Genomic DNA, 913,858 nt, shown 5'->3' on the forward strand with positions numbered 1-913,858 from the left:
CCTGTCCCCGCAACCAAATCACACCACAACCCACAACCACAAAGCCCGCCCGCCCAAACAGCGCGGCGGGCTTTCGTCGTCTCAGAAGCAGCACAACCCAGCCAAACAAGCCAAACCGCAAGTGGAGGGGAGGGCAGGGCAGGGGAGCAAGGACATGCAGGATGAGCAGGGGAGAGGGGAGGGGAGGGACACACCTGCCACCTCGATGTCCCGCCTTCACGTCAAACGGTCTTCCAGCGTAAACAGATGACGGGCGCGTCGAACACCGCGTAACGCATAACGCCCGACGGATACGCAACGCTCCCGCTGCGACGGCGCGACGGAGGCGACGAAATCCTCCGATAGAACCACGCTCCGATCAACCGATCGACACATGGCCGCGATGCGGCTCACCTCGTTGACGGCCGGTCCGATCACGGTGAAGTCGAGCCGCTCGGCACTTCCGATATTTCCATAGAACACGTCGCCAATATGCAGGCCGAGATAGGCATTGGTGACGGGACGCCGTTCTGCGGCGCGTCGTTCGTTTAGCTTGGCAAGACGATAGCGTAGCTTGGCTTCGGCTTTCAGCGCAGACGCGCAGGCGTCTTCCGGGCGATCGGCCTTGAAAATCGCCAGAACGCCATCGCCGATCAGCTTTAGGACGTCGCCGCCCGCATCGTGGATCGAGGAAATCACGGCATCCGCATAATCGTTCAGCATCGGCAGAATTTCTTCCGGCGCGACCGATTCCGAAATCGCCGTATAGCCGCGAAGATCCGAAAACCAGAGGACCGCATTGATCCGGTCGGTCGTCCCCCGCCTGATCTTGCCTTGCAGCACCATTTGACCCGCGTCACGCCCGAGATAGACCCCGACGAGGGTCTCGGCGATCCGCGCCAGAGAGGTACACTTCACCGCCAGCGCCAAGGTCGGAACGAGGTGCCTCAGAGCCTCCAGCTTGCTGTCGTCGAATCCGGCGGCCTCGCGGGTGCACCAATAGGAATAGACGCAATCCATCTCACCGATGACGCCGCGGCTGGCAAACCGATGCACAGTTGCGACGAAATCCGTATGGCCTTCGGTCCGCATCGTCTCGAGCGCCGGAAAGGGGAGCGGGTCGTTGCCGGTCAGGCGAATTCGGTATTCCGACTGATCGGTCTGCAGCATCGTATAGAATATGCTCTGTTGCTAGGTGACTGCCGCATCGCCGTCGGAGCTGAACCCATATTCGACTACGGCTTCTTCAACGATACCATCATTGCGCCAACGAAACGCCCGGCCCTCGTAAACCGGATGCAATGTGTCGATGATCAGCAGCGATCGCGACAAGGAGAGACCCGTGCAATGCGGACTGTCGCAGAAACCGTGCAGAAGTTCTTGTTCGGTCGCGCCCGCCAGCCCTTGTTCGGTCAGCCAGGACGAGAGGGCGCGGCGTTGTGCATCGTCCATGCGGTTCGATCCGATCATATCGGCGGTGCTGCTCTTTGCAGATGCAGCTCCGCTCCTGGTTGTAGAGACAGCCGTCAAGCGAGGAGGTGGTCGAGGGCTCGGGATGCCCCTTCGGCGTCGATCATCGCGACGGCGGCCGAATAGAGTCGCACGAATTCAGGATGATCGGCGAGGCCGAGCTTTTCGAACGGGCTCGTCCGCAGCAAAGCGAGCGGGTCGTGGCTCTTCAGCAAAGCGTGATCCGCCGGAGTGAGACGGGGTTCGTTGACCAAGAAGCTGTCGCCCTTGTCGTCGCGCCCGCGGAGATATCGCTCGAAACACGCCAAGAAATAAGCCTCGCGCCGCAGATCCCCGTCGCGGCTCAACAACATTTCGATTGTCTTGGAATGAAAGACTGGGATCTTAGCGGCGCCATCATGCGCGATGCGAAGCAATTGATCGTTCACGGCCGGGTTAGCGAAACGCTCCAATACGGCGCTCTTATAGGCCTCGAGCGACACGCCCTGCGGCCCTTCCAGATTCGGGATCACGTCGCGGTCGAGGAAGGTTTCGAGCAGGCGGCGCAGACGGTCGTCGCCCATCGCGTTGTGGACGATGCGATAGCCGCAAAGCAGACCCGGATACGACAAAAGCATATGGCATGCGTTCAGCATACGCCCCTTCATGAATTCGAAGGCCACGACGTCGTCGCGGATTTCCACGCCGACGGTGTCGAGGGGAGGCCGTCCGGCCGCAAAGCGATCCTCGATCACCCATTGCATGAAGCTTTCCGACATCGCCGGCACCGCATCCTCGATGCCGCTCCGGCGGTTGAGCTCATCTCGCATCGCGGCCGGCACCTGGGGAGCGATGCGATCCACCATGCTGTTGGGGAACGTCACGGTCGTGTCGATCCAAGCCGCGAGCTCGTGATCGAGAGCCTTGGCAAAAGAGACGACAGCCAGCCGCGCCGTATCGCCATTGTGCCTGAGATTGTCGCAGGACATGACCGTGAACGGACCCGTGCCGGATGCCCGACGGCGCCGCAGGGCTTCGACGATGAAGCCAAACGCTGTCGACGGCGCTCTGCCCGCAAGATCCTGCGCGACTGCCGGGGACGTCAGGTCGAACGCGCCCGTCGTTTCATCGATATTATAGCCCCCTTCCGTGATGGTCAGCGAGATGATCCGGGTCTGCGGTGAGACCATGATGGCCAACACGGCCTCGGCATCCGCCGGCGCATGGCGGTAGTCCACCATCGCTCCAATGACATGCGTTACCGCCGATCCGTCCGGCGCAAATTCAGTGACCGTGAACAAACGATCCTGCGCCAGATAGGCCTCAGCCTTGGCGCGATTGGCCTCACTATCAATCAATTCAACGCCGCAGATGCCCCAGCCGCGTGCCTGCGGGTCGCGGAGACAACGGTCGATATAGACGGCCTGGTGCACGCGGTGAAAGTTGCCGACGCCGAAATGGACGATCCCAACGTCCACCAATGCCCGGTCGTAAGGCGGCAGCTCGATGCTTTCGCCGAGCCGATCCAGCGTCGTTTGCGACAGCCTGTTCAAGGCGTTTCTCCATCTATCGGGCGATCCACAGTCTGGGCTCGACGGCCATCAGTGGATCCTTTGTTTGGGACGAGCCGCACGGCTCACGGGTTATACCGTGCCCGTCATGGCTCCATTAGGCCAGGGGTCGCGATTGCTCAACAGGGTCGACGATCCACGTCAGCAGGCGACGGCTCGCACCTGTTTGTCTCGCCGCCGTTCGACCGAGGAGGGAATACGCAGGCTCTCTCGATATTTGGCGACGGTGCGACGGGCGATGACGATGCCGATGGTCTTTAACCGCACCACGATGGCGTCGTCGGACAGGACGTTATCGGCCCGTTCGGCGTCGATCATCTGCTTGATGCGAAAGCGTACCGCTTCGGCCGAATGTGCGTCGCCACCGGCAGTCGCCGCGATCGAGGCCGTGAAGAAATATTTCAACTCAAAGAGGCCGCGCGGGCTGGCCATATATTTGTTGGAGGTCACGCGCGACACGGTCGACTCGTGCATGCCGATCGCATCGGCAATCGTTTTCAGGTTGAGCGGCCGAAGATGTTCGACGCCATGCGCAAAAAACGCGTCCTGCTGGCGGACGATCTCGCTCGAGACCTTCAGGATGGTTCTGGCACGCTGCTCGAGGCTCTTCGTCAACCAGTTTGCGGTTTGCAGACACTCGGTCACGAACGAGCGATCCCCGTCGCTCGGGCCGCCACGGGTCACCCGGGTGTGATAACTCTGGTTGACCAGGACCCTCGGCAACACGTCGGTGTTGAGTTCGACATTCCAACTGCCATTCGCGGCCGGCCAAACATAGACGTCTGGAATCACGGTCTGGACCGGCGCCCCTCCAAAAGCCCGGCCTGGCTTTGGATCGAGGCTCCGAATTTCGGCGATCATCTCGTGCAGATCGTCGTCGTCGACCCCACAGAGCCGGCGGAGGCTGGAATAGTCGCGCTTGGCCACGAGCGCCAAATTTGCCAGAAGGGCTGCGATCGCCGGATCGAAACGATTATTCTCCCGCAATTGGAGCTCGAGGCATTCGGCCAAGGAACGTGCTCCGATCCCGGTCGGCTCGAAGGTATGAACGATCCGGAGCACAGCTTCCACGCGCTTCGGACTTGCGCCGAGACGATCCGCGACGCTCGCGATATCCTCCGTCAGATAGCCGGCCTCATCGATGAGGTCGATCAGACTGTGGCCGATCATCAGATCGGTCGGATCGTGAACCGCCAAGGCTAATTGTTCGCTCAGCCGGTCGTGCAGCGTCATGGCGGCGGCCACATAGGTGTCGAAACTCGACAATTCGCCATCGCCGGTTCCGGGGCTGCCCGTCCAGGATGTGGCCGATAAGCCGTGAAGGTCGGCCGATGTCGCAAAATCGTCCGGTTTCACACTGCGGTCCACGTCGAACGTGTTGTCGAGCTCCGTTCCGAGTGCCGCCTCCAGCGAGCGATGGTCGGTTTCGAGATCGGTCGAGTCCCAATTTCGATCACTCATATCCTCGGCATCGCGCGAATCGAGACGATCGTTGGTCGCGGGCTCGATCAGGTCGGGACGATCTTCGGCGCGCTCGAGGAGCGGGTTGCGTTCCAGTTCCTCTTCGACGAAAGACGCAAGTTCGAGATTGGAGAGTTGAAGGAGCTTGATGGCCTGCAGAAGTTGCGGCGTCATCACCAGGGACTGGCCCTGCCGCATCACGAGTTTGGCCGACAGTGCCATCTCACCTACTCAACGCAAACGACTAACGATCACGGCTCTCTCAACCGATCGCTCAAGTTGTAGCACAAAAAATCGGCAGCGCATGCGCGGAATGATTTTTGCTTAGGGTGGGATATGGGTCTCGACAGCTCAATCGGGAAGCCCGTATATTCGATGATCTCCGGATCAGAAACGCCGAACATCATCCTGAGACGGGGGGGAGACGCTGGGCCGTCGGCAACGACTAAAGCCGGAAATCCTCACCGAGATAAAACCGCCTGACATCCGGATCGTTGACGATGTCGTCGGGACTTCCTTCCGTCAAAACGCGGCCGGAATGGATGATATAGGCGCGGTCGATCAGTCCCAGTGTCTCACGCACATTGTGATCGGTGATCAGCACGCCGATGCCGCGCCCCTTCAAATGGATCACGAGATCCTGAATGTCGCCGATCGCGATCGGGTCGATGCCCGCAAAGGGTTCGTCGAGCAGCATGAAGGACGGGTGTCCCGCCAGTGCACGCGCGATCTCGCAGCGGCGACGTTCCCCGCCCGACAAAGCCACCGACGGTGACTTGCGAAGCCGCCCGATGTTGAACTCATCCAGCAACGAGTCGAGTTCGGCCTCCCGCTCGTCCCGGTCGCGAACCGTGAGTTCGAGAACCGCTCGGATGTTGTCTTCGACGCTCAACCCCCGAAAGATCGACGCTTCCTGCGGCAGGTAGCCGATCCCGAGACGGGCTCGGCGATACATCGGCAAGCCGGTCACGTCATGACCGTCGAGTTCGATCATGCCCTTATCAGGTCCGACGAGGCCGGTGATCATGTAGAAAACGGTCGTCTTGCCGGCGCCGTTGGGGCCGAGCAACCCCACGGCTTCGCCTCGCCGCACCGTGAGGCTGACGTCTTGGACGACCTGCCGCCCGCCATAGGCTTTGCCGATGTTGTAGACGCCGAGCTGTGATTGCGGATCGGCCGCGGGGTGCGGCGCCGCAGCCGCATCAGCGAGAGCGGATCCGACCGGATGATCCGCATAGAGCGATGGCTCGGCCCAGGTCGCGACCGGCGCCGAGCGTCGGCCCGGCAACAACCCCATCAGCTGCCGCATCATGCCACGCCCCGTTGGTTTCGACGCCACGTCGCGGCTCATGGTGATCGACGGTCTGGCGATCGACGATCCGCCAAGCGACGGCTCATCACTTATCGGCCTTGGCGGGTGCCGTCTTCGGGGTCACGTGTTTCGGTTTCTTCGCGTCTCCCGGCGCGCCCGAACCAGGCGTGAACACGCTTTTGACGCGACCGAGCGTCTGGCCGGACGAGACTTGCGCCTGACCGGAGGTCATGTCGTAGACCAGCTTGTCGCCCTTGATCACGTTCGTGGCCTGGCTGAGCGTGACATTGCCCACCAGAGTGATTTTGTTTTCAGCTTTGTCATAGACGCCGTTATCACCGGTGCCGACCTGATCCTTCGAGATGATCGTGACCGGGCCCTTGGCCTCCATGCGGCGGACTGAATTGCTCGACGCCAAGGGTGATGCCGCGGTCGCGGCATCTTGAGGCACGGGCGTCGCCGGAGCTACTGCTGGCTTTTCCTCAGCCGAACCGGCCGCGGCGGTCGATTTGGCCGAGCGGTTGAGGAAGATCGTCAACACGGAAGCCCGAAGGGTCGAATCGCCTTGTTTGGCCACGACTTCGCCGGTGTAGACGAGCTTCTGCTCCTTATCGAAATAATCGAGCTTCCCGGCATCGACACTGACCGGATCCTTGGAATTGGCACCGGGCAGCAGCGATCCCGAGGATGAGGTCGCCTTCTTGGCCGGCGCCGCAATCGTGGTCGGGACCTGCGCCAGGGCACTACCCGACGAGACCTCGAACGAGATCGCAATGAGAGTTGGGATCGCCGCAAGGGCGAGGAGACGCGCAAACACGCGATGCAGGGGCGTCATGGCATTTGGGCGGGCTTGACGTCAGGTGTCTTGTCCGACCCCGGCAAAAACATCGTGTGCACGTGGCCTTCGAACGTCACTTGCTTGCCCCCGTCGACCATCTGCATGCTGTCGGCATCGATCGTATTGCCACGCATAGCAACCGTCACGGGGTTCTTGGTCACCACCGAACCCGTCTTGAATTCGATATGCGCATCGCGGGCCTTCATCTCCAAGCCGGCATCGTTGGTGATATGCACGTCGCTGGTCAGCGACATCGTGTCCAAGGTGCTGTCGTAGATGCCGGTCAGCGCCGTCACATGGGTCAGCGTCTTGTCCTGCATGGTCAGGTGCGCATCCATGTCGCGCAATTCGAAAATGTTGGGGACCTTGATGTCCTGAACGGCTGACGACGCCGAGATCACGTAAGGACGCCCATCGTTATGATAGCCCGCCAGCTTCGGCCGGGACATGGTCACCTTGGTGCCGTCGAGCGACGTTTTCTCGACCGACAGGCCGGGCAGGATCTTATGGAACGGATCGAAAATCGCGAAGACGATCACCAGGAGCGTGACCACAAGGGCGCCGCCGAACAGCACCGAGCGCATCAGCTTCACATGCCGGCTATGACGACGCGCCGCGCGAAACGCGCGCGTCTTGTCGGAGGCCGCGGGCATCGAAAAGGGGAAAGCCAGGGGCGGGCTGACGCTATCGGTCATTGACTATCTGTCATCGAGCACAGAGCGAGAGGCTCGATGCAAAGGCCATTAACAAAGGTCGCCGGCTCTGGACGTCGGCTCGAGCGTGGGTGATCACCCCACGCCGTGGCCAAGTTATGGCGCAGTGCACCAATCATGTCGATGCGGCGTCGCGAGCCCTCACGCATGGGCAAACATATCGGTTTCGGGCCAGCCGAGAAGATCGAGACGCGCGCGGGTCGGAAGAAACGAAAAACACGCCTGCGCCAGATCGGCCCTGTTCTCACGGGCCAGCAACAGGTCGAGCCGCTCACGCAGTTGATGGAGATACAAGACGTCGGAGGCCGCATAAGCGACCTGCGCCTCGGAGAGCGACGAGGCGCCCCAATCGGAAGATTGCTGTTGCTTGGACAGGTCGATGCCGAGCAATTCACGACAGAGATCCTTCAGGCCATGGCGATCCGTGTAGGTCCGCACCAGCTTCGAGGCGATCTTGGTACAATAGAGGTTTTGCGTCATCGTGCCGAATGCGTGGAACAAGACCGCAACGTCGAACCGACCATAGTGAAACAGCTTCACGACTGCGCGGTCATCCAGCAGCCGCTGCAGGTTTGGTGCACTTGTTTGGCCGATCCCGATCTGCACCACGTCGGCGTCGCCGTCGCCCCGCGACAGCTGCACCACGCAGAGGCGATCCCGATGCGGATTCAGCCCCAGCGTCTCGGTATCGATCGCAACGCTCGATCCCGCAGCCCAGTCGGAGGGGAGGTCGCCGATATGCAGGCGTATCGTCATGGATGTGTCCCGGGGCCGACGAGGTCGGCACAAGCCGCTTTCGGTTCTGGCCAGTCGATCTCGCTGCGATCCCCCGCCGACCGATCCGGCCAGGGCCGCACATGCTCTAGACGACTTTCGCCCACATCGAAAGCCTGAACTCCAATCCGCTGGTGCAACGGATCATTCGGTTCGACGGCGTGTCCTCGCCGCCGCTCGAACGCTGCCGAAATCATGGATCATTCATCAACAAACACTTAGGATGATGGCGTGCTCAGACGCAGCCCACATCGAGCGATCATGTTTAAAAGCGACCAACAGCCAAACGTCTCCCGCAGCGCCACAGAACATCTTGAGGCAGATATGTTTGATCTCGCTCCGGTGTCGCTCTGGCTTGAAGATTATGGCGCGCTCCGGTTGTTGTTCGAGCGATGGCGTGGCCTCGGCATCACGGATCTTCGCCGGCATCTGACGGAGGACCGCACTCGCATCGAAGAATGTTCGGCCGTTCTCCGCGTCATCAAAGTCAACCAGCGAACCTTATCGCTGTTCGATGCCCGCGATCTTGCTCACCTCGTCGACAATCTCAGCCTTGTGTTTCGCGACGACATGCTCGGCTCGCATCTCGAGGAACTCGTCAGGCTGTGGGACGGCAATACCGACTTCTTCAGCAACACGGTGAATTACACGTTGGCGGGACGCCGCCTCGATATTCAACTGAGTGGCTCGATCCTGCCGGGATATGAGGCGAACTGGTCCCGCGTTCTGATCGCGATCGAGGACGTAACCGACCGCGAGGTCGCTCGCGCGAAGCTCGCGGTCAGCGAGGCATATGCGCGTGGCTTATTCGAGCATTCTCCCGTGTCGCTTTGGGCGGAGGACTTTCGAGGCGTCAAGCGCCTTCTCGACGAGGCCCGGCGACAAGGCATCCAAGACTTCCCTGTCTTTACCGACGTTCACCCCGTCTTCGTGCAGCAATGCCTGAGCGAGGTCCACGTGCTCGACGTCAATCGGCAGACGCTCGACCTCTTCGCGGCACCCGACAAGGCCACGTTGTTGCGCCGTCTCGGCGATGTGTTTCGCGCCAACATGCTCACTCACTTCCGCGAGCAACTGATCGACCTTTGGAACGGCAAGTTGTTTCAGCAGCGCGAGGTGGTGAACTACACGCTCGACGGCGGGGAACTTCACCTCTTGATGCAATTCTCGGTTCTGCCCGGACATGAATCGGATTGGGGTTTGGTTCAGGTCGCTTTGACCGACATCACGGCGCGCAAGAGGGCTGAAGCCTATCTCGAGTTCCTCGGCAAGCACGACGTGCTGACCAAACTCTACAACCGCTCCTTCTACAATGATGAGATCAACCGGATCGAACGCAAGAACATTTACCCGGTTACCGTCATGATCGCCGATTTGAACGGTCTCAAAGCCGCCAACGACAGCCTTGGCCATGCGGCGGGAGACAGTCTGCTCAGCCGTATGGGTGAGGTGCTGCAAAAGGCGGTCGATCGGCAGAGCTATGCTGCCCGCATCGGCGGAGACGAGTTCGCGATTCTGATGCCGGGGGCTGACGAGCGCGATGGTGCCGCCATGATCGACACCATCGATCGGATGATCGAAATCAACAACCAGTTCCACTCCGAATCGATTCTCAGTTTCTCGATGGGTGTGGCGACCAGCCGTCCGGGAGAGCGGCTCGAAGCGCTGCTCAAACGGGCTGACGAAGAGATGTATAAGGCGAAACGAGCGTTCCAGGCCCTTCAAGCGAGTGACGAAGCCGCTTTGTAGCGTCGTCGATCAAGCCTGACGGTCGTTCAACATCGACTTGACCAAAGCGCTGGCTTTGCCGAAGTCGATCTGTCCGGCGTATTTTGCCTTCATGGCCGCAATGACCTTGCCCATGTCCTTCGGTCCGGCCGCGCCGGATTCCTCGATCGCCTCGGCGATGGCGGTGCGGACCTCGGCCTCCTCCATCTCCTTCGGCAAGAATTCTCCGATGATGGCGAGTTCTTCGCGCTCTTGGCTGGCAAGATCGTCGCGGCCAGCTTGGTCGTAGATCGCGATCGAATCCTGCCGCTGCTTGACCATCTTCCGGAGAACGGCCGAAATATCCTCCTCGCCAACCGTCTTGCCGGAGGGGCGTAGCTCGATGTCCTTGTCCTTGAGCGCCGATTGAATGAGCCGAATGGTGCCGACGCGGCGCTTGTCTCCCGCCTTCATGGCGACCTTCAGCATGGTGGAGAGTTGGTCGCGCATGGCTCGTCGTCTCTGATCTAATCTGTGAAAAAGGGGCCGTGGCGTGTGCCGGTCATCGGCCAAGCGGCGTGTCTACTCCAAGCCATGCCGCTTCTCAATCCGGCGCCGGTTGGCCCGACGACTAGCCTGCGGCGGCATCGCGCGCTAGGCGAAGATCGGCAACGAAGCGATCATATTCGACCCGTTGCTGGTCCTCGTCAGGCAGTCGCAACAGAAAGGACGGGTGCACCGTGACCAGCACGGGGCCAATGAGCGGCGAGTCGATCACTTGCCCTCGCAGGCTGAGGATCGAGGCGCTCTTGCCGGTCAGGCTCCGCACGGCTGTCGCGCCGAGCGCCACCGTCAGTTTCGGTTTGAGGGCGCCGAGTTCCTGTTCGATCCACCAGCGGCACGCATCGATTTCGGCGATCCCCGGCTTCTTGTGGATGCGGCGCTTGCCCCGCGGCTCGAATTTGAAATGTTTGACCGCATTGGTGACATAGGCGCGTCGTCGATCGATTCCGGCCTCGGCGAGCGCCCGGTCAAACAGCGCGCCTGCCGGCCCAATGAACGGCTTGCCGGCCAGGTCCTCCCGATCCCCTGGCTGTTCGCCGACGAAGACGAGATCGGCGCTAGCGAGGCCTTCCCCGAACACCGTTTGGGTGGCGTCCCGATAGAGTGGACAGCGTTGACAGCTTCTGGCCTCGTCGCGCAACGCCTCGAGCGTCCCTGCCTCATGACTTGGCCGTGGCTCGGCCTTCGCCACTCTCTGCTGCGCGATGATCTCGGCTCGCTTGGGCGGTGTGACTTGCGGGTTATCCACCATGGCGTTCTCCTTGCCCTGGGCTGACCGGATCAGGGGCGTGATCAGGCTGCTTTCCGGCAGGTTCTTCCAATATTTCACCGGCATTTCGCGCTTCATGGCCCCGATCTTCAATCGGGCTGGATTGAAGATGTTGGCGTAATAAGTCCGCCAGAGATCGTCGCCTGCCTCATCGTCCGGCACATCGGCCTTGCTGCCGCCCGGCTCGAACGTGAGCGCAAGCCCGTCCCAGCGCGCGCTCAACTGGGGCGTGATGATCGACCAGCGCATGTTGGCGAATCGGTCGACGAAGAAGGGGACCGTGAGGGCGACGATGTGATGTTCGGGCTCGAACCAAGCCACGTAAGCTGGTCCATCCGCCGCATCCACTTTCTTGAAGCGCACAAAGGCCGTCATCTTATGGCGATCGCGGCGCACCGCCTTGGCCATTCCTTCCAGCCGAAAGACATCGTCGTCCGTCGCGATGTCGATCAGCCGGGGCTCGGATTGGAACCGTAACAACAGTCGATACAGCAGGGTGAAGCGCTCGGGATCGCGGTGGCAAACCGCCAATTCGGCGAGCTCCAAAAACCGACGCGGCACGCTCAGCGGCTTGTGGCCGGGCCTCGGCTCGGGCAGTTCATTGTTTTGGGTGGCCTCCACGAAGAGATCACCATCCTGTTCGCCGGTTCGCCATAGAATTTCGCTCGGGGGAATATCCGCCTCGGCCAATCGCCGGGCTGCGACACGCCACCCGTCGAGATCGACGTGACTGTCGAGATCGATCCGATAGATCAAAACAGGCTCAATTGTCGGGGCGGCGGTTTGAGCGCGGCCGTCAGATGAGGGCTGTCCAAGATCGCGCCCGGGTTCCAATCGCTGGCCTCGATGAATTTCGAAAGCGTCTTGGCTGATCCGGCAAGGCGGGCCACGCCCGACAGGTCGAGCCGCCCCCATCGTCGGATCCGCAAGATCTTGTTGACGCTCTTGACCCCAAGGCCCGGAATCCGCAGCAGATCTTCGCGGGGCGCCCGATTGACGTCGATTGGAAACCTCTGCCGATGCTTCAAGGCCCAGGCAAGCTTCGGGTCGATGTCGAGATCGAGCATGCCGTCGTCGGTTGCGGCCAGAATGTCGTCGATCGAAAAGTCATAGAAGCGATAGAGCCAGTCGGCTTGATAAAGCCGATGTTCGCGCATCAACGGCGGCTTCTGCGCCGGCAGCAACTGGCTTGATCCGGGGATCGGGCTGAAGGCCGAGTAATACACCCGTTTCAATTTATAGCTGCTGTAGAGCGACACGCTCGATCGGACGATATCGCTATCGGTTTCTCCGTCGGCCCCGACGATCATTTGTGTGCTCTGCCCGGCCGGCGCGAAACTCGGCGCGTGGCGCGACCGACGCTTTTCGTCGGTCGCTTCTTCAAGGCGCAGCCGAAGACCGCCCATGGCACGGCGGATCGAGCCTGCATTCTTCTCCGGCGCCAGCTTGACGAGGCTCGCCTCGCGCGGCACCTCGACATTGATTGAGAGCCGATCGGCGTAGAGGCCCGCCTTTTCGATCAGCAGCGGATCGGCGTCCGGGATCGTCTTAAGGTGGATATAGCCCCTGAACCGATGGGTCTCGCGGAGCGTCTGCGCCACCCGCACGATCTGCTCCATCGTGTAATTCGGTGACTGGATGATGCCGGACGACAGAAACAGCCCTTCGATCAGATTGCGCTTGTAGAAGTCGAGCGTGATGTCGACGACTTCTTCGGGGGTGAACCGCGCCCGCTGCACGTTGCTCGACAGACGATTGACGCAATAGAGACAATCATACACGCAGTGGTTGGTCAGCAGCAGCTTCAGCAGAGAGATGCAGCGCCCATCGGGTGCATAGGAATGGCAGATTCCCGAGCCCGTGATGGACCCGATTCCTTTGTTGCGCGTGGTGGATTTGCGCGACTCGGATCCGCTCGAGGCGCAGGACGCATCGTATTTCGCCGCATCGGCCAAGACCGCCAGCTTTTCCGTGAGATCCAAACGACCCATGACCCACCCTGTTCCTGCTCTGTTCTAGAGCGGGGGTGCAGAGCCTTCAAGACCCCTCTGGCAAAAGTTGCGTCGCCCGACCAGCCCCGATGCCGCTCCACATGCCGACGAGCGTGATGCAGACGAAGAGAAACCCGGCAGCCGCGTAAGAGCCGGTGGTTCCACGCAGCACACCGACCAGAAGCGGGCCGAGGGAGGCCAGCGTGTAGCCGACACTCTGCGCCATGCTCGACAGGCGCGCCGCCACCTGCGCGTCGGGCGAGCGAAGCACGATGGCGGTCATGGCGAGAGCGATCAAGCCACCTTGGCCGAAGCCCTGCAGGGTCGCCCAGAGCCAGATGCCGCCGAGAGGCGCGAACATGCAGGCCAGCAATCCAAGCAGCGCCACGGCGAAGAAGGCCGCATTGACGACGCGTTGATCGCGCTGGCGAACCGCGATGACGGGCGCAAGCATGCAGGCGATGCACTGGACGATGACCGAGAACGACACGACGAGCCCAGCTGTCGTGCCGCTCAAGCCGCGTTCGCGCAGGATCGGGGCGAGATAGCCGAAGACGCAATAAGCGAGGGCCGATTGCAACCCCATGAACAGCGTCACGCGCCAGGCTAGGCCGCTGCGCCAGAGAGAGGGGCCTCGCACGCTCGTGCGCGCTGGCACGTGCCGAACGGCCAACGCCTGGGGAGCCCAAAGCAGCAAGACGAGCCCGACCGGCGCGGCCCAGATGGCGAGCGCCGCCGACCAATCATTGCCGAGCCAGTGTTCGAGCGGCACCGTGAACCCGGCGGCCGCTGCGGCACCGGCGCTGAGCGCCATGGTGAAAAGGCCTGTCATCAGGGCGAGACGGTCGGGAAAATCGCGTTTGACGAGGCCCGGCAGCAACACGTTGACGACCGCGATGCTGCCGCCCGCCAAAATCGCACCGGCCAGCAAAGCCGGAAACGTCCCGAGCCCGCGGAGAGCGGTGCCGATCCCGAGCACGAGCAACAGCATCATGATGGTGCGCTCCGCACCGAAACGCCGCGCGAGCCCGGGCGCAAAGGGCGCGAACAGGCCGAGGCAGAGGACCGGAAGCGTGGTCATCAAGCTGGCCGCACCCGGATGCAATCCGGTCGATTGCGTAATTTCCGGCAGGAGCGCCGCGACGCTGGAAAAGACGGGACGCAGGTTGAGAGCGATGAGGACCAGGCTGGCACCGAGCAAAAGCCGTGACCCGGACGCCTGGATCGGTTCGGGCGAGAAGGTGTCGGCTTCGGCGTCGATCAACGGTTCGCCCAACAACTCCGCGTCGCTCGTTGCCACATGACCGATCGCCTTCTTCATCTTGGGGTCACTCGCGTTGGGCGTCGCCGATGGCGGTTTGGTGATGGCTCGCTCTCCGACAGGGTCTTACGGTTCCTGTGCCGTCGAGACCAGCCGTCGCGAAGGCGAGCGCGGAGGCGAGCGTGGATTCAGCATCGGGATCGCATCGCGCGCTCGCTGAATCCGAGGAGGCCTGCTATTTTGGCCGGATGCGTTTTTCACCCACGTTCCTCGACGAATTGCGGAACCGGCTCGCCGTGTCCGACGTGGTCGGCCGCCGCGTCAAGCTGAAGAAGCAAGGGCGCGAATGGCGTGGGTTGTCGCCGTTCAACACCGAGAAGACGCCATCCTTCTATGTCAATGACCAGAAGATGGCCTGGTTTGATTTCTCCTCGGGGCGTAACGGCAACATCTTCGATTTCGTGATGGCGACCGAGGGCGTGAGCTTCCCCGAAGCCGTCGAGCGGCTTGCCGGGGAGGCGGGGCTCGCCTTGCCGAGCCGCAGCGCCGACGACGTGGTGCAGGAGGGTAAACGAGCAGGATTGATCGACGCCTGCGAGTGGGCCGCGCAATATTTTCAAAGCGCGCTGCAGGGCCGCGAGGGTGGCCGGGCACGGATCTATCTCACGGAGCGTGGCCTGGGTTCCGACGTTCAGGCCGAGTTCCGCCTCGGGTTTTCGCTGCGTGAAAAATTCGCCCTGCGCGATCATCTGGCGGGGCGGGGCGTTGGTGCAGACGTGATGATCGAGGCCGGGCTGCTGGTCCATGGCGAGGGGATCGCGGTGCCGTATGATCGCTTCCGCGATCGCGTGATGTTTCCGATCCAGGATCGGAACGGCCGGGTCATCGCCTTCGGCGGCCGGGCGCTCGACAAAGATGTGCCGGCCAAATATCTGAACTCGCCGGAGACGCCGCTCTTCCACAAAGGTGGGATTCTGTACAATCACCACCGCGCTCGAAAACCCGCGTCCGACAAAGGCACCGTGGTGGCGGTCGAGGGCTATATCGATGTCATCGCCATGACGATGGCGGGTGTCCCCAATGTCGTCGCGCCCCTCGGTACCGCGCTGACGGGGGACCAATGCGAAGTTATGTGGCGCATGGCGCCCGAACCATTGCTCTGTTTCGATGGCGATGCAGCCGGCCGCCGCGCCGCTTTCAAGGCGGTCGATACGGTGCTGCCCTTGATTGCGCCGGGCCGGAGCCTGCGCTTTGCCTTTCTACCCGAAGGGCAGGATCCCGACGATCTGGCCCGGTCGGGTGGCGCCGGTGCGATCGAGACCGTGCTGGATCAAGCCAAGCCGCTGGTCGATGTGCTGTGGCTCCGCGAAACCGACCATCTCGTGTTGGATACGCCCGAGCGGCGCGCCGGGCTGGAGCGGCGGCTCGGCGACCTCGTGCATGAAATCAAGGACGAGGCGTTGCGTCGGCATTACGGGTCGGAACTGCAGGCGCGTTTGCGACAGGTCATCGATGCCGGCCGGCGTGGTGCTGGCGGGACACGCGGCCCGGCCGACAAGAGAGCGCCATGGCGACCCGGCCGCCCACGCGGTGGGCCGGAGCCCCTGCGAGGCTATGTGGCGTCTCCGCTCAACCTCAATCCCGGGACGTCGCTCGCCCGCGCCGTGATGCCGCCGCGCGAAACCCTGATCGCGGCATTGATCCTCAACCACCCCGCGCTCCTCGAATGGCATGCCGAGGATCTGGCCCACACCGAATTTACCAATGCCGATGTGGCTCGTCTCAGGGATGGGTTGTTGCAATGTCTCGGCGACCATCCGCGCGACCACGACGCGCTCCGAGATGCGCTGATCGCCAACGGGCATGGTGGATTACGCGAAAAAATCATGGCGGCTGCCGAACGTTTGCCGCATTGGTGCCTCAAGCCTGAAACTGCCGACGTCGATGCCGATCAGGTTTTGCGACAAGCTTTGGCCTTGCACCGGAAGGCCGGCACCTTACATAGGGACCTTAAGGCGGCAGAGCACGCGCTTGGCCGTGACGCGAGCGATCAAAATTTCGCCGCGTTACAGGATGTTCAGGCGCGTCTATCCGCTCTAGAGGGGACCGAGGCGTCCGTCGAAGGCTTTGGCGCATCCTCGGGTCGGGAAGCGACAGACGTCTAGCAGATGTTGGATTTCGGTGGCGGCGATTGCCATGGTTAACGGTGACTTCATGCCTTCCGTTTAATCACGATCAGGGCCGTCTTAGGTTGAGTTGCGTGTCGTGCGTTTGAACGACACCGTCGTTTCACCGGACCGAGGCGTGGTGCGGTCGACGGGAATGGAGCGATTGAGAATGGCGAAAAAGGACGACGACAAGACCGAGGGCGACGCAACGGCGACAGAAGCTGCGACCGATAGCCCCCTGCTGGATTTGTCGGATGCCGCCGTCAAGCGAATGATCAAGCTCGCCAAGCGGCGAGGCTTCGTGACCCACGACGAATTAAATGCCGTTCTGCCGTCCGAGGAAGTGACCTCCGACCAGATCGAAGACATCTACGCCATGTTGAGCGAGATGGGGATCAGCGTCGTCGAGAGCGAAGAGGCCGACGAGGCGGGCGAAAAGCCTGAGGAGGCTGCAGCCGGCGAAGAGGAAGAGGCCGAGGGCGGGGAAGTCGTGGAGGCAGCGCGCCCGACCGCCGTTGCGACCCGCACCAGCGAGCCGACCGACCGGACCGATGACCCGGTCCGTATGTATCTGCGCGAGATGGGGTCGGTCGAACTCTTGTCGCGCGAAGGCGAAATCGCCATCGCCAAGCGGATCGAGGCCGGCCGCGAAGCCATGATCGCTGGCCTGTGCGAGAGCCCGCTGACCTTCCAGGCCATTATCATCTGGCGCGACGAATTGAACGACGCCAAGGTGCTGTTGCGCGAGATTATCGATCTTGAAGCAACCTACGCCGGGCCGGACGGCAAGAATACGCCGAAAATCGACATGACGGCCCCTGACGCGGCAGAGCTCGTGGCGGCACGCGCTGCTGCGGCGCCTGCGACGGCGCCTCGCAATCCGCCGCCCGGCCTCGATGGCGGGATGCCGATTCAGGAAGACTCGTTCGACGACGAGGACGACATGGAAAATTCCGTGTCGCTTTCGGCGATGGAATCCGAGCTGAAGCCCAAAGTTCTTGAAACGTTTGATCGCATTGCCGACGCCTATAAGAAGCTTCGTCGGCTGCAGGATCAGGATATCGAGAACCGGCTCGGCGGAGAGTCGCTGTCACCAGCCCAAGAGCGCAAATACCGCGAGTTGAAGAAGGCTGTCGTGGCCGACGTCAAATCGTTGTCGCTGAACCAGAACCGCATCGATGCGCTGGTCGAGCAACTCTATGACATCAACAAGAAACTCATCGGACACGAGCTGCGTCTGATGCGCCTTGCCGAAAGCTCCGGCGTGGCCCGCGATGACTTTCTTCGCAACTATCAAAATTCCGAACTCGACCCGAAGTGGGTGCTGCGCGTGTCCAAGCTCGGCAGCCGCGGCTGGAGAGAGTTTGTGGCGCGCGAGAAGGACGGGATTCACGATCTCCGCGGTGAAATCCATGCCTTGTCGAGCGAGACGGGCCTGGAGATTCAGGAATTCCGTAAGATCGTGCATATGGTCCAGAAGGGCGAACGCGAAGCCCGTCAGGCCAAGAAAGAGATGGTCGAGGCGAACCTTCGTCTCGTGATCTCGATCGCCAAGAAATACACCAATCGCGGACTGCAATTTCTGGATTTGATTCAGGAAGGCAACATCGGTCTGATGAAGGCGGTCGATAAATTCGAATATCGCCGCGGTTATAAGTTCTCCACCTACGCGACATGGTGGATCCGGCAGGCCATCACCCGTTCGATTGCCGACCAGGCCCGCACGATCCGCATCCCGGTCCATATGATCGAGACGATCAATAAGATCGTTCGCACATCGCGCCAGATGCTGAACGAGATCGGCCGTGAACCGACCCCGGAGGAACTGGCCGAAAAGCTCGCAATGCCGCTCGAAAAAGTGCGGAAGGTGTTGAAGATCGCAAAGGAGCCGATCAGCCTCGAAACGCCGATCGGCGACGAGGAGGATTCGCATCTTGGTGATTTCATCGAGGACAAGAATGCGATTCTGCCGATCGATGCGGCGATTCAATCCAATCTCCGCGAGACGACGACTCGCGTTCTGGCGTCCCTCACACCGCGTGAGGAGCGCGTGCTTCGCATGCGGTTCGGGATCGGCATGAACACCGATCACACACTGGAAGAAGTCGGCCAGCAGTTTTCCGTGACGCGCGAGCGCATTCGGCAGATCGAGGCCAAGGCGCTGCGGAAGCTGAAGCATCCGAGCCGATCGCGTAAGCTGCGGAGCTTCCTCGACAATTGAGCGCGTCACACGAGCCGAAACCCATCAAGTCGGTGGATTCGTCATGGACCGACGTCGTTCTGGTCTGCCGCAAATGCTCGAAGAAGCTCGATGGCGGCTTCGGGCCTAAACACAAGCAGGCTTTCGGAGCGGCATTGACCGAAGCGCTGTGGGCTGCACAGCAAGATGTCGGCGGCCGGAAGCAAAAGGCCCGGCGCCGCCGAACCGGTGTCGTCGAAGTCGAGTGCCTCGACTTATGCCCCAATGGTGCGGTGGTGGCGCTGCGGGCCGGCGCACCCGGCGACTGGCTGGTGATCCCGCGCGGCACCTCCATGATGGACAGTATGCGGCAGCTCGGTTTAAACCAGCGAGCGAGCATGAATGAGCATGTGGGATCAGGTCAAGCGATGGTCGACCCCGCAGACGCGCCTCGACTCAACCCTTGAGGAGGGTCGGCCATGTCGTTCCTGAAATCTCTGTTTGGTGGCGGCGTCCCGAAGGCGACCGTTGCTCCCGCGCCTGACAAGACGACGAGTCAGATTGAACATAAGGGTTTCGTGATCCGCGCCGTTCCGTTCAAGAGCGAAGGGCAGTATCAAACCGCCGGTATCATCGAGAAAGAGATCGGGGGGACCATGAGGTCCTACCGCTTCGTCCGGGCCGATCGAAGCACGATGGTCGAGGACGTGACCGAACTGGCGTTGAGCAAAGGCCAGAAGATCATCGACGAGCAGGGTGACGCGCTGTTCGACTAGAGAATGATCGGGCGCGATCGAGAGGCCGTGCTGCCTGATCGCGATGAGTTGGTCGCGATAGAGAGCCTGGAGAATGGTGTCCCAGGCGAAGGCGCTGGAGGCGATATCCCATGAATGACTGGAACCCCGCCCTCTACCGTCAATTCGAGGACGAGAGAACCCGACCCGCACGAGATTTGCTGGCGCGCGTCGACGGCACGTTCCACAGGATCGTCGACCTTGGCTGCGGCCCGGGTAATTCGACCGAGTTGCTGGCCCGCCGCTTTGCCGGCGCCGACATTCTCGGCATCGACACCTCGGCCGCAATGCTGAACGACGCGCGGTCCAGGCTTCCAGAGTGCCGCTTTGAACTGGCCGATATCGAGACATGGTCTCCCGTGACGCCGCCTGATCTGATCTACGCCAATGCCTCGCTGCAATGGCTCGGGGATCACGCGACGCTCGTCCCGCGCCTCTTCGCGGCCTTGGCGCCCGGCGGGGTCCTCGCGGTGCAGATGCCGGACAACCGGGATGAGCCGTCTCACCGCTCGATGCGAGAGGTCGCGGCCGAACCGGCGTTCGCGGCACATCTAGAGGACGGCGCAAGCAGCCGTGTGAAGATCCTGCCGTTGACGGCCTATTACGATCTCGTCTGCGACGAGGCCGATACGGTGGATGTGTGGCGAACCACCTATCATCACCCGATGGCAGATGCCGCGGCGATCGTCTCTTGGGTGCGGTCGACCGGCCTCAGGCCGTTCGTCGATCCGCTTCCTGACGACCTCCGGCTCTCGTTTCTGACCCGCTATCAAGCCCGAATCGATGAGGCTTATCGGCCGCGGCCCGATGGCCGCCGGTTGCTCGCTTTTCCGCGACTTTTTTTCGTCGCGGTTCGGCCATCCGCGTGATCGAGCAGCCTCAGGCGCGAGCGAGACGAGCCATCGCGTAGGTGTCCATGTCAGCGGCGCGTGGCGGCTCGCTGAAACGCTCCGTCTTATCGCGACTATCGATGTTCTCGGCTTTCTTGAGTTCATCCATGGCGGTCTCATAATGCGACCGCGCCTCCTCGATCTGGCCGCGTAATTCATCGGCCGATCGCTTGAGATTGTCACGCCGAACAACCGCTGCCCGCGCATAGGTCGGATAGGCGAAATGGGCCGGATCGGTGATGCCCGACCGCTGCTCTTCGGTCGCGATTTCGCGATCGAGGTCGGCTGCCATGCGATTGAAATCTGCAATCATGGAGTCGATCTGCGCCACGCGACGGCGCCGCTCTTCGACCTGAAAGCGTTTCAATCTGAGTAGGTGATCCCGCGACTTCATGACGCGTAACTCCAAACGACGCGAGGGTGGACCCAAACCGCGAAGCGGCTGGGCGGCGACAATCCGCGAGACGGTGGAACTATCGCGCATGTTAGTTGCGCCTTCCTTACTCTCCGATCTAAAAGCAGGTTAATGCATCGCGTTGATGTGAGTCGCTGTTCCGACCGTCGGATGCACGAAGTTCGAGTCTCATTGTGATCGGCCGATATCGGTCATTCAAAGCGACAGGCTCGTTGTCGCGTTGAATGAGCGCGTCGTTAAGGTCCTGCAAGGCTTATGGTCAAATTTCGTCAGGAAGATAAAATGCTTAGCCCGATCCCTTAATAAGACGATGGAACAAGGCGAACGGATAAATTTCGTTAACCATTCCCGGTTACCTTTAACTTACTGCCAAGTATTGGCGACGGCCTTTTCGCCCAGCAACGTCCGCGAGCCTGCCTCTCGGGGACGGCGTCGCAGCCAGGTCAATCGAGGCTAGGGTGGGGATCTCATATGCGCGTTCTATTGATCGAAGACGACGGCGCTACGGCCCAAAGCATCGAGCTGATGCTGAAATCCGAGAACTTCAACGTGTACACGACCGACCTCGGCGAAGAGGGGATCGATCTCGGCAAGCTCTATGATTACGACATCATCCTGCTCGACCTGAACCTTCCCGACATGTCGGGCTATGAAGTCCTGCGGACATTGCGGGTCGCCAAGGTTAAAACGCCGATCCTGATTCTGTCCGGTCTCGCCGGCATCGAGGATAAAGTGAAGGGTCTTGGTTTCGGCGCCGACGATTACCTGACAAAGCCGTTCCACAAGGACGAGCTCGTCGCCCGCATCCATGCCATTGTGCGCCGCTCCAAAGGGCACGCCCAGTCGGTCATCACCACGGGCGATCTGATCGTCAATCTCGATCAGAAGACGGTCGAGGTCTCAGGCTCGCGCGTGCATCTGACCGGCAAGGAATATCAGATGCTGGAGCTGCTCTCGCTTCGCAAGGGCACGACGCTGACCAAGGAAATGTTCCTCAATCATCTTTACGGCGGCATGGACGAGCCGGAACTTAAGATCATCGACGTTTTCATCTGCAAGCTTCGCAAGAAGCTCGCCAACGCGAGCCACGGCCGCAACTTCATCGAAACGGTTTGGGGGCGCGGTTACGTGCTGCGCGAGCCGAACGAAGCGGAAGATCGTATCACCGCCTGACGGCTGCGACGCCGTCCTGAGCATGCTCAAACGCCAGGCCTCGTGCCTGGCGTTTTGCGTTGCGGGTCGTGACGCTTTCTTACTTCACAGCAGGCCGAGAGCGACGACCTTGGCGCGCAGGATCTCGCCATCGAACGGCTTCATCACATAATCGTCGACGCCAGCCTGGAGCGCGCGCTCGATATGCGCCACGTCGTTTTCCGTCGTGCAAAGCACGAGCTTTGGTGCGAGGCCGCCGGGAAGCGTCCGGAGTTTCCGCGCGAAAGCAAAGCCATCCATGACGGGCATGTTCCAATCGAGCAGGATCACGTCCGGCATACGCGCCAAACAAGCGCCGAGAGCCTGTTGGCCGTCCTCAGCTTCGAGCGTGTCGAACCGGAGATCTTGGAAAATCCGGCAAGCGACTTTGCGGATCACTGCCGAATCATCGACTACGAGCGCCTGAACCATGATGATCTCCGCAGCGACCGGGACCGTCGTCCGTTCAGAGAGCAGTATGACGGCCGACGCTTAACCGCGACTGAAAGTGCCGCGCGGTGACGAGCCCTTAGAGATCGAAAACGTCGTTTGGGTCACGCTCGGTCGCGGTCGCTGCGCTGGGGACCGTATCGGCATGCACCGGGGCCGCAACCGGCTTGGCTTCGATCAGCACGACATCGTCGAGTGTGCCGATGCTGATCTCATAAGCGATCTGCCGAGCCACCAGTCCGGTGAAAAACGGCTGGATCGCGTGAGCGTCGATCGTATCATTCTCCGGCTTGCCGGCGAGCAGACCGGCCAGCGCATGATTGACCCGCGGATTAATCCCGCGTGCGACGAGCCGGATGTCCGGGGCCTCGCTGGGGCCGGACGTCGAGACCGTGACGACGCCGCCACGCGGGATGGTGCCGGCCGCGATCACGCAGAGATTCAGGATCAGTTTGACTTTGTTCTTGGGCATCAGGACGCGCGGTGCTGTCCAGTCGAGTTTGACCTTGTCGTCGCCGAAGAGGCCACGCGTCACGCTTTCGGCGTCGCCCGTGTCGATCGAGGCTCCGGCGGAACCAGCCGCGCCGAAAGCCAGCCGGCAGAATTGAAGTTTGGCCGAGGCGGTGTTGGCGCTCTTCTTAATGAGGTCGAGCGCGAAAACGCGGGTGTCTGCGTCGTTATCGTCTTCGAGCACCTCGAGGCCGTTGACGATGGCGCCGACCGGGCTGATCACATCGTGGCAAACGCGGGAGCAAAGCAGGGCCGCGAGGTCCAGAGCGTCGAGCGCGAAGGTCGTCATGGCGGGTCCCGGATCTGGCGCCGATGCGCCGCAAGATATAACCGCCGCCCAGGGCGGCCGTGCCAACGGGCCCACACCCATCGGAGCGTCGATACCCGGTTACGCCGGAGCATCGCCGAATCAAAGGTTTGCGACCGAAGCGCCTTTTTGATACCGTAATGGTCTTCGGTTTGAAAGCCGATCCTCCCTCGACGCGGCGGGCGATGGTCCCGATCGGTGTTGTCAGGGCGTCCCATCCCATCAAGCTCGGACAAGGTATGACATCCCAGTGACATATCCTTCTAGCGAGGCTGACCTCTCCGAAGACGCTGGGCGTGAGGTCGATACGACCGGCATGATCGATCGCGTGCGATTGGCTGACGATTTCGCCCAGTTGGCGCTCGATGCCGCCGTTGCGATCATGCGGGTCTACACGACGCGGGGATGCGCCTTTCACCTGAAAGCGGATCAGAGCCCCGTGAGTGAGGCAGACGAGCAGGCCGAGGTCGTGATCCTGGCGGGGCTGAAACACTGCGCGCCGGGGATTCCGGTGCTGGCCGAAGAGGCAGCGGCGCGGGGGTCCAAGCCGGCCCTCGACGGTCAGTTTATCCTGGTCGATCCCGTTGACGGCACAAAGGAATTCATAGGCGGAAGCGGCGAGTTTACGGTCAATATCGCCTTGATCGAAGCAGGTCGCCCGGTCGTCGGCGTCGTTTATGCGCCGGTCTTGAAACGCCTCTGGTCAGCTGCCGGGGGCGTTGCCACGGTCTGTCGCGTCGAGCCAGGGCAGAGATTGGCCGATGCCACGGAGCGGCGGTCGATCCACGCACGCACGGCGCCGAACGGGGCCTATGTGGCCCTTGCCAGCCGTTCGCATTCGGATGCGCCGACGGAAGCGTTCTTGGCTAACCTTCCGGTTCGCGAGCGGCGGGAAGCGGGATCGTCGCTAAAATTCTGCGCCATTGCGGAAGGCGATGCCGACCTTTACCCGCGTTTCGGACCCACGATGGAATGGGATACGGCGGCGGGTGATGCGGTGCTGCGCGCCGCGGGCGGCGTGGTTCTGTCGCTCGCTGGCGGTCCGCTGCTTTATGGGAAGACTGGCGAAGATTATCGCAACGGCGGTTTCGTGGCTTGGGGCGATCCGATCGCGGGTGAGCGCGAAGAGCAGGATCGGCTCGCCGACGCCCCGTGATTGATCACAAAGCGACGGATTTGTTGTGATCCATTAACCAAAACGGCACATCATCGCTCGAAACGCCGGTTTTGAGCTTTGACGTTGCCATGTCGCCGACATGTTCACGTCCCAAGAGCGTTTCGGCCAGTCTGGATCGATGTAAGCTGTGCCTTTGGAGACCAACATGGTTGGATTGTCGCGGCGTGAGGTGATGATCGGTTCGGCCTCGGTGCTGATGAGTGCAGGCCTGGGGCCGGCCTTCGCCTATCAAGGCGACGAGCGCCCGCAGCGTTTTTCAACCGGTGAATTGGTCGAGAGCGGCCATAAGTTTTTTGGATCCGTGTCGCGCGGCTTGGCACAAGCGGTCGAGGAAGCCGGCCGTCGCTGGGGTCAGCCGAACGGCTATATCTTGGGGCAGGAGGCGTCTGGCGCCTTCATCGGCGGCGTTCGCTACGGCGAAGGCGTCATGTATACCCGCAATGCTGGCGACCAGCGTGTCTACTGGCAGGGTCCCTCCATCGGGTTCGATGTCGGCGGCGATGGCGATCGCACGATGATGCTGGTTTATAATCTGCCGGCGACGCGCGCGATTTTCCGCCGGTTTCCTGGCCTCGACGGATCGGCTTATTTCGTCGGCGGTTTCGGCTTTACGGCTCTGACGGACCAGAACATCGTCGTCGTCCCAATCCGCTCCGGCGTCGGCGCACGGCTCGGCATCAATCTCTCCTATTTGAAGTTCACGACGCAATCGACGTGGAACCCCTTCTAGCCGTCGCCGTCGCGTGCCATGAAGACGGCTCGACCCGAGACCGGTCTACGGTCTCGGACGCTGCGGCTTGGCGAGGCGTGAGGTTAAATCGGGCGTGATCGAACAGGCGATGATCTTCGCGCTTGGCTTTCTGATCGCCAGCTTGTTGTCTCTGCTGATGCTGCCCATCGTGTCGCGTCGCGCGGTTCGCTTGGCGACACGGCGGCTGCAGATGCTGGTGCCGCTCTCGATGGATGAGATTGCGGCCAATCGCGACCAGATTAGAGCCGCTCACGCTGTCACGGCGCGTCGGCTCGAGCAGCGGATTGAACGTCTGGTCGGCGACAAGGCCAAGGCAATGAGCGAAGCCGGTCGGTTCTCGGTCCAGTTAAAGACGCTGAACGAGGAGCATGCGCGCGTGTTGGCGCGGGCCGAGGTCCTGCAGCGAAATCTTGAGATGACGACGCTCGATGCTCACGAGGCACGGGCGACGCTTGGGCTAGAAATGCAGATGCTGCATGATGCGCTGGGCGTCGGCGAACGGCGTCTCGCGATTCTCCGGGGCATCGAGGCGCGGTTGGCGGCCGCTGAGGCGCTGATCGACCAGCAGAGCGGCATCATCGAGGGGCTCGAGATGCGCGGCACGGGACATGATCTCCGCATGAGGGCTTTGATGGCCAAAAATGTTACCGCGGCCCGGCAGTTCAGTGATGCGCGAACCCAGATTGCAGCCGTGACGCTCGATCTCGGTGCCGCGCGGGCCGAGATCGCGATGCTAAGCGGCAAGCGCGACGAGCTTCAGGCCGACCTCGACATCGCGCGCACCAGCGCCCTCGACGGTGAGCGGCGGTTTGCGGCTCAAGCCGCGCAGATGGCTGAGCTTGCGTCCCGCTTGGCCGACCAAAGTCACGAGCTTGTGATTGTGCAGGACGCGCTGGTCGAAGCCAAGAGGCGGGTGCAAGCGCTCGAGCAGGAGCGCGACGCCAAGCTGGAAAACGTCGCTCCTTTGTCAGACCGCGTCGATGATCTTGCGGCGCTTCGCGAGACGATCAAGACTCTGGCGGCCGAGATGCTGCTGATGACGCACAAGGTCGGATCGCAGGAGGGCGTTGCGCCACCGCTATCGTCCGATCCCGTGGCCAGCCCTCAGAACACCGCTCCCGTCTGATCGCTGCCGTCCGACGCTCGTCACGGGATGGCGCAAAGACCCTCGCAGGTGTCGGTCGACATGGCTTTGACGAAGACCGCCATTTTGGACTGACGATCGGGCGGAAGCGACGGGATCACCGTGTTGACCGTCGCGACGAATGCCGATCGATCGCCGCGCGGCGCCGCTGCGGCGAGAGCCGGAGCCTCAGCCGCAAGACTATCGATCAAGAGCGCGCGATTATCGGTCGTCAACGATGGGCTTCGAAGCATGAGCGTAAAGCCCGATATCAACTCCAGCATACCCAACCGAAATCCCTTGAGACCCTGGCGGCGCACGTCCGTCATCTGGTCGGGCGGGAGGTGGACGATAAAGTCGCCGATCGCCTCGGCTTCTGCCGCCAAGGTCATCGTGGTCATGATGCTTGCGCGGGTGATCTCGTCTTGAAACAGAGTGGAGTTTTGCGCCATATCCGGCAAGGTGGTCGGATTGGCCGAAAACAAGACGTAGGTCTTGTAGATCGCGCTTTGCTGTTCGCCGATGCCGATCAACAAAGGCACATCTTTCGCCGTGTAGGGCGGTGTCCCAAGGATCGCGGGCGCGTTCCACACCTGCTCCAACACGGCCCTGTCGCTCACGACCGACCAGCGCGGCAGCGTTCCCTTGGCGCGTGTCTGCCGCGCGCGGGCGTCCATGGCTGCATAAGCCGTCGTCATGGCCGCAACGCCGTTCGGTGGCACCTCGGCCCGAGCTTGGATCGGAACCGCGATCAAGCAGAGCGCCGCGATCGTGCGGACTGTCGTGAACGCGTTCGGACGACGCAAGCTCATGGCGCGTCGACCATGATCGAGGCCAGCAACGCTCTGGCTGTTTGAAAGCGGCTTTCTCCGGTCGCACAGGTTCGGCAGAGCGCCCACAAAAACCGACCGTGCACCACGGCCCGCGCGTGCAGAACCGACTTGAAGCCGCGCGCAGCCGTTGTCTCGAGCGTGAACCACGTGTTTTGACCCAAAACCTCCCGCCCGAGCGGCTTGGCCACGGTGGCGCCTTTGCTCGTTTTCTTGAGGATGATCTGCGTCGTCTCGTCCATGCTGCCTTTCGTCGGAAACAGCAGAGCGTTGCTGGCGATATCCCACAGATCGATGATGTCGTCGTAGGTCATCACCTCGCATGTGTCCTGGCTGATCGCACAGGCGGCCGACGTGCAAGAGGCTTCGATCTGGGTCTGAAACGTATGTTTGTCTGCCTTGATCACGTCCGGCGCAGGAGGGACCTTGCCGATCCAGCCCTCCGGTAGAACCAGGCTGACGCCGAATAACGGCAGCTTGATCCGTTCGGCCGCTCCTACGCTCGTCGCCAATGTCAGCAGCAAAACCACGGACATCAGGCCGCGCCGGATCAAGGCTCCCTCCCAAGACATGACACACCCTAAGGCTTCAAAGCAGTTTCGGCTCGATATCCTCCGCGCGTGACCAAGTCGCGACGCAAGTGACGAGAGGTGCCGGCTCGGCTCAGAGCCGAGCTTCGGTCATCTCTTGCGGCTTCACCCATTCGTCGAATTGCGCGTCCGTCACGAAACCGAGCGTCAGCGCCGCCTCGCGAAGGCTGATATCCTCCTTATAGGCCAGCATTGAGATTTTGGCGGCCTTCTCGTAACCGATATGCGGGTTGAGTGCCGTCACGAGCATCAGCGAGTTTTCGAGGTTGCTGGCAATCTTCTTGCGGTTCGGCTCGATGCCCCGCGCGCAATGCTCGTCGAAGGCGCGGCAGGCGTCGGATAGCAGCATGATCGATTCGAGCAGGTTGTGCAGCATCACCGGCTTGAACACGTTGAGCTGGAAATTGCCCTGCGAGCCCGCGAATGCCACCGCATGATCGTTGCCGAACACCTGAACGGCCACCATCGTGAGGGCTTCGCATTGGGTCGGGTTGATCTTGCCCGGCATGATCGACGAGCCGGGCTCATTCTCGGGGATCGTCAATTCGTTGAAGCCGGCGCGCGGTCCGCAGGCGTACCACCGCACGTCGTTGGCGATCTTCATACAGGCCCCGGCGAGCGTGCGGAGCGTGGCGCTTGCGGCCACCACCGCGTCGTGCGCCGAGAGGGCCGCGAATTTGTTGGGCGCGGAACAGAAGGGTTGGCCGGTCTCCGTCGCGATCTTGGCGGCTGCGACATCGCCGAACTGGGGATGCGCGTTGAGGCCGGTGCCGACGGCGGTGCCCCCGATCGCCAGGGCATAGAGGCCGGGCAGGGTGCGACGTACGCCCTCGATGGCGTCATCCAGTTGCGACACCCAGCCCGACATGACCTGCTGCAGGGTGAGAGGCGTCGCATCTTGCAGATGGGTGCGACCGACCATCACGACGTCGGCGAATTCAGCGGCCTTGCTGGCGAGTGTCTCACGCAGGGCCGTCACGGCGGGGATCAGGTCGCGCTCGATCTCTTCGACGGCGGCGATATGCATCACGGTCGGGAAGGCATCGTTCGAGGACTGGCCGTGATTCACGTCGTCGTTCGGATGGATCGGCGTCTTGGAGCCGAGCATCCCGCCCGCGATCGCGATCGCGCGGTTGGCGATCACTTCATTTGCGTTCATATTGGTCTGCGTGCCTGAACCCGTTTGAAACACGACGAGCGGGAATTCCGCGTCCCAGCGACCATCGATCACCTCCTGAGCGGCCTGGACGATCAGCTTGACCTTTGAGTCCGGCAATTGCCCGAGGTCGAGATTGGCGAGTGCGGCGCATTTCTTCAGGACGCCGAGCGCGCGGACGACAGGACGCCGCCACTGGAAGCGCTCGACGCCAATCGGAAAATAAGTCAGCGAGCGCTGTGTCTGCGCCCCCCAGAGATGATCGGCCGGGACTTGGACCTCGCCGAGCGAGTCTTTTTCGATGCGGATCGCGTTATGGCTGGTGTCGGTCATGATTCTGGAGTCCTGGTCCGAACAGATATGGTGCGGACATAGACCCAAAAGCCGCAGCGTTCAAAAGGCTTCGTAAGGATCTCGTTTCGCTCGGCGCCATTGTGCGACGCAAGGCTTCTTCGGTAGATTGCGGCGCAAGCCGGTCCGGCGGCGGGATGGGACGTTCATATGAGGCGGTTCATGAGTAAGACGACAACACGGCAGGCTGCTCGGCTGCTCACGTCCTTGATCCTGGCGGCGACGCCGATCGCTCCTGCCCTGGCGCAGTCGGTCGCGACGCCAGCGCCTGCAAGCCAGGACACGACCTCCGCTCCGCCCGTTCAGGCCCAGGCACCCGCGACGCCAGCCGTGACGCCGCCGGTCGCTCCTGCTCCCTCGACGCCGGTCGCTTCTCCGGCTGTCCCTCCGGCGGCTGCAGCCCCTGTCTCACCCACACCTGCCGTCCCCACACCGGCTGCGCCTGCACCCAAGACGGAGGCGACCTCCCCCGACAAGACCCCGCCCGACACGTCGATCAGCCAAACCATGACGTTACCGGCACGGCCCGCCGTGGTGATCTCCGGCAAAGCCACATGGGACGAGGGCTTCAAATCGATCACCGAGGCTTTCGCAACCCTCAACGCGGCTCTGGCCCAGAACAAGATCGCGGGCGCGGGTCGCCCACTCGCGGTCTTCACGGAAACCGATGATTCGGGGTTCAAATTCTCGGCCATGATCCCGATCGACAAAGCGCCGGAGGGCAAGACCGAGCTGACCCCGACCGTGTCGATCGGTGAAACGCCGTCCGGCAAGGCGATGCGGTTCCAGCATCGCGGTTCCTATGACGACATCGACTCCACCTACGAGGCCATCACGGCCTATCTCGACGAGAAGGGTCTCGAGGCAAAAAACATGTTTGCCGAGGAATATCTCGATCAGGTCAAGACGTCCGACGACAATTCGCTCGAGGTCGACATCTACGTGTTCCTGAAGTGAGATCCTGCTTTTGAGCATGATGAGGGTTGGCCGCCTCGCGCTGTTGAGTGTGACGGTCGGCCTTTTGGCGGGGTGTTCGAGTGGCGTGCTGCCCTCGCTCGGGCCCATCGAGCATGGGTCGACCACCGTCCTGCCGGTCGATCAGGCTGAAGCGAGTGTGCTCGTCTCCGACTATCGACGGCAGCATGGGCTCACAAGCGTCGGCACCGACACGGCTCTGCAACGCGTCGCTCAGGCGCAGGCCGATGCGATGGCCTCGGCCAATCAACTCAGCCACACGGTGGCAGGGTCGCTGCCGACCCGGCTTGCGGTTTTCGGACGCTCGCGCGGGGCCTCGGTCGAGAATGTCTCGGCCGGCTATGCCAGCCTATCGGACGCGCTCGCCGGTTGGCGGCGGTCGGCGCCTCATAACGCCAACCTGGTGTATGCCCCGATGCGGCGCATCGGGGTTGCGGCCGCCAGCGCGCCGGGAACGCGCTATAAGACGTTCTGGGCGCTGGTCATGACCGACTGAAGCCGCGCGTTTTGACGACGGCGGGTCACCCCATCGGCTAGATCGTCGAGAACCCTCACCGTTGTGGTCCAGTCGATACAGCCGTCCGTGATGCTCTGGCCGTAGACGAGCGGTTGACCGGGCACGAGCTCCTGCCGACCGGCGACGAGATGGCTTTCGACCATGGCGCCCATGATGCGCCGATCGCCCGACGCGATTTGTGCCGCCACATCGGCGATCACGAGCGGTTGGTTCTCGGGTTTCTTGGCGCTGTTGGCATGGCTCGCGTCGATCATGATGCGGACCGGCAAGCCGCATTGCGCCGCGACCTGTGCTGCGGCCGCGACGCTCGCGGCATCGAAATTCGGCCCGCGCCCGCCGCGCAGGATGATGTGGCAATCCGGATTGCCGGTCGTGGCCGCGACGGCCGCGCGTCCATCCTTCGTGACCGCTAGAAAATGGTGCGGGTCGGCGGCTGCGCGCATCGCGTCGAGCGCGATGCGAACATTCCCATCCGTGCCATTCTTGAACCCGACCGGGCATGACAGGCCCGAGCTCAGCTCTCGGTGGACCTGGCTCTCTGTCGTGCGGGCGCCGATCGCGCCCCAACCGACGAGATCGGCCAGATATTGCGGTGTCGTCATGTCGAGAAACTCGCAACCCGCCGCCAGCCCCATGCTGTTGATGTCGACCAGCAGGCTTCGAGCGAGCCTAAGCCCCTTCTCGACATTGAAGCTGCCGTCGAGATCGGGATCGTTGATCAGTCCCTTCCAGCCGACGGTGGTGCGCGGCTTCTCGAAATAGACCCGCATGACCAGAACGAGCCGATCGTCGAGGCGCTGCTGTTCGTCGTTGAGCCGGGCCGCATAATCGAGCGCCGCATGAGGATCGTGGATCGAGCAGGGACCGACGATCACGGCGAGGCGGTCATCGCGACCGTGCAGAATGTCATGCAGAGCGTCGCGGGTCCGCAACACCGTTGCGGTCGCGGCAGGCGTGCGGGGAAATTCGCGCATTACCTCGGCGGGGGTCGAGAGCGCCTGAATGGAACGAATGCGGGTATCGTCGGGCGAGGGAAGCATGGCCGGGATCCTGTTGGGTGAGGCATCCGGCGGCATAAAAAAAGCCGCCAGATGGTCTGGCGGCTGTTTGAGATGGTCGTTTTGGCTTTGTCTAAAGCACGCGCACCCCTACCTCCGCCTGTGGCCTCGGATAGCCATAAAACCAGGTTGAGGAAAAGATCTGCGCCATGGCCTCGTGCTTAGACCAACGTCGCGGCCTTGTCACGTTCCATCGCGCAGGCAATGGCAGTGTTACACGCTCAACGAGATGGTAACCGGAATCGATTTTGCAGCCGGCACCTTGCTGTGCTCGGCATGGTGCCAGAGCGGGATCAACGGGTTGCATTCGGGGTAGTAGCCGCCGCAGCAGCCTTCCGGGATGTCATAGGCGATGATCCGAAGGCCGGACACCTCGCGCTTCATATCGGCCGCGATCGTCGTGAGCGTCACGATATCGCCATCCTTCAGGGCAAGGCGATCGATGTCATGCTGGTTCATGAACACGATCTTGCGAGTTCCTTTCACGCCGCGAAAACGATCGTCATATCCATAGATCGTCGTATTGAACTGGTCGTTGCTGCGGAGCGTCATCAACCGCAACACATCGATGCTGTCGGACGGCATATCGGGGTTCTCATCGAGACCGCGCGGGACGATGAAATTGGCTTTGCCTGTCTTTGTCTTCCAGACCCGATTACGCGCCGGTACCGGACGCGGGAACCCGCCGGGCTTGAACATCCGAGCGTTGAAGTCCTTGAACTGCTCGGGGTAGGTCGCCTCGATCTTGTCGCGAACGAGCGCATAGTCGTCGCACCATGCGTCCCAATCGATGTGGGGATTGGGTGGCAATGTCGCCTTAGCCATTTCCGCGACAATACGCGGTTCGGACAGAAGATCCTTGGACACCGGGGTGCGGACGCCCCGCGAACCATGGATGAAGGCTGTACTGTCCTCGATCGCGACCGCCTGTTTGCCGGTTTTCTGCAAATCGATGTCGGTTCGCGCGAGACACGGAAGAATGTAAGAGACCTCGCCCCGGATCAAGTGGGCGCGGTTCAGCTTGGTCGAGATCTGCACACTCAGCCGAATGCGGCTCCACGCCGCTTCGATCGCATCTGTCTCTGGGATGGCGCGGATGAAGTTGCCGCCGAGCCCGATGAACGCCTTGACGTCGCCCTTGAGAATGCCTTCGCAGGCCTCCACGGTGTTGAGGCCCTTGTCGTGCGGGGGCTCGAATTTGTAGAGTTCGCGCAGCTTATCCATCGGGACGAGTTCAGGCTTTTCGGTGATGCCGACGGTGCGCTGGCCTTGCACGTTGGAATGGCCGCGCACCGGGCAGATGCCGGCCCCGGCCTTGCCGATATTCCCTCGCAACAGCAGCAGGTTGATGAGCATCTGGCAGTTTTCGACACCGGTCCGATGTTGTGTCAGCCCCATGCCATAGACGCCCATCACGGCAGACGAGCGCATGTAGACGGCGGCTGCTGCCTCCAGGTTCTTCCGCGTGAGGCCGGACTGACGCTCGAGGTCGGCCCAGTCATGACGCCGCGTCTCGGCTGCGAAGTCCTCGAAGCCATGCGTGTGGGTCGCGATGAAGTCGACATCTAAAATTCGCGGATCACCCGAAGCGATCGCCGCATCGTCTGCCGCCACGATGGCTTTGCACAGGCCCATGACGGCCGCGAGATCGCCGCCGGCTTTGACCTGATGATATTGCGTGCTGATGCGGGTGGATTCGCCGCTGAGCATCTCGGTCGGCGATTGCGGATTGGTGAAGGTGAGCAGCCCGCGTTCTTTCAGCGGGTTGAAGGTGATGATCGGCACGCCGCGCTTCCGAGCATCCTGCAATTGGTGCAGCATGCGCGGGCTGCTGGTCCCGACATTTTGACCGAAGAACATAATGCAATCGGTCTTCTCGAAATCCTCGAGATCGACGGTGCCGACGGGTGAGCCGATGCTCGCCGGAAGCGCGACCGACGTGCTCTCGTGGCACATGTTCGAGCTATCCGGGAAATTGTTGGTGCCCATCAGGCGGCCGAACAGAGCGTACATGTAGGAAGCTTCGAGCGACGCGCGGCCGGAGAGATACAGCACGACCGCTTTCGGATCGCAGGCGCGCAGTTCACGTCCGATTTCGGCGAAAGCATCGCCCCACGACACGGGTCGATAGCGGTCGGTTTCGGGGTCGTAGCGCATCGGATGCGTGAGGCGACCGGCTTCTTCGAGGTTATAGTCGGGCCACGTCAGCAACTCGCTGACCGTATGCTGCCGGAAGAAGGCCGGCGTGACCGTCTTTGGCGTCATCTCCCAGGCGGTCGCCTTCGCGCCATTCTCGCAAAACTCGAACGTGTTGGGCTTTTCGGGTTTGGCCCAGGCGCAACTCGGGCAAACGAAGCCGTTGGGCTTGTTCTGCAGCAGCAGGGCGGTGCCGCTCCGCAACAGCGAACCTTCGCGAGGCAAGATGTCGACAAGCGACTTGACCGATCCCCACCCCCCGGAGGGCGCCTCATACGGCTTGATCGTGACGGGTTCGCCGGTATCCGGATCTTTGCTCATGCTCACGCTGCCCGTCGTTTCCGGTGGCGGCGCGGATCGGTCCTCACCGAGCCACCCCCAACCGGTCATATGTTACGGCTAAGATCGGCGCGCTCATGCAGCGTGCCAACTCATGTCGCGAACGCTTCGGGTTTTGAACGGTTCCAGAGACGTTCGCGTGGCAAGCTGTAGCAAGGGCGCGCTGAGACGTTGGGCCGGCAGCGCCTCAGCGCGGAGCGACGTCGCAAAAAGGAACCCGCGCTTCAGTCGTGTGGATGATGATGATCGTGGTCATGACCGCCGTGATCGTGGTCGTGGTGCTTGTGGTCGTCAGCCTTATGGCCGTGCGCCTCGTGTCCGTGACCGTGACCTGAATGGTCATGCCCATGATGATCATGGCCGGCATGGTCGTGATGATCATGGTCGTGAGCCGCCGCCGCATAGGCGCCGCCCTCGGGATCGAAAGACGTCTCGATCGACGTGATCTTGACCCCGAGCGCTGCCAGCACCGTCTCGATGGCGGCATCGGGGCGGAGGCGGATCCCGTTCGGCAGCACCTGCGCCGCAAGATGCTGACTGCCGATTTGCAAGGCGGCCCGAACGAGATCGCCGGGCGTTCGACTGCGAAGTTCGATGAGCTGTTCCGGTGCGGCGACGACGTCCACAAGGCGACCGTCATCGAGCACGAGGGCATCGCCGCCACGCAGCATGATGGCCTCCGGAAGGTCGAATTCGATCGCGAGGCCGCGCACGCCGCTCGTCTTCAGTCCGGGTCGGTTCCGGTCGGCAAAATCCAGCACCACCGTATCGGCCGGCATGGCGGCCCCAAACTCATGCTGGGCCTTCACGGCTATCGCACGCGCCATCACTGTCGTTCCTTCAGCATCGCGGCTCATGTCAAAGCGTCTCGACATGATCGGGCGAAATAATTTCGACCTTGACCTTCTCGACAAAGTCGGCCGACACGCGTTGCCAGGCCTTGAGGTGAGGGGTCTCGAAATGCTGGGCGAGAGCCTCGCGCGAGCCCCAACGCTCCACGAACACGAAACAGTTCGGCTCGGTGATGCTGCTGAGAAGATCGTAGGAGTGGCACTCTGCCTCTTTCACGCTGGCGCCGATCACGGTCCGGGCATTCTCGAGAAAGTCGGCGCGGTGTTCCGACCGCACCGTTATGGTTGCGACGACATAGATCATGACCATCTCCCAATTCGTCCCGCGCGGCCCTGCGGGTGTCGTGTTGTAAGCCGCGGGTGCGGAGCGTCAATGAGCCGGAACGTTACCGGCGATGCCATATTGCGCGTCATGCAACCTGCGATAACTGCTGTTGCGCGCCAGAAGCTCAGCATGTCGGCCCTGCTCGTCGATGCCGGCTCCATCGATCACGACGATCCGGTCGGCATTCTGGATCGTGGCCAGCCGATGCGCGATCACCAGCGTCGTCCGCCCCTGCGACAACTCCGCAAGCGAGCGCTGGATGGCGCGTTCGGTTTCGGTATCGAGCGCCGAGGTGGCTTCGTCTAGGATCAGGATGGGCGGGTTTTTCAGGAACATGCGCGCGATGGCGATCCGCTGCTTCTGGCCACCCGACAGCTTGACACCGCGCTCTCCCACGATCGTGTCGAGACCCGCGGGCATGCCGGTGATCATGGTGTCGATCCGAGCCCGACGGGCTGCATCGAGGATGTCCGCGTCGCTGGCGCCGAGGCGACCGTAGGCGATGTTGTCGCGGATGGTGCCGCCGAACAGGAACACGTCCTGTTGCACGATGCCGATATGTCGGCGGAGCGACGCCAGCGTCATGGCCCGGATGTTGATTCCATCGATCGTGATGCGCCCGCCGGTCGCATCGTAAAACCGTGGCAACAGCGAGCAGATCGTGGTTTTGCCTGCGCCAGACGGACCCACGAACGCGACCGTTTCGCCCGCCGCGATCGACAGGTCGACGTGCTGCAGAATGGGCCGGCCTGCCGTGTAGCCGAAGCTCACATCCTCGAAGCGGACGTCGCCGCGCAAATGATCGATATCGCGAGCGCCGGGCGCGTCGGCGACATCGGGTTCGGTGTCGAGCAACTCGGTGTAACGACGGAACCCGGCGATGCCTTTAGGGTAGCTTTCGATCACGGCGTTGATCTTATCGATCGGCCGGAGAAATACGCCGACCAGAAGCAGGAAGCCGACGAAGCCGCCGTTAGACAATTGGCCGTGTAGAACGAACCAGGTGCCGGCCACCATCACGGCCATCTGGATGATCCGCATGCCGAGGTAGGATAGCGACTGGTTGGCCGCCATGATGCGATAGGCTTCGAGCTTGGTGTCGCGATAGCGCGCGTTGTCCTCCGAGAAGAGGCTGCGCTCGTGATCCTCGTTGGCGAAAGCCTGGACGACCCGCATACCGCCGACGTTTTCCTCGATACGGACGTTGAAGGCCGCCACGCTTCCATAAAGCCGGCGCCAGTTATGGGTCATCTTGGCCCCGTAATGACTGGTGATCCAGGCAATCGGAGGCACGACGGCTGCGGTGATGAGCGCCAAGTCGAGATTGACCCAGGCCATCAGCACGAAAGCGCCCGCAAAGGTCATGACGGCGATGAACAGGTCTTCCGGCCCGTGATGCGCGACCTCGCCGATCTCCTCGAGATCCTTGGTGACGCGGGCCACGAGATGGCCGGTCTTCTCGTTGTCATAAAATCGGAACGAGAGCTTCTGCAGGTGATCGAAGCTCTTCCGCCGCATCTCGGTTTCGATATTGATGCCGAGCTTGTGGCCCCAATAGGTCACGATGGCCATGAGGCCCGTGTTGAGCAGGTAGACCGCGACGAGACCCGCGGAGGCGAGCAGGATCAGACCCCAGTCCCGGCCCGGCAGCAACGTATCGACGAAGACCTTCACGGCGATCGGAAAGCCAAGCTCCAACAGACCGGAGAGAACCGCGCATGAAAAGTCGGCCAGGAACAGGCTGCGATAAGGCCCGTAATAGGCAAAGAAGCGCTTCAGCATGCCGGCTTTGTGGACCACACCCGTGTCGGGATCAAGCCGGCGATCGGTCACGATTGCTGTCACGTGAGATCGCTCTGTTGACTGCTCTCTACACGATGTGTGCCTCGACCAGCGTCTCGCCTCGGGCGACGCGGCCGGGGTCGAAGCCGGAGAGATCGAGTGTGGTGTAGCGTCCGGCTGCGATGAGTTCGGCGACGCCGCGCCCGACCGCCGGCGATTGCTGCAGGCCGTGGCCCGAAAATCCGGCCGCGAGGATCATATTGTCGAGGCCGGGCAGGGGACCGACAAGCGCGTTGTGATCATGCAGATTCATGTCGTAATGGCCCGCCCAGGCGCGGCCGGGACGGATGCGCTCGAAAGCGGGCACGCGGGCTGCGAGGCCGGGCCAAATCACATCCTCGAACAAGGGCCAGTCGACATCGAAATCCGTCGCCTCCGGATCGCGGTCGGCGCTCGGCTGCACGCCGCAGAGAAAGCCTTGACCTTCCGGCCTGACGTAAAGGCCGGTCGGGTCGATCAGCAACGGACAATTCTCGATCTTATCCTCGGCCACGAAGGTGAAGATGCACCGCTTGCGCGCCTCGATCGGCAGTGGAACGCCGGCCGCGGCCGCAAGATCGCGGGCGCCCACCGCGCCGCCCGCATTCACCAAGGTGCCGCATGCCACGGTGTCGCCGCTCGCCAACGTGACGGCGGTGATCCGTTGGCCCTCCCGCGTGATCGCGACGACGCGGTCCTGCACATAGGTCACGCCGAGCGAGCGGGCTTTTCGCCGAAACGCCTGCATCAATCCATATCCGTCGTACCACCCTTCTCCCGTGCGGCCCCAGGTGCCGGCCGCGAGGTCGTCGGTGGTCAGCCAGGGAAAGCGTCGTTGCAGCGCCTCCGGGTCGAGCAGCAGAATGTCGGCCCCGTCTTCCACTTGACGCCGATGATTGTCTTGCAGAGCGGATGCGCCGGCTGCCGTGGCGAGCGTGAGATAGCCGCCTTCCCTCAGGCCGATGTCGGGTCGCTCTCCCTCCACCTCGAGGATGGTGCCAATGTCGCGCAAGAATTGAATGCCGAACAGCGACGCCCGGATATTGATCGGGCTTGAGAACTGCTGGCGGATGCCGCTCGCCGAGAGCGCGCTGGCGGCGGTCGCGTATGTCGGGTCGCGTTCGACGACGAGAATGCTGCCGGAAAAATCCGCATGGCTCGCAAGGTGGAAGGCGATGGAACTCCCCACGGCAGCCCCGCCGGCGATCACCACATCGAACTTGGTTTGCATAGCCGCGATCCGTTGCACCAGAATAACGACATCCTCCATGCCATGGCGTGCCTGCTTCGCCCAGCCTTCGTGCGACGCCGCACCGGGTCACGCCATAGATTGCGGCAGTGTCCGGGCCGCCTTACAAACGCGCGTTCCGACGTCGCCGACGTCGGGTGATTTGGAGAGCGACAGATGCGGCCGTCAAAACGGACCTTCGATGAATTGCGACCCGTTTCGATGGAACGCCAAGTGGCGCGCTATGCGGAAGGCTCGTGCCTGATCAAGTTCGGAGACACGCATGTGCTCTGCACGGCTTCGCTCGAAGACAAGCCGCCGCCATGGTTGCGCGGCCAGGGTCGCGGCTGGGTGACGGCCGAATATTCCATGTTGCCGCGCGCGACCGCAACGCGCACGCGCCGCGAATCGACGTCCGGCAAGCCCTCCGGCCGCACCCAGGAAATTCAACGCCTGATCGGCCGCAGCTTAAGGGCGGTGGTCGACCTGCAAGGGCTAGGCGAACGGCAGATCACGCTCGATTGCGACGTCATCCAGGCCGACGGCGGCACCCGGACGGCTGCGATCACCGGCGCTTGGGTCGCGCTGCATGATTGTCTTGCCTGGATGCGGAGCCGCAGCATGGTCAAGGAGAGCCCGATTCGCGACCATGTGGCAGCGATCTCATGCGGCATCGTCAAGGGTGAGGCTGTGCTCGATCTCGACTACATCGAGGATTCAAGCGCCGAGACGGATGCGAATTTCGTCATCACCGGGTCGGGCGGCCTGGTCGAGGTGCAGGCGACGGCAGAAGGCTTGCCCTTTTCCAAGGAGCAGCTGAACGCGCTGCTGAGCTTGGCCGAAGGCGGTATCGGGCAACTCGTCGCCCTTCAGAAGCAGGTCATCGGCAAGGCCTGACCCGGCGTTTCGCAGCGCAACCGTTCAGGGAAACGGCCCGGCCTGGATCGTGATCCAGGCCGGGCCGTTCGTGGTTTTGGGACGATGATGTCTTACGAGCCGGAACCGCTGGCCGCCATACGGGCCTCCGGCATCGGATCGACGTCGCTCTCGAGTTGCTTCGATACCATGCCGCGCAACGTATGCAGATCCTTGGTGAAGAGCCGGATGCCTTCGGCCAGCTTGTCGGTCGCCATGGCGTCGTCGTTCATCAGCAGCCTGAACGTCTTTTCGTCCAGGGTCATGCGGGCGGGCGCATCGACGAAGGACGCGTTCGGATCGAGCTTGCGGGTCAGCGTGCCCTGATCCTCACTGAGTTTCTCGAGCCATTGCGGCGCGATGGTCAGGCGGTCGCAGCCGGCAAGCGCTTCGATCTCGTCGAGGTTGCGGAACGATGCGCCCATGACGACCGTCTTGATGCCATGCGCCTTAAAGTAGGCATAGATCTGCCGCACCGACTTGACACCCGGATCGGTCTCGCCCGTGTAGGTCTTGCCTTCCAGCTTGGCGTAGAAATCCATGATGCGGCCGACGAAGGGCGACACCAGAAAGACATTCGAATCCGCGCAGGCGGCAGCCTGAGCTAGCGAAAACAGCAGCGTCAGATTGCAGTCGATCCCCTCGGCCTGCAGGACCTTGGCGGCCTGAATGCCTTCCCAAGTCGACGCGAGCTTGATGAGAATGCGGTCCCGCCCGATGCCGCGGCTTTCGTAATCGGCGATGAACGCGTGGGCTTTCTCGATTAAGGCGTCTTTGTCGAAGGAGAGGTCGGCATCGACTTCGGTCGACACGCGGCCGGGGACGATCTTGGTCAATTCCGTGCCGAAACTCACAGCGAGCCGATCGCAGATCTGGCTGGCGACCGCATTGTGGCTCCGACCCCAGACAATGCCTTCCTTGATGATCTCGGCGCCGGCGGGGCTCTGAGCGGCCTTGAGGATCAGGCTCGGATTTGTGGTGCAATCGGTCGGGTGAAACTTGCGGACGGCTTCGAGGTCGCCCGTATCGGCCACCACGGTCGTCATCGTCTTCAATTGATCGAGCTTGGAGGGCATATGATTCTCCTATTCGTGAACCGCGCCGGACGCGCGCGATGTCGGCGCCGCAAGGCGCAGGCGTAGCCTCAGGCCGGGTGGGCGCGCCCGCCCACACACCTTTCGTCCAGGTTCATTGTCAGAGCCGCGAAGTTGGTTCAAGTTCGCCCCAAATCGCGCGTCCCAGGCGGGATGATCGCAGATCCCCGCGACGTCTCGTCCCACCTGGCGAGCTTATCAGATCAACACGCGCCGGTCGCCGGAAGATCGCGCAAGGAGACAGAAGATGCTCAAAGGCCTTGATCCGTTGCTGTCGCCCAACCTGTTGCATGCGTTGCGGGCCATGGGCCATGGCGACGATATCGTGATCGTCGATGCGAATTACCCAGCCGAGGCCTCGGGGCGGCCTGTCCATCGCCTCGATGGCCATTCCGCGACGGCGGTGCTCGATGCCATCCTATCGGTGCTGCCGCTCGATACCTTCGTGCCGGATCCGGCGATCGTCATGGAGGTCGTGGGCAACCCGGACGCCGAGGAACCGATTTTCGGTGAATTTCGCGCCGCCATCGACAAGCATGAGGGAAGCGGGTTTCTGCTCGGCAAGATCGAACGCTTCGCCTTTTATGCCCGCGCGCGCGCAGCTTTCGCTTTGGTCGCGACGGGCGAGCGGCGCCTCTATGGCAATATCATCCTGAAAAAAGGTGTGATTCGTCAGCAATAAGCAGCCGGCCCCAGCGCGTCAGAGGCGAGGCGGCATCGTTGCCTCGCGACCGAACGCGACATGGTTAACGTAACCTCAACTAGTTCGGACCGATCCTGAGTCTATACAGGCGCGGACCGTCTTGATTCGGCTCACGATCGAGGACCGGCTTTTCATACGAACATTGGAGACCCGGCGCTGAACCGTTCACTCGTCTCAGAGCGTTTGAGGTTCGCCGCCTTCGTCGTGCTCCAGATCCTGGGCGCCGGTTGGCATCGAGCGCTCGCGCCCTTGCTTTGGCTTCTCGACCGCCCGAGTCGCAGCCCGACGCGCCTGCTCATCGCCCCGCAGGACATCCATACGGCTGATCCAACCGTCGCGAGCGATATCTATGCGGGATATTTTTCGTTCGGCGGCAAGATCATCAACGCCCACGGCCAATCACCCTTCGACATCGAACCGCCATCGGTGGGATGGGACGAGACGCTGCATGGCTTTGGATGGCTGCGGCACATGCGTGCAGCCGATACGTCGCTGGCGCGAGCCAATGCGCGGGCTCTGGTCGAGGACTGGATGAGCCATGGCCAGCGCGGGCGCCTCGCGTGGGAACCCCGCGTCGTGGCGCGCCGGCTTCTGTCCTGGCTGAGCCAGTCCCCCGTGATCCTCGATGGAGCCGACGGTCCGTTCTACCGCCGATTGATGAAGAGCCTCGGGCGGCAGACCGCCTTTTTGCAACGCCGTATGAACAACGGCCTCGTCGGCGAAAGCCGGCTTTGGGCGGCGCTCTCGCTGGCCGAAATGGGCATCTGCGCCGATGGACTGCCAACCCTTCAAAGGCTCGGCTCGCGCATGCTGCTCGAGGAATTGGGCCGGCAGATCCTGACCGACGGGGGACATGTCAGCCGAAATCCTCAGGTTCTCGGCGATCTCCTGCTCGATCTCTTGCCTCTCCGCCAAGCCTATGCGGCACGCGGCGCCGAGGTGCCGGTCGCGCTCCTGAACGCCATCGATCGCATGATGCCGATGCTGCGGATGTTTCGGCATCCGGATGGCTCGCTCGCCTTGTTCAACGGCATGGGCGTCACCCGGCCCGAAACTCTGGCGACCGTGCTGGCCTATGACGACGCCCATGCGATGCCGCTCGGCAATGCACCGTATTCCGGGTACCAGCGCGTCGAAGCAGGCGAGGCTGTGCTGATCTGCGACATGGGCCGTCCGCCGCCGCCGATCTTTTCGAAGCGGTCGCATGCCGGAACCTTGTCGTTCGAGCTCTCGGTCGGTGGACAGCGGCTCGTGGTCAATTGTGGAAGTCCGGATCCGGATCGCCGCGATCTGTCTCAGGCCGCGCGCGTCACCGCAGCGCATTCGACGCTAACGCTCGCGGATATGTCGTCGAGCCGGTTTGCCGGATCGCACGGCTGGGTCCGGGCGCTCGACGGGATGGTGTTCGCGCCGCCGCAGGCCGTCACCGTCGCTCGCTCCGACGTGGCGGAGGGCGTCTGGCTCGATGCGCTGCACGATGGTTATGCGCGGCTCGGCTTCGCTCATCGGCGCCAGATGTGGCTGTCGCATGCGGGCACCCGGCTGTCCGGCCAGGATCACCTCGTGCCCATCGCGGGCCGACCGGATGCGGCGGCTTTGCCGTTCGCGGTCCGCTTCCATTTGCATCCCCTCGTCCGCGCCGCTTTCGCGGCCGATGGCACGACGATCACGATCGGCATGCCGAATGGCGACGAATGGCTGTTCGAGGCGGGCGGTCTCGCGATCGAGATCGAGGAGAGCATCTTCTTCGCGAGCGCCGAGGGGCCTCGCCGCACGGAGCAACTCGTCGTGCAAGGCGAGACCGCGACGCTGAGGCAGGTGGCTTGGTCGTTCACGCAGCGGCTCGAGACGCCACCACCGGAGCTTTGACGACGGCCCTCTGGTGCGCGCCGACCGATCCATGATAGATCGCGCGCTTGCAGCCTGACATGACTGCTGGATTTTGACGGCAGCGGCGTCGATCGCCTGATGAGGCGGCTCTGCCAGTGGTTCAAGAATTGGAACGCATGGCCAACACTCGTCCCATCACGCGGGCTCTCCTTTCTGTTTCGGATAAGACCGGACTCGCCGATTTTGCCGCGGCGCTCCATGCGCGAGGCATCGAGCTCGTTTCGACCGGAGGAACCCGGAAGGAGCTTCTCGGTCACGGCTTGCCGGTTCGCGACGTCGCGGATCTGACTGGCTTCCCCGAGCTGATGGATGGCCGCCTGAAGACGCTGCACCCGAACGTGCATGGCGGACTTCTGGCGATCCGCGAGAACCCCGCTCACGAGGCCGCGATGCTGGCCCATGACATCGCGCCGATCGATCTTCTCGTGGTCAACCTTTACCCGTTTGAGGAGTCCGTCGCGACAGGCGGCACCTTCGAGGATTGTATCGAAACCATCGACATCGGCGGCCCGGCCATGATCCGCGGCGCCTCGAAAAATCATGGCGACGTCGCCGTGCTGGTCGATGTGGCCGATTACGCCAAGCTGATCGAGCAGCTCGACGCCTATGCGGGCGGCACGAGCCCCGAGTTTCGTCGCTGGCTGGCCCAGAAGGCCTTTGCCCGAACCGCAAGCTACGACGCCGCGATCTCGAACTGGTTTTCCCGGTCGTTGGCCGGCAACGTCCCGACCTATCGCGCGCTCGGCGGGACGTTGGCCGAGAGCCTGCGCTACGGCGAAAACCCACATCAGTCGGCCGCCTTCTACAGAACGGCCGAGCAACGAATCGGGGTCGCAACGGCGCGACAAGTGCAAGGCAAGCCGCTGTCCTACAATAATCTCGGCGATACGGATGCGGCTTTCGAGCTCGTGGCTGAATTCGATCCGGGCGTGAGTGCCGCGGTGGCGATTATCAAACATGCCAACCCGTGCGGCAGCGCGGAAGCCACGACGCTCGCCGAAGCCTATCGCCTGGCGCTTCGCTGCGATCCCGTATCGGCATTCGGGGGCATCGTGGCCCTGAATCGGCCACTCGACGCGGAAGCCGCGACCGAGATCGTCAAGATCTTCACCGAAGTCATCATCGCACCCGAAGCCAGTACCGAAGCGATCGCGATCGTGGCCGCGAAGAAGAACCTGCGTCTCCTCCTCACCGGCGGTCTGCCCGACCCCCATGCGCCGGGCAGCATGGTCCGCACGGTCGCGGGCGGGTTCCTGGTGCAGGACCGCGATGCGGCCGATGTCGATACGATGGACTTGCGTGTCGTGACCAAACGAGCCCCGAGCGAGGCGGAATTGGCCGATCTGAAATTCGCCTATCGGATCTGCAAACATGTGAAGTCGAACGCCATCGTTTACGCCAAGGCGGGCGCGACGGTGGGGATCGGCGCGGGCCAGATGAGCCGCGTCGACTCGGCCCGCATCGCGGCATGGAAATCAGGCGAGGCCGCAAAGGCCGCAGGTTTGAGCGACCCGCTGACGCATGGCGCTGTTCTGGCCTCCGACGCCTTCTTTCCCTTCGCGGACGGTATCGACGCTGCCATTCAGGCGGGCGCGACAGCCATCATTCAGCCCGGCGGATCGGTGCGCGACGACGAAGTCATCGCGGCGGCCGACGCGGCCGGCCTCGCGATGGTGTTCACAGGCATTCGCCACTTCAAGCATTGAAGAGGTTCGGCGACCGCCGAACCGCACGCGGGTTCGGCCATCAGACCATATGCTGGCCGCCGTTGATCGTCAGGGTCGAACCGGTGACGAAGCTGGCGTCCTCCGACGCAAGATAGGCAACAGCCTTGGCGACCTCGTCGGGGAGACCGAGGCGGCCCATCGGGATCTGCGGAAGCACACGCTTCTTCAGAACCTCGGGGTCGATCGCCTGCACCATCTCGGTCGCGATATAACCGGGGCAGATGGCGTTGACCGTGATGTTCTTGCTCGCGCTTTCGAGCGCCAGGGATTTGACGAAGCCGATATCGCCGGCTTTCGCGGACGAATAATTGACCTGGCCGAGTTGGCCTTTCTGACCGTTGATCGACGAGATCACGATGACGCGGCCCCAGGCGCGCGCCCGCATACCTTCGATCAACGGGCGCGTCATGTTGAACAGGCTGTGAAGGTTGGTGTCGAGCACAAGGCTCCACTGGTCCTTCGTCATTTTATGGAAGAAGCCGTCTCGCGTGATGCCCGCGTTGTTGACGAGCACGTCAATGGGACCGATCTCGCTCTCGACCTGACGCACGCCGCGCTCGCAGGCCTCGAAGTCGGTCACGTCCCATTTGAAAACCGGAATACCCGTCTCGTGCCGAAAGGCCGCCGCGGCCTCGTCATTTCCCGCATAGGTCGCGGCGACACTCAGGCCCTTGTCCTTCAAGCATCGTGAAATGGCGCCGCCGATGCCGCGCGTTCCGCCCGTGACCAATGCCACACGTGCCATGTGCGCCCTCCTTGTTCGGCTCCGGATCGACCGGAGACCTTCGTGTCGACGCTAGCCGGAGCATCGTTGACGTTTCACGACAATGCCCTGCCGCCCCGCTTCCGAAAAGCTGATTTTTCTTGGATGGTGCAGTCCTCGATCGCAACGTTGCGCCACGTCCCGCGAGTTATCACCAGCCTTGCGCGAGTGATCGGTCATGTTCCTCTTTTGATCAAGATCTATGTTGACGTTTATGGCCTGTTCTGTTCTTAATTTGTTCTAATCGAGGGGGGCGGACCAATGATCGGGACGAATCAGAGCCGACAGGCCGGGCAGAGATACGAAGCAGGTCCGATCGGTAGCCAGACTGGGACTGTCAGGCGATTGTTTCACGCGACGCCCGGCATGGCGTATCAACCCGCTGCGTGGGATGGCGACGACCTGGCCGCGACCCTGGGGGGCTCTGACGCACCCTTGCTCGGATTGGCGGGCAGTAGCGTGGCGGATCGTTTTCGCTCGTGGACCGGTCGCTCGGGGAAGCGTTATGTCTTTTCGGTGTTTCGGCTCGACGACACCGCTCGATTTGCGGATTGGTTGCCGACCGATGGTGGAGCGGTCGTCATCGCGGCGCGGCGTGATAGGGCCTCGACGCTGACACCGCTTTTCATCGAATCGACCGGACGGTGCCCGCAGGCTTTCGCCCGAAGCGAGCACATTAGGGCGTTACTGTCGAAAGGCGGATGCGAAATCCACGTCCATCTCTTGGCCAGCAACGCGACGGAGCGCCAGGCGATCGTCGCTGATCTTCGACGCAGCGCTCCACAGGCGCGGTAGGCCCATAATCGGCGCCTGCGACGTCAAGCCCGAAGACGATCGCCGGTCGCGGGTGAGAACAGTAAGACATCCGCGGGTTTGACCGTCAGCCCCACCGTGTCACCCACCGTGAGGGTCAGTCGATCCGTGGTGAAGAGTTTGAGGGCCTGACCCCCGATCAGGAGATGCACCACCATGCCGAGTCCGGTCGGCTCGACGAGATCGATTGTCGCCTCGGTGCCGTTTGGGCTTCCGGGCGCCACGAGGGTGATCCGCTCGGGTCGAAGCCCGACCGTGACGATGGCATCGGCCGGGAGTGCCGCTGGCCGTGCGATGTCGCATAATTTGGCCTCGCCGATCGTGATCGTGACGCCGCCTCCCGCCGGCACGGCTGTCGCTTGGACAAAGTTCATGGCAGGCGAGCCGATGAAGCCGGCCACGAAGATGTTGGTCGGATCGTTGTAGAGGTCCGCCGGCGGGCCGATCTGCTGGGCGACGCCATCGTTCATGGCCACGATCCTGTCGGCCATCGTCATCGCCTCGATCTGGTCATGCGTCACATAGATCGACGTCGCCCCGAGGTCGCGATGCAGCTTGCGGATTTCGTAGCGCATCTGTTCTCGCAGGCGCGCGTCGAGGTTCGACAGCGGCTCGTCGAACAGGAACGCCTTCGGATCACGGACGATGGCGCGGCCCATGGCGACGCGCTGGCGTTGCCCGCCCGAGAGCGCGCGTGGCTTGCGGTCGATCAGGGGCCCGAGACCAAGCTTGCGGCTGGCGCCGTCGACCGCCGTGGCAATGCGTTCCTTGGCGACGCGGCGCAGCTTAAGGCTGAAGCTCATATTGTCCCGCACGGTCATGTGCGGATAGAGCGCATAGGATTGAAACACCATGGCGATGTCGCGGTCCTTCGGCGGGAGGTCGTTGACGATCGTGTCGCCGATCCGGATTTCGCCATCGGTGATATCTTCAAGTCCGGCGATTAGGCGCAGCAGGGTGGATTTTCCGCAGCCCGAGGGGCCGACCAGAACCACGAACTCACCATTCTGAATGTCGAGATCGATGCCGCGTAGAACCGGAACGTCGCCATAGCTCTTTCGCACAGCGTTGATGGAGATCGACGCCATGGATCAGCCTTTCACGGCGCCGGCCGTCAGGCCCTGCACCAGATACCGTTGGATGAGGAAAAAGAAGCCGCAGACCGGGATGAGAGCCAGGACGCCGGCCGCCATCATCTGCCCGAAATCGACCGAGAACTTCGACACGAAAGCCAGCAGGCCGACCGGGAAGGTGCTGGCGGCGTTGGATGAGTTCAACATCAGCGCAAAGAGCAATTCGCTCCAGGCCGCCGTGAAGACGAAGCCGATCGTGGCCGCGAGACCCGGGAGCGTCAGCGGCAGGATGATTTTGCAGAGCGCTTCGAAGCGCGTCGCGCCATCGATCATGGCGGCTTCCTCGAGGTCCTTCGGGATACCGTCGAAGAAGCTCTGCATCAGGAAGCTGGCAAACGGCACGTTGAAGGCCGTGTAGACGATGATCAGGCCGGTGAGGCTATTGGTCAGCCCAAGCGGGGCCAACAGGCGGAAGATCGGCGCGACGATCATGACCAGCGGAAACATCTGTGTGACCAGCATGATGCCGACGATCCAGAACTTGCCGCGAAACTGGAACCTCGAGAAGCCGTAACCGGCCCCAGCCGCAATCAGCGTCGAGATCACGGCCGTGCAACCCGAGACGATGACGCTGTTGCGGAAGAACAGCGGAAATTGCGTGTGTTGCAGCACCGACACGTAATGGTCGAGGGTCGTGCGGGACGGCCACATGCGAACGCCCTCGCTGTACAGCAGGTCGTTGGGCGTGATCGAGACCTTCAGCAGCCAGAACAGCGGAAACAGCGCAAAAGCCAGGAAGGCCGCCAGCATGGCATAGTGAAAGACCCAGTAGGAGGTGCGGCGGAGGCTATAGGCTCGCATGGGCTAGTTCCGCGCCATGAGGGTCTGCCGCAGCACCACCAGGGCAAACGCATAGGCGAGCAGAAGCACGAGCAACACGGCCGCGATCGCCGACGCGTAACCGAAATCGAGCCGCTGAAACGCCTGGGTGAAGATGTAGCTTGAGAGAATCTGGGTGGAATCGGCCGGGCCGCCTTTCGTCATGACGACGATCAAATCGGCGAAATTGGCGACCCACACGGTCCGGAGCAGAACCGTAATTGCGATCGTGGGTGCGAGGAACGGCAAGGTGATGCTGCGGAACCGCTCGAACGGCCCCGCGCCGTCGATCGCCGCGGCTTCGTAGATATCCTTCGGGATCGCCTGCAACGCGGCCAGTAGCGTGATGGCGAAAAACGGAATGCCCCACCAGACATTGGCGACGATCGGACCCCAGATGGCGTGATTTGGGTCGGACAGGATGTTGTCGGGCGCGGACATGAGCCCGACGTCATGCATCCAATAGGGGAGCGGCCCGACCACGGGGTTGAACAGCCAGGCCCAATTCAGGCCGGATAAGAAGCTCGGGACCGCCCAGGGGAGGAAGACAAGCGCCTGGATCAGCGAGCGACCCGGAAATGGCCGGTCGAGCAGCATCGCGAGGATCAGGCCCAGACCGAACTGCAAGACGACGGATGTCACGGTCCACGTCACGGTATTGTGAAGGGCGTTCCAGAAGCTCGCATCCGCATAGATCTCGCGAAAATGATCGAGCCCCACGAAGCCGCCGCTGAACGGATCCAGCAGCGTGATGTCGCGAAACGCGTAGGACAGCCCGATCACCAGCGGCACAAGCATGATGATGGTGATCAGGAACACCGACGGAATCGTGTAGAGATAGGGCTCCGCCGCAAGCGCCATCCGGCGGAGAAGGGGGCGGCGACGCCTCGTCGTCGCACCCGTCGTGATCGTTGTCATCGTGGCTTGCCGCTGCGGATCGTCACGATCACGGCGCGCTCATCTGTTTCTGCTTCGCCTTGGTCAGATAGGCGGCCCATTGCGTGTTCATCTGCTCGGCCGTGATCTGGCCGAGCAACGCCTGCTGGCTGGTCTTCACCGCGAGCGAGTCGGCGAAGAAAGCGAAGCCCGGGAGGTTGGTCGGCATGATGGTCGGCACCTCGTCCTTGTCGGCAAGTTCGGCAAACCAGCCTTTGAACTGATCGCCCGAATAGAACGGGTCTTTGGCGGCGGCCGTATAGACCGGCAGGGCGCCCGTGCGTTTGTTCCAGGCCAAGTTTCCGACCGGGCCGTCGAGCGCTTGGATCAACTTCCAGGAGAGGTCCTTGTGTTCGCTGCTCGAGAACATCGACCAGCCCGTATAGCCAAGGGTCGGGAAGGCCTTGCCGGCGGGGCCCTTCGGCATCGGGGTAACGCCGAAGTCGTCCGGCTTCATGCGCTCGGCGACGGCGATCAACGCGTCGGGGTCCTGGTCCAGCATCGCGCAGGTGCCGGAGTAGAAGCCGGCCACGATTTCATTGAAGCCCCAGTTGACGCTGTCTTTCGGGGCGAGGCCGTCCTTATAAAGATCGATCAACCAGGCCGAGCCTTTGACCCAGTCGGGATCACTGAGCGTGGAGGTGCCGTCCGGTTTGAAAAAGTCGTTGTTACCGGCCATCGTGGCGCCGAACATCATCCATCCGTTCAGGCCACCCGGCCCGCCGCGAAGGCAGTAGCCGGACTTGCCCGGGATAGCCGAGATCTTTTTCGCTGCGTCGCGGAATTCGTCCATCGTCTTCGGCGGCTCGGCGATGCCGGCCTGCTTGAACAAGACCTTGTTGTAGAACATGGCCCGCAGATAGAAGCCGTAGGGGAGCATATAGGCTTTCTTGTCGACCGCGCGGGCCACCTCGAGCGCGCGTTCGTTGAGGCCGGCCGTCTCGCTCCAGGTCGCGAGATACGGATCGAGGTTTTCGAGCTTGCCGTTCCCGGCATAGAGCGACAGCCATCGATCGGGCATTTCGACGACATCGGGCGAGTCCCCGGCCGACACCATGGTGGCGAATTTTTCGAAGGCCGAGCTCCAGGCCAGCGAGGTGATCTCGACGTGAGTGCCGGGGTTGGCCTTCTCGAACGTATCGACCAAACCCTTGAGGGTCTCGGTCCTTTCCGGGCTCGTCAGGACCTCGACCAGCTTGATCGTGGTGTCGGCATAAGCATGCGATCCGAGCAACAGGCAGGCGGTGGCGGTCAACAGCAGGCGTTTCAACATCGTGGTCTCCCTCGCGTTCGGTGCGTCGACGGCGTCGAGGCCGCCGACGGGGTTCAGTGACGTGCCTCGTTCAAGGCTCTGGTCAGGTCGTCCCAGAGCGCATCGGTACCTTCAAGCCCGACATGCAGGCGGATCATCCGGTCGGACACACCGAAATCGAGAGCCGAATTCGGGCCGGCGGCTTGCACCCGGGTGATCAGTGCCGGCACGACGAGACTCTCATGCCCACCCCAACTGACGCCAAGCTGAAACAGGTGAAGCGCGTCGCAGAAAGCCGGGATGTCGATCGTGTCGTCGACCACGAAGGAGAACAGGCCGGAGGTTCCGGTCAGCCCCGGCGGTAGCGGGCCCGCAAGCGCCGGATGGTGCATCGCCGTCACGTTCTTGTGGTCGGAGAGGCGCTGCGCCAAGGTCATGGCGGAAGCTTCGTGCGCCTTGAGGCGAGCCGGCAACGTGCGAAGGCCGCGCAGCAACAGCCACGCCTCGAAGGGCGCAAGTTTTGCGCCGATGTAGGGGCAGATCGTGCGGCGGATGTGGGACACGAGCTCGGCACGACCCGCGACGACACCCGCGACCGTGTCGCTGTGGCCGCCGATATATTTGGAGGCCGAGTGAATCACGAGATCGACCCCGAGCGTCACCGGCTGCTGAAACAGCGGCGTCGCATAGGAATTGTCGATCATGCTCATCGCGCCGTGCTGGCGGGCAAGCGCCGCCAAAGCGCCGACGTCATGGGCTTCCATGGTCCAACTGGTGGGGCTTTCGAGGTAGAGCAGCTTGGCGCCCGGCAACGCCGCCGCGACTGCCGCATGGTCGGCGCCATCGACATAGTTGGTCGTGACGCCCCAGTCTTTCAGCAGCGTCTCGAACAGCCGATAAGCGTCGGGATAGACATGGCGCACGCTGACGATCCGGTCGCCCGGCTTGACGAAGGCCAGAACGGCGCCCGAAATCGCCGCCATGCCGCTTGGAAATCCGATCGCGTCATCGGTCGCTTCGAGCGCGGCGATCTTCTGCTCGAACAGCGTGACAGTGGGGTTCGTGGTGCGGGAATAGACGTTGCGGCTCTTCTTGCCCGCATAAGTGTCGGACATCTCCTGAAAGCTCGAGAAGGTGAAGAGCGAGGTCTGCACGATCGCCGGCACCACGGCGTCGAAAGCGTGAGGCTCGTCATGCGCCAGGATGAGGCGGGCACGCGCCAGAACGTCGGCGCCGGTGGATCGGTCGGATGTGCTCATAGCAAACGTCTCACGGGAACTCGCTCATTGCGACATGGCCTTGATGTCTTCCTCGACGATCGCCAAAATCGCGATCGTCTTGTCGCGGGCCAGGGCGGTGTTTCGGCTGCGGATCGCGTCGAATAATTCGCGGTGGAACGGAAAGGAGCGGCGCGCGAAATCGGGCCGATCGAACGGTTTTTCGAAAAAATGCTCGAACGCCTCGCGGATTTGCTCAAGCAACTGGCGGAACAAGGGGTTGTGGGTCGCGTCGTAAATCGCGAGGTGGAAGGCGAGGTCCTCCCGGCCGGCGGTTCCCTTGTCGAAATGGACACGTTCCATCTCGATGAGCTTCTGCTCCATAGCGGCGATATCGGCGTCTCCGGCGCGGCAGGCTGCCACAGCACTGGCTTCGACCTCGAGACCGCGCCGCACTTCGAGCGTTTGCAACAGGCGATCGCGCAATGCGCCCGTGTCGATCGTCATCGGAAACGACACGCTGCCGGCCGTAAGGGCGCGCAGCAGATAGGTACCGCTCCCCTTACGGGATTCGACGATGCCGCGTGCCTGAAACTGCCGGATCACCTCGCGCACCGTCGACCGTCCGACCGCGAGTGCTTCCATCAAGGCCCGCTCGGTGGGAAGGCGGTCGCCTGGTCGTAGCGCCGACCGCACGATGAAATCCGCCAGAGCGCGCGAGACGCTCTCCGCCCGATCGAGCGCGGGCAGAGGCGTCAAGGTCGCAATCGCGGACTCATGGGCGCGGGCAGCGTGCAAGCAAACATCCGGGCGTGGAAAAAAGAGATCGGTTCAGACGTCAAAATTGGTCTGATGTCTGATTGAATGTGTCTGTCGCAATCCTGTCAAGGTTTTAGTTCTCGCGATCGATCGCCGCGACGATCCAAGCGAGATTGGCGTCCTGCAGTCCCATCTGCTGCAAATGCAGATGGGTGTTCCGCACATAGTCGGCGTTCGGACCAGCGCTTCCGGCGCACTGTCGGATCCGGGTCGCCATCTGTTCGCGCGGCAGCTTGCCGGCATATTGGACATGCGCGCGATCGGCCACATAGGTGACCGCCGACACACGGCTGCCATTCTCGAGCAGCATCGGAGCCTGCACTTCCCGATAGACGCCGGTCACAAGTTCGCGTGTCCGCACGGCATCGAGGGTCGCGGCCCGATGTGTCTCGGCGATGCGAAACCCAATGCCGACACACGAGCCGCCTCGGTCGAGCCCCAGGACAAGCCCGGGATTGGCGGGCGTGCCGCGATAAAGGTGAGAAAAGATGCAGAGGCTGCGGTGGTAGCCGGAAAGCCGCGCCTTCTGCCTCTCGACGAAGTCGAAATCCGGCCGCCACATCAGCGACCCATAGGCAAAGATCCAGAGATCGTCGATATCCACCATGCCTCCGCCTCGCCGCTGTTTCGCCCGATCGGCTTCGTAACAGCTTCGCGAGCCTTCTCCAGCACCCTTGCCGCACATGCTGGCGCGCCAGTGGATTCCCTCTGATGCCATCCTGCTTTATGGGGTGGGATCCGCACGTCGAGCCGACGCAAGTCGATGGGCGTGGCGCTGCGGCACGGCAGAGCAGAACCAGCAGGGTGGCCGACCGCCGGTCTGCCGCAAGACGAAAGAGCGTTTGAATGTCCGCACCACAGAATGGCGTTCGGCAGCGGCGGTCGCGGACGATCCCGATTGCGATCGCAAGCGTTGTCGGCGTCGTTGCGATCTGGTCGGGATTGTGGGGCCTGGCCGCCAACAGGGCAGGGGCGGCTTTCGACGATTGGCTTGCACAGCAGGCTCATGCGGGGCGCCAGTGGACCTGTCCTGATCGCCATATCGGCGGCTACCCGTTCGCCTTGCGGATCCGATGCGACAAGCCGACGTTTCAAGGCGAGATCGCGGGTCGTCAAAGTACCGGTAACGTCGAGGGTCTTCTGGCACGCCTCGGGCTCGATGCACCCCGGACCATTCGGGTCGACCTCATGGGCCCGATGCATCTCCGGGCCGATAATGGCGATTACGATTTGATGGTGTCGTGGGCGGGGCTTCGGGTCGCCGCCTCCGGGTTGCCGGATATGCCGCGCGGCGGCGAGATCGAAGCGACCCGCCTCGCCGTGACGCTGAGCCAACCCGATGCGGCCGATCTCAATGCACGGGCGGCGCAACTGTCGGCTCTGGCGACGCCGAATGTATCCGACGCGGCGGACGCGGATTTCGACGTCAAGGCGCTCGGTGTCGGCCTACCGACCCTCGACGGGTTCACGGGCGGCAACGATCTGATCGAAGCCTCGCTGAATGGAACATTGACGCATGCAGACCTGCTCAGTGCACCGACCGTCGCACGCTTGGAAGCGTGGCGACAGGCCGATGGGCAGTTGCAGGTCACCGGTTTGAGTGTGAGGAAAGGCGATTTCGTGGGTCAGGCCAGTGGTGTGCTGGCCCTGGACGAGGCTCATCGCACGACCGGCAAACTCGACACGGCGCTGACGGGCTTCGAGCCGATCGCCGAGCGCTTCGGACTACCAATCTCGAGCGTGAAGCTTGGCGGTCTCCTGTCGAGCCTGCTCGGCGGCAAGAAGGCGCAGACACCGCAAGCCGGCAATGCCCTCCGCCTGCCAGTCATCTTCTCCGGCGGGCGGCTTCGTCTCGGTCCGATCGCGCTGCCGGTGCGGCTCGACCCGATCTACTGATCGGCCCGCGTCGCCGGATCACGCTTTGGCGGCGGGATCGCTCGTGGGTCCGCGTCGCCCGAAATCCGGAGCTTGCGTTTCTTGTCCTTGCGCGATGATGCCGCGCCGGATCGCCCGTGTTCGCGTGAACAGATCGAAGAGACCGTCGCCGTCGCCCCAGCGCACCATCTTGGCAAGCGCCGCAAGATCCTCGTTAAAGCGGCCGAGCATTTCCAGCACGGCCTCTTTGTTGTGGAGGAACACGTCGCGCCACATGGTGGGATCCGAGGAGGCGATGCGAGTGAAGTCACGGAAGCCGCCAGCCGAAAATTTCATGACCTCGGATTGAGTCACGGCTTCGAGATGGGCTGCCGTCCCGACGATGTTATAGGCGATGAGATGCGGCACGTGGCTGGTGATGGCGAGGACCAGATCATGGTGGGTCGGCGTCATGGTTTCGACATTGGACCCAAACGCGCGCCACAATGCCGTGACCGCTTCCACAGCAGCGTCGCTCGACCGGTCGCAGGGCGTCAGGATGCACCAGCGGTTCTCGAACAAAACCGCAAAGCCGGCGTCCGGCCCTGAATATTCCGTGCCGGCGACCGGATGGGCCGGCACCAGCCAGACACCTTCGGCGAGATGCGGCGACAGTGCCTCGACGACGGCGTTCTTGACCGAGCCGACGTCGCTGACGATCGCTCCCGGTTTGAGGGAAGCCCCGATTTCGGCTGCGACATCGCCCATGACGCCGACCGGAACGCAGAGGATCACGAGGTCGGCCTCCGCAACCGCCTCGGCCGCAGATTGGGTCACGACATCGGCGAAGCCGAGGTCGCGGACGCGCCGACAGACAGCCTCGTCGCGATCACCCGCCACCACGATCGACGCGGCGCCATAATGTTTGGCCGCGCGGGCGATCGAAGAGCCGATCAGCCCCATGCCGATGATCGCGACACGCTCGAACAGGGGTGCCGACAAAGCGTCAGCCATGCGCAGATTCGCCCTGGCGCGCTGCCTGTCCCAGAAACTCCCGAAGCGTGTCGACCACGAGCCGGTTGGCGTCTTCGGGGCCGACCGTCAGCCGCAGGCAATCCGGCAGGCCGTAAGCGCCGACCGCGCGCAGGATCAATCCGCGGCTAGACAAGAACGCATCGGCCTCGGCCGCGGTGTGACCCGGCTCACGCGGGAAATGCAACAGCAGGAAGTTACCGGCGCTGGGCGAGACTTTCAGTCCGAGCTCTCCCAACCGATCGGTCAACCAGCCGCGCCAAAGGTCGTTATGCGCGACCGCTTTGTCGACATGCGCGGTATCCTGAATGGCCGCGATGCCGGCCTCAATCGCCGGCCCGTTCAGGTTGAAGGGGCTGCGAATGCGGTTGATCGCATCACAGATCGACTCCGGTCCATAAAGCCACCCGATTCGCAGGCTCGCCAATCCGTAGATCTTTGAAAAGGTGCGGGTCATGACGACGTTCTCGAACGTCGAGACGAGCTCCATGCCGGACGAGTAATCGTTCTGCCGTGCATATTCGGCATAGGCCGCGTCGAGCACCAGCATGACGTGGGGAGGCAGCGCTGCATGCAGCCGCTTGACCTCGTCGAACGACAGATATGTCCCGGTCGGATTATTGGGATTGGCCAGGAACACGATCGTCGTGCTCGGGGTGACGCAGGCGAGGATCGCATCGACATCGGCCGTGCAATCGCTCTCACGGGCCACGACGACCGTGCCGCCCGCCGCCTTGACCACGATCGTATAGACCACGAAGCCGTGCTCGGTGACGATCGCCTCGCGTCCGGGGCCGACATAGGCCTGCGCCAGCAGATGCAGCAGATCGTCCGAGCCGCAGCCGCAGACGATGCGGGCGGGATCGAGACCGTATCGAGCCGCGATGGCCTGCCGCAGCCGTGTCGCTGCCCCGTCCGGGTAAAGCTCGAGACGACCGACGCTCTGCTGATAGGCCTCGATCGCGGCTGGCGATGGCCCGAGCGGCGTTTCGTTCGCGGAGAGCTTATGGACCTTGCCGCCGCTGGTTCCGGCGCTCTTGCCCGGAACATAAATCGCGATGTCGAGGATGTGCGGGAGCGGGGTCGGGCGCACGGCGGCAACAGGATTTGACATGGATCAGCAGCTCTTCAGCGAGAATGTCAGGACGGAAAGATGAAAGAGGCCGGAAGCGGTTGCGTATCGTAATCGAAGCGAGCGGCATGGCTTCCAATTTCGGCGATCCTGGCCTCTCCGACAATGGGACGCAGCGTATCGGCGAGCGTGTCGGGCGGCAGTGCTCCGGGTGTCGCGACCAACAGCACCAGACCGATCCGATCTCCGACGTTTCCAATGATCGAACCGCCGATCGCCCCGATCGCGGCCGGTAGCCCATCGCGCCAGCGCTCGACCGATACCGAGTGGAGCACGACATCGCGAACGGCCGCGACGCTGGTCGAGCGGGCGATGACGAATACGGGGAGCCCCGCCGGATGATCGCTGCGTTCGACGAACGGAAGCCGCGCGATGACTTTCGGGGCGTCGGGTTCGGTGAGGCGTGCCCACCACGCGCCGCCCGAGGCTTCCGCGTCGATGCCGATCATGCCGAGGTCGCCATTGGCCCGATTGACCGCCTCGATGACGCCCGTCGCGCCGAGATGGGGCACAAGCGGCACCGTGAAGCCGAAGTGGAACCGCGCCGAGTCACGCATCGCCGCATCGCCGGCCGCCATGTCGGCATGCACCGAATAAGCCGCCTGGACGAATGTGAAGGTTGCGATGATGACGCGCCAGATGCTCTCGACCGTGTCGAGCGGCAACGGGCCACGATGTCGCTCGGCGATGCGCCGCATCATCTCGGCCTCGCGGCCCGGACGAAACGCCGATCCGCCGCCCTGCCTGGACTTGACGGCGATCAGACGTTCGATGATGCCGCCGCGCTCGATCAGAAGATTGTGCATGGCCGCATCGATGCGGTCGATATCGACGCGCAATTCGTTGAGGACGTCGGCCGGGCTTTGTTCGGTCATGATCAGACAGGCGAAGGCGGCCCAGGCCCTGTGCCCGTGCCTGATGGATGTGTATCTAGTCGGCTCGCGCCGGCTTGGCAAAGTTTGACATTGCTGGGCGCACGGGGCTGCCAGAGGGAGGCTCGCGACGGGCTGCACCGCCACAAATGAAAAGGGGCCGCCCGTTAGAGCAGCCCCTCGACATTGTTCGGCTCGGGTACGAACCGTAGGCGACTAAGCGATCTCAGCTTTCACCGAGAAATCGATCGTCCAGGCTCGGGTACCAAGCATGAAACAATGAGACACTGGATCACCTCCTTTCGCTAGATCAAAGACATAGGAAGGATACCGATTCAGAGATCAGGCGCAAGCGCCTTTTATGACAGCCACGCGTCATCCACAGATCCTGGTCGATGCGTGATATTCTTGCACCGTCAAAGCGGTGCGACGCCACCACATGTGCGTTCGAAAGTCAGCCTGTTCGCAGCAAGACCGTGGCCACAATGTAACCTTGTTGCTCATCGCGCGTAACTGTCAGGTCAGGTGGGTTCGAGCCGAACGCGCCGACATGCTTTGTGGAGGCAGTTTTGACCAAGACCAAGAGCCTGATTTGTGCGTGCACCATCCTGATCGCATCGCTCGGTGCGGCTGCGGCTCCCGCCAGCGCCGAAATGATGCACCACCATGGCATGATGCATCATCGCGGCATGATGATGCATCACGAGCGGATGATGCACCACCATGGCATGATGCATCATCGCGGCATGATGATGCATGACCGTCGCATGATGCGTCACCACGCAATGTGATGATTTAAAACGCGAATCCTTCCGGGATGGTCAATCCGCCCGGGAGGAGTCTCCCAACACGGTCCAGGCCGGCACCGAGCCCGCGATTTGAGGTCGAACCCCTTCCCGCCGTCGAGCCGCTGACCAGATCGAGAAAAAGTCGCTGTGGTAGCACCAGCCTCTTCACGAGCGGCGGCCAGCGATCTCCGCCCAGGGATCTTGCTCGGCGGACCCGCTGAGGTCCATGCCCGATCCTTCAACCACCCGCAGTCGCATCATCGACAAAAATAGTCGTTCTGGATGGGCGGCTATCCAACTCGCGGTCGAGTATGGCGGCCCTTGCGGGGTGTAGACACAGCGCCCTGCCGTAGCGACATCATTAAACGTCATTGCAACCTCACGTTGCGTGAAGGGGTGCCTTGATCACCCTCGATACTTGACAGTCGATTGCCCGATGGCCCATCCCGCTTGGGAAGCATGTGGCGTTGTCTTAAAGGTCGATCGTGCACGTCATCTTGAAACGCTTAGCATCGATGGCGGCCAGAGCGGTTGTCGCAGCGTCGACGTCGACGAAAAATTCGGCTTCCCTGATCGCTTTGGCTAATGGCTTCCGAGATGCGGGAGCGACAGAAAAAGCGGCGGAGCTCTATGGTTCCGTTCTCCAACTTCTTCCGGAGCGGAACGACATCCGCCTGCAATACGGCAATATGTCGAAAGACAGCGGTGAGCTCTGCGAGGCCGAGGCGGCTTATCGGCAGATCATTGTGAGCGATCCGCAGGATGCCGAAGCCCATCTTCAACTCGGCCATGCCTATAAGCTGATGGGGCGTCGCGGCCTGGCGTTGGACTCATATCGATCCGCCGTCGCGGCCGATCCGACGTTATTTGCGGCCGCGAACGAACTTGAGGCTGCGGGCGAGAGGGCACAGCAGGCCCGCTTATTCGACGCGCAACTCCGCGCTGGCGCGCTCGATCCGTTGCTGTGCGAACGTCCACTCGTTCAGGTCGCTGCTGCTGAGCACCCCGACGCGCTAAGTGGACTTTGGGATGAAGTTGGGCTATTTCAGTCGCCAACCGGAGACTTCGCCTGACGTTGATGGATTTCCTACCGCCGGCAGGGCGTCGTCCGGCCTTGGGGGAAACTGGTTTTCGTAATCGAACTCTTTCCGAACGTCGCGCAAGCTCGTCTCGCGTGCAGGATGCTCGGCGAAGGAGACGAACTCGTTGCCGAGTAGGAGCATGTCTATATCCTGCGCCGTGGAGACCGCTGGCGAGTCTCGCTGACGATCGCGGATAGTGAAATGGTCGCATGTACGAAAGGCGCGCAACTTCGTTCCGAGAATGCTTTCACCCTTCAGAAGGCCATCCCGACCAACGCTTTCGGAAGTCTCAAGCGTTTCGGACGGCAGCTATCGCCCACCTCGATCCTGAAACCCGCCTGACGAGGCTCGCTGCCTTTTTCCTCACCCTGCGCCAAGCGCAGATGGGATAATCGGCAAGGTCGTGGCGTTGTTCGACTTCACGCAACATCACCTCAGCCTCGTCGGCTTCCGCCAGAACTGTTGTCCGCTCAGACGGGCTCCTATCGCCGGCATACCCGTGAGCAAGGGAATCAGTTACACCCAGAACCGACCGCGACGTGGACGGGCGTTGCGGGCAGGTTGTAGCCGTGCCGGTCGTCAACGTACCCGGTGTAGAGCCGAGTAGAGAAGATCGTTTTCAAGTTGTTGGTGGGGAAGGGCAACCGCTCATCGCGTGCATCAACCCCTTCGGTCGCCACCCGCAAACCGCGTCGGCTTCCTAGATCGTGGCGGCAACTCGCATGTCCCGTGCTGATCGTACAAGGTTTCGTGCAAACAGCATCACAGAAACTGCTCTGAAAACTAGGGCTTCAACGATCATAACGGTTGATCAATCGGTGGGGGAAAGCTGGTGGAGCCAGACGGAATCGAACCGACGACCTCTTCAATGCCATTGAAGCGCTCTCCCAACTGAGCTATGGCCCCACGTTCCGCGCCAACGCTGCTTGGGAGCAACGATCCTGTCGATGGCAGGACGGTCGGATCGAATATGATCGGAACCGAAGCCTGCCGCCGTTCAGCGGAGCGGCTGTATAGACTTGATTCGGTGCCTTTCACAAGCCCCGGAGGTGCACTTTTTTGCACCCCGGGTCGGTCACCCTCAGGCTTCCTCGTCGTCCTCGATATCGCCGTCGATAAGATCGGCCACATCGTCGTTTTCTTCTTCTTCCTCTTCGAGGAATGTGTCGTCCGCGGGGACATCATCGACCTCGATGTCATCCTCGGCGGCCGCTTCGACCTTTTCGCCGGCTTCCACGTCTTCCAGCGACACGATCTCGGCGCCTGCGGCTTCCGCCTCGACATCGCCTTCATCGCGCGCGGCGGGTGCGGCTCTCGCCACCCGCGCCACAGGAAGAGCCTGGAACACCGTCCCGCAATTCGGGCAGACGATCGGATCCTTGTTCAGATCGAAAAATTTAGTGCTGCAGTTTTGACACTGGCGCTTGGCGCCAAGTTCCGGTTTTGCCACGTTCAAGAAATCCTTAGGCGACGCCGGGGACGGGACGCGTCCGTTTTGATCGAGCGCACCCCGTTAGTCGGCTCCGACACGCCTGTCAAATGCGAAGTGTTCCCGGCGACGGGCCATGCCAGGCCTGGACGAGCCCACACGAGAACTTTGCGGGTCGCGATCGATCGATCGAAACCGCTGCTTGGCTTGTGGATGACAGCTCTGACGCCCCATGTTACGAGCGCAGTGGTCCGTCGAGCGTCGCCTCGCACGCGGCCGTCTGTCTCATGCCGGCCTTCGCACAGCCTTGCCAGGGTGTGTCGGTGCGGTTCGTCTTTCACGCGATGCTCGATCAGTGATCCAGCGTCGGACTATTAGGACCGGGTAGCACGTGGCGTCGGAACAATCGCAGGATGGTGGAGCGAGCAACGGGGGCGGCACGGCCGCTCATGGGCAGAACCCGCGTCCTTTGACGGCCCGCAAGAGCGTCGCCTTACGCGGGCGCTTCAAACCGCCGGGCGATAAGTCGATCTCGCACCGTTGCTTCATCTTCGGGCTCCTCAGCGTGGGAACGACGCAGATCACCGGTCTGCTCGAGGGCGACGACGTGATGCGGACCGGCGAGGCCTGCAAAGCGCTCGGCGCGCGAATCGAGCGACACGGACCGGGACAGTGGACGGTCGATGGTGTCGGCATCGGCTCGTTGCTCCCCCCGCGCGAGACGCTGGATTTCGGCAATGCGGGGACGGGGTCGCGTCTCATGATGGGCGTCGTCGGGGGTGGCGGCGTTAGCGCCGTGTTCGATGGCGATGCCAGCCTGCGGAAACGGCCAATGCGGCGGATCCTCGATCCGCTGGAACAGATGGGAGCCGAGGTTCTCCACCAGGGGGAGGGTGGCCGTTGCCCCATCACCCTGAAGGGAACATCGGAGCCGCTGCCGATCACCTATCAGACGCCCGTCGCCTCGGCGCAGATCAAGTCGGCCATTCTGCTGGCCGGCCTGAACGCGCGGGGCACCACCACGGTGATCGAAGCAGAGGCAACGCGTGATCACACGGAGAAGATGCTGACGCATTTCGGCGCCGACATTCGTGTCGAGCCTTTCGGCGAGACCGGTCGCCGGATCACGCTTGCGGGGCGCCCCGCGTTGCGGCCCTCGCCGATCGCGGTTCCGGCTGACCCGTCGTCGGCCGCTTTTGCGCTCGTGGCGGCCCTGATCGTGCCGGGCTCCGATATCCTGCTCGAAGGCGTGATGATGAACCCGTTGCGAACGGGGCTGATCACGACCCTGATCGAAATGGGCGGATCGATCGACATTCTCGATCAGCGGATCGAAGGGGGCGAGACGGTGGCGGATCTCCGCATTCGTGCGTCCGACCTCACGGGCGTCGATGTGCCGGCCCCACGCGCGCCCTCGATGATCGACGAATATCCGGTCCTTGCGGTCGCGGCGGCCTTTGCCAGGGGTACGACGCGGATGCGCGGGCTGCATGAGTTGCGGGTCAAGGAATCCGATCGGCTGGCCGCGGTCGCGGCGGGGCTTGGCGAAGTCGGCGTGTCGTATCAGATCGAGGGCGACGATCTCCTGGTTGAGGGCGGCGAGGGGTGTGTGCGTGGCGGCGGCACCATCGCGACCCATCTCGATCACCGCATTGCCATGAGCTTCCTCTGTCTCGGGCTCGCGGCCGAGACGCCTGTCACGATCGACGACGAAACCATGATCGCGACCAGCTTTCCGACCTTCAAGTCCAGCATGACGATGCTTGGCGCGGTCTTCGCGTGACGGCCCGGTGATTATCGCCATCGACGGTCCGGCCGCGTCTGGCAAAGGCACTCTGGCACGCAGGCTCGCGCGGCATTTCGGATTGCCGCATCTCGACACCGGCCTGCTTTATCGGGCGACGGCGCGCGCCTTGATGGAAGCGGATCGCCCGCTGGAGGACGAGATCGCGGCGGTGGCGGCGGCCCGCAGCCTAGGCTTGATCGATTTCGACGAGACTGTGCTGCGCGGGCGGGAGATGGGTGAAGCCGCCAGCGTGGTCGCGGCGATTCCCGATGTGCGCGCCACCTTGATCGAGACGCAGCGCGCCTTCGCGCGCCGGCCGGAGGGCGCGGTGCTCGATGGCCGCGACATCGGCACGGTCATCTGCCCCGACGCTGACGTCAAAATTTTCGTCACCGCCACGGCGCGGGTCCGGGCGCAACGGCGCGCGCTGGAACTCGCCGGGCGCGGCGAGCCGGTCGATTTCGAGGCCGTGCTGGCCGACATCATCCGCCGCGACGATCGGGATTCGTCGCGCGGCGTGGCTCCGTTGCGCGCGGCCAGCGACGCCGTCACGCTCGATACGTCGGTGCTCGATATCGACGCCGCGTTTCGGGCCGCCCTCGCGGTCGTCGAATCCCCAAAAGTCGCGCAGAGTTAGATAAGAGGGCGCGCGAGCGGCTGTCAGGTCCCCGTGGGGTCGATCATCCGCACAACGTCGAGGACGCGCCGTTGTCGTTCGTCGGATAGGGGCAGCACGGGGCGGGGCGGCAAGCTGGACGTGAGCCCAAGCCCGTTGGCGATCGCATAGGCGACCCGTAATCCACTATGCTCGACGCAGAGATCCCAAAGCGGCCGCAAAGCCGCGTCGATCCGTCGAGCCTCCGCCGCATCGCCGGCGCGAACGGCTTTGACGGCCGCGACGCAGGGCGATGGAAGGATTCCCGCGATCACGCTATACCAGGCGGCACCCCCGGCCAGCATCGTCTCGATGGCACGCGCGTCGACGCTGCTGCCGAGCGAAAAGCGCGCCGGTACGTGCTGCCTGAGATCGGCGAAATGCTCCGCCATTATGCCCAGCGGTGGTGCTGGATTCTTGACCGCGACGACGCGTGGTAGCGCGCTTAGCCGGCCCACCAGGGCGGCCGAAAAGGTGAAATGCGTCGTCGCGGGATTGTTATAGATGCAGATCGGTAGCGTGATCGATCGCGCGACCGTCGCGAAATGCGTGAAGACCTCGTCGTCGGTCAGCGGCGCGTAGGAAACCGGGGCCAGCAGCGCCGCCGCGGCGCCGGCCGCCTCGGCATCTTGCCCGAGCCGGATGGTCTCGTCGGTCCGCAACGCCCCGATGCCGACGATCACCGGCGTCCGGCCGGCGAGTTGATCGAGCGCAGCGTCGATCGCGCGCTTCCGCTCGTCGCGGGTGAGATAGACCGCCGTGCCGGTCGATCCGAGCAGTCCGATCGAATCGACATCCGCCGTCGCCAGTCGCTCGATCAACCCGCGCAGCGCCGCCGTATCGACGCGGCCTGAGGGGTCGGCCGGCGTGATCGGAAAGGCCGAGAGCCCTTTGAATGGAGCCATGTCAGGCGCCATGGCGAGGGCTCCGCGCCTGCGGCGGGGTTCCAGCGGCTTGTCCGATGAGCCGACGTTTCAGGCCGGGCGAGCGGTCGACCAAGCCGAGCCCGAAGTCGCGCAACAGTCGCAGCGGGGTGATGTCATTGGAGAACAGGCGGTTGATGATGTCGGTGGCGGCCGCCATGGCGGTCGCGTCAGCGCGCCTTGCACGCTGATAGGGTTCGAGCACGTCCGGAGCGCCGGGGTCGAGGCCGAGCCGCATGGCCTCAGCGATGCGGCTCGAGAGAGCGTCGACGTCGCGGAGACCGAGGTTCAGGCCTTGGCCCGCCAGCGGATGAATTGTGCGGGCCGCGTCTCCGATGAGAGCGAAGCGGGGCGCGATCAAAGTGCGGGCGAGGTTGACCCGCAGCGGATAGGCGCGCGGCTTGTCTTCCAGCCGCAAGTCGCCGTAGCCATGGCCGATCAAGTCACGCAACTCGCTCAGAAAGGCCGCATCGTCGAGGGTCAGCAGACGCGCAGCTTCCTCGGTTCGCTCCGTCCAGACCAGCGAAAACCGGCGGCGAGACCCATCGGGCGCACACATCGGCAGAATTGCGAGCGGTCCGCCTGGCAGGAAATGTTGTGTCGCCCGGCCGCCGTGATCTTCTTCGTGCGCGATGGTGGCCACCACCGAAGCTTGATCATAGTCCCATCCGGTCGTTTTGATGCCGGCTTTGTCGCGTAGACGCGAGCCACGCCCATCGGCCGCGATCAGCAGGCGCGCCACCAATGAGGGCTCAGCGCTTCCCAGATCAATTCGGACGCTGTTCCGATCGGCCGTGAAGTCGACCACTCCCTGCGGCATCAAAGCGATGCCGGCCTTCCCGCAGGCGTGACGGAGCGCCGCGCGCAAGTCGTCCAGCAGCACCATATGGGCGAAGGGCTCGCCGGGAGCGGCGTCGCCGGTAAAATCGAGAAAGACAGGCGGCGGCACCGCACCCGGTCGGGCGTCGGTCAGCACCATCTCGGTCATCGGTTGGGCCTTCTCGGCCACTGCCGCCCAAACGCCGAGCCGCTCGAGCAGGCGGCGCGAGTCGGCCGCAATCGAAACGGCGCGGAGCGTGTGCGCTGGGTCGGCCTCGAGCCCCGCATCGCAGACCGCGACCCGCGCGCGGGTGCCCTGGCGAGCCGCCAAGGCCATGCTCAACCCGGCAACGCCAGACCCTGCCACCACGATATCGAACCGGCCGGGCTTTGGCGCGAGCATGCTACATCTCCATCGACGTTGATCGTGCGTCGGGCGGACATTCGGCATCGCTCGGGGCCGGGTCAAGCCTGCCGTTCGACGCGCCGGACCGGGAGTGACCGAGAAGGCCGTTGTTAAGGCGGCGTCGCCAGAATGTGTCGCAGTTTTACGTCCCATGGAGCGCCCGCCGCATGAGCCTCGTCTTCCCCGGAGCCGCCCCGGATCTCGTCGCCGAAGCCGAGGCCTGGATCGTCGCGCTCGAGACCGAGCGGCGGCTGTCACCCAAGACCTCTGAAGCCTATCGTCGCGATCTGCGGCAGTGCCTGTCATTCCTCTGCGAGCATTTTGGGGAAAGCGTCACCCTCCAGCGGTTCGAGGCTCTGACGCCGCCGGATCTCCGCGCCTTCATGGCGGCCCGCCGACGGGAGGGCATCGAAGGCCGCTCGCTGATGCGCGCGCTGGCGGCCTTACGGTCCTTTGCGCGTCATCTTGAACGCGCCGGGGTCGGCAAGGCGGCGGTGTTCGCGGCGGCGCGCAGCCCGAAGCTCAGCCGCCGGTTGCCCAAACCGATCCCCGTGGCAGAGGCACGCCAGATGGCGACGGCCGACGCCCTAGCCGAAGAGGGGCGGCCCCCCTGGGTGGCGGCGCGGGATGCCGCCGTGCTGGCTCTCCTCTATGGGTCGGGTCTCCGCATTTCCGAGGCGCTGGGTCTTCGTCGCGATCAGGCTCCGCTCGGCAAGGGGCATGTCGTTGTCCTCGGCAAGGGCAACAAGACCCGGATGACGCCGGTGCTGCCGGTGGTGGCCGAAGCGATCGAGCTCTATTTGTCGCTCTGTCCGCTGCCTCTTCCGCCGTCTGGCCCGCTTTTCGTGGGGACGCGGGGCGGCCCGCTTTCGGCGCGCGTGGTGCAACTCACGGTCGAGCGGTTGCGCGGCACGCTTGGGCTGCCGGCCAGCGCGACGCCGCATGCGCTGCGCCATTCCTTTGCGACCCACCTGCTCAGCCGTGGCGGCGATCTTCGCAGCATCCAGGAGCTGCTCGGCCATGCGTCTCTCTCGACGACGCAGATCTATACTGCGGTCGATAGCGCACGCCTCATGCAAGCGTATCGCGACGCCCATCCACGCGCCTGACCCTTCAGCGGCAGGGTCCAGACACGCAAAAGCCGCCTCGGTTGGGTCGAGACGGCTTTCGCTTTCACCCTTGCGGGTGGGTCCGGTATTAAAAGAATGCCTGCGACCCGGAAAAGTTCACATGACGAAAACTTTTGTGCCGACCCGGACGCGGCTGAACAGGTCGGTCACGTCGTCGTTGGTCAGGCGGATGCAACCGGACGAGACATTGGTGCCGATCGTGTCGGGTTCGTTGGTGCCGTGGATGCGATAGAGCGTCGAGCCTAGATACATGGCGCGGGCGCCGAGCGGGTTGGCAATGCCGCCGTCCATATGGGACGGCAGGTCCGGGCGACGCTTGATCATCTCGACCGGCGGTGTCCAATCCGGCCATTCGGCCTTGCGCGTGATGGTCTTTTCGCCGTGCCAAAGAAAGCCGGGTCGACCGACACCGATGCCGTAACGAAGCGCCCGGCCGGGCGCTTCGACGAGGTAGAGAAACTTGTTCGATGTGTCGATCACGATCGAGCCGGCCGCCTGCTGCCCGTCGAAAGAGACCTCCTGCTTCACGAAGGCGGGATCGACCGCTTTGTGAGGCATCTCGTAGCCGGCTGGTCCCGACGAAAAGGCCGGCGGCTCGGCTTCCCCGGTCGCGGCGCTGGCCATGTAACGCGGGGCGCGGGGCAGCGCGCGAGCAGGCGGTTGGGGGGAGCGGCCCGTCATCATGAATTCGATGAGGCCGCCACCATAACCGGACGACTGCGCTTGCGGCGCGACCTCCGGGGCTTGTCGATCGGAGCCTGCGATCGCCGGGCTCAGCGCGCTCGAAAGCCACAGAACCGCGATCGCGGACACCAGCTTGGAATGAAACATGTCGGGTGGTCCGATACACTGATCCGGACGGCAGGACGCCACCGTCCCATCAGCCTGGCCTCGATGTTTAAATCGATTGGCATCGTCACGACCCCGTCGCGGGAAACTTGAGCGACGTGGTTACGAGATCTTTCAAAGTGTCGACGAAACCGAAGCTTTCGTTAGCCTTGACGGTATCTTAACGCGATCGCTGGCGGGCAGATCACAAACCGTCGACCAACTGCCACCCGAGGCAGGGCTGGACGCCACAGTTGCGCGTGGCGCGTGCATTGTCGGACGCGATCACGGCGAGAAAAACGCTTCCGATCAGCACGACGAGGCGTTTGCGAAGGCTCATACGAAAGGGTCTCGGCGAATCGGTCGATCCGTTCGTCCCGAGGTTTATCGCCCGACACTGGAGAGCGACAGCGCCAGCGGGTCGGTTGTCGCCGCTGTCCACAGGCAAGCCGAGCGCGCCCGCAGCAGCTTATGCCGGTCTACGCCAGCGCGACAGGCGGGGCCTGACGCGCGCCATCACGGCCTCGCGGAGGCCGAAGAGATTAAACGCCATAGCGAGACCCGCATAGACGACGGCTCCAGCGACGACCTGGACCATGAGAGCCAAAACCCCCGGCTCCATGCCGCGCGACGGACCGACCACGGCCACCATGAGGGCGGTCGCCAGCGTCGCCAAGCCGAGGTCGCGGGGAGGGGGCCAAACTGGCGCCAGTCTCGTGGCAAAGAGCAGCAGCGCCACGAGCCCGACCAGCAAAGCGCCCGATTGGGCGATCGCATAGGTCGACGCATCCGATGAGGCGGGCAGCACCAGCAGAAGGAAGCCGTTGGCGAGGCTCGCGATCAGCGCGACGGCGATCAGCGACCGAGTCTGCTTGCGAATTTGAAACATCGGGTTCACGGCCCAATGGATCATCGCGTAGCAGAACAGCCCGGGCAGCAGCAGCGTGAAATAATGCGCGAAGGGACCGCGAAATTCCTCCGGCACGACGAGACGCTCGAAGCTCGGCATCACGATCCAGCATCCGGCACAGGCGGGTGCCAAGATCGCAAAGACAACGCCCATATTGCGCGCGATCGCTTCGCTGGCTCGTTCCGCGCCATGATGTTCGTCGAGCCGGACCGCCATCTGAAACAAGAGGACGTCCATGGTCGAGCCGATCGCGGCGGCGATGCGGAAGCCGATATCGTAGGCGAGCGAGAATTGGCCCGAGACCGCGAAGCCGTGCTGGCTGGCCGCCATGGCCCGATCGGTCAGAGGGATGATCTGGTAGAGCATATTGGCGAGCACGATCGGGGCCGCATAGCCGAGCACGCTGGTAACGAACCGCCGGGTCGCCAGTCGAGGCCGGGCGTCGACGTCGTTGAGCGCGCTACGGCTGAGCAGCAGCGATCCGATCATGCTGGCGCAAAGCCCGACAATGGCCATTTCGGCGGATCCGAACAGGATCGCGGCCCCAACTGTCAGCGACACCGACAGGAGGTTCTTGCCAATGATGAGCCGCGCGTAGGTGCGATCGTGAAAGCGCGCCCGAACCAGGGCCGTATGATAATCGAAGAGGCCGTTGGCGATCGACGCCGCGATCGCGAGGCCGATCAGCGCGTGCGACAGGCCGACGTCGACCCCTGACACCAGCACCCCGATGCCGACGACGCAGACGACCGCAATCAGGGTCGCAAAACTGGCGTCGAGGGTGGCGCGCACATGCGGTTCGGTGCGGCGGGTCCGCTCCGAATAGAACCGGATCGCGGCGAGGCGGAGCCAGTCGAACCCCAGCGTCTGAATCGCCATGCCGACCGCCAGCGTCAGCGCGAGGCGGCCATATTCGGCCGGGCCGAGAAATTTCGCCAGCAACAACCCGGTGATGAAATTCAGCAGTGTGTTGCAGAGGAACGGAACGATCACGCGCAAGGGACGGTGACCCTGGGCCGGGGGCCAGAAGGATGGCCCGACCAAGGCTTGCCTCGCCCGGGTTGCACGACGGAGGCGCGCCGACGCAATCGATTTGTCGTTCGGATGATCATCGAAGCCCCATGGCGTGATCCTAGTCGAAACGAGGTCGGTTGCCACGTCGTTTGGCGCGGAGGAAGCCGACATGGTAGAGCGCCCTCGGCGATCGATGCGCGGCGGTGCTGTCGTTCGGCGACATGGTAACTTCTGGACAAATTCATGTGGTTCACGCGTAAACCGGTTCCAGTCGAGAAGCCCGTCAGCGGCTATCTTGGTGTCGAGGCTCTGTTGAAGGAGGCCGACCGGCTCCGCGACGAGGGGGATGCTCCGGCGGCGGCCGCTGTCTACCGCAAGGCGCTCGCGCTGGCGCCCGACCGCGTGGACGTGAAGGTTCAGCTCGGCAACATGCTGAAGGATTCGGGGCTGCTCCGGGATGCCGAAGCGGTGTATCGCGAAGCGGAGGCGGCCGACCCGACCGATGCCGACGTCTGCATCCAGCTTGGTCACGTGTTGAAACTGATGGGTCAGCGTCCGGAGGCTCTGCGTCTCTATCGTCGCGCCGCCTCCCTCAATCCCAATTCCTGGGCCGCTGCCGAAGAGCTTGCCGAGGCGGGCTCCTCCTGGCAGCAGCAGCAACGGTTCGAGGTGCATTTCCGCGCCGGCGGCGCCGAGGCCGTCATGGCGGTCAGCCGGCAACTGGCAGACATGCGGCAGACTCTCGATCGTCTGGCCGCGACGCTGCCCGACGTGTTGGCGCAGACGGCCTATCCGGTCGATCTCTACGGCATTTTTCGCGACGCCTTTCAGATCCCACCGCCGCCTGTGGGCGCGGCCCTTCGCGTCGCGGTGCTCCTGCTCGCCGACCGTGAACCGATCGACGGACTCTATGCTCAAATCGCTGCGATCCGCGATCAGACCGCCGATTCGTGGAGCTTGACGGTCTTGGGTCGCGATCCGGAACGGCGCCGCATCGTCGAGAGCGCCGCATCGGGCGACACGCGGATCACCTGGACCGAGATCGAGGCCGATCGCATGCCGTGGGTCGCGGAGTGGGACGCGGCGCGATCGCATGAGGCCGGATGGCTGTTGCTTCTGGCGCAGGGCGCGGTTCTGTCGCGTTATGCCCTGGCTTGGTTCGCGGCCGCGAGCCGGCTCGGTGCCGCGACGGCCTTCGTCAGCGATCAGGACGAGAGCCGGACGGATGGCTTTGCCCTGACGCGGTCGCGGCCGATCTTCCGGCAGGTGGTCGATCATGACACGTTGCTCGATCTCAACACCTTTGGGGAAACGATCGCGGTCGAAGCCTCGACCTATCGGCGTGCGGTGCCGGATGCTCCCGAGGGCTCAGTCACGCGCGCCCGGAGCGCGCTTTTGCTTGAGCTGTCGGCCGACAGGACGGTCGGGCACGTGCCGTTCCCGCTGGTGTCGATGCGCGACACGCCGCGCTTGTCCATGCCGGAGCATCGGCTCGCGATCGCGGCGCATCTGAAACGTCGCGGTCTCGATGAGCGTGTCGCCATCGCCAAGGGCGAGACCGGTCATACCACCTGGCGTCCCGCCCGCGCCAATACGCCGATCGTCGTCATCCTCCCGACGGCCGGGGACGCCCATGCGCTTCAAGCCTGCATCCGGAGCTTGCGCGAGATGGCGGACGTGCCAGATGCTGTGCGCTTCGTCGTGGTCGAGAACGTCGATGTCGGAGACGAGCATCGGGCGATCCTCGAGGATCTCGCAGCCAAGCGCTATCTCACACTCTTGAGTCGGGAGGGCGCCCCGAACTGGTCCGCCTGCTGCAATCGCGCCGTGCAGGCGGGCGACGCGCCGCTCCTGCTATTTGCTCACGAAACGTTGCAGATGACGACCGATGGGTGGGATCGTCGCCTTCGCGGGACGCTCGAACGGGACGACGTCGGGGTGCTCGGCGCACGGTTGCTCTATGGCGACGATACCGTGCAGCATGCCGGCATTCTGTTCGGATGGCGGGACGGAACCGTCAATGATGGGTTGTATGAAGCGGCCGATGCACCCGGACCGGCCCACCGCTGGCACGTCAATCGGGCGACCGGCGCCGTCACGGGGCAATTCCTGGCGACCCGCCGCGATCTCTTCGCCGCGCTCGGCGGCTTCGACGCCGCCGCCTTGCCGGCCCACGGGTCCGATGTCGAATATTGCCTGAAGGTCCGTGAAGCCGGGCTGATCGTAGCCTGGACCCCATCGATCACGCTGCGCAATCATCAAGCCAAGACGGAGGATTTTCGCCTCCATGCGGAACGGATGCCGCCCGGTGAGATCGCCGCCAAGGCCGTGCTGGACGCTCGGTGGGGCGCCGCGATGCGGGCCGACCCGAGCCTGCATCCCGTGTGGTATCCGGCAACCCTGCCGTTTCGCCTTCTTGCGGCGCCCTCGACCTCGCATGTGCTCGACCATATCGGGCGAACGGCTGGAACGGAGCCGTGGCGCGTGCGGCGGGCGAGTGCCGGTTCCGCCTGACATTAGCCCAGCTTGCCACGATCGTCAGCTCGGTGCCAGAACGCGAACCCCTGAACCAGAAGGTCAAACGCTTGGTTAGTCTCAATCGGCCCATTCCGCGCGGCGCTTACGAAGTCCTAGCCCCGATTGAAATCGCGGGCGGCGATCGCTTCGCGCTCGAGCATGTGTGTCGGGCGCAAGTTCAGCCCGTCTATCTCGGAGACCATACCGCGGTCTGTCGCATCCTCGGACGCTACAAGTTCTTCGTAGACACGCGCGACCATGGGTTTGGAGTGAACCTGCTGCTCGACGGGTTCTGGGAGATGTGGCTCACCATGGTGATGACCCGTATCCTGAAACCCGGCATGACGGTCGTCGATATCGGTGCCAACTTTGGCTATTACGCCGTCCTGTTCGGCGACATGATCGGCCCCTCCGGCCGCCTCATCGCGGTCGAGCCCAACCCGGCGGCGCGGACGCTGTTGGAACGGTCACTCGGATTGAACGGGCTTCTGGCGCGCACCACCGTCGTGGCGGCTGCCGCATCGTCCACCGATGTCGGGAGCGCCTTGTTCTACGTGCCCACGAACGAACCGAAGAACGCGCTGGTTCTCGCCGACCGCAGCCACGCCAATCTCGAGCTCGGGACGTTGAGCGAGGTGCCGCTCTGGTGTCTCGATAAGGCCGTCGATTCGAAGCAGCGGATCGATCTGATCAAGATCGATGCCGAGGGCGCCGAAGAGGCGATCTTGGAGGGCATGCGACTGACGTTGCAGCGTCATAAGCCCATTCTGGTGCTCGAATATAACCCGCTGCGTTACACCGATCCGGGCGCGCTGCTCGATCTGCTGATCTCGATCTACGGCTTCTTTCACGCCATTACGTTCGAGGGAACGTTGCAGCCGATCAGCAAGTCCGAGGTGATGGCCGACCATGGCGGCGAGGACTGGCTGTTGTATTTCAGCGTCGATCCCAAGCCTGCTATGCAGGGACAGAGCGAGATCAAGCTCCGGAGCCTGCGCTAAGGAGAAGCGGCCAGATCGAGTGTCGTGAAAGCCGAGCCAAGGGCGTGAAGCAAAGTTTTGGCATCATAGGGTTTTGCGACGACCGTCACGTTTCGGAACCGCGCCGGAATCATGGTGCTTTCGCCGTAGCCGGTCGCGAATACGAAGGGGACGCCCCCGGCGAGCAGGGCGTCGGCCACCGGAAAGCTTGTTTCGCCCGAAAGATTGACGTCGAGCACCGCGGCATCGAAGGCGCCGACCTTCAAGGTCCGCAAGGCGTCGGCCACATTGCCGGCGATTTCCACCCCGAGCCCCGCATCCGACATCATGCCCTGAGCGTCGAGCGCGATCATCATGCTATCCTCGACCAGCATCAGTCGTTTGCCCATGAGATCCGTCCGCGTGAGCGGGGTGGCGATCTCGCGCCGTTCGGGTTCGGCCTCGAGGTCGCAAGGCACCAATTGGCTTGCCGGAACGCGGAAGCGACCGACGACGCCCTCCGGCCGGTATTCGACGGAGCTGTCTCCCTGCAATTCGAACGGGATCGTCTGCTCGACGATGATGGTGCCAAACCCGCGCCGCTTGGGCGTCGTCACGATGGGGCCGCCAGCCTCGGCCCATTCGAGCATCAAATCCCCCTCGGGCAGGAGCGACCAGGTCACGACGAGTTTTCCGGTCGGCGTACTGAGCGCACCATATTTCGCCGCGTTGGTCATCATCTCGTGCAGCACCAACGCCAACGTCTGGTAGGCGCGCGACCCGAGCGTGACAACGGGACCCTGCATCTGCACGCGCTCGCCGGCCTCACCGGCCCAGGCCTGCACCTCGGCTTGCAACAAGCGAAGCAGCGGCGCACCGCGCCAACCGACTTGCGTCAATTGATCATGGGCAAATGCCAGCGCCCGTATACGTTGCTCGAGATTTTCGGTGAAGTCCTCGACCGATCCACTCTCCTGCCGGCTTTGCCGCACCAGCGACCGCACCAAAGCCAGCACGTTTTTGACCCGGTGGTTGAGCTCGGCGATGAGCAGCGATTGGCTTTCCTGGGCCGCCTTGCGCTCGGTGTTGAGCAGGTCCGCGCGGCGCAGGATGACGTCCAGCAGCGACACCCGAAGGCTTCGCGCGATTTGAATTTCGCTCGGGCGCCAGGGGAGTGCCTCTCCGCGAACCGTCTCGCGCCAGGCTTCGAAGCTCTTGCGCGGGCTGATCCGTGTGCCGTCCGTCGTGATTGTGACCGGCTTGTTGGGGTTGCCGCCCCACGTGACCGTTTGGATCAGTTCGCGCCGAAAGAACATGAGATAATCGCGCGTGCCGCGCCAGAACGGCACCGCCATCATCCCGCTGACGCGGTCCGTGAACGACTGCGCCAAGGGCATGAGCAGGCCGAGCGAACAGGTGACGGTCGGCTCGTGCGGGCCCTGCTGATCGAGCAATGCGATCAGGGCCGGCATGCCGCTCATGGGCGGGACGTGACCGACGCCTGTGAATCGGCCTTCTGACCAGACCCCGACACCGTCGCATTCGATGAGGGCTTGGAGCGTGCTCTCGAAGCTCGGCAGGTTATCGAACAGGGTTTCCTCGACCGGCATGGTGGCGATCAAACGGTCGAGCGCATCGCGTGCCTTTGCGGCGTTGGCGAGTTCCTCGTCGCGCTGTTTTGCCTCGATCTGCAACGAGAAGATCTGCCCGAACAATTCGCAGGCCGCGCATGTCGTTGCCGCGAGACGGCGCGGCGCTTCGTGATGGCAGGCGATTAGTCCCCAAAGCTTGTCGCCGGCCATGATCGAGACCGTGAGGGTCGCGGCCGACCCCATATTGCGGAGATATTCGAGGTGGATGGGTGAGACGCTGCGCAGCGACGCCAGACTGAGGTCGATCGGTGCCGCGTCGCTGCCCGGAAGGCCGATGAGCGGCACCGGCGTGTAGCCGACGTCGACGATCATCCGCAGCCATTGCCGTTTATACAGTGCGCGCGCCTGAGCCGGGATGTCGCTCGCCGGATATCGCAGACCGACCAGCGGTCTTATGCCGGGACGCAACGCCTCCGCCACGACCTCACCGCTGTCATCGGGCAGAAAGCGGTAGATCATGACATGATCGTAGCCGGTGACGGCGCGCAATTGTCCGGCGGCCGTCTGCAGAATTCGAGCGAGGGTGGGGGCTCGCTTGATGCGGCCGACCATGCTCTTGACCAAAACGATCGGGTCGGTGGTGCTGGTGTCGGCGCCCGCATGGTCGGTCACTTCGATGATCGCAACGTCGCCGGTCGAATGAACCGTAAGATCGACGCGTTTGCCGCCTGTCACCGCGATCACATCGGTCAGCCGCTCCGCCGTTCCGGACACCATCGAGCCCTGCAGCGTATTGCGAAGATCGTGGACGGTGGTGCCGTCGAGGATTTTGTCGAGGTCTTGTCCCAGGATGGCGGCATCGGGCGCGAGGTCGAGGACGGTGGCAGCATTCAGAGAGGCTTGGACAACCGTCCAGTCCGACATTCTGCAGACCAGGAGGCAGCCGTGAGGCTGCACTGCACCAGAAAGGTGGATCGGCTCCCTCGCGCAATCGTCTAGGTTAAGGCCAGGCGAAAGGGCATCATGCAATTGAGCGCTCAAATACCGGTCCAATATTACGCTGCGCCACGCTTACATGCGGACGTCAAGTCAAGCCTTATCCTTTATAAGTCCATTGGGGAATTTTCGTTCAATCATCGACAAGTGCCTGCTCATGCGATGACAAGGCACCTTAACATCACCCAGCGACCATTTTGGCGCTTTGCGTAAAGAGACGGAACCCTGCAATGCCGGTCTCCTGCAGGTGAGCCTGCTGGTCCGGCTGACCGCGATTTTGGCGCAGAATGTCGAGAAAGATCGTCCATTGCTTGGCTTGAAACGGTTGTCCAAGAAACATCGTTGCGTCGGCCAAGACCGCATCGCCAGTGAGCATGCGTCGGAGCAGGACACGCGCGCCATGGCGCGAACCCTCGAGCACATAAGCGATCGCGAGCGGGTCATAGGCCCCAACCGGTAAGTGGCACGCAGGGATGCGCTCCAGCGGCACACCGAGCCTCTCGAGATCGGCCAGCACGAAGCTGCCGCGTCGCCGGACGCCCCAATCGGCGATGAACCGATCGATTCCGTTTTGCTGGACCGCATCCTCGAGCGGCAGCAACGCCCCAGCTTGTGCCAGCAGGAACGCCACATAGCCCTCCCGATGGCGCAGATCGAACTGCTCGAAGGCGCGTTCGGTGGAGGCATGCCACGGTGCCGTCGCGTCCCTCAGACCAAGGTGGGGGTTGATCGCGCTGCGTTCGGTCGAGACGTCGTTATCCATTGGGGTCCATTGGATAGGGCGTTCCTCGTCAAAACGGAAGGCCATGCGACGCGGCTGGAGTTTGACGCCGCGCGACGGCAGAAGAGCCTTGACGGACGCGCTACTAACCGGAAGGCAGGACCAGGGCTCGCGACAAGCGATCGGCAGAGGCGTCGTTGAATGAAGACAGCAGTGGTGGTCCGGCTCGCGATCGCTTGGATCACGGTCGGGGTCGCGTTCGTGTTTGGCGATGCGATCTATGCCGCGTCCGCCTCGCTGATCGGTTCCTGTATGGTCTTCGCGGCTCTGCTCGCGATCATCATGTGGTCGGCCTTCGGGGTCGTCGAGGAGGCCGATCATCTCGCCGACCGATTGGGTGAGCCCTACGGCACGCTGTTGCTGACGCTCTCGATCGTCTTGATCGAGGTGGCGCTCATCGGAGCGGTAATGCTTGGCTCGGCCGACCCGACGCTCGGCCGCGACACGATGTTCGCGGTGCTTATGATCGTGCTCAACGGCGTGGTCGGCCTCGGGCTGCTGGTGGGCGGGTGGCGATATGGCGCGCAGGTCTATAATCTCGAAGGCGCAAGCGCTTATCTGGCCGTCATCATGCCGCTGACCGTCATCGCGCTGGTCCTGCCAAACTTTACCGTGTCGACGTCGGCCGGGACCCTCAGCACCGAACAGGCCATCTCACTGATGGTCTTCACGGTGCTGCTCTACGGCACATTCCTGGCGCTGCAGACCGGGCGACATCAAGACTTCTTCACCATGCCCGAAAGCGTGTCGCACGGCGACCTCGAACCCGCGCCGTCCGACCACGCGGGCGGCGGCTCCATCCTGCCGCGCATGGTGTTGCTGATCCTGTCGCTGCTCCCGGTCGTGCTGCTGGCCAAACGGCTCGCCAAGGTTCTCGACCGGACGATCGAGACGCTGCATGCCCCGACGGCTCTCGGCGGCGTCATCATCGCCATAATCGTGTTCACGCCCGAAGGTCTCGCGGCGCTGCGCGCGGTGTCGCTCAATCGCCTGCAACGCACCATCAATCTCTGCCTGGGCGCGGCGGCCTCGACCATCGGACTGACGGTCCCGGCCGTACTGGTGCTCGGCTTGCTGACGGGCCAGAATATCGTGCTCGGCCTCTCGCCGTCCAACATGGTGCTTTTGGCCCTGACGCTGATCTTGTCGACGCTGACGTTTTCGGGCCCGCGGACGACGGCGCTGAACGGCGCCATGCATCTCGTCGTGTTCTTCGTCTACATCACGCTCATCTTCAGCCCATGATGCGGCGGCATCTCGGACGCGTGGCGGGGAGACCGCAAGAATGACGAGGCGGGATCGTGATCCAGGCACGGTCGATTTGTCCACACGGGCGCCGACTGTCGTCGAAGCGGCAGAGGCCGCGATCGTCGACGTCGATCGGTTTATCGCGCGAGGCACGCGGGAGTTTCGTCTAACCAACGTGGCGCTGTTCGCGTCTGGGTTCACCACCTTCGCGCTGATCTATTGCGTGCAGCCGATCATGCCGGTGTTCTCGCAGGAGTTCGGGATCGGCGCGGCCGCCGCGAGCCTGTCTCTCTCGATCACGACGCAGTGCCTCGCCGTGTCGATGCTGATCGCGAGTTCCCTCTCCGAGGTCTTCGGGCGCAAGCCCGTGATGGTGGCATCCCTCTGCGCCTCGTCGCTGCTCGTCTTGGCCTCTGCTTTCGCGCCGAACTGGCAGGTGTTTCTGGTGCTGCGCGCCCTCGCCGGTATCGCGTTCAGCGGCTTGCCCGCGACCGCCATGGCTTATGTCGGCGAAGAAATGGAGACCCGCTCCCTCGGCCTGGCGATGGGCCTCTATATCGGCGGGACCGGCCTCGGTGCGCTTGGCGGCCGTCTGATCGTCGGCATCCTGACCGATGTGGTGAGTTGGCGGGCCGGGATGCTCACGATCGGCCTGTTGGCCTTGGGATCGAGCCTGATCTTCACGGCCTATCTGCCGCAATCCCGGCATTTCGTCGCACGGCCGTTCAATATCGCGGCGCTGGGGCGGTCCTTCGCGGCCCATCTGCGAGATCCGATCCAGCTTCTCCTCTATCTCGAGGGATTTCTGCTGCTCGGCATCTTCGTGGCGCTGTATAATTACATCGGTTATCGTTTGATGGCGCCCCCTTATGGGTTCAGCCAGACGACGGTCGGGCTCATCTTCCTGCTGTCGCTGGTCGGCATCGTGAGTTCGGCCTGGGTCGGGGATCTGGCGGGGCGACTCGGGAGAGGGCGTGTCTTCTGGGTCTTCGTGGCGATCATGCTTGGCGGAATGGGGCTGACGCTGTTCGATCATCTCGCCGCGATCCTGGTTGGGCTGGCGATCGTCACCTTCGCGTTCTACGCGGCCCATTCGGTCGCGTCCTCCTGGGTTGGCGTCAGGGCCAAGCATGCCAAGGCGCAAGCCTCCTCGCTCTATCTGTTCAGCTATTACAGCGGATCGAGCGTCATCGGCTCGCTCGGCGGCCTCGCCTGGCAGCACGACGGTTGGCTCGGGGTCGTGCTGTTGGGCAGCATCGTCCTGATGATCGCTTTGGCGGCCGCTCTCGTCCTGGCACGGTCCGATCCGCCGCGCGTCAGCGGCTGAAATGCGAGCCGCCTGTGTGCTGCGGCGTTGCGACGGCCTGCCATGAGACCCGACCCCTTCTCGCCAAGGCATAAAAAATCTATAAACAAGCCGTTCCGTGCGGCATCCGCACGCTGGTGAGTAAAGAATCGATGCCCCAGGATACGGTGCAGGATCTGCCCGTCGCGGAAGCGGCGAGGCCGGTGGTCCACGACCATGGCCACCCGGTCGGCGGTTTCCCCATGATCTTGGGGTCGATCGGCGTCGTCTATGGCGACATCGGCACGAGTCCGCTTTACGCCCTGAAGACGGCGTTGGCGCATGCCTCGACGACCGGCGCGACCGTGGAGGAAGTGGTCGGCATCGTGTCGCTTCTGATCTACGCCCTGTTCTTCACCGTCACGGTGAAATATGTGCTGTTTCTCATGCGGGCCGACAACAAAGGCGAGGGTGGCACGCTGTCGTTGATGGCACTTGCCCAGAAGGCGCTCGGCCATCGTGCCCAGACGGTGTTCCTGCTTGGGGTCGCGGGCGCCGCGCTATTCTCGGGCGACGCGATCATCACCCCGGCGATTTCGGTGCTGTCGGCGGTCGAGGGACTCGGTATCGCGGAGCAAGGGCTGATCCCCTACGTGATCCCGATCACGGTCGTGATTCTCATCTCGCTGTTCACGGTCCAGAGTTTCGGAACCGCCAAGGTGGCGGCTTTCTTTGGTCCGATCATGGTGGTGTTCTTTTCGGTCATCGGCGCCATGGGACTGGTGCACATCTTCGACGCCCCGATCATTCTCACGGCCTTCAATCCCCTGAACGGTCTGGCGTTTCTGTTCGGCAATGGCGCTACGGGCTTCGTCACGCTCGGTCTGGTGTTCCTTGCCGTCACCGGTGCCGAAGCCCTTTATGCCGATATGGGCCACTTCGGCCGGATGCCGATTCAGCTCGCCTGGTTATTCTTCGTGCTGCCGGCGCTGCTGCTGAACTACCTCGGGCAGGGCGCCCTCGTTCTGCGCTATCCCGAGACCATCACGCAGCCGTTCTTTCTCATGGTGCCGAATTGGGCGTTGATCCCGCTCGTGATCCTGTCGACGGTCGCGACCGTGATCGCCAGCCAGGCCGTCATCACCGGAGCTTATTCGCTGATCCGGCAGGCCATCCAGCTTGGCCTGCTGCCCCGCATGGAGATCCAGCACACGTCGGAGACGACCGAAGGGCAGATCTACGTTCCGCGCGCCAACCGGTTGATGCTGATCGGCGTGCTGGTTCTGGTGTTCCTGTTCAAGAGCTCGGACAATCTCGCCAATGCCTACGGCATCGCGGTGACCGGCACGATGGTGGTCACCACTTCTCTGTCGTTCTTCGTGGTGTGGAAGCTGTGGCGCTGGCCGCTTTATTGGGCGGTCCCGTTCGTGGCGTTTTTCTTGGTGATCGATCTCGCCTTCCTGTTCGCCAACATGGTCAAGGTGCTGGATGGCGGCTGGGTGCCGCTGCTGATGGCGGCCTGCTCGATGTTGCTGATGTGGACCTGGGTGCGGGGCACCGCCTTCCTGTCGGAAAAGACGCATCGCGACTCCATCTCGACGCGCGACCTCATCCGCATGCTGCAAAAGAGCAAGCCGATCCGCGTTCCCGGCACCGCCATCTTCCTGACGAGCGATCCTGAGGTGGCGCCGTCGGCGCTGATGCACAACCTCAAGCACAACAAGGTCATCCACGAGCGGGTCATCATCCTGTCGGTCAAGACGGCCGATCAGCCGCGCGTCGCGCAAGCGAACCGCTATCAGCTCGAGAAGCTGTCGGACGATTTCACCAAGATCATTCTGAATTACGGCTATATGGAACATCCACGGATGCCGAGCGCCCTCGCCAGCCTGAAGAAGGCCGGTCTCCGCTTCGACATCATGACGACGTCCTATTTCCTCGGGCGACGCTCGCTGAAGGCCTCGCCAAATTCCGGCATGCCGGTGTGGCAGGACAGGCTCTATATCGCGCTGTCGAAACAAGCCGCCACCGCGCCGGACTTCTTCTCGATCCCGTCCGACCGCGTGGTCGAACTCGGCGCCCAAGTCACCATTTAAGGCAGGACCGACGTCACTATCTCGGACGCGGTCCGAGGGCCCTCCCGCGCGAACGCGGGAGGGGTAATCGTTGCGGCTTAGTTTTGCGCCGGGGCCGCCGGAGCAACCGGGGCCGGAGCTGCCGGGATCGCCGACAGCTTGTCGATCAACTGCGACGCGATATCGCCGCAGGCCTTCACCGGTTCATCGTCGGCGCACTTCACATCCACGACGGTGTCGCCGCGCTGGAGGTGGAAGTGTGCGGCCTTCGAGGGCGGCGGCGGGGGCGGGGGCGGGAAGCCGAAGCCGCCAGGGCCTCGCATGCCAGGACCACCGGGTCCACCGGGTCCACGCAGACCGGGGCCGCCGGGCGGCGGCGGGGGCGGCGGTGCGCCAACGCCGGGTTGATTGTTTTCGCCGGGCGGCACCTGCGCCAAAACGGCCGGGGTCAAGAGAGCCAAGCAGGCTCCCGCGAGCAGCAAACGCTTGATCATCGTTCATCCTCATGGTTGCGAAGCGACGCTTCGTCCGGTCGGGCCTGGACAGGCCGGTCTCGACCGATGACGTGTTTCTAATCCGTGGGCCTGGAACCCGGGCTGAACCAAGCGGTTCAGCTTCGGTTCAACCGATCAGCATAGTGTTTCCACAACACCCACCCGGCACGTCGCCGCAAGAGAGACCGATGCGTATTCTGCTGGTCGAGGATGACGAGACGTTGGCGCATGGAATCGCAGACGTGCTTCGACGTGAAAAATTCGCAGTCGATGTCGCACGGAATGGCGAGGATGGCCTCCATCTCGGCGAAACGGAAGCCTTCGATGCGGCGGTGCTCGACCTTGGCCTGCCGAAGATCGAGGGGACCGCCGTGCTGCGTGAATGGCGCCGCAAGGGCCGCACGATGCCGGTGTTGATCCTCACGGCTCGGGATGGATGGTCCGACAAGGTCGAAGGCTTCAAGGCCGGCGCCGATGATTTTCTGACCAAGCCGTTTCGGATCGAAGAGGTTGTGATGCGGCTCCGGGCCTTGATCCGCCGCTCGCGCGGGCATGCCGAAACCCGCATCCAATGCGGACCGCTGGTGTTCGACTCGCAACTTGGCGTCTTCGAACTCGACGGGTTGCCGCTTCGCTTGACGGCGCTCGAATGGCGCATTTTGGCCGGGCTGACGCTCCGAAAAGAGCATGTGGTTGAACGGCGCGATATCGTCGAGCGTGCCTATGAAGGCGATGCCGAGGTCGATTCGAACTCGCTCGAGGTCATCGTGGCGCGCCTGCGCCGAAAGATCGGCCATGGCATGATCGAGACGGTCCGGGGGCGCGGCTACCGCCTAACGGCCGACGGCCATGATCAGAGCGGCGCATGATACCAACCTCTCTCGCCGGGCGCCTCGTCGGCGGGGCCGCGATCTTTATCATGCTGGCTTTGCTGATCGCCGGCGGGGTGATCGGCGCGGTGCTGGAGCATTTCGTCCGTGGTCAGATCGATCAGCGGCTCGACGGACAATTGCATGCGGTTGCGGATGCGCTGGTCGCGCCAGGCGGGCGGCTGGATCTCACGCGAAACGTCGATGCGCCCCCCTTCGATCTTCCCGGCTCGGGTTGGGCATGGCAGGTCGGGCACGACGGCATCCCCGTGTTGCGCTCGCGCTCCCTCGGGCCAGCGTCGCTCGGGCAACCCGCCGGTCCGGTGCCGGCGCTCGGGCTGCCGCCGCCGTTCGCACCCCTTGATCCCCAGGGGCGGGAGCTAGCACGCGACAGGCCAAAGCCCGCGCCGCCGCTGTCGCAGGAAATGGCTGCCCCGGATTGGGGGCGAGCCATGCCGGACGGGGGTGGTCCGTGGACCGACACGCTTCTGACGCGCTCGGTCCAAACCACGATCGACGCTGTGCCGGTCGTCATCACCGCAACGGCGCCGCAGCGCGCATTGCGCGGTCCGCTGCGGGACGCGCTTTTGACGGTTGGGGCATCGCTGCTGGTTTTGGCGGCGGCGTTTCTGGCCGCCGTCCTGCTGCAGGTTCGGGTCGGGCTGCGTCCCCTCACGGCGCTCCGGTCCAGATTGGCGGAGGTTCGACACGGTCGGACGGATCGGATCGCAGGATCTTACCCGCAGGAGTTGCAACCGCTGGTCGATGAACTCAACGCGCTTCTCGAGCAGAATGCCGAAAGTCTGGTGCGGGCGCGGCGCCATGTCAGCAATCTCGCGCACGGCCTCAAGACGCCGCTCGCCAGCCTCGCGGTCGCCTTGGATGGCCCGGGCCACGATCCGCAGGGACGGTACCATGCGCTGCTCGACCTGATGGATCGACAGATCCGTCATCATCTGCGACGCGCGCGGGCCGCAGCGCTCGGCAGCCCGGCCCGGTCGCAGGTCGCGCTGGCGCCGCGTGTGGCGGATCTCGCAACTGCCCTCGTCAAGATCTACGCCGATAAGGCTCTGCGATTCGACAATCATGTGCCGCCCGGCATCGCGGTCGCGTGCGATCAGCAGGATGTCGATGAGATGCTTGGCAATCTGCTCGACAATGCGTGCAAATGGGCCAGGGGCGTCGTCACCATCACGGCTGTCGAAGCGGGGCGTCTGGTGGCGCTGTCGATCGCCGACGACGGCCCGGGCCTCGCGCCGGATCGGTTGCCCGATGTGCTTCGGCCGGGGCGGCGGCTCGACGAAAGCACGCCCGGCTATGGTTTCGGCTTGCCGATCACCCGCGAGCTTGCCGAACTTTACGGTGGCGCGCTGTCACTCGGCTCATCCTCCAGCGGTGGATTATCGGCCGTGTTGACGCTCCCGGCGGCCGCGGCGCTCTGACGGCCGAGGATCCAACCCTCCCATTGGCGCAGATCCGCCGAGAGGTCCGGGGAGGGCGGTCGCTCGCCCTCGACCACTGCAATCATCGCGAGCAGACCGACCACCGCATCGAAGCCGTTGTCGATGCCATGCTTGGCCGCAAAGCCTTTCTGGATGGCTTTGTCGAGATGCGGTGAAAGGCGCAGGTTGTGGCTCGTCGCCCAGTGGAGCAGGGCGGGCGCCAGCGTCCGCCGATCTTCCCGGTTGGTCTTGGACTTTCCAGCCATCGACAGGCCGATCTGGCCGTAGGCATCGCCGGGATAGCTTTCGGCTAAGACCAGCCCGCCTCTGGCCGCAAGATCATCGAGGTCGCCATCGAACGGCCAGAGCGAGGCACCCCTTTGTCTCGCCGGGGCGATCACATCCCGCCAGCCACAGATCGTCGCCTTGCCGACGGCCGCTGCGCCAAGCGTCCAGAACAGAGGGGAGGCCGTCCTCATGCCGGGACCGCCGAGCTCGCATTGACGGTAGGTCTGCTTCTTGGTGAGGCCGAGCCCGTGCAGCAATTGAGCGTGGCTCTGGGTGCCGCTCGGGCCGGATTTCGCCGGATAGAACGGCCGCATTGGGGTGATGTCGGCAGGGGTTTCGGCCACGTCGTAGAACGTTGCCCAATCCCCGGTTCCGAACAGACGGAGCGCCTCGGAAAAGTCGGCACAGCCGGTCTTGTGCCCAAAGGCCAGCGGCAGGCCGATGGGAAAATCGAAGCCGGCCAACACCCCGCCATCCGCCGAGGCGGTCAAGAGGTCGCTCACATAATGGTCGAGGTCCGGCACGCGGGTCGGCCCGGAGAGCAGCCAGCTGCCGTTCTCCCAGACGGCGCTGGCAAACCAGCGCCCATGCGGATGCATGCTCCAATCCGCATGGAACAGTTTGTGAAAGCGCGGGCTCGATTCAACCACCGATGTTGAACGCCGCGAGAGCCGCCATATTGACGATGTCGCTGTCTTTGGCGCCGAGCGACACGATCTGCACCGGGCGATCCAGGCCGACGATCAACGGCCCGATCAGCGTCGCGCCGCCGAGCTCCTGCAGCATGTGGGTCGAGATCGAGGCCGAATGGAACGCCGGCATGATCAAGACATTCGCCGTATCGGACAGGCGGCAGAACGGATAGGAGGCCATCCGCTCCTTGCTGAGCGCGACATCGACCGCCATTTCGCCGTCATATTCGAAATCGACATGCTGGGCGTCGAGAATGCGGACGGCCTCTTGAACGCGCAGCGACCGCTCGCCGGGCGGATGGCCGAAGGTCGAGAAGGCCAGCATCGCCACGCGGGGCTCGTAGCCGAGCCGTCGCGCCACCCCGGCCGCCTCGATCGCGATGGCGGCCAGTTCCTGCGCGTCCGGCATTTCCGTAATGGCGGTATCGGCCACCAGCACGGTCCGGCCGCGCGCCAGCACGAGCGATACGCCCATGACGCGATGGCCCGGCTTTGCATCCACGACGCGTCGCACCTCCTGCAGCGCGATCGAGAAATTGCGGGTTACGCCGGTCACCATGGCGTCGGCATCGCCATTCGCGATCATGGCGGCGCCAAAATGGTTCCGGTCCTGGTTGATCAGGCGCTGGCAGTCGCGCAGCAGATAGCCTTGCCGCTGCAGCCGCTCGTAGAGGAATTGCGCGTAGACGGCGTTGCGATCCGACAAAGCCGCATTGTGGATCTCGATATTCTTGTCGCCGAGATCGACACCGGCCGCCGTCGCCGACGCCTTGATTCGATCCTCGCGGCCGACCAGGATGGCGGTGCCGAGCCCTTGGTTGACGAACGACAGGGCGGCCCGGATGACCTGCTCTTCTTCGCCCTCGGCGAAGACGACGCGCTTCGGGAAGCGCCGCACCCGCTCGACGATGCGCTGCAACGCGCCCGCCACGGGGTCGCGCCGCGCCGAGAGTTGCGCCTGATAAGCCGGCATGTCGGTGATCGGCCGACGCGCCACGCCGGTTTCCATCGCGGCGCGCGCCACGGCGGCCGGAATCTTGGTGATGAGGCGCGGGTCGAACGGTACCGGAATGATGTAATCGCGCCCAAAGCGCGGACGAGCGCCCTGGTAGGCGGCCGCGACTTCGTCCGGCACGTCCTCCCGCGCGAGATCGGCCAGCGCATGGGTCGCCGCGATCTTCATTTCCATGTTGATTGTGGTGGCCCGCACATCGAGTGCGCCACGGAAGATATAGGGGAACCCGAGCACGTTGTTGACCTGGTTCGGATAATCCGACCGGCCCGTCGCGATGATGACGTCGCTCCGCACCGCCATGGCTTCCTCGGGCGTGATTTCCGGATCCGGATTGGCCATCGCGAAGATGATCGGGTTGGGGGCCATGCTCCGGACCATGTCGGCCGTCAACGCGCCCTTGGCCGAGAGACCGAAGAAGATGTCGGCATCTTCCATCGCGTCGGCGAGGCTGCGCTTGTTGGTCTCGACCGCATGGGCCGACTTCCACTGATTCATGCCCTCGGTACGGCCGTGGTAGACGACGCCCTTGGTGTCGCAGAGCAGGATGTTGTGGGGCGCGAACCCCATCGCCTTGATGAGATCGAGGCAGGCGATGCCGGCCGCGCCGGCGCCGTTGCACACCAGCTTGGTTTCGCGGATGTCGCGGTCGGTCAGCCGAATGGCGTTGAGCATGCCGGCGGCCGCGATGATGGCGGTGCCGTGCTGGTCGTCATGGAACACCGGAATGTCCATCAATTCGCGCAGGCGTTCCTCGATGATGAAGCACTCGGGTGCTTTGATGTCCTCGAGGTTGATGCCGCCGAAGGAGGGGCCGAGATAGCGCACCGCGTTGATGAACTGATCCGGGTCCTCAGTATCGACTTCGAGATCGATCGAATCGATATCGGCGAAGCGTTTGAACAGGACCGCCTTGCCCTCCATCACGGGCTTGCTGGCGAGTGCACCGAGGTTGCCGAGGCCGAGGATCGCGGTGCCGTTGGTGATGACCGCGACCATGTTGCCGCGCGTCGTGTAATCGAAAGCGAGCGAGGGATCTTTGTGGATCGCCAGAACCGGCACGGCGACGCCGGGCGAATAGGCGAGCGCGAGGTCGCGCTGCGTCGCCATCGGCTTGGTGGCGATGATTTCGAGCTTGCCGGGACGACCCTTCGAGTGAAACGACAGCGCTTCCTGGTCGGTGATGGTCTGCCGCTTCGGGCGCTTCGGTGTCAGGTCGTTCATGGCGTCCTCGGTACCGGCTCTTCAGCGGCCGGGTGGCCCATAAAACATGCCCGGCCGGAGGCGACAAGCACTGGTGGCGGCGCGCGCTGAAAACGCGCGGCGGACCGCTCGCGCTCGCGCCCCGAACCCGGTCGGCGGTTTGCGCTTGCCAAGGCCGCCGCACCGGACTAGAAGCGCCTTCCGGAACGGCTTTCTGTGACGCGCTCCGCGCGTGCATGTGGCTTGCTGTTTTCCGACCCTGGATTTCGATCCGGTGGGGGATAGTTCAACGGTAGAACAGCGGACTCTGACTCCGTCAATCTTGGTTCGAATCCAGGTCCCCCAGCCACTGTTTTCCCTAAGTTGTTGATTTCATTCATGTCCGCGTCGTCCGCTCCAGCGGATTTGAGCCTAATGCTACAAACCGCTGCTACAAAGCCTAGATCGGCTGAGGTGCAGTTTGGGCAGATTAGATCCGTGGATCACTAGGCGGAGCGGCCGCCTGACCTTCAGGCGGGTGGTGCCGGTCGGCCTTCGCCAGCAAGTCGGCAAGCGGGAGCTGACACGCGGTCTCGGCACATCGGATTTTCGTGCTGCTAGGCCCGTGGCTCTTCAGCTATACGTGGCGTCAGAACACCTTTTTGATATGGTACGCATCACGCCAATGCTCACCGAAACCCAACTTGCCCAGCTCGTTCAGGACTTCTACGACACGGTCCTGAAGCGCGAGAACGCCATTCGCCTCCGGGGTGGATTCTTGGATGACGACCAAGTCAAAGCTCGGGCCGCGTATTACGCCGACCTCGCGACGGACACGCGGCAGTCGCTCGCGGCTAACCGGCTCTACGACTCCCAGATCGTCACAGAGGCCTTGTTGAGGAAGCATCGGGTACCGCTGGATGAGCTAACACCAGAGGACTGGAATTATGCCCGCCAGGTCATGCTGCGAGCCGGTATAGACCTCGCAGAGGCATTGCAGGCGCGCTATTCTGGCAACTTCAACCATGAACCTACAGACAAGCTGCTAAAGCTCAATCGGGACGTCAATGCTTTGAGCGCCGGCCATCTCGCTGACGGTCTCTACAAGGCGACGAGCGATATTCGGGCGGCCGAATCAACACCATCAGAGGCCGTTACACCGGTTACCACGGGGCAATTACTGACAAAGTTGGCGCCAATCTTTCTTGAGAATCAAGTCTCGACGGGAGCCTGGGAAAAGCAATCTGCAGCACAGGCGAGCGCTACTATTCGGCTCTTCACGGAGATCTGCGGTGACAAGCCAATAAAGTCATACACGCGGAAGGAAGCAGGTCTATTCAAAGACACGTTGCACCGATTACCTAGCGATTATGGGAAAGCAGCGCTGTTCAAAGGACTTAGCGCGAGGCGGGTCATCGAAGCAAATGCAGATCGTCCTGCAAATGCGCGCTCTGCCCCGTTGACGATCAAGACTATCAAACGACACTTTTCCGCAGTGTCGACGATGTGGCAAACTGCATTGTCCAGAGGTGAGGTTGAAGAGAATATCTTCTCCGGTTTTCGATTTGGCGGCGCTCAGAAGGCGGCCGTCGATCAGCGATCCATGTGGGAAACGGAGGAGCTTGCCAAGCTGTTCAGCACCCCGGTCTGGACGGGCTGCTTGTCTTCCTCCCGCCGGAGCGAGCCCGGTCGCCATCTTTTTCGCGACGAGAAATTCTGGCTACCACTCATCGCAGTGTTCTCGGGCATGCGGCAGGAAGAGATATGCCAGCTGCGACACGAGGACGTTCGCCAAGAAGAGGGCATCTGGTTCTTCGACATCAATGGCCGCGGAACTCGCAAGGTAAAGAACGCAACAGCCGTTCGACTCGTACCGATCCACGACGAACTGCTGCGACTTGGGATCTTGCGCCTGATCACCCCAAGTGGAGCCACACAGAGCTTGATGTTTCCGCTGCTGAAGCCTGGCGGCTCCGATGGGCGATTTGGTCATGGCTACACAAAATGGTTCACGCGGTACCGAAGGGATGTCGGGCTTTACCGCAGAGGACTCGATTTCCATTCGTTCCGGCACAGCGCTACGACAATCATGCACAGCGCCGGTGTGGAGGACTCTGTCGTCGATCGACTTACAGGTCACGCTACGCCGGGCGAGACCGCTCGGTACACGAAGAAAACGTCGTTGCAGCAGCTCAAGAATGCCATCGACAAGATCGACCTCCGCTTAGACCTGACGCGCCTTCACGTGAGTCGATAGCCTAAAAATTGCGGCGGATTACGCTGCTGCACTGTCCCACAAGAAAGCGCGAATCTGAAAAATACATTCTAGAATTCTGGCTTGTGGTGGAGAGGGAGGGACTCCAGCCATTCCCAAAAAAGCTCAACAATAACAGTGACTAACGACGTCGATCCAGGGCCCTCGTGTATCACCGCCGTGTGTCACTCCGCAAGGATCGAATTTACGATCCTTGAGCCTTTCCACCGACCTGTCCGAGCCTCGTCCGTCATCGGAAGTTTCGAGGAAATCGTCCTTCGGATCGAAGGTCCGTCGGACCCTGTTCGCCTAACCCTCCGCCGTTCGATCCCCGATGTCGGGCTCCCACTCGTCCTGGTCCCGCATTCGCCGCGCGAGGTCTCTCAAGGTGCCGCGAGGTGGAAGTGTCGGCCGCTCGTCGGGCGGCGGAACGTCGGGAAGCGTGAGGTCCACAGGCCTGGGGTTAGACACGGCCTCGACAACATGTCCGGATCTGCGGCGGAAGAGACCCTTCTTGGGCTCCTCGATGAGATTCGCCCGGCGGAGCTTGTCGACGAGCAGTGACGGACACCACACCTGCCTGATCAGGCCGAGCGCCTCGGCCTCCGTCTCTGCGCTCACGAGGGCCATGATCTCCTCGGGACCAAGCTCGTCGTCCCCCATCAGGCCAACAAGCTCCTTGGTCGCGCGCTTCCAGAACGCGGTCGTCACGGCGCGGTCGACGGGGACTCGGTTCGACCTGATCGATTCGATCTCTTCCAGAAGCCTGTTCCGCTCGTTCTCCAAGCCGTCTGCCATCGCCAGGGCCTCGACGAGCAAGGTCTCCCGCTTGTCGCGCTCGATGGCGAGGAGGTCACGCTGATCCTGGCCTGCCAGGATCCCATTCCGATGACCGTCCCGCCAAACCTCGGCCGCGACCGTCGCGAGACGCTCCCGGAGATAATCGGGCAAGTCGCTCGTCTTCGGTCGGGGTCGGAAGTCCCGCTCGATGGACCAGTCTAGAAAAAGCTGGCCGACATCCCTGAACGAGCCACCGGCCTTGAGGCGTGCCCGTATCAGGCGAAGGGACGGCACCTTCCCTTCGCTTCGAATGGCATCAGCGACCTCGAAAAGCTCGGTGCGATCGACCATGACAGGAACTCCGACTCAATAGGAGCGTGCCTGGCGGAACTGAGGGAATCGTAAAGGTAGCGATTTTGGTAGCAGGTAGCGGGTAGCAGCAAGCAGGTAGCGTATTTCCCCTCTTCGTTTGGGAGGGAGGCGCCCGGCCCTCCCTCCCCACAAGGCCCCCTTCCGCGGTTCGCCACGTGGCAAGCCGCCTTTCGGCGCTAGGGAGAAGAAGGGATTGTGCGAGGGTAACGGCCGGCACCAGACGGAGGTGCTGTCGCTCGGGCAACCTCCGCCGCATGAGGTTCCAGGCATAATAACTCGTCCTCTCTCAGTGAAAGATACTACACATGAGCGCCCGGCCAGTTTTCCTTTTCAACTCGACCCCAGAACGCGCAACCGTGTTTCGTAAAGCGTTCGAAAGAGAGCTGCCGGCCGTCGGGTTCGCGGACGACCCGACGACAGTCGACCCGGACGACGTCCGCTACTTCATCACTTGGGAGATGCCCGAACGCCTCGGTCGCTTCCGGCACCTAAAGGTTGTCTTCTCGATTGGCGCGGGCGTCGACCAATTCGCCGCCGCGAGCCTCGCGCCCGAGGTCTCGGTCGTGCGCATGGTCGAAGACGGCATCATTCGCATGATGCAGGAATACGTCACTCTTGCGGTCCTGGCGCTCCACCGCGACTGGTCAGCCTATGCCGGGCAGCAGGCAGCAGAGGTCTGGCGCGCCCTGCCTGCGCGGCAGGCCAATGACCGGCGCGTCGGATTTCTGGGCTTTGGCATGCTGGCGCAGGCGGCTATGGAGCGACTGGCCCCTTTCGGCTTCCCGCTTGCCGGTTGGAGCCGCTCGCCACGTTCGATCGAGGGCGTCCAATGCTTCCAAGGGGCCGATCAACTGCCGGAATTCCTTGCCCAAACGGACATCCTAGTCTGCCTTCTGCCGCTAACAGCCGAGACGCGTGGCTTTCTCGACGCGCCCCTGTTCGCGCGTCTGCCGAAAGGCGCGGCGCTGGTCCATGCTGGACGCGGTGCCCAACTCAACGCGGCGGCGCTTCTGGCCTCTCTTGAGTGCGGACATCTCTCCGCCGCCATCCTCGACGTGACCGATCCCGAGCCGCTGCCGCGGGGGGATCCGCTCTGGCGCAATCCGAAAGTCATGGTCACACCCCATGTGGCTGGAGTCACCCAACCCCGCACGGCTGCACGGGCTGTGATCGAGAACATTCGCCGTTTCGAAGCCGGCCAGCCGATGATCGGTCTCGTCGATCGAGCCCGCGGCTACTGAGCTTCGGACATGAATGCGTAATGCTTCTCATAATCAAGGATCCCGAACGGAGATCTACGCCGGGGACGATCCTGCCGCCACCCGAACGACTGGTCTCAGGTTAGCCCGAGTTCAAGGCATGGGCGCTGGCAGAAGCGCGCGGCGAAACGGTCGGCGTCTGGGAAGCGATGCTCGGCGTGACCTGTTCGATCCGGGCTCGGCCACAAGATCCGCTGTATCCTGCCAGGCGTCGACGGGATCGAGGGTAACGGCTGCGGTATACGAACCTACCTGAATGGCGACACTCAGAAGGTCACTATACTTGAATTTGGTCGAACGATTGAGGGTCTATTGGCGCGGAAAAGCCTGTTTTAACCCGGTCCATGATGACCATGGTCTTAAAGCCCTTTATGTCATTATTTTCATAGAAGAACCTCCTGGTAAACAATTCATAATCTTCCATGCTTTCAGCAGTCACGATAAGCATGAAGTCACTGTCGCCCGTCACGTAGTATCCGTTCATCACCTCCGGCGTCTGCCGGATGGCCTGTTTGAACCGGTCGACTATGTCGGCGCGCTCGCGCTCCAGAGTCACCAGGACCACCATCGAGACTGTGCGTTTGATGGATTTCAGGTTGATCACCGACACGTCGCCTTCGATGACGCCGGTTTGACGCATTCGCTTCAGCCGGCGCTGCACGGCCGTGGCCGAGAGACCCACGACAGCGCCGATTTCTTCCGACGTGGCACGATTATTGATTTGAACGATCCGAAGGATACGGGCATCCACGCTATCGACTTGCATCCGAGGCTCCGAAAATCATCGTAAGTGAACATATAAAATCTGAATTTCCGCGTCAAACGCCAAAGGTTGCAGCTTTTGATCGTTACGGCCCATTAGAGTGTCGATATGGAGCTGTGGTCGGCCGAGAGGCTCAAGCGACTCTCACCGTTGTTGGACGTGTAGAAATGACAGATAGCATTGCCGAAATGGATCGCAGGTCCGTTCTGCATCCTTTCACGCCACTGAAGGACTACGCGTCGGGCACGTCGATGCAGCCGACGATTATGCGCGGCGGAAAAGGTGTCAGGGTCACAGATGCCGATGGACGCGAGTACATCGATGGCTTTGCGGGACTATACTGCGTAAATGTAGGTTATGGTCGAACCGAAGTTGCAGAAGCAATCTCCCGACAAGCTCATCAACTTGCGTACTATCACACCTATGCGGGGCATACGACTGACGAACTTGCCATTCTCGCCGACCGGCTAGTTCGAATGGCGCCAGGCCGAATGTCAAAGGTTTTCTTTGGTCTTTCAGGGTCGGACGCGAACGAGACGCAGGCCAAACTTGTATGGTACTACAACAATCTACTTGGACGGCCTAAGAAAAAGAAAATCATCTCACGCGAACGGGGCTACCACGGATGTTCCGTGATCTCAGGCTCGATGACAGGATTGAGCTTCTATCACGACCACATGGATCTGCCCGTGTCGGGCATTCTGCGGACCGGCGTACCGCACCATTATTGGGGTGCGACGGTGGGCGAGACCGAAGAAGCCTTCTCACAAAGGCGTGCCGACGAACTTGAGGCGCTCATCGTTGCTGAAGGTCCCGAGACGGTCGCGGCCTTTATCGCCGAGCCAGTCCTAGGCACGGGCGGCATCATCCCGCCGCCGGCAGGGTACTGGCCAAAAATCCAAACGGTGCTTCGAAAATACGACGTGCTCTTGATCGCCGATGAGGTTATCTGCGGTTTCGGCCGAACGGGCGCCGCTTTCGGATCCGACCTTTATGGTATGCAGCCGGATCTGATAACGGTCGCGAAGGGCTTGACCTCGGCCTATGTGCCCATGTCGGCATGCATCGTCAGCGAAGCGATCTACGGCGTCATGGAAGACGCGACCGATCGTGTCGGCAGTTTCTCGCATGGTTACACCTACTCGGGCCACCCTCTTGGGGCGGCGGCGGCGAACGCGGTGCTCGACATCGTGGAACGGGAGGACCTGGCCGGCGCCTCGGCTCGCAACGGAGCCCACCTCCTGGCCGCCCTGACGAGGGAATTCGCCCAGTTACCTATCGTGGGAGAGGTCCGTGGGGTGGGCATGATGGCAGCCATTGAGTTCGTGGCCGATCGCGGCACGAAGAGGCGGTTCGATCCCGCGCTCAAGGTCGGGGCACGCATCTCGCAGGCGGCCCGCAACCGTCGTCTGATCGCCCGTGCGATGCCTCATGGCGACATCCTGGGTTTCTCACCTCCACTCGTTATGACGGTCGCGGAAATCGACGAAATGGTGGCCATCGCGGCTTCCGCCGTACGTGAGGTGATGGACGATCTCTCCCGTGAGCGGACCTGAGGCGATCCCATGGATCGGGTTGACGTGTCCACGGCAGGGCCGGAACTCAGACCGGGGCGGGATCGATCATCGGCGCTTCTCAAGGTCTGGGGTCTTCGGAAACGATTCGGAACCATGGACGTCCTCGACGGTATCGACATCAAGGTGGGCGAAGGAGAGGTGGTATCGCTCATCGGAGCTTCGGGTTCGGGCAAGAGCACATTCCTGAGATGCATAAACTTTCTTGAGACTCCAACTGCTGGAACGATCGAAGTGGCGGGGGAGGGTGTCTCGGTCGCTTGCGAGCCCGACGGTCAGCCGAGCTTCACAAACAAAGCCAACATCGATCTGTTCAGGCGCCGCATCGGAATGGTGTTCCAGGACTTCAATCTCTGGCCACACCTGACGACACTGGAGAACGTGATTGGACCGCTTCTTTGGGTCCAAAAACTGGACAAACGCGAAGCCGACGATCGAGCCCGCGCCGTACTCCGGCGCGTCGGCATGCTGAGCCAAGCCGATAAGTATCCGGAGAGATTGTCCGGAGGCCAGCAGCAGCGGGTCGCAATCGCGCGCATGTTGGCACTTCGGCCGCGTATCATGTTGTTCGATGAGCCGACCTCGGCACTGGACCCGGAACTCGTCGCCGAAGTCCTGCAAGTGATCAGGCGACTAGCCGAGGAGGGCAACACTATCCTCTTGGTCACTCACGAAATGCGGTTCGCGCGAGATGTGTCGACTCGCGTGGTGTTCCTCCACCAAGGACGCATCATAGAGGATGACACGCCCACGGCGCTCTTCGGCGCACCCAAGACGGCCCAGGTCCGCGCCTTCCTGTCCACGACGGCGATGCGCCTAAACTGACCCATGATCACAGGAGATCCCTCATGAGCAATCGATATTTGACGGCATTGGCTTGCGCGGCAGCGCTTTCGATCCTGACCGGCGCCGCTTCAGCCAAGGAAGGCGTACTGACCGTGGGAACGGAGGGAGACGCACCGAAGTTCAGCATGGCGGACGCCGAGGGTCATGTGACTGGCTTCGACGCTGACGTCGGCAATGCCATCTGTGGCGAACTTAAAGTAAAATGCCAGTTCGTCGTGCAATCGTTCAGCACGCTAATTCCATCCATCGACACGAACCGGTTTGACGTCATCATCTCGGGCCTCGGCATCACGCCTGAGCGGCAGAAAAGAATCGACTATTCGGTACCCTACGCCTCGTGTCCGCAGTACTTCGCCGTACCAAAAGGTTCGCCGATCGCTAACTTGACGACATTGCCCGAAATATTAAAATCATTGGACGGGAAGGATGTCGGTGCGGTCAACGGGACCACGGATGCCAAGTATCTAGCCAAGAACGCCCGGAGCAAACCTCAAGACCTACGATTCGACTACGCAGATGACAGCTGACCTTGCAGCAGGAAGGATCGTCGTCGGCTTCAGCGATCTTCCCACATGGGACGATTTCCGCAAGAGCCCTGACGGCAAAGACTTTCTTGTGCTGAACGCGAAGGTGAAATCCTCCGACGACCCCTCCACGCTCGGTCAGGGTATGGGGGTCGGCTTGCACAAGGGGAACGCCGACCTGAAAGGCAAGGTCGATCAGGCGCTGTGCACCATCATCAACGACGGCACAATGACGAAGATCAGTCAGAAGTGGTTCGACGAGGATTACACCCTTCCCTGCAAGCAGTAGGCTCGCGACACGGTCGCCGCGCAAGAGCAGGAGGAAAGCGGCGTATGCCCCATGATCTCTGGGTACTGCTGGTAGACAGGGGCTGGGCGCTCGCCATGGTGCGGGGCAGTTTCATGACGGTCGCGGTTGGGGCCCTCGGCATGCTGCTGGGGCTCCTCCTGGGCTTTCCACTGGCTCTTGTTCGCTGGCTCAAGATCCCCGTCGCCTCCCAGGCTATCGAGGCCGCAGCCACGATCGTGCGCAGCGTCCCAGGGCTTCTGGTGATCTATCTGTTCTTCTTCGGCTCCGTCGAAACCGCGGATGCGATCGGCTCCTTCTTCGGGTTCGAAGATGCCGTGCAGGGTACGTACCCCTTCGTCATGGGCGTTGTAGCGATTGGCGTGATTGCCTGCGCCTACGCGGTGGAGGTGTTCCGGGGTGCCCTGCAGGAGATCCCGTCCGGACTGATCGAGGCCGGTCGGGCGCTCGCGTTGCCTCGTTGGGCACTCTACCGCACGATCGTCGCCCCATTAATGCTCCGTTTGGCTCTGGGCGGTCTCAACAATGTCTGGCAATCCACCATTAAGGAAACGTCCCTCGTCTCGGTGGTCGGTCTACAGGAAGTGATGCGGATCTCAGCAATCGCTGCTGGCATCACCCGCTCACCCTTGCTGTTCTACCTGCTTGCCGCCCTGGTCTTCCTGGCCATCACTGGCCTCAGTCAGTTCACCTTCTCTGCAATAGAGCGCCGACTGAACGTTGGTTTCGGGAGCCGATGATGGACTGGGATCTGATCTGGATGATCGTCCCCCCTTGAAGTGGTCCATCCCGATGTATGGCTTTCGAGCCTGGAGGATGGATCGATGGGAAGACGACCGAAGCCTGAAGAGATCGTGAGCAAGCTGCGTCAGGTCGACGTGTTGGTCTCACAGGGGAAGACCGTTGCGGACTCGGTTCGCTCGATCGGGGTGACCGAGGTCACCTACTACCGGTGGCGGAAGGAGTTCGGCGGCTTGAAGCTTGACCAGGTCAAGCGCCTGAAGGAGCTGGAGACGGAGAACATGCGGCTTCGCAAGGCGATCGCCGACCTCACGCTCGACAAGCTGATTCTGAAGGAGGCGGCCTCGGGAAACTTCTGAGCCCCGCGCGCCGGCGCGTCTGCATCGAGCATGTGCGACAGCATTTGCCTGTCTCCGAGCGCCGCGTCTGTGCGGCGCTCGGTCAGCACCGCTCGACGCAGCGCAAGGCGCCGCGGGGCTTTGACGACGAAGAGGCGTTGACGGGCGACATCATCGAGCTGGCGCGGCAGTACGGCCGCTACGGCTATCGCAAGATCGCGGCGTTGCTGCGCGATGCCGGGTGGCTGGTAAACGACAAGCGGGTCGAGCGCATCTGGCGATGCGAAGGGCTGAAGGTGCCGGCCAAGCAGCCGAAGAAGGGACGTCTCTGGCTCAACGACGGCTCCTGCATTCGCCTCCGGCCCGAGCACCGCGATCACGTCTGGTCGTACGACTTTGTCGAGGATCGCACGCATGACGGCCGCAAGTTCAGGACCCTCAATGTCGTCGACGAGTTCACCCGGGAGTGCCTGGCCATCCGGGTCGCGCGCAAGCTCAACTCGACCGACGTCATTGACGTTCTGTCCGACCTGTTCATCCTGCGCGGCGTGCCTGGTCACATCCGTTCGGACAACGGCCCCGAGTTCATCGCCCAGGCTGTGCAAGACTGGATCACGGCGGTTGGAGCAAAGACCGCCTATATTGCCCCAGGCAGCCCGTGGGAGAACGGCTACGTCGAGTCGTTCAACGCTCGCTTCCGAGACGAGCTGCTCGACGGAGAGATCTTCTACTCGCTCAAGGAAGCTCAGGTCATCATCGAAAGCTGGAGAAGGCATTACAATACTGTGCGCCCGCACGGATCAATCGGCTACAAGCCCCCGGCGCCGGAGGTCTTCGTGCCCGCCTTCGCCGCATGGCCGGCTGCGAAACCCCGACCATCTCCGCCGGCCATGCTCAGGGTGGCGCCCAGGCCGACCATGAACTAACAATCAACCCGGACCACCCGATGGGGGCCGATCAGCCTGTCTTGGCTAAAGGTGCTGGCCTTACCGTACTAATCGCTATTATCGGCGTATTGTTTGGCCTTCCCATCGGCCTACTAGCCGCCCTCGCTCGCCTGTCCCAACATAGGCTTCTGCGTCGGGTTTTCGATGCATACGCGTTGGTCTTCCGCGGCACGCCGATGCTTGTGCAGATATTCATCTTATACTACGGGCTTGGTGAGTTCAGCGCCGTACGACACATCCCGTCTCTGTGGTGGCTGATCGGTGACGCCTTGCATTGCTCGATCTTGGCTGTGGTCTTGAACACCATCGCCTACACTTCCGAAATATTCCGCAGCGCGTTTATGGCCCTGCCACGTGGAATGACTGAAGCAGCGCAGGCCTGTGGAATGTCGTCCTGGACGACCCTCATCCGCATTCGCTTTCCGTTGGCGCTACGGCAAGCCTTGCCAGCGTATGGCAACGAGGTGGCCATCATCGTCAAGGAGTCGAGCCTCGCTTCTACGATTACGGTTCTTGAGATCACCGGTTATGCAAAGCGCATGATGAGCGAAACCTTTGCGGTGATGGAAGTCTTCGTCATGGCTTCGGTGTTCTACCTGGCAATCAACTTCGCCGCACTAGGAATAGTGCGCGTGGTGGAGCGCCGACTTCGCGGTCAGAAGTCGTTTCTCGACGTGAGGTGGCGCTGGAAGCGGGTGCCATGGAATGCGCCGAGCGGAGCCTGAACGATCCTTCCAGCCTGTAGACCTCCTCTTCGAGAGAACACCATGAAGCTCATCGTCGTCGGCGCTGGGATAGTCGGGCTGTCTTGCGCCCGCGCAGCGCTACTCTGCGGACATCAGGTTACGATCGTCGAACAGGGCCCGATACCGCATCCGCAGGGCGCATCCTTCGATCACCACCGGCTCATTCGCTATCAGTACGGCGATGCCATCGGCTACACGCGAATGGTCGATCAGGCCTTCCAGGCTTGGGAGCGAGTGTGGGACGATCTCGGCGTCACCCACTTTCACAGGACGGGGACTCTGGGGGTGTCGACTCGCCCTGGAGATTACACTGACCGGTCTGCGTCCACGTTCGAGCGGATAGACATTCCCCATGAACGGCTTCGTGCTGCGGAGATCGAGGCGCTATGCCCTCAGTTGTCTCTCCCGGAAGGGGCTTGGGGGCTGCTGAACCATGACGGGGGCGTGCTTTTCGCCGATCGGATCGTGACGGGCTTGGCCGAATGGGTTCTCGCCCGAGGAGCCAATTGCCGCGAACATCGTCGCGTCGACGCCGTAGACGAGGCTTCCGCGACCGTGATCCTCGAAGGCGGTGAAACGCTGCAAGGAGACGCCCTAGTCATCGCGGCCGGTGCATGGCTGCCGACACTCCTCCCCCGCTTCGCGGCAATGCCGACCTACCGCCAGGCTGTTTGCTACGTCGACCCGCCCGCGGAAGACATGCCGCATTGGCAGACCGGCCCATGCCTGACGGACCTTGGCGAAGGCGACAATTATGCCCTGATGCCCGTGGGTGGCACCGGGCTGAAGTTCGGCTCCGGTGCGCATCGACGCGCTGCGAAGCCGAGCGATGGATTCGCCGCTTCGGTCGAGGAAGGCCACGAGGTCATTGCCCATTTCAGGCCATACCTGCGCAATGCTGAACGTTACCGGCCAGTACGAATGGCGGTCGGTTACTACGTGATGGATGGGACCGGACACTTCCACGTGACGCAATCCGGCAAAGCAGCGGTCGTCACGAACTGTGATGGGCAGATGTTCAAGTTCGGCCCCCTGATAGGGGAACGCACGGTTGAGGTCCTCGCGGGCCGCGCCGATGCCACCGATCTCCGACGCTGGGCTTCCGGACAGGCCTCGTAACTCTCTCACCTGGAGCTTCCATCATGAGCAAGTTAACCTTTTTCGACACCGAGAACGCACCGGAACCGCGACTTGGGCAGCCCTTGCCGGAACGGTTGGTGGAGGGAGATCCACGTTTCAAGACGTGGGACATCTCCGCGACTCCCGACGGACGGGTCCGGGCAGGAATCTGGGAAGCGACTCCAGGCGCCTATCAGGCCATCAAGGGTTCGACCTGGGAGTTCTGCACGATCCTGTCCGGCGTCTCCGAGCTGGTGGAGAGTGGTCTGCCGCCACGGCGCATCGAGGCTGGTGATAGCTTCGTCATGCAGCCTGGATTTGAGGGCGTGTGGCGCGTTATCGAAACCACCCGGAAGCTCTGGGTTTCCCAGGATTAGAAGCGAGGCCGGTCGACTTACCAGGACAGGTGAGGCCGGGCGCACCGAACGCTTCGACGCCAGTCGGATCAGCAGCGCGGAAGGAGTGCCGGTTGGATCACGCCACCAGCGGGCGGCGATCGGCCGGACCGTGCTTGCCCTCCCGTACAAAGGACCATTCGTGATGTCTGATGACGCCTCGATCGAGGTACGTAGTCCGTACGACGGGCGGATCATCGGCGCCGTACCTCGGTTCGATGCCAGTCTTGCAAGTCTTCTCGTCGACCAAGCTCAGGTCGGCTTCGCAACTATGAAACAGCTATCGCGCGCTGAACGGGGTGCCATTCTCGACCGTGCGGCCAAGCTCGTCGAAGCCGATTCTACGGGCTATGCGGACCTGATCGTCGCGGAGGCCGGCAAACCTCTGAAGCAGGCTCGTCGAGAGGTGGCACGCTGCATCAACACTTTGGGCCTCTCTGCGGAAGAGGCGCGGCGCAACGCCGGCGAAGTCATTCCATTCGACGCCTTCGCGGGGAGTGAGCGACGGCAGGGATGGTTTTCTCGCGAGCCCTTGGGAGTGATTGCAGCTATCACGCCATACAACGATCCCTTGAACTTGGTTGCCCACAAGGTGGGGCCGGCTTTGGCCGGCGGGAATTCGATCATCCTAAAGCCGTCCGAACGAACGCCGCTCAGCGCTCTTCGCCTCCTCGCGACGTTGAAGGCAGCCGGACTCCCCGAGGATGTCCTCTGCGTCGCGGTCGGCGATGGCGCTCTTGGTCAGGCGATCGTCTCCTCTCGCTCGGTTCGCATGGTGACGTTCACGGGCGGCTTTCGCACGGGAGAGCGCATAGCTGCTTCGGCAGGTTTGAAGAAGTTGTCCATGGATCTCGGCGGCAACGCGGCCGTGATCGTCATGGCTGACGCCGATATCGACACGGCCGTCACTGCCTGCGTTTCAGGTGCCTTCTGGGCCGCCGGACAGAACTGCATCGGCACGCAACGCATCCTGATCCAAAGACCCGTCTACCAGCGGTTCCGAGACGCCTTCGTAGCGGAAACGCTAAAGCTCAAGGTCGGCGACCCTTCCGAACCAGACACCGACATAGGACCGCTCATCTCCCAAGAGCATGCGCGATCCGTCCTGGCGCTAATCGACGAGGCCCTTGCAGGGGGGGCAGCCTTGCTCGCTGGTGGAGGCCTTGATGGCGCCTGTCTCCGGCCCACCGTTCTTGAAGCCGCCCCACGAAGCTGCGCGGCCTGGCGTGAAGAGATCTTCGCCCCCGTGGTTCTTCTGGACGCCTTCGACGATCTCGATAACGCGATTGCGATCACCAATGCGCCGGAGTACGCGCTTCATGCTGGCATCTTCACCGAAAACCTTAGCACGGCCATGCTCGCCGCCGATCTGATCGAGGCAGGCGGTATCATGATTAATGACTCTTCTGACTACCGCTTCGATGCTATGCCTTTCGGCGGATACAAGTACGGTAGCATGGGACGGGAAGGCGTTAGGTTTGCGTACGAAGACATGACGCAGCCGAAGGTCGTCTGTATTAATCGAAGTCGCTGAAGAGGATGGCTTGACAAGCATACCGATAAACAATCCAGCAGCATCAGGCGACAACGTTTCAAAAAATATGAATCCCAATTGTGACCTGAGGCCACACGCGTCTCCACGCCGCAGAGGGCTCAAGCCTTCGGCACGACGACAATACGCTCCGTAACATCGAGGTTTGTACCCTATTGGCTTCCTGTTCGACCTGGACGTCGACGCCGCGGGCGAGATCGGTCTGCTCCATTAGGATTACATGGAATCGAATGCAGCTTTGGCTTTGTGACGCTTCGGTTACGCCCTGTGAGGGAAAGTGAAGAAACCGCTGTGATCAATCACGATCCTAGCTAGCACTTGCCGTCAAGAAGGAGGGAGGCGCGCGGCCCTCCCTCCCCACAAGGCCCCTGCCGGGTGTCCCCAGTCTTCCGTTGCTCCCTTCGTCTCGCTCCCGTGCAGACCCGCTTCGCGTCCGCTCCGGCTAAGCCCCCGGGTGGGCGATCCCCCCTCCCAGTAGCGACCTTGCCCCCTCCCTCCTCGCGGTTCGCCACGTGGCAAGCCGGCAGACGGGTAGGCCGCCTGACGGCGAGTGGGAGACAAGGGAATGGCAAGGTTTACGTTGACACGGGACGCCTACGTGCCGAGCGGGGCGACCAGGATAACGGACAGGCGAGCGACGCGGTCGTGTTCGTCTACGCTGCGGGGAAGAAAAGGCCGGCTGCGCTGGCGTTCCACGGCAAGGCGACGAAGCCCGATTGGCATCAAGTGTTCTCGGACGAAGCAGCACGGGAGAAGGCCGTCAGGAGGCACCTTGAGAGCTACCGCCCGGCTGCCACGCGGAGGGCGGAGCGCCGAGTCCTCGCGTCGAAGCCGCACGGCCTGGAAGTCGGGCACGTGCTGGTGGCGTCGTGGGGCTACGACCAGACCAACGTGGACTTCTACCAGGTCACCGGGCTGTTCGGTCGGTGCATGGTCGAGGTCAGGGCCATCGCGCAGGCGGACGGGAGCACGGGGAAAGAGTCATGGTCGACGGGTAAAGCCATGCCGGCGCTCGACGCCTATAAGGGTGAGCCGCTGCGCCGGCGCGTCGGCGGCCAACGCCGGACGGTACGCATTGACGATGTCAGGACGGCGCACGTGTGGGACGGGCGTCCAAAGAGCTGGACGGCCTACGCGTGAGCCAACTTGTAATGAGTGGGCGGCGAAGCGGCCCAGGATTGCCCATGTCAGAAGATCGGCCAAGGTCCAGGTCAACGATTGAGCAAGCTGGATTCAGTCGCGCATGGGAATCATGATTAAGGGCAGGCGATGATGGCGCGAGCGGCGAGTTTCAGCCCAAGATCGATCCCGGGCGAAAGGTTCGAGAAGAACGACTCTGATAGTTTCTGCTTGTCGGAGGGATCGAGGTCCTGCGGTTTCGACACGCTGGTCGAGCAGCCACTCGGGGCCGCGTCCAGTTTGACCGGGTCCTTGTCGTCGAGACTGGGCCGACTGTCCCGCCGCGTGAACTCGAGTGTCGTGCCGAGCGCGTCGCCGACGGCTAGCCCGAGGAGAGCGCCACGAGCACGGTCGATGACGTCAGCGGGTGTGATCGCATGCATGAGCTTGCCTTTGAAGATGGGAGAGTCTCAGCAAGCTTCATGGCAAGACGATCGTTCTTGCGACCCGCGGTCGCCGCTAGAGTTTGGAGTTCAAGAAGCTATCGAGAAAAATCGAACATGTTTTTCGTGATAATCTCTGCCTGCCCGCACGTTTGTCGCATGTACGCTACATTGCCGAGTAGTTGTTCCTTGAAGCTGTTGCTGTCCAACCTTGTGCGTCGATCGCGAGCTCCTTTCGCGATCTCGGCTGGCGTCACGTCGTCGTAGCTGATCAGGACTTGTTGCAGCAGGCCAAGCCTTCGTTGCATTTCGGCCCACTCGGGTCCGAACTCGTCAAGTTTCTCGTGGCAGACATCGAGCGCGAACGCCATCGTGTCGACGATCGCAAGCGAGGCCTGAACTGAAGATGAAGCTTGTGGCGACTTGAGACTCGGGTTTCTGGTCAGAAAATTAATAAGATCCGGACTGAGCTTGGGAAGACGCTGCTGATAATAGGTTTCAGCCTCGGCCGCAGCTGCTTGCGCCTGAGCCTCGGCGTGCAGCTGCACGCGTGCCGCTTCAGCCTGCTGTTGCGCGAGCTTGCGTGCAGCCTCCGCGGCAGCCGCTTTGACCTCCACTTGCTCTTCGAGCTGCTTACGGCTGTCTTCAGCCTGCTGCTGGGCGGCTTGCTTCTCATCAGCTACCTTCTCGGCATCTGCAGCTTCGGTTTCGGCAGCACGCTGTTGTTGCGCGACCTGTTCAGCGGCGACAGCAGCCGCTGCATCCCGTTCAGCCGCCTCCTTGATCCGTTGGGTCAACAGGCGACGAAGATCCATTTTCTGATCGGCCGGCAGTGTGCTGAGATCGATTTTCGAACTGAGTGTCGTCAACCGATTGCGACGGCTCCTCGGCGTGGTGTCGGCAGCGGCCGAAGCCATCTCGGTTTTGAGCTCGGTGACGAAGGCTGCCCTTTGTGCGGCCTTGGTGTTCGACGTGTCGAGCTGGCGCAAAACTTGAGCCTGGGGACTATAGGGCCCTTCGAGGTAATTCAGCATCATAAGCGTGCGCTGTCGGTTGCTCGACGTCATGCATGCGGTCATGCGCTGTTTCAGGGCATCGAAGGCTGCTTGGTCCCACTGCTCGACTGCGATGCCGTAAGGGGTCGATCCGGTGATCCAGCGTTGGTGGGTGTAAAGCTCCGGGTCCACAGCGGAACAAGGATAGGCCGAAAGGGTGGCACTCGCCTCGGCAGCTCGAACATTGCCGGTCGTGGTTGCGAGAATGGCGGCGATGGCGAAAGTCGTGCTGAAAATTGTGCTGAGCGTCGACAAGTTTTGTCTCCCGCAACTGTGTGATGAGGGTGAAAAAAGACTGATATGAATTCAGAATGGCGAGTCGGCTTCGATCCACAGCTCGTCCTTGGTGGCGCTGGTCCACTGCAGCGTGAAGGACACATCGTGGCGACCGACGTTTAGGAACACGTCCGCGGTACACAGGCGGAGCTCGGAGCCCTTGCTGTTCACCGGGACGAAGCCGGTCTCCTTGATGTCGCCGAGCTTCGCGACTTTGCCACCCGTCTTCTTGGCTGAAGGTGCATCCTCGAGGGCGCCGATGAGAAGCCCACGGGCGGCGTCGCTGTCACAGCTTGGGAGGACGCCAGGCACGAACGACGAGGCCAACTCTTCGTTCGTGCTTTGATGATGCATGGCGTGGTAGCCGGACCAAACGGCCGGCACGATAAAGCCGATCAGCGCGAAATGCTTCGCCGAAAGTGTTTTGCCTGTGGCACGTCGGGCGTCATAGCGCGCCTTCAGTCGTGCAATCAGGCTGATGTTCGGGGTCCCGCTCATGTTCTCAAGTCTCCAGTGATATCCGGAGGTTCACGGCGGCCGGTGCGAAGTTTCTGGCGCAGCGGTATTGCTGGCCATCAAGGGCGATAGACATCGCGGCTGGTGTTTGGCCATCGCCGAAAGAGACAATTTGCACAGGCCGGCATTTGCAATGCAACAAGATCGCCCGGGCTCCATTTTCGCAGCCGCACTCGCACGTGGCTGCGCTTCAACAAATGCTTGGAATTAGAACTCGGCTTCGTCAGGAAAGGTGATGAACGAAGTTTACTTCGTGGTCAAGGTCCACTCTCGAAGTCAAGCTTCGGGCGATGAGTGGAGCACTGAAAAAGGTTCTGGGGCTGAAGGTGCGGGCTGCCCGGCAGTACCGTGACCTGACCCAGGAGGAGTTGGCGGCTCAGATCGGGCGAACCCCTGAGAGCGTGTCCAACATCGAGCGGGGTCTTCAGCTCCCTAGCCTCGACACCCTCGTCGAGCTCGGACGCATCTTGGGCGTCCCCGTCGCCGAGTTTTTTGATGAGGACAGCGGTTCCTCACGATCTGCGGAGCGTATGTTGCAGGAAGCTCGTCTACGCGAGATTGCAAGGTCTCTGTCCGACCGCGATCTCGACATCGCCATCGATCAGGTGAGCGCATTTCTTGCTTCGGATCAGGCGACCAGATGCTGAAGACTGTCCTTGTCTAGTCGCCGAGGGTTCACTGCCGACCAAAGCTGACGCTGATCATCGATCAGACCTGAATTGGCGGCTCTGCGCCTATCAGTGTTGTTCGGGAGTTTGCGGCCTCGACCCGCCAGCAGACATCACATTGCGTCCGAATCGCGAGAATTCGCACGGCTCGCCGAGTCGAATTCTAGGCCCGGTCGGCGCTGTCTCGGGTGCTGAATGTCTGGAAGGCTGCTGGCCAGGGTCGGGTTATCCAAATGGTATCGATCGATTACGCGCCCGTGCTCATCACGCCCAGGAAGAGGCCGATTCCGAGCAGAAGGATCAGTGCACCGGCTCCGGCCTCCAGGGCACGCAGCACAAGCTCACCTCGACGTGATCCTCCTCCCGACAGCCGGACTGCAAGACCCCCGGCGAGGACGGCGAGGCACGCCAGCGCACTAGTCGTGATCGCCGTTCCCAGGGACATCGCCAAGGTCGCCGCAACACCGGCGAGGAAATAACCTTGAGCGAGCGCGAAGACGAGCACCAGGATGGCTCCTGAGCAAGGCCGCAGTCCTGCGGCGACGACAGTCATCAGGGCGCTCGTCCAGGAGAATTGGTCCCCGAGCGTCGCGGGATCGGGGGCGTGGAAATGTCCGCAGTGATCGTCGTGGACATGCCCGGCCACGCCGTGCGGCGTGTGTGCCAGCGGGACGATCGGGTGGCTCACGTGGCCAAGCCCATGCGAGGAGCGGCAGGCTTCATCGTGATCGTGACGGTGATCGGATTCCACGACGGCCATCGACTCGTTCGCGGGAGGCCGAGCGTGGCCGGGAGCCGAAATCGAAGTATCGCCGCCGGATGGTCGTGCGTGCGCCCGCCATGCCCGAAGAAAAGCCACGCCCTTGCGCCAGACGAGCCACAGACCGAGGAGGGCGATGCCCGCGTAACTTAGGCTTTCCACGATCCGGGCCGCATCCTTCATAACCTGCGCGGTCGCGTGGAAGACGAGCGCCAAGACGCCGATCAGGGCGATGGCCACGACGCCTTGCAAGGCCGCCGCGAGGAACGAAATGATGACCCCGCGCCTCAACGCTCGCTCGTTGGCGAACATGTACGAGGCGACCACGGCCTTGCCGTGTCCCGGGCCGGCGGCGTGGAACACGCCATAGAGGAAGCTGAGGCCCGAAAGAATCCACAGCGCCGAGCCGTCCGCCTTCGCGGCCCGCACCGCGCCGGAGAGCATCTGTTCGTAGGCGGCCTGTTTGGCGAGAAGCCAGCCCGCGATGCCGGATGCGCTCCCGCCTCCTTCGGAAATTCCGACGCTGAACGGGTTGTGGGCCTGGGCGAGAGCGGGGGTGCGGCTCGCGATACAAGCCACCGCGAGGGCACCAAAGCAGGTCGCGAGGCGGGCCATCTTGCTGTTCATCGGAGGTCCGATCACGATCACGGGCAGGCGACGATGGCGCGCTCGGCCAGCTTGATACCGAAGTCCACGCCCGGCGACATGTTGCTGAAGAACGCCTCCGAGAGCTTCTGATTGTCGCCGGAGTCGAGCGCCTTCGGCTTGGACACCGAGGAGGAGCAGCCGTTCGGAGCGGCGTTCAGCAACACGGGGTCCTTCTCCGCCAGGTTGAAGGACACAAAGTATGTGGGGTCGTAGACGGCCAGCGACAGCACGGGCTTGGCCATGGCCGGGACCTTGAGCGGCAGCGTGAAATGGAGGGTCACCAGCTTGTCGCTGCTCTCCTCAAGCCAATAGTCGACCGGGGCGCCGAACTCGGCTTGCTTGCCCCCGGCCTTGACGACGGTGAAGAAGCCGAATTCCGCCAGGGACTCGACGTTCGTCTTGGCCAGCGGCGCCATTTGCTCCCTGGTCAGGACGGCGCCTTCGGGCCCGAGGCCTTGGGTGACGAAGGACGAGTACATGTCGTCGAAGCGCCAGGCATGCCGGATGCCCGTGACCTGCCCATCGGGGGCGAACAGCACCTCCTCCGTGGCCGTGACGAACACGTGGGGATGAGCGTCCGCCGGCGCCGCCGACATCGCCGCGGCGATGCCCAACGATCCGGCCCAGAGAGCCACTCTCAACATCGGCGACATCGGCGGGTTCCCAGTTGCGGACCGGCTCGTGCGAGCCCGAGGCTTCGAAGTCATTCGATCAATCATTGCGGGCTCATCCGCCGCAACGTGGCGTCCCTGAGGACGAGCGCATGCCAGAGGACGGCGGCGACGTGGATCGTGACCAAGGCCAGGAGGATCTTGAAAATGATCACGTGGGCCAGGCTGATGGGCCACCAGAAGTATGACGCGATGGCGCCCGTCAGCCCTTCGCAGATCAGCACCGCGTAGAAGGCGGCATGTACGACGCGCGCCGTGCAGGTCGCCCACGCCGATCCGGTGCCTCCAGGCATCGGCGCCCCGATCCAGAGCCGAAGCGCCAGCCGCCCGACCATGAGGGCGACAAGCCCCAGCCCGAGCTTGAGGTGCAGGCCGTGCAGCAGCAGGTCGGTGGGGTCCTGCCGCTGCCCGATCATGTGGACGGCGTGCGTTCGCACGATGGCGCCGCTCGTCGCGTACTGGACCACGACCAGGGCGGCCACCAGCCAGTGCAGGAGGATCTGCACGCGCGCATACCCCGAAGGGCCCACCCTGACATTGAGGGCTTGTCCGGCTGCATCTCCCCCGCCGATGGCCACTGCCGACCTGGCCTAGTTCTTGGCGAGCCAAGCCTTCATCTCGGCGATCTCCTTCTCCTGCGCCTTGACGATGTCGGTCGCCAGGGTGCGGAGCATCGGGTCCTTGCCGTACTGCAGCTCGACCTTCGCCATGTCGATGGCGCCCTGGTGGTGGGGCATCATCATCAGGACGAAGTCCTTGTCCGTCTTGCCCGTGGGCTTCACGTCCATATTTTTCATCATCGTCTGCATGGACGCCGTGAACGCCTTGTCGGCGGGTGTCCCCGCTTTGCCGCCCATGTCCATCTTCATGTCCTCTGCGCTGGCCATGGCGGGTACGCCCAGGACTGTGACAATAAGCGCGGCCTTCAGAATGGTCTTCATGTGGTTTCTCCTTGAGTGATGGAGCCGGCGCTGCACGCTCGGCCATTTCAGCCCGTTTTTAAGGGCGCGCACCGCGTTCGCGACGGCGAGTGAGCCGTCGGGAGACGCAGGGTGTTCGATGGGTTGAGGTAAAAAGTCGAGCGCGCACCATTCGCGGCTCTCGACGGCTTCCGCCGCCCTAGACGGAGGGCCGGGTTCTCGGGGGCCTCGACAGACCCTTCGGGTCTATGCCGGCGTCGACGCGAACAACGAGGGCGACGATGCCGCTCGCGACCGGGGCCGGCACGAGCAACGGGAACCCCTCGGCGAACATGGCCAACGAGCACGCCGCATGACAGCAGGCCGATTTGCAGGGCGCCGTGTGGACGTGCCCGCCGTCACCGCGATCCACGGCTGCGGCTTCGTCTCCATGAAAGATGGAAGTCGCGACATGGACATCGTTCGGGCAATCACTGACGCCGCCGAAGGCGAACGCCGATGTGCCACCCGCTTGGAGCGCGAGTGCCACGATCGCCAGAAGCATCAAACTCACGCTGAGCCGGCGGACGAAGGCGTAGAAAGTTTCCATTCGACGAAGACCCTACAACAACGTTCTGGTCGTTTCCAGCGATCAGGTGAGATCAGTCGAGCCGCGCCGAACGCAGACGCAGGGCGTTGCCGATGACGGAAACCGAACTCAGCGACATCGCGAGCGCGGCGACGATGGGGCTCAGAAGGATGCCGAAGGCCGGGTAGAGGACCCCGGCGGCCACCGGAATGCCGATCACGTTATAGGCGAAGGCGAAGACGAGGTTCTGCCGGATGTTGCTCATCGTCAGTCGGCTCAGCGTCCGGGCGCGGGCGATGCCGGCCAGGTCCCCCTTGACGAGCGTAACGCCGGCGCTCTGGATCGCGACCTCCGTCCCGGTGCCCATCGCGATGCCGACGTCAGCCTCCGCCAGCGCGGGGGCGTCGTTCACGCCATCCCCGGCCATGGCCACCACACGCCCCTCCGCCTTGAGCTTGACGACGGCGGCATGCTTGCCTTCGGGCAACACGTCACCTTGCACATCGGCGATGCCCAGTTGCCGTCCGATCGCTTGGGCCGTGGCCGTGTTGTCACCCGTCAGCATGACGATCCGGATGCCATCGGCCCGCAAGGTGTCGAGCGCGGCTGCCGTGGTCGGCTTAACCGGATCCGCGATGGCGATCACCGCTCCCGGGACGCCGTCGACCGCCATGAACAGCGCGGTCGCGCCATCGCCGCGCAGCGAGTCCGCCTTCGCGTCGAGAGCGCCGGAGCCCACTCCGAGTTGCAGCATCAGCGCCTGATTGCCGAGCGCCACCTTTCTGCCGCCGACCGTGCCGGTGACGCCCTTGCCCGTCACCGAGGCGAAGTCGATCGGATCCTTGATCGAAATGCCACGGTCCTTCGCCGCCGCCACGATCGCGGCGGCCAGCGGATGCTCGCTCGATCGTTCAAGGCTTGCGGCGAGGCCTAGGATTTCGCTCTCCGATAATCCTGCGGCAGGCACGATGGCCGTCACCTTGGGTTTGCCTTCGGTCAGGGTGCCTGTCTTGTCCACCACCAGCGTGTCCACTTTCTCAAGGCGTTCCAGCGCCTCGGCGGACTTGATCAGGATGCCGGAGCCCGCGCCCTTGCCGACCCCGACGCCGATGCTCATCGGCGTGGCGAGCCCGAGGGCGCAGGGGCAGGCGATGATCAGCACCGAAACGGCTGCGATGAGCCCGTAGGCCAGAGATGGAGCCGGGCCCCAGACGGCCCAAGCGCCGAAGGCCAGGACAGCCACGGCCAGCACCGCAGGCACGAAGTAGCTCGCGACGAGATCGGCCATGCGCTGGATCGGAGCACGGCTGCGCTGCGCCTCGGCGACCATCTGGACGATCCGTGCCAGCATCGTATCCGAACCGACCTTGTCGGCGCGCATGACGATGGACCCGGTCCCGTTCACTGTTCCGCCGATGAGCTTGTCCCCGGCACGCTTGCCAGCGGGCATCGACTCGCCCGTGACCATCGACTCGTCCACGGCACCCTGGCCGTCGAGCACGATGCCATCGACCGGCACGCCGCTGCCGGGCCGTACCCGCAAGGTGTCGCCGACCTGCACATCGGCCAGGGGAACTTCCTCATCGGCTCCACCCGCCGCGACCCGCCACGCGGTCTTGGGCGCGAGGTTCAGAAGCGCGCGGATCGCACCTCCGGTCTGGTCGCGGGCGCGAAGCTCCAAGACCTGGCCGAGCAGCACGAGGACGACGATGACCGCCGCCGGCTCGAAGTAGACCGGGACCATCCCGCCCATCTCGCGGAACCCGGCGGGGAATATCCCCGGCGCGAAGGCGGCCACAAGGCTGTAGAGGTACGCGGCCCCGGTGCCGAGCGCGATGAGGCTGAACATGTTGAGGTTGCGGTGAACCACCGAGGTCCACCCACGGACAAAGAACGGCCAACCCGCCCAAAGGACCACCGGGGTGGACAGTGCGAATTGGATCCAGGTCGAGATCCGGGGAGGAACGAGCCTGTCCAGGCCCAGCCCGGGGATGTGGCCACCCATCTCAAGCAGGAAGATCGGTAACGCCAGCGCAAGCCCGATCCAGAAGCGGCGGGTCATGTCCGCCAGCTCATGGTTGGGCGGTGCTTCCGCCGTGACTGTCAGCGGCTCCAGCGCCATCCCGCAGATCGGACAGCTGCCGGGCCCCTCCTGCCGAACCTGCGGATGCATCGGGCAGGTGTAGATCGAGCCTGCCGGTGCCGGAACCGCCGGGGCTTGCGAGGGCGAGAGATATTTCGCGGGATCGGCCAGGAATTTCGTGCGGCACCCAGCCGAACAAAAACAGTAGGATCGGCCATCGTGCTCGGCCCGGTGCTTCGCGGTCGCGGGGTCCACCGACATCCCACAGATCGGGTCCTTGACCTCACTGGGCGCTCCATCGGTCGGCGACGCGGCCTGGGTGCCGTGCCTGCCACCGCACCCGCATCCATGCGCGGCGGCCGTGTGTTTCACGGGCATGCCTTCGGCAGCCGGGTCGTCGGGGGCAACGTATTTCGCCGGGTCCTCCACGAATTTCGTTCGGCATCCAGCCGAGCAAAAGAAATAGGTTTCACCCGCATTCTCGGCCTTCTGAGTGGCGGTCTCCGGGTCGACAGTCATCCCGCAGACCGGGTCCTTGACGACCGCAACGGATACCGGGGTTATGGCCGCCTGCGCTTTGCCACAGTTGCTTTGGCAGCAGCCGTCGTTGGTTTCGTCTTGTGCGGTTGTGTTCATGGGAATTGTCCTTCCCGGCCGTCCTGCGCCTTCCCATAATAGTAAGGTCAAGCGTTATATTCGAGGCGACCAGGAATGCAGATCGGACAAGCGTCACGGACGTCGGGCGTCTCAGCCAAGATGATCCGCCACTACGAGTCCATTGGGCTGATTCCTTCCGCAGGACGCCGGTCCAGCAATTATCGGGACTACGACGACGCGGACGTCCACCGTCTTCGTTTCATTCGTCGATCGCGTGACCTGGGCTTTTCCATCGACCGCATCCAGGACTTGTTGAAGCTATGGAGCGATCGCGATCGAGCCGGTTCGGAGGTCAAGTCGATCGCCCAGGCCCACGTGGCTGAAATAGAGACGAGGATCGCTCACATGCGGGAAATGGCCGACGTGCTCTACGCCCTGGCGGACGCCTGCGAGGGAAACGATCGTCCGGAACGTCCCATCATCCGAAGCCTGGCGCGGAATGGGGCGTCGGGACATTAGTCTTGTAAAAGCCCGAAGCGTGCATCGAGGGGTAACACAACGTCACTCTGCCGCCTGTCCGTACGGTAGCCGCACGGATTGCGGCTCGGCCTGCAGACAGGCTTTCGGCAGGTTCCAACCTTTGATCGAGGCATAGATCGCCGGGATCACGATGAGGGTGAGCAGCGTCGAGGAGACTATGCCGCCGATCATGGGAACCGCGATGCGCTGCATGACCTCAGACCCCGTTCCGGTGCTCCACAAGATAGGGACCAGTCCGGCCATAATGGCGACCACGGTCATCATCTTCGGGCGTACCCGCTCGACGGCGCCGAGCATGATGGCTTGATCGAGGTCGGCCCGGGTGAACCGGCTGCCGAGGGTTTCGCAGGCCGCCCTCACCTCGCCGAGCGCTAGGTCGAGATAGATCAGCATGACCACGCCCGCCTCTGCCGCCACGCCGGTCAAGGCGATGAATCCCACCACGACCGCGGCGGACATCTTGAAGCCCAGCCACCACATCAGCCACAGACCGCCGACGAGCACGAAGGGCAGCGATAGCATGACGATCAGGGTCTCGGTCTGGCGACTGAAGTTGAGATAGCGATGATTGGGGGCGGTCCAGTGCGTCAGCTCATGCGCGAGGGTGCCGGAGTAGCTTCGGGATTGACCGATGCCGAGTGGGCCGGTGTCGTCGCTGGCTGACTCTTCACGAGCACACAAAGGCCCGTTCGATCTAATCGATTGCGGAGCGTGATTGTTAAGCCATGTTGAGCGGCGACCGAACTGCAGATGGCAAGCCCAAGGCCACTCCCATCGACGGTCGATGGTGGTCCGCGGAAAAATCGATCGAAGACGCGCGTCAGCAGTGAGGGGTCGATGCCCGGTCCAGTGTCAGTGATCGTGATCCCGACCGCCCCATTTCGACCGCTCACCGCGATATCGACGACACCGCCGTTCGGCGTGTATTTAAGGGCGTTGTCGATCAAATTACCAAAGAGGATGCGCAGATCACCAGGGTCCCCGCAGAAGGGTGCGGGTTCCTGTGCCGTGACTCCAAGGTCGATCGACCGGCTCTCGGCGAGCGCGACATGATCAGCGATGGCCGCAACTACGATGCTGCAGAGATCGACATCGATACATTGGTGGACATCAGCCGCCGCGTCGTATCGAGCGACGCGCAGCAGTTGCTCGATCAGGGTGGAGGCGCGCCGTATGCCGTGTTGCAGATCTTCGATGGTGATCGGGTCGGCGGTCGACGCCGACGCATCGAGATTGCCGATCTGCAAGCGGAGTGCCGTGAGCGGAGTGCGAAGTTCGTGGGCGGCATCTGATAGGAATTTGCGTTGCTGGTCGAGTGAGACACGCAGACGCTCGATCAATCGATTCATAGCGACGACAAGCGGCGCGATCTCTATTGGCACTTGGGCGAGATCGAGCGGCTCGCGGCTATCGGGCGGGAGTCCCTCGACTTTCGTGGCGAGCAGTTTCAGATCGGCTAAGGCCCGCCCCATACTCCACCCGACAATCACGAAGCCGACTGGAATGAGAAAGAGGAGCGGGATAGCGGCTTGGACAGCCGCGCTTTCGGCGAGTTCCTGCCGTACCGCAACTTCCTGCGACACCTGCACGGTGCCGGCCACGTCGATCGAGGTGAAGACGCGATAGCCGGTGCGTCCGACTTCGATTGTCGCAAAACCGGCACGCGGTTGGCGCGGAATGCCGATCTCGTCTGGGACTGTCTGAGGCAGCCCGCCATCCACGGGCCAAATCTGGACGCGGAGATTGTCTTCAGGGTCGCTTGCTCCGAAAAACGACGTCTTGATCCGCAGGGGCGGGCCTGCGATCGAGGCTACTTGCCTGAGCTGACCGTCCATGAAGCCGTTGGCTTCGTGCAAAGCGAACAAGTAGGAGGCACCAGCTCCCGTGAGCGCAACGCCCGTGATCACGGCCGCCATCCACATTAGGGCGGTTTGACGAAGGGAGCGGATCAAATTTTGGCTACCATCCATCCAGCCCCACGCACGTTGTTGATCAGCGCCTTGCCGAACCGCTTCCGCAAGGAGTGGATCAGCACGTCGACGGCATTGCTTTCGACTTCTTCGCCCCAGCCGTAGATGCGTTCTTCGATTTGCCCGCGTGATAGGATCGTGCCCGGCCTCTCCAATAAAATACGCATGAGGGCGAACTCCCGGGACGAGAGCACGCGCTTCTCGCCTCCGAAGGCGAGTTCGTGGTTGCCGAGATCGAGGGTCAAAGCCGATGTTTGCAGCATCGATTGCGCGACCCCTGCGCGTCGGCGAACCACTGCGCGCATCCGGGCCACCAATTCGCCCATGTCAAACGGCTTGACGATGTAGTCGTCAGCTCCAAGGTCGAGCCCCGTGATCCGGTCCGCAACGGCGTCCCTCGCGGTTAGGATCAGAATCGGAGTTTGGTCCCCTCCGCTGCGAAGCCGCTTCAAGAGTTCAAAGCCCGTCGTATCCGGCAGGCCAAGGTCGAGAAGCATGGCCGCGTAAGCACCCATACGCGTCGAGCTTTCTCCGTCGAGTCCGCTGGTTGTCCAATCTACCGAAAAGCCCTCATTGAGCAACGCCTGTCGAAGGCTCCGACCGATCATGGCGTTGTCTTCAACGATCAGGATGCGCATCAATGCTCAACTTTTTCGAGAGTGATCTCGTGTCGTCTTCCGGTGAGAGAGGCAGCCCATCCCGGATAGTTTCGCTTGTCTTCATCACAATAAAGAGCGGCAAGCGCATGGCGCGGCTCGTCACCAATATCTCGGACAATCCAGCGATGAAGGCAGCTCCAAAAATATCGAAGGGGAAATGAACGCCAAGAGCCACGCGCGCCCATTCCACGGCGAGACCGACAGTGGCTACGGCAACGCCAAGCCATAGCGTTCGTTGAAAGGGGCGAAAAGCGAAGGCCGCAGCTGTTGCGAAGAGAAGCGTCGCATGGTCGCTCGGAAAAGAATTGTCGGGCGCATGGTCAAGGAGATTGGCGGCCAATCCAACCATGAAGGGGCGCGGATGGTCGATCAATGTCGAGACGACATGCGCGGCCAGGAGTGCCACACAGCCGGTTATCCCGGCCAAGACGGAAGCCTCCCGGTTTGGTCGCGAGCCGAACAACCAAAGTCCGATCAGGAGAACGGGAAGGCCGAAGACCGGCCACTGCGCCAGCGCCGAAAGCCAGAACAGCGTGGCGCCCGTCGGATCGGGAACGGAGAGCCACTGGAACACCATCTGGTTTGCGTCTGCCGGCGGCATGAGCGGCCTTACTGATACATGAGCCCGGAGTTGTTCAAAGATAGGCTTGGAGACTTAGCGGAGAATGAGCTGTACCGAACGGACCTTCCGCGCCGATGCTCATCGACACCTAAGTCTGCGCGACTAGCCTGCGGCTCTTCTCAGATCGCCACGACATTTGCGGGTGGTCTCAACGGCGAGACGGTTCCCTATGGCTCCAGCACCAAAATTATCCTCGACGCTGCTCAACAAGGTTCCGCAGGTGACGATCTGGTTCTGGGTCGTCAAAATTCTCGCGACAACGGTCGGCGAAACAGGTGCCGACCTTCTCACCACGAATTTGAAGCTCGGGCTTACAGTGACCTCGTGGATTATGACAGCCGTGTTCATCGTTGCGTTGATCATTCAGGTGCGCGCTACCAATTATCGGCCGCCGCTCTACTGGATCACGGTGGTGCTCATCAGCGTCGTGGGTACGCTGATCTCCGACAACTTGGTCGACGGCATGGGCGTCAGTCTCGTCACGACATCCATTGCTTTCGCAATAATCCTGACCCTCGTTTTCTCGGCTTGGTATCGCAGCGAAGGAACATTGTCGATCCATTCGATCGTGACACGTAAGCGTGAGCTCTATTATTGGGGCGCGATCCTGTTCACCTTTGCGCTCGGGACCTCAGTCGGCGATTTGCTCGCAGAGCGCCTCAACCTGGGGTATGGCACGGCGGTGGTGGTCTTTGCAGCCATGATAGCGGCCGTCGCCGCGTTCTACTACGTTCTGAAGATTAACGAGATCCTATGTTTCTGGGCGGCCTACGTCCTGACGCGCCCGCTTGGCGCCTCGACTGGCGATCTCCTGGCTAAGCCGCATCTGGCGGGCGGCTGGGGCTGGGGCACCGTTAACACGAGCCTGGTTTTTCTCGCGGTGATCTCTGCGGTCGTGGTCTATCTCACCGTCAGCAAGGCCGACCACGTGACCGCCGAGCCGGCGCGTTCGTGAGATCCCCGCGTGGCCGGGTAGGCGCGCTGACGGCCACGCGTAACAGAAAAGCGCGTCACTCTCTGTCTTTGAAGGATCCTACTATGACCCGAACATCAATCGTCCTCGCACTCGCGACGCTCGCCTTCGGCGGCACGATGTCGTTCGCTTATGCTGATTGCGAGAATGACATGATCCAGCTCGAGTCGGCCCTAAAATCGCCGACGCTGACCCCACTCGCTAAGTCGGCGCTGCAGGACGCGAGCGTCAAGTCGGTTGCTGCAATGAAGAAGGACGACGACGCGACCTGTCACAAGGTGATCGCCGATGCCATGACGAAGTCAGGTGTGACCCTGAAGTAAAACCCTTTCAATCAACGTTCGACCGCAAAGCAACGTTGATATGACCATCGGTTAAAATAAAACCGCCCCAAGCATGAGCTCGGGGCGGGTTCCCGTATGTTAGTGGACCACCGCCTGGCCGCAGCGGTGCAGGTTTGGAGCGCGTGAGGGGTGAGGATCGATCACGAGCCGGCACGCCGGGCTGAGATCCTTGGTCCGTGCTTCGGGGCAGGCGACGATCCGCTTCTCATCCGGGATATCGGTCGTGCAGAGGCGGAAGACATCGGGCCGACAGGCATGCTGCTGCGTTGCTGCGCTGGCGCACGAGGCCACGCTTGCGACGGCGACCCGTGGAGGCATCCACCGAAAAGGGGTACATTCCCCGTCCAACCGGCGCGTCAATCATGCCGCGCCGCCCTTGTTGATGGCGCTGATTAGATCGTTGAGTGCGGACGCGCAGGTTGCTTGCTGCGGCTGAGGCGCCCGAAGAGCGTTGAGCACGCGGTCGATGGCTTTGTCGATGACGCGCCACTTGGCTGGATCGCTGAGCTTCATCGTGTCTTCAGCCTTGTCCCAGGCCGTCTCGAGGTCGGTACCGCGCTTCTGCGCGCCGGTGATATCGCCTTTGTTAATGAGTTCCAGTGTGTCAACCGCGATCGCTTTGTAAGACGACAAGTCTCCTAGAAACGTAGCGGCCAACAGTCCTGGCGAGGGTGGGGTCGGTGTCGCCGCCATAAGGGGCTGGCCGAAACCCCATAGAAGCGCAAAGGCCGAGAGTGTGGAGGTGGTCGGGTGTTTCACGATAGGAATTCTCCGAAACAAAGCGGAGCGACTTCGCCGCGCGGCGTTGAGCTAGCGCCTGGAAATGAGGGCAGCATTAGCGCCCCGCACTGTCGGAGTTTCTCAAGCAGCTTCGTCGCACTTGCAGGCTTGCGGTGATGGCCGGCAAGCGGTGAGAGAGAACGCCTTGTGATCGATATCTCGATGACGAACTTTGCTTCAAGGATCACGAGCCTCATCTCGTCCATAGGATTGCCGGCTTCGTGCAATTGAAAGCGGTCCAATCAGCCTGCGTGCTGGTGCCGTCAAAAGCCAGTATGCCCTTCGCGGGTGCCGCATGGACGATCACCGTCGTCGCGCTTCCCTTGCGAACAAAGGCTTTATCTGACATCGGCCCGCGCGGCTCGCTCGTGAACTGCTCAATGCCCCGCAAGCTGTCAAGTCTCACCGAAGCTGAGCTTCTGCCTCCTCGGCTAATGCGCCTGTATCACGATGCTTCGGCCGACGATTGCAGCGTCTGGTCGGCATCAGATGGCACGGTCCCATCCAGTCCCCGTACGCCGGCTGTCGCTTTTCCTCGCTCGTAGATCACTGTCATACCGCTGAGATAGGATGCGATCAGGCTTTTCGACAATGAAGATTGGAGAGGCTATCATGACCTTGAAAGCAATGACGCTGGCGCTGTTGGCTGGAATCATGGTCTGCGGTTCAGTGCAGGCAGCCCAAATCGAGCATGTTCTTTTGATCAGTGTCGATGGCCTTCATGCCCTCGATGTCGCCCGATACGTCCAAGACCACCCGACGTCAGCCTTGGCTGAATTGGCCAGCCATGGCACCACGTACAGCAACGCCAGCACGCCATCGTTGTCGGATTCATTCCCAGGTCTCTTGGCGCTGGTAACTGGCGGCTCTCCGGTGACGCATGAATTCTACTACGATGTCAGTTATTCGCGCAGCGTTTACAGCCCTAGCAACGTCGACTGCAGCGGAAAAGCCGGCAGCATGCTGGTTTTTGACGAGAGCATCGACGCGTATGATGCGGACCATATTTCCAAAAACATCATTGACCCGGCCGCGTTACCTCGCTTCCGCGATGGAAGCGGCAAATGCGTCGCGCTCTACCCGCACTCGGCTTTAAAGACAAACACGATATTTGAGGTGGTCAGGCAGAATGGCGGCCATACGGCCTGGGCCGACAAGCATCCGGCCTACGATCTCGTCAACGGCCCGTCCGGTAACGGAGTCGACGATCTTTACACGCCGGAAATCACGAACTTTAACGGGATTGACGCGACCGCCAGCGTCGATTGCACAGTTCTGAACGATCAAGAAAAGGTCAAGGCCATCATCAATGAGATCCATGGCCTCCGCCACGACGGAACCGCCGGAGCTGGCGTCCCAACCGTGTTCGGTATGGATTTTCAGGCCGTGAGCGTCGGGCAGAAGCTGGCGAGCGACAACAAGGACGGATCATGCGCACACAGCGGCCACACGGGCCAGCCAGGTGGTTATGCGGATGGGGCCGGTACGCCGACGGATGTACTCCGCTATGGCCTGGAGCAAACGGACACTGCCTTGGCCAGCATGATCAGCGAACTTAAGCAGCAAAAGCTCTACGACAGCACTCTATTCATCGTCAGCTCTAAGCACGGCCAATCGCCAATCAATCCCGTCAAGGTCAACAAGCCCGGCCATTTCGCCGATCTCGTGGCAGCTCTACCTGACGCCGGCTCGAATGCCGGAGCCCAGGCGCTCGCGTCGGCCGCAAAATGTGACAGTGGGCCGTGTGGTTTCGTGCAGGACGACGATGTCGCGCTAATATGGCTGGAGGACCAAAGCAAGTCTAAGGTCTTGGCCGAGTACCTTAATATCAATGCCAAGGCTCTGTTCATCGACCAAGTGCTCAGCGGCGACAATCTCCAGCTCACGTTCAACGACCCGCGGATCGATGGCCGCACGCCCGACGTCATCGTGCGTCCGACCCACGGCACCATCTACACGACGTCGAAGACCAAGAATGCAGAGCATGGCGGTTTGAGCTTCGAGGATACGAATGTGGCACTCATCGTGTCTAACCCCGGCATGACCGCGGCCGCGTCGAAGACACCGGTAGCGACCTCGCAAGTCGCACCGACGATCCTCAAGTCGCTTGGTATCTCACCCGAGGCCTTAATGTCCGTCAAAATCGAACATACGCCTCTGCTGCCCGGACTTTCGAAAGACTGATCTTCGCTGCGTCACAGCAAAGGACGTCAACTTTCCGAATGTTTCGAGCGTGTTGAAAGCGGACTGAAAGCTGAGCCGATTAGTCTGCTCGCAACATCGACGCTGCTGGATCAACCGGCTGCCGTTTTTCGGGAGAGAACCGCATGAGGACCGCAGTGGTCTTGGCGCTGTTGAGTACAGCCGCCGTGTTGCCGGCATCGCTGGCCGTTGCTCAGGATGGCTGGCATCTCAAATCCGCCACCACGATCGACGGCAAAGCGTCGGGCTGGGATTATGTGTCATTCGATGCCGTTGCGAACCACGTGTTCCTGGGCCACCGCAAGGAAGGTCTGCAGGTCTTCGATCCCGCGACCCATACGGTCGTCAAGGTCATCGATGGTACCGCGGAGGCAAGCTCGAACGGCGCCGTTATCATCCCTGACCTTGATCTCGGGCTGTCCAACAACGAGAACGGCACCATCATCCCATTCAAGCTCTCGACCCTAGACGCGAAACCGCCGGTCAAGGTGGGCGAGGATCTCGATACCAGCCATTTCGACCCGGTCGGCAAGCGGCTGGTAGTGAACCTCGCTGGCGGCAAAGATGGGACCGACCTGGTGATGCTCGATCCCACCACCATGAAGGACGTTGGCCACTTGCACGTCCCCAGCCATAAGGTCGAGGGGGCCGATAGTGACGGCACGGCGTTCTTCCTCGCCGCCCAGGATCTCGACAAGATCTACAAAATCGATACGGCGGGCAGCGAAGTGCTGGCCGAGATCGATGTCGCGACCCTCTGCGGCCAGCCGACCTCCATCGCGGCCGATGTGGCCGACGACAGGGTATTCGTCGGCTGCCGGGGTCGAGGTACTGTCAAGCCGTCTTTGATCGTGCTGGATGGGGCGAAGGGTTCGGTCGTCTATAGCGCGGAGATCGGCGCCGGTACCGACAGCCTGGCCTACGACCCCACGTTGAAGCGCATATTTTCGACCAATGGCCTCGGCGCCAACCTGAACGTCTTCGCGCAACAGGATGCCGATACTTACAAGCCGGAGGAGACGCTCGGCACCCGCGCTTTCGTTCGCACCATGGCGATGGATCACAAAACCGGCACGATCTACGCCGTCACGGCCGAAGGGTCGGCGGACCCCACCAAGAAGATCCTGACCAGCGTTTCGCCATTCTACCCGAACACCTTCTACCCCAATACGTTCACGGTGCTGGCCTACGGCAAGAACTAGAAACCTCGGGGAGAGTGACGACATGCTCAACACCAAGCAACGTCTGCAGCTCGTGACCGTAGCGGTCGCGTTGTGCGGTTCGCCGGCCGCATATGCTGCCGATAAGATCAGCATCATCGTGGGCGGCATGGAAAAACAAATCTACCTGCCGCCGGTCCTGTGTGAACGGCTGGGCTTCTTTAAGGAGCAGGGGCTCGACGTCGACCTCGTGAACAGCCGCGCTGGGGTCGAGGCCGAGAACGAGTTGCTGGCCGGGGCCGTCCAGGGCGTCGTCGGCTTCTACGATCATACGATCGACTTGCAGGCCAAGGGAAAATCGATCGTGTCGGTGGTGCAATTCAGCCAAGCGCCCGGCGAAGTCGAGATGCTGTCGACCAAGAGCGCCGCGTCGGTGAAAGGGCCTGCGGACCTCAAAGGAGCGACGCTCGGCGTCACAGGCCTCGGCTCGTCGACCGATTTCCTCACCCGCTTCATCGTCTCGCGGGCCGGGCTCAAGGCCGGCGACTACAGCCTGCTGCCGGTCGGGGCCGGCAACACGTTCATAGCCGCCATGAAGCAGGACCAGATCCAGGCCGGGATGACGACCGAGCCGACCGTCAGCCAGCTCGTCAAACGCGGCGAAGCCCAGGTCCTGATCGACCTCCGCACCCCGGACAAGACTGCCGAGGCGCTCGGCGGCCCCTATCCGGCCGCGTCCTTCTACGTGCAGTCGGCGTGGCTCGACGGCCATAAGGACGAGGCGCAGAAGCTCGCTAACGCTCTGGTGAAAACGCTGCACTGGATGCATGACCACAGCGCGGCCGAGATCGCGGAGCAGATGCCGAAGGACTATTACGTCGGCGACAAAGCGCTCTACGTGCAGGGGCTTGCCGACGGCAAAGCGATGTTCACCACCGATGGCCGGATGCCGGCGAATGGGCCCGAGACGGTGCTCAAGGTGCTGCAGAGCTTTTCCAAGAATGTGCAAGGCAAGTCGGTCGATCTCGCCAAGACCTACACGAGCGCCTATGTGGACGCCGCCAAGTGAGCGGCGCCACCCCGGCTATCGAACTCATCGACGTTACGCGCCGGTTCGTCACCCCTGACGCCAAGGTGATGACGGCGCTGCGGGACTTCTCGATGACGGTCGCGCCGGGCGAATTCACTTGCGTGGTCGGCCCCACCGGCTGCGGTAAGTCGACGACGCTCAACCTCGTCACCGGGCTGGCGCGGCCCAATCAGGGTGAGGTTCGCTTGTTCGGCAAGCCGGTGACCGGCATCAGCCGCGACATCGGCTTCGTGTTCCAGGCCGATGCGCTGTTTCCCTGGCGTAGCGTGCTCGACAATGTCGCGGCCGGGCCGATGTTTCGCGGCGCCGGAAATGCCGAGGCGCACGACAAAGCACGCGATTGGATCGCCCGCGTCGGCCTTTCTCGTTTCGAGAAGCACTATCCGCATCAGCTGTCGGGCGGCATGCGCAAGCGCGTCGCCCTCGCCCAGACCTTTATCAATCAGCCCAAAATCCTGCTGTTGGACGAGCCCTTCAGCGCGCTCGACATCCAGACCCGAACGCTAATGCAGGACGAATTGCTCGGCCTCTGGTCAGATGCCGGCGCTTCCGTGATTTTCGTGACGCATGATCTCGAAGAGGCGATCGCATTGGCCGACAAGGTCTACGTGTTGACCGCTGGCCCCGCGACCGTGAAGGCGGTCTACACGATCGACCTGCCGCGCCCTCGCGTGACGGCCGAGATCCGCTACGACCCCGCCTTTATCGACTATGCCCGCACCATTTGGGGCGACTTGCGCGAAGAAGTGCAGCGCAGCCACAACCAGGCCTCTGCGGCCGCCGCCTGAGGAGCATCCATGACGGTCATCGGTCAGACGCTCGACCCGCCCGCCACCCTGACCAGCCCGTCGACCCTCGAGATCGCGGCCCGACACGCCTCGCGCCAGCGGAGCCAGATTGTGATCACGGCTCGCATTGCGATCCTGGTCGTCGTCCTCGGCGGCTGGGAACTCGGCACGCGCTTTGGTCTGATCGACCCCTTCTTTTTCGCAAGCCCGTCCGGCATCGCCGACCAGGTCTGGATCTGGATTACCGAAGGCACATCACAGGGGCCGCTGTGGGAGCAGATCCTGGTGACGATGGAAGAGACCCTGCTCGGCTTCTTCATCGGTGCGGTCGGCGGCATCGTCTGCGGCATCGTTCTCGGCCGTAACAAGCTGCTGGCCGACATCTTCTCGACCTACATCAAGGTCGCCAATTCGATTCCCCGTGTGGTGCTCGGTTCCATTTTCATCATCGCGCTAGGGCTCGGGATGGCGTCGAAGGTGGCACTGGCGGTCGTCATGGTGTTCTTCGTGGTTTTCGCCAATGCGTTCCAAGGTGTGCGCGAAGCCGACCGCGCCATGATCGCCAATGCCCAGATCCTCGGTGCATCGCCGTTTCAGATCACCCGGGCCGTTATCGTCCCATCGGCCATGAGTTGGATCCTGGCCAGCTTGCACGTCAGCTTCGGCTTCGCGCTGGTGGGTGCCGTGGTGGGCGAGTTTCTGGGCGCCAAGAAGGGCGTCGGCCTGTTGATCTCGACCGCGCAGGGCAGTTTCAACGCCAATGGTGTGTTTGCCGCGATGGTGATCCTGGCTGTCCTCGCGCTCGTGGTCGAGGGGATCATCACGATCGTCGAGAATAGACTGGTGAAGTGGCGGCCAGTTCCGTTCGACAGCCATTGAGGGCGCCGCGCCGCTGACGATCACGCCGCAGGCAGGCGCACTTCAACCACGAGGCCGCCGCCCTCCATTCTGCGCGCCAGCACGGTTCCCCCAGCCGCGGTCGCGACCTCCCTCACGATCGCGAGGCCGAGGCCACTGCCTTCGGCCTGCGTATCGGGTGCGCGATAGAAGCGTTCGAAGATCCGCTCCCATTCGGACGGAGGCAGACCCGGGCCATTATCCTGCACCGAGCAGAGCGCGGTCTCGCCATCCCGCCGCACCACGACGGTTACGGTGCTTCCCTTGGGGCAATAGCGCAGGGCGTTGTCGACAAGATTGACCAGCAGTTCGGCCAGCATCGTCGCGTCGCCGCGCACGGTGGCGCTCGTCGCCTCGTCGAGGCCGAGATCGATCCCCTTGGCGAGCGCGCCTTCGGCGACATCGTCCAGAACGCGGCGCGCCATGGTGCCGAGATCGACCAGATCGCTCCGCGCGCGACGGCTTCCCGGCTCGGCGCGCGACAGGGTCAGCAATTGGCCGGAGAGGCGCGACATCTGTTGAGTGCTGGCCTGAATGGCCGCCAAGGCGGCGTCCTGCTCTGCGGTACCAAGCTGGCGACGCGCATAGGTGGCCTGAACGTTGAGCAGCGTCAGCGGCGTTCGCAACTGATGCGCTGCGTTGGTGACAAAACGGTGCTGCGCCGCAAGCTGGCGCTGTACCCGCTCGATTTGCCGGTTCAGAGCGGCGACCAACGGCTGCAACTCGGCCTGCACGGCGCCGGCTTCGAGCGGCTCGAGGCTTGTACTCGGCCGGGCCAGAACCGCATCGCGCAGGCGAAGCAGTGGGGCCAGACCCCGTCTGAGGCCGAGCAGCATGAAGAGGCCAGCCGCCACGATGAGCGCGAGCTGTTGTCCGAAGCCAATGGCCCATAAGTGCAACAGCAGCGCATTCCGGCTGTTCAGGGTCGTGCCCAGCACGACCGTCACCGAGGCCCGCAGACCTGGCCCGGCGATGGGATGATCCAACATCAGCAGCCGCAACGGTCGGTCGCGGTAGACGACTTCCTTCGCGGCGGACCCGCTGCTTGGTTCGATCTTGCTCCAACGCGGCAGGTCGGCTGTTCCGGCGAGCAGGCGCCCCGCGCCATCCATCACGGCGTAGTAGACGAAATCACCCGATCCGGTATCGAACATCTCCAGCGCCGCGGGCGGCACCACCACCTGAATGAGATCGTCTTCGACGGTGGCTTGTTCGGCGATCGACCGAGCCGAGGCCGCAAGCGTGCGATCGGTCACGAGGTCGGCGGCGGCGCGCGCACTGATCCAGCTCGCGGTGGCGTTCAGGGCGGCGAGCAGCAGCAGGGGGACGAGAACCCAGCCGAGAAGCTGAGCGCGCAGACTATGACGCATCGTCGCGGAGCAGATACCCGACGCCGCGCAACGTTGCGATCGTGACCGTGCTGCCGTCCAGCTTCTTGCGAAGGCGATGGACATAAATCTCGATCGCGCTCGGGTCAGCGTTATCGTCGAAGCCGAACACGGCTTCGGCCAACACGGTCTTGCTTTGAGTTCGACCCGGCCGGCGCATCAGGGCCGCCAGAACGGCATGTTCCCGCGGTGTCAGTGCGAGAGGAAGCCCTGCGAGCGTGAAGGTTCGGCTGCTGGTTTCTAAAATCAGGTCACCGCAGCTCTGGAGGGGCGTCGGCCGCCCATCGGCACGGCGCAATTGCGCCCGGATCCGCGCCTCGAGCTCAGCGACCTCGAACGGCTTGACGAGATAATCGTCGGCGCCTTCGTCGAGCCCGCGTACCCGGCCGTTTAGGCTGGCATTGGCGGTCAGCAGAATCACCGGCACCGTGCCGCCCCGCGCCCGCAGCCGGCGCAGCACGTCGAGCCCATCGAGGCGGGGCAGCGCCAGGTCGAGGATCACGAGATCGTAGGCCGCGAGTTGGAGCAGATCGTCGGCTTCTTCGCCGTCATAGGCCAGATCGACTGCGTAGCCGTCGTTCCGAAGGACTTTGGCGAGCCAAGTCGACAGGTCCCGGCTATCCTCGACAAGCAGGATGCGCAACGATTGGACCTCCAGCCCGGGGTTCTGGCTGACCCTGCAGTCGAGCCGTGTCTCTCACACTAGCGTATATCGGTGAAAGAGGGCTCTCCAAACATACAGTTAGAAACGGGACGTTTGCATTCGGCTAATGCGCCATGCGAAAATGGTAGGTTTCGGTAACATCGTTCCGCTCAATGACATGAAGAAAGTTAGGGCGGTGATCTAAGCGCTGATTTGTGGCGTTACCGCGGGATTATTCCTCGATGCCATCACCGCCAGGCGAGGCGCCGAGCAGGACGTGATCAACGCAAGAAAGGTGGCAAAGGTGAAGAGCACACCCGACGTGAAATGTTTGGTTTCGCCCGGCAGGCCCGCGGGCGATCAGTAGGGGTGCCGACCTCGCCCTCTGCCAGCCAGTAAAGTTCCGCCGGTCCGTCGCGGCTCATGGAGAGTGCCCAACTTCTGCTCGTCGAGGAGCGTCGTCTTCCCTCGCCTCGGCCGCGACGGCACGAGGCAAGACGCGTACCCTCCTGAGCGGCCACACGACGACGGCGCTCACGGCGTAGTTCCAGAACGCGCTGACCAATGCGCCGAGGAAGCCCGCCAGCCACCATCGTGGCGTGTCCGCGAAGATCCAGGTCGCCACGCTGAGGTTAGCCAGGACCCCGACGCTGCAAACGGTGCCGAAAAGCATGAGGGCCGGCACCATCGACCAGCCCCGGACCCGCCGCTCGCGAAACGTCAGCGCGTTGTTCAAGAAGAAGTTGACGGGCATAGCGCCGAAGGATGCCAGCGTCTCCATCGCGTGGAAGCCCAGCTTCGGGGTGACGTGGATCATGAATCGCAGAAGGACGATATGGGCAAGGAGACCGGCCAGACCGACCAGAACGTAGGCCGTCATCCGGATGGGGACGAGGTTGCCGGAGAGGCGGTGGACGATCAGCCCCGCATAGTCGACAAGCACGCGAGCATCGAGCTTGCTGTCGCCGCCACCCCTCTTGCGAAAGTCGTAAGCGACTTCCGCAACGCGCAAGTCGCGGGGGATATGCAAAAGGACGTCGACGAGGATCTTAAAGCCGTCCGAGACGAGGGACGGCGCGATCGTCTCAATGAGGTCGCGTCGGACCATGAAGAATCCGCTCATTGGATCGGCAACGGCACGCTTGAGCACGATGCGGGAGAGCGCCGCTCCGACGTCGCTGATCCAGCGGCGGGGCGCGCTCATGCCGCCGCCGCCGCGGATCCGACGCGTTCCGATGACGAGATCGGCTTCCCGGTCGGCGATGAGCCGCCACATCGCCGGGAGGATCGTCTCGTCGTGTTGCAGGTCGCCGTCGATGACGGCGATGACCGGCGCCGAGGAGCATAGGGCCCCCTCGATAAAGGCCCCCGCCAGCCCACGCCGACCGACGCGACGCAGGCAGCGAAGACGGGTATCCGTCGCACCCTTCTGCCTCGCCCAATTCCACGTCCCGTCCGTCGAGTCATCGTCGACGATGATCATTTCCCATGGGATGTGGCGCAGCACGACGGCCAGCCGGTCGAACAGGATCGGGACGTTGTCGCGTTCGTTGAACGTCGGGACGATGACGGATAGCAGCGGTGCCAAACAGGGTTTTGACTGGTCCTGACGGCCAAGGCGAGCGATCATGACCGCACGCTAGGCGGCACCGTGGCGGAAGCCTTCGACGCATAGGGCAGCGGGTAGGGCCTGAGCAGGCCGTGGGCGCGGATGATCCCAAGCTCGACCTCGTCGCGACCGTGCCGGCCGATCCAGACATGCTCGGGAGGATCGAGCGTCGCGAAGTACGGCTTCAGGCGCGGCAATTGCTGAGCGAGCAACGGCGCCGGCACGATGATGAGGGTATCCTGCCCAACGAAGCGGTCGATCGCGGGACCGAAGGCGAACTGTCGAGGATCGTCGGAAAATATAGCGACCTGGACGTCCTTGCCGAGGGCGAGGGCGATTTTCCCGGCATCCATCCAACGCGTGGTCACCACGAAAGCTGGGTGCGCGGCGACTACCGCGTCGGCGTTGCGAAGCGCGGTCCAGTCGAGGCTCTCCAGCGTCGGGTCCTGTCCCGCCCCCGAAGCCGCTACGCCACGCGACGCCCATCCTTCTGCCGTCAAGCCCACCGCAACCACCAGCACCACGGCGAAGGCGACAGTCGATCCGATCGCCCATTTTATTGGCGAGAACCAGCGCGAAGGGCGCTTCTCGATCCAGGCGCCAAGCAGCGGGAAAACGAAGAGCCACCCGGGCATCGGCCAATGCGGGAGCCCTCGCGTGCTCCAGAGTGGCGCGATCGAGAAGAGCACGATAGCCGGCAGCGACAAGGCCAGCAGCAGTCGGTCAGCGTCCCGACCCTGAGAGCGGCAGGCGCCGAGGAGGGCGGCAGCGAGCGGGACCGCCACCCACGGCGAAAGGAACGCCGCCTCGCCAGCGAGCATAGCAAGCACCTGCGCAGGGCGCAGGGCGGATTGCGGGAGACCGCGCGACGTCTGGAAGGCGAACGAGGCCCATCCATTGTGCGCGTTCCAGACCAGCACCGGCGTCAGGATGACGAACGCCACAAGCGCGCCGAAATAAGGCGCGGGATGCGCGAGCCAGCGCCGGTGGCGGGGGGAGGTAATGATGAAGGCGATCAGCCCCAGCGCGATTAGGATCGCGTTATACTTTGACAAGCCGGCCAGCCCGAACCACAGGCCCGCGAGCAGCCAAGCCCGCCATGGCGACGCCTTATCACCATTCTGCTTCGGTATCAGGACCGGCAGCAGCGCCTGGACTGCCGCTAGGAGAAAGAAGATCAGGACCCCGTCGGGAACGACCCAGCCTCCGGCCGAGACGGTGAAGAAGATCGACAGGTTGAGAGCGACCACGCTCCAGACGGCGGCCTGCGGCCCGTAAAGGTGTCGGGTGACGAGGAACAGCAGCCACCCCGTTCCCGCGAAGAGCAGCACGAAGGGCAGCCGCACCCACCGCGTCTCCTCGACCACTAGCGAAGCCACATGCGCCAGCCAGATGTGCAAGGGCGGATGGTCGAAATAGGAGAGGTGCAGAGTCCGTGCACCGGCGAGGGTGTAGGCTTCGTCGTTGCCGAAGCCGATGGCGAGCATCAGGACGAGGCGGACTGCGAGAAAGGCCGCGATGAACGAAGCAGCGGTCGCCGCCGGACGCGCCAGGAGCCAAGCGGAGGAAGCCGTTTCCACGGAGGACTCTTCGGCCAGCTGGCGCACGGGCTTGTCCGACGGACCGTCCGATACCGCGGCATCGGACGCTCGATGTGATGAACTCAACAGCAGTGCCTCGACGCGACGGTGAAGCACCGCCGCCGCACTCTTAGGATCGCGACCTGTCCACTAGCTGTCAGCTCACGTCGATGTTACCCACTGGGGGCAGGCCGCTTCACATCATCGGGACAGCGACAGAGATCGAGAGTGTACATTCAAGGACGCCGATGCTGACTACAAGGCTTGTGGCTCTGCATCTTTTGCCGCAACGATCTGTTCCAGCACGGTGATTGCGGCGTGACCGGCTTGAAGAAGGGCGGTTGATCGTCGCGCGGCGCCGACCCTTGTAGGCGCCGTGCCAAAGGGCTGGGTTCAGGCGACGGGGCGATCGGTGAGGCCGCCGCTGCCCCTCGTCGGAGCTTCCCGACCGGGCAGCATCCGCCTGAGCACGCCATCCCGCACGGCGTAGTGGTGAAAGAGGGCCGCTGCTGCATGGAACCCGGCAAGCACGATGATGGCCCAGGCACCCCAATGATGGACCCAGTTGAACGCCGGCCGCCATGAGAGATCGAACGCAAGCGGCGACGGTATGCTGGTGCCGAAAAACTCGACACCGTGGCCTCGCACCCACCTCTTGCCGAACCCGGCGACCGCCATCGTGATCAGGAGACCATAGAGGACGTAGTGCATCCCCTTAGCCGCAAGCTCGGTGACGCCCGTGGTTGCCGGACGGAGACGCCGCCCAAGGAGGGATCGCCAGCTCAATCTCACGATCAGCACGGCCGCGAGGACGACGCCCAGCGAGACATGCGCGGTTTGCATCGTGATCTGCGTCGGACCATCGTGGGGGAAGAACGACCAGATGTGGGCCAGGCTGAACAAGGTCACGACCAAGATGGCCGTCAGCCAGTGGAGCGTCATAGTCACGCTGTCGTAGCGTTCGTTACCGCGAGGCCGCCCATCTTCCCCCGTCAAGGCTCGTGTCGCCTCCGCCATGTGCGTCTCCCTCATCTCAAACCACTCTTGTCGGCGCCTAATTTGCCTGACTCGCGTGGCCGTCATCGGCGCTGCCGCTCAAGATCGTCGCCCCACCCGTACAAGCGTGTCGTCGACGGCGACCTTAACCCTGTCATGGCGCAAGTCATGCGAGAGCCGCCATCACGGCCAACGCTCTACCGTCCGGCGCGCTCCTGTCCACTTGCTGTCAGTGTTGACGAAAACATCCCGGCGGGTCGTTCCGGCGGCTAATATGTGCCGGTTAAGGGGAAAGCCGCGATGAGGCTGCTGCTGGTAGAGGATAGCATTCGCCTTCGCGACCTGCTGACCGAGCGAATCCGCGGGGCGGGCTGGATGCTGGACGCGGTCGGCACGATCGCGGCCGCGACGGAGGCCTCGCGATCGATCCTCTACGACCTCGTCCTCATCGACCTCGGGCTCCCGGATGGCGACGGCAAGTCGTTGATCAGGTCGCTCAGGGCGCAGGGCTCGTCCGTGCCAATCCTCGTCCTGACGGCGCGGGGGTCGATCGACGACCGCGTCGACGCCCTCGACTGCGGGGCCGACGATTTTCTGATGAAGCCTTTTAATCACATCGAGTTCCTCGCTCGCTGCCGCGCCCTGTTGCGGCGCAGCGGTCCTCACCGAGCGGAGCGTATCGAGTTGGGCCGCTTGGAGTTTGATCCGGCGTCGGGCTCGGTTCGGGTCGGGGGCGCAATCGTGCCGATCTCGCCGCGCGAGCGATCCATCCTGGAATTGCTGCTGCGCCACTCTGATCGCGTGGTACCAAAGGAGCGGATTGAGATCGCCTTGTCGGCATTCGGTGAAGAAATCTCGACCAACGCCGTCGAACTGGCGATCTCGCGCCTCCGCAAGCGGCTCGAACCGGTCGGGGCCGGCATCGCCATCGAGACGGTGAGGGGCGCCGGATATCTGCTGCGGGAGGTCAAGGCGCATGCCTAAGCGGGTTCGGGGGCTGCCATCCCTTGCACGCATCATCGGCTCGCGCATCGTCGGGTTCGCGCTCCTCGCGATGACCGTACAGGTCGCAGTCGTGCTGGCCGACTACTACTTCGACGACCCAAAACTCGCCTCCCTGATGATCGAGGGCGAGACCGCTGCCTTGGTGAAAGGCATGAGCGTCGGCCCGAACGGCCCAACTTACGCGGTCCCGCGCGGCATGAAGCGCTACCAGGGATCCAACGGCGACTACTTCACCCGCTTGCGCACACCGGAGGGGCGCGTCGTGTTCTCCAATTGCGACGCGAGTTGCGCGCTTCGCCTGCTGCCGCAGGAAGTGAACCCGCCCGATCTCTGGTCGCGCCTTCTGCGGCGCGGCAAGCCCATCGCGGTCGCCGGTGGCCAATCGTTCGATGTTCATGGCGCAAAGATCTTCGTCGAGGTCGCGGTGCTCGATGACCACGAACGCGTGATGTGGCACGTTCTCGGACGAGAACTCGGCGACCACCTTGCCGTCCCGATGTCCATCATGCTCGTCTTCGTGCTCGGCGGCATCCTGCTGTCGGTGAAGCTCGCGCTGCGACCGGTGGAGCGGGCGGCCTCGCAGGCCGAGCACATCGATCCGCTCGACCCCAGCCAGACGATCGAGATCGCGGGGATGCCGAGGGAGGTCGCCAACCTCGGTGCGGCCGTGAACCGCATGCTGGTGCGCATCAACGCGCTGATGCAGGCCCAGCGGGTCTACACCACCGCCATCGCCCATGAGATCCGGACGCCCTTGGCGATGGTGAAGCTCGAACTCGGCAACATCGAGCATCCGCGCGCGCGCAAGATCGAGCAGGACCTCGACGCGCTCACCCACTTCGTCGCACAGATCACCGATCTCGGCCGGCTGGAAGGCGCCGACCGATCGACGTTCCGGTCGATCGACTTGGCTGCCCTGAGCCGAGCGGTCGTCAGCGACGTCGCGCCATGGGTCTACGACCACAAGGACACGATCGCCTTTGAGGACGCTGGCGCCGCAACGGTGGAAGGCCACCCTTCGTTGATCGAGAACGCAGTCCGCAACCTCATCGAGAACGCCATCAGGCACACACCCGGGCGAACCGCCATCGAGGTCACGGCTGGTCCCGGCCCTCGCGTGTCGGTGAGCGACGATGCCGGCCTGCTTCGTCAGGAGCCCGATCCGGGCATGCACTGTGACGGCGTGCCGGACCCGTCCGGCATCGGGCTGGAGATCGTCCGGCGCATTATGAAGCTGCATCGCGGCACGCTGGAGATGTCGGTCGAGCGCGGGAGCCGCACCACGATGGAACTCGCCTTTGCGACCGATACCGACCGCGAGGGCTGAACCGGGCGACAGCGCCGCACTCAGTTTAACCTGCGAAGAACGTGCTGCCGGACAAAACGACAGTGCCGTAGACCAAGCCGATCGCAACGCCAAGGCAGAGAAGCGCCATAAGCGACGAGCCGCGTTTTGGATTCGGAACGTCCGCAAAGGGGGCCCTGGCCTTGCGGCCGGTGATCATTGCGCCGATCAGATTGTCGCGCTTGACGAACTGGTGGAACAGGTTGACGCCGATGTGCACGAGGGTCAGCCCGAGAATCACGTAGAACCAGACCGAATGCAGCGTTGCCGCACGGGACGACCATGTCGCACCGATCGCATCGGCGAACGGGCCGGACGCCAACACGCCGTCGCTGGAGAAGAGGCCGAGAGCGACCTGGACCGCGCAGGCGAGCAGCAATCCGATGATCATGAGCCCGCCGGCGGGGTTATGGCCCAGGTAGGGCCGCTCAGTGCCCGCCCACACCGTTTTCAGGTAGGCGACGACGGCGGCCGGAGAGGTCAGGAAGGTGGAAAAGCGCGCGGTCGTGCCACCGAAGAAGCCCCACAGGATGCGGTAGATGACGAGCGTCAGGATCGTGTAGCCGGCGGCCTTGTGCACCGTCATCGCGGGATCGTCGAAGCCGCTGGACACCCAGGCCGTGACGACGGCGATGACAAGCCCCCACTTGAACAGGCGTGTTGGCAGGTCCCATGCCAGGACGTCGGGACGTCGGCTCCCCTCCGGGTCGAGGTGACGCCGCAACAAGCGTTCCGCCACGCTCACTTGTACACCGAATGGCACGACCGACACTCGCCGACGAGCGAGCCGAAGGCCGCCCTGAACCGCGTCGGGGTGGTGCTTGATTGCCGGGCGGCGTCGGCCGTCGCCGAGAACTTCGAGAATCGCGTCCGCAGATCCTGGCCCTTCGCGCTTCCACCCGGGAACAGCGCCATCCCCGCTCTTCCCTCACCCGCATAGGCCTTCATGATCGCATCGAATGTGGCCGGGTCGTTGGCGGATAACGCTGCCTTGGCCTCCTTCGTGGTCCGCGCCATCTCGGCCATCGTCGCCTTGAGCGGGTCAGCCAGGAGCGGTTCCGTCAACGCCGTCAGCGAGGCCAATCCACAAAAGACTGTTATTCCGGTTACGACGGCGTGCCGTGCCGGGCTAGTCGAGCGTCCTTGCGCTTGGGCTTCCACAGGTGAACGTTGCCAGCCTTCCACTCGATCCAGCCACTCTGTCATTTGTTGATCTCCACTTGCTTTCTGGGATCGATGACCTCGCGACAAGGAGCGCTGAGCCGATCAGCCTTTCGGTGCAGGCAGGCGAGGATCGCCTCCTCGTCAGGGACATGGCTGGGGCAGAGCGGGTAGACGTCCGGAATGCCGTCGGCTTGCTGCGCTTCGGTTCCGCGCGACTGAGCGGGAGCGTCCTGCGCCCATCCGACAGCCAGTAGGGTCGCCGAGGCGATCGCTGACAGCGGAAACGCGCCGAACATACGGTTCAGCCACTTTCGCGCGGCTGCCTCTCGATTCGTGAAAGCTGTCATGATTAGACATCTACCGATGTCGCCTGTCGGATTGCTGTCGGACGTCAAGGGCGGAGAACGCGGTCTGACTACGTTGCACCCGGTCAAATCGCCCCTTGGTTGACGAGGTCCGATTTGATGGGTCCGACCTTGCGCAAGGCAACGGTCGAGCCTGGGCAAACGAGTTCGACGCGGCAGCCGGGGTGGTTGTCGCCGATCGTGAGCCGGAAGCCGTGCAGGGTCGCGATCGCTGCGACGAGCGAGAGGCCGAGCCCGACGCCTTCGCGCTGGCGGCTGCGCTCCGCTCGGTAGAAGCGTTCCAGCACCCGCTTGCGGTCTGCCTCGGCGATGCCGGGTCCGTCGTCGGCGACTGTAACCACCGCGCTTCCGTCCCGCTCGACCAGGGAGAGCATCACATGACCGCCTCGCGGGGTGAACTTGATGGCGTTGTCGAGTAGGTTCGCGACGGCCTCGAAGAGCAGGTCTCGGTCGCCCATCGCGGTTGCCGCACTCGCCTGGTCGACGCCGACCCGAACGGTGATCTCACGGTCTTCGGCGACCGGATCGTACAACTCGGCCGCCTCGACCAGGATCTGCCCCAGGTCGACGGATTGGAATGCTGCCCGGCGGCGGCCGTGTTCGATCTCGCCGATCCGCAGCACGGCTGTGATGACCGCAAAGGTCTGATCGAGCCAGCCCATCGCTTCGTCGATGGCGGCCGCGAACTCCGCCGGTGTCGTCACCACGTTCCTCGATCGCTCCAGGCGCGTGCGGGCCCGGGTCAACGGGGTCCGAAGGTCGTGCGCGATGCTGTCACCGACGCTGCGGACTTCGTCGAGAAGGCGTTCGATCTCGTCCATCATGGCGTTGATATCGGTCGCCAGACGGTCAAATTCGTCGCGCCGCCCCGTCAACGGAAGACGTCCACTCAGACGACCCTCTCGGATCTCGGCAATGGCTTTGCTGAGAACCGTGACGCGTCCGAGCGCGCGGCGCCCCAGGAGCGCCCCGCCCAGAAGAGAAAGGACCACCATGGGCCCGAGTCCGAGGCCGAGCGCCCGGATGATCACCACGCTGACATGCTCGAGCGCATCGGTGTCGTTGCCCAACCCAAGCGTGCGGCCGTCAAGCAGCTTAAGCCCGAGCGCGCGTATCTTTTCGCCGCGCTCGTCGCCGTCCGCATCCTGCGCTTCGGTCGAGGCGTATTGCGGCTTGCCGTCGGGCCAGAGGTCTTTAGGCAGCGCAGGCATGTTGCCGGCCTGCGCGACCCCGTCATGGGCGACGAGAATACCGTATCGGACGCTGTGAATGTCCTCACGCAGCCAGGTCTTCAAAGCCTGGACGGCATTAGCCGGGTCTTCGGCGATCACCTTTGCTTCGTGGCGGAGCATGTCGTCCAACTGCGCCCGCTCATAGTGCGCCGTCTGCCAGTATACGAAGGCGAACAGGATGATGGACAGGCCGGTGAAGGCGGCCGCTAACGTCATCGCCCAACGAAAGGCGGTCGTCCGGAACAGGTCAAGCCGGGGCATGAAGCGTGTAGCCGATCCCGCGCACGGTCTCGATCAAGGGCGTTTCATCGGGGCCGTCAAGTTTGCGGCGGAGGCGTCCCATGTGAACGTGGATGAGGTTCGTGCGCGGCATGAAATTGTAGTTCCAGACCTCCTCGAACAGCATGGCCGGCGTCACGACCTGCCCCTCGCGCCGCACCAGATATTCGAGAAGCTTGAACTCGCGTTGCAACAGGTCGAGTGAGCGACGGCCACGCGTGGCCGTCGACGTGATCAAGTCCAGTTCCAGAGGTCCGACGCGGAGAAGCGTTTCGCGCGATGCCGCTGGCCGCCGCAGCAGCGCCTCCACGCGGGCGGCGAGTTCGACGAGCGAGAAGGGCTTGCTGAGGTAATCGTCGCCGCCCGCCCGCAAACCACGGACCCGCTCGTCCACGTGCCCCATGGCACTCAGGATCAAGGCCGGCACCTTGTTACTCTCGCCTCGCAGGGTCTTGAGCACGGTCAAACCGTCGCAGCCCGGCAGCATGCGGTCGATCACAATGACGTCCCATGACCCTTCGCGCGCCTGTTTGAGGCCTTCGATTCCATCGGCGGCGATCTCGACGCCGAACCCACGCCAGCGCAGATCCGATGCGATTTCCGCAGCGGTGATGTCGTCATCCTCGATAAGCAGCAGCTTGGGCATCGTCGTCCGGTGGGAAATGATGACGCAAGCTTAGACCGCGCAAGCGGTTCGGTCCGCAGCTTTCAGCGCCGTGCGCCTGAATTCGAATTTAGTGGTGCGGAATGAGGGTGGCACTACCTCAGGGCCCGACGGCGTCCAACCCGGTGACGCCCATCAATCGCAATCGAGGTTCATTGATGCGTATGACCAAGATCGCCGCGTGTATCCTGGCTGGCGTCCTGCTTCCGCTCGGACTGGCCAGTGCCGCAACAACGTCCAACACGGGATTCTCGACCGTCTGGCCTATGACGGGTCGGATTCAAGTCGCACAGGCCAAGACCTCGCAGGGGTCTGAGCAGGTGAAGACGCTGTCGCCGCAGGCACCTGTCAGCATGCCGCAGCCCGTTGGGTCTTTTCCGACCAACGCCGTCACGGATCGACCGTTCGTCAGCCCCGAAGGCGGGGTCGAGGGTTACAAGAAGACGGTCGGCGCCCTCCAGCGAACCCTGACGGAGCTGCAACAGCTGCAGCTCCAGACCAAGGAGGCCCATTGGAACGTTTCCGGGACCCTGTTCTACTCGCTGCATGAACTCTTGCAGGACCATTACGAGGGCCTTTCAAAGTATGCCGACGAGTGCGCTGAGCGCCTCCTCGCCATCGGCTCCTCGTCGGACGGCCGAGCGAGCACGATCGTGAAGACTTCGGCTATTCCCGAGATCCCGGGCGGCTACATCGACGACGCCCAGGTCATCGTCTGGTTCATCAATGCCTATAAGACTGCGGGCGAGGAGGTCCGCGCGGGCATCAAAGACACGCAAGACCCCGATCCAACCACCTCGAACCTGCTGCAAGAGATCGAGCACGGTATCGACAAGTACCAGTGGCAGATGCGCGCCTTCGTCCAAGGGACGCACACAGACCCCAACACCGGGTTCGACATCAACAACAATAAGCCGGTCGACCTGCCGAGCCAGCCCCCCAAGATCGATCCGAACGCCAAGTGAGTTTCATGCGAGCGCTGACGTCGGCGCTTGCCTTTTCAGGAGATGACCGTGACTTTTAAAACGACATCCACATTGCTGCTCTTGACCGGCCTCCTCAGCGCCGCAACCGCGACGGCGGCGTTCGCCGATACCGTCGTGAAGGTAAGGCTCACTGGCGAGAGCCATGAAAAGATGGGGCTCGACGCTGTGCCCGCGAGCGTGCCAGCCGGCAAGGTCGAGTTCGACGTAACAAACGCCGCGATGAAGACGGGCCATGAGATGATCCTGGTGAAGCTCGCGGCCAAGGGCGAGACGTTGCCCCTCGATCCCGCCAAGCACCGCATCGACGAGAAGGCGATCAAGTCGCTGGGCGAGGTGTCCAACCTGAAGGCCGGGGCGAACGGCGTTCTCAAGGCGAACGTGACGCCGGGCGACTACATGCTGATCTGCAACATCAAAGGACACTTCGAGTCAGGAATGGCAGCGCCGTTCACTGTTACGCCCTGAGCGGCACGATGTCGTTCCACGAAACCGATACGGTTCTCCCGCCCGGCATGGACACGTCCCGTGCCGGGCGTCTGGGCTTCACCACGCGTGCCCTGCACTGGGCAACCGCCGCCCTCGTGGCCGGCGGATTTGGTGCGGCCTGGTTGTTCAACGCGCTCGGTCCCAGCCCTACTGCGGCTAAGCTGGTCGAGATCCATCGCTCGATCGGGCTCTGCATCCTGCTCGTCACCCTCACGCGCGTGGTCTGGCGCATGACGCATCCGTTGCCGCCCGTTCCGAGCGCGCCGTGGGAGCGGTGGCTGGCTGGGACGGTCCAGGCGATGTTGTATCTCGCCCTGATGGCCATGCCGGTTTTGGGCTGGCTTGGCAGCAACGCGCAGGGCGACAATGTCACCTTCCTCGGCGTGCTGCCGCTCCCGGACCTCGTTGAGGCCAACCAGGATATTGGCGACCGCCTGTTCGTTCTGCACGGCTGGCTCGGCTACGGCATCCTGGCACTGCTCAGCCTTCACATCGCGGGTGCGTTAAGGCACCGCTTCATAAAAAAGGATCGTGTTCTGCAACGCATGACGACGGGACTACCGCTCGAGGCAGCGAGCAATACCGACCGTGCTTAACACGAGCGCCGCCGTCCAAACCTTAGGTGTTCTCGCTGTTCCTCCGCGGCGATGATCTGTAAGTCCTTTTGAGATTGCGGCCACAGCGGCGTGGTCCTCACAAAGTCTGACCGCGACTGCCCATCTTGCGCCTACCCCTTTGCAAGCTGGTCTCGCAGACCTGAATATCGCCTTGATGCTGCGTCAGCGAAAAGTCGAGCTTCACGTTTACTGCCCGCCTATCTTGAGTCCTCCGCAAGGATCTCATCGTGGTACCCGCAGCGGCTGGAGGTCGAACTCGTGCATCACAACGGCCCAGGCGCTAATCCGTTGTTAGAGGTCGACTACGTCGGCGCTTTCGAGGCGCTCGACTGCGACGCGCGCAAGGCCGACATCAAGACACTCCTGACGTTCGGACCTGAGACCGACACCTTGAGACGGGGCGGAGTGGCCAGACGGGCCGCTCCGCCCTTTTGTTTTAGCTGCTGCCGATCAGGATGCCGGTCGCCAACACCAAGCCTCCGCCCAACATGACCTTGGCGGCCGCCGAGACAGGCGGCGTATCCATGTAGCGCCACTGGATCCAGGCGATGATCAGCAGTTCGATCACGACGACGACCGCCGCCACGGCGGTCGCGGTGTAGAAGTCCTTGATCAGGTAGGGCAGCGTGTGGCCGATGCCGCCCGCGATCGTCATCAGGCCGCAGACGAGGCCGCGAAGATAGGGTGTGCCGCGACCCGAGATCTTGCCGTCGTCGGCAAGCGCCTCGGCAAACCCCATGGAAATACCGGCGCCGAGCGATGCGGCCATGCCGACCTGAAACGCGTTCCAGGAATTGTGGGTCGCGAAAGCCGCGGCGAAGACCGGCGCCAGGGTCGAGACGGACCCATCCATGAGCCCGACGAGGCCGGGCTGGATGATCTGCAACACGAAGCGTTTGCTGGCGTCGTCCTCCTCCTTTCCTTTGGCGCCGTCCGGAAGATGTTTGGCCTCGATGCTGGCGGCCGTCAGATCATGGCGCTGTTCGGCCTCGGCGAGATCTCCGAGCAGTTTGCGCACGGCCGTGTCGGTCGTGCGGCTGGCCGCCAGAAGATAAAAGCGCCCGGATTCCTGTTCCATCCGGCGGACTTCCGCCCGCACCGCGCCGATGCCATGTGCCCGGACCTGCCAATGCGGCCGGCGTTGCACCCAGCCCCGGATATCCTGTCGGCGGATCAGCGGAATATGATCGCCAAATCGCTGCGCGAACATGTCGATCAGCGATCGACGGTGATGGTTTTCCTCGGCCGCCATGTCGGCGAAAACCTTCGCGCTATCAGGATACTGCTCACGGAGGCTTTCGGCGAAGTCGAGATAGACACGGCCATCCTCCTCCTCGCTGCTGATCGCTAGCGCGAGCAATTCCCGTTCGTCGAGGTCGGACATGGATTTCATAAGGCAGCTCACGATAGATTAGAATTGATCCAATCTATCTGCATATGCCCGCGGCGCGCGTGAGATCAAGGCTTGTTTGGAAACATTCTAGAATAAGGTGGGCTCTCGCCCGGCAGCCAAGCTGCGATTGAGGTTCCGACGACTAGACGCTGCATGTTCCGTCGGACTGCTGGCCACATTGTCTCCTTGCCGTGGGCGCGAGTTACGATGGTGCTACACGCACCCAAGCGGCCCTGATAAGGGGGCTGGGCTGGGCCAGCGTATGCATCGCGATCGCCGGGTAGTGCTTGGCGATATCCACGGCGCTTTTGCTGCCCTTAGCGGCGACAGGACTTCGATCGCGGGAGCTTCGGTCGGACCGTGGTCGGGCTTTGTTTTCGGCCCGGTTCCGGTTCGAGCGCCGCTCCCGACCCTTGCCGGTTGACTTGGTCATTGAGGGGTCCGATCCGGGCCGCTCGAAAGCGGCTAAGCGATTAATGGGACGCGTCCGTTGGATTATTCGCTATTCAAAGGGGCGAAAAAATCTCCGCGTGAGACTACGTCCGGTCCAGCCCCCTTGACCGATCAGGATCGAAACCGCCCACCCCCGGTCAGGCCTCGATGCCTGCCGCGGAGGGCAGGGCAGGGGCATCGGACGGCCACGACAGTCGGGGTTGGAGGCCGGAGAACCGAAGGCCAGCCAGCGGGCTTCTATGAGGCGTTGACGCGAGAGAAGCGGCCACCGCCGCGACGGGTGCCGTCCGGCCCTTCCTTGACCTGGTTGTCATGGGCCCGGCAGAGCGACCGGAGGTTCGAGGCCTCGTCCGAGCCGCCGTTACGCGGGCTAACAATATGGTCGACGACGATGCCGCGGGCTAGGCAGCCCGGCGCGGTGCAGCCACCGCCATCGCGGGCGAAGATGACTTGGCGCAGCGCCTTCCAGTCCGTCGTCCGGTACCGAGGATCCGCCGTCTTGGGCGGCAGCTTGGCGATGGACAGATCTGCCGCTTTCAGGCGCGACGGCATCGTGCGAAGCGCGATCGGCCAACCTCTCTTTTACTTCCGGGAATGAGACTTATCGGAAGCTATCGGATCGAAGCATATGTCTCGAATAGGTGGTAAGCCGTCATTAATGTTGCGGCGCAGAAACATCCGCTTGCAGAAGCAAGAGCAGAATGTCGCGCTTTGTGTCTCTACGCTCTGAGGGCTCATCCCGTTATAGTGAAGCGATGTAGATCCCTTCAGAGTTGCCTCACGGTGATCGTCCCCCCTTGAAGTGGTCCATCCCGATGTATGGCTTTCGAGCCTGGAGGATGGATCGATGGGAAGACGACCGAAGCCTGAAGAGATCGTGAGCAAGCTGCGTCAGGTCGACGTGTTGGTCTCACAGGGGAAGACCGTTGCGGACTCGGTTCGCTCGATCGGGGTGACCGAGGTCACCTACTACCGGTGGCGGAAGGAGTTCGGCGGCTTGAAGCTTGACCAGGTCAAGCGCCTGAAGGAGCTGGAGACGGAGAACATGCGGCTTCGCAAGGCGATCGCCGACCTCACGCTCGACAAGCTGATTCTGAAGGAGGCGGCCTCGGGAAACTTCTGAGCCCCGCGCGCCGGCGCGTCTGCATCGAGCATGTGCGACAGCATTTGCCTGTCTCCGAGCGCCGCGTCTGTGCGGCGCTCGGTCAGCACCGCTCGACGCAGCGCAAGGCGCCGCGGGGCTTTGACGACGAAGAGGCGTTGACGGGCGACATCATCGAGCTGGCGCGGCAGTACGGCCGCTACGGCTATCGCAAGATCGCGGCGTTGCTGCGCGATGCCGGGTGGCTGGTAAACGACAAGCGGGTCGAGCGCATCTGGCGATGCGAAGGGCTGAAGGTGCCGGCCAAGCAGCCGAAGAAGGGACGTCTCTGGCTCAACGACGGCTCCTGCATTCGCCTCCGGCCCGAGCACCGCGATCACGTCTGGTCGTACGACTTTGTCGAGGATCGCACGCATGACGGCCGCAAGTTCAGGACCCTCAATGTCGTCGACGAGTTCACCCGGGAGTGCCTGGCCATCCGGGTCGCGCGCAAGCTCAACTCGACCGACGTCATTGACGTTCTGTCCGACCTGTTCATCCTGCGCGGCGTGCCTGGTCACATCCGTTCGGACAACGGCCCCGAGTTCATCGCCCAGGCTGTGCAAGACTGGATCACGGCGGTTGGAGCAAAGACCGCCTATATTGCCCCAGGCAGCCCGTGGGAGAACGGCTACGTCGAGTCGTTCAACGCTCGCTTCCGAGACGAGCTGCTCGACGGAGAGATCTTCTACTCGCTCAAGGAAGCTCAGGTCATCATCGAAAGCTGGAGAAGGCATTACAATACTGTGCGCCCGCACGGATCAATCGGCTACAAGCCCCCGGCGCCGGAGGTCTTCGTGCCCGCCTTCGCCGCATGGCCGGCTGCGAAACCCCGACCATCTCCGCCGGCCATGCTCAGGGTGGCGCCCAGGCCGACCATGAACTAACAATCAACCCGGACCACCCGATGGGGGCCGATCAACGGCACCGTGAGCATGTCGACGACGGCCTGCGCTGCCAAAGACATCCGGCCGCGACGTGGATAGCAGATCGACCAACCGGGGAACGTCGGCAGATAGTTAGTCAAAAGCGATGCCAGCGCACCCCGATTCAGAGAAGCCACTGCGTGCTGTTCGAGCACGAATGCGATACCGACCGACTGCAGCGCGGCATTCACGGCGATGTCACAGTGAGAGACGGTCAGCGGGCCAGTGATGTCGACCATGGTCGTGCATCCATCGATCTGGAACACCCATCGATAGGGATAGTCAGTAGAAGGCCTCCGCCACTGAATACACCGGTGATGGGCGAGGTCCGACGGGGTTTCGGGTCGACCATGCTCAGCAAGATAGGCCGGTGAAGCGACGACGACGTGCCGGACTCTCGCCCCAACCGGCAACGCATAGGTAGACGGATCAGCGGCTCCAGTCAGGCTGATGTCGAGATCAAAGCCTGCTGTCACGATGTCGACGAGCGCGTCGTCAATTACGAGGTCGAGGTGAATGTCCGGAAAAGTGCGATTAAGCTCCCCCAGGCGAGGTTCTAACAGGCTCACATAAGCGGGACGCGGCACGTGCAGACGGACCAGACCCGCCGGCTTCACACTGAGTTCATGAACGTCGACGACGGCGGCCTCCATTTCATCCATCGCCGGCCTGAACCTCTTGAAAAGACGCATCCCGGCGCCGGTCATCGCGACGCTTCGGGTGGTGCGGTGCAGCAGTTCGATCCCGAGTCGGTCCTCCAGCTTTTTGATCGTCTGACTGACCGACGACGGCGCAATCCTCAAATGCCTTGCGGCACCTACGAAACTTCGCTTCTCGACAACCGCCACAAAGGCGGCAAGCTCGGCAAACTCAGATCCGCGCATTATACTACGATCTCCGAACAGAGTGATCGGATTATAGTAGATAGACCTCATGGTTGAAAGCCTAAATGGTTGCTCGGATGATGGTCTTCTGAACGGCGCGTGGCGAACAACGCTTGTCCGTAACGTCGTTCAGAGCCTCCGGTAGCCGAAGAGAAAACCGATCCCGATGTTTCAAGCCTTGAAAACTGCCGGTCTAGCTGTCTTGCTGGGCGGTTATCTCACCTTTAGTGCCCAGGCTCAGCAACCGACGCCTCCGCCGGCAGTCAAGCTGTGGCGACTGGACTGCGGGTCCTTCACAGCGCCGAAAGATAATTTTTCGGATCTCTTCGATCATCCTGGCCAGCGGGGTTCCTACGTCGACAGCTGCTATATCGTCCGGCATGGAAAAGACTTGCTGTTGTGGGACGCCGGATTGTCGCGTTCATTGATCGGTCAACGCGCAGACCCATTCCTGCCGATCCGTATGACGTTAATCAGATCGGTTGCCAATCAGCTCTCTGCCATTGACTTGAAACCGGCCGACATCACCATCCTAGCGATCAGCCACAACCACTCCGATCACACCGGACAGGCATTCGACTTCCCGAATGCACGCCTCCTGATGGCCAGCGTCGACTTCGAAGCACTTCGTCAAACACCTCCGCCGTTCTTTACCGAGCCGACTTCGCTGGCACCCTGGCTCGTCGGCGATAGCAGGAAGGACTTGATCTCGGGAGACCACGACGTCTTCGGTGATGGTAGCGTCGTGATGGTGGCGCTGCCGGGTCATACCGCCGGAAACCATGGATTGCTGGTTCGCCTCGCCCACCGCTCTCCCGTCCTGATCTCGGGGGACGCACTCCATTCTGCGAAGCAGTTGGAGACCCGTGCGGTTTCGCCCTTCAACGCGAGCCGTTCCGACTCGCTTGCATCCATCGACCGCATCCTAGGAATCATGCGCGCGACCCACGCAACTCTAGTGATCGAACACGATCCAGGTTCCGTCGCCAAGCTTCCCGTGTTTCCGGCCGGCGCGGACTGACAAGTGACGTGCGGCGGCACCAAAGTCGAGCGACCGGTGGTGGCGTGATTGCGGACATTCGTCGCCGAACACGTGACAATCTGCAACGGGTCGAGCAGCTCTTCGGCTCCGGAAATGTCCCTTATCGGAAGCTAAATGCCCGGTGCTTATGTCTGCCGATAGGCGGAAAGCGGCTGTAGCCAAGTTTCGACGGCTTTGTCCGTCGCCATAGGACACCGGACATTCGAACCAGACTTATGCAACGGCAACATTGTTGATTAGCTGGAGGCCGCATTACCGCGCAAAACTCTTGAATTACGCACCTGCTCTTTTGAACCATCCGGCCCGTCGTCGACCAGCACCTTAGCCAGTCCTACCTGACGTTTCTAAAGGGTTCCCTTTTTAAAGACTTCAATGCGAGGCATCATAGACGAGTCACATGCCGGCTGCACCGCAATGGCCTTTGCCCTGCTTGTCGACAGCCCAGATGCAGTCAGGCTCGGGATAGATCGGAAATACCCGGCCCCGCCGGCTTTCCATTGAATCGGCAGTGCCGAAACCCCAATAGTCGGCTTTCTTCGCTTTTTTGAAACAGGTGAACGAGCCGCTCGGGCTAACCCCGTACTCGGGTGCGAACTTCGGATAATAAAACCCCGTGCGGTGATCCGCCCATACAACACCGTCACCCGCGCAGCCGCCTTGTGCCGCAGCTTCATTCTCGAATGTCGGCACGGCCCCCAGGCCGTATTCGGAAGCGACATCGTCGTCGGCCAGTGCCGATGAAGCCAACACCGTCATGATCGCGAGCGATCCCGATCGTAAGTAGATGCGCCAGCTTTTGGACATCGTCTCATCCCTGATGTTTCCCGAGATCTATCACGCGCGACGGATGCCGCAATCAGGAAGTTGACGCACAACGACAAGCTGCGGAACGCTCGCAAAAGGCCCTTTTTTTTGCGGTTCAGAAGCGCGTCACGTCATGGCCGTCACATGTTCCTCACGGGCGGCGTCCCAGATTTCCTTTGCCGCATCTAAGTTGACGGCCGCGATGCCAAGGCCAACGATCAGATCAGGCCATGCCGATCGCCACAGGAAGGCTGTCACCAAGCCCGCAGCGATGATGGCGACGTTGGCGAAAGTGTCATTGCGCGACGACAAAAAAGCGGCCCGCGTGAGACTGCCCGCATGCGCCCGGTAGCGGGCCAGCATGAATGCGCAGGATAGATTGACGGCAAGCGCCCCGGCCCCGGCGAGCGACAGCGGCAACGGCGCGGGCGCAACCGGGACGTTGAACTTTCCCCATGCGGTCCAGAGGGTCGCCAGACCGGGGATCAGCAGAATGCCAGCAAGGGTCATTCCGACCCGTGCCCGGTGTTTCGCGCTCCATCCAAGGGCGGCGAGGATTAACAGATTGACGGAGGCATCCTCAAGGAAATCGACGCTATCGGCGAACAGCGACACCGAGCCGATGGCCAGGGCGACCGCGACCTCAATCCCAAAATAGCCAAGGTTTAGCAGGGCAACGAGGCGAACAACGCGGCGCAGGCCGATGTCGGGCAGGGGCAGATCCATGCTGTAATCCTACCACGGCCCGGGCTCCTCTATCCAGGGTTCGGCCACGACGAGCTTGGAAGAACTCGCGATAGCTGCGCTCGACGCACGCCAAACCAGATTGATTAACATACCCCCCTAGCCTATATCTTGCTACGGAGCGAACATGCATACCATCAAGGACAAGGCGAAGCTCACCGGCCGCGTGCGCCGTATCAAGGGGCAGGCCGAGGCACTCGAACGGGCGCTAGAGGCCGAACTCGGCTGTGCCGATGTGCTGATGCTGGTCGCATCCATGCGCGGAGCTGTGAACGGCCTAACCGCCAAGGTCATGGAGGATCACATCCGCCACCACATTGTCGATCCCGACAAGGTGGACTCCCCTGAGGCCAAGGGCGCGGCCGAACTGATCGAAGTCATGAAAACCTATATCAAATGAGGAGAAAATGACCGACAGCGACACCCTGCCCGGCCACAGCCACGTTTTTCTCGGCGAGGGGCACGCCGCCAACCAAAAGCGGACATGGGCAGTCATCGCCCTCTGCGCGGTTATGATGATCGGCGAAATCGTTGGTGGACTGCTGTTCGGCTCAATCGCCCTCGTGGCGGACGGTCTCCATATGTCGACCCACGCGGGGGCGTTGCTGCTCGCGGCGCTCGCCTACAGCTTCGCCAGCCGGCACGCTACCGATCGCCGGTTCACCTTCGGCACCGGCAAGCTGGGCGACCTCGCCGGCTTTAGCAGCGCCATTGTCCTCGCCATGATCGCGCTCCTCATCGGTTATGAGGCGGTCTCCCGCCTGTTCGCTCCGGTCCCGATCCAGTTTTACGAAGCTATTCCGATCGCCTGCTTCGGGCTGATCGTGAACATTGCCAGCGTCTGGCTGCTGAGCGGTAGCCATGACCACCATCACGGCCATAGGCATAACCACAGGCACGGCCACGATGATCATCACGCTCATGATGAGGAGCATCGCCTGACCTGCGGCAGCGGCACCATGGCGCTCAGCATCTTTGAGGATGGCGTACCGCCCCGGTTTCGTGTCCGCATCGAGGGCACCAACGAGCCCCGGCAGATGACTGTCGAGACAGTCAGGTCGGACGGCACGCGGCAGCTGTTTCAGATAGCAGATAAGGGCGCCTACCTTGAATCCATCGAGGATATTCCGGAGCCGCATGCTTTTGAGGCGCTTGTCCGTTACAGCGACTCCACGGGCCAGCAGCAGAGCCGCGCCACCTTCGCCGAACACGGCCACGCTGAACAAGGGACTCACCGCGACAACAATATGCGGGCGGCTGTCATCCATGTGATGGCCGATGCCGCCGTGTCAGTGCTGGTCATTGTTGGGCTGCTTCTCGCCCGCACGTTTGGCTGGCTATGGATGGACCCGTTGGCCGGCATCGTCGGTGCATGCGTGATCGCGTCCTGGTCCTATGGCCTTCTCTGCGACACGGGCGCGATCCTGCTCGACATGGTGCCTGACACCGCCACCGAGCGCGGCATTCGTCAGACGATCGAAACAGACGGCGATCGGCTTCAAGACCTTCACCTGTGGCGGCTTGGCCCCGGCCATCTAGGGGCCATCGTTGTCGTTGCCACACGGGAACCGCGCGGTCCAGCTTTCTATCGCGAGCAGCTATCCCGCTTCAGGTCGCTCTCGCACGTCACTGTCGAAGTGCAGCAACTGCAAAGCATCCGGTGAAAAGATCATTTTCTCACGCGGTCAATGATTTTGCAGGCGTGCCTGGAATGAACTGCCGCCAAGGCCATCCATGATGGGACATTCAGGCCTGCCATCGCCTTCACAGGCATCAGCGAGGCCATGCAGCAGCGAAGTCGAAGCCCTCGTGCGCTGGCAGCATCCGACCCGCGGCCTCGTTCCCCCGACCGACTTCATAACCATAGCGGAGGAAACGGGGCTCATCGTGCCACTCGGACAATGGGTGATGGAAGAAGCTTGCCGTCAAGTAGACTTCTGGCAAGCGGAATTTGGCGGAGCCGAGCCTCTCATCGTCAGTATCAATCTTTCTCCGCACCAATTCCAGCAGCCAAACCTTATTGAGGAGGTCAAGCGGGCCTTGCACATGAGCGGCCTGTCGGCAGCCTGCCTGAAGCTGGAGATCACGGAGGGCGTCATCATGCGCGATGTCGCGGCGACACTCGTGACGCTCAATCAGCTCAAGGAACTCGACATCCAATTAGCCATCGACGATTTCGGGACAGGTTATTCGTCGCTCGCCTATTTAAAGCGTCTGCCGCTTGATGTCCTCAAGATAGACCGCTCCTTCATCGGGGGATCGGTCGGAACCATGAGGATACGGCTATCGTGCGAGCGATCATCTCCATGGCCAAGACCCTGCATCTGTCGATCACCGCCGAAGGTATTAAAACAGCGGAGCAGGAAACGCTCTTGCGAGACTGGGCCTGCGATCGTGCCCAAGGCTACCTCTATTCGCGACCGCTCGATGCAAAAGCGCTTACAGCCCCCTCTCTGGCAGCTTGAGATTAGGGCTTATAGCTAGCAAATATTCAGAAGCAATCTTTCTACTATTCGTCTAGCTGTGGCCAGCTTCAGGTTAGTGCCATTGAGTATCGCGTTGTAGAATGGCGGCAAGCCGATGTTCCCCTCACTGGCTTGCGGGCCACCGAAATGATAGGCCGCCCGCAAGCAAACCTTAATGAAGCCCGAGTAAGGTCGAGACTTACCGGTCGCCGATGTCGCCTCCGGTGTGCAGCCCGCTCCGAAGCGGACCATCGTCTCACGGCCATACCCCGGGCATCTGAATGAACTCGGCAAACCGGAACAGACCTATCGAGAAACGGAACAGCTGTTCAAGAAGCCTTGTGATCCCAATACTATGACTCGAGCGGCGGGAACTGCTTTTTTGTGTTGAGGGAACGAGGATCGAGAACCCGAGCTTGATCGGCCCCCATCGGGTGGTCCGGGTTGATTGTTAGTTCATGGTCGGCCTGGGCGCCACCCTGAGCATGGCCGGCGGAGATGGTCGGGGTTTCGCAGCCGGCCATGCGGCGAAGGCGGGCACGAAGACCTCCGGCGCCGGGGGCTTGTAGCCGATTGATCCGTGCGGGCGCACAGTATTGTAATGCCTTCTCCAGCTTTCGATGATGACCTGAGCTTCCTTGAGCGAGTAGAAGATCTCTCCGTCGAGCAGCTCGTCTCGGAAGCGAGCGTTGAACGACTCGACGTAGCCGTTCTCCCACGGGCTGCCTGGGGCAATATAGGCGGTCTTTGCTCCAACCGCCGTGATCCAGTCTTGCACAGCCTGGGCGATGAACTCGGGGCCGTTGTCCGAACGGATGTGACCAGGCACGCCGCGCAGGATGAACAGGTCGGACAGAACGTCAATGACGTCGGTCGAGTTGAGCTTGCGCGCGACCCGGATGGCCAGGCACTCCCGGGTGAACTCGTCGACGACATTGAGGGTCCTGAACTTGCGGCCGTCATGCGTGCGATCCTCGACAAAGTCGTACGACCAGACGTGATCGCGGTGCTCGGGCCGGAGGCGAATGCAGGAGCCGTCGTTGAGCCAGAGACGTCCCTTCTTCGGCTGCTTGGCCGGCACCTTCAGCCCTTCGCATCGCCAGATGCGCTCGACCCGCTTGTCGTTTACCAGCCACCCGGCATCGCGCAGCAACGCCGCGATCTTGCGATAGCCGTAGCGGCCGTACTGCCGCGCTGATCGTCCCCCCTTGAAGTGGTCCATCCCGATGTATGGCTTTCGAGCCTGGAGGATGGATCGATGGGAAGACGACCGAAGCCTGAAGAGATCGTGAGCAAGCTGCGTCAGGTCGACGTGTTGGTCTCACAGGGGAAGACCGTTGCGGACTCGGTTCGCTCGATCGGGGTGACCGAGGTCACCTACTACCGGTGGCGGAAGGAGTTCGGCGGCTTGAAGCTTGACCAGGTCAAGCGCCTGAAGGAGCTGGAGACGGAGAACATGCGGCTTCGCAAGGCGATCGCCGACCTCACGCTCGACAAGCTGATTCTGAAGGAGGCGGCCTCGGGAAACTTCTGAGCCCCGCGCGCCGGCGCGTCTGCATCGAGCATGTGCGACAGCATTTGCCTGTCTCCGAGCGCCGCGTCTGTGCGGCGCTCGGTCAGCACCGCTCGACGCAGCGCAAGGCGCCGCGGGGCTTTGACGACGAAGAGGCGTTGACGGGCGACATCATCGAGCTGGCGCGGCAGTACGGCCGCTACGGCTATCGCAAGATCGCGGCGTTGCTGCGCGATGCCGGGTGGCTGGTAAACGACAAGCGGGTCGAGCGCATCTGGCGATGCGAAGGGCTGAAGGTGCCGGCCAAGCAGCCGAAGAAGGGACGTCTCTGGCTCAACGACGGCTCCTGCATTCGCCTCCGGCCCGAGCACCGCGATCACGTCTGGTCGTACGACTTTGTCGAGGATCGCACGCATGACGGCCGCAAGTTCAGGACCCTCAATGTCGTCGACGAGTTCACCCGGGAGTGCCTGGCCATCCGGGTCGCGCGCAAGCTCAACTCGACCGACGTCATTGACGTTCTGTCCGACCTGTTCATCCTGCGCGGCGTGCCTGGTCACATCCGTTCGGACAACGGCCCCGAGTTCATCGCCCAGGCTGTGCAAGACTGGATCACGGCGGTTGGAGCAAAGACCGCCTATATTGCCCCAGGCAGCCCGTGGGAGAACGGCTACGTCGAGTCGTTCAACGCTCGCTTCCGAGACGAGCTGCTCGACGGAGAGATCTTCTACTCGCTCAAGGAAGCTCAGGTCATCATCGAAAGCTGGAGAAGGCATTACAATACTGTGCGCCCGCACGGATCAATCGGCTACAAGCCCCCGGCGCCGGAGGTCTTCGTGCCCGCCTTCGCCGCATGGCCGGCTGCGAAACCCCGACCATCTCCGCCGGCCATGCTCAGGGTGGCGCCCAGGCCGACCATGAACTAACAATCAACCCGGACCACCCGATGGGGGCCGATCAGCGCCAGCTCGATGATGTCGCCCGTCAACGCCTCTTCGTCGTCAAAGCCCCGCGGCGCCTTGCGCTGCGTCGAGCGGTGCTGACCGAGCGCCGCACAGACGCGGCGCTCGGAGACAGGCAAATGCTGTCGCACATGCTCGATGCAGACGCGCCGGCGCGCGGGGCTCAGAAGTTTCCCGAGGCCGCCTCCTTCAGAATCAGCTTGTCGAGCGTGAGGTCGGCGATCGCCTTGCGAAGCCGCATGTTCTCCGTCTCCAGCTCCTTCAGGCGCTTGACCTGGTCAAGCTTCAAGCCGCCGAACTCCTTCCGCCACCGGTAGTAGGTGACCTCGGTCACCCCGATCGAGCGAACCGAGTCCGCAACGGTCTTCCCCTGTGAGACCAACACGTCGACCTGACGCAGCTTGCTCACGATCTCTTCAGGCTTCGGTCGTCTTCCCATCGATCCATCCTCCAGGCTCGAAAGCCATACATCGGGATGGACCACTTCAAGGGGGGACGATCACGCTTTTAGAACGGCTGGAGAAAACACCAGATTCGACGATCTTCTTCCTGCTCACCACCTTGCCGGAGAAAATTCCGCTAACTGTTAGGTCACGCTGCAGTGTGCTGGAGGTTTGCCGACTGGATAATGAGACAGCCCGTTCTTACGCGCTCTCGATCTGCGAAGACCGACATCTCCTTGCGGAGGCCGAAGATGAAGCGATTGAGCTCGTAGTCCGCAGTGCCCGGGGCCACGTCCGAGACCTCGTCCGCAATCTTGAGGTGGTTGCTGAGGCAGGAGCCATCACGGTTCAGCGGGTACGCCGTGTTCTCCGCCTCGACTACATCGACCGCCTCGCCGACTATCTCAAGTTGGTCGTTGAAGGTGGAGACCTCGGAGCTCAGATCAGACGGCTCGACGGGTGGCACGAAGAGGCGGCGACGAAGGCGACGCGAATCCAAGAAGCATTGTTCTATCTCGCTTGTAACTACGAGTTCGAATCGCCTCGGCCCGACCCGGTCCTCGCCGGCATTGCGGAGGAGCACAGGGTCGCAATTTTGGACGGCGTCCGAACACGTGCTGCAGCCGCGTCGATCTCAGTGAAGGATTATTGGTTGGAGCTCATCGAGCACTGGCGGCCTACTCATCAGAGCTGGAACGATAGTGATCTCGGTGCCGCGGTTATTCGGTTTGACATGCTGATGAATGCACGCGAGGCAGTAGTCACGAGGCGGGCGAAGCTGGATCGGCAGAGCCTTCCGGTTTCTGGCGAAATCACTCGCCTGATGGTCCCTCGCATTGGTGGACACCTTTGATACGCTCGGATGAGCGGGAAAGGTGTTTGGATGCCCAAAACGAGGCGGGAGTTCGCTCCCGAGTTTAAACGAGAGGCTGTTGCGCTGCTTGAAAGTAGCAGTCGGCCGTTGATGCAGGTTGCCACGGAGGTCGGCATCTCGCCGTCGATGCTGCGGAACTGGCGAGCGGCCATCCACACCGGCGCTGCCCGTTCGCGAGCGGTCGCGGCCGGGGTGCCGCAGCTCCCGTCCCCGGCCGACCAGGCTGCCGAGATTGCGCGGCTGAAGCGGGATCTCGATCGCACGCGCATGGAGCGCGACGTCCTAAAAAAAGCCATCGGCATCTTCGCGGAGGTGCCCAGATGAGGTTCACGTTCATCCGCGATCACGTCGGCACGTGGCCGATCCGGCTCATGTGCCGCGTGCTGCAGGTCTCTGCCAGCGGCTACTATGCATGGCGGGATCGCCCCGACAGTGCTCGGCTCGTCGCCAACCGTCATCTGCTTGGCGATGTCCGGCGTCTCGAGGCCGAGCATCGTGGCCGCTATGGCTCACCGAGGATGCACGCCGCGCTTCGTGCTGAAGGCCGGACGGTGAGCCGGGGACGCGTCGCCCGTTTGATGCGCCACCACGGGATTCGCGGCCTGGCAGGGCGTCGGTTCAAGCCTTGCACAACGGACAGCCGCCATGATCTTCCGATCGCGCCAAACCGGCTCAAGCAGGTGTTCGCGGCAACAACTCCGAACACCGTCTGGCTGGCGGACATCACCTATATCGCCACCGGAGAGGGATGGCTCTATCTCGCTGCGGTCCTCGACCTCGCCACGCGCAAGATCGTCGGCTGGGCGATGCGCGATCATATGCGCACCGAGCTGCCGCTCGCCGCGCTCATGATGGCCGCCCAGCGTCAACGCCCAGGGGCCGGGCTCATCCAACATTCGGATCGTGGCAGCCAATACGCCGCCGAGGTCTACCGAAAGCAGCTGGCCGTCATGGCGGCGACGCCGTCGATGAGCCGCACGGGCTGCTGTTACGACAACGCCCCGATGGAGAGCTTCTTCCACACGCTGAAGGTCGAACTCGTCCACCAATGTCACTGGGCGACACGCGACGAGGCCCGACGCGACCTGTTCGCCTACATCGAAGGCTATTATAACCGACGACGGATCCACTCTGCGCTCGGCTACAAAACGCCAGAACAAGCCGAGAGGCTGGCGGCATAACCCCCGTGTCCATCAATTCAGGGCACCATCACGCCGTGTGCGAGTGGTTAAACCGCGAAAGGCGGGCGGCATCGACGCCGCCATCGGCTTGGGATTGAGCGAGCCATATTTAAGCCGAGACGCGGCGCGACTGATCTGGAATGCCGGTTCCTTCCTCATCCAGGAACACGGGCTCTGCTTCAACACGCGTATCACCATACGCCACCGCTCTCGTGGGACACTTAGTCATGATGTTGCCGCCAAGCTCGTCGGACGGCTAACCCATCAGCTTGAACTTTGGCTCAGCCGCCGCCCAGACCGAGCTTCAGGACCTGCGCTGCCTTGGGTGTATGTGCAAGAGGTAGACGAGGAAGGTCACCTGCTGACCACTCTAGCGGCTTGCGTCGCAGAGCAACATCAAAACGGAGCGATGACTTGGCTTCGCCAGCGCAAGGCAGGGCCGGATTCGCAGCATTGGCGGGCCATTCACATGCGCTGCACAAAGGGGGAACATGACGAGGCGCGTTTGCGTCGGCATACAGCCTATCTCCGTCTCCTGTGCCGAGGTCTCGATACGAGGAGCAGCGTCGGCGGGGCTCAGTTCGTCGAGCAACTCGAAATTCCTACTACCTGGCGACGTGCCGCTGGTCGAGTCAGCTGCGCCCAACGCGTACGAGCCTCGAAGTCAATCGGGGAGAGTGCGCAACTCGCCGCGTGCAATGAGGGATGTGAGATGCTCTCAGCTTTCGACAATCAGGCCTGGAGCTTACTGGATGGAACATGGCAGCTGGAGGAGCACGCGCGTCGACTATCAGTGCGGGAGGCGCATACGCGTGAAGAGCGGGCGAGCGTCACGCCGATCGAGAAGCTTTCAGGACAGGTTGCCGACCAAGCTCGGGAGGAGATTAGGGTTAAGCTGCGAGGGCGTTGGCGCCGCGAGGCTCGTGAGCGTGCGCGCCATTGGCATGAATGGCTACCAACAATCAATCGCTTGACAACCAAGCAGGCAACACTTTGAGCAAAATAGTTTTTTTTCGGGTCTGATATTCAGTATACGTGCTTAGAGGCGGAAAAACTCAATCTTATTAGTTGGAGATTAGGAAAACATAAACAATACTTAGGCTAGCTTGTGCAAAATAGGCACCTTATTCGTGCAAAACAAATCGGAACCGCCCGATGGGGCGATTATTCTGCCGTGCCGGGAGGCTCGTTCGCCATGCTTGCAGCGGTTCCTGCTTCGGTGGCCCCCGATGACGCCCGGACGAAATTACGAACGACCGATTTCGACTACACGCCCTATCGCCCGGATCCCTCCGTGGGTCGGAACACTGCGATCGGGCTGGACACTCCGCTGACCGAAAAAACACCGACGCGTTCTCGGCCTACACTGATCTAGTGTCAGCGTCCGGTGAGCACCGCCTTGCGGGGTAGGGTCTTGTTGAGAACTGAGCGTTTGGACAGTCATACGCACAGTGCCTTTGGTCGGCTTGAGATCGTCAAAGCGGGCCGGCGACGCCGTTGACCGGAAGATGAGAAGGCCCGCATCGTGCTGGAGAGCATGGTCGGCCCCCGGTCGGTGTCAGCGACGGCTCGACGTCGCGGCCTATCCCGGGGCTGCTACTGACGTGGCGGCGCGCTTTTAGTAAGCGTCAGCCGAAGCCCGTCTTGCAGCTTTTCGAGGTCGTGAGAACCTGGCTCCTGGATTGGGTTGGGTGGAATGGACGATGCGGGAGAGAGTGGGCTCGGGAGTGGTCGTACAAGGGCTCGGGAGGTTCACGCCGAGGTTCTGTGTCAAACAGCAGTGAAGGTTGCCCCCTGATTGGAGTGGGCCCCTTCCGGTGGACGGTTTTAAGCCGCCGACTTGACCGTCTGCCGGGTGAAGTAATCCTCGAACTGTTTTGGGCTGAGATAGCCGAGGGCAGAATGCAGCCTCGTAGCGTTGTAGGTCTCTTCGATGAAGCGGGGAAGGTGTTCGGCCACATCCTCGAACGTCTCGAAGGCCATCGGGTAGACCGCCTCGACCTTGAGGGTCTTCATGAAGCTTTCGGCCTTGGCATTGTCGTATGGATTGCCACGTCTTCCCATAGATCCTTTGAGGCCGCGGGCCGCGAGTTCGTCGCGGTAGACCTTGGCAGCATATTGCGATCCTCGATCCGAGTGATGCACGCAACCGGACGACGGTTTGCGATCCACAACGGCAGCCCTCAGAGCCGCCAGGGTCAACCGGGCATCGATCGATCGGCTCATGGCATAGCCCACGACCCTTCTCGACCAGGCGTCGAGGACAATGGCAACGTAGACGAATGAGCCGACCACTTGAACGTAGGTGATGTCGGCGACCCAGAGTTGGTCTGGCCCGTTCAGCGCCATGTCCTGTGTCAGATTGGCGAAGATGGGATGATCGTGATCACTGTCGGTCGTGATGGTTGTGCGCCGTCGGATCCGCGGTTGCAGGTCATGCTCGCGCATGAGCCGGCGGACCTTCTTGTGATTGACCACGAGACCCTGCTGCCCAAGAGCTGCTCGAACACGACGCCATCCGTAACGCTCGAACTCTTCGCAGATCCGCCACATCGCTTCGACAAGGGCGGTTTCGTCGACGGCAGCCACCGGCCCGTCATAGAACGTGGAGCGAGCAAGACCCATCAGCCGGCACCCCTCTGCGACAGACAAGCCGCAGGGCCTGCTAAGGACACGGGCACGCTTTTCGGCCGGAGAGATGCATGAGAAGCCCCCTTTAGAAAGTCCAGCTCGAGAGCCTGTTTTCCGACCAGCCGCTCAAGCGCTGCGATGCGCGCCTCATAGGCCTGCAGAAGGTCTGCCGCGCCCAGGTCCTGATCGAGCGCCCCCGCCTGAAACTTATCTACCCAGATCCGGATCAGGTTGCGTGACAGATCGTGGCGCTTGGCGAGACCATGCAGGGTCTCGCCAGCCAGGTACTCCTGGACAACCTGTCGCTTGAATTCGACGCTGTGGGTTCGGTGTTGACTCATGGACTTTCATCTTTCGAAAGCCCGACCTCCGGTCAATCGACGATCGCCAACCTGTCCATTGTCAGGGGCCCACTCCAGATCGGCGTCCAAAACTGACCCCCTTGAGACGTGCTGAGGCGGTAGCACCCGCCCTACGGAGCTGGTCCGGGTTGCGCAGCCGGGCGGGTGCGGGGTGGATCAGGCTCGGTTCTTAAAGCGCCAGCTCTCGTTACCGGTTTCGACGATCTCACAGTGATGGGTGAGCCGGTCGAGGAGCGCGGTGGTCATCTTGGCGTCGCCGAACACGTTGGCCATTCGCCGAAGGCCAGGTTGGTCGTCACGATAACGGAGGTCTGCTCGTAGAGCCGGCTGATCATGGGGAACAGCAACTGTCCGCCGGACTGGGCAAAGGGCAGGTGGCCGAGTTCGTCGAGCACGATGAAGTCCATGCGGAACAAGTAGTCGGCCATGCGACCTTGCCGTCCGGCCCGCGTCTCGGCTTCGAGCCGGTTTACGAGGTCGACGACGTTGAAGAAGCGACCGCGTGCGCCGTTGCGGATGCAGGCCCGGGCGATCGCGAGGGCAAGATGGGTCTTGCCGGTCCCTGTGCCGCCGACTGGCCGGCCCCCACCGAGCGGTCCAGGGTTTATGTTAGTTGATCGACGGCCTGAGTGCGAGGGCTGGTGTGTCCGGCGAAGCTGGTCCGGGTTGCGCAGCCGGGCAGCTGGCCGCCGTTGATTGAGCACAAAGGAGCAGTGATCCCTCTTTTATTGAGGGATCGAACCTTGGTGAACGTTTGAGGAGGCCGTCTTGCTCTTTGAGCAAGGGACCCGCTCAACTATGGCTGGCGCGACTATGGGCAGCTCAATCCGCAGTGGACGCTCACCATGAACGGTTCGAGGCGCAGTTGGCGGAGAACGATCAGGCGTTGAAGGCGGCCGGACATTGGGGAGTGCCCACCATTATCTTCGAGAATGAACCCTTCTTTGGCCAAGATCGCTTTGACATGCTCGTGTGGAGGCTGAAGCAGCGCGGCATCGCAAGCAGAAGCGGATCGCCGAAGGGCAAATCCTTGTGAGGTTCCTTGCCCACCCCGCGCTTTGATCCTAGCCGGACCGCCGCCGCACTTGGCGCCGAGCTCCGGTCCGGGAGGTTGGACCCGTGCGGCCTTGTCGAGGAGACTCTCGCCGCGATCGCCGCCTATCCCGACAAGACCATATTCATCGAAGTGACGGCGGCACGCGCGCGCAAGGAGGCGGCGGCATCGCGTGCTCGGCTATGCTCGCATAAAGCCGTGGCATCCGCGGACTATGTGTTGACGACCTTGTCGCGCCATATCGCTATGACGCCTCGCCCTCATGGGCCCCGAGCCTCCACCGCTAACCAGGCGGGATGGGGACCGCCGGGAAACAAGGACCGAAAGGCATCGGTAAAGCATGGCTCCTTGAAGGGGGTCGTGCAGGATTGGGGTACATGGATTGGCGTCCAAACCCCAAGGACGATGCTCCATGGTGATGGATCGAGTGATGGCGCATCCGTCCGCGTTGACTGCTTAGCGGCAGGAAGCGGTGCATAAAGGCCGATCGCACAACTCCGGCCTCCCTGTCACAAGGTTGCACTCTCGATCCAACGGTTGACGACGGCGTGGCTCCGAGGTTCGGACCTGAGACGTAATTAGTTGGCTTCGTCTCTCGCAGGCGAAGCAGCGTTAGTAATCCATGCCACCCATGCCGCCACCACCACCACCCATAGGCATCGCGGATGCGCTGTTGGGCTTGGGCGCATCAGCGATCATGCTTTCCGTCATGATCAGCAGGCCCGCTACCGAGGCCGCGTTCTGAAGTGCGGTCCGAACGACTTTCGTGGGGTCGACGATGCCGGCCTCGATCATGTCGACATATGTCTCGGTCTGGGCATCGAAGCCGTAGGTCAGCGAATCGCTTGCGCCAATCTTTCCGACCACGATCGAGCCTTCCAAGCCAGCATTGTCGACGATCTGGCGGATCGGGGCTTCCAGCGCCTTCAGCACGATCTTAATACCGGCTTGGACGTCCGGGATGTCGCTCTTGAGCTTGCCGACCACGCGCTTCGCCTGCAGCAACGCGGTGCCACCGCCGGAAACGATGCCTTCTTCAACGGCCGCGCGGGTGGCGTTGAGGGCGTCGTCGACGCGGTCCTTCTTCTCCTTGACTTCGACTTCAGTCGAGCCGCCAACGCGGATGACCGCGACGCCACCGGCCAACTTGGCCAGACGCTCCTGCAGCTTCTCTTTGTCGTAGTCGGAGGTTGTCTCTTCAATTTGCGCCTTGATCTGCGCGATGCGGCCTGTGATTTCCTCCTTGGACCCGGCGCCGTCGATCAGCGTTGTCGTCTCCTTATCTATGCGGACGCGTTTGGCTCGGCCCAGCATGTCGACGGTCACCGATTCAAGCTTGATGCCCAGCTCCTCGGAGATCATCTGCCCCTTGGTGAGAATCGCGAGATCCTCAAGCATAGCCTTGCGGCGATCGCCGAACCCAGGCGCCTTGACGGCTGCGATCTTAAGGCCACCTCGCAGCTTGTTGACCACGAGCGTCGCGAGAGCCTCACCCTCAATGTCCTCGGCGATAATGAGCAGTGGCTTACCGGTTTGCACGACGGCCTCAAGCACCGGCAGCATGGCCTGGAGCGACGAGAGCTTCTTCTCGTGGATGAGGATGTAGGGATCCTCGAGCTCGGCAACCATCTTCTCGGCATTGGTGATGAAGTAGGGCGAGAGATAGCCACGGTCGAACTGCATGCCCTCCACGACATCGAGTTCGGTGTCGGCCGTCTTGGCTTCCTCGACCGTAATGACGCCCTCGTTGCCGACTTTCTGCATTGCCTTGGCTATCATCTGGCCGATTTCCGTGTCGCCATTGGCCGAGATCGTGCCGACCTGCGCGACTTCGTCCGACGAGTTGATCTTCTTCGAGCGTGCTTTGATGTCCTCGAGGGCTGCCGTGACGGCCATGTCGATGCCGCGCTTGATGTCCATGGGGTTCATGCCGGCCGAGACGTATTTGACCCCTTCCTGGATCATGGCCTGGGCTAGGATCGTGGCGGTCGTGGTGCCGTCGCCGGCGATGTCGTTCGTCTTCGAGGCCACCTCGCGCACCATTTGGGCGCCCATGTTCTCGAACTTGTCTTCTAGCTCGATTTCCTTGGCGACTGTAACACCATCCTTGGTGATGCGGGGTGCCCCATAAGACTTGTCAATGATGACGTTGCGACCCTTGGGGCCAAGCGTCACCTTGACCGCATTGTTGAGTATTTCGATGCCGCGTAACATGCGATCGCGAGCATCGGCGGAGAAACGGACGGTTTTGGCTGACATAAGATACTCCTGAATCTTGTAGGTTCACCGAAAAAGGGGAAGGGAACCGGCGGTCAGCCGACGACGCCCATGATGTCGCTTTCCTTCATGATGAGAAGTTCTTTGCCGTCGATCTTGACCTCCGTGCCCGACCACTTGCCGAACAGCACCTTGTCGCCCGCCTTGACGTCGAGGGGCATCAACTTACCGCTTTCGTCGCGACCGCCGGGGCCAACCGCGATGATCTCGCCCTCCTGCGGCTTCTCCTTGGCGTTATCCGGAATGATGATGCCGCCTTTGGTCTTCTCCTCGCCATCAAGGCGACGGACAACGACGCGGTCGTGAAGCGGGCGGAACATCATGATGTCGTTTCCTTGTGGTGATCGAGGCGACACTTGGAACACGTCGCGAAGTCGGTCGGTCGATTCAGGACCCGACGCATGATCCCCGTTGCGATCATATTATCCCCGGCCGAGCCTTTTTGGGTCGAGCGAGTCCGAGGACTCGCTATGCATAAACGCACGCCACCGCGCAGACGCGATTTACGCTCGGTTACAAGCCGAGTCACGGCGCTGTACGGATCACGGATCCGAGGAAGCTTTCGCATTCTGATCGGGCTGCAAGGCGACCCAGGTGCTGAGATCTCCGACGGCAGCTCGAAACGCGACGTTGAGGGCCTTAACGGAGGCGAGGTCGTCCGAAGCGCTGCTGGGTTCTCGACCCTCAAAGAGCCGCATCGCGAGAACGTGGCCAGACGCTGACAGCAGCTTGGCCGAGAAGGTTACGTCGGCCATGCGGTCCGGATCGGTCGAAATATCAAAGCGCCGAAGATCGAGTTGCAACTGCCGATCCTCCTTGCCGAACTCCGTGGGCGCAACCAGCGTCGTCACGATCTTAGCGTCATCTAAGCTTTCCGCTATCTTCTGTTGCAGCAGACTTGGAAGCGCATCGCTCCACTGCATGGTCCCGATGGGCGTGAGTTGGCCGTCCGGCGATCGGGTCAACAGCCGCTGAGTCTGTAACGCGACGACAGCCGTCGGGGTGCCGATCACGATCTGCCCGGCCGGTATGGCGGATGGACCGGGTAGCTGCGGCACGGCTAGGTCGTAGATCGGCGGCGGAATCTTCGCCGGACCGGCACCCGCCATTTGTGCGAGGCCCGTCATCACGGCGTCGAGGCGTCCTGCATTCTTGGCGAGAGCACCCGAGAAGACCTTTAGGTTATCCAATGTCGCCTTGAGGGCCTCGGAGTTGTCGCCCAGAATAGCATCGACACGGCTGAGGGTCTCTTGTGCGGACTGCGTCAGGCTGCGCCCGGCCGCCGTATCGGCGATCAGCATCGGCATGTGCCCGCCTTGTGGCTCCAACGGCAAGGCGGAGGGGTCGCCGCCGGTCAGCGATACGGCACCCGTGCCCATCAGACCCTGGCTCGCGATACCGGCTTTGGTATCCTGTCGCACCGGCGTCCCGGCCGCCAGGGCAAGGGTCGCCACCACGTGCCGAGGATCGTGCGGGTCGACCTCAAGCGCCGATACGGACCCGATCCGCATCCCGTCAAACAGCACGGCCGCGCCCGGCTGCAGGCCTGAAATCTGATTGCCGAAGCGGACCTGCACCGTCTCGGACTGGCTGAGAACGCCGGCTCGGTTGAGCCAGAACACGAACCCGATGCATGCCACAATGACCGCAGCCACGAAGCCGCCGATGGTGAGATAGCGGGCGTTAGTTTCCATCGGGGTTGCCTTGACGTTCGGGGGCGGGTTCCGCAATGGCGCGACGGGCGCGCGGGCCGGCGAAATAGGCTTTGACCCATGGGTCCTGGCTGGCCAGCATGGCACTCATCGCCCCGAGCGCAACGATCCGACCCTCCGCTAGCGCGGCGATCCGGTCACAAACCGCCGCCAAACTGTCGAGGTCGTGAGTCGCCATGACGACCGTGACGCCGAGCGTGCGCTGAAGCGTCTTGATCAGGAGGTCGAACTCACCGGCCGCGATCGGGTCCAGCCCCGATGTCGGCTCATCCAAGAAAACGATGTCCGGCTCGAGCGCGAGCGATCGGGCCAGCGCAACCCGTTTGATCATGCCGCCGGACAGTTCGGCCGGGAACTTGTCCATGTCGTCCGGTGCCAAGCCGACCATTCGCAGCTTGGTGACCGCGATCTCGCTCCGAAGAGCGGCAGGCAAAGCGAGATACTCCCTCATCGGGAACTCGACGTTTTGCCTGACCGACAAGGCCGAAAACAAGGCGCCTTGCTGAAACAGTACGCCCCAGTGGCGCTCGACCGCATGCATCGCTTCTGTATCGAGCTTATCGACGTCACGGCCAAGGATCTTGATCGTGCCGGAACGTTTTGGCAGGAGACCGAGGACGGTGCGCAGAAGCACGGATTTGCCGCCTCCAGAGGCGCCAACCAAGCCCAGGATCTCGCCTCGACGCACGTCGAGGTCGAGCTTGTCGATGACGAGATGCGGGCCGAAGCCGACGACGAGGTTTTGCAGGCTGATCGCGATGGACGGGGCATGTTCCATGGCTCACATCCCGATCGCTGCGAAGATCATGGCGAACACGCCATCGAGAACGATCACAAGGAAGATCGACTCGACCACCGATGCAGTTGTCCGCAGTCCGAGCGACTCCGCGCTCCCCTTGACTCGCAGCCCCTCGGCGCAGGCGACGACCCCGATCACTAGCGCCATGAAAGGGGCCTTGAGCAGCCCCACCTCGAGATGCGTAACCGAGACGGCGTCGCGCAATTGGGCCAAGAAGACGATGGGGCTCGTGCCGCCATAGAACCAGGTCACCAGTCCACCGCCCGTCAGAGCCGCCATCGCGCCGACGAAGGCGAGGATCGGCAGGGCAAGGACGAGCGCGACGATCCGTGGCAAGATCAGAACCTCGACCGGATCGAGCCCCATGGTGCGGAGGGCGTCGATCTCCTCGCGCATCGTCATCGAGCCGAGCTCGGCCGTGTAGGAACTGCCGGAGCGGCCCGCCACCATGATTGCGACGACGAGAACGCCGAGCTCGCGCAGCACCAGGATACCGACAAGATCGACCACATAACTTTCCGCCCCGAACTTGCGGAAATTAAAGATCCCCTGCTGGGCGATGATGGCGCCGATCAACAGCGTGATCAGGACGATAATCGGAATGGCCTGGAAACCCACTCGATCGAGCTGCTGAACCGTCGACGTCAAACGAAATCGGCGCGGATGCAGGACCACCCGCCCGAGTGCGGCCGCCACTGCGCCCAGCATGGCGAAGAACACGAGCAAACCATCCCAGACGCCGACGACCCCGCGACCGAGGGCCTCGATCCAGGCCAGCTGTTGCGACCTAAGCGGCGGAACCGCTTGGCGCCCGTCAGCTTGGGTGACCATATCGAGGAGCGCTCTATACCGATCCGGGATGGCTTTGACCGACACCGACAGCCCGGTTGGTCGTGGGCCGGCGATCAGCCGGTTGAGCAGGCAGGCCCCGAACGTATCGATCGTGCCGACGCCGCCGAGGTCGACGACGACCGATGAGGATCTAAGCGCGGCGGCTGCTTTGTCGATCAAGGGAGCGAGGGCGACGACATGCGTGATCGTCCACGATCCGGCCGCGATCGCGATGGCAGTGCCGTCCCGTCGGGTCGACCAGCGCAAGCTGCCCGGTTGTGAGAGGGTCGCCATCGACGTCAAGGCCCGCGGCTCAATGGTAGCCGAGGTCCGCTCGGACCTTTCCGCGGAACACCCAGTAGGACCAACTCGTGTAGAGCAGGATGATGGGGAGCAGCAGGAGAGTTCCCACCAGCAGGAAGGCTTGAGCTTTGGGCGAGGAGGCCGCTTCCCAGAGCGTGTAGCGATAGGGAACGATCATGGGCCAGAGGCTGATGGCGATCCCGAGATACGACATCAGAAAAAGCCCGACGGTCCCGAGAAACGGGCCGAAACTCGACGTGCTGCGATTGAGGGATCGCCATACAAGCCACGCCAGAGCGAGCGTGATGACCGGGATCGGCAGGAGCAACGCCACGTTCGGCCACGAGAACCAGCGCTCGGCGATCTGCGCCTGTGCCATAGGGGTCCAGACGCTGACGGCGCCGGTGCAGGCGAGCACACCGGCGAGGGCCCATCGACCGTGCCGTCTTGCCTCGGCTTGAAGGCCACTTTCGAGCTTCAGGATGAGCCAACCAGATCCAAGAAGGGCGTAACCGAACACCAGCGCGACCCCTGTCAGAAGGCTGAACGGCGTGAAGCAATCCAGGCTGGTGCCGACGAATTGGCGTCCGTCCACCTTGAACCCTTGGATGAACGCTCCGAGAACAATGCCTTGTGCAAAGGTTGCGATGATCGAACCATAGAAGAAGCCGTGGTCCCAGAATGTCCTGTGGGCCGCGTCACGGAAGCGGAACTCGAAAGCGACACCGCGAAACACGAGAGCCAGCAGCATGATCGCGACGGGAAAGTAGACCGCCGGGATGATGATCACGAAAGCGAGCGGGAAAGCCGCCATCAGCGCGACACCGCCGAGAATGAGCCACGTCTCGTTGCCGTCCCAGACCGGCGCGATGCTGTTCATGACAAGATTGCGGGCGCGCGTGTCTTGCGCGAAGCCGTAGAGAATGCCGACGCCGAGGTCGAAGCCGTCGAGCAGGACATAGAGGAACACGCCGATCGCCAGGATCGCGGTCCAGATAGGAACGAAGCTCTGCACATAGCTCATGACGTCGTTGCCTCGATCAGGGTTCCGGGAAGCGCTTCCACCGGCTGCGCCGGGCGGCCGCTTTCGATCGCGGCATTGTCAAGCCCGATAGGACCCTTACGGATGATCCGCGCCATAACGAGCCCGCCTCCAGGGAAGATGACGAGGTAGACCAGCACGTAGCCGATCAGTGTGAGAAGCACATTCCAGCCGGTGAGCGACGGCGTCACCGAATCGGCGGTCCGCATCAGGCCGTAAATGGTCCACGGTTGCCGTCCGACCTCCGTGGTGGTCCAGCCTGCAAGCACAGCGACGAAGCCAAGCATCGATGCGGCCTGGCAGCAACAGAGGAAGGCGACGCTTTGAACGTATCGCTCGCGGCGACGCAGCACGGTTCCCCAAAGCACCAGGGCCAGCATCATCAGGCCGCAGCCGACCATTATCCGGAAAGCGAAGAACGGAGGCCCGACTGGGGGACGCTGATCAGCGGGCCATTCCTTCAGACCCTTGATCTCGCCGTCGAGGCTGTGGGTGAGCACGAGGCTGCCGAGCCAGGGTATGGCGATCTCGTTGTGCATAACGGCCGCTTTGTCGTCGGGAATGCCGAACAGCGTCAGCGGAACGGGGCTCGTCGTGTCGTATCTCCCCTCGATCGCGGCCAGCTTGGCGGGTTGGTACCGGAGCGTGTTGGAGCCATGCAGGTCGCCGAGCACGATCTGCAGAGGCACGAGGAACAGCAGGAGCCACAGGGTGGTCGACAGCATCAGCCGCCCTTCGGGGCCGAACTTGCCCTGCCGGATCAGCCACGCCGCCACGCCGAGCACCACGAAGCCGGTGGTCACGTAGAAGCCGACCACCGTATGGGCGAGCCGATACGGAAAGGAGGGGTTGAAGATGACCTGCCACCAGTCGGCCGGGAAAAAGCGTCCGTCGACCACCTCAAAGCCGGCCGGCGTCTGCATCCAACTGTTGACTGCCAGAATCCAGAACGAGGAGAACAACGTGCCGAACGCTACCATCAGGGCGGCGACAAAGTGCGCCCAAGCAGGGACCAGCTTGCGTCCGAACAACAGCACGCCAAGGAAAGCCGCCTCGAGAAAGAAGGCGGTCAGTCCCTCGTAGGCTAGCAACGGAGCGATGACGTTGGCGGTTGCGTCCGAGAACCGGCTCCAATTGGTGCCGAATTGGAACGGCATGATGATGCCGGAGACGACCCCCATACCGAACGAGACCGAAAAAATTCTGATCCAGAAGCTTGAAACGCGAAGGTAAATCTCCTTTCCGGTCCAGAAATGAAGGCCCTCGAGCACCGCAATGTAGGACGCCACTCCGACCGTAAAGGCAGGCAGCAGGATATGCCAGGCGATGACCCACACGAATTGAAGACGCGACAGGATGAGTGGATCGAGATGCATGAGATCAGACCACTGTTCTGGCGAGTGCTGGCCAACGCCAGTTTAGGATCTCCGGCATATCGATGCCGTGCTGGTCGATGTAACCGCGATGTTCGACGAGCTTGTCGCGGATTGCCTGGGTCGCATAGGCGGCCATCGGACCGAGGCGCGGTACCCGATCGATCACGTCTAACACGAGGTGGAAGCGATCGAGCCGATTGAGCACGACCATGTCGAAGGGCGTCGTGGTCGTCCCTTCGTCCTGAAACCCGTGAACGTGAAAATTGCGGTGGTTCGCACGATTGTAGACGAGGCGGTGGATTAGGGCCGGATATCCATGGAAAGCGAAGATGACCGGCCGGTCGAGGGTGAACAGCGCATCAAAGTCGGCGTCGTCCAGGCCGTGGGGATGATCGCTCTTTGGCTGCAGCGTCATGAGATCGACGACGTTGACGAACCTCACTTTAAGGTCAGGCATGTGACGGCGCATGAGGTCGACCGCGGCGAGACATTCGAGTGTCGGAACGTCGCCGGCACAGGCCATGACAACGTCCGGCTCACCGCCTTCGTCGTTGCTGGCGAATGTCCAGATGCCGAGCCCACGGTCGCAATGCTTGGCCGCTGTTTCCATGTCGAGCCATTGCGGCTCGGATTGCTTGCCGGCCACGATGACATTGATACGGTCCCAGGACCGTAGACAATGATCGGTCACCCACAGCAGCGTGTTGGCATCCGGCGGCAGATAAATGCGGACCGTATCGGCCTTCTTATTGGCGACGAGATCCATGAACCCTGGGTCCTGATGGCTCGACCCATTGTGATCCTGCCGCCACACGTGGCTGGTGAGAAGATAATTGAGCGAGGCGATGGGCTGCCGCCATTCGACTTCCCTGCTGGTCTTGAGCCATTTGGCATGCTGATTGACCATCGAGTCGACGATGTGGATGAAGGCTTCATAGCAGGAGAACAGCCCATGGCGGCCGGTCAGAAGGTAGCCCTCGAGCCACCCCTGGCAGGTGTGCTCGCTAAGGATTTCCATGACCCGCCCCTCGGGGCTGAGTTGCTCATCGTCATCGGCGATCTTCGCCGAATTCCAGTCCCGGCCCGTGACCTGGAACAAGGCCTGCAGGCGATTGGATGCGGTTTCGTCGGGACCGACGATGCGAAAGTTCCGCGTCTCGGCGTTGAGCCGCATGACGTCGCGCAAGAAACCGCCCATAACGGCTGTGGCTTCGCCGTCCGTACCGCCGGGATGAGTGACCGGAACAGCGTGCGACACGACATCCGGGAGCCCCAGGGGCCGCATCAGCGTACCCCCGTTGGCATGAGGGTTGGCGCTCATGCGGAGAGCACCGATCGGCGCGAGGGCCGCGATCTCTGGCAGCAGAGTCCCAGTCTCGTCGAACAGTTCCTCTGCCTTGTAGCTCCGCATCCAGGCTTCAAGCGCCTGGAGATGGCCGGGTCTCGTCATATCGGCGATTGGCACTTGGTGGGCGCGCCACGATCCTTCGGTCTTTAGCCCGTCGACGGACTTCGGCCCTGTCCATCCCTTTGGACTGCGAAGCACGATCATTGGCCAGCGTTGTCTCCCCGTGGAGGGCAAGGGACCGGAGCGGGCTGCATCCTGAATGGCGCGGATCGCCGCCGTCGCGGTATCCATGGCGGCCGCCATGGCTTGATGCATCAGCGCGGGATCGTCCCCCTCGACGAAGATTGGCTCATGGCCGAAGCCGAGCAGCAGGCTTTCAAGATCCGCGTGCGAGATGCGCGCCAGCACGGTCGGATTGGCGATCTTGAAACCGTTGAGATGGAGGATCGGTAGAACGGCGCCATCGGTCGCTGGATTAATAAAGGTGTTGGAGTGCCATGAGGCCGCGAGTGGACCCGTCTCGGCTTCGCCGTCCCCGACCACGCAGGCGGCGATCAGGCCAGGATTGTCGAGCACCGCGCCATAAGCGTGCGACAGCGAGTAGCCGAGTTCGCCTCCTTCGTGGATCGACCCGGGCGTCTGCGGTGCGGCGTGGCTCGGGATGCCACCTGGGAAGGAGAACTGGCGGAACAGCCGACGCATGCCGTTCTCGTTTCGCGCGATCTCGGGATAGAGTTCGCTATAGGTCCCTTCAAGATAGGTGCTGGCGACGACGCCCGGGGCGCCATGGCCCGGGCCGGCCACAAACAGCACGCTGAGCTGCTTGGCTTTGATCACCCGGTTCAGGTGGAGGTAGATGAAATTCAATCCTGGCGTCGTGCCGAAATGGCCGAGTAGGCGCGGCTTGACGTGCGCCATCGTCAAGGGCACCCGCAACATCGGGTTGTCTAGGAGGTAGATCTGGCCGACCGAAAGGTAGTTGGCTGCCCGCCACCATGCATTCATGGTTTGCAGTTCGGCCGGGGCGAGCGGCTCACCGGGCGGGTGAATGATGGCTGTCTGTATGGTCATCGTATCCATCCGTGAGACGTCGTGGTTGGTGAAAAAAGGTTGGATCGAAAGAGGCTTGGCCGACCGTCTCGAATTGTGCGGGTGTGCAGACGAAGGGTCCGCGTCGAAGCTCGCTCAGGCGTGGATATCGTGAAGCGCCAGGAACGCCTTGAAAAGCACGCGCGGGTCGAAGCAACCTTTGTAGACGGGCGGCGGCTCGCGTTCGAGGCCGAGCATCCTGTAGACGGCAGTCTGGGCCGAACGCACCGAATATTCGACCGTGAACACCACGTCCTCGGGCAATTCGCAGAACTGGCCGATAAAGGCGAGATTTTTGGACCCGGCTGGGATCACCTCGGGTCGATCACCTGATTGCCGCGGCAGGAACTGGCTGGTGATGAACGGCATCATGCAGGGAATGCATAGACACGTCTCGAGGATGTGCGGGGTCTCTTCGGTCACGTGCAGATGGCCGAGCAGTTCCGTCATGATCTCGAGGCCGGTGCAGGCCGACATCGGTTTTCGGACAAAATCCCCGAATTCGTCGACCTTCAGGCCGTAGCCCCACAAAACGGCCACGTCGGCCGGCTGTCCGATAAAATGCGGCTGATGCGGGATGACGATAGACATCAGCCAAGGCGAGTCGGGAAATGTGATGAGGCCGCCTTCTCCGGGCACGTTGCCCGTGAGGTCGCGCACGACCTTGAGCAGAGCGGAATCGTAGAGGGTCGTGGTGAAGGACAGCCACTTCGACTGACCCACATGATTCGCGAAGGCCGATGGGTTCCCGAATGCAGGCCTGTCTTTCGCGATCGCCTTCCAGAGGTCCCATGACCCGACGCCGGTGGAGCGGGCGTCAGCCTCGCCGTCGAGGGCTGGGGCCTGGCGCATCGACCCGAAGCGTGACCCTTCTGTCATCGATCCGAGCGTGACCAGGACGAGGTCGTCGGGCTCGACCATCACCTCGTCGCCGCGGCCACCCCGAACTGTGGCGATTCGCGTGACAGTCGTGCCGCCATTCTCGTCGCGAAAGCCGAGATGGGTTACGCGCGTGTCGAGCGCAAAAACCACGCCGCGCTCGTCGAGCCACTGCTGCAACGGCCGCACCAACGAGTCGAACTGATTGTAGACGGTTCGCATGATGCCTTCGAGCCGGTCAAACCCCGAGACCATGTGGGCGAACCTGACCAGATATCGCTTGAATTCGACGGCGCTATGCCAGGGCTGGAACGCGAAGGTGGTGCACCACATGAACCAAAAATTCGTGCGGAAGAACGCTGAGTCGAACTGATCCGCAATCGTCGTTTTGCCGAGCAGGCCTTCCGGTTCGACAGCAAGGCGCTCGATCGTCAGGATGTGTCGCTCGCTGAGGCCGAAATCGGGCGCCGTTTGTCTTTGCCCATTGCGCACGAGACGCGATCTAGACGCGGTCTTCATCGTCTCGTTCCAAGCGTAGATCTCGTCGGTGACGGATCTGCTGCCATCCAAAGTCGGGATGGAAGAGAATAAGTCGAAGGTACACACGTATTTGCGCTCGATCATGCGGCCGCCGCGCAGGACGTACCCGACTTTTGGCGAGCCCGCGCCGTCGAGGCTCCCGCCGACCTTGTTAGTCTCTTCCAGAATGGTGATGTCCTGCCCCAGCATGTCGCCATCCCGGATCAGGAAGGCAGCCGCCGCCATGGATGCGATGCCGCCCCCCACGAGATAGGCCTTCGGCGAACCCCGGGCGGCGTCGGGCCAGGGCGGCATCGGGTCGGCGAGGGTCTGGCTGGACGTAACCATGTTGGTTTCCTTGTAAGACCGTCGAACCGAGTCCTCGGCGCGGACGTCAGGCAGCGATGTCGGCCGTGGATTGCGGCGCGGTATGCACATCGATCTGTGTCGGGCCGATCAATTGAAGCAGCGTTTTTGCCTGCGCGACCTCTGCCGCGGGCCCGTGCGCCACGACGAGATAGGCGTCAGCTTTGAGGTGCTGTTCGTACTGAAGGACGGAATGATGGGGAATGCCGATGCTGAAGAGGGCGGCGCCGAGCGCTCCCACTCCGCCGCTGAGGATGGCGCCCTCGACCGCGCCGCTCAAGGCGGCGAAGACAGCCGTCGCCAAATGACCCAGGACGACGACGGGACCGATCACCGGGACCGTGAACATGATGCCGCCGAACAAGAGTCCCCACAGACCTCCCCAGTAAGCGGCGCGGCTGCCCCAGAAACTGATACGGTCGCCGGCGCTATAGAAGCCGATGACCTGCTCGTCCGTGTGATACCCTTTTCCGACGATGCTGAAGTGGCTCATCGAAAGACCGGCGTCCGCGATCTTTCGGATCGCTTCTTCTGCCGCCTCATGCGTCAGATACACCGCTACCATGCTTTCGTTTTGTGCCATCGTCATGTCCTTTGTCGGTCTAGCGTCGTTGGCTGAATTGCCGAAGAGGCTCGTCGTTATCGACGGCGGTGATTGGCGTTGAGCGTTTTGGGTGACGACGCGAGCGCTGCCGCGTCAGACCACGGTGATGTCGTTCTCGACGTTCGTGACACCCGGTGCGGCCCAGGCGACGCTTGCGGCCGACATTCGGCTCTCAAGCGAGTCGACCGTGCCTGTGAGTTTGACCTCGCCGGCCTTGGCGCTGACGTGGACCGTGCTGGGATCGAAGAACCATGACCGGTGCAGCGCGCGGGTAATGTCATCGGCGATGTGGTCGGACTCGACGAGGGGCTTTATCGTGATGGCGTTGGTCACGCCGGTCACGCCGATCATCCGGCCGATATCATCTTCGGCCGATTGTTTTTGGTTGAACCACTCGACCTGCCCCGTCAGGGTGACCCACCCGTTCGCGACCTCAGCCTTGATCGCACCTTTCGGGAAGGCGTAATCGTAAAAGAGCCGATCGATCAGGCATGCTGCAATGTGTTCGTCACTACGCTCCATGTTGGCGGCGAGACGAACCTCGATGTTCTCGGCGATCGCCCGGACGCCCCGGACGCGACGCGTTGCAAGTTCGGCGGCCCGTTTTTCGGCGATCGTGCCGACATGGCCCATCAGCGTCACGACCCCGTTCCGCGCCGTGACCCCGATGTGGCTTCCCGTGATGCTCGGATCCCACGCAAGTGCGGCTTGCACCGCATCGCGCAACTCTGTGTCGCTCTGCATACCCATCTCCATCGTACAGGATGTCCTAGGTGCCATGTCGTCGGTCGGCATTCGCGCAAAGGCTCGCCGGAATCTGACCGTTTCCGCCGACACGATCCGAGGAGGTTTCGCTCTTTTGATCGAGCGAAACTCCAAAGATGTCCGCCGCGGCGGCGCAAAGGAACGTCGGTGAGCCGCTCTGCGGTTTTGCACCGCGATCGCTGAGGGCGCTGAATGCCCGGCGAGGTCCCGATCAGACGACAGCGATGTCGTTGACAACGCTTGTGACGCCCGCTGCGCCCCAGGCGGTGCGGGCCGCGACCTGCTTGTCTTCGAAGCTCGCGACGGTGCCGGTCAGCATCACGTTACCGCCCGTCGCCGTGACGGCGACATTGTTCCGATCGAAGAACCAGGACCGATGGAGCGCGTGTGTAATGTCGTCGGAGATGTTGCCGACATCGACACGCGGCTTGATCGTGATCTGGTCCGATACACCGACTACGCCAAAGAGACGGCGGAGATCCTGCTTGGCGGCTTCCTTTTGATAAAACCACTCGACTTGACCGGTAAGAGTGACCCACCCCTTCTCGACCCGCACTTTGACGCTGTCGCTGGGAACAGCCACGTCCCAAGATAGCCTGTCGATTGCCGAGGTAGCGATTTCTTCGTCCGTCCGTTGGGTGTCGAAGGGGAGTCGCACCTCGAGCTCCTCGGCGACGGCCTTGACGCCTTTAACGCGCCCAGCCGCCATCTCGGCTGCATGCTTTTCTGCATAGGTCGCCACATGACCACTCAATGTCACGACGCCCTCGTTCGCGGCTACGCCGATGTGGGCCGCCACGATGCTAGGTTCCCAACTCAACTCTGCCTGAACAGAGTTCCTCAACTGTGTATCGCTCATGATCATCCTCGCTGGGAGTTCAATGGATTATTGGGCATAGATTTTATTATTCATTTTCCTACGGTAAAGCAGATAATTCTAAAATATATGACAATATTATTAATCTCTAAAATTTATATAATGCGAATAATTGATGATAATTCGTGATAGTCAAGCTAGCGAGAATTAGATCTGCTTAGTGGCTATGCGAATATGCACTATTAGATTTTAACTTTGTAAGGATAGGCCGTCTCAAAGATATAGAAGGTCTTCAGCTCAAGCTTATATTATGAGTATTGCTCAAGGATGCTCCGCACGCGTCACATGCGAAGCTGTTTCGATCGGTGCCGACGCGTCGCAGAGCCTTCATTTGCGGGACAGCTCCGACTTCGTATGCACATTGGGGACACAAGGCGATATGAAGCGCGCTTCTTTCCGCGGTCATGTCCGGAGTGGCCGCGCTGCAAGCTTTGACAGACCTCGGTGATGATGTGTCGCCAGGATTAAAGTCCAGATGGCTTGCTGCACCACTCAGGCGGAAGTAGAGCGGCCATTTCATCGAAACTAGCTCCTCTGGAGACTGCGGGCCTTTTGCCGGTTGGTTGATGCCCTGTGCTCGCGATCCACATGCCATGAGAGGCGACCGCGGCCGCTCTGCATTTTCGCATTCCGGCTCACCGCCTTTGTGACTCACGGGAAGATCGGCAACGGCCTAGGCTGCGTTCATTGGGCAGCCATCGAGGCAGCGAGGCTCCGTCTTGGTGAGCTCAAGCCCGTCACGCCATCGCCTTAACGGCTGGATCCACAATGAACGACATTCTACCAGTAGGTTCGGTGATGTCGGTGCGTGGAGCCGTGGTGGACGTTAGCTTCACCGGAGGTGCTCTCCCGGCCATCAACACGGCTTTGATCGTGCAATGGGATCGTCCCGACCCGCTGGTTCTGGAAGTTCATAGCCACGTGGACCCGGTCACCGTGCGCTGCATCGCCCTTCAGGCGACAGCCGGGCTCGCCAGGAGCACGTCCGTCCGGACGAGTGGGGCACCACTGTCGGTTCCTGTGGGAGATGCGGTTCTCGGTCGGCTGCTTGATGTTGTTGGGATGCTCAAGGATCGCGGCCCAGCCCTGCCGGCAGACACCCCAAGGCGCAGCATTCACAATGTGCCGCCGTCACTGAAGGGCGAGACGTCGACGACATCGGTCTTCGAGACCGGTATCAAGGTCATCGACCTGCTTGCGCCGTTGGTGCAGGGCGGCAAGGCCGCGATGTTCGGCGGCGCCGGCGTAGGCAAGACGGTGCTGGTCATGGAACTGATCCACGCCATGGTGGAAAAGTACCAAGGCATCTCGGTCTTTGCTGGGGTGGGCGAGCGGTCGCGCGAAGGCCACGAACTCCTGACCGACATGCAGGGTTCGGGCGTGTTAGCTCGCACGGTCCTGGTTTATGGGCAGATGAACGAACCGCCAGGCGCGCGGTGGCGGGTGCCGCTTACGGCGCTCACCATCGCCGAATTTTTCCGCGACCAGAAACATCAGAACGTGCTGCTGCTCATGGATAACGTCTTCCGCTTCGTCCAGGCCGGCGCGGAATTGTCGAGCCTACTCGGCCGGTTGCCTTCCCGCGTCGGTTACCAGCCGACCTTGGCGACCGAGGTGGCGGCCCTGCAGGAGCGTATCGCCTCTGTGGCAGGTGCATCGGTGACGGCGATCCAGGCGGTCTACGTTCCCGCCGATGATTTCACTGACCCGGCTGTGACAGCGATCTCGAGCCATATGGACAGCATGATCGTTCTGTCGCGCGATCTGGCGGCCGAAGGCTTCTACCCCGCCATCGATCCGCTCGCCTCGACGTCGGCGTTGCTCGACCCCGCTTTTTTGGGCGTTGACCATTATGACGTCGCGGAGCGCGCCCGCGAAGCCCTCGCGCGCTTCAAGGATCTGCAAGACATCATCGCATTGCTAGGCGTCGAGGAACTGAACGCGAGCGACCGCGAGATCGTCACGCGGGCGCGCCGGTTGCAACGCTTCCTCAGTCAGCCTTTCGCGGTCACGGAGGCGTTTACGGGGACGCCCGGCCGAAGCGTGCCCCGCGCCGAAACGGTCGCGGGATGCCGCGCCATTCTCGACGGCGAGACCGACGGGTGGGCGGAAACTTCTCTCTATATGGTCGGCAACCTTGATGAGGCGCGTGCCAAGGAGGCTGCCGCACAAGCGGTTGGTAAGCCGGCAGCGGCGAAACCCTCATGAGATTACGCATCGATACGCCTCTCGAGATCGTCGTGGATGAGGATCAAATCCTGAGCTTCCGTGGCGAGGATGAGAGTGGAGCGTTTGGCATCCTGCCAGGGCATGCGGCGTTCCTCACCAGCCTCAGCGTCTCGGTCGTGCGTTGGACGAGATCCGACCAGTCGACGCGCTGTTGCGCCGTAAGGCGCGGGGTCTTGACCGTCATGGGCGACCGCACCATCGCGATAGCGACGCGTGAGGCCGTCGTGGGCAACGATATCGAAACGCTTGAAGGCACGGTTGTGACCCGCTTCCGATCCGAGATGGAGACCGAACGAAGTGAGCGCGTCGACAGCACCCGCCTTCAGCTTCGCGCCATCCGGCAGATCATGCGGCATCTCCAAGCAGGCGGACAAGTCGCATCTGGACCCCTGGGATGACGGCGCCGATCCCCGACCCGCTTGAGAACGACGACCTCTTGGGCAGCGTCCGTCTGAGACGGGAGCGTCACGACGCTTGGATCCGCGCGGGCGAACCGTCGGTCTCTCGCCGCCTTGCCCAGATCGGCGTCCTCGGTTGGATCGTCGTGGTCCCCATGCTGATCGGCGTCTTCGTCGGACGCTGGCTCGATCGGACCTTCGAGTCCGGCCTTCAGTTCACGGCGCCGCTCTTGCTGCTCGGCGCGGCGCTCGGTTGTTGGTCCGCATGGTTGTGGACCAAGAGCGCGTGAGCGGTATGGCGTCTCCGAGTTGGGCGCTGGCCCTCTGCCTTGCCGTGCATGCCGTGGTCGGCGTCATCCTCGGTGGCCTTCACTTCGGGGGCCTGTGGTGGAACACGCGTCTGTTTGCCATAGGCGGGCGGGCCTGGTCCGCGATCGTCGTCCTGCTGGCCCGCATTTCGCTCCTTGGTGGAGTCCTTACGGTCATCAGTTTTGAGGGCGCTGCTCCGCTTCTTGCGACGGCGCTCGGAGTGGTGCTGGCCCGTTCGCTCGTAACCCGCCGGATCGCACGGAACACCGTATGACATCGCCGTTAGCCTCGATTGCCCTGTTCCACCTCGGTCCGGTGCCAATTACCGCAGCCGTGATCACAACCTGGGTCATCATGCTGATACTGACCCTTGGCAGTCTCCTGCTGACGCGTCGGATGATGCTCGTTGCTTCGCCGATGCAGACCTTTTTCGAACTCCTCGTGGACACGCTCGACGGCCAGATCCAAAACACGATGCAAGTGGAGCCAGGCCCTTACCGAGCTTTCGTCGGCACCTTGTTCGCCTTTATTTTCATTTGCAATTGGTCGTCTCTCGTTCCGGGGCTTCAGCCACCGACAGCCAAACTGGAAACAGATGCGGCGCTTGCGTTGCTGGTTTTCGTGGCCGTGATCTGGTTCGGCATCCGGGCCGGCGGCCTCAGCGGCTATCTGGCGACTTTCGCATGGCCGAATCCGATCATGATCCCGCTCAATTTCGTCGAGAGCCTCACCCGGACCTTCTCGCTGCTGATCCGCCTGTTCGGGAACGTGATGAGCGGCGTGTTCGTGATCGGCATCGTCACATCGCTGGCCGGCATCCTGGTGCCCATCCCGTTGATGGCTTTGGATCTCCTGACCGGCGCGGTGCAGGCGTACATTTTCGCGATCCTCGCGATGGTGTTCATCGCCGGTGCGATCCAAGACCGAAAACCCCAACCCGCAACCAGCCTCTCAACAGTTAGGACGACCCCATGAACTGGCTTGCCTTCGCCAGCATCGTTTCGGCCGCCCTGGCGGTCTCGTTCGGCGCGATCGGGCCCGCGCTTGCCGAAGGTCGAGCTGTGGCGGCCGCCATGGACGCGATCGCTCGCCAGCCCGAGGCCGCCAACACGATCTCGCGCACCCTGTTCGTCGGTTTGGCGATGATTGAGACAATGGCGATCTACTGTCTTGTGATCGCTCTGCTGCTGCTCTTCGCCAACCCGTTGCTGAAGTGACGCCATGACGATCGATTGGTGGACGCTGACCTTCCAGACCGTCAACGTGGCTGTGCTGATCTGGCTTTTGCAGCGGTTCTTTTGGAAGCCCGTGTCCAGCCTGATCGAGCAGCGCCGCAGGACCACGCAAGGCATCCTCGACGACGCCGAGACCAAGCAGAAGAACGTCACGGGAGCGCTGGCCGACATAGCGTCGACGCGTGCCGGATTCGTGAAGGAGAGCGACGACATCAAGACGGCGGCCCATCTCTCGGCCGAACAGGAACTCGCCGCACTCCTTGCCGATGCCGCTAAGGCCGCCGCGGCCCTCGACGTGGCTGCGCGAGCCTCGATCGAAAAAGACCGGTCGGCCGCAGCCACCGCCCTGTCGCAGAGAGCCAGCACGCTTGCGGTCGACATCGCGCAGCATCTCGCTAGCCGCCTTGACGGTGCAGCCATACAAGCCACCTTTCTCGAGTGGCTCCTCAAGGCCATCGCGGCGATGCCTGAGAACGAGCGCCGCGAAGCGGCACGGGATGGTTCGTCCCTTGTGGCGATCAGCGCGGCGCCGATCGCGGCGGACGATCAGGAGCGCTACCGTCGGCTGATCGGGCAGTCCTTCGGCTCGCATCCAGACATCGTCTTTCAAACAGACGCCACGCTGATTGTCGGCCTCGAGCTTCGCGGGCCTACCCTTGTCTTGAGCAACAGCTGGCGCGCCGACCTCGCGCAGGTCGCGATGAGCTTGACGCCATGATGCAGAACGTTGAGACGCAGGCGGATGCGTGGTTGGAAGCCGCTCGGTCCAAGCTCGGCAGCACACTGCTTGGTCCACTCGCCGAACAGATCGGCCGGGTGGAGGAGGTCGGCGACGGCATAGCGCTTGTCTCGGGTCTCCCACTCGCACGGTTGGACGAACTGCTCCGCTTCGGCAAGGGACAGTTCGGCTTCGCGCAGGTTCTGGAGCCGAACCGGATCGGCTGCGTCCTCCTTGACGATGTTGATGGCGTGGAGGCCGGCGACGAGGTGCACGGCACGGGCGATGTCGTCCGTGTGCCGGTCGGCCCCGCGCTTCTCGGGCGGGTGGTCGATCCGCTCGGCCGCCCGCTCGACGGCAAGGGGCCGATCGCCGCCGAGAGCCGGGAGCCGATCGAGCGTTCGGCGCCCGCTATCATCGACCGGGACCTAGTCACAGAGCCGGTTCAAACGGGCTTGATCGTCATCGATGGGCTTTTCGCGCTTGGGCGAGGCCAACGAGAACTCATCATCGGAGATCGCGCCATCGGGAAGACCACTATCGCTATCGACACGATCATCAATCAGAAGACGAGCGATATCTTGTGCGTCTATGTCGCAATCGGCCAGAAGAGTTCGAGCATTCGTCGGGCCATCGATGCCATTCAGGCCGGTGGCAACGCCGACCGCTCGGTCATCGTGGTGGCGGAGGCCGCGAGTTCACCCGGACTGCAGTGGATTGCGCCATTCGCCGCCATGACGATGGCCGAGTATTTCCGCGATCGCGGTCAACATGCCTTGATCGTGATCGACGATATGAGCAAGCACGCCGCGACCCATCGCGAGATCGCGCTGCTGACTCGTCAATCGCCTGGTCGCGAGGCCTATCCCGGCGACGTTTTCTATGTTCACGCGCGGCTGCTCGAACGAGCCGCGAAACTGTCGAAACAAAAAGGCGGGGGCTCGCTGACCGCGCTACCGATTGCCGAGACCGATGCCGGCAATCTCAGCGCCTACATACCCACCAATCTCATCTCGATCACGGACGGTCAGATCGTGCTCGACGCCAAGCTTTTTCGACAAGGGCAAAAGCCGGCCGTCGATGTCGGTACTAGCGTGAGCCGTGTCGGCGGCAAGACCCAGGCTCACGCGCTGCGCGACGCGGCGAGGACCTTGCGGCTCGACTATGCACAGTTTCTTGAACTCGAGACGTTCACCCGGTTCGGCGGCATGCCGGATACGCGCGTGCGCGACAGGCTGACGCGAGGCGAACGCATCAGGGCGATCCTCGAACAGCCTCAGCACTCGCCTCTTCGGTTGGTCGACGAGGTCGGGCTGGTGCTCGCGGTCCAGTTTGGATTGCTGGATGCCATTCCTCTATCGGCACTGGTCGATGTCCGAAAGGGACTGCGGAAGGCGCTCGACGAAGGCGCCGGACCCGCCGTCAAGCAGATCGAACAGGAGGGGGAACTGAACGAGGTTAACCGCGACGCTCTCCGGATCGTTCTCGAACGCTATGTCTCGCGTTGGCTGCCGGCCCAATCTGCAAAGGCGGTGGCGCAGTCATGACCGAACGCCTCGCGGAGGTCGGCGCTCGCATCGAGGGCATTCGCCAACTCGGCGCCGTCGTCAACGCGATGCGCGGCATCGCGGCGGCACGGGCCCAGCGGGCACGCGGTCAACTCGGCTCGGTCGAACGCTATACGGAGACGATCGCCGCCGCGATCCGGCAGGCGCTCGCGCTATTGCCGATCATCCGTCCCGACGGCGCCCGTCGTCCAAGGGGCCCGGCGCTCGTTCTCTTCTGTGCCGAGCAGGGGTTCGCGGGCGCGTTCAGCGAACGCATACTCGACGCCGCGGCCGAGGGGCTTGCTAAAGAGAGCGCGAAGCCCCGGATTTACCTTTTGGGAACGCGCGGCGGGACGGTCGCACGGGGAAGAGGAGTATCGCCGACTTGGTCGAGCCCAATGCCAGCTCATTCAGACGGGATCCCGAGATTAGCCGACCGCGTCGCAGAGGCGCTTTACGCCGACATCGCCAACGGCACGATCGATCAGCTTGATGCGGTCTTTTCGCGCTGGACGCCGGGTCATGGCGCCACAATCGAGCATCGCCGCCTGTTCCCCATCGACGTCGCGATCGTTGCGCCCGCCGTCGTGACGGCTTGTCCGATCGTCAATCTCGGTCCCGCGGTGCTGCTTCGGGAACTGACGGCTGCTTACATACACGCTGAGCTTTGCACGGCGTCGCTTCATGCCTTCGCGGCGGAAAACGAGGCGCGTCTGCAAGCCATGTCGGCGGCCCACAGTCAAATCGACCGGCAACTCGCCGCGCTGCAGGCGGCTCAGCGAATCGTCAGACAGAACGAGATCACAGAAGAGATCATCGAGTTAGCGGCCGGCGAAACGGCCAGCCGCTCAGGCCGTGGGTGATCGATCGACAACGATCCCCCCAACGCTTCGGTGCGAGGAAGGGGGGTCAAGTTGGTCGTCGAGCGCACGAACCCACCGAGTGATGTGATCCAGCGCCACCCTGATGCGGGGTGTCCGGCGATTGTCCTTATGGACGACGAGGAAAATACCCGAACTCGGAATGGCGGTAGGGAGCGGTGGCACCTGAACCCTGACGAGCCCTCCCTCGCGATCGGCGCGGAAGCGTATGAGGCTTGCCAATCCGCCGCCGTGCAGGGCAGCCGCCAGGGCCGCGGCATGGCTGCTGGTCTGCATCGAAATTCGCGCCCTCGGTGCAAGGGCCGCCAGCCATTCCGTTTGCGTTGCGTCCTGGATACCGTCCAATTGGGTGATGAGGTGATGGCCGGGACACCCGCCGTCGTAGTCTAACTCGCCGTGACGTTCCAGGTAGTCGGCGCTGGCGTAAAGCGCGTAAGCGACGGTCCCAATGCGGCGGACCACGAGGTCATGCTGGTCGGGCTGCCGAAGCCGCACCGAAATATCTGCCTCGCGCATCGACAGGCTGAGTTCCCGCGGGTTCGGGATCAGTTCGATTATGATGTCGGGATGTTGCATGTGGAGCGTCCCGAAACAAGGGGCCACCAGATTGCTGGCGATCGTCTCGGCGCAAGTGACACGAACCAGACCCGAGAGTCGCGTATCGAGACCACCGACACTTCTCTCCAGCGCAACCGCCTCGACTTCGACGCGCTCCGCCTGCTGTCGGACATCATGGCCTGCCAAGGTCTGCACATATCCGTCGGGCGTTCGGTTGAGGAGGCGAACCCCTAGGCTCTCTTCTAAGGACGTCAGCCGGCGTCCGACCGTGGACTGGGCGACATGAAGCTGTCTTGCAGCCGCCGACAGGCTGCCAAGACGCGCAACAGCGAGGAAATAGCGGAGATCGTCCCAATCGAGCATTCGATCCCTTTGTCTCGACCAGCCCTCGACAGACATGAGTGCGAAATGGCCAATCTCTTTTCTTGTATATCCTATGTATGTTTCTCGTGTGGGAATTAGAAAGCGATCCCCAAGCGCTTTGACTGAATGGTCAAGGATGAGGCCGCGCCGGCCGCGGCTCTTCCGTGCGTCGAAGATCGTCCTCCGTTTCCGCATAGCGGGTCTCCGAAGTCGCTCGGCGTGCCGGCCCGACCTTGGGCCTAAGCTGGCGCGATGATCGACCTCGTTGGTGAGTTATTCAGCAACACCATGGCCGTGACCTCGATGGAGGCGACCGATGACCTATTCGACCTTGCTGGTTCACCTCGACGCCGGGTCTGCGAACGATAGCGTCTTGCGCGTGGCCGCCACTCTCGCGGTACGGTTCAAGGCGAAAGTCATCGGCATTGCCGCGTCGCAGCCAATGCCGATCATGTATGCGGGCGGCGAGATGTGCGGCGATTTGATCGACATGGATCTTGCGGAGATCGTCAAGGAGACGACTGAAGCGGAAACTAGTTTCCGAACGGCCCTGCGAGAGAGCGGTGCCGAACTGGAATGGCGATCGGCGATCGCCAACGAGCAACTCGCCGACTACGTGACGCGCGAGGCACGTGCCGCGGACCTCGTGATCACCGGACCGGACCAGGGATGGTCTGCCTTCGACACGACCCGACGGGTGGTCGTCAGCACCATGGTCTTAAAGGCAGGACGACCCGTGATGGTCGTTCCTCATGGCGCGCCCAACATCAGCCTCGAGAGTGTCGTCGTGGCTTGGAAGGACACGCGGGAAGCGCGGCGCGCAATTGTCGACGCGTTGCCGTTGCTGAAACAGGCCAGCCGCGTCTTCGTGCTCGAAATCACGTCTGCGGATGATGTTGATGCGGCCCGGCATCGCCTGGTCGACGTCGCCGGTTGGCTCGATCGCCACGGCATCGTATGCGACAACATCGCAGCGACCTCGGCCGGAAACGACGCCGCGCAAATCGCGGCGTTCGCCCTCGACAAAGCCGCTGGCGTGATCGTAGCTGGCGCATTCGGGCACAACCGGTTGCGAGAATGGGTGCTCGGCGGCGTGACGCGCGATCTGCTGGTCCACCCCGTTTGCTGCTCCTTCGTGTCGTGTTGACGCTAACCCTTCGCACCAAAGCGCGTTTTCGCATGTCCGGTCACCGACTTTGGTTACGCCGCGATCATCGGCGAACGCCTATGATATCCTGTTGACTGCTTTTCGGTGACGGTCAGCCAGAGGTCTCCGACCGGCCTCAACGTGGAATAAGGCGCCGCATCCTGGTCGGATGTGGACCAACAGGGTCGTGCGTCACGAATCCGAGAAGGCCGCTCAACATGGTCGCACGCGCTCCACCATTAGATCGCAAGCTGGCGGCTCCTCCCGGCAAGGGCGCATTGGACGCGCGACAGGCGGATCCTTCGTCGATGCGCACGTTGCGCTGCCGAACGGTAGCCAAGGGCCGTCTGCGACAGCTGAACTACATCCGGGATCTTCCGCCGCAGGAGGTGATGGAGGTCGAGCCCGAGAACCTGTCGCCGGAGGCTGTCGCGCCGAACGCGTCCGAAGCCCTGCTCGCAGCTTTCGGTTCCTGCCTCGTGACCGGCATACATGCCAACGCTCTCGCCCAAGGCTTGCTGATCCGCAGCCTCGAGTTGGAACTAGAGGCCGACATCAACATTTCTGGGTCGTGGGGAACGGGTCAGTTCAATCCGCACACGATCGGCTTCGAAACCATCCGCGTCTCTGTTCGGCTTGACGCCGAATCGCCCCGCGCGATGCTCGAAGCCCTTGTGGCGCACGCCACGTTGTGGTCGCCGGTCGCCAATACGCTTCACAATCCAGTGCATCTCGATGTGACGTTGGTCTGATCCCACTCTCTCAAGCGTCGACTACTATCGGGCCGGAATGCACTTTATCAAGGGTGCGCTCGACCCAGCCGTGGCCGAAAGCGCGTTGCTTCGCTGAGGGCGCCCCGAAGCTGGCGTGGGCATGGAGCTTATAGGGGACATCCAGTTCGCGCGCGGCGATCTTCCGGCCGCTCTGCAAGCCTACGAACACCAGCAAACGTTACAGCCATCACCGGCAAAGCGCCGTATCCTGGGCGTCGTGCGGTTCTACGTCGGTGACGGCAAGGGTGCCCTGGATGAGCTTCAAGCGGCTCAAGTTGCCGATCCCGACTTCCTCTACGGGCTGATCTGGCTGGATATTGTCAAGGCGCGCCAGAACGTGCCCGTGCCACCGGCCTATCCAGGGCAAGCCGGTGTCACGACGGAATGGCCTGATCCCGTGCTGGCGATCTTCTCCGATGCATTCGATCCCGCTTTGTTGCTTAAAATCGCGAAGGCGAACCCGTCCAAGCCAGGCGAGGATCACGTCGGTGAAGCGGACTTTTACACGGCCGAATGGAATGGCGCCCACGCCAGGGAAACCGATGCAAAAACGGGTTTCGCCAAGGTCGTCCAGGATTGCCCGCCAAGGTTCGTCGAGACGTTAATGGCCAAGGCGGAATTGAACCAGACCTCTCCGGCCGCAGCGCCGGCCCGGTAGATTTGCGCCGCCGAATAGAAGATCAGTGCTGCCAATCACCAATTGAGGTCGCGCTGCGACATCGGCTAAGATAAAAAAGCTGCTGTGCTCAAAGATGCTGGCGATATTGTTTGCTGTCGAAAACGTGACATCTCGTCCGCCGAACTGGGGATTGTTGCTTTCGATCGCGATGCTGTCGGCAATCGGCCTAACTTGGCCGTTGCCACGCAGCGTCTCGCCACTACGCCGTTTGTTCAAGTTTACCAGAGTTGTCGTCGCGGCAGGTCAGGAATGAACGCTGTGAAAACGCCGGGGGTCAATGTCAATCGAAGATCGCCTGATCACGCGGGCGAGCTAGCCGGCGCCAAGCGGTTGATTGTTGCCACATACCGCTGCTACACATGGGGCAGTTGCGGCGCGGCGGAGTTATTGGAATCTTTAACGAAATTTAGGTCTAGCGAGTCGAGGAGGATCCAGGTCCCCCAGCCAGCAAATTCAATGCTTTACATGGTCCCTAAGCGCCGCAGAATTTCGTGGGCTACCACAGGGCTACCTGCCGGGCGGTCTGAACACGTGTTAGATGCAGAGGTAACTAAGGCTCGTGCGGGCGATAAAGCGTCTTCAGCTTAATCCCACATGGTGCTGTAGCTGCACCCGTTGGGTTTGCCGGGATCAGGCCAGCGCTGGACCATCTGTGAAGCTATGGGCCATGAATTCCAGCGACCGGCGCACCTGCTCGCGACTGGTCGGGCCGCCGAGACAGACGCGCACGGCCTCGTGCGGCGTTCCGGCCACTGTGAAGACGTCGCTGGCCACAACCCCAATGCCGGTCTCCCGCATGTGGCCGATGAAGGCGGAGCGCGTCCACGGCGGCGGCAGATTGATCCAGAGATTGAAGCTGATGGGGTCGGCTTGATACGAGCCAGCCGGCAAGATGGATGTCGCGAGCGACTGCCGGGCCGCGGCTTCCGCGCGAATGAAGCTCAGGATGGCGTCGGCAGTGCCGTCCTCGATCCAGCGTGTCGCGATCGCGGCTGTCAGAGGCGAGGCCATGACGTTGGCGGTGCGCAAGGCCGCCATGAAGGGCCAGCCGGACCGCGTGTCGGGTGCCAGGACATAGGCGACACGCAGGCCCGCCCCGATGCATTTGGCGAGCCCAGCGACATGCCATGTGATATCCGGCACGATCGCGGCGAAGGGCGGGGGGCTCTTGATGGGGATGAAGCCGTAGGCGTCGTCTTCAATGATTGGGACGTTGAAGTGGCGCGCTGTGGCCGCTATGGCGTCGCGCCGGTCCTTTGGGATCGTCAGCGTGGTCGGATTGTGCAGCGTCGGGTTGAGATAGAGCGCCTTCGGCTTCAAGGCCCGGCAGGCGTCGGCGAAGGCATCGGGGTCGATCCCGTCGCGGTCGATCGGGAGCCCGACGAGTGACACCCCGAGTTGCGCCGCGATGGCGCGGGCGCCGGGGTAGGTGATGGCCTCGCACAGGATCACCTCGCCGCGTTGCGCCAGCAGCCCAAAGATTCCCAGCAGGGCGGGATGGGCGCCAGGCGTCACGAAGATACGGTCTTGCGTCGGCACCAACGCACGACGGCCGAGCCAACTCGACGCCGCGTCCTTGTCGGCGGGCGCTCCTCCAAATCCCTGGTAGCGCAGCAGTCCCATCACGTCCTGCGAGATGGCGGCGATGCCCTCCTGCATGCGCCGCAGCAGCGCCGGATCGTTCTGCTCGGGGGGCAGATTCATCGACAGATCGACCATCAACGGCCGAGCGCTCGATCGCCCGATCGGAGAGGAGGCGAAAGCGCGTCCGGCGACCGACGTCCCTTGGCCCACCTTGGCGATAACGAGCCCGCGTTTTTGCGCTTCGCCGTAACCGCGCGCCACCGTCGTGAAATCGATGCCCAGCCGAGCCGCGAGCTTGCGCTGCGGCGGGAGGCGGTCGGCGGTCGACAGACGGCCCGCCACGATGTCGGAGGCGATGGCGTCTGCAATCGCTAAATAGCGCGGCTTGTCGCTCTGATCGAGGTTGGGCAGCCAATCTGTCATGCCGCTCTCATGCGGCAGAGCCCCATCCATCACAAGTCATCCCTCATTCAATATTGACCGTATTGAATGTATGTCGGGACGTGGCAACAAAACAACTCAATTTTGTGATTAGTCTGAGGTGTGGTGTCGTCCGGAGCGATATGTCGATCCTGAGAGCAAAAAACGTAAGCAAAGCGAGCGAATCCGATGCAGAAAGGTCCGATTGCCTCCAGCCGTCTGGCCTCGAAATGTCTGTATTTTAAGCTTGCGATTGATGGCACAATTGACGAACTTTGTATGGATGGAGAAGAGCAGTTTCGCCGGCTCTCATCCACAGCATAGAAAGGACGAGCCATGCCCGCCGTACAAAAGCCCGCCCATGAAAAGGGAGATTATTTCGTCGATTACGAAGAGAAGGTCTTCGAGGACGTGAAAGCCGAGCCCGGTCAAAAGGCCCTGGTGACCTTCCATACGGTGGCGTTCGAAGGCTCGATCGGTTTCGTCAATTTGCTGCAAGCGACGCGGCTGCTGCGCAAGGGCTTCGAAACCTCGGTTCTGCTCTATGGCCCCGGCGTCACGCTCGGGATCCAGCGCGGCTTCCCGAAGATCGGCGATGAGGCTTTTCCGGGCCACCTGAACATGAACAATCAGCTCACGAAATTCATGGACGAGGGTGGCAAGGTCTACGCGTGCCGCTTCGCCCTCCAGGCCCTCTACGGACATGGCGAACCCTCGCTGATCCCCGGCATTCGGCCGATCGCCCCGACTGACGTGCTCGATCTCATGCTGATCCACAACCGGGATGGCGCCTTCATGGTCCACACCTGGACCGTCTGAGGCGTCACACCGCTTAAAGGAGAACAGCCATGTCCGGAGCCCGGATGGTGCGCGTCGCGGCAGTGCAGATCGCGCCAGACCTCGACAGTCGCGATGGAACCCTTGATCGCGTTCTCGCCGCCATAGCCGAGGCCGCCGGCAAGGGGGTCGAACTGATCGTCTTCCCCGAGACGTTCGTCCCCTGGTACCCGTATTTCTCCTTCGTCCACCCGCCGGTCATGACGGGCGCCGAGCACATACGCCTTTACGAGAATGGCGTGATGGTGCCAGGGCCGGTGACCGAGGCCGTCGCTGCGGCGGCACGGCGGCACACCATGGTGGTCGCGCTCGGCGTCAACGAGCGTGACCACGGCTCCCTCTATAACGCTCAACTGATCTTCGATGCCGACGGCACCCTAAAGCTCAAGCGCCGCAAGCTGACCCCGACCTTTCACGAACGGATGATCTGGGGACAAGGGGACGGCGCTGGCCTCAAGGTGGTCGATACGGCCGTAGGCCGCGTCGGAGCGCTGGCGTGCTGGGAGCACTATAACCCGCTCGCGCGCTACGCCTTGATGGCGCAGCACGAGGAAATCCACGTCGCACAATTTCCCGGGTCGCTGGTCGGTCCCATCTTCGCCGACCAGATCGAGGTGACGATCCGCCACCACGCGCTGGAAAGCGGCTGCTTCGTTGTCAATGCCACGGGGTGGCTCACCGAAGATCAGATCGCTCGCATTTGTCCCGAGGAAAAACTGCGGAAGGCGCTGCGCGGTGGCTGCATGACGGCTATCGTCTCGCCCGAAGGCGCTCATGTGGTTCCGCCCCTGACGCAAGGCGAGGGCTTGCTCGTGGCCGACCTCGACATGGGCCTCATCGTCAAACGCAAGCGGATGATGGACTCGGTCGGCCACTACGCCCGCCCCGAGCTGATGAGCCTGCTGCTCGACCAGCGGCCCGCGACCCCAATGCACATGACCACCGCCCCGCAAACCTCCGCACCCGGGAACCCCGCCGATGAACGCGATGATACCGACCGAGTTGGCGACGGAGCGTCTGATCAACGAATTGCAGTCGTTCGGAGTGCGGCTAGTTGATCCCAAGGCAGGGGCCGACAGCCGCCGCGGGGGCGCCGGACCGTCGGATCACAAGGCGCTCACGATCGACGGCATGACCGTCATGGTGCCGGTGCATACGGCTCCCGCTTTCGAGAGCCCGTATGTCGCCGAGAAGCCCGGCCCCGATGGGCGCGGCCGCATCACGCGGGATGGCATCACGGTCGCAGATTTTGGCCTGCCGTCCCGTCCGCGCTTCTACGATCTGTCGACCTCGGACGGCATTCCTTACTCGAAAATTGCGGTGCTGCACGGGCGCGACGTGCTGGCGACGACCGTGCTGCAGACCTGCATCCGGTACCAGAGCCGCACCAAGACCTGCCAGTTCTGCGCTATCGGCCAATCGCTCGCGGCCGGCCGCACCATCGAGCGCAAGACGCCGGCGCATCTGGCCGAGGTTGCCAAGGCGGCGGTCGAACTCGACGGCGTCAAACACATGGTGATGACGACGGGAACGCCGCCTGGCAACGATCGGGGTGCCGCCATTCTGGCCGAGAGCGCCGCCGCCGTGAAGGCCGCCGTCGCCCTGCCGATCCAGGTGCAATGCGAGCCGCCGGACGACGACATCTGGTTCGAGCGCATGCGCGATGCGGGCGCTGATGCGCTCGGCATGCACCTTGAGGCCGTGACGCCGGAGGTCCGCGCCCGGATCATGCCCGGGAAAGCGCAGGTGTCGATCGCGCGATATCTCTCGGCCTTCGCGGCCGCCGTGCCTGTCTTCGGGCGGGGCCAGGTGTCGACCTATATCCTCGCGGGCCTCGGCGACACCGTCGAGGACATCCTGTCGATCAGTAAGACGCTCGTGGCGCTCGGGGTTTACCCCTTCGTCGTGCCCTTCGTGCCGATCTCCGGGACGCCGCTCGAAAGTCATCCGGGGCCCGATGCCGCCTTCATGCATGCCATCTTGAAGCCGCTCGCCACGATGCTGGTCGCGAGCGGCATGACGGCGGCCGACGTCAAGGCTGGATGCGGCAAGTGCGGCGCCTGTTCGGCGCTGTCGACCTACGAGCGAAGGCTGACCGCATGATCTTCGATCCCGTCCGGCCCTTCGTGTCGAGCGCCTTTCACATCAAATTCGCGGCCGACGCCTGGGAGCATCGCGGTGCGGCAGCTCTGCGCCGCCAAGTCTTCTGCGCCGAGCAGGGGCTGTTCGGGACCGATGACCGCGATGCGCTCGACGAGGTCGCGATCCCGATCGTGGCGCTGTCGTCCTATACGGTCGTGCCCGATGCGGTCGTCGGCACGGTGCGGATCCATGAGGCCGAGCCTGGGACGTGGTGGGGATCGCGCCTCGCGGTTGCCGCAGACCATCGTCGGGTCGGAGCGCTCGGGGCCTCGCTCATCCGTCTCGCGGTGTCCTCCGCCCACGCCCGCGGCTGCACGAAATTCGTGGCCCATGTGCAAAGCCAGAACGCGCTGCTGTTCCAGCGGCTGCATTGGGAGATCGTCGGCGAGATCGACCTGCACGGCCTTCCGCACAAAAAGATGCGCGCCGATCTCGCCTTCTACCCGCCGTTTGCGACCCCGGAATCCGGCTTTCTCGCGCTGCCCCGGCGAGCGGCCTGATGCTGGATGGACGCGCCTTCGCCGCCATCGCGGCCACACTGACCGCGAGCCGCAGCATGGCCGGGAAGGCCGATATCGGCCGCGTCGCAGAGGCGCTCGGCCTCTCGGCTGCGTCGGCCGTGCCGGTCGGCGACGATTGCGCCGCCATCCCCGATGGAGACGAGTATCTGCTGCTCGCAATCGAGGGTTTCATGAACGAGTTCGTCGCGGGCGATCCCTGGTTCGCCGGCTGGTGCGGCATCATGGTCAACTTGTCCGACATCGCCGCCATGGGCGGCCGTCCGATCGCTGTGGTGGACGCGCTCTGGGCCAAGGGCGAGGTGGAAGCCGAGCCGGTCTTGCGCGGGCTGCGTGACGCTTCGGCGTCGTATGGCGTGCCGATCGTCGGCGGCCACAGCAACTTGCGGACAGATCGCGGCCAGCTTTCGGTCGCGGTCCTCGGCCGTGCCAAGCGCCTGCTGACCAGTTTCGACGCCCGGCCCGGCCAGAGCCTCATCGCCGCGATCGACCTGCGCGGCCGCTACCGCGACCCCTTTTCCAACTGGGAGGCGGCAACGGACGCGCCAGCCTCGCGGTTGCGCGGCGATCTCGATCTGCTGCCGCAGATTGCGGAGGCGGGCCTTTCGCGCGCCGGCAAGGATATCAGCCAGGGCGGCCTCGTCGGTACGGCGGCGATGCTTGCCGAGTGTTCTCGGGTCGCGATCGACATCGACATCGCGGCCTGTCCTCGGCCGGAGGGTGTCGATCTGGCCCGCTGGCTGCTCAGCTTTCCGAGTTTTGGCCACATCCTGGCGGTCGATCCTCCCGATGTCGTCGCCGTCACGCAAATGTTCGCGGCACGCGGCATCGCGTCGGCGGCCGTCGGCCGCATTGCGGAGGGAAGCGCCGTGACCGTGTCGCACGCCGGCGACCGCGCTACGATCTGGGATTTCGCCACAAGCCCGTTGATCACGGCTGCCGATCGGCAAGCGGCATGACGGGCCACCCACTCCGCATCGCCTTGCTGGCCCATTCCACCAATCCGCGCGGCGGCGTCGTCCACGCGCTCGAAGTCGGCAACGCGTTGGCAACGCTCGGCCATGCGGCGGTCGTCCACGCGCCGGATGCGGCTGGCCATGGCTTCTTCCGCGCGACCATCTGCGACACGGTGCCGGTCGTGGCGTCCCGTTTGATGCCGGGCGACGTTCTCGCTCTGATCGAGACGCGGGTCGCCGACTATCTCCGCCATTTCGCAGACCCAGAGCATCGCCGCTTCGATATCTTTCACGCCCAAGACGGCATTTCCGGCAATGCCATGGCGACCCTGAAGCAACGCGGGCTTATCCAAGGATTTGTCCGCACCGTCCATCATCTCGACAGCTTCGCCGATCTCCGTATAGCGGCCCTCCAGCGGCGCGCCGTCGTCGAGGCGGATGCCCATGTGGTCGTCAGCCAAAAATGGCGCGAGGTGCTTGACGAGGAGTTCGGACTCGACGCGACGGTGATCGGCAATGGCGTCGACCGGCGGCGCTATTCGCAGCACGGCCATCCCAGCGACCTCGCTTTCGGTCGCAGCCTTGGTCTGCGTCGCGGGCCGGTGTTCTTGTCGATCGGCGGTATCGAGGAACGCAAGAACACGGTGCGGCTTCTGCAAGCCTTCACTCAGGTGGTGGCTTTCCACCCCGACGCGCAACTCATCATCGCGGGTGGCAGCTCCCTGCTCGACCACGACGCCTATCAGGCCCGGTTCGCAAGTGTCTTGACGGACAGCGACCTTCCGGCGGGCGCCGTCCTTTGCATCGGCCCGGTCGCCGATGCCGACATGCCTGCGCTCTACAGAGTGGCCGACGCCCTCGTGTTTCCGTCGATCAAGGAGGGGTTCGGCCTCGTGGTCCTCGAAGCCATGGCGTCTGGCCTTCCGGTCGTCACGGCCGCTATCCGGCCCTTCACGGACTATCTCGACGCCGACGATGTCGTGTGGTGCGCGCCGGACCAGATCAGCTCCATCGCGGATGCGATGATGGTGGTGCTCGAGCCGGCCCTCGCGGCCGCCCTCGTGGCGCGCGGCCATCGCGTCGCCGCCCGCCATGATTGGCGCCGCGCCGCAGAGGCGCTCGGCTCAGTCTATCAGACGATGGGAGCGTTCACTCATGCCTGAAATGCGGTTTCGCGTGCAATGGCCGGATGGCGCCGAGGACTCCTGCTACTCGCCTTCGCTCGTCATCAAGGAGTTCTTCACGCCCGGCGAGACCTATCCGATGGCTGATTTCCTGACGCGCAGCCGGCAGGCGCTCACCATCGCGAGCGACAGGGTGCAGGCGCGATACGGCATGCCATGTTCGCTCGCCCTCGGCCAGCTTCACCGGATCGAAGCCGCAAGCGACAAATTTTCGAAGATCTCCGACGCGCACGTCACCGTCCTCTCTTTCCATGAATGAACGGGAATTCCCATGACAGCACCAGCGCTTCAGGCCCACTACGACGTCGTCGTGGTTGGCGGTGGCCAAGCGGGCCTCTCGGTCAGTGCCCATCTCGGCGAACGCGGCATCGGTCACGCTATCTTCGAGAAAAACCGCATCGGCCACGCCTGGCGCAGCGAGCGCTGGGACGCTTTTTGCCTAGTGACGCCGAATTGGCAATGTCAGCTGCCGTCCTTTCCCTATGCCGGTCCCGATCCGAAAGGGTTCATGCCGCGCGACGCGATCGTCGCCTATGTGGAAGATTTTGCCGCCCATATCGGAGCGCCCGTCCACCAGGAGGTCGGCGTGTCGCGGGTTGGTCGCGATGGGGGGCGCTTCACGGTCGAGACGGAAGCCGGCACGGTGACGGCCGATGCTGTGGTCATGGCCATCAGCGCCTATCACAAGCCAAACGCACCGACGATGGCGAAGCATCTCCCTTCCGGGATCGTGCAGATCCACTCCTCCGCCTACAAGAACCCCGACGCGCTGCCGGCTGGAGCGGTGGTCGTGGTGGGCTCCGGCCAGTCGGGATGCCAGATCGCCGAGGACCTGCATCTCGCCGGGCGGCAGGTCCATTTGGTGGTCGGAAGCGCCCCCCGTTGTCCGCGCGTCTATCGCGGCCGAGATGCGGTGGAATGGCTGTCGGACCTCGGCCAATACGATATGCCGGTCGATCGCCACCCCAAGGGGGAGGCAGTTCGTCGGCAGGCCAACCACTATCTCACCGGCCGCGACGGCGGCCGCGACATCGACCTGCGCCGCTTCGCCCAGGAGGGCATGCGGCTCCATGGCCGCCTCACCGCCATTGACGGCACGACGCTCCGTTTCGGCGACGATCTCGTCACCAACCTCGACAACGCCGATCGCGTCTACAACGGCATCTGCGCGCTGATCGACAAGCATATCGCTGACAGCGGCATCGATGCGCCCTCCGGCCAGCCCTATGCGGCGGACTGGCAGCCCGACGCGCTTTCCGATGCGCTCGATCTTGCGGTTGCCGCGGTCTCGACCGTGATCTGGGCCACCGGGTTTCGCTCGGACTGGTCGCTCGTCGACCTGCCGCTCTGCGATGAAGGGGGCTATCCGCGCCACTCACGGGGGGTCACGCCGATCGACGGCCTCTACGTCGTCGGCATGCCCTGGCTTCACACATGGGGGTCGGGACGGTTTCTGAATGTCGGGAGAGACGCGGCCTATATCGCCGCGCGGATCGCGGAGCGACGGACGATCACCGCCGCCACACGAAGCGGCGTCGATCTCGCCCGTCTCGCGAGCTGAGGTCCGAGATGACGATCGCGGTCGCACTCGTTTCGGGCGAGCCACAGGGCAAGGCGGCGCCCGCCTCCGTGTCCCAATCTCTGGTCGCGCTCGGGATGCCGCATCTGACAGCCTACGGGCTCTCGGAAACTTGGCTCCTGAAAGAGCTCGGGCATCGCCATTGGCAGTTGATCGCGCAGGCATCCGGCCTTCCGCGCGCGATGTTCCGCGATCGAGCCGGCGACACCGTCTATGCCGCGTTCTGCGGCGTTACCATTCTGGACGGCCGCCTCGACGCGGTGTGTGAGCATGACGATCTGCTGATTGCCTCCGACATCGCTCGTGTGTCGCGTACGCAATTTGCCAGTCGCCATTCCCTGTCGTGCGAGGGGAGGGCGCTTGGCCATGTCGAGATGCTGTCGGTTTTCGTCAAGCGGGATGCGGTAGGCGAGAACCGATCGATCGTCCGCGTCGCGGTCGAGGGGCTTGCGTCGATGCCTCTCGTGCCGGAGTTTTCGACCTTGACAAGCCGCGTCCCGATGCTGCGGCGGGGCGAGTGGACCGAGCATTTAGGCTTCCGCACCGATGCCGCGCCGATGAGAGAGGCCACTATGGTCCTGCCGTGCCCGTCGCAGGACTTTAACGGTGCAGGTTTGCTTTATTTCTCGTCGTTTCAGGCGGCTGTCGATCGGGTCGAATGGGAAACTTTCGGCTCGAGATATCCGGCGTTGACCACCGTGTCGCGCGAGATCGTCTATCAGGGCAATATCAACATAGGCGAACCGATCGCCATCGCGCTTCGCGGCTTGCGTGAGACCGCGGAGCGACTCGATCACTGGTATCGTGTCACCGCTGCCTCGAGCGGTCGGGTGCTCGCCGATGTCTTTTCAAGCAGGGCGCAAGCGAACTGCATGACGTGATCGAAGGACGCTGGTAGCCAGCCCCTCAGTTCCTCGGAACACGGAGTTAGATTTGGAAATCTTCGCATAGCACGTGCATCGCATCGACGCAGGATGTCTGCGGCGATTGCCTCGGGTCTAGCAGGGCAACGATGACGCGGGAGCGGATCATGCCTTATCGATGTGCGGCCAAATGCTGGCGCTGATCACGCTCAGTCTGTCGTCGATGACGGCCAGCAAGGTTCGAAGCGCTGCGGCTCGACTATCCGGCAGGAAGTCGGCCGTCGCCATGCTGGCCGCTTCGACTCAATGACGAACCTCGTCGATGTCGTCGGCGGTTTTGAGCCGGTCTCGTTCGATGGTTCGGTCAGACACTGTCGCCTCCGTTGAGGGTGTCGAGGGTTGTTCGAGCTTGGGCCAAGAGGCGTTCCGCTTCTAAACTGTCGCCGCGCAGATCCGCCGCGTTGCCGATAAATTCCGCACACTTTCAGTGAGGCGAGCGTGAGCGTGCGAGAGGGCGGTCAATTGCTTCTCCAGGAGCACTGGATGCAGAAGGCCATCAGCATCCACTGGTCGAACGCAGCACACGCTTTCGTCGATGTCGTCGATCGCCAAGGTAAGCAGCAGCATGTCGCCTTCGGCGTCGGTGATTGCGCATTCCAGATCGATGCGGTGTGGGAGGCGACGGGCCGCGCTCATGCCTGCACCCAATCAATGCCGGCCGCGCTCAACACGAAGGCCGCGCGGGAGCGCCGCCTTCCCCCGTCAGTCATCGGTGTCGCTTGACCGACCGCCAAGCTTACCTACCGCCAAGCCGACCCTCTGATCACGGAGCAGAAGTTGCCGCGATGGAAATGCGGGTCCTTGTCGGCGATCACGTCGGCCTTGACGTTTCCGAATGTTGTGTCGGGCTTGTGCTTGATGCCTTCGTAGAAGGCTTGGATGATCTCCTCCTTGAAGTCCGAGGGGCGAGGAAAAGCCGTGACCACGCTCGAGCGCTCCGCCTCGGAATACTCCTTGTAGGTCAGGCCCAGCACGTCCATCTCGACGCCCGCCGTCACAAGGGCGACCACCGGGTGCATATGGACCGGGACGCCCGGCGTGGTGTGCAGCGCGATTGCGGTCCAGACCGTAGAGGCATCCTCTTCCGAGATTCCATGTTCGCGAAGAAAGTCACGGGCGGCGTGAGCGCCATCGACCTCGAATCGCTCGTTGGCGCTCGCATGTGCGGGCATCAGGCCGAGGTCGTGGAACATCGCTCCCGCATAGAGCAGTTCGCGGTCGAACGTCAGCCCGCGATGAACGCCGGAGAGCGCGCCGAAATGATACACGCGGCTCGAATGGTTGAAGAGCAACTCGGTCTCGCGATCACGGACAAATTCCGTGATCTTGCGCGCGAGAGCGCTGTCGGGAATGGCGGCATCGGTCGTGATCACGGTCGGGGCTCCTCTTGTTGATGGCGACAATCTAGAGCCATTCGGCTATGTCTTATTTCGCCATGTACGGGCGATTCCTGCCAAAGGATGGCGATGTCGGACGCGGAGGCGATGTGGCCCGGACAATAGGCATCCTCGCGATCGAAGGCACCCAACTCCTCGACGTCTCGGGACCCTTGGATGTGTTCGCCGAAGCCAACGTTCAGAGCGGAGGCGCCGCCTACCTCCTGTCTGTGATCGCGACGGCGCCGGGCCCGATCACTTGTTCATCGGGCGTCCGCCTCCTTCCGGATGTCGTCTATGGCGACGAGAGCGCGGGCACGTTCGATACTCTCCTGGTCGCCGGCGGCTTGAATCTGGCGCGTCGCGCGCGTGACGACAAGTTGATGCAATGGCTTCGCCAGGCGACCGCCGCGGCGAGACGCTACGGGTCGGTCTGCACGGGCGCCTTCCTGCTCGCCGATGCCGGTCTCCTCGACGGGCGACGAGCCACCACCCACTGGGCGGTGGCCGACAGCCTCGCCAAGCGTTTTCCAAAGGTGATCCTGGAGATTGACGCGATCCATATCAGGGACGGCCGTTTGCGGACGGCAGCGGGGGTCACGGCCGGGTTGGATTTAGCCCTTGCGCTCGTTGAAGAGGATCTCGGAGCCGACATCGCCCGTCGGGTCGCCTCCCAACTCGTCATGTTCTTTCGACGCGGCGGCGGCCAATTGCAATACAGCCGGCGCGGCCTTGGCAGCCCGGCGGGACGGTCGGCGTTGCAGTCCGTCCAGCGCGCGGTAATCGCTGATCCTGCCGGCAACCACGGTAACACTGAGCTGGCGCGGCGCGCTGGCCTGAGCCTGCGTCATTTCGCGAGACTCTTCCGGTCCGAGGTCGGCACCACGCCGGCCGCCTTTGTGGAGACAGTCCGGATCGAAGCTGCTAAGCGTCTGCTCCAATCAGGCGCGCCCCCCAAGCTGGCGGCGGATCAATGCGGTTTCGCCGATGCCGACACGCTTCGTCGCGCCTTCCTTCGCCAGGTCGGCGTCACACCAGCCTCCTATCGGCGCCGTCATACCTAAGGCGGCGGTCTTGCCCGCTCTGATCCGTGCCGCTTCCGGTGAGGCCTGTGCCAGCCATCTCCACCTGCCGCAACCGACCAGAACACGGATCGTCGGCCGATGTGAGCCCCGCCGTTCACCCCTCCGATCTGAACGGCTGCCGTGATGGTGCGCTTCAGATGTCGATCAGAGCCTTGATGACGCCCGTCTCCGGCCGTGACCACAGTGGGATCTGCCCGGGTGCCTCGTCCAGCGGGGCCCGATGCGTCACAAGCGCGTCTGTCGGCACATGGCCGTCGCGCATGGCCGTCAGCACCGTCTCAAAATCGATCCGCGTCGCATTGCGGCTGCCCAGCAGCGAGGTTTCCCGTTTGTGGAACTCCGGATCGTCGAAGGTGATGGCGGATCGGACGATCGAGAGCAGCACATAGGTGCCGCCATGCCCCACATAGCCAAAACCCTGCTGCATGGCGGCCGGGCTGCCTGTCGCGTCGATCACCACATCGAAAAAGTCGCCGTCGGTGACCGCGTCGAGCCGGTCCTTGATGTCGGCTGATCCCTGAAAGACCTGATCGACGCCGAGCTTATCCTGACAGAAGGCGAGCCTGCGATCGTTGACGTCGAGCACTGTGACCTCCGCGCCTCGCGCCTTCGCAAAAATGGCGGCCGAGATGCCGATCGGCCCCGCGCCGACGACGATGACCCGGCTATGCGGGCCGAGGCCCGATCGCCTCACCCCATGCGCGCCGATCGCGAGAAATTCCACCATCGCGGCTTCATCGAGGCTCAGTCCGTCGGCCGGGATGACGTTGCGGGCCGGGACTGCGATGAAGCCGCAGGCGCCGCCGTCTCGGTGCACCCCGAGCACTTGGAGGTTGCGACAACAATTCGTCGTGCCGTTTCGGCAGGCGCGACACTCGCCGCAGTAGAGATAGGGCTCGACACTGACGATCTGTCCTGGCGACAATCCGCTGCCGGTGGGCGCCGCAACGACCTCGCCGCCGAGTTCGTGGCCTATGACGCGCGGATAGGCGAGGTAAGGCTGGTTGCCATGGAAGATATGGTAATCGGTGCCGCAGACGCCGACCCGCCTGATGCGGATCAAGACATCGTCGGGGTCTCGATGCGGCTCGTCGCGATCGATGAGGGAGAGCCGCCCGGGCTCGTCGCAGCGCAGCGCTTTCATGATGTCATCCTCCTCGTGCCGCCTAAACCGTTGGCTTGGAACCGGGATAGTCGGGTTTGAGAGACTGACGCAAGCGCCAAGTGCCGATCGTCCTAAAGGCGCAGTCGCTTGCGGAGGCGCCGGATCACGAAGGGGACGAAGGCTTCCTCATTATGGTCGCTCGGTGTCTTGAGGACGAGCTCCCGATCGATCAGCATCTGCAGGCCCGTCGCTGCGGCGACCCGCCGATTGAAGGTCAGATGCTCGCACCGTCGCGACGCCGCATCGATGTAGGACCCGAGCGCATAGGCCTCGTTTGGATAGAGGCACAATCCGTTGAAGGCCGAGGTACATTGGCGGTCGGTGGGCGATGTCAGCAGGCGGCGCTGCTCGTCGATATGGTCTCTAAAGAAGCGATAATAGGCAAAGAGGTTCGTCTGATGCGATTCGATCTCATCCAGCAGAAACTCGAACGAGATCGAGCCATCCTCGAAGGCAAGAAGATCGTAATAGAGCGGCCGTGACGTCGCCGACACGGCGAAGACGCCTCGATGCTCCAGCTTTGCGATGGCGTTGCTGAACGAGGCGGGGGTCGGCGGCTGCTCGAACGCATTATCGAGATCGACGATGCAAACAAAGCGCGGCGTCCAACTCGATTTCTCGAGCTGTTCCTTCAGATGTTGTCGACCGACCGCCATCCGCTGAAGGCGATCCGGGATCTGCGCCATGAAATCGGTCGAAACCGCCACGACATGCCCTCCGGCTTGAGCGGTCCTGAGAAGATCTTTCGTCGCGTCCCGAGAGCCGTTTTCGCCGATAATGGCGGCGCACCGCATGCCACTGTCCCTCAGCGACGCCGTAAAGTCGAAGAAGATCGGCAAGGTCCGGGCACAATCCCGCGCCAATGACAAGAAGACGACGTCCGCTTCCAAAGCTCACCTCGATCGGCCGTTCCATGACCCTCAACGACGCGCCGCCCGATGGCGTGAGCGACGTCCGTCCGCACCACCTCAAGCGTCTCGATACAAGGTCGGGCGGCCGCATGCCCTATGGTCATGCGGGTTACCTCTGACGCAACGGGTGGCTGCGTCGCGGTGCAGAGTCGAGACTGAGGCCACCTGCGGCTCTTCGGAAGCGCGCCTCGCCGGGTCCCACCGATCAGGGCGACGAGGCGGTCGTCTTTCCATGCGCGACGGGATGGTATGCGGACGCGAGCGGGTTCAGACGACGGAACACGCCGGACGGACAGGTCGGGGCGCCGGTCCGATCGATGAGGTGCCAATCCGCCTCGTCGGAACCTCTCAGTTCAATGGCGTAAGCACAGGAGAATGCGCCATTGCCGAAAGCAAAGTTCACGCCCGCGTGGACCGGCATCGCGGCTCCCTGCAGTCCGCCCCGGTCGGACCAGACGTCGCCGCGACGGGTCACGATGAGAAGCGTTGGATCGCTCGCGCTCTTCCAATCACCCGCCAAAGCGCCTGGGTCGAGCCCCGCGACTCCGCCTGCGGGTTCAGCCGCAGAATGAGTTGCGGCCGCAATTCGCAAGCCCGCGCTTCCCGCGGCGCGAATCTCGCGAATTCCGAAGACGGCAGCAGCGACCAGAATGACGCTCGCGAGCGCAACCCGCAGAACGGTGCCGCTTCGAACGCCACGCTTGATTGCGCGCAGGTGACGATCCTCCGCAGGCATCATGATCCGATCGGCTTCAGGGCTTCGATGTCCGGCGACGTTCGCGCGGCGCGTCGAACGGTGTCGGTGTTGATCGAAGCCAGGGTTGCCGGCGTATCAGGCTGGGCCTTATCCGGCTGGGCTTGGCTTTCGGCCGCGAGCGTCACGATGAAACGGCTTCCGAGCCCCTCATGACTGTCGCAGATCACTGAACCCGCATGATGTTCCGCGATCTGGCGCACGAGCGACAAGCCAAGGCCCCAGCCGCCACCCGCTTCGCTGCGTCCACCGGGACGATAGAACGGCTCGAAAATGCGCTCCCGCTCTTCCGGCGGAACGCCGTTGCCCCGATCATCGACGACGATCCGGGCCTCGGTGTCGCCGTGGCGCGAGATGACGATGCTGACCGGCGGACGTCCGTGTTCCAGCCCATTCTCCAACAGGTTCCGAACCAGACGTCGGAGCAGCGTCTCATTGCCGATGATGTCGACTGGCTCGCCGTCGAGGGTCGCGCCGACCCGTGCGGCCTCTTCGGCCGCGAGGCCGAGAAGATCGATCCGATCCATGGCCCCAATCGTCGCGCCGGAATGATCGAGGCGACTGCACAGCAGGATCTCTTCGACCAACTGATCCAATTCGGCGAGGTTTCGGATGATTTCGTCGCGACGAATTTGCTCCGGGTTGCCGACCCAGAGATCGACCGCCATGCGAAGTCGCGTGAGTGGCGAGCGCAACTCGTGGCTCGCATTGGCCAACAACGCCTTTTGCGACAGCAGCAGCGTGTTGAGCCGGGTCGCGGTCGTGTTGAAGGTCCGGGCGACCGACGCGACCTCGTCGCATCCCCGATCGTCGACCCGCACCCAGACATCGCCCTGGCCCCAACGCTCCATACCGGCCCGGAGATTCTCGAGCCGCCGTGTCAGGCGCGCCGTCAGCGGAAAGGCACCCAGCCCGACCCCTCCTGCAACCACGAGAATGGCCAGCACGATGCCCCAAATCCGGCTTTTGGCGAAATGCTGCAGGCGAACCAGAACGGCGCGGCCGTCCGGTAGATCGATCCGCGTGAAGAGATTCGGGCGCCAGCCTGCGTCTTTGCTGGTTTGGGGCGCGGTGATGGGCGTGCCACGGGACGCCAACAGCGTCCCGTCGACATCATAGAGTGAAATATCGGACCCGATTTCATCGCCGAGCCGCCGGATGGTGTCGGCGAGCGCGCCGGCTGGATAGTCCTGCTTGGTCACGAGTTGATCGACGATATGGATCCGGAAGGCGCCCCACCGCTCCTGGGAGAGGGGCCCGAGCCACCACCACAAGCCGCCCATCAGCACTGCCACGATGGTCAAGCTGGTCAGCAGCGTCAGGTAGAGTTTCCAGAACAGGCGCTGGTTGATGCCGGTCATGGTGCCACGTCCTGCTTCTTGGCGAAGACATAGCCGCTGCCGCGCACCGTGATGATGCGACGCGGATGTTTCGGATCATCCTCGATGGCCGATCGGATTCGCGAGATATGGACGTCGATCGAGCGATCGAACGCATCCAGTTCCTCGCCTTTCACGAGATCGAGGAGGCGTTCGCGGTTGAGCACCCGGCCAGCGTGGGCCGCTAAGGTTGATAAGAGATCGAATTGATAGCTCGTCAGTGACTTCAGAGTGCCGTCGATGCGAACCGTCCGGGAACCCTGGTCGATCAGAAGGCGACCGAACCGCACATGGGTGTCGGGCTCTTCCGGCTTTCTTTGTCGGCGAAGAATGGCACCGAGCCGCGCCTGGAGCTCACGAGGATTGAACGGCTTCGGCAGATAATCGTCGGCGCCGATTTCGAGGCCGATAATACGATCCGTCTCCTCTCCCTTCGCGGTAAGCATCAGGACAGGCACCTGCGACGACATGCGGATGCGGCGCAGCGCCTCGAAGCCGTCGATGTCGGGCAGCATGACGTCGAGGATCACCGCATCGTAAACCGAGTCCGCGATGGCCTCGATCCCATCGAGACCCGTGGCGCGCCCCTCTACGAGATAGCCGGCTTGTGCCAGATAATCCGCCACCATGGCGGCCAAGCGAAGATCGTCGTCGATGATCAGAAGCCGCTCGGCCATGGTGCTCGTCAGTCCCTGAATGAAGCTGAACAGCATATAAGGGCGGCTAGGTTTCTACGAGGCCGGAGCAAAGTGAAGTTTCATGAAGCGGGCGCGACGCTTTGAAGGCAAGAGCCGAACGGCTCACTTACCGTGCAGTCGCCAAATGGTCTTCAACCCGCAAGGCTTCTTTACAAAGAGAGGGTCGAACCGACACGCAGCGACGCTAGCCTCTCCGGGTAGCCTGCCTTGGGAGACATCACATGCATGCAAGTTTGAGCGACCTCATCATCTGCCTCGCCATGTGGCTTGGCCCGTTTGCAGGCGTCGCTCTCTTTTGGCTTCACGACCAGCGACGGCAGCGTTCCGACCTGGCGGGCGACGACGCGGCAAACAGGCGATCGAGAGATAGATCGTCCGTGTTTCCGTCTCGAAGCGGCTCCCGCATGACGGTTTTGACGAACGGTCAGGCCTTCGATCCCCATTGAGGGGTGGTTGGGATCTCGTTCCTCAGACCGCCGCTGCGGCGCGCTAAGCAAGTACCGCGGGCAATCTCGACGAGGGGCCATGCAGCCGCTCCTCGTCGCTCATGCCGAACGGTGGGCTAGCGATCGCTTCGGGTACAACCTCAACAGCGCCAGCCTTCGTCACGCTGCAGACCAGTCGATTCAGACTGCACTGCCATAACGGGTCTGGACACCTCAAGAGATCGGTCAATCGCTAGACCGTCACGGTTTCCGTCGGCGCTGTGGATAGGGGCGCGTGGCCGTTGTCATATCGCGGGTCTGACGCTCGACGGCCAGCAGGGTGCCCCGATCTTTAAACTCAAAGCTGACGGCGGCGGCCGTCACGCCCGCAAGCGCCGCGATTTCCTCGCGTGTTTCTGTAATCGTCCCGTTGGCAGCGACGAGTTGTCGAGCGACCTTGAGAATGCGAGCGCGGTCACTGGACGGGTTCGTCCAGAGGTCGTCAGCCGCGGCGCATGATGATGTTTCGGTCAATAGCCTCATTCCCCTCACTTGCACGACAGTGGAGAATACCTGAACCCCCGATCGTTATTCGATACCCCGACCAATTCAGGTTTCGAGTGCTGAGACAGTCCCCATCACAGCACCACTGACTCAATAATCAAATAAATTAATAATTAAATATTCGGGATGCTTTGCTGCAATGGCCAATAAAGACGTCGAATTTTTAAAATTCACAAGCCCAAATGTTGCAGGCTTCGATTGGTTCCGTCGACTTAAAAAATTTAATGGCGACCTCGGAAATGGTCCGATCTGACAGTCGACAAGAGAGTGCGCTGCGATCAACCGTATTTGTAATCTGCTCGACAATCCATCGGTACGCGCCGTACCAACCATCGCGCTCGATGCGATACTGCCGTTACGTCATCCGAGGGGTGAAGTGATAGGAAATGTCGGCGAAACAACCTGTTGGAAAAATGTAGAAGAGGCGAATGTCGTGGCCCGATTCATTCCGAAGGCCATGTTCTGCATTGCCCGGAATAAAAACTGCAGCCCCTGCACTGACGGTCGTCTCGCACCCCTCGATCGTCAGTATTCCGGTCCCCTCGATGATAAAATAAATCTCCGGCTCGGTATGGCGGTGGCACTGTAGACTGCCGCCTCCCGGTAGGATCTCGGCGATGCCAGCGCTCATGCTGTCGGTCGGCGTGATATCGCTGCTGAACAGGGTAAACCACGAGACACTGCCGCGAACGGGATCGTCCCACGACTCGCGAGTCCGGTCCTCGATGCGGGCGATGGTCGGTTGCGACGGGTTTTGCATGCAGTGTCCCCTTTTGGGATGCGGCAGAGGCGGCTTGCGGCTCTCGACCGGGTCCGTGCGGCAGCCTACCGTTGGTGTTTGTAGAAGGGGAGGTTCAATGATGGCGATCGATAAAGTTTGGTCTAGGCTTGCGCTCGCGCTTGTCGTCGGCCTTCTGCTTGCCTCAACGCCGGTTGAAGCCCGCACTATGCAGCAGCGCATGCGGGAGGCTTGTGCCGCGGATGTCGCAATACTGTGTCCGGACGTGACAAACGATCCCGATCGTCTGAAAGCCTGCATGTTGAACAAGCGGGTGAAGGTGACGCCGGACTGTATGCGTTTGATCGATGCTTCTGAATGAGGCCGGAGAGGAACGAGGTCGAACGTCGGGCAGCGTCAGCCCATCGTGGCCAACATGCCGACCGCCGCGAGGCCCATCACCAGCGTCGCGAGCCAACCGACACCTTTCAGGAGCGGCGGTAGGGCGAAGCGCCCCATGATGTCGGCGCGGCTGGCCAGCAACATCATCATGATCATGATCGGCACGGCCACGATGCCGTTGATGACAGCGCTCCAGAACAGCGCCTTGATGGGATCAATGGGTGTGAAGTTGAGAGCCGCGCCCACCAGCGTCGCCGCCGCGATGACACCATAGAACCCACGCGCTCGTCCCGGCTTGCGGGCGAGCCCCACATGCCAGCCGAGGGTCTCGCCGAGCGCATAGGCCGCGGAACCCGCCAAGACCGGGAGAGCCAACATCCCGGTGCCGATGATGCCGGCCGCGAAAATCACGAAAACAAAAGGACCGGCGATCGGCCTTAGCGCTTCGGCCGCTTGAGCGGAGGTCTGGATGTCGGTGACGCCGCTCTGATTCAGCGTCGCGGCCGTTGTGATGATGATGAACAAGGCGACGATGTTCGAGAGCGCCATGCCGACATAGGTGTCGGTCCGGATCCGGCGGAACTCCGCCTCGGCCTGTTCGGGCGCGCGTTCCAGTGGGCGAGCTCCCGTCCGTTCCTTGACGTCCTCGACCTCCTCCTCGGCTTGCCAGAAGAACAGATAGGGGCTGATCGTGGTGCCAAGGACCGCAACGATACCGGTCAGATATGTCGCGTCATATTTGATCTCGGGGAGCACCAGCGCATGCGCCACGGTCAGCCACGGCACATGCACCACGAAGGCGACACCCACATAGGCGAAGAGCGACACCGTCAGCCATTTGAGGACCGACACATAGCGCGAATAGCGGACGAATACCTCCAAGAGGACCGACACGACGCCGAAGAGCAGCACGTAGACGAGAGCCGGGCCGCCGATCAGCAGTTGGAGGGCGGCCGCCATCGCGCCGAGGTCGGCTCCGATGTTGATCGTGTTGGCGACGACCAGAAGTGCCACGAGACCATACAGCACCGGGGCGGGATAGTGGATCCGCAGGACACCCGCGATGCCGCGCCCCGTCACCCGGCCGATGCGCGCGCTGATCTCCTGAATGGCGCACATCAAGGGATAGCTGAACAGCATCGTCCAGCCGATCTGATAGCCAAATTGCGCGCCGACCTGCGAATAGGTCGCGATGCCGCTCGGGTCGTCGTCGGAGGCGCCGGTGATGAGGCCGGGACCAAGGACCTCGATGAGCTTCGGCCGTCGCGGTTGCTTGACGGCGTCCGGAGCATTTGGAGCCGCCGGCTGCATGGTCTCGGTCATCGGGTATCGTTCATGGGGTATCGTTCATGGGGTCTCGATCATCGGCTTGGCTTGCCCACTTCGAGCGTTTCGGTTGCCGGGCGACCAGCGCCGCATGATGCTGCCACGCTCAAGCCAGGGTGTCACGCGCGACGGCCTTTCCGTGCCGTGTCATTTGCCCGTATCCTCCCCGACCGGTCCGCCTCGAGCGGCCCGCAGACATCGATAACCGGATGGAACCACCATGACGGATGCGGTTCGGCTCGAACATGATCTTTTGGGCGACCGGGAGGTCGCTATGGACGCGCTTTATGGCATCCACACGCTCCGGGCGCTCGAGAACTTCCCCATCACGGGTCTCCCGATCAGCATCTACCCTGATTTTATCGCGGCGCTGGCCAGCATCAAACAGGCGGCCGCCGCTGCGAATGCCGAACTCGGGCTCCTCGATCCCGAGCGAGCCACGGCGATCCAAGCCGCCTGCGCCGAGATCCGCGCCGGGCAATGGCACCAACATTTCGTCGTCGATGTGCTGCAGGGCGGCGCCGGCACGTCGACCAACATGAATGCCAACGAGGTGATCGCCAATCGTGCCCTGGTGCTGATAGGGCATCGGCCGGGCGATTACGCCACGCTCGATCCGAACGAACAGGTCAACCTCAGCCAAAGCACCAACGACGTCTATCCGACCGCAATCAAATTGGCGGTTCACGCCGGGGTGTTCCGGCTGATCGACGCCATGGCGCTGCTTCGTGCAGCCTTCGACGCCAAGGCGACCGAATTCGCCGACGTGCTGAAGATGGGGCGGACGCAGCTGCAGGATGCCGTTCCGATGACGCTGGGGCAGGAATTCCGCACCTATGCGGTCATGGTGGCTGAGGACGAGGAGCGGCTCCGCGAGGCGGCGGCTTTGGTGTGCGAGATCAATCTTGGCGCGACCGCGATCGGTACCGGCATCAACACGCATCCGGCCTATTCGGCCGTCGTCTGCCAACGGTTGCGGGACCTGACCGGCATTCCGGTCGTGACGGCAGGAAATCTCATCGAGGCGACGCAGGATGCGGGCGTCTTCGTGCAACTCTCCGGCGTGTTGAAGCGCGTCGCCGTCAAGCTGTCGAAGATCTGCAACGATCTCCGTCTGCTGGCGAGCGGCCCACGCGCCGGCCTTGGCGAGATCAATTTGCCACCCGTACAGGCCGGATCGAGCATCATGCCGGGCAAGATCAATCCCGTGATCCCTGAAGCCGTGAACCAGGTTGCCTTCGAGGTGATCGGCAATGACACGACCATCACGTTCGCGGCTGCCTCCGGGCAATTGCAGCTCAATGCTTTCGAGCCGGTGATCGCCCACAGCCTCTTCAAGAGCCTGACGCATCTTCGCAACGGTTGCCTGATTCTGCAGCATCGCTGTGTCAGCGGCATCACGGCCAACAAGGACCATCTGCGCCAAAGCGTCGAACGATCGATCGGGCTGGTGACGGCGCTCAACCCCTATATCGGCTACGCCAATGCGAGTTCCGTGGCCCAGGAAGCCTATCAGACAGGTCGCCTTGTGGCCGATGTGGTGCTGGAGCGTGGACTGCTGACACGCGAGGCCCTCGACGATCTGCTCAATCCCGCCGTGCTGACGCAGCCGCGTGCCGTGCAGGCCGCTTACCGACCCGGATCGCCCGGTGCCGCGCCGGCCCCAGACGCACCGGCCTCGGCGCGGACGGTCGCGCCGACCGTGCCCGAGGTGCTAGTGGGCGACGGGTCTGAACCGGGCACCGCCGCACCGACCGAGGCGCACTGAGGCCGCGCCCTCCACAGGGTGCGTTCAGGAGCGCGTCATCCGGTTCCACGCATCGAGACCCGCGATTTTATAGGCTTCGGCAAGCGTCGGGTAGTTGAATGAATTCTCGATGAAATAGTCGATCGTGCCTTTCAGGTTGAGGACCGCCTGGCCGATATGGATCAACTCGGTCGCGCCCTCGCCAACAATATGAACGCCGAGGAGACGCCGGGTCTTGAGCGAGAAGATCATTTTCATCATGCCGGTTTCAAGCCCCATGATGTGACCACGCGAGGTTTCGCGAAACCGGGCGATGCCGCATTCGTAAGGGATGCCGCGCTTGCGGATCTCCTCCTCGTTGAGGCCGACAGTTGAAATTTCAGGCACCGAATAGATCCCGTAGGGGAAGAACTCGGGCGGGGGCGGGGGCTCGAGCCCGAAGGCGTGGCAGGCAGCAAGGCGCCCTTGCTCCATCGAGGTCGAGGCGAGGCTCGGGAAACCGATGACGTCCCCGGCCGCATAGATATGCGGCACGATGGTCTGCAGCGTCCGTGGCTCCACCGCGATGCGGCCGCGATGGTCCGTCGCTAGCCCGGCGGCTTCGAGGTTGAGCGTGTCGGTCGCGCCCACGCGCCCGGCCGCGAAGAGCAGCATGTCGCTGATCACGGTGCGGCCGTCGCTCAGCTTGGTCGCGATCGTCGTGTCGTCCCGGAGTTCGATCGTGGTCACGGCCGAGCCGAGCCGGAGCGCCACGTTGCGGTCGCGCAGATCATGCACGAACTCCTCGATCAATTCCTTGTCGATGAAGTCGAGAAAGGTCGGGCGTGGCTCGATCAGCGTCACGGCGACATCGAGGGCGCTCATGATCGTCGCATATTCGACCCCGATGACGCCGGCCCCAATGACCGTGAGGCTGCGCGGCAAGCGCTTCATCTCGATGATCTCGTCGCTGTCGAACACGCTCACGCCGTTGAACGGGACATAATCGGGACGAAACGGTCGCGTGCCGCAGGCGATGAGGATGTGTTGGGCGAAATGCACGCTTTTCTCACCCGCGTCGGTCGTCACTTCGACGCTATTCGGATCGACGAACCGCGCCGCACCCCGGACGGTCTTGACGCCATTGCGGCTGAATTGATGCTCGAGGACCTCGACCTCGTGATCGAGCGTCTTGTGAAGGCGCGCCATGAGGTCGGTCGCGTCGATGTCGTGTTTGACCCGATAGGACCGGCCATAAAAGCCGCGCTCCCGCCAGCCCGACAGATTCAGCACCGTCTCGCGCAGCGTCTTGGACGGGATGGTGCCGGTATGGACCGACACGCCGCCGACCCGGCGCCCCTTCTCGATGACCAGCACGGATTTGCCGAGTTTGGCGGTTTGCACGGCGGCCCGCCGCCCCGAGGGGCCACTCCCGATCACGATCATGTCGAATTCGTACATGCGGGTCATTCTCGTCGGTCGGAGCGGAGCGGAGTCGCGTCGGACTTGCAAGATCCGATCCCATCCCACTCCATCTGCGGGCTTCATTGCAAGTTGACGACGGTCCGGGCGGATCGAGCGGCAATTTCGGCTTGCCTTGCGGGCCGGCTCGGTTCATCGCCTGCCGTGATGACGCGACAGACCTCCATCGAAACAGCCTTGCGGCGCTTGGCGCCAGCTATTCCGGCGCATGAATTTGCGGTGGTGGTCGACCATGCCTGCGGCAGCCCCGCTCTCAAGCGGGCCACGCCCGAAGAAGCCGCGTGGCTATCGCTCGTGGCCTACATCCGGCATCGGATGACGGATTATGACGAGTTGCTGGCCGACCATTATGATGTGGACAGCGCCCGTTATTTCGTCGCTGACGACATGCGCGAGATTTTGCGGGACTGGGGCGTTCGCCGCGCCTTGGCGCCCGATGGCGGCGATGGCGGCGGCGCCTGATCGGGACCGTGACGGACGCGATTCGAGGCGCCGTCACAAGATCGTCAAAGACCGAAGCGTAGGACTAGTTTTTTCTTCAGGATCGCGAGCCACATGGACTTCTTTCGTCGTTTCACCGTCCTGATCTGCGCGCCCAATTTCGATCCCGACGATCTCGAGGGCGTGCGGGTTCAGCAGATCATCTCCTCGGTCGAGAAACTCGGCTTCGAAGTGGTGCGTGCGCGACGGGTCGACGACGCGGCCATTGCGGTGCAGACCGATGCGGCGATCGGCTGCATGGTCGTGGATTGGGGCAAGCGCGGCCTCGACGGCAAGGCCGCGGCGCTGATCGACCTGATGCGGAAGCGCGGCCTCGAAATGCCGATCATCATCATGGTGCGCCGCAAGCGCCTCGAGGATATTCCGGTCGAAGTGCTGGACTTCATCGACGGCTATATCTTTCTCGCGGAAGAAACGCCGGATTTCATCGCTCGCAATCTCGTCAGCCGTCTGAAGCAATATGCCGAGACGCTGAAGACGCCCTTCTTCGGCGCGCTGGTGGATTATGCGGAGGAGGGGAACCAGCTCTGGACCTGTCCCGGCCATAATGGCGGCATCTTCTACAATCGCAGCCCGATCGGGCGCATCTTCGTCGAACATCTCGGCGAGGCGGTGTTCCGCGACGATCTCGACAATTCGGTGCTCGATCTCGGTGATCTGCTGGTCCACGAGGGGCCGGCCTTGCAGGCCCAAAAGGAAGCGGCTGTCATTTTCGGCGCCGAAAAGACCTATTTCGTGCTCAACGGCACCTCGGCCTCGAACAAGATCGTGCTGTCGGCTCTCGTCACGGACGGTGACCTCGTGCTGTTCGACCGCAACAACCACAAGGCGGCGGTACATGGCGCGCTCTTCTTGGGCGGTGCCATCCCTGTATTTCTCGAAACCGATCGCAACGCCTTCGGCCTGATCGGCCCGATCTATCACGAGGCGCTGGATGAAGCGGCCATACGCGAGAAGATCCGCACCAATCCGCTGATCGAAGATAAGGACGCGTGGCAGCGCGAACGGCCGTTCCGCGTCGCCGTGATCGAGCAATGCACCTATGACGGCACGATCTATAACGCCGAGATGATCCTGGCCAAGATCGGCCACCTCTGCGACTACATCCTGTTCGACGAGGCCTGGGCCGGCTTCATGAAGTTCCATCCGCTATTTGCTGGAAGCTTCGCCATGGGCCTGAAATCACTCGACGAAACCTCGCCTGGTATCATCGCGACTCAATCGACGCATAAACAGCTCGCGAGCTTTTCGCAGGCCTCGCAGATCCACACCAAGGATAGCCACATCCGCGGGCAGACCCGGCGTGTCGAGCATCGGCGTTTCAACGAAAGCTTCCTGCTGCACGCGTCGACCTCGCCCTTCTATCCGATCTTCGCCTCGCTCGATGTCGGCGCACAGATGATGAAGGGCCGCTCCGGCGTCGTGCTGTGGGATGATACGATCCGGCTCGGCATCGAATTGCGGAAAAAGCTTCGCGCGATCCGGCGCGAGTTCGAGGACAAGGAGCAGGATCCGCTGCGCCGTTGGTTCTTCGATCCCTTCGTGGCCGACAAGGTCAGCCTTCCGCCTCTCGTCGACGGCGACGAGCCGCGCGAAGCCACTTGGGAAAGCGTGCCGACCGACGAACTCGCAGCGGGCCGGCAATATTGGGAATATACGCCGGGAGCGGCTTGGCACGGGTTTACCCATGTGGCCGAGCATTACGCCATGACGGACCCGGCTAAGCTGACCATCCTGACGCCGGGCTTCGACCGGACGACCGGCGCCTATGCGGAGCATGGTGTTCCGGCCCCGATCGTGGCGCAATATCTGCGCGAAAACCGTGTGGTTGCGGAGAAGAACGATCTCAACTCTTTGCTGTTCCTCCTGACGCCGGGCGTCGAGTCCAGCAAGGCCGGTACGTTGATCAGTGCCCTCGTCGCCTTCAAGCGGCTGCATGATGAAAACGTGCCGCTGGAGGAGGCCATGCCGGAATTCGTCAATCGACGCCCCAAACGGTATCGCGGCCTTCGCTTGCGCGACCTCTGTCACGATTTCCACGCCTTCCACCGCGATGCCGGAACCAGCGCGATGCAGAAGGCGCAGTTTTCGCCAGCCCATCTGCCCGATATGGTGATGGAGCCGCACGAGGCCGTGAAGCAATTAACCCGCAACAAGGTCGACTATCTGCCGATCGACCAGATCGACGGCCGCATCGCCACGACGCTGATGCTGGTCTATCCGCCCGGCATCGGAACCCTTGTGCCGGGCGAGCGGATCAACGAACGGTCGAAGCCGATGCTGGATTATTTCAAGATGTTCGAGCGAAGCGCCAATCTGTTCCCGGGCTTCGAGGCTGAAATCCAGGGGCTCTATCGGGAAGTCGCGGCGGATGGCGCGATCCGGTTTTATACCTACGTGACGCGCGAGGGGCTTTAACCTTGGAGAGTCCAGGAGAGATCACGATCCGACCGTCGTCGGATGCGGACGTGCCGGCGATGCTGGCCATCTACGCGCACCATATCCAGCGCGGCGTCGGCGAACTCGGCGATTATGAGCCCGAGCCGCCCAATGCCGAGGATCTGAAACGCCGCCGCAAGACGATGCGGAAAAAGCGGCTCCCCCATCTTGTGGCCGAGCGGGACGGCGTTGTGGCCGGGTATGCCTATGCGGTGCCGTTTCGCAAGCGCCCCGCTTACCGCTACACGTTGAAACACTCGATCTACGTGCATCACGAACATCTGCATGCCGGCATCGGCCGTCGGTTGCTGCCGGCCTTGATCGAGGCCTGCGCGGCCGGTGGCTATCGCCAGATTATTGGCTATATCGATGGCGCCAACGAGGCCTCGATCCGGCTGCATGAATCATGCGGCTTCAAGCGCGTCGGCATCCTGCCGTCGGTCGGCTACAAATTCGGCCATTGGAGCGACAGCGTCATGGTCCAATGCGCGCTCGGCGACGGCGATACGACCCAGCCGAAAACCTGGATCCACGCCCGCAACATCGCGGCGGATCGCTCACATCGGGACCTTCATTGAGCAGCGCGCCGGTCCTGGCCTGAGGCGCGCGCGATCGTCTGGTGAGTGGCCGACGCCCGGAAGCGTCGGCCTTTGGCTTGCGTCAGTAGCGCGAGGGAACGTGCATCTCGGCCGGGACCGGATGGCGCACGTAATCGGCATGGTGGACGCGTTCGGGCAGGACGACCGGCGCGCGGGGCACGTCCTCATGCGGAATCTGGCTAAGCAGATGCGCGATGCAATTGAGCCGCGCCTTCTTCTTATCAACCGCCTCGACGACCCACCAGGGCGCTTCCGGAATATTGGTCTTGGCCAGCATCGCTTCCTTGGCCTTGGTGTAATCCTCCCAGCGGCTGCGGGATTCGACATCCATCGGGCTGAGCTTCCACTGCTTGAGCGGATCGTGGATCCGCATGTTGAAGCGGAATTCCTGCTCTTCGTCGGTGATCGAGAACCAATATTTGATCAGGATGATGCCGGACCGGACCAGCATCCGTTCGAACTCTGGAACCGAACGGAAAAATTCTTCGACCTCGGCTTCGGTGCAGAAGCCCATGACGCGCTCGACCCCGGCGCGATTGTACCAGCTGCGATCGAGCAGCACCATTTCACCGGCGGCCGGCAGATGCGCCACATAGCGTTGGAAATACCATTGTGTCCGCTCGCGCTCGCTCGGCGCCGGCAGTGCCACGACGCGGCACACGCGCGGATTGAGCCGCTGGGTGATGCGCTTGATGACCCCGCCCTTGCCGGCGCTGTCCCGACCTTCGAAGATCACCACGACTTTCAGCTTCTGGTGCTGGACCCAATCCTGCAGACGCACGAGATCGCGCTGCAGGCGGAACAACTCCTTGAAATAGACCCGCCGATCGAGAGACTCGCGCTCGGGATGGTCGGAGAGCGAATCCAGCGCTTGTTCGAGGCGCTGATCGTCCATTTCAAGTTCGAGTTCCTCGTCGAAGCTGTCTGCGATCTCGTTCTGGATCCGTTGCACATCCGACATGGGATTGGGGGTATGCTGGTCGTTCATTCGCGGCTCCAGGGTCTGTCTCGTTGCAGTTTCGGATTTTCGGATGGCACGCATGTGACAAGGTCGCCCACAAGCTTGGCGCCACGATGCGGGGAGACGACGACGTCAAATGCACGAGGCCGTCATGGTGTTGATTCAGGTCCTGCTTCCGGTTTTCGACAATGATAGTCGCCTGTTTCCGAAATCGCATTACGAGACGATGGCGGCTGCTCTGACCGAGCGTTTCGGCGGCGTCACGGCCTATACGCGCTCGCCGGCCGAGGGGCATTGGAAGCGCGGTGGCCAGCCGACCAGCCGTGACGAGATCGTCGTGATGGAGATCATGTGCGATGACCTCGACCGCGCGTGGTGGAGCGACTATCGGCAACATCTCGAGACGATTTTCCGCCAGGAAGCCGTCATTATCCGCGCGCAGGAGATGATGCTGCTTTAGGAACGGGCCTCAGGCTTTGCCGAAGGTTTCGTCGAAGGAATAGCCCGCGCCGCGCACGGTGCGCAGAGGATCACGTTCCCGCCCGCGCGAGAGCGATTTCCGCAGGCGCCCGACATGCACGTCGACCGTGCGCTCGTCGATCTCGACCGACATGCCCCAGACCCCGTCCAACAATTGCGAGCGGGAGAAGACACGGCCCGGCCGTTCCATTAGATATTCCAGCAAGCGAAATTCCGTCGGGCCGAGATGAACGTCGCGTCCGGCTCGGCGCACCCTGCGGGTCTCGCGATCGAGATCGAGGTCGCCAGCCATGAGCCGATTGGCCAGACGCTCCGGCTTCGAGCGACGCAGCAGGGACCGGACCCGCGCCATCAATTCGGGCACCGAGAAGGGTTTCACGACGTAATCGTCGGCCCCGACCGACAGGCCACGCACGCGCTCGCCCTCTTCGCCGCGCGCCGTCAGCATGATCACCGGCAACGTCCGGGTCGATTCACGCGCACGCAGGCGACGGCAAATTTCGAGGCCCGAAACGCCCGGCAGCATCCAATCGAGAATGACGAGATCCGGCGGCATTTCGCTCAGGCGGAGTTCGGCCTCGTCACCGCGCTCCACACGTTCGACCGTGAAGCCTTCCGCCTCGAGATTGTAGGACAGCAGCAACCCCAGCGCCTGTTCGTCTTCGACCACGAGGATGTGCGGCGCCGTCCCGACGGAGCCGCTCTTGATCGTGGTCCGCATGCTATTCATGACGAATGCTCCTTTGCCCGGGCGTCAGGCGGCGTGTCCGCGCCATGAGCCGGGGGCATGATCGTGATCGCCACATCCTGTACGGCTCGCCGTCGTCTCCGACATGGCCCGGATGATCGGCGACACGAGGCGAGCCGATCCAGTCTCAGGCAACCTCATCGGCGGCGTCGGTCGGGATCAGGCTCGACATCCGGCCCTTGGGCCGATCCATCGGCAAGGTTTCGCCGGTGACGAGGTAATAGACCGTCTCGGCGATGTTGGTCGTATGGTCGCCGACCCGCTCGATATTCTTGGAGCAGAAGAGGAGATGGGCACAGAACGAAATATTGCGCGGATCTTCCATCATAAACGTGAGGAGATCGCGGAAGACCGAATCTTCCAGGGCATCGAGCTCGGCGTCGCGGGTCCAAACAGCCTGAACCTGTTCGACGTCGCGCTGGGCGTAAGCGTCGAGAACGTCCTTCAGCTGCGTCGCCGCCAATTCGTTCATATGCTTCAAACCGATAACGGCGCGAGGCAGGCGCTGCTCGGACGCGATCTTCATGGCGCGGGACGCGATGTTCTTGGCGAGGTCACCAACCCGTTCGAGGTCGCCTGACACCCGGATGGCCGCTACGATCTCGCGCAGATCCATCGCCATCGGCTGACGCTTGGCGATCGTCAGGATCGCGCTGTCTTCGATCTGCCGTTGCAGGATGTCGAGACGCGGGTCCATCGCCACGACCGAACGGGCGAGATCGACGTCGCTATTGGTCAGCGCATCCATCGCGTCGGACAGCATCTTTTCGGCGATGCCGCCCATTTCGGCGATCTTGCGGCCGAGGCTCTCGAGTTCCTTGTCGTAGGCGCTGACGATATGTTCGGGCATGTTTGAGGTCCTTCGCGGCTGGAGCGGATCATCCGCAAGAGGGTGGGAGGCGGTCGAGCGACTCGATCGTTGCGCGGTGCCGCGCCGTGCGACGATCGCCCGTCTGTCTAGAGCCTTAGCCGAAACGACCCGTGATGTAGTCTTGCGTCCGCGTCTGGGCCGGCGAGGTGAAGATCTTCTTGGTGTCGTCGAATTCGATCAATTCGCCGAGATACATGAAGGCAGTGCGGTCGGACACGCGGGCAGCCTGCTGCATGCTATGCGTCACGATCACGATCGTGTAGCTCGCCTTCAACTCGTCGATCAGTTCCTCGACACGTGCCGTCGAGATCGGGTCGAGTGCCGAACAGGGCTCATCGAGGAGGATCACCTCCGGGCTGATCGCCACGGTTCGGGCGATACAGAGGCGCTGTTGCTGACCGCCCGAGAGGCTCAGGCCGCTCGCGTTCAGCTTGTTGCTGACCTCGTTCCACAAGGCGGCGCCGCGCAACGCCTTTTCGACACGTCCATCGAGCTCGCTCTTCGGCAGCTTCTCGAACAATTTGATGCCAAACGCGATGTTGTCGTAGATCGACATCGGGAACGGCGTCGGCTTTTGAAAAACCATGCCGACCCGCGCGCGGAGCTCGTTCAGATCCTGCTCGGGGCGAAGGATATTCTTCCCGTCGAGCATGACCTCGCCTTCGGCGCGCTGGCGCGGGTAGAGATCATACATCCGGTTCAAGATTCGCAGCAGGGTCGATTTTCCGCAGCCCGATGGCCCGATGAAGGCCGTGACCGTGTTGGCGTAGAGCGGAAGCGACACGTCCTTTAGGGCGAGCGAGTCGCCATAGTAGAACTTGAGGTTCTTGATCGACACTTTAACGGGCAGCGTCTGCGTTTGCGGCGCGCTCGCCAATACCGTGTTCACGCTCATTTTAGTTTCCTCGTCCGGCTCGGTCTCGCATCTGCCGTCGACGCGGTGCCGGCCTGGGCCTGCGTGGTAAGTGCCATGTCGATCCCGTCCGTGCGTTCGTTTGCCCGTGCGTTTTCGCCGACCGGCTTCAGAGCGATCTCGATTACCCCGAGCGCACGGGATTTTTACGACAGTTGGATGACGATTTTATAACGCGCTGCTTTGCCCGGTGCTTGGCACCGAGGCAAAACCGTCACCGCGTCGGCTGTGGATAGAGCGGAATCGAAGCCGTGAAGACGCAGCCCTGGCCGACTTCGCTCTCGACCGTCATGCGGCCGCGATGGCGTGCCACGATATGTTTGACGATCGCCAATCCGAGTCCCGTGCCGCCCTTGGCGCGGCTTTGCCCCGCGTCTACGCGGTAGAAGCGCTCGGTCAATCGCGGCAGATGCTCCGGCGCGATACCGGGGCCGTGATCGCGCACCGTCAGCACGCCGACGCGGCGGTGGATCACGATGCTGATCTCGACATGGCAGGATGCGGGCGCTGCCGCGGCGCCGTCGCGTGGTCGCGGAAGGCCGCCGTATTTGATGGCATTCTCGATCAGATTTTCGGCCACCCGGACGAGTTCGTCGCGATCGCCGGAGACGATGACCGGTTCGCTGCTCTCCACCTCGACGCGGGCGCCGTTCTCCTGAGCCAGAGGCGCGAGCGTATCGACGACGTGCCTGACAACGGACCCGAGATCGACGGGCTTGTTGGGTTTGAGATGAAGATTCTGCTCGATCCGCGACAGCGACAAAAGATCGTCGACTAGGCGCGCCATACGCCGCGCTTGCTCGCCCATGATGGCGAGAAATCGCTCCCGGGCTTTCGCGTCGTCCCGTGCAGGGCCTTGCAGCGTCTCGACGAAGCCGAGAAGGGAGGCAAGCGGCGTCCGCAATTCATGGCTGGCATTGGCCACGAAGTCGACGCGCATCCGCTCGACCCGATGTGTTTCGGTCAGATCGCGGATCGTCAGCACGATCAGGCGCTCCTCCTCCGGGGCGTCGAGCGGGGCAATCGTGACCTCATAGGAGCGTTCGACCGGAACGCGGTCGCGCCACGCGACTGTCTCGGCCAAGCCGGAAGCATGGACGCGATTGACCCCGTCGAGAACGTCAGGATCCCGCAAGCTGAGCGCGAGAAGGTCGCCGGGCCGCACCACCGGCAAAATGTCGAGCGCCGGCCCATTCGCCGCGATGATCCGCATGTCCGCGGTTACGACGATGACGGGGCCTGGAAGGGCCGCGATGAGTGCTGAGAGCAGGCTTCGGTCGGATGTGAGCGGCGGATGATCGAGCATCATATGATTTAGCGATGTAGTCCTATGTCTATCGGAAATGTCGCGCTCTTTTATTGACGGGCTGATGACAAAGGCGCCGTTCTCGTGCTTGTGCAGCCTGGACCTTGTGACGCGACCAGTGCAAGACCTCGTCATTGCATTGGTCGTCTTACAGATCGCAAACGTCTTCGGCGATGATCGACGTTACGACGTAGCCGCATCCAGCAGAATAAACTACAAGACGCTGGCGATCCCTTTATTTCCGCAGTTCAAGGCGTTCATCTTCCGTGCCGTTTCCACCCACCAAATCGACGATCTCTCGTGCTCTCGCCGAGAAGAACTATGAAGAGCCGACACCCGTGCAATCGGCTGTTCTCGCGCCCGAAACGGCCGGGCGCGATCTGCTCGTGTCGGCCCAAACGGGCTCCGGCAAGACCGTGGCCTACGGGCTGGGGCTCGTCGACACGCTGATGGACGCAGAGGCGGACACGTTTTCTCAACCGGGCGCTCCTCTGGCGCTCGTCGTCGCACCGACCCGAGAACTCGCGCTCCAGGTTCAGCGCGAACTGGAGTGGCTCTACCGCTACACCGAGGCCCGCATCGTGGCCTGCGTCGGCGGCATGGACCCACGCAGCGAAACGCGCCGTCTCGCCACGGGCGCCACCATTGTGGTCGGCACGCCCGGCCGTCTGCGCGACCATCTTGAACGCGGCAATCTCGACGTGTCGACCCTCCGGGCGCTGGTGCTCGATGAGGCCGACGAAATGCTCGATATGGGCTTCCGCGAAGACCTCGAGTTCATCCTGCAATCGACACCGCCCGAGCGGCGCACCCTGATGTTCTCGGCCACCATGCCGAAGACCATCAGCGCCATGGCGCGCCGCTACCAGCGCGAGGCTCTTCGGCTCGAGGTCGCGACCGGCGAGCGCGGCCACGCCGATATCGACTACCGCGCCGTCCGGGTCGCGCCGCACGATGTCGAACATGCCGTCGTCAACTTGCTGCGCTTTTATGATTCGCCCAGCACGATCGTGTTTTGCAACACGCGCGATGCGGTCCGCCATCTCGGCGCCACCTTGACCGAACGCGGCTTTGCCGCGGTGCTACTCTCGGGCGAACTGTCCCAACACGAGCGGAACAGCGCGCTCCAGTCGCTGCGCGACGGCCGCGCTCGCGTCTGCGTCGCGACCGACGTCGCGGCGCGCGGCATCGACTTGCCGAGCCTTAATCTGGTCATCCATGCCGATCTGCCGAACGATCCGGAGGTGCTGCAGCATCGCAGTGGCCGCACCGGCCGCGCCGGCCGCAAGGGGACCAGCATCCTTCTCGTGCCGATGTCGCGCCGTCGTCGTGCCGAGAGCCTGTTGGCGGCTGCGCGCATCCGTTTCGAGTGGGACGGGCCGCCATCCGCCGAATCGATCCGGAAACTCGACGCGGAGCGACTGGTCAGCGACCCCATGATGCTGGAGGAGGGCACCGAGGAGGATCTCGTGCTCGCCAAGAGCCTGCTGTCCGAACGCTCGCCCGAGCAGATCGCTTCCGCTCTGGTGCGTCTCTATCGATCGCGTCTGCCGTCGCCTGAGGATGTCTATGATCCGGGTCCCATGCGGGACGTGCGCGCCCCGCGCGACAAAACCGAACGCGCGCCGCGGCCGGAGGCGAGCCCCCGCTTCAAGACCGATCGTCCCGTTCGCCAGAATGACGCGGCGCCCTCCGCGCCGTCATCGGGTCCGCGCAACGGCAAGAGCATCTGGTTCCGGATGGACATCGGTCGTCGCAACGAGGCCGATCCGCGCTGGCTTCTGCCGATGATCTGCCGCCGTGGTAAGATCACCAAGGCCGATATCGGAGCCATTCGCATTTTCGACAAGGAAACCAAGTTCGAAGTCGCCGAAGGCGCGGCCGACCGGTTGATCGCCGCCACCAAGAACAACGAGGGCGAGGAGATCCGGATCGAGCTTCTCGGGCCGGATGGCGCGCCAAGCGGCAAGCCGCCGAGCCGCGACGGACATCGCGCTCACGCGGCCCCGAGGACGATCGATCCGGGCGGCGAGCGGCCCCGCAAGGCACGCCCCCCTCGCGATTGACGGGACGGCCATGAGCCGGGACGACCCCGCCGCTAAGCCAGTCCTGAAGCCGGAAACACTGGTCAGGATGGCGACCTATTACCTTGCGCGACATTCGGCGTCGGCAGATCGTCTGCGCGAGGTTCTGGCCCGCAAGATCACGCGTCGCCTTCAGGGTGACGATGGCGGACGGCCGGATGCCGAAGAGCTGCGGGCCATGATCGATCCGGTGGTCGAGCGATTGACCCGGATCGGCCTGTTGGACGATGCCGCTTTTGCGCGCGGCAGAGCCAACAGCCTCGCGGCCAAAGGTCGACCCGCCTGGCGCATCAAAGCCGATTTGGCGCAGGCCGGCGTCGATGCCGATGAAGCCGGGCTGAGCGAGGTTCTCGACAGTCTCGATCCGCTGTCACAGGCGGGCATCTGGGCGCGCCGGCGCCGGCTTGGCCCGTTTCGGATCCGTGATCGGGCAGCCCATCGAGAACGCGATATCGCGAGCCTCGCACGTGCTGGCTTTCCGGTCGGCGTGGCCAAACAGGTGATCGACGGCGATGGCACCCTGACCGAGAGAGACGATCCGGGCATCGACTTGGACCAGGACTGAGCGGCACGGGGAAGCGGCACGGCTCGGCCGATCGCCGTTTCGCGGTCGATCGCATGATCAATCCTGTAGCCACGGCGCGTCCGATGGGTCAAAGCAGGCATCCGTTGATCCTCCTGCTGAGACGATGCCGCCGACCATGACCGATCCCGTTGCTTATCATCGCCGTGCCGGCCGACATGTTCGTCATGTCTGGTGGCCGATGTGGCGTCGTCGTGCCCTTTTCGTCGTCGGCGGACTTGCGGTCGGCGGTTTGGCTGTCGCGATGGCCAAAATGGCCGATGCGGCGCAGGGTCTTTTCCACGGCATGGTGACGATGTGGCCGTGGGCGCCGTTCGTGCTCGGGCCGGGCGGCTTCGCGCTCGCCGCGTGGCTCACCAGCGCCTTTTTCCCAGGCGCGCAGGGAAGCGGCATCCCGCAGGTGATCGCCGCCCATCACATGCAAGATATGCAGCTCCGCTCAAAACTGGTGTCGCTCCGGATCGCTGGCGGCAAGATCGTGCTGCTGCTTCTCGGCTTGGTCTGCGGCGCCTCGGCCGGGCGCGAGGGGCCGACCGTCCAGGTCGGTGCGTCCACTATGTTCTTTTTCGGCCGCCTCGAGCCGCATCGCCAACCGGGCCTGCTCCTGGCCGGATCCGCGGCCGGGATCGCGGCCGCTTTCAACGCGCCGCTCGCCGGCATCATCTTCGGGATCGAGGAGATGAGCCGATCCTTTGAGGTTCGAGCCAGCGGTCTCGTGCTCGGCACGGTCATCGCTGCCGGACTGACGTCGCTGGCGGTCGTCGGCGACTACACCTATTTCGGCTCGACATCGGCAAGCTTGCCGATCGGGCCGCAATGGATCGCGGTGCTGGTCGCCGGCGTGATCTGCGGACTCGCGGGCGGCTTGTTCAGCCGTATTCTGATCGTCGTCGCGACCGGTTTTGTGCATCCGGCCGGACGATGGATCAAGACCAAGCCGATCCTGTTTGCGGCTTTATGCGGGCTTGGGTTGGCGCTGTGCGGGCTGGCCGGTGCGGGATCGATCTTTGGCACAGGCTACGAACAGGCGCAGACCATCTTGCGTGGCAATGCGACGCTGACGCCTTTATTCGGGCCATTGAAGCTGATCGCCACGGCCTTGTCGTCGGTGAGCGGCATTCCGGGTGGTATCTTTTCGCCCTCGTTGGCGGTCGGTGCCGGTCTGGCTCAGGATCTCGCGCCGCTCTTGCCGCAGGTCCCGCTCAGCGTGCTCGCCGTCCTCTGCATGACGGCCTATTTGACCGGCGTCGTGCAGGCGCCACTGACCTCCTTCGTGATCGTGTCGGAGATGACCGAGAACCACGCGCTGGTGATCCCGATCATGCTCGCCTCGCTTGTGGCGCAGGCGGCTTCCAAGCTCGTCTGCAAGGAGGGGGTGTATCACGCGCTGTCGGCCCACTTCATGCCGATCCAAGCGCCGAAGGCGCTTGAAACCGACCATTAACGGTGATCGCCACGCATCGTGTTTCAGCAAGGTGTAAGCGAACCGAATGTGTCGGCCAGCATTGTAGCTTTGCTGCCGCTCAGACCAATCGAAACAAGGGTCGCGAGCCACTTGGGCTCTCAGGCGCCGACCGGATCAAAGGACTTTAACGATGCGTAGTCTAATTGTTGGATGTGCTCTTCTGATGATCGGCAGCTGCGGAGCTTTGGCCCAGCAGGATACCCCCACCGTGCAGGGCGGATCGCCGAACGCACCAGCGCCGGCCGTGCCGACGACCCCAACCCCCGCTCCGGCTCCGGTGGCTCCCGCACCTGTGGCACCGGCTCCCGCACCGGCGCCAGCCCCGATGGCTCCTGCGGCGGCCTCTCCCGCCCCGATGGCCAAGCCCGATGCCGACATGACCATGAAGAAGCCGGCCATGAAGAAGCGTATGTCCCATAAGGGCATGATGATGCATCATCACAAGCGCATGATGCATCATCGTCGGATGATGCGGCACCATTATCGCATGATGCATCGCCATCACATTCCGGCGGCGCATAACCGTTACAACAAGGGCTTCTGAGCGGCTTTTGGTCGGGCGGTCTGTCGTGACCGCCCTATCTTGCTGGCTTCAGCCCGGTAGCGTAAGCAACCCTGCGGCGCCCTTGCGGGTGCCGAACAGCAACTGTTTCCCATCGCGGTCCCAAGCCAGCGCACTCACAGGGTCGGCCGTGCCTGGATCGGTCTTACGAACGAGAATCTCGGACGCATCCGTCAAACGGCATAGGAGGACGAAGCCGTCCTCATAGCCCATCGCTAAGACCAGCGTCTTTGGGTGGAACGCGACCTGCGACACCCGTGACGACCGAACGCCACATTCGCGCGGTGCCTTTCCCATCGGCCCCGTTTTCGAATCGAACGGCCAAACCACACAGGCGTCCGCGCCGGACGTCGCTAACCAATCGCCATCATGCGACCAGGCGAGCGACCGCGATTTTGACGGATAGCCCTGCATTCGCATGTGCTGGCCGTCGGCGAGCCGCCAACCGTGCAAAGAATTTTCCTGCATCGAGGTGACGAGGAAGCGGTTATCCGGCGACACCGTCACATCGAGATGCGAACCCTTCCACTCGAAGACCTCCGGTATGCTCGCGGTGTTCGGGTACCAGAGCGTGGCGCCATTATAATGCGACACGGCGAGGCGATAGCCTTTAGGCGCAAATGCCAGCCCCCTTGCGGAGGTGGGTGCCAACCATGATTTCACCTCGCCCTTCGGGCTGCGCGATCGAACTTGCCGCCCGGCCGCCCACGCCACCGTGCCATCCTCCCGCACCGCAAGGGCGTCGATCCATTTCCCCACTTCATGAGCGATGTCCTGCGTCGATCCATCCGCACTTGTCGCGACGAGCCGTCCGTCGTCACCGCCCGTGATCATCCGGGATCCCTGGGCCGCTGCCGCCAGGATCGCGCCTTCTGGGTGAGCCGATATGCGACGCTCCTCGCCGATGGGCGCCAGCACCACGGTTCCGTCGCCCAGCGCCAGCGCCGGCGTTCTCCCCAGGAAGGCGGCTGCCGTCACGTGAGCGCCAGCCTCGATCGGCTGAACGAGGCTGGTAAGCGAATCGGTGGGTGTGACGGACGGTGCGGTCATGTGTTCCGGCGAGGTTGCGGCGCGACCGAACGATAGTCCGCGCCAATGATAGACGGTATCATTGGCCCAATTTGTCCTCGAGATGAACCCGGATAATGCTGTCGAAGTCGCGCTCAGCCGTGAAGCCAAGCGCCTCGGCGCGGCTCGGCTCGAAACTTTGCGGCCAATTGGCCACGATGGCTTCGATGAAGGGATCGGGCTGGCGGCGGATCAGGGCGACGGCGCTCTCGCCGGCCACGCGCCGCATCGCCTCAATCTGTTCGCCGACCGTGACCGACACGCCGGGCATCGACAAGGTGCGGCGTTGGCCGACGCGTCCGCCATCGATCGTCGCGGCATGCAGGAGAAAACCGACAGCCGAGCGTGGCGAGGCATGCCAATGACGCACATCCTCGCCGACGGGGAGGACCGCTTCCTGCCCGGCGAGCGGCTCTCGGATGATGTTCGAGAAGAATCCGGATGCGGCCGCATTGGGTTTGCCGGGCCGAACCGAGATGGTGGGAAGCCGGATGCCGATGCCATCGACGAACCCCTTGCGGGTGTAATCGGCGAGGAGCAGTTCGCAGATGGCTTTCTGCGTCCCGTAGCTGGTCATCGGCGCGGACAGGAACTCATCGTCGATTGTGGCGGGGAATGGCGCGCCGAAGACCGCGATCGACGAGGTGAAGACGAGGCGAGGCCGGTAGGGGCGGAGGGCGCCTTCAACGGACGATGCGCCCTCGGTGCGGATCGCATCGAGCAAGAAGCGCAGGCCATCCATATTGATCGCATAGCCTTTGTCGAAGTCCTTTTCGGCCTCACCCGATACGATCGCGGCAAGCTGGAAGATCACGTCCGGGCGTTTGGCGATCAGCCGGGGCGCGGCCGCCGGATCGGCGACGTCGATGGTGCCCGTCTCGATCATGAAAGGCGCGTCGACGCGCGCCGGTTCGACAACGTCGACGAGATCCAGCGCGTCGATGGGGTGGGATCCGAGCGTCGCATCTCGAACGAGCCGAGCCGTGAGCTTCCGGCCGACCATGCCGGCCGCCCCGATGATGAGAATACGCATGATCGATCCTTTTATGAGGAAGTCAGAGCAAAAAGCCGTCAGCAGGGGATATCGAACGCAGTCGACGTGTCGCGGCTTTCTTGGCGCGACAGCCTCTCGGCGTGACGAGCCGCGCGCCAAACCCGTGATGCGCTGCCATCAGAACCGCTGTCTCGCCGGCTGCGTGGTCCGCCATGGCCGTCTCTCCGTCCCCTGCAGGCGGTCTTGGCCGCCTTTGCCGATCCTGAGCATGATCGCGGCCGAGCCGCAAGGTCAGGTGGTCGACGGCCGCAGCGCCGCCAGCGACCGACGCTGGCGTCCGTCGGCGTCGAAGTTCCCGGCTGCGAGCCAGCCCTCGAAAGCGCTGCCGCAAGCGGGCCATTCGGTGTCGAGGATCGAGAACCAAGCCGTGTCGCGGTTGCGGCCCTTGACGATCATGTGCTGCCGGAAAACGCCTTCAAACGTGAAGCCGAGACGGTGGGCGGCCACACGCGAGGGCTCATTCATGGCGTTGCACTTCCACTCGTAGCGTCGATAGCCGAGCGTCTCAAACACGTAGCGGGCCAGCAGCGCCATGCTCTCGGTCGCGCCGGGCGTCCGCTGAAGCGGCGCGCCGAACATGATATTGCCGACCTCGATTACGCGATGAACCACGTCGATCCGCATCAGCGCCGCATGTCCGACCACCCTGCGGGAGCCGTTGTCGACAATGGCGAAGAAGAGCGGATCGGTCGACGCGGCTTTTTGAGCGATGTTGGCCGCAAAAACGGCGCGGTCCGAGAACGGCCCGTCGAACATATAGGTCCAGAGATCGTCGCGGCCCGGGCCGCAAGCGGCATCGAACAGCGCATCGGCATGGTCGGCCTCGAGCGGGACGAGCGTGACGAAGCGCCCTGTCAAGGTGACACGCTCGGGGCGCAGGGCCGGATCGGGATCGACGAACGGGCCGATGGGAAGAGCGGGCTGGGTCATGCTTGAACTCGACAGGACGATTAGCTAAGCTAGCTTAGCAATCTGGGCCGAGCCGATGCAAGTCACTGTCCATGCCGCCAAGACCAACCTTTCCAAACTGATCGAAGCGGCCTTAAAAGGCGAAGAGGTCATCATTGCACGCGGTGATCGCCCGGTTGTTCGACTGGTCCCGGTCGAAAAAAGGAACCGTTTCAAGTTCGACACGATGGCCGACCGTTTGACAGGACAGGGTCCTGATTTCTTTGAGCCATTGGATGACAGCGACATCAGCCTTTGGGAGGGCGGCGGAGCCGACCGCTTGTGAAAGCCGTCCTGATCGACACGCATGCATTGGCTTGGGGATTATACGCGAGTCGCCGGCTCTCAAACGTAGCGAGAACGACGATCGGCGAAGCCGAGAATGTCTTCGTCAGCCCCGCCTCGCTTTACGAAATGGCGCAGAAGGTTCGGCTTGGCAAATGGCCGGAGATGGCGCCGTTTCTGCCGAACCTGATCGATGAACTTGTCGAGCAAGGCATCGAGATGGTTCAGCTTGACGCAAAAATCTGCGTTTTGGCCGGTTTGATGGCCTGGCCACACCGCGATCCGTTCGACCGCCTCCTGGCCGCTACCGCGCTCTCCCATGCCGTTCCGATCGTCTCGGCCGACTCGATTTTCGATGGGATCGTCAGCCGGATCTGGTGAGGAAGTTGAAGGTTGATCAGAGCGTCGTCGTAATCGTGTCACGGAGTTGCTCGAGTCTTGATGCGTTAGCTTCATTCGGCCGCTCAAAGCTGGCGAGACCCGACCGCGTCGTGGCGCGATCCTGTCCGCGCCCGAACGTTTTCCTGCGTCGGATCCGCAAAGATTCACACTAGACACGGTGAACGAAGAGTATCGGATGATGACCGGCGACACGTGGGGGATCACGCGGAGCATCGCCGTTACGGAAGATGGGGTCATCATGAGCGGCACAAACACATCCGATATCATCGAAACCGTGTCGGCCCTCTCGTTCGAGGCGACCCTCCAGCGGCTGACGGACGCCATCACCGGAGCGGGCCTGACCCTGTTCAGTCGGATCGACCATAAGGACGGGGCGCGTCAGGTTGGGCTGGAGATGCCGCCCACGACGGTGCTGATTTATGGACATCCAAAAGGCGGAACGCCGCTTATGCTGGCCGCCCCATCGGCCGCGCTCGATTTGCCGCTCCGCGTCCTCGTGCGCCTGCGGGATGATGGGCTGACCGTGATCGCCTTCCATCCGATGGCCAAGGTCCTGCGGGACGCCGGTGTCCCTGAGGATCTCGCGGGTCGGTTGGATGCGGCGCAACAGCTTTTGGTGAAAGCGGTCACAGCATGAGCGAGGCCCAGACGATTCTTCCGCCCGGCGCGCCCTTGCTCGATTATCTGCCGGTGGGCCTCTTTGGCTCGGTGATGGGCTTGACCGGCCTCTCCATCGCCTGGCGGCTCGCCCATACCCACTTCGGTGTGCCCGAATGGATCGCCATGACGATCGCGGCGGTGGCGATCGTCGCCTTCGTGGTGGTGGCGATCGCCTATCTCGTGAAGCTCGTCACGGCCTTTGCGGTCGTCCGGACCGAGTTCCGGCACCCCATCGCGGGCAATCTATTCGGCACGGTTCTGATCAGCCTTCTCTTGCTGCCCATCCCGCTAAATCCCTTCGCACATCAACTCGCCCAAGCTCTCTGGATGGTCGGCGCTGTGGGGATGATGCTGTTCGCCGTGCTGATCGTCTCGCGTTGGATGAGCGACCGACAGCAGGTCGCCCACGCGACGCCGGCCTGGATCATACCGGTCGTGGGACTGCTGGACGTGCCGCTTGCGCTCCCGACGCTCGATTTGCCTCCGCTGCATGGCTTGATGGTTTTCTCTCTCGCGGTCGGTCTGTTCTTTGCCGTCCCGCTCTTCACGCTCGTGTTTTCGCGGCTGCTTTTTGAGCCCCCGCTCCCCGACCCGCTGAAGCCGTCACTGCTGATCCTCGTTGCGCCTTTCGCGGTCGGCTATTCGACCTATACGGTCACGGTCGGGCAGACGGATCTCTTTTCCGAAGTGCTCTACATGTTGACGCTGTTCATGCTGGCGGTGCTGCTCGGGCAATTGCGAAATCTGCCCGTCTGCTGCCCGTTCCGCGTCTCCTGGTGGGCCGTGAGTTTTCCGCTCGCAGCCAGCAGCATTGCGGCGCTTCGCTTTGCGGTGAGCGAGCCCGGCCTGATCACGGACGGGATCGCCATCGCGCTGCTCGGTCTGGCGACGCTGGTTATCATCGGGCTTCTCGGTCGCACTCTATTCGGCGTTGTGACCGGCGAATTGCGAACCCTGAGCAGTTAAGCGGTCCGTCGTCGTCGACTGCCGACCCGACGGTCAGCGCGGCTTTTTCGCTCTTTCGCCCCGACGCGGGAACCCTTTGCTTGGGCCATCGAGTTGGCCTGCGTTCGGCGCATATCGCTGGTATGCCGTCTGACCGTCGGTACTCCCGCCGGACGCATCGAGATTTTGCGAAAGGGGCACATGCGTGGCCGAGGCCGATAACGATCAGGTAGATGACCAGGCGCATGCGCTCAGCGCCGCGTCAAACATGACGGATGTGTCAGACGCCGAGCGGGACATCATCGAAGCCCATAGCCGCCCCAATGCGGCGCTGATCCACGAGACGATCCGGGCCGAGGGTGAAAGTGAAATTGCCCGGCCCGTCAAAGCGCTCCTGTTTTCCGGGCTCGCGGCCGGTCTCGCGATGGGTTTTTCCCTCATCGCCGAGGGCGTTCTCCGCGCGCACTTGCCCGACGCGCCGTGGCGGGATCTCGTGAGCAAACTCGGCTATTCGGTCGGCTTTCTCATCGTGGTGCTCGGCCGCCAGCAGCTCTTTTCCGAAAATACGATCACGCCGATTCTGCCGCTTCTCTATAACCGCGATCTGCGAACGCTCGGCCTCGTGGCGCGGCTGTGGGGGCTGGTTCTCGTGGCCAACATCGTCGGGACTTGGATCGTTGCCGCGGTGCTCGCCAAAACCGATCTCTTCACCGCCGAGATCCGGACGGTTTTCGCAACCATCAGCCAGCACGCCATCGAGGCGTCCTTCGGCCTCACACTTCTCAAGGCGATTTTCGCGGGTTGGCTGATCGCCCTGATGGTGTGGCTGATGCCGGGCGCCGGCGAGTCGCGATCCTCCCTGATCGTGCTGCTCACATGGTTGGTGTCGGTCGCGGGATTTGCCCACATCATCGCAGGCTCGGTCGAAGTGAGCTTTCTAGTCGTTTCGGATCAGGCCAGCCTTGCCGATTATGTGGGGCGCTTTTTCGTGCCAACCCTTCTCGGAAACGTGCTCGGCGGCGTGACTCTCGTGTCCGCCCTCAACTATGGGCAGGTCGTGAGCGATCTCAAGGAATGACGGACCGGAAGCGAAGGAACGGTCGCGCGTGCTGGTGTGAGTCAAGGGCTCGCCCAAGGCCGAAGTCGGGGCCGAAGGCGAGCCTTGATCGCGGCCTTAGTGGTTGTCGCGCGGAACCCCCATGGTCTGAGCGACGCGCTGATACTTCACGGCGGGCTTGAGCACCATGCCCTCGTCGAACTGATCGACCATCGAGCGTTGGATTTCCTGCCACGGCGTCTGGTTGCCGGCATAGTGGAAGCCACCCTGGCCCTTGAGGTCGGCGCGACGCTGCGCAAGGTCCTCGTCGGTGATCATGATGTTGGCGCTGCGCTTGTTCAGGTCGATCCGGACCCGGTCGCCCGTCTTCAGGATCGCGAGCCCGCCGCCGGCCGCCGCTTCCGGCGATGCATTGAGGATCGAGGGCGAAGCGGACGTTCCGGACTGGCGACCATCGCCGATGCAGGGCAGGGCGTGGATACCGCGCTTGATGAGGGCCGTCGGGGGCTGCATGTTGACGACTTCCGCGCCGCCCGGATAGCCGATCGGCCCGGTGCCGCGGATGAACAGCATGCAATGCTCGTCGATGTCGAGGCTCGGGTCGTCGATCCGGTGGTGGTAATCCTCCGGTCCCTCGAACACGATGGCGCGACCCTCGAAAGCGCCGAGATCACCGGGCGTCGACAGATAACGGTCCTGGAACTCCTTCGAGATCACGCTCGTCTTCATGATCGCGTTGTCGAACAGGTTGCCCTTCAGCACAATGAAGCCGGCCTCTTCGCGCATCGGCGTTTCGATCGGCGTGATGACGTCCGGATCGCCGATCTTACGATCCTTGTTGTTATGGCCGATCGTCTTGCCGTTGGCCGTCATAGCATTCTCGCGAATGTGACCCTTCGACATCAATTGCGCGATCACGGTGGGGACGCCGCCGGCGCGGTGGAACTCTTCGCCGAGATATTTGCCGGCCGGCTGCATATTGACCAGTAGCGGGATCTTATGGCCGATCGTCTCCCATTCCTCGATCGCCAGCGGCACACCGATGTGGCGTGCGATGGCATTGATGTGGATGGTGGCGTTGGTCGAACCGCCGATGGCGCTGTTGACCACGATGGCGTTTTCCAACGCTTCGCGCGTCATGATGTCGGACGGCTTGAGGTCTTCCCACACCATCTCGACGGCACGACGTCCGGTCTCGTAGGCGATCTGCCCGCGTTCGCGGTAAGGCGCCGGAATGGCGGCGCAGCCCGGCAGCGTCATGCCGAGCGCTTCAGCCAGCGCGTTCATGGTCGAGGCCGTGCCCATCGTGTTGCAATGACCAACCGAGGGAGCCGAGGAGGTGACGATCTCCATGAACTCTTCATAGTCGATGTTGCCAGCCGCCAATTCCTCGCGGCTCTTCCACACGATGGTGCCCGAGCCGGTCCGCTCGCCATTGTGCCAGCCGTTCAGCATCGGGCCGCCGCAGAGCACGATGGCCGGAATGTTGACCGTCGCGGCTGCCATGATGCAGGCCGGGGTGGTCTTGTCGCAGCCCGTGGTTAGCACGACGCCATCGAGCGGATAGCCGTAAAGCGTCTCCACAAGGCCGAGATAGGCGAGGTTGCGATCGAGTGCGGCCGTCGGGCGCTTGCCGGTTTCCTGAATTGGATGGACCGGGAATTCCATCGGAACGCCGCCCATCGCAAGGATGCCGTCGCGCACGCGCTTGGCGAGCTCAAGGTGATGGCGGTTGCACGGCGACAGGTCGTTGCCGGTCTGGGCGATGCCGATGATCGGCTTGCCCGAGCGCAATTCGCCCGGGGTCAGGCCGAAATTCAGGTAGCGCTCGATATAGAGGGCCGTCATGCCCGGGTTGTCCGGGTTGTCGAACCAGAGTTGCGACCGCAGCTTGCGCTTGCCCGGTGTGGGCGCGGGCGGTTGGGTCGGATCCATTTCGTGTGACATCGTTTTCTCCCGGCGCGGGCTCCTCTGAGTCGGCCTGTCGCTCGACTGTTTCTAAACTGGTTTATCCCCGGTCGCACGGCCGATGCAACGATTGGTCTGCTTTTTCATCGCCCCACCCGTTCAGCAGCGGTTCAAAGCGGCTGTGACATAAGCGACACGTTGGGTCAGCCAATATGGAGATTGTTTGATGAAGATCGTTTCGAGCCTGGTTCTCGTCCTGGCACTCGGCCTGACGCCTGCGTTGGCCCAGACCGCTGCCGCGCCCGCTACGACCGCTGCTCCCGCCGCTGCGGCCCCCGCCGCGACCGCGGCGCCCGTCGCCTCCGATCTCACGAAGGACGGCAAGCCGCGCATGAAGTTCGTACGCGCCCAATGCAAAGACGAGGTCCAGAGCCAGGGCCTGAAGGGTGCGGCCCGCAAGGATGCCATGGCGGCCTGCATCGTCAAGCAGCGTCCCGACAAGGCGGCGGCCATGAAGTGCCGCATGGACCCGCAGACCAAAGGCATGGACAAGACGGCCCGCAAGGCTTTCGTCAAGGATTGCGTCGCCAAAACCAAGGCCTGACGCCATCCATCACGCGCGCCGGCGTTATTCCGGTGGCAGCGGTTCCCATGCGGGGGCCGCTGCCGCGATCGTCTCGGCCCGATGCGCGTCGATCGATTGCAACAGCAGGCCGAGCACGTCCTTCACACCGATGCCGGCCACGGCCGACAGTTTGAGCGGCGTATGGCCACAAGCGCGCTTGAGCTTGGCCATCTGGCTCTTCAGCGTCTCCGGATCGACCGCGTCGACCTTTGACAAGGCGACGATCTCGCGCTTTTCGGCGAGGCCATTGCCGTAGGCTTCGAGCTCGCTCCGGATTGTCTTATAGGCCTTGCCGGCATGCTCGTTTGTCGCCTCGATGAGATGCAAAACGACCTCGCAGCGTTCGATATGCCCGAGGAAGCGATCACCCAGGCCAAGGCCCTCATGAGCGCCCTCGATCAAACCGGGGATGTCGGCCAGCACGAATTCGCGGTCGCCGACACCGACGACGCCGAGGCCGGGCTTCAGCGTCGTGAACGGATAATCCGCGATCTTCGGCTTGGCGGCCGAAACCGTCGCCAGGAAGGTCGATTTCCCGGCATTCGGCAGGCCAACCAGCCCGGCATCGGCGATGAGCTTGAGCCGCAGCCAGATGGTCCGCTCGATACCGACCTGGCCGGGATTGGCGCGACGCGGTGATTGATTGGTCGATGTTTGGAAATGGGCATTGCCGAAGCCGCCATTGCCGCCCTTGGCGATCCGAAGGCTCTGGCCGACTTTGGTCATGTCGGCGATCAGCGTCTCGCCATCCTCGTCCAGCACCTGCGTGCCTTCCGGCACGCGGAGAACCGCATCCAGGCCTTTGGCGCCGGAGCGGTTCTTGCCCATGCCATGCATGCCGGTCTTGCCTTTGAAATGCTGCTGGAAGCGATAGTCGATCAGCGTGTTAAGGCCCTGCACGCATTCGATCACGACATCGCCGCCCCGGCCGCCATCGCCACCATCCGGCCCACCAAATTCGATGAACTTCTCGCGGCGAAACGAGACGGCACCAGCGCCGCCGTCTCCCGAGCGGATATAGACTTTGGCTTCGTCGAGGAATTTCATAACAGTCGAGTCCAGAGGGCGAACGAGCGGCGCATCGCCGGACGTCGGGTGTGGCGGCTCACGTGCATCAATCGCGTGATGCGACGGGTTTGGCGGCCAGATCGAGCTCGTGCCGACTTGAATGTCGGCCGATCAGCAGTGGATAGCCGAATTCCGCTGTTTTTAAAAGCGTTGCGCGCAGACACGCCATCGCGGTGATCGACGCGTCTCGGAGATGTGGAGGGCGCGACCAGTCGACACTCGCTTTTATGGTCAAGCAGACTATGATTCAGGCATCGAGATGGACAAGACCGGGGCGCGGCATGCGCCTGGGCGCCGGGAGGATGAGCAGCATGACCGCCATTGCGTTTCCGCTTCCGGACGCTGGGATCATGGCGCGCCGCGATGAGATCGTCGCGGGTCTCGCGACGTTGGTGCCGTTCGACTGCCTCATCACATCCATGAACGAGCGTCGTGCTTTCGAGACGGATGGGCTGACAGGGTACCGGAAAGTGCCGCTCGCGGTGGTGCTACCCCGCAACACCGAGGAGGTGGCGGCCGTGATGCGGTATTGCCATCAGCAGTGCGTCAAGGTTGTGCCGCGTGGGGCCGGAACGTCGCTCAGCGGCGGCGCCATTCCGCAGGAGGACGCCGTGGTGATCGGCATCGCCAAGATGAACCGGATCCTCGACATCGATTATGCCAACCGCGCCGCAAGGGTCGAGGCCGGCGTCACCAATCTCAGCATCACCGGAGCGGTCGTGCACGAGGGCTTTTTCTACGCGCCCGACCCGTCTTCGCAACTCGCCTGCACCATCGCGGGCAATATCGGCATGAATTCGGGCGGAGCGCATTGCCTCAAATATGGGGTCACGGCCAATAACGTGCTCGGCGTTCGCATGGTGCTGGCGGATGGCACCATCGTGGACATCGGAGGCGAGCATCTCGATGCCGAGGGGCTCGATCTTCTGGCGTTGGTGATCGGCTCGGAAGGGCAACTCGGCATGGTGACCGAGGCCACGGTGCGGATTTTGCGCTCGGCCGAGGGCGCCCAGCCGGTGTTATTCGGCTTCGCATCGACCGAAGAGGCGGGGGCGGCGGTCGCGGCCATCATTGGCGCTGGGATCATCCCGGTCGCCATGGAATATATGGATCGGCTGGCGATCCAGATTTGCGAGGATTTCGCCCATGCGGGCTATCCGCTTGATGCCGAGGCCATGCTGATCATCGAGGTCGAAGGCTCCGAGGACGAAATGGCGGCCCAACTCGGCCGCATCATCGCGATCGCCAAGCAGCATGGCGTCAAGACCGTCAAGGAAAGCCGCTCCGCCATGGAGACGGCCGCGATCTGGAAGGGGCGCAAATCTGCCTTTGGCGCGACCGGCAAGGTGGCGGATTACATTTGCATGGACGGCACTATCCCGACCGGCCGCTTGCCCGACGTGCTGGCCCGGATCACGGCGATCTGCGACGGGCATGGGCTGCGGGCCGCCAACGTGTTTCATGCCGGCGACGGCAATCTGCACCCGCTGGTGCTCTATAACATCAACGATCCGGCCGAGCAGGAGAAGGCCGAGGACGCGGGCAATCAGATCCTAAAGCTCTGCGTCGAAGTGGGGGGCTGCCTGACCGGTGAACATGGCGTCGGGATTGAAAAGCGCGATCTGATGACCTGCCAGTTCTCGACCATCGACCTCGATCAGCAGATGCGGGTCAGGGCCGTGTTCGACCCCGGCTGGCGGCTCAACCCCGCCAAGGTGTTCCCGCTCGAGGGGCGGTTCACCGCGTGAGCGACATCCTGTGTCCGAACGACGAGGCCGAGGCCGCCGACGCCATCCGCGACGCAGCGTCTCGCCGCATGACGCTTCGGATCGAAGGCGGCGGAACCCGGGCGGGCCTCGGTCGGCCTGTCGATGCGGCGAGGGTTCTGTCCTCCTCGCGGTTGAGCGGCGTCACGCTGCAGGAGCCATCCGAATTGGTCATCTCGGCCCGCGCCGGAACGCCCTTGTCGGATCTCGAGGATGCTTTGGCCACGACAGGCCAAATGCTGCCGTTCGAGCCGGTCGATCTCTGCGGACTTTATGGAACCTCCGGCCGTTCGACGGTCGGCGGCGTCGTGGCCGGCAACTGGTCGGGCCCGCGCCGGATCTCGGCGGGTGCCACGCGGGATCACGTGATCGGCGTCCGCTTCGTCAATGGACGGGGCGAGATGGTTAAATCGGGCGGCCGGGTCATGAAAAACGTCACGGGCCTCGATCTGTCGAAGCTGATGTGCGGCGCGCATGGCACGCTCGGCTTCTTGACCGAGATCACCTTCAAGGTTCTGCCACGACCCGAGACCGAAGCGACTCTCGTGCTGCGCGGGCTCGACGATCATCGCGCGATTCCGGCTCTGGCGAAGGCACTCGGCTCGCCCTTCGAGGTGACCGGCGCGGCGCATCTCCCGGCCGGGATCGACGGCGCGGAGGCCCGCACCCTGATCCGCATCGAAAACTTCGCCGCCTCGGTCGATTACCGCTTCGCGCGTTTGGCTGCGTTGCTCCAGAGCGACGGCCCCAGCGAGCGGCTCGACGCCGCGACATCATCGGCGCTGTGGCGACGCGTCCGCGACGTGACGCTTCTGTCCGAACCGCGCGAGGCGGCGATCTGGAAGCTGTCGGTCGCGCCGACACGCGGCCCCAGCGCCGCTCATCTGATCGGCAATCACGTGGCCGGGCGCTGCTATTACGATTGGGGCGGTGGGTTGATCTGGCTCGCGACCTCAGCGGCCGGCGATGCCGGGGCGGCCGCGATCCGCCAGGCCCTGACCGTCACAGGGGGGCATGCCACCTTGGTTCGGGCGCCCGACTATGTTCGGGCGCGGGTGGACGTCTTCCAGCCGCTGTCGGCGCCGTTGATGACCATCACGACCGGCCTCAAGGCTAGCTTCGACCCCGCCGCACTCCTCAATCCAGGCCGTATGTACGCCGGCTGTTGAGGCCGCCCGTCCGTCCATCATCGAGGCGCTTTCCCGCCATGCAAACCAAATTCGATGCCGTCGCGCTGGCCGATCCCCACACACGGGAGTCGGAGAAGATCCTCCGGACTTGCGTGCATTGCGGGTTCTGCACCGCAACCTGTCCGACCTACCTGCTGCTTGGCGACGAACTCGATAGCCCACGCGGCCGCATTTATCTCATCAAGGACATGCTGGAAGGCGGCAAGCCCGCCACGGCCGATGTGGTCAAGCACCTCGACCGCTGCCTGTCTTGCCTGTCCTGCATGACGACCTGCCCCTCCGGCGTGCATTACATGCACCTCATCGATCATGCCCGGTTGCATATCGAGAAGACCTACGACCGACCGTTCGGCGACAAGCTCGTCCGTTCGGTCTTGGCGTTTGTGCTGCCGCATCGGGGACGGTTTCGTCTCGCGTTGCAGGCCGCACGGCTCGGCAAGCCGCTGCGGCCGCTCGTCGCTCGGCTTCCGGCTGTCGGCGCGCGGCTGGCCGCTATGCTGGATCTGGCGCCGATCAATCTGCCAGCTCCGCTGCCACCTGCCAGCACCCGCGCCTCGGTGGATGCGGCTCCCCGCAAACGCGTCGCGCTGCTGACCGGCTGCGCCCAGCCGGTGCTGAACCCCGGCATCAATGCGGCGACCATGCGGTTGCTCGACCGATCCGGCGTCGAGGTCGTGCTGCCCAAGGGGGAGGGCTGCTGCGGCGCGCTGGTGCATCACATGGGTCGGGAGACCGAGGCCCTCGGCTTCGCTCGGCGTAATGTCGACATCTGGACCCGCGAGATCGAAGCCGGCGGCCTCGACGCCATCTTGATCACGGCGTCGGGTTGCGGCACCACGATCAAGGACTACGGCTTCATGCTGCGCGAGGATGCAGCCTATGCCGAGAAAGCCAAGCGCGTGTCGACGCTCGCCAAGGACATCACCGAATATCTCGTTGGGCTCGACCTCAAGCCGCGGCGGGCCACCGGCCAGGTCGTGGCTTATCATTCGGCCTGTTCGATGCAGCATGGGCAGAAGCTCGGCGACCTCCCGAAGCGGCTGCTGAAACAGGCCGGCTTCGTGGTCAAGGATGTGCCGGAGGGGCATATCTGCTGTGGGTCGGCCGGCACCTATAATATTCTACAGCCCGAGATCGCGGCGCAGCTCCGCGCCCGCAAGGTTGCCAATATCGAGCGCATGGCGCCCCAGGTGATCGCCACCGGCAATATCGGTTGCATGACGCAGATCGGGCTCGGCACCGCGATCCCCATCCTGCACACGATCGAACTCATCGATTGGGCGACAGGAGGGCCCCGGCCCGCCGGGATGGCCGGCTTGGCGGACGAACCGAGGCTGGTCGCCACCGAATAATCACCGTGACCCTGCATCCTCTTCGATCGACCGTCGGTTGATTGGTGGGAGCAGATGCCCGCCGGATGTCGCGCCAACGCGGCACCCCTAGCGGCGCCATCGGCGCTTCCCATATCTGCCTCGGGCGTCGTCGCCCGGTTTTGAGAGAGACGTGTCATGACTCCCGAAGAACGCCAGTTGCTGTCAGGTTTGTTCGACCGTATTCACGGCGCGGCTGCTCAACCGCGTGATCGCGATGCCGAGGCTTTCATCGCCGACGCGACAAAGGCGCAGCCTTATGCGCCTTATCTTTTGGCCCAGACCGTCATCGTTCAGGAGCAGGCGCTGCGCGCCGCGAACGAGCGCCTTCAGCAGCTGGAAGAACAAGTTCGCCAGGGTGGCGTGCCGCAGCAGGGCGACACGAGCTTTCTCGGGAGCATCGGCAAGTCGTTGTTCGGCGGTGGAGCGTCTCAGGAGCCGCCGCGGCAGTCGGTTCCCTCGACAGGCTACGGGCAGCAGGACCCGGGCAGCCAACGTCCGGGTGGCCCGTGGGGTCAAGCCGCGCAGCAGGGCAGTTATGCCCCTCAGCAGGGGTATGCCCCTCAGCAGGGGTATGCGCCTCAGCAGGGCTACGCCCCTCAGCAAGGGTATGCGCCGCAGCAGGGCTACGCGCCGCAACAGGGTGGTTTTGGCGGAGCCCCGCAGCAAGGCGGCGGCTTTTTGAAGGGCGCGCTTGGTGCGGCGGCCGGTGTGGCTGGCGGCGTGTTGCTGGCGGATTCGATCAAGGGGCTGTTCGGCGGACATAATAATCCGTTCGGCATCGCGTCTGGCGCGGGTCTGGGCGGCATGGGGCAGCCCGGCGGCGAGACGGTCGTCAACAACTTTTACGGTGACGACAATAACGGCGGTGCGACCCCGACCGCAGCCGACGATGCCCAGCAGGATTTCCTGCAGGATACGTCGGACGATTTTGCCGGCGGCGGCAGCGACAACGACGATAGCTACAACGTCTAAGCAACCCTGCCATCCGCTTGCATCCGCGAGCGGCATGACTTAATCGGCGGAGCCCTTGTCAAGCGGGGGCTCTGTCTGCGTTCAGCAATATACTGGCGACGTCTCTGTCGCGCGCCATGTCTCCGACGAGTTAAAACATCTTGATCGACGAAGCTCTGCGCATCGACGCTCACCAACATTATTGGGACCCGGCCCGCGGGGACTATTTTTGGATGGTCCCCGGCGGCAAACTCGATCGTGTGTTCGCCCCGAGCGATCTCCGTCCATGCCTCGCCCGCAACAAGATCGGCGGCACCGTGCTGATCCAGGCGGCGCCGACGCTCGAGGAAACCGATTACCTTCTCGATATCGCCGATCGCGAGCCGACCGTGATGGGCGTCGTCGGGTGGATTGACTTTGAGGATCGGTCGCATCTCGCGGCGCTCGAACGCTTTCGGAAAAATCCGAAGTTCAAGGGCATCCGGCCCATGATCCAGGATATCGCGGACCCCAAATGGGTCATGCATCCAAATCTGTCCTGGGCGTTCGACGCTCTGGTCGAGTATGGGCTATGTTTCGATGCCCTGCTTCACCCCCAGCACATTCTTCCGCTGCTGAAGCGGTTGTTGCGCTACCCGAACCTCAAGGTCGTAATCGACCATGGCGCGCGTCCGCAGATTCGGGACGAGGCGTTCTCGACATGGGCGGCCGACATCGCTCGGCTGGCGCGGGAATCCTCGGCCTTCGTCAAGCTCTCGGGCCTCACGACGGAAGCGGGTCCAGAATGGACCGAGCATGACCTCGAGCCTTATGCGAGCCACATCCTCAACACGTTCGGACCCGAGCGCGTCATGTTCGGCTCCGACTGGCCCGTCTGTCTCCGAGCCTCCTCCTATGACCGGTGGGTGGATGCCGCGTCGGCGCTGACGGCGTCCTATTCGGATGCGGAGCGCGCCGCCGTCTTCGGCGGGAACGCCAAGGCGTTTTATGGCCTCGACGACCTGACGGCTGCGGTTGGCCCGGGCCTCATTAAGGCCTAACCCGACACCACGGGCTGGAAGATGGCTTTCTCAGCCTCGACCGACGCCACGATGTGGTCGTGGACGGTCCGCACCCGCCCAAGGCCCCTAACGTCCTCGTGTTCGACGATCCAATAGCTGCGCTCGGCGCGCCGCTCGGGCAAAAGACGCACCAGATCCTGATGCTGCCCGGCAATAAAATCGTGCACGATGCCGATGCCAAGTCCGGAGCGGATCGCCTCCAATTGGCCGATCGCACTGGTGCATTGGAAGCTGGTCGGTGTGTCGTCGAACAGGGTTCGCACATAGTCGAGTGCCGACGAATAGGCATAATCCTCGACATAGCCGATCAGGCGATGCTGGCGCAGAGCTGCGAGATCGAGCGGGGTTCCGTAGTGGTCGAGATAGGCCCGGTCCGCAAAGATGCCGAGCGAGTAATCCGTCAACTTTCGGGTCACGTAGCGACCGCTGTCGGGCTTCTGTAAGGCTACGAGAATGTCGGTTTCGCGCCGGGACAGCGGGATAACTTGCGGGGTGGGAACGAGCTGCACCGTGATGGCCGGATGGCGCGCCGCGAAATCAGCAAAGCACCGCGCGAGATAATAGGTCGAGAAGCCATCCGGCGCGCCAATCCGCACGGTACCCGAAAGCTCGAAATCCTTGTCGGTGAGCTCGGACCGGACGCGCAGCACGTCGCTTTCGATCCGTTCGGCCGATTGCAGCAGCCGCTCGCCCGCCGCCGTCAGCGCCACGCCGGTCGTGCGCCGAACGAACAACTTGGCTTTGAGATCGCGCTCGAGCGCCGTGACACGCCGCCCGACCGTCGCGTGATCGAGGCCGAGCAAGCGCCCCGCCGCAACAAATTGGTTGCTGCGCGCGACCGCGAGAAAGACGCGCAGATCATCCCAATCCATCTTAGCCCAATTCTGCACAGCCGGTGCGCAAAACGCGCGATTGAGGCACAAGGATGAAACCCATTAGTGCTAGCGTCAAGATCGATCGGCCGGTCGGGCTAAGACCCGACACCATGTTTGGGAGAGCATCATGACGGATTACGGGCATTTCATCGGCGGCCGACACCTGGCCGGCACCTCGGGCCGCTTTGCCGACGTCTTCGAACCGATGACGGGCGAGGTTGCGGGCCGCGTGGCGCTCGCGTCGCAAGAGGAGATCCGCGCGGCGGTCGCCAACTCGGCCGAGGCTCAGGTCAAATGGGCCGCCGTCAACCCGCAGCGCCGTGCACGTGTGTTGATGAAGTTTCTGGATCTCATCAACCAGAACATGGACGAGTTGGCCGAGTTACTGTCGCGCGAGCACGGCAAGACCGTCGCGGACGCCAAGGGCGACATCCAGCGCGGCTTCGAGGTTGTCGAATTCGCCTGCGGCGTTCCGCATCTGCTCAAGGGCGAATTCACCGACGGGGCAGGGCCGGGGATCGACGCCTACGCCATGCGTCAGCCGCTCGGCGTCGTGGCCGGCATCACCCCATTTAACTTTCCGGCCATGATCCCGATGTGGAAGTTTGCGCCTGCCATCGCTTGCGGCAATGCCTTTATTCTCAAGCCGTCCGAGCGTGACCCCGGCGTGCCGATGCGCCTCGCCGAACTGATGATCGAGGCAGGTCTGCCGACCGGCATCCTCAATGTGGTCAATGGCGACAAGGTTGCGGTCGACGCGCTGCTCGACGATCCCGACATCAAGGCCATCGGCTTTGTGGGCTCGACCCCGATCGCCGAATATATTTACGCGCGGGGTGCGGCGTCCGGGAAGCGCGTCCATGCCTTCGGGGGCGCCAAGAACCACATGGTGATCATGCCGGATGCCGACATGGACCAGACGGTCGATGCCTTGATCGGCGCGGGATATGGGTCGGCCGGCGAACGCTGCATGGCAATTTCGGTGGCGGTGCCGGTCGGCAAGGGAACAGCCGACCGCCTGATGGAAAAGCTCGTCCCGCGCGTCGAAGCGCTCAAGATCGGGCCATCGTCGGACGCCAGTGCGGATTACGGTCCGCTCGTCACGCAGGCCGCGGTCGACAAGGTGCGGTCCTATGTCGAGATCGGCCTCAAAGAAGGCGCGACCCTCGCGGTCGACGGACGCGGCTTCAAGATGCAGGGATACGAGAAGGGCTTCTATTTCGGCAGCTGCCTGTTCGACAACGTCACCAAGGACATGCGGATCTACAAGGAAGAGATCTTCGGCCCGGTTCTTTCGGTGGTGCGCGCCAAGACCTACGAGGAAGCTTTGTCGCTTTGTAACGACCACGAATACGGCAATGGCGTCGCGATCTTCACGCGCGATGGCGATGCAGCGCGCGACTTCGTCAGCAAAGTGCAGGTCGGCATGGTCGGGGTCAACGTGCCGATCCCCACGCCGCTGGCTTATTATTCCTTCGGCGGTTGGAAGCGGTCCTCGTTCGGCGACTTGAACCAGCATGGGCCGGATTCGATTCGGTTCTACACCAAGATGAAGACGGTCACGTCGCGTTGGCCGTCCGGCGTCAAGGAAGGTGCGGAATTCTCCATGCCAACGATGTGACCGGCATGGTCGGCTGGGTTTGCCCGGGAGGCCGACGGCAGCCCCGGCCAGCCCCGCCGTTCTGCTTCCGTACTCTTTTACCGGCCCTTAATCCGCCTGCATTACCGTCAAGACCATCCCCGGATCGGGGATTGAGACGCCAGATGCGGAACGGCCGACACCATGAACCAGGCGGAGACAGCGAACGCGACGGCCGCCGGGAGCCTCGGCTCGACCCGCCTCTCGGGCGACGGCCGGTGCGCGGCGAAATTCACATCTCGTCCGATGACCGGACTGCTCCTCCGCCGGCTCACGGCGGCACGGTACAGCGCGAGCGCGTCGAGCCCCATTTCCGAGCCCCGCTCTCTGCCGACGCATCCGTGAGCACACGCAAGGGCGCACGGTCCGGCAAGGGCGGCAGCCGCGATCGCGCGCCGTCCCGCCCGGCGCGGCGGCGGCGTTCGGTTCTCGGCCAATTATTCTCCTGGTGCCTCGTGCTCGGCATCTGGGCCTGCATCGGTCTCGTTGGGCTGGTCGCGTTCTATGCCCGCGAATTGCCGCCCATCGACCAATTGTCGGTGCCGAAGCGGCCGCCCAATATCGCCATTCTGGGTGAAGACGGCGCGGTGCTGGCCAACCGGGGCGATACGGGTGGCGCCGCCGTTCGCCTCGCCAACTTGCCGCCCTACTTGCCGAAAGCCTTTGTGGCCATCGAGGATCGGCGCTTCTACTCGCATTTCGGGATCGACCCGATGGGGATTGCCCGCGCGCTCACCCGGAACGTCGTGGGCGGCGGCGGGATGCAGGGCGGTTCGACCCTGACGCAGCAACTCGCCAAGAACCTGTTTCTGACGCAGGAGCGCACGGTGTCGCGGAAGATCCAGGAAGCCATTCTGGCAATCTGGCTTGAGCACAAATACACCAAGGATCAGATCCTCGAACTTTATCTCAATCGCGTCTACTTCGGCTCGGGCGCCTATGGGGTCGAGGCTGCGTCCCAGAAATATTTCGGCAAGAGCGCTCATGACGTGAGCCTGGCCGAAGCGGCGGTGCTGGCCGGTTTGATGAAGGCGCCGACCAAGCTGGCGCCCAACCGCAATCCGGCCGGAGCGACCGATCGCGCCGCCCAAGTGCTGAGCGCCATGATGGAAGAGGGCATGGTGTCGGATGCGGCCGGAAAGGCAGCGCTCGCTAATCCCGCCAAGGCCGTCAAGGAACGCGACGCCACCGCCATCAACTATGCGGCCGACTATGTGATGGATGTGCTGGCCGACACGGTCGGGGCAATCGATCAGGACATCGTGGTGACGACCACGATCAACCCGGCGATGGAGCAGGCAGGCGACCATGCGCTGGGGGACGAACTCAATGCGAAGGGCACCAAATATGGCGTGAGCCAGGGCGCGCTCGTCGCGCTTGATCCGACCGGCGCCATCAAGGCCTTGATTGGAGGCCGCGACTATGGCGACAGCCAGTTCAATCGCGCGGTTGCGGCCAAGCGTCAGCCGGGCTCCGCCTTCAAGCCCTTCGTCTACCTGACCGCGATCGAGAAGGGCTTGACGCCCGATACGGTTCGAGAGGATGGCCCCATCAACGTGAAAGGGTGGCAACCCGAGAATTACAGCCGCGACTATGCCGGCCCGGTGACGCTGACCAAGGCGCTGTCTCTGTCGCTCAACACCGTCGCGGTCCGGCTCGGGCTCGAGGTCGGGGCCAAAGCCGTGGTCAAGACCGCGCATCGGCTCGGCATCACGTCGGAGTTGCAGCCCAACGCTTCGATCGCGCTCGGCACCTCCGAGGTTTCGCCCCTTGAACTCGCCACCGCCTATGTGCCGTTCAGCAACGGCGGGCAGGGCGTGCAGCCCCACATCATCACCCGTGTGAAGACGACCGACGGAAAACTGCTCTACCAACGTAAGGCGACGGGCTACGGTCGCGTGATCGACCCGGTGGACGTTTCCATGATGACGGCCATGATGCAGCAGACGGTGTTGACCGGCACGGCCCGCAAGGCCGATTTGCCGGGATGGCAAGCGGCCGGCAAGACCGGCACCAGCCAGGATTGGCGCGATGCCTGGTTTGTCGGATATACGGGCGCGCTGCTGGCAGATGTCTGGGTCGGCAACGACGACGGCACCCCCACCCGAAAGGCGTCGGGAGGTAACCTGCCGGTCGAGATCTGGAGCCGCTTTATGCGGGCCGCTCTCAAGGGCACGACCCCGATTCCGATTCCCGGCGGCGTCTGGAGTGCTCCTTCATCCGTCACCGATCCTTCCGTCGATCCCGCAGCGGGGCCGGCTCCAGGCGGCCCTATGGCGTCGATGCCGGCGCGCGACCCGGCGACCGGCCATGCGGCGGACGCTGCTCCGACGACGCTCGGGCAATTGATTTCGCATGCTCTGACGGCACCGCCCCAGACCGCTGCGCGCCGAGCCGCCGGCGCCCCGATGCCGCTCGGCAATCTCCCCGGTCAGTCCGAGGCGTCGCCCGCTCGCAACAATCCGCCGCGTCACGACCCGAACGCCCTGCTGCCCCCGGCCGCGATCCCCTCACGAGAAGCGAACCAGCAGCCCGGCGATGACCGGAACTTGCTTCAACGCTTGTTCGGCGGCTGATCCCGCGCTAACGCTCCCCTGACGTAGGGCTCCGAACTCTCGGAGGTCGTGATGACGGTCGCGGCCCTTCGGGGCCGGTCGAGAGTGGAACCGGATGGACAGCATTCAACGCATCGCTTTGGGCAGCATCGGCGTCGGTCTGCTCGTCCTCGCGCTCAAATATCTCGCGTTTCTGCTCACCGGCAGCGTGGCGCTCTACTCCGACGCACTTGAAAGCATCATCAACGTCATCACGGCCGTCGCGGCTTTCATGGCGGTTCGCCTCAGCGCCAAGCCGGCGGACCGAAACCATCCCTATGGGCACCATAAGGCCGAATATCTCTCGGTGGTGCTCGAGGGCGTCTGCATCGTGCTGGCTGCGTTTTCGATCCTGCGTGAAGCCTATTTTGCAGTCTTGGCACCGCATCCAATCGAGGCGCCGCTGAAGGGCCTGCTGATCAGCGGCGTTGGCACGCTCATCAACGCGGCCTGGGGCTATCTGTTGATCCGCCGAGGGCGCATGGCCCGGTCGCCGGCTCTCGTGGCGGATGGCAAGCACCTGTTCGTCGACGTCTACACGTCAATCGGCGTCGTGATCGGTGTCGGGCTCGTGATCCTGACCGGGATCCAACAACTCGATGCGATCGTGGCGGCTCTTGTGGCGGTCAACATCATCTGGTCCGGATGGGGGCTGATGAAAGAAAGCATCGCCGGTCTGATGGATGAGGCGGCGCCGGTCGATCTTCAGGACCAGATTCGCGCGGTGCTGATGCGCCATCTCGACGGCACGATCGAGGTGCATGACCTCAAGACGCGATCGGCCGGACGGGTGACGTTCATCGAATTTCATCTGGTTGTCGAAGGCCGGATGAGCGTCTCGGATTCGCACGCCATTTGCGACAAGCTCGAACGCGTGTTGCAACAGGCTGTCGACGGGGCCCTGGTGACGATCCATGTGGAGCCGGAACATAAGGCCAAGCAGACCGGCAGCATGGTGGTGTCGACCGGCGATTTGAACTGACGGCTGCTGTCTGTCTTTAGCTAGGTTTTGCCCAACGATGCCCTACATAAGGAGTGCCGTTCGAGCAGTCCTTCGGCACCTCTCGTTGCACATACAGGAGCACAAACGATGTCGACCAATCTTCCGATGGAATCGCACGATCACCAGAATATTTCCATGGGCGAGCGAAGTCTCTCGGTAGTCGGCGGCCTCGTTCTCGCAGCCGCCGCAGCCAAGCCGCGCCCCAACCCCCTGTTGAACATCGCCGCCCTCGCGATCGGGTCCTATCTGGCTTATCGCGGCGCAACTGGCTTTTGCCCGATCAAGGCTCAACTCACCTGAGATAAAAAAAGCCGGAAACACGTGGCTTCCGGCTTTTTGACGATCGACAATCGACGCGTGTCGCGCCGACGTCACTTCAGATCGCCGACGACCGGCGAGCGATGAAGCCATAGATGGCCAGCACGATAATCGCACCGACGATCGCGCCAATAAATCCTGCGCCTTCGCCTTCGTGATACCAGCCGACGGCTTGGCCCAGATAGGTGGCTACAACGGCGCCGACGATGCCGAGGATGGTGGTCAGAATGAAGCCGCTCGGCTCATTCGGTCCCGGCATGATGAATTTCGCGATCATGCCCGCAATGAACCCGATGATGATGGTCCAGATAATGCCCATGGTGTTTCCCCGTAGCCTCGTCAAAGGTGACGTGGCGAAACTACGGCGGATTGTCTCCTCTGGAAAGATGCCGCACGTACCGAGTGGGCTCGGCTGCAGCGGAAATCTCGGATGTGTGCCTCGAGGGCGACGCTGTTGGCGGTAAGGCGGCGGAGCGTGTCGGCTCCGCCGTTTCTTTCACACGCGATCGATGTCGGGCATCGCGGGGACCAGAACCGCTTGGGGGCGCGGCTCGAGACGGGGCATGCGCCACTGTTTGAGGCTCACCCAGGTGCGGCGGCTCAACCGGAACCGATCGGACGAGATCATACCCTCGCGGGCCGGGGCATGTTGAAGGGCCGTGCCCTCGTAAGCGAAACCACTCTTTTCGAGCACGCGCCGCGCCGCCGAGTTGATGACACGGCATGAGGCCTCGAGAGCGGTCACGGACGACAGCATGAAGGCCGTATCGATCATCGCCTGCGCGGCTTCGGTCGCGAGACCCTGGCCGGCATGGGTGGGCGATAGAACGAAGCCAAGTGACAACCCGGTCGGGATGGGATCGAGCCCGATCAGTCCGATCGGCTGCCGATCGTCTCCGGTCTGGGTCAGCAGAAGCTTCAGACCTAAGCCGGAGCCGTTTTTGCTGCGCCAACCATCAATGCGTTTTGCCGCCTCGGTCTTGGGGTAGGGGTGTGGAATATGGGCCGTCATCTCGGCCACGTCTTTATGGCTGGCAAAGGTCGTCACGGCATCGGCATCCGCGACCTCGGGCCAACGCAGCCACAAACGCCGGGTTTCTAGCCGGAAAACATCGTCCCGTGTGAGTTCGGGAAACATGCCAAGCTCCCAGTCCTGAAGGGCCCGCCGCGCGGTGCCCCTGAAACGACGAAGGGGAGGTGACACTCACCTCCCCTCTGCCGTTCCTTGCGGACGGTGCCCTCGAGGGCCTGGACTTGCTCGCTCATCGGATGCCGTCTGGCATCAAAGAGCGGTTCTGCTCGCCTGAGAAGAACCTTGTCCACCGGGGTTTTGAGTGCCGGTGGGGTCCTTCGTCAGGCTCCCACCTATTCGGCTGCGTTGGCGAGCGGCAGGACCGCTACATAGGCGCGACCATTGCCTTTTGTTTGGAATTCTACTTTGCCGTCGGTGAGGGCAAAGAGCGTGTGGTCTTTGCCACAGCCGACATTGGCGCCGGGATGCCACTTCGTGCCGCGTTGGCGCACGATAATGTTGCCGCCGAGCACAGCTTCGCCGCCGAATTTCTTGACGCCCAGACGACGGCCGTCCGAGTCACGACCGTTGCGGGACGAGCCGCCTGCTTTTTTGTGAGCCATTGTGGTGCTCCGAAATCTTCGATAGTGCGACCGGCGAAACCGGCCTCGAATGAAACGGGCCGCAGCATGCTGCGGCCGATGGATCAGCCTGCCGCGGTTTCCGCGACGGGAGCCGCCGGAGTAGCCGCCTTAGCCGGGCGTCGCGATTGGCCGCCGACCAGGATATCCGTGATCCGGACGATCGTGAGGTCCTGGCGATGGCCGCGCTTGCGACGCGAGTTCTTGCGGCGGCGCTTCTTGAACGCGATCACTTTCGGGCCGCGATCATGCTCGACGATCTGGGCCGATACGCTCGCACCCTCAACCAGAGGCGCGCCGATCTCGACCGTCTCGCCGTCGAAGAAGCTCAACACCTCGAACGACACCGTGTCGCCCGCTTCACCCGCGAGGGTCATGACCGTAATCTTGTCGTCGGCGGTAACGCGATACTGCTTACCGCCGGTCTTAATAACTGCGAACATCGTTTTCCTCGTGTTCAATCCCGATACTCCGAGCGACATGCCCGTGATCGGCTTCTTTGCAGTGGACCAGCAATGGGTGCCCCAAGCTCGCATCCTCGACTTCGGCCGAATGAACGGGAACGAAGGATTGGACAGGGTGCGGCGAAGCCGCAACTTGGTGCAAGGGTCGCATAGGCTCCGATGACCCGTCTGTCAAGCGTTTGACACAAATCCCGATTGCGCGGTCGATCCAACATGCGAGGCCCGATCGCGCGTCCATGGGTTGTGAAGCCATTCCCAGCGTGCTAGGTGCGACCCGACCACGCCGATGTGAACCATCGACGCCCGCGGAGAGGTGGCAGAGTGGTCGAATGCACCGCACTCGAAATGCGGCATAGGTGCAAGCCTATCGGGGGTTCGAATCCCTCCCTCTCCGCCACTTCAGTCCCAAACTGGGCACGCCGATTGCCGCCGATTTCCCTCCGGAAACGGCGGTGAGCGTGCGAAGCAGCTCTCCTTTCGATCCCATGATGCGCACTTCGGTTTCGCCGACCTCGACGCGCTGGGCGAAGGCGCGCAGGTGATCCCGCCGATAGCCGCCCCCGTCGAGCCGGATGCGCTGGCGTGCTACGTTAGCAAAGCGGCGCACTGCGGCGGGTGTGACGGCCTGATTGCCGGAGTTTTCGAGCATGGCTTGCGCCCGCTCGGCATCGACCTGCGCCTGGTCGCGGAGCGCCTTCAAACCGGTGATACGGTCTTTCAGCGCCGGGTCGGACAGATCGGCCACGCCTGATTCGATCGCGTCATAGAGGCGCTTCAGCCGCAGGTCGGTCTCGGCCGCGCGGCGGTTCAATTCTGCGATATGTTCCTGCCGCCGTTCTGCTCGTTCATGCCGACGGTCGAGAACCGAGGACAACACCTCTTCCAGCCGATCGGGGTGGAGCAGTCGATCCTCGATATGGCTGGCGACGATGGTGTCGAGCTTCTCCATCGGGATCGAGCGGCCCGAGCAGCCGGTCTCGCCCTGCCGCGCCTTGATCGAGCAAGTGTAGTAGCGATAGCGCCCGCCCTTGCCCGTGCGGATGGTCATGGCCCCGCCGCACTTCTTGCAAAAGCAGATGCCGGTGAGCAAGGTTGGCCCGCTGACCACGCGCGGCGGCGTGACCTTGGGATTGCGCGCCCGCAAATGCGCCTGCACCGCGTCGAAGGTGTCCGTGTCGATCAGCGGCGGCACGGAAACCATGACGATCTCGCTGACCGGTTTCAATTCCTTGGATTTGCCGCGCTTGTTGAACTCATGCTCGCCGATATAGGTGCGCCGGGTCAGGATGCGGTGAAGCTGGCCGATGCCCCAACGCCCGCCGTCACGGGTGAAGATGCGGCGCGCATTCAGATGGCTGACGATGGCCTTGACGCCCATCGGGCCGGATGTGCCGTTCCCCTCCAGCGCCAACCGATAGATCAGCCGCACCGTGTCGGCGTGCAGCGGATCGATCTCCAGCTTCTTCTTGGTCTTGGACCCGCGCTGCTCGGCCGCAACGATGCGATAGCCGATTGGCGGTAACGCGCCGTTCCAGAAGCCCTGCCGCGCGTTCTCCTTGAGAGCGCGTATGACGTGCTTGCCGTTCTCCTTCGACTGATACTCGTCGAACAGCGCCATGATCTGGCGCATCATGACGTGCATTGGATCGTCGCCCATTTCCTGGGTGATGGAGACGAGCTTGACGCCGTTCTTGGCCAACTTGCGGACGTAGAACTCCAACTCGAAGTGATCGCGGAAAAAGCGGCTGAACGAGTGGACGACGACGATGTCGAAGGGCGCGGGCTTGGATGTCCCCGCCTCGATCATGCGCTGAAACTCAGGACGGCGATCGTTGGTGGCAGATGCGCCCGGTTCGACGAAGGTGTCGATGAGTTGATAACCGCGCGTGACGCAATAGGCTTCGCCCTGCCGCTTCTGGTCGGGGATCGAGACATCGTGCTCGGCCTGCCGGGTCGTCGAGACGCGGAGATACAGAGCGGCGCGTGTGGCGACCAAGGGAGCTTCTTTATTCATGAATAGTCTCCTTCGGCCGCGACGCTTGGCGACGGCCGGTCAAGGCCAGTTCCAGCATGACACGATCGTAGACAAGTTTGGGTGCGAGCTTGCGGCCATCACGCACCATGCGGATCAGTCCGTAACCGATCATGGCCTTGAGGGTGCGCGAGAGATTTGATTTTGCACGTCCCGTCAGCGCGGCCAAGGCGTCGAGGGAATCAGGTTGCTCGGTCGCGATGAGGCGCAGCATCTCGCGATTGGGAGCTGACAATACCTTGGAGAAAGATTCCGTCGAGACAAACCAAGCGGTCGGATCGCCCGGCGACGGTTTCTCCTCACCGCGCGCGATGCGCAGCGTGCGGGCCTTCATGTCCTCGGAATCGGCAATGCCGACCTTCAATATTTTCATGGCGCAGAGCCTTCATGCTGGCACTCGCCGACCCGACAAACGTGTCAAACGGCGAACAGGTAATCGCCGCATTAGTTATCATAGTAATATAACTATTTCAAGGGAAGATGTGCCTCCAGAACCGATGCCTACCCGCTGGATCAGACTGACTTGCCGAGCAACTCGTCGAAGATGTCGCCGAACCACGCTTCGAACAGGTCGATCTCGGCGTCCGTCACCGGCACCCGTTCGGGCCAGTCGTCGGTAACGGTCCAGGTCTCGACGTCGTGCTTGGGCGGTCGGCCGATGCGAGGCGCAGGCGTCTCGATGTCGTCCTGCGGGATATAGTCGTAGAGGTCGTCGGGCAGTATACCGGACACGACACGGAGCTGGCTTTGCGAACGATCAGCGCCGCGCCGGAACATGGGAATATCGCCTTGTGAGAATACCAACCGTAACGACAATCGATCCTTCGCCCTGACGCCGCGTAAGTCTTCCAGCAACAACGGATCGCGCAATTTGTGAAGACGGCGTATTGCGAAACCTCGATCGGGTTTTGCGATCAGCACGACGAAAATCGGCGGTCGTCGACATCACGACTGCCCGCCCGCACCTGAAGATGACGTGCTGCGCCGCGCCTTGGAGAAGGCCCGATCGGTAGCGATGAAGCGCTCCAGCATCGGCACGATCAGGCGAATGGGATCGGCTGGCGGATGACCGGCCTCGCGGCCGAGGATTTCGGCGTAGGCGGCAAGATCGCGGTGTAGCGTCGCCGGAAGATCAACCGTGACCTTCACGGGCTTGTCGTCGGCAATGGGGCCAAGTTTCAGCTTGGTCATGGCGTAGCTCCGTATGCTTCAAGTACGAGATCGCGCGTAACAAGGACTCGGACAGGAAAGCCTGGCCGGATGGTCAGTGTCGGCGCGATGTTGAGCTGACGGCTGACGATCTGCTGGCCGGTCTGGCTGACGCTTTGCGACGCGCCCTGTCGCAGCGCCTGAACGATATCGCTGTCGTTGCCAGATGATCCTGCCTGCGCGCCGACACTGAGCAGCGTCGAGAGTGCGGCGGCCTTGAAGAGTTCACCCCAGTGATAATCGACCCTATCCTCCAGCCCGGCATAACCTTCGGCGTCCGCACCCGGCTGGCGCTCCAGCACGATGGAACGGCCGTTGGGCATGATGAGGCGGTTCCAGACCAGCAGGATACGACGCTGGCCGAAACCGACGCCATTGTCGTACTGACCGATGATCCGCGTGCCCTGCGGCACGAGCAGGATGCGGCCTGTCGGGCTGTCATAGATGTTTTCCGTGACCTGCGCCGTGATCTGGCCGGGCAGATCGGAACGGATGCCGGTGATGAGCGCCGCCGGGATGACAGCGCCGGCTTGAAGCACGTTCGCCGAGGCGGGCGCGGCAACGCGATCGGTCGAGACGGTGCGCTTGTCGGGCGTCTGGTTGAGGAAGGCGAGCTGGCGGTCCTGCGCCGATGGCGTCGCCGGCTGCGGCGCGAGGCCGAGCGTGGTCAGATCCGGCATGGGCGTGGTGGCGTTCGTCGTGGTAGCCGCCGGTATTGTGGCATTGCGCGTCTCGGTCGAAGCGAACAGACGAGCTGTTCTCGCCGCCTCCCGTTCCTGCACGCGCCGCTGCTCCTCGGCGCTAAGGCCTGGTTGCTGCGTGGCGATACCCGGCGTCGGTACGCCCTGTCCTCGGTTCTGCGCGGCAAGCATCGGACGGCCGAGATCGCCGGGCAGTGCTGGGCCGAGAACCGGACCGGTATAGTCCTTCGGTAGACTGTTGAGACCGTCCGGGGTCGAGCGATTGTCGGTCGAATACAGTTCCTCGTTCGGCTTGCCGCCGTGCTGGCTCTGGAGCGCATAGATGAACGCGCCGCCTACGCCCGCGCTGGTGACAAGCCCCAGCGCCAGCAGCGCCTTGCGCGACAGGCGAGTGACGCGCGGCGGTTCGGCGCGCAAACGCATGGGGGCTGCCGGCTCGCCGGTCAGCGCACGGGCGTCGTCATCGCCGGAGGCTTCCGGCTGGCTCCCTTTCTTATCGGGCTCAATGTCGCTCACGATGCCGGCCTCCCATCGGTCCGGGTGACGCGAACGCGCTTTTGATCCTTGGCGGAACCGAAGCGCAGCTCGGCGGCAGCGAAGAGCCGATCAACGATCATGTAGTTCCCGCGCACGCGGTAGTTCACCAGTTCGGAGGTGTCGCCCTCGGGGCCGACGACGAAGAGCGGCGGCATCTCGCCCTGCGCGATGCCGCTCGGGAACTCGATGAACACCTGCCTTCCGTCGTCGAAGGCGCGCAAAGGACGCCACGGCGCACGATCGCCCGCGATCTCATAGCGGAAATTGACATTGGCGAGATCCACGCCCGACGCGACGGGCTGTATTGCTTCGGCCTGGGCATTCTGGCGACGCAGCGCGATCAATTGGTCCTGCGGATACTGCCAGGATACCGAGGCCATGTATGTCTTCTCGGTCGAACGAAGCTCGATATGGTAGGTGCGCAGATTGGTGTTGATGACGAGATTGGTCATCAATTCCGCCCGCGTCGGCTTGACCAGGATATGCACCTGTTTGGTTGCGCCCGTGCCACTCTCGGTGTCGCCGATGATCCAGCGTACCGTGTCCCCGGCGGCGACCGGGCCGGAGCCGACCAGCGTCTCGCCGGGCTGAAGCGTGACGTCGGTGATCTGACCCGGTGAGGTATAGACCTGATAGAGCGCGCCATCGACGAACGGGTAGATCTGGATGGCGTTGATGAAGCCGTTCCTGACCGGCTGCATCCGTGCGGCGGCATTGGCCTCGTTCACACGGGCCGCCGGGTCCGGCAGTTCGGGCGTCGGCTTGTCGCCCTTACCGATTGGCTTCAACTGGCCGGGCAGCGGCAGTAGCTTCGGCAGCTCCACCACCCTGACCGGCGCCGGCGGATCGACCGTCTGCACGGCGGGCACGGCATTGTCGTATGAGATTTCCGGCGGTTTCACCGCTGTCGCGCAACCGGCCAGCGCGGAGGTGCAAACGAGGAGAAGCGGGAAAGCGGATTTACGGAAAGCCGGTCTTCCATTTCTGTCGAGGGCGACGTTGCGGAAGATGGGCGTCATTGTCCTAGCTCCTTCGACCAATTGATGGCGTTGACGTAGATTCCGAGCGGATTGGCGCGGAGTTTTTCAGCGTCGCGCGGCGGCTGCACGACGATGGTGAGGATCGCGGTCCAGCGCTCGGTCGATGCGAGCGAACCGTCCTGATAGGTCCGCTGAACCCAGGCGACCCGGAAACTGTCGGGCGATGCGCGGATCACGCTGGAGACATCGACGGCGACCTGCGTCTTGCCGACCTTGGTGAACGGGTCATTGGCGCGGGCGTAGTCGTTGAGCGCCAGTGCGCCGCCTTGCGTGGTGAAGTCGTAGGCCCGCAGCCAGTTTTGGCGGACGATGATCGCGTCGGCCGGAATGCTTCGGACCTCCTCGATGAAGCGCGCGAGGTGGAAGGCGATCTGCGGATCGGTCGGCCGATAGTCGGCGGTCGCCGGGGCGACAGCCTGCGACGCCCCGAGCTTGTCCACCTGCACCACCCACGGCACGATTGAACCATTGGCGGATTGCCAGACGAGTGCGGCGGACAGTCCTGCCGACAAGGCGAGAGAACCGAAGGCCATCAGCCGCCAGTTCTTCGCCTGCACGCGGGCGGAGCCGATCCGGTCGTCCCAGACCTGGGCGGCGCGCTGGTAGGGCGTCTCCGGCTCGGGCGTCTTGCCGTAATGGGTCGCGGGTCGTTTGAAGAGATTCATCAGAGGTCGCTTTCGGAGAGGTTGACGGAGGAGCCCCCGCCATGGGCGTCACCGGACCGGACGGCGTGGGCGGCGGCCTCGACGCCGTGCGACACGGCTCGCGAGCGATTCATGCGCTTGGCCCAATCGGGCGGCTGGTCTGGGGCGGACGATGCCGTGCCGGTCGCGGCGGCAGCTTCGCCCTCGGCGGCATCACCACCGACCGCGCCGCCTGTGGTCTCGACGGCCGCACGGGCGCCCGACTGGAAGCTCGACGTCATGCTGTCGGCGGCTTTGGAAGCCGCGCGCTTAAGCGGCGACACCGCAGCCTGCGCGCCCGTGCTGGCGACATTGCCGAAGCCGGACGCGACACCTGCGGCGCCGGATTGCCCGGCCGCGCCGAGGCTGTAGGCGGTAGACGCACCGCCCGCGAGGGCAGCGCCACCACGGGCGGCGGCACCCGCACCAGCGGCCAGGGCTGCACCGCCCGATGCCACCGCGCCAACGGTTGCCGCACCTGCCGCGACCATTCCGCCAGCCGCAAGCCCCGTGCCAATCGCTGCGCCCGCACCAAGCTGCGGGCCGCCGGCGACGAGGCCGTTGGCGATGCCCGGGCCGAAGATGCCGAGGCCGAGCAGCGACAGCGCCGCCAGCACGATTGCCATGGCATCATCGATCGATGGTGTGGCCCCGCCGAACCCGGCGGTGAACTCGGAGAACAAGGTCGAGCCGATGCCGATGATGACGGCGAGCACCATCACCTTGATGCCGGACGATATGACATTGCCGAGCACCCGTTCGGCCATGAAGGCGGATTTTCCGAACAGGCCGAACGGTATAAGCACGAAGCCGGCAAGCGTCGTCAGCTTGAACTCGATCAGGGTGACGAAGAGCTGGATCGCCAGTACGAAGAAGGCCAGCAGCACGAGCGCCCAGGCGAACAACATGCAGGCGATCTGAATGAAGTTCTCGAAGAAAGACCAATAGCCCATCAAGTTCGAGATGGAATCGAGCAGCGGCCGGCCGGCATCGAGACCGGTCTGCGCCACCTTGCCGGGGCGCAGCAGATTGGCCGTCGTGAAGCCGGTGCCTGACGCCTTCAGTCCGAGGCCGGCAAAGCTCTCGAATATGATACGCGCGAGGTTGTTCCAGTTGCCGATAATATAAGCGAAGACGCCGACGAACAGCGTCTTCTTGATAAGCCGCCCGATAATGTCGTTGTCGCCGCCCATCGACCAGAACAGTGCTGCCAGCGTCACATCGATGACGATCAGCGTCGTGGCGATGAAGGCCACTTCGCCGTGCAGCAGGCCGAAGCCGCCGTCGATGTAGCGTGTGAAGACCTCAAGGAAATGGTCGATGACCCCGGTGCCCTGCATGGTCAGTGGCTCCCATTCTGCAATGGGGTGCCTTGGGCAGGTTCAGGCTGGACCGCGGGCGTTCCCTGATCGGCAGGAGCCGGTCCGTTCGGGAATAGCGTCGTGGGTGTCGCCGTCTCAGGAGATACAGACGGAGCCGGTTCGCGAAGGAAGCGACGGCGGTTGTCGGCCCATGCCCTCAGGCAGGCCGGATCGCGTGGCCCGGCTTCGCCAAGTCCGCTGCACCGCGCCAGTTCCGCGTCCAGCGGATATCGCTCCGTGACTGTGCGTGCCTGCGTCGCAACGCTGTTCTGCCGGTCGTCATGGCGGTTCATCTCGATCGCTGTTGCGGTGATCGCCACCGCGACAAAGATGACGGCGCCGATGCGCGCGAGGGTCTTGCCGTCCATCACGCCGCCCTCAGTTTCCGTAGAACATCTGGGCGTTGCCGGCCTGATAGCCGGTCCCCGGCGTCAGGAAGCGGCGACGTTGCTCGCGGCCCTGTTCGGCGGCGGCGGCTTGTTCGGCTGATTGCAGCGCCTGCGCCCGCCCGTTGGCGGCGACGACGGCGGTGAGATCGGCGAGTTGCTGCGCCTGAAGGGCGAGAAGCTGGTTGCCGGCCTGCGTCGCCTGAAGCGCCCCGGTCGCCGACTGGCTCGATCCGACCAGTGCCGACATCTGCGCACGGTTGGTGTCGATATTGCCGACGACGCCGGCCTGCACCTTCATCGCGTCCTGAAGGCCAGAAACCGAGTTCTGCCAGCGGGATTTGGCGTCTGCGATCAGCGATGCGCTGGAAGCCGTGGTCGAGGCTGCGCCATAGGTGGTCTGGAAGGCCCGGTCGATCTGCTGAACGTCATAGGCGATGTTCTGCGCCTGTTGCAGAAGCGCTTGCGTTTTCTGGACCGACTGCTGAAGTTGTTGAAGCGAGGAATATGGCAGGCTGGCGAGATTGCGGGCCTGATTGATCAGCATCGTCGCCTCGTTCTGCAGCGAGGTGATCTGGTTGGTCACCTGTTGGAGCGAGCGCGCCGCCGTCAGCACGTTTTGCACATAGTTGGTGGGGTCATAGACGATCCACTGCGCGGCGGCGGGCGTCGTGGCGATCGGCGATAGCGCCAGCGGTACGGACAGGATGGTCGCGGCGAATAGCGCCACGCGCGAACGACGAACGGTCATGAGGGTGTCTCCAGGTTGGTGAGGTTGGGAATGAGATCGGCGGCCCAGCCGAGACCGCGATGGCGCAGCCAGGGGCCAAGGAAACCGTCGCGGCTATGCTCGGCGACGATGCGGGCGATCTCGGCCTGATCGGTTTTTGAGGATGCGGCGCAGAGCGCCAGCGCCACGTCCGACAGGCCCAGTTCGAACAGCCGGTTGCCGCGCCGCGACTGGCAGTAATAGTCGCGCTTCGGCATGGCCCGCGCGAGGATCTCGATCTGGCGGTCGTTGAGGCCGAAGCGCCGATAAATGGCCGTGATCTGCGGCTCGATCGCCCGCTCGTTCGGGAGCAGAAGCCGGGTCTGGCAGCTTTCGATGATGGCCGGCGCGATTGAACTGCCGTCAATGTCCGACAACGACTGCGTGGCGAAGATGACGGATGCGTTCTTCTTGCGCAGCGTCTTCAGCCATTCGCGGAGCTGGCCGGCGAACCCTTCGTCGTCCAGCGCAAGCCAGCCTTCGTCGATGATAATGAGTGTCGGCTCACCATTGAGCCGGTCTTCAATGCGATGGAACAGGTAGGATAGGACGGCGGGCGCGGCATCCGTGCCGATCAGGCCCTCGGTCTCGAACGCCTGGACCGTGGCCGATCCAAGATATTCACGCTCGGCATCGAGTAACCGGCCGTAGGGTCCGCCGACGCAATAGGGTCGCAGCGCCTGCTTGAGGTCGTTGGATTGAAGCAGGACCGCAAGGCCGGTGATCGTCCGTTCTTCGACCGGCGCGGTGCTAAGCGATGTCAGCGCCGTCCAGATATACTCTTTCACGTCAGGCGTAATGGGAACGCCTTCGCGTATCAGGATAGCGACGATCCAGTCGGCGGCCCATGCCCGCTCGGGCACGTCATCGACGCGGGCGAGCGGCTGAAGGGACACGCTATCGACCGCCCCTTCCGAAAGATTGCCGCCGAGGTCATGCCAGTCGCCGCCCATGGCGAGGGCGGCGGCGCGGATCGAGCCGCCGAAGTCGAAGGCGAACACCTGCGCGCCCGTATAGCGCCGGAACTGCAAGGCCATCAGCGCCAGCAGCACGGATTTGCCCGCACCTGTCGGACCGACGATCAGCGTATGGCCAACATCGCCGACGTGAACGGATAACCGGAACGGGGTCGAGCCTTCGGTCTTGCCGAAGAGCAGTGGGGGCGCTGCAAAATGCTCGTCCCATTCCGGCCCCGCCCATACCGCCGACAGCGGGATCATGTGGGCGAGGTTCAATGTGGAAATCGGCGGCTGGCGGACGTTGGCGTAGACATGTCCCGGCAACGAGCCGAGCCAGGCGTCCACCGCGTTAATCGTCTCGGCCATCGCGGTGAAGTCGCGGCCCTGGATGACCTTCTCGACCAGCCGCAACTTCTCGGCGGCAAGACGCGGATCGGCATCCCACACCGTCACCGTCGCGGTGACGTAGGCCATGCCGGCATAGTCCGCGCCGAGTTCCTGCAAAGCCATGTCGGCGTCGGCCGCCTTGTTCGACGCATCGGTGTCCACGAGGACGGATGCCTCGTTGGTCATCACCTCCTTGAGGATGGCGGCGATCGATTTGCGCTTGGCGAACCATTGCCGGCGGATCTTCGTCAGCAGCCTGGTCGCGTCCGTCTTGTCGAGCAGGATCGCGCGCGTGCTCCATCGATACGGAAAGGCCAGCCGGTTGAGTTCGTCGAGCAGGCCCGGTGTGGTCGCGGTCGGAAACCCGACGATCGTGAGCACCCGCAGATGCTGGTCACCCAATATCGGCTCCAGGCCGCCGGTCAGCGGCTGGTCGGCCAGCAGCGCGTCGAGATAGACCGGCGTTTCAGGCACGCGGACGCGGTGGCGTTTGGTGGAGACGCAGCCATGCAGATAGGTCAGCGTCTCGGCGTCATCGAGCCAGACGCATTCGGGCATGAAGCCTTCGACCAGTTGCAGCACGCGGTCGGTGCGATCGGCAAAGCCGGTCAGCAGTTCGCGCGCATCGACGCCGGAACGCTCTCGGCCCTCATACAGCCAGGTCTCGGCACGGGCCGCGTCTTCGGCGGGCGGCAACCAGGTGAAGGTCAGGAAGTAGTCGGACTCGTAATGGGAGCCGGCTTCTTCGAAATCGGCTTTGCGCTCGGCATCGACCAGAGCCGATGCCGCATCGGGAAAGCGGCTGGCAGGATAGGTGCCGGCGGCGTGGCGCTGTGCCTCCACGAAGATTGCCCAGCCCGATCCCAATCGACGGAAGGCGTTGTTGAGGCGGCCAGCGACCGCAACCAGTTCGGCGGGCACAGCGGAATCCAGATCGGGACCACGAAACCGCGCCGTCCTCTGAAAACTGCCGTCCTTGTTGAGGACCACACTTTCACCGACCAAGGCCACCCAGGGCAGGAAGTCGGCAAGGCGGGTGTTGCGATTGCGATACTCAGTGAGGTTCATCATGACCGCCCCCTCAAACCGACAGGTGGCCGGGGATGCGCAGATGGCGGCGCACCACATCGACGAACATCGGATCGCGCTTGGCCGCCCACATCGCCGCGACATGGCCGATGGCCCAGATGACCGCGCCGACCAGCCAGAGGCGTAGGCCTAGGCCGAGCGCGGCGGCCAGCGTGCCGTTAAGGATGGCAAGCCCACGCGGCGCGCCGCCGAGCAGGATGTGCTCGGTCAGCGCCCGGTGGACCGGCACGGCGTAACCCGGCACGGCATGGTCCGGCATCGAGCCAGCGATCTCGGCCGCATTTACCATCAGACCAATGCCCCGCCGCCGAACGAGAAGAACGACAGGAAGAAGCTCGATGCGGCAAACGCGATCGACAGGCCGAAGACGATCTGGATCAGACGGCGGAAGCCGCCGGATGTGTCACCGAAGGCCAGCGCCAGCCCGGTCGATATGATGACGATGACGGCGATAATCTTGGCGACGGGGCCTTCGATCGACTGGAGGATCGATTGCAGCGGCGCTTCCCATGGCATCGACGAACCGGAGGCATAAGCGGCGGGGGCGGTCATCATGGTGATGACGGCAATGGACGCCGTCATGGTCAGGCGGCGGCGAACAAGACGAAGGGAACGGATCATGCGTGATCTCCTTGCGGGCTGGGGTTGAGGACAGTCGGAATGTTGTCGCCCCCGGACATCGAGATGTTGCCGGCGGGCACGACGCGGTAATCGCCATCAGGACCGAGGCCCTCGACACGGGCGAGTTCGACAAGGCGGCGCTGCGATCCGCGACCGGCGAGCACGGCGACGAGATCGATGGTCTCGGCGATCAGCGCGCGCGGCACGGTGACGACGGCCTCCTGGATGAGTTGCTCCATACGGCGCAGCGCGCCGATCGAGGAGCCGGCGTGGATGGTGCCGATGCCGCCGGGATGGCCGGTGCCCCAGGCTTTCAAGAGATCGAGCGCTTCCGGGCCGCGCACCTCACCGATCGGAATGCGATCGGGGCGCAGACGGAGCGACGAGCGGACCAGATCGGAGAGCGAGGCGACGCCATCCTTGGTGCGCATGGAAACGAGGTTCGGCGCGGCGCATTGCAACTCGCGCGTATCCTCAATAATGACGACGCGATCAGCGGTCTTCGCCACTTCGGCCAGTAGCGCGTTGGTGAGCGTGGTCTTGCCGGTCGAGGTGCCGCCGGCGACGAGGATGTTGGCGCGGGATGCGACGGCCGAACGTAACGCTTCGGCCTGGCCTGCCGCCATGATCCCGGCGGCGACATAATCATCGAGCGTGAACACAGCGACAGCCGGCTTGCGGATGGCGAAGGCGGGCGCGGACACGACCGGGGGTAACAGGCCCTCGAACCGTTCGCCCGTCTCGGGCAGTTCAGCCGAGACACGCGGCGCGCCCGAATGGACCTCGACACCGACATGGTGTGCGACCAGCCGCACGATGCGTTCGCCATCGGCCGGTGATAGCCGCTCGCCCGTGTCGGACAGTCCTTCTGACAGCCGGTCGATCCACAGCCGCCCGTCCGGGTTCAGCATTACTTCGACGACGGAAGCGTCTTCCAGAAACCGGGCAATGGCCGGGCCGAGCGCGGTGCGCAGCATCCGCGCGCCCCGTGCCAGACCTTCCGAATTGTGATGCGATGCCGCCATATGATCCCCGTTCCGTGTGGGGATGAACAGACGCTCTCCCGACGGGGATGATTAAAAGAGCCGGAAATTAGGCCTGTTCAACAAGTATCTAACATTGGGCGGCCTTAGAGAAGAAAAGGCGGAAATCGGCGGGATTGAATTCTAGACGTCATCCCCGTTAGACTTCGAGCGGCTGATATCAGGAACGATGCCGCGTCCCGAATCTATGTCGCGCGACAGATCCTTCAGGAACCGATCGCCTGTTGCCAGCTTCCGGCCAAGCGATTGCAGAAACCCGTCGAAGCGGTCTGCGCCCTTCGCCCGCGCCGAAGACTGGGCGCTATCTGGCAGCGGCGGCGTGACCGTCAGCCAGAAGCGGATGAACAGCGACATGGTCTCGCCGAGGATGGCGAGATCCTCGTCCAATCCCTCGACCTGACGACCGAGTTTGTCCATGCGACGTGCGAAGACGGCCTCCAGCCGTTCGGACGCATCGGCCGAGAGGAAGGACGCGACCGCCGCCTCGATGACGGCGGATTTTGAGAGGTTGCGGCGGAGCGCCAGAGCCTCGACCTTCTTCAACAGAGCCGGCTCGAAATAGACGTTCATGCGTGTTTTCGTCTGCATGGCGGCGTCTCCTAAAGTTCAATGCCATCGGCGAGGTCCATGGTCGCCTGCCGAGCGTTGGACGTGACCTGCTGGCGCATGGTGCGGGCCTTGGCGGCGTCCACATCCGGTTCGTCGTCGAGCACGTCGAACTCATGCGTGGCCGGGCGTTGTTCCAGCACGACCTCCTCATGCTCGGGCAGTTCAGGCTCGCGGCGGATGCCGGCATTGGTCGGATCGACCTCGGTGATGGCCGGTGGCGTGGGCGCAGGCGATGCGGCTGCCGTGACAATCGTCAGCGCCGACCAGTCGTCAGCGGATGACGCCTTCGGCGCTCTGCCGTTGGCGGAAAGGTTTGGCGGCGGGAGCAATCGCTCCTTGAACCGGGCGTCCTCGTAATACCGTGCCTTCCTTGCCCGGATAGGCGGGACGCCCGCAACCAGCAGCAGTTCGTCGGCGGGTGGCAGTTGCATCACCTCGCCGGGGGTGAGCAGCGGACGCGCTGTCTCCTGGCGCGAGACCATGAGGTGGCCGAGCCAGGGAGACAGCCGGTGGCCTGCATAGTTGGTGGAATCACGCATCTCCGTCGCGGTACCGAGCGAATCCGACACCCGCTTGGCGGTGCGCTCGTCATTGGTGGCGAACGCGACGCGGACATGGCAGTTGTCGAGCACCGAATTGTTGGCGCCATAGGCCTTCTCGATCTGGTTGAGCGACTGTGCGATCAGAAAACTCTTGATGCCGTAGCCGGCCATGAAGGCGAGCGCGGACTCGAAGAAGTCGAGCCGGCCCAGCGCTGGAAACTCGTCGAGCATCAACAGCAGCCGGTGACGGTTGCCCGACGCCTTCAGTTCCTCTGTCAGCCGCCGCCCGACCTGGTTGAGGATCAGGCGGATCAGCGGTTTGGTGCGGGCGATGTCGGAAGGCGGCACCACAAGGTAGAGGCTGACCGGACGCTTGCCGGAAACCAGATCCGCGATGCGCCAGTCGCAGCGTGCTGTTACCTTCGCCACGACAGGATCGCGGTAAAGGCCGAGGAATGACATGGCGGTCGAGAGTACGCCCGATCGCTCGTTGTCGGATTTGTTCAGCAGTTCGCGCGCCGACGAGGCGATGACGGGATGGACGCCGGCGTCGCCCAGATGCGGCGTGGACATCATCGCGCGCAACGTCGCTTCCATGGGCCGCTTCGGATCGGAGAGAAAGTTGGCGACGCCCGCCAGCGTCTTATCGGCTTCGGCATAGAGGACGTGCAGGATCACACCGACCAGCAGCGAATGGCTGGTCTTTTCCCAATGGTTCCGCTTGTCGAGCGCCCCTTCGGGATCGACCAGGATGTCGGCGATGTTCTGAACGTCGCGGACTTCCCAATCGCCGCGCCGGACCTCCAGCAACGGATTATAGGCCGACGACTTCGCATCGGTCGGATCGAACAGCAGAACGCGGCCATGCCTTGCGCGAAACCCAGCCGTCAGACCCCAGTTCTCTCCCTTGATGTCGTGAACGATGACACTGCCCGGCCAGGTCAACAGCGTCGGCACGACGAGTCCGACGCCCTTGCCTGAACGGGTCGGCGCAAAACACAGGACATGCTCCGGTCCGTCATGCCGCAGATAGTCGCGATCGAGCCGCCCAAGCACCACGCCGTCCGGGCCGAGCAGTCCGGCGGCCTTCACCTCCTCGGGTGACGCCCAGCGCGCCGAACCATAGGTGGCGACATTTTTGGCTTCGCGCGCTCGCCAGACCGACAGGCCGATGGCAACAGCAATGGCGAGGAAGCCGCCGGACGCGGCGATGTAGGCGCCTTCGATAAGGATCGTCGGCGCATAGGCGTCATAGGCGTACCACCACCAGAAGAAGGCCGGTGGCAGATAGAACGGGAAACCGGCCACGCTGAACCATGGCGTTCCGAGCTGGGCCTGAAAGCCAAGCCGCCATGCCGTCCATTCGGTCGCTCCCCAGGTTGTCGCCAGTACGATGGCGAAAACGATGGTGACTTGTCCCCACAGGACGCGACTTCCCGACATAAAGACTCCAATCGGCAAAAGAGATGCAGCCGATCAGAGAATAGGCGGTTTCGCGACAAGCAACAGGAAAGCGTGACGAGCGTGCTGCCGGATACCATGGCGTAGAAATCGGACGGGTCAGCGCCCCATGTTGAGGGCCTCTTCGACGGCCTGTTCCAATATCCGCCGGTAGCCGATCTTCGTCATCCACTGCGCGCGGCCGAGATGACTTTCCCAGCACGCCTTGGTCCGGTCTTGATCCGCCAGTGGATCACGATGCAGCACGATCCGCGCCACCTCCGTCCAGTCGGCACCGTCCGTCTCGGCGTCCAGCAGGCGCAGATAGGTGACGAAATGCGCCTCGTCATAGAGGGTCACGTCCGGCTCCATGGGGGCCAGGTCATTGACATCGGGATCGAGTTCGCGTCTGACGCGCATTTGCGGCCTCCTTCCGGCACCGCGGCTCGGACTGATGATTACCTCACGTTTGCTTCTGTTGTGAGACGGTTGATGTCTGGCGACTCAGTTCCGCCAAGCATCGTGACGCCGCCAATAGTCGAAGCGATGCCATGAATATCACATGTCGCGACGAATCGGAACTATCGTTCCTGGAACGATCATTCCTGTTCAGGCTCCGCTCTCGCCATGGATCTCAAGGAGATCATGGCGATCAATCTGCGTCGGATACGTCATGACAAGCAACTGACGCAGGAGGAGTTGGCCGACAGCGCTGGTCTGAGCGCGCGCTATATCGGGGCGATCGAGCGCGCCGATGTATCCGCGAGCGTCACCGTCCTCGGCCAGATCGCGGAAGCGCTGGGTGTCGAACCGCGCGAGCTTGTGACGAAATCAGGTTGAGCGCCCCATCTCGGTCGCGAGGCTGAGCAAGTTCTTGAGCGCTTGGCTGCGATTGTGCGGAGACCACACGGCGCGGAATTTGGCCTGTTCCGGCTCGTCGGCGATCGGGCGGAACACTACCCCGGGAAACGGGAAGTGCGCAGTGGCTTCGCTGGTTAGCGTTATGCCGTCGCCTGCCGCGACCATGTGCATGAGCGTGTCGCGGCCAACGTCAAGGCGATTAACATGCGGCGACCGTTCCCGTTCGACAACGCGGCGCACGACATGCTCAAATACCTGTGGGCCCGAGCCACCATGCCGGACGATGAAAACTTCCGGCGCAAGGTCTGCCCATGCCACGGACGGACACGATGCCAAGGGGTGATCCGCTGGTAGAGCGATGACGAGCCCTTCACTCCATAATTCACGGGAATGGCAATCCGGTGCTTCCACCGGGCCCACGACAAACGCGACGTCGAGCTTGCCGTCCCGAACCAAGGCGATCGTTTCGGACGACTTCCCCTCTAGGAGGGTCTGTTCGATTTTCGGATAGGCGGCACGGTATTGGTATCGCAGATCGGCAAGAAACCCGAAGGCGATGGACGTATGCAGCCCAATAGCAAGCCGCCCTTCTGTACCATTGGAAATAGCACCCGCGGTTTGCACCGCGTGATCGAGATGTTCGATCCCCATTGTAATTTCGTCGACGAATACACGGCCAGCCTCAGTCAATCGAACACCGCGATGCCGCCTCTCGAATAGAAGCATGTGATCGTCCCCCCTTGAAGTGGTCCATCCCGATGTATGGCTTTCGAGCCTGGAGGATGGATCGATGGGAAGACGACCGAAGCCTGAAGAGATCGTGAGCAAGCTGCGTCAGGTCGACGTGTTGGTCTCACAGGGGAAGACCGTTGCGGACTCGGTTCGCTCGATCGGGGTGAACGAGGTCACCTACTACCGGTGGCGGAAGGAGTTCGGCGGCTTGAAGCTTGACCAGGTCAAGCGCCTGAAGGAGCTGGAGACGGAGAACATGCGGCTTCGCAAGGCGATCGCCGACCTCACGCTCGACAAGCTGATTCTGAAGGAGGCGGCCTCGGGAAACTTCTGAGCCCCGCGCGCCGGCGCGTCTGCATCGAGCATGTGCGACAGCATTTGCCTGTCTCCGAGCGCCGCGTCTGTGCGGCGCTCGGTCAGCACCGCTCGACGCAGCGCAAGGCGCCGCGGGGCTTTGACGACGAAGAGGCGTTGACGGGCGACATCATCGAGCTGGCGCGGCAGTACGGCCGCTACGGCTATCGCAAGATCGCGGCGTTGCTGCGCGATGCCGGGTGGCTGGTAAACGACAAGCGGGTCGAGCGCATCTGGCGATGCGAAGGGCTGAAGGTGCCGGCCAAGCAGCCGAAGAAGGGACGTCTCTGGCTCAACGACGGCTCCTGCATTCGCCTCCGGCCCGAGCACCGCGATCACGTCTGGTCGTACGACTTTGTCGAGGATCGCACGCATGACGGCCGCAAGTTCAGGACCCTCAATGTCGTCGACGAGTTCACCCGGGAGTGCCTGGCCATCCGGGTCGCGCGCAAGCTCAACTCGACCGACGTCATTGACGTTCTGTCCGACCTGTTCATCCTGCGCGGCGTGCCTGGTCACATCCGTTCGGACAACGGCCCCGAGTTCATCGCCCAGGCTGTGCAAGACTGGATCACGGCGGTTGGAGCAAAGACCGCCTATATTGCCCCAGGCAGCCCGTGGGAGAACGGCTACGTCGAGTCGTTCAACGCTCGCTTCCGAGACGAGCTGCTCGACGGAGAGATCTTCTACTCGCTCAAGGAAGCTCAGGTCATCATCGAAAGCTGGAGAAGGCATTACAATACTGTGCGCCCGCACGGATCAATCGGCTACAAGCCCCCGGCGCCGGAGGTCTTCGTGCCCGCCTTCGCCGCATGGCCGGCTGCGAAACCCCGACCATCTCCGCCGGCCATGCTCAGGGTGGCGCCCAGGCCGACCATGAACTAACAATCAACCCGGACCACCCGATGGGGGCCGATCACGCGCCGGTGAAGCCAGCCGAGCCGTTTTCGTTCTTGGTGAAGGTGCCGATGGTCGCCATTGCCGTGTTCCTTTTCGCATCCGGCCGCGCCTATCGCGACCTCGATGGTGGTCGTGCGACCGGGGACGATCGGCCCCGCACCAGTCAGGGCTGGAACGAAGTGGAAGGCGGACGGCGACGGCTTTTTTGCTTCGCGATGCAAAGCCGCAGGCGGCGGGAAAAAGCTGGCGACGGGCGTTGCGGGAAGACGAGCGAGGCGGAGCCGGTCTTCGGTCAGACCCAATCCATTCGAGGACGCTGTGGCGTGGCTGTCAGGGAAATCCGAGGAACACGACACTGGTGGCGGTCGGCCTCCGCGCCGGACATGAGAACGGTAGCAAACCTCCGGCCGCGTCAACTTACCCTGGCCTTCGACGGCAAGGGCCTTCCACCGTCCACCGTCCACGGGCAGACACGGGGGGCTTCCCGATCTTCGCCTTCTTCGCAGGGCCGGCGTCGGCGGGCCGAAGACGATCCCCCGCCGGTGCAATGTGACCGTTCTCGCCAACTGGCGATCCAAGATTCCCAGCGCGCAACCCGGCTGAAGGTGTCGATGCCGAGACTGGAGAGACCATCGTCAAGGTCCTGCCGCTGTCACTGTGAACAGACAAAGCCACGGTCTCGCTCACCCGAGCGGGGCTTCATTAGCGGAAGGGCCACCAACCGCCGCTCTTTGCGTTAGCGATTGAAGCCGAATGGCGGAAACGCGCCTTTGGCGGGGTTCCGGCGCAGCCGAGAGCGCGGCCCGGAGGGCAACGCCTTCCCCTTTTCAGACTCACCTCTACCCACGGGCCGTATTGACAATGTGGATACGTTTCGCCATATTACGCCCATGACAAAGGCTCGCGCATCCTCTCCGGAACATATGCGTCCTGCGACCGTAGCGGTTGCGGAGCGTCCTTTGTCGGCCGAAACCAAGGGCAGCATCAATCTGCGCATCGAGTCGCATACGCGCCGGCTCATCGACGATGCGGCGGCCATCCTGGGCAAGACGCGCACCGAGTTCATGATCGATAGCGCTCGCTCGCTGGCGATCGACGTGCTGCTGGATCAGCGCCTGTTCGTGCTCGACTCCGAGCGGTACGACGCCTTCATCCACGCGCTCGACAATCCCCTAGCACCCGGACCCAAGCTGCGCGCGCTGTTGCGTCGAGTTCCGGCATGGGAAACGTAACGCCTGATCCCGAGCGTCCGCAAACGAAGCTCTCAGCCCCGGTTCCTTTAACGACGAACCATGACCTGACGGACTTTGATTGCGGCGAGCCGGTCCTGAACGACTGGCTGAAGCATCGGGCGCTGAAGAACGAAAGCCGGTTCTCCCGCACCTATGTCGTCTGTGACGGCAATGCGGTGGTCGCCTATTTCTGTATCGCCGCCGGATCGGTGGAACGGGCGGCCGCACCGGGCAAGGTCCGGCGCAATGCGCCTGACGTCATTCCCGTTTCGGTGATCGGGCGTCTGGCGGTGAGCCGCACCTATGCCGGTCGCGGCCTTGGCGCGGACATCCTGTCGGACGCCCTGCGCCGTATTGCCGTCGCGTCCCAGAGCATCGGGATTGGGGCGGTACTGGTGCAGGCCAAGGATGACAGTGCGAAGCGCTTCTACATGGCCTGTGCCGAATTCACCGAATATCCGGCGGATAGCCGAACGCTGTTTATGCCCATTGAAACCGTGATCGCGGCCTTTAGCTAGATTTGGAGAAAGCCGCGATGGGTGAAGCCAGGCGAAAGAAAGAACAACGTAAAGAAGCGGCTTGGCCGGACACCGACAGCTATCGTGGCGTGATCGACCTCCATGTCTTGCCATCGGTCGCCGCGATCAACGGCGCGCGTATTCGCGCGCTGACAGGCGATAGCCAGATACCCGACACCACCGAAATCTCGCTTCGAGCGTTCAGGGCTGTCGTCGGGGAGCGGACATTTCATGTCGGGTTCTGTCTCGGCAATGAAACGGGGTTCAGTGCGATTGGCATCGCGGTCATCGAGCGGCTGATGATGGAAGCGCCGGGCGCGGCGCTTCATGTCGTGCCCGTTGTTCATGGCGAGATCGCGTGGGACATCGTGCTCCGGCATCTGCGGAGTTTCAGCGGACAAGTCCTGTTGTTCGCGTTCCCGGATTCCGACATCTATGACGCCGGCACAGCCGATGTCTCCTACTCGACGCAAGTACGGCAGTTCGGACCGGATGGCGTTCAGTGGGATCGTCCCACGGCGGCGCAGCGGCGTAAGATACGAGAGCAGAAGGCGGCGATCCTCAACCGTCCGCCGCCGCCGATTTTCTACGCGGCATCGAGCGTCGCGCAGGAGGATTCGCCGTGGATCTTCCGTATCGCCACACCTGCCGGAAAAGTGATCCGCACCGCCGTCTGGGATGGTCGGCGCAACTATGCTCATGAGTTCCCGGCGGACATCACGCGCTGGGTCGGCGGCAATAAAATCGCCATCGTGCAGGTCGATAGCCCCGTCGGGGTCAACCGGCGATCGTCACTCGATCTGACCCATTACCTCGCCAGGGATTTCGATGGGGTCATCCACTGGGCGCGCGATACGGAGACTTTCCAGTCGATCCTCAAATCGTTCGTCCGCCTCGATCTCGATTCGGTCAGCCCGCCAGACCTTCCCGAAGGTTGGGAGCCGGACATCACGATCCTCGCGGCGAACGGGAGCAACCCGTGAAGAAGGGCGAGTGTGAAACCGCGATACGGCACCTGTGTCATCAATGGCGCAAGTAAAACGGACTGGAAGGTCTGCCGCCCGATCAACTGAGCTTCTCGACCTTTCTGTCATGGGTCCGACAGAACTATTCATCCTATCTCGATTTTCGGACCACCACGTCCGTCTCCTATGATGTCGAAATGTGGTTCGATGACGAGTGCAAACAGAGCTGGCGTCGATAGGCTCTCGTCGTGGCGCTTCGCTTATTCGGCGCGCATAAACGCGCCGCCTATCAGCCGCAACAGCGCCGACATGCCCACAAAACCGCCGCCGATGACGCAGAAAAACTGCCGCCAGACCTCGGAGGGCACGGCCTCGCCTGTTACGCCATGGACAAGTGCGTAGCCCGCGACAGTGGCGGGCGCGGCGAAGACGAGCGCTACGATCAGGCGAAGGATCGGCGAGCGTAGCGAAGCGAAGACAAATACCAACAAGCCATAGGCTGCGGCCCCGGCGACAAGGCCGACAAGGCCCGCGCTGATCAGGCCGGAGCCGGTGCCGTAGGCGAAGCGCGCCGCTTCGACCCCGAGCATGAAGGGGAGCGCATAAACGGCGAGCGTGTAGGCCAGGACGCAAAGTCCCGCGATCAAGGCCACGCTCATCAACATCACGGCGATCATGACGGTTCTCCATAGCGCCGATGACGGTTTCGGTCATCGGACAGTCGAGGTCAGCCGGTCGCGTGGTGAACACCGCGCGACCGGAATTTTGCGGGTGTCAGACGAAAAGGAAGGCCGGGACCGCTGATGCGATCCCGGCCCGATCCTCACTCGGCGGCGATCTGGAAGGCGTCACCATCTTGGCCGTCCAGCCAAGCGGGCCGCACGGTCCGCATGACAGCGGGGAGCCATCCAGTCCCGGCCAGAAGCTGTTCAGCGGCTTCCGCCATCACCGTCTTCTTCAAGCCCGCGATCCGCTCCGCCGCGTCGTTGCTGACGGCTTCGCGCACGGCGGCGAGGATATGCGCCTTGGTGACGCGGCCGAGATAGGTCCGCACGGTGGGCGTCCAATGGGCGGTCATGTCGAGGGCCACCGCCGTCGCCAGCTTGTCGGCCGTGGCATGGGCGTGGGGCTTGCGCTCCCAAGGCTGCTTGACCGCGCTGACGGTGAGCGAGGCGCAATGGGCGAACAGCGCCATGACGCTGGCATGGTCAAGACCGGCGACAAAGCCCCATAGGTCCGCCGCGTCGCGCGGCATATCCGCCGCCCATCCGGCATGACGATCCGCCAGCGCTTTGCCCGCCGCCGTGTCCTCGATACCGTCCGCGTGAGAAGCGAGATAGCTGCTGGTCGGGCGGATTTCGAGGCAGGCGGCGTCCACCCCGCGATAGAAGGTCTGCGCCGCCAGCGCATGGGTGACGGCGATCAATGCCATGTCCTGCTGCTCGCCAAGGGCAAGGCGAAGGCCCAGCGTGAGGTGCGAGGTCAAGTCACGGATGAGAAGGTCCGACAGCGGCTTGCCCGCATCCCCGGCGTCCTCGTCCTCCGTCTCGAGCGCGGAAGCCGGGTTACCGTCCTCGTCCCGCTCGCCATCCTCGATGATCTCGCCATCGCGGTTGACGCGAACGCCATCGATCACGCTTCCGCCTTCACCGTCCGCATCTTCCACGGTTGCAGGCACTTCGTCTTCGGCCCGGATAAAGCCGCGCTCGATGCGAGCTTCTCCATCATGGGAGAGGATTACGAACACACCGCCGCAAGCCATCTCGTCGGCATCATAGGCGTGACGCAAAGCGTCGATGCGCTCGATCTCGGCTTCCAACGTCCCGAACCGCTGATCCACGTCCTCAGGCAGTTCGTCGGCGCTGTCATACTGCTCGGTCAGGGCGTCATATTCTGCCTGCGCAGCGGTATAGGCTGCCTCGTCTTCCTCCGACAATTCCACCGGATGCGGATAGGTGCGGCGCAGGCCGTTGCCGTGTGGATAGTCAATGTAAACACCCGCCCACTTCCAGCCTTCCCTGGCCTTCACGCTCTCCGCGATCCCGTCCAGCTTCTCGATGACAAGCCGGTCCAGCAACGCGGCATCTTCATAGAAACCACCGCGATCCTCGGTGAACAGGTCACGCAGGATGACGCCGCCCGCTTCGGTATAGGCTTCCGCGCCGACGAAGACCGCCCGCCGATCCGTCGCCGGGATGTGCATACGGGTCAGGTCGCGGCGAATGGTCGAGGCGTCCTTGTTCCACGACAGGTTCTCGTAAACCTGCTCCTGCCGGGCCGGATCGTCCACGATGGCGAAGGCCATCAACTGCTCCAAGGTCAGACCGCCATCACGATAGACCTGCATCAGCTTGGGGCTGACAGCGCCGAGACGCATCCGCTGGCGCACGACATGGGCGCTCACGCCGAACCGGGCCGCGATTTCCTCCGCACCCCATCCGCGCGTTTCCGCAAGCTCGCGAAAGCGCTCGAACTGATCGGCGGGCAAGAGGTCTTCGCGGGTGACGTTCTCGTCCAGACTGATTTCTCTGGCGTCGTTCACGGTGTCGATGACACAGCGGATCGGCTCGGTCTTCTTGATCTGCTTGCGTTTCACGCGCAGCAACTGCGCCAGCCTGCGGCCTTCACCGATGCTGACGAGATAGAAGCCGGTCGCGGCTCCCTCGGCGTCAAACTCCGGCTCCACCACGAGGTTCTGCAGGATGCCCTTGGCGTGGATGCTCGCGGCCTTCGCTTCGATAGACGCCTCGCTATGCGGGGTCTTCCGGGCGTTGTCGGGATGCTTCTTGAGCTTGTTGAGCGGGATGAACAGCACCGCGCCGTTCTCGGCGGCGGACACGGCGGTGGTTTCGATGGCAATGGTCGTCATGGTCTTTGCTCCTCATGGGCTTGGGTTGAAGCGCAGCGCTGCGCTGCAACCCTGCCCGTCGGCGAGACCGGGGGGTGCAAGGGCCAGGGCGGCCGGGGTGGAGGGGGATCACCCGGCCTGCACAAGCGGATTTCCATGATTACGGATGTGGCGAAAATCGTATCCGCGCGGAAGGTCGGGGAGACCACCCCGGACGGCGCGGCTTGCCGCGCTTCACCCTGGCCCGCGCCAGGGGGCGGCGCCCCCAAGCAACCTGCCCGGCGTGAGCGCCAGCGGGAGCCGGGCATAAAAACCGGGTCAGGGTGCGAGGCCTTGATCGGCCCCCATCGGGTGGTCCGGGTTGATTGTTAGTTCATGGTCGGCCTGGGCGCCACCCTGAGCATGGCCGGCGGAGATGGTCGGGGTTTCGCAGCCGGCCATGCGGCGAAGGCGGGCACGAAGACCTCCGGCGCCGGGGGCTTGTAGCCGATTGATCCGTGCGGGCGCACAGTATTGTAATGCCTTCTCCAGCTTTCGATGATGACCTGAGCTTCCTTGAGCGAGTAGAAGATCTCTCCGTCGAGCAGCTCGTCTCGGAAGCGAGCGTTGAACGACTCGACGTAGCCGTTCTCCCACGGGCTGCCTGGGGCAATATAGGCGGTCTTTGCTCCAACCGCCGTGATCCAGTCTTGCACAGCCTGGGCGATGAACTCGGGGCCGTTGTCCGAACGGATGTGACCAGGCACGCCGCGCAGGATGAACAGGTCGGACAGAACGTCAATGACGTCGGTCGAGTTGAGCTTGCGCGCGACCCGGATGGCCAGGCACTCCCGGGTGAACTCGTCGACGACATTGAGGGTCCTGAACTTGCGGCCGTCATGCGTGCGATCCTCGACAAAGTCGTACGACCAGACGTGATCGCGGTGCTCGGGCCGGAGGCGAATGCAGGAGCCGTCGTTGAGCCAGAGACGTCCCTTCTTCGGCTGCTTGGCCGGCACCTTCAGCCCTTCGCATCGCCAGATGCGCTCGACCCGCTTGTCGTTTACCAGCCACCCGGCATCGCGCAGCAACGCCGCGATCTTGCGATAGCCGTAGCGGCCGTACTGCCGCGCCAGCTCGATGATGTCGCCCGTCAACGCCTCTTCGTCGTCAAAGCCCCGCGGCGCCTTGCGCTGCGTCGAGCGGTGCTGACCGAGCGCCGCACAGACGCGGCGCTCGGAGACAGGCAAATGCTGTCGCACATGCTCGATGCAGACGCGCCGGCGCGCGGGGCTCAGAAGTTTCCCGAGGCCGCCTCCTTCAGAATCAGCTTGTCGAGCGTGAGGTCGGCGATCGCCTTGCGAAGCCGCATGTTCTCCGTCTCCAGCTCCTTCAGGCGCTTGACCTGGTCAAGCTTCAAGCCGCCGAACTCCTTCCGCCACCGGTAGTAGGTGACCTCGGTCACCCCGATCGAGCGAACCGAGTCCGCAACGGTCTTCCCCTGTGAGACCAACACGTCGACCTGACGCAGCTTGCTCACGATCTCTTCAGGCTTCGGTCGTCTTCCCATCGATCCATCCTCCAGGCTCGAAAGCCATACATCGGGATGGACCACTTCAAGGGGGGACGATCAGTCAATCTGGCTCAAGCGAGCCGACATCGGCTGAAAGACGGGCGCGTCTCTCTGGCTCAATGACGCAAGAATTTAGGCTGGATGGCCATCCGGTCGGCTATGCCGGGCGCGCAACAATAGAGGTGTCTTTGGATATTAATAATGAGGAAGCGAAGCGAGTATCTGGTCTTCCAAGAGTAGACATCTCACCTTCGCCATCAGCGCAAGGGCCATTAATCAATTACGCTCTTCATACTTTAGGCTGGAAATCGTTCCAAGACCTGTGCGTAGCAATCGCTCAGGAAGTTCTCAACCGGTCAGTTGAGACATTTCTGCCCTCAAAGGATGGCGGTCGCGATGGTGCATTTCTAGGCCGTTGGTCCAACGGAGATTCAGCCGGCCGCTCGACGATCCAATGCAAATTCACGAGCAAGCCGGACGCACCATTAAGCCTGAGTGCAGTGAAGGGTGAATTGACCAAGGCGGGAAAGCTCGCAGCCAGAGGCTTGGCGGACGACTACATCCTTCTCACAAACCACGGCATATCGGGTGTACAGGCGGACGCAATCGCTGCGGCATTCGAAACCGTGGGCGTCAAAAAATGTATAATTCTAGGGCGTGACTGGATAGCACAGCAAATTCGGGAATCGTCACGGCTACGGGTGATGGTGCCGAGGGTTTATGGATTGGGAGATCTTTCCCAAATCCTCGATGAGCGGGCCTACGCGCAATCTCGCGCCGTCCTGGGCGCGCTTGGGGACGATCTGGCATGTTTTGTTGTCACAGATGCGCATCGCCAGAGCGTGGACGCCCTACTCGATCATAATTTTGTCTTGCTGCTTGGGGACCCAGCCTCCGGCAAATCGACCATCGCCGCGAGCCTCGCTTTGGGGGCGCTTGATCACTGGCGCGCGCCGACGATCCGCGTGACCAGTCCAGAAGACATTATGCGGCATTGGAATCCCGACGATCCCAAGCAGTTCTTCTGGATAGATGATGCCTTCGGCGCCACTCAGTACCAACGCCATATTGCCGATGCCTGGAATCGGCAGATGCCGCTGATGGCCGCCGCGTTGCGCAAGGGCGCCCGCTTTCTACTGACATCCCGCACCTATATCTGGCGATCAGCCCATCGCGATCTCAAGACCGGCGCGTTTCCGCTCTTCGACAAATCGCAGGTGGTCATCAACGTCCAAGGCTTGGCAACCGCCGAGAAGGCGCAAATCCTGTACAATCACATCAAGCGCGGTGATCAGCCGGCTTCGTTCAAGAAGGCCATCAAGCCACACTTGGCGACGCTTGCCGAAGATGCGTCTTTTCTTCCCGAGACCGCTCGTCGTCTCGGTTCGGCATTCTTTACGGAGAAAGTAACGCTCGACGAGGAAGGCTTGCTCGATTTTGCGCGACGGCCGGTCGACTTCCTTAAAGACGTGCTGCGCAATCTTGATCGGAGCGAAGCGGCGGCAGTTGCACTCATTTTCATGCACGGCGGGCAACTCGCGTCGCCGATCGAGAATGACGTTCGTATAGCCCTAATCACGGAACTCCTGGGCGTCACCGCAGCCGAAATCCGGCTCGCGCTCGATTCGCTCCGTGGCAGTCTTGCCCTGCTCGTCGATACGACCGAGGGTCCAAAATGGACGTTCAAGCATCCCACTATCGGCGATGCCTATGCTGCGCTCGTCGCCAATTCACCCGAACTGACCGAAATCTACCTGCGCGGTGCGAAGTTCGAACGGCTGCTTGAAGAGGTCGTGTGTGGCGGGGTCGAGTTACGTGGCGCGAGCGTGCGCGTCGGCCCTTCGCTGTATCCAGCACTTCTCAATCGGTTGCTCATCCATCCCATTGACTACCGCATACGCTATTTTCTCGGACAGCGCTGCGACGCTGTGTTCTTGCGGCTGGTGGTAGACCAAGTGCCGGATGTTCTTAATCTCCGTCCGGGCGCGTTCATGGCGTACTCCTCCGAAAATCGACTATTGGCGAAGCTGCATCAGGCGAAACTTTTACCCGACGAAAAGCGCATTAGCCTCGTAGAGCACATTATCGATACGACCCTCACGGTCCCCGATGGTGGTGTTTCCGCGACGAATCTTTGCGCTCGCTCATGACGGACGCCGAGTTTGAAGATCTCGTGGCACGAGTAAGGGGGGACGTTCTTGATCGAATCGACACCCATGTTTCTGATTGGAAATCGAATTGTGAGAGTAGCGATCCGGATAGTCACTTCGATGAGTTGTCGAGTTTCTTGGGTGGTTTCGAGGATGCGCTTCCGATTGACGACCCTGATCGCGCTAAAATCGACAGTGGGCGAATAGCTATCGGAAAGGCGATTGAGGACCTGAATGAGACCCGCGACCCCGATGTCGAAGATCGAGTGGAAACGCCGGTCGGCCGAGCCGCCAGCGCACGCTCGAACATCCAGTCAATCTTCGACGACGTAGACCGCTAGTGATGCTGCGGGCGGTGTTAGAGTGCTATAGCGTAGACATAGTGCTCATCTTCGTCGGGCGTGGCCCGCCACCTCTCTATGCGCAAACGGCTGATGTTATTCACGATTTGTGAAGTGACGGGGCTAGTCGCCCCACATTATAGCCCACATTCAAAAAGGATGTCGGCGGCCTTAATCGCACGGTGTCGGACGCACATTCGACCCGCATCGACACGGTCGAATTAAGAAGCTGCTGCGCTGAGGGCCACGCTGGACGGTACGGCCAAAACCACGAAAAGATCTGAAATCGTGCCAATTTCACTCCAATTGGGCCATTTGACAGCTCTATTCGGCCATTTGCTAGCGTTGTGGCTCGCCGCTTTTCGCGGCTGATAGCATACGCACGAGCTTTTGGAACATCCTGCTTTCCCAAGCGTCCTCGCCCGAATCGTCGCTCTGTGCGATGTCGCAGCAGACCGGACGTCCTTGGCCGAGATGCGCCGTGACTTTGCCCGATCGGGTCTTACCGAGGCGGTGGCGCGCCATGACACTCCGGCGCTCTTCGATTGGCTAATCCGGATCCTCAGCTTGCAAGGCGTGTCGGATGCCATCGCCTGGCGCTACATGGACCAGCATGGCTCGGTGTCCTTTGCTGATTTGGAGACAACCCTCGCGGCGGCGCCAAGCTGTCCAAAGCTGACAAGCTACTGGCACTTCGACGCCTGCCGTTTCACCAAGCAAACGTTCCTGTGCAGCGAACCAAGCCACATCGAAGCGTGTCCGCTGCCCTATCACGACCTGCGCAATGGCAGGCTCAACCAGACCGCCTATAGCTTGTTTCTATTTCTTCGCGATGTCTGCGGCGGGGATCTGGTCGGTTGGATCGATGAGCGGCTTGCCGCAGCCGATGCGGTTGAGGGCCCCCAGCGCACAGCGCGCTTTCGCCAGGCGCTGTTGGAGCCGCTCGGCTCCATCTACGGCGTATCGTCCAAAGTGTTGTCAATGGCGCTGGCCGACCTGCTGTTGCTCGGCGATTCCATGCGAGAGCGCTGGGTCGCCACCGGGGCCAGCATGATTGCCATCGATACGCTGGTGCACAATTGGCTGCATCGGTCTGGGTGCCTCAGCGAGCTTGATGCCGAACATGCCTATGGTGCGGGTTGTTATGCTTTGGGTGGATGCGCCACCATCATCGAGGCGGCCAGCCAGCACATCGATGCGCGGGTGTATTGTCGCGACGGTCCCGCCACCTATCCGCGACTGGTGCAGAAAGCTATTTGGTTGTTTTGCACCGAAGCCAATCTTGATATCTGCAACGGCAATCGCATCGACGATCGCTTCGCTTGCCGCGATGCCAGTTGCCCGCTCGGCGATGGTTGCGCCAGAAGACCGCTGTTTCCGGCTGCTCGGTTGAATCGGTAATCGAGCAGGTTGTCTCACCCTCGCAAGCTAGGGCGATTAAGCTAGAGGTATTTAGATCATATTAATACTGTAGTCTAGTGGCAATTATATATATGGAAACCGGTTCGAAAGAGGCGCTTTTTTGCTCTATATTGACATATCTACTTGTATTTTGTATGATGATTGAAGTCGACGTCGCCGTGTTTGCTTTCGGTGCGACTATATACATCGCTGCACGCCAGCATCGTCGATTGACCAGGGGCCCCGCGGGGCCCCTCTGCATGTCAGGAGATCATCATGAGTGTCATGGCTGTCCCACCCACCACGCCCGCCCTCGTTATTTTCGGCAAAGACCAGGCCGGCAAACCACATGCGTCCTGGTTTGATCAAGCCAGTGCCGAACTCGCCACCAAAGCCGCCGCGCTGATGAACATGCGGGCTGTACCGGTCGAAAGCGACGCGTTGCGCGAACTCGTCGGTACCCTGCCACGCGGTCGTGTGTTTTCGAGCGGCAAGGCGTTCACGCCTTTCGTCAACGGCAAGCTGTATGGTCGCTTGGTCGAGCTCACGCGCGATCTGCTGGGTCTCAGCGCGGTCGAACCCACCACCGCAACCGATGCATCGGATGAAGCGGCTGAGGATGGTGTCAGCTCGCAGGACGGTATGGCTGGTCAAGCCATCACGCCGGGTGCGGATGGCAAACCCACAAAAGTGTTCGATCCTGCGCCGGGCAAGAAAGGGGCGCCAACAAAGGCAAGCGCTCGTCCCACCCGCATCGAAGAAATCGGGCTGGGCAGCACCGTGTTGGCCACGACGGGTGCGACCGAAGGCTGGTTCGAGGCTGACGTGATCGGCATCAATGGAACGATGTTGACCCTGAAGTGGTGCGACTACAACGAGCCGACCGTCGTGCGTCGCCGGACCGAGTTGGGGTTTCTGCCCGCGCTCCAGGGCTGATCGACCGACCAGAGTTTGGTGTCGAACCACGCTTCGCATCGGCACCAAAGTACCGTTGGTTTGATCGATCGGTCGACCACCAGCAACTGGCCGAACTACGACACACGCTGGCCAGCAGCCATGGTTGGTGTTTTGGCCATGATCGTCAGTTTTGAGTCGTGATGGCCGCTGACGGCCGCCGTGGCTCGATTAAACGCATATCGAACCGGTCGCGTCGGTCATGCTGATCGATCGGTTCGCCATCGCCGCAGCAATAGCTTGCAGCACACCGGCCACATCGCACCGGACAAAGCTCAAGCGAGCATCCCCAATCAACCCAGCATCAGGAGAACACCATGTCGGTCATCGACAAGGCGGAGCGTATTCGTGCGCTCAATGACGAATGCCGGACCTCCAACACGGCTAGAACCCTGGTTTTGACACGCGGCGTCGCCGCTCTCAGTGCCAGCCTGCACCGCCAGATCATTGCTGCGCTGGCGCGGTTCGATCGCTTCGATGCCGACAACGATCCCTACGGCGAGCACGACTTTGGAGCCTTCACGATCGACGACCATCGGCTGTTCTTCAAGATCGACACTTACGATCGGAGTTGCCTGCACCACTCGCCCGACCCGGCCGATCCCGCTGTGACGTGCCGGGTCATCACCCTCATGCTCGCCAACGAATATTGAGGGCCGGCCGATGCGCAAGGCTCGAACGATGTCGACTGGCCAGCCAATCAAGCGGGTGGTTCAGAAACACGACGATGGCTGCGGCATGGCCTGCGTCGCGATGCTGGCCGGGGTTAGCTACTGGGTGGCTTGCGAGACGATCTTCGGCAGTCATCAGAGCGATGCCACCAGCCTCGCCGACGTGCGCTGCGCGCTCATGGACTTTGGTGTTCAAACGCCGGAGCACATGACGCCGTTTTGGGATGCCGATTACACGCAGCTCAGAAACCACGCGCTGCTGGCGCTCGACCCAAGGCCGAACGGCCAATGGCACTGGGCCGTATGGGACGCGATGCGGCGCCGCATCGTTGATCCCCTCAAGACGCCCTCCAAGCAGCCCGTCGTGGTGGGTTTCCTCGAGCTGAGCTGCATTGAGATCAACGGCCCTTGCGGCGACCCGGTGGCAGCGGTGAAGGCTCAAGCGCGACCTCGTCAAACCCAGGCTCCTCACGGACGAGGTCAACGTGACTGACCCCCAGAGCTTGAGCCAACTCATAAAGGGTGATCACCGTGGGATTACGCAAGCCGCGTTCGAGACCGCTCAGGTACTGCTGACTGAACCCGGACCGCGTCTCGACCTCCTCTTGAGTCAGGCTTTTTTCCCGACGCAGACGAGCAAAGTTTCTGCCGACCAATTTCCGCACATCCATGCGCAAACCGTTGGCGGTTCTTGAGCGCTCAGTTTATCAACTTTAATATGTAATTGGAGATCAGAGGCGTCTGCGACGGCCTTTGACTCGCCTATTTCTCAAGGAGATCTCATGGGTGCTTACTTGTCCGCCATGGCGCGGTTCGGTGACTTCGACGGTCGCTCCAGCCGATCCGAGTTTTGGCTTTACATGCTAGTCGCAGCGGTGATCTCAGGCGTGGCCCGCTACGCTCAAACAGCATTGCATCTCAGCATACCCGTCGCGGAGCTCGTCATGCTGGTGCACATCATCCCTAGTACGACCGTGCAAATCCGGCGGCTTCGCGACACCGGCCGGTCTGGCTACTGGTTGTGGCTTGGCCTCACCGTGGTGGGCATCGTCCCGCTACTAGTGTGGTCATGCCAGAAGAGCGTCTCGCCGGGTGATGGCTACAACGAATTTGATCGACTCTTTCCCCTTCGACGCGACGTTACACCGTCTGCGGCTGGCGGGTACCCCAGCGCAAAGATCGCTCAATCCAAGTCCGCTGGAACAAGGCTTGGTATAGGGGCCGTCCTTTTCGTGGTGCTGAGCGGCACCGTGGGGGTCGCCTTGATGGCCGACGAAGACGGCTACCGCATGATGGATCTGCTCGGAGGAGCGTCACTGTGCTCGTCAGCCTCGGTCACAACCCTCGTCACGAAAGTTCTGCGGGATAGCTTCCGACAAGACCCGACGTTTGCCGGGATCGTTGACGCCGACAAAACCGATGTCGTGCTGACGGCGATCCGGACCATGTCGTCGTCAACGACCACCAGCGAATGTGCCGCCAACGCAACCTATAAGTACTGGCTGAAAACCGGCAACGGCACCGCCGAAGCCAAGCAGTTTGACAGCACGTTTAACAAGCCGGGCGGGATCGATATCTCGTATCAGGCTCAGAAAACCGACGATGGCCAGAAGGTGCATGTGAGTGTGCGGATCGAGTAGCACGTTTAGCTGGATCTACGATCCAGCCACTCGGGACGTAGTCGCTGACATGGCTGTCGAATCGCTTCCAAGCGCGACCCCCTTTCGCGCCCAATACCGACCCCTTGGGAAGGGTGATCCGGGCTTATCCACCCGGGTGCATAGGAGGGACCCGCGCCCGGAGCGCAGCGCCCTTGCATGGCGCGGAGCGAAGGGCGTGGGAGGTCCCTGTGCGCCCGGGTGGATAAGCCCGGGAGGTGGCGTCAGCTTCGGTTCTTGAAGCGCCAGCTGGTGTTGCCGGTCTCGATGATGTCGCAGTGGTGGGTCAGGCGATCGAGCATGGCGGTGGTCATCTTGGCGTCACCGAACACCTGAGGCCAGTCGGCGAAGGCCAGGTTGGTCGTGATCAGCAGTGATGTGTTTTCGTAGAGCTTGCTGATGAGGTGGAACAGGAGTTGGCCGCCGGGCTGGCTGAACGGCAGATAGCCGAGTTCGTCGATGACGATGAGATCGTAGCGCAGCAGGTTCTCGGCGAGGCGGCCGCTGCGGCCTGCGGCCTTTTCCTGCTCGAGCAGGTTGACCAGATCGACGAGATTGAAGAAGCGGCCCCGCGCCCTGGTTCGGATCACCGCCGAGGCGACACCGATGCAAAGGTGCGTCTTGCCGGTGCCGGTTCCACCGATGAAGATCGTGTTGCGCTTGGCATCCAGGAAGGCGCCGGTCGCAAGCTCGCGGACCTGACCTTCGTCGACCGGCGTCTCCGCGAACACGAACGTGTCGAGGTCCTTGAGCACCGGGAACTTGGCGCCCCCGAGACGGTAGCTGATCGATCGGGCCTGACGATGGGTCCGCTCGGCCCGGATCAGACTGGCGACCAGCGGATAGATCTCGTCTCGTCGGGCAAGGCCCTTGCCGGCGATCTCGTCGAAGCTGGCGCGCATGCCATAGAGTTTGAGGTCGTTCATCGCCTCCAGGATATCGTGGCGTTCCATCAGGCGACCCTCCTCAGGCTGTCGTAGCGGCCACAATCGGCCGACGGTTCGATCTTCAGGCGAAGCGCATCAGGCGTCGTGATGCTGGGCGGTTCCGCTGGCTGGCGCTGTCGCGCCACCACGGTCAGAATGACGGCAGCGCTCGCAAGGCCGGCCGTCAGCGCCTCGGCGCAGGCGGCCTCGACCGCGTCCAGACCGTGGTCGAGCACGGCGGCCAGAACGGTGACGAACTGGCGGTCACCATCCGCGTGGCTCTTCAGCTTGGCGCGCACCTGGGCCAAGGCCGGTGGCAGATCCCAATCCTTGAAGGGTGCTCCGTTGCGCAAGGCGCCGGGCTTCCTCAGCAGGACGGGCAGGTAGTGCCATGGATCGTAGATGACCTGGTCGCGCCGGAAGCTGCGGGGATGGTCGGCCACGACCTCGTCGTCGAGCAGCACCGTGATGCGCTCGGCATGGGAGCGCACAAGCACCATCCGCCCCGCGGCGCGGGCATCGACGCTGTAGCGGTTGTGATCGGCCATGATCAGGCACGTGGTGGCGGCCCGGACCGCCTTCTCGACGAAGCCGTCGAACGGTCCACGCTGTTCCATCAGGCTCGCGCACTCGTCCTGTAAAACATCCCAGATGGTGCGGTCCTTGAACTCCGGGTGCCGGGTCCGCTTGGCGTAGGCGATGCACTGATCTTCAAGCCACCCGTTCAACTCGATGAGGCTTTTCACCCGCGGCTTGGGGCGGAACAGCAGGTCGCGCAGCGTGCCGACTTGGTTCTCGACCTGCCCCTTCTCCCATCCAGCCGCCGGCGTGCATGCAACCGGCTCGATCAAATGGTGCGAGCACATCTGCAGGAAGCGACGATTGTACTGCCGCGCCTTACCCACGAAGATCGCTTCCACCGCCGTCTTCATGTTGTCGTAGATGCCGCGCCGGCAAACCCCGCCGTAGAACGCGAACGCCTTGTCGTGGGCGAAGCGCGCCAGGGCCCCTGTCCTGCGAAGCAGGTCAGGGTGGCAAGCGGAGGGGTCGAAGACCAGCTCCTGCGTCTCGCGGAAGTAGGCCCGCACGAACGGCATGCGGCTGTGCGACAGCTTCATATGCGCCGCCTTGATCGTCAGCGGCAGGCCTTGCAGCGTGATCGTCTCGTGGCTCCAATCGAACTGATACGCCTCGCCGGGCGCAAAGCTCATCGGCACGAACGCCCGCGCCGGAACGCGGGCCCGTTCCTCGCGCCAGAGCTTGGCAAAGCGGTGCACGCTATCGTGGGCGCCGTCATACCCGCGGCCACGCAGTTCCTCGAACAGGCGCTGGGTCGACCGGCGCTCCCGGCGCGGAAGCTTGGCCTCGCGCTCCAGGATCGCCGTCAGGTCCTCGACCCACTCACCGAGCTTGGGAACTGGCTGGACACCACGCTCGTACTTGAACTCGGTCGCCTGAGTGCGGATCACCTTGCGCACCGTCGCACGCGACACCGACAGCGTTCGGACGATCTCCTTGATGGGCCGGTGCTGGTCGAAATACGCGCGTCGGATTCGGCCGATCATGTCCACGACGATCATCCCCCTGACATCCTTCCGGGCCGACAGGGCCACGGAAGGGACGCTGACACACAGCGTTCGAGGGGGTCACGATCGGGCGCGAAAACCGCCCCTCAGGGGGTCATTATTGCGGGCGATTTCACATCCTGCGTTCGGTGTTTCAGATCGTCGAGCTTGAGCCTGAGCCGCTCCAGTTCGCTCTTGTGCGAAGTCACGTTCACGAAAGAGGCGAAGTGCTGCACGACGGCACCGGCATCGTCCCGGACCTGACTGATGAAGACGGAAACCCAGATCGTACTGCCGTCCTTGCGGTGAAAGCGAAGCGGCGTATCGAGGTCGCGACCGCCCTCGAAGGCGGTCTGGATCTGCGTCATCGCTTCGGGGTCGTTGCCGCTTTGGATCAGGAAACCGAACTTTTGGCCAAGCACCTCATGTTCGTCGTAACCCGTGAGGTCGAGGAAGGCCTGATTGACGAACACGATCGGCTTGTCCGGCGCCCTTGCGTTGCAGAATACCATCGGCATCCTTGTCGTCTCGGCGGCTACGACGAAGGGACCGAGGTCCTCGCGGAAGCCTTCGACAACGGACTCCGCGTCCTTCTGCTGGCCTGACTTATCGGCTTGTTCCGCCATGAAGCTTCTCCCAACGCCCGAAAAGCACGAACCCCATCGAGCGGCTAAATCTCGTGAGATGACCGCAACCCGGCGCGGACCACCTCACTCGTCACCGATGCGCGTTGGTATCGATGGCGGCCCTTGGGATTTACCGGGTCCCTGTGGCAGACATTATCATAAGGGCCGGATCACTTGGCGAGGCGCAAATTTAAGCATAGTCGAGATGCATATATGAAATCACGGGCGCTCTAGCATCGCAACGCTCTTTGCGTATCAACAGAATTCGATAATCAAAGTCATTGTGATATCTTCACCCGAGCAAAAGTCGAGACGCCCTCCTTGAGGAAGCGTCTCGTTTTAAAATCACATGCGATGCATCATCTTCTTGTGCATCATCATTTTCTTATTCATCATCTTGCCGTGCATCATCTTGCCGTGCATCATGGACTTATGCATCATCGGCTTCTTCATCATCTGCGCGGAGGCCGGCGCTATGGCGGCGCCGAGTGAGCAGGCGATGGCCGCGCACGCGAGGATCAGGCTCTTGGTCTTTGTCATGGGTGTTCTCCTGTTATGCCTTCAATGCGGGATCATCCCGCGATGAACGGACCTGCGATCGCCAGTACCTGCGCCTTGCTGAGCGGCTTGTCGAAGGCGCCGGTCCAGGGCTTCTGCTTGCGCAGCAGCCGCACCGAAGCCGCATGTCGCGCCTCGACCGAATGGATCTGCAACGCCGTCGTGAGCAGCTTGCCGCCGCCGACGAGGTTGGGTGCCTGCCCCTTGTAGGCGGCGACGCCGGTGTCTTCCAACGCCTGCGACACCGCCGCGAACGTCTTGAAGTTCTGGAACACGTCGCGGTATTTCCCGCGCGCCGTGAAGTCGAACTCCGGCTTGGCGATCGCCGCGCCCCCGAGCACGGATTGGAGCAGCGCGACGTGCGCGGTTTCGTGCTGGCTGATGACCTGGAACGTAGCTCCGGCATAGTCGGGGATGAGCCCGCCCTGGGCCAGCGCCGTCCGGTAGAACTCGTCTTCCAGGTATTCCAGTGTCAGCGCGAAGTTCAGGATGTCCGCGACCTGTTGCGGCACCTGCGCGAAGGCCTCCGACGAGACGGCGGCCAGCATCATCGGGGCGGTCGCAAGGGCGCCGAGCTTGAGGGCTGCGCCTGCGAAGAGATCGCGCCGTTTGATCAGGCGGTTGGAGAGGTCGGGATCGATCCCGTCGAGAATGGCGATGTCGGTGGACATACGGTGAGTCCTTTCGGAGGGATCAGGGAAGTTGCGAGGCGGCGACGGGCGTCGCGATGAAGGGTGCGACCATCGGCAGGACCTGGGACGGCAGCAGCGCCCGGTCGAGGCCGTTCTGGTCGATCGGGCCGAAGTCGCCGACGATGGCGTGGATGGTTGCGGCGTGCCGCGCTTCGACCGACACAATCGAACCAGCGATCGCCAGGTACTTCGGGCTTTGGATCGCAGCGCCGCCGCCGTTGTAGGCGGCCACGCCGAGGTCCTCGAAGGTCGAAGCGGTACCGAGAACCGATTCTCGGCGGGAAAAGTCGATGGCGGCGAAGTTGGGTGTCAGGTCGGGGATGCGATTGCCGCCGAGGGCCCGGGCGAAAAACGTCCTGTGTGCGATCTCATGCGCCTTGATGTCCTGGAGGAGCGAACGTTCTCCCCGAGTCATACCTTCATAGGGAGAGGCGAGGACTTGGGTGTAGAAGGCCGCTTCGAGCTGCTCCAGGGCGTAGGCGTAGTTCAAGACGCCGAGGTCCCCGGCGCCAAGGTCGACCCCGGCCTGGGCGAACGCTTGGTTCAGTTTCAGGCCGGGCACATCGACGCCGAAGGCGACCGCTGCAACTGCTGTGACACCGGCCCATTTCAGGATGGAACGTCGGGAATTGCTCCCGTAATCGGGTTCGTTAAGGATTGCGCTGGTCATATCGTCTCCCATGCCCATTATTCAGGCCCAGATCGGACTCCGAATGGCTATGTACAGTAGTTACGTGAGACGCGGCGGCACGATGCGCTGTGCGGTCCGTGCAAATATGCATTTCCACTATGCGAATATTTATCGCCGACTTACCACGACGTTGTGCGAGGCCTCGAAGTCCGAGTGAAATTTGCATCGAGCGTCGACCATACGGTCTTTGAGTGAGTTTCTCGGCTCCTCGGTAGTAGCGATCGGAACTTCAGTGTCACTGGCCGAAGCGGAGCGGAACGATCCCGTCGTGTCGAACGACGACGCCGTTCCCAAGGGCAAGAAACAGCACCTCGTCACGCTGGTGAAGCGCCATAGCGTCGTGGTTCGCGTGACTCACTGGATCACGGTGCTGTGCCTGACCATGCTGCTGATGAGCGGCCTCCAGATTTTCAACGCTCGGCCGCAACTCGACTTCGGCAACAAGACCGATTTCGATCATCCGCCCGTCGCCATCGATTCCGACAAGGTCGACGGCAAGGCGCGGGGATACGTTCGGATCGGCGTGCATCGCTTCGACACGACAGGCGTCCTCGGGATGTCAGACTTCGAGGGCAAACCGACCGAGCGTGCCTTTCCGTCTTGGGCGACGCTGCCTGGCGAGCAGGACCTCGGCACCGGACGAGCCATTCACTTCACATTCGCTTGGCTGTTCGTCGCCAACGGCCTCGTCTACCTCGTCTGGGGTTTCGCGACCCGCCACTTCCGTCGCGACTTCGTACCGAGCCGCTTTCAATGGCGGCATATCGGCGGCGAGATTCTCGATCACGCCAGGCTTCGCTTTCCCAAGGGGGAAAAAGCGCGGCAGTACAACGCCATCCAGAAGATCACGTACTTCCTGGTCGCCCTCGTCCTTCTGCCGCTCCTGGTCGTGGCGGGCTGGACCATGTCGCCGGGCCTCGACGCCGCGTTTCCCTTTCTCCTTCATATCTTCGGGGGCCGGCAGACCGCACGTTCGGTTCACTTCTTCGCTGCGTTCGGGGTCGTGCTGTTCGTGCTCGTCCACGTGGCCCTGGTGCTCTTGTCCGGGCTCTTCAACAACATGCGTTCGATGATCAGCGGCTGGTACGACATCGGGCAGGAGCGCGGGACCCATGGTTGATCGTCCGACGACACGACGCACCATCCTGACGAGGGGAGCGGCCGCGATCGCCGCCCTGGGCCTCGCCGGCTGCGAGAAGATCACCGACAACCCCTTCGCGAGGCAGGTCCTCGATGGTGTCGGTGGGTTGAACCGAACGGCCCAGGAAGCGATCCTCGGTTCTGAACAACTGGCCCCGGAATACGAGTTTAGCGACGTCTCGACAATGTTTTATGCCAACGGCTCCACCGATCCCGACGACGAGCACTACAAGGCGATGGCCGCCAAGAGCTTCGTTGCCTACAAGCTGGTCGTCGACGGCTTGGTCGAGCGTCCGCTGGAGCTGACGTTGGCGGAGCTTCGCGCCATGCCCGCCCGGACGCAGATCACCCGGCACGACTGCGTTGAGGGATGGAGCTGCATCGGCCAGTGGACCGGCACGCCATTGCAGGGCGTGCTGGACCGGGCCGGCGTGAAGGCGACGGCGCGTTACGTCGTCTTCTACTGCTTCGACACGATGGACGACGGGGATCCGTCCGGTCCCACTCCGTTCTACGGGAGCGTCGACCTTCTCGCCGCACGGCACCCGCAGACCATCCTCGCCTATGACATGGGCGGCAAGCCGCTGGAGGTGAAGTACGGGGCCCCGCTGCGCCTCCGCGTCGAGAGGCAGCTTGGCTACAAGATGACGAAGTACATCAAGCGCATCCAGCTCATGGAGGATTTCAAGGACATCGGCCAGGGCAAGGGCGGCTACTGGGAGGACAGCGGCTACCAGTGGTACGCGGGAATATGAGAAATCAGATCTGCATATCCACTATTTAAAAACGCCTAAAAGTTTTCCGCTTTTTGCAGTCGTCCAGATGTATTTATAGAGTGTTCGATGAGTTTTTCCGGACCTCATATGTCAATGTAATTTGGAGGATAAAATGCCCATCGAGCAAGCAATAATACCAAGCGGCACTAATCAGAACCCGTGTGCCCACTCTCGGCGTCCCAGGCTCATAATTCTCCACGGCTGGTCGGTGAGCTTGTTCCAGGCGTCGCAGCAATGGCCGACGATGTCGTCGTAGGAGACCAACACTCGGTTTGACAGCCAGTTGTCGCGCATGAACTGCCAGACGTTTTCGACCGGGTTCAGCTCAGGGGAGCGAGGCGGGAGTGGCAGGAGGGTGATATTGGCGGGCACGGCGAGCTTGGCCGATCCGTGCCATCCAGCTTGGTCGAGCATGAGAACGGCGTGCGCGCCAAGATCGACGGCCGCGCTGATCTCCTTGAGGTGCTCGGTCATGGCCTCGGTATCGCACCACGGCATGACGAGACCGGCTCCTTTGCCCTTGGCCGGACAGATTGCCCCGAAGATATAGGCCCATTTGGTTCGCTGATCGTGCGGCGCACGCGGACGCGTCCCTCGCTTGGCCCAGCGCCGGCTGATGGTATTCTTCTGACCTACCCTGGCCTCGTCCTGCCACCACAACTCTATAGGGGTGTGAGCCGGGAGGGTGGCTTTGATCGCCGCCAATTGGGTCGGGAGGGTTTTTTAAAAGCCGCCATGGCGGGCTCGCTCTGCGCATAGTGCTGAGGGCGGGCCGTCAGCTTGCGGAAGCCGAGCTTGCGCACCTCGCGGCTGACCGTCGTCTCGTCCAGGCTGATGCGGAACTCCTCAAACACCCACCGGGCAAGGTCGCGCAATCGCCAGCGCACCACGCCATGGATCGCCGGGATCGGTCCGCTCTCGATGATGCGCGCCAGGGCCGGGCGCTGCGCGTCGTCCAGCTTGGAGGGGTTGCCGGGGGCCTTGCCAGCAATCAGCCCATCGGGGCCATCCGTGTTGAAGGCAAGTACCCAATCCCGGACCGTCTGCAATCCCACCCCACCGATTCGGGCCGCGTCCGTGCGCGTGCCGCCGTCGTAGATCTCCGCCAAGGCCAGCAGACGCCGGCCTTGCGCGGCGTCCTTGGTCGCCTTCGCAGCTCTTCTCAATGCATCAGCGTCATAATCGGCGCGCAGGGCGATGGGCGTGCTCATGGCGGACACTCCTGGTCCGCCCCATTGATTCAGCCTTCAGCCGATTCGCATAGGCCGTGAGTCTCGCTCATCGAGAGTTGGTATTAGCCCTGAGGCTACCTTGTCACAAATAGGCGGTGTCAACCCAGAAGTGACGATCAGGCATCGTAGTGAGGTGACGTCACATTGGGATATACCCTGAAGTGCCTGCCGTGTTTAGCGACCTCTTCGCCGAACTGTGCCCGAAGGAAGGGACCGAAAGGCGAGAATTTGCCAGACGATTGCGTTGATGCAAGTGTATATCGAGAGGCTACCACAATGGCCCGCGCCAGTGGCTGCCCGCGCACATCGGTAGCTCTCGGGAGAGTCAATGACCGAACGCTCAGACCTCATTGAGACCGCAAGCGGGGCCGTTCATGTCAGTTGGTCAACGTCCGACGGTGTTGTGATTCATATTACCCAGTCAGGTATCGCGCCCGTGATTGAAGCCGAGATGCATTTGACAGTGGAGCAAGCCTACGATTTCACGTCTATTCTATTGGCGGCGTGCAGAACAGCGGGTTCGGAGTTGAAAAAACTGGAGCCGGACTCCTCGGACGAGTTACTAGCCTTGGCGGAGCGGCTCCGTTCCGATCAGCAAAATCTCACACCTGTCGATCTGCGTGTCGCGGCTGGCTATTTAGAGCTACTTCTCAAATTCGGCCCCGGAATGGCGCTTAACGCTCGCGAGGAATAAGGCCACTTCTTTATAAGGTTTGGGATGGCGGAAGCAGACTGTGGCTTTCCAAACAGATACCCTTGACCGTTGTCGCATCCTAGGGCAGCGACGATACCCTCGATTTCCGCATCTTCAATTCCTTCGGCTACTACGTTGAGGCCGAGTTCGTGGGCAAGGTGTGTGACGGAGCGCACGACGGACCTGGCTTGGCGGCTTGTACTCAACTGTCTTACAAATGACATGTCGATCTTGATTTCGTCCAAAGGAAACCGCGAAAGGTGTGAAAGCGACGCATACCCGGTGCCAAAATCGTCCAGCGAAGTTTTGAACCCGGCGTCTTGCAAACGTGCAAGCGTTAATGTCAGGCGATGTTCGCTGTCGCCTATCACTACATCTTCCGTTATTTCTAGTTTGACTTGCTCCGGTTTGACCGAGTGCGCCAAAGTCTGACGGCAGAGGAAATCCACGAAGTTGGCATTTCGAAGCTGGCCAGAAGTTAGATTAACGCTCACGCAGATGGCGGGCCACACAGAAAGGTGCTGGATTACCTGAAGGAGCACCACCTGAGAAAGTTCGCGCCCAAAGTTCTCGTCTTTAAGTGCGGGGAGGAAGTCGGCCGGGGTGAGTAGTCCCCTCTCTGGATGCTGCCACCGTATCAAGGCTTCAAGTCCCAACAGGGACTTGTCTTTTAGCCGCACGATAGGCTGGAAGTACGCTACGAACTCGTTGCGGAGAATGCCGGATCGAACCTCTTTAAAAAGCGTCTGGCGCTGCTCTGCCGCCTTAAGCAACGTGTCCGTGTAGAATACGTAGCGGTTTCGCCCGCCGTTCTTAGCCTTATACAACGCGAGATCAGCAGCCTTGAGCAATAATAGCGGCGTGGCAGCGTCCGTTGGGTAGAATGCTATTCCAACTGAGGCGCTAAACTGAACGAGTTCTCCTTGAATTGAGTAAGGCTTTCCTAGTAGGTTAAGAATTTCTTCCGCAATCGGAACCACGGCCCAAGGCCGTTTGACTTCCAGGAGCAATGCAAATTCGTCGCCTCCCATACGCCCAGCGATAAAGGAGGGAAATCGGGGGATCAACGTCGATACTCTATGTGCGACTTGCTTAATCACAAGGTCGCCAACATCGTGGCCTAACGTGTCGTTTATACTCTTGAAGTTGTCTAGATCCAGTAAAAACAACGCTAATACGCTGCCAGTCTTTAAGTCAGCAGACCTTTTGTCTATAGTATCTATGACAGAACGGCGGGACTGTAGACCAGTAAGATCATCGGTATTGGCAAGCCGTTTCAGCCTTAGCTCCAGCAGCTTTCTGTCCGTGATGTTCTGGTGCGAGATCACGGCTCCCAGAAGTTCTTCACCCGCCATAGTGTTGAGGGCTGATTTCAATGGCGTCACCCGCGCTAGGAACCAGCGTTTTTCGTTAGGTGAGTGACAGGGATACTCAGCCTCAAATCGTTCTCGCTTTCCGTTTATGACGTCTCTTATCGCTTCTGCAAATCGATGCGCATCGTCCGACGGATCATCGCTCGTCTTCATGCAATTTTCTAAGTAGTTCGCGCCAATGTAAGATTCGCCGCCTCCGTTAGTGGTGGAGAACTGCTGCCAAGCCCCATTTTCAGCGCGGATGGTCCCCTCGCGGTCAATGACGCAAATGCTCGACGTGAGAGCGTCGAGTACGGAACGCGCCAGACTGTTTTCAGAGAGCCAATCCATCACCTACTGCAACCTCACGTATTTCAGGGAGCATGAAGCGCGTTTAGGATTAACATCGAGTGAAAGGTTGGACACCTCCAAATACCTCGCGGTTTCGACCCGGCCGTGATTCCATGGGGTTCGGCGGGTAGGAGGCAGGGCGATGCGCGGCCAGGCAGGGTTCTTCGACATTGACGAGCGGCTGAAGGCGATTTCGGCCAAGGGCGACGATCTTGAGCGGCTCACGGCGATCGTCGATTTCGAAGCTTTCCGGTCCGATTTCGCCCAGGCCGTGCCGCGCTCGGACGGCCGCAAGGGTGGGCGGCCGCCGTTCGATCATGTGTTCATGTGGAAGGTGCTTATTCTTCAGGCGAGCCACTCGCTGTCGGACGAGCGGACCGAGTTCCTGATCAAGGACCGGCTGTCGTTCATGCGGTTTCTGGGCCTCGGCCTGTCCGATCCAGTGCCGGATGCCAACACGATCTGGACCTTCCGCGAAGCCCTCACCCGAGCGATAATTGGAGACACACCCGCCATCACGGTGCTGTTCCGCGCCTACGAGGCGGCGCTGACCAAGGCGGGTTTCCTCGCCATGGGCGGGCAGATCATCGACGCCACGATCGTGTCTGCGCCCAAGCAGCGCAACACCGATGGCGAGAAGGTCGACATCCGGGCCGGCCGGGTTCCGGCGGGCTGGGCGGACAAGCCGGCCAAGCTCGCGCAGAAGGACCGGGACGCGCGCTGGACGGTCAAGTTCTCCAAGGCGAAGCCATCGGACGATGGCTCGCCACGCAGCGACCTGGCGGTGCCTGCCTTTGGCTACAAGAACCACATCGGCATCGACCGGCGTCATGGTCTGATCCGGACCTGGACGGCCACCCACGCGGCGCGTCACGACGGGGCGCAGTTGCCCAACCTGATTTCAAAGGCGAACACCGCGAGCACCGTGTGGGCGGACACGGCCTACCGCTCGAAAGTGAACGAGCAGCATCTCACTGCGAGCGGCTTGCGCTCGGAGATCCATCGTAAGAAGCCCGCAGGGCGTCCGATGGCAAAGAACATCGCGCGAGCCAACAACGCCCGATCGAAGGTCCGTTCCGCGGTCGAGCATGTCTTCGCCCGGCAGAAGGGGCCGATGGCGCTGGTCGTGCGTACCATCGGGCTCGCACGCGCCACCGTGAAAATCGGACTGGCCAACATCGCCTACAACATGCGCCGTTCTGTCTGGTTGACAGCAAAGCACCAGGCGAAAGCCTGAAAACCCAATCTGAGAGACACCTACCGACGGATCTCGCCCCCCGATCACTCCATCTCAGCGCGCATCAACGCCTCGACCCCAGCTTACGCCAGAGATCGTGGTTTTTGGAGGGGTCCAACTGATTGCTTAAGCTTTTGGAATCCTGCGCTGTTCAAGCCGAACCGGGCGCGGCTGCTACTGCACGGGTAGGTTCGACTTCCTCACCGCGACCTTGAACGACAGGGCGCGGTCGAAGAGCGGTGTCTTCCGGTAGCGTCGATCCAGACGCCACCTGGGCGGCAAATGGGCATCCATGTCCTTGAGTTCCATCAACCCGAACCAGGTGAGCGGTCGAAGCACTCGGGTCACCATGGCGAATCCCGGGAAGTCGGGTGCTGCGGCACTCAGCTCACCATCGGGCATGGTGCAGGTCGCCATCAGCTCCTCGGGCGTGCCCCAGTCATGGGCAGTTACCGACAGGCACCAGAGGACGACGCCGATGTGGGTTTGAGGCCAGTGTTCGGCCGGCATCCGGTCCAGGTAAGCCAGGTTGCTCCGCCAGAAAACCGTCTCGAATGCGGCCCGGAAGAGGTCTGAAGCCTTTTCAGGCTGGAGCAGCTCTTTCGCGCGTTTGGTGGGCAGGAGGCGGCCCCTGTAAGCCCGCAGGAGCCCCGCCTCCTTCGCCATCATCCGCGTGAACAGGATCGGGAGCACGTCGTGTTCGTTCAGGACCTTGTTTATCGCCAGCACGGTTTCCCTGTCAAAGTTCGGCCACTCGGTTGCGTCAAACAGAGCTTTGACGTCGGCGCGGGACAAGGCACCGCCTTTGGTGAGCATCAAGCCCCCGTTCGCCTGAGCCCGTTCCAGCATGAGCCGGGTAGCCCGGATAAGGGGCACCACGGCGAGGTGCTCAGGCTCCGCGAGTTTGGCCACGTGGATATCTTCCGGCACCCAAGGCCCTCGTGTCAGTAGGGCGACGATGCTGGGCCGGTTTAAGGCCGTCCAGGCTGGGATCAAGCGAGTGGGTCCATCGAAAGCTGATAGTAGCTTGCAGCGATCCGGCGCTCAAGCTCGCCTGCTGGCAAACGGCTTCGCAAAGAAGTCGAGCGCCGAGAAGTTTCGGGTTTATGGTCGGCCGTCGACATCGACTCACGACATGGCTCCTTCGCGGACAAGGCGCGAGATCGTTGCCTGGTGCACATTGAACCGACGGGCCAGGTCAGCCTGAGTGGCGGTGCCGAGACTGACCGCTTCCAGGGCCTCTTCCCTTTGATGACGAGTAAGTTTTGCTGGCCGACCCATGTGAGTGCCGCGGGCCTTGGCCCGTTGCCGCCCTTCACTCGTGCGCGAGCGAATCAACTCGCGCTCAAACTCGGCCAGACCTCCCAGGATGGTCAGCATCAAGCGACCGTGCGGCGTAGTGGTGTCGGCCCAATGATCATGGATCGAGCGAAATCCAGCGCCGGCCTTTGCTACAGCATCGAGCACATTCAGGAGATCACGGGTGGACCGCGCGAGTCGGTCGAGGCGGGTCACGAGCAGGGTATCGCCAGGCCCGAGCGTCTTCAGAGCTCTGGCGAGTTCCCTGCGATCGGTCCGAGCTCCGCTTGCGGTCTCCGCGAAGAGGCGTTCGGCGCCGGCCGAAGCCAACGTCTCCTTCTGAGCTTCGAGGGTCTGTCCGTCAGTGCTGACACGCGCATAGCCGATGATTGTCATGCCACGATCGTACGATCGAGCGCGACTTGTGCAACTAACATCTGCATACGCTAAGCTGCTGTTTTCGTTGTGCTTGGCCGGCGTTGCGAAAGTGTTGATTTTTGCACCAAGTCGACGGGCCGCAGCTGCCTCGCCAACGGACTTTTAAAGTCGGTGCGCGACGGTCCGAAAAGAAGGCTGGGATCCACCTTTCAGCCTGGGACTGCCCGTTATCAGAAGATATCAAACTTAGGCATGTGTCGCCGATAGTCGGATGGCGGCTGTCGCCAAGTTTCGACCACTTTGTGCTTTTCGCCATTTGACAAAGGACATTCGCATCATTTGTAGAGTCCGCCTCCAGCGGATGATGTCCCGCAGTCCGCGACCGGTGTCCGGTTCGCCCGCATTAAAAAGCGTACGCCGTCGAAACAGTCGATGATCTCCTTCTTATAAAAGACGTTGGGACCGACCCCTGTCAGGCGAGCTCACGGCCGGTTGCGGTCGCTGTCGTAGCTACGCCGTACATCACGCCGGCTTTGAATGCGCCATCCAGGGTCGCGATCGTTGCGCGCACCATATCTTCAACGGGTGCGCCGGCGTTGACGAGCTGGGCGACAAAGGCCGGGTGGATGTATGTCGTCACCGAATCCCGCACCACGCCCGCTGCAGTAGCCACATCGTCGATCTTCCACTCGCCGCGCTGGACCGCTTGGGCGATGAGCTTGCCGATGAGCAGAGTTATGCGTTCTGCATAACCGGCGATGATGTCGGGGCGTTCGACGGCGATCCGACGATAGAGGTCGTGGATCTCGCGGTCACCGACGAAGCGGTTGCGCTTGCGCTGGTGCAAGTCCATCACCATCGACTCCAACCGTTTGGAAGCACTTCCGCCCGCATCCAAATAAGCGGCCGCCAGTTCCTCCTCCTCGCGCATCACCGCAAGCACGAGCGCATCGAATACGTCCGCCTTGGAGCGAAAGTGTCGATAAATCGTAGTGTGCGACGTGCCAAGGGCGCGCGCGATATCCACGACGTTTGTCTTGGCTTCTCCAAAGCGACGCACTTGTAAGCGCGCAGCATCGATGATCGCTGCCGCCGAAACGGCATCATCACGGTCTGAGGTTCGTGTCTGCATCAATATGGCATAGTAGCTTTTTCGACCTTGAGCAATAATAAACACTTTACGTATTATGTTCGTTGACACATTACGGATGAGGTCCTACGCTTGGTTCTCAAACCAGCGAGGCCGTCATGGACACTTCCCAGCAATCTGCCCCCCACCGCATCGCGTTCGTGACCGGAGGATCGGGATTCGTCGGAAGTCACCTGATCGCCGCACTGCGGGACCAGGGCTGGGACGTGCACGCCCTCGCGCGCAGCAGAGATGCGGCCATCGCGGTTCGAAAGCTTGGAGCCACGCCAGTGACCGGCGACCTCGATGACAGTGCAGCGCTTCGAGGTGCGATGACGGGTGCCGAGGTCGTGTTTCACATCGCGGCACACTTCAAGCTTTGGGGGCCTCGCGCGCTCTTCGACAAGGTGAATGTGGACGGGATGCGCACGCTGGTCGACGCCGCTGCGGCGTCACCGTCGGTGCGACGGGTTGTGGCCGTCAGTGCAGCGGCGGTCGTCATGGGCGATCCCGAGCCGATGGTCGGCGTCATTGAAAGCGCACCGCGACAGGACCGATCCTTTGCGCCCTACGGATCGTCTAAGGCGGAGGGTGAAAAAGTCCTGCTCGCGGCGAACCACAAACGTGCGGGCTTCGAAACGATCGCAATCCGACCGCCGATGATCTGGGGCAAAGACATGCCGACGCTCGATCACATGGTGGAGACCGTCCGTGCGGGCCGGTGGCAGTGGCCGGGCGGTGGCGATCAGGCGATGTCCGCGATCCACGTCGACAATCTGGTCGATGCACTTATTCTGGCGGCTGACCATGGCAAGGGTGGTGAAGCCTACTTCGTCGCTGACGCCGAGGACGGCACGTTGAAAAGCGTAATTGGCGGACTGCTCGCCACGCGCTGTGTCAACGGTGGCGACAAGTCGATTGGGTTCGGAACCGCATGGACGATGGCAGGGATTATGGGCGCGATCTGGCGGACCTTCCGCCTCAGGGGCGAGCCGCCCATCACGCGACAGATGCTGCGGCTTATCGGACAGCCCTTCACTATAAGCACCGACAAGGCAAAATGTGATCTGGGCTACGCGCCGCGGGTCAGCTGGAAACAGGGGATCGAACAGATGTCCGGACGTCCAGCTACACCGTTGACCGGTGTGCGCACTGAGGCGGTAAGGCCCGCGGTCGTAGAGTCGAACAAGGGTCGACAACAGCCGTCTAGCTCCGAAAATACCGATTATCGGAAGCTATTTGTCCGAAGCTAATGACGCAGACGAATGGGAAGCAGACGCTATCGAGAGTGTGGAGCGACGGCCGCTGGCTTATCCATCAGCGGACATCCGCACGAGAATGCTGCACCCGCTAAAGGGTTAATCCCGTCTGCGCGTTCATCAGACGCACAAATCTTGAGTTTCGCACCAAATGATCGCTCCCAACCTTATCAGTTTAGAAGCATCTGCTCGCGGGCGTGGAGCAATTCGGGCCGCTCGGCCCGTCTACCGGTCTACCGCACAGCGCCGAAGGTGAGGCCGCGCACAAACGTGCGTTGCGTCAACCAACCGACGAGCAGGATAGGCCCGACTGCTAGCAGGGAGGCGGCAGACAGCTTCCCCCAGAGCAGGTCGCCGGACAGCGTCGCGATGTAGGCGCTGAGGGGAACGCCCGCAGATGAGGTCAGCTGGATGCTCCAGAATGCCTCGTTCCAGCAAAGGACAGCGGACAGGAGCGCGGTCGAGCAGACGCCCGAAAGGCAGAGGGGCAACAGCACGTAGACAAGCTGCTGTCTCGCCGTCGCACCGTCCAACCGTGCGCTTTCAAGAATGTCGCGCGGGATCTCGCGCATGTAGGAATACAGCATCCAGACCATGATCGGTAGGTTGATCATCGCAAAGACAAGGACCACCCCGAGCTCCGTGTCGATCAGCTTAACGGCCTTGAAGATCAGGTACATGGGCAGCATGACGCCAATGCCAGGCATGAAGCGCGTCATCAACATGCCGAGTAGGATCGCGTTCCGACCCCTCCCCATGTGAAACGCGAGGGCGTACGCGGCCGGAAAAGCCAACAGGAAGCAGAGCACGGTGGCCCCACTCGACTCGACGGCGCTGTTGAGGATCGGACGCAGGACATTGGCGGCAGCGAAGTTTTCGAGCGTCGGCGTGAACAAGATCTTAGGTGGAACTTGGATTGCGTCGAGGTCGGTTTTAAATGCAGTCAGCGCCATCCAGATGATCGGCAGTGACATGGAAAGCGCCACGATCCAGGCCAGTACCGTCATCGCCAGCTTTTTAAGAGTCCTCATAGTCGATACCTGGCCTGCCGGGAAAAGGCAGCGTCCCACGCCGTCGCACTTGCAGCTACGGAAATTGTTTGCTCAACTTGCATCGAGTTTGTGCGGACCGGGCTGCACGTCGCTGCTGGATCCGCAATGGCCGATGTTATTTCCCCGTTTCGAATCGTCTTCGCTGAGCACAAGGCGGATTACCGCCTGAACCTACAGTTCTGTTGTGATCACTATCGGTCTGTCTCGGAGGTGTGTCGCCGCCTGACGATTAATCGACAGCAGTTCAATCGCTACCTCATGGGATCGGCGGCCCCGTCGCGCCACAACCATAAGCTCATCAGCGACTTTTTTGGGCTTGAAGACGAGGAACTGTTCACCTCGCATGCGACGTTTGCGGCCACCTTCAAGCGACGCTTGGCCACGCAGGACGTGCCTGCGGTGTTGCCTCGATCAGCGAGCCTTCTTCGCGCTGTGTCCAGCGCAGGCGCTGGATTGTCCGAATACCAGGGGTTCTATTTCAAATACTTCTACACCTATCTTGGTGGGAGACGGATCAAACGCGAGCTTGCACATTGGCATTACGATGGAGACCTGCTCGTCTCCTCCGTAAAGCAGCGCTACCTGGGAGAGGACGAAACAGACGACACTACGATCGGCTTGATGACCTACCGGGGCATCGTCGGCCATTGGGGCAACCGTCTGATGGTCATCGACCATCAGCGCGGTGCGTCAAACGAGGTGTCAACCATGCTTCTCTATCCAAAGGGGCGTCGCCTCAAGCGACTACACGGCTTGACGCTCGGCGTGAGTCACGCGTCGGCCCGTTCTATTGCCGCTGCTCGGGTCGTCATGGATTTTCTGGGAACCGAGATCGACATCCGAACGGCGCTGGCCAGCCTTGGAACGTTCGATCTCGACGAGCCGTCTGTACCAGATGGCGTCAAACGAGCCGTCAAGAACGACATGCGAGATGACGAAACGATGTTCCTCGCGCGCTGAGGGGTCAGAATCGTTTGTGGCTGACGGGGAAATCGCCATTTTCTGACATCCGTTTCTGGCATCAGCGCTCAAAGCCGCTCCCCAGCCGTCTCGGTCGTGTTTTAAAAGTCTGGCGATATGCACAGTCGATCCGAGTTTGGTTGAAAGCGGGCGTTCTGCGCAGCGTGTCTACTTGAAGTTATGTTCTACTAACCCACTTCGACGTCTTATCAGAAAGGTCTAAGTATTATGCAATCTGTGTGTGGTATCTAGGTTTTTTTTTCATCGATTAAAGGAGGTGCAAAGAGATCAACGATCCGACGGCAAGAAACACGGATCGAACCTGGCCCAATGCTCTTCGTGTGCGATGGCGACAGGAGCGAAACAGCTTTAGTGAATGTCACACGCTGCACGGATATGAAGCTCAAAAACGTAGAAAGATTCCTGCACCGCAAAACCAAATGGCCGTTCGAAGTGATGTTGAAGGGAATGCAAGAGCATTACCGTACGATAAAAATGCACGACTTGGTTCAGGTTGTCGAACACGAGCCGCGGATTGAGAGTCCAGTTTAACTCTTCGATAGGGATCAAAAGCTGCGTCCAAACACTCATGAAAAATTCTTGAGTTTTGCACCCCCGCCAAGTCGGTTTTAGCGTCAGGAGCGGTTTCTACCGGCCGCCTAATTCAATGTCCAAGTCGGGTCCGATGGGCGACATGGGCGAGTATTGCTTCATCGATCATGCCGGCAAGCGGATCGGTGCGATGATGACCGCAGGAGCCGGATGGCCGACGCGCTCGACTTATTATTTTAATGTGCCCTCAATCGACGCCGCGGTCCCGAAGATCGCCGCCGGCGGCGGCACCGTGACGATGGGCCCGCACGAAGTGCCCGGCGGCATGCACATCGTGATGGGCACCGATCCGCAAGGCGCCGCCTTCGCGTTGGTCGGGGGAAAGTAGGGAGCACCATCATGGCAAAGATGACCACCTGCCTGTGGTTCGACCATGGTCAGGCCCGAGAGGCCGCCGAGTTTTACGCCAGCGTGTTCCCCGATACGCATGTCGGCTCGGCGCTCAACTCGCCTGCAGACAATCCGTCGAGCAAGCGTGGCCAGGAAATCACCGTCGAGTTTACTTTGCTCTGCCAGTCGTTCGTCGGGCTGAACGGTGGCTCTCGCTTCACCCCCAACGAGGCGGTCAGCTTCCAAGTCTTCACCGACACGCAAGAACAAACAGATCGCTACTGGAACGCTCTCGTCGGCAACGGCGGTACGGAAAGCATGTGCAGTTGGTGCAAGGACCGCTGGGGCTTTTCGTGGCAGATCGTGCCCCGCGCGCTGATGGCGGGGATGGCCGATCCCGATCCGGCGGCGGCCAAACGCGTGATGGAAGCGATGATGACGATGCGGAAGATCGACATCGCCGGGATCGAAGCGGCGCGCGCCGGGGAAGCCGCCCATGCGTAAGATCATCGGCGGGATGTTCGTGTCGCTTGACGGCGTCATTCAGGCGCCGGGCGGGCCATCCGAAGATGCAACCGGCGGCTTCGTGCACGGCGGCTGGATGTTTCCCTTAGCCGACGATCAGGTCGGTGCGGCAATCGGCGATTTCATCTCGCGGCTTTACGACCTGCTGCTCGGACGGCGAACCTACGACATCTTTGCTGCCTACTGGCCCTATGTGGACGGTGAGGGCACGGCGATGGGCGAAGCGTTCACCGCGGCAAACAAATATGTCCTGACGCAAGGCGCGCAACCGCTGCCCTGGGCGAACAGCCACCGAATGCGCGGCGTGGACGACGTTGCGATGCTGAAGCGGGGCGATGGACCTGATCTGTTAATCCAGGGCTCCAGCACGATCTACCCTGCGCTGCTCGCAGCGGGCCTGCTTGACCGACTGGTGCTCTACACCTTCCCGATCATGGTTGGCAGCGGCAAGCGGCTGTTCGGCGAGGGGACGCCATCCGGCACGCTCAAGCTGGTCGATCACCAGGTATCGCCAGGGGGCACCGTGATCGCGACTTACGAACCTGCTGGGCGAGTTGAAACAGGGTCCTTCGGACCAATCCGGAGCGAGCGTGAGGACCAACGGCAAACCAAAATGAAGGACGGCACATGGTAGTCCAGCTTTTCGGTCACCCCTTCTCATCGTACACGTGGAAGGCGAAGATCGCGCTCTACGAGAAGGACACCCCGTCTGCATTCCGGATGGTGGATCCCGATCATCCCGAGAATGGCACCGAGCTTTCCCGTCGCTCGGCGGTTGGCAAGTTCCCACTGCTCGTTGACGGCGATGTCGCGGTGTTCGAGGCGACCGCGATCATCGAGTATCTCGAAGCGTCCCGTCCCGGTCCGATACACTTGATCCCCGTCCACCCCGAGGCGGCGGTCACGGTGAGGATGATGGACCGCGTGTTCGACAACTACGTGATGAACGTGATGACAGTGATGGTCGGCGATGCGCTGCGCCCGGAGCAACACCGCGACCCCTACGGCGTCGAGCGCGCCCGCGCCGGCCTGGACAGAATCTATGCGTGGCTCGACGGCGAACTGGAGGGCCGCATCTGGGCGTGTGGGGCGGACTTCACCCTTGCCGACTGCGCCGCCTCCCCCTCGCTCTTCTACGCCGATTGGGTGCACCGCATCGGCGACAAGCACGCCACGCTAACAGCCGATCGCGCTCGCTTGCTCGCCCGCCCTTCGGTCGCGCGCTGCGTCGAGGAGGCGCGACCATACCGCGCTTATTTCCCGCTCGGCGCGCCCGACCGGGATTGAGAGTGCTCCAGACGGCGAGGATGCGCCAGGAGCGGACATAAGCTGACCGTCCAGGACCAGACGTTCGGCTTCGCGCCTAACCACGCCACTCAGTGATCGTCCCCCCTTGAAGTGGTCCATCCCGATGTATGGCTTTCGAGCCTGGAGGATGGATCGATGGGAAGACGACCGAAGCCTGAAGAGATCGTGAGCAAGCTGCGTCAGGTCGACGTGTTGGTCTCACAGGGGAAGACCGTTGCGGACTCGGTTCGCTCGATCGGGGTGACCGAGGTCACCTACTACCGGTGGCGGAAGGAGTTCGGCGGCTTGAAGCTTGACCAGGTCAAGCGCCTGAAGGAGCTGGAGACGGAGAACATGCGGCTTCGCAAGGCGATCGCCGACCTCACGCTCGACAAGCTGATTCTGAAGGAGGCGGCCTCGGGAAACTTCTGAGCCCCGCGCGCCGGCGCGTCTGCATCGAGCATGTGCGACAGCATTTGCCTGTCTCCGAGCGCCGCGTCTGTGCGGCGCTCGGTCAGCACCGCTCGACGCAGCGCAAGGCGCCGCGGGGCTTTGACGACGAAGAGGCGTTGACGGGCGACATCATCGAGCTGGCGCGGCAGTACGGCCGCTACGGCTATCGCAAGATCGCGGCGTTGCTGCGCGATGCCGGGTGGCTGGTAAACGACAAGCGGGTCGAGCGCATCTGGCGATGCGAAGGGCTGAAGGTGCCGGCCAAGCAGCCGAAGAAGGGACGTCTCTGGCTCAACGACGGCTCCTGCATTCGCCTCCGGCCCGAGCACCGCGATCACGTCTGGTCGTACGACTTTGTCGAGGATCGCACGCATGACGGCCGCAAGTTCAGGACCCTCAATGTCGTCGACGAGTTCACCCGGGAGTGCCTGGCCATCCGGGTCGCGCGCAAGCTCAACTCGACCGACGTCATTGACGTTCTGTCCGACCTGTTCATCCTGCGCGGCGTGCCTGGTCACATCCGTTCGGACAACGGCCCCGAGTTCATCGCCCAGGCTGTGCAAGACTGGATCACGGCGGTTGGAGCAAAGACCGCCTATATTGCCCCAGGCAGCCCGTGGGAGAACGGCTACGTCGAGTCGTTCAACGCTCGCTTCCGAGACGAGCTGCTCGACGGAGAGATCTTCTACTCGCTCAAGGAAGCTCAGGTCATCATCGAAAGCTGGAGAAGGCATTACAATACTGTGCGCCCGCACGGATCAATCGGCTACAAGCCCCCGGCGCCGGAGGTCTTCGTGCCCGCCTTCGCCGCATGGCCGGCTGCGAAACCCCGACCATCTCCGCCGGCCATGCTCAGGGTGGCGCCCAGGCCGACCATGAACTAACAATCAACCCGGACCACCCGATGGGGGCCGATCAAGGTTCCAAGGTTCCAATGGCAGGCGCTTGAATTCTTGACGGAAGGTCTGCCGCGCCAGCTGTGCCGCTGATCGAGAGTACGGCTAATACGACAATTGATTTCAGGTGAACTGACATGGGTGATCCTTGTTCGCAGAGCACGGATGAAGCCGGGCTCGCTCGTGTGGCATCTACTGAGGCGTCATTGAGGGGCTCGTAGACGGCGAGGCAGTCTGCCAGTTCGCCCTCTCAAGACTAGTGATAATGAACGTTCATTATCACGTCAAGGCGCAATTGTGGCCAATCAAAGCGCTCCTAGTGGTTTGTTATACGTCGTGAGGCTGTTTATCGACGAGGACAGCAACCGTTTACGAAGAGAGCGTTGCCAATGCAGTTTCGTTAGCTTCGACGTGCGGGCGTCAACCGGTCAACGTGGTGTAGAGCCGACCGAGACTGCCTTCGTGTCTTTGCTGCTTTGTCTAGCGACAACTGCTCGTGCCCATTCATGGTCCGCTTGCGGACCATCGGCACCGTCCGTTGCTCCTACGAGTTGGCCGGGCTTCAAGTCAGTGACGCGTTTCCAGCCCTGGGAACTGCAAAGCAGTTTGAACATGCAGCCTTTGACGGTCATCTCGGCAGGATCGTCGCTCCAGATCTGGACATCATACGATTTACCGTTGTCGGCATTATAGATTTGACCGCGATATACATTTCCGTCATGTGCGAGGCCAAGGATCATCTGGTGGCCGAGCAGCTTGCGCCCTTGTTTCTGGGCGTCTGGATTTTCTGTGTCGACCGCGAGATGGCCCTTGTCGTCACGTGGTTGCTGCATCCAGACGACATAGCCGCAAAGATGATCCTCTTTCATACCGCAGTGCTCTGTTCGAACACGGGCCCGCCCATCTTCAGTCACCCATGTGCCGATTGGCTCGGCTGCAAAAGCGGTAGAAATTTGCGCTCCAAGGAGATAGGCGCTGCTGACGAGCGCCGCCGTGCAGATGCATTCCACGAATCTGGTCAATGTCACATTCTCCGGAGATTTTCTGAATTTAAGGTGCTTCTGACAACGAAGGCGCCGGGTATGGTGTGGCGCGCAAGCTCATTGCTCGATCAACCACAAGGTGGACAGCTTTTTCGGCGCCTAATGGATTTCGATGGTCAACCGAGCTTGCGAACGCCAGGCAGTTCGCCCGACAGGCCGGCATCTAGAATCCCAGTAAATTGGGCGAGCGCAGGTCCGTCTTCGTAGCTGGAAACAAGCGCCTTGCTCACGACGACGCCCTTCAAAAAGAAATTGATGGCTTCGTACAGCGCCTGAGGATCGCATCGCGGCGAGGTCGCGAGGGCTGAAAGCCGCTCCACAATCCAAGTACGGCGCTCCTCCTCCATCGCGATCAATGTCGTCGCAATGCTGCTATTGCGGTTGGCTTCGGACCAGATCTCGAGACGCATTATTGCAGCATCCTGCGACAGCCCAAAGTAATACCGCTTGACGATGCCCATCAGTGCGGCATGTGGGTCGCCTTGCAAGTCGAGTTGGGATATAAACGCGCGAGCAAAAATCCGCTCCCGATGCGCGATGCCGATGACGACCGCTTGTTTTGAGTCGAAGTAACGGTAGATGTTTGCTGGGCTCATCGCAGCAGCTTTCGCAATGTCCTGCATCGTCGTGCGGTGGAATCCTGCGTTCACAAAGCACGTTTCTGCAGCACCAAGGATCATCTCCTGCCGCGCCGTGAGGGTATCAGCGACCCCGATCGAAACAGCAAGGGACATCGGAACTCCTTTGGTAAGCCGACCACAATCGGTGTTTCTAGCCCACGAAAATATGATAATGAACATTCATTATCATGTCAACTTGGGCGTCGATCCGTCGAAGTGAAGACTGGCTTCAAAAGCCGAGATGGATGCTGGCCTTACTGACGAATTGAGCGGACTCCCTCTCGCCACAATCTGCTCCGATGTCGTCCCTGGAGCGCGGCGATCTTGGAGGATCAAGCGGCTGTTTGGTCGAGAGCCCTCCATCATGCCCTGTGGGTCAAGACAGGTCGATGGTCAAACGGATCTTGGCCGGTCTGACGGCGTCGCGCTTTTCGCGGCAGCCTCTTTACCTCGAAACCAGACGGGGAGCCTGTCGATCAAGCGGATCGGCATGCTCGTGCGAAGCAGGAGGCGTGAGGTCGAGGTTAGGTCATCGTCGTCTTTGTGACGAGGATCATCATGCGGCAGGACGGCGTCTCGCCTCGTCCAGACCCTTGCTCGGTTCAGCGGTGTCGCGGGTCCGTGCGGCTTGGAGCAAGCGCTCCGTGACCCGATCGGCCCGCGCCGCGATCGTACCGAGGCTCAGCATTCCGACCGTCATCACGCCATAGCCGGCTGCCACGACGAGAAAGGGCGTGCTGGTCAGGAAAGCGATCATGCGGCATCTCCAGCTTGGGTGACGAGCACGAGGGAGAGGCGGGATGGCGCAAGCCAGCGATCCCCATCGCGCAGTTTCGCAGGAGATTGAGCGCTAAAATCCTTTGGATTTTCTCCCGCGATTGCTTCAATTTTGCCGAATGCCGATCTTTTCGGAGCGCAATCGAGCTGTCCGGCTGGACGTGCGGGCGTGGATTGCTTCCCGTGTTGAAGCGCATCTCGCTCAGGCGAATGCGCGTTAAGTCACAGGAAAACTGCGCCAAAGCGATGGCCGTGCGGCCATTGATTGGTATGATGAGGCATCCCCGCAACCGGTCATCCGAGCCATGGGGCAAGAGACGCACGGGCCCGAGAGCCCGGCTTTGGGAGGAATGTTGATGCGTGTCCTAACCTATGCAGTGCTGATGACAGCGACGATGCTGTCGACCTCGCTTCCGGCCAAGGCCGATACGGCCGATATGAAGATCGCCTTTTCCAACAATTATGCCGGCAATTCCTGGCGCCAGGCGATGTTGAAGAGCTATGGCGCCGTGGTGCAAAAGGCTGTCGACGACAAGATCGTCGGGGCCGCCGACATCTTCACGACCGCCGACAAGGAAGTGCCAACCCAGGCGGCACAGATCCAGAATCTGATCCTCCAGGGCTACAACGCCATTGTGATCAACGCGGCTTCGCCGGAAGCGTTGAACGGCGCCGTCAAACAGGCCTGCGACGCCGGCATCGTCGTTGTGTCCTTCGATGGGACCGTGACCGAACCCTGCGCCTATCGGGTGACGGTCGACTATCGCGCGCTTGCGGCGCATCAGATCGACTATATGGCCGAGCGGCTGCCCAAAGGCGGCAACCTCCTCGAGATCCGCGGTGTCGCGGGAACCTCGGTGGACGATGATTTCCACAACGGCTTCCTCGATGGATTGAAGAAACATCCCGAGTTCAAAGTGGTGAATGCTGTCGAAGGCGATTGGGACGAAACGACGGCCCAGAAGGCTGTCAGCACGGTCTTGCCGTCACTGCCGGAGATCGTCGGCGTCGTGGACCAGGGCGGCGATGGTTATGGCGCCGCACAAGCCTTCAACACGGCTGGACGGCCCACCCCGATCATCATCATGGGCAATCGGCAGGATGAACTCGCCTGGTGGGTGCAGCAGAAAAAGGCGAATGGCTACGCGACATGGTCGGCCTCCAGCGCGCCAGGGGTCTCGAGCCTCGCGTTTTGGGTCGCTCAGCAGGTGCTGAATGGCGATAAGACCATTCCGCACGATTTGACCGACCCCTATCTCGCCTTCACCCAGGACACGGTCGAAGCGGCCTTGCCGAAGATCCCTGTCGGCGGTGTCGCGACGGTCGAATATAGTCAGGCCGATGCCAAGGCGATCATCGAAGCCAGCAAGAAGAAGTAACCGTGCTGGTTCGCCGTCCTGCGCCGGAGGGCGCAGGACGGCGACGTCGGGTCGATGACTGGTTTGATTGGGTCTTTGATGGTGCTGCATGCAACGACGATCGCGCTCACGGGTGCACGGAAAACCTTCGGGGCCGTTCATGCGCTCGACGGTGTCGACCTCGCGATATCGACACATGAATGCGTGGGCCTGATCGGTCACAACGGCGCCGGCAAATCGACGTTGATGCATGTGCTTGCCGGCACGCTCACCCCCGATGAGGCCACGATCGCGGTGAACGGCGAAACCCTGACGCGCTATGGATTGGAGCCGGCGCGACGGCTCGGTATCCGCTGCGTGTTTCAGGAATTATCGCTCTGTCCCAACCTGACCGTGGCCGAGAATGCCCGCATCATGCACCCGAGCCTGCGCGGTTTCGGATGGCGGCGCCGGGCCGGGGCCCTGATTGCGGCAGCGCTCGATGAGATTTTCCCCGGCAACGGCATCGCGGCCGATGCGATCGTCGGCGACCTATCGATCGGCAAGCGCCAGATGATCGAGATCGCGCGCGCCTTCACGGTCACGACCGTGCCGGTCTCTCTCGTGATCTTGGATGAGCCGACCTCGTCGCTTGATGGCCACACCGCTAGTCAGTTGTTCGCCTTCCTCAGGCGCTCAGTCGCGAACGGGCTGAGTAGCATTCTGATCTCGCACATGCTCGGCGAGATCATCTCGACCTCCGACCGGGTCGTCGTCATGCGCGATGGCAGGATCGTGACCAGCGGACCGACGGCCGCCTTCGATCGCAACAAGCTGGTGGTCGCGATGGGCGGCGCGGAAGTGCATGCGTCCGTCGCTGAGACCGATGCGGATGAAGGTCGGCCCGGCGGCGTTGCCGCCCCGACCGGGCCGATTCAGGTCCGCATTCGTCCGAAGCGACAGCCGAACGATCGCGTCCTCGTGGCACACGAGGGCGAAATCGTCGGGCTGGCCGGTCTTGCCGGGCATGGTCAGACCGATCTTCTGCTAGCGGTCTTCGATGCGGCCAAACGGAGGACAGGGCGGAGCGAGATCAACCAGAAGGTGGCGCTGGTTGCCGGCGATCGGCAAACCGACGGCATCTTTCCGTTGTGGTCCATTACCGAGAACATCGGCGTGCGCTCCCTGCCGCGATTTCGCCGTGGCTTCTTGCTGTCGACCGAGGCGGAGGACGCGCTCGCGGCGGAGTGGCAGAAGCGGATCAAGATCCGCACACCGGACATGCGACATCCTATCCTGTCACTCTCGGGGGGCAACCAGCAGAAAGCGCTCTTCGCGCGCGCTCTCGGGTCGGATGCGCGGATCGTCCTCATGGATGATCCGATGCGAGGCGTCGATATCGGCACCAAGCTCGACGTTTACGATCTCATCCGGCAGGAAGCCAAAGCCGGGCGCACCTTCCTCTGGTACACGACCGAGATGGATGAATTGAGCCACTGCGACCGCGTCTATGTGTTTCACAACGGCGCCATCGTGGCGGATCTCGCCCGTGCCGACGTCAGCGAGGACAGCATCATTAGCGCCTCTTTTTCCGAAGCCGCCTGATCGTGAGCGTCGCAGCCGACACGGCCTCGCCCACCAGCACCGCTTTGCCGTCGTTTAGCCGTCTCTTGCGAATGGCGCTGCCGGCGCTTTCGATGGCGCTGATCGTGCTCGGCATCTGGGCCATGAACTCGCGGGCCATCAGCTATTTCGGTTTCACGCTGATGCTCAATCTCGCTGTGCCGGTCGCCCTCGCCACCGTCGGTCAGATGTTCGTCATGGCGGGCAACGATCTCGATCTGTCGATCGGGACGTTCGTTGGCTTTGTGGGCTGCGTCACGGCGACGATCCTGCATGATAATCCGGTCCTCGGTGTCGCGATCCTGGTCGGCTGCATTCTTGTCTATGCCTGTCTTGGAGCGTTGATCCACCTCCGTAATCTACCCTCGATCGTGGTGACGCTCGGGATGTTCTTCGTCTGGCAGGGACTTGCGATTCTGCTGCTACCCAAGCCGGGGGGCCACGCCCCCGATTGGCTCAAGAGCCTCATGGCTCTTAAGATCCCGTTCGTGCCGTTCCCGATCGTCGCCGCGCTGGTGATTGGCATCGTGGCTTATGTCGGCCTCATGCGGACATCGTATGGGGCGGTGTTGCGCGGCGCCGGTGGTAATCCCGTCGCGGTTGAACGCGCGGGATGGTCACTCCTCAAGGCCAAGATGGTTCTGTTCGGTCTCACCGGGTTGTGCGGCGTCTTAGCCGGCATGGCCTTGATCGGCCTGACCACCTCGGCGGACGCCAATCTCGGTAACGGCTACACGCTTCTCTCGATCGCGGGCACGATCCTCGGCGGCGGCGAGTTCGTCGGCGGACGCGTCTCGCCGATCGGCGCCGTCATCGGCGCCATGACCCTTACGCTCGCGGGCTCGCTGCTCAATTTCATGCACATCTCGCCGGATTGGCAGGTGGCGGCACAGGGCGGCATCCTCATCGTCGTACTTGCGGCGCGCGTCATCATCAATCGAACCGGAACGACCGCGTGAAGATGTCCTTGAAGACCATCCTGGCTCAACCCTGGCTCTGGTCGTTTGTCGGCGCCGTGGCGGTTTGGATCGCCGCCATCCTCTATACCGGCGGCTATGGGGCGGGCGGCATGGTGTCGGCCGGCATCGCGCTGGCGGCTTTTTCGGTGATCGTCGGCACAGCGCAGATGTTCGTCGTCACGCTCGGACCCGGCAACGTCGATCTCTCGCTGCCGGCCAATATCGGGCTCGCCAGCGCTGTCGCCATGAAGGTGATGGGCGGATCGGACGACCGGATCGTGCTGGGCCTCGCTGCCGCGATAGCGGCCGGCATGGCGATCGGCGGAGCCAATTACCTGCTGATCCGACTTCTCCGCATTCCGCCCATCATCGCGACGCTGTCGGCCAGCTTCGTCATCCAGTCGATCGGCATCAGCTATGGTCGCGGCCTGCAGGTCAAACCGCCGCCGGGCTTTGCCGATGCGATGAGTGCGGCGGTCGACGGCGTGTCGCTGGTCGCGATCGGTGCCGTCTTGTTCAGCCTCGTGATCGCGGTCCTCCTGCACCGCACCGTCTTCGGCCGCTCCGTTGCGGCCATCGGGCAGAACGCGCGGGCGGCTCGCCTTGCCAACCTGCCGGTCGAGCGGATCAGGCTGCTGACCTACACTCTGAGCGGCGGGCTCGGCGGCCTCAGCGGGGCGCTTTTGGCGGGCTATTTTCGTGGCTCGTCGCTCGATATTGGCAACGAATATCTCCTCACGTCGATCGCCGTCGTGGTGATCGGCGGGACCTCGGTGGCCGGAGGCAAGGCGAACGTCACCGGCCTGTGGGGCGCCTCGCTCTTTCTCGTCATGCTGCTGACCATGCTCAACACCTACGGGGTCAGCGCCGGGGTGCGCCTGCTGGTCACCGGCCTCGTCATCATCGGCGTGATTGTGGTCGCGGGCGGCCGCCGCACGGCGCGCTAACCCCAACTCACGTGGAAGCGGGGGTCCGACACGCTCCGTGCCGCATCGTCGGACGCTGCGTCATGCTGGCTGCGCCTTCGGTTTGGTGATGCTGCCAAGCTATGCCAGAGAGGCGGCGACCGATCGACTGAAGGCGCTCCATCGCCGACAGCGCGACGGAACGAAGCCCTCTCATGGAACCGAAATGCTGACGATCGTCTGTATGAAATGGGGTCAGACCTTCCTGGCCGAACACGTCAATGGTTTGTATCGGGGCGTTACGCGACATCTCAAGGAGCCCTTCCGGTTCGTTTGCCTCACGGATGATGCGGCCGGATTATCGGCTGGGATCGATGCCCGTCCAATTCCCGACCTCGGGCTGCCGCCCGAACGCTGGACATCTGGGTGCTGGCCCAAGCTGTCGGTGTTTATGCCCGGTCTCTTCGATGATGCCAGCCTCGTGATGTATATCGATCTCGACGTGGTGATCCTCGGCTCGCTCAGCATCTTCGTCGATCGGGCGCGTACGATCCCTGGCCTTCACATCCTGAAGGAATGGAACCCGATGCTCTGGAGCATCCTGCCTGCCGCGCTCAGGCCCGACCGGGGAGCACAGGGGTCTCTCTTCGCCTGGGTCCCGAACCAGCAGCATATCATCTTCAACCGCTTCATGGCCGATCAGGAAGCTGCCTATGCGGTCGGCCACACCGATCAGGGCTTCATCGGTCTTGCGGCGAACACCAAGCATTATTGGCCGAGCGACTGGACCGTCAGCTTCAAACGGAGTTGCGTTTGGTATTATCCGTTGAATTTGGTCTTTCGCCGCATCCGAGAGCCGAAGCATGCGCGGATCGTGGTCTTCCACGGCTCTCCGCGTCCCTGGGATCTTCTGGGCGACCGCACAACGCGCTGGGGCACGTCCCGGAAATTCGGATTTGGTCCCGTGCCGTGGGTCCAGCGCTATTGGGCCGCAGACGCACCGACGGAAACGCGATCATTTATAACAAAGGCAAATGACGGCTCCGCGTCGGCAGGGTACCGGCGACTAAAGCGGAGCCGATCATGAGCCTTTCTGAAGCGGATGAACTACGTCGTCGTCGCCTATACGACGCAACCTTCGTCAAACAACAGATTGCCGCCTTGGCGCCGGCGGCGCGTCTGCGGCATGAACGCGAGATCGACTCGTACCTTCTGGCCCTGCGATCTTTCGAAAAACAAGCGGCCGGAAGTGACTATCCCCCGCCGCCTGCATTCCTTGAAAAGCGACGGTCCGCAGTGACTTAAGTCGCGGGTGTCTGCGGCCGGTGTGCGGCTGCGGCTGCGTCGAGACGCGTGACAAGTCGTTGTAGTCGTGGCCGAACGCGGAGGAAGATCCGGTAGAGCCGCTCCAGCGCAAACAGCACGACCGGCTGGCGTGCCGCAAGCCCGAGAAGCCTCAGCCGCGGGATGGCTCGCCACATGGCCGCGAAGGCGGCCGCACCGGACAGCAGTTGGCCGTTTTCCAAGGCATGAAAACGGGCCAGCAGATCAGCTTTGTCGAGCGGGCAAGCCGCATCTTGACTCTCAAGATCGATAAAATCGATCGCCGAGCGCGTGTCGAGCCGATGCATCAGCACGATCTCGCGCCGACATAGCGGGCAGCTGCCGTCATACCAGACTGTTACTTTTTCCATGGTTGGGAGATGGTGCATGGATGCTGCTCGACAATGGCGGCCTGTCGGCGCACCGGACCCGACCCGTGAGCTTACGCATCCCGTGCGGTCGCGTTTGCTGATGGGGTGACGCAAAAGGGCCATCCGAAGATGGCCCCGTTGGCTTTTGAGGTGGCGTTCCGCGAGGCGGACTTTTGCGAAGCGGACTACCAGGTGATCTGGAGGCCGCCCTTGCCGCCGTAGCCGCGTTCCCGCGCCGAGAATTCGCCGTCGAAATTGGCGAAGAAGCCGACGCCGTGGCCCATATCGAGTTCGAAGCCCGCCTTGGTCTGTGCCGCATTGGAGTACGGCCGTGCTCCGGACACCAGGAAGGTCGAGCCCGGCAGCGACACGAAGCCGTTCTCGAGATTTCGCTGGGGCGCGAATTCATGCAGGTAGGCAAGGCTGACCATCGGCCGCAGCATCATGCCGGGTCCGACCGCATAAGCCGATTCGAACCGCGCGCCGACGAAGACGGGAATGTCAGTCGTGTCCTGCCCGCGATGGTTCAACCCGAAGATGTTGGTCGAGCCGGTGGCGTTGCGCTCGGTGAAGCCATCCGTGTGCAATTGCGCGGCCTCGACGGCCACGAAGGGCGTCACCTTCAGGGCCGTAAAGCCACCGAGGCTGCCATAGTCGAACACCCGGCCGAATTCCGCGCGAGTTCTGATGTCGAGCGAACCGAATGACGCTTTCTCGGTCGCCGCGAAGCCAGTCAGGCCGGCGATCGCACGGATTGTATGGTTGGAGAAGGACGAGACCGTCACGGAGTTCGATCCGTAATAGGGCCCGAAATTGACGAGGCTATAGACGCCGCCATGGAAGCCGGTGACGTCGCCGGAGGTCGATCGCGAGCGGACATTGAAGCTCGAGTCGCTCCCGCCCACCGCGGCGCCGATCAGGATGTTGGGATGGACCTGATAGTCGAGGCCCAAGACGCCGCCGCGATAATCGCCGGTTTCGCTCGCGATATTGGCATTGCCGGTGAGCGAGACGCCACCGCCGAAGCCGGTCGACCAGACCCGGTAGGTGCGCGGCGGCGGCAGTTTACGATCGAGGACGATCGGCGACGTGATCGGGCTTGCCGGCGCGTAACCGAGGACGCCGGGCGGCAGGCTCGCCCCCATGGTGATGCTGTTGACGGCCCCGAGACCGCCGGTCAGCAAGGACGTCGCCTGATCATTGATGACGCCGGAGAAGACGTGGGCGGCCTGGATCCCTGCGTTTTCTGTCGCGACCAACCCCTCGCCCGAGAGGCTGTCGAAGGCCGTGCGGGCTTCCTGTGTGCTGCGCAGGCCGAAGACCGCGTTGAGAAGGGCGCCGCCGGCCCCGCTCGTCGGCTGCCGCGAGGTGTTGCTCAGCGTCTGTGCCACGGCGAGTTGGTTGGGCGTCGCGGCCGCTGCATTGAAGCTGACGTTGTTGCGGTTCAGCGAGACGAAGACGTCATTGGCATCATAGGACAGGGCCGCCGTGAGGAACGGCAGGTTTGTGCTGGCATTCGCGAAGGTTCCGGTGACGCTCGATGCCGTGAGGATCTTGTAATTGACATAAGGCAAGAACGATCCGGTCGGCGCCGCCTGGACCGCGACCGTGCCGCCCGTGATCGTGGCCGCGCCGGTCGCGACGACCGAACTGGCTTGGCTCGGGGTCGCCGCAATCGCGAGTGTCGATCCGGAGGCGAACTGCAAGGCGCCGGCGACGTTCAGCGTGGTCGCCGCAACGGATGTCGTTCCGGCCAGCAACGCGGTCTGCGCCACAAGGCTTCCGGGTGCGAGCGTTCCGCCGGCGTTGACCTGGACCGCACCCACCGTCCCCGACCCGGCGAGCGTGCCGGTCGCGTTCACGGTCGAGGGCGAGACGATCGATCCTGCAACCTCCAATGTGCCGCCGTTGATGATTGTCGGACCCGTATAGGTGTTCTTGCCGGTCAGCGTCAGCTGGCCCGTGCCGCCCAAGGTCAGGCCACCGGCGCCGCCGATGTCGTTGTTATAGGAGTCACTTGCGTAATAGCCGCCGAGCGACGCATCCATCGTGATGGCGGTCTGCCCGTTGAAGGCGCCATAGCCATCATAGGCCGCATAGAGGTTCAGACGCCCCCAATTGTCGTAGGTGTTGCCGCTGAGCAGCGGATAACCCGACGGCAGGCCGGTGGTGGCCAGGATCTCGATCCGCTGTGCATCGGTGAGATAGGGGAAGCGCGTCAGCAACAGGACCTGGGCCTGAATCGGAACCTGCGAGGCCAGGAGCGGCGTGCTCGGTCCGATCGGCGTGAACCCATAGGTCAATTCCGCCGTATAAGCCGCCTTATTGGCCGCAGCATTGCCGAAGGGATCGCTGGCGTTCGCGCCCGACGCCTGGGCGGCCTGAATGCAGGCCGCGACACTCGTGGTTCCGCACGCGCTGCTGAGGTAAGCTTGGGTCGATTGCACAGCCTGATAGGTTGCATAAGCCGCGGTATTGGCCGGGTTGGTCCAATCCACACGATTGCCGTTCGCATCGTAGAGCGTCGCATAGATGTTGGTGGCGGCCAGCGCCGTCGCCTCCATGCGGCCGCCGATCACGTCCAGCGGCGAATGCATTCCGGCCAGGATACGGTCGTTGCCGAGGTCGGCCGCGCGGGTCAGCAGTTCCTGCCCTTGTTGCGGGATCAGGAAGGCGAGGCCGAGAGCCTGCAACTCGCCCGAGTTGGTGTGGCCGCTCGGGAAAGCACCATCGGCATAAGGGTTGGTCGAGTTGATGACCTGATAAAGCGGTGATGGAATGTTCACGGCCGTGCTGACGCGATACGGGCGCGGAGCGGTGCCGATCCCCGGCACGTAGGCGCCGACCCCAAAGGTTGCGCTGATCAGATTGCCACTGGCGTCGAAGGTGCCGAGATTGGGCGCGGTCAGCGGTTTGCCGCCATTCGCATCGATCATGGCCTGTGTGACCGTGAAGCCTTTGACCCAATTTGCCGTGGTCCCGTACGGCGCCGGAACCGTGAACGACGAGAGATAGCTCGGCACGACGAAATTCGCGGTGTCGGCGGTGCTCAGTCCCTTGGGATTGGTGCTGACGTTATAGTTGGCGTAACGCGCATCGAGAGGATTGATGGCCGGATTGGCGCCCTGGTAGCGCTCGAAGATCCGCTTCGGCGGCTCGGTCGAAGAGTTGTTCCGGACGACGTTGTTGATGAAGTTGACCGCATTGGCGAGCGGCGTCGCCGTGCCATTGGAGAAGGTCGCTGAACCGGCGCTCGCGCCGTTCAGAAAGTTGATGTTGTTCTGATAATCCGCCAGCGTCGATGTCGCGTAGGTGGTCGATGTCAAACCGGCGGGGGTCACGCCCGAGGCGGACGCGGCTGCACCGGTCAGATAGAGGGACGTCAGTGCGCCGAGGCCATTTTGAATGCTGTAGGGCTGCGCCGTCCGGTCGTCGTGCAAAGCCTTGAGGGTTTGGTCGGTCGTGCGATTTTGCGTCATGGTCACGACGGTCTGATAATTCTGGACCATCACGGCTGGATTATTCTGCATCAGCACAGCGTAATCGTCCAGCACCCCGGCAATCTGGCTGCCAACACTTGCAGTCGAGCTGTTCGTAAAGTTGACGGGCGGCGACGTCGGGACTTGCTGAGCGTGGGAATATGTTCCACTTAGAAGAACAGTTGCTATTGCTATACTCGACGTTGTGGCTTGGAATCGCATCGTTTCGGCCCTAGTGAACTCGGACAGTGCACTAGCGCAATTTTTCGACACGATTTCGTAATATTTTTGCCCCAGATCAGATCGTCAGACGAAATGTATTTTTGCAACATCGTGACGGTTTTTCAAATAAAACGTGACACCGATGTGACGATATTCATCGACCCGTCGTCGACGCACGATAGTCCGTCATGTGCCGGCGACAGCGGGCATGACGGGCTCGTGCGGCTGCTTGACGGGTCGGGCCGGGCCAACCATGGTAACGAGGTCTATCTCGCGGAAGGAGAGGGTCCGGCCGCTTTGACGCGAACCGGCCTGATTGCCAGTGTTCGAACTCGTCGTTGCGGTTTTTCTCATCCTGTTGAACGGGGTGTTTGCTCTTTCTGAATTGGCGGTCGTTTCGGCCCGGAAGGGTCGCCTTCGAGCTCTGGCGGAAGAAGGCCGGACCGGGGCCCGTGCTGCTTTGAGCCTCGCCGACAATCCCGGTAAGTTTCTCTCGACGGTGCAGATCGGCATCACGCTCATCGGCATTCTGGCCGGCGCATTTTCGGGTGCGGCGCTCGGCGGACGTCTGACCGACATGCTGCTCGATCGGGGCGCGCCGCTTTGGCTTGCGGAACCGCTTGGTTACGGTGTCGTCATCGTGGTCATCACCTATCTCTCGGTGGTGGTCGGCGAGCTCGTCCCGAAGCAACTCGCGCTTCGCAACGCCGAATCCATCGCCTGCCTTGTCGCCCCGCCGATGACGCTCTTGTCCCGCATCGGGGCGCCTCCTGTCTGGCTGCTCGATGCCTCCACCCGACTGGTGTTCCACCTGCTCGGGCAGAAGGCCGCGTCGGATCGGGCCGTGACGGGCGACGAATTGCGCTCGCTTGTGGCGGAGGCGGAAGCCGCCGGCGTGATCGAAAATAGCGAGCGCGACATGATCTCGGGTGTATTGCGGCTCGGCGACCGGACCGCGCGAAGCCTGATGACGCCGCGGACCGAAGTGGATTGGATCAATCTTGCCGAAAGCGAAGGCGTGATCCGGGCCAAGCTCATCGCCAGCCCGCATTCGCGGTTGCCCGTTGGGGAGCGCGGCACCGACGATCTTCTCGGCGTCGTCCAATCGCGTGATGTGCTGGCAGCGATCTTGGCAGGGCGCACACTCGATCTGCGCGCCTTTCTGCGCACGGCCCCGATCGTGCCTGATTCGATCGATGCACTGGCGGTGCTCGAAACGCTTCGGGCGGCTGAGGTGCCGATGCTGCTGGTGCATGACGAATACGGACATTTCGAGGGAATCGTGACGCCCGCCGATGTTCTCGAGGCCATTGCGGGCGTTTTCCGTTCGAGCGACGGGGAGGAAGACGAGCAAGCGGTCCAGCGCCAGGACGGAACATGGCTGCTGGCCGGATCGATGCCGGCGTACGAAATGGCCGAGCGCCTTGGCTTGTCGTTGCCGGAGCGACGTGGCTTCCAGACCGTGGCCGGTCTGGTCATCGCCGAGATGCGTCATCTGCCGAAGACTGGCGAGATCGTCATCGTCGGAGACTGGCGCCTCGAAGTCGTCGATCTCGACGGGCGTCGCGTCGATAAGGTGCTGGCGTCGCGCGTCGGTTGACCGCGCGCGACGGAGGGGCCGCGAGCGTCAGCCGACGAGCTGCGCGTCCATGGTGATGTGGGCCTTCAGGAGCTTCGAAACCGGGCAGCCGGCCTTGGCTTGGCCCGCAAGCTCTTCGAATTGGGCTTGATCGATCCCCGGGATTTTGGCCGTCAGGGTCAGGTGGACGGCCGTGATGGCGTATCCGTCGCCTTCCTTGTCGAGCGTCACCTCGGCGGTCGTCTCCATCTGGTCGGCTGTGAGGTGAGCCTCACCGAGGATGAGCGACAGCGCCATGGTGAAGCAGCCCGCATGCGCGGCGCCGATCAGTTCCTCGGGATTGGTGCCAGACTTGCCCTCGAAACGAGCCGCGAAGCCATAGGGGTAGCTTGCAAGCGCGCCACTCTTGGTCGAGATCGCGCCTTTGCCGTCTTTTAGACCGCCCTGCCACACTGCCGAACCTTGCGTTTTCATGGGGTGTCTCCGTTTGTGCTGGTTCCCAAGCTCGGGCACCTGCGGCAAAAACGAACGACGGTCGGAAAAGATCGCATTGCGACCGATCTGTGGAGTGGGCCCCTTCCGGTGGACGGTTTTAAGCCGCCGACTTGACCGTCTGCCGGGTGAAGTAATCCTCGAACTGTTTTGGGCTGAGATAGCCGAGGGCAGAATGCAGCCTCGTAGCGTTGTAGGTCTCTTCGATGAAGCGGGGAAGGTGTTCGGCCACATCCTCGAACGTCTCGAAGGCCATCGGGTAGACCGCCTCGACCTTGAGGGTCTTCATGAAGCTTTCGGCCTTGGCATTGTCGTATGGATTGCCACGTCTTCCCATAGATCCTTTGAGGCCGCGGGCCGCGAGTTCGTCGCGGTAGACCTTGGCAGCATATTGCGATCCTCGATCCGAGTGATGCACGCAACCGGACGACGGTTTGCGATCCACAACGGCAGCCCTCAGAGCCGCCAGGGTCAACCGGGCATCGATCGATCGGCTCATGGCATAGCCCACGACCCTTCTCGACCAGGCGTCGAGGACAATGGCAACGTAGACGAATGAGCCGACCACTTGAACGTAGGTGATGTCGGCGACCCAGAGTTGGTCTGGCCCGTTCAGCGCCATGTCCTGTGTCAGATTGGCGAAGATGGGATGATCGTGATCACTGTCGGTCGTGATGGTTGTGCGCCGTCGGATCCGCGGTTGCAGGTCATGCTCGCGCATGAGCCGGCGGACCTTCTTGTGATTGACCACGAGACCCTGCTGCCCAAGAGCTGCTCGAACACGACGCCATCCGTAACGCTCGAACTCTTCGCAGATCCGCCACATCGCTTCGACAAGGGCGGTTTCGTCGACGGCAGCCACCGGCCCGTCATAGAACGTGGAGCGAGCAAGACCCATCAGCCGGCACCCCTCTGCGACAGACAAGCCGCAGGGCCTGCTAAGGACACGGGCACGCTTTTCGGCCGGAGAGATGCATGAGAAGCCCCCTTTAGAAAGTCCAGCTCGAGAGCCTGTTTTCCGACCAGCCGCTCAAGCGCTGCGATGCGCGCCTCATAGGCCTGCAGAAGGTCTGCCGCGCCCAGGTCCTGATCGAGCGCCCCCGCCTGAAACTTATCTACCCAGATCCGGATCAGGTTGCGTGACAGATCGTGGCGCTTGGCGAGACCATGCAGGGTCTCGCCAGCCAGGTACTCCTGGACAACCTGTCGCTTGAATTCGACGCTGTGGGTTCGGTGTTGACTCATGGACTTTCATCTTTCGAAAGCCCGACCTCCGGTCAATCGACGATCGCCAACCTGTCCATTGTCAGGGGCCCACTCCACTGCAGGGTCAATAGTGGTCCGAGCTGGAGCGCAGGGGCCGAAGGCGCCATGACGGGCGAACCTGGGGCGAGCAGGAGTGATGTCGACCGATGATCGAGCAGCCCGGGCACATCAGGCAGCCGAGCCAAACCATGCGGCTTATCGTGATCGGCGGCGGCTATACTGGCGCGGCCGTCGTAATCCATGCGATTCGCACGACATTGACGCCGCTTTGGATCGATGTCGTCGAGCCCCAGGCCGACCTCGGTTTCGGCACGGCCTATGGCACGCTCGATCCGGTGCATCGCATCAACGTGCCGACCAACAAAATGTCGGTTCTTCCCGACGACGTCGATCATCTCACTCGCTGGTTGTTCGATCATCAGGCGTTGCCCGATGCCGCCAGCACGGACCCTCAGGGTCATCACTACGTGCCGCGACATGCCTATGGCCGCTATATCGAGGCGACCCTACGCGAGGCGATCGTTTCCGCGCGCGATCGCGTGAGCTTTCGACACCACGTGGCCACCGCCTCGGCGGTAGATCCGTCGGATGAGCTCGGCGCGGCCTGGACCGTGACGCTCGCCGGAGAAGCCGAGCCGCTCCGGGGTGATGTCGTCGCTTTATGCACCGGCCACTCTCCCCCGCTGCTGCCTTGCCCCGTGAGCGCGACCGCGCTAGCCGACCCTCGGTTCATCCGCAATCCCTGGCGCCGCGACGCCTTTGCGCCGATCGGACGACTGGACGACGTTCTGATCGTCGGAACCGGATTGAGCATGGCGGATGTGATCGCTTCGCTCGACCGCGCCGGCCATTCTGGCGCCGTGACGGCTGTGTCGCGCCGAGGACTTCTGGCGCTTCCGCATGGCACCTTCGTCGACGGGATCGACTTTCTCGACGGATACGACCTGCCGCGAACCGCGCTCGACCTGCTTCGGCTCGTCCGCCGACGCATGCGCGACGCCGCTCCGACGCCGGGATGGCAGGCGATGGCCGACGCGTTTCGATCACGCCTCCCCGAGATCTGGCGTGCGCTGCCCGCCAAGGAGCAAAGACGCGTCGTCCATCGCCTGCTGCCCTTTTGGGAGGTGCACCGCTTTCGTATCGCGCCCCAACCGCATGAGCTGATCGAGCGGCACCGCGGGCTCGGCCGACTGAAACTCGAGCGAGCGAGCATCGTTGGCATCGATCAGGACGGGGGCCGCCTTGTCGCGACATTGAAGCGTCCCGGTCAACGACGAAACGAGCGCTTCTTTGACGCCATCGTGCTCTGCACGGGACCCGGCAAAGCGATCGCCGACGTGCCACTTCTGCGTCACCTTCTCGATCGCGGTCTCGCGCGGCCCGACGCGATCGGGCAGGGGATCGAGACCGATCTCGGGAGCCGGATCCTCAATTGCGAAGGGCGGGCTCAACCTGGCCTCTTGGCGATCGGGCCGCTTACGCGCGGCAGTTTTGGCGAGATGACCGGGGCACCCGATATCGTGCGTCATATCGCGCGCGTGATGGTTGGGCTGCTCGAGCCGGTGTCGAGCGACACGCTAGTTTGAGCGGTCCGTTATCAGACGCTTGAGCCGAGCCCCGCATCCACCAAGCTGAGCCGGAGGAACGGAACGACGGATGTCGAGTTTTTGGGGTTCCTACCCCAAATCAAGAGACCCCGTCATGAAAGCTCTCTGCTGGCACGGCACCAACGACATCCGGTGCGACACCGTTCCTGATCCCAAAATCGAAGAGGCGCGCGACGTCATCATCAAGGTGACGAGCTGTGCGATCTGCGGGTCCGACCTGCATCTCATGGACGGCCTCATGCCGACCATGAAGAGCGGCGACATCCTCGGACATGAATTCATGGGAGAGGTCGTGGAGACCGGCTCGGCCCATACGAAATTCAAGAAGGGCGACCGGATCGTCGTTCCGTTCAATATCAATTGCGGCGAGTGCCGTCAGTGCAAACTCGGCAACTATTCGGTGTGCCAACGCTCGAACCGCAACGCCGCCATGGCGGCCGAGCAGTTCGGCTACACGACCGCAGGCTTGTTCGGCTATTCACATCTGACCGGCGGATATTCCGGCGGGCAAGCCGAATATGTGCGCGTACCGATGGCGGATGTCGCACCCATGAAGGTGCCGGACGGCATGACCGATGAGGAAGTGCTGTTCCTGACCGATATCTTTCCTACGGGATATCAGGGTGCGGAGCATTGCGAGATCAAGGGCGGTGAGATCATCGCGATCTGGGGATGTGGTCCGGTGGGTTTGTTCGCCATCCAATCGGCGAAGGTGCTGGGCGCCGAGCGGATCATCGCGATCGACACCGTCCCCGAGCGGATCGCGATGGCGCGCAAGTCCGGCGCGACCGACATCATCGATTTCGCTCAAGAGGATGTTTACGAGCGCATTGTGGAGATCAGCAAAGGCGAAGGCGCCGATGCGGTGATCGATTGCGTCGGCATGGAAGCGAGCGCCGGGCATGGACAAGCGGGTCTTTTGAGCGCCGCCAAAGAGAAGCTGGTTCCGTCCGAACGCGTCTATGCGCTTGAGCAGGCCATCAAGGCAGTTCGCCCCTGCGGCATCGTCTCTGTCCCGGGTGTCTATGGTGGCCCCGTGTCGGTCAATATGGGGCAGATCGTGCAGAAGGGTCTGACGCTTCGGAGCGGCCAGACGCATGTGAAGCGTTATCTCGAGCCCCTGACCAAGCTGATCCAAGACAAGAAGGTCGACACGACATCCCTGATCACGCATCGAAGCGATAAGCTGGAGGATGGTCCGGACCTCTACAGCATGTTCAAGGCCAAGAAGGACGGCTGCGTGAAGGTCGTGTTCCACCCGACCTGAACCGATCGATCACGCCGCGGGCAATCTCCGAGCGCTCGATCGTTGGCGTTCCGTGAGGAAATGAAGGCTGCTCGCTTCGAGCGACATGCCAACCAGCTTCAAGCGCCCAGCACCGCATTGTCCCGCCGCGACAGGAGCACCACCTCGGCGCCTTCATCGGCGTCTTGGAGGAGCGTCTCGCGCGGCGTGCCGATCCGCGCCCGCATCGAAAGCCCTTGGATAAGATCGAGAACCAGGCTCGCGCGCGCGGCAACAGGGAAATCAGCCGGGATCTCTCCCGCGCTGATCCCCTCGCGGAAACGGCATTCCACGAGCGCCGCGGTGGCATCAGCCGAGTCCCTTAGGGATAGTCGGACCTCGGCATCGTCTACGAGTGGTGCGATGCAGCCGAGAAGACATCCCGGCGCGGAGTCTTCCTCGGTCGCACTTTCCACGGCATATCGCAGGAGGCCGCGGATCGCATCACGAAGCAATTGCGGCGTGAGCAGTGCAGCCGCGGCGCGCGTGCCTTTCGTTTCGGCGTAAGACCGGAGGACGCGCAAGAACAACGTCCGCTTATCGCCAAAGACGGCATAGAGGCTCGGCCGTCCCACGCCCATTGCGGCAACGAGATCATCGATCGTCACGCCGTCGTAGCCTTTCGACCAGAACACCTGGATCGCCTTGTCCAACGCCTGCTGCTCGTCGAAGCCGCGCGGCCGTCCACGCGGCTTGGCGCTATTTTGAAACATTCAGTTCAAAACTCCTTGCAGGGTCCCGCTAATTTTCGTACCAGACAGTTCTAAATTGTCACGCGGCCCTCACATCGCAAGGAGACTACAGCATGCAACGGTATGACGCGAAACGGGCTGTCATCATCGGCGGCACAAGCGGCATTGGGCTCGCGACGGCGAAGATGCTCGTCCAGGGAGGCGCGCGCGTTGTGGTGACGGGGCGCTCGCCGGCCGGCCTGGAGTCGACGCAGAAAGAGCTCGGGGCGGCCGGCATCGTGGTATCGAGCGACGCGCGCTCGTTGACGGACCTCGATGTCCTCGCCTCTCGGGTGAAGTCCGAGTTCGACACCTTCGACCTGCTCTTCGTCAACGCCGGGTTCAGCACCTTCGCGCCTCTCGCGGACACGACCGAGGCGGCCTTCGACGAAATGTTCAACCTGAACGCCAAGGGACCGTTCTTCGCGGTCCAGAAGCTCGGGCCGCTGATCAACCAGGGCGGCGCTGTCGTCCTCACGACCTCGACCGCAAACGTCAAGGGGATGCCGATGATCGCCGCCTATGGCGGGGCCAAGGCCGCGCTGCGATCCTTCGCGCGGACGTTCGCCGCTGAGCTGCTTCCGCGCGGCATTCGCGTCAATGCGGTGTCGCCCGGCCCCATCGAGACGCCGATCATCGGCAAAGCCTTTCCCGATAAAGCAACGGCCGACTACCTCACCGGGCAAATGCGCGATGCCAATCCGATGAAACGCTTCGGAACGCCTGATGAAGTCGCCAAGGCCGTCCTCTTCCTCGCTTTCGACGCGACCTACACGAACGGCCTCGAACTTCCGGTCGATGGGGGTTGGTCGCAGCTCTGAGGGCCTTAGGCCACCGCCACGTGAGTCAACGCGCGTTCCGTCCATCGATCGATCTTCAATTGAGATCGCAGTCGTCATGGGCGGGACGGGCGGCATCGGCCTGGCGGCGTCCGAGACCACTGACTCTCACAATCGCACATCTCGCGGGGTTAAGGCGTGACCTCGCTCCTTTAAAAAGGATTCCAGAGTGTCGAATTCCGTTTCGATGCATCCGTCTGCGACGCAGATATCGGACAAGCTCTTCGTCGCGCCTCAACCGGATCTCGCGGACTTTCCCGACCTTGCCGCTGCCGGGTTCGTCGGCGTCATCAGCAATCGTCCGGCGAACGAACAACCCGGTCAGCCGAGCCCTGCGGCCGAGCGGCACGCGGCCGACGAAGGCGGCCTATCCTTCCACTTCATTCCCGTGACGGCATCGACCATCACCGAGGCCGATGTGCGAGCGTTCCAAAAGGCCGTGTCTGAGGTTTCCGGCCCCGTCTTCGCGCATTGCAAAAGCGGCGTCCGCGCCGCGAGCCTCCATGCCATCGGCGAAGTGCTGGACGGGCGATTGGCCCAGCAAGACTTGGCCGATCTCAGCACCAAGTGGGGCGTCGATCTTTCAATCGCCGCCAAATGGCTGGCCCGCGATGTGGAGCGGCGGCCGCGCGTCAAGGGCTTCTTCGATCCACGCACGTTCAGCGTGCAATATGTCGTGTCGGACCCAGCCACTCACCAATGCGCCATCATCGATCCAGTGCTGGATTTCGATGAGAGGTCGGGCTCGATCACCACGACGAGCGCCGATGCCATCCTGCGATACGTTGCGGAGGAGAAGCTGACTGTCCAGTGGATCCTCGATACACACCCGCATGCCGACCATCTCTCATCGGCCCACGACCTGCGTGAGAAAACCGGCGCGCCGACCGCGATCGGCGCGCATGTCCGCGAGGTCCAGCGGCTGTGGCAGGTCATCTATAATTGGCCCGAGCTGAAAACCGATGGCTCGCAATGGGACCACCTGTTCGAGGATGGCGAGCGTTTCACCATCGGGACGATCGACGCACAGGTTCTATTTTCCCCTGGTCATACCTTGTCATCGATCACCTATCTGATCGGCGACGCGGCCTTCGTGCATGACACGTTCTTCATGCCCGATTCCGGAACCGCCCGCGCCGATTTCCCGGGTGGCAGCGCGGAGCAGCTGTGGGACTCGCTGCAGGCGATTCTGGCTTTGCCGGAGGACACGCGGCTCTTCACGGGCCACGACTACCAGCCTCTAGGCCGGGCGCCGCGCTGGGAAAGCACGGTCGGCGAGCAGAAGGCGCGCAATATCCAATTGGCCGGTGTGGACAAGCCGGCTTTTATCGGAGCGCGGCAGGCGCGCGACAGAAGCCTGCCGATGCCGAAGCTGATCCTGCAGGCCCTGCAGGTCAACATCATGGGCGGCCGCCTGCCAGAGCCGGAAAGCAATGGCCGCCGCTATCTCAGACTACCAATCGACGCCTTTGGGGAGGTCTCCTGGGAGACGTAAATCTAGGACCGCGCGGGCGAGCGGCTTGGGCGCCCTGAACAGGATCTGCTCTTCGACCGCGTCAGACGGGCCTCAAGCGGCGAACGAAGCGAACGAGATCGAAACCGCAAAACCGATAGGATCGTAACCATGAAGCTGAGCGACGCGCCCTTCGCCGAGAAGAAATTCATGACCGTCCATGGTCAGCGAATGGCCTATATCGACGAGGGCGACGGCGATGCCATCGTCTTTTCGCACGGCAATCCGACATCGTCCTATCTCTGGCGCAACATCATGCCAGCCTGCCGAGGGCTCGGCCGGCTGATTGCCTGCGATCTGGTCGGTCAGGGAGATTCAGATAAGCTGCAAAATTCCGGTCCTGACCGATACGGCTACGTCGAACAGCGCAGCTTCATGCATGCGCTTTGGGATCAGCTCGATCTCGGTGACAACATCATCTTCGTCGTCCACGACTGGGGCTCGGCGCTCGGCTTCGACTATGCGAGCAAGCATGCCGATCGGGTGCAGGGCATCGCCTACATGGAATCGATCGTCATGCCGCTCGAGTGGAGTGACTTCAGCGAATCCATACGTCCTGCCTTCGAGGCGATGCGTTCTCCCGCAGGCGACGCGATGGTCCTGCAGGACAATGTCTTCGTCGAGCAGGTCCTGTTCGGAACCATTGGTCGGCCACTCTCCGATGTCGTCAAAGCGGAATATCGCAGACCGTTCCTGAACGCCGGGGAGGATCGGCGGCCGACCCTGAGCTGGCCGCGCCAGATCCCCATTGCGGGTGAACCGGCCGATGTGGCCGAGGCGGTCAAGGCCTATTCGCGATGGCTGGCGACCAGCTCTGTGCCGAAGCTCTATGTCCACGCAACGCCGGGCATCGTCGATAGCAGTCCGAACCAGGTCGCCTTCTGCCGGACCTTCCCGAATCAAGAAGAAATCCAGGTGGAGGGAAACCATTTCATTCCCGAGGAGGCCCCCGACGTTGTCGCGCCGGGCGTGGCCACCTTTGTCCGCCGCCTTCGCGGCATCGCATAATAACAGCGAGACACTCAATGGCCGACTTTCCCTATCGCTGCGCCTTGATCATCGGCGCCGGACCAGGCATCAGTGCTTCGCTTGCGCGGCGTTTGTCTCAGATCGGCGTGCAAGTCGGCCTCGCCGCTCGCGATGTCGAAAAGCTCAAACCGCTCGCGGAGGAGACCGGCGCCGCCGTCTTTGCCGTCGACGCCTCCCAGCCGGAGCAAGTGGCGCAGCTGTTCCTCGATATGGAGAGCCAGGTCGCGGAGCCCGATATCGTGATTTATAACGCGAGCTCGCGCGTCCCCGGTCCGCTCTCGAGCGTCGATCCCGCCGCGGTCGCGCAATCAATCGCCATCACCACGTTCGGCGCGTTCTTGGCCGCCCAGCAGGCCGCGAAGCGAATGGAGGCGAAAGGGCATGGAGCGATCTTCTTCACCGGCGCGAGTGCTGGCATGAAGGGTTTCGCCCAATCGGCGGCGTTCGCGATGGGCAAGTTCGGACTGCGTGGGCTCGCTCAGAGCGCCGCAAGGGAGCTCGGCCCGAAGGGGATCCACGTTGCGCATTTCAACATCGACGGCGGCGTCCGCTCACCGCGCCGACCGGATCCCAGCGATCAACCTGACAGCACGCTCGATCCCGACGCCATCGCCCAGACGTACATCGACGTCCTCGCGCAGCCGAGAAACGCATGGTCGCATGAAATCGACCTTCGGCCGTGGACAGAACGATTCTAGAGGCTGAACCGAAATCATGTGTTGGAGCGGAGGATTGCGAGGCTCACGGACGAGGTGCGGGAAGCCCTTTCGTCTCGTCCTCTGAACTCTGCTGCCTCGTGACCCCAATCGGCTGATGCGGCCCAATTCTGCTGGCGCGCGACAGGATCTCCACGCGTGGATCACGCTTCAGATGCGGGAAGAGGTGCCAAGGCGGTACGAGATCTAAGGGGACCTCGACGTCGATCAACCACCCCAGCAGTCCGCGCGCGAGGGCGTCGAACACGACGCCGGAGCTCGCGACGGCCTCAGCGAGCGAAGTGAAGACCCGGGGGATATTCCAGTTGCGGCGAGAGACGACGCCTTTGCGCCATCTCGGTCGTAGAGCCCCGCGATCTGGAACCCAGCTTTGCGATAAGCCGGCAGGTGAGCGTCGGCCACGATGCCGCCGGTGCCGATGATGACGATCGGCCGCTGGTGAGCCGGCATCGCAGTCGGCGAACGTACCAACGCTTTAACCGACGAATTCGGGCTGCGATAGCAGGCCCAATCCGGCATATGATGTGAGGCCGATGCTGCAAGCCAAGAACCCGCTTGCACGTCCCTCAAGGTCGACCGGAAGCGGTGGTGGCGATCGGATCGATGTTTATCCGCAGCAAGGGACGACGAGCGTGGTCTGGGCCGCAACGACACGTGGCGTCGATCCGGGCACGCAGGTGTTGCGAAGTCTGCAGAACGACAGCATGTCATGCCCCCGATCCCGAAATCGGACGGATCGGCGCCGATCTCTTTGCGACAAGGATGAGTCGGATCGCTTCTGATAAAGCTCATTAGCAGAATCGGATGGATGCTCTCGACCCCTGACGCAGAGCATTTCATCTGGACCCTGACGTTAGAGTGGAGGTTTTCATGTCACTGACCGAACTTCTTGTTCCGACCTTCAAGAATATGTTGCGGACGCTCTCCGGCCTGCTCGAAAAAGCGGAACAGCAAATGCCCGACCGGGCGGAGGGCCTGCTGGCGGCACGTTTGACGGCAGACATGTACCCGCTGTCATCCCAATTACGCTTCGCTGCCTATCAAGCCCAAGAGGCTTCGCTCAGGTTACGGGGTGAGAGCATTCCGTCGTCGCTTGTCGACGTGGCAACCGAAGGACGTCATGCCGGCGATGTGCCTGGATCGCTGTCGCAAGCCCGCGCTCGGATTGGCGAAGCGCTGTCGTTTCTGGATGGCCTTTCCGGCGACGCGCTTGATGCGGGTGCCATTCTGCCGATCACGCTCGAGCTTCCGAGGGGTATTTCGTTCGATATGACCGGCGAAGACTATGCGCGAGATTGGGTGCTCGCTCAGTTCTATTTCCATGTCGTCACCGCTTACGCCATCCTGCGTCAGCAAGGTGTCGAGATCGGGAAAGCCGATTACGTGCCTCACATGTTTGCCTATCTCCGACCGGGAACAAGGCCGTCTGCCTAAGCCATGACCGACAGCTTGCGGCTTTGTCAGCCAGACAACTGTCGGTCCGCAGACCCTCTTGCAACCGATGCTGCCTTCGGTTGCCAGCGATCACCGATTTTTTGGAGACGAGTGACTGCTTTCGCCAAATTCAGACATTAAAGCAGCTGCTTTTAAACCCCAATTGAAAGGTGACGTCGACAATGACATCCGTTTCAATCACGCGACGCGCCGCAGTCTTGACCGCTGTTTTTAGCATCATGGGAAAAAGCAGCGGTTCGGCCGCGTCGGCGCCAACTCTGGTCACCGAAAGGCTGACGCTAAAGGGACAGCCTCTCGAGTTGAAACGGTATGGAGCGGCGAGCAGAGGTAAGCGACCGACGGTTCTCCTGCTGCACGGCTCCAAGGGGCTGGATGCGAACTATCAAGCCTATGATCGCTACGCCTGCGATCTTGCAGGCGCCAACATCGACACGTTGCTATTCACCTATTTTCAGCCGGGAGAGCTGAAAGCGATCAATGAGGCTCAAAATGCGTCCTCTCGGGAGGTGGAGTATGCTCGATCTGTCGATCGATGGGTTTCTCTCGTGAGGTCTGTCGCAAGCATGGCTCGTGAGCATGAGAATAGCTCGGGTTCTGTGGGCCTCCTCGGCTTTTCGCTTGGGGGATTTGTTGGCGTTGCAGCGGCCAGCGACCCAATGTTTTCCGTCCTCACCGTGTTTTACGCAGGACTACCCACTTTCTATACACGACGTATCGACCATCTGCCGCCGCTGTTGGACATCCATGGTGATGCTGATCGATCAGTGTCCTTAAGCCAGGGCTCAAAGCTTGTAGAAACAGCCAAGCGCCTCGGCGGTGTCGCGGAACTCGTTGTGTTTCGAAACGAAGGGCACGGCTTCGATCTCGATCTCTCCAATCGAGATGCGTTCAATGCCCGGCAGCGTGCGATTGCTTTTACGGCTCAGTGGCTTCGCTAGCGGCTGCTCATGAAAGAGACGCGAGCCTCGTGATCGAAAGTCTGTGTGCAAGAGCACTGAAATTAAGCTGTTTGAGTGCCCCACCAACGTCCGTTTCCACGGTCTGCGACGATGGTCGCTTCCCATCCATCGTCGAGATTGGCCGCGGTCCGATTCATTCTGATGATCAGAGATCCCGGAGCCAGGTGGCTTCTCTGGATCCAACTCGAATAGTGTCTATCGCAAGACCAGCACGACTTGAGATAAATGGTTTCAACCCGCATCAGAGGCGTGGGCACAGCCCAGCTTGCTCCGTGGTAAGCAACGCAGATCAAAGGAGCGAGCCGCAATGAAATGTCTGCGCATTTATGCGACTCCGGACGGCGAGTCGCATTTCGACGATGTCGAATTGCCAACAACGAAGATGTCGGTGCACCCCGATGCTGTGCCGTTTGACGTGACCTCCAGTTACCCAGCATCCCACGTCCGGATCGCCCGCATCCCTGCCGGCATGCGCGAGGTTGCCTGGCACACAGTTCCAGACCCGAACCTTTGTGTCAGGCTAGATGGTTCGGTTGACTATGAGACGAGCGATGGAGACATGCGCCACGTCCCGGCGGGTCGTTTTGTTTTAGTAGAAGACACACACGGCAAGGGACATCTGTCACGCCACTCCCCCGAGGCGCAAACTGTCATTTGGATTTCGCTACCAAACGGCCTCGACATGCCGCCGATTTAGTCCGGTCGGGCATATCGTCCGCGTCAATGCCAAGAGTTTTCATCGCACCATCAGCTGATTGAGGCACACATTCCTGGAATGATACGCTGCTATCGACAGAGAGCGCTCATTGGAGCGGGGGTGGATCTGACCTGAGCAACGCATAATGGGCGGCGTCCCATCTGACCGTTCCTAATCGAGCCAAGGAGCGGCGCACGCCTTCGCGTAAAAACCCGAGCTTTTCATAAGTACGGATAGCAGGTTCATTAAATGTATAAACGTTCAACTCAATCCGTTCGATCCGCTCGTCGACAAACGTTGTATCGATAACCTTTTGAAGGAACGGGTGGGCCAACCCCCGACCTCGTTCTGCAGGACTTATACCGATAAAACCGAGGAGGACGACCCCCTGATGCCAATCGATGATTGTCGTAGCGGTGGCAACGAAAGCACCATTGACTTCGCCGGCCCACATTCGTCTTTTTGGCTCGTCGCCTTCCGTTTCTTTAAGAAAGGCTATGATTTGAGCCTCGTCTAAGGGAAATGTCCGGGCCGGACTTCCCCATTGAGCCAAATCCTCCGCTGTGGGGAACCAGGTCAATAGAGATGCAATATCGTCATAACGGAATGCGCGTAGAAGCAACTGGTCCTCCATTTTAACACCTTTGATCAGGTACGCCTTCGTGACCTGTTTGACCGTCGGCCGAGGCTACCAAGGTCGATAGCAACGCATGGACTCCTCGATAAAGACTGCCGTCCTTATGCGTGAATGGCCACGTCTTGCCTGCGCCAACACAGCCTGGATATCGTCAAAAGGGTAGCTCAGGGTCAGCCCTCGTTGATAGCTGCGCTTTACGCAACTCGGTCATTCAACGACTTACATTTGTAGCCGGGCAGCGGATATGAACTCGAGAGAAGAGCCGATCGTCGCCCCTGCCGGGTCGCCAGGGAGTTGGGAGTCGTGATGGGCAAAGAGCGTATGCTGGCGTTTACGGACGGGGTGATCGCCGTGATCATCACGATCATGGTGCTTGAACTTAAGCCGCCAAGTGGGACCACACTGGCCGATTTGGAGCACCTGTGGCCGGTTTTCCTGGCCTACGTCATGAGCTTCACCTACGTGGGAATCTACTGGAACAACCACCATCATCTCTATCAGCTGGTCGAGCGCGTCAGCGGCGGGATCATGTGGGCGAACCTGCACCTGCTGTTCTGGATTTCCCTGATCCCATTTGCGACCGCGTGGGTGGGCGAGCACGAGGCGGATCCCTGGCCGACCGCTGTTTATGGACTGTCGCTGCTGATGGCGGCTTTGTCTTGGTGGCTCATGCAGACCGTCATCATGCGTGACCAGGGCGCGGCGTCGCCGCTGCGGACCGCGGTCGGGTGGGATTGGAAGGGGAAGCTAGCGCCGGTCTTTTACGCGGCGGGCATCGGGCTTTCCTTCGTGCATGTCGCGCTCGCCGATGTTGCCTATGCGGCCGTGGCCCTCCTCTGGCTCGTGCCTGACCGACGGATGGAACGCATGCTGTCGACCACCCCATCAGGAGGATCGCCGCCGTAACCGGCGCGCAAAGGCGGCTTGAACACGATTGTGTTCTCGGGAGGGAGGCGAGAGACACGGGCCACCTCTCATTGCAGCACCGTCGACAAGAAGGACGGCTGCGTGACGACCGTATTCCACCCGACCTGAACCGATCACGGCGCGAGACGCGACGTCTCCCGAACTCTTGAAGCACGCCTCGCGCCGATATGCCCCGTCGGATAATAAACATCTCGTTAACGATCGGACCATGGAGCTAAACGCGACAACTCGCGTTGACGTCCCGAGCCTCATCAAACCTTTCAGGCCTGAGCGATGACCAAGTCACAGACCACCACCTTTTCGTCCGATCGCATTCGCATCGGCGCCGCCGCCTGGGTGCGTCCGAGCATCGCCGATGTGGAGGAGGTGGCTCGCGGGTTTCGCGCCATGCCGCGACCGAGCCCCTCCTATCTCTATCGGCAGGGCCAGGCTCGGTCAGCACCGTCGGATGCCGTCGCCTAAGCGTCTCTCCGCCCGATCCATCTGGTATCGTCGAGCGCGTTTGATAACTGTTTGAAGTCTAGGCGCTGTCTCACCGGCAGCGCCTTTTTTTGCATAAGGGGACAACTAACCCGCTCCGATCTTGGCGTCAGTCAGGTTGGGCTTGTGTCGAACAACTCGAGACATGCGACCGCAAGGCTGAGCCTTTCTTCGGTAGCCACTTTGGTGCAATCGAAAACCACCCGCCCGTTTCGAATTTCGAAGCCGGCGCGAGCCTGCAGCGGGATGTGAGCGAAGAGTTCATCTGCTGCGCGGCCGAGACGCGGCGTGAGAGCGATCGCCTTTGGGCCGCCATCGACGCGGGCGATGCCAAGTTGGCGGCACAGTCCCTTGAGGCGCGCGAGCGTCAATAGCTCACCGACGGCCTCCGGAATTGGCCCAAAGCGGTCTTGGATCTCATCGCTCATGGCATCGACGTCGCTGGCCTCCATCGTCCGCGCGATGCGAGCGTAGAGATTGAGGCGGACCTCCGGCTCCGGCAGATAGTCCGGCGGCAAACGCCCCATCGTTGCGATGTGGATCTCGGGTGACCAATTCTCGGCGTCGTCGTCGCGGGCTGTGCGGATCGCGAGTTGCAGCAGATGCTGATAGAGCCCCAGCCCGACCACACGCACACGCCCGGCCTGATCCTCGCCGAGCAGGTCTCCGGCGCCCCGAGAATCGAGATCGCGTGCGCTGATCGCCATGCCGCTTCCGAGGCGATCCAGGGTCGTCAAGGTTGCCAGCCGTTGCTCGGTGGCTGTTGGCAAGGGCTGGTCCGAGCGGGTCATCAGATAGCATGTCCCCTGCCGGCTGCCGCGCCCGACGCGTCCGCGCAATTGATGCAATTGTGCGAGCCCAAAGCGTTCGGCGCCGCAGACGATCATCGTATTGGCGCGCGGCACGTCGAGCCCGCTCTCGATGATGCTGGTGGCCAACAAGACGTCGGCCTTGCGATGCGCGAAGGCCATCATGGCGGCATCGACCTCATGGGCCTCCATCTGTCCGTGCCCCGTCAGAATGGTGAGTTCGGGGACATGCGCTGCAAGATCTGGAGCGAGTTGGTCGAGATCCTCGATCCGCGGCACGACGACGAAACTTTGGCCGCCATTGGCCTTCTCGTGCATCAAGGCGATGCGGATCGTTGCCATATCGAACGGCGCCACCAACGTGCGGATAGGGCGGCGTCGCGCCGGGGGCGTGGCGATGACGCTGAGGTCTTGCAAACCGACGAGCGCCGATTGCAGTGTTCTTGGGATCGGCGTCGCGGTCATGGTCAGGACGTGGATACCCGTCCCGAGTTCACGGATCCTGGCCTTGTCGGCTGTGCCGAACCGCTGTTCCTCGTCGACGATCAGCAGGCCGAGATCCTTAAACGCGACGTCGTCACGGGTCAGTGCATGGGTTCCGACCACGAGGCGCACGGACCCATCGGCGAGCCCTTGCTTGACCGCGAGCGCCTCCGCCGCGGAGACCATTCTGGAGAGATGCGCGACTGGGATGCCGAACGCAGCAAAGCGCTGCTCGACCGTGTGAAGATGCTGCCTGACCAACACGGTCGTGGGCGCCACGAGCGCCACCTGCCGCCCCGCGAAGACGGCGGCGGCGGCCGCTCTCAGCGCCACTTCGGTCTTGCCGAAGCCGACATCCCCGACCACGAGCCTATCCATCGGGCGGCCGGATGCGAGATCACGCAGCACGTCGTCGATCGCATGGATCTGGTCCGGCGTCGGCCCATAGGGAAAGCCGGCGACGAACCGCTCGTAGTAGCCGCGCGGCGGCACGAGTTTTGGCGCGACGGTCTCGTCGCGACGACGGGCGAGGGCCACGAGACCGCGCGCGGTCTCGGTCACGTCGTGGCTGATTTTGGCCCGTCGTTTCTGCCACGCATCGGTGTCGAGCCTGTCGAGCGTGATGCCGTCTTGCTCGGCGCCATAGCGCCAGATCCGGTCCATCTCCTCCACCGGGGCGAGCAGGTCGGTGCCCTTGGCGTAATCGAGCCGCACCGCGTCGCGTCCCGCCGCTGCGCCGGTTTCGATGGTTTCGAGGCCGCGCAAGATGCCGATCCCGTGGTCGGCGTGGATGACGAAGTCGCCGAAAGCAAATTCGCCGTCTCCCATATGCCAGGGGATCGGAACGGCGTGAAACGAGGAGGCCCGCGCCTGATGTCCCAGCAGGTCCGCGGCAGTCACCAAGGCTACTCCGCCGTCGCGATCCTCGAAGCCATGGTCTGCGGATAAGCGCATCAGCAGGATCGAGTCCGCTTTCGCTTCCGTCCGCTCGGACCATGCGTCCAGCCGCACCGGCTTGCGGCCCGACGCGCGTTCCGCTTCCTTGGCCAGGGTGGCGAGATCGCGCTCGCGTGCCGCCCCGAGCACGATCCGCAAGCCGGCGCGACGGGCGTCCTCGAGATAGGCCGCAAAAGCTTGCCCGGGCTTGTCATCGAGGCAGAACCGCGCCATCACGGCCGTCGGTTGCCGCTCGGGGAACGCTGCGAGGCGCGGGACGACCAGCTCGCTCCATTCATCCGGCGTCAGAAAAAGGCGGTGGGGTGGGAGCGCCTTGTGGCTCAGGTTCGGCGTAGCCGCATCGGCCGCGACCCGGTCGCGATAGGCCTCGGCGATCTGCTCGAACAGGTGCTCGATACGCCCATCGGCCTTCGGTTCAAGCATCAGGCTCGCGTCCGGCATCATGTCGAGCAGCGTCGTCATCGTCGGATAAGCGACCGGCAGCCAATGTTCGACGCCCGGAAAGCGTTCGACCTCGGTGCCATCCGGTGTTTGCACCAGTTCCGAAGCGGCACCGACCCTGATCTTGACCACAGACCCGGTGCTTCGTTGCGACACCGGATCATAACGATGGATGCTCGTGATCGCTCCATCGATCAGCGTGATGCGGAAGGGTTTCGACGCCGCGGTGAAGATGTCGATCACCTCGCCTCGGATCGCGACATGGCCGCTCGCGTCGACCCTGTCGGCATGGACGTAGCCGAGTCGACCGACCTTAGCCGCAAAGGCCTCGACATCGAGGAGAGTGCCGGTGCGAAGCACGATCTGATGCGCCACGGCATCGCCGGGCGGAACGCGCTGGACCAGAGCGTCCGGTGTCGTCACCAAGATCGTGGTACCGAGATCCTGCGGTGACGCGCCGAGATCGTGCAGCACGCGCATGCGGCGGCTCATGTGATCGGGTGAGGGCGGTGCCCGGTCGTAGGGAAGGCAGTCCCACGCCGGAAAGCAATGACAGGTGAGATCAGGTGCCATCTGGCCAAGGATGCGAGCGAGCGCCTCGCCGCGGTGGTCGTCGTCGACCGCGACGATCAAACCTTTTGGCTTTTCGCGTGTCATAAAATCGAGAAGTTCGATGGCCAAAAACGCGACCGGACGGTTCGACATCATCATCCTATCAGCAAGCGCGCGGGTGGTTCGATGGAGGGCAGACGCCAACGTATTTGCTCGCAAATGGCTCCCGACCGCAGGCGCAAGACGACGTCTTTGTGACCACATCAACCGGGCATCGAACGCCTCGTACAGCTGTGCCTATGAGACCTGATGGCAAGGACCGTGGCGCCCTGTCACACCGCTGCAACACCAACCTGATCCCGTCCGGGAATGCGTCGAGCGTCCTCGGGACAGATAGCGACACCCCTTCGGGAGTGCGCATCCAATCGCGCGTGAGGGTCAGATCATGGACAATGTTTCTCGGCTCGATCAGACGCCCGGGCTCCCGGGCCCGTTAAGCGCTCAAGACCTCAGCCTGATCCACCGCTATTGGCTCGCGTCCAACTATCTTTCGGTCGGGCAAATCTATCTGCTCGACAATCCGCTTCTCCGCGACCCACTGACGCCCGAGCACATCAAAGCGCGCCTGCTGGGCCATTGGGGTACGACACCCGGCCTCAACTTTATCTATGTGCATCTCAATCGGATGATCCGCGCGCGGGACCTCAACATCATCTACATCTGCGGGCCTGGGCATGGTGGCCCCGGCATGGTGGCCAATACCTACCTCGAAGGGACCTACAGCGAGATCTATCCCGCGATCACACAGGATGCGGACGGCCTGCAGAAGCTCTTCCGGCAATTTTCCTTCCCGGGCGGGATTCCGAGCCATGCCGCGCCGGAAACACCGGGATCGATCCACGAAGGCGGCGAGCTTGGCTATGCGCTTGTGCATGCCTTTGGGGCGGCCTTCGATAATCCTGATCTGATCGTCGCCTGCGTGGTGGGCGACGGCGAAGCTGAAACCGGCCCGCTCGCAGCCTCGTGGCATTCCAACAAGTTCCTCAACCCGAGGAGCGACGGCGCTGTGCTGCCGATCCTGCATCTCAACGGTTACAAGATCGCCAATCCGACCATTCTCGGCCGCATGAGCGACATCGAAGTACGGGCGTTGTTTACCGGCTATGGTTACGAGCCGATCTTCGTCGAAGGCAGCGACCCCGCCGAGATGCATCAGTTGATGGCGGCCGCCATGGAGCGCGCGTTCAACATCATTCAGGATATCCAGGCGCAGGCGCGGAGTGGCTTCGGCAGCACGCGGCCCGTCTGGCCCATGATCATCCTGCGGAGCCCGAAAGGCTGGACCGGCCCGAAAGTGGTCGACGGCAAGAAGGTCGAAGGCTTCTGGCGCGCCCATCAGGTACCGGTCGACAATGCGCGCGGGAGCGAGGGGCATCGCAAGATCCTCGAAGATTGGATGCGGAGCTATGATCCGGACGACCTGTTCGACGCGTCAGGGCGGTTCAAGCCGGAACTCGCCGCGCTGGCGCCGACCGGCACGCGCCGCATGGGTGCCAACCCGCATGCCAACGGCGGCTTGCTCAAGCGTGATCTGAGACTGCCTGATTGGCGCAGCGTCGCCGTGGACGTGCCGCATCCGGGTGGCACCATCGGCGAGGCGACGCGAGCGCTCGGGATCTACTTTCGGCATGTCTTCGAGCTCAATGCCGAAGCTCGGAACTTCCGCATCGTCGGTCCCGATGAGACCGCCTCGAACCGGCTCGATGCCGTCTTCGAGGTGACTGACCGCGTGTGGATGGAGAATATCCAGCCCGACGACGTGTCGCTTGCCCACGAGGGGCGCGTCCTCGAGGTCTTGAGCGAACATCTTTGTCAGGGTTGGCTCGAAGGCTACTTGCTGACGGGACGCCACGGTTTCTTCTCGTGCTACGAAGCCTTCATTCACATCATCGACTCGATGTTCAACCAGCATGCCAAATGGCTGAAGGTTTCGCGCGAACTCGGCTGGCGTCGGCCGATCGCCTCGCTCAACTATTTGCTGACGTCGCATGTCTGGCGGCAGGACCATAACGGGTTCAGCCACCAGGACCCTGGCTTCGTGGATCTCGTGGCCAACAAGCGGGCCGATACGGTGCGGATCTATTTCCCGCCGGACGCCAATACGCTGCTCTGGGTCGCCGACCATTGCTTGAAGACCTACGACCGCGTGAACGTCATCGTGGCCGGCAAGCAACCCTCGCCGCAATGGCTCGATGCCGATGCGGCCGCGATCCACTGCGAGGCTGGTATCGGCATCTGGCGCTGGGCCAGCAACGATGACGATGGTGCGGAGCCGGATGTCGTAATGGCCTGCGCCGGCGACGTGCCGACGCTCGAGACGCTGGCGGCAGTCGATCTGCTGCGGACGGCCTTGCCCGATCTCAAGATCCGCGTCGTCAACGTGGTCGATCTGATGACCCTCCAGTCGCAGAGCAACCATCCGCATGGCATGCCGGATCGCGATTTCGATGGGCTGTTCACCTGCGATAAGCCGGTGATCTTCGCCTACCACGGCTATCCGGCGCTCATTCATCGCCTGACCTACAGCCGCGCCAACCATGCCAATATCCATGTGCGCGGCTTCATCGAGGAGGGCACGACGACGACCCCCTTCGACATGGTGGTGTTGAATGAACTCGACCGCTTTCATCTCGCGATCGAGGTCATCGAGCGGGTTCCGGGGCTGGCCGGAAAAGCCGCCTATGCGAAGCAGCGGTTTCGCGACACGCTGATCGAGCATCGGGCCTATGTGTGCCAGCATGGCGAGGATATGCCGGAGATCTCCGGCTGGGCTTGGCCTCACGACACGGCAGCGCGCGCTGATGGCTGAGGCCGTCGGTACGGTGGAGCGATCATGACCGACGCGGTTCTGGCCCTGAATGCCGGCTCCTCCAGCATCAAGTTCGGGCTTTTCGAAGCCCGCGCCGCTGACGGTCCGGTGCTGATCGCCAAGGGCCTGCTCGAGGATCAAGGGTCCGAGCCGCATTTCACAGTTCGCGACCCGGCGGGGGCGACGCTCGTCGATCGGCAGTGGTCGGGCGCGACCGCGCATGAAGACCTGCTCGGCGCCTTACTGGAGTGGGTCGAGACCCACCTCGACGGCAAAAAGCTCGCGGCGGTCGGCCATCGCATCGTCCATGGCGGGCTGCGGTTCGTCGAACCGGTTAGGCTGACCGATGAGACGATTGCCGCGATCGATGACCTGACGCCGCTGGCGCCCCTGCATCAGCCGCGCAGCCTCGAGCCGATCCGAGCGCTGCGGACGCTTCGGCCCGATCTGCCGCAGGTCGGCTGTTTCGACACCGCCTTCCACCACGATCTTGCGCCGCCGGTCAGCCGCTACGCCGTCCCGCGCCGGTTCGAGGAGGCGGGTGTTCGCAAATACGGGTTTCACGGGCTCTCGTATCATTTCATCGCGGGTCGGCTGGCCCAGGTCGCACCGGAGCTGGTTGCCCGGCGCACGGTCGTGGCCCATCTCGGCAATGGCGCGAGTCTCTGCGCCATGCGGGACGGGCGCAGCCGTGACACAACGATGGGCTTCACGGCGCTCGACGGTCTGGTGATGGGCACCCGTTGCGGCGCAATCGACCCCGGCGTCGTGCTGCATCTGCAGAAACAGCATGGGATGAGCGCCGATGCGGTCGAGCACATGCTTTATCACGAGGCGGGGCTGCTCGGGGTCTCGGGCCTCTCGAGCGACATGCGGACACTGACCGAGAGCGACGATCCGCGCGCCCATGAGGCGATCGATCTCTTCGGCTTCCACATCTCACGCGAGACGGCCGCGATGGCCAACACGCTCGGCGGCCTCGATGCTTTGGTGTTCACCGGCGGCATCGGCGAACATTCCGCCGCCGTCCGGGCCGATGTCTGCGCGCGGCTGGCCTGGCTCGGCGTCGAGATCGACACCGCCGCCAACGATCAGCACGGCGAGCGCCTCGCGACCCAAACCAGCCGCGTCGAGGTGCTCTGTCTTGCGACCGATGAGGAGATCGTGATCGCGCGCGCCGCCCTGCACCTCATGGGCTAGTGGCTCACGCTTGCGCGCCGCGGGGCTCGTGTTAAGCCGGATCACCCGCAGCCCGTGACCCGGCGCCTCCATGAACGATCCGCTTCTTCAGCCTTTCAGCCTCAAGCATCTGACGTTTCGCAATCGGCTGATGTCGACCGCGCATGAGCCCGCCTATACCGAGGATGGCCTGCCGAAAGATCGCTATCGCCTCTACCATGCCGAAAAGGCCAAGGGCGGCATCGGCTTGACCATGATCGGCGGCTCGTCGGTCGTCGCGCCTGACAGCCCGCAGGCTTTCGGCAACATCCTGCTCTACAAGGACGACGTGGTCGGCTGGCTGCGCGAGCTTGCCGACGACGTGCACGAGCATGGCGCGGCCGTGATGATCCAGATCACCCATCTCGGGCGGCGCACCTCCTGGTCGAAAGCCGATTGGCTGCCGGTGCTGGCGCCCTCGGGCGTCCGCGAGCAGGCGCATCGCGCTTTTCCGAAAGCCATGGAGGATTGGGATATCCGGCGCGTCGTCGCGGCCTATGCGGATGCGGCCGAGCGTGTGAAGGCCGGCGGCCTCGATGGCATTGAGATCGAATGTTACGGCCATCTGATCGACCAGTTCTGGTCGCCGGCCACCAACCTGCGCGAGGATGATTATGGCGGCGTGCTCGACAACCGCATGCGGTTCGGCTTCGAGGTGCTCCGGGCAATCCGCGACCGCGTCGGCTCCGATTTCGTGGTCGGGGCTCGGCTGGTTTGCGACGAGGACTGGGACAAGGGTCTGTCGCGTGACGCCGGCACGTTGATCGCGCAGCGGCTCGCATCCTCCGGATTGATCGATTTCGTCAACGTGATCCGCGGCCACATCGACACGGATGCGGCCTTGTCGGAGGTGATCCCGGCGATGGGATCGCGCTCGGCGCCGCACCTCGATTTGGCCGGCGACATCCGCACCGCGACGCGGGTGCCAACCTTTCACGCGGCCCGCATTCAGGATGTGGCAACGGCGCGGCATGCGATCGAAAGCGGCAAGCTCGACATGGTCGGCATGACGCGCGCCCATATGGCGGACCCGCATATCGCCCGCAAGATCATCGAGGGGCGCGAGGCAGAGATCCGGCCTTGCGTCGGCATGGCTTATTGCATCGACTCGATCTATGGCGGCCAGGCGCTCTGCATCCACAATGCGGCGACCGGGCGCGAAGCCACCATGCCACACGTCGTGACGCGGTCGACCGGTCCGCGCCGTAAGGTCGTGATCATTGGCGCAGGGCCGGGCGGTCTCGAAGCGGCGCGGGTCGCAGGCGCGCGCGGCCATGAGGTCGTGCTGTTCGAGGCCGCCGACAAAGCGGGCGGTCAGGTTCTGGTGACGGCGGGCCTGAAGCGACGCCGCGAGATCCTCGGCATCGTCGATTGGCGGCTCGCGCAATGCGAGCGGCATGGGGTCGAGCTTCGCTTCAACACCTATGCGGAGGCGGCGGACGTGCTGGCCGAGACCCCGGATGTCGTTGTTGTCGCGACGGGAGGCATCCCCAACACGGGGTTTCTGTCGGCCGGCGAAGACCTCGTGACCACGAGTTGGGACATCCTGACCGGCTCGGCGCGGCTCGGCAGCCAAATCCTGCTCTACGACGATAATGGCGCGCATCCGGGCATGACGGCGGGCGAGTTCATGGCGCGCGCCGGTGCGAGTCTCGAGATCGTCACGCCGGAGCGGATCGTAGCGCCCGACGTCGGCGGCACCAGCTATCCGGCTTATTTCCGGGCCTTCGCCGAGCACGACGTGACGCTGACGCTCAACCTAAGGCTCGACAGCGTCCGCCGCGACGGCAACCGCCTCGTCGCCACCTTCATCGACGACTACGGTCGGCGTACGGTCGAGAAGAGCGCCGACCAGATTGTCGTCGAGCATGGCACTGTGCCGCTCGACGAGCTTTATTTTGCGCTGAAGCCGCTCTCCCGCAATTTGGGCGAGGTGGATCACGCGGCCTTGTTGTCCGATCGCCCGCAAGATGTGGCGACCAATCCAGAAGGGGCATTCACGCTGTGGCGGATCGGTGACGCGGTCGCGTCGCGCAACATCCATGCGGCGGTCTATGACGCGCTGCGGCTCGTCAAAGACATCTAAGCCTCAGCGCTTCGCTCCAACGGCGCGTCCCGCGCTGTCCGGCCGGGGCAGGGCGGCATGCGCGCGGATCAGATGGTCCACGGCCGCCAGAACAGCCCCGTCGGCCGCGATGGCTCGTTCTGCGTCCGTATCGACATGCAGCAGCATCTGTTCGGCGGTCGCGATCACGGTGCCGTCGCGGCTCAGACGATGAAACACATGCAACCGCTTCGCATCGCCGCCGAGAACCTGGGTATCGACCCGCAGGGCCTCGTCGAGCTTGGCTTGGCCGAGATGCATCAAGTGTGTTTCGACCGTGAAGAATGAGCGGCCCGATGCCAGATAGGCCGCATCGACGCCGATGCGCCGCAACAGCGCGTCGCTGGCTTCGGCACAGCATTGGAGATAGCGGCTCTCCGTCATGTGCCCGTTATAGTCGATCCATTCGGGCAGCACGCGCCCGCGCCAGAGGCGCAGGGGCGCGCTGTCGTCGGTTTCGGCTTTGATCTCGGCCGGCCCAAGCAGGCTCATGATCCGCGCTTCATGTGCCTTGACGACCGCACCGGCAGCGAAATCCTGCGCCCGCAGAGCGCCCAGCACCGAAACGAGGCAATCGTCGCGCTTGCGTTCGAGGTCGCGGATCGACACGCCGCCAGCTTGTTGGTCCGATTGGTTCGAGACCGTGTCGATCAGCTCTTGTGTCAGTTCCGGCGCGTCGAGCTTGGTCCAGGGCAGTTTCAGCGCCGGGCCGAATTGTGCCAGGAAGTGGCGCATGCCCGCCTCGCCACCCGCCAGCCGATAGATCAGGAACGTGCCCATGAAGGACCAGCGAAGACCGGCGCCATAGCGCACGGCGTCGTCGATCTCCTCGGTGGTAGCGATTCCGTCGTTGACGAGCCACAAGGCCTCGCGCCACAGCGCCTCGAGTAGACGGTCGGCGATGAAGCCGTCGATCTCCTTGCGGACATGCAGCGGCCGCATCCCGATCCGCTCGTAAAGCGCGGCGGCGATATCCTTGGTGGCCTGCGCGGTCTTCTCGCCACCGCAGATTTCGACCAGTGGCAGCAGATAGACGGGGTTGAACGGGTGACCGACCACCAGCCGCTCGGGATGCGCCATGCCGCTTTGCAGCCTCGTCGGCAGCAGGCCCGAGGTCGAGGATGCGATCACGACGCCGGGCCGAGCTGCCGCGTCGATCTCGGCCAGGACCTTGATCTTCAAGGCCTCGATCTCCGGCAGGCTCTCGACGACGAAATCGGCGTCCCGCACCGCGGCGTCGATGGAGGCTGCCACCCGCAGGGTCCCTTCGGGAAGCGCCAGCCCGGACATCAGCTTGGCCTGCGCGCGACGAGCGTTGGCCGTCACCTCGTTCAGCTTACGGGCGATGTCCGGGTCGGGGTCGAACACGGTTACGTCGAACCCGTTGAGGAGGAAACGTGCGGCCCAACCGGCGCCGATAACGCCGCCGCCCACGAGCCCGATGGTCTTGATGCCGGTCATGTCATGCTCCATCAGGTCGGCTGCCGCAGGTTCAATTTGGCCCGTACCTCGGCCGGGCCGAGGACCCGCGCGCCCATGGCGGTCAGGATCGTTCCGGCGCGTTCGACGAGCGCCCCATTGGTGGCCAGCGTTCCCTTGCCGAGGAACAGGTTGTCTTCGAGCCCGACCCGGACGTTGCCGCCGGCCAGCGCCGCCATCGCAACGTAAGGCAATTGGTTGCGGCCGATCGCGAAGGCCGAGAAGACGGTCTCCTTCGGCAGTCGCTGCGCCATGGCCATCAGGGTCAATGGATCGTCGGGCGCCCCATACGGAATGCCCATGCAGAGTTGGATCAGCGGCGTTCCGTCAAGCAGCCCCTCCTTGATGAGGTCATGCACGAAGACGAGATGGCCAAAATCGAACACCTCGAGTTCGGGCTTCACGCCGAGCGCCTTCACCCGCGCCGCCATGGCGCGCAGCGTGGATGGCGTATTCGTCATGACGTAGTCGCCGAGCGAGAAGTTCATGGTGCCACAATCAAGCGTGCAGATCTCCGGCAGCAATTCGGCGACGTGGGCGAGGCGCTCGGTCGGCCCGACCATGTCGGTGCCGGCGGCAAGCGGCAGCGGGGTCTCGCCTGAGCCGAATACGACGTCGCCGCCCATGCCGGCCGTGAGATTGAGGATGACGTCGACATCGGATGCGCGGATGCGCTCGACCACCTCGCGATAGAGATGGACGTCGCGCGCCGCTTTGCCGGTCACCGGGTCACGAACATGGATATGCGCGATCGCGGCTCCGGCGCGGGCGGCCTCGATGCACGCCTCTGCGATCGCGGCCGGCGTGACCGGAACATGCGGTGAGCGGCCCGTGGTATCGCCCGCGCCCGTAACCGCGCAGGTGATGAAGACATCGTGGTTCATGGCGTTCTCTCTTGGTCGTATTCGTCGGTCAACATGGCGCGGGACCGCTCTCCAGACGTGACACACCACGACACAGACACGACGAAATGCGACACGCAAGCATTGAGGCCGGGGTGAAAAATCAGCCACATGGCCCATAGCGTGGGCATGTCGCTAAATGTCTCGAACATGTCGCTTTCGGCTTTATGGTTGGCGCACTCACGCCCTAGCATCGCATGAGAAAAGGCGGGCCGCATGGGCCACGTCCTCGCCCGGGAGCAAGCACGATGTCGCGCAGCAGCGGATGGTTAGGCGGTCTCGATCGTCGCGAGTTTCTGACCGGGGCCGCTCTTCTGGGTGGTGTGGCGGCAGTCGGGTCTCTCTTCCCGATCAGCGCATTTGCGGCGGATGCGACGCCGGTCACGGGCGGAGCGCTGAAAATCGGCATGTCCGGCGGCGCGACCTCGGACAGTCTCGATCCGCGCTTCATGACCGATTGGGTGCCGGTCAACCTCGGCTACCAGATCATGAATGGACTGGTCGAGATCGACGAACACAACAAGGCCATGCCCGAACTGTTCGAAAGCTGGGAGGCCAAACCCGGCGCCACCGAGTGGATCTTCAACATTCGCAAGGGCGTGACCTTCTCCAATGGCAAGACGCTCGATGCCGACGACATCATCTATTCGCTGAACCTGCACCGCGGCGATACGAAATCGGCCGCCAAGGCGGTCATCGCCGATGTGACCGACATCAAGAAACTCAGCCCGAACCAGGTTCAGATTTCGCTGAGCAGCGGCAACGTCGATCTTCCGTTCATCCTGTCCGATTATCACCTGATGGTGGTGCCGAACGGGTGGACCGATTGGATGAAGCCCGTCGGCACAGCCGGCTATACGCTTGAAACCTTCGAGCCCGGCGTCCGCTCCGTCACGAAGCGCCGCGAGGGCTACTGGAAAGCGGGGCGTGGCCACGTCGATTCGATCGAGATCATCGACATCAACGACACCAGCGCCCGCACGACGGCGCTGATCACAGGGCAGGTCGACGTTATCAGCCGCCTCAACCCACGAACCGTGGACCTTCTGAAGAAGAAGGCGGGTCTGCAGGTGATCCGCAATCCGGCCGGACAGCACGCCACATTTCTGATGAACACCGAAGTGAAGCCGTTCGACGACAATAACGTGCGGCTCGCGATGAAATACGGGGTCGACCGGAAGCGCATGATCGACACCGTGCTGAACGGCTACGGCGTCATCGGCAACGATCAGCCGATCCCGAAGACGGACCGGTTCTACAATGCCGACCTGCCGCAGCATTCCTACGATCCCGACAAGTCGAAGTTCTATCTGAAGCAAGCCGGCCTAACCGATCTGCCCGTCACGCTGCAGGTATCGGAAGCCGCCTTTACGGGCGCGATCGATGCGGCGAGCCTGTATCAGGCCGCGTGCGGCAAGGCTGGTATCGACATGACGGTCAAGCGCGAGCCAGCCGATGGCTACTGGGACAATGTTTGGCTAAAAGCGCCGTTCTGCGTCTCCTATTGGGGAGGTCGGCCGACCGCCGACCAGATGTTGACCATCGCGTATAAATCCGACGCGAAATGGAACGAGACGCATTGGAAGAACCCGCAATTCGACCAGTTGCTCGTCGCGGCCCGGACGGAATTCGACGAGGCCAAGCGCAAGCAGATGTATGGCGACTTGCAGAAGATGATCTCCGACGATTGCGGCGTCGTGATCCCGATGTTCATGGATTACCTCGAAGCCGGGGCCGCTAAGGTCAAAGGTATGGGGCCGCATCCGATGTTCGACCTGATGGGGCAGCGGCTCGGCGAAAAGGTCTGGATCGAGGCGTGAGCCGCTTCCCATGACGAGCGACGTCGACGTCACCGAGAACCTATGGATCCCGCTGCGGGACGGCACCCGGCTCGCAGCACGCCTGTGGTTGCCGGCGACGGCCGGGGCACACCCTGTTCCAGCCATCCTCGAATACATCCCCTATCGCAAGCGGGATGGGACCCGGGGACGGGACGAGCCGATGCACGGCTTCTTTGCGGCGCATGGCTATGCGGCGATCCGCGTCGACATGCGCGGCTCGGGCGAGTCGGACGGTCTGCTGCACGATGAATATGCGGCGCAGGAGCAAAACGACGCCCTGGAGGTGATCGCCTGGATCGCGGCGCAGCCGTGGTGTGAGGGCGGAGTCGGGCTGATGGGCAAGTCCTGGGGCGGCTTCAACGCGCTGCAGATCGCGGCGCGGCGACCACCCGCCCTCAAGGCGATCATCACGGTCTATTCGACCGACGACCGCTACGCCGACGATATCCACTATATGGGCGGTTGCCTGCTCAACGATAATCTATGGTGGGGCACCATCATGATGGCGTTTCAGGCGCGACCGCCGGATCCGTCGATCGTCGGGGCCGGGTGGCGGGACGCTTGGCTGGACCGGCTCGACGCCATGCCGTTCTGGCCGGCGCTCTGGATGGCCCATCCGACGCGCGACGCCTATTGGCGTCACGGCTCGGTCTGCGAGGATTTCTCGGCCATCACGGTGCCGGTGCTGGCGATCGGCGGCTGGGCCGACAGCTACACCAATGCGGTGCCACGTCTGCTCGAAGGCTTGAGCGTCCCGCGTCTCGGCTTGATCGGACCGTGGGCCCACATCTATCCGCATGATGGCGTGCCGACCCCGGCGTTCGATTTCCTCGGTGAGGCCACCCGATGGTGGGATTATTGGCTAAAGGGGCGCGACACCGGCTTGATGAACGAGCCGATGCTGCGGGCCTATATCGAGGAGCATCAGCAGCCCGCGACGAGCCGCCCCACGTCGCCGGGCCGTTTCGTTGGCGAGACCGTCTGGCCAAGCCCTGCCATCGAGACGCGGCGCTTTCACCTCGGACCCGGGACGCTCGGCGCGGCGACGCATCCGTCCGGTGCGTCGGTGTCGATCCGCTCGCCGCTTTGGACCGGGACTACCTGCGGCGAATGGATGGGCACCGGCGTGCCGGGCGAAATGGCCGCTGATCAGCGGCCGGACGACGGCTTGTCCCTGGTGTTCGACACGGAACCGCTGGTGATGTCGCTCGAGGTCCTCGGCAATCCGGATCTTGAGCTCGATCTGTCGTCGGACCTGCCGCATGCCCAGATCGCGGTGCGGCTCTGCGATGTCGCGCCGGACGGGTCCTCGCTGCGGGTCAGCTATGCCGTGCTGAACTTGGCGCATCGCGAGGGGTCGGCCGAGCCGCGCCCCCTGGTGCCGGGGCAGGCGACCCGCATTAGGGTTCGGCTGAAGATGTGCGGCCATCGCTTTGCGCCGGGACACCGCATTCGCATCGCGGTCTCGACCGCCTATTGGCCGCTGGTCTGGCCCTCGCGGGACGCCGCCACCCTGACGATCGCGACGGGGGCGAGCGCGTTGCTGCTGCCCGTGCGGACGCTGGCTCCCGACGACGGGCTTCTTTTGCCGCCGCCCGTAGCGACGCCACAGACCCCGCACACCAAATTGAGCGACGGCGCTCTGGCCCGGACCGTGACGCTCGACCGGATGAACAATGTCGCGACCTACGAGACGATCGGGCAGGGGGGGCTTTTCGGTGAAGGCGTGGTGCGCTGGGACGAGATCGGCACGTCGCTATCGCATGACCTCAAGCGTCATCTGACGATCGCGGCCGACGACCCTACGTCAGCGACCGCGACGCTCGACCAGTCCTATGTGATGGATCTCCACGGCACGACGATCGCGATCGAGACGGTCACGACGCTACGGGCCGATCACGATGCCTTCGTCCTGACCGGCAGCATGACGGTGCGGCAGGACGGCGATGTGGTGCGTACGCGCGACTGGGAGCAGTGCTTTTCCCGCGACACGTTGTGACGGGCGAGCCAGAACAGATCGCCTTTCTGCTGGTGCCCCAATTTTCGATGCTGGCCTTTTTGTCGGCCGTCGAACCGCTCCGGGTCGCCAATCGCTTGTCGGACCGTGATCTCTTCGCGTGGCGCGCCTATTCGGCGGATGGTGGTCCTGTCGAAGCGTCAAATGGCATGCGGATCATGGTGGAGGCGCCGCTCAGCGCCCTGGCGTCCTGCTCGATCCTGATCGTCTGCGCCGGTTTCGAGCCCGAGCGTCATGCAAGCCGGGACGTGATCCGCCTGTTGCAGAAGGCGGCGCGCGCCGGCTCCACCATGGGAGCGCTGGATACCGGCGCCTTTCTGCTGGCACGGGCGCGCCTGCTCGACGATGTCGCCGTGACGATGCATTGGGAGGCGGTGCCGGCCTTTCGCGAGTCCTTTCCGCATATAAGGGTCAAGGATGCGCTCTATGTCAGCGAACGTGGCCGAACCACCTGCGCCGGTGGGTCCGCCGCGATCGATCTGATGCTCGACCGGATCGCCGCGACCCATGGCGAGCCTCTCGCGATCGCGATCCAGCAGCAATTCATTCATGAGCGCATTAGGGGCCGGGAGGACCATCAGCGCCTCGCCCCTATCGTGGAGGATGGCGCGAACCGGGTCGGGCGGGCAGTCGCGGCGATGGAGCGGCATCTCGACGAGCCGATCGACAAACAACGTCTCGCGCGGGCCTGCGGGGTGTCGACGCGCCAATTCGAGCGACTGTTCGCCCGCCAGACCGGAACGTCCCCGGCGCGCCATTATCTCGGCCTCCGGTTGCTGCGCGCCCGTCATCTGTTGCGACAGACCGATTTGAGCGTGATCCAGATTGCGGCCGCCACCGGTTTCGGATCTGCATCGTCCTTGTCCCGAGCTTATCGATCCCGCTTTGCCGTTGCGCCACGCGAGGACCGGATTGAGCCGTCGCGATGGAGCGTTCCCCTCGCGATCACGCCGGGACAGCCAGGCATCCCAACGAAGAACGGAACCCTTTGACGTCGCCGCACATTTCCCCTCGGGCAAACCAAAGGGGAATTGAATGCGTAGATTAATTTTGAGCACCGCTCTTGTGGCCATGACGGTGTCGCTTCCGCTCGTCGCGCAGGCGCAAGTCGTTCAGGGCACCGTGAACGGTGCACAGAATGGCGCTGATCAGGGGAATGCGGCGGCTGGCCCGCTCGGCGGGATCGTTGGCGGAGCCATCGGCGCCGGTGTCGGCGCAGCAACCGGCGCGGTCGGTACGGCCGGCAACATCGTCGGAGCCGTCCTCGGCGCCGACGACCGGCCGCGTTTTCACGACTATACCGTCCGTCAGCATCGCCGCTCCTATGACTGGCGCGATGGCGATGTCCAGATCGGCGCTATCCTGCCGCCGCGCGGTGTCGTGCTCTATCCGGTTCCGGGTGAATTCCGTGTCGACCATCGCTACCGCTACGCGGTCGTGAACGACAGGACCGTCATCGTTGACCCGCGCAGCCGCCGGATCGTCGACATCATCGATTGATCGAACCCGTTAGGCTCGGATGATATCCTGCCCCGACGGATCAAAAACGAAAGGGCTGACCGGCATCAAGCCGGTCAGCCCTTTTTTTGGTCTCGCCACGCCCTTGAGCCTGGTGCCCAGTAGGCAGCAAAACTGAACGGCCTGCAATTCGTCGGCAGGTTGGCCTAAGACTTCAAATGGGGCGAGAGAAGCTTGTTCATTTCGAACATCGTCGCGCTATCCTTGCCGAAAATGACCTTCAGCTTGTCGTCGGCCAGAATTTCGCGCTTGTTCGCCGGGTTCTGCAAATTGTGCTTGCGAATGTGATCCCAGATCTTGCTGATCACCTCGGTACGCGGCATCGGCTCGTGACCCACGATGGCGCCAAGCTCCTTCGACGGCTGAACGGGCTTCATCAAGCCGGCGGCCGGCTTCTTGGCAGCGGGAGCCGCCGCCTTCGCCTTGGTGGCCTTCGCCTCTTTGGCCGGGGCTGCCGCAGCGGCCTTCTCGGCCGGAGCCTTGGTCTTGGGTGTGGTGGGCATGATCACCTTTCCTATATGTCCGGGCTGACGGGAACCGCCGCCATTCTCTGTAACAAAGAAGACGCGAAATAAACGCAACTGTCGATGGCAAATTCAGATTGCACGAACCATCACGGACTTCCACATCGGCATTCGATCGCGACGCGCACCGAACACCGACCAGAGAGAGACGCGACGAGGGGACGTTGCCCCCCTCTGGATCTGCCGGGACGTTATCGGGCGTCCAAAAGCCCGTCAACGCAACCGACGGGCTTCATTGCGTAAAATCCAGTAGGTTTGGGCTCTTCTTTCGCTCAAAGCGCCGCAAAGATGCTGGCGCCCCCATCGGCAGGCCCGACTGCGGCTCGAAACGGAGCGAATAATTCTCGTCCGGTGCCGAAGTGAGATGGTGTGAGATCGGCTGTCGCAAGCGGCCGGGCGGCCCATTCGGCGGCATCGACCAGCACATCGAGCCGGCCACTCACGGCATCGACCCGCAGCATGTCGCCGTCGCGCAACTTGGCGATATCGCCGCCTTCGGCCGCTTCCGGCGTCACATGGATCGCGGCCGGCACCTTTCCGGAGGCGCCGGAGAGCCGTCCGTCGGTGACGAGAGCGACCTTGAGGCCCCGGTCCTGCAACACGCCAAGCGGCGGCATCAGCTTATGCAACTCCGGCATCCCGTTCGCTTTGGGACCTTGGAAGCGCACGACCGCGATCATGTCGCTCGTCAGTTCACCGGCCCGGAAGGCGCTCTGCAGCTCCTCCTGCGTGTGGAAGATGCGAACCGGTGCTTCGATCGCATGGCGTTCGGCCTTGATGGCCGACGTCTTGATGATGGCGCGTCCGATATTGCCGGCCAGCATCTTCAACCCGCCGGTTGGGGCGAAGGGGTCTGCCGCGCCGCGCAGCACGGTCTCGTCCGCGCTTGTGCCTGCTCCGTCGCGCCAGGTCAGGTGACCGTCATGACCGAGCACCGGCTCGCGCGTGTAGGAGTCGAGCCCCTCGCCATTGACGGTGGCGACATCGGGGTGCAGCAGGCCGGCATCGAGCAATTCGCCGATCACGACAGCCATGCCGCCAGCCGCGTGGAAGTGGTTCACGTCGGCCTTCCCGTTCGGATAGACGCGGGTCAACAGCGGCACCACCTCGGCGAGATCGGAGAAGTCGTCCCAGGTCAGTTTGATGCCGGCCGCTGCCGCCATGGCGACGAGATGCAGCGTGTGATTGGTGGATCCGCCTGTCGCATGCAGGCCGATGATGCTGTTGACGAAGGCTTTTTCGTCGAGCATGCGGCCGAGCGGCGTATAGGCGTTGCCAAGCGCGGTGATTTCCATGGCGCGCTTGGCGGCGGCCTTGGTCAAGGCGTCGCGTAACGGCGTGTTCGGATTGACGAAGGAGGCACCGGGCAGGTGAAGGCCCATGATCTCCATCATCATCTGATTGGTATTGGCGGTTCCGTAAAATGTGCACGTGCCGGGACCGTGATAGGCGGCGGCTTCCGACTCGAGCAGCGCGTCGCGATTGACCTTACCCTCCGCGAATAATTGCCGAATTTTGGACTTCTCGTCGTTCGGTAGGCCCGATGTCATCGGCCCCGCCGGAATGAACACCGCGGGCAAATGGCCGAATGCCAGCGCGCCGATCACGAGGCCCGGCACGATCTTGTCGCAGATCCCGAGATAGACGGACGAATCGAAGGTTTGATGCGAGAGCGCGACGGCCGTCGACAGCGCGATCACCTCGCGCGAGAACAGCGACAATTCCATGCCGTCCTCGCCTTGTGTGACGCCGTCGCACATGGCCGGAACGCCCCCTGCGACCTGCGCGACGCCGCCCGCCTCGCGCGCCGCCGCGCGGATCATCTCGGGGTAGGTTTCATAGGGCTGGTGGGCCGACAGCATGTCGTTATAGGCAGTGACGATCGCCAGATTGGCACCATGGCCACTGCGGAGCATGGCCTTGTCGGCCGGCCCGCAGGCCGCGAAGCCATGCGCCTGATTGGCACAACCGAGACCCTGTCGTTTCGGTCCCGCTGCCGCGGCCGCGTCGATCCTGTCGAGATAGCGCGCACGCGGACCGCGGCTCCGCTCCGTGATCCGCTGCGTCACCTCGCCGACGCGGGCCTGCAGAGGAGAGCGTGGTCTTGGCATCTGGGTCATAACGGTCCTCTCGGATGCGACTGTCGGGCCGAAGCCGGGTGGGTTACCGGCAAAACGTTTTATTCCGGTACTCCACGCCTGCCATATCGCTTTGGCTAAACCATGTCAGCCTCGGCGTGCGCGCGGTGCAACGGTCCCGGTCAGGACCGGTGTCACGCGATCCCCAACAGGCGTCGGTTGCGCGCGTCGTCCGGCGCGGTGCCGGCAAAATCGTCGAAAGCGCGTTCGGTGACCCGGATGATGTGGGCCGCTATGAACTCGGCGCCTTCGCGAGCGCCGTCTTCTGGATGCTTGAGGCAACATTCCCACTCGAGGACCGCCCAGCTCTCGTAGCCATATTGCGCCATTTTCGAGAAGATGCCCAAGAAATCGACATGTCCATCGCCCAACGATCGAAACCGGGCCGCTCGATCGATCCACGGTTGAAAGCCGGAGTAGAAGCCCTGTCGGCCGGTCGGGTTGAATTCCGCATCCTTGACGTGAAACGCCTTGATGCGCTCGTGGTAGATGTCGATGAAGCTGAGATAATCGAGGCCCTGCAGCAGGAAGTGCGAGGGATCGTAATTGATGTTGCATCTCGGATGATCGTTGGCGGCCGCCAAGAACATCTCGAACGTGACGCCGTCGAACACGTCTTCGCCCGGATGGAGCTCGAAGCCGATGTCGCAGCCGGCCTCGTCATAGGCATTGAAGATCGGCACCCAGCGGCGGGCGAGTTCGGCGAAGCTCGTCTCGATCAATCCCGCCGGACGCTGTGGCCACGGATAGACGAAGGGCCAGGCGAGCGCGCCGGTGAACGACACGCTGGTGGTCAGCCCAAGATGGCGAGACGCCTTGGCGGCATGTTTCAACTGTTCGACGGCCCACGCCTGACGCGCCGACGGGTTGCCGCGCATAGCGGCCGGCGCAAAGGCATCGAACGCATCGTCGAAGGCTGGGTTCACGGCGACCAACTGGCCCTGCAGATGCGTCGAGAGTTCCGTGATCGAAAGCCCATGGCTCGCCACGAGACCGGCGATCTCGTCGGCGTAGCTTTTCGAGGTCGCTGCCTTCTCGAGATCGAAGAGCCGTATATCCCAGGTCGGGATCTGCACGCCCTTATAGCCGAGGCCGGCGGCCCAGCCGCAGATCGCATCGAGGGAGTTGAACGGCGCAGCGTCGCCGGCGAATTGCGCCAGAAAAAGGCCGGGTCCCTTCATGGTGGCGGGACCTTTGTGTTTCGGACCGCCGGGTTTCAGAGCGTCGATGCTGGACATGGTGTCGTTTCCTCAAAGGGTCGGAACGTTTGCCGTCTTCTCGACTTTGCTGTCTGCGGCTTGTCGTGCACAGGTTTCGGCGAGATCGTTCATGGACTCAAGGGGAGAAGGCGTGATGCGACGCGGTCGCATCAACCTGTTCCTTGTCCCGGCCCGACCCTCGACCTAAGAGAGCGTATGTCTGAGCTCAAAACCCATCGACCGCTTGTTCTTGCCTCGATCATGGCTGCCATGTTCATGGTCGCGATCGAAGCCACGATCGTGGCCACCGCTATGCCGCAGATTGTCGGCCAACTCGGCGGATTACAATTTTACAGTTGGGTCTTTTCGGCCTTCCTGTTGACCCAGACCGCCACCACGGTCGTGTTCGGCAAATTATCCGATCTCTTCGGTCGCAAGGCGGTGTTGCTGGCCGGGATCGCCGTCTTTCTGGTCGGATCGGTGCTCTGCGGCTTCGCTTGGTCGATGCCGTCGATGATCGTCTTTCGTCTCATCCAGGGTGTCGGGGCCGGAGCGATCCAGCCGGTTGGCATGACGGTGGTGGGGGATCTTTATTCGGCGCAGGAGCGCGGTAAGATCCAGGGCTATCTCGCCAGCGTCTGGGCCATTTCGGCCGTGGTCGGGCCGCTTGCGGGCGGTCTCATCATCCAGCATGCGTCCTGGGCCTGGATCTTCTGGATCAACGTGCCGCTTGGGCTGCTGGCCGCGGTCGGCTTCGTGCGCTACCTCCACGAGGACATCGATCGGGACCATCGGCGGTCGATCGACTATACCGGAGCCGCCCTGTTTACGGTCGCGATCGCCTCCATGATGGTTGCATTGACCGATGTTTCGACGGCGCCATGGCTACAAACCAGCCTCGTAACCGCGCTTTTCGTGGTGAGCGCGACCCTCTTCATCATGCAGGAGCGCCGGGCACCAGAGCCGATGATCGCGCTCGAACTCTGGGCGCGACGCCCGATCGCGGCCGCGAATGGGGCATCGTTGCTGGCCGGCATGGCCCTGATCGGGCTGACGACCTTTCTGCCCATGTATGTGCAGGGCGTCATGCAGCAGTCGCCGCTGGTGGCGGGTTTCGCGCTGACCATGATGGTGCTCGGCTGGCCGATCGGCGCGACGCTGGCGGCCAGGATCCTCGGCCGTTTCGGGATCCGCCGGGTGCTTTTGGCTGGCAGCTTGCTGATGCCCGTCGGTGCCGTGGTGTTTGCCTCGCTTGGCCCAAATAGTTCTCCGGTCGTTGCGGGGATCGGATCGCTGATCATGGGCTTTGGTATGGGGCTGCTGAGCACGACCTCTCTGGTGCTGATCCAGGAGATCGTCGATTGGTCGCAGCGCGGCAGCGCGACTGCGTCGAATATCTTTGCCCGCAACCTTGGCAGCACGCTCGGTGCCACGGTGTTCGGTGCGGTGCTGAATTACGGTCTCGCCCGATCAGGTTCGGCAAACGGCGTGTCGTCGGAGGATCTGCGCCGCCTCCTCGACGGTTCGGCCGCGTCGGCCGGCCTGGATGCCTCGGTCCGGGCCGTGCTCGAGCACTCGTTACATCTGACGTTCCTGGCCGTGCTTGTCGTCGCGATCGTGACGGTCGGTTTTGCGGCTCTGGTTCCCGCCATCACGCTGGCACGTCGCCCCGCACCAGCCAATTGATGGCTGGGTCGGCCATCCGGGGGGCGGAAGTGACGCCATGCTGATGTGGACGCTGCTTGAGACCGCGAAAGTGCCGGGCGATACAGCAGAATTGCGCCTCATGCAGCGCGGCGACGAGTTTCTGATCAAGCTCGACCGGATCGACCTGATGGGAACGCGGATGCGCGGATCCGAGGAGGCTTTGGCGCGGCTCGGCTGTGCTAACCTCGAGATGGTCGCCAAACCACGCATTCTGATCGGTGGTCTCGGGATGGGGTTCACGCTTCGCGCCGTGCTGGATCTCGCCCGACCTGCGGCGCGCGTCGAGGTGGCCGAACTGGTTCCTGCGGTCGTGACCTGGGCGAGAGGGCCGCTGGCGAGCGTGTTCGGCGAGAGCCTCGACGATCCGCGCCTCACCCTCCATGTCGCCGACGTCGGCGCCATCATGCGGGCCGGCCTCGGCGCCTATGATGCGATTCTGCTCGATGTCGACAATGGTCCTGAAGGACTGACCCGGCAGGCCAATGACAGCCTCTACGGATATGCGGGACTGCGCGATGCCTTTGCGGCGGTGCGGCCGGGCGGCATCGTCGCGGTTTGGTCCGCCGGGCCGGACCGCGCCTTTACGCAGCGGCTCCGCCAGACCGGCTTCGAGGTTGATGAAGTGACGGTGCGAGGGCATCGCAACCGCGGTCCGCGTCACCTGATCTGGGTGGCGACACGGCCGTTGGGACGCCCGAAGGCGATCAAGCCGGCGGTTCCGACAGGCGCGCGGGCGAAAGCGCTGACCAAAGCCACGAAGCCAAAAAGGGTGAATAAATCTAGTAATTCGGTGGACTAAGAGAGCAGGCGCAATTAGGTTAGGCTCCATGGTCGCGGATCGTGTTCCGCCCTCTGCAACGGGAGCCTTTCAATGTCGCGTGATCGCACGCCCTTGCGGCTCGCTGAGCAGCGGGCCAATACACTACCGATTGTCACGCGCGCCCTGACGGCACGCCTTTTGAAAGCGGCCTAAGCCACGCGCCGTCGCCGCAACTCTGGTGTCCCATGTCAGACGTCCTCAACATGCCTGAAACCGATCATTCCTTCGCGCTGCGGCAAGCCATGCGCCACATGGCAGGCGGCGTCTGCGTCATCACGGCCGGTACTGGCGTCGAGCGGGCCGGATTGACCGTGACCTCGGCCACGTCCTTGTCGATGGAGCCGCCCACCATGCTGATCTGTGTCAACAGAACCGCATCGGCTTGGGCCATCATCCGGAAGCACGGGCATTTCGTGGTCAATATCCTCTCGGCTCATCAAGAGGATGTGGCGTCTCGCTTTGCCGGCCGAGACGGCGTCAAAGGAGCGGCGCGTTATGATGGTGCCGACTGGGATGTGCTCGGCAGCGGCGCGAGCGGCCTCCGCGGGGCGCTCGCGGTGATCGATTGCGCCGTGGACGAGATCATCGAACGCCACAGTCACGGGATCATCATCGGAGCGGTCAAATCCGTCACGCTGGGCGAGGGCCCAAATCATGATCCGCTCGTTTATGGTCATGGGCGCTTTGCGGCCCTTCGGCTTCCCTGATCGACCTGACTGCCTCGGTCCGAGACACGATGACCGATCGCTCGTGAGTATGCCATGACCCAATCCGACCTCCAATCCGACCTCCAATCCGACCTGCCGCCCGCCGCCACCGAAACTGACATCCTGTGGTTCCTGCCAACCCATGGCGATGGTCGTTACCTCGGCAGCGAAGTCGGTGCGCGACATGTTTCGCTTGCCTATCTCGGCGAGATCGCCCGGGCGGCGGATGATCTCGGCTATTTCGGCGTGTTGCTGCCGACGGGCCGCTCCTGCGAGGATTCGTGGGTCATCGCCTCGGCCATGGTGCCGCTGACGGAGCGGCTCCGGTTTCTCGTCGCGGTTCGACCCGGCCTGCAGGAACCCGCCGTCGCGGCCCGCATGACCGCGACGCTCGATCGCATCTCGAACGGGCGCTTGCTCATCAACGTCGTGACCGGGGGCGACCCGATCGAAGCCAAGGGCGACGGCATCTTCGGCAGCCACGCGGATCGTTATGCGGTCACGGACGAGTTCTTGACGATCTACCGGCAGCTTCTCCGCATGGAGGACACCAGTTTCCAGGGGCGGCACCTCCGTATCGAAAAAGGGCAGTTGCTCTATCCACCCGTGCAGGATCCTTATCCGCCGCTCTATTTCGGCGGATCGTCCGAGGTCGGCATGCAGGTCGCGGCCGACCACGTCGATACCTATCTGACATGGGGCGAGCCACCTGCCGATGTGGCCGACAAGCTGCGCGCCGCCAAAGCCGTCGCTGAAACGCGCGGGCGCACCTTCTCCTATGGAATCCGTCTGCACGTGATCGTGCGCGAAACATCCGAAGAGGCCTGGTCGGCGGCGGCGGACCTCATCAAACATGTCGACGATGAGACCATTGCGTCCGCCCAGAAGACCTTCTCGCGTTATGATTCGGTCGGCCAGCAACGGATGGCCAAGCTGCATGGCGGCAATCGCGACAAGCTCGAGGTGAGCCCGAACCTCTGGGCCGGCGTCGGTCTCGTGCGCGGCGGGGCCGGCACGGCGCTGGTCGGTAATCCGGACGAAGTCGCCGAGCGCATCAAGGAGTATATGGCGCTCGGGATCGATCGCTTCATTCTGTCCGGATATCCACATCTTGAGGAATGCTATCGTTTCGCCGAACTGGTATTCCCGAAATTACCACTGAAGAAAACGACGGGACGCGACAGGGGGCCGGCCAAGAATGCTGGCCCGTTCGGTGAAGTCATCGCCAACGTGGTGGCGCCCTCGCATCGCAAGACGGCGGCCGGCTGACCATCACGAGAGGAAGCGCCTTGCCCCGCGAGATCCGTCTCAACGCATTCGAGATGAATTGCGTCGTGCATCAATCGCCGGGTCTGTGGCGACATCCGCGCGACCGGTCGCGCGATTATCGCAAGCTGCAGTCCTGGGTCGCTCTCGCGCGCACGCTGGAAAGGGGATTGTTCGACGGGATTTTCCTCGCGGATGTGCTCGGCGTCTACGATGTCTTCGGAGGCAGCGCGCAGTCGGCCTTGGCTCACGCGACACAGGTGCCCGTCAACGACCCGCTCTTGTTGGTTCCCGCCATGGCGGCCGCGACGGAGCATCTCGGCTTCGGCGTGACGGTCACGTTGTCGTATGAGCCGCCGTTGCCTTTCGCGCGGCGCATGTCGACGCTGGATCATCTGACTGACGGCCGGATCGGGTGGAATGTCGTGACCGGCTACCTCGATAGCGCGGCACGCGGCATGGGCGAGGCGGGTCAACGCCGCCACGACGATCGCTACGCCGCGGCTGAAGACTATATGGCCGTCGTCTATAAGTTATGGGAAGGCTCTTGGGCCGACGATGCCGTGGTGGCCGATGCGGCAACTGGCATTTTCACACACCCTGATCGCGTCCGCCGCGTTAGCCATGAGGGCACGCATTATCGGCTCGACGCGATGCATCTCAGCGAGCCATCGCCGCAGCGAACGCCCGTGCTCTACCAAGCCGGCACATCGCCAGCCGGCCGCGCATTCGCGGGGCGTCATGCCGAATGCGTTTTCATGTCTGGCCCATCGGTGCAGGTCATCACGCCACGCGTCGCTTCGATCCGCGCGGCTGCACGGGACGCCGGTCGCGATCCAGCCGGGATTTTGATCTTCGCTCTGATGACCATCATCGTGGCTCCGAGCGATGCGGAGGCCAAGGCCCTGCTGGACGACTATCGGGGCTATGCGGACCACGAGGGCGCCTTGACGCTGATGTCGGGTTGGACCGGCGTCGATTTTTCGACCTTGGATCTCGACAGCATCGTTCAGCATGTCGAAAACGACGCCGGGCGATCGGCGCTCGACAACATCACACGTGCCGACCCAAGTAGAACCTGGACGGTCCGAGACGTTGCCGAGCACGTGGCGATCGGGGGGATCGGGCCGCTCATCGTTGGATCACCCGCGACGGTTGCGGATGAACTCGAACGGTGGATGGAGACGACCGACCTCGATGGCTTCAACCTCGCTTTCGCGGTTCGGCCGGAGACGTTCGATGCCGTGGTCGACCTTCTTGTGCCCGAGTTGCAGCGACGCGGTCGTTATAAGACGGCTTATTCGCCCGGCACGCTCCGCAACAAGCTGTTCGGTCATGACCGGCTGGACGAGACGCATCCAGCCGCGAGCGTCCGCTGGCGCTAAGCCTCAGGCTGCCTTGGCACGGGAAGTGCCTTCGGTTTCCATCGCGCGCATGTAGAGATCGAGCAGCGACTCGTGCTCGTCCCGCTCGTCCTCATCCTGCTTGCGCAGCTTGAGGATTTCTTTGAGGACCTTAACGTCGAACCCTTCACCCTTGGCCTCAGCGAAAACCTCTTTCTTGCCTTCGGTCAAGGCTTTGAGCTCCTCTTCGATATGCTCGATCCGCTCGATAAACGATCTGATCCGGTCGCCGGCGATGCCAACTGTGTCCGTCATATGAATATCCTCGATCCAGTCCGGGTCGTCAGTGTTGCGGCCGTTTCGTCGCTGCGCGACGTCCGGGCCCGCGCCCCTGATCTAGAACCAGATCGTAAGCGAGGCGTTAAAGGCCGCCGGTCGACGGGCCGCTGCCGTCACCAAAGCCTCACCGAGGACCGGCACAGATCGATGCTCTGACAGTCGTGATCGGCACGTGGGCGTCATGTCTGCCCTCTTGATCTGAAATGCAGGTAGGTCTGATCGAAACCGCTGATGTGTTGCAGCCCCGTCCAATTCAGGATTTGGACGATTTTTCCCTGCGAGGCGATCAACCCGTCCGCGCGGAGTTCCTGGAGCGTGCGATTGACATGCACGGTCGACAAGCCTGTGGCATCGCCGATCTCGGCTTGCGTGAGCGGAAGCGAAAAACTCGCGTTTCCGGCCAAGCCAACGACTTTAAATCGAAGGTATAATTCGCAGAGGAGATGCGAAATCCGTTGGATGGCGGAGCGCCGGCCCACGTTGACGATCCACTCACGGAAGACGGCCGAATCGATCAGCGTGTCGCGCCAGAGGGCCGCCCCGATCCCCGGAAATTCACGCGCCAGTTCCTGAACGGCGGCATGGGACACGAAGGCAACGCGGCTCGGGACGAGAGTGCCGACGGCGTGATCCATGCGGCCGAGATAGAGGCTCTGCAGGTCTGGCATGTCACCGGGAATATGGAACGACATGATTTGCCGAGCCCCGTTCTGCACGGTCTTGTACCGATGCATGAACCCGTCGAGCAGCAGGCAACACCGATCCACACGGTCGCCATCGCGAACCACGTCCTGATCGGCCCCATAGGTTCGTATGGTCAGTCGTAAGGCGCCGATTGCGCGCTTTTCAGCGCCGGTTAATTCAGAATTCGAGTCGAGTTTGACGATCAGGCGGGTATGTTCGGGCGAAAGCGCAGCAAGTGTATCCATGGTTGGTCCCGTGCAGAGGAGCGCGGTCGTAGCGATCTATGCTTCGAGTCCGGCGGAGGTCGCCAACGGCATTCCGTTTAGGCAGGCTTACGGAACGCTTCGATCGCGATGTCGGATCCATAACGCTTCGATATCTCCCGATCCTGGCCGCAGCGTCGCGACATCGAGCGGTCAGGCATCAACCGCGTCACGATCTTGCCGTCGACGCATCCCCATCAACCCATCGTCAGGAGGCGCAAGCGATCGTCTTTAACAGATCCAGCCGATCGCTCTGACGGGATCCGAATGCCGATCGCTCCAGGACCGAGATGATCTCGTCGCGTGGCACAGGACGCCCAAGCAAAAATCCTTGCACCTCGTCGATATGCTTCATGCCGCGCACGAATGCGAGTTGGTCGTCCGTCTCGATGCCTTCGATCACCACAGCGAGACCGAGACGCTGGATTAGCGCGCCGACGCCGTCGAGAATGATGAGCGATCGTTCGCTCTTTCCAACATCCTCGAGGAACGAGCGGTCGAGCTTAATCTTCTGCAGCGGGAAATTATGCAGATAGCTGAGGCTCGAATGTCCGGTTCCGAAATCGTCCAGCACCACGGTGACACCCAGATCCTGAATGCGCTGCAGCGCTGTCCGGATCGAGGACGTATTTTGCAGCAGGACCGTTTCGGTGATTTCGACTTCGAGCCGGTTTGCAGGCAAGCCGGCGGACCACAGGGCATCTTGGATGGTCTCGACGATGTCGCTCTGGAATTGAACGGCCGAGAGATTGACCGCAACACGCGTCTCGTTCGGCCATGTTCGACATGCGACACAGGCCAAATGGAGCACGCGCGCGCCGAGTTCGGTGATCAGGCCCATCTCTTCGGCCATGGGGATGAACACAGTCGGAGAGATCAGGCCTCGCTCCGGATGCCGCCATCGCAGTAAGGCTTCGCAGGTCCCGATCCGCATGGTCTCGAGTGTCACGAGCGGTTGATAAAAGAGCTCGACGGCGTCCGTCTGAAACGCCGTGGTGAGATCCAATTCGAGCGTTCGCCTGCGGAGAACCTCCTGATCCATGCCGGCATCGAAGAAGAACCAACGCCCTCTACCGGCCGTCTTGGCGCGATAGAGAGCCAGATCGGCCCTCTGCATCAGCAAATCAATATCGATCCTGCCGATCGGCGTCAGGGCGACGCCGATGCTTGCACCAATTTTGATTTTCTTGCCGAGGAGAAGAAACGGTTGCGTGAGCGCCTCGATCATGGCGCTCGAGAGAGCGGAGGCCTGCTTTTCATCCGCCACGCTCGACTGGAGCACAACGAACTCATCGCCGCCAAAACGGCCGAGCAGATCGTCGCTGCCGAGAAGACCCTTCAGCCGATCCGACACCTCCCGCAGGAGCAAGTCGCCATACGCGTGGCCAAGCGTGTCATTGACGGATTTGAAGCGATCAAGATCGATGAAGTGAAGCGCGCAATGCGTGCCGGCTAGATCCGCCGCGGCTACACGCCCGGTCATCTCCTCGACAAAGAAGGCTCGGTTCGAGATATCCGTGACCGTGTCGTAGCGGGCGAGACGCAAGATCTTGTCTTCGGTTTCGCGCCGGAGGGTAATGTCCTCCGCTACGATCACCGTCCCGCCGTTGCTCATCGGCTGCAACGTGAGCGTGGCGCTCCGGCCATCTGCGATGTCGATCACGATACTGCCGCCCTCTCTCGCGTGCAGCATGGGCTCGACTGTGGTGGATTCATGCCCAGAGGTGCGTATGTTGACGTTCGCACCGGCTTTGGTCAGCAGGTCGGAAAACGTCAGATTCTGCAGGTCGGTGGTTTTGGGGAGACCCAAAATCTCGGTGAGCCGCGGATTACAAACCTGGACCCTGGTTTCGCGGTCGAGCATGCAAAGACCGTGCGGCATGTTGTTCAGCGCGGCATCGAACCGCTCGGCCAGAACGCCGATCTTATTGTTCGCCGTCAGAGCATCGAGAAGCGTGGCCTGCAAGCGTTGACACATGATCCGAAGCGCCGCCACGAACGGCAGTGTGACCAGGGTCAGGAAGGCATAATACCAGTTGGCCTGCAGGATCCACCCGAGGCAGAGCGGCAGAAACAAGCCTCCGATCTGGATCGAGGCGATGCCGACTCGGCCAAAGTTTCGGCCGGGAATCGCTGCGGCACAGCCGATCGTGACGACAGCCGACAGAAGCTGTGCGAAACCGTCGGTCGTGGTGGTGAGACAAAGCAGGCACCAAATCCCAAGCACCAAGCAGTGCAATCCCGCGCCGATCGAGTAGCCCCGTTCCCACCGTGCTGCCGAGGCTTCCGTAGCGACCGGTGCGGGATCGGCGAGATAGCGCCTGATGAGAAGCAGTCGCGCCGAAATCACGACCAGGATTGCCACACAGCAAGCCGCGAGCGCCCAAGACTGCGTCTTCGCCGCCGTGACCGCGACAGCGAGGATGGTGGTCGCCGTGCCGATCACAAGCGACCGGCTGTCCCGGAAGAGCGTGTCGACGAGAAGTCCATAGACCTCGCGTGGTAACTTCAATCCAGCCTTAGGCAGCTCGTTTCTAACCACAATCGTCCGCCGAGCGAGGGATGCGTCTCCTGCGTGATGCCGTTCACGCCCACATGCATCCGCGTCATCCGACAAGGTACCACAAAGCATAAGGCTTCGCGGGTCGGGTCACCGTTCATTTGACGCGAGAACATTGAACCCACTTGCGTCGGAAAAGGTCCGCTGCCGGCGAAATCTGTGCGCCGTTTCCGCAACGGGCAAACGCGATTAACCATATTTATTTACAAACGTTAACAGCGCCCTAGGGTCCCGGTGTGCCATTTTTGCACGGGAGTCTAACATGATCGCCGCCGCTTCCAGATCGCATCTGAATTTCGCCGATCGCCTGGTTCATCTTCTCGACTATGTGGAATACCGACGGGCCGACACACCGGACCAACGCGACGCGATTTACCGACTTCGATACGATGCCTACCTCAAAGAGGGGATGACCAAAGCCGACGCCAGGGGCATGTTGGTCGATCGGTACGACGATGCCGCCAATGCATGGACCTTCGGGCTCTATGTCGACGACCAGCTTTCGAGCTCGATCCGGATCAATGTTGCATCCGAGCGGCTCGGCCCTTCGCCAGCCACGGCGTTTTTCCCAGACCTGCTCGGACCCGACCTCGCGGCCGGCCGCGTCATCGTCGACCCGAACCGTCTTGTGACCGAACACACGGCCGCGCGTGCGATGCCGGAGCTTGCCTATCTCACGGTTCGGCTCGGTTACGTCGCGGCTTGGCACTTTGACGCCGACGTGGTCACCGCGACCGTGCGGGCCGAACATCAAGCCTTCTACAAACGGGTGTTCGGGCTGCGCTCAGAATGTCTGCCGCGCACGATCCCGCCGATCGAAAAGCCATTCTGCCTGATGAGCTTTCGCGAGGCCTCGATGGTGTCCATCATGAACCGCTATCCCTGCTTCAGGTCGACCGAACAGGAGCGCTCTGCCTTGTTCGACAGGCCGGATGGGGCGCGCATCGACCTGACGCCGCTTGACCTTACGACGCCCGCCCTCGCCGAAACACGCCTCCTGCAGGCCGCAAAGGTCGCGGCTCGATAGGATCGGATAGCGATCTTTATCGACGTCTCGGCACACCAGCCGGATCGCGAGCATCGTCTCGCGCTCCGGCGGCCGGTCGGCGACCACCTTAGATGTCCTAAAAGAGAGCACTTCTCTCCGAGGCGGCCCGTCGGTCGTTGACGAACTTGAAACGAATGAGCGATGCGGAGGCAAAAATGTGGCGCGTTTGCAACAACAATCGGCCGAGCGCGCGTGTTGCTGCAATTCCGGTTGATTGCTTTTTTCAGTCTGTGATGATGCATCATCAGATTCGAACAGCGGAAGTGCACGGATGAAATTGTTCAAGCAAATCCTTCTCACGTCGGCCGTTGGCCTTGCTGGCATTGCTGGCGCGCAGGCTGCTGATTTGCCGTTTCGGAAGGCTGCCCCGGTCGAATACGTTCGCGTTTGCGACTGGACCGGCGCTGGCTACTTCTACATCCCGGGCACCGACACCTGCTTGAAGGTCGGCGGCATCATCCGCGCCGAATATGCTTACATCCAGAACAACTCGGCCTTCTTCCCGAGCCCGGGCGTCAGCACGGTTGCGGCTCCGCGCGCCAACGGCACGTTCATCCCGGGCCGTAGCCGTGACGCAAGCGGCTTCTTCGCTCGCGGTCGTATCGATGCCGACGCTCGCACGCAGACCGCCTATGGCACGCTGCGTACCTACGTCCGCTTCCAGATCGATCGTCTGCAGGGCAACTACTCGGGCGGCGGTGTCGCTGGTGGTCAGAACTCCTTCGCCAACCAGGGCGGCAACAACGCCTACCTCGACAAGGGCTTCATCCAGTTCGCTGGGTTCACGGCCGGTCGCGTTCAGTCGTTCTTCGACTTCTACGCCGACAACTACAACTTCGAAGGCATCGCCAACTCCGACGAAAGCAACAACGTCTTCGCTTACACCGCGACGTTCGGTGGCGGCTTCTCGGCAACGATCTCGGTCGAAGACCGCAACGGTCGTAACCTCAGCCAGAACATCGGCAACATCGCGTTCGGCAACGGCGCCATCAACCCGGCTGCCGGCCTCAACGGTCTGGCTGGCGCGAACGCCGTCTACGCTGGCGAGACGATCCCGGATGTGGTCGGTGTCCTGCGCGTCGATCAGGCTTGGGGTGCGGCTCAGATCTCGGCTGCCTACCATGACGTGAACACGGTTGCGGGTCCGCTCGGCAACGTGGCGATCGCCAACCAGTTCGCTAACTCGACCACGGAAGGCTTCGCGGTTCAGGGCGGCGTGCAGATCAAGCTGCCGATGCTGGCTGCTGGCGACGATCTGTGGATCGAAGGCGGCTACCAGGAAGGCGCTTACCTCTACCAGGATTCCTCGAACTACCTGAACGCCGGCTTCAACTCGCTCGCGCTCGGCGGCTTCCAGCACATCGACCGTGACGCTGTCGCGATCGGCAACGGCGCTGGCGGCTACACCCTCCAGAAGGGTTCGGGCTTCCACGTCATGGGCGCCTTGCACCACTACTTCACGCCCCAGTTCCACGACGTTCTGTTCGGTTCGTACGAGACGATCGGCTACGGCAACATCGTCAAGAACATCGACTGGACCCGTGGCGGTATCGGCGACGCATCGGAATTCCGCGTCGGCAACCAGTTCATCTTCACCCCGGTTCACGACCTGAACTTCGGCGTGGAAGTGATCTACATGCGCATCGACCAGACCTTGGCTCACGAACTCGGCCAGGTCGCGACCGCTCTGCCGGTCGGCGTCAAGAAGAACCCCGATGCCTTCGAGGCTCGCCTCCGCGTCGAGCGCGACTTCTAAGCTTATCCATAGCTTAGGCGGGAGTGTTCCGATCTCCGAAAGGAAAGCGGAACCTCCGGACTGAGCGGCCTCGGCCGTGACATCATAAAGCCCGGCGCTCGGCCCAGCGCCGGGCTTTCTCGTTCTCGCGCCTGACGACGATCGGGTTATGTCTCAGCCACCCCGTCAGCGGCTGCCTGTCGAGCCTCCTCGACGCTCGAGCCAGCCGTGTCGTTCTTTGACATCCAACCGACATGTCCGCCTTGTCGCCAAAAGAGCTGACATTGCGACGCGAGTAGACATTGCGGGGCGATAGGCCATTTATGCTCGTATGATCGAAGCGCTCAGTACGGTTCTCAGCCGAGTTCGCGAGCGAGCCGGGCCCTTTCGTCACCTCGTTTCGCTCTTTCGTCTCGCCTGGACCGCAAGCCCATCGCTGGCGACGGCCAGCATGGTGCTTCGCTTGTTGCGAGCCATCCTGCCGGTCCTCGGGCTTTTCGTGGGTAAACTCATCATCGATGGCGTGGTGGCACAGTCCCGTCTGCCGTCGTTGGGCGATAATCCGTTTGTCTGGTTCCAATCCGGACGGCTCGATGGGCTGCTGGTTCTGCTCGGTCTCGAATTCGGTCTCGCGATCGCATCGACGGCGCTTGGTCGAGCGAGCGGCTTGGCCGACAGCCTTCTGTCCGAGCGCTACAGCAATCTGGCCAGCGTCCGTCTCATGGATCATGCCGCGACGCTCGATCTCGAGCAGTTGGAGAGCAGCGCCGAGCAGGACAGGCTCGATCGGGCGCGCCGACAGGTCACCGGCCGAACCGCGCTTCTGTCACAGCTCTTCGCGCAAGCGCAGGACGTTCTCACGGTCTTGTCGCTCGCGGCCGGATTGGTGGCCTATGCGCCCTGGCTGATCGCGCTCTTGTGCCTGGCGCTCATCCCCGGCTTTTTGGGCGAAAAGCATTTTAACGCGCAGAGCTATCGGCTCGACTACTTTCGGACTCCGGAACGTCGACAGCTCGACTACCTGCGCTATCTCGGGTCCAGCACCGAAACCGCCAAGGAGATCAAACTCTTCGGTCTGAGTGGCTTCCTGGCCGAGCGGTTTGGACGTTTCGCCGATGCGATGTATGCGGAAAATAGTGGCCTGGCGGTCCGTCGGGCCGCTTGGGGCGTGCTCTTCGCCGGCCTTGGCTCGCTCGCTTATTACCTCGCCTATTTCGTCATCGTTTGGCGAACAGTGTCGGGTCACTTCAGCCTCGGCGATCTCACGTTTCTGGCGGGCTCCTTCTTGCGTTTACGGGGGCTTCTCGAAGGCTTGTTGCTCGGTTTCTCCCAGATCGCGGGGCAGGTGCTTCACCTGGCCGACCTGTTTTCCTTCTTCGAGCTTCGCCCCGGCATCGTATCGGCGCCGGCCGCCCTCCCGGTACCGCGTCCGCTTCGTACCGGCTTTCGCTTCGAAGATGTCGGCTACCGCTACGCCGGATCGGAGACCTGGGCTGTGCGGCATCTCGATCTTACCTTGGCGAGCGGCGAGGTTCTGGCGCTCGTCGGCCAAAACGGAGCCGGGAAGACCACGATCGTCAAGCTGCTGGCCCGTCTCTACGATCCCACCGAAGGGCGTATTCTGCTCGATGGCGTCGATCTGCGGGACTATGATCTCGCCGAGCTTCGGGCTCGCATCGGCGTCATCTTTCAAGACTTCGTCCGCTTCCATTTCACCGCGGGCGAGAATATCGGGGTCGGGCGGATCGATGCGCTCGAGGATCGGGACCGGATCGAGGCGGCAGCCTCGCGCAGTCTCGCCGACCAACTCGTCGGGCGCTTGCCCATGCGCTACGATCAGCCTCTCGGGCGGCGGTTCAACAACGGCGTCGATCTGTCGGGTGGCGAATGGCAGAAGATCGCCATTGCTCGCGCCTATATGCGCGAGGCCGATGTCCTCATTCTCGATGAGCCCACCGCCGCTCTCGATGCGCGTGCCGAATATGAGGTCTTCGAGCGGTTTCGCGACCTCAGTCACGGGCGAACCGCCGTCTTGATTTCGCACCGCTTTTCGACCGTCCGGATGGCGGATCGGATCGTCGTGCTGGGTGGTGGCCGCGTCATCGAAAGCGGCAGCCATGCGGCCTTGGTGGCGGCCGGAGGCGCCTATGCCGAACTTTTCGACCTTCAGGCCTCCGGCTATCGCTGACCGTTGGGCTTAGATTGTCGTCAGCCGATGACTCTCCGCCACCTGCTTGCGGCGAAACTCGCCCTGCCGTTCAAACATCCAGCCCGGATATTCCGGTGGCAGCGCGCTGACCTTGCCCAGAACCTCGAGCTCCGTCGCGTCGAAAGAGACCTTTGTGGCCGCCAGATTATCCTCAAGTTGATCGACGCGCTTGGCGCCGATGATCACGCTCATAACCTGGCGTTGGTGCAGCAACCACGCCAGAGCGATCTGCGCTACCGAGACGCCTTTCGCCTCGGCGATCGGCCGCATGGCGTCGATCACGTCGTAGGCCTTGTCGCGGTTGACGGGCGGAAAGTCGAAACTCTGCCGGCGGCTGCCTTGCTCGCCATTCTGGTCGCGGCCATATTTGCCGGACAGCAGGCCACCAGCCAGCGGGCTCCAGACCATCAGGCCCATCCCCTCGGACGCCATCATCGGCACCAGTTCACGCTCGAGATCACGCGCCGCAACCGTGTAATAGGCTTGCAGCGTCTCGAAACGCGCGAGGTTGAGCCGCTCCGCGATGCCGAGCGCCTTGGCGATCTGCCAAGCCGCCCAGTTGGACACGCCGATGTAACGCACGTGACCATGCTGCACCAGGATGTCGAGCGCCCGCATGGTCTCCTCGATCGGGGTTGCCGGATCGAAGCCATGGATCTGATAGAGATCGATATAGTCGGTCTGCAGGCGCTTGAGGCTGGCCTTCACGCCCTCGAGAATATGCGTGCGGGAATTGCCGCGTGTGTTGGGCCCGTCACCGGTCGGACCGAAGACCTTGGTGGCCAGAACGACGTCGTGACGCGGCACCTTCAGATTATGCAACGCCTGTCCGGTAATCTCTTCCGACAGCCCGGCCGAGTAAACGTCCGCCGTATCGATGAAATTGATCCCGTGATCGAGCGCCGTCTTGACGATCGTTTCGGCTTCCTGCTGCTGCAGAGAGCCGATTTTGCTCCAGACCTCTCCTGTCCCGCCGAACGTCATGGTGCCGAGGCAGAGTTCCGAGACGAAGAGGCCGGTGCGGCCCAATTGATTATAGCGCATGAGCGTTGATGTCCGTGATGGTGAAGCCGAAGGAGCCGGTGTGGCGTCGGTCGACGACGCCGGGTCCTCAGCATCCACCTGTGGCAGGTGGTCTCGATTGGAAGAGCAAAGTCGGACGAGATCGAAGCGCGTCGCTGGCCGATCTCGAGGAACCACTCTCGCCGATAATAGACGGGGCCGCCGAGAAAGGCGACCCGACCGCTATCAATCTGGCAACGTCGGCGCCGCGCCGCGCGGTACGATCAGCCGAGCAGCGGCGTCAGCAACGCCTGCTGCCGGGCGAGTTCCTCCGCCAGCGGTCGATAGGGCTCCCGGGTTGCGGTCCCGGCCGCGAAATCCAGCAAACCATTGTGGCAATGCCGCTCGTCGTCCCAGCCCGGATGATTGATGACCGGATAGACGCAAAGGCCTTCGACCGGGACGCCCGCCGCCAGTGCGGCGCGAACCTCGGACGCCACCATGGCAAACCAGGACGGGCGCCGATCCGCTTCGGTGCCGGTTTCGGCCACGAAGATCGGGCGACCGTAGCGAGCATAGGTTTCGGCCAGCAGGTAGCGGAATGGTTTGTATAGCGGGTGTCCGACGTCGATCGGCGGTCCCCCGTGGATCCATTGATTGTTGAAGTAGTAATTGACGCCGACGACGTCGAGGTAGCGTGGCGCGCCGCCGAGTTGCGGCCACGCCACCCCAGCCAGCATGTCCCAGGCCTGAAACTGTGCCTGCCGATGCCCCTCCGCCGCGCCACGCTCATGGGGTCGTTGCGGGTCGGTGATGACGTTGATGACCGGGTCGGCGTGGATGAACCGCGCGCGTGGATCGACCTCCCAGATCGCGTCCATGGCGGCAATCGAGGCGCGGACCAGTTGCGTCTTCAACTCGAAGCCGCGTCCCCGTGCGAACGGGTTGAGATAAGCCGCGTCGCCGCCGCCCCAAGAGAAGAACGAGATCTCGTTGACGGGTGCGTAGAACGGCACCGCATCGCTTTCCTGCCGCACCACTGCGGCCAGCGCTTTTGCAAAGCGGGCGAAGCGGGTCACGAATTCCGGCCGCCAGAGGTCGATGTCGTCCGGCCAGCCGTAATGCAGCACGTCCCAGATCACCTGGGTTCCTGTGTCTCGCGCCGCCCGAAGCATGGGCAGCACGCTCGTCCAGTCATACTGGCCGGGGCTTCGCTCGATCAGATGCCACCGAAAGCCATCGCGCACCGTGCGGATACCGTAGCCCGCAAGGGCACGGTAGTCGGAGGCCGCGTATCGATCGTGATTAATCGCGCCGATCATGTCGAGCCGTCGCCCGGTGCCGAGACGGTGGGTCGAGGCTTCGAAGCCGCCTTGCATGAAGCTGGCGAACAGGCCGGACCGCAGAGGAGGGGCGCGCTCGGCCAGCACATCGTCGAAGAGGGCTCGCCATTGGGGCACCACAGCCGCGACGGCATAGTCGCGCTCGACCTTGGCGCGCAGGCGATCCCCCAGGCTCCGCCGCATAGCGTCGTCATCGACGAGGCGCAGCATCGCGGCCGCAACGGCCTCGGGGTCTTCATGCGCCACGAACAAGCCCGAGACGCCGTCTTCGATTTGCTCCAGCGCACCATTGTCGGGGGTCGCGATGACCGGGAGCCGCGCCGCCCCAGCCTCTGCAATGACGTGCGGCATCCCTTCGTCGCGGGACAGCCAGACGAAGATGTCGAGACCGGCCAGGAGAGCCGGAACATCCGGTCTGTCGCCAAGGAACGTGAGCGCCGTGCCGAGCCCGAGTTGCAGCGCCAGCGCGCGAAGCGTGTCGGCATAGTCGGGCATGAAGGCGTCTGGACCGCCAATCACGACGAAGCGTGTGTTCGGGCGGGTTCGCCGCACGATGGCGGCCGCTTGGATGAAATCCTCGACCCGCTTCTTGCGGTCGAGCCGGCCGACCCAGCCGATCACGTGGTCGTCGTCGATCGCCCCAACGCTCGCCCGGGCCGCTGCTCTGTCGGACGGCCGAAACTCGGTGAGATCGACCATCGAGGGGATCTCGAGGGCATGGTGCGGCCGCCCCGGCATCCGCGCTGCGGCAGCGTCCCGAATGGTGCGACACACGCCGACATAGCGGGATGTGAGATGTTTCGGCCCCTCGAGCGCTTCCGACACGAGGCCGCCATGCTCAACTAAGGGCGGGCGATGATATAGCCGTTCGAGCGCCGGATAGACGTCAGCGACATTCTGCGACGACACCACGAGATCGTAGGACGGGATCTTCGAGGCCAGATAGCCGACCGTATCCTCGAACGAGAGGCCATAGGGCGTCTGGTCGACATCGATGCCAAGCGCCCGCAATTGGTCATGGGTCTGTTCGGGCATGCCCTCCTTGCGGAAGCAGGCCACGACATCGATGCGGTAGCGGCGCGGATCGAGATTGCGGGCGAGAAGCCGAATTTCGGTTTCCTCGCCGCCGACAACCAGCCAGGCGAAGACGAAGAGGATGCGGATCGGCCCCTCCGGCTGGTTGTCGGGAGGGCTCATCAATCAACGCCCTTGAAGACGATCTGCAAAAAGTCGGGCCGTGTTTCGACCAGCGTCTTGAGGAAGGCCGGACCCTCGTCGAACGGCACCACATGGGTGATCATATGGTCCGCCACGTCACCGCCGACGTCGTCGAGGAGGTCGATCGTCTCGAGAGCCAGACGCCGCCGATCCCAGGCAAAGCCAAGGCCGCGCGGCACGCGGCCGATCTGAGCGCAACGGATCGACAGACCGTTGTGGTGGAACTCCTCACCAAGCCGCACCGCATCCGCGCCGCCCTGATAGAAGGCGAGATCGATCACCGTGCCTTGCGGCCGCAAGGCACGCAGCGCCGCCCGCAGACTTTCGGCGTGAGCGCGCGTCTGGAACGCGAAATCGGCGCCGCGATCATTGCCGCCATGGTGCCAGCGATCTTTCGCGATGCGAACCGCATCCTCCTCGGTCACCGCTTCGATGCCGAGCGCCTCGGCCTTCTCGCGGCGATAAGCGGACGGATCGGCGATGAGCACTTCGGCCGCGCCGCTGCGCTGGGCGAAGAGCGCGGTCAGCAGGCCGACGACGCCCGCACCGATCACCACAACGGGGCGACCTGCAAGACCGATGCCGAGCGCGGCAACGTTGGTGCCGAAGATCTCCGCATCGGCATGCAAGATTCCGTTGGCCGCGATCGGGCCCATCTGGGCCACGTAGATGCCGAGGATGGGATCCATGTCGTCGGGGAGCTTGATCAGCGTATCGTGAAAGGGGTTGGCCGTATGGCCGCTCTTATGCGCGTATGTCGAGGCCACGATATCGCCCGCATGAAAGCCGGGGCTTCGTGATTCCGTGACGCGCGCCACCTCCATGTAGCCCATGAACGGCACGGGATAGTGCATACCGGCTTCGCCCGGCACGAAAAGCCCGCGCTCCCCATCCCAACGTGAGTGGAGATAGGGGTTGGTGCCTTTGACGAAGGTGAGTTCGGTGCCGGCCGAAAAACCCGTGTAGAGGGTTTCGAGCCGCACGCCGCCGTCACCGGGTGGGCCCTCCTCATAATCGAGGAAATAGGCTTGGCCGGGGTGTTCGACGCCGAGAGAACGGATGCGGCGATGGTCAGACATGGGCGGTCTCACGGACGGAGGAGCGAAGATCGACGGGTTGGCCGCTGGCGGCTGAGCGCTGGATCGCGAGTGCGACCCGGTGGGTCGCGAGGGCTTCGGGGTAGGGGCAACGAATGTGGTTCGGGCCACCGCGCACCGCATCGATGAAGTCACGATCCTCGCGCCACACGGGGTCGCCCTCGGCGTGGCGGACGGGGCGTCCACGGCCGACATCCACCATCAGGTCATGGTCGGTGAGTTCGATCGCGAGGCCATCGCCGAAGATGTGGAGGCCGATGCGATGGCCCCAGCGGAGCAGGCAGGTCGAGGCGAGGTTGGCGACGGCGCCGGATGCGAACTGAAGGGTCGCGGTGCTGGCGGTCGCGACGTCGAGGCCCGGAAAGTCATCGCGCGTTGTATATTCCGCCAAGCCGAAAACCCGATCGACGTCGCCGACGAGATAGCGTGCCAGATCGACGATATGGGTGGTCTGCTCGACCATCTGTCCGCCCGACTGGTCCTGCTTCCACCACCATTGCGGCGGCGGGGTGCCATCGAGCCAATAACCCGACAGAAGGCGAGCCGGGTTATCGGCCAGGATATGCTTCGCCTCGTCCACGGTGTCGAGATAGCGCCAGTGATAACCGCAGCCGGTGATGAGCCCGGCCGCCGCGACCTCCCGCCCGATCGCCTCGGCGATCTCGATGTCGAGCGCCAGCGGCTTTTCGACGAAAAACGGCAGCCCTTTGGCGATGGCGGCCCGCTCGGGTGCGCCATGCGCGAAAGGCGGCACGCAGATGAAGACGGCATCGAGCTGTTCGGCCGCCAGCATCGCATCGACATCGCCGTAGCTTCGTGCCCCAAAACGCTCGGCCGCCTCGGTCGCGCGCTCCCGCGCCGGGTCGGCGAAGGCCGCAATCGTGACGTCGTCGAAACCGGCCAGCACACCGAGGTGTCGCTGCGCGATGCCTCCGGCGCCGATGAAGCCGATACGGGTCTTGTCGGGTTTCATGCCGTCCATCCTGTCTGCCGTGGTGGCGGACCGCGGCACGACGCCGAGGCCCTGGTAAAGTTGTGCCATGTCGGCCCCCATGCGGGCTGCCGTGAAAGAGGTCTGAAAGCGCTTGCGGGCCGCCCGTCCGTACCGGGCCGCCCGTGCTGGATCCTCCAGCATGGCCTGGATGGCGGCCGCGAGGCGAGCCGGCTCGCCGGGGGGGACGAGCAGGCCTGTCACGCCATCGACGGCAGCCTCGTCGGTGCCGCCGACATTCGTCGCGACCACCGGCACCCCGGCCGCCATGGCTTCGAGGATCGTCAGCGGCAGTCCTTCGAAGCGGGAGGGAAGGACCAGGAGATCGGCAGCCCCGAGCAGGTCGGGTATGTCGTCCCTTTGGCCGAGCAGACGCACGGAGGCGGAAAGGTTCTGTGCGGCGATCTGCATTGCGATCGTCGCTTCGAGCGGCCCAGACCCGGCCAGAACGAAACACGCGTCCGGAAAACGCGCCAGAACCGCCGGCACCGCCTCGATCAGCGTCGCGTGATCCTTCTGGGCGGTGAATCGCGCGGCTGTCAGCAGCATCGGCAGTTGCGCCGATAGGCCAAGGTCGGCGCGGACGGCGGCGCGCGAGCGCGTGGCGGTTCGCGGATCATGGCCATTACGGATCACCGCGAGGCGGTCATTCGGCACGCCCACGTCCCGATAGCTGCGGGCCGAGGCCTCGGACACGCAGACGATGCGGTCCACCAAGGCGATCCCATCGCGGTGGAGGTGGCGCTGCGCCGCATCGGTGATCATGTCGGGCAAATGTTCGGTACGGACCACGGCTGGAATGCCGGCCGCGCGGCCCATCGCGGCGAGGGCGTGGCCTTCCCATCCAATGCCGGCATGCACGTGCAGCAAAGCAATGCCGTCCTGGTGAAACCAATCGATCATGGCGGCCTCGTCCGGCGGCAGCAGACGCAGGCCGACGCCGAGTCTGGCGCCCCGATCGAGCAAGATCCGGCCGCCCGGACTGGGCGGGCAGGCGAGCACCACGTCGTAATCCCGCTTCAACGCCCCCGCCAAGGCGAGCATATGCTCGCCGACGCCGGAGGGCTCGAGGCTGTCGGTCGCGAGGCAGATCGAGCCGATCAGCACGGGCGTGAGGTGACCCGACGGGCCGACGCGTCCATCACCGACCGTCAGACCATGGCCGAAGTCGATTGCAACGCTGTCTTGACCGGCATCGTGCCGCGCTCCGTCAAGCGGCGGTACGTCGCCAGCGCCTGGCCGACGACCTGATCCATGTTGTAGTAGCGGTAGGTCGCGAGCCGGCCGACGAAACTCACGTTCGGCAAGGCCTGCGCCAACGCCTCGTAGCGCTTGTACAAAGCCTGATTGGCCGGCCGCAGGATTGGGTAATAGGGGTCGCCCTCGGCCTGCGGGATCTCGTAGCTGATGCTGGTCTGCGGGTGGGACTGTCCCGTGAGATGCTTGTATTCGGTGATGCGTGTGTAGGGCACCGACTCGGACGGATAGTTGATGACGCCGACCGGCTGCAACCGGCGCCGGTTCAGCGTTTCGTGCCGAAATTCCAGGCTGCGATAGGGCAGGCGGCCGAAGCGGAAGTCGAAATATTCGTCGATAGGCCCGGTGAAGATGGTGTGGTCGGCCACCACGGCGTCCCAGACGTCGCGATATTCGACGCCAAGTTCAACATCGATCAGCGGGTGATCGAGCATCGCCTCGAACATGCGCGTATAACCGTCGGCCGGCATCGCCTGGAACGTATCCTGGAAATAGCGATCGTCCAGACCTGTCCGTGTCGGCACGCGCTGCGTCACCGTGCGGTCGAGGTCGGAGGGGTCCAATCCCCATTGCTTGCGGGTATAGCCGCGGAAAAATGTCTCGTAGAGGTCGCGCCCGACTTGCGACACGACTGCATCCTCGGCCGTGCGGATCGTGGGCAGTGGCTCGGCTCGGCCTTGCAGAAAGGCGGCTGCCTCCTCGTCGGTGGCGAGCGACAGACCGTAGAGACCGTTCAGCGTCGTCCGGTTGATCGGCATCGGCAACAGCTTGCCGGCACCGACATCGGCCAGAACGCGGTGCTCGTAGGGGCGCCACCGGGTAAAGCGAGACAGATAGGTGGAGACGTCCGCGCTATTGGTATGGAAGATGTGTGGCCCATAGCGATGCACGAGGATGCCGGCGGCATCGAGGTGATCGTAGGCATTGCCGGCGATATGCGGGCGTCGGTCGACGACCAGGACGCGCTGACCCGAGCCCGCTGCGAGACGTTCGGCGAGGACCGCGCCCGCAAAGCCAGCCCCGACGATCAAAGCGTCATAAGGCTTCGGGCAGTTGGAGGAGCGAACCGTCGGGCGGAACACGAGTGATGCCGGTGCGAGCGACGAAGGTCGGGCGATCGGCATGGCGCGACGTTCGATCGCCTCGTCGACCAACCCGGCCATCCGCTTGAAGGTTTTGTCCCACGACCCCTGCGCCAGAACGGTATCGACGGCCGGAAGCCAAGACGCAACGTCGCGGGCTCGCGCAAGCTGGTCGGCGCAAGCCGCAAGGAACGTGTCGGGCGTCCCGGCGATTGCCACGCCTGCGAGATCGCCATAATGGCGCACCACGTCGGCGATCGGCGTGGACACCACCGGACGGCCGCCGGCGAGATATTCGGGTGTCTTGGTGGGGCTGATGAAGGTGGTGGAGTCATTCAGCGCGAATGGCATCAGTGCCACATCCCACCCGCTCAAATAGGCCGGGAGATCGTCATAAGACTTCGGGCCGAGGTAGTGGATATTGGGCAGGCGCGGCAGGTTGGCGGGATCGATCTTCACAATCGGCCCAACCACGACGACATGCCACTCCGGCCGCGACTCCGCGACCTGGCGGACGAGATCGAGGTCCATCCGCTCGTCGACGACGCCGAAGAAGCCGAAGCGCGGATGTGGCATACCGGCCTGATCAGCAGGTTCGGGCAGTTTCCCGTTACGGGCGCGCTGGAAATGGGCGACGTCAACGCTCGAGGCGAAGAGGTGAATGTTATCGTGCAGCCCGCGCTTCGCCTCATAGAGGCTCCGGCCGCCGGTGAACACGACGTCGGCGCGCTCGATCAGTTCGGCCTCGAGCATCGGAAGCTCGGCCGGGGCGGAGCGGAATGCCGAGAGTTCGTCCATACAATCGTAGACGATCGCGGCCGCCTCGAGATGTCGGGCGATCGGAAACATCATCGGCGCGTAGAACCAAAGAAGCGGCAGTCCGCCACCATTTTGCGCCACCAGCATATCGAGCAGACTCGATAAGGCTTTGTCGCGTTCGGCGGCACTCCACCAATGAGGATAGCGGGGCCGAAGCGCAGTGACGTCCTGCTCCGGAAAGGGGTGATGTTCGAGATAAGCGCGGTGATGATCACACGGGATCGGTTCTTCGAAAAAGAACACGCGGCGACCCTTTGCGAAGCGCGACATCAGGTGCTGCGGACGCTGGAACACGAAGTCCCACCGCAAATGGGAGAAGCAGATCAAAGGCCCGGGTCGTTGAGCGATGTCACGATCGTTGGCCGCCGCGAGCGGGATATCGTGAGCGTCGAAGGACGGCGGACCAAAAGCCTCCATGAAATTTCCTTAAATATGTTGCGCAATACATTGGGTAGGAAGCAAACAACGAACCAACGATCTGGCAGCAGCGTCACGGCGACGCGGCCAGCGCCGGCCAGAGAGCCCGTCCCTTCGGTGTTTCGATGATGAGGGACGCCAGCCGGTCGACACTGTGCGGCCACGTCCATCGTCGCTCTACGACGTCTCGCGGCCGAATTCGTTCACATGAATCAACAAGATTGAGCAAAGCTGTGCCGAAGGCGTCCGGCCCGGCAATGCGCCCCGTCTCCGGCAGGATATACTCGAGGCCACAGCGCAACCCCGCATTGGCCAATACGGGAAGACCCGCCAGCATATATTCGGTGATGATCGCTGGTGCGCCATCGTCGACGCCGCACACGACGCCGACCCGCGCCATGTTCATGAGACGATTGACCTCCTCGAAGCCGACGCCCGGCGGCCCGACGAAGTCGATATCGAGCCGAAGGTCCGCGGCCTGGCGACGAAGATCGTCGCTCATCTCTCCATAACCGAAGACGCAGAGCGCCTTCAGCGGGCGCGGCGAGCGTGCCAAAGCGTCGAACAGGATGTCGTGCCGCTTGTAAGGTTGGGCCGCCGCCACATAGACGACGTCGTAGCGTTTTTCGATTTTGAGCGGTCGGAACGTGTCCGGATCGGCGAAATCGGGACCGATCGGCAGAACCGCGCAGGGCATGTCGGGATGCCGATCCCGCACCTCGTCGCTCTGCCATTCCGCGCCTGTGAGCACGAGATCGATATGCTGGCTTACCTCGGGCGGGATCCGAAGGCTGGGCGCGTCGATCGAATTGTAGATCCTGAAGCTCCGCTCGCAGGCCGAGAGCAGCGTGGCATCGACGCCGAGTCCCCAAACGCAAAGGATCTTCGGCGCGCCAAACGCCTGCACGAACCCGACCATGGCGTCGGACCTGAACGGTGCTGCGTCGCCGCTGACCGGAAACGACCGCCGCGCCAGGACCGGATTGTCGTGGGTCAGAGGCCCCGGCTCCGTGGCCCGCAGATGATGCCAGATCTCGGCCCGATCGACGAGGCCGCGGCGGATGCAGGCCAGGGGAAGTCGCTCGAGGTAACCGCCCGTGACCGGCAACCGGCTCATTTCATACCCGTCGCTCACGACAGGCTTCGGACCCCATGCGCCGCTCGCCCAAAGCTCCCGCGCTGTTTTGACGTCTGGCGCTTCGACCGGAGGCCAGCCCTCGCGGAAATCGCTGATGGCGACCAGCAGGGGTGTCGAGCAGAGGGGGACGGGCGCAACCAGAGCCGCGTCGTCTTGCATCATCCCCGCTATGCCCAAACCCGCGCCTCGCTTCTCGATGCTCTCGATGACCTTTGCCCGACAGGGGCTTGTCTACTGGAACAACGAAATAGCGTTCTGTTCTGCCAAATCCAGCGGACCTGCCCTTATTTCAACGCGAAATCGACGGGGATTCGCCAGAGTCTCGACCTGGGATGTCAGTCATGGACCCTTCAGCCGCATGCCCGCTTATTCTCACCGCCTTGTTCGATGCAGAAAGCGCGCGGAAATTTCAGACGTTGCGGGATCGCCACTTTCCGGCGCGCCTCAACATCGTGCCGGCGCATCTCACGTTATTTCACGCTTTGCCGGGGCAAGCAGCGGAGGCGATCGCAACGGACTTGCGCGACCTGTGCCGGGATATCCCGCCATTCGCCTTCCAGGTCTCCGGGCTGCGCTTTCTCGGGCGCGGCGTGGCGCTGGCGATCGATGCGCCGGCACTCGTCGCGGCACGGGCGCGCCTCGCTGCAGACTGGCGGCCGTCGCTGTCGGCACAGGATCGTCAGGGTTTCGCCCCGCATGTGACCGTACAGAACAAGGTCGACTTCAAGGCCGCTCGGAGGCTTCACGATGCCATGATGGTCGATTTGCCCGAGATCAACGGTGCTGTTTTGGGGCTACGGCTCTGGCGCTATCTGAATGGTCCGTGGGAGCCGGTCGAGACATGTCCGTTTCAAGCCGACGTCGCTGAAAAGCTTCCCAAACGCTCTTGACCCCCAGTCTAAGATCGAGGTCGAACGATCAAGCCTTGCGGTGCTGCTGCAGGAAGTCGCCGAAGCGTCGACCAGCGCAGAATCATACGCCACGCGCGCGGCGAGGCTGGTCATCACGACAAAGTCGCCATAACGGCAAGCAAAACGCCAAAGACGCTCAGCGGCAACAGATGCGAGAAATCGCGGTGACGGAGAACCGTCAGGACGGCGGCCACGACGATGACGGCCCCAAGCACCAGCCCGACGTCGCGACTGCCGGGCAGTGCGATCAGCACGGCGACAATCATTTCCAATCCACCCGTCAGCCGGTTCCACCAGCGCGGATAACCCCACCGCGCAAAATCGCTTTGCGTCCCCGGCGTGCCGATCGCGTTGAAGACGCCGGCGCCAAAGAAAGCGGCAACCAGAAGCCAGAGTGAAACAGCATGGACCGTCATGGTGCACCGAACATCAAGAACATGGCAGTCACGATCATGACGAGCGCCGTGACGCCGTGAATGCCGAAGGCGCTTCGGGTGGATCCTCGGGCGGCGAGAATGAGCAGCATGTCGCCGACCGGAATCAGAGATTCGACAAGGAGGATCATCCCGACATCGCGCGGAGTGCCCCAGGCCATGAACGCCAGGACGACCAAGCCCGAGACGATGTCACGGACACCCTTGAGGCGGAGCCACCATGAGATGGCGATGCCGCTTTCAGGAAGCGGCAGGCCGAAGCTGCGTGTCGCAAGGGCTGGGGCCGCGATGTATCGCGTGCCGATCGCGATGATCGCGACAGCGACCAGCAGCGCCACTCCGAGTGGAAGCCAATGCATCACGATCTCCTCTTTCAGTCATAAACTAGCGTTGCTAGATTGCTAAAATAGCATTGCTAGATTGTCAAGCGCACGTATGATCTACTCGTCTGTCGTTGGAGCGTCGAGGAGCTGTGGTTTGGGGATCGCCGAACGGAAAGGCAGGGAGCGGGCTGAGCGGCAGAGCCACATCGTCGGGGCCGCGCGTATCATCGCGGAGCGCGAAGGGTGGGGTGCCGTCACGATCCGCCGCCTCGCCACTGAGATCGAATATAGTCAGCCGGTTCTCTACTCACATTTTGAAAACCGGGATGCGATCGTTGCTGCGGTCGCGGTCGAGGGTTTTCAGGATATCGCCGGCGTTCTCCGACAGGCCGCGAGCGACTCCATCGATCCACGCCAGGCCCTCGAATTCGTCGCCCTAGCTTACGTGGACTTCGCGCTCAGCCGTCCCGCACTCTACGCGGCGATGTTCGTTCTTCCGACGGATCTGCGCTTTGCGGCCGCCGAGACCAGACCGGAACTCCGGTCCGCCTTTGCGGCACTCGCGGCCGTCGTGACGCCGTTTTGTAGCGAGGTCGCTGTCGTGACCGAGACGTTTTGGGCCGCGCTCCACGGGCTGGCCGAACTCGAACGGTCGGGCCGAATCAGACCCGAGAAGCGGCATGAGCGGATCGAACGCGTCACCACGGCCATCGTCGGCGTCGGCTCATCCGCTGAGAGCTGAGGCCAGTCCGAACCGTCTCGGCTCAAATGGCTTGACCACCCGATACCTCGATTCGCTGGGCGTTGATCCAGCGGTTGTCTTCTGAGAGCAGCGAGGCGATCATCGGACCGATGTCGTCCGGCAAACCGGGGCGGCCCAGGGCCGTCACCTCACCGATGTGGCGATTAATCTCCGGGTTATCGCGCACCGCACCGCCGCTGAAGTCGGTCTGGATCGCGCCGGGCGCGACCGTGTTGACCGCGATGCGCCGCGGCCCAAGCTCCTTGGCCATATACCGCGTCATGACCTCGACAGCCCCTTTCATGGCGCCATAGGCAATGCGGCCCGGGTAGATAATCCGTGTCAAGCCCGACGAGACGTTCACGATGCGGCCGCCGTCTGCAATGAGTGGCAGAAGCGTCTGGGTCAGAAAGAACACGCCTTTGACGTGGATGCGATAGGCCGCGTCGAAATCGGCTTCCGTCACTTGGCCCAAGGCGCCAGCATGAGAGGTGCCGGCGTTGTTGACGAGAAAGTCGAAGCGGTCAGCACCCCATTCAGCCAAGACCCTGCGGACCGCTGTCGCAAAGGCTGCGAACTCGCCCGTGTCGCCGGTGTCGAGCCGGAGCGCAACGGCTCGCACACCGGTCGCCGCGACGGCCGCGACCACCTCGGCTGCAGCGTCGGCGTTGGTGTTGTACGTGAGGATCGACGACACGCCGCGCCGCGCGAGCGCCTCAACGGTGGAACGGCCGAGGCCGCGGCTGCCGCCGGTCACGAGAGCGATGTGGGATGAGGATGACATCTAAATCTCCGTTGCTGATGGACAAGATCTAGCGTTTTGCCGGGGCGCGATTAGACGATATTGTTCGACAGCATTGTTTTGCTGATCGGAACAAAAGCGATGGATCGGCTCACTGCGCTTGGTCTCTTCATCCGGATCGTCGACCGGGGAAGCTTTAGCGCCGCGGCGGCCGACTTGGGCATGTCTCGGCCGGTCGCGACGGCGGCCATCAAGGCGCTCGAGGCGCGCCTTGGCAGACGGCTGCTTCAACGGTCGACGCGTCATGTTCAAACAACTGTCGAGGGCGTGGCCTACTACCAGCGATGCGTCGCGCTCCTCGCCGATTTTGAGGATGCCGAGCGCGGCGCGAACGGGGCCGTGGCTGGCATGCTGCGGGTCGACCTCGTCGGGCATCTTGCTCGGACGATCGTGCTGCCAGCCTTGCCCGACTTCCTCGCGCTGCACCCGGCGCTGACCATCCACCTCAGCGAAACCGAGCGTTTTATCGATCTCGTGCGCGAGGGCGTCGATTGCGTCGTGCGGGCGGGCGCACTCATCGACAGTGACATGGTGGTCCGGCGTCTGGGCTCGATGGAGGAGATGACCGTTGCGAGCCCCGCCTATCTTGCTCGCCACGGAATACCCGCATCACCCGAGACGCTCGCGGGACACGAGATGGTCGGCTTCGTGTCCTCACGCACCGGCCAACCGCTGCCCTTGGAGTTCACGCGCGGGGTCGAGGTGATCGAGGTGGTTCTGCCCGCCCGCGTCTTGGTCAGCGGTGCCGACACCAGCGCGGCGGCGGCTCGGCTCGGCCTCGGGCTTGCTCAGGCGCCGCGCTATCGGTTCGCGGCAGACCTCGCCTCAGGCGCCTTGGTCGAGGTTCTAGCGGATTATCCGCCGACGCCCACCCCAGTGTCGGCACTCTACCCGAGTAACCGCCAGCTTAGCCCCCGCGTTCGCGTCTTTGTCGATTGGTTGGTCAAGACACTCGGGCCACACTTGACCGCATCGGCAAAACACGGATAAACGACGGCTCTCGGTTCGACCAGATCATCAAGCAACTCCGAGAGCACTTCCCGCCGTCGTGCCACGCGAGCCCGACGCTTAGCTCCGCAGCCCCGGCGCTTCCTGTCCTGTGCGGGCCACATATTCGGTATAGCCGCCGCCATATTGGTGGATGCCGTCGGGCGTCAGTTCGAGGACGCGATTGGAGAGCGCGCCGAGGAAGTGGCGATCATGCGACACGAACAGCATCGTGCCTTCATATTGCGAAAGTGCGGTGATCAGCATTTCCTTGGTGCCGATGTCGAGATGGTTGGTGGGCTCGTCCAGCACCAGAAAGTTCGGCGGGTCGAACAGCATCTTGGCCATCACGAGCCGCGCCTTCTCACCGCCCGAGAGAACCCGGCAGCGCTTTTCGACATCGTCACCCGAAAAGCCGAAACAGCCGGCCAACGCACGTAGCGAACCTTGGCCGGCCTGTGGAAAGGCATATTCCAACGCCTGGAACACCGTGTGTTCGCCGTCCAGCAGATCCATGGCGTGCTGGGCGAAATAGCCCAACTTGACACTGCCGCCGAGCGCCACCGTTCCGGTGTCGGGCTTGGTCGAGCCGGTCACAAGCTTCAGCAGCGTCGATTTCCCGGCGCCATTGATGCCCATCACGCACCAGCGCTCCTTGCGGCTCACGACGAAATCCAGCCCTTCGTAGATGGTCCGGCTGCCATAAGCCTTGTTGACTTGCTTGAGGCTGACGACGTCATCGCCCGAGCGCGGCGCGGGCGGAAAGTCGAATGCCACCGATTGACGGCGCTTCGGTGGTTCCACACGCTCGATCTTATCGAGCTTCTTGACGCGGCTCTGCACCTGCGCCGCATGCGAGGCGCGCGCCTTGAAGCGCTCGATAAACTTGATCTCCTTGGACAGCATCGCCTGCTGCCGCTCGAACTGCGCCTGCTGCTGCTTTTCGTTGAGGGCGCGCTGCTGTTCGTAGAAGCCGTAATCGCCCGAATAGCTCGTCAGTGTTCCGCCATCGATCTCGACCACGCGGGTGACGATGCGGTTCATGAATTCGCGATCATGCGAGGTCATGAGCAGGGCGCCGTCATAAGCCTTGAGGAAGGCTTCGAGCCAGATCAGGCTTTCGAGATCGAGATGGTTGCTCGGCTCGTCGAGTAGCATCGCATCGGGGCGCATCAGGAGGATGCGGGCCAGAGCCACACGCATCTTCCAGCCGCCCGACAGGCCGCCGACATCGCCGTCCATCATCTCCTGGGTGAAGCTGAGGCCTGCCAGCACTTCCCGGGCGCGACCCTCGAGTGCGTAGCCGTCGAGTTCCTCGAAGCGTCCTTGCACCTCACCGTAACGCTCGATGATCGCATCGATATCGTCGGCGAGGTCCGGGTCCGCCATCTGGGTCTCGAGCTCTTTCAGCTCGGCCGCCACGGCGCTGACCGGGCCGGTGCCGTCCATCACCTCAGCGACGGCGCTGCGGCCCTCCATCTCGCCGACGTCCTGGCTGAAATAGCCGATCGTGATGCCGCGATCGGTGCCGACGTTACCTTCGTCGGGCTTCTCCTGGCCGGTGATCAGGCGGAACAGCGTCGTCTTCCCAGCGCCATTGGGGCCGACGAGCCCGACCTTCTCGCCTTTCTGAAGCGCGGCGGACGCTTCGATAAAGACAATCTGGTTGCCGTTCTGTTTGACGATTTTTTCGAGACGAATCATGTGCAGGGACCTGGGAGATGTGCGGCGCCCTTACGACATGCGCGGCGGGAGCGAAAGGGCGCGGCCTGAATTTCCCGAGCGTCAGCCCAGGCTCGCACCCAAACTGACGCCAAACCGCGACGAGGGCCTTGCCCGTCCGGCAAGATCGTCCCACGATCGGATGACACCCGTTTGGCGGGATCGAGAAACGAAAGGGAGGCCCATGAAGGCGGTCGTGATTCACGCGGCAGGCGATCTTCGCGTCGACGACATCAAGGCGGACAATGAGCAAACGCTCGGCCCGTCCGATGTCAGGGTCCGAATCGGGGCAGGGGGCATCTGCGGTTCCGATCTGCATTACTTTCGGCATGGCGGCTTCGGGACGGTTCGGCTCAAGGAGCCGATGATCCTCGGCCACGAGATCGCCGGGACCGTGCTGGCGATCGGCCGTGACGTGGTCGCTGTCTCACCGGGCCAGAAGGTCGCGGTCAACCCGAGCCTTGCCTGCGGACACTGTCGTTTCTGTCGGCTTGGGCTGCACAATCACTGTCTGGAGATGCGGTTCTACGGCAGCGCGATGCGATTTCCGCATGTGCAAGGCGGGTTCCGGGAGGTTTTGACCTGCACGGACGAACAGGTCGTGCCGGTGCCGGACCATGTGTCGCTGACCGAAGCGGCTTTTGCCGAGCCGCTCGCCGTCTGCCTCCACGCCGTGAACCAAGCCGGATCTCTGCTCGGCAAGCGCGTGCTCGTGACCGGCTCGGGGCCGATCGGCGTCTTGACCGCGATGGCGGCCCGCCGTGCCGGAGCGGCCGAGATCGTCGTGACCGACGTGGTGGAGGCTCCGCTGGCGATCGCTCGCGCTGTCGGGGCAGACCGGACCATCAACGTGCAAGCGGAGCCCCAGGCGCTCGACGCATTCACGCCCGAGAAAGGCCAATTCGACGTGATGTTCGAGGCGGCCGGAAGCGCCAGCACCTTGCTGGCCGGCCTCCAGATCGTGCGACCGCGCGGTCGCCTCGTGCTGGTCGGGCAGGGCGCCGAGGCCACCCTGTCGATGTCGCTGATCGTCACCAAGGAACTCGAATTGCGCGGCAGTTTCCGCTTCGACGACGAGTTTCGCACCGCCGTGGGCTTCATCGCCAGTCGCTTGATCGATGTGCGGCCGCTGCTGACCGACGTGATCCCAGTCGACGAGGCGCAGCGCGCGTTCGAGCAAGCCGCGGACAAAAGCCGCAGCATGAAAATTCAACTCGCTTTCTAAGATCCTATCGCGCTCGGAGTTTCGATGATGTTTGACCTGAACGGCCGCGTGGCCTTGATCACCGGATCGAGCCGCGGCATCGGCTTTGCGCTGGCCGAGGGACTCGGCAAGGCCGGCGCCCGACTCGTGATCAATGGTCGGAGCGAGGCTGCGGTCCACGCGGCCTGCGGGCGGTTGGTCGAGGCGGGCCTGGTCGCCACCCCGTCGGTCTTCGACGTGACCGATCCACAAGGCGTAGCGGAGGCGGTCGCCGCGATCGAAGCCGACGTCGGCGCGATCGACATTCTGATCAACAATGCCGGCATTCAGCACCGGGCACCGCTGCAGGATTTTCCGGTGGAGGCGTTCCGGAACGTTCTCGAGACCAACCTGTTCAGCGCCTTCTACGTCGGACAGGCGGTCGCCCGTTGCATGATCCCGCGCCGCCGCGGTTCCATCGTCAACATCTGCTCGGTCCAGAGCGAATTGGGGCGGGCGTCGATTGCGCCTTACACCGCCTCGAAGGGCGGCCTGAAAATGCTGACGAAGGGTATGGCGGTCGATTGGGGGCCGCACGGCATTCGCGTGAACGGCCTCGGGCCCGGCTACTTTAAGACGGAGTTGAACGACGCGCTGGTCAAGAACGAGGAGTTCACGGCCTGGTTGACCAAGCGGACGCCGCTCGGGCGTTGGGGGAATGTCGACGAACTCATCGGCGCGGCCTTGTTCCTGGCCTCCGATGCGTCGAGCTTCGTGACCGGCCACGTTCTTTACGTCGATGGCGGCATCACCAGCAGTCTTTAATCAAAAATTCGGCCGGGGTAGCGGGCCGGCGGGCCTGTACCCTTTCGGAAGAGACGCGGCAGGCGGTGAGCCTGCCGCGCTGCTGATCAGGCGGCCGTCGGCAACGTCTTCATGTCGATGACGAAGCGATATTTGACGTCGCTCTTCACCATCCGGGCGAAGGCGTCTTCGATCGCATCCATGCGGATCATCTCGATATCGGCCGTGATGCCATGCTGGCCGCAGAAATCGAGCATTTCCTGCGTCTCGGCGATGCCGCCGATCAGCGAGCCGGCGAAGTTGCGCCGCTTGAAGATCAGGCTGAACACGTTGGTGGCCAGCGGCTTGTCGGGGGCACCCACCTGGCACAAGGTCGCGTCGCGCTTGAGCAGGTTGAGATAGGCATTGATGTCGTGCGGTGCCGCGACCGCATCGAGGATGAAGTCGAACGAATTGGCGTGAGCCGCCATCTCGTCGGGGTTCTTGGACAAAACGACCTCATCGGCTCCGAGCGCCTTCGCGTCCGCGACCTTGTCGGGCGATGTCGTGAACAGCACCGTATGGGCGCCCATCGCATGGGCCAGCTTCACCGCCATATGTCCGAGACCGCCGAGACCGACGATGCCAACCTTCTGACCGGGGCCGACCTTCCAATGCTTCAACGGCGAGTAGGTCGTGATTCCGGCGCACAGCAGAGGCGCGACGGCCGCAAGATCGAGGTTGTCCGGAATCCGCAGGGTGAAGGCTTCGTCCACGACGACGGCCGCCGAATAGCCGCCGAATGTAATGCCGCCGGACACCTTGTCCTCGCTGTTATACGTGAAGGTCTGGCCCTTCTCGCAATAGTTCTCGAGACCCTCGGCGCAGGACGGGCAGTCACGACAGGAATCGACGAGGCAGCCGACACCGGCAAGATCGCCAACCTTGAACTTGGTGACGGCGCTTCCGACCTTGCTGATCTTACCGACGATTTCGTGCCCCGGAACGCACGGATACATCGTGTTTTGCCACTCGTTCCGCGCTTGATGGAGGTCGGAATGGCAGACGCCGCAATAGAGAATATCGATCTGAACGTCCGTTGGGCCGCAATCGCGACGCTCGAAGCTGACGGGCTTGAGGGGCGCTTCGGGTGATGTGGATGAATATCCGACACAAGTGAACATGGGTGCTCCTTTTGGTGCATGGCGCCGGTCGCGACACATCGGCGTTTGATGCTCCGACGACGGCACGCAGTCGATGTCAGGCGCTCGCCTGCCGCGGTACGGACACGCAGCGAACGCCTGGCGGTTTCCGACTTCGCGCGCGACGCCAAGCTGGGCCGCTGCCAAACCTCCGCAGCGCCGTGAGTTCTAAGCCCTATACGACTGGTCTAATCAAGCCTATATTTTTAACATGAGCCGTTCAACCGCACCTGATCATTCCGGTGTCCGCCAGGACATCCTCGACACCGGTCAACGTCTGATGGCCGGCAAGGGCTTTTCGGCCGTCGGCTTGAACGAGATCCTCACGACGGCGGGCGTTCCTAAGGGATCATTCTACCATTATTTCGGCTCGAAAGACGCGTTTGGGGTGGCGCTCCTCGAGAGCTATTTCGACGATTACCTGATCGATCTCGATCGCACGCTCGGCGAGCCCGGCCTGACGGCGGCAGAGCGTTTGATGAACTACTGGACGCATTGGCAGCAGACCCAGTCGGTGCTTGATTGTCAGGGAAAGTGCCTTGCCGTGAAACTCGGCGCGGAGGTCGCCGATTTATCGGATCCGATGCGTTTGGCGCTGCAGCGCGGAACGACCGAGATCATGCGACGGCTGGGCGAGGGCATCAGGGCCGGCGTGGCGGATGGATCGGTGGCGATCGACACAGATCCCTTCGAGGTCGCCCAAAGCCTCTACCAATTGTGGTTGGGCGCCAGTGTGATGGTCAAGATCGTGAGGACGACGCAGCCGTTCCTCTCCGCCATGACGACCACTTGCGCGCTGCTGCACCTCCCGATGGTGAAACAAGACGACGCGAAGCCTCTCGTTTGACGGTCTATGGGCATCGGATCAGGACATCAGCGATCTTAAAAAGACGCTAGACGACCGGTCTATTCCAAGTTAGAGAGCGAGCGTGAGACACGGCAGGCTCACTTCGCTGAAGGACTCGCAAATGAACATTCTCATGGTGCTGACGTCGCACGACACGCTGGGCGACACCGGCCGCAAAACCGGCTTCTGGCTCGAAGAGCTTGCGGCGCCCTATTACGTTTTCAAGGACGCTGGTGCCGTCATCACCTTGGCGTCGCCGAACGGCGGGCAGCCTCCGCTCGATCCGAAAAGCAACGAGCCGTCCTCGCAGACCGATCAGACCCGGCGCTTCGAGGCCGATGCTGCGGCGACAGCGCAACTCGCCACCACGGTCCGGCTCGACAGCGTCTCGCAAGCGGACTTCGACACGGTCTTCTATCCCGGCGGGCACGGTCCGCTGTGGGATCTCGCTGAAGACAAGACCTCGATCAAGCTCATTCAATCCTTCGTCGAAGCCGGCAAGCCGGTCGCGCTTGTCTGCCACGCGCCGGGTGTTTTGCGCCATGTCGAGATGTCCGACGGACAGGCTTTGGTGGCTGGCAAGAAGGTCACCGGTTTCGCCAACACCGAGGAAGCCGGTGTCGGGCTCACCGACATCGTGCCGTTCCTGGTCGAGGACGAACTGAAGGCCAAGGGTGGCCTTTACTCAAAGGGAGCCGACTGGGGCTCCTACGTCGTCGAAGACGGCCTTCTGATCACGGGCCAGAACCCCGCATCCTCTGGCGCCGCCGCTTCTGCCCTTTTGAAGCAGCTTGCCGCCTCCGCGATTTAATCGGGCCTTAAGGCGCGTCGACCGCCATTGAAGCGATCGCGGTCAACGCGGACGCAGCTTCAAGGAAAGGCGCGCCATTCAGGTTTGCGGAGCTTGTCGGCCTCGTCCAGGGCGCGGCGGACCCCGGCGCTGTCATGATCGGCGCCGTAAACAGGCGTTCCTGGCTGCTGCCGCCAGGACGCATCGAGACCGCCCGCGTCGACGGGATCAAACCCCAGGGCATCGACAAGAGCCATGACGGTGGCCTTCGCGGCCTGATCGTCACCGGCGACCGGGAGGGCGATGCGCCCCGGCGTTCCCGCAGGCTGACCCAAATCCATGAGGTGCTGGGCTTGGATGTTGTTGAAGGCCTTGACGACGGGACGCCCGAGTTGCTGCTCGACCCAGAGGCTTTCCGGCAAACCGCCTTCGATCGGCGCAATGAGGCCATCGCGCTGGCGCGGATAGTAGTTGCCCGTGTCGATCACGACCAAGCCCTCCGCCGCATCGGCGAACAGGCCGGCTGCCAGATCGGGGATGTCTTTTTCCGGGATCGTGACGACGACGAGATCCACGTCGCGAACGGCCTCGACGGCCCAGACCGCGACGGCGCCAGTCTCCTCAGTCAGGGCCCGCAGCGTTTCTGGACCGCGCGAATTTGCCACCAGGACATGATGCCCGAGGCTCGTCAGGCGGCGTGTCAGTGTGCCGCCGATCTGGCCTGCACCAATTATGCCGATTTTCATGAGCGAACCTGCTGTGTGAGGGAGACGAGCCGGCGGGACGAACCACGGTTGGGCTTGTGCGCGGGGCGCGGTTCCTCGTTGAGGGTCGACCAGCGTTACGCCGCTTCGAGGTGCAGCACCACCCCACACGAGCCGGACGAGCAAGCCCGACCGGCCCGGTCACCTCGGTTGAAGCGACATCAATAGACGTCCGCCTGATAGCGGCCCGCCTTCTTCAACTGCGCCACGAAGGCCACGGCATCGTCGCGGCTCTTGCCACCGTGCTGGGCGGCGATGTCGACCATGGCGCCTTCGACATCCTTGGCCATGCGCTTGGCGTCGCCGCAAACATAAAAATGCGCGCCTTGCTCGAGCCATTGCCAAAGCGCGGGTCCGACCTCGCGCATCCGGTCCTGCACATAGAATTTTTGATCCGCGTCGCGCGACCAGGCGAGCGACAGTCTGGTGAGATGGCCGGAGGCCTGCATGGCCTCGAGTTCATCCCGGTAGAAGAAGTCCGTCGCCTGGCGCTGGTGGCCGAAAAACAGCCAGTTCGGCCCTGGCGCCGCGATGGCTTTGCGCTCATGCAAAAAGGCGCGGAAGGGTGCCACCCCGGTCCCTGGCCCGACCATAATGACGGGGGTGTTCGGATCCGGCGGCAGCGCGAACCCATGGGCCTTTTGGATGTAGACCTTCAGCCTATCGCCCGGCACCGCGCGTTCGCCAAGATAGGTCGAGGCCACCCCGAGCCGCTTTCGCTTACCGACGATGTAGCGCACCGTATCGACCGTCAAGGTCAGCAATCCGGCTTCGGTTTTTGGCGATGACGAAATCGAATAGAGGCGCGGTTGCAGGGGGTCGAGCGCGTCGACGAAAGCCTCGGCATGCGGCCGCGCCTTGGGGAACTGGTGCAGGGCCGCCAGCACATCGGTGGTGGACGCGTCCCCATGCGGATCCTCGCCGCGCGCCAAAGCGCGGGCCGTCTCCCGATCCGTGCCGCCGAGAATGTAGGAGAATAACTCGAACAGCGAATCCGGTGCCGCGCCGAGCGCGACCTCATCGATCAAGACGTCGCGCAAGCTGCGGCCACGGATCTCGGTCCGTGGCGAGGCCCCCAGCAGCGCGATGATCTGATCGACATGACCTTCGTGATTTTTGGGGAAGATCCCGAAACTATCGCCAGCCTCATAGTCGAGATGCTCGCCGAGCTTGAACGCGATGTGGAGCGTCTCTTTCTCGGAGCCGTCGCTGTTGAGCCTGTGACGCGACAGAAATGTCGCCTCGCCTGGAGCCTCCCGAGAGAGACCGATCGCCAGGATCGGCTTCGAGCCCGCTTCCGCGGCCGGGATTTCGAGCGGGACAGCGGCGTTGGACGATGGTGCCGCGTCGAGCTCGACCACAAGGCCCTTCACCAGCCGTGCCGTCTCCTTGCCGCCCGGCGCGCAGAGGTTCAGGCGCGTCTCGCTTTTGAGGAAGATCGAATTGGCGTAGTCGGCGCAATTGTAACCGCATTGGCCACAATCCTGCTGCGCCATGGCGGCCATCAGGCGCGGCGCGAGCGGGCGCCCTTCGGCCATCGTCATGCGCTCCGGCGCTGCCAAGGCCGGATCGTGCCAGGGTGCCTCATCGTTGGTGGCGAGAACGGGGCCGGATGGCGCTCCTTGGGTTGGGACGCCAAGGGCGATCAACGCCGCCAGGGACAGCGCTTCGGGCGACGCGATCGGGCCGAGCGCCGCAGCGAAGAACCCCGAGAGCCAGACGCGCTGTTCCTCCGAAAAGGGCGCGCTTTCGGGCACGAGGTCCAGGCGCTGGACAGGGCTTTGTATCGTCATGCCATCATCTCCGCTGCCACCAAGGCTCGCAGCTGGTCGGGGTCGTGGCGCCGCGCGAAAGCCGCAAATCCCTCCGCCGGGTCGGATCGATGATCGAGATACGCCCGCAAAAGACCTTCGACGCGAACCGGCACGTCGTCGGCCGTGACGTCGGAATAGAGCAGCCGGGCGATGCCGGCGTCGGTGCCGTATCCACCCCCGACATGCAGGTGATAGCCCTCGACTTGGTCGCCGTCGTCATTGATCGTCACCTTGGCTCCGATCAGGCCGATGTCGCCGATGTAATGCTGCGCGCAGGAGTTATGGCAGCCTGTCAGGTGGATGTTGATGGGCTGGTCGAGCGCGATCCGCGGTTCGCAATGATCCGCGATTGCCAGCGCATGCCGCTTGGTGTCGGAGGCCGCGAACTTGCAGCCCTGGTTGCCGGTGCAGGCGATGAGGCCGGCGCGGATCGGCGTCGTCTCCCAGCCGAGCCCACTTGCCTCGATGCGGGTCTTTGCTTCGGCCAAGGCGGCATCCGGCACGCCGGAGATCAGCAGATTCTGCCACACCGTGAGCCGGATATCGCCGTCGCCGCACGAGCGGGAGATGTCGGCCAAAACCCGCATCTGCGCGCAGGTCATCTTGCCGGTCGGCAACACGATGCCGATCCAGTTCAGTCCAGCCTGCTTCTGCGGGTGCACGCCGACATGCGCCATCCGGTCATAGGCCGGACGCGGCGCGATCAAGGCGGCATCGATGCGGGTGAGCGTCTTGCCGAGCAGGGCCTCGACCGCGACCAGGAATTTGGCGAAGCCCCACGCATCGAGCACATATTTCAACCGGGCTTTGTTGCGGTTCGTCCGGTCGCCGTGGTCGATGAAGACGCGCACGATCGCGTCGGCCACCAGGGTTGCGTCCTCTGGTTTGACGATGACACCTGTATCGCGCGCGAAATCCTGGTGACCCGTGATGCCCCCGAGCGCCAGGCGATACCAGACGCCGGGCGCGATCGAGACGCCGTCCGGCCCCATCGATCCGTCCGGCACCGCCACGGCCTGGAAGCCAATGTCGTTGGTGTCTTCGAGAGTCGCAATCGCGCCGCCGCCATCGAAGGCCACGTTGAATTTGCGCGGCAGCCCGTACATTTCGCGGCTGTTGAGAATGTGGTGATGCCAATCCCGCGCATGGGGACGCGTGTCGATGAGCTCATGCGGATCGATGCCGGCCGTGGCGGTGCCGGTGACATTGCGGATGTTGTCGGCGCCCGACCCGCGCGAGACGATGCCGATGTCGGTCAGTGCCTCAAGCAACGGCGGCCCGTTCTCCGGCGTGATCTCACGGATCTGGAGATTGGCGCGGGTCGTCACGTGAGTATAGCCGCCGCCGCCTCGCTCCGCGATGTCGGCGATCCCGGCAAATTGCCAATGGGTGAGAATGCCGTTGGGGATACGCAACCGGCACATGTAGCTCTCTTGGGCGGGCGCCACGTAGAAAAGGCCGTGATAGCGCCAGCGGAAGTTGTCCTCGGGTTTGGGCTTGGTACCGGCAAGCGCCTCGATCTTGAGCCGCATGTAGGACTCAAACGGATTTTCGGCGCGTTTCCACTTCTCTTGGTCGGCGAGTTTCTTGCCCTCCGCCAGCGTTCGGTTCTGCGCCTTGGCATGCGCGGCATCGGGACCGGTCGGCTCGGCAGGCTGGCTGTTCGGCGCCGGAATGACCCGCACGGCTGCCGCTCCCGAGGCGAACCCCTCGAGCCATCGTCGCTGTTCGGGAGAGAAGACGTCGCCCATTGAGGCTCTCCTGTGCGGCCGATCAGGGCCGCGCGTTTGTCGGATTGGTGTCGCTGACGATGTTGATTTGCGGAAGACATGACGACGGCTTCCCAAACCTCTCCGCTGCGGCAGCGAATTGTTTGAACGCACGGCAGCGCTTTTGGTCGGGAACCCGTTCGTCCGGGTCGAGCGCTTCGGCCTTCATTGGCCCATGCGCGAGAAAGAAATGCGGCGTCCCATCGGTATCCGCACTGCAATGCTAAGAATTATGATGTTTAAATCGAAAAGCTCCAAGCCTAAGTTTCCGGCACATGCTGGACGTTAGTTGTGCAAGTCGCGGCAATATTGCCCAAAACAAGCGTCTGATATGTGGTTGCCCGTCGGCACCGCTCTTCCGCATTGCACAATGAGCGGCTTTGCCTGACACTGCAGGCATGATCGAAGGCGATTATCGCATCCTGGTGATCGACGACGACGCGACCCGCGCCGCCATGATCGAGTCGGGCCTTCGAGAGGCCGGCCACACGTCGGTCACGGTCATCACCGAGATGCGTCAGTTGCTCCGCCGGATCGTCGAGGTCGATCCGGAGGTCATCATGATCGATCTCGGCAATCCGAACCGGGATGTGCTCGATGAGATGTTTCAGGTCTCGCGGACCGTTAGGCGGCCGGTCGCGATGTTCGTCGATCAATCCGACCGCGCCTCGATTGAGGCCGCCATCGATGCCGGAGTGTCGGCCTATGTGGTCAACGGCCTGAAGCGGGATCGGGTCAAGTCGGTGCTGGATACGGCGATCAGCCGGTTCAACGCCCTCAATCGCCTGCGCGATGAACTCGATCGGACCAAGCAGGCGCTGCAGGATCGCAAGGTGATCGACAAAGCCAAGGGCATCTTGATGAAAAACCGCAGCTTGTCTGAAGAGGACGCCTATGCGCTGCTCCGAACCACGGCCATGAAGGAAAGCCGCCGGGTCGCAGAGGTCGCCCAAGGATTGATCACCGCCATGAAGTTGCTGGAATGATTGAGATGGCTCACGAGCCCGCACGACCGTCGCGAGGGGAGCGTCTCGGCAACGACGCCGAAACGGGCGCATTGACGCTCGGCTTCATCCCTCTCGTGGATTGCGCGCCGCTCGTCGTCGCGGCCGAAAAGGGGTTCGCACGCCGCGAGGGTCTGGATCTCACATTGATGCGGGAGGTGTCCTGGGCCAACATCCGCGATCGTGTCGCGCTTGGGCATTTCGATGCGGCCCATATGCTGGGGCCGATGCCGATCGCGTCCAGCCTGGGGCTGGGCCGCCCGGCCGTCGCCATGGTGGCTCCATTTTCGCTCGGGCTCGGCGGAAATGCCGTCACGCTCTCGCTCGATCTCTTTGCGGCGATGGCCGAGACGGCGGCCGGCGATACGGACCAGTTTCGCCGCTTCGAGCCGATGGCGGTCGGACGCGCTCTCGCGATCGTGCTGCGCGACCGTCAGGCTGCGGGCCATGAACCGCCGACGCTTGCGATCGTGCATCCGTTTTCCAGCCACAATTACGAATTGCGGTATTGGCTGGCATCGGCCGGTCTCGATCCCGATAACGAGGTTCGGTTGGCGGTGCTCCCTCCATCAATGATGGTGGATGGGATGATCGAACGGCAGATCGACGGCTTCTGCGCCGGCGAGCCGTGGAATTCGCTGGCTGTGGCGGCCGGCGCGGGCGTCATCGCGGTCACCAAATCGGCGTTGTGGCGTCAGGGGCCCGAGAAGGTGTTGGGGCTGCGGGCGGAGTTCGCCGACCGCTTCCCCGAGCAGACGGCCGCCTTGGTTCGCGCGCTCTATGAAGCCGCGCGGTGGGCCGCCGACCCGGCAAACATCGGCGAGTTGGCGCTCCTGCTGTCCGACCCCGCTTATCTCAGCACCCCCGCGGCCATCATCGAAAGCGACCTGCGGGGGACGCTGACCCGTGTCCCAGGGACGGCGGCCGAACCGGTGGCGGACTTCCTCGTGTTTCACGAGTATGCCGCGAATTTCCCGTGGTTGAGCCATGCGCTTTGGTTTTACGCCCAAATGGTTCGATGGGGGCATGTCGACCATACGGCCGCGCATGCCGAAACAGCGCGGCGGGTGTATCGACCGGATCTCTATCGCGCCGCGCTGGCGCCGATTGGGGCCGATCTGCCGCGCGCTAGTGCCAAGGTCGAGGGTGCGTTGCAGCGGCCGACCCCGGTCGCGTCGCGGCTTGGCCGGATGACGTTGGGGCCTGATGGCTTCTTCGACGGCCGTTTGTTCGATCCGGATCAACTTGACCAATACATTGCCTCTTTTCGATCTTAGGTCGACAATATGCAAATGAGTTGAGCAGTCGCGGCCTATATTTTGAACTTGCGGCTTGCATCTCTCAATCTATTCTAGTTTCAGGTGAGAGGAACGTTCGTCTCGCTTCGCCTTCAGGACCAGTGGCGGTCCAAGCGGCACCTCCATCATTCGGGCTCAGCCCCTGGGGTCATTGGGCCCCGTGTCAGGCAACGACGCCAGACCGCTCCATAAGCTGGCGGCGTCTCTTGGTGCGCCAGCTGTCGTTCATTCGTTCAGCGGGATCGTGCCATGCTTTCGCAAAAAGCCACCAGCATCAATCTGTTTAGTTTTTCGACGCCGCAGATGCGGGCCTTCCATCTGAGTTGGCTCGCGTTTTTCGTGTGCTTCTTCGCGTGGTTCGCGGTCGCGCCGCTGATGCCCGTGATCAAAGGTGAGTTTCATCTCACGCCCGACCAAATCGCCAACATCAACATCGCGGCCGTCGGCATCACGATCCTGGTTCGCCTGATCGTGGGACCGCTCTGCGACCGGTTCGGTCCGCGCCGCACCTACACGGCATTGCTGGCCCTGGGTGCCATCCCGGTGATGGGGATCGCTTTCGCCCAGTCCTACATGGGTTTTTTGATCTTTCGGCTCGCGATCGGCGCGATCGGCGCAAGCTTCGTCATCACTCAATTCCATACGTCGGTGATGTTCGCGCCCAATGTCGTCGGGACCGCTAATGCGACGGTCGGCGGATGGGGGAATGCGGGCGGGGGCGTCACGCAGTCGGTCATGCCGATTCTTCTCGCGGCCATCGTCAGCCTCGGCATCAGCCAAAGCCTCGGCTGGCGGCTCGCGATGATCGTTCCTGGCGTCATGATGCTGATCGTGGCCGTCCTCTACTGGACGCTGACCCAGGATACGCCGGAAGGCGACATCATGGATCTGCGCGCCCGTGGGATCGCGATCGAAACGGGCAAAAAGGGCGGCTGGGACGTGTTTCGGCAGGCCAGCGCCAATTTTCGCGTGTGGGTCCTGGCGCTCTGCTACGCGGCGAGCTTCGGCATCGAACTCTTCATCCACAATGTCGCGGCCAGCTACTATGTCGATAAGTTTGGGTTGACGTTGGCGAATGCGGGCTTCGCGGCCGGCAGCTTCGGCCTTCTGGCCTTGTTCGCGCGCGCACTGGGCGGCCTCACGTCGGATCGGATCGCGCGCGGTTGGGGTTTGCAGGGACGTACGCTCCTCCTCGTGGGATTTCTGGCCTGTGAGGGGTTGGGCCTGCTTGCATTCTCGACCATGACCTCGGTCGGTTGGGCGATTGGCGCCATGCTGGTGTTCGGGCTGTTCACGCATATGTCGTGCGGCGCCATTTACGCGTTGGTGCCGTTCGTCGATCGCAAGGCGTTGGGCGGCGTCACGGGGATTGTCGGCGCGGGCGGCAATGTCGGCGGCGTTGCGGCCGGCTTTCTGCTCAAGGGTGTCGGTGGGCTGCCGCAAGCCTTGTTCATCATGGGCTGCTGCGTCATCGTCGCCGCGCTATGCGCCGTTACGATCCGCTTCTCGGTCAAGCATCGGGATACCGAGAAAGCCCTGTATGACGAGGCCGTGGCGCGCCGCCGCATGCTGCAGAACACCGGTATTGCCGTGGCCAGCCCAGCATGAGCCGCGAGCGCCTCGTCATCATCGGCAACGGCATGGCGGCCGGACGCGCCATGGAGGAGCTTTTCGCAAAAGCCCCCGGACGCTACGACGTGACGGTCTTCGGGGCCGAACCGCGCGTCAACTATAACCGGATCATGCTGTCGCCCGTCCTGTCGGGCGAGGCGGCTTACGACGACATCCTCATCCATGACGAGGCTTGGTACGAGCGACACGGCGTGACGCTTCATCGCGGCAGCACGGTCGTCGCGATCGATCGTGACCACAAAACCGTAACGACGCGCGACGGTCTCGTCGTGCCTTACGACAAACTGTTGATCGCGACGGGATCCTCACCCTTCATCGTGCCGATCCCCGGCGCGACGCTGCCGGGCGTGCGCGTCTATCGCGACCTAGACGACGTTCTGGCCATGCAGGAGGCGGCGCGGCGCGGCGGCAAGGCCGTGGTGATCGGTGGGGGCCTTCTGGGCCTCGAGGCCGCGGCAGGCCTCGCCATGCGGGGCATGGAGGTGACGGTCGTGCATCTCATGCCGACCTTGATGGATCGACAGCTCGATCCCGAGGCGGGGCTCATGCTGCAACGGACCCTCGAGGCACGCGGCATCGCGGTGCGGTGTTACGCCAGCACCACCGCGATTCTCGGCACCGAGCGGGTCGAGGGCGTCCGCTTTGCCGACGGCAGCGAAATCCCGGCCGATCTGCTCGTCATGGCGGTGGGAATTCGTCCGAATGCGATGCTGGCCAAAGACGCTGGCCTCGATGTGAAACGCGGCGTGGTGGTCGACGACGGCTTGCAGACCAGCGATCCGTCGATTCTCGCGGTCGGCGAATGCGTGGAGCATCGCGGCCAGTGCTACGGGCTCGTCGCGCCGCTTTACGAGATGGCGAGCGTCGTGGCGGCGCGGCTCATCGGCGAAACCCATGCGGTCTATGCGGGATCGGTCACCGCGACGAAGCTGAAGGTCACGGGCATCAGCCTGTTCTCGGCTGGGGATTTCGCAACCGGCGAGGATCGCGACGAGATCGTGCTTCGCGATCCGGCCCGGCAGATCTACCGCCGTCTGGTGCTGCGCGACGGACGCCTGCTTGGGGCTGTGCTCTACGGCGACACGGAGGACGGCGCCTGGTTCTTCGATCTTGTCCAAAGCCGCGCCGACGTGACGCTGCTGCGAGACGGGCTGATCTTCGGACAGGACTTCGCCGACCCGGGCGCGATCGCGTCGGTTCCGGCCGGTGAAGCCGCAGCCACGATGCCGGCCGCCGTGATCCTGGCCGCGACGGCGTCTAAGGTCCTCGGGGCAGCCACGCGTCGGGTGGCATGATGGACAGCCCTGCGTCGCTCGAGCGTCGGACCGATGACGAGGTGCGTCGCGGATTATCGAACGCGAACGCCGTCGTCGATCCGTCTCGACGTGGCGAGGCTCGACCGTCCCCCGATGTCAGCACCGTCAAGACGACCTGCCCCTATTGCGGCGTCGGCTGCGGAGTCCTGGCCGATGTCGCCGAGACGGGCGCCGTCTCCGTCAGGGGGGATCCCGACCACCCGGCCAATGCAGGACGGCTCTGCTCGAAAGGCTCGGCCTTGGCCGAGACTCTGTCGCTTGACGACCGGCTTCTCCACCCCGAGGTGGATGGCGAACGCGCCACGTGGGATGTGGCGCTCGACCACGTCGCACGCCGCTTCTCGCAGACCATTGCCGACCACGGCCCGGACGCGGTGGCGTTCTACGTGTCCGGGCAATTGTTGACCGAGGATTATTACGTCGCCAACAAGCTGATGAAAGGGTTCATCGGCTCCGGCAATATCGACACGAACTCCCGGCTTTGCATGGCGTCCTCGGTGGCGGGCCATAAGCGCGCCTTCGGAGCCGACACGGTGCCGGGAACCTATGCGGATCTGGAAGAGGCGGATCTCGTGGTGCTGGTCGGCTCCAATTTCGCCTGGTGCCACCCGGTCCTGTTTCAGCGGATGATGGCGGCACGCGAGACGCGGGGCATGCGATTGGTCGTGATCGATCCGCGCCGCACGCCGACGGCCGAGCAAGCCGACTTGCACCTGCCGATCGAGGCCGATGGCGATGTCGCGCTCTTCAACGGTCTACTGCGCCATCTTGCCGGGGCGGCGGCCGACAGCGACTACGTCGAGGCGCATACGACCGGCCTCGCGGAGGCGCTCGCTGCGGCGACGGGTCTCGACGCGCCCGCCGTGGCGCGCGCCACCGGGCTTGCGTCGGCTGACATCGCGACGTTCTACGACCTGTTTGCCGCGACCGAGCGTGTCGTCACCGTCTTCTCGCAGGGCGTCAATCAGTCGGTCTGCGGCACCGACAAGGTCAACGCGATCATCAACTGCCACCTGGTGACAGGCCGGATCGGCCGGCCCGGTATGGGACCGTTTTCGATCACCGGCCAGCCGAACGCCATGGGCGGCCGCGAAGTCGGCGGTCTCGCCAACCAGCTTGCGGCTCATCTTGACATCGACGATCCCGCCCATCGCGACCTCGTTCGCGGGTTCTGGAACGCGCCGCGCATGGCGACGCGGGGCGGCCTCAAAGCCGTCGATCTGTTTCGTGCCGTCGCGGACGGGCGCGTCAAGGCGCTCTGGATCATCGCCACCAATCCGGTCGACTCGATGCCGGAGGCGGATGGCGTGCGCGACGCGCTCGCCTGTTGTCCTTTCGTGGTCTGTTCCGACGTCATCCGGGACACCGACACGACGCGTCTGGCGCATGTGCTGCTACCTGCGGCGGCCTGGGGAGAAAAAGACGGAACGGTGACCAATTCCGAGCGGTGCATCACCCGGCAACGGCCGTTCATGGCTCCACCGGGTGACGCCAAGCCCGATTGGTGGATCGTCGATCAGGTGGCGAGCCGGATGGGCTTTGGGGCGGGGTTCGGTTTTGCCGATGCCGCCGAAATCTTCAAGGAGCATGCTTCGCTCTCGACCGTCGGCAACGCGGGGACGCGCGACTTCGATATCGGCGGCCTCGCCGACCTCGATCGCGACGACTACGAGCGGATGGCGCCCGTACACTGGCCCATCCGAGCCGGCGAGACATCGGGGACACGCCGCTTCTTCGCGGACGGCCAGTTCTTCACGCCCAACCGTCGCGCCCGCTTCATCCCGACCCACGTTCCGAAGCCGCGTGCCATCGACCCAGCCTATCCGCTGACGCTCAACACGGGGCGCATCCGCGACCAATGGCACACGATGACGCGCACGGGAAAATCACCGCGTCTCTCCGCTCATTTGCTGGAGCCGGCCGTGACGCTGCACCCCGACGATGCTCGCGAGGCCGGCATCCTCCATGGCACTCTCGCGATCTGCGAGAGTGCGAGCGGACGCATAGTCGGACGGGCCCAAATTTCGGACGACCAGACGCGAGGTTCGGTTTTCGTGCCCATGCACTGGACCGATCAATTTGCCAGTGCCGCACGGGTGGATGCGCTGATATCCGGCCACACCGATCCGGTCTCGGGGCAGCCGGCCTCCAAGATGGCGCGGGCGCGGGTCAGACCTTTTCCGGCCCGCTGGTATGGTTTTGCGGTGACCCGGCAAAAACTGAATGGTGCTGGACAAGATTATTGGGTCTCGGCTCGCGTCGCCGATGGGTGGCAGACGGAACTTGCCGGGCTGGAAGCCATCGCCGACTGGCCGACCGTCGCGGCGGTTCTGCTCGGAGCGACCGAGGCGGGAGCACGCTTAATAACCTATGACGACCCGCGAAGCGGCCACTATCGCATGGCGGTTCTTCGCGCGGGCCGCCTCGACGCGGTCCTCTTCGTCGCGCCTCGGCCCGTTGCCGTGGCTCGCGCCTTCGTGGCAAGCGCGCTGACGGATGCCTTAAGCGAAGCCGAAGCGTTCCGCCTGCTGGCCGGCCGCCCAGGCGCGGGCCGGATCGATCGCGGTGCCACGATCTGCTCGTGTTTTCAGGTCGGGATCAACCAGATCCGGACCGCCATCACGGTCGGGGGCTGCGCCACGGTCGCGGAGGTTGGCGCCGCCCTGAAGGCGGGGACCAATTGCGGATCCTGCCGGCCCGAAATCCAGCGCATTATAACCGGTGCTCTTCCACGCGCTTAACGACGGTGTTGCAGAAGGGGTCGCTCACGGTTCATGGGGTGAGCCGCCGCATCGATGAGCCGAATATGGCGATGGTTGCGCTGAGCCTAGGACGTTGTATGCCGGCCTGACTCGCTATCGCGCCGAGGGACGACAGCATGATAGACGCCTTCATCGTCGATTACATCCGGACGCCGATCGGCCGTTTCGGTGGGACGCTCGCCTCCGTGCGGCCGGACGATCTGGCCGCGACCGTCATCGCGGCGCTGCTGGCCCGTCATCCGGCGCTCGATCTCGAGGCCATCGACGAGGTTATGCTCGGCTGTGCCAACCAAGCGGGTGAGGACAACCGCAACGTCGCCCGTATGGCCGCCCTGTTGGCAGGCTTGCCGGTGTCGGCTCCCGGCACGACGATCAACCGCCTCTGCGGCTCCGGGATGGACGCCATCGCGATCGCGGCGCGACAGATCAAGAGCGGCGAGGCCGATCTGATCGTCGCCGGCGGCGTCGAAAGCATGTCGCGGGCGCCGTTCGTCATGCCGAAAGCCGAAACCGCTTTCTCGCGACAGGCCGAGCTCCACGATACGACGATCGGATGGCGTTTCGTCAATCCGCGCATGCGGGACCTGTATGGCGTCGATTCGATGCCCGAGACTGGCGAGAATGTCGCCGCTGACTTCAACATCTCGCGCCAGGACCAGGATGCCTTCGCGCTTCGCAGCCAGCAGCGCGCAGTGGCGGCCCAAACCAGCGGCCGGCTCGGGCAGGAGATCACACCCGTGACGATTCCGCAGCGCAAGGGCGACCCGATCAGGGTCGATAAGGACGAGCATCCCCGCGCCGGAACCACCATTGAGGCGCTGGCCAAGCTGTCGACCCCCTTTCGCGCAGGCGGCACGGTGACGGCCGGCAATGCGTCCGGCGTCAACGATGGCGCTGCGGCGTTGTTGATCGCTTCCGGGGCCGCGGTCGCGCGATTCGGGTTTCGTCCCATCGCCCGTATTCTCGGCGCTGCGACGGCGGGTGTGCCGCCGCGCATTATGGGGACCGGCCCCGTGCCGGCGACGCGAAAGCTCATGGCTCGGCTCGGCCTTTCGATCGGCGCGTTCGACACGATCGAGCTCAACGAGGCCTTTGCCAGCCAAGCTCTCGCCGTTCTGCGGGAGCTGGGGCTGGCCGACGATGCGCCGCACGTCAACCCGAATGGCGGCGCCATCGCGATCGGGCATCCGCTCGGTGCCTCGGGGGCGCGCATCACCGGAACCGCGGCTCTCCAGCTTCGCGGCATGGGCGGCCGGCGGGCCTTGGCTACCATGTGTATCGGCGTGGGGCAGGGCATCGCCATCGCGCTTGAGGCCGTCTGACGCGTGGCCGACCATAACGGATGAGCAATTCGGAATTCACACGCGCGTCGATGGTGCCGGGCGCTGTACCCGACGCGCCGATCGTCTAAGTTGGGCGCGAAACGAGAGGGCCAGGGATGTCGCGGAATAAAGTCTACTCGGATGCGCGATCGGCGCTCGAGGGAGTCGTGTTCGACGGAATGACGATCATGTCGGGCGGCTTTGGCCTCTCGGGCAATCCGGAGCATTTGATCCCGGCCCTGAAGGACACGGGCGTCAAGCACCTGACCGTCATCTCGAACAATTGCGGAGCCGACGGCTTCGGTCTTTGGGTGTTGCTGAACGCCGGCCAGATCGACAAGATGATCTCGTCCTACGTCGGCGAGAACAAGCTATTCGCCGACCTCTATCTGTCGGGCAAACTGGAGCTCGAGCTGAACCCGCAGGGCACGCTGGCCGAGCGCATCCGCGCCGGCGGCGCGGGGATCCCGGCCTTCTACACCAAAACCGGCGTCGGGACCGTGGTGGCCGAAGGCAAGCCGACCGAGGTGTTCGACGGTGAGACCTACGTCCGCGAGACCTGGCTGAAGGCCGATGTCGCGATCGTCAAAGCCTGGAAGGGCGATCGCGAGGGCAACCTCGTTTATCGCAAGACGGCGCGGAACTTCAATCCCAACATGGCGACGGCCGCCAAGGTGACGATCGCCGAAGTGGAGGAGATCGTCGAACCCGGCACCCTCGATCCGGACGGCATCCACACGCCCGGCATCTACGTGGATCGCATCATCCAGGGTCCTGGTTACGAGAAGAAGATCGAGCAGCGCACGGTGCGGGTCCGCCCCGCAGCGACGGCTTCCGGGGAGAACAACTGATGGCCTGGACACGCGAACAGATGGCCGCACGGGCCGCGCAGGAATTGCAGGACGGTTATTACGTCAATCTCGGCATCGGCATTCCGACACTGGTGGCCAATTACGTTCCCGACGGTCTGACCGTGACGCTGCAGAGCGAAAACGGCATGCTTGGCATCGGGCCGTTCCCCTACGACGACGAGGTCGACGCCGATCTTATCAACGCCGGGAAGCAGACCGTGACGGCGCTGCCGACCTCGAGTTTCTTTTCGTCGGCCGATAGTTTCGCGATGATCCGCGGTGGCCATATCGATCTTGCGATCCTCGGCGCCATGCAGGTGGGCGAGAGGGGCGATCTCGCCAATTGGACGATTCCGGGCAAGATGATCAAGGGCATGGGCGGCGCCATGGATCTCGTGGCGGGCGTCAAACGCGTCGTCGTGGTGATGGAACATACAGACAAAGCGGGAGGGCCGAAGTTTCTGCACGCCTGCTCGCTGCCCTTGACCGGCGCAGGCGTCGTGGATGTCGTCATCACCGATCTTGCGGTGTTTGCGATCGACAAGCGACAGGGAGGCGCCACGCTGATCGAATGTGCTCCCGGTGTCACGCCAGACGAGATCAGGGCCAAGACCGAAGCCGACTATGTCGATGGGGTGACCAAGGTAGCCTGATCAGCCGCAGAGCCCGCGCGAGGGAAGGATCCTCTTTCGGACGGAGGAAGCCGCATCGGGCCAGATCGAGGTGCCGTGCGGCTCTGTCCCGACGATACTGCTGGCGATTGACCCTCTGGAGCTCATTGTCCCGAAGGTGAAGGCGCTCGAGCGGGCACCAGCGTTGCCGTCACTTTGCCGATTCCGCGCCAGATGTTCGACCTTCACCCACCGGCGCGGGTTTTTTGTGTCGTCAATCCTCGCGTGGCGGGATGATCTTCTCGGCGCGAAGGCGATCGAAAAGCTCGGTAAACGACCGCTCGGTCACTTGCAGATCCATGAACCCGAACTCCCGGCTCTTGGTCATGTCCGTGAAGGTCTCGAGCTCGCGGCCGAGATCGGCATCGGTATGCCACCACGAGGCAAGGGTCTTGAGACGATACGGTCGCAAGCCGTGTTTCTCCACGATCCGGTCCCAGGTCGCGTCCTCTCCGGCCATCTGCTCTGCGAGCGGCGTCGGGTGACCCGGATAGGGCGCGACCGATACGCCGAAATAGGCCGCGATCGTTCCCCACAGCCGACGCCAGCGGAAGACATCGCCATTGACGATGTTAAACGCCTGATTGTAGGCCGAGGGCGTCGTTGAGGCCCACAGCAACTGTCGCGCCAGGATACGGGCATCGGTCACATCGGTCACCGCCTCGTGCTGCTGCAGCGTGCCGGGAAACAGGAAGTCGCGCCCGGTTTCCTTGCAGATGGCCGCATAGACCGCCAGGGTCACGCCCATGTTCATCGCATTGCCCAGCGCCCAGCCGATGAGCGTGTGGGGACGATGCACCGACCAGGCGAAGTTCGACCTCGTGGCCGCTGCGAAAAGGATGTCTTCCTGATCGTAGTAGAAGTTTTGGTAGGGGAGGCGAGCCTGATCTTCCCGGAACGGGGTATCGGGTTTTACTTTGCCATAGGATTCGAACGGGCCGAGGTAGTGCTTCAGACCGGTCACGAGCGCGACATGTTCGATGTTGGAGGTTTTCGTGACAGCATCGAGCAGGTTCTGCAGCATCGCGCCATTGACGCGGCAATTCTCGTCTTCCGTCTCCTGGCGCGCCCAGGTGCAGAAGAAAACATGGCCGATATCGAGGCCCGTGACGGCTTCTGCAACGCTCGCTGGATCGAGAAGATCGGCCGTGACCGGATGAATGCCGGGCCGATCTTGCGGGGGACGCCGTGCCAGACCGTGGACAGTCCAGCCTTCGGCAACCAGGAGGTCGGCGACGTTGCTTCCGGAAATTCCGGTCACGCCGACGACGAGCGCGTTTTTCTTGGTCATGGTTCTCATCCTTGCTGTTCGGCCTCGACGGAGCCTTGGTCGCCTTTTTCGGTTCCACAACCGAAAAAGGCGCGCTGACCATCGCCGTCGGCGAAAGCCGGCTTGCGTTGTCGTCGCACCAAAGCCTTCCTCGATCATCGGACCAAGGTCGGTCAGTGATCGGGCCGAAGGTCTTGCCCATTGGTTTACGGCGAAGGCTTGATCATAGTTCCCGCTCACGACCACGTCGCGCTTGCCGCCGATCGGCTTGGCGGCCCCGCCCTTTGCCTGATCACGTCGGCTCATCGGGCACGAAAACCTGCGCGAGCGTCATCAACTCGGTTGACGATCCGATCGGCTCAGTCAGTCGGCCGCCGATGTCCGGGCAGCTGTCGAGTAAGCCGCCGATCCCGCCCTCATCCGGTCGAGCAGCGTCAGGAATCTCTCTTCGGCGCTCGTCACGGTCTCGTGGACGTTCATACGGTCGTGATAGGACTTGCGATACGCCCAGAGAGCCCGGAGGGCGCGGACAGCGCTTTTGCGGTCGATAGTGTGGAGGAAGCAGCGGGTCCGCTTGGCTTTGGACGTGCCGTTCTTGAAATACCGCGGATCCTCGATATCGACGTGAAGCTCCTCCGCGAAGAACTGCGCGAATGTTTTGTCCGTGAAGTCGAGGACGTAGCCGTCGCTCATGTCGAACAGCTCGTCGAGGAACGTCATGTCGATCGCTCGGATGTTGGCCATGCTTCTGGTGAAGCTTCCGGTTGGAACGAGCGACCAAATCGCCGCGTCTTTCAGGGTTGCTCGGTCATGGAACAGCTCAACGGGCGGCTTCGGCTTTGGTTCGGGCCACGATCTGGGTGGGATTGATAAAGCGGAGCGCCAACAGCAGCCAAATCAGCGTCGTCACCATATAGACCACCGCCATGACGTCGATTTCCTGGCTAGCCCGCACGCCAGAGGCGAAGACCGCGTAATAGAGCGCGACCACGAGGGTCTGGCTATCGGCTCCTGCGGTCAGGAAGGTTAGCTCGAACATCGCGATGGTGCGCACCATGACGAGCAGCAGTGCCGCCAGCACCCCGGGCATCAGCAAGGGTACGAGCACACGCACGAAGAGCTGCGTGGTCGACGCGCCGAAGACGCGGGCCGCCGCCTCGACCCGCGGATCGATCTGCTCGATGAAGGGGATCATGACCAGCACCACAAAGGGGATGGCCGGCACGAGATTGGCCAGTACCACGCCGCTGAGGGTGCCGCCGAGCCCGATGCGATAGAGCAGCGTCGCCATCGGGATGCCGTAGGTCAGCGGCGGCACAAGGAGCGGCAGCAGGAACATCAGGGTCACGGCTCGCTTGCCCGGAAAATCCCGGCGCGCCAAGGCATAGGCGGCCGCGACGCCGAGCAAGCCCGACAGCGCCACCACGGCCGCAACGGCTTCGAAGGTGACGATCAGCACGTCCGAGAGCTGGAACTCATCCCAGGCATCGCGATACCAATGCAGCGTGAAGCCCGCCGGAAGCCAGGTGCCGAGCCAGCGTGTCGCAAGAGAGTCGATCACCACCGTGGCAATCACGGCCAGAAGGTTCACCACGAACAGGATGATCACGGCCCAGACGGCCGTGGACCAGAGCTTTGACCCGATGCTTCGGTCGCCGATCATCGTCTCATCCTTTCGTTCCGCCGACCGGACCGCGGTAGAACAGCGAACGCGCGCCGAGCACGCCCAGCACCATGATGAGCTGAACCGCTCCCATGATCATCGCGATGGCTGAGCCGAGCGAGGCATCATATTGCTCGAAGGCTGCCTGATAGGCCGCGATCGAGATCACATGGGTGCTGCCGGCCGGGGCGCCGAGTAGCACCGCCGAGGGGAAGACCGCGAAGGCCTGCACGAAGCTCAGGCAGAAGGTGACGGCGAGCCCGGGCGCGAGCAGCGGGAGGAAAATGCGGACGAAACGGGCACGCGCCCTGGCCCCGAGCGTTGCGGCCGCTTGTTCGAGCACCACGTCGATGCCGCTGACATAGGACAGCGTGAGCAGGAAGGTGAACGGAAAACCGGTGATGACCAGCGAGGCGAAGACGCCCCAGTAATTATTGGTGAGCTTCAGGGGCGCCCCGATGAGATGAAGGGCGAGCAGCGTCCGGTTGAACCAGCCCTGTGGCCCGAGATAGGTCAAAAGACCCTGCGCGATCAGCACGGTCCCGAGCGTCACGGGAAGCACCAGGATCGTGGTGAGGAGGCGCTGGTTGCGCATGAGCCTTACCCGGAAGGCGATCGGTACGGCGATCAAAAGATCGAGAAGCGTGGTCGGCACCGCCAGCGCGAGCGTGTTGCCGATCGTTTCCCGCAGGAAAGGTTCGGCGAAGAAGCGCTGATAATTGCTGTAGAACGGGCCGACTTTCGGAGCGAGCGAGACGGCGATGCCGTAGACGAACGGGTAGATGAACAGGGTGAGAAGCGCGACGAGCGCGGGAAGCACCAGCAGTGTCGTGCCATCGATGCCATGCGCCGCGAGTCGCAGCCGCATGCCACCGCGGCTTTGTGGCACCGCGAGCGTCACGCTGCCGCCGCCGGATAGAGGAGGATCTGTTCGGGGCGGGCCGCGACCGTGATGCGATCGCCCGCGCCGGTCGGCTTGTCGCTTCGGAAGAAAAGCTCTGTTCCGTCAGCGGTCTCCGCGGCGCCAAAAAAGGCGCGGCCGCGGTATTCCGCGATCCTGACCGTCACCGGGATGCCGACCGGTCCCGCCACGAGATCCTCTGGCCGCATCATGAGGACCACGGCCTGACCCTCGGCGAGGGGGCCACGCTGCAGCACTTGCAGCGTCGAGCTGCAGGCCTCGATCGTCGCGCGCGTGCCGTCGCTCGTCACCACGCGACCGGGCAATTGTGTGCGGAAGCCCATGAATTCGGCCACATCGACATGGGCAGGCCGCTCGTAAAGGTCGCTTGGCGACCCGGTCTGCCGGATCAGGCCGTCGCGCATCACCACGATCCGATCCGCCATGGACAGCGCCTCGTCCTGATCGTGCGTCACATAGATGGTGGTCGAGCCGATCGCCTCGTGGATACGGCGGATTTCGCCCCGCATTTCGAGCCGGAGCTTGGCATCGAGGTTCGACAAGGGCTCGTCCATCAGCACCACCGGCGGCCGGATCACCACGGCCCGGGCGATGGCGACGCGCTGCTGCTGGCCGCCCGACATTTGGCCCGGCAGCTTGTCGGCCTGCGCGGCCAAGCGCACCAGGGCCAGAGCCTCGTCGACACGCTGGGCGGCTTCTCGGCGCGCCACATTCTGCATGGCGAGGCCGAAGCCGACATTCTTGCGCGCCGTCATATGCGGAAAGAGCGCGTAGCTCTGGAACACCATGCCGAAGCCGCGCCGCTCGGGTGGAAGCTGGTCGATACGCAGCGGTCCCAGGCTGATGCTCCCAGCGGTCAGCGGCGTGAGACCCGCGATGCAGTTGAGCGCCGTGGTCTTGCCGCAGCCCGAGGGTCCGAGTAGGGCCACGAATTCCCCAGGCTCGATGGTGAGATCGAGACCCTTGAGGGCCGCGAAGCCGCTGAAATCGCGGCGCAACCCCTTGAGCTCCAGGCGCTCGCCACGGCGCGCGGATTGTCGGGCCGGCATGTCGGGTGCGCGTGCTGGCATGGCCATCGCGTCAACCCTTCCCGGCGCCGATGCGCTGGTCCCAAAGTCCGAAGGCCGCCACCATGGTTTTTGCTTCAAGCGGGACTTCGAGCGGGTGATCGGCGATGAGCTGATCATAGTCGGGGCGGCCGAACGTTTTTATCGCCTCCTGCGAGTCCTCGGGCGCCATGTCGAGCGACACACCCTTCACGGCCGGGCCCGGATAGAAGTAACCCTGGTCATAGGCATAGGCCTGCTGCTTGGGCTCCAGCATATAGGCCATCAGGTCGAGCAGCACCGCGAGCTTGTCGTCGGCGACGCCCTTGGGCACGACCATGTAATGCGCGTCCGTCACCCAGTGGAACCCGTCGAGGATGCCAACCGCGGCCTCCTTGGGAACGATGCCGAGCGCGCGCGGATTAATGTCCCACCCCGTGGTGGAGACGATGATGTCGCGCGTGCCTTCGCCGAGTTCCTTCATCGTCTGGCTGGTGCCGGCAGGATAGTATTCAATGTTCTCGCCGAGCGTCTTCAAATAGTCCCAGGTCTTGTCCCACCCCTTGACAGGATCATGCGGGTCGCTGTCGCCGAGGATATAGGGAACGCCCATGAGCCAGGTGCGGCCGGGTCCGGAATTCGACGGACGGGCATACATGAACTTGTTCTTGTTCTGCCGCGTCCAGTCGAGCAATTCGGCCGCCGTCTTCGGCACCGACTTGACCCGGGCCGGCATATATTCGAGCAGCGGCCCGGAGGGATAGTAGCTCACGACTAGCCCGTGGTCGGCCGCGATCGCCTGCATCTTCAGCGCTTGGGGCAGGTAGACGTCGGCCAGATTGGGCAGGTCTGGCAGAAACGGCTTGAGATCGAGCCAGATGCCCTGGTCGAGTCCGGCCGAAAGCGCATCCGTGCCGGTCAGCACCATATCGACGTCGACGCGGCCACCATCCTGCTGCGCCTTGATTTTGGCGGGCAATTCGGGCGCGGGCGCCTTGGTGAAGATGAAGCGCGACACGGCTTTCGGCTTGGCGCGGCGGTAGGACTCGATCGCCTTCTGGGTCAGGGCGAGATTGCCGGCCACATCCGCGATCGTCAGCGTCACCGGGTGGTCGGGCATGGCCGGCAACGACGCGAAGGCGCGGCCCGGGCCGAAGCCGAGCGAGGCTGCGCCGAGCCCAGCCAGCACCTGTCTGCGATCGATTGTCATGGTCTGTTCCTCCTGTGCGCCCTCTTGTCGGGGCGTCGGCTCTGTTGGTTGTGTCTAACCAGAGGTCAAAGTTTGTAGGCCCGTTTCGCAAGCCGGTAGGCGAGGTCCTGAGCAAGGTCATAGGCCTCGTCCTCGTCGAGCCGGTGGTCCGCCACCATGCGGGCCAAACAGGCACAATCGACCCGCCGGGCCATGTCGTGCCGCGCGGGGATCGAGAGATAGGCGCGCGTGTCGTCGTTGAAGCCCACCGTATTGGCAAGCCCGGCCGTCTCTGTCGTCGCCTCGCGGAAGCGGCGCATGCCCTCCGGGCTGTCGTAGAACCACCAGGGTGGCCCGAGCCGCAACGCCGGATAGTGGCCTGCCAACGGCGCGAGTTCGCGCCCATATTGCGTCTCATCCAGCGTGAAGAGGATCAAGGTGAGGCGCGGGTCGTTGCCGAATGCGTCGAGCAGCGGCTTGAGATCGTGGACGTAGTTGGTGCGCTGCGGGATGTCGGCACCCTTATCGGTTCCGAACCGCGCAAAAACCGCCGGGTTGTGGTTGCGCACCGAGCCGGGGTGGAGTTGCATCACCAACCCGTCCTCGATGCTCATCCGGGCGAATTCGGTCAGCATCTGGGCGCGGAACAGCTCGGCGTCGTCAGCGCTGAGCGCGGGCGAGATGACGCGATCGAACAGGGCCGCGGCTTCGCCCGCGCCGAGGTTTGCGGTCCGAGCCGTCGGATGGCCATGATCGGTGGCGGTCGCGCCGAGCGACTTGAAAAAGGCGCGCCGCGCCCGGTGAGCCGAAAGGTAGCCGACCCAGCTTATCGGCTCGCCCGCAATCGCGACGAAGCGCTCGACGTTGGCGCGGAACCCTTCGCGCTCGGGATCGACCACAAAGTCGGGCCGGTAGGTTGGAAGCACGCGGCCGTGCCACCCCGAGCGCTTCAGCGCGGCATGATGCGCGAGATCGTCGAGCGCCCCATCCGTGGTGGCGATGGCTTCGATGTTGAAGCGATCGTAAAGCGCCCGCGGGCGCATGTCGGGGCCCGTCAGCGCCTCGGCGATTTGGTCGTAGAGCCGGTCGGCGTTGGCCTCCGTGAGTCGCTCCTCGATGCCAAACACGGAGGCGAGCGAATGCTCGAACCAGAGCCGCGTCGGCGTGCCCCGGAACAGCCCGAAGTGCTTGGCGAAAAGCCGCCAGATTGCGCGCCCATCCGTTTCGACAGGGCCGCCGTCGCGGCGCGGCACGCCGAGAGACTCGAGCGAAACGCCTTGCGAGTAAAGCATCCGGAACACGTAGTGATCGGGTTTGACGAACAAGTCGGCCGGGTCAGAGAAAGGCTGATCCTCCGCGTACCAGCGCGGGTCGGTATGACCGTGCGGCGACAGGATTGGCAGGCCGCTGACCCCGTCATAGAGCCGCCGCGCAATGGCGCACGCATCCGGCTCGATGGGGAACAGCCGGTTGGGGTGCAGAGGCATCGGCTTCGTCCGTTCGGTCCCGAGTATAAGACAGGGATACGCTTGCAAGAACCTAAGTCTGATATATTAGTATGTCAAGGAAGGCGCCCATGGATCATCTCGACGTCGAAAGCCGCAATCGCACGGTCGAGCGGGCAGCGAAGGCCGCGCGACCCGCATCGCGGACGAGTTCCGCTTCGACCATCGCAGCGACGCTGCGGGACGAGATTGTGGGCATGACGCTGCTGCCCGGAACACCGTTGCAGGATCGCGTGCTATCGGAGCGTTTCGGCGTCAGCCGCACCCCGATCCGCGAAGCGACACTCCGGCTCGCCGACGAAGGGCTGGTCGACATCTTTCCCCAATCCGGGACGTTTGTGTCGCGCATACCAGTCGCGGCCATCCCGGAAGCCGTTCTGGTGCGCGAGGCTCTTGAGGGCCTAACGGTGGAGAGTGCTGCGGCCCGTGGTTCCACTGCCGGCCTCGACGAGGCGCTGGCTTTGCAGCGGGTCGCGATGGCTCGTGGCGACCAGCGAAAGTTCCACGAAGCCGACGAGGCATTCCATGAGGCGGTGGCGGCTCTCAGTGGCCATCCGGGAATCTGGCGCCTCCTCCGAACGGTGAAGATGCAGCTCGATCGTGCACGGCGCCTCACGTTGCCGGTTCTCGGCCGAATGGATCAGGTCGTCGGCGAACATGAACGGATTCGCGATGCCGTCGCGGCTGCTGACGTCAGGGCTGCACGCGCCGCTATGACGCTTCACCTGAATGTCGTGATTCCGGACGTCGCTTGGCTGCAGGACCGCTACCCCGATTACTTTGCATAAGACGAGCATGCGGCAGGCTGGGCGATGGCATGCGCCGTGGCCGACGCAAGGCTGTGAGAGCCGGGCTTGGACGCCTCAAGTGTCAAGCCGACACTGCACCCCGGGCAGGTTCCGGACGGGTGCAGCCTTGAACACTCGGTCTCTGAGAAAATTGCAAATTGTCTTGGCGATCAGAGTCGTTGGTCTCGCCTATGAGCTTGCCGTTCAGGAAAGGCGCGAGCGACGCAACAAAAAGCTGATGTGCTGTGCGTCCGATGCAGCCTTTCGGCTCAGAGAATTTAGAAGGTCATACGCGGCGACCTCGCATGACAGCAGGTCTAAAGCCAGACAAAGTCACTGGTGCCGCAACCCGGATTCGAACCGAGGACCCCCTCATTACGAATGAGGTGCTCTACCAGCTGAGCTATTGCGGCAAACCGAACCGAACGAACCATCTCTTCGCCGGTCGCGAGGTCTTACCAGATCATCACGATTTGGCAAGGCTACATTCCCCACCGTGGCTCGAAGGGCGACCTCGACACGCAGCCGATCGGTCTTCAACGGACCATGGCAACACGATACTACAATGAGCCTCGCCATCACAATGCGGCGATAAGACTTGTCTTCCGGCGCCGTGCAGCTTAAAAGCGCCGCTTGCGCTCGTTTCCGACACCCCTGGAGGCGTGAGCGCGACTGGCCGCCGATTTTGGCGGCCATTTTACTTTAAGAGGACATGATGGCAGCGACGAAACAAATCGCGGCCGCGGTCCGCAGCGGGACAGGCAAGGGGGCCGCCCGCAGCGTACGCCGTGAGGGCCGTGTACCAGGTGTGATCTATGGTGGTGGCGAAGCCGCCGAGCCGATCTCCCTGAACTACCGGGAATTGCACAAGCTGATTTATGCCGGGCACTTCCTGACCACCATCTTCGAGATCGACGTCGACGGCCGCCGCGAGCGGGTCATCCCGCGCGACTACCAACTCGATGTGGTCAAGGACACACCGATGCATGTCGATTTCATGCGTCTGCGGGCCGGTTCGCGCCTGAAGATGCAGATCCCGGTGCATTTCATGAACGGCGAAGATGCGCCTGGCTTTAAGCTGGGTGGAACGCTGAATATCGTGCTTCACACGGTCGAGTTGATTGTCCCCGGTGATCGCATTCCGGAATCGATCACGGTCGATCTCGGCGGCCTCGACCTGAACGAGTCCGTGCATCTGTCGGCCGTCAAGCTGCCGGATGGCTGCCAGTCGGCCACCCGCGGTCGTGACGTGACGATCGCCACGATCGTTCCGCCCTCGACGCTTACCGAGGAAGAAGTTGCGGCCGAAGCCGCTGCTGCCGCCGAGGCCTCGGCCAAATCGACGGCCGCTGCTCCGCCCAAGGGTGGCAAGGGCGCCGCTCCGGCCAAGGGCGCTGCCCCGGCCAAGGGTGCTCCCGCCGCTGCTGCTCCGGCCAAGCCGGCCGGTAAGAAGTAAGTCGAACGATTCGCTCCTGCGCCGGTTCGTTTCGGCGCAGGACTGTCCTTCAGGAGCCACGGCGCTCTCATGCTGATCATCGCGGGCCTCGGCAACCCCGGGCCGCAATATTCTCGCAATCGCCACAATATCGGTTTCATGGCGATCGATGCCATGGCGGCCGTTCATCGGATCGGGCCGTTTCGAAGCCGGTTCCAATCGCAGGCCTCGGAAGGCCTTATCTCGTCCGAGCGGGTTCTGCTGCTCAAGCCAACCACCTTCATGAACGACAGTGGCCGCGCCGTCGGGGAGGCGCTGCGGTTTTATAAAGTCGGGCTCGAGAGTCTCGTCGTTCTGCACGATGAACTCGATCTTGCGCCAGCCAAGCTGCGGATGAAGGTCGGCGGCGGCAATGCGGGGCACAACGGCTTGCGCTCGATCACAGCGATCTGCGGCAACGATTACCGTCGGGGGCGCCTCGGCATCGGGCATCCAGGCGATAAGGCTCTCGTGCATGGTTACGTGCTGAGCGATTTTGTCAAAGCCGAGCGAGCCTGGGTCGATGCCTTATGCGACAACATCGCGCGAGACGCCGAACTGCTGGTGCGGCGCGAGGATGCCAGCTTGCAAAACAAGGTTCACCTCGCGATGACGGCGGCCGGCTTTTAATCCGGTCGCGCCGGGCTCGGGTGGCCGCGACCGCGATATCTGCTCCTCTCCGGTTCCGCCATCCGTCCGATTGACTAGTTGACACGGTGCATCGGTCTGCCCATGCCAAAGCCGAGCGCGGCGGGTGTGGATCATCCTCTTTTTTCGCAACGGACGTTTTCCATGGGTTTCAAATGCGGCATCGTCGGCCTGCCCAATGTCGGCAAATCGACCCTGTTTAACGCGCTCACGCAGACGGCCGCGGCGCAGGCTGCGAATTATCCGTTCTGCACGATCGAGCCGAATGTCGGAGACGTCGCTGTGCCCGATCCGCGGCTCGACACGCTGGCGCCGATCGCCGGCTCGAAAGAGATCATCCCGACGCGGCTGACCTTCGTCGACATTGCGGGCCTGGTGCGGGGCGCCAGCAAAGGGGAGGGGCTCGGCAATCAGTTCCTCGCCAACATTCGGGAATGCGACGCCATCGCCCATGTGGTGCGCTGTTTCGAAGATGGCGACATCACGCATGTCGAAGGCAAGATCGCGCCGCTCGACGATATCGAGACCATCGAAACCGAGTTGATGCTATCCGATCTCGACAGTCTCGAGCGTCGGCTCCCGGCGCTCGAAAAGCGGGCCAAAGGTGGCGACAAGGACTCCAAAGACCTTGTCGACCTGATGAGCCGGTGCCTCGACCTGTTGCGCGAGGGGAAGCCCGCAAGGCTCGTCGAGGTCAAGCCCGACGAGCGCAAGCTCTTCGCGGGCCTCGGGCTTCTATCCTCCAAGCCTGTTCTCTACGTCTGTAACGTCGAGGAAGCCGCGGCCGAGGCCGGCAACAACTTTTCGGCTGAGGTCGGTAAGCGCGCTGCCGAGGAAGGCGCGATTGCGGTCGTTGTCTCGGCCAAGATCGAGAGTGAGATCGCACTGCTGCCGTTCGAGGAGCAGAAAGATTATCTTGATGCGGTCGGCCTTACGGAGCCTGGCCTCAATCGCGTGATCCGCGCCGGTTACAACCTCCTCAACCTCGTGACCTATTTTACGGTGGGCCCGAAGGAGGCACGCGCCTGGACAATTCCGCGCGGCACGCGTGCCCCGCAGGCCGCTGCCGTGATCCATAGCGATTTTGAAAAAGGCTTCATCCGCGCCGAGACGATCGCTTATGACGACTATGTTGCGGCCAAGGGCGAAGCCGGCGCGCGCGAGCAGGGCAAGTTTCGGTTGGAAGGGAAGGACTATGTGGTCGCGGATGGCGACGTGCTGCATTTCCGCTTTGCCAACTAAGCCAAGCCACTTCCGTCATCCAGACCATTCGACAGCGTGACCTTTTGAACGTCAAAGCGTTGCGGTTGCAGGACGCCACGGCACCCCGGTCATGATATCGCCCCGTGGTCATGCAGTGGTGCGGATCGATTGGCGAGGACGGAGTTGCGCGGGATGGGACGTCCAAGCGGTTTGATGGTCGGATTTGGGGGGCTCGCCTTGGTCCTTCTGATCGTGTCGGGCGTCGTGTTCTACGAACGCCCCACGGTTCTCAAGGTCGCGGTTTCGTCGACCGATGCCGAGGATTACGATCTGATGGGTGCGGCCGCGAAGGTCTTGAAGCGAGGTCATTACCCGATCCGCCTCAAGCTGGTGCCGACCGATGGCGTGACGGCGGCGTCGTCGGCGCTCGACCACGGCGCGGCGGATCTTGCCATCGTTCGAGCCGATGTGGCGATGCCGAGCAGTGGCGAAACCGTGGTGTTGCTGCACAAGGATATCGCGCTCATGCTCGCGCCGTTCGGCAGCGGCATCGAGAAGGTGAGCGACCTCACGGACAAGCGGATCGGGATCCTGTCTCAACGCTTGGGCGACCGCAACGTGCTCGAAACAACCCTGGCGCAGTATGATATCGCGCCAGCCAGCGTCAAAATGGTGCCGCTGGCGGCGGCCGGCGTCGCGGACGCGATCCGCTCAAAGTCGATCGATGCTGTGTTCGCGGTGGGCAAAGTCTCCGACGCGACGATGGCGGGCGTCGTTAAATCCGTGACCAAGGCGGGAGATGGCGCGCCGATCTTTATCCCCGTCGCGGAGGCGGCCGCCATTGCTCAGCGCTCGCCTGCATTCGAGTCGATCGAGGTTGTTCGTGGCGCTTTCGGCGGCAACCCGCCGCGACCGGCCGATGATGTCGATACGCTCGGCGTCACCTACCGGATGGTCGCGGATGCGGATCTGTCACAGGGCGTGGTCGCCAGCGTGACCCGCTTCCTTTTGTCCGAGCGGGTGGCTTTGGCCCAGCTCGCACCCGGGGCGCGCAGTATCGAAGCGCCGTCGACCGACAAGGGCGCGCCATTTCCGGTTCACCCCGGCACGGCGGCCTATATCGACGACGAGGAAGAAACATTCCTCGACCGGTATAGCGACCTCATCTACATCGGCGCGATGGTGCTCGGTGTGCTCGCGTCGGGGATGACCGCCATCATGAGCCGCTTCGGGCCGCAGAGTAGCGTGAGGATCGAGGATCTTCTGTCTCGGCTGCTGCTGGTCTTCAAACAGGTTCGGGCCGCCGGAACCCTCGGATCGCTCGACGATTTCGAACGCGAGGTGGACGAGATCGTCGCGGCCGCGCTCGACGATGCCTGTTTACGGGGGCTCGATGAGCGCCGCGTGGCGGCGCTCAACATGGCGGTCGAGCAGGTCAGGGCGGCCATCCGGGATCGCCGGGAGAATTTAGGTCGTGCGATGTTCACGCCAGCCAATGACGAGGCTCGTTTGACGGTCGAAGCCTCGTCGTTTCGCCCAATCCGGACCCTGTCTGATCGAAGCGCGCCGTCAGACGCGTGATCAGCGGCTCATTTGATTATTTGATGATGAAGCGAGACACCTGCCAGGCCGAACGCGAGTAGTAGGTCTGGCTCTGGAGATCGGGGTTGCTGTCGTAAGGATAGACGACGAACAGCGGGCCCTTGTCACGAACCGGCATGTATTCGCCGTTTCGCTTCAGCGCCAAGATCGTGTGAAATTTAGCAAAATCGTCGATCGGGATGTTGGTCGAGTAGTCGTTGAGCGCAAGTGCCTGAACCGTATGTCCCTTGGCACCAACGACGGCCATCAACTTGTCGAGGGGAACACCCTCGAATGTCATGACGCCGTCATACCATGGCGTCTTGGTCTCGATCTTGACCATACCAAGCTTCTCGAGCATGGCTCGGTCGAACTTGGCGGTGTCCTTGTCGTTTGTTTCTGTGATGTCGCCGGTGATGACCAGGATTGGCTTGCCGGTGGGCGCATCGAGGGCGAACGCAGGTGCGGCATTAAGCAACGCAAGTCCGGCTAACAGACCGGCAAAACCCCAAGCGGAAAAAGTATTGATCGTTTGCATCGCAGTAAATCTCCCCGAGATGAGGAAAGACCTACTGTGACACAGGTAACGATACCTTAAGATCGCCCAGATGTCGAGCACATCTCCTCATTTTTTGGCGTTAAGGTTAATGCTTATTCATTTACAATCGGTAAATTATATCTATAAATGTTTACCGAGTGCTCTGGAGGCCCGGATGAATGAGCTTGTAAGTGCCGTAAAGGTTCCCAGTCTGTGCAACGAACCCGTTCACGGACTGATGAACGAGGGTGAGCGGGAGGCCATGAAGCGCGCCGCCGCACAAAAGATCGAAGAGCTGTTCGATATCCTCTTCATCGATCACCGCAACGATCATAACACACGTGATACGCCGCAGCGCGTCGCAAAAATGTTTGTCGAAGAAACGATGCGCGGCCGTTACTCATCGCCGCCCCGCATCACCGATTTCGACAACGTCGAGCAATACGAACAGCTGATCGTGACTGGTCCGATTGAGTTGCGGTCGACCTGTGCCCACCATCTGATGCCCATTTTCGGACATGTCATCATCGGGATTTTACCGGCAGCGGACGGGAAGATCATCGGTCTGTCCAAATACGATCGGATTGTCGAGCACTTCGCCGCGCGTCTCCAGATCCAGGAAGAACTGATCAAGCAAATCGAGCGATATATCGTCGAAGCGACCAAACCGCGCGGTCTGGCGGTTCGGATCAGCGCCGTCCACATGTGCAAGACACATCGGGGCGTCAAATCATCCCGCGCTGGTCGGATGGTCAATAGTTCCTACTACGGGGACATGATGTCGGACGCGCAGCTTCGGGCGGAATTTCTGCAAGAATGCGTGTCGCTCGAGCGCAACCTGTTCTGAGGCCGCATGGTCACCCCCGGCGGGTCATGAGCCTGCCGGATACAGGACAAGCCCCTCTCGTGTCGTCGCCTTCACGGAGGGCGAGGGCCCCGCGTTTGCGAAAGATGAGACGATCATGATCGAGGCGAACGAGCGGCGGCCAATGGGACGTTTCCGGTCGACAAAAACCTATGATCACAATGAAGGGCTTTCCTGCTGTTTCCGGCAGTGGCGGGCCGATCATTCGCATTGCCGGTTCATTCATGGCTATGCGCTTGCCTTCACGTTCACATTCGGGGCGACGCATCTCGACGAGAGGAACTGGGTCGTCGATTTCGGCGGACTCAAGCTGGTCAAAGCGTGGTTGCACGAGACGTTCGACCACACGATGATCGTGGCCGAGGACGACCCGCAACTACCACGCTTCAGGAGTTTGGAGCAGGAGGGTCTCATCGTTTTGCGCGTCTTGCCGGCTGTCGGCTGCGAAGAGACCGCCCACTATGCCTTTGATCGGGTCGATGCCATAATTACCGATCAAACGGGAGGGCGTGCCTATGTGGAAAGCGTCGAAGTCAGCGAGCACGGCGGCAACTCGGCCTTCTATTATCGAGCGGAGTAAACCTTTTCCTGACACTTGCGTGAGACCATGCTTTCAGGTTTCGCCCTGAAGGAATGGAGAAGGGCCTCGTGTCGCTTCGCTCCTTTAAAATCGTTTTGTTTGCTCTGATGTGCTGCCTGATCGCGGCTGCGGTCTACACATCCGTGCTCGTCGTTCAGCGGCAAGACGCGTTGAAGCAGCTGGCCCGCTACAATACGATGTGGATCGCCAGTCAAGCCGTCAACGAATACATGAGGTTGGAAGAAAACCTTGCGCGAACAGCAGTCCCGGGGAGCGCGCTGGATCAAGATGACGTCCAATTGCGGCTCGACATTGTCGCTGGCCGCGTCAACACGATGGCGAATGGCGAGTTTGGGGAATTTGTCTCAGCTCTTCCGGAACGAAAGGCCCTTGTCGCTCAACTGACGAGCGTCGTGCAGCAGATGCAGCCGCTCGTTGATAATTTGAGCAAGCCCGGCGTTGCACAACAGGCCTTAGAGCTTTTGGCGCCGCTCGACACGCCGCTCCTCGAACTGGCTGCTCAAGCCAATCGTTTCGGGGGTGATCGCGTCATCGAGGATCAACGCGAGTTGATCCGCCTGCATTTGATCTTCTCGTCGATCGCGGCTGGGCTTTTTGTGGCCGGCTTGGCCATGTTGTTTCTGCTCGGTTGGCACAATAAAATGCTGGGCGGCGCACATGTCCGGCTGAGGTTGCTGGCCGACGATCTCCGCCAGACGTCATCCGATCTCGAAGCGGCGAACCGCGACATCTCGCTGATCAACGCCGAACTTCAGACCCGCAATGAGATCCTATCCCGCCGCGACCGTGAACTCGGGACGCAGAACAGGCGCTTCGATGCAGCGCTGAATAATATGTCGCATGCGCTCTGCATGGTTGATGCCGGCGAGCGGCTCGTCGTCTTCAACCAACGGTTCGCGGAATTATTCTCGATCGAAATCACCCCACTGCCCGGAATGCCCTTCGCGGATCTCGTCGGCTCCTCGAACCGGACCCTCAAGGATATATCGGCCCGCCAACGCGGCTTGTCGGTCGATGGATCGTCGGTCGGCTTTGTTCACGACAGCGAGGATCGCGCCATTTCGGTCTCGCATCAGCCGATGCCGGACGGCGGCTGGGTCGCGACCTATGAGGATATTTCGAACCGGCGTCGTGCCGAGGCGCAGATCGCGTTCATGGCGCATCACGACGGTTTGACCAGCCTCGTGAACCGGTCATTCTTCCATTCCCGGCTGGAAGCGGCCCTTGAACAAATCGGTGATCGCCGTAAGGCCGTGATCTTCTCGATTGACCTCGATGGGTTCAAATTCATCAACGACACGATGGGGCACCCCGTGGGCGACGCGCTGTTGAGAAAAGTCGCGCTGCGGCTGAAAGAGCATGTCCGGGATAGCGACGTGGTCGCGCGGGTCGGCGGGGATGAATTCGCAGTTCTGCAAATCGACAGCGATGCGGCGGAGCGCACTGCAGATGTCGCAACGCGCATCATCGACGCGCTCGGCATGCCGTTTGATATCAACGGCGTCGAGGTGGTGATCGGAGCCAGCATCGGCATTGCGATCGCGCCCGAACACGGCACCTTGATCGGCGACCTGATGAAACATGCCGATCTGGCGCTCTATCGCGCCAAAGCCGAGGGTCGAAACACGTTTCGGCTCTTCGAAATCGACATGGATAACGAACTCAAGGCGCGACACACCCTCGAAGCCGACTTACGGAACGCGTTGGACCGCGACGAATTCGAGGTCTATTTCCAGCCGTTGGTCAGCTTGAAGCGGATGCAGATCACCGGCTTCGAGGCATTGCTGCGCTGGCGGCATCCCGTGCGTGGCCTCGTGTCGCCAGCCGAATTCATTCCCGTCGCCGAGGATATCGGTCTCATCGTTCCGCTCGGGGCTTGGGTCCTACGGGAGGCTTGCGCCCGCGCCAGCACGTGGCCGAACAATCTTTCTGTCGCGGTCAATCTATCGCCGGCCCAGTTTAAGAACCGAAGTGTCGTCGACTCAGTCCTCCAAGCGCTTGTCAGCTCGGGGCTCTCGGCTCGCAGGCTGGAACTCGAAATCACCGAATCCGTGCTGTTGCATGACAACGAGGCGACTTTGTCGATACTCCACGAATTTCGCCTTATGGGTATCCTGATCGCGATGGACGATTTCGGCACGGGATATTCGTCATTGAGCTATCTGCGAAGTTTCCCGTTCGACAAAATCAAAATCGACCAAAGTTTCGTCCGCGAACTATCCACCCGGCCGGATTGCGTCAAGATCGTCAGGTCCATCGCGGCTCTTGGATCGAGCCTGGGGATGACCACAACGGCCGAAGGTGTGGAAACCTTTGAGCAGCTTGAGCAACTCCAGGCCGCCGGTTGCGACCAAGTCCAAGGCTACTTCTTCGACCGGCCACAGCCTTGGGGATCTTTACAATTCAAATTGCCAGAGGCAAAATTAAACGCCATCCGGGCCGCCTGAAACCCGAATGGCGCATTCGAGCAAAGCTGAGGCCACGGAACTCGTCCGATGAGCCTCGCCGCTCAAGAGCTTACATCGCGCGGTGATGTCTCATGTGACGGTGCATCATCCGTTCACGATGCATACGGTACATGCGGTCATGGCGATGCATCATGCGCTCGTGCATGGCATGGCTCTTCATCATCTGGCGCGACGGCAACGTCCCGTGACGGTTTTCGGCATTCGCGCCTGATGCAGCCGCACCAAGAAGCATCACAGATGCCAAACCAGCTATAACAAGATTGCGGAGATTCCCAACCATCTTAATGTCCTCCCAGACCAGGCCATCGTTCGATTCGAACTACAGCTGGTCGATATACGTCTTGGAGTGATCGATTGTTCCTCCAGATAGCTGACGACCGTTCGATTTCACGGCCGACGTTTTCTAAAATCCAGAGAGGATGCTGCACCCCTCATAAGTGATCGAAAGTAAACGGCCGGTAATACTTCCTGCAGCATCGAGCGATTGCAGGCGCGGGCCGATGAAAGCTTCGCGGCGACGATGTAAGCAGGATGCAGCGGCAGCGAGCCGCACGGCTTAGCATTTGGTCCGTCGATGCCTTAGCGGTTGGATCCGCGTCCTGTCGTATAGGTCGACTCGACCCGCACTTGCCCATCCAACTTGACGCAGGAGTCGCTGTCCCCGAGCTTTCGAAAGCCTGGACCGAAGGCCTCGCAACCGGTTGTCGCGGGACGATCCGTCCGCCCGCGTGGGAGATCTTTGGCCAAGGCCGCCGAGACGACAAGGCAGGCCCAAATCGCCACGATAATGATCCGTGAGCCGATAAACCGCATAGGGGGCCTCCTTCGTGGGGGACGACGTCGAAAACCCACTACCGCACTCGAGGGTTCAATTCCACTCGGGATCGTCATGGTTTATGCGTGGGTTCGAGCCATGCCGCGACGTTGGGGGCTGGAGCTCGTTATCGCATAAGGGAGATCATCATGAAGATCGTACACCTGCTGGCCGCCGCCAGCCTCGCCGGCCTCCTCGTGTCCGGTCCGGCCCTCGCGCAGACCGCCGCGCCGGCGGCTGCCGCGCCCGCCGCAACGACCGCACCCGCCATGGCTGCGCCCGCCGCCGGCATGATGGACAAGAAGGCCAAGTCCAAGGATTGCTCGCTTCAGGCCGATAAGCAAGGTTTGCACGGCAAGGCACGTCACGCGTTCCGCTCGAAGTGCAAATCCGGCAAGATGTAAGGCCGCGACGCTCGTCGTCCAATCTCGCCATCGTCTCGGTCGGGCGCGTGCTTCGGCCGGGATGATGGCGCGACGTCGCATCAGGGCTTGGCGCGTGGGAACCGCGACATCGCCTCGAGATCGTCGAGATCCATGGTGTTCCGCATATATTGCTTCGTCGCGTCTTTGAACGGCTGATAATCCCACGGTTTTGTGGTGCCGGTCATCAGCGCCGCGTCGACGAGCCGCCGCCGATGCTGGCTGTCACGAACCGCGTGATCGAGCGCCTCGAGGTTCCATCGGCGCGCAACTTCCGCGCGGAACGCCGCCATGGTTTCGGCCTGTGCGGTATCGTCCGCACAATTGATCCGCTCGTCCGGGTCAGCCTCGATATCGTAGAGTTGATCCGGGTCGCCCGGCGCATGGATGAACTTGTGCCGTCCGCGCCGGATCATGACCAGAGGCGCGATGGCGCCCTCAGCCAAATACTCGCCGATCACACCCGCAGGACCGTCATGCCCGTCGAGATAGGGCACGAGGCTGTGGCCATCGATCGGCCCCGCAAGACCATCGGCGGGATCGCCGCCGGCCAGTTCGACGAGGGTCGGCAAGAGGTCGATCAGAGACACCGGCGCCGCGACGCGTCTCGGCTCGATCGAGCCCGGCGCCGACACGATTAGCGGCACGCGGCAGGCGCCCTCGAAAAAACTCATCTTGTACCAGAGCCCGCGCTCACCCAGCATTTCGCCGTGATCGCCCAAAAAGACCACGATGGTATCATCCGCGATGCCGGTCTTCTCCAGTGATCCGAGCAGCACACCGAGGTTCTTGTCGCAAAACGAAATGGCGCCGTAATAGGCGTGCCGGGCGTTGCGGATCTGCTCGTCCGTCAGCGTCACCTCGTCCATGGCGCAGACGTGCCGAATGCGGGCCGTATGCGGATCCAGCGTCACATCCGTCGCCGCGACCCTCGGCATGTCGATCGCCGCATGCGGATAGAGGTCCCAGAACTCCGGCGTGATCGCGAAAGGATCATGCGGGTGCGTCAAGGAGGCCACCATCAGGAAAGGGCGCTGGTCTCTGCTCCGGACGTGGTCGTAGATCGCCCGTTCGGCCGAGAAGACCACCTCTTCGTCGAAGTCGATCTGGTTCGTGCGGATGCAGAGCCCCGCGTCGGTCACCGAACTCATATTGTGGTACCAACTCGGCCGGTCCTCCGGGTGGTCCCAGTCCGGTGTCCAGCCGTAGTCCGCCGGGTAGATGTCGGTCGTCAGCCTTTCCTCGAACCCATGCATCTGATCCGGCCCGCAGAAGTGCATCTTCCCGGCCAGGATCGTGCGGTAATTCAGCCGGCGCAGGTAGTGCGCGAAAGTCGGCAGGTCGGCGCGAAACTCGGACGCATTGTCGTAACCGCCGGTTCGTGAGGGCAGGCACCCGGTCATGAAAGCCGTGCGTGACGGCGAGCAAAGCGGCGAGTTGCAATAGGCGCTGTCGAACACGACACCCCGCGCCGCCAGGGCCGATAGATGCGGTGTCTTGACCAGAGGGTGACCGTGGATGGGCAGAAAAGCCGGTGCCAATTGGTCGACCATCACGACCAGGATGTTCTTTTGCTTCAGCGACATGGTTCAGCGTTTCCGGCCGAGGGTCGATCGACGCGAGCCTCGTCCCGTCGACACAAGGAGAAGACAATCCGATGTCGCGGGCGACGGCTCATCGCCGTGCGTCTGATCCTGCCCGAATGACGACACGAGGCGAACTCTCATGCAGAAATCGAGGCGATCGGTTCAGCGGTCGAGCGTCAATCCGTTCTGGGAAGCCAACACTGCAAGGCTCGTGGCCGGACGCGCGCCGATATGCTGGATGACCTCGGCGGCCGCCAAGGCGCCAAGGCGGGCGCAGGTGCGGAGGTGTTTGTCCTTGGCGAGGCCCGCCAGGAAGCCCGCCGCGAAGAGATCGCCGGCGCCGGTCGAGTCGACCAACGTCTCGATCGGGAAAGCGTCGACCGCGAGCGTCTCGTCTTGGGTGACGATCACCGACCCCTCGGCACCCTTGGTGATGACACCCAGCAAACCGTCCTCTTCCCGCAGCGCCGTGAGTGCCTCCTGGAAATCGGAGGTCTGATAGAGAGCGTTCAATTCGCTTTCGTTGGCGAACACGATATCGACCACCTTGGTGCGGATCAGATCGAGGAACTCACTGCGGTAGCGGTCGACGCAGAATGAATCCGACAAGGTGAGCGCCACTCGGCTGCCGTTGGCATGGGCGATGCCGGCCGCCTTCAGAAAGGCCTTCTTGGCGGCCGCCGGGTCCCACAAATAACCTTCGAGATAGACGATGCCGGAGGCTTGAACCGCCGCATCGTCGATGTCGGCCTCGGTCAGGTTCTGGCACGCCCCGAGGTAGGTGTTCATCGTGCGCTGCCCATCGGGCGTCACCAGAATGAACGAGCGCGCCGTCGCCGGGCCGTCTTGGGCCGGCGCGGTATCGAAGGTCACGCCCGTCGCCCGAAGGTCGTTCGTGAACAGCGTGCCGACGTCATCGGTTCTGACCTTGCCGACGTAACCCGCCCGCGCCCCGAAGCTCGCGAGGCCAACGGCGGTGTTGGCGGCCGAGCCGCCTGAGATCACCGTCGCCGGACCCATCGCGCCGTAGAGATTCTCGGCACGTGGCTCGTCGATCAGGATCATGGCGCCCTTGGCGACCTGCTGCTTGATCAGAAAAGCGTCTTCGACCGGTGCGATGATGTCCACGATGGCATTGCCCAGGCACAGGACATCGAAGCGCGCGTTCGGCATGGATCAGTTCCTCAACAAGACGGTCGCGTGGCCTCTCGCACCGGAGCGGCGTGGCGTCAAGCGCCGCCCATGGTTGTATAGCCGAGGAACAGCGAGAGGCCGGCGATGAGAACCAACGCTGCGGCGGCGGTTTCGAGCCCGCGGATCACCAGAGTGCCGCGCCGCGTCTCAGGCGCGGCAAACCGCACCGCCACATCTTTGGCCAGGACTGCGATCCCCGCGATGGCGCCCGTCGTGATGGCTGTTCCGAGCGACATCGCCAGCGTTGCCGCGACACCGGCCGCGAAGATGCCTTGAGCGAGAGAGAAGACCAGCACCAGGATGGCGCCCGAGCAGGGGCGCGCCCCTGCCGCCACGACGGTCAGCATCGCTTGACGCCATGAGAAGCCGTCGCCAAGCGTCGCGGCATCGGGCGCATGGTAATGGCCGCAATTCGGGTCATGACGGTGGGCCGTGAAGATCGGCAGGGGCTTGGTCATGCCGATTGCGGCGGCACCGCTGCAGGTCGCCGTATAAGCCATCAGGGGAGGGCAGCCGCAAGGGTCTGCCGCCGCGATCTGTCGCGCCCGAACCGGAGCGCTGCCGGAATTGCTGGATCCGCTCACGACATCCTGCGGCGGATCGCGCAGCGCCCGAATGAAGCCGCGACCTTTCTGCCAGACCAGCCAGGCCCCGAGGACCGCGACGCTGGCATAGCTCAGGCTTTCGATCAGCGTCGCCGCATCTTTCATGCGCTGCGCGGTCGCGTGCAGCACCACAGCCAGAATGCCGACCAGCAGGATCGCGACCAAACCTTGCAGGAGGGCGGCCAGCAACGTCAGCACTAATCCGCGTTTCAGCGCGCGTTCGTTGGCAAAAAGGTAGGAGGTCATGACCGCCTTGCCGTGCCCTGGGCCCGCCGCGTGGAACACGCCATAGACGAAGCTCAACCCGCTCAACAGCCAGAACGCCGAGCCGTCCTGCTTCGTGGCGCGAACCGCGGCCGACAATTGCCGCTCGAACACCACCTGTTTCTGCAGGATCCAACCAGTGATGCCGCTGGCGCTCCCGCCGCCTTCCGAAATGCCGACCCCGAATGGATTATGGGCCTGTGCGAACGCGAGGTGCGGCGCAAGGACAGTAACGAGCAGCACCGCCGCAGCGGCGACGCGGATGGCTGTCGATCCATTCCGGCTCATGGGCAGGCCACGATGATGCGGCTCGCCAGTTTGATGCCGAAATCCACTCCCGGCGACATATTGGAGAAGAAGGCTTCCGACAGCTTCTGGTTGTCGCCGCTATCCAGGGAGCGCGGCTTCGTGACGCTCGACGAGCAACCGCTCGGGGCATTTTTCAAGGCCACAGGGTCCTTATCGGCAAAGTCGAAGGAGACAAAGTAGGTCGGATCGTAGACCTGCAGCGAGAAGGCCCGATTGGCCGCCGCGGGTTCCTTCAGCGGCAGCGTGAAATGCAGCGTCACGAGCTTGTCCGGCGTCTCTTCGAGCAGATAGTCGGTCGGGTCGCCAAACAGGACGGCCTTGCCGGCCACCTTGGCGACCGTGAAATAACCGAATTCGGCAAGCGACTCGACATTGGTCTTGGCCAGAGGCGCCAGCTCGTCCGTGGTCAGGATCTTGTTCGGATCGCCCAATCCCTGGATCGCAAACGACGAATACATGTCATCAAACGTCCATGCGGCGCGGATGCCGGTCACCTTGCCGTCCGTCCCGAAGATCACCTCTTCTTTCGCGACCACAAAGACGTGAGGGTGAGCCGACGCGGCGGAGGCGACCGCGATCGCGCTGACGCCAATGAGAATGCCGAAGGCCCGTCTGGTTCGCGGTGTCAGGGCTGCTCTCCTCGGCCGAAGGGGTCCGATCTCAAAGCATGGGATGCGGGTCGACTTCGGCGAATTCGAGGCATTGGCGTAAACCTCAGGCTGACTCAGCCGGCGCAGGATGCCGATCGGTTTTGAAACGCCAGACGCTGGATTGTTTGATGTCGGCATCTTCCAGCGACCGCGTCACCGGAACCTCATAGGTGGCGAGTGACTCGAGGAGATCGCGGGCCAGATAGGATCGACCGGGATCGCCGATCAGCACCACAGCGCCCCGACGCGAGAGGCCATGCAGCCACGCCGTCACGCGGGCCGCCATATCGCGCTCGTAGCTCACGTCGCCGGCGGTGACCACGTCCCATCCATCGTCGCGTCCGACGACATCCTCGAGCAGGACCGTGATGTCGACGGCATTGACGGAGGCGTTGAGCGCGATGGCGCTCGACGCGAACGCATCGATCTCGGCAGCCGTGACCGAGGTCGCGCCGCCGAGAGCGGCGGCGATCGCGACCAAGCCGGAGCCGGAGGCGAAATCCAGCACGGTCTTGCGGCGCACGAGATCCGGATTGTCGAGCAGATAGCGTGCGAGCGCCTGTCCGCCTGCCCATGCGAAAGCCCAGAAGGGCGGCGGCAGGCCGATCGCGCCAAGCTCGTCTTCGGTTTTTTGCCAAAGCTCGGTCGCCTCATCGGCCACATGAAGCTGGATTTCCGGCGCATGCGGAACCGGCCGCAGCCGCGTCTGTGCCACGATGAAGCCTCTGCGGTCGGACGCGGTCATCGCGCCGTCGCCGGGCTCGGCCCTGTCGGTGATCAGGTCGGTCATGCCGCACCCTGCCGCGTGTCCCTCAACTGTCAAGCGCTTTGACCGGAAGCCGCTTGACCGACCGGCGGTGACGCGCAATGACGACGGTTGCAAAACACATCGATCAGCCGCGGAGGCCTCGTATGGACAAATTCACAGTGCTGACCGGCGTCGCCGCGCCGCTTGATATGGCCAATATCGACACCGATAAGATCATTCCGAAGCAGTATCTCAAGACGATCAAGCGCACCGGCCTCGGTGAAGGGCTGTTTGCCGAATTGCGCCTCAACGAAGACGGCTCGGAAAATCCCGACTTCGTGCTGAACCAGCCGGCCTATCGTCATGCCAAGATCCTGGTGGCGGGCGATAATTTCGGCTGCGGTTCATCGCGTGAACATGCGCCCTGGGCGTTGCTCGACTTCGGCATTCGCTGCGTCATCTCAACCAGCTTCGCCGACATTTTCTACAACAACTGCTTCAAGAACGGGATCCTGCCGATCCGCGTCACGCCCGATCAGCTCGCGCTTCTGATGGACGACGCCGCACGCGGCTCCAACGCGACCCTGACGATCAATCTCGAGGAGCAGACCATCAAGGGGCCGGATGGTGGCACCGTGTCGTTCGATCTCGATCCGTTCCGCAAACATTGCATGATCGAAGGGCTGGACGACGTGGGTCTGACCATGGCCAAGAAGCCGTCGATCGATCACTACGAAACAGCGGCTGCCACGACGCGGCCCTGGGCTTAACGCGAGCCCGCGTCCCCTGCGACCGGCGTTGCCGAACCTTGTTCCCTGTCTGGCGTTGAGCCTCAGTCGGCCAACAGGGGATCATCATGGCAGCCCAGAAAAAACTCGCTCGTTTCGAAGTGGATTCGGCCGGAAAAGAATTCGTGCTCCACGTCGAGGACGAAAGCGGAAATAAGCTCGAGATGCTTGCATCGCGTGACCAACTCGACGTTATCGCGGATTCCCTTGATGATATCCTGCTGCAGGATGATTCCGCCGACGAGGTGACGGATTCGAAATGACGCCATGAGCGGAGCGAGCGTTGCAAAAGACGCTCGATTGCCCGACACTTTGGGGATGCAATATCCCGACATCCGAAACGTCTGTCGATCAAGGCTCAGTATCGGACTAGCGGCTTCACTCTTCTGCGTGAGCGGAGTGGCCGCCCAAGTTCCCGCGACGGATAATTTTCCGTCCTGCGTCGCGGGCCTTCGGCAAGCCTCTTTAGCAGCTGGGGTCGCGGGCGAGACATTCGACGCGATCGCCCCGAGCCTGACGCCGAACGACGTTCTCCACTTTCAGACTGAGCAGCCTGAGTTCCATACCGCGGTGTGGGACTATATGGCCGGACTGGTCGACGACGAGCGCGTGAGCGACGGCAAAGCCAAATATCGCGAATGGGGCACCGCCCTTAAATCCATTCAGTCCCGCTTTGGGGTGGATGCTTCGATCCTCGTGGCGGTCTGGGGCGTCGAATCCGATTACGGAAAGACATTCGGGCTTCGGCCGATCGTTCAGTCTCTTGCGACGCTGAGCTGCTACGGTCGGCGACCGGATTACTTCAAGTCCGAGTTCGTCGCGGCCCTGAAGATCCTGCAGGCGGGCGATGCTGCGCCGGATCGCTTTAACGGCTCTTGGGCCGGCGCGTTCGGACATACCCAATTCATGCCCTCGACCTTCCTTCGGAACGCCGTCGACATCGATGGCAACGGGCATCCGAATATCGTCGATTCGGTACCAGATGCGCTCGGCACCACCGCGAATTATTTGCGGAAGTCGGGGTGGGTCCCTGGTGTTGTCTGGGGCTACGAGGTCAAACTGCCGCCCGGCTATTCCGGCCCATCGGGTCGCAAAAACCGGCATCCGCCCGCCTTTTGGTCCGCTAAGGGCATCATGAAGGCCGATGGCGGGCCGCTGACGGGAGCCGATGTGGGGCTGTTGCTTCCCGCAGGTCCGCAAGGCCCGGCCTTTTTGGTTACGCGCAACTTCGATGCGATCTACGCCTATAACGCCGCCGAGGTCTACGCGCTCGCGATCGCCTCACTCTCGGATCGGATCGAGGGGGCAGGCTCCTTCGTGACGCCGTGGCCGGTGGATGATCCGGGCTTGTCGCGGATCGACCGCCGCGAGGTGCAGACGCGGCTGCAAGCCAAGGGCTATGCGATCGGCAACACAGACGGCGTCATGGGCGTCAAGACGCTCGAAGCCATCGCGGATTACGAGGGCCGGGTTGGGCTGCCAGCGAACGGCCGGGCCAGTCAGAAGCTGCTGCAAGCCCTGCGCGACGGGCGGTAACGCTGAGTGTCTGAAGACCAAAAGAATGGGCCGACGATCGATAGGATCGCCGGCCCGTTTTGTCGAAGACCCGCTTACTTCGCTGCGGAGAGGAACTTGTCGACGTTGTCCTTGGTGACGACGTCGAGGCCAACGGCGTTCATGACCGGGACCTTTTCGCCTTTCTTCAGGGCGACCAACATGTCCATCGCCTTTTCGCCCATCTCATAGGGGCGCTGACCCACGAGGACACTGACATAGCCGTCCTTCAGGAGTTGCAGCTCGACCGGCAGCGTGTCCGGCATGACGAGCGGCAGCTTGCCGGCCTTCATCTTGTCCATGTTTGAATCGACGAAGGATTTATAAGCCTTCGGCGCGAACAAGGCCCAGCCGCCGATCGGGATGATGGCGTCGATATCCGGATTGGCGGTCGCAAAATCAGACAGCTGCTGGGCTGCGAGCGCCGAATCGTCGTTACAGAAAGCCGGCGATCCCTTAACTTCGGTCCAGCCCGCACCTTTCAGGACCTCGTAGAGGCCCTTGAGGCGATCGTTGAGGTTGGCGGCCGCGGGTCCGCCCGACTGGGTCGCGAAGGTGCCGGCTTTCGGATGGGCCTTGATCAACTGGCGGCCGAGTTCGCGGCCCATTTCCGTGTTGTCGGTCCCGACATAAGCTTGGCGAGCGGATTTATCCGCATCGGCATCGAAGGTGATGACCGGAATGTTGGCATCGCGCGCTTGCTTGATGACCTTCATGACCGAGTCGGCATCCGCGACCGAGATGGCGATCCCATCGATGCCCTGGGTGATGAAATCCTGGGTGATCTGCACTTCCGTCGCGGGTTCGTGGGTGGCCGGTCCCTTGTAGATGCACGTGACGTTTCCGAGCTTTTTGGCTTCGGCCTGGCAGCCATCGCGCGACAGGTCGAAATAGGGGTTGTCCATCCCCTTGGGGATGAGGGCGAACTTATAGGCATCGGCGGCGTGAGCGACCGACATCAACGAGACGACCGCAACGGCGGCCAACAGCATGCTCTTCAAGCGTTTATCCTCCAGCATAAGGGTCCTTTTGTCGGTCGGCGTCGGATGGACCATGTCCGGGCCAGAGAGGGGGACGCGCCTATTCGGGCTCGCGCGTCCGGATACGATCGACCAACACGGCCAGAATGATGATGGTGCCGACGAAGACCTGCTCCCAGTAGGTGTCGGCTCCGAACAGCGCGAGCCCGTTGCGGATCACTTCGATCAGCGCCGAACCGATGATGGCGCCGAACGGACCACCGACGCCGCCCGCGAGATCGGCACCGCCGATGACCGAGGCCGCAATGATCTTGAGCTCATAGCCGGTCGCGAGATTGGCAGGGGCCGAGCCGAGCCATCCCGCGATCAGGATGCCGGCAAAGCCGGCACTCATGGCGCAGATGACATAGACCGAGATCTTGACGCGAGCGACTGCGACGCCGGTGAGGGCGGCCGCTCGTTCGTTACCGCCGAGCACAAAGACGTAGCGGCCCCAGCGCGTGTGGCGCAGCGCCACCCCCATAATGATGGCAAGAACGAGCAGATAGGCGAGGGGGACCGGGAAGCCGAAGATCTTGCCGTCCGTCAGGGAGTAGAAGGCGTCGACATTCGGCCCGTCGGGTGCTTGACCGCGGCCCTGCGTGATCACGTAGGTGATGCCACGACAGATCGATAACATCCCGAGTGTCGTCACGAATGGCGACAGACGCACCTTGGCGATCAGAAAGCCGTTGATGAGGCCGACGATGACCGAGATCGCCATGCCGCCAAGCACGGCCGCGATCATGACCGCATAAGGAATGGCAGCGATCGAGGTGCCGGTCAGCGCCTTCATCAACATGGCGGTCGCGACCGCCACGAGCGCCATGACCGAGCCGACAGACAGGTCGATTCCACCCGTGATGATCACGAGCGTCGAGCCCAGCGCCACAATCGCGATATAGCTGAAGTTCTTCGAGGTATTCAGCAGGTTGCCGTAAGAGAGGAAATTATGCGCGAAGATCGCGACCAGCAGCGTGATCAGGACGAAAGCGACCGCCACATAGCCAGTTTGTGATCCGAACGCGCCGCGCTTGTACCAACGCGTTGTCCCGACGTTGCCGAAGGAGACGGGTTGCGCCACATCCTGCGACATCAGGCAAACTCCTTGGCGCCGGTGATGAGGGCCGTCACTTCTTCAGGGCTGGAATCTTTCACGAGCTTGTCGGCTCGCTTCTCGCCTCGGCGGAGAACTACGACGCGATCACAGACCGAAAACACGTCCGGCATACGATGCGAAATGAGAATGACGGCAACGCCCTGATCGCGGAGCCGACGGATTAGATCGAGCACTTCGGCCACTTGGCGGACCGAAATGGCGGCCGTCGGCTCGTCCATTAGGATGAGTTTGGCATTGGCGAGGCGCGTTCGGGCGATCGCGACCGCCTGACGCTGGCCGCCCGACATCTGCTTGACCAAATCGCGGGGCCGCGTTTCCGACTTCAACTCGTTGAAGAGCTCGAGCGCGCGGGTGTTCATGGCCTTGTGGTCGAGGAACGAGAAGGGGCCGACCTTGCGGACGAGTTCGCGGCCGAGGAACACATTGGCGGCGGCGCTGACGTTATTGGACAGCGCGAGATCTTGGTAGACGACTTCGATGCCGGCCGAGCGCGCATCGAGCGGTCGGTCGAACCGATGTTCGACGCCATCAAAGCGGATGGTGCCATGCGTAGGGTGAAAGTTACCGGCGATGATCTTGACGAGCGTCGATTTGCCCGCGCCATTATCGCCCATCAGGCCAACCACGTCGCCCGGCTTGATCGTCAGATCGACATCATGCAGAGCGCGAATCGCGCCAAACTCCTTGCCGATGCCGGATAATTGCAAAACCGGGACAGACTCCCGGCTTGCTGCAGAAATTGCGCTCAACGTGTCGCCTCCCGGGCGTTTTTATTTTAGTCAGCTTATTAGAAAGCGCTGACGTCCGGAACGCAATATCAAATCACGTAGAAGCTGTCGCTGAGTTCGTTGGCGGGATCCGACGAGGGCGGGAACTGTTCGGCCAAAAGACGCCCGCAGAGCGCGACGGCTTCGACATAGCCATCCGCGATCCGATCGGCGCGGGCATGCCGCACTAGGACCTCGACCGGCGCCCGCCATTCCTTTGGGTCGATGCGCTTGGCCACCCCGTCATCGGCGATGATGCGCGCGTAGCGTTCCGCCTCGGATACGAAGATCAGGACGCCTGTCCGGTCGCGTTTGCGCGTCAGCCCGCGCAGCAGGAACTGCTCTGCCGCGGCCCGATGGGCGCGTTTCCGCATCAACGCGCGCGGCACGAGCATCATGCGGATCGCCGGAACCGATAAGGCGAGCAGGAGAACCGCGAATAGAACGAGCTGCACCACGAAGACCCGCTCGATCGACCACAGCGTGAACTCGATCATGAACCAGGGCGCTGCCAGCGCCAGAAGAGCCGCCCACACGAGCGGAAAAAATTCGTAGTTGGATGACGTTCGCGCCATCACGCAGACCAGTTCGGCACTGGTTCCGGCTTCCGCCGCGCGAACCGCATCGGCGATCATTTGGTGGTCAGCCGTATCCATGATCACCATCCCCCCGATGCGCCACCGCCGCCCGACGAGCCGCCTCCACCGGAAAAGCCGCCACCATCGCCGCCTCCGAAGCCGCCGCCCCCAAAGCCACCGCCCCAGCCGGAGCCGCCGGTCGGCAGGAACACGATCCCGCCTCGGCCGCCCCGCCCCCCAGCCCGCAGGCCTGTTTGCCGGTTGAGATAGACGATGACGATGACGAACACGCCCATCACCAAAAACGGCATCAACTCATCGAGGGTCGAGCCTTGTTCCTGCGCCCGCAATTCGGGGCGTTTTTGCCACTCGGCCGAGTCGGTTGTCAGCACCGTGATGATATCGTCGGTGCCGCGATCGATCCCGCCCGCGTAATCATTGGTTTTGAACCGCGGCACCATCGCGTTGGTGATGATGATCTTCGACAGAGCGTCGGTCAGCGTGCCTTCGAGCCCATAGCCGACCTCGATCCGGACTTTATGCTCCGTCGGGGCCACCAGAAGCAGAACGCCGTTGTTCTTCTTCTGCTCGCCGAGCTTCCAGGCCCTGAACAGGCCGTTGGCATAGGGCTCGATCTCGTTGCCGCCAAGCGAGGGGACAGTCGCGACCACCACTTGGATGCCTGACTTATCCTCCAGCGCTTTCAATTTCGCGTCGAGCGCGTCCCGCGAGGCCGGCGGAATGACGTTGGCATTATCCACAACCCGCCCGGTCAGGGCCGGATAAGCGTCTGCCGCCAGAGCCGGAAGCGTCGCGACGACGACCCAGCCGATGAACAGAGCTAGCCAGACCAGGATGGCTGACAGCATTTTGCCGGCCTGCGCGGCTCCTACGGCTGGCCTATCGAGACGCGCCTGCATCGTATCGCCCCGGTCAGAACTTCACTTGCGGCGGTGTTTCCGAGCCCGACGTCGCGGTGAACTCGGCCAGCGGCTTATCGTGGAACACCAGCGTCTGCCAGATCACGTCCGGAAAGGTCCGCAATGTGGTGTTGAACACGCGCACGTTCTCGATGTAGTCGCGGCGCGCGACGGCGATGCGGTTTTCGGTTCCCTCGAGCTGCGATTGCAACGCCAGAAAGTTCTGGTTCGATTTCAAGTCAGGATAATTCTCGCTCACGGCGAGCAAGCGGCCCAAGGCGCCCGACAGCTGGTTCTGGGCATCCTGAAACTGCTTCAGCTTATCCGGGTCGGTGAGCTGCGAGGCGTCGATTTTGACCTGGGTGGCCTTGGCGCGCGCTTCGACCACCGAGGTCAGCACGTCCTTCTCCTGCTTGGCATAGCCCTGCACCGTGCTGACGAGGTTCGGGATCAGGTCGGCGCGGCGCTGATATTGATTCTGCACCTCGGCCCAGCTCGCCTTTGCCTGTTCCTCGCGGGTCGGAATATTATTGTAGCCGCATCCCGACAGGGTTGTGCCCATCGTGATGAGCACGGCGGCAGCAAGCAAACGCGAACGTATAGACATGGTCGAACGGCCCCTGGACATGCCTTGCGCGTCGTCGCGCCCGGCCCACACCTTAAACTAAGCAGGAGCCGGAAGGTTCGATGGGATCGCTGATCGAGATCAGCCATGCGGCACCCTTCAATGCGGCGCGGGTCCGCATTTTCGCCGCCATCCTCGGGCTTGGTTTCCACATCGTTAAATCATTGCGTGCTAAGGCCGTGTTCGCGCGTCAAGCTTCGCTGGGAGTTCAACTCGTTCCATGATCAGCTCGAACAACACGGGTCGTCTCTGCCTTTTGGGGCTGGCGGCGGTCGCTTCGATCGTAATGTCTCCGACTTTGGCTGAGGCCCGCTCGCGCCATGCGGCCAAGCCGGCGGCCGCTCCGGCCGAGAGCACGACGCCCGCTCTCGTGGGGACGTTCGGAGACTGGAGCGTCTACAAAACCCCCGGCAAAGCCAAGGTCTGCTACGCCCTGGCGCAGCCGAAGGACCGATCCCCCGCGAGCTTGAAGAAGGTCGCGGCCCATATCTTCATTTCGAATCGGCCGGCCGAAAATGTCAAAAACGAAATTTCGGTCATCATGGGCGTGTCGTTGAAAGACGGCGCCGCGGACGGCAAGGCGACGCTCGGTTCGACCAGCTTCGATCTGCTTTCCAAGGGTCAAAACGCCTTCGTCAAGAATGCGGCGGATGAAACCCGCTTCATCGACGCGATGAAGAAGAACGGTCGCTTGATCGTCAAGGTGGCGATGGCCAAGGGCGGGTCCGCGACCGACACCTATGCGCTCAGCGGTATCGCTCAGGCGCTTGCCCTGGCCACCAAGGAATGCCAATAGGCGGGATTGCCTCGCCCCCGCGCGACGCTCTGGCTGCAAGCCGGGCGCTTGTCCAGCGTCCCGGTTCGCGCATAATGATCCCCGAACGAACAAAAAAGCACCGGGGCATGCTTCCCCGTCGCGGGGAGTGACATGTCCGAATTTTCCCACCCGGTTCCCGAGGCTTTCGCGCGGGCCGCGTCGATCTCGGCGGATGATTATGCCGCGATGTACGAACAGTCGGTGCATGATCCCGAGGCATTCTGGGGGCATCACGGCAAGCGGATCGACTGGATCACGCCCTACACGCGGGTGAAGAATACATCCTTCGCGCCCCATCAGGTGTCGATCGAGTGGTTCGGCGACGGGTTCACCAACGTCGCGATGAACTGTATCGACCGGCATCTCGAAACGCGCGGCGACAAGGTCGCGATCATCTGGGAGGGCGACGATCCGGCCCAATCGGCGCGCATCACCTATCGGCAGTTGCATGCCCGTGTGGGCCGCTTCGCGAATGTGCTGAAGCATCATGGTGTCCGCAAAGGCGACGCGGTCACGATCTACATGCCGATGATCCCGGAGGCCGCTTATGCGATGCTGGCCTGCGCCCGGATCGGAGCGGTCCATTCGGTGGTGTTCGGCGGCTTCTCGCCCGAGGCGCTCAGTGGTCGCATCGACGATTGCGGCTCGAAGCTCGTCATCACGGCAGACGAGGGGTTGCGCGGCGGCAAGACCATTCCGCTGAAAGCCAATGCCGACGCGGCCGCTGAGCGGTGCGCCAGCGTCGAGACGGTGATCGTCGTCAAGCGGACCGGCGGCGCCATCACCATGAAGGAGGGGCGCGACGTCTGGTACCACGAGGCCGCCGAAGCGGTTTCGGACGAATGCGCCTTCGAGGTGATGAACGCCGAAGACCCGCTGTTCCTGCTCTACACATCGGGCTCGACCGGGCGGCCGAAGGGTGTGCTGCACACCACCGGCGGCTACCTCGTCTGGGCCTCGATGACGCATCAGCACGTCTTCGACCTCAAGGAGGATGACGTCTATTGGTGCACCGCCGACGTCGGCTGGGTGACGGGGCATTCCTATTCGGTCTACGGGCCGCTCGCCAACGGCGGCACAACGGTCCTGTTCGAGGGAATTCCGGTCTATCCGAGCCTGTCGCGCTGTTGGGAGATCGTCGACAAGCACAAGGTCACGATCTTCTACACGGCTCCGACCGCGATCCGGGCCTTGATGGGCGCCGGCGAGGCCCCCGTGAAGGCAACCAGCCGTGCCTCGTTGCGTCTGCTCGGCTCGGTCGGCGAACCGATCAATCCAGAGGCGTGGGAGTGGTATTATCGCGTCGTCGGGGAGAGCCGGCTGCCGATCGTCGATACATGGTGGCAGACCGAGACCGGCGGCATCATGATAACGCCACTGCCGGGCGCCATGGCCATGAAGGCGGGCTCTGCCGCAAAACCATTCTTCGGCGTCCGCCCCGAAATCGTCGATGCCAACGGCCTCGTGATCGACGGGGTCGCGGAAGGCAATCTTCTGATCGCCGACAGCTGGCCGGGCCAGATGCGCACCATCTACGGTGATCACAAGCGGTTCGAGGAAACCTATTTCAGCGCCTATCCGGGCAAATATTTTACCGGGGATGGATGCCGCCGCGACCAGGATGGATATTACTGGATCACGGGCCGGGTCGATGACGTCATCAACGTTTCCGGGCACCGGATGGGAACCGCAGAGGTCGAGAGCGCGCTGGTCGCGCATGACACGGTATCGGAAGCGGCCGTCGTCGGCTTTCCGCATCCCATCAAGGGGCAGGGCATCTATGCCTATGTGACGTTGATGCAGGGCGTCGAAGCCACCGAGCCGTTGCGCCTCGATCTTGTCGCCCATGTCCGCAAGCAGATCGGTGCGATCGCGAGCCCGGACGTCATCCAGTTCGCGCCGGGGCTCCCCAAAACGCGCTCGGGCAAGATCATGCGGCGCATCCTGCGGAAGATCGCCGAAAACGAACTCGGCGCGCTGGGCGATGTCTCGACCCTCGCCGATCCGGCCGTCGTCGACGACCTCGTGGCCAACCGGCAGAGCGCGCCCGAGTCCAAACGTTAACGGCGGGCGTCCACGGCCGCCTGTTTGCGGCGTAATGTAAACGATTTACCTTTGTGGGGGCTTTTCCCCGACATCCACCGATCGGGACGCCGGACGTAACACCAGGTTCACGACATTCGGCGAAGTTGACGCTCAGCAACTGGCAAGACCAGCGGGGAGCGTTTGATGAGTTTTTCCTTGCGGGCCAACGTCCGCTCCCGGCCGAATTGGGCGGATCTTCTGGTCGCCCTGATCGTCGCTTTTGCGGCCCTGATCGTCGCTTGCGCCTCCGCGCCGGCTCACGCTGGCGAGGTGGCGTCTGTCTCAATCAAGGCCGATCTTGCCCGAGGCTGATCGCGGGTCCTAGAGCGTTGCAGGCACCGCTTCGATCGTCAGCGAGTCGAGATCGAAACTGCCGTCCGGGGTGATCCCGAAATGCTGCCGGACTGCTGCGCTGGCCTTGACCTGAAGCTGCCGGATCACGGAGGCGAAATCCTCCGGCACCTTGGTCCGGGCGGTCCAAACGCCGAATTCCATTCGCAATTTGCGCGGTGTCAACGACTGCGCTGAAAACCCCGCAGCCATGAGCTTGGCGATCCACTCGGCCGCCGAATAGTTGCGGACATGGGATGGGTCGCGCAGCAATTCGACGGTTTGCAGATGGGTGTCGAGCAGGGGGTGCCCAGGCGAAACGATATCGCTGAACAACGCCCGCCCGGTCGGCTTCAGCACGCGGCGCGCTTCCCGCAGGCCCGCCTCCGCATCGTGCCAATGATGCGTCGTGAAGCGGCAGAGCACGATATCGAAGCTGCCGTCCGCGAAAGGCAGGCGCTCGGCCGGCGCCTGTTGAACCGCGATATTGGCCAGTCCACGCTCGGCCGCCGTCCGCGACACCTCGGTCAGCATGTCGGGTGTCAGATCGCAGGCCACGACCTCGCGCACATGCGGCGCGGCGCGGTAGCTGACGTGACCGCCGCCGCAGCCGAGATCGAGCACGCGGGACTCGCTGGCGCCGCGCACGAAGGCTTCAATCTGGTCGAGATCGGCGCCACCGCTATGCACCGCGCTCGTCACGTAGGCCGACGCGCGCGGCGCGTAATGGTCGACAACGAAGTCATGTTGGCTTTGGGTCTGGCTCATGGGGGATCCTCCTCGGTCCGGACGTATCTGGCGCTTGTGAGAAACGGGAACAAGTTGGCAGCTTATCCTGGTATAAGCTGCACCAGAATGTCCTCCCGTGACGATCATCGACGCCTGCTCGGCGCTTTCCTCCGTCGCCATCGCGAGCGGCTGACGGCTGCCGATGTCGGTCTCGCCCCGGCCCGCCATGGTCGACGGCGGACACCCGGGCTTCGCCGCGAGGAGGTGGCGCAGATCTGTGGCATGAGCCCGACCTGGTATGCCTGGATCGAGCAGGGGCGCGACATCTCGGTCTCGCCGGCCGCCCTCGCTCGCATGGCGGATGCGCTGCATCTGACGCTGGCCGAGCGGGCCTACCTCTTCGAACTGACCGAAAAGCGGGATCCCGCCGCCTTAACCGACGAGCAGACCGATGCGGGACCGATCGCAGTCTTGCAGCAGGCGCTCGACGCCTCGTCGGCGCCCGCCTACCTGCTCGACCGGCTCTGGGCCATTCGCGCCTGGAACGCACCGGCCGCCGATCTATTCGCCGAATGGATCGACGGACACGAGCCATGCCTGCTCGGTTTTGTGTTCCTGTCACCCGCAGCGCGGCGCTTGATTCCGGATTGGGATCATCGTGCCCGCCGCATCGTCGCCGAGTTCCGGGCCGACACCGGCCGCAGTCGGGACGATCCGGCGCTTCAAGCCTTGGTGGCTCGATTGAGCGAGGCGAGTGCCGCTTTCGCGGCCCTCTGGGCCGATCAGGCGGTGCTGGCGCGCGAAGGCGGCGAACGGTCGTTCGACCACCCGGATCACGGCTTGCGGCATTACGAGCAAGTCACACTCGCGCCGGCCGGTTTTCCAGGCCACAAGCTCGTGATGTTGGTGGATAAGGGCGCGATCTAGCGATTGTCGATTTCGGCGATCTTACGAGCGAGCGCCGAGGTTGCGGCCGGAATGTGCCCCAGCAAGCTGAAGGCGGTGTTCCGAACCGCTTGCGCAGGTCCGGAGCGCAACAAGCCGAGTCGCGTGATCCTGTCGGTGGTCTTGACCACGTCCTCGGCGATTGCATGCCTTGCCTTTGCCCAGGCATCGATACCGCCGTCGTCGCCGGACCTGACTGCCTCGATCAGGGGCACTGCGAGAGCGATCGCATCCTGGATGCCGGTGTTCCATGCCTTGACCTCCGGCCGGGCTATGCACATGAGCGGCATCTCCGCACAGCAGCACGCGACCTTTTCGCGGCATATCACTGATGCGATGGTGAACCCGGAACCGGGAACTCCAGATGAGATCGTGAACCCGAATGGCGCTCGACGTCGCCGGCCCACGTTGGCGGAGGATCGCTTCGATGGCGTCGGTCGTGGGATGCTCGGGCGCATGGGTCACGGTCGCGACAACGCGAAATCTATCGTCCGGCAGCGGCGCCACCACCATCAGACCATCAGGTGAGAGAAAAAGGTCGACCTCGTCGCGAGGGAGCGGCCAGTCCATCCGCACATCCGCAAGGACGAAATCCTGAGGATATGCGGCGCCGGCAAAACCGATGCCGCTCTGCTCACGAACGATCGAGTTCATGCCGTCGCAACCGATCAACCACTTTGTCTCGATCGTCCGGGTCGATCCATCGATCATCATATCGACGGCCGCCCCTAACGGGCCCTGCCGGACGGTCGTGACGTCGACTGGCCGAACCACGTCGCCGCCGAGGCTGTGAAGACGATCCAGAAGCACCGCTTCGGTCTTGTTCTGAGGACAGAGAAGCGCATAGGGGTATCGCGTCGGCAGGTCGGCGAAGTCGACGCTCAGCAGGAGATTGTCGCGATCTCGAACCTGAAAGGTCGATACAATCAAGCCGATGCCAAGCAGCGCCTCGGTAGCGCCGAGCGGTTCGAGCACTTCGAGCGTGCGGGCATGCACGACCGCGGCGCGCGACGTGTTGGCGCCCTCGGTCTGACGGTCAATCAAAAGCGCCGACGCGCCTAGACGCCGGAGTTCCGCCGCAAGCGCAAGCCCGCTTGGGCCTGCGCCCACGATGAGGATGTCGGTCGAACTTGGAAGGGATTGCATTTTGCGGCCCTCGCTGATGTAAACATGCGTTTACATACACAAGGCTTAGATAAATGCAAACGCTTGTTTGCTTTCCAAAAGATGGAATGCCCATTGCTCGATCCCGTCCACGCCGCCGTTCGACCGCTTCGGTCGCAGCCCACTCGAGATCGTATTCTGCTTGCTGCCCGTAAGATCTTTGCGAGCGACGGCTATGAGCGGACGACAATCCGTGCCGTCGCCACGGAAGCCGCGATCAATCCCGCGATGGTGATGCGCTATTACGGCGACAAGGACGGTCTCTTCGCGGCCGCGGTTGCGTTCGATCTACGTCTGCCAGATTTGAGCGCTGTTCCGTTCGAGACGATCGGTCGGACGTTGGCGCGCCACGTGCTGACGCGGTGGGAAGGCGACGGTGCTGGTGACGAATTGCCTGCGCTGTTGCGTGCTGCGGCCTCGCATCCGGCGGCCCAAGCCAAGGCGACCGACATTTTCGATCGACAGCTTTTGGCGACGTTGAACCCAGTGATCGTCGATCCAGCGCAAGCCGTGACCTGCGCGGCCCTGATCGCGTCCCAGGTCCTCGGCCTCGCGTTCACACGCTACGTGCTGCGGTTGCCGGCCGTCGTGGCGATCCCGCGATCGACCGTGATCGAGAGGGTCGGCGCGACGCTGCAGTCTTACGTCGACGCGGCTCGGAGCGTGACTTAAATTCCCCGTCCCATCGGGAACGGCATATAGCCGACGAAGCTCGCGATCTTCCACTCGCCCGTCTGCTTGGTGCAGAAATAGAGTGTCTGCCAATTCAGGGTGTCGATCCCGCCATCGGCCTTGGCGACGGTGCCGTCGAACTTCTTATGCGCCACGGCGCGCTCGCCCGACACCTCGATGAAGTGCAGGTTGGTGGCGCGGAACAGCGCCGCCCGGAGGGGCTCGGCATAGTGGGTCGTCGCGGTGTCGGCCGCTTGGCGCAGCCATTCGTCGCGATAGGTCGCAAGATCCGGAAAGCCCAAGCGCCAGCTATCAGGATTAGCGGATTTACCAGCATTCAGCCCGAAGAAGCCGGCGGCAAGAAAGTCGGGTTCGGTCATCGACCAATCGGCGGCCAGGAACGCATCGATGTCGCGATGGACCAGCATGTCCCAGATGGCGCGGCGGTCGGGATCGTTCGGAAAGGGGTTCTGTTCGGGTGACATGAGCGCGTCCGGTGTGAGCGAAAAAGGAAGGTCAGACGACACGGCCGCGCGCCGCGACCGCGACGGTCTCGACGATGGTGTCGCCCTCGATGAGCGTGACCTCGTCGAAGAGGTTCGAGACCACGCAGCAATGGTTCGGGATGATGCGAAGGCGCTCGCCGAGGGCCGGTTTTGCCGCGCAGGCCGAGAGATCGACGATGCCATGTTCCTCGCTGAGGCTCCTGACCACGGCATCGGGGTAGCCGACCACATAGCCGTAGCCATCGAGGCCGAGGGTGTCGCTCGTCAGCGCTTTCGAACCAGCGTCGATGATGGCGCGGTCGTCGGTCGGGCGGCTGACCACGGTGGTCAGCACCGTCAAGGCGCAATCCTCCAGCGTGCCGACCGAGCGTGTCACCTGGAAGCGATCGAGATAGATGTAGGTCCCAGGCCGATGTTCGGTCGCGGCCGCGACCTCATGGGCGCGCCAAAGGTCGGGTGTGCCGCCGTTGGACACGATCGCGGGCCGCAGGTTCGCTTTGGTGAGCAGGTCGACGGCAGCCGCCAGCCAGGTCGCGTTGGTTTCGACCGCGCCGGCGGCCGGGTAGGTCATCAACCCGGCGAAGCTCAACCCCGGCGACGCCGCGATGGCGCGGGCGAGCGTCAGCGCTTCGGCCGGGCTCTGGACGCCGCAACGGCCCATGCCGGTGTCGCATTCGACCAGCACCGGCAGGGGCTTGGCGCTCGACATGAAGGCGGCACTGAGCCCCTCGACCGTGGCGGCGCTGTCGGCCGTGACCGAGAGATTGACCCTGTTGGCCAGCGCGACGAGGCGGGTCAGCTTTTGCGTGCCGATGATATTGTAGGGCAGGAAGATCTCGGTCACCCCGCCGTCGGCCATGGCCTCAGCCTCGCCGATCTTCTGGCAGGTAATGCCGATCGCACCGAGCTCCATCTGCCGCTTGGCGAAACGCGGCAGCTTGTGGGTCTTGACGTGGGGCCGCAACGGCAGCCGATGCGCGTCGGCATAATCCTGCGCCCGCTTGAGGTTGGCTTCGACGCGGGGCAGGTCGATCAGAACCGCGGGCGTCTCGATTTCCGAGAGGGTCATGGCTCAGTCTCCGAGCGGGAGTTGGTCGGCATTGCTTCGGCCGAGGCTCTGGTGGTGTTTGATGCGTCGCATGCCTTCGAGGGCCGGCGGCCCGATGCGCTTGGCCACGACGGCGGCCAGCATGTCGGTCAAGGCCAGTAGCGCATAGCGGGCCGGGGAGGGAAGATAGACGTCCCTGTCCTCCTCGATCCGGAACGGCAGGACGATTTCGGCGACGCCGGCAAGCGAGGAGCCCGGCGCCGTGATAGCGATCGTGCGGGCACCATAGAGGCCAGCGATCCCGATCGCATCGACCACGCTGCGAACCTCGCCCGACACCGAATAGGCCACCATCACGGTTCCGGGCTGAGCTGCAGCCGCCGTCATCTGCTGCATTTCGCCGTCGATATGCGACGAGATGGATAGACCGAGGCGGAACAGGCGGTTCTCGAGTTCGGTGGCGGCCAACGACGAGGAGCCGCCCGATCCATAGGCGCGGATCATCCGGGCCGACGTCAGGAGCGCGGCCGCAAGCCCCAGCGCCTCGACATCGACCGCGCCACACACGCGCTCGATCGCGTCGCAGGCATGAGCCGAGATCGCCGAGGGAATACTGTCGCCGGCCACACGACCGGAGGAGGCTGCCTCGAGATAGCGGCCGGCCGAGGCGACCGACTGGGCCAGCCTGACCTTGAAGTCGCGCAACCCATCGCAGCCGAGCGTGCGGCAGAACCGCGTCACAGTGGGTTCGCTGACGCCGGCGCGTTCGGCCAGCCGGGCGATGGCCGCACGCGTCGCAAATTCCGGGTCTGCCAGCACGACGGCGGCAACGCGCCGGTCGGAGGGGCTGCCGGTTTCGCCAAGCGCGTGCAAGCGGGCCACGATATCGATGGCACGAGGGTTGCCGGGGTTCAGAGCCGCTCGCCCGTTTGCGCGTCGAAGACATGGACGAGCGCCGGATCGACGTCGAGCATCAGGGTGCTGCCGGGCTTCGGCGACACGCGCTCGCGGAACACACAGCGGACCTCGACGTCGGCGATGGTGCCGAAAAGATGCGTTTCCGCGCCGGTCGGCTCGACCACCGAGACGATGTAGGGGAAGCCCGTGCCGGTCGAAGCGAGCCGATAATGCTCTGGCCGGATGCCGATCTCGACGGTCTGACCCGATACGGCGTCGGTCGCGCCCAGCGGCAGCGTGAATCCCGCCTTGGTGCGGAGACGGGGCAGCCCATCGCCGCGCTCGATGACGCCGGGGATGAAGCTCATGGCGGGTGAGCCGAGGAATCCCGCGACGAACTTGTTGACGGGAAGGTCATAGAGTTCGAGCGGTGAACCGACCTGTTCGATCCGGCCGCCGTTCATTACCACGATACGGTCCGCCATGGTCATGGCTTCGATCTGATCGTGCGTCACATAGACGATGGTGGTCTTCAGCAGTTGATGCAGCGCCTTGATCTCGGTCCGCATCTGCACCCGGAGCTTGGCGTCGAGGTTCGACAAAGGTTCGTCGAAGAGAAACAGATCCGGCTCGCGCACGATGGTGCGGCCCATGGCGACGCGTTGGCGTTGACCCCCCGACAATTGGCGCGGCAGGCGATCGAGATAGGGCGCGAGGTTGAGGGTGCTGGCGGCTTTGTCGACCTTGCCGGCAATGGCGGCGGCCGTCTCGTGCCGGATGCGTGGCCCGAAGCCGACATTCTGCCCGACCGTCATATGCGGGAAGAGCGCGTAGCTCTGGAACACCATGGAGATATTGCGTTGCTGGGGCGGCAGCGTGTTGGCGAGCCGGTCGCCGATCCACATCTCGCCGCTGGAGATGTCGTCGAGACCGGCGATCATGCGGAGCAGGGTCGATTTCCCGCAACCCGAGGGGCCGACCAGAACCACGAATTCGCCATTGGCGACCGCGAGGTCGATCCCATGCAGCACGGCGACGGGTCCATAGGCTTTGACCAGGCGCTTGATATTCAGTGCGGCCATGTCAGGCGCTCCCCTCGATGACGTCTTTGACGAAGCGATAATTGCCGGCCGTCAGCCCGGCATCGACGGGAAGCACGGCCCCGGTGATGCCAGATGCGGCGGGCGAGGCGAGAAACAGGGCGGCGCGCGCCACTTCATCGGCCACGACGAGGCGGCCGAGCGGATAATGCGGCAGCACTTGCGCCGCGAGGCCGGGCTGACGCTCGAACCGATGGTCCCAGGCAGGCGTGCGGACCGAGCCGGGGCAGATGACGTTGGCGCGGATGCCCACGGCCCCCCGCTCGACCGCCAGCGCTTTGGCATAGGCAATCAGGCCCGCCTTGGCGGCCGAATAGGCCGGATTGCCGTAATGCGCGAGGGCATTGACCGAGGCGATGAAGACGATCGCCCCGCCGCCGCGCCGCGCCATGGCGGCGACCACCGGCGTCGCGACATGAAAGGCTCCCGTCAGATTGATGGCGAGTTCATTGTCCCAGGCCGCCGTGTCGACTTGATCGAGCATGTCGGCGCGGGTGAAGCCGGCGTTGCTGATCAGCACATCCGGCATCGCATCGGCCTCGTCGAGGCGCGCCATCTCGCGCGTGATGGAGGTCGGGTCAGTGAGATCGAACGTCAAACGATGGACAAGATCGAGGCTCTCGAGCAGCGACAGGTCGCGATCGGCACCGGAGACCCGCGCACCCGCCGCTTGGAACGTGGCCACGAGCGCACGACCGATGCCGCCGCCCGCGCCGGTGATCAGCACGTGGCGGTCTTTCAGGCCAAATAACTCCATTGCGGCAATCGTCATTTCAGGTCCGCGTCACGAGAAGAGGCGCGATCAAAGCGTTGGCTGTGAAAAAAAGCAACATTGAAATCTGTGCATTTCGCTCAGATTATACTCTTGCGAGAAATATAATTTCATAGAACACTGCGGCTTAGCCGAGCCTCTTAGAGCGCGGTTGGAACATGATGGCGAAGGCGCCGGAGTGCGGTGCGGCATGGGCCGATCGCCTCGTTAAGGGGGAGTTGCAGTGCATATGAGACGACTTGGTCTTCTTGCCGGCGCCAGCATGCTGGCTTTCTGTTCCATGGCCCAGGCCGGAACCGTCCGTGTTACGATTGCCGAATACAGCAAGGGCACAGGCCCTTACTTCGACGCTGCCGCCAAGGAGTTCGAGGCGTCGCATCCCGGCACCAAGATCCAGATTGAGGTCGTTCCGTGGGACAACCTCCAACAGAAGCTCACGACCGACATTTCGGCCGGCGCCAATGCGGATCTGTCGATCATCGGGACGCGCTGGCTGCTCGACTACGTGTCCCAAAACGTCGTGACTCCGCTTGATGCCTACGTAAAGCCGGATTTCAAAGCCCGCTTCATCGACACGTTCCTGAAGCCCTCGATCATGAACGGCAAGGTCTATGGCTTGCCGATCGCGGCCTCGGCGCGCGCCATGTATTATAATAAGGACGTGTTCAAGAAGGCTGGCATCGACACACCGCCGAAAACCTGGACCGAGTTCAAGGCCGACGCCGACAAGATCAAATCCTCCGGCAGCCCGGTTTTCCCCTTTGGTCTGCAAGGCAAGGAAATCGAGACCGACGTTTATTTCTACTACGGCCTGTGGGCCAACGGCGGCGACATCATTAAGGACGGCAAGTCCGGCATGGATTCGCCAGCCGCGATCGAGACGGCAAAACTCTACAAGAGCTTCATCGATGGCGGATTGACCGAGCCGGGCGTTACTTCCTACTCGCGTGAGGACGTGCAGAACCTGTTTAAGCAGGGCAAGGTCGCCACCGTCATCACGGCGCCGTTCCTGCTGAACCAGATCAAGGCTGAAGTGCCGAACCTCGCTTACGGTGTCGCTCCGATTCCGGTCGGCGATGGTGGCGACGGCGGCACCTATGGCGTGACCGACTCGATCGTGATGTTCGATAATTCCAAGGTGAAGGACGAAGCCTGGGCGTTCCTCGACTTCCTGTTCACGACCGAACAGCGCACCAAGTTCGACAAGGTCGAAGGTTTCCTGCCGGTCAATGCCAAAGAAGCGGCCGACCCGTATTTCGCCGATAACGCCGACCTGAAGGTTTTCACGTCCCTGCTGCCGAAGGCGCATTTCGCGCCCGTCATTCCGGGCTGGGAAGATATCGCGCAGACGACTTCAAACGCGGTGCAGAAGATTTATCTCGGCCAGGGCCCGATCGAGGGGACGCTGAAGGAAGCGGCCGCCAAGATCAACACGACACTCAGCCAGAAGTAAGCCGCCACACCGAATGACGCGAGGGGCGGCGCACCTGCCGCCCTTCGCTTCACGCCGACAATCGGCCGGCGAGGACGCAAGGCTCCGAGCCGTGGTCCGGCCGGATCGCGCGTTCGTCGCTGACCGTCGCGAGCTGTCGCTCTCGCCGCTTCTCTTCAATCACGGAACACAATGGGACGTTCGGCGACACCCTATATCCTGATCTTCCCGAGTTTCCTGCTCGCGGCTGCGGTCATTCTCTGGCCGTTGAAGGAGATCGTTTCTCTGTCGGTCCATGACGTGAACCGTTTCGGCATCATGCGGGATTTCGTCGGGCTCGATCATTTCCGCACCTTGTTCGCGGATCCGGATTTCATCGCGGCTTTGTGGCGGACCCTGCTTTGGACCGTATCGGTCGTGGTCGGAACACTGGTCTGTTCCGTGCCGATCGCCATGATCCTGAACGAGGACTTCTATGGTCGCGGCCTTGCCCGCATCCTCATCATGCTGCCCTGGGCGGTGTCACTCACCATGACGGCGGTGGTCTGGCGCTGGGCGCTGAACGGCGAAAGTGGAATGCTGAATTCGGGGCTGCGCGACCTCGGCCTCATCGGCACGAATATCCAGTGGCTTGCGGATGCCTCGACCGCTTTCCCGATGCAGATCCTGATCGGCATTTTGGTATCGATTCCCTTCACGGTAACGATCTTTCTCGGCGGCCTCTCCTCGGTGCCGGAGGATCTCTACGATGCCGCCGCGATCGAGGGCGCCGGCGCCTGGGACCGTTTCCGCACCATCACGCTGCCGCTGCTGCGGCCTTTCATCAACATCGCCTTCGTGCTGAACACGATCTACGTGTTCAACTCCTTCCCGATCATCTGGACGATGACGCAGGGCGGCCCGGCAAACTCGACCGACATTCTGGTGACCTATCTTTATAAGCTTGGGTTCCGGCTCGGGAGGCTCGGCGATGCGGCTGCCGTCTCGTTGATCATGTTCGGCATTTTGATCGTGTTCACCATCGTCTATGTGCGCCTCGCCATGCGGGAGGAGCAGGACTGATGAACCGCAAAAAGCTGATCCGCTCGCTGATCTCCTGGCTGCTGCTGGCCCCGGTCATCATCGTGGTCCTGTTCCCGTTCGCGGTCATGACCATCACGGCGCTGAAACCCGCCTCCGAAGTGCTCGACCCGGCATGGTGGCCCTCGCAGGTCCATTGGCAGAATTTTACCGAAATGTGGCAGACCACCGGCTTCGGGGCCGCCCTCGGCAACTCGCTCTATGTCTCAGGCTTGACCACGATCCTCACCATCCTGGTGGCCATCCCGGCCGCCTATGGGCTCAGCCGCTACCGGTTCGTCGGGCGCAGCGCGTTCCGGCAGTTTCTTCTCGTGTCGCAGATGCTGTCGCCCATCGTGCTGGTGATCGGCTTGTTTCGCCTCGTCGCCGGCGTCGGGCTGATCGACAGCCTCAACGTGCTCGTGGTGATCTATGTGGCGTTCAACATCGCGTTCAGCGTGTGGATGCTCCAGAGCTATTTCACCACCATTCCGCGCGATCTCGAAGAGGCGGCCTGGATGGAGGGGGCGGGCCATTGGCGCACGCTCGTGACCGTGTTCCTGCCGCTCGCCGTGCCCGCCATGGTCGTGACCGCGATCTTCACCTTCATCAACGCCTGGAACGAATTCGTCATCGCGCTGACGATGCTGCGACGGGAGGACAGCTACACGCTGCCGTTGCGCGTCTTCTCGCTGGTAGCGGGCCGTTACACTGTCGATTGGCAATATGTGATGGCGGCCGCGCTTGTGGCCTCCATTCCTGTCGCGGTCATCTTCGCATGGTTGCAACGCTATCTCGTTCGGGGCTTGGCGCTCGGCGCTGTGAAATAAGCGGGTCGGCTTGATCGACGCATCTTTTCGGGAATTGGGATGACAAAGCAGCATTTCGGCGCCTCTCACGTGCCACTCTCCCCTGCCGTCAGGGCCGGGGACTTCATCTACGTGTCGGGCCAGGTTCCGGTCGGGGCCGACGGCAAAGTCGTGGCCGGGGGCATCGACGCCGAAACCCGTCAGGTGATGCAGAATATTGCGGCGGCTCTCGCGCTGGCCGGTGCGGATCTGTCGGACGTGGTCAAAACCTTCGTGATCTTGGTCGATGCCGGCGATTTCGCCGCCTTCAACGCGGTCTATGCGGACTATTTCCCGACGAACCCGCCCGCCCGCACGACGCTCGAGGCCAAGCTGATGATCGACATCAAAATCGAGATCGAGGCCATCGCCTACAAGCCGCTCTGATGCGGATTTTCACCGCCTCCTTCGCGACCGAAACCAACACGTTCTCGCCCGTGCCGACCGATCGGGCCAGTTTCGACATGGCATTTTATGCGGCGCCCGGGCAGCATCCCGCGACGCCGACGCTCTGTTCGGCCCCCATGGTGGTGCTGCGCCGACGCGCCATCGCGGAGGGTTTCGATCTCGTCGAAGGCACCGCCACCTGGGCCGAGCCCGGCGGCCTGCTGCAACGGCAGACTTTCGAGGATCTGCGCGATCAGATCCTTGACGAGTTGCGCGCCGCGATGCCGGTCGATGGCGTGGTGCTTGGCCTTCACGGCGCCATGGTGGCGCAGGGTTACGACGATTGCGAAGGCGACTTCCTCGAGCGTATTCGCGCTCTTGTCGGGCCGGACGTTCTCGTCGCGGCCGAACTCGATCCGCATAGCCATCTCACGCCGAAGCGCGTCGCCAATGCCGATATTCTGGCGGCATTTCTCGAATTTCCGCATACGGATTTTGTCGAACGCGCCGAGCATGTCGTCGATCTCGCGCTACGAACGCTGCGGGGCGAGATCAAGCCCAGCATGGCGAGCTTCGATTGTCGGATGGTCGGCGTCTTTCCGACGAGCCGCGAGCCGATGCGCTCCTTCGTGGATCGCATGAAAGCCATGCAGGGCCGTAATGGGATTTTGTCGATCTCGCTGATCCACGGTTTCATGGCGGCGGACGTGCCCGAACTCGGCACGCGGATGCTGGTGATCACCGACGGCGAACCCGCCAAGGCGGCCGAGGTCGCCAAGCGTCTCGGCCTCGAGATCTTCGCGCTGCGTGGCACGACAGCGATGCCGATGCTGGAGACCGAGGCCGGTCTCGACCGCGCCGTGGCGCTATCGGCGGCAGCCCCCGGGAAGCCTGTGGTCGTGGCCGATGTCTGGGACAATCCCGGTGGTGGCGTCGCGGGTGACGGCACGCTGATCCTTCGCCGCATCCTCGAGCGGCAGATCGATAATGTGGCGGTCGCGACCATCTGGGACCCGATGGCGGTCACGTTCTGTCTGGCGGCCGGGGAGGGGGCGCGCTTGATGCTCCGCTTTGGCGGTAAAGCCGGCCCGGATGGGGGTGCCCCCATCGATGCCGACGTGACGGTGTTGAAAGCGGTGCACGAAGGCTGGCAAAGCTTTGGTGCAAGCCGGGTGACGCTTGGCGCAACCGCCGTCATTCGCATCGAAGGAACCGCCGTCGAGGTGATCCTCAACACCAATCGGACCCAGACATTCGAGCCCGACATCTTCTCCAATCTCGGGATCGATCCTGCCGCGAAGGCCATTTTGCTTGTCAAATCGACCAATCACTTCCACGCCGGGTTCGCGCCCGTGGCAGCCGAGATCATCTATATCGATGCCGGTGCGCCTTATCCGTCCGATCCGCGGCGCACCATCTATCGCAAGCTGACCCGTCCGCTCTGGCCGCGCGTCGATGATCCGCATGGTTCCAAAGGCTGACAATCTTTTGCTTTACAAGGCTTTACTTTGCCAAGGCGCTCTTTGAAGATATGCGGATCGCGCGGGTCACGATCGTTCCGACCGTGACCCGCCGCAACGGGAGTGACCGCCATGGCCAAGGGTGAGCAGAAGAGCAACAAGGAAAAGAAGAAGCCCAAGCAGGAAAAACCGAAGGATACGGGTCCTGTGTCGCCTTTCGCGACCAAGGGCAAGGACAGCGCCAAGAAGTAATTGTCGGGTCGGACCGCCGGGCTCCGGGCTCGTCGTGCCGTATCGCTCCGCGCGGTCAGCGTCGACCGTCGGCGCGAGGTCCGCACTTGTGTCGTCTCATCGTTGATGGCACGAGACCGCGAGCCTTGCTCAACCCGGAGGATCGAAGCGCATGTCTCTGCAACTCTACGTCGAATGGGTCGCCGCACAAGCGCTTCCGGTTTGGGCCGAAAAGGTGTGCGACGACACCGGGTTGTTCTGGGAAGCCTTGACGCTCGATGGTCAACCCTTGCGCTCCGCCGATTTGCGGCTGCGGACGGGCATGCGACAGATCTATGTGTTTGCTCATGCGGCCACGCTCGGGCTCGCGCCGGCCGGCCCGAGCATCGCGCTGGCGCAGCGGATGATGGACCGGCTTCGATCGATCGCCTGGGCTCCGGATGGCCGCAAGGGTTGGGTCGCGCGGTTCGACCGGAGCGGCACGGTGCTCGATAGCCGGCATGACCTCTACGACCATGCTTTCGTTCTCCACGCTCTTGGATATCTCTATCAGGCGACTCGCGACGAGCGCTACCGCACCTGGATCGACGAAACCCTACACGTCATTGACGAGGGGATGGCCGGGCTGCACGGAGGCTGGGCCGAGAGCACGATGGGCGAACTCCCGCGTCGCCAAAACCCGCATATGCACTTCTTCGAGGCCAATCTGGCGCTCTACGAGACGACCGGCGAGGCGCGCCATCTCGCCCGCGCGGGTGAGCTATTCGGCCTTTTCCGCAGCCGTTTCATCGACCAGAATACCGGGGTGCTCCGCGAATTTTTCGGCCCCCAATGGCAGGTCGATGCGGCCTATCGCTCGGAGCGCCTCGACCCCGGACATATGATGGAATGGGTATGGCTGCTCCGGCGCTTCGAACGATCGACCGGACGTTACGTCTCAGGCCACTGTTCTGCGCTGATGCAGACGGCGCTCGCCATCGGGCGGCATGAGAGTGGCTTTTTGATCGATGAGGTCGATATCTCGGGACAACCGCTCAGCGACAGTCGCCGCCTTTGGCCGCAAACGGAATATCTCAAGGCTCTGTTGGTTCAGTCCACCGCGACCGGACGACCGGACTTGCTGGATGAAGCCGACGCCCTGGTCCAGAGCCTCCTCGGGACCTACCTTGGCGGACCGGTTAAAGGCTGCTGGCAGGATCAGTTCCGGCTCGACGGAACCTTGTCGGCGACGACGATCCCGGCAAGTTCATTGTACCATCTGATCGTACCCGCGGCCGAGATCTTGCTCGCCCGCGCAGCGCCTCAGCGCTGATCCATCCGCGACGCGACATCGATGGCGTTTAATTCTTTCCGCATAGCCGGCTTCATCTGCTTGGCCGATGCGAGAGCGACGAAATCGTCGTTGTTATAGGGCCATGAGGTCGAGCCATTAAAGACCCGCATGCCCGACGCCGTCATCACGGCATCGCCGCGCTGAAGGGTCTTATCCGTGAAGATCGTGGTGTTGCGGATCGCCTGGAGCGTTTCCTGCGGCGATCGTGCAGCTTGTGCAGGACGCGTGTGGTGTTTCGGCCGCATCCGCACGGTCAAAGGCGGGCTGGATGGATCCTCGAACATCGGCTGAGGAAGGGGTTCGCTGGATTGAGCGTTGCCACCACCAAAGATCTGCTGAAAAAAGTCCGACACACCGCCATTATCGCGCGCATTCGCGACACCGGTGCTGGCGACAAGCCCGATCAAAACGATCGCGCTGAGTCCCAGTTTGGCCGCAAAGGTCACGTTGGATTTGCTCAATGTCACGTCAGCCCCCGGCAGATAAAGCGTTGCCCGATGATCTAACGAGCGAAGATGACGGGCGTGCCACTCTCCTAGCGCTGCCCCTCACGCCTCTCAATTCGGATCTTGGTTCAAAGTTGCAATTTGTGTGGACGGTGACTTTGACGGGATGGGGTTTGCCGTTTGACGGTGAAGAACGCGATGCGCGCGGATGCGCCGCCCCCCGGGTTTTGCTAGCGTCGGCCGATGACCGATGCCGTCCGTACTACCCCCGCGACTGCTGTTTCGCTTCCTGCGCCACAGATCGCCGCCGCGACGGCGGAGGATCGCGTGACCCCGATGATGGCGCAATATCTCGGCATCAAGGCGGCCCATCCCGATTGCCTGCTGTTTTATCGAATGGGGGATTTCTTCGAACTCTTCCTGGCGGATGCGGAGGTCGCGGCACGAGCCCTCAATATCGTTCTGACCAAGCGCGGAAAACACCAGGGCGAGGATATCGCCATGTGCGGCGTGCCGGTCGATCGCAGCGATGATTACCTGCATCGGCTGATCGCGCTTGGCCACCGGGTGGCGGTTTGCGAACAGATCGAAGATCCGGCAGAGGCCAAGAAGCGCGGCAATAAATCCGTTGTCAAACGCGCTGTGGTTCGGCTGGTGACGCCCGGCACCTTGACCGAGGACCGCCTGCTCGAGCCGGCCCGCGCCAACACGCTGCTGTCGTTGGTGCGGTTGCGCCAGGGCGAGGCTGAATGGCTTTACGGATACGCCGCTGTCGATATCTCGACTGGTGCCTTCACGGTCGGCGATGTGGCGGAAGCCGCCGTTCCGGCTCTGATCGCCCGATTGGAGCCGAGCGAGATCGTCGTGCCGGACGCGATGAATGCCGAGCCCACAGTCGCGCTCATGCTGCAGGAATCAGGTGCGGCCATCACGCCCGTGGCGCGTGAATTCGCCGACAGCACGATGGCCGACCGGCGGTTGCGGGACTGGTACGGGGTCGAGACCCTCGATGGGTTTGGCGCCTTTTCGCGAGCCGAAATCGCCGCTGCCGCATCGGCCGTGGCTTACGTGACGCAAACGCAGGTCGGCGCCCGCCCCCATTTGCGAGCGCCGGCGCGATCCGAACGCGGGCAGGCGATGGAGATCGACGCCGCAACGCGGGCCAATCTCGAACTCACCCGCACCATGTCGGGCGAGCGGACCGGATCGCTGCTGGCCGCCATCGACATGACGGTGACGTCGGCCGGCGCGCGCTTGCTGGCCGAACGGCTTGCCGGGCCTCTGACGGAGCCGTACGCAATCGCGGCGCGCCAGGATGCCGTCGGATTCGTGCAGGCGGATGCACGGCTTCGGTCCAGCGTGCGGAGCTTGCTGAAAGCGACCCCTGATCTTAGCCGGGCTGTGTCGCGCTTGGCGCTCGACCGTGGCGGCCCGCGTGATCTTGCGGCCTTGCGTGACGGGATCGCGGCCGCATGGGCGGTTGGCACCCGGCTGAAGCAGGCCGCCGATCTCCCGGTCGACCTGTCAGCCGCTGCCGACGTCGCGCTGCGGATCGATCCGGCGCTCGGTGACCTGCTGAAAGCCGCTCTGGCCGATGACCTGCCGCTGGCCCGGCGAGACGGCGGCTTTGTACGAGTTGGCTATGATCCAGCGCTCGACGACATCCGTACGTTGCGGGACGACACGCGGCTCGTCGTGGCCGGCCTCCAAGCGCGCTATGCGGAGCAGAGCGGCGCAAAGCAGCTCAAGATCAAGCACAACAACTTTCTCGGCTTCTTCATCGAAGTGCCGCAAGTGCTTGGCGAGCAATGGTTACGGCCTCCTCACAATGCGCTTTTTATCCACCGGCAGACCATGACCGGCGCGATGCGGTTCTCGACGACCGAACTGGCCGAACTCGACGCGAAGATCGCCTCCGCTGGAGACCGGGCTCTGGCGGCTGAACTCGACATCTTTGCGCGCCTCGCCACGGCGGTGCTAGATCAGACCAACCCGATCCGCGCCGCCTCCGATGCGCTGGCGATGGTGGATGTGACTTGTGGTCTCGCCGAGATCGCGACGGCGCGCAATTGGGTGAGGCCGATCGTCGACGGCACCTTGGCTTTCGCGATCGATGGCGGCCGGCATCCCGTCGTGGAAGCGGCCTTGAAGCTGCGCGGCATCAGCTTTGTGGCGAATGATTGCGATCTCTCCGGCACCGCGTCGACGTCGGGCAACCGCAAGAAGAACGCGGCGGGGGGGCGTATCGCGGTGGTGACCGGCCCCAACATGGCTGGTAAATCCACTTTCCTTCGACAGAACGCGCTGATCGCCATTCTGGCGCAGATCGGATCTTATGTGCCCGCGACGGCGGCCCATATCGGGGTCGTCGACCGGTTGTTTTCCCGCGTCGGCGCGGCCGACGATCTCGCGCGGGGCCGTTCGACCTTCATGGTCGAGATGGTCGAAGCCGCCGCGATCCTCAATCAGGCGGGCCCGCAATCGCTGGTCATCCTCGATGAGTTGGGGCGCGGCACCGCGACGTTTGACGGCCTGTCGATCGCCTGGGCCGCCATCGAGCATCTGCACGAGGTGAACCGGACACGCGGGTTGTTCGCAACGCATTTCCACGAATTGACGCAGCTCAGCAAGAAGCTCCCCCGCCTGACCAACCTGACCATGCGGGTCACGGATTGGAACGGCGAGGTCATCTTCCTGCATGAGGTGATGGCCGGCGCGGCCGATCGCTCCTACGGCATCCAGGTCGCTAAATTGGCGGGGCTTCCTGCCGCCGCCGTCGAGCGCGCCCGCGTGCTGCTGGCCGAGCTTGAGGCAAGCCAGCGTGCCGCGCCGGTAGCTCGGATGATCGACGACCTGCCTCTCTTCGCGCTGCTCGATCGACCAGCGCCGACACAAACGGCGCACCGGCCCGACCTCTTGCGCGAGGCGCTCGACGCCATCGATCCCGACGATCTAACGCCGCGTGCCGCGCTCGAGGCGCTCTATACGCTCAAGCGGATGCGACGCGATGGTCAGCCAACGTCGTAGAAGTTTAGGCTTGCGACGCCAATGCCGCGGCATCTCGGCCGATTTGGCTGGCGAGGGTGTCGGAGCCGAGTCCCTCGATCAGCCCGCGCTTGATGCGCCCGATGAGGCTCGGGCCTTGGAACACCAGCGCGCTGTAGAGTTGCACGAGGCTCGCTCCGGCGCGGATTTTGGCGAGCGTCGTTGCTGCGTCCGAAATACCGCCAACCCCGACGAGCGGGAATTGCCCTTCGACGCGCAGGAACGTCGCGGCCAGCATGGCGGTCGAGGGTCCGAAAAGGGGGCGACCGGAGAGCCCGCCGGCTTCGCGTGCCGTATGGCGATGGTGCAACGACGCGGGTCGGGCCAGCGTCGTATTCGACACGATCATCCCGTCGAGCTTGCGGTCTCGCGCGACGCGCACGACGTCGTCGAGTGCCGCGAGATCGAGGTCGGGTGCGATCTTCAGCAGCACCGGCACACGGCCGTGCAAGGCGCTCGCCGCATCGCGCGCGTCGAGCGACCGCGCCAGCAGGTCGTCCAGCGCCGAGGCGGCCTGGAGATCGCGCAAGCCCGGCGTATTGGGTGACGAGACGTTGATGGTGAAATAGCTCGCCACATCGGCGAAAACCGTGATCCCGGCTGCGTAATCGGCGGCGCGGTCGGTCGCATCCTTGTTGGCCCCGATATTCACCCCGACGATCCCGCCGCGCGCCTTGCGGCTCATGAGCCGCGCATGCGCCGCAGGATGGCCGCCACTGTTGAAGCCATAACGGTTGATCAACGCGCCATCCTCCGGCAAGCGGAAGGCGCGGGGACGGGGATTTCCGGGCTGCGGCTTCGGCGTCACGGTACCGATTTCGGCAAAGCCAAAGCCAAGGCCGAGCAAAGCGTCCGGCACGTCGGCATTCTTGTCGAACCCCGCCGCAATGCCGAGCGGATTGGAAAACGCGAGCCCGAACGCCGCGACTGCGAGACGCGGATCGTCGGGCGCAGGGCGGGAGGATGACGCGAGGCGGAGCGCCTTGATGATCAAACCATGCGCGGTTTCAGGATCGAGACGCAGCAGGGCCGGATGCAGCAGCGCGCCGACTGCGCCGAACAGGCCGCTCACGCGAAGCCGTTTGGGAAGACATGCCGTCCCCCGGCGTCGAGCGGCAGCGGCTCGGCCCATCGCACCGCCGTCATCGGCAGGGAAGCGAAGAGATGCGGGAACAGGGCACCCCCGCGCGAGGGCTCCCACTTCAGCGCGTCGCCGAGCGCAGCGGCATCCACCGCGACGAGGAGCAGATCGGTCTGCCCAGCAAAATGCTTGGCTGCCGTTTCGCGTGCTTGCGCGGCGGTCGAGAAATGGATGAAGCCATCCGCCGCGTCGATCGGCGCGCCCTTGTAGACGCCCGAGGCCTCAGCGGCGCGCCACGGCACCTCGGGTGTGATCTTGTAAATCAGACCGGTCACGGAACGCTCGACGTTTGGCGCTCGGCCAGGAAGGCCGCATGGTCCTCGATCAACGTGCCGTCGAGCGCCTTGCCGATGAGGGCGCGGGTCTCGGGCAGGCCATAGAGTGCCGCAAAGGAGCCGAAGCGCGGCCCTTTCGCCTCGCCGAGCAGCACCTGATACAGCATGTTGAACCAGTCGTTCGATACGCCGGGCCGCTCCGGCGTCGCGGTCTTGGCTTTGAAGTCCTGATAACGCGGGATCGGGCGGGCGATGTCGTAAAGTGCGGTCTGGATCTCCTCGGCGCCGCTGCCCGGCGGCAGAGCGCCCAGCATGTCGGACAATGCCTGGAGAGCGCTCCGCTCGACCTCGTCGGCCGCGCGATATTGCTTGGCCGGCCGCACGAAGTCCCGATAGTAGCGCACCGCATAATGCACCAGCCGATCGAGGCGCGGATGGGTCTCGGGCGAGGCGTCCGGCGCATAATTGCGGAGGAAGCCCCACAGCACCGTCGCATCCTCGGTATTGGCGACCGCCACGAGGTTGAGCAGCATGACGAACGACACCGAGGTGCCGCCATCGGCCGTCAGCCGCTCAGGGGCGGGCGGATTTCCGGAATGAATGTGCCAGACAGGATTGCCAAGCCGCTCGCGCCAGCCCTGGCGGGGATAGGCGTCGAGGAAGGTCAGGTAATCGTCGACGGCGCGCGGGATCACGTCGAAGAACAAACGCTTGGCGGCGGTCGGCTTCGCATACATGAACAGCGATAGGCTTTCGGGCGACGCATAGGTCAGCCAATCGTCGATCGTGAGGCCGTTGCCCTTCGACTTCGAGATTTTCTGGCCTTGTTCATCGAGGAACAACTCGTAGTTGAATCCGTCCGGCGGCTCCGAGCCAAGCGCGCGACAGATGCGGCCTGAGAGCTTCACCGAGTCGATGAGATCCTTGCCGGCCATTTCATAGTCGACGCCGAGTGCATGCCACCGCATCGCCCAATCGGGCTTCCACTGCAGCTTGCAATGACCGCCCGTGACGGGCGTAACATAGAGCATGTTGGTGACGGGATCGCGCCAGGAGATCGTTCCGGCAGCCGCATCGTGGCTTTCGAGCGCAACCTGCATGACAACGCCGGTTTCCGGATGGATCGGCAGGAACGGCGAATAGCTCGCGGCCCGCTCTTCGCGAAAGCTCGGGAGCATGATCGCCATGATGGCGTCGTAGCGCTCCAGCATCAGAAGAAGCGCGGCGTCGAACTCCCCGGCCGCATAAGCCTGCGTCGACGATACGAAGGAATAGTCGAAGCCGAACTGGTCGAGAAAGCTCCGCAGGCGTGCATTGTTGTGCGCGCCGAAGCTCTCGTGTGTGCCGAATGGATCGGGGACCTGCGTCAGCGGCTTGCCAAGAAAGGGCAGCATCGCGTCGCGGTTGGGGATGTTGTCCGGCACCTTTCGCAGGCCGTCCATATCGTCCGAAAAGGCGACCAGCCGCGTCGGAATAGTGTCGTCGGTCAAGATGCGGAACGCATGCCGCACCATGGTGGTGCGTGCCACTTCGCCGAAGGTGCCGATATGCGGCAGGCCCGATGGACCGTAGCCGGTTTCGAAGAGAACCTCGGTCTGCCCGGTGCGCTTGACCCGCGCGATCAATTTGCGCGCTTCCTCGAACGGCCAGGCAGTGGCAGTCTGCACGAAGGCAGAAAAGTCGTCGTCGAGGGCAGCGATCGGGTCGGGGGGCATGGGCGAGTTAAGTCCGGTGCTTTGGATCAAAGAAGGATGTCAACGCTCTAAAGCAGATCGACGGACCTCGCACGCGCGAAATGCGATGGACGATGGCGGGAGCAGCATCGGAACAAAACCCCAGTCGCAAGCTTAGCAGTCACAAACGGAGTATAATCGATGATCGCTCGTGAAATTCTGGCGCAAGCTGCCGCGACCGCGAGTGTCGCAATCCTTCTGGCTGCGCTGGGCGCGAGTGCTGCGCGCGCACAAGCCTATGAGAACCCCAACCTCCCCCGTAGCCCCTACGCGTTGCCGGTCCCGCAATTCAATGGCAGCGTCGACGAGCCGGACGGGGAGGATGCGGCCCATCCGCAAGGCAGCTGGCGTCATTGGGGCGACACCCGCAACGAGGGTCAGGTGTTTCAGCAATTATTCGCGCCGGGCGGGGTTGCGGGCGGAGCGCCAGGCTACGCTTACGGTCCCGAAGGCCTTCTGCCGCCGCCGGTCATCGAGGACCCGCGTCGCGTCCGCTTCTGCCGCCGCCACCCTGACCGCTGCGCAGAGTAACGCTGCGCGCACCGATCTCACGCAGCCCGACAAGCCGTCGGTTTGCGTCTGTCAGGTCAGAGCCGCTTTCGGGCGGTTCTTCGCCTTGAGGATGTAGCGGGCATATTCCGCCTGGGCGTGGCGAATGGCCCGCGCGGCATGGAAATCCTTATGCCGAGTGAGCACCGGATAATCGTTCAAGCGCAAAAGGTCGTCCAGCGCCCTCGATAGCTCTGCCATCGTCATCCGATGGCCGCGCGCGGCGTGTTGCTGGACCAGCAAAAGAAACTGCTCGCATAAGGTATGCACGATGAAGAGTTCGTGCTGATCGAGGTAGTTTTGCGCGATTCGCGCCTCGTCCATGCTCGGCACCGCGCCATCGAAACGCTGCAGACCCATGGCGAGTTTGTCGTGGTCGGCACGCTCGAGAATGAGGTCGGGGGGTGTTTCGCCCGTCACCGCATAGGCGAATTTATCCTCGAGCATGGTCGTGAAGCGTTTGCTGGCGTCGCTGTCGGCCGCATAATCGTCTGCGCTCGCGGCGAAGAAGGCGCGCACGCTCTCGTAGATGTTGGTCTCCTCGGCGCGGATTGCCCGCAGCCGCGCCGCCAGCGTGTCGCGCGTCTCCCGGTCGGATCGCAGCCGCCTTTGATCCAGCACGAAGCCATCGACCATCAGCGCCCGCAAGGTGCGGCTGGCCCATTGCCGAAAAGCCGTGGCTTTCTTCGAATTGGCCCGATAGCCGACCGATAGGATCATATCGAGGTTGTATCGCTCTGCCGCTGCGGCAGCAGCATCGCCTTCGGAGGCCGTCCGCACGGCGCGCACTGTGGTTTCGGCGTTCAACTCGCCCTCGGCCAGCACGGCTTCGATATGTTTCACGATGGTGGCGACCGGCGTTTTCAACAGCGCCGCCATATCGGCGGGTGTCGCCCAGATCGTCTCGCTCCGCAGGTCGAGCTCGAAATCCTGGGGCTGGTCCTCGGCCGCGAACCGGACGAGTTCGAATTCGAGTTGGTCGGCGGCCGCCGCTTTGGGCATGGTTGGAGGTTCCAGGAAAAGGATCGGTCAGACCCTCAACGAGCGGGGGCGGTATTGGCTCCACCATCGCCCATCATGTCGGCCGCACGCGATTCTTGGCCAAGCCATGCTCCGTCTTGGTCCACACATGCGGACGGCCCATCATCTCGAACAACGCCTGCCATGTCGCATAGCTCAACAGCAGTAGATAGGGCGGCAGCATCGCCACATAGATGGCCGTGTCGAACAGGCGGCGGCGTCTGATCCCGACCGCGATGGGCAGGACCACACTGGCGATGCCCGAGACGATCAAGAGGGCCGACAGAAAGGTCCAAGCCCAATCGGCGCTGGTATGCGGCGACAACAGCGGCCCGAACGTCGCCTGCAGCAACACGCCCGCCACGAAAACCGGGCCGAGCAGCGAACTCGCGATCGTGCCGCAGAGGATCGCGAAGATCGCAGAACCGCCGGCCAGCCCAAGGTCTGCGAACAGGCGTGCCGGATTACGGCTATGGGTCTGGAGCGTTACCATCCAGCCTTTCTGCCAGCGGCACCGCTGCCCCAACCACGCTTTGAGCCGATAGGGCGCTTCTTCCAAGGTGGACGATTGGAGCACGTCGACCCGATAGCCGAAGCGGGCCAGGCGAATGCCGAGATCGATATCCTCGGTCACGTTCCAGGCATCCCACCCGTTGACGCGACGCAGGGCGTTTACCCGAAAATGGTTCGACGTTCCGCCGAGCGCGATCGGCAACCCGAGCCGGGCCAGCCCCGGATTGATCACGTCGAACAAGGCCGCATATTCAAGGGTAAACACACGCGTGATCCAGCTGTCGGCGCTGTTGTCGATGGCGAGCCGGGCCTGCACGCAGGCGAGGTCGTCGCCGCTGCGCTCAAATCGATCCACCGCCTTGCGGAGCTGGTCGGGCTGCGGTCGATCCTCGGCATCATAGACCACCAGGAAGCTTCCGCGCGTGAATTGCAGCGCGACGTTGAGGGCGCGGGGCTTGGTCTGCGGTACGCCCGCCGGCGCAATGAGAATCTCGAACCGATCCGGCAGATGCTCGGTCTGCAGTGCATCGATGGTGTCGCGGTCGCTGGTTTCGACCACCATCTTGATATCGAGACGCGCGGCAGGATAGTCGAGCCTCCGGAGCGCTGCGACGAGGTCGGGCACGACCCTCGCCTCGCGATAGAGCGGCACCACGATCGTATAGATCGGCAGGCTGCTGTCGGTCCGTCGGGGTTGCGGATCCGAGATGGTTCCGAAACTCCACATCGTCGCGTGCAAGCGTACATAGACCATGGCAAGGAACAGCAACGAGAACAGCAGACACAGTGCAGCGAGCGTCGCTTCGGGCCAGAACCACGCCCCGACCATCATGGCGCAACCGAGGATGGAGGCAGAAAGGCGTTGGTGTCGGCTCCAGCCCGCACGCGCCGACAAGGTCTCGTTCCAATCCGGCAGCCCGTGGCTCGCAGCCGTGACGATGGCTCGCCGATGATGCAATCGGATGAGCGCGGCAAGCCGTTGCGGTGACGTGATGGCCATGCGCTCGTGGTCTCGCCAACGACCTTGCGCCAGTCGGCCGAGCACGAGCGCGAGGCCCGCGCCTCGAGGCGCCAGCACGTAATCGAGCCCCTGCGGGTTGGGAGAGAGCCGCACCATTTCGACCCGCATGGCATTGTCGAGATGCTGGTCGCCGCTGATCGGCAGAGGCTTATGCATGTAGGCGACGCCGAGATGATGGGCCAGCAACTCGTAGAAATGCTGTGCCGACATCGCGCCTTCGGCCAGCAACGCCCGATCGGCCGACACATCGGTGTCTTCCGCGCTCGCGGCTGCACGACGCAGGATGGCGCGGTCGATGCCATAAAGCACCAGAAACGCGATTTCGATCGGCAGCTTATCCCGATCGCTCATCCGTGTTGGCACGAGCCGGCAGAGATGCGCGAGGGGCCGTGAGGCAGGGAAAACACGCGATCGCCTTCCATGAAGCCGATACCAGCACCATGACGACGGCACCGGCATAAGATAGCGTGCGTCGATGGCGCGGAACAAGCCGAAGGAAGCCTCTCGGTGAAGATTGTTTACGTTACGTCAGGCGTGGTTCTGCTGGGCTTGATGGCGGCAAGTGGAGGCGCGCGCGCATCGGACGGCTTGGTCGTCGTGCCGAGCTTCGTCGACCCGCAGCATCATATCGAAAAGCCCAGCATGGATCCGGCTCAGACCATTCAGTTTCTGACCAGCGACGATTACCCGCCCTTTAACTTCACCGCGCCCGACGGGTCGCTGGCAGGGTTTAACATCGATCTCGCGCATGCGGTCTGCGATGAGTTGAAGGTCACCTGCACGATTCAGGCGCGTGGATGGGAGACTCTGGTCCCGGCGCTCGACGCCCATGCCGGCGACGCCGTGGTGGCCTCGATCGCGATCACGGCCAAGACCCGCGAGACGGTCGATTTTTCCATGCCGGTGACACGCACTCCGGCCCGGTTCGCCGGCAGAACCGGGCATGTGCCAACCTCCGTTCTGCCAGAGACGGTGGGGTCGCTTCGCATCGGGGTGCAGACCGCCACCGCCCATGCGGCCTATCTTGCGGCGTTTTTCCCGCTCGCCAACGTGAAGACATTCACGGATCCCGACTCACTCCGGGCCGCGCTCAAGGTCGGCGAGATCGATCTGATGTTCGCCGACGGGGTATCGACGGCTCTCTGGCTGAACGGCACGGCGGCGTCGGGCTGTTGCACTTTCGCAGGCGGGGCGTTCACCGAAAGCCGCTACTTCGGCGAAGGCAGCGGCATCGCGGTTCGAAAAGGGGATGCGCCGCTTCGGCAGGCCCTCGACTACGCGCTTGAGCGGCTGTCTCAACGCGGCGTGATCGGCGATCTCTATCTCAAATATTTTCCGATTGGATACTATTGAGCGCGAGCCGATCGCGGATCAGAGATCGCGCCTGAATTCTTCGGCGGCGGCCTCGGGCTTTTGGCTCAAGTTTAACGCATTCACGAAGCGGCCGTCCCGATCCATGACATAGACGACTGCCGTGTGATCCATGGAATAGTCACCGTCTTTCGTCGGCACCTTCTTGGCATAAACCTTATAGGCCTTTTCGACCGCCCTGATGGCCTCTGGGGTGCCGGTCAGTCCGGATATGCGGGAATCGAAACTCGAGAGATAGTCTTTCATGACGGCGGGTGTGTCGCGTTCCGGATCGACCGTGATGAACAGGGCCGAGACCGGTTCTCTCGTGCCATAGGCATTCAGCATTTGGGTCAGATCCGACAAGGTCGTCGGGCAGACGTCCGGGCAATGCGTATAGCCGAAGAACACGATCATCGGCTTGCCTGCGAAATCGGCTCGCGTGACCGCCTTCCCGTTTTGATCGACCAGCGCGAAGTCACCGCCGACGCTTGATGCAAGCGGCACATGCTGCGGCATCGTCACGGTCCATATCGCAAGGCCAAGTGCCACGATCCCGATCAGCAAGGCGATCGGTACGACAGGGGAGCGGGAGAGGCCGCCGGTGCGGGACATAGGATCGCTTTCGAGTTGCGCGGCCGGTCAGCCGCCGCCGACTACGCGCGAGACGACGCGGGCCGTGAAATCCACCATGGGCACAACCCGGGCATAATTCAGACGCGTCGGCCCGATGATGCCGAGGACGCCGATAATCCGATGCGTGCTGTCACGGAACGGCGCCGCGATCATCGATGAGCCGGAGAGGGAAAACAGCTTATTCTCCGAGCCGATGAAAATCCGTACGCCTTCGCCGCTTTCGGCACGGTGCAAAAGCTCGATCACATCGGTCTTGCTTTCGAGATCGGCAAACAGCAGCCGAATGCGCTCGAGATCCTCGATCGCGGTCAGATCCTCCAACAGATTGGCTTGCCCGCGCACGATCAACTGGCGGCTTCCCCCTTGCAGTCCAGCCCAACTTGCCAGCCCCGAATCGACCAACCGCTCGGTGATAGAGTCGAGTTCGGTTTCGGCAGCGCGGCGTTCGGTCTCGATCTCGGTCCGGGCTTCGGCGAGAGTGCGGCCCCGGATGCGGGCGTTGAGATAATTTCCCGCTTCGACCAAGGCGGAGGCGGGGAGGCCGGGCGAGGTCGCGATCACGCGGTTCTCGACATTGCCGTCCTCGCCGACCAGGATCGTCAGCGCGCGTTCGGCATCAAGGCGCAGAAACTCGATATGTTTGATCCGGTCGTTGTCCTTGCTGGTCACGACCACGCCGGCGCCGCGCGTCAGTCCGGACAGAAGGCTCGACGCCTCGCCGAGCGCATCTTCAAAGCTGCGCGACTCGGACGCCGCCCGCACCTCGGTTTCGATGCGACGCCGTTCTTCGTCGCCGACGTCGCCGACTTGCAGCATCGCATCGACGAAGAAGCGCAGGCCTGTTTGGGTCGGAAGCCGACCGGCGCTCGTATGCGGCGCATAGACCAGCCCGAGTTGTTCCAGATCCTGCATCACGGAGCGGATCGAGGCGGGCGACAGCGCTCTCGGCAGTAGACGAGAGAGATGTCGCGAGCCGACGGGCTCACCGGTCGCCAGATAAGAATCGACGATGTGTTTGAAGATGTCGCGCGAGCGTTCGTTCAGCGATGCGAGAGTGCCCGTCGTCAACGGTTCCGCCAAGCGTGGAAGGGTAATGACATCATTCGATCATGCCGCTCGACAGCGCTTGGTGCAAGCGACGCATCAACGCATGCCAAGGCCGATCCGTTGCGCGACGTCGCTCCAGGTGGCCTCCACCGAGGCAGCGCCGGCGGCCAACAGCCCAGCCGCATGACCCGAGGGGATATGGCTGCCGCCGACATAGCCGATCACCCGCATGCCGGCGGCGGCTCCGCCTTCGGCCCCGAACACTGAATCCTCGATCACGATACAACGGTCGGGCGCGACCTCCATTTTGCGAGCCGCATAAAGAAAGATATCCGGCGCCGGCTTCCCCCGTGCCACCTGATGGGAGCTGAACACCGCCTCGTCGAAATAGCCTGCGAGGCCCGTCAATTCGAGACTGAGCCGGATCCGCTCCGGGTTGGACGACGAGGCGACGCATCGCTTGACGCCGTCGAGACGATCGAGGAACGCCTTGACGCCCTGCGTCGGTTGCAGGTCGCGCTCGAAGGCGCGTCGGGTCGCTGGCCAGAGTGCCTCGGTCACCCCATCCGGAATATCCATGTGGGTCGCTTGCGCGATCTTCTGCAGAACGTCGGCCTGCTTCATGCCGAAGCAGTCGGCCACCATGGCGGTCGTGGCCGGCACACCCGCGCGGTTGAGCACGTCGACGAAAGCTGCGAACGCCAGTTGCTCGCTATCGACCAGGACGCCGTCACAGTCGAAAATCAGCAAATCGCAATACGCCAGCATCATGGCCCCCTTGTCCCGTCTCAAGCGACCTAAGGGGTGGAGCCGCATACTGACAAGGTTTTTCAGTCCGATGCGATGATCCGGGCCACCGGTTGCGTCGCGCCGCCCACGCCTTTAAGCCAGGGTCACAATCCACTCACTCGGGTTTCTCCATGCTGGCTCGCGTTTCCGTCACTCTCAAATCAGGTGTCCTCGATCCGCAGGGTAAAGCGATCGAGGGAGCCTTGCAGTCTCTCGGGATCCAGGGGATCGGCAGCATTCGTCAGGGCAAGCTCTTCGAGATTGAACTCGACGCGCATGACCATACCGACGCGCAGGATCTTTTGCGGCAGGCGTGCGACCGGCTGCTGGCCAATACCGTGATCGAGAATTACGCGATCGAGATCCTGGAAGGGTCAGCGTCGTGAAATCGGCGGTCATCACCTTCCCGGGGATCAACCGGGAACGCGATGCCGCCCGAGCCTTGCATCGGGTGTCAGGGCAGCAACCTGCCATGGTGTGGCATGCCGATACGGCGCTGCCGGACGGCACGGATCTCGTGGTGCTGCCGGGCGGCTTCTCCTACGGCGACTATCTCCGCTGTGGCGCGATCGCGGCGCGGTCGCCGATCATGGACGCAGTCCGCCACCACGCCGCGCGTGGCGGCTTGGTCCTGGCGATCTGCAATGGATTTCAGATTGCCTGCGAGGCTGGGTTATTGCCCGGCGTCTTGGTCCGCAACGCCAATCTGCGCTTTCTCTGCCATTTCCAGCACGTCAGCGTGGAGCGGAACGACACGGCCTTCACGCGGCGCTTTGACGAGGGCGAGGCAGCCGAATTCTGCGTCGCGCATGGCGAAGGAAATTACACGGCCGACGCGGAGACGATCGCGCGGCTGGAGGGCGAGGGCCGCGTGGCGTTCCGCTACTGCGACAAGACCGGGGCCATCGGTGGCCAATCCAACCCGAACGGGTCGGAGCGGAACATCGCAGGCATTTATTCGGAAAATCTCAAAGTGCTCGGCTTGATGCCGCATCCAGAAAACCTGATCGATCCGCTGGTCGGCGGCACCGACGGGCTCAAGCTGTTCGAGAGCCTCGCGGCCTAAGGCATCAAAGAAAAAGCCTTCCTGTTACGACAGGAAGGCTTTGTATTGAGTCGATCGCCTCGTTCAGGCGATGTCGCGAACGTCGACGAAATGACCCGCGATCGCCGCCGCTGCCGCCATGGCCGGCGAAACGAGATGGCTGCGGCCTTTGAAACCCTGACGACCCTCGAAGTTTCGGTTCGACGTGGTGGCGCAACGCTCGCCCGGCTTCAGCTTATCGGGGTTCATCGCGAGGCACATCGAGCAGCCCGGCTCACGCCAATCGAAACCTGCCGCCTTGAAGATGAGGTCGAGCCCTTCGGCTTCGGCTTGTTCCTTCACAAGACCCGAACCCGGCACGATCATGGCGTCGACGGTCGCGGCCACGGTCTTGCCTTCGACGATCTTGGCGACCGCACGCAAATCTTCAATCCGTCCATTGGTGCAGGAGCCGATGAAGACGCGATCGAGCCTCAGATCCTGGATCCGCTCGCCCCCTTTAAGGCCCATATAATCGAGCGCACGGGCGATCGAATGGCGCTTGTCGTCCGTCTCGCCATCCTCGATCCGCGGCACTGTTCCGGCCACGGAAGTGACGTCTTCCGGGCTGGTACCCCAAGACACGATCGGCGGCAGGTTGGCGGCATCGAGATGCACGATCTTATCGTAATGGGCGCCCTGGTCGGTCTGTAGCGTCCGCCAATAGGCGACAGCCTGGTCCCATGTCTCGCCCGTGGGCGCCATCGGGCGACCCTTCAGATAATCGAAGGTCTTGTCATCGGGAGCCACGAGACCGGCACGCGCGCCGCCTTCGATCGACATGTTGCAGATCGTCATTCGGCCTTCCATCGAGAGCGCGCGAATGGCTTCGCCCGCATATTCGATGACGTGGCCGGTGCCCCCGGCTGTCCCGATCTCGCCGATGATCGCCAAAATGATGTCTTTGGCGGTGACGCCGTGCGGAAGCACGCCATCGACCTGAACGAGCATGTTCTTGGCTTTGCCCTGGATCAAAGTCTGGGTCGCGAGCACATGCTCGACTTCCGAGGTGCCGATCCCATGCGCCAAGGCGCCGAACGCGCCATGCGTCGAGGTGTGGCTGTCGCCGCAGACGATCGTCGTGCCCGGCAAGGTGAAACCCTGCTCGGGACCGATGATATGGACGATGCCCTGGCGACGATCGAGTTCGTTGAAATATTGGATGCCGAACTCGCGCGCATTCTCGGCCAAGGTCTCGACCTGAATGCGGCTTTCGGGGTCGCTGATGCCGAGGCGACGGTCGGAGGTCGGCACGTTATGGTCGACCACAGCCAAAGTCTTTTGCGGCGCATGAACACCACGTCCGGCCAAACGCAGACCTTCAAACGCCTGCGGGCTGGTCACTTCGTGCACAAGATGGCGGTCGATATAGAGGAGGCACGTCCCATCGTCCTGCTGGTCGACCACGTGGTCGTCCCAGATCTTGTCGTACAATGTGCGCGGGGTCCCTGAATGCGTCGCAACCATGATGGCCTGATCCTGATCTTGTGCCGCGACCAGAGGTGGCTCGACGACAACGGACCTGCAAGGTCCGGATCGACCCAACCTTCATGGGTCATGCGCCCGCGTTAACGAAGGCGCATGACGGTTCGCGGACTGTTCCTTGATTATTCGGCGGCCGGAGCTGCCTTGTCGGCAGCCGGAGCGGCCTTAGCCTTGACCTTGCTCTTGCCCGACGTATCGACCCGCTCGGCGATACGCGCCGACTTGCCGCGACGATCGCGCAGGTAATAAAGCTTGGCGCGGCGGACGCGCCCACGACGCAGCACCTTGATGCTGTCGATGTTGGGCGAATAGATCGGGAAAACGCGCTCGACGCCTTCGCCATAGGAGATCTTGCGGACCGTGAAGTTTTCATGCAGGCCACTATTCGCGCGGGCGATGCAGACGCCTTCATAGGCCTGGATACGGGCGCGCTCGCCCTCCTTGACCTTGACGTTGACCACGACTGTATCGCCGGGCTGGAACTCGGGGATCGAACGAAGCGCCGTCAAACGGGCGACTTCCTCGCGCTCGAGGATTTCGATGATATTCATGATGACTCCTTGCCGATGCGACTTAAATCGCTGCGTTTCGGCGCGCTGTTTTAAGTTAAGCGCGGGTCATACACCGGGCGGTCTGGATTGTCGACCGCTTTACGGCCCTCCGGAGTCCTGCTGATCGACGGATTTGCGACGGTGTGACCCAGCGTCTGTCGACGGTCACGAAGGACATTCCACACGATCTTAGGTAAGTTTCTTTACCGATGCCGGCCCCCTCACCCGCGTGAGGAACGCAATCGTCAAAAGTCCAATCGGATGAAAGCGGCGACCCATGTCTCCTCACCAGCGCGCGAAAGACGGCGGGCCGGATCGTTGGCTCTTGATCACCAATATGGTGCTTTGGGCAGCCTTTACGCTCGCGGCGCTCGCGTTTGCGCTGCTATCGCTATCGATGCTGACCGGCCCCTTGACCTATCGCGATTACCTCACTGCGATCGGAGCCCGTTGGGATGGCGAATGGTTTTACTTTTTCGGACCCACCGTGCTGCAGACGATCATTTTCGCGCTTCATCTGACATTGATCCTGCGTTGGAAGGATCTTGCGCGCTGGACCAGCCAAACGGCTTGGAGCGGTCGAATGGGGCGCCCAACCCGTCAAATGACCGAGGCGACATTACGCCGGATCATTTCTCTTCTTCCGTTGCTGGCATTCCTGAACGCCGTTGCAATGTGCGAGAGCCTGGCCACCGTCCGGCGCCTCTCGCTCCACCTACCCTAAGCGTACTCTCGCGGGTTGGTTTGATCGGCAGCAGGGGATGCCGAACGCGTCAGCCGATCTGCAGTGGCGGATTATCGACGCTCGTCAATGCCCGCTTGAGCTTCTCCATCGCGCGATTTTCGATCTGACGAACACGTTCTTTTGAAATTCCGAGCCGGGCGCCAAGCGCCTCGAGCGTCGCGGTTTCCTCGGCGAGGCGGCGCTCCCGAACGATCCGCAACTCGCGGTCCGTCAACACCTTCAGGGCCTCCTTGAGCCATGTCACGCGCCGATCGCTATCGATTTGCTCGCCGACGGTCTCGTCCGGCAAAGGCTTGTCGTCGACCAGAAAATCGACCCGCTCGGCCGGGCCGGAGGAGTCACTCTCGGTCATCGGTGCGTTGAGCGAAACATCCGAGCCAGACAACCGCGTGTCCATCAGTTCGACATCCGCGGGCGACACACCGATCGCAAGGGCGATCGTCGCGAACATCGACGTGTTTCCGCCGGGGCCTGGGTTCTGAGAGAGTTTGGCGCGCAAACGGCGCAGGTTGAAGAATAAGGCCTTCTGGGCCGAACTCGTACCGCCCCGGACGATCGACCAATTGCGGAGGATATAGTCTTGGATCGAGGCGCGGATCCACCACGTCGCATAAGTCGAGAAGCGAACCTCACGCTCAGGCTCGAACCGCGCGGCGGCTTCGAGCAAGCCCACGTGACCTTCTTGGATCAAATCGGCTAAGGGAAGGCCGTAATGACGGAACCGAGCCGCCAGGGCGATCACGAGACGCATATGGGCGGACGCGAGCTGATGCAGCGCGGCCTCGTCGCCATGGTCTTTCCAGCTCTGCGCGAGCGCCCGTTCTTCGTCCCGTTCAAGGAACTTCGCTGCCATTGCGGCTTTGACAAACTGACGTCTCACGCCGGCCATCTGCAACATGGTACCCTCCAGAAGCGTGCATGAGATACGCACGGCCGAGAGATTTGGTTCAAGGATCCGTCAGGATCCTGATCGCCTCGGATGCGACATCTTCGCCCGACGCGACGGAGGTTGGTCGAGCCGCAAGGCTCGGCGAGCGCGTCACTCGGTGACGATCTTATACCGCTGGCCACCCTTCAACGCCGCACCGGCTTCGACGTCGTTGAGAACCCGGAAAAGGTCGAGCGGCCGGTCGGCGGCCTTCATCTTCGCCACCAGGCTCTCTTCGGTGTCGCTATCGCTGGCCGTCACGATGTCAATCCGCATCGGCCGGACGTTCTTGGCTTCGTCCGGCGTGATCTTGCGGAACGTATTGATCGACGTCCTGAAGGCGCGATCATCGGCATCCGACAGCGTCTTGGCCGCAAAGATCATGCGATAGACTTCGCCGCCATACCGGATGGCGGCGAGCCTGAAGGTCCACTCGCTGCCCTTCGCGGTCGCGGTGGCGGCCTGAAATCCGTTGACGACGATGTTTTCGACCGACCCCTCCTGCAGGCCATCGATCCAGCCCGAAACCAGATAGGCTTGGAGCGTGGTCTCGGCCGGAACATGCACACGATCGAGCCGAAGCGCCTCCTCCCCACCATTGGCGATGCCGAGGACGGCTTGAGCCGAATTTTCGAGCACGAACCCGTCCGGCGCGGTGAAAGCAAAGCCGAGCTTCGGGTGGACAAACTGTACGCCGCGCACGAACCCTTCCGCGGGATCGTCGCCAAACGGCAAACCATCGATGGCGGCCAGATAATGGTCCCGCCCGATTTCGCCGATCCCGGGTGCCCCGATTTGGCGTGCTTCGCCGATCGCCCGCTCGATACGTTCGGGCGTCGATGGATGTGTCGACATCATATCCGGCTTGTCGACGCTGGCCTGCCCGAAGAGCGATTGCCGCATGGCGCTCGATCGACCGAGCGATTGCAGGAAACGGGAGGCCGCATAGGGGTCGTAGCCGGCTCGCGCGATCGTATGAACGCCGATCCGGTCCGCCTCGAGCTCCTGCAGCCGCGAGAAGCTCGCGAGGCTGAGCTGGGCGTAGGCCTGGAAGGATCGTCCCTTATTCCGGTCTTCGATGACGTTCGCGGCTTGGCTGATCACGGCCGATTGCTTCTCGATCTCGGCGCGCTGCGTGGCATGCCGTGCCGTCACATGGGCGATCTCATGCGCCATCACGGCAGCGACCTCCGACGTATCATTGGCGAGTGCGAGAAGACCGCGGGTGACATAGATGCGGCCCGACGGCAACGCGAAAGCATTGACGACCGGCGAGTTCAGGATCGTCAGCTTATAGGGGATGCTCGGCACCTCGCTGGCGACCGCCAGCTTGGCCAGAACCTCATCGAGCAGTTTCTCGGTCGCGACCGAGTGATACTCTCCCCCAAACACGTGAACGAGTTGCTTGTGCTCGCGGATGGCAGGCGAATCCACGCCCGTGGTCTTCGGGGCTGCATCCGGCAAGGCGGCCGCTTCGACGCTCGGTTTTGGATTGGTCTGATCGATCGACGTGCAACCGGCGAGCAGCCACGCCATCGCGCATGCGCCGGCGAGCCCACGCACCATCGCCGAGGGTCGAACGATCCAGCCTTTTGCCGATACCCGCTGACGACCGATCGAGACCGACATCCGCCGTGTTTCTCCTTGCGACCAACCCGTTGGACGAGGTCGTTCCGCCCTTCGTTCGCGTCCGGCCAACTGTCCCGACGTCTTCATGCTTCAAAAGATACGCTTGTTCCAGCGCCGAGATGCGCTCTCACCGCGTTCTGATCACGGAATCGTTACGGGGCCACGACCATCGGGGCGCCCGGTGGCGTCAACACCTCGATCTGATCGCCGCGTGTCACGTCGATCGAGGCGCCGAACCTGTCATCGAGAAACCCACGAACTCTGAGACTGACGCCTGACAATCGATCTTCGCTCAATCCTAGTTCAGTCAAGATGAACGAATCCCGTCTGGCGAGTCGGATGCTGAAATCGGCCTGCCGGCCGCCTATCGCGATGTAAAGACGCGAGCGGCCATGGCCGACCCGTGTGACCGCTCCCTCGACGATCGCCATCGCGCCCGTGCTGTTTCCGATAGCCGCCTGATCGGCAGCGTCGAGAACCGCATAGGCCGGGTCGCTCCACAAGCCGATCCGTGCTGCGCGCGCCGCTTGTTCGGCGCGAAGCAGATCCGGCCAGCAGCCATGCGCGTCGGGATCCGGCCGCGCGCGCCCAAGGCCCGCATCCACCATGGCGAGCGCAACCGACAGACCGGGGCTTGCGGATGAGGGCGCCGCATCCGGATCCGCGAATAGCAGCGCGGGAATGCGATTCCACCGGTCCGGCGCGGCAGCCAGCGCCCGGAGTGTCGCTGACCGGCCGATGAGCCACGCCCGAAGCTTGGCATGTGCCGCAGCCGCTAGATCGGGACCCGTCGCCGTGGCCCGAACCGGATCGACCCCAACCAGCAGGATCGACCGTCCATCCGCGAGCGTCACGCTGAAATCTTCGCCGATGCCGGTTATCCGCACCGCTTCGCCGCCTTCCGGCGTGCAGGGCAGGGCCGCGGTGGTCCTGGGCGCTGCCGCGACCTCCCGGGATAGGGCCACGCAGGCAAAGAACACCAGCGCAGCGGCGGCCCGCCGGCCGCGGCCAGCCCCTTCATCCCGACGTTGGTTCATGCTAAGGGCGTTCCTTGAGTGTCCCGGTAGCTCAGCAGGATAGAGCAACGGTTTCCTAAACCGTAGGTCAGGGGTTCGAATCCCTTCCGGGACGCCAACAGAGCCATTCATAGCCGCCGAAATGCCCTTCCGGTATCGCGGGTTTCCCATGATTGCGGCTTGACCGATCATCATGGCGGCGTTCACGTAGAGAGATGTCGGATGGACGGATCGTGCAAGCGCCGGTCCGTCGACGAAGGAGAGCGCAAGAGATGGCCCGTAAGCCGAATTATGACTTCGAACGCAAGGAACGCGAGCGGGCCAAGGCGGCCAAAAGCGCCGAGCGAGCCAAGGCCAAGAGCGACAAAGCTGGTCAGCCGAAGGGCGACGGGGAGGGCGATATCGAGGCCGATGCTGCGGTCGCCAAGGAGCCAACCGCCGAGTGAGGCTTTGCGGCCTCGAGACGACATGACGGCTCCTGGCCGGATGGCCCAACCCCGAATCGATTTTGTCGGCGGGGCCTTGGGCCACCGGCTTCGGGCCGGAGGGCCGCGAGAGCCTCTCGCCAAGGCCGTCGGGTTTGGCAACGGCCATCGACCGACGATCGTCGATGCGACCGCCGGGCTCGGGCGAGATGCTTTCTTGCTCGCGGCTCTTGGTCTTAAAGTGACGCTGATCGAACGCTCACCTGCGGTCCATGCTTTGCTGGCAGACGGGTTGGCTCGCGCCAGCGAGGCCGGCCCGGACATTGCCGTGATCGTGGCCCGGATGACGCTCTTGGCCGGCGATGCCAAGCACCATCTCGCCGGGCTTCGGCCCGACGTGGTCTTGGTGGATCCAATGCACCCGCCGCGCCTTAAATCGGCCTTGGTCAAGCAAGAGATGCGCGACCTGCGCGCCCTCGTCGGCGCCGATCTCGATGCCCCCGCTTTGATGCAGGCCGCTCTGGCGGCCGCCACCAACCGCGTCGTGCTCAAGTGGCCGCTGCGAGCGGAGCCGATGCCGGGTCTGGATGCTCCGCACCATCAAGTCTTATCGAAAACGCTGCGGTTCGACGTTTTTATGGTGTGAGAGTCGATTGCGCCGCCGCCAGTCGGGCGGGCGTATCTTGTGCCCCCATGCCAAGCGCGAGAGCGGCAGCCGTCATGCCGCTTACGTCTCGCGTCTCGGGGTTCGCACCCCGTGCCAGCAACAAGTCGACGATCTCGACACGATTGAACATCGCGGCCAGCATCAACCCGGTCCGCCCGTCCGGCCCGCAGCCGTCCACCTTGGCGCCTTTGTCCAGCATGAGCGTGATGATGTCGATGTCGCCTTTGAACGCGGCGCCTCCAAGAGGCGTCTGACCTCGATCGTTAGCGAGTTCGGGATCAGCGCCATGGTCGAGCAGGAGGCGCGTCACCTCATACTGCCCGTGATAGCTCGCCAGCATCAGTAAGCTATCGCCTTTGTCGTTGCGGAGGTTCGGCGGGAGGCCGCGCGTGAGAAACTGCGACATCGCTTCCACATTCCCGGTGCGAACGTAGCCGAACACACGCTGTGCGAAATCGATGATGTCATTGTCGAGTTGGGGGCGCGAGCCCTCCTGCGGCTGTTCCATCGGTTCCCCTCACTTGGCGTAGGCCTTCAGTCCCGCACGCCCTGTCATGCCACTGAATGGAACCGGCCCCGGTGCCGGTCAAGTCTTGCTCACCCCTTGCCGGGGGTCGTCGCCAGCGACCAGTCGATGTGCCGCAAAGCATGGCGCATCGGTTCGCTCGAGACTTTGACCAAGCCGTCGAGAGGTCCATCGAGTTCCAAAATGACGAAAAACGCGCCTGCGACAGCCACCGCCACGAGAAAGACGAAAACCGCCGCGAGCTCGTTGCGCGGTGCGCTCAAGCCGAAGCTGAAGAAGACGATGACGAGCCAGCCGGCGAGCATGTCGTAGAACGGGAGCGTGATGGCGCTTTTCGCCTCGTCGATCAGGATCCACCGCTGGTCGAGCACGCGGTCGAGCCGCACCAAGCAACTCGCGCGGATCGAGCTATCCTCCGGGCTCGAGACCGCGACGCGCTGTAACTGGCTCTGAATGTGGAGCAACAATTCTCCGAGGTTGCCGGCGTCGAATTCATCCTCTCGGCTGTCGGCTTTCGGGTATTGGCCGCTCGGCGGCGCCTCTTCCGGCCAGGTGCTGGCCAAGGCCGACGCCGTATAGGCCCTGAGGCTCGTTCGGATCGGGGCGGTTTCAGCACCGAGGTTCTCGAGACAACCGGTCAGCCGAATGAGTTGCGATGAGTAGCCGCGGAGGTCCTGTTCGGTTTTTTCAAAGCTGCTGTTGACCGACGTGATCAGAAGGCTGGTGACCAGCGCCGTAAATGTCACCAGCAAGCCCGTCACCAATCGGGTGAAGTCGATCGTTTCGCGCGTCCGATGCCGCTCCGGCAAACGAGCGGCGACGAGCGAACCAATGATCGCGCTGCCGCAGAGCAGCAGGAAAATCAGGCCTGACGAAAGAAGGTCGGTCATCGCTCGCTGGTGTTCATGAAGGGGTCGTCGTCTGAAAGTCTGTTGCGCCGTCAGTCGTCCCGCTCTGCACCTTAGCGGATCGATGCGGATCGGCATGCTGTTTTTGCGTCGTCCCGCCCTCTCGAAGAAAGCTGTGTCGATGCCTCGCGGCGGTGGTCGTTATGGGCTATGGCGACGCGAGCGCGCCCGCGCGCCTAGCCAAAGGTAATTGAAATTCGGATGCCTAAGTCGTTGCTCCTCGCCGCCCTGGTCGGGCTGGCGCTCGTGATCGCGCTAATCGCCTATTATGGCGCGTCTTCGGTCTTCGATGCGGTCACGGCAGTGGGGTGGGGTGCCGCATTGGTGGCGCTGGTGCGGGCCGGCGAGACGAGTGGGGCGGGGCTCGCTTGGTGGTTCGTGGTACCAGGAGCGGCCGGTCCGCTGGTTCGAATCTGCATGCTGCTGCGCTGGCTTCGCGAAGCCATCAACTCGCTTCTCCCGGTGGCCCAAGTCGGAGGGGACCTCATCGGCGCGCGGCTTCTCACCTTCTGGGGCGTACCCGGTGGGGCCGCCGGCGCCAGCGTCGTGGTCGATCTCTTCGTCCAGACCGTGACGCAATTCTTCTTCACGCTGATCGGCCTCGCTTGCCTGATCCAAGCCGGCGGCGACACCGGTATCGTGCGCGCGGCGGCGATCGGCCTCGCGATTCTCGGCCCGGCCCTGATCGGCTTTTTCGTCGCCCAGCGGTTCGGCGGATTTCGTTTCGTCGAGCAGGCGATGCTGCGGCTCGCCAAAGACCCGAAATGGGCGTCGCTCGGCGGCATTTCTTCCCTGAACGACCGGTTGCAGGAGATCTACCGACATCCGCTCGGGCTCGCGATTTGTTTCGCGATCCATTTTGCAATCTGGTTCTTCGGCGTCCTCGAAGTCTACACCGCACTGCATTTCATGGGTTACCCGGTCGATTACCGCACCGCGCTGGTGATCGAGAGCCTGGGGCAGGCGGTGCGTGGAGCGGCCTTCGTGGTGCCTGGCGCAATCGGCGTTCAAGAGGGCGGCTTCATCGCGCTTTGTGCCGTCTTCGGTATTCCAGCCCCGACCGCCATCGCGCTCTCGCTGGTCAAGCGGTTGCCGGAAATCGCGCTCGGGATTCCTGGCCTGATGATCTGGCAGGGGATCGAGGGTCGCCAGCTCTTGCGCGCCACCCGCAACAGCCCCTAAGCCGTGTCGCGAAGCCCTCATCGCCCGCTCACAATGGTGACATAGTCTTCGCCGTAAAAGCGCCGACAGAGAGCTCGATGAGGGCTTTGTGACGCAGAGCGATTCTCGACCGCTTGCACAATCAACGTGAGATCAACGATGCAACATGTCTCTCGACGGACCCTTCTGGCCACCGCGCTGGCGTCGCTGGCCGGCTTGGCGGCCCCGTCCGTCGCGATTGCGGACGGTCTGCCGACCCAGCCGGTCGCCGATTTCTACAATGCCCTGATGGACAGCATGCGGCACGCGCGCGAACTCAAGGTCAAGGGCCGCTACGAGCTGCTCGAGCCCGTGATGCTGAAGAGCTTCGACGTGCCCGTCATGGTCAAGATGGCGGTCGGACGGGAGTTCACGGCAATGTCGCCCGACGATCAGGCCCGCCTGCAGGCGGCGTTCGGCAAGCTGCTGGTCGCGAGTTTCGCCAGCGAATTCGATGACTTCAAGGGCGAGAAATTCACCATCGACGATCAAACCGCTGATCGGAACGAGGGCAAGCTGGTGAAGAGCAAATTCGTTGGAACGGGTGCGCCCGTCGATCTCAACTATCTCGTGCGCAATACTGCCGGAAGCTGGCGGATCGTCGACGTTTACCTCAATGGGACGATCAGCCAGCTTGCGACGTGGCGGTCGAAATTTGGCGCGACGTTGAAGACTGGCGGCGCCCCTGCGATGATCCAGGCCGTCGAGCAGCAGACCGCCAAATATATGGCTGCGATCTGAGCCCAGCATTCGGCTCCGCCGCCGGCATCGTGGCGATCCTATTTGGCGTGCTCGCGGTCGCGGGCTGCGTTTTCTCGCTGTTTGCGATCGTGGCGACGCGATCCTACAGGCGGCGTGTCGGACCGGTCTGCTCCACCTATCCGTCGGTTTCGATCCTCAAGCCGCTCTATGGTTTGGAACCGAACCTGTTCGATAATCTCGCAGGCTTCTGCCGGCAGGATTATCCGGCCGAGGTCGAGATCATTTTCGGCGTGCGGGACGGAAGCGACCCCGCTGCTGCCATCGCCCGGCAGGTCATCGCGGCGTTCCCGCAGGTGGCGACCCGCCTCGTGATCGACCCGCGGCTGCATGGGCAAAACGGCAAGATCTCCAACCTGATGAACATGCAGCCGTCTGTGACGCTTGAGGTCGTGGTGCTGGCCGATAGTGACATGGTGGTGGACTGCACTTACTTGCGCGATGTTGTCGACGCGCTCTCCGGCCCCGACGTCGGGCTGGTCACCTGCCTGTATCGAGGGCTCAACGTCCCCGGCTTCTGGTCGCAACTTTCGGCGCGGGGGATCGACGATCACTTCTTGCCGAACGTCATCGTTGGCCTGACGCTTGGGTTGGCCAAACCCTGTTTCGGATCGACGATCGCGCTGCGCGCCGACACGCTGTTGCGGATCGGCGGCTTTGCGACCTTCAAAGATGTGTTGGCGGACGACAATGCCATGGGGCAGGCGGTGCGGGGTCTCGGGCTGCGGGTCGCGGTTCCGGCTCGTCCCGTGCTTGGGCATGTCTGCGGATCGACCACCTTCGCGGCGTCGTTTCGTCAGGATTTGCGCTGGTCGCGGACCATCAAGTCTGTCGATCCGGCAGGATTTGCCGGCTCGATCGTGACTAATCCGCTACCCCTCGCAATAATCGTCATAGCAATTGGCGGTTTTGGCATAGTGAGCGGAACCCTGCTCATGGCTACGCTTGCGTGTCGCCTCGCGCTGCAGGTAGAAATCCATCAATTCACCGGCGTAAAAGTCAGGAGCTTGTGGCTCGGGCCTTTGCGCGACCTCGTCTCGTTCGCCGTTTTCATCGCGAGTTTCTGGCCCGGATCCTTGGATTGGCGCGGTCATAAGTTCGCCGTGCAGTCCGATGGAACCATGGCTTCGACAGATTCGACAGGATCATGATGCGCACACTTTTTCTGCAGGCTCCTTCATTCGACGGTTTCGACGGCGGCGCGGGCTCCCGCTATCAAGCGAAGCGCGAGATCAAGTCCTTCTGGTATCCGACCTGGCTGGCTCAGCCGGCCGCGCTCGTCGAGAATTCCAAGCTGATCGACGCCCCGCCGCATAAGACCAAGCTGGCCGAGGTCACTGCTCAGGCGAAGGATTTCGACCTCACCATCATGCACACGTCCGTGCCGTCTTTTAATTCAGACGTGAAGGTGGCGCAGGCCTTGAAGGCTGCCAATCCGTCGATGAAGATCGGTATGATTGGCGCCAAGGTGGCGGTGCAGGCCGACAAGAGCCTCGAACAGGCATCGGTCATCGATTTCGTGGCGCGCAACGAGTTCGATTTCACGGTGAAGGACGTAGCGGACGGCCAGAACTGGGCGTCGATCCCGGGCCTGTCGTTCCGCAACGAATCCGGCGTGATCGTGCATAACAAAGATCGTCAGATCCTCGAGAACATGGATCTGCTGCCGTTCGTGACCCCGGTCTACAAGCGCGACCTGGTGATGGAAAACTACTTCATCGGCTATTTGAAGCACCCCTATATTTCGATCTACACCGGCCGTGGCTGCAAATCGCGCTGCACCTTCTGCCTCTGGCCGCAGACGGTCGGCGGCCATCGCTACCGCACCCGCTCGGTCGACCACGTGATCGAGGAGATTGTCTGGGCCAAGAAGAATTTTCCGCAGACCAAGGAATTCTTCTTCGACGATGACACGTTCACGGATGACTTGCCGCGCGCCGAAGCCATTGCGGCCCGCCTTGGTCAGCTTGGCATTCAGTGGTCGTGCAATGCCAAGGCCAATGTGCCACGCGAGACCCTGAAAAAACTGAAAGACGGCGGCCTGCGCCTGCTGCTGGTCGGCTACGAGTCCGGCAACCAGCAGATCCTTTACAATATCAAGAAGGGCATGCGGATCGAAGTCGCCGAGCAGTTCACCAAGGATTGCCACGAACTCGGCATTGCGATCCATGGCACGTTCATCCTGGGTCTGCCGGGCGAGTCGCGAGAGACCATTCAGGAGACGATGCGGTTCGCTCGCAAGATCAATCCGCATACGATCCAGGTTTCGCTCGCGGCTCCTTATCCGGGCACGTTCCTGTTCAATCAGGCGGTCGAGAATGGCTGGTTGGACGAGTCGAATGCGGAACTCGTCGATGATAGCGGCGTGCAAATCGCACCGTTGCACTACCCTCATCTCAGCCATACGGAGATTTTCGAGTCGGTCGAGACATTCTACCGAAGCTTCTATTTCCGCTCGGGCAAGATCGCGTCGATCGTCGGCGAGATGGTGCGGAGTCCCGACATGATGAAGCGCCGCCTGCGCGAGGGCGTGGAGTTTTTCCACTTCCTCAAGGAGCGCCGCAACCTCGCGGCCTAGTGGCCGGCCCTCGCGGCCTAACAGCCGCATCTCACTCGGTCGAACGCCCCGCCCCTCGGTGGGGCGTTGGCTTGTGGAAAGCTCGGCGAGAAAGCCGCCACGGCTTGACCCCGATGAAGCCTTCGCGGAGCGTGCGTCCCGATAGGCCGGCGAGGCCTCCGGGGGCCTGAACCATGAAAGACTTGATTGTCACGGCCGACGATTTCGGTCTCGCAATCGAGGTCAATGACGCGGTCGAGGAAGCCCATGCGATGGGGATCCTGACGGCTGCCAGCCTCATGGTAGGATCCCCCGCCTGCGCCGATGCGGTGGAGCGGGCTCATCGGCTCCCCAAATTGCGGGTTGGGCTCCATCTAACGCTTGTCGAGGCCACCCCGGTCCTACCGCCGGAATTGGTCCCCGATCTCGTCGATGCAAACGGGATGTTTCGGTCCGACATGGCGAAGGCCGGCGCTTCCATGTTCTTCCGACCGTCGGTACGCCGACAGTTGGAAGACGAGATCGATGCCCAGTTCGCGGCTTTTCTGGCAACGGGCCTGATGCTCGATCACGTCAACGCCCATAAGCATTTTCACCTGCATCCGACGATCGCCGGGACGTTGATCGCGGTTGGACATCGCTACGGCATGCGGGCCGTGCGGGTTCCGTCCGAGCCGCTCGGTATCGTGCGCCGGATTGATCCCGCGTCGCCGCTCGCCATCCCGGCTCTGACGGCTCCGTTTACGCGCATGCTCCGCAACCGCATGGTGCGGGCCGGGCTCGTCGTGCCGGATCAGGTCTTCGGTCTCGCGTGGTCGGGCGCCATGACGACCGACAAGCTCGTCGCGATCCTCGATCGCCTCCCCCCGGGCCTGACCGAGATTTACACGCATCCCGCCACGAGCGGGGATTTTGTCGGTGCCGCCCCGGGTTATCGCTATGCCGAGGAACTTGCGGCTTTGACGTCGGAGCCGGTCAAGGCGGCCCTGGAGCGAAGCCACGCACTCACGGGTGGGTTCGCCGACTTCGGCTGACCGGACCTTCCGAAACGCGCCGCAAGATAGAAAAAAGGCGACTTACGCCGCCTTTTTGGTTCAACGGCTGCCAATCGATCAGGCCGCCTTGCGCAGGTTGGTCGCGAGATCATGGTCGATCGGCTCGACATGCTTCTTGCGTGGCGGACCCATCAGTGCGGTTTGAAACACCACGGCCATGAACAGCGTGCAGGCGAGCGACAAGGCGAGCAATTCGCCCATCGAGGCCGTGCCTGGATGTTTCGAAGACCACAAACTGCCGAACGCCACGGCCGTGCAGAGCGCACTGAAGAACACGGCGCGCGTGAGGCTCGAGGTCAACATGCTTGTTTCGCCGCTGCGCCACGCCAGGACGAAGTAGATCTTGAACGCGACACCGAGCCCCAGGAGGAGCGGCAGCGCGATGATATTGGCGAAGTTCAGCGGTAGATTGATCAACACGGATATCTCGAGCGTCAGAATGCCGGCCAGCAGGAGCGGAACCAGCGTCAGCAGCATGTCGCTCACGCGCCGTAGCACGACGACCAAGAGAATCGAGATCGAGGCCAGGGCCCATGCGCCCGCTTCGATAAAGGCCCAGATGACCGTATGACCGGATTCGCGAATGAGGATCGGTTCGCCGGTCGCGTCGGGCGCGATCGATTTCACGGCAGCGCCGAACTGCTCGAGGTTGCTGTTCGCGTCGCTGAGGTTCTTCGGATAGACCTCGACGCGGGCTTGCCCTTCGGGCGTCACCCAGTTGCGGGCCAGGTCTTTCGGGATCGTGTCGAGCGAAATCTTCTCGGCCGACATCGTGTCTTTGATCTGCGCCAGGAGGATGTTGAGCGGCGGCAGAAGCGACTCGCGAGCCGCTTGCCGCGCTGCCGGATCTGCAGCGCTCAGCTTGGTTGCATCGTCGGAGAAGCGTTTGGCTGTCTCGGCATCCGGGCCCGTGCCCTTGGCGGCCGCGCGCATCGCATAGTCGGCAAGGGTCTTGAGCGCCGTCTGGTCCTGCTCGTCGGTCGGGGCCGGTTTGCGGTTCGGCGGATCGAGCGTCGATCCGAGCACGCTGGCCGCATCCTGAATGATGGCCAGCTTGGCATCCTGATCCTCGGGCACGAAGCTCTCCAGCGTCGTCACGCGGTTGACTTCGGGGAGCTTGGCGATCTTCGCGCCGGTCGTGATCGCGTCCTGAAGGTTCGGCTCCAACACCTGGATCGTGTTGGTGGTGGTGTTCGGATCCTTCATGAGGTCGAGGAGCGTCGCGACCGACTCGACCTTCGGGCTGTTCAGGTTGAGCGGATTAAAATCGAAACGCAGTTTGAGCAGGAGAGGCGAGCCGAGCAGCACAATCAGGATGGTGCCACCAATCACAAAGGCGCGGTGACGCTTGAGAAAGTCATCCACGGGCTGGAGCGAGGTGTAACCGACTTCCTGATGCTCGGATGGCGGGTGCAGAACGGTCAGCAGCGCCGGCAGCATCGTGATGCTGATCAAAAACGCGATGATCATGCCATTGCCGGCGATCAAGCCAAGTTCGGAGACGCCCTCGTAATCGGTCGGCAGGAACGAGTAGAAGCCGGCCGCTGTCGCAACGGCGGCGAGCAGCAATGGACGACCGGCCTTGCCGCCCGCCATGACGATCGACCGGATCAGATCCGGCTCCAAGAAACGTTCGTTGCGATAACGAACGCTGAACTGAATACCGAAATCGACGCCGATGCCGATGAACAACACCGCGAAAGCAACCGAGATCAGGTTGAGGGCGCCGACCAACATCAAGCCGAGCGCCGCCGTCATGAGGAGGCCGACGGCCGTGCTGGCGAAGACCGCGAAGATCAGTCGTCCCGACTTGAGGGCGGCCCACAAGATCAGCAGGACCGCCACGACCGTGATGATGCTGTTCAGGGCGAAGCCGTCCTTGACGGTGCCGAACTCTTGATCGTTCAGCGGAACGGGGCCGGTCAACCGCACCTTCACGCCGGTATCGGGCGTCAGATGCAGGTCCGTGATCGCCTTCTCGATCGCATCGGTCGCGACTTCGCCCGGCTCCAGATTGCCAAAATCGAGCTTAGGCTTGATCTCGATGAAGCGGCGACGGCCGTTCTCGCTCGTCACGGTCGTGTCTTGGCCGGGCTTGTTGGCGAAGAGCGCCTGCCAGGAGAAGGGCGCGACCTTGCCGGCGAGCGCCGACTCGAAGACGGCCGCGAACTTGCCGAACGGGCCTGCGACTTGACTGAGATCGGCATCGCCGCGCTCCACGCCCGCGCCGAGCAGCGACATCGCGTTGGAGAAGCCGCGCAGGCTGGGGTCGTTGGAGAGGGTGCTCAGCAGAGGCTGAACCTTGACGAGCTGGTCCGTCGTCTCCTGAACCTCGTCCGTCGTTTTAAACAGCAACCCGTTCTTGGCATAGAAGCTTTGTTCGGGCGGCAGCTGCACGAACTCGAAATGTTGCGTCTGGCCCTTCAGGGTGTCGACGAGGCTCGTGGCAGCCGCCTGAGCGCGCTCGGACGTCACACCGTCGATCACGACGAGGATCAGATTATTGTTCTGCGGAAACGCCGTGTTGAGCGCCGTTTCGGTCTTCCGCCAGGGCAGCTCGGTGGAGATCAGCTTGCTGCTATCGGTATTGATCGCAAAATGCGTGACCGAGTAATAGGCCGATGCGGCCCCGAGCAAAACCGAGATCAGAAGAACGAGCTTGGCATGAAGACAGCAGGCAGCGACGATCCGCTGGACGATTTTGGTCAGCATAAGGTTGGTCACTGTCCGTTGTTTGGTGTCGCTGGCGCAACCGGGGTACCGCTACGCGGGCGCCTTCGATTTTGCAAGTTTTCCGGGGTTTAGGGCAGAAAGCCTATCTGCGGATTTATCGCTGGCCTAAAAAAGCGGCAAGAAAGCGTCGTCTCGCCGATCGTCTGTTGCATTGCAGCAATTTCCCGAGCGCTGGATCAGAATCGTCACGCTTCCTTGCTTCGGCTTGACGATCTTGACCGAGCTTGGAACAAGCAGCGATCGGCTGTCGCGTCCCGCGTGGCCCAGCGGTTCAGTCATGGCATCTCAGCAGCGCATTCTCGTCGGCGTGGTCGGCGCACCGCATGGCATTCGTGGCGAGGTCCGCGTCAAATCCTATACCGCCACCCCGACTGCGATCGCGTCCTACCGTCCATTGACCTCGGAGGATGGGCGCAAGACCCTGGTGATGCTTGGTCTGCGGCCAGTCAAAGACGATATGGTGGTGGCGCGGTTCGAGGGTGTCGGCACGCGGGAGGCCGCCGCCGCACTCACCAACATGAAACTCTATGTCGATCGCGCGATCCTGCCCGCTGCCGACGAGGACGAATTCTACCACGCCGATCTCGTCGGATTGCGGGCCGAGACGAGCCAAGGCGCGCCTCTTGGAGAAGTCATGTCGCTAGCAAATTACGGCGCTGGTGACCTGCTCGAAATTCGCCCGCCCGCAGGCGAAACCATTCTGGTCCCCTTCACCAAGGCTTTCGTGCCGGTGGTGGACGTGCCCGGCGGCCGTGTGACGATCAGCGACGAGGCGTTGGCCGAGGCGGATCCCGACGCGGAAGCGGCCAGCGCGGACGCCCCACAAGACGATGCCGACCGCTGATGTGGCGCGCCACCGTCCTCACGTTGTTTCCCGGGTTTTTCCCCGGCCCGCTGGGATTCTCCCTAGCGGGTGACGCGCGCGACCGCGCGGTCTGGGACGTCGAGACGGTGGATATCCGCGATCACGGCATCGGCCGCCATCGAGCCGTCGACGATACGCCGGCGGGAGGTGGGCCGGGCATGGTGATCCGCGCCGATGTCGTAGCGGCTTCGCTCGATGCCGCGATTGCACCGGACGACTTGCGACCGCGCTTGTTCATGAGCCCGCGCGGCAAGCCGCTCACCCAAGCCCGTGTGCGGTCATTGGCGTCGGGCGACGGTGTCGTGATCCTCTGTGGTCGTTTCGAGGGGGTCGACGAGCGGGTGATCGCGGCGCGCGGGCTCGAAGAGGTTTCGATCGGCGATTATGTGCTGTCGGGCGGCGAGATCGCGGCGCTGGTGCTGCTCGATGCCTGTGTTCGCTTGCTGCCCGGCGTTATGGGGGCGCAGGCGTCCGGCGTCGACGAGAGTTTCGAGAACCATCTCCTCGAATATCCGCAATATACGAGGCCGCGACATTTCGAGGGACAGGATATTCCGCCGATTCTTCTCGGCGGCGATCACGGCAAGATCGCGGCGTGGCGCAAGGCCGAAGCCCTTGCGGTGACCCGGGCCCGCCGCCCGGATCTCTTGACGAACCGCCGAACCGACGCGGATTAGCTCACGGCAGCTTCTTGCTGGGCGACAATATCCGCATCACGAGCCGTTGCGGCCTCGAAAGACGGACGTTTGGTCATTCGCTCGAGATAGGCTTCGATCTCAGGCAGCTTCGGGACGAGGCCGAAACTCGTGGTCCATTGTAACGCCCCGGCCCACAAAATGTCGGCCGCCGTCATGCGCGCGCCAAGCAGATAGGGTCCCCCACGGAGCTGATCTGTGAGCGTCGCAAGCATGCTGTCGTAGGTGCCGTAGGGACAGAGAGCGATGGAACCCGCATCCCGCTTCATGGCTCGGTCGACGATCGCCGGCTCAAAGGACGAACCATAGAACGCCAGCCATCGGAGATAGGGACCACGGAGCGGGTCCCCGATCGCCGGGGCAAGGCCTGCCTGCGGAAACAGGTCAGGCAGATAGGTGAAGATCGCAACTTGTTCGGTCACCAACGCATCGTCATGCAGGATTGCCGGCACCTTACCCATGGGGTTTACGGCCAGGAACGACGCCTCGCGCTGTTCGCCGGCTTTCATGTTGACGAGACGAAGCTCGTGCGGCGCGGCGAGTTCATCGAGCAGAATGGAGACGCCCGTCGATCGGGTCTGCGGGGCATGGAAGAAGACGAGCTTGTCAGTCATGCAGGGTCATTCCTGTTTGGATCGAGCGATCAGAGACCGTCGAACAGCGCCGTTGAGAGATAACGTTCGGCGAAGGACGGCACGATGACGACGATCCGCTTGCCCTCCATGCCGGGACGCATGCCGATCTCGAGCGCCGCCGCGATCGCGCCGCCCGAGGAAATGCCGACCGGAATGCCCTCGATACGCGCAACATGGCGAGCGGTGTCGAACGATGTCTGATTGCTGACCGTGATCACCTCGTCGATCACGTCGCGGTGCAGAACGTTGGGCACAAAACCCGCGCCGATGCCTTGGATCTTGTGCGGGCCGGGTTGGCCGCCGGAGAGCACGGGCGAATCCTCGGGCTCGACCGCCACGATCTTCACGCCCGGCCTGCGCTGCTTCAGCACCTCGCCGACGCCCGTGATGGTGCCGCCAGTGCCGACCCCCGCTACAAAGACGTCGATATCGCCGTTTGTGTCGGCCCAGATCTCCTCGGCGGTGGTGTGCCGGTGGATGTCGGGATTGGCGGGGTTCTCGAATTGCTGCGGCACGACCGCGCCCGGCGTCGATTCGAAGATGTCCTGTGAGCGTGCGATCGCGCCCTTCATGCCATGCGCGGCGGGCGTGAGCACCAATTCGGCCCCAAGAAGCGCCAGCATTTTGCGGCGTTCGATCGACATCGACTCGGGCATGACCAGGATCAGGCGATAGCCGCGCGCCGCTGCCACAAAAGCCAACGCGATCCCGGTGTTGCCGGATGTCGCCTCGATCAGCGTCGATTGTCCCGGCTTGATGGTGCCGGCCCGTTCGAGCGCGTCGATCATGCTGACGCCGATCCGATCCTTGACGCTCGACATGGGGTTGAAAAATTCGAGCTTGGCGAGGATCTCGGCTTTGCAGCCCTTCTCGGCCGCAAGGCGCTGCAGGCGCACCAACGGCGTGTTGCCGATCGTATCGGTGATGCTGTCGTAGATGCGTCCGCGGCCATAGGTCGGCACCGCCGCCGAGGCGGTGTCGTTGGCCGGAACGGGAGCGGTCGCGAAAGCGGATGACATCGTAGGCTTCCTCCCGGAAAGAACGTGCTTCTGCCGCAGCTTATCGCAAGTTCCGCCCCTTCAACAGCGGCATCCACGCGTAAGCCTCGACCGCCTAGATGTGAAAATCGGCCATGGTGGTCTCGTCGGCATCGATCCCGAGCGCGTCGGCGCGGCGGCACAGGTCTTCGATTGTGGTCTGGTCGAGTCGGTCCAGAAAGGCAGCGGTCGCATCCGCGATCGTCGGTTTGATGACGTCGCCGAGCAGCCTTGATGGGGGCGCCGAATCGATCTTCGGATCCGCTTTCGCGGTGTCGATCGCGCGCGCGATATCGCCGAGGCTGATCCGTCGCCGCTCCCGCGCCAGTTCGTAGCCGCCATGCGGGCCGCGGAGGCTTTTCAGAATGTCCGCGCGCACCAAAATCTGTAGCAGCGACTCGAACTGTCGCGGGGCGACGTCATGGCGCGCTGCGAGCGACTTGGCCGGCAGCGGCTTCGATCGAGCGAGCCGCGCGGTATCCAGCACGGCCGCGATCGCAAAGAGAGTACGCCGCGACAGCATCGGTCAGTCGTCGGCCTTGAAGAGCGTCGAGAGAAGGCCGGTCGACCCGAAGCCCCCCGCGCCACGATGGGTCGCGCCGAGATCCTCGGCGACCACCAGCACGGCCTGTTCGACGCGGGCGAACACCAGTTGGGCGATGCGGGTCCCGCGCTCGATCGGAAAGGGATCGCGGCCGTGATTGACCAGCAGGACCCTGACCTCGCCGCGATAATCGGCATCGATCGTTCCGGGTGCGTTCAGCACCGTGACGCCATGGTTCAGCGCCAGCCCAGAGCGCGGCCGCACCTGCGCCTCGTATCCGTCCGGGATCGCGAGCGACAGGCCGGTCGGCACCAGATCGCGGGCCCCCGGCTCCAGCACCATGGTGACGTGGTCGGGCAAGGCAGCCACAAGATCCATGCCGGCCGCTCCGCCGCTTTGATAGGCCGGAAGCTCCAAACCCTCGGCGTGAGGCAGCCGTTGCACGCGAACATCGATGGTCATGAGAGCGCTTTCATCATCTCTGCGATACGGGCGACCAGCCGCGCCGCGACATCGTCCTTCGACAGTCTGGGCCAGGATTCGATGCCGGTCCGCGTCAGAAGGTGGACCTCGTTCATGTCACCTCCCATAATGCCGCTGTCTGGGCTGACGTCGTTGGCGACAAGGAGATCGCATCCCTTCCGGGCCAGCTTGGCGGCCGCGTGATCGAGCAGGTGGTCCGTTTCAGCCGCAAAGCCGACCACGAGCGTCGGCCGCTCCGTCGTGCGGTGCGCGACGGTGGCGAGAATATCGGGATTTTCCATGAGGCGGAGCAGGGCGGGCTCGTGATCGCCGCGCTGCTTTTTGATTTTGACGGTTTGCGGTTCGGCGGGGCGCCAATCCGCGACGGCGGCCGCCGCCACCAGAATGTCCGACGGCAGAGCCTGCTCGACCGCTGCCAGCATCTGCAAGGCCGTTTCGACATGCACTACCGTCATCCCGGCCGGATCAGGCAGGTCCACCGGCCCGCTCACCAGAACCACCTCGGCACCGGCCGCGGCGGCCGCGATCGCGATCGCGTGGCCCTGCCGGCCGGATGAGCGGTTGGCGAGATAGCGTACGGGATCGACGGGTTCGTGCGTCGGCCCCGAGGTGACGATCACCCGGCGACCTGCAAGCGTCTCATCAGGTGCGCGGACTTTCTCGGGTGGTCGTCCCGTGATGCCGGGCGGGAGCGCCACCGCCGTGTCATGGCCGAGGGCGGCATCGATGGCGAGCATGATATCGAGCGGTTCGGCGAGCCGGCCCGGCCCATATTCGCCGCACGCCATGCTGCCCTCGGTTGGACCGACGAACATGACGCCGTCGCGCCGCAATTGATCGACGTTGCGGAGCGTCGCGGGATGCAGCCACATGCGGAGGTTCATGGCGGGTGCGACCAGCACACTCTTGTCGGTCGCGAGCAGTACAGTGGTGGCGAGATCGTCGACGATGCCATGCGCCATCTTGGCCAGGAGATTGGCGGTCGCCGGTGCCACGACGATCAGGTCGGCGTCGCGCGAGAGCTGGATGTGGCCCATCTCGGCTTCGTCCGTGAGCGAAAAGAGATCGGTGAAGACTTTGTCGCCCGTGACGCTGCCGACCGACAGGGGCGTGACGAAATGATGGGCCGCCGGGGTCATGACGGCGCGCACCTTGGCTCCCGCTCGGGCGAGATGACGCGCGAGCTCGAGGCATTTATAGGCCGCGATGCCGCCGCCGATCACCAGGAGAATACGTTTGCCGGGGAGGTTTGAGGCGTTGGTCAAGGCCGGGCTCCGGGGCGAGGGTCCCTGTTGGCTATACTCCGACTGAAGCACGAAAGGAATGCGAGCTTGATCGCTCCGGCGATCGTCGAGCGCCGCGTGTCGAATTAAGCGCCCCTCGACGGGGAGCGCATGTCTTCGCGCGGCGAAAACCCATTCAGCCGCAGCGCATCCGACAGATCGTGAGCGTCGGTCACGCGCCGTCCGCGACGACGCAGCGAGCGGAGCAAGGCCGCGTCCGGGAACGGGCAATAGGGTAGTCTCGGAACGAGGCGGCCTGGCGGCATGCCGTCACGCGCGATCGTCGCGAGCACATGATCGAGCAGCTTCCGTCCGCGCTCGTGCAGCAGCACGGATGCGCCCGACGCGCTGGTGCCCGCCGGCAGTGTCGCAGCTTCCTGCTCGAGGATGGCGCCTGCATCGATGTCGGCGACGAGACGATGAACAGTGACACCGAAGGCTTGGGGGTCTTCGGCCAAAGAATGGACGGTCGGAACCGGCCCGCGATGGCGCGGCAACAGGCTGGGATGCACGTTCACACCGCCGAGCGGCGCCAACGTCAGCGTCGCTGCCGAGAAAATCTGGTCAAAATGAAATGAGACGATGAGGTCGGGGCGATGCGCCGCGAAAGCGTCCGCAACCTCGACGCCATTGACGTCGTCGACCCGCATGACCGGAATGCCATGCCGCTCGCAGAGAGTTCGCAGTGGTGTGCCCGAGACCGGTATGGGCTTTGGTGCGAAGCGGCCAAGCAGCGGAAAAAGCGCGTTCGACAGATCCGGCAAGCCGAAGTTGACGATCAGATAGGGCAGAATGCTCAGGCCCGAGCGGCGCACGTGCCGCCCGATTTGCCCGAACAAGCCGCCGGCCTTCGGTCGCTCGGCATTGGACAGACCGACGAAGGCGATCTCGGCCGCATGATCGACCAGAAATTGCCGCACCGCTCGTGCGTTGGGCAAGGCTTCCAAAACGAACAGGGCCAAGCGCGGCGGCGACACCGCGCTAGAACAGCCAGTGCAGCATCAGCGCGATGCCGATGAGCCACAACGCGCCGGTCATCCACCCGAACCGCCCGGCCTGCGCTTTGGCAAGCGCCTCCAAGCTTTCACCCGAAAGGCCGATGCCCTTGTCGAAGCTGGTTTCCAGCGACGATAGGATGCGTTCACCGCGTACGAGAACGTCGGGCAACGCGAGGGAGGCTCGCGCAAGGCTCATCACGCTGGCGCCCGCATCCTGCAGCTTGCCGAGCGGGCCGAGGTTTTCCTCGATCCAACTCCGCACGACGGGTTCGGACGTCGCCCAGAGATCGAGGCGGGGGTCGAGTTTGCGCGCCACGCCTTCGACCACCACCATGGTCTTCTGCAGCATCACGAGCTCGATCCGGGTGTGCATATCGAACAGGGCCGTGATCTCGAACAGCAGAGTCAGTAGCTTGGCCATCGAGATCTGGTCGGCCGTGCGGGAATGGATCGGCTCGCCGATGGCCCGTATGGCTTGCGCGAAATCGGCCACGCGATGGGTGCGCGGCACATAGCCGGCCTGGAAATGCACCTCCGCGACCCGGTTGTAGTCGCGCGTGATGAAGCCATAGAGGATCTCGGCGAGGAAGCGCCGCTCCTTCGGGCCGAGCCGTCCCATAATGCCGAAATCCACCGCGACGAGCTTGCCGTCGTGGTCGGCGAATAGATTGCCCTGATGCATATCGGCGTGAAAGAAGCCGTCCCGCATCGCATGGCGCAGGAAGCTCTGGATCACGACGCGACCGAGCGAGGGAAGGTCGAGCCCACGGGCTTCGAGGCCCGCCATGTCGGACAGCGAGGTTCCGTCGATCCATTCGAGTGTGAGAACTTCCTTCGCGGTTAGGTTCCAATCAATACGCGGCACCCGGAAATCCGGATCGGCCGCCGCATTCTCCCCGAATTCCGATGCCGCAGCGGCTTCAAGACGGAAATCCATCTCCATCGTGACGCTGCGGGCCAGCGTGTCGACGACCTCGACCGGCTTCAGGCGACGGGCGTCCGGAAGCCAGCGCTCCGCGAGACGGGCGGCGAAATACATGTCGGAAATATCGCGACGGAACAGGCGCTCGACGCCAGGCCGAAGCACTTTGACGGCGACATCGCGCTCGCCGTCCTGATTGCGGAGCCGGGCTCGATGGACCTGGGCGATCGAGGCGGCGGCCATGGGCTCGCTGAGCGAGACGAACAAGCTGTCGATCGGTTGGCCGAACGCCGCCTCGATGATCGCGACCGACACCGCGCGTGGGAAAGGCGCAACTCGATCCTGCAACGATTCCAGCGCCATGACGGCTCCGGCCCCGACCACATCGGGACGGGTGGCCAGAAACTGGCCGAGCTTGATATAGGACGGACCAAGCCGCTGAATCGCGACCGCGAGGCGGCTCATGCCGACTCCGACGTTCTTGCGCGCGATCAGTCGCGCAACGGCAAGCGGCAAACGGGCTTCGATCGGCACGAGGCGCGGATCAATGCCGGAAAACACGCCCTCGCGCGCCAGGACGTAGACGGCGCGAAGCAGCCGGAGCAGATGGCCTATGGCGGCGAACATCGGGGTCTAGAGCTTCCAGGCCGAGTGGATGGCGACGACACCGCCCGTGAGACGCGTCACCGATACGCGCCGGAACCCGGCGGTCTCGATCATTTCGGCAAACGTGTCGGGGCTGGGAAAGCGGCGGATCGATTCGACCAGGTAGCGATAGGGCTCGGCATCCCCGGCCACGATCTTGCCCATGGCCGGAATGGCCTTGAACGAGAAGGCGTCATAGATCCGGTCGAGCCCGGGCACGTCGACCGAGGAGAATTCCAGGCAGAGAAAATGACCGCCGCGTTTCAGAACGCGATAGGCTTCGGCGAGCGCGAGTGGGATGCGCGGCACGTTGCGGATGCCGAACGCGATCGTATAGGCGTCGAAGTGATTGTCGGGCAGCGGCAGTTCTTCGGCATTGCCGGTCACGAAGCGCATTTCGCCCGGAATGTCGCGCTTTGCGGCGCGGTCGCGACCGACGTCGAGCATGGCCGGGTTGATGTCCAGCACCGTCACTTCGGTCAGCGCGCCGCCGGCCGATGCCACGCGGAACGCGATATCACCGGTGCCACCCGCGACATCGAGATGCCGGAAGGCCGCCGTGCGTGAGGGTTTGACCTGCGCCGCAAAGACGTTTTTCCACGCCCGATGCAGACCGCCGGACATGAGATCATTCATGATATCGTAGCGGTTCGCGACCGTGTTGAACACGTCATCGACGAGCCGCTGCTTGTCGCCGACCGTCACGTCCGAAAAGCCGAAATGCGTGTTGTCCGCACTGTCTGGCTTGGGAAATTCGGAGTGTGCGACTTCCATGGATTCGTCCTTTGGTGCGTCATGTCCGGCGCGGCCGGACCATAGAGCAGGTCCGGGGCGAACGAAATCGCCAATTCAGCAAATAGCGCGTCGCGACGCTCCCGCGCAAAGGCCCTCTGGCGCGAGCGGTGCGGCATGGTTACGTGTGCGCATCAATCGATCAGCAGCCGAGGCCGATGCCCGAACTTCCCGAAGTCGAAACCGTGCGTCGCGGCCTTGCCGGCGCGATGGAAGGCGAGGTGCTCGCCCGTGTCACCCTGAACCGGCCGGATCTTCGGTTTCCATTCCCGCCATCCTTCATCGAGCGTCTCCAGGGCCGCCGTCTGATCTCGATGGGGCGCCGTGCCAAATATCTGCTGGCCGAACTCGACGATGGGCTCCTGCTCGCCATGCATCTTGGCATGACCGGCTCGTTTCGGGTTCGGGCGCCCGGAGCAGGCAGCCCCGATACAGTGACGAGCCATTATTACCACGAGCGCAACGCCGAGAGCCTGCACGATCATGTGCGGTTCGATCTCGGCAGCGGCATGACGATCACGTATAACGATCCGCGGCGCTTCGGATTTATGACATTGGTTGAGCCGGGCGGCCTCGACAGCCATCCGCTGTTTCGCGGCATCGGGGTCGAGCCGCTGTCCAACGCCTTCGACGGCGCGACACTGAGCCGATTGATGGCCGGCAAAAGCACGCCGCTGAAGGCGGCGCTCCTCGACCAGACTCTCATCGCGGGGCTTGGCAATATCTACGTCTGCGAATCGCTGCACCGCGCGCGGTTGTCGCCGCGCCGCATGGCAGGAACGCTGGCCCGAAAAGATGGTGGCCCGACTGCGCGAGCCGAGCGCCTATCCACGATGATCCGCGACGTGCTGAACGAAGCAGTCGAGGCCGGCGGCTCATCATTGCGGGATTACCGCCACACCGATGGGGCATTGGGCACGTTCCAGCACGGCTTCCGAGCCTATGACCGCGAAGGCGAACCCTGCACGACCCCGAGTTGTCGGGGTATGATCCGGCGGATCGTGCAGTCCGGCCGGTCCACCTTCTTCTGCGCCGAGTGCCAGCGCTAGACGAGACGCTCTCCGTTGATCGGCGTTGACAAGGGCGCCGTCGCGCCCGAAACCTGCGCCGGTCATTGAGAGGCGTTCCATGCAGCACGACGAACTCCGAGGCATCATCGAGCAGGCGTTCGAGGATCGCGCATCGGTCGGATCACACACCACGGGCGCGGTCCGAGAGGCGGTCGACACCGCGCTTGCCTTGCTGGATCAGGGGCGCCTGCGGGTTGCCGAGCGCGATCCGGCCAAGTCCGGCCGTGACGCCTGGAGCGTGAACCAGTGGCTCAAGAAGGCCGTGCTTCTGTCGTTCCGCCTGAACAACATGGTTTTGATCTCGGGTGGGCCCGGTGAGTCGTCGTGGTACGACAAAGTGGCGTCGAAGTTCGACGGCTGGGATGCCGGTCGCTTCGCCGAAGCCGGCTTTCGCGCCGTGCCGAATTGTGTCGTGCGCCATTCGGCCCACATCGCCCGGAACGTCATTCTCATGCCGTCCTTCGTCAACCTCGGGGCCTATGTCGACGAGGGCACGATGGTCGATACGTGGGTGACGGTCGGCTCCTGCGCGCAGATCGGCAAGAACGTGCATCTGTCGGGCGGCGTTGGCATCGGCGGCGTGCTCGAGCCGCTACAGGCGAACCCGACTATCATCGAGGACGATTGCTTTATCGGCGCGCGATCCGAGGTCGTCGAGGGCGTCGTGGTCGGGCAGGGCTCCGTCCTGTCGATGGGCGTGTTCCTGTCGGCCTCGACCAAGATCATCGACCGCGCGACCGGGCAGATCCATGTCGGTTACGTGCCGCCCTATTCGGTCGTCGTGTCGGGCAATCTGCCCGGCAAGCCGCTGCCGGATGGATCGGCCGGCCCGTCGCTTTATTGCGCCGTCATCGTCAAGACCGTGGATGCACAGACCCGCTCCAAGACGGCCATCAACGACCTCTTGAGAGATTGATGTCCGAGACCGAGCGCCACACGTTCTTCTTCCTGTTCCGCACCGACAAGGGGCTGATTGGGCGTTCGACGTGGTGGCGCGGGACCGTGCCGCTCACCATCTTGGCCGTGGTCGGCACGATGATCTGGATCATCCTGCGTCCCTACGCGCATCATGATCTGGCGCAGGAGCAGTTCCTGGCTCCCATGACGATCCTGGCCTACGCTTACCTCATCCTATTCGCCTTCGCTGTCCTCCTGATCGCGATCTGTGAGTATAATCTCAGCGCCAAGCGCTTTCGCGCGCGCGGGCGTCCCGCTTCGCTCGCTGGTCTCTTGCCGCTCAGCCTGCTGGTCGGCAGCGCCGCCATCTGGTTCATTCCGCGATCATTCGATAGCCTGCCTGACTGGTCAGCCCCCGTCATCGTCGCCTTGATGACGGCGGTTGCGCTGTGGAATGCCATTGAATTGGGCGTTCTGAACGATCGTCCCTCGTCATGAGCCTCTCGCGTGCCGTCGACCTCACGCAACGTCTTCTGCGCTGTCAGTCCGTTACGCCCAACGACGGCGGAGCCTTGCCGTTGCTGGCCGATATGCTGCGCGACGCCGGGTTCACGGTCGATCTCGTCTCTTTTTCGGGTTCAGGCGAAGCCGAGATCCTCAATCTCTATGCGCGGATCGGAACGGTTAGCCCCTGCCTCGTCTTCGCGGGCCATACCGATGTGGTCCCGCCCGGCAATCCGGCGGCGTGGCGGTTCGACCCTTTCTCAGGCGAGATCGCCGACGGTATGATCTGGGGGCGGGGCGCCTGCGACATGAAAGGCGGCGTCGCAGCATCGATTGCGGCAGCGCTCGATCATGTGGAAGGGGCGGGGGCGCCCAAGGGCTCGATTGCCTTTCTAATCACGGGCGACGAGGAAGGCCCCGCCATCAACGGAACCGTCAAATTGCTCGACTGGGTAATGGCCCGCGGGGAACGTTTCGACGCCTGCGTGCTCGGCGAGCCGACCAACCCAAACGCGCTCGGCGATATGGTGAAAATTGGTCGCCGCGGTTCACTGACGGGCGAGATCGTGGTTCACGGCCGCTTGGGTCACGTGGCCTATCCGCATCTCGCCAGCAATCCGATCCCGCCCCTGTTGCGAATCCTTGTGGCGCTCACCGACGCACCACTCGACAAGGGAACCTCGAGTTTCGACGCCTCGAACCTGGAAGTCGTGACGGTCGATACGGGCAATCCATCCACCAATGTGATCCCGGCGGAAGCGCGAGCGCGGTTCAATATCCGCTTCAACGATCGCTGGACGCCCGAAACACTCCGGGCCGAGGTCCAGATGCGGGTCGACACCGCGAGCGCCGGTGCCGATGTGTCACTCGATTTCATGCCGTGCAACGCTTTGGCGTTTTTGACCGGGCCTGGACGCTTTACGACCCTCGTAGCCGACGCCGTCGAGGCGGAGACCGGTCTGCGCCCGGTGCTGTCGACCACGGGCGGAACATCCGACGCCCGATTCATCTCTGCCCATTGCCCGGTGGTCGAGTTCGGGCTGGTGGGACGCACGATGCATGCGATCGATGAGCGGGTCGCGATTGCCGATATCGACCGTCTCACCGCCGTTTACGGTCGAATCATCACGTCGTTTCTCACCTAAAAAAGGAAGTGGGGCAGGCGCGACCCGCTCCACTTCTGGACCACGCGCTCTGGGGGTCGGCTTAGCAGCGCGATGGCGAGAATTCGCAATAATCGTGGCGGCTCTGACGAAGTTCTTCGGCCCCGGCGCTGCCCGGCGGATAGCGGTTAAAGTCGAAGCCACCGCCGTAGGGGTTCGTGCCGCTGTTGGTTTCGTAATTGGGGCCGTAGACGGCACCATTGTCATAACCATAGCCGCTGGGGCGGTGACCAAACGCCTGTTGGATCGTCACGATGCGCGCGTTGCGATCGACCGAATAGTCGATATCGGACGCCATTGCGGATTGAGCAACGGACGACAGAAAAAGCGCTGCCGCAACGGTGGCGCCGGCGAGAAAAAAGCTCTTGTGCATCGAAAGCTCCGTGCCGGCAGAGCCGGCCATCATCTTGACTGATATGCGAAGAAAACGGGCGGCCCGCCGTGGAGTTCCGGACGCGGCTCGCGGCGCGGCGTCGCGTCCCGTAAATCGAGCGATAAGGCATCGATCCTGCATGCGATGGCTGGACAATCGAGCCGTCGTCACAGCAAATCGGGCGCGTCGGATTGGGGAGAAACAAACATGAAGCGGATGGTTGGTGCGGGTCTCGTGCTCGCGGGATTGCTGATGGGCGCGACGACGGCTCAGGCCGATGACACGAAGGTGGCGATCGGGATTTCGGGCTGGACCGGGTTCGGCCCGCTGACGCTCGCGAAAGAGGTCGGCATCTTCAAGAAGCACGGCCTCGACGTGACCTTGCCGAAGATCCCGCAAGCGAGCCGCTCGCTCGCCATGGCGTCGGGCTCCATCCAATGCGCCGCAACCACGGTCGAAACCTGGATCGTCTGGAACGCCAACGGCGTCCCGGCGCGCGAGATCGTGCAACTCGACAAGTCCTATGGGGCCGATGGCATCGTCGCACGCGGCGACATCAAGACCATCAAGGATCTGAAAGGGAAGGCTGTGGCGGCCTCGTCGCCTGGGACGACGCCCTATTTCACGCTGGCCTGGTTCCTCAACGCTAACGGCATGACCCTGAAGGACGTGAAGGTCGTCAATCTCGAACCCGGTCCTGCCGCGCAGGCTTTTCTCGCCGGTCAGAACGATGCGGCCGTGACCTACGAGCCTTATTTATCGGCGGTGCGCGATAAGCCGGATGCGGGCCACATTCTCGCGACGACGCTCGATTATCCAATGATTCTCGACACGCTCGGCTGTACGCCCAAATTCCTCGATGATAATCCGACCGCCGCAAAGGCGCTCGTCGACAGCTATTTCGAGGCGCTGGATTACATCAAGGCCAATGAGAAAAAATCGTTCGAGATCATGGGCGCCGACGTCAAGCAATCGGGTGACGAATTCGCCGATTCGGCCAAATATCTGCGCTGGGCCGACCGCGCATCGAACACCACATTCTTCGGCAGCGAATTTGGCAAATTCTCGGACACGGCCGCCGACCTCTTGATCCAGGTCGGCACCATCTCCGACAAGCCCGACATGAAGATGTTGTTCGACCCGCGTCCGCTCGGCCTGAAATGATCGGATTGACCCCGTCGTGTCGAGGGGCTGCCTGATCCATGGCACGCCCCTTTACGCCGATTGGACAGCCCGCGCGCATTGCGCTCGGACTGTCTTTTTTCATCCTTTTCTTTGCTGTCTGGGCGTTCTTCACGCTCGGCGGCTTCGTGTCGAAGACGTTCCTGGCCGACCCGCTGTCGATGCTGCGGGACGGCTACGTGTTGATCACGCGGTTCGATTTCATGACCGATATCGGCATGACGGTGTGGCGCGTGGTCGGCGGTTTCGTCATCGCTACGCTTGTGGCGGTGCCGCTCGGCATTGCCATGGGGGCCTATAAGCCGGTCGAGGCGCTTCTCGAGCCGTTCGTGTCCTTCGCGCGCTACCTGCCAGCCTCCGCCTTCGTCCCCCTGCTCATCCTCTGGGCCGGCATCGGGGAAACGCAGAAGCTGCTCGTCATCTTCATCGGCTCGGTGTTTCAGATCATTCTGATGGTGGCCGGGCAGGTGGGGCAGACACGGCGGGACCTTGTCGAAGCCGCCTATACGCTTGGCGCGAACGATCGGGGCGTGATCCGCCGCGTCCTCCTGCCAGCCAACGCGCCCGGCATCGCTGAAATCCTGCGGCTCGTTCTCGGTTGGGCCTGGACTTACGTGATCGTGGCGGAACTCATTGGCTCGTCGTCCGGCATCGGCCACATGATCATCGATAGTCAGGCGTTGCTCGCGACCGGCAAGATGATCTTCGGGATCATTACGATCGGCGTGATCGGGCTGATCTCCGACCTGTTTTTCAAAGCCTTGAACCGCAAGCTATTCGCCTGGACGTTCGCATGAGTGTTGCCAGAACCGACCAAGCCGCCAAATTGCGGGTCGAGGGCGTCTCGCGCGTCTTTCGTGGCCCGCGCGGCGGCGAGACCGTTGCTCTTGCTCCCACCGATCTCACTGTTGCGGCGAATGACTTCATCACCATTCTCGGCCCTTCAGGCTGCGGAAAGTCGACCTTGCTCCGGATCGTGGCGGGGCTCGATCGGCCGAGTTCCGGGCGCGTGCTGCTCAACGGCAAGCCGGTGATCGGCCCTGGGCCGGACAGAGGCATGGTGTTTCAATCCTACACGCTCTTCCCGTGGCTCACGGTCGGGCAGAACATCGCCTTCGGGCTTCGCGAAAGAAACGTTCCGACGCGTGAGCAGGCCGACATCGTCGATACGTATCTTGGGCGGATGGGCCTCAAGGGATTCGAGCATCATCTACCGCGTCAGCTTTCCGGCGGCATGCAGCAGCGTACCGCCATCGCGCGCGCGCTCGCCAACGATCCCGACATCCTGTTGATGGACGAGCCGTTCGGGGCGCTGGATAACCAGACGCGTGCGCTGATGCAGGAATTGCTGCTCGACATTTGGGAACGCGACCGAAAGACGGTCTTGTTCGTGACGCACGACATCGAGGAAGCGATCTTCATGGCGTCGCGCGTTGTCGTCATGACGGCCCGGCCGGGCCGCATCAAGGCGGATGTGCCGGTCGATCTGCCCCATCCGCGTCGCTACACGATCAAAACGACGCCCGAGTTCAACGCCCTCAAGGCGCGGCTCACCGAGGAGATCCGAGTCGAGGCCGTCCTGGCCGCGCAGGCCGGTTGACGCAAGGCGTTGGCGCTCACGGGTGCTTGTGGATCGGGTCGACCCAATAAACCGCTTCGGGTGGCTCCACCGGGTCGACATTGGTGATGTTGACCACGATGGCTTCGTTGTCGGATCGGACCAGAACGCATTCGAGCGGCTGGTCGGGGTCGGCGTTGATCTCTTGATGCGGCACGAAGGGTGGCACGAAGATGAAGTCGCCGGCTTCCGCCTCGGCCACAAATTCCAGCCGTTCTCCCCACCGCATACGCGCACGGCCGCGCACCACGAAGATCACGCTTTCGAGGTCGCCGTGATGATGCACGCCGGTCTTCGCATTGGGCTCGATCCGCACCGTTCCGGCCCAGATTTTCTGAGCACCGACGCGCGCATGATCGATGGCGGCCTGCCGGAACATGCCCGGCGTCTGCGGCGTGTTGGAATCGAGCTGGTCGCCCTTGATGACCCGAATACCGTCATGCTTCCAGCGCGCCGGCGCCTCGTGGTGATGATCGGAATGGTCGTGGTCGCCATTGGCTTGGTCGTGTTGATGATCGTCTTGGCTCTGCATGGTCGCGCTCGCGGTTCGGGGTCGCGTTATTCACCGGATGGCCAGATGCAAGGCAGGCCTGCCGCGCGGCTTCGGATCGAGAGAAGTATGGTCGGGAGCGAGCCGCAACGCGAGGCGTTATCGCACCTGATTTCCCGTTCGCTGCTGCGAGGCCACTATCCCAAGATGAGCCGCATGGCGGGATCAATGGCGCGTGCCAGTCCGCTCGGCATCATGCGTGACACCGACCGGAGCCGAGCGATGTCGTCGGGCGGGAGGGCCGCCAGCAGCCTGACCGCGATGAGGTAGGTAGCAGCACCGGCTCCAATTGCGACCAGCAACCCAAGGATGCCGCCGACCAGATCGAGGCAGAGCCGTGCCGTGATCGCGCAGAGCACGGCGGCCGCGAACAGACGTGCCAATGACGCGATCGGGATTTCGAAATGGAGGCGACGGACGAGAAACCAGGACGATACCCCGACCGCGACCAATTGGGTCGCGGCCCTGGAATAGGCCGCGCCCATCGGACCCAGGGGGCCAATCACGAGAAGGCCGCCGACGATAGACAGCACGGCGCCCACGAGGCCGACGTAGAAATCGACGTCGCTGCGCTCCATGGCCCACATCAAGTTGGTGCCCACCGTCGCGACAGCCGAGATGGACGCGGCGCAGACCAGGATCGTGGCGGCCGGAATGGCGCCCGCAAAGGCTTGGCCGTAGAGCAGCGTCAGAACGGCCGGCATGACGGCCGCTAGACCGAGGCAGGCCGGGAAGACCAGAAACGCCATCAATCGCGTGCCGGTCGCATAAACCCGTCGCATCGCCTCGACGTCGTTTTGTCCGCGCTGTTCGGAAAAATGCGGCAGCAATCCCCAGGTCAGCATGAGGGGTCCCTGGATCGCCAGATTGGCTAAGGTCAGGCCGACCGTGAAGAGGCCGATCGATTGAATGCCCCAGAACACCTGCAGGAAGAACACCTCGATCCGTGACCAGATGAAGAAGCCTAGAATCTCGGACGCCCAGCGGAACCGCGCATAGGTGACGATCCTGGCTTTCAAGTCGGGCGCTGCTTTGCCCGGCTCGCGCCAGATTTCATGCAGCACCAAGAGCGGCAACAGGCTCGCACAGAGATAGCCGCCGACCGCGCCGCGCACCCCGAACAGCGAACTCCCGATCGCGAGCGCCACAAGCTGTGCCGCCATGGAGATGCTGGTGATCTTGGCGACGCGCGAAAAGGCGTGCATGCCGCGCAAGTAACTCCGCGCATATTCGGCTAAAGCTTGGGCCAGACAGGTCAAACCGACCAGTCCACAGATCATCGGATCGTGCAGCGGCGTTTGGGGGTTGAACTGCGCCAGGGCGTCGGAGTGTTGGACGATCAGCCAGCCCGCGTAGGACGCAAAGCCGATTGCTGGAAGCGCTGTCGCCAAAAGGAATGGGCGAAACAAATAGGCCGCGAGGCGCATCGCCTGCTGCGTCTCTCCCCGACCCAGCATTTCGGGCAAATAGCGGGCCAGCGTGAAGGGCAGGCCGAGGCTGGTGAGCGTGGTCGCGACGCCGACCACCCAGACGACATAAGCGACCGCGCCAGTGGCCTCCACGCCCAGGAGACGCGCCACGATCAGGCTGCTGGCAAAGCTACCGAGAGTTGTGCTGACGCCCGCGATCGTTCCGAATAGCGAATTGCGAACGAATCGACTGCTCATCTGCTCAACCTCGCTTTTGCGTCGATGTTCCCTTTACGTACTGTTACCTCAAATTGCTACCACAGGTTGCGATTATCGATGAGATGGGCCATCAGTCTGCATGCGCTCAGCCGGTGGGCGGTTCGCTGAATTGAAACGTGGCAGAGGGTGGAGCTTGGATGGCGGACGACATGGCTTTGCGGCTCGCCGTGATCATCCCGACTTACAATTACGAGCGCTATGTCGGCCGCGCGATCGAGAGTGTGACGCGCCAGATCGATCCCCGCGTCGAACTCATCGTCGTCGACGATGGCTCGACCGATGGCTCATGGGCGGTCATCCAGTCTTATGGGATCGCAAAGAGCTTCCTGGTCGAGAATGGGGGCGCGGCACGCGCGTGCCTGCAAGGCTTCGCGCAGACGACCGCGCCGTTCGTCCTCTTCCTGGACGCCGATGACGAATTGATCGAGGGGGCGCTCGCGCGCATTTTGGAGAATCTCGACGATCGGGTCGCCAAGCTTCAATTTCCGCTTTTACCGATCGACGAAAACGGGACCGTGATCGGGGATCCGCTGCCGCCGCTCAGAGACTTTCGGGACCGCGCAACGTTGATGCGCGATGTCGCCGTGAATGGCGTCTATTCCAGCCCCCCGACATCCGGCAACGTTTTCCACCGCAGCCTGTGTGCGTTGATCGAGGAGGTCGATTACGAAACATGGGTCGATGGCGTCACTCTGATCGCCGCCCCGTTTTTCGGTGATGTGGTCAGCCTATCGACTCCGCTCGGCCGCTATCGCATCCATGGGGCGAACTTTTCGGGATCGGGGGCGGCGTTGACGTCCAAACGTTTTCAAGCCGAGGCGGACCGCTTCGTCTCTCGGCTTGACCATCTCAAGCGCACGCTCGTGGCCAAGGGTGAAAGCCGCGCGCTGCTCGAGCCCGACCAGTCCTTCTATTATCGCGAGACCAGGACATATCAGAGCGTCTTCGAAGCGAGGCGCCCACGGATAGGGCACGTTCTTGTCACGCTTGCGTGTCTCGCCCGCAGCACAGGGTCGCCCTCGGCCAAAGCGGCAAAAGCCCTGATCATCGGGCTTTGCATGATCCTTCCGAACCTTGCGTCACGGCGCGTGGTCGAGTATCGGTTCAGAGCCGGTCGCCGATCGTTCGTCGGCCTGATGCGAAGCCTGTTCCCCGCGACGTCGTGAGCCGCGCAATAACTCATGGCTGAGTGCGACGTGCCGCGACACGTAGGCGCGCGACCCAAGATCGTCGGCACGCATCCGGGCTTGGGCGCGACTGGCGAAATGCACGCTGAGTTGCGGATTGGCCGCGAAAGCCTGGGCAGCTCGGCGAAGCAATGTGGGATTTCCAGGCTCGACGAAACACACGTCGTCATCTCGAAAATATCCGTCGAGCCCGCCGACCCTGCTGGCCACGGTCGGCAGTCCAAACAGCGCCGCCTCTTGCAGCACGGTGATGCCCGAGGCATGCATATTTGGCTTGAGCGGCAGAACCATGAGGTCGGCGGCGCCGTAGAGCAGCTTGAGTGCTTCGTTGTCGCGTGGGGTCACGACCGCGATGTTTCGGTAACTCGAGAGATCGGTGCGGATCGTCTGAGACGCGATCGTGAGGCTGAAACCGGCGATGTTGCCAAATGCGGCGACAAGACACTCCCAATCGCGGTGCCGATCGTTGCCGACGGCCAGGATGCGAAGCGGCGATCGCACGGTCCCGCCCCGCGGCTCGGCCTGAATATCGGCTCGGATGCCGAATTGAACGAACTCACATGGCTTGCCTGGAAACAGGGCCGAAGCCACGCTCGCATTCACAGGAGACAGGAACGTCAGCACGTCCGCGCTCTCGATCAACCATCGGTAGAAGCGTTGCCGAAGCGGGTGTAGCCGCGACCACCCGTCAATCAGCCACACGCTTTGGGCGATCAACCGCGGCCGATGCGTGGCGGATCGTTGCTTGAGGAGCAGCGAGACCGCGAGATGTTGTGACTCGGTATGGGTCCAGATGACATCCGCCGCCATCATGGCGTGGCGATTGCGAAAAGCATGCAGGACATCGAAGCCAAGCACGAGCCGCAAGAATCCCCGTAGAGAGTGGCCGATATAACTCTCGGCGTGATCGGTCGAAAAGACGACGTCGCAGCCATGCTCGACGGCATGGTGATAGCCGTAGGGGCGAGGTTCGTTGAGGCCGAGAAGGCGCCCGTCCCGCCACTTTTCCTCCCACTGTCGAGCGTCGAAGCCATAGGCGAGATGCGCGAAAATCCGCATGCGTTCAGGCTCACCCTCAGTCGATGGCTGCGTCATCAGGGTCGCTCGCGATAGGCGCGGATGTAATCGATCGTCATGATCGAAGGATTGGGCGTCTCGTCGATCGGCCAGCCTGATCCCATCGCTAGGTTAGCCAAGATCATCAGTTTGTTTTTATGTTCGGGCGGGGTCGGGCAGCGCCATTTGGGCTTGCGGTCGAGGTAGACCGTGATCCAATCGGGGTAGACCGTGATCCAATCGGGCCGGACCAGCACACCATAGGTGTGGAACTCGTCGTAGAGGCTGCCCTCCGGAACCTCGATCACAGTCTTGCGGGCTGCGTCGTCGTCATTGGGCGGCTTCGGCCAGATGTGAACCAGTGCCTGATAAAGCGTCGGGAAATGGCCGTAGTGTTCGATCACATCAATTTCGATGCCTGGGATCGGCGAGCCTTTCGGCAAGACTGTGTTGAGCCAAAAAGCCGGCCACAGTCCTTTGCCGGATGGGAGCTTGGCCCGCATCTCGAAGTAACCATACTGCTGAGAGAAGCCTTGCCCGGTGGTGTCGACCGAGGACAGCAGGCCCGATTGCCACACGCCGGCTGATGTCTTGCTGGCGATGATCTCGAGATGCCCGTCGACGATCTTGAAAGGTCCCATTGGGCCGGGATCGGTGAAGCGAGCGTCGCCGAAATCTCCACCCCATGACGTATGCGCAGCCCATTTCGCGCCAAAGCCCGTGCCGGACACGTCAAGGCGATCGAACTCGTCCGAAAAGGCGAGTTCGAAATGGCTCAGATCGATCGCTGCCTCCTGGGCGGCAGCGCGCGGCGGCGACAACAGCAAGATGGCCGCGACGAGCGACGATCCGACGAGAACGGAGAGGTTGGCTTGCACGCGATCGCCCTCATGGCCGTCGGATCAGATGGAGGGCAGGTCCTCCGTGATTGTCTGCTACCACAGGTTGTTGTGAGGTTCCAGGTTTTCGGCGGGGACGATCCGTTGCTGAGGCAAGACACGCGATTGACCAATGGTGCCCTGCAGCATATTCAACTTATGATTGATATTCGTTAAAGGGTTGCGTCGATGATCGTGCCTCGTCCAGTCGTGCTCATGCTGTTTTGGATCGCCATGTTGGCGGCCATGCCGGCGAGTGCGGAGACTGCGGACTATCGGCTAGGGCCGCAAGATAAGCTGCAGATCAAAGTCTATGATTGGCGGACCGGGGCCGGCGAGGCTTATCAATGGACGGCACTGAACGGCGAGTTCACGGTTGGTGCGTCCGGCGCCATATCGCTTCCGTTGCTCGGCGAGCTCCCGGCGTCCAATGGCCCGACCTCGGCGCTGGCAAGCATCATCGGTGAGAGACTGCAGGCCAAAATCGGGCTGGCCCAGCGGCCGGATGCCTCGGTTCAGGTCATCAAATATCGACCCTTTTACATCATCGGTGCCGTGCAAAAGCCGGGTGATTACGACTACAGGCCCGAGTTGACGGTTTTACAGGCCGTCAGCACGGCCGGGGGTATGTTGCGTGCACCGGACGACAACCTGTTCGGCCTCGAACGCGACTCCCTGGTCAATCGTGGTGACCTACGGGCCCGTGCCATGGAGCGGTTCGGACTGCTGGCCCGTCAAGCGCGCCTCGACGCCGAGGTGAAGGACGCCGACAGCATCGTTTTCCCGGCCGATCTCACGACCCGCGCCGCGGATGCGGACCTCGCGCGAATGATGCGCGAGGAGCAATTGATTTTCGAGGCGCGCCGCGACTCGCTGCGATCGCAGACCGATGCGCTCAATCAAACGAAGCTGCTTCTGAGCCATGAAGTGGAGTCGCTTGCGGCGAAGGATGCGTCACTGTTGCGCCAGCTCGATGTGACCAAGAAGGAGCTCGATCAGGTCAGCGGTCTGGTCGCCAAGGGGCTTGCGGTGCTGCCGCGTCAGTTGGCGGTCGAGCAAAGCTCCGCACAATTCGAAAGTAGCCGCCTCGACGTTCAGCTCGCGACCTTAAGGACCCAGCAGGATATCGCGAAGACCGGTCGCGACATCCTCGAACTGCATAATGAACGGCGTCGTGAGGCGCTGAGGGAGGCGGCCGACATTCATGCCAAGCTCATCGAGGCGAACGAGAGGATCGATACGGCGCAGAGCCTGATCTATCAGTCCGAGGTGCGCGCGCCGCTTGCGATGGCGGCCAACGGAAACGACCGAGCCCCCCTTTATTGGCTCCTTCGGCGCAGCAACGGCGTGTCCGAGACGATCGCGGCGCAAGAAGGCGATCTGGTGCAGCCGGGCGATATCGTGCGGGTCGACGTTCCCAGGCGCGGGACCGGAGCGTCTCAGCGCGCCATGGCGGACCGCAACCCGACGACCGTGGTTGGCCAAGCCGGCTCGAGGCTTTCGGGCTTTTAACAAGGACTGACTGACGGCAGTCCGCAAGCCTCACGGAGCGGAACGCCTCGATCGCTTCGGGATTGAAGCAGAGAAGCTCGCGTCGCATGATGCGGCAGGTCGGTCGAGGCTTGCGCCTGGATCGCGCGTCGATACGGAGTTTTGCATGGATCGCCGGCAATTCGTTTCGACCGGTCTTGCTGCGGCCGGGAGCACGTTGGGGCTCGGCGTTGCAAGCGGCAATCGGACTTTGGCCGAAACCGTCACGCCCACCAACGCCGTTTCCTTTCCGGACGGCTTTCTTTGGGGTGCCGCCACCGCCGCCTACCAGGTCGAGGGATCCTGGAACGTGGATCAGAAGGGTGAGTCGATCTGGGATCGCTTCACCCATACGCCCGGCACTATTCGCAATGGCGACACCGGCGATGTCGCCTGCGACAGCTACCGTCGCTATGCCGACGACATCGACCTGATGAAACGCCTCAACTTGAAGACGTTCCGCTATTCGATCGCTTGGCCACGCATCCAACCAACGGGTCGCGGTGCACCGAATCAGGCCGGCCTCGACTTTTATCGGCGGCTGACCGATGCGATGCTCGAGGCGGGCATTCGTCCTCTCGTGACGCTCTATCATTGGGATCTTCCTCAAGCCTTGGAGCAAGAGGGCGGCTGGCCCAACCGCGATACGGCGGATCGCTTCGCCGATTATGTCGAGATCGTCGGTCGGGCGCTCGGCGATCGAATCGACCACTGGTGCTTGCTGAACGAGCCGAAGACCTTCACGCATGTTGGCTATTGGTACGGTGCCCATGCACCAGGCCGGAAAGACCCGCTTGCCTGTCTGCGCGCGACCCACACGGCCAATCTGGCTCAGGGCCAAGGGTTTCGAGCCTTGAAGGCTGTGCGTCCAAACGCGCAGGTCGGCACGGCTGTGGATGTCGCGCCGATGGTGCCGGCGACCGACACCGCTGCTGATCGCGCCGCAGCGGAACGCTGGCACAAGTTCCTCAATCTCTGGTTCGTACTTCCGGCGCTGGAGGGACGATACCCAGATGGCGTGCTGCCTCCCGAGCGACAAGCGGAGCTTCTCGGGTTTCGCCCCGGCGACGAGACGATCATGCGGGCCGACCTCGATTTTGTCGGCCTTAATTATTACACGCTTTACACGGTCCACGACGCGCCGGAAGGCAACGGCATGCCCGGCCTGAATGTTCGCGCCGATTGGGCCACGGGCACCGACCAGAAGACGGATGGTGGCTGGGCGATCGATCCGCCAGGCTTCTACGATATCCTCACCACGATGAGGGGCGTCACCGGGCAACGGCCGATCGAAATTACAGAAAATGGCGCGGCCTATAACGCCGAGCCCGGGCCGGATGGGCATATCGATGACCCTCAGCGCGTCGCCTTCCTCCGGGCGCATCTGCAACAACTCGCTCGGGCGATTGGCGACGGAGTGCCGGTGCGGGCCTACCATTGCTGGAGCTTGATGGATAATTTCGAATGGGCGGAAGGCTATTCGCAGCGGTTTGGCTTGGTCTATGTCGATTTTGTCAACGGACAGCGCCGCGTCGTCAAAGCGTCCGGCGATTGGTTCGCCAGGGTCGCAGCCTCTAATCGTGTCGTCTGAATCGATCCCTGCGGTTGCGCCCGGCAGCACGCGTGTCCGGCTGTCCCGCTGTGGTCTTGTTCAAGATGATGCCGAGGATCCTCGTCTTGGTCGACCGTAATGCGGTCACTGCCATCGCGACCTCGTCGCTCGTGGTGCGATGGGCCTCGATCACCAGGACGAGACCATCGAGATGAGGCCCGATGGCTTGAGCATCGGATGACACGGAGAGAGGCGGCAGATCGATGATGACGCTCCGTTCCTGCCTCATCGCCACGAGGATGATCTGCATCTCGGGTGAGCCGAGATAGATGTTCGGGTCGCTCGTCGTTCCGCTCCTCACCGCCGGAACGAACGACAGCGCTTCCGATAGCGGCACAGGTTGCAATTCGGTTTTTGTCGAATCGCAGGACAGAAGCTCGTTCAAACCGCTTTCTGCGTGAGGCGCCAACGCCTGGCTGAGGCCTGGCTGATGGAGATGACCATCGATCAAGGTCACGCGATCCCCGGCGGCCGCCACGAGATGCGCGAAGTTGCTGGCGATCGTGGAGGTGCCCTCGCGATGGGACCATGCGACGAAGCCGATCGCATGGTGACGCGATGTCGGGTTGGCGGCCAGGATCGCGGTTCGGCTCACCCGCAGGGCGGCCGAAACGTTCGAGTCCGGATGGATTAAAATTTCATCGAGGGCGATGAGGGGTCGTTGCAAACGGCGGCGCGAACCCCCCGATCGGCGGGGGATCAGGCCAAGGCAGGCCATGCCGGCCGATCGCCAGACATCCTTGGGCGAGTGCAGCGTCCGGTCGAGCCCGTAGCGGATCGCGGCGATCGATAGGCCGATGAGCAGCCCAGCCACCGCCGCAAAACCCAGCACCAGCATGGTTTGTGGATAGGCTTTCCCGAGCGGTTCCAAAGCGGCGCTGATGACGCGCGCATCCGAATCCGGCAGCCGCATGTCCGGCACGGTCCCAAGGCGCACCGCTTCGGCCGCCGCGGCCTGCTCGGCTTGGACGTCCGTGATACGACCCTGCAAATATTCGCTGCCGCGCTGGGCGGCGCTGGCCTTGAGCTCGATTTGATCGCGGATATAGGCAGCCGTGATCGAATTGGCGAGTTTGGCGGCCTGCTGCCGCTCCAACGATCGATAGGAAATTTCGAGCACATAGGATTGCCCGATTCGGCGCACGCTGACCCGATCCGAAAAAGCTTGGAAGGCGCGTGCCTCTTCGGACAACGGCGCAAGCGCCGGCGCTGCCTCACGCGATGGCGACGAGATGAGGCCGGATAACCGGTCTCTCAACCAATCCCTCACGCCGCGACCATGGGTCGAGAATTCGGGCGTATGAGCGAGATCGAGCGTCGTGAAAACGAAGCGCAAGATCCGCTCCGACTTGACGACCTGGATCTGGCTTTCGGCCTGGGCACTATCGAGTGTCGGGGGTATGAGCCCGGTCCGGCATCCTGCGCTCCGGCAAATTGTCGGCGGGGTTCGAGGATGATTTGCGTCGAAGCCAGATATTCAGGCGGGGTCGAATACAGGTAGGCGCCTGCGAGGGCGAGGCACAGCAGCACCCAGAGGGCGAGCATCCGTCGGTTTGCGTGCAGCACGGCGAGCATGTCACGGACGCTGACCAGAGACGCATCCTCTGCCGGTCGAGCCGATGCAGGATCATCCGCGCCGTCCGTGATGGGATGCGGGCTTGGCCAGGATGGCCGGGCGAGGGCGTTATGCTGGTTCAAAGCTGGGCGGCTCGTTCGGGCGCGACGCGTCCCCGCACCAGATCGCCGATCCCGACGAGATTGCCGCGCAAGCGACCGCGGCGGTCGACGTAAGGCTCCGGCGCAAACGAGCCGAAAAGGTTGCTGAGCATGTTCCGTCCAAGATGGTCGGCGACGGACCACACCGACATATGGCCCTTGCGGAAGAGGTAAATCGGATTGACGATCTGGGAATAACCCAGCCGATTGCCCGGCATCCTACTTGTCTTGATCCCGAGATGTACGCCGAGGGCGGCGCCGAGTTTGATCGAGCGCCCACCGCGTCTCGCGAGTGCGGCGCCGAAGTCTCGATCTTCGAGCCAGCCGTATAAGACCAGACGTTCGTCGAACGTCAGCCCGTCGAGCGCCTCAACACGGAACGCCATGTTGCATCCGTAGGGGCTATAATGCTCCTCGATCGCATCAAGGTCTTTGTCACCGAAGGCTTCGATCATCTCGCAAGCGTCGTCGAAGGACAGACCGGGACCCTTGATGCCGTCGGCGATCAGTCGTCCCGTGATGGCACTGACATCCGGCCGCGCCGTGAAGGTCGCCGCAACGGCTCTCAACCAATTTGGATGCGGCACGAAATCGTCGTCGAAGAAGACCACGATGTGGGTATCGATCGGCAGATGACGAAGCGCCGTGTTGCGTTGGGCGCAACAGCCGGCCGGGCCGATCAAAAGAGTGACGTCGGATCGGTCTGCCGCGACGCCGGCATCGTCGCGCGACGTGCAGGAGAGAATGATCGAGGACGGCCGACGGGTTTGATGGTCGAGCGCAGCCACCACGGCGCTCAGACTATCGGGACGACCTCTCGTCGCAAAGACGACGCAGATGTTGAGTGAGCCTGCGGGGTCGTGGCCGCCGATCGGATGCGATGTTGGCTCGTGTGGGGCGACTGGACCGGCTTGCGGGACCAAAACCGTAACCCCGTTCATGAAGGCCTCATCGATCATCCTCAGCCGGGCCGAGCTTGTCAGAACCACAGGCTGCAGCAATACAACTTGAGGTAGAAATAACAACGTGAGATTGCAGGCCAGCGCGAGAGGGTCGCCTTGGTCGCCGCTGGTTTTTGTCAAACATCGAACATGTCGAGGTAGCCGCGCGCCGAAGCCGCCCAAGAATACAACCTCACCTGCTGGTGACCTCGTCCGACGAGGTCCTGCCGGAGATCGACCGAGTCGCGAAGTCGCGTGATATGCGCCAGCCAAGCCGATGCATCGGTGGGCGAGGCCAACAGAGCCGCCGAGCCGCAGATTTCCGGCATGCTGGCGCGATCGGATGAGACGACCGGGCAACCGAGCGCCATGGCTTCGACGATCGGCAGTCCGAATCCTTCCGTGAACGAGGGGAAGGCGAGGCAAAGTGCGGTCGAGAACAGCAGCGCGAGATCATCGTCCGACACGACACCCAGCCACCGGATATTGGCGGCATGGCTCTCGGCCAGGGCCGCGAAGATGCCGGCCTGCCCCCCTGCAACCACCAGATCGAGCCCGCGCGCGTCGAGAGCGTCGGCGAGGCCGAGAATGAGATCGGCATTTTTGTGTTTGGCGCGACTGCCGAGCAAAAGCACGAACGGTCGCGACATCGGATCATCCCGGAACAGGGTCGAGGCTGCGGACCGCCACTGCAACGCATGTTCGTGGCCGTTCGGCAGTACCGCAATGGCTGAGGCCTTGATGGGCAGATGCTCGGAGAGTTGTTGAGCCGCCGTTCGCGACACCGAGGCGATCCGCATGGCGCGTCTCGCGAGCGCGGGTTGCAATCCTCGGTAAAGGTAGCGGAAGGCCGCGCCGTAACTTTCGGGCTGGATGAAGACATTCGCATCGTGGATGCAGACGACCTGGTCGCGCCGAAGCACCGGCGCGGTGTTGCACAGATTTAAGAGAGGCTCGCGGGTTCGAAGCGGGAGAACCGCTTGCTCCCACGCGTGACTTGCGAGCGGACCGAGCCGCCGGACCGTCAAGGCTTCGAGGATCGGCAGCGGGACATCGTCGACGGGGAGAACGACCGTGCCGGTCCGGTTCTGTTCACCGAGGAGCCGATCGATCGCTCGGGTGATCTCACGGGCGTAACGCTGCACGCCGGTCGTCGCTTGCGTATAGAAGCGGCCATTGATCGCGAAGCCGCAATCCTTGGTCGGCTGTCGGCTTGCGAATGGCGATGGACCCTCTGGCGCGAGGCGTGCTGGCGCCATTCTCATGGCCCGGCACTGCCTTCGGCGACGTAGAAGGACGGCGATATCGGAGCGCTGCGCAGCCAGAGCGGTGGTAACTGCCGATGCACCACGGCGCTGCTGCCGCTCACGACAATTCTCGCGGCCGTGAGAAGGGTGCTGGGCGCCACGCTACGACGCACCAACTGTCCGATCACCGGATCTCGAACGGCGCCGTCGCTCCCCTGACAGGGGTCGATTACGTCGATAAAATATTCCGCTACGTCATGCGGCATCAGGGCCGGACGACCGCGCGCGACATGCCCGAGCCAGCCGGCACTCGTTTCCCGCGCGTGAGACAGCGTAGCGGCCGGCCATAGATAGGCGGGATGAACGCCTGCATGAAATGCCAACATGGTTGCGGTCGTGCCATCGAAGGGGCGCAGGCGCTCGGCCATTGTCTCGTCGACCACCTCGTCGAGGAGCGACAAGGCGGCTTGCTCGAACGCATCATCGCCTGCTTCAGACCGCAGCCCAGCCAGGCGCTTGATCCATCGGGTCGCAAAAGGGTCGCTCGCGAACCATTCAGCGTGGCAGCGCGCGCCCTTGCGCCTGATCTCCTCGGCGCCGACCGACCGTAAACCCTGCGGACGGAGCCTGAGTCTCTCGTGCCCCAAGCCCCAAGCTCGTGCCAGCACGCCCGTTGCGAGATAGGCCGAGAGGGCGGACGGGAGCCGACCATCTTTCGGCACCAGCCGCGGAAACAAGCGGATATACTCGTCCGGGCCGCAGGAAGCCCAGGTCTCGACGGCGGCGATCTCGGACCAACAGTCGTCCGTAATCCCGTCGCCCCAGAGCCTCGAAGCTCTTAAGGACGTTCTCGTCATCGGCCTCGCCGCCTTCCTGGCTTGTTTGCAATGATGTCGAGGAAATACGCTCGTCGAAGCAGGTTAGTAGCTGCCTTTCGAGCGAAGCACGGCCGGGACGGTTTTAACCAATATGGACAGATCGCGCCCGAAGCTCCAATTGGCAACGTAATCCGAGTCGAGTTGAACGCGCGTCGAATAGGACACGTCGTTGCGACCGGCGATCTGCCAGGCGCCTGTCAATCCCGGACGAACACGGTAGTAATGCTGGATGTGCGGCCCGTAATACTTGATCTCGTCATCGACAATCGGCCGGGGACCGACCAGACTCATCTCGCCGCGCAAGATGTTCATGAATTGCGGCAACTCGTCGATGCTCGACTTTCGCAAGATATGGCCAAGTGGCGTGATTCGCGGGTCGTTCTTCAATTTCCGCGTCTCGTCCCATTCGGAACGCGCCTCTGCATTGGTGGCCAGATGCCGGCGGAGAATATCGTCTCCTTGGACCGCCATCGTGCGAAATTTAAAACACGGGAACACTTTTCCGCCGCGGCCGACCCGATGATGTCGAAAGAGGATCGGGCGACCTTGGGTTAGGACCAGCAACGCCACGATTGTCAGTATAAGCGGAAGAAAAACAATGAGTGCAAAGACCACGACACTCACATCGAGCCCGCGCTTCAGGCTTTTCGAAGTGGAACGCGTCTCAAATGCATAGTCCCCGGAGGACGTTGCGCGGCCGGATGTCGTCGAGGCCGTGATGGTCGTGCTACTACTGTCAATCACGACGATTGCCTCAACCCTAGATTGCGTTAAAAAACTCCTAATTGGCATTTGAATCGAATTCAATCAGTTTTTGCACTGCAACAAATTAAGATTTAAAATAAATAAGACAATGGGATAGAGCGGGACTCTGCCTGATTTTGCGGGCGCGCTTTCATTTCCATGCCTGCAAGGGAGAGCCATGAGGATTTATGAAAACAACTTAGGATTGCAGAAGATCGGCCAATTGGGCATAGGAGTGCAAAGCCAGGATCAACGACGAATGACGTCACCGATTCGGCCAGCGAGACCCGATATGCGAGTCGCAATTATCCACTATTGGCTCGTCGGCATGCGTGGTGGCGAGAAAGTCATCGAGGCGCTCTGCCGACTTTATCCGCAGGCCGATATTTTCACGCATGTCTATGTGCCGTCCGCGATCTCCGACACGATCAATGCGCATCGGGTCGAGACCTCGTTCATCTCAAAGTTGCCGCGCGCCGCCAAAAACTACAAATCCTATCTGCCGCTGATGCCGATGGCGCTCGAACAGCTCGATTTGCGTGGCTATGATCTCATTATCAGTAGTGAGTCAGGTCCGAGTAAAGGCATCATCCCTCCGGCTGGCGCGTTGCATGTTTGTTACTGCCACTCTCCGATGCGCTACATCTGGAACATGTTCCACGATTACCGAGATCGTAGCGGTGCGCTCACAAAACTGCTGATGCCACCCATCTCGCATTATCTTCGCACCTGGGATGCCATTTCGGCGACCCGCGTGCATCGGTTTGCGGCAAACTCGCGAACCGTCGCGCAACGGCTGCAGACCTATTACCGCCGCGACGCCACCGTCATTTATCCCCCGGTCGACGTGCAAGCATTCTCGCCTGTGCCACGCGACGAGGTCGAGGACTATTATTTGATGGTTGGCGAGCTCGTGGCCTACAAACGGCCGGATCTCGCAGTCGAAGCCTTCAACCGCTCGGGGAAGACGCTCGTGATCGTCGGCGGTGGCGAGATGCTGGCCCGGATCAAAGCGATGGCGGCCTCGAACGTCATGGTGCTCGGGCCACAACCCTTCGAGCGGCTTCGCCATCTTTACGCCCGCTGCCGCGCCCTGATTTTCCCGGGCGAGGAGGATTTCGGCATCGTGCCGGTCGAGTGTATGGCCAGCGGGCGCCCCGTCATCGCTTATGGTCGCGGGGGTGCGACGGAGACGGTGATCGAGGGCGAGACCGGGACGTTCTTCATGCGTCAGACGAGCGACGACATTCTGGCAGCCTGTGATCGATGTGAGACGCTCGATCTCGATCCCCTCGATATCGCGGCAAAAGCGGGCCGGTTCAGCACGGCACGATTCGACGATCACATGCGGCGGTTCATCGCGTCCAGTTTGGCGCGGCAGAGTGGGCCAGAGTGGGATGTCGCGATCGCCTCGGACGAGTTTCTACCGGCCGCCTGACGACACGTGGGCGTCACGTGCGAGGTCGGTCCTTCTTCACGTCGCGTGACAGCGTCGTCGGCCACATCTCCGTCTCGCTGGATCGCGTGTCTTGCGCCTTGCGACCGCGTTTCCCATGCGTCAGGGCCAGACCGCCAAGTCCCAAGCCATAGCCGACCTGACAACACACGAAGAGAAGAGCGGCCCAGAACAACACCGTGGCGATCGGAAAATTCTGGGTGACGGCCACGACGCTACCGAGCAACGTGGCAAGAAGAAGCCCGATTGCGAATTGGATCGCCGGCATAAACACCGCCAAAGCACTGCCGATCAGTACCGCGAGGACGCATACCGCCGCCATGTCACTCTCCGAGTCTGGCCACAATCAGACGTTGCGGCACGTTATTCCACAGGACGTTAAGGCTCTGGTCTGCTTTCACTGATCGCGAAAGCGCTTTCCTGCGCCATGGATGTCATCGGGCGATCGGCGAGATAGCGATGGATTGCGGCGACGACCTGCGCGCCCTCGCCAATAGCGCCTCCGACCCGTTTCACCGATCCGGAGCGAACGTCGCCAACCGCAAACACGCCAGGGATGCTGGATTGCAACGGGGATGCGCCCGTGTCGGTCGGGTTCTCGCCCGTCAGGATGAACCCGGCCTTGTCGATCGTGACATCGCATCCCGCGAGCCAGCCGGTCGCGGGATCGGCGCCAATAAATAGGAAGACGTTGCGGATATCCGCCTCAATTTCGTCGCCGTCCCGCCCCTCGCGCCACCGCACCCGCTCAAGCCAGGCCTCTGGCTGTCCGGAGAGTCCGATGATCTCGGTTCGGCGCATCAATTCGATGTTGGATGCCGCCTCAATCCGGTCGATCAGATAACGCGACATGCTGTCGGCGAGGTCGTCGCCGCGGATCATCATCTTGACCAACTTCACGTGGCCAGACAAAAACACGGCCGCCTGACCGGCCGAATTGCCACCTCCCACGAGAATGACATCCTGCCCGGCGCAGAGCTGCGCTTCGATCGGGGAGGCCCAATACCAGACACCACGCCCCTCGAACGTCGCGAGGGAGGGGATATCTGGCCGACGGTAGCGCGCGCCGGTGGCCACCACCACCGACCGGGCGCAGACCGGCGCGCCGTCGTCGATCACGAGCGCGAAGGTCGAACTGGCGTTTCTGCAATCGAGCGACTTGACCGGGCACGGGATCATCATTTCGGCCCCGAACTTCTGGGCTTGAACATAAGCGCGTCCGGTCAAGGCCTGACCGGAGATGCCGGTCGGAAAGCCGAGATAGTTTTCAATGCGGGCGCTGGCCCCGGCCTGTCCGCCATAGGCGCGCTCGTCGAAGACCAGAACCGAGAGGCCCTCCGAGGCCGCGTAGACGGCCGTCGCTAAGCCGGCCGGCCCGGCACCGACGATCGCGACATCGTAGATCCGATCTCGCGCGCCGGAGGCGATCATGCCAAGCTTGGCCGCAATCGCCTCCTCCGTGGCCTGCCGAATGGCTGTCCCGTCCGCAAAGATGGCGAGCGGAAGATCTTGCGCCGCAGGAGCATAACGGGCCACGACATCCCCGGCTTCCGGGTCCGCCGAAGGGTCGAGCACGTGATGAGGCAGGCCGTTGCGGGTGAGAAAATTCTGCAGGCGAAGGATGCCGTTCGATGTCGCTGGGCCGACCAGAACCGGCCCGCCCGCTCCGCTCTGGATGAGATTGACCCGTCTTAGAATGAGGGCCCGCGTGATCCGCTCGCCGAGATCGGCCTCGCCGATGAGAAGGCGGCGGAGATGATCGGGCGGGATGAGCAGGACAACGACGGCACCAAGGGCGCGCCCATCGACGAGAGCCGGTCGCCCCGACAATTGACCGACCTCGGCGAGAAACTGCCCTGGGCCTTCCTCGACGATCGGGACGACATGACCCAGGCCATCGCGTTGCGTGATGGCGACATGGCCCGCCAGAATCACGAAGAGGCCGCAACTCGCTTCGCCGGTTTCGAACAGGGTGTCACGATCCTCGTAGTGTCGGATCGTTCCATAAGGCCGGAGCCGATCGATCTCCCCCTGGGTCAGCGTGGGAAAGATCTGGTCGTAGCGGGGCATCAAGGGCGATGCCCCGGTCGCGCTGGGGAGGACCGTCTCTTGCGCCATATCGATGGTCCGATCTGATCCGGTAGACCGCGTCGATAGATCGCGATCTTCCCCGGATTGTCAAACCACCTCGACGACGCGAGGCGCGTCAGGCGTAAGCCATCTGCCGATTGAACGCTGCCTGCATTTCGCCGAGCAGCTCATACGACCGAAGACGGGCGCCATGATCGAAGATCGCGGAGGCGACGAGCAATTCATCAGCGCCAGTGTTTTCGATCAGACGGTCGAGCCCGCGTCGCACCGTCTCGGGTGAACCGACGAACGAACAACCGAGCATGTTGGAGGCCTGAGCCTTTTCGGCCGGGTTCCAATAGGTGTCGATGTCGTCGATCGGCGGCTGCAGCAGCCCGCGCGTGCCGCGGAACATGTTGGTAAAAGCTTGCTGCATGGACGTGAAGAGGCGGCGCGCCTCGGCGTCGGTCTCGGCCACAACGACATTGACGCCGACCATGGCATGGGGGCGCTCGAGTTGATCGGACGGCTGGAACTTGGCCCGGTACATCGCGAGCGCTTGGATCAAGGCATCCGGCGCGAAATGCGACGCAAACGCGTAGGGGAGGCCCAACATGCCGGCCAGTTGAGCGCCAAACAAGCTCGAGCCCAGGATCCAGAGCGGAACGTTCAGGTCCGTTCCCGGAACGGCCTGGATTGTCTGCCCGGGCTGGAGGGGGCCGAACAGGGCTTGCAGCTCCAGCACGTCCTGCGGAAAATTATCCGCCACCGAAGGATCACGACGCAACGCCCGCAGCGTGCGTTGGTCTGTGCCGGGTGCGCGCCCGAGCCCGAGGTCGATACGACCGGGATAGAGCGAGGCCAGCGTGCCAAATTGTTCGGCGATCACGAGTGGCGCGTGGTTCGGGAGCATGATGCCGCCCGATCCGACCCGGATCGTGCGTGTTCCACCTGCGATATAACCGACGACGACAGCGGTCGCGGCGCTGGCGATACCCACCATATTGTGGTGTTCGGCCACCCAGTAGCGGTTATAGCCCCAACCTTCCGCATGTTGGGCTAGGTCGAGCGTGCGACGCAGCGCGTCCCCTGGCGTGCACCCTTGCGGGACGGGCGCCAGGTCGAGCACGGAAAATGCAGGCATCGTGAACTCCGAAGGAGGCGCGATCGACGCGCGTGTGACCCCTGACATCGGCATCGGAAGCCTTTGACACAAGAGCGTATGGGCTGGAAACGCCGCGTTGGGTCACGCCATGGCCGGTCAGGCGATGCGTTCAATCGGTGTCGCGTCCGGCTTGAAAGGCGGTCGACCGGCCCAAACACCCGCCAACAACGAGCCGGACAGATTGTGCCACACCGAAAAGATGGCGCCCGGCAACGCCGCGAGAGGCGAGAAATATTTGATGCCGAGCGTTGCCGCCAGACCCGAATTCTGCATGCCGACTTCGAGCGCCAACGTTCGGCAGACGCTCTCGTTGAACCCGAGCAGACGCCCGCCCCAGTAGCCGCCAAGCAGCCCGACGCCATTGTGCAGGATGACGCCGACCATCACGAGGGGGCCGACCGCCGCGATACTGGGCTGAGCGCCGCCGACGACCGCGCCGATGATCAGCAGGATCGCCGCGATGGACACGAGCGGCAGCAGGGGCTCGACCCGGCGCACAAGCCTCGATGCGAGGTGATTGACCACAAGCCCGAGCGCAACCGGCAGAGCCACGATCTCGACGATGCTGCCGAGAAGCCCCACCGTATCGACCGCGATATCGGCCGAGACATAAAGGCGGGTCAGCAGCGGCGTCGCCACGATGCCCACGAGCGTCGAGAAGGCACTGATGGTCACGGAGAGCGCCACGTCGCCGCCCGATAAATACACCATGACGGTCGAAGCCGTGCCGCTCGCCACGCTGCCGACCAGGATCATACCGGTCGTGATCTCTGGCGGCATATCGAGCGCATGGGCGATCAGATAGGCTGCGAGCGGCATGATGAGATAATGCAGGCCGAGACCCGCGATTACCGGGCCTGGCTGCACGAAGACGCGTTTGAAATCAGCGATCCTCAGCGACACACCCATCGCGAACATGATGAGACCGAGAAGCAGCGCCACATAGGGCGACACGGGGCGGAACGTGGTTGGCGACAAATAGGCCGCCACCGCCACGAGGACGGTCCAAAGCGGAAACAAGCGGATTACGATCGCCAAGGCACATGTCCGAACTGCAGTAAGGAAAGGCCGCGCGACCCGAAACCCGCGCAAGCGGGGAGGGGACGGCGCAGCCCGAAACGTGTCAGCCGAAGGCTTGAATGCCGGTCTGCGCCCGTCCGAGGATCAGCGCATGGACATCATGCGTTCCCTCGTAGGTGTTGACGGTTTCAAGGTTCTGGGCATGGCGAATGACGTGGTATTCGCCGACGATGCCGTTGCCGCCATGCATGTCCCGCGCCATTCGGGCGATATCGAGCGCCTTCCCGCAATTGTTGCGCTTGATCAGGCTGATCATTTCGGGCGCCATCTGGCCGGCGTCGAACAATTGGCCGACGCGCAAAGCCGCCTGCAAGCCAAGCGCGATCTCGGTCTGCATGTCGGCGAGTTTCTTCTGCACGAGTTGGGTGGCGGCCAGCGGCCGACCGAATTGTTTGCGGTCGAGCGTATAGCTGCGCGCGCGGTGCCAGCAATCCTCGGCCGCTCCCATCACGCCCCAGGCGATTCCATAGCGGGCGCGATTGAGGCAGCCGAACGGCCCCTTGAGGCCCGCCACGTTCGGCAGCAGGCTGGTTTCGGGGACTTCGACGCCCTCCATCACGATCTCGCCCGTGATCGAGGCGCGGAGCGACAGCTTCCCCTCGATCTTCGGCGCCGACAGACCTTTGGCGCCCTTGTCGAGGATGAAGCCGCGGATCGCGCCCTCGTGGGCGTCCGACTTTGCCCAGACCACGAACACATCCGCGATCGGCGCGTTGGAGATCCAGGTTTTGGCGCCGGTGATGCGATAGCCGCCGTCGATCTTCTCGGCGCGTGTCCGCATGCCGGACGGGTCGGAGCCTGCCTCCGGCTCGGTCAGGCCGAAACATCCCACCCATTCGCCGCTGGCAAGCTTCGGCAGGTAGCGCTGGCGCTGCGCCTCGTCGCCATAGGCATGGATCGGGTACATCACCAACGAGGATTGCACGCTCATCATCGAGCGGTAGCCCGAATCGACCCGTTCGACCTCGCGCGCCACCAGCCCATAGGCCACATAGGATGCGGCCGCCCCGCCATATTGCTCCGGCAGCGTCACGCCGAGCAGGCCGAGCGAGCCCATCTCCTCGAAGATCGCCCGATCGGTCTTTTCATGAGCGTAAGCGTCGACGATGCGCGGCTGCAGCTTCTCCTGAGCAAAAGCCCGTGCCGTGTCACCGATCATCCGTTCGTCCTCGCTCAATTGCTCGGCAAGGCGGAACGGATCATCCCACTGGAATTGCGCGGCAGAGCGATGCAGAGCGGCGGGCATCTCGGTCATAGACAGGTCTCGCGAGGGGTGAACTGACGGGAGGCATTGCTTCCATTTAATCCGAAACCGCGGCTGCAGAAAGAGCCGTCGGCCTGCACGCGTTACGGAGCGCGGGAACCACCGGCCGCGAGCCAGGCGAGAGCTCCACGGGCCGCAGCCGCCCCGGTCGCGAAATTTACCTGGAGCAGGTAGCCACCGGTCGGGGCTTCCCAGTCCAGCATTTCACCAGCCGCGAAGACGCCCGGATGCGTCCTCAGCATATAATCGGGGCCGATTGCATCGAAGCGGATGCCGCCCGCGCTGGAGATGGCGCGCGCCATCGGAGCCGTCCCGGTCAAGCGCACCGGCACGGCATTGACCAAGGCCGCCAGCCGTTCGGGACTCATGTCGGCCAAAGGCTCCGTGTGGCCCGTCGCCGCAGCAACGTGATGTGCTTCCTGCACCAGGCCGATCGCCGCTGGCGAGAGCTTCAGGGATTTGCGGAGATAGGTCGAAAAGGATTGCTTCGAGGGACGATGCCCGAGGCGGCGCGCCAGCGTCGGGGTGTCGATGTCCGGCCGCAGCGCCACCAGCAGGGTCGTGCCTCCCTGCGCCTGGATAGCATCCCGGAGGGGAGCCGACAGCGCATAAACCGCGCCGCCTTCCAGCCCCGCCCTCGTCACCATGGCGTCTCCCCGCACTGTCTGGCCCGCGCCGGTCAAAGCGACGTTCTTGAGTGGATGCCCCTCGAATCGTTCGCGAAACATCACTGACCAATCGACCGTCATGCCGCAATTTGCCGGGCGCAACGGCGCGACATCGACGCCAGCCTGTCGCAACGGCGCGACCCACGCGCCATCCGAGCCGAGTTGCGGCCACGTCGCGCCGCCGAGCGCCAGAAGAGTCGCGTCGGCATGAGCGACCACAGCGGCGCCGTCCGGCCCCTCGAACAGCAGGCCGCCATCCGTGGTCCAACCGGTCCAGCGGTGACGCGGCTTGAACGTCACGCCGCGTTGATCGAGACGCCGCAACCAGGCGCGGAGAAGCGGCGATGTCTTGAAGCTCGCGGGAAACACCCGACCGCTCGACCCGATGAAGGTGGCTTGGCCGAGCGCCGCGCTCCAGGCTCGAAGCGTATCCGGCCCGAAGGCGTCGAGAGCAGGGCGCAAGACGGCTGCGGCCGAGCCGTAACGCGGGACAAAGGCCTCGAGTGGCTCGCTATGCGTGAGGTTCAGGCCGCCACGGCCGGCAAGCAGGAACTTGCGGCCGACCGACGGCATGCGATCGTAGACCGTCACGTTGGCACCGGCCTCGGCAGCGACCTCGGCCGCCATCAGGCCGGCCGGCCCAGCTCCGATGATCGCCAGCGTCGGGGCGGCCCGGCTCGCATGGGGCGACGAGATCATGCCGGCATCCGGTCACGGCGAGGTTGTCGCTTGATCGGAGAAGTGAGGAAAGTCCGCATCGAGGTCTTGGTTTCCGTTTGATCTTCTGTCGATCCACCTTACAGCAGAGATCATGCAGATCGCGTGAGCCGCGTCGATGGCATGACCGATCGAACCGACAGCTCGTCGCTCCAGGGTGAATTGGAATGGGACCGAATGGCGATCAAGTTCGAAGATAAGTCCGCACCGGACGCCAAAAGCGCCAAGAAACCGGTCGCGGCTCCGGCGACGCCGCGCGAACCTTCCGGTGATGGCGCGCCCGAAGGCGATCTCGGCTTCGGCGAGTTCGGCACAAGCACGGCGAAGGGCAAGACCAAGCGACGGGGGCGATAGCGCTGCGCTCCGGTTCGGTGAGGGATCGCCCGTGACGGTTCCAGATCTCGAGATCGAAGCGCCCGCCCTGCTGCGCCGCCCGTCTTTCGTGCGGTATTGGTCCGCACGGGTGAGTTCGACGGTCGCGTTTCAGATGACCGCGGTCGTGGTCGGCTGGCAGGTCTATAGTCTCACCGGTAGCACGGTCGAACTCGGGCTTGTGGGCCTGATGCAATTTCTGCCGATGCTGCTGCTGACGATCCCGGCCGGCCATGTCGCCGATCGCTACGACAGACGGATCGTGGTCCGGATCTGCCAGATGGTCGAAGGCTGTGCGACGGCCTTGCTTGCCGTCGGCAGCTACGAGGGCTGGCTCAGCGTTCATGTAATTTTCGCCGCCGTCGCGGTGCTCGGGGCATGCCGGACGTTCGAGAGCCCGACGGTCTCGGCGCTTCTGCCCGGCGTCGTCCCGTTGGCGCTGCTGCCCTCCGCCTTGGCGCTCTCCGCCTCCGCGACGCAAACCGCGACCATCATCGGCCCGGCGCTCGGCGGCTTTCTCTACGTGCTCGGTTCGGCCTCCGCCTATGGGACCGTGGCGGTCTTGTTCTTCGTGTCGAGTGTTCTGGTCGGTGGCATCGCCATGGCGCGAGTAACGCCCCGCCGGGAACCCGTCACAATCGAATCACTCCTGTCCGGTTTCGTCTACATCCGCGATCATCCGATCGTGTTGGGCGCCATTTCGCTCGACCTCTTCGCCGTGCTGCTGGGCGGTGCCACGGCGCTGTTGCCGGTCTATGCGCGCGACATCCTCCATACGTCGCCCATCGGGCTCGGCCTGTTACGGGGCGCGCCGGCGGTCGGCGCTCTGACGACCTCGATCCTCCTCGCGCGCCATCCGCTTCGTCGACATGTGGGTTTGACCATGTTCGCGGCCGTCGTGGTGTTCGGCCTCGCCACCATCGTGTTCGGTTTGTCGACCTCGTTTCCGCTGTCGCTCGCGGCGCTCGTCCTGCTCGGTGCTTCGGACGTGGTCAGCGTCGTGATCCGGGGAACGCTTGTCCAATTGGAGACGCCCGATGCGATGCGCGGCCGGGTGAGCGCCGTCAATTCGATGTTTATCGGCACGTCCAACCAGCTCGGCGAGTTCGAGTCCGGGATGACGGCGGCGCTGTTGGGCACCGTCCCGGCCGTCGTGGTCGGCGGTCTCGGCACCATCATGGTGGCGGTGCTCTGGTCCCGGCTGTTTCCCTCCCTGCGCACGGTGCAGCGTCTCGACGGCGACCGCAGCTCAGCGCCGTGATGATGGCACGGGTGGCCCGCTCTGCTTGGCCTCATCTGGTGCGCGTGCTAGATGCGAGGCCCAATCAGGAGTTCGAAATGTCTCAGAAAAGCGGCCGCTTCATCGACGATTTCGCCCGTCTCGTGACCGACGCGGCCGGTGTGGCGCAGGGGGTTCGGCGCGAGGCCGAAACCGTCGTCAAGACCCAGACGGAGCGTCTTCTCTCGACCATGAACGTCGTGACGCGCGAGGAATTCGAAGCCGTGCGCGAGATGGCTTCCCTGGCCCGCGACGAGAACGACGCCTTGAAGCGGCGGATCGCGGCTCTCGAAGCGCGTCTCGACGACATCAGGCCGCCGGTCGACGGTACCATCATGGCTTGAGCCCTTTAGGCTCCAGCGGGCTGAGCCTTATGATTGAAGCGGGATGAGCTTAACGGCTCACGTTGGCTAAGCCTTCATTGGCCCAATCCCTCGTGACCTCAGCCCTCAGGTGAGGGGCGGCTCACGCAGGAGACTGCGGAGATCGAGCGCCGCCGTCACCATGGCGATCTGGCCATCTGCATCGCGCGGCCATTCCTTGCGCGGGCGGTCCCAATACAGTTCGACGCCATTTTGATCGGGGTCGTTCAAATAGAGCGCTTCGGAGACGCCATGGTCGCTTGCTCCGTCTAATGGCACCTTGTTGTCGATCAAGCGACGGAGCGCATCCGCGAGCTCGGCGCGCGTCGGATACAGGATCGCAAGATGGAAGAGCCCTGTGCTGCCGCGCGGTGGAGGCGATCCGCCTTTGCTCTCCCAGGTGTTGAGGCCGATTTGGTGATGGTAGCCGCCGCCGGCGATGAAGGCCGCCTGCGACCCGAACCGCTGCATGAGTTCGAACCCGAGGACGCCACAGTAGAAGGCGAGCGACCGATCGAGATCAGCGACCTTCAGATGGACATGTCCGATTCGGACGCCGGCCGAGATCGGTCGTGGCGTGAGTGGCGTTGCCGCAGTCGTCGTCGTGGTGGGCCTGTCGCCTAAACTCATCTCTTCATCCAAACACCATGTCGACGCCCAATTGACGTCTTGAGGAAGCCTTAAAGTTTCTTGGCGACCCCGTCGATTAATTTTGCCTGATGCTTTTGCGACACGGCTCACAAGAGACTGTCGTCCGCGAGGTTCATGCGCTTGCCAATTCCCGGTCACTCGACCTTAAACATGGCTGCGGGTGCGCCCCCTCAGTGTCGTGAGTCTCAGTGATCGTGAATTCCAGCTCAGCTTTTCCGATCCGGACATCGAGCGCGCTCGGGTGACGCGTCGCTCCCTCAAAAGCACGCGGGCCACATGTCTCGTCATCGTCCTGGCTGGCGCGACGGCCGGGTGCACGTTCGACGAGACTAAGCCGGCGCTCGGGATCGCCACGCCGGCCAAATTCGATTACGGCGGCCCGAAAGCCGCACCGCCGATCAGCGCCGATTGGCCGGGTTTGTTCGGCTCGCCGGAGTTGACGCGCCTTGCGGCCGGCACGGCTAGCGGCAACCTCGACATTGCGGCAGCCGCAGCCCGCATCGTGCAGGCGCAAGCTCAGGTCGAACAGCAAAGCGCCGCCCTCTTTCCGCAACTCTCCGGCAGCGCCAACGCGCAGCGAACGTTCTCGCCCTCCACCACTTTCCGGAGTGGCTCGGGAACCGCGGGAGGCTCGGCCAGCAACCTGTTCCAGCTCGGCCTGACAGCGAGTTACGAGGTCGATTTCTGGGGCCGCAATGCCTATACGAGCGTCGCGGCGGAGCAAAACGCTCTCGCGTCGCAGTTCTCGCGCGACACCGTGGCCTTGTCGTCCGTCGCCTCGGTCGTCAGCACCTATTTCACTCTGCTGTCGGCTCAGGATCGGCTGCGGATCGCGCGGGAGAACGTGCGGAGCGCCCGTGAGGTGCTGGAAGCCATCAAGGGCCGCCTCACGGTCGGAACCGTCACCGCTTTGGAGGTTGCCGAGCAGGAGAGCGTGGTCAACCAGCAATTGGCGACCATTCCGCTGCTTCAATTACAGGCCGATCAGGCCAGGACGCAGATCGCCATCCTCATGGGGCGCACGCCCGAAAGCGTTCATGTCGCGGGCGGTTCGCTCAACGCATTGCGCTCGCCTCGCATTCCGGCCGGCGTTCCGTCCCAGTTGCTGCGGCGGCGACCCGACATCGCCTCGGCCGAGGCGACGCTGGCCTCTGCGGACGCCACCGTACAGGCGGCGCGGGCCGCCTTCTTTCCCTCCATCACGCTCACGGGGAATGGCGGCGTCGAAAGTGCACTGCTACAGAATCTCCTCAAGCCGGAGGCGCTGTTTGGCACGATCGCCGGCGGCCTGACGCAACCGCTGTTCGACGGCTACACGTTGCAAGGCAACCTCGACCAGACGCGGGGCGTGCGCCGTGAGGATCTCGAAACCTATCGCAAAGCGATTTTGCAGTCGCTCGTCGACGTCGAAAACGCCCTGGTGGCGATCCGCCGCAACCTCGAACACGAAAAGCTTCTCGCCGATGTCGTGGTCTCCTCGCGCCGCGCCTATGACATCACAAAGGAGCGTTTGAAGCTCGGCACGATCGATATCGTGACCGTGCTCAACACTCAATTGACGCTGTTTGGGGCTGAGGACGCGGTCGCGGTTGCGAAACTGGCTCGTTTCCAAGCCATCGCCAGCTTGGCGCAAGCGCTCGGCGGCGGTTGGGTCTATCCAAAAACCGGGCCGGTCGAGCCGGCGATCGCATTTCCGGCGCCCCTGACCTATGGCATACCGGGACAGGCCATCGTTCCGCCCAATCAAGCTGCGACCGAGACGCATGAGCTTCTCGGCCAGCCCCCGATCCCGAGCGTCGGTCCGCCCTGGGCACCCGGGCTGGGGCCGACTTGAAGCCAAGCGGTGAGTGTCATTGAAACGGTTTCTGTTCCTGCTCGTCCTTGTGGCGGTCGCGACGGTCTTCCTGGCCGAGCGTTACGTCTGGCTGCGCGATGCTATGCCCTGGTTGCCGCATCTGCCGTGGGCCAAGACCGAGACGGCCTCGACCGCCGCTGACGGCGCGGCTCTGGGGCAGGGCGCTGGCCGGCATCGCTCGGGTGGCGCGGCGGGAAAATCGGCCGCAGGCGGCGGACGTCGAGGCGGCTTCGGCGGACCGACGCCGGTGCTTGTGGCGCAGGCCCGCTACACCGACCTGCCGGTCACGGCAGACATTCTCGGGACCGTGCAGGCGACCAACACCGTCACGGTCAAGACGCAGGTCGACGGCAAGTTGATCGAGGTGGATTTCCAAGAAGGGCAGGACGTCAAGAAGGGCGATATCCTGGCCCGGATCGATCCGGCCACCTATCAGGCCTCCTATGATCAGGCGGTCGCCAAAAAAGCCCAGGACGACAGCATTCTGGCCAATGCCCAGGTCGATCTGATCCGCTATCAAAAGCTGGCCGAGACCCAATATGGCTCGCACCAGCAGGCCGATACGCAGAAGGCTCTGGTGACGCAGACACAGGCGATCGTGCAGCAGGATCAAGCCGCGATCGATAGCGCCAAGACGACATTGAACTACGCCACGATCCGGTCACCAATCGATGGCCGCACTGGTATCCGGCTGGTGGATCAGGGCAACATCGTCCATGCGTCGGATACGACCGGAATCGTCACGGTGGCGCAGGTGCGGCCGATCTCCATCATCGTCAACCTGCCGCAGCAATATCTTGCCTCCGTCAACGCCTCCAATGCGCGTGGATCCTTGAAAGCCGAGGCGCGGGATGGTGACAACCGGAAGGTGATCGATACCGGCGTGCTGCAGGTGATCGACAATACCATCGACCAGACCACCGGAACCGTGAAGCTGAAGGCCAGTTTTCCGAACGACAAGCTGCAACTCTGGCCCGGTCAATTCGTCAACGTGCGGCTCTATATCGATATGCTGTCGCATGTCGTCGTGGTGCCGACCTCCGCGGTGCAGCGCGGTCCCGATGGCAGCTTCGTCTATGTGGTCGGCGACGCCGAAACGGTGAAGATGCAGCCGGTCACGGTGGGGCGGCAGACCGAGACCGATAGCGTCGTGACGGCAGGGCTTGAGGTGCCGGCCACGGTGGTGACGACCGGCTTCACACGGCTGACCGATGGTTCGAAGGTCACGATCTCGACCGCGACGGCATCGGCCGGCGCCTCCGACGCACCCGTCGGTGGGGGCGAAGCCGTGCCGTCCGGCAAACAAGGCGAAACCGCACGGCCGAATGCTGCGGGCCAGCCCATGATCCCGACAAGCGCGACGGGATCGGCGCCCGCCAGCGGCCACACGGGGGATGTTCCGGCCGAGACACCGGCCGCGTCCGCAACCCCGAACGACACACCGCCCGAGGCCGACCAGACGCGGCATCGTCACCGCGACGGTCGCAAGCCACGCGACGTCAATCAAAGCCAAAGTAACCCCGGACCGACCGCCAATTAAGACGCAACCCTGATGAACGTCTCGTCGCCCTTCATCCTCCGGCCTGTCGCCACATCGCTGCTCGCGGTGGCGGTGCTGCTGGCTGGGCTGCTGGGCTATAAGCAGCTCTCCGTTTCGGCGCTGCCGCAGGTCGATTTTCCCACCATTCAGGTCACGACCCAATTGCCGGGCGGCAACCCGGATACGATCGCGTCACTCGTCACGGCCTCGCTGGAGCGGCAATTCGGGCAGATCCCGGCGCTCGCCAACATGACGTCGCAAAGCTCCTTCGGGCTGAGCCAGATCACGCTGCAATTCAATCTCGACCGCGACATCGATGCGGCCGCGCAAGACGTGCAATCGGCCATCAACGCCGCCGCGTCGACGCTGCCGCGCAACCTGCCTTACCCGCCGACCTATTCCAAGGTGAACCCGGCCGATACGCCGATCGTGACGCTGGCCTTGACCTCGAAATCGGTTTCGCTGCGTGACCTGAGCGATGTCGCCGATACGCTTCTGGCGCCCCGCCTCAGCGAAGTGTCGGGCGTCGGTCATGTGTCGGTGCAGGGCAACATACGGCCCGCCGTCCGCATCCAGGCCGACCTGACCCGCATGGCCGCCTACCAACTCGGTATGGAGGATCTGCGAAATGCCGTCGTGGCCGCCAATGTGGCCGGGTCGAAAGGCTCGCTGGACGGAAAGACCCAGGCTTACACGATCGCGGCCAACGACCAGATCGAGGCGGCGGGTGCTTACAGGGACGTCGTCGTTGCCTATCGGAACAATTCGGCGGTTCTGGTGCGCGACATCGCCAGCGTGATCGACGGTGTCGAAAACGTGCGCGCCGCCGGCTGGTTTCAGGGCGATCCCGCCATCATCATCGACGTGCAGCGTCAGCCCGGCGCCAATGTGGTGCAGACCGTCGATCGCGTGCTGCAACAGCTACCTCGCCTTCGCACCGCGCTGGCGTCAGGAGCCAAACTCGAGGTGGTGCACGACTCGACCGACACCATCCGCGCCTCCATCGCGGACGTGCAGTTCACTCTCGTGTTGAGCTGCGCCCTCGTCGTGCTCGTGGTGCTGCTGTTTCTCCGTACGGTCCGGGCCACCATCATCGCAGCGGTGGCGCTGCCGCTGTCCATCATGGCGACGTTCGCGGTGATGGCCGCCTTCGGGTTCAGCCTCGACAATCTCTCGCTGATGGCGCTGACCATAGGCACCGGCTTCGTGGTCGACGATGCGATCGTGATGATCGAGAACGTGGTTCGCAAGATCGAAGATGGCGAGACGCCGCTTCAGGCCGCCCTCACCGGTGCGCGGCAGATCGGTTTTACAGTCATCTCGTTGACCGTGTCGCTGATCGCGGTCTTCATCCCGCTGTTGTTCATGACGGGACTCGTGGGCCGCATGTTCCGTGAATTCGCTCTCACGCTAACGTTCGCGGTGATCGTCTCGGCCGTCGTGTCGCTGACCCTGACGCCGATGATGTGCGGACGCCTGCTGCGCGCCACGCCCGATCGCGAGACTTGGCTGATGCGGATGGTCGAAAAACCGATCACCTGGATGGCGACGCTCTACGGGAACACCCTAGGCTGGGCTCTCCGCCGCCAAAGCCTGATGCTGCTGCTGACGCTGGGAACGCTCGGGCTCACGGTTTATCTCTACGTCATCATCCCGAAAGGCTTTCTGCCCAAGCAGGATACCGGGCTGCTGACCGTCGTGATCGAGGGGTCTCCGACCTCATCCTTCGCGGCCATGACACGCCTTCAGGATCAGGCTGGCGCGATTCTGCGGCGCGATCCCGACGTGACGGCCGTGACGGCGGTGCTTGGCATCGGCACGCTGAACCCGACCTCGAACGTCGCCTCGCTTCAGGTCGGGCTCCGTCCGGCCGATCAGCGCAGCCAGACCTCGACCGAGATCGGCGACCGCATGCGGACCGCGCTGCTCACGATCCCGGGCGTGACGCCTTACGTGAAGCCGATCCAGGACATCCAGATCGCCACGCAGCAAAGCCGCTCGCAATATCAATATACGTTGGTCGGGACGGATGCGACGCAGGTACAGACCTGGTCCGACAAGCTCCTGGCCGAACTTCGGGCCGTGCCGATCCTGTCCCAAGTCGCAGGTGAAACGCAGACCGGCGGACTTCGCGCTTTCGTCGATATCGACCGGCAGAAGGCGGGCCGGCTTGGCGTCAACATGCAACTGATCGACGACACGTTGAACGACGCTTTCGCGCAGCGGCAAATCTCGACCATCTACGCGCAATCCAATCAATATCGCGTGATCCTCGAAGCCGCGCCGCAATATCAGACCGATCCCAATGTGCTCGACAAGCTCTATGTCGGCATCGTTGGCGGGGCCGAAGTGCCGCTGGTGTCGCTCGCGACCTTGAAGCGGACCACCGCGCCGCTATCGATCGACCATCAAGAGCAATTTCCGGCGTCGACGATCAGCTTCGATCTCAGCGAGGGCGCATCGCTCGGGCAGGCCGTGACGGCCATCAAACAGGCTGAGACCGATATCGGTATGCCGCCCTCGATCGCCGGCTCATTCGGGGCCGACGCGGCGGAATTCACCAATTCGCTGGCAAGCGAGCCGATGCTGGTGCTGGCCGCCGTCGTCACGATCTACCTGGTGCTCGGCATCCTCTACGAAAGCTACATCCACCCGCTGACGATCCTGTCGACGCTGCCGTCGGCAGGGGTCGGGGCGTTGCTGGCACTGATCCTCTGCGGTCATGAACTCTCGATCGTGGCGCTGATCGGCATCATCCTGCTGATGGGCATCGTTAAGAAAAACGCCATCATGATGATCGATTTCGCGCGCGAGGCCGAGCGTGTCGAGGGGTTGTCGCCCCTGGATGCCATTGTGAAAGCCTGCCACCTGCGCTTTCGGCCCATCATGATGACGACTCTCGCGGCGCTGTTCGGTGCCATTCCGCTGGCCCTCGCCCATGGCAGCGGCTCTGAGCTTCGCGTCCCACTCGGCATCTCGATCGTGGGCGGCCTTCTGCTCAGCCAGTTGCTCACGCTTTACACGACGCCCGTGATCTACCTGCAACTCGGCCGGGTCGGTGCACGGTTGGGGCTCCGCGACACGCCGCTCTATGATCCGGAGGATGACCTCGAGGTCGATGCCGCGGGCGCGTCCCGCCCCTTCGGTCCGCCCTCGCTCCCGGGCCAGCTGCATGACGGGGACGGCGAGGCGCCCACCATTCCGTCGCGGGCGGCCGAATAATGGGCTTCTCCGACCCCTTCATCCGGCGCCCGATCGGCACCACGCTGATGTGTGTCGGATTGTTCCTGGCCGGGGTTGTGGCCTATTTTCAGCTTCCGGTCGCTAGCCTGCCGTCAGTCGAGTTTCCGGTCGTCCGTGTCAGCGCGTCACGGCCCGGCGCCGATCCCGCCACGATGGCCGCGACGGTCGCGGCGCCGCTCGAGCGGCGGTTGGCCGAAATCTCCGGCGTCACCGAACTGACCTCGACCAGCACGCTCGGCTCGACCTCGATCTCGATCCAGTTCGATCTCAGCCGCAATGCGGATGATGCGGCGCGCGATGTGCAAGCCGCTCTCAACGCCGCGGCCACAGACCTGCCCAGCGACCTGCCGACGCTGCCGGTCTACCGGAAGGCAAATTCGGCCGCCGCGCCGGTCATCATTCTGGCGCTCACGTCGAAAAATCTGCCGACGACAGCGCTGTACGATGCTGCCGATACCGTTCTGGCCCAACGCATTTCGCAGGTCGAAGGCGTGGCGGAAGTCACGGTCAACGGCGCCGACCAGCCCGCCGTCCGGGTGCAGATCGATCCATCGCGGCTCGCCGCCATGGGGCTCGCACTTGACGATGTGCGAGCCGCCATCGCCAACGCCAATGTGGGCGAGGCGGTGGGCGGATTCGATGGGCCGGACCTTGCTGAGACGCTGGCGACCAGCGACCGGCTGAATACGCCGGACGACTACAAGGGCATCATCGTCAAAAACACCAACGGCGTCGTGGTGAAACTCAGCGACGTTGCGGATGTGCAGCAGGGCGTCCGCACGCGCCGCGCCGCGGGCTGGTATAACAAGAAGCCGTCGATCCTCCTGATTGTCACCAAGCAGCCGACCGCCAACGTGATCGACACGGTCGACAGGGTGAAGGCGCTGCTGCCGCAGATGCAGCAGTTTCTCCCGGCCGGCGTCGATATTTCGATCTTCAGCGATCGTACGACCACGATCAGGGCCAGTGTCGAGGATATCCAGTTCACGCTTCTGCTGACCATCGGGCTGGTCATGGGCGTCGTGCTGGTGTTTCTGCGCCGCCTCACCCCTACGCTCGCGGCGGGTGCGGCCGTGCCGCTGTCGCTGGCCGGAACGGTGCTGATGATGTGGCTGTCGGGCTTCAGCCTCGACAACCTCTCGCTGATGGCCATCACGATCTCGGTTGGATTCGTGGTCGACGATGCCATCGTCATGATCGAGAACGTGACCCGCAACATCGAGACCGGCATGAAGCCCCGCGCCGCCGCGATGCTCGGCGCACGGCAGATCGGCTTTACGGTTTTGTCGATCAGTGCGTCGCTGCTGGCCGCCTTCGTGCCGCTGTTGTTCATGCCGGGCCTGATCGGCATCTTCTTCCGCGAATTCTCGCTGACGCTTGCCTATGCGGTGGTCGTTTCGACGGTGGTGTCGCTGACCCTGACACCGATGCTCTGCGCCCACTTCATGACGCATGACCGGGATCGACGGGAAACGCGCTTCGACAAAATCGTCGAGGGGATCCTCGGTTGGCTCATCGCAATCTATGCGTCGTCGCTCAAGGTCACGCTTCGGCATCCGTGGCTGATGGTGCTGGTCATGCTGGCGACGATCGGGTTGACGGTCGTTCTGTTCGGCACCACGCCGAAAGGCTTCTTCCCGCAGGACGACGCGGGGCTCATCATGGGCATGACCGAGGCGTCGGCGGATTCCTCGTTCACCGCCATGTCGGCCTTGCAGCAGGAACTGGCCGATCGGGTCGAAAAGGATCCGGCCGTGGATGGGGTCGGCTCCTTCATCGGTGGCGGCCGTGGCTCGGGCAATCAGGGCAGCTTGTTCATCAGCCTGAAACCGGTTGACCAGCGGGAGCCGATCACCGAGGTGATCGACCGCCTGCGCCGCAAGGTCGCCCATGTCGCTGGCATCTCGTTGTTCATGGTGCCGGTGCAGGATCTTCGGGCTGGCGCTCGCCAAGGCAAGGCACAATATCAATTCACGCTTTGGGACAGCAATCTCGCCGAACTGGTCGAGTGGCAACCCAAGGTCTTGGCTCGGATGAAGCAGGTGCCCGGCCTTGTCGACGTGTCGACCGATCGCGAGCAGGGCGGCCTCCAGGTCGATGTCGTGATCGATCGGCTCAAAGCCGCCCGCCTCGGTGTGCAGATGCAGGCGATCGACAACGCCCTGAACAACGCGTTTGGCGAGCGGCAGATCTCGACCATCTACACTCAGCGCAATCAATATCGCGTGGTTCTGGAGGTCGCGCTCCGCAATCAACGTGATCCGATCGACATCACGAAAATCTATGTGCCGGGGACCCGCCCCGTTTCGGGGGGGCTGAACGCCTCCGGCACGACCGCGATCGCGGCTGTCAGCGATGGCCAGCAAGGCGCGACCGCCGAGGTGCCGCTGACCGCCTTCGCGCATCTCGAGCGCAGTGCGGCGGCCCTCGTGGTCAATCACCAGGGCTCGTTCCCCTCGATCACCATCTCGTATAATCTCACGCCGGGTGCGAGCCTCGACGCCAGCACGGCGGCGGTGTTGCAGGCGGTGGCCGAGATGCATCTGCCAGACGGGCTGCATGCCGAATTTGCGGGCGACGCGCAATTATTCCAGCAGAGCGGCGGCGGGCAGGGGATGCTGATCCTGGCGGCCTTATTCGCCATGTATATCATCCTGGGCGTTCTCTACGAGAGCCTGATCCACCCGATCACCATCATCTCAACGCTCCCCTCCGCCGGCCTCGGCGCACTGGTGGCCCTCAACGCCGTCGGCATGGAACTCACGCTCATCGCCTTCGTGGGCATCATCCTGCTGATCGGCATCGTCAAAAAGAACGGCATCATGCTGGTGGATTTCGCCATCGGGGCCGAACGGGCCCGGTCGCTGACGCCCGAGGTCGCAATCTACGAAGCCTGCCTCGAACGGTTTCGGCCCATCCTCATGACGACGCTCGCGGCGCTGCTCGGGGCGCTGCCGCTGGCGCTCGGCACGGGGGTCGGGGCGGAACTCCGGCGCCCGCTCGGCGTCACCATCGTGGGTGGTCTGATCCTCAGCCAGGTGCTGACGCTTTATACTACGCCCGCCATGTATGTGGTGCTCAGCCGATTGCGGGCGCGGTGGATGCAGTTGCGGCGCAAGGCGGCTCCCGCGCCGATGCCGCTTCCCGCGCCGGGAGAATAGTGCGGCATCCCGCCATATCACAAATTCGACATAGGCTTGTCGTCTCCACGCTAGACGCTTGCGCGCCGGACCATCACAAAGACGGCACGTGCCCCCCGGAGCCTTGTCGACGTGCGATTTTCGCTGCTGAACCTGATCCGCCAAAGCTTCGACGCCAACCGGGGCTGGCCGGAGCAGTGGCGCTCGCCCGAACCGAAAGCGTCCTATGACGCGATCATCATCGGGGGTGGCGGCCATGGCCTCGCCACCGCCTACTATATGGCGGCCGAGCATGGCATGACCAATATCGCGGTGGTCGAAAAGGGTTGGCTGGGTGGTGGCAACACCGGCCGCAACACCACGATCATCCGCTCCAACTATCTCTGGGAAGAGAGCGAGGCGCTCTACAACCGCGCCATGAACCTGTGGCAGGATCTGTCGCATGTGCTGAACTACAATGTCATGTATTCGCCGCGCGGCGTCATGATGCTGGCTCACAACACGCATGACGTGCAGGTGTTCAAGCGGCATGTCCATGCCAACCGCCTCGCCGGCATCGACAACGAATGGTTGAGCCCGGAGGAGGCGCAGGCGTTCTGCCCCATCCTCAACATCTCGCATAACCTGCGCTACCCGATCGTCGGCGCAAGCCTGCAGCGTCGGGGCGGTGTCGCGCGGCACGACGCGGTCGCCTGGGGCTATGCCCGCGCAGCCTCGGCGCTCGGGGTCGATATTTTGCAGAAATGCGAGGTTACGGCGATCCGGCGTGATGCGACCGGCGCCATCAGCGGCATCGACACGACGCGCGGACCGATCGCGACCAAGCGGCTCGGTGTCGTCGCGGCGGGAAACACCAGCGCCGTGATGCAGATGGCCGACGTGCGGCTGCCGCTGGAGAGCTATCCGCTCCAGGCGCTCGTGTCTGAGCCGATCAAGCCGATCATGCCCTGTGTGGTCATGTCGAACACGATCCACGCCTACATGTCGCAATCCGACAAGGGCGAGTTGGTGATCGGGGCCGGCACGGACGCCTACACGTCCTACAGCCAGACCGGCGGTCTGCATATCGCGACCCATACGCTGGATGCGATCTGCGAGCTGTTTCCGACCGTGCGTCGCCTTCGCATGTTGCGGAACTGGGGCGGCATCGTCGACGTCACGCCCGACCGATCCCCCATCATCGGCAAGACGCCGGTGCCTGGGCTGTTCGTCAATTGCGGGTGGGGAACCGGCGGCTTCAAAGCGACGCCCGGATCCGGCAACGTCTTCGCGCATCAGGTCGCGACGGGCGAGCCGCATCCCATCAACGCGCCTTTCTCGCTCGACCGGTTCACGACGGGTCGGCTCATCGACGAAGCGGCCGCTGCCGCGGTGGCTCACTGATATGCTCCTCATTCCCTGCCCATATTGCGGCCCGCGTCCGGAACTCGAATTTAAACATGGCGGTGAGGCTCATGTGGTCCGCGACCCGAGCGTCGCCTTGGACGCAGACTGGGGCGCGTTCCTCTACACGCGCAGCAACACCAAGGGCGTGATCGCCGAGCGCTGGCGGCATGCATCCGGCTGCGGGCGCTTCTTCAACTGCCTGCGCGACACCATGAGCGACATGATCCTGACGACCTACAAGGTCGGCGAGCCGCGTCCCGACCTGTCGGCGACGGATGAAGCGTCATTGCCGGGTGAACAATATCCGGCGGCGGAGTCGACCCAATGAGCGCGCCATACCGCACGCCGACCGGAGGACGGATTGACCGCCGTGCGGCGCGCCGCTTCTGGTTCGATGGACGCAGCTTTGAGGGATTAGAGGGCGACACGCTCGCCTCGGCCTTGCTGAGCCACGGGATCCACTTCGTTGGCCGTTCGTTTAAATATCACCGCCCGCGCGGTTTTCTTGCGGCTGGATCCGAGGAGCCGAACGCGCTCGCGGTCATCGATCGGGGCACCGGCCGCGAGACCCCGAACCTCCGCATGACGCAGGTCGAGCTCTACGAGGGTCTTGAGGCACGCAGCCAGAACCATTGGCCCTCGTTGTTCTATGACGTCGGCGCCATCAATGGCATGCTGGCCCCGATCTTCGCGGCGGGTTTCTATTATAAGACCTTCATGGGGCCCCGCTTCATGCGGGGGCCGGGCGTCTGGACCAAGCTGTTCGAGCCCGCGATCCGCCGCGCCGCCGGTCTCGGGCCGGCCCCGACCGCGCCTGACCCCGACATCTATGCTGGCCGTTTCGCGCATTGCGACGTGTTGGTGGTCGGCGCCGGACCGGCCGGCCTTGCAGCGACGCTCGCCGCGGCGCGAGCGGGCAAACGCGTGATTCTCTGCGACGAGGGGAGTGAATTCGGCGGCTCGCTTCTGTCCGAGCCTCACCTCACAATCGACGGACAGCCTGCGGCGGATTGGCTGCTTGCAGCCCTGGCCAACCTCGGCGCGATGGCAAACGTGACGCTGCTGCCCCGCACCCAGGCATTCGGCTATTACGGCCATAACCTCGTGGCTTTGACCGAGCGGCTGACCGACCATCTCGCCTCAAACGATCGTCCCACCCCGCGCGAGCGGATGTGGCAGGTCCGGGCCAAGGAGGTCGTGCTCGCGACCGGAGCGATCGAGCGGCCGCTGGTCTTCCCCGGAAACGATCGTCCAGGCGTGATGCTGGCCGGTTCGGCCCGCGTGTTCCTCAACCGCTATGGCGTGAAGGTCGGCCATCGCGTCTTGGTCGCGACGGCGCATGACAGCGCTTATCGTGCAGCGCTCGATCTCAGGGCTGCCGGCGCCGAGATCGCCGCGATCCTCGATCTGCGCCAGCACCCGAGCGGGCCGCTCGTCGCCGAGGCGGAAGCTGTCGGCATTCGTATTCTGCGCGGCGCGACCGTCACGGGCACCAAGGGCTATTGGCGCGTCAGCGAGGCAACGGTTGGTCACGTCTCCGGCGAGTATGTGACGGACCTCGAGACCATCGCATGCGACGCGCTGCTCATGAGTGGCGGCTGGACGCCGTCGATCCATCTTTTCTCGCAATCGCGCGGCGTCGTTGCCTTCGACGAGGCGAGTGGCATGTTCCTGCCCGATAAAGCCGTCCAGGCGCAGCGCTCCGTCGGGGGCTGCCGTGGCGTATTCGGTATCGCGGACGCCCTGTCGGACGGCGATGCGACGGGCCGCCCCTTCACGGTGCTGGGCGACGATCAGCATGGCCCTGGCGGGTTCATCGGGGCTTTGCCGCAGACCGGCGATGGCGCGCGCGCCAAGGCGTTCGTCGATTTCCAGAATGACGTGACCGCCAAGGACATCAAGCTCGCGACGCGCGAGGGCTTCCGCTCGATCGAGCATATCAAGCGATACACCACGACCGGCATGGCGACCGATCAGGGCAAAACATCGAACCTCAATGCGCTGGCGATCGCCGCAAAGGCCCTCAACGAACCCGTGCCGGCGGTGGGACTGACGACCTTCCGCCAGCCGTTTACGCCTGTGACCTTCGGCAGTTTCGCCGGCATGTCGCGCGGACAATTGTTCGATCCGATTCGCAAGACGCCGATCCATGACTGGGCGGTGGCGCGCGGCGCGCGGTTCGAGGATGTCGCGCTGTGGAAGCGGGCCCATTATTTCCCCGAGGCGGGTGAGGACATGCATGCGGCGGTGGCGCGGGAATGTCGCCGCACGCGGGAGAGCGCCGGCCTGTTCGACGCCTCGACTCTCGGCAAGATCGAGGTGGTTGGGCCCGATGCGGCCGAGTTCCTTAATCGGCTCTATCCGAATGCTTGGCTCAAGCTCGGTGTCGGCCGCTGCCGCTATGGATTGATGCTGAACGAAGCCGGGTTCGTGATGGATGACGGCGTCGTTGGGCGACTGTCGCAGGACCGTTTCCACGTGACGACCACAACCGGGGGCGCACCTCGCGTGCTGGCCCATATGGAGGATTATCTCCAGACCGAGTTTCCCGATCTCAAGGTCTGGTTGACGTCCACCACAGATCAATGGGCCGTCATCGCGGTGCAGGGTCCCCGCGCGCGCGACATTCTCGCGCCGCTGATCGAGGATGTGGATCTGGCGCCTGCCGCCATGCCGCATATGGCGATCCGCGAGGGTCACATCGGTGGCGTACCGATGCGGCTGTTCCGGGTGAGTTTCACGGGCGAACTCGGCTTCGAGGTGAATGTGCCGGCCGATTACGGCCGCGCCGTCTGGGAGGCGATCTGGGCCGAGGCGAAGCGCTACGACGCCGTCGCCTATGGCACGGAGGCGATGCATGTCTTGCGCGCCGAAAAGGGCTACATCATCGTCGGGCAGGAGACGGACGGCACAGCGACGCCGGACGATGTCGGGCTTGGCGGCATGATCTCGGCCAGCAAGCCCGATTTCGTCGGTAAACGGTCTCTGGCTCGCCCCTTCCTGATGGAGGCGGGGCGCAAGCAATTGGTCGGTCTGCTCACGCTCGATCCAACCGTGGTGCTGGACGAGGGCGCCCAAGTGGTTCCCGTATCCGACGCGCCCATCGGCACGCATGCGATCGGCAACGTCACATCATCCTACGCAAGCGCGGTTTTGGGCCGATCGATCGCGATCGCGATGGTCGAAGGTGGTCGCGCTCGGCTTGGCGAGACGATCTATATTCCAATGGCGAGTGGTTCGATCGTGGCCAAAGTCACGACGCCGGTCTTCTACGATCCGCAAGGAGAACGCCTGAATGGTTGAGGCGGCCAAAATCCTCGAGCGCGTCAGCCCACTCGCCGACCAAAAGACCGTGTCGTTCGGCTTGCTTCCTCCCATGACGCGACTGTCGGCGCGTGGGGGTGCCGAGGCGGCCCTGCGTTTCAGCCGCGCCTTTGGAACCTCATTGTCGGCGGATGCACTCAAGGCCACCCAGGCCGGCGATCGTGCGGCGCTCTGGCTCGGGCCGGACGAATGGCTCCTGATTGCACCGCTGGACGACAGGCTCGCGGGCAGCATTGAAGGCGGCCTCGCTGGCGAACCAGGCTGCATCGTCGATATTTCGCACCGGCAAGTCGGCATCGAGGTGACCGGCACCGCCGCCACCGAGGTCCTGAACGCGGGATGTCCGCTCGATCTCGACCTTGCGGCTTTTCCGGTCGGCATGTGCACCCGGACGGTGTTGGCCAAAGCCGATGTCGTTCTGTGGCGCCTCGCGCCTGACCACTTCCGCCTCGAGTGCTGGCGGTCTTTCGCGCCCTATTGCTTCGACTTTCTGAAACAAGCGGCCGACGATTGCGGCTGTTGACGTCACCCTGATGGTGCGGGGTCGCACCATCAGGGTTGAGTGCTTTGGCTTAGGCCGCGCAGGCCAGGAAGCCCTTGCGGATCTCCTCGATCGGCAGATCACGGCCGATAAACACGACCTTCGAGGTTCGCTTCTCCCCCTCTTTCCAATCGCGCTGGGTGTCGCCATCCAGCATCATGTGAACGCCCTGGAAGACGAAACGCTTGGGTTCGTTTTTGAACGCCAGAATGCCTTTGGAACGCAGGATCTTGCCGCCTTCGGTCTGCACGAGATGGTTGATCCAGGGCATGAACTTGTTCGGATCGACGTCGCCCTCGTGGACCATTGCGACCGATTGCATGTCTTCGTCGTGATAATGCTTGGCGCCGCCGTGGCCATGCGCATGGACGTGTCCATGGTCGTGATCATGATGGTCATGGTCGTGGTCGTGGCCATGGTCATGGTCATGATCGTCGGTCTCGAGGAAATCCGGCTCGATTTCGAGAATGCGATCGAGGTCGAAGGCATTGCGGTTGAGAACGGCGTCGAGGTCGACCGCGCAATTCTTGACCTTGTGCAGCTTGGCATAGGGGTTGATGGCGCGGATCCGGGCCTGAACCTCGCGTAACTCCTCGTCCGACACCAGATCGATTTTGTTCAAGACGATGACGTCCGCGAAGGCGATCTGATTCTTGGCCTCGGGCGCATCCTTCAGGCGGGCGCTAAGCCATTTGGCATCGGCGACCGTCACGATCGCATCGAGGCGGGCGTTATCCTGCACGTCCTGATCGACGAAGAAGGTCTGGGCCACGGGAGCCGGGTCGGCGAGGCCAGTCGTCTCGATAATGATCGCGTCGAACTTGCCGCGGCGTTTCATCAAGCCTTCGAGGATGCGGATCAGATCGCCGCGAACGGTGCAGCAGATGCATCCGTTGTTCATCTCGAATACTTCTTCGTCGGCGCCGACCACCAACTCATTGTCGATCCCGATCTCGCCGAATTCGTTGACGATGACGGCGAATTTTTTGCCATGGTCCTCGGTGAGGATGCGGTTGAGCAGAGTCGTCTTGCCGGCGCCGAGGTAGCCGGTCAGCACCGTGACGGGGATCTTGTCCATTCTGGTCTCCGAGGGAAGTTCTGTCGCAACGATGTTAGCTTATATCGGAGCTTCGGCCGCCGATGAAAGCCCTGTCCGACGCGATAAGCGGGGGGAATGGGTCCATTCTCAAGCCGTCGACTTCAACCCATGAAGGGAGCCACGACGATGCCCTACCGATCCCGCCGGTCTGGATGTCACCATCCGTTCACGCGTCGTCACCTGTTTGCAATCGCGGCGGCCGGGCTCGCCGTCACGGCGTTGCCGATCTCAGCGACCGGTGCGACCTCCGATGTGGTCGAGACCGATGAGGAACCGCATCATCACGTCATTTTCCAGAACGGCGTCATCCGGCTGATGCGCGTGCTGATCCCCGCCGGGAAAGCGACCTTATGGCATGAGCATACGCATGATTATGCCGTCACAGTCATCGGCGGCAGCACGGTTCACACCGGGTCGCGCGAGGACGGATCCTCCATGGACGGCGAGATGACGACCGGCTCGGTCATCTACGGCGCGTATCAAGACAAACACGCCATCCGGCGCATCACCAACACCGGACCCGACCTTCTTCACCAGATCGCGTTCGAGTTGCTGCGACCGAGCGCCGGTGACTTCGGCAAGGCGGATCGTTCCGAAGCGAGCGTGTTCGCGCTGGTGCTTGACGAGCAGCGTCTGAAAGCGTGGCATCTGACGCTCGAGGCAGGCGCCTCGACCCCGATCTACCGGCAAGATGGGCCGGGCGTGCGCGTCGTCCTCTCGGGCCGACGGATCATCGAGACCAAGCCCGGTGAGATTGGGCATGAGGGGGTCGTGCAGGCCGGAGATGCAGCCTTCACCTTGCCGGCGACGCGAGTCCTGACCAATGCCGGTCCGACCCAATTGAGCCTGATCGAGTTCGAGTTGCGGTGAGCCGGCTCGATCTCGATCAGCATTAGGATCGAGAGGTTTACAGCGTACCGACGATCTTCTTCAGCTCCGCCCTGAGGCCTTCGGCCAGTTCGGGGCGTGCCATGGCAAAAGCGATGTTGGCGGCCAGGAAGCCAAGCTTCGAGCCCGTATCATAGGTTTTGCCATCGAAGCGAACGCCATGAAACGCCTGATTCTTGGCGAGCTTGATCATCGCGTCGGTCAGCTGGATCTCGCCGCCCGCGCCCTTCTCGGCATCCTTCAACGCTGCGAAGATCGAAGGGTCCAAGATGTACCGGCCCGATATAATCGAGGTCGACGGGGCGGTGCCTTTTGCCGGCTTCTCGACCATGCCGGTGATCTCGAAATTATGGCCGTCATCCTTGCCGATCGAAACGACGCCATATTGATGCGTCTCCTCCATCGGGACTTCCTCGACCGCGATGACGTTGCCGCCATGCTGGTTGTAAGTCTCGATACATTGGGCGAGGCAGCGGCTGCCGCGGCCACCCTGCATGGTGATCATGTCGGGCAATAACACCGCGAAGGGCTCGTCACCAATGATTTCACGCGCGCACCACACGGCATGGCCGAGGCCAAGCGGGGCTTGCTGGCGCGTGAAGCTCGTCGTGCCGGCCGGGGGCAGGTCGGCCATCAAGGCCTCGTATTCCTTCATCTTGCCGCGCGCCTGAAGCGTTGATTCAAGCTCGTAGGCCATGTCGAAATGATCTTCGATGACGGCCTTGTTGCGGCCGGTCACGAAGATGAAATGCTCGATCCCCGCTTCCCTGGCTTCGTCGACCACATGTTGCAGAACGGGGCGGTCCACAACCGTCATCATTTCCTTCGGAACCGATTTGGTCGCGGGCAGGAACCGTGTACCAAGACCGGCGACGGGGAAAACCGCTTTGCGAATGCGCTTCATGAACGATCCAATAGGCGAGCGGCCGAAAATCATGGCCGGGGGCTGGACGGAGCCTAGCTGAGGCTAGGCGATGACTATCGTACAGCAAGCGTTAAGAACGCGTCGCTGTGATGAAGGCCACATCCTTAAACGACGAGCGTGGGAGAAAGATCGACATGACGGTTCTTGTGACGGGCGGAGCAGGCTACATCGGTAGTCACATGGTGCTCGACCTGATCGACTCGGGCGAGACCGTCGTGGTGGTCGACAATCTATCCACGGGGTTTCGGGACGCGGTTCCAAACGGGGTCGTGTTCGCCGAGGGTGATTTCGGCGACGAGGCGGTTGTGACAAGTGTGATCGAGCGTTACGACGTCAACGCCATCGCGCATTTCGCCGCCAAGATCGTCGTCCCGGATTCGGTGTCCGATCCGCTTGGATATTATCTCAACAACACCGCCAAGGCGCGGAGCCTCATTGCCGTGGCGGTCGCGACCGGCGTCAAACACTTCATCTTTTCGTCGACCGCGGCGGTCTATGGAAATGTCGGCAGCGAGGCCGTGTCTGAAGAGACGCCGCTCGCACCTGTTTCGCCCTATGGCCGGTCGAAGTTGATGGTCGAGTGGATGCTCGCCGATACGGCCGCGGCCCATGATCTCCGCTACGTGGTGCTGCGCTATTTCAATGTGGCTGGGGCGGATCCGCAGGGCCGGGCCGGTCAATCGATGCGGGATGCGACCCACCTGATCAAGGTCGCGGTGCAGGCGGCGCTCGGGCGGCGCAAGGGCCTGCAGATCTATGGGACCGATTATGAGACGCCCGACGGCACCTGCCTTCGCGACTATATCCAGGTCAGCGACCTCGTCGGCGCTCACATGGATGCGCTGCGCTACCTTCGCGCGGGCGGCGATAATCTCACCTGCAACTGCGGCTACGCGAAGGGCTTCTCGGTCAGCGAGGTGATCGAGGTGGTGAAACGCGTGTCCGGCGTCGATTTCCCCGTCACGCGGGTCGGGCGACGAGCGGGCGATCCGGCCGCTATCGTGGCCCGCAACGATCGTGTCCGCGAGACATTAGGCTGGGTTCCGCGCTACGACGATCTTGGCACGATCGTCGAGCAGGCGCTGGCCTGGGAGCGCCGACTGCATAATCGCGAGGTCTGACGACGGGCCGCGAGTTGCGGTTTGTCTGGTGTCGCACCATCTTTCCAATGAAGTCTTCTGCCGGCCGTGGCCGTGCGACCAAGGGGTTGGGCATGTCGTTCGAGAGCAATTTTGGGTCGGGCATTCCCGTGCCGTCGGCGGCGTCGACGACCGTCAAAGATGTGACGAGTGCAACCTTTCGGCAGGATGTCGTTGCCGAATCGACCCGTCAACCGGTTCTGGTCGATTTCTGGGCCCCCTGGTGCGGGCCCTGTAAGCAACTCGGGCCTATCATCGAAAAGGTGGTGGCCAATGCGGGCGGCAAGGTGAAGCTCGTCAAGATGAACATCGACGATCACCCCGAGATCGCGGGACAACTCGGGATTCAATCGATCCCGGCCGTAATCGCGTTCAGCAAAGGCCAGCCGGTCGATGGGTTCGTCGGTGCCTTGCCGGAAAGTCAGATCAAAGGGTTCATCGAACGGCTTGTCGGACCCGTCGGTGATCCGACCCAGGAGGCGCTTGACGAGGCCGCGGCTGCAGTGGCCGAGGGGGATGTCGAGACGGCGGCGGCGATCTACTCCGAAATCCTGTCCATCGATGAGACGAATGCACCAGCTTTGGCCGGTCTGGCAAAGCTGCATCTCGATGCGGGTGCTCTCGATCAGGCAAAAGCCGTTCTCAGCATGGCGGTCGGGAGCGCGGCGCAACATCCGAGTGTTGTCGCTGTCAGGGCCGCCATCGACCTCGCGGAGCAAAGTGCGTCGCTTGGTGATTTCAGCGATCTCGAGCGGCAAGTCGCGGCCGATCCGGACGATCACCAAGCCCGCTTCGACCTCGCCTTGGCGTTCAACGCCAAGAACAAACGGGACGAAGCGGCGGATTGCCTCCTTGAAATCATCAAGCGCGACCGCAGTTGGAACGAGGATGGGGCGAGAAAGCAGCTCTTGCAGTTTTTCGAGGCTTGGGGCGTGACCGATAAGGCTGCGGTTCAAGCACGTCGTCGATTGTCCGGTCTGCTTTTTCGTTGACGTTATAAACGCGAACCCAAGACGGGCTCGGTCGGTCCCCGGCGCGATACCGATGCAATCGTCGCCACGTCGGCAAGTGAAGGAAGGCAAGCATGAACAAGCCCTACGCGTCTGCCGACGCGCTCCCAACCGTGATCCCGGTTTTTCCGCTCCCCGGCGCGTTGCTGCTGCCGCGCGGCCAGATGCCCCTCAACATCTTCGAGCCGCGCTATCTTTCGATGATCGACGACGCGTTCAAGTCGCATCGCGTCATCGGTATGGTTCAGCCTGATGCGGAACGCATCCTCGATAAGCACGGTCTCTACGCGACCGGATGTGCTGGACGGATCACGTCGTTTTCGGAGACCGGCGACGGTCGTTACCTCGTGACGCTCACCGGCATCGCACGCTACACCATCATCGAGGAAATGACCGTCATGACGCCGTATCGGCAGTGCAGGGTCGATTTCAGCGGCTTCATGCAGGATTTTGACTCGGCCGCGGGTGAGGGCGATGTCGATCGCGAAGGGCTGTTGCGAACGCTGCGGAATTTTGCCGACGCGCACGGCCTGTCTGTCGATTGGTCCGGGATCGACGATGCGCCCAACGACGCGCTGGTCAATGCCTTGTCGATGATGAGCCCGTTCGGCCCGCGCGAGAAGCAGGCACTCCTGGAAGCATCCGATCTCAAGACGCGCGCCGATGTGCTGATCGCAATTGCCGAAATCGAACTCGCCCGTGATGCGGGCGAGACGCGTTCACTGCAGTAGAATGGGCGCTATGATAGCCAACGCCGCCGAGGACCGTTTTGAGGACGAGATAGTAGAATGAGCGATATGGGCGAAACAATGCGACCGGCACGGCGGCCCGGAGAAGCAACGGTCGATCCGAGACTGCTCGAGATTCTGGTTTGCCCCATTACCAAGACGACACTGGCTTACGATGCCTCTCGGCAGGAGCTTGTATCCCGAGCTGCGAAATTGGCATTCCCGATCCGCGACGGCATCCCAATCATGCTGCCCGACGAAGCCCGTCTGCTCACCGATTGAGGGGAGCGGACGAGCCGACAGACGCGATCAGTCGCCCTCGCCGGGGTTAGCGGAGAAATAAGCCTCGAGCTTGCCGGGCTTGCCATCGAAATCCTTGGCATCGGCCGGGCTTTCCCGCTTCACCGAAATGTTCGGCCAAGCCTTTGCATATTCGGCGTTCAGGCCAAGCCACTTCTCAAGGCCCGGCTCAGTATCCGGCTTGATGGCTTCGGCCGGGCATTCAGGTTCGCAGACACCGCAATCGATGCACTCATCCGGATGAATGACGAGCATGTTCTCGCCTTCGTAGAAGCAGTCCACGGGACAGACTTCGACGCAATCCATATATTTGCATTTGATGCAGTTTTCGACGACCACATAAGTCATGTTTTGTTCCCTGCACGGCCATCGTGAATGCGGCCGGTGCGCGATCCGTTCAGATCAGATTTGGTTGCTAACGCCTTTGTCCAAGGCGTGCAAGCATCGTCCATATGGCCAATCTAGAGCGATTCCACAATCACAGAAAGTGGATCAGACCAGGCGAATGCGCGCATCATGGCGAACTGGTGTCATCGCGCCTTGCACAAGACGGGGCTTCACGCGTCGTCGTCCGGTGGGGCGGGTTGGGCCGATAGATCGTCGTAGAGCAACCGCGCCTCCTCATAGGGGCCTCGACGCAAGCCAGGCGCGTTGATCCGCAGCACGCGCACGTTCCGATCAAGTGCGATCGTCAGGACATCTCCAGCGCGGACTGCTTTCGCGGCATTGTCGATCCGGACCGTATTGATCCGGACATGACCCTCGATGACGAGTTTTGCGGCAAGCGACCGAGATTTCGCAACACGGGCGAACCAAAGCCACTTGTCGACACGCTGGCGTTCGACAAGTGGCTCGGTGGGCGATGAGCGGTCGGCGCTCACGTGTCCTTTTTGGATCGGCCCTCAAGCTCGGCCTTGAGGGCCAGCAGCTTGGCGAAGGGCGAATTTGGGTCAGGTTGGCGATCGCGCGGCGTGGGCCGCTCGGTCGATGCGAAAGACGCACCAGCCGACCGGGCATTCTCGGGCCGCTCGTTGCGTCGGTCGCGGTTGCGATCGCCCTCGGGCCGCCCCCGCGGTGCACTGGCGCCATCCGGCGCGCCGGCATTGCTCTGTCGCGGAGCCTGGTCGCCCCCTTGCCGGGGTCGATCGTCGCGACGACCACCGCCTGGACGAGAACGCTGGTTGCCGCCCGGACGCTGGTCGCGTTGGCGATCGGGCCGCGCATCACGGTCGGGCCGCGCTTGAGACACGGGCGTAGCCGTTGCATCCGTGGTCGGCGTGTCGACACCCGAGCCTGCCGCGACCGGCGTGTCGGTCGGTGTCGGCTGATCGCGTCCCGTCCCGCCATGCGGTCTCCGGTTGTCCCGTTCACCGCCGCGCCCCTGCGGACGCTGACGGGCCGGACGATCGTTACGTTTTTCGGCGTGGAATGCCGTTCTGTGCGGACGCCAAACGTCGATCAGAACCGGTTCGGCCGGAACGTCCGGTTCTTCTGCTGCGGCGGCCGTTTCAAGGGTGGCATCCGGTGCATCGGCGTTGTTCTCGCCCGACACCTCCGGTGCGCTCTCGATCGAGGTTTCCGCGGTGGCGTCAGCGTTGCCCGCGACCCTGTCGTCCGGCACGGCGCTGATCGGCTCCGGCACCTGATGCGGCGTTGCAAGTGCAGGCTCCGCCGCCGGGGCAGGCTCCTCCGCCGGTGTAGGGTGTTCGACCGCGGCCTCGACAGGCTCCTCGCGGAACCGTGCCGCGCTTTCGACGAACTCCTCCGGAGCGTTAAACTCCTGAACGCGCTCGGCCTCCATCTCGTCCACTCGATGCGGCGCGGCGGAGCCGGGCGCTGACGCTTCACCCTCGGCTGCGTCGACCGAGACTGCGGCCGGGGCTTCCGCCACCTCCGAGTCGGATGTCGCCTCGAGTTGTTCAGCCAGTGGCTCGTGATGCGCCACCTCTGTCTCGATGAAAGCGGCGTCCGCTTCAAGGTGCTCGTTGCTCGTCGATCCCTCCGTCGCGGCGGGCGTCGCAACGGGGCGCAGCGGTTCGGTTGGGGCCGTCGGCAGCAACGGAACCGTGATGGGCGGTCCGACGCGACGATCGAGCACGTAACCGAGCGATCGAAGGATCGAGGCGAAATCTTCGCCCGAACAACCGGCAAGGGACGTCATCGCGACGGTTGTGACGAAGCCGTTATTGTCGGCAGCACCGGGCGGCGGAGCGCCGGGGGTCGTGCCGGGACGATAGGCGATTGCCGGACGGATCAGATCGGCCAGACGCTCCAAGATATCGACCCGAACCGCACGCTCGCCACAGACACGGAAACCCGCTGCGCGATAGAGACCCTTCGGGACGTCCTTGTCGGCCGGGAACGAGGTGCGTCCCGAGGCGGCGAGGTAGGGGACGTCATCGAGGCCCTTGATGGTCTCGGTGCCGCCATGTTTCAGCGCCCAGAGTTGCGCCGCGAGAGCGCGGGGGGCTGGCTTGAGCGAGAGCGGCAGATAAATATTATAGGCGCCGAACCGGAGTCCGAGCTTCCGCAGGGCGCCGCGTGCGGTCTGGTCGAGGTTTTTCATCTCCTCGGCAACGCGCGAGCGCTCCAGCACGCCGAGCGCTTCGGCGGCCTGATAGGCAATGCCGCGTGCGATGCCTTCGAGACCCTCGCCCGCTTCGAGATCCATCACCGGGCCGAGGAGCTTTTTGACATGCTGAGCGAGCCAAAGATCGAGCCGCCGCTGCACCATTTCGAGGGCCGGTCCGGTCAGATGCTCGTCAGCCACGAGCCGGGCCCGAGGCGCAAGCAGTCCGTCGCCCGCCGTCAGCTTCGCGATCGGGTCGCCGAGCCAGCGGATCGTCCCGTCATTGGCAAGTGCGATCGATTCATCGACCGACGCGCTAAAACGCTCGGCCCGCGCGTCGATTTCACCAGCCAGCGCCTTGAGCGCTGCCGTGTTCAGCGCCTTGGCGGCTTCACCGGCTGCGGATGGGTCGGCCGTAAATCGGAAGCCATGCAGCTGACCGACATTCTGACCTTCGACAAGGACGTCACCCTGAGGCGTGACTTCCGCTTCCAACATAGCATTCTCTCTCAACCGTCGCATCAGTACGCTGGTCCGTCTATCGACGAACCGTTGTGCCAGCCGTTCGTGCAGGGCATCGGACAGCCTGTCCTCTACCTGACGCGCCACGCCCTGCCAATGCTCGGGATCACCAAGCCAGTCGGGGCGGTTCGCAATAAACGTCAATGTGCGGACCTGAGCGATCCGCGCCGACAACGTGTCGATGTCGCCATCGGTTCGCTCGAAAGCCGCGAGTTGCCGCGAAAACCAGTCATCCGGGATGCGGCCGGCCCGCACCACGAAGCCGAACAGCGTCAAAGCGAGGTCTGCATGAGCGGATGGCGACACTTTGCGATAGTCCGGAACCTGACACACTTCCCAGAGCCGCGCGATATCGGCCCGCGTTTTCGCGTGGCGGCGGACATCGACGTCACGGGCCGCGATATCCAGCACCATGACGTCTTCGGCCAAAGGCGCACGGGTCAGTCCAGCTTCGTCCGGCGACACGTCCAGCGATCGCTGCAGCGCCTCAACGCTGGAGAAATCGAGATCGGAATTGCGCCATTGGAGGATGTTCACGGCGCCGAAGCGGTGGTCTTCAAGCGCCTCGATCTCTTCCTCGTCGAACGGCGGGCACCGGCCAGTCGTGCCGAAGGTCCCGTCTTTCAGATGACGCCCGGCGCGCCCCGCGATCTGGCCGAATTCCGCCGGGTTCAAACGACGATATTGCCAGCCATCGAACTTGCGGTCGCCCGCGAAGGCGACGTGATCGACGTCGAGGTTAAGCCCCATGCCGATCGCATCGGTGGCGACGAGATAATCGACCTCGCCGTCCTGGTACATGGCGACCTGGGCGTTCCGGGTGCGCGGCGACAAGGCGCCGAGCACAACTGCCGCTCCGCCGCGTTGTCGCCGAATCAATTCGGCGATGGCGTAGACCTCTTCGGCCGAGAAAGCCACGATGGCGCTTCGATGCGGCAGGCGCGAGAGCTTCTTCTCTCCCGCAAAGGTCAGCTTCGACAAACGAGGGCGGGACACGATCGTGACACCCGGCAATAGATGCTCGATCACCGGCTTCATCGTCATGGCGCCGATCAGCAGCGTCTCGTGGCGGCCGCGACGATTGAGAAGGCGGTCGGTAAAGACATGCCCGCGATCGAGACTTGCGGCGATCTGGATCTCGTCAATCGCGAGGAACGACACGTCGAGGTCGCGAGGCATGGCTTCGACGGTCGCGACCCAGTAGCGCGGACGCTTCGGCTTGATTCGTTCTTCGCCGGTGATGAGCGCCACATTGTCGACGCCCGCCTTTTCGACAACGCGATTGTAAACCTCACGCGCCAACAGGCGTAGCGGCAGACCGATGATCCCAGAGGGATGCGACAGCATCCGTTCAATTGCATAATGGGTTTTGCCGGTGTTGGTCGGGCCGAGCACGGCCGTGACGCCAGCCCCGCTGAAGCGACCCGATGACACGCCGCGCGGCAAGGCCCAACCGAAAGTTGCTGGATCGTCAAGATCCATATGGCTCACCGCATCGATTCGTGTTGCGCGCCGAGGGCGGCGTCGTAGCGGAGGATTCCAAACGATTCGACCGCAGATCGCAGCGTAAAACTCAAACTGGCTGCTTTCAGCGTTGTCGACCGGGACTGGATCTCGATCAGAACCGGCATTCCCGATCCTTCGTTCTACCGCCTATATGGGCAGGGCGTTCCGGATTCCGAGAGCCCGTCGTCGTTTTGGAGCCCTTCCGGCCTTTGAGCACGCGGTCGCCGTCGATCCGTCCGCGTCAATGGCCGATGGACGCGTGGCTTGTTGGATCGACCGCGAATTCGTCGGCTTCGATCACGGTGGTGCCGATCATGGTCATGAGCGAGATCCGATAGGGGAACACGACATGGGTTCCGCTGATCGGCGCGAGCCAGACCTCCATGCTTTTATTGTCTTCCATGAATTTCGTCGCCGGTCCGTCCATTCGATGGCCCGAAATCGCGTGATAGCGCGCCGAGCAGACCGACACGTCGCCGTTATAGCCCTTGGTCTTGACGTGGCGGGTCCCGACATAAGCCAATGCGAGATCGAATCGGGTCGCGCCATCGAACACCGGCAAGGTTCTGTCGCAAGCGGATGCGCCGACAAGATCGTTCCCGGGCGGAACCGCCATCACGAAGGCGCTGAGGGGATCGACGATGTTGCGCTTGTCGGCCTCGGTCACCGGAACGCGCGGAATACGCGAATCGAACGGCGGCGTGATCTCGACGCCGCTCACGGTACCGGCGTTCATGGCCATCCGAAGCGTCCGCGTCATGACCGAATTGGCCGAGGTGGTCGCGTAGGTCGCCGGCGCGATATGGCTGCCGACCACGCTCCCGGTCGCCGTGGCGGCCCCCTTCGACGACGACATCATGCTGGCAAGCCCGATCAGTTTGGCGTTGGCCTCGATCCGGTAGGAGTTGGGCTCGACCACGCCGGAGACGAGCGCGGTGCCGATCGGCAGCCCGATCAGCGTCACCGCATAGTGGATCTTGAGCGTATCGGCCGCGGCGCTTCCCAACATGGGGGCAGCCACGACCGCAAGCAGGCCGGCGGCTGCGAGCAGGCTCGCGGCACGGCAGCGACGCATCAGCGAAGACAACAGGGTCATGTTCGACTCAAAAGCGGCCGCAGCGATGTGGCCCGGAAAGATCGCGCAGCATCCGAGCAGAATCCTGCAAACGTCAAGGCCGCAGCTTTTGAAGAAAATTCCGACAGTTTCAAGACAGACCGACGGTACTGACGTTCAAGCCGCGGGTCTTGCAAGCGTCGTCCCATGTTCATAGATCCCGATCGGAGAGCGTGCCCCCGGTGCACGGTGATGGCCGGAGAGGGCTCATGCAGGACAACGACGGTCGTATTCCGAGTTTTCACGCCACGACCATCATCCTGGTCAAGAAGGGCGGCAAGACCGTGATCGGCGGCGACGGTCAGGTCAGTTTCGGTCAAACCGTCATGAAGGCAAATGCGCGCAAAGTGCGTCGTTTGGCCAAGAATTCCGTCATCGCGGGTTTTGCCGGCGCGACCGCCGATGCTTTTACGCTGTTCGAGCGGCTCGAGGCGAAGCTCGAGCAGTTCCCCGGCCAGTTGTTGCGGGCCAGCGTCGAACTCGCCAAGGACTGGCGCACCGATCGCTACCTGCGGCGATTGGAGGCCATGATGCTGGTGGCCGATCGCGAGACCGCACTGGTCTTGACCGGCACCGGCGACGTGCTGGAACCCGAATCAAGTCCGATGGGCTGCGTGGCGGCGATCGGGTCTGGCGGCAATTACGCCCTCGCTGCCGGGCTCGCCTTGATCGATATCGAATCCGATGCGGAGGCGATCGCCCGCAAGGCCATGGGAATCGCGGCGAATATCTGCGTCTACACCAACAACAATCTCGTCATCGAAACCATCGAGCGCGACTAAGGGCTTTCGCTCCGGCCACCCGCCCTGCAACGTCAAAGAAGGCTTCTCATGACGGATTTTCTGCCGCGCGAGATCGTATCCGAACTCGATCGTCACATTATCGGCCAACGCGATGCCAAACGTGCGGTGGCCATCGCGCTTCGCAACCGGTGGCGCCGCCTGCAATTGACAGGGCCGATGCGCGACGAAGTCCTGCCCAAAAACATCCTGATGATCGGCCCAACCGGCTGCGGCAAAACTGAGATTTCGCGCCGGCTGGCGCGGCTCGCCAATGCTCCCTTCCTCAAAATCGAAGCGACCAAATTCACCGAGGTCGGCTACGTCGGCCGCGACGTCGAGCAGATCATTCGCGATCTGCTCGAGATCGGCATCTCGCTCGTCAAGGAGACGAAGCGCAAGGACATCGAAGCCAAGGCGCAGATGGCGGCCGAAGACCGACTGCTCGATGCGCTCGTCGGGGCCACGGCCTCACCGACGACCCGCGATTCGTTTCGCAAGAAGCTTCGGGCGGGCGAGCTCGACGACAAGGAGGTCGAGATCGAGGTCGCGCAAGGCGGATCGCAATTGCCGATGTTCGAGCTTCCCAACATGCCCGGTTCGTCGATCGGCGCCATCAATCTCGGCGACATGTTCGGCAAGGCCATGGGTGGCCGCACCAAGACGCGTCGCATGTCGGTCCGTGATGCCCATGTGCCGCTGCTGGCCGAGGAAAGCGACAAGATGCTCGATGTCGATAGCATCGTGCAGCAGGCCATTCGCGAGGTCGAGAATAACGGCATCGTGTTTCTCGACGAAATCGACAAGATCTGCGCGCGCGAGGGGCGGGGCGGGGGAGGCGATGTTTCGCGGGAGGGGGTCCAGCGCGATTTGCTGCCGCTGATCGAGGGGACGAGCGTTGCGACCAAACACGGGACCGTGAAGACGGATCATATCCTCTTCATCGCATCCGGCGCGTTCCATGTGTCGAAACCGTCCGATCTGCTCCCCGAATTGCAGGGCCGTCTCCCGATTCGCGTCGAACTCGCCTCGCTGACCGAGGATGATTTCCGCCGCATCCTCACCGAGACTGAGGCCAGCATCGTCAAGCAATATGTGGCGCTGCTGAAGACCGAGGGGGTCGACCTCGATTTCACGCCGGATGCGATCGACGAACTCGCGGCCGTCGCGGTTCAAGTCAATTCCAGCGTCGAAAATATCGGGGCCCGGCGATTGCAGACCGTTATGGAGCGTGTGCTCGACGAGGTGAGCTTCACGGCACCCGACCGGCCCGGCGAGACCATCATGATCGACCGCGCCTTTGTGCAGCGGAACATCGGCGATCTTGCCCGCAACGCCGATCTGTCGCGCTTCATCCTCTAAGCTCGTGTCGACGAGGCGCCACGAGCCGAGCCGTCGCGGCCGTGATTGCCATGGCTCGGCGGGCCGGTCATAAGCGTGCGCTTCCCCGACGGGACGATTGATCGCCAAGGACCGCTACGATGACCGATGCCGCCTCCCAGCCCGCCGCGATCCGGCCGCGCGTCTTTTCGGGCGTGCAGCCCACCGGCAATCTGCATCTCGGCAACTACCTCGGCGCGATCACCCGTTTCGTGTCGCTGCAAGAGGCGCATGAGTGCCTCTATTGCGTGGTCGATCTGCATGCCATCACGGTGCCGCAGAACCCCGAGGACCTGCGCTCCAGCATCCGTGATGTGACCGCGGCTTTCCTGGCGGCCGGGATCGACGCGAAGCGGCACATCGTCTTCAATCAAAGCCGGGTCGCCGAACATGCGGAACTCGCCTGGGTGCTGAATTGCGTAGCCCGGCTCGGATGGCTCAACCGGATGACGCAGTTTAAGGAAAAGGCCGGGAAGGACCGCGAGAACGCGTCCGTGGGGCTCTATGCCTATCCGGCCTTGATGGCGGCCGATATTTTGGTCTACCGCGCCGCTTTCGTGCCGGTCGGCGAGGATCAGAAGCAGCATCTCGAGTTGGCGCGCGACATCGCCCAAAAGTTCAACAACGACTTTACGGCTGAGATCGAGGCGCGTCGTCAGGGAGAAGCCTTTTTTCCGCTCCCCGAGCCGCTGATCCAGGGCCCCGCGACGCGTGTCATGAGCCTGCGCGATGGCACTAAAAAGATGTCGAAATCGGATCCCTCCGACAATTCTCGCATCAATCTCGTCGATAATGCCGAGACGATCGCGCAGAAGATCCGCCGGGCCAAGACCGACCCCGACGCGCTGCCGTCAGAGATCGAGGGGTTGGCCGGGCGGCCCGAGGCCGACAATCTCGTCGGCATCTATGCGGCTCTGTCGGGGGAGGCGAAACAAGAGGTGCTGCGGCAGTTCGGGGGCGGCCAGTTCTCCGTCTTCAAGGGGGCTCTCGTGGATCTCGCGGTCGCCAAACTCGGACCGATCGGCACCGAGATCCGGGCCTTGCGGGCCGACCCCGGCCATATCGATCGGGTGCTGGCCGATGGGGCGGAGCGCGCGCGCGCCATCGCGCGGCCGACCATGGATGCCGTAAAGGACATCGTCGGCCTCTTGCGTTAGGCGCCTTCGAAGGCGGCGCTTCAGGCTTGGCGCCCGCATTTCAGTAAAGTTGGGTCGATCCGCCGTCCCCGACTTGCATCAACCCCCCAGCTATGGCAGTAACCCGCCAACGGTTTCTGCCGCGCCGATGGTTTCATCCCGCGTCTCAACCCCATCGCTGCCGTAGCTCAGTGGTAGAGCACTCCCTTGGTAAGGGAGAGGTCGAGAGTTCAATCCTCTCTGGCAGCACCATTCAAACCCCCACATTGCTTCGTCACGAGCCGGTGTATGAAGCGCCGATCTCGCGACGAACGACATGTATCGAGTCGTGATCCGACACACATCCTGCCGAGGCCATTGTCCGATTACCGGCACAATCCACCGCATTTCAGCTCCGGGACGGACGCGCGCAAGCAAATCGATACGACCGCGGTCACCAACGCGCTGAGGACTGCGACGGCGGTGGCGCTTGGTCGACGTGGGCTTGGAGAAGGGCGGGCTGTTCGCTGCCGCGATCGGGTTCGACGAGGCGGAAGCCGCAACCGTAAGCGTCCATAATTCAAAGGTGGGGCAGGGTTGAGCGACATCACCGCTGCCGGCAGACTGTCGGTCACCGGCGTACCGGCGCTGCGCGGCCGAACATGTTCGCTCATCGAGTCGCAAGATCACTCGTCGACGGCGCGGCGATGCCGCCGTTCTGCGCGATCGCCGATCGAGTGCGTCCTTCAACACAGTCTTTCCCGAATTTTGCGATTGACAGTGAACTCACACGTCGTATCATGAATTAACAATCGATAATGAATATTTAATCAACGGGAGGTCATCTTGGCCGGAGCAGAGCGAACAGCCACGTCGCTTGAGGTTGGATCACCGACGGCGCCACTCGTCCTGCGCGCGGTCGAGCCGACGTTTGAGCGAACGGCCGACCCCGAAAATCTTCAGCATATCGCGTCGGCGGTTCGGCAGAAAATCGTGAGGACCATCGCTTTGGCGGGCCTCGGCCACGTCGGCGGTGATCTGTCCGTGACCGATATTCTCACGGCGCTCTATTTTGACGTTCTCGACATCGATCCGGCCAATCCGTTGAAGCCCGATCGGGACCGCTTCATCTTGTCCAAGGGGCATTGCGCGGCTGCGTTCTACAGCGTGCTGTCGCTACGCGGTTTCTTCGATCCCGCGGCTGTCGATACCTTTATGAAGCCGCTCTCGCCGCTGAACGGACATCCAAATCGTCGCAAGATCCCCGGGGTCGAAGCCAATACCGGCCCACTCGGGCATGGCCTGCCGATTGGGCTTGGCGCAGCCATCGGCGCCAAGGTCACCGGCCAATCCTGGCGCACCTTCGTGGTCGTCGGCGACGGGGAACTGCAGGAAGGCTCGAACTGGGAAGCCGCCATGGCGGCGGGCCATCGCGGCCTCGATACTCTCACGGTGATCGTCGATCGCAATCGCTTCCAGCAAGGCGCCGGGACGGAGGCCACGAATCGGCTCGAGCCGCTCGCCGATAAATTCCGCGCCTTCGGTTGGGACGTGATCGATGTCGATGGTCATGACGTCGGCGCTCTGCGCGACGTGTTGGCCACACGGGGCAGCGGCAAGCCGCGCGCCATCATCGCCAAGACCAATAAGGGCCGCGGCGTGTCGTTCATGGAAGATCTCGTCGACTGGCACCACAAGGTCCCGAACGCCGAGCAGGTCGAGCTTGCATTGAAGGAACTGGCCCGATGAGCGCTGCCGAAGCCCCTCGCGCCGACGGCGCCGTTGAGACATTCGATTGCCGCGTCGCCTTCGCGGACGAGGTGATCAAACTGGCTCGGGCCGATCAGCGCATCGTCGTCGTGTGCAACGACAGCGTCGGCTCATCCAACATGGGTGCGTTTCAGAAGGAATTCCCGGACCGGCTCGTCAATGTCGGCATTGCCGAACAGAATATGGTGGGGGTCGGCGCGGGCCTCGCCAATGCTGGGATGATCCCCTTCGTCTGTGCCGCCGGCCCGTTTTTAACAGGCCGGGCGACCGAGCAGATCAAGGCCGATTGTGCCTATTCGCAATATCCTGTCGTTCTCTGCGGCATGTCACCCGGCATGGCCTATGGCGAACTCGGGCCCACGCATCACTCGATCGAGGATTTTGCCTGGATGCGGGCGATCGCTGAACTGATCGTCATGGCCCCGGTCGATCCGGCCGAGACCCGGCAGGCGGTGCAATGGGCCGCGCAGTCGGGCAAGCCGGTCTATATGCGTGTGGCGCGGTTCAAGATTCCGGCCGTGACGGGCCCTGATCATCAGTTCGAGCCGGGTCGGATTTCGACGCTGCGCGAGGGGAGCGACGTCACGCTCGCGGCGATCGGCACCATGGTGTCCCGCGCGCTCGATGCCGCAGATCTGCTGGCTGAGGAGGGGATTTCGGCGCGGGTGCTCAACGTCTCCACGCTCAAGCCGCTCGACGACGCGACCATCCTGAAAGCCGCCCGCGAGACGGGCCGCATCGTCACGGCCGAAGAAGCCGTCTCGTCGGGCGGCCTTGGCGGCGCCATCGCGGAACTGGTGGCACAGCATCATCCCGTTCCGATGCGGATTCTTGGTGTCCCGGGCTTCGCGCCGACAGGCGACACTCAGTTCCTGCTCGATCATTTCGGGCTCAACGCGGCCGGTCTGGCGAAGGCCGCACGCGAGTTGATGGGCAAGGGGGGCGACTAATGGCGACGCCCCTCGTCCTCGGGATCGATCAGGGAACGAGCTCGACCAAGTGTATCTTGGTCGATGGCTTGGGCATGATCGTGTCGCAGGGTCAGGCGGCACTGGCCGAAACGCATCCGCAACCCGGCTGGGTCGAGCAGGATGCCGAGGCCGTGTCGGCGAGCGTTCAGGAGGCGGTTCGGGCTTGCGTGTCGCCGGATCAAGCGGGCGACATCGTTGCGGCCGGCCTAAGCACGCAACGGGAGTCCGTCGTTGCATGGGACCGCGCGACAGGGGAACCGTTGTCGAAGGTTTTGTCGTGGCAAGACCGGCGCACCGTGGCGCTGGCCGCCAGCATCGGCACTCCGGCGGTGCTCGACCGTGTGCGGGCCATTAGCGGCTTACCGCTCGATCCGATGTTCTCGGCGCTCAAAGCCCGGTGGATCCTCGACAGCATCGATCCGGACCGCACGCGGGCCAAGGCCGGTGCGATCTGCATCGGCACGATCGACAGCTGGCTCATGAGCCGGTTTGGCGGGGAGGCTCTCGTCGAGGCCGGCAACGCCTCGCGAACGCAATTGCTCGACGTGGATCGCGGAACGTGGAGCGATGAACTCCTCGCGATTTTCGACATTCCGGTCGCCGCGTTGCCGCGAGTCGTGCCGTCGAACGGTCCGTTTCCGGCCCTGCGCAGGCTCGCCCCCTTGCCGGACGGTGTGCCGCTTGCCGCCGTCATGGCCGATTCGCACGCGGCTCTCTTCGCTCACGGAGCCAAACGCCCCGGCGACGTCAAGGCGACGCAAGGAACCGGCTCCTCGGTCATGGGTCTCGTCACATCCGGAGCGACGCTTGATCCCGGAGTCTGCAAGACCATCGCCTGGTCGCTCGATGGCATTGTCCATGCGGCCGAAGGCAATATCCGTGCGGCGGGCGCGACTTTGCGCTGGGTTGCTGGCCTGTTGAACCTGTCGGTCGACGATTTGATGGCGCTCGCGGAGGGCGCCGACAGCCAAGGCGTCTGCCTGGTTCCGGGCTTCAACGGGCTCGGCGCTCCCTGGTGGGACGATCAGGCCGTCGGTCTGCTGACCAATTTTACCCTTGGGACTTCGCGCGCCGCAGTGGCCCGTGCCGCCCTCGACAGTATCGCGCACCAGATCGCCGACGTGATCGATGCCATCCACCGGGGCTCGACCCCGCTGGGCCGCCTCTTCGTCGATGGCGGCCCGACCCGAAATGACGATCTCATGCAGGCCGAAGCCGATCTGATCGGTCGCCCGATCCTTCGAGGCAGCACGGCCGAGTTGTCGGCGCTCGGCGTCATCCAGCTCGCGGGTCTCGAGATTGGCTTGTGGACGGAGGCGCAGCTTGCCGATCGTCAACCCAGGCTCGACATGTTCGAGCCCCGCTTGTCCGAGGCGACGAGGCGCGGCGCGCGCGAGCGCTGGCGTCGCGCGGTCGAGCGATCGCGCTTCCGTGACCCGATGCCGGATGCGGCTTGAACGCGGCGAAGACCGTGAACGACACAAGGGAGGACATCTGGATGACCGTGCAGACCAAAGAACCCGTCGGCGCCGTGCCCCGCTTCAAGCTCGACCTGACCTCGGGCGTCTGGGGGCCGCTGATCGGGCTGATCGCGCTTTACGTCTTTTTCGCCTTCAAGGCCCAGCATTTCTTCACGCTGCAGAACGCCATCATCATCTTCGATCAGGTGACGGTCTATGGCATCCTGGCGATCGGAATGACGCTGGTGATCATCACCGGGGGGATCGATCTATCGGTCGGATCCGTGCTGGCTTTCGCGGCGATGACCACCGGCTGGCTGTTCTCGATCGTCGGAATGCCGTTTATCCCGGCGCTGATTTGCGGCATCGCGATTGGCGGTGTGGCGGGGCTCGTCTCGGGCATGCTGGTCACCTATGCGCGGCTCCCGCCCTTTATCGCGACGCTGGCGACCATGACAATCACGCGCGGTCTCGCCAACAAATACACGGACGGCAACGTCGTGTCGGGTTGGCCGGATGCGCTCAACCGGCTGAACACCTATCGCTATTTCGGCGTCATCACGGCCACGACGGCTTTCTTCCTGCTGCTGGTTCTCGCCACCTGGGCGTTCCTCAAATACCGGCCGGCGGGTCGCAATCTTTATGCGATCGGCGGAAATTCCGAGGTTGCTCGCCTCGCTGGCATCCCGGTGCGCTTTTATCTGATCAGCGTCTATGTCGTGGCCGGCGCCCTCTCGGCAATCGCCGGCATGGCCAATGCGGCACGTCTGCAGACCTCGCAGCCCTACGACGGGCTTGGCTATGAACTCACTGCCATTGCGGCCGTGGTGATCGGCGGCGCCAGCCTGTCGGGCGGCGTCGGTAGCATCGGCGGCACCCTGATCGGCGTGCTGATCATCGGTGTGCTCAACAGCGGCCTCAGCCAGATCGGCGCGCAGACCTACGACAAGGACGTCATCATCGGCGTCATGATCGCGGCGGCCGTCGCCTTCGATACCCTCATCCGGCGACGCCGGTAAACGAGATCGGGCCGGCGCAACGTCGTCGTCTTGGTAGACAGAGAAGACCACATAACCCGTGAGGAAACACCATGCGTAGACGTATTCTGCTGCTCGCCGCGACCCTCGCCATGGCGGCATCGCCGTTGGCTCTCGGCACGGCCAGCGCGGCCGAGCCAGTCAAGATCGGCCTGGCGGTCGCTAATCTGCAGGCCGACTTCTTCAACCAAATCAAGCAATCCGTCGAAAAGAACGCCAAGGACATGGGCGTGACGGTCATTACGGTCGACGCCAAGGGCGATGGCGCGACGCAGGTCAGCCAGATCCAGGATCTCGTCAACCAGAAGATCCAGGCGCTGATCTATATTCCGGCCGGCGCCGCCGCTGCGGCCATTCCGGTCAAGACCGCCAAGGCCGCCGGCATTCCGGTCGTGGCCGTCGACCGCAACCCGACTGATGCGCCCGGCGACACGTTCATCGCCACCAACTCGGTCGTCGCCGCCAAGGCTCTCGGCGACTACGCCTGTAAGGACAGCGGCGGCAAGGGCGTGCTCGCCATCATTCAGGGCCAGATCGGCACGACGCCCGAGCAGGACCGCGACAAAGGCTTCAAGGAAGCGATGACGAATTGCCCCGGCATCAAGGAGGTCACGCGTGAAGCCTCGAAGATGTGGATGAAGGACGAAGGCTTCAACATCGCCCAGAACATGCTGCAGCGCGACCCCACCATCAACATCTTCTTCGGCCGGGCCGATGCGCTCGCGCTTGGGGCCGCACAGGCCGTGAAGGCCGCGGGTGTCGATCACAAGGTCTACGTGTTCGGCTTCGATGGCGACCTCGCTGGCTTGAAAGCCGTCAAAGATGGCACCCTCGACGCCACTATGACCCAGCGGACTCAGTTTATGGGCAAGCTCGCGCTTCAGTCGGCGCTGGATCTCGTGGCCGGCAAAAAGGTGCCGGCTGAGCAGCTGCAGGATGCGGCCCTGACCACCAAGGACAATGTGGACGGCTATATCGCCAACCACCCCTGATCGACACAACTGCCGCGGTGCGCGACCCGCCCACCGCGGCGACAAGATGACTGCGCTGGCTGCCGAGCGGTGGCGGGCGTGGCAACGGGCCGGGAGGGCTCCATGTCGAACGGTGACACACCAGGTCCGAGCGAAGGGCTATCGATCCGCCGGATCACCAAGCACTATGGACCGATTACGGTGTTGCGCGACGTTGATCTCGACGTGCGCCCCGGTGAAGTCGTGGCGCTGCTTGGCGAGAACGGAGCCGGTAAATCCACCGTCTCCTCCGTTATCGCAGGGCTCGTTCCGCCGACCTCCGGCACGATGACCTGGAATGGCCAACCCTATGCGCCCACCAGCCCCGCCGACGCCCTGCATCAGGGGATTGGCCTTATTCACCAAGAGATGCGCCTTCTTCCCGATCTGTCGATCGCCGAAAATGTGTTCGTCGGGCGGCTCCCGACCAAAAACGGCAGGGTCGATCGCGCCGGGATGGCCCGTCGCGCCGCCGAAAACCTGCGCAGCCTCGGGCTGGATGTGTCGCCCGCGACGCTCGTCCGCGATCTGCGGGTCGCGGCGCAGCAGCAGGTCGAGATCGCCAAGGCGCTGACGCTCAACGCACGTTTTCTGATCTTCGACGAACCAACGGCAGCGTTGGGGGGCGGGGAGACCGACCACCTCTTCGCGCAGATCGAGCGGCTGAAGCGCGGCGGCATGGGCTTCATCTATATCAGCCATCGCCTGGACGAAATCGCCCGTATCGCCGACCGCGTGGTGGTGCTGCGCGACGGGCAGGTGGTGGGCAATTACGCCACCGCCCAGGTGCCGGTGAAGACGCTGGTCGAAGCCATGGTGGGCCGCTCGCTCGAGCGTATGTTTCCCACGATCGAGCCCCTGAACGGCAAGGAGGTGCTGCGCGTCGAGCGCCTGACCTCACCGGCAAAGACCTTCACGGACGTGTCCTTCTCGGTGAAGGCCGGGGAGGTGTTCGGCGTCGCCGGCATCGTCGGAGCGGGCCGGACCGAATTGATGCGCGCCATTGCGGGTGCGGATCCGATCGCCTCCGGCACCATCACGGTCGAGGGCAAGCCGCTCGCGCCGAAAAGTCCGGCCGACAGCCTCGCGGCCGGCATCGTCCTCGTGCCCGAAGACCGCAAGGCGCAGGGCCTCGTGCTCGAACATACGATCGGCGACAATATCGCGCTCGGCAATTACCCCCTGGTCGCGCCGAGCGGCTTCGTCACGCCCGGAGCGGTGCGGCGCTTTGCCGACGAGAACATCCGCCGCTTCGGCATCAAAGGGTCCGCGGGGCAGCCGGCCAATCACCTGTCCGGCGGCAATCAGCAAAAAGTGGTGCTGGCCAAGAGTATCGCTCGACGACCCAAGATCGTGATTTTGGACGAGCCCACGCGCGGCATCGACGTCGGCGCCCGTGCCCAGATTTACGACGTGATCGCGGCTCTGGCCCGGGAAGGTCTCGCGGTCATCGTGGTCAGTTCTGACCTCGACGAAGTTCTGGGCCTGTCGCACCGCGTCATGGTGCTGAGTCGTGGCATGAACCGAGGCATTCTCGATCACACGCAAGCCAACCGCATCTCCGTCATGGAACGGGCGACGCACTGAGACGGCACAGCCGGGAGAAGGCGAATATGGACATTTTCAGTTTGGGTCGGCAGGTCGCGCTCGTGACCGGCGCAGGCAGCGGCATCGGCCAACGCTTGGCAATCGGGCTCGCGGAGGCGGGCGCCGACGTCGCCTGTTTCGATCTCCCGGACTCGCCCGGGATCGCCGCGACTGTCGCGGCCATCCAGGCCCATGGCTGCCGCGCGATCGCGCTGGCCGGTAATGTCACGCAGGCCGACGATCTCGTGTCGGCCGTGGCGGAGGCAGAGGCGGCACTCGGCCCTCTCGATCTTGCGGTCAATTGCGCCGGCATCGCTAATGCGGCCCCGGCCGAGGAAATGCCGCTCGCCCAATGGCAGCGCATGCTCGACATCAATCTGACAGGCGTCTTCCTCTCGTGCCAGGCAGAGGCCAAGGTGATGCTGCCGCGCAAGCGGGGTGCGATCGTCAATATCGCGTCGATGTCGGGCTCGATCGTCAATCGCGGCATCCTGCAGGCGCATTACAACACCTCGAAAGCCGGTGTCGTGCATCTCAGCAAGTCGCTCGCGATGGAATGGGTCGAGCAGGGGCTTCGTGTCAATTCGGTCAGCCCTGGCTATACGTCGACACCAATGAACCTTCGTCCGGAAGTCGCAGAGCAGGTCAAGCGCTTCGAAAGCGAGACGCCGATGGGCCGCATGGCGGAGGTCGACGAGATGGTCGGGCCGGTCGTTTTTCTGCTCAGTCGCGCCGCCTCGTTCGTGACGGGCGTCGACCTGCTCGTCGATGGCGGCTTCGAGTGCTGGTAAAGTCGTTTATCTCCGACGATCGATCTCCGTGTGTCGCAGCGTGGCTCGCGGCCTTAAGACGGCTTGAGGCAGGGCCACAATGCCTTAAAGCTCGTGCAACTTCCCGGGTCCGGCGAGGTGATAGGCAGCGAGCGAGCAGAACCACGATGTCCAGGGCCGACGACCTCCGCCTCATGACCCGCATCGCCCAGATGTACCACGTCGAGGCCCGGAAGCAGGCCGAAATCGCCGAGGCGCTTCATATTCCTCAAGCGCGGATTTCCCGCCTTCTCAGCCGAGCCGTCGATGAGGGGATCGTCCGCATCTCGATCACGCCGCCGCCGGGGGTCTTCATGGACCTCGAAGCCAAGCTGCGCGCCCGATACGGGATCGAACAGGCGATCGTCGCGGAAAGCGTGAGCGAAACCGAGGAATCCGTCATCGCGGCCATCGGCGATGCCGCCGCTCATTTTGTCGAGACGACCGTCATGGACGATGAGGTTATCGGCCTGTCGTCCTGGAGTTCGTCGCTGCTCCGCATGGTGGATTCGATCACACCGCTCAAGCGGGTGCGCGCCTCTCAGGTCGTGCAGATCCTCGGCGGCATCGGCAGCCCTTCGGTACAATCGCATGCTCAGCATCTGGTGATGCGGATGGCGCAACTGACGGGATCGTCGCCGCAATTCCTGCCGGCGCCTGGCGTGACCGGCTCGCCGGAGAGCCGCGACGCCCTCCTGCAGGATCCCTTTGTGGCCGAAACGCTCGGCTATTTCTCGCGCTTGACCCTGGCCTTCGTGGGTATCGGGGCGATGACGCCGTCCAAGATGCTGGCCAATTCCGGCAATGCTTTTACGCGGAAGGAGCTCGACGATCTGGCCGAGCAGGGCGCCGTCGGTGACATGGGGCTGCGCTTCTTCGATGCTGCGGGTGCTCCCGTCATCACGCCGCTCAACGACCGGGTGATCGGGATCGCGCTCGCCGAAGTGAAGGCGGCCAAGCGCGTCGTCGCGGTTGCCGGAGGAGCCAGGAAAACGGCTGCGATCCGGGCGGCTCTGGTCGGCGGCTATATCGATATTCTGATCACCGACGTGTTCACGGCCGAGCGATTGATCGCGCCTGATCCCGAACCCGCTACGATTTCCTGATCCGACCCGAAAGGACAACCCCCATGCAGGCTCCCACATCGACGCGGTTCGAGGGCAAAACCATTGTGATCACCGGCGCCAGCCGGGGCATCGGTGCGGCGATCGCGCATCGGTTCGCCCGCGAAGGGGCCTCGGTGATGGTCAGCGCCAACGAACCACGCGTCGAAGAGGTCGCGGCCGCCATCCAGGCCAACGGCGGCAAGGCGATCAGCTTCGTCGGCGACGTGACCGACAAAGCCAGTGTGGTCGCGCTTTACGACGCTGCCGAAGCCGCCTTCGGGCGTGTCGACGTGTCGGTGCAGAACGCCGGCGTGATCACCATCGCAAAAATTGAGGCCATGACCGAAAGCGAGTGGGACAAGGTCATGGATGTGAACACCAAGGGGGTGTTCCTCTGCTGCCAGGAGGCCATCCGCCGCATCCGCAAACACGGCTCGGGTGGCCGGCTCATCAACACCGCTTCCGGCCAGGCGCGGCAGGGCTTTATCTACACGCCACATTATGCCGCCTCGAAGTTCGGGGTGGTCGGCATCACGCAAAGCCTCGCCAAAGAGGTCGCCAAAGAGGGCATCACGGTCAACGCCTTCTGCCCCGGGATCATCGAAACCGATATGTGGGCCTATAACGACGCGGCCTGGGGCAAGCTGCTCGGCGACTACCAGCCCGGCGAGTTGATGGCCGAATGGGTCCGCAATATTCCGATGGCTCGCGCCGGCTCTGGTGACGACGTGGCGGGACTTGTCGCCTTTCTGGCCAGCGACGACGCCTCCTATATCACGGGGCAGACCGTCAACGTCGATGGCGGGCTGATCATGTCGTGATGACCGCGTCCCGATCGACATCAACAGCGGCGGTTTTCGCGTCGCGGCGATCGAGCCTTGGCTCTTGGCCGCCTGCGCCGCGCGTAAGCGGGCACGATGGCGCTTAGGCAGCCAGCACGACCACTTTGGTCTTGACCGGCGTTCTCTCGTAAAGGTGAATCATGTCTTGGCTGATCAGGCCGACGCAGCCACTCGTGATGCCTGTGCCGATCGATGTTGGCTCGCTGCTGGCGTAGATCGTAAAAAGCGTATAGGCGCCGTTCTGATAGAGATAGAGCGTGCGGGCGCCGAGCGGATTTTCTAGGCCTCCCGGCATGCCTTTCGCGTATTTGGCCGCTTCCGGCTGGCGCTGGATCATCTCCTTGGGCGGTGTCCAGGTCGCCCATTCGGCCTTGCGTCCCACGTAAGCGTCACCGCTCCACCGGAAACCATCGCGGCCGACGTTGGCGCCATAACGCGTGGCGGATCCATCGCCCTCGACGCGATAGACGTAATAATTATGGGGATCGACAATGATGGTGCCGGCCGCTTCCTTGGTGTCGTAGCGGACGGTCCGGCGATAGTATTTCGGGTTGATCTTGCTGACATCGACCGCCGGAATGGGAAACTTTTCTGCAGGCACCGGCCCGTAGACCTTCTCGGCTTCCGCAAGACTCATGAAGTCGGATGTCGCGCAGCCCGCGAGCCCCAGAACGCCGAGACCCGCGGCCGAGCCGAGCACGAACGATCGACGGTTGATGAGACCAGACCGACGCTCAAACGTCGCAGTCTTATCGTCGCCCAAACCGCCATTTCCGATGTGTGTGATCATGATTTGGACTTCCGTGTCCTGCCGCCAACGAGATGAAACCCAGGCATACACGCTCTGATCGTCTTGTCGAGCAGACTGCCGTCAGAGAACTTGACTGGCAAGCGCCCGCCTTGGCCGCGCGGGTCGCTCCCGTTCACGACGGTCGCTCTCGTCGGAGGCATTAGCGCCAGCCGAGTGCTGGAGCCACATGCTTCAGGATCGCCTCCATGACGTGAACATTATAGGCGACGCCGAGCTGGTTCGGCACGGTGAGAAGCAAGGTGTCGGCTTCGGCAATGGCCTCGTCGGCCCTGAGCTGTTCGACCAGTTTGTCAGGCTCGGCCGCATAGGAGCGGCCGAAAATCGCGCGCATCTCATCAGAAATGTAGCCAATCTGATCGCGGCTGTCGCCTTGGCCAAAATAGGCTCGGTCGCGGTCGTTCATCAGCGCGAAGATAGAGCGCGACACCGAAACGCGAGGCGTCCGGGTCTGTCCAGCCGCCGCCCACGTCTCGCGATACAGGCGAATCTGCTTGGCTTGTTGCACGTGGAAGGGCTCGCCCGTCTCATCCTCCTTGAGGGTCGAGCTCTGCAGGTTCATACCCTGCTTGGCCGCCCAGACCGCCGTGGCGTTCGAGGCCGATCCCCACCAGATGCGATCTCGCAACCCCTCCGAATGCGGCTCGAGGCGCAGCAGCCCCGGCGGGTTCGGGAACATCGGCCGAGGGCTAGGCTCCGCAAAGCCCTCGCCCTTCAACGCCCGGAGGAACACTTCGGCATGGCGACGGCCCATATCGGCATCGCTCTCGCCTTCGGCCGGTGCATAGCCAAAGTGGCGCCAGCCGTCGATCGCCTGTTCGGGCGAGCCGCGACTGATGCCGAGCTGGAGTCGGCCGCCGCTAATGAGATCGGCCGCCCCCGCATCTTCCGCCATATAGAGCGGGTTCTCGTAGCGCATGTCGATCACGCCGGTGCCGATTTCGATGCGGCTCGTCTTTGCGCCGATTGCCGCCAGCAACGGGAAGGGCGACGCGAGCTGGCGTGCGAAATGATGGACGCGGTAATAGGCGCCATCGGCCCCGAGTTCTTCGGCCGCGACCGCGAGGTCGATCGATTGCAGCAAGACGTCGCGTGCCGAACGCGTGCCAGACTGCGGTGCAGGCGACCAATGCCCAAAAGACAAGAAGCCGATCTTCTTCACGGGATGATCCTCGTTTGGAGAGGTTGAAGCTCGTCGGCACCCTTGTGAGAGAAGATTCTTGACCTTCTCGGGGCTCGCGATCGCTTCGACATGCCCGTCATAAGGTGCCTGCCGCACAAAGCTGCAAGAAGGCACAATCCTGTGACTAGGATGGCTTTCGTTGCGTGACGAAGACAAGCGAGTGCTGTCGTCAGACCCCGCCGTGCCGAAGCGGGACGTGTCAGTCTCGCCGTGACGCCGGCCCGTAACCACCGCCCGTGGGGGTCACGATCGTGATGGCTTCGCCGGCGTCCCGTCGCGTCTGCGCGCAGCCACCGATGTGATTGCGTCAATCGTCGACCGGCCCCGCGCCGTTCCTCTCACCCACCGCTCTAATCGAGGTGCAGATCCTCCGCCGCGAGGTCGAGCAGGCGGGCCATGGCTGTGCCCGCACCAGCCGTGTCCCGCATCCTGATCGCCTCCAAGACCCGCCCATGAACCGAGAGTGCGCGAGCTTGGCGTTCCATAAACGTGTTGGTGATCGTGAAGGAGGCGTTCAGCGCGGCCTCCATCAAGCCGGCCAGCCCACGCAGCACGACATTGTGGCTCGCTCTGATGACCCCGCGGTGGAAGGCAAGATCCGCCTTGCAGTAGCGGTCGAAGTCATTCGGCACCGACGCTGTCATCGCCGCGAAGGCCGCCTCGATCGCCGCCAGATCCGAGCCCTGAGCACGCCGAGCGGCGAGTTCGGCAGCCGCTGGCTCAATGATGCGACGCGCCTCGATCAAGCCGGCCATCAGTTCCGCGTCATCCTGGATATTGGGATGCCAGCTTAAGACGGCGGGGTCGAGAAGGCTCCAGTCTTCTCGGGCTCTGACGCGGACGCCGACGCGGCGGCGCGCCTCGACCAGCCCCTTGGCGGAGAGCACCTTGACGGCCTCGCGCAGCGAGGTGCGGCTGACGCCGAGCATGGCGCCAAGCTCCTCCTCGCGGGGCATCATTTCACCCGGCTTATAGGTGCCCCCAAGGATGTGCCGCCCAAGGATGTTGACGAGCGAGTCATGGACGCGGCTGCCGTTCCCGGCCTCGCGCTCGGCGGGGAGGGGTGTCAACGTGGCTTGTCCGGTGGTGTCGAGCGGCATCGCGTGTTCCATCGCCGCGACGGCGATCGGCCGCGCGCCGTCACTCATGATAGAGCACGGATCGGCCCCCATCGATCACGATGCAGGCCGCGTTGATGAACGGGGCCTCGTCGGAGGCGAGAAACACCGCCGTCATCGCCACTTCCTCCGGTCGGCCGATGCGTTTGGGGGGATGCAAGTCATAGGTCCGCCGACGTTCGGCCTCCGGGTCCGGGAACGTGTTCCAATAATCGACTGCGATCTGTGTCTCGACATAGCCCGGCGCGATGGCGTTCACGCGCACGCCGCGCGCCGCATAGTCTATTCCAAGCGCGCGGGTGAGGCCAAGCAGGCCGTGCTTTGCGACCGGATAGGGAAAGCAACCCGGGATGATGCTGAAGCTATGCGAGGAAGCGATGTTGATGATGGCTCCGTCGCGGCGCTCGAGCATGGTGGGCAGCACCGCTTTGCTCATCCGCCATACACCGTCGAGGTCGACCGCAAAGCAGCGGCGCCATTCGGCCTCGCTGGTGTCCAACGGCTCGTGAAACACGTTGATGCCGGCGTTGTTGACGAGGATGTCGATGCGGCCGAACGACGACAACGTGGCCGCAACGACCCGGTCGATCGAGTCGGAGTCGGTCACGTCGCAGGGCAGATAAAGAGCAGAACCGCTCGCCGACAAAGCCGCCGCCGTCGCGGCGCCGGTCGTCGCGTCGAGTTCGGCCACCACGACGAAAGCGCCCTCCCGCACGAAGGCGCGTGCCGTGGCCTCGCCGATGCCGCGCCCAGCTCCGGTGATGATCGCAACTTTGCCGTCGAGCCGGCCGGGCACGGGGCTCACCAGTCCACCACGGTGCCGTCGCCCAGCACGGCGTTTTGCGTGTGCAGCACCTCCTGAGCATAGGGGTGCCGGGCGCAGGCCTCTTCGTCGACCTCAATGCCGAGGCCGGGCGCCTCAGGCACCTGCCAAAAGCCGTCGACCATCCGGATCGGCCCTTGGACCACCTCGAAATACCAGGGAACGGCGCCGACCATCTCCTCCTGGATCATGTGGTTGGGCGTCGAGACGGCGAAATGCAGAGCCGCGACGCCCGCGATTGGGCCGAGCGGATTATGCGGCGCAACACCGACACCCACCGATTCCGCATGAGCCGCAATTTTCTTGGCCTCGAGCAGGCCGCCGCAATGACAGATGTCGGGTTGGATCACCGCCACGGCGTTGGCGGCCAGCAGTTCGACGAACTCCGAGCGTTCGACCAACCGCTCGCCTGTCGCCAACGGGATGCTCGTGCGACCGACGAGTGCCTTCAGGCCGGCCGTATCGCCGGGCGGTACGGGTTCCTCCACGAACATCGGGCGGCCGGGCTCGAGCGCTTGAATATAGGGGAGTGCCGCCGCTGCGGAGGCGGGTCGGCCGTGGAAATCGACCATGATCTCGATCTCCGGGCCGACCGCCTTGCGGAGCGCCTCCATCAGCCGACCCACTTTGTCGACCTCAGGCAGTGGCGCGTGGAAATGCGTGTAGGGAATGAACACCGCCTTGAAGGCCCGATAGCCTTTCGCCATCAACTCTTGAGCGCGCAGCACGAGGGGATCGGCATCCATGGTTTCGTAGACGGCCCGCATATCGCCCAGTCCGAGGTGGGTATAGACCGCCACCTTGTCGCGGACCTTACCGCCCAGCAGGCGCCAGACCGGCACGCCGAAATATTTGCCCATAATATCCCACAAGGCCATTTCGATCCCCGAAATGGCGCTCATGCCGATGGCGCCGAGCCTCCAGAACGACTGCTTCTTCATGACCCTGACGGCCTGCTCGATGTCGCGCGGATCGCGCCCAATCACCAAGGGAGCGAGATCCTCGACCGCGCCGACGACCGCGCGTGTCTTCCATTCCAACGTCGCCTCGCCCCAGCCATAGAGGCCTGGCACGTCGGTTTCGACCCGCACGAAGACCCAGTTGCGCATCTCCGCATTGACGACGCGCGTCCGAATAGCTGTGATCTTCACGCCCATCTCCTCATTGCCTTCCATTAGATCATATCTAACGGAAGTCTCTCGTGATCCATCAAACGCTGAACTGTTGCAGCGCACAATCAGCATTTGAGGGACAATCGCGTTCGCTCTTGACCCAGCATGCAATCTGATCGTATCAAAAGCAAGTTAGGTACGATCAATAGTGTTTGCAGACTTGAGAGTTTTTGGCCGACCAAGCGGGTGCCGTCTGCAATCGCGTCGGACGTTTGATTGAGGGCATCCGGCCAGACGAGTTGATGGCAGCCTGCCTCTGAGGCCGGTGCCCAAGAACACGATGGGCGGTCAACGTCCAGTCGACACTCAAGGAGGACTGACAATGAAGCGTGCAATCAGATCATTGACATTGGCCGGCCTGATGGCCGGAAGCCTGCTCGGATCCGCTTTTGCGGCCGACACCAAAATCGGTTTCGTCGTGAAGCAGCCCGAGGAACCCTGGTTTCAGGACGAGTGGAAATTCGCGGACCAGGCCGGCAAGGAGAAGGGGTTCACGGTCGTCAAGATCGGAGCCGAGGACGGCGAAAAAGCCTTGGCCGCCATCGACAATCTTGGCGCGCAAGGCGCTCAGGGCTTCATCATCTGCACGCCCGACGTCAACCTTGGCCCGGCGCTTGCGGCCAAGGCCCAGGCCAACAAGCTCAAGATGATGACGGTCGACGACCGCTTGGTCGACGGCGCGGGCAAGCCGCTCGAAGCCGTGCCTCACATGGGCATCTCGGCCAGCAAAATCGGGGAATTGGTCGGCCAGACCATTGCCGAGCAAGCGAAGGCACGGGGTTGGGACCTCAAGGATCTCGGCGTGATCCGCGTCTCCTACGACCAGCTTCCGACCGCCAAGGATCGGGTGGACGGCGCGACTGCGATTCTGCTGAAGGCCGGCCTGCCGCAAGCCAATATCTTCAACGCGCCGCAGGATAAGACCGACACCGAGGCGGCGCTGAATGCCGCCACGACCGTGATCAACGCCCATCCCGACGTGAAGCACTGGGCCGCCATCGGTCTCAACGACGAGGCGGTGCTCGGCGCCGTTCGCGCGACCGAGTCGGTCGGGATCAAGCCCGCTGACGTGATTGGTGTGGGCATCGGCGGTGCCGATTCGGCCATCAACGAATTCAAGAAAAGCCAGCCCACCGGCTTCGTCGCGACCGTGATCATCTCGCCCAAGCGGCACGGCTACGAGACCGCGACCGATATGTTCGACTGGATCACCAAGGACCAAATGCCGCCCAAGCTCACGCAAACGGCGGGTCAACTCGCGACGCGGGAGGACTATGCCAAGGTGCGCCAGGGCCTCGGCATCCAGTAAGGGGGATCGTATGAACGCCGAGGTCCCCGTGCTGCGGGTTGACAACATCGCCAAGGGATTTCCCGGCGTTCAGGCCCTCAAGGGCGTCTCATTCGCAGTGCCGGCCGGGACCGTGCACGGCCTGCTCGGCGAGAACGGAGCCGGCAAGTCGACCTTCATCAAGATCCTCGGCGGCGACTACCGCGCCGACGAGGGCACGATCACGATGGGCGGGACGTCGTTCAGTCCTGCCACCGTCAAGGACGCCATGGCGGCCGGCATCGCCGTTGTGCACCAGGAACTCCAACTCGTGCCGGAGCTCACAGTCGGCGAAAACCTCACTCTCGGCCGTTTTCCGAACCGGGGCGGGCTGGTGTCGTTTCGGGCTTTGCATGAGCGAGCCGAGGCCGCGCTCGCGACGGTAGGGGGCGGCATCGCTTCACGGACCAAGGTGGTGCATCTCTCCATTGGTCAACGCCAGATGGTCGAGATCGCCAAAGCCGTCATGGACGACGCCAAGGTCATCGCGCTCGACGAGCCAACCTCCTCGCTGTCGGCCAACGAGAGCGAGGTGCTGTTCCGCCTCATCGAAAGCTTGCGCGCTCGTGGCAAGATCATCCTCTACGTCTCGCATCGGCTTGATGAGGTCTTCCGCCTCTGCGACGGCGCCACCGTTTTGCGCGACGGGCACGTCGCCGCTCATTTCGCCTCGATGGCAGGGATCACCCGCGACGAGATCGTGCAGCGCATGGTCGGCCGGGAGATCCAGGACATTTGGGGTTGGCGCGCGCGCCGCCTCGGCGACGAGGTGCTGACGGTCCGCGGTATCGCGGGTGCACGGCTCCCGGTTCCGGCCAGCTTCTCGATCGCGGCGGGCGAGATTCTCGGTTTCTTTGGCCTTGTCGGGGCAGGCCGGACCGAACTGTTTCGGCTGGTTTACGGTGCCGATGCCCGCCAAGGCGGTGACGTGACGCTCGCGGGCAGAACCGTCACGGCGACGCCGAAGGGGTCTATCGGGGTCGGCCTTGTCATGTGCCCCGAGGACCGCAAGGCGGACGGCATCGTTCAAGGTCGCTCCGTCGAGGAGAATATCGTGATCTCGACGCGGCGGCACTTTTCGCCGTTCGGGCTTATCGATCGCGCCCAAGAGGCGCGCGTGGCAGACGGCTTCATCGAAAAACTGCGTGTCCGCACGCCCAGCCGAAAACAGGACATCGTGAACCTGTCCGGCGGCAATCAGCAGAAGACGATCCTGGCCCGCTGGCTCGCCGAGGCTGACGTCAAGGTGTTGCTTGTCGACGAGCCGACACGCGGAATCGATGTCGGTGCCAAAGCCGAAATCTACGCCATCCTCTACGACCTCGCCGAGAAGGGGCTTGCGGTTGGCGTCGTCTCGAGCGACTTGCCCGAGGTGATGGGCATCTGCGACCGCATCCTCGTGATGCGCGAGGGGCAGGTCGTGGCCGAATTCAAACGCGGCGCCTTCGACGAACACACCATCCTTGCCGCTGCCCTCCCAGGAGACCACGATTCATGAACCACCTGCGCCGGCTCATCCTGGGCGATCAGGGCCTCGTCGTGTTGTTCGTAGTCGCCTTTGCGGCCGTGGCCTTTTTGGTCCCGAACTTCTTCACCGAACGCAACATGCTGGGGTTACTGCAATCGGTCGTCACCATCGGCATCGTCTCGGGCAGCATGATGCTCTGCCTTGCCTCGCGCGATTTCGATCTGTCGGTCGGCTCGACTGTCGCGTTCGCGGGCATGGCGGCCGTCATGGGATCGAATGCGACCGGGAGTGTCACGCTCGGGGTGGGGCTGGCGCTTCTCGCCGGGTTGGCGGTCGGGATCGTGAACGGCGTGGTCATCGCCCGCCTTCGCATCAACGCGCTCATCGCGACGCTGGCGACGCTGCAGATCGTGCGCGGCTTGGCGTTGATCGCCAGCAACGGCCGGGCCGTGGGCGTGAACGAACCGGCGTTCTATTCGATCGCCCAAACGGCGATCTTCGGCATTCCGACCCCGGTCTGGGTGATGGTGCTCTGCCTCGCCGCGTTCGGCTTCGTGCTCAATCGGACCGTGTTCGGGCGAAATGTGCTGGCGGTCGGCGGTAATCCCGACGCGACGCGTCTCGCCGGCGTCGACGTGGCGCGAACCCGCATCTGGATCTTCGCGATCCAGGGCGTGATGTGCGGCATTGCCGGCGTATTGCTCGCCTCGCGCATCACCAGCGGCCAGCCTAATGCCGCGACTGGACTTGAATTGTCGGTGATCTCGGCCTGCGTGCTGGGCGGGGTTTCGTTGGCCGGTGGCCGCGCCGCCATCTCGGGCGTTGTGGTGGGCGTGCTGATCCTGGGGATTGCCGAGAATGCGATGAACCTTCTGAATATCCAGGCCTTCTACCAATATCTGGTGCGCGGGCTGATCCTGCTTCTCGCGGTCATGCTCGACAATCTTCGAAGCCGGGCTTTAAGGCGGTCCTGATCGAGAGGGCCGATACCGGGAGGCTTACGGCCTCCCCGGCTTATTGAAACTGTTTGTTCCCCGCCGCGCTCAACGCCAAGCCGCTCGCAGGTCCCCGTCCTGCCTGCGAGCGTCAGGGTTGCGTCTGCGTCATGCCGCTCATCGGCATCATGTTGTGGTTCATGTGTCCCATGATCCAGAGCGATCCGCCGATCAGTAACCCGATGATCAAGACGCCGAAGGCGAGCGCCATCGCGTTGTTGATATTGTCCGGCGATGTCGTCAGGTGGAAGAAAAACACGAGATGAATGCCGATCTGGGCGATTGCGAAGACGATCAAGGCCACGAATATGGCCGGTCCGTACACGAGGGTCGACGAGGAGATGTAGAAAGAACCGGCGGTGAGTAAGGCAGCAAGTCCGAGTCCGATCACGTAGGATCTGACGCCGGATTTCAGATCTCCTTCATCCGGGTGGTGCTCGCCGGGAGCGGCATCCCTGTGATGCGTTCTCCCGCGGTCGGGACTGCGCGAGCCCGAGTCCGAGGTTGCGGACGGCTTCGCAATGTCGCTCCGCGCGACGTCGACCGATCCAACCGCGACCGCCGCCGTTGCATGGCGCTTGCGGGGCAGGAGGCCGAGCAGCCCAACGAGGAGCACGCCGAAGGTGATGCCCCATCGCCCTTTGCGCGTCGGGCGCGACGATGAACCGTGGTGCGGGCTCATGCGCTAACTCCCATCAGATAAACGACCGTGAAGACGCCGACCCAGACAATGTCGAGAGCGTGCCAAAAGAGGGCCCAACAGGCGGTCCGGCGGATGATGTCGTCGCGAAACCCTTTCGCGAAGACCTGAGCCATCATCGTGAGAAGCCAAAGAATGCCGACCGTGACATGGAGTCCGTGGCAGCCGACGAGCGTGAAAAACGCCGACAGAAAGGCGGAGCGGCTCGGCCCCGCGCCTTGCGCGATGAGGCCGGCGAATTCATGCACCTCGAGTACCAGAAACCCGACCCCGAGCGCCGCCGTTGCCAGCATCGTCACTTGAAACCACAACAGGTTCTTGAACCTCAGCGCCAGCCCCGCCATGCCACACGTGAAGCTCGACAGCAGAAGCAACACCGTCTCGATCCCGACACTGCCGCGATCGAACAATTGGGCTCCGGACGGCCCCCCGCTGTATTATCCTTCAGGACCGCATAAGCCGCAAAGAAGGTCGAGAAGGTGATGATGTCGGAAAGAATAAAGATCCAGAATCCGTAGCCGACGACGATGCGCTTGGGCGAGGGGCCTCCGCTGCCATGGCCGGTGGCCTCGTTGTCGCCGCCCGATCCGCGCCCAACCCGATAGGGATCATGTTCATGAGCCGGCTTGCGGCCCGCGTCCGGCGGCGCGAAGGCAGAGGTGGCGCTCACGAGGCAGTCTCCAGCGCTTTCAGGGCTTCGCCGCGCGTCGCCCGGTTAACGGCGTCGATCCGTGCGACGGTTTCGGCCGGGATTTCATATTCGGTCCGGTCACGCCAGGCGAAGACCACGAAGGTCGCATAGGCACCGACAAGCCCAACGATGGCGAGCCACCAGATGTGCCAGATCATCGCGAAGCCGATCAGGGTCGCGAAGAAGGCACAGACGATGCCGGTCGGGCTGTTGCGCGGCACCTCGATCGGCTCATAGTCCGGCGTGTCGGGCAATTGATGCTGCTCCTGCGCGCTATGCTTCATCCCCCAATAGGGTTCCTCATCGTGGACATCCGGAAGGACCGCGAAGTTGAAGACCGGCGGGGGAGATGCCATCGACCATTCGAGCGACCGCCCATCCCACGGATCCCCCGTCACATCGCGCAACTCATCCCGTTGCTGGATCGAGACGACGAGCTGGATGATCTGACAAATGATGCCGCACAGGATCACCGCGGCGCCTAATGCCGCCACCAGCAGCCAGGGACGCCATTCGGGTACGTCGTAATGCTGCAGGCGGCGGGTCATGCCGTCCAGACCAAGAATGTAGAGCGGGCCGAATGCGAGCCAAAAGCCCACGAGCCAGCACCAGAACGCGCCCTTGCCCCATCCCTCATGCAACCGGAAGCCGGTCGCTTTGGGAAACCAGTAGGTGTAGCCCGCAAAAGCGCCGAACAGCACACCGCCGATGATCACGTTGTGGAAATGGGCGACGAGAAACACCGAGTTGTGAAGCACGAAATCGGCGGGCGGAACCGCGAGCAGCACGCCGGTCATGCCGCCCACTACGAAGGTCACCATGAAGCCGAGAGCCCAGAGCATGGGCGTATCGAAACGGACCTTGCCGCCATACATGGTGAACAGCCAATTGAAGATTTTGACGCCGGTCGGCACGGCGATCACCATCGACATGATGCCGAAGAAGCCGTTGACGTCCGCGCCCGCTCCCATCGTGAAAAAATGGTGCAGCCAAACCATGAAGGCCAAGAGGCAGATCGCCATGGTGGCCATCACCATCGAGCGATAGCCGAACAGCGGCTTGCTCGAGAAGGTCGAGACAACCTCGGAAAAGACCCCGAAGGCCGGCAGGATCAAGATGTAGACCTCCGGATGTCCCCAGGCCCAGATCAGCGCCATGAAGAGCATGGAATTTCCACCGGCCTCCACGGTGAAGAAGTGGAAATCGAGATAGCGGTCGAGCAGCAGCATGGCCGAGACCGCCGTCAGGATCGGGAACGAGGCGATGATGAGCAAGTTCGTCGCGAGCGCGGTCCAGCAGAACATGGGCATGCGGAGATAGCCCATCCCGGGAGCCCGCATTTTAAGGATAGTGGTCACGAAATTGACGCCGGTCATCAGCGTCCCGATCCCGGAGATTTCCAGCGCCCAGAGCCAGTAATCGACACCGACGCCCGGCGAATAGGTCAGTTCCGACAGGGGCGGGTAGGGCAACCAGCCGGTCTTTTGAAATTCACCGACGACGAGCGAAATATTGATGAGCAGCGCGCCCGTGGCCGTGAGCCAGAACGACACCGAATTCAGCGTCGGGAAGGCCACATCGCGGACGCCGAGTTGGAGCGGCAGCACGAAGTTCATGAGCCCGATCATGAACGGCATGGCGACGAAGAAGATCATCAAGGTGCCATGCGCCGAGAAAATCTGGTTGTAGTGGTCGGGCGGCAGATAGCCGGGAGAATTGAAGGCGAGCGCCTGCTGCGAGCGCATCAGGAGCGCGTCGGAGAAGCCGCGCAGCAGCATGACGAGCGCGAGGATCACATACATGATGCCGACGCGCTTATGATCGACCGAGGTGATCCATTCTTTCCAAAGATAAGGCAGGTGCCCGGCGAGAATGATCCATCCAAGGACGCCGAGCAGGACGACGACGACGACACCCCCGGCGACGAGCGGGATCGGCTGGTCGAGCGGGATGGCCGCGAGCGTAAGCTTGCCAAACATGATCAGCTTCCTCCCTTAGGGGATCCGACGCAGATCGGCGCGCCTTGTGCAAGTCCGGGCGCCGGCGTCGGGCCGAGCTCAAGTGTCAGTCCAGGGTGAGGGGCGGACCCTGAGGCTGTTTGAGGCGCAGGCCCCGGCCCAGGTGGCAGCCGGAGCGAAACGATGTTCTGAAACAAGTCCGCATCGGCCACGCGATAGGTCATCGGCGGATTGTTCGTACTCTGCTTTGCAAGAGCATTGTAGGCCTCGCCATCGAGGGTCGCAGAGGCGCTATGCGCCTGCTGCAACCAGGCGGCATAACCGTCGGCCGACAGCGCCTTGACGTCGAAATGCATGTCGGCAAATCCCTCGCCGCTGAGGTGGGACGACATCCCGTAGTAGGTGCCTTCCCGATCGGCCTGCAGGTTCAGCTGCGTCGTCATTCCGCTCATCGTGTAGATCATGCTGCCGAGCTGCGGCACGAAAAACGAGTTCCACACGCCGGACGAGGTCAGCGAGAAATGCACCGGCGTTCCAGCCGGGATCACCAATTGGTTGAGGCTGGCGACCTTCTCGTCCGGGTAGATGAAGAGCCACTTCCAATCCAGCGAAACAACCTGGATCTCGATCGGCTTCTTGGACCCGGCCAGGGGGACGGCGGGATCGAGCTCATGCGACCCGATCCATGCGATCCCGCCCAGAAACATAATCGTCAGGAGCGGCACCGACCACGTCACGATCTCGACGCGGCCCGAAAAGGCCCAGGTCGGCAGGTGCTCGGCTTTGGTGTTGCCGGCCCGAAACCACCAGGCAAACGCCAGGGTCGCCACGATGGTCGGGACGACGATGCAGAGCATGACCGCAAGAGCGTTCAGGAGCAGTGTCCGCTCGCTCGCGCCGACCGGTCCGGCGGGGTCAAGCAAGCGAAGTGAACATCCGGAGAGGAGTGCGGCGCCCGCAATTGCGACAGCCGGCGGCGCGAAACGCCTGATCCGACGAAGCGCGCGTCGCCCCGCTGCGCTCGAAAGAGAATCGTCGATCTTCGCCATTCGCCTCACCTGACTTCAGAGTGGAGTTCGACCGCGCGCAGATGTTTGATGGAAGTTGGCGGATGACGCAATGTGGCGCAAAGGCGACCGACAGCGGCATAACGCCGTTGCGCCTCTTTTCGATGACATCCGGATCATTCGATCGCGGAGCGATTATCGCGTTCGGATTTTGGCATGCGTCAGCGGTGCCGCACGCCCGTCAGTAAGCCGCTTTCTGTCGCGCGCCGCCGGGACCCTCGGGCCAAAGACCTTTGATTTTGGCGCGTTGCCGCGCGGCTTGGCGTTGCTCAGCGGGACTCAAGGCCATCACGGTTCCGGGCGAAGCGGCGAGGTCCGACATCGAAGGCAAGGTTGCCCCGTCTGCCGCCTCGGGGAGCGGCTCCGACGGCATGTAACCGGGATCGACGGGCGCACTCGCCGCAACGGTGGCGTCATGCGACACGTTTCGCCACGCTTGGCAAAAGAAGCGGCACGGCTTCGCGTCGATGATCTGATCCTCGGCCCTCGCGGGACTGAGCAGAACTGCGGCAAACGTGATCGTGAGGGCCAAGCGCTGGTAGGTCATCCGTCTTTTTAACCAATCTTCCAGCGCCGGCCAATCACCCGAACGGGTAGTTGCCTGGCGCATGCTGGCGTCGCGGTCCGCCGGGGGTGTTTCTAACTGCATTTTATAGCGATCGACGCGGACAAAAAGGTATTTTCTGTTCCTTCACATTGCGGCTAGCCTCCCTCGATCAGCTGGAGGACGAGGCTTTGGTGAACGACGGCGTAACCGCTCAAGCGACACCGATATCCGATGCCGATCCGCTCTGCCGGCTCTCGTCGGCGTCGCTGCGGGAGAGCTATGCGACCGGTCGCCTCTCCCCGGTCGAGGTTGCTGCTGCGGCGGTCGATCGCGCCGAGGTCGTCCAGGCCCGCTTCAACGCTTTTACGCGGATCGATCGGGCAGCCGCGCTCGCCGCTGCTCGGCAATCGGAGGCCCGCTGGCACAAAGGGGCTCCGCTGTCGCCGATCGATGGCGTCACAACGACCATCAAGGATATCGTCTGGGTCGATGGATGGCCCATCCGCTATGGTAGCCCGAGCACGCCAACCTCTCCCTGCGAGGCCGACGCACCCGCGGTCGCGCGCCTGCGGGCGGCGGGCGTCACCTTCATTGGTCTGACAACGACTCCCGAATTCGGATGGAAAGCCCTGACCGACGGGCCGCTGAGCGGCATCACACGCAACCCATGGAATCCGGATCTCACGCCGGGCGGATCGTCCGGGGGCGCCGCCGTGGCGGCCGCGACGGGTGCAGGCGTCCTGCATCTTGGCACGGACGGCGGCGGATCGATCCGGATCCCGTCGTCCTTCACGGGCATCGTCGGATTGAAGCCGAGCTATGGTCGGGTGCCGGCCTATCCGGCGAGTGCGTTCGGAACGGTCGCCCATATCGGGCCGATGACGCGGCGGGTGGATGATGCGGCCTCCATGCTGGCCGCCATGTCGGGCGTCGATCCAAAGGATTGGCTGCAAGGGCCGGCGCGCATGCCATCACTGGACATGACACCGCGAAGCCTCGAGGGCGCGCGTATCGGCGTCTGGTCGACCCCACCCTGTGGCATCGTCGATCCCGAGGTCGCGGCGGTGTTCGGCGGCGTCGTGGAGAAACTGTCCCGTGCTGGAGCGAACGTCACGCCCATCGATCTGCCTGACGGTGACGTGTTGGATATCTTCAACGTCCTCTGGTTTACCGGCGCCGCGTCCCGTGCCGCAGCGCTGACGGCGGCCCAGAAGTCTGCTTTGGACTCCGGCCTTGCCGAAATCGTTGCACAGGGTGAGGCGTTTTCTGCGGTTCGCTATGTTCAGGCCATGGCGGCTCGGGCCGCCTTCGGTCTGGCCATGGACGCCTTGCTGGCGCGCTTCGACATCGTCGTGTCGCCCGCGACTTGCATTCCGGCCTTCAAGGCGGCCCACGAGGTGCCGCCCGGCAGCAGCCTCACCCGCTGGATCGAATGGGCTGGCTTCAGCTTCCCGATCAATCTCAGCCAACAGCCCGCCGCGATCGTCCCGTGCGGGCGAACCGCAGCCGGTCTGCCGATCGGACTGCAGATCATTGGGCCCCGCGGCGAGGACGAGCGCGTGCTCGGCTACGCGCGCGATGTCGAGACACGATTTCCCGCCTTTTTTCTGTAGGGGCGGCTGAATTGGCTGGTGGTAGAGGGAGACACGGACATGCTTGACAGACGTTCCATGTTGCGGAGTTCGGTCGGTGCGGGCGCGGCCGGAATGGCCGCCCTGGCCAGCTTTGGCACCGACAAGGCCTTGGCGGCGGACGGTCCGATTCCGGTCGGCGCGGCGCTGCCGATGTCCGGTCTTTCGGCCGCCGATGGCATCGAGTTCAAGAACGGCCTTCATCTTGCGGCGGCAGAAATCAACGAAGCCGGCGGTATTCTCGGCCGCAAGATCGAGATCCATGTCGAGGACACGAAGGACATGGGGGCTGACCTCGTCAGCCAGTCCATGCAGCGTCTCGTTGACCGGTTTTCGGTACCGGCCATCATCAACGGCTACAATGTCGGCACCAACATGGTCGAGATGGATGTCGCGGCCGACAACGACATCATCATGATGCATGCGAATACGCTAATTTCGCATAACGAAAAGTTCAAGACTGATCCGGCCCGCTTTTACAGCAGTTTCCAGATCGATCCGCCGGAATATTACTATGGTCCGGGCTGTCTCAACTTCCTGAACGATTTGATCAAAGCCGGCAAATGGACGCCGCCGAACAAGAAGATCGCCATCATCCCCTCTGCGGTCGAATATGCGATCGTGATCGCCAACGCGATCAAGGCGAAGGCGCAGGACTACGGCTTCGAGGTCAGCCTCTTCGAGACCGTGCAGTTCCCCACGACGCAATGGGGTCCGACCCTTGCCAAGCTGCGGGAGAATCCGCCAGCCGCGATCCTGGTCACGCATTTCCTGCCCCAGGACTTGGCGCAGTTCATGCTGCAGTTCAAACCGCAGCCGACCAAGAGCCTGATCTACATGCAATATGGTCCCTCGTTGCCGGCGTTCCGCGACATCGGCGGCGAGTCGATCAACGGCGTCATCTATTCGACCGTGATCGGCTGCCTGCCGGACGACTTTTCCGCGCCGTTCCGGAAGAGCTACCGCGAAAAGTTCGGGCCGAAATCGGCCTTCATCACGGGCTCGCAAACCTATGATGCGCTGTGGAAGTGGGCCTTGGCGGCCGCCATTGCGGGCGGTGCTGGCAAACCGTCCGACAAGGAGCAGACCCAAAAGGTTGCGACCTCAATCCGCAATCTCGTCTATCGCGGGGTGAATGGGGTGCAGCGCACCGATCCCGCAGGTCAGTCGTCCTATTGCTATCCGACTCAGGTCGCCGATCCGTCGCTCGGCATGCCGCATCAGTTCCTGCAGCATCAGGATTACAAGACCGACCCGAAGTTGATCGCCCCGGCGCTTTACGCCACCGATAACTTCGTCATGCCACCTTGGATGAGCTGAGGCGCCGGGACCCCCGATGGCCGCTTCCGCGCTCCTGACCTGCGACGGCGTCAGTCGTCATTTCGGCTCCTTGAAAGCTGTCGATGGCGTATCGCTGCTGGTCGAGGAGGGCGAGGTGCTGGGCATCGGTGGTCCCAATGGGGCCGGCAAAACGACGTTCTTCGACATCGTAACGGGCCTCACGCCCGCGACGGCCGGTCGGGTGTTTTTCGGCGATCGGGAAATCACCGGCCTCGGGGCCGACGTGATCTGCCAAGCCGGTATCGCTCGAACCTTCCAGCTCAACGCTGCCTTCGACGGCATGACGGTGCTGGAAAACGTGCAGGTAGCGGCCCATTTCGGCCGCGCACCGCGCCGATTGCCGGGGTTCCGGCTCAGTGCGCAGACGCGCGCTGCCGCCTGGGCGGCGCTCGACCTCGTCTGTCTCGCCGACAAGGCCGATGTCGTCGTGGCGCAATTGCCGGTCCTCGACCGTAAGCTGCTGATGATCGCGGGCGCGGTCGCGACCGCGCCGCGCATGATCTTTCTCGACGAGCCCGTCGGCGGTCTGACCGCGGGTGAGATCGATACGATCATGGCGCTGGTGCAGATCCTCCGGGCGCAGGGCATCACCATCGTGCTGATCGAGCATGTGATGCGCTTCCTGCTGCAACTATCGACCCGCGTCATGATCATGCACCATGGCCAGATCATCTTCGAGGGTCGACCGGACGCGGTGGCGGACGATCCCGTGGTAGTCGAAACCTATCTCGGAGCGGGCGCGACCCGGCGCCTCAAGCGCTTCTTCGCGGAGCAGCGCGTCGATGGCTGATCGGCCCGCCCTGACGCTCACCGATGTGGTGGCCGGTTATGCCGGTCCTCCTGTGCTCAATGGTCTCTCGCTCGTGGTCGAGGCCGGACACCTGATCACGGTCGTGGGGCCGAACGGGCACGGCAAGACGACCCTGCTCAAGACCATTTCAGGGCTGGTCGGTCTCCGTCAGGGCGAGATCACGCTCGACGGCGCCTCGCTCGGCGGATTGCGACCGGACATCATCGCGGCGCGGGGCGTCGCCCACGTCCCGCAGGGCGACATGCTGTTTCCGCAGATGAGCGTCGAAGAAAACCTGCAGATGGGGGCCTATGCCGAACGCGACCGCCACGTCATCGCCGAGCGTCTCGACGAGGTCTTCGTCCGGCTTCCAAAACTCGCCGAGCGGCGTCGGCAGCTGGCTTCGACCCTGTCGGGCGGCGAGCGGCGCATGGTTGGGATCGGCCGGGGCTTGATGATGGGCGGCCGCGTCATGCTGATCGACGAGCCCTCGCTCGGGTTGGCGCCCCTCGTCATCGAACAGATCTATGCGGTCATCGCCGATCTGAAAGCGTCGGGCCGCTCGATCCTTCTGGTGGAGGAAAACCCGGCGCGCGTGATTGGACTGGCCGACCGCATCCATCTCCTCGACAACGGCCGGTTTGTCTGGTCGGGACTGCCGGACGATCTCATGGCCCGCGACGAACTTCTCGCAACCTATTTGGGGGGCTGAGCATGGGCCTGAGTACGCTGATCGCGATCCTCACGGCGGGGCTGACCAATGGCGCCATCTATGCCCTCGCGACCATCGGCTTGGCCTTGGTCTGGGGTTCGATGGGGATGCTGAACATGGCGCATGGCGCCTTGCTGGCGCTGGGCGGTTATGCGGCTTATTCGACCGTGACGACCCTTGGTCTGCCGGCGCCCTTCGGCTTTGTCGGTGCGATCCTGGTCGGGGTCGCGGCAGGCGCCGTGCTCTACGGCACCGTGGTGCGCCAACTTCTCCGCCAGCCGGTCGCCACCTTCGAGACCAACGTCCTGATCGCCACCGTCGGCATCGGGATCGCGCTCGAAAACGCAATCCTGCATGTCTATGGCGGCCAGCCCCTCCGCCAGCCGGTCGTCATGGATGGCCTTATCCGGATCGGTGTGTCGGAGATCCCGGTTCAGAACGTCGCCATCGTCGGCGTGTCGCTGGTCATGATGGGGCTCGTCGCCTGGCTCCTGGCGCGCACCCGCATGGGTCGGGCGATCCGGGCCACGGCGCAGAACCGCGAGGCGGCTCAACTGATGGGCGTGCCGACGGGACGCGTCTATCTCCAGGTGCTGATGCTGTCGGGGCTGCTGGCTGGTGTCTGCGGCGTCCTGGTGAGTTCGATCACCCAACTCAGCCCACCGCTCGGCGGCGACCCCATGCTGAAGGCGTTCATCATGTGCGTGGTGGCCGGCCTCGGCAATCTTCCAGGCGCGGTCGTCTCGGCCTTCGTGCTCGCCCTGGTCGAAGCCTTCGTGCAATTCGGTGCGGGCGCGCGTTGGGGCTTCCCGGTCTTGCTGCTGCTCGTCATCGTGGTGCTGATCTGGCGTCCCTCGGGCTTGTTCGGCCGTGTCCAGACGAGGCGGTTATGAGCCGGAACGCCGCAATCGCCCCCTCGCGGCAGGAGGGTCGGAGCGCGCTCCCGGTCGGCGACATCGTCATGGCGCTCGTCGTCATCGCGGCGCTCGTGGCGGTGCCCTTCGTGGTCGAGAGCCGCTACATTCTCGGTCAGATCATCCTGATGCTGTTCCTGTCCACGGTGGCGTCACAATGGAATCTGCTGTTCGGCTATTCCGGCGTGTTTTCGTTGGCCCAGATGGCGATCTTCGGGTTTGGCGGTTACGTCACCGCCATGCTCTGCGTCTATTTTGGGCTCGGCATCTGGGTCGCGATCCCGCTCGGCGCTCTCGGCGCTGCCTTGTTCAGCCTCGTCATCGGCCTCGCCTGCCTGCGGCTGTCGGGTGTTTACGTCGCCCTGCTGACGCTCGCGATCGCGCAGGCCCTCTACGTGCTGATCGTCACCGATACTGATTGTTTCCGCATGGTCGGCTCGGCGTGCCGCCAATTTACCGGCGGTGCTGTGGGCTTTGCCCGGTTCGGGGAGTTCGGCACCCGCGCCTGGCTGAAAAGCCGGTATCTCGTCGGCAATTACGCCATCATCGGCATGCTGTTCGCGGTCACCATGGCGTGCACCTATGCGATCATCGCCAGCCCGATCGGCCTCGCGTTTCGGGCCCTCAAGGACAATCCCGGCTATGCGGTCGCGCGCGGCGTCAACCGGTTTCAGGCGCAGCTTTTCGTCTTCGGCCTGTCGGCATTTTTCACGGGGCTCGCGGGCGGCTTCTACGCGGTGCATTTCCAGGCGATCAGCCCCGGTATCCTGTCGCTCTCGCAGTTGCTCTTCATCATCGCGGCCACGGTGGTGGGAGGGGTCGGCAGCTTCTGGGGGCCGCTCGTCGGCACGCTGGTGCTGATGGTCGCCGACGAAGGGATGCGAGAAGCGGGCGAGTTCCGCACCTTGGGGCTCGGCCTCATCATCGCGGCCTCGATCGTGCTGATGCCCAACGGGCTACTCGGACGCCTTGGCGATGCTCGCCGCTGGCTGCGCGATCGCCGGATGCGATCATCCACCCCCGTCACGGAGACTGGCCATGTATGACACGATCATCCTCGGGGCCGGCTCGTCCGGCTGTGTGATGGCCAATCGCCTGAGTGCGGATCCAGGCCGCAACGTGCTGGTGCTGGAAGCCGGTGGCGCCGCGCCACTCGCCTCCGACATTCCCTCCGATTGGGTGACGATGTTCAACACCTCGTCCGATTGGGGCTTTCATACCGAACCGCAGGCGGGTTGCCGCGGCCGTCGGATCTTTTGGCCACGCGGCAAGATGATCGGCGGATCTGGCGCGCTCAACGCCATGATCTACATGCGCGGCCTGCCGTCGGATTACGATGGCTGGGCCAAACTCGGCTGCCCGAATTGGGCATGGCAGGACGTGTTGCCAGTGTTCAAAGCCTGCGAGGATAATCAGCGCCTCGGCAACGATACGCTGCACGGCGTCGGCGGACCGCTCCATATCAGCGATGTCGCTTATGTCGATCGCGGTGAGCGCCTCTGGCTGGAAGCCGCGCAGGCGGCCGGTTACCCGCTCAACACCGATTTCAACGGCCCCGACCAGGAAGGCGTCGGCTTTTTCCAGTTCACGATCCGCAACGGCGAGCGCTGGGGGACCGGAAAGGCCTATCTGCGGCCAGTTCTCGACCGGCCCAACTTGACCGTGAAGACCGGCGTCACGGTCACGCGCATCCTTGTCGAGAAGGGCCGCGCCGTGGGGGTCGAATATCTCGACAAGGCGCGATTGAACACCGTCTACGCAAGCTCGGAGGTGGTGCTGACCTCCGGCGCGATCGGCTCCTGCCACCTTCTGCTTCTGTCCGGGATCGGGCCCGCCGATGAACTGCGACAGGTCGGGGTCGATCCCCTTCACGATCTGCCTGGCGTCGGCAAGAACCTGCAAGATCACATCAACATCCCGATCACCTTCGCGGCCAATCAGGAGATCGGGATCGGCGCTTTGACGGCGGACGATTGGGACAGCTCGCTCAAGTCCTGGCAGGAGAACCGCACCGGCCTGCGGACCTCGGCTTGGGTCGCGGCCGGCGGCCACGTCAAGAGTCGGCCCGATGTCGAGCCGGATCTTCAGCTCTACGGCGCGGCGAGCAGCCATCGCGACTATGCCCGCTTTCTGCATTCCGGCTCGGGCATCACGTTCCACTCGACGCTGCAACGCCCCAACAGCCGCGGCGAGATCCGACTGCGATCGGACGACCCGATACAAGCCCCGATGATCGATCCGCGCTACTTCGTCAGTGACCCGAGCGGCACCGACCTGTCGACCATGGTGGAGGGTGTGCGGATCAGTCGGCGCATCGCTGCCCAATCACCGCTTGCCGAGATCCTGGCGGGCGAGTTGCCGCCCAGCGTCGAATGCGAGAGCGACGAAGCGATCGGACATTACGTCCGGGGGCATTGCACCACGCTCTATCATCCCTCGAGCACCTGCCGGATGGGGACCGACCCGATGGCGGTCGTCGATCCCTTCAGCATGAAGGTGCGCGGGCTCGAAGGTCTGCGGATCGCCGACGCCTCCGTCATCCCCAAGATGGTGTCGAGCAACATCAATGCGCCGACCATCATGATCGCCGAGCGCGCCGCGCAGATGATCTTGAGCTGACAGTCCCGAAAGGGCCGAAACGAAAAGGGACAGGCGGATGGCGACAGGCTGGAACTTCCATGAACTCTATCTGTGGCACGACACCGGCAATGCCGCGACGTTCTTCCCGCCGGGTCTGACGATCGAACCGGGCGATCATGCCGAGAACGCGTCGACCAAACGGCGGTTTCGCAACCTCATGGAGGTGTCGGGTCTGTTGGAGCACCTGACCACCGTCGCGTCCGTGCCGATCGATGAGGACGATCTCGCCTTGTTCCATGGTCGGGATTACATCGAACGCATCAAGGCCATGAGCGCCGCGCGGGGCGGCGATGCGAGCCATCTCACCCCCTTCGGCCCGGGTAGCTTTGAGATCGCCCGCCTCGCGGTGGGTGGAACGACGGCCTTGCTCGATGCCGTCGCGAGCGGGAGGGTAACGAACGGCTACGCTCTGGTTCGCCCACCTGGCCACCATGCCGAGCGCGACCGCGGCCTCGGCTTCTGTCTCTTTGGCAATGTGCCGATCGCCATCATGAAGGCGCGTGCCAGCCATGGTCTCGGCCGCATCGCCGTGATCGATTGGGACGTGCATCACGGCAACGGCACGCAGCAGGCCTTCTACGACGACCCCGACACCCTTGTGATCTCGCTGCACCAGGACGGCCTTTTCCCGCTCGGTTCGGGAACCCTTGTCGAACGCGGCGGAGGCCGGGGGAGGGGTTCAACATCAACGTGCCACTCCCGGCCGGCACCGGCGTGGGCGGCTACTTTGCGGCCTTCGACCGCGTGGTGCTGCCGGCCCTGGCGCGGTTCCGGCCGGAGATGATCGTGGTCTGCTCAGGGTTCGACGCCTCGGCTCTCGATCCGCTCGGGCGCATGATGCTGCATAGCGAGGCCTATAGGGCGTTGACTGGCCGGCTGATGGAGGCTGCTCAAACGCTCTGTGACGGTCGCCTCGCGATGTCGCATGAGGGCGGCTATTCGGCAAGCTATGTGCCCTATTGCGGGCTTGCGGTCATGGAGGCCATGAGCGGCATCAAGACCCCGATCGATGATCCTTTCATGGTCAGCTTCTGTGACTATCCTGGCCAGGAGCTGCTGCCGCATCAAGATGCCGCCATCACCCGCGCTGAGGCGCTGTTGGACCGGCTCTGAACGCGCGGCGCATCACACGGCGCTAGACATCGAAGATGAGGTGGCGCCGCTCTGGCGTCACCACGGCAAAATGGGCCGGGTCGCTGTCCCGGAACAACGAAACGAACACATCGACCAGGGCTTTGATGTGGACGGGTTTCATTGGGCCGTAGAGATCGGCGATCTGCAGCGTCGGAGCCGGGAGCGGATCGCTGAGCGGCACCCGTACCACGCTCGCATTATCCATATTGCTGCGGGTGATCGGCCGCATGTTGAGGATCGCGAGCCCGAACCCCGCCGATACCGCACTTCGGACCGTCTCGTAGGAACGTGAGCGAAAGCCCACGGTCGGTTTGATTCCATGGAGATCGTAGAGCGACAGGAGATAGCTCACCGTCAACGGCAGATCGAGCAGCACCAGCGGATAGGTCGCGAGGTCGTCGATCGACAGGCTCTCGGCCTCCGCAAGGGGATGTCCCGTCGGCAGCATGACATGCGCCGGCACGCGGCAGATCGGTGTGATGTGAGCGTTGAACTTTGGCCCGATATCGTAGGAGATCACGATATCGACGATGCCGCGATCGAGCCAGTCCGCAAGCTGGGTTTGATCTCCTTCGAACAAGGCGACATCCGTCCGCCCGACGATGTCCCGAAATCGAACGATCCCCTCCGTCATGAAGAGGGCGCCGAAGGGCTCGAAACAACCGATCCGGATGGATTGCGTCTGCGACTGTAGCACGCCGATTTTGCGCTGAAAGTCGGTCTCGGCGGCCAGCAGGGAGCGCCCGGCCGCGACGAAACGCTCGCCGCCCGGCGTCGTCTTGATGCCGCTCGACCGGCGCCGGTCGAAAATCCGTGCGCCGAGGCTGAATTCCGCGCTTTCGATGGCCGCCAGGATCGAAGACGCCGAAATGCGGAGCCGCCGGGAGGCTGCCTGAATGGATCCGCAATCGGCGACCGCGCAGACATAGGCGATCTGCCGAAGCGAGATGCTCACGGTTTGGCCCTGCGCAGCCGGATCACCGCTTGATCGACGTGGCGATCGGGGATGCCGAACGGATGCAAGACCCGGCGCCCGAGCCTATGCAGACTTTCGCTGAACACGACAACCGGAAAGGACATGTCGCAATGATGTCGCATTCCAAAGCGACCGGCAATGAGGCTGGCGGATCAGCTGCCGCGCATTCGACCGAAATTGGCTAGTCGCCGCCCAAAACATCCGACCGGCCGAGGTAGAACCGCTCGGCATTCGTCTTAAAGACTTTGTCGAGATCCTCCGGCCCAAAGTGGGGGGCCAGCAGGGCGTGGGCCGCCTCGACAACCTCGGTATAGCTTGCCGCCAACGTGCAGACCGGCCAGTCGCTGCCGAACATGAGCCGGTCCGGCCCGAAACAGGCCACTGCATGGTCGACGTAGGGACGAAGCTCATCGAGAGTCCAAGCGCCGGGGGAGGCTTCGGTCACGAGGCCCGACAGCTTGCAGGAAACGTTTGGGAAGGCTGCGACGGCTGCGAGTTGGTCGCGCCAGGGATCGAGCAGGCCCGCCGCGATCTGAGGCTTCGAGACGTGATCCACCACGGCTTTCAGCCCCGGTGTGCGGGTCAGCGCCTCGCAGATAGACGGCAGGTGCCGCGTGAAACTCAGGATGTCGAACGCGACACCGGCTTCCGCGACACGTGCGAGATTGCGAAGGACGAGCGGACGCAGGATGAAGGCATCGTCCGGATGATCCTGCAGCATGGGTCGAAGGCCCACCCATTTCGGCTGACCGGCATAGTGAGCCAAGTGTTCGGCGAAGTCGTCGCTGTCCATGTCGAGCCACCCGACCACGCCCACAACGAAATCGGTTTCTTGTGCGAGGCCGAGCAGGAAGTCGGTTTCGGCCATGGTTGCGGCCGCCTGCACCACGATCGTGCGGGTGATGCCGGTCGCGGCCATCAACGGCGCGAGATCGGCCGGCATGAAGTCGCGCAACAGCGGCGCGACATGCGCGCCCATCCACCCATAATCGCCGCGCGACAGGCGCCAAAAGTGCTGATGACTGTCGATCATGGTGTTCCATCGATGTAGGAGGCCGGACGCTTCAACCAGACTAGCTGATTTCGTGCAGTGGTTTCCACTTGCCGAAGCGTTTCGATGTCGAACCATCGTGACGCCCATTGTGGAACTTACCGCGTGCGTTCAGGAGCCTTTCGGCTATTGCTTCGGCGATCGATCGATGGACCGCTGTCGTGTCGGTTCGCTGTCGTCGCGCCTTTGAGGAAACCATCGTGATGGGTTTGTCGGATATCTTTGCTCGGATTGTCGCGTTGATCGGCGCCGGTGCGATCCTGCTCCGGCGCATGGAGGGGAGCGTCGATGTGCCGGCCCTCGGCCATGCACCAGCGATCCCGCTCGCCAAGCCGCAGGGTATTCCGACCCTCAAGATGCCGACCGCGCGGGGGTGGGCGCCGGGCCACGTGCCGGTCGCCGCGCCTGGGCTGAAGGTCAATGCCTTTGCGCCGGTGCTGAAGCACCCGCGTTGGATTCACGTGCTGCCGAACGGCGATGTGCTTGCGTCCGAGGCTCTCGGCGACGCCGGCAAAATCAAGACCGCGTTCGATTACGCAATGTATAGCACGATGAAGCGGGCCGCCGCCGTCGGGACCAGCCCGAACCGGATCACATTGTTGCGCGATCGGGATGGTGACGGCGTGGCGGAAACTCGCGAGGTTTTCCTGGACAATCAGGCCCAGCCGTTCGGCATGGCGATGTTGGACGACACGCTCTACGTCGGCAATACCGACGGCGTCATGGCCTTCCCCTACGCGGACGGGCAGACCCGTATCGCGGGGCCAGGGCGGAGGCTGACGACGTTCAAGTCGGGCGGCCATTGGACACGAAGCATCTTGGCGAGCCCGGATGGGACGCGGCTTTATATCGGGGTCGGCTCGCTCAGCAATATCGGCGACGAGGGTCTGGTGGCCGAGGAAGGAAGAGCCGCCATCTACGAACTCGATCGTGCGACGGGACAAAGCCGGATGTTCGCCACCGGGCTCCGTAACCCTGTCGGCCTGGCTTGGCAGCCTGAAACGGGCGCGCTCTGGACGGCGGTGAACGAGCGCGACGGCCTCGGCGACGAAACGCCGCCGGATTATCTCACGTCGGTGAAGGACGGGGGCTTCTACGGCTGGCCCTATTGCTATTGGGGCAAGACGGTCGATGACCGGGTCCCGCAGGACGCGGCCGCCGTCGCAACCGCAATCACGCCGGATTATGCGTTGGGCGGTCACACGGCTTCGCTCGGCCTCTGCTGGCTTCCGGCCGGTATCCTTCCCGGCTTCGGCGACGGCATGGTGATCGGCCAACATGGCTCTTGGAACCGCAGCAAGCTCAGCGGCTACAAAGTGGTGTTCGTCCCATTTGCCGATGGCAAGCCGACCGGCGAACCCCCGCGTGACATCCTCTCCGGCTTTCTCGCGCCCGATGAAAAAGTGTCTTACGGCCGCCCGGTCGGCGTCACGATCGGACCGGATAATTGCCTGTTGGTCGCTGACGACGTGGGCGATGTGATTTGGCGTGTGACGGCCGCCTGATCGCGATCAGACGGCGCCGCTGCTCCGTAGGCATGACTTCACAAGCGCGCCGCCTTGCGTCATCTGTCGCGCCGGACACGATGCTGAACCGTCGAGTGAGGTACCGATTGCGACAGGACGATCGATCGACGATCCGCTGGCTCGAGCGTGGCGCTTGGGCCGTCGCGGTCGCCATGATGCTGGCCGGACTGTCTGATGCCGCCCGTGCCGCCGATGCGGCTGGGCTCGAAGCCGCTTACAAATCATGCGCGTTCTATGCCGCCATGCGGTTCCCGACGCCGGCCACAGAGGCTCACGAGATCGCGAGAGCATCCGTGGCATCGTGTGAAAAACATGCCCAGGCGATGCGAACCGCTTGGGCGGGTTCTGGTCCGGACATTCGCGAACGGGAGATTGCCCGAGCCCACGAAGAGGCTCTCGCGATCGCCCTGAAAGCCGCGGATGCGATGCACCGGAGCCGTCGCGGCATGTGACGGCCGCGACAGCTTGAATAGACGAGCCATGATGGCCCGGACCGACCTGCGATCAGTAGGTGACCGGCGGGGGTGAGTCCGGAACATAGCCGTTCGGCGCCGCGATCAGCGTTCCGAGATCCGGTACGGTGATGCCCGACGGCTTGAAGCCGTCCTGCAGCTCCTTGTACCAATCGCCTTCCTGCTGGGCTTTCTTGTCATCCGCCTGGATGCTCTTGACGATGGCGTAGATCAGTCCGCCGATGGCCGCCACGCCGCCGACGACTCCGCCGATCGCGCCAAAGACACCACCGAGGGCCGCCAGGGATTCGGTCGCGGCGAGAGCACCGACGCGCGGCAGGACGTAAGTCGCGACTTCGCCGATGCCGGCGATCGAACTGATGCCATTCAGCCCGGCGAAAATGCCCTGCGCGGCCGCGCCGCCGATGTCGCCTGCATCCGCCGCCTGCTTGGCCCCGATCGCGCCGAGTGCGAGCCCGAGAGCATTGCCTGCAACGCCGCCGATCGATTTTCCGACGTTTTCCGCATCTTTGCCGACGGTCGTCAGCGTCTTCAAGTTGTCGGCACGCCCCTGATATTCGGCGAGTTGGGCCTGCTGATCGGGCGTGAAGCCCGGCAGTTCACTTAGGGCTTGCAGGTTTTTCAGGTTCGGCGCGTCGTTCTTCACGACATCCTGCAGGCCCTTGAGGGTCGTGCCATAATATTTGGCACCCCCCTCGGTCAGCAAACCGGCCACGCCGAGCGACTGGTTGGCGGTCTGCAGATCGGAACCGCCGCCGGTTCCGAGCCGTGCCCCCATGGCCCCAGCCAGCAAAAGCGCAGACGCGCCGTGGAACACGCCCGCCTTGTAGGCGGGCGTTGTGGTCGACGAGGAGGCGACGGGTGTCCATCCCTTCTGCACCTTGGCCATCGCGTCATCGAACTTCAATCCGCTGCGCATCGCGTCGTTGATTTGCCGGATCGCCGCGATGATTTCGGCTGCGGGCGGCTGGTCTTTGCCGGCTGTCGCAAGGGTGCCGAGGTTGTTTTGAATGAGCTGCTGAAGCTTCGGATCGTCCACACCGTTCACGCCGAGACCGTTCAACATGTCCTCACCGGACTTGCCGTCGGTCAATTGGGCGCGCGCCAGCGACGTCGCCTTGTCGTTGAATTTGTCGGTTCCGGCCTGCACCGTGTCCGCGTCGAGGACGCTGTCGTAAACGGTCTTGTCGGTGGCCGACTGAATGATCGCCTTATCCGAAGGGGTGCCGGATGCGATGAGGTCATCGATCTGCTTGCCCGAGGTGATGTCGTCATAGCCCTGCGTGATCTTGTCCTTGATGTCCTGCGGAGCGGCCGCCAGGGCCTTTGACAGATCAGTCGTCGTGTTGAGCGCTTGTGCGTAGAAGCTGGGTTTAGCGAGAAAGCTGCCGAGCGCGGCTGTGGTGCTCAGCGGATTACCGTTGCTGTCCTTCTGCGCGAAGGCATCCTGCAGCGCTTGTGTGCTCGAATCGGCATCCGACTGTTTCTGCATGGCGGCTTTCAGCGATGGATCGCTGGAAACGAGGCCCTGCAAGGCGGCCGGCATCTTGTCGGTCATAAAGGATTGCACGTCCGTGTCTTTACTGAGCGTGTCGATCCGGCTCTGAACATCCTTGATGAAGTCGCTGCGCGTCTCGCCTGGCGTCGGGCCATCATAGTAGTTGTGATATTGATCGGGGCTGTCGAGGACGTTGGGGCCCTTGTCGGTTTGGAACTGGTTCTCGCCCGCATTGTACCGACCGATGGTCTGGCTGAGCTGGATCAGCGCCGCTGCTTTATCGGCGCCGCTGGCGCTGCTCGATGCGCCCGTGAAATAATCCGGGTTCAGCTTGCTGGCGTCGCCGCCCGCATCTTTCACGGCCTGCTGCATCGCGTCGCTTTTCAGGCTCGAGATGCTGTCATCCTCGGTTTTGCTGCCGCTCTTGCCGATCAGCGCGTCGAGGTTGCTGTTCTGGATCGTGCCGTCGCTGAGAGTGCTTGCGTCGAGACCCGCATTGCCGAGCGCGGTGAATTCCCCTGCATTGCCAAAGAAGGCTGCCGCATGTTTCAGCGCATCCGGCAGCTTGGAATCGCTGTCGCCCGAGGCCACGGCCTTCAAGTCGTCGGCGTTGAACTTGCTGTCGACCTTGGCGGCGCCGCTCCCGGCGGCATCGAGAACCGGCATGTTGGCCTCGAGGATCGAGCCGTTCACGGCTTTCTCGGTGGCGATCGCATCGGCTTTCGGATCGTCTTTCTTAAAGGCCGCAAAGCTGCTTTTCGCCGAATCCGCCGATTTGTTGAGGTCGCTCACGAAGCCGCCGATCGCATCGCGCGTGATCGTGCCGTCGACCGTCAGCCGTTTCGCGACGGCGTCATTGGCCATGAGGCGGCTCTCGGCATCGGCCACATTCTGGGGCATGTCGTTGAGTTTGGGATCGCCGCGATCATGGGCGCCGAACCAGTTCTGCAAGGTTGCGGCGTCGTCGCCGATTTGCGCCAGGGATGCCTTGTCGCTGTCCGATACAGCTCCGCCGAGGCTGTTCAGCCAGTCGTGAACATGGCTGTTCTGAGCCGAGAAGCCAACCTGGCCTGAGAGCAGCGCTTCAAAGTTGCTGTTGCTGATCGTGCCGTCTTTGCTGGCGCCGCCCGCATTGGCCAAGCTGCTGAACTTGCCCGGATCCAAACTATATTGGATGGCCGCGTTTTTCAGCACATCCGGCAGGCCCGGCGCCTTCGAGTCTTTATCGTCCGACTCGATCGCTTTCAGATCGTCGGCGTTGATCTTGCCGTCGACCTTCGCGTTGCTGCTTCCCGCGTCGTCGAGAATGGGCAAGTTGGCCTGAAGCACCGAGGTCAGCGCCGCCTGCGATGTCGCGGAGGGGTCGAGGTTCGTGCTGTGCTTCTCAAAAGACTCGAAGTCGCTTTTGGCCGATTTTGCCGCATCGTCGAGCCGGTGCAGAAAATCGCCGATCTTGTCGCGCGTCACGACGCCTTTGTCGGTGAGCTGCTTGGCGACCGCGTCGTTGGCGAACAGCCGGTTTTCGGCATCGGAGACGTTCTGCGGCATGGTGTTGATCGCTGGATCGCCCCGTTTATGCGAGTCGAACCAGCTCTTCAGCGTGGCCGCGTCGTCGCCGGTCTGAGCGAGACCTTTCTTGTCGTCTTCGGTGACCGAATTGCCGAGAGCATCCAGCCAAGAATGCACGTCCTTATCGTCGACCGACGGGCTCGATTGCGCCTGGCCGCCGACCGGGGCGACGCCTCCGAAGGCAAAATGGCCAAGGCTCGCAAGCGGCGCGCCCAGCTGGGGAAGAGCCGCCGCCCGCTGCGACGGATTCATCGCCAGCAAGCGATGGATGGTGGCGGCCGGCACGGCGCAGAGCACCGTCAAGCCATGTCGTTCGGCATAATCGTCGACCGATAGCGTCTCGATCTCGTCGAAGCCCGCATCCGGCTCGCGAACGCCGCCGCTGCGCAGGTCGCGAAGCACCACATGGCCAGCCGAAACCGTCTCAGCCACGGGTCCGAGAAACACGATTTCGTCGGCATCGGTCCGGGCGGTCGAGGCTGCGGCCGCAAGGCAATTTGACGGAGGCGTCGCGTTATCGATCGTCAGCAGCGTCGAGGTTGGCTGATCGTCCGTCACGGAGACGATCGGTGCGTGGCTCGGGTTCGACATGGTTGATATGGACGACATAAGGAGCTCCATTTCGCTTCGACGACTGTGCAAGAGAGGGGACATCATTGGGCCTATTGTCCGGTGCCTGGTTCGACCATGGGCAGGGGAGTCGTGTCACCAGGCTGCACCGGACCTCCGGTGATGCCCCATTGGTTCAGGTCGGCCGCCGTTTGGTCGGTGAACGCGAAGGTGTGTTTCGATTGCTCGACCAAGGCGTAGATGCCGAGCCCCAGCAAGCCGAGAATTCCGACGCCGGCGCCGATGATGCCGAGCGTCGCCGAGGTCGCGGCCAGCGCGGCAGCATCGGCGCCGATCGCGATCCCGAAGGTGTCTCCGAGCGCGATCCCCCCTTCGAGCAGCCCGAGAACACCGCTCCAGGTGCCCGTGATGCCACCGGCGATTCCGATGCCGCCGCCGACTTGATCGCCGTTCTTCAAGGATTGGACACCGCTGAAGATGCCGAGCGCGCCAGCGATGATGCCACCGGCCCCGCCGATCGCCTTACCGGCGCCTTCGATCACTTTCAGAGCATCCGGATCGAGGATGTTCGGCAGGGCTCCGGTCGATTTCGCATATTTCGATCCGGCCTCCATCAAGCCGCCCATGACCTGAAAGCTGCCTGCGATCAGCGCCGCTGGGACGGTGGGTGAACTGCCACCCTCGACACCCTTGGCGGCGAGCGCTCCGGCGGAGAAGAGAGCGCTGACACCATGCAGCAGTCCCTTGTTGTAGGCGTCGGCGAGCGGGCCGGTGGCTTTCGTGTCGCTGAGTTTGGCGAGTGCATCCTGCAATTTGGCGCCCTGCCGCACCTCGTTGAAAACGGAACCGAAGGCCGAGACGATCTTGTCGGGCGGAATCGCATTGCCGGCGCTATCCTTGAAGGCGTCCGGATTCTGAGCCACGACCTGGGTCATGACGTCATTCAATTTTGCCGTATCGAGATTGCCGGAGGCATCGGCGAAGGCGGTGTTGAGCTCGGTCTGCGTGGTGCTGCCGAACAGGGAGGTTGTCAGCGTATCGGAGAAGGTCTGCTGCAGCTTCGCAGCATTGTCGGCGACATATTGCGTCGGAAGCGTGCTCCCGAAGGCCGCCGCATCCGAGGTGTATTGCCGGACCGCCGTACCGATGTCGGTTCCGCTTGCGATCGAGTCGGACAATTCCTTGCCCGACAGAATGTCAGTCTCGTAGGCCTGTTGCAGCTTGTCCTGCTGACCGGACTTCTGCGCGATCGCCTGCAGGTCGAGCCCCGTGGTCGCTTTGCCGTCGGTGCCGAGCGCCTTCGAGAACACCCCAGCTTCGCCGATAAAGGCCTGCAGGCCATTCTCTGTCGAGAGTGGCTTGCCGTCACTCCCTTTAGCCGCAAGGGCATCCGTCAACCCTTGGCCGTTCTGCAGGTTGCCGTCGTAGAACGTCTGCATCGCGCCCTTGAGGTCAGGGTCGCTGTCGACGATGGTCTGAAGGGATGTGGTCTGGTTGTCCGAGATGAATTTTTGGACGTCGGGATCGGCCGAGAGCTGCGCGATCCGCTCGCCGAGATCGGTCTGAACCTTGTCGATATTGGGGTTGATGCCCTTGTTCTCCATCAAGGGTTCGTCCCAATAATCCTCCTTGTTCCCGAGCGTGATCTTGGTGTCGAGATCGGTCAGCTTCTGCAGCACGGCGGCTTTCTGCGCGCCGGTGTAGTTGCTCGGGTTGGCGAACACATCCGGACCCAGCGAGGATGTGTCGACGCCCGCCACCATGCTGCGGTTGGCGGCATCGCTCAGGATCGCGGTGAACTGCTGATCGTTCGTCGGAGCCGACTTGCTGATCCAATTCTGGATATTGCCCGCATCGAACGTGCCGTCTGCCTGGTTGATGGCCGGGTCGTCGCCAGAAATGTCGAACTGGTTGAACATGCCGGGCTGCGACCACAGCTTTGCGGCGCTGCCGAGGGACGCGCAGAGGCCGGGATTGTTTGCCGAGAGGGCGGCGAGGCCCGCGGATGTCACCAACCCGTCGTTCCGCGTCTCGTCGGTCGCACCATTGAGATGGGATGGATCGGCGTTCTGGATGATTTGCTGGTTCGCCGACACGATCGCGGCCGAGCGCACCATCGATTTCGAGAGGTCACCGGCGTCGGGGTTTTTCTTGACGTAATCCGCATAGGCGTTGCTGGCGTTCGTCGCACTGCCCTTGGCATCGGCGATAAACCGATCGACGTCGTCGTGCTGGATGATCCCGTCGGCCTTGCTGCCGCCCGAGTTGCCCACGTCGAGGGCTGTCTCGAGCGCCGGGTTTTGGGCGATATATTGCAGGATCTCGCGGCCTTCAGGCGGCACGGAATCGGGCGGATTGGCAAAGTCGATATGGTCGGTGTGCAGTCCCCAGCGGTTCCAATTATCCGAGAGGAGCTGTGCTGCGGCGAGTGGCCGGTTCAGCTCCTTTTCGGTTTGGGCGGCGGTCGTCGGATCCAGGCCGGTGGTGAGGCCGTCCCAAAGCTTCAGTTGATCGGCCGTGGAATATTTCGATCCGTCGAGCAGCGTGTCGATTGAGTCGGTCGGTCCGAACTCCGGAGGCGCACCGCTCGACGCGTCGGCCGAGGCTTGGGTGAGGTAGGAGGCGACATCTGCCTCCGTGATCACGCCGGTGCCGGTCCCATTGCCGAGTTGCGACATCAGCGATGGGTTTGAGGTAATGAAACTGAGGGTGGCTTTTGCATCGGCCGGCAGGTCGGCCGGCGGATTGTTCATCTGGGTCACCGAATGAAGGCCCCAAGCGTGCCAATTGGTCAGCAGCGCATTGACGTTGGTCAACGTATCGGTCGTCGGCGTTCCGGCCGGCATCGCTTTGAGAGCCGTCGCGGCATCACTCTTCGCATCCGAGATGAACGTGTCGAGCGCCGACTTGGTCATCACGTCGCCCGGCTTGCCGCCGGCATCCTGCACGATCGCCGAGAATAGCGTGGGGTTTGCCGCGAAGAATTTGAGCGTGTCTTGCGCGTTTTGCGGCAGCGTCGAAGGCGGGTTAGCGAAATCGACCCCCTGATGCAGGCCCCATGTGTCCCAATTGGCCGAGAGTTGCTCGGCTTGATCGAGGGGCGAGCCCGCGATGGGCGCCGCCGGGGCCGGGAGCTTCGGTCGCGGGAGCGGCACCGGCTCAACAAGACCGATCCTTATGTCGGATCGATCCGACGATCGATCGGACAAGGCGGCCTCGAACAGGCGTGGCAGATCACCCTGGCTACCCGATCCGCCATTCGGCCGCCCGCGCGATGTCGCGTCATTGATGATCGTCGTCATAACTCGATCCTTCTGGTGTGACGGGTCGGGAAAGCGGATGGGCGAGGCTGCATCGTCATCCGCTCACCGCGACAAGATGCGGGGTCTCACGACCACTCCGCGCCGTAGAGGGCGCCATGACCTGGGCGTGGCGGATCGTGCCGACGACGTCGAGACGGAAATCGGGTGCGAGCTCGCCATGCGTCAGCACGGGTAGATCGACGTCGCTGCGATGGAGCAGCGCGCGAAGGTGGCGACGGAGATCGGCTGACACCAGCATGGCCGGTCGAGCGCGCGACGGGGGACGCTGTGCCGTCATCTGTCGCAACACGGTGAGCAAGCGCTCGCTCGCGGCCGGGTCGAGAATGAGCTGCAGGCCGACAGGGGTCGCTTGAATGCCGGCGCGGCACGCATCGTCCAATTGCGCTTCGAGCAGCACGACCGGGAGCACCTTATCGGGGCCGGCGAGTGCAAAGCAGATCTGCCGTCGTAACGCGATCCGGACGTGCTCGGCCAAAACCGCCGTGTTGGTTTCGCGCGGGCCCCATTCGGCCACCGCTTCCAGCAAGCTCCGCAAATTGGCGATCGAGACCTGCTCATCGAGCAGGCGCCGGAGCACCTCGGCGAGACGCGGCAGGGGCGCGGCTTTGGTGGCCTCGCGGACAAGGTCGACATAATCGGGTTCGAGGCTCGTCAGGAGCGCTTGGCTCTCCTGAATACCGATGAACTGTCCGGCGACGCGGCCGAGCGCCGCCCGAACCGCTGGCACCAGATCTTCGAGGTGAGCGAAGTCGCCTTCTCCCGAGGGCAGCCCATCGACCTCCAGCCGCCACGTTGCTGCCGCCGCTGTATCGTCGAGCATGACCGTGACACGCGGCACGCGGATGCCCAGCACGCGACCGAGATCGAGCCGGGCGAGATCGAGCCGTTCCGTCAGGTCGTCGCCGGACGCCCGCCACGCGGGGCCGAGCCGAACCGTGAGCGCCGCCGCTTCCGGGCCGGCCCGCTCGGCCGATCCTCGCGCCACCTCGAACTCTCGCGCTTGCGTTTTCGCTCTGCCGGCCAGTGCCCACCCCGCAGCGCCGAGAAGGATGGCCAAGGTGAGAAAGACGGCAGTCGGAAATCCCGGGACCATCGCGAGGGCCGCGAGCACAAGCGCCGAAATCTGCAGCGTGCGCGGATGTCCGGTGAGTTGGGACATGATGTCCCGCCCGAGATTGCTGCCCGAATCCGACGTTACCCGGGTCACGATGACGCCAGCCGTCAAGGAGATCAGCAGCGCCGGGATCTGCGCGATCAGTCCGTCGCCCACGGCCAGCAGCGAATAGGTCTGTACAGCCTGTGGAAACGACATGCCGCGTTGCAGGCAACCGATCGCCATGCCGCCGATCAGATTGACCACGATGATGACGAGGCTGGCGATGGCGTCGCCTTTGACGAATTTCATCGCGCCATCCATGGCGCCGTACAGTTGGCTTTCCTTCTCGAGCGTTCGCCGCCGCTGACGCGCATCCTTCTGATCGATATCGCCGTTTTTCAGATCGGTATCGATACTGATCTGCTTGCCGGGCAGGGCGTCGAGCGTGAAGCGCGCCGCAACCTCGGCGACGCGCTCGCTGCCTTTGGTGATGACCACGAATTGCACGATCGTGATGATGAGATAGACCACGAGCCCGACCACGACATTGCCAGCGATCAGAAACTCGCCGAAGGTTCGGATGATCTCGCCCGCGTCTCCCTGGACGAGGACCATCCGGCTTGTTGTGATCGACAGCGACAGACGGAATGCGGTCGTGATGAGAATGATCGATGGAAGGGTCGAGAACTCGACTGGCGCCGTAATGTGGATCGCCACCATCATGAGCAGCAGCGAGAGCCCGATATTGGCCGCGATCAGCACATCCGCCATTGCGGTCGGCACCGGCATGATCATCATGGCCATGGTCAGCACCAGCAGGGCGACCAGTGCGAGTTCCTGACGCGCTGCGAGGCGAGACAGAAAGCCGTTGAGCCAAGCTGGCATTGCCATCAGAACCGCACTGCGGTGATCTGGTCGCCGCGCTTGATCGTGACGCGCGTCGCATCGATGGCGCTGACCACCCAACCGCTCGGCAGGATTGCGCCGATGAAGAGCTTGCCGCCGCTGCCATCGATCACATAGGGGTTGCGACCCGGCCAGACGGCTTGCACCGTCAACGGCGGCGGATCGGAGGCGACCGAAACCTGATCGACCAAGACGGTTGCTCCGCCTGCCGCGCCGTCGAACCAACGGCTGGCCTCATGCCATGCGCCGGTCTGTTGCGGCGTTATCTGCCCGCGCGCTTCGATCGAGCCATCGGGTTCGGCCTTGAGCGTCACGGCCTCGAGACCGGTCGTTGCGAGCTTTTGGCGGAAGGCATCGACCACGGCCGAGACCTCGGGCAGGATGACGGGACGAGCCGCGGGAATGCTGCCGGTCGACTCCATCGATCGATCGACCGGATGAAGCGCCGGCGCGGCGTTGAGAGAGGCCACCAAGCTCAGCATGCCGGTGCACAGGACGCCGATGACAAATGCCGGAAAGTGCGTGGCCATAAGCGAGGCCCTTTGGCGCGCCGGTACCGTGAGCGCGCTGCCGTCCATCCGAAACGATACGCCGCCGCTGCTGAACCGAGCGCCCGGCTGCAGACGCTGGGACCGACCCGCCTGAAGCGTTTTCCGGCCGGAGAGATCGACGGTCGCGTTGGCCGCCTCGATGGTGGTTCGGCCGTTCTCACAGGTCAGCAAAAAGGCGGTTCCACCCGGCGGCAGGTCGGAGATGACGATGTCGTTGTCGGAGGATGCGCCGATCCGGGTGCATCCATGGGACAGCGCAGATCGCGCTGTCCCATGGATGCCGCTTTCGACCAGCAGGGCGGCGGACGGGGAGGCTTGGGGAGCCATGGCGTTATCCCTCTGGGTCAAGTCGGCCGCCAGCGCGCGACGGGAGAGGGGCCGGTTGGCCGGCCCCTCGGATGGTGTCGATCGGTGGAGCGCCATCCCGCGCGAAGCGCGAGGCGGCGCCCCAACGAAATCAGCCGATGTTCGGGCGCTGCTGAGCGGCAGTTTCTTCCGCGCCGTCGATCGTCTTGGCGACCGTGATCTTCATGTTGGTCTCGGTCGCCAGAGCGAACGCGTCGTTCATCTGCTGGATTTCGGCATCGACCGAAGTCGAACCCGACTGAAGTGCGCCCGAGCTATCGGTTGCGCCGTTACCGCCAACGCTGCTGCCTGCCATGATGATTCTCCTGATGATGGTTCGTAATCGACCCGAACGCGTTCAGGCCAGTGTCGGAGCGCCTCGTTCGAGATCGATCCGTCTTCAACGACCGTTTGGTCGTCTCGCCTCCCGGCGGCGGGAACCGTTGGGTTTGGGCCCACCGCGGGAGTATTCGTGGAGCACTGGGGTCGGGCGATGCGGAGCTCGCGTCGCCGGTCCCCGTGCTGAAGCTTGCAGAACCCTTGCGGTGTCCGAGCGGCTTACGCTTGGTTCTGGTCGGTCTGGCTCTTCGAGTAAGTCGCGGCAGCCTGGTCGTAATCCGCGAAATTCACCTCTGGGCCTTGGCCGTTGGCATGCGCCAGCATCGCGTTGATCTGCGCGCCCGAGATGCCCATGGCCGGGTTATAGGAGGTCGGCACCGCTTGGTCGGCGCCTGCGCCGCCCGTCAACCGCACTTCGGGGCCGGTGCCGTTCGAGACGGCCAGCATCTGGTCGACCTCGGTCTGGCTAATGCCCTCGCCCGGATTGGTCTTTGGGGTGACCGCATATTGCGTCTCACCACCAACACCAGCGCCTTGCGGCTGCAGCAGGGTGATCAACTGCTTGATCAGCGACGCTTCGTCGGCCGGCGCGCCGGTCGAGCCGGCGCCAGATGCGGCGGGCGTTTGCTGAAGCAGCGTGATCAATTGCTTGATCAATCCGGCTTCATCGGCGCTGGACGCCGCCGTTGTGCCGCCCGACGATTTATCGAGCAGGGAGATGAGTTGCTGGATCAGCGACGTGAGATCGTTCTGGCCGCCAACCGGCGTCGTCGTGACTGGGGACGCCGCGGCGTCGGTCGTCGGCTTGGCCTCTCCAGTAGCGGAGGTCGAGGTCGGCAGTTGCTGCTGAAGCAACGAAATGAGCTGCTTGATTAGCGACGCGAGATCGGTGCCGCCGGCACTTGCGGGACCGGCGTCGGCCGCCGTTGTCGCCTCCTTCACCGATGGGATCGTCGAAGTGGCGCCCTTCGGCTCCTCGGCTGCCTGCGGGCCGTTGCCGGTGCCTGCATTATCGGCCATCGCTTTGCTGTATTGATCGATTGCCTTCGTGCCGGCATTTGAGCCGAATTCTGCATAACCGCCGCCCATGCCGTCGACGGAATTCTCGTAGGTCTTGCTGTTGAGCTGCGACCCCATCGCATTGACTAACGTGTCGAGGCTTCCGGCATTGCCGACGTGCAGCACCGTATCGCTGACGTCGTTGAAACCCTGTGCGGAACTCGGACCGCCCTGTTGCACGGAACCGGTTTTCACGCTCGCGCTGCCGTCGTGAAAGCCGGATTGAATGACGGTTTGGTTGTCCTTGGTGACCGCGACCTGATCGATGTAGGACACGCCGTTGACTTCGGCCGTTTGCTTAAACTGGACCTCGGTGCCGTCGGATAGCTTGATGGTCAGGCCATCATGCTGGAAGTTGGCTCGATCCCCGGCGCTCGTATAGATGTGGGGGTCGCCATAGACTTCGACGAAACTGTTGTTGGTTGTGTCGAAGATCTTGACCATGCCGTCATTGGCATTGCCGCCGCTCGTGGGGCTTCTGTAGCTGGTCGACCCAGTGATGATGTAGCGACCGGTATCGATTTCGTTGCCATGGACCTGCAGTCCGGCCGAGGCCGCGACATTGAAATCTGCGGCATGCGATGTCGTGTCGGCTCCCGGCATGGAAGAATTACCTCCGCCAGGCAAAGTCGATCCCACAGTATTTGCCATCTTGGTTCTCCAGAGACGTCGAAAAGGTCGATCACGCCGGCAATCTGGCGCGGAAACATGGGTCGGTCGGCTTCAACAAACCGGCTCGGCTTTAAGCGGCGAGGCCATCGTTCTGCCTTGGACGCGTCGTCGCGACGCAATCTTCGATCGATGACTGCGGTTGCAATCCAAGCAAGCAGAGCGTGTTCGGTGCAATGGTCTAGCCCGGTGCGTCGGGATTGCTCGTATTATCATTGATGGCTTCGGTAATGTCCGCCTGCGTACTCTGTAGGACAGTGCCCATGAATTTCACGACGCCTTCGGCGAATGCTTGTTGCATATCCGCCGTTGCTTGATCGCTGCCCGGATCCGTTGCCGCCGCGCTCGTCGATTGTCCGACTGGGGTAACGCCCGTCATGTAAAACTCCCTTGTGGTGCGGGTTTAAGAGCCCGACACAGGTATGGTTGACGCCAGCTCATGCGACGACGCTGCCGACAAAGCTTTGAAGCTCAGCGACCTGCAGTGTGACCAGACATGCAACAACTCGTCAGTTCCTCAGCGCCGACTTAATTCGGCGAGTGGGATGCGCAGAAACGAAGCGGCGCCGCCGCTTTTCGATCGTAAGTCTGATGCGCAGCGAGGTGACCGCGCGCTCACACAATGTTTTTTTTTAATATTTGTTCCCGCATAAGGTTGAACAAATTCAAAAAAAACAACTAAGCCGTAAGTTAGTCGCCGCATAAAGTGATACAAATTTACAAATCGCTAGTCAATTAACATCACCAAAAAATTCAGGGCGAATTTGTTTTGCCCGATTATTTGTGATATACTTATGACAACGAAGCGTAAAGCTTGTGACAGATCGACGAAGTTCTTTGTCCTGACGATCACCACCTGCGTCGCGCTAGGGGAACTGGACGCGACTGGTCGATGTTCCGCGAAAGACCACGAGCGTGTCGCTCGAAGCAGGGCTGTGTTTTGGCTCTTTATCGGCCGCAACCGCTGTCGCAGCCTGTTGAACCATTGCAAGATATCGGGGAGGTCCTGATACCACCACGATGTTGGTCCCGGGCCCCGGTCGAAGCCCGTAGCGCAGATCGAGAAGTCCTGCTCCCGAAAGCGCAGAATAGAGCTTCTTGTAACCGGCTCCCTCGACTGTGAGCAATTGAGTCTGGGCTTCAGACGCTGCGCTGATCGAGATGACTGCGCCATCGTAATACCAATCGAGACCAAATTCCTGGGTTAGACGATTGAGAAACTCTCGCGGCGGGAGGCTGGGCATCCGCCCATGCACCCGCCCCTGAACCGCAGCCGACAGCACCACCCGAAGACCGGTATTGGTACCAAATTGCTCGAGAACTGTTCTGAGATCCTGATCCACTACCACGTAATTATAGGCCGCAGGCGGCCAAGCAGGTTCTGCCGCCAAAAGTGTATCGGACATCGCCACGACGAATGAGGTGATCATGCCAGATATCGCGAGACCGATCGTCACCGCTCGCCGCACGATTCGATGCTCCAGGGTTACGAACAGTTAACGTTCGACCACATATCTCCAATGCGATCAAGTCTAAAACGATGATGAGTCGAGATGCGCTCGATCTCTGATGAAAATGATAGTCACTTCGATGTCATAAAAGTGATAAAAACGCATTTGTAAGAAGATCGATGATACAAGATGTCGCCTTTGCTATTGGATTTGAGCCAACTCACTTGCCGTCTGAGCGTCTGCACGATAGGTATGCTCACGGTCACTCGCATTCAACGCGTGAACGGCGGGCCGCAGCGAGGGCCGGCGGCCGTCACGCGAGCTTTCCGACCAAGCGGAGCACCATCATGATTGAGGCTATCGCCGCGGTGCAGCAGCTTGCGGCCGCCAAAGACCCCGTTCCTGCGGGTGTGCAAAGCGTCGATGTTTCGTCCCAGGCGGTGCAGCGGCCCAATGCAACCGAGGCTGCAGACTTTGCCGAGGCGGCTGGTCGAACGGCGCACGAGGTCCCGGCTGCAGCGCCATCCTCGACCGACAGTCTCGCAACCCGCCTTGCACATCAGGCCGATGCCATGGCGAGCCGCCTGAAGATTCCGGAAGGGTTTGGTCAGGCCGCTAAAACCACGCAGCCTGAAGCTCCTGTCGCAGCGAACGACAGCATGCATACGCCCGGCTTCGACAAAGAGAACATGACCGCGGCCGTCTCACAGATGGAGCGCGCCTACATGTTCGCGATCGAGACCACCATGGCGAGCCGCGGCTCGACCGAATCGACCAAGATCTTCAATACGCTTCTCAAGGGGCAGTGATGATCTGCGCGCGGGCGACCGCGAAAGGCGGCGCGGCCCTGGTTCTCATGCTGCTTCTCTCCGCCTGCCAGACGGAGCTTTACACCGCCGTCCCCGAGCAGGAGGCGAACGAGATGTTGGCGTTGCTGCTGCGAGGCGGCGTGAGTGCCTCGAAAGTGCAGGCGAAAGATGGGTCGGACACGCTGATGGTCGAGCAGACCCAGTTCGCTGCGGCGGTCGATATGCTGCATACCGGCGGCTACCCCCGCGCGAAGTTCAGCACCATCAACGATGTGTTCCAGCCCAGCGGATTGATCGCGTCCCCGGTGCAGGAGCAGGCGCGTTTCATCTGGGCTCTGGGCCAGGAATTATCCCGCACGGTTTCGCAGATCGATGGAGTGTTGACCGCACGGGTTCAGGTGGTGCTGCCAGACAATGATTTGCTGAAGCGAGAGCCCACGCCATCCTCTGCGTCGGTTTTCATCCGCTACGATGAAGCAAGCCGCGTCGCGAGCCTCGTGTCGCAGATCAAGATGCTGGTGGCCAATAGCGTGCAGGGGCTCAACTACGACAAGGTCTCGGTCGTGCTCGTGCCTGTTCCGCACGTCGATCTGCCGGTGCGATTGGCGACCCCGACGCCCGATTGGCAAGGGCCGGCGCTGATCGGCGGTAGTGTGGTCGCCGTTCTGGTTGCGTCTCTTCTGCTCTTCCGCCGCCGCCTTCTCGCGTTGCTCGCCACCACCAAGCCGCCGCTGCCGGACCCGGCCGAATGAGCGAGATCGCCTTGCTGCAGGCCGCCTCTCCCGATCGCATTGCCGCACTCATCGGCCATGGCGCATCGTCCAATCTGGTGACAAGACTGCTCCGTTCGACGCGCCTTCGCGCTCGCCTCGCGGAGGTCGTCAGCGCCAGGCTGGGGCTGGTCGGCTCGATGACGCCTGTTCAAGCCGCCATTCTCGATCTGTCGGAAGTTGGCCTTTCGACGCTCGCGCGGCGCGCGGGCGCCATCTGGCATGGCCGTGCCATTGCGCGCGCGATCGATGCGTCGGATCGACGGGCGCTCGTCGCGACACTTGGCACCAGTCTCTACGGTCAGGCGCTTCGCGGGATTGCGCTGTCGCCGGAGCTTCCGGGCGACCTTCAGGGTCCCGAGGCTCTCGATGTTGCGGTTGCGACGGATGGCGCCGCTTGCCTCGAAGCTTGGCGTTTGGCGCAGCCGCCAGGCGTCGCACTGCGGGTGGGGCTGTTGCGCGCGACTGTGCTGGTTGAGGCTTTACACCGGGAGCGGGGTCCGAGCATCGTTGCGTGGCTGGTGCAAGCGTGATCGCCGAGGAACTACCGGCGTCGCGTTTCGTCATCCGAGGCGATGTCATGCGCGCGCATGGCGATGCGAAAACGATCCTGGCCGAAGCTGAGGCGGCCGCCGCCCGTCTTCGCGGCTCTGTCGAAACCGAGCGGCGGGAGGCGATCGAGGCGGCTCGCCGAGAGGGTTTGCGGCAGGGGCTCGCCGATGCGGCCCTATTGGCCAGCCAAGCCGCGATCGCGATCGACACATTCTGGCGCGAGCAACGAGCGCAGATGCACGAGGTGGCGCTCGCGGTCGCGCATCGCATTCTCTCCAGCTTGCCGGAGCCGGAAATCCTCGCGCGCCTCGCTGGCGAGGCGATCGACGACTATGGGCGGGACGTGCGAATCACCTTTCGCACAGCGCCGGAGGAGGCCACCGCGCTACGGGCCGCCTTGCAGGATCATGGCAACCGCATCGTCGTGTTGGCCGATGTGACCGCGAAGCCGGGCGAGTGCACTTTGGTGCATCCGCGCGGTCGGAGCGAGATCGGCCTGCTGGCACAATTTCGATCGATGCTGGATGGGCTCTCAACCCATCAGGACGGACGATCGCCCGATCGGGATCACCTCTCGGCCGATCGAGACGTCGGTTCAGTGAGACCCGAGATCGACGCGGGCATCGAAACATGAGCGTGGGGAGGTTGGCCGATGGGCTGGATCGCCTTGGCGTGCAGGTGCGGGAGCTTCAAGCGCGTCCGGAGCGGGGCCGCATCGTGCGGGCGGTCGGCACGGTCTTGCGTGCCGTTCTGCCCGAAGCGCGCCTTGGCGAATTGTGCCGAGTGCACGATCGAGGCCGCCCCGAACCCCTGATGGCCGAGGTGGTCGGCCTCGATGGTGACGAAGCGATCCTCGCGCCCATTGGCGATATGCTCGGCCTCGCATCCGGCGCAGAGGTCGAGCGGACCGGCGATGTGCTGCGGGTGCCGGTCGGCGATGCCGTGCTGGGCCGCGTCGTCGATGGCCTTGGCCGTCCGCTGGACGTCGCGGCCAGGGGGCCTCTCGCTCCGGGTCCAAGTCGGCCGGTGCAAGCCGCGCCGCCTCCGGCGCTGGAGCGCCGGCTCGTCGAGACCGTCCTGCCGCTCGGCGTGCGTGCCATCGATGCGCTGTTGACCTGCGCCGAAGGACAGAGGCTCGGCATCTATGGCGAGCCGGGCGGCGGTAAATCGACGCTTCTCGCCTCGCTGGTGCGCGGGGCCGCCGTTGATGTCGTGGTCGTGGCGCTGATTGGTGAGCGCGGCCGCGAGGTTCGCGATTTTATCGAGCGGCAGCTCGACCCGGAGACCCGGGCCCGGGCGGTTCTGGTGGTCGCCACCTCAGACCGGCCGGCCGTGGAACGCCTGAAAGCGAGCTACACCGCAACCACGATCGCGGAAGAATTTCGCGATCGGGGGCGGCGTGTGCTGCTGGTGATGGACAGCGTGACGCGCTTCGCCCGTGCCTTGCGCGAGATCGGCCTCGCGGCTGGCGAACCCCCCACCAGACGCGGCTTCCCGCCGTCCGTCATGGCCGAATTGCCACGGTTGATGGAGCGTGCCGGGCCGGCCGCCACCGGCTCCATCACGGCCCTCTATACGGTGCTGGTCGAAGGCGACGGCGCCGGCGATCCGGTCGCCGAGGAAACCCGAGCGATTCTCGATGGACATATCATCCTGTCGCCCAGCCTCGCGGCATCTGGTCATTATCCGGCCATCGACGTTCTCACGAGCCGCAGCCGCGTCATGGATGCGGTCATCTCGGCTGATCATCGCAAACGGGCCGCTGCCATCCGCGATGTGCTGCAACGCTACAACGACATCGAATTCTTGGTTCAGGTCGGCGAATTTAAGATCGGCTCCGACCCGCGCAACGATGCGGCGCTAGCCGGGATCGAGGCCGTTCGAGAGTTTCTACGCCAAGGATCGACGGATCAATCCTCGTGGGAGGAGACCCAGGCTTGGCTGTCACGGCTGACGAGTTGAAGGCGCGTCGCGCCGCTTTGCTGCTGCGATGTCAGCACATTCGAGACGATCGCCGCCGCCGCGAGGTCGCCCATGCGGAGGGACTGCGCCACGATGCAGCATCCAGGCTCCGGCAGACGCACCAGGATCTCATGGCGCACGAGGACGTGCGGTCGCGTGAGATCGGTCAGCAGCATGATCGATTGGCCGGCCAAATCATCGATCTGCGAGCCCTAACCAGCATCCAGGCCGGCGAGGCAGCCTCGTTGGCGCGGTCGGCCGATCTCGCGGCCCAGCGCCTCGCCGCCAGTGCGGCGTTAAGCGAGGCCGAGGCGGGGCTGAACCAGGCGCGGTTGGCCTTGCAGATGGAAGCCCGGATCACCCAGAAGCGGGAACGGCTTGCCGATACCATGGCCAAGGCGTGGCGTCGCGCCGCCGACATCGCCGACGAGATGGATCGCAGCGATCAGGCAGCCGACCTCTGGCGTGCATCGACTTGACGGCCCGCCCGCTCGTCCTTCCGACGATCAGCCGAGCGGAGGCGCTCGCCTCCCGCAAGCGATTCGCACCGCGCTCGGCGGTCACGCTCGCTGGCTTGCTCAAATTGTCGATCGATCGCGCGCCGACCGGCGATTGCGGTCCGGACCAGATGCGCGTCGGCGTTTCGTGGGGGACCGATCGTCTGGAGGTTCGCTGCCCGTCGGCTTTACCGCAGCAGATCCTTCGGGCGCTGGATCCCGCGATCGAAAGCGATGCTTTGCCGTCCGATCTCGCGGGTCTTCTGCTCGAGGCGGCCCTGTTGCCGACCATGTCGGTGTGGGAGCGAGCGGCCGGTCGCGACGTCGCAATCCTCGGCGCGGAGCGGGAGGGCTCGGCCCCGCCACCTGGCGGTTTGAGGCTGAAACTCGAGGACGATACCGCCTCCTGGCGGCTGCATGTCGGGTCGGAGCGCGAAGACATCGTCGATGCCGTGCTCGAGGCTTGGCCGATCGAACCGCGCCCCATGGCCACTTTCGCGGTGCCGGCAGTGCTGCGGGTCGGCACGACGCGGCTGCCCGTTGCGGTGCTGGCATCCTTGCGGCCGGGCGATGCCGTGATCCTCGAGCGGAAGCCCGCGACGGGCGTGACATTGGTGATTGCCGATGCTTTTGCGGCGGATGTCACGGCTCAGGATGGCCGTTGGCGGGTGGTCGAGGCTATGCGGTCGGTGCTCGACGCCGCCGCCGGACAGGAGGGGACGATGCAGGAACTCAAAACCGACCCGAATGGCACGGAGACGACGCCTGTCGTGGAGCCGGACGATATTCAGGTGCAACTCTCGTTCGAGGTCGGGCGGCTCGACATCACGCTCGGCGAACTGCGTCGTCTCGGCCCCGGCATGGTGCTCGATATCGCGCGTGATGCGGTCGAACTCGTCCGCATCAGCGCCCATGGGCGGCCGATCGGGCAGGGCGAACTCGTCGATGTCGAGGGGGCCGTCGCGGTGCGGATCGTTCGCCTGTTCGATCATGGGTGAAGCTCAACCCAATCTCCTCGGTATTCTGATCGCCATCACGGCGCTCGGGACGCTCACGTTCGTGGCCGTTACGATGACGAGCTTCATCAAGATCTCGGTGATCCTGTTCATTCTCCGCAACGCCCTGGGTGTGCAGCAGACGCCGCCCAATCTCGTCCTCTATGGCATCGCCCTGCTGCTGACCGGCTATGTGATGGCTCCGGTCGGCGCCAAGGTCTATGCCGAGATCGCGGCGCCGGGGCAGCATTACGAGAGCTTTAGCGATTTCGGCGCGATCGCAAGCCGTGCCGAAGTGCCGGCCAAGGATTTCATGCTGCGCTTCGTCAGCCCTGGCGAGCGTGAATTCTTCACAGCCGCGGCGGTGCGGGTTTGGGGACCCGACTCAGGACTGACGGCCCAGCCGGACGACCTGATCATCGTCGTGCCGGCCTTCGTGCTGTCCGAATTGCGTCGTGCCTTCGAGGCCGGCTTTCTGATCTACCTGCCGTTCATCGCCGTCGATCTCGTCACCACGGCGGTCCTGATGGCGATGGGCATGTCGGCCGTCTCGCCCACCACGATCTCGGTGCCGTTCAAACTGTTTCTCTTCGTCGCGATCGAGGGATGGACGCGGCTGATGCACGGGCTCGTGCTCGGCTACGCGACCTAGCCGCCGCATGGGCCATAACGACCTCATCGTTCAGCTGCAGGCGATGCTCGGCATTGTCCTCATCATGTCGCTGCCGCCCTTATTGGCCGCGATGGCGGTGGGGCTGATCGTCGGCATTCTGCAAGCCGTGACGCAGATCCAGGACCAATCGCTTCCGGTCGCATTCAAGCTGCTGGTCGTGATCGTGATCCTGGCCCTGGCCGGACCCATGCTGGTGCAGCCGCTTGTCCGCCTGTCGGGCCAGTTGTTCGACAGCTTTCCGGCGATGACGCGGTGAGCACCGCCTCCGGCTTCGAGGTCGTCTGGCATTGGCTGCTGGCCTATGGCATCGCTCTGGCGCGCCCCATGGCCATGCTGGCCCTCAACCCCGTCTTCACCCGCGCCCAGATCACCGGCCTCCTTCGCGGCGCCGTCGCCTCCGCGCTGGCGCTTCCGATGGTGCCGGTCTTGGTCATGGCGATGCAGTCCGAGCCCGCCAATCCGATCGGGTTGATGCTGCTCGCCGCCAAAGAGGCCATCATCGGGGCGGCGCTCGGCCTGCTGCTCGGGGCACCATTCTGGGCGCTCGACGTCGCGGGCGATATTCTCGATGCCCAGCGCGGTGCAACGCAGGGCCGGCTGAACGATCCGGCTGGCTTCGAGGACGTGTCGATCGCCGGGACGATGCTGATCATCACCGGTATCGCGTTATTCGTCATGACCGGCGGTCTCGAGTCGTTAGCCGATCTTCTCTACGGCAGTTGGGCGATCTGGCGTCCGCTCGGCGCTTTCCCGCATGTCGACGATCGTACGCCCGTGTTGCTGCTCGGGTTGCTGGACCGCATAACCCGTCAAGGCTTGCTGGTCGCGGTCCCGGTCGTGCTCGCCATGTTGCTGGCCGATGCGGCACTGCTGCTGGTCGCCCGCATGGCACCGCAGCTGCGAATCGACGATCTTGCGCTGTCGGTCCGCAACATCGTCTTTTTCATCGTCATGCCGCTCTACGTCATGTTCCTTATGACTTACATGCGGCAGGATTTTGCGACCTTGCCGGCTCTTCTCGATCTGATGCGGGACGCCACCACGCCGCTCGGCGCGCCCACGCCATGAGCGGGCAGGACAGCAGCGAGGAAAAAACCCTCCCGCCGTCGGCCAAGAAGCTTCGCGACGCGCGCAAGAAGGGGCAGATCGCCCGCAGCAAGGAGTTGGTGACGGCCGCCGTCACGATCACGGCGTTCTTCTATCTCGGGGTGCGCTGCGTTCTTCTTTTCGGCCAATTGCTCGATGGACTTCGCGTTCTCCCGGCGCTTCTCGACCGGCCTTTCGACGAAGCCGTGGCAGCGCTGTCCGATAGGCTCGCCGGAAACGTCCTGTGGGCCATCGCGCCTTTTATCGGCTTGATCGTCATGGCGGCCGTTCTGACCAACGTCATCGTCAATGGCGGTGCTCTGGCGGCTTTCGATCCGATTCTGCCCAAGATGGAGCATCTCGATCCGATCGCCGGCTTCAAACGCATGTTCGGGATGAAGAACCTCGTCGAGGTCTTGAAGTCCATCGTCAAGCTTGCGGCGCTCGGCGGCGTGTCGCTTTATATCATTGCGGGCGCCTTGCAGGCTCTGGTCGAACTCCCAACCTGCGGCTTGCGCTGCGTCGGCCCGACCATGCTGGGTCTCTTGCAACCGCTGCTGGTGGTCACCGCGGCTTTCTTTCTCTTGGTGGGGCTGTTCGATATCGGCCTGCAGCGCTGGCTGTTCCAGCGCGACATGCGAATGACGACCTCCGAGCAGAAGCGGGAGCGCAAGGAAAGCGACGGCGACCCCCTGATCCAGCGCAAGATCCGGGAGGATCGCCGCAGCAGCATGGCGCTGAAAACCGGATTGCGGAACGCCACTTTCATTATCCGATCGGCCGATATGTGTCTGGCCATGCGGTTCGCCGCGCCGGACGCCATGGTGCCGGTGCTGGTCGCGCGTGGCACGCAGGAGGGCGCCTTGGCGTTGCTCGAAGAGGCTAAGACGTTCGACCTTCCTGTGGTGTTCGATCCTGTCGCCGTCGCGGTCGCGTCCCGGCTGCAGGTCGGCCGGATGATCACGCAGGAAATGTTTCAGCCGGTGATCGGCTGTATGCGCGCCGCCGGGCTGATTTGATGCTCGTCAATGCTTTGTCACAAAAGCTTGTCGCCTCTATGCGAGACGGTCGCTTCGCTGCGGCTTCGGTCATGACGCGACACAGAACAGAATGGACCCGCTTGCCTCGTTGCATCACCCCGACCCGCTTGGCGCGAGCGACCTCTCTTCTGTCGGCGCTTCTGTCGATGGGGCTTTGTCTCGCCGGCTGCGCCGCGCTGCAGGACCCCGAGGTGTCGCGACAGGAGACCGTCGCCAACGATCCCGCCGCGATGTTGAGAATCGCCGATGCGGCGCAGAAAGCCGGTGAGGTCGATGGCGCCGTCGCGTTCTATCGCCGTGCGGCGGACCTTCAGCCCGGCTCGGGGACGGCCCAGATCGGGCTGGCGCGCGCGCAGGTCGACCAGGGCGACGTCGAGCAGGCGCTTGCGACTCTCGACGCCGCGCATAAGCGCATGCCAGCCGATGCTCACGTCACGGCCACGCTGGGCAAGCTCCTGGTGGCGGCCCATCGACCTGCGGACGCGCTTGCGGTTTTCCGTGATGGCTTGCAGCAGGATCCGCATGCGGTGCCGCTGCTAATCGGGCAGGGCGTTACGCTCGACAAGGCGGGTCAGCACGCCGAGGCGCAACAGTCCTACCGGCTCGCCCTTCAGGTGGAGCCCGGTAATGCTGCGGCTCAGACGGATCTGGCGCTGTCCGAAACTCTTGCGGCCGGCCGTACGGCGCCGACCGTGAAATCCCGCGTCTCTCGGGCCTCAGGCGCCACCGCCGTCGATTGAGACGCCGTCAGTGTTGTTTCAGGGTGTCGTGACGGTTGCGGCCGGTGTCGCGATCGTGTTGCCGGTGGAGGCGGCGGTGCTGGTTGTCGGTGCCGCAGCGGAGGTCGATCCACCGGACGCCGACCCACCCCCAGCATCGGGCGATGCGCCGGTCGTGTCGACCGAGGGTTCACCCGTCCGGCGATTGGCCCGCCAGGACGTGACGCCAGCCGCCAGATAGGCACCATCCGAAGGGGCGAGGCGCGGCGGTGCGACGAGGTCGGCGGGGTCGACCAGCATGGCCGCGAGATTGCTGCTTTGGGTGCAGGTCGCAAGGCTCATCAAGCTCGGCAAAGGATCGCCACCGAACGCCGGTGTGATCGCGTCGGCGCAATCCGGCGTGCCCGCGACAGCACGGGTCAGCAACACCGAGGCCTCGCGCGCTGGCGGCGGCGGAGCGGTCGCCGTAATGCGGGAGGGGTCGATGCCGTTGCCGACCAGCGCACGGCGGAGGGTCTCGGCTTCTCGCGCGCTGCTCGCCACGATATGGGCCCGAACGGCTTGTCGCTCGCCATCCGAGACGACGGCAATGTCATGCTTCAGGCGGGCACGCCACGCGAGGCGGCCGTTGGGTTGATGCGGCGCAAACACGAGCTCGCGATTGACGCTCGCCAACAAAACCGGTGGCGAACGACCAAGGTCGGCGGCCTCGTTGGTGCAGCCGGCCAGCAGGGCCGACAGGCTGAAAGCCGCGATCGATGCGCGCATCATTGAAACACGAATCCCATGTTTTCGGGTTGCGGCGGCGGCGCGCGGCGCGCGAGACCGACAGCACGCCGAGTCGGGGCCGCGACGCGCCCATACACCACTTCTTCCTCGTCGGACGGCACGCGGACGTAGCGGCTCGCATCGCCCGGCGGATTACCGGGGCCGGTCGGACGCACGACATAAGGCGTCACGACGATCACGAGTTCGCTCTGGTTGCGCTGGAATTGGTTCGAGCGGAACAAGCCGCCGAGGATCGGGATATCGCCAAGCCAGGGCAGCTTCTGGATCGAATTGTTGTTGTTGTTCTGGATCAGCCCGGCGATGGCGAAGCTCTGGCCGCTGGCCAATTCCACCGTGGTTTCGGCGCGGCGCGTCGTCAACGCCGGCACCTGCACGTTGTTGAGCGTCACGGTGTTGGTGAGATCAAGTGCACTCACCTCGGGCCGCACCTTCACACTGATGTGGCCGCTCGACAGAACCGTCGGCGTAAAGGCGACGCTGACGCCATATTGCTTATATTCGACCGACACCGCCCCGAGCGCCTGGGGGATCGGGATCGGAAATTCGCCGCCGGCCAGAAAGGTGGCCGTGGTGCCCGACACGGCCGTGAGGTTGGGTTCGGCCAACAGCGTCACCAGCCCCTCGGCCGCCATAGCGTCGAGCACGGCCGAGCCATTGGCATGTTTGGACGCAACGGTGCCGAAGACGCCGTTGACACCGTTGGCGATCAGATTGGCTCCCGTCGCGCCTGCCAACCGGCCGGTTTGCAGTCCGAAGGCGAAGTCACCGGCCGAGAACACCGTCGACCAGTTGAAGCCGAGTTGACGCGAGACTGTACGGCTCACTTCGGCGACCCGAACCCGAAGATTGACCTGCGGCGACCCGGCGACTTGGAGCTGGTTGGTTAAAGGGACGCCCGCTCCGAGTGTGCGGGTCGCGGTCTGCTGCAGCCGTTCCGCCGTCTGCGGGTCGGGGACCGTTCCCTGCAGCATCGCGCCGTTGGGCGTATAGGTCAGCCGTGTTGCAGCATCGCCCGCATCGGCGTTCATCTGCGCCTGAAGCTCGCCTTGCGGAAAGCGCACGTCGATCATGTAGGCCAGCAGCGGCGCGCCATCCTGAGACAAGACGAAAAGCGTGGTGCGTCCGGGTTTCTTGCCGAAGACAAAGATACTGGATGCTTTTGGACTCTGGATGTCGGCGATGGTGGGGTCCGCCACGAACTCGGTTCCGGCGGCCTCCGGCAAACGCAGAAGTTGGCCGCCCGAGACATCGATATGAATCGTACGGCTCGCGGTCACGGTGCTGGGAGGGGCGGCGGCTTGCGCGAGCGCCGCTGCAGGAGCGGTTGCGGCCAAAACCAGCATGGCCAGAAGGGCGAGCAGATATCGAGCGATAGTCTGTTCACGTCTTCCGCGCTCAAGAGGCTTGATGTCGATCGTCCGAACATGTCGCATCTCGCTCAACTACAGCAAGCGAACGCAGTTTGGCTCGGACTTTTTGGCGCTCGGCGGCAATCCGTGAAATTTTGAGAGTATCGGTGGTCGGTGAGCCACAAACACCGAGTATCGTGCCGCGCGAAACTGCTCCGCTGGTGCGGGACAACGACAATAAAACGCAATTGGCTTACGGGAATGTCATATTATTGTCATATCGCAGCCGATTAGACTTGTTGACCGGTTGTGGGTCCCGCACTGCGGTTCTTGAAACGGCTCGGCCGCGGGCCGGGCCGTTGTCCGCGACGGCTCAGGCGACTTGACGACGACGCCCGCGCTCCGCGTTTGTAACTGTGTCCGCATTGAATTTGCGGATCACCAACTCGCGGAGAAGGTTTTCGGCCACTGTCTCGGCCGCTAACGAACCCACCGGCATGACATCCTCGTCGCCGTTGTAGCGAACCCAAACGGCGGTGGTGGCCCCATTGCCAGAGACATCGAAGATCCCGAAGAATCTTTGATCTCTGTAGGTGCACGAAATCTCCCTGATCGACATCGATAACTCCCTTATTTTTTACTTATGAGTGTTAACGACCGAGTTGGTCTGGCGGTTGCATTGATCGATCGACGCATCGCTCGATGCCGCTGAGATTTTGCCGGTGCGACGAACGGCTGCGTCAGACTGTCGCCGCGCGGATGCCGACTTCGACGATGTCGGTCCCGCCGCACCGTATTGAAATGTTTTGACCTGATCGCGTCGCGCTGCGGTTCGCTTTCGCCCGCGACGGGCCTTACGATCGGGCCGACATGGGAGATGTCGCTTTGAATTGGATGGTCGAGTCCGAAACCGGAACGCTGCGGGACGTTTTGCTCTGCCGCCCGGATCACTATCGCTGGATCGAAACCAATGCGATCGCTGTCGAAACGCTCGGTAAAGGCCGCAGCATCGACGCGCAGCGGCTGCAAAGCCAATTTCGGCAACTCGAGGATGCGCTCGATCAGGCGGGTGTCACGCGCCACTATATCGAGCCTGAGCCGCATCTCGCCTATCAGGTCTATACGCGTGATTCGAGCCAGACCACGCCGTGGGGTCCGTTGCTGACGCAACTCGCCTTGCCGGCGAGGCGCGGCGAAGTCGCCTCGATCCTCCGCTTTCATAGCGCGCAACACGGCTTCTGGCGCTACGCGAGCGGCGGTAACGTCGAGGGTGGAGACATCCACATCATTCGCCCGGGCCTGTTGCTGATCGGTTGGTCGGGTATCCGCACCACGGCCGAGGGAGCAGCTCAAGTTGCGTCCTGGTTCAAGGCCGAAGGCTGGGAGGTTCGGGTCGAGCCCTTCGCCGAGCACTTCCTGCATCTTGATGTTCTGTTCTGCATGGCGGCAGATGGTTTGGCGGTGGCCTGTATCGACGTGCTCGGGGATGCCTTTGCGGCTTGGCTCGCGGATCACGGCATTCGCGTGATCGAGGCGACATATCGTGACGTGATGGCGATGAGTTGCAATCTGCTGGCGCTTGGGAGCGGCCGGGTCATCTCGCCCCGGCACAGCACCCGTATCAACGCAGCGCTGCGGGCCGAGGGGCTGACGATCTATGACCCCGAACTCGACCTGTTCGCGGCAGGCGGCGGCAGTGTCCATTGCATGACGATGCCGCTGCGCCGCGACCCGATTTAGCGGTCGCTCTCTCGCGAGGTCGGAGGCGTCCTGCCTAGCGCTTCATCTCGACTTCGACGAAGGCGATCGGGTGGTCGGAGGCGTTCTTCACGTCGTGTTTGATGCCCGACGGCCGTGCGTAGGCGTCGCCCGCCGCGAGCGTCACCTGGCTTTCGGTCGTGCCGTCGTGCAGCGCCAGCGTTCCACCGAGCACCATGACGACGCAATAGGGCATGGCATGTTCGTGCCACCCGGTGCAGGCGCCGGGCTCGAAATCCCACCGTGTGATGCGAACGCGGTCGTCATCGACCTGAACGGTCGGACGGGCCGGGATCGTGCACGTGAAGGCCATGGGATATCTCCTGGTCGCGGTGTTTGCGCGTCAGCTTCGATCAGTGCGGCTCGCGTCGCAAGGCCTGCGCCATGCAATGAATACCGCCGCCGGTCTTCGAGATCTCGCTCATGTCGACCTCTGCGACCTCGAAGCCGCGCGCTCGCAATTGCTCGATCAGCGTCCGGCTCGACGCGGGCGCGATCACGCGGTCTCCACCAAGGCTCATGAAATTGCAGCCGAGCGCCATCGTGTCGGTGAAGGGCACGTCGATGATGTCGTGGCCTTTTTGCTTGAGCCAGTCGACGATGCCGGGCTCCGTGCAGGCGAGGCAGACGGCCGTCAACCGTGGGGCGATCGGCACCACCATCAGGTCGATATGAACGTAATATTCGTCGATGAAGGCGAGGCGCGTTTCCCACCCTTCCCGCTTGAACCATCCCTCGACCTGCCGCGCGCCTTCCTCCTGGGTGCGGGCTCCGCCACAGCCGATCAGCACGCAGCCGTCCGCGATAACGTTGAAGTCGCCGCCTTCGAAGGTGCCGGCCGTCACCATGTCGTAGATCGGTACGCCGAGCCGCTCGTAGGTGCGTATCGCAGCATAATTTTCACCGCGCCGCCACCAGTTGGCCATGGCCGTGATGATGGCGCCGAATGGCGTCATCACGCTGGAATCGCGGGAATAGACCTGCATGGGCAGTTCGGGTTCCGGATCGTGCCAGTGCACCGCGACGCCGAAGTGCTGATAGGCCGCGACGAGGTCCTTGTGCTGGGCCTGTGCGGTTTGGATGTTGCACGGCGCCTCGCGCAGATGCTTGCGGGACAGCGAACTCGTGGCGAGATGCCGGAGATGCGCGGGTGAGCCGAGAAGCACATCGGTCAGCCGGTCGGTTTCGTTGGTGAACCCCCACCCCTGTAGCCGAGGCGTGCCGCCATCCGGGTTGCGGCGACGGAGGCTGAACGGCTCGGCGTAACGGCTTAAGGTCGGCGTCATGGACATGGCTGGGCTCGGGCTGGTGTGACGGCGCGACCGTAAGGGGTGAAACGGGCTTGTAAAAAACGATGGTTTTTCGTCTGATCGGATCGAAATTTTCACCGCAGGAGGACGGGTGCGGGTTCCCTCAACGCAAGCCCTTCGGGCGCTGGATTGTTTTGCCCGTCATGGCAGTGTCTGGCGCGCCGCCGAAGAACTGCATCTGACGCGAAGCGCTGTCAGCCACCAGCTGCGTTTTCTCGAACAGGACCTCGGCTTCGATATACTCAAGCGAGCCGGTAAAGGCGTGACGCTGACGCCGCAAGGCATGCGCTATGCGGCCGATGTCCGCCGCGCGTTGACGCTGTTGGGCGATGCCGCCGTCCAATATGGCGATAAGGGAATCCGGGGCTCCCTCACGGTGAGTTGCACGCCGGGGTTCGCGTCTCTTTGGCTCTGCACGCATTTGGCGGAATTCAAGCAGCTTTACCCAGATGTCGTGCTTCGGATCGTTACGCCGCCCCGGCTCGACGACGTCAGCAACCCCGAGGTGGATGCCTTCATCGCCTATGGGGATGGCGGAGCCTGGCCGAGACATGCGGTGGAATTGCTCAGCGAGGTCGAGTTCACGCCGTTGTGCAGTCCGGCTCTGCTGAACCGGATCGGTGGGCTGACAGACCCGCTCGATGTGTTCCGCGCCGTGCTCCTGCATCTCGACACCTACGACGATTGGAGCCGATGGTTCCAGGCGGCGGGTGCCACGCCGCTCCCCTTCGAGCAAGGCGTCACCTTCTCGGACATGAACCTCGTTTTGGCCGCCACCACGGCCGGGCAGGGAATCGCCATGGGGGATGAACTCACCTGCCGGCAGGCGCTCGAGACGGGACAACTGGTCCGGCCGTTCGATCTCGGGATCCGGTCAAGCCGCGCCTATTATGTCGTGACCGAACATCACCGCACCGGCAATGCCGCCATGCAGGCCTTCTCGGATTGGCTCCGGTCGCGGCTCGTGCAAACCGCCTCCGTGCTCCGCCCCGCTTAAGACGCGGGCAGGACTGCCAAAAACCGCGCCAGAGGGGTGAATTATATTTGGTCTAAACCGTACGAATCTTCGTTTGTCGTGAGGATAAGAGCTCGATAGCCTGATCTTTCTCTTCTGGAGAGCGAGCGGGTGAACGCAAAGGCGGTCGGGTTAAGGGCGATCGGCATCGACAAGTCATTTGGGGCTTTTCGCGCCCTCAAGGCTGTGTCGTTGGACGTCGCGCCCGGCGAGTTCCTGACGCTGCTTGGGCCGTCTGGGTCCGGCAAGACCACCTTCCTGATGATCATGGCGGGGTTCGAGGCGCCGACCGGCGGCCGATTGTTGAGCGAGGGCGTCGATATCACGACCCGCTCGGCGGAGGCGCGGTCCTTCGGCATGGTGTTCCAGGGCTACGCCTTGTTCCCGCACAAGACCGTCGAACAGAATATCGCCTTTCCGCTCCAGGTCCGCAAAGTGCCCCGGGAGGAAATCGCGACGCGGGTGGCCCGGATCGTCGCGCGTGTCGGCCTCGCGGGACACGAGAAGAAGCTGCCCGCGAAACTTTCGGGAGGTCAGCAACAGCGGGTCGCCCTGGCCCGAGCCCTGGTGTTCGAACCCTCGGTCCTGTTGCTGGACGAACCGTTTTCAGCGCTCGACAAGCATCTTCGCGGCCGCATGCAGGACGAGGTGCGGCGGTTGCATCAGGAGTTCGGCACCACGTTCGTGTTCGTCACTCACGACCAAAGCGAGGCTTTGTCGCTGTCGTCGCGCATCGCCATCTTCAATCATGGTGAGTTGCTACAGGTCGCCACCCCGCAAGCCATCTATGAACGTCCGTCGAACCGCTTCGTCGCTGAGTTTCTCGGCGAGATCAATCTGCTCCCGGTCGAGGGGGTCGGCCATTGCAGCATCGGCACAAGTGGCTCCTTCGAGGGACGTAACCTGAAGGTGCCGCGCCAGGATCACGTCGGCCGCTCCGGCACGCTGGCGATCCGCCCTGAGCATATGTCGGTGGCGTGCGGCCCCGCGCCCGACCGCAACGGCGTTCCGGCCCTCGTGAAAGCCACCACTTACCTCGGCTCGGCGACGCGGCTCGGCCTTTCGACCGCGAGCGGGACGGCCTTGACCGTCACGTTGCCGACCGACGTTGCCGCAACCGCGCTCACGAACGGCCCCGATCTCTGGGTCACCTGGCCCGCCGACAAGGGCTTTCTTCTGCCGGAAGAAAGCCATGCTTGATCATTCTCGCCGAAGGAGCACGCTGATGAACGACGCCTTTCAAAAAGACTGTCTCGAGATTCTGGCCGGCAAGGTCGAGCGCGGCGAGATCAGCCGCCGCCGCTTCACGCAGATCGCCGCCATGGTGTTGGCGGGCGCGCCCCTGGCGCTCCGGGCTGGCGGGGCCCGAGCGGCCGATGGGCAACTCGTGCTCGTCAATTGGGGTGGCGACGCTCTCAAAGCGTATGACGCGGCCTATGGGCAGGCGTTTCAGAAAGCCACCGGCATCACGGTCAAGGAAGACGGCACGGGACCGACCGAAGGCGCCATCACGGCGCAGTTCAAAAGCGGCAAGCCGACATGGGATCTCGTTGATGCAGACCCGTTCTCGGCGATCTCGCTCGGCCATCAGGGCATGATCGAGCCGATCGACTATACGGTTGTCGACAAGGCCAAGATGCGGCCCGGCTTCGCCTGGGACTACGCGGCCTCGACCTACTTCTTCTCGTATATCATTGCTTATGACGCGCAGAAGTTCGGCAAGAATCCGCCGACCGGCATGGCCGATTTCTTCGACGTGAAGAAGTTCCCCGGCAAGCGCTCGATGTATAAATGGGGCGTCGGCATGTGGGAGGCGGCGCTGCTGGCTGACGGCGTCGCGCCCGAGAAACTCTATCCGCTCGACCTCAAGCGGGCTCATGACAAGATCGCGGCCTTCAAGGAGAATGTTTCGTCCTTTTGGGGAGGCGGCGCCGAAAGCCAGCAGGTGATGCTGAGCGGCGATGCCTCGATGGGGCTGATCTGGTCGACCCGCGCGAGCCTGCTCGACAAGGACCCAAGTGGCCAGGTCAAGTTCATCTGGGACCAGGGTCTCATCTCGCCCGGCGCGCTGGCGGTCATCAAGAACAACCCCGGCGGCAAAGCCAATGCCATGTCGTTCATCGCGAGCACCACCGATCCCAAGAAGCAACTCGTGATGTTCGATATGCTCGGGCAGGGGCCGGCAAATCCCGCCACCGATGCGCTGATTCCCGCCGATCAGCAGAAGTATAATCCGGTCGATCCCGCCAACATGAAGAAGCAGATCGCGCTCGACATGCCCTGGTATGCCGAAAATTACGGCGCGGCGCTCGATACCTACACGAAGATCATTTCGGCCTGACCCCTGCGAGCCGCCGGAGTGTCCGGCGGCTTGTCTTCGAAGGCCGCGACGGCCCGACAACCTAAGAGACGAACCCGAACCCGATGCGAGCGTCCGCCCCGCGCCTTGCCAGTCTGCTGCTTCTCGGCCCGTTGCTGGCATTCTTGACGCTCGTCTATCTGCTGCCGTTCCTCGGCATCGCGGAATGGAGCGTCACGCTGCCGACGCCCGGCTTCGGTCAATATGAACGGCTGACCGGGGATAGCCTCGTCCTGTCGGTGTTCCTGCGGACGTTCCGCATCTGCGCGATCGTGACGGTCGTGTCGGTCGTTTCGGCTTACGCGATCACCTACGTCTGGGTCCGCGGAAGCCGGCTGCAACGCAGCATCGCTGAACTCTGCATCCTGATCCCGTTCTGGATCTCGGTCCTGACCCGCGCGTTCGGCTGGCTGGCGCTGCTCTCGAACCGAGGCCTCATCAACGCGTGGTTGATGGGCGCGGGGTTGATCGACAGTCCACTCCAACTCTCCCGCAACGAAGCCAGCGTCATTCTCGGCATGACGCATGTGCTGATCCCCTTCGCAGTCTTCCCGCTCGCCTCGGCCATGCGCGCGGTGGACGAGCGCGTGCTGTTGGCCGCACGCGGCTTGGGGGCATCGCGCCTGCGGATTTTCTGGTCGGTGTTTCTACCGATGACGGCGTCGGGCGTCATCGGGGCGGGGCTGATCGTCTTCGTCTTCACGCTCGGCTTCTTCGTGACCCCCGCAATCCTGGGCGGCGGGCGCAGCATCATGGTGGCCGAACTCGTTTATCTCCGCATGTTCCAAAGCCCCGATTGGGGTCTCGGCGCCGCCGTTAGCGTCGTGCTGGTGTTGATCGTCGGCATCCTGATGGCGTTGCTGTTCAGGTTGGCGCGCCCGGCCTTGATGGGGAGCGCGCGGTGATTCAGCGCCCCGGACCCATCGCGCTCATTCTGGCGGCCTTTGTGGCGGCGTTTCTGTTGCTGCCTCTGCTCGCGGTGGTGCCGATTTCGTTTACGCCGGCGCGCTTCCTCACCATGCCGAAGGGCGAACTATCGCTGATCCATTACCGCGACCTGATCGACAATCCGGACTGGCGCCGCAGCATGCTGCTGAGCCTTCGCATTGGTATCGTCAGCAGCGTGGTGGCCACCAGCTTGGCGCTGGCCTTCGGGCTCGGCATCTGGATGTTTCAACCGCGCTTTGCGGCGCTGCTGGTCGGCATCGTGCTGCTGCCCATGATCGTGCCGCCCGTCGTGTCGGCCATGGTGCTGTATTTCTTTCTCACCTCGCTGTCGCAGATCAACGATCTCGTCGGCTACGACACGTGGCTCGGCGTCACGCTCGCGCATGTCGTCATGATCGTGCCGTTCGCGCTGGTGCTGATCCTGGTCGCCTTGGCGCAGGTCGACCGGCGCATCGATCTGGCGGCGCGCGGGCTCGGCGCGACGATCAGCCAGCGCGTGTTCGGCATCATCCTGCCCAACATTCGTTTCGGCGTGCTGACCGCAGCCCTGATGGCCTTCGTGCTGTCCTGGGAGGAGATCGGCGTCACGCTTTTCGTCACCAGCGTCAATGCCATCACGCTCCCCCGCATGATGTGGATGGGCGTGCACGACAATATCGATCCCGCGATCGCTGCCATTTCGGTGGTGCTGATCGTCATCACGACCCTGGCGCTGACCGGCCGCATGCTGCTGCAGCGTCAACACCCCGCATGAACACACGCCAAGACGAGGCCCCCCATGGATGAAGTCTTCGGCCGCCGCGACATGATCGCCCCGGCCCGATTGAAAGCTCTCAGCATCAAATCCGATGCGCGAGGCTTTCGGCAGCTCGGAACCCATCTTGGGGCGCTCGCTGTCACCGGGACGGCGCTGGCCTCGACGTGGGGGACGTGGTGGGCCGTGCTGCCGTTTCTGCTACACGGCACGCTGATCAACTTCCTATACGCGGGGCAACACGAACTCAGTCATTGGACCGTGTTTCGAACCAAAAAGCTCAACGAGATCTTCGGCCGGCTCTTCGGTTTCGTGCTGATCTACCCGCGCGACTTCGATCAGATCCAGCATTTCGCCCATCACCGCTACACGCAGGATTGGGAGGGCGACGGGGAACTCACGCGCGATCGTTACACGCTGACGTCCTATCTGCTCTGGGTGCTTGGCCCGACCTATTGGTACACGCGCGTGCGGCGCGTCATCCGTTTCGCACTCGGCATCGTGACCGAGCCGTATATTCCGGAGGGTCGCAAGCCCGAGGTCATCCGCGAGGCGCGATGGCATGTGGCCGGCTATGCCGCGATCGCGGCGCTGTCGATCGCGACTGGGAGCTGGCTGGCGATCGAGCTTTGGCTGCTGCCGATGCTGGCCTTGAAGCCGGTGCATCAATTGCAGAACACGATCGAGCATCTCGGTCTGCCGCATGTCGACACTATCGTGCAGAATACGCGATCGACCCGCACCAATGCGGTGATGCGCTGGATGGCGTGGAACATGCAGTACCACACGGCCCATCATGCCTTTCCGGGTGTGCCCTGCTATCAATTGCCGACGCTGCACCAGGAGATCTTCGTCGAGAAAGGCCGCAAGCCCCCGACGATGTCCTATCTGGCGTTTCAATGGGCGGTGGTCCGCGCTTTCTGGAACGGTCGCACCGAAGCCGATTACCCCGATGACGCGATCTGGATCAGCGACGACACCGATCTCGAGCCGGTCGCCCCGCGCGTGCGAAATGCCAGCGGCAATCCCGCAAAGCAAGGCTGACGATGCCCTTGCGGATCTATCAGTCTTTGTGGGCGACCGAGCAGCGACGACCCGGCGTGCCGGAGCGTCCCGTGGCCGAACGGTTCGATCGTGTCCGCGACGCCGGCTTCGACGGCATGGCGATCGACCTCGGCGCCATGGATCTCGAGGCGGCGCTTGCGGTCGTGCCCGAATTTGACCGCACGGGGCTGAAAGGGCTGCTGACCGCCTTTCCGACCTCCATCGAGGATCTGCGGCCGGCGTTGCGGCTCGCGCGTGACATCGGCTCGCCGTTCTGCATCGTGATCGGGCGGGTGATGCCGCTTGCGGTCGCAGACATGATCCCGGTGATCCGGGGCTGGCTGGCGATTGCGGCGGAGGAGGGCGTGCCGTTGCAGTTTGAAACGCACCGCAACTGCATCACCAACGACCTCTTTTCGACCCTGCTGTTGATGGACGCCATTCCCGAGATGCGCCTCAGCGCGGACCTGTCGCATTACGTGGTCGACCGCGAGATGATGCAGCCGATCACGTCGGACTATCAGGATTATGTGGGCCGCATCCTCGATCGATCGGACTCCTTTCAAGGCCGGGTCGCCAATCGCTGCCAGGTCCAGCTGCCGCTGCATTTCCCGCAGCATCGCGTCTGGATCGAGACGTTTCGCGCCTGGTGGAGGCAGGGGTTTCAGAGCTGGCAGACCCGCTTCGCGCCGGACGCGGATTGCATCTTTCTCTGCGAACTCGGCCCGCGCGATTATGCGATCACGGACCAGAACGGGGACGAACTCTCCGACCGCTGGGCCGAGGCGCTTTTGCTGAAACAGTGGGCGCAGGCCGATTGGACGGGCGCGCTCGCCACCGACATGATGCGGCAATGAGGTTGATCCGATGACGGTCACGACACTGAATATCGAGGCTCGGTCCGCCGAGTGGGAGCAACGGGTGGAACTCGCTGCCTGCTACCGGCTGCTCGCGCATTATAAGATGACCGACCTGATCTACACCCACTCGACCGTGCGCGTGCCGGGCGAGCCGGGCCACTTTCTGATCAATCCCTACGGCTACCGCTGGGAGGAGATCACCGCCTCCTCGCTGGTCAAGATCGACGTTGACGGCAACAAGGTCGGCGACAGCCCGCATCGCGTCAATCCGGCCGGCTTCACGATCCATAGCGCCGTCCATATGGCGCGCCACGACGCGGCCTGCGTGATCCACACCCATACGCGCGCCGGCATGGCCGTCTCTGTCACCAAGGATGGGCTGATGCCGCTCAGCCAGATCGCGCTGCAGTTCTATGGTCGGCTGGGGACCCACGACTATGAGGGGATCGCGCTCGATCTCGACGAGCGGCAGCGCATCATCACGGATCTCGGCTCGTTTTGCGGGGTCATTCTTCGAAACCACGGCCTGTTGACGGTCGGCCGGACCGTCGCCGAAGCCTTCAGCCTCATGTTCTATCTCAACATGGCCTGCGAGGTGCAGGTCGCGACACTGTCGATGGGCACACCCCTCGTGATCCCGCCCAAGGAGGTCTGCGAGCGCGTCGGCGCGCAGTACGACCAGATGGCTTTCGACGACGGCGACCTCAAGCTCGAATGGGCCGCGCATCTCCGCCTGCTCGACACGCTCGATCCGTCCTATCGATCGTAAGCCCGCCGCCCATCCTCCAGCCTCGGAACTCCCATGAGCCAGATTGTCCAGACCGACTTCGATTGGACGCTTCCCTCGCGCGACTACCGCGACCCGGCCGTCTACGAGCGCGAGCGGCAGGAGATCTTCGCTCGTAACTGGATGTTGTTCTCCTGGTCGGAGCGTTTGAAGCAGCCGGGCGATTACGTGACCGGCACCGTCGCGGGCTATCCGGTCTTCGTCATCCGCGATGACGCGGGCGGCATACGGGCGTTCCACAACGTCTGCCGGCATCGCGGGGCGCAGCTGTTGACCGAGGAGAGCGGTCATTGCGGCAAGCTCGTCGTGTGCCCCTACCATAGCTGGAGCTACACACGCGCGGGGCGGCTTAACAAAGCGAGCGACTTCGGCTCCGACGCGACGTTCGATCCGGAGGCCTGGAGCCTCTACGCGATCGACGCCGAAGAATGGCGCGGTTTGATCTTCGTGCGGCTGAAGGCCGGCGGCCCGACCCTCGTGGAATGGCTCGGACCCATCCATGCGATGGCCGAAAGCTATCCGCTCGAGCAGCAGCATTATTTCATGTCGAAGAACCGCGATTGTGCGGTGGACTGGAAGACCTATGGCGAGAATTATCTCGAATGCTACCATTGCCGGACGATGCATCCGGGGCTCTGTGCCGCCATGGATATCGAGAATTACCGGATCGACACCTATCAGAAGGAGCGGTTCTTTCACCTGCACGCGCCCAAGCGCGAAGGCGGCCTGACGCGCGGCCTGTATTTCTACCGCTTCCCGTTCCTGATGCTGAACCTCTACGACTGGGGCAGTTCCATCGCGACGATCGAGCCGCTCGGACCCGGGCGGATCAAGCATATCAACTGGTATTTCTTCAACGACGTGTCGCCCGATAAGGCCGAGGAGAACCGCAAGTCCGTCGCATGGTCGGCCGAGATCGTGTCGGAGGACCTCGACATCATCACGGGCGTGCAGCGCAATCTCGATGCCGGTATATACGAGCGCGGCCCGTTGTCGCCGAAATACGAGACGGCCGTGAAGGGCTTCCAGGACATGGTCCGCGAGGACCTTGGCGCTCCGCGCCCCCTGCACAGCATCGCGGCCGAGTGATGCGGGCGTCGAAACGGCCGCGCCGGGTTGCCCGATGACGGCGTCGCTCGCCCATCTTTACAGCCCGCTGACCATCCGGCGGACCACGATCAAGAACCGGATCATGTCGACCGGGCATGACACGACGCTGCCCACCGCCTTCGTGCCGAACGATGCGCTGGTGGCCTACCAGACCGCCAGGGCCGAAGGCGGCGCGGGCCTGATCGTGATCCAGGTCGCGGGCGTGCACGAGACGGCGCGCTACACCTCCCATCTGCTGATGGCGACGAGCGACGCTTGCATTCCGGGCTATCGACGGCTCGCCGAAGCCTGCCATGCTCAGGGCGCGACCGTGTTCGGCCAGTTGTTTCATCCCGGTCGCGAGATCATGGAAACCGCCGAAGGGACGGCCCCGGTCGCCTATGCGCCGTCTGCGGTGCCCAATCAGCGCTTCCACGTGATGCCGCGCGCCATGAGCCGCGTGATGATCGACGAGATCGTCGAGGGGTTCGGCGCCGCCGCCGCGCGGCTGGAAGCCGCCGGGCTCGATGGGGTCGAGGTCGTCGGCAGCCATGGCTACCTGCCGGCCCAGTTCGTCAATCCGCGTGTCAACATACGCGACGACCTCTATGGCGGCAGTTTCGACAACCGGCTCCGCTTCATCCGGGACGTGGTGGCTGCCATCCGCCGTGTGACGGGGCCGGATTTCGTCGTTGGGTTGCGGTTCAGCGCTGAGGATTCTGACCTGCACGGCTTGACGGCCGAGGAAGTTCTCGCCGTTTTGAAGGCCCTCGACGGCAGCTTCGATTATTTCAATCTGACGGTCGGCTCTTCCGCGAGCTTCGGCGGGGCGCTGCATATCGCGCCCGCCATGGCGTTCGCCAGCGGCTATGGAGCGCCGGCCGCTGCTGCAATCAAGCGACAGGTGTCGACACCCGTGTTCTACACCGGCCGCGTGAACCAGCCGCAGGATGCCGACCGGCTGATCGCGAGAGGCGAGGCCGACATGGTCGGCATGACGCGCGCGCTGATTTGCGATCCGGAGATGCCCAACAAAGCCGAGCAAAACCGCTTCGACGATATCCGCGCCTGCATCGCCTGCAACCAGGCCTGCATCGGGCATTTTCAGCTCGGCGTTCCGATCTCCTGCATCCAACACCCGGAAACCGGTCGCGAATTGCGCTACGGCCGTATCGAACCGGCTGGGCATCGCAAGCGGGTGCTGGTTGCAGGGGGCGGCCCGGGCGGCCTCAAAGCCGCTGCGGTGGCGGCGTCACGCGGCCATGAGGTGACGCTCTACGAGGCGTCCGATCGGCTCGGCGGCCAAGCCTTGCTGGCGCAATTGCTGCCACGCCGGAGCGAGTTCGGTGGCATTGTCACCAACCTGACGCACGAAGCCGAGCAGGCCGGTGTCCGCATCGTCAAGCGCACCCGCGTCGACGCCGACCTCGTTGGGCGCGAGAAGCCCGATGCGATCATCCTTGCGACCGGCGCCTTGCCGCGCCGACCCGAGGTGCCGGGCGCAGAAAGCGCGCATGTGGTCGATGCGTGGCAGGTGCTGCGCGACCAGGTCAACGTCGGCGCCTCCGTGCTGGTGGCGGATTGGCGCTGCGATTGGATCGGCATGGGCGTGGCGGAAAAACTCGCCCGCGCCGGCTGCAAGGTGAGGCTCGCGGTCACCGGCTATATGCCCGGCCAGCGCATCCAATCCTACGTGCGGGACCAGTGGGCCGGCGTGCTGCATGATCTCGGCATCGAGGTCATCCCCTATGCCGAACTCTACGGCGTCGATGCCGACACGGTCTATCTCTCTCATGTCTCGGGCAAAACGCCGATCATCGTGGACGGGATCGACACGCTGGTGCTGTCGCTCGGCCACGACGCTGAGACGACGCTCGAGGCACAGCTCGGCGGTTTCGACGGCGCTCTTCATGTGATCGGCGATTGCATGACCCCGCGCACCGCTGAGGAAGCGGTGCTGGAGGGCTTAAGGGCCGCCTGGGAGCTCTGAAGCAAGCGCCCTAACGGCAGTTTCGGTCGCGTGTCGGATCGCGCGCCAGCGCTCGTACTCCTGCCGTGCATCGGCGAGCGCGCGATGGGCGGGCGGACCTTCCGCTTGTCCGTCCCGCGCAGCCCCCGCAAGCACCTCGTTGAGGATGCTGTTCTGCTGGCCGGGCGACAAGCCCGCGGCTCGGCATGTCTCGATCACCACGCGCCGTTGTGCCTCGTCCGTATCCTGCAACCGCAGAGCATGGCGAGGCAGATCGGCGGCGCGCAGCAGCCGGCTGAGCCACTGCCCGTCCCAGGACGGTGCGCTCGCATAGAGCGTGTGGCCCGTCAGACACGCGATCATCCTCCTTCCGACCACGCCACTCAGTGATCGTCCCCCCTTGAAGTGGTCCATCCCGATGTATGGCTTTCGAGCCTGGAGGATGGATCGATGGGAAGACGACCGAAGCCTGAAGAGATCGTGAGCAAGCTGCGTCAGGTCGACGTGTTGGTCTCACAGGGGAAGACCGTTGCGGACTCGGTTCGCTCGATCGGGGTGACCGAGGTCACCTACTACCGGTGGCGGAAGGAGTTCGGCGGCTTGAAGCTTGACCAGGTCAAGCGCCTGAAGGAGCTGGAGACGGAGAACATGCGGCTTCGCAAGGCGATCGCCGACCTCACGCTCGACAAGCTGATTCTGAAGGAGGCGGCCTCGGGAAACTTCTGAGCCCCGCGCGCCGGCGCGTCTGCATCGAGCATGTGCGACAGCATTTGCCTGTCTCCGAGCGCCGCGTCTGTGCGGCGCTCGGTCAGCACCGCTCGACGCAGCGCAAGGCGCCGCGGGGCTTTGACGACGAAGAGGCGTTGACGGGCGACATCATCGAGCTGGCGCGGCAGTACGGCCGCTACGGCTATCGCAAGATCGCGGCGTTGCTGCGCGATGCCGGGTGGCTGGTAAACGACAAGCGGGTCGAGCGCATCTGGCGATGCGAAGGGCTGAAGGTGCCGGCCAAGCAGCCGAAGAAGGGACGTCTCTGGCTCAACGACGGCTCCTGCATTCGCCTCCGGCCCGAGCACCGCGATCACGTCTGGTCGTACGACTTTGTCGAGGATCGCACGCATGACGGCCGCAAGTTCAGGACCCTCAATGTCGTCGACGAGTTCACCCGGGAGTGCCTGGCCATCCGGGTCGCGCGCAAGCTCAACTCGACCGACGTCATTGACGTTCTGTCCGACCTGTTCATCCTGCGCGGCGTGCCTGGTCACATCCGTTCGGACAACGGCCCCGAGTTCATCGCCCAGGCTGTGCAAGACTGGATCACGGCGGTTGGAGCAAAGACCGCCTATATTGCCCCAGGCAGCCCGTGGGAGAACGGCTACGTCGAGTCGTTCAACGCTCGCTTCCGAGACGAGCTGCTCGACGGAGAGATCTTCTACTCGCTCAAGGAAGCTCAGGTCATCATCGAAAGCTGGAGAAGGCATTACAATACTGTGCGCCCGCACGGATCAATCGGCTACAAGCCCCCGGCGCCGGAGGTCTTCGTGCCCGCCTTCGCCGCATGGCCGGCTGCGAAACCCCGACCATCTCCGCCGGCCATGCTCAGGGTGGCGCCCAGGCCGACCATGAACTAACAATCAACCCGGACCACCCGATGGGGGCCGATCACGGTTGACCCTCGCTGAGAAGGAGATCGCGCGGGATGCCATGAATGGCTTCCGCGTCGCTTGCCCAATCAGTCCAGCCTGGAGCCGGACGGATCAGGGTGGCTTCGGAGCTCCCGTCATCGAACACCCAGGCGACTTCGATCGGATAGCTTTTCTTGCCGAGCGACGAAGCCTCGAAGTCCAGGAACGCGATCCGGCTCATCCCGGCCTACAGCTTGGCCAGCTATGCCTTGCAGACTGCGGAAACAGCGCGAGGCCCCGGCGCACCATGCTGCGCGCCAGAAGCAGCGTCACGCTCGTGCCGAGCGCCGCGCCGGCCAGCACGTCGCTCGGGTAATGGGCACTCACCACCACCCGTGAGATGCCGATCGCGACGGCGCAGACCAACAAGCCCCAACGCGCGCGCGGCATCATCAACGCAAGTGCGGTCGCGGCCGCGAAAGCGGATGTCGTATGGCCGGACGGGAAGCTGGCAAAATCATTCGGCCAACTGAACGGATGCAGGGAGAAGGGTCCCAACTGCTCGATGAGCCTTGGTCTCGCCCGGCCGATGATGTGTTTGAGACCCTGGACAGCGAGGCCCGAGGCCGCGATCGCAAGGAAGAAGAACACGGCTCGCCGTGCCAGCAGAGTCAGCTCCTCCCGTGTGATGCGGCTAGATTCATTCCGGCGAAGCACAAATGCCGCGAGCGCCACGAGAGCCGATACCAAAAACATGTAGCCGGATGTTCCGAACCAGGTGACGAAGAACCCCGCTTGCACGACCCGTGGCGATAAATGCGCGGCCCAGATGGCAACCGGTCGATCGATCAGGAAGAGAGCGAGCAGGCAGATCAGAAACAAAACTGACACGATGAGAGTGGATCGCCTGTCGAGCACAAAGCCGCCTTTCTGCAATGCACCTCGTGATTTGAGAGGTGTTGATGAAACGTCGCCTTCTCATCGGCAACATTGAGGCGGCACTGAGGACGGATCTGGCGAGACGCGTGCAACTCTTCGTGTCGATCGCGACAGCGACGCTGTTTATGGATGCGCGCCGTGTTGGCACATTGCCTAATGTTAATCCATCCCCGCGATCAGATGCCTTGCGCCGATGCCCCAATCGTCACCACTTGCTGCGTAAGTCGGATAGGCGGCTTCGACGGCAATGGGATCACGATGATGTTTTCGCGCAAGCGTTCGAATGCGGTGGTGAGGGGCGGCCTTCTGGCGCTTGCACTGCTGGCTGCGGCGCCGGTTGGCATTCATTCGGCCGAGGCGCGCGCCGGCGGCGGGTTCAGCTTCGGCTCGCGCGGCGCACGGACCTATAGCATGCCGCCGTCCACCGCGACAGCGCCGCGTGCGGCACAGCCATTTCAGCGGACCGAAACCCCAGCCTCCAGCGGCTTCGCCGCCAATGCGGCTCAACCGCGTCGCTTCGGCGGTTTCGGCACCGGGCTCGCGGCGGGCCTTCTCGGCGCCGGCCTGTTCGGCATGTTGGGCGGTGGCGGGTTTTTTGGTGGCCTCAACGGCATCGGTTCGCTCTTTGGGCTGCTGTTCCAGTTCGCTTTGATTGCCGGCGTGGTCATGCTGGCGATGCGCTGGTTCCGCTCGCGCTCTGCAACGCCTTCCATGGCAAGCGGCCCGTCGATGCAGGCCCGCAGCGGGTTCAGCGGCTTCGGAGGCGGCTCGCAGCCGGCTCGACCCGCCACGGTGCCGTTGGCTGTTCAGCCGCAGGATTTCGCTGCGTTTGAACAAGCCCTGATCGCGATCCAGACCGCCTTCAGCCGTGAGGACACCAATGCGCTGTCACGGCTGACGACGCCGGAAATCCTGCGCTACTTCGGCGCCGATCTCGACGCGAACCGCGCCCGCGGCGTTCGGAACGACATCGCTGACGTCAAGCTGTTGCAGGGCGACTTATCCGAAGCTTGGCGGGAGGGGGTAGCCGATTTTGCAACCGTCGCGATGCGCTTCGACGCGCGTGACACGATGGTGGATCGAACCTCCGGTCGCGTTGTCGACGGCAATCCCAACCAGCGAAGCGAGGTTGCCGAGTTGTGGACGTTCCGTCGAGACAATGGCGGCCCGTGGCTGCTCTCGGCCGTCCAACAGACGGCCTGATCGCCGCAGTGCGCTGCTTGGTTACGCTGGCCGCATGGCTATGACGGGATCGACCGCAGGAGAAAGCTCGTCAGAGCTTGAACCTCGCGGTCGACCGGCTTTCCGGGCGCAAAGGTCGAGACGGGCTTGCCGGCCGCGAACGATCGCACATAGTCGACGTCGTAGCTGAGATAAGGGCTGACGGTCTCGCCGAGATCGGTGAGCGCATCGCTGATCTGCTGTCCTTCATCCGTCTCGAGATCGACGCGGGTCGGCGCGAGAACCACCTTCAATCGCATATCGGGATCGACGCGGCTCGATTCCCTCGCTTTCAGGATCGTCTTCTTGGCCGAGTTCAGATCGAGGCTCGAGGGGCCGCATGGGATCACCACGAGGTCCGAGATCAGCACGGCTGTCTCGAAAGTAATCCCGAAGCCGGATGGCATGTCGACGATCACGATGTCGCCCGAGGTCTTGAGGACGTTGCGGATCCATAGCGAGACGTTGCGGAGGCCAACGAGCTCCTGACGCACACTGAAGCCGAGCTTGCGCGGCTCGGCCCATTGCACGGCACAACCTTGCGGGTCGGCATCGACGAGCGTGACTGACCGCCCGAGTTTGACCAATTCTCCGGCGACGTTGATCGCAAGAGTGGTTTTGCCAACCCCGCCTTTGCTCTGTCCGACCGCGATGACTTGCATGGATGACCCTTCGTCAACTGCAGCTTCGCTCTGGCTTAGTCTGGGACAAAGCTTTGCCGCAAGTCTGAACCGCGATCGTCCTCACGAGAGTGTTGTGGACCTCCCGCTGCGCGAGGCCTGATGTTAACCGCGCCCGTGCGGGGCGCTGAAATCGAGCAGTGGTCCAAGGGGGACGATGCCGGTCGGATTGATGGTTGGATGGCTCTCGTAGTAATGATGCTTGATGTGATCGAGGTTAACGGTCGAGCCGAACCCCGGCGTCTGGTAGAGATCGCGCGTGTAGGCGATGAGGTTCGGATAGTCGACGATGCGACGCAGGTTGCATTTGAAGTGGCCGATATAGACCGCATCGAAACGAATAAGTGTCGTGAAAAGGCGGATGTCGGCCTCGGTGAGATGCGGCCCACAGTGGTAGCGATTGTCCGCCAGCCGTTTATCCAGCCAAGTCAGGGTCTCGAAAAGGGGAGTGACCGCCTCCTCATAGGCGCCCTGTGTGGTTGCAAACCCGGCCTTGTAGACGCCGTTGTTCAGCGTGTCGTAGATCCGAGCATTCAAACCATCGATCTCCTCACGGAGGTCGGCGGGGTAGAGATCACCTACCCTTGCCCCAGCCTCGTCAAAGGCCGTGCCGAGCATGCGAATGATATCGGCTGATTCGTTGTTGACGATCGTGCCGGTCTGGCGATCCCACAAGACCGGAACGGTGACTCGTCCACTGTAATGCGGGTCGGCCGCCGTGTAGACTTCATGCAGAACCTGCGCGCCATGGATCGGATCGGGGATGACGCCCGGTCCTGGGTGGAAGGTCCAGCCATCCTGCCGCATCAGCCAGTGCGTGACGGCGATGTCGATGCTGCCCTCGAGCCCTTTGATGGCGCGTGCGATCAAGGTGCGATGGGCCCAGGGACAGGCCAGGCTGACATAGAGCAGATAGCGGCCTGGTTCGGCCGCGTAGCCCCCCTTGCCGGTGGGGCCGGGGCTGCCGGATGGCGTGATCCAGTGACGATAAGCGCTGTCTTTGCGGATGAATCGGCCGCCCGTCGCGCCCGTGTCGTACCATTGATCGTGCCAGACGCCGTCGACCAGAAGTCCCATGGGATGATCCTTTTTCGTGCACCAGGACAGCACCATGACGACGTTCGTCGAGTCGATCGTTTTCTCGTCGGACCAGGGTCAGAGATCGAGATCGAGTTGTGCGGCGGCCAGTGGTGCCTCATGGCGGAAATTGGAGAGCGACACGCCGAGCAGACGCACGCCCTTTTCGAACGGAACAAGCGCGTCGAGCAGGGCGAAGCTGATCGCCTCGATCGTGGCCCGGCTCGCGACGGGCGTCGCGACCGAGCGGCTGCGCGTGATCAGCTGAAAGTCGGCATATTTGACCTTCAGGGTCACGGTCGAGCCGCGTGCGCCGCTGCCCTCGCAATGGCGCCAGACCTTGTCGAAGATCGGCTGCAGATTGTCGCGCATGGCTTCGATCGCGGTGAGATCGCTCGAAAAGGTATTTTCGGCTCCGACCGATTTGCGAATGCGATCGGCCCGCACCGGCCGATGGTCGATGCCGCGCGCCACCGCGTGATAATACGGGCCGGATTTGCCGAAATGCGCCTGCAGGAACGCCAGCGTCTGCCGGCGGAGATCCAGCCCCGTCGCAATGCCGAGGCCATTCATCTTAGCGGCTGTGACAGGGCCGACGCCGTGAAACTTACCGACCGCCAAGGTCTCGACGAAGCTCGCGCCCATACGCGGCGTGATGACGAAGAGGCCGTCTGGCTTGCGATAGTCGGAGGCGAGCTTGGCTAGAAATTTGTTGTAGGAGACGCCGGCCGAAGCCGTCAGGCCGGTCGTGGCGCGAATCTTTGACCGGATGTCTTCCGCGATTGCGGTTGCCGAGGCGAGACCCCGCAGATTCTCGGTGACATCGAGATAGGCCTCGTCGAGCGACAGAGGCTCGATGACCGGGGTATGTTCGGCGAAGATCTCGCGGATCTGCTGCGAGACCTCCTTATAAACCTCAAAACGCGGCTTGACGAAGATCAGGTCGGGGCATTTCCGCCGCGCCGTAACGGATGCCATGGCCGAATGGACCCCGAAGGAACGCGCCTCGTAGCTCGCGGCCGCCACGACGCCGCGTTCTCGCGATCCGCCGACCGCGACGGGTTTGCCCCGAAGGTCCGGATTATCTCGCTGCTCGACCGACGCGAAAAAGGCATCCATGTCGACATGAATGATCTTCCGGTGTGGCTCGGCGTCGATTATCTCCGCGGCCGCGTCGCGGGTCGAGGCGGGCTCTCCGACGGCCGTCATGATGGGCAGGCCGCGCCGAACGCTTCCAGCCTTGTGTGGGGATCGCGCATGGCCCGCTAGGTCCACATGCCGCGCAGGCGTGCGCCGACGTCGATCCGAACGCTCTGCCGTCCGCTCGTCTCGCGTTCAGGCTGTTGGCTCGCGCGGGGCCATGTGCCGAGCGCAAACAGCGGCAGAAGCGATGAGGGGAGAAAGCGGGTCCGTGCCGCATAGACGTGCCGATCGCCCATCGCTGATTGCCCGTGGGTGAAGAACCGCTGCGGAACGAGCAGATGCAGGTCGTCCTTCGCCCGTGTCATCGCGACATACAGCAGGCGGCGCTCTTCCTCGATCTCATCCTGGGTGCCCGTGCCGAGATCCGACGGTATGCAGCCATCGACCACGTTCAACACGAAGACCGATCGCCATTCCTGACCCTTAGCCGAATGAATAGTCGACAGAATAAGATAATCCTCGTCGCGCAGGGGAACCCCAGCCTGATCGCTCGTGGCGTCCGGTGGATCGAGCGTCAGTTCGGTCAGAAACCGCTCGCGAGACGGATAACCGGCAGCGATCTGCTCCAGTTGCAACAGGTCCGCCTGGCGCATCGCCGCATCATCGTGCATGCGCTCGAGATGCGGCACGTACCAAAGCCGTGCGAGCTCGATCTCGGCCGGCCAGCCGGGCTGGCCAGAACGTATCAGGCCGACGACATGCAGGAATTCCGTCCAGTCCGGCCCGGCACGCGGTGGGGCGGGAGCCTCGCGGAGCGCTGTGTCGATGTCGGCCGCATCGGCGAGCCGATCGAGCACGCGTTGAGCCGCGCCGGGCCCGACACCCGGCATCAACTGCAGGACACGGAAGCCGGCCACCCGATCACGCGGGTTTTCGATCCAGCGGAGTAAGGCCAGCATGTCCTTAACGTGTGCCGCATCCAGGAACTTGAGGCCGCCGAATTTCACAAATGGAATGTTGCGGCGGACGAGCTCGACCTCGAGCGGGCCGCTGTGATGTGAAGTTCGGAACAGCACGGCTTGCTGTTTCAGCGCGATACCGCCTTCGCGATTTTCGAGCACGCGCTCGACCACATATTGCGCCTGTCCGGATTCGTCGCGGACTGTGACGAGATGCGGCTTTTCGGTCGAGGCGCGCTCCGTCCAGAGGTTTTTCGTGAAACGCTCCGCCGCAAGGCTGATAGCCGCGTTGGCGGCCGCGAGGATGGGCTGTGTCGATCGATAATTCCGATCGAGCGTGATGACACGGGCCGGGGGCGAAAACCGAGCCGGAAAGTCGAGGATATTCCGCACGGTCGCGGCGCGGAACGAATAGATCGATTGGGCGTCGTCGCCCACGACCGTCAATCCCTGGCCATCCGGCTTCAGGCCGAGCAGGATCGAGGCTTGTAGGCAATTGGTGTCCTGATATTCGTCGATCAGCACATGATCGAACCGCTCGCCCATGTCGGCCGCCAGTGTCGCATCGGCGACAGCCTGGGCCCAGCACAGCAGCAGATCATCGTAGTCCAGGACATTCTGGTGTTGTTTGGCGTCCACGAACGCGCCGAACAGGTCGCGCAATTCACGGCTCCAGCCGGAACACCAGGGGAACGTCCGCCGCAGCACCTCGTCGAGGGGCATCTCGGCATTCACGACCCGCGAGTAGATGGCGAGGCAGGTGCCTTTGGTCGGAAAACGCTTTGCGGTTTTCGAAAATCCGAGCTCGTGGCGGACGAGGTTCATCAGGTCGGCCGAATCCTCCCGATCATGGATCGTGAACGCCGGATCGAGTCCAAGTTGATCGGCGTAGAGGCGAAGCAGGCGGGCGCCGATGCCGTGGAAGGTACCGGCCCAGGTCAGGGCATCGGTCATGATGCTGGCATCTCGGCCCATCACCTCGGCCGAGAGTCGCTCGACCCGCTTCCGCATCTCGGAGGCGGCGCGGCGCGAGAAGGTGAGCAGCAGGATGCGACGCGGGTCTGCGCCATTGACGATGAGATGCGCGACCCGATGCGCGAGCGTATTGGTTTTGCCCGACCCCGCCCCGGCGATGACCAGCAAAGGCGCGGTCTCGGCCGCGCGACCGACGCCATATTCGACGGCGAGCCGCTGTTCGGCGTTGAGCTTGGCCAGATAGGCGGCAGACACGGGCGATTCGGCCTCCTCGACACTGGAGTGAGGAGACAGGTTTCCTGTTTTGTTCGCAAGCCCCGAACGGCGTCGAGACACGTCGGTTCAGCCGAAGTGGATTTTGTCGCGTGACGCAAAGGAGAGTCGCCAAGCCGAGCGCGTGGACGCGCCTCACCTGTCCCGACCAAAATGCCCGCTTGTGGGATGGGCGACGCGGGGCTCTCTAAGGAGCTGTTAAGGTCAACAATTCATGGTGAGTCATCGCCGGTCGCCGGTTTTCGATGTCTCCCATGCAGCCTTTCTCATGCATCCTCCGAAAGATATGATCATGCCTCCCGTGGATCAGGGGACCGGTCGCTCGACCGTCAATTCGACGGCGTCGGCGCGGGATATGGCCGATTGGCAGGCGCTCTACACCGCCATGCTCGGCCACATCACCGGCAATGTCGAAACCTGGTTGCAGAACTACCTGGCGCAAATGATGGCGGCGGGGCAATCACCCGCCGACCAGCTTCGCGCCGCGCCCGCCGTCCCCTCCGGCGCTACCACCTCTGAGAACCCCGATCTGCGGTTTGTCATCCCGCCGTGGCTGGAGCCCTTCAAAGACCCGACGAATGTGCGGTTCACCCGAACGCCCGACCATATCCTCATGCAAGAGAGAGGGATGTGGGCACAGGTCGGCCCTCTCAAAGACGATGAGGTCGTCAACCTGCAGCAAGCGCGTGAGGATCGCGACAGGCGAGATGAGGCGTCTGCGCCGATTGCGGCCGTCACCTCCTCGTTTGACCGAAGCCCTTACGTGCTGCCGCCCAACGTTCGCAATACGCGGACCCCGGATCGCATTTTGTCACGGATCGAGCCGGAAGTTGCCGCAGATGCGCCTTCGACAATTTCGCCGAACGCCACGGCACAGGACGCGATCGACGGGGTGATGGCTGAGGCTTTTGAGGTCGGCCGACTGGTCGTCGCCGTGGACGACGACATCGCGGGCGTAATGCCTGCGGTGGAAACGGATGCGACCATTTTGCCCGGCGACGCCGACCTCGACGTGGAGACGCATCTGGTTCAGCCGTGGGGCCGCGTCGTGCTGCTCGGCGCCATCGCGCTGCCGGTCATTCCTGCAGAGCAGGACAATGTCCGCGAAGCTCTCGCGGGCTTTCTGAGCGCCACTCAGGTGGTCGACGCGCCTCTGCCGCAGGAGGATTTCAATCTGGAACCGGACGCGATCGAAAGCGATGAACAGAACGGTGATGACGCCAATCTGATCGATCAGAGCTTGGCGGAAGCGCCTGCTCCCATGGCGGCCGTCGCGTCCAGCGTCGTCGAGATGATCCGCCCATCGATGCCGCCCATCAACGCCCTGCATCTGTCGATGATGGGCAATTTGCACCAGACCGCCAAACCGATCCGAGTTCGGGGTCCGCGCGGCGAATGGGTTTATGAGCACCCGCCGCTTGATCTTCTGATCGAGCCGGTGAAGTCGACCGGCATCGTGATGACGCGCGATGCGTTGGAGCAGCATGCGCGCTTGCTCGAAGGAGTTCTCGAGGATTTCGGCATTCGCGGCGAGATCATCAACGTGCGGCCCGGTCCGGTCGTGACGCTCTACGAACTCGAACCCGCGCCGGGCATCAAATCCTCCCGCGTGGTCGGCCTTGCGGACGATATCGCTCGGTCGATGTCGGCCATTTCGGCCCGCGTCGCCGTCGTCCAGGGCCGCAACGTCATCGGCATCGAATTGCCCAACCAGCGTCGCGACACGGTCTACCTGCGCGAACTCGTGGCATCGGAGGATTTCTCGCAATCCAAGCACAAGCTTGCGATCGCGCTCGGCAAGACGATCGGCGGTGAACCCGTCATCGTTGATCTGGCCCGGATGCCGCATCTGCTCGTCGCCGGCACCACCGGCTCGGGCAAGTCCGTCGCGATCAACACCATGATCCTGTCGCTGCTCTATCGGCTGAAGCCGGAAGAGTGCCGCCTCATCATGGTCGATCCCAAAATGCTGGAATTGTCGGTCTATGACGGCATCCCGCATCTTCTGACCCCGGTCGTGACCGATCCCAAAAAGGCCGTCGTGGCGCTGAAATGGGCCGTGCGCGAGATGGAGGATCGCTACAAGAAGATGTCCAAGGTTGGTGTCCGCAACATCGACGGGTTCAACGTCCGGGTCGCCGAGGCGAAGGCCAAGGGCGAAGTCATCACCCGCACGGTGCAGACGGGGTTCGACCGCCAGAGCGGCGAACCGATCTTCGAGCTTGAAGAGATGGATCTCACGGTCCTGCCCTATATCGTCGTCATCGTCGACGAGATGGCCGACCTGATGATGGTGGCCGGCAAGGAGATCGAAGGCGCGATCCAGCGGCTCGCCCAGATGGCGCGCGCGGCGGGCATCCATCTCATCATGGCGACGCAGCGGCCCTCGGTCGATGTCATTACCGGCACCATCAAGGCCAATTTCCCGACCCGCATCTCCTTCCAGGTCACGTCCAAGATCGACTCGCGCACGATCTTGGGCGAGCAGGGCGCCGAGCAACTGCTCGGGCAGGGCGACATGCTGCATATGATGGGCGGCGGGCGCATCAGCCGCGTGCATGGCCCCTTCGTGTCCGACCATGAGGTGGAGCTCGTGGTCGCGCATCTCAAGACGCAGGGCCAGCCCGAATATCTCGACGTCACGGTCGACGATACCGAGCAGACCGCCGACGCCGTCGCGGGCGAGGAGGGCACCGAAGACGGCGCCGTGTTCGACAAAAGCGCCATGAGCGAGGATGGCAACGATCTTTACGAACAAGCCGTCAAAGTCGTGTTGCGCGACAAGAAGTGCTCGACCTCCTATATCCAACGCCGCCTCTCGGTGGGGTACAACAAGGCCGCGTCGCTCGTCGAACGGATGGAAAAGGAAGGCATCGTGGCGCCTGCCAACCATGCCGGGAAGCGCGAAATCCTGATCTACAGCCGCGACATGCGGACCATCAACATCGACCTTCCGGACGAGGCCGAGGACGCCTGACGCATCCGCGTAATCAGCGCCGACGGCAGCCTCATGGGCGACCCGTCGGTGCCTGCCTATGCGTGAGCATGTCCGAAAAGGCCGCGCCGGATGTCCGTTAGGGGGTCCCGTGGGCCGATACTCTAAGCGACGTCGGAAATTCGCTGTGCCAGCGGCTGCGGGCTGGCGCTTCGCGCCAGCATGACATTGTTGAGGAATTGCCGGGCGCTTTCGGTCCAGGTGAACCTCAGTGCGAAAGCTCGTGCCTTGTCGCGCGCCACCGTCAGGGCCTTGCGACAGGCGAGTTCCAGATTCTCGTCCAGCACCCCAACGTCACTCTCTCCGATCACGTCGTTCGGGCCGGGCACCGGATACGCCGCGACCGGAAGACCGCTCGCCAGCGCTTCGAGCAGCACGATCCCAAACGTGTCGGTGCGGCTCGGAAAGACGAAGACGTCGGCGCTCGCGTAGATCGCCGCAAGCGCCTCGCCGGTCTGCATGCCGAGAAATGTGACATCGGGGAAGCGCGCCTGCAGATCCTCCCGCGCCGGACCATCGCCGACGACAACCTTCGAGCCGGGCAGGTCGAGCGACAGGAACGCCTCGACGTTCTTTTCGACAGCGACACGGCCAACCGAGAGAAAGATCGGGCGCGGCAGGTCGAGAACGGACATGGCGCGTGGCTTGAACATGTCTTGGTCGACGCCGCGCGACCAGCGCATCAGGTTGCGGAAGCCATTGGCGGTCAATTCACGCTCGATACTGCCGGTCGACACCATGGTTCCGGCGCTGCCGTTATGAAACCAGCGCAAAGCCGCAAATGTCAGACGCTTCGGAATCGGAGCACGCGCCGCGATATAGTCGGGAAATTGCGTGTGGTAGCTGGTGGTGAAGACCAGCCCGGCCCGGCGGCAATAGTGACGGGTCGCGAGGCCAATCGGGCCTTCGGTCGCAATATGAATATGGTCTGGTTTCAGATCTGCCATCCGCCGTGCCACGGCAGGCGACGTCGCGAAGGCCAACTGAATGTCGGGATAGGTCGGCATGCTGACCGAGGCAAAGCCCTCCGGCGTCAGGAACTCGACCTCGGCACCGAGCGGACGCGCCGCTTTTGCCATCGCTTCGATCGACCGTACCACGCCATTGACCTGCGGATGCCAAGCATCGGTCGCAATAACGATCCGCATCAGGCTGCGACTTTCGCCTGTCCCAGATCATCAACGTCGGCAGGCTCGGCTTCCATGCTCGGACCCAGCATCAACCAGCGGATGATCTCGAAACTGCCGTCGTAATGCTCGACCACCACCGAGCAGGATTCAACGAAGTCGCCGGTGTTGATGTAGGTGATGCCGTTGATCTCTCGGATGACGGCATGATGGATGTGGCCGCAGATCACGCCATCGACATTGTGTTTCAGCGCCTGCTCGGCGAGTGCCGTCTCGAACGATCCAATGAAGTTGACGGCGTTTTTCACCTTGAGCTTGGCCCAGGCCGAGAAGGACCAATATGGAAAGCCGAGACGTCGCCGCACGATGTTGAAATAGGTGTTGGTCTTCAGCGCCGCCTCATAGGCCCAGTCGCCCAGAAGCGCGAGCCAGCGGGCATGTCTGACCACGATATCAAAGTCGTCGCCATGGGTGACGAGGAAGCGCCGACCGTCCGCCGTCACATGGGTGGTGTCGCGCATGATCTCGACGCCGCCGAAATTATAGCCGACATATTCGCGGGCGAATTCATCGTGGTTGCCAGGGATGTAGACCATGCGGGCGCCCTTGCGGACCTTCCGCAGCAGCTTCTGCAAAATGTCATTGTGAAGCTGTGGCCAATACCACCCACTCCGCAGCCGCCAGCCGTCAATGATGTCACCGACGAGATAGATCGTGTCGGCGTCGTGCCGCTTGAGAAAGTCGAGCAAGAGCCCGGCCTGACATCCCTTGGTTCCAAGGTGCAGGTCCGAAATGAAAAGCGATCGAAAATGTCGAATGTCTTGGGTCATCGCCGTCATCCAGCCAAAATCCCTGATTGGTATCTCATGTCCCCAGCGGCATGGCACTGATGTGACATTGCCCCGAAATTGAAGCTTCGGCACCGCTGCGGTGCGGGATAAGCCCAAAATCCTGTCCAGAGCGCCAATTTGGCAACGAGGCGACGGGTGGGCCAGACCAGAGACCGACGTCGTTGAACCGGAATGATTCAAAGTTTCGTTCGATAATCCAAACGAAATCGTTTAGAATGGCAAACGGCTGCGAAGGCTGGACGGGTCAAAGCTTGGGCTTGTCCGACGATCAACTTGCAGGTGCGTTTCCGATGGGCGTCGAAGGACGGGACAAAGCGAAAGCTCTCGAGGCGGGCGCCATCGCAGTTTCAGGCCAACTCGGGAAGACGGTTCAGCGTCTCCGCAAAGCCTACAACTTGTCGTTGTCCGAGCTGTCCGAACAATCCGGCGTCGCCAAATCCATCATCAGTCAGATCGAGCGTAACGAGACCAACCCAACTCTCGCGACCATCTGGCGACTCGCGCAGGCTCTCGACATTTCGATCGACCGGGTGCTGCAGGCGGCCGAGGATGAGCCCTTCGTCGAAAAATCGAGCCGAGGCGACACGCCGATGCTTGTTTCGGACGATGGCCGGTGTCGGTTGGCCATCATCGGCTGGATCAAGACGGTTGAATGGCTGCAATGGTATGATTTTTCAGCCGATCCGGGCGGCATGCTGGATTCGGAGGCGCATCAGCGCGGCTCGATCGAATGTCTATCTGTTATCGAGGGCGAGTTGGAGGTTGAAGTCGCGGGCGCGACCGATCGCGTTCGCGCTGGCGAGACGCTTCGCTACCGGTGCGACCGTCCGCACACGATTCGCAATCGATCGGGCGAGTTCGCGCGCGCCACAATGGTTTGTATTCTGAAGGCGGCCGTCATGGAATAGGGCGGCTCGACGCCGCTGGCCTAGCCCCAGAGCTCCGCGCTCGGCGGATAAACCATCGACCCGTCATAGACCAGTCCATGCGGCCGATCCTCAGCCAGGAGCAGCGGCCCGTCGAGGTCGACGAAGCGTGCGCGTGGCGCGAGCAGCATCGCGGGCGCCATGGCGAGCGATGTTCCGACCATACACCCGACGAACAGTCCGAAGCCAAGCCGCTCACCCTCGTCGGCCAGAGCCAAAGCCTCGGTCAAGCCGCCCGTCTTGTCGAGTTTGATGTTGATCACATCATACCGGTCGACGAGGGCCGCCAAGCCGTTTCGGTCATGAACACTTTCATCGGCGCAAACCGGAACCGGGCGCGTCATGCGGGCGAGAGCGCCATCCTGACCTGCTGGCAAGGGCTGTTCGACGAGCGCGACATGGGCCGCAACACAGGCCGCGAAGTTGCGATCAAGGTCGTCTTCGCGCCACGCCTCGTTGGCATCGACGATCAACTCCGCATCCGGTGCCGCCGCCCGCACCGCCGCAATCCGGTCCGGGTCTCCAGCGCCCCCAAGTTTGAGCTTCAGCAACGGGCGTTCTGCGGCCGCGCGCGCCGCATCGGCCATGCTGTCCGGCGTCCCGAGCGATAGGGTGTAGGCCGTGGTGGCCGGGCCGATCCGATGCAGACCGGCCAGTGTTTCGGCCCGGAGACCCAGGCGCTTGGCCTCGAGATCCCACAGCGCGCAATCCACCGCGTTACGCGCCGCTCCGGCAGGCAGCATGCTCTGCAACGCCTCCCGATCGGCGCCGTTTTCGATCGCGTTCCGGAGGCTTGCGATCTGCGCCAAGACGCTATCGACCGTCTCGCCATAGCGTCCGTAGGGCACACATTCGCCCCGGCCGCGATGCTCCCCCTGCTGAATAGTGGCTACCACGACCGTGCTGACGGTCTTGGCGCCCCGCGCGATCACGAATGGCGCCGCGAGCCGAAAGGTCTCGATCGCGGCGGTCAGTGTTCGCATCATGGACGGAGGCTCCTCGACGTCAGCCGAGACGCCCAGCCGCATGGGCCAGCATCGTATAGACCTTGCCGGTCTCGGAGGAGAGATAGCGGCGTGTCACGCTGCCGTCGGTGTCGTCTCGGCTGACCTCACTGAGCAACCGCTCGAACTCCTGCGTGTAGCGGTTCACGGTCTCGGTGAAGTCCGCGTCGCTGCGATAGCGGCGACGGACCTCCTCGAAGGTCTGTTGACCCTGAGCCGTGTAGATCGAGCGTCCGAACACGTGGGTCTCGCCCCGACGGAAGCGCTCCCATGCTTGGGTCGCTGCCGCCTCGTCGATCAACCGGCCAATATCGAACGAGATGCTCGCGAGCGACCCCGCCGTTGTGGAGGCGGCCTGTTGCGGGGCAGGCGGCTTGACCGCTTCCAACGCCGGAGACCCCTCTGACGCCTCGACATTATCGTCGAACGAGGCGCGAGCGAGAAGATCCGACAACCACCCCGGGCCACGTTCGCCGGTCAGCGGAGCAGGACGCGCCGCAGCGGGAAGCCGCGGACCCCCGTCCGGATTGCGGGTGGCGTCTGTCGTCCGCACCGGAGCACGTGCCGGCACAAGTTGCTGGCTACGGGGCTCAGCCGCCCGCGCCGGCGCGCGCCCTGTTGAGACCGCGGTCTCCGTGCTGTTTGTCCGTCGGGCCGAGGCGGGCTCGATCACATCGTTGCCGTTGCTGGTTCGGGCGATGACCGCCGTCAGATCCTGCAGCGCTTTGACTTGCTCGTTTACCACGCGACGAACCTCGGCGGCCTGCTCGGCCGTTTCGCGCGGCAACTCGATGGTCGACCGATGCAGATCCTGGCTGGCGGTTTCGAGCTCGCGATGGATCTCACTCGCCATCTGCCGGATTTCGCCGGCCGACGCGCGGAACTTCTCGACTGCGCTGCCGAAGATCGCTGTCATGTCGGCTGTCGACTGATCGTGGATCGTCCGCAACGCGGCGGCAGTTCGGTCGCGTTCGTCCACCGTAACGGTCCGCACGGCGTCGAAATGCTCGCTAATGGCGCCCGTCGTGGCTTGAGCCGAGTCGGCCAGGAAAGTGCCGAGGTCGCGCGCCCGCGTCTCGGCGTGATCGAGCGAATCGTCCACAAGGCTCGCAAAAGAGCGCATGACACCGTCGAAGTCTTCGACCCGGGCGTTCACATTAGCCAGCAGTCCATCGAGCGTCGCGCGGCGACCATCGATCTCTGCATCGACCTCGGCCTGCGTCTGTGCCAGCGCCTGTGCCGCATCGATCAAAGCCTGATGATGCGTCTCGATCGACCCAGCCACGGCGCGCGCGTCGCCAATGCTGGTTTCGGCCGATTGGCTGATCGCGTCGACCTGCGCGGTGACGAGGCCGATGTTGTCGTTGAAGTCGGCCAGACGGTTCTGCAAGCCTGTGTCCACGCCCGAGAGGGTCGCGGACGCTTCGTCAATCAGATGCGAAAGTGCCGCATTGGTTGCGCCGAGCCGCTCGAGCAGCGCCCCAACTTCATTCTTCAGCGTGTCGCTGGTCCCGACCAGAGCCGCGACCGAGGTGCGCGCGCCTGCATCGAGCGAGCGACGGAGCGTCTGCGCGGACTGATCGATGGACGTGGTCAGTTCCGCCTGCTTGGCGCCGAGATGCTGAACGATCGCATGTCCGCGATCTTCGATCGTCTGCGCCACCATCTCGCCGATGCCGGCGAGTTCCTGCGCGACTTCGCCGCCCCGCGCCGACAGGAGGTCGACCAGGATCGGCCCCTTGTTGTCGAAGAGATCATGGAGATCGCCCGACCGGCTCGCGAGGGTCTGGTGCAGCACGCGGCCGCGTTCGTCGAGCGCGTTGCTGATGTCCCCGAGACGCGTTTCGAGTGTCGTATGGAGCTCTTCCAGCCGATCACCGATCGCCTGATTGATCTCCTGGGTCCGCGACCCGAGGGAGCCGTCGAGGTCGTGAACGGCCGTCGTCAACGTGTCGCGGACGAGGCCGAGATGCGTCTCGAGGCTATCGCCGAGGCCGGTCGTGCTGGCCTGTAGCGTCGTGGCGAGCCGTTCGGCGCCGCCATCGAGCAAGTTGTCGAGGGCACGGATGGCGTCGTCCAGCGTGGCACGCAGCTGGGCGGCATTGCCGTCGAGCGCGGTTCCGATCTCGCTCGAGCGGCTTTCGAGGGTGCGAGCCATGCTCGCGGCATGTTGGGCGAGCGAGCGGTCGAGCACCGAAATCCCCGTGCCGAGGACGTTGCCCATCGTGGTGACGTTGCCGGTCAACGACGTTTGAAGCGCCTCGATGTTGCCGGTCAGGACCCCTTCGATCTCGGTGGTTCGGCGTCCCAGCGTCTCGGAAATATCCTCGGCGCGAAGCGCAAGCGCGTGGTCGAGGCGTTCGGCTGAGCCGTCGAGCGCGTTCTGCATCGTCCCGACATGGGTCGCGAGCGAGGCGTTGATCTCGCTCGCCCGCTGTCCGAGCGTCCGCTCGATCTCGTTGGCGCGCGCGCCGAGCATGTTGGCCATCATGGATTGGGTAACGCCAAGCGCGTGATCGACGGCATTCGAATGCGTCAACAAGCTGTTCTGGAGCGCATCCGCTCGGACCGTCAGCATCGCGTCAATTGCTTCGACGTGATGTCCGACATCGGCCGCATGGGTCGCGATGACACCCTGGAGATCCGCAACCGAGCCACCCAGCACGGTCTTCATCGTGTCAACATGGCCGTTGATCGCCCGACCGACGTCGTTTTCCCGAGCCGCAAGCGCCGCGCGAATCTCGTTCGCCTGGAGCTGGATCGCATCGGCCTGCGTGCCGAGCGCGTCATGCAACACCGTCACACTGTCGCCGACGACCGTCTTGATGCCGTCGACATGCTGCGTGACGGCATCGTTGATGGCGGTCGTCCGCGCCTCGAGTGTGCGCTCGATATCGTCGACACCGGTCCCGATCGTGGTGCGGATGTCGTCGAGCCGCGACGTCAGCGTCTCGTGCATCCAAGCGGTGCGTTCCTCGAGGGCCCCGGCGGCCTGTTCGGCGCTGGTCCCGAAGGTGGTGGTGAGGGATTGGACGTGGGTGTCGAGCGCGGCGTAAAGCGCTTGGCTCCGCTGCGCCGCCGCTGTGTCCATCGCTTTCGTGCGTTCGGCGAAGATGCGATCGATTTCGCTCGCTTGGCTGCCGAGGGCGTTGGTGACCGCGGTCCCACGCCCATCGAGCGTCGTGCTAACCTGATCGAGCCGTTCGACGACATCCTGCTCCAACCGCGCGATGCGGGTATCCAGGCTCTCGGCGATCGCATCGGCACGCGAGCCGAGCACGCCATCGATTTCGGCGACCTTGGCCGCAAGAGTATCGGCGATCTGACCGGAGCGGTCGATCAACAGAACATTGATCTCCTTCGCCTTCTCGTCCAACGCGCGTGTCACGTCCCGGCTGCCGTCACCGAGCGCCTTGGCGACTTCCAGGGTGCGCTGCGCCAGCGTCTCGTTCAAGGTCTTGGCGCGAGCATCAAGCCCCGCATGGACCCGCGACATGACGCCATCGAGCGACTCGCCGATGGTTCCGGCACGCGAACCGAGACGCTCCTCGAAGGCGTGCATCTGCGCTTCGATCGCCTCTGATGTTTCGCGTGAGCGATCGGCGAGGCGTTCCACCATTCCTTCGCCATGCCCCGCAAACACCACCTCGATCTTGCCGAGACGATCGGCAAACTGGGTGGCGAATCGATCCGTATGAGCGTCGATCGAGGCGTTCAACGAACCGGTCTGCTGGCCGAGCGCGGCATCCAAGCCGGCCAATTTGTCGTTGATGTGCTGGTTGACCCGGTCGCCATGCGTGCCGAGAGCGGCGATGACCTCGGCGACCGTGTCGCCGAAGCGGGCATGGAAGCCCGTGCCGGTCTCCGACACACCGGCGATCGCGTGATCCGTCGCCTGGGCGAAGTCACGCTCCAAGGCTTGAAGATGCTCGGTGAGGATCGCGCGCAATCGGGTCTCGCGATCCGACAGCAAGGCCGCGAGTTCCTCGGCCGATTGACCGATCCCATCGCGCGCTGCGGCAGCCCGTTCATCGAGCAACCCGGCGATCCGATCCCCAGCCTCGACGATCTCGGCGCTCCGACCATCGATCTGTTGGCTGAAGTCGGCGCCGGAGCGATCGAGCGCCTCGCGAGCCGCGACAGCCCGCGCCGCGATCGTGGCCGCGATGGCTTCTCCGGCGGCCACGAGATCGGCCTGCCGCTCGGCAACCGTGCGAGCGATGGTTTCACCCGAAACGGCAAGCGCATCGGTGGCCGACAAAGCCTGCTCGCGGACGGTCGCGGCCATCTGCTCACCCATGGCCCCGAGGCCGACATGGTGGTCGGTCAACATCTGCGCCAGCGCATCGCTCGATGCCGCGAGCGCCTGTGCGGCATCGTTGGCCCGTTCGTCGAGCATGGCGGCGAAGCGCTCGCCCAATCCGGTCAGCGCTGCGGTCTGATCGGTGAGATCGGTTGCGATCCTGTTGTTGGCCTCGTCGAGCACGGACTGCACCGCATCGGCTCGCTCAGCCGCTGCTTGCGCCAGGAGGTCGCCGAAGTTCGCAAGCTCCTGCTGATGTTTGTCGAACAACTGGCCGAGGGTGCCGCCTGCATCGGTCAACGCCGCGAGCGATTGGCTGGCGTAACCTTCGACCGCCGCTCTGAAATCCTCGCTGGTGGCCGCGAGCGCGGCATGGCGCTCGTCGAAGAGATGGCCGAAGCGGTCTGCATGGTCATCGAGAGCGTCGCGCGCCGCGAGGGTGCGATGCTCGAGAAGATCCGCGACGCGATCGCCCGCCGCCTTCAGGGCGGATTCGCGCTCGTCGAAGAGTTGGCCGATCTGCTGGGTGGCAGCCTGCACTCTGTCGCTTGCGGTTGCGCTGCTCTCCTCGAATGCGACCGTCATCCGCTCGCTGAGATCTGCTAAGGCCGAGCCGTGATGCTCGACCAACCGGCCGATCGTTTCGGTCGATCCGTTCAGGAGATCGGAGGCCTGCGCGGTGCGATCGGTCACGAGACCAGTGAATCGGTCGGCCAGATCCGCCAAAGCGGCGTGACGTTCGTTGAAAACCTCACCGATGCGATCGTGGCTGGCCTGGACATCATGACGCGCCGCCTCCGCACGCTCGTCCAGCGATGCCGCGACGCGATCGCTCAGATTCGCCAATTCGGTGCCGTGATGCTCGATCAGACGCGCGATGGTTTCGGCGGATCCGCTCAGCACATCGGCTGCCGCATGGGTGCGTTCATCAACCACGGTCGCCAGATGGTCGCCGACGGCGGCGAGCGCCGCATAACGTTCGTCGAGGCTCGTCACGACGGAGTCGCCCAGGTTCGCCAGTTCAGATCTCCCGCGCTCGAAAGCGAGCGAGAGCGCTTCGGTCGAGCCGGTGACGGCTGCGTGGCTGGCTTCGTCATGTGCCGCAACGGTCTTGAGCAACGTCTCGCTCAAGCTCGCCAATTCGGCCTGTCGCTCGTTGAACAACTGGCCAATTGTTTCGGTCGTTGTGGCCAGGATTTCGCGCGCACCGATCTGGCCCTGCTCGAGCGTTGCCGCGAGTTCGGCCTGAACGGCGAGGAGATCCGCATGCCGCTGGCCGAGAAGCTGATCGAGTGTTTCGCCAGCGCCATCAAGGCTCTCGCGGGTTGCGTTGGCATGATGGTCGAGCAGGGAAGCGAAACGGTCGCTCGCGCCGTCGAGATCCGCGTGGCGAGCGCTCAGCACCCGCTCGAGATCTTCCGCATTGAGGCGCGCAGCCTCGTCATGACGGGTGAAATGCTGGTTCAGCAGCGCCGCGACGCGGTCGCCGGTGCCGGTGAGTTCTGCGCCATGCTGATCGAACAGCCGATGCAGCCGCTCGCCTGACAGATCAAGCGCTTCTTTGCTGGCGGTGACGCGCGTCTCGACGTCAGCGGCGATCTGCTCGATCGCATCGACGACGTGGCTGTGCCGATTTGCCAAAAGCCGATCGACCGCCTCGCCTGATGTCTCGATCGCGACGCGGACGTGGTCGGCGCGCTCGTCGAAGCGCTGCACGAGGGTGTCGCTCGCCGCCGCGATGTCGTGGAGGCGCGCGTCGAAAAGCTGCTGAAGAGTCGCGTTCGCATGGTCAAGCGCATCGCGCGTCTGATCGGTCCGGGCGGCCAGCAAGGCGGTGAGCCGGTCCTCCGAGCCGACGAGTTCGGCATGCCGTGCATCGAACAAGCCCGTCAGGGTCTCGGCCGAATGTTCGAGAGCCTCCCGCGCCGCGAAGGTGCGGTCCGCGAAAAGGTTGGCGACGCGCTCGCCCGTGACCGCGATCGATTCGTCGAGGGCCTTGCCATGAACCGTGACGGTCTCGTGCAGGCGGTTGTTGGTTTCGGCCAGACGCCCGACCAAGCTGTCGCCACGCTCGGAGATGGTCTCGGCGATGACGGCCCCGGTCTGCTCGATCCGTTGAGCCACGTTCTCGCCACGCAAGCTAAGATCGTTGAGGAGCGCGTCGCCGGCAATGCGAAGTCGGCCGTCGACGGCGCTGATCCGTTCGGCCAAGGCGTCCGCAACGCCCGACGTCGCGTCGGTGAGCTGCAGCGAAACCGTCGACGTCGTATCGGTCAGATGACCGACCATTTCGGCCCCGTGGGCAGCGATCCGCTCTGCCAGCGTATCGCCTGTGCGGCCCAGCGACGCGGTAATCTCTTCACCTTTGATGCCAATCGCTGTCGTGACCCGCGCGCCGGCCTCGCTGACGCTCTCAGCGATGCGGTTGCTGGTTGCTTCGAGATCATGGGCGAGGCTTTCGTTCGCATTCGTGATCGCCGTCCGCACGCGATCGGCGTTGAACACGATCGCTTCGCGCTCGCTCGACAATTCGCCGATCAGCTGGCGCATACGCCGCTCGTTATCCGAATAGGACCGCTCGAGATTGGCGACTTCCGACCGCACCATGGTTTCGAGTTCGCTGGCGCGGGCGAGGGCCCGCTCGATCCCGTCACCCATGGAGGCGACTTCGCGTCGAATCGCGTGGGACAGGTTGACGACCTGTTCGGTCGCGATCGTCTCGGGTTCCGCGAGCCGGATGGCGATTTCGGTCATCGACCGGGCCGTGAATCGCATCTCTTGCGCCCGACGCAACAGAACCGCCGAAACGACCATAAAGACGATCGGCCCGAGCAGGGTGGCGAGGCTGATGGCAAGGTCAGGCCCCGTAAGACCCTGGAGGCCGGTGCCACGTCCATAGAGGGTGTAGAAGAACAGCCCGGCCCAGAGAACCGATGCGGCGGCGGCGACGATATAGGGTGTGGGGCTTGGACGCGCTCGCAAGGTCTGCAGCATCTGCCCGACCGAGCGTCGATCGTCGTTGGCCGGCGGTCCGGCCGGCGCGAAAGGCGGCGCGTCGCGGCGGGTCGCTTCGGCTTTCGGCGCCTGAGCGCCAATTTCGGGCGCCGTGGTTCGGTCATCCGTTTCGTCCGATCGGGATGCGCTCTGCAGCGCCGGAGCGGTATCGGGGCCGTTCATAGCCCGCGTCGATTGGATGTCGGGTGCTGTGGCGTCCTGTTCAGGCGCAGGGCCGCTCAAATTGACGAGATTGAGGGCTTCCTCGATGGCCAGGAGCGCTGCCGCAGCAGGATCCTTGGCTTGATTTTGCACGCCCATGTCCACACCTCAACGCATACACGCTTCGACCATCAAGACGCCGCCGGATCGGACCCGCGAAACTCTTGATCGAACCAAAGAAGAACAATCAAACTCAAGAAAGAACTCCGCCGATCAATCGTTTGTCGCATGATTGAATCGACGTGATCTTCCCTCTTAGCCAACATTCCGCCGCTTAACGATCATCATTCGGATCGATGATGTGGAAAGCAAAGGATCATTAACCAAACCGCAGTCTACTCGCGTGAGGCTCCGTTGCAAACGCACGCACGATCGAAAGAGGCAAACGTCGTTAACGCGCGGCGTCTCGAACATTTTTCATAGACGCTCAGCGCCTCTGTCGGTCGCCGGTCTCGAACTTCACCATACCAAGGGTTCCATGATGAATGCGATGCCGTCCGCCACCCGTCACGCGGATCTTCTGCCGAATCCCTACCGATCCTCGCCTGTTAAGCATGACGACGATCTGCCGAGCATCGACCTTGTACATTTGTCGCGTCAAACGCTCGGCGATCGGGATCTCGAGGTCGAATTGCTCAATCTCTTCGCGGAACAGGCGCGACGCATCGTCCAAACCCTGACGTCCTCGTCGGCTCAAGGCGTGATGATGCCCAAGCAATCGGGCGATCTTTTGCATAAGCTTTGTGGGTCGGCGCGCGCCGTCGGCTCATGGCGCGTTGCCGATCAGGCGCAGTCGCTCGAACGGGAGATTCGGTCGGCTGATCCGCACCATTCGGTCAAGCTGAGCCGCGACAAACTGGAGCAGCTTGGGGGCAGCGTCGATCTTGCTTGTTCGGTCATCGACGATCTGCTTGGCCGTCCCGAGTGAGTCCGGCTTTATAGCGTCAGTTAAGGACGTTTAGAGCAAGGCGCGACGGAACGGCACTCTCGCCATCGGCGCTGAAACTGGCTAAGAGCAGCGGAGCGTTCGATGCGTCGCCCGCCGGTCCAGGGCTCAATTTGAGGCGCACCGGCTGTCGCTGTCTCGTCTTTATCAGTACCGGGGGCTCACCGAAGCGTCATGGCTAAAATTACGTTCATCGACTCATCGGGCCACTCGCGCGACGTAGAGGCCGAGCAGGGCTCGACCGTGATGGAATCAGCAGTCCGCAACGGCATTCCCGAAATCGAAGCGGAATGTGGTGGCGCCTGCGCTTGCGCGACCTGCCATGTTTATATCGAGCCCGAATGGGTCGAGGCGACCGGCAAAGCCGAGCCAATGGAAGAAGATATGCTCGATTTCGCATTCGAGGTGAAACCGAACTCGCGGCTGTCGTGCCAAATCAAAGTGAAGCCGTCGCTCGATGGACTGACGGTTCGGACGCCCTCACGCCAGGGCTGATTCGGCTCCAGTCGCCGCGATGTCATGTCCGCGTCGCGGGACTTTCACATCGTACCCTGTTTGCGCTATTGAGCCTGTCCGGCTCGACCCTTTTGAGAAACGACCCGGTCGCGTCTCGAGTGATGCGGACCCGAGGATTTATTGATGACTGAAACCATCGTTACCGATGTGGTGATCGTCGGCGCCGGCCCGGTTGGGCTGTTCACGGTGTTCGAACTCGGCCTGCTGGACGTGAAGGTCCACATGATCGACATTCTGAGCAAACCGGGCGGTCAGTGCTCCGAGCTTTACCCGGAGAAGCCGATCTACGATATTCCTGGCTTCCCGCTCGTGACCGGACAGGCGCTGGTCGACAATCTGCTCGAGCAATGCAAGCCCTTTAGCCCGACGATGCATTACGGCGAGATGGTCGAGTCGGTCGAGGTCCTCGGCGACGCGACTGCGCCGAAGTTCCGGTTGCGGACCGATGCAGGTCAGATCTTCGAGTGCAAGTCGATTTTGATTGCGGCGGGTGGCGGATCGTTCCAGCCCAAGAAGCCGCCAATCACCGGCATCGAACTCTATGAGGGCACGTCGGTCTTCTACGCGGTCCGCAAAATGGAAGCGTTTGCGGGCAAGAAGGTGCTGATCGTGGGCGGCGGCGATTCGGCGCTGGATTGGACCCTGAACCTGCATCCCCTGGCCGAGCGCGTGACCCTGCTGCACCGACGGGATGCGTTTCGTGCCGCACCACATTCGGTCAACGCGATGCGAGAACTGGTCGGCAATGGCGCGATGGATCTGCTGCTTGGGCAGGTTACCAGCCTCAAGGGGCAGGATGGTCAACTGCAGGGCGCCGCCATCAAGCATGACGACGGAACCACGACCGAGATCGAATGCGACGTCTTGCTGCCCTTCTTCGGGCTGACCATGAAGCTCGGACCCATTGCTGATTGGGGTCTGAACCTGCACGAGAATCTCGTGCCTGTGGATACCGAGAAATTCGAAACCAGCGTGCCGGGCATCTTCGCGGTTGGCGATATCAACACCTATCCGGGCAAGCTCAAGCTGATCTTGTCGGGGTTTCACGAGGGAGCACTCGCGGCCCAGCGGGTGCATCGCTACGTCTATCCGGAGAAGCGCCTGACGTTTCAATATACGACGTCGTCGACGAGCTTGCAGAAGAAGCTCGGGGTCGCCTGAGGCGTGTCCCGCATTAGGCCCGCGCCGGGGGGCGCGGCGCGGGCCATCCCCGAAATTCTCGGACGGGGAAAGCGTGCCGAAAACGACGGTCAGAGGGGACGCCGACCGTCATCCACACGCTCGCTAGAAGCTACGACCCGTCGCGGGCACGAGTTTCGGCGCAAGCGATAAATATCTCTCCGTCACGTAACGCGTTCGACGGCTGTATCGTATCTGTGTCGGGGCCGGTATCCAAGGATACGGCGAGAGTGACAGGCGAGACGGATGACAATCAAGACGCTTCCATGGCTTGACCGCACGGGCCGGCTGTCCTGGCTCAAGCTTGTCACATTCGTGCTGCTCTTCGTGCCCGGCCTGTGGATCGCGCTGCAACTCGACATGGGCTGGCTACAGCCGAAGCCGGTCACCGAGGCGATCCATCAATCCGGGACCTGGGCGGTTCGGTTCCTGCTGATCTCCCTCGCGATCACGCCACTCCGCCGATTGGCGCAATGGAATAAACTGATCGCCATTCGCCGCATGCTTGGCCTCGCGGTCTTGGCCTATGCGGCCCTCCATTTCACGCTCTACATCGTCGACCAAAACTATGATCTCGTGCATGTCGCGACCGAGATCGTGTTGCGCTTCTATCTCACGATCGGGTTCGTGGCCTTGGTGGGCTTTATGATCCTGGGAGCCACGTCGACCGATGGCATGATCCGCAGGATCGGGGCCAAACGTTGGAACCGTTTGCATCAGATCGTCTATCTGCTCGGCGTTCTGGGGCTTCTCCACTTCTTCCTACAGGCGAAGCTGAACATTACGCAGCCAGTTCTGATGGCCGGCTTGTTTCTGCTGCTGATGGGCTACCGCCTGCTGCAGAAGCGGGGCTGGGCCGATCAGGTCGTGGCTTTGCTGGCGCTGGCGGTGGGTGCGGCTTTCGGGACGGCGTTGCTCGAGGCCGCTTGGTATCAGATCGTCAACAATCGGCCGTTCAGCCTCGTTCTTTCTGCCAACCTCGATTTCGACTCGCCGCTGCGATCATCTTGGTGGATCTTGGCGGTCGGGTTGGTCGTGGTTCTGGTGCGTGTCACCCGTCCGCTCTGGGTGAAATATACGTCCGGGGCGAAGCAGCCGAGCCGACGCGAGCCCCGCGCCACCGTGGCGCGGTCGATCTGACGTCCGTCAAAGACTTTTGTCGCCGCCGAACAGAAACGGCGCGACATCCCGCAAGGCCGGCTGTTTGAGAGCAGCGAATGGCATGGGGCGACACACCGCCATGGCCGATAGTCCCACCCGCGTGGTGAGAAGCCCGTTCAGCACGCCCTCGCCCAGCCGAGCCGAGAGTTTAGCCGCAATCCCGTGGCCGACAACCTGCTGCAGGATGCTGTCGCCGACCGCCATGCCGCCCGTGATGGCGAGATGCGCGCCGACGGATTTGGCCAGCCGCACGAAGCCGAGAAGCCCCGGTCGGCCGCTGTAGATTTCCGCAATGCGGCGGATCAGCCGTACCGTCTGGCCGATCACAAAGACCACATCGAGAATCGCGCGCGGGCTGATGGCCGTCACGACCGACACTCGCTTGGCCGCAAGCGCGATCTCGCGTTGGGCCAGAGCGTCGAGCGGACCCATCAGGTGACGCTCGGCGAGATCGATGAGGTCGCGTCCGTCGATGATCTCGGTCGACAACGCCGCGAGATCCTGGCGGGCCCGTGCGGTTTCGGGTCGCGCCGCATAAACGGAGGCGAGATCCTTGATGCCGCTTCGCGCCGCGTCGCGATCGTCGGCCGCATGGGCGTCGGCGAGCCGCTTATGCAACACGGCCACGTGGCGCTGACGCGCCACCCCGAGCGCCTCGCGAACCGCCAGTCCCACAAGCGCCAGCGCCGCGAGCGCCGCCAGCGCGACTCCCACCCAGCCAAGGCCCGGCACACGCGCGAAAAGATCGTCGATCAGGCGCGTGATCCAAAGGCCCACCGCCAGTGACACGAGGCCACCAAGGGCCGACCAGAACAGGCCGCCCCAGCTCAGCAGCCCACGCGCCACCATGCCGCGCCGCTGCGCCACTTCGATCGCGACTTCCTCGCTCGGCATACCGTCAACGACGGCGGCGGCCTCGCGGGCATAGGGGTCAGGCTGCTCCTCAAATTCGACGCGAGCGCTCGGGCGAAGAACGCGCGGCCGCTCCCGCCACGCAGGCCGTTCCGCGGTGGCGTCCGATGCGACCCCGTCAAGCGGAGCCTCGGCTGTCTCCGCGACCTCCGTCGTCGTCGCGCCGATCGGTCGATCGGGCGTGATTTTGAAGGCGCGCGGGCGGCGAAGCTCCGCGCGGGGCGGAAGGTCGGTCATGCCAGCCGGTCTCCAAACAGGAACTGCAGGGCGCGGTCGAGCCGGATGTGCGGCAGCGGCAAGGCGGCGCCATCTGGACCCCGCACCGCCTGCGGCGGACGGAACTTGACGAACCGATAATCGGCCTCGCCATCCGCCACCGCCAAGGCATCGCCCCGAAATGCGAGCTTGGGATCGGAGGGTAGCTCGCCCGGAAATACCGCGGCTTCACTCAACCCATCGAACGTTTCGCCGTCGATCCGCTCGCCGGCCAAGGGTGTTCCGACGATCGCGTCCAGCGTGTCGCGGCCTTCCTTGACGGCCACTTCCCGCGTGGCGCGAACGGCCGCCAGAGCGATCACATCGACGCTGGCGCCGACGCCCTCGGCCCGTGCAATGGCTCGAGCCGTCAAAACCCGCAGGATTGATTCCAGCCGGTCATGGCTGGTGTGGTGCAGATGGTCGGCTTTGGTGGCCGCGAACAGGATTTTGTCGATGCGCGGCCGGAACAGCGTCGACAAGAAGGAGCTGCGGCCGGCCCGGAAAGCGAGTAGCAGATCGGATAGCGCGACCTCGAGATCGCGCACCGCACCGGGGCCGGAGTTCAGCGCCGACAGGGCGTCGACCAGAACGATCTGACGGTCGAGGCGCGCGAAGTGATTGCGGAAGAACGGCCCGACCACGTGGCTCTTATAGGCTTCGTAGCGCCGCTCCATCATGGCCGCGAGCGAGTTGGAGGGGACACTGGCGCCCTCGTCGACCGGCAGAGGCGCGAAGGTCAGGGCTGGCGAGCCTTCGAGGTCGCCGGGCATCAGAAAGCGTCCGGGCGGCAAGGTCGAGAGGCTGTAGAGTTCGGTACGGCTGGCGCGGAGGTAGGCCGTGAACAGCTCGGCGCTGCGTCGCGCCACCTCCTCCGAGCCGGGCGCCATTGGATCGAGCCCCTGCAGCGATCCGCGCCAGGCGGCCGCCAGCGGCGCACGGGCCGCCAAAGCGCTGGCCTCGAGCGTCTCCCGCGACCAGCGGGCATAGGATTTATTCAGCAGCGGAAGATCGAGCAGCCATTCGCCGGGATAATCCACGATGTCGATCGTGAAGGTCGAAGGCCCGGACCGCCATGCGCCCTTGCGCTCGAACTCCAGCGTGAGGCGAAGCTCGGAAATGCGCCGCGTCGAGTCGGGCCATTGCCGATCCACCGTCAAGGCCGCCAGATGGTCCTCATAGGCAAAGCGCGGCACAGCATCATCGGGTTGAGGCCGGAGATAGGCACGGGAGAGGCGCCCCTCAGCCGACACCCGGAACACCGGAAGCTTGCCGCCTTGCGTCAGATTATGCACGAGCGCGGTGATAAACACCGTTTTGCCGGCCCGCGACAGCCCGGTGACGCCGAGGCGAAGCCCGGTTCCACTGACATAATCCGCGAGACTTTGAGCCGCGATGCGCGCGTCGTGGATGATGTCGGTCACAAGCGGCAAGGCATTATCCCACATGACAGTCGGCAGCATCTAACCATCATGGTGCTGTTTTAACAGCGCGGGCCTGTTCTGTTTGAACAGCGATGGCCCGATCCACGGCGGCGCGGACCAGCGCGTCGTTTGCTCCCAGCGGGCCGATTTCGACCGCCGACATGTTGTGCATGACGCGCGCCAAGCTCGCCGTTGGGGTGCCGTCGGAGAGGAAGAGATTGAGGTCGGCGTCGATGCCGGACGCAACGCCCTCCGCCGTTTTGGACGCATAGGCCTTGATGCGGGCTTGGTCTCCCCCGCATGTCGGCAAGCCGCCGCTGGGTCCCGCACCGAACGCTTGCAGCGACAGGCTCGACAATGGCAGCGTCGGAAGGTTGACGGCGCGTTCTCCCAATCCCACCGCGATCGATGGCGCGCGCGCAAGGACGATCTGGCGGTCGGGCACCACGGAGCGGTGCAGGCGGCCGGCCCGACCAGCGATGCGATGTCGGCCGCGCGAGGCGAGGAACCGCCATCGTAAGGTGCGCCCGAGTCCGCGGGTGGAGAGGCCGTCAGCGCGATTCGTTCCGCCTCGCATATCGACGCCGCATTCGGCTGGCGCCCAGTGCGAGATGATCGCCATGGCCGAATGCCGCCCATAATCGAGATAGTAGCGGCGAAGCAGCAGAGCCGCGACATCAGCGCCTTCGCGAGCCGACGAGAACGCCACGTGACCATCGCGATCGGCCGCGATTTCGCCGGCCCAACCGGCGCGCTTAATGCACCAGTAGTTGTTGAGGCGAACGCAGCGGGTGACTTGCGGCGCATCGCGCCCTGTCGCCAGTCGCACATCGGCTGTCGGGGGGAGGGTGAGATGAAGCAACGCCTCGCTTCGCCAGTTGGTGACCTCGCGCTCCTTGGGGTTGAACGCGACCGGGCGAGACCAGGCCGAGGGAAGCGGCGGCGGCACGGGCGGACCGGCGACCAGCAGCGCCGTCACGACGATCAGGATCAGGTCGAACATGATCGATCCGGTCCTACAGCCACGGATCCGACATCAATCGGCCTTGCCGGATGGGTCGCTCCAGACGAGCGCCTCCAGACGTTGATCTTCGCCTGCCATGGCCTGTGGCGCGCCAACGTCCGCCCAATGCTCCGCCGACAAGGCGATGACCGCGAGGGCTGAGGTCGGAAACCGGGTCGCGAGGCGATGCAGGTCAGGGAGCGAGCCAGCAGCGGCCAGTTGTCGCGCAAGCTCGCCAATACCGGGGTTATGGCCGATCACGAGGAGCGATGTTGCTGTGTCCGGTATCGTGCGGATCAGCGCCAGAATGTCGGGGGCGGTCGCATCATAAAGCGCGGGCGTGATCTCGATCGTGCGGCTTGCGGTCTGCTGCGGCATGGCCTGTTCGAGTGTTTCGCGCGTCCGGGCCGCATCGGACACAAGCATGAAATCGGGGCTCCAGCCCTGTCTTTCGATGACGGCTCCAACCTCTCGCGCGTCTCGGAGCCCGCGGGAACTCAATCTACGGTCGTGATCGGCCTGGCCATTGGGCGCCATCTCGGCTTTGGCGTGGCGGAGGAGAAGAAGTCGCTTCATGCGTCGATGGACCTTGGGGCAGCGCCGCGACATCGCCGCCGGTTGGGAAAAAGAATGCGGGTATCGGCCGGTTTCGTGCTTATACCATGCCGTTCAGGCTGAGGCTCCGACACACAGAAAAAGCCACGTGCTGACGTTGTAGCGGCGAACAAGCGCCGCTATAAGGCCGCCAACTAAACGGGGGAGCCCGCCACCCATGATGCGCTCTGCGACGATCGATGAGGGCTATCGCCCTTCGGACGATGAGACGTTCATGAATGAACGTCAACGTGAGTATTTCCGCCGCAAGCTTTTGGTGTGGCGTGAAGATCTGCTGCGCGAAAGCCGTGAGACACTGACGGCTTTGCAAAACGAGAACGAGAATCACCCCGATTTTGCTGATCGCGCGTCGTCTGAAACCGATCGCGCGATCGAGCTTCGCGCCCGAGACCGTCAGCGCAAGCTGATCGCCAAGATCGATTCGGCTCTGTCCCGCATCGACGATGCAACCTACGGATATTGCGAGGAAACCGGCGAGCCGATTTCTTTGAAGCGCTTGGACGCGCGGCCAATCGCCACTTTGTCGGTCGAGGCGCAGGAGCGGCACGAGCGGCGCGAGCGGATCTACCGCGACGATTGAGGCCGAAAAACGAGGCTCGGCCTCACCGGCCGAGAAGAAATGCCGTGATGCCCAGCCCCACGGTTGCCGCCACAGCGCCCAGCAGGAAGGGCGACGCGGTTCCGAAACGGTCGATCAGGAGCCCCGCGAGCGGCCCCTGAACCCCGAGCGACACGTCGAGAAACACCGAATAGAGACCAAGCGCCGCACCGCGGCTCTGGGCCGGCACACGGGCGACCGCCACGACGCCGAGCGCCGGGAAGATCGGCGCGAAGCCAAAGCCCGTCAGGGCCGCGCCCACCATGGCGAGCGCCGGGATCGGTGCGCTCCACAAGACCAGCAGACCGGCGACTTCCACCGTCGCGGCCACCAGCGTCACGCGCAGGCCGCCGTGGCGGAGGATGATGTTGCCGAGCATCAAGCGCGCCGCGATGAAGGCGATACCGAACGAGCTCAGGGCGAATGACGCGCCCTGCCAGTGGCGGCTTTCAAAGAAGAAGGTCACGAAGGCCGCGATGACGCCGAAACCAGCGGAGGCGCAGGCCAAGATGCAGCCAAACGGCATGATGCGGACCAGCACGCTTTTCGAACTCAGCCGCTTTTCGGTCAGCACCGCGACGGCCGGCTTGCCGATCGCCATGGCGAGGCCGATCACTGCGAGAAGGCAGGACACCAGCCCGATGCTGGCGAAGCCGAAGCGTTGCACCAGAAGCACGCCGATCGGCGCGCCGACCGCAAGAGCCCCATAGGTCGCGATGCCATTCCAACTGATGATGCGGACGGTGTGCTGCGGCCCGACCTGACCGATCGCCCAGGTGATGGCGCCGGTGCTGACCCAGCTTTCGGCGATGCCGAGCGCCAGCCGTCCGAGCAGCAGGAGCGTCAGGCTGACGACTGGAGAGCCTTGCGCCAGGCTAGCCGCCAGCGTCATGAGGCCGCTGAACAGGCACCCCGCGAAGCCGAGCAGCACGGCACGCTTCGGGCCATAGGTATCGGTCATGCGGCCGACCTGAGCGCGGCTGATGACCGTCGCGACATATTGGGTGCTGATCGTGAGCCCGGCCAGCACCACCCCGAAGCCGAGCGTCGCATGAACGTAGCCGGGCAAAACGGCCAGCGGCAATGCGATCGCCGCGTAACCCACGAAGGTGACCAGCACGGTCGTAAAGATCCGCACGTTGGTCGATTGCGCGGGAGCGCTGGCGCCTGTCGAATGCTGCATAACGTTGACGGCTCTCCCCCGCATCACGCGGCGCATGACCGCAGGCTGTGGTCGGTCGATTTCTCGTCGTTGACCAGATTTGAATCGACATGCCAGCTATTTTGGTCGGCAAGTGCCGACGGTCGGCGAGGGCCGACGGTCGCAAGTGCCGCCCTGTGGGATGCGCCTTGCTAAAGACCGATCGCCGAGAGGCCGCCCTCTGCCAGATCGATCGGGCCGAGATCGCCGATGGCGCTGAGGTCCGGCAACAACCCCCGCCGGCTCGCGGCGATCTCCAATCCGTTTGCCCCTAAGCCGATGCGAAAAAGATGATAGGCGGCGCGATGATTCGGGCTGCCCGGCACCGCCGACGCTGCGGGAACGCCGACGACCGGCACGAGGCCGTTCGGCCCGGGCAGGTGGGCCAGCATGGCCCGGTGGTTATGTCCGTGCAGGATCAGTTCGGCGCCATGCTCGGCAATGATCCGTGCAAAGGCCGATGCGTCCCGAAGCCCGCGTCCAGCACTGGCGCCGGCCCGATAGGGCGGGTGGTGGATCATTACGATCCGAGTGAGCTTGCGTCGACCCGCATCCGCGAGAAGCGTGCCGAGGGCCTGCCGCTGCGTGGAACCGAGCGCGCCGGAAGCGAGGAAGGGCGCCGTCGGCAGCGCCGACGACACGCCGATCAGGGCGACATCGCCGCGCTGCCGCAGGTAGGGAAAGAGGCCGGTGACAAGCGGCGCTCCAATGGCGCTGAGATCAGCCAGCCACGGCACGAAGGTGGCGGCGAGCGGACCCATCGACGAGCGGACGTAGGCATCGTGATTGCCCGGCACGAAGCTCACGTCGCGCGAGGGCCCGAGGTCGCGCAGCCACTGGGCCGCGAAGGGAAATTCAGCCGCAAGTCCGAGGTTCAGAATATCGCCCGTCATCGCGATGTGGTCGGGCGCCTGTGCCTTGATGTCGGCGACGAGGTCGGCCAGCACATCCATGTCGTGCAGGCGGCCGCGCCGGTTCCAATTGACATAGCCGGTCAGCCGCTTGCCCAGCAGCTCACGCAGGTGCGGCCGCGGCAAGGGTCCGATATGCGCGTCGGAGAGATGAGCGAGCAGGAAGGTCACGCGCGATGCTGTCGCCCGGCCGACGGCGCGCCGTCAAGCCCGATCCAGGCGCAAGCATCCGGCTTCCCTCATGCTAAGAGGCGTAGATTGCTGCAATTGCGGCTTTGACCGGAAGGGTGACACGTGAAAAGGCCGACGCTTCCCGCATGGACCCGTCGCTCCGTCGAGCGGGCTATTCACGTCGGTGCGCTGCTGACTCGGCCGCTCACCATGGGCGTCAGGGCCATGGTGATCGACCCGGAGAGCCGCATTTTGCTGCTCCGCCATAGCTATGTGCCGGGCTGGCATTTTCCCGGTGGCGGCGTCGAGCGTGGCGAGACCATCGCGGTCGCGATGCAGCGCGAGTGCCGGGAGGAGGCCGGCGTGCATGTCAAAGGGGCTGCGCTGCTGCACGGGCTGTTTCTCAACCGCAACATCGATCACATCGCGGTCTTCGTGGTTCGCGATTTTACGCGGGACGCAGCGCCGCAACCCGATTGGGAGATCGTCGAGACCGGCTTCTTTAAACCTTCGGATTTGCCGCCCGGAACCACCGATGCAACGCGACGACGCATCGCCGAGGTTCTGGACCGTGTCCCACCCGCCGAAACGTGGTAGGCGACCACCGACGATCTAGTGAGTTTCCCGATGTCCGATGCCGTTCTCAGCCTGTCCATCGTGGTCGCCCCGGAAGGCGCGTCCGACGCTCAAGCCGTCGAGCGATTGAACGAGCGTGCGTTTGGCCCTGGTCGCTTCGCGCGGACGGCCTATCGGCTTCGCGAGATGGCGGAGGCGCCGCGCGATCTCTCCTTCGTGGCGCGGGTCAGCACATTGCTGGTCGGGGCCAACCGCTTGACACCGATCCGGTGCGGCACGGCGCCGGCCTTGCTGCTCGGCCCGTTGACGGTCGATCCCGCGTTCCGATCGCGCGGCGTCGCGCGATCGTTGGTCGACATGTCTCTCGCGGCTGCCAAGCAGCAGGGCCACAAGCTCGTGATCCTGATCGGCGATGAAGCCTATTACAAACGCTATGGCTTCACGCGCGTGCCGCCCGGTCGCCTGACCCTGCCGGGGCCGGTCGATCCCGCCCGGCTCCTCGTGCTGGAACTCGAGTCAGGCGCCTTCGAGGGGGTCAGCGGCAGCGTCGGGGCCTGAGCGTCGGCGACTCAGCCGTCAGGCCGTGCCACCATCGCGCCGCTTGAAACTGAACCGCCGCCCTTCGTAGAGCCACGCCAGAATGGTGCTGCCTAGTAATAACAGTAGCCCGGAAAGGCCGATCGCGAGCGGCACGATACCGACGCTCTTGACCACGCTGGCTTGAGTGCGGCGAATGCCGATATAGTCCGAACCGGCATAGCGGGGACTGTCGCCCATGGCCACGAACCGGGGCAGGGCGATGTCGCTCCCCGAGCCGGTGCCGATCCGGCGGACGGACCCGCCCGTCGCCTCGGCGAGTGGCTTCAATCGATCGGGCGTCGAGACGACCTCCTGAAATTCGCGCGGGTTCTCGGGGCCGACATTGGCCAGCACCGTCAGGGTTCCGTCCGTCAAACGATAGAGGCCGAGCTCGTCGACCGAGATCGTTGCGCGCGACAGGCCCGGTTCGGCTGCCGCCAAAATGACGGTGCGGGTCGCTCCGGAGGGTGCTGTGACGATGACGGGCGCGACCGAGCCTTTCACGCTCTGCCGCTCGATCGACAGCTCCTTGCCGTGCAGGCTGGCCCGCAGCGCTTCTTCCTCGAGATCGGGTTCCTTCATGAGCCAATGAGCAAGGCGACGGGTCAGATCGAGGTAGGGGCCACCGCCCTCGTAGCCGCGCGCCCATAGCCAAATCTGGTCGCTGAGCATCAGGGCCACACGCCCTTTGTCCTCACGCGAGAGAACCAGCAACGGCTTGTCGTTCTGGCCCGCCATGACGGAGGTGCCCTTGACGACATCGGCGTCGACCTGGCGGAACCATTGTCCCCAAGCCGGCGGGGTGGCGTCTCCACCCGGCAGGCCCCGCGTCACCGGATGCTTCTCGCCATCGGGCGTGATGGCAGCGCGGAACGGCGCCTCGGTGACCGACCCAGTCGGCCGCGCGGGCGCGATCGCACCGAGCGGCGAGTAGAACAAGCCATCCTGCGTCGCGTAATCCGGGCCGACCGCGATCAACAACGCCCCGCCATTGCGGACATATTTGGCGATATTGTCGAAGTAGACATAGGGCAGGATCGATTGGTTCGAGTAACGATCGAAGATAATGAGATCGAAGTCGGTGATCTTGTTGCCGAAGAGTTCATTGGTCGGGAAAGCAATCAAGGCGAGTTCGTTGATCGGCGTTCCGTCCTGCTTTTCGGGCGGCCGCAAAATGGTGAAGTGGACCAAATCGACGTTGGCGTCCGATTTGAGGATATTGCGCCACATGCGTTCGCCCGAATGCGGCTCACCCGAGACGAGCAGCACCTTTAGCTTGTCGCGCACACCCTCGATCGTAACCACCGCCTTGTTGTTGATCCCGGTCAACTCGTCCGGCAACGTCGGCACTTCGATCTCGACGACGTTCGGGCCGGCATGGTCGACCGGCACCGCAATCTGGATCCTGGCGCCGACCTGCGCTTGCAACGTCGCGATCGCGACTCCATCGCGCCGGACGTTCAGTGTCACGGGTTCGCCCTTGTCGCCGGTATCGAGCACGCGGGCCGTTATGGTCTGCGTCTTGCCGACGATCCCGAAGCGGGGAGCGTCGACAAGCTCGATGCGTCGATCGCGCTCACCCTCATGGCCGGTGATCAGCACATGCAGTGGGGCTTTGAAGCCGAGTGCATCCACCTTGGCCGGGGTGTCGTCGACGAGGCCGTCCGTCACCATGATGACGCCGCCGACATGATCCGGCGGCACGTCGGCCAGCCCGGCATTCAGGACCGCGAACAAGCGCGTGCCGTCGTTTTCGGCATCGGTACGGCTGCTTTCGATGAAACGCGGCTCCACATTGCCGAGCGCCGCGAGGTTCTTCTCGATTGCGTCGCGCGCCTTGGTGGTCTGGGCGGCGCGTTGGCCGATGGTCTGGCTGCCGCTTTCGTCGAGCACTACCGCGACCACGTCCTTGAGGCCCTGCCGATCCTCGCGCACGAAGGAGGGACCGGCGAGCGACAGCAGGATGAGCGCCAGGGCTACCAGCCGCAACAGCGTGCCACGCCGCCGCGACCAGAAGCCGAGCACCACGATCGCGAGCGACAGCACCGCGAGCCCGACCAGCACGGAGAGCGGAAGCAGAGGCGTGAAATCGAGCGAAAAACTATTCACGGGCGTAGCGTCGCCTTGCTGATGTGTGGAGCCGGCCGGCGAGGCGCGCCATCAATGCGCCAGACGTTCCAAGAGATCGCGCACATGAACCTGATCGGCCTTGTAGTTTCCGGTCAGGGTATAAATCACGAGATTGATGCCGCCGCGCAGCGCCATCTCGCGTTGTCGCGAGCCGCCCGGCACGAGCGGATAGACGGGCTCACCCTGACCGTCGGCGGCCCATCCACTAGCGAGGTCATTGCCCGTAATGATGATGGGCGACACGCTGTCGCCAGCCCGAACAGGGCGGTTCGCGGTCTCCTTCGCGGCAGGCGGCAAAGCCTCGATCCAGGTTTGCCCGGTTGTGTAGCGCCCGACAAAACCCGGCAGCAGATAAAACGTCTTGGTGACGACGTGATCGCTCGGAACGGGTTCGAGTTCCGGCACGTCGACCCCCGCGAGCAGATGTTGCAGCCAATCGGCCTCCGGTGTCGGCGGCCCGTCGGCCCGATGCGTCAAGGCATCGCGCGTATCGAACACGATGGTGCCGCCCTGTTTCATGTAGGCCGCGATGCGATCGACCGTCGTGGCGTCCGGCTGCGGCATGCTGGCCACCACCGGCCAATAGATCATCGGATAGAAGGCGAGTTCATCCTTGGCTGGATCGACCCCGACCGGTTCCCCCGGCGTGAGCGACGTCCGGTCCGCCAGCGCGGTCGACAAAGTCGTCAGGCCGAGGCTGCTGGCTTGATCGACGGCGGTGTCGCCCGTAATCACATAGGCGATCCGCGTCGTCAGGGCTGAGGCCATATCGCGTTTCGACACCGGCGGTTGCCCCGCCGCATGCGCGGTGCGCCCCGGCAAACCGGGTAGGCCCGGTACCATCAGCGCAACAGCCAACAACGCTGCCGCTGCTGGTCCCGCGCCCCGCCGGACCAAACCACCCCCGAGCCAGACGGACGCCAAGGCGTCGAGCAGGAAGCCGATCAGCGCCAAGGTGATGACGGCTGGCCGGAGATCGATGGCCGGATCGGCGCGCAAGGGTTGGCGGTCGATGGGAAGGCCGGAGAGGTCGGCCGGTGTCAGCATGTCCTTGGGTCCGAGCGTATTGACCGCGATCGAGGCGTCGGAAGGGCCATAGAAGCCGGGCGGATGATCAGCGGTCGCGACACCATCATAAGTGTCGGGGATCGGCCGGGCGGTCGCGGGCGGAACGCCCAACACGCCGAACCCATCGAGGCTGCGGGTCGGAGCGATCACCATGGGTTGCTGCACCCCAGCGGGAGACGCGGCGCCGGTGGCGGACGCGGACCTTTGGGCCGCGCCCGGCATGCCGGAGAGATCGACGACCCGCCTCAGCATGTCGACGAACAGCACCGAGAGCGGCAAGTTCGACCAAGTGGTGTCGGCCGTGACGTGGAACAGCACGATGCGGCCTTTGCCGCGCTTTTCCGCCGTGACCAGAGGCGTTCCATCGACGAGTTGCGCCCACGTCTTGCCAGGCAGACCCGCGCTGGGCTCTGCCAGCACTTGCCGGGTGACGCTGACCTCCTGCGGCACGGTCAGGCCATAAAAGGGGCTTCCGCGCTCGAAGGGGGCGAGCGCCTTCGGCTTGTCCCATGACAGAGCGCCACCGAAGGTGCGGCCACCCCGCCGCAGGGCCACCGGCACGAGATCGTCGCTGCTGCCGGCAAGGCGCGAGCCGGCAAAGCGGATCAGAGTGCCGCCGTCGTCGATAAATTTGGCGAGCCTGTCATGCGCCGGACCTGACAGCGCGCCGACATCGGCCAGAACCATGACGGAGGGATTGTCGTCCAGCATGGAGGCGACCGGATCGAGCATGCCGGGTCGGGGCTCACGCACATCGGCGAACGGGCCGAGGGCTTTCACGATATAATAGGCCGGGGACAACAGCGGCTGTTCGACATCGATCGTCGCGCCGGTCACGACACCCACCCGCCGACGCGTCGATCGCCCATCGAGCAGCGTCGTGGCGGCGGCGGACGCCTCGTTGGCGATGACGACACGAACGATGTCGTTGCGAAGCTCGACCGGGAGATCGAAGCCCGCATGAGCCTCCTGGCCGGACGTGAACGCAAACGTGCTTTCGCCGATCGGCAGGCCTTTGGCGTCAAGGGCCTGAACCGTGCCGCGCTGCAGGCCACCAGTATTGGCGCGGATGACGCGGACGTCGAGCCGGTCGGCTTTGTTGTCGGCCCCGGCCAACGCCAGCGGTATCGTGTCGGCCGCGACACTCGTCACGGAGTTGACGCCGGGCAGCTTGGTCAGGCCTTCGCCAAAGCTGCGCGCGCCGCCGCGTTCCAACCCGTCGGTCATCCAAACGATGTCGAGGGCGGGATTGGCGGTCGCGAAGCTGGTGAGCGCGGCAAGCACCGGGGCGCGGTCGGGCGCGATCGGCACAGGCTTCAGAGCCTGCAACCGTTCGATTGCCCGTGTTGCATCCTGCGCCTCGACAGCCCGCAGGCCATCCGAAGTCGCCACGATCGCCGTCACCCGGCTGGCACTTTGTGCGCTGAGCAGCCGCTGCCGCGCGAGGGTGACGCGGGCGTCCCAATCGGGAGCCGCCGCGAAACTATCGTCCAGCACCACCACCAAGGGCCCCTTGCCGCCGCCGAGCGATGGCGTGGGGTTCCAGACCGGGCCGGCCATCGCCAGGATGATGAGAGCCGCGACCAGCAACCGGAGCAGCAACAGCCAGAGCGGTGTGCGGGCGGGCGTCTCGTCCTTCGGGCGAAGATCGAGAATGAGCCGCAACGGCGGAAAAGCTACGGCTTGGGGCCGCGGCGGTGTGAGGCGCAATAGGAAATACAGCGCTGGCAAAACCGCCAGGGCGGCCAGAACGGCCGGGATCGTAAAGGCGAGCGGCAGGCCCATCATACCTGCCCGCCATTGCGGCGATCGGCCTCGAACGCGCCCGCGATGGTCAGCATCGCCTCGGAGGCGGGACGATCGGTGCGGTGGATCGCGACGGTCCAACCGTGCAGGCGGCACGTCTGACGGATCGCCTCCCGATGAGCCGCGAGGCGCTTCACATAGTCGGCCCGCAATTGCTGAGCCTCGCCGATCCGCATCCTTGTCGGGCCGTCGCTGTCGGTCAGCTCCACATGCCCCGTGAACGGGAACGTCTCTTCGATCGGGTCGCTGATCATGACGAGATGGCCGCCGGCCCCTGCCGAGGCGGCGGCGGCGATCGCGCGCGTCACGTCATCCACGTCGGAGAGCCAGTCGCCGATGAAGAGGGCGCGCGAGCGAGGGGGCAAAGGCAAGGCGGGCGGCAATTCCGCCGGCACATAGCCGCTGCGGCGCATCTCGAACAGCATCGACTCGGCGAGATGATCGACGATCGTGCGGCGTGCCATGGGTCGCACGAGGCCGGGGATGCCGACGCGTTCGCCTCCGCGAACCAGCAGGTCGGCGGCCGCAAGCCCGAGCACAAGGGCGCGGTCCAGCTTCGGTTGCGACGCCAAATCCGACATATAGGCCATGGACGGGGATCGATCGACCCAGATCCAAACCGTATGGGCTGCTTCCCACTCCCGTTCGCGAATATAGGTGCGGTCATCGCGGGCCGAACGCCGCCAATCGATCCCGACGGCCGCCTCGCCGGAGACGAAGGGGCGGAATTGCCAAAACGACTCGCCCGTTCCGGCCCGGCGTCGGCCATGCACGCCCTGCATCATGCTGCCCGCGATCTCGCGTGCCGACACGACGAGATTCGGCAGCCGACCTGCAAGGTCGAGCGCCCCGCGTCCGTGCCGGGGGCCGATCCAGCGCTGGGCGTCGGCGAGAAGCCGGGCCTGGGCCATGGCTAGCCGAGCCGCTCGACGAGGCGCCGGATCAGACCCTGAATCGTCTCGCCATCGGCGCGAGCCGAAAACGTCAGGGCCATGCGGTGTTTCAGCACCGGCAGGGCCAGCGCCGCAATATCGTCGATCGAGGGCGCGAGCCGCCCGTCGACCAGCGCCCGTGCCCGCGACGCCAGCATCAGAGCTTGCGCGGCGCGAGGACCGGGGCCCCAGGCGATATGCTGGGCGACATCGGTCGCCCCGTCGCCGGGACGGGCCGAGCGGACGAGATCGAGGATCGCCTCGACAATTCTGTCGCCGACCGGCAGGCGACGCACGAGGCGCTGGATGGTGGCGAGATCCTGCGCTGTCATGGCCGGCTTGGCAGTCGCCTGCTCGTCGCCAGTGGTCTCGATCAGGATGCGCTTTTCGGCCTCCCGGTCGGGATAGAGCACGTCGATCTGCATGAGAAAACGATCGAGCTGCGCCTCTGGCAGGGGATAGGTCCCCTCCTGCTCGATTGGATTTTGGGTCGCGAGCACATGGAAGGGACGCGGCAGGTCATAGGGTGCACCGGCCACGGTGACATGCCCCTCCTGCATGGCCTGCAGCAAGGCCGATTGCGTGCGCGGGCTGGCGCGGTTGATCTCATCGGCCATCAGCAACTGGGTGAAGACCGGTCCTTTGACGAAGCGGAAGCTGCGCTTGCCGCTGTCGCCCTCCTCGAGAACCTCTGAACCGATGATATCGGCGGGCATCAGGTCGGGCGTGAACTGGACGCGGCGGGTGCCGAGACCCAGAACGGTTCCGAGCGTCTCCACAAGCTTCGTCTTCGCGAGGCCGGGAACGCCGACCAAAAGCCCATGGCCGCCTGCCAGCAGGGTTACGAGCGTGTCCTCGACCACCTCCCGCTGCCCGAAGATCACGGTGCCGATCGCGGCCCGGGCCAACGCGATCTGTTCGAGCGCCGCATCGGCGGCTCGGGTCGCTGCGGCCTCGATCGAACTGGCGCTGCCGTCTTGCACGAGACTCATAACTTGACCTTGCTGTTGAGCGGACGATCGCGGCGCGACATCAAGGCGTCCGGCTGGCCGGAAGACGGAACCGCGACGGAGAGCTCCGGCGTTTGGTATGTGCGGTCGGCGATCGATGGTTCACCGAACCGATGCAAGGGACGAGCCGCGCTTAAATCGATCACGATCGATAGCCTAGACCCTGCCGGTTGTTTGTCGATGCGCGCCCACGTCGCATGGTCCATGATCATCCTGCAACGCATGAAATGAGATGATGGCGAAAGAAAGTACTCCCTCTCTGGTGCAGGCTGGAAGCCTGGAGGCGCTGAGTGCCGCTGTGCTGGCGCCCGCGCGCCAGGGCAGCCTGCCACCCGTGCATCTTTGGAACCCGCCTTTCTGCGGCGACATCGATATGCGAATCGCTCGCGACGGGACATGGTTCTATGCCGGAACGCCGATCGGCCGACCGGCGTTGGTCAAGCTGTTCGCGTCGATCCTTCGCCTTGATGATGACGGCATGATGCTCGTGACGCCGGTCGAGAAGGTGCGGGTCGTGGTCGAGGACGCGCCCTTCCTCGCGGTCGAGATGGCGGTTCAGGAGGGGGAGCATCCGGTCCTCAGCTTTCGCACCAACGTCGACGACTGGGTCACGGTCGATGCCGGCCATCCGCTTCGCTTCCAGCAAGGAGCATCGGGTGGCCTGAAGCCCTATGTGCATATTCGCGACGGCCTTGAAGCCCTGGTCAAGCGCGCGGTCTTTATCGAGCTCGCGGACCGAGGGGAGACGCGCAACGTCGATGGGCTCGCGATGTTCGGGGTCGAGTCGTCGCAAGTGTTCTTTCCCATGGCCGAGGCCTCGAGCCTCGAAGGGCTGTCGTGACGGCGATGTTGAACGTTGGCCACGACAGCACGATCGCGTTCGAGCGGCGCGCCCGGGAGCGTCTGAGCTTCGATCTGCCGCCTCGCTGGGCCGATCCGTCTGCGACGCGGCTTCTCGGGGGCGACCACCGGCTCGACGATCTGCCGCCCCGCCTCGATGCCGTGCCGCGCGCCGCTGCTGTCCTGATCCCGATCCTGGCGCGTGCGGCAGAGCCGACCATCCTCCTGACGCTTCGTGCCGCCAGCCTGCGGGTTCATTCGGGTCAGATCGCCTTTCCGGGCGGCAGTATCGATGCGTCGGATGCCGACCCGATGACTGCGGCGCTGCGCGAGGCACAAGAGGAAGTTGGCCTCGATCCGGCCTGCGTCACGCCGCTCGGTTATCTCGACCCCTATCTGACCGGCACCGGCTTTTTGATCGTTCCGACCGTCGCGATGGTGCATGAGCCGTTCGATCTCGAGCTGAATGCCGCCGAGGTGGTCGAAACCTTCGAGGTGCCGCTCGCTTTTCTCATGGAGGAGGCCAACCATCAGCGCAGCAGCCGTGAATGGAACGGGCGAACCAGAAGCTTTTATGCGATGCCGTATGGCGAACGCTACATTTGGGGCATCACGGCCGGCATGATCCGAAGTTTATACGAGAAGCTCTACCGCTGATGGGCCGCGCCCTCCTCGACGCCGTGGCTCTGTTCATCGCGCCATTCGTGGCCTACGGCCTCGTTCTGCTGCTCCGTCAGCGCTATCCATGGCTGGCTGACAGCTGGTCCCGGGGCTCGTTGGCGACCCTCACGGTGGCGGGTTTGGCGCTCGTGCTCATCGGCCTGCTGCTGCTGGGCACATTGGCGGATCGACACAAGGGCGCCTATGTCCCGGCAAGGCTCGAGAACGGGCGATTGATTCCGGGCCATCTGGAGTGACGGAGCGGGAGGGGTTCTCGCGGCCGCTGCGGCTCGATGCCTCGGGGCGGTTGGCCGACGTCGCCTTTTTGGCGGAACCGGCGCTTGCTCGCGCGCTCGCCTTGCTGAACCAGGATGGCGAAGAGGCGCGCGTCGTCGGCGGCGCTGTCCGCAACGCGCTCCTCGGACTGCCGGCCGGCGATATCGACATTGCGACGACGGCACTCCCCGACATCGTCGTGGCGCGCGCCAAGGCGGCCGGCTTACGCCCGCTGCCGACCGGTATCGCGCATGGCACTATCACGGTGATGGTCGGCCGCGCCGGTTTCGAGGTGACGACCCTGCGGGAAGACGTCGAAACCGACGGACGGCACGCCATCGTCCGCTTCGGGCGCGACTTCACGGCGGACGCGCAGCGGCGGGATTTCACTGTCAATGCCCTGTCGCTATCGGCCGACGGGACGGTGCACGATACGACAGACGGCCTCGCGGATCTCGCGGCCGGGCGCGTGCGCTTCATCGGCGAGGCGGACCGCCGGATCCGCGAGGATTATCTGCGCGTGCTGCGGTTCTTCCGCTTTTCGGCCACCTATGCCGAAGGCCCGCTCGATCCCGAGGGGCTGCGCGCCGCGACGCTGCATCGCGACGCTCTGACCCGATTGTCGCGGGAGCGCATTCGCGTCGAGGTTCTGAAGCTTCTGGTCGCCCCCCGCGCCGCAGAGGTGACGACCAGCATGGATAAGGCCGGGATCGCGCGTGTGATTTTTGGGGGGGCGTGCGATCCGCTGCGCCTCGTCCGGCTGATCGCAATCGAGACGGCGCGGCAGGATAGCCCGGACGCGATTCTCCGGCTTGCCGCTCTGGCGGTACGAACCGAAGCTGATGTGGCGCGGCTGCGTGAACAGCTGCGTTTGTCGAACGATGAAGCCAATCGGCTCGCGGCTGCGGCTCATGTTCGCGGTGGTCTCGATCCTGAAGCCGTGCCGACACATGCCGGCTTGCTGGCGTTATTGTTCGATCATGGACGCCGCGCAGCGCTAGACGGCGTCTCGCTGGCCGAAGTCGATGCCAAGGGCAACGGATCGCGTTGGACCGAGGCTTATGGCGTCGTGACCACGGCGGCCGAGCCCAAGCTGCCGCTAGGAGGAGCCGATGTCATGGCGCGCGGCGTCCACAGCGGACGCGATGTCGGTATCGTCCTCAAGCAGTTCCGGCAGGAGTGGGTCGCGGCGGGCTTCCCATCCGACCCCATCGTCGTCGCAGGCTTGCTCGATGCGATCGTCGCGTCCCATCTCGCCGACGACTGACGCTGAGGCGGCTCTGGCGGGCCGTCGACGCATGCGGCTCGACGATGGCTGATCAGACGACCGCCGTCTGATCGCGTGTCGGGTGCGTCGCTCCGCTTGCTCGTGCCCCTGCGTCCAATTGACTCGACCTCGGCGGCGTTTGCGCTAAAATGATGGCGACTTCACTGAAGCTTGTCGCGTGAGCGGCCGTCAGCAGGGGTGGGCCATGGGATTCCAGCGGAAAAGCCCGGCGGACGTCGCAAGACGGTTGGGCGAGCGGCGCGATCGATCTCAATCCGGCGCCGGTGTCCGAGCCTCCGATTCGTGGCGACGCGAGACGTTCACACTGCCTCGCGACGAAGCGCGTGCCATGGCGCAGGAATGTTTCGTCCGCTTTCCGAAAGCCGCCTACATGACCGAAATCGAGTCGTGGCGCGAACTATCGGACGGTCGCATCGAGTTTACGATCAGGCGGCTTCCGACAGCCGACTGATTGTCGCAACTCGGCCTTTAGGATTGCCGGAAACGGGTTTTCTCGAAAGCTGGGATCTTGGCCGCGAAGGCGTCGAGCCAAGCGACGAGCGCGGGATGCGAGTCGCGCCATGTTCCCCCGAGCCGCAGGTCGAAATAACCCAGCGCACAAGCGGCCGCGATATGCCCGATGTCGATCGTGCCGACGGGCGCCGAAGCCTCTAAGGCCGCCAAGCCTCGGGCGATCTTACCCTCCTGATGCGCGACCCAGCGCGCGCTTCGCTCCGACTCGTCCCGGAACCGGGTTTCATACACGATCAGCAGAGCCGCATCGGTCATGCCGTCGCAGAGGGCCTGCCTCGTGAGCGCGAGGAAGCGGGCCGGGGCGTCTTTCGGGATCAGCATTCCGCCCGAGAGATGATCGAGGTAGTCGACGATGACACGGCTGTCGTAGAGGGTCGTTCCATCGTCGAGGATGAGCGCCGGGATCTTACCGAGCGGATTTTCGCGCCGGATCGAATCGGCATCGTCCATCGTGTCGGCATCGACGACGGAGAGGCTCGACATCGCGCCAGTCAGGCTCGCCGCGATCTTCACTTTGCGGCCGAATGGCGAGGCTGGAGCCGAGCGCAGGATCATGGTCATTCAAGTCACCGAGCGGAGTGAAACAGGACAGAAGGCGCGAGGAACATGGTCGCGGGATTGGGATCAAAGCTCCGCGCCGCGCGCCTTGTCAAAGAATGGTGAGACCGACCGCTTTCGGACCCTTGCCCTTCTTGTCTGGTTCGATCTCATAGGCAACCCGCTGGCCCTCGCTCAGCGATTGCAGGCCCGCCTCCTCCACAGCCGTGACGTGAACGAAGATATCGCGGCCGCCATCCTCCGGCGTAATGAAACCATATCCTTTTTCGCCGTTGAAGAATTTGACGGTGCCCTGGCTTGGCATGGCATTTCCTCGCAAACACGTCACCGGACTGTAAGGGGAGGCCGTTGTTTGCCGCGCCTATTCCCCGGCCAGCCAACGCCACTGCCATGACCCCGGTTCCGATTGGGTCAGCGTCTTGGCAAGATAGGGCAGCAGCAGCCGAGCCTCGTCCTCGAGGCCGAAAGGCGGGTTGACGAGGATCATGCCGCATCCGGCGAGTTTGCCGACATCGAGAGCCGTCCAGTCGATCACGAGTTCGACCTGCGCGATCTTGGGGATCCCGGACGCGATCAATTGGTTGGCGAACCGCGACACGGCGGTGCGGTCCTTCAGCGGGTACCAGAGGGCATAGATGCCGGTGGGCCATTTGCGATGCGCCGCCACGAGCCCGTCGAGCATCGCCTCAAACTCACCGCGGTCCTCGAACGGCGGATCGATCAGCACCAAGCCTCGCCGTTCCTGAGGGGGGACATAGGCGTTGAGCGCCACATAGCCGTCGATTTCGACCACCTTGGCACGGTTCGCGCGCCCGAGACCCTTGCGGAGCGAGGCAGCGTCGGTCGGATGCAATTCGCAAAAGACGAGACGGTCCTGGGGACGTGCGATCCCCAGCGCGATGGATGGAGAGCCGGGGTACAGGGTCGGGCACCCGGTGCCGTCGCGTGGACCCACAAGGTCAAGATAAGGTTCGATCAGGGGCAACACGTCCGCCGGGACGTTGCCCGGCGTGATGCGTCCGATGCCGCGGGGCCACTCGCCGCTCCGGCGGGCCTCGTCGCCTTGCAGGTTATAAAGCCCGACACCCGCGTGAGTATCGATGTAGCGGAAGGGCGTCGCCTTGCGTCCGAGGTGCAGCAAGATCCTGGTCAGCAGGATGTGTTTGAAGACATCGGCAAAATTGCCCGCATGAAAAGCGTGCCGATAGTTCATCGCGGGTGGACCATGACGCTCAGCGGACCGGCAATATGGTGATCTGCTGCGTCCGGCAGGCGGCTCGACTGACCTCGGGGCAAGTCACGAAGCCGCGGAGATCCTTGCCGAAGCAAATCCGCACCTCCTGCAACTCGTCCTGTCGGCACGTCACCGCCATCATGTCGGTGCGAAGTCCGGGGTTGCTGGCCGTGAAGGCGCGGGCGATCTCGAGCGGCGCGGCCGTCTGCGGCTCGCTGGGAGACTGCAACGTCGTCGGGATCGTCACCGCATCTCTGGCCCGGCGGACGAGCGCGAAATAATCGGTGGGACTGAGGCCCGTGCAGGTGCCGTGTTTCCGCCATTCGTAGCGGGCGAGGCCTACGTCGGGATAGACGCCGTTGACGCTGTCGAGAGCGGCGCGCGTCGGGCTTGTGTTGCCCGAATCACAATCGGACGGGAAGCCACGCGTATATTGCGGCCACAGCCCATGGACCACAAAGCCAAGGTTAGAGCCTGTGGCACATTGCCGGGGCGCCTTATTGTCGCCGCCCGTGTCGCAAAACCCAGGCGACCACGACAAAGCCAACACGTAAAAATCGAAAACACCGGGCTGCCTCGACCGGCCGCTGCCGCCAAAGCTCGATCCGGTCTGAACCGGTCGGCTTGTTGAAGCGGGAGCCGCCGCAGACTGATCGGAGGACCCGTTCAGGCATTTATCGAGCACGCATGGGGCGTCCGACGCTGGACGCAACGGATTTCGGAAGCCCTGAGCACCGCCGGTGGTCGCCGAGACCGCGACCAAAAGGCAGGCAACGGCGAAGGCCGGAGAGGTCGCACGCATCCGCAAGGGTGCTAAACTTACGGCCGTTCCATCTTGCAATTCGGTGCATAGGCATATTCGCGGTCGAGCCCGGTCAGGCAGAATTCGACGCCGAAATCCATACCGATCAACCCGAGATCCTCGGCAACCGAGAAATATACCTCATGAACGGTCTTGTCGTTCAGGATCGCGCGGCCCTCACAGAAGTTGCGGGGAATGTGATCGAGGCCCCAGGGGCGTAGTGCCGACACCTTCACCTGATCGTAGCTGACGATCTGGAGCGACGAGTTCCAATATTCCGACTCGCTGTCGTGAAAACGATCCGACAGACGCGACAGCACATCGGGATTGTCGCAGGCCGGGATCTTGCCGTCATAGGACCAGAACCGCTTTTCGGCCGGGACGACCGGCCGCGCGAAAGCGGTGCCCATCGAAGCCGCGACCATGAGGGCGAGCATAAAGCCTTGGAACGCGCGTTGCATGCCGTGGAATCCCATTCTTCAATTCAGCGCGGACGATGCGACGGCGCGCACGCCAGGGTCAAGCCTTGCCTTGGCCCGAATGCCATGCGAGGGGGCGATTGGCGAGCGTTGTGCTGTTCCGATAACAGCCCAGAGCCCTCAAGCCCGGTGAAGCCCTGCATCGGAGGCCGACGGCATGCGCGAGCTTGCGCTGCTGCGGGACAGGTCTGAAGGTGGAACGCGTGAACGATTACGTGCGGAAGATCCTCGATGCGCGGGTCTACGATGTCGCTGTGCAGACCTCGCTTGACCCCATGGCGCGGCTGAGCAAGCGGCTGGACGCCTCGGTGCTGCTGAAGCGAGAGGATCTTCAGCCCGTTTTCTCCTTCAAGATCCGGGGCGCCTATAACAAGATCGCTCGATTATCCGCTGAGGCCCGCGCCGCCGGTGTGATTTGCGCCTCCGCCGGAAACCATGCCCAGGGCGTCGCATTGTCGGCCCAACGGCTGGGCGTCAAGGCCATCATCGTGATGCCGGTCACGACCCCGCAGATCAAAGTCGATGCCGTGCGCTATTGGAGCGGGACGGTCGTGCTGTTCGGAGACACGTTCGACGAAGCCTTCGAACATGCGCGCGGGCTCGAGGCGGAGCAGGGTTTGACCTTCGTGCATCCCTACGACGATCCGGACGTGATCGCGGGGCAAGGCACCGTCGGCATGGAAATCTTGCACCAGCATGCCGATCCGGTCGAGGCGATCTTCGTGCCGATCGGAGGGGGCGGTCTCGCCTCTGGGGTCGCCGCCTATGTCAAGTTCCTGCGGCCGGACATCAAGGTGATCGGCGTCGAGCCGGTCGATGCGGCCTCGATGAAGGCCGCCATCGCGGCAGGGTCGCGCGTCATCCTCGATCGGGTCGGCCTCTTCGCCGACGGCGTCGCGGTGCGGCAGGCGGGAGCCGAGACGTTCCGGGTGTGTCAGGCGCTGCTCGACGACGTGCTGGTGGCCGATACCGATGAGATGTGCGCCGCCGTCAAAGACATCTTCGAAGATACACGCGTCATCGCGGAGCCGGCCGGTGCGCTCGCCCTGGCTGGACTGAAAAGCTACGTGGCCGCCAATCCCGTCCGAACAGGCGCGCTGATCGCAATCAACACCGGCGCCAACATGAACTTCGACCGGCTGCGCCATGTTGCCGAACGTGCCGAGATCGGCGAGGCGCGCGAGGTGCTGCTCGGCGTGACGATCCCGGAACAGCAGGGTAGCTATCGCCGGTTCGTGCAGGCGCTCGGCAACCGCACCATCACCGAATTCAACTATCGCTATGCCGCGGGGGCCGAGGCCCATGTGTTCGTCGGCCTCAAGCTGTCCGACAGCGTTGGCGAGAAGGCGCTCGTACTCACGCAACTTGCGGCGCTTGGCTATCCCGTGCTCGACATCAGCGCCAACGAGACCGCCAAACTGCATGTTCGTTACATGGTGGGGGGTCGGGCCCCGGCGCTGCGGGACGAGGTGATCCTCAGGTTCGAATTTCCGGAACGACCGGGCGCTTTGCTGAAGTTCCTGGACGGGGTCGGATCCGAGTGGAACATCACCTTGTTCCACTACCGCAACCACGGCGCGGATTATGGCCGCGTGCTCGTCGGATTGCAGGTTCCGGCCGCCGAAAGCGATCGGTTCGGCGAGCGGCTGCGCGAACTCGGCTATGCCTTCGAGGATGAGACCGACAATCCCGCCTATCGGATGTTCCTCGACCGATGACGGAAGCGTTTAAACCGTCGACGCCCGCGAAAGGCGGATCTCGCCCGAAAGCGGTGATGCCCATCAAGAGCGTCAAGCGCATGGGTTCGGTTTCGACGCTCGTGCCGGTTCCGCATTTTGAGCGGGAGCGGATGCTGATTGCCCGCGGCCTGCTTCACATCGCCGGGATCGACGAGGCTGGACGCGGGCCGCTGGCCGGCCCTGTCGCGGCTGCGGCCGTGATCCTCGATCCAAATGATCTCCCCGAGGCCGTTGACGATTCCAAGGCCCTGACCGAGGCGCAGCGTGAGCATTTGTTCCTGCTCATCATGTCGAAAGCGCTGGCGATCGGCATCGGCTTTTCGTCGCCGCGCGAGATCGACCGGATCAACATCCGTCAGGCGACCTTCGCGGCGATGCGGCGTGCCGCGAGCGCCTTGCCGCTGAGCCCGCATCATCTTTTGATCGACGGGAACGACTTTCCGCATGGTGTCACGATCGCGGGTGAGACGATCATCAAAGGTGATGCCACCTGCTTGTCGATTGCGGCAGCCTCGATCGTCGCCAAAGTGGCGCGAGACCGATTGATGGTGCGGCTCGACGCGCATCATCCGGTTTATGGTTTCGCCCGCCACAAAGGCTATGCGACCGAGCAGCATCGGGCCGCCTTGTTGCGCCATGGCCCGTCCGCCGCGCATCGGATGAGCTTCGCGCCATGCCGGGGCGAGACGTCGGACGATTGCCAATCTTAAGAGCTTGGTAAAGAAGGCGTATCCAAGCGGGACAGCTTTTTTACCGAGCCATAAACCTGCGTTTTACCAAACCGACTCATAGTCACACCTGTTCAGTTGAGTATCCGGTGTGTCAGTCATGAGTAATGCACGTGCCGGAGCGGCCGTTTCGAAGCTCCAGTCAAAGGTCTCGCGTCCTGGAGCTTCGGCGGCGGCACTGAAAGCCATCACGCCGCAGCCTATCGATCAAATTCTCGTCGGCGATTGCATGCGCAGCCTGGCGGGTTTGGCTCCCGAAAGCATCGACCTCGTCTTTGCCGATCCGCCTTACAATCTGCAGCTTGAAAATACCCTGTCGCGGCCCGACCAGAGCGTCGTCGATGCGGTCGATGACGAGTGGGACAAGTTCGCCAGCTTCGCCGATTATGACGCGTTTACGCGGGAGTGGCTGACCGGCGTCCGCCGGGTGATGCGGCCCAATGCGACGATCTTCGTGATTGGATCCTACCACAACATTTTTCGGGTCGGCGCCCTCATGCAGGACCTCGGCTTCTGGATTTTGAACGATATCGTCTGGCGCAAGAATAACCCGATGCCGAACTTTCGCGGTCGGCGCTTTACCAACGCCCATGAGACGATGATCTGGGCCAGCAAGACCCCGCAATCCAAGGCCTACACTTTTAACTACGAAGCCCTGAAGGCCGGCAACGAGGATTGCCAGGTCCGGTCCGATTGGCTGCTGCCGATCTGCACGGGCGGGGAACGGCTGAAGGATGCGGAGGGCCACAAGGTTCATCCGACCCAGAAGCCCGAGGCGCTGCTGGCGCGCGTCATCATGGCGGCGTCCGAGCCCGGCGACGTGGTGCTCGACCCGTTTTTCGGCACCGGCACGACCGGCGCGGTCGCCAAGCGGCTTGGCCGGTCATTCATCGGGCTTGAGCGCGATCCGGTCTATGCCGCAGCCGCCACGGCGAGGATCGCGTCCGTCGAGCCGCTCTCGCCGGAGGCGCTGCAAGTCGTGCCGTCCAAACGCGCCGAGCCGCGTGTGGCATTTGCGTCCGTCGTCGAGGCGGGCCTGATTGCGCCCGGGTCGAAGCTCGTCGATGCCCAGCGCCGCCACAGCGTGGTGGTTCGCCCCGACGGCACGGTCGGCCTCGGGATGATCGTCGGTTCGATCCATAAAATCGGGGCGCTGGCCCAAGGTCTGCCGGCCTGCAACGGTTGGACCTATTGGCACTACGAGAAAGACGGACGGCTGCGACCCATCGATGACGTGAGAAGCGGGATCCGCGCCTCGATGCGTGAGGCTGCGGACTAAGGAATCGCTGGATCACGACAACTTTTTATCGCCACAATCACCAAAGTTTAACAAATCTATAATATGCACCTGCTTGTGGGAACGGACGTTCGTTCCCAGCGTTGCGGAATGAGATTAATCATTTCGAGCGTAGCGGGGAGTACGGGCCGTGTTGCGTTTCATAGGCCTTTTAGCACTGTTGTGCGTGGTGTGCATTACCCTCGGAATGGGCAAGGTTGTCCAGTTGACGAGCGGCGTCGAGAATTTCTTCCTCGCGCTGGCCGCGTTGTCGGCCACTGTTTTGATCAGCTCCTACGATGCTTACGAGACGCAGTCGGCCACCACCGAGAGCGACGATCAGCGATAAGCCCTAGCGGCCGGACTGTGCCAACGCGATCGCGTGGCGCATCAGCGTCGGGAGTGCTTCATCCATCAAGGTGGTGATCGCAACCCATCGCCGGCTCTCGTTGGCCACCACGGTATCGGGCAATGCACCATCCGGAGAGACACGCGTCACGACGTCCAGCATCAGAGTGAAATGCGTGAACACGTGTTTGACCCGCATTCCCTCGCGTTCGACCCCGCGATCAGCATCCGAGATTGAAGCGGGTTCTTCGCCCCACGCCGTCCCGGGTAACTCCGTCATCCCGCCGAGCAGACCAACCGGCGGACGCGTCTGGACCAGAACGTCGCCTCGACCGTTGGTGACATAATAAGCTGTCCCATAGCGGATCGGATTGGCCCGCTTGGCGACCTTCACCGGGAACAGGGTCTGGGTCCCGTTCGCCCGCGCGACGCAATCGCGCGTGAGGGGACATAAGACGCAGGCCGGACTTTTCGGCGTACAGATCGTCGCGCCGAGATCCATCACGGCTTGAGCGAAGTCTCCCGGCCGATCCTCTGGCGTCGCAGCCCCCATCGCGAGCGCGACAGCCGTCTTACCCTTCGGCATCGGCTCGGCAATCGCATAGAGCCGCGACATGACCCGCTCAACGTTGCCGTCGACGACCGTCGCTTTGCGGCCGAAGGCGATCGATGCGATGGCGGCCGCCGTATAGGCGCCAATGCCCGGCAAGGAGCGAAGCTCTCCCTCCTCGCGCGGGAAGAAGCCGCCAAAGTCGCGAACGACGGTTTGGGCGCAGGCATGGAGATTGCGCGCACGTGAGTAGTAGCCAAGGCCGGCCCAAGCCCGCATCACCTCGTCCTGCGAAGCCGCCGCGAGCTGATCCACGTCGGGCCACAGGGAAAGGAATTTGGCGAAATAGGGTTTGACGGCCGCGACAGTCGTTTGCTGCAGCATGATCTCCGACAGCCACACCGCATAAGCGGGCGTTCGGGCGCCGGGCAGGGCCCGCCAGGGCAGCGCGCGACGGTGCCGATCGTACCACACGAGCAGATCGGCCGTGACGTCGGCAGGCGCGGGGCCTGCCCGTCGCGTGTTCGAGGCGCTGGGAACGGCGGGGTCGAGCGGCAAGGAGTTGGCTTGTTTTCGGGTGCCCAAATCGCGCTCGTCTCAGTATGGTGGGACGCATGAATAACCGCAACCCGCCTGGTCGGAAAGCGTGGTCGAGCCCCTTGGCCGATCTCGTCGCGCCCTGCTTGACGCCGGCTTTGGCGAAATTCGGCTTCAGCGAGGCCGATCTGCTGATGTTTTGGCCCGAGATCGTCGGGGAGCGTCTCGCCTCCCGTTGCGAGCCGATCCGCATGCAATGGCCGTCGCGCGGCACGGCCCGCGGCACGCCGGAGCCGGCCACGCTGATGGTTCGCGTCGAGGGCGCGTTCGCGCTCGAATTGCAGCACCAGCAGGCGTTGGTGATCGAGCGGGTCAATACGCATTTCGGTTGGCGCTGCGTCGGGCGTCTGGCGTTGCGGCAAGGGCCGGTCACGCCGCCGAAAAAACCTCGAACGCTGATCGCGCCGCCGGATGGCTCGCGCGTCAGGCTGGCCCACGACGCGACTGCGGGCATCGAAGAGGATGCGCTACGCCGAGCGCTCATCAAGCTTGGTAGCCGGGTTCTCACGACGCGTTAGGGGGAATGCAGCACCGCCGTCGCGGTTTCGCGTGTTTCTGCCCCGGCGGGTCTGGCGAAGCCACCCGTCCGTGCTTTATACTCGCCGCAATTGTTCCCTCATCTGCCCTGGCGTGGCGGGCCGATGGTTGCCCTGTCCATCCGATCGAGCGAGTGACTTGATGGTATTCTCCAAACTTAACCGCCGCACGGTCTTGCGCGGCGCGGCTCTTGCGGGCGTTGCATCGGCCGGCTCCGTCATGCTGCTCGATCCCGGTTCCGCCCGCGCCGCCACCGAGGGCGCGAGCTATCCGATCGACCAGTTGATGGCCGAAGGGCAGCTGCCGGATATCTGGCTCGGCGCGCGTGACGCACCCGTCACCATCATCGAATATGCCTCGATGACGTGCACGCATTGCGCGGCCTTCGCGGCCGAAACCTATCCGACGCTGAAATCCAAATATATCGATACCGGCAAGGTGCGGTTCACGTTGCGGGAATTCCCGCTCGATCCGCTCGCGACCGCGGGCTTCATGCTGGCGCGCTGCGCCGGTCCAGACAAGCGGATGGCCATGGTCGACCTGTTGTTCGCGCAGCAGAAGAACTGGGCCTTCGTGGATAAGCCCGTCGAGGCACTGGCCAACACGGTCAAGCAGGCTGGGATATCGCAGACCGATTTCGAGACCTGCCTGAAGGATCAGAAGCTTTACGATCAGGTCAACGCGGTTCGGGATAATGCGGCGCAAAAATTTGCCGTCGATGCGACGCCGACCTTCTACATCAACGGCAAAAAGCAGGCGGGTGAGATGACGGTCGCCGATCTCGACAAAATCCTCGAGCCGTTGCTGCCGAAGGGCTGAGGCGAAACGTCGGTTCGGCCCTTTCATCGGGCCACAAGTGAGGGCGCATCATGGCCAAAGCCATTCACGGCATGATCAGGGTGCTGAACGAACAGCGTTCCCTCGATTTCTATAAGCAGGCGTTCGGCCTCGATGTAGCCGACCGCTTCGACTTCGGCGATTTCGTGCTTCTCTATCTCCGAAACGACGAAACGGCCTTCGAGCTCGAACTGACCGTCAATGCCGCTCGGACCGAGCCTTACGCTCTCGGTGATGGCTTCGGCCACTTTGCCGTTTCGGTCGCCGATATTGCGGCAGAGCACGCGCGCCTGACGGAGGCGGGGCTCAACCCCGAGCCCGTCAAGGAGCTTCTGCACGAGGGCAAGATGCTGGCCCGCTTCTTCTTCGTGGTAGATCCGGACGGCTATCGGATCGAGGTTCTGCAAAGGACCGGGCGTTTTGTATGACGACCGAGGACGGCATCGCGGTGCAAGCGTCCGTCGATCGTGTCGGATCCACCACGATTCCGACGGTGGAGCAGCCTATATCGATTGAATCGTCGCCGCCGCATACCGCAAAAACGATATCTCAAGATTGGTCGAAAGCGCGTGCCGCTTTCGTCTTCTGGGTCCCGGTCCTGGTCTTTTGCGGCGGCGCGGGCGCCCTTTACGGTGCGATAGCGCCCGGCGGACGCCCGTTTGTCGGCGTGCTCTATGGCCTCGTCGGCGGTGGTTCGGTCACGGCGTTCGAGCGCGGGCTGCTGTTCCCACGCTTGAGCCGCGCGTTGACGCGTCTGCCGTTGGCCGGATATTTGCTGCTCGGCATCGCCATCTGCGTCGGTCTGATTCTGGTCACAAGCGCGTCGATGGGATCGATCCTTCTCGCCTTCGGTATTCTGGATGGAACGCCGGTTCAGGCTATGGTCCTCCAACCGTTGACGCTGCTCTACTCCGTCATCATGTCGGCGACGGTCGTGACGTTGATCCGGATGCGCGACCTCATCGGCTCAGATGTGTTCAGGAACATGCTTGTCGGCCGGTATTATCGCCCGGTCGAGGAGGAGCGCATCTTCCTGTTCCTCGATCTCATCGGTTCGACCGCCTATGCCCAGCAGCATGGCGACCTTCGCGCGCAGGAGTTTCTCGGAGCCATTTTCGCGGCCCTCGCCGAACCAGTCCGCCGCCACCGTGGTTCGATTGACGATTACGTCGGCGACATGGCGATGGTGACCTGGACGATGGAGCGTGGCGTCATTGACGCACGTTGCATCGCTTGCGTCTTTACCTTCCTCGATTGCATCGCGCGGGACGAAGCCATGTGGCGAGAGCGGTTTGGTCAAGTGCCGCTGTTTCGCGCTGCCCTACATGGCGGATCGGTCGTGACGGCGGATGTCGGGGTCGATCGACACAAAATCTCGTATTTCGGCGATGTGGTGAATACGACGGGCCGCATCGAAGCCCTGTCGCGCTCTGTCGGCGCGCCCCTGTTGATTTCGTCCGATCTCCTCAGCCGCATTGCGGTTTTGCCTGAAGGTGTCTCGTCGCGGCATATGGGTGATCATGCCCTCAAGGGGCGCGGCCAACCTCTCACGATCCATGCGCTGGAGCGCGGTGGCTATAACGGGATTATCGCTGCATGACGATGATGGACCGTCTGGCCGCGCGGATCGAGCAGGGTCGGGGTGCGGCGCCAGCCGACCTCGTGCTGAAAGGGGGGCAGGTTTTCGATCTCGTCACGGGCCGGATCAGCCGATCCGATGTCGCGATCTGCGGCGACACGATCGTCGGCACTTTGGACACCTACAGCGGCGTCAAAGAGATCGACGTGACCGGCAAGGTGATCGTGCCCGGCTTCATCGACACGCATTGCCATGTCGAATCCTCGCTCATCAGCCCGGCGGAATTCGACCGGTGCCTGCTGCCACGCGGGATCACGACGGCGATCTGCGATCCGCACGAGATCGCCAACGTGCTCGGGCTCGCTGGAATCGCGTATTTCCTTGATGCCGCAGGCGCGACCGCGATGGATTTGCGGGTCAATCTGTCATCCTGCGTGCCAGCAACCGATCTCGAAACATCGGGGGCTCGGATCGCGGCCGAGGACCTAATCGGCTTGGCGGACCATCCCAAGGTCATCGGCCTTGCGGAATTCATGAATTTTCCGGGCGTGCTCGGTCGTGACCCTGGCTGCCTTGCCAAGCTCGCGGCTTTCGCCGGCCGCCACATCGACGGGCATGCGCCCTTGCTGCGCGGGCGCGCTCTCAACGGCTATCTGGCGGCCGGTATTCGCACCGACCACGAGGCGACGACCGCCGAAGAGGCGATGGAAAAGCTCGCGAAAGGCATGACGGTACTGATCCGCGAGGGGTCCGTGTCGAAGGACCTGCATGCGCTACACAGCCTCGTGACCGAGGCGCTGTCGCCCTACATCGCCTTCTGCACGGATGATCGAAACCCGCTCGATATCGCCGAAGAGGGCCATATCGACCACATGATCCGCGAGTCGATCCGGCTCGGCGCGACGCCGCTCGCCGCCTATCGCACCGCCAGCCATTCCGGTGCACGCGCCTTCGGCTTGCGGGATCGCGGACTCGTTGCACCGGGCTACCGTGCCGATCTCGTGGTGTTGGACGATCTCAACACGTGCGCCGTGTCACGCGTCATCTCGGCGGGGCGGCTCGTCGGCGACGATCTCTTCGCCACGCGTCGGATGGTGCAACCGATCGGCCGCCACAGCGTCAAGGCCCAGCGCGTCGAAGAGCGCGATTTTGCGGCGCGCGGCGCTGGCCCGTCGACCCGCGTCATCGGCGTCGTTCCGGGCAAGATCATCACGCTCGATCTGCCGATGACGCTGCCCTATCGGGACGGCGAACGGCGGATCGATCTCGACCAGGATGCCGTCAAGGTCGCGGTCGTGGCGCGGCACGGGCACAATCGCAACATCAGCGTCGCTTTCGTGCATGGATTTGGGATGACGCGTGGCGCCATCGCATCCTCGGTCGGTCACGATAGCCACAACATCTGCGTGGTCGGCGCGCGCGAAGCCGACATGGCGGTCGCGGTCAATCGTCTGATCGAGATCGAGGGTGGCTTCGCTGTCGCCTGCGATGGCGAGGTCCGGGCCGAACTGGCGTTGCCGATGGCCGGGCTCATGAGCCTCGGGACGTTCGAGGATGTTCACGCGGACTTGCTCCCGTTGCGGGCTGCCGCCAAGGCGCTCGGCGTCGCGCTGGACGAGCCGTTTCTACAGGTCGCGTTTCTGCCGCTACCCGTCATCCCGCATCTCAAGATCACGGATCGCGGATTGGTCGACGTCGATCGCTTCGAACTCGTGCGGGATTAAGCACGATCTGACGATCCGCTGAGGCGCTTGCGCCGTCAGGGTTGGATGATCGCCGCGCAAAGCAGCGTGGCCCGATCCGGGAAGGACCGGGCCAAACGACTTATTCGGCGGTTGCGAGCTCGGCAGCCTTGGCAGCAGCAGCAGCCGCGACCTTCTCGGCTTCGGCCAGACGCTCCTGCGCCTTCTTCTTCGGCTTGGCCTTCTCCGGGTTGTTGCGGACCGGCGCCTCGAGAACGCCGATCATGGCCAGCAGCTTCATGACGCGCTCGGTCGGCTGTGCGCCCTTGGCCATCCAATCCTTGGCCTTGTCGCCGTTCAGGGTCAGGCGGGTCGCATCGTCCTTCGCCTTTAACGGATCGAACGTGCCGATGTTCTCGATGAAGCGACCATCGCGCGGGGCGCGAGCATCGGCGATGACGATACGATAGACGGGACGCTTCTTGGCACCCCAGCGGGACAGGCGAATCTTCAACGACATGATAGTTCCTTTGTGGTTGGTGGTCTGAGACAGAGAGGCCGAATGGCCGGGGATCGGTGGGGTCGAAACAAGCGTTCGCCTATTTCTTCTTGCCCCCGAATGGGTTGAGGCCGCCGAGACCCGGCAGGCGGGGTGCGCCGAGGCCGGGGAGGCCGCTCGGCAGGCCGGATGGTTTGGACCCGAGACCGGGCGGTGCAGCGGGGATGTTGGGCATCCCCCCCATCGAGCCGCCCATCTGCTTTTGCAGAGCTTCGAGCTGCTCGGGGCTTGGCGGGGCCATGCCGGCCATCGGGTTGCCGCTGCCCATGCCAAACATCGACGCCATCTTGCCCATCGCGCCGCGCTTACCGCCCGCCGCACCGAGCGACTTCATCATGTCGGCCATCTGCCGGTGCTGCTTCAGCAGCCGGTTGATCTCCTCCACCTTGGCGCCGGCGCCGCTCGCGATGCGCTTCTTGCGCGAGGCCTTCAGAAGATCGGGATTGCGGCGCTCGCCCGGCGTCATCGACGAAATGATGGCGCGCTGCCGCTTGATCATGCCCTCGCCGATATTGGCCTGGGCGATCTGGTCCTTCATCTTGGCCATGCCGGGCAGCATTCCCATGATGCCGCCCATGCCGCCGAGCTTTTCGACCTGGGCGAGCTGATCGCTCAAATCCTGCAGGTCGAACTTGCCCTTCCGCATCTTCTCGGCGACGCGCATCGCCTTTTCGGCGTCGATCGACTCGGCCGCCTTTTCGACCAGCGAGACGATATCGCCCATGCCGAGGATGCGGTTGGCGATGCGGGAAGGATGAAAATCCTCCAGCGCATCCATCTTTTCGCCGGTGCCGAGGAGCTTGATCGGTTTGCCGGTCACGGCCCGCATCGACAGCGCCGCACCGCCGCGCCCATCGCCATCGACGCGGGTCAGCACGATGCCGGTGATCTCGACCCGCTCGTTGAAGGAGCGTGCGAGATTGACCGCGTCCTGGCCGGTCAGGCTGTCGGCCACCAGCAAGATTTCATGCGGCGTCGCGATCGCTTTGATCTCGGCCATTTCGGCCATGAGCTCTTCGTCGATATGGGTGCGGCCGGCAGTGTCGAGAATGACGACGTCATAGCCTTGCAACCGCGCAACCTGTTCGGCGCGGCGGGCGATCTGCACGGGCGTCTGGCCTGGAACGATCGGCAACGTGTCGACCCCGACCTGACGGCCCAGCACCGCGAGCTGCTCTTGCGCGGCTGGGCGCTTCACGTCGAGCGACGCCATCAGCACCTTGCGCTTCTGGCGGTCGGTCAACCGCTTGGCGATTTTCGCAGCCGTCGTCGTCTTGCCGGCACCCTGCAGGCCGACCATCATGATGCCGACCGGGGAGGCCGCATCGAGGTTGATCGGATCGGCTTCGGCGCCGAGCGTCTCGATCAGCACGTCGTTGACGATCTTGATGACCATCTGGCCGGGCGTGACCGACTTGATCACGTTGGCGCCGACGGCCTGGGCCCGCACCTTGTCGATGAAGGAGCGGACGACATCGAGCGCCACGTCGGCTTCGAGCAGCGCGCGCCGCACTTCGCGCATCGCTGCATTGACGTCGTTCTCGCTCAGCGCACCGCGGCGGGTGAGCTGGTCGAAAATGCCGGATAGCTTTTCCGAGAGGCCGTCGAACATGCCTGATCCTGGGTTTCCGACTTCAGCCAAGCCAGAGGCTCAACGAAAAACGCGCCCGGGGGCGCTCAGCGCTGCCGGACGGTCGTCTCACCATGACTGGATGAAGACGGAGGTGGTTGCCCCGAAGAGCAGCGATTTTGATAGGCGAGGGCGGCTCCCCGGTCAACCCCTGCCAAGAGTGGGCGGAACTGCGGGACACGCACGCCTTTTCGGCTCATGCCGCGCGCAAACGCAACCGAACCACGCTACAGTCGTGGCCGCGGCGGCGCTCGATCGCCTATCGTTCTACGGGCGGGCTTCATCCATGCATTACGTGTTCATCGCCGGCGTTGCGGCGCTTGGTGGCCTGTTGTTCGGCTACGACACCGGCGTCATCTCCGGTGCGCTCCTTTACATTCGCGACCTGTTCGCACTCAGCCCTGCCATGCAAGGCCTCGTCGCCGCCATTGCGCTGGCTGGGGCTGCAGCCGGTGCCGGTTTTGCCGGCAGCCTGTCGGATCGCTTCGGTCGCCGCACCGTGATCCTCTTCACGGCTCTGATCTTCATCGCGGGCTCGTTGATTTCCGCCGCCGCCACGACCCTGACGGTTTTGTTGGTCGGCCGTGTCGTGGTCGGTGTCGCGATCGGCGTGTCGTCAATGCTGACGCCCCTGTATCTCTCGGAAATGGCACCTGCGAAGAACCGGGGCGTGATCGTTTCACTCAATCAATTGTTTCTAACGGTCGGTATCTTCGTGTCCTACCTCGTCGGCTATGGCCTGTCCGGTGTTCACGAAGGCTGGCGGTGGATGCTTGGGCTTGGGGCCGTCCCCGGTGCCATCCTGTTCATCGGCATGCTGCTGCTGCCGGAGAGTCCGCGCTGGCTCGCCGGCCATGGCCGTATGAAGGATGCCGAAGGCGCGCTGCGCCGCGTGCGCGGCAACGGCGTCGACCTCACCGGCGAACTCACCAGCTTGCGGAAGGATCTTCGCCGGGATGATGGAAAATCCCACGCCTGGGGCGAATTGCTCAAGCCGGCTTTGCGCAATTCGATGATCGTGGGCATCGGCCTTGCGATCTTCCAGCAGATCACGGGCGTCAACACCGTCATCTACTTCGCGCCGACCATTTTTCAGACCGCCGGTCTCTCGTCGGCATCGGCCGCCATTCTGGCGACCGCCGGCGTCGGGCTCGTCAATGTGCTGTTCACCCTGGTGTCGATGCGGCTCGTCGATGGGCTCGGCCGTCGGCCGCTCTTGATCTGGAGCCTCTGCGGCATGGCGGCCAGCCTTTGTCTGCTGGCCTTTGCGTTCGCGTTCGGTGCCAACGCGTCGGTGGGCTGGCTCACCATTGCGGCTCTTTGCCTTTATGTCGGCTTCTTCGCGGTTGGGCTTGGGCCTGTGTTCTGGCTGCTGATCTCCGAAATCTTCCCGCTGCGTCTGCGAGGGCGGGCCATGGGGATCGCCACCGTGGCGCAATGGGTTTTGAACTTGATCGTCACGGCGACCTTCCTCAATCTGGTGCAGGCGCTGGGCTCCTCCGGCGTGTTCCTGATCTATGCGGCCCTGACCGTCTTGGCGGTGCTGTTCACGCTTCGCTTCGTGCCCGAAACCAAGGGCCGCAGCCTTGAACAGATCGAAGCCGATATGAGCGGCGATGCCTCGGTTCCCCACGGGGCGGTTGTGGGCCGGTGAGGCTCTCCGCCTGATCGAGGGAGTTGACGAGACCCGTTCGCTTATGTGCTGTGCGGGTCATCTTGCCGGTTTGGCCGGCCTGCTTCGAGGATCACCATGGCTCTGACCGTCGCCGTCCAGATGGACCCGATCGACCGCATCAACATCGCGGGCGATTCCACCTTTGCCCTGTTGCTCGAAGCGCAGCAGCGTGGTCATACGCTGCGCTATTACACGCCAGACGCCCTGTCGCAGCGGGGCAGCGATGTCGTCGCCGTCATGCATCCCTTGTCGGTTCGCGACCAGAAGGGCGATCACTTCACGCTCGGCGATGGTGTCGTGACGCCGCTCGACTCGGTCGACGTGGTCTTGCTGCGGCAGGACCCACCCTTCGATCTCGCCTATATCACGTCGACGCATCTGCTCGAGCGGGTGCATCCGAAGACGCTGGTGGTCAACGATCCGGCAGGCGTCCGCAACGCGCCCGAAAAGCTGTTCGTGCTCGATTATCCCGCGTTGATGCCGCCAACGCTCATCACCCGCAACCGAGATGCTATCGAAGCCTTCCGGGCCGAACATGGCGATGTCGTGATGAAGCCGCTTTACGGCAACGGCGGCGCTGCCGTGTTCAAGGTCTCGCGCCGGGACCCGAATTTCGGTTCGCTATTCGATCTCTTCTCGGTGACGTTCCGCGAACCCTGGGTGGTGCAGCGGTTCCTGCCCGAGATCGTGCATGGCGACAAGCGCATCATCCTCGTCGACGGTGTCGCGGCCGGCGCGGTCAATCGCGTGCCGGCGCAGGATGACATCCGCTCCAACATGGTGCGGGGCGGGGCCGCGACCGCGACCGACCTGTCGCCGCGCGAGCAGGAGATTTGCGCCACCGTCGGGCCGGAACTGAAGCGGCGCGGCCTGTTGTTCACTGGCATCGACGTGATCGACGGCCACCTCACCGAGATCAACGTAACGTCGCCGACGGGGCTGCGCGCCATCAAGCGCCTGGGCGGCCCGGATATCGCCGCGATGATCTGGGACGCGATCGAGCAGAAGCGCGCGAGCTTTTCGCCGGCGGTCTAACGCGAGCGCCGCACCGCGCCGCTAGAACCAGACCTTCCAGTCGCGGCTCGCGTCGTTGTTCGGGTCGAAATACTTGTCCTGCCACGTGTCGTTGGGGCTGAGCCCCGAGAAGGCCTGCTTGCCGGCCTGCTGGATCACGTAGCGGAACCGGTAATGGTCATAGATGTCCATGACATGGACCATATAGGCTTGCGCCAAAGCCTTGTGGCCCTTCACGATCAGCAGGTTTTCGTCATTATTGTAGGACGCCCGATAGCCGAGGTTATGGCTGCCGGTGATGACGACGCAATCGTCCGAAAGGGGATCGATCACGATGATCTTGTCGTGGATGATCGCATGGGCGTTGGGGCCGGCCTTCAGCAATTCCTGCTGCCAGAAGGCGAACTGATCCTTGATGGCGCTCGCGGCCACCACGTCGACCGGCTTTTCGCCGGGGCGATGGATCAACATCGTGTCGGCGGCCTCGACGGCTTTGGCATCCGTGGCGGCGCCCCGCACGAACACACCGTCATTCGCCTTGGCGATCTCGACCGCGACATCGAGGACGCTCGGCTTGCCGGGCTGAAACAGCAGAAACAGAACGGCGTGTTTGGCGGCCCTCATCAGGCCGAAGACCTCGTCGAGATCGGGTGGAACAGCCTCTGTGGCGCCCCGTCGGGTCGCGCGCGCCTTCGGCGTATTGGGCGAGAACCACAGGGTCGCGTGGCCCTCGTCGATCGGGCTGTCGGTGAGCGCCGCCCTGGCATCGGCGTCGCGTAAGGCAGCGGATTGCTTGGCTTTACCGTCCGCGGGCGTGTCGGCTTTCAACCTCTGCCAATAGGCGAGATAGGCCTCCGCGATCGTCGCATCCTGCACTACGAGCGCGTTGTTGGATTGCGCGCAAACGGCTGTGTCGGTCCAATTCGTGCTGCCGAGCAGGACGGCCTGAGCCTTCCCTTTCGGATCGACATAAACCATGAATTTGTTGTGCCCGATGTGGCCGGACGGCACGAAGCGGTCGATCAGGTCGATGCCGTCATGGTCGTGCAGAGCCTGCCGGGCCGGGGCGTTTTCCGCGTCGTCCGTCCCTGTGTTGGACAGGATGAGATGTAGCCGCTCGGCCTTGAGCAGGGCCTGTTCGAGCTCCGGGTCGGTCAACTCATAGAGGGCCGCGTAACAGTCACCGCCGTCCTGCTTGGCGCGATTGAGCAAGAGCAACAAACCTTCGATCATCTGGCCCGCGAGGGCGTTTCGCAACGGATCGCCCGGCTGGTCGATACGATCGAGCAGGATCTTGAAATCCGGGGCGCCCGACGGACCGGGCTTGACCGCATGCGAGACGAATTGGGTCGATAGGATGCCCCGGTTGAAATAGGCGCGGAAGCTGCCGCGCTCGGGCGTCAACGTCACCGGGTCGGTTTCGAGGCTCGTGACATCGGCCAGAGCGTCAAGCGCCGTGTCGGTCGACGGCGTGCCGCCGACCGGAACGATCCGGTAGGCATAGGTGCCGCCTCGCTTAGCCGTCACGTCCTTCCACTCGTATTTCTGAATGGGCCAGACCGCGGTCGTGTTCGGTTTCCATTCCGGGTTGGATTGACCCTGAAACCCGACCCAGGCCGGAAGCGCCGTCCAGGCGGATTTCGGATGCGCCATATCCTTCCGGTCGATCCGAAAGCCGAGACAATCCGGCAGCTTGTCCGGATAATGCCAGACGATCATGACGACATCGTTGTTCGACGTGGCGCGCGCCTGCGGCTTGTCCAAGCAACCACCCTCCGGCTGAAACCCGCCTGAGGCTAGCGCCATCGCTTTGCGGTTGCATGACAGGGTTTTGGCTCCGATCGCGCGAGCCAACTGGCGTCATCGGGGCCGGACGTCTATTGAGGCCCGGCATGTCTCATTCATCCGAAACGCCCGCCCCCTCCCATCGCCTTGCCCTCTCCGTGGTCCTCGCCTCCGTCCTGCTCGACATGGTCGGCATCGGCATTGTGGTCCCGGTCCTGCCGGAGATGATTCGCGCGATCTCCGGGAGTGATATCTCGCAAGCGTCGGTGGTGGGCGGTTGGCTGTTCGTGGCCTATTCGGCCATGCAGTTTCTCTGCGGGCCAGCCATCGGCAATCTGTCGGATGCGTTCGGGCGACGGCCGGTGCTGCTGGCCTCGATCCTCGGTCTCGGGCTCGACTATATCGTCACGGCTTTTGCGCCATCGGTCGGGTGGCTGTTCGTCGGTCGTATCATCGCCGGGATCTGCGGCGCGTCCTACACGACCGCGAATGCCTATATCGCCGATATTACCCCGCCCGAGGGACGCGCCAAAGCATTCGGGCTGATCGGCGCCGCCTTCGGGATCGGCTTTATCCTTGGCCCGGCCATCGGCGGCCTTCTCGGCCAGTTCGGCCACAAGGTGCCGTTTCTGGCTGCGGCCGCCTGCTCCCTGCTGAATTTCGCCTTCGGCTATTTCGTCCTGCCGGAATCGCTGCAGCCCGACATGCGACGGCGCTTCCGATGGTCCCGCGCCAGTCCGTTCGGGGCCGTCGCGGCCCTGCGTCGCCAGCCCGCCCTGACCCGTTGGGCGATCGTGCTGCTGCTCTTTTTCCTCGCGCAGGCCGTATATGTATCGGTCTGGGCTTATTCGGCGATCGCCCGATACGGCTGGAGCGAAGCGCAGATCGGCATCTCTCTGGCCCTGGTCGGCATCACGTCCGCCCTGGTGCAGGGGCTGTTGGTGGCTCCCATCATTCGCCGCATCGGGGAGCGGAATGCGGCGCTGATCGGCGTCGTGGCGGCCTGCCTATCGGCGATCGGTTACATGCTCGCGAGCGAGGGCTGGATGGTCTATGCGCTGATCATCCTCGGGGCCATTCAGGGGCTCGCGATGCCGGCCATCAACGCGTTGATGTCGCATGAGGTACCGGCCGAGGCGCAAGGGGAGCTGCAGGGCGCTGTCGCCAGCGTGCAAAGCCTTGCCTCGATTCTCGGGCCACTGCTGATGACGCAGATCTTCGCGGCTTTTACGGCGCCCGGCGCGCCGGTTCTGTTCCCCGGCGCACCCTTCGCGGCGGCGGCGGTTCTGTTCGGCGCCTCGACCCTGCTGTTGTTACGAACCTCCCCACGACCCGGCGCGGTGGCGTGAAAAAGCCCGGCGGATCGCTCCGCCGGGCCTTGACGTTGACGTCGCGTGCTTCGGCCGCTTATTCCGCTGCGGTCCGCATCGGCTCCTCGGTCGTGCCATCCGTATAGGTCGGGTGCTCGAGCCGCTGGCCCGGAGCCGCGCGGCCCGGCAGCGGCGGAAGAGCTTTCGCCTTTTCCAGATCGATACCGGCGCCCGTCGCGACGCGGGTGCCGTAATCGGGATCGCAATGCCAGAAGTGCCACACCATGCGAAGCTGGATCGCCTCCGGGCAGGCCTTCATGTCGTTGACGAGGTTGTTGATGAGGTCGTCGCGCTCCCAATCCTGGAACGTGCGATAACGCTCGCCGGCCTGGGTGTAATCGTCCGTGGTGCGGCTGGTCTGATAACGACCGAGACGCCCCTCGACCGGCTGGTGATAGTCCTTGGCCGGCTTCGGAGCTTCCTTGAGGCTCTGGCCCAGCACGCTTGGCTCATAGTTGACGTTGGGGTTCGGGCCGCCATCGACCACATAGGTCATCTGGCCGTCGCGCTGGTTGGTCATGGCGCGGAGGCCCTCACGCGGCGCGTTGATCGGCAACTGCAGATAGTTCGCGCCGACGCGGTGACGCTGCGTGTCCGAGTAGGACAGCGTCCGGCCCTGGAGCATCTTGTCGTCCGAGAAGTCGATACCATCGACCAGCACCCCCGTGCCGAACGCGACCTGCTCAACTTCCGCGAAGAAGTTCGACGGGGCGCGATCCAACACCATGCGGCCACAGGGCAGCAGCGGGAATTGATCGACAGGCCACAGCTTGGTGTCGTCGAGCGGGTCGAAGGAGAGATGGTCGTTCGGGCCATCGGGCATGATCTGCACGCAGAATTCCCACTCCGGGAAATTGCCCTTGGCGATGTTGTCATAGAGGTCGCGCGTGGCATGGCCGACATCCTTACCCTGGATCTCGGCGGCCTGAGCGGAGGTTAGGTTGCGAATGCCCTGTTTCGGCTCCCAATGGAATTTGCAGAGAACGGCTTCACCCTCGTCGTTGACGAGCTTGTAGGTGTTGACGCCAGAGCCTTCCATCTCACGATAATTGGCCGGGATACCCCACGGGGACTTGAGGTGCGTCACCATGTGGAGCGACTCGGGGTGCATTCCCACAAAGTCGAAGAACCGCCAGGCTTCCTGGCGATTGGTCACCGGATCCGGTTTGAAGGCATGGATCATGTCGGGAAACTTGATAGCGTCCCGGATGAAGAACACCTTGAGGTTGTTGCCGACCAGATCCCAATTGCCGGCGACAGTCTTGAACTTGACCGCAAAGCCACGCGGGTCGCGCTCGGTCTCGGGGCTCTCTTTAGCACCGGCCACGGTGGAGAATCGCACCACCATCGGCGTCCTCACGCCAGTCTCGGTCAGCACGCGGGCGCGCGTGTATTTGGAGGCCGGCTCGTCGCCGATCTTGCCATAGGCTTCAAAATAACCGTGTGCGCCAGCGCCGCGCGCATGAACGACGCGTTCCGGAATTCGTTCGCGATCGAAATGCGTGATCTTCTCGATGAACTGATAGTTCTCGAGCGTCGCCGGGCCGCGTTCGCCGACCGTCCGGGTAGACTGATTGTCGCGGACCGGGTGACCCTGACGGGTCGTCAGAATAGTGTTATCCTCAGTCATGAGGCGTTCCTCTTCATCGTGGAGCAGGAGCGGCAACGCCGTGAACGGCCGTTCCGCTTGATCTTCGAACCCGTCTGGGTGACAGTGAGAACCATATTCACTTTTGATCATCAAGGCAAGGATGAGATTTGCCGATGAGTCGAAACCAAGAGTTTGAGATGCATCCGGATACGCCGCCCAAGCTCCCGAAGAACTATCGGCTCGTCTATGACGTGGTTCTGGCGCAGCCTCCGGGCCAACATGCTGCGGCCGGGGACATCTATGCCGAAGCGCGGCGGCGGCAGGCTGGACTCGGCCATTCCACGGTCTATCGCGCGCTGGAACGGTTGCGCGACTTGGGCCTTGTGCATGAAGTGAAGGTGCCCGGCACCGCCTCGGCTCTCTACGAACCCTCGCGACACGGTCACGCGCATTTTCTCTGCACCGCATGTGGCCGCGTCGAGGATGTCGATTATGACATTCCGACGGCCGATATCGTCGCTTTAAACAAAGCCAATCACATCACGATCTCGGATGTGGCGCTGACGTTCAACGGCTTGTGCCAAGCCTGCGCGAAGCCGTAAGGGCTAGCCCTCGACGATGCTCCTGTCCAAGGCGGCTGCCATCCCGTCGATGATCCGCGATACAGCGTCGACAGGCGACATCATCGCGGTATCGAGCACGAGGCGGTGATCCAGCCTCGCCTCGTAGTCATGCGTCAAGACACCCGCCCAGGTCGGGGGGATCAGACCCGTATCGTCTTTGACGCGCCCTTCCACGCGCCGCCGGTGCTCGACCGGATCGGAACAGATGATCTCGACGTTCAGCAGGGCCGCGCCGTTCCGCTGGGCGACCGATTGCCAGGCCGCGCGCGTTTCCGGCAACGGATTGACGCTATCGGCAACCACATCGAGCCCGAGCGCGATATGATCCCCGGCCATGCCATATCCGACGAGATAGCCGGCGATGCCGACGGCCTCGCCCGCATTGCGGATCCCCTGTTCGATCGTGTCGATCCGGATATGGGCGGCACGAAGGCGGCGCGCCAGCAGTCGGGCGATCGTGGTCTTTCCGGTACCCGGCAACCCGCTCAGCACGATCAGCAGCGGTTGTCTGTCCACCAGCGTCAAATCGAGACCTGCCGCCCGAGCTCCACGGTATTCTCGTGCGGCAGGCGCATCACGTCGCCGACATGGCTCGAGTTACGTTCCATCGCGGCATAGATGGCCTCGATCCATCGCGGCAAGCCTCGACCGTCCTCGCGTCGCACGATCGAGGCATGGCCGACGTAATAGGTCACGTCCTCGAGATCGAGCCGACAACCGTGATATTCGGCCGTCGCCAGCAGGGCAGGGATGTCGATATTTTCCATAAAGCCGAACACCGCTTCGGCACGCCAGAAGTTCGGCGCGAGTTCGTCGACCGTGAGATGCTTGTCGGCAGCGATCCACGGCACCGAGGCGGTGCTGACCGTCAGAACGAACAGATACGTGTGAAGCGCGCGGTTATGCTGCATATGCCAGAGCAGCACGGGCGGCACATCGCGCGTGGTCCGCGTGAGGAACACCGCTGTGCCGGGGACACGCGGGGTTTGTTTGGCCACCGCCTGGGCGCTGAAATCTTCGACCCGGATGATGCTTTCCTCGAACCGCTTGGCCACCGCTTCGGAGCCGCGATGCCAGATCCACATCAGTCCGTAGATGAGGGCCGCGATCAGCAGAGGCACATAGCCGCCATCGGCGATCTTCACCGCATTGGCGCCGACGAAGGCCAGATCGATGATGAGAAAGAAGGCCGCGACCAGGCCCGCGACGGCCGCGCTCCACTTGAGAATTTCGCGCATGGCGATGAACAGCAGCACGGTCGTGATCAGCATCGTGAGCGAGACCGCGATGCCATAGGCGCTCGCGAGATGATCCGATTTCTGAAATCCGAGCGTCAGCCCGATCGTCACGATCATCAGGATCCAATTGACGCTTCCGACGTAGATTTGTCCGTAGCCTTCGGCCGATGTCTGCTTGACCGCGACGCGCGGCAGCCAGCCGAGTTGGATCGCTTGGCGGGTCATCGAAAACGCGCCCGTGATGATGGCTTGGCTGGCAATGATGGTTGCGAGCGTCGCCAGCACGACCAGCGGGATCAGTAGCGGACCCGGGCAGAGCCGATAGAAGATGTTGCCGTCCGTCGGGGCGCCGTCGAGCACGATCGCGGCTTGTCCGGCATAATTCAGCACGAGGCTGGGAAACACGACACCGATCCAGGCAAGGCGGATCGGTTTCGGCCCGAAATGACCCATATCGGCATAGAGGGCTTCGGCGCCCGTAACACAGAGAAAGACCCCGCCGAGTACGAGAAAGCCTTTCACGCCATTGGAGGCCAGAAAGGCTATTCCATAAACCGGATTGAGGGCGGCGAAGACTCCAGGGTGATGGAGGATGCCGCCGATCCCCATGGCCGCAAGCGCCAGGAACCATGCCACCATGATGGGACCGAAGGCCTTGCCGATCCGCTCGGTGCCGAGCGGTTGCGCGATGAATAGCGCCAGCAGGATCGCGACCGCACCCGGCACGATATAGGGATGGAACGCGGGGGTCGCCATATCGAGGCCCTCGATCGCCGACAGCACCGAAATGGCGGGCGTGATCGCTCCGTCGCCATAAATCAGCGCTGCGCCGAACAGCCCGATCGCCACGATGGCGGCCCGATGTTTCTTCATGCCGATCAGCGACATCAGCGCGAGAATACCGCCTTCGCCATCGTTGCCGACGCTCATCGCGATGGTGACGTATTTCAGCGTCGTGACGATCACCAAGGTCCAGATCAAGAGGCTCAGCAGACCGAGGATCGTCGCGGGCTGCGTGGCATCGCCGATGCCGTCCAGCACCGTCTTCAAGGTGTAAAGTGGGCTGGTGCCGATATCGCCGAACACGATGCCGAGCGCCGCGAGACCAAGGGCCGGCAGGCTCGTCGTCGGATGTCCATGCACGGCGTCGGGCTTATGCGGGCCGGAGGACGGCATCGTCCGTGCGGCGCTGTTTTCGTCTGCGGCACGTGTTGACATAAACAGCTCCAGCATCGCTCGGCGAACCCATGCGCGATTGGAGGCAGGCATGCAATGGCATGAGTTGAACCGTCGCATAGCCTGACCCATCTGCGGCTGACGACCGCAGCGACAAGGAGTTCCCGCGCGATGATGACCAACAGAAGCCTCGTTCTCGATAGTCGACCCGAAGGCAAGGTCGAGAGCCGGCATTTTCGCATGGTCGAGGCCCCTGTTGCGGCGTTGCGTGAGGGGCAGGTGTTGATCCGCAACCTGTTTCTGTCGCTCGATCCCTACATGCGGGGCCGCATGAGCGCGGCGAAATCCTATGCGGTGCCGCAGGAGATCGGCGCCACCATGGGGGGTGGGACGGTCGGCGATGTGGTCGAGTCACGCCACTCGTCATTCAAACCTGGCGACAAGGTGGTCGGTATGGGCGGCTGGCAGCTTTATGCCATCAGTGACGGCGCAGGGCTTCGCAAGGTCGATGACAGTCGCGTGCCGCTCAGCGCCTTTCTGGGCGTCGCCGGCATGCCGGGCGTGACCGCATGGTACGGCTTGAACAAAATCATCGCTCCGAAGCCGGGTGAAACAATCCTGGTGTCTGCGGCGACGGGAGCCGTTGGCTCAGTCGTCGGCCAGTTGGCGAAAGCGGCCGGCGCTCGCGCTGTCGGTATCGCAGGCGGCCCCGACAAGTGCCGTTACGCGGTCGAGACCCTCGGCTACGATGCTTGCGTCGATCACAAATCGAGCAGCTTTGCGGCCGATCTCGCGGCGGCTCTTCCCCATGGCATCGACGGCCTGTTCGAGAATGTCGGCGGCGTGCCCTTCACGACCGCGATCGAGCACCTCAATCATTTGTCTCGCGTCGCCATCTGCGGCCTCATCGCGTCTTACCAGGGCGCGCCGACGACCCTGCCGAACATGCACATCTTTCTTCGTGTGCGGTTCAAGATGGAGGGGTTCATCGTATCGGATCATCTCGATCTGTGGCCCGACGCCATCGCGGCGCTGACCGACCTCGTCGCGACCGGCAAGCTGACCTATCGTGAAACGATCGCCGAGGGGCTCGATGCGGCGCCGGCGGCCTTCATCGGCCTGCTCGACGGACAAAATTTCGGCAAGCAACTCGTCAAGCTCGTGTAGGCGACGGGACGGGGCGCAACGCCCCGTCCATTGATGAGCCGGCGTTGTGACGGCCCGATCAGGCCGGCCCGAAGACCCGGTCGAAGATCGTATCGACATGTTTGGTATGATAGCCGAGGTCGAAGAGGCTCTCGATCACCTCGGACGTCAGGGCCTTCGCGACATCGGGATCGTTCTTCAGCAGGGTCAGAAAGTCGCCTTCGCCGCGCCACACCGGCATGGCGTTGCGCTGGACCAGCCGATAGGCGTCTTCGCGTGACACCCCCGCCTGGGTCAACGCCAGCAGCACGCGCTGCGAATGGACGAGACCACCCAGACGGTCCAGGTTTTTCTGCATGTTTTCCGGATAGATCACGAGATTGTCGATCACGTTGGTCAGCCGTGCCAAAGCGAAATCGAGCGTGATGGTCGCGTCCGGTCCGATCGCGCGCTCAACCGATGAATGCGAGATGTCGCGTTCATGCCAGAGCGCCACATTTTCGAGCGCTGGCGTGACCATGCCGCGCACCAGCCGCGCGAGACCCGTGAGATTCTCGGTCAGGACCGGATTGCGTTTGTGCGGCATCGCCGATGAACCCTTCTGGCCGGGCGAAAAATACTCCTCCGCCTCTAGCACCTCGGTCCGCTGCAGGTGCCGGATCTCGGTCGCGAGCCGCTCGATGCAGGAGGCCACGACCCCGAGCGTCGCGAAGAACATGGCATGCCGATCGCGCGGGATGACCTGCGTTGAGACGGGCTCCGGCGTCAGACCCATAGCTTTGGCGACATGGACTTCAACGGCGGGGTCGATGTTGGCGAAGGTCCCGACCGCGCCCGACATCGCGCAGGTGGCGATTTCGGCGCGCGCCGCAACCAACCGGGCGCGGCAGCGCGCAAATTCAGCATAGGCGAGCGCGAGCTTCAGCCCGAAGGTGACCGGCTCGGCATGGATGCCGTGCGAGCGGCCGATCGTCGGTGTCATCTTATGCTCGAAAGCGCGCTTGCGGAGTGCTGTCAGCAGCGCGTCGACATCGGCGATCAACAGGTCGCTGGCGCGGGCAAGTTGGACCGCGAGGCACGTGTCGAGCACGTCCGACGAGGTCATGCCCTGATGCACGAAGCGGCTTTCCGGGCCTAGAAATTCGGCAAGATGGGTCAGGAACGCGATCACGTCATGCTTGGTCTCGCGCTCGATCTCGTCGATGCGGGCGACGTCGAACGTCACATGGCCGGCCTTCTCCCAGATCGCCTTGGCGGCGTCTTTCGGAATGACCCCAAGATCCGCCAGTGCGTCACAGGCATGCGCCTCAATCTCGAACCAGATGCGGAAGCGGGTCTGCGGCTCCCAGATGGTCACCATGGCGGGACGGGAATAGCGCGGGATCATGGGAACTCACCGGAAAGAAGACGATCCTGGCGCGTACCATACGGGAACGCCGGCTCGCAAATCGGCGAAGGTGGGACGAACCGACACGGTCGCTGAAATTAGACAATTTTAAGACGAATCTGGATTGCGAGGCGGCATGTGCCTTGCTAGCCTTTATCAACGACTGTGATCGATCACAGTCGGATTTGTGATGAATTGGCCGGAGCCGGTCAGGGTAAGGGTAGGGTCGCGTATGGAGATTTTCCTCCAGCAATTGATCAACGGCATCACGCTTGGCTCGATCTACGGGCTCATCGCCATCGGCTACACGATGGTGTTCGGCATCATCGGCATGGTCAATTTTGCCCATGGCGACGTCTTCATGCTGTCGGCCTTCGTGGCCTTGATCATCTTTCTGATCCTGACCCAATTGCTGGGGATCACCAATCTCGCCTTGGCCTTCATCGTCGTCCTGGTCGGCTCGATGGTCATCACGGCCCTCTGGAGCTGGACGATCGAACGGGTGGCCTATCGCCCGCTGCGCGGCTCGTTCCGCCTCGCGCCGCTGATCTCGGCCATCGGCATGTCGATCTTCCTGTCGAATTTCGTGCAGGTCGTTCAAGGTCCGCGCAACAAGACGATCCCGTCGCTCTTCGACACCGTGATCCATGTCACCAGCGGCGGCGATTACAACGTGACGCTGTCCTACAAGCAGATCATGATCGTCGGCGTGACGGTCGTGCTCTTGGCCGGGTTCTGGTACCTCGTGCAACACACCTCGCTCGGCCGCGCACAGCGGGCTTGCGAGCAGGATCGGAGGATGGCGGCTCTTCTCGGCATCGACGTCGACCGCACCATCTCGTTGACCTTCGTGATCGGCGCTGCCCTCGCGGCCGTCGCAGGCGTGCTGTTCCTGAGCTATTATGGCGTGGTCAATTTTGCCGATGGGTTTATCCCAGGCGTCAAGGCTTTCACGGCCGCGGTTCTGGGCGGCATCGGATCCTTGCCGGGGGCCGTGCTGGGCGGACTGCTGATCGGCTTGATCGAAGTGTTCTGGTCGGCCTATTTCTCGTCCGACTACAAGGATGTCGCGGCCTTCTCGATCCTGGCCATCACCTTGATCTTCATGCCCTCCGGCCTGCTCGGCCGGCCTGAGATCGAGAAGGTATGATCCGATGACGATGGATATGACCAAACCGGGCGGCGCCGCTTTGGCGCAGGCACCCGCAACCCCGGCGTTCGACGTCCTCGCCGCGATCAAGGATGCGGGTTTCGCCGCTCTCGTGACCCTCGGCCTATCGATCCCGATCCTGATGTTCAGTACGCATGAGGACATGTCCAACGCGCTGGTAGTGGAGCCGCGCTGGTCATGGGCCATCGGCGCTTGCATCGCCGTCTTCGCGGCCCGGATGATCGGGATCGTCTACCGGCATTCTTCAAGCCGCGTCGCCACTGCGGCACGGCCGCAGGAATTGCGGAAGCCGTCGCGCGCCGAGGTGTTTGCCAAGACCTATCTGAGCCTCTTCGTCGTCGCGGCACTCTTCGCCTTCCCGCTCGTGATGCTCGGTTCGCTCGGCCCCAGCGGGTCGTTGAAGTGGATCAACAATTACGGCATCCAGATCCTGATCTACGTGATGCTCGGGTGGGGCTTGAACATCGTGGTCGGCCTCGCCGGCCTGCTCGATCTCGGCTATGTCGCGTTCTACGCGGTCGGCGCCTATTCCTACGCGCTCCTCTCAACCACGTTCGGCCTGTCGTTCTGGCTCTGCCTGCCGCTGGCCGGCATCCTGGCGGCGTTCTGGGGGATCATTCTTGGCTTCCCCGTGCTCCGTCTGCGCGGCGATTACCTAGCCATCGTGACGCTCGCGTTCGGAGAGATCATCCGCATCGTGCTGATCAACTGGACCGATCTCACCAATGGCTATGCCGGGATTTCATCGATTCCGAAGGTCACGTTCTTCGGCATTCCTTTCACGGCCGGCGACGAAGGATTTGCGCATCTCTTCGGCCTGACCTTCACGCCGATTCATCGGACCATCTTTCTGTTCTATCTCATCCTCTGCCTCGCGCTGTTGACCAACTTCGTCACCCTGCGGCTCCGACGCCTGCCGGTCGGTCGTGCATGGGAAGCCTTGCGCGAGGACGAGATCGCGTGTCGGTCGCTCGGCATCAACACGGTCAATACCAAGCTGACGGCTTTCGCGCTCGGGGCCTTCTTCGGCGGTTTCGCGGGATCGTTCTTCGCGGTGCGTCAGGGCTTCGTGAGTCCGGAAAGCTTCACCTTCATCGAATCCGCCACCATCCTGGCCATCGTGGTGCTGGGCGGCATGGGCTCGCAGATCGGGGTCGCGATTGCGGCTGTCGTCATGATCGGCGGCACCGAAATCCTGCGTGAACTCGACTTTCTCAAAGCGATTTTCGGCCCCAACTTCGATCCGACTCAATACCGCATGCTGATCTTCGGCTTCGGCATGGTCGTTATGATGATCTGGAAACCGCGCGGCATCATCGCGACGCGTGAGCCATCCATCTTCCTTAAGGAGCGCAGAGCTATTTCGGGATCACTGGTGAAGGAGGGACACGGTTGATGCGCTGGCAGACCGACCCCCTCCTGGTCGTCGAGCATTTGACGATGCGTTTCGGCGGTCTCATCGCCGTTAACAACCTGTCGTTCACGGTTGGGCGTGGCGACATCACCGCGCTGATCGGCCCGAATGGCGCCGGCAAGACGACGGTGTTCAATTGCGTGACGGGTTTTTACAAGCCGACCGAAGGGCGCCTCGCGCTGGCCCGGCAGGGGATCGCGGCGTCGGCCGATGTCGCCGCCCTCACGGCGTCGGGCGCCAAGAACCGCGGATCGTCGACGGGTGACATCTATCTGCTCGAGCGCATGCCCGATCACGAGATCTCCTGGCGGGCGAGGGTTGCGCGGACGTTCCAAAACATCCGCCTCTTCACCGGCATGACGGTGCTCGAGAATTTGATGGTCGCGCAGCATAACCGCCTGATGATCGCATCCGGCTTCACGTTCGGCGGCGTCCTCGGCATCGGTGGCTACAAAGCCCAGGAGACGGCTGCGGTCGAGAAAGCCAAGGATTGGCTCGACCGCATCGGCTTGATCGGTCGTGCCGACGATCCGGCCGGCGATCTGCCCTATGGCGATCAGCGTCGGCTTGAGATCGTGCGGGCCATGTGTACCGATCCGGTGCTGCTATGCCTCGACGAACCGGCCGCCGGCCTCAACCCGCGCGAGTCCGGTGAACTCAACGCATTGCTGCGCCTCATCCGCAAGGATCATGCGACCTCGGTGCTTCTCATCGAACACGACATGTCGGTCGTGATGGAAATCTCCGACCACGTGATCGTGCTCGATTACGGCACCAAGATCGCCGACGGCACGCCGACAGAAGTGCAGCAAGACCCGCGCGTGATCGCGGCCTATCTCGGCGTCGAGGATGAAGAGGTGGCGCAGGTGGAAGCCGAGATCGAGGCGGAGGTCGGCGCATGACGAGCCTGAACGACATGCCGCTCGACGGGGCTGTTGCGACGACGCCGCGTCCCGTGCCGGCGCCCCTGGCTGAGCCGGCGCCCGCGCCGATGCTGACGATCCGTGGCGTGAAGACCTATTACGGGAAGATCATCGCCCTGAAGGGGGTCGATCTCGACGTCAATCAGGGTGAGATCGTGACGCTGATCGGCGCCAACGGGGCCGGGAAATCGACCCTGATGATGACGATTTTCGGCAATCCGCGGGCGCGCGAAGGCACCATCACGTTCGATGGGCGGGATATCACCCGCATGCCGACGCATGAGATCGCCCGTCTGTCGATCGCGCAATCCCCTGAAGGACGGCGCATCTTCGCCCGGATGAGCGTCTATGAAAACCTGCAGATGGGCGCCTCGATCAACAAGTTCGCCTATTTCGATCAGGATCTCGAACGCGTTTTCACGATGTTTCCCCGGTTGAAGGAACGCTCGAGCCAGCGCGGCGGGACGTTGTCGGGCGGCGAGCAGCAGATGCTGGCGATCGCCCGTGCCCTGATGAGCCGACCCCGTCTGCTCCTGCTCGACGAACCCTCGCTCGGGCTGGCCCCCCTGATCGTGAAGCTGATTTTCGACGCGATCCAGCATCTCAACAAGACCGAGGGCCTGACGGTGTTTCTGGTCGAGCAAAATGCCTTTCACGCGCTCAAATTGGCCGATCGTGGATATGTGATGGTCAACGGCGTCATCACGATGTCGGGGACTGGACGCGAGCTTCTGTCCCGGCCCGAAGTGCGGGCCGCATATCTCGAGGGTGGACATCATTGATGGCGGGCTTGTTCTACGACGACACGCCGAACGGCCTGTTGCAGTTTCTGTTCGTCACGATCCTGTTGGGCGGAGCGGGAGCGATCGCCAGTGGACGGGCCATCGCGGCCGGCTGGAAAGCGTTTACGATCGTGCCGTTCTACATGGTCGTGCTCGCGGCTGTGGTGCGGTTTCTGCATTACGCTTTGTTCGGTGCCGACCTCCTGTCGGTGCCGGCTTATGTGTTGGCTCTCGTAATCCTGTTGCTCGCGGCCGGCTATGGCTATCGATCCAAGCGGGTGTCGCAGATGACGACGCAATATTCATGGATTTACGCCAAATCCGGCCCTCTCGGCTGGACGCAGAAGGGCGCCTGACCTCCTTGCGGGACGCGATCGACGGTTGTGCCGTTTTAACGTGACAACGTCCATTGTGTTCAGCACTCTGCCGCGGGAGCGGATTTCTGCAGCAGCGGGCCGGTCCACGGTTCGCCGATTTTTCTTACGATTGGGAGTGGTCATGAAGAAGTTTTGGTTGTCGAGCTGCGTGCTCGCAGCGGGTCTTGCCTTCACGGGCGCCGCGCATGCCGACATCAAGGTCGGCGTTGCCGGCCCGCTTACTGGCCCGAACGCAGCATTCGGCGCACAGCTGCAGAAGGGTGCCGAGCAGGCGGTCGCGGATATCAACGCCAAGGGCGGCGTTCTCGGCCAGAAGCTGGTTCTCGAAACCGGTGACGACGTTTCCGATCCCAAGCAGGGCGTCTCGGTCGCCAACAAATTCGTCGGCGACGGCGTGACCTGGGTGGTCGGCCACTTCAACTCGGGCGTCACCATTCCGGCGTCGGACGTCTATGTCGACAACAACATCCTGATGGTCACCCCGGCCGCCACCAATCCGCAGCTGACCGAGAAGGGCAAGTGGGACGTGTTCCGGACCTGCGGTCGTGACGACCAGCAGGGCGCGGTCGCGGCGAAATACATCGAAGAGCACTTCAAGGGCAAGAAGATCGCGATCCTTCACGACAAGACCACCTACGGCAAAGGTCTTGCGGATGCCACGAAGGACGATCTTGCCAAGGATGGCGTGAAGCCGGTCCTCTACGAAGGCGTCAACACGGGCGAGAAGGACTATTCGGCCGTCGTGTCGAAGCTCAAGGCATCCGGCGCGGCACTCGTCTATTGGGGCGGTCTGCATCCGGAAGGCGGCTTGATCCGCCGTCAGATGACCGATCAGGGCGTCAATGCCGTGATGATGTCGGGCGACGGCATCACCGATAACGAATTCGCGTCGATCGGCGGCCCAGGTGTCGTCGGCACGCTGATGACCTTCGGTCCCGACCCGCGCCACAACCCGGCGGCTGCCGAAGTCGTGAAGGAATTCACGGCCAAGAACTTCGATCCGCAAGCCTACACGCTCTACAGCTACGCCGCCATGCAGGTGATGGCCGAAGCTGCCGAAAAGGCCAAGTCGGTCGATCCGAAGAAGGTTGCTGACGAAATGCATTCGGGAGCGTCGTTCCCGACCGTCATCGGGCCGCTCGCCTTTGACAAGAAGGGCGATCTGACCAAGGCCGGCTACGTGATGTACACGTGGAAGAAGGGCCCGGACGGCAAGGTCACGTATTTCGAAAACGATTGATAACAACGGCTTAGTAGCCGTTTTTCAATGATCTATCGAACCCGCCTCTGTCATGCAGAGGCGGGTTTCGTTTTGTCAGCCCAGCTGCGCGAGACCGGGGAACGTCTCGATCAGCCAGAACGAGAGCGTCTGCATGCCGCCCGTCAGGAAGGCCAATCCGGTCAGCACCAGAAGGCCGCCCGCAACCTTCTCCACGGTCGCAAAATAGGCGCGGAACCGTTTGAGAAAGCTCAGGAACGTCCCGATCGCGAAGGCCGCGGCAATGAATGGAATCCCGAGCCCGGCCGAGTACAGGAGCAGCAGCCCCGCTCCGCGCAACACCGTCGCCTCGGACCCTGCGAGCGTGAGAATCGCGGCCAGGATCGGCCCGATACATGGTGTCCAGCCGAACGCGAAGGCAAAGCCCATCAGATAGGCGCTCCACAAGCCGGCCGGGCGTTGCCGCATCTCGAGACGCGCCTCCCGATAGAGGAAGCCGATCCGAAACAGGCCGATGAAATGCAGCCCCATGACGATGATGACGAGGCCGGACGCGACCGACAGCACGCTCGAGAATTGTCGAAACACCGTGCCGAGCACCGAGGCCGTGGCCCCGAGCGCGACGAAGACCGTGGTGAAGCCGGCGACGAATAAGAGGCTCGCCAGCACGGCGTCTCGCCGCGTTTGCCGTGTCGTCGCCACGCTCAATTCGTCCAATGTGGCGCCGGCCAGATAACAGAGATAGGGCGGCACCAGCGGCAACACGCAGGGGCTGAGAAACGAGACGAGGCCGGCCACTACGGCAGCCGGGAGCGTGACATCGGTCGACATGCAGCCGTTGCTAAACCAAGCTCCGACGCAAGGAAAGCAGAACGACGCCACAACGGCTGGTCGCCCCTTTGGCGAAGATGCTGCAACTGACGTCGCTTTTGGCAAGCAACCTCATGTTTGGAGATGGGCCGCATGACGCATAATCTCTTGACCGATATCCCTGGCGTTCGGGTGGGACACGCCCATGATGCCGCTCTCGCATCCGGCGTGACGGCGGTTCTGTTCGACGACCCCGCTGTGGCCTCTGTCGCGATCCATGGCGGCGCGCCGGGCACCCGGGATACGGCGCTGCTCGACCCCGAAATGACGGTGCCGGGCGTGAATGGTCTTGTCCTATCGGGCGGGTCGGCCTTCGGGCTCGATGCGGCAGGCGGCGTGATGGCGTGGCTGCGACAGCAGGGGCGCGGATTTCTCGTCGGTCGCACACGCATTCCGATCGTGCCCGGCGCCATCCTCTTCGATCTCCACAACGGCGGCGACAAAAACTGGGACCGCATGCCTCCTTATTGGGATCTCGGCTATCGCGCCGCCACGGCGGCAGCCGGCGGAGCATTCACGCTCGGCAGCGTCGGCGCGGGGCTCGGGGCCACGACGGCCAATCTCAAGGGTGGGCTGGGCTCGGCCAGCGCCCTCACTCAAGCCGGTTTCACGGTTGCGGCTCTCGTGGTGGTCAACGCTCTCGGGCAGGCGACGGTCGGCTCAGGCCCGCATTGGTGGGCGGCCCCTTTCGAGCGCGGCGATGAATTCGGCGCTCTTGGTTGGCCGCTTGCGTTTCCGGACGACGCTCTCGCGGTTCGCACGAAGGGCGACGCGCCCGAGAACACCACGCTGGCGATCGTCGTCACCGATGCCGCACTGACCAAAGCGCAGGCCAAACGGCTCGCCGTCATGGCCCATGACGGCTTTGCTCACGCGCTGCGCCCGACCCATGCGGCGCTCGATGGTGATATCGTCTTCGCCGCCGCGACGGGCCGCATCGTGAAAGACGCGACCGAACGCAACTTGACCGAGCTCGGCACGCTCGCGGCCGATTGCGTCGCCCGCGCGATTGCGCGCGGATTATTCGAGGCGACAGCACTGCCCTTCGCGGGCGCACTGCCGAGTTGGCGCGACCGCTTCGGTTCCGTCGTTCCGCCACGCCCGCTTGATGAGGCTTAGACGAAGCGCTCCAACTGATAGGGCCGGGGATCGGTGAAGGGGGTCTCGCCCGTGATGAGTTCGGCCAAAAGGCGGCCGGTCACAGGGCCGAGCGTCAGTCCGTGATGCTGATGCCCGAAGTCGAACCAGAGACCGGGATGGCGGGGCGCTTCGCCGATGACCGGGAGCATATCCGGCAGGCATGGGCGTGCGCCCATCCAGGGCTTTGCCTCGATGGCTTCGGCCAGCGGGAACAGCGCGCGCGCCTTGGGCTCCGCGCGGGCGATCTGCACCGGCGTTTGCGGCGTGTCGCGGCGAGCGAATTCGGCTCCCGTCGTCAACCGAATCCCGTGCGACATCGGGGCGAGCAGAAAGCCGCCATCGACATCAAGGATCGGGCGGTTCAACACCGCATTGCCCTTCGGGCGGAAATGGAGGTGGTACCCGCGCTTGATGCCGAGCGGGATATCATAGCCGAGCGGGCGGAAGATATCGTCGGCCCAGGGGCCGAGCGCCACGACGACCTCACGGGCCATGACGAGCCCATCCTCGGTCGCGATCTGCCAACCAGATCCGTTCTGCGACAGCGTCTTGGCGTCGCCCTGCAAAAACCGCCCACCTTGGGTCATGAACAGGGTCGCGTAGGCGCGAACCAAAGCGCCGGGGTCGGAGACGGCACCCGGGTCCTTGAAGTGAAGGCCGCCGATCAAACCGGAGCCGACATGGGGTTCGCGCTCGGCGATGCCCGCACCATCGAGCGTGTCGATCGCCAGATCGTAACGGCGCAGCTTCTCGGCCTCGGCCAAGCCTTTTGCCAGGCTTGTCTCGGTCCGGAACGCCTTGATCCAGCCCACCTTCCGAAGAAGATGCGTCGCGCCCGCCTCCTCCATGAGGCCTTCATGTTCGATCAGCGAGCGCTCGATCAGCGGCTTCGAGGCCGTGAAGGTCTGAGCAATGCCTTCTGGCGATGAATGGGCATAATAGCGCGCCAGCCACGGCGCGACGACCGTCAGCGCGCTGGCATGATAATGTGCATCCGTCGAGCGGTTTTGGGCATAGCGCACCAGCGTTCCCCATTCGCGCGGGAAACTATAGGGAAACAGCGAGGAGCGCTCGATCAAGCCGGCGTTGCCGTAGCTCGTTTCCTCGCCGGCCCCGCCGCGCCGATCGATCATCACGACGTCGCGACCGCGCTTTTGCAGGTGGAGGGCGGCCGATACGCCGACGATGCCCGCACCTAAAACCGCAAGATCCGCCTTCAAACTCATGAGCCTGCCTCTTCGAATTCAGTCGTGTGTGCAATGCGCCGATCGTCGTGGCAATGTAAAATCCCGCATCGCGTCCGGGAAGCGGCTTGCACGGCGGCGCTCCTCGCTGCAACGTTCAAGCCAAGGAACGCGAGATCTGCAGCGCTTGTATCGATCACCGATGGAGGACCAGCAGAATGACCATGGCGATGACGGGCGAGGTCCACCTTCCGGCCGACCCCGCGACCGTTTGGAAAAAGCTGAACGATCCGTCGGTCATGCAGGCTTGCATTCCGGGGTGCCACGCCCTGGTGAGGACCGGTGAAACGTCGTTCGAGGCGATCGCGAAATTTAAGATCGGCCCGCTGACTGCCACGTTCAAGGGCAGGATCGACCTCTCAAACATCGACGCGCCGCACGGATATCGCATTGCGGGGGAGGGGCAGGGCGGCATCGCCGGCTTTGCCAAGGGAGCCGCTGACGTCACCCTCAGCGAAGCCGTGGGGGGTGGCACGATCCTGCGCTATGCCGTTCAGGCGAATGTCGGAGGGAAGCTCGCGAAATATGGCGGCGGCCTCGTGAACGGAACCGCGAAGAAAACCGCGGATCGCTTTTTCGCGAATTTCTCAGCCGCCATCTCCTGACAGGCCAAGTCAACGCCTCGTTCGGCTGGGCGCGACATCGGCTTGACCCTGGTTTATGGCCGCTCCAGACTGTTTTGCACGGGGAACGTCTCGCGTCTTTGCGAGATCAACAGGGGCTGCGGCATATGCGTGAGATTTCGGTGAGGGCGCCGGCTGGGTCGCCTCGATGCCGATCTTCTCTGCGCGCGTCATGACCGCAGGGCCGATCGACGCAGCGAGCCTTTTGGTGCAGGGCCGCGAATGCGGGACCTGCACGATGTGCTGCAAGGTTTTTCGCATCCCCGAGGTCGACAAGGTCGCGGGCCAATGGTGCAAGTTCGTGGTGCAGGGACGCGGCTGCGGCATTCACCCGACCCGTCCCGATGTCTGCCGCACGTTTTACTGTCATTACCTCAGAAACCCGACGCTCGGCCCGGAATGGAAGCCGGAGCGGGCCAAATTCGTCCTCTATACCGAGATGGGCGGTAAGCGCCTGGTCGTGGCGGCTGACCCGGCCGCTCCCTCGGCTTGGCGCAATGCTCCCTATTATGCGCTGTTCAAGCGGATGGCTCTTGCCGGGGTGGCTCGCAATCATCAAATTCTTGTTTTCAACGGCCTGCGCGCAACGGCCGTTTTGCCCGACCGCGATGTCGATCTCGGCTCGGTCGAGGTCGGTGACGAGGTAATCTATCATTCAGGGCGAGGCACGATCGATGTCGAACTCCGCCGCAAGGCCGGCTGAGACCCACGCGTGAACGCTGTCGTCTCGACCCTGTCGCCAAACCGAGGACCATCCCATGCTGTCGACCGACGATGATCTTCTAGCGGCAGCCGAGGCGTGGCGACGCGCCGGCCGGGGTGTCGCGCTGGCAACCGTGATCGAAACCTGGGGATCGGCGCCACGGCCGGTCGGCAGCCACCTTGTGGTCGACCAGGATGGCAATTTCCTGGGCTCGGTCTCGGGTGGATGCGTCGAAGGCGATGTCGTGACCGAAGCCGTCGATGTGATCGAGGCCGGAACCGCCAAGGTGCTCGAGTTCGGTGTCGCCGACGAAACAGCCTGGCGGGTCGGGCTCTCTTGTGGTGGCCGCATCAAAGTTTATGTCGAAAAGGTCGCCTGATGCAGCTCGATCTTCTGAGTGCCCTCAACGTCGAACGCGCGGCGCGCCGTGCCGCCGTGTTGGTGACCAACCTCAAGGGCGGTGAGCAGCGCCTCGTCCGCGAGGCAGACGTGGCGGCGGATCCGCTCGGCGAAGCGCTCCAGAGCCGCTTGCGCGCGGGTAAGAGCGGCATGGTCGAGCAGGACGGACAATCGTTTTTCCTCACGGTCCAAGAGCCGCCGGTCAGGCTCGTCGCGATTGGCGCCGTCCACATCAGCCAAGCCCTCGCGCCGCTGGCGAAGATCGCCGGTCTCGACGTCACCATCATCGATCCACGAACCGCCTTTGCGACGCCTGAGCGGTTCGAGGGCGTTCGGCTCGTGCCGGACTGGCCCGACGCTGCCTTTGCGGCCCAGCCGCTCGACCGTTTCACCGCGATCGCGGCGCTCACGCATGATCCCAAAATCGACGATCTCGCGCTTGCGGGGGCGCTGCGAGCCGATTGCTTCTACATCGGTGCGCTCGGCTCGCGCAAAAGCCATGCGGCGCGCCTGGGGCGGCTAGCCGAGCAGGGGTTCGACGACGCGGCGCTCGGCCGGATCCACGCCCCGATCGGGCTCGATATCGGGGCCGTGAGCCCCGCCGAGATCGCCGTGTCGATCCTTGGTGAGATCATTGCCAGCCTCCGTAAGAAGCCGCTCCGCAGCAACGCGCCGATGCAGGCTGTTGGATCGCTTGCGTGAAGTTTGGCCCCGTCCCGGTCGCTGAGAGCGTCGGCGCCATCGCGGTGCATGGAATCCAGCATGGTGGCGTCGTCTTGAAGAAGGGCGAGACTATCGGGGCTTCGGCAGCGCTGGCGCTTCGGCATGCTGGCGTCGAGCAGGTGACCGTCGTCCGGTTCGAACCGGGCGATGTTGCCGAGAACGAGGCGGCGCGGATGCTCGCCGAAGCCGTGGCCGGCCCGAATGTGCGGATCGACCGCGCCTTTACGGGGCGAGCCAATCTCTTTGCCGAGGTGGCCGGCATTCTCCGGGTCGATGCGGCCTCGGTCGACTGCATCAACGGGGGCGATGAGGCGATCACGCTCGCGACACTTCCGGCCTATCGGTCCGTCGTGCCCGGCGAGATGATCGCGACCGTCAAGATCATCCCATTCGCGGTCCCTCGGTTGGCGCTGGAGGCGGCGCTGGCAAATTGCGCCGCGCGCCCGATCGACGTCGTTCCTTTTCGGCCGATGCGGGTCAACGTGATCTCGACCTTGCTGCCGGGCCTCAAAGACAGTGTCGTGGCCAAAACGTTGCGGGTGCTGGAGCGACGGCTCGCACCGGCCGGCGCTAGCATCGCCAGCGATATCCGTGTCGCTCACGAGTCCCACACTCTGGCCGAGGCTTTGCGTCGTCAGGGCAACGCCGACATGACGATCGTGTTCGGCGCGTCCGCCATCACGGATCGTCGCGACGTCGTCCCGGCGGGCCTCATCGGGGCGGGTGGGCGGATCGATCATTTCGGCATGCCGGTCGATCCCGGCAACCTGCTGCTGCTGGGCTCTCTCGCCGGCAAGCCGGTCCTCGGCGCTCCGGGATGCGCCCGGAGCCCGAAGGAGAATGGATTCGATTGGATTCTGAACCGTCTGTTGGCGGGTCTGCCGGTCGCGTCGTCCGATATCCGCAAATTGGGTGCCGGTGGCTTGCTGATGGAGATCGTGTCGCGTCCGCAGCCTCGCTCGGGCGACGTGGCGACGCCCGATCAAGACGATGAGGATCGCGGATGACGAGCCGCGTCGCGGCCATCATCCTTGCGGCGGGCGGCTCGACCCGCTATCGCGCCGCGGGCGGCGCGCTCCCCACGAAACTGGTAGCGCCCCTCGATGGCGCGCCCCTCGTGGCACGGGTGGCGGATGCGGCGCTGGCATCGCAAGCCGGCCTGGTGATCGTGGTGACGGGTTATGCTCGAGCGTCGGTCGACGCCGCCCTCGAGGGGCGGCCTCTCATGTCGGTCCACAACGAGGACTATGCTGCCGGGCTGTCGACGTCGCTTCGCTGCGGGTTGGCCGCGCTGCCCGCCGATGTGAAGGCTGCAATCGTTCTGCTGGCCGACATGCCGCGTGTCTCGCCGCCGCTGATCGACGCGCTGATTGCTTGCGCGGCAGAGCACCCCGACGCAGACGCCATCGTTCCGATCATCGCCGGTGAGCGCGGCAATCCGGTCGTCCTGAACCGCAGTCTCTTCGCCGCGGCCGCCACGCTGACCGGGGATGAAGGCGCGAGACGCCTGCTTCGCCATCCCGCTGTCGCGGTCATCGAATTGAGCGTCACCGACGAGGCCGTGCGGCTCGACATCGACGACCCGGTCGCTCTCGCGGCGGCAGGTCGATGAGCCTCACGCGGTTCCGATCGTCCGCGCTCCAGCGAGGAATAGACCGAGGTCGGTGGCCGACATCGGCATCGCGAATAGAAAGCCCTGCAACTCATCGCAGCCCGCTTCGACGAGGCGATCCTGCTGATCCCGCGCCTCCACACCCTCAGCCGTCACCGTGAGGCCGAGGGCCGTTCCAAGCCGAATGATGAAGTCGAGGATGACCGTGGCGTCTCCGCCTTCCCCGTCGGACATATCCATGAAGGCGCGATCGATTTTGATCTTGTCGAAGGGGAAGCGGCGGAGCGTCATCAAGCCCGAGTAGCCTGTGCCGAAATCGTCGAGCGCGAATCGGATGCCGATCCGTCGGAGTGACGCGATCGCATCATGGGAGGTCGCGTCATTGTCGAGCGCCGTCGCTTCGGTGATCTCGAGTTCGAGACGATGGGCGTCAAAACCCGTTTCGGCCAAGATCGCCGCAACCGTCGCCGAGAAATCACCCTGCCTGATCTGCAAAGGCGACACGTTCACTGCAACGCGGAGGTCCGGCCATTGCCGTGCGTCGACGCAAGCTTGCCGAAGCACCCAATTGCCAAGCGGAACGATGAGATCCAACGCCTCGGCCACGCCGATGAAGTGATCCGGCGCCACAAGCCCTTCGCTCGGATGCTGCCAGCGGACAAGTGCCTCAACACCGAGGACGCGCGAACTGCGCGGGCAGACGATCGGCTGATAGTGAAGCCGCAGATCCTGATTATCGATCGCGAGCGCGAGATCCTTGCGGGCGATCGTCATCCAACGCTCGGCGGGGCCGCGGCTTGCGGGCCGTGACGATGGGCGAGACCGTAATCGGGACACCGGTTTGATCATCGAGAGCTCAGAGGTCGCTATGCCTGATAGCTCGCGACGGTGTCCCATAGAGGGTAACGAGGACGCCGTGGTCAATGGCGCAAACGGATGGCAACTCAAATGAATTTGAGGGCGCGCAGGCTGGCATGTCCCGCTCGACCGACGATGAGATGATCATGGATGGCGATCCCCATCGGCTTGGCGATCGCGACGATCTCCTGGGTGAGCTTGATGTCGGCGGTCGAGGGCGTGGGGTCGCCCGATGGGTGATTATGGACGAGCACCAGCGCGGTCGCCCCGACCTCGAGTGCGCGCCGGATCACCTCGCGCGGGTAGACGGGCGTATGATCGATCGTGCCGACGCCCTGGACTTCGTCGGCGATCAGGGCGTTGCGCTTGTCGAGGAACAGAATGCGAAATTCCTCGCGCTCGGCAAAGGCCATGGCGGTGCGGCAATAGGCCAGCACATCGGTCCAGGACCCCAGCGCCTGTCGTTGCTTGATGGCGCCCTTGGCAAGCCGTCGCGCGGCGGCCTCGACGACTTTGAAGTCGTGGATCACCGCCTCGCCGACCCCACCCACTTCGGCCAATCGCTCGGGCCGCGCCGCGATGACTTCTGCAAACGAGCCGAAGCGGGCGATCAGCGCTTTAGCGATCGGCTTGACGTCGCGACGCGGCAAGGCGCGAAACAGCATCAATTCCAGCAGTTCGTAATCCGCCATGGCGTCGGCGCCGCCGGTATCAAACCGCTCCCGCAGCCGGGCACGATGGCCGAGATAGTGGGGTTTGGCGTCCTCGGCCGCAGCATCCATAGTGGCGGGCGGTCAGCGGTAGGGCGGGCAGTGGAGGCCCTTCGGCGACAGGGTGAAGACCTCGACGCCGGTGTCGGTCACGCCCACCGTATGTTCGAATTGGGCCGACAGCGACCGGTCCCGCGTCACCGCCGTCCAACCATCCGCCAGAACCTTGACGCCGGCCTTGCCGAGATTGACCATCGGCTCGATCGTGAAGAACATGCCGGGCTTGAGCTCGACGCCTTCGCCCCGGCGCCCGTAATGCAGGATGTTCGGCTCGTCGTGGAACAGCTGGCCGAGGCCGTGGCCGCAAAATTCGCGAACGATGGAGCAGCGCTCCCCTTCGGCATAATCCTGGATCGCCGCACCGATGTCGCCGGTCGTTGCACCGGGCCGGACCTCCGCGATCCCGCGCAGCAGCGACTCATAGGTGACCTCGAGCAGGCGTTCGGCTTTGCGTGGAATTTCGCCCACCGCATACATGCGGCTCGAATCGCCGTGCCACCCATCGACGATCAGCGTCACGTCGATATTGACGATCTCGCCCTCGCGCAGCGGTTTTTCGTCGGGAATGCCGTGGCAGACCACATGGTTGATCGAGGTGCAGATGCCCTTGGTGAAGCCGCGATAATCGAGCGAGGCCGGATAGGCGCCGTGGTCCATCGCAAATTCGAACATCGACGCTTCGAGCTCGTTGGTCGTGACCCCGGGCTTGACGAGATCGACCAAGAGGTCGAGCGCCTCCGCGGTCAGCCGTCCGGCCTTCCGCATGGCCTCGAAGGCTGCCGGGCCGTGCAGCTTGATTTGACCGTTTTTGCGGCTGGGAGCCGTCGTCGCGTCAACAAAAGTCATGAAGTTTCCGTGCAGGCACGCTAGAGCGATGGGTGGGAGGCGGCGCTGTCGGCATGAAGGTCGGTCAACGCGTCTCGTCTTGCACAGATTTAGTCACGTAGGCCGCAATCTCAAAGCGGATTAGAAGGACCGGGCGCGGTAAAGACACCGACACCCGCAAACCGGAGCGGAACCTCAAGACCCGATGAAATCCGTGCATAACGAGCTCTCGACATTCGGCCAATTTCGTCCGCGCGGCCTGATGCGCCGTCTTGTCGCCCTGACACGCGCATCGTCAACGCGATGGATGGGCAAGCGGCGCGCGTTTTTTCTGCGTGCTGTCGGCCTCAAGGTGCTGCGTGGCAAGCCCATCGACGTCGAGACCCTAGGATCCAAGATGCGGCTCTACCCGGCGCATAACAATGCCGAGAAGAAGCTGCTGTTCACGCCGCAATATTTCGATGCGGCCGAACGCGCGTTTCTGCTGGCCAACATGCGTGACGATTTCACATTCGTGGATATCGGCGCCGATATCGGGGGCTATTCGCTGTTCGTCGCGGCTCATGCCGGCCCGCGCGCTCGGATCCTCGCGATCGAGCCGCAACCCGACATCTTCGAGCGGCTGATCTATAATATTCGGCTCAACGCCTTCTCGACCATCAAAGCGATCGCCTGCGCGGTGGCGGATCGGGACGGGGTCATCACGCTGTTCGTTAACCCGACCAACAGCGGCGAAACCTCGATGCGAATCGTCAATGCGCACGCCAAGGGCGGGCATCTCGAAGTGCAGGCACGATCGCTCGCGGGCCTTCTGATCGAGGAAGGGTTCGGCCGTGTCGACGCCATGAAGCTCGATGTGGAGGGAGCCGAGGACCTGATCCTCGAACCCTTCTTCGCCGACGTTCCGCCCGCCATGTGGCCCGTCATCCTGATCATCGAGGACGCCCCGACCCGCTGGGGCATCGACCTTCCGGCGCTGGTGCGGGACCATGGCTACGATCTCGTGGCGCGGACCGACACCAACATCATCTATCGGCGGTCGTAACCGCCGATCGGCCAAACGTGTTTTGCTTGTGTTCGATGGGTCACAGGGTTTAATCCGCCACCACGAGGATCGAGACCAGCCCGGACCGGCTGGCGCGGTTCGCCCACCACCACCGAGACGGAATGGTCGTCGAAGTTCTGGCCGGATGGGGTCGGGGCGTCCACGGTCCGACCGAGCCAAGAGGCCGTTCATGAGTGATCCCGCAAAGGCCCAACCCTCCGATGCCGTCACGGCCGCCATTCTGGTGATCGGCGACGAAATTCTGTCGGGGCGCACGAAGGACAAGAACATCGGCTATATCGCCGATTATCTCACCAACCTCGGGATCGACCTCGAGGAGGTTCGTATCGTCCCCGATGTCGAAGCCGAGATCGTCGCTGCGCTGAATGCGCTGCGGACCCGCTACACCTATGTGTTCACGACCGGCGGCATCGGCCCGACCCACGACGACATCACGGCCGACAGCGTCGCCAAAGCCTTCGGGGTGCCGATCGGCGAGGACCCGCGCGCCATCGAACTGCTGCTGCAGCGGATCAAGCCCGAGGATCTCAATGAAGCGCGCCGTCGCATGGCCCGCATCCCCGAAGGCGCGAGCCTCGTGCAGAACGCCGTCTCGAAAGCGCCCGGCTTCATGCTCGGCAACGTCATCGTGATGGCGGGCGTGCCCTCGATCATGCAGACGATGCTCGACGACGTCGCGCCGCGCCTGCGGAGCGGCGCCAAGATGATCATCGAAAGCATCGAAGCCGCCGGCATTCCGGAAGGCGCCTATGCGGCGCCGCTCGGCGAGATCGCGGCGCAAAACGCCAGTGTGTCGATCGGCTCCTATCCCTCGTTCCGCGAGGGAACGTTCCACAATCAGATCGTGGTGCGGGGCAAGGATGCGGCCGCGGTCGCGACCGCCAAGGCGGCCGTGCTCGAGATCGTCGAGCGCCTGCAGGCCGAGCGTCGCGTCAGCAAACCCTGACCCGCGCGGGTCGCATCATCATTCAAGCAGCCGGAGCAGGCCATGAAAGACCCCCATTTGGACAAGGCCTTCCCGGTCTCCTGGGATCAATTCCACCGGGACGCCCGCGCCTTGGCGTGGCGGCTCAACGACGCGACGCACTTCAAGGCCATCGTCTGCATCACGCGCGGGGGCCTCGTGCCGGCCGCCATCGTGGCGCGTGAACTGGGGCTTCGGCTGATCGAGACGGTGTGTATCGCGAGCTACCACGATTATCAGAACCAGAGCGGCCTCGAGGTCATCAAGGGCGTGTCGCAAAGCGTGCTCGATCTCGGCAACGAGGGCGCCGATGTGCTGGTGATCGACGACCTCGTCGACACGGGCAAAACCGCCCAGATGGTCCGTTCGATGCTGCCGAAGGCTCATATCGCGACCCTCTATGCCAAGCCGCTCGGTCGCCCGATGGTCGACACGTTCGTGACCGAGGTATCGCAGGACACCTGGATTTATTTCCCCTGGGACATGGGCCTGACGTTCCAGCCGCCGATCGGCAAGAACGCGGTGGGCTGAGCCGGCCTGTTTGGTTTGCGGATCCGGAGGCCAGCAATCCGGCCTCGGGAGGCTTGGGCCCGGCCGCGAACCTGTGTATGAGGATGACCGGCCCGATGCGGACGTGGCGAAACCGGTAGACGCAAAAGACTTAAAATCTTTCGGAGCTTAGCTCTGTGCGGGTTCGAGCCCCGCCGTCCGCACCATTCCTCTCATCGACCCTCCGCCAACCCCACGGATCCACCACACCCATGTTGAAGATCACGATTGCCGTCCTGACCCTCGCGGCCTGTACGCCGGCTTACGCGGATGTAGCGGGGCGGGCGGATTTCGTGCCGCGGCTCATCAAGGCGATCGACGACTATATGGGGGCCTATGAGGTCTGCCTCGTGCGGGGTATCGCGGTGTATCCGGTCGCGGGCGAGACGCCCGAGCAGATCGCCACAACCTCCATCGCGGCATGCCGGACCGCGAATGCCGACGTGAAAGCCGCCACCAAGCGGGTGCACGCCTTCCCGAGCGTGTCGAACTTCATGGACGGCACGAGCGAGCGGATTTTTGCCTTCAGCGTGCGGCTGGCGAAAGCCCGGATCGCATCCCGCTGATCGCTGGCTCGACCGTCCGTTCAGCTTGAACCGCAATCCGAACAGAGAGACGCCCGATGAGCACCGAGACGATGTCCAGCCCGACACACACGCCGCGTCTTCTGCATGTGGAAGCGTCGCCGCGCAAGCAGCGCTCCGCCTCGCTCGAGGTTGCGGCCGCCTTCATCGCAGCGTGGAAAACGCGCCATCCCGAGGCCGTGGTGGACGTGCTCGATGTGTGGACGACCGATCTGCCGCCCTTCGATGGCGAGGCGCTCGAGGCGAAATATGCCGGGCTCGAGGGGCGTGCGCTCAGCCCCGCGCAGACCACGGTCTGGGCCGAGATCGACGCGCTGGCGGAGCGGTTCCGGCAGGCCAGCCTCATCGTGTTGAGCGTGCCGATGTGGAATTTCGGCATTCCGTATCGTCTGAAACACCTGATCGACGCCATCTCGCAGAAGGACATCTTGTTTACCTTCGACGAGCGCGGCCTCAAGGGCATGCTGGGCGGACGCAAGGCTGTCGTTGTCGATGCGCGCGGCGTCGGGCTCGGCCCGGATTTCCCGCGCGATCTCGATCACCAGCAGAGCTACATGACGGCGTGGCTGCAGATGATCGGCATCACGGACATCACGCATATTGAGGTCGAGAAGACGCTGATGGGGGCCGAGGTGGACCATGCGGCGCGGGCCAAGGCGCGGGAGCAGGCCGCGCGGCTTGGAGCGACGCTCTAACGTCAGCCGGCGGAGCCGCCCGAGTTCCTGGCGAAAGCCGCGATGACGGCTTCGCTCATGCGGACGAATTTCGCGCTCGGGCCTTCAAGCCCGACGCTCTGCCGGCTCACCCGCGCGCCTTCGAGCAACAGCGACAGTGTATCGGCCAGCAGTTCTGGCTGCGTCACGTTGGCGGACCGGCACAGACTCGCGAGCTTGTCGCGAAACTCGGTCTTGCATTCTTCGATGATGCGACGGGCCGGATGTCCCTCTTCGGTGAGTTCAATCGCCGCATTGGCGAGGTCGCAGCCCCGGCCATCCTCCAACACGCATTCGGCTCCTCGAAGGACCCAGCCGTGGAGTTGGGCCATGGGATCGTTCGGATGATCGAGCGCGAGTTGCACCCACATGGCCTGGATATCGTCGGCAACCTCTTGCAGACACTCGACGATCAGCTCATCCTTCGAGCCGAAGTGACGATAAAGCGTCATCTTGTTGGTGCCGGCCGCGTCCGCGATCGTTTCCACGCCGACACTTCGGATGCCGTGCCGGTGGAACAAATCCCGCGCACTGGCGACAATTCTGTCGCGAGGCCGTGATCGCAGCGCGGTACAATCCGATGCCATGGTCGAACCTCCCAAAGCTTTCTCGCCCAAAAGCCTTGACGTGGATGTTACCGAACGGTAACTCTTCGTTTGTTACTGCCCAGTAACATAGTGGCGGGTCATGGTCAATGAAAGGCCATGGCCCGTTCCGGAACCGGCGAGACCGGGGCGGGCGCAACGGCGTTCGCAAGGAAGGCACCATGACCTGCAAGAGCCTCGATTTGACGATCGAAGACGCATTGGCCGACCCTGTGATCGGGGCCGCGATGCGCGCCGATCATGTCGACCCCATCCGTTTCGAGTCGCTTCTCCGCGCCACCGCTCAATCAGTCGAACGCTCGTGGCGGGATCGCCAGACGAATGAAATCGGCCCGCGTGCGCCGGAGCGTCGTCGGCCCGTGCCGTGTTCGGCGCCGGCCGATCGCATGTCCGCCGCGTCCTGGGGGATGATCCGCGCATGGTAGGGTTCTTTACGCAACGGCCGATCTTCGCGTCGGCCGTTGCGGTCATCATGGTGATGGCCGGGGCGATCTGCTACCTGCTGCTCCCCGTCTCCCAATTTCCCGACATCACGCCGCCGCAGGTCGTGATCAGCGCCGTCTATCCTGGCGCCAGCGCGCAGGTCGTGGCCGATACGGTCACGACGCCGCTGGAACAGCAGATCAACGGTGTCCAGGGCATGACCTACATGTCCTCGTCGAGCTCGAACGATGGGTCGTCGACCATCACGGTGACGTTCGACGTGGGCTATCCGCTCAGCATCGCGGCCGTCGACGTGCAGAACCGCGTGTCGCAGGCCGCCTCGTCATTGCCCGCCATCGTCAATCAGGCCGGCGTGACGATCAAGAAGCAGAACCCCAACTTCGTCCTCATCGTCAATCTGACCTCGCCCGATGGGTCGATCGACCCGGTCGCGTTGAGCAATTACGCCTATCTCCAGATTGTCGATCCGCTGAAGCGGTTGCCGGGGGTCGGCGACGTGCAGATCTTCGGCGAGCGGCGCTATTCTATGCGGGTTTGGCTCGATCCCGACCGGCTCGCCAATCTCGGCATCACCGCCGTCGATGTTCAAAGCGCCATCGCAGAACAGAACGTGCAGGTCGCGGCCGGCAAGATCGGGCAATCCCCCGCGCCCGCCGGCACCCCGTTCGAAATGCAGGTCAATGCGGTCGGTCGCCTGAGCGATCCGGCGCAGTTCGGTGAGATCGTCGTGCATGCGGATCCGGCGACCGGCTCCGTGGTGCGGCTGCGGGATGTCGCCCGGATCGAACTTGGCGCGCTGCAATATGCGTCGACGGCCTTCTTCGGCAAGGACCCGACCGTCGTCCTGGCGGTCTATCAAATGCCGGGCTCGAATGCGCTCGATCTGCAGAAGAACATCCTGAACAAGATGGAGGAGCTGAAAAAGCGGTTCCCGAAGGGCATCGATTACGCGATGCATTATGACACGACGCGCTTCGTGTCGGCTTCGATGCACGACGTCGTCATCACACTCGGCGAGGCGCTGATCCTCGTCGTCATGGTGGTCTATATCTTCTTGCAGAGCTGGCGCACGACCATCATCCCGACGATCGCGATCCCGGTTTCGTTGATCGCGACGCTCGCGGTTATGCATGTCTGCGGCTTCTCGCTCAACATGCTCAGCCTGCTCGGTATGGTGTTGGCGATCGGTCTGGTGGTCGACGATGCCATCGTGGTGGTCGAGAACGTGGAGCGACAGCTCGAAGCGGGTCTTCCGCCCATGGAGGCGACCCGCAAGGCCATGTCCGAGGTGACGGGGCCGATCATCGCCACCACAGCGGTGCTGATGGCGGTGTTCATCCCGGTCGCGTTCATTCCGGGCGTCGCGGGCCGCCTCTACAATCAGTTTGCGCTGACGGTCGCGATTTCGGTCGGCATCTCGGCCTTCAACTCGCTGACGCTCAGCCCGGCTCTCGCGGCTGTGTTCCTGCGCCACCGGCCACAGCAGCCGTTCATCCTGTTCCGCTGGTTCAACAGCGGGTTCGAGTGGCTCTCCCACTTCTACGCCAGCATGGTGCGCGGCCTCATCGCGTTCCGCTGGGCCTTGATGCTCGTCTTCGCTGTCGGTCTTGTGGGCACCTATATGCTGTGGACGCGGCTGCCGAGCACCTTCCTGCCGGTCGAAGATCAGGGCTATTTCTTCGTGGTGATCCAGGGGCCGGATGGCTCGTCACTGGAGCGCACGGACGTCATCGCCAAGCAGGTGCGGGACGTGCTGCAGAACGAGCCGGGTGTCGAGATCGTCGGCTCGATCAGCGGATTGAACTTCCTGACCAACGCGGCGCAATCGAATTCGGCTGTCGAATTCGCCATTCTCAAGCCGTGGGACCAGCGGCCGCCTGAACAGAATGCCTCAAAGATCGTGGCGGCTGTCCGGCCGAAGCTTCTCGGCATTCCCGGTGCCTTCGCGCTCAGCTTCGATCCGCCGTCGATCCCCGGCATCGGGACCACGGGCGGCTTCGAATTCGAAATCGAAGATTTGACGGGGCGCGGCAGCGTCGCGCTCAACGATGCGACGCAGGCGGTGCTGGCCGAAGCGCGCAAACAGCCCGAGCTGAATCCGCAGCAATTGTTCAGCTCGTTCAGCACCTCGACGCCGCAATTCAACTATGACCTCGATCGGAACAAGGCCAAGCTGCTCGGGCTGAGTCTGCCGGATGTGTTCAACACGCTGCAGATCTATCTCGGCTCGCTCTACGTGAACGACTTCAACCTGTTTGGGCGCACGTTCCGGGTCACGATCCAGGCCGACAAAAATGCGCGGTCGGGCGCTGCCGATATCTCGCGCCTTTACGTCCGCAACTCGACCGGCGGTATGGTGCCGCTCTCGACGCTCGGAACTTTGAAGCCGATCGTCGGACCCGAAACCGTGCCGCATTACAACAACTACGCGTCCGCGCTGATCAACGGCGGCGCGGCGCCGGGCTTCAGTTCGGGGCAAGCCGTCGCGGCGATGGAGCGGGCCGCCAATGCGGTTCTGCCGCGTGACTTCGCGTTCGAATGGACCGGCATCACGTTTCAGGAACTCAAGGCCGGGTCGGCCGCCAGCCTCATCTTCGGGCTCGCGATCGTGTTCGTGTTCCTGATCCTCGCGGCTCAATACGAAAGCTGGTCCATGCCGTTCATGGTCCTGCTGGCGGTTCCGCTCGCCCTGTTCGGGGCGCTCGCGGCGCTGTTCGTGCGCGGCATGCAGATCGACGTCTACTCGCAGATCGGCTTCGTGATGCTGATCGGCCTCGCGGCCAAGAATGCGATTTTGATCGTCGAATTCGCTAAGCGCCGTCGCGAGGAAGGCCTGAGCATCGTCGAGGCCGCCATGGAAGCGGGTCGGCTGCGCCTTCGCCCGATCCTGATGACGGCTTTTGCGTTCATCCTCGGCGTGCTGCCGCTCACGATCGCGACCGGCGCGGGCGCCGCGAGCCGGCAGTCGCTCGGCACCACGGTCTTTGGCGGCATGTTGGCCGCCACCATACTGACGCTGATCTTCGTGCCGGTGTTCTATGCCATCATCGAGCGGATGCGCGAGCGTGACCCAGTGGTCGCGGCGGACGCTGTCCACGCCCCGAAGGAGCCAGTCCGTTATGGGCCGGAGCCTCACCCCCATGCGGCCGAATGACGGAGCACCACCCCATGCGAAAGCGTTCTCTCCTCATCGGCACGGCCCTCGCGCTCGTGGCTGCCGCAGCCGTCTATGGCTACGGCGAAGTCGAACGCGGCCATTGGTGGCCGCGCCCGGCGGTCGCGTCGGCACAAGGTGCTCCGCCCCAGGCCATGCCGGTCCCGGTCACCAAGGTCGTGAAGAAGACCATTCCGATCGTGCTGGATTATTCAGCCCGGACGGAGTCGATCCGCGCCATCACGCTCCAGGCAAAAGTCTCGGCCTATGTGCTGGAACAGGCCGTGCCGGATGGATCGGACGTGAAGACCGGCGACCTTCTCTATCGGCTCGATCCGCGTGACTTCCAGGTCGCGCTAGATCAGGCCAATGCACAGATCGCGCGTGACTCGGCATCGCTCGACTATCAAAAGTCGAATTTTCATCGCGGTGACGAATTGTCGAAGAGCGGTTGGTTGGCGAAGGATAGCTATGATCAGCGTGCCAGCACCATGCGGCAGGCAGAAGCGTCGCTGCTCGCCGATAATGCGAGCGTGAGGGCGGCGCAGCTCAATCTCGACTACACGTCGATCCGCGCGCCGTTCCCCGGGCGGCTCGGCCGCAATCAGGCGCCGGTCGGCACCTTGGTCAGCACCGGCGGCACCGTGCTGAATACCCTCGTGCAGCTCGACCCGATCTATGTGGCGTTCAATCCGGGTGAGACGGATCTTGCCGCCATCCAGAAAGCCAAGCAGACGGGGCCGGTCACAGTCGATATTTCAGTTCCGGGCGAGACGACCGCGAGCCACAAGGGCGAACTCTCCTTCGTGGATAATACGGTCGATCGGTCGACCGGCACCGTGACGGCGCGAGCCACCATCGACAACAAGGATCTGAGCCTGCTGCCGGGCCAATATGTGCGCGTGCGCGTTCACGTTCGCGATCAGCCCGACGCGCTGATGGTGCCGCAGATCGCCATCGGGTCGAGCCAACTCGGCAAATATGTGATGGTGGTCGGTGCCGGCGAAACGGTCGAACAGCATCTTGTGACGCTCGGCCCGACATCGGGCGATCTCGTCGCGCTGCTCACTGGCGTTGCCGAGAATGACCGGGTCATCGTCGGCAACCTGCAGAAAATCGGCCCCGGCATGCCGGTGAAAGCCCTGCCGGAGCAGCCCGCGGCCGCTCCGCCCCCCTGATCGAGGCGTCCCTTTAGCCGGTGTTGCGGAGACCTGCCGCAACACCGTTGATCGAGATCAGGATGCCGCGCTGCACTTTCTCGTCGGTCTGGCCCGCCCGCCAGCGGCGGATCAGATCGATCTGAAGATGATTGAGCGGCGTGATGTAGGGGAAGCGATGATTGATCGAGCGCGCGAGGGTCGGGTTCTCGGCCAGCCGCTCGGAATGCCCCGTGATAGCGTGCAGCATCTCGATCGTGCGGGTCCATTCCGCCTCGATGTCCGTGAAGATGCGTCCCGCAAGCGCCTGGTCGGTCACTAATTCGGCATAGCGCCGCGCGACGGACGCATCGGCCTTGGCCAGAACCATGTCCATGTTGGACAGGATGGTGCGGAAGAAGGGCCATTCGGCATTCATCCGGCGCAGCAGATCGAGCCGGTTCTCCCGATCCTCCGCCACGAAGCTTTCGACCGCCGAGCCGAAGCCGAACCAGCCCGGCAGCGTGACGCGGCTCTGTCCCCAGGAGAAGCTCCAGGGGATGGCGCGCAGATCTTCGATCTTGCGGGTCGAGCGGCGCGAGGCCGGCCGCGAGCCGATGTTCAGATCGGCGATTTCGGCGATCGGTGTCGCGGCGAAGAAGTAGTCCGTGAAACCGGGCGTGTCGTAGACCAGCGTGCGATAGGCCGCCATGCTGGCGGTCGATAGGCTTGCGGCGGCATCGAGAAAGGCCGGGTCGGGTTGCTGCTTGCTCGACAGCAAAGTCGCCTCGAGGCTGGCCGACATCAGCAATTCGAGATTGCGCCGCCCGATTTCGGGATTCGCATATTTGCTGGAGATGATCTCGCCCTGTTCGGTCAGGCGGATCTGTCCGTTCACCGTGCCGGGTGGTTGCGCCAGAATGGCCTGGTAGCTCGGGCCGCCACCGCGACCTACCGTGCCGCCTCGTCCGTGAAACAGTCGCAGTGTGATGCCGGGGCGTTCGGCAAACATCTTGGCCAGTGCGGTCGATGATCGATACAGCTCCCAGGTGCTCGTGAAGAAGCCGCCGTCCTTGTTGCTGTCCGAATAGCCCAGCATGATGTCTTGCTGGCCGCCGGATCGCAGGACCAGCGCTTCGATGCCGGGCAGGGCGTAAAAGGCCCGCATGATCGGCTCGGCGTTGCGAAGGTCGGCGATCGTCTCGAACAACGGGCTGACGATCAGGTCTGCGACAGCCGCGCTGCCCGGGCCGACGGTGCCGTGCAGAAGTCCGAGTTCCTTCTGTAACAGCAGCACTTCCAAAAGATCGCTGACGGTTTCGGTGTGACTGATGATGTAGTGGCGGATCGCCTCGGGGCCGAACAGGGCACGCATGCGACGCGCGCCGTCGAACACGGCGAGTTCGCTCGTGGTGCGCTCCGAATAGGCAAGATAGGGAAGGCGAAGCGGCCGCCCCTCGCCAAGCAGGCGCAGCAGCAGCGCCTGTTTGGCGTCCTCGTCGAGCGCGGGATAGTCGGCCTCGACGCCCGACTGCGCCAGAAGTTCGGCCAGCGTCTCCTCGTGGCGGTCGGAGCTTTGGCGAAGATCGACCGTAGCGAGGTGGAAGCCGAAGACCTCGACGGCGCGGATCAGCGGCTCGAGACGGAAATCCACCATGTCGCCGCCATGTCGGTCACGCAGCGAGGTCGCGATGATCCGGAGGTCGTGCAGGAGGGCTGCGCTATCGGGGTAAGGTTGGCCCTGTAGGAGGGCCTGCACCGGGGCTTGCGTGCCGGTCAGCAACCGCAACGTTGCGGCAAGCCGGGCATAGATCCCGATCGAGGCCTGCCGGTAGGGCTCATCCTCCCGTTGCGGGCTGACGTCGCCCGATTGCCGCGCCAACTCTTCCAACTCGGGGCTGCATCCGACCAGAATGCGCGACATGGAGAGTTCCGCGCCGAGGTGTTGTACCTCGTCGAGATAGAAGGTGAGAGCCGTCTCGCTCTGTCGCTTGAGCGCGAATTCGAGTGTCGTCACGTCGACGTTCGGATTGCCGTCGCGATCGCCACCGATCCAATTGCCCATGCGGAAGAAGGGGGCCGAGCGCCGGCCGAGCATGTGGTCGAGGTCGCCATAGAGCCGTGGGATCGCGCGGAGGAACGTCGTGCGATAATAGCTGAGCGCATTCTCGATCTCGTCCCGCACCGTCAGGGTGCGAAAGCGCAGCAATCGGGTCTGCCACATCTGGGTGATGCGGGTCCGGAGCAGCGCCGTGTTAAGAGCGATGTCGCGTGACCCCCGCAATGTGTCGCGCGCTGCCAGCAGCTCGGCGATCGCAAGTTCGGCATCGAGCAGGCTTTTCCGCTGCACCTGCGTCGGGTGGGCGGTGAGAACTGGCGATACCCAGGCATGGCTCAGGCTTTCGGCGATCCGATCGGGGTCGATTCCAGCCTCGGCCAAACGCTCGAAGGCCCGTGCCAGTGTGCCGTCTTGCGGCTTCGATTCATGCTGCAGGTCGTAGATGGCCCGCCGCCGAACGTGGTGGCGATCCTCTGCGATATTGGTCAAATGGGAAAAATAACTGAACGCGCGGGCGACCGAAACGGCCTGCGAGGGGGTCAGCCCCCTCAAGAGCAGTTCGAGGTCGTGCCCGGCCGCCGTGTCGGCGTTGCGGCGGTAGGCGACGCTGAGACGGCGGATACGTTCGACCAGGTCAAAATCCGCAACGCCTTCCTGCTCGCGGATGATGTCCCCCAGCAAGGCGCCGAGCAGACGGATATCTTCGATCAGCGGCTGATCCTTGGCGAGCGCCGCATCGTCGGCCAGAGCGGGTGTGGAGGTTGATGCTTGCATAGCTCACCGGCTGTCGTTGCGGCTGGCGCCGGCGCTCGGCACCAGGAGCGCGAACGCTCGTCATCCGTCAGCTTTTGCAAAATCCGGGCCTTGGAACAAGCAGCGTTTGTGCGCTGCCGCAAAGGCCGGTGCAAAACGATGCTGGCTCAGCTTGCATTGTCGGCGGGAGGGCGTCGGTCCTGCAGCATCGGCTCTTGGGTGGGCGCCTCGTAGCCGATGCGGCCGTGCACCAGATCGTGGATGAAACCAAGCTTGTCGACGACCGTCGGTGACAGCACGAAGGGGTAGAAGTCGGCTTGGCCCATGCTCCGATTGAGGCTGTTGACCGCGAAGGTGAGCGGGAGCCACGCATCGATCAAAGCATTCACGGTTTTGGCGAATTGCGGTTCGAAGTCGATGTCGGTCGACAATTGCTCAGCATGGGTGAGGTGCCGCGGATGCACGACGATGCCGAACTCGCTGGCGGTTTCCAGCGTGTCGACGATATGCAGGTAATGCGCGAAGGTCTCGGCGAAGTCCTCCCAAGGATGGCTCGTCGCATAGGCGCTGACGTAGCGCTGCCGCCAATCGGTCGGTGCTCCATCTTTGTAGTGACGCTTCAACGCCTCGCCGTAGTCGGGGCTTTCGTCGCCGAAAACGATGCTGAACGCATGATGCGCGGGGGCGTCGCGCACCAGCCGATCCCAATACCAATGCCCGATCTCATGGCGAAAATGGCCGAGCAGGGTGCGATACGGCTCATGCATCGTATTCCGGCGACGCTCGCGCTCGGCATCGTCGGCTTCGGCGATGTTGATCGTGATCATGCCGTCGGTATGGCCGGTGAAGATCTTCTTATTGGCATCCGTGTCTTCGAGGAAGTTGAAGCCGAGTCCCTCCTTCGGATCCTCGACGCGCGTGACGAGCGGAAGGTTGAGCTCCATCAGCGTGTAGAAGAGACGGTGCTTGGCAAGCTCCATCAGCCGCCAATGTTTGAGGTTCTGGCCGAGCGCGAGATCGGGAATGAGGTGATTGTGCCGGCAGGCGGCGCAAAAACGCTCCGTCGCGTCAGCGTGGATGAGCCAGTTACAGGCTTTTTGCTCGGCGTTTTCGCAGAAGCGGAATTGTCGGTTCGGTTGGCCGCCGATGTGCCAGAGGGGCGCTTCATTGGCCGATTGCTCGAGCGCCGCCAGCCATTGCTCGCTCGCGATATAGCCAAGCCGGTGATGACAGCGTTCGCAACGCGTATTCTCGAAGTAGAGCGCCTGGCCGCACATCTGACATTCGAAAAGTTTCAAGCGCGCGCTCGTTGCTGTGCCGCTTCGTTGATCTCGCAACAGACGAGACCATCGGCATATCGGACCGTTGCACAACATGAAGCGAACGCATCGGTCAACGGATTGATCCGTCCGCAACTCACCCCTGCATGTCGCGTCCGGCCGCAAGATCGGCATAATAGGCGGAAAGGCGCTCGAACCAGAGATGCCGCGCCTCGAGATGCGCCATGCCTGGTACCCGCTCCGGCAGTCGCAGCGTCTCGATAAGCGACATGATCTCTTGCCGCGCCGCCAACTGCGAGCCGGTGAGGACGCCTGTCTTCGTCGCGGCCTCGATCGGATCGAGCGCCGTCAGGCCGATCGGAAATAATTCCCGGAAAATGACGCGGTCGTGCAGACCCTCGGCGGTGCGGAACAGAAGTTCCGGCGCGAGCTTGCCGAGGCTGATGGCGATCTGGCGGGCATTGTTCGATTGCAACGAGGCGATGCGATTCCGAACCAGGACCCAATCGATCAGGCCCGCATCGGCTTGTCGGCGCTTCCGCCGCGCGTCGAGCACGAGGTCGGCATAATGGGCGATCATACCGCGTCGCGCCCGATCGTGATGCACGCGGGAGAAGACGTCGATGTCGATGTAGCTGTCGTTCATCGGCGACACGAGCGTGTCGGCGAGCGAATGGGCGAGCCGCATCAGGTAGCTGTCGCTCGCCGGCGTATCGACCACGACGAATTCGTAATCATGCTCGATTTGAGTGATGGCGTCCGCGAAGCCGGCAAATTCGCGTGTCTCGTTCTCGATCACGTCGGCCGTCGTGGCGCGGTCGAGCGCATGATGAAACGGCATCTCGATGTCGCGGCCCCCGGCGCTGGCCCACGATTGCCGGTTTTCCAAAAATCGGGTCAGCGTGCGCTGACGTGTGTCGAGATCGATCGAGGCCACGCGATAGCCGGCCTTCAGCAATGCGATCGTCAGATGGATCGACAGAGTCGATTTACCCGTGCCGCCTTTTTCATTGGCCACGACGATAACATGGGCGCTGCGTAAATCGGGGTGGTCGTCATCGATCGCCATACTGGTCCGAATCTTCTTACTCACCCCACCTGCATTGTGGCGAGATCATCCTCCCCTGCCTAGCAGGCGAAAAGGCGCGGCCGTCATGTCCAAAAGTTGTGAGCCGGCCATTGTGCCGTCATGATCATGCGTCAGCCGCTGGTTTTCCATAGAGCCAGTCGTATCGATCCAGCATGCGTCGTTGCCCCATGGACCGCATCGCGAGATCACGCGCCATCCCGGCGACGGCCCCGAAATGGTAGACGGACCCTTGCCGCCGCGACTCGCGCTGCACGCGATCGGCCTTGGCGTGGCGCAGCCGCTCGTAGGCCGCAAAGGTCGCAGGGGTATCCGACGGATGGCGGGCGGCTGCCAGCCCGAGGGCCCATCCATCCTCGATCGCGCCGGCAGCACCCTGCGCCAGAAACGGAAGTGCCGGATGCGCAGCATCGCCCACCAATGTGATCGGTCCGGTCGACCAGCGAGCAAGGGGAGGTCGGTCGAATAACGGCCAGATCCGCCAGTCCGGAGCCGCCTCGATCAGGTCGCGAGCCTCACGGCTCCAAGCCGCAAAAGGTTTCTTCAGCCGAGCGGAGTCGCCGCGCACCGTCCAAAGACTCGGCGCGGCCTCCGATCCCTCCCACCTGTCGGCGACGATCGCCACCACATTGATGAGCGCGCCGCCGCGCACGGGATAATGAACGAGATGGGCGTCGGAGCCGAGCCACAGGTTGGTGGCCGACGCACGAGCGAAGGCCGGCGCCTCTGCGGCGGGCACCAACGTCCGCCAGGCGATCCGTCCAGCATAGGTCCGATCATCGCCCCGGTCTGCTGCGAGCCTCGATCGGATCGAGGATCGTAGGCCGTCGGCGCCGATCAAGCCATCCGACGCTATGGATCGATTGTGCCCCTCGCTCGACAGGTTTGCGATGACGGTCCCACCATCGACCGCGAATGATGTTACGGACTGACCCGTTTCGATTGTGATCGACGGATGCGCCCAAACGGCTTCCAGCAGAGCAGCCTGGAGATCGGCCCGATGAATGACCAGGAGCGGGGCGCCATACCGCGCTTCCGCTGCGGCGCCGAATGGAAGATCGACGATGGTCGCGCCATCCCGCCCGCGCCTGATCCGCAGCCGGTCGGGCCGGACCGCGGTCTCTCGCAAGCGCTCCAACAGGCCGAGGTCGGCCATCACGCGCGTCGCGTTAGGGGGGAGTTGCAAACCCGCACCCGCTTCATGCAACTCGGGCGCCCGGTCGAAGACGGAGATCTTCGTGCCGTGTCGGGCCAGTGACAAAGCTGCGGTCAGCCCCGCGATCCCGGCCCCGGCCATAACGACATGACGCATGGTTGGGGCTCGGGCTGGCGTGTCAGGGGGCGGTGTCGGGGTTGAACTCGCATTCGGCTGGTGAGCAGCCGTGACCGAGCGACGCGACGAAGACGAAGCGGGTCGAGCAATACGGGCAGACCGCGTCGTCGCTATCGCCCATGTCGATATAGACATGCGGATGGTCGAAGGGCGGCAAGGCGCCGGTGCACATGAATTCGTGTACGCCGATCCGGATGACCGGAACACCCGGCTGATTGTGGAAATGCGGGGTCGTGAAATGGGCGGCCATTGCGTATCCGGCGGTTATGGTTCGGGCGTCGAAGCCAAGATCCCTTTCCGCAACATTCGTCGCGGAATACTGGACGGGCGAGCGGCCGCACCATATGCGGACGCGGCAGCCTTGTGTAGGGCAAAACTACATGGCTCCTCAGCGCGGGATAGAGCATGGATCATTTTGACTCGGCGGGCCTTCGCATCGCCTATCTGGATGCGGCTCCCTCTCCGGAGATCGCCAGCCCGGTGGGGGCCGACACGGTGGTGCTGGTGCATGGCTTCGCGTCGAATCATGGGGTCAACTGGGTCAATCCGGGTTGGGTCAAGACGCTGACGGACGCCGGCTATCGCGTTCTCGCGCTCGACAATCGCGGCCATGGGCAGAGCGATAAGCCGCATGAGCCGGCCGCCTACGCGACCCCCCTGATGGCCGACGATGTCGCGCGCCTGCTCAACCATTGCGGCATCGAGCAGGCCGACGTGATGGGCTACTCGATGGGCGCGCGGATCACCGCGTTTCTGGCGCTCGGCCATCCGCATCGGGTTCGATCGATCATCCTGGGTGGTCTCGGGCACCATCTCGTCGACGGCGCGAGCCTGCCGCCGCATATCGCCGATGCCATGGAGGCCGCGAGCCTCGACGACCTGACCGATCCGACACAACGGATGTTTCGGCGCTTTGCCGACCAGAACGGCAACGACCGGATTGCCCTTGCGGCCTGTATTCGGGGCACACGCCAGGTGCTGTCCGCGGCCGAACTCGGCACGATCGGCTGCCCCGCTCTCGTGGCGGTCGGCAGCACCGATCACATCGCCGGCGACCCGCATGCGCTGGCGGCTTTGCTGCCGGCTGGCGAAGCTTTGGTGATTCCCGATCGGGACCATAATTTCGCGGTGGGCGATAAGGTGTATAAGCGCGGGGCTCTGGCGTTCCTCGCCGCGCGGTCCTGAGTGGTGAGACGCATCCCGGAGGGGGCTTGCGCCCACGGGTCAGAACCGTATTTGTAAGGGCAACAGGCGGTCCGATGATCGCGAGGAGTTGTCATGGATCAGCGCTCGAGCGCCAAGGTGATCGGCCTTCCCGGGACCGATCCTCTCTTCGACCGCGTCAGAAACGAGGCGGAAGCCGTGCTCCGCAACGAGCCGGAACTCGCAGGGTTGATGCTGTCGACCGTGCTCAATCACGACGACCTGGCGGGGGCGGTGGTGCATCGCATCGCGGCGCGGCTCGATCATCCTGACGTGCCGGGAACGCTGTTGCGGCAAGTCTTTACCGACCTTGTCACCAGCGCCGGATTACAGGAGGCCTTCGCGGCCGATCTTCTTGCGGTCGCCGAGCGTGATCCGGCCTGCACCAAGCTCATCCAGCCTTTGCTCTATTTCAAAGGGTTCCACGCCATCCAGACGCACCGCATGGCGCATGCATTGTGGAAGGCCGGCCGCCAGGATCTCGCTCTTTACATTCAGAGTCGGTCGTCGAGCGTGTTTCAAACCGACATCCATCCCGCCGCCGTGATCGGCAAGGGCCTGTTCCTCGATCATGCGACCGGTCTGGTCGTCGGCTCGACTGCCGTGATCGAGGATGATGTCTCGATGCTGCAGGACGTGACGCTCGGGGGCACCGGCAAGCAGAGCGGCGATCGGCATCCGAAAATTCGTCATGGCGTGTTGATCGGCGCAGGCGCCAAGGTGCTCGGCAATATTGAGGTCGGCCATTGCTCGCGAGTCGCGGCCGGTTCGGTCGTGCTCCAACCCGTTCCGCCGAAGACCACCGTCGCGGGTGTGCCGGCTCGGGTCGTCGGCGAAGCCGGATGTGCGGAGCCGGCGCGTTCGATGGAGCAGCGGCTGCAGAAACTCGATCGCGGAGGCGACGCTTGATCTGCCGAGAACGGCAGGCTGGCGGCCTCGCGTCGATCGGCCTATAGGCACCACGACGGCATGTCGGCGCGTCGATCGATCGGGACTCGCGAGTCCTCCACCGCCGATATCGGCCCAACGCGATCCGGGGGATCATCTTGAACAAGACCGAACTGCATCAGTTGCAGGACTATCTGCGTGGCATCCTGGGCAATACGGGCCTGAAGGTCACGCAACACGCCAAGGAGGACGGCGCCGCCGACGTCGCACTGGGTGAGCGCAAGATCGGCAAGCTCGTGGTCGACGACGAGGACGGCGACCGCTCTTTTTCGTTTGAAATGAAGATCCCGGTGCAGCGGCCGGCGATCGAAGAATATCTGCGGCTGCTCTTCGAAAATCCGAAGCTGAAGGTGATGGCGCGCGCCAAGAAGACCGACTCGGTCGAACTCAATTCGGGCAGCGACTTTCTCGGCATCGTCTCGGCCGATGATCCGAAGGGCAATTCCTACACGTTTCAGATGGCGATCCTCGACTACGATCTCGAAGAGCGCTGAGGCCTGCCTGCTCGGGCCTGCCGCATTTAGGCGGCCTGCTGCATCTTTGCGGCCTGCCGTATTTTGGCGGCCTAGAGAACGATGTGTTCGTCGAACGTGTCGATCGGGAGCAGCGCGTCGAATTCGATTCCGAGGCATCCCGCAGACGCCCGCACGACCCGTCCACGGGTATTGCCGATCGACACCGTTGCGCCTATCGCTGGCCGGATGTCGCATTGAAGCGCGGCTCCGGAGAGCGACACGTCCAGGAGTCGCGCCGGCATCGTCTTGACATCCTGAGTCGTAACAGTGGTACGACCGAGCCGTGGAACGATGCGGATGTGACGTCGCCCGTCCAGCAAGCCGAGTGCTTGCCGGTTAGCCAGCCACGTCAATTGTTCGGCGAGCTTCTCCCGCCGAACCAGCGGCACACTGATCTGGATCGCGAAACCGGTTTCGGTCAGGCGTGCGATGACGCCCTCGACGCGGCCGATCTGATCGAGGTGGCAGACCACCCGGTCCCCCGTGATGCCCTTGACGGCAGCCACCAGCGACGCCCCGCCCGGTGACATGTCGATGGCTTGGCACGGATATTCCTGCCGGTCCCCGAGCATGTAACGCCCGAGCAGTTGCACCCGCACGCGTTGATGGCGGCGACGCTCCGCGCCGGGTGGCGTCACACCACGGGACGCGGACTGAAACAGGGCAGGGGCATGCGCAATCGTCATGCGACGACCATCACGGATTTTTGGTTAACGACCGGTAAGCGCGACCCGTGTCAGCCGGCGCGGCGGTCTCCGCCCGCTGCCCTGCCGCCCTGGTGGAGCACGAGATAGCCGTAGCGTTTCGGCGGTTCATTGCGGACGACGGGCTTCGGGGGGGCCGGCTCGAGTTGGTCGAGCGTGAAAGCCGCTCGCTCGATTTCGAGAAGACGCAGAGAGCGCAACGACAGGTAGTTGACCGGCGACAGCCCGAGCCACGACGGGATCGTGAGCGGTGCGATGCAACCGAGCAGCCGGGCATGCGCGCGGCCGTTATGACGAAGCGGCAGGAGCAGCATCTCAAGCTCGATCTGCGATTGATCCTCTGGTCCGGCCGCCAAGCCGGCGACCGCAGGCGATCCGTCATCGAGCACGCCGAACAGCACGCTCAGCATGGTGCTTCGATCGAACCTGTCCCACAAGCTCAGCCAGGACCGGCCCTTCAACTCGTCCAGAAACAGGGCATTCATCCGCGTGCCGGACAGCCGGATTGGAAAAATCGGAGTTCCGGTTGGCGTGTCGACTTCGAGGATAAACGTGTCCGACAAGATCCCACGGATGGCCGCGGGGTCGATCTCGCCGCGTTCGGGAGCCGTGCGGCCGCCGCGCAAAGTGTTCCAGTAAGCGTAGAGCTCCTGTGAAACGGCATGTATCATTTAGAACCCCGAGTATCGATTTGGTGCGGGTGCGTATCGGACGTGTCCAATACGCGCCACATCGACCCTGTCTCGGGGTCCAAGCAGCATCAGCGATGCCACGCCGATGGAAGCGGCGCCGGTCATGGTTTTGCTTCTGCTTCGACCATCGATCGCTTAAGTGTCGGGGGGCCGACGCGACGACGCAGGGGCCTCCGGCAACCCGACATAGCCGCTCGCTGCACCTCAAGGACCCGCATTGAGTATCGACTCGCCCAAGCAACCCATTTTCCGTATTCCGATCTCGCTCGTGATCGTTTTCGGTGTCCTCGCCGTCATCCACCTCATTCGAACAAGCCTGCCAGAGATGGTCGATGCCGATGTGCTGGCACGGCTTGCTTTCGTACCGGGTCGGCTGACGCTCGCATGGGATCCGGCCTGGGTGCTCGGCGGGGTCGCCGGTCTCGATCCCGACAGCGCTGCCGGGCAGACCCGTATCGAGGTCGCCCGCTTCTTTCTGGGGGATGGCTCGCTTCAGCCCTGGACGCTCCTGACCTATTCTTTGCTGCACGGAAACTGGACGCATCTCGGGCTGAACGGCATCTGGCTGCTAGCGTTCGGAACGCCAGTCGCGCGCCGCTTTGGGTCATGGCGGTTCGTATTATTCCTGTTGGGTGGCGCGCTCGCCGGCGCCATCGCGCATTATCTGGTGTTCCCGCGCGATCTGCAGCCACTCATCGGCGCCTCTGCGGCCGTATCGGGCTGCATGGCCGCGGCGCTTCGCTTCATGTTCCAGCCGGACCGACAACTCGGGGTCGGCGATCTCGGGCGGGACAGTATGGCCCTGGCGCGCCGCCCGATGGTTCCGTTGGGCCGCATGGTGCGCGACCGGCGTGCCATGACGTTTCTGGTCGTCTGGTTCGTGACCAATCTCGCGAGCGGTCTCGGCGCCGTCGCGATGGGGATCTCCGACGCGCCGATCGCGTGGCAGGCCCATATCGGCGGGTTTCTGTTCGGGCTCTTGGCGTTTCCGTTCTTCGATCCCGTCCGCACGACGATGACGATCGGAGATGTGACCTCCGCGACGGATGCAGGTCGCGCGGTCGACTCGGACGCCGAAGACCAGCAGCGCCCCTGATCAAGCCGCCCCTTGTGCCTGGCCACGAGCAGGATCATGCTGACGATCTTGCAGCAAGAGCTCTCAAGAGCCGCGACGCATCGCCAAGGGAGGTGACCATGAACTTATCGCATATTCTGGCCAACAAAGGGCAGGCGGTGATCACGACCGCGCCCCACCGCACGCTCGGTGAAGCCTGCACGGTGTTGAGTGAAAAAGGCATCGGCGCGCTGGTGGTGACGAGCGCCGATCGGGAGGTGCTTGGTATCTTGTCCGAGCGAGACATCATCCGAGCTTTGGCCAAGCACGGCAGTGCCGTTCTCGATCAGGCCGTCTCGGCCTTCATGACCGCCAAGGTCGTCACCGCGACGGAGCATACGAGCGTGACGGCCGCGATGGAACAGATGACCGATGGGCGGTTCCGGCATATGCCGATCGTCAACGAGGGCCGCTTGTCCGGGCTGATCTCGATCGGTGACGTCGTGAAACACAGGCTCGAACTGATCGAGCATGAGAAGCAATCCATGATCGACTATATCGGCACGGCCTGACGACGGGGCCTGCCACTCGCGCCTCGACGGTCTTGCGTCAGGGAGCGCGGTGTACGGCTTGGATGAACACGCGGCGGCATTTCTTTATTCAGACTTGTCGGGTAGGGCTTGGATCAGGGTCGGCACGTCGTTGATCCGATCCGGCGCGCGGACGCAGGCGGTGTGAGCGAGGCTCATCGCTTTTCGAGAACGCGGCCGGGGCAGGCGTGGAGTTGAGCATGTTGGTTCCGTTGGGGACGGCGACGGCCCTGATGTGTGTCATGGCGGCGAAGCATTTCTGCGCCGATTTCCTCTTCCAGACCGCTTGGATCGCGCGCGGCAAGGCCGGCACCGACAATTGGGTGCTGCCTTTGATGCTCCATGCGGGGGGCCATGCCGCCCTGACGCTTTTGATCGCGCTTTTGCTCTATCCGAAGCTCTGGTGGTTCGCGCCCCTCGAACTCGTGGTCCATGCCGTCATCGACCGAGCCAAAGCCGTGGTCGGGCGTCGTGCGGCGCTGGATGCAGGCCAGGCGGAGTTCTGGTGGCTGCTCGGCTTCGACCAGTTCCTGCATCACCTGACTAACATTCTCATCGTCTCCGGCTTTCTGGCGCTCGGAACGCCTCACCCCTGACCGGCTGATCGACGTCGCACGAAACACCCGCGTTCTGTACCGCACTGCACCTATCTTCTCGTTTGGTTAATGCCTGTTGCATTAGTCTTCGGTAACGCAGCGGGGGTGGCATATCGCCATGTATGGTTCGTCGGGACTTCTTTTTGCGCCGTCGGGATCAGTCCTGTTCATCGAGGGGGACTGCGCCTCGACCGCCTATCTGATTGTGCGAGGGCGCGTCGAGCTCTTCATCGTGCGGGCGGGCCGAAAGCAGGTCGTTGCAGAGCGCCAAGCTGGCGACATCTTCGGGGAAGTCGCTCTCGTGGACGAAGGCCCCCGCGCCATCTCGGCCATCTCGGCCGACGATTGCGAACTCCTGGTCGTCACGCGCGAGCAGATTTCGACCCGCATCGCAGAGGCCGATCCCGTGCTCCGGCTCTGCCTCGGCATTCTTCTCGAGCGTCTTCGCGGCACGGTGTCGAGCGCATCCGATGCGTTTGCGGTCCCTTCGGCCTGGGCGGATCATTTCGTTGCTGCGCGGGAGATCCTCTCGCTCGATGTGCAGCTCCATCGGGCGATCGAGCGCAACGAACTCGAATTATTCTTCCAACCCATCGTGCGGTTGGCGACCCGGCAACTCGCCGGTCTCGAGGTGCTGCTCCGTTGGCATCATCCGCAGCGCGGATTGCTGCAACCCTGCGATTTTATTCCGCTTGCCGAGGCGAGCGGCGTCATCACTGCGGTGACGACCTATTGCCTCCAGAAGGTCGCCCGGCAATTCCCCTCCCTCATGGCGGCAGGGTTGTCGAATGCCGGAGCCGTCGAGCCGCTCTTCGTCAGCGTGAACGTCTCTGCGGCCGACCTCCATCAGGACAGATTCGCATCGCGAGCGGTCTCGATCCTCTGCAGCGCCGGAGTGGATCCGAGGCACGTCAAGCTCGAGGTCACCGAGAGTGTGCTGATCAAGGATGCCGAGCGCTGCGTTCGCACTCTCGATCAATGTCGCGATCACGGTCTGCAAATCGCGATCGACGATTTCGGGACAGGTTATTCCTCGCTCAACTACCTCAACACGCTGCCGATGGACATTCTCAAGATCGACCGCACATTTGCAGGGTCCTTGATGTCGGATACGGCCGGCCGCAAGATCATCGGCGCGGTCGTCTCACTCGGCGCGGAACTCGATCTGACGGTGGTGGCCGAAGGCGTCGAAGAAGAAGCGCAGGCCGACATGCTGACCGCCATGGGATGCGAACTCGGGCAGGGTTTCCTGTTTGGTCGGCCCCGCAATCTGCTCGAGACCTTGCGTCTCATCCGGCGCTGGCGCGCCAATGTGCCGGATCTCGTCGAGGAATGGCCGGAGGCCCGCCGCGCCTGAGCCGACGGCGCCCGTGGTCCCTCAGATCTGCGAGCGCGCCGCCTCGTCGATCAGCCATTGCCGCAGCGCCACGAATTTCGGGCTGCGCAGATAGTCCGCACGGCAGACGAAATAATAGCCGAACGGGGTTTCGATGCTGGTGGCGAACGGCGCGATGAGGTGCCCCTGCCGGATCTCGTCGGCCGCGAGCGCGCGCGTGCTCAGCGCCACACCCTGGCCCTGGATCGCGGCTTCGAGCGCGATCGACATCTGGTTGAACCAAAGGCCACGGCCGACATCGACATCGCTCACCCCAGCCGTTTTAAGCCACGTCTCCCAATCGGGCCACGCGCCGAAGTGCCAATCCCATTCGAGATGCAGCAGCGTGTGTCGCCTGAGATCTGCCGGGTCACGCAGCGGGTTGCCAGCATCGAGCAGACGAGGGGAGCAGACCGGAAAGACATGCTCCTCAAACAGCCTGACCGAGATGAAGCCGGGGAAATCACCCGTCCCCCACACGATATAGGCGTCGATCCCTTCGCGATCCATTTCAGTTGCCGAGCGGGCGGCATCGAGCAGGACATCGATCTCGGGATGTTCCTGTTTGAAATCTCCGATACGGCGCACCAGCCACGTCGCCGCGAACGAGGCGCCCGCGCTGATCACCACGAGATCGCGGCCGCGAGCCTCCCGCATGCGCCGCGCGCCGGAGGCGAGCTTGGCAAAACCGTCCTTCAGATCGCGCAGGCCGGCTTGGCCCGCGTCGGTCAGCGACAGCCCGCGACCGGACCGTCGGACGAGAGCTGTGCCGATTTCCGCCTCGAGCAGCCGCACCTGCTGGGCGACCGCGGCCTTGGTGACGTGAAGATCGTCGGCAGCTTTCGCAAAACTCAGGTGCTGCGCCACGGTCTCGAAGGCGCGCAGCGCGTTGAGGGACGGGAGACGGTGTGGCGTTGCCATCGGGAGAGTTCCAGAGAATCGGGTGTTGCGATCATGGACGAAGTCACATGCCGGAGTATCGCCGAAGGGGTTTAAGGCTCAGCTTTTTGTAGGGGGCGCTGACCATATTGCCGCAGCCGCCGCCGCAGCGGTCAGAGCCTTGGGCCGCCCGCGCGACCGACAGCGCCACATGCTTGAGACAACAAGCGATTTTGCCCGCATCTTGACCAAACAATCGTTTGCCCTGCACCGCAGCATGGCAGGCATGCCTTTGATTTCAGCAAACTGCCTTTATATTGCAATGCAACAACGAAGAAATCATCAAGGTCCACTCGAATGCTCCAAGCCTCCCTCTATTCCGACCGTCCATCGACGGATTACGGCTTCAAGAACGAATCCCGCTATGACGTGCCGCGCGTCGGTTTCCTCAAGGGATTGTCGAACGCAGTCCGCGTTGGGCAAACCTGGCTCCAGGGAACGCCCTGCGACAGGCTCGACGATCACCTGCTTCAGGACATCGGCATGAGCCGCGCCGATTACGAGGCGCTCCGCTTTTAATCCGGCAGCATAGACCGGTTCAAGCTCACGCTCGTATCTCCGGTCGAGGAGGCATGTCGCCTCGTCGTCATTCCGGAAAAATCTTTGACACAGATCACTCATCCCGCGATCGCCGCTTCCCCGATGACGCCCGTGCGCTGGGTGATGCTGGCCGTGATGGTCGTGTTCTACGCGGCTGCGGGCGTCATCCACCTTGCCTCGCCGGACGCTTTCCTCCCGATCGTTCCGGATTGGGTCCCGTCTCCGCGTCTCGTCGTCATGCTGACCGGCGTATGTGAACTCGCCGGGGCCGCAGGGTTATTGACCGAACGTTGTCGATGGTGGGCCGGTGTGATGCTGGCGCTTTACGCGTTTTGCGTATTCCCGGCCAACATCAAACATGCGCTGGAGGGGATTGTCGTTCCGCAACTGCCGCAGAGTTGGTGGTACCACGGCCCTCGACTTCTGGCTCAGCCCGTTATCATTTGGTGGGCGTTGTTTTGCTCGGGGGTTATCAGCTGGCCTTTCAGCAGACGATCCGGCGAGACAAAAGCTTAACGTTCTTCAATCATATTTTAATGATCGGTTTCCGTAAGGTGCAACCGTCCATAGAAGCTTTGGTAGACTTAACCCCAACCGCCGTGCATCTGGGTAAACGACTGTCCATGCTATAAGGTTTTCAAATGTCCGATTCAGCTATCGGTTTGGGCGTTCTTCTTGTTCTTGCCCCGCTCGGCCTCGTGTCGCTTGTCATCATGATTTGGAGCGGCGTCTCGAAATCAGCGATCTGATCAGGTCGCCCCGACCATCAGGACCGCTGCGGGAAGCCCGTCCATCGTCATTGCGACGTCCATATCGGCGCCAAAGCCGAGATCCCGCCCATTCAGAAGATTTCGGGCCGTGGTGCCTTGAAGGTCGGCGGTCAGCACCAGCCGGCGCGACACATCCACCTGGGTCGACGAAAATCGATTGGCCAGCACGATCAGCCGAACGCCGCCGAGGCGGCGCTCGAAAGCGCAGAGATCCTCAGTGCCGGTTGCGATCGCCGTGTAGCTTCCTCGCATGAAGACATCCGGATGAGCGCGTCTCTGATCGAGAAGAAGCGCCGTCAGCGCGAGCTTGAACCGGCCATCGTGCCAGTCGCGCCACACAGCTCCAAGAGCGGCTGAGACCCCACCTGGTTGCTCGAGAATGGTGTCGAGCGCAGTCGCTCGCGCCGTAAAGTCGATCGGGCGACGATTGTCCGGGTCCACCATGGACAGATCCCAAAGCTCCGCGCCCTGATAGATGTCAGGCATGCCTGGCACGGTGAACTTCAGCACGGTCTGAGCGAAGGTCACCTCGGCTCCAGAGCGGGCGACCTGATCGACGAAAGGGCGAAGGGAGGCGAGGAATTTTTCCGAATGCGGCCCGACGAGCGCGGCGTCGACGAATGCCAAAGCCTCCGTCTCATAGGCCTCGTCCGGCGCAACCCAGGTGGAATGCGTCTTGGCCTCGCGAAACGACTTCCTCATCACGGCTTTGAGGCGATCCACATATGTGTTCAGCCCCTCATGGGGCAGCTTGTCCTGGCCAATGAAGTCGGCCGGCCACGTGCCGACTAGCAATTGATAGAAGAGGTATTCGTCGTTGCGATCGGGCCGTAAGCACGGGGCGCTATCCCGGCCGAGAATCGACTGCCACTCTTGGAGTTTTTGGCTCCATTCCTCAGGCAGGTTCGATAAGGCCGCAAGCCGCGCACGCGTGTCCTCGCCGCGCTTCGTGTCATGGGTCGAGGTCGCCAGCATCGTCGTCGGCCAGCGCTGGTTACGCTGCCGGTTAGCCTCGTGGAACGCGTCGAGCGAAACGCCGAACCGATCCGGCGCGCCGCCCACTTCGTTCAACGCGACAAAGCGATAGTAGCGGTAGAAGGCGGTATCTTCGACGCCCTTTGCCATGACGGGCCCGCAATATTGTTGCAGCTTCATGGCGCAGCGGTAGACGTCGGATCGGCGATAGCCATGCCACGGTCCATCGGCGAGATCGCCGGAGAGGAGGCGCTGCAGAAACGCGAACACACTTGGATCGATCGACGGCTCGTCTTCTGCCGCGGCCGCGATCGCAATATCGACATAGCGCAGGTCTTCCGCCGTCGGCGCGTCCATGCCATCGATGTAGGTGCGATAGACCGGGAAAGCCGCCACGATCGCCCGAATGGCGCGCTGCAGAACCGTGAAGGTGAAATCCGTCGTCTTGTTGTTTTCGCGCGCGACACGGGTTGCGGCACGCGCCATGCGATGCAACTCGCTCGACATTTCGTCGTCGATGATCTTCAGCTTGCTCGCATGGGTGATCGCGTCGAAAGACTGGGGTTTATCGAGAAACTCGTCGTAAAACCGGGTGAACTTGCCCTCGTGCCGTGCCTGAACGAACAAGCCGGTCAGCAGATTGGTGAAGTCATAGCCCGTGGTGCCATCGATCGGCCAATCGTCACGCAAGGGCTCGTCATGACCGAGGATCTTCTCGACGACGAGATAAGGCAGGCTTCCGTCTCGTGACAACGGCGCGTCATTGCGGAGTTTTTGCAGGTAGCCTTTCGGATCGTAGAGACCGTCGATGTGATCGATCCGCAGCCCGTCAAGCTTATCCTCCCGCATCAGGCGAAGCACGAGCCGGTGCGTGTGGTCGAACACGTCCGGCAGTTCCATCCGTAGCCCGGCCAGGGTCGCAATGTTGAAGAACCGCCGATAATTGATGTCGTCGCCAGCCACGAGGAAATGCGTGACCTTCCACCTCTGCTTTTTGATCAAGGCATCGAGCATCGCCCAGCTCGCCTCGTCGCCGGCCTCGCCGTTCAGACGATGAAGAGCGGCTTTGATGGCATCGTTCACCTCGGCGCTGTTCATCGCGAGGCGGGCTAAGTCCGACTTGAGATCTCGGGCCCGGCGCATGATCTGCGGGCGCCACTGCAGAAGGTCTGAGAAGGCATCGCCGAGCACTTCAAGAGCCGGCACCGAATGCCCCAAAATGTCCTCGTAGTCGATCGGGCAGATCGGAAGCTTATGCGTGTCATGCGCCCAGACCGCGAAGCTGCCGTCCTGGCTGTCGTATTTGAGAACGAGATCGCCGGCTTCGAGCGTCACACCATATTGGTTACCAAGGAGAGGCACCAACACCTTGCCGCGCAGGTCGACGCGATCCGGCGTCCAATCGACGTCGAACCAGCCGGCATGGTCAGCCTCTTCGCCCCATTCGAGAAGATCCAGCCAGATGGCATTGTCGGCTCCGCCCACGCCCATATGGTTCGGCACGAAATCGAGAATGTGACGAAGCCCATTAGCCGAGAGCGCCGCAACCAGCCGCTCGAAGCCAGCCTCGCCTCCGAGTTCCGGATTGAACTGATCGTGGTCGACGATGTCGTAGCCGTGCGTGCTACCCGGATGAGCCTTCAAATAAGGCGACGCGTAAAGATGGCTGACGCCGAGTTTGGCGAGATAGGGCGCAAGACCCGCTGCCTCGTCGAATCCGAAATCCTTGTGGAATTGCATCCGATAGGTCGCGCGCGGTGTCATTTTCATCCCCTCTCGTGCGGACGAACAAACGGAGCGCCCGTGGTCCCGAGCCGGATCTCATCGACTTTGCCCTGCTGGAACCGGTGCCGTCCAGCGCACCGCTCCTCGAGGTATTCGACCACAACACATCGCAGGGTCGAGCGGCGCTAGGACAAGTTGACGTCTGGCCGATAAGAGGCGGAACTCTCAATCGAGGATGTCGCCAAAGAACGGAGGGTCGGGCCCGACCGATCGGGCTTAAGCGACCAATAAGGCTCCAGCCACAAAGGCCTCTCGTGTCGACGAACTGCCGATCCGATCCACGGTGACAAGGACGAAATCGCCACCGCGATCTCGTCCGGACGTTTGGATTAAGCCTCGGGTGTCAGCTGCAGCGCGAGTAGGCTGAGCGAACGCGAAACCAGCTTCAACGGCTTGCCATTCTCGATCGTCGATCCCTCGGTCATATCCGGCTGGTTCGTGTCGAGAAGCAACTTCCATGTCGATCCACCGACATGCTCAGGCAGGACGAAATCGACGTCTTCGTGGTGAGAGTTGAAGAGGATCAGCAGCGGGCAATCTTCCTGGGCCTTGCTGGTGTCGCTGGCATAGCCACGCACATCCAGCAACATGCCGACGCGCTTGCGCTCACCATCGTCCCAATCCTCCGGCGAAAATTCCGTGCCGTCTTCCTTGATCCACGTCACATCCTTGGTGTCGATGTCCTCTTTCAGTTCACCGTTCAGGAAGCGCGTGTAGTGAAGCATCGGGTAGGTCTGGCGTAGTGTCGTCAGCTTCTGGACGAAGCGGATCAGGGACTGCCCCTTGTGCTCGATCTCCCAGTTGATCCAGCTGATGTCGCTGTCCTGGCAATAGGCGTTGTTATTGCCGCCCTGACTGCGGCCGAACTCGTCGCCGGCCAGCAGCATCGGCGTGCCTTGCGAGAACATCAGCGTCGCGATCAGATTGCGGATCTGCTTTTCGCGCAACAGGTTGATGGTTTCATCGTCGGTCGGCCCTTCGACGCCACAGTTCCAGGACTCGTTGTTTGAACTGCCGTCTTTGTTGTCCTCGCCGTTCGCGTCATTGTGCTTCTCGTTATAGGTCACGAGATCGTTGATCGTGAACCCATCATGCGCAGCGATGAAGTTGACCGAGGCCCAGGGGCGGCGGCCGTCATGGTTGAACGCATCGGCTGATCCGCAGAGCCGAGGGACCAGTTCCTTGACGCCGGCCGACCCCTTCCAGAAGCTCCGCACTACATCCCGAAACTTGTCGTTCCATTCGGCCCAGCCGGGCGGGAAATTGCCGACTTGATAGCCGCCGGGACCAATATCCCAGGGTTCCGCAATAAGCTTGACCGAGCTGATAACGGGATCAAGCCCGCAATGCTGAAGAAACGCGCTGTTCTTGTCGAAGCCGGTCGGGGTCCGTCCCAGCACCGTGCCAAGATCGAAGCGATAGCCGTCGATATGCATCTCCTGCACCCAATAGCGCAGCGAGTCGCTGACCAAGCGGGTGACTTGGGGGTGGCTGAGGTTGAACGTATTCCCGGTGCCGCTGTCGTTGTTGTAGAAGCGCGGGTTGTCGGGCTGCAGCGAATAATATGAGGCGTTATCGATGCCCTTGAACGAGAGCGTCGCGCCCTTCTCATTGCCTTCCGCCGTGTGATTGAACACCACGTCGAGGATCACCTCGAGGCCCGCGTCGTGGAAGCGAGCCACCATGTCCTTGAATTCTTGAACCGAACCTTTCGGCGATACCGCATAGCGCGGATCCGGCGCGAAGAAGCCGATCGAATTATAGCCCCAGAAGTTCGTCATTCCTTTTTCGATAAGGAATTGGTCGGCCACGAACGTATGGACCGGCAGGAGTTCGACCGTCGTGACCCCAAGCGACTTGATGTAGTCCGTTACGGCGGGATTGGCCAAACCCTTATAGGTACCGCGCTCGCCCTCCGGCACTTTCGGATGCTGCTTGGTGAAGCCTTTGACGTGGGTTTCATAGACGATTGTCCGCTCCCAAGGCACTTGCTGCCAATCGGGATCTTCCTTCCAGTCGAAATCGCGATCGACGACGACGCATTTCGGAATGAAGGCTGCGCTGTCCCGCTCGTCGAAGGTGGTGTCGTCGCCGGTCTCGAGCTGGTACCCAAACACCGCCGGATCCCAAATGATGTCGCCGACATGGCCGCGAGCATAGGGGTCGAGCAGAAGCTTGTTCGGATTAAAGCGGTGTCCGTTGTGGGGCTCGTAGGGGCCATGCACCCGATAGCCATAGAGCGTGCCGGGTTTCAGGTCTGGCAAAAAGCCATGATAAATCTGGTTGGTGAACTCGGGCAGGGTGATCCGTGCGATCTCCTCCTTGCCATCATCGTCGAAGATGCAGAGTTCGACCTTTGTCGCATTCGCCGAGAACAGGGCGAAATTGGTGCCTTCCCCGTCCCACGTGGCACCGAGGGGCTGCGGCGTGCCGGGCAATACGGTAAAGTCTGTGTGTGGCATGGCGCTTTCTTCATGTCGGTCGAGGCATTTCATGAATGTTGAATTGCGGCCGTTGTTCCTTCGTGGGCGCCGCGCCACGCCGCTTTCACGGCAGGGATGCACAAATCACACAGCTTAAGCCTGACTACACCGACTGACAGAGAGCGGATCGACGTCAGACGTTCGCCGCCAACCCGGACGCGCGATATCCTGGAACACGAGACCTCGGGCTATGTCCTTGAGCGATCGAGGCGTCGCCCCATCGTCGAACTCTCAAGCTTTGATTGGAACGTTTGGGCATGTTTCGGATTGCACCATCAGAGTCGATCCGGAGCAGCGTCATGCAACGTTCCATTTTGGTCGTCGAAGACGAACCTTTGATCCGCATGGATATTGTCTCGATGTTGGAAGACGCCGGCTTGCTGGTCGTGGATTTCGACAATGCCGAGGACGCGCTCGATTTCATTCAACCGAACGTCGGCTCGGTCGGTGGCATCTTTACCGACGTGAATGTTCGCGGTGTCATGACCGGAATTGAACTTGCGTCGCATATCATGAGGATTGCGCCTCGCATCACCATCCTGGTGACATCCGGCGGATACATCGCACGGCCAGATAATCTGCCGATCACGGCGGGGTTTGTGGTCAAACCTTGGCTGCCCTTGGATGTCATCGCCGCAATGCGGATCGCCGCGAATGCCCCTGACGCGGCCGCTGCGGCACTCGACTTGATAACGTTGAAGTCGCTGTGACATGAGCGGCGGGAGAGATGGGCAAATGGATGTGAGGCCCACGATTTTGGTCGTCGACGACGAGATCTTGCTTGCGGAGGTCGCCTGCGACATCATCGATTCCGCAGGGATGAAGGCTGTCTTTCGTCGATCGATCGCGGATGCTCTGTCGTATATGGCCGAGCACGCCGACAGTACGGTGGCGCTGTTCACCGATATCAATCTCACGTCGCCGATGAGCGGCATCGAACTGGCGGTCTACGTGGCTGAGGAATGGCCGCATGTCGCCATCTGCGTCACGTCCGGTATATCGCTCGACCGGCCAACCCGAATTCCGGATAAGGCGTCCTTCTTGACGAAGCCTTGGCGACATGAGGACATTCTCGTCTTCGCCGAAACGGCATGCGGCCAACCGAGAGCGGCTGGCTAGTCGCCCTTATCGGCGCCGTGGGTAAGCGGCTCGACAGACCGCCATGACGGTCTCACGCAGCCAGCGATGGGCCGGATCGGCATCGACACGCGGGTGCCAAATGGCCGAAATCTTGAACGAGGGGGTCGGAAGTGGGAGCGCGAAGCTTTCGAGACCCTGGAGAATGTCGTCATCGCGAGTCAAACGATTGCCGAGGCATGAGCGCGGCACGAGCGCGACCAGATCCGACTGGCGCGCGATCCGCATGGCATCGGGATAACCCGGTACAACGACCGGGATGCTGCGCCTGAGACCGAGACGTTCAAGCGCCTCGTCGATCCGCTCGGCCGGATCGCCATCGCGGAACGTTGCGAGATGTTTGCAGGCTGCGTAGCGCTCGGGCGTCACGGCAGCGTCGACGAGCAAGGGATGTTCACGACGAACGACGCCGACGAGTTCATCGGTGAAGAGCACCTGCGAGCGGATCTCCGGCGCGGAGGTTCCCAGCACGCCGATTTCGAGATCGATCATACCCTCGCGGAGCGGATGCGCGGTTTTGTCGAGTTTCGGCGCAAAGTGGAGACGGAGACGAGGCGCGGCTCCCGTGATGGCGGCCACCACGGGAGCCGACAGCAAATCCATAAAGGCTTCGCTCGCGCGGATCGTGAAGGTTCGGTCGAGCGCGGCCAGATCGAGATCGATGACGCTCGGGCGAAGCACAGCTTGCGCCTCGCGGGTCAACGCATGGACCTTGTCACGCAGTCCGATAGCGTGCGGTGTCGGCACAAGTCCGCGACCGGCGCGCACCAGCAGCGGATCGCCGGTCGCCGCGCGCAACCGCGTCAAAGTCCGGCTCATGGCGGAGGCACTCAAGCCGAGGCGTCTGGCAGCCCCAGTCACGCTGGTTTCGGCCAAAAGAGCATCGAGAGCGACGAGCAGGTTCAGATCCATCGTGTCCATGGCCGGCAGGCATAGACCCAAGCCACTTGCGAATGAAGCGTCAGACGCAAGGATTGATTGTATTCGATGCGTCTGGCGCTCCGTCGGCTCGATCGTCATAAACGAAGGACAGTCGCAAGCGCAAAGGTGAGTTCATGCCCCAATCGGAATTCAGAACAGTCGCCCCGACGATCCTGCTGATCGGCGCATCACGCGGTCTTGGCCATGGCATGGCGGCCGAGTTCCTGAAACGCGGATGGAATATCGTCGGCACGGTCCGGGACGGGAGCGGCCGGACCCCCTTGCACGACTTGGCGGACGAATACGCGGAAAGGGTCGAGATCGAGACCTTGGACATCTGCGAGCCGGATCATTTGCAATCGCTGCATGACCGGCTGCAAGGCCGAACGTTCGATATTCTGTTCGTCAACGCTGGAACAGCCACCGGCGACGTCAACGAGACGATCGGCGCGGTGTCGACCGAAGATTTCATCCACGTGATGGTCACCAATGCCCTGAGCCCGATGCGCGTCATCGAAAGCCTGCAGCACCTCGTTCCTGCGACGGGTCTGATCGGCATCATGTCGTCCGGGCAGGGCAGCATCGGCAACAACGAGACGGGCCTGCGAGAACTCTACCGCGGCAGCAAGGCGGCCGTGAATATGTTCATGCGGAGCTTTGCGGCCCGCCATGCCGGGTCCTCGCGCGGCATGGTTCTCATGGCGCCGGGTTGGGTCCGGACCGCGCTTGGCGGACCGGATGCGCGGCTTCGCATCGAGGACAGCGTGCCGGGCCAAGTCGACGTTCTACTTGCACGGCTTGGCACACCCGGGTTGCTCTACGTCGACTATCTCGGCCGCCCCGTTCCGTGGTGACCCGCTCGCGATCGTAGAATGCGGCAGGCTCAGCGCAACCACCATGCGCCGCGCGCGCCGCCGCTGCATGCTTGGCGCTGCGACCGCCACCGCGGTTGACCCTCGGATGTCACCCGCGGCCGGCGCCGACGCACCGGATCCGTCCTGTGACGCTGCCGTTTATGCGTCGTTAACAAGCCCTGGACCAACCGCGTATGGATCGTTGATCCCGCGATGAAGGACTGTGCGCCCCTCGGCCATCCAGGCCGGAGGGGCTATTCCCGTGCTTGACATCATCTTCATCGCCGTCGCGCTCGCGCTCTTCGCCGTCACGGGGGCCTATGCGGCCTTCTGCGACCGCTTGTGAGGGCGTCATGATCGAACCTCTCGCGGGCCTCGCGGTCGCGGCCGCTCTCGGCCTCTATCTTCTCTACACTCTCATCCATCCCGAACGTTTTTGAAGGCGTGGCCCTGACCGGGCCGCGAAGGTGACGCCATGACCGTCCTCGGATGGCTACAGATCATTCTCCTCCTGGTGGCCGTCGTGGCCGCCGCCATTCCGATCGGGGCCTATATGGTTCTGGTCATGGGCGGCGAACGCACGTTCATGTCGCCCGTGCTCCGGCCGGTCGAAGCGGGATTCTACAAGCTTTGTGGCGTCGATCCGAAGGTCGAACAGGGATGGCGAGCCTACACGCTGTCCATGCTGGCATTCAGTGCGGCCGGGTTCTTCTCGCTCTACGCGATGCAGCGTCTACAGGCCTACTTGCCGCTTAACCCGCAGGGCTTCGACGGCGTTGCGCCGGACCTCGCCTTCAACACGGCCGTAAGCTTCGTGACCAACACGAACTGGCAGAATTACGGCGGCGAAACCACGATGAGCCATCTGATGCAGATGGCAGGTCTGACGGTCCATAACTTCGTCTCGGCCGCCACCGGCCTCGGGATGGCTTTCGCCATGGTCCGCGCCTTCTCGCGGTCCGAGTCGAAGACGATCGGCAACTTCTGGACGGATCTGACGCGGGGCGTGCTCTACATCCTGCTCCCGATTTCGATCGTGGTGGCTCTCGTGCTCGTTGCACTGGGGGTTCCGCAAACGCTGCTCGCCTCCGTCGATGCGACGACGCTCGAAGGCGCCAAGCAGGTGATCGCCATGGGTCCGGTCGCCAGCCAGGAGGCCATCAAGGAACTCGGCACCAATGGCGGCGGCTTCTTCAACGCCAATTCGGCTCATCCGTTTGAAAGCCCGAACGTCTGGTCGAACTTCATCGAAAATTGGAGCATTCTGGTGATCCCGGTCGCCACCGTTTTCGCCTTCGGTCGGATGGTTGGTAATAAGCGCGAGGGGCGTGCGCTGCTCACCACCATGGCGATCGTGTTCCTGGTCGGCGTCGCAACCGTTTATGCGGCTGAGACCTTCGGCAACCCAATTCTGACCGCCCTCGGTGTCGATGGCGCGGCCGGCAATCTCGAAGGCAAGGAGATCCGCTTCGGACAGGCCATGACGGCTTTGTTCACGGTCTCGACGACCGGCACCAGCACCGGCGCCGTCATCGCCGCGCATGACTCGCTGACGCCGCTGGGCGGCCTCGTGCCCTTGTTCAACATGCTGCTCGGCTGCATCACGCCGGGCGGCGTTGGCGCGGGTCTTTATGGCATCCTGGTGCTGGCCATCATCACGGTCTTCGTGGCTGGCCTGATGGTCGGACGGACCCCCGAATATCTCGGCAAGAAGATCGAGACCCGGGAGATGAAGCTCGCCATGCTGGCGGTGCTGATCTACCCGCCTCTGGTGCTTGGCTTCACGGCGGCGTCGGTCATGCTGAAGACGGGCCTCGATAGCCTGAACAATGCCGGCGCCCATGGTTTGAGCGAAATTCTCTACGCATTCGCATCGACCACGGCCAACAATGGCTCGGCCTTCGGCGGCCTCACCGGCAACACGCTCTGGTACAACACGACCCTCGGGCTCGCGATGTTCCTCGGCCGGTTCGCCTACGTGATCCCGGTTCTGGCCCTTGCCGGCTCGGTCGCGGCCAAGAAAAAGTCTCCCGCCTCCGTCGGCACCTTCCCGACCGACAGCCCGCTCTTCGTCGGCCTGCTGCTCGGCGTGATCGTGATCCTCTACCTCCTGCAATACTTCCCGGTGCTCGCGCTTGGACCCATCGTCGAGCATTTCTCGATGCTGGCCGGCAAAGCCTTTTAAGGAAATCGAGCCATGGCTCCCCGTTCGTCTTCGCTCAACCTCTTCGACCCGGCCATTATGGGCCGCGCCGTCGTCGAGGCCTTCAAGAAGCTCAATCCGCGAACCCTCGCCAAGAATCCGGTCATCTTCGTGACCGAGGTGGTGTCGGCTGGCGTCACCTTGCTGTTCATCCGTGATCTGGTGACCGGCAATGGCGAAGCTTTGTTCTCCGGCCAGATCGCAGCCTGGCTCTGGTTCACGGTGTTGTTCGCCAACTTCGCCGAAGCCGTTGCCGAGGGGCGTGGCAAGGCGCAGGCCGATGCCATGCGGAAGCTGCGGAGCGAGACGAGCGCCAAGCGGCTCGTTGATCCGAAGGGCCTCGGCGATACGGTCGAGAGCGTCAATGCTCTCGATCTGAAGGTCGGCGACATCGTTCTGGTCGAGGCGGGCGACTTGATCCCGTCTGACGGCGAGGTCGTGGCCGGGATCGCATCGGTCAACGAAAGCGCCATCACGGGCGAGTCGGCTCCGGTGATCCGCGAATCAGGCGGCGACCGCTCGGCCGTCACCGGCGGCACCATGGTCCTGTCGGATTGGGTCAAGGTTCGGATCACCGCTGCTGTCGGCTCGACATTCCTCGATCGCATGATCGCCCTCGTCGAAGGCGCCGAGCGCCAGAAGACCCCGAACGAACTCGCGCTGTCGATCTTGCTGTCGGGGCTCACGATCATCTTCCTGATCGTCTGCGTCACGCTCTGGCCGATCGCGCTCTATTCGGGCACGACCCTCTCGGTCACCGTTCTGGTTGCTTTGCTGGTCTGCCTGATCCCGACCACCATCGGCGGCTTGCTGTCGGCCATCGGCATCGCCGGCATGGATCGTCTGATCCGCTTCAATGTCGTCGCGACCTCTGGGCGCGCCGTCGAAGCGGCCGGCGACGTCGACACCCTGCTGCTCGACAAAACCGGCACGATCACGTTCGGCAACCGTATGCCGAGCGAGTTCATTCCGGTCGGCGGCGTCGCCGAAAAGGCGCTGGCCGAAGCCGTACTGCTGTCGAGCCTCGCCGACGAGACACCGGAAGGCCGCTCGATCGTGGCGCTCGCGAAAAGCCGCTATGGCCTGGCCGAAACCGACCTGACGGCCGCGAATGCCAAGGTCGTGTGATCGGCCCCCATCGGGTGGTCCGGGTTGATTGTTAGTTCATGGTCGGCCTGGGCGCCACCCTGAGCATGGCCGGCGGAGATGGTCGGGGTTTCGCAGCCGGCCATGCGGCGAAGGCGGGCACGAAGACCTCCGGCGCCGGGGGCTTGTAGCCGATTGATCCGTGCGGGCGCACAGTATTGTAATGCCTTCTCCAGCTTTCGATGATGACCTGAGCTTCCTTGAGCGAGTAGAAGATCTCTCCGTCGAGCAGCTCGTCTCGGAAGCGAGCGTTGAACGACTCGACGTAGCCGTTCTCCCACGGGCTGCCTGGGGCAATATAGGCGGTCTTTGCTCCAACCGCCGTGATCCAGTCTTGCACAGCCTGGGCGATGAACTCGGGGCCGTTGTCCGAACGGATGTGACCAGGCACGCCGCGCAGGATGAACAGGTCGGACAGAACGTCAATGACGTCGGTCGAGTTGAGCTTGCGCGCGACCCGGATGGCCAGGCACTCCCGGGTGAACTCGTCGACGACATTGAGGGTCCTGAACTTGCGGCCGTCATGCGTGCGATCCTCGACAAAGTCGTACGACCAGACGTGATCGCGGTGCTCGGGCCGGAGGCGAATGCAGGAGCCGTCGTTGAGCCAGAGACGTCCCTTCTTCGGCTGCTTGGCCGGCACCTTCAGCCCTTCGCATCGCCAGATGCGCTCGACCCGCTTGTCGTTTACCAGCCACCCGGCATCGCGCAGCAACGCCGCGATCTTGCGATAGCCGTAGCGGCCGTACTGCCGCGCCAGCTCGATGATGTCGCCCGTCAACGCCTCTTCGTCGTCAAAGCCCCGCGGCGCCTTGCGCTGCGTCGAGCGGTGCTGACCGAGCGCCGCACAGACGCGGCGCTCGGAGACAGGCAAATGCTGTCGCACATGCTCGATGCAGACGCGCCGGCGCGCGGGGCTCAGAAGTTTCCCGAGGCCGCCTCCTTCAGAATCAGCTTGTCGAGCGTGAGGTCGGCGATCGCCTTGCGAAGCCGCATGTTCTCCGTCTCCAGCTCCTTCAGGCGCTTGACCTGGTCAAGCTTCAAGCCGCCGAACTCCTTCCGCCACCGGTAGTAGGTGACCTCGGTCACCCCGATCGAGCGAACCGAGTCCGCAACGGTCTTCCCCTGTGAGACCAACACGTCGACCTGACGCAGCTTGCTCACGATCTCTTCAGGCTTCGGTCGTCTTCCCATCGATCCATCCTCCAGGCTCGAAAGCCATACATCGGGATGGACCACTTCAAGGGGGGACGATCAGATCGCCAATGACGTTGCAAAGTATTTCGCCATCATCCCGGCGCTGTTCCTGGCGACCTATCCGGAGCTTGGCGGCATCAACATCATGCATCTCAGCTCGCCGAAATCGGCGATCCTGTCGGCCGTGATCTTTAACGCGCTCATCATCATCGCGCTGATTCCCCTCGCGCTGAAGGGCGTGCCTTACCGCCCGATCGGCGCTGCCGCGCTGCTGCGGCGCAACCTGTTGATCTACGGGTTCGGCGGTATCGTGGTGCCGTTCATCGGCATCAAGATCATCGACCTCGCCGTCTCTCACCTCCATCTCGCGTGAAAGCCATGTTGAATCACATCCGCCCGGCGATCGTCATGATCGTTCTCTTCACCGCCCTCACGGGCGTCGCTTATCCGCTCGCCATCACCGGCATCGCCCAGGTCGCGATGCGCGGGCATGCCGACGGCAGCCTCGTCGTCCGTGACGGCAAGACCGTCGGCTCCAGCCTGATCGGACAGAATTTCACGTCCGATCAGTATTTCCACGGACGGCCCTCGGCGACGAGCGGCACCGATCCGGCCGACGCCACCAAGACGGTCGATCAGCCCTACAATGCCTCGAATTCGTCCGCCTCGAATTTTGGTCCGACCTCGCAGAAACTCGTCGACCGGGTGAAGGCTTCGGTGGCGGCGCTGAACGGCTCGCCACAGGCACCGGTGCCGGCCGATGCGGTGACGACCTCTGCCTCGGGTCTCGATCCGCATATCTCGCCCGCCTATGCGACGCTTCAGGTTGATCGTGTCGCGCGAGCCCGCAAGATGTCGGTCGATCGGATCCAAGCCCTGGTGGAGCAGGGGACGTCGTCTCCCGTGCTCGGCTTCATGGGCCAGCCACGCGTCAACGTGTTGAACCTCAACCTCGCCATCGACGCGCTGTCCAAGACACCCGGACCTGCCGCGACCGTCGCGCCGTAAAGTTGGTGTCGCGGCAGAGATACGGCATTGTCGTTGCGGCGAGCGGAAGGCGTAGAGCCGCTCGGTCCGATGCCTGGTGCTTGTGACGATGCTCTCAGTCGAGACCCGACCGAATCCCGATGCCCTTTTGGCCAATCTCGGCCAGGAGGGCAAAGGTCATTTGAAGATCTTCCTTGGGGCCGCGCCCGGCGTCGGAAAGACGTTTGCGATGCTGTCGGCGGCCCGGCGTCTGGCGGCTGCCGGCATCGATATTGTGGTCGGCGTTGTCGAAACGCATGGGCGGGCCGAAACCGAGGCCCTGATCGAGGGCCTGACGATCCTGCCGCGACGCACCATGTCGTATCGCGGCACGACGATCGAGGAATTCGACCTCGACGCTGCGTTGGCCCGGAAACCCGCGCTGCTGATCGTCGACGAACTCGCTCACTCCAACGCGCCCGATAGCCGACACCCGAAGCGCTATCAGGATGTCGAGGAACTGCTGGGCGCCGGCATCGACGTCTGGACCGCGATCAACATCCAGCATCTCGAAGGCTTCTCCGACGTCGTCTCGCGCATCACCGGCGTCGTGGTGCGCGAGGTGGTGCCCGAGACGGTGCTCGACACGGCCGACGAGGTCGTGGTCGTCGATGTCACGCCGACCGAACTGATCGGACGACTGCGAGATGGCAAGATCTATCTCCCTGAAAACGCGACGCGCGCCGCCGACGGCTTTTTCAAGCCCGGCAACCTGACGGCCCTTCGCGAACTCGCCTTGCGCCGCACGGCCGACCGGGTCGACGATCAGATGGTCGACATCCTCCGGCAGAACGCGATCGAGGGCGCATGGCCAAGCGCCGAGCGGCTGATGGTCTGCGTGGGTCCCGATCCATCCTCCGAGAATGTGGTGCGGGCCGCGAGCCGGCTGGCCAGTGGCTTGAACGCAGCGTGGGTGGCCGTGACGCTGGAGCGCACGGGTGCCGAGGTGACGGACGATGTCGCGCTGCGTCGTATCGACGAGATGCTGCGGCTTGCCGAGAGGCTCGGCGCCGAAACCGCACGCCTTGCCGGCCGCGACCTGCCGGATGAGGTGCTGCAATATGCCAAGCGCGAAAATATCACGCAGATCGTTATCGGACGATCCAGTGCCGGGTTCTGGGCCCGCTTCCGCGGCCAGTCTTTGTCCGGGATGATCCTGCGCCGCGCCACCGACATCGCCGTGCATGTGATCGTGGGGCAGGGCACCAGCGTCAAACCCAAACCGAAACTGCCGCGGCTCGACCCAAGCAGCCTCCTTCTCGGGTCCGCCTGCGCGCTGACGTCCGTCGCATCGGCGGTGGGGATCGGGCTGTTGGCCGAGCGCTATGTGCAACTGCCGAATCTGTCGATCATCTTCCTGGTGGCGGTCTTGGTTTGTGCCGTCAGCCTCGGGGTGTGGCCGGCCATCGCGGCCGCGATCCTGTCGTTCTTCGCCTATAATTTCTTCTTCATCCAGCCCGTCTACAGCCTGACCGTGGCGGAGCCACATGAGGTGTTGGCGCTGGTCATCTTCCTTCTGGTCGCAGTGTTGACGGGAGGATTGGCGGGACGCGTTCACGACCAGACCGTGGCGGCGCGTCGTCGGATCACGACGGTGCAGACGCTTTACGACGTGTCGCGCAAATTATCGGGTATCACCAATCTCGACGACGTTCTCTGGGTCGTGGCGCGCCAATCCGCCGCCGCGATCGGCGGTCAGGTCATCATTCTTCTGCCTGAAAGCGCCTCTGACCGAGATTTGACCATCAGGGCCGCCTTCCCACCGGAGGATACGTTGCAGCCGGGCGAATGGGCGGCCGCCCGGTGGGCTTTCGAGAAAGGCGAAACTGCAGGATGGCGGACCGGGACGCTCCCGAATGCCCTCTACCAATTCGTCCCGATCCGCACCTCGCGGGGGTTGCTCGGCGTCGTTGGCTTCGAGCCGCATGATCGCGAACAGGCTATGCCGGCCGAAGTCGAGCGCACCTTCTCGGCCTTAGTCGATCAGGGGGCGATATCGATCGAGCGGGCTTTGCTGGTCGCCGAAGGCCGGCAGCGCGACGCCCTCGTCGAAAAGGAACGGCTCCGCACAACGCTGCTATCGTCTCTGTCACACGACCTGCGGACGCCGTTGAGCTCGATCCTCGGATCGGTCACCAGTCTGCGGAGCTTTGGCGATCAGATGCCCGCGGCCGACCGGAACGATCTTCTGGCCGCCATCGAGGAAGAGGCGAGCCGCTTGGCGCGGTTCGTGTCGAACCTTCTCGATATGACCCGGTTGGAGTCCGGTGCGATGGACCTCTGCGGTGGCTGGATCGATATGGCGGATGTGCTGCCGCAGGCCGTTGCCCGGGCCGAGAAGTCGTTTCCGGGGCGGCCCATTCGGCTGGAGATGCCGTCGGATCTGCCGATGGTGCGGGGTGATGCCAGCCTGCTCGAGCAGGTGTTGTTCAATCTGTTGGACAATGCCAACAAATATTCGCCGGCCGGAACCCCGACAGCGCTGTCGGCAACGCGCCAGACGGATGAGGTCGTGATCGCGGTCGAGGATCAGGGACGGGGTATTCCGCCGGAGGGCCTCGTCCGTATTTTCGAGAAATTTACCCGTATGCATGCGGGTGACGGGCGGCCGGCCGGAACCGGCCTCGGTTTGGCGATCGCCAAAGGTGTCGTCGAGGCGATGGGCGGCACGATTGTCGCGCAAAGTCCTGCTACGCATGGCGTCGGCACGCGGATCGTGATCCGATTACCCGCTGCGGATGAGCCGCTCCTTTTGGAGCCGGGTAGCGACAAGGAGCACCATGTTGTCGGGACAGCAGCGCATTCTGGTGGTGGATGACGAACCGCAGATCCATCGCTTTCTGCGTCCGACTTTGGTCGCGGCGGGGTTTGAGGTCGTTTCGGCGCTGACCGGCAAGGAGGCCCTTGGCATCATCGCCAAAGCTGTGCCCGAACTCGTGCTGCTCGATCTTGGTCTGCCCGACATGGATGGTCGCGCCGTTCTCGAAGCGATTCGCGCGGTCTCACGTGTACCGATCGTCATTTTGTCGGCCCGGGATGACGAAGCCGCCAAGGTGGCGGCACTCGATGCCGGCGCGGATGATTATGTCAACAAGCCATTCGGGGTCGAGGAATTGATGGCGCGGTTACGGACCGCGCTTCGCCACGCCATCACGATCGAAGGCACGACGGCCGTGTTCCAGTCGGGCGAACTCATCATCGATACGCTGGCGCACCGCGTCACGATGCGGGGCGAGCCGGTGAAGCTCACCCCTAAAGAGTTCGAATTGTTGCTATTTCTGGCGCGTCACGCAGGTCGCGTTCTGACACATCAACATATTCTTCGCACGATCTGGGGACCGGCTCATGTCGACGACGCTCAATATCTCCGGGTTTTCGTTCGTCGGCTTCGCCAGAAGATCGAAGTCGATCCAGCACAACCGCGCATTCTTCTGACCGAAGCAGGCGTCGGCTACCGGCTGCATTCCGACGCTTAAAATAGCCACCACCATCGCGCGGGATCTGGGTTAACGTCCGTTCGTCAAGCCGAGGGGGACGACGTGAACCACAATGAGGCGCCGATGGTCAGCATCATCGTCGAAAGTTACAGGCCGGATGTCGCGGAGGGGGCCGAGCCGATCGTGCTGATCCGGCCCGTGCAGGGGCAGCCCTTCCCGGTCACCATGGACGTGCGCTGCAGCAACCGGCTCTCCGATGCGGCGCTCCACGATGTCGGGACGCGCTTCCGCATCAAAGTAAAGCCGACCAAGCGAGAAGACGGATCGACTTATCTGTCTACCCCTCGCTATTCGCATCCCTACGAGGTGCTGTGAGGGTGCGACCACGCATCCGATGCGCCTGTCTAAGGGGGTGACAGACCAGCAGGATGGCTCGGCGACGCTGCCAAGCCATCTCGCGCTGCCCCTAACTCAGGGCTGGAGCGCATAGGCGATCACGTAATCGCCGATTTTCGTACCAAACGAGCCATGGCCGCCGGCCGCCGTGATCACGAATTGCTTGCCGCCACTCGCATAGGTCATCGGTGTCGATTGGCCGCCGGCCGGCAAGCGATCTTCCCACAATTGCGTGCCGTTGGTGACGTCGTAGGCACGGATGTAATAATCGAGCGTCGAGGTCAGGAAGGTCACGCCACCCGCAGTGGCGAGCGGGCCGCCGAGGGTCGGAACGCCGAGTTTGATCGGCACCGGTATGGGCGAGCTATCCTGGATCGTGCCGTTCCGATGCATCCAGATCACCTTCTTGGTCTGGAGATCGATGCCGGCCATATAGCCCCACGGCGGCCGAAGACAGGGAATGCCGATCGGCGACAAAAACGCGTGCAGATCGACGCCATAGGGCGTGCCGAACATGGGTTGCACGCCATTTTCCGAACCAGGCGGCAGCGAGGCGTTGGGCTTGGCCGGATTATCGGCGCCGCGTGGGATCAGCGTCGACACGAATGGCACCGACATCGGATTGGCGATCGCGATTTGCCGGACCGGGTCGACCGCGATGCCGCCCCACTCGAACATCCCAAGATTGCCGGGGAACACGAGCGTGCCCTGCAGCGAAGGCGGCGTGAACGTGCCTTCGTAGCGAAGCTGGTGGAACAAGATGCGGCAAGCGAGCTGATCGAAGATCGTGGCGCCCCACATGTCGGCTCCGGTCAGCTTCTCTTCCGGCCGGAACGTCAGTTCACTGAAGGGTTGTGTTGGTGACGACCGATCGCCCGGCGCGGCGCCTTGCGGCACGGGACGTTCGGGCGCCGGCACGATCGGCTCACCGGTGCGACGGTCGAGCACGAAGAGATTGCCGGTCTTGGCCGGCTGCAAAATTGCGGGCACGACGCCGTTGGCGGTTGGCACATCGACCAGGGTCGGCTGCGAGGGGAGGTCCATATCCCACAGGTCGTGATGCACGGTCTGGTAGGACCACGCCAGTTTGCCGGTGTTGATATCGAGAGCCACGAGTGCGCTTGAGTAGCGCTCTTGCGCGGGGGAGCGATTGCCGCCCCAGATGTCTCCGGCTTGCACTCCCATGGGGAGAAAGACGAAGCCGAGAGTGGCGTCATACGAGGCCGTCATCCACGAATTCGGCGACCCGATCGTGTAGCTGTGGGTCTCGGATGGCATTTCGTTTTCGTTCAGATTGCCTGAGTCCCAGGCCCAGACGAGCTTGCCGGTATGGATGTCGAAACCGCGCACGACACCCGAGGGAACATGCGTCGAATAATTGTCGATCACGGCGCCGGACACGACCAAGATCTTGTCACTGACGACGGGCGGCGAGGTTGGTTCATAGAAGCCGAGCGTGTGTTCGCCCATGCCCTGCTGCAATCCCAGTGTGCCATGGTCCCCGAAGCTGTCGCATAATTTGCCGGTGTCCGCGTCGAGCGCGATCATCCGCCCATCGTTGACGGGCAAGAAGATGGTTCGCGGGCAATCGGCTGGCGCGGGCGAGCCGTCAGCATTCGTCGCGCCCGGCTCCGTCTCGTGATACGACACGCCACGGCAGGTCAGATGCTGAAAGGTCGGATTGTCTTTGACCATCGGATCATAGGACCAGCGCAATTTGCCTGTCGCCGCGTCGAGCGCGAACAGCCGCTGGTGCTGCGAGCAGAGATAGACGGTGTCGCGGACCTTGAGAGGCGTCACCTCGAAGGTCGTCTCGGTCGGGTCGTTCTTACCCGGCAGATCGCCGGTCCGGAATGTCCAGGCCACCTTGAGGTTCTTGACGTTGGCCGGGGTGATCTGCGCGAGCGGCGAATAGCGCTGACCGAACTGGCTTCGGCCATAGGCCCGCCAATCCTCGTCCGGCTGCGGCTCGGGATCGGCCGGCGGCTTGGACGACGCGCTCACGATGGTTCCGTCGATCTCGTGATAGGTCGAAACAAGACCAGTGATCAGCACGACCGCACCGGCCGCGACGCCGGCCCAGAGCGGCAGCATCGGGGCGATGCCGGCGAGCCTCTTGTCGCGATCGAGGTTGCGGGTGATCCAGGGCGTGAGTAGCCACAGGCCAAGTGGATAGATGATGTCGCCGCGCGCTGCGAGCGGCCAAAAATCGAAGCCGACCTCGCTGACGGCCCAGAGCAGGGTGCCGATCAGCACCGCCGCATAAAGCCATAATGCGGATTGTCGCCGGAGCAGCAGGAGGATACCGGTCGCGATAATGCCGAGGCCCGCGACGAGGTAGAAGAAGGAACCGCCGAGCGCCACGAGCCACGCGCCGCCGCCTCCGAGCGCCAGACCCAGCACGATGAACACGATCCCGGTCAGCAGGACCACCCAGCTCGATCGTGACGCAGTCCGCATGTCGTTCGTTCCTCGTTCGGCTGGCCGGCCTCGCCGCCAGGATGAACGGCGCGCCAGCCCACAGCCAAGCAGCAGCCGTGCATCCGCTGTGTGACGGTGGCGGCGACATTTTGCAACAACACAGGCGTGTTTCCGTGCATCAACAGCATGGCTTCGCCGGAACCCTCCCTGGATTTCGGCGGTTGCCATGGGTTAGCTCCGGCCTTGCGTCAGCATTGTTGCGCTGCGGCCGGCCCTCCCTCGCGCAAAGGTCACGTCCATGGCTCATGAAAAAGACGACCGTCAGAAGCCCGCTCCCACCGAGCCGCATCCCGGTATGATGGGTGACGGCACCGAGGAGCAGAACCTCAACCAGACGGGCAACCCGAAGGCGCGCATCTCGGAAGACGAGGTGAAGGAGGCTTTCGGGACGGAAAGCACGACCCAAGGTGAAACGTCGAAGAAGAGCTGAGGCTCTTCATCGCCGCAGGGGCCAGGCCAGCTCTTAAAGGTCGGGCCCCTTTTCGGTTGGCAGCATAGCATTGCTACACAAGTGTTTGTTCTGACGCAGATCTAAGCTGCGTCAACTCGGCCTCGGTCGTCACGGGCGGACGAATGATCCACTCGGCACAATGTCGGCTGCCGCGCCGCCAGATACGGTTGACAACTCCCGAGCAGGACTTGTCGAAGCGGTCGACGCGACTTGATGAACTGGCCGACGTCGGGCCCGCGCGGTGGACTTTGCTGACCGAGGCGCGTGACCGATAAAGCCCGCTCCATTCGAGCCGGTGTACGGCCGATCCGCTGGGGAACCAGAATATCCGGGTAATTGCACACTAGACATCTGCGGCGGCGCTTCGGCACATCCTGCCAACATCGCGAGCGTCGACAAGGCCACCAAACGACAGATCATAAGCAACTCCAAACTCTCGATATCATCGTCTAAAAGTATGAACGACCCTTCGTACCCGGAGGGTTCGGTCGGCTCACGCTTTTAGCCGATGTGACGCTGATGGGAGGACACAGGCTTTCCCAGCCTGATTGCCCCAATCGCGAGACCCGCCGCCATCGCGACATAGACGGCCGCCATCGACCGTTTGGACAGCACCATTTCCCACCCCGGCGTAAGCTGTTTTGGGGTCGCACCATAATCGACAACTACCGCGACGGCCGATATCGCAAGAGCTTTACCGAACGCCTCGATCGGAGGGACTGGCCGACGCGATCCGACCCAGAGTTGCAGCGGGACAGCCCAGAAGATGGTGGCCGCGAGATGGGTCGCAAGGCCGACGCCGGTATGGGCCAGATCGCCTTTTGTGACCAGGCTGGCCTGTTCGCCGTTCAGCCAATGGCTGGTCGAGTTGGTCGGTTGCAGCAATCCGCGGTTTTCGATCTTTGCCGCAACCATGAGAGCGACGGTTGAGGTCAGACTTCCGAGCGCTCCTGAAACCACGGCCGAGCGGCCCGCGCTTGCCCAAACTCCCACATCCAAACTCCCTGATCACCGACGTGAGGTGAACGTTCCGCGTCATGAGACGTTCCTGCACCGGGACAAGCCATCCTCGATTGCAAGCCACGCCCTTATCGACCGACGGCCGATCCGCCGGATATTCGGGCGTGGATCGATCAGTGGGGCATTGCTGCACCGGGCAGCACGAGCATATCGCGACGAGAGTCTCGCCCGATACGACTGTCTAGGGGGCGATTGATCTGCGCGCTGCGACTGACACAGAACACGCGGTAGAACAATATGCTTGTGCCGTAACAACAAGCTGAGATTATGGTGCCGACCATCTCGCCAGAGGCCGACATGGTCCGCTTATCACGCTCGACGCAGGGCACGGTCGGCACAAGGGTCGAAGAGGCTGGCGGGATCCGCGATGAAAGCAAAGAGACATTCACGCCTCTCGGTGATGACCCTCGTGCTTCAATACGTGGTTGTCGTGCTGCTCGTGTTGCTCTTTATCGAGATCTGCATGCGATCGGACGCGCGGTTGGCGCCATTGCCTTGGGACGGCTCCTGAGCGGGCGACGCATCTTTTATCGTCGCCAATCTGCCGAGCCGTTGATCGAGGCACGCGGAGGCTGAGACACAACCCTCGACGAGAGAGATTTGAAAGTGGGCGAGCCGAGATGTTTCGGCACAGCCTCGAATGTCACGCGACGGCCGGTTGGATCGAGACGCAAAGCGGCTCGATCCTCGATTGCCTTAGACACGTCGACCGCGAAGGACGACGTCACAAAAAGGGCGCCGCTTCTTATCGCTTCAGCTTATAGGCGGCCGCGCATTTCGGGCTGACTTCTGCCTTCTTGGCTTTCATGCAGGTCGTCACCTTATTGACGTCCGGAACGAACTCCCCGCAGAGCCTCTGGGCGTCGTCGTAGCAGGCTGCCTGCTGCCGGTCTCGCAGCGTCGGACCCTTGGTGAACGCAAAAGCGGGTGCGACGGAAGAGCCGGTCACTGCAACAATCAAGAGTGCTTTAAAGACATTCATCGGCATCCGTTCCTTGCAGGGCGTCTCAATTGCTCAATCGGCATGACGCAAAGACATAAGCCTCATTCAGACTTAATGTTTCGCTGCTGGACGCGGTCTTCAGAACAGAACAACCGATTTATGCTTCGTGTTGTCGTTTTGCCGCTAGGTCGAAGCCGTGGTGGACTCGGGTTAGACCCGCGACGCTGATCGCATTGTGTTGACCTTAACGGGACTCTGCCGCGACCGACGGCGCACGCTTCAATCGCCGCATGCGGGCCGCTTTCGTCAGCACATGCGACAGCTGCTCGATCGAATACGGCTTATGCAGCAACTCGAAGCCGTGCGTGCCGCTCTGCGCCAGAACGTGGCTGTAACCGGAGGTGAGCACAACCGGAAGATCGGCATGGCGGCGGCGGATCTCCTGGGCGAGATCGACGCCGTTCATACCGGGCATGACCACGTCGGAAAAAACCACGTCGAAGCGACTCGAGTCGAGTGCCAGTTCGGCCAGAGCAGATTTGGCATCAATCGCCAGAACCGAGGCATAGCCGAGTTCCTCGAGCGTCTGCGTCGCGAAGGATCCGACATCGACGTTATCCTCGACGAGGAGCACGCTGATGCCATCCCCATCGACCGTCATGGTCGCTCCATTTCGGCTCTCGTCCGCCATCGTATCGCCGACGGCCCTCGGCAGATAAAGCGTGAAGGTCGTGCCCTCACCCAGGATGCTTTCGACGCCGACCTCCCCGCCCGACTGTTTGACGAAGCCGAACACCTGGGACAGGCCGAGCCCGGTGCCCTTCCCGACGCCCTTAGTCGTAAAGAAAGGCTCGAAGATCCGATCCAGGTCTTCGGGCGCGATGCCGGAACCGCTATCGGTCATCGACATCGCGACGAAATCGCCGAGTACCGCCGGGTGGGCTCTCAAGGCCGGCAGAACGGACGTCGGATGCACCCAAATGGTGAGTTTCCCCTCACCATCCATCGCGTCGCGGGCGTTGACGGCCAAATTGACGAGCGCGGTTTCGAACTGGCTGGGATCCGCATCCACGAAGCAGGGTTCGTCATGCACGATCGTCTCGACGCGGACACGGGACCCCGTGAGGGTTTTGACCATGTCGCTGATCGCGCCGACGCTCTGAACCACGTCGAACACTTCGGGTTTGAGCGCCTGACGGCGAGCAAAGGCAAGCAATTGCCCCGTGAGTTTGGCGGCTCGCCCGGTCGTATCCGAAATAGCGTCGATGTAGCGCTGGCGTCTTTCGTCCGAGAGGTTCGGCCGTTTCAGAAGATCGATCGACGATCGGATGACGGTCAGCAAGTTGTTAAAATCATGCGCCACGCCGCCGGTCAATTGACCGACCGCCTCCATCTTTTGGGATTGGCGAAGCTGTTCCTCGGCAAGGTTCAGCGCTTCCGCTTGGAGCTTCTCGGCCGTGATGTCACGCCCATAGGCATAGACGAGGCCATCCTCCGGAGCCGCCACCCAGGACATCCAACGGTAGCCGCCGTCCTTCCGACGAAAGCGATTGATGTAGGCCCGAAGACCCTCGCGATTGGCGCGTTCCAACACCTCGCTAGCATCGCCGAGGTCGTCCGGATGGATGAAATCGAAAACCGATAGCCCCAGCATCTCGTCTGGGGTCCAACCGAGGATCGTCTCAGCGGCAGGATTGACGGCTCGAAACTGCCCCTCCGCATCGACGATGATCAGAAGATCTTGGGAGTTCCGCCACACGCGATCGCGCTCTCGAGTCCGTTCGGCAACGCGTTGCTCAAGATCGATATTGAGATCGCGCAGTTGGTCTTCGACGCGCCGTCGCTCGATCGCGGCACGGGTGCGGTCGGCGACGTTCCGCGCGAAGGCCAATTGCTCTTCGGTCCAGTGCCGAGGCTGCGTATCGTGGAGAAAGAACATGGCCACGAACTTGCCATGTTCGATCACCGGCAGATTGATGAACGCACGGACCTCTATGCTCTCGAAAGCTGCCGTCCTTCCCGATGTTCGATCGTCCTCGTTCGTATTGTCGATGACGACCGTTGACCCTCGTTTGAGATCGTCGACGAAGGATCCGAAAGTTCGAAACGAGTGCGTTCCGGCGACACTCGCGACGTTGGGCTTGGCCCAATCGCGAAAAATAGTGATGACTTCGCCTGCGACATTGACGGCGCCGTAGCCGGCCCGACCAATGCCGAGCGTGCGACCCATGATCTCGGATGCGGCGAAAGCCATCTCGGCGGTATCGCTCATGTCCCGGAGGCGATCGCCGAGTTCGAGGATTGCGAGCCGGCGCTCTTCGGCTTGTTTGCGTTCCGTGATGTCGACCGATGCGCCCGGAAAGCGAATGGGCGTCCCATCGGCGTCTCTGACGATCCGACCTCGCGCCAAAACCCATCGGACCGAACCATCCGGTTGAAAGATGCGATACTCGTTCGAAAATTCATCCGCGCCGGAAAAGAGACGGTCTAGTTCGTTTTGAAAGGCCGGCAGATCATCCGGATGAAAGTTACGCGTGAATTCCGAGAGAGGGGCGCCGCGTGCGGCCCAGGCGGGATCGACCGTGTAGATGTGAGCGAAATTGGCGTCCGCATAGATGATGTCCGCCTTCAGGTCCCAGTCCCAAATGCCGACCATGCCGGAGGCGCCGAGTGCCAGGTTCAACCGCTCCTGGCTCTGTTGCAGTTCCCGTTCGGCCTGTTTGGAGGCCGTGATATCGCGGGAGACCGCAAGCAGCTTCTCGATCTGGCCATGGGCATCCCGTATCGGGGTGATCCGAACGTCCCACCATTTCTCAATCCCGGCGAACGTCGCGGTCGGTCCCTGGTAATGTCCGGTTCCGCCCGTGCGTGCGGTCGCGAGGGCATTCTCCGCTGTCAGGCGCAAATCGTAAGGGCAGATGACGGGCCAGGGCCGGCCACGGATCGCATCGAAATCCGACACATCCATAGCGTCTTGACCACGCTCGCTCATGAAAACGAGCGCTCCGTCGAGATCGAGCACCTGGATGCAATCGTCCGATGAGGCCAGAACGCCTTGGAGGAATTCCTCACTGAGCCGAAGCTTCTCGGCCGCCGCGCGGCGCAGGGTCTCGTCACGAACGATCTTGATGAACCCGATATGCTGGCCAGCCTCGGTCCGCAATGGCATCATTTCGCCATTGGCCCAGAAGCGCGACCCGTCCTTTTTCATATGCCAGCGCTCATCGTTCGCGCGGCCCGTTTCAAGCGATCGCCTCATCTCTTGCTGGACGAGATCGCGCGCCCGATCTTCGGGTGTGAAGAAAAGATCGGCTGGCTGCCCCTTCATCTCCTCACAAGACCACCCAAAAATCCGCGTCGCGCCGGAGTTCCATTCGGTCACGAGGCCGACGCGGTCGGTCGCCACGATTGCGAAATCGACGGCGCTTTCGAGAATTTGATGGTGGCGTGCGTTGCCGTCTTTCACGGCCTGCTCCGCCGTCTCGAGGGCCGCGATCGAGCGCCGCAATTCAAGCTGGGACATGACTTGTCTGGCTAGCGCCTTGAGGCCGGAGGCCTGCATCTGCGACAACCCATTGGGACGCGGCACCGAGTCAATGACGCAGAGGGTTCCAAGCGGCACACCCTCGGCCGTCTCGAGCCGGGCACCCGCGTAGAAGCGGAGATGCGGTTCGCCCGTCACGAGGGGGTTGGTCGAGGTTCGATCATCCAGGGTGAGATCGGGAATGATCATGAGCCCTGGCTGCTTCAACGCATGTTGGCAGACGGACTGGTTGATCGGTGTCTGGTGAGGATCGAAGCCGACCCGCGCCTTGAACCACTGCCGGTCATTCGCCACGAGACTGACGAGCGCCACGGGCGTCGCGCAAATTTGCGCCGCAAGATGTACGATGTCGTCGAACCCCTCTTCGGCGGGGGTGTCGAGGATGTTATAGGAATCGAGCACAGCAAGCCGTCTCTCCTCCTCGGATCGGGACGGATCAACCATGTCGGGCGATCGCTCTCTGATGATCACAGACAACGGTCGAGAGCTCGACGAATCCCGTCGGAGGAAGTCGAAACGCCAACGCGAGCCCAAACGACCAACCGCAGGGGATCCAGCATTCCAAGAAGGCCATGCGGATCGGGCCGCGAGCGTGTATCGACACCATAACCGCGCCATAACATGACGTCGAGAACGAGTCACCTGACCGAGAAGACGCGGGCCGCGACCTGAAACACATCGGCGCGTGGGGCTCGAGCAAGGCTCTCAGTTCGATCATCGTGTGGCGAAGCGGGTTTCGGCAAACGGCATCGATCGTTTCGGAGGCATAACATAAGTTTGATCGTGAGCCTGACCCGCGTTCTAGTCTCCCGTGCGCTCGGAGGTTCGTTCGATGGCAGCCAGACGACATCATTTTCGATGAGCCTCCCGGTCGAGGTCACGTATCGCGGCAAAAGCCGGGTCGGACAATATACTCTCCTGGGATACGGACCGCAGGCGATCGTGACCGTCACCTATCGCTTGAGCAAAATATCGAAGGAGTGCGGCAACTTCTCGGTCGAACGGATCGCCCGCAATCTCATCTTGGAAATGGTACGCGGCAGCCATTATTGAACAGGGCGGGTGTCGGCTCTTTGTTCGGCCTAACGCAGATGCCGGGGCCTTTCATCCAAGTTTAATGATGCAAGATCCGGCTCAGGAACGTCTTGGCACGCGGCGACGCCGTGTCGCCAAAGAAGGCGGCGGTGGGTCGGTCCTCGACGATGACGCCGCCGTCGATGAAGATGACGCGGTGGGCGACGCGACGGGCAAAGCCCATTTCATGCGTCACGCACATCATGGTCATGCCATCGCGCGCAAGCGCAGTCATGACGTCGAGCACCTCGGAGATCATCTCCGGATCGAGAGCGGACGTCGGCTCGTCGAACAGCATGGCCAGCGGGTCCATAGCGAGCGCGCGTGCGATAGCGACGCGTTGCTGCTGGCCACCCGAAAGCCGACCTGGATATTTGGCCGCATGATCGGCCAGGCCGACGCGATCGAGCAGCGCCAATGCCTTGCGTCGTGCGAGGTCTGAACTCCGGCCCAGGACCTTCATGGGTGCGAGCGTGAGATTGTCGATGATCGTGAGGTGAGGAAAGAGCTCGAAGCTCTGGAACACCATGCCGATCCGGGTCCTCAAGCCCGGCAGATCCGTCGACGGATCGCCGACCGAGATGCCGTCGACCAGGATCGTGCCTTCGTCGAACGGCTCCAGCGCATTCACGCATTTGATGAGCGTCGATTTGCCCGAGCCCGAGGGGCCGCACACGACCACGACCTCGCCTTTGGCGACATTTGTCGAGCAGCCCTTCAGCACCGTCGTGGCGCCGTAGCGCTTGGTGAGATTATGGATCTCGATCATGGGCCACCTAGCCTTCAAATCGTGCGATGGAAAAGCCCGAAATGTCGCGGTCGGTCGCGCCCCGGCTGATGAGGTCGGCCGTCATACGACCCATCAGCGGCCCGAGCGTGTAGCCGTTCGACGTCACGGCATGAAAGAGACCGGGCTGGCGCGGGTCCTCGCCGAGGATCGGGGCGCCATCGATGTTGATATTCATGGCGGCCCACGAGCGGAGGACGTGCAACTTACGCAAGCCTGGCATCACACGCTGCGCGACCCAAAGATTGCCCTCCAGGCTCGCCATCCGAGGGCGAGGATGTCCGTGCACGGGGTCGAGCCCGGCCGTCCAACCACCGCCGATCAGGAACGAGCCGTTCGCGGCTTGCTTCAACGTGAGATGGCGGTCCGCGTGAGCCACGAGGCAGGTGAGGGCGGGCGCGGCCGGTTCCGTGACCACCATCTGCAGGGGCGCCCCATGCACCGGCACATTCAAGCCGAGCATTCGCCCGATGGTCGAGGCAAATGCCCCAGCCGCGTTGACGATCCGAGGGGCCGTGACGGTGCCACGCGACGTCCCGATCCGAAACCCTTGCTGGTTTCGTGTAATGTGGGTGACGGCCGCGCGGCGCTCCACCCGAGCGCCCGCCTCGAGTGCGGCCGCAAGGATGCCCTGCGTGGCGACCAGAGGATTGATCTTCCCTTCGTCCGGACAGAAGGCAGCCCCCACAAAATCGTCGGCGAGTGCGGGTTCGAGCCGCCGGAGATCGGCGGCCGTGATGACGTCGCAGGTGACGCCGTGTTGGCGCTCGACCCGCGTCTTGGCGTTCAGAAAGGCGAGATCGCGCTCGGTCTCCGCCACCATCAATCCGCCGGTGCGCTTGATCTCGAAGTCGACCCCAAGCTCGCGTTCGAGCGCCATCCAAAGCGCGATGGAGTCGCGCTGCAGCGGCAATGTCCGGGCCGCGGGGGCGCCGCCCGCTTCGGCCCGGGCCCCATGGTCGAACGACAGCAATTGGCCATGCAGGCTGCCGGCATTGCCGCCCGACGCAAGGCTGTTCGGCTCCGCGCGGTCGAGCACCAGCACGTCGTGCCCCGCACGGGCCAGAAAGAGAGCCGTCGCAAGGCCCACGATGCCGGCTCCGATCACGACCACGTCGGCGTGAAGGTCGCCGTGGAGCTCGACCGACGCGGGGCCGGGAATCCAGTCCGGCAGCATGTTGCGCGTGTGGCCGCCCCATTCGGGCTTTTCGAGCGCCAGAGCCGCAAGCGGGACGGGGCGAAGCGGCATCTGCGGCGCAAAGGCGGCGCGTTCGTCCGGATGGGTGCCGACGAGCCGCTGGAGATGTTCGGCGCAGTAACGGCCCTGGCAGCGTCCCATGCCGGCGCGCGTGAGGCGTTTCAGCGTGGCGAGGTCGGTCACGTCATGGTCGACGATCGCGCGCTCCAGCGTGCCACGCGTAAGAGATTCGCAGCGGCAGACGATCGTCTCGCTTGTGGCGCGCGACAGGCCAGGCGGCTCGGCGGCGAACAGAGCCCAGAGGTGGCGCTGGAAGGTCGCGGCGCGCGCGAGGCGCTTGATCACAGGCTGGTCGTCGGCCGACACGGCAAAGCCGAGTTGTCGCGCTGCGGCCCGACCCGCCAGCAATCCCTGCTGGCTCGCCATCGCGGCGCCCCCGAACCGGCCCGCTTCGCCGACCACCAGGATATCGGCTTGTGATGTCGTTCCGGTGAAATCGTGGACAAGGCTGAGTTCATGGCTGCCATCGGCTTCGTATCGGCATCCGAGCAGACGCGGCAAGTCGTGCGAGGGGCGGAACCCCTCGCCGATGGCGACGAGATCCACCGGGATGAGACGTGGCGCTGGGGCGCCTTGCGTCGACACCGCGATCTGTTTGACGCGATCTGTGCCCCTGGCCTCGATCACCCGGCTGCTCCACAAAACCGGACGACCTGCCCGGCGCAGCGCCGCGATCTGGCGCAGGCCGGCGCTGGCGAGCGTGGGGCCTGCACGTAGCAGCGCTGCCGCCTCGCGCGGGCGCGTCCAAGGCGGCGGTGCGGCCTCGATGACAGCGACCGGCGTCACGCCCCGACGGAGCAATTCGGCCGCGACTTGGAGGTTCAACGGGCCGTTGCCGGCGATGGCGATCCGCATGGGGGGAACGAAGCCGTCGCTCCTCAAAAGCGTTTGCAGTGCGCCGGTCGTCATGATGCCCGGCAGGGTCCAGCCGGGAAGGATCGGGGCCGCTTCAAAGGCTCCTGTGGCCACGATCAACCGGCGTGGCCGAATGCGCCTCGCGACGGCGTCGACGATGCATCCGATGACGAGGCCGCCGGACGCGTCGCGTTCGCCACCCCAGACGATGCCGCCGGATTGGAGATCGACGCCGGCGGCCCGAACGCGCGCGATCAAAACGGCCCCATCGCGAGCCTGCTGATCCACCGGATTGGCGGGGTGCGTGGCGGGTTGCTTGTAGTACTGGCCGCCCGGCGCGGGACGCTCGTCGATGAGCAGAACCGTCGCGCCTGCCGCCCGCGCACTTTCGGCTGCGGCGAGACCGGCCGGACCGGCGCCGACCACCAGAATGTCGACGGCGATCTCGGAGAAGCTCTCAGGGGGTTCCGTGAGAGACGACAGCGTATCCGACCGGATGTCGGGCAATTGCGGCTGGCCACCAAGGCGCATGCCGTCCCGCGCCTTGGTCAGGCAGGCGCGCTGACCGGCTCGGCCATCCACGCTCACCAGACAATCGTGGCAAACCCCCATCCCGCAAAATGGCCCGCGCGGCGTTCCGTCCCGGCCGAGGCCGTGCGCCATGGCGCCACTTGCCAAGATCGCCGCAGCGATACTCTCGCCCGGGACAGCAAAGAGCGGCGCTCCATCGAGCGTCATCCGCCAGATGGCGCCACGCCTATGCGGCATGGGGAAAGGCAAGACCGAAAGTTTCGACCATGACCTTCAGGGCTGCATCCTCGGCTGCCGGGAGCGGCAGGCGCGGGGGGCGCGGCGGACCGGCCGGCAGGCCCATGTGGCTGAGCAAGGCCTTGGTGGCTGCGACGTAGCGGTGTCCGCCGACGGCCTCGATCAGCGGCAGCCACTTGAGGTAAAGCGCATGGGCTTCGCGCACCTTGTTGTCGTCAGCCACGAGCGTGAAGAGCCGCGCCAGCGGGCCCGGCGCCACATTGGACGCCACCGCGACCCAACCCTCGGCGCCCTCGACGAACGATTCAAAACCGAGAATGCCGCCGAATACCGTCATTCGATCGCCGCAGAGTCTCAGAATGTCGCGCACGCGCGTCACCTCCAACGTCGATTCCTTGATGTAGCGGCAGTTGTCGATGGCGGCGAGACGCGCGACTAGCCCCGGCTTCAAGTCGACGTTCGAGGTCGCTGGGTTGTTATAAATCATGATCGGAATGCCGATCGCACGGGCGACGGTGTCATAGTGATGCACGATCTCATCGTCGGTCGGCGTCGAATAGAAAGGTGGGATCACCATAACGCCGTCGGCGCCGAGGCGCTCGGCTTGCTGGCTCAGGCGCACCGCTTCGCGGGTGTCCTCGGCTCCCGTGCCGATCAACGTCGGGACGCGGCCTGCTGCGGTGCGGATCACGGTTTCGGCGACGGCGATGCGCTCGTCTTCGGTCAACGAGAGAAATTCGCCTGTCGAGCCGAGCGGGATCAGGCCGTGGATGCCCTCCCGGATCTGCCACTCGACGAAATGGGCGAGCGCCGCGAGATCGAGCCGACCATCCTCGTGGTTCGGCGTCATCATCACTGTATAGGTGCCGCGAAAGGTTTTGCTCATCGTCTTGGATCCCGGGCGTTTCCGCGCCCCATCTCAGGAAGGTCAGGCGCCCGCGCCCGTCGGCGGCGCGTCCGCGCGGCCGGCATATAGCTCGAGCCGGCGCTGCACGAGTTGCCAGGCGGTGGTCATGACGAGGTAGTAGAGCGCCGCAACCGTGAAGAGCTCCAGCACCTCGAATTTTTCCTGAATCAGCAATTGGGTCCGGCGCAACAGCTCCTCCATCGAAATGACGGACGTGATCGACGTGGTCTTGAGCAAGCCGTTCACTGAATTGCCGAGCGGCGGGAGAATGATGCGGAACGCCTGCGGCAGCACGATATGCTGCATGATCTGCCGCTCTTTCATGCCGAGCGCACGGGCCGCTCGCACCTGGCCTTGTGGTACGGCGCCAATGCCGGCCCGAATGATTTCGGCCAGATAGGCCGCCTCGTTGAGCGACAGACCGATGAGGGCCGATTGGATCACGCCGAACTTGATCCCGAGTTGCGGCAGACCGGTATAGATGACGATCAGTTGCACCAGGAGCGGCGTGCCGCGAAACAGCCAGACGTAGAAGCCAGCCGGCGCCGACACGGGAAGCACGCGAGAGCGGCGCATCATGGCGAGCACGAACCCGAGCGCCAGACCGCACACCATGGAAACGGCTGTCAGCCATAAGGTCGCCCACGCTCCGGCGAGGATGTAGGGATTGACGAGATACTCGAAAAATCCCGACCAGTCCCAGGCGTTCATGCGTTGCCGATCTCCGATCGCAGGGTTGGCTCGTTCAGGTCGCCGGACCCTGCACCGCAAGGGCGCCAGCGGGCGCCACCACGCCATAGCGGTCGAACAGCGTCTTGTAGCTGCCGTCCTTCTGCATATCGTCCAGCACCTTCAACACGGCATCGGCCAGGGGCTTGCTCTTGAAGGCTAGCGCTACCGGCGTCGGGTAGAGGCCCGAAATGGCACGTTTAAAGTCGCCACGATCGGCATAATCCTTGGCGACGCCATCGATCGACACCACGGCTTCCACCTGGCCGGCCCGGAGCGCCTGATAGGCCAGCGCGAAGGAGTCGAAGGTGAGGATCGTCAGGCCCTTGCCGCCGGTGCGCTTCAATTCGGCGTCGATGGCTTTGGCCTTGCCCTCCTCGAAACCGCCAATCTCCACGCCGACCGTCTTGCCTTCCAGATCCTCGAGTTTGCTGATGGGAGCTTTCGAGGTAGGCGGAACCGAAATGCTGATGGCCTGCATCTCATAAGGGATCATCTGCATCAGCTTGGCGCGCTCGGGCGTGAAGAAGATGCCCGTGTTGATCATGTCCCAGCGTCCGCCCTTGAGGCCGGGAACCATCGCGTCGAACTCGATTTTCACAAATTCGGGCGTGAGACACAGACGCTTGGCGATCTCTTTGCCAAGCTCGATCCGCATGCCGACGAGCTGGCCGGTCTTGTCGACATATTGCAGCGGCGGCAGCGTCGGATTGGTCGACATCACCAAGGTGCCGGGCTTGATCAGATCGGAGGTCGCCACCGGCGACGTGCAATCGGCGGCCCAGGCCGCTCCCGAGAGCAGGGATGCCGCCAAAAAAGGCAGAAGCAAGCGAGCGAAACGGACCATCGAACATCCCCTCGAATTTTGAACTCATCAACGGTATACAATTGGAATACTGTTTGGCAAGTTGAGAAAGCGAGGCGGCGCTCGATTGCAAGTTTCCGTCTTGTGCTTGCTCCGATTTGCCGATGGCCCGTAAGGAAGTCCGATGTTCGCCCGACCTCTCTGTTTCCCTTGGTTCGTATGAGTTTGCCCGACTTTAAACCGAGCCCGTTGAACCTCGGAAACCTCGCCTACGAGGCGCTCTCTGACATGATCCGCCACAAGCGCCTGCGCGGCGGCGACGTGATCGTGGAGGCGCGCTTGGCGGAGACCATCGGGGTTTCGCGCACACCGCTTCGCGAGGCGCTGCAACGGCTCGAGGGCGAGGGGATGGTCGAGAAGACCGGTGGACGCTCCTATTGTGTGCGCCGGGTGGACCTCGTCGAATATTTGAAGAGCCTCAAGGTGCGCGAGATTTTGGAGCCCGAGGCCGCGGCGCTGGCTGTCGACCACATCCCAGGCGTGCGGCTTGCTGCCGTGCGGCAGGAAACGCTGCAGATGCTCGAAGCCACCACCTACCACACCGACGCGCATTGGCGCTCGGACGACAACCTGCACAATATGTTCATCGACGGCTCGGGGAACGAGGTGATGGCCCGCATCCTTCGGCAGTTGCGAGCGACGACGCGATTATTCGAGATCGACCGGCTGAAAGAGCGCTTGAAGCCCGACTCGCGTGAGCATCTCGTCATCGTGGATGCGCTGATCGCCGGCGATGCAGGCGCGGTCCGTGAGGCGGTGACGATCCATATCCGCAGCCTCATCGATTTCGCGCTTGCGGCCCTCCGGTAGCGCTGTTCAGGCGTGAGACGAGAGGGGCACGGCGGAGCGGTCTAACCATTGACTTGCATCGCGGCAGTGACATGTCTGGTTTTGCAAATGCGGTCGGTCGGACAGTCGAGCTCGTTCAATAAGCGAAGCCAAAAAGCCGGCTCTCCCAAACAGCAATCGATACATTTTGTCGACGCCGGGCCCCAAGAACTTTCGGACGTCATGCACGTTGAGCGATGCGCGAGCGGGCTGCCTTGGCAGCTGGGATCATCTGTCCGAACCGGAGTCCCTTCCGCTCGCGTACATCAGAGCGGTTCACCGGACGCCACGTGACTGTCGCGATCGGTTGATTCGTCGCCACCCTGGCGCCATTGCACCTGTCGAGCCGCAAAAGGGCAGGACGTGACCGTTGGCGCGGTTGGAAAAGTCCGAGCGAACGTTTACGCCTGATGGGCTGCATCCCGTATGGCGTCAGCAAAGGCTGCCGGCGCCTCTTGTGGTAAGTTGTGCCCGATGCCGCCACGGATCAGGCGGTGGGCATAAGGTCCGGTATATTTGGCGGCATAGCTTGCCGGCTCTGGATGCGGCGCACCGTTCGCGTCGCCCTCGATCGTGATCGTCGGAACCGTGATGGCGGGGGCCGATGCGAGACGACTCTCATAGGTTTCATAAAGAGCCTCGCCCTGCGCAAGACTGAGCCGCCAGCGATAATTATGGATCACGATCGCGACGTGGTCCGGGTTGTCGAAGGCGCGTGCGGTCCTCTCGAACGTGGCGTCGTCGAACCGCCAGTCGGGTGAAGCGCTCTGCCAGATGAGCCGGGCGAAATCGCGCCGGTTGCGCTCGTATCCCAAACGGCCACGTTCGGTCGCAAAATAAAACTGATACCACCAGGCAAGTTCGGCCTTCGGCGGCAGCGGTGCCTCGCTGGCGTGCTGGCTCCCAATCAGATAGCCGCTCACCGAAACCAGTGCTGCACAGCGGCCCGGCCAGAGCGCCGCGACGACATTTGCTGAACGCGCACCCCAGTCGAAGCCTCCCAAAACCGCCTTCTCGATTTTCATCGCATCCATTAGGGCAATGACATCAAGGGCGAGAGCAGTCTGCTGGCCGTTGCGGGGCGTGTCGGCGGATAAGAAGCGTGTCGCTCCGTAACCCCGGAGATAGGGAACGATCACGCGATAGCCCTCGGAAGCGAGCAAGGGCACGACCTCGACGAAACTATGGATGTCGTAGGGCCATCCGTGCAGAAGGATCATCACCGGTCCGTCAGCCGGCCCATCCTCGACGTAAGCAATGCTGAGCGGACCCGCGTCGATCTGCTTGAGTGGCGGAAACGAGGTCTTGTAACGTGGCACCTCTGAGGATTTGACGGCATGCGCGCTCGTCGTCGCCTCGGCCGCAAGAGCGCTCTTCGCAACAATTTGCGTCGACGCCATGGTTGCCGCGGTCAACGCCATAAAGCGGCGGCGCTCGACATTCGTCAGAGCGGGTTTTCTGATCGTGACCATGAGCAACCTCCAGAACCATCGTGCCGAGGAGAGCGGCCGCAATGCTCATTTTGATCGGCTTGGATCGGTGGGACTTGATCATCCGATGGCTCTTCCGGTTCGCGTGATGCCGAGTTCCAAGTCTTTGCGGTTGAGCCAGTTGCTAAATTTGAGCCGCGCCGCCATCGACGAAAAGCTCGCTTCCGGTGATGAAATTGCTGTCATCGGAGGCGAGGAAGAGCGCCGCGCGTGCGACCTCGTCGACGTTGCCGAGACGAGCCAGGGGCGTTGTCGCTTTGACGTAGGCGAGCATCTGCTGATGCGCTTCCTCCGACGTGGCCAGGTCATGCCAACCGGGGGTCGACGTGGCGCCGGGGACGAGCACGTTGATGCGGATCTGACGGGGCGCCACGTCAAGGATCCAGCAGCGGGCGAAATTGCGGATCGCCGCCTTGCTGGCGCTGTAGACACTGAAGGCGGGGGTTCCGGTCGTGGCGGCAGTCGAGCCGGTCAGAATGACGGAGCTGCCATCTTTCAAGAGCGGGAGCGCCGTCTGGACCGTGAAGAGGGTGCCTTTGACATTGATCGAGAATGTTCTGTCGAAGTGGTCCTCGGAGATGGCTCCAAGGGGGGCAAACTCCCCGCCGCCGGCATTTGCAAAAAGCACATCGATGCGACCGGCCTGGTCACCGACGATCTGAAACAGGCGATCCAAATCGTCTTGCTTCGAAATATCGCTCTGGATGCCTCGAGCATTCTTCCCGACCTCGGCGACAGCTGCATCGAGTTCTGTCTTGCGGCGACCGGTCATGAAAACCAACGCGCCCTCTGCTGCAAAGAGCTTTGCGGCAGCTAAACCGATGCCACTATTCGCACCGGTGATCACGGCGACTTTGCCTTGCAGGCGGTCCATGGTCGTGTCTCCCTCGAGGACTGGTACGCTATTCGGCGAATGTCACTGTGAACGCGGAGGTTGGGGGATCATCAAGCTCAAGCGTTTGGCGTCGATCACCTTGTGGGTTGGATCCGCGAGTTCGATGAGCACCTCATGCGGGCCAGGCTTCAGCCCAACCAAGATGATGGTTTCGCCGCTTGCATCGACGAAGTGCCACGGCGCGTCGTCGACCGTGACGTGAACATGCCCGATGCGGGGCGAGACCTGGAGAGCGCCAGCCCCAAAGACGGGAACGACCCGAAGATTTTCGGTCCGATATTGGATGAACACACGGCCGAGCGCCAAGGGCCCGGCAAGGGGAGCATCAACGATGAGTTTGGGCGGAGCCTCGTTTTTGATCGCCACCAAGGCCGATGGGCCGCGAATGTCTCTCGCGCTTTGAGGCAGGGCGTGGGCGGGTAAGAGTGTTGATGCTGCCATGACGATTAGGCCTCTCAGCGATACATGCATGGCGGATCTCCCGGATGACCAATATGCTGTGGAACGCGCTCACAATCCTTCGTAGACCAGCCGGGTGAAGAGGGCCGGATTGATCACGAAGGTCCCCCACGCGGCATCGGACGCAGCCGTTGGCTTGGCCGCGATGATCGCGTCGAGCGAGTACCCGTTCTTTTTCAGCGCAGACACATTCGCCCGAGCCGCGACCAGCATGTCGTGGAAGGCCTGCAGTTGAGAGCGATTGCTGACCGGTGAGCCGTGCCCGGGAATGATGATTGTCTTGTCGGATGTCTTGGAAAGATTGGTTTCAGCGGCTCGGATAGAGCCGTCGATGCTGCCACCGGTCGAGTAGTCGATAAAAGGATAGATCCCGTTCCAATATGTATCGCCGGTGTGCAGGATGTCGGGCTCGGTGAAGTAGACTCCGATGTCGCTGTCTGTGTGGGCTGGGCCGTAATACTTCAGCGCAATGGTGGTCTTGTTCAGCGTGAGCATCTGCTCATCGGCAAAGACGTCGGTCGGCAAAGCGGCCGCCGCGAGCGGTTGAAAATCGTAGCTCCAATCCTCGACCCGCTGCATCGTCAGGAGATGCTTGCGTGTGTTGTCGTGCGCCATGATGGTCGGGCCGAGTTCACACAGCCACTCATTGCCGTTCGCATGATCGAAATGCCAATGCGTGTTGATCAAATGCGTGACAGGCTCTGGCCCGAGTGTGGCAAGGGCAGTTGCAACCTGCGGATGCGACACTGCAATCCCGGTGTCGATCAGCACCTTCCCATCGGCTCCATTCAAGACCGCGATGTTCCCCCCGGACCCCTCGAGCACGGCAATGTCGCCGCGGAGACGGTAGATCGCGATCGGCGTCGTGACGGCTGCAGACTTGATGCGCTGCACGATACCGAGCGCCTCTGCATAAGCTTCGCCCGGCGTAAGCCACCGACTGGCCGCAAGCGCAGGCGCGGACAGGCAGCACAGACAGAAGCCGCGCCGAGACATGCTGTGGGCGTGTTTACGAGTCATTTGCCTGTCGATCCCAAAATAATATCTTGTGACGATCACGCGTTGCGCGGCTTATTTGAGAGCGATCTTGTGGTCCAGAACGTCACGGATCAGTGGGTTCGCGACACGGGCTTGGCTTTACGAACGCGACTTTTCATATTTCGAGCATATGCAGTAGAAAATTCGATATTTAATAAAAAATATTGCTTCTACCCAAAATCTCGAGCCAAGATAATTATTCAACGTGTTCTATGATTTGGAAAATGATATGTATGTAATATAAATTGTAAATCAGGCATTGTTTACATGATCTCGATGATCTCTTAGAGGCCGAAATCGTTTTCTGAAGCTTCAAAATGAATCAGTATGAGGCTGGTCTTTGTGACTGGGCTCACGGGTCAGACGCAGTGCTCCCGAGCCGCAGATTGCTTTGAAGCCGCGCTCATGTCTGTCACGATGGCGCGGTATTTATGATGAAAGCGGTTGTTTAGAGTCAGTCTCTCGGCACGCGGCTTCGTTTCGCTCGCGCTTGGTTATCCAGCACAAGACCGACATTCGCTTAGACACGCACACGACGTCACAAGGGAGCATTCAATGCCGAGCGCAGGGGTGTATGGATCTCGACTGGCGAGCCGCTTTCGCCTCGAGGCGGCACCGGTCCTCGTGTCCAAGACGTTGCAGAAAACCGAGGTGGCGGTGACCAACCTGCAACTCCCTGCGGCGGACCACCGTCTGACAGAAGCGATCCCGCACGAGGATGCCTATCTGGTCGCTGTCATGCTGCGCGACGTCCTCGAGCATGAGTTGTGGCTTGATGGGCGAGCGATCCCGCGTTCGCCGTTCCTGGCCGGATCGACAGTATTTTATGATTTAAGGCGAAACCCGATCGCGCGCTGCCTCAGCCCGTTCAACACGTTGTTTTTTTACGTTCCGCGCGGCGTGTTTGACCTCGTCGCCGACCAAGCCGAGGCGTCACACGTCGATGAGCTGAACTATGTGCCAGGCGAGGGCATCGCCGATGCCTTACTGCACGGCTTGGCACGCACCCTCCTTCCGGCTCTCGATCGGCCCGATGAAGTCAACCGGCTCTATTTCGAGCATGTTGCGCTCGCGGCCTGTACACACATTGCCCGCACCTATGGTGGCATGGTTGCTCGGAGCTCGAAGATTGGGGTTTTGGCCCCGTGGCAGGAGAGGAGGGCCAAGGCCCTCATCGCCGCCAATCTTCAGGGGGACTTGTCGCGGGCACAACTCGCGGCGGAATGCGGGCTGTCCGCCGATTATTTCGGCCGCGCCTTCAAACGAACCACCGGCACCAGCCCGCATCAATGGCTGATGCAGAGAAGGGTGGACGTGACCAAAGACCTGCTCCGATGCTCGAATCTGACCCTGGCGGAAGTCGCAGTCGCGGCCGGGTTCCACGACCAAAGCCATATGAGCCGCGTCTTTTCCCAAGCGACATCGACGACACCTGCTTCGTGGCGGCGTGACTTCGACGCGGGGGACGCTCGGCGCTGTCTGCGTCGACATCAACGAAACGCGAGAGCCACAAAGGACGTCGTTCCGGCGTAACGTCGGCTCCCGGCGAGCGTCGAGTCCGAGTAATAACGGGCCTCGGAGAGCGTTGAGGCTTGTCTCACTGAAACGCTTGAGCCATCGCCGGCGGCTATGTCACCTCAACTCGCGGCAGATCGCCAGGCCAGTATCGCCGTCGACGATCAATCCTTTGACAAGGCCTGCTCGCAGCAAACCCGTGATCGCGTCGACTTTTTCGAGGCCGCCGGCCAGCAGGACGACATGCCGGCCCCGCAAAGCTTCCGGCTCGACCGCCAGGGTACGGCTGCTCAGCGGGTGGCGGATTTCGCGTCCCTCCGCGTCGAAGAGCCGGCCGAGCGTATCGCAGACCGCGCCTTGCGCGCGGATGCTCTGCAACTCGGCGGATGACAGCATGTCGTGAACCCGGAGGAACGACGTCTCGGCGAGTTCACCGGTCGAGATGAGAAAGAGATCGGCCGATCGGGCAAGGTCCATCGCGTCGGCGACGGACCGTTGCGACAACAGCACGTCGCGATCCGACTCCGAATCGGCGATGAACGGAACCGGGAGAAAATGCCCTTCGCCGCCGGTGCGAGCTGCAAAAGCCTGAACCACCTCGAACGGATTGGATGCGGAGTTGCGCGTCAGCGAGCCAAGCAGCGAGATAAACATCGCTTCGGCGTTGCGGACGCCTGACAGTTGCTGGGCTACCTGCTCGATCGTGCGGCCCCAACTGACCCCCACCTTGATCGGTCCGTTCTGAAGCTTGCCGCGAAGGAAGTTCGCGCCTGCATTGCCCACGGCCCGACGCGCCACCAGCCCCTGCATCCGGATCGCTGCCGCATCGGTCACGTCGAGCGGCTCGAAACCGATAGCCGGGGTGGAGAGGCAGAAATCGAGGCCGAACGCGTCGGCGATCGTCTGTTCGGTGGCGACGTCCCGCGCCGACTCGTGATGGATCGTGACACTCACGAGACCGCGCTCGCGCGCCTCTGCCAGCAGGCGGTTCACGCGGCTGCGATGCAGCCCGAGTCGGGTCGCGGTTTCCTCCTGGTTCAATCCGGCCACGTGATAGAGCCACGCCGTCCGAACCAACAGGGCATCGTCGCTGTCGTGATTCAGCGCGAGGGTCAGGCGTTTGGGGGCTTTGGCTATCATCAAATCAGCTTGACAAATCCGCTTCCGACGCACAACCTCTGCACAAATGTCGCCGCATAAGTCAAATGTGCGACCTTAGGGAGGGTTGATGTCAGTGCGCGATCTCCGCGGAAACGGATCTGCCGGCCGGGAGCGTCTCCGATGAGCGTCGTGATCGGGGTCGATGGCGGCACCGAAGGCTTGCGCGCCGGTGTGTACAACCGGGCAGGGCGCTGTCTCGGCGCTGCCTCGCAGAATTACGACACCCATTTCTCGGCCGGAGCGCGGGCCGAACAGAACCCTGAAGAGTGGTGGAGCGCCCTCGGGATCGCGGTGCGTAAAGCGATGACGGCAGCCGGCGTTTCGCCCAAGGCGGTCGATGCGATTGCGCTCGATACGACCTCCTGCACGGTTGTGGCGCTGGATCGAGACGGGCGACCAGTTCGCCCGGCCATTCTCTGGATGGATGTGCGCGCCGGTGCGGAAGCCGCCGCCGTGTTGGCGACGGGCGACGAGGCGCTGCGCGTCAATGGCGCCGGCCAAGGTCCTGTTTCGGCCGAATGGATGATCCCCAAGGCGCTCTGGATCTCGCGACACGAGCCGGACGTCTTCGCGCAAGCCGCCACGATTTGCGAATACCAGGATTTCATGACCCTGAGGCTGACGGGGCGACGTGTCGGCAGTCTGACGAACGTGTCGCTGCGGTGGCACTATTCGAGCGAACGCAAGGGCGGCTGGCCCTATGGCTTGCTGAAAGCGTTGGACCTCGAGATTCTCGCCGATAAATGGCCGTCCGACATTCTGCCGCCGGGCGACGTCATCGGCCCTTTGACCACGGCCGCGGCGGCCCACCTCGGATTATCTGAGCGGACCCAGGTCATTCAAGGCGGTGTCGATGCGGTGATCGGGATGATCGGGCTCGGGGTCGCGGCGCCGGGACAACTCGCGCTCATCACCGGCTCGTCGCATTTGCAGTTCGGCGTCGTGGCCGATGGTGCGATCAGCAAACCGGGGCTTTGGGGTGCCTATCCGGACTTGCCGATCCCCGGCCGCTACATGCTCGAAGGGGGTCAAACTTCAACCGGCTCAATTGTCAATTGGCTGCGTCGGCTTGGCGGGTCGTCCTTTGATCTAGCGACCTTGAACGAGGAAGCGGCCGCCCTTCGCCCCGGTTGCGACGGGCTTCTGGTTCTCGATCATTTCCAGGGCAACCGGACGCCTTATACCGATCCGCATTCGCGCGGGGCCTTCGTTGGTCTGACGCTGGCGCATGGGATGCCACATCTGTTTCGTGCAGCCATCGAAGGGATTTGCATGGGCACGCGGTCGATCCTCGACCGCATGGCGGAAGCCGGCTTCGACGGACGCGAGATCGTGATCGGCGGTGGCGCGGCGAAATCCGACCTTTGGCTGCAGATCCATGCCGACACGGCCGGTCTTCCGGTCGTGGTGCCGGATGCCGCCGATGCGCCCTTGGTCGGGGCCGCCATCCTGGCCTTCACCGGCATCGGCGTATTCGCGTCCATCTCGGAGGGGATCGCCGCCATGGTGCGCCCCGGTCGTCGGATCGAACCGAGACCCGCCGAACGCGCGCTCTATGACGACATCTATCTCCGTTACGTCGAACTTTACCCTGCGCTCAGACTGTTTCGGTCGACCGCAAGCGCCTGAGCGCTCGGGCTCCCCTGCTTTTCGAGATCATCGCTTCATGTCCAGCAACACGCCCCTTCTCGACCTCTATCGCACCATGCGCCGGATCCGCAGCTTCGAGGAGCATGTGGCCGAACTCTACGTCCGCGGCGAGTCGGCCGGTTCGATGCTGCATCTCTCGATCGGAGAGGAGGGGGCGGCCGCCGGCGTCTGCGCCGCGATGCAGCCGCAAGACAGCTTCACGACTCATCATCGAGGCCACGGCATCTTCCTGGCGCGCGGCGCCGAACCCGACCGCATGATGGCGGAGATCGGCGGCAAGGAAACAGGGTATTGCCGGGGCAAGGGTGGCTCCATGCACATCGCCGACATGACGCTGGGCCATCTCGGCGCCAATGCGATCGTGGGCGGGGGCATCTCGCACGTGGTCGGGGCTGGGCTCAGCTACAAGCGGCTCAAAACCGATGCGGTTTCGGTCGCATTCTTCGGCGACGGCGCCATGCAGCAGGGTATCCTCTACGAAAGCATGAACATGGCGGCCCTGTGGGATCTGCCGGTCGTCTTCGTCTGCATCAACAATCAATATGGCATGGGCACGCGCATCGATCGCGCGACCCGGAATGTGGCGTTTGAGAAGCGCGCCGAAGCCTTCGGCCTTAATGCCGAGATGGTCGATGGCGAGGACGTCGAAGCGGTGTTCCATACGGCTCAGGGACTCGTCGACGCGGCGCGGGCGGGCAAGCCGGGCTTCATGGCCGTGTCGTGTTTCCGCTTCTTCGGTCATGGCCGCAAAGACAAGAGCCCGTACCGAACCGCGGAGGAGGAGGAAATCGGCCGCAAGCGCGACCCGATCGCCCGCACCCGCGAGACGCTGCTGACGCGCAATCTGACGACCGCCGCCGCCCTTGATGCGATCGACGAGGAGGTGACGCGGGAGATGAATGCCACGATCGACTTCACGACGGCCGCCGCCGCCCCGGCGCAAGCCTCCATGTTCCGCGATGTCTTCGCGGTCGGAGAGCCCGAGCCGGAGCCGCTCCGCACGCGGATCGACCGCATCCTGGCTCGGACCTGAGGGGAGAACCACGCCATGGTCCAGATCACCTATCGCGACGCCCTCCGCCAAGCCCTGCAGGACGGCATGCGGGCCGACCCCACCATCATCGTCATCGGCGAGGAAGTCGGTCTCTATGGAGGCGCTTATGGCGTCACCAAGGATTTGATCAACGAGTTCGGTGCGGAGCGGTTGCTCGATACGCCGATCAGTGAACCCGCCATCATCGGAACGGCGGTTGGGGCGGCCATGACCGGCCTGCGGCCGATCGCTGAACTCATGTATGTCGACTTCCTCGGCCTCACGATGGACCAGGTGTCCAATCAGGCCGCCAAGATCCGCTATATGTTCGGCGGCCAGATCGGTGTGCCGATGGTGCTCCGCACGCAGGGTGGCACCGGGCGCTCCGCCGGGGCCCAACATTCGCAAAGCCTCGAAGCCTGGATCATGCATACGCCCGGTCTCCGGCTCGCGATGCCGGCCACGGCCGAGGACGCCTATCATCTGCTCCGCCATGCCATGACGCTGCCGGACCCGGTGGTGTTCATCGAACACAAGGCCCTTTACACCAAGAAGGAGGAGGCCGACCTCGCCACCGCACCTGCGCCATGGGGCAAAGCCCTTGTTCGGCGCGCGGGACGAGACGTCACTATCGTGACCTATTCCCGCATGGTGCACTACGCCCTCGAGGCCGCCGTCGCCTTGCGGGAGCAGGGCATCGAAGCCGAGGTGATCGACCTTCGGACCCTGAATCCGCTCGATATGGACACGGTGGTGGCGTCGGTGAATCGCACCGGTCGGGCCGTGGCTCTGAGCGAGGGCTATCTGACGGCGGGTGTTGCGGCGGAGCTGGCGGCACGCATCACCGAAGAATGTTTCGACTACCTCGAAGACCCCGTGCTGCGGATCGCCGGCGAGGACATTCCCATCCCGGTGTCGCCCGCTCTTGAAGCCGGCGCCATCCCGTCCGTTCAACTGATCGTTGATAGCGTCGCCCGCATGGTGCGTCGATGACCGCAGTGCTGACCATGCCGCGCATGGGCGAGACGATGGAAAGCGGGCGGGTCGCGACGTGGCTGAAGAAGCCTGGCGATAGTTTCAAACGCGGCGAAACCATTCTCGAAATCGAGACCGATAAGGTGACGGTTGAGATGCCGGCGCTGGACGATGGGCGGCTGGTCGAAATCATCGCGGCGGAGGGCACGGAGGTTGCGGTCGGGGCCGCACTCGGGCGCTACGATCAGACGAAGGCCGGTGCCTTGGCGCCCACATCTCGCCCACCGGAGCCGGCTCCGGTGCTTCCGACCCTGACCGCGACGCCTCTGACTCTTCCGCGCATGGGTGAGACCATGGAGGAGGGCCGGATCGTCGCCTGGTTGAAGCAGCCGGGGCAGACGTTCAAACGAGGCGAGGTCCTCGTCGAGATCGAAACCGATAAGACAACCGTGGAAGTGCCGGCCCTTGACGATGGCCAACTGCTGGACATCATCGCGCAAGCCGGTGCGTCCGTCGCGGTCGGCGAGCCGATCGGCCATTATGCCCCCGTCGGCGGCCCCGCCGCGCTAACGGTCCCCGACTCCAGTCCGCCGCAGCCGCCAACAGGCACGTCCCTCGCGGCTGCGCCTTCAGCCGGGTCGGACGCGGCGCGCGAGGTCGTCGGGCAGGCGTCTCCCGTAAATGCCGGCAGCCGCCTGCGCGCGACCCCGCTCGCACGCCGTCTGGCACGCAACGGCGGCCTCGACCTTCGGACCCTGACGGGCAGTGGCCGACGCGGTCGCATCGAGAAGCGCGATATCGAGGCTGTTCTCGCAGGTCGCGAGGCTGGGCCAGCGCTCAAAGGCGAGACGTCGACGCCGGGCGTCCTGTTCCTCGATCTGCCCGACGGTCGTCTTGCCTATCGGGATTGGGCGCCGGCTGGCGCGGCACGCGGCACGGTGCTGTTCCTGCACGGCTTCAGCGCCGACGGTGCGACCTGGGCGGGGTTCGCGTCCATCCTGAGCCGGCAGGGTTTGCGCGTTGTCGCACCCGATCTCCCCAGCCATGGCGCCACCACGATCGAGGCCGAAACGCCGAACACCATGGCGGCCCCCGTGCTGGCCTTGATCGATGCTTTGGCACTGCAGGATTGCCATGTCGTCGGCCATTCGATGGGCGCCGCGGTGGCGGTCATGGCGGCCGCCGAGGGTCTTGTTCCGGCCCGGATGACGCTGATCGCGCCGGCCGGTCTCGGCAGCGAGATCGACGCGGATTTCGTCACCGGCATGGCCCATGCCCGCACGTCCGGCGCCTTGTCGCATCTGCTGCGTCGCCTGGCCCGGCGCGTTCCGCCGATGTCCCGGTCGCAGTTGGATCGACTGGTCGCCGACGTCGCCCGTGGGCGGCTCAAGCGGCTCGCCGAAAGCCTCGTCGAAGACGGACGTCAGGCGATCGACATCCTGTCCGAGCTGCGCGCACTCAAAGGTCAGGTCCGGATCGTCTGGGGCGTCGAGGACCGGATCATTCCCTGGACCCAGGTGACCGAGGTTCCGAGCGTCATCCCGATCCATCTCATCACCGGCGCGGGGCACATGCCGCACTGGGACAATCCGCAAGATTTGGCCGCGCTGTTCACCTGACGGCGCGACCCCACGAGCAGATCCTGGAGCATACCGGGGCGCACAATAAAACAACCCTTGAAGGAGGAAACGATGACAGACGATATGGAGCCGCGAGGACAGACGCGGCGCAGCCTGCTTGGCGGATTTGGTCTTGCCGGGGCCGCAAGCATCATGGGCGGCGCGCAACTCGCCCAATTCACGCTGGGCAGCACCCCAGCGTTCGCACAACAAGGCGGAAAGCCACTATCGGTCGCGGTGGTGGCCCAGCAGATGGCGGCTCAATCCGACCAGCGATCCTGGGACGGCCTGCAGCAGTGGCTGAAGACCACCGGGCTCGACAAGACCTGGAAGATCACCCAGACCGATGCCAAAGGCGACCCCGGCCAGTTGGTCAGCCAGATCGAGGATGCCATCACGGCGAAAGCCGATGCGATCCTGGTGCTCTACGGCACGCTCACGGCCGCCCATAGCGCGCTCGACGATCTGGCTAAATCGAAGATCCCGTTTTTCAGCCTCGACTCCGGTTGGCAATCGCCCGCCATCGCCGACATCACCAGCAACAACTTCGTGATGGGGTCGCAGACCTCGCAATATATGGTCGATAACCTGCTCTCGAAGGGCAAGGACAAGGCCAACATCTGCGCCGTCATCGCCAATTTCCACCACGGGACACGCAAGCGCGGCAAGGTCATGAAGTCCGTGCTGTCGGAGAACGAGTGGATCTCGCTGAAGAACGAGCGGGTGATCCAATATAGCGGCTTCTACGAAACCACGCAGAACACCGTGAACGACTGGTTGACCACCTACGGCAACGATCTCGACGCGATCTGGTGCCCGTGGGACGAACCCGCCATGGCGGCCGCCGAGGTGATCGTGTCACGCGGCATGCAGGATCGGGTCTTCGTGGTCGGAGCCGACGGACATCCGACCGCTGTGGATCGGATGCGGAAGCCGGATTATCCGCTGGTCGCGACTGTCGCCCAGGCCTTCGAGATCTGGGGTGCCTACTCGGGATGGCTCATCAACGAGATCGTCGGCAAGGGCCGCAATGCCAAGGAGGTCGTCCCCGTCCCGACGGTGGAGTTCCCGGCGCCTTTGCTGGTGAAAGGCGTCAATCTGCCCGAGGCCGGTAAGCCGACCTGGGACGCGACGGATCTTTACTACATCTACCGCGATCGCGCCCTGAAGGGCATGCGCGGCTGAGGCGCATCGGTGACACGAGGCAGAAGCTTCCTGGCACCGATCCACGACAAGCAGTGCGGATGGATGAGCCATCCGCACCAATGATCATCGAGGAAACCACCATGAACGGCCATCTGCCGACAGAGCCACGCCTGAGGGCGCGCGCCATCGGCAAGACATTCGGGGGAACGGTGGCGCTCAGGGGCGTCGACCTCGACGTCATGCGCGGCGAGATGCTGGCGCTCGTGGGTGCGAATGGCGCCGGCAAATCGACGCTCGTGAAGATCATCTGCGGGGCTTACAGCACGGACGAAGGCGACCTCCAGGTGGATGGCCGCCCGGTCGCGTTTGCGTCGGTCGGCGACGCGCTGGCGGCCGGTATCGCCGTGGCTCACCAGCAGGTCGCCATCATCCCGACTTTGACGGCCGCCGAGAACATCATGTTGGGGCAGGAGCCCCGTCGGTTCGGGCTGATCCAGAATGGCCGACTCAACGCCGAGGCGCGCGCGTTGGCCGAGCGGTTCGGCGTCGACATTCCGCTCGATCGGGAATGCGGCGACCTTGGCATCGGCGAAAATAAGATCCTCGATATCCTGAAGGCGCTGAAGAGCGATCCGGCGCTGTTGATCCTCGACGAGCCGACGGCTTCGCTCACGCTCAACGAGAGCCGCAAGCTGTTTGGCTTCCTGCGCGACCTGAAGGCCAACGGGCTCGCGATCCTCTTCATTTCCCATCACATCAACGAAATCTTCGAGAATTGTGACCGGGTGGCGGTCCTGAAGGACGGCATCAAGGTTCATGACGGGGCCGTGAACGACACGACTCCTGACGCGGTCATCCGCCTGATGGTCGGGCGCGCCATCGAGGACGGAGACTGGATCAGCCACGCCGTCGCGGGCGAGGTCTCGGTGCGGCTCACGGACGTGACGATCGGCTCGCTTCAGGTGCCTGACTTGACCGTCCATCGGGGTGAGGTGGTCGGCATCGCAGGCGTGCTCGGCGCCGGGCAGACCGACCTGATCGAAGCCATGGCGGGTGGTCGACCCACGCCCGGTGGCGGCCGGATCACGCTGAACGGCCTCGAACGCCTGCCGCGCAACGTCGACGAAGCGACCGAGCAGGGGATCTACCTCATCGCCGACAATCGGCTCAAGAAGGCGCTGTTTCCGGGTCTCACGATCGAGGAGAACCTGATGACGGGGTCGCTCGACCACGTGAGCCGGTTCGGCTTCATGCGCGATCGCGAGACGCTTGCGTCCGCCGAACACGTCATCGGCCAGCTTGGCGTGAAATGCAGCGGGCCCGCGCAAGATATCCTGCAATTGTCCGGCGGCAACCAACAGAAGGTCGCGTTCGGGCGGTGGCTCGTCCGGATGGCGCGTGGGCCCGCCGCGGTGCCGCCGTTGCTGCTGCTCGATAACCCCACGGAGGGGGTCGATGTCGGCAGCAAGGCCGAGCTCTATGCGCTGATCCGAGGCTTCGCCAAGCAGGGCGCCTCCGTGGTCATCGCCAGCGCGGAATTCGGCGAGCTGCTGAAGCTCTGCGACCGCATCTATTGCATCACCGACGACCGGCTGAGCTCCTGCCTCGACCGCGCCGACTTTTCTGAAGAACGACTGCTCTTGGAGGTAAACTGATGGTGGCCACGGATCGAGGATCGGCGCCGACGTCCGGCAATGCATCTCGAGCGCTGCGCGGCAGTCGGCTGGACTGGAGCGCCATCGCGGCCCGGTACGGAACCGTGGCGGCCGCACTCGTCATTTTCGTGACGTTCGCGCTGGCGAGCGATCGTTTTTTGTCGGTCGGTAACATCAGCAACATCCTGGTTCAGATCTCGGTGCTGATGATCGTCTCGTCCGGGCTAACCTTCGCGGTCGCGAGCGGCGAATTCGATCTGTCGGTCGGCCAGGTCGCCAGCTTGTCCGGCGTACTTGTGGCGGGTCTGATGATCTGGGCCGGATTGCCGGTCGCGGTCGCGATTCTCCTCTCGATCCTGGCCGGCGCCGCCATCGGCGTCGTCAACGGTCTGCTGGTGACGCGTCTGCGGATTCCCTCGCTGATCGCGACACTCGCCATGGGGCCGATCGCGCTCGGGCTGAACTATGCTTATACGAACGGCGATTCCATCTACGCCAGCATGCCCCCGAGCTTCTATTATATCGCAACCGGCAAGATCTTCGGCATCGTGCCGGTTCCGGTCATCATCGCGCTGCTGGTGGTCGGCATCTTCTACGTGCTGCTCAACAAGACGAGGCTCGGCCGCGGTGTGGTGGCGACGGGAGCCAATATCCAGGCCGCACGCCTCTCGGGCATTCGGGTCAACCGCTATCGGCTCATCGCCCTCGCGTTCTCCGGGCTCGGGGCAGCGATGGGCGGCGTGATGCTGACGGCGCGGCTCGGCACGGGACAGTCGGGAGCGGGCGACGCCTACCTGCTCGACAGCCTCACGGCGGTGTTCCTCGGCATGACCGCGTTCAAGCCGGGGCGAGCCACCGTGCAGGGGACGCTGGTCGGGGTCGTGATCATCGGCATGCTCGACAACGGGCTCAACCTGCTTGGCGCACCCTTCTACCTGCAGAATGAAGTGCGCGGGTTGGTCATGATCGCAGCCGTCAGTCTCGCCGTGATGCGGGCCGAAATCAGGTTCTTTTGACCATCGAGAAGGAGAGCGTCATGACGGCAGCATCGAACGGGCGCGTCGCGCTCGTCACCGGATCGAGCCGTGGGATCGGGCGTGCGATCGCGCTCGGCCTGGCGGACGCCGGGTTCGACCTCGTGCTCAACGACCTGGCTCGGCAGAGCGAGGCGCTGGCCGAGGTCAAAAGCGCGATCGAGATGCGCGGCCGGCAGGCCGTCGTGGTCTATGCGGACGTCAGCCGGAAAGCTGAGGTCACTGCAATGGTGGCCGACGCCATCGCGGCCGTCGGCCATATCGACGCAGTGGTCAACAACGCCGGTATCCTGATCTCGAACGCGGTCGACGACCTCGAAGAGGAGCAGTGGGATTCCGTGCTCGACGTCAACGCGAAGGGCACGTTCCTGGTCGTACAAGCCCTGCTGCCGCACATGCGCGCGCGCCGCTACGGCCGCATCGTCAACATCGCGTCGATCGGCGGCAAGCATGGCGCGCAGATGCAGGCTCATTACTCGGCCTCGAAGGCCGCCGTCATGGGGTTTACCCGCGTGTTGGCTCAGGAGGTCGGTGCTGACGGCATCACGGCCAACTGCCTCTGCCCCGGCATCATCGTGACCGACATGGGCCGCACCAATCTCTCGGATGCGGCCAATGTGGCGAAGTGGGAAGGCATCACGGCGCTACGCCGCCTTGGCCAACCGGAAGATGTGGCTGGGCCGGCGGTCTTCTTGGCCTCCGACGCCTCGGCTTTCGTGACCGGACAGTCGCTGAATGTCTGCGGCGGCATCGTGCTGAGTTGATCGAGGCGGCACGTGGCGTTCGCTCGAGATGAGTGTGGCGATTACATCGCCGGATGGGTCGCTTTCCACCACCGCGCGATTTCAATCCGCTGCATGAATTCGGCGCCGCCTTTTGCGCCGACATAGTCGAGAAACTCGCGCAGGGCGTGGATCCGGCTTGCCTGACCGATGATACGCGGGTGCAGGCCGATCGACATCAGGCGTGGATGCTCCTCGCCTTCCTCGTGCAGCAGGTCGAAGCCGCGTTTCAGGTTGTCGAGATAGTCCGACGGCGAGCCATAGCTCGGCACCAGGCTGAAGCGAGCATCGTTATAGGTGGCACTGTAGGGAACAACGAGTTGCCGGTGAGCGCCGACCTTGGCGTAGTAAGGGAAGTCGTCGTTGTAGGCGTCCGAATCATATTCGAAGCCGCCCTCTTCGATCAGGAGCTCGCGCGTGTGGACGGAGGCGCCGTAGCGGCAATACCAGCCAAGCGGACGCTGGCCACATGTCTCGGTGATCGATGCGACCGCACGCCGAATATGCTCCGCTTCCTCGTCGCGGCTCAGTGTCCAGACTTCCTCCCAGCGCCAGCCATGCGAGCAGGCTTCATGCCCGGCCTCGCGGATCCACGCCGCCACCTCGCGATTACGTTCCAGCGCGACGGCTGCCGCAAAAAATGTGACCGGGATTTTATACTGTGTGAACAACCGCTCCAGCCGCCAGATCCCGGCGCGCGAGCCGTATTCGTAGACCGACTCTGCGCAGAGGTCGCGATAACGCGGATCCATGGCGTAGATGGACTCGGTCATGCCATCGTTACGTCCGTCCCCGTTCGGATGGGCGTTTTCCGATCCTTCCTCGTAGTTGATCACGATGCTGATCGCCACGCGTCCGCCGTTCGGCAGCGGCACGCGCGGGGCGGAGCGCCCATAACCGACGAAATCGCGCTCGGGGCCCGGGACCGGAGTTCCGACAAACGGCTCGAAGCTGCTCACGAACGGTCCTCGCGTGTTGTGCCGATCCTTTCGAGATAGGCCAGCACGTCGTCACAGGGCATCACGTCACCGCAAAAACGGTTCATGTCAAAGAGGCTGATCCGGTGGCTGATGTCGATGCGGTCGAAGACTGCCTCTTCGGGGATGATGGTGAAGAAGTTATGCTGCTCGCTGTCGATGGCGGTTGCTCGGACGCAATTGCTGGTCGAGCCTCCCGTGACAATCACAGTATCGATCTGCTTATCGATCAGCAGCGAGAGAAGGGGCGTACCGAAGAATGCGCTTTTTTTCTTCTTGTCGAGGACGATCTCGCCCTTTAGCGGGCGCAGCGGCGTGACGATCTCGGCACCAAAAGTCCATCGAAATAGAGGTTCTCGCCGCGTCCGATCCCGGCGCCCACCTTGCGGTGGAACATGCCACAATCGTCGGCGTCGGGGTTGACGATGAAGCGGGTCTGAAACACGGGAACGCCATGGCGACGCGCGGAGGTTTGCAGAGCAGCGATCCATTCAACGGCGGCAAAACCAACCTCGCCGCAGGCAAGCGGGAAATGCGCTGCATTATCGCTCGCGCCCGGAATACCGGTCATATAATTTTGGGCGTCGACGATCAGGAGGGCCGGTCGCTTGCCGAAGCCGGCCGTCTGACCCCATTTTCCGCGGCGAATGACCTCGCGGTCGCTGTCACTGAGGATGTCCTGCCAACTGTCGGAAGTCATAGGCTCGTCTCCGCTTCAATCTTTTTTTGGCCCGTGCGTTCGACGCTTAAGCCATGTGGTCGCCGCCGTTCATGTTCAGGCAGGCACCGACGAAGTACGCGCCCGCATAGCTCGCCAAGAGCATGACGGCCGGCGCAACTTCGTCGACAGTGCCGAAGCGTTTGATCGGTAAGCCGGCGACCTTTGCGGCGACCCACTCGGGCGGTAGCGTATCTTTGATTGGGGTATCGATCGGGCCGGGCGCGATCGCATTGACCGTGATGTTGTCGTCGATCACTTCGTAGGCCAGAGCGCGTGTGAAGCCGAGGACCCCGGCCTTCGTGGCACAATAATGGACCATTGCCGGCGCCCCCTTGTAGCCGCTCTGCGAGGCGGTGTTGATGATCCGCCCCCAGCGCTTGCGCTGCATGGCCGGGAGGACCGCCTTCGTGCAGACGAATAAGCTTCTCAGATTGACCCGCATCATCTCGTCCCAGACCTCAGCCGACATGTCGACGAGCGGGACGGCATTGTCGATGCCAGCATTGTTGAAGAGGATGTCGATGTCGCCAAACGCCTCGACGATCGTCGCGAAAGCGGTTTCGACCGCGGGCTCGTCGGCGACATCCGCGACCGCTGCGAGTGCCCTCAACCCTCTGCCGCACAAGTCGGCTGCGACGCGCTCGGCGTTCGCACGGTTCCAGTCGACCACGCCGACGGCGGCGCCCGCCTCGGCGAGCGCGATCGCCACCGCCTTGCCGATTCCGCTGCCGCCGCCCGTGACCACAGCAACCCGCGTTGTGAACTCAGACATCCCAGCCCTCGCAACCCTTCACGTCTGCAGATGAGCCTATACGTCAGATTTAAAACTGTCTACAGAAGACAAAGAAGCGACCCTGAGGGCGCGGGAGCGGAGAGAGCCGATGAAAGCGATTGTGTTGCGGGAGCACGGAGGGCTCGAACAGCTTCGTTATGAAACGGTGGCGGATCCTGTCGTGACCGGAAACACGGTCGTTGTTCAAATCCGAGCCTCCGGGTTGAATCATTGCGACATCGATGTGCGGAACGGCACATTTGGGGTCGAGCAGAAACTCCCGCATGTCATGGGCGTCGATGCGGCCGGCGAGGTCGTCGCGATTGGTCACAACGTGAGCCTCTGGAAAGTGGGCGATCGGGTGGCGCCGCATTTTGTGGTGTCCTGCGGACATTGCGCTCACTGCCGAAGTGGGCGGGAAAACATCTGCGAGAATGCCGACATCCTTGGCGTAACGGTCTGGGGCGGTTACGCCGAAAAGCTGATGGTGCCGGAAAGCAATCTCATCGCGCTCCCGGACAGTGTCTCGTTCATCGACGCGGCCGCCTCCATGGTCCCGTTCGCCACGGCGTGGGAAGCACTCATCACGACGGCGCGCCTGCAGGCCGGTGAGACAGTGCTGATCAATGCGGCCGGCGGCGGAGTTGGCTCCCATGCGGTTCAGATCGCTCGATTGGCCGGCGCGCGCGTGATCGCCTCGGTCGGGGCCGACGACAAGATCGACAAGGTGATGGCGCTCGGGGCGGACGCCGTCATCAACTATCGCAAGGAAACACTCGTCGACGGCGTGCAGCGCTTGACGAGCGGCAGAGGCGTCGATGTCGTCCTGGACGGGGTCGGCGGCGACATCCTCAAGCAGAGCCTCAAAGCTCTTGCTGATGGCGGCAGGCTCGCGTCCATCGGCGCGCAAGGCGGCGAGATCGTCGATATCGACATGATCGAGTTCTTCCGCAAGCACATCACGCTTCTCGGTTGCGGGCGTTCGACGCGCGAGATCGCCGCCACGGTCCTCGGACTTATGGCAGCGGGGCGGCTCAAGGCCGTCCTCCAGGGCACGTTCCCCCTGGCGAAGGCGGCGGACGCGCAGGCGCTAATGGAGAGCCGCAACTTCTTCGGCCGGATCGTCCTGCAACCGGAGGCGTGAGCCTCGATGCCGATGCGCTTGAAACCGCATCGGCAACATATTTCGCTCAGAGAGCCGCCCGGTAAATCGCGCGTGCGTCGTTATAGGTCATGTTTCTGGGATTATTCTGGAGCAGTCGCGTCTGCGCCATGGCATCATTCGCCAGATCATTCACGTCGGCCGCCACAATGCCAACCTCACCCAGTGTGGAGGGTATGGCGGTGTCGCGCATCAGGCCAGCCAGGCCATCGATGAACCCGTCCACCTGCTCGGCCTGGCCAAGCCCCGCCAAATGCGGGAACGCGAAAGGCGCAAGCGCGGCGTAACCAGGCGCGCAGGCGCTGCGGTTGAATCGCATCACATGGAGAAGCACCACCGCATTCGACATGCCATGCGGCACGCCGAAGCGGCTACCGACCGGATAGGCGAGCGCATGGACCGCGCCGACCGGCGAGTTGGCGAATGCTTGTCCGGCTAGCATCGCGCCCAGCAGCATCGCACCCCGCGCCTCTACGTCTGCTCCGTGATCCACGGCACGCCGCAAATTCGAGGCGAGCAGGCGGATGGCTGTTTCGGACAACATCCGCGACAGTGGATTATTGCGGGGGCTGATGGACGTATAGGCCTCGATCGCATGGACCATGGCGTCGAGCCCAGTCGCCGCCGTAATCGCTTTCGGTAGTCCGATCGTCACGAAAGGATCGAGGAGGGCGACATCGGGGATGATGAGGCGGGACGACACGCCCATCTTCTGGTGGTGACCCGTCGTCACGATCGCGATCGGCGTCACCTCCGACCCCGTTCCGGCGGTCGTCGGCACGAGCATCAAAGGAAGGCGTTTCCCAACGGCTTTGTCGACGCCGTAAAGCGCCTCCAGCGGCTGTGATCCTGGCGAGATCAGCGCTGCCAGTTTGGCAACGTCCATCGAGGAGCCGCCGCCGAGCCCGATGATTCCCTCGACCCGTGCCTCGCGTGCCATATCGGCCGCTGCCTGAACGATGCTGGCGGCCGGATCGGCTGTTACCGCATCGAAAACAACCGGCGCGACGCCGGCGGCTTCCAGGCTCTTCAGCGCATCAGTCACGATCGCGCTGGACGCGAGCCCCCGATCGGTGACGATCAAGATGCGGCGCCCGATGCGGTCGGCCGCCAGTGTGCCGATCCGCTTCAGGGCGCCAGCCTCGCAGATAATGGTCGGGACCGTGTCGAAGGTAAAACCGTCCATGTGCCCTCAGGCTAGAGCGTTGATCGGGATGTCGATATCCAGCAGCGGTGCATGCTGCTGCGCGCCGTAGACGTCGGTGTCGCCAAAATCGCCCGCCGGGATCTTGCGCGGTACAGTCGCTTTGAACGCCATGGCAGCATCGTAAATCGTGAACTGCACCTGGTCCAAGTCGACCTTGTAGAGCTTCGCAAAGAGTTCGGCGTTGATGACGCCTGTCGCCTTCACGTCGCGAAACATGGCGGCGTCTTCAAAGACGACGTCGATGGTGAAATGGAATGGTCCGGCGTTCTTGCTCTTGCAGACCTGGGCGATGCTGCCGATGCGGGCCATTGTCAAACCGTCTCGTAGGTAATGGGAAAGAGTTCCGTCGGCGACATGGCCTCGACCGTGTGAAACACGTTGAACCGGTACATCGGGCCGACGTCGATGTCCGACGGCGAGAACGGAATGGCCATATTTCCTTCCTTGCAGAGGCGCCCAGCAAAATCCGAATGCAGCATCGTGAGCCGCGCCATGCCGATCACGGCCGCCGCCTGTTCCTGCGTCTCGCAAACAGCCTCCACCACAAAGCACAGCTCGTGGGCCGGCGTGTTCGCAAGGGGTTCGAGATCGCCCATGACGCCGTTCAGGCCGTAGCTGCGGATGATCAGGCGATAGGCCTCCGGTGCGATGCCGAAGGCGGCCGACTTGTCGGCCACGACCTCACGGACTTTGGCGAGATACGGCTCGATATTGGCGATCAGGACCGGATCGCGTGTGGCGCAGATGGTGATCGATCGAAACCCGGCAAGTTCGACGCCTTCAAGCTTTATGGTCAGGCGCTCTGCCGGCTCCCATCGCATACCGGAAATGCGAACGGCGCGATCGGAGACGGCATCGAAGCGACAAGCGGACGTATCGAGGATGCCGCCCGGTTCGATATGCCGAATGGGGCTGGAATTTTCATGCAGCGCGAAATTGGCGACCGACAAGGGCGTGCAGCGCCGGATGGGATTGGTCGGCTCACATTCGACATATCCGTCGCCGACCGTGACGAACAGGCAATCCTCTTTCTTGGGAAGCGCTGGTTCCGCGCCGCATTCCAGCATCTTGCCAGCGTACCAAGCCTCGGCATGCCCCAAGCCGCCGCGCAAAACAGCGGCCGCCCATGGTGCCGGGTCGGTACTGCGTCCAGCGATGATGACCTGTGCGCCGGCATCGAGCGCGGCGCGATAGGGTTCCGGGCCCATCAGCCCGACAATACGGGTTGATGCTTCGATTGTCCGGCGCGTCAGAGGAGGCAGGCCTGCCAGGGGCTTGGTCTGACCGGCTTCGGCTCGCGTCGCGAGCAGTTCCTTATCCTGTTCCGAACCAATCAACGCCATCTTGAAGCCGAGCTTGTCTTCCGCCGCGATCTCGCGTGCGATCGCTGCTGTCGCCTCGAGATGCGGCTGCCCGCCGGCGCCGCCCGCCGTGCTGATCACGACGGGGACGCCATGGTCCGAAGCGGCGCGCAGCATGAGTTGCAGGTCGCGTTTGACGGCGCGCGGAGAGGTGAAGCCTTTTCCCGAGCCGAGATAGTAAGGGCCCGGGTCGACGCTGCCCGCATCTGCGCCGATGAGGTCAGGACGGCGCGCCATCCCGCGCGTGAGGGACTCAGCCGGAAATCCATAACCGAGGATAGCGGTCGTCGAAAGCAGGCGAACTTCGGCCAAACGGCTTACTCCACGGATGGGCGATAAGCCTTTCTCGTCTACTGTCGACAGAAAAGTCAATGCTCAATCTCGCGTTTATGCCATTCGGGCTCCGCCGTTCACGGCGATGGTTTCGCCATTGATGAAACTGGCTGCGTCCGACGCGAGAAAGACCACGACGCTGGCGACTCCTTCGGCTGTTCCCAAGCGTCCCGGCAGTGTTTCCAAGGCAATGGCCCGCAACTCCTCGACCGCGTGTCCTTCGAGAGCCTGATCGGTCAGGATCATGCCCGGCGCGACGGCGTTCACGCGGATACCTTCGCGCGCAACATCCAGCGCGACGGCCCTCGTCATGGCATCCATGCCGCCCTTGCTGGCGCTGTAATGTACCCCCCGGGCCGTTCCGTAAGCAGCAACCGAGGACATGTTGATAATCGAGCCAGCGATGCCGTCCGCGCGCATATGCGCGACGGCAGCCTGAATCACGAAGGTGCTGGCTCGAAGATTGACGTCCAGCGTCATGTCCCAAAGATCAGGCGACAGGGCGGCGAGGGACGCCCGATGAAAGATGCCGGCATTGTTGACGACGATATGGAGCGGTCCCATCGCGTCCCGCGCGGCGTCGACAAGCTCACGCGCGGCGGATACATCCCGCAGATCTGCCTGTATGGTCACGCATTTGCGACCGAGCAACGTTATACAGGCGGCAAGCTTCTGGCTCGCTGCTTCGTCATCGAAATAGTGCACCGCAATATCCGCGCCGGCTTCGGCAAGCATCATGGCGGTTGCCCGGCCGATCCCCTTCTGCGCTCCTGTGACCAGAGCGGTCTTCCCCTTCAAGATCATCATCATCGCCTCTGCTTCTGACGCTCAAGGCTCGAGACGTGCTTGCGCCTGTGCCGGACCTGCGCACACTTTATTTTGTTGACTTGGCAATCTGTTCTGCGACCGCTCTAGCGCAGTCGCATCACCGTTCCGTCCTTGCGGATGTCACGGGTCACGTAACCCATGATGGAACTCGGAATAGGCTTGTTGAGGTTTTGATAGGCCTTCAGGAGGATCACGCTCCGGAACAGTTCCTCTGCCTCGACAGGGTCGCCGGACTCAAGGGCATCCAGAAAAGCTTTATGTCGCCCCGCAACCTCGGTCGGTTGCACATGGTAGAGTTCGCTGCGGGCCAGATAAGCGTAAAGCAACGTCCGCAACGCTTGCCAACTGCTCACGAGGAAGCGGTTTCCCGAGCCGACCACCATCGTCTCGTGAAATCGGGAATCGAGGGCCTTATAGTCGTTTTCACGTCCATCCGTGGCAGCTTTGAGCATCTCGGCATAGACGTCGCGCAACTGGCTCCGGCTCTCGGGCGATGCATCCGCCGCGAATTGACGAGCCGCAAGCCCCTCGAGCATGGCGCGCAGCAAGGACATATTTTCGACGTCGGCAATCGAGAGTTCAGCCACGCGAGTCCCGCGCCCAGCACTGGTGACGACGAGACCTTGCCCGGTCAACACTTTAAGGGCCTCCCGCAACGGCCCCCGACTGACGCCAAGATCGGCCGCAACCTTGGTTTCGATCAATCGTTCGCCAGGCTTGAGCACACCGCTGATGATGGCTGTCACGAGTTTCTGGATGACCTGTTCGGTCAGCGCCACCTGCGCCGTGACGGCAAATCCGCTGAGGCCGTTGCCATGTGGGACGTTGTCAGCATCCATCGGAGTGTGTTTGCCTCTCATCAGGAAATACAAGTGACGCTTACGGCCAGACGTCGACGGTTGACCGATCCGATCTCGCCGCGCAAGGGCATCGGCTCATGTTTCCTCTGCTCGCCCGCACCGACGTCAAGACGAAACGGTTCTATGCCTGCAAAATAGTCACTCCGCTGCGCTCGATTGCAAAGAATCCTATAATATCGACTTCTCGCCGACCTCAAACTCTGTAGACTGAAGACAAGAACGGGAAGGGTCCTGTGGAGCGAACCGGTGAGGCAGTGATGTTGCGAAAGATTTTCACGGGGCGTCGGGCCCGCATCTCGTTGATTGGTGCCGCATCTCTTCTGACCGGGCTCCTCGCAAGTGCGGCCCCGGGTCGGGCTGCGGACGTCGACCTTGCGCCCTTCAAAGAGTCGCTGGCTCGTTTCCAGAGCAAGCCGTCCTTCAAAGCCGCTGGCCCGGCTTTCGACGCCCGTAAATGCATGGCAGGCAAGAGCATCGTTTCGATTCCGGTCTCCAGCGAGAACACCTTCACGGCGGCGATTGAGAAAGAGATGAAGGCCATCGCGGATCGCGTCGGCTTCAAGTTCACGACCTGGGAAAACCAGGGGACCAGCCAACAATGGGCACAGGGCGTCAACGCGGCCATCGTGCAAAAGGCAAGCCTCATCGATCTGTTGGCCGGTACCGACCCTCGCACGCTGGTGCCCCAAATTCTGGCCGCCAAGCAAGCCGGTATCCCGGTCGTGGCTTCGCACGACAACGGCATCGAGCAACGCGCCGAGATGATGAAATATGTCGATGGCGATGCGGTTGTGGACTACCGGACTGTCGGCAATATCCTTGCCGATTGGGCTATCGTGAAGCGCGAAGGCAAACTCAATGCGCTTGTGCTGATCGCCACCGGCCCACTCGCCACGGGGCTCATCCAGTCCGGGGTGGAGCAGGAACTCAAGAAGTGTGCGACCTGCACCAGTAAAACCGTCAACGTTCCGCCTGTCGACTGGGCGACGCGGCTGACCCCGACGGTTCAATCCGCGCTGACGGCCGATCCAACCATCAACTACATCATTACGATCTACGACGGCATGACGCAGTTCGTTGTTCCCGGAGTGATCCTGGCCAACGCGCAGGACCGTGTTCTCATCGACGGCTTCAACGGCACGCCCGGGGCGCTGAGTCTCATCCAGCAGGGTCGCGTCGATATGACGATCGGCGAGAGTCTCGCCTGGGTCGCTCGTGCGGTGCTCGACGCCAATATGCGGCGGGTCTGTGGGCTGACACCGGTCAACGATCCCCTCATCCCGTTCTATCTGTTTGATGCCAGCAACGCGAAGGAGGCCGGTACGCCGCCGGAAGTGTCCAAGGGCTACGGCGATGCTTACGTTGCAGGTTATAACAAGCTCTGGATGATGGATTAACCCCACGCCATGACGTCAGCCCTGCAGGCACGGCACTTCTCAAAGACCTTCGGAGGCCATCGTGCGCTCGACGACGTGAGCCTGACCATCGAACCGGGCGAAGTGCACGGCCTTTTGGGCCAGAATGGCTGCGGTAAGTCGACGTTGATCAAGATCCTGGCCGGTTACCAGAACGCCGATCCTGGGGCCGAACTGATGATTGGCGGTCGCCCTGTCGCGCTGCCTTTGCCGAGCGGGCAAGCCCAGTCGCTCGGCATCAGTACCGTGCATCAGAACCTCGCCCTGATCCCGTCCTTGACCGTGGTCGAGAACATGTTGCTGGGCCGTCTCGGCCGTTCGAACGACATGGCGCTGTCGTGGCGCAAGGCACGGGCCGAGTGCGCTGCGATCTTCCAGCGCTATGATCTTTCGATCGATCCGGCCGCAACCGTCGGTGGCCTGCTCGCCATCGAGCGAGCCATGGTGGCCATCGTCCGCGCCGTCGAGGATCTCGGTCTGCGATCCCGCGAAGCTGGTGCGGGCCTCCTCATTCTCGACGAGCCGACGCCGTTTCTCCCCAAGCGGGACGTTGAAAAACTTTTCGCTCTCGTTCGTCGGATTGTCGCGGGAGGCGCAAGCGTTCTCTTCGTCTCGCACGACATCGACGAGGTGCGCGAGATCACCGACCGCGCGACGGTGCTGCGCGACGGACGCGTCGCCGGCACCATCGCGACCAACACCTCGACCCGCGAGGATTTGATCGAACTCATCATCGGGCGCGCGCTGCGGACCGCCCGGCCTCACTCCGATGCCGCCCGGCGCGGCCCCGCAAAGGCCGCGATCACCGACCTCCGCGGGAACGGCGTCGCGGATGTCGGCTTCGAGGTGCAGCCTGGCGAAATTCTGGGCCTGACCGGCCTGCTGGGCTCCGGCTTCGAGTCGGTCGTCTACATGCTCTACGGCGCGCTGCCCTGCGAGAGCGGCAGCTTGCGCGTCGCGGAGGAGAGCGTCGCGCTTGCTGAAGCGACGCCGGCCCGGTCGCTGAAGATGGGCACGGTTCTGATTCCGGGGGACCGCAACGCCAAAGCCGCCATCGGCATGTTGCCGATCGCCGACAATGTCACGATGCCGGTGCTCGGCCACAAATTGAACCCGTGGTGTGTCAGGCGCGCGCCGATGCACCAGTTGGCGCATGATCTCGGGCAACAATTCGGCGTGGTGCCGAACCGCCCCGAACGGGCGCTGTCCTCGCTGTCCGGCGGGAACGCGCAAAAAGTCGTGCTTGCGAAATGGCTGCAGACAGACCCGAGCCTCATCCTGCTGGACGAGCCGACCCAAGGCGTCGATGTGGGCGCTAGAGAACTGGTGTTTGACGCCATCCGCAACGCCACGCGCAAGGGTGCTGCTGTCATATGCGCCAGCTCCGACTATGAGCAACTCGCCCTTCTGTGCGACCGGGTGCTGGTCTTCGCCGACGGGCACATCGGCGCCCAGCTCGAGGGCGAGCAGATCTCGAAACAGACCATCGCTGAAACCTGCCTCCGCGGTTCCACCCAGCTGCAAGGTGTCCCATGAAGATCGCATCCGCATCGCTGGCCGCTCAGATGAAGCCGCAGGTTCGCCTAAACATTACTGCCGCGATCGAGCGCTTCGGCCTCGTGATCGCGCTGATCATCCTCTTTGCGCTCTTCGGCATTTTGCTGCCGGACACGTTCCTGAGTTGGGGCAACATATCGGGGATGCTGGGTTCACAGGCGGTGCTCGCCATCGTGGCGCTCGCGCTCATCGTCCCCCTGACGTCCAACGACTTCGACATGTCGATCGCCAACGTTCTGGTGCTCGCGTCGGTAATCGTCGCGGTGATGAACGCCCAGATGGGTCTGTCGCTCTGGCTTGCGGTCCCGGCCGCCTTGCTGATGGGGCTTGTGGTCGGATTGCTGAATGGGTTCTTCATCACCTATTTTCGGATTCACTCGCTGATCGTGACCATCGCAACCGGCACGTTCGTGAGCGGCTTGGCGACCTGGCTGAGTGGATCGCAGACGATCAGCGGCGTCGACTTCGCGCTGATGGACTATGTCATCGTCAAGCGGCTCTTCGGCGTGCCGCTCGTGTTCTACTATGCAATCCTGTTGGCCTTGGTTCTCTGGTACGTCTTCGAGCATACAGCCATGGGGCGACGGATGCTCTTCGTCGGCCGCGGCCGGGAGGTGTCCCGTCTGAGTGGAATCAATGCCGACCGCGTCCGTTGGGGGGCCCTGATCGTGTCGGGTCTGCTGGGTTCCATCGCCGGCATTCTCTATTGCGGGACGCAGGGAGCAGCCGATCCCTCGTCGGGCGCTTCGTTCCAATTGCCCGCTTTCGCGGCCGCGTTTCTGGGATCGACGGCCATTCAGCCGGGCCGCTTCAACGCGTGGGGCACGATCGTCGCAGTCTATTTCCTCGTGATCGGCATCACCGGCCTGATGTTCATGGGCCTAAGCTCCTTCGTGCAATCGCTGTTCTACGGCGGCGCTTTGTTGGTCGCGGTTGTGCTGTCGCAATGGGTTCGCGGTCGCGCCGAACAACAGTTTTGACCAAACGTCGATGGTCCGACCAGGGTCGGGAGCATGCGTCGGTTTGATCCAGCGATGTCGACTGCAGAACAGGTCTTCTGACTTACGGCTGGAATGAACCTTGCTTTGATGATGCGGTGATCGTCGTCGAGGACGTCAGCCGTATGAATGACCTCAACACTCCTTTGTCGACGACGACCATCGCTGCGGCCGAAGACGTGTTGGGTGTCCGGTATACTGAAACCGAGCGCGCCTTCATGCTCGACAATCTGGCTGGCCAGATCGCACTGGCGCAGCGACGGCGCGAGATCCGCTTGCCGCATGATCTGGCACCCGCGACCCGTTTCGATCCCCGCTTGCCCGGCTTTGTCATGCCGGTCCCGGCGTCGCCGAAGTCCAATGAAGGAGATACACAGTCTCTACGCATCCCGAATGACGCGGCGAGCATCTGCTTCGCGCCCGTCACGCAGCTATCAGCCTGGATCCGCCACCGGCATATTTCGGCCGAACGGTTAGCGGGCCTCTATCTCGACCGTATCGCCCGGTTTGGCCCCACACTCGAATGTATCGCCACGGCGACGTCCGACCTTGCGATGACCCAGGCGCGACGCGCCGATGCGCTCCTCGCGGCTGGAACATACCTCGGGCCGCTCCACGGCATTCCCTGGGGCTGCAAGGATCTGCTCGATTCCAGCGGCGTCGTCACCGGTTGGGGCGCCGAACCCTTTGCCGAGCGGGTTCCAGCGACGGATGCGACGGTGGTGCAGCGCTTGACCGCGGCGGGCGCAGTCTTGGTCGCGAAGCTCACGCTCGGGGCGCTCGCCTACGGCGATGTGTGGTATGGAGGCGTCACCCGCAATCCGTGGAATCTGAACGAGGGGTCGAGCGGCTCGTCGGCGGGGTCGGGCTCGGCCACGGCGGCTGGTCTCGTCGCCTTCAGCCTTGGCACCGAGACGCTTGGCTCCATCGTGGCGCCATCCTTGCGCTGCGGAACGACGGGCCTGCGGCCGACGTTCGGCAGAGTGCCGCGAACCGGCGCCATGCCGCTGTGCTGGACGCTCGACAAGATTGGCCCAATGTGTCGCAGCGTCGCCGACACCGCGCTTGTTCTGGCTGCCATCAATGGCGGAGACCCGGCCGATTCCTGTAGCATCGATGCCCCGTTCGCCTTCGATGCCGCCGCGTCGGTCGCGGCGCTTCGTCTCGGCTATTATCCGGCGGATTTTGCGGAAGCCGGGGTGAATGACCTCGATCGGGCTATGCTCGACCACGCGAGTGCGCTTGGGCTCACGCTGGTCGAATTGTCTCGCCCCACGCTGCCTTACGATTCGTTGATGAATGTCCTGTTCGCCGAGGCTGCCGCCTCGTTCGAGCATCTGACGCTCGATGATACGGACGACAGTCTCACCTGGCAGGAGCCGGGGTCCTGGCCCAACACGTTTCGGAAGGCGCGCTTTCTCTCGGCCGTCGACCATATCCAGCTCGACCGATTGCGCCGGCGCGTCATGCAGGACATGGACCGCGCTTTCGAGGGTGTCGATGCGATGATCGGTCCGTGCCTCGCGGGCCCGATGCTGATCATCACCAACTTCACCGGTCATCCAAGCCTCGTCTTACGATGCGGCTTTCGACAGTCGACCACGCGCAAACCCCTGTCGCTCGCGGAAGCAAGGCTGGATCAGGGGCAGGACAGCACGGGCGCGACGTTCACGGTCCCGCACGCGATCAGCCTCTACGGCCGCCTGTTCGATGAATCCACCATCCTTCGCATCGGCCTTGCCCTCGAAACCCGGCTCGATGTTGCCCGCCACCGCCCCCCAATCGAGGCCTGAACCTTTCCGGAGTTCCCCATGCCACCAGTCATGTTTACCCGCCGAACTCTGCTCGGAAGCGTTGCGGCGATCTCGGTCATTGGCCTGCCACGCTTTGCGTTTGGGCAAACGCCAAACGACGTGCTGGTGGTCGGTCACGTTGCGGAACTGCAAACGCTCGACCCGGCGCAGGCCGTGACGATCAGCGACTTCCGCATCTTGATCAACATCTACGACGGGCTACTGCGCTATAAAGACGGAAGGCTCGAGGTGGAGCCGGGCTTGGCCGAATCCTGGGATATTTCGCCCGACGGCAAGACCTATACGTTCGCCTTGCGCAAGGGCGTCAAATTCCACGACGGCACGAGCTTCGACGCCGACGCCGTGAAATTCAACTTCGATCGTGTGCTCGACGCGAACCATCCGTTCCACAACACCGGGCCGTTTCCCTTCGTGTTCACGCTCGGGCCGATCGACAAAGTCGAGGTGCTCGACCCCTACAAGATCGCGCTCGTCTACAAAGAGCCCTATGCGCCGGCCCTAACCATGCTGGCGGGCGCGATCGGCGGCCTCGCCGGCATCTCCCCGGCGGCGGTCAAGAAATTCGGCAAGGATTTTGCCCGCAACGGTGGCGGCGCTGGTCCATTCAAGTTCATCGAATGGGTGAGCGGTCAACGCTTTGTCTTGGAAGCAAACGCCGATTACTTTCGTGGCGCTCCGACGCTGAAAGGCCTCGTGTTCCGCCCCATCATCGACGAGAACGCGCGCGTCTCCGAGATGCAATCGGGTGGCACGGATATCACGATCGAAGTGCCGCCGGACAATATCGCGACGTTCACGGCGTCGACCGATTACATCTACTACCAACAGCCAGGACCGCATCTTTGGTATCTGGTGCTCAACACCAAAACCAAGCCGTTCGACGACAAGCGCGTTCGCCAAGCCATCAATTATGCCATCAACAAGGGCGCGATGGTGACCGATATCCTCAAGGATACGGCCACGGTGGCCAGCAGCGTCACGCCGCCAGCCTTTGACTGGGCCTATGACGGTGGCCTCAAACCGTATCCGTACGATCCAGCCAAGGCCAAGCAACTTTTGGCGGACGCGGGCTACCCGACCGGCGTCGACGTAACGTTCTATGTGACGGAAAGCGGCTCCGGGATGCTATCGCCACAGCTGATGGGCACCGCCATCCAGGCTGATCTTCAGGCCGTCGGCATCCGAGCCAAGATCGAGACCTACGAATGGAATACATTCCTGGGGAAAATCATCCCCGCGATGCCGGCCGATGTCGGCGTGGCGGAACTGTCCTTCATGACGCAGGATCCTGACATGCACCCGGCGCTCGCGCTCAGGACGGGCGCTGCGGTGAATTCGGGCGGTTATTCTAATCCGAAGGTCGACGCTCTCATCGATCAGGGTCGAACGGAAACAGATCGGGGCAAGCGCGGCGCGATCTACAAGCAACTGCAGGACGTCATCTACGAAGACGCACCCTGGGTCTTCGTCGCGAATTGGAAGCAGAATGCCGTGTCGTCCTCGCATGTGAAGGGATTTCAACTGCACCCATCGTTCACGACGCGGTTTTACGGCACCAGCAAGGCGTGAGCGACGACTTGCGGCTCGCCTTTAGCAGGGAGTGGTGATGTGGCCAGCCTGATCCTGCGCCGGCTCATGATGGTGATTCCGGTGTTGTTCGGGGTCAGCGTAATCGTGTTTCTTGTGATCTCGCTCATCCCGGGGGATCCGGCCCGTGCCATTCTCGGCACATTCGCGACACCCGCCAACGTGGCGGACGTCACTCATCAACTCGGCCTCGATAAGCCGCTCCCGGTGCAGTATCTGATCTGGATCGACAATCTGTTCCACGGCGATCTCGGACGCTCCTACATCCTGCACAAGCCGGTGCTGGACGAGATCATGGCTCATCTGTTCCCGACCCTTCTCCTGGCCGGGGCGGCCCTCGTCCTCGCTAGTGTGTTCGGCATCGTCTTCGGCATCGTGGCGGCCGTTCATCAAAATGGCTTTGCCGATCGTCTCATTACGTTGGTGGTTCTGATCGGCATCTCGACCCCCTCATTTTGGCTCGGGATGCTGTTCATCTTCTGGTTCGGCGTCCGGCTCGCATGGCTTCCGGTCGGCGGGATGTCGGACATGTTCGGCGGTGGAGGCGTTGTCGATGTCGGCCGCCATCTGGTGCTGCCCGCCGCGACGTTGGCGGCCGTCGCGGGTGCCGTCCTGGTGCGCCTGACCCGGGGCGCCATGCTTGAAGTGTTGCGACAGGATTATGTTCGGACGGCGCGTGCCAAGGGCCTCAGCGAGCGACGCGTGATCCACGGTCACGCTTTCCGCAATGCGCTCGTCGGGATCATCCCGGTCATCGGCCTCCAGGCCGGATTCGTGCTCGGCGGCGCGGTCTATATCGAAACCGTGTTCCAATGGCCGGGGATCGGCCGCATGCTGGTCAGCGCGATTTCCACACGCGACATCCTGCTTGTCCAGGGCGGCGTTCTGATCGTCGCGAGCGCCTATGTGTTGATCAACCTGATCACGGATCTGATGCAGGCGATGCTCGACCCAAGGATCCGGGTCGCATGAGTGCGCCCGCAGCAACCGCTGGGCCCGCGCCGGTCATGACACGTCGGCGTAACGTCCGGCCAACCGCATGGATGCGCCTCCTGCGCAATCCTATGGCGGCCTTCGGGCTCGCGTTACTTTTGGTCGTTGTTGCGATCGTGCTGCTCGCGCCGGTGCTGCCGCTCCAACCGCCCGAGATCGCCCATCTGGCGCTGCGACTGAAGCCGCCGCTGACACCGGATCACGTGCTGGGAACCGATCAGGTGGGGCGGGACATCCTCTCGCGACTGATCTGGGGCACGCGCCTCAGCCTGGCGGTCGGTGTGTTCGCGGCACTGATGTCATGCCTCATCGGGTCGACTATCGGCTTGCTCGCCGCCTTTCGCGGCGGCTGGCTGGACACGCTGCTGATGCGCGGCATCGATACCCTGATGGCATTTCCCTACCTGCTCCTCGCGCTCGCCATCGTGGCGGCGCTCGGTCCGGGCCTCTTCAATGCCATGCTGGCCATCATTGTGGTCAATGTGCCGTTCTTCGCCCGCGGTGTACGCGGAGCCGCCCTTTCGGTCGTACGCACCGACTTCATGGCGGCTGCACGCCTCTGCGGACTTTCCGATACCCGCATCGTGCTCTCCGAACTGCTGCCGAACGTGCTGCCTGGCATCATCATCGGCGTCTCGACAACGGTCGGTTGGATGATCCTGGAAACGGCCGGCCTGAGCTTTCTTGGGCTTGGCGCGCAGCCGCCGCAGGCCGACCTTGGCGGCATGCTGGGGGAGGGGCGCAACCTGCTTCAGATCGCACCGCATGTCGCGACGATCCCAGGGTTGGTGATTCTGTTGCTTGCCATCGGGGTCAATCTTCTGGGAGATGGATTGCGCGATGTGCTGGATCCCAAACTCAAGGCGGGTCACCTCGCCCGCAGTCAGGCCCGCACCGATGCCGAGGCCGGCACCGAACGCCGCATCGGTTTACCACCGCCGATGAGCGACGCTCGGGTGCCGCTCGCCATCCGCAAACTCAGGACCGAGTTCCGCGTCGGGCGGTCGACCTATGCGGCCGTCGGCGGCGTCGATATCTCGATCGCGCCCGGCGAAGCAGTTGGTATCGTGGGCGAGTCTGGCTCCGGCAAAACCGTGATGGCGCTCTCGGTGCTCGGGCTTGTCGCGAGCCCGCCCGGTCGTATTGTCGGCGGTGAGATCCTGCATCACGGCGAGGACATGGCAGAAGCGGACCTCGGTCGCCTGCAGGAGGTTCGCGGCGGGAAGATCGCCTATGTGTTCCAGGATCCGCAGACCACCCTCAACCCGCTGATCCCGGTCGGCGAACAAGTCGCCGAGACGATCCGCCGTCACCAGGGGGTGAGCCGCGCCGAGGCGATGCGTCGCGCCGTCACGCTGTTCGGTTCCGTGCTGATCCCGGACGCTAGCGAGAAGGTCCGTGCCTACCCGCACGAGCTGTCGGGCGGTCAGCGGCAACGCGTCGGCATCGCCATGGCGCTCGCCAACGACCCCGAACTGATCATCGCCGATGAGCCGACCACGGCGCTCGACGTCACAACCCAGGCGCAGGTTCTCAAGCTCCTCAACGACCTGCGTCGCGACCGGGGGGCGGCGCTACTGTTCATCAGCCATGATTTCGGGGTGGTGGCGGCGCTCTGCGATCGCGTGCACGTCATGTATGCGGGCCGGGTTGTGGAGAGCGGTCCGGTGCGGGCCGTTCTGCAGCATCCGCGTCACCCCTATACGCAGCGACTGCTCGCCTGCGTGCCTGAACTCGGCGTCAGGCAGCGGCGCGTGGCGCCCATCCCGGGCTTGCCGCCCTCGACCGACGCGCTGCCGCCGGGCTGTGCCTTCGCGCCCCGCTGCCATCTCGCCATCCCGGCCTGTTCTGTCGGTGAGATCAGCCTTGATCCTGTCGGACCGGAGCATCTCGGGCGGTGCATCCGAATGGATCAGACATGAGTGATCTTGTTCTCAGCGCGGTCGATATCGTCCGCGAATTTCCGCGCAGCCGGACCGCATGGTTCAGGGCACGGCCGACGCCGTTCCGCGCCGTGGACGGGGTGTCGCTGACGGTGTCGCGCGGCCGAACGCTCGGAATCGTCGGGGAATCCGGCTGCGGCAAGTCCACCATGGCGCGCATGATGGTGGGCTTGCTCGAGCCCACATCCGGCAAGCTGACGGTCGACGGTAAGTCGATCGCAGACCTCGCGCGGCGTGATCGCCGGGCCCTCTACCGCCGGGTCCAGATGGTGTTCCAGGATCCCCTCGGGTCGCTCAACCCGCGCAAGACCGTGCGCGAAATTCTGTCAGCGCCGCTGATTGCCCTCAAGGGCATGACGGGTCAGCAGGCCCACGAGCGCGTCGCCGAACTCATGGATCTCGTCAGTCTCAGGCCCGACTTCGCGGACCGCTACCCACACGAATTCTCAGGCGGCCAGAGCCAGCGCATCGGCATCGCGCGAGCCCTCGCGGCCGAGCCAGCCGTCATCGTGCTCGACGAGCCTGTCTCGGCGTTAGACGTCTCGGTGCAGGCGCAGGTGCTGCAACTACTGGGCGATCTGCAGAGCCGCCTTGGGCTGACCTATGTGTTCATTTCGCATGATCTCGCCGTCGTCGAAGCCATCGCCCACGATGTCGCCGTCATGAACCTCGGACGGATCGTCGAAAGTGCCCCGGCGGAGCGCATTTTCGCCGACCCGCAGCACGCGTATACGCGGCTGTTGCTCGCGTCCGTGCCGCGCGCGGCGGCCGCTTGAGAGACGTCTGAGGTTTATTTCTGCTCCTCCAACCGATCCAAAATCAGCAAACCGTTCAGGTGATCGACCTCGTGCTGGAGCACCATCGCCAGCATCCCGTCGGCGTCGATCTCCTGCGGGGCGCCCATGCGGTCGAGATACCGGACGCGCACCCGATCGGGCCGGTTCACCTCCGTCGGCACATTCGGGATGGACAGGCAGAGCTCCTCGCGCTTGGCCATCGTGTCGGACGACCATACGATCTCGGGGTTGACGAGGAGCAGCGGATTGCTGGCCCCGTCCTTCCAATCGATGTCAACTACGACGACCCGCTGCAGAACGCCGATCTGCACCGCCGCGAGCCCACGTCCTTGAGCGTCGTACATCGTCTCGAGCATATCATCGAGAAGCGTGCGGGTTGCCTCGGTGACCTGCGGCACAGGCGTGGAGATGTCGTGCAGGACTGGATCAGGGTGGATGACGATCGGATGGATCATGCGGAGTCCTTTCTGGTCACGCGTTTCGAGAGCGGCGGGCGCGGGTCAGCCCATCCAATCCAGCACGGCTTTGCGGAGAAACGCGAGGTCAGCCGGATTGTCGCTCGGGCTACCGGCGCGATGCCCCCAGATCGTCGGAATGGGGCGGAGTTCGCCATGGGACAGGTGGGACAACTCATTGGCATTGTCGGCCACGGGAAAGTAGAGGTCCGTCCGAGCCGGCAGAAGTAGGACTCGGGCCTGGATCGCTTGAAGGGCGCGGACGAGATCGCCGTCGTAAAGCGTGTTCGCGCTGATGTCAGAATGCAGCCAGGTCGTGGCCTGGGCGTAGAGGTCGGCTGCGGTGCGTCGGGTGAAGCCCGGCTCCCATTGGGTGTCGAGGAAATCGTCGAGGTCGGCGGCGCCTGCGCTGAGATGCAGGTCCGCCCGATACCAGTCCTGGCTCATGGCCCAGCCGGCATAGACACGCGCGAAGGCGCGCAACGCGGCTTTCGGTTCGGCCGAGAAGCGACCGCCGCCGATATGCTCGGGTGCGGCCTCGAGGGTCGCGAGAAGCGACAGGAGGAAGACCTTGTTGTGCACAGAGGTCTTGGCGCTGCCGCAGACCACGATGGCGCGTTCGACGGCGTCCGGGAACAACGCCGCCCAGTGATAGGCCTGCTGTGCCCCCATGGAGAAGCCATAGACGCCGGCGACGCGCTCGATGCCGAACGCTTCCACCAGCAGCCGTTTTTGAGCCCGCACATTGTCGGCGGTGGTGACGACTGTCGGATAATCCGGGGTGTTGGAGGGGCTCGACGACAAGCCATTTCCGAACATGTCGGGCGCGATCACGAACCAACGTGTGGGGTCGAGCACCTTGTCGGGCGCGATGAGCCATTCTTGGTCGGCATGCTGGGCCGAATAGCTCGTGGGATAGACGACGACGTTGTCTTTGGCCGGCGACAAGGTGCCGTAGGTTTTCCAGCTCAGCGTGGCGGTTGGCAGCTTGTCGCCGGACTGCAAGGTCAGGTCGCCAAGGACGAAACGGCCGGTGTCGGATGTCATGGTCATGGCTGCACTCGCGGAAGGAGTTGTTCGGCAAGCGTCGCCCAATAGGAGGCGCCGACCGGCAAAATGTCGTCGTTGAAATCGTAAAGCGGATGATGCACCTGGGGATCGGTCGCGGTCCGGCCGGCACCGAGCATGATGTAATTGCCCTGCTTGGCATTCAGCAGGAACGAGAAATCCTCGCCGCCCATCGTTGGCTGCTCCATGGGCACGACGCGCGCGGCACCCACCACGGCTTCCGCTGCGGTTCGGGCCATGGCTGTCGCGGCCTCGTCGTTGATGACGGCCGGGTAGGTGCGGGCGAAGGTCACATCGGCCGTGGCCCCATAGGCCTCGGCGGTCGCTTGCGCGATGCGGATCACGGCCCGCTCCAGCAGGTCGCCGATCGTGGGGTTGAACCAGCGCGCGGTGCCGCGCATCGTGACGTCGGGTGGGATGACGTTGAAAGCGTTGCCGCCCTTGATCTCGCCGATGGTCACCACCGCGGTCTCGGTCGGATCGACATTGCGGGCGACAATCGACTGGAGCGCCGACACGATGGCGCCCGACACCACGATTGGATCGACGCCATTATGCGGCTGCGCCCCGTGCGCGCCCTTGCCCGTGACCACGATCGTGATGTTGGCGACCGCCGCCATTGTGGGGCCGACGCGCCACAGGAAGGTGCCTTCCGCATCCTTCGGCCAATTATGCATGCCGAAAACCAGATCCATCGGGAAGCGCTCGAACAGACCTTCCTTCACCATCATCTCGCCGCCGCCATGCTGCTCCTCGGCGGGCTGGAAAATGACATAGACGGTGCCGGCGAAATTCCGTGTTTCCGCCAAATATTTGGCAGCGCCGAGCAGCATGGTGGTGTGGCCGTCGTGGCCGCAGGCATGCATCACGCCGGGGTTCGTCGAGGCATAGGGCAGATTGGTCTGCTCGATGATCGGGAGGGCGTCGATATCGGCCCGGAGGCCGATCGCACCGCCCGGCTGGCTGCCGCGAATGACCCCGACGACACCCGTGCGGGCAATTCCGGCCACCACCTCGTCGACGCCGAATTCCTTCAGCTTCGCCTGGATCACGGCGCTGGTCCGGTGTTCCTCGAGCGCCAGTTCCGGATGCTGGTGCAGATCATGCCGCCACGCCGTCATGTCGGCGTGGAAGTCGGCGATGCGGTTATGGATCGGCATATCAAATCCTTCCGGTCAGAGCTGGGGCGTCGGCGTCGTGCGGTTCACGCGCTCTTCGACTTCGACGACAAGCGCGCGTTCGGGGAGCAGTTCCGTGCCGCCGAGCATGAGTGCAATCGCGGTTCCGTCTGCATCCGTGATCCGTCGGGCCGCCTCGCCATGCGCTCCGAAGCCGTTTGCCCGGGCGATACGGGCTTCGGTCGGGCTCGCGACCGTGAGTTCGCTTGCGTCGGTAAAGGGATGCATCAGGGCCGGGCTGGTCACAAACACCGTCGATCCCATCGGCACGAGATCGAATGCAGTCCAGTAGGTCCACCACCGGCCGGTCCAGTCGGCCACACCGGGGGCGGCCGCACCGTGCCGGGCGAAGTGATGGAAGATGCCAAGCACGCCCTCGACCCAAGGGTTTGCCAATCCATCGATGCTATTCGTCACGATCGAGACCGTCACGCCCCATTCGGGCACACAGGCGGTCCGGCTGATGAAGCCCTGGAACGCGCCGGAATGTCCGAACCAATCGTGCCCCTGTCGGGTGCCGCTGATCGTGCCGAGCCCATAGTGCCGGCCGCTGCTATCGTCGGGCACCCGCCAATGGCGCCGCGTCATCTCCCGACGGCTGGCGGGCGAGAGCACGCTGACGGCCGCGTCCGGATCGAGGCTTCCGATGAAGCGGGCGAGGTCGCCCGCCGTGCTGACGAAGCCGGTGGCCGAGGCGAGCGCTTGGGTCGGGTTGTGGCCCGGAATGGCGAGCCGCCGGCCGAACGGCAGCGTACCACTGTGGCCTGTGGCGATCGGCGTGCCATCCGGCACCGGCATATCCGGCGTTGTGGCTTCGAGGCCGGACGGCGCGACGATCTCGCGGGCGATCCAGGCGCCATACGCCTCCCCGGTGATGGCTTCGATCGCGAGGCCGAGTAGCCCGAACCCGACGTTGGAATATTTCTGCCGGCTATTCGCTGGGAGCGTGAGGGGTTCCGCGAGTTCGGCGCGCAGGGCCGCCGCATCCAAGAAAGGCTGGCGATCCTGCCAGTGAACGGCTCTGATGCCATCGCGCAGCAATCCGGCCGTATGCGAGAGCAATTGGCTGATCGTAACGGCGGCGACGTCGGGCGAAAGATCGGCGACATGCGTGCCGATCGGGTCGTCGAGGTGCAATCGTCCTGCCTCGTGCAGCTTCATGATCGCCGCAGCCGTGAAAGTCTTTGAATGCGACGCGACACGAAACCGATGCGCGGGCGTCAGCGGCGTTCCAGTGGCGATGTCGGCAATGCCGAAGGCGCGCTCCAACACAAGGTCGCCCCCGTCAACGACGGCCAGCACGCAGCCGGGCTGCTCGTTCGACCGCATCTGATAGCCAAGCCACTGTTCTGCGTAGCGGACGGCTTCCGGTAGCCATTCATGCATCGTGGTCTCCTGCGGACGTTCGTTGGATGGCTGGCGATGACATTACAGCGTCCAGCCGGCCTGGTCGCTGTCGCCTGATCGACCGTTGCGGCGATGGTCGACAGAGAGGATTTCCGTCCGGGTTCCGCTCACGATCGTCGGCATGGCCGATCTCCCTTGCGGTCTCAACCGCCATGCGCCGCCTGTGCGCTCTCCTGCAAGCGCAAGCGGCCCGACGATGGTGCGAACTAGCAATCTTGCTAGTGCCCAAGCGGTCGGCATGGTGCTTGCCTAGAGATGCGGAAGGACGACGCGCCACGATGACCCGAGAGCGGGGGCGGCCTGCCGGTGGCCTGACGTCCATTGTGACGCGACTTGAAGAAGGATCCTGCTTGATGAAGCGTTCCATCCGACACGCCGTTCTTGCCTCGACGCTTCTGGCCGGCTCCGGGCTCTCGCTTCGGCCCGCTGCCGCCGACCCTGGCGACATCATCTTCGCCCGGTCCCAAGATGCCGACAGCTTGGACGTGGCGCGGGTTTCAACTACGATCTCGTTTCAGGTGATGCAGCAGATCTACGATAACCTGCTCAACCTCGACGACAAGGGCAAGGTGTCGGGCGGGCTCGCGGCCAGCTACACGGCCAGCGCCGACAACATGACCTTCACGTTCACGATGCGGCCCAACATCAAGTGCCATGACGGCACCACCTTCGACGCCAAGGCCGCCAAGTGGAACATCGATCGCGCCATCGACCCGAAGACAGGCAGTTCGAACGCCTCGTCCTATGGCAGCATCACGAGCACGGAGGTCAACGGCGACGTTCTCACGGTCAAGCTGTCGAAGCCCTATTCGCCGCTGACCACGTTCCTCGGCAGCGCGCAGGCCTTGATGATGTGCCCGGCCACGATCCAGGGAAGCGATGTTAAGCCGGTCGGCACCGGGCCTTGGAAATTCGTCGAATGGGTCCGTAACGATCGGCTCGTGCTTGCCCGTAACCCTGCATACGTCAACGTCAACCCGTTGGTCGACAACCCCGGCGCGCCCTACGCCCAGCGCCTGATTTTTCGGGTCATCCCCGAGGGGCCCTCCCGAATGGCGGCGCTCAAGACCGGCGAAGTGACCTTCGCGGAGCCCTCGCTTCAGGATGCGGCCGACCTCGCCAAGGACAAAAATTATACGGTCTACACGGGCGCCGGCCGCACCGGGCAACTCGCCTATGTGGGCTTCACGGCCAAGATCCCACCCCTGAACGATGTGCGGGTCCGCCGCGCCATCGGCTATGCGCTCGACCGCGACTCCATGGTCGATATCGGGTTCAACGGCCTCGTTCAGGCCTCGCCATGCCCGGTGGCGCCGGGCCTGCTTGGTTACGACCCGAAGAAATGCGCCGAATGGGCCACCGCCTACGATCCCGATAAGGCCAAACAATTGCTGAAGGAGGTTGGCTACGGCCCCGATCATCCGCTCGACATCACCTTGTCGGTCTCGCCGCTGCAGGGATGGGACGAGTCGGATGTCGTGATGCAGCAGCAACTCGCGGCCGTCGGCATCAACGTCAAGATCGAGCAGCGTCAATTCGCGACCTGGGTCGACTATATGTCGGGCAAGAACAAGGAGACGACCGGAACACCGGCGATCTGGACCATGGGCATGTCGGGCCCCGATCCGGATTATCTCGTGTTCCTGTTCCAGCCGCCAGGCTATGCGGGGCAGGGCATCGACGACCCGGTTTTGCAAAAGATGCTGGTCGATCAGCGGGCACTCTCTGGCGCTGAACGCGAAGCCAAGATCCTCGACATCCAGAAATTTCTGCTCGTCAATGCCTATGAGGTGCCGCTGTTCACGCCTGGATGGTTCTGGCTTGCCACAAGCAAGAGCACCGTGACCGGCTTCAAACAGGGCTACAATGTCATGCCGCTGTTCAACGACGTGAAGCTGCCGTGACGGGCGGTCTAGCGTCGATGCGTCGATGGCCTAAGCTCCCGCCGCTCGCGAGGCGCGGCCGAGAGATGAGACGCGGCCCGATCGTCGCCCCGGTTCGGCCCTGCTGCTCCCCTCAGGGAGCAGCAGCATGACGCGCTTTATCCTGCGCCGCTTGTTCTCGGCGCTCGTCACTCTGATCATCTCGAGCTTTCTCGTCTGCATGCTGATCCATTTGATCCCCGGCGACCCCGTGGCCATGATGATGGCGCAAAATTCCTCGCCCACCCCCGAGCAACTCGCCGCCATGCGGCATATGCTGGGACTCGATCTGCCGCTCTGGCAGCAATATTTCCACTACATGGGCCGCCTCCTCACGGGCGACATGGGCCGCTCCATCTTCGGCAGCGAACCGGTCGGCAAGCTGTTGTTGGAGCGCCTGCCCAACACATTCGCGCTTGCCTTTGCCGGACTTGCGATCGCGATCGGCTTCGGCATGCCACTCGGGTTTTTTGCCGCCTACAAAAAGGGAAGTTGGGCCGACAGCGCCTTGATGGCCTTCGCGGTTGTCGGCGTGTCGGTGCCGAACTTTTGGCTCGGCCTTATGCTGGTGCTGTTGTTCTCCATGACGCTCGGCTGGCTGCCGGTCGCGGGCGAAGACTGGAAGAGCATGATCCTGCCGGCCGTGACGCTTGGCGTCACCTATATGGCCATCATCGCCCGCATGACGCGCTCGGCCATGATCGAGGTGTTTGCGGAGGATTTCATCCGCACCGCCCGCGCCAAGGGTCTGCCCGAATCTCTGGTCATGTTTCGCCACGCGTTGCGGCCCGCCATGATCAGCGTCGTGACGATCATCGGCGTCGTGTTCGGCTATCTCATGGGCGGCGCGGTCGTGGTCGAGAACGTGTTCAGCTGGAACGGGCTCGGTCGACTTGCCATTCAGGCGATCAACTATCGCGACTATCCGCTGATTCAGGGTTTCATCCTGCTGTTCGCGACGATCATCGTGGTGATGTCCGTGCTGCTCGATATTGCCTACGCATGGCTCGACCCGCGGATTTCTGTCCAATGAGCGTCGTCGCGCCCTGGGCCGAAAGCTCGCCCGTGCCGGTCGTATCGCCGGCTTCGCCGCGCAGGCTCCTGCTGCGCCGCATGCTGCGGTCCCGCTCATTCATGATCGGGGGCGGCATCGTGTTCTTCGTCGTCTTAGTCGCGCTCTGCGCCCCGCTGCTCGCGCCGTTCGATCCGGATCGAATTGGCGCCGGGCGGCGGCTTGCTGCGCCTGGGGTCAGGTTTCTTCTCGGGACCGACGAGTTCGGTCGGGATATTCTCAGCCGGGTGATCTTCGGGGCGCGCGACACGCTCTATATCGGCCTCGTTGCGGTTGGCATCGGGCTGCTCTGCGGGGTCGCGATCGGCGCCACCGCAGCCTACGCCGGCGGGTTATTCGGCGGCCTGCTCATGCGGACCATCGACCTCCTCTACACATTTCCGGATGTTCTCATTGCCTTGGGGCTGGTGGCCTTTCTCGGTCCCAACCTCACCAACGCCATGATCGCTGTCGGCATCAGCGCCATTCCCTACTACGCTCGCGTTACTTACGGGGTCGTGTTGTCGGAGCGACAAAAGCCCTATGTGGACGCGGCCCGGGTGGTCGGCGCAAGTCACGTCCGCGTCGTGGTGTGCCACCTGCTGCCAAACGTGCTGGCGCCGATGATCGTGGTCGCGTCGCTGGGCTTCTCGGCGGCGGTCTTGTCGGCTGCGGCGCTGAGCTTTCTGGGGCTTGGCGCCCAACCGCCCACGCCCGAATGGGGCCTGATGCTGTCGACGGGGCGCAACTACATCACGCGTGACCCTTGGCTCGTCATCGGGCCCGGTGTTGCGATCTTCATCACCGTGATGGCTTTCAACCTGTTCGGCGACGGGGTGCGCGACTTGCTCGATCCGCGCCAGCGGCAGAGGACGCATTAGCCGATGGACAGCACCGCCATGCTGGTCGCGACCGATCTGCTCATCGTCGAGAATCTGAATGTCGCCTTCGGCAGTGGATCGTCGCGTGTCATCGCGCTCGACGACGTCTCGTTCGATCTGCGCAAAGGAGAGACCCTGGCGCTCGTCGGCGAATCCGGCAGCGGCAAGTCGCTGACGGCCCTTTCGATCATGGGCCTGCTGCCGCCCGAGGGGCAGGTGACGGCCGGGCGGATCATGCTCGGGAGCGAAGACCTGCTCGAACAGTCGCACCGCCAACGCGTCCGGACGCGCGGAAGCCGCATATCCATGGTGTTCCAGGAACCCATGACCTCGCTCAATCCGGTGTTGACGGTTGGTCGGCAATTGACGGAGGGGCTCGAGTTCCATCGCGGTGCGAGCCGTGCTGAAGCGACCGCCCGCGCGCTCGACCTCCTCACCCTCGTCGGTATGACGCAGCCCGCTCGACGGATGCGGCAATATCCGCACCAATTGTCGGGCGGCATGCGGCAGCGGGTCATGATCGCCATGGCGCTCGCGTGCGAGCCGGACCTCATCATCGCCGACGAGCCGACGACGGCGCTCGATGTGAGCATCCAGGCCCAGATCATCGATCTGATGCTGGACATCAAGGAACGCCTCGGGACCGCGATCCTGCTGATCACCCACGATCTCGGCGTCGTGGCCGAGATGGCCGACCGCATCGCAGTGCTCTATGCCGGGCATGTCGTCGAGATCGCGGATTGCCTGACGCTCTTCAATGCGCCGCGGCATCCCTATACCGAGGGGTTGTTGGCGGCGGTGCCCCGACTCGACCTGCTGGTTGCCGACACGCCGGATCGCAGCCGGCTGGCCGAACTGCCGGGCAGCGTGCCGTCTCCGTCAGAACGCCCGCAGGGGTGCCCCTTCGTTCCGCGCTGCCCCCTCGTCACACCGCGCTGCGCGGTCGAAATGCCTCCGATGACGACGCTCGACGCCGCCCACGCGGTCGCGTGTTGGGAGCGTGCATCGTGAATGGCTCATCCGTGGTCGCGCCGCAGCCGGCCCTGATCCTCGACAAGCTGTGCAAGGAATTTCCTCATCGCGGCGGTCTATTCGGCAAGGCGGAAGCGCCGGTCCGGGCGGTTGACGACGTCAGCTTCTTCGTTCAACCCGGCGAAACGCTGGGGCTTGTCGGGGAAAGCGGGTGTGGCAAGTCGACCCTAGCGCGTCTCGTCATGCGCATGATGCCCCCGACCTCTGGATCCGTGCTGGTCGACGGGCAACGCGTCGACACCCTGTTGTCGAGCGAGGTCCTGGCCTATCGGCGCAAGGTGCAGATGATCTTTCAGGATCCCTACGCGTCTCTCAACCCGCGCATGCGGGCCAGCGATCTGATTGCCGAGCCAATGCTGATCCACGGCCTCGCTAAAGGAGCGGAGCGCGTCGCACGGGTGAAGGAACTGGCCGATCAGGTCGGTCTCGCCACGTCGTCACTGCCCCGGTTTCCGCATGAATTTTCGGGCGGTCAACGCCAGCGTATCGCTATCGCGCGGGCGCTCGCCGTGGCGCCGCAAATCCTCGTCGCAGACGAACCAGTGTCGGCGCTCGACGTTTCGGTGCGTGCTCAGGTCCTGAACCTGATGGCCGATCTCCAGGCGCAGCGCGGCCTCTCCTACCTGTTCATCTCGCATGACATCGGCACCGTGGCCTATCTCAGCCACCGCGTCGCCGTGATGTACCTTGGCGCTATCGTCGAGATCGGCCCATCGCGCGATGTGCTGCGGCGGCCGCGCCATCCCTACACTCGCTTGTTGCTCGAAGCGGTGCCGGTCGCTCATCCTCGGCTAAGAAGTCGGCGCCGCGAGGTGCTGCGAGGCGAGGTGCCGACCGCGACCAACGTTCGCGACGCGTGCCGGTTTGCTCCGCGCTGCCCGATGGCGGCCGACCGCTGCCATGTCGAGGCGCCGACCCCCCGCCTGCTCAACGGCGCTCGTCTCGTGGCCTGCCATTTTGCCGAAGAAACGCCCGAGCTTCCGAGAGGATTGACCGCATGACCGACTTCTCCCTGCGCTTCGGCGACAACCATCTGGCTTGCTACCGATCGGGTGAAGGCGGCGTGCCGCTCCTCATCCTGCACGGCGGCCCGGGTGTGCCATGCAGCTACGTTTACGGCGCTCACAAGCATTATGCGGACGAGGGGTTCGACGTCGTAAGCTGGGATCAACTCGGCTGCGGCGCCTCGGACCGGCCGGACGATCCCGCGCTGTGGCAGGTCGATCGCTTTGTCGCTGAGGTCGAGGCGGTGCGCGAGCAACTCGGCTGGGACAGATTCTTCCTGCTCGGTAATTCGTGGGGCGGCATGTTGGGCATCGAATATTGCCTTGCGCATCTCGCTCGCGTGCGGGCGTTCGTGATTGGGAACAGCGCTGCCAGCATGCCGCACCTGATCCGCGGCTTCGATCGCTGCAAGCAGGCGCTGGGGTCGGACACCGCCCGCATGATGGCCATGCGCGAGGCCGAAGGAACGGTCGAACATCCCGAATATCTCGCGGCCCGCACGTTGCTGATGTACCGCCATATGCTGCGGATGGACGAGTGGCCCGAGCCGGTGCTGGCGGCCATGCGGCCTGAGGTGATCGGCACAAGACCGTTCAAGGCCATGTTCGGCCCTCACTTCTACAACTGCTCGGGAAACCTGCGCGATTGGGATCGCATGAACGATCTGCCGCGCATCACGATCCCGACCTTGGTGACGACCAGCGAGTGGGACTATCTTCTGCCCGAATATGCACGGCTCATGTGGGAGCATCTGCCGCAGTCGGAGATCGTGATTTTCCGCAACTCCGGACACATGCCGTTTTGGGATGCGGCGGAGCGGTACCATCCTGCCGTGCTCGGCTTCCTGAAAAAGCACGCCGGCATGACCATGATGCTCGATTGACCGGATCGCCTCGTGGTCACAAGAGATCGAGTTCCCTGGCCTTAAAGGCCGCATGCACCTTGTTGACGGCGCCGAGCTTGGCAGCGGCCCGGCGTAGGTGAAAATCGACCGTGGCCTTGCTGCGGCCGATGATCTGCGCCACCTCCCAGGTCGTCTTGCCCTGTGTGGTCCACAAAAGGCACAGGCGCTCGTGTTCCGACAATCGAACATCCGTTAAGGTCGCGCATTCGGTTTGCCAGCGAACGAATTTGCTATGAACGGCCTGTGCGATGGCCAGCAAGGCATGAAAATCCGAGTGGCCGACATCGGGCGCGTGAGGTTGTTGTTCCGGCCCGGCAACTGAAAAAAGCCCGCAGGTTCGTCCCGGGCCGTGAACCGGGACGGCGAAGCCGCTCACAATTCCGAACGCCTGCGCCTCGATGAACAACCGCCGTTCGTTCGGACCGATGGTCTTGAGATAGTCCCCGCCACCCCAGGCAAACGGACGAAGGTTCCGATGCCCTTGCACTAAGACCGGGTCTTCGACTTGATATTGTTTTGCTTGGTAACGGTCCTGCCAGCCTTGGGGGTAATTGGTCATCAGCATCCCAGCTGAATTGGCTCCCTCCGCTCCCAGGCTTGGCACCGCGTAAGAGAAGAAGCTAAATCCCAGCGCAAGCGCCAGAGCTCCGACGACGTCATGCGCCTCGGCCTTCTGTTCACACGCATCGAGGCGATGAAACAACGCGGACATCATCATGCGACCAGCTCACTGTCATCTCGACAGAATGCAAATCGCGTTCCATCCGAGGGCTCGCGCCATCCGGCCTGACGCGGTCGCGCGAGCCGTCGGCTTGGCGAGCAAGCAGGGCCCGGAGCGGGCTTGACTGCACCTCTGACTGTGCGGCGATGGATAGGTCCGCCTGCAGGTGCCTCAACCGTCAACGGCTGTGGTGTCATGGAGTTAGGACGACAGCTTTCTCGAGCAGCCTTGACGGGCTACTGTCGGCCGAATGCCCGCGTTGTTGGTTCGACTCTCGTGGAGACGTCTTGACATGACGAGGACGCCTGCCGCTCTCTTGGCTGAAGACGCTCCGGCTCGCATCAAGCCCAGCAACTATCCCGAGCCTTTTGCTTCTCTCATGGCAGGGCGGGTCAAGCGACCGTTAGGAGACGTGTTTGGGCTGATCAACTTCGGAGTGAACCTAACGCGATTGCCTCCTGGTGCCGTTTCGGCCTTGCACCATCAACATTCTCGTCAGGATGAATTCGTCTACATCCTCGAAGGAACTCCGACCTTGATCACAGATGCAGGCGAAACAGAGCTTTCGCCTGGGATGGTTGCCGGCTTTCCAGCATCGGGGACGGCGCATCACCTCGAAAATCGATCAACTGTTGATTGCGTCATCCTTGAGATTGGGGATCGAACGAGCGCCGACGCCGTGAGCTACCCTGTTGACGATCTCCAGGCAGTATTGGGCCCAGACGGGACATGGCGTTTCACGCACAAGGACGGCAATCCCTACTGAGACGTCCAGGCGTCGCGGTCGAAATCGGTGGCCTTGGTCGACGTCCAAACAGGCCCCAGACGCGGTCCTGATCGAAGATGTTGAAATGGCTCCCGCCCGTGCGGCCGGCGCGCCGTCGGTCGCATCCGGCGGCCTGCGTCGCGCTAGTCCGCCTTCACGACGTCGAGGTCACGAGCAGCGAACACATGCGCGCAATAGGCCGTGAGAAGCTTTGGCCGATCGGCGGGCCCGCGAAAAGCCACGTGTCCGTCTGGACGGACAAGCACAAGGACCGGCTTTCCCCCGAGCCCGTAGGCGGCGTGCGCCTTGCTGTCGAGGTCGGACAAGACAGGGATATCCTTATTGCCAAACAAGGCCGCGGCGAGCACCAAACGTGGCCGGACGTTTTTCCACGGTGCCACGGCCCGGATCGCATCGAGAAGAACGCTCTGCGCGTCGGACGAACGGCCATCGAAACACAGGAGTGCCCAGCCCGTCGTGCATCCGTCGGGGTTGTAGAGGAAGCGGAAGAGCGTCGTCGTCTCGCCGCGATGCGTGACTTCCGCGTCAGGGGCCCGCTCGCCCGGCTTCGTGCCTCGCTGCAGAAGCTGGTCTAATCCGGCGAGATCGTCCGCATTCAGCAAGCTCTTCGGATAACTGACTGACATCTGCTGAAGGTCATCGGTTCCTTGAAGGAGTGAACCGATTCCGGGTATCGCCTTGGCGGCGAGCCCGAGTGCGGCGTCCATGACGGGCCCGCGATACACGGTGCGCCGGAAGCCCTTGGCTTGTTGGTCGCTAAGGCGGGCGTGTTCACCCCCGCGTTCGCCGTCATAGGAGTCAAGGACCACCGATGCAGCCTCGCCTCGCATCGTCATCGCAAGCCGCCAAGCGATTTCGACCGCATCGTGCAGCCCAGCGTTCATGCCCTGTCCGCCAATCGGCAGGGAGAGGTGCCCGGCGTCGCCCGCCAGAAAAACGCGGCCGCTGGCATAGCCCGGTGATACGCCATACTGGAAGCGGCTGTGGGTCAGCCACTGTGGGTCAGTCAGCGTGAGGGTCTCGTCGCCCGTGACCTCGCGGGCGATCGCCTGGATCTCATCGAGCGTCGGGTCGCGGTCGGGAACGCCCGCGTCGTCAGCCAGGAAGAACAGCCTGTGGTACCCGCCCCAAACCGGCATGACGCCGCAGAATCCCCGCTTGTAGTAGAAGAACCACAGCTGGTCCGGTGCCATCGATCGGCGCCACGACAGTTTGGCGTCGGCCTGTCGATTCATACAGTCTTTCAATTTCTCGGTCTTGAAATCGAGACCAATGATGGGCCGGACAGTGCTCCGGGCGCCATCCGCCGCAACGACATAGCGACAGCGCCGCCGCTCCTCCGAGCCGTCATCCCCGCGCTTGGTCGTGACTGTCACGCCCGTCTCGTCAGACGAGATGTCGACCACTTTACAACCCCGCACCAACTTCCCGCCGCGCGCCGTGAACGTCGCGGTCAGCGTGCTTTCGATCACGTCCTGCCCACTGTAGAGAACCTGCGGGTAGGGGCTCGCAACGTCGTCGATCTGGATCGGAGTCGTCGGGATGCCATTCATGAAGAAGTTGATCTGATCGATCGCATAGGCCCGCTCGGCGATGAGGTCGCGGAGGCCAACGCTGGCCAGCAGTTCCTGCGGCCGCGCCCAAAGATTGTTGGCGCGCGAGTAGGCTCGCTGTTCGGTGCGTTCCTCCAACAGCAGGCAGGCGACACCATGGTGGCGAAGGGCACATCCCGTCGTCAAGCCGACGGGGCCGGCGCCGATGACGATCACGTCGACATCGTAGGCCGGCATGTCTTGGCTGGCAGGCATGATCAGGTTCCTTGCTTGGAGATGTTGGCAGCCGCGCTCGGTCTTTGGAGGTGCCCGTCCAAGCGCGTCTGAAGCGTCCGGAGCAGCGCGGCCGCGGCCTCGATCTCCTCGGCCGACAAATCTGCGGCCAAGCCGTCGAACCACCGTTCCTGCCGCTCGATCGCGGCCGCATAGGCGAGCTGGCCCCGCTCTGTCATCACCACGAGGTGCGCGCGACGATGGTGTGGATTGAGTTCGAGGCGGACCAGCCCGTCGGCGTTCATCTCGTCGACCAGCCGTTGCACAGCTTGACGCGTCAGGCCCATGTTGCGAGCGATGTGAGCGACCGGCAGGAGCGTCGGCGAGAGCGCGATCGCACCGAGCACCTGCCAGCGTGCGCTGGTCAGTCCGAGATCGCCAACCAGCGTATCGCCTGCGGCCAGCAGGTCGCCGTTCAAACGGAAGAGTTCAATCACGAGACCCGTCAGGGCTCGCCTCGGCCGGTCAGAGTCGTCGGGTCGGGGCAGGGGCGCTTGGCTCACCCCCTCGATCTATAAGTTGACAGCATATTGTCAAGTAGACAGTTTGTTGTCGATAGGGCGTCGCTTTTGCCAGGAGCCGCACTCTTGGGCCGCCAGACCTGGAATCTTTAAATGCCTCTGATCGGGCCGCCCACCAAAGAGCAAACGATTGTCGAAGGTCGGTTATCCATTTCCGCGAATGCCTGTTACGGGTGGACTGGTTTAGAGGCGGAAGAGTTTGCGTGCATTGCCGTGGAAGATCTTTTCACGGTCCGCGGCACTGAGCGGGCTATTCTCGACAGCCGCCGTGAACCTCTCTGCCAGGGCTAGCGGATAATCGGTCGCGTAAAGAATGCGGTCGGCACCGATCGCCAGCGTCGTGCCGATCAACGACACTGCGGAGAGGTTGCCGCTCGTCGTCACCATCATGTTCTTCGCGACGTAATGCGAAATCGGTAGTTTCGGTGACTGTGCCCCCGTCTGCATCCAAATCTGATCGGCGCGATCGAGATGGAACGGAATGAGCTCTCCCATATGGCCGAGGATAAGGGTGAGGTTGGGGAAACGGTCAAACAGACCACTGAAGATGAGCCGAAGCGCGTGAAGTCCCGTATCGGCACCCCAGCCCCAGCCCGGTCCCGCGAGGCCAGGATAGCCCTCGTAAGCCTTGGCGGCTTCAGGGGTCAGGATGCCGGGGTGCAAATAGATGGGGACGTCGAGCTCAGCCACCGCTTCCCAAAACGGAAGATATTTCGGAAGGTCGAGATAGTCCCCCTGTGTTTGGCCGTTGATCAAAGCGCCTGCAAAGCCGGGGATCGTCATGCACCGCCGCAATTCGGCAATGGACGCTGGAACGTCCTGCATGGCCAGCGTCGCCCACCCCATGAAGCGGTCGGGATGGGCGGCAATCCGCTCTGCTAGAAAAGCGTTGAGGCGCTGGGCCATCATCACGGCGCGGACGCGGTCCGGATCGAGTTGGGGACTGCCGCCGTTGTAGTAAGACAGAATGGCGGTTCTGATGCCAAGCGCGTCCATATCGGCCAGACGCCCCGTATCGACGTCAGTCAACCGAGCCATCACGGCCGTCATGGCGGCACTGCCGAAGTGGTCATTCGGTCCCGCCAACATCCGAAAATAGGGATCTTGTCCGGCGTCGAGGACGTGTTCCTCCAAAGCAATTTTCGTGATCTCAGCCATTGCGTTCGCTCCAACAAGTTTATATTAACCTGCCAGTTAGTTAATTAAGGAACATGTGTCAAGATGAACTCCGCGTCTCGAACGATCGACACTCCGACGACGTTATTGGAGCCAGACACTGGCGATCCGCTGCGCCGTCGTCCTGGCCGGCCGGCGGGCCGAGGAGACACGCGCGGGCTTCTGATCGATGCCGCTCTAGTTTTGTTTGCTCAACAGGGCATTGCGACCACAACTCTCCGCATGATCGCGACTGAGGTCGGTGTGACGCCCGCAATGGCGCATTATCACTTCAAAGGCAGGGAACAGCTGATCGACGCGCTCGTCGCGGAGCGTCTCCTGCCGGTTAGCCTCCGCATCGACGAAGTCCTCGACGCGGACGACGCCGCTCCGCTCGTCTTCGTGTCCCGCTTGATCCATCGCCTTCTTGAGATCGTCGCGGAGTGCCCGTGGTGGGCGCCGCTTTGGGTTCGTGAAATTCTCAGCGAAGGCGGGCTCCTGACGGAACGCGTTCACGCCAGATTGGGCGAAGCGGGCCGTCAGAAATGGGCGAAGCGCGTGGCCGAGTGGCAGCGGCAAGGCGTGATGAACAAGGACGTCGAGCCTGATCTCGTCTTCGTCTCGATCATGGGGCTCACGCTCCTGCCGCTTGCCGGAACCTTGAACCGATCGAACCTGGCGAGCAGCGATCAACTCGCGAAGCACGTGCTCACAATCCTGGGGCGAGGATTGTTCTGACGTTTCGTTGAGACAACAGAGCACCAGTCGATCGTCTTGTGCATGCAATGACGAGCGTCATCGTTTTAGTGGCGATGCATCGCGCCTGTAAAAGACTGGTTGCGAACAACTAACTGATTTGTTGAACCGTTCAGTAATTAAACCCTGGCCTGCGGTGATCCTGCTCGACCGTGGCGGCAGTGCGGATCGCGTGTTTCACGGCGGATGTCATCAGGTCAATGCTCATCGAGGGCATTTCGACAAACGGATAGACTTGTTTTGCAACAAAGGAGGGGTGGGCGGGCACGTGAATGAAGCCCGCGCGCGTCGCCATGCCCTTCTCGGCGATCAAATGCAGCACCGTGTACATCATTTGGTTGCAGAGATAGGTCGACGGCGAATTCGATACTTTGGCCGGAATGCCGGAGGCGCGAAGCTGGTCCGCGATGGTCTTGACCGGCAGGGTGGCCAGATGACCCGCCGGGCCGCCCTCGAACACCGGATGACCGCCATGCTGGGTTCCAACATTGTCGGCGATGGGAAAGTCCATCACGTTCGCGGCGATGCGCTCCACCGCGATCACCGACAGGCCGGGCGCGACCCCGAGGCTGATCCAGAGATCGGGCTTGTGGTCATCCAGCGTGGCGCTCGTGAGGGCGGCAAGCTTGCCTGAGTCGACCGGCATCTGGATGGCGATGAGGTCTCCCTCGATGTCGTTGGCGGCCCGTAACTCGGCCAGGACGTCGAGCGTCGGGTTTTCGGTCCCGTGTGCGAAAGGCTCGAAACCCGTGACGACGATTTTCAGCGGGTGGTTCATGGCGATCCTCCGTGGGCGTCCGGCCCGTTGAGATAACAGGCCGCCTGATGGTCTGGCGCGACATCGATCATCGCGGGGCGTCGCTTGTCGCAGGGGTCGAAGCGCATCGGGCAACGCGGCTCGAACGGGCAGGCATCGGGCTTCACGGCACCAACGCTGTCGCCCTCGATCTGGCCGAGACCCTCGACCCGCATGCGACGGGGATCGGCGATCGGGATCGCACGCAGGAGAGCGGCCGTATAGGGATGGCGCGGCTCGCGACAGACCGCATCGGCGGGTCCGATTTCGACGATCTGCCCGAGATACATCACCGCGACCCTATCGCAGATGCGCCTGATCACCCCGAGATCATGCGAGATGAAGATGTAGGACAGCCCGAACTGCCGCTGCAGATCCAGGATGAGCCGCAGGATCTGGGCCCGGATCGAGACGTCCAGTGCCGATACGGCCTCATCGAAGACGATGATGTCCGGCTGCAGCATCAGGGCACGCGCGATGGCGATCCGCTGACACTGGCCACCCGAAAACTCGTGCGGATAGCGATCCTCATGCTCGGGCCGTAATCCTACGAGGCCAAGCAGTCGACGGGCCTCGGCCCGTCGACTGGCGGTGGTGCCGAGCCCCTGGAGCCGCATCGGCTCGGCGATGTTGATCCCGATTGGCATGCGCGGGTTGAGGGACGACAACGCGTCCTGGAACACCACCTGAATGCGGCGGCGCATCTCCCGTTTCCGGCGCTCCGGCGCATGCGTGAAATCGACACCGTCGATGCGGACCTGCCCGGCATCGGGGTCGAGGAGCGAGAGAACGAGCCGCGACAGGGTCGACTTGCCGCAACCGCTCTCGCCGACCAGCCCAAGGGTTTCGCCACGACGAAGCGTGAAATCGACACCGGCGACGGCTTTCACGCCGCCTCCTCGAGCCCCGAATGACTTCGACAGCCCCACCACCTCGAGAAGGGTGTCGGACAGAGGTTTGTCAGACAGTGTCGCGTCAGACATGTGCCTGATCCTGTTCAACCAGGATGCAGGCGGCCTCGTGGCTGGACGAAATCGCCCTGAGTGGCTGATCCTGGCGGCGACAGATCTCCTGGACGGATGGGCAGCGCGGCGAGAAGCGACAACCGACGGGCGGGTGCCGCAAGTCTGGAGCGCTGCCGCCGATGGGTTCCAACGGCTCGCTCCTGTCGTCCTCGATCCCAGCCACGCAGGCCAGCAGCGCTTTCGTGTAGGGGTGGCGCGGGTCATGAAACAGCGTGTCGACGTCGGCCCGCTCGACGATGCGCCCCGCATACATGACCAGAACCTCGTCAGCCATGCTGGCCACAACGCCGAGGTCGTGAGTAATGAGCAGCAACGACGCACCCATGTCGCGCTGCAGATCGTGCAGGAGCCGCAGGATCTTGGCCTGGATAGTCACGTCCAGCGCCGTGGTTGGTTCGTCGGCGATGATGATCTTGGGCGAACAACTGATGGCCGCCGCGATCAGCACCCGTTGCCGCATGCCGCCGCTGAAATGGTGCGGATAGTCATGAACGCGGCGAGACGCCTCCGTCACGCCGACCCGCGTCAGCAGGTCGATGGCGGTGCGGTCCGCCTCGGCGCGCGACATTGGTTTGTGGGCCTGCAGGGTTTCTGTGATCTGCTGACCGATCGTGAGCGCGGGGTTGAGCGAGGTCAGCGGATCCTGAAAGATCATCCCGATCGCGGCGCCGCGCACATGCTCCATGTCGCTTTCGCTCAAGCCGAGCAGATCGCGACCATCGAGCGTCACTGTACCGCCGATGATCCGGCCCGGCGCATCGATGAGGCGCATCAACGACAGAGCAGTTGCGGACTTGCCGCATCCGGACTCGCCCACGAGAGCGGTGGTTCGGCCGGGCAGGAGCGCGAAGCTGACGCCGTCGACGACGGTCGCGCCGGCGCGATCGTCACCGAAGCGGGTGCGTAGATCCTCGACTGCGAGGCTGATCGGTGCGCTCATCGCCGAAGTGTCCGGGGATCGAGGGCGTCGCGGATGCCGTCTCCGAGGAAGTTGAACGCAAGGGACACAAACAGAATCGCGCATCCTGGCAGGATCGTGACATGCGGCGCCCGCCTCAGCACGACCCTGCCGTCCGCGACCATGGCGCCCCAATCGGCGGTGGGCGGCTGCACGCCGAGGCCAAGGAAGCTGAGGCCCGATCCAACGACGATCATCAACCCCATCAAGGTTGTGGCATAGACGACGACGGGCGAAAAAACGTTCGGCAACACATAGCGCATCATGATGCTGGACCGCGTGCCGCCGGCCGCGCGCGCCGCCTCGATGAACGGCATAGGCACGACACCCTCGGTCGCGGTGCGGGCTAGGCGAGCGAAATATGGGATCAGCACGATCGTGATCGCGATCATCTCGGTCAGCACGCCGGGTCGCATGGAACCCGCTATGGCGATCGCGAGCAGCACCATCGGAAAGGCGAAGACCACGTCGAGGCAACGCATGATGATCTGGTCGACGAGGCCTCGCCAATAGCCCGCCACGAGGCCAAGACCAAGTCCAATGATGCCGGCCGTCACGGTCGGCACCACGCCGATCAGCATAGAGACGCGGCCACCGTAGAGGAGGCGGGCCAACATGTCCCGACCCTGCTGATCCGTCCCGAACGGGTGTCCTGCGGTTCCCATCGGTGCGTAACGGGCGAGATTATCGGCAACGTCCGGGCTGACGCCGGCGAGGATCGGGGCAAACACGACCGCCGCCACCACGGTGGCGAGCAGGACGGCCGACACGAGCGCCCCACGATCCCGCGCGAAGGACTTGAGGCGCCAGAAGCGCGCTCGGGAGCCGACATGATCCCGCTGCGTCACATCGATCGGGGCCGAGGCGTCGAGCCCGCTCATGCTTCGCGCAATCGAGGATCGAGAACAGCATTGATCATGTCGACCGCAATGTTGGCCAGCACAAACGCCAGCGCGATCAGCGATGTCGTGGCCTGGATGACGGGAAGGTCACGCGCCGTAATGCTGTCGTAGAGCAAGGCGCCGAGGCCAGGCCAGGCAAACACCACTTCGGTCAAGAGCGCGCCGCCGAGCAGATAACCGAGCTGCAGCCCCGTGATGGTCACAACCGGAGGAAGTGCGTTCAGAATGACATGGCGACGGATCAATGTGGCGCGCGCGAGCCCCTTGGCGCGAGCCACGCGAACATGCGGCCTGCCCATGGCTTCGATGACGCTGGATCGAACGATGCGCGCCATAATGGCGGCGGGACCGAGCGCTGTGGTCACGGCCGGCAGCACGAGGTGGCGAAGCACGTCCAGCGCTCCGCCATTACCCGCCATGTCCTGCATGCCGGAGACCGGCAGCCAGCGCAGTTGGATCGCGAAGAACAGCACCAGGATGAGGCCAAGCCAGAATGGTGGAGCGCTGCCGGCCAGGAGGGCCACCGACATACTCAGGCGGTCAAACAGCGAATGTGCCCGCAAGGCGGCGAAGAGGCCGACCGTGTAGCCGATCACCACGGCGAGCAGCAGGCTGCCGAACGTGAGGATCAGGGTGTTCAGGAAGCGCGGCAGCACCAGGGTCGCGACAGGAAGCTGCGTCGCAATCGAGGTGCCGAAATTTCCTGACAGCGTCCGCGCGAGCCAAGCGGTATATTGTAACGGCAAGGGCTGATCGAGCCCCAGCGTGTGCCGAAGCTCGATCTTAGCGGCTTCCGACGCCTGCGGGCCGAGCAACACGGTCGCGGCATCGCCTGGCGCCAGTTGGATCAGCAGGAAGATCACGATCGACACGCCGATGATGACGGGCACCACCCCGACGAGTCGTCGTGCGATGAAGACGCCCACCGGACCCCCCTGACGCTACTCGACCGACACGGTCGAGAGATCGAACCAATCTTCCGGCGGATTGATAAATCCCTTCACCTTGGACGACAGCAGGATCGGATCGAGATCATCGTCGAGCGGCACGAAGGCGGCGTCGTCCGTGATGATGCGGTTGACCTTCTGATAGATGACCTTGGCGGCCGCCGGATCGCGCGTCACGATGGCTTGGTCGAGCAGGGTGTCGACCTCGTGGTTGCAGTAGAAACCCGAATTGATGCCAGCGGGCGGTGCGGCATCGCAGCGACTGACGACTCCGATCCAGGCTGGTGTCGACATCCCCCAGCCGATCTCATTCATGGCGACGTCGGCCGACATGCCGCCGGCCCATTTGCCGAGATAGGTGACCCACTCGTATTTCCGCAACTCGACGTCGATACCAACCTTCTTGAGATCGCGCTGAATCCAGGTCTCGACGAGCTCGCCAGTACCGTATTGCGGCAGCTCGAACACCAGCTTCAAGTCTTTCACGCCAGCATCGGCCAGAAGCTTCTTGGCGCCGTCCGGATCATAGGCGTAGCCCTTGAAGTTCGGGTCATAGGCATCGGTACCGGGCGACAGCATGCCATATTCCGGTCGGCCGGTGCCGTGCATGATCTCTTTGGTGATTCCGATCCGATCGATCGCCATATTGATTGCCTTGCGGACGCGCACATCCTGCAAAGCAGGATTTTTGAAATTGAGGTGCATGTAGTTGATAAAAGGAGCGTTTTTGTTCGTCGACAGCACGAACCCTTCGCCCACCAACCGGTCGATCTCGTCCCAAGGCGGGGTCGAAATCATCTGGACTTCGTTATTCTCGAGCGCGTTGACGCGCGTCGCCGGGTCTTGAAGCGGCCGGAAGATCACCCGGTCGAGCTTGGCCTTGGTGCCCCAATAGGCATCATTTCTTTCGATCACGGTCTTTACACCCTGATCCCGTTCGACGAACCGAAAGGGCCCGGTCCCGACCGGATGCAGCGCCACTCCGTCATTGCCATATTGCTTGACGGACGCCGGGCTGATCATCAAGGGCTGGCCGTAGCTCTGAAGGCCTTGACGTAGCCACTGATAATTGGCGGCCGTGAGCGTAACCTTGACGGTCATCGGGTCGACGACGTCGACGCTCTTGATCCACTTGGTATAGGCAACCACGAATGCCTTGGATTTCTTGTAGAAGTCCGGCGAGCTTTCATTCCAAAAGCGGTCGAAGTTGAACTTGACGGCTGCCGCGTCGAACGGCGTTCCGTCGTGGAATTTGACGCCCTCACGCAGGTGGAACGTATAGACGAGGCCATCGTCCGAAATGTCCCACGACTTGGCGAGGCCGGGGATGAGCGGCGGTGTCGGCTCATCCGGCTTGGTCAGGTCCTCTTTCACGAGGCCCTCGAAGATCTGGTAGGTAATCTGGTAGGTGCTCCAGCCGCCGGTCGCATGTGGATCGAGCGTATCGGTCTCGGCTGGCATGCCCCAGATCAGGGTTCCGGCCGCGGAGGCGATTCCTGAGCCGAGCAAAGGTGTTGCAAGCGCCGTCGTGGCGAGTACGAACGACAAGGCAAACCGACGTATAACCAAGACGCCCTCCACAACCGCCAGGCTATGCCGCCTGGATCAGATAATCTTGCACGATGCGTGCCGGTCGGTCGGCGATTGCTCAGCCGGCGCGGCACCATCAGATCGAAACATCAACGATATGTCGGTAAATCGTCAAGATGGAAATGCTGTGCAGTCGTGCCTTGCTTTGCACCAAGCTGATTTCCGTTTGCGCAATCAGAGCGAAGCGGCGGCGCGAGCGGCTTGATCATAGTGGCCCGACAGCACGCGCATCTGCGCCGCGATCTTGGACAGCGCGGGTTGATCAAGGCCCATGGCGGCGATGGACCGAACCAGCAGGGCTTCGCGAATTTTGTGATAACGCTGGCACGCCGCCGCTCCCGCGTCGGTTGTCGTGACGATCTTTTCTTTGCCCTGCATGCGGGTCGTCAAAAGCTTCAGTCGCGCCAGCTTTTTGATGGCGTAGCTGACCACATGCGTGTCCTCGACGTTGAGCACGAGGCAGATATCGGCCATCCGTTTGGGCTTGCCGCGATGGAATGCGGTATGCAGAACCAGGACGTCGATCGGCGACAAGTCCGGCACCCCGGCGGCGGCCATGCAACGGACCATCCATCGATCAAAGGCATGCGACACCATGATTGCGCCGAATTCGAACTCCGACAAGGCCGGCATTGCGCCGGCCGCCAGATGGGCGGACGAGACTACCGGTCCGTTGAATTCGGTCACTGTCTCGGTCATGCCGCTATCCCTGTCTGTGCAAACCGTCACGTTTAAGGGGCGCCAACCCCGTCGTCCACATTGACATTTTATCGACGAATCGTTGATGTTTGCTGCTGTCGAAGTCGAGGAGTCCGTTTTTGACCAAGTGGGAATTCTGGATCGATCGCGGCGGCACGTTCACGGATATTGTGGGGCGCGATCCCGAGGGCCATCTTGTCGCCCGGAAGCTGCTGTCCGAGAATCCCGAACATTATCCGGACGCAGCCCTGCATGGCATCCGCGAGGTTCTCGGCCTTGCGGCTGGCGCCCCGATCCCGGCAGACCGTATCGCCGCGGTCAAGATGGGCACGACCGTGGCCACGAATGCGTTGCTGGAACGAAAGGGTGACCGCACCGTGCTGGTCACCACCCGTGGCTTCCGCGATGCCTTACGGATCGGCTATCAGGGCCGCGCCGATATTTTCGCGCAGAAGATCGAAAAACCCGAACAGCTCTACGAACGGGTGATCGAGGTGTCCGAGCGCGTCCTGGCCGATGGCACGGTCGATCTCCCGCTCGATCTCGCACCAAGTCGCGCGGCGCTGGAGGCGGCCTTCGCGGATGGCATCCGGTCGTGCGCGATCGTGTTCATGCACGGCTATCGTTTTCCGGCGCACGAGGCCGCCGTCGCGGATCTCGCGCGCGCCATCGGCTTCACGCAGGTGTCCGCATCCCACGCCGTCAGTCCGCTGGTCAAACTCGTCGGACGTGGCGACACGACGGTGGTGGACGCTTATCTGTCGCCGATCCTGCGGCGTTACGTCGACCGCGTCGCGGCGGAGCTCGGCGGCAACACGGGCGGCTGCCGCCTGATGTTCATGGCCTCGTCGGGCGGCCTCACGGCCGCGCATCTTTTTCAGGGGCGTGATGCCATTCTGTCGGGTCCGGCCGGCGGAGTCGTCGGGTGTATCGAAACCGCCGCGATCGCCGGCTTCGATCGGGTCGTCGGCTTCGACATGGGCGGCACATCGACCGACGTGTCGCATTTCGCGGGCGAGTATGAGCGCGCGTTCGAGACCGAAGTCGCCGGCGTTCGCATGCGCGCCCCCATGATGCTGATCCATACCGTGGCGGCCGGCGGCGGCTCGATCCTGCATTTCGACGGGTCCCGTTTCACTGTCGGCCCGGACTCGGCTGGCGCCAATCCCGGCCCCGCTGCCTATCGACGCGGCGGACCGCTGACCGTCACGGACGCCAATGTCATGCTGGGCAAGCTGCAGCCCGCTTTTTTCCCCAAGATCTTCGGCCCGAACGGAACCGAGCCGCTCGACCGGGCGGGCGTCGAGGAGGCATTCGGTGCCATGGCGGCCGCTATGGCGGCGGCCGAGACGGGCCTCGCCCGAAGCGCCGCCGCGATCGCCGACGGCTTCGTGCGAATCGCGGTCGAGAATATGGCCTCGGCCATCAAAAAGATCTCGGTCCAGCGCGGTTACGACGTCACCCGTTATGCGCTGCAATGTTTCGGCGGCGCGGGCGGTCAACATGCCTGCCTCGTGGCCGATGCGCTCGGCATGAGCACGGTGCTGATCCATCCGCTGTCGGGCGTGCTCTCGGCCTATGGTATGGGCCTCGCGGCGATCCGGGCGACGCGGCAACGGACGTTCCATGCCGATCTCGACCAAGCAGCGGTCGGCGACGCAAAATCCGCCCTCGCGACGCTTTCCGACGAGGCGCTCGGCGAGCTCGCGGCGCAGAGCGTCGCGGCTACAGACAGTATTGTAAACGTGCAGGCGCATCTGCGATATGCAGGCACCGACACGGCGCTCGCAGTCCCGTTCGACGATGTCGCGACTATGACGCGGGCGTTCGAGGCTGCGCATCTGGCGCGCTTCGGCTTTATCGACGCCGCCAAGCCGCTAGCTTTCGAGGCCCTCTTCGCCGAGGCGATCGGGGGCGGCAGCACCGTGGTCGAGCCGGAACATGCGTTGACCGACGCGACGCCGCGCCCCGCCGAGCAGACCCGGTTCTATGCGCAAGGCGCCTGGCACGAGGCGCCCGTGTTCTTCCGGGCCGATCTCGCGCCCGGCATGACGGTGGCGGGGCCGGCGCTGCTGATCGAACCGAACCAGACCGTCGTGGTCGAGGCGGGCTGGCGCATGGACATCTCGGCGCGGGATCACGTGATCCTGCGGCGTGTCGAGGCGCTGCGATCGACGGCGGCGGTCGGGACCACGGCAGATCCCGTGCTGCTCGAAGTGTTCAACAACCTCTTCATGTCGATCGCCGAGCAGATGGGCCTGACCCTGCAGAACACGGCCTATTCGGTGAACATCAAGGAGCGGCTCGACTTTTCCTGCGCCGTGTTCGACAGCGACGGCGCGCTCGTCGCCAACGCGCCGCATATGCCGGTCCACCTCGGCTCCATGGACATGTCGGTCAAAAGCGTCATCGACGCTTTCGGCGGCACCATGCGGCGAGGCGACGTCTATGCGCTCAACGCGCCGTATAACGGCGGCACGCATCTGCCCGACATCACGGTGGTGACGCCAATGTTCGGCGATGATGAGGACCTGCTGTTCTTCGTGGCCTCGCGCGGCCACCATGCGGATATCGGCGGCACCGCGCCCGGCTCGATGTCGCCCCTGGCCCGCACGATCGAGGAGGAGGGCGTCTATCTCGACAATATCCATCTGGTCGACCGCGGCCACTTCCGCGAAGCAGAGTTGGTGGCGCTGCTGACCGGCGGTCGTTATCCGGTTCGCAACGTCGTCCAGAACATCAACGATCTCAAGGCGCAGATCGCCGCCAATGCGAAAGGCGTCGCCGAACTCGCCAAGATGGTGACGCATTTCGGGCTGGACGTCGTGCGGGCCTACATGGGCCATGTGCAGGACAATGCGGCCGAAAGCGTCGCGCGTGTGATCGCAACCCTGCCGGATGCCGATTTCGCGCTCGAGATGGATCAAGGCTGCGTCATCCGGGTCAAGCTCACGATCGACCGCGAGGCGCGTATCGCGACGGTCGATTTCACCGGCACATCGCCGCAGCGCGACGACAACTTTAACGCGCCGAGCCCCGTCACGCGGGCGGCTGTGCTCTACGTGTTCCGAGTGCTGGTCAATTCGGCCATTCCGATGAATGCGGGATGCCTGCGCCCGGTCCGTATCGTGATGCCGGACGGCACCATGCTGTCGCCGCGCTACCCCGCCGCCGTCGTGGCCGGCAATGTCGAGGTGAGCCAAGCCGTGACCGATTGCCTGTTTGGGGCGCTCGGCTCGTTAGGCTCGGCGCAAGGCACGATGAATAATCTCACGTTCGGGGACGAGCGCTATCAGTATTACGAGACGATCTGCTCGGGCGCTCCGGCCGGGCCAGGGTTCGATGGCGTCGACGCGATCCACACGCATATGACCAACTCCCGCCTGACCGACCCGGAGATCCTAGAACTGCGCTATCCCGTGGTGCTCGAGGATTTCAGCATCCGCCAGGGATCAGGCGGCAGAGGCCGCTGGAACGCTGGCGACGGCACCTCGCGGACGATCCGGTTTTTGCGGCCGATGGATTGCGCCGTTCTGTCCGGCCATCGCCGCGTCGCGCCCTTCGGGGTCGATGGCGGAGAGCCCGGCGCGCTCGGTGATAACATCGTGCGCCGCCTCGATGGCAGCCTCGATCATATCGGTGGCTGCGCGCAGACGCGACTGGACGCCGGCGAAGCCATCACGATCGTGACCCCCACGGGCGGTGGTTACGGGCCGGTGTCACGGCGAGACAACGCCTCGTGAGCGTCATGGCAGAGGCGTTTGGTTCCGCTTGGCCACAACGAACGGTCTACGAAGACTTCATAGGAGTGCGAATGGAGCGCCGGGAGATCCGGTTGCCCCGATGATCGGCAGAGGCGCGAAGATGTAAGCGAATCGCCATCGCTCTGTCGCCGCAAGCGCGTCGAGGCTCATGCCTTCGTGCAGGTAGATACCGTGTTTCATGATGAGGTGCTGATGCACGGGATGAAACACGTCCGGGTCAATGGGAGGGACGACATCGACGGCGAAGTTGTCGGCACCGACGACACACGGCTGTTTCGTTGCAAGCCACTCTGCGGCCGCAAGACCAAGGCCCGGAGCGCCGTCGTAGAAGGTTGCGGCCTCGGTCCGGAACCGCGACCCATGACCGGTCCGGATCAGGACGGCGTCGCCCGGCGCGAACACCTCCTCGTTCAAGCCCTGACGCTGGAGGCAGGCTTGCAGGTCGGCGGGTGTGATCTCTTCGCCTGGGTCCATGACTCGGCCTTTCAGGCCCTGGACATCGAGCAGGAGACCCGGCGTGAAAAAAATGGGCGCATTCTCGATGCCCAGGCGCACTAGCCCATAAGGCGACCAGATGTCGGACAGCGGTGTGCCGTTGTAAAACCGGATATTGCCGTGATCGGCTTTATCGCCGACCTGTCGACCGAGATGCCCGAGCGCATCCATATGGGTGCCGATCTGGCCGATCTCGGTGGTGAGGAACTCGTCGTTCCAGACCGTCTTGCTGCGGCTCCCGTAAGGACCACCGGTCGGGCCGCCTGGCATCCGAAGGCCGAAAATGCGGCCGGGCGCGAGCGGGATTTTCGCGTCGTATTCGTGGCCGAGCCGAACGATCTCGTGGCGATTGACCAGAGAGAGCGCCTCCTTCACCTTGTGCGGGCCGAGGAGATTGCCGGCGCCGCACTGATCGTCGGCGCCCCAACGAGACGGATACCACGTTGCCCCGAGGGCCGGGCTTTGCGCGGGATCGTCGACCGAATTGTCAGACATGAGGATTCCTCAACTGCTGCTCTTGTGACCGCCCGGGAGAGCCGTCGCGATCTCCGGGGTACCGGCACTGAGCTTGATACGTCGCTTCGCCGCCGTCACCGCAAGGCCCACGGCGAGAATCAGCATGGCGCCGTTGAAGATCGGTTCGACGAAGAAGGGCGCTCCCAGTTGGTTCAGGCCCGCCACCGTGACGGCTAAAACAGCGACGGCCAGAATCGTGCCCCACACATTGACGCGCCCCGGCCGAATGGACGTCGCCCCCAATAAGGCTGCTGTGAAGGCGGGGAGCAGATATTCCTGACCGACCGAACTTTGGCCGACCTGGAGCTGCGATTGGAGGATGATGCCGGCAAAGGCCGATGTCGCCCCGGCCGCCACGAAGGCCCCCGTCACGTAGCGCCGCGCCGAAATGCCGTTAAGTTCGGCCGCACGCGGATTGGCTCCGAGCACATACAGGTGCCGCCCCATCGGCATGAACTCGAAAACGATCCACAGGATCAGGCTGAGGACCAGCACGTAAAGTGCAGGCAGCGGAATTCCAGCCACGACGCCGGAGAGCCCTGTGAAGTTATCGGGCAACGACGCGACGACTTGCTGGCCGCCCGTGTACCATTCATTGAAGCCATAGAGCAGCGTTCCCGTCCCGAGCGTCGCGATGAAGCTGTCGATGCCGACGACGGTGACGAGGACGCCATTGAACAGGCCGACGAGCGCGCCCAATACAACGACCAGAGCCGAAGCCTCGACCCATCCGAGCCCCTGGCCCTGTAGACCGATCACGAGAACCTGGACGATGCCGAGCAGGAAGCCCGCCGAGAGATCGAAATGATTAGCCGTCATCGGCAGAAAAACCGCCAAGGCGACCAACGCCGAGATGGCCTTGTTGTTGATGATTGATCGCATGTTGAAATAGGTCGGGAAGGTGTCTGGCTTCAAGACCGAGAAGAGAATCAACAGTATGACGAGGAGGACGAGGAGGCCCCAGGTCGAAACGGCTTGGGTGAGCCGCGACGATGTCGCGGGCGCTCGTCGAACGGGAGAACTCATGCTGCGGCCTCCGTTACGGGATCGGCACCGGCCGCGAGCGCGGTGAGCCGAGCCACCGTGATCTCAGGGCCGGCGATCTCTGCCGTGACGGTGCCCCGATTGAACACCAGGGCACGATGGCAAACTTTCTCGATCTCCTCGAAGTCGGACGAGATCAACAGCACGGCTCGACCATTGGCGTGTGCGAGATCGAGATCGCGGTAAATCTCCGCCTTCGAGCCCACATCGACGCCGATTGTCGGTTCCTCGAGGATGAGCAAGTCAACCTGGGACTCCAGCCACCGTGCGACGACGACCTTCTGCTGGTTGCCGCCGCTCAGCGTCGCGATCGCAGGGGTCGGGTCAGGGGGGCGGACCGAAAAGCGAGCCAGCACCGTCCCGCACGCTTTGCGCTCCTGTCCGCGGGCGATAGGTCGCAAGGGAGACACGCCGCGGGTTCGAGAGTTGATAAAAAGATTTTCGAGAACGCTCAGCGCCCCGGCGAGACTTTCTTCTCCACGGCGGCTGGACACGAAGCCGATGCCGCTTTGGATCGCGCGCGACGGGCGACCGGTTTTGAGCGGTTTGTCCTTGAACAAGACGGTGCCGGATTCGATCGGCAATGCACCAAACAGCGCTCGACCGAGCGCATGGTGGCCGGCGCCACGCAGACCCACGAGACCGAGCGTTTCGCCACGTCGGACCACGAGGGAGACGGGGCCAACACGGCCCGCTCCATCGTCCTGCGAGACGACGACATCGTCGAGCGACATCAGGACGGTCTCAGATGCGGGCTTTACCGCGAAGCTCGTCTGCGTCAGCGTTCCGCCGACGATCCATTCGACGAGCTCAGTTTGAGAGGTTGCGGGGATCGCGCGGGTTGCGATCCGCCGACCGTCACGCAGCACGGTCAGGCGATCCGCGATCCGGAAAACTTCATCCAGACGGTGAGTGACGTAGAGAAGGCCGATGCCGCTCTCCTTCAGGCGCTGCAACGTCCCAAGCAGAAGATCGACGTCGGCGGCCGGCAACGCGGCCGTCGGTTCGTCGAGCACTAAAAGATCGCACCGTCGGGCAAGCGCGCGCGCGATAGCGACGATGGACTTGTCGGCGGCCGACAGGGTTCCGACACGCGTCTCCGGATCGATGCTGCTCCCCATTCGGTCGAGAGCCTTCCGGGCGGCTGTTGCGGCGGCGGCCCAATCGATGAGACCCCGCCGTCTCGGGTAGCCTGTCAGGATCGCCACATTCTCGGCCACGGTCATCGTATCGACGAGGCCGAGATCCTGATGGATGAACGTGATGGGCAGAGCGACATCGCCGGGGACAACGTCCTGCCCGCGCCACCGCATCCGTCCCTCGGTCGGCGGGTAGATGCCGGCCATGATTTTGATCAGGGTCGATTTGCCGGCGCCATTCTGCCCGAGAAGCGCATGGATTTCGCCGCGACGCACATCGAAATCGACATGGTCGAGCGCGAGAGTGCCGGTGAACTGCTTGACGATACCGCTGAGTTCGAGAAGTTGCTCCCCGTGTTCTGCGGCTTCGTCCAGTTCGATCACGGCGCAATTCCCCAGATCTTCAGGTATTCCGCTTTGTAGTTGTTCTCCGGCACAAACATATTCTTGTCGCCGCCTTGGGTTCCGACGTTCTCGGCCGTGACCAGGTAGGGGGGCTGTACGAAGCCACTCGGGGGCGCCTTGTTGAAGGCCCGGTTGAACTCATCGACCGCTTGATAGGCTTGGAGTTCGATCGGCTCCGAAACCGTCACGGTCTGGTACTGCTTGCCCTTGCGAATCCGCTCATAGGCCGACCTGTTGCCATCGGCGCCGATCAGTTTGGCCTGATCGGGCGAGACACCCGCGCTCCGCAACGCCGGGATAGCGAAATCGAGATCGTTATCTCCCACCGACGTGATGTAGATCGGTAAGCCAAATCGCTGGACCCAGCTCGTGGTCAGTTGCGGCATACGCTGTGCTGCTTCGGATGCCGGGAAATTTGCGTAATCGAGCAGCTTGCAGCCCGCACAGGCCAAAATCGCGTCCTTAGTGGCGCCCGATTTCGTTTCGGCGATCTGATATTCATTATGCGTGATGACAACGACCTTCGCGGTTCCATTGCTGTCCGCGATGGCCCAGTCGGCTTCGGCCTTGCCGATCTCGCGCGGGTCTTCTTGGATGTTCACAAAGAGGTGAAGATCGGGGGCGGGGCCCGGAAGCGAGGCGGCGTGAAGTCCGATGACCGTGATGCCCTTGTCGGCCGCCGTTCGGATTGGATCCTGCAGGCTCTTGGCATCGGCAAAGATTGCGATGCCGTTCGGCTTCAGCGCGATCGCCTGGTTGAACCCAGAAACCCAGGATGAGGGGCTGCCCTTGCCGTCGATGACGGTGAGTTTCCAACCAAGCTTGGCGGCGGCCTCCTTCATCGAGAGGCCATACTCGCGCGAGATATCATTCTGTTCGTCACCGGAGAGGTAAACGAGCGTCATGTCCTTCGCCGGTTTCGGCGCGGATGTGGGCCCCTGCCAAGTCGTCTGTGGTCCGGCATATTTCTCGATCGCCGCCTTGGCGGCCGCGACCCCGTCGTCGGCTCTGGCGGCCGAGGTCATTGGGATTAGGCCAGCGATGGCCAAAGCGGTCAGTTGTGTACGGGACCGTGCTCGCGTCATTTTCGTCTCCCTTTGATAGGCGCGCTCGTTTGGAGCGTCTCGTTATGGTTCATTGTCTCTCACGCCGAACATCGCGGTCAACGTTTATTTAGATCGATCTAAACGGCTCTATATTTTATCGCGTCATGCTCTACGCTTGGGCGACGCGCCACCGTTCAGCGCATCATCAGCGACGGGTTGCATAGTGGACGAAAGCGTAAACAGGTCTGACGAGACAAGGGCCGTCACGCTCAACAACGTGGCCGAGAAGGCCGGCGTCTCGCGCGCGACCGTGTCGTTGGTTTTGCGAGCGAGCCCTCTCGTGGCGTCAGAGACCCGCGAGAGGGTCACCGACGCCATCGCCAGCGTCGGTTACGTCTACAATCGCGGCGCAGCTCGGCTTCGAACGGGGAGGTCAGGGACGATTGGCCTGATCGTGCCGGAGATCACGAACCCGTTTTATGCCGAACTGACTGCCGGCATCGACGATGTCTTCGACAAAGAGGGGCGCCTGACTTTCCTCGCCAACTCGAATGAATTGCCAGAGCGTCAGGACCGCTTCGTTCGTCGCATCCGAGAACAAGGCGTCGATGGCATCATTCTGTGCGCTGCTGAAGGCACGACGGGCGATGTTGTGGCTCAACTCCGACGTTGGCGGCTTCCCTTCGTCCAAATCCTTCGTGAGATCGAGGGGGCGGTCGGAGATTTTGTGGCTCCGGATTTTCGACGGGGCACCGAATTGGCTGTCGACCATCTCGTCGCACGGGGCCACCGCTCAATTGTACTGATGTCGAGCATTCGCAAAACATCCGCAGCGCTCGAACGGGTCAATGCGTTTCAGGCCGCGCTCCAGCGCTATGGCCTACCATCGAGCGGCATTCACCCCTGTGTCACCGATCGTGCAGCCGCCTTTCAGGCGGCGGAGATGCTGCTTGCCGGACGAGATCCGCCCACTGGCGTCATCTGTCACAACGACGTTATGGCGCTTGGAGTCCTTTACGCCGCGCAGAACCGCAGCTCCAAAGCGGGACGAGCGTTTGGTGTCGTCGGCTTCGACGATATCCCCGAAGGCTCCCATTGCGTCCCAAAACTAACGACGGTCGCGACGCGGCCGGCCGCGGTTGGTCGGGCGGCTGCTCTGCTGCTTATGCGCCGGATCGCAGCGCCGAAGGATTTACCCGAGCGCCTTCTCATTGCTACAACGCTCGTCGCGCGAGACACATGACGGGTCGCGTTGGACCATGGCCGATCGCGGTCGTCACCGGAATGCTGGGGAGCGGCAAAACGACGATGATCGGTCGGTTGCTGCAGCACCCGGCGATGCGGGATACGCTCGTTCTGGTCAACGAGTTCGGGGCGGTCGGGCTCGATCACGATCTTCTGAAAGCCGTGACAGACAACGTCGTCCTGCTCCCGAACGGGTGCCTCTGCTGCACGATTCGCGACGATATCGTGCAGTGTCTGCGCGAGATTAGGCGTGGCTGGCTGGCCGGCACCATTCCAGATTTCGGTCGCGTGCTTATCGAGACGACCGGACTGGCCGAACCCGCCCCGCTGATCGCCGCCTTGACGTCCCATCCGCTGCTTCTGGACAGTTTCGCACTCCAGAGCATCGTCACGGTGGTGGACGGCGAATTCGCCTCGCAGCAGATCGACCACCAAGCGACCTGCCGTAATCAGGTCGTCCTCGCGGATCGATTGATGGTGTCCAAGACGGATCTGATCGATGGGTCGACGTTCGCTTCGTTAGCGCGTCGCTTGGGGCAATTGAATGCGCTCGCGTCGATCGGAACAAGCCGCGATGCGCACCCGGATGATCTTTTCGAAAGGGCGGTGGCGCCGTTCAAGCATCGACCCCTGCTATGCGACACGCCAGACGATCACCTCGCCGCGATCACAACCGTGCTGCTCAAACCGCACCGGCCGCTCGCCTGGACCCCATTCAAGATCTGGCTTGCCCGCTTGATCGAGACGGAAGCGCCGCATCTTCTGCGCCTCAAGGGTCGGCTAGCCTTCGACGGTGCGGCCACGCGCATCATCCTTCAAGCCGTGCACCACACTTTTTATCCGGTCATCAAGGATCCGACCGGAGTTGCTCAAGAGGCGCAAGACTTTCTAGTGCTCATCTTCATTGGTCCATCGCCGCTTGGCTTTGATCAGTCTTGCCGGAAAGAGGGATTCACGCTCTTTCCGCGAAAGGACTAGATCAAAGTGCGGCTCCCCTACGATGCGCCACGTTCGATGCCGTTCAACAGGCGCGCGACGGCGACGACCGTCGGGTCTGTCCCATCGACGCTGTGGGTTCGCCGATATTCACGGTCCTCACCGTGAGCGCCGAACGTCGACGGGATCGACGCTCGTTGAAAAGACTAACAAGAGACGAGCCGCGAAAATCAGCAGGGTCCCCCGTCGACAGCAGGCGCGACGCTAAAACATCGAAGCGACAGAGTTGGGTAACGAGAGTGGCCCGAGGCGCCATCCTGGCTAGACTGGAGTGGGAGCGCGGCTCGCGCGGCGCCCGCGTCGACGCAATCAGCGAGAATGCGGTGGCGCTGATTAAATCGTGAGTCGCATTCGGGCACGTCAGCCCAAACTGATTTCCCGTTATTTGCTCATTCCATGATTGCGAGTCGCTCAGGCCGCTATCGTGCAGGCGATGGCTTCCCGCTCGATCAGCCATGCGGACAGTTTGTCGGTCGTGATTGGAGGAAAAAGGTTTCCAGTGCGGCCGTCGAGAGAGGTCAGCACGTTCGGCCTATGGTCTGTTCGGCCTCACGGGCTTTCTGTCGGCCCGGTGGTTCCCGGCTCTGGCGTCTTGAAAGAAGTCGCCGAGCGTAGCCGACAGGTGATTGGCGACTCGGCGAACACGAGCGTTGCTTCGGACCTCTTCATGCAGGACAAGCCACACCGGCAATGGCGGCACGTTCATGTCGACCGGCACCTGCTCGAGCTCGGGATAACGGCTCGCCAAGGGAACCTGTGCAAAGCCCAGACCTGCTCCCGCCAACAGCAGATTCCAGTAGACCAAATGGTCGTCACAGCGGATTGGAAAGCTCTGGCGTGTCGCCGACAGTCCGAGCGCAGCATAGCCCTTGATGATGGCGTCGCTGCGATCGAACCCAATGACATCGTGCGTCAGCAGATCGTCCCTCCCATCCACTCGACCACGTCGAGCGAAATAGCTTTGGTGCCCGAACAGCCCGATCGGCGCTTCGCCCAGCTTGCGAGCGATAAGAGCGCCTTGCGTGGGCTTGAACATGCGGATTGCGATGTCAGCATCTTGCCTCAAAAGGTTTTGAGCAAGATCGGAGGCGACGACTTCGATCTGAATGTTCGGCTCGGCACGGCGCAACCCCGCAAGGATCGGGGGGAGGATGAGGCCGGCGACGACGACCGACGCCGTGATGCGGACCGTTCCGGTCAACTGCTGCGAGCGGCCCTGTGCCTTGAGAGTCAACGTCTGGGCCGCCTCGCCCATGGCGCGAGCATCGTCGACGAGACTCAAGGCTGCCTCGGTCGGATCAAGGCCTCGCGCGGATCGTGTAAAGAGGCTGACACCCACCGTCGCCTCCAATTCGCGAATGTGTCTGCTGAGCGTCGGCTGCGTTGCGGAGAGCTGCGTCGCAGCGGCCGAGAGCGACCCGGTCTCGACAACCGCCAGAAAGGACCGCAGCAGAGACCAGTCGATGTTATTCATTTTTCAATGATGACCTGGGACGTTAGCAGCCGTTGTTCCTTATTTTGGCTGATTAGCCATACATATCTGTGTGCCCACCATCCGCAAAGCGCCAATTCCCCGTGATCGCCGCCGCCTTTAGGTCTGGGCCATCATTGAAGGAGGACAGCATGGCAGGGCTCACGAAATTCCTGGAAATCGATGGTGGCCGCATCGCCTACGACGATACAGGCGGTAACGGTTCGGTCGTCCTCGCGATTCCGGGCATGGGGGATTTGCGATCGGAGTACCGGGCGCTCCGGCCCGTGCTGCAGCGCGCGGGTTACCGCGTCCTGACCATGGACGTGCGCGGCTTCGGCGAGACGTCGGCGCATTGGACAGACTATTCGGCGCATGCGGTCGGCCGCGACGCGTTGGCGCTCCTCACACACCTCGACGCTGCCTCTGCAGTCATTCTCGGCAACTCTTTTGCGGCCGGCGCCGCATTGTGGGCGGCACATGACGCGCCGACTCGGGTAAGCGGTGTCGTCCTCCTCGGTCCTATCGTCCGCGACCCGAAGGCCTCCGCCGTCGTGAAGCTCGCCCTGGCGATCGGCTTCGCAGGGCCGTGGCGCGTCTGGTTCTGGACCACCTACTGGAACAGCTTGTTCCCTTCCTGCAAGCCGACCGACCACGACCAAGTCAAGGCAGCCATCGCGCAAAACCTGAAGGAGGCGGGACGCATGAAGGCGCTTCGTACGATGATGAGCCTGTCCAAGGCAGACACCGCCTCCCTACTGCCGCAAAGCAAAGGGCCAGCTCTCATCGTGATGGGAAGCAAAGATCCGGACTTCGCTGATCCGCGCGCAGAAGCCAATTGGCTTGGCGAGACGCTACGAGCGCAAATCTTGATGATTGAGGGCGCGGGCCATTATCCCCACGCAGAGCGACCGGACGACGTGGCGCCGCGCATCTTATCCTTCATCGACGGCCTTCGCGGTTGATCCTGCCGACGCGGTCAATGGGGCTGCGGATGTCCGGCCCTTGTGATTTAGGTACCTTAAAGCTGCGAGACCGCAGTCCATCAGCCTCGTCGATCGCGACACCGGTCGCAAAATACCACGGCAAGCGTCGATACGGCTCTGCCAGCCCGTTTGTTAATGGCGCCGCGCCTTCCAGTCCGACGTTCTGGACCGAGTATCGGCCGTCTCGGGCGGCAGCTTGGCGATAAATAGGTCAGCCGCTCTCAGGCGTTAGGGCATCGTGCGACAAGCGTGGAAAGCAGACATTAGATCGAGTTCAGTCGCGCAACTGCGATCAGCCAACGACGCAATGCTTTCACATCGTCATTACCGAGGATCTGCGCGAGTTCTTCCTCCATGAGATGAACGCGTGAGCGGCAGGCTTTCAGGAGTTTTTCTCCGGCCGGTGTCAGGTCGATCTGGAGGATACGGCCGTGTACCTTGTGGGGACGGCGCTCGATATGTCTGGCGCGTTCGAGGTTGGCAACGATAACGCTGGTGGTTTGCGGCGTCAGTAGTGCAAGGCGCGCAATGTCAGCGTTGGATTGGCCTGGATATGCCTTCAACATTGTCATCACGGCAAACTGCGGTGGCGTGATGCCGAGATCGGCAAGCGCCCGGTCGAGCCGAAGCCGATAGGCGGCCGCAGCCTGCCGCAGGAGATAGCCGAGGTAACCGTCCTCACCCCGCTTTCCCTCCCCGATTTCGGGAGGGATTCCTGATGTCCCGCTCTTGCTCATTCTCAGTGCTCTGATAAGTAATCAGGGCAATGATAACTAGCCGTGGCGAAAAGGCAAAGAAACCGCGATATGACGAGGACGATCTTTCTCGCCGGAGCGTCCGGCGTTGTGGGCCGTCGGCTTGTGCCGATGCTTCGATCGAAGGGCTGGCAGGTCGTCGGACTGACGCGGAGCCACGCAAAATGCGAGGCTTTGGCCGCGCTTGGGGCCGAGCCCGTTGTGGCGGACATCTTCGATGTTATGGAGCTTCGTCGGGTCTTGGCCGCTGCGAAGCCGGCCGTCGTCATCCACCAGCTCACCGACTTACCGCCTGGTCTCGATCCCGAACGAATGGAGGAAGCCACGGCTCGCAACGCGCACGTCAGAGATGAAGGCACACGCAACCTCGTCAATGCCGCGCTTTCATCCGGCGTCCGACGCTTCATCGCGCAAAGCGTCGCCTTCGCCTACGCCGAAGGTCCAGTGCCCCATCACGAGGACGATGCGCTTGCGATACATGCTCCAGGACGGCTGGGCATTTCGGCTCGCGGCGTTGCAAGTCTCGAAAGCCAAGTTCTCGGCGGAGCCTTCGAAGGTGTGGTGCTCCGCTACGGTCGGCTCTACGGACCCGGAACTGGGTTCGATACCGCGGTTGGCTCAGCTCCGGTCCACATCGATGCAGCCGCATATGCGGCCGCTCTCGCCACCGAGGCGGGCGAAAGCGGCACATTTAACATCGCGGAGGACGACGGCGCGGTATCAAGCGAGAAGGCAAAGCAGCGGCTCGGTTGGTCGGCTGGATGGCGTCCGGCACGGATGCAGGAATGATCCGATCCCTCATACCCTTAGCCGTCCCGTGTGCGCTGATAGGCAGGCAGGTTTCCGGCCAAGCGATCCCATTCAAGTGACTCGCTGAGCCACACGTGAAAGGTCGGTGGGACGCCGCTCGGGTCATCGAGGCTGACCGTCATGACGTCGAGATCGCCCGCAGCATCGTCACGTCGGTACGTGAGCGGAGATCCGCATCGGCCGCAAAAACTTCGGATCACACCAACCGAGGAGGCATATTCGACAGGCGCGCCCTTCGTGAACCGAAACACTTCGGACAGCACACCGACGAAAGCCAGCCTGGGCGCCGAGGCCGTCCGTCGGCAACTTTCGCAATGGCATAGGCCGCTGTTTATTGGTTCACCGTCGAACACGTAACGAACCGCCCCGCACAGGCATCCACCTTCCATACGCAAGCCCTCCGTAAGTCGCCACGTCCTGACCGAGATCACCCAAGAGACCAAGATAGCGAACGAAGCCGCGACCCGACGTTCAGATCAGCAATTTAACACCGGGAATGCTGTTTATTGGAAGCTGTTAGACTGAAGGAATGCCTAAATTGGGTTTAAAGCTGCCCGAAGTTTGGCGCGGTGCTGCTGACTGTCGGGCGGCTGAGCAGAGCTCGCTGTCCCATCCGTTGCGGGACGTTCGCTGGCCGACCTAAAAGAGAGATCATGACGCTGGACGAGCTTGGGACGCGCATTTGCATTATGGGACCGTCCAGCAGCGGTAAGTCCACGATGGCGGACGCGATCGCGCGGGCGCGGGGGCTCGTGCCGATCCATCTCGATCAACTTTACCACCTCCCGCATACCGATTGGGTTCCCCGACCGGAGGATGAGTTTGCCGCCCTTCACGACGCGGCCATCATGGGTCCGCGCTGGGTCATCGATGGCAATTACTCGCGGCTTCTTCCTCAAAGGCTGCAGCTCGCGACCGGCTTCGTCCTCCTTGATGTCCCCACCTCGGTCAGCCTGTACCGCTATATCCGGCGCTGCTGGTTCGAGCGCGATCGTCGCGGGGCCCTCGAGGGCAATCGCGACAGCGTGAAATGGGATGTGATTCATCACATCAGTGGAGCGACCAGAGCGAATCGCATTCGCTATGAGACGATGTTCGGCGATATCCGTTTGCCGAAAGTGCGGCTCGATTCGACACGCGCGATTGCCGCGTTCTATCGCGTGAACGGCATGAGCCGCTAAGCCGTATCGGCCCTTGCGGAATGGTCGAAATCCCGCTGCCAGGGCCCAGGCGCAGAGGCCTTTTCGCCCATGCTGACTATGGTCGAGCAGGGCGGACCAGTTCAGCACGTCGCTCAGAGCGCTCGGACGGCTCGTGATTGCAGTAAACTGTCGGCAGACGCCGAACAACGGCATCGCGGCGAATGCGGAAACGAGGCAACGTTCGACGCGCTCTCTCGTCCACACAAATCCGACATTAACCCGCTTGCCCTCCAAGAGACCATCGCAGGAACAAAGGAAGGCCGTTCGTTGGGACGGTGCTGTTTCCAAACAAAGCCAAGACGCTTCAAGGAGACTTCGCAATCGTTGACACAGCTCACTGCACAATCAATCGTAGGACCAATGCTTGCCCGAGGCTTTAGCGTCGCACCCATGAGCCAAATGGTTGCGTGACGCAACACAACCATAACCTTCAGGCCTATAGTTTGGCATGTTTAGGGTGAAGAGGATTTGCCCCAAGGGACGGAGCGACAGGGTATGACAGCATTGACGAGCCCAAGCTTCGACGCCCTCCAGCTGCTGTTTCAATCAAGTGCCGATTGCATCAAACTTTTGAACCTTCGCGGCCAGCTTATCATCATGAATTTGGGCGGAACCGCCGCTATGGAACTCGAGAGTCCCGATCAATTAGCGGGCAAAAATTGGATCGAATTTTGGGTGCCGGGCGAGCGCAGCTCGGCTCTGCAGGCCATCGAGGCTGCAAGGGCAGGGGGTGTCGGACGCAGTTTCGGGTTCCTGCCAACGGCGAAAGGCACGCCGAAGTGGTGGGACAGCATCGTGACGCCGGTGCGAAACCCTGATGGGCAAATTGAACAAATTCTTGTGGTCTCGCGCGATGTATCCGAGCGACATAAGTCGGATCAGCAAAGACGTGATTTAGCAAATGATCTACAGGCGGCACTCCGGCGAACAAACGCATTGCTTCGTGCGACTTCGGAGATTGTCTGGCAATCCGACAGTCAGCGAAACGATGTCAATGTACAGGGTTGGACTGAATTTACAGGTCGCGGGTTATTTCAAATAGGCCGAACTGTTTGGCTCGATGCAATTCATCCCCACGACAGACATCGAGTGGATGTCAGCAGTCGGGATGCATGGGCTGCAGGCGTTGAATATTATTCAAAGTATCGTCTACGTCATCGGACCGGAGAATATCGTTGGGTCGAGGACCGTGCGGTTCCTCTGTGCGGCACCGACGGCGAGATCATCGAATGGATCGGTGTCATCACCGATATGCACGCGAAGGTGATCTCCGATCAAGCGCTTCGCGAAAGCGAGGAACGACTTCGGCTTGCCGTAGCGGCAAGCCGCGTTGGCATTTGGGATGTTGACCTGCTGACGAATGAGCGGCGGTGGTCGGTGGAGCTCAAGGCCATGCTGGGTCTGCACAAAGACGTGAAGGAAAGCGAGGCGTTGCTTTTCCAACTTGTCCATCATGCAGATCGAGGAATAGTTGAAGAAGCGCATCGAGCGACATTTCTTCAGACGACCGGCTTTCCCTCGATCATCTTTCGGATTCATCGAGCGGATACAGGCGAAGAGAGATGGATCCAGTCTCGCGGGCGGGCCGTGGTCGACCAGACAGGCAAGCCGATCCGACGCAACGGAACGTTCCAGGACATTACCGATCAGAAACGAATGGAAGTCCGCCTTTGGCAGGCTGCCAACGAAGATTCGCTGACCAAACTACCCAACCGCTACCGCTTTAACATCGATCTCGAGACGGCAATCGCAAATGCCGAGACACATGAGCAGCGCCTCGCGCTTTTCATCGTCGACCTGGATCGGTTCAAAGAGGTGAATGATACTCTCGGTCACGATGTCGGGGACCAAGTTCTGCGTAGCGTTGCGAGTCGCCTGCTGTGCTTGAAGCGTGACAACATGACTGTCGCCCGTTTGGGCGGCGACGAGTTTGCAGTTCTCCTCACCAACGCCGGCTCTGCTGCAGAGCTCGAGACGGAGGCCGCCAACCTCATTCGTGCGTTGATCAAACCAATCAGTATCTCGAGTGGTGCGTTGAACTGCGTTTCAAGTCTTGGTGTCGCGATCTACCCGGATCACGATATCGACGGACGCGAGCTTTTAAAAAATGCAGATCTGGCTCTTTATAGCGCCAAACGGGCAGGCCGGGCGCAATTTGCCTTTTTCGACCGCTCGATGAAATGCGCTCTTTTGAGCCGGATCGATGTTCTTAAACGGACGCGTGAAGCGGTATCAAGAGGGGACATCGTCCCATTTTATCAGCCGAAGGTTGCAATCTCTGGCGATAAGATCTGTGGTTTTGAGGCTCTCCTGAGGATACGCGAAGGGTCGTCCCTGATCAGCCCTGCAGCATTCTTAGAGGCGTTTCACGATCCTGAGCTATCTGTGCAGATGGGGCAGCAGATGCTCGGCGCAGTCTTGCAAGATATGCGGTCGTGGCACGAGAGTGGCGTGCAATTCGGCAATGTTGCTTTGAATGTATCGGCCACAGAGTTCTTTCATATCGACATTGCTGAGACTTGGCTCGCTCGGTTGCGTGCTGCGGGATTGCCGACGTCGATGCTGCAACTTGAGGTGACTGAATCAGTTTTCCTCGACGGTAGTTCGGACGTTGTCGGGCCGGCGCTTTCGGTTTTGAGCCAAGCCGGGATTGAAGTTGCCTTCGACGACTTCGGAACTGGTTTTGCTTCGCTCACCCATCTGCGAAAATTTCCCGTGCGGTGGCTTAAAATTGATCGATCTTTTGTCAGCGATCTTGGCTCGGATAATGACGCGAATGCGATCGTGTCGGCGGTCATTTCGCTGGCGCACGGTATCGGGCTCCGCGTGATCGCCGAAGGCGTCGAGACGTCGCTTCAGGCCTCGATCTTGACCGGGATGGGCTGTGATGGAATGCAAGGTTATCTTGCTGCACGCCCGATGCCGGCAAGCGACGTGCCGAATTTCGTCAAGACTTGGAGAGGCTTGACGCGTGAAGGGATCTCGATGCGCTGTGGCGAGTGAGGCTAGCGATCAAACGCCCGGAGCCCACCTTTTCGGCTATTTTGTCGAGACCGTCGTTGCCGATCACATCGGTCGCCATCGATCGGTCGTTGGCCGGAACGGCCGATCGTTGCGGTTTTTCAACCCTGATGGCGCATAATCTCGCTGCGGTGCCTTGTCGGACACCCGTACGCCTACGATCGCGTGTTGAGCCAGGGCGGTGTGGGCCGCTGGAGTGAGTGAACAATCTTGCTCATTAGAGCGGCTGGGAACTGGCCCCTGCCTCCAAATGCAAAACTCCTGACTGATGCAACGATCCCGATTGGGATGCCATCTGCCAGCCTATCATCGCTTCAACAGGAACGGGAACTGAAACGGCCTTCGTAAAAAATGCGAGCAAATCAAGTCGCTACGCGTAAGGCGTATCTGATAAGGCTGCGACAAGCCCTCCCGATCCCTTGTCGATGATAGCCAAGAAGCTTGTTTTCGCGGCTGCGCTGTCTCCATGAATTCGAAAGGCAGCGTGCGCCTCGATGAATGCAACGGTCCAGGTCGCTAGCAAAAGACTCGCGGCGAGATACGCATCGGGATCGCTTGCAGGTCGATTGACGGTCTCGGCCAACGCTGCCGTTAAGGCTCGCACAACCTCGTCACGGATCGCCCGTGCGCGTGCTTTCAACGCCTCGCTGGCTCCGACGGCCTCGACGAAGCGACGGCTGCCTCCGAAGAAGCGAATGTAGGAGCGATCCTCTTCGACCCACCGGTGCGCTAACCGTCGTAGCGCCTCGATTGCAGTCATATCCTGGTTCTTCATCCGCACGGCGGACAGAAGCGCGTCCCGCGCCTCCTGGTCTTGGTCGAAGAACATGTCCTCCTTCCGCGGGAAGTGGTTGAACACGGTCATCCGACCGACGTCAGCGGCTTCAGCGATCTCGTCCACTGTCACAGCGTCGAAACCACGCTCGATGAACAGCCGAGTGGCAACATCCGAAATACTCTGACGTGTGGCGAGCCGTTTGCGGGTCCGTCGATCGGGAGACGTTTCCATTGAGCCTTGCTTTAAATGTATACTCAGTACATATACGTTTACAGTCTACCGAGTGTATGTAGTCGATTGGGGCAGTGAAATGGAAGTACGTCAGGTGAGTGTCGAGCTGGCCGTGCCTGTCGGTAGGCAGGTTCTGGTTTGTGGCGCGAGCTTCGCAGGCCTTGCGACAGCCTTTTGGCTTGCGCAACTTGGCTATCAGGTGACTGTGGTCGAGATTGCGCGTGGGCTGCGCCGAGGCGGCACGCCCGTTGACATCGAGGGTGACACAATCGGCATCCTTGCACGCATGGGGTTGCTTGACGCGGTCCGGGCCAAGGTGCTGCCGCCCCGCACCATGGAGTTCAAGAGCGAAGACGACGGCACGATCGGCGTCATGGCAGCCCAGCAGGACGCGAAAGACGAGCGCTACGAGATCCACCGCGACGATCTTCTGGATATCCTGTTCGCGGCCATCGAGGGCTCCGTCGGTATCATGTTCGGCCAATCGGTCCGCGAGCTGGCAAACAAGTCAGATGGTGTAGCGGTGACATTCGATGACGGCTCGCGGCACGACTATGCGCTCGTATTCGGATGTGACGGCAATCGCTCGCGCACCCGACGATTGGCGTTTGGAGATGCCGATTTTTCCTACTTCATGGGAGGCTATTTCTGTCTCAAGGTCGTGCCGGACACCGAATTGCTTCCGCCAAATGTGTCACAGATCTTTAGCTCTCCTGGGTTGATGGTCATGCTCAACGGCTACGAAGACCGTACTGACTTAGGCTTTGGATTTCGAAGCGCTGCCAAGATTGAATACGACCATCGCGATCGAGCGCACCAACGCGCGATGATCCATCGCCACTTCGACAGTCGCGGCTGGAAAGTCCCGGCCATGCTCCGCCACCTCGATGCCGACGAGCACTTCTACTTCGACCAGATTAACCAAATTCGGATGCCGACATGGTCAAAGGGGCGAGTGGCTCTGGTCGGCGATGCGGGTTATTGCGTGTCGCCGCTCGCCGGCATGGGTGGGTCTATAGCGCTGATTGGTGCGGCGGGTCTGGCGGATGCGTTGCTGCGGCATGGTCACGACCACGAAGCAGCCTTCGGCGAGTATCATGACAAACTGCATCCGTTCGTCGACGACGTCCAAGACAGGGCCGCGACATCAGGCATGGCTATGATGTTCCCCGCCGACGACGCAGAACTCGCAGAACGCAATCGACAACTTGGGGAAGGGTGACCTGACACTGTAAGATGTCGACCTGACGAGTTTATACAGCCGACAGGCTTGTGTAACGAATATTCATATTGGGACGTTTTGATAAAGCAACGAGGTAGTTATAATAATTCAGCCTGATTTTTGTCCTTCGATTAAGGAGAGTTTATCTAGAGGAAGGCGACTCAGACCGTGCACAGGGGACCCGGAGCATTGCCCGATGGCCTGCTCCGGATCATCAAGTCTCACATGCTGGACATGGCCTCCGCCATTTTCAGGTGCATGTTGACAGTCGGGAGTGTCTTTGTGGCCCAGGTCTTCAGCTTTGAGTCGTCCCCTGCATCCTTGTAGCTCGCGAGGAGCGCAGCCGTGTCCTGATGCGCCTGGATCTGGTCGGCCACGTAAGCCTTGTCAAAATCCGCACCGGTCTTGGCTTGGAGTGCCGTCACCAGAGCCTGGTGCTGATCGTCGAGCGACATCGCGACCGTCGCGCCCGACCCTTTGGCTGCGGTCTGGAGTTTCTTCTCCGCCATGTCATGATCCTTGATCATCTTACGGGCGAATGCTTTGACCTTTGGGCTCGCGCCCTGTTTGAGGGCAAGCTTTGACTCGGCGACTTCAAAGGTATTTCCAACCGACGCCTTCATTGCAAAGTCCGGGGCCGGAGTCGCGCCCTGCGCCAATGCGGGGGAGGCCAGAACTGCAGTCAATGCTGCCACGCCACATACAAATTTAACGTTCATGATCGAGGTCCTCGATGATTTGGCAGTGGTGCCGGAGCCCGAACTCAAGACGCGCGTGTTCAGGTCCCGATGGCGACCTGCGACCTCACCGCACAGCTCTCAGCAGGGTCGGATAGCGCCTGGCGCGTCGTAAGACGCAGGTAATATCCCGATGGACCCCCTTGCAGAAACGACCACGACGCCATCGTGGGGTCGACCTCGCGCCAAGCGCTTCCGTCGGAAACCAACGCTAGTCAATCACCGCGGAACCATGAAGCCGCTGACACGTAAAGACGGCACTCACCAGAGCAAATCTGAAGCGACCTACAAACCGACGATGTGCTTGACGTCAGCGCACTCAACGACCGGTTGCATCCCGTGGCTTACCGCGCGGCGCTCAGTCGGCATCGACCAGATACTCACACGAGGCTTTCCTATGGCAAAACACAAGACACCTCATGCATCTGCCACAGCGATCTCGGAACTTGTCGGCAGCGGTGGCGAGCTGCATCAAACGGCACATGGCACGCATCCCCCTATGACCACCAACCAGGGTGGCGTGATCGCCGATGATGAGAATTCGTTGAAGATCGGGGAGCGTGGTCCTGTCCTGCTCGAAGACTTCGCCCTCATCGAGAAGCTGAACCACTTCAATCATGAACGGATTCCGGAGCGCGTCGTCCACGCCCGGGGAGCCGCGGCGCACGGCTTCTTCGAGTTGACGGACTCGCTGGCGGAATTCAGCAAGGCCAAGATCCTCGGCGAAGTCGGCGTCAAGACGCCCCTCTTCACCCGCTTCTCGACAGTTGGTGGCAATATGGGCTCGGCCGACACCGCGCGCGACGTGCGTGGCTTTGCGGTTAAGTTCTACACGCAAGAGGGCAACTGGGATCTCGTCGGCAACAACATACCGGTGTTCTTCATCCACGACGCGATCAAGTTCCCCGATCTGATCCACGCTGCCAAGCAGGAGCCGGATCGCGGCTTCCCGCAAGCACAAACCGCCCACGATACCTTCTGGGATTGGGCATCGCTCTCGCCGGAGAGCACGCACATGCTGATGTGGATCATGTCCGATCGGGCGATCCCGCGCTCGTTTCGCATGATGGAGGGCTTCGGCGTCCACAGCTTCCGGCTCGTCAACGAGGCGGGTCAGTCAACCTACGTCAAGTTCCACTGGCGGCCGAAGCTCGGCATGCAGTCGGTTGTCTGGGACGAGGCCCTCAAGATCAGTGGTGGGGATCCCGACTTCCATCGCCGCGACCTTTGGAATGCCATCGACACTGGCAGCTTCCCGGAATGGGAACTGGCCGTGCAGTTGTTCGACGAGGATTTTGCGACGAGCTTTGACTTCGACGTCCTGGACGCGACCAAGCTTATCCCGGAGGAGGTCATCCCGCTGCGCGTCATCGGGCGTATGGTACTCGACCGAAACCCGGACAACTACTTTGCCGAAACCGAGCAAGTCGCTTTTTGCACGACGCATGTGGTTCCCGGCATCGACTTCACCAACGACCCGCTTCTGCAGGGGCGGAACTGATCGTCCCCCCTTGAAGTGGTCCATCCCGATGTATGGCTTTCGAGCCTGGAGGATGGATCGATGGGAAGACGACCGAAGCCTGAAGAGATCGTGAGCAAGCTGCGTCAGGTCGACGTGTTGGTCTCACAGGGGAAGACCGTTGCGGACTCGGTTCGCTCGATCGGGGTGACCGAGGTCACCTACTACCGGTGGCGGAAGGAGTTCGGCGGCTTGAAGCTTGACCAGGTCAAGCGCCTGAAGGAGCTGGAGACGGAGAACATGCGGCTTCGCAAGGCGATCGCCGACCTCACGCTCGACAAGCTGATTCTGAAGGAGGCGGCCTCGGGAAACTTCTGAGCCCCGCGCGCCGGCGCGTCTGCATCGAGCATGTGCGACAGCATTTGCCTGTCTCCGAGCGCCGCGTCTGTGCGGCGCTCGGTCAGCACCGCTCGACGCAGCGCAAGGCGCCGCGGGGCTTTGACGACGAAGAGGCGTTGACGGGCGACATCATCGAGCTGGCGCGGCAGTACGGCCGCTACGGCTATCGCAAGATCGCGGCGTTGCTGCGCGATGCCGGGTGGCTGGTAAACGACAAGCGGGTCGAGCGCATCTGGCGATGCGAAGGGCTGAAGGTGCCGGCCAAGCAGCCGAAGAAGGGACGTCTCTGGCTCAACGACGGCTCCTGCATTCGCCTCCGGCCCGAGCACCGCGATCACGTCTGGTCGTACGACTTTGTCGAGGATCGCACGCATGACGGCCGCAAGTTCAGGACCCTCAATGTCGTCGACGAGTTCACCCGGGAGTGCCTGGCCATCCGGGTCGCGCGCAAGCTCAACTCGACCGACGTCATTGACGTTCTGTCCGACCTGTTCATCCTGCGCGGCGTGCCTGGTCACATCCGTTCGGACAACGGCCCCGAGTTCATCGCCCAGGCTGTGCAAGACTGGATCACGGCGGTTGGAGCAAAGACCGCCTATATTGCCCCAGGCAGCCCGTGGGAGAACGGCTACGTCGAGTCGTTCAACGCTCGCTTCCGAGACGAGCTGCTCGACGGAGAGATCTTCTACTCGCTCAAGGAAGCTCAGGTCATCATCGAAAGCTGGAGAAGGCATTACAATACTGTGCGCCCGCACGGATCAATCGGCTACAAGCCCCCGGCGCCGGAGGTCTTCGTGCCCGCCTTCGCCGCATGGCCGGCTGCGAAACCCCGACCATCTCCGCCGGCCATGCTCAGGGTGGCGCCCAGGCCGACCATGAACTAACAATCAACCCGGACCACCCGATGGGGGCCGATCACCTTGCAAGCTGACGACCCGGATCAACCAGTCGAACAGGGCTGGCGTGTCATGCCGAGACACCGCGCTGCGCAAACCTGATTGATCAAAGTGCTGGTCGAGGTCGGCCAGCATGGAGCGGGGCGCGGCAAGCTCGCAGACCGCTGCGATGCGCCGGATCACGGTCGGGGTAAGATCGTGCAAGAGGCTGGTTTCGGCTCACGACGGCGCGGTTTGCGGCCGGCCAAATGCTAGCAAATGGCGCAATAGAGCTGTCAATTGATCATTCTGGAGCCAATTTCCGCTCTTTTACGCGTGTTGGCGCCTTTGGCCGCCATCGTCTAAGTTTGACATGCGGCCAAATGTCCTAGGTTGTTCGTAAGGGTTCGATAAGAAATTGCGATACGGTCTTCTCTTAAGTAGAAAAAGTCGTCGAAGGTGCAATTTGAGACGAAATGTTGATTTGCTCGCACTTGATACAGACCGAGTCGTCGATTCGCAGGCCGTCTCCAGCGTTGTCAATGAGGTTTCGAGTTCTGACAAGAGTGCCGGCGATATCAGCAGATCACTTGAACCACCCCACCTTAGGGCTCTGATAGACCAAATTCCGGACCTGCTGTTTATCAAGGATAAGAATAGTCGCTTTCTGTTTGCAAATCGCGCGATTGCCGTTTCATATGGGTTTGAGAGTGGAACCGAATTGGTTGGTATGACGGATTTCGACCTTCATTCCTTTGAACCTGCACAGCAATTCTACCAGATCGAACAGGCTGTGATGTTGCAGGGTGTTCCGATGATGAGTCTTGAAGAGACATTCAAGAACAGCTTCGGCGAAGATCGATGGTATTCTACTACCAAAATCCCGCTGCGCGATCCGGACAGCGCTATCGTCGGCTTAGCTGGTATTGGCCGCGATATCACTGAGCGTAAGCAATTCGAGTCTATCAATCAGGAACAAGGCTCGATTATTGAGATGATCGCGCGAAATGCTCCTCTTCAGGAGATCTTGACGCGAATAATCCTTTTCATCGAATCACAGCTGGTCGGCATCACTGGATCTGTCTTGATCCTCGATCCAGGGACGCTATGCCTCCATCACGGCGCGGCACCGAAGCTTCCCGAGGGGTTTTGGCGAGCTATCGACGGCGTCAAGATTGGGCCCGCAGTTGGCTCGTGTGGAACTGCCGCGTTTTCGAAGCAGGCGGTCGTCACTTCTGACATCACCAAGGATAAGCGCTGGGCAGACTTCGCAGCGTCCGCTGCACTTTTTGGTCTGAGATCATGCTGGTCCACGCCAATTATCTCGCACGACGACGAGGTCCTCGGTACTTTCGCGATGTACTCGGCAGATGTGCGTCACCCGAACCTAAAAGAACTCGCACTGTCGGAATTTAGCACGCGAATTGCGAGCATCGCTATCGAGCGTCAAAGATCGCAGGATCTTTTGTACAGAGCTGCTCACTACGACAGCCTAACAGGTTTGCCCAACCGAACTTTAATGGAAGCCTTAATCGACAACGCGATCAAGAAAGTTTCAGACGTTAACTCTCTTTGTGTCGCCTTTGTCGATCTCGATAACTTTAAACTAGTCAATGATGATCTTGGCCATGTAGCCGGCGACAAACTGCTTCAAACGGTTGCCTTTCGGATGCGCCATGTCGTGGCGAGTTCCGGCCAAATCATCCGCCTCGGCGGGGACGAGTTCGTTCTAATCCTGTCCTCCACCAGCTTCAATGCCGCTGCCGAGATGCTGGAGCAAATCAGGTCCGCAATTGCGCAACCAATTATTATCGGCGGTCGAAATATCAGCGTCAGCTGTAGCATGGGGCTCGCCCGTTATCCGATTGACGGCGAGACCGCCATCACATTGATTGCAAACGCTGATATTGCCATGTACAGCGGCAAAAATTCCGGGCGTAACACACTGACTCGATACGACATGAGCATGAGTGTCGACCGGTCAGAAAGATCTTATCTCCGACACCAGCTGCAACAAGCTCTCGACAGAGACGAGTTCTTTCTTGTCTATCAGCCTCAGATCGACTTAGAAACTGGCTACATTTTTGGAGTCGAGGCGCTCTTAAGATGGAATAGCCCGGAACTAGGCGTCGTCAGCCCTGATCGTTTCATCTCAGTCGCTGAGGAAAGTGGTCTAATCGTCCCTATCGGTCATTGGGTGCTGCAAACGGCGTGCGCGCAAAACAAACATTGGCAGAGCCGCGGGCTTCCTCACATAACCATTGCGGTGAACGTTTCGGCGCGGCAATTCAACGACGATAGGTGGAGCAGCTCGGTGTCAGAGGCGTTGCGAGTCTCTGGCCTGGACCCAAGATACCTTGAGCTCGAACTCACCGAGAGCATGGTCATGGGCAACGTGGAGGCAGCTGCGACCGCAATGGGCCGGCTTCGAAATGCAGGTGTCCAAATGTCGATTGACGATTTCGGGACCGGCTATTCGAGCCTGAGTGCCCTGAGAAGGTTCCCGGTGACCCGTTTGAAGCTCGATAAGTCCTTCGTTCATGAACTTGACGGGCGGCAGGATGACCGAACCATCGCTGCAGCGATTATTTCGATGGGCCGTAAGCTGGGGATGCGCGTCATCGCCGAAGGCGTTGAAACGGAAGCTCAGCGTGACATACTCCGAGACAATGGGTGCGATGAGGCACAGGGATATCTTTTCGGACGTCCAACTTCTCCGACGGACATTGAGGCTCTTTTGCGTAAGCAGGATGCCAGTGCAGGCCACATGGGCCAGCGGATCCGCGGTGACGAGCCGGATGCCAGGGACTTGCCATCGCCTACGAACGAGCTCGAAAGATTCGATTAACTATCTTCATTCGGGCTCGTTGACGTTATCGCTAGCTCTGAGTCCTGCCATGAGATATGCCGCCAACGCTTCCTCACTCTCCCAAGACGTTGTGGCGATCCCAGAGAGCTTGTTCGCAAAACTGTTCCGTTCCAGTCTGAGCGAAACCAAGGCCTTCTCGCTCACGCTGTCTGACCTCGAGCGCCCGCACCTTGCCCTGGTTTGCAACTCCAGATCGCACCCTCGAGATTGCGGTCGGCAGATTGCTGGTGGATGCAGCGGAGCAAGCCTTGGACTCGCAGGCGGCCAAGCTAGATTGGTGCTGATTCAGCAGGCGAATTGCGGCCCTGAGTCGTGGGGTGTTCCCGCCCGTCCAAACACCAAGTCGGTTAGTCTCGCAGGCTGATTGGATATTAGAAGCGTTTGCGGCAGTGGATCACGCCGGCGTATTTTTATTGCGGCCAAATGTTAGCAAATGGCCTAAAGGAGCTGTCAATCGGCCGTATCAGAGCAGTTTGAGGCGACACTGGCATCTTTTCACACGTTTTACGTTCGTTCTGAAACGGTCACTTCCTCGAGCGCCGTTATCCAACAGCGTGCGATCGTGTGCAACAACAGCCAGACAAAATGTGGGCTTTAATGAGGGCGATCTCCTCTTACCCTTCAACAAAAGGCAGTAAGATGAGGCAGTTAAGGTAAGGTTCTGGCGGAGGGAGCGGGATTCGAACCCGCGATACGGTTTCCCGCATACACACTTTCCAGGCGTGCGCCTTCAACCGCTCGGCCACCCCTCCAAACCAGCGATGCACGATCCTCGGACGGCGCCTCGCAGAGCGGCGGACTATAGTCAGGAACGCGCGGGGCGCAACCGCACCTTTGACAAAATTGCGGGAAAATTCCGAACGATGGTGCGATATCTGGTGCACGCGCAGCTGACGCACGGCTCGCCCGCGTGTCGGTCGGTAGCGGCAGGGGAGACGCGTCTTTGCTTCGTGTGATCTTGCGGATCGGTGGGGTCGTGAGTCTGTCATTTGGTTTCGCGGCGCTCGTGGTCGATGGAACGCGGTCGATCGCGGCCGAGCGCCTGTCGATCACGACGCTTGGGCAATCGATCGACGCGCTCTGGCCGAATCTGTCGCCGACGATCCAGGGTGATCTCCAGGGTTGGGGGACCCTGGCGCTTCGGCACCTGCTGTCGGCCGTCTTGTTTCCGCTGCCAACCGCGCTTCTGGCCGCCGCCGTCGGGGTGGTTCTGATTCTTGCTGGACGGCCACGCCGAGCGGCGGTGGGCGTCCTCACACGCTGAGGCAGCGGGCGAGAGACCGGTCGGCAGGCGCCTCGGTTGTCAGGAATTGGCTCGGGTCGGCCTTAACGGCGAGGCTCGCGCGCCTTACATGACGCTCAGAGCCATTTTGTCTCTTTGAGGAGGCCTATCGATGTTTTCATTCCGCAAGCGTCCATCGCTCCCGACCGCTGACGAAGCGCTGCCAGGCCGCGCAAGCGCGGTCCCGACAGCGGACGTGCATCATGTCAATCGCAAGCCGCTCAAGGGGCCTTACGGCGCCTCGGCCGAAACGGTCTATTTCGGCCTCGGGTGTTTCTGGGGTGCCGAGCGCTTGTTTTGGGAGGCCGGCCCGGGCGTCGAGGTCACGGCAGTGGGCTATCTGGGCGGTACGACCCCGAACCCGACCTACGAGGAAGTGTGCTCCGGCATGACCGGGCACACGGAAATCGTGAAGGTCGTATTTGATCCAGCCAAGGTGTCGTTCGGCGAGCTCCTTAAGATTTTCTGGGAGAATCACGATCCGACGCAGGGTATGCGGCAGGGCAATGATGTCGGCACGCAATATCGATCCGCCATCTACACCACGACGCCGGGCCAGTTGCAGGAGGCGCAAGCCTCAGCCCGTGCCTACGGCGACGCACTGTCGGCGCGGAGCGACCACTTCGGGCCGATCACGACGGACATTCGCGAGGCTCCGGCTTTCTATTATGCCGAAACCTATCATCAGCAATATCTAGCCAAGAACCCGAACGGCTATTGTGGCTTGGCCGGAACCGGCGTGAGTTGCCCGATCGGCGTTGGGGTCGCGGCGGCCTAATCTGAAAGACGTCTCTCGTCGGGGTCGCAACGGTTGGCGTTGCGGCCCCGAATCATGTTCAAGACCGGGGGACGACAAGAGGGGATAGTCATGATCGAGCGAATGATGGAGCGGTTCATTTTCGCGAGCCGCTGGATACTCGCGCCATTTTTCATCGCGCTCGTGGTTGCGTTGTTTGGGTTGCTCCTGAAGACGATCGAACTGCTCTTCGAATATGGGAGCCATTTCAAGACCGCGACCGAGGCCGACGTCATCCTCAATACGCTGTCGATTGTCGACTTGACGCTGACGGGGTCGCTGCTGGTTCTCGTGATCTTCTCGGGCTACGAAAATTTCGTCTCCAAGATCGATGCGACCGACCATAAGGACTGGCCGGACTGGATGTCGACCATCGACTTCAGCGGCTTGAAGCTGAAGCTGATGTCCTCGATCGTCGCGATCTCGGGCATCCAACTGCTGCGCTACTTCATGAACATGAGCGCGGTCAGCGATCGTGAAATGACCTGGGGCGTCGTGATCCACCTGACCTTCGTGATCTCCAGCCTGCTTTTGGCCTGGACCGATCGGCTTGCCGGCGACCACGCCTAAGCCAACCCAAGTTTTATTGAGCGACCAGCACCTGCCTGCATGCGGCGGGTAGCTGCGCCATCGTGAGGCCCGGGTTTGGCTTGGCGTTGGGGTTCAGCCGTGGATGCAGGATCGCGGGCGTGAACCAACGGGCGAGAGACGCGTCGCAGCCCTCACCAGGCGGAACCGGATCCTGGGACTGGCAACTGCTGTTGCCCGCCGGGCATTTGATCCGCACATGGAAATGGTAATTGTGCCCATACATCGGGCGCACCTTCGTCAACCAGCTACGGTCGCCGGTCGCCTGCTCGCAAATGGCTTTCTTGATCGCCGGGTTGACGAAAATCCGCTCGACCTCAGGCTGTTCGGCTGCCGCCTCGATCAGCGCGAGATGCTGCGGGGTCCATCTGGAGGGATCGACAGCGAGCCCGTCCGGTCGCACGACATTGGTGGCCGACATCATCTCGCGCTCTTCGCGTGACAGCGTCCGGCTCGGCATGGGGCTGAGCCAGATGTCCGCGTCGAGCCCGACCTGATGCGAGGCATGGCCCGTCAGCATCGGGCCGCCGCGTGGCTGCGAGACGTCCCCGACCAGGAGACCCGGCCAGCCATTGATCGATGGCACAGATTTGGCGAAGCGCTCGAGAAAGGCGATCAGCGCCGGATTGCCCCAATTGCGGTTGCGAGATAGCCGCATGACTTGCCAAGCCGATCCATTGATCGGCAAAGCCTCGGCCCCGGCAAGACAGCCATGAGCATAGAAGCCGATCGATCGCGCCTGCAGATCGGCAGGCGTGGTGACCCGGCCGAAGATCTGCTTGGCCGGAACATGGGGGTCGTTCGGATTGGTAAGCGGCGGCAGCGGTTTTGGGTCCAGCGTCCCGCGATCTTGAGCCCGCGCCGCTGGCGCCCCGGCAAGCAGCAGAAGAGCGCCGGCCAGGGTCAGCAACACGTTCGCTCGGTGCTTGGCTCTGTGCTTTGTCATATCGCCTCCCATGCCATCTCGCGATCGTGGCGAGAGGATGTTGATGGGTCGTGACCCGTGACAACGGTTTGGGCGAGATCGGTTTCTCTCAGACGTTCACGGCCGCAAATCGCTTGAACTCGTCCACGACCGCGACATAGACCTCGCGTTTGAACGGGATGATCAAGTCGGGCAATCGCTCGAGGCTTTCCCACCGCCAAGCGTCGAATTCCGGTTTATGACCGCCCTCGGGATGATCGATATTGATTTCGCTATCATCGCCCTCGAACCGGAACGCAAACCATTTTTGCGTCTGGCCCTTGAAACGACCCTTCATGACCTTGCGCGAAATATCGGTCGGCAGGTCATAGCTGAGCCACCGCGGCGCCTCTCCGAGCAGGGACGCGCTCGACACGTTCGTCTCTTCCTTCAACTCGCGAATCGCGGCCGCATGGGGTTGTTCACCCATGTCGACACCGCCCTGTGGCATTTGCCATTCGTAGCCGGGCGCCACATTGTCCATGGTGCGCTTGTTCCGGCGACGGCCGATGAAGACAAGCCCCTGACGATTGAATAAAGCGATGCCCACGCAGGGGCGATAGACGAACTGCATGACTCGCAACCCCGGTTCCTAGAGCGGGTCAACATCGGACAGCCTCGCGGCGGATCGTCTGGCCGATGGAACCGCTTCCATATCAATGTTGGGTCGACCGAACCCTTGGGTCGCCCACATTCTCGACCTTAGTTTCAACGCTTTTGTGCGAACTCCCAAGCTAAATCGTAAAGCTCGCACCGATAACAGGACGGCGCGACGGCTTGTCTCGCATCCGCACTCGTGAGACATCGGAGGCGGTTGCGGACCTCGGGAGGCTCGCGCGTGATCGGGGTGCCGGGCCAGAATGCGATGCAACATTTGCGGAGGCACGGCCTTCACGGACATGCCCAAGCGACCTAAGGTCCGCTGCGTGCAATGCGGCTCACTGGAACGGACGCGCGTCGCGGCCTTGCACATCGCGGAGTTCGCCCCCGCGAACGGATCCAACATCCTGCATTTTGCCCCCGAGCGTGGCTTGTCCGCCCTGTTGCAAACGATCGGTGGCGCAAGCTATCGGGCCGTCGACATCGACCCGTCGCGCTATCCGGGTCTCGGCGTCGAACCCTTCGATCTCTGCCGCGACGTGTTCGCGCTGTCGCCTGGCACGCATGATCTCATCGTCCACAATCACGTGCTGGAACATATCGAGTGCAATTATTCCGCCGTGCTGATCCGGCTCGCAAAAGCGCTCAAGCCGGGCGGCAGAATGATGTTCAGCATGCCGATCCTTCCGGGATCGTTCACCGACGAGTTGATGAACGGCACCATCGCCGACAAGCAGGCCAAATTCGGCGATATGATCCACGTTCGTCGCTTCGGGGTGGATTTCCTGCAGCAGACGATCGGGATGATCTTCACGATCACGGATCGTTACGACTTGCCGGCCCGGTTCGGTGAAGCGGCTCTGATTGAGGCCAATATTCCGGAGCATCACTGGCACGGCTACACCGGTGCCTCGATCTTCAACGTGTCTCAGGCGGATCTTCGCGTCTGACGCGATAACCCCTTAGAGCATGTCGAGCGGCGTCTTGCGCCGGGGCGGCGGAAAAGCGGCATCGATCTCGGCGAGGTCATCGCTGTTGAGGACAAGGTCCATCGCACCACGATTGTCCTCGACATGCGCGACAGTCGAGGCTTTCGGGATCGCCATCACGTTGTCGAGCCGCACCGCAAACGCCAGAGCGACCTGCATGACGGATGCGTTATGTCGGTCGGCAATGCGTTTCAGGGCGCCGGAACTCGGCAACCGGCCTTGCTCGACGGGGCTATAGGCCATGACGGGGATCTGGCGTTCGTCCAGCCATGGAATAAGTGCGTGTTCCGGCCCGCGCCGACTCACGTTATAGAGCACCTGATTAGCGGCGCAGGCCGTGCCGCCGGCGGCGAACAGGTCGATCATGTCGTCGACATCGAAATTGCTGACGCCCCATCGTCCGATCTTGCCGGCTGCAACGAGCCGCTCGACGGCGTCCACGGTTTCGGCAAGGGGGACACCCCCGCGCCAATGCAGCAGGTAAAGATCGAGTCGATCGGTTCCGAGGCGCTTGAGACTGGCCTCACAGGAGGTTGCCATGGCGCGCCGTCCGGCATTGTGCGGATAGACCTTGCTGACCAGAAAGACGTCATCGCGGCAGTCTCGGATGACGGCACCGACCAGCTCTTCCGACGCCCCATCGCCATACATTTCGGCCGTGTCGATGACCGTCAGCCCGAGCGACAGACCGCGCCGGAGGGTCGCGATCTCCGCATCGCGGGCGGCGCGCCGATCGCCCACCTTCCAGGTGCCCTGGCCAAGCGCCGGAACCGTCGCACCCGCCGGAAACGTAATCGTTTTCATCGATGAACTCCCGTCACCATCGCTTCGGTCGCGGACGTCAGCCGCGAGATTGACGCGTCAATGATGATCGTCGGGCAGCACCGGCATGGGCAAGAGCGGCACCCCATCATCGAGCAGCGAGCGAACTTCCTCGCCCGTGGCCTCGCCGTAAATCGATCGCACCGGCGTCTCGCCCTCATGCATGCGACGCGCTTCGCTGGGGAAATTCCGGCCGACGTCATCGGCGTTTTCCGTGATCTTGCGATGCAGGTCCCGCATCATCTCGCGCACTTTGCGTTCGCGCTCGTCAAGGAGAGCGATCGGATGTTGAACGACGCCCTGCGGCTCGGCAGCACCTGCTTGCGCCTGCTGCTCGCTCCCCGCGCGGCGACCACGGACCACGGACGGCGCCATCACGGCTTTTCTCACCTCGGCCGAGCCACAGACAGGACACGTCAGCTGCCCCGATTCTGCGAGATCATCGTAGCCGAGGCTGTCCCTGAACCAACTCTCGAAGGCGTGACCCTTGGTGCATGTCAGCGTATATTTGATCATGAAGCCTGCAGGAGCAGCGGATCGAGCTGCCCGGCGTGGTCGAGATCATAAAGGTCGTCGCAGCCACCAACGTGGCGTTCACCGATGAAGATTTGCGGCACGGTGGTGCGACCACCAGCGGCATCGCTCATCGCCTTGCGGGCTGTTGGGTTACCGGTGACGTCGATCTCCGAAAAGGTGACGTTCTTCTTGCGGAGAAGCTCTTTGGCCGACACGCAGTAAGGGCAGAACCGCGTCGTATAAATGGTGACTGGCGACATCGAGAAACACTCATAAAGACTGACTTCTATATGGCGATCTCGCCCGTGCCCGCAACCCGCGCGAAAACCGCGAGGTCGACGGCCTTGGCGCCTCCGCGCAGCAGCGCCCGAGCGGCCGCATTCGCGGTCGCGCCCGTGGTCAAGACGTCGTCCACCAGCAAAACGCACCGCCCGGCCAGATCCGCGCTCGGCGGCACCTTGAAGGCGCCCTGGACGTTCAGAGCACGCTGCCGGCGCGACATGCGAACTTGGGACGCCGTGGCCTTGACGCGATCGAGGAGGAATGGGTCGCAGCTCAGGCCCGTCACGCGCGCCATCTCGTCGCCCAGTAAGGCCGCCTGGTTGAACTGGCGGCTCCACAATCGCCGGCGATGCAGCGGCATCGGCACGATCACGGGCGCATCCTCCAGCAACTCGGTCGCGGCACGGGCAATCCAGCGACCCATCAATCGGGCGACCTCGAGCCGATCTCCATATTTCAGCCGATGCACGAGCTGCCGCGCTGTCCCATTGTCGAACAAGGCGACAGCGCGGGCGCGGCGGAACACCGGCGGATGCGCGATGGCTTCGGGCGATTGCAGGCCGCGACCGAAATCCTGATGGAACGGCGTACCGAGGCGCTCACAGAAGGGGCGCTCGATGAAGCTGATCTGTCGCCAGCAACGCCCGCAGAGACCGTTCGAGGCTTCGGTTGCGCTGCCGCAGGCGATACAATGCGGCGGATAGACGAGGTCGAGGGCGGTTCGGCGCAGACCCTCGAGGGCCCGACCAGCACGATCGCGCCCGCTCTCGAACAGCTCAGACCAACGCGAAGCACCAGGGTCTGACACCAGCTTTTGCGGCGCATCGGCGAGCCGGGACACATCAATCTGGTCTTCAGTCCAGCGCGAATCGACACAATCGAGCGGGAGCCCGTTCGGCAAAGAATCGGGTACAGGCTGGCTTGCAGGCATCATCCAGTGTACTGCCCGGCTCGATATGGTGGAATAGACGCGGACGACGAGATACGAAATAACGGTTCTGCCATCAAATCGCCGTTCCGAATCAGGTTATGCGGGCGGAGGTCGGTCTCGAAAGCCCGACGGTGGCTCTGTATCGTTGTGAAGTCGGTCAGCGGATATCAACAGGGATACGGTTGCGCATGGCGTCTTTTCGCAAGCTCTGGCCGACGGCGATCGCTGCATATTGTCTGGTGGTGTCGACCCTCGTGGCCTCTGCGTCTGCGCCGAGCTTAGTGGTTGATGCCGATTCGGGTCAGGTTCTCTACCAAGATGCCGCAACGGCGCCATGGTATCCCGCATCCCTCACCAAGTTGATGACCGTCTATGTTGCGCTCAGCGCCGTGCGGGAAGGGCGGATTACGCTCGATACACCTTTGATGGTGTCGGCCCGCGCCGCCGTTATGCCGCCCTCAAAGATGGGGTTCCGGCCCGGCACGCTGGTGACGCTCGATAACGCACTCAAGATGTTGATGGTGAAATCGCCCAACGATGTCGCGGTGACAATCGCCGAAGGTGTTTCGGGGTCGGTGGAAGCCTTTGCGGACGACATGAACGTTTATGGTGCGCGGCTGGGGCTTCATGAGTCGCATTTCGTCAACCCGAACGGGCTTCCCGACGATCGCCACATGAGCTCAGCACGCGACATGGCAATTATCGCGCGCGCCTTATTGCACGACTTTCCGGAGGAACGGGGCCTCTTCAGCATCGGCGTGCTCGCCTTCGGCAATCAGCTGATCAACAATCACAATGGCTTGCTGGGCCGCTACCCCGGCGTCGACGGGATGAAGACCGGCTATACCTGCGCGGCGGGCTACAACATCGTGGCGAGCGCCGACCGAAATGGCCGACACCTAATCACGGTTGTCATGGGAGCGCCGTCCAACGGCACACGCAACGAGAAGGTGGCGGCGTTGTTCGATCGCTTCTTCGCCGGCGCTCAAGCCAATTACGGCACGCTCGATAGCCTGCCGAGCAGTAGCGCCAACACGCCCCCGAATATGCGGGACACGATGTGCGGCCGCGGCCGTCGCGCCGCTATCGCGGAGGCGGAGGGCGAGGATCTCGTGCCGACCCCGGGTGCAGCGCCCGACCAGGGTGTGGGCTCGCATCTCTCGCCGACCCGTGTCGCCTTCGAGCCCGTCCGCGTCACCATCGGACCGGTTGCGGGCTGGACGGGCCGCATCGCGCAGGCCGTCGGCAGTGGCGCCAAAGAAATAGCGGCGCCGGTCAAGACCGCCACGACCGATGCCGTCGGCACACCTGTCGGGCCGAGCCCCGTCTCTGGCCAGACCGGAACCGCAGGGGGGGCGATCGAGGCTGCAGCGCCGGCTCCGATGGCGCTTTTGGGCGCGGCGCCGCTGGCGCCGGCCGCTCTGGCGGCCAAGCGCTTCGTTCATGCGACGCCGAGCCTTGGGTTGCGGGTCGGCGGACGTCGCGCGGGAAAGACCAAATTCGCGACCGAGGAGGCCAAGCCGAAAGCGCAGGCTGTCGCCAATGCGAGCGCGACCGAAACCACGCCGCCGGAGCGCCCGAAACATAAGGGCGACGCGACGCGGAAAACCGCCGTGTTCAAGACGAAACCGGCCAAGCCGGTAAAGGCGGTCAAAGCGACGAAGCCAGCCACGAAGCAAGCGCATGAGACCGCCAAGAAGAAGACGGCCGCGAAACACTGATCGATTTGCTTCGTCGCGCCCGGCAACAAGGATGAGCCGCATGAGTTCCGAGGCCGCCGCGACGTCGGTCGCTGCTCCAAGCGCCGTGCGCCCCTCGCGCCGCGGCGCACCAGAGCCTCTCCCGATCACCGTGCTGACCGGGTTTCTCGGCGCTGGTAAAACCACCTTGCTCAACCGGCTCGTTCAATCGCCGGAGCTTTCGAATGCCGTCGTGATCATCAACGAATTTGGTGAGATCCCGATCGATCACCTTCTCGTCGAGCGATCCGAAGGCGGCTTGCTGACCTTGTCGTCCGGCTGTGTCTGCTGCACGGCCCGGGGCGATATGATCGCCACGCTCGAAGATCTGCTTCGCCGCCGCGACAACGATCGCATGCCGCCCTTCGACCGCGTCGTGATCGAAACCACGGGACTGGCCGAGCCTGCGCCCGTGCTCAACGCAATCGTGATGCACCCCTATCTGATGCTGCGTTACCGCATCGACGGCGTGATCACGTTGGTCGATGCGGTGCACGGAGCCGCGACCCTCGACGCACATGTCGAAGCGGTCAAACAGGCCGCCATCGCGGATTGCCTCGTCTTGACCAAGACCGACCTCTGCGGCGGGGATGCGGCTGGTCTCGCGTCGCTGCGACGGCGCTTGGTCGCCCTCAATCCCTTGGCGACGCAGCTTGATGCTGCCGCCGGCGAGGCGACGGTTGCGGCATTGCTGTCCGCCAGCTTGTTCCGGAACGCTGCCGTGCTGGGGTCCGAGACCGAGATGCCGGAGCATCACCATGGTCATCACGGCCACGACCATGCTGATCATGACCATGCTGCTCACGACCATGCTGATCACGATCACACCGGCCATGATCATTCCCGCCACGACGATCACATCGCGTCCTTCTGCTTGACGGCGGAAGCGCCGTTGCTGCCGGCGCCTTTCGACATGTTCGTGGATCTGCTCCGCTCGACTTACGGCGCATCGCTGTTGCGGGTGAAGGGGCTCGCGGCCGTCGCCGACGACCCGACCCGCCCGCTTTTGATCCAGGGTGTTCAGCATATGTTCCATCTGCCGCGCCGGCTCGCCGCGTGGCCGGATGAGGATCATCGGACGCGGCTTGTGGTCATCGGCCAGGATCTCGATCGCGCCGCGGTCGAGCGTCTCTGGCAAGCCTTCTTCGCCGGGCCGGGGATCGACCGGCCTGATGCGGCTGCCCTGTCGATTCCGATGGGTTCGGGTGGCCGGGGTTTGTTCTAGCCCCGGATCCGGTGCAAAGTCGGCGCAACAACGCGCAGCGAGGGGAGGCGGGGCTTGGGTGTTTTCGAGCGGATCGGAAGTGAACTGACGTTCCTGCGAGGGCTCGTTCGCACGCTCCGCCGAACCATGCCGGTCGCCCGGAACAAGACCCATACGCTCGGAGACCTGATCGAAGAGCTGGCGGTCAGGTTTGGCGATCGTCTTGCCCTGACGGACGATACGGAGAGCCTGACCTATGTAGGCCTGAACGCGCGCGCCAATCTCTATGCCCGATGGGCCCTCCACCACGGGATCCGCAAAGGCGACGTCGTCGCGCTTCTGATGCCGAATCGACCCGAATATCTGGCCATCTGGATCGGCATCGCCAAAGTCGGCGGCGTGACGGCGCTGATCAACACGAGCCTCACCGGGGCCTCGCTGGCGCATTCGATCCGCATCGTCGGCGCCAAAGCCATCATCGTCGCGGCGCCGCTTCTGGAGCGCTACGAGAGCGCGGCGCCAGGCCTCGTCGACCCGCCGGCCGTGCTGGTGCATGGCGCCTCACCCACGGCTCATCCACGCATCGATCACCTGCTCGACTCTTACGCGAGCCACAACCTGTCGCAGACCGAACGGGTGCCGCTGACCATCAACGACCGTTGCATCTTCGTCTACACGTCGGGCACGACCGGCATGCCGAAGGCCGCAAACATCAATCACTACCGCGTGCAGCTCATCATGCACGGCTTCGCCGCGGTGACGAATGCAACCGCCAGCGATCGCATCTACGACAGCTTGCCGATGTATCACACCAATGGAGGCGTGATCGCGCCCGGGATCGCCCTGATGTCTGGCGGCACATGCGTGATCCGGGACCGGTTCTCGGCGCGGGAATTCTGGCCGGACATCGTGCGGCACGAATGCACGATGTTCGTTTATATCGGCGAACTCTGCCGCTACATTCTCGATACGCCGCCGAGCCCGGTCGATCGCACCCATCGCGTGAGGCTGTGCGTCGGCAATGGCCTCCGTCCGGACGTCTGGCGACCGTTCCGGGACCGTTTCGGTCTCAAGCAGATCATCGAATTTTACGCCGCGACCGAGGGCAATTGCTCGATGTTCAATCTCGACTCCAAACCGGAGGCGGTCGGGCGCGTTCCGCGTTGGATCGCGTCGCGTTTCCCGATCCGGATCGTCGATTTCGACATTGCAACAGAGCAAGTGGTGCGTGGGCCTGACGGGCTGTGCCGAGAAACGCCGAATGGCATGCCGGGTGAGTTGATCGGTGAAATCCTCGACGATCCCGCCAAGCCGGGCAATCGGTTCGAGGGCTATTCCGACCAGTCCGCCAGCGACGCCAAAATTCTGCGCGACGTGTTCCGCAAGGGGGATGTCTGGTTTCGCACCGGCGATCTCATGCGGAAGGACAACCAGGGCTATTTCTATTTCGTTGATCGGATCGGCGACACCTTCCGTTGGAAGGGTGAGAATGTCGCGACCTCCGAGGTCATGGAAGCGATCGCGGTTTTTCCATCGGTCAAGGATGTCAGCGTTTACGGCGTCAAGGTGCCGGGTCGCGATGGGCGCGCCGGCATGGCGTCGCTCGTCGTCGACCCTTCGGCGTCCTTCGATTTTGCCGCCTTCCGGGCGCATTTGAAACAACGACTGCCCGATTACGCGACCCCCGTGTTTCTCCGCTTCGCCGACCACCTCGATGTCACCGGCACGTTCAAGCAGCGTAAGATCGATCTCGTCCGTGAGGGGTTCGACCCCTGCGTGATCGGCGACCCGCTCTACTATCTCGAACCGGACAGCAAAAGCTTCCAGCCGCTGGATATCGAGCAGGCCGGGCGCATCAGTGCGGGCACGATGCGCCTCTAGCCGCCATTGGCACGGCGCGTGAACCGAACCGCATACCCGCTCTGGAATCGCCAGGGGGTGTGCCAGGATGATGCAATTCTGCGCCGAATGAGACAATGCGCGGGATTTTGACGTGATGCCGACGCCGGCTCTTCCGTTTTGGCTGCAGCCTTTGAGCCGCATGGCACAACCGCGATCCGCCGCTTTTATGGGCGGCGCCGTGAGAACGGTTGCGGCCAATCGGGTAGCCAGCAGCGACCGGCCCAGTCGCTACTGGGTCGAGGCCTGCGATCTCGCCGGCGTCACGGCCCACACCGGTGCATGGACCGCCCTGGTGGCGCGCGCGCTCGAACCCGATGTGTTCCTTGAACCCGCTTTCGCGTTGACCGCGGCGCGGCACCTTGGCGCTCCCGCGCGTCCGTCGTTTCTGCTTGTCTGGCGGGCTCTCGCCGATCAGGGCGACCCGGCCTCGCTCGTCGGTCTCTGCATGATCCGGCCGATGCGCCTTGGGCCTGGTTCGGCCGGCATGAGCGCCTGGACACATCCGCAATCGACAACGGCCGCGCCTGTGTTGGATCGCGATCACGCCGGGCCGGCCCTCGACGCGATGCTGAGGTGGGTCGCGCTCCAAAGGCCTGGGTCGGCCGGGCTGCTGCTTCACGCGATCGCCCGCGATGGTGCATTAGGGCGCCTTCTCGACCGCTACACCGTCAAGCGGCTCGAGACGCGCAAGCGGGCAGTCCTACGGCAGGCTTTCGACGCCGGGCAGGGTGCGGCCGCTTTGGCGCCGAAACGCGCCAAGGAGTTGCGGCGACAACGTCGCCGCCTCGCCGAGGCTGGCGACGTCTCGTTCCGGAGCGCCGAAAGACCGGACGACGTCCGGGTCATGACGGAGCAATTTCTCGATCTCGAGGCGCGCGGCTGGAAGGGGCGGAGCGGGACAGCGCTCTTGCTCAATCCGGCTTTGACGACGTTTACGCGGACCATGACACGGCTCCTCGCGCAGCAAGGAAAATGTCGGATCCACAGCCTCGACGTGGATGGCAGGCCGGTCGCGATGGGCATCGTTCTATCGAGCGGGAACAGAGCCTATTTCTGGAAGACAGCGTATGACGAGCGCCGGGGGGAGCACTCCCCGGGCGTGCAGTTCGCGGCCCTCCTGACCGATGTGCAACTGTCCGATCCCGCTTGTGTCATGACTGATTCCTGCGCGGTTCCGGATCATCCGATGATCGATCACCTGTGGACCTCCCGCATGCTGGTGGCCGACGTTTTTGTGCGAGCGCCGTGGGTGACGGATGCGGCTTTCGATGCGACCGCCCGCCGTCTCCTTGCCCTGCGGCGCCTTCGGGCTTGCGCGAAGTCGGTCGCCATCGCGCTCCGCAGCCGCGTTGCCCAGTCTCGCAGGGTTCTTGAGGGTTGGTATCGCGCTGTTTGAGCTCTGAAAAGCGCAGCGGTCGGCTGGCGCCACAGGGTGCACGTGCCAGATCGCGTGATGCCATCGAACTGCCTCAAACTCGGATCATTCGACACGCCGCAAGCGCATGCCCGGCCAAGGCTTCGACGTCTCGCGCACCGTCATCTTCCCGATCCCGCTCTCCTTGTGAACGGGCCGAGAAAGCTGTGCCTGGTCGCTTGCACGCCCAAAATCCCTATGTTAGGTGACCCCTGCCCACGCGGCCGCTGATGTGCTCGAAACATCGGCACAAGCCGCGATTTGTTGCGCTGATCGAGGCGGGGAAGAGGCACAAACGCCTCCGTCCGTCTTTGCTGATGTGCTCGTATTCATCGAGAGAGAGACCGACTTGGCCGCTGTCGAGACGATTGTTTCCGGAATGGCCGGCCGTTATGCCCTCGCGCTGTTCGATCTTGCGAAAGACAGCAATGCGATCGATCAGGTCGCGGGCGACCTCAACACGTTCGGGACGTTGATCGAGGAGAGCGCAGACCTGCAATTGCTGGTCCGCAGCCCGGTCTTTTCCGCCGATGAACAGACACGCGCTCTGCGCGAAATTCTGTCTCACGTCGGCATCAACGGCCTTGCGGCCAATTTTTTGAAGCTGGTGGCGTCCAAGCGTCGGCTCTTCGCCGTTCGCGGGATGATCGCCGACTATAACAAGCTGGTCGACGCCGATAAAAACGTGACCCGCGCGCAGATCACTGTCGCGGAACCGTTGTCCGACCAGCACCTCGCCGACTTGAAGGCCGCCCTGCACGATGTTACCGGCGGGCAGACCGTTGCGCTCGACGTCAACGTCGATCCCGAGATTCTGGGCGGCTTGATCGTCCGCCTCGGGAGCCGCATGGTCGACGGTTCGCTCAAGACAAAACTCAACACCTTACGCACCCGCATGAAAGAGGTCGGCTGATGGATATCCGCGCCGCTGAAATTTCCGACATCCTGAGGAAGGAAATCCAGAATTTCGGCAACGAAGCCGAAGTCACGGAAGTCGGCCAGGTTCTGTCCGTCGGCGACGGCATCGCGCGCGTCTATGGCTTGGACAACGTCCAGGCCGGTGAGATGGTCGAGTTCGAGAGCGGCGTGCGCGGCATGGCGCTGAACCTCGAGACCGACAACGTCGGTATCGTGATCTTCGGTAGCGATCGCGAGATCAAGGAAGGTCAGAACGTAAAGCGCACGGGATCCATCGTGGACGTGCCGGTCGGCAAGGGCTTGCTCGGCCGCGTGGTCGATGCGCTCGGCAATCCGATCGACGGGAAGGGCCCGATCCATTCGGATCGCCGCGCTCGCGTCGACGTCAAAGCGCCCGGCATCATTCCGCGTAAGTCGGTGAGCGAGCCGATGTCGACGGGCCTGAAGGCAGTCGACGCGCTTATCCCGGTCGGTCGTGGCCAGCGCGAACTGATCATTGGTGACCGTCAGACCGGCAAGACCGCGATCGCGCTCGATGCCATTCTGAACCAGAAGGCCGTCAACCAGACCGGTGACGAGAGCCAAAAGCTTTATTGCGTCTATGTGGCGATCGGTCAGAAGCGCTCCACCGTGGCGCAGTTCGTCAAGATCCTCGAAGAATATGGCGCGATGGAATATTCCATCGTGGTGGCCGCGACCGCGTCGGATCCGGCCCCGATGCAGTTCCTGGCGCCTTTCGCCGGTTGCGCCATGGGCGAATATTTCCGCGACAACGGCATGCACGCCTTGATCGTCTATGATGACTTGTCGAAGCAGGCTGTCGCCTATCGTCAAATGTCGCTGCTGCTGCGACGTCCGCCGGGCCGCGAAGCCTACCCGGGCGACGTCTTCTATCTCCACTCCCGCTTGCTCGAGCGCGCCGCGAAGCTGAACGAGGCGAACGGAAGCGGCTCGCTGACGGCGCTGCCCATCATCGAGACGCAGGCCAACGACGTGTCGGCCTATATTCCGACCAACGTGATCTCGATCACCGACGGCCAGATCTTCCTCGAAACCGATCTCTTCTACCAGGGCATTCGCCCTGCTGTGAACGTCGGTTTGTCGGTGTCGCGCGTCGGCTCTTCTGCGCAGACCAAGGCGATGAAGAAGGTAGCCGGCCGCATCAAGGGCGAGCTCGCGCAATATCGCGAGATGGCGGCTTTCGCGCAGTTCGGGTCCGATCTCGATGCGACGACGCAGCGTCTCCTCAACCGTGGTTCGCGCCTGACCGAGTTGCTGAAGCAGCCGCAATTCGCACCGCTGAAGATGGAAGAGCAGGTCTGCGTGATCTATGCGGGCGTGAACGGCTACCTCGATACGATGCCGGTCAATCGGGTTCGGGCGTTCGAGGACGGCCTTCTGGCTCTGCTTCGCACCAAGCATACCGATCTCCTCGATGCCATTCGCACCTCGAAAGACCTGTCGGATGCGTCGGCCGGTCAGTTGAAGAGCACCGTCGAGGCCTACACCAAAGCGTTTGCCTGAGGCGACGTCGCTCCGTTAGGGTCCGCACAAGCTCCAAGTCAGGTTTGACCTATGCCGTCCTTGAAAGACCTTCGAAACCGGATTTCGTCGGTCAAATCGACCCAGAAGATCACCAAGGCCATGCAGATGGTGGCGGCCGCGAAGTTGCGCCGCGCCCAGATGGCGGCTGAGGCGGCTCGCCCTTATGCCGAGCGGATGGAGCGTGTGCTCGCCAATCTGGCAAGTGGGATCGGGCAGGGCACGCAGGCGCCGGCGTTGTTGGCCGGGAACGGCCGTGACCAGACGCATCTGCTTCTCGTTTGCACCGCCGAACGAGGCCTATGCGGAGCGTTCAATTCGTCGATCGTTCGTCTGGCGCGCGAGCATGCCAATCGGCTCACGGCCGAAGGCAAGACCGTGAAGATGATCTGCGTTGGCAAGAAGGGGTTCGATCAACTCCGTCGCCAATTCGAGCAGCAGATCCTCGAGGTCATCGATCTGCGCGACGTGAAGCGGCTTGCCTTCGTCAATGCCGATCCGATCGTCCGTAAGGTGATCGGGATGTTCGAGGCAGGCGAGTTCGACGTTTGCACGCTGTTCTTCTCGCGGTTCAAGTCGGTCATCAGCCAGATCCCGACCGCACTGCGGCTGATTCCGGCGGAAATCCCGGTGGGTTCGGATCAGACCCCGCTTGCGGCCGCTTACGAATATGAGCCGGACGAAAGCGACATTCTCGACGCGCTTCTGCCGCGCAACATCGCGGTGCAGATCTTCCGGGCGCTGCTCGAAAATGCCGCGTCCGAGCAGGGTGCGCGGATGAGCGCCATGGACAATGCGACCCGCAATGCGGGCGATATGATCAAACGCCAGACGCAGACCTACAACAGGTCGCGCCAGGCCATGATCACCAAGGAATTGATCGAGATTATTTCGGGCGCTGAGGCGCTCTGAAACCAGGGGTGAGGACCAATTTATGGCCATTGAAGGCACCAACAAGGTCGTTGGCCACATCACGCAGGTGATTGGCGCGGTTATTGACGTCAAGTTCGATGGCCACCTGCCCGAGATCCTGAACGCGCTCGAGACGTCGAACAATGGCAATCGCCTCGTTCTCGAAGTCGCTCAGCACCTTGGCGAAAACACCGTCCGTTGCATCGCGATGGATATTTCCGAGGGTCTGACCCGCGGGCAGGAAGTGACCGACACGGGCGCGCCCATCATGGTGCCGGTCGGGGTCGGAACGCTCGGCCGGATCATCAACGTCATCGGCGAGCCGGTCGACGAAGCCGGCCCGGTCGTCTCGTCCGGTCTTCGGGCAATTCATCAGCCCGCTCCGTCCTATGCCGAGCAGGCGACCGACGCTCAGATCCTCGAGACGGGCATCAAGGTCGTCGATCTCTTGGCACCCTATGCGAAGGGCGGTAAGATCGGCCTCTTCGGCGGCGCCGGCGTCGGCAAAACGGTGTTGATCATGGAGTTGATCAACAATGTGGCCAAGGCGCATGGTGGCTATTCGGTGTTCGCCGGCGTGGGTGAGCGCACGCGCGAAGGCAATGACCTCTATCACGAGATGATCGAAGGCGGCGTCAACAAGGCGGGCGGCGGCGAAGGCTCGAAATGTGCTCTCGTCTATGGCCAGATGAACGAGCCGCCAGGCGCCCGCGCCCGTGTGGCGCTCACCGGCCTGACGGTCGCTGAGGATTTCCGCGACAAGGGCCAGGACGTGCTGTTCTTCGTCGATAACATCTTCCGCTTCACCCAAGCGGGTTCGGAAGTGTCGGCGCTGCTCGGACGTATCCCGTCGGCGGTGGGCTACCAGCCGACGCTGGCGACCGATATGGGCATGTTGCAGGAGCGTATCACCACCACTAACAAGGGATCGATCACGTCGGTTCAGGCCATTTACGTTCCGGCCGACGATTTGACCGATCCGGCACCTGCCACGTCCTTCGCGCATTTGGATGCGACCACCGTTCTGTCGCGTTCGATTGCCGAAAAGGGCATCTATCCGGCCGTCGATCCGCTCGACTCGACCTCACGGATGCTGTCGCCGCTCGTCGTCGGTGAAGAGCATTACAACATCGCGCGTCAGGTTCAGCAGGTGTTGCAGCGCTACAAGGCTTTGCAGGACATCATCGCGATTCTCGGGATGGATGAATTGTCGGAAGAGGACAAGATCGCGGTCGCTCGCGCGCGCAAGATCGAACGTTTCCTGTCGCAGCCATTCCATGTGGCCGAAATCTTCACGGGTGCACCGGGCAAGCTCGTGTCGTTGGCCGATACGATCAAGGGCTTCAAGGGTCTGGTTGAGGGTAAGTACGACCACCTGCCGGAAGCTGCCTTCTACATGGTCGGCACGATCGAAGAGGCTGTCGAGAAGGCTGAGCGTCTTTCGAAGGCGGCCTGATTTCGCTTCTTTGCCCTATGTCGCGCCTTAGGGTCGCGACATAACGGCGGCGGCCGAGATCCGCATGGGAACATAATATGGCAACTTTTTCGTTCGAACTCGTCTCCCCCGAGCGGTTGCTGTTCGCGGGTGACGTGGAATCCGTCGTCGTTCCGGGCACCGAGGGTGAGTTCACGGTTCTGAAAGACCATGCTCCGCTCATGTCGACGCTGAAGCCGGGCGTCGTGACGATCGTGGAAGCCGGAGCAAAGCAGTCGCAGCTTTTCGTGCGCGGCGGATTTGCCGACGTCAATCCGGCTGGCCTGACCATTCTGGCCGAGACGGCTGTTCCGTTGACCGAATTGAACGCATCGACGCTCGATGCCGAAGTCAAAGCTGCGGAGACCGAGGTCGCCGATGCGACGAGCGACGAAGGTCGTCGGCTCGCGCATGAAAAGCTCGATCAAGTTCGCGAGCTTCGGGCCGCAATGTCGCTCTGACCTCGAGTCCCTTATCGAAGCCGATCGGCCGTCGCTCCGAGCGGCGGCCTTTTTTGTTGGTCAGACCGGCACCGCAAAACGGCTGAACGCCGCGACGACCCGCTCATAATTCGCTCGCTTATGCGGCATCACTTTGGCCGGCAAAGACGCAAGAGGGAGCCAAGCCCAGTCGAAGAACTCGGGTCGGACGCCCCCGATCGGATCGAGAACGTCGATTTTGCTTTCATCCCCCGTGAACCGAAACGCCACCCATCGTTGCGTCTGGCCCCGGAAGGCGCAGAGGTGGTGCCATGGCCCGTCGTAAGCAGGAAAGTCATACGGCCACCACTCGTCCGTCGCGGCCAGGAAGTCGGCGTCGCCGATGCTGGTCTCTTCCATCAACTCGCGTCGGGCTGCCGCCACGAGATCCTCGCCGGGGTCGATACCGCCTTGCGGCATCTGCCATTCGAAATCACCCCGCACTGTTTCCGGTCCATCCCCACGGCTACGACCCGCGAAAACGAGACCGGCTCGATTGAACAGAGCGATGCCGGCGTTCGGGCGATAGGGAAGGTCGGGTTGCGGGCTCATCAAACTCCACCGGTGATCGTTCTTATCGAAAGGGGCAAGCGAACAGCTCGGCCCTATTGCTGCATTGCACTATGACGGAATTCGGGGCAGAACACGAGGCATGGATCTTCCTGACCTTCGGGATTATCACCGGCTCCGCCAGGGTTTCGGCTGGCACCTTCCCGCGCGCTATAACATCGGCGTCGATGTGTGCGATCGCTGGGCTGCGCTCGAGCCGGATCGTCCCGCGATCATCGACGTGGTGCGGGGGCAGATCAGCCCGGTCAGCTATGGCGCTCTGCGGGATCGCTCGAACCGGCTGGCCAATCTGCTGCGGCGGCTCGGTATCGGCACAGGAGATCGTGTTGCGATCCTGCTTCCGCAGGGCTCCGATGTCGTCGTCGCGCATGTGGCGACTTATAAAATCGGCGCAATCGCGCTGCCGTTGGCCCCGGTCTTCGGGCCCGATGGACTCTTTTATCGCCTCGACAACGCGGGCGCGGCAGCCTGCGTCACGGACGCGGCGGGGGTCCAGAAGATCGCGCCTTTGCGTGCCTCCTTGCCCGCGTTGCACGCCATCCTGTCGACCGATGGAGCCGACGGATCCGCCATCGGACTACCGGCCGCGATGGAGCGGGAAAGCAGTTTTTTCGATCCTGTCCCGACCGGCCCGGACGATCCTGCTCTCATGATCTACACGTCAGGCACGACCGGACAGCCGAAAGGCGCGTTGCACGGTCATCGCGTGCTGCTCGGCCATCTGCCGGGTGTTCGGTTCAGCCACGAGTTTCTGCCGCAGCGCGACGATGTGATGTGGACGCCGGCCGATTGGGCCTGGGCCGGCGGCTTGTTGAATGCCCTGCTGCCAAGCCTCCACTATGGCGTTCCGGTGGTGGCGCGGGCCTTCGACAAGTTCGATCCGGACGAGGCCTGGCGCTTGATGGCGGACCTGAAGGTCCGCAATGCGTTCATCCCGCCGACTGCGTTGCGGATGCTTGGCCTCGCCATGCCGCCGCCATCGTCACGGCCGACCTTGCGGACCGTCACCTCGGCGGGAGAGGCGCTCGGCGCCGAAATCGTAGCATGGGGCCTCGAGGCGTTCGGGCTCAGCATCAACGATGTCTATGGTCAAACCGAATGTAATTACGTGCTCGCGTCGTGTGCGGCGATCGGTATCGACAAGCGCGGCGCGATCGGCCGTGCGGTGCCCGGGCATGACGTCGCCGTGATCCGTGACGACGGGTCGGTCTGCGAGCCTGGTGAGGTCGGCGAGATCGCGGTGAGATCACCCGATCCGGCCATGTTTTTGCGCTATTGGAACAAACCGACCGCCACAGCTGCCAAGTTCAGAGGCTCGTGGATGATCACGGGGGACCGGGCATCCGCAGACCACCAGGGCTACGTGACGTTCCAGGGCCGCGACGACGATATCATCACATCGTCTGGATACCGGATTGGGCCGGCCGAAATTGAAACCTGCCTGCGCCAGCACCCGGCCGTGGCAGAGGCAGCGGCCGTCGGCAAACCGGACCCGATACGGACAGAAATCGTGAAAGCCTTCATCGTGTTACGACCGGGTGTTGAAGCGTCCTCTTCGCTCGAGGCCGATATTCGAGACTTCGTTCGACATCGGCTCTCGGCGCATGAATATCCGCGCGAGATCGCTTTCGTCCTGCTACTCCCGATGACCCCGACCGGCAAGGTGATGCGCCGGGTGCTTCGCGAGCGGGGCTGACGACGCTTAGAGGAAGCTCTGCGGATCGACGTCGACGTTGACCGTGACATTGCCGCGCGGGCGAGGCGCCGCCTTCAGGGTTCGGCGCAGAAAGCCTTGCAGATCGATCGATCGGGCGGTTTTGACCAGCAGGCGAAAGCGGTAGCGACCCCGCACCATGGCGAGAGGTGCTTCGGCCGGGCCGAGCACGAGCAGCGTGCCGCGTTCAACACCCGTGCGAAGCTGATCCGCTTCGGAGAGAGCGGCGCGCGCGAGGGCGCGGGCATGAGTTTCGGCGGCATGGCGGTCCGTCCCCGACACGATGACGGCTGCGAGGCGCCCGAAGGGGGGCAGTTCCGCATCCTGACGGGACGCGATCTCCGAGGCGTAGAACCGCTCCGTATCGCCGGACAACAAGGCTCGGATCACGGGATGACCGGGTTGGAAGGTCTGGATCATGCCGCGTCCCGGGGCATCCCCTCGTCCGGCGCGGCCTGTGACCTGCTGCAGCATCTGGAACGTTCGTTCAGCGGCGCGAGGGTCGCCGTTGGAAAGGCCGACATCGGCATCGATGACCCCGACGAGCGTCAACCGGGGGAAATGATGACCTTTGGCGACGAGCTGCGTTCCGATGATGATATCGACATCGCCCTCTGCAATGGCTGCGAGTTCCTCGCGTAGCTTGGCGGCCCCACCCGGAAAGTCCGATGACAGTAGCAGCGTCTTGGCGTCTGGGAATTGGGCTTGGACGTTTTCGGCAAGCCGTTCGACCCCCGGGCCGCAGGCAACGAGCGAGTCGACCGCATCGCATTCAGGGCAATGTTTCGGTCTTGGCTCCTGATGGCCGCAATGGTGGCACACGAGAGCGCCGCGAAAGCGGTGCTCGACCAGCCAAGCCGAGCATTGTGGGCAGCGAAGACGATGACCACAGGTTCGGCAGAGTGTCAGGGGCGCATAACCGCGGCGGTTCAGGTAGAGCAACGTCTGCTGACCAGCCGCATGGGTGGCCTGCATCGCTTCGACCAGTGGCGGCGCGATCCACTGGCCGCGTGGCGGCGGCGTGGTCCTGAGGTCGATCGCGCTGAGCATCGGCAAGGCGCGTCCGCCGAAGCGGGTCGGCAGTCTGAGATGGCGGTAGCGTCCGCGTTCGGCGTTGACGCGTGTTTCGACCGACGGCGTTGCCGAGGCCAGAATAACGGGAATATTCTCGAGCTGCCCGCGCACGACCGCCATGTCGCGCGCGTGATAGGTGACGCCGTCTTCTTGCTTATAGGCGGCCTCATGCTCCTCATCGACCACGATGAGGCCGAGGTCGGCGAAGGGCAGAAAGAGGCTCGACCGGGCGCCGGCCACGACCCTGACCTCGCCACTCGCGACGCCGGACCAGATTCGAGTGCGTCGCTTGCCTCCGATCTCCGAATGCCATTCCGCGGGTGGAACCCCGAAGCGGGCCGCAAACCGCCCGATGAACTGAGACGTCAAAGCGATTTCAGGCAGGAGGATCAGCACCTGCCGCCCTGCCGCGATGGTGGCCGCGACGGCCTCGAAATAGACATCGGTCTTTCCAGCGCCCGTCACGCCATCGAGGAGCGAGACGCTGAAGGCTTTGGCGGCGATTGCCTCGCGCAACGCCTCGGCGGCTTGCTCCTGTCCCGCGTCGAGCCGATGTCCGGCAAAAGTCGGGTCCGGGGGCAGGGCAACCGGCTTGGGTGGCAGGGCCTCGGAGAGCAACACTCCGTCGGCGGCGAGCGCCTCGATCACAATGGCGCTGCACTGGGCCGCAAGCGAAAGGGCAGCTTTCGACAGCGGCTCCTCGGCCGCAAGGGCATCGAGCACACGGGACCGCGCCGGCGTCGAGCGTGTCACCAACGTGCCTGAGCGGCGATAGCCGAGCCGGATCGGGTCCGGTTTGCTCTCGTCGAGCCGCCGCGTCACCATGCGAAGCACCAGCCCGCGCGGCGTAAGCGTCCAGCGTGCGACCCAATCGACAAGGTCGCGCAAGGGTTTCGCGATCGGTGCGACCGGGAAGCGGGCCACGACCTGTTTGAGGTTCGCGCCACCGGCTGGCGTGGCGCTGCTTTCCCACACGACGCCGAAGACGGGCCGCGTGCCGAGCGGAACCTCGACCACATCGCCGAGATCGAGCCGCAGCCCGGCCGGTACGCGATACGAATAGGCTTGGTCGATACCGACCGGAATCAGGACGTCCACGACGGTTGGATCGACGCGGTTCGGGTGGCCTTCGTCTGAAGCGGGGTCGCGATCGTCCCCGTCCATGTCGGTGGCCTTAGAAGCGAAGGTTGAACACGCGATGGGGAACCAGCGCACCCTGTTCGACAGGGCCGAACGCTACGACAACGCCGCCACAGGTCGCATAGGCGATGCCATCCGACGGTGCATCCCGGCCGAGCAGAAGAAGGCTTTGACCGCGACGGAGCTGAGCCGCCGAATCCCGGTTGATCGCCACATGCGGCACGTCGCTGAGGCCCGCCTCGACCGGCATCAAGAAGCTGGCGAGATCCGCGCCTTCGGCTTCGAGATCCGCCAGTTGAGCCGCATGCGACTCATAAAGTGGGCCGACGCGGGTCCGGCGAAGGGCCGTGACATGGCCGAAGCAACCCAAGGCCTCGCCAAGATCACGCGCGATCGCACGCACATAGGTGCCCTTGCCGCATTTCGCTTCGAACACGGCCTCGCCGTCTCCGAACGTGACGAGATCGAGCGCATGAACCGTGATCGGGCGTGGCGGCAACTCGACCGTCTCCCCATCGCGCGCGCGGTCGTAAGCCCGCTCGCCATTGACCTTGATGGCCGAATAGGCCGGAGGGCGCTGCATGAGAACCCCAGTGAACGACGGCAGCAACGCCTCGATGGCCTCGCGGGTCGGGCGTGCGTCCGAGGTCGCGATCACGCGTCCTTCGGTATCGTCGGTGTCGGTCTGGCTGCCCCATTGCACGCGGAAACGATAGGCCTTTTCGCCATCCTGAACGAACGGCACGGTCTTTGTGGCTTCGCCGAACGCGACCGGAAGCAGGCCGGACGCCAACGGATCGAGGGTTCCGGCGTGACCCGCCTTCTTTGCATTGAAGATCCGCTTCAGACGGCTGACCGCGTGGGTCGACGTCATGCCGATCGGCTTATCCAGCACGAGCCAGCCATTGACCTCACCGCGCTTTTGGCGCTGCGGGCGGGGCTCGACCTGCGGGGTCGCGAGGATGGGGTCGGACATGGCGGCAGAAAGGGTCATGGATGAAAACTGATCACTCTTCGATGATGAAAAAAAGACCCGCCGTCTGGCGAGAGAAGGCTTGAGCCGAAGGGGAACCGCGCAAAGCGGATGCGGCGATAGATCGATATTTAGGCCGGATCTTGGTCGTCGTCGCCGAGGACCGAGAGATCCCGTTGCACTTCCGGCGAGGCCAGGATCGCGTCGATGCGCGACGACTTTTCGAAGCTCTCGTCGGCCCGAAAGCGGAGCTCCGGCGCGTAACGCAGGTTGATCTTATGCGCTAATTCGGTCCGCAGCAGCTTCTTGTTCTTGTCGAGGGCCGTCAAAACCTTGTCGAGATCCTTGCCCCCGAGCGGCATGACGAATGCGGTCGCAAGTTTGAGGTCGGGTGACATGCGAACTTCGGGAACCGAAATCACGTGAACGTCGAGCACCGGATCGGTGATGACGCCGCGTGACAAGACTTCGGCCAACGCGTGACGCACGGCCTCGCCCACCCGCAGCATCCGCTGCGAGGGTTCCGATGCTGACTGCTTCACATTCGCCATGTCGTGACTCTCAAAAAATCGATGGTTGGATGCCCCTAAATGCGTGAGGCCGCATCACCAGGATGCGGCCTCATCCATAAACCCAGGCCGTCGTGTCAGAGGTAACGCTTCTCCGAGTGAACGAGGTAGCACTCGATCACGTCGTTTTGGCGCATATCCTGGTAGCTTTCGAAAGCCATACCGCATTCCTGGCCTGCCACGACATCCTTCACTTCGTCCTTGAAGCGCTTGAGCGTCGAGAGCTTGCCTTCGTGAACCACGACGTTGTCGCGGATCAAGCGGACATGAGCGCCGCGCTGAACCGTGCCATCCGTGACACGGCAACCCGCGACCTTGCCGACCTTCGAGATGTTGAACACCTCGAGGATCTGAGCATTGCCCAGCATTTCTTCGCGCAGCGTCGGCGCGAGCATGCCAGACATCGCCGCCTTCACGTCATCCACGAGGTTGTAGATGATGTTGTAGTAGCGGACCTCGATACCGACCTGCTCGGCCAGCGAGCGAGCTTCCTTGTGGGCGCGGACGTTGAAGCCCAGCACGACGGCGTTCGATGCCTCCGCCAAGGTGACGTCCGATTCCGTGATGCCGCCGACCCCGGCGTGAACCACGCGGGCCGTGACTTCGTCGGTCCCGAGCTTCTCGAGCGTCGCCATGATGGCTTCGACCGAACCCTGCACATCGCCCTTGATGACGAGCGGAAATTCCTTGCGGCCCGCCGTCTTCAACTGGCTCATCATGTCGGCCAAGGAGCCGCGCACCGAACCACCGCGCGCCGCAAGCTTTTCCCGCTTCTGGCGTTCACGATATTCGGTGATCTCGCGGGCTCGTGCCTCGGACTCGACGACCGCGACACGATCGCCGGCATCGGGTGCACCCGAGAAGCCAAGGACTTCCACCGGAAGCGACGGACCCGCCGACGTCACGGTATTGCCCTGGTCATCGATCAGCGCGCGAACGCGACCCGATTGAGAGCCGGCCACGATCAGATCGCCCACCTTCAGGGTTCCGCGCTGCACCAGCACGGTCGCCACGGGACCACGACCCTTGTCGAGCCGTGCCTCGATCACGGTGCCTTCAGCGGCGCGTTCCGGGTTGGCGCGCAAATCGAGCAACTCGGCCTGCAGCTCGATTCCTTCGAGCAGCTTGTCGAGGTTGATCTTCTTGGTGGCCGACACTTCGACTTCGAGCGTATCGCCACCCATCGTCTCGGTCTGCACGTCATATTGCAGCAATTCCGCACGGACCCGCTCGGGCTTCGCGTCATTCTTGTCGATCTTGTTGATCGCCACGATGATCGGAACGCCCGCCGCTTGGGCATGCGCGATCGCTTCAGCCGTTTGCGGCATGACGCCGTCGTCGGCTGCCACGACCAGCACGACGATATCGGTCACTTTGGCGCCGCGCGCCCGCATCGCCGTAAAGGCCGCATGGCCAGGCGTATCGATGAAGGTAATCGGCTTGCCGCCCGGTGCGATGACCTGATAGGCGCCGATATGCTGGGTGATGCCACCTGCCTCGCCCGACACGACATTCTTATGCCGGATCGCATCCAGCAGCGACGTCTTGCCGTGATCGACGTGACCCATGATCGTGACCACGGGCGGACGCGGCAACAGGTTGGTATCCTCGTCCGGAATGTCGAACAGGCCGTCTTCGACGTCCGATTCAGCGACGCGGCGAACCGTGTGGCCCATTTCCTCAGCCAGCAATTGCGCCGTATCCGCGTCGATCACATCGGTGATCTTCAGCATCTGACCTTGCTTCATTAGCAAGCGGACGACATCGACACCACGCTCGGACATGCGATTGCCGAGCTCTTGGATCGTGATCGTCTCTGGCAGCACGATCTCGCGCGACAGCTTCTCCTTCGGCTCGGCTCCGAAACCCTTGAGTCGCTGCGTTCGACGACGAAACGCTGCGATCGAGCGTGTCCGATCCTCTTCCTCGGAGGTCGCGCTGGTCACGGTCAGACGGCCACGATTGCGCGGATCCGCGCCACGCGTTGGTTTGGGCGGCAGCACGACCTTGGTCGGCATAGCAGGGCGAAGCAGGCGACGTGCTGCGCTCTCCTCCTCGGCCGTGCGCGGCGCGCCGGTCGCCGTCAACGTCTTGCGGACGCCGGACGCATCCGTGGTCACGCTGCGGCGCTTGGCTTCCTCTTCGGATTTGCGCTTGGCCTCCGTCTCGATCGCCCGTCGCGCATCTTCTTCACGCTTGCGGACCTCGGCGGCTTCCCGCTCGACCTTTTCGATCACTTCGCGTTCGGCGCGCAGGATCGCGTCGGCCTCGGCACGGCGACGATCTTCTTCCTCACGGGACTTCGCACCGATGAGGGCGCGGGCGCGGGCCTCACGCTCTTCCTCGGTCAGGGTTCGCAACACGACACCCGTCTGCGGACGGCCGGGCGTCGCCGGGCGACCCTGCGGACCGGCGGTCGGGCGAGCCGGTGCCGGGGCTGCAGCCGGACGAGCCTGCTGCGCACTATTGGCAGAGCCGGAGCGGAACGGCTGCCCCGATTGCGGCCGGGTGGTGGCTTGCGGAGCGCGGCTCGGGGCCGCGGCGGCGGGACGGCTCGCTTGCGACGGCGACACTGCGGGCCGGGGCGCAACCACCGGGGCTGCAGGGCGGGCGACTGCGACGGGGGCGGTCACGACCGGCGCTTCGACAACCGGCGTGGCCACAGGCGCTTCGGCCACGGGCTCGGCCTTCGCCGGGGTCACGGCAGGAGCGGGCGATGCAACGACGGCGGGTGCCACCGCAACAGGCGCCGCAGCGGCTGGCGCCGCAACGACAGGCGCAGGTGCGTCCGCAGGCTGTGCAGCTTCGGTCTCTCGCCGCTTTGCCTCACGTGCCGCATCGTCTCGGATCTTGACGTCACGCGCCTGGGCGTCGCGCAATTGCGCCTCGCGCAGCGCCTCTCGAACCTGGGCCTCGCGGGCCGACGGCTCACGCGCCGGGGCTGGTGCAGCCGCAACGGTTGCTTCTCGGGGCGCGACGGGCGCCTGGACCGGAGCCGCCGAAACCTCGCGCTGGGGAGCCTCGCCCGGACCGGACACCCGACGCTTCACCTTCTCGACCACGACCTGCTTGGTGCGGCCATGCGAAAAGCTTTGGCGAACAGTTCCCTGCTCAGCCGGCCGCTTCAACGACAAGGTCTTGGTCGGAGCAACGGTCAAAGTCTTTTCGCCGGCGTTATTCGGTTCACTCATTAGTCAAACGTCCCAAGGGCCTTGCCCAGCCACTAACCCGAATGTGCGGAAACGACTGTCCGCCGATCAATTTGTTGCGGAGCAGGTCCGCCACGGTCTAAGTCTCGTTTAAAGCCGCGTTGCCCGACGTCTCGGCCGCCCCATTCGGGCTCGCTCCGCGAAAACGCTCTAGCCGAGCCGCGCGCGTGAAAAACGCATCGCTGACCCCGCCTGTCAGAAGACCAGCGTGTATCACATTTGAGCGTCCCAGTGCCAAATCCAATTGGCTGGACACAAAGATTTGTACACGGGCCATCTTATCCCGGCGGTCGCCAATTGCTCGGCGAGCCGCAGCCTCGATTTTTCTTACGCCGTCCGCACTCCCATCAGCCGCATGGATCAGTCCCGCAAGAGCGTTCCTGGCCAGCGCCGTCTCAACCTTCATCGAACCAGCCACGACCTGACCGGCCTTATTCGCAAACGCAAGAGCTTGCAAGGCATCGCGTTGGAGCAAGTCGTCGACCTGCTCCACCAAAGGCGACGCAAATCGCATCTCCTGCTTGAACGCCCGCGTGAAAGACTTGCGTTTCACGGCGAGCGCCACAGTCTCGGCATCCGCCAGGACCCAGGCCCCACGGCCTGGAAGCTTGGCGCGGATATCCGGCACCACGCAGCTGTCCGGCCCGACCACAAAACGGATCAGCCCCGAGGGATCCCCCTTCTGACGTGTGACGATACAGGTCCGCTCAGGGCCTTTTTCATCCCCAAGCGTGTCTGCATCGTCTTCCATGTCAACGTCTTTACTGCTGCTCAGTTTCCGCTTCCAGTTCTTCTTGTTGTTCGTCGTCCGCAGGCGCGGCCGCCTCGACCCAGCCGGCGAGGACTCGGGCCTCCATGATCATGGCTTCGGCATCTTCCTTCGAGAGTTCGAAGTCATCGAGATAACCAGCGTTGCGGATGGTTTCACCATCCTTACGCTCGGTCCAACCGACGAGATCATCCGTCGCACAGCCGGCGAAATCTTCCACAGACTTCACGTCGATCTCGCCAAGCTTCACCAGCATGGCGGATGTGACGCCGTTGATCTGCTTCAACTCGTCCGACACGCCGAGCTCGCGGCGCTTGCTGTCGAACTCTTCTTCGATTCGCGACAAGTAATCGCGAGCGCGTGTCTGGATTTCCAACGCCGTCTCTTCGTCGAAACCCTCGATCGAGCTGACTTCGTCCGGCTCGACGAAAGCGATTTCCTCGACGGTTCGGAACCCTTCCGACGCCAACAGCTGGCCCACGACTTCGTCGACGTCGAGCGCCTCCATGAACAGGGTCGTGCGCGTCAGGAACTCCTTCTGTCGGCGCTCGGATTCTTCCGCCTCGGTCAGGATGTCGATATCCCAGCCGGTCAGCTGCGAGGCGAGGCGAACGTTCTGTCCACGACGCCCGATCGCAAGGGAGAGTTGGTCATCGGGGACCACAACTTCAATGCGCGAGGAATCCTCGTCGAGCACGACCTTGACGACTTCGGCCGGCTGAAGCGCGTTGACGATGAAGGTCGCCGAATCGACCGACCACGGAATAATGTCGATCTTCTCGCCTTGCAGCTCGTTCACGACGGCCTGCACGCGCGAACCCCGCATACCGACGCAGGCGCCGACCGGATCGATCGACGAGTCGCGCGACGTCACACCGATCTTGGCGCGCGAGCCGGGATCACGCGCAACCGCCTTGATCTCGATGATGCCGTCGTAAATTTCCGGCACTTCTTGGGTGAAGAGCTTCGCCATAAACTGCGGATGGGTGCGCGACAGGAAGATCTGCGGCCCGCGCTGCTCGCGGCGCACATCGTAGACATAAGCGCGAATGCGGTCGCCAGGGCGAAACATTTCGCGCGGGATCATCTCGTCCCGCCGCACGATCGCTTCGCCGCGCCCGAGATCGATGACGACGTTGCCATATTCGACGCGCTTGACGATGCCGTTGACGATATCGCCGATGCGCTCCTTGTATTCGTCATACTGACGGTCGCGCTCTGCCTCCCGCACCTTCTGGACGATGACCTGCTTGGCCGACTGAGCCGCGATACGGCCAAAGTCGAACGGGGGCAGCGTCTCCGAGATCCAATCGCCGACCTGTGCGGCAGGGTTCTTGCGGCGCGCATCGTCGAGCGTGATGTGGATCGCGTCATTTTCGACCTCGTCGACCACGAGCAGCAGGCGCGAGAAGCGAATTTCGCCGGTCTTTGGATTGATCTCGGCCCGAACTTCCGTCTCTTGGCCGTAGCGCGACCGAGCCGCCTTCTGCATCGCGTCTTCCATCGAGGCCAGCACGATCTGCCGGTCGATCGACTTCTCGCGGGCGACCGCGTCGGCGATCTGCAGCAGTTCCAGTCTATTGGCGCTGACGGCCATTCAAATCACTCCTCGAAAGATAGAGTCGGGTTAAATTGGTTACGTGCGGCGGATCAGCGGCGCTTGAGCGTTTTGATACCAGCCGGAATGACAGGTTTGGCTTTGTTGCGAGCAGCGAACCGACCCGGGCCGCGCTTGGTTGCTTCGCCCGTAGCGGCGGCGGGTTTTGGCTCCACCTCGTCCGGCGCGTCGGTTTCAGGCTCCTCCTCGCGCTGGCCGCGCAAGGAGTCGCGGATGAGATCGTCCGTCAGGACCAGACGCGCATCATCGAGATCCGCCAGCGGCAGATAGACTTCGGCGGGATCACCCGGCTTGGCATCAAGCCGCGTCAACGTGAGCTTACCGCCCCCGACGGCCGTCAGGATCCCGCGAAACCGTCGCCGCCCATCGAGTGCGACCGCGAGTTCGACTTTGGCCTCATGCCCAAGGGCGCGCTGAAAATCGGAGACGCGAACCAGCGGTCGGTCGATGCCCGGAGAGGACACCTCCAGCCGGTAGGCGCCTGAGATCGGTTCGTCGAGGTCGAGGACCGGCGAGATCGCCTTGCTGGCCTGCTCGCAATCCTCGATCGTCATGGTTCCATCCGTGCGCTCGGCCATGATCTGAAGCGTCGCATCGGGCCCTGACGAGAGTTTGACGCGGACGAGCCGTAAAGCGAAATCGGCCAGAACGGGCTCGATGGCGCGGGCCACGCGTGCGGCCGCACCCGTTTCGGTGCTGAGCCGCGGTTCATCCAGCGGTGCCTCGATAAGGGCGGTCGCGCCCGGAGCCGGGTATGTGGGATCGGTCAAGATGTCCAACCTCGAAGAGACTGCATCGTCAGGATGATTTGTGGGATTGGTTGACCGAGCGAACGATAACCAGCGAGAGAGTCAGGCCGATCGGCACCAAATCGACAATAAAAAAGAGCGGGTCCGGCAGGAGCCCACTCTCACAAAAACAACCGGACATTTCAGTCAGCATCAGCTAACTGCAGCCTTGTATAAGCCGACGCATGAGAAACCGCAAGGCTCCTCGCGTCATGCGTCGCCCCCTCCTGACCCTCCGGCCCTCCCCAGTATGTCTTTAAAGCCCGATACGCTCAGCATGACCATCATGCTGGCCTTCATGACTGCCCTCGGTCCGCTCGCGACCGACATGTATCTGCCGTCCTTGCCCAGCATCGGGCATGCGCTTGCCGCTTCCGACGCCCAAGTGCAGACCACCTTGTCGGCCTATCTGGTCGGCTTCGCGCTCGGCCAGATCGTCTATGGACCGATCGCCGACAAGCTTGGTCGCAAACCCGTCCTGATCGCCGGGTTCCTCCTGTTCATCGCGGGGAGCTTCGCCTGCGCGCTTGCTGGGTCGATCGGCTGGCTGGTCGCGGCGCGTGTGCTGCAGGCGTTCGGCGCAGCCGGCCCGATCGCCTTGGCGCGCGCCATCGTTCGAGATCTGTACCATGGGCCGCGCGCCGGCCGCGAACTCTCCCGCATGGGCGCCATCATGGGGGTGACACCGGCGATCGCGCCGATGTTCGGCGGCGTTTTGCAACAACTCTTCGGCTGGCAATCGAACTTCTACGCGGCGGGGCTCGGCGCCATCGCGGTCGCGATCTGCGCGATGCTGTTCCTGCCCGAAACCCTGCGGGCCAAACAGGCGGCGCCGCTCTCGCCGCGCGCCATTGTCCGCACGTTCGGGATGCTGCTCGGGCATCGCGCCTATCGGGTCAATGTCGCCATCCTCACGCTCGCCTACGCCGGACTATTCGCCTATCTATCGGCTGTCTCGTTCTTGCTGCAGGGCGTCTATGGCTTTGGCGAAGTCGCTTTCGGGGCGGTCTTCGGGCTCGGCGCGCTGGCCTATGTGACCGGCACCGTGATCGCCTCCAAGATCGTGCGGCGGCGCGGCATCGATGGGACCATCGCGATCGGGGTCGCGTGTCTGTTCGTGGGCGGCGTGACGCAACTCGTCGCCATGGCGGTTCTGCCGGATCGATCGACGGGGTTGATCGTGCCGATGCTGCTCTATCTGGCCGGCATCGGGTTGACGTTGCCGCAGACCATCGCGGCCAGCATGGAGCCGTTCCCGGACCACGCGGGTGCGGCCTCGTCGCTGGCGGGGCTCATTCAGATGAGCGTGTCGGCGCTTGCCGGTATCGCGGTCGGACAGGCCCTGACAATCACGCCACTGGCTCTGCCACTCGCCACCGCTTTTTCGGGCACGGTCTGTTTCGTCCTCTTCAATCTGACCCGACATTGGCGCCCGGCGACCTGATCGGCCGACATCAGGCGATCTGCTCGATCGCCGCGATGAGGCGGACGAGGTCTTCGTCGCGAGACAGCCGGTGATTGCCATCGCGCACCAGCGTGATGCTGACCGGGTCTGCGGCGAGATGTTCGACCAGCGTCAGGGCATGTTGCCAAGGGACATCGCTGTCCTGCATGCCTTGCAGGATGTGGACCGGACAATGGGCCTCGACGTTCGAGCCGAGGAGCAGATGCCGACGCCCGTCTTCGATCAAGGCGCGCGTGATCGGGTAGGGCGTCTCGCCATAGGGCGACGGGCGATACCAGACGCCGTCACGCTCGATCTGCTCGCGGATGTCGGGCGTCAGCCTGTCCCACATCAATGTTTCGGTGAAGTCGATCGCGGGCGCGATCAGCACCGCACCGCCGAGGCGATCCGTCTCACCGGCCGCCGCAAGAGCACGGGCCACCAGCATAGCGATCCAGGCCCCCATCGACGAGCCAACGATGATCTGGGGCCCGTCGGTCGAGGCGCGGACCACCGCCAGCGCATCGTCGAGCCATTGCCCAATGGTTCCGTCGACGAAGTCGCCACTCGACTCGCCGTGTCCGGAATAGTCGAATCGGACAAAGCCCCGCCCGTGCTCGCCGGCCCATCGGTCGATCGCCAGGGCTTTGCCGGATTGCATGTCGGACATGAAGCCGCCCATCCAAATCACGCCGGGGCGCGTTTCGCCGGACGGGGCTGCCGGCCGTCGCCGGACCGCGATGCGGCGTGGCACACTCTTGTGATCCCGGCTTGAGACGGTCACGACGGATGGAACAGTTTCGTTCATGGTTACGATTGTACACTCGCGACTAAGACGCTGGCGAGTAGTCCGTCAGCCCCCCAATGCGATTGTCCCGTTTCGATGAGCCATGATCTCGCATCCCCTTTCGTCCATGCGGCGCCTTCGCGGCTTGCCGGCCGAACCGTGCTGCAGATCATTCCGGCGCTCGAGGCCGGAGGGGCCGAGCGCACAACGATCGATATCGCGGCCGCTTTGGCCGAGGCCGGCGCGCGATCTCTCGTGGCCACGACGGGTGGGCGTCTCGTCAGCGAGTTGCAGGCGCGGGGCGGCATCTGGGTGCCGTTTCCGGCCGATACCAAGAACCCGGTCGCCATGGCGCGAAACGTGCTGAAATTACGGGCGCTGATCCGCGACGAGCGGCCCGCGGTCGTGCACGCACAGTCGCGCGCCCCGGCCTGGGTCGCGCTCGGTGCGACCCGCATGACGGGCACGCCGCTCATGACGACCTACCATGGCAGCTATTCGGGCAGCCACGCCATCAAGCTTCAGTATAATTCGGTGATGGCGCGGGGCGACGCCGTCATCGCCAACTCGCATTTTACCGCCGAGACGATCGCCCGCCTCTATCCCTGGGCGCGCGATCGGGTCCGCATCATCTCGCCCGGGGTCGACCTGCGCGAGTTCCACCCCGACACGGTCCACGTCTCGCGCGTCGAGGCGCTTCGGTCCGCCTGGGGCATCGCGCCGGACCAGAGGGTCGTGCTGCTCGCCGCGCGCCTGACGGAATGGAAGGGCCAGAAGGTGCTGATCGCGGCGGCCACCAAGCTGCGCGATCGAGGCGTTTCGGACCTTGTCTTCATACTCGCCGGCGACCATCAGGGCCGCAACCGCTATGTGGCGGACCTCGACGCGCTGATCGCCGACCATAAACTCGGCGATTTGGTGAAACGCGTCGGCCACTGCGCCGACATGCCGGCGGCTCTCCTGGCCGCGAGCCTCGTGATCGTGCCCTCCACACGACCCGAGGCGTTCGGCCTGTCGGCCGTGGAGGCGCAGGCAATGGGCACACCGGTGGTGGTGAGCAATCTCGGGGCCGTACCGGAAACCGTGCTGGCGCCTCCCGAGGTTCCGCCGGAGCAACGGACGGGTTGGCGGGTGCCGGCCGGCGATGTCGAGGCGCTGGCCGAGGCGATCGCGAGCGCCCTGGCCCTCGGCGCGACGGCGCGCGACACGATGGCGCGACGAGCGCGGCTCCACATCGAGACAGAATTCTCGCTCGACCATATGACGGAAGCCATGCTCGACGCCTATAGTGCGGCGATCGAGGGACATTTGCCGGCCAGAGCGCGGTAGGGCAGGGTTGGAACCGACCGCGTCGCTTTGCGGCTCGATCCCGGTGGATTCGCTCGCTCAACGCTTTGGATTGAGTTTGCCGGAGGTGATCTCGATCGCGATCGACCAACCGCCGAACCCGAAACTCGGCCTTCCGTGACCTGGATCAACCATGCCTGATTTCACGACCCCACCTCAGCTCCGCGTCGCGACGGCAGCCGATGCAGATGCGATTGCGGCACTCCATACCGCGAGTTGGCGCTCGGCCTATCGGGATGCGCTCAGCGAGGCCTATCTCCGGGGGCCGATCGAACAGGAACGCCTGGTCTTCTGGCGCGACCGGTACAGGCATGCCGGGCCTGGGTTGTGGACCGTGGTGGCAGAGGACGCAAAGGGTTCGCTCGTCGGGTTCCTCTGCGCCTTGCTGGATCATGATCGCGACTGGGGCAACTATATTCACAATCTGCATGTCGACCCCGATGCCAAGCAGCAGGGGATCGGACGCATGATGATGCGGGCTGCGGCCGACCATTTCGTCTATGCGCTGCCGCGCCGGCCCGTGTATCTCTTCGTCCTGCAGAGCAACATCGCGGCTCAGGCGTTCTACAACCGGCTTGGCGGCGATCCTGTCGAAGAGTTGGTCGCAACACAGCCCGACGGAACCTCGGCCCGCGCCATCCGCTATGCTTGGCCGAGTGTCGCGGCCTTCGCCGATGGCGTCGCGTGAGGCGGTTCGCATGACGCTCTTTCTGGTGTCCGTGAGGTCGGATGAGGAGGCGCGGATCGCTGTGGCGGCGGGTGCCGACGCGGTGGTGGTGAGCCGGCCGAGGCCCGACGCTTTCGCCCCGACAGTGCCAACCATGATTGTCGACGTCGCCGCTGACCTGCTCACGCCGGCGGTGGACGGGCCGTCGATCGCCATCGGCGGGGAAGCGAGCCACGGCTTGGTCATGATCCGAGAGACCGCTCCGACCGAGGTCGATCTCGATGCGATCGTTGCGGCAGGGCGCGCTGGCATCATGCTCGCAGCCGCCGGTCGCCTCGTCGATACGCTCGGTCTGGCTGCGCTCGACGACATCGCGTCTCGATGCCGGTCGCGCGGGCTGCTGGTCGGCTTCTCCGGCGGCTTGGAATCGCCCGATATCTCGCGCCTGCTGACATTCAAGCCCGACATTCTGTTAGTCGGCCGCGCCCTGCGCGTCGCGCATCGATGCGACGCGCCGCTCGATCCGGACGCGATCGCATTGTTTCGTGGCCTCTTTCCGCAGCCGTCCGCCGCGATCCGCCCGGCCAAGACACCGGCCAAGACAGAGGAGAGGCCGAGGCGTTGGCGCGATCGGATCTTCGTCCGCGACATGGTGCTCGAGATCGATGTTGGCGCCTATGCAGAGGAATTTGGACGACGCCAGCGCGTCCGCTTTTCGATCGAGGCCGAGATCGAGGCGATCGATCATCCGACGCGAGACATGCGGGATGTCGTCTCCTACGATCTCTTGACCGACACGATCCGGCAGGTCGCGGGAGCGGGCCATGTCGAATTCGTGGAAACGCTCGCCGAAACCATCGCGGCCCGCATTCTCGGCCATCCCCGCCTCGCGGCCGTCCATGTCACGGTCGAAAAGCTCGATCTCGGGGCAGGGGTGGTGGGGATCGACATCTGGCGTGAGGCGGGTGGATAAGTCGCGATCGGGCACGGCCTCATCGGCCGGCAGGTTTCCGATTCTCCAGCCTTGAAGCGAATCTCTTGTCCACAGCTCTCGATGCGTCGCCTGCGACCCGCCCACCTGACCCTCATGTCGCCTTGCAGCCACCCCAAGGGTCGCTGATCCAACCGATCTTCGGAGGCTTGCTGGCCGCCGTCGTCGGCTTCGCGGCCACGTTTACGATCGTGTTGCAGGGGTTTGCGGCCGTCGGTGCAACGCCGGCTCAGGCCGCCTCCGGCCTGCTGGTGCTCTGCGTGGTGCAAGGTGTCTTGTCGATCGGGTTGTCGCTCGTGTGGCGAGAGCCGATCAGCATCGTCTGGTCGACCCCTGGGTCGGCGCTGCTGATCGTGACCGGCGCGCAGGCGGGCGGCTATCCGGCCGCCATCGGGGCCTTCATCCTGGCCGGCGCGCTGATCGTCGCGGCCGGCTTGATCAAGCCATTCGGCCGGTTGGTGGCCGCCATCCCGTCTGGCCTTGCCAATGCCATGCTGGCCGGTGTGTTGTTCGAGATCTGTCTCGCGCCGGTCGAGGCGCTGAAAACCTCGCCCACTCTGGTGTTGCCGATCCTTCTGGCTTGGGTTCTGGCGCTGCGTTTCGCGCGCCGCTTTGCGGTCCCGATCGCGGTGGCGGTTACGGTGCTGATCGTCGTTTTCGTGACCAAGCTGCCGGCCGGTGCCCTGAAGGACGCGTGGCCGACCTTAATCCTGACGCAGCCGGTCTTTGCCTGGTCGTCGCTCGGCAGCCTCGTCGTGCCGCTTTTCATCGTCACGATGGCGTCTCAAAACGTGCCGGGTTTAGCGGTGCTCCACGCCAATGGCTACAAACCCAATATCAGCAAAATCTTCGTGGCGACCGGTCTCGGCAGCATCGTCAATGCGTTTGGTAGCGGCGGGCTCATCAATCTGGCGGCCGTGACGGCGGCGCTTTGCGCTGGACCGGACGCGCATCCCGACCCGGCAAAACGCTACTGGTCGACCATCGCGAATGGGGTCGGTTATGTGGTGCTCGGCCTTTTCGCGGCCTTTGCGGCAGCCTTCATTCTGGCATCGCCGTCCTCGCTCTTCACGGCGGTGGCCGGCCTCGCCCTCATGGGCAGCTTCGCGGGGGCTCTGTCGTCTGCCCTCGCGCATCCGCAGGACCGTGTCGCGGTCGCGATCACCTTCGTGATGACCGCGTCCGGTGCCAGCTTCTTTGGCATCGGCGCGTCGTTCTGGGGTCTTCTCGCGGGCGGGCTCGTGCTCGTCGTCGAGCGGTTCAGACGCTAGCGAGCCGCCGCTATCCGCGCATGGGCTCCTATCTCGCCAGGGTTCTAGCGCGTCGCCTTGCGCTGTGCCGTCACGAAGTAGTTCACGTCCGTGTCGCGCCCGAGCGACCAGATGTTGTGCAGCGGATCATAGGTCATCCCCGTGCGGTCGAGCACCTTGAGGCCGGCGCGGCGGATCGGCATCACCAGCTCCTCCGGGGTCACGAACTGGTTCCAGTTGTGGGTGCCGCGGGGCAGCCAGCGCAGCACATATTCGGCACCGACGATGGCCAGAAGAAAGCTTTTGGCCGTGCGGTTCAGCGTCGAGGCGATCAGCAGGCCGCCCGGCTTCACGAGGCTGCAGACCGTCGCCATAAAGGCATTCCGGTCGACCACATGCTCGACCACCTCCATGGCCAAGACCACATCGAACCGCTCGCCCGACGCCGCCAGCGCCTCGGCGGTCGTGGCGCGGTAGTCGATCGGCAGATCGAAGGTCTCGGCATGGTGGCGCGCCGCCGCGATATTCTCGCGGCCAGGATCGATCCCTGTGACGGTGCCGCCGAGCCGGCAGAGCGGCTCCGACAGCACCCCGCCACCGCACCCGATGTCGAGCATCGACAGGCCATGAAACGGACCCTCGTCGGGGCTTGTTTCAGCATCGGGTCGATGCGTCTCGATCATCTCGCGCAGATAACCCAGGCGCAGCGGGTTGATCTCGTGCAACTTACCCATCGGACCCTTGGGGTCCCACCATTCTGCACCGAGGCGTTCGTAGCGCGCGAGATCGACGGGATCGACACTCTCGCGCCGTGGCATGTCGGCCTGAACCTGATCCTGCATCATCGCTTCTGCTCCCTGATGGGCGACATATAGGGCTCGAGTGGTTCGCGCGTCACCCGCCTTGCCGCTCGGTTGACAGCCTTCGGCCGGGCCGTCATCTATACGCGCCGTTTCGGACCCCACCGTTTGAGTTGTGGTCGCCCGAACATCACCGGCCCTCGGGTTCCTGGCCCTCGGCCCTTACCGAACGTTTCATGGCCCGTCTTGTTTTGAAATTCGGCGGTACGTCCGTCGCCAATCTCGATCGAATCCGCGCTTCGGCGCTGCATGTGAAACGCGAGGTCGAAGCCGGCCATGACGTAGCGGTCGTGGTCTCGGCCATGTCGGGCAAAACCAATGAACTGGTGGGCTGGTGCCGCGAGGCGTCTCCACTCCACGACGCGCGCGAATATGATGCCGTCGTGGCGTCGGGTGAGCAGGTGACGGCCGGGCTCATGGCGATCGTCTTGCAGAGCATGGGCATCACGGCTCGTTCATGGCAGGGCTGGCAGGTTCCGATTCTCACCTCCGACCAGCATGGCTCCGCGCGGGTGCTCGGGATCGACGGCGCGGAGTTGATCCGCCGGTTCGACGAGCGGAAGGAGGTGGCGGTGATCGCCGGCTTCCAAGGGATCCATGCCGAGAGCGGTCGCATCACCACCCTTGGGCGCGGTGGATCAGACACCAGCGCCGTCGTGATCGCGGCCGCCCTCAAGGCTGACCGTTGTGATATCTATACGGATGTCGATGGGGTCTACACGACCGATCCGCGCGTCGTCGCCAAGGCGCGCCGGATGGATCGCGTAGCCTTCGAGGAAATGCTCGAAATGGCGTCGCTCGGCGCCAAGGTTTTACAGGTGCGGTCGGTCGAGGCCGCCATGGTCCATCGGATCAAGGTCTTCGTCCGCTCCTCGTTCGACGATCCGGCTGCGCCGGCATCTGGAACGCTGATTTGTGCTGAAGAGGACATCATGGAACAGCAGATCGTCACCGGCATCGCGTTCTCGCGTGACGAGGCGCAGATCACGTTGCGCGGTGTGTCCGACCATCCGGGCGTTGCGGCCGCGATCTTCGGGCCGCTCGCCGACGCGGCCATCAACGTCGACATGATCATCCAGGTTGTGTCGGATGACACGACCACGACCGACATGACCTTCACGGTCCCGACGGCTGACTATGAGCGCGCACGTCTCATCATCGAAGGCGCCCGCGCCGCAATCGGGTTCGGCTCGCTGCAGGGCGCCAACGACGTGGTCAAAGTATCGGCGATCGGCATCGGCATGCGAAGCCATGCGGGCGTCGCGGCGCGTGCGTTCAAGGCCTTGGCCGACAAGGGGATCAATATTCGAGCCATCACGACCTCCGAAATCAAGTTTTCGGTGTTGATCGACGCCGCCTATACGGAACTCGCGGTACGGACGCTGCATACGCTGTATGGTCTCGATCGTGCCTAGCCTCGCGGGACGCTTTTTTAGTCCCGGGGTACGATCCTTGCTTCGACTCGGCCGTTAGGTGACAGTCGCTGGTGCGGCTTCGACGAGTCGGACGATTGAGTTACGGCGGAGGGGGAAGACATCATGGCGGCTTCGTCCTTGACCGAGTCTTGCCGGCACACGGCCGGGGCTCCGCAGCCGTGAGGGGTGCGATCTGATGCGTGGCTCTCTCGGACCGCGTTTGTTGTTGCGCCGGCTTCGCGAAGTCATGGCGGAACCGATCGGCGCACAAGCGCGCCTCGACAAAATCGTTGTCCAAATTGCCTTCAACATGGTGGCCGAGGTGTGCTCGGTCTATGTGCTGCACGCCGATAAGCGGCTCGAACTCTATGCCACCGAGGGTCTCAATCGCGAGGCGGTCCATCTTACGACCATGCGGCTCGGCGAGGGCATCGTCGGCCTGATCGCCGCCAAGGCCGAGGCGCTTGCGCTTCCGGACGCACAGTCGCACCCGGCCTATTCCTACAAGCCCGAGACCGGGGAAGAGATTTATCAGTCCTTCCTCGGTGTGCCGATCCTGCGAGGAGGCAACACGCTCGGGGTTCTCGTCGTCCAGAATCGCGCCCGGCGGATCTATTCCGAGGAGGAAATCGAGGTCCTTCAAACGACCGCGATGCTGTTGGCCGAGATGATCGCGGGCGGTGAACTCGTTTCGCTGTTTCCGGCCGGATCGGAGGTCTTGCGGCAATCCTTGTCGCTGAAAGGCGAGATTATCGCCGACGGGGTCGGGCTCGGCCATGTGGTGCTGCACGAGCCGCGCGTGATCGTCGACAAACTCGTGGCCGAGAATATCGACGGCGAAATCGTGCGGCTCGACGAAGCGATCGCAGCACTGCGCGAATCGGTCGATCGGCTGGTCGATCGCGGGGAGGAAGCCGGGCCGGGCGAGCATCGTGAAATCCTGCAGACCTTCCGCATGATCGCGCATGATCGCGGCTGGTTGCGGCGCCTGCGCGAGGCCGTATCGACTGGCTTGACCGCAGAGGCGGCGGTCGAGCGCGTCCAGAGCGACACACGCGCCAAACTCATGCGTCAGACCGATCCCTATATGCGCGGGCGGCTGCACGATCTCGATGAATTGGCCAATCGACTTCTGCATCAATTGACCGGGCAAGATCTCGTCGCGTCGAACGAGAATTTGCCTGAAAATGCGGTCTTGGTGGCGCGCTCCATGGGCGCGGCGGCCCTGCTGGATTATGATCAGCGCAAGCTTCGCGGCCTCGTGCTCGAAGACGGCGGCGCGATGAGCCATGTCGCGGTGGTGGCCCGCGCGCTCGGCATTCCGGCCGTCGGCGACGTCACCAATATTTCGAGCCTCGTCGAGCCGGGTGATGCCATCATCGTCGATGGCGTCATGGGCAGCGTGGAAGTGCGGCCCGGCCCTGATGTCGAAGCCGCCTATGCGGAGAAAGCCCGGCTTCGCGCCCGGCGCCAAGAGCAATATCGGTCGCTTCGCGATATTCCGGCCGTGACGCGGGACGGGGTCGTGATCGACCTGCATATGAATGCCGGGCTATTGCTCGATCTGCCGCATGTCGTCGAGACGGGCGCCGTCTCGATCGGCCTGTTCCGGACCGAACTCCTGTTCATGGTGGCGGATCACTTCCCCCGACCATCCGAACAATATGCGCTCTATAAGAGCGTCATGGACATGGTCAGCGACCGGCCCGTGACCTTCCGGACTTTGGATATCGGCGGCGATAAAGTCTTGCCGTATATGATGCGGCTCGACGAAGAGAACCCGGCTCTTGGCTGGCGGGCCCTGCGGATCGGCCTCGATCGTCCGGCGCTGTTGCGGTCTCAGCTTCGCGCGATGCTGCGGGCCGGGGCAGGACGCGAGGTCCGCATTATGTTTCCGATGGTGGCGGAGGCGGCCGAGTTCGATCGCGCGCGCGCGGCCGTGGATCACGAACTCGCCTTCCTGACGCAGCATCATCATCCGCTGCCGACCGAGATCAAGCTCGGCGCAATGGTCGAGGTGCCGTCGCTTCTGTGGCAGCTCGACGAGATCGCGGAACGGGCCGACTTCCTGTCGGTTGGATCCAATGATCTCATGCAATATCTGTTCGCGGCGGACCGTGACAACAAGCGCGTTTCGACGCGATTCGATCCGCTGTCGGCGCCCATGCTGCGTGCGCTGAAGTCGATTGCCGATGTCGGGCAGCGGCGCAACATCCCCATCACGCTCTGTGGCGAGATGGGCGGCAGCCCTTTGGCCGCCATGGCGCTGATCGGGCTTGGCTATCGGGGCTTGTCGATGTCGCCGTCGTCGATCGGACCCGTCAAGGCCATGATCCTGGCGCTGGATGTCGAGGCCATGACGCGCTTTCTGGGCGACCTGTTGCGCGATGCCTCGGGAGAGCCCAGCTTGCGGGGCCGGCTCGAGGCTTTTGCGGCCGAACATCAGGTTCCCTGTTAGCGACCTTGCCCTAAGCCGTCCAAAGGCTCCGCTTTCCGAGTGGACGTCACTGCTGTCTCATTCAGCCCAGCGCCGGCCAGCGGCGCCAATCCGTCCTTTTAGGAACGATACGTCCTCCATGCTCCCCATCGCCAAGCTCGATCTCGTCCTTCGCCGTTATGAGGAAGTGTCAGCGCGCCTCGTCGAAGGGCCTGATTCTGCGACCTTCGTGGCCCTGTCGCGGGAACTCGCCGAAAACGAGACCATCGTGACGGCCATCCGAGCTTATCACGCCCAAAATGCCGAAATCGATGGACTGGCCGCCATGTTGGCTGACCCCGCCCTCGATCCCGAGATGCGGACGATGGCCGAGGGCGAGGTCGACGAGGCGAAGGAGCGACTTGCCGCGCTCGAACTTTCGATCCGCATGGCGCTGCTACCGAAGGATGCGGCAGACGAAAAGAGCGCCATTCTTGAAATCCGCGCCGGCACGGGCGGCGATGAGGCCGCTTTGTTCGCCGGCGATCTTTTCCGCATGTATAGCCGCTATGCCGAGTTGAAGCGGTGGAAGGTCGACGTTCTCTCCATGAGCGAGGGGACGGCGGGCGGCTACAAGGAAATTGTCGCCGAGGTCGTCGGGCGTGGCGTTTTTGCGCGACTGAAGTTCGAAAGCGGCGTGCATCGCGTGCAACGGGTGCCGGATACGGAGACGCAGGGGCGCATCCACACCTCGGCCGCGACCGTCGCGGTTTTGCCGGAAGCCGAAGAGGTGGACGTCGACATCAATGAAGGTGACCTCAAGATCGATACGATGCGCTCGCAGGGCGCGGGCGGCCAGCATGTCAACAAGACCGAGTCGGCCATCCGCCTTACCCATTTGCCGACCGGCATCGTCGTGTTCATGCAGGAGGAGCGCTCCCAGCATCGCAACCGCACCAAGGCGATGGCGGTGCTCCGGTCGCGCATCTTCGATGCCGAACGGCAGAAACTCGACAACGAACGCGCCGCCGACCGAAAAGCGCAGGTGGGCTCCGGCGATCGTTCCGAACGGATCCGAACCTATAATTTCCCGCAAGGTCGGCTGACTGATCACCGCATCAACCTGACCCTGTATAAGCTCGACAAGATCATCACCGGCGAAGCCTTGGACGACGTGGTCGATGCTTTGACGACGGAGCATCAGGCGGCGGCCTTGGCGGCCGTTGAGGGCGATGTCTGAGGGAATGCATCGAAAAGAGCCGGTGTGACGTTGCGTCTCACGTCAGCAAATGGGAAGAGACCAGCCGTCTCGCCGGTGCTGACATCGCGTTGTCGTGTCGGCCATCACCATGGTTCGGATCGAGCTGTCACTCGGCGCCGCTCGGCAAGTTTGGGAATCGAGAATGAACCTTAGAGCCGCCTTTTTGTCGACCGTCATGTCAGTGGCCGTTCTCGGATCGGCCCAGGCCGCGCCGGCCACGACCGATGAAGCGCAGCGTTTGACCACGTTGTTTCAGCGTTACCTCGGCAAGCCGACCGATGGCCAGCCGAGCGCCGTCGTCGTGACGCCGGACGGCGAAACCTACAAGGTCGATGTCGATCTCTCGCGGATCTTCGCACCCTTCGCGGCGCTTGGGTTGGCGGAGGTCAAAGCGGGGCACTACCTTTCGACCTTGACGCCGGCGGCGGATGGCACGTGGCACGTGGTCAGTGGCGGTCTTCAGTCCTTTACCGTGACGATCAACGATCAAACCACGATCGTGAATTACGGCGATTCCCACTTCGACGGGATCTTCGACCCGAAGATTGCGTCGTTTGTCTCGAGCACGAGCTCGAGCAACGGTTCAGCCGTGAGTTCCAATAGTCCGAAAGTGTCGAGCTCCAGCAAGAGCACGGGCACGACAGAGAGTAAATTTACCGGCACCGACGGCGGCAACGGCACCGTAAACGCCAAAGTTGATCAAACCCTCCGCGACTTTACCTATGCGCTTTCGGTCCAGACCCATGCGGATGTCGGTGCACCGAAAAGCGAGAAAGCGTTCGAGGTCAACGCTCAAATCGCGAGCGGAACCGGACATATTGAGGCGAATAACCTTCGTAACGCACAATTGCTCGACCTTTGGGCGTTTTTGGTCGCGCATCCGTCCAAGCAGCAGCTCGTTGCCAATCAGACTGAACTGAAAGGGCTTCTCTCGGCCATGCTGCCATTCGTCACTGTTTTGAGCGGTGATGTGTCTATCCAAAAGATTATCTTGAACACGCCGCTGGGGCAGTTTGGCGCGAATACTTTTGGTGAGCGTCTCGATGTCGGCAATGAAAATTCGAAAGACGTGCTTGGCATCGGCCTCAACGCCGATGGGTTTACGATCCCGGCGGATCTTGCGCCGGCCTGGGCGACGGGGCTCGTGCCGAGCGGGCTCGACCTCCACGTCAAGGTCGGCCCAGTCCACTTTACCGAAGCGCTGCAGAAGGCCATCGTCAGCGCCGACTTCGGCGCCGACAAGCCTTTGACCGAGGCGCAGACCAACGACATCGTGCAGACTTTTGCCCTGCCGCAAAACATCGTCGTGACCCTGGCGCCAAGCACGATCACGACTCCCGTCATGACCGTGAAGGCCGAAGCCCAGATGCAATTTACCGAGCAGATGCCGACCGGAACCGCAACCGTTTCGGCAACAGGCCTGGATAAAGCTCTGGATATGCTGACGACTGGGGCGCAGACCAACCCCGATGCTGCCCAGGCCTTTGCGGTCTTGACACTGATGAAGCAGCTCGGTCGTGCCGAAGGGCCGGATCGATATAGCTGGCTGGTCGAGGCCAAGCCGGGAAGCGACATCTTGATCAACGGTAAGCCGATGCAGGCAGCTGCACCGCAAGCTGAGCCGCAGCCGGTACCGAAACCGTCGCAGAAGCCCAAGAAGAAGCCGGCACCCAAGACCGCGCCTTAACGCTGCTGATGCAGCCTTGGGCTGATGCGTTAGCTCGTCGCCTCGATCAGGCGGCGCGCTGCGGCGCGGGCTTCTTCCGTGATGGTCGCGCCCGCCAGCATGCGGGCGATTTCCTCGCGCCGTAAATCGGGCGCGAGCGGCGTGACGCGCGTCGCGACCTTGCCGCCTTCGGCGACGTCGCCCTTGCTGATCCGCAAATGCGTGGCGGACCGAGCCGCGACCTGCGGCGCATGGGTCACCGCAAGCACTTGCACCCTATCGGCCAAGCGGGCAAGCCGCCGACCGATTGCATCCGCGACCGCGCCGCCAACCCCCGTGTCGATCTCGTCGAACACCAACGTCGGCGCGGAGCCTCGGTCGGCAAGCGAAACCTTGAGGGCCAGCATGAACCGGGCGAGTTCGCCGCCCGACGCCACTTTGGTGAGAGGCCCGGGACGGCTCCCAGGATTGGTCGCGACCCAGAACTCCACCCGATCCGTGCCGTCCGGTCCACCGGAACCCGCCTCCGTCTCGATCTCGGTCTCGAACCGCGCCCGTTCGAGCTTGAGCGGCGGGAGTTCCGCGTTGACGGCCGCGTCGAGCGCCTGTGCGGCTTTGCGCCGTTCCGCTCCGAGCGCCTGCGCGGCTTCGACATAAGCCTTCAGGGCTGCCGTCTGTGCGATCTGCAGGGATTTCAGCCGCGCTTCGCCAGCATCGAGGGCGGCGAGATCCGCTGTGAATTTGTCCGCCAGAGCCGGCAGATCATCCGGGCCGCATGCGTGTTTGCGCGCGAGAGCACGCAGGGCGAACAGTCGCTCCTCCACCCGCTCGAGTTCGTGCGGGTCATAAGCGGCATCGTCGAGCGCTTGCCCGATCGCGGCGGAGGCGCCGTCTAAAGCAAGCAACACGGCATCGATCGCTTGCGTACACGGGTCGATGAGCGAGGGCGCTTGCGCGGCCCGTCGCTCCAACCGCCGGACGAGAGCCGATAATGTCGAGGTGGGCGATCCATTGCCCGACACGGCCTCGTAGGCATCGCGGAGGTCGCTCGCGACTTTCTCCGCCGCCATCATGTCGGCGCGACGGCTCGCGAGCTTCTCTTCCTCGCCGACCTGGGGCGCGAGCGATCCAAGTTCTTCGGCAGCATGCTGAAGGAAATCCGCATCGGCCCGCGCTTTTGACACGCGCGCGGTTTCGCCTTTCAAATCCGCCTCGATCGTCCGTCGCGCGGCGTGGCATGCCCGAACGGTGGAGACGAGCGTGTCCAATCCGCCAAAAGCATCGACCAGCATCCGGTGCAGGTCCGGGTCGACGAGCGCTCGCTCGTCATGCTGGCCGTGAATTTCGACCAGCGTGCGCGACAAAGCCCGGAGGACCTGCGCGCTGACAGGAGCGTCGTTGACAAAGGCCCGCGTGCGCCCATCGGCGACCTGAACGCGGCGGAGGATCAGGTCGCCCTCGACCTCGATGTCGTTCTGGCGCGCCAAGGCGAGTGCGGGGTGCTGCGCCGACAGATCGAACACGGCCGTGACCTGGCCTTGCTTCTCGCCATGGCGAACAAGACCGCCATCGCCGCGTCCACCCAGTGCAAGCGCGAAGGCATCGAGGAGAATGGATTTACCCGCGCCGGTCTCGCCGGTCAGCACCGTCAATCCTGGACCGAACTCGAGATCCAGGCGGTCGATGAGAACGATATCGCGGATGGTCAGACGAGACAGCATCGCGCCTGCCAGGTGAGGGCGATCAGGTCAGACCGAGATTGTGGAAGGTCTTGTAGATGATCGAGCCGGTATCTTCACGCGGCTCCAAACCGCCCGTCTGCAGCAAGGCAAACGAATCTTTGTACCACTGGCTATCTGGGAAGTTATGGCCCAGCACGGCCGCTGCCGTCTGCGCTTCGTTCGTAATTCCCAGCGCCATATAGGCCTCGGTCAAACGTGCCAAGGCCTCTTCGGTGTGCCGGGTCGTCTGGTACTGACCGATGACGGTGCGGAAGCGATTGATGGCCGCAACGTAGTTATGTCGCGCCAGATAGAAGCGACCGACCGACATTTCCTTGCCGGCGATCTGGTCGCGGGTCACCTGGATCTTGTATTTCGCGTCGCTGGCATATTCGGAAGTCGGATATTTGGTCGCGATTTGATTGAAGAGATCGAGCGCCTTCTCAGACTGCTTCTGATCACGCGAAATATCCGGGATTTGATTGTAGTAGGACATCGCCTCCATGTAGAGCGCATAGGGCGCATCCGGCGAGGTCGGGTAAAGCGAGTAGTAACGGCCGCCCGAGGAGATCGCGTCATCGTAATTACCCGCCTGATATTGCGCGTAGGTCGACATCAGCAGACCCTTCCGCGAATAATCTGAATACGGATATTGCTTGTCAAGTTCGCTGAATTTCTTCGCCGCGCCCTCGGTGTCCTTCTTGCCCAGGCGAGCAAGGCCTTGATTGTAGATGTCGTCGGCCGGCACGTCCGGCAGGATCTTGGTCTCGTATTTCTCGGCACCGAAGGGGTTGAACGATTCGAGGCTCGAGCAGCCGGCGAGCGGCATGGCCACGGCGATGATGGCCACCATCGAGACCTTTGCGACCGTTGACGTCGACATCAGTGTCGCGCGCGGTGCGGAACCGGACTGGGCGAGAAGTGAAGACCGGTAACGGGCGTGCATCATGCAGGACAACTCGGTTGTTCAGGCCGCCAAGACTACCACCCGTTTGTGACGGACCAGCTTCGGCTTGCGATCACTATAGGGGTGATTATGGCCTATCCTGGCCAGAAACGGCAAGAACCAATCGGTTCCG

The 913,858-nt window shown here is 63.0% G+C and carries 827 protein-coding genes, 9 tRNA genes and 16 pseudogenes (1 of these 852 cut by a window edge); 440 read left to right on the forward strand and 412 right to left on the reverse strand.

Going from position 1 to position 913,858, the window contains the following annotated elements:
• Positions 1-16 (forward strand) — tRNA-Met (locus tag EY713_RS09510) (it extends 61 nt beyond the left edge of the window).
• A 200-nt stretch (positions 17-216) separates the two neighbouring features.
• On the opposite strand, the pseudogene EY713_RS09515 reads toward EY713_RS09510, so the two are convergent.
• From EY713_RS09515 to EY713_RS09545, 7 genes and pseudogenes are all read right to left on the reverse strand, one after another.
• Positions 217-1,431, reverse strand: a pseudogene (locus tag EY713_RS09515) (adenylate/guanylate cyclase domain-containing protein).
• A gap of 74 nt (positions 1,432-1,505) precedes the next feature.
• Positions 1,506-2,981, reverse strand: coding sequence for a mannitol dehydrogenase family protein (locus tag EY713_RS09520; protein ID WP_131114578.1), 1,476 nt, complete (start codon positions 2,979-2,981; stop codon positions 1,506-1,508).
• 159 nt (positions 2,982-3,140) lie between these two features.
• Positions 3,141-4,682: an RNA polymerase factor sigma-54 gene (rpoN, locus tag EY713_RS09525; RefSeq protein ID WP_131114579.1), complete on the reverse strand. Its 1,542-nt coding sequence runs from the start codon at positions 4,680-4,682 to the stop codon at positions 3,141-3,143.
• Positions 4,683-4,905: 223 nt separating this feature from the next.
• The gene (gene lptB / locus EY713_RS09530) at positions 4,906-5,811 is read right to left on the reverse strand and encodes an LPS export ABC transporter ATP-binding protein (protein ID WP_245572957.1); all 906 of its coding nucleotides are present in this window, start codon (positions 5,809-5,811) and stop codon (positions 4,906-4,908) included.
• Positions 5,812-5,857: 46 nt separating this feature from the next.
• The gene (locus tag EY713_RS09535; RefSeq protein ID WP_131114580.1) at positions 5,858-6,607 is read right to left on the reverse strand and encodes an LptA/OstA family protein; all 750 of its coding nucleotides are present in this window, start codon (positions 6,605-6,607) and stop codon (positions 5,858-5,860) included.
• A complete protein-coding gene (lptC, locus tag EY713_RS09540) occupies positions 6,604-7,305 on the reverse strand; it encodes an LPS export ABC transporter periplasmic protein LptC (RefSeq protein ID WP_131114581.1) in 702 nt (233 codons plus the stop codon). The genes EY713_RS09535 and lptC overlap by 4 nt, the downstream gene beginning before the upstream one ends.
• Before the next feature lie 159 nt (positions 7,306-7,464).
• Entirely contained in the window at positions 7,465-8,079 is a 615-nt protein-coding gene (locus tag EY713_RS09545; RefSeq protein ID WP_131114582.1) for a ribonuclease D, read from the reverse strand.
• A 342-nt stretch (positions 8,080-8,421) separates the two neighbouring features.
• On the opposite strand from EY713_RS09545, the gene EY713_RS09550 reads away from it, so the two are divergent.
• Positions 8,422-9,846 carry a GGDEF domain-containing protein gene (locus EY713_RS09550; RefSeq protein WP_131114583.1) on the forward strand — a complete coding sequence of 475 codons (1,425 nt, stop codon included), beginning with the start codon at positions 8,422-8,424 and terminating at the stop codon, positions 9,844-9,846.
• A gap of 9 nt (positions 9,847-9,855) precedes the next feature.
• Here the strand turns inward: EY713_RS09550 and EY713_RS09555 are convergent, their stop codons facing one another.
• From EY713_RS09555 to EY713_RS09570, 4 genes are all read right to left on the reverse strand, one after another.
• The gene (locus tag EY713_RS09555; protein ID WP_131114584.1) at positions 9,856-10,314 is read right to left on the reverse strand and encodes a GatB/YqeY domain-containing protein; all 459 of its coding nucleotides are present in this window, start codon (positions 10,312-10,314) and stop codon (positions 9,856-9,858) included.
• Positions 10,315-10,435: 121 nt separating this feature from the next.
• Entirely contained in the window at positions 10,436-11,893 is a 1,458-nt protein-coding gene (locus EY713_RS09560; protein WP_342635986.1) for a UdgX family uracil-DNA binding protein, read from the reverse strand.
• Positions 11,890-13,128 carry a putative DNA modification/repair radical SAM protein gene (locus tag EY713_RS09565; protein ID WP_210215326.1) on the reverse strand — a complete coding sequence of 413 codons (1,239 nt, stop codon included), beginning with the start codon at positions 13,126-13,128 and terminating at the stop codon, positions 11,890-11,892. The genes EY713_RS09560 and EY713_RS09565 overlap by 4 nt, the downstream gene beginning before the upstream one ends.
• A gap of 46 nt (positions 13,129-13,174) precedes the next feature.
• Positions 13,175-14,449 (reverse strand): CynX/NimT family MFS transporter, encoded by a 1,275-nt coding sequence (locus EY713_RS09570; RefSeq protein ID WP_131114586.1) that lies wholly within the window; start codon positions 14,447-14,449, stop codon positions 13,175-13,177.
• Positions 14,450-14,571: 122 nt separating this feature from the next.
• Here EY713_RS09570 and dnaG point away from each other — a divergent pair, with 122 nt between their 5' ends.
• The 5 genes from dnaG to tam all read left to right on the forward strand — a co-directional run bounded on the left by dnaG (position 14,572) and on the right by tam (position 20,399).
• The gene (gene dnaG / locus EY713_RS09575) at positions 14,572-16,554 is read left to right on the forward strand and encodes a DNA primase (protein ID WP_342635987.1); all 1,983 of its coding nucleotides are present in this window, start codon (positions 14,572-14,574) and stop codon (positions 16,552-16,554) included.
• A gap of 172 nt (positions 16,555-16,726) precedes the next feature.
• Entirely contained in the window at positions 16,727-18,778 is a 2,052-nt protein-coding gene (gene rpoD / locus EY713_RS09580; protein WP_131114587.1) for an RNA polymerase sigma factor RpoD, read from the forward strand.
• Between the two features lie 134 nt (positions 18,779-18,912).
• Positions 18,913-19,203 (forward strand): hypothetical protein, encoded by a 291-nt coding sequence (locus tag EY713_RS09585; protein ID WP_177525403.1) that lies wholly within the window; start codon positions 18,913-18,915, stop codon positions 19,201-19,203.
• Positions 19,204-19,215: 12 nt separating this feature from the next.
• Positions 19,216-19,512, forward strand: a complete 297-nt coding sequence (locus EY713_RS09590; protein WP_131114588.1) for an HlyU family transcriptional regulator — start codon at positions 19,216-19,218, stop codon at positions 19,510-19,512.
• Between the two features lie 110 nt (positions 19,513-19,622).
• Positions 19,623-20,399 carry a trans-aconitate 2-methyltransferase gene (tam, locus tag EY713_RS09595; protein WP_131114589.1) on the forward strand — a complete coding sequence of 259 codons (777 nt, stop codon included), beginning with the start codon at positions 19,623-19,625 and terminating at the stop codon, positions 20,397-20,399.
• 10 nt (positions 20,400-20,409) lie between these two features.
• On the opposite strand, the gene fliJ is transcribed toward tam, so the two are convergent.
• On the reverse strand, positions 20,410-20,814 hold the full coding sequence (gene fliJ, locus EY713_RS09600) for a flagellar export protein FliJ (RefSeq protein WP_131119511.1): 405 nt from the start codon (positions 20,812-20,814) through the stop codon (positions 20,410-20,412).
• A 492-nt stretch (positions 20,815-21,306) separates the two neighbouring features.
• Here fliJ and ctrA point away from each other — a divergent pair, with 492 nt between their 5' ends.
• On the forward strand, positions 21,307-22,008 hold the full coding sequence (gene ctrA, locus EY713_RS09605) for a response regulator transcription factor CtrA (protein WP_131114590.1): 702 nt from the start codon (positions 21,307-21,309) through the stop codon (positions 22,006-22,008).
• A gap of 84 nt (positions 22,009-22,092) precedes the next feature.
• Here ctrA and EY713_RS09610 read toward each other — a convergent pair whose 3' ends face one another.
• Positions 22,093-22,458 carry a response regulator gene (locus EY713_RS09610; RefSeq protein ID WP_131114591.1) on the reverse strand — a complete coding sequence of 122 codons (366 nt, stop codon included), beginning with the start codon at positions 22,456-22,458 and terminating at the stop codon, positions 22,093-22,095.
• Between the two features lie 97 nt (positions 22,459-22,555).
• Positions 22,556-23,275, reverse strand: coding sequence for a histidine phosphotransferase ChpT (gene chpT / locus EY713_RS09615; RefSeq protein WP_131114592.1), 720 nt, complete (start codon positions 23,273-23,275; stop codon positions 22,556-22,558).
• A 268-nt stretch (positions 23,276-23,543) separates the two neighbouring features.
• On the opposite strand from chpT, the gene cysQ reads away from it, so the two are divergent.
• The 3 genes from cysQ to EY713_RS09630 all read left to right on the forward strand — a co-directional run bounded on the left by cysQ (position 23,544) and on the right by EY713_RS09630 (position 26,347).
• Complete coding sequence (cysQ, locus tag EY713_RS09620; RefSeq protein WP_245572958.1) at positions 23,544-24,449, forward strand: 3'(2'),5'-bisphosphate nucleotidase CysQ; 906 nt, start codon at positions 23,544-23,546, stop codon at positions 24,447-24,449.
• Between the two features lie 166 nt (positions 24,450-24,615).
• The gene (locus EY713_RS09625) at positions 24,616-25,200 is read left to right on the forward strand and encodes a DUF1134 domain-containing protein (RefSeq protein WP_131114593.1); all 585 of its coding nucleotides are present in this window, start codon (positions 24,616-24,618) and stop codon (positions 25,198-25,200) included.
• 94 nt (positions 25,201-25,294) lie between these two features.
• The gene (locus EY713_RS09630; RefSeq protein WP_131114594.1) at positions 25,295-26,347 is read left to right on the forward strand and encodes a coiled-coil domain-containing protein; all 1,053 of its coding nucleotides are present in this window, start codon (positions 25,295-25,297) and stop codon (positions 26,345-26,347) included.
• Between the two features lie 20 nt (positions 26,348-26,367).
• Here the strand turns inward: EY713_RS09630 and EY713_RS09635 are convergent, their stop codons facing one another.
• From EY713_RS09635 to fumC, 3 genes are all read right to left on the reverse strand, one after another.
• Entirely contained in the window at positions 26,368-27,156 is a 789-nt protein-coding gene (locus EY713_RS09635) for a hypothetical protein (protein WP_131114595.1), read from the reverse strand.
• Complete coding sequence (locus EY713_RS09640; protein ID WP_131114596.1) at positions 27,153-27,746, reverse strand: hypothetical protein; 594 nt, start codon at positions 27,744-27,746, stop codon at positions 27,153-27,155. The genes EY713_RS09635 and EY713_RS09640 overlap by 4 nt, the downstream gene beginning before the upstream one ends.
• A 91-nt stretch (positions 27,747-27,837) precedes the next feature.
• The gene (fumC, locus tag EY713_RS09645; protein WP_131114597.1) at positions 27,838-29,253 is read right to left on the reverse strand and encodes a class II fumarate hydratase; all 1,416 of its coding nucleotides are present in this window, start codon (positions 29,251-29,253) and stop codon (positions 27,838-27,840) included.
• A gap of 180 nt (positions 29,254-29,433) precedes the next feature.
• On the opposite strand from fumC, the gene EY713_RS09650 reads away from it, so the two are divergent.
• Together EY713_RS09650 and EY713_RS09655 are read left to right on the forward strand one after the other, a co-directional pair.
• Complete coding sequence (locus EY713_RS09650) at positions 29,434-30,228, forward strand: GyrI-like domain-containing protein (protein ID WP_131114598.1); 795 nt, start codon at positions 29,434-29,436, stop codon at positions 30,226-30,228.
• A gap of 16 nt (positions 30,229-30,244) precedes the next feature.
• Positions 30,245-30,742: a CAP domain-containing protein gene (locus EY713_RS09655; protein WP_245572992.1), complete on the forward strand. Its 498-nt coding sequence runs from the start codon at positions 30,245-30,247 to the stop codon at positions 30,740-30,742.
• Here EY713_RS09655 and EY713_RS09660 read toward each other — a convergent pair.
• From EY713_RS09660 to EY713_RS09685, 6 genes are all read right to left on the reverse strand, one after another.
• The gene (locus tag EY713_RS09660; protein WP_131114600.1) at positions 30,706-31,803 is read right to left on the reverse strand and encodes a 3-deoxy-7-phosphoheptulonate synthase; all 1,098 of its coding nucleotides are present in this window, start codon (positions 31,801-31,803) and stop codon (positions 30,706-30,708) included. The genes EY713_RS09655 and EY713_RS09660 overlap by 37 nt on opposite strands.
• Before the next feature lie 231 nt (positions 31,804-32,034).
• The gene (locus tag EY713_RS09665) at positions 32,035-34,338 is read right to left on the reverse strand and encodes an FdhF/YdeP family oxidoreductase (RefSeq protein ID WP_131119514.1); all 2,304 of its coding nucleotides are present in this window, start codon (positions 34,336-34,338) and stop codon (positions 32,035-32,037) included.
• A gap of 242 nt (positions 34,339-34,580) precedes the next feature.
• Positions 34,581-35,183, reverse strand: a complete 603-nt coding sequence (locus EY713_RS09670) for an urease accessory protein UreE (protein WP_131114601.1) — start codon at positions 35,181-35,183, stop codon at positions 34,581-34,583.
• A 31-nt stretch (positions 35,184-35,214) separates the two neighbouring features.
• On the reverse strand, positions 35,215-35,511 hold the full coding sequence (locus EY713_RS09675) for a putative quinol monooxygenase (protein ID WP_165491084.1): 297 nt from the start codon (positions 35,509-35,511) through the stop codon (positions 35,215-35,217).
• Between the two features lie 66 nt (positions 35,512-35,577).
• The gene (locus EY713_RS09680; RefSeq protein WP_131119516.1) at positions 35,578-37,314 is read right to left on the reverse strand and encodes an ABC transporter ATP-binding protein; all 1,737 of its coding nucleotides are present in this window, start codon (positions 37,312-37,314) and stop codon (positions 35,578-35,580) included.
• Between the two features lie 88 nt (positions 37,315-37,402).
• The gene (locus EY713_RS09685; RefSeq protein ID WP_131114603.1) at positions 37,403-38,623 is read right to left on the reverse strand and encodes an NAD(P)/FAD-dependent oxidoreductase; all 1,221 of its coding nucleotides are present in this window, start codon (positions 38,621-38,623) and stop codon (positions 37,403-37,405) included.
• 135 nt (positions 38,624-38,758) lie between these two features.
• Between EY713_RS09685 and rph the strand changes: the two genes are divergently transcribed.
• Entirely contained in the window at positions 38,759-39,478 is a 720-nt protein-coding gene (gene rph / locus EY713_RS09690) for a ribonuclease PH (RefSeq protein ID WP_131114604.1), read from the forward strand.
• 92 nt (positions 39,479-39,570) lie between these two features.
• Here the strand turns inward: rph and tal are convergent, their stop codons facing one another.
• Entirely contained in the window at positions 39,571-40,572 is a 1,002-nt protein-coding gene (gene tal / locus EY713_RS09695) for a transaldolase (protein WP_131114605.1), read from the reverse strand.
• 265 nt (positions 40,573-40,837) lie between these two features.
• Between tal and EY713_RS09700 the strand changes: the two genes are divergently transcribed.
• The 3 genes from EY713_RS09700 to purH all read left to right on the forward strand — a co-directional run bounded on the left by EY713_RS09700 (position 40,838) and on the right by purH (position 44,889).
• Positions 40,838-41,272, forward strand: a complete 435-nt coding sequence (locus EY713_RS09700; RefSeq protein WP_131114606.1) for an RbsD/FucU family protein — start codon at positions 40,838-40,840, stop codon at positions 41,270-41,272.
• 204 nt (positions 41,273-41,476) lie between these two features.
• On the forward strand, positions 41,477-43,162 hold the full coding sequence (locus tag EY713_RS09705) for a heparinase II/III family protein (protein ID WP_131114607.1): 1,686 nt from the start codon (positions 41,477-41,479) through the stop codon (positions 43,160-43,162).
• Between the two features lie 137 nt (positions 43,163-43,299).
• Positions 43,300-44,889, forward strand: coding sequence for a bifunctional phosphoribosylaminoimidazolecarboxamide formyltransferase/IMP cyclohydrolase (gene purH / locus EY713_RS09710; RefSeq protein ID WP_131114608.1), 1,590 nt, complete (start codon positions 43,300-43,302; stop codon positions 44,887-44,889).
• Positions 44,890-44,929: 40 nt separating this feature from the next.
• Here the strand turns inward: purH and phbB are convergent, their stop codons facing one another.
• The gene (gene phbB, locus EY713_RS09715) at positions 44,930-45,655 is read right to left on the reverse strand and encodes an acetoacetyl-CoA reductase (protein WP_131114609.1); all 726 of its coding nucleotides are present in this window, start codon (positions 45,653-45,655) and stop codon (positions 44,930-44,932) included.
• Positions 45,656-46,039: 384 nt separating this feature from the next.
• Between phbB and EY713_RS09720 the strand changes: the two genes are divergently transcribed.
• Positions 46,040-46,468: a hypothetical protein gene (locus EY713_RS09720; protein ID WP_131114610.1), complete on the forward strand. Its 429-nt coding sequence runs from the start codon at positions 46,040-46,042 to the stop codon at positions 46,466-46,468.
• Between the two features lie 23 nt (positions 46,469-46,491).
• Here the strand turns inward: EY713_RS09720 and EY713_RS09725 are convergent, their stop codons facing one another.
• The 7 genes from EY713_RS09725 to EY713_RS09755 form a co-directional block, all read right to left on the reverse strand.
• Entirely contained in the window at positions 46,492-47,574 is a 1,083-nt protein-coding gene (locus EY713_RS09725) for an ABC transporter ATP-binding protein (RefSeq protein WP_131114611.1), read from the reverse strand.
• A gap of 3 nt (positions 47,575-47,577) precedes the next feature.
• Complete coding sequence (locus tag EY713_RS09730; protein WP_131114612.1) at positions 47,578-48,420, reverse strand: carbohydrate ABC transporter permease; 843 nt, start codon at positions 48,418-48,420, stop codon at positions 47,578-47,580.
• A gap of 3 nt (positions 48,421-48,423) precedes the next feature.
• Positions 48,424-49,356: a carbohydrate ABC transporter permease gene (locus EY713_RS09735; protein WP_131114613.1), complete on the reverse strand. Its 933-nt coding sequence runs from the start codon at positions 49,354-49,356 to the stop codon at positions 48,424-48,426.
• Between the two features lie 28 nt (positions 49,357-49,384).
• The gene (locus EY713_RS09740; RefSeq protein WP_131114614.1) at positions 49,385-50,647 is read right to left on the reverse strand and encodes an ABC transporter substrate-binding protein; all 1,263 of its coding nucleotides are present in this window, start codon (positions 50,645-50,647) and stop codon (positions 49,385-49,387) included.
• Between the two features lie 53 nt (positions 50,648-50,700).
• Positions 50,701-51,885, reverse strand: a complete 1,185-nt coding sequence (locus EY713_RS09745; RefSeq protein WP_131114615.1) for an aminotransferase class I/II-fold pyridoxal phosphate-dependent enzyme — start codon at positions 51,883-51,885, stop codon at positions 50,701-50,703.
• Positions 51,886-51,909: 24 nt separating this feature from the next.
• Positions 51,910-52,611, reverse strand: a complete 702-nt coding sequence (locus EY713_RS09750) for a FadR/GntR family transcriptional regulator (RefSeq protein WP_165491226.1) — start codon at positions 52,609-52,611, stop codon at positions 51,910-51,912.
• Between the two features lie 124 nt (positions 52,612-52,735).
• On the reverse strand, positions 52,736-53,269 hold the full coding sequence (locus EY713_RS09755) for a gamma-glutamylcyclotransferase (RefSeq protein WP_131114617.1): 534 nt from the start codon (positions 53,267-53,269) through the stop codon (positions 52,736-52,738).
• A gap of 239 nt (positions 53,270-53,508) precedes the next feature.
• Between EY713_RS09755 and EY713_RS09760 the strand changes: the two genes are divergently transcribed.
• Entirely contained in the window at positions 53,509-54,558 is a 1,050-nt protein-coding gene (locus tag EY713_RS09760) for a DUF2125 domain-containing protein (protein ID WP_131114618.1), read from the forward strand.
• Positions 54,559-54,576: 18 nt separating this feature from the next.
• Here EY713_RS09760 and EY713_RS09765 read toward each other — a convergent pair whose 3' ends face one another.
• The 3 genes from EY713_RS09765 to EY713_RS09775 are packed head-to-tail and all read right to left on the reverse strand — an operon-like array spanning position 54,577 to position 57,555.
• Positions 54,577-55,530, reverse strand: coding sequence for a prephenate/arogenate dehydrogenase family protein (locus EY713_RS09765; protein ID WP_131114619.1), 954 nt, complete (start codon positions 55,528-55,530; stop codon positions 54,577-54,579).
• Positions 55,523-56,662 (reverse strand): histidinol-phosphate transaminase, encoded by a 1,140-nt coding sequence (hisC, locus tag EY713_RS09770; RefSeq protein WP_131114620.1) that lies wholly within the window; start codon positions 56,660-56,662, stop codon positions 55,523-55,525. The genes EY713_RS09765 and hisC overlap by 8 nt, the downstream gene beginning before the upstream one ends.
• Positions 56,663-56,688: 26 nt before the next feature.
• On the reverse strand, positions 56,689-57,555 hold the full coding sequence (locus EY713_RS09775; RefSeq protein ID WP_131119518.1) for a chorismate mutase: 867 nt from the start codon (positions 57,553-57,555) through the stop codon (positions 56,689-56,691).
• Between the two features lie 566 nt (positions 57,556-58,121).
• Here EY713_RS09775 and EY713_RS09780 point away from each other — a divergent pair.
• Positions 58,122-58,343 (forward strand): hypothetical protein, encoded by a 222-nt coding sequence (locus tag EY713_RS09780; RefSeq protein WP_131114621.1) that lies wholly within the window; start codon positions 58,122-58,124, stop codon positions 58,341-58,343.
• A gap of 575 nt (positions 58,344-58,918) precedes the next feature.
• The gene (locus tag EY713_RS09785) at positions 58,919-59,413 is read left to right on the forward strand and encodes a tetratricopeptide repeat protein (RefSeq protein ID WP_165491085.1); all 495 of its coding nucleotides are present in this window, start codon (positions 58,919-58,921) and stop codon (positions 59,411-59,413) included.
• A gap of 839 nt (positions 59,414-60,252) precedes the next feature.
• On the opposite strand, the gene EY713_RS09790 is transcribed toward EY713_RS09785, so the two are convergent.
• Both EY713_RS09790 and EY713_RS09795 read right to left on the reverse strand, forming a co-directional pair.
• Positions 60,253-60,328 (reverse strand) — tRNA-Ala (locus EY713_RS09790).
• Positions 60,329-60,503: 175 nt separating this feature from the next.
• Positions 60,504-60,872 (reverse strand): TIGR02300 family protein, encoded by a 369-nt coding sequence (locus tag EY713_RS09795; protein WP_131114623.1) that lies wholly within the window; start codon positions 60,870-60,872, stop codon positions 60,504-60,506.
• 370 nt (positions 60,873-61,242) lie between these two features.
• Here EY713_RS09795 and aroA point away from each other — a divergent pair, with 370 nt between their 5' ends.
• Together aroA and cmk are read left to right on the forward strand one after the other, a co-directional pair.
• The gene (gene aroA, locus EY713_RS09800) at positions 61,243-62,634 is read left to right on the forward strand and encodes a 3-phosphoshikimate 1-carboxyvinyltransferase (RefSeq protein ID WP_131114624.1); all 1,392 of its coding nucleotides are present in this window, start codon (positions 61,243-61,245) and stop codon (positions 62,632-62,634) included.
• A 7-nt stretch (positions 62,635-62,641) separates the two neighbouring features.
• Positions 62,642-63,274 (forward strand): (d)CMP kinase, encoded by a 633-nt coding sequence (gene cmk / locus EY713_RS09805; protein ID WP_131114625.1) that lies wholly within the window; start codon positions 62,642-62,644, stop codon positions 63,272-63,274.
• 23 nt (positions 63,275-63,297) lie between these two features.
• On the opposite strand, the gene EY713_RS09810 is transcribed toward cmk, so the two are convergent.
• Positions 63,298-64,197 carry a dihydrodipicolinate synthase family protein gene (locus EY713_RS09810; RefSeq protein WP_131114626.1) on the reverse strand — a complete coding sequence of 300 codons (900 nt, stop codon included), beginning with the start codon at positions 64,195-64,197 and terminating at the stop codon, positions 63,298-63,300.
• A gap of 1 nt (position 64,198) precedes the next feature.
• Positions 64,199-65,437, reverse strand: coding sequence for an FAD-dependent monooxygenase (locus tag EY713_RS09815; RefSeq protein WP_131114627.1), 1,239 nt, complete (start codon positions 65,435-65,437; stop codon positions 64,199-64,201).
• A 170-nt stretch (positions 65,438-65,607) separates the two neighbouring features.
• Here EY713_RS09815 and EY713_RS09820 point away from each other — a divergent pair, with 170 nt between their 5' ends.
• Positions 65,608-66,549 (forward strand): tyrosine recombinase XerC, encoded by a 942-nt coding sequence (locus EY713_RS09820; protein WP_131114628.1) that lies wholly within the window; start codon positions 65,608-65,610, stop codon positions 66,547-66,549.
• A gap of 117 nt (positions 66,550-66,666) precedes the next feature.
• Here EY713_RS09820 and EY713_RS09825 read toward each other — a convergent pair whose 3' ends face one another.
• From EY713_RS09825 to EY713_RS09830, 3 genes are all read right to left on the reverse strand, one after another.
• Entirely contained in the window at positions 66,667-67,401 is a 735-nt protein-coding gene (locus EY713_RS09825) for a L,D-transpeptidase (RefSeq protein WP_131114629.1), read from the reverse strand.
• Between the two features lie 202 nt (positions 67,402-67,603).
• The gene (locus tag EY713_RS23325) at positions 67,604-67,738 is read right to left on the reverse strand and encodes a hypothetical protein (protein ID WP_281015374.1); all 135 of its coding nucleotides are present in this window, start codon (positions 67,736-67,738) and stop codon (positions 67,604-67,606) included.
• Between the two features lie 129 nt (positions 67,739-67,867).
• Complete coding sequence (locus EY713_RS09830; RefSeq protein WP_245572959.1) at positions 67,868-69,493, reverse strand: lipopolysaccharide biosynthesis protein; 1,626 nt, start codon at positions 69,491-69,493, stop codon at positions 67,868-67,870.
• Positions 69,494-69,565: 72 nt separating this feature from the next.
• Here EY713_RS09830 and EY713_RS09835 point away from each other — a divergent pair, with 72 nt between their 5' ends.
• Entirely contained in the window at positions 69,566-71,836 is a 2,271-nt protein-coding gene (locus EY713_RS09835) for a tetratricopeptide repeat protein (RefSeq protein ID WP_131114630.1), read from the forward strand.
• Positions 71,800-72,840, forward strand: a complete 1,041-nt coding sequence (locus EY713_RS09840) for an FkbM family methyltransferase (protein ID WP_131114631.1) — start codon at positions 71,800-71,802, stop codon at positions 72,838-72,840. The genes EY713_RS09835 and EY713_RS09840 overlap by 37 nt, the downstream gene beginning before the upstream one ends.
• Here the strand turns inward: EY713_RS09840 and EY713_RS09845 are convergent.
• Together EY713_RS09845 and EY713_RS09850 are read right to left on the reverse strand one after the other, a co-directional pair.
• Positions 72,837-75,347, reverse strand: a complete 2,511-nt coding sequence (locus EY713_RS09845) for an HWE histidine kinase domain-containing protein (protein WP_245572995.1) — start codon at positions 75,345-75,347, stop codon at positions 72,837-72,839. The genes EY713_RS09840 and EY713_RS09845 overlap by 4 nt on opposite strands.
• A 220-nt stretch (positions 75,348-75,567) precedes the next feature.
• A complete protein-coding gene (locus EY713_RS09850; protein WP_131114633.1) occupies positions 75,568-76,149 on the reverse strand; it encodes a biliverdin-producing heme oxygenase in 582 nt (193 codons plus the stop codon).
• Positions 76,150-76,308: 159 nt separating this feature from the next.
• Between EY713_RS09850 and EY713_RS09855 the strand changes: the two genes are divergently transcribed.
• The 3 genes from EY713_RS09855 (at position 76,309) to EY713_RS09865 (ending at position 80,796) form a co-directional block, all read left to right on the forward strand.
• Positions 76,309-77,412 (forward strand): calcium:cation antiporter, encoded by a 1,104-nt coding sequence (locus EY713_RS09855; RefSeq protein ID WP_131114634.1) that lies wholly within the window; start codon positions 76,309-76,311, stop codon positions 77,410-77,412.
• Between the two features lie 40 nt (positions 77,413-77,452).
• Entirely contained in the window at positions 77,453-78,742 is a 1,290-nt protein-coding gene (locus EY713_RS09860; RefSeq protein WP_131114635.1) for an MFS transporter, read from the forward strand.
• 131 nt (positions 78,743-78,873) lie between these two features.
• Positions 78,874-80,796, forward strand: coding sequence for a potassium transporter Kup (locus EY713_RS09865; RefSeq protein ID WP_131114636.1), 1,923 nt, complete (start codon positions 78,874-78,876; stop codon positions 80,794-80,796).
• A gap of 77 nt (positions 80,797-80,873) precedes the next feature.
• On the opposite strand, the gene EY713_RS22725 is transcribed toward EY713_RS09865, so the two are convergent.
• Complete coding sequence (locus tag EY713_RS22725; RefSeq protein WP_165491086.1) at positions 80,874-81,269, reverse strand: hypothetical protein; 396 nt, start codon at positions 81,267-81,269, stop codon at positions 80,874-80,876.
• A 188-nt stretch (positions 81,270-81,457) separates the two neighbouring features.
• On the opposite strand from EY713_RS22725, the gene EY713_RS09875 reads away from it, so the two are divergent.
• Both EY713_RS09875 and EY713_RS09880 read left to right on the forward strand, forming a co-directional pair.
• Positions 81,458-82,138 (forward strand): response regulator, encoded by a 681-nt coding sequence (locus EY713_RS09875; RefSeq protein WP_131114638.1) that lies wholly within the window; start codon positions 81,458-81,460, stop codon positions 82,136-82,138.
• Positions 82,135-83,580 (forward strand): sensor histidine kinase, encoded by a 1,446-nt coding sequence (locus tag EY713_RS09880; protein ID WP_131114639.1) that lies wholly within the window; start codon positions 82,135-82,137, stop codon positions 83,578-83,580. Before EY713_RS09875 ends, EY713_RS09880 begins: the two co-directional genes overlap by 4 nt.
• Here the strand turns inward: EY713_RS09880 and EY713_RS09885 are convergent.
• Positions 83,496-84,467, reverse strand: a complete 972-nt coding sequence (locus EY713_RS09885; protein ID WP_131114640.1) for a hypothetical protein — start codon at positions 84,465-84,467, stop codon at positions 83,496-83,498. The genes EY713_RS09880 and EY713_RS09885 overlap by 85 nt on opposite strands.
• Before the next feature lie 43 nt (positions 84,468-84,510).
• Positions 84,511-86,796: an NADP-dependent malic enzyme gene (locus tag EY713_RS09890; protein WP_131114641.1), complete on the reverse strand. Its 2,286-nt coding sequence runs from the start codon at positions 86,794-86,796 to the stop codon at positions 84,511-84,513.
• Positions 86,797-87,050: 254 nt separating this feature from the next.
• On the opposite strand from EY713_RS09890, the gene EY713_RS09895 reads away from it, so the two are divergent.
• Together EY713_RS09895 and EY713_RS09900 are read left to right on the forward strand one after the other, a co-directional pair.
• Positions 87,051-87,124: transfer RNA gene (locus EY713_RS09895), tRNA-Gln, on the forward strand.
• 171 nt (positions 87,125-87,295) lie between these two features.
• On the forward strand, positions 87,296-89,011 hold the full coding sequence (locus tag EY713_RS09900) for a site-specific integrase (protein ID WP_245572960.1): 1,716 nt from the start codon (positions 87,296-87,298) through the stop codon (positions 89,009-89,011).
• A gap of 306 nt (positions 89,012-89,317) precedes the next feature.
• Here EY713_RS09900 and EY713_RS09905 read toward each other — a convergent pair whose 3' ends face one another.
• Positions 89,318-90,082, reverse strand: a complete 765-nt coding sequence (locus EY713_RS09905; protein WP_245572961.1) for a DNA-binding protein — start codon at positions 90,080-90,082, stop codon at positions 89,318-89,320.
• A gap of 383 nt (positions 90,083-90,465) precedes the next feature.
• Between EY713_RS09905 and EY713_RS09910 the strand changes: the two genes are divergently transcribed.
• Entirely contained in the window at positions 90,466-91,401 is a 936-nt protein-coding gene (locus EY713_RS09910; protein WP_131114643.1) for a 2-hydroxyacid dehydrogenase, read from the forward strand.
• 295 nt (positions 91,402-91,696) lie between these two features.
• Here the strand turns inward: EY713_RS09910 and EY713_RS09915 are convergent, their stop codons facing one another.
• Complete coding sequence (locus tag EY713_RS09915; protein WP_131114644.1) at positions 91,697-92,185, reverse strand: Lrp/AsnC family transcriptional regulator; 489 nt, start codon at positions 92,183-92,185, stop codon at positions 91,697-91,699.
• 164 nt (positions 92,186-92,349) lie between these two features.
• Here EY713_RS09915 and EY713_RS09920 point away from each other — a divergent pair, with 164 nt between their 5' ends.
• From EY713_RS09920 to EY713_RS09965, 10 genes and pseudogenes are all read left to right on the forward strand, one after another.
• A complete protein-coding gene (locus EY713_RS09920) occupies positions 92,350-93,738 on the forward strand; it encodes an aminotransferase (protein ID WP_131114645.1) in 1,389 nt (462 codons plus the stop codon).
• A 114-nt stretch (positions 93,739-93,852) separates the two neighbouring features.
• On the forward strand, positions 93,853-94,581 hold the full coding sequence (locus tag EY713_RS09925) for an amino acid ABC transporter ATP-binding protein (protein ID WP_245572962.1): 729 nt from the start codon (positions 93,853-93,855) through the stop codon (positions 94,579-94,581).
• Positions 94,582-94,604: 23 nt separating this feature from the next.
• Positions 94,605-95,415, forward strand: a pseudogene (locus EY713_RS09930) (transporter substrate-binding domain-containing protein).
• 44 nt (positions 95,416-95,459) lie between these two features.
• On the forward strand, positions 95,460-96,173 hold the full coding sequence (locus EY713_RS09935) for an ABC transporter permease subunit (RefSeq protein ID WP_131114647.1): 714 nt from the start codon (positions 95,460-95,462) through the stop codon (positions 96,171-96,173).
• 84 nt (positions 96,174-96,257) lie between these two features.
• A protein-coding gene (locus tag EY713_RS09940) for an IS3 family transposase (RefSeq protein ID WP_131113674.1) occupies positions 96,258-97,438 on the forward strand; the annotation gives its coding sequence in 2 pieces (ribosomal slippage) (positions 96,258-96,519 and positions 96,519-97,438; 1,182 coding nt in all).
• Positions 97,439-97,458: 20 nt separating this feature from the next.
• Positions 97,459-98,184: an ABC transporter permease gene (locus EY713_RS09945; RefSeq protein WP_131114648.1), complete on the forward strand. Its 726-nt coding sequence runs from the start codon at positions 97,459-97,461 to the stop codon at positions 98,182-98,184.
• Between the two features lie 42 nt (positions 98,185-98,226).
• A complete protein-coding gene (locus EY713_RS09950) occupies positions 98,227-99,324 on the forward strand; it encodes an NAD(P)/FAD-dependent oxidoreductase (protein ID WP_131114649.1) in 1,098 nt (365 codons plus the stop codon).
• A 23-nt stretch (positions 99,325-99,347) separates the two neighbouring features.
• Positions 99,348-99,701 carry a cupin domain-containing protein gene (locus tag EY713_RS09955; protein ID WP_131114650.1) on the forward strand — a complete coding sequence of 118 codons (354 nt, stop codon included), beginning with the start codon at positions 99,348-99,350 and terminating at the stop codon, positions 99,699-99,701.
• 163 nt (positions 99,702-99,864) lie between these two features.
• On the forward strand, positions 99,865-101,253 hold the full coding sequence (locus EY713_RS09960; protein WP_131114651.1) for an aldehyde dehydrogenase family protein: 1,389 nt from the start codon (positions 99,865-99,867) through the stop codon (positions 101,251-101,253).
• A 663-nt stretch (positions 101,254-101,916) separates the two neighbouring features.
• Positions 101,917-102,411: a hypothetical protein gene (locus EY713_RS09965; RefSeq protein WP_245572963.1), complete on the forward strand. Its 495-nt coding sequence runs from the start codon at positions 101,917-101,919 to the stop codon at positions 102,409-102,411.
• A 116-nt stretch (positions 102,412-102,527) separates the two neighbouring features.
• Here EY713_RS09965 and EY713_RS23150 read toward each other — a convergent pair whose 3' ends face one another.
• From EY713_RS23150 to EY713_RS09980, 3 genes are all read right to left on the reverse strand, one after another.
• Positions 102,528-102,833 carry a DUF1007 family protein gene (locus tag EY713_RS23150; RefSeq protein ID WP_131114652.1) on the reverse strand — a complete coding sequence of 102 codons (306 nt, stop codon included), beginning with the start codon at positions 102,831-102,833 and terminating at the stop codon, positions 102,528-102,530.
• A gap of 98 nt (positions 102,834-102,931) precedes the next feature.
• The gene (locus EY713_RS09975) at positions 102,932-104,143 is read right to left on the reverse strand and encodes a hypothetical protein (RefSeq protein ID WP_131114653.1); all 1,212 of its coding nucleotides are present in this window, start codon (positions 104,141-104,143) and stop codon (positions 102,932-102,934) included.
• 51 nt (positions 104,144-104,194) lie between these two features.
• Positions 104,195-104,662 carry a hypothetical protein gene (locus EY713_RS09980; RefSeq protein WP_131114654.1) on the reverse strand — a complete coding sequence of 156 codons (468 nt, stop codon included), beginning with the start codon at positions 104,660-104,662 and terminating at the stop codon, positions 104,195-104,197.
• A 308-nt stretch (positions 104,663-104,970) separates the two neighbouring features.
• On the opposite strand from EY713_RS09980, the gene EY713_RS09985 reads away from it, so the two are divergent.
• Entirely contained in the window at positions 104,971-105,327 is a 357-nt protein-coding gene (locus EY713_RS09985; RefSeq protein WP_131114655.1) for a helix-turn-helix transcriptional regulator, read from the forward strand.
• A gap of 268 nt (positions 105,328-105,595) precedes the next feature.
• On the opposite strand, the gene EY713_RS09990 is transcribed toward EY713_RS09985, so the two are convergent.
• The 6 genes from EY713_RS09990 to EY713_RS10015 all read right to left on the reverse strand — a co-directional run bounded on the left by EY713_RS09990 (position 105,596) and on the right by EY713_RS10015 (position 111,517).
• Positions 105,596-106,735: a nickel/cobalt transporter gene (locus EY713_RS09990; RefSeq protein ID WP_245572964.1), complete on the reverse strand. Its 1,140-nt coding sequence runs from the start codon at positions 106,733-106,735 to the stop codon at positions 105,596-105,598.
• Between the two features lie 17 nt (positions 106,736-106,752).
• Positions 106,753-107,409, reverse strand: a complete 657-nt coding sequence (locus tag EY713_RS09995) for a DUF1007 family protein (RefSeq protein ID WP_245572965.1) — start codon at positions 107,407-107,409, stop codon at positions 106,753-106,755.
• 62 nt (positions 107,410-107,471) lie between these two features.
• On the reverse strand, positions 107,472-107,933 hold the full coding sequence (locus EY713_RS10000; RefSeq protein WP_165491087.1) for a cytochrome b: 462 nt from the start codon (positions 107,931-107,933) through the stop codon (positions 107,472-107,474).
• An 84-nt stretch (positions 107,934-108,017) separates the two neighbouring features.
• Entirely contained in the window at positions 108,018-108,368 is a 351-nt protein-coding gene (copM, locus tag EY713_RS10005; RefSeq protein WP_131114657.1) for a CopM family metallochaperone, read from the reverse strand.
• Positions 108,369-108,546: 178 nt separating this feature from the next.
• Positions 108,547-108,936 (reverse strand): hypothetical protein, encoded by a 390-nt coding sequence (locus tag EY713_RS10010; RefSeq protein WP_131114658.1) that lies wholly within the window; start codon positions 108,934-108,936, stop codon positions 108,547-108,549.
• A gap of 52 nt (positions 108,937-108,988) precedes the next feature.
• A complete protein-coding gene (locus tag EY713_RS10015; RefSeq protein WP_245572996.1) occupies positions 108,989-111,517 on the reverse strand; it encodes a heavy metal translocating P-type ATPase in 2,529 nt (842 codons plus the stop codon).
• Positions 111,518-111,709: 192 nt separating this feature from the next.
• Here EY713_RS10015 and cueR point away from each other — a divergent pair, with 192 nt between their 5' ends.
• Positions 111,710-112,114: a Cu(I)-responsive transcriptional regulator gene (gene cueR, locus EY713_RS10020; RefSeq protein ID WP_131114660.1), complete on the forward strand. Its 405-nt coding sequence runs from the start codon at positions 111,710-111,712 to the stop codon at positions 112,112-112,114.
• 42 nt (positions 112,115-112,156) lie between these two features.
• Here cueR and EY713_RS10025 read toward each other — a convergent pair.
• The 4 genes and pseudogenes from EY713_RS10025 to EY713_RS10040 all read right to left on the reverse strand — a co-directional run.
• Positions 112,157-112,696: pseudogene (locus tag EY713_RS10025) on the reverse strand (efflux RND transporter permease subunit); the annotation flags it as partial.
• Between the two features lie 26 nt (positions 112,697-112,722).
• Positions 112,723-114,042 (reverse strand): ATP-binding protein, encoded by a 1,320-nt coding sequence (locus tag EY713_RS10030; protein ID WP_210215327.1) that lies wholly within the window; start codon positions 114,040-114,042, stop codon positions 112,723-112,725.
• Positions 114,043-114,083: 41 nt separating this feature from the next.
• On the reverse strand, positions 114,084-114,743 hold the full coding sequence (locus EY713_RS10035; RefSeq protein WP_131114662.1) for a response regulator: 660 nt from the start codon (positions 114,741-114,743) through the stop codon (positions 114,084-114,086).
• Positions 114,724-115,365 carry an undecaprenyl-diphosphatase gene (locus tag EY713_RS10040; protein WP_131114663.1) on the reverse strand — a complete coding sequence of 214 codons (642 nt, stop codon included), beginning with the start codon at positions 115,363-115,365 and terminating at the stop codon, positions 114,724-114,726. The genes EY713_RS10035 and EY713_RS10040 overlap by 20 nt, the downstream gene beginning before the upstream one ends.
• A 190-nt stretch (positions 115,366-115,555) precedes the next feature.
• On the opposite strand from EY713_RS10040, the gene EY713_RS10045 reads away from it, so the two are divergent.
• The gene (locus EY713_RS10045) at positions 115,556-116,341 is read left to right on the forward strand and encodes a COG4705 family protein (protein ID WP_131114664.1); all 786 of its coding nucleotides are present in this window, start codon (positions 115,556-115,558) and stop codon (positions 116,339-116,341) included.
• A gap of 83 nt (positions 116,342-116,424) precedes the next feature.
• Positions 116,425-116,682, forward strand: a complete 258-nt coding sequence (locus tag EY713_RS10050; protein ID WP_131114665.1) for a hypothetical protein — start codon at positions 116,425-116,427, stop codon at positions 116,680-116,682.
• Between the two features lie 381 nt (positions 116,683-117,063).
• Here the strand turns inward: EY713_RS10050 and EY713_RS10060 are convergent, their stop codons facing one another.
• The gene (locus EY713_RS10060) at positions 117,064-117,462 is read right to left on the reverse strand and encodes a histidine kinase (RefSeq protein ID WP_131114667.1); all 399 of its coding nucleotides are present in this window, start codon (positions 117,460-117,462) and stop codon (positions 117,064-117,066) included.
• A gap of 633 nt (positions 117,463-118,095) precedes the next feature.
• Between EY713_RS10060 and EY713_RS10065 the strand changes: the two genes are divergently transcribed.
• From EY713_RS10065 to EY713_RS10085, 5 genes are all read left to right on the forward strand, one after another.
• Positions 118,096-119,667, forward strand: coding sequence for an alkaline phosphatase family protein (locus tag EY713_RS10065; protein ID WP_165491089.1), 1,572 nt, complete (start codon positions 118,096-118,098; stop codon positions 119,665-119,667).
• 143 nt (positions 119,668-119,810) lie between these two features.
• Positions 119,811-120,887, forward strand: a complete 1,077-nt coding sequence (locus EY713_RS10070; protein WP_131114669.1) for a YncE family protein — start codon at positions 119,811-119,813, stop codon at positions 120,885-120,887.
• A 22-nt stretch (positions 120,888-120,909) separates the two neighbouring features.
• Positions 120,910-121,914 carry an ABC transporter substrate-binding protein gene (locus EY713_RS10075; protein ID WP_131114670.1) on the forward strand — a complete coding sequence of 335 codons (1,005 nt, stop codon included), beginning with the start codon at positions 120,910-120,912 and terminating at the stop codon, positions 121,912-121,914.
• A complete protein-coding gene (locus EY713_RS10080; RefSeq protein ID WP_165491090.1) occupies positions 121,911-122,723 on the forward strand; it encodes an ABC transporter ATP-binding protein in 813 nt (270 codons plus the stop codon). Before EY713_RS10075 ends, EY713_RS10080 begins: the two co-directional genes overlap by 4 nt.
• Before the next feature lie 9 nt (positions 122,724-122,732).
• Positions 122,733-123,602 (forward strand): ABC transporter permease, encoded by an 870-nt coding sequence (locus EY713_RS10085; RefSeq protein WP_131114671.1) that lies wholly within the window; start codon positions 122,733-122,735, stop codon positions 123,600-123,602.
• A gap of 20 nt (positions 123,603-123,622) precedes the next feature.
• On the opposite strand, the gene EY713_RS10090 is transcribed toward EY713_RS10085, so the two are convergent.
• The 5 genes from EY713_RS10090 to EY713_RS10110 form a co-directional block, all read right to left on the reverse strand.
• Complete coding sequence (locus tag EY713_RS10090; RefSeq protein WP_131114672.1) at positions 123,623-124,990, reverse strand: sensor histidine kinase; 1,368 nt, start codon at positions 124,988-124,990, stop codon at positions 123,623-123,625.
• Complete coding sequence (locus tag EY713_RS10095) at positions 124,980-125,651, reverse strand: response regulator (protein WP_131114673.1); 672 nt, start codon at positions 125,649-125,651, stop codon at positions 124,980-124,982. Before EY713_RS10095 ends, EY713_RS10090 begins: the two co-directional genes overlap by 11 nt.
• 421 nt (positions 125,652-126,072) lie before the next feature.
• Positions 126,073-127,281 (reverse strand): glycosyltransferase, encoded by a 1,209-nt coding sequence (locus EY713_RS10100; RefSeq protein WP_131114674.1) that lies wholly within the window; start codon positions 127,279-127,281, stop codon positions 126,073-126,075.
• Positions 127,278-128,840, reverse strand: a complete 1,563-nt coding sequence (locus tag EY713_RS10105) for a glycosyltransferase family 39 protein (RefSeq protein WP_131114675.1) — start codon at positions 128,838-128,840, stop codon at positions 127,278-127,280. Before EY713_RS10105 ends, EY713_RS10100 begins: the two co-directional genes overlap by 4 nt.
• Positions 128,841-129,233: 393 nt before the next feature.
• Positions 129,234-129,857, reverse strand: a complete 624-nt coding sequence (locus EY713_RS10110) for a cytochrome b (RefSeq protein ID WP_131114676.1) — start codon at positions 129,855-129,857, stop codon at positions 129,234-129,236.
• Positions 129,858-130,136: 279 nt separating this feature from the next.
• On the opposite strand from EY713_RS10110, the gene EY713_RS10115 reads away from it, so the two are divergent.
• Positions 130,137-130,820 (forward strand): response regulator transcription factor, encoded by a 684-nt coding sequence (locus EY713_RS10115; RefSeq protein WP_131114677.1) that lies wholly within the window; start codon positions 130,137-130,139, stop codon positions 130,818-130,820.
• On the forward strand, positions 130,813-132,168 hold the full coding sequence (locus tag EY713_RS10120) for a sensor histidine kinase (protein WP_131114678.1): 1,356 nt from the start codon (positions 130,813-130,815) through the stop codon (positions 132,166-132,168). The genes EY713_RS10115 and EY713_RS10120 overlap by 8 nt, the downstream gene beginning before the upstream one ends.
• Before the next feature lie 25 nt (positions 132,169-132,193).
• Here EY713_RS10120 and EY713_RS10125 read toward each other — a convergent pair whose 3' ends face one another.
• The 5 genes from EY713_RS10125 to EY713_RS10145 all read right to left on the reverse strand — a co-directional run bounded on the left by EY713_RS10125 (position 132,194) and on the right by EY713_RS10145 (position 135,872).
• On the reverse strand, positions 132,194-132,949 hold the full coding sequence (locus tag EY713_RS10125) for a cytochrome b/b6 domain-containing protein (RefSeq protein WP_165491091.1): 756 nt from the start codon (positions 132,947-132,949) through the stop codon (positions 132,194-132,196).
• Positions 132,928-133,251: a cytochrome c gene (locus tag EY713_RS10130; protein ID WP_165491092.1), complete on the reverse strand. Its 324-nt coding sequence runs from the start codon at positions 133,249-133,251 to the stop codon at positions 132,928-132,930. Before EY713_RS10130 ends, EY713_RS10125 begins: the two co-directional genes overlap by 22 nt.
• 137 nt (positions 133,252-133,388) lie before the next feature.
• A complete protein-coding gene (locus EY713_RS10135) occupies positions 133,389-133,697 on the reverse strand; it encodes a hypothetical protein (protein ID WP_131114681.1) in 309 nt (102 codons plus the stop codon).
• Between the two features lie 83 nt (positions 133,698-133,780).
• Positions 133,781-135,208, reverse strand: a complete 1,428-nt coding sequence (locus tag EY713_RS10140) for a sensor histidine kinase (RefSeq protein WP_131114682.1) — start codon at positions 135,206-135,208, stop codon at positions 133,781-133,783.
• Positions 135,195-135,872, reverse strand: coding sequence for a response regulator transcription factor (locus EY713_RS10145; RefSeq protein ID WP_131114683.1), 678 nt, complete (start codon positions 135,870-135,872; stop codon positions 135,195-135,197). Before EY713_RS10145 ends, EY713_RS10140 begins: the two co-directional genes overlap by 14 nt.
• 176 nt (positions 135,873-136,048) lie before the next feature.
• Between EY713_RS10145 and EY713_RS10150 the strand changes: the two genes are divergently transcribed.
• Genes EY713_RS10150 through EY713_RS10160 form a run of 3 tightly spaced genes read left to right on the forward strand, consistent with a single transcriptional unit; the run spans position 136,049 to position 137,958 of the window.
• Entirely contained in the window at positions 136,049-136,855 is an 807-nt protein-coding gene (locus EY713_RS10150; protein ID WP_342634251.1) for a Dps family protein, read from the forward strand.
• Between the two features lie 48 nt (positions 136,856-136,903).
• Entirely contained in the window at positions 136,904-137,341 is a 438-nt protein-coding gene (locus tag EY713_RS10155) for a sulfocyanin-like copper-binding protein (RefSeq protein ID WP_245504451.1), read from the forward strand.
• An 8-nt stretch (positions 137,342-137,349) separates the two neighbouring features.
• Positions 137,350-137,958 (forward strand): cytochrome b, encoded by a 609-nt coding sequence (locus EY713_RS10160; protein WP_131114685.1) that lies wholly within the window; start codon positions 137,350-137,352, stop codon positions 137,956-137,958.
• Positions 137,959-138,415: 457 nt separating this feature from the next.
• On the opposite strand, the gene mbfA is transcribed toward EY713_RS10160, so the two are convergent.
• Positions 138,416-139,372, reverse strand: a complete 957-nt coding sequence (mbfA, locus tag EY713_RS10165; RefSeq protein ID WP_131114686.1) for an iron exporter MbfA — start codon at positions 139,370-139,372, stop codon at positions 138,416-138,418.
• A gap of 690 nt (positions 139,373-140,062) precedes the next feature.
• Positions 140,063-140,377: an HNH endonuclease gene (locus EY713_RS10170; RefSeq protein ID WP_131114687.1), complete on the reverse strand. Its 315-nt coding sequence runs from the start codon at positions 140,375-140,377 to the stop codon at positions 140,063-140,065.
• A gap of 295 nt (positions 140,378-140,672) precedes the next feature.
• Between EY713_RS10170 and EY713_RS10175 the strand changes: the two genes are divergently transcribed.
• A protein-coding gene (locus tag EY713_RS10175) for an IS3 family transposase (protein ID WP_131113674.1) occupies positions 140,673-141,853 on the forward strand; the annotation gives its coding sequence in 2 pieces (ribosomal slippage) (positions 140,673-140,934 and positions 140,934-141,853; 1,182 coding nt in all).
• Here EY713_RS10175 and EY713_RS10180 read toward each other — a convergent pair.
• Positions 141,850-142,827, reverse strand: a complete 978-nt coding sequence (locus tag EY713_RS10180; protein WP_210215328.1) for a LysR family transcriptional regulator — start codon at positions 142,825-142,827, stop codon at positions 141,850-141,852. The two genes, EY713_RS10175 and EY713_RS10180, sit on opposite strands and share 4 nt — an antisense overlap.
• Before the next feature lie 115 nt (positions 142,828-142,942).
• On the opposite strand from EY713_RS10180, the gene EY713_RS10185 reads away from it, so the two are divergent.
• Positions 142,943-143,797, forward strand: a complete 855-nt coding sequence (locus EY713_RS10185; protein WP_131114688.1) for an N-acyl homoserine lactonase family protein — start codon at positions 142,943-142,945, stop codon at positions 143,795-143,797.
• Positions 143,798-144,211: 414 nt separating this feature from the next.
• On the opposite strand, the gene EY713_RS10190 is transcribed toward EY713_RS10185, so the two are convergent.
• Together EY713_RS10190 and EY713_RS10195 are read right to left on the reverse strand one after the other, a co-directional pair.
• Positions 144,212-144,622 carry a hypothetical protein gene (locus EY713_RS10190; RefSeq protein WP_131114689.1) on the reverse strand — a complete coding sequence of 137 codons (411 nt, stop codon included), beginning with the start codon at positions 144,620-144,622 and terminating at the stop codon, positions 144,212-144,214.
• Positions 144,623-144,748: 126 nt separating this feature from the next.
• On the reverse strand, positions 144,749-145,348 hold the full coding sequence (locus EY713_RS10195) for a cation efflux transmembrane domain-containing protein (protein WP_131114690.1): 600 nt from the start codon (positions 145,346-145,348) through the stop codon (positions 144,749-144,751).
• A 145-nt stretch (positions 145,349-145,493) separates the two neighbouring features.
• Here EY713_RS10195 and EY713_RS10200 point away from each other — a divergent pair, with 145 nt between their 5' ends.
• The 3 genes from EY713_RS10200 (at position 145,494) to EY713_RS10210 (ending at position 147,850) form a co-directional block, all read left to right on the forward strand.
• Positions 145,494-145,766 carry a metal/formaldehyde-sensitive transcriptional repressor gene (locus tag EY713_RS10200; RefSeq protein WP_131114691.1) on the forward strand — a complete coding sequence of 91 codons (273 nt, stop codon included), beginning with the start codon at positions 145,494-145,496 and terminating at the stop codon, positions 145,764-145,766.
• Between the two features lie 7 nt (positions 145,767-145,773).
• Positions 145,774-147,030 (forward strand): CDF family Co(II)/Ni(II) efflux transporter DmeF, encoded by a 1,257-nt coding sequence (gene dmeF, locus EY713_RS10205; RefSeq protein WP_131114692.1) that lies wholly within the window; start codon positions 145,774-145,776, stop codon positions 147,028-147,030.
• 70 nt (positions 147,031-147,100) lie between these two features.
• Positions 147,101-147,850 (forward strand): EAL domain-containing protein, encoded by a 750-nt coding sequence (locus tag EY713_RS10210; protein WP_131114693.1) that lies wholly within the window; start codon positions 147,101-147,103, stop codon positions 147,848-147,850.
• A 432-nt stretch (positions 147,851-148,282) separates the two neighbouring features.
• On the opposite strand, the pseudogene EY713_RS10215 reads toward EY713_RS10210, so the two are convergent.
• Positions 148,283-149,026, reverse strand: a pseudogene (locus tag EY713_RS10215) (IS3 family transposase); the annotation flags it as partial.
• A 63-nt stretch (positions 149,027-149,089) separates the two neighbouring features.
• On the opposite strand from EY713_RS10215, the gene EY713_RS10220 reads away from it, so the two are divergent.
• Positions 149,090-150,270 (forward strand): IS3 family transposase gene (locus EY713_RS10220; RefSeq protein ID WP_131113674.1). Its coding sequence is split into 2 segments (ribosomal slippage): positions 149,090-149,351 and positions 149,351-150,270, totalling 1,182 coding nucleotides; the frame shifts between segments, so codons are not numbered across the junction.
• 35 nt (positions 150,271-150,305) lie between these two features.
• On the opposite strand, the pseudogene EY713_RS10225 reads toward EY713_RS10220, so the two are convergent.
• A pseudogene (locus EY713_RS10225) lies at positions 150,306-150,745 on the reverse strand (transposase); the annotation flags it as partial.
• 152 nt (positions 150,746-150,897) lie between these two features.
• Positions 150,898-151,248, reverse strand: coding sequence for a hypothetical protein (locus EY713_RS10230; RefSeq protein WP_131114694.1), 351 nt, complete (start codon positions 151,246-151,248; stop codon positions 150,898-150,900).
• Positions 151,249-151,632: 384 nt separating this feature from the next.
• Here EY713_RS10230 and EY713_RS10235 point away from each other — a divergent pair.
• A protein-coding gene (locus EY713_RS10235) for an IS3 family transposase (RefSeq protein ID WP_425374332.1) occupies positions 151,633-152,804 on the forward strand; the annotation gives its coding sequence in 2 pieces (ribosomal slippage) (positions 151,633-151,918 and positions 151,918-152,804; 1,173 coding nt in all).
• A gap of 1,827 nt (positions 152,805-154,631) precedes the next feature.
• On the opposite strand, the gene EY713_RS10245 is transcribed toward EY713_RS10235, so the two are convergent.
• The 3 genes and pseudogenes from EY713_RS10245 to EY713_RS10255 all read right to left on the reverse strand — a co-directional run.
• On the reverse strand, positions 154,632-155,456 hold the full coding sequence (locus tag EY713_RS10245; RefSeq protein ID WP_245572688.1) for an IS3 family transposase: 825 nt from the start codon (positions 155,454-155,456) through the stop codon (positions 154,632-154,634).
• The gene (locus EY713_RS10250) at positions 155,429-155,776 is read right to left on the reverse strand and encodes a transposase (RefSeq protein WP_131113309.1); all 348 of its coding nucleotides are present in this window, start codon (positions 155,774-155,776) and stop codon (positions 155,429-155,431) included. The genes EY713_RS10245 and EY713_RS10250 overlap by 28 nt, the downstream gene beginning before the upstream one ends.
• Before the next feature lie 177 nt (positions 155,777-155,953).
• Positions 155,954-156,372: pseudogene (locus tag EY713_RS10255) on the reverse strand (ATP-binding protein); the annotation flags it as partial.
• 200 nt (positions 156,373-156,572) lie between these two features.
• Here EY713_RS10255 and EY713_RS10260 point away from each other — a divergent pair.
• A complete protein-coding gene (locus EY713_RS10260; RefSeq protein WP_131114695.1) occupies positions 156,573-156,833 on the forward strand; it encodes a thioredoxin domain-containing protein in 261 nt (86 codons plus the stop codon).
• Positions 156,834-157,463: 630 nt separating this feature from the next.
• Here EY713_RS10260 and groL read toward each other — a convergent pair.
• The 12 genes from groL to EY713_RS10320 all read right to left on the reverse strand — a co-directional run bounded on the left by groL (position 157,464) and on the right by EY713_RS10320 (position 171,620).
• Positions 157,464-159,110 carry a chaperonin GroEL gene (gene groL / locus EY713_RS10265; RefSeq protein ID WP_131114696.1) on the reverse strand — a complete coding sequence of 549 codons (1,647 nt, stop codon included), beginning with the start codon at positions 159,108-159,110 and terminating at the stop codon, positions 157,464-157,466.
• 53 nt (positions 159,111-159,163) lie between these two features.
• Positions 159,164-159,451 carry a co-chaperone GroES gene (gene groES, locus EY713_RS10270; RefSeq protein ID WP_131113685.1) on the reverse strand — a complete coding sequence of 96 codons (288 nt, stop codon included), beginning with the start codon at positions 159,449-159,451 and terminating at the stop codon, positions 159,164-159,166.
• A gap of 219 nt (positions 159,452-159,670) precedes the next feature.
• Positions 159,671-160,822 (reverse strand): ABC-type transport auxiliary lipoprotein family protein, encoded by a 1,152-nt coding sequence (locus EY713_RS10275; RefSeq protein ID WP_131114697.1) that lies wholly within the window; start codon positions 160,820-160,822, stop codon positions 159,671-159,673.
• Complete coding sequence (locus tag EY713_RS10280; RefSeq protein WP_131114698.1) at positions 160,812-161,618, reverse strand: ABC transporter ATP-binding protein; 807 nt, start codon at positions 161,616-161,618, stop codon at positions 160,812-160,814. The genes EY713_RS10275 and EY713_RS10280 overlap by 11 nt, the downstream gene beginning before the upstream one ends.
• 3 nt (positions 161,619-161,621) lie before the next feature.
• On the reverse strand, positions 161,622-162,773 hold the full coding sequence (locus tag EY713_RS10285) for an ABC transporter permease (RefSeq protein ID WP_425374355.1): 1,152 nt from the start codon (positions 162,771-162,773) through the stop codon (positions 161,622-161,624).
• A gap of 10 nt (positions 162,774-162,783) precedes the next feature.
• Complete coding sequence (cydB, locus tag EY713_RS10290) at positions 162,784-163,797, reverse strand: cytochrome d ubiquinol oxidase subunit II (protein ID WP_131114700.1); 1,014 nt, start codon at positions 163,795-163,797, stop codon at positions 162,784-162,786.
• Positions 163,794-165,191: a cytochrome ubiquinol oxidase subunit I gene (locus EY713_RS10295; RefSeq protein ID WP_131114701.1), complete on the reverse strand. Its 1,398-nt coding sequence runs from the start codon at positions 165,189-165,191 to the stop codon at positions 163,794-163,796. The genes cydB and EY713_RS10295 overlap by 4 nt, the downstream gene beginning before the upstream one ends.
• A gap of 4 nt (positions 165,192-165,195) precedes the next feature.
• A complete protein-coding gene (locus EY713_RS10300) occupies positions 165,196-167,610 on the reverse strand; it encodes a phosphoketolase family protein (RefSeq protein ID WP_210215329.1) in 2,415 nt (804 codons plus the stop codon).
• 114 nt (positions 167,611-167,724) lie between these two features.
• Complete coding sequence (locus tag EY713_RS10305; RefSeq protein WP_342635991.1) at positions 167,725-169,374, reverse strand: oleate hydratase; 1,650 nt, start codon at positions 169,372-169,374, stop codon at positions 167,725-167,727.
• A gap of 46 nt (positions 169,375-169,420) precedes the next feature.
• A complete protein-coding gene (locus EY713_RS10310) occupies positions 169,421-169,975 on the reverse strand; it encodes a DUF1269 domain-containing protein (protein WP_131114703.1) in 555 nt (184 codons plus the stop codon).
• Between the two features lie 114 nt (positions 169,976-170,089).
• Positions 170,090-170,740, reverse strand: coding sequence for a BON domain-containing protein (locus EY713_RS10315; protein WP_131114704.1), 651 nt, complete (start codon positions 170,738-170,740; stop codon positions 170,090-170,092).
• 232 nt (positions 170,741-170,972) lie between these two features.
• Positions 170,973-171,620: a BON domain-containing protein gene (locus EY713_RS10320; protein ID WP_207388236.1), complete on the reverse strand. Its 648-nt coding sequence runs from the start codon at positions 171,618-171,620 to the stop codon at positions 170,973-170,975.
• A gap of 786 nt (positions 171,621-172,406) precedes the next feature.
• Between EY713_RS10320 and atpD (EY713_RS10325) the strand changes: the two genes are divergently transcribed.
• Genes atpD (EY713_RS10325) through EY713_RS10365 form a run of 9 tightly spaced genes read left to right on the forward strand, consistent with a single transcriptional unit; the run spans position 172,407 to position 178,937 of the window.
• Positions 172,407-173,846: a F0F1 ATP synthase subunit beta gene (gene atpD, locus EY713_RS10325; RefSeq protein ID WP_131114706.1), complete on the forward strand. Its 1,440-nt coding sequence runs from the start codon at positions 172,407-172,409 to the stop codon at positions 173,844-173,846.
• Positions 173,843-174,265 carry a F0F1 ATP synthase subunit epsilon gene (locus EY713_RS10330; RefSeq protein ID WP_131114707.1) on the forward strand — a complete coding sequence of 141 codons (423 nt, stop codon included), beginning with the start codon at positions 173,843-173,845 and terminating at the stop codon, positions 174,263-174,265. Before atpD (EY713_RS10325) ends, EY713_RS10330 begins: the two co-directional genes overlap by 4 nt.
• The gene (locus tag EY713_RS10335; protein WP_131114708.1) at positions 174,262-174,555 is read left to right on the forward strand and encodes an AtpZ/AtpI family protein; all 294 of its coding nucleotides are present in this window, start codon (positions 174,262-174,264) and stop codon (positions 174,553-174,555) included. Before EY713_RS10330 ends, EY713_RS10335 begins: the two co-directional genes overlap by 4 nt.
• 5 nt (positions 174,556-174,560) lie before the next feature.
• Positions 174,561-174,848 carry an ATP synthase subunit I gene (locus EY713_RS10340; protein ID WP_131119536.1) on the forward strand — a complete coding sequence of 96 codons (288 nt, stop codon included), beginning with the start codon at positions 174,561-174,563 and terminating at the stop codon, positions 174,846-174,848.
• Entirely contained in the window at positions 174,845-175,549 is a 705-nt protein-coding gene (locus tag EY713_RS10345; protein ID WP_131114709.1) for a F0F1 ATP synthase subunit A, read from the forward strand. The genes EY713_RS10340 and EY713_RS10345 overlap by 4 nt, the downstream gene beginning before the upstream one ends.
• A complete protein-coding gene (locus tag EY713_RS10350; protein ID WP_131114710.1) occupies positions 175,546-175,791 on the forward strand; it encodes a F0F1 ATP synthase subunit C in 246 nt (81 codons plus the stop codon). The genes EY713_RS10345 and EY713_RS10350 overlap by 4 nt, the downstream gene beginning before the upstream one ends.
• A 4-nt stretch (positions 175,792-175,795) precedes the next feature.
• Entirely contained in the window at positions 175,796-176,527 is a 732-nt protein-coding gene (locus EY713_RS10355) for a F0F1 ATP synthase subunit B family protein (RefSeq protein ID WP_131114711.1), read from the forward strand.
• Positions 176,524-178,074: a F0F1 ATP synthase subunit alpha gene (locus tag EY713_RS10360; protein WP_131114712.1), complete on the forward strand. Its 1,551-nt coding sequence runs from the start codon at positions 176,524-176,526 to the stop codon at positions 178,072-178,074. Before EY713_RS10355 ends, EY713_RS10360 begins: the two co-directional genes overlap by 4 nt.
• On the forward strand, positions 178,071-178,937 hold the full coding sequence (locus EY713_RS10365) for a F0F1 ATP synthase subunit gamma (RefSeq protein WP_131114713.1): 867 nt from the start codon (positions 178,071-178,073) through the stop codon (positions 178,935-178,937). Before EY713_RS10360 ends, EY713_RS10365 begins: the two co-directional genes overlap by 4 nt.
• Here the strand turns inward: EY713_RS10365 and EY713_RS10370 are convergent.
• Entirely contained in the window at positions 178,923-179,876 is a 954-nt protein-coding gene (locus EY713_RS10370; protein WP_165491093.1) for a LysR family transcriptional regulator, read from the reverse strand. The genes EY713_RS10365 and EY713_RS10370 overlap by 15 nt on opposite strands.
• A 316-nt stretch (positions 179,877-180,192) precedes the next feature.
• Here EY713_RS10370 and EY713_RS10375 point away from each other — a divergent pair, with 316 nt between their 5' ends.
• The 3 genes from EY713_RS10375 (at position 180,193) to EY713_RS10385 (ending at position 182,454) form a co-directional block, all read left to right on the forward strand.
• On the forward strand, positions 180,193-181,023 hold the full coding sequence (locus tag EY713_RS10375; RefSeq protein WP_131114715.1) for a universal stress protein: 831 nt from the start codon (positions 180,193-180,195) through the stop codon (positions 181,021-181,023).
• A gap of 308 nt (positions 181,024-181,331) precedes the next feature.
• A complete protein-coding gene (locus EY713_RS10380; protein ID WP_245504130.1) occupies positions 181,332-181,775 on the forward strand; it encodes an OsmC family protein in 444 nt (147 codons plus the stop codon).
• Between the two features lie 115 nt (positions 181,776-181,890).
• On the forward strand, positions 181,891-182,454 hold the full coding sequence (locus EY713_RS10385; RefSeq protein ID WP_131114717.1) for a tetratricopeptide repeat protein: 564 nt from the start codon (positions 181,891-181,893) through the stop codon (positions 182,452-182,454).
• A 651-nt stretch (positions 182,455-183,105) separates the two neighbouring features.
• On the opposite strand, the gene EY713_RS10390 is transcribed toward EY713_RS10385, so the two are convergent.
• On the reverse strand, positions 183,106-184,482 hold the full coding sequence (locus EY713_RS10390; RefSeq protein ID WP_131119538.1) for an aminotransferase-like domain-containing protein: 1,377 nt from the start codon (positions 184,480-184,482) through the stop codon (positions 183,106-183,108).
• A gap of 333 nt (positions 184,483-184,815) precedes the next feature.
• On the opposite strand from EY713_RS10390, the gene EY713_RS10395 reads away from it, so the two are divergent.
• From EY713_RS10395 to EY713_RS10435, 9 genes are read left to right on the forward strand one after another with little or no spacing between them, the layout of a single operon-like run.
• Positions 184,816-185,298: an MSMEG_0572/Sll0783 family nitrogen starvation response protein gene (locus EY713_RS10395; protein WP_131114718.1), complete on the forward strand. Its 483-nt coding sequence runs from the start codon at positions 184,816-184,818 to the stop codon at positions 185,296-185,298.
• A gap of 29 nt (positions 185,299-185,327) precedes the next feature.
• Positions 185,328-186,374 (forward strand): Nit6803 family nitrilase, encoded by a 1,047-nt coding sequence (locus EY713_RS10400; protein WP_131114719.1) that lies wholly within the window; start codon positions 185,328-185,330, stop codon positions 186,372-186,374.
• A complete protein-coding gene (locus EY713_RS10405; protein WP_131119539.1) occupies positions 186,304-187,419 on the forward strand; it encodes an MSMEG_0568 family radical SAM protein in 1,116 nt (371 codons plus the stop codon). Before EY713_RS10400 ends, EY713_RS10405 begins: the two co-directional genes overlap by 71 nt.
• On the forward strand, positions 187,416-187,958 hold the full coding sequence (locus tag EY713_RS10410) for an MSMEG_0567/Sll0786 family nitrogen starvation N-acetyltransferase (protein ID WP_131114720.1): 543 nt from the start codon (positions 187,416-187,418) through the stop codon (positions 187,956-187,958). The genes EY713_RS10405 and EY713_RS10410 overlap by 4 nt, the downstream gene beginning before the upstream one ends.
• Positions 187,958-188,935 (forward strand): sll0787 family AIR synthase-like protein, encoded by a 978-nt coding sequence (locus tag EY713_RS10415; RefSeq protein ID WP_131114721.1) that lies wholly within the window; start codon positions 187,958-187,960, stop codon positions 188,933-188,935. Before EY713_RS10410 ends, EY713_RS10415 begins: the two co-directional genes overlap by 1 nt.
• On the forward strand, positions 188,932-190,095 hold the full coding sequence (locus EY713_RS10420; RefSeq protein WP_131114722.1) for an MSMEG_0565 family glycosyltransferase: 1,164 nt from the start codon (positions 188,932-188,934) through the stop codon (positions 190,093-190,095). The genes EY713_RS10415 and EY713_RS10420 overlap by 4 nt, the downstream gene beginning before the upstream one ends.
• Entirely contained in the window at positions 190,088-190,375 is a 288-nt protein-coding gene (locus EY713_RS10425; RefSeq protein WP_131114723.1) for an MSMEG_0570 family nitrogen starvation response protein, read from the forward strand. The genes EY713_RS10420 and EY713_RS10425 overlap by 8 nt, the downstream gene beginning before the upstream one ends.
• Before the next feature lie 12 nt (positions 190,376-190,387).
• Positions 190,388-191,677 carry an MSMEG_0569 family flavin-dependent oxidoreductase gene (locus EY713_RS10430; protein ID WP_131114724.1) on the forward strand — a complete coding sequence of 430 codons (1,290 nt, stop codon included), beginning with the start codon at positions 190,388-190,390 and terminating at the stop codon, positions 191,675-191,677.
• 8 nt (positions 191,678-191,685) lie between these two features.
• Positions 191,686-192,576, forward strand: coding sequence for a Pnap_2097 family protein (locus EY713_RS10435; protein ID WP_165491094.1), 891 nt, complete (start codon positions 191,686-191,688; stop codon positions 192,574-192,576).
• A 147-nt stretch (positions 192,577-192,723) separates the two neighbouring features.
• Here the strand turns inward: EY713_RS10435 and EY713_RS23330 are convergent, their stop codons facing one another.
• Positions 192,724-192,846 carry a hypothetical protein gene (locus EY713_RS23330; protein ID WP_281015376.1) on the reverse strand — a complete coding sequence of 41 codons (123 nt, stop codon included), beginning with the start codon at positions 192,844-192,846 and terminating at the stop codon, positions 192,724-192,726.
• Between the two features lie 210 nt (positions 192,847-193,056).
• Between EY713_RS23330 and EY713_RS10440 the strand changes: the two genes are divergently transcribed.
• Positions 193,057-193,341 (forward strand): hypothetical protein, encoded by a 285-nt coding sequence (locus EY713_RS10440; protein ID WP_131114726.1) that lies wholly within the window; start codon positions 193,057-193,059, stop codon positions 193,339-193,341.
• 17 nt (positions 193,342-193,358) lie between these two features.
• On the opposite strand, the gene EY713_RS10445 is transcribed toward EY713_RS10440, so the two are convergent.
• Positions 193,359-193,991 (reverse strand): HD domain-containing protein, encoded by a 633-nt coding sequence (locus tag EY713_RS10445; protein ID WP_131114727.1) that lies wholly within the window; start codon positions 193,989-193,991, stop codon positions 193,359-193,361.
• A gap of 62 nt (positions 193,992-194,053) precedes the next feature.
• On the opposite strand from EY713_RS10445, the gene EY713_RS10450 reads away from it, so the two are divergent.
• Entirely contained in the window at positions 194,054-195,058 is a 1,005-nt protein-coding gene (locus tag EY713_RS10450; protein WP_131119542.1) for a GlxA family transcriptional regulator, read from the forward strand.
• Between the two features lie 154 nt (positions 195,059-195,212).
• Here the strand turns inward: EY713_RS10450 and EY713_RS10455 are convergent, their stop codons facing one another.
• The 6 genes from EY713_RS10455 to EY713_RS10480 form a co-directional block, all read right to left on the reverse strand.
• Positions 195,213-196,223 (reverse strand): zinc-binding alcohol dehydrogenase family protein, encoded by a 1,011-nt coding sequence (locus EY713_RS10455; RefSeq protein ID WP_131114728.1) that lies wholly within the window; start codon positions 196,221-196,223, stop codon positions 195,213-195,215.
• Between the two features lie 92 nt (positions 196,224-196,315).
• Positions 196,316-197,134 (reverse strand): glycosyltransferase family 2 protein, encoded by an 819-nt coding sequence (locus EY713_RS10460; RefSeq protein ID WP_131114729.1) that lies wholly within the window; start codon positions 197,132-197,134, stop codon positions 196,316-196,318.
• 226 nt (positions 197,135-197,360) lie between these two features.
• Complete coding sequence (locus EY713_RS10465; protein WP_131114730.1) at positions 197,361-197,894, reverse strand: hypothetical protein; 534 nt, start codon at positions 197,892-197,894, stop codon at positions 197,361-197,363.
• Positions 197,891-199,270 (reverse strand): sensor histidine kinase, encoded by a 1,380-nt coding sequence (locus tag EY713_RS10470; RefSeq protein ID WP_131114731.1) that lies wholly within the window; start codon positions 199,268-199,270, stop codon positions 197,891-197,893. The genes EY713_RS10465 and EY713_RS10470 overlap by 4 nt, the downstream gene beginning before the upstream one ends.
• The gene (locus tag EY713_RS10475; protein ID WP_131114732.1) at positions 199,267-199,965 is read right to left on the reverse strand and encodes a response regulator; all 699 of its coding nucleotides are present in this window, start codon (positions 199,963-199,965) and stop codon (positions 199,267-199,269) included. The genes EY713_RS10470 and EY713_RS10475 overlap by 4 nt, the downstream gene beginning before the upstream one ends.
• Positions 199,966-201,330: 1,365 nt before the next feature.
• A complete protein-coding gene (locus EY713_RS10480; protein ID WP_131114733.1) occupies positions 201,331-201,735 on the reverse strand; it encodes a cupin domain-containing protein in 405 nt (134 codons plus the stop codon).
• 97 nt (positions 201,736-201,832) lie between these two features.
• On the opposite strand from EY713_RS10480, the gene EY713_RS10485 reads away from it, so the two are divergent.
• Positions 201,833-202,075: a hypothetical protein gene (locus EY713_RS10485; protein ID WP_131114734.1), complete on the forward strand. Its 243-nt coding sequence runs from the start codon at positions 201,833-201,835 to the stop codon at positions 202,073-202,075.
• A gap of 35 nt (positions 202,076-202,110) precedes the next feature.
• Here EY713_RS10485 and EY713_RS10490 read toward each other — a convergent pair whose 3' ends face one another.
• A complete protein-coding gene (locus EY713_RS10490; RefSeq protein ID WP_245572967.1) occupies positions 202,111-203,418 on the reverse strand; it encodes an NRAMP family divalent metal transporter in 1,308 nt (435 codons plus the stop codon).
• Between the two features lie 223 nt (positions 203,419-203,641).
• On the opposite strand from EY713_RS10490, the gene aspA reads away from it, so the two are divergent.
• The gene (gene aspA, locus EY713_RS10495; protein ID WP_131114735.1) at positions 203,642-205,189 is read left to right on the forward strand and encodes an aspartate ammonia-lyase; all 1,548 of its coding nucleotides are present in this window, start codon (positions 203,642-203,644) and stop codon (positions 205,187-205,189) included.
• A 24-nt stretch (positions 205,190-205,213) separates the two neighbouring features.
• Here aspA and sthA read toward each other — a convergent pair whose 3' ends face one another.
• Entirely contained in the window at positions 205,214-206,608 is a 1,395-nt protein-coding gene (gene sthA / locus EY713_RS10500; RefSeq protein WP_131119546.1) for a Si-specific NAD(P)(+) transhydrogenase, read from the reverse strand.
• A 168-nt stretch (positions 206,609-206,776) separates the two neighbouring features.
• Between sthA and EY713_RS10505 the strand changes: the two genes are divergently transcribed.
• The 3 genes from EY713_RS10505 (at position 206,777) to EY713_RS10515 (ending at position 210,147) form a co-directional block, all read left to right on the forward strand.
• Complete coding sequence (locus tag EY713_RS10505) at positions 206,777-207,091, forward strand: DUF2293 domain-containing protein (protein ID WP_131114736.1); 315 nt, start codon at positions 206,777-206,779, stop codon at positions 207,089-207,091.
• A gap of 93 nt (positions 207,092-207,184) precedes the next feature.
• On the forward strand, positions 207,185-209,548 hold the full coding sequence (locus EY713_RS10510; RefSeq protein WP_131114737.1) for an Orn/Lys/Arg family decarboxylase: 2,364 nt from the start codon (positions 207,185-207,187) through the stop codon (positions 209,546-209,548).
• Positions 209,549-209,607: 59 nt separating this feature from the next.
• Positions 209,608-210,147, forward strand: coding sequence for a GNAT family N-acetyltransferase (locus EY713_RS10515; protein WP_210215351.1), 540 nt, complete (start codon positions 209,608-209,610; stop codon positions 210,145-210,147).
• Positions 210,148-210,229: 82 nt separating this feature from the next.
• Here EY713_RS10515 and ppk2 read toward each other — a convergent pair whose 3' ends face one another.
• Complete coding sequence (gene ppk2, locus EY713_RS10520; protein WP_170314075.1) at positions 210,230-211,156, reverse strand: polyphosphate kinase 2; 927 nt, start codon at positions 211,154-211,156, stop codon at positions 210,230-210,232.
• A 124-nt stretch (positions 211,157-211,280) separates the two neighbouring features.
• On the opposite strand from ppk2, the gene EY713_RS10525 reads away from it, so the two are divergent.
• Positions 211,281-211,589: a hypothetical protein gene (locus EY713_RS10525; protein ID WP_131114738.1), complete on the forward strand. Its 309-nt coding sequence runs from the start codon at positions 211,281-211,283 to the stop codon at positions 211,587-211,589.
• A 9-nt stretch (positions 211,590-211,598) separates the two neighbouring features.
• Here EY713_RS10525 and phoB read toward each other — a convergent pair whose 3' ends face one another.
• The 4 genes from phoB to EY713_RS10545 all read right to left on the reverse strand — a co-directional run bounded on the left by phoB (position 211,599) and on the right by EY713_RS10545 (position 215,450).
• Positions 211,599-212,339: a phosphate regulon transcriptional regulator PhoB gene (gene phoB, locus EY713_RS10530; protein ID WP_131114739.1), complete on the reverse strand. Its 741-nt coding sequence runs from the start codon at positions 212,337-212,339 to the stop codon at positions 211,599-211,601.
• A 145-nt stretch (positions 212,340-212,484) separates the two neighbouring features.
• Positions 212,485-213,207: a phosphate signaling complex protein PhoU gene (gene phoU, locus EY713_RS10535; protein WP_131114740.1), complete on the reverse strand. Its 723-nt coding sequence runs from the start codon at positions 213,205-213,207 to the stop codon at positions 212,485-212,487.
• Positions 213,208-213,322: 115 nt separating this feature from the next.
• The gene (gene pstB / locus EY713_RS10540; RefSeq protein ID WP_131114741.1) at positions 213,323-214,123 is read right to left on the reverse strand and encodes a phosphate ABC transporter ATP-binding protein PstB; all 801 of its coding nucleotides are present in this window, start codon (positions 214,121-214,123) and stop codon (positions 213,323-213,325) included.
• Between the two features lie 232 nt (positions 214,124-214,355).
• Positions 214,356-215,450, reverse strand: coding sequence for an ATP-binding protein (locus tag EY713_RS10545; protein ID WP_342634219.1), 1,095 nt, complete (start codon positions 215,448-215,450; stop codon positions 214,356-214,358).
• Positions 215,451-215,713: 263 nt separating this feature from the next.
• Between EY713_RS10545 and EY713_RS10550 the strand changes: the two genes are divergently transcribed.
• From EY713_RS10550 to EY713_RS10565, 4 genes are all read left to right on the forward strand, one after another.
• Positions 215,714-217,513: a DEAD/DEAH box helicase gene (locus EY713_RS10550; RefSeq protein ID WP_131114742.1), complete on the forward strand. Its 1,800-nt coding sequence runs from the start codon at positions 215,714-215,716 to the stop codon at positions 217,511-217,513.
• Between the two features lie 10 nt (positions 217,514-217,523).
• On the forward strand, positions 217,524-218,096 hold the full coding sequence (locus EY713_RS10555; RefSeq protein WP_131114743.1) for a regulatory protein RecX: 573 nt from the start codon (positions 217,524-217,526) through the stop codon (positions 218,094-218,096).
• 136 nt (positions 218,097-218,232) lie between these two features.
• Positions 218,233-219,558 (forward strand): chloride channel protein, encoded by a 1,326-nt coding sequence (locus EY713_RS10560; RefSeq protein ID WP_170314076.1) that lies wholly within the window; start codon positions 218,233-218,235, stop codon positions 219,556-219,558.
• 184 nt (positions 219,559-219,742) lie between these two features.
• Positions 219,743-220,123, forward strand: coding sequence for a hypothetical protein (locus EY713_RS10565; RefSeq protein WP_131114744.1), 381 nt, complete (start codon positions 219,743-219,745; stop codon positions 220,121-220,123).
• Positions 220,124-220,171: 48 nt separating this feature from the next.
• On the opposite strand, the gene EY713_RS10570 is transcribed toward EY713_RS10565, so the two are convergent.
• The 3 genes from EY713_RS10570 to EY713_RS10580 all read right to left on the reverse strand — a co-directional run bounded on the left by EY713_RS10570 (position 220,172) and on the right by EY713_RS10580 (position 223,193).
• Complete coding sequence (locus tag EY713_RS10570) at positions 220,172-221,191, reverse strand: WD40 repeat domain-containing protein (protein WP_131114745.1); 1,020 nt, start codon at positions 221,189-221,191, stop codon at positions 220,172-220,174.
• A gap of 58 nt (positions 221,192-221,249) precedes the next feature.
• Positions 221,250-222,242 carry a D-erythronate dehydrogenase gene (gene denD, locus EY713_RS10575; RefSeq protein ID WP_131114746.1) on the reverse strand — a complete coding sequence of 331 codons (993 nt, stop codon included), beginning with the start codon at positions 222,240-222,242 and terminating at the stop codon, positions 221,250-221,252.
• Between the two features lie 252 nt (positions 222,243-222,494).
• Positions 222,495-223,193, reverse strand: a complete 699-nt coding sequence (locus EY713_RS10580) for a GNAT family N-acetyltransferase (protein ID WP_131114747.1) — start codon at positions 223,191-223,193, stop codon at positions 222,495-222,497.
• Between the two features lie 55 nt (positions 223,194-223,248).
• On the opposite strand from EY713_RS10580, the gene EY713_RS10585 reads away from it, so the two are divergent.
• From EY713_RS10585 to EY713_RS10605, 5 genes are all read left to right on the forward strand, one after another.
• On the forward strand, positions 223,249-223,497 hold the full coding sequence (locus EY713_RS10585) for a type II toxin-antitoxin system Phd/YefM family antitoxin (protein WP_131114748.1): 249 nt from the start codon (positions 223,249-223,251) through the stop codon (positions 223,495-223,497).
• Positions 223,494-223,877, forward strand: coding sequence for a type II toxin-antitoxin system VapC family toxin (locus EY713_RS10590; RefSeq protein WP_131114749.1), 384 nt, complete (start codon positions 223,494-223,496; stop codon positions 223,875-223,877). Before EY713_RS10585 ends, EY713_RS10590 begins: the two co-directional genes overlap by 4 nt.
• A 196-nt stretch (positions 223,878-224,073) precedes the next feature.
• On the forward strand, positions 224,074-224,535 hold the full coding sequence (locus EY713_RS10595) for a DUF302 domain-containing protein (RefSeq protein WP_210215330.1): 462 nt from the start codon (positions 224,074-224,076) through the stop codon (positions 224,533-224,535).
• Positions 224,532-225,524 carry an SLAC1 anion channel family protein gene (locus EY713_RS10600; protein WP_131114750.1) on the forward strand — a complete coding sequence of 331 codons (993 nt, stop codon included), beginning with the start codon at positions 224,532-224,534 and terminating at the stop codon, positions 225,522-225,524. The genes EY713_RS10595 and EY713_RS10600 overlap by 4 nt, the downstream gene beginning before the upstream one ends.
• A 247-nt stretch (positions 225,525-225,771) precedes the next feature.
• The gene (locus EY713_RS10605) at positions 225,772-226,581 is read left to right on the forward strand and encodes a formate/nitrite transporter family protein (RefSeq protein WP_131114751.1); all 810 of its coding nucleotides are present in this window, start codon (positions 225,772-225,774) and stop codon (positions 226,579-226,581) included.
• A 96-nt stretch (positions 226,582-226,677) separates the two neighbouring features.
• On the opposite strand, the gene EY713_RS10610 is transcribed toward EY713_RS10605, so the two are convergent.
• Complete coding sequence (locus tag EY713_RS10610; RefSeq protein WP_245572968.1) at positions 226,678-228,507, reverse strand: IlvD/Edd family dehydratase; 1,830 nt, start codon at positions 228,505-228,507, stop codon at positions 226,678-226,680.
• Between the two features lie 187 nt (positions 228,508-228,694).
• On the opposite strand from EY713_RS10610, the gene EY713_RS10615 reads away from it, so the two are divergent.
• The gene (locus EY713_RS10615) at positions 228,695-229,072 is read left to right on the forward strand and encodes a hypothetical protein (protein ID WP_131114752.1); all 378 of its coding nucleotides are present in this window, start codon (positions 228,695-228,697) and stop codon (positions 229,070-229,072) included.
• A 24-nt stretch (positions 229,073-229,096) separates the two neighbouring features.
• Here the strand turns inward: EY713_RS10615 and obgE are convergent, their stop codons facing one another.
• Positions 229,097-230,140: a GTPase ObgE gene (obgE, locus tag EY713_RS10620; protein WP_131114753.1), complete on the reverse strand. Its 1,044-nt coding sequence runs from the start codon at positions 230,138-230,140 to the stop codon at positions 229,097-229,099.
• 332 nt (positions 230,141-230,472) lie between these two features.
• On the opposite strand from obgE, the gene EY713_RS10625 reads away from it, so the two are divergent.
• The 5 genes from EY713_RS10625 to EY713_RS10645 all read left to right on the forward strand — a co-directional run bounded on the left by EY713_RS10625 (position 230,473) and on the right by EY713_RS10645 (position 236,481).
• Positions 230,473-231,909: an FAD-linked oxidase C-terminal domain-containing protein gene (locus EY713_RS10625; RefSeq protein WP_131114754.1), complete on the forward strand. Its 1,437-nt coding sequence runs from the start codon at positions 230,473-230,475 to the stop codon at positions 231,907-231,909.
• Complete coding sequence (gene glcE / locus EY713_RS10630) at positions 231,906-233,096, forward strand: glycolate oxidase subunit GlcE (protein ID WP_425374356.1); 1,191 nt, start codon at positions 231,906-231,908, stop codon at positions 233,094-233,096. The genes EY713_RS10625 and glcE overlap by 4 nt, the downstream gene beginning before the upstream one ends.
• 38 nt (positions 233,097-233,134) lie before the next feature.
• Complete coding sequence (gene glcF / locus EY713_RS10635; protein ID WP_131114755.1) at positions 233,135-234,469, forward strand: glycolate oxidase subunit GlcF; 1,335 nt, start codon at positions 233,135-233,137, stop codon at positions 234,467-234,469.
• Between the two features lie 156 nt (positions 234,470-234,625).
• Entirely contained in the window at positions 234,626-235,462 is an 837-nt protein-coding gene (locus tag EY713_RS10640) for a DUF2076 domain-containing protein (protein ID WP_131114756.1), read from the forward strand.
• A 140-nt stretch (positions 235,463-235,602) separates the two neighbouring features.
• Positions 235,603-236,481 (forward strand): amidohydrolase family protein, encoded by an 879-nt coding sequence (locus EY713_RS10645; protein ID WP_245504132.1) that lies wholly within the window; start codon positions 235,603-235,605, stop codon positions 236,479-236,481.
• Here the strand turns inward: EY713_RS10645 and EY713_RS10650 are convergent.
• Positions 236,478-237,374: a LysR family transcriptional regulator gene (locus EY713_RS10650; RefSeq protein ID WP_131114757.1), complete on the reverse strand. Its 897-nt coding sequence runs from the start codon at positions 237,372-237,374 to the stop codon at positions 236,478-236,480. The two genes, EY713_RS10645 and EY713_RS10650, sit on opposite strands and share 4 nt — an antisense overlap.
• A 130-nt stretch (positions 237,375-237,504) precedes the next feature.
• Here EY713_RS10650 and EY713_RS10655 point away from each other — a divergent pair, with 130 nt between their 5' ends.
• The 4 genes from EY713_RS10655 to EY713_RS10670 all read left to right on the forward strand — a co-directional run bounded on the left by EY713_RS10655 (position 237,505) and on the right by EY713_RS10670 (position 242,913).
• The gene (locus tag EY713_RS10655; protein WP_131114758.1) at positions 237,505-238,998 is read left to right on the forward strand and encodes a CoA-acylating methylmalonate-semialdehyde dehydrogenase; all 1,494 of its coding nucleotides are present in this window, start codon (positions 237,505-237,507) and stop codon (positions 238,996-238,998) included.
• Positions 238,999-239,141: 143 nt separating this feature from the next.
• Complete coding sequence (locus EY713_RS10660) at positions 239,142-241,592, forward strand: transglycosylase domain-containing protein (protein ID WP_131114759.1); 2,451 nt, start codon at positions 239,142-239,144, stop codon at positions 241,590-241,592.
• A 94-nt stretch (positions 241,593-241,686) separates the two neighbouring features.
• Complete coding sequence (locus EY713_RS10665) at positions 241,687-242,592, forward strand: cation diffusion facilitator family transporter (protein ID WP_131114760.1); 906 nt, start codon at positions 241,687-241,689, stop codon at positions 242,590-242,592.
• A gap of 108 nt (positions 242,593-242,700) precedes the next feature.
• Positions 242,701-242,913, forward strand: coding sequence for a YgaP-like transmembrane domain (locus tag EY713_RS10670; RefSeq protein WP_131114761.1), 213 nt, complete (start codon positions 242,701-242,703; stop codon positions 242,911-242,913).
• A 76-nt stretch (positions 242,914-242,989) separates the two neighbouring features.
• On the opposite strand, the gene EY713_RS10675 is transcribed toward EY713_RS10670, so the two are convergent.
• The 4 genes from EY713_RS10675 to rplU all read right to left on the reverse strand — a co-directional run bounded on the left by EY713_RS10675 (position 242,990) and on the right by rplU (position 245,027).
• Positions 242,990-243,250: a GlsB/YeaQ/YmgE family stress response membrane protein gene (locus EY713_RS10675; RefSeq protein WP_131114762.1), complete on the reverse strand. Its 261-nt coding sequence runs from the start codon at positions 243,248-243,250 to the stop codon at positions 242,990-242,992.
• Positions 243,251-243,427: 177 nt separating this feature from the next.
• Positions 243,428-244,069 (reverse strand): GNAT family N-acetyltransferase, encoded by a 642-nt coding sequence (locus EY713_RS10680; RefSeq protein WP_210215331.1) that lies wholly within the window; start codon positions 244,067-244,069, stop codon positions 243,428-243,430.
• A 227-nt stretch (positions 244,070-244,296) separates the two neighbouring features.
• Entirely contained in the window at positions 244,297-244,566 is a 270-nt protein-coding gene (gene rpmA, locus EY713_RS10685; protein ID WP_131114764.1) for a 50S ribosomal protein L27, read from the reverse strand.
• 83 nt (positions 244,567-244,649) lie between these two features.
• Positions 244,650-245,027 carry a 50S ribosomal protein L21 gene (gene rplU, locus EY713_RS10690; RefSeq protein WP_131114765.1) on the reverse strand — a complete coding sequence of 126 codons (378 nt, stop codon included), beginning with the start codon at positions 245,025-245,027 and terminating at the stop codon, positions 244,650-244,652.
• A 328-nt stretch (positions 245,028-245,355) separates the two neighbouring features.
• Here rplU and EY713_RS10695 point away from each other — a divergent pair.
• Positions 245,356-245,445, forward strand: a tRNA-Ser gene (locus EY713_RS10695).
• On the opposite strand, the gene EY713_RS10700 is transcribed toward EY713_RS10695, so the two are convergent.
• From EY713_RS10700 to EY713_RS10780, 17 genes are all read right to left on the reverse strand, one after another.
• Complete coding sequence (locus EY713_RS10700; protein WP_131114766.1) at positions 245,413-247,062, reverse strand: recombinase family protein; 1,650 nt, start codon at positions 247,060-247,062, stop codon at positions 245,413-245,415. The genes EY713_RS10695 and EY713_RS10700 overlap by 33 nt on opposite strands.
• Complete coding sequence (locus EY713_RS10705; RefSeq protein ID WP_131114767.1) at positions 247,055-247,453, reverse strand: HVO_A0114 family putative DNA-binding protein; 399 nt, start codon at positions 247,451-247,453, stop codon at positions 247,055-247,057. The genes EY713_RS10700 and EY713_RS10705 overlap by 8 nt, the downstream gene beginning before the upstream one ends.
• Positions 247,454-247,593: 140 nt before the next feature.
• Positions 247,594-248,001 carry a hypothetical protein gene (locus EY713_RS23565; RefSeq protein ID WP_131114768.1) on the reverse strand — a complete coding sequence of 136 codons (408 nt, stop codon included), beginning with the start codon at positions 247,999-248,001 and terminating at the stop codon, positions 247,594-247,596.
• Positions 248,002-248,025: 24 nt separating this feature from the next.
• Positions 248,026-248,271, reverse strand: a complete 246-nt coding sequence (locus EY713_RS10715; protein ID WP_131114769.1) for a DUF2274 domain-containing protein — start codon at positions 248,269-248,271, stop codon at positions 248,026-248,028.
• The gene (locus EY713_RS10720) at positions 248,268-249,506 is read right to left on the reverse strand and encodes a TraB/TrbI/VirB10 family type IV secretion system protein (RefSeq protein WP_131114770.1); all 1,239 of its coding nucleotides are present in this window, start codon (positions 249,504-249,506) and stop codon (positions 248,268-248,270) included. Before EY713_RS10720 ends, EY713_RS10715 begins: the two co-directional genes overlap by 4 nt.
• Positions 249,503-250,546: a P-type conjugative transfer protein TrbG gene (trbG, locus tag EY713_RS10725; protein ID WP_131114771.1), complete on the reverse strand. Its 1,044-nt coding sequence runs from the start codon at positions 250,544-250,546 to the stop codon at positions 249,503-249,505. Before trbG ends, EY713_RS10720 begins: the two co-directional genes overlap by 4 nt.
• On the reverse strand, positions 250,543-251,232 hold the full coding sequence (gene trbF, locus EY713_RS10730; RefSeq protein WP_131114772.1) for a conjugal transfer protein TrbF: 690 nt from the start codon (positions 251,230-251,232) through the stop codon (positions 250,543-250,545). Before trbF ends, trbG begins: the two co-directional genes overlap by 4 nt.
• A complete protein-coding gene (gene trbL, locus EY713_RS10735) occupies positions 251,232-252,590 on the reverse strand; it encodes a P-type conjugative transfer protein TrbL (RefSeq protein WP_131114773.1) in 1,359 nt (452 codons plus the stop codon). The genes trbF and trbL overlap by 1 nt, the downstream gene beginning before the upstream one ends.
• 2 nt (positions 252,591-252,592) lie before the next feature.
• Positions 252,593-252,979: a putative entry exclusion protein TrbK-alt gene (trbK-alt, locus tag EY713_RS10740; RefSeq protein WP_131114774.1), complete on the reverse strand. Its 387-nt coding sequence runs from the start codon at positions 252,977-252,979 to the stop codon at positions 252,593-252,595.
• Between the two features lie 10 nt (positions 252,980-252,989).
• Positions 252,990-253,748 (reverse strand): P-type conjugative transfer protein TrbJ, encoded by a 759-nt coding sequence (gene trbJ, locus EY713_RS10745; RefSeq protein WP_131114775.1) that lies wholly within the window; start codon positions 253,746-253,748, stop codon positions 252,990-252,992.
• Complete coding sequence (gene trbE, locus EY713_RS10750) at positions 253,745-256,183, reverse strand: conjugal transfer protein TrbE (RefSeq protein ID WP_131119565.1); 2,439 nt, start codon at positions 256,181-256,183, stop codon at positions 253,745-253,747. Before trbE ends, trbJ begins: the two co-directional genes overlap by 4 nt.
• Positions 256,184-256,193: 10 nt before the next feature.
• Positions 256,194-256,490 carry a VirB3 family type IV secretion system protein gene (locus tag EY713_RS10755; protein WP_245572969.1) on the reverse strand — a complete coding sequence of 99 codons (297 nt, stop codon included), beginning with the start codon at positions 256,488-256,490 and terminating at the stop codon, positions 256,194-256,196.
• A complete protein-coding gene (locus tag EY713_RS10760) occupies positions 256,490-256,822 on the reverse strand; it encodes a TrbC/VirB2 family type IV secretion system protein (RefSeq protein WP_131114776.1) in 333 nt (110 codons plus the stop codon). The genes EY713_RS10755 and EY713_RS10760 overlap by 1 nt, the downstream gene beginning before the upstream one ends.
• Complete coding sequence (gene trbB, locus EY713_RS10765) at positions 256,819-257,847, reverse strand: P-type conjugative transfer ATPase TrbB (protein ID WP_131114777.1); 1,029 nt, start codon at positions 257,845-257,847, stop codon at positions 256,819-256,821. Before trbB ends, EY713_RS10760 begins: the two co-directional genes overlap by 4 nt.
• A gap of 141 nt (positions 257,848-257,988) precedes the next feature.
• The gene (locus EY713_RS10770; protein WP_131114778.1) at positions 257,989-258,453 is read right to left on the reverse strand and encodes a ribbon-helix-helix domain-containing protein; all 465 of its coding nucleotides are present in this window, start codon (positions 258,451-258,453) and stop codon (positions 257,989-257,991) included.
• An 11-nt stretch (positions 258,454-258,464) separates the two neighbouring features.
• Positions 258,465-260,459 carry a conjugal transfer protein TraG gene (locus EY713_RS10775; RefSeq protein ID WP_131114779.1) on the reverse strand — a complete coding sequence of 665 codons (1,995 nt, stop codon included), beginning with the start codon at positions 260,457-260,459 and terminating at the stop codon, positions 258,465-258,467.
• 117 nt (positions 260,460-260,576) lie between these two features.
• Complete coding sequence (locus EY713_RS10780) at positions 260,577-260,876, reverse strand: DNA -binding domain-containing protein (RefSeq protein ID WP_131114780.1); 300 nt, start codon at positions 260,874-260,876, stop codon at positions 260,577-260,579.
• Between the two features lie 207 nt (positions 260,877-261,083).
• On the opposite strand from EY713_RS10780, the gene EY713_RS10785 reads away from it, so the two are divergent.
• Positions 261,084-261,296 carry a helix-turn-helix domain-containing protein gene (locus tag EY713_RS10785; RefSeq protein ID WP_131114781.1) on the forward strand — a complete coding sequence of 71 codons (213 nt, stop codon included), beginning with the start codon at positions 261,084-261,086 and terminating at the stop codon, positions 261,294-261,296.
• On the opposite strand, the gene EY713_RS10790 is transcribed toward EY713_RS10785, so the two are convergent.
• Positions 261,288-262,043 carry a LysR family substrate-binding domain-containing protein gene (locus tag EY713_RS10790; RefSeq protein ID WP_131114782.1) on the reverse strand — a complete coding sequence of 252 codons (756 nt, stop codon included), beginning with the start codon at positions 262,041-262,043 and terminating at the stop codon, positions 261,288-261,290. The two genes, EY713_RS10785 and EY713_RS10790, sit on opposite strands and share 9 nt — an antisense overlap.
• Positions 262,044-262,107: 64 nt before the next feature.
• Between EY713_RS10790 and EY713_RS10795 the strand changes: the two genes are divergently transcribed.
• The 4 genes from EY713_RS10795 to EY713_RS10810 all read left to right on the forward strand — a co-directional run bounded on the left by EY713_RS10795 (position 262,108) and on the right by EY713_RS10810 (position 266,036).
• Positions 262,108-263,288, forward strand: a protein-coding gene (locus EY713_RS10795; protein WP_131113083.1) for an IS3 family transposase whose coding sequence is annotated in 2 segments (ribosomal slippage) — positions 262,108-262,369 and positions 262,369-263,288 — 1,182 coding nt in all. Because the reading frame shifts where the segments join, the coding sequence is not laid out codon by codon here.
• Between the two features lie 974 nt (positions 263,289-264,262).
• Entirely contained in the window at positions 264,263-264,535 is a 273-nt protein-coding gene (locus EY713_RS10800; protein WP_425374357.1) for a type II toxin-antitoxin system TacA family antitoxin, read from the forward strand.
• Positions 264,523-265,053 carry a GNAT family N-acetyltransferase gene (locus EY713_RS10805; protein WP_131114783.1) on the forward strand — a complete coding sequence of 177 codons (531 nt, stop codon included), beginning with the start codon at positions 264,523-264,525 and terminating at the stop codon, positions 265,051-265,053. Before EY713_RS10800 ends, EY713_RS10805 begins: the two co-directional genes overlap by 13 nt.
• A 17-nt stretch (positions 265,054-265,070) precedes the next feature.
• Entirely contained in the window at positions 265,071-266,036 is a 966-nt protein-coding gene (locus EY713_RS10810) for a hypothetical protein (RefSeq protein ID WP_131114784.1), read from the forward strand.
• A gap of 242 nt (positions 266,037-266,278) precedes the next feature.
• On the opposite strand, the gene EY713_RS10815 is transcribed toward EY713_RS10810, so the two are convergent.
• The 3 genes from EY713_RS10815 to EY713_RS10825 form a co-directional block, all read right to left on the reverse strand.
• Positions 266,279-266,695 carry a hypothetical protein gene (locus EY713_RS10815; protein WP_131114785.1) on the reverse strand — a complete coding sequence of 139 codons (417 nt, stop codon included), beginning with the start codon at positions 266,693-266,695 and terminating at the stop codon, positions 266,279-266,281.
• A gap of 146 nt (positions 266,696-266,841) precedes the next feature.
• The gene (locus tag EY713_RS10820; protein WP_131114786.1) at positions 266,842-268,887 is read right to left on the reverse strand and encodes a ParB/RepB/Spo0J family partition protein; all 2,046 of its coding nucleotides are present in this window, start codon (positions 268,885-268,887) and stop codon (positions 266,842-266,844) included.
• A gap of 347 nt (positions 268,888-269,234) precedes the next feature.
• Positions 269,235-270,415, reverse strand: a protein-coding gene (locus tag EY713_RS10825; protein WP_131113674.1) for an IS3 family transposase whose coding sequence is annotated in 2 segments (ribosomal slippage) — positions 269,235-270,154 and positions 270,154-270,415 — 1,182 coding nt in all. Because the reading frame shifts where the segments join, the coding sequence is not laid out codon by codon here.
• Between the two features lie 122 nt (positions 270,416-270,537).
• On the opposite strand from EY713_RS10825, the gene EY713_RS10830 reads away from it, so the two are divergent.
• The 6 genes from EY713_RS10830 to EY713_RS22730 all read left to right on the forward strand — a co-directional run bounded on the left by EY713_RS10830 (position 270,538) and on the right by EY713_RS22730 (position 276,428).
• A complete protein-coding gene (locus EY713_RS10830; RefSeq protein ID WP_131114787.1) occupies positions 270,538-272,568 on the forward strand; it encodes an nSTAND3 domain-containing NTPase in 2,031 nt (676 codons plus the stop codon).
• A complete protein-coding gene (locus EY713_RS10835) occupies positions 272,565-272,909 on the forward strand; it encodes a hypothetical protein (protein WP_131114788.1) in 345 nt (114 codons plus the stop codon). The genes EY713_RS10830 and EY713_RS10835 overlap by 4 nt, the downstream gene beginning before the upstream one ends.
• A 465-nt stretch (positions 272,910-273,374) precedes the next feature.
• Positions 273,375-274,310 carry a hypothetical protein gene (locus EY713_RS10840; RefSeq protein WP_177525404.1) on the forward strand — a complete coding sequence of 312 codons (936 nt, stop codon included), beginning with the start codon at positions 273,375-273,377 and terminating at the stop codon, positions 274,308-274,310.
• Between the two features lie 276 nt (positions 274,311-274,586).
• Complete coding sequence (locus tag EY713_RS10845) at positions 274,587-275,246, forward strand: hypothetical protein (protein ID WP_131114789.1); 660 nt, start codon at positions 274,587-274,589, stop codon at positions 275,244-275,246.
• 335 nt (positions 275,247-275,581) lie between these two features.
• On the forward strand, positions 275,582-275,917 hold the full coding sequence (locus tag EY713_RS10850; protein WP_131114790.1) for a DUF3768 domain-containing protein: 336 nt from the start codon (positions 275,582-275,584) through the stop codon (positions 275,915-275,917).
• Positions 275,918-276,002: 85 nt separating this feature from the next.
• Positions 276,003-276,428 (forward strand): hypothetical protein, encoded by a 426-nt coding sequence (locus EY713_RS22730; RefSeq protein ID WP_165490972.1) that lies wholly within the window; start codon positions 276,003-276,005, stop codon positions 276,426-276,428.
• Here EY713_RS22730 and EY713_RS10855 read toward each other — a convergent pair.
• Positions 276,334-276,606, reverse strand: a complete 273-nt coding sequence (locus EY713_RS10855) for a helix-turn-helix domain-containing protein (protein ID WP_131114791.1) — start codon at positions 276,604-276,606, stop codon at positions 276,334-276,336. The genes EY713_RS22730 and EY713_RS10855 overlap by 95 nt on opposite strands.
• Positions 276,607-276,795: 189 nt before the next feature.
• Between EY713_RS10855 and EY713_RS10860 the strand changes: the two genes are divergently transcribed.
• Positions 276,796-277,575: a DUF805 domain-containing protein gene (locus tag EY713_RS10860; protein WP_245573001.1), complete on the forward strand. Its 780-nt coding sequence runs from the start codon at positions 276,796-276,798 to the stop codon at positions 277,573-277,575.
• Positions 277,576-277,817: 242 nt separating this feature from the next.
• Here the strand turns inward: EY713_RS10860 and istB are convergent, their stop codons facing one another.
• From istB to EY713_RS10890, 6 genes and pseudogenes are all read right to left on the reverse strand, one after another.
• On the reverse strand, positions 277,818-278,546 hold the full coding sequence (gene istB / locus EY713_RS10865) for an IS21-like element helper ATPase IstB (RefSeq protein ID WP_131114793.1): 729 nt from the start codon (positions 278,544-278,546) through the stop codon (positions 277,818-277,820).
• 8 nt (positions 278,547-278,554) lie between these two features.
• Positions 278,555-280,099, reverse strand: a pseudogene (gene istA, locus EY713_RS10870) (IS21 family transposase); the annotation flags it as partial.
• A gap of 92 nt (positions 280,100-280,191) precedes the next feature.
• Positions 280,192-280,710 carry a PAS domain-containing protein gene (locus EY713_RS10875; protein WP_131114795.1) on the reverse strand — a complete coding sequence of 173 codons (519 nt, stop codon included), beginning with the start codon at positions 280,708-280,710 and terminating at the stop codon, positions 280,192-280,194.
• A gap of 345 nt (positions 280,711-281,055) precedes the next feature.
• Positions 281,056-281,250 (reverse strand): hypothetical protein, encoded by a 195-nt coding sequence (locus EY713_RS10880; RefSeq protein WP_131114422.1) that lies wholly within the window; start codon positions 281,248-281,250, stop codon positions 281,056-281,058.
• Between the two features lie 32 nt (positions 281,251-281,282).
• Entirely contained in the window at positions 281,283-281,939 is a 657-nt protein-coding gene (locus EY713_RS10885; protein WP_131114796.1) for a ferritin-like domain-containing protein, read from the reverse strand.
• Positions 281,940-281,961: 22 nt separating this feature from the next.
• Positions 281,962-282,630, reverse strand: coding sequence for a ferritin-like domain-containing protein (locus EY713_RS10890; RefSeq protein WP_210215260.1), 669 nt, complete (start codon positions 282,628-282,630; stop codon positions 281,962-281,964).
• Between the two features lie 289 nt (positions 282,631-282,919).
• Between EY713_RS10890 and EY713_RS10895 the strand changes: the two genes are divergently transcribed.
• Complete coding sequence (locus EY713_RS10895; protein WP_131119571.1) at positions 282,920-283,771, forward strand: cytochrome b/b6 domain-containing protein; 852 nt, start codon at positions 282,920-282,922, stop codon at positions 283,769-283,771.
• Positions 283,764-284,546, forward strand: coding sequence for a molybdopterin-dependent oxidoreductase (locus EY713_RS10900; RefSeq protein WP_131114798.1), 783 nt, complete (start codon positions 283,764-283,766; stop codon positions 284,544-284,546). The genes EY713_RS10895 and EY713_RS10900 overlap by 8 nt, the downstream gene beginning before the upstream one ends.
• A gap of 171 nt (positions 284,547-284,717) precedes the next feature.
• Here the strand turns inward: EY713_RS10900 and EY713_RS10905 are convergent.
• A protein-coding gene (locus EY713_RS10905; RefSeq protein WP_131114799.1) for an IS630 family transposase occupies positions 284,718-285,778 on the reverse strand; the annotation gives its coding sequence in 2 pieces (ribosomal slippage) (positions 284,718-285,286 and positions 285,286-285,778; 1,062 coding nt in all).
• A 349-nt stretch (positions 285,779-286,127) separates the two neighbouring features.
• On the opposite strand from EY713_RS10905, the gene EY713_RS10910 reads away from it, so the two are divergent.
• A complete protein-coding gene (locus EY713_RS10910; protein WP_131114800.1) occupies positions 286,128-286,493 on the forward strand; it encodes a hypothetical protein in 366 nt (121 codons plus the stop codon).
• Here the strand turns inward: EY713_RS10910 and EY713_RS10915 are convergent.
• Entirely contained in the window at positions 286,433-288,196 is a 1,764-nt protein-coding gene (locus EY713_RS10915; RefSeq protein WP_245573002.1) for a putative bifunctional diguanylate cyclase/phosphodiesterase, read from the reverse strand. The two genes, EY713_RS10910 and EY713_RS10915, sit on opposite strands and share 61 nt — an antisense overlap.
• Before the next feature lie 142 nt (positions 288,197-288,338).
• On the opposite strand from EY713_RS10915, the gene EY713_RS10920 reads away from it, so the two are divergent.
• Positions 288,339-289,433 carry an IS5 family transposase gene (locus EY713_RS10920; RefSeq protein WP_131114802.1) on the forward strand — a complete coding sequence of 365 codons (1,095 nt, stop codon included), beginning with the start codon at positions 288,339-288,341 and terminating at the stop codon, positions 289,431-289,433.
• Between the two features lie 174 nt (positions 289,434-289,607).
• On the opposite strand, the gene EY713_RS10925 is transcribed toward EY713_RS10920, so the two are convergent.
• From EY713_RS10925 to EY713_RS10935, 3 genes are all read right to left on the reverse strand, one after another.
• The gene (locus EY713_RS10925; protein WP_131114803.1) at positions 289,608-290,363 is read right to left on the reverse strand and encodes a hypothetical protein; all 756 of its coding nucleotides are present in this window, start codon (positions 290,361-290,363) and stop codon (positions 289,608-289,610) included.
• Between the two features lie 198 nt (positions 290,364-290,561).
• The gene (locus EY713_RS10930) at positions 290,562-291,128 is read right to left on the reverse strand and encodes a recombinase family protein (RefSeq protein ID WP_131114804.1); all 567 of its coding nucleotides are present in this window, start codon (positions 291,126-291,128) and stop codon (positions 290,562-290,564) included.
• A gap of 454 nt (positions 291,129-291,582) precedes the next feature.
• The gene (locus tag EY713_RS10935) at positions 291,583-292,311 is read right to left on the reverse strand and encodes a TetR/AcrR family transcriptional regulator (protein WP_210215261.1); all 729 of its coding nucleotides are present in this window, start codon (positions 292,309-292,311) and stop codon (positions 291,583-291,585) included.
• Positions 292,312-292,358: 47 nt separating this feature from the next.
• Between EY713_RS10935 and EY713_RS10940 the strand changes: the two genes are divergently transcribed.
• Complete coding sequence (locus tag EY713_RS10940) at positions 292,359-293,492, forward strand: NAD-dependent epimerase/dehydratase family protein (protein ID WP_131114805.1); 1,134 nt, start codon at positions 292,359-292,361, stop codon at positions 293,490-293,492.
• 239 nt (positions 293,493-293,731) lie between these two features.
• On the opposite strand, the gene EY713_RS10945 is transcribed toward EY713_RS10940, so the two are convergent.
• The gene (locus EY713_RS10945; protein ID WP_131114806.1) at positions 293,732-294,529 is read right to left on the reverse strand and encodes a carbohydrate ABC transporter permease; all 798 of its coding nucleotides are present in this window, start codon (positions 294,527-294,529) and stop codon (positions 293,732-293,734) included.
• 90 nt (positions 294,530-294,619) lie between these two features.
• Here EY713_RS10945 and EY713_RS10950 point away from each other — a divergent pair, with 90 nt between their 5' ends.
• From EY713_RS10950 to EY713_RS10980, 7 genes are all read left to right on the forward strand, one after another.
• Complete coding sequence (locus EY713_RS10950; protein ID WP_131114807.1) at positions 294,620-295,510, forward strand: hypothetical protein; 891 nt, start codon at positions 294,620-294,622, stop codon at positions 295,508-295,510.
• Between the two features lie 315 nt (positions 295,511-295,825).
• Positions 295,826-296,062 carry a hypothetical protein gene (locus tag EY713_RS23570; RefSeq protein WP_425374364.1) on the forward strand — a complete coding sequence of 79 codons (237 nt, stop codon included), beginning with the start codon at positions 295,826-295,828 and terminating at the stop codon, positions 296,060-296,062.
• Between the two features lie 115 nt (positions 296,063-296,177).
• The gene (locus EY713_RS10960; protein ID WP_131114808.1) at positions 296,178-296,450 is read left to right on the forward strand and encodes a VOC family protein; all 273 of its coding nucleotides are present in this window, start codon (positions 296,178-296,180) and stop codon (positions 296,448-296,450) included.
• A gap of 11 nt (positions 296,451-296,461) precedes the next feature.
• Positions 296,462-296,956 carry a VOC family protein gene (locus tag EY713_RS10965; RefSeq protein ID WP_131114809.1) on the forward strand — a complete coding sequence of 165 codons (495 nt, stop codon included), beginning with the start codon at positions 296,462-296,464 and terminating at the stop codon, positions 296,954-296,956.
• Positions 296,949-297,611, forward strand: a complete 663-nt coding sequence (locus EY713_RS10970; RefSeq protein WP_131114810.1) for a dihydrofolate reductase family protein — start codon at positions 296,949-296,951, stop codon at positions 297,609-297,611. Before EY713_RS10965 ends, EY713_RS10970 begins: the two co-directional genes overlap by 8 nt.
• Positions 297,605-298,264: a glutathione S-transferase family protein gene (locus EY713_RS10975; RefSeq protein ID WP_131114811.1), complete on the forward strand. Its 660-nt coding sequence runs from the start codon at positions 297,605-297,607 to the stop codon at positions 298,262-298,264. Before EY713_RS10970 ends, EY713_RS10975 begins: the two co-directional genes overlap by 7 nt.
• 156 nt (positions 298,265-298,420) lie before the next feature.
• Positions 298,421-299,601 (forward strand): IS3 family transposase gene (locus EY713_RS10980; RefSeq protein ID WP_131113674.1). Its coding sequence is split into 2 segments (ribosomal slippage): positions 298,421-298,682 and positions 298,682-299,601, totalling 1,182 coding nucleotides; the frame shifts between segments, so codons are not numbered across the junction.
• Between the two features lie 440 nt (positions 299,602-300,041).
• Here the strand turns inward: EY713_RS10980 and EY713_RS10985 are convergent.
• The 3 genes from EY713_RS10985 to EY713_RS10995 form a co-directional block, all read right to left on the reverse strand.
• Entirely contained in the window at positions 300,042-300,635 is a 594-nt protein-coding gene (locus EY713_RS10985) for a DUF2147 domain-containing protein (protein ID WP_131114812.1), read from the reverse strand.
• A gap of 137 nt (positions 300,636-300,772) precedes the next feature.
• A complete protein-coding gene (locus tag EY713_RS10990) occupies positions 300,773-301,390 on the reverse strand; it encodes a TetR/AcrR family transcriptional regulator (protein ID WP_131114813.1) in 618 nt (205 codons plus the stop codon).
• Between the two features lie 442 nt (positions 301,391-301,832).
• Entirely contained in the window at positions 301,833-302,033 is a 201-nt protein-coding gene (locus EY713_RS10995) for a hypothetical protein (RefSeq protein ID WP_131114814.1), read from the reverse strand.
• A 376-nt stretch (positions 302,034-302,409) separates the two neighbouring features.
• Here EY713_RS10995 and EY713_RS11000 point away from each other — a divergent pair, with 376 nt between their 5' ends.
• The 6 genes from EY713_RS11000 (at position 302,410) to EY713_RS11025 (ending at position 308,182) form a co-directional block, all read left to right on the forward strand.
• The gene (locus tag EY713_RS11000) at positions 302,410-303,432 is read left to right on the forward strand and encodes an ABC transporter substrate-binding protein (RefSeq protein WP_131114815.1); all 1,023 of its coding nucleotides are present in this window, start codon (positions 302,410-302,412) and stop codon (positions 303,430-303,432) included.
• A gap of 54 nt (positions 303,433-303,486) precedes the next feature.
• A complete protein-coding gene (locus EY713_RS11005) occupies positions 303,487-304,995 on the forward strand; it encodes a sugar ABC transporter ATP-binding protein (RefSeq protein WP_131114816.1) in 1,509 nt (502 codons plus the stop codon).
• 71 nt (positions 304,996-305,066) lie between these two features.
• Positions 305,067-305,972, forward strand: coding sequence for an ABC transporter permease (locus EY713_RS11010; RefSeq protein WP_131119576.1), 906 nt, complete (start codon positions 305,067-305,069; stop codon positions 305,970-305,972).
• 2 nt (positions 305,973-305,974) lie between these two features.
• Complete coding sequence (locus tag EY713_RS11015) at positions 305,975-306,919, forward strand: ABC transporter permease (protein WP_131114817.1); 945 nt, start codon at positions 305,975-305,977, stop codon at positions 306,917-306,919.
• A 184-nt stretch (positions 306,920-307,103) separates the two neighbouring features.
• Complete coding sequence (locus EY713_RS11020; RefSeq protein WP_131114818.1) at positions 307,104-307,964, forward strand: glycosyltransferase; 861 nt, start codon at positions 307,104-307,106, stop codon at positions 307,962-307,964.
• Positions 307,961-308,182 (forward strand): hypothetical protein, encoded by a 222-nt coding sequence (locus EY713_RS11025; protein ID WP_131114819.1) that lies wholly within the window; start codon positions 307,961-307,963, stop codon positions 308,180-308,182. Before EY713_RS11020 ends, EY713_RS11025 begins: the two co-directional genes overlap by 4 nt.
• On the opposite strand, the gene EY713_RS11030 is transcribed toward EY713_RS11025, so the two are convergent.
• Positions 308,179-308,589 (reverse strand): thiol-disulfide oxidoreductase DCC family protein, encoded by a 411-nt coding sequence (locus tag EY713_RS11030; protein ID WP_245572687.1) that lies wholly within the window; start codon positions 308,587-308,589, stop codon positions 308,179-308,181. The two genes, EY713_RS11025 and EY713_RS11030, sit on opposite strands and share 4 nt — an antisense overlap.
• 167 nt (positions 308,590-308,756) lie before the next feature.
• Entirely contained in the window at positions 308,757-312,125 is a 3,369-nt protein-coding gene (locus EY713_RS11035) for an autotransporter domain-containing protein (RefSeq protein ID WP_165491096.1), read from the reverse strand.
• A 469-nt stretch (positions 312,126-312,594) separates the two neighbouring features.
• On the opposite strand from EY713_RS11035, the gene EY713_RS11040 reads away from it, so the two are divergent.
• Positions 312,595-313,872 carry a hemolysin family protein gene (locus tag EY713_RS11040; protein ID WP_131119580.1) on the forward strand — a complete coding sequence of 426 codons (1,278 nt, stop codon included), beginning with the start codon at positions 312,595-312,597 and terminating at the stop codon, positions 313,870-313,872.
• A gap of 27 nt (positions 313,873-313,899) precedes the next feature.
• Here the strand turns inward: EY713_RS11040 and EY713_RS11045 are convergent, their stop codons facing one another.
• From EY713_RS11045 to EY713_RS11055, 3 genes are all read right to left on the reverse strand, one after another.
• The gene (locus tag EY713_RS11045; protein ID WP_131114821.1) at positions 313,900-314,325 is read right to left on the reverse strand and encodes an OsmC family protein; all 426 of its coding nucleotides are present in this window, start codon (positions 314,323-314,325) and stop codon (positions 313,900-313,902) included.
• Between the two features lie 118 nt (positions 314,326-314,443).
• Positions 314,444-315,268, reverse strand: coding sequence for an IS3 family transposase (locus EY713_RS11050; protein ID WP_245572688.1), 825 nt, complete (start codon positions 315,266-315,268; stop codon positions 314,444-314,446).
• A complete protein-coding gene (locus EY713_RS11055) occupies positions 315,241-315,588 on the reverse strand; it encodes a transposase (protein ID WP_131113309.1) in 348 nt (115 codons plus the stop codon). Before EY713_RS11055 ends, EY713_RS11050 begins: the two co-directional genes overlap by 28 nt.
• 167 nt (positions 315,589-315,755) lie before the next feature.
• Between EY713_RS11055 and EY713_RS11060 the strand changes: the two genes are divergently transcribed.
• Together EY713_RS11060 and EY713_RS11065 are read left to right on the forward strand one after the other, a co-directional pair.
• Positions 315,756-317,195, forward strand: a complete 1,440-nt coding sequence (locus EY713_RS11060; protein WP_131114822.1) for an FAD/NAD(P)-binding protein — start codon at positions 315,756-315,758, stop codon at positions 317,193-317,195.
• Between the two features lie 115 nt (positions 317,196-317,310).
• Positions 317,311-318,483: a zinc-dependent alcohol dehydrogenase gene (locus EY713_RS11065; protein ID WP_131114823.1), complete on the forward strand. Its 1,173-nt coding sequence runs from the start codon at positions 317,311-317,313 to the stop codon at positions 318,481-318,483.
• 98 nt (positions 318,484-318,581) lie between these two features.
• Here EY713_RS11065 and EY713_RS11070 read toward each other — a convergent pair whose 3' ends face one another.
• Positions 318,582-319,214 (reverse strand): TetR/AcrR family transcriptional regulator, encoded by a 633-nt coding sequence (locus EY713_RS11070; RefSeq protein WP_131114824.1) that lies wholly within the window; start codon positions 319,212-319,214, stop codon positions 318,582-318,584.
• 92 nt (positions 319,215-319,306) lie between these two features.
• Between EY713_RS11070 and EY713_RS11075 the strand changes: the two genes are divergently transcribed.
• The 7 genes from EY713_RS11075 to EY713_RS11105 all read left to right on the forward strand — a co-directional run bounded on the left by EY713_RS11075 (position 319,307) and on the right by EY713_RS11105 (position 326,440).
• Positions 319,307-320,053: an SDR family oxidoreductase gene (locus tag EY713_RS11075; RefSeq protein ID WP_131114825.1), complete on the forward strand. Its 747-nt coding sequence runs from the start codon at positions 319,307-319,309 to the stop codon at positions 320,051-320,053.
• A 205-nt stretch (positions 320,054-320,258) separates the two neighbouring features.
• Positions 320,259-321,566, forward strand: a complete 1,308-nt coding sequence (blh, locus tag EY713_RS11080; RefSeq protein ID WP_131119582.1) for a bifunctional sulfur transferase/dioxygenase Blh — start codon at positions 320,259-320,261, stop codon at positions 321,564-321,566.
• A 129-nt stretch (positions 321,567-321,695) separates the two neighbouring features.
• Complete coding sequence (locus EY713_RS11085) at positions 321,696-322,592, forward strand: haloalkane dehalogenase (protein ID WP_131114826.1); 897 nt, start codon at positions 321,696-321,698, stop codon at positions 322,590-322,592.
• A 17-nt stretch (positions 322,593-322,609) separates the two neighbouring features.
• Positions 322,610-323,311, forward strand: coding sequence for an SDR family NAD(P)-dependent oxidoreductase (locus EY713_RS11090; RefSeq protein ID WP_131114827.1), 702 nt, complete (start codon positions 322,610-322,612; stop codon positions 323,309-323,311).
• 888 nt (positions 323,312-324,199) lie between these two features.
• Entirely contained in the window at positions 324,200-324,763 is a 564-nt protein-coding gene (locus EY713_RS11095; protein ID WP_131114828.1) for a DUF1993 domain-containing protein, read from the forward strand.
• Positions 324,764-324,945: 182 nt separating this feature from the next.
• A complete protein-coding gene (locus EY713_RS11100; RefSeq protein ID WP_131114830.1) occupies positions 324,946-325,722 on the forward strand; it encodes a dienelactone hydrolase family protein in 777 nt (258 codons plus the stop codon).
• Positions 325,723-326,050: 328 nt separating this feature from the next.
• A complete protein-coding gene (locus tag EY713_RS11105; RefSeq protein ID WP_131114831.1) occupies positions 326,051-326,440 on the forward strand; it encodes a cupin domain-containing protein in 390 nt (129 codons plus the stop codon).
• Between the two features lie 106 nt (positions 326,441-326,546).
• Here the strand turns inward: EY713_RS11105 and EY713_RS11110 are convergent, their stop codons facing one another.
• Positions 326,547-327,074, reverse strand: coding sequence for a GNAT family N-acetyltransferase (locus tag EY713_RS11110; RefSeq protein ID WP_131114833.1), 528 nt, complete (start codon positions 327,072-327,074; stop codon positions 326,547-326,549).
• Between the two features lie 309 nt (positions 327,075-327,383).
• On the opposite strand from EY713_RS11110, the gene EY713_RS11115 reads away from it, so the two are divergent.
• Entirely contained in the window at positions 327,384-327,983 is a 600-nt protein-coding gene (locus tag EY713_RS11115) for a TMEM175 family protein (RefSeq protein ID WP_131114835.1), read from the forward strand.
• A gap of 294 nt (positions 327,984-328,277) precedes the next feature.
• The gene (locus tag EY713_RS11120; protein WP_131114837.1) at positions 328,278-328,466 is read left to right on the forward strand and encodes a hypothetical protein; all 189 of its coding nucleotides are present in this window, start codon (positions 328,278-328,280) and stop codon (positions 328,464-328,466) included.
• Between the two features lie 131 nt (positions 328,467-328,597).
• On the opposite strand, the gene EY713_RS11125 is transcribed toward EY713_RS11120, so the two are convergent.
• Complete coding sequence (locus EY713_RS11125; RefSeq protein WP_165491097.1) at positions 328,598-331,879, reverse strand: DEAD/DEAH box helicase; 3,282 nt, start codon at positions 331,877-331,879, stop codon at positions 328,598-328,600.
• Between the two features lie 292 nt (positions 331,880-332,171).
• Here EY713_RS11125 and EY713_RS11130 point away from each other — a divergent pair, with 292 nt between their 5' ends.
• From EY713_RS11130 to EY713_RS11140, 3 genes are all read left to right on the forward strand, one after another.
• Positions 332,172-334,595, forward strand: a complete 2,424-nt coding sequence (locus tag EY713_RS11130; protein ID WP_131114840.1) for a phosphoketolase family protein — start codon at positions 332,172-332,174, stop codon at positions 334,593-334,595.
• A 24-nt stretch (positions 334,596-334,619) separates the two neighbouring features.
• Positions 334,620-335,795: an acetate/propionate family kinase gene (locus tag EY713_RS11135; RefSeq protein ID WP_131114842.1), complete on the forward strand. Its 1,176-nt coding sequence runs from the start codon at positions 334,620-334,622 to the stop codon at positions 335,793-335,795.
• Positions 335,796-335,865: 70 nt separating this feature from the next.
• Positions 335,866-337,899, forward strand: coding sequence for an oxidoreductase (locus EY713_RS11140; RefSeq protein ID WP_131114844.1), 2,034 nt, complete (start codon positions 335,866-335,868; stop codon positions 337,897-337,899).
• A gap of 3 nt (positions 337,900-337,902) precedes the next feature.
• On the opposite strand, the gene EY713_RS11145 is transcribed toward EY713_RS11140, so the two are convergent.
• Both EY713_RS11145 and EY713_RS11150 read right to left on the reverse strand, forming a co-directional pair.
• A complete protein-coding gene (locus EY713_RS11145; protein ID WP_131114847.1) occupies positions 337,903-339,378 on the reverse strand; it encodes a carnitine 3-dehydrogenase in 1,476 nt (491 codons plus the stop codon).
• Positions 339,379-339,389: 11 nt separating this feature from the next.
• Complete coding sequence (locus tag EY713_RS11150; RefSeq protein ID WP_131114849.1) at positions 339,390-340,280, reverse strand: beta-keto acid cleavage family enzyme; 891 nt, start codon at positions 340,278-340,280, stop codon at positions 339,390-339,392.
• 266 nt (positions 340,281-340,546) lie between these two features.
• Between EY713_RS11150 and EY713_RS11155 the strand changes: the two genes are divergently transcribed.
• The 4 genes from EY713_RS11155 to EY713_RS11170 are packed head-to-tail and all read left to right on the forward strand — an operon-like array spanning position 340,547 to position 345,656.
• The gene (locus tag EY713_RS11155) at positions 340,547-342,118 is read left to right on the forward strand and encodes an ABC transporter substrate-binding protein (RefSeq protein WP_131114851.1); all 1,572 of its coding nucleotides are present in this window, start codon (positions 340,547-340,549) and stop codon (positions 342,116-342,118) included.
• A gap of 10 nt (positions 342,119-342,128) precedes the next feature.
• Positions 342,129-344,138, forward strand: coding sequence for a CocE/NonD family hydrolase (locus EY713_RS11160; RefSeq protein ID WP_131114852.1), 2,010 nt, complete (start codon positions 342,129-342,131; stop codon positions 344,136-344,138).
• Entirely contained in the window at positions 344,135-345,148 is a 1,014-nt protein-coding gene (locus EY713_RS11165; protein WP_210215262.1) for a GlxA family transcriptional regulator, read from the forward strand. The genes EY713_RS11160 and EY713_RS11165 overlap by 4 nt, the downstream gene beginning before the upstream one ends.
• Before the next feature lie 43 nt (positions 345,149-345,191).
• Positions 345,192-345,656, forward strand: coding sequence for a DUF1236 domain-containing protein (locus EY713_RS11170; protein ID WP_131114854.1), 465 nt, complete (start codon positions 345,192-345,194; stop codon positions 345,654-345,656).
• 164 nt (positions 345,657-345,820) lie between these two features.
• On the opposite strand, the gene EY713_RS11175 is transcribed toward EY713_RS11170, so the two are convergent.
• The 3 genes from EY713_RS11175 to EY713_RS11185 all read right to left on the reverse strand — a co-directional run bounded on the left by EY713_RS11175 (position 345,821) and on the right by EY713_RS11185 (position 349,574).
• Positions 345,821-346,177, reverse strand: a complete 357-nt coding sequence (locus tag EY713_RS11175) for an SWIB/MDM2 domain-containing protein (RefSeq protein WP_131114856.1) — start codon at positions 346,175-346,177, stop codon at positions 345,821-345,823.
• A 293-nt stretch (positions 346,178-346,470) separates the two neighbouring features.
• Positions 346,471-348,318: a phosphogluconate dehydratase gene (gene edd, locus EY713_RS11180; protein WP_245572689.1), complete on the reverse strand. Its 1,848-nt coding sequence runs from the start codon at positions 348,316-348,318 to the stop codon at positions 346,471-346,473.
• 152 nt (positions 348,319-348,470) lie between these two features.
• On the reverse strand, positions 348,471-349,574 hold the full coding sequence (locus EY713_RS11185) for a sugar phosphate isomerase/epimerase family protein (protein WP_425374304.1): 1,104 nt from the start codon (positions 349,572-349,574) through the stop codon (positions 348,471-348,473).
• Between the two features lie 177 nt (positions 349,575-349,751).
• Here EY713_RS11185 and EY713_RS11190 point away from each other — a divergent pair, with 177 nt between their 5' ends.
• The 5 genes from EY713_RS11190 (at position 349,752) to EY713_RS11210 (ending at position 355,420) form a co-directional block, all read left to right on the forward strand.
• Entirely contained in the window at positions 349,752-351,221 is a 1,470-nt protein-coding gene (locus EY713_RS11190) for an MDR family MFS transporter (RefSeq protein ID WP_131114858.1), read from the forward strand.
• Positions 351,222-351,258: 37 nt separating this feature from the next.
• Positions 351,259-352,041, forward strand: coding sequence for a polyamine aminopropyltransferase (locus EY713_RS11195; RefSeq protein WP_131114859.1), 783 nt, complete (start codon positions 351,259-351,261; stop codon positions 352,039-352,041).
• Positions 352,042-352,247: 206 nt separating this feature from the next.
• The gene (locus tag EY713_RS11200) at positions 352,248-352,769 is read left to right on the forward strand and encodes a flavin reductase family protein (protein WP_131114861.1); all 522 of its coding nucleotides are present in this window, start codon (positions 352,248-352,250) and stop codon (positions 352,767-352,769) included.
• 54 nt (positions 352,770-352,823) lie between these two features.
• Entirely contained in the window at positions 352,824-354,038 is a 1,215-nt protein-coding gene (gene ssuD, locus EY713_RS11205; protein ID WP_131114863.1) for an FMNH2-dependent alkanesulfonate monooxygenase, read from the forward strand.
• A 20-nt stretch (positions 354,039-354,058) separates the two neighbouring features.
• Positions 354,059-355,420, forward strand: a complete 1,362-nt coding sequence (locus EY713_RS11210) for an LLM class flavin-dependent oxidoreductase (protein WP_131114865.1) — start codon at positions 354,059-354,061, stop codon at positions 355,418-355,420.
• A 3-nt stretch (positions 355,421-355,423) separates the two neighbouring features.
• Here EY713_RS11210 and EY713_RS11215 read toward each other — a convergent pair whose 3' ends face one another.
• The 3 genes from EY713_RS11215 to EY713_RS11225 all read right to left on the reverse strand — a co-directional run bounded on the left by EY713_RS11215 (position 355,424) and on the right by EY713_RS11225 (position 359,176).
• Positions 355,424-355,693 carry a DUF2312 domain-containing protein gene (locus tag EY713_RS11215; protein WP_131114867.1) on the reverse strand — a complete coding sequence of 90 codons (270 nt, stop codon included), beginning with the start codon at positions 355,691-355,693 and terminating at the stop codon, positions 355,424-355,426.
• A 203-nt stretch (positions 355,694-355,896) separates the two neighbouring features.
• The gene (locus EY713_RS11220; protein ID WP_131114869.1) at positions 355,897-356,646 is read right to left on the reverse strand and encodes a Crp/Fnr family transcriptional regulator; all 750 of its coding nucleotides are present in this window, start codon (positions 356,644-356,646) and stop codon (positions 355,897-355,899) included.
• Positions 356,647-356,872: 226 nt separating this feature from the next.
• Complete coding sequence (locus EY713_RS11225; RefSeq protein ID WP_165491098.1) at positions 356,873-359,176, reverse strand: putative bifunctional diguanylate cyclase/phosphodiesterase; 2,304 nt, start codon at positions 359,174-359,176, stop codon at positions 356,873-356,875.
• A gap of 310 nt (positions 359,177-359,486) precedes the next feature.
• On the opposite strand from EY713_RS11225, the gene EY713_RS11230 reads away from it, so the two are divergent.
• The 3 genes from EY713_RS11230 (at position 359,487) to EY713_RS11240 (ending at position 364,195) form a co-directional block, all read left to right on the forward strand.
• On the forward strand, positions 359,487-360,251 hold the full coding sequence (locus EY713_RS11230; RefSeq protein WP_131114873.1) for an N-acyl amino acid synthase FeeM domain-containing protein: 765 nt from the start codon (positions 359,487-359,489) through the stop codon (positions 360,249-360,251).
• Positions 360,252-360,543: 292 nt separating this feature from the next.
• Complete coding sequence (locus EY713_RS11235; protein WP_131114875.1) at positions 360,544-362,028, forward strand: porin; 1,485 nt, start codon at positions 360,544-360,546, stop codon at positions 362,026-362,028.
• Between the two features lie 310 nt (positions 362,029-362,338).
• Positions 362,339-364,195, forward strand: coding sequence for an ABC transporter ATP-binding protein (locus tag EY713_RS11240; protein WP_131114877.1), 1,857 nt, complete (start codon positions 362,339-362,341; stop codon positions 364,193-364,195).
• 9 nt (positions 364,196-364,204) lie between these two features.
• Here the strand turns inward: EY713_RS11240 and EY713_RS11245 are convergent, their stop codons facing one another.
• The 6 genes from EY713_RS11245 to EY713_RS11270 all read right to left on the reverse strand — a co-directional run bounded on the left by EY713_RS11245 (position 364,205) and on the right by EY713_RS11270 (position 374,742).
• Positions 364,205-365,260 carry an aldo/keto reductase gene (locus tag EY713_RS11245; RefSeq protein ID WP_131114879.1) on the reverse strand — a complete coding sequence of 352 codons (1,056 nt, stop codon included), beginning with the start codon at positions 365,258-365,260 and terminating at the stop codon, positions 364,205-364,207.
• Positions 365,261-365,502: 242 nt separating this feature from the next.
• On the reverse strand, positions 365,503-367,758 hold the full coding sequence (locus tag EY713_RS11250; RefSeq protein WP_131114881.1) for a glycosyltransferase family 4 protein: 2,256 nt from the start codon (positions 367,756-367,758) through the stop codon (positions 365,503-365,505).
• The gene (locus tag EY713_RS23575) at positions 367,758-368,858 is read right to left on the reverse strand and encodes a zinc-dependent alcohol dehydrogenase (protein ID WP_131114883.1); all 1,101 of its coding nucleotides are present in this window, start codon (positions 368,856-368,858) and stop codon (positions 367,758-367,760) included. Before EY713_RS23575 ends, EY713_RS11250 begins: the two co-directional genes overlap by 1 nt.
• Positions 368,851-370,974, reverse strand: a complete 2,124-nt coding sequence (locus EY713_RS23580; protein ID WP_425374305.1) for a glycosyltransferase — start codon at positions 370,972-370,974, stop codon at positions 368,851-368,853. The genes EY713_RS23575 and EY713_RS23580 overlap by 8 nt, the downstream gene beginning before the upstream one ends.
• 44 nt (positions 370,975-371,018) lie before the next feature.
• On the reverse strand, positions 371,019-373,295 hold the full coding sequence (gene glf, locus EY713_RS11265) for a UDP-galactopyranose mutase (protein WP_131119592.1): 2,277 nt from the start codon (positions 373,293-373,295) through the stop codon (positions 371,019-371,021).
• Positions 373,296-373,515: 220 nt separating this feature from the next.
• The gene (locus EY713_RS11270) at positions 373,516-374,742 is read right to left on the reverse strand and encodes a glycosyltransferase family 4 protein (protein ID WP_245572690.1); all 1,227 of its coding nucleotides are present in this window, start codon (positions 374,740-374,742) and stop codon (positions 373,516-373,518) included.
• A 179-nt stretch (positions 374,743-374,921) separates the two neighbouring features.
• On the opposite strand from EY713_RS11270, the gene EY713_RS11275 reads away from it, so the two are divergent.
• Positions 374,922-375,470 carry a 2'-5' RNA ligase family protein gene (locus EY713_RS11275; RefSeq protein ID WP_245572691.1) on the forward strand — a complete coding sequence of 183 codons (549 nt, stop codon included), beginning with the start codon at positions 374,922-374,924 and terminating at the stop codon, positions 375,468-375,470.
• A 113-nt stretch (positions 375,471-375,583) separates the two neighbouring features.
• Here the strand turns inward: EY713_RS11275 and EY713_RS11280 are convergent, their stop codons facing one another.
• Positions 375,584-375,907, reverse strand: a complete 324-nt coding sequence (locus EY713_RS11280; RefSeq protein ID WP_131114887.1) for a DoxX family protein — start codon at positions 375,905-375,907, stop codon at positions 375,584-375,586.
• Positions 375,904-376,284 (reverse strand): DUF4267 domain-containing protein, encoded by a 381-nt coding sequence (locus EY713_RS11285; RefSeq protein ID WP_131114889.1) that lies wholly within the window; start codon positions 376,282-376,284, stop codon positions 375,904-375,906. The genes EY713_RS11280 and EY713_RS11285 overlap by 4 nt, the downstream gene beginning before the upstream one ends.
• Positions 376,285-376,402: 118 nt before the next feature.
• Between EY713_RS11285 and EY713_RS11290 the strand changes: the two genes are divergently transcribed.
• Positions 376,403-376,990, forward strand: a complete 588-nt coding sequence (locus tag EY713_RS11290; RefSeq protein WP_131114891.1) for a TetR/AcrR family transcriptional regulator — start codon at positions 376,403-376,405, stop codon at positions 376,988-376,990.
• Between the two features lie 22 nt (positions 376,991-377,012).
• Here EY713_RS11290 and EY713_RS11295 read toward each other — a convergent pair whose 3' ends face one another.
• Positions 377,013-377,774, reverse strand: a complete 762-nt coding sequence (locus EY713_RS11295) for an SDR family NAD(P)-dependent oxidoreductase (protein WP_131114893.1) — start codon at positions 377,772-377,774, stop codon at positions 377,013-377,015.
• Between the two features lie 99 nt (positions 377,775-377,873).
• Here EY713_RS11295 and EY713_RS11300 point away from each other — a divergent pair, with 99 nt between their 5' ends.
• Positions 377,874-378,782 (forward strand): LysR family transcriptional regulator, encoded by a 909-nt coding sequence (locus tag EY713_RS11300; RefSeq protein ID WP_131114895.1) that lies wholly within the window; start codon positions 377,874-377,876, stop codon positions 378,780-378,782.
• Between the two features lie 78 nt (positions 378,783-378,860).
• Here the strand turns inward: EY713_RS11300 and EY713_RS11305 are convergent, their stop codons facing one another.
• Positions 378,861-380,483: an ABC-F family ATP-binding cassette domain-containing protein gene (locus EY713_RS11305; protein WP_131114897.1), complete on the reverse strand. Its 1,623-nt coding sequence runs from the start codon at positions 380,481-380,483 to the stop codon at positions 378,861-378,863.
• A 202-nt stretch (positions 380,484-380,685) separates the two neighbouring features.
• On the opposite strand from EY713_RS11305, the gene EY713_RS11310 reads away from it, so the two are divergent.
• Together EY713_RS11310 and EY713_RS11315 are read left to right on the forward strand one after the other, a co-directional pair.
• Positions 380,686-381,726, forward strand: coding sequence for an L-idonate 5-dehydrogenase (locus EY713_RS11310; RefSeq protein WP_131114899.1), 1,041 nt, complete (start codon positions 380,686-380,688; stop codon positions 381,724-381,726).
• A 24-nt stretch (positions 381,727-381,750) separates the two neighbouring features.
• Positions 381,751-382,509, forward strand: a complete 759-nt coding sequence (locus EY713_RS11315; RefSeq protein WP_207388370.1) for a glucose 1-dehydrogenase — start codon at positions 381,751-381,753, stop codon at positions 382,507-382,509.
• Between the two features lie 86 nt (positions 382,510-382,595).
• On the opposite strand, the gene EY713_RS11320 is transcribed toward EY713_RS11315, so the two are convergent.
• Positions 382,596-383,651, reverse strand: a complete 1,056-nt coding sequence (locus EY713_RS11320; protein WP_131114901.1) for an NAD(P)-dependent alcohol dehydrogenase — start codon at positions 383,649-383,651, stop codon at positions 382,596-382,598.
• A 229-nt stretch (positions 383,652-383,880) separates the two neighbouring features.
• Between EY713_RS11320 and EY713_RS11325 the strand changes: the two genes are divergently transcribed.
• On the forward strand, positions 383,881-384,516 hold the full coding sequence (locus EY713_RS11325; protein WP_131114903.1) for a TetR/AcrR family transcriptional regulator: 636 nt from the start codon (positions 383,881-383,883) through the stop codon (positions 384,514-384,516).
• Positions 384,517-384,637: 121 nt separating this feature from the next.
• Positions 384,638-385,327 carry a type 1 glutamine amidotransferase domain-containing protein gene (locus tag EY713_RS11330; protein WP_131114905.1) on the forward strand — a complete coding sequence of 230 codons (690 nt, stop codon included), beginning with the start codon at positions 384,638-384,640 and terminating at the stop codon, positions 385,325-385,327.
• A 59-nt stretch (positions 385,328-385,386) separates the two neighbouring features.
• Here EY713_RS11330 and EY713_RS11335 read toward each other — a convergent pair whose 3' ends face one another.
• From EY713_RS11335 to EY713_RS11345, 3 genes are all read right to left on the reverse strand, one after another.
• A complete protein-coding gene (locus EY713_RS11335) occupies positions 385,387-386,052 on the reverse strand; it encodes an NADPH-dependent F420 reductase (protein WP_131114907.1) in 666 nt (221 codons plus the stop codon).
• Between the two features lie 179 nt (positions 386,053-386,231).
• Positions 386,232-387,863, reverse strand: a complete 1,632-nt coding sequence (locus tag EY713_RS11340) for a sulfite reductase subunit alpha (RefSeq protein ID WP_131114909.1) — start codon at positions 387,861-387,863, stop codon at positions 386,232-386,234.
• Positions 387,860-389,635 (reverse strand): NirA family protein, encoded by a 1,776-nt coding sequence (locus EY713_RS11345; RefSeq protein ID WP_131114911.1) that lies wholly within the window; start codon positions 389,633-389,635, stop codon positions 387,860-387,862. Before EY713_RS11345 ends, EY713_RS11340 begins: the two co-directional genes overlap by 4 nt.
• A gap of 416 nt (positions 389,636-390,051) precedes the next feature.
• Between EY713_RS11345 and EY713_RS11350 the strand changes: the two genes are divergently transcribed.
• From EY713_RS11350 to EY713_RS11385, 8 genes and pseudogenes are all read left to right on the forward strand, one after another.
• Positions 390,052-390,639: an ANTAR domain-containing response regulator gene (locus tag EY713_RS11350; protein ID WP_131119598.1), complete on the forward strand. Its 588-nt coding sequence runs from the start codon at positions 390,052-390,054 to the stop codon at positions 390,637-390,639.
• Positions 390,640-390,644: 5 nt separating this feature from the next.
• A complete protein-coding gene (locus EY713_RS11355) occupies positions 390,645-391,934 on the forward strand; it encodes a CmpA/NrtA family ABC transporter substrate-binding protein (protein WP_131114913.1) in 1,290 nt (429 codons plus the stop codon).
• A 270-nt stretch (positions 391,935-392,204) separates the two neighbouring features.
• Complete coding sequence (locus tag EY713_RS11360) at positions 392,205-393,563, forward strand: MFS transporter (protein WP_131114915.1); 1,359 nt, start codon at positions 392,205-392,207, stop codon at positions 393,561-393,563.
• A pseudogene (locus EY713_RS11365) lies at positions 393,560-394,789 on the forward strand (NAD(P)/FAD-dependent oxidoreductase); the annotation flags it as partial. The gene EY713_RS11360 and the pseudogene EY713_RS11365, both read left to right, overlap by 4 nt.
• An 89-nt stretch (positions 394,790-394,878) precedes the next feature.
• Positions 394,879-397,644, forward strand: a complete 2,766-nt coding sequence (locus tag EY713_RS11370) for a nitrate reductase (RefSeq protein ID WP_245572692.1) — start codon at positions 394,879-394,881, stop codon at positions 397,642-397,644.
• Between the two features lie 137 nt (positions 397,645-397,781).
• Positions 397,782-398,987 carry a 3-oxoadipyl-CoA thiolase gene (pcaF, locus tag EY713_RS11375; RefSeq protein ID WP_131114919.1) on the forward strand — a complete coding sequence of 402 codons (1,206 nt, stop codon included), beginning with the start codon at positions 397,782-397,784 and terminating at the stop codon, positions 398,985-398,987.
• A 116-nt stretch (positions 398,988-399,103) separates the two neighbouring features.
• Complete coding sequence (locus EY713_RS11380) at positions 399,104-399,838, forward strand: CoA transferase subunit A (protein WP_131114921.1); 735 nt, start codon at positions 399,104-399,106, stop codon at positions 399,836-399,838.
• Complete coding sequence (locus tag EY713_RS11385) at positions 399,838-400,491, forward strand: 3-oxoacid CoA-transferase subunit B (protein WP_131114923.1); 654 nt, start codon at positions 399,838-399,840, stop codon at positions 400,489-400,491. Before EY713_RS11380 ends, EY713_RS11385 begins: the two co-directional genes overlap by 1 nt.
• Before the next feature lie 232 nt (positions 400,492-400,723).
• Here EY713_RS11385 and EY713_RS11390 read toward each other — a convergent pair whose 3' ends face one another.
• The 7 genes from EY713_RS11390 to uxaC all read right to left on the reverse strand — a co-directional run bounded on the left by EY713_RS11390 (position 400,724) and on the right by uxaC (position 408,086).
• Positions 400,724-401,809 carry an SDR family oxidoreductase gene (locus EY713_RS11390; protein ID WP_425374306.1) on the reverse strand — a complete coding sequence of 362 codons (1,086 nt, stop codon included), beginning with the start codon at positions 401,807-401,809 and terminating at the stop codon, positions 400,724-400,726.
• A gap of 333 nt (positions 401,810-402,142) precedes the next feature.
• Entirely contained in the window at positions 402,143-402,499 is a 357-nt protein-coding gene (locus EY713_RS11395) for a hypothetical protein (protein WP_131114927.1), read from the reverse strand.
• 100 nt (positions 402,500-402,599) lie between these two features.
• Positions 402,600-403,442, reverse strand: coding sequence for an ABC transporter permease (locus EY713_RS11400; protein ID WP_131114929.1), 843 nt, complete (start codon positions 403,440-403,442; stop codon positions 402,600-402,602).
• 4 nt (positions 403,443-403,446) lie between these two features.
• Positions 403,447-404,310 carry an ABC transporter permease gene (locus EY713_RS11405; protein ID WP_131114931.1) on the reverse strand — a complete coding sequence of 288 codons (864 nt, stop codon included), beginning with the start codon at positions 404,308-404,310 and terminating at the stop codon, positions 403,447-403,449.
• A gap of 29 nt (positions 404,311-404,339) precedes the next feature.
• Positions 404,340-405,434 carry an ABC transporter ATP-binding protein gene (locus EY713_RS11410; protein ID WP_425374365.1) on the reverse strand — a complete coding sequence of 365 codons (1,095 nt, stop codon included), beginning with the start codon at positions 405,432-405,434 and terminating at the stop codon, positions 404,340-404,342.
• Between the two features lie 10 nt (positions 405,435-405,444).
• A complete protein-coding gene (locus EY713_RS11415) occupies positions 405,445-406,620 on the reverse strand; it encodes an extracellular solute-binding protein (protein ID WP_131114933.1) in 1,176 nt (391 codons plus the stop codon).
• A 65-nt stretch (positions 406,621-406,685) separates the two neighbouring features.
• Complete coding sequence (gene uxaC, locus EY713_RS11420; RefSeq protein ID WP_131114934.1) at positions 406,686-408,086, reverse strand: glucuronate isomerase; 1,401 nt, start codon at positions 408,084-408,086, stop codon at positions 406,686-406,688.
• Between the two features lie 89 nt (positions 408,087-408,175).
• Here uxaC and EY713_RS11425 point away from each other — a divergent pair, with 89 nt between their 5' ends.
• Positions 408,176-408,892, forward strand: a complete 717-nt coding sequence (locus EY713_RS11425; RefSeq protein ID WP_131114936.1) for a GntR family transcriptional regulator — start codon at positions 408,176-408,178, stop codon at positions 408,890-408,892.
• 337 nt (positions 408,893-409,229) lie between these two features.
• On the opposite strand, the gene EY713_RS11430 is transcribed toward EY713_RS11425, so the two are convergent.
• Positions 409,230-409,305 (reverse strand) — tRNA-Thr (locus tag EY713_RS11430).
• A gap of 302 nt (positions 409,306-409,607) precedes the next feature.
• Here EY713_RS11430 and EY713_RS11435 point away from each other — a divergent pair.
• The 4 genes from EY713_RS11435 to EY713_RS11450 all read left to right on the forward strand — a co-directional run bounded on the left by EY713_RS11435 (position 409,608) and on the right by EY713_RS11450 (position 413,798).
• Positions 409,608-410,348: a 50S ribosomal protein L25/general stress protein Ctc gene (locus EY713_RS11435; protein WP_131119605.1), complete on the forward strand. Its 741-nt coding sequence runs from the start codon at positions 409,608-409,610 to the stop codon at positions 410,346-410,348.
• 69 nt (positions 410,349-410,417) lie between these two features.
• The gene (gene pth, locus EY713_RS11440; protein ID WP_131114938.1) at positions 410,418-410,996 is read left to right on the forward strand and encodes an aminoacyl-tRNA hydrolase; all 579 of its coding nucleotides are present in this window, start codon (positions 410,418-410,420) and stop codon (positions 410,994-410,996) included.
• A 162-nt stretch (positions 410,997-411,158) separates the two neighbouring features.
• Complete coding sequence (gene ychF / locus EY713_RS11445) at positions 411,159-412,256, forward strand: redox-regulated ATPase YchF (RefSeq protein ID WP_131114941.1); 1,098 nt, start codon at positions 411,159-411,161, stop codon at positions 412,254-412,256.
• A gap of 153 nt (positions 412,257-412,409) precedes the next feature.
• Positions 412,410-413,798, forward strand: a complete 1,389-nt coding sequence (locus EY713_RS11450; RefSeq protein ID WP_131114943.1) for a TAXI family TRAP transporter solute-binding subunit — start codon at positions 412,410-412,412, stop codon at positions 413,796-413,798.
• A 16-nt stretch (positions 413,799-413,814) separates the two neighbouring features.
• On the opposite strand, the gene EY713_RS11455 is transcribed toward EY713_RS11450, so the two are convergent.
• Positions 413,815-414,336, reverse strand: a complete 522-nt coding sequence (locus EY713_RS11455) for a putative pterin-binding protein (RefSeq protein WP_131119607.1) — start codon at positions 414,334-414,336, stop codon at positions 413,815-413,817.
• 262 nt (positions 414,337-414,598) lie between these two features.
• On the opposite strand from EY713_RS11455, the gene folE reads away from it, so the two are divergent.
• The 5 genes from folE (at position 414,599) to EY713_RS11475 (ending at position 419,488) form a co-directional block, all read left to right on the forward strand.
• A complete protein-coding gene (folE, locus tag EY713_RS11460) occupies positions 414,599-415,183 on the forward strand; it encodes a GTP cyclohydrolase I (RefSeq protein ID WP_165491100.1) in 585 nt (194 codons plus the stop codon).
• 115 nt (positions 415,184-415,298) lie between these two features.
• The gene (locus EY713_RS11465; protein WP_210215263.1) at positions 415,299-415,781 is read left to right on the forward strand and encodes a 6-pyruvoyl trahydropterin synthase family protein; all 483 of its coding nucleotides are present in this window, start codon (positions 415,299-415,301) and stop codon (positions 415,779-415,781) included.
• Positions 415,782-415,849: 68 nt separating this feature from the next.
• Entirely contained in the window at positions 415,850-418,249 is a 2,400-nt protein-coding gene (locus EY713_RS11470; protein WP_165491101.1) for a putative bifunctional diguanylate cyclase/phosphodiesterase, read from the forward strand.
• A gap of 85 nt (positions 418,250-418,334) precedes the next feature.
• Positions 418,335-418,481, forward strand: a complete 147-nt coding sequence (locus EY713_RS22735) for a hypothetical protein (RefSeq protein ID WP_165491102.1) — start codon at positions 418,335-418,337, stop codon at positions 418,479-418,481.
• 752 nt (positions 418,482-419,233) lie between these two features.
• Positions 419,234-419,488, forward strand: a complete 255-nt coding sequence (locus EY713_RS11475; protein WP_131114949.1) for a phosphate starvation-inducible protein PsiF — start codon at positions 419,234-419,236, stop codon at positions 419,486-419,488.
• Positions 419,489-419,568: 80 nt separating this feature from the next.
• Here the strand turns inward: EY713_RS11475 and betC are convergent, their stop codons facing one another.
• The 5 genes from betC to EY713_RS11500 all read right to left on the reverse strand — a co-directional run bounded on the left by betC (position 419,569) and on the right by EY713_RS11500 (position 424,859).
• On the reverse strand, positions 419,569-421,092 hold the full coding sequence (gene betC, locus EY713_RS11480; RefSeq protein WP_131114951.1) for a choline-sulfatase: 1,524 nt from the start codon (positions 421,090-421,092) through the stop codon (positions 419,569-419,571).
• Between the two features lie 162 nt (positions 421,093-421,254).
• Positions 421,255-422,265 carry an adenosine kinase gene (locus EY713_RS11485; RefSeq protein WP_131114953.1) on the reverse strand — a complete coding sequence of 337 codons (1,011 nt, stop codon included), beginning with the start codon at positions 422,263-422,265 and terminating at the stop codon, positions 421,255-421,257.
• A gap of 56 nt (positions 422,266-422,321) precedes the next feature.
• Positions 422,322-423,443: a nickel/cobalt transporter gene (locus EY713_RS11490; protein WP_131114954.1), complete on the reverse strand. Its 1,122-nt coding sequence runs from the start codon at positions 423,441-423,443 to the stop codon at positions 422,322-422,324.
• Positions 423,440-424,252, reverse strand: coding sequence for a DUF1007 family protein (locus EY713_RS11495; protein WP_131114956.1), 813 nt, complete (start codon positions 424,250-424,252; stop codon positions 423,440-423,442). Before EY713_RS11495 ends, EY713_RS11490 begins: the two co-directional genes overlap by 4 nt.
• Positions 424,179-424,859 (reverse strand): class I SAM-dependent methyltransferase, encoded by a 681-nt coding sequence (locus EY713_RS11500; RefSeq protein WP_131119611.1) that lies wholly within the window; start codon positions 424,857-424,859, stop codon positions 424,179-424,181. Before EY713_RS11500 ends, EY713_RS11495 begins: the two co-directional genes overlap by 74 nt.
• A gap of 167 nt (positions 424,860-425,026) precedes the next feature.
• Between EY713_RS11500 and leuD the strand changes: the two genes are divergently transcribed.
• The 3 genes from leuD (at position 425,027) to EY713_RS11515 (ending at position 427,186) form a co-directional block, all read left to right on the forward strand.
• On the forward strand, positions 425,027-425,632 hold the full coding sequence (gene leuD, locus EY713_RS11505) for a 3-isopropylmalate dehydratase small subunit (protein ID WP_131114959.1): 606 nt from the start codon (positions 425,027-425,029) through the stop codon (positions 425,630-425,632).
• An 86-nt stretch (positions 425,633-425,718) separates the two neighbouring features.
• Positions 425,719-425,913, forward strand: a complete 195-nt coding sequence (locus tag EY713_RS11510) for a hypothetical protein (RefSeq protein WP_131114961.1) — start codon at positions 425,719-425,721, stop codon at positions 425,911-425,913.
• A 37-nt stretch (positions 425,914-425,950) separates the two neighbouring features.
• Complete coding sequence (locus EY713_RS11515; RefSeq protein WP_245572694.1) at positions 425,951-427,186, forward strand: lytic murein transglycosylase; 1,236 nt, start codon at positions 425,951-425,953, stop codon at positions 427,184-427,186.
• Between the two features lie 74 nt (positions 427,187-427,260).
• Here the strand turns inward: EY713_RS11515 and EY713_RS11520 are convergent, their stop codons facing one another.
• The 6 genes from EY713_RS11520 to EY713_RS11545 all read right to left on the reverse strand — a co-directional run bounded on the left by EY713_RS11520 (position 427,261) and on the right by EY713_RS11545 (position 432,215).
• Positions 427,261-428,205, reverse strand: a complete 945-nt coding sequence (locus tag EY713_RS11520) for a sugar-binding protein (RefSeq protein WP_131119614.1) — start codon at positions 428,203-428,205, stop codon at positions 427,261-427,263.
• Positions 428,206-428,284: 79 nt separating this feature from the next.
• On the reverse strand, positions 428,285-429,319 hold the full coding sequence (locus tag EY713_RS11525) for an ABC transporter permease (protein WP_131114962.1): 1,035 nt from the start codon (positions 429,317-429,319) through the stop codon (positions 428,285-428,287).
• Positions 429,319-430,092 carry an ATP-binding cassette domain-containing protein gene (locus EY713_RS11530; RefSeq protein WP_131114964.1) on the reverse strand — a complete coding sequence of 258 codons (774 nt, stop codon included), beginning with the start codon at positions 430,090-430,092 and terminating at the stop codon, positions 429,319-429,321. Before EY713_RS11530 ends, EY713_RS11525 begins: the two co-directional genes overlap by 1 nt.
• Positions 430,093-430,160: 68 nt before the next feature.
• Positions 430,161-430,766, reverse strand: a complete 606-nt coding sequence (locus EY713_RS11535) for a TPM domain-containing protein (RefSeq protein WP_131114966.1) — start codon at positions 430,764-430,766, stop codon at positions 430,161-430,163.
• Positions 430,767-430,768: 2 nt separating this feature from the next.
• Complete coding sequence (locus EY713_RS11540) at positions 430,769-431,557, reverse strand: TPM domain-containing protein (protein ID WP_131114968.1); 789 nt, start codon at positions 431,555-431,557, stop codon at positions 430,769-430,771.
• A 64-nt stretch (positions 431,558-431,621) separates the two neighbouring features.
• A complete protein-coding gene (locus EY713_RS11545; protein WP_131114970.1) occupies positions 431,622-432,215 on the reverse strand; it encodes a LemA family protein in 594 nt (197 codons plus the stop codon).
• A gap of 80 nt (positions 432,216-432,295) precedes the next feature.
• Between EY713_RS11545 and EY713_RS22740 the strand changes: the two genes are divergently transcribed.
• The 4 genes from EY713_RS22740 (at position 432,296) to EY713_RS22745 (ending at position 435,447) form a co-directional block, all read left to right on the forward strand.
• On the forward strand, positions 432,296-432,457 hold the full coding sequence (locus EY713_RS22740; protein ID WP_165491103.1) for a hypothetical protein: 162 nt from the start codon (positions 432,296-432,298) through the stop codon (positions 432,455-432,457).
• Positions 432,458-432,519: 62 nt separating this feature from the next.
• Positions 432,520-433,029 carry an invasion associated locus B family protein gene (locus EY713_RS11550; RefSeq protein WP_165491104.1) on the forward strand — a complete coding sequence of 170 codons (510 nt, stop codon included), beginning with the start codon at positions 432,520-432,522 and terminating at the stop codon, positions 433,027-433,029.
• Between the two features lie 132 nt (positions 433,030-433,161).
• The gene (gene acs / locus EY713_RS11555; protein ID WP_131114975.1) at positions 433,162-435,114 is read left to right on the forward strand and encodes an acetate--CoA ligase; all 1,953 of its coding nucleotides are present in this window, start codon (positions 433,162-433,164) and stop codon (positions 435,112-435,114) included.
• Positions 435,115-435,279: 165 nt separating this feature from the next.
• On the forward strand, positions 435,280-435,447 hold the full coding sequence (locus EY713_RS22745; protein ID WP_165491105.1) for a hypothetical protein: 168 nt from the start codon (positions 435,280-435,282) through the stop codon (positions 435,445-435,447).
• A 9-nt stretch (positions 435,448-435,456) separates the two neighbouring features.
• Here EY713_RS22745 and EY713_RS11560 read toward each other — a convergent pair whose 3' ends face one another.
• On the reverse strand, positions 435,457-436,233 hold the full coding sequence (locus EY713_RS11560) for a class I SAM-dependent methyltransferase (RefSeq protein ID WP_131114977.1): 777 nt from the start codon (positions 436,231-436,233) through the stop codon (positions 435,457-435,459).
• A gap of 87 nt (positions 436,234-436,320) precedes the next feature.
• Here EY713_RS11560 and EY713_RS11565 point away from each other — a divergent pair, with 87 nt between their 5' ends.
• Entirely contained in the window at positions 436,321-437,121 is an 801-nt protein-coding gene (locus EY713_RS11565) for a helix-turn-helix transcriptional regulator (protein WP_131114978.1), read from the forward strand.
• On the opposite strand, the gene EY713_RS23585 is transcribed toward EY713_RS11565, so the two are convergent.
• Positions 437,118-437,429, reverse strand: coding sequence for an FAD-dependent oxidoreductase (locus EY713_RS23585; RefSeq protein WP_425374366.1), 312 nt, complete (start codon positions 437,427-437,429; stop codon positions 437,118-437,120). The two genes, EY713_RS11565 and EY713_RS23585, sit on opposite strands and share 4 nt — an antisense overlap.
• 19 nt (positions 437,430-437,448) lie before the next feature.
• Positions 437,449-438,285 (reverse strand): annotated as a pseudogene (locus EY713_RS11570) (FAD-dependent monooxygenase); the annotation flags it as partial.
• Between the two features lie 93 nt (positions 438,286-438,378).
• Between EY713_RS11570 and EY713_RS11575 the strand changes: the two are divergent.
• Positions 438,379-438,975, forward strand: coding sequence for a TetR/AcrR family transcriptional regulator (locus EY713_RS11575; protein WP_210215265.1), 597 nt, complete (start codon positions 438,379-438,381; stop codon positions 438,973-438,975).
• On the opposite strand, the gene EY713_RS11580 is transcribed toward EY713_RS11575, so the two are convergent.
• The 5 genes from EY713_RS11580 to EY713_RS11600 are packed head-to-tail and all read right to left on the reverse strand — an operon-like array spanning position 438,972 to position 443,298.
• The gene (locus EY713_RS11580; RefSeq protein ID WP_131114986.1) at positions 438,972-439,460 is read right to left on the reverse strand and encodes a hypothetical protein; all 489 of its coding nucleotides are present in this window, start codon (positions 439,458-439,460) and stop codon (positions 438,972-438,974) included. The genes EY713_RS11575 and EY713_RS11580 overlap by 4 nt on opposite strands.
• A 31-nt stretch (positions 439,461-439,491) precedes the next feature.
• Positions 439,492-440,550 (reverse strand): D-TA family PLP-dependent enzyme, encoded by a 1,059-nt coding sequence (locus EY713_RS11585; RefSeq protein WP_131114988.1) that lies wholly within the window; start codon positions 440,548-440,550, stop codon positions 439,492-439,494.
• A 3-nt stretch (positions 440,551-440,553) separates the two neighbouring features.
• Positions 440,554-441,411 carry a MurR/RpiR family transcriptional regulator gene (locus tag EY713_RS11590; RefSeq protein ID WP_245504275.1) on the reverse strand — a complete coding sequence of 286 codons (858 nt, stop codon included), beginning with the start codon at positions 441,409-441,411 and terminating at the stop codon, positions 440,554-440,556.
• Between the two features lie 29 nt (positions 441,412-441,440).
• The gene (locus EY713_RS11595; protein ID WP_131114992.1) at positions 441,441-442,508 is read right to left on the reverse strand and encodes an ABC transporter ATP-binding protein; all 1,068 of its coding nucleotides are present in this window, start codon (positions 442,506-442,508) and stop codon (positions 441,441-441,443) included.
• 1 nt (position 442,509) lies between these two features.
• Positions 442,510-443,298: an SDR family oxidoreductase gene (locus EY713_RS11600; protein WP_131114994.1), complete on the reverse strand. Its 789-nt coding sequence runs from the start codon at positions 443,296-443,298 to the stop codon at positions 442,510-442,512.
• A gap of 229 nt (positions 443,299-443,527) precedes the next feature.
• Between EY713_RS11600 and EY713_RS11605 the strand changes: the two genes are divergently transcribed.
• From EY713_RS11605 to EY713_RS11630, 6 genes are all read left to right on the forward strand, one after another.
• Positions 443,528-444,751, forward strand: coding sequence for an ABC transporter substrate-binding protein (locus EY713_RS11605; RefSeq protein ID WP_131119616.1), 1,224 nt, complete (start codon positions 443,528-443,530; stop codon positions 444,749-444,751).
• A gap of 171 nt (positions 444,752-444,922) precedes the next feature.
• Positions 444,923-445,792, forward strand: coding sequence for a carbohydrate ABC transporter permease (locus EY713_RS11610; protein ID WP_131114996.1), 870 nt, complete (start codon positions 444,923-444,925; stop codon positions 445,790-445,792).
• A complete protein-coding gene (locus EY713_RS11615; RefSeq protein ID WP_131114998.1) occupies positions 445,792-446,619 on the forward strand; it encodes a carbohydrate ABC transporter permease in 828 nt (275 codons plus the stop codon). Before EY713_RS11610 ends, EY713_RS11615 begins: the two co-directional genes overlap by 1 nt.
• 39 nt (positions 446,620-446,658) lie before the next feature.
• On the forward strand, positions 446,659-447,024 hold the full coding sequence (locus EY713_RS11620) for a RidA family protein (RefSeq protein WP_131115000.1): 366 nt from the start codon (positions 446,659-446,661) through the stop codon (positions 447,022-447,024).
• Positions 447,024-448,505 carry a M81 family metallopeptidase gene (locus EY713_RS11625; protein ID WP_131115002.1) on the forward strand — a complete coding sequence of 494 codons (1,482 nt, stop codon included), beginning with the start codon at positions 447,024-447,026 and terminating at the stop codon, positions 448,503-448,505. Before EY713_RS11620 ends, EY713_RS11625 begins: the two co-directional genes overlap by 1 nt.
• Before the next feature lie 382 nt (positions 448,506-448,887).
• On the forward strand, positions 448,888-450,027 hold the full coding sequence (locus tag EY713_RS11630) for an AGE family epimerase/isomerase (protein WP_131115004.1): 1,140 nt from the start codon (positions 448,888-448,890) through the stop codon (positions 450,025-450,027).
• Here EY713_RS11630 and EY713_RS11635 read toward each other — a convergent pair.
• Complete coding sequence (locus EY713_RS11635) at positions 450,018-450,515, reverse strand: hypothetical protein (RefSeq protein ID WP_131115007.1); 498 nt, start codon at positions 450,513-450,515, stop codon at positions 450,018-450,020. The genes EY713_RS11630 and EY713_RS11635 overlap by 10 nt on opposite strands.
• A 222-nt stretch (positions 450,516-450,737) precedes the next feature.
• Between EY713_RS11635 and mutS the strand changes: the two genes are divergently transcribed.
• Positions 450,738-453,521 carry a DNA mismatch repair protein MutS gene (gene mutS, locus EY713_RS11640; RefSeq protein WP_131115009.1) on the forward strand — a complete coding sequence of 928 codons (2,784 nt, stop codon included), beginning with the start codon at positions 450,738-450,740 and terminating at the stop codon, positions 453,519-453,521.
• Positions 453,522-453,525: 4 nt separating this feature from the next.
• Here mutS and EY713_RS11645 read toward each other — a convergent pair whose 3' ends face one another.
• Genes EY713_RS11645 through EY713_RS11655 form a run of 3 tightly spaced genes read right to left on the reverse strand, consistent with a single transcriptional unit; the run spans position 453,526 to position 456,670 of the window.
• Positions 453,526-454,602 carry a quinone-dependent dihydroorotate dehydrogenase gene (locus EY713_RS11645; RefSeq protein ID WP_245573004.1) on the reverse strand — a complete coding sequence of 359 codons (1,077 nt, stop codon included), beginning with the start codon at positions 454,600-454,602 and terminating at the stop codon, positions 453,526-453,528.
• Positions 454,603-454,607: 5 nt separating this feature from the next.
• Positions 454,608-454,955 carry a DUF952 domain-containing protein gene (locus EY713_RS11650; protein ID WP_131115013.1) on the reverse strand — a complete coding sequence of 116 codons (348 nt, stop codon included), beginning with the start codon at positions 454,953-454,955 and terminating at the stop codon, positions 454,608-454,610.
• Positions 454,952-456,670 carry a lysine--tRNA ligase gene (locus tag EY713_RS11655; RefSeq protein WP_131115015.1) on the reverse strand — a complete coding sequence of 573 codons (1,719 nt, stop codon included), beginning with the start codon at positions 456,668-456,670 and terminating at the stop codon, positions 454,952-454,954. The genes EY713_RS11650 and EY713_RS11655 overlap by 4 nt, the downstream gene beginning before the upstream one ends.
• Before the next feature lie 159 nt (positions 456,671-456,829).
• Here EY713_RS11655 and EY713_RS11660 point away from each other — a divergent pair, with 159 nt between their 5' ends.
• On the forward strand, positions 456,830-457,219 hold the full coding sequence (locus EY713_RS11660) for a hypothetical protein (protein ID WP_131115017.1): 390 nt from the start codon (positions 456,830-456,832) through the stop codon (positions 457,217-457,219).
• Positions 457,220-457,270: 51 nt separating this feature from the next.
• On the opposite strand, the gene rhuM is transcribed toward EY713_RS11660, so the two are convergent.
• Together rhuM and EY713_RS11670 are read right to left on the reverse strand one after the other, a co-directional pair.
• Positions 457,271-458,239, reverse strand: a complete 969-nt coding sequence (rhuM, locus tag EY713_RS11665) for a RhuM family protein (protein ID WP_131115019.1) — start codon at positions 458,237-458,239, stop codon at positions 457,271-457,273.
• Positions 458,240-458,312: 73 nt separating this feature from the next.
• Positions 458,313-460,142 (reverse strand): glycosyltransferase family 2 protein, encoded by a 1,830-nt coding sequence (locus tag EY713_RS11670; RefSeq protein ID WP_165491106.1) that lies wholly within the window; start codon positions 460,140-460,142, stop codon positions 458,313-458,315.
• A 156-nt stretch (positions 460,143-460,298) separates the two neighbouring features.
• Here EY713_RS11670 and EY713_RS11675 point away from each other — a divergent pair, with 156 nt between their 5' ends.
• Positions 460,299-461,144: a transporter substrate-binding domain-containing protein gene (locus EY713_RS11675; RefSeq protein ID WP_245572695.1), complete on the forward strand. Its 846-nt coding sequence runs from the start codon at positions 460,299-460,301 to the stop codon at positions 461,142-461,144.
• Between the two features lie 18 nt (positions 461,145-461,162).
• Here the strand turns inward: EY713_RS11675 and EY713_RS11680 are convergent, their stop codons facing one another.
• From EY713_RS11680 to EY713_RS11690, 3 genes are all read right to left on the reverse strand, one after another.
• Positions 461,163-461,756 carry an SCO family protein gene (locus EY713_RS11680; protein WP_131115023.1) on the reverse strand — a complete coding sequence of 198 codons (594 nt, stop codon included), beginning with the start codon at positions 461,754-461,756 and terminating at the stop codon, positions 461,163-461,165.
• Between the two features lie 27 nt (positions 461,757-461,783).
• Positions 461,784-462,845, reverse strand: a complete 1,062-nt coding sequence (gene hrcA / locus EY713_RS11685; RefSeq protein ID WP_245572696.1) for a heat-inducible transcriptional repressor HrcA — start codon at positions 462,843-462,845, stop codon at positions 461,784-461,786.
• Between the two features lie 75 nt (positions 462,846-462,920).
• Positions 462,921-463,595: an HAD family hydrolase gene (locus tag EY713_RS11690; RefSeq protein WP_131115027.1), complete on the reverse strand. Its 675-nt coding sequence runs from the start codon at positions 463,593-463,595 to the stop codon at positions 462,921-462,923.
• Between the two features lie 149 nt (positions 463,596-463,744).
• On the opposite strand from EY713_RS11690, the gene purS reads away from it, so the two are divergent.
• Positions 463,745-463,999 (forward strand): phosphoribosylformylglycinamidine synthase subunit PurS, encoded by a 255-nt coding sequence (gene purS / locus EY713_RS11695; RefSeq protein WP_131115030.1) that lies wholly within the window; start codon positions 463,745-463,747, stop codon positions 463,997-463,999.
• Positions 463,996-464,679, forward strand: a complete 684-nt coding sequence (gene purQ, locus EY713_RS11700) for a phosphoribosylformylglycinamidine synthase subunit PurQ (protein ID WP_131115031.1) — start codon at positions 463,996-463,998, stop codon at positions 464,677-464,679. Before purS ends, purQ begins: the two co-directional genes overlap by 4 nt.
• A gap of 63 nt (positions 464,680-464,742) precedes the next feature.
• Here the strand turns inward: purQ and leuC are convergent, their stop codons facing one another.
• Entirely contained in the window at positions 464,743-466,164 is a 1,422-nt protein-coding gene (gene leuC, locus EY713_RS11705; protein WP_131115033.1) for a 3-isopropylmalate dehydratase large subunit, read from the reverse strand.
• 140 nt (positions 466,165-466,304) lie between these two features.
• A complete protein-coding gene (gene rplS, locus EY713_RS11710; protein WP_131115035.1) occupies positions 466,305-466,733 on the reverse strand; it encodes a 50S ribosomal protein L19 in 429 nt (142 codons plus the stop codon).
• Positions 466,734-467,010: 277 nt separating this feature from the next.
• On the opposite strand from rplS, the gene EY713_RS11715 reads away from it, so the two are divergent.
• Complete coding sequence (locus tag EY713_RS11715) at positions 467,011-467,457, forward strand: hypothetical protein (RefSeq protein ID WP_131115037.1); 447 nt, start codon at positions 467,011-467,013, stop codon at positions 467,455-467,457.
• A gap of 49 nt (positions 467,458-467,506) precedes the next feature.
• Here the strand turns inward: EY713_RS11715 and EY713_RS11720 are convergent, their stop codons facing one another.
• From EY713_RS11720 to EY713_RS11730, 3 genes are all read right to left on the reverse strand, one after another.
• Complete coding sequence (locus tag EY713_RS11720) at positions 467,507-468,376, reverse strand: RNA polymerase factor sigma-32 (protein ID WP_131115039.1); 870 nt, start codon at positions 468,374-468,376, stop codon at positions 467,507-467,509.
• Positions 468,377-468,517: 141 nt separating this feature from the next.
• Entirely contained in the window at positions 468,518-470,035 is a 1,518-nt protein-coding gene (locus EY713_RS11725) for a M48 family metalloprotease (RefSeq protein ID WP_131115041.1), read from the reverse strand.
• Positions 470,036-470,187: 152 nt separating this feature from the next.
• Complete coding sequence (locus tag EY713_RS11730) at positions 470,188-471,072, reverse strand: thermonuclease family protein (RefSeq protein ID WP_131115042.1); 885 nt, start codon at positions 471,070-471,072, stop codon at positions 470,188-470,190.
• 20 nt (positions 471,073-471,092) lie between these two features.
• Here EY713_RS11730 and EY713_RS11735 point away from each other — a divergent pair.
• The 3 genes from EY713_RS11735 (at position 471,093) to EY713_RS11740 (ending at position 472,122) form a co-directional block, all read left to right on the forward strand.
• Positions 471,093-471,169, forward strand: a tRNA-Arg gene (locus EY713_RS11735).
• A gap of 154 nt (positions 471,170-471,323) precedes the next feature.
• Positions 471,324-471,497: a hypothetical protein gene (locus EY713_RS22750; protein WP_165491107.1), complete on the forward strand. Its 174-nt coding sequence runs from the start codon at positions 471,324-471,326 to the stop codon at positions 471,495-471,497.
• A 22-nt stretch (positions 471,498-471,519) separates the two neighbouring features.
• Positions 471,520-472,122, forward strand: a complete 603-nt coding sequence (locus tag EY713_RS11740) for a class I SAM-dependent methyltransferase (protein WP_165491108.1) — start codon at positions 471,520-471,522, stop codon at positions 472,120-472,122.
• Here EY713_RS11740 and EY713_RS11745 read toward each other — a convergent pair.
• Both EY713_RS11745 and EY713_RS11750 read right to left on the reverse strand, forming a co-directional pair.
• On the reverse strand, positions 472,112-472,651 hold the full coding sequence (locus tag EY713_RS11745; protein ID WP_131115045.1) for an ankyrin repeat domain-containing protein: 540 nt from the start codon (positions 472,649-472,651) through the stop codon (positions 472,112-472,114). The two genes, EY713_RS11740 and EY713_RS11745, sit on opposite strands and share 11 nt — an antisense overlap.
• Before the next feature lie 89 nt (positions 472,652-472,740).
• Positions 472,741-473,559 (reverse strand): bestrophin-like domain, encoded by an 819-nt coding sequence (locus tag EY713_RS11750; protein WP_131115047.1) that lies wholly within the window; start codon positions 473,557-473,559, stop codon positions 472,741-472,743.
• 219 nt (positions 473,560-473,778) lie between these two features.
• On the opposite strand from EY713_RS11750, the gene EY713_RS11755 reads away from it, so the two are divergent.
• The 5 genes from EY713_RS11755 to hpnK all read left to right on the forward strand — a co-directional run bounded on the left by EY713_RS11755 (position 473,779) and on the right by hpnK (position 479,127).
• The gene (locus EY713_RS11755; protein WP_131115048.1) at positions 473,779-474,759 is read left to right on the forward strand and encodes a flippase-like domain-containing protein; all 981 of its coding nucleotides are present in this window, start codon (positions 473,779-473,781) and stop codon (positions 474,757-474,759) included.
• Positions 474,760-474,897: 138 nt separating this feature from the next.
• Positions 474,898-475,518 (forward strand): ABC transporter substrate-binding protein, encoded by a 621-nt coding sequence (locus tag EY713_RS11760; RefSeq protein WP_131115050.1) that lies wholly within the window; start codon positions 474,898-474,900, stop codon positions 475,516-475,518.
• A 29-nt stretch (positions 475,519-475,547) separates the two neighbouring features.
• Positions 475,548-476,687 carry a bacteriohopanetetrol glucosamine biosynthesis glycosyltransferase HpnI gene (hpnI, locus tag EY713_RS11765; RefSeq protein WP_165491109.1) on the forward strand — a complete coding sequence of 380 codons (1,140 nt, stop codon included), beginning with the start codon at positions 475,548-475,550 and terminating at the stop codon, positions 476,685-476,687.
• Positions 476,687-478,114 (forward strand): hopanoid biosynthesis associated radical SAM protein HpnJ, encoded by a 1,428-nt coding sequence (gene hpnJ, locus EY713_RS11770; RefSeq protein WP_131119622.1) that lies wholly within the window; start codon positions 476,687-476,689, stop codon positions 478,112-478,114. Before hpnI ends, hpnJ begins: the two co-directional genes overlap by 1 nt.
• A gap of 173 nt (positions 478,115-478,287) precedes the next feature.
• Entirely contained in the window at positions 478,288-479,127 is an 840-nt protein-coding gene (gene hpnK / locus EY713_RS11775; protein WP_131115054.1) for a hopanoid biosynthesis-associated protein HpnK, read from the forward strand.
• A 78-nt stretch (positions 479,128-479,205) separates the two neighbouring features.
• Here the strand turns inward: hpnK and hpnN are convergent, their stop codons facing one another.
• Positions 479,206-481,860: a hopanoid transporter HpnN gene (gene hpnN / locus EY713_RS11780; RefSeq protein ID WP_131115056.1), complete on the reverse strand. Its 2,655-nt coding sequence runs from the start codon at positions 481,858-481,860 to the stop codon at positions 479,206-479,208.
• A 298-nt stretch (positions 481,861-482,158) separates the two neighbouring features.
• On the opposite strand from hpnN, the gene rimM reads away from it, so the two are divergent.
• Both rimM and trmD read left to right on the forward strand, forming a co-directional pair.
• Positions 482,159-482,725 carry a ribosome maturation factor RimM gene (gene rimM / locus EY713_RS11785; protein WP_131115058.1) on the forward strand — a complete coding sequence of 189 codons (567 nt, stop codon included), beginning with the start codon at positions 482,159-482,161 and terminating at the stop codon, positions 482,723-482,725.
• Positions 482,725-483,423, forward strand: coding sequence for a tRNA (guanosine(37)-N1)-methyltransferase TrmD (gene trmD / locus EY713_RS11790; protein WP_131115060.1), 699 nt, complete (start codon positions 482,725-482,727; stop codon positions 483,421-483,423). Before rimM ends, trmD begins: the two co-directional genes overlap by 1 nt.
• Here trmD and EY713_RS11795 read toward each other — a convergent pair.
• From EY713_RS11795 to ubiE, 8 genes are all read right to left on the reverse strand, one after another.
• The gene (locus EY713_RS11795; RefSeq protein ID WP_131115062.1) at positions 483,420-484,055 is read right to left on the reverse strand and encodes a glutathione S-transferase family protein; all 636 of its coding nucleotides are present in this window, start codon (positions 484,053-484,055) and stop codon (positions 483,420-483,422) included. The two genes, trmD and EY713_RS11795, sit on opposite strands and share 4 nt — an antisense overlap.
• A 29-nt stretch (positions 484,056-484,084) precedes the next feature.
• Entirely contained in the window at positions 484,085-485,095 is a 1,011-nt protein-coding gene (cysK, locus tag EY713_RS11800) for a cysteine synthase A (RefSeq protein ID WP_131115064.1), read from the reverse strand.
• A 94-nt stretch (positions 485,096-485,189) separates the two neighbouring features.
• A complete protein-coding gene (locus EY713_RS11805) occupies positions 485,190-485,636 on the reverse strand; it encodes an RrF2 family transcriptional regulator (protein WP_131115066.1) in 447 nt (148 codons plus the stop codon).
• A gap of 3 nt (positions 485,637-485,639) precedes the next feature.
• The gene (gene dut / locus EY713_RS11810) at positions 485,640-486,119 is read right to left on the reverse strand and encodes a dUTP diphosphatase (protein WP_131115068.1); all 480 of its coding nucleotides are present in this window, start codon (positions 486,117-486,119) and stop codon (positions 485,640-485,642) included.
• A complete protein-coding gene (locus EY713_RS11815) occupies positions 486,116-487,405 on the reverse strand; it encodes a bifunctional phosphopantothenoylcysteine decarboxylase/phosphopantothenate synthase (protein ID WP_131115070.1) in 1,290 nt (429 codons plus the stop codon). Before EY713_RS11815 ends, dut begins: the two co-directional genes overlap by 4 nt.
• A 104-nt stretch (positions 487,406-487,509) precedes the next feature.
• On the reverse strand, positions 487,510-488,400 hold the full coding sequence (locus tag EY713_RS11820; RefSeq protein ID WP_131115072.1) for a formyltransferase family protein: 891 nt from the start codon (positions 488,398-488,400) through the stop codon (positions 487,510-487,512).
• Between the two features lie 4 nt (positions 488,401-488,404).
• On the reverse strand, positions 488,405-489,970 hold the full coding sequence (gene ubiB, locus EY713_RS11825; protein ID WP_131115074.1) for a 2-polyprenylphenol 6-hydroxylase: 1,566 nt from the start codon (positions 489,968-489,970) through the stop codon (positions 488,405-488,407).
• A 6-nt stretch (positions 489,971-489,976) separates the two neighbouring features.
• Positions 489,977-490,762 carry a bifunctional demethylmenaquinone methyltransferase/2-methoxy-6-polyprenyl-1,4-benzoquinol methylase UbiE gene (gene ubiE, locus EY713_RS11830; protein WP_131115076.1) on the reverse strand — a complete coding sequence of 262 codons (786 nt, stop codon included), beginning with the start codon at positions 490,760-490,762 and terminating at the stop codon, positions 489,977-489,979.
• Between the two features lie 176 nt (positions 490,763-490,938).
• Here ubiE and mutM point away from each other — a divergent pair, with 176 nt between their 5' ends.
• The 4 genes from mutM to dapE all read left to right on the forward strand — a co-directional run bounded on the left by mutM (position 490,939) and on the right by dapE (position 494,396).
• On the forward strand, positions 490,939-491,829 hold the full coding sequence (mutM, locus tag EY713_RS11835; RefSeq protein WP_131115078.1) for a bifunctional DNA-formamidopyrimidine glycosylase/DNA-(apurinic or apyrimidinic site) lyase: 891 nt from the start codon (positions 490,939-490,941) through the stop codon (positions 491,827-491,829).
• Positions 491,830-491,908: 79 nt separating this feature from the next.
• Positions 491,909-492,766 (forward strand): 2,3,4,5-tetrahydropyridine-2,6-dicarboxylate N-succinyltransferase, encoded by an 858-nt coding sequence (gene dapD / locus EY713_RS11840; RefSeq protein ID WP_131115080.1) that lies wholly within the window; start codon positions 491,909-491,911, stop codon positions 492,764-492,766.
• Complete coding sequence (locus EY713_RS11845; protein WP_131115081.1) at positions 492,766-493,245, forward strand: hypothetical protein; 480 nt, start codon at positions 492,766-492,768, stop codon at positions 493,243-493,245. The genes dapD and EY713_RS11845 overlap by 1 nt, the downstream gene beginning before the upstream one ends.
• The gene (gene dapE / locus EY713_RS11850) at positions 493,242-494,396 is read left to right on the forward strand and encodes a succinyl-diaminopimelate desuccinylase (protein WP_131115083.1); all 1,155 of its coding nucleotides are present in this window, start codon (positions 493,242-493,244) and stop codon (positions 494,394-494,396) included. The genes EY713_RS11845 and dapE overlap by 4 nt, the downstream gene beginning before the upstream one ends.
• 61 nt (positions 494,397-494,457) lie before the next feature.
• Here dapE and EY713_RS11855 read toward each other — a convergent pair whose 3' ends face one another.
• Positions 494,458-494,787, reverse strand: coding sequence for a hypothetical protein (locus tag EY713_RS11855; protein ID WP_131115085.1), 330 nt, complete (start codon positions 494,785-494,787; stop codon positions 494,458-494,460).
• A 207-nt stretch (positions 494,788-494,994) separates the two neighbouring features.
• On the opposite strand from EY713_RS11855, the gene EY713_RS11860 reads away from it, so the two are divergent.
• The 3 genes from EY713_RS11860 to EY713_RS11870 are packed head-to-tail and all read left to right on the forward strand — an operon-like array spanning position 494,995 to position 497,569.
• Positions 494,995-495,951: an ABC transporter substrate-binding protein gene (locus tag EY713_RS11860; protein ID WP_131115088.1), complete on the forward strand. Its 957-nt coding sequence runs from the start codon at positions 494,995-494,997 to the stop codon at positions 495,949-495,951.
• 38 nt (positions 495,952-495,989) lie between these two features.
• The gene (locus EY713_RS11865; protein ID WP_131115090.1) at positions 495,990-496,766 is read left to right on the forward strand and encodes an ABC transporter permease; all 777 of its coding nucleotides are present in this window, start codon (positions 495,990-495,992) and stop codon (positions 496,764-496,766) included.
• The gene (locus EY713_RS11870; protein ID WP_131115093.1) at positions 496,763-497,569 is read left to right on the forward strand and encodes an ABC transporter ATP-binding protein; all 807 of its coding nucleotides are present in this window, start codon (positions 496,763-496,765) and stop codon (positions 497,567-497,569) included. The genes EY713_RS11865 and EY713_RS11870 overlap by 4 nt, the downstream gene beginning before the upstream one ends.
• A gap of 16 nt (positions 497,570-497,585) precedes the next feature.
• On the opposite strand, the gene EY713_RS11875 is transcribed toward EY713_RS11870, so the two are convergent.
• Both EY713_RS11875 and EY713_RS11880 read right to left on the reverse strand, forming a co-directional pair.
• Complete coding sequence (locus tag EY713_RS11875) at positions 497,586-498,119, reverse strand: cupin domain-containing protein (RefSeq protein WP_131115095.1); 534 nt, start codon at positions 498,117-498,119, stop codon at positions 497,586-497,588.
• Positions 498,120-498,274: 155 nt separating this feature from the next.
• A complete protein-coding gene (locus tag EY713_RS11880) occupies positions 498,275-499,804 on the reverse strand; it encodes a lipopolysaccharide biosynthesis protein (protein ID WP_131115097.1) in 1,530 nt (509 codons plus the stop codon).
• 158 nt (positions 499,805-499,962) lie between these two features.
• On the opposite strand from EY713_RS11880, the gene EY713_RS11885 reads away from it, so the two are divergent.
• Positions 499,963-500,991: a glycosyltransferase family 2 protein gene (locus EY713_RS11885; RefSeq protein WP_245572697.1), complete on the forward strand. Its 1,029-nt coding sequence runs from the start codon at positions 499,963-499,965 to the stop codon at positions 500,989-500,991.
• Here the strand turns inward: EY713_RS11885 and EY713_RS11890 are convergent.
• Both EY713_RS11890 and EY713_RS11895 read right to left on the reverse strand, forming a co-directional pair.
• On the reverse strand, positions 500,905-502,107 hold the full coding sequence (locus EY713_RS11890) for a glycosyltransferase (RefSeq protein ID WP_131115099.1): 1,203 nt from the start codon (positions 502,105-502,107) through the stop codon (positions 500,905-500,907). The two genes, EY713_RS11885 and EY713_RS11890, sit on opposite strands and share 87 nt — an antisense overlap.
• Positions 502,107-502,946 (reverse strand): glycoside hydrolase family 16 protein, encoded by an 840-nt coding sequence (locus tag EY713_RS11895; RefSeq protein ID WP_131115101.1) that lies wholly within the window; start codon positions 502,944-502,946, stop codon positions 502,107-502,109. The genes EY713_RS11890 and EY713_RS11895 overlap by 1 nt, the downstream gene beginning before the upstream one ends.
• A gap of 189 nt (positions 502,947-503,135) precedes the next feature.
• On the opposite strand from EY713_RS11895, the gene EY713_RS11900 reads away from it, so the two are divergent.
• Both EY713_RS11900 and EY713_RS11905 read left to right on the forward strand, forming a co-directional pair.
• Positions 503,136-504,458, forward strand: coding sequence for a polysaccharide biosynthesis/export family protein (locus tag EY713_RS11900; RefSeq protein WP_131115103.1), 1,323 nt, complete (start codon positions 503,136-503,138; stop codon positions 504,456-504,458).
• 145 nt (positions 504,459-504,603) lie between these two features.
• Positions 504,604-506,067: a GH1 family beta-glucosidase gene (locus tag EY713_RS11905; protein ID WP_131115105.1), complete on the forward strand. Its 1,464-nt coding sequence runs from the start codon at positions 504,604-504,606 to the stop codon at positions 506,065-506,067.
• Here EY713_RS11905 and EY713_RS11910 read toward each other — a convergent pair.
• The 6 genes from EY713_RS11910 to EY713_RS11935 all read right to left on the reverse strand — a co-directional run bounded on the left by EY713_RS11910 (position 506,051) and on the right by EY713_RS11935 (position 511,662).
• On the reverse strand, positions 506,051-507,424 hold the full coding sequence (locus EY713_RS11910) for a polysaccharide biosynthesis tyrosine autokinase (protein ID WP_165491110.1): 1,374 nt from the start codon (positions 507,422-507,424) through the stop codon (positions 506,051-506,053). The genes EY713_RS11905 and EY713_RS11910 overlap by 17 nt on opposite strands.
• Complete coding sequence (locus EY713_RS23590) at positions 507,355-507,663, reverse strand: Wzz/FepE/Etk N-terminal domain-containing protein (protein ID WP_425374367.1); 309 nt, start codon at positions 507,661-507,663, stop codon at positions 507,355-507,357. The genes EY713_RS11910 and EY713_RS23590 overlap by 70 nt, the downstream gene beginning before the upstream one ends.
• Positions 507,664-507,782: 119 nt before the next feature.
• A complete protein-coding gene (locus EY713_RS11920; RefSeq protein ID WP_131115111.1) occupies positions 507,783-508,745 on the reverse strand; it encodes a glycosyltransferase family 2 protein in 963 nt (320 codons plus the stop codon).
• Between the two features lie 137 nt (positions 508,746-508,882).
• Positions 508,883-510,004 (reverse strand): glycosyltransferase family 4 protein, encoded by a 1,122-nt coding sequence (locus EY713_RS11925; RefSeq protein WP_131115112.1) that lies wholly within the window; start codon positions 510,002-510,004, stop codon positions 508,883-508,885.
• A 2-nt stretch (positions 510,005-510,006) separates the two neighbouring features.
• Positions 510,007-510,849 carry a hypothetical protein gene (locus EY713_RS11930; protein ID WP_131115114.1) on the reverse strand — a complete coding sequence of 281 codons (843 nt, stop codon included), beginning with the start codon at positions 510,847-510,849 and terminating at the stop codon, positions 510,007-510,009.
• A 63-nt stretch (positions 510,850-510,912) separates the two neighbouring features.
• Positions 510,913-511,662 (reverse strand): sugar transferase, encoded by a 750-nt coding sequence (locus EY713_RS11935; RefSeq protein ID WP_131115116.1) that lies wholly within the window; start codon positions 511,660-511,662, stop codon positions 510,913-510,915.
• Between the two features lie 244 nt (positions 511,663-511,906).
• Between EY713_RS11935 and EY713_RS11940 the strand changes: the two genes are divergently transcribed.
• Complete coding sequence (locus EY713_RS11940; protein WP_131115118.1) at positions 511,907-513,052, forward strand: glycosyltransferase; 1,146 nt, start codon at positions 511,907-511,909, stop codon at positions 513,050-513,052.
• Positions 513,053-513,065: 13 nt separating this feature from the next.
• Here the strand turns inward: EY713_RS11940 and EY713_RS11945 are convergent, their stop codons facing one another.
• The 6 genes from EY713_RS11945 to EY713_RS11970 all read right to left on the reverse strand — a co-directional run bounded on the left by EY713_RS11945 (position 513,066) and on the right by EY713_RS11970 (position 520,016).
• Complete coding sequence (locus tag EY713_RS11945) at positions 513,066-513,392, reverse strand: hypothetical protein (RefSeq protein WP_131115120.1); 327 nt, start codon at positions 513,390-513,392, stop codon at positions 513,066-513,068.
• Positions 513,393-513,448: 56 nt separating this feature from the next.
• On the reverse strand, positions 513,449-515,188 hold the full coding sequence (locus EY713_RS11950) for an FAD-dependent oxidoreductase (protein ID WP_131115122.1): 1,740 nt from the start codon (positions 515,186-515,188) through the stop codon (positions 513,449-513,451).
• Positions 515,189-515,276: 88 nt separating this feature from the next.
• On the reverse strand, positions 515,277-516,284 hold the full coding sequence (locus tag EY713_RS11955; protein ID WP_131115124.1) for an LLM class flavin-dependent oxidoreductase: 1,008 nt from the start codon (positions 516,282-516,284) through the stop codon (positions 515,277-515,279).
• A 117-nt stretch (positions 516,285-516,401) separates the two neighbouring features.
• Complete coding sequence (gene panS, locus EY713_RS11960) at positions 516,402-517,343, reverse strand: ketopantoate/pantoate/pantothenate transporter PanS (protein ID WP_131115126.1); 942 nt, start codon at positions 517,341-517,343, stop codon at positions 516,402-516,404.
• An 85-nt stretch (positions 517,344-517,428) separates the two neighbouring features.
• Positions 517,429-518,640, reverse strand: coding sequence for an acyl-CoA dehydrogenase (locus EY713_RS11965; protein WP_131115128.1), 1,212 nt, complete (start codon positions 518,638-518,640; stop codon positions 517,429-517,431).
• 92 nt (positions 518,641-518,732) lie between these two features.
• A complete protein-coding gene (locus tag EY713_RS11970) occupies positions 518,733-520,016 on the reverse strand; it encodes a BaiN/RdsA family NAD(P)/FAD-dependent oxidoreductase (protein ID WP_131115130.1) in 1,284 nt (427 codons plus the stop codon).
• A 123-nt stretch (positions 520,017-520,139) separates the two neighbouring features.
• On the opposite strand from EY713_RS11970, the gene EY713_RS11975 reads away from it, so the two are divergent.
• The 3 genes from EY713_RS11975 to EY713_RS11985 all read left to right on the forward strand — a co-directional run bounded on the left by EY713_RS11975 (position 520,140) and on the right by EY713_RS11985 (position 522,029).
• A complete protein-coding gene (locus tag EY713_RS11975) occupies positions 520,140-520,388 on the forward strand; it encodes a hypothetical protein (protein WP_131115132.1) in 249 nt (82 codons plus the stop codon).
• Positions 520,389-520,419: 31 nt separating this feature from the next.
• Positions 520,420-521,667, forward strand: coding sequence for an MFS transporter (locus EY713_RS11980; protein WP_245572698.1), 1,248 nt, complete (start codon positions 520,420-520,422; stop codon positions 521,665-521,667).
• Positions 521,668-521,744: 77 nt separating this feature from the next.
• Complete coding sequence (locus tag EY713_RS11985) at positions 521,745-522,029, forward strand: accessory factor UbiK family protein (RefSeq protein WP_131115136.1); 285 nt, start codon at positions 521,745-521,747, stop codon at positions 522,027-522,029.
• 105 nt (positions 522,030-522,134) lie between these two features.
• Here EY713_RS11985 and EY713_RS11990 read toward each other — a convergent pair whose 3' ends face one another.
• Positions 522,135-522,677, reverse strand: coding sequence for a VOC family protein (locus EY713_RS11990; protein WP_131115138.1), 543 nt, complete (start codon positions 522,675-522,677; stop codon positions 522,135-522,137).
• A gap of 262 nt (positions 522,678-522,939) precedes the next feature.
• Here EY713_RS11990 and EY713_RS11995 point away from each other — a divergent pair, with 262 nt between their 5' ends.
• The 8 genes from EY713_RS11995 to EY713_RS12030 all read left to right on the forward strand — a co-directional run bounded on the left by EY713_RS11995 (position 522,940) and on the right by EY713_RS12030 (position 537,709).
• On the forward strand, positions 522,940-524,532 hold the full coding sequence (locus EY713_RS11995; RefSeq protein WP_165491111.1) for an efflux transporter outer membrane subunit: 1,593 nt from the start codon (positions 522,940-522,942) through the stop codon (positions 524,530-524,532).
• A 19-nt stretch (positions 524,533-524,551) separates the two neighbouring features.
• The gene (locus EY713_RS12000) at positions 524,552-526,093 is read left to right on the forward strand and encodes an efflux RND transporter periplasmic adaptor subunit (RefSeq protein ID WP_245572699.1); all 1,542 of its coding nucleotides are present in this window, start codon (positions 524,552-524,554) and stop codon (positions 526,091-526,093) included.
• A 12-nt stretch (positions 526,094-526,105) separates the two neighbouring features.
• On the forward strand, positions 526,106-529,315 hold the full coding sequence (locus EY713_RS12005; RefSeq protein WP_131115142.1) for an efflux RND transporter permease subunit: 3,210 nt from the start codon (positions 526,106-526,108) through the stop codon (positions 529,313-529,315).
• Positions 529,312-532,497 carry an efflux RND transporter permease subunit gene (locus EY713_RS12010; protein WP_281015379.1) on the forward strand — a complete coding sequence of 1,062 codons (3,186 nt, stop codon included), beginning with the start codon at positions 529,312-529,314 and terminating at the stop codon, positions 532,495-532,497. The genes EY713_RS12005 and EY713_RS12010 overlap by 4 nt, the downstream gene beginning before the upstream one ends.
• Positions 532,498-532,608: 111 nt before the next feature.
• The gene (locus EY713_RS12015) at positions 532,609-533,859 is read left to right on the forward strand and encodes a sarcosine oxidase subunit beta family protein (RefSeq protein WP_131115146.1); all 1,251 of its coding nucleotides are present in this window, start codon (positions 532,609-532,611) and stop codon (positions 533,857-533,859) included.
• Position 533,860: 1 nt separating this feature from the next.
• Positions 533,861-534,190, forward strand: a complete 330-nt coding sequence (locus tag EY713_RS12020; RefSeq protein WP_131115148.1) for a sarcosine oxidase subunit delta — start codon at positions 533,861-533,863, stop codon at positions 534,188-534,190.
• Positions 534,187-537,165: a sarcosine oxidase subunit alpha family protein gene (locus EY713_RS12025; protein WP_131115150.1), complete on the forward strand. Its 2,979-nt coding sequence runs from the start codon at positions 534,187-534,189 to the stop codon at positions 537,163-537,165. The genes EY713_RS12020 and EY713_RS12025 overlap by 4 nt, the downstream gene beginning before the upstream one ends.
• A complete protein-coding gene (locus EY713_RS12030) occupies positions 537,158-537,709 on the forward strand; it encodes a sarcosine oxidase subunit gamma (protein ID WP_131115151.1) in 552 nt (183 codons plus the stop codon). Before EY713_RS12025 ends, EY713_RS12030 begins: the two co-directional genes overlap by 8 nt.
• 49 nt (positions 537,710-537,758) lie before the next feature.
• Here EY713_RS12030 and EY713_RS12035 read toward each other — a convergent pair whose 3' ends face one another.
• Positions 537,759-538,805, reverse strand: coding sequence for a CobW family GTP-binding protein (locus EY713_RS12035; RefSeq protein WP_131115153.1), 1,047 nt, complete (start codon positions 538,803-538,805; stop codon positions 537,759-537,761).
• Between the two features lie 147 nt (positions 538,806-538,952).
• On the opposite strand from EY713_RS12035, the gene EY713_RS12040 reads away from it, so the two are divergent.
• On the forward strand, positions 538,953-539,696 hold the full coding sequence (locus EY713_RS12040; protein ID WP_131115155.1) for a hypothetical protein: 744 nt from the start codon (positions 538,953-538,955) through the stop codon (positions 539,694-539,696).
• A 37-nt stretch (positions 539,697-539,733) separates the two neighbouring features.
• Here EY713_RS12040 and galU read toward each other — a convergent pair whose 3' ends face one another.
• A complete protein-coding gene (gene galU / locus EY713_RS12045; protein WP_131115157.1) occupies positions 539,734-540,618 on the reverse strand; it encodes a UTP--glucose-1-phosphate uridylyltransferase GalU in 885 nt (294 codons plus the stop codon).
• A 155-nt stretch (positions 540,619-540,773) separates the two neighbouring features.
• Between galU and galE the strand changes: the two genes are divergently transcribed.
• The 4 genes from galE to EY713_RS12065 all read left to right on the forward strand — a co-directional run bounded on the left by galE (position 540,774) and on the right by EY713_RS12065 (position 543,798).
• On the forward strand, positions 540,774-541,760 hold the full coding sequence (gene galE, locus EY713_RS12050; protein ID WP_131115159.1) for a UDP-glucose 4-epimerase GalE: 987 nt from the start codon (positions 540,774-540,776) through the stop codon (positions 541,758-541,760).
• A 92-nt stretch (positions 541,761-541,852) separates the two neighbouring features.
• Positions 541,853-542,770, forward strand: a complete 918-nt coding sequence (trxA, locus tag EY713_RS12055) for a thioredoxin (protein WP_131115161.1) — start codon at positions 541,853-541,855, stop codon at positions 542,768-542,770.
• Between the two features lie 92 nt (positions 542,771-542,862).
• On the forward strand, positions 542,863-543,519 hold the full coding sequence (locus tag EY713_RS12060; RefSeq protein ID WP_131115163.1) for an LON peptidase substrate-binding domain-containing protein: 657 nt from the start codon (positions 542,863-542,865) through the stop codon (positions 543,517-543,519).
• Positions 543,520-543,585: 66 nt separating this feature from the next.
• The gene (locus tag EY713_RS12065) at positions 543,586-543,798 is read left to right on the forward strand and encodes a Trm112 family protein (protein WP_425374368.1); all 213 of its coding nucleotides are present in this window, start codon (positions 543,586-543,588) and stop codon (positions 543,796-543,798) included.
• A gap of 27 nt (positions 543,799-543,825) precedes the next feature.
• Here the strand turns inward: EY713_RS12065 and fdxA are convergent, their stop codons facing one another.
• The 5 genes from fdxA to EY713_RS12085 form a co-directional block, all read right to left on the reverse strand.
• Complete coding sequence (gene fdxA, locus EY713_RS12070) at positions 543,826-544,164, reverse strand: ferredoxin FdxA (protein WP_131115165.1); 339 nt, start codon at positions 544,162-544,164, stop codon at positions 543,826-543,828.
• A gap of 209 nt (positions 544,165-544,373) precedes the next feature.
• On the reverse strand, positions 544,374-544,697 hold the full coding sequence (locus EY713_RS12075; RefSeq protein WP_131115167.1) for an RNA-binding S4 domain-containing protein: 324 nt from the start codon (positions 544,695-544,697) through the stop codon (positions 544,374-544,376).
• Complete coding sequence (locus tag EY713_RS12080) at positions 544,694-548,389, reverse strand: helicase-related protein (RefSeq protein WP_131115169.1); 3,696 nt, start codon at positions 548,387-548,389, stop codon at positions 544,694-544,696. Before EY713_RS12080 ends, EY713_RS12075 begins: the two co-directional genes overlap by 4 nt.
• A 5-nt stretch (positions 548,390-548,394) precedes the next feature.
• Positions 548,395-548,538: a hypothetical protein gene (locus EY713_RS22755; RefSeq protein WP_165491112.1), complete on the reverse strand. Its 144-nt coding sequence runs from the start codon at positions 548,536-548,538 to the stop codon at positions 548,395-548,397.
• A gap of 116 nt (positions 548,539-548,654) precedes the next feature.
• Positions 548,655-549,509: a DUF3108 domain-containing protein gene (locus EY713_RS12085; RefSeq protein ID WP_245504453.1), complete on the reverse strand. Its 855-nt coding sequence runs from the start codon at positions 549,507-549,509 to the stop codon at positions 548,655-548,657.
• 227 nt (positions 549,510-549,736) lie between these two features.
• Here EY713_RS12085 and hslV point away from each other — a divergent pair, with 227 nt between their 5' ends.
• The 13 genes from hslV to EY713_RS12150 all read left to right on the forward strand — a co-directional run bounded on the left by hslV (position 549,737) and on the right by EY713_RS12150 (position 563,372).
• A complete protein-coding gene (hslV, locus tag EY713_RS12090; RefSeq protein WP_131115171.1) occupies positions 549,737-550,309 on the forward strand; it encodes an ATP-dependent protease subunit HslV in 573 nt (190 codons plus the stop codon).
• A gap of 48 nt (positions 550,310-550,357) precedes the next feature.
• Entirely contained in the window at positions 550,358-551,668 is a 1,311-nt protein-coding gene (hslU, locus tag EY713_RS12095; protein WP_131115173.1) for an ATP-dependent protease ATPase subunit HslU, read from the forward strand.
• A gap of 119 nt (positions 551,669-551,787) precedes the next feature.
• On the forward strand, positions 551,788-552,843 hold the full coding sequence (gene trpS / locus EY713_RS12100; RefSeq protein WP_131115175.1) for a tryptophan--tRNA ligase: 1,056 nt from the start codon (positions 551,788-551,790) through the stop codon (positions 552,841-552,843).
• A 156-nt stretch (positions 552,844-552,999) separates the two neighbouring features.
• A tRNA-Thr gene (locus tag EY713_RS12105) sits at positions 553,000-553,074 on the forward strand.
• A 636-nt stretch (positions 553,075-553,710) separates the two neighbouring features.
• Positions 553,711-554,550: a transketolase gene (locus tag EY713_RS12110; RefSeq protein ID WP_131119631.1), complete on the forward strand. Its 840-nt coding sequence runs from the start codon at positions 553,711-553,713 to the stop codon at positions 554,548-554,550.
• Positions 554,547-555,521, forward strand: a complete 975-nt coding sequence (locus EY713_RS12115) for a transketolase family protein (protein ID WP_131115177.1) — start codon at positions 554,547-554,549, stop codon at positions 555,519-555,521. The genes EY713_RS12110 and EY713_RS12115 overlap by 4 nt, the downstream gene beginning before the upstream one ends.
• Positions 555,521-556,999 (forward strand): FGGY-family carbohydrate kinase, encoded by a 1,479-nt coding sequence (locus EY713_RS12120; RefSeq protein WP_131115179.1) that lies wholly within the window; start codon positions 555,521-555,523, stop codon positions 556,997-556,999. Before EY713_RS12115 ends, EY713_RS12120 begins: the two co-directional genes overlap by 1 nt.
• Before the next feature lie 41 nt (positions 557,000-557,040).
• Complete coding sequence (locus tag EY713_RS12125) at positions 557,041-558,021, forward strand: ABC transporter permease (protein WP_131115180.1); 981 nt, start codon at positions 557,041-557,043, stop codon at positions 558,019-558,021.
• Between the two features lie 86 nt (positions 558,022-558,107).
• Positions 558,108-559,031 carry a sugar ABC transporter substrate-binding protein gene (locus EY713_RS12130; RefSeq protein WP_207388307.1) on the forward strand — a complete coding sequence of 308 codons (924 nt, stop codon included), beginning with the start codon at positions 558,108-558,110 and terminating at the stop codon, positions 559,029-559,031.
• A gap of 102 nt (positions 559,032-559,133) precedes the next feature.
• Positions 559,134-560,636, forward strand: coding sequence for a sugar ABC transporter ATP-binding protein (locus EY713_RS12135; protein ID WP_131115184.1), 1,503 nt, complete (start codon positions 559,134-559,136; stop codon positions 560,634-560,636).
• A 26-nt stretch (positions 560,637-560,662) separates the two neighbouring features.
• Complete coding sequence (locus tag EY713_RS12140) at positions 560,663-561,427, forward strand: SDR family oxidoreductase (protein ID WP_131115186.1); 765 nt, start codon at positions 560,663-560,665, stop codon at positions 561,425-561,427.
• Between the two features lie 146 nt (positions 561,428-561,573).
• On the forward strand, positions 561,574-562,551 hold the full coding sequence (locus tag EY713_RS12145) for a sugar-binding transcriptional regulator (protein ID WP_131115188.1): 978 nt from the start codon (positions 561,574-561,576) through the stop codon (positions 562,549-562,551).
• Positions 562,552-562,574: 23 nt separating this feature from the next.
• The gene (locus EY713_RS12150; protein WP_131115190.1) at positions 562,575-563,372 is read left to right on the forward strand and encodes a glucose 1-dehydrogenase; all 798 of its coding nucleotides are present in this window, start codon (positions 562,575-562,577) and stop codon (positions 563,370-563,372) included.
• A 103-nt stretch (positions 563,373-563,475) separates the two neighbouring features.
• On the opposite strand, the gene EY713_RS12155 is transcribed toward EY713_RS12150, so the two are convergent.
• The 5 genes from EY713_RS12155 to dgoD all read right to left on the reverse strand — a co-directional run bounded on the left by EY713_RS12155 (position 563,476) and on the right by dgoD (position 568,476).
• Entirely contained in the window at positions 563,476-564,183 is a 708-nt protein-coding gene (locus EY713_RS12155; protein ID WP_131115192.1) for a L,D-transpeptidase, read from the reverse strand.
• 160 nt (positions 564,184-564,343) lie between these two features.
• Positions 564,344-565,363: an LLM class flavin-dependent oxidoreductase gene (locus EY713_RS12160; protein ID WP_131115194.1), complete on the reverse strand. Its 1,020-nt coding sequence runs from the start codon at positions 565,361-565,363 to the stop codon at positions 564,344-564,346.
• Positions 565,364-565,734: 371 nt separating this feature from the next.
• Positions 565,735-566,532, reverse strand: coding sequence for a FadR/GntR family transcriptional regulator (locus EY713_RS12165; protein WP_165491113.1), 798 nt, complete (start codon positions 566,530-566,532; stop codon positions 565,735-565,737).
• The gene (locus tag EY713_RS12170) at positions 566,525-567,298 is read right to left on the reverse strand and encodes an SDR family oxidoreductase (protein WP_131119633.1); all 774 of its coding nucleotides are present in this window, start codon (positions 567,296-567,298) and stop codon (positions 566,525-566,527) included. The genes EY713_RS12165 and EY713_RS12170 overlap by 8 nt, the downstream gene beginning before the upstream one ends.
• A gap of 5 nt (positions 567,299-567,303) precedes the next feature.
• Positions 567,304-568,476 carry a galactonate dehydratase gene (dgoD, locus tag EY713_RS12175; protein WP_131115198.1) on the reverse strand — a complete coding sequence of 391 codons (1,173 nt, stop codon included), beginning with the start codon at positions 568,474-568,476 and terminating at the stop codon, positions 567,304-567,306.
• 343 nt (positions 568,477-568,819) lie between these two features.
• Between dgoD and EY713_RS12180 the strand changes: the two genes are divergently transcribed.
• From EY713_RS12180 to araH, 3 genes are read left to right on the forward strand one after another with little or no spacing between them, the layout of a single operon-like run.
• Positions 568,820-569,806, forward strand: a complete 987-nt coding sequence (locus EY713_RS12180) for an arabinose ABC transporter substrate-binding protein (RefSeq protein ID WP_131115200.1) — start codon at positions 568,820-568,822, stop codon at positions 569,804-569,806.
• Positions 569,807-569,816: 10 nt separating this feature from the next.
• Positions 569,817-571,322, forward strand: coding sequence for an L-arabinose ABC transporter ATP-binding protein AraG (gene araG, locus EY713_RS12185; RefSeq protein WP_131115202.1), 1,506 nt, complete (start codon positions 569,817-569,819; stop codon positions 571,320-571,322).
• Complete coding sequence (gene araH, locus EY713_RS12190) at positions 571,319-572,266, forward strand: L-arabinose ABC transporter permease AraH (RefSeq protein ID WP_131115204.1); 948 nt, start codon at positions 571,319-571,321, stop codon at positions 572,264-572,266. Before araG ends, araH begins: the two co-directional genes overlap by 4 nt.
• 112 nt (positions 572,267-572,378) lie before the next feature.
• Here the strand turns inward: araH and cyoD are convergent, their stop codons facing one another.
• The 5 genes and pseudogenes from cyoD to EY713_RS12215 all read right to left on the reverse strand — a co-directional run bounded on the left by cyoD (position 572,379) and on the right by EY713_RS12215 (position 577,250).
• Positions 572,379-572,969, reverse strand: coding sequence for a cytochrome o ubiquinol oxidase subunit IV (cyoD, locus tag EY713_RS23425; protein ID WP_131115206.1), 591 nt, complete (start codon positions 572,967-572,969; stop codon positions 572,379-572,381).
• Positions 572,966-573,657, reverse strand: a pseudogene (locus EY713_RS12200) (cytochrome (ubi)quinol oxidase subunit III). Before EY713_RS12200 ends, cyoD begins: the two are co-directional and overlap by 4 nt.
• On the reverse strand, positions 573,654-575,657 hold the full coding sequence (gene cyoB, locus EY713_RS12205) for a cytochrome o ubiquinol oxidase subunit I (protein ID WP_165491114.1): 2,004 nt from the start codon (positions 575,655-575,657) through the stop codon (positions 573,654-573,656). Before cyoB ends, EY713_RS12200 begins: the two are co-directional and overlap by 4 nt.
• A gap of 2 nt (positions 575,658-575,659) precedes the next feature.
• Complete coding sequence (cyoA, locus tag EY713_RS12210; RefSeq protein ID WP_245572701.1) at positions 575,660-576,559, reverse strand: ubiquinol oxidase subunit II; 900 nt, start codon at positions 576,557-576,559, stop codon at positions 575,660-575,662.
• A 325-nt stretch (positions 576,560-576,884) separates the two neighbouring features.
• Positions 576,885-577,250, reverse strand: a complete 366-nt coding sequence (locus EY713_RS12215) for a hypothetical protein (RefSeq protein WP_131115212.1) — start codon at positions 577,248-577,250, stop codon at positions 576,885-576,887.
• Between the two features lie 191 nt (positions 577,251-577,441).
• On the opposite strand from EY713_RS12215, the gene EY713_RS12220 reads away from it, so the two are divergent.
• The 8 genes and pseudogenes from EY713_RS12220 (at position 577,442) to EY713_RS12255 (ending at position 586,391) form a co-directional block, all read left to right on the forward strand.
• Entirely contained in the window at positions 577,442-578,863 is a 1,422-nt protein-coding gene (locus EY713_RS12220) for an amidase (RefSeq protein ID WP_131115214.1), read from the forward strand.
• 39 nt (positions 578,864-578,902) lie between these two features.
• Positions 578,903-580,201 carry an ABC transporter substrate-binding protein gene (locus EY713_RS12225; RefSeq protein WP_131115216.1) on the forward strand — a complete coding sequence of 433 codons (1,299 nt, stop codon included), beginning with the start codon at positions 578,903-578,905 and terminating at the stop codon, positions 580,199-580,201.
• A gap of 16 nt (positions 580,202-580,217) precedes the next feature.
• Positions 580,218-581,012 carry an ABC transporter ATP-binding protein gene (locus EY713_RS12230; RefSeq protein ID WP_131115218.1) on the forward strand — a complete coding sequence of 265 codons (795 nt, stop codon included), beginning with the start codon at positions 580,218-580,220 and terminating at the stop codon, positions 581,010-581,012.
• Positions 581,005-581,724 carry an ABC transporter ATP-binding protein gene (locus tag EY713_RS12235; protein WP_131115220.1) on the forward strand — a complete coding sequence of 240 codons (720 nt, stop codon included), beginning with the start codon at positions 581,005-581,007 and terminating at the stop codon, positions 581,722-581,724. Before EY713_RS12230 ends, EY713_RS12235 begins: the two co-directional genes overlap by 8 nt.
• Positions 581,725-581,726: 2 nt before the next feature.
• Complete coding sequence (locus EY713_RS12240) at positions 581,727-582,617, forward strand: branched-chain amino acid ABC transporter permease (RefSeq protein ID WP_131115222.1); 891 nt, start codon at positions 581,727-581,729, stop codon at positions 582,615-582,617.
• Complete coding sequence (locus EY713_RS12245; RefSeq protein ID WP_131115224.1) at positions 582,614-583,684, forward strand: branched-chain amino acid ABC transporter permease; 1,071 nt, start codon at positions 582,614-582,616, stop codon at positions 583,682-583,684. Before EY713_RS12240 ends, EY713_RS12245 begins: the two co-directional genes overlap by 4 nt.
• Entirely contained in the window at positions 583,677-585,257 is a 1,581-nt protein-coding gene (locus EY713_RS12250; RefSeq protein WP_131115226.1) for a GMC family oxidoreductase, read from the forward strand. Before EY713_RS12245 ends, EY713_RS12250 begins: the two co-directional genes overlap by 8 nt.
• Before the next feature lie 178 nt (positions 585,258-585,435).
• Positions 585,436-586,391 (forward strand): annotated as a pseudogene (locus EY713_RS12255) (class II histone deacetylase).
• A 22-nt stretch (positions 586,392-586,413) separates the two neighbouring features.
• On the opposite strand, the gene EY713_RS12260 reads toward EY713_RS12255, so the two are convergent.
• Together EY713_RS12260 and EY713_RS12265 are read right to left on the reverse strand one after the other, a co-directional pair.
• Positions 586,414-587,367 (reverse strand): LysR family transcriptional regulator, encoded by a 954-nt coding sequence (locus EY713_RS12260; protein WP_131115228.1) that lies wholly within the window; start codon positions 587,365-587,367, stop codon positions 586,414-586,416.
• A gap of 202 nt (positions 587,368-587,569) precedes the next feature.
• Positions 587,570-588,421, reverse strand: coding sequence for an amidohydrolase family protein (locus EY713_RS12265; RefSeq protein ID WP_131115229.1), 852 nt, complete (start codon positions 588,419-588,421; stop codon positions 587,570-587,572).
• A gap of 221 nt (positions 588,422-588,642) precedes the next feature.
• Between EY713_RS12265 and EY713_RS12270 the strand changes: the two genes are divergently transcribed.
• Together EY713_RS12270 and EY713_RS12275 are read left to right on the forward strand one after the other, a co-directional pair.
• The gene (locus tag EY713_RS12270; RefSeq protein WP_131119635.1) at positions 588,643-589,944 is read left to right on the forward strand and encodes a PQQ-dependent sugar dehydrogenase; all 1,302 of its coding nucleotides are present in this window, start codon (positions 588,643-588,645) and stop codon (positions 589,942-589,944) included.
• 107 nt (positions 589,945-590,051) lie between these two features.
• On the forward strand, positions 590,052-590,417 hold the full coding sequence (locus tag EY713_RS12275) for a hypothetical protein (RefSeq protein ID WP_131115231.1): 366 nt from the start codon (positions 590,052-590,054) through the stop codon (positions 590,415-590,417).
• Between the two features lie 52 nt (positions 590,418-590,469).
• On the opposite strand, the gene EY713_RS12280 is transcribed toward EY713_RS12275, so the two are convergent.
• The 8 genes from EY713_RS12280 to EY713_RS12315 all read right to left on the reverse strand — a co-directional run bounded on the left by EY713_RS12280 (position 590,470) and on the right by EY713_RS12315 (position 603,793).
• Complete coding sequence (locus tag EY713_RS12280; protein WP_165491115.1) at positions 590,470-594,114, reverse strand: type III effector HrpK domain-containing protein; 3,645 nt, start codon at positions 594,112-594,114, stop codon at positions 590,470-590,472.
• A gap of 53 nt (positions 594,115-594,167) precedes the next feature.
• Entirely contained in the window at positions 594,168-597,377 is a 3,210-nt protein-coding gene (locus tag EY713_RS12285) for a type III effector HrpK domain-containing protein (RefSeq protein ID WP_131115235.1), read from the reverse strand.
• A gap of 55 nt (positions 597,378-597,432) precedes the next feature.
• On the reverse strand, positions 597,433-599,385 hold the full coding sequence (locus EY713_RS12290; RefSeq protein ID WP_131115237.1) for a flagellar biosynthesis protein FlhA: 1,953 nt from the start codon (positions 599,383-599,385) through the stop codon (positions 597,433-597,435).
• A complete protein-coding gene (locus tag EY713_RS12295; RefSeq protein ID WP_131115239.1) occupies positions 599,385-600,278 on the reverse strand; it encodes a SctD/MshK family protein in 894 nt (297 codons plus the stop codon). The genes EY713_RS12290 and EY713_RS12295 overlap by 1 nt, the downstream gene beginning before the upstream one ends.
• Positions 600,279-600,408: 130 nt before the next feature.
• Positions 600,409-600,612, reverse strand: a complete 204-nt coding sequence (locus EY713_RS12300; protein WP_131115241.1) for a hypothetical protein — start codon at positions 600,610-600,612, stop codon at positions 600,409-600,411.
• Positions 600,613-600,854: 242 nt separating this feature from the next.
• Positions 600,855-602,297: a hypothetical protein gene (locus tag EY713_RS12305; RefSeq protein ID WP_131115243.1), complete on the reverse strand. Its 1,443-nt coding sequence runs from the start codon at positions 602,295-602,297 to the stop codon at positions 600,855-600,857.
• Positions 602,298-602,544: 247 nt separating this feature from the next.
• Positions 602,545-602,742, reverse strand: coding sequence for a hypothetical protein (locus EY713_RS12310; RefSeq protein ID WP_131115245.1), 198 nt, complete (start codon positions 602,740-602,742; stop codon positions 602,545-602,547).
• A 487-nt stretch (positions 602,743-603,229) separates the two neighbouring features.
• A complete protein-coding gene (locus EY713_RS12315) occupies positions 603,230-603,793 on the reverse strand; it encodes a nodulation protein NolW (RefSeq protein ID WP_131115247.1) in 564 nt (187 codons plus the stop codon).
• A gap of 368 nt (positions 603,794-604,161) precedes the next feature.
• On the opposite strand from EY713_RS12315, the gene EY713_RS12320 reads away from it, so the two are divergent.
• The 12 genes from EY713_RS12320 (at position 604,162) to EY713_RS12375 (ending at position 612,938) form a co-directional block, all read left to right on the forward strand.
• A complete protein-coding gene (locus tag EY713_RS12320) occupies positions 604,162-604,623 on the forward strand; it encodes a hypothetical protein (protein ID WP_131115249.1) in 462 nt (153 codons plus the stop codon).
• Positions 604,623-605,375 carry a type III secretion system inner membrane ring lipoprotein SctJ gene (gene sctJ / locus EY713_RS12325; RefSeq protein WP_131115251.1) on the forward strand — a complete coding sequence of 251 codons (753 nt, stop codon included), beginning with the start codon at positions 604,623-604,625 and terminating at the stop codon, positions 605,373-605,375. Before EY713_RS12320 ends, sctJ begins: the two co-directional genes overlap by 1 nt.
• Positions 605,372-605,926 (forward strand): hypothetical protein, encoded by a 555-nt coding sequence (locus tag EY713_RS12330; protein ID WP_131115253.1) that lies wholly within the window; start codon positions 605,372-605,374, stop codon positions 605,924-605,926. Before sctJ ends, EY713_RS12330 begins: the two co-directional genes overlap by 4 nt.
• Positions 605,908-606,579 carry a FliH/SctL family protein gene (locus EY713_RS12335; protein WP_131115255.1) on the forward strand — a complete coding sequence of 224 codons (672 nt, stop codon included), beginning with the start codon at positions 605,908-605,910 and terminating at the stop codon, positions 606,577-606,579. The genes EY713_RS12330 and EY713_RS12335 overlap by 19 nt, the downstream gene beginning before the upstream one ends.
• The gene (locus EY713_RS12340; RefSeq protein ID WP_131115257.1) at positions 606,576-607,907 is read left to right on the forward strand and encodes a FliI/YscN family ATPase; all 1,332 of its coding nucleotides are present in this window, start codon (positions 606,576-606,578) and stop codon (positions 607,905-607,907) included. Before EY713_RS12335 ends, EY713_RS12340 begins: the two co-directional genes overlap by 4 nt.
• Positions 607,883-608,386, forward strand: a complete 504-nt coding sequence (locus EY713_RS12345; protein ID WP_131115259.1) for a hypothetical protein — start codon at positions 607,883-607,885, stop codon at positions 608,384-608,386. Before EY713_RS12340 ends, EY713_RS12345 begins: the two co-directional genes overlap by 25 nt.
• Positions 608,383-609,402 (forward strand): type III secretion system cytoplasmic ring protein SctQ, encoded by a 1,020-nt coding sequence (gene sctQ, locus EY713_RS12350; protein ID WP_131115261.1) that lies wholly within the window; start codon positions 608,383-608,385, stop codon positions 609,400-609,402. The genes EY713_RS12345 and sctQ overlap by 4 nt, the downstream gene beginning before the upstream one ends.
• On the forward strand, positions 609,395-610,051 hold the full coding sequence (gene sctR, locus EY713_RS12355) for a type III secretion system export apparatus subunit SctR (RefSeq protein ID WP_131115263.1): 657 nt from the start codon (positions 609,395-609,397) through the stop codon (positions 610,049-610,051). The genes sctQ and sctR overlap by 8 nt, the downstream gene beginning before the upstream one ends.
• Positions 610,052-610,058: 7 nt before the next feature.
• A complete protein-coding gene (locus EY713_RS12360; protein ID WP_131115265.1) occupies positions 610,059-610,328 on the forward strand; it encodes an EscS/YscS/HrcS family type III secretion system export apparatus protein in 270 nt (89 codons plus the stop codon).
• Positions 610,325-611,140 (forward strand): type III secretion system export apparatus subunit SctT, encoded by an 816-nt coding sequence (gene sctT, locus EY713_RS12365; protein ID WP_131115267.1) that lies wholly within the window; start codon positions 610,325-610,327, stop codon positions 611,138-611,140. Before EY713_RS12360 ends, sctT begins: the two co-directional genes overlap by 4 nt.
• Entirely contained in the window at positions 611,137-612,177 is a 1,041-nt protein-coding gene (locus EY713_RS12370) for an EscU/YscU/HrcU family type III secretion system export apparatus switch protein (protein WP_131115268.1), read from the forward strand. The genes sctT and EY713_RS12370 overlap by 4 nt, the downstream gene beginning before the upstream one ends.
• A gap of 101 nt (positions 612,178-612,278) precedes the next feature.
• A complete protein-coding gene (locus EY713_RS12375; RefSeq protein WP_165491116.1) occupies positions 612,279-612,938 on the forward strand; it encodes a tetratricopeptide repeat protein in 660 nt (219 codons plus the stop codon).
• 18 nt (positions 612,939-612,956) lie between these two features.
• Here EY713_RS12375 and EY713_RS12380 read toward each other — a convergent pair whose 3' ends face one another.
• The 3 genes from EY713_RS12380 to EY713_RS12390 all read right to left on the reverse strand — a co-directional run bounded on the left by EY713_RS12380 (position 612,957) and on the right by EY713_RS12390 (position 615,674).
• The gene (locus EY713_RS12380) at positions 612,957-613,688 is read right to left on the reverse strand and encodes a CpaD family pilus assembly lipoprotein (RefSeq protein WP_131115272.1); all 732 of its coding nucleotides are present in this window, start codon (positions 613,686-613,688) and stop codon (positions 612,957-612,959) included.
• Positions 613,685-615,139 (reverse strand): type II and III secretion system protein family protein, encoded by a 1,455-nt coding sequence (locus EY713_RS12385; RefSeq protein WP_131115274.1) that lies wholly within the window; start codon positions 615,137-615,139, stop codon positions 613,685-613,687. The genes EY713_RS12380 and EY713_RS12385 overlap by 4 nt, the downstream gene beginning before the upstream one ends.
• 289 nt (positions 615,140-615,428) lie before the next feature.
• Positions 615,429-615,674, reverse strand: coding sequence for a hypothetical protein (locus EY713_RS12390; protein WP_131115276.1), 246 nt, complete (start codon positions 615,672-615,674; stop codon positions 615,429-615,431).
• A 251-nt stretch (positions 615,675-615,925) separates the two neighbouring features.
• Here EY713_RS12390 and EY713_RS12395 point away from each other — a divergent pair, with 251 nt between their 5' ends.
• On the forward strand, positions 615,926-616,795 hold the full coding sequence (locus EY713_RS12395; protein WP_131115278.1) for a dimethylarginine dimethylaminohydrolase family protein: 870 nt from the start codon (positions 615,926-615,928) through the stop codon (positions 616,793-616,795).
• 34 nt (positions 616,796-616,829) lie between these two features.
• On the opposite strand, the gene EY713_RS12400 is transcribed toward EY713_RS12395, so the two are convergent.
• Both EY713_RS12400 and EY713_RS12405 read right to left on the reverse strand, forming a co-directional pair.
• Positions 616,830-617,126 carry a cupin domain-containing protein gene (locus EY713_RS12400; RefSeq protein ID WP_131115280.1) on the reverse strand — a complete coding sequence of 99 codons (297 nt, stop codon included), beginning with the start codon at positions 617,124-617,126 and terminating at the stop codon, positions 616,830-616,832.
• Positions 617,127-617,166: 40 nt separating this feature from the next.
• Positions 617,167-618,099, reverse strand: a complete 933-nt coding sequence (locus EY713_RS12405; protein ID WP_131119637.1) for a dimethylarginine dimethylaminohydrolase family protein — start codon at positions 618,097-618,099, stop codon at positions 617,167-617,169.
• A gap of 115 nt (positions 618,100-618,214) precedes the next feature.
• On the opposite strand from EY713_RS12405, the gene EY713_RS12410 reads away from it, so the two are divergent.
• The 10 genes from EY713_RS12410 (at position 618,215) to EY713_RS12455 (ending at position 628,969) form a co-directional block, all read left to right on the forward strand.
• The gene (locus EY713_RS12410; protein ID WP_131115281.1) at positions 618,215-619,120 is read left to right on the forward strand and encodes a LysR substrate-binding domain-containing protein; all 906 of its coding nucleotides are present in this window, start codon (positions 618,215-618,217) and stop codon (positions 619,118-619,120) included.
• Between the two features lie 129 nt (positions 619,121-619,249).
• Positions 619,250-620,338 carry an ABC transporter ATP-binding protein gene (locus tag EY713_RS12415; protein WP_131115283.1) on the forward strand — a complete coding sequence of 363 codons (1,089 nt, stop codon included), beginning with the start codon at positions 619,250-619,252 and terminating at the stop codon, positions 620,336-620,338.
• A 25-nt stretch (positions 620,339-620,363) separates the two neighbouring features.
• Positions 620,364-621,479: an ABC transporter substrate-binding protein gene (locus EY713_RS12420; RefSeq protein WP_131115285.1), complete on the forward strand. Its 1,116-nt coding sequence runs from the start codon at positions 620,364-620,366 to the stop codon at positions 621,477-621,479.
• An 83-nt stretch (positions 621,480-621,562) separates the two neighbouring features.
• Positions 621,563-622,402, forward strand: coding sequence for an ABC transporter permease (locus EY713_RS12425; protein ID WP_131115287.1), 840 nt, complete (start codon positions 621,563-621,565; stop codon positions 622,400-622,402).
• A complete protein-coding gene (locus tag EY713_RS12430; RefSeq protein WP_131115288.1) occupies positions 622,399-623,199 on the forward strand; it encodes an ABC transporter permease in 801 nt (266 codons plus the stop codon). Before EY713_RS12425 ends, EY713_RS12430 begins: the two co-directional genes overlap by 4 nt.
• Positions 623,200-623,223: 24 nt before the next feature.
• Positions 623,224-624,243: a fatty acid desaturase gene (locus tag EY713_RS12435; protein WP_131115290.1), complete on the forward strand. Its 1,020-nt coding sequence runs from the start codon at positions 623,224-623,226 to the stop codon at positions 624,241-624,243.
• Between the two features lie 2 nt (positions 624,244-624,245).
• The gene (locus EY713_RS12440; RefSeq protein ID WP_131115292.1) at positions 624,246-625,100 is read left to right on the forward strand and encodes a sugar phosphate isomerase/epimerase family protein; all 855 of its coding nucleotides are present in this window, start codon (positions 624,246-624,248) and stop codon (positions 625,098-625,100) included.
• A gap of 10 nt (positions 625,101-625,110) precedes the next feature.
• Positions 625,111-625,872: a class II aldolase/adducin family protein gene (locus EY713_RS12445; RefSeq protein ID WP_131115294.1), complete on the forward strand. Its 762-nt coding sequence runs from the start codon at positions 625,111-625,113 to the stop codon at positions 625,870-625,872.
• A 33-nt stretch (positions 625,873-625,905) separates the two neighbouring features.
• A complete protein-coding gene (locus tag EY713_RS12450; protein WP_131115296.1) occupies positions 625,906-626,979 on the forward strand; it encodes an aromatic ring-hydroxylating oxygenase subunit alpha in 1,074 nt (357 codons plus the stop codon).
• A 34-nt stretch (positions 626,980-627,013) separates the two neighbouring features.
• Positions 627,014-628,969, forward strand: a complete 1,956-nt coding sequence (locus tag EY713_RS12455) for an oxidoreductase (protein WP_131115298.1) — start codon at positions 627,014-627,016, stop codon at positions 628,967-628,969.
• Here EY713_RS12455 and EY713_RS12460 read toward each other — a convergent pair.
• Positions 628,946-629,311: a hypothetical protein gene (locus EY713_RS12460; protein WP_131115300.1), complete on the reverse strand. Its 366-nt coding sequence runs from the start codon at positions 629,309-629,311 to the stop codon at positions 628,946-628,948. The two genes, EY713_RS12455 and EY713_RS12460, sit on opposite strands and share 24 nt — an antisense overlap.
• Before the next feature lie 87 nt (positions 629,312-629,398).
• On the opposite strand from EY713_RS12460, the gene EY713_RS12465 reads away from it, so the two are divergent.
• Positions 629,399-630,579, forward strand: a protein-coding gene (locus tag EY713_RS12465; protein WP_131113674.1) for an IS3 family transposase whose coding sequence is annotated in 2 segments (ribosomal slippage) — positions 629,399-629,660 and positions 629,660-630,579 — 1,182 coding nt in all. Because the reading frame shifts where the segments join, the coding sequence is not laid out codon by codon here.
• A gap of 34 nt (positions 630,580-630,613) precedes the next feature.
• On the opposite strand, the pseudogene EY713_RS12470 reads toward EY713_RS12465, so the two are convergent.
• Together EY713_RS12470 and EY713_RS12475 are read right to left on the reverse strand one after the other, a co-directional pair.
• Positions 630,614-630,814 (reverse strand): annotated as a pseudogene (locus tag EY713_RS12470) (transcriptional regulator); the annotation flags it as partial.
• The gene (locus tag EY713_RS12475) at positions 630,811-631,464 is read right to left on the reverse strand and encodes a phosphatase PAP2 family protein (protein WP_131115302.1); all 654 of its coding nucleotides are present in this window, start codon (positions 631,462-631,464) and stop codon (positions 630,811-630,813) included. The gene EY713_RS12475 and the pseudogene EY713_RS12470, both read right to left, overlap by 4 nt.
• A 309-nt stretch (positions 631,465-631,773) precedes the next feature.
• Between EY713_RS12475 and EY713_RS12480 the strand changes: the two genes are divergently transcribed.
• On the forward strand, positions 631,774-632,715 hold the full coding sequence (locus EY713_RS12480) for a TIM44-like domain-containing protein (protein WP_131119639.1): 942 nt from the start codon (positions 631,774-631,776) through the stop codon (positions 632,713-632,715).
• A 38-nt stretch (positions 632,716-632,753) separates the two neighbouring features.
• On the opposite strand, the gene EY713_RS12485 is transcribed toward EY713_RS12480, so the two are convergent.
• The 4 genes from EY713_RS12485 to EY713_RS12500 all read right to left on the reverse strand — a co-directional run bounded on the left by EY713_RS12485 (position 632,754) and on the right by EY713_RS12500 (position 637,822).
• A complete protein-coding gene (locus EY713_RS12485; protein ID WP_131115304.1) occupies positions 632,754-633,395 on the reverse strand; it encodes a ParA family protein in 642 nt (213 codons plus the stop codon).
• A gap of 123 nt (positions 633,396-633,518) precedes the next feature.
• Positions 633,519-634,490, reverse strand: coding sequence for a glutathione S-transferase family protein (locus tag EY713_RS12490; RefSeq protein WP_131115306.1), 972 nt, complete (start codon positions 634,488-634,490; stop codon positions 633,519-633,521).
• Positions 634,491-634,568: 78 nt separating this feature from the next.
• Positions 634,569-635,699, reverse strand: a complete 1,131-nt coding sequence (gene dinB, locus EY713_RS12495; RefSeq protein ID WP_131115308.1) for a DNA polymerase IV — start codon at positions 635,697-635,699, stop codon at positions 634,569-634,571.
• Positions 635,700-635,755: 56 nt separating this feature from the next.
• A complete protein-coding gene (locus tag EY713_RS12500; protein WP_131115310.1) occupies positions 635,756-637,822 on the reverse strand; it encodes an ATP-dependent helicase in 2,067 nt (688 codons plus the stop codon).
• A gap of 310 nt (positions 637,823-638,132) precedes the next feature.
• Between EY713_RS12500 and EY713_RS12505 the strand changes: the two genes are divergently transcribed.
• Positions 638,133-640,817: a DNA translocase FtsK gene (locus EY713_RS12505; protein WP_245572702.1), complete on the forward strand. Its 2,685-nt coding sequence runs from the start codon at positions 638,133-638,135 to the stop codon at positions 640,815-640,817.
• Positions 640,818-640,939: 122 nt separating this feature from the next.
• On the opposite strand, the gene EY713_RS12510 is transcribed toward EY713_RS12505, so the two are convergent.
• Together EY713_RS12510 and EY713_RS12515 are read right to left on the reverse strand one after the other, a co-directional pair.
• Positions 640,940-641,983: a glycosyltransferase family 4 protein gene (locus EY713_RS12510; protein WP_131115313.1), complete on the reverse strand. Its 1,044-nt coding sequence runs from the start codon at positions 641,981-641,983 to the stop codon at positions 640,940-640,942.
• The gene (locus tag EY713_RS12515; RefSeq protein WP_131115315.1) at positions 641,983-642,801 is read right to left on the reverse strand and encodes a UDP-2,3-diacylglucosamine diphosphatase; all 819 of its coding nucleotides are present in this window, start codon (positions 642,799-642,801) and stop codon (positions 641,983-641,985) included. Before EY713_RS12515 ends, EY713_RS12510 begins: the two co-directional genes overlap by 1 nt.
• 302 nt (positions 642,802-643,103) lie before the next feature.
• On the opposite strand from EY713_RS12515, the gene EY713_RS12520 reads away from it, so the two are divergent.
• Positions 643,104-643,721, forward strand: coding sequence for a helix-turn-helix domain-containing protein (locus EY713_RS12520; RefSeq protein WP_131119643.1), 618 nt, complete (start codon positions 643,104-643,106; stop codon positions 643,719-643,721).
• A gap of 20 nt (positions 643,722-643,741) precedes the next feature.
• Here the strand turns inward: EY713_RS12520 and dgcA are convergent, their stop codons facing one another.
• Together dgcA and EY713_RS12530 are read right to left on the reverse strand one after the other, a co-directional pair.
• The gene (gene dgcA, locus EY713_RS12525; RefSeq protein WP_131119645.1) at positions 643,742-644,722 is read right to left on the reverse strand and encodes an N-acetyl-D-Glu racemase DgcA; all 981 of its coding nucleotides are present in this window, start codon (positions 644,720-644,722) and stop codon (positions 643,742-643,744) included.
• Between the two features lie 22 nt (positions 644,723-644,744).
• Complete coding sequence (locus EY713_RS12530; protein WP_131115317.1) at positions 644,745-652,361, reverse strand: apolipoprotein A-IV repeat region-like domain-containing protein; 7,617 nt, start codon at positions 652,359-652,361, stop codon at positions 644,745-644,747.
• Positions 652,362-652,752: 391 nt separating this feature from the next.
• Between EY713_RS12530 and EY713_RS12535 the strand changes: the two genes are divergently transcribed.
• The 4 genes from EY713_RS12535 to EY713_RS12550 all read left to right on the forward strand — a co-directional run bounded on the left by EY713_RS12535 (position 652,753) and on the right by EY713_RS12550 (position 656,043).
• Complete coding sequence (locus tag EY713_RS12535) at positions 652,753-653,190, forward strand: Hpt domain-containing protein (RefSeq protein WP_165491117.1); 438 nt, start codon at positions 652,753-652,755, stop codon at positions 653,188-653,190.
• A gap of 192 nt (positions 653,191-653,382) precedes the next feature.
• The gene (locus EY713_RS12540; protein WP_131115321.1) at positions 653,383-653,703 is read left to right on the forward strand and encodes a 2Fe-2S iron-sulfur cluster-binding protein; all 321 of its coding nucleotides are present in this window, start codon (positions 653,383-653,385) and stop codon (positions 653,701-653,703) included.
• 144 nt (positions 653,704-653,847) lie between these two features.
• Complete coding sequence (locus EY713_RS12545) at positions 653,848-654,885, forward strand: NAD(P)/FAD-dependent oxidoreductase (protein ID WP_131115323.1); 1,038 nt, start codon at positions 653,848-653,850, stop codon at positions 654,883-654,885.
• Between the two features lie 264 nt (positions 654,886-655,149).
• Positions 655,150-656,043, forward strand: a complete 894-nt coding sequence (locus tag EY713_RS12550; RefSeq protein ID WP_170314078.1) for a protein-methionine-sulfoxide reductase heme-binding subunit MsrQ — start codon at positions 655,150-655,152, stop codon at positions 656,041-656,043.
• A 6-nt stretch (positions 656,044-656,049) separates the two neighbouring features.
• On the opposite strand, the gene EY713_RS12555 is transcribed toward EY713_RS12550, so the two are convergent.
• From EY713_RS12555 to EY713_RS12570, 4 genes are read right to left on the reverse strand one after another with little or no spacing between them, the layout of a single operon-like run.
• On the reverse strand, positions 656,050-657,213 hold the full coding sequence (locus EY713_RS12555) for a YcjF family protein (protein ID WP_131115325.1): 1,164 nt from the start codon (positions 657,211-657,213) through the stop codon (positions 656,050-656,052).
• Positions 657,210-658,694 carry a YcjX family GTP-binding protein gene (locus EY713_RS12560; protein WP_245572703.1) on the reverse strand — a complete coding sequence of 495 codons (1,485 nt, stop codon included), beginning with the start codon at positions 658,692-658,694 and terminating at the stop codon, positions 657,210-657,212. Before EY713_RS12560 ends, EY713_RS12555 begins: the two co-directional genes overlap by 4 nt.
• 7 nt (positions 658,695-658,701) lie before the next feature.
• Complete coding sequence (locus EY713_RS12565; protein WP_131115327.1) at positions 658,702-659,658, reverse strand: hypothetical protein; 957 nt, start codon at positions 659,656-659,658, stop codon at positions 658,702-658,704.
• Between the two features lie 33 nt (positions 659,659-659,691).
• On the reverse strand, positions 659,692-660,234 hold the full coding sequence (locus EY713_RS12570) for a SixA phosphatase family protein (protein WP_165491118.1): 543 nt from the start codon (positions 660,232-660,234) through the stop codon (positions 659,692-659,694).
• A 199-nt stretch (positions 660,235-660,433) separates the two neighbouring features.
• On the opposite strand from EY713_RS12570, the gene dksA reads away from it, so the two are divergent.
• A complete protein-coding gene (gene dksA / locus EY713_RS12575; RefSeq protein ID WP_131119651.1) occupies positions 660,434-660,853 on the forward strand; it encodes an RNA polymerase-binding protein DksA in 420 nt (139 codons plus the stop codon).
• Positions 660,854-660,875: 22 nt separating this feature from the next.
• Here the strand turns inward: dksA and EY713_RS12580 are convergent, their stop codons facing one another.
• Together EY713_RS12580 and EY713_RS12585 are read right to left on the reverse strand one after the other, a co-directional pair.
• Complete coding sequence (locus EY713_RS12580) at positions 660,876-662,054, reverse strand: MFS transporter (RefSeq protein ID WP_131115331.1); 1,179 nt, start codon at positions 662,052-662,054, stop codon at positions 660,876-660,878.
• Between the two features lie 170 nt (positions 662,055-662,224).
• Complete coding sequence (locus tag EY713_RS12585; RefSeq protein ID WP_131115334.1) at positions 662,225-663,154, reverse strand: metallophosphoesterase family protein; 930 nt, start codon at positions 663,152-663,154, stop codon at positions 662,225-662,227.
• A gap of 123 nt (positions 663,155-663,277) precedes the next feature.
• Between EY713_RS12585 and EY713_RS12590 the strand changes: the two genes are divergently transcribed.
• Positions 663,278-663,751 carry an NUDIX domain-containing protein gene (locus EY713_RS12590; protein ID WP_245572704.1) on the forward strand — a complete coding sequence of 158 codons (474 nt, stop codon included), beginning with the start codon at positions 663,278-663,280 and terminating at the stop codon, positions 663,749-663,751.
• A gap of 30 nt (positions 663,752-663,781) precedes the next feature.
• Positions 663,782-664,288 (forward strand): GNAT family N-acetyltransferase, encoded by a 507-nt coding sequence (locus EY713_RS12595; RefSeq protein ID WP_131115336.1) that lies wholly within the window; start codon positions 663,782-663,784, stop codon positions 664,286-664,288.
• An 18-nt stretch (positions 664,289-664,306) separates the two neighbouring features.
• Here EY713_RS12595 and EY713_RS12600 read toward each other — a convergent pair whose 3' ends face one another.
• From EY713_RS12600 to EY713_RS12615, 4 genes are read right to left on the reverse strand one after another with little or no spacing between them, the layout of a single operon-like run.
• Positions 664,307-666,418, reverse strand: a complete 2,112-nt coding sequence (locus EY713_RS12600; protein ID WP_131115338.1) for a hypothetical protein — start codon at positions 666,416-666,418, stop codon at positions 664,307-664,309.
• Positions 666,419-666,469: 51 nt separating this feature from the next.
• Positions 666,470-669,295, reverse strand: coding sequence for a DUF4159 domain-containing protein (locus EY713_RS12605; RefSeq protein ID WP_131115340.1), 2,826 nt, complete (start codon positions 669,293-669,295; stop codon positions 666,470-666,472).
• Positions 669,292-670,224, reverse strand: coding sequence for a DUF58 domain-containing protein (locus EY713_RS12610; protein WP_131115342.1), 933 nt, complete (start codon positions 670,222-670,224; stop codon positions 669,292-669,294). Before EY713_RS12610 ends, EY713_RS12605 begins: the two co-directional genes overlap by 4 nt.
• A gap of 2 nt (positions 670,225-670,226) precedes the next feature.
• A complete protein-coding gene (locus tag EY713_RS12615; RefSeq protein WP_131115344.1) occupies positions 670,227-671,237 on the reverse strand; it encodes an AAA family ATPase in 1,011 nt (336 codons plus the stop codon).
• 253 nt (positions 671,238-671,490) lie between these two features.
• Here EY713_RS12615 and EY713_RS12620 point away from each other — a divergent pair, with 253 nt between their 5' ends.
• From EY713_RS12620 to EY713_RS12640, 5 genes are all read left to right on the forward strand, one after another.
• Positions 671,491-672,096 (forward strand): DUF1285 domain-containing protein, encoded by a 606-nt coding sequence (locus EY713_RS12620; protein WP_177525412.1) that lies wholly within the window; start codon positions 671,491-671,493, stop codon positions 672,094-672,096.
• Between the two features lie 5 nt (positions 672,097-672,101).
• Positions 672,102-672,752, forward strand: coding sequence for a CoA pyrophosphatase (locus EY713_RS12625; RefSeq protein WP_131119656.1), 651 nt, complete (start codon positions 672,102-672,104; stop codon positions 672,750-672,752).
• Positions 672,752-673,012, forward strand: a complete 261-nt coding sequence (locus tag EY713_RS12630; protein WP_131115348.1) for a DUF6111 family protein — start codon at positions 672,752-672,754, stop codon at positions 673,010-673,012. Before EY713_RS12625 ends, EY713_RS12630 begins: the two co-directional genes overlap by 1 nt.
• Complete coding sequence (locus EY713_RS12635; protein WP_245572705.1) at positions 673,009-674,298, forward strand: CCA tRNA nucleotidyltransferase; 1,290 nt, start codon at positions 673,009-673,011, stop codon at positions 674,296-674,298. The genes EY713_RS12630 and EY713_RS12635 overlap by 4 nt, the downstream gene beginning before the upstream one ends.
• Before the next feature lie 205 nt (positions 674,299-674,503).
• Complete coding sequence (locus EY713_RS12640) at positions 674,504-674,770, forward strand: hypothetical protein (protein WP_131119659.1); 267 nt, start codon at positions 674,504-674,506, stop codon at positions 674,768-674,770.
• A gap of 17 nt (positions 674,771-674,787) precedes the next feature.
• Here EY713_RS12640 and EY713_RS12645 read toward each other — a convergent pair whose 3' ends face one another.
• From EY713_RS12645 to EY713_RS12665, 5 genes are all read right to left on the reverse strand, one after another.
• Positions 674,788-675,387, reverse strand: coding sequence for a glutathione S-transferase family protein (locus tag EY713_RS12645; RefSeq protein WP_131119661.1), 600 nt, complete (start codon positions 675,385-675,387; stop codon positions 674,788-674,790).
• Positions 675,388-675,481: 94 nt separating this feature from the next.
• Positions 675,482-675,694 (reverse strand): cold-shock protein, encoded by a 213-nt coding sequence (locus tag EY713_RS12650; protein WP_131115350.1) that lies wholly within the window; start codon positions 675,692-675,694, stop codon positions 675,482-675,484.
• 57 nt (positions 675,695-675,751) lie between these two features.
• Positions 675,752-676,603, reverse strand: a complete 852-nt coding sequence (locus EY713_RS12655) for a 23S rRNA (adenine(2030)-N(6))-methyltransferase RlmJ (protein ID WP_131115352.1) — start codon at positions 676,601-676,603, stop codon at positions 675,752-675,754.
• A 19-nt stretch (positions 676,604-676,622) separates the two neighbouring features.
• Complete coding sequence (locus tag EY713_RS12660) at positions 676,623-677,174, reverse strand: ribonuclease T2 family protein (protein ID WP_245572706.1); 552 nt, start codon at positions 677,172-677,174, stop codon at positions 676,623-676,625.
• 269 nt (positions 677,175-677,443) lie between these two features.
• On the reverse strand, positions 677,444-677,887 hold the full coding sequence (locus EY713_RS12665; RefSeq protein WP_131115356.1) for a hypothetical protein: 444 nt from the start codon (positions 677,885-677,887) through the stop codon (positions 677,444-677,446).
• A 221-nt stretch (positions 677,888-678,108) separates the two neighbouring features.
• On the opposite strand from EY713_RS12665, the gene ilvA reads away from it, so the two are divergent.
• The 4 genes from ilvA to EY713_RS12685 all read left to right on the forward strand — a co-directional run bounded on the left by ilvA (position 678,109) and on the right by EY713_RS12685 (position 681,997).
• Positions 678,109-679,623 carry a threonine ammonia-lyase, biosynthetic gene (ilvA, locus tag EY713_RS12670; RefSeq protein WP_131115358.1) on the forward strand — a complete coding sequence of 505 codons (1,515 nt, stop codon included), beginning with the start codon at positions 678,109-678,111 and terminating at the stop codon, positions 679,621-679,623.
• A gap of 56 nt (positions 679,624-679,679) precedes the next feature.
• Positions 679,680-680,354 carry a ribonuclease HII gene (locus tag EY713_RS12675; protein ID WP_245572707.1) on the forward strand — a complete coding sequence of 225 codons (675 nt, stop codon included), beginning with the start codon at positions 679,680-679,682 and terminating at the stop codon, positions 680,352-680,354.
• A 118-nt stretch (positions 680,355-680,472) separates the two neighbouring features.
• Positions 680,473-681,651, forward strand: coding sequence for a site-specific DNA-methyltransferase (locus tag EY713_RS12680; protein WP_131115360.1), 1,179 nt, complete (start codon positions 680,473-680,475; stop codon positions 681,649-681,651).
• Positions 681,652-681,799: 148 nt separating this feature from the next.
• Entirely contained in the window at positions 681,800-681,997 is a 198-nt protein-coding gene (locus EY713_RS12685; protein ID WP_131115362.1) for a hypothetical protein, read from the forward strand.
• 3 nt (positions 681,998-682,000) lie between these two features.
• Here the strand turns inward: EY713_RS12685 and mutY are convergent, their stop codons facing one another.
• Entirely contained in the window at positions 682,001-683,131 is a 1,131-nt protein-coding gene (mutY, locus tag EY713_RS12690) for an A/G-specific adenine glycosylase (protein WP_245572708.1), read from the reverse strand.
• A gap of 29 nt (positions 683,132-683,160) precedes the next feature.
• Here mutY and EY713_RS12695 point away from each other — a divergent pair, with 29 nt between their 5' ends.
• The 5 genes from EY713_RS12695 (at position 683,161) to ade (ending at position 687,820) form a co-directional block, all read left to right on the forward strand.
• Entirely contained in the window at positions 683,161-683,661 is a 501-nt protein-coding gene (locus EY713_RS12695) for a DUF721 domain-containing protein (protein ID WP_131115364.1), read from the forward strand.
• Between the two features lie 160 nt (positions 683,662-683,821).
• Positions 683,822-684,499: a DsbA family protein gene (locus EY713_RS12700; protein WP_131115366.1), complete on the forward strand. Its 678-nt coding sequence runs from the start codon at positions 683,822-683,824 to the stop codon at positions 684,497-684,499.
• A gap of 50 nt (positions 684,500-684,549) precedes the next feature.
• The gene (locus EY713_RS12705; RefSeq protein WP_131115368.1) at positions 684,550-684,945 is read left to right on the forward strand and encodes a VOC family protein; all 396 of its coding nucleotides are present in this window, start codon (positions 684,550-684,552) and stop codon (positions 684,943-684,945) included.
• Positions 684,942-686,117 (forward strand): adenylate/guanylate cyclase domain-containing protein, encoded by a 1,176-nt coding sequence (locus EY713_RS12710; RefSeq protein WP_131115370.1) that lies wholly within the window; start codon positions 684,942-684,944, stop codon positions 686,115-686,117. The genes EY713_RS12705 and EY713_RS12710 overlap by 4 nt, the downstream gene beginning before the upstream one ends.
• A 2-nt stretch (positions 686,118-686,119) precedes the next feature.
• On the forward strand, positions 686,120-687,820 hold the full coding sequence (gene ade / locus EY713_RS12715) for an adenine deaminase (RefSeq protein ID WP_210215356.1): 1,701 nt from the start codon (positions 686,120-686,122) through the stop codon (positions 687,818-687,820).
• A gap of 100 nt (positions 687,821-687,920) precedes the next feature.
• Here the strand turns inward: ade and rpsP are convergent, their stop codons facing one another.
• Positions 687,921-688,298 (reverse strand): 30S ribosomal protein S16, encoded by a 378-nt coding sequence (gene rpsP / locus EY713_RS12720; protein ID WP_131115374.1) that lies wholly within the window; start codon positions 688,296-688,298, stop codon positions 687,921-687,923.
• Between the two features lie 79 nt (positions 688,299-688,377).
• Positions 688,378-689,949, reverse strand: a complete 1,572-nt coding sequence (gene ffh / locus EY713_RS12725) for a signal recognition particle protein (protein ID WP_131115376.1) — start codon at positions 689,947-689,949, stop codon at positions 688,378-688,380.
• A 253-nt stretch (positions 689,950-690,202) separates the two neighbouring features.
• Here ffh and EY713_RS12730 point away from each other — a divergent pair, with 253 nt between their 5' ends.
• Complete coding sequence (locus tag EY713_RS12730; protein ID WP_245572709.1) at positions 690,203-691,621, forward strand: sugar porter family MFS transporter; 1,419 nt, start codon at positions 690,203-690,205, stop codon at positions 691,619-691,621.
• Positions 691,622-691,717: 96 nt separating this feature from the next.
• A complete protein-coding gene (gene gshB / locus EY713_RS12735; RefSeq protein WP_131115378.1) occupies positions 691,718-692,677 on the forward strand; it encodes a glutathione synthase in 960 nt (319 codons plus the stop codon).
• 21 nt (positions 692,678-692,698) lie between these two features.
• On the opposite strand, the gene EY713_RS12740 is transcribed toward gshB, so the two are convergent.
• Complete coding sequence (locus EY713_RS12740) at positions 692,699-694,420, reverse strand: phospholipase D-like domain-containing protein (protein ID WP_165491119.1); 1,722 nt, start codon at positions 694,418-694,420, stop codon at positions 692,699-692,701.
• Positions 694,421-694,548: 128 nt separating this feature from the next.
• On the opposite strand from EY713_RS12740, the gene EY713_RS12745 reads away from it, so the two are divergent.
• On the forward strand, positions 694,549-695,790 hold the full coding sequence (locus tag EY713_RS12745) for a TCR/Tet family MFS transporter (RefSeq protein ID WP_131115382.1): 1,242 nt from the start codon (positions 694,549-694,551) through the stop codon (positions 695,788-695,790).
• A gap of 58 nt (positions 695,791-695,848) precedes the next feature.
• Here the strand turns inward: EY713_RS12745 and EY713_RS12750 are convergent, their stop codons facing one another.
• Positions 695,849-697,441 carry a catalase gene (locus tag EY713_RS12750; RefSeq protein ID WP_131115384.1) on the reverse strand — a complete coding sequence of 531 codons (1,593 nt, stop codon included), beginning with the start codon at positions 697,439-697,441 and terminating at the stop codon, positions 695,849-695,851.
• 134 nt (positions 697,442-697,575) lie between these two features.
• Here EY713_RS12750 and EY713_RS12755 point away from each other — a divergent pair, with 134 nt between their 5' ends.
• Complete coding sequence (locus EY713_RS12755; RefSeq protein WP_131115386.1) at positions 697,576-698,004, forward strand: Fur family transcriptional regulator; 429 nt, start codon at positions 697,576-697,578, stop codon at positions 698,002-698,004.
• Positions 698,005-698,007: 3 nt separating this feature from the next.
• Here the strand turns inward: EY713_RS12755 and EY713_RS12760 are convergent, their stop codons facing one another.
• Both EY713_RS12760 and EY713_RS12765 read right to left on the reverse strand, forming a co-directional pair.
• Positions 698,008-698,526: a P-loop nucleotide/nucleoside kinase family protein gene (locus tag EY713_RS12760; protein ID WP_131119669.1), complete on the reverse strand. Its 519-nt coding sequence runs from the start codon at positions 698,524-698,526 to the stop codon at positions 698,008-698,010.
• Between the two features lie 20 nt (positions 698,527-698,546).
• Positions 698,547-700,481: a potassium transporter Kup gene (locus tag EY713_RS12765; RefSeq protein WP_245572710.1), complete on the reverse strand. Its 1,935-nt coding sequence runs from the start codon at positions 700,479-700,481 to the stop codon at positions 698,547-698,549.
• Positions 700,482-700,610: 129 nt separating this feature from the next.
• Here EY713_RS12765 and EY713_RS12770 point away from each other — a divergent pair, with 129 nt between their 5' ends.
• Positions 700,611-701,606, forward strand: a complete 996-nt coding sequence (locus EY713_RS12770; protein WP_131115388.1) for an NADP-dependent oxidoreductase — start codon at positions 700,611-700,613, stop codon at positions 701,604-701,606.
• Between the two features lie 58 nt (positions 701,607-701,664).
• On the opposite strand, the gene purB is transcribed toward EY713_RS12770, so the two are convergent.
• Complete coding sequence (gene purB, locus EY713_RS12775; protein WP_131115390.1) at positions 701,665-702,972, reverse strand: adenylosuccinate lyase; 1,308 nt, start codon at positions 702,970-702,972, stop codon at positions 701,665-701,667.
• Positions 702,973-703,204: 232 nt separating this feature from the next.
• Between purB and EY713_RS12780 the strand changes: the two genes are divergently transcribed.
• The 6 genes from EY713_RS12780 to EY713_RS12805 all read left to right on the forward strand — a co-directional run bounded on the left by EY713_RS12780 (position 703,205) and on the right by EY713_RS12805 (position 708,879).
• Positions 703,205-704,122: a branched-chain amino acid ABC transporter permease gene (locus tag EY713_RS12780; protein WP_131119673.1), complete on the forward strand. Its 918-nt coding sequence runs from the start codon at positions 703,205-703,207 to the stop codon at positions 704,120-704,122.
• 10 nt (positions 704,123-704,132) lie between these two features.
• On the forward strand, positions 704,133-705,539 hold the full coding sequence (gene livM, locus EY713_RS12785) for a high-affinity branched-chain amino acid ABC transporter permease LivM (protein ID WP_245504316.1): 1,407 nt from the start codon (positions 704,133-704,135) through the stop codon (positions 705,537-705,539).
• On the forward strand, positions 705,539-706,459 hold the full coding sequence (locus EY713_RS12790) for an ABC transporter ATP-binding protein (protein ID WP_131115392.1): 921 nt from the start codon (positions 705,539-705,541) through the stop codon (positions 706,457-706,459). Before livM ends, EY713_RS12790 begins: the two co-directional genes overlap by 1 nt.
• A gap of 89 nt (positions 706,460-706,548) precedes the next feature.
• A complete protein-coding gene (locus EY713_RS12795; RefSeq protein WP_227401938.1) occupies positions 706,549-707,262 on the forward strand; it encodes an ABC transporter ATP-binding protein in 714 nt (237 codons plus the stop codon).
• Positions 707,262-707,618 carry a DUF6867 family protein gene (locus EY713_RS12800; protein ID WP_131115394.1) on the forward strand — a complete coding sequence of 119 codons (357 nt, stop codon included), beginning with the start codon at positions 707,262-707,264 and terminating at the stop codon, positions 707,616-707,618. Before EY713_RS12795 ends, EY713_RS12800 begins: the two co-directional genes overlap by 1 nt.
• Positions 707,619-707,760: 142 nt before the next feature.
• Entirely contained in the window at positions 707,761-708,879 is a 1,119-nt protein-coding gene (locus EY713_RS12805) for a branched-chain amino acid ABC transporter substrate-binding protein (protein ID WP_131115395.1), read from the forward strand.
• A gap of 75 nt (positions 708,880-708,954) precedes the next feature.
• Here the strand turns inward: EY713_RS12805 and EY713_RS12810 are convergent, their stop codons facing one another.
• Positions 708,955-709,689, reverse strand: coding sequence for a cytochrome c biogenesis CcdA family protein (locus tag EY713_RS12810; RefSeq protein ID WP_131115397.1), 735 nt, complete (start codon positions 709,687-709,689; stop codon positions 708,955-708,957).
• Between the two features lie 132 nt (positions 709,690-709,821).
• Between EY713_RS12810 and EY713_RS12815 the strand changes: the two genes are divergently transcribed.
• Entirely contained in the window at positions 709,822-710,847 is a 1,026-nt protein-coding gene (locus tag EY713_RS12815) for a P1 family peptidase (RefSeq protein ID WP_131115399.1), read from the forward strand.
• Here EY713_RS12815 and EY713_RS12820 read toward each other — a convergent pair.
• On the reverse strand, positions 710,844-712,094 hold the full coding sequence (locus EY713_RS12820) for an NAD(P)/FAD-dependent oxidoreductase (RefSeq protein ID WP_131115401.1): 1,251 nt from the start codon (positions 712,092-712,094) through the stop codon (positions 710,844-710,846). The genes EY713_RS12815 and EY713_RS12820 overlap by 4 nt on opposite strands.
• Positions 712,095-712,270: 176 nt before the next feature.
• On the opposite strand from EY713_RS12820, the gene EY713_RS12825 reads away from it, so the two are divergent.
• The 6 genes from EY713_RS12825 (at position 712,271) to EY713_RS23185 (ending at position 716,172) form a co-directional block, all read left to right on the forward strand.
• A complete protein-coding gene (locus tag EY713_RS12825; protein WP_131115403.1) occupies positions 712,271-712,717 on the forward strand; it encodes an SRPBCC family protein in 447 nt (148 codons plus the stop codon).
• 166 nt (positions 712,718-712,883) lie between these two features.
• A complete protein-coding gene (locus tag EY713_RS12830) occupies positions 712,884-713,438 on the forward strand; it encodes a YkgJ family cysteine cluster protein (protein WP_245572711.1) in 555 nt (184 codons plus the stop codon).
• A gap of 55 nt (positions 713,439-713,493) precedes the next feature.
• On the forward strand, positions 713,494-713,817 hold the full coding sequence (locus EY713_RS12835) for an XdhC family protein (RefSeq protein WP_131115404.1): 324 nt from the start codon (positions 713,494-713,496) through the stop codon (positions 713,815-713,817).
• Positions 713,817-714,539: an XdhC family protein gene (locus EY713_RS12840; protein WP_131115406.1), complete on the forward strand. Its 723-nt coding sequence runs from the start codon at positions 713,817-713,819 to the stop codon at positions 714,537-714,539. The genes EY713_RS12835 and EY713_RS12840 overlap by 1 nt, the downstream gene beginning before the upstream one ends.
• Entirely contained in the window at positions 714,536-715,567 is a 1,032-nt protein-coding gene (locus EY713_RS23180) for a molybdopterin-binding protein (protein WP_245572712.1), read from the forward strand. Before EY713_RS12840 ends, EY713_RS23180 begins: the two co-directional genes overlap by 4 nt.
• The gene (locus EY713_RS23185) at positions 715,564-716,172 is read left to right on the forward strand and encodes a nucleotidyltransferase family protein (protein ID WP_245572713.1); all 609 of its coding nucleotides are present in this window, start codon (positions 715,564-715,566) and stop codon (positions 716,170-716,172) included. The genes EY713_RS23180 and EY713_RS23185 overlap by 4 nt, the downstream gene beginning before the upstream one ends.
• A gap of 3 nt (positions 716,173-716,175) precedes the next feature.
• On the opposite strand, the gene EY713_RS12850 is transcribed toward EY713_RS23185, so the two are convergent.
• From EY713_RS12850 to map, 3 genes are all read right to left on the reverse strand, one after another.
• Positions 716,176-716,946 (reverse strand): putative bifunctional diguanylate cyclase/phosphodiesterase, encoded by a 771-nt coding sequence (locus tag EY713_RS12850; protein WP_165491120.1) that lies wholly within the window; start codon positions 716,944-716,946, stop codon positions 716,176-716,178.
• Between the two features lie 170 nt (positions 716,947-717,116).
• Entirely contained in the window at positions 717,117-717,812 is a 696-nt protein-coding gene (radC, locus tag EY713_RS12855) for a RadC family protein (protein ID WP_131115410.1), read from the reverse strand.
• Positions 717,813-717,824: 12 nt separating this feature from the next.
• On the reverse strand, positions 717,825-718,646 hold the full coding sequence (gene map / locus EY713_RS12860) for a type I methionyl aminopeptidase (RefSeq protein ID WP_131115412.1): 822 nt from the start codon (positions 718,644-718,646) through the stop codon (positions 717,825-717,827).
• A gap of 184 nt (positions 718,647-718,830) precedes the next feature.
• On the opposite strand from map, the gene EY713_RS12865 reads away from it, so the two are divergent.
• From EY713_RS12865 to EY713_RS12890, 6 genes are all read left to right on the forward strand, one after another.
• Positions 718,831-719,670 (forward strand): FkbM family methyltransferase, encoded by an 840-nt coding sequence (locus EY713_RS12865; protein ID WP_131115414.1) that lies wholly within the window; start codon positions 718,831-718,833, stop codon positions 719,668-719,670.
• Between the two features lie 190 nt (positions 719,671-719,860).
• Positions 719,861-720,637: a competence/damage-inducible protein A gene (locus tag EY713_RS12870; protein ID WP_131115416.1), complete on the forward strand. Its 777-nt coding sequence runs from the start codon at positions 719,861-719,863 to the stop codon at positions 720,635-720,637.
• A 42-nt stretch (positions 720,638-720,679) separates the two neighbouring features.
• Complete coding sequence (gene gpt, locus EY713_RS12875) at positions 720,680-721,186, forward strand: xanthine phosphoribosyltransferase (RefSeq protein WP_131115418.1); 507 nt, start codon at positions 720,680-720,682, stop codon at positions 721,184-721,186.
• A 97-nt stretch (positions 721,187-721,283) separates the two neighbouring features.
• Positions 721,284-721,371: transfer RNA gene (locus EY713_RS12880), tRNA-Leu, on the forward strand.
• 45 nt (positions 721,372-721,416) lie between these two features.
• Positions 721,417-721,770, forward strand: a complete 354-nt coding sequence (locus tag EY713_RS12885; protein ID WP_131115420.1) for a hypothetical protein — start codon at positions 721,417-721,419, stop codon at positions 721,768-721,770.
• Positions 721,771-721,826: 56 nt separating this feature from the next.
• Positions 721,827-722,483 (forward strand): FMN-dependent NADH-azoreductase, encoded by a 657-nt coding sequence (locus EY713_RS12890; protein ID WP_245572714.1) that lies wholly within the window; start codon positions 721,827-721,829, stop codon positions 722,481-722,483.
• A 2-nt stretch (positions 722,484-722,485) separates the two neighbouring features.
• Here EY713_RS12890 and EY713_RS12895 read toward each other — a convergent pair whose 3' ends face one another.
• A complete protein-coding gene (locus tag EY713_RS12895; protein WP_131115422.1) occupies positions 722,486-723,088 on the reverse strand; it encodes a TetR/AcrR family transcriptional regulator in 603 nt (200 codons plus the stop codon).
• 179 nt (positions 723,089-723,267) lie between these two features.
• Here EY713_RS12895 and EY713_RS12900 point away from each other — a divergent pair, with 179 nt between their 5' ends.
• From EY713_RS12900 to EY713_RS12910, 3 genes are read left to right on the forward strand one after another with little or no spacing between them, the layout of a single operon-like run.
• Complete coding sequence (locus tag EY713_RS12900) at positions 723,268-723,531, forward strand: hypothetical protein (protein ID WP_131115424.1); 264 nt, start codon at positions 723,268-723,270, stop codon at positions 723,529-723,531.
• Complete coding sequence (locus EY713_RS12905) at positions 723,525-726,704, forward strand: efflux RND transporter permease subunit (RefSeq protein ID WP_131115425.1); 3,180 nt, start codon at positions 723,525-723,527, stop codon at positions 726,702-726,704. The genes EY713_RS12900 and EY713_RS12905 overlap by 7 nt, the downstream gene beginning before the upstream one ends.
• Before the next feature lie 14 nt (positions 726,705-726,718).
• Positions 726,719-727,882 carry an efflux RND transporter periplasmic adaptor subunit gene (locus EY713_RS12910; protein ID WP_131115427.1) on the forward strand — a complete coding sequence of 388 codons (1,164 nt, stop codon included), beginning with the start codon at positions 726,719-726,721 and terminating at the stop codon, positions 727,880-727,882.
• Positions 727,883-727,895: 13 nt separating this feature from the next.
• Here the strand turns inward: EY713_RS12910 and ppc are convergent, their stop codons facing one another.
• The 5 genes from ppc to EY713_RS12935 form a co-directional block, all read right to left on the reverse strand.
• A complete protein-coding gene (ppc, locus tag EY713_RS12915; RefSeq protein WP_131115429.1) occupies positions 727,896-730,673 on the reverse strand; it encodes a phosphoenolpyruvate carboxylase in 2,778 nt (925 codons plus the stop codon).
• 146 nt (positions 730,674-730,819) lie between these two features.
• Positions 730,820-731,950 (reverse strand): zinc-binding metallopeptidase family protein, encoded by a 1,131-nt coding sequence (locus EY713_RS12920; protein ID WP_131115431.1) that lies wholly within the window; start codon positions 731,948-731,950, stop codon positions 730,820-730,822.
• A gap of 118 nt (positions 731,951-732,068) precedes the next feature.
• Positions 732,069-733,025 carry a division plane positioning ATPase MipZ gene (locus EY713_RS12925; RefSeq protein WP_227400103.1) on the reverse strand — a complete coding sequence of 319 codons (957 nt, stop codon included), beginning with the start codon at positions 733,023-733,025 and terminating at the stop codon, positions 732,069-732,071.
• A gap of 100 nt (positions 733,026-733,125) precedes the next feature.
• Positions 733,126-734,331: an FAD-dependent monooxygenase gene (locus EY713_RS12930; protein WP_131115433.1), complete on the reverse strand. Its 1,206-nt coding sequence runs from the start codon at positions 734,329-734,331 to the stop codon at positions 733,126-733,128.
• 22 nt (positions 734,332-734,353) lie between these two features.
• Positions 734,354-734,602, reverse strand: coding sequence for a zinc-finger domain-containing protein (locus tag EY713_RS12935; RefSeq protein ID WP_131115435.1), 249 nt, complete (start codon positions 734,600-734,602; stop codon positions 734,354-734,356).
• A 155-nt stretch (positions 734,603-734,757) separates the two neighbouring features.
• On the opposite strand from EY713_RS12935, the gene EY713_RS12940 reads away from it, so the two are divergent.
• The 3 genes from EY713_RS12940 to EY713_RS12950 all read left to right on the forward strand — a co-directional run bounded on the left by EY713_RS12940 (position 734,758) and on the right by EY713_RS12950 (position 736,997).
• Positions 734,758-735,537, forward strand: coding sequence for an alpha/beta fold hydrolase (locus EY713_RS12940; RefSeq protein WP_131115438.1), 780 nt, complete (start codon positions 734,758-734,760; stop codon positions 735,535-735,537).
• Positions 735,538-735,630: 93 nt separating this feature from the next.
• The gene (gene cysE, locus EY713_RS12945; RefSeq protein WP_131115440.1) at positions 735,631-736,464 is read left to right on the forward strand and encodes a serine O-acetyltransferase; all 834 of its coding nucleotides are present in this window, start codon (positions 735,631-735,633) and stop codon (positions 736,462-736,464) included.
• A 137-nt stretch (positions 736,465-736,601) separates the two neighbouring features.
• Positions 736,602-736,997, forward strand: coding sequence for a DUF3126 family protein (locus tag EY713_RS12950; protein WP_131115442.1), 396 nt, complete (start codon positions 736,602-736,604; stop codon positions 736,995-736,997).
• 71 nt (positions 736,998-737,068) lie between these two features.
• Here the strand turns inward: EY713_RS12950 and EY713_RS12955 are convergent, their stop codons facing one another.
• Both EY713_RS12955 and EY713_RS12960 read right to left on the reverse strand, forming a co-directional pair.
• Positions 737,069-737,704, reverse strand: a complete 636-nt coding sequence (locus EY713_RS12955; protein WP_131115444.1) for a PilZ domain-containing protein — start codon at positions 737,702-737,704, stop codon at positions 737,069-737,071.
• A gap of 50 nt (positions 737,705-737,754) precedes the next feature.
• Entirely contained in the window at positions 737,755-738,393 is a 639-nt protein-coding gene (locus tag EY713_RS12960) for a PAS domain-containing protein (protein WP_131115446.1), read from the reverse strand.
• 238 nt (positions 738,394-738,631) lie between these two features.
• On the opposite strand from EY713_RS12960, the gene EY713_RS12965 reads away from it, so the two are divergent.
• The 4 genes from EY713_RS12965 (at position 738,632) to EY713_RS12980 (ending at position 742,011) form a co-directional block, all read left to right on the forward strand.
• Positions 738,632-739,510, forward strand: a complete 879-nt coding sequence (locus EY713_RS12965; protein WP_131115448.1) for a rhomboid family intramembrane serine protease — start codon at positions 738,632-738,634, stop codon at positions 739,508-739,510.
• A gap of 98 nt (positions 739,511-739,608) precedes the next feature.
• Entirely contained in the window at positions 739,609-740,040 is a 432-nt protein-coding gene (locus EY713_RS12970; protein ID WP_131115449.1) for a CBS domain-containing protein, read from the forward strand.
• Between the two features lie 218 nt (positions 740,041-740,258).
• A complete protein-coding gene (locus EY713_RS12975; protein ID WP_131115451.1) occupies positions 740,259-740,654 on the forward strand; it encodes a DUF3307 domain-containing protein in 396 nt (131 codons plus the stop codon).
• Between the two features lie 118 nt (positions 740,655-740,772).
• Entirely contained in the window at positions 740,773-742,011 is a 1,239-nt protein-coding gene (locus EY713_RS12980) for an EAL domain-containing protein (protein ID WP_131115453.1), read from the forward strand.
• Between the two features lie 21 nt (positions 742,012-742,032).
• Here the strand turns inward: EY713_RS12980 and gcvA are convergent, their stop codons facing one another.
• Entirely contained in the window at positions 742,033-742,950 is a 918-nt protein-coding gene (gcvA, locus tag EY713_RS12985) for a transcriptional regulator GcvA (RefSeq protein ID WP_131115455.1), read from the reverse strand.
• Positions 742,951-743,265: 315 nt separating this feature from the next.
• Here gcvA and EY713_RS12990 point away from each other — a divergent pair, with 315 nt between their 5' ends.
• Complete coding sequence (locus EY713_RS12990; RefSeq protein ID WP_131115457.1) at positions 743,266-743,487, forward strand: DUF1127 domain-containing protein; 222 nt, start codon at positions 743,266-743,268, stop codon at positions 743,485-743,487.
• An 84-nt stretch (positions 743,488-743,571) separates the two neighbouring features.
• Positions 743,572-744,024, forward strand: a complete 453-nt coding sequence (locus EY713_RS12995; RefSeq protein WP_425374311.1) for a DoxX family protein — start codon at positions 743,572-743,574, stop codon at positions 744,022-744,024.
• A gap of 233 nt (positions 744,025-744,257) precedes the next feature.
• On the opposite strand, the gene treY is transcribed toward EY713_RS12995, so the two are convergent.
• Together treY and glgX are read right to left on the reverse strand one after the other, a co-directional pair.
• Positions 744,258-747,023: a malto-oligosyltrehalose synthase gene (gene treY / locus EY713_RS13000; protein WP_210215267.1), complete on the reverse strand. Its 2,766-nt coding sequence runs from the start codon at positions 747,021-747,023 to the stop codon at positions 744,258-744,260.
• Between the two features lie 344 nt (positions 747,024-747,367).
• Entirely contained in the window at positions 747,368-749,500 is a 2,133-nt protein-coding gene (gene glgX, locus EY713_RS13005; protein WP_131115459.1) for a glycogen debranching protein GlgX, read from the reverse strand.
• 320 nt (positions 749,501-749,820) lie between these two features.
• Here glgX and EY713_RS13010 point away from each other — a divergent pair, with 320 nt between their 5' ends.
• Both EY713_RS13010 and EY713_RS13015 read left to right on the forward strand, forming a co-directional pair.
• Entirely contained in the window at positions 749,821-750,231 is a 411-nt protein-coding gene (locus tag EY713_RS13010) for a response regulator (protein ID WP_165491121.1), read from the forward strand.
• A gap of 25 nt (positions 750,232-750,256) precedes the next feature.
• Entirely contained in the window at positions 750,257-750,640 is a 384-nt protein-coding gene (locus tag EY713_RS13015) for a response regulator (protein ID WP_165491122.1), read from the forward strand.
• Positions 750,641-750,646: 6 nt separating this feature from the next.
• Here EY713_RS13015 and EY713_RS13020 read toward each other — a convergent pair whose 3' ends face one another.
• A complete protein-coding gene (locus tag EY713_RS13020) occupies positions 750,647-751,579 on the reverse strand; it encodes a LysR family transcriptional regulator (protein ID WP_131115465.1) in 933 nt (310 codons plus the stop codon).
• A 134-nt stretch (positions 751,580-751,713) separates the two neighbouring features.
• Here EY713_RS13020 and EY713_RS13025 point away from each other — a divergent pair, with 134 nt between their 5' ends.
• From EY713_RS13025 to EY713_RS13040, 5 genes and pseudogenes are all read left to right on the forward strand, one after another.
• Entirely contained in the window at positions 751,714-752,433 is a 720-nt protein-coding gene (locus tag EY713_RS13025) for an SDR family oxidoreductase (RefSeq protein ID WP_131115467.1), read from the forward strand.
• A 223-nt stretch (positions 752,434-752,656) separates the two neighbouring features.
• On the forward strand, positions 752,657-752,779 hold the full coding sequence (locus EY713_RS23340) for a hypothetical protein (protein ID WP_264479198.1): 123 nt from the start codon (positions 752,657-752,659) through the stop codon (positions 752,777-752,779).
• 7 nt (positions 752,780-752,786) lie between these two features.
• Positions 752,787-752,873, forward strand: coding sequence for a K(+)-transporting ATPase subunit F (gene kdpF, locus EY713_RS13030; RefSeq protein WP_131119689.1), 87 nt, complete (start codon positions 752,787-752,789; stop codon positions 752,871-752,873).
• Positions 752,874-752,908: 35 nt separating this feature from the next.
• Complete coding sequence (gene kdpA, locus EY713_RS13035; RefSeq protein ID WP_131115469.1) at positions 752,909-754,618, forward strand: potassium-transporting ATPase subunit KdpA; 1,710 nt, start codon at positions 752,909-752,911, stop codon at positions 754,616-754,618.
• Positions 754,619-754,630: 12 nt separating this feature from the next.
• Positions 754,631-755,728 (forward strand): annotated as a pseudogene (locus tag EY713_RS13040) (HAD-IC family P-type ATPase); the annotation flags it as partial.
• A 67-nt stretch (positions 755,729-755,795) separates the two neighbouring features.
• On the opposite strand, the gene EY713_RS13045 reads toward EY713_RS13040, so the two are convergent.
• Positions 755,796-756,976, reverse strand: a protein-coding gene (locus EY713_RS13045; RefSeq protein ID WP_131113674.1) for an IS3 family transposase whose coding sequence is annotated in 2 segments (ribosomal slippage) — positions 755,796-756,715 and positions 756,715-756,976 — 1,182 coding nt in all. Because the reading frame shifts where the segments join, the coding sequence is not laid out codon by codon here.
• Between the two features lie 64 nt (positions 756,977-757,040).
• On the opposite strand from EY713_RS13045, the pseudogene EY713_RS13050 reads away from it, so the two are divergent.
• The 5 genes and pseudogenes from EY713_RS13050 to EY713_RS13070 form a co-directional block, all read left to right on the forward strand.
• A pseudogene (locus EY713_RS13050) lies at positions 757,041-757,352 on the forward strand (potassium-transporting ATPase subunit B); the annotation flags it as partial.
• A gap of 5 nt (positions 757,353-757,357) precedes the next feature.
• Positions 757,358-757,987 (forward strand): potassium-transporting ATPase subunit KdpC, encoded by a 630-nt coding sequence (gene kdpC, locus EY713_RS13055; RefSeq protein ID WP_131115471.1) that lies wholly within the window; start codon positions 757,358-757,360, stop codon positions 757,985-757,987.
• An 88-nt stretch (positions 757,988-758,075) separates the two neighbouring features.
• A complete protein-coding gene (locus EY713_RS13060) occupies positions 758,076-760,823 on the forward strand; it encodes a sensor histidine kinase (protein WP_131115473.1) in 2,748 nt (915 codons plus the stop codon).
• On the forward strand, positions 760,786-761,481 hold the full coding sequence (locus EY713_RS13065; RefSeq protein WP_131115475.1) for a response regulator: 696 nt from the start codon (positions 760,786-760,788) through the stop codon (positions 761,479-761,481). Before EY713_RS13060 ends, EY713_RS13065 begins: the two co-directional genes overlap by 38 nt.
• Before the next feature lie 63 nt (positions 761,482-761,544).
• Complete coding sequence (locus tag EY713_RS13070; protein WP_131115477.1) at positions 761,545-761,817, forward strand: hypothetical protein; 273 nt, start codon at positions 761,545-761,547, stop codon at positions 761,815-761,817.
• Between the two features lie 96 nt (positions 761,818-761,913).
• Here EY713_RS13070 and EY713_RS13075 read toward each other — a convergent pair whose 3' ends face one another.
• Positions 761,914-764,298 carry a glucose/quinate/shikimate family membrane-bound PQQ-dependent dehydrogenase gene (locus EY713_RS13075; RefSeq protein ID WP_131115480.1) on the reverse strand — a complete coding sequence of 795 codons (2,385 nt, stop codon included), beginning with the start codon at positions 764,296-764,298 and terminating at the stop codon, positions 761,914-761,916.
• Between the two features lie 259 nt (positions 764,299-764,557).
• Here EY713_RS13075 and EY713_RS13080 point away from each other — a divergent pair, with 259 nt between their 5' ends.
• On the forward strand, positions 764,558-764,749 hold the full coding sequence (locus tag EY713_RS13080; protein WP_131115482.1) for a hypothetical protein: 192 nt from the start codon (positions 764,558-764,560) through the stop codon (positions 764,747-764,749).
• Positions 764,750-765,271: 522 nt separating this feature from the next.
• On the opposite strand, the gene EY713_RS13085 is transcribed toward EY713_RS13080, so the two are convergent.
• From EY713_RS13085 to EY713_RS13095, 3 genes are all read right to left on the reverse strand, one after another.
• A complete protein-coding gene (locus tag EY713_RS13085) occupies positions 765,272-765,763 on the reverse strand; it encodes a hypothetical protein (protein ID WP_131115484.1) in 492 nt (163 codons plus the stop codon).
• A 772-nt stretch (positions 765,764-766,535) separates the two neighbouring features.
• Positions 766,536-766,772: a hypothetical protein gene (locus EY713_RS13090; RefSeq protein WP_131115486.1), complete on the reverse strand. Its 237-nt coding sequence runs from the start codon at positions 766,770-766,772 to the stop codon at positions 766,536-766,538.
• Positions 766,773-766,977: 205 nt separating this feature from the next.
• A complete protein-coding gene (locus tag EY713_RS13095) occupies positions 766,978-770,721 on the reverse strand; it encodes a PAS domain S-box protein (RefSeq protein WP_165491123.1) in 3,744 nt (1,247 codons plus the stop codon).
• Between the two features lie 414 nt (positions 770,722-771,135).
• On the opposite strand from EY713_RS13095, the gene EY713_RS13100 reads away from it, so the two are divergent.
• On the forward strand, positions 771,136-771,330 hold the full coding sequence (locus EY713_RS13100) for a hypothetical protein (protein ID WP_131115490.1): 195 nt from the start codon (positions 771,136-771,138) through the stop codon (positions 771,328-771,330).
• A 61-nt stretch (positions 771,331-771,391) separates the two neighbouring features.
• On the opposite strand, the gene EY713_RS13105 is transcribed toward EY713_RS13100, so the two are convergent.
• From EY713_RS13105 to EY713_RS13125, 5 genes are read right to left on the reverse strand one after another with little or no spacing between them, the layout of a single operon-like run.
• Positions 771,392-772,120, reverse strand: a complete 729-nt coding sequence (locus EY713_RS13105) for an amino acid ABC transporter ATP-binding protein (protein WP_131115492.1) — start codon at positions 772,118-772,120, stop codon at positions 771,392-771,394.
• 7 nt (positions 772,121-772,127) lie between these two features.
• Positions 772,128-775,019: an FAD-dependent oxidoreductase gene (locus EY713_RS13110; protein ID WP_131115494.1), complete on the reverse strand. Its 2,892-nt coding sequence runs from the start codon at positions 775,017-775,019 to the stop codon at positions 772,128-772,130.
• Complete coding sequence (locus tag EY713_RS13115) at positions 775,009-775,905, reverse strand: dihydrodipicolinate synthase family protein (protein ID WP_131115495.1); 897 nt, start codon at positions 775,903-775,905, stop codon at positions 775,009-775,011. Before EY713_RS13115 ends, EY713_RS13110 begins: the two co-directional genes overlap by 11 nt.
• Before the next feature lie 42 nt (positions 775,906-775,947).
• On the reverse strand, positions 775,948-776,637 hold the full coding sequence (locus tag EY713_RS13120; protein WP_131115497.1) for an amino acid ABC transporter permease: 690 nt from the start codon (positions 776,635-776,637) through the stop codon (positions 775,948-775,950).
• A 34-nt stretch (positions 776,638-776,671) separates the two neighbouring features.
• Positions 776,672-777,502, reverse strand: coding sequence for an ABC transporter substrate-binding protein (locus EY713_RS13125; RefSeq protein ID WP_131115499.1), 831 nt, complete (start codon positions 777,500-777,502; stop codon positions 776,672-776,674).
• 246 nt (positions 777,503-777,748) lie between these two features.
• Between EY713_RS13125 and EY713_RS13130 the strand changes: the two genes are divergently transcribed.
• Entirely contained in the window at positions 777,749-778,330 is a 582-nt protein-coding gene (locus tag EY713_RS13130; protein WP_245573009.1) for a GntR family transcriptional regulator, read from the forward strand.
• Between the two features lie 419 nt (positions 778,331-778,749).
• On the opposite strand, the gene EY713_RS13135 is transcribed toward EY713_RS13130, so the two are convergent.
• The 4 genes from EY713_RS13135 to EY713_RS13150 form a co-directional block, all read right to left on the reverse strand.
• Positions 778,750-779,820, reverse strand: coding sequence for an alpha/beta fold hydrolase (locus tag EY713_RS13135; protein WP_170314079.1), 1,071 nt, complete (start codon positions 779,818-779,820; stop codon positions 778,750-778,752).
• Between the two features lie 142 nt (positions 779,821-779,962).
• Positions 779,963-780,712 (reverse strand): SDR family oxidoreductase, encoded by a 750-nt coding sequence (locus EY713_RS13140; RefSeq protein ID WP_131115503.1) that lies wholly within the window; start codon positions 780,710-780,712, stop codon positions 779,963-779,965.
• A 42-nt stretch (positions 780,713-780,754) separates the two neighbouring features.
• Positions 780,755-781,174 carry a DUF6130 family protein gene (locus EY713_RS13145; RefSeq protein ID WP_425374312.1) on the reverse strand — a complete coding sequence of 140 codons (420 nt, stop codon included), beginning with the start codon at positions 781,172-781,174 and terminating at the stop codon, positions 780,755-780,757.
• 69 nt (positions 781,175-781,243) lie between these two features.
• The gene (locus EY713_RS13150) at positions 781,244-782,212 is read right to left on the reverse strand and encodes an MBL fold metallo-hydrolase (RefSeq protein WP_131115506.1); all 969 of its coding nucleotides are present in this window, start codon (positions 782,210-782,212) and stop codon (positions 781,244-781,246) included.
• Positions 782,213-782,785: 573 nt separating this feature from the next.
• On the opposite strand from EY713_RS13150, the gene EY713_RS13155 reads away from it, so the two are divergent.
• The gene (locus tag EY713_RS13155) at positions 782,786-783,763 is read left to right on the forward strand and encodes an AraC family transcriptional regulator (protein WP_131115508.1); all 978 of its coding nucleotides are present in this window, start codon (positions 782,786-782,788) and stop codon (positions 783,761-783,763) included.
• Positions 783,764-783,862: 99 nt separating this feature from the next.
• On the opposite strand, the gene EY713_RS13160 is transcribed toward EY713_RS13155, so the two are convergent.
• Positions 783,863-784,885: a sugar-binding transcriptional regulator gene (locus EY713_RS13160; protein ID WP_131115510.1), complete on the reverse strand. Its 1,023-nt coding sequence runs from the start codon at positions 784,883-784,885 to the stop codon at positions 783,863-783,865.
• A 141-nt stretch (positions 784,886-785,026) separates the two neighbouring features.
• Here EY713_RS13160 and EY713_RS13165 point away from each other — a divergent pair, with 141 nt between their 5' ends.
• The 8 genes from EY713_RS13165 to EY713_RS13200 all read left to right on the forward strand — a co-directional run bounded on the left by EY713_RS13165 (position 785,027) and on the right by EY713_RS13200 (position 794,782).
• Positions 785,027-786,535, forward strand: coding sequence for an FGGY-family carbohydrate kinase (locus EY713_RS13165; protein WP_131115512.1), 1,509 nt, complete (start codon positions 785,027-785,029; stop codon positions 786,533-786,535).
• 37 nt (positions 786,536-786,572) lie between these two features.
• Positions 786,573-787,589 carry a thiamine pyrophosphate-dependent dehydrogenase E1 component subunit alpha gene (locus tag EY713_RS13170; RefSeq protein WP_245504301.1) on the forward strand — a complete coding sequence of 339 codons (1,017 nt, stop codon included), beginning with the start codon at positions 786,573-786,575 and terminating at the stop codon, positions 787,587-787,589.
• A gap of 15 nt (positions 787,590-787,604) precedes the next feature.
• Positions 787,605-788,582 (forward strand): alpha-ketoacid dehydrogenase subunit beta, encoded by a 978-nt coding sequence (locus EY713_RS13175; protein ID WP_131115514.1) that lies wholly within the window; start codon positions 787,605-787,607, stop codon positions 788,580-788,582.
• Complete coding sequence (locus tag EY713_RS22760) at positions 788,579-790,183, forward strand: acetoin dehydrogenase dihydrolipoyllysine-residue acetyltransferase subunit (protein ID WP_165491124.1); 1,605 nt, start codon at positions 788,579-788,581, stop codon at positions 790,181-790,183. Before EY713_RS13175 ends, EY713_RS22760 begins: the two co-directional genes overlap by 4 nt.
• A 72-nt stretch (positions 790,184-790,255) precedes the next feature.
• Complete coding sequence (locus EY713_RS13185) at positions 790,256-791,368, forward strand: sugar ABC transporter substrate-binding protein (RefSeq protein ID WP_131115516.1); 1,113 nt, start codon at positions 790,256-790,258, stop codon at positions 791,366-791,368.
• A 59-nt stretch (positions 791,369-791,427) separates the two neighbouring features.
• Positions 791,428-792,984 (forward strand): sugar ABC transporter ATP-binding protein, encoded by a 1,557-nt coding sequence (locus EY713_RS13190; protein ID WP_131115518.1) that lies wholly within the window; start codon positions 791,428-791,430, stop codon positions 792,982-792,984.
• Positions 792,984-794,000 carry an ABC transporter permease gene (locus EY713_RS13195; protein WP_131115520.1) on the forward strand — a complete coding sequence of 339 codons (1,017 nt, stop codon included), beginning with the start codon at positions 792,984-792,986 and terminating at the stop codon, positions 793,998-794,000. The genes EY713_RS13190 and EY713_RS13195 overlap by 1 nt, the downstream gene beginning before the upstream one ends.
• A gap of 20 nt (positions 794,001-794,020) precedes the next feature.
• Positions 794,021-794,782: an SDR family NAD(P)-dependent oxidoreductase gene (locus EY713_RS13200; RefSeq protein WP_131115522.1), complete on the forward strand. Its 762-nt coding sequence runs from the start codon at positions 794,021-794,023 to the stop codon at positions 794,780-794,782.
• Positions 794,783-794,823: 41 nt separating this feature from the next.
• On the opposite strand, the gene EY713_RS13205 is transcribed toward EY713_RS13200, so the two are convergent.
• From EY713_RS13205 to EY713_RS13215, 4 genes are all read right to left on the reverse strand, one after another.
• Positions 794,824-795,651 carry a polysaccharide deacetylase family protein gene (locus EY713_RS13205; protein WP_245572715.1) on the reverse strand — a complete coding sequence of 276 codons (828 nt, stop codon included), beginning with the start codon at positions 795,649-795,651 and terminating at the stop codon, positions 794,824-794,826.
• 104 nt (positions 795,652-795,755) lie between these two features.
• The gene (locus tag EY713_RS23595; protein WP_165491125.1) at positions 795,756-796,181 is read right to left on the reverse strand and encodes an isochorismatase family protein; all 426 of its coding nucleotides are present in this window, start codon (positions 796,179-796,181) and stop codon (positions 795,756-795,758) included.
• Positions 796,076-796,477 carry a cysteine hydrolase family protein gene (locus tag EY713_RS22765; protein WP_165491126.1) on the reverse strand — a complete coding sequence of 134 codons (402 nt, stop codon included), beginning with the start codon at positions 796,475-796,477 and terminating at the stop codon, positions 796,076-796,078. The genes EY713_RS23595 and EY713_RS22765 overlap by 106 nt, the downstream gene beginning before the upstream one ends.
• A 46-nt stretch (positions 796,478-796,523) precedes the next feature.
• Positions 796,524-797,270, reverse strand: coding sequence for an SDR family NAD(P)-dependent oxidoreductase (locus tag EY713_RS13215; protein ID WP_131115528.1), 747 nt, complete (start codon positions 797,268-797,270; stop codon positions 796,524-796,526).
• 109 nt (positions 797,271-797,379) lie between these two features.
• Here EY713_RS13215 and EY713_RS13220 point away from each other — a divergent pair, with 109 nt between their 5' ends.
• Positions 797,380-798,414, forward strand: coding sequence for a zinc-binding dehydrogenase (locus tag EY713_RS13220; protein WP_131115530.1), 1,035 nt, complete (start codon positions 797,380-797,382; stop codon positions 798,412-798,414).
• A 46-nt stretch (positions 798,415-798,460) separates the two neighbouring features.
• Here EY713_RS13220 and EY713_RS13225 read toward each other — a convergent pair whose 3' ends face one another.
• The 5 genes from EY713_RS13225 to EY713_RS13245 form a co-directional block, all read right to left on the reverse strand.
• Complete coding sequence (locus EY713_RS13225) at positions 798,461-799,618, reverse strand: iron-containing alcohol dehydrogenase (protein WP_131115532.1); 1,158 nt, start codon at positions 799,616-799,618, stop codon at positions 798,461-798,463.
• Positions 799,619-799,624: 6 nt separating this feature from the next.
• Positions 799,625-799,948 (reverse strand): DUF4387 domain-containing protein, encoded by a 324-nt coding sequence (locus EY713_RS13230; RefSeq protein WP_131115534.1) that lies wholly within the window; start codon positions 799,946-799,948, stop codon positions 799,625-799,627.
• A gap of 2 nt (positions 799,949-799,950) precedes the next feature.
• Positions 799,951-801,312, reverse strand: coding sequence for an acyclic terpene utilization AtuA family protein (locus EY713_RS13235; RefSeq protein WP_210215269.1), 1,362 nt, complete (start codon positions 801,310-801,312; stop codon positions 799,951-799,953).
• A 75-nt stretch (positions 801,313-801,387) separates the two neighbouring features.
• Entirely contained in the window at positions 801,388-802,143 is a 756-nt protein-coding gene (locus tag EY713_RS13240) for an SDR family oxidoreductase (protein WP_131115536.1), read from the reverse strand.
• A gap of 101 nt (positions 802,144-802,244) precedes the next feature.
• Positions 802,245-803,000 (reverse strand): GntR family transcriptional regulator, encoded by a 756-nt coding sequence (locus EY713_RS13245; protein ID WP_165491127.1) that lies wholly within the window; start codon positions 802,998-803,000, stop codon positions 802,245-802,247.
• A gap of 278 nt (positions 803,001-803,278) precedes the next feature.
• On the opposite strand from EY713_RS13245, the gene EY713_RS13250 reads away from it, so the two are divergent.
• From EY713_RS13250 to EY713_RS13285, 8 genes are all read left to right on the forward strand, one after another.
• The gene (locus tag EY713_RS13250) at positions 803,279-804,418 is read left to right on the forward strand and encodes a sugar ABC transporter substrate-binding protein (protein WP_131115540.1); all 1,140 of its coding nucleotides are present in this window, start codon (positions 803,279-803,281) and stop codon (positions 804,416-804,418) included.
• Between the two features lie 9 nt (positions 804,419-804,427).
• Positions 804,428-805,972, forward strand: a complete 1,545-nt coding sequence (locus EY713_RS13255; RefSeq protein ID WP_131115542.1) for a sugar ABC transporter ATP-binding protein — start codon at positions 804,428-804,430, stop codon at positions 805,970-805,972.
• Complete coding sequence (locus EY713_RS13260; protein WP_210215270.1) at positions 805,969-806,973, forward strand: ABC transporter permease; 1,005 nt, start codon at positions 805,969-805,971, stop codon at positions 806,971-806,973. The genes EY713_RS13255 and EY713_RS13260 overlap by 4 nt, the downstream gene beginning before the upstream one ends.
• 143 nt (positions 806,974-807,116) lie before the next feature.
• A complete protein-coding gene (locus EY713_RS13265; protein WP_131115544.1) occupies positions 807,117-808,784 on the forward strand; it encodes an amidase in 1,668 nt (555 codons plus the stop codon).
• An 18-nt stretch (positions 808,785-808,802) separates the two neighbouring features.
• Positions 808,803-810,374 (forward strand): ABC transporter substrate-binding protein, encoded by a 1,572-nt coding sequence (locus EY713_RS13270; RefSeq protein WP_165491128.1) that lies wholly within the window; start codon positions 808,803-808,805, stop codon positions 810,372-810,374.
• Positions 810,375-810,413: 39 nt separating this feature from the next.
• Positions 810,414-811,364, forward strand: a complete 951-nt coding sequence (locus EY713_RS13275) for an ABC transporter permease (protein ID WP_131115546.1) — start codon at positions 810,414-810,416, stop codon at positions 811,362-811,364.
• Positions 811,361-813,307, forward strand: a complete 1,947-nt coding sequence (locus EY713_RS13280; protein WP_131115548.1) for a dipeptide/oligopeptide/nickel ABC transporter permease/ATP-binding protein — start codon at positions 811,361-811,363, stop codon at positions 813,305-813,307. Before EY713_RS13275 ends, EY713_RS13280 begins: the two co-directional genes overlap by 4 nt.
• Entirely contained in the window at positions 813,304-814,104 is an 801-nt protein-coding gene (locus EY713_RS13285; RefSeq protein ID WP_131115550.1) for an ATP-binding cassette domain-containing protein, read from the forward strand. Before EY713_RS13280 ends, EY713_RS13285 begins: the two co-directional genes overlap by 4 nt.
• Before the next feature lie 14 nt (positions 814,105-814,118).
• Here EY713_RS13285 and def read toward each other — a convergent pair whose 3' ends face one another.
• Genes def through EY713_RS13305 form a run of 4 tightly spaced genes read right to left on the reverse strand, consistent with a single transcriptional unit; the run spans position 814,119 to position 818,212 of the window.
• The gene (gene def / locus EY713_RS13290; RefSeq protein ID WP_131115552.1) at positions 814,119-814,580 is read right to left on the reverse strand and encodes a peptide deformylase; all 462 of its coding nucleotides are present in this window, start codon (positions 814,578-814,580) and stop codon (positions 814,119-814,121) included.
• A 45-nt stretch (positions 814,581-814,625) separates the two neighbouring features.
• Positions 814,626-815,633 (reverse strand): alpha/beta fold hydrolase, encoded by a 1,008-nt coding sequence (locus tag EY713_RS13295; RefSeq protein WP_131115554.1) that lies wholly within the window; start codon positions 815,631-815,633, stop codon positions 814,626-814,628.
• Complete coding sequence (locus EY713_RS13300; protein ID WP_131115556.1) at positions 815,630-816,808, reverse strand: M20 aminoacylase family protein; 1,179 nt, start codon at positions 816,806-816,808, stop codon at positions 815,630-815,632. The genes EY713_RS13295 and EY713_RS13300 overlap by 4 nt, the downstream gene beginning before the upstream one ends.
• Positions 816,809-816,823: 15 nt before the next feature.
• Positions 816,824-818,212: a serine hydrolase domain-containing protein gene (locus tag EY713_RS13305; RefSeq protein ID WP_131115558.1), complete on the reverse strand. Its 1,389-nt coding sequence runs from the start codon at positions 818,210-818,212 to the stop codon at positions 816,824-816,826.
• A gap of 374 nt (positions 818,213-818,586) precedes the next feature.
• Here EY713_RS13305 and EY713_RS13310 point away from each other — a divergent pair, with 374 nt between their 5' ends.
• From EY713_RS13310 to EY713_RS13335, 6 genes are all read left to right on the forward strand, one after another.
• On the forward strand, positions 818,587-820,137 hold the full coding sequence (locus tag EY713_RS13310; RefSeq protein WP_165491129.1) for an ABC transporter substrate-binding protein: 1,551 nt from the start codon (positions 818,587-818,589) through the stop codon (positions 820,135-820,137).
• A 127-nt stretch (positions 820,138-820,264) separates the two neighbouring features.
• Positions 820,265-821,188 (forward strand): ABC transporter permease, encoded by a 924-nt coding sequence (locus EY713_RS13315; RefSeq protein ID WP_131115562.1) that lies wholly within the window; start codon positions 820,265-820,267, stop codon positions 821,186-821,188.
• A complete protein-coding gene (locus tag EY713_RS13320) occupies positions 821,185-822,087 on the forward strand; it encodes an ABC transporter permease (RefSeq protein WP_165491130.1) in 903 nt (300 codons plus the stop codon). Before EY713_RS13315 ends, EY713_RS13320 begins: the two co-directional genes overlap by 4 nt.
• Before the next feature lie 3 nt (positions 822,088-822,090).
• A complete protein-coding gene (locus tag EY713_RS13325) occupies positions 822,091-823,098 on the forward strand; it encodes an ABC transporter ATP-binding protein (protein ID WP_245572717.1) in 1,008 nt (335 codons plus the stop codon).
• Positions 823,095-824,120 (forward strand): ABC transporter ATP-binding protein, encoded by a 1,026-nt coding sequence (locus tag EY713_RS13330; RefSeq protein ID WP_245572718.1) that lies wholly within the window; start codon positions 823,095-823,097, stop codon positions 824,118-824,120. The genes EY713_RS13325 and EY713_RS13330 overlap by 4 nt, the downstream gene beginning before the upstream one ends.
• A complete protein-coding gene (locus EY713_RS13335) occupies positions 824,117-825,007 on the forward strand; it encodes a proline iminopeptidase-family hydrolase (RefSeq protein ID WP_131115567.1) in 891 nt (296 codons plus the stop codon). The genes EY713_RS13330 and EY713_RS13335 overlap by 4 nt, the downstream gene beginning before the upstream one ends.
• 16 nt (positions 825,008-825,023) lie before the next feature.
• Here the strand turns inward: EY713_RS13335 and EY713_RS13340 are convergent, their stop codons facing one another.
• Positions 825,024-825,746 (reverse strand): helix-turn-helix transcriptional regulator, encoded by a 723-nt coding sequence (locus tag EY713_RS13340; RefSeq protein ID WP_131115569.1) that lies wholly within the window; start codon positions 825,744-825,746, stop codon positions 825,024-825,026.
• Between the two features lie 295 nt (positions 825,747-826,041).
• Here EY713_RS13340 and EY713_RS13345 point away from each other — a divergent pair, with 295 nt between their 5' ends.
• A complete protein-coding gene (locus EY713_RS13345) occupies positions 826,042-826,515 on the forward strand; it encodes a cupin domain-containing protein (RefSeq protein WP_131115571.1) in 474 nt (157 codons plus the stop codon).
• A gap of 143 nt (positions 826,516-826,658) precedes the next feature.
• Here the strand turns inward: EY713_RS13345 and EY713_RS13350 are convergent, their stop codons facing one another.
• The 3 genes from EY713_RS13350 to EY713_RS13360 all read right to left on the reverse strand — a co-directional run bounded on the left by EY713_RS13350 (position 826,659) and on the right by EY713_RS13360 (position 830,041).
• On the reverse strand, positions 826,659-828,344 hold the full coding sequence (locus EY713_RS13350; protein ID WP_131115573.1) for an FAD-dependent monooxygenase: 1,686 nt from the start codon (positions 828,342-828,344) through the stop codon (positions 826,659-826,661).
• Between the two features lie 2 nt (positions 828,345-828,346).
• Complete coding sequence (locus EY713_RS13355; protein WP_245572719.1) at positions 828,347-828,865, reverse strand: MarR family winged helix-turn-helix transcriptional regulator; 519 nt, start codon at positions 828,863-828,865, stop codon at positions 828,347-828,349.
• A 201-nt stretch (positions 828,866-829,066) separates the two neighbouring features.
• Complete coding sequence (locus EY713_RS13360; protein ID WP_131115575.1) at positions 829,067-830,041, reverse strand: amidohydrolase family protein; 975 nt, start codon at positions 830,039-830,041, stop codon at positions 829,067-829,069.
• Between the two features lie 240 nt (positions 830,042-830,281).
• Here EY713_RS13360 and EY713_RS13365 point away from each other — a divergent pair, with 240 nt between their 5' ends.
• Entirely contained in the window at positions 830,282-830,776 is a 495-nt protein-coding gene (locus EY713_RS13365; protein WP_245572720.1) for a TetR/AcrR family transcriptional regulator, read from the forward strand.
• A 130-nt stretch (positions 830,777-830,906) separates the two neighbouring features.
• Here EY713_RS13365 and EY713_RS13370 read toward each other — a convergent pair whose 3' ends face one another.
• The 7 genes from EY713_RS13370 to EY713_RS13400 all read right to left on the reverse strand — a co-directional run bounded on the left by EY713_RS13370 (position 830,907) and on the right by EY713_RS13400 (position 837,711).
• Positions 830,907-831,572 (reverse strand): pyroglutamyl-peptidase I, encoded by a 666-nt coding sequence (locus EY713_RS13370; RefSeq protein WP_131115578.1) that lies wholly within the window; start codon positions 831,570-831,572, stop codon positions 830,907-830,909.
• Complete coding sequence (locus EY713_RS13375) at positions 831,569-832,573, reverse strand: ABC transporter ATP-binding protein (RefSeq protein ID WP_131115580.1); 1,005 nt, start codon at positions 832,571-832,573, stop codon at positions 831,569-831,571. Before EY713_RS13375 ends, EY713_RS13370 begins: the two co-directional genes overlap by 4 nt.
• Entirely contained in the window at positions 832,566-833,555 is a 990-nt protein-coding gene (locus tag EY713_RS13380; RefSeq protein WP_131115582.1) for an ABC transporter ATP-binding protein, read from the reverse strand. Before EY713_RS13380 ends, EY713_RS13375 begins: the two co-directional genes overlap by 8 nt.
• Positions 833,552-834,454 (reverse strand): ABC transporter permease, encoded by a 903-nt coding sequence (locus EY713_RS13385; protein WP_131115585.1) that lies wholly within the window; start codon positions 834,452-834,454, stop codon positions 833,552-833,554. The genes EY713_RS13380 and EY713_RS13385 overlap by 4 nt, the downstream gene beginning before the upstream one ends.
• Positions 834,451-835,401 carry an ABC transporter permease gene (locus tag EY713_RS13390; RefSeq protein ID WP_131115587.1) on the reverse strand — a complete coding sequence of 317 codons (951 nt, stop codon included), beginning with the start codon at positions 835,399-835,401 and terminating at the stop codon, positions 834,451-834,453. The genes EY713_RS13385 and EY713_RS13390 overlap by 4 nt, the downstream gene beginning before the upstream one ends.
• A gap of 15 nt (positions 835,402-835,416) precedes the next feature.
• The gene (locus EY713_RS13395; RefSeq protein ID WP_131115589.1) at positions 835,417-836,991 is read right to left on the reverse strand and encodes an ABC transporter substrate-binding protein; all 1,575 of its coding nucleotides are present in this window, start codon (positions 836,989-836,991) and stop codon (positions 835,417-835,419) included.
• 195 nt (positions 836,992-837,186) lie between these two features.
• Entirely contained in the window at positions 837,187-837,711 is a 525-nt protein-coding gene (locus EY713_RS13400) for a winged helix DNA-binding protein (protein ID WP_131115591.1), read from the reverse strand.
• A gap of 119 nt (positions 837,712-837,830) precedes the next feature.
• On the opposite strand from EY713_RS13400, the gene EY713_RS13405 reads away from it, so the two are divergent.
• Positions 837,831-841,454, forward strand: a complete 3,624-nt coding sequence (locus EY713_RS13405) for a hydantoinase B/oxoprolinase family protein (protein ID WP_131115592.1) — start codon at positions 837,831-837,833, stop codon at positions 841,452-841,454.
• A gap of 57 nt (positions 841,455-841,511) precedes the next feature.
• Here EY713_RS13405 and EY713_RS13410 read toward each other — a convergent pair whose 3' ends face one another.
• Genes EY713_RS13410 through EY713_RS13425 form a run of 4 tightly spaced genes read right to left on the reverse strand, consistent with a single transcriptional unit; the run spans position 841,512 to position 846,159 of the window.
• Positions 841,512-842,465 carry a cyclase family protein gene (locus EY713_RS13410; RefSeq protein ID WP_131115594.1) on the reverse strand — a complete coding sequence of 318 codons (954 nt, stop codon included), beginning with the start codon at positions 842,463-842,465 and terminating at the stop codon, positions 841,512-841,514.
• Between the two features lie 9 nt (positions 842,466-842,474).
• Positions 842,475-843,512 carry an ABC transporter permease gene (locus EY713_RS13415; RefSeq protein ID WP_131115596.1) on the reverse strand — a complete coding sequence of 346 codons (1,038 nt, stop codon included), beginning with the start codon at positions 843,510-843,512 and terminating at the stop codon, positions 842,475-842,477.
• A complete protein-coding gene (locus EY713_RS13420; protein ID WP_245572721.1) occupies positions 843,509-845,053 on the reverse strand; it encodes a sugar ABC transporter ATP-binding protein in 1,545 nt (514 codons plus the stop codon). Before EY713_RS13420 ends, EY713_RS13415 begins: the two co-directional genes overlap by 4 nt.
• Positions 845,050-846,159, reverse strand: coding sequence for a substrate-binding domain-containing protein (locus EY713_RS13425; protein ID WP_131115598.1), 1,110 nt, complete (start codon positions 846,157-846,159; stop codon positions 845,050-845,052). Before EY713_RS13425 ends, EY713_RS13420 begins: the two co-directional genes overlap by 4 nt.
• 301 nt (positions 846,160-846,460) lie before the next feature.
• On the opposite strand from EY713_RS13425, the gene EY713_RS13430 reads away from it, so the two are divergent.
• Both EY713_RS13430 and EY713_RS13435 read left to right on the forward strand, forming a co-directional pair.
• The gene (locus tag EY713_RS13430; protein WP_425374369.1) at positions 846,461-847,363 is read left to right on the forward strand and encodes a LacI family DNA-binding transcriptional regulator; all 903 of its coding nucleotides are present in this window, start codon (positions 846,461-846,463) and stop codon (positions 847,361-847,363) included.
• Positions 847,360-848,343 carry a CobW family GTP-binding protein gene (locus EY713_RS13435; protein ID WP_131115600.1) on the forward strand — a complete coding sequence of 328 codons (984 nt, stop codon included), beginning with the start codon at positions 847,360-847,362 and terminating at the stop codon, positions 848,341-848,343. Before EY713_RS13430 ends, EY713_RS13435 begins: the two co-directional genes overlap by 4 nt.
• 550 nt (positions 848,344-848,893) lie before the next feature.
• Here the strand turns inward: EY713_RS13435 and EY713_RS13440 are convergent.
• On the reverse strand, positions 848,894-849,835 hold the full coding sequence (locus EY713_RS13440) for a LysR family transcriptional regulator (protein WP_131115602.1): 942 nt from the start codon (positions 849,833-849,835) through the stop codon (positions 848,894-848,896).
• Positions 849,836-849,984: 149 nt separating this feature from the next.
• Between EY713_RS13440 and EY713_RS13445 the strand changes: the two genes are divergently transcribed.
• Positions 849,985-850,797 (forward strand): alpha/beta fold hydrolase, encoded by an 813-nt coding sequence (locus EY713_RS13445; RefSeq protein WP_131115604.1) that lies wholly within the window; start codon positions 849,985-849,987, stop codon positions 850,795-850,797.
• A gap of 284 nt (positions 850,798-851,081) precedes the next feature.
• Here the strand turns inward: EY713_RS13445 and EY713_RS13450 are convergent, their stop codons facing one another.
• Positions 851,082-851,555, reverse strand: a complete 474-nt coding sequence (locus EY713_RS13450; RefSeq protein ID WP_131115606.1) for a MarR family winged helix-turn-helix transcriptional regulator — start codon at positions 851,553-851,555, stop codon at positions 851,082-851,084.
• 69 nt (positions 851,556-851,624) lie between these two features.
• On the opposite strand from EY713_RS13450, the gene EY713_RS13455 reads away from it, so the two are divergent.
• Positions 851,625-852,362, forward strand: a complete 738-nt coding sequence (locus EY713_RS13455) for an NAD-dependent epimerase/dehydratase family protein (protein WP_131115608.1) — start codon at positions 851,625-851,627, stop codon at positions 852,360-852,362.
• 17 nt (positions 852,363-852,379) lie between these two features.
• Here EY713_RS13455 and EY713_RS13460 read toward each other — a convergent pair whose 3' ends face one another.
• Complete coding sequence (locus EY713_RS13460; protein ID WP_131115611.1) at positions 852,380-852,772, reverse strand: GFA family protein; 393 nt, start codon at positions 852,770-852,772, stop codon at positions 852,380-852,382.
• Positions 852,773-853,036: 264 nt separating this feature from the next.
• Between EY713_RS13460 and EY713_RS13465 the strand changes: the two genes are divergently transcribed.
• Positions 853,037-853,564: a P-loop NTPase family protein gene (locus tag EY713_RS13465; protein ID WP_131115613.1), complete on the forward strand. Its 528-nt coding sequence runs from the start codon at positions 853,037-853,039 to the stop codon at positions 853,562-853,564.
• A 516-nt stretch (positions 853,565-854,080) separates the two neighbouring features.
• A complete protein-coding gene (locus tag EY713_RS13470) occupies positions 854,081-856,588 on the forward strand; it encodes a sensor domain-containing protein (RefSeq protein WP_131115615.1) in 2,508 nt (835 codons plus the stop codon).
• A 388-nt stretch (positions 856,589-856,976) separates the two neighbouring features.
• Here the strand turns inward: EY713_RS13470 and EY713_RS13475 are convergent, their stop codons facing one another.
• Together EY713_RS13475 and EY713_RS23430 are read right to left on the reverse strand one after the other, a co-directional pair.
• Entirely contained in the window at positions 856,977-857,471 is a 495-nt protein-coding gene (locus EY713_RS13475) for a TetR/AcrR family transcriptional regulator (RefSeq protein WP_342635996.1), read from the reverse strand.
• Between the two features lie 18 nt (positions 857,472-857,489).
• Positions 857,490-857,615, reverse strand: a pseudogene (locus tag EY713_RS23430) (TetR family transcriptional regulator); the annotation flags it as partial.
• A gap of 79 nt (positions 857,616-857,694) precedes the next feature.
• Between EY713_RS23430 and EY713_RS13480 the strand changes: the two are divergent.
• On the forward strand, positions 857,695-858,837 hold the full coding sequence (locus EY713_RS13480; protein ID WP_131115620.1) for an FAD-dependent monooxygenase: 1,143 nt from the start codon (positions 857,695-857,697) through the stop codon (positions 858,835-858,837).
• Positions 858,838-859,058: 221 nt separating this feature from the next.
• On the opposite strand, the gene EY713_RS13485 is transcribed toward EY713_RS13480, so the two are convergent.
• Positions 859,059-859,556 carry a DUF4142 domain-containing protein gene (locus EY713_RS13485; RefSeq protein ID WP_131115622.1) on the reverse strand — a complete coding sequence of 166 codons (498 nt, stop codon included), beginning with the start codon at positions 859,554-859,556 and terminating at the stop codon, positions 859,059-859,061.
• Positions 859,557-859,971: 415 nt separating this feature from the next.
• Between EY713_RS13485 and katE the strand changes: the two are divergent.
• The 3 genes and pseudogenes from katE to EY713_RS13500 all read left to right on the forward strand — a co-directional run.
• Positions 859,972-861,072: pseudogene (katE, locus tag EY713_RS13490) on the forward strand (catalase); the annotation flags it as partial.
• Between the two features lie 63 nt (positions 861,073-861,135).
• Positions 861,136-862,316, forward strand: a protein-coding gene (locus EY713_RS13495; protein ID WP_131113674.1) for an IS3 family transposase whose coding sequence is annotated in 2 segments (ribosomal slippage) — positions 861,136-861,397 and positions 861,397-862,316 — 1,182 coding nt in all. Because the reading frame shifts where the segments join, the coding sequence is not laid out codon by codon here.
• 475 nt (positions 862,317-862,791) lie between these two features.
• Positions 862,792-865,155, forward strand: a complete 2,364-nt coding sequence (locus EY713_RS13500) for a sensor domain-containing protein (protein ID WP_165491131.1) — start codon at positions 862,792-862,794, stop codon at positions 865,153-865,155.
• Positions 865,156-865,838: 683 nt separating this feature from the next.
• Here EY713_RS13500 and EY713_RS13505 read toward each other — a convergent pair.
• Positions 865,839-865,928 (reverse strand) — tRNA-Ser (locus EY713_RS13505).
• Positions 865,929-866,152: 224 nt separating this feature from the next.
• Between EY713_RS13505 and EY713_RS13510 the strand changes: the two genes are divergently transcribed.
• The 3 genes from EY713_RS13510 (at position 866,153) to EY713_RS13520 (ending at position 867,824) form a co-directional block, all read left to right on the forward strand.
• Positions 866,153-866,440, forward strand: a complete 288-nt coding sequence (locus EY713_RS13510) for a PetM family of cytochrome b6f complex subunit 7 (protein ID WP_131115626.1) — start codon at positions 866,153-866,155, stop codon at positions 866,438-866,440.
• Between the two features lie 130 nt (positions 866,441-866,570).
• Positions 866,571-867,236, forward strand: a complete 666-nt coding sequence (gene msrA, locus EY713_RS13515) for a peptide-methionine (S)-S-oxide reductase MsrA (RefSeq protein WP_131115628.1) — start codon at positions 866,571-866,573, stop codon at positions 867,234-867,236.
• A gap of 90 nt (positions 867,237-867,326) precedes the next feature.
• Positions 867,327-867,824 (forward strand): TIGR00645 family protein, encoded by a 498-nt coding sequence (locus EY713_RS13520; RefSeq protein ID WP_131115630.1) that lies wholly within the window; start codon positions 867,327-867,329, stop codon positions 867,822-867,824.
• Positions 867,825-867,837: 13 nt separating this feature from the next.
• On the opposite strand, the gene mepA is transcribed toward EY713_RS13520, so the two are convergent.
• The gene (gene mepA / locus EY713_RS13525; RefSeq protein WP_131115632.1) at positions 867,838-868,788 is read right to left on the reverse strand and encodes a penicillin-insensitive murein endopeptidase; all 951 of its coding nucleotides are present in this window, start codon (positions 868,786-868,788) and stop codon (positions 867,838-867,840) included.
• An 88-nt stretch (positions 868,789-868,876) separates the two neighbouring features.
• Complete coding sequence (locus tag EY713_RS13530; protein ID WP_131119711.1) at positions 868,877-869,380, reverse strand: RNA pyrophosphohydrolase; 504 nt, start codon at positions 869,378-869,380, stop codon at positions 868,877-868,879.
• Between the two features lie 325 nt (positions 869,381-869,705).
• Here EY713_RS13530 and EY713_RS13535 point away from each other — a divergent pair, with 325 nt between their 5' ends.
• Positions 869,706-870,356 carry a class I SAM-dependent methyltransferase gene (locus EY713_RS13535; RefSeq protein ID WP_165491132.1) on the forward strand — a complete coding sequence of 217 codons (651 nt, stop codon included), beginning with the start codon at positions 869,706-869,708 and terminating at the stop codon, positions 870,354-870,356.
• A 12-nt stretch (positions 870,357-870,368) separates the two neighbouring features.
• On the opposite strand, the gene EY713_RS13540 is transcribed toward EY713_RS13535, so the two are convergent.
• The 4 genes from EY713_RS13540 to EY713_RS13555 are packed head-to-tail and all read right to left on the reverse strand — an operon-like array spanning position 870,369 to position 872,790.
• Positions 870,369-871,199: an aldo/keto reductase gene (locus tag EY713_RS13540; RefSeq protein ID WP_131115636.1), complete on the reverse strand. Its 831-nt coding sequence runs from the start codon at positions 871,197-871,199 to the stop codon at positions 870,369-870,371.
• Positions 871,200-871,256: 57 nt separating this feature from the next.
• Positions 871,257-871,733, reverse strand: a complete 477-nt coding sequence (locus tag EY713_RS13545; protein WP_131115638.1) for a DUF1178 family protein — start codon at positions 871,731-871,733, stop codon at positions 871,257-871,259.
• Positions 871,730-871,993: a glutaredoxin 3 gene (gene grxC / locus EY713_RS13550; protein ID WP_131115640.1), complete on the reverse strand. Its 264-nt coding sequence runs from the start codon at positions 871,991-871,993 to the stop codon at positions 871,730-871,732. Before grxC ends, EY713_RS13545 begins: the two co-directional genes overlap by 4 nt.
• A gap of 26 nt (positions 871,994-872,019) precedes the next feature.
• Entirely contained in the window at positions 872,020-872,790 is a 771-nt protein-coding gene (locus EY713_RS13555; protein WP_131194384.1) for a ComF family protein, read from the reverse strand.
• Positions 872,791-873,134: 344 nt separating this feature from the next.
• Here EY713_RS13555 and EY713_RS23345 point away from each other — a divergent pair, with 344 nt between their 5' ends.
• From EY713_RS23345 to EY713_RS13600, 9 genes are all read left to right on the forward strand, one after another.
• On the forward strand, positions 873,135-874,667 hold the full coding sequence (locus EY713_RS23345) for a serine hydrolase (RefSeq protein ID WP_165491133.1): 1,533 nt from the start codon (positions 873,135-873,137) through the stop codon (positions 874,665-874,667).
• Between the two features lie 40 nt (positions 874,668-874,707).
• A complete protein-coding gene (locus tag EY713_RS13565) occupies positions 874,708-875,910 on the forward strand; it encodes a CobW family GTP-binding protein (RefSeq protein WP_131115645.1) in 1,203 nt (400 codons plus the stop codon).
• Between the two features lie 54 nt (positions 875,911-875,964).
• Positions 875,965-877,770 carry a long-chain-acyl-CoA synthetase gene (locus tag EY713_RS13570; RefSeq protein ID WP_245572722.1) on the forward strand — a complete coding sequence of 602 codons (1,806 nt, stop codon included), beginning with the start codon at positions 875,965-875,967 and terminating at the stop codon, positions 877,768-877,770.
• Positions 877,771-877,885: 115 nt separating this feature from the next.
• Positions 877,886-879,187, forward strand: a complete 1,302-nt coding sequence (locus tag EY713_RS13575) for a GNAT family N-acetyltransferase (protein ID WP_131115649.1) — start codon at positions 877,886-877,888, stop codon at positions 879,185-879,187.
• A 367-nt stretch (positions 879,188-879,554) separates the two neighbouring features.
• Positions 879,555-880,118: a F0F1 ATP synthase subunit delta gene (locus EY713_RS13580; RefSeq protein WP_131115651.1), complete on the forward strand. Its 564-nt coding sequence runs from the start codon at positions 879,555-879,557 to the stop codon at positions 880,116-880,118.
• A complete protein-coding gene (atpA, locus tag EY713_RS13585; RefSeq protein WP_131115653.1) occupies positions 880,118-881,647 on the forward strand; it encodes a F0F1 ATP synthase subunit alpha in 1,530 nt (509 codons plus the stop codon). Before EY713_RS13580 ends, atpA begins: the two co-directional genes overlap by 1 nt.
• A 51-nt stretch (positions 881,648-881,698) precedes the next feature.
• The gene (locus tag EY713_RS13590) at positions 881,699-882,577 is read left to right on the forward strand and encodes a F0F1 ATP synthase subunit gamma (RefSeq protein WP_131115655.1); all 879 of its coding nucleotides are present in this window, start codon (positions 881,699-881,701) and stop codon (positions 882,575-882,577) included.
• Between the two features lie 22 nt (positions 882,578-882,599).
• Entirely contained in the window at positions 882,600-884,033 is a 1,434-nt protein-coding gene (gene atpD / locus EY713_RS13595) for a F0F1 ATP synthase subunit beta (protein ID WP_131115657.1), read from the forward strand.
• Positions 884,034-884,110: 77 nt separating this feature from the next.
• Positions 884,111-884,512 carry a F0F1 ATP synthase subunit epsilon gene (locus EY713_RS13600; protein WP_131115659.1) on the forward strand — a complete coding sequence of 134 codons (402 nt, stop codon included), beginning with the start codon at positions 884,111-884,113 and terminating at the stop codon, positions 884,510-884,512.
• A 60-nt stretch (positions 884,513-884,572) separates the two neighbouring features.
• On the opposite strand, the gene EY713_RS13605 is transcribed toward EY713_RS13600, so the two are convergent.
• A complete protein-coding gene (locus EY713_RS13605; RefSeq protein ID WP_131115661.1) occupies positions 884,573-885,082 on the reverse strand; it encodes an RNA pyrophosphohydrolase in 510 nt (169 codons plus the stop codon).
• Positions 885,083-885,182: 100 nt separating this feature from the next.
• Here EY713_RS13605 and EY713_RS13610 point away from each other — a divergent pair, with 100 nt between their 5' ends.
• Positions 885,183-886,796, forward strand: coding sequence for an AMP-binding protein (locus EY713_RS13610; RefSeq protein ID WP_131115663.1), 1,614 nt, complete (start codon positions 885,183-885,185; stop codon positions 886,794-886,796).
• Positions 886,797-886,802: 6 nt separating this feature from the next.
• On the opposite strand, the gene EY713_RS13615 is transcribed toward EY713_RS13610, so the two are convergent.
• The 7 genes from EY713_RS13615 to rimP form a co-directional block, all read right to left on the reverse strand.
• A complete protein-coding gene (locus EY713_RS13615) occupies positions 886,803-889,052 on the reverse strand; it encodes a primosomal protein N' (protein ID WP_131115665.1) in 2,250 nt (749 codons plus the stop codon).
• Positions 889,053-889,062: 10 nt separating this feature from the next.
• Complete coding sequence (truB, locus tag EY713_RS13620) at positions 889,063-890,004, reverse strand: tRNA pseudouridine(55) synthase TruB (RefSeq protein ID WP_170314109.1); 942 nt, start codon at positions 890,002-890,004, stop codon at positions 889,063-889,065.
• Between the two features lie 128 nt (positions 890,005-890,132).
• Entirely contained in the window at positions 890,133-890,552 is a 420-nt protein-coding gene (gene rbfA / locus EY713_RS13625) for a 30S ribosome-binding factor RbfA (RefSeq protein ID WP_131115669.1), read from the reverse strand.
• A gap of 95 nt (positions 890,553-890,647) precedes the next feature.
• Positions 890,648-893,761 carry a translation initiation factor IF-2 gene (infB, locus tag EY713_RS13630; protein WP_131115671.1) on the reverse strand — a complete coding sequence of 1,038 codons (3,114 nt, stop codon included), beginning with the start codon at positions 893,759-893,761 and terminating at the stop codon, positions 890,648-890,650.
• A gap of 97 nt (positions 893,762-893,858) precedes the next feature.
• Positions 893,859-894,530 (reverse strand): RNA-binding protein, encoded by a 672-nt coding sequence (locus EY713_RS13635; protein WP_131115673.1) that lies wholly within the window; start codon positions 894,528-894,530, stop codon positions 893,859-893,861.
• Between the two features lie 10 nt (positions 894,531-894,540).
• The gene (gene nusA / locus EY713_RS13640; RefSeq protein WP_131115675.1) at positions 894,541-896,145 is read right to left on the reverse strand and encodes a transcription termination factor NusA; all 1,605 of its coding nucleotides are present in this window, start codon (positions 896,143-896,145) and stop codon (positions 894,541-894,543) included.
• A gap of 53 nt (positions 896,146-896,198) precedes the next feature.
• Positions 896,199-896,936, reverse strand: coding sequence for a ribosome maturation factor RimP (gene rimP / locus EY713_RS13645; protein ID WP_245572723.1), 738 nt, complete (start codon positions 896,934-896,936; stop codon positions 896,199-896,201).
• Positions 896,937-897,231: 295 nt separating this feature from the next.
• Between rimP and EY713_RS13650 the strand changes: the two genes are divergently transcribed.
• Positions 897,232-898,398, forward strand: a complete 1,167-nt coding sequence (locus EY713_RS13650) for a multidrug effflux MFS transporter (protein WP_245572724.1) — start codon at positions 897,232-897,234, stop codon at positions 898,396-898,398.
• Positions 898,399-898,408: 10 nt separating this feature from the next.
• On the opposite strand, the gene EY713_RS13655 is transcribed toward EY713_RS13650, so the two are convergent.
• The gene (locus tag EY713_RS13655) at positions 898,409-899,206 is read right to left on the reverse strand and encodes an alpha/beta hydrolase (RefSeq protein WP_131115679.1); all 798 of its coding nucleotides are present in this window, start codon (positions 899,204-899,206) and stop codon (positions 898,409-898,411) included.
• A gap of 75 nt (positions 899,207-899,281) precedes the next feature.
• Here EY713_RS13655 and EY713_RS13660 point away from each other — a divergent pair, with 75 nt between their 5' ends.
• The 4 genes from EY713_RS13660 to EY713_RS13675 all read left to right on the forward strand — a co-directional run bounded on the left by EY713_RS13660 (position 899,282) and on the right by EY713_RS13675 (position 903,461).
• A complete protein-coding gene (locus EY713_RS13660) occupies positions 899,282-900,514 on the forward strand; it encodes a glycosyltransferase family 4 protein (protein WP_131115681.1) in 1,233 nt (410 codons plus the stop codon).
• Between the two features lie 151 nt (positions 900,515-900,665).
• Entirely contained in the window at positions 900,666-901,220 is a 555-nt protein-coding gene (locus tag EY713_RS13665; protein WP_131115683.1) for a GNAT family N-acetyltransferase, read from the forward strand.
• 10 nt (positions 901,221-901,230) lie between these two features.
• Positions 901,231-902,172 carry a dihydroneopterin aldolase gene (locus tag EY713_RS13670; protein WP_165491134.1) on the forward strand — a complete coding sequence of 314 codons (942 nt, stop codon included), beginning with the start codon at positions 901,231-901,233 and terminating at the stop codon, positions 902,170-902,172.
• A gap of 65 nt (positions 902,173-902,237) precedes the next feature.
• Positions 902,238-903,461 (forward strand): benzoate/H(+) symporter BenE family transporter, encoded by a 1,224-nt coding sequence (locus tag EY713_RS13675; RefSeq protein WP_342634216.1) that lies wholly within the window; start codon positions 902,238-902,240, stop codon positions 903,459-903,461.
• A 44-nt stretch (positions 903,462-903,505) separates the two neighbouring features.
• Here the strand turns inward: EY713_RS13675 and ubiG are convergent, their stop codons facing one another.
• Positions 903,506-904,282 (reverse strand): bifunctional 2-polyprenyl-6-hydroxyphenol methylase/3-demethylubiquinol 3-O-methyltransferase UbiG, encoded by a 777-nt coding sequence (gene ubiG, locus EY713_RS13680; RefSeq protein WP_245573012.1) that lies wholly within the window; start codon positions 904,280-904,282, stop codon positions 903,506-903,508.
• Between the two features lie 194 nt (positions 904,283-904,476).
• Between ubiG and EY713_RS13685 the strand changes: the two genes are divergently transcribed.
• The 4 genes from EY713_RS13685 (at position 904,477) to EY713_RS13700 (ending at position 911,079) form a co-directional block, all read left to right on the forward strand.
• Positions 904,477-905,715, forward strand: coding sequence for an aspartate kinase (locus tag EY713_RS13685; protein ID WP_131115687.1), 1,239 nt, complete (start codon positions 904,477-904,479; stop codon positions 905,713-905,715).
• Positions 905,716-905,911: 196 nt separating this feature from the next.
• Positions 905,912-908,173 carry a phosphoenolpyruvate--protein phosphotransferase gene (gene ptsP, locus EY713_RS13690; protein WP_131115689.1) on the forward strand — a complete coding sequence of 754 codons (2,262 nt, stop codon included), beginning with the start codon at positions 905,912-905,914 and terminating at the stop codon, positions 908,171-908,173.
• Between the two features lie 118 nt (positions 908,174-908,291).
• Positions 908,292-909,371, forward strand: a complete 1,080-nt coding sequence (prfA, locus tag EY713_RS13695) for a peptide chain release factor 1 (RefSeq protein WP_131115691.1) — start codon at positions 908,292-908,294, stop codon at positions 909,369-909,371.
• Between the two features lie 163 nt (positions 909,372-909,534).
• On the forward strand, positions 909,535-911,079 hold the full coding sequence (locus EY713_RS13700; protein WP_131115693.1) for a hypothetical protein: 1,545 nt from the start codon (positions 909,535-909,537) through the stop codon (positions 911,077-911,079).
• Between the two features lie 29 nt (positions 911,080-911,108).
• On the opposite strand, the gene recN is transcribed toward EY713_RS13700, so the two are convergent.
• Complete coding sequence (gene recN / locus EY713_RS13705; RefSeq protein WP_131115695.1) at positions 911,109-912,779, reverse strand: DNA repair protein RecN; 1,671 nt, start codon at positions 912,777-912,779, stop codon at positions 911,109-911,111.
• Positions 912,780-912,801: 22 nt separating this feature from the next.
• The gene (locus EY713_RS13710) at positions 912,802-913,662 is read right to left on the reverse strand and encodes an outer membrane protein assembly factor BamD (protein WP_131115697.1); all 861 of its coding nucleotides are present in this window, start codon (positions 913,660-913,662) and stop codon (positions 912,802-912,804) included.
• Between the last annotated feature and the right edge of the window lie 196 nt (positions 913,663-913,858).

It is taken from the genome of Lichenihabitans psoromatis, from assembly GCF_004323635.1.
Classification (GTDB): domain Bacteria; phylum Pseudomonadota; class Alphaproteobacteria; order Rhizobiales; family Beijerinckiaceae; genus Lichenihabitans; species Lichenihabitans psoromatis.

What these genes read in the sequence shown, in the direction of transcription:
- rpoN (WP_131114579.1), bottom strand. Translation starts at nt 4,682, where the DNA reads ATGGCACTGTCGGCCAAACTCGTGATGCGGCAGGGCCAGTCCCTGGTG.
- lptB (WP_245572957.1), bottom strand. Translation starts at nt 5,811, where the DNA reads ATGAGCCGCGACGTGGCGTCGAAACCAACGGGGCGTGGCATGATGCGG.
- EY713_RS09535 (WP_131114580.1), bottom strand. Translation starts at nt 6,607, where the DNA reads ATGACGCCCCTGCATCGCGTGTTTGCGCGTCTCCTCGCCCTTGCGGCG.
- lptC (WP_131114581.1), bottom strand. Translation starts at nt 7,305, where the DNA reads ATGACCGATAGCGTCAGCCCGCCCCTGGCTTTCCCCTTTTCGATGCCC.
- EY713_RS09545 (WP_131114582.1), bottom strand. Translation starts at nt 8,079, where the DNA reads ATGACGATACGCCTGCATATCGGCGACCTCCCCTCCGACTGGGCTGCG.
- EY713_RS09550 (WP_131114583.1), top strand. Translation starts at nt 8,422, where the DNA reads ATGTTTGATCTCGCTCCGGTGTCGCTCTGGCTTGAAGATTATGGCGCG.
- EY713_RS09555 (WP_131114584.1), bottom strand. Translation starts at nt 10,314, where the DNA reads ATGCGCGACCAACTCTCCACCATGCTGAAGGTCGCCATGAAGGCGGGA.
- EY713_RS09565 (WP_210215326.1), bottom strand. Translation starts at nt 13,128, where the DNA reads ATGGGTCGTTTGGATCTCACGGAAAAGCTGGCGGTCTTGGCCGATGCG.
- EY713_RS09570 (WP_131114586.1), bottom strand. Translation starts at nt 14,449, where the DNA reads ATGAAGAAGGCGATCGGTCATGTGGCAACGAGCGACGCGGAGTTGTTG.
- rpoD (WP_131114587.1), top strand. Translation starts at nt 16,727, where the DNA reads ATGGCGAAAAAGGACGACGACAAGACCGAGGGCGACGCAACGGCGACA.
- EY713_RS09590 (WP_131114588.1), top strand. Translation starts at nt 19,216, where the DNA reads ATGTCGTTCCTGAAATCTCTGTTTGGTGGCGGCGTCCCGAAGGCGACC.
- tam (WP_131114589.1), top strand. Translation starts at nt 19,623, where the DNA reads ATGAATGACTGGAACCCCGCCCTCTACCGTCAATTCGAGGACGAGAGA.
- fliJ (WP_131119511.1), bottom strand. Translation starts at nt 20,814, where the DNA reads ATGAAGTCGCGGGATCACCTACTCAGATTGAAACGCTTTCAGGTCGAA.
- ctrA (WP_131114590.1), top strand. Translation starts at nt 21,307, where the DNA reads ATGCGCGTTCTATTGATCGAAGACGACGGCGCTACGGCCCAAAGCATC.
- EY713_RS09610 (WP_131114591.1), bottom strand. Translation starts at nt 22,458, where the DNA reads ATGGTTCAGGCGCTCGTAGTCGATGATTCGGCAGTGATCCGCAAAGTC.
- chpT (WP_131114592.1), bottom strand. Translation starts at nt 23,275, where the DNA reads ATGACGACCTTCGCGCTCGACGCTCTGGACCTCGCGGCCCTGCTTTGC.
- EY713_RS09625 (WP_131114593.1), top strand. Translation starts at nt 24,616, where the DNA reads ATGGTTGGATTGTCGCGGCGTGAGGTGATGATCGGTTCGGCCTCGGTG.
- EY713_RS09635 (WP_131114595.1), bottom strand. Translation starts at nt 27,156, where the DNA reads ATGAGCTTGCGTCGTCCGAACGCGTTCACGACAGTCCGCACGATCGCG.
- EY713_RS09640 (WP_131114596.1), bottom strand. Translation starts at nt 27,746, where the DNA reads ATGTCTTGGGAGGGAGCCTTGATCCGGCGCGGCCTGATGTCCGTGGTT.
- fumC (WP_131114597.1), bottom strand. Translation starts at nt 29,253, where the DNA reads ATGACCGACACCAGCCATAACGCGATCCGCATCGAAAAAGACTCGCTC.
- EY713_RS09650 (WP_131114598.1), top strand. Translation starts at nt 29,434, where the DNA reads ATGAGTAAGACGACAACACGGCAGGCTGCTCGGCTGCTCACGTCCTTG.
- EY713_RS09655 (WP_245572992.1), top strand. Translation starts at nt 30,245, where the DNA reads ATGATGAGGGTTGGCCGCCTCGCGCTGTTGAGTGTGACGGTCGGCCTT.
- EY713_RS09660 (WP_131114600.1), bottom strand. Translation starts at nt 31,803, where the DNA reads ATGCTTCCCTCGCCCGACGATACCCGCATTCGTTCCATTCAGGCGCTC.
- EY713_RS09665 (WP_131119514.1), bottom strand. Translation starts at nt 34,338, where the DNA reads ATGAGCAAAGATCCGGATACCGGCGAACCCGTCACGATCAAGCCGTAT.
- EY713_RS09670 (WP_131114601.1), bottom strand. Translation starts at nt 35,183, where the DNA reads ATGGCGCGTGCGATAGCCGTGAAGGCCCAGCATGAGTTTGGGGCCGCC.
- EY713_RS09675 (WP_165491084.1), bottom strand. Translation starts at nt 35,511, where the DNA reads ATGATCTATGTCGTCGCAACCATAACGGTGCGGTCGGAACACCGCGCC.
- EY713_RS09680 (WP_131119516.1), bottom strand. Translation starts at nt 37,314, where the DNA reads ATGCTGAAGCGCTTCTTTGCCTATTACGGGCCTTATCGCAGCCTGTTC.
- EY713_RS09685 (WP_131114603.1), bottom strand. Translation starts at nt 38,623, where the DNA reads ATGGAGGATGTCGTTATTCTGGTGCAACGGATCGCGGCTATGCAAACC.
- rph (WP_131114604.1), top strand. Translation starts at nt 38,759, where the DNA reads ATGCGGCCGTCAAAACGGACCTTCGATGAATTGCGACCCGTTTCGATG.
- tal (WP_131114605.1), bottom strand. Translation starts at nt 40,572, where the DNA reads ATGCCCTCCAAGCTCGATCAATTGAAGACGATGACGACCGTGGTGGCC.
- EY713_RS09700 (WP_131114606.1), top strand. Translation starts at nt 40,838, where the DNA reads ATGCTCAAAGGCCTTGATCCGTTGCTGTCGCCCAACCTGTTGCATGCG.
- purH (WP_131114608.1), top strand. Translation starts at nt 43,300, where the DNA reads ATGGCCAACACTCGTCCCATCACGCGGGCTCTCCTTTCTGTTTCGGAT.
- phbB (WP_131114609.1), bottom strand. Translation starts at nt 45,655, where the DNA reads ATGGCACGTGTGGCATTGGTCACGGGCGGAACGCGCGGCATCGGCGGC.
- EY713_RS09720 (WP_131114610.1), top strand. Translation starts at nt 46,040, where the DNA reads ATGGCGTATCAACCCGCTGCGTGGGATGGCGACGACCTGGCCGCGACC.
- EY713_RS09725 (WP_131114611.1), bottom strand. Translation starts at nt 47,574, where the DNA reads ATGGCGTCGATCTCCATCAACGCTGTGCGAAAGAGCTATGGCGACGTT.
- EY713_RS09730 (WP_131114612.1), bottom strand. Translation starts at nt 48,420, where the DNA reads ATGCGAGCCTATAGCCTCCGCCGCACCTCCTACTGGGTCTTTCACTAT.
- EY713_RS09735 (WP_131114613.1), bottom strand. Translation starts at nt 49,356, where the DNA reads ATGACAACGATCACGACGGGTGCGACGACGAGGCGTCGCCGCCCCCTT.
- EY713_RS09740 (WP_131114614.1), bottom strand. Translation starts at nt 50,647, where the DNA reads ATGTTGAAACGCCTGCTGTTGACCGCCACCGCCTGCCTGTTGCTCGGA.
- EY713_RS09745 (WP_131114615.1), bottom strand. Translation starts at nt 51,885, where the DNA reads ATGAGCACATCCGACCGATCCACCGGCGCCGACGTTCTGGCGCGTGCC.
- EY713_RS09755 (WP_131114617.1), bottom strand. Translation starts at nt 53,269, where the DNA reads ATGGTGGATATCGACGATCTCTGGATCTTTGCCTATGGGTCGCTGATG.
- EY713_RS09760 (WP_131114618.1), top strand. Translation starts at nt 53,509, where the DNA reads ATGTCCGCACCACAGAATGGCGTTCGGCAGCGGCGGTCGCGGACGATC.
- EY713_RS09765 (WP_131114619.1), bottom strand. Translation starts at nt 55,530, where the DNA reads ATGGCTGACGCTTTGTCGGCACCCCTGTTCGAGCGTGTCGCGATCATC.
- hisC (WP_131114620.1), bottom strand. Translation starts at nt 56,662, where the DNA reads ATGTCAAATCCTGTTGCCGCCGTGCGCCCGACCCCGCTCCCGCACATC.
- EY713_RS09775 (WP_131119518.1), bottom strand. Translation starts at nt 57,555, where the DNA reads ATGACCGAACAAAGCCCGGCCGACGTCCTCAACGAATTGCGCGTCGAT.
- EY713_RS09810 (WP_131114626.1), bottom strand. Translation starts at nt 64,197, where the DNA reads ATGGCTCCATTCAAAGGGCTCTCGGCCTTTCCGATCACGCCGGCCGAC.
- EY713_RS09815 (WP_131114627.1), bottom strand. Translation starts at nt 65,437, where the DNA reads ATGCTCGCGCCAAAGCCCGGCCGGTTCGATATCGTGGTGGCAGGGTCT.
- EY713_RS09820 (WP_131114628.1), top strand. Translation starts at nt 65,608, where the DNA reads ATGAGCCTCGTCTTCCCCGGAGCCGCCCCGGATCTCGTCGCCGAAGCC.
- EY713_RS09825 (WP_131114629.1), bottom strand. Translation starts at nt 67,401, where the DNA reads ATGTTTCATTCCAAGCTGGTGTCCGCGATCGCGGTTCTGTGGCTTTCG.
- EY713_RS23325 (WP_281015374.1), bottom strand. Translation starts at nt 67,738, where the DNA reads ATGAGCCTTCGCAAACGCCTCGTCGTGCTGATCGGAAGCGTTTTTCTC.
- EY713_RS09830 (WP_245572959.1), bottom strand. Translation starts at nt 69,493, where the DNA reads ATGTCGGCTTCCTCCGCGCCAAACGACGTGGCAACCGACCTCGTTTCG.
- EY713_RS09835 (WP_131114630.1), top strand. Translation starts at nt 69,566, where the DNA reads ATGTGGTTCACGCGTAAACCGGTTCCAGTCGAGAAGCCCGTCAGCGGC.
- EY713_RS09850 (WP_131114633.1), bottom strand. Translation starts at nt 76,149, where the DNA reads ATGGATAACGACGTCTCGACCGAACGCAGCGCGATCAACCCCCACCTT.
- EY713_RS09855 (WP_131114634.1), top strand. Translation starts at nt 76,309, where the DNA reads ATGAAGACAGCAGTGGTGGTCCGGCTCGCGATCGCTTGGATCACGGTC.
- EY713_RS09860 (WP_131114635.1), top strand. Translation starts at nt 77,453, where the DNA reads ATGACGAGGCGGGATCGTGATCCAGGCACGGTCGATTTGTCCACACGG.
- EY713_RS09865 (WP_131114636.1), top strand. Translation starts at nt 78,874, where the DNA reads ATGCCCCAGGATACGGTGCAGGATCTGCCCGTCGCGGAAGCGGCGAGG.
- EY713_RS22725 (WP_165491086.1), bottom strand. Translation starts at nt 81,269, where the DNA reads ATGATCAAGCGTTTGCTGCTCGCGGGAGCCTGCTTGGCTCTCTTGACC.
- EY713_RS09875 (WP_131114638.1), top strand. Translation starts at nt 81,458, where the DNA reads ATGCGTATTCTGCTGGTCGAGGATGACGAGACGTTGGCGCATGGAATC.
- EY713_RS09880 (WP_131114639.1), top strand. Translation starts at nt 82,135, where the DNA reads ATGATACCAACCTCTCTCGCCGGGCGCCTCGTCGGCGGGGCCGCGATC.
- EY713_RS09885 (WP_131114640.1), bottom strand. Translation starts at nt 84,467, where the DNA reads ATGCATCCGCATGGGCGCTGGTTTGCCAGCGCCGTCTGGGAGAACGGC.
- EY713_RS09890 (WP_131114641.1), bottom strand. Translation starts at nt 86,796, where the DNA reads ATGAACGACCTGACACCGAAGCGCCCGAAGCGGCAGACCATCACCGAC.
- EY713_RS09910 (WP_131114643.1), top strand. Translation starts at nt 90,466, where the DNA reads ATGAGCGCCCGGCCAGTTTTCCTTTTCAACTCGACCCCAGAACGCGCA.
- EY713_RS09915 (WP_131114644.1), bottom strand. Translation starts at nt 92,185, where the DNA reads ATGCAAGTCGATAGCGTGGATGCCCGTATCCTTCGGATCGTTCAAATC.
- EY713_RS09920 (WP_131114645.1), top strand. Translation starts at nt 92,350, where the DNA reads ATGACAGATAGCATTGCCGAAATGGATCGCAGGTCCGTTCTGCATCCT.
- EY713_RS09925 (WP_245572962.1), top strand. Translation starts at nt 93,853, where the DNA reads ATGGACGTCCTCGACGGTATCGACATCAAGGTGGGCGAAGGAGAGGTG.
- EY713_RS09935 (WP_131114647.1), top strand. Translation starts at nt 95,460, where the DNA reads ATGCCCCATGATCTCTGGGTACTGCTGGTAGACAGGGGCTGGGCGCTC.
- EY713_RS09945 (WP_131114648.1), top strand. Translation starts at nt 97,459, where the DNA reads ATGGGGGCCGATCAGCCTGTCTTGGCTAAAGGTGCTGGCCTTACCGTA.
- EY713_RS09950 (WP_131114649.1), top strand. Translation starts at nt 98,227, where the DNA reads ATGAAGCTCATCGTCGTCGGCGCTGGGATAGTCGGGCTGTCTTGCGCC.
- EY713_RS09955 (WP_131114650.1), top strand. Translation starts at nt 99,348, where the DNA reads ATGAGCAAGTTAACCTTTTTCGACACCGAGAACGCACCGGAACCGCGA.
- EY713_RS09960 (WP_131114651.1), top strand. Translation starts at nt 99,865, where the DNA reads ATGTCTGATGACGCCTCGATCGAGGTACGTAGTCCGTACGACGGGCGG.
- EY713_RS23150 (WP_131114652.1), bottom strand. Translation starts at nt 102,833, where the DNA reads ATGCATGCGATCACACCCGCTGACGTCATCGACCGTGCTCGTGGCGCT.
- EY713_RS09980 (WP_131114654.1), bottom strand. Translation starts at nt 104,662, where the DNA reads ATGAGCGGGACCCCGAACATCAGCCTGATTGCACGACTGAAGGCGCGC.
- EY713_RS09985 (WP_131114655.1), top strand. Translation starts at nt 104,971, where the DNA reads ATGAGTGGAGCACTGAAAAAGGTTCTGGGGCTGAAGGTGCGGGCTGCC.
- EY713_RS09990 (WP_245572964.1), bottom strand. Translation starts at nt 106,735, where the DNA reads ATGAACAGCAAGATGGCCCGCCTCGCGACCTGCTTTGGTGCCCTCGCG.
- EY713_RS09995 (WP_245572965.1), bottom strand. Translation starts at nt 107,409, where the DNA reads ATGTCGCCGATGTTGAGAGTGGCTCTCTGGGCCGGATCGTTGGGCATC.
- copM (WP_131114657.1), bottom strand. Translation starts at nt 108,368, where the DNA reads ATGAAGACCATTCTGAAGGCCGCGCTTATTGTCACAGTCCTGGGCGTA.
- EY713_RS10010 (WP_131114658.1), bottom strand. Translation starts at nt 108,936, where the DNA reads ATGGAAACTTTCTACGCCTTCGTCCGCCGGCTCAGCGTGAGTTTGATG.
- EY713_RS10015 (WP_245572996.1), bottom strand. Translation starts at nt 111,517, where the DNA reads ATGACTGTCGACCCGGAGACCGCCACTCAGAAGGCCGAGAATGCGGGT.
- cueR (WP_131114660.1), top strand. Translation starts at nt 111,710, where the DNA reads ATGCAGATCGGACAAGCGTCACGGACGTCGGGCGTCTCAGCCAAGATG.
- EY713_RS10035 (WP_131114662.1), bottom strand. Translation starts at nt 114,743, where the DNA reads ATGCGCATCCTGATCGTTGAAGACAACGCCATGATCGGTCGGAGCCTT.
- EY713_RS10040 (WP_131114663.1), bottom strand. Translation starts at nt 115,365, where the DNA reads ATGCCGCCGGCAGACGCAAACCAGATGGTGTTCCAGTGGCTCTCCGTT.
- EY713_RS10045 (WP_131114664.1), top strand. Translation starts at nt 115,556, where the DNA reads ATGGCTCCAGCACCAAAATTATCCTCGACGCTGCTCAACAAGGTTCCG.
- EY713_RS10050 (WP_131114665.1), top strand. Translation starts at nt 116,425, where the DNA reads ATGACCCGAACATCAATCGTCCTCGCACTCGCGACGCTCGCCTTCGGC.
- EY713_RS10065 (WP_165491089.1), top strand. Translation starts at nt 118,096, where the DNA reads ATGACCTTGAAAGCAATGACGCTGGCGCTGTTGGCTGGAATCATGGTC.
- EY713_RS10070 (WP_131114669.1), top strand. Translation starts at nt 119,811, where the DNA reads ATGAGGACCGCAGTGGTCTTGGCGCTGTTGAGTACAGCCGCCGTGTTG.
- EY713_RS10075 (WP_131114670.1), top strand. Translation starts at nt 120,910, where the DNA reads ATGCTCAACACCAAGCAACGTCTGCAGCTCGTGACCGTAGCGGTCGCG.
- EY713_RS10085 (WP_131114671.1), top strand. Translation starts at nt 122,733, where the DNA reads ATGACGGTCATCGGTCAGACGCTCGACCCGCCCGCCACCCTGACCAGC.
- EY713_RS10090 (WP_131114672.1), bottom strand. Translation starts at nt 124,990, where the DNA reads ATGCGTCATAGTCTGCGCGCTCAGCTTCTCGGCTGGGTTCTCGTCCCC.
- EY713_RS10100 (WP_131114674.1), bottom strand. Translation starts at nt 127,281, where the DNA reads ATGATCGCTCGCCTTGGCCGTCAGGACCAGTCAAAACCCTGTTTGGCA.
- EY713_RS10110 (WP_131114676.1), bottom strand. Translation starts at nt 129,857, where the DNA reads ATGGCGGAGGCGACACGAGCCTTGACGGGGGAAGATGGGCGGCCTCGC.
- EY713_RS10115 (WP_131114677.1), top strand. Translation starts at nt 130,137, where the DNA reads ATGAGGCTGCTGCTGGTAGAGGATAGCATTCGCCTTCGCGACCTGCTG.
- EY713_RS10120 (WP_131114678.1), top strand. Translation starts at nt 130,813, where the DNA reads ATGCCTAAGCGGGTTCGGGGGCTGCCATCCCTTGCACGCATCATCGGC.
- EY713_RS10135 (WP_131114681.1), bottom strand. Translation starts at nt 133,697, where the DNA reads ATGACAGCTTTCACGAATCGAGAGGCAGCCGCGCGAAAGTGGCTGAAC.
- EY713_RS10140 (WP_131114682.1), bottom strand. Translation starts at nt 135,208, where the DNA reads ATGCCCCGGCTTGACCTGTTCCGGACGACCGCCTTTCGTTGGGCGATG.
- EY713_RS10145 (WP_131114683.1), bottom strand. Translation starts at nt 135,872, where the DNA reads ATGCCCAAGCTGCTGCTTATCGAGGATGACGACATCACCGCTGCGGAA.
- EY713_RS10150 (WP_342634251.1), top strand. Translation starts at nt 136,049, where the DNA reads ATGCGTATGACCAAGATCGCCGCGTGTATCCTGGCTGGCGTCCTGCTT.
- EY713_RS10160 (WP_131114685.1), top strand. Translation starts at nt 137,350, where the DNA reads ATGTCGTTCCACGAAACCGATACGGTTCTCCCGCCCGGCATGGACACG.
- mbfA (WP_131114686.1), bottom strand. Translation starts at nt 139,372, where the DNA reads ATGAAATCCATGTCCGACCTCGACGAACGGGAATTGCTCGCGCTAGCG.
- EY713_RS10170 (WP_131114687.1), bottom strand. Translation starts at nt 140,377, where the DNA reads ATGCCGTCGCGCCTGAAAGCGGCAGATCTGTCCATCGCCAAGCTGCCG.
- EY713_RS10180 (WP_210215328.1), bottom strand. Translation starts at nt 142,827, where the DNA reads ATGAGGTCTATCTACTATAATCCGATCACTCTGTTCGGAGATCGTAGT.
- EY713_RS10185 (WP_131114688.1), top strand. Translation starts at nt 142,943, where the DNA reads ATGTTTCAAGCCTTGAAAACTGCCGGTCTAGCTGTCTTGCTGGGCGGT.
- EY713_RS10190 (WP_131114689.1), bottom strand. Translation starts at nt 144,622, where the DNA reads ATGTCCAAAAGCTGGCGCATCTACTTACGATCGGGATCGCTCGCGATC.
- EY713_RS10195 (WP_131114690.1), bottom strand. Translation starts at nt 145,348, where the DNA reads ATGGATCTGCCCCTGCCCGACATCGGCCTGCGCCGCGTTGTTCGCCTC.
- EY713_RS10200 (WP_131114691.1), top strand. Translation starts at nt 145,494, where the DNA reads ATGCATACCATCAAGGACAAGGCGAAGCTCACCGGCCGCGTGCGCCGT.
- dmeF (WP_131114692.1), top strand. Translation starts at nt 145,774, where the DNA reads ATGACCGACAGCGACACCCTGCCCGGCCACAGCCACGTTTTTCTCGGC.
- EY713_RS10210 (WP_131114693.1), top strand. Translation starts at nt 147,101, where the DNA reads ATGATGGGACATTCAGGCCTGCCATCGCCTTCACAGGCATCAGCGAGG.
- EY713_RS10250 (WP_131113309.1), bottom strand. Translation starts at nt 155,776, where the DNA reads ATGAGTCAACACCGAACCCACAGCGTCGAATTCAAGCGACAGGTTGTC.
- groL (WP_131114696.1), bottom strand. Translation starts at nt 159,110, where the DNA reads ATGTCAGCCAAAACCGTCCGTTTCTCCGCCGATGCTCGCGATCGCATG.
- groES (WP_131113685.1), bottom strand. Translation starts at nt 159,451, where the DNA reads ATGATGTTCCGCCCGCTTCACGACCGCGTCGTTGTCCGTCGCCTTGAT.
- EY713_RS10275 (WP_131114697.1), bottom strand. Translation starts at nt 160,822, where the DNA reads ATGGAAACTAACGCCCGCTATCTCACCATCGGCGGCTTCGTGGCTGCG.
- EY713_RS10280 (WP_131114698.1), bottom strand. Translation starts at nt 161,618, where the DNA reads ATGGAACATGCCCCGTCCATCGCGATCAGCCTGCAAAACCTCGTCGTC.
- cydB (WP_131114700.1), bottom strand. Translation starts at nt 163,797, where the DNA reads ATGAGCTATGTGCAGAGCTTCGTTCCTATCTGGACCGCGATCCTGGCG.
- EY713_RS10295 (WP_131114701.1), bottom strand. Translation starts at nt 165,191, where the DNA reads ATGCATCTCGATCCACTCATCCTGTCGCGTCTTCAATTCGTGTGGGTC.
- EY713_RS10300 (WP_210215329.1), bottom strand. Translation starts at nt 167,610, where the DNA reads ATGACCATACAGACAGCCATCATTCACCCGCCCGGTGAGCCGCTCGCC.
- EY713_RS10305 (WP_342635991.1), bottom strand. Translation starts at nt 169,374, where the DNA reads ATGGTTACGTCCAGCCAGACCCTCGCCGACCCGATGCCGCCCTGGCCC.
- EY713_RS10310 (WP_131114703.1), bottom strand. Translation starts at nt 169,975, where the DNA reads ATGGCACAAAACGAAAGCATGGTAGCGGTGTATCTGACGCATGAGGCG.
- EY713_RS10315 (WP_131114704.1), bottom strand. Translation starts at nt 170,740, where the DNA reads ATGCAGAGCGACACAGAGTTGCGCGATGCGGTGCAAGCCGCACTTGCG.
- EY713_RS10320 (WP_207388236.1), bottom strand. Translation starts at nt 171,620, where the DNA reads ATGAGCGATACACAGTTGAGGAACTCTGTTCAGGCAGAGTTGAGTTGG.
- atpD (WP_131114706.1), top strand. Translation starts at nt 172,407, where the DNA reads ATGAACGACATTCTACCAGTAGGTTCGGTGATGTCGGTGCGTGGAGCC.
- EY713_RS10330 (WP_131114707.1), top strand. Translation starts at nt 173,843, where the DNA reads ATGAGATTACGCATCGATACGCCTCTCGAGATCGTCGTGGATGAGGAT.
- EY713_RS10335 (WP_131114708.1), top strand. Translation starts at nt 174,262, where the DNA reads ATGACGGCGCCGATCCCCGACCCGCTTGAGAACGACGACCTCTTGGGC.
- EY713_RS10340 (WP_131119536.1), top strand. Translation starts at nt 174,561, where the DNA reads ATGGCGTCTCCGAGTTGGGCGCTGGCCCTCTGCCTTGCCGTGCATGCC.
- EY713_RS10345 (WP_131114709.1), top strand. Translation starts at nt 174,845, where the DNA reads ATGACATCGCCGTTAGCCTCGATTGCCCTGTTCCACCTCGGTCCGGTG.
- EY713_RS10350 (WP_131114710.1), top strand. Translation starts at nt 175,546, where the DNA reads ATGAACTGGCTTGCCTTCGCCAGCATCGTTTCGGCCGCCCTGGCGGTC.
- EY713_RS10355 (WP_131114711.1), top strand. Translation starts at nt 175,796, where the DNA reads ATGACGATCGATTGGTGGACGCTGACCTTCCAGACCGTCAACGTGGCT.
- EY713_RS10360 (WP_131114712.1), top strand. Translation starts at nt 176,524, where the DNA reads ATGATGCAGAACGTTGAGACGCAGGCGGATGCGTGGTTGGAAGCCGCT.
- EY713_RS10365 (WP_131114713.1), top strand. Translation starts at nt 178,071, where the DNA reads ATGACCGAACGCCTCGCGGAGGTCGGCGCTCGCATCGAGGGCATTCGC.
- EY713_RS10370 (WP_165491093.1), bottom strand. Translation starts at nt 179,876, where the DNA reads ATGCTCGATTGGGACGATCTCCGCTATTTCCTCGCTGTTGCGCGTCTT.
- EY713_RS10375 (WP_131114715.1), top strand. Translation starts at nt 180,193, where the DNA reads ATGACCTATTCGACCTTGCTGGTTCACCTCGACGCCGGGTCTGCGAAC.
- EY713_RS10380 (WP_245504130.1), top strand. Translation starts at nt 181,332, where the DNA reads ATGCGCACGTTGCGCTGCCGAACGGTAGCCAAGGGCCGTCTGCGACAG.
- EY713_RS10390 (WP_131119538.1), bottom strand. Translation starts at nt 184,482, where the DNA reads ATGACAGATTGGCTGCCCAACCTCGATCAGAGCGACAAGCCGCGCTAT.
- EY713_RS10395 (WP_131114718.1), top strand. Translation starts at nt 184,816, where the DNA reads ATGCCCGCCGTACAAAAGCCCGCCCATGAAAAGGGAGATTATTTCGTC.
- EY713_RS10400 (WP_131114719.1), top strand. Translation starts at nt 185,328, where the DNA reads ATGTCCGGAGCCCGGATGGTGCGCGTCGCGGCAGTGCAGATCGCGCCA.
- EY713_RS10405 (WP_131119539.1), top strand. Translation starts at nt 186,304, where the DNA reads ATGATACCGACCGAGTTGGCGACGGAGCGTCTGATCAACGAATTGCAG.
- EY713_RS10410 (WP_131114720.1), top strand. Translation starts at nt 187,416, where the DNA reads ATGATCTTCGATCCCGTCCGGCCCTTCGTGTCGAGCGCCTTTCACATC.
- EY713_RS10415 (WP_131114721.1), top strand. Translation starts at nt 187,958, where the DNA reads ATGCTGGATGGACGCGCCTTCGCCGCCATCGCGGCCACACTGACCGCG.
- EY713_RS10420 (WP_131114722.1), top strand. Translation starts at nt 188,932, where the DNA reads ATGACGGGCCACCCACTCCGCATCGCCTTGCTGGCCCATTCCACCAAT.
- EY713_RS10425 (WP_131114723.1), top strand. Translation starts at nt 190,088, where the DNA reads ATGCCTGAAATGCGGTTTCGCGTGCAATGGCCGGATGGCGCCGAGGAC.
- EY713_RS10430 (WP_131114724.1), top strand. Translation starts at nt 190,388, where the DNA reads ATGACAGCACCAGCGCTTCAGGCCCACTACGACGTCGTCGTGGTTGGC.
- EY713_RS10435 (WP_165491094.1), top strand. Translation starts at nt 191,686, where the DNA reads ATGACGATCGCGGTCGCACTCGTTTCGGGCGAGCCACAGGGCAAGGCG.
- EY713_RS23330 (WP_281015376.1), bottom strand. Translation starts at nt 192,846, where the DNA reads ATGGCGACGGCCGACTTCCTGCCGGATAGTCGAGCCGCAGCGCTTCGA.
- EY713_RS10450 (WP_131119542.1), top strand. Translation starts at nt 194,054, where the DNA reads ATGTACGGGCGATTCCTGCCAAAGGATGGCGATGTCGGACGCGGAGGC.
- EY713_RS10455 (WP_131114728.1), bottom strand. Translation starts at nt 196,223, where the DNA reads ATGAAAGCGCTGCGCTGCGACGAGCCCGGGCGGCTCTCCCTCATCGAT.
- EY713_RS10465 (WP_131114730.1), bottom strand. Translation starts at nt 197,894, where the DNA reads ATGATGCCTGCGGAGGATCGTCACCTGCGCGCAATCAAGCGTGGCGTT.
- EY713_RS10470 (WP_131114731.1), bottom strand. Translation starts at nt 199,270, where the DNA reads ATGACCGGCATCAACCAGCGCCTGTTCTGGAAACTCTACCTGACGCTG.
- EY713_RS10475 (WP_131114732.1), bottom strand. Translation starts at nt 199,965, where the DNA reads ATGGCCGAGCGGCTTCTGATCATCGACGACGATCTTCGCTTGGCCGCC.
- EY713_RS10480 (WP_131114733.1), bottom strand. Translation starts at nt 201,735, where the DNA reads ATGCAAAACCCGTCGCAACCGACCATCGCCCGCATCGAGGACCGGACT.
- EY713_RS10485 (WP_131114734.1), top strand. Translation starts at nt 201,833, where the DNA reads ATGATGGCGATCGATAAAGTTTGGTCTAGGCTTGCGCTCGCGCTTGTC.
- EY713_RS10490 (WP_245572967.1), bottom strand. Translation starts at nt 203,418, where the DNA reads ATGACCGAGACCATGCAGCCGGCGGCTCCAAATGCTCCGGACGCCGTC.
- aspA (WP_131114735.1), top strand. Translation starts at nt 203,642, where the DNA reads ATGACGGATGCGGTTCGGCTCGAACATGATCTTTTGGGCGACCGGGAG.
- sthA (WP_131119546.1), bottom strand. Translation starts at nt 206,608, where the DNA reads ATGTACGAATTCGACATGATCGTGATCGGGAGTGGCCCCTCGGGGCGG.
- EY713_RS10505 (WP_131114736.1), top strand. Translation starts at nt 206,777, where the DNA reads ATGACGCGACAGACCTCCATCGAAACAGCCTTGCGGCGCTTGGCGCCA.
- EY713_RS10510 (WP_131114737.1), top strand. Translation starts at nt 207,185, where the DNA reads ATGGACTTCTTTCGTCGTTTCACCGTCCTGATCTGCGCGCCCAATTTC.
- EY713_RS10515 (WP_210215351.1), top strand. Translation starts at nt 209,608, where the DNA reads ATGCTGGCCATCTACGCGCACCATATCCAGCGCGGCGTCGGCGAACTC.
- ppk2 (WP_170314075.1), bottom strand. Translation starts at nt 211,156, where the DNA reads ATGAACGACCAGCATACCCCCAATCCCATGTCGGATGTGCAACGGATC.
- EY713_RS10525 (WP_131114738.1), top strand. Translation starts at nt 211,281, where the DNA reads ATGGTGTTGATTCAGGTCCTGCTTCCGGTTTTCGACAATGATAGTCGC.
- phoB (WP_131114739.1), bottom strand. Translation starts at nt 212,339, where the DNA reads ATGAATAGCATGCGGACCACGATCAAGAGCGGCTCCGTCGGGACGGCG.
- phoU (WP_131114740.1), bottom strand. Translation starts at nt 213,207, where the DNA reads ATGCCCGAACATATCGTCAGCGCCTACGACAAGGAACTCGAGAGCCTC.
- pstB (WP_131114741.1), bottom strand. Translation starts at nt 214,123, where the DNA reads ATGAGCGTGAACACGGTATTGGCGAGCGCGCCGCAAACGCAGACGCTG.
- EY713_RS10545 (WP_342634219.1), bottom strand. Translation starts at nt 215,450, where the DNA reads ATGATGCTCGATCATCCGCCGCTCACATCCGACCGAAGCCTGCTCTCA.
- EY713_RS10555 (WP_131114743.1), top strand. Translation starts at nt 217,524, where the DNA reads ATGAGCCGGGACGACCCCGCCGCTAAGCCAGTCCTGAAGCCGGAAACA.
- EY713_RS10560 (WP_170314076.1), top strand. Translation starts at nt 218,233, where the DNA reads ATGACCGATCCCGTTGCTTATCATCGCCGTGCCGGCCGACATGTTCGT.
- EY713_RS10565 (WP_131114744.1), top strand. Translation starts at nt 219,743, where the DNA reads ATGATCGGCAGCTGCGGAGCTTTGGCCCAGCAGGATACCCCCACCGTG.
- EY713_RS10570 (WP_131114745.1), bottom strand. Translation starts at nt 221,191, where the DNA reads ATGACCGCACCGTCCGTCACACCCACCGATTCGCTTACCAGCCTCGTT.
- denD (WP_131114746.1), bottom strand. Translation starts at nt 222,242, where the DNA reads ATGCGTATTCTCATCATCGGGGCGGCCGGCATGGTCGGCCGGAAGCTC.
- EY713_RS10580 (WP_131114747.1), bottom strand. Translation starts at nt 223,193, where the DNA reads ATGACCCAGCCCGCTCTTCCCATCGGCCCGTTCGTCGATCCCGATCCG.
- EY713_RS10585 (WP_131114748.1), top strand. Translation starts at nt 223,249, where the DNA reads ATGCAAGTCACTGTCCATGCCGCCAAGACCAACCTTTCCAAACTGATC.
- EY713_RS10595 (WP_210215330.1), top strand. Translation starts at nt 224,074, where the DNA reads ATGATGACCGGCGACACGTGGGGGATCACGCGGAGCATCGCCGTTACG.
- EY713_RS10600 (WP_131114750.1), top strand. Translation starts at nt 224,532, where the DNA reads ATGAGCGAGGCCCAGACGATTCTTCCGCCCGGCGCGCCCTTGCTCGAT.
- EY713_RS10605 (WP_131114751.1), top strand. Translation starts at nt 225,772, where the DNA reads ATGACGGATGTGTCAGACGCCGAGCGGGACATCATCGAAGCCCATAGC.
- EY713_RS10610 (WP_245572968.1), bottom strand. Translation starts at nt 228,507, where the DNA reads ATGTCACACGAAATGGATCCGACCCAACCGCCCGCGCCCACACCGGGC.
- EY713_RS10615 (WP_131114752.1), top strand. Translation starts at nt 228,695, where the DNA reads ATGAAGATCGTTTCGAGCCTGGTTCTCGTCCTGGCACTCGGCCTGACG.
- obgE (WP_131114753.1), bottom strand. Translation starts at nt 230,140, where the DNA reads ATGAAATTCCTCGACGAAGCCAAAGTCTATATCCGCTCGGGAGACGGC.
- EY713_RS10625 (WP_131114754.1), top strand. Translation starts at nt 230,473, where the DNA reads ATGACCGCCATTGCGTTTCCGCTTCCGGACGCTGGGATCATGGCGCGC.
- glcF (WP_131114755.1), top strand. Translation starts at nt 233,135, where the DNA reads ATGCAAACCAAATTCGATGCCGTCGCGCTGGCCGATCCCCACACACGG.
- EY713_RS10640 (WP_131114756.1), top strand. Translation starts at nt 234,626, where the DNA reads ATGACTCCCGAAGAACGCCAGTTGCTGTCAGGTTTGTTCGACCGTATT.
- EY713_RS10650 (WP_131114757.1), bottom strand. Translation starts at nt 237,374, where the DNA reads ATGGATTGGGATGATCTGCGCGTCTTTCTCGCGGTCGCGCGCAGCAAC.
- EY713_RS10655 (WP_131114758.1), top strand. Translation starts at nt 237,505, where the DNA reads ATGACGGATTACGGGCATTTCATCGGCGGCCGACACCTGGCCGGCACC.
- EY713_RS10660 (WP_131114759.1), top strand. Translation starts at nt 239,142, where the DNA reads ATGCGGAACGGCCGACACCATGAACCAGGCGGAGACAGCGAACGCGAC.
- EY713_RS10665 (WP_131114760.1), top strand. Translation starts at nt 241,687, where the DNA reads ATGGACAGCATTCAACGCATCGCTTTGGGCAGCATCGGCGTCGGTCTG.
- EY713_RS10670 (WP_131114761.1), top strand. Translation starts at nt 242,701, where the DNA reads ATGTCGACCAATCTTCCGATGGAATCGCACGATCACCAGAATATTTCC.
- EY713_RS10675 (WP_131114762.1), bottom strand. Translation starts at nt 243,250, where the DNA reads ATGGGCATTATCTGGACCATCATCATCGGGTTCATTGCGGGCATGATC.
- EY713_RS10680 (WP_210215331.1), bottom strand. Translation starts at nt 244,069, where the DNA reads ATGTTTCCCGAACTCACACGGGACGATGTTTTCCGGCTAGAAACCCGG.
- rpmA (WP_131114764.1), bottom strand. Translation starts at nt 244,566, where the DNA reads ATGGCTCACAAAAAAGCAGGCGGCTCGTCCCGCAACGGTCGTGACTCG.
- rplU (WP_131114765.1), bottom strand. Translation starts at nt 245,027, where the DNA reads ATGTTCGCAGTTATTAAGACCGGCGGTAAGCAGTATCGCGTTACCGCC.
- EY713_RS10700 (WP_131114766.1), bottom strand. Translation starts at nt 247,062, where the DNA reads ATGAATAAAGAAGCTCCCTTGGTCGCCACACGCGCCGCTCTGTATCTC.
- EY713_RS10705 (WP_131114767.1), bottom strand. Translation starts at nt 247,453, where the DNA reads ATGAAAATATTGAAGGTCGGCATTGCCGATTCCGAGGACATGAAGGCC.
- EY713_RS10715 (WP_131114769.1), bottom strand. Translation starts at nt 248,271, where the DNA reads ATGACCAAGCTGAAACTTGGCCCCATTGCCGACGACAAGCCCGTGAAG.
- trbG (WP_131114771.1), bottom strand. Translation starts at nt 250,546, where the DNA reads ATGACGCCCATCTTCCGCAACGTCGCCCTCGACAGAAATGGAAGACCG.
- trbF (WP_131114772.1), bottom strand. Translation starts at nt 251,232, where the DNA reads ATGAATCTCTTCAAACGACCCGCGACCCATTACGGCAAGACGCCCGAG.
- trbL (WP_131114773.1), bottom strand. Translation starts at nt 252,590, where the DNA reads ATGCAGGGCACCGGGGTCATCGACCATTTCCTTGAGGTCTTCACACGC.
- trbK-alt (WP_131114774.1), bottom strand. Translation starts at nt 252,979, where the DNA reads ATGGACGGCAAGACCCTCGCGCGCATCGGCGCCGTCATCTTTGTCGCG.
- trbJ (WP_131114775.1), bottom strand. Translation starts at nt 253,748, where the DNA reads ATGACCGTTCGTCGTTCGCGCGTGGCGCTATTCGCCGCGACCATCCTG.
- trbE (WP_131119565.1), bottom strand. Translation starts at nt 256,183, where the DNA reads ATGATGAACCTCACTGAGTATCGCAATCGCAACACCCGCCTTGCCGAC.
- EY713_RS10755 (WP_245572969.1), bottom strand. Translation starts at nt 256,490, where the DNA reads ATGGTAAATGCGGCCGAGATCGCTGGCTCGATGCCGGACCATGCCGTG.
- EY713_RS10760 (WP_131114776.1), bottom strand. Translation starts at nt 256,822, where the DNA reads ATGATCCGTTCCCTTCGTCTTGTTCGCCGCCGCCTGACCATGACGGCG.
- trbB (WP_131114777.1), bottom strand. Translation starts at nt 257,847, where the DNA reads ATGGCGGCATCGCATCACAATTCGGAAGGTCTGGCACGGGGCGCGCGG.
- EY713_RS10770 (WP_131114778.1), bottom strand. Translation starts at nt 258,453, where the DNA reads ATGCAGACGAAAACACGCATGAACGTCTATTTCGAGCCGGCTCTGTTG.
- EY713_RS10775 (WP_131114779.1), bottom strand. Translation starts at nt 260,459, where the DNA reads ATGTCGGGAAGTCGCGTCCTGTGGGGACAAGTCACCATCGTTTTCGCC.
- EY713_RS10780 (WP_131114780.1), bottom strand. Translation starts at nt 260,876, where the DNA reads ATGCGCGTCAGACGCGAACTCGATCCCGATGTCAATGACCTGGCCCCC.
- EY713_RS10785 (WP_131114781.1), top strand. Translation starts at nt 261,084, where the DNA reads ATGGATCTCAAGGAGATCATGGCGATCAATCTGCGTCGGATACGTCAT.
- EY713_RS10790 (WP_131114782.1), bottom strand. Translation starts at nt 262,043, where the DNA reads ATGCTTCTATTCGAGAGGCGGCATCGCGGTGTTCGATTGACTGAGGCT.
- EY713_RS10805 (WP_131114783.1), top strand. Translation starts at nt 264,523, where the DNA reads ATGGGAAACGTAACGCCTGATCCCGAGCGTCCGCAAACGAAGCTCTCA.
- EY713_RS10810 (WP_131114784.1), top strand. Translation starts at nt 265,071, where the DNA reads ATGGGTGAAGCCAGGCGAAAGAAAGAACAACGTAAAGAAGCGGCTTGG.
- EY713_RS10815 (WP_131114785.1), bottom strand. Translation starts at nt 266,695, where the DNA reads ATGATCGCCGTGATGTTGATGAGCGTGGCCTTGATCGCGGGACTTTGC.
- EY713_RS10820 (WP_131114786.1), bottom strand. Translation starts at nt 268,887, where the DNA reads ATGACGACCATTGCCATCGAAACCACCGCCGTGTCCGCCGCCGAGAAC.
- EY713_RS10830 (WP_131114787.1), top strand. Translation starts at nt 270,538, where the DNA reads ATGACGCAAGAATTTAGGCTGGATGGCCATCCGGTCGGCTATGCCGGG.
- EY713_RS10835 (WP_131114788.1), top strand. Translation starts at nt 272,565, where the DNA reads ATGACGGACGCCGAGTTTGAAGATCTCGTGGCACGAGTAAGGGGGGAC.
- EY713_RS10845 (WP_131114789.1), top strand. Translation starts at nt 274,587, where the DNA reads ATGAGTGTCATGGCTGTCCCACCCACCACGCCCGCCCTCGTTATTTTC.
- EY713_RS10850 (WP_131114790.1), top strand. Translation starts at nt 275,582, where the DNA reads ATGTCGGTCATCGACAAGGCGGAGCGTATTCGTGCGCTCAATGACGAA.
- EY713_RS22730 (WP_165490972.1), top strand. Translation starts at nt 276,003, where the DNA reads ATGGCCTGCGTCGCGATGCTGGCCGGGGTTAGCTACTGGGTGGCTTGC.
- EY713_RS10855 (WP_131114791.1), bottom strand. Translation starts at nt 276,606, where the DNA reads ATGGATGTGCGGAAATTGGTCGGCAGAAACTTTGCTCGTCTGCGTCGG.
- EY713_RS10860 (WP_245573001.1), top strand. Translation starts at nt 276,796, where the DNA reads ATGCTAGTCGCAGCGGTGATCTCAGGCGTGGCCCGCTACGCTCAAACA.
- istB (WP_131114793.1), bottom strand. Translation starts at nt 278,546, where the DNA reads ATGGAACGCCACGATATCCTGGAGGCGATGAACGACCTCAAACTCTAT.
- EY713_RS10875 (WP_131114795.1), bottom strand. Translation starts at nt 280,710, where the DNA reads ATGGCGGAACAAGCCGATAAGTCAGGCCAGCAGAAGGACGCGGAGTCC.
- EY713_RS10880 (WP_131114422.1), bottom strand. Translation starts at nt 281,250, where the DNA reads ATGACAAAGACCAAGAGCCTGATCCTCGCGTGCGCGGCCATCGCCTGC.
- EY713_RS10885 (WP_131114796.1), bottom strand. Translation starts at nt 281,939, where the DNA reads ATGTCCACCGACATCGCCATTCTCGACGGGATCGATCCCGACCTCTCC.
- EY713_RS10890 (WP_210215260.1), bottom strand. Translation starts at nt 282,630, where the DNA reads ATGACCAGCGCAATCCTTAACGAACCCGATTACGGGAGCAATTCCCGA.
- EY713_RS10900 (WP_131114798.1), top strand. Translation starts at nt 283,764, where the DNA reads ATGGTTGATCGTCCGACGACACGACGCACCATCCTGACGAGGGGAGCG.
- EY713_RS10910 (WP_131114800.1), top strand. Translation starts at nt 286,128, where the DNA reads ATGACCGAACGCTCAGACCTCATTGAGACCGCAAGCGGGGCCGTTCAT.
- EY713_RS10915 (WP_245573002.1), bottom strand. Translation starts at nt 288,196, where the DNA reads ATGGATTGGCTCTCTGAAAACAGTCTGGCGCGTTCCGTACTCGACGCT.
- EY713_RS10920 (WP_131114802.1), top strand. Translation starts at nt 288,339, where the DNA reads ATGCGCGGCCAGGCAGGGTTCTTCGACATTGACGAGCGGCTGAAGGCG.
- EY713_RS10930 (WP_131114804.1), bottom strand. Translation starts at nt 291,128, where the DNA reads ATGACAATCATCGGCTATGCGCGTGTCAGCACTGACGGACAGACCCTC.
- EY713_RS10940 (WP_131114805.1), top strand. Translation starts at nt 292,359, where the DNA reads ATGGACACTTCCCAGCAATCTGCCCCCCACCGCATCGCGTTCGTGACC.
- EY713_RS10945 (WP_131114806.1), bottom strand. Translation starts at nt 294,529, where the DNA reads ATGAGGACTCTTAAAAAGCTGGCGATGACGGTACTGGCCTGGATCGTG.
- EY713_RS10960 (WP_131114808.1), top strand. Translation starts at nt 296,178, where the DNA reads ATGTCCAAGTCGGGTCCGATGGGCGACATGGGCGAGTATTGCTTCATC.
- EY713_RS10965 (WP_131114809.1), top strand. Translation starts at nt 296,462, where the DNA reads ATGGCAAAGATGACCACCTGCCTGTGGTTCGACCATGGTCAGGCCCGA.
- EY713_RS10970 (WP_131114810.1), top strand. Translation starts at nt 296,949, where the DNA reads ATGCGTAAGATCATCGGCGGGATGTTCGTGTCGCTTGACGGCGTCATT.
- EY713_RS10975 (WP_131114811.1), top strand. Translation starts at nt 297,605, where the DNA reads ATGGTAGTCCAGCTTTTCGGTCACCCCTTCTCATCGTACACGTGGAAG.
- EY713_RS10990 (WP_131114813.1), bottom strand. Translation starts at nt 301,390, where the DNA reads ATGTCCCTTGCTGTTTCGATCGGGGTCGCTGATACCCTCACGGCGCGG.
- EY713_RS10995 (WP_131114814.1), bottom strand. Translation starts at nt 302,033, where the DNA reads ATGATCGCTTTCCTGACCAGCACGCCCTTTCTCGTCGTGGCAGCCGGC.
- EY713_RS11000 (WP_131114815.1), top strand. Translation starts at nt 302,410, where the DNA reads ATGCGTGTCCTAACCTATGCAGTGCTGATGACAGCGACGATGCTGTCG.
- EY713_RS11005 (WP_131114816.1), top strand. Translation starts at nt 303,487, where the DNA reads ATGACTGGTTTGATTGGGTCTTTGATGGTGCTGCATGCAACGACGATC.
- EY713_RS11010 (WP_131119576.1), top strand. Translation starts at nt 305,067, where the DNA reads ATGGCGCTGCCGGCGCTTTCGATGGCGCTGATCGTGCTCGGCATCTGG.
- EY713_RS11015 (WP_131114817.1), top strand. Translation starts at nt 305,975, where the DNA reads ATGTCCTTGAAGACCATCCTGGCTCAACCCTGGCTCTGGTCGTTTGTC.
- EY713_RS11020 (WP_131114818.1), top strand. Translation starts at nt 307,104, where the DNA reads ATGCTGACGATCGTCTGTATGAAATGGGGTCAGACCTTCCTGGCCGAA.
- EY713_RS11025 (WP_131114819.1), top strand. Translation starts at nt 307,961, where the DNA reads ATGAGCCTTTCTGAAGCGGATGAACTACGTCGTCGTCGCCTATACGAC.
- EY713_RS11030 (WP_245572687.1), bottom strand. Translation starts at nt 308,589, where the DNA reads ATGCACCATCTCCCAACCATGGAAAAAGTAACAGTCTGGTATGACGGC.
- EY713_RS11045 (WP_131114821.1), bottom strand. Translation starts at nt 314,325, where the DNA reads ATGAAAACGCAAGGTTCGGCAGTGTGGCAGGGCGGTCTAAAAGACGGC.
- EY713_RS11055 (WP_131113309.1), bottom strand. Translation starts at nt 315,588, where the DNA reads ATGAGTCAACACCGAACCCACAGCGTCGAATTCAAGCGACAGGTTGTC.
- EY713_RS11060 (WP_131114822.1), top strand. Translation starts at nt 315,756, where the DNA reads ATGATCGAGCAGCCCGGGCACATCAGGCAGCCGAGCCAAACCATGCGG.
- EY713_RS11065 (WP_131114823.1), top strand. Translation starts at nt 317,311, where the DNA reads ATGAAAGCTCTCTGCTGGCACGGCACCAACGACATCCGGTGCGACACC.
- EY713_RS11070 (WP_131114824.1), bottom strand. Translation starts at nt 319,214, where the DNA reads ATGTTTCAAAATAGCGCCAAGCCGCGTGGACGGCCGCGCGGCTTCGAC.
- EY713_RS11075 (WP_131114825.1), top strand. Translation starts at nt 319,307, where the DNA reads ATGCAACGGTATGACGCGAAACGGGCTGTCATCATCGGCGGCACAAGC.
- blh (WP_131119582.1), top strand. Translation starts at nt 320,259, where the DNA reads ATGCATCCGTCTGCGACGCAGATATCGGACAAGCTCTTCGTCGCGCCT.
- EY713_RS11085 (WP_131114826.1), top strand. Translation starts at nt 321,696, where the DNA reads ATGAAGCTGAGCGACGCGCCCTTCGCCGAGAAGAAATTCATGACCGTC.
- EY713_RS11090 (WP_131114827.1), top strand. Translation starts at nt 322,610, where the DNA reads ATGGCCGACTTTCCCTATCGCTGCGCCTTGATCATCGGCGCCGGACCA.
- EY713_RS11095 (WP_131114828.1), top strand. Translation starts at nt 324,200, where the DNA reads ATGTCACTGACCGAACTTCTTGTTCCGACCTTCAAGAATATGTTGCGG.
- EY713_RS11100 (WP_131114830.1), top strand. Translation starts at nt 324,946, where the DNA reads ATGACATCCGTTTCAATCACGCGACGCGCCGCAGTCTTGACCGCTGTT.
- EY713_RS11105 (WP_131114831.1), top strand. Translation starts at nt 326,051, where the DNA reads ATGAAATGTCTGCGCATTTATGCGACTCCGGACGGCGAGTCGCATTTC.
- EY713_RS11110 (WP_131114833.1), bottom strand. Translation starts at nt 327,074, where the DNA reads ATGGAGGACCAGTTGCTTCTACGCGCATTCCGTTATGACGATATTGCA.
- EY713_RS11115 (WP_131114835.1), top strand. Translation starts at nt 327,384, where the DNA reads ATGGGCAAAGAGCGTATGCTGGCGTTTACGGACGGGGTGATCGCCGTG.
- EY713_RS11120 (WP_131114837.1), top strand. Translation starts at nt 328,278, where the DNA reads ATGACCAAGTCACAGACCACCACCTTTTCGTCCGATCGCATTCGCATC.
- EY713_RS11125 (WP_165491097.1), bottom strand. Translation starts at nt 331,879, where the DNA reads ATGTCGAACCGTCCGGTCGCGTTTTTGGCCATCGAACTTCTCGATTTT.
- EY713_RS11130 (WP_131114840.1), top strand. Translation starts at nt 332,172, where the DNA reads ATGGACAATGTTTCTCGGCTCGATCAGACGCCCGGGCTCCCGGGCCCG.
- EY713_RS11135 (WP_131114842.1), top strand. Translation starts at nt 334,620, where the DNA reads ATGACCGACGCGGTTCTGGCCCTGAATGCCGGCTCCTCCAGCATCAAG.
- EY713_RS11140 (WP_131114844.1), top strand. Translation starts at nt 335,866, where the DNA reads ATGAACGATCCGCTTCTTCAGCCTTTCAGCCTCAAGCATCTGACGTTT.
- EY713_RS11145 (WP_131114847.1), bottom strand. Translation starts at nt 339,378, where the DNA reads ATGACCGGCATCAAGACCATCGGGCTCGTGGGCGGCGGCGTTATCGGC.
- EY713_RS11150 (WP_131114849.1), bottom strand. Translation starts at nt 340,280, where the DNA reads ATGAACCACGATGTCTTCATCACCTGCGCGGTTACGGGCGCGGGCGAT.
- EY713_RS11155 (WP_131114851.1), top strand. Translation starts at nt 340,547, where the DNA reads ATGTCGCGCAGCAGCGGATGGTTAGGCGGTCTCGATCGTCGCGAGTTT.
- EY713_RS11160 (WP_131114852.1), top strand. Translation starts at nt 342,129, where the DNA reads ATGACGAGCGACGTCGACGTCACCGAGAACCTATGGATCCCGCTGCGG.
- EY713_RS11170 (WP_131114854.1), top strand. Translation starts at nt 345,192, where the DNA reads ATGCGTAGATTAATTTTGAGCACCGCTCTTGTGGCCATGACGGTGTCG.
- EY713_RS11175 (WP_131114856.1), bottom strand. Translation starts at nt 346,177, where the DNA reads ATGCCCACCACACCCAAGACCAAGGCTCCGGCCGAGAAGGCCGCTGCG.
- edd (WP_245572689.1), bottom strand. Translation starts at nt 348,318, where the DNA reads ATGACCCAGATGCCAAGACCACGCTCTCCTCTGCAGGCCCGCGTCGGC.
- EY713_RS11185 (WP_425374304.1), bottom strand. Translation starts at nt 349,574, where the DNA reads ATGTCCAGCATCGACGCTCTGAAACCCGGCGGTCCGAAACACAAAGGT.
- EY713_RS11190 (WP_131114858.1), top strand. Translation starts at nt 349,752, where the DNA reads ATGTCTGAGCTCAAAACCCATCGACCGCTTGTTCTTGCCTCGATCATG.
- EY713_RS11195 (WP_131114859.1), top strand. Translation starts at nt 351,259, where the DNA reads ATGCTGATGTGGACGCTGCTTGAGACCGCGAAAGTGCCGGGCGATACA.
- EY713_RS11200 (WP_131114861.1), top strand. Translation starts at nt 352,248, where the DNA reads ATGTCAGACGTCCTCAACATGCCTGAAACCGATCATTCCTTCGCGCTG.
- ssuD (WP_131114863.1), top strand. Translation starts at nt 352,824, where the DNA reads ATGACCCAATCCGACCTCCAATCCGACCTCCAATCCGACCTGCCGCCC.
- EY713_RS11215 (WP_131114867.1), bottom strand. Translation starts at nt 355,693, where the DNA reads ATGACGGACACAGTTGGCATCGCCGGCGACCGGATCAGATCGTTTATC.
- EY713_RS11220 (WP_131114869.1), bottom strand. Translation starts at nt 356,646, where the DNA reads ATGGATACACTTGCTGCGCTTTCGCCCGAACATACCCGCCTGATCGTC.
- EY713_RS11230 (WP_131114873.1), top strand. Translation starts at nt 359,487, where the DNA reads ATGATCGCCGCCGCTTCCAGATCGCATCTGAATTTCGCCGATCGCCTG.
- EY713_RS11235 (WP_131114875.1), top strand. Translation starts at nt 360,544, where the DNA reads ATGAAATTGTTCAAGCAAATCCTTCTCACGTCGGCCGTTGGCCTTGCT.
- EY713_RS11240 (WP_131114877.1), top strand. Translation starts at nt 362,339, where the DNA reads ATGATCGAAGCGCTCAGTACGGTTCTCAGCCGAGTTCGCGAGCGAGCC.
- EY713_RS11245 (WP_131114879.1), bottom strand. Translation starts at nt 365,260, where the DNA reads ATGCGCTATAATCAATTGGGCCGCACCGGCCTCTTCGTCTCGGAACTC.
- EY713_RS11250 (WP_131114881.1), bottom strand. Translation starts at nt 367,758, where the DNA reads ATGAGCCCTCCCGACAACCAGCCGGAGGGGCCGATCCGCATCCTCTTC.
- EY713_RS23575 (WP_131114883.1), bottom strand. Translation starts at nt 368,858, where the DNA reads ATGTCTGACCATCGCCGCATCCGTTCTCTCGGCGTCGAACACCCCGGC.
- glf (WP_131119592.1), bottom strand. Translation starts at nt 373,295, where the DNA reads ATGTCGCGCTTCGCAAAGGGTCGCCGCGTGTTCTTTTTCGAAGAACCG.
- EY713_RS11270 (WP_245572690.1), bottom strand. Translation starts at nt 374,742, where the DNA reads ATGATGCAAGACGACGCGGCTCTGGTTGCGCCCGTCCCCCTCTGCTCG.
- EY713_RS11275 (WP_245572691.1), top strand. Translation starts at nt 374,922, where the DNA reads ATGGACCCTTCAGCCGCATGCCCGCTTATTCTCACCGCCTTGTTCGAT.
- EY713_RS11280 (WP_131114887.1), bottom strand. Translation starts at nt 375,907, where the DNA reads ATGACGGTCCATGCTGTTTCACTCTGGCTTCTGGTTGCCGCTTTCTTT.
- EY713_RS11285 (WP_131114889.1), bottom strand. Translation starts at nt 376,284, where the DNA reads ATGCATTGGCTTCCACTCGGAGTGGCGCTGCTGGTCGCTGTCGCGATC.
- EY713_RS11295 (WP_131114893.1), bottom strand. Translation starts at nt 377,774, where the DNA reads ATGTCATCCTCATCCCACATCGCTCTCGTGACCGGCGGCAGCCGCGGC.
- EY713_RS11300 (WP_131114895.1), top strand. Translation starts at nt 377,874, where the DNA reads ATGGATCGGCTCACTGCGCTTGGTCTCTTCATCCGGATCGTCGACCGG.
- EY713_RS11305 (WP_131114897.1), bottom strand. Translation starts at nt 380,483, where the DNA reads ATGATTCGTCTCGAAAAAATCGTCAAACAGAACGGCAACCAGATTGTC.
- EY713_RS11310 (WP_131114899.1), top strand. Translation starts at nt 380,686, where the DNA reads ATGAAGGCGGTCGTGATTCACGCGGCAGGCGATCTTCGCGTCGACGAC.
- EY713_RS11315 (WP_207388370.1), top strand. Translation starts at nt 381,751, where the DNA reads ATGATGTTTGACCTGAACGGCCGCGTGGCCTTGATCACCGGATCGAGC.
- EY713_RS11320 (WP_131114901.1), bottom strand. Translation starts at nt 383,651, where the DNA reads ATGTTCACTTGTGTCGGATATTCATCCACATCACCCGAAGCGCCCCTC.
- EY713_RS11325 (WP_131114903.1), top strand. Translation starts at nt 383,881, where the DNA reads ATGAGCCGTTCAACCGCACCTGATCATTCCGGTGTCCGCCAGGACATC.
- EY713_RS11330 (WP_131114905.1), top strand. Translation starts at nt 384,638, where the DNA reads ATGAACATTCTCATGGTGCTGACGTCGCACGACACGCTGGGCGACACC.
- EY713_RS11335 (WP_131114907.1), bottom strand. Translation starts at nt 386,052, where the DNA reads ATGAAAATCGGCATAATTGGTGCAGGCCAGATCGGCGGCACACTGACA.
- EY713_RS11340 (WP_131114909.1), bottom strand. Translation starts at nt 387,863, where the DNA reads ATGACGATACAAAGCCCTGTCCAGCGCCTGGACCTCGTGCCCGAAAGC.
- EY713_RS11345 (WP_131114911.1), bottom strand. Translation starts at nt 389,635, where the DNA reads ATGGGCGACGTCTTCTCTCCCGAACAGCGACGATGGCTCGAGGGGTTC.
- EY713_RS11350 (WP_131119598.1), top strand. Translation starts at nt 390,052, where the DNA reads ATGATCGAAGGCGATTATCGCATCCTGGTGATCGACGACGACGCGACC.
- EY713_RS11355 (WP_131114913.1), top strand. Translation starts at nt 390,645, where the DNA reads ATGGCTCACGAGCCCGCACGACCGTCGCGAGGGGAGCGTCTCGGCAAC.
- EY713_RS11360 (WP_131114915.1), top strand. Translation starts at nt 392,205, where the DNA reads ATGCTTTCGCAAAAAGCCACCAGCATCAATCTGTTTAGTTTTTCGACG.
- EY713_RS11370 (WP_245572692.1), top strand. Translation starts at nt 394,879, where the DNA reads ATGATGGACAGCCCTGCGTCGCTCGAGCGTCGGACCGATGACGAGGTG.
- pcaF (WP_131114919.1), top strand. Translation starts at nt 397,782, where the DNA reads ATGATAGACGCCTTCATCGTCGATTACATCCGGACGCCGATCGGCCGT.
- EY713_RS11380 (WP_131114921.1), top strand. Translation starts at nt 399,104, where the DNA reads ATGTCGCGGAATAAAGTCTACTCGGATGCGCGATCGGCGCTCGAGGGA.
- EY713_RS11385 (WP_131114923.1), top strand. Translation starts at nt 399,838, where the DNA reads ATGGCCTGGACACGCGAACAGATGGCCGCACGGGCCGCGCAGGAATTG.
- EY713_RS11390 (WP_425374306.1), bottom strand. Translation starts at nt 401,809, where the DNA reads ATGAGAACCATGACCAAGAAAAACGCGCTCGTCGTCGGCGTGACCGGA.
- EY713_RS11395 (WP_131114927.1), bottom strand. Translation starts at nt 402,499, where the DNA reads ATGACGTTCCTCGACGAGCTGTTCGACATGAGCGACGGCTACGTCCTC.
- EY713_RS11400 (WP_131114929.1), bottom strand. Translation starts at nt 403,442, where the DNA reads ATGATCGGCGACCGAAGCATCGGGTCAAAGCTCTGGTCCACGGCCGTC.
- EY713_RS11405 (WP_131114931.1), bottom strand. Translation starts at nt 404,310, where the DNA reads ATGCGGCTGCGACTCGCGGCGCATGGCATCGATGGCACGACACTGCTG.
- EY713_RS11410 (WP_425374365.1), bottom strand. Translation starts at nt 405,434, where the DNA reads ATGCCAGCACGCGCACCCGACATGCCGGCCCGACAATCCGCGCGCCGT.
- EY713_RS11415 (WP_131114933.1), bottom strand. Translation starts at nt 406,620, where the DNA reads ATGACAATCGATCGCAGACAGGTGCTGGCTGGGCTCGGCGCAGCCTCG.
- uxaC (WP_131114934.1), bottom strand. Translation starts at nt 408,086, where the DNA reads ATGCCTCTGCACCCCAACCGGCTGTTCCCCATCGAGCCGGATGCGTGC.
- EY713_RS11425 (WP_131114936.1), top strand. Translation starts at nt 408,176, where the DNA reads ATGGATCATCTCGACGTCGAAAGCCGCAATCGCACGGTCGAGCGGGCA.
- EY713_RS11435 (WP_131119605.1), top strand. Translation starts at nt 409,608, where the DNA reads ATGGCAGCGACGAAACAAATCGCGGCCGCGGTCCGCAGCGGGACAGGC.
- pth (WP_131114938.1), top strand. Translation starts at nt 410,418, where the DNA reads ATGCTGATCATCGCGGGCCTCGGCAACCCCGGGCCGCAATATTCTCGC.
- ychF (WP_131114941.1), top strand. Translation starts at nt 411,159, where the DNA reads ATGGGTTTCAAATGCGGCATCGTCGGCCTGCCCAATGTCGGCAAATCG.
- EY713_RS11450 (WP_131114943.1), top strand. Translation starts at nt 412,410, where the DNA reads ATGGGACGTCCAAGCGGTTTGATGGTCGGATTTGGGGGGCTCGCCTTG.
- EY713_RS11455 (WP_131119607.1), bottom strand. Translation starts at nt 414,336, where the DNA reads ATGCAAACGATCAATACTTTTTCCGCTTGGGGTTTTGCCGGTCTGTTA.
- folE (WP_165491100.1), top strand. Translation starts at nt 414,599, where the DNA reads ATGAAGCGCGCCGCCGCACAAAAGATCGAAGAGCTGTTCGATATCCTC.
- EY713_RS11465 (WP_210215263.1), top strand. Translation starts at nt 415,299, where the DNA reads ATGATCGAGGCGAACGAGCGGCGGCCAATGGGACGTTTCCGGTCGACA.
- EY713_RS22735 (WP_165491102.1), top strand. Translation starts at nt 418,335, where the DNA reads ATGTCTCATGTGACGGTGCATCATCCGTTCACGATGCATACGGTACAT.
- EY713_RS11475 (WP_131114949.1), top strand. Translation starts at nt 419,234, where the DNA reads ATGAAGATCGTACACCTGCTGGCCGCCGCCAGCCTCGCCGGCCTCCTC.
- betC (WP_131114951.1), bottom strand. Translation starts at nt 421,092, where the DNA reads ATGTCGCTGAAGCAAAAGAACATCCTGGTCGTGATGGTCGACCAATTG.
- EY713_RS11485 (WP_131114953.1), bottom strand. Translation starts at nt 422,265, where the DNA reads ATGCCGAACGCGCGCTTCGATGTCCTGTGCCTGGGCAATGCCATCGTG.
- EY713_RS11490 (WP_131114954.1), bottom strand. Translation starts at nt 423,443, where the DNA reads ATGAGCCGGAATGGATCGACAGCCATCCGCGTCGCCGCTGCGGCGGTG.
- EY713_RS11495 (WP_131114956.1), bottom strand. Translation starts at nt 424,252, where the DNA reads ATGCCGACATCAAACAATCCAGCGTCTGGCGTTTCAAAACCGATCGGC.
- EY713_RS11500 (WP_131119611.1), bottom strand. Translation starts at nt 424,859, where the DNA reads ATGACCGCGTCCGACCGCAGAGGCTTCATCGTGGCACAGACGCGGCTG.
- leuD (WP_131114959.1), top strand. Translation starts at nt 425,027, where the DNA reads ATGGACAAATTCACAGTGCTGACCGGCGTCGCCGCGCCGCTTGATATG.
- EY713_RS11510 (WP_131114961.1), top strand. Translation starts at nt 425,719, where the DNA reads ATGGCAGCCCAGAAAAAACTCGCTCGTTTCGAAGTGGATTCGGCCGGA.
- EY713_RS11525 (WP_131114962.1), bottom strand. Translation starts at nt 429,319, where the DNA reads ATGTCGCAGGATGTGGCGCAACCCGTCTCCTTCGGCAACGTCGGGACA.
- EY713_RS11535 (WP_131114966.1), bottom strand. Translation starts at nt 430,766, where the DNA reads ATGGATACGGCTGACCACCAAATGATCGCCGATGCGGTTCGCGCGGCG.
- EY713_RS11540 (WP_131114968.1), bottom strand. Translation starts at nt 431,557, where the DNA reads ATGCTGTCAGCCATCCTGGTCTGGCTAGCTCTGTTCATCGGCTGGGTC.
- EY713_RS11545 (WP_131114970.1), bottom strand. Translation starts at nt 432,215, where the DNA reads ATGTCTATACGTTCGCGTTTGCTTGCTGCCGCCGTGCTCATCACGATG.
- EY713_RS22740 (WP_165491103.1), top strand. Translation starts at nt 432,296, where the DNA reads ATGGGATCGCTGATCGAGATCAGCCATGCGGCACCCTTCAATGCGGCG.
- EY713_RS11550 (WP_165491104.1), top strand. Translation starts at nt 432,520, where the DNA reads ATGTCTCCGACTTTGGCTGAGGCCCGCTCGCGCCATGCGGCCAAGCCG.
- acs (WP_131114975.1), top strand. Translation starts at nt 433,162, where the DNA reads ATGTCCGAATTTTCCCACCCGGTTCCCGAGGCTTTCGCGCGGGCCGCG.
- EY713_RS22745 (WP_165491105.1), top strand. Translation starts at nt 435,280, where the DNA reads ATGAGTTTTTCCTTGCGGGCCAACGTCCGCTCCCGGCCGAATTGGGCG.
- EY713_RS11560 (WP_131114977.1), bottom strand. Translation starts at nt 436,233, where the DNA reads ATGAGCCAGACCCAAAGCCAACATGACTTCGTTGTCGACCATTACGCG.
- EY713_RS11565 (WP_131114978.1), top strand. Translation starts at nt 436,321, where the DNA reads ATGTCCTCCCGTGACGATCATCGACGCCTGCTCGGCGCTTTCCTCCGT.
- EY713_RS23585 (WP_425374366.1), bottom strand. Translation starts at nt 437,429, where the DNA reads ATGCCGCTCATGTGCATAGCCCGGCCGGAGGTCAAGGCATGGAACACC.
- EY713_RS11580 (WP_131114986.1), bottom strand. Translation starts at nt 439,460, where the DNA reads ATGTCACCCGAACAGAACCCCTTTCCGAACGATCCCGACCGCCGCGCC.
- EY713_RS11585 (WP_131114988.1), bottom strand. Translation starts at nt 440,550, where the DNA reads ATGACCCTCTCGGAAATCGAGACGCCCGCGGTTCTGATCGACCTGCCC.
- EY713_RS11595 (WP_131114992.1), bottom strand. Translation starts at nt 442,508, where the DNA reads ATGGCCGCACTGAATATCAAGCGCCTGGTCAAAGCCTATGGACCCGTC.
- EY713_RS11600 (WP_131114994.1), bottom strand. Translation starts at nt 443,298, where the DNA reads ATGACGATTGCCGCAATGGAGTTATTTGGCCTGAAAGACCGCCACGTG.
- EY713_RS11605 (WP_131119616.1), top strand. Translation starts at nt 443,528, where the DNA reads ATGAGACGACTTGGTCTTCTTGCCGGCGCCAGCATGCTGGCTTTCTGT.
- EY713_RS11610 (WP_131114996.1), top strand. Translation starts at nt 444,923, where the DNA reads ATGGGACGTTCGGCGACACCCTATATCCTGATCTTCCCGAGTTTCCTG.
- EY713_RS11615 (WP_131114998.1), top strand. Translation starts at nt 445,792, where the DNA reads ATGAACCGCAAAAAGCTGATCCGCTCGCTGATCTCCTGGCTGCTGCTG.
- EY713_RS11620 (WP_131115000.1), top strand. Translation starts at nt 446,659, where the DNA reads ATGACAAAGCAGCATTTCGGCGCCTCTCACGTGCCACTCTCCCCTGCC.
- EY713_RS11625 (WP_131115002.1), top strand. Translation starts at nt 447,024, where the DNA reads ATGCGGATTTTCACCGCCTCCTTCGCGACCGAAACCAACACGTTCTCG.
- EY713_RS11630 (WP_131115004.1), top strand. Translation starts at nt 448,888, where the DNA reads ATGTCTCTGCAACTCTACGTCGAATGGGTCGCCGCACAAGCGCTTCCG.
- mutS (WP_131115009.1), top strand. Translation starts at nt 450,738, where the DNA reads ATGACCGATGCCGTCCGTACTACCCCCGCGACTGCTGTTTCGCTTCCT.
- EY713_RS11655 (WP_131115015.1), bottom strand. Translation starts at nt 456,670, where the DNA reads ATGCCCCCCGACCCGATCGCTGCCCTCGACGACGACTTTTCTGCCTTC.
- EY713_RS11660 (WP_131115017.1), top strand. Translation starts at nt 456,830, where the DNA reads ATGATCGCTCGTGAAATTCTGGCGCAAGCTGCCGCGACCGCGAGTGTC.
- rhuM (WP_131115019.1), bottom strand. Translation starts at nt 458,239, where the DNA reads ATGCCCAAAGCGGCGGCCGCCGACCAACTCGAATTCGAACTCGTCCGG.
- EY713_RS11670 (WP_165491106.1), bottom strand. Translation starts at nt 460,142, where the DNA reads ATGAGCGATCGGGATAAGCTGCCGATCGAAATCGCGTTTCTGGTGCTT.
- EY713_RS11680 (WP_131115023.1), bottom strand. Translation starts at nt 461,756, where the DNA reads ATGTCCCGCACCGGCGGCCTCTCCCGCTCCCCTGTCGTACCGATCGCC.
- EY713_RS11690 (WP_131115027.1), bottom strand. Translation starts at nt 463,595, where the DNA reads ATGATGCTGGCGTATTGCGATTTGCTGATTTTCGACTGTGACGGCGTC.
- purS (WP_131115030.1), top strand. Translation starts at nt 463,745, where the DNA reads ATGCTGGCTCGCGTTTCCGTCACTCTCAAATCAGGTGTCCTCGATCCG.
- leuC (WP_131115033.1), bottom strand. Translation starts at nt 466,164, where the DNA reads ATGGTTGCGACGCATTCAGGGACCCCGCGCACATTGTACGACAAGATC.
- rplS (WP_131115035.1), bottom strand. Translation starts at nt 466,733, where the DNA reads ATGAATATCATCGAAATCCTCGAGCGCGAGGAAGTCGCCCGTTTGACG.
- EY713_RS11715 (WP_131115037.1), top strand. Translation starts at nt 467,011, where the DNA reads ATGTCTCCTCACCAGCGCGCGAAAGACGGCGGGCCGGATCGTTGGCTC.
- EY713_RS11720 (WP_131115039.1), bottom strand. Translation starts at nt 468,376, where the DNA reads ATGTTGCAGATGGCCGGCGTGAGACGTCAGTTTGTCAAAGCCGCAATG.
- EY713_RS11725 (WP_131115041.1), bottom strand. Translation starts at nt 470,035, where the DNA reads ATGTCGGTCTCGATCGGTCGTCAGCGGGTATCGGCAAAAGGCTGGATC.
- EY713_RS11730 (WP_131115042.1), bottom strand. Translation starts at nt 471,072, where the DNA reads ATGAACCAACGTCGGGATGAAGGGGCTGGCCGCGGCCGGCGGGCCGCC.
- EY713_RS22750 (WP_165491107.1), top strand. Translation starts at nt 471,324, where the DNA reads ATGGCCCGTAAGCCGAATTATGACTTCGAACGCAAGGAACGCGAGCGG.
- EY713_RS11740 (WP_165491108.1), top strand. Translation starts at nt 471,520, where the DNA reads ATGACGGCTCCTGGCCGGATGGCCCAACCCCGAATCGATTTTGTCGGC.
- EY713_RS11745 (WP_131115045.1), bottom strand. Translation starts at nt 472,651, where the DNA reads ATGGAACAGCCGCAGGAGGGCTCGCGCCCCCAACTCGACAATGACATC.
- EY713_RS11750 (WP_131115047.1), bottom strand. Translation starts at nt 473,559, where the DNA reads ATGACCGACCTTCTTTCGTCAGGCCTGATTTTCCTGCTGCTCTGCGGC.
- EY713_RS11755 (WP_131115048.1), top strand. Translation starts at nt 473,779, where the DNA reads ATGCCTAAGTCGTTGCTCCTCGCCGCCCTGGTCGGGCTGGCGCTCGTG.
- EY713_RS11760 (WP_131115050.1), top strand. Translation starts at nt 474,898, where the DNA reads ATGCAACATGTCTCTCGACGGACCCTTCTGGCCACCGCGCTGGCGTCG.
- hpnJ (WP_131119622.1), top strand. Translation starts at nt 476,687, where the DNA reads ATGCGCACACTTTTTCTGCAGGCTCCTTCATTCGACGGTTTCGACGGC.
- hpnK (WP_131115054.1), top strand. Translation starts at nt 478,288, where the DNA reads ATGAAAGACTTGATTGTCACGGCCGACGATTTCGGTCTCGCAATCGAG.
- hpnN (WP_131115056.1), bottom strand. Translation starts at nt 481,860, where the DNA reads ATGCTGACCAAAATCGTCCAGCGGATCGTCGCTGCCTGCTGTCTTCAT.
- rimM (WP_131115058.1), top strand. Translation starts at nt 482,159, where the DNA reads ATGGCATCTCAGCAGCGCATTCTCGTCGGCGTGGTCGGCGCACCGCAT.
- trmD (WP_131115060.1), top strand. Translation starts at nt 482,725, where the DNA reads ATGTGGCGCGCCACCGTCCTCACGTTGTTTCCCGGGTTTTTCCCCGGC.
- EY713_RS11795 (WP_131115062.1), bottom strand. Translation starts at nt 484,055, where the DNA reads ATGACTGACAAGCTCGTCTTCTTCCATGCCCCGCAGACCCGATCGACG.
- cysK (WP_131115064.1), bottom strand. Translation starts at nt 485,095, where the DNA reads ATGTCATCCGCTTTCGCGACCGCTCCCGTTCCGGCCAACGACACCGCC.
- EY713_RS11805 (WP_131115066.1), bottom strand. Translation starts at nt 485,636, where the DNA reads ATGCTGTCGCGGCGTACTCTCTTTGCGATCGCGGCCGTGCTGGATACC.
- dut (WP_131115068.1), bottom strand. Translation starts at nt 486,119, where the DNA reads ATGACCATCGATGTTCGCGTGCAACGGCTGCCTCACGCCGAGGGTTTG.
- ubiB (WP_131115074.1), bottom strand. Translation starts at nt 489,970, where the DNA reads ATGTTCGCCGCCATAGGCCATCTGCTCCGGCTGCTTCGCGCCGTCTAC.
- ubiE (WP_131115076.1), bottom strand. Translation starts at nt 490,762, where the DNA reads ATGGAAGTCGCACACTCCGAATTTCCCAAGCCAGACAGTGCGGACAAC.
- mutM (WP_131115078.1), top strand. Translation starts at nt 490,939, where the DNA reads ATGCCCGAACTTCCCGAAGTCGAAACCGTGCGTCGCGGCCTTGCCGGC.
- dapD (WP_131115080.1), top strand. Translation starts at nt 491,909, where the DNA reads ATGCAGCACGACGAACTCCGAGGCATCATCGAGCAGGCGTTCGAGGAT.
- EY713_RS11845 (WP_131115081.1), top strand. Translation starts at nt 492,766, where the DNA reads ATGTCCGAGACCGAGCGCCACACGTTCTTCTTCCTGTTCCGCACCGAC.
- dapE (WP_131115083.1), top strand. Translation starts at nt 493,242, where the DNA reads ATGAGCCTCTCGCGTGCCGTCGACCTCACGCAACGTCTTCTGCGCTGT.
- EY713_RS11855 (WP_131115085.1), bottom strand. Translation starts at nt 494,787, where the DNA reads ATGCACAAGAGCTTTTTTCTCGCCGGCGCCACCGTTGCGGCAGCGCTT.
- EY713_RS11860 (WP_131115088.1), top strand. Translation starts at nt 494,995, where the DNA reads ATGAAGCGGATGGTTGGTGCGGGTCTCGTGCTCGCGGGATTGCTGATG.
- EY713_RS11865 (WP_131115090.1), top strand. Translation starts at nt 495,990, where the DNA reads ATGGCACGCCCCTTTACGCCGATTGGACAGCCCGCGCGCATTGCGCTC.
- EY713_RS11870 (WP_131115093.1), top strand. Translation starts at nt 496,763, where the DNA reads ATGAGTGTTGCCAGAACCGACCAAGCCGCCAAATTGCGGGTCGAGGGC.
- EY713_RS11875 (WP_131115095.1), bottom strand. Translation starts at nt 498,119, where the DNA reads ATGCAGAGCCAAGACGATCATCAACACGACCAAGCCAATGGCGACCAC.
- EY713_RS11880 (WP_131115097.1), bottom strand. Translation starts at nt 499,804, where the DNA reads ATGAGCAGTCGATTCGTTCGCAATTCGCTATTCGGAACGATCGCGGGC.
- EY713_RS11885 (WP_245572697.1), top strand. Translation starts at nt 499,963, where the DNA reads ATGGCGGACGACATGGCTTTGCGGCTCGCCGTGATCATCCCGACTTAC.
- EY713_RS11890 (WP_131115099.1), bottom strand. Translation starts at nt 502,107, where the DNA reads ATGACGCAGCCATCGACTGAGGGTGAGCCTGAACGCATGCGGATTTTC.
- EY713_RS11900 (WP_131115103.1), top strand. Translation starts at nt 503,136, where the DNA reads ATGATCGTGCCTCGTCCAGTCGTGCTCATGCTGTTTTGGATCGCCATG.
- EY713_RS11905 (WP_131115105.1), top strand. Translation starts at nt 504,604, where the DNA reads ATGGATCGCCGGCAATTCGTTTCGACCGGTCTTGCTGCGGCCGGGAGC.
- EY713_RS23590 (WP_425374367.1), bottom strand. Translation starts at nt 507,663, where the DNA reads ATGCTCGCCGTGCTGCACGCAAACCGACGGATGCTCGCCCTCTGGGTG.
- EY713_RS11920 (WP_131115111.1), bottom strand. Translation starts at nt 508,745, where the DNA reads ATGAACGGGGTTACGGTTTTGGTCCCGCAAGCCGGTCCAGTCGCCCCA.
- EY713_RS11925 (WP_131115112.1), bottom strand. Translation starts at nt 510,004, where the DNA reads ATGGCGCCAGCACGCCTCGCGCCAGAGGGTCCATCGCCATTCGCAAGC.
- EY713_RS11930 (WP_131115114.1), bottom strand. Translation starts at nt 510,849, where the DNA reads ATGACGAGAACGTCCTTAAGAGCTTCGAGGCTCTGGGGCGACGGGATT.
- EY713_RS11935 (WP_131115116.1), bottom strand. Translation starts at nt 511,662, where the DNA reads ATGCCAATTAGGAGTTTTTTAACGCAATCTAGGGTTGAGGCAATCGTC.
- EY713_RS11940 (WP_131115118.1), top strand. Translation starts at nt 511,907, where the DNA reads ATGCGAGTCGCAATTATCCACTATTGGCTCGTCGGCATGCGTGGTGGC.
- EY713_RS11945 (WP_131115120.1), bottom strand. Translation starts at nt 513,392, where the DNA reads ATGGCGGCGGTATGCGTCCTCGCGGTACTGATCGGCAGTGCTTTGGCG.
- EY713_RS11950 (WP_131115122.1), bottom strand. Translation starts at nt 515,188, where the DNA reads ATGGCGCAAGAGACGGTCCTCCCCAGCGCGACCGGGGCATCGCCCTTG.
- EY713_RS11955 (WP_131115124.1), bottom strand. Translation starts at nt 516,284, where the DNA reads ATGCCTGCATTTTCCGTGCTCGACCTGGCGCCCGTCCCGCAAGGGTGC.
- EY713_RS11965 (WP_131115128.1), bottom strand. Translation starts at nt 518,640, where the DNA reads ATGACCGAGATGCCCGCCGCTCTGCATCGCTCTGCCGCGCAATTCCAG.
- EY713_RS11970 (WP_131115130.1), bottom strand. Translation starts at nt 520,016, where the DNA reads ATGATCTCGTCGCCCCATGCGAGCCGGGCCGCCCCGACGCTGGCGATC.
- EY713_RS11985 (WP_131115136.1), top strand. Translation starts at nt 521,745, where the DNA reads ATGTCTCAGAAAAGCGGCCGCTTCATCGACGATTTCGCCCGTCTCGTG.
- EY713_RS11990 (WP_131115138.1), bottom strand. Translation starts at nt 522,677, where the DNA reads ATGAGTTTAGGCGACAGGCCCACCACGACGACGACTGCGGCAACGCCA.
- EY713_RS12005 (WP_131115142.1), top strand. Translation starts at nt 526,106, where the DNA reads ATGAACGTCTCGTCGCCCTTCATCCTCCGGCCTGTCGCCACATCGCTG.
- EY713_RS12020 (WP_131115148.1), top strand. Translation starts at nt 533,861, where the DNA reads ATGCTCCTCATTCCCTGCCCATATTGCGGCCCGCGTCCGGAACTCGAA.
- EY713_RS12025 (WP_131115150.1), top strand. Translation starts at nt 534,187, where the DNA reads ATGAGCGCGCCATACCGCACGCCGACCGGAGGACGGATTGACCGCCGT.
- EY713_RS12030 (WP_131115151.1), top strand. Translation starts at nt 537,158, where the DNA reads ATGGTTGAGGCGGCCAAAATCCTCGAGCGCGTCAGCCCACTCGCCGAC.
- EY713_RS12035 (WP_131115153.1), bottom strand. Translation starts at nt 538,805, where the DNA reads ATGGACAAGATCCCCGTCACGGTGCTGACCGGCTACCTCGGCGCCGGC.
- EY713_RS12040 (WP_131115155.1), top strand. Translation starts at nt 538,953, where the DNA reads ATGCCCTACCGATCCCGCCGGTCTGGATGTCACCATCCGTTCACGCGT.
- galU (WP_131115157.1), bottom strand. Translation starts at nt 540,618, where the DNA reads ATGAAGCGCATTCGCAAAGCGGTTTTCCCCGTCGCCGGTCTTGGTACA.
- galE (WP_131115159.1), top strand. Translation starts at nt 540,774, where the DNA reads ATGACGGTTCTTGTGACGGGCGGAGCAGGCTACATCGGTAGTCACATG.
- trxA (WP_131115161.1), top strand. Translation starts at nt 541,853, where the DNA reads ATGTCGTTCGAGAGCAATTTTGGGTCGGGCATTCCCGTGCCGTCGGCG.
- EY713_RS12060 (WP_131115163.1), top strand. Translation starts at nt 542,863, where the DNA reads ATGAACAAGCCCTACGCGTCTGCCGACGCGCTCCCAACCGTGATCCCG.
- EY713_RS12065 (WP_425374368.1), top strand. Translation starts at nt 543,586, where the DNA reads ATGGGCGAAACAATGCGACCGGCACGGCGGCCCGGAGAAGCAACGGTC.
- fdxA (WP_131115165.1), bottom strand. Translation starts at nt 544,164, where the DNA reads ATGACTTATGTGGTCGTCGAAAACTGCATCAAATGCAAATATATGGAT.
- EY713_RS12080 (WP_131115169.1), bottom strand. Translation starts at nt 548,389, where the DNA reads ATGGATCTTGACGATCCAGCAACTTTCGGTTGGGCCTTGCCGCGCGGC.
- EY713_RS22755 (WP_165491112.1), bottom strand. Translation starts at nt 548,538, where the DNA reads ATGCCGGTTCTGATCGAGATCCAGTCCCGGTCGACAACGCTGAAAGCA.
- EY713_RS12085 (WP_245504453.1), bottom strand. Translation starts at nt 549,509, where the DNA reads ATGACCCTGTTGTCTTCGCTGATGCGTCGCTGCCGTGCCGCGAGCCTG.
- hslV (WP_131115171.1), top strand. Translation starts at nt 549,737, where the DNA reads ATGCAGGACAACGACGGTCGTATTCCGAGTTTTCACGCCACGACCATC.
- hslU (WP_131115173.1), top strand. Translation starts at nt 550,358, where the DNA reads ATGACGGATTTTCTGCCGCGCGAGATCGTATCCGAACTCGATCGTCAC.
- trpS (WP_131115175.1), top strand. Translation starts at nt 551,788, where the DNA reads ATGACCGATGCCGCCTCCCAGCCCGCCGCGATCCGGCCGCGCGTCTTT.
- EY713_RS12115 (WP_131115177.1), top strand. Translation starts at nt 554,547, where the DNA reads ATGAGCGCTGCCGAAGCCCCTCGCGCCGACGGCGCCGTTGAGACATTC.
- EY713_RS12120 (WP_131115179.1), top strand. Translation starts at nt 555,521, where the DNA reads ATGGCGACGCCCCTCGTCCTCGGGATCGATCAGGGAACGAGCTCGACC.
- EY713_RS12125 (WP_131115180.1), top strand. Translation starts at nt 557,041, where the DNA reads ATGACCGTGCAGACCAAAGAACCCGTCGGCGCCGTGCCCCGCTTCAAG.
- EY713_RS12135 (WP_131115184.1), top strand. Translation starts at nt 559,134, where the DNA reads ATGTCGAACGGTGACACACCAGGTCCGAGCGAAGGGCTATCGATCCGC.
- EY713_RS12140 (WP_131115186.1), top strand. Translation starts at nt 560,663, where the DNA reads ATGGACATTTTCAGTTTGGGTCGGCAGGTCGCGCTCGTGACCGGCGCA.
- EY713_RS12145 (WP_131115188.1), top strand. Translation starts at nt 561,574, where the DNA reads ATGTCCAGGGCCGACGACCTCCGCCTCATGACCCGCATCGCCCAGATG.
- EY713_RS12150 (WP_131115190.1), top strand. Translation starts at nt 562,575, where the DNA reads ATGCAGGCTCCCACATCGACGCGGTTCGAGGGCAAAACCATTGTGATC.
- EY713_RS12155 (WP_131115192.1), bottom strand. Translation starts at nt 564,183, where the DNA reads ATGATCACACACATCGGAAATGGCGGTTTGGGCGACGATAAGACTGCG.
- EY713_RS12165 (WP_165491113.1), bottom strand. Translation starts at nt 566,532, where the DNA reads ATGAGTGACGGCGCGCGGCCGATCGCCGTCGCGGCGATGGAACACGCG.
- EY713_RS12180 (WP_131115200.1), top strand. Translation starts at nt 568,820, where the DNA reads ATGAAGCGTGCAATCAGATCATTGACATTGGCCGGCCTGATGGCCGGA.
- araG (WP_131115202.1), top strand. Translation starts at nt 569,817, where the DNA reads ATGAACGCCGAGGTCCCCGTGCTGCGGGTTGACAACATCGCCAAGGGA.
- araH (WP_131115204.1), top strand. Translation starts at nt 571,319, where the DNA reads ATGAACCACCTGCGCCGGCTCATCCTGGGCGATCAGGGCCTCGTCGTG.
- cyoD (WP_131115206.1), bottom strand. Translation starts at nt 572,969, where the DNA reads ATGAGCCCGCACCACGGTTCATCGTCGCGCCCGACGCGCAAAGGGCGA.
- cyoB (WP_165491114.1), bottom strand. Translation starts at nt 575,657, where the DNA reads ATGTTTGGCAAGCTTACGCTCGCGGCCATCCCGCTCGACCAGCCGATC.
- EY713_RS12215 (WP_131115212.1), bottom strand. Translation starts at nt 577,250, where the DNA reads ATGACCTACCAGCGCTTGGCCCTCACGATCACGTTTGCCGCAGTTCTG.
- EY713_RS12225 (WP_131115216.1), top strand. Translation starts at nt 578,903, where the DNA reads ATGCTTGACAGACGTTCCATGTTGCGGAGTTCGGTCGGTGCGGGCGCG.
- EY713_RS12230 (WP_131115218.1), top strand. Translation starts at nt 580,218, where the DNA reads ATGGCCGCTTCCGCGCTCCTGACCTGCGACGGCGTCAGTCGTCATTTC.
- EY713_RS12235 (WP_131115220.1), top strand. Translation starts at nt 581,005, where the DNA reads ATGGCTGATCGGCCCGCCCTGACGCTCACCGATGTGGTGGCCGGTTAT.
- EY713_RS12240 (WP_131115222.1), top strand. Translation starts at nt 581,727, where the DNA reads ATGGGCCTGAGTACGCTGATCGCGATCCTCACGGCGGGGCTGACCAAT.
- EY713_RS12245 (WP_131115224.1), top strand. Translation starts at nt 582,614, where the DNA reads ATGAGCCGGAACGCCGCAATCGCCCCCTCGCGGCAGGAGGGTCGGAGC.
- EY713_RS12250 (WP_131115226.1), top strand. Translation starts at nt 583,677, where the DNA reads ATGTATGACACGATCATCCTCGGGGCCGGCTCGTCCGGCTGTGTGATG.
- EY713_RS12265 (WP_131115229.1), bottom strand. Translation starts at nt 588,421, where the DNA reads ATGATCGACAGTCATCAGCACTTTTGGCGCCTGTCGCGCGGCGATTAT.
- EY713_RS12270 (WP_131119635.1), top strand. Translation starts at nt 588,643, where the DNA reads ATGGGTTTGTCGGATATCTTTGCTCGGATTGTCGCGTTGATCGGCGCC.
- EY713_RS12280 (WP_165491115.1), bottom strand. Translation starts at nt 594,114, where the DNA reads ATGTCGTCCATATCAACCATGTCGAACCCGAGCCACGCACCGATCGTC.
- EY713_RS12285 (WP_131115235.1), bottom strand. Translation starts at nt 597,377, where the DNA reads ATGACGACGATCATCAATGACGCGACATCGCGCGGGCGGCCGAATGGC.
- EY713_RS12290 (WP_131115237.1), bottom strand. Translation starts at nt 599,385, where the DNA reads ATGGCAATGCCAGCTTGGCTCAACGGCTTTCTGTCTCGCCTCGCAGCG.
- EY713_RS12295 (WP_131115239.1), bottom strand. Translation starts at nt 600,278, where the DNA reads ATGGCTCCCCAAGCCTCCCCGTCCGCCGCCCTGCTGGTCGAAAGCGGC.
- EY713_RS12300 (WP_131115241.1), bottom strand. Translation starts at nt 600,612, where the DNA reads ATGGCAGGCAGCAGCGTTGGCGGTAACGGCGCAACCGATAGCTCGGGC.
- EY713_RS12305 (WP_131115243.1), bottom strand. Translation starts at nt 602,297, where the DNA reads ATGCCGGGAGCCGACACGACATCGCATGCCGCAGATTTCAATGTCGCG.
- EY713_RS12310 (WP_131115245.1), bottom strand. Translation starts at nt 602,742, where the DNA reads ATGACGGGCGTTACCCCAGTCGGACAATCGACGAGCGCGGCGGCAACG.
- EY713_RS12315 (WP_131115247.1), bottom strand. Translation starts at nt 603,793, where the DNA reads ATGATCACCTCATTCGTCGTGGCGATGTCCGATACACTTTTGGCGGCA.
- EY713_RS12320 (WP_131115249.1), top strand. Translation starts at nt 604,162, where the DNA reads ATGATTGAGGCTATCGCCGCGGTGCAGCAGCTTGCGGCCGCCAAAGAC.
- sctJ (WP_131115251.1), top strand. Translation starts at nt 604,623, where the DNA reads ATGATCTGCGCGCGGGCGACCGCGAAAGGCGGCGCGGCCCTGGTTCTC.
- EY713_RS12330 (WP_131115253.1), top strand. Translation starts at nt 605,372, where the DNA reads ATGAGCGAGATCGCCTTGCTGCAGGCCGCCTCTCCCGATCGCATTGCC.
- EY713_RS12340 (WP_131115257.1), top strand. Translation starts at nt 606,576, where the DNA reads ATGAGCGTGGGGAGGTTGGCCGATGGGCTGGATCGCCTTGGCGTGCAG.
- sctR (WP_131115263.1), top strand. Translation starts at nt 609,395, where the DNA reads ATGGGTGAAGCTCAACCCAATCTCCTCGGTATTCTGATCGCCATCACG.
- EY713_RS12360 (WP_131115265.1), top strand. Translation starts at nt 610,059, where the DNA reads ATGGGCCATAACGACCTCATCGTTCAGCTGCAGGCGATGCTCGGCATT.
- EY713_RS12370 (WP_131115268.1), top strand. Translation starts at nt 611,137, where the DNA reads ATGAGCGGGCAGGACAGCAGCGAGGAAAAAACCCTCCCGCCGTCGGCC.
- EY713_RS12380 (WP_131115272.1), bottom strand. Translation starts at nt 613,688, where the DNA reads ATGATGCGCGCATCGATCGCGGCTTTCAGCCTGTCGGCCCTGCTGGCC.
- EY713_RS12385 (WP_131115274.1), bottom strand. Translation starts at nt 615,139, where the DNA reads ATGCGACATGTTCGGACGATCGACATCAAGCCTCTTGAGCGCGGAAGA.
- EY713_RS12390 (WP_131115276.1), bottom strand. Translation starts at nt 615,674, where the DNA reads ATGTCGATCAGGGAGATTTCGTGCACCTACAGAGATCAAAGATTCTTC.
- EY713_RS12395 (WP_131115278.1), top strand. Translation starts at nt 615,926, where the DNA reads ATGGGAGATGTCGCTTTGAATTGGATGGTCGAGTCCGAAACCGGAACG.
- EY713_RS12400 (WP_131115280.1), bottom strand. Translation starts at nt 617,126, where the DNA reads ATGGCCTTCACGTGCACGATCCCGGCCCGTCCGACCGTTCAGGTCGAT.
- EY713_RS12405 (WP_131119637.1), bottom strand. Translation starts at nt 618,099, where the DNA reads ATGACGCCGACCTTAAGCCGTTACGCCGAGCCGTTCAGCCTCCGTCGC.
- EY713_RS12420 (WP_131115285.1), top strand. Translation starts at nt 620,364, where the DNA reads ATGAACGACGCCTTTCAAAAAGACTGTCTCGAGATTCTGGCCGGCAAG.
- EY713_RS12425 (WP_131115287.1), top strand. Translation starts at nt 621,563, where the DNA reads ATGCGAGCGTCCGCCCCGCGCCTTGCCAGTCTGCTGCTTCTCGGCCCG.
- EY713_RS12435 (WP_131115290.1), top strand. Translation starts at nt 623,224, where the DNA reads ATGGATGAAGTCTTCGGCCGCCGCGACATGATCGCCCCGGCCCGATTG.
- EY713_RS12440 (WP_131115292.1), top strand. Translation starts at nt 624,246, where the DNA reads ATGCCCTTGCGGATCTATCAGTCTTTGTGGGCGACCGAGCAGCGACGA.
- EY713_RS12445 (WP_131115294.1), top strand. Translation starts at nt 625,111, where the DNA reads ATGACGGTCACGACACTGAATATCGAGGCTCGGTCCGCCGAGTGGGAG.
- EY713_RS12450 (WP_131115296.1), top strand. Translation starts at nt 625,906, where the DNA reads ATGAGCCAGATTGTCCAGACCGACTTCGATTGGACGCTTCCCTCGCGC.
- EY713_RS12455 (WP_131115298.1), top strand. Translation starts at nt 627,014, where the DNA reads ATGACGGCGTCGCTCGCCCATCTTTACAGCCCGCTGACCATCCGGCGG.
- EY713_RS12460 (WP_131115300.1), bottom strand. Translation starts at nt 629,311, where the DNA reads ATGATCGCGTGTCTGACGGGCCACACGCTCTATGCGAGCGCACCGTCC.
- EY713_RS12480 (WP_131119639.1), top strand. Translation starts at nt 631,774, where the DNA reads ATGTTTTCGCGCAAGCGTTCGAATGCGGTGGTGAGGGGCGGCCTTCTG.
- EY713_RS12485 (WP_131115304.1), bottom strand. Translation starts at nt 633,395, where the DNA reads ATGCAAGTCATCGCGGTCGGACAGAGCAAAGGCGGGGTTGGCAAAACC.
- EY713_RS12490 (WP_131115306.1), bottom strand. Translation starts at nt 634,490, where the DNA reads ATGGGACTTCTGGTCGACGGCGTCTGGCACGATCAATGGTACGACACG.
- dinB (WP_131115308.1), bottom strand. Translation starts at nt 635,699, where the DNA reads ATGACGGCCGTCGGAGAGCCCGCCTCGACCCGCGACGCGGCCGCGGAG.
- EY713_RS12505 (WP_245572702.1), top strand. Translation starts at nt 638,133, where the DNA reads ATGCCTCCCGTGGATCAGGGGACCGGTCGCTCGACCGTCAATTCGACG.
- EY713_RS12510 (WP_131115313.1), bottom strand. Translation starts at nt 641,983, where the DNA reads ATGCGGATCGTTATTGCGACCGATGCTTGGCATCCGCAGGTCAATGGC.
- EY713_RS12515 (WP_131115315.1), bottom strand. Translation starts at nt 642,801, where the DNA reads ATGACGGCGATGACCCAAGACATTCGACATTTTCGATCGCTTTTCATT.
- EY713_RS12520 (WP_131119643.1), top strand. Translation starts at nt 643,104, where the DNA reads ATGGGCGTCGAAGGACGGGACAAAGCGAAAGCTCTCGAGGCGGGCGCC.
- dgcA (WP_131119645.1), bottom strand. Translation starts at nt 644,722, where the DNA reads ATGCGAACACTGACCGCCGCGATCGAGACCTTTCGGCTCGCGGCGCCA.
- EY713_RS12530 (WP_131115317.1), bottom strand. Translation starts at nt 652,361, where the DNA reads ATGGGCGTGCAAAATCAAGCCAAGGATCCTGCTGCGGCAGCGCTCCTG.
- EY713_RS12535 (WP_165491117.1), top strand. Translation starts at nt 652,753, where the DNA reads ATGCCGTCCGCCACCCGTCACGCGGATCTTCTGCCGAATCCCTACCGA.
- EY713_RS12540 (WP_131115321.1), top strand. Translation starts at nt 653,383, where the DNA reads ATGGCTAAAATTACGTTCATCGACTCATCGGGCCACTCGCGCGACGTA.
- EY713_RS12545 (WP_131115323.1), top strand. Translation starts at nt 653,848, where the DNA reads ATGACTGAAACCATCGTTACCGATGTGGTGATCGTCGGCGCCGGCCCG.
- EY713_RS12550 (WP_170314078.1), top strand. Translation starts at nt 655,150, where the DNA reads ATGACAATCAAGACGCTTCCATGGCTTGACCGCACGGGCCGGCTGTCC.
- EY713_RS12555 (WP_131115325.1), bottom strand. Translation starts at nt 657,213, where the DNA reads ATGACCGACCTTCCGCCCCGCGCGGAGCTTCGCCGCCCGCGCGCCTTC.
- EY713_RS12560 (WP_245572703.1), bottom strand. Translation starts at nt 658,694, where the DNA reads ATGCTGCCGACTGTCATGTGGGATAATGCCTTGCCGCTTGTGACCGAC.
- EY713_RS12565 (WP_131115327.1), bottom strand. Translation starts at nt 659,658, where the DNA reads ATGTTCGACCTGATCCTGATCGTCGTGACGGCGCTGCTGGTCGCCGGT.
- EY713_RS12570 (WP_165491118.1), bottom strand. Translation starts at nt 660,234, where the DNA reads ATGAAGCGACTTCTTCTCCTCCGCCACGCCAAAGCCGAGATGGCGCCC.
- dksA (WP_131119651.1), top strand. Translation starts at nt 660,434, where the DNA reads ATGCGCTCTGCGACGATCGATGAGGGCTATCGCCCTTCGGACGATGAG.
- EY713_RS12580 (WP_131115331.1), bottom strand. Translation starts at nt 662,054, where the DNA reads ATGCAGCATTCGACAGGCGCCAGCGCTCCCGCGCAATCGACCAACGTG.
- EY713_RS12595 (WP_131115336.1), top strand. Translation starts at nt 663,782, where the DNA reads ATGTCCGATGCCGTTCTCAGCCTGTCCATCGTGGTCGCCCCGGAAGGC.
- EY713_RS12605 (WP_131115340.1), bottom strand. Translation starts at nt 669,295, where the DNA reads ATGATGGGCCTGCCGCTCGCCTTTACGATCCCGGCCGTTCTGGCCGCC.
- EY713_RS12610 (WP_131115342.1), bottom strand. Translation starts at nt 670,224, where the DNA reads ATGGCCCAGGCCCGGCTTCTCGCCGACGCCCAGCGCTGGATCGGCCCC.
- EY713_RS12615 (WP_131115344.1), bottom strand. Translation starts at nt 671,237, where the DNA reads ATGAGTCTCGTGCAAGACGGCAGCGCCAGTTCGATCGAGGCCGCAGCG.
- EY713_RS12620 (WP_177525412.1), top strand. Translation starts at nt 671,491, where the DNA reads ATGGCGAAAGAAAGTACTCCCTCTCTGGTGCAGGCTGGAAGCCTGGAG.
- EY713_RS12625 (WP_131119656.1), top strand. Translation starts at nt 672,102, where the DNA reads ATGTTGAACGTTGGCCACGACAGCACGATCGCGTTCGAGCGGCGCGCC.
- EY713_RS12630 (WP_131115348.1), top strand. Translation starts at nt 672,752, where the DNA reads ATGGGCCGCGCCCTCCTCGACGCCGTGGCTCTGTTCATCGCGCCATTC.
- EY713_RS12640 (WP_131119659.1), top strand. Translation starts at nt 674,504, where the DNA reads ATGGGATTCCAGCGGAAAAGCCCGGCGGACGTCGCAAGACGGTTGGGC.
- EY713_RS12645 (WP_131119661.1), bottom strand. Translation starts at nt 675,387, where the DNA reads ATGATCCTGCGCTCGGCTCCAGCCTCGCCATTCGGCCGCAAAGTGAAG.
- EY713_RS12650 (WP_131115350.1), bottom strand. Translation starts at nt 675,694, where the DNA reads ATGCCAAGCCAGGGCACCGTCAAATTCTTCAACGGCGAAAAAGGATAT.
- EY713_RS12655 (WP_131115352.1), bottom strand. Translation starts at nt 676,603, where the DNA reads ATGAACTATCGGCACGCTTTTCATGCGGGCAATTTTGCCGATGTCTTC.
- EY713_RS12665 (WP_131115356.1), bottom strand. Translation starts at nt 677,887, where the DNA reads ATGCAACGCGCGTTCCAAGGCTTTATGCTCGCCCTCATGGTCGCGGCT.
- EY713_RS12675 (WP_245572707.1), top strand. Translation starts at nt 679,680, where the DNA reads ATGCCCATCAAGAGCGTCAAGCGCATGGGTTCGGTTTCGACGCTCGTG.
- EY713_RS12680 (WP_131115360.1), top strand. Translation starts at nt 680,473, where the DNA reads ATGAGTAATGCACGTGCCGGAGCGGCCGTTTCGAAGCTCCAGTCAAAG.
- EY713_RS12695 (WP_131115364.1), top strand. Translation starts at nt 683,161, where the DNA reads ATGAATAACCGCAACCCGCCTGGTCGGAAAGCGTGGTCGAGCCCCTTG.
- EY713_RS12700 (WP_131115366.1), top strand. Translation starts at nt 683,822, where the DNA reads ATGGTATTCTCCAAACTTAACCGCCGCACGGTCTTGCGCGGCGCGGCT.
- EY713_RS12705 (WP_131115368.1), top strand. Translation starts at nt 684,550, where the DNA reads ATGGCCAAAGCCATTCACGGCATGATCAGGGTGCTGAACGAACAGCGT.
- EY713_RS12710 (WP_131115370.1), top strand. Translation starts at nt 684,942, where the DNA reads ATGACGACCGAGGACGGCATCGCGGTGCAAGCGTCCGTCGATCGTGTC.
- ade (WP_210215356.1), top strand. Translation starts at nt 686,120, where the DNA reads ATGATGGACCGTCTGGCCGCGCGGATCGAGCAGGGTCGGGGTGCGGCG.
- rpsP (WP_131115374.1), bottom strand. Translation starts at nt 688,298, where the DNA reads ATGTCGTTGAAGATTCGCCTGTCCCGCTGGGGTGCCAAGAAGCGTCCC.
- ffh (WP_131115376.1), bottom strand. Translation starts at nt 689,949, where the DNA reads ATGTTCGACGGCCTCTCGGAAAAGCTATCCGGCATTTTCGACCAGCTC.
- gshB (WP_131115378.1), top strand. Translation starts at nt 691,718, where the DNA reads ATGGCTCTGACCGTCGCCGTCCAGATGGACCCGATCGACCGCATCAAC.
- EY713_RS12745 (WP_131115382.1), top strand. Translation starts at nt 694,549, where the DNA reads ATGTCTCATTCATCCGAAACGCCCGCCCCCTCCCATCGCCTTGCCCTC.
- EY713_RS12750 (WP_131115384.1), bottom strand. Translation starts at nt 697,441, where the DNA reads ATGACTGAGGATAACACTATTCTGACGACCCGTCAGGGTCACCCGGTC.
- EY713_RS12755 (WP_131115386.1), top strand. Translation starts at nt 697,576, where the DNA reads ATGAGTCGAAACCAAGAGTTTGAGATGCATCCGGATACGCCGCCCAAG.
- EY713_RS12765 (WP_245572710.1), bottom strand. Translation starts at nt 700,481, where the DNA reads ATGTCAACACGTGCCGCAGACGAAAACAGCGCCGCACGGACGATGCCG.
- EY713_RS12770 (WP_131115388.1), top strand. Translation starts at nt 700,611, where the DNA reads ATGATGACCAACAGAAGCCTCGTTCTCGATAGTCGACCCGAAGGCAAG.
- purB (WP_131115390.1), bottom strand. Translation starts at nt 702,972, where the DNA reads ATGATCCCGCGCTATTCCCGTCCCGCCATGGTGACCATCTGGGAGCCG.
- EY713_RS12780 (WP_131119673.1), top strand. Translation starts at nt 703,205, where the DNA reads ATGGAGATTTTCCTCCAGCAATTGATCAACGGCATCACGCTTGGCTCG.
- livM (WP_245504316.1), top strand. Translation starts at nt 704,133, where the DNA reads ATGGATATGACCAAACCGGGCGGCGCCGCTTTGGCGCAGGCACCCGCA.
- EY713_RS12790 (WP_131115392.1), top strand. Translation starts at nt 705,539, where the DNA reads ATGCGCTGGCAGACCGACCCCCTCCTGGTCGTCGAGCATTTGACGATG.
- EY713_RS12795 (WP_227401938.1), top strand. Translation starts at nt 706,549, where the DNA reads ATGCTGACGATCCGTGGCGTGAAGACCTATTACGGGAAGATCATCGCC.
- EY713_RS12800 (WP_131115394.1), top strand. Translation starts at nt 707,262, where the DNA reads ATGGCGGGCTTGTTCTACGACGACACGCCGAACGGCCTGTTGCAGTTT.
- EY713_RS12805 (WP_131115395.1), top strand. Translation starts at nt 707,761, where the DNA reads ATGAAGAAGTTTTGGTTGTCGAGCTGCGTGCTCGCAGCGGGTCTTGCC.
- EY713_RS12810 (WP_131115397.1), bottom strand. Translation starts at nt 709,689, where the DNA reads ATGTCGACCGATGTCACGCTCCCGGCTGCCGTAGTGGCCGGCCTCGTC.
- EY713_RS12815 (WP_131115399.1), top strand. Translation starts at nt 709,822, where the DNA reads ATGACGCATAATCTCTTGACCGATATCCCTGGCGTTCGGGTGGGACAC.
- EY713_RS12820 (WP_131115401.1), bottom strand. Translation starts at nt 712,094, where the DNA reads ATGAGTTTGAAGGCGGATCTTGCGGTTTTAGGTGCGGGCATCGTCGGC.
- EY713_RS12825 (WP_131115403.1), top strand. Translation starts at nt 712,271, where the DNA reads ATGACCATGGCGATGACGGGCGAGGTCCACCTTCCGGCCGACCCCGCG.
- EY713_RS12830 (WP_245572711.1), top strand. Translation starts at nt 712,884, where the DNA reads ATGCCGATCTTCTCTGCGCGCGTCATGACCGCAGGGCCGATCGACGCA.
- EY713_RS12835 (WP_131115404.1), top strand. Translation starts at nt 713,494, where the DNA reads ATGCTGTCGACCGACGATGATCTTCTAGCGGCAGCCGAGGCGTGGCGA.
- EY713_RS12840 (WP_131115406.1), top strand. Translation starts at nt 713,817, where the DNA reads ATGCAGCTCGATCTTCTGAGTGCCCTCAACGTCGAACGCGCGGCGCGC.
- EY713_RS23185 (WP_245572713.1), top strand. Translation starts at nt 715,564, where the DNA reads ATGACGAGCCGCGTCGCGGCCATCATCCTTGCGGCGGGCGGCTCGACC.
- EY713_RS12850 (WP_165491120.1), bottom strand. Translation starts at nt 716,946, where the DNA reads ATGACGATCGCCCGCAAGGATCTCGCGCTCGCGATCGATAATCAGGAT.
- radC (WP_131115410.1), bottom strand. Translation starts at nt 717,812, where the DNA reads ATGGATGCTGCGGCCGAGGACGCCAAACCCCACTATCTCGGCCATCGT.
- map (WP_131115412.1), bottom strand. Translation starts at nt 718,646, where the DNA reads ATGACTTTTGTTGACGCGACGACGGCTCCCAGCCGCAAAAACGGTCAA.
- EY713_RS12865 (WP_131115414.1), top strand. Translation starts at nt 718,831, where the DNA reads ATGAAATCCGTGCATAACGAGCTCTCGACATTCGGCCAATTTCGTCCG.
- EY713_RS12870 (WP_131115416.1), top strand. Translation starts at nt 719,861, where the DNA reads ATGAGTGATCCCGCAAAGGCCCAACCCTCCGATGCCGTCACGGCCGCC.
- gpt (WP_131115418.1), top strand. Translation starts at nt 720,680, where the DNA reads ATGAAAGACCCCCATTTGGACAAGGCCTTCCCGGTCTCCTGGGATCAA.
- EY713_RS12885 (WP_131115420.1), top strand. Translation starts at nt 721,417, where the DNA reads ATGTTGAAGATCACGATTGCCGTCCTGACCCTCGCGGCCTGTACGCCG.
- EY713_RS12890 (WP_245572714.1), top strand. Translation starts at nt 721,827, where the DNA reads ATGAGCACCGAGACGATGTCCAGCCCGACACACACGCCGCGTCTTCTG.
- EY713_RS12895 (WP_131115422.1), bottom strand. Translation starts at nt 723,088, where the DNA reads ATGGCATCGGATTGTACCGCGCTGCGATCACGGCCTCGCGACAGAATT.
- EY713_RS12900 (WP_131115424.1), top strand. Translation starts at nt 723,268, where the DNA reads ATGACCTGCAAGAGCCTCGATTTGACGATCGAAGACGCATTGGCCGAC.
- EY713_RS12905 (WP_131115425.1), top strand. Translation starts at nt 723,525, where the DNA reads ATGGTAGGGTTCTTTACGCAACGGCCGATCTTCGCGTCGGCCGTTGCG.
- EY713_RS12910 (WP_131115427.1), top strand. Translation starts at nt 726,719, where the DNA reads ATGCGAAAGCGTTCTCTCCTCATCGGCACGGCCCTCGCGCTCGTGGCT.
- ppc (WP_131115429.1), bottom strand. Translation starts at nt 730,673, where the DNA reads ATGCAAGCATCAACCTCCACACCCGCTCTGGCCGACGATGCGGCGCTC.
- EY713_RS12930 (WP_131115433.1), bottom strand. Translation starts at nt 734,331, where the DNA reads ATGCGTCATGTCGTTATGGCCGGGGCCGGGATCGCGGGGCTGACCGCA.
- EY713_RS12935 (WP_131115435.1), bottom strand. Translation starts at nt 734,602, where the DNA reads ATGGCCGCCCATTTCACGACCCCGCATTTCCACAATCAGCCGGGTGTT.
- EY713_RS12940 (WP_131115438.1), top strand. Translation starts at nt 734,758, where the DNA reads ATGGATCATTTTGACTCGGCGGGCCTTCGCATCGCCTATCTGGATGCG.
- cysE (WP_131115440.1), top strand. Translation starts at nt 735,631, where the DNA reads ATGGATCAGCGCTCGAGCGCCAAGGTGATCGGCCTTCCCGGGACCGAT.
- EY713_RS12955 (WP_131115444.1), bottom strand. Translation starts at nt 737,704, where the DNA reads ATGACGATTGCGCATGCCCCTGCCCTGTTTCAGTCCGCGTCCCGTGGT.
- EY713_RS12960 (WP_131115446.1), bottom strand. Translation starts at nt 738,393, where the DNA reads ATGATACATGCCGTTTCACAGGAGCTCTACGCTTACTGGAACACTTTG.
- EY713_RS12970 (WP_131115449.1), top strand. Translation starts at nt 739,609, where the DNA reads ATGAACTTATCGCATATTCTGGCCAACAAAGGGCAGGCGGTGATCACG.
- EY713_RS12975 (WP_131115451.1), top strand. Translation starts at nt 740,259, where the DNA reads ATGTTGGTTCCGTTGGGGACGGCGACGGCCCTGATGTGTGTCATGGCG.
- EY713_RS12980 (WP_131115453.1), top strand. Translation starts at nt 740,773, where the DNA reads ATGTATGGTTCGTCGGGACTTCTTTTTGCGCCGTCGGGATCAGTCCTG.
- gcvA (WP_131115455.1), bottom strand. Translation starts at nt 742,950, where the DNA reads ATGGCAACGCCACACCGTCTCCCGTCCCTCAACGCGCTGCGCGCCTTC.
- EY713_RS12990 (WP_131115457.1), top strand. Translation starts at nt 743,266, where the DNA reads ATGCTCCAAGCCTCCCTCTATTCCGACCGTCCATCGACGGATTACGGC.
- treY (WP_210215267.1), bottom strand. Translation starts at nt 747,023, where the DNA reads ATGAAAATGACACCGCGCGCGACCTATCGGATGCAATTCCACAAGGAT.
- glgX (WP_131115459.1), bottom strand. Translation starts at nt 749,500, where the DNA reads ATGCCACACACAGACTTTACCGTATTGCCCGGCACGCCGCAGCCCCTC.
- EY713_RS13010 (WP_165491121.1), top strand. Translation starts at nt 749,821, where the DNA reads ATGCAACGTTCCATTTTGGTCGTCGAAGACGAACCTTTGATCCGCATG.
- EY713_RS13015 (WP_165491122.1), top strand. Translation starts at nt 750,257, where the DNA reads ATGGATGTGAGGCCCACGATTTTGGTCGTCGACGACGAGATCTTGCTT.
- EY713_RS13020 (WP_131115465.1), bottom strand. Translation starts at nt 751,579, where the DNA reads ATGGACACGATGGATCTGAACCTGCTCGTCGCTCTCGATGCTCTTTTG.
- EY713_RS13025 (WP_131115467.1), top strand. Translation starts at nt 751,714, where the DNA reads ATGCCCCAATCGGAATTCAGAACAGTCGCCCCGACGATCCTGCTGATC.
- kdpF (WP_131119689.1), top strand. Translation starts at nt 752,787, where the DNA reads ATGATCGAACCTCTCGCGGGCCTCGCGGTCGCGGCCGCTCTCGGCCTC.
- kdpA (WP_131115469.1), top strand. Translation starts at nt 752,909, where the DNA reads ATGACCGTCCTCGGATGGCTACAGATCATTCTCCTCCTGGTGGCCGTC.
- kdpC (WP_131115471.1), top strand. Translation starts at nt 757,358, where the DNA reads ATGTTGAATCACATCCGCCCGGCGATCGTCATGATCGTTCTCTTCACC.
- EY713_RS13060 (WP_131115473.1), top strand. Translation starts at nt 758,076, where the DNA reads ATGCTCTCAGTCGAGACCCGACCGAATCCCGATGCCCTTTTGGCCAAT.
- EY713_RS13065 (WP_131115475.1), top strand. Translation starts at nt 760,786, where the DNA reads ATGTTGTCGGGACAGCAGCGCATTCTGGTGGTGGATGACGAACCGCAG.
- EY713_RS13075 (WP_131115480.1), bottom strand. Translation starts at nt 764,298, where the DNA reads ATGCGGACTGCGTCACGATCGAGCTGGGTGGTCCTGCTGACCGGGATC.
- EY713_RS13080 (WP_131115482.1), top strand. Translation starts at nt 764,558, where the DNA reads ATGGCTCATGAAAAAGACGACCGTCAGAAGCCCGCTCCCACCGAGCCG.
- EY713_RS13090 (WP_131115486.1), bottom strand. Translation starts at nt 766,772, where the DNA reads ATGAATGTCTTTAAAGCACTCTTGATTGTTGCAGTGACCGGCTCTTCC.
- EY713_RS13095 (WP_165491123.1), bottom strand. Translation starts at nt 770,721, where the DNA reads ATGGTTGATCCGTCCCGATCCGAGGAGGAGAGACGGCTTGCTGTGCTC.
- EY713_RS13100 (WP_131115490.1), top strand. Translation starts at nt 771,136, where the DNA reads ATGAGCCTCCCGGTCGAGGTCACGTATCGCGGCAAAAGCCGGGTCGGA.
- EY713_RS13105 (WP_131115492.1), bottom strand. Translation starts at nt 772,120, where the DNA reads ATGATCGAGATCCATAATCTCACCAAGCGCTACGGCGCCACGACGGTG.
- EY713_RS13110 (WP_131115494.1), bottom strand. Translation starts at nt 775,019, where the DNA reads ATGCCGCATAGGCGTGGCGCCATCTGGCGGATGACGCTCGATGGAGCG.
- EY713_RS13115 (WP_131115495.1), bottom strand. Translation starts at nt 775,905, where the DNA reads ATGAGCAAAACCTTTCGCGGCACCTATACAGTGATGATGACGCCGAAC.
- EY713_RS13120 (WP_131115497.1), bottom strand. Translation starts at nt 776,637, where the DNA reads ATGAACGCCTGGGACTGGTCGGGATTTTTCGAGTATCTCGTCAATCCC.
- EY713_RS13125 (WP_131115499.1), bottom strand. Translation starts at nt 777,502, where the DNA reads ATGGTCCGTTTCGCTCGCTTGCTTCTGCCTTTTTTGGCGGCATCCCTG.
- EY713_RS13130 (WP_245573009.1), top strand. Translation starts at nt 777,749, where the DNA reads ATGATCCGCCACAAGCGCCTGCGCGGCGGCGACGTGATCGTGGAGGCG.
- EY713_RS13135 (WP_170314079.1), bottom strand. Translation starts at nt 779,820, where the DNA reads ATGGTCACGATCAGAAAACCCGCTCTGACGAATGTCGAGCGCCGCCGC.
- EY713_RS13140 (WP_131115503.1), bottom strand. Translation starts at nt 780,712, where the DNA reads ATGGACCGCCTGCAAGGCAAAGTCGCCGTGATCACCGGTGCGAATAGT.
- EY713_RS13145 (WP_425374312.1), bottom strand. Translation starts at nt 781,174, where the DNA reads ATGGCAGCATCAACACTCTTACCCGCCCACGCCCTGCCTCAAAGCGCG.
- EY713_RS13150 (WP_131115506.1), bottom strand. Translation starts at nt 782,212, where the DNA reads ATGACTCGTAAACACGCCCACAGCATGTCTCGGCGCGGCTTCTGTCTG.
- EY713_RS13155 (WP_131115508.1), top strand. Translation starts at nt 782,786, where the DNA reads ATGCCGAGCGCAGGGGTGTATGGATCTCGACTGGCGAGCCGCTTTCGC.
- EY713_RS13160 (WP_131115510.1), bottom strand. Translation starts at nt 784,885, where the DNA reads ATGATAGCCAAAGCCCCCAAACGCCTGACCCTCGCGCTGAATCACGAC.
- EY713_RS13165 (WP_131115512.1), top strand. Translation starts at nt 785,027, where the DNA reads ATGAGCGTCGTGATCGGGGTCGATGGCGGCACCGAAGGCTTGCGCGCC.
- EY713_RS13170 (WP_245504301.1), top strand. Translation starts at nt 786,573, where the DNA reads ATGTCCAGCAACACGCCCCTTCTCGACCTCTATCGCACCATGCGCCGG.
- EY713_RS13175 (WP_131115514.1), top strand. Translation starts at nt 787,605, where the DNA reads ATGGTCCAGATCACCTATCGCGACGCCCTCCGCCAAGCCCTGCAGGAC.
- EY713_RS22760 (WP_165491124.1), top strand. Translation starts at nt 788,579, where the DNA reads ATGACCGCAGTGCTGACCATGCCGCGCATGGGCGAGACGATGGAAAGC.
- EY713_RS13185 (WP_131115516.1), top strand. Translation starts at nt 790,256, where the DNA reads ATGACAGACGATATGGAGCCGCGAGGACAGACGCGGCGCAGCCTGCTT.
- EY713_RS13190 (WP_131115518.1), top strand. Translation starts at nt 791,428, where the DNA reads ATGGATGAGCCATCCGCACCAATGATCATCGAGGAAACCACCATGAAC.
- EY713_RS13195 (WP_131115520.1), top strand. Translation starts at nt 792,984, where the DNA reads ATGGTGGCCACGGATCGAGGATCGGCGCCGACGTCCGGCAATGCATCT.
- EY713_RS13200 (WP_131115522.1), top strand. Translation starts at nt 794,021, where the DNA reads ATGACGGCAGCATCGAACGGGCGCGTCGCGCTCGTCACCGGATCGAGC.
- EY713_RS22765 (WP_165491126.1), bottom strand. Translation starts at nt 796,477, where the DNA reads ATGACTTCCGACAGTTGGCAGGACATCCTCAGTGACAGCGACCGCGAG.
- EY713_RS13215 (WP_131115528.1), bottom strand. Translation starts at nt 797,270, where the DNA reads ATGTCTGAGTTCACAACGCGGGTTGCTGTGGTCACGGGCGGCGGCAGC.
- EY713_RS13220 (WP_131115530.1), top strand. Translation starts at nt 797,380, where the DNA reads ATGAAAGCGATTGTGTTGCGGGAGCACGGAGGGCTCGAACAGCTTCGT.
- EY713_RS13225 (WP_131115532.1), bottom strand. Translation starts at nt 799,618, where the DNA reads ATGGACGGTTTTACCTTCGACACGGTCCCGACCATTATCTGCGAGGCT.
- EY713_RS13230 (WP_131115534.1), bottom strand. Translation starts at nt 799,948, where the DNA reads ATGGCCCGCATCGGCAGCATCGCCCAGGTCTGCAAGAGCAAGAACGCC.
- EY713_RS13240 (WP_131115536.1), bottom strand. Translation starts at nt 802,143, where the DNA reads ATGATGATGATCTTGAAGGGGAAGACCGCTCTGGTCACAGGAGCGCAG.
- EY713_RS13245 (WP_165491127.1), bottom strand. Translation starts at nt 803,000, where the DNA reads ATGGATGCTGACAACGTCCCACATGGCAACGGCCTCAGCGGATTTGCC.
- EY713_RS13250 (WP_131115540.1), top strand. Translation starts at nt 803,279, where the DNA reads ATGTTGCGAAAGATTTTCACGGGGCGTCGGGCCCGCATCTCGTTGATT.
- EY713_RS13255 (WP_131115542.1), top strand. Translation starts at nt 804,428, where the DNA reads ATGACGTCAGCCCTGCAGGCACGGCACTTCTCAAAGACCTTCGGAGGC.
- EY713_RS13260 (WP_210215270.1), top strand. Translation starts at nt 805,969, where the DNA reads ATGAAGATCGCATCCGCATCGCTGGCCGCTCAGATGAAGCCGCAGGTT.
- EY713_RS13265 (WP_131115544.1), top strand. Translation starts at nt 807,117, where the DNA reads ATGAATGACCTCAACACTCCTTTGTCGACGACGACCATCGCTGCGGCC.
- EY713_RS13270 (WP_165491128.1), top strand. Translation starts at nt 808,803, where the DNA reads ATGCCACCAGTCATGTTTACCCGCCGAACTCTGCTCGGAAGCGTTGCG.
- EY713_RS13280 (WP_131115548.1), top strand. Translation starts at nt 811,361, where the DNA reads ATGAGTGCGCCCGCAGCAACCGCTGGGCCCGCGCCGGTCATGACACGT.
- EY713_RS13285 (WP_131115550.1), top strand. Translation starts at nt 813,304, where the DNA reads ATGAGTGATCTTGTTCTCAGCGCGGTCGATATCGTCCGCGAATTTCCG.
- def (WP_131115552.1), bottom strand. Translation starts at nt 814,580, where the DNA reads ATGATCCATCCGATCGTCATCCACCCTGATCCAGTCCTGCACGACATC.
- EY713_RS13295 (WP_131115554.1), bottom strand. Translation starts at nt 815,633, where the DNA reads ATGACCATGACATCCGACACCGGCCGTTTCGTCCTTGGCGACCTGACC.
- EY713_RS13300 (WP_131115556.1), bottom strand. Translation starts at nt 816,808, where the DNA reads ATGCCGATCCATAACCGCATCGCCGACTTCCACGCCGACATGACGGCG.
- EY713_RS13305 (WP_131115558.1), bottom strand. Translation starts at nt 818,212, where the DNA reads ATGCATGAATGGCTACCGGAAGCCGTCCGCTACGCAGAACAGTGGCTT.
- EY713_RS13310 (WP_165491129.1), top strand. Translation starts at nt 818,587, where the DNA reads ATGAAGCGTTCCATCCGACACGCCGTTCTTGCCTCGACGCTTCTGGCC.
- EY713_RS13315 (WP_131115562.1), top strand. Translation starts at nt 820,265, where the DNA reads ATGACGCGCTTTATCCTGCGCCGCTTGTTCTCGGCGCTCGTCACTCTG.
- EY713_RS13320 (WP_165491130.1), top strand. Translation starts at nt 821,185, where the DNA reads ATGAGCGTCGTCGCGCCCTGGGCCGAAAGCTCGCCCGTGCCGGTCGTA.
- EY713_RS13325 (WP_245572717.1), top strand. Translation starts at nt 822,091, where the DNA reads ATGGACAGCACCGCCATGCTGGTCGCGACCGATCTGCTCATCGTCGAG.
- EY713_RS13335 (WP_131115567.1), top strand. Translation starts at nt 824,117, where the DNA reads ATGACCGACTTCTCCCTGCGCTTCGGCGACAACCATCTGGCTTGCTAC.
- EY713_RS13340 (WP_131115569.1), bottom strand. Translation starts at nt 825,746, where the DNA reads ATGATGATGTCCGCGTTGTTTCATCGCCTCGATGCGTGTGAACAGAAG.
- EY713_RS13345 (WP_131115571.1), top strand. Translation starts at nt 826,042, where the DNA reads ATGACGAGGACGCCTGCCGCTCTCTTGGCTGAAGACGCTCCGGCTCGC.
- EY713_RS13350 (WP_131115573.1), bottom strand. Translation starts at nt 828,344, where the DNA reads ATGCCTGCCAGCCAAGACATGCCGGCCTACGATGTCGACGTGATCGTC.
- EY713_RS13360 (WP_131115575.1), bottom strand. Translation starts at nt 830,041, where the DNA reads ATGGCTGAGATCACGAAAATTGCTTTGGAGGAACACGTCCTCGACGCC.
- EY713_RS13365 (WP_245572720.1), top strand. Translation starts at nt 830,282, where the DNA reads ATGATCGCGACTGAGGTCGGTGTGACGCCCGCAATGGCGCATTATCAC.
- EY713_RS13370 (WP_131115578.1), bottom strand. Translation starts at nt 831,572, where the DNA reads ATGAACCACCCGCTGAAAATCGTCGTCACGGGTTTCGAGCCTTTCGCA.
- EY713_RS13375 (WP_131115580.1), bottom strand. Translation starts at nt 832,573, where the DNA reads ATGTCTGACGCGACACTGTCTGACAAACCTCTGTCCGACACCCTTCTC.
- EY713_RS13380 (WP_131115582.1), bottom strand. Translation starts at nt 833,555, where the DNA reads ATGAGCGCACCGATCAGCCTCGCAGTCGAGGATCTACGCACCCGCTTC.
- EY713_RS13385 (WP_131115585.1), bottom strand. Translation starts at nt 834,454, where the DNA reads ATGAGCGGGCTCGACGCCTCGGCCCCGATCGATGTGACGCAGCGGGAT.
- EY713_RS13400 (WP_131115591.1), bottom strand. Translation starts at nt 837,711, where the DNA reads ATGACCGAGACAGTGACCGAATTCAACGGACCGGTAGTCTCGTCCGCC.
- EY713_RS13410 (WP_131115594.1), bottom strand. Translation starts at nt 842,465, where the DNA reads ATGTCTGACAATTCGGTCGACGATCCCGCGCAAAGCCCGGCCCTCGGG.
- EY713_RS13415 (WP_131115596.1), bottom strand. Translation starts at nt 843,512, where the DNA reads ATGAGTTCTCCCGTTCGACGAGCGCCCGCGACATCGTCGCGGCTCACC.
- EY713_RS13425 (WP_131115598.1), bottom strand. Translation starts at nt 846,159, where the DNA reads ATGACGCGAGCACGGTCCCGTACACAACTGACCGCTTTGGCCATCGCT.
- EY713_RS13435 (WP_131115600.1), top strand. Translation starts at nt 847,360, where the DNA reads ATGACGGGTCGCGTTGGACCATGGCCGATCGCGGTCGTCACCGGAATG.
- EY713_RS13440 (WP_131115602.1), bottom strand. Translation starts at nt 849,835, where the DNA reads ATGAATAACATCGACTGGTCTCTGCTGCGGTCCTTTCTGGCGGTTGTC.
- EY713_RS13445 (WP_131115604.1), top strand. Translation starts at nt 849,985, where the DNA reads ATGGCAGGGCTCACGAAATTCCTGGAAATCGATGGTGGCCGCATCGCC.
- EY713_RS13450 (WP_131115606.1), bottom strand. Translation starts at nt 851,555, where the DNA reads ATGAGCAAGAGCGGGACATCAGGAATCCCTCCCGAAATCGGGGAGGGA.
- EY713_RS13455 (WP_131115608.1), top strand. Translation starts at nt 851,625, where the DNA reads ATGACGAGGACGATCTTTCTCGCCGGAGCGTCCGGCGTTGTGGGCCGT.
- EY713_RS13460 (WP_131115611.1), bottom strand. Translation starts at nt 852,772, where the DNA reads ATGGAAGGTGGATGCCTGTGCGGGGCGGTTCGTTACGTGTTCGACGGT.
- EY713_RS13465 (WP_131115613.1), top strand. Translation starts at nt 853,037, where the DNA reads ATGACGCTGGACGAGCTTGGGACGCGCATTTGCATTATGGGACCGTCC.
- EY713_RS13470 (WP_131115615.1), top strand. Translation starts at nt 854,081, where the DNA reads ATGACAGCATTGACGAGCCCAAGCTTCGACGCCCTCCAGCTGCTGTTT.
- EY713_RS13475 (WP_342635996.1), bottom strand. Translation starts at nt 857,471, where the DNA reads ATGACCGTGTTCAACCACTTCCCGCGGAAGGAGGACATGTTCTTCGAC.
- EY713_RS13480 (WP_131115620.1), top strand. Translation starts at nt 857,695, where the DNA reads ATGGAAGTACGTCAGGTGAGTGTCGAGCTGGCCGTGCCTGTCGGTAGG.
- EY713_RS13485 (WP_131115622.1), bottom strand. Translation starts at nt 859,556, where the DNA reads ATGAACGTTAAATTTGTATGTGGCGTGGCAGCATTGACTGCAGTTCTG.
- msrA (WP_131115628.1), top strand. Translation starts at nt 866,571, where the DNA reads ATGTTTTCATTCCGCAAGCGTCCATCGCTCCCGACCGCTGACGAAGCG.
- EY713_RS13520 (WP_131115630.1), top strand. Translation starts at nt 867,327, where the DNA reads ATGATCGAGCGAATGATGGAGCGGTTCATTTTCGCGAGCCGCTGGATA.
- mepA (WP_131115632.1), bottom strand. Translation starts at nt 868,788, where the DNA reads ATGACAAAGCACAGAGCCAAGCACCGAGCGAACGTGTTGCTGACCCTG.
- EY713_RS13530 (WP_131119711.1), bottom strand. Translation starts at nt 869,380, where the DNA reads ATGCAGTTCGTCTATCGCCCCTGCGTGGGCATCGCTTTATTCAATCGT.
- EY713_RS13535 (WP_165491132.1), top strand. Translation starts at nt 869,706, where the DNA reads ATGCCCAAGCGACCTAAGGTCCGCTGCGTGCAATGCGGCTCACTGGAA.
- EY713_RS13540 (WP_131115636.1), bottom strand. Translation starts at nt 871,199, where the DNA reads ATGAAAACGATTACGTTTCCGGCGGGTGCGACGGTTCCGGCGCTTGGC.
- EY713_RS13545 (WP_131115638.1), bottom strand. Translation starts at nt 871,733, where the DNA reads ATGATCAAATATACGCTGACATGCACCAAGGGTCACGCCTTCGAGAGT.
- grxC (WP_131115640.1), bottom strand. Translation starts at nt 871,993, where the DNA reads ATGTCGCCAGTCACCATTTATACGACGCGGTTCTGCCCTTACTGCGTG.
- EY713_RS23345 (WP_165491133.1), top strand. Translation starts at nt 873,135, where the DNA reads ATGGCGTCTTTTCGCAAGCTCTGGCCGACGGCGATCGCTGCATATTGT.
- EY713_RS13565 (WP_131115645.1), top strand. Translation starts at nt 874,708, where the DNA reads ATGAGTTCCGAGGCCGCCGCGACGTCGGTCGCTGCTCCAAGCGCCGTG.
- EY713_RS13575 (WP_131115649.1), top strand. Translation starts at nt 877,886, where the DNA reads ATGCCGACGCCGGCTCTTCCGTTTTGGCTGCAGCCTTTGAGCCGCATG.
- atpA (WP_131115653.1), top strand. Translation starts at nt 880,118, where the DNA reads ATGGATATCCGCGCCGCTGAAATTTCCGACATCCTGAGGAAGGAAATC.
- EY713_RS13590 (WP_131115655.1), top strand. Translation starts at nt 881,699, where the DNA reads ATGCCGTCCTTGAAAGACCTTCGAAACCGGATTTCGTCGGTCAAATCG.
- atpD (WP_131115657.1), top strand. Translation starts at nt 882,600, where the DNA reads ATGGCCATTGAAGGCACCAACAAGGTCGTTGGCCACATCACGCAGGTG.
- EY713_RS13600 (WP_131115659.1), top strand. Translation starts at nt 884,111, where the DNA reads ATGGCAACTTTTTCGTTCGAACTCGTCTCCCCCGAGCGGTTGCTGTTC.
- EY713_RS13605 (WP_131115661.1), bottom strand. Translation starts at nt 885,082, where the DNA reads ATGAGCCCGCAACCCGACCTTCCCTATCGCCCGAACGCCGGCATCGCT.
- EY713_RS13610 (WP_131115663.1), top strand. Translation starts at nt 885,183, where the DNA reads ATGGATCTTCCTGACCTTCGGGATTATCACCGGCTCCGCCAGGGTTTC.
- EY713_RS13615 (WP_131115665.1), bottom strand. Translation starts at nt 889,052, where the DNA reads ATGGACGGGGACGATCGCGACCCCGCTTCAGACGAAGGCCACCCGAAC.
- truB (WP_170314109.1), bottom strand. Translation starts at nt 890,004, where the DNA reads ATGTCCGACCCCATCCTCGCGACCCCGCAGGTCGAGCCCCGCCCGCAG.
- rbfA (WP_131115669.1), bottom strand. Translation starts at nt 890,552, where the DNA reads ATGGCGAATGTGAAGCAGTCAGCATCGGAACCCTCGCAGCGGATGCTG.
- infB (WP_131115671.1), bottom strand. Translation starts at nt 893,761, where the DNA reads ATGAGTGAACCGAATAACGCCGGCGAAAAGACTTTGACCGTTGCTCCG.
- EY713_RS13635 (WP_131115673.1), bottom strand. Translation starts at nt 894,530, where the DNA reads ATGGAAGACGATGCAGACACGCTTGGGGATGAAAAAGGCCCTGAGCGG.
- nusA (WP_131115675.1), bottom strand. Translation starts at nt 896,145, where the DNA reads ATGGCCGTCAGCGCCAATAGACTGGAACTGCTGCAGATCGCCGACGCG.
- EY713_RS13650 (WP_245572724.1), top strand. Translation starts at nt 897,232, where the DNA reads ATGACCATCATGCTGGCCTTCATGACTGCCCTCGGTCCGCTCGCGACC.
- EY713_RS13655 (WP_131115679.1), bottom strand. Translation starts at nt 899,206, where the DNA reads ATGAACGAAACTGTTCCATCCGTCGTGACCGTCTCAAGCCGGGATCAC.
- EY713_RS13660 (WP_131115681.1), top strand. Translation starts at nt 899,282, where the DNA reads ATGAGCCATGATCTCGCATCCCCTTTCGTCCATGCGGCGCCTTCGCGG.
- EY713_RS13665 (WP_131115683.1), top strand. Translation starts at nt 900,666, where the DNA reads ATGCCTGATTTCACGACCCCACCTCAGCTCCGCGTCGCGACGGCAGCC.
- EY713_RS13670 (WP_165491134.1), top strand. Translation starts at nt 901,231, where the DNA reads ATGACGCTCTTTCTGGTGTCCGTGAGGTCGGATGAGGAGGCGCGGATC.
- ubiG (WP_245573012.1), bottom strand. Translation starts at nt 904,282, where the DNA reads ATGCAGGATCAGGTTCAGGCCGACATGCCACGGCGCGAGAGTGTCGAT.
- EY713_RS13685 (WP_131115687.1), top strand. Translation starts at nt 904,477, where the DNA reads ATGGCCCGTCTTGTTTTGAAATTCGGCGGTACGTCCGTCGCCAATCTC.
- ptsP (WP_131115689.1), top strand. Translation starts at nt 905,912, where the DNA reads ATGCGTGGCTCTCTCGGACCGCGTTTGTTGTTGCGCCGGCTTCGCGAA.
- prfA (WP_131115691.1), top strand. Translation starts at nt 908,292, where the DNA reads ATGCTCCCCATCGCCAAGCTCGATCTCGTCCTTCGCCGTTATGAGGAA.
- EY713_RS13700 (WP_131115693.1), top strand. Translation starts at nt 909,535, where the DNA reads ATGAACCTTAGAGCCGCCTTTTTGTCGACCGTCATGTCAGTGGCCGTT.
- recN (WP_131115695.1), bottom strand. Translation starts at nt 912,779, where the DNA reads ATGCTGTCTCGTCTGACCATCCGCGATATCGTTCTCATCGACCGCCTG.
- EY713_RS13710 (WP_131115697.1), bottom strand. Translation starts at nt 913,662, where the DNA reads ATGTCGACGTCAACGGTCGCAAAGGTCTCGATGGTGGCCATCATCGCC.